The sequence below is a fragment of the Kaistella flava (ex Peng et al. 2021) genome (genome assembly GCF_015191005.1).
Taxonomy (GTDB): Bacteria; Bacteroidota; Bacteroidia; order Flavobacteriales; family Weeksellaceae; genus Kaistella; species Kaistella flava.
The window spans coordinates 2,709,524-3,632,269 of the sequence record NZ_CP040442.1 but is presented as its reverse complement, the minus strand read 5'-3'; the positions used below and the strand labels follow the sequence as shown (position 1 = coordinate 3,632,269).

The window sequence follows — 922,746 nt, the reverse complement described above, 5'->3', positions numbered from 1 at the left end:
TAATGAGAATCCTCATAAAACAAGACGAAAACGAAATTGCCTATTGGACTGCCGATTATTTAATTAAAAAAATAAATGATTTTAGCCCAACAACAGAAAAGCCTTTCGTGCTTGGATTACCCACAGGTTCTTCACCAATTGCTACTTATAATGAATTGATTAAAAGGTATAAGAAAGGAGATATCTCTTTTAAGAATGTGATTACTTTTAATATGGATGAATACATTGGTCTTCCTGAAGATCATCCTGAGAGCTATCATTTTTTTATGAATGAGAAACTCTTTAAATACATTGATATTCCTGCAGAAAACATCCATATTTTAAATAGTAATTCTGATAATCTGGAAAATGAATGTATTGAATATGAGCAGAAGATATTGAAATATGGAGGAATTGACCTACTTCTGGGAGGAATCGGAATGGACGGACATATCGCATTTAATGAACCGGGATCGTCATTAACTTCCAGAACAAGAATAAAATCACTTTGCTATGACACCATTCAAGCAAATTCTAGATTTTTTGAAAATGATGCATCTCAAGTTCCTACTAAAGTTCTAACCGTTGGCGTCGGGACTATTATGGATGCCAGAGAAGTATTGATTATTGTTAGTGGTTATCATAAAGCCAGAGCCTTGCGAGAGGTGGTCGAAGGTTCTGTGAATCACATGTGGCCGGCTTCTATTCTTCAAATGCATCAAAAATGCATCTTAGTTTGCGATGAACCAGCTACCGCGGAATTGCAAGTTAAAACCGTAAAATATTTCAAAGATATCGAACGAATTTCTACAGATGGAAATCATCAGTAAAACAAAATAAAAAGAAACGTTATGCTACCTGAAGAAAACCAACAGATTGAAGCAGCCAAGAAAGCAGCCATTGAAGTTCTATTGCACAATTCTCATGGAACCGTCGAAAATTTACCGAGGACTGCAGGCTGGGGATATCCCGAACCGTATACCAGAGATCTTTTAATATCGGTGTTTGGAATTGCGACAAGTGGAAATACGGAATTGATTCAAAGTGTAAAAAACGTGCTCTTAAAACTTGCAGAAAACCAATCTGAAAAAGGACAAATCCCTTCTCTTGTTAGTGATAAAAATAATCTTGGTTCCAGCGATACTACACCTCTCTTTTTAATGGCTGTCGGAATTTTTAGAAAAATACTTAATGATTCTAATTTTCTGGAAAATGCTGTGAACAAAGCAATTATTTGGATGGAATATCAGTGTCCAACTGAGGATTATTTAGTAGCACAACAACCAACCAGCGATTGGCGCGATGAACAATGGGTTTTGGGATACGGACTTTTTGTAAATGCTGCAACATACAGCGGTCTTCAACTTTTAGGTAAACATCAACAAGCTGAAAATCTAGGGAATTCTATCAATCAATTAACCTATAGTTCAGATACATTGAAGAGCAGCCCGCACGAAGGACTTTCCATTAAAGAAAAACCTTATTATGCCTTATGGTCTTATAAAGTTTATAGCAGCGAAAGATTTGATTTATTGGGAAACAGTCTCGCCATTTTATCAGGATTAGCGACCCCTGAAAAAGCTACAGAGATGGTGAAGTGGATAGAAAACGAATGTGCGCAAATGCATAAAACCAGGGATTTAGAACTTGATTTAACGCCTAACTTTTTCCCTTTTATTCGACCCGAAGATGCAGATTGGTTACCAAGATATTCAGATTTTAATAATCCCGGAGATTATCACAATGGCGGGATTTGGCCTTTTATAAGTGGTTTTTATATTGCAGCTCTGGTTGCTGCGAAAGAATTTGATTTAGCAGAGAAAAAACTTCTAGCCTTAACCAACCTTATCAAAAAAGGAGCGAATGAGAACTTAGAATTCTGCTTTAATGAATGGTATAAAGCTCAAACCGGAAACCCAATGGGTCAGGATTGGCAAACCTGGAGTGCGTCTAATTATTTATACGCAGCAAATTGTGTTCAAAAAAGATGTACTCCATTTTTTGATGACATTCGGTTGAAAAATCATTGATAAACTCATGACTACGGGCTTGAGATACATTTTCCTCAGACATAAATGGTAAGTACTATTTTAAACATAATAATCTATGAATTATGTAACTCTAATCTACTTATATTCAATCATTTTCATTTAACACTTCATAACTTGCAGTCTGATAGGGTGTATTATAAAAGTCATTAATTATTCATCTTTTTAAATTTCAAAATGAAAATCGCTTTTATCGCTACATATCCGCCACGAGAATGCGGAATAGGCACTTTTACACAAAGTTTGGCTCGTGCTATGAAGGATAATAATGAAATCATCATTATCGCAATGCATGATGGCCAAGAAGATTATGCATTTCCGCCCGAGGTTCAGTTAATAATTCGGCAAGAACATCAAACTGATTATCTAAAAGCCGCTGATTTCATCAACAAAAGCGGTGCAGACATTTGCATTCTCCAGCATGAATTTGGAATTTATGGAGGCCAAAGTGGGGTATTTATTTTGCCACTTTTGCATCGGTTACAAATGCCTTTGATTTCTACTTTACATACCATTCTAAAAACACCGTCTTATACTGAAAAAGCGATTTTAAAAAAGATATGTTCCATGTCTGAAAAATTGGTGGTGATGAGTCAGAAAGCCATTCAATTTCTGGAAGAAATCTACGATGTTCCGTCTGAAAAGATCGCCCGAATAGAACATGGAGTCCCAGATTTCCATTTTGATAAAGAGAAGGCAAGAGCTGAACTGAAATTTACCGATAAAAAACTTCTTTTTACCTTTGGCTTTGTTGGACGCAATAAAGGAATTGAAACGGTTATTAAAGCTTTACCTCAAATAATTGAAAAGCATCCAGATATCGTATATGTCGTTTTAGGAAAAACCCATCCCAATGTACTGAGATCTGAAGGCGAACAATACCGAAACGACCTCAAAGTTCTTATAAACACTCTTAATCTGAATGACCACGTCATGTTGCTTAATGAGTTTGCAGAAGAGAAAGAACTTTTTAAATATCTGGCTGCATCTGACATTTATATTACTCCCTATATTAATGAAGCTCAAATTACGAGCGGGACGCTGACCTATGCTATGGGTTCTGGTTGCGTTGTTGTTTCTACTCCCTATTGGCATGCGGCTGAACTATTGACTGGAAATAAAGGATGTCTCTTCGATTTTAAGGATGACAATGGTTTAGCAAAAGTATTGAATGAATTGTTTGACAAACCAGAATTAATGCAAACCATTCAGCAAAAAGCCTTAAAATACGGTCAGGGAATTATTTGGCCAAAAATTGGTGAGAAATATCTGGAGCTTGCTGAACGGTTAATTTATGAACCAATAAAAGCAGAACCGCAAACTGAAACCGAGATCGATCCTTCGATTCTTCCCCCATTTTCATTAACTCATATTAAAAGACTGACTGATGATACTGGAATCATTCAACATGCAAAATTTGGAATTCCTAATCTGAAAGAAGGTTATTGTCTTGATGACAATGCCCGTGCTTTGCTCATGGTTTCCATGGCTTATAAACAAAAAAAAAATCAAGAAGCTCTGGATTTAATGGCTATTTACCTTAGCTACATTCATTATATGCAAAATGAGGATGGAACTTTTAGAAATTTCCTCAGTTTCAATCGTAACTTTCTTGATGAGGTCGGTTCTGAAGATTCATTTGGAAGAACGATTTGGAGCCTCGGTTATCTAATGCAAAATGCACCGAATGACGCATTTTACCAAACCGCAAGATTAATCTTTTTTGAGGCTGTGCCCAATTTTGAAAAAATAAAATCAATCAGAGGTATTGCCAATACAACGATTGGTATTTGCTATTATTTGAAATCGAATCCCGGTGATTTGGATATAAAAATGCGTTTAGTAAGAATGACTAATGTTCTTATTGTGCATTTTGAACAAAACAGATCGAAAGATTGGGATTGGTTCGAATCACTTTTGGCTTATGATAACGGCATACTGCCACTGGCTTTACTTCATGCCTCACAAATTTTAGAAAATAAAAAAGCAAAAGAAATTGCCATAGAATCTATGAATTTTCTGACGACTCATACGCTCAAGGACGGTTATCTTTCAGTCATCGGGAACAGGCAATGGTTTGTAAAAAACGCGGAACGTTCTATTTATGCTCAGCAACCGATTGATGCGATGGCGATGGTCTTAATGTATTACCAAGCCTTTGTTTTAACAGGAAAAGGGATGTATTTGAAAAAACTATTTACTTCTTACAGATGGTTTTTGGGTGAAAATGATCTCCGCTTAAGTCTCTACGATTTTGAAACAAAAGGATGTTGTGATGGTTTTGAAGAGCATGGCGTCAATCGTAATCAGGGAGCCGAAAGTTCATTGGCTTATCTTATTTCGCATCTTACAGTATTGCAGGCTTATGAAGAGTCAGATCAATTTCGGGAATTTGATAATTTAAACGATTTGCGCAATTCAACTAATCATACGTCAAAACCCAGCGAAACTAAGATTTTGAAATAATTTAAAAATGAAAAGTCTTATTTAGAAAAAACAGCAATATTAAATAGTGCTAACTTGAGTAGTAAGATAGATCAATGCAGAAATTGAATCTTATTACAAACTCAAGTTAGTTAAGAATTTTAGGAGGTTAGAAAAAGTTATTTAAAAATGGAAACCGGAATTGTTTAACAGTTCCGGTTCATTTATTATTTAACATTCAATTATTCTTTAAACCTTCAAATAAGGCATCTAATTCTACCACTGCATACGTAGTAGAATAATCGGAAACCGCGTAAGGCAGAATGAGATGGTTATTATGAATAATCGAACCGCAAGAATAAACGACGTTAGGAACATATCCTTCCCGTTCGTTTGCGAGAGGCATAAGAAGCGGTTCTTCTAAGCGTCCAATTTCTTTGGTCGGATCATCAAGGTCTAATAATGCTGCACCAATGCAATATCGTCGCATTGGTCCTACACCGTGGGTAATAATTAACCATCCTTTTTCGGTCCAGATAGGAGATCCGCAATTTCCTATTTTAGAAAATTCCCAAGGATATTTTGGCTTTTGCAAAAGAATAGGATCATCCCAAAGGGTATTTCTATCAGAGAACATGATGTAATTATTAACACCATCTATTCTTGAGAGCATCGCATATTGACCTTTTATTTTTCGTGGGAAAAATGCCAAATTTTTTCCCATTGCTCCTTTTCCCCGCAAAGGCATAATTCTGAATCGGCAAAAATCGTCCGTAGAAATAAAAGTTGGTAAGATGGTATGGCCATTATAAGCGGTATAAGTTGCATAAAACTTAACACTGCCATCATCGTCGGTAAATTGAACAAAACGGGCATCTTCAATCCCATTGCTTTCCGATTCTGAAATTGGATAAATGACACGCTCACTAATGTCTGAGTCGTGCTGAAAATCAATATCATAATAGGATTCCAACAGCCAGGCAATTTCCTCTAGAGCAAGCCTTCTATCAGTACTTAAACTTGAATCCTTTAATTTATCATCTACCGCACTTTTTAAAGCCGAAAATTCAAAATGATCTGGTAGATATTCAACGATATCACTATAATACTTATCAGGAATTTTCATCTCCTGCATTTTTTTTATAAATCTTCCTTTATGATAAGATGTTTTTTGCATGACTTCAGCGACATCCATTGATTTACCGATACTCATCAAATACAAATCATTGTTTCGATCAAGTATCGCCCGTCGGAATACGATGGAAGAGATATGTCCTTCACCTGTCGCTCTAAATGAAATAATTACGCGCATTTCACCTTCCTCCAAATAAGTTTGGTCAACATCCGGAACAATAGACGGATTAAAAAAAGCGGTCGATTCAAGAGAATATTCCATGGTAAGATAGGAACCAATAAGCAGTTTACGTTCTTCAGATAACCCATCAATATTGACCTGCATTTGCTCAATGATTCCAATTACATTATGATAATGCTTCATAAAGAGATAAGTTATATGACGATGCCGATATGCAAATTCTCTTAATGTTTGGTTTAAAGCGACGTGAACTTCACTCTCACTCATGGCAAAAATTAAAGCTAAAGTATCTTTCGTCGCAGATTCACCATTCATGAAATAGCGCGCTACTACCCTACTGGAGTCAGGTAGAAAATGCAATTGTTTTCGTGTAACTGGAACTCTCATTGTATTGATTTTGAAGAACTAAGGTACAACGAAGAATAAAAAAACAATAAATTGCAACGCTAAAATTATGTTAAAGTTTCGAAGATGGAAGAAGAAACCGTATGTAAATCTATTGGGGAAATATAAGTAAAACTATATAAAAGAGATAAATTGGGATATTCAAGACAACTTGATTAATCAAATTTAATCCTGTGAGTTTTTATCTTTAACCTCCAGAAACATCAAAAGTCTTCCTAAAAAGAAGACTTTTGAACACCAAATCACAAAATATTAATATGAAAAAAAAATTACCTCCGAAGAGGTAATTTTGTGACCCGGCTGGGATTCGAACCCAGGGCCCATACATTAAAAGTGTATTGCTCTACCAGCTGAGCTACCGAGTCTAGAATAGCAGATTAGATCTACTTTCTAAAGTTTTTTGCTTTGTGCCTGCGACTGGACTCGAACCAGCACATCCTTAGGAAACCACCCCCTCAAGATGGCGTGTCTACCAATTTCACCACGCAGGCAAAAAAAATCCGTAAAACACGTACGAAGGTTTTTCGCTTGTGACCCGGCTGGGATTCGAACCCAGGACCCATACATTAAAAGTGTATTGCTCTACCAGCTGAGCTACCGAGTCGGTCACCTCTAAAACTGTTGAATATGTTTCTCGTTTTAGAGTGGTGCAAAGATACTTATTTTTTTAAATTCTCAAAATTTTTTTCGAACTTTGTGCAAAATAAAAATATGATCATTTCACTAATCGGCTATATGGGAAGCGGCAAATCTCACATTTCCAAAGTTTTGAGCCAAAAAACGAACCTAAAATTAATTGATCTTGACAAGGAAATTTTTTTTAAAAATAACATGACGATTCCCGAAATATTCGAAAAAAAGGGAGAAATCTACTTTAGAAAACAAGAAAGACTTATTTTAGAAGAGCTTTTTGATACCGAAAAAGACTGTATTTTAAGTTTAGGCGGTGGTACTCCGGCATATTATAACAATATTGAACTCATTACCCAAAAAAGTGAAAGTGTTTATTTACGAAGTTCAGTAAAAACTCTTACCGAACGATTATTGAAACAAAAACAAAAGCGCCCCCTAATTGCAAAAATCCCTGATGGAGATTTACCTGAATTTATTGCCAAACATCTTTTTGAAAGACAGGTCTTCTACGGACAAGCAAAATATACCGTCGTCACTGATTCTAAAACTCCAGATGAAATTACAGATGAAATTATTGCTTTAATTTAATCTATCTTAGAATCATCGACGTCACTGAAAAATAAATCCCAATCACTATTTGCCATATCTGAGTTAGTATCGCCTTCTACAAAACCATCGATATCGCGTCGGTCTTTTTTGGTCGGTCTGCCTTCTCCTTTATTTCGATAATGTTCCTGATTGAGATTACGTAATTTCAAAATTTCGTATTGTTCTTTTTCCGTGCGATCTTGGATATGCAGCGGAACTAATTTTGGACCTACTCTACTTTTGGGAATCTGTACTATTTTAATTTGGTAGTCGATTTGGTTTTTTCTAATCTTAATTAAATCTCCCTCTTTTATCTCTCTGGACGATTTCACAGTCTGACCTGCGAGCGAAACTCTGTTCTTTTTAATTTCATCCGCAGCAATGCTTCTGGTTTTATAAAAACGAACACACCATAAAAACTTATCTATTCTCATATTTTATTTATACTTTTGCTGGATTATAAAATTTTAGCAATTTAATGATAATATTAAATATGAAAAAAACATTTTTGTTCCTTGCTTTGGCTTCAATTGCAATTACTTCTTGTAGAAAAGATGACGACCAAATAGTGCCAGAAGTAAGTATAGAAACTCAAAACAATTATGATAATGAGTCTGCACAAAAGTTCTTACAGACTCATGCTTTTGATGCAAAAGGAAACTTAAAAGACTATGTCGCAACTGATACTACTCAAGTTAAACTTGCAAGTTTAAGTCCTATCACCCTTCCATCTGGTGTTATTTATGTGGTGAGACCAAATGCTCAACCTACACCTGGGAAAGATATTGGCAGTACAGACATTTTACGTTTGATGACCACTACGGTGACTTATGTTGCAACAAATACTGATAATGTCGTTGCTTATACCTCCCCTTACGTTTTTAGAAATACGATTGCCGGTTCAGGTATTCCAGAAGTTGATCCTGCATATTACAATGTAAAACAATCTGTTTTGGATAATGCTACCTTAGATTTGGCGAAACAAAGAAGTTTCTACGAAATCGAAGGATTCAAAGAAGCATTACAGAAATTTAAAGCATATGATATTCCTGACGAAAGCAATTATAATTTGCAAGGGGTAATCATCGTTCCTTCCCGTGCAGCTTTTGCCCGTGACGCTCATTTCAACTATAGCGGTATTTCTTTTAAAGACAGAAGTTTTGTATTTAACTTTCAAGTTTACAAAACAACTCCACGTTAAAAATTACGGTTTATAAAAAAAGACAAAGTTCCTTATTGCAAGGAACTTTTTTTAGGTCTAAAAACTTTTAGCTTATTCAAAAATCTGGCGAACGACAGCTAATGAATTCGGTGTATAAAAACCATTAATGTGAATGCGGCAGTAAATCATCAGCGAGTCCAAAAAAGAGCTTCTATCATCCCGCTTAAGACGTATTTCATAACCGTTGGTAGTATTTGAAAATCTTTTCCACAAAGCAGAAATAGATTCATCAAAAAATGGATGAGAAATAGCATCTTCAAAAACACCACTTTCCGGATTTAAAAACTTTTGATCACCATAAAGTGGTGCAACTCCTGAAATGGAAAGAAACTTAAAAATAAAAACCAAATAAGCATCGTAATTCTGAATACTAATTTCCTTTCTTACCGTTTCTATTTGGTTAAAGAGTACTAGATTTTTTCCTTCCTCCCGTAAAACCTGATGTAGAAAATCAGCTGTAAAAAACAAAATCGAATTCATGGTAACCTCATCAAAATCATAATGATCCGGAGCTAGTTCAATTTTAGAAATACGGGGTATTCTATTTTCTGCAACGACTTTCGAAACAGTTATATTCAATAAATTTAGTGGAAAGAGATAAGGTTTCATTTTATTCCTGGCAGAATAAATTCCTTTTGCAAAGAAACTTTGAAAACCATTTTCCAGGGAGAAACAATGCAAGACTGCATCGTTGTCACCATATTTTAAATAAGAAAGAAGAAAGCAGTTTTGAGTTTGCATTAATTAACCACAGCAATTTTAGCAGTAGCGGTATCTGTTCCATCTTCATTGGTCATTAAGACAAAATAAATCCCAGAGGCGACACGTACACCACGATGATTAGCAAGATTCCACTCATACGATCCACCCCGTGCTACGGCTTGATGAACTAAATTCCCAGCTGCATCAGTAATTCTAATATTTGTTTTAGCAGCTAAACCACGAATACGGACATTGCCTTTATACTGAGCGTAAACGACAGGATTTGGATATACCAAAACATCGCCGAAGTTTTCAGTGACTTCCAAAACATCACCTTGGTAAACGACTACTCCATCCAAAGTAACAAAATATACTTTTCCAGTTTTACTGTCCACTTTAATGTCGGTCACACTATTAGTTGGAAGAGGTGAATTAGCTTTGGTAAACTGCTGTAAGGTTTGTTCACCATTTGAACTCAAATAAAAGACTCCACCATCATCAACAGAAACCCATTTCTGATTACCAGAATCTACTTCAATCTGTAATATAGGACTATCTCTAAAAAGCTCTTCACCAACTCCATTTTCCTCAATAATAATAGGTTCAGTCTGTGGATTACTTTCATCGATTGTCGCTGAAGGATTTTGAATAATCCGAAGACCATTTTGTGTTCCAATCCATAGATTTTCGTTTTTATCTAAATCTGTAGAAAGAACTTGATCTGCAGGTAAATTATTACTCTTTTTTAATATCTTAAAACGGTCATCACTTAACGAAGAGGGCGTGTTTTTATAATCATACATCAATAATCCGCCACCAGTGTAAGGTGATGGAATATACAGTATACCTGAATTCGCGAAAGGTTTTTGAACAGAGCTTCCTCCTACTACTTCTACTTTGGTAAATGAATCCGATATTGGTTTATAATAGTAGAATCCAATTGTTCCGTTAAAAGAAGCAGAGACAAACAACTGATTATTATCATCAAAGGTTAATCCTACTATACGATTACGATATGGATCAGATGTTTCATATTTTTTTGCAAACTCATTATTCTCCATTCTATAAATACCTTTCTGCCCATCTACAAAAGTAAAGTTTACAAAAAATATTTCATTTGGTTTAGAAGGATTAATGATAGCATCTAACACATTTAAAGGACCAGGGAAACTTTCAAAAAAAGCAGGATAATTCCATCGTGCCCCATCAAAATGATAATAACCTAAATAATTATAAGCAGGATCATTGTAAGCAACCCTTCCACCTGAGGAAATTACAATTTGCTCTCCTTCAATATTTATTTTATAAGATGTATTGCTATACGGACCATTTGGCTTAAGCCGCTCGCCGCTCTCATTAACAATGCCTGACAATTTAGAACCTCCATAAATTTTAGAATTGTAGAAAAAACCTGTATTTAAAGCATCACTTGCATTATAAGATTTTATACTGTTTCCTGCTAAATCAAAAACAAAAACTTGTGCAACATCCGTTACAACAATATTTTGAGTCGTCACCACAACATCCTGAACATTCGAAAAACTCCGTGGCAATGTTGAATATGTATTTCCATCACCATATTTTACGGTATTGGAATTAGCATAAGCTAAAACACTTCCGCTTGCTATTTGAGTAAAACTTCCGGCAGAAACCATATTCCATGTGTTGTAAATCGGAAAAGTAACATTCATTTGATGAGATTTTAAACCGCCTGGAGTCAATGCGTAAACTAAATTATCTTTAATTACCGCTTCTTTTACACCTTCATAAACACCATTACTAATAAAGAATGCCGAGTCTCCAAATTCTTTTTTATCTAATCTAAAAACAGAAACACCATAACCCACCGAGATTACCGCTAAATTGCCTGTAATAGAAATATGATTGATTTTTTTATCACCACTATATCCTGTTGCAATCGGAATATCGACCACGTAAGTAATTCCATCTGGCGTAATCACATCCAAAGAACCATTTTTATAACCAACCAAACCAATTTTGGTTTCAGGATTATAATCGAAAGCTGAAATCTTTACTTCATGCAATCCATTGGCTTTTGATAATTTGGTTATTTCTCCAGATGCCGGCGTGTAGAAAAAGATTCCATTTTCAGTTGCAGCAATGAGTTTTCCATTGTCTTCGCGAATGGCTAAAACATTATTGTAAGAAAAAAGATCTGACCATTTAGGTGAAGAAATCTTTTGCGAAAATAAATTCAGCGAGAGAACACAGAATAAAAGTAGTAGTATTTTTTTCATAAGATTACACTAAAATGCTAGCATCTATAACTTGATTGTTCCATGAAATATTCTTCACGTTCTTATTTTTATCGAAATAAAAGTTGATTTTTCCTAAAAGCAATCCTGCCCAACCCACTTGGTTGACCAAAACATTTTTACCAGACCGGTTCATGAACGATTGTGGTTCCGGCAAAAAAGTATGCGTATGTCCACCTAAAATCAAATCAATTCCATCGGTTTTTGCAGCTAAAATTTTATCTGAAAGTTTCTTCGGATCATCTTTATAATCATATCCGATATGAGAAAGACAAATCACCAAATCACATTTTTTTTCTTTTCTTAAAAAGTCTGCGTAATGCTGCGAAATTTCGATAGGATTCTGGTAAACGGTTTCGCCGTACTCTTTCTTACCGACCAATCCTTCCAGCTGAATTCCAACTCCAAATATTCCTACTTTAATTCCATTTTTATTAAAAATTTTATAAGGAATAGTTTGTCCGTCCAAAATGGTATTTGAAAAATCATAGTTTGAGCAAATGAAAGGGAATTTCGCATTCGGCTGTGCTTTTTTAAAACCTGCCAATCCATTATCAAAATCATGATTCCCCATTGTAGAAGCATCATAACCCATCATCGACATTAATTTAAATTCAAGTTCGCCACCAAAGAAATTAAAATATGGAGTTCCTTGAAAAGTATCACCGGAATCAAGCAAAAGAACATTTTTTTCTTGGCCACGAATTTTTTGAATTAAAGCGGCACGACGAGCAAAACCACCTTGATTCGGATTTTTTGTATAACTGGAATCAAAAGGCTCAATTCTACTGTGTTGATCGTTAGTATGTAAAATAGTCAGCTGATATTCTGAAGCAGCATTTAAAGCCGTAAAACCTTCTGCCATTAAAAGATTAGGCGCCAAAGTCATCGCCAATGTTCCACCACCAATAGTTCTTAAAAACTGTTTCCTATTCATCAGTTTTGTTTTTTTTGTTTTTAAAATTCAGGCGAATATCTGTTGGGGATTTAACTTCAGGATTAGCAATAAATTTCTCCAAAAACAAATCCCGTAATTTTATTCCCGTTGGAATCAGTTCTCCTTTTTCAAAAAAGGACATATTATCACCACCCATTGCTAAATAATCCGACGTTGCAATATAATATATTTTGGTTGGCTCTATTTCTTTTCCGTTCACCAATTCCTTGACATTCATTCCATTTTCAGTTTCAATATAAAAATGAGAAACGGGATTATTGACCTGAGTTTTCAGATAATAATCAAAAAGTCCCTGCAAATCAGTTCCTTTCATTTTAACGATTATTAGTTCATTTTCAAACGGCATTACTTCATAAACATGCTTCGTTAAAATATCGCCGGCTCCGATATTCGTTCTAATTCCACCGATATTAATTACTGCAGCATCAACTCCATTGGGAAGTCCATTTTTTTTCCCCCAAGCATCGGCGCCTTCAAAAGTATAATCTGCCAAGAGATTTCCCAAATTACTATTATCGCCTTGTTTTGTTAAATCTACAGAAGTATGTGAAATTAGTTTATTCATTTTCCCTTCCAGTTCTACTTTATAAGGTTCTATAACCTTTGTGAAAATTGCATCTTCAGGCAATTCTTTAGAAATAGAAATATTTTTCTGCGTCTGCACATTCGCAACACTCAGCGGTGTTTTACACGAAATAATCGCTAAAAGTGCTAAACAAGAAATCAAATATTTTGTCTTCATTATCATTAAAATGTATTATTGCAAATATAAAGATATGAATATAAACTTATCCTTTTTTTTAATAAATTCTAGTATTAATTTTCGTAATTTTGAAACATTAATTTTATAAAAATGAGCAATTTAAAAGGTCTTGGTGTAGCTTTAGTTACGCCTTTTAATGAAGATTTATCCGTAGATTTTGATTCTTTAACCAAATTGGTTGAGTTCAACATCAACAACGGAACAAATTACTTGGTTGTTTTAGGAACGACCGCAGAAGCAGCAACGCTTTCTAATGAAGAGAAAAAAGCAGTTACTCAACATATTATAAAGGTTAATAATAAACGTCTTCCTTTGGTTTTAGGAATCGGTGGAAATGACACGATGGAAGTAAAAAGACAAATCGAAGAAACTGATTTATCAGATTTCGATGCGGTACTTTCTGTATCTCCTTATTACAACAGACCTAATCAGGAAGGGCTTTATCAGCATTATAAAATGTTGGCAGGAACTGGAAAACAAATTATTATCTATAATGTTCCATCAAGAACAGGACAAAATCTAGAAGCTTCCACTACTTTAAGATTAGCAAAAGATTTCCCGAATTTATTTTTAATTAAAGAAGCTGGCCCAAATATTAATCAGTATTTCGATATTTTACGTCAAAAACCCGAGCATTTTAATTTGGTTTCCGGTGACGATGAATATACACTTCCAGTAACTTTAGCGGGTGGAAATGGTGTGATTTCAGTAATCGGACAAGCTTATCCAAAAGAATTTTCTACAATGGTTCAGTTGGCATTTGATGGAAAAATAAAAGAAGCTTATGAAATTCACAATAAATTGGTAGAAATCACCAGAATGATTTTCGCAGAAGGAAATCCTGCCGGAATTAAAACGATTTTAGCTGAAATGGGAATCGTTAAAAACTTTGTAAGATTGCCTTTAGTTATTGCAAGTGAAGGATTACAGAATAAGATTAAAGCTGAAATGGCAACAATATAATTGCCGTATTTCAAATATAAGTAAGGACTCTTTTTCTGAAGAGTCCTTTTTTTTTGAATTAGAATTAAGTTCAATTAATTACTCAGCAACCACTTTTACCAAAGATTTAATATTAATTAATTGTTCTAAAAGTTCTTCACGAGAATCTGCCAGAACATTAATGTGTCCCATTTTTCGCCCAGGTTTCGTTTCCGTTTTTCCGTATAAATGAACGTAAGCATTTGGTAATTTCAACACATTTTCTAAACCTTCGTATTTTACTTTACCGCTAAAATTTTCTTCACCAACTAAATTTAGCATTCCTGAAAATCCAAAAGCAGAAGTATCTGCCAAAGGAAGGTTTTTCAAAACACGATAGAATTGTTCAAACTGAGAGTTGGCATTTCCTTCCTGTGATTGATGTCCCGAATTATGTAATCTCGGCGCAGTTTCATTGACCCAAACTTTTCCATTTTTATCCAGGAATAATTCGATGGCAAACAAACCTTCCGAATCGGCAGCTTTCATGAACTTTTCAGCAATGACATCAATTTGATTTTGAACATCATCAGAAATCTGAGTTGGACAAATATTAAAATCTAATAAATTTAATTTAGGATCAGCAACCATCTCAGTTACAGGAAAACTCTTGATTTCGCCACGCTCATTTTTAGCAATAATTAAAGAAAGTTCTTTATCAATATCTACTAAATTTTCTAAAACGGAAGGTTCATCCCATAAATTATTAAAATCATTTTCATCTTTAATAATCTGAACTCCTTTCCCATCATAACCTCCAGTATTTAGTTTTTGAACAAAAGGAAATCCGATAACAATCTCCTCCTCTTTTGATAAAATAATCTGAAATTCTGGACTTGGAATTTGGTACTCGTCGTAAAACTGTTTCTGCAAAATTTTCTGCTGAATAATTTTAATGATATTGGAATTCGGAATTACTTTCACTCCTTGCTTTTCTAACTCTTCTAAAGCTTCGACATTCACATGTTCAATTTCAATAGAAACTACATCTTTGTCTTTTCCAAAATCGAGAACATCTTGTTTTTTATTAAAATCTCCTTTGGTGAAAACAGAAATATGGGCACAAGAACAATCCTCATTTGGATCGAGCATATGAAATTGATCATCGTATTTCAATGCTTCCTGAATTAACATTCTACCCAATTGTCCGCCTCCTAAAATTCCTATTTTCATTTTTTATTTACTTTAATTTACTAATTGCCAAATAGCCGATAAATGTATAATTCTCCTGATTTTCAACCTCCGTTTTTTCTAAAACTATAGAATATTTTTCTTTCATTTTTAAAGATAAAATATCATTTACTTTAAAGATATCATCAATGTCAACGCCGTGTTTGTCATCAATATGACTTTCTGCATTTTTGAAGCCCATATTTTTATAAAAATCGGTTTTCTTCACTCTTCTAATAATCTCAGCCATCGATTTGCCAACCATCAAATATTGTTGATGAAGCTCCTCAAACTTTCCATGCTGATAACCACCAAGATTAATAAAGAACAGTTGTTTCTCGGAAATTTGTGAATCTTTCTCGACGATTTTCACTTCGAAACCGTCAATATATTTCACTTCCTGATAACAATCGATATGAATTTTACCTTGTGCTTCCATCCAGAATTTTTTCATCTCAGGAATCAATTCCTTCAATGTTTCCGCAATACCGAAAAACACATCATGTTGCTCCGTATTTCTGCCTTTTGGTGTAGCGCCGAGAATGATATAGAATAATTTCATGTTCAAGAAAAAACAAAAATACGGTTTAAATAAATTGTATAAAATATTATTAAGCTATTTTTAATATGAAAATATTTTCTAAAAAGTTAAAAATACCTAAATTTGCTGCATGTCGGAAATATTAATTCTGTTCTTCGGAGCTGTGGCCGCTGGATTATTAGGATCCTTAACTGGATTAGGCGGCGGCGTTGTCATCATTCCTTTACTTACTCTTGGCTTCGGTGTCCCAATGCATTACGCAATTGGTGCTTCACTGATTTCAGTCATCGGTACTTCTTCCGGTTCTGCGGTTGCTTTTGTAAAAGAGGGCTTTACCAATGTCAGGATCGGAATGTTCTTAGAAATCGCCACGACAACCGGCGCAATTATCGGTGCTTTAATTTCGGGAATTTTAAATCCTAATACCATTGGGATTATTTTTGCAAGCATCTTAATTATGACCGTGGTTCTGAATTTACGGAAAAAGCCAGATCATCAGGAACCAATAGTAGGAGGTAGCCTAGAGCATAAACTACAATTATTTGGAACTTTTCCAGACAAAGGTGTTGTTAAAGAATACTCTGCCAGAAATACCGTTTCAGGTTTTTTCATGATGGTATTTGCAGGAATTATGTCAGGACTTTTAGGAATAGGATCAGGCGCATTGAAGGTTTTAGCCATGGATAACATGATGAAACTTCCTTTTAAAGTTTCTACAACAACCAGTAATTTTATGATTGGTGTAACTGCTGTAGCGAGTTCACTGATCTATTTTCAACGTGGTGAAATCATTCCTGTAATTGTGGCTCCGGTATTAATCGGTGTCGTTTTAGGAAGTTTTATTGGATCAAAAACTTTGATTGTTTCTCAAACTAAAAAATTGAAAGTCGTGTTCGCAGTTGTAGTTAGTATCCTTTCGATTTATATGATGTACAACGGAATTAACCATAATTTTAAGTAAATGAAGAAGCATTTTACAGATATCGACCTTAACCGTTCCGTGGGAAATCTTCTTCGGATTGGTGTACTATTATCGGTTATTACTTCGTTTTTGGGATTTATTAAGCTTTCGCTGGAAGGTTTTGAAATGCCTAAAGATTACGCTTCATTAGAAATAGCGGAAGATAATATCTGGCGAAGTTTCTGGACTTCACTGATGAATTTTGAAGGAATGGCAATTATTCAATTGGGGATTTTGTTGCTGATTCTAACGCCTTTAGTTCGAATTATTTTCGCACTCGCTGGATATATTAAAGAGAAAGATTACACTTATGTAGTCGTATCTTTAATCGTTTTGGGAATTATGGTGGTGAGTTTTTTGATGGGATTTACACATTAAATTTTCGTGAAATTCAATTGGTAAATCAGCGAAGTAATTCGAACAGATAATTGAGATACTGAGAGTTTACAATATGCGTACTTTTTAATTAAAAGAAAGATTCTTCAAAATAGCTCCAGCTTTTAATTCGGTTTCTTGCCACTCTTTATCGGGAGAACTGTCTGCAGTAATTCCACCACCGACGTATAACAGGGCAGCATTTTTAAAAAACTCAGCACATCTTAAATTGACAAAATACTGAATCGTTTCGTCAGTTTCTACTTTGATATAACCTGCATAAAAACTGCGCGAATAATTTTCAAATTCTGAAATTGCGTTTCGGCAAAATTCCTTTGGAAATCCACAAACTGCAGGAGTTGGATGTAATTCTGAAATTACTTTTTCTAAATCTTCCCGGTCAATTTTCGCTTTAAAATCCGTTCGTAAATGTTTGATGTTTCCTGATGGATGGTCGTATGTTTCAGACTGATTAATCTCAACAGAATAATCTTTTAAAATATTTGCAATGTAATCGGTAACTGGTTGCTGCTCTTCAATTTCCTTATTAGTCCAATCTTCATTTACAGGAATTGTTCCCGCTAAACTCATCGTTTCAAACTCCGAAGTTTTCTTATTGAATTTTCCGAGAACTTCCGAAAAAGCACCTATCCAACATTTCCCATTTTTAACAAATAAATAAACGAATGCATTTGGATAAGACTGACTGAGATTTAAAAAGGTTTGAGATAAATTGATTTTATCATTGCTGAAATCAACTAACTTTCTACGAGAAATCACCAACTTAGAAAGATCATTCTCTTTAGCAAAGTTAATGACCTGAGTAATTTTTTCCAGATAATCGATCTCGTTTTCTTCTTTAAAATTATTTAAAACAGAAGGAACTGTATCAGAAAAAATTTGATTTCCTGAAAATTCATCTAAAGAAACTTCATTTATATTTCCATTAAAATCAAGTATTTCATTGGTATCAAAAGATACAAAACGAACTGATTTTGTAACTAAAGTTTCATCAGTTGTAAAAATTTGGTCAGAAAAAGGATATCTGAAATACAACATTACTACTTACTATTTACGAGGAATAATATTGTTGGTCATCGTAGTATGATTGATGAGCGTTCCTTTTTCATCACGGATTTCAATTTCAGAAACATGCATCGTATTTCCTTTGCGGATAAATCTTGCAGTTCCAGTAACGATTCCGTCTTTTTTACTGCGCAAATGATTGGAATTAATATTGGTTCCAACCGGTGCAAATTTTTCAGTATCTACATGTAAAACTGATAGCGAAGAACCCAATGTTTCCGCTAAAACACAGCTTGCGCCACCATGTAAAATTCCGTACGGCTGATGTACTTTCGGACTGACAGGCATTGTTGCCGTCAACGTGTCATCAGTAACATCAGTAAAAATAATATCTAAAGTTTTACCTAAGGTTTCGCCACCCCAAGTATTTAATTTTTCTAAAATCTGTTCTTTGTTTTCCATAAAAGTTTGGGTTAGTAAATTTTCGGATTCCACTTTTCCGGAAATTTGGGCGTTCTTTTTTTATAATACTCTTCCAATTCCGACATGATATCTTCGTAAGTTCGGGTTTGCAAATCTTCGACAGAAATTTTTTTACCCAAATAAATCGTTTTATCTTTAAAATCTCCAGATGCGATTACGATTGGCACTTTTGCAGCTAAAGCCATATGATAGAAACCTTTTCTCCATTTCGGAACCCAACTTCTGGTTCCTTCCGGCGTAATTACCAAGCTTAAATCTTCTTTTTCAAATAAATCTGCAACAAATTTAACCAAGTGATTTTTCTGCGAACGATCAATTCCTACACCGCCCATCGCTTTGACTAAAAAGCCGTACCACGCTTTGGTATGCTGATCTTTAATAATGACTTTCAACGGTTTTCCTAATGACCAGTAAGCCAGGTTTCCCAACATATATTCTGAATTTGCAGTATGTGGCGCAACGACCAAAATACAACGGTCCAGGTTATTTACATCGCCTTCCAGAACTACTTTCCAACCGATAATTTTGAGTATTAATTTACTTAGAAATTTCTTCATAATATTGAAAATTTGGTATAATAACCAGTATTTTTAAAAAGAGTTTTAAACAAAAAAGTATAACCAAACTCAATTGGTTATACTTTACAAAGATATTGAATTAATATTCTTAGAATAATAAATTACTAACGAAATCTACTATCTTAATTGCTATTTCTAAAACGAACTGTACCATAATATTGTGTTTATTGGCTGTTAATTATTTAGTGCTAAAATTAACTCTACGAAATTAGGAATTAATATCTATAAAAAGAATTCTGTGAGTGTTAATTTTTATTAAAGTTTATGAATTTGAAAAACAGAATCTCTGTTTTCAAACTTTATCCTATCAATTATTTAGTTTTAATAGAGATTTCTTTCTTTCCGTTTCTGATCGAAATATCTACATTTTCAATATCATCGGAATCAATTTTCATTTTTTTAATGATCAGCTGAGCCTCTTTCTTTCCGACTTTTTTACCATTAACAATAATAGAGTCAGCATTATTAGAAGGAACGATAATCGAATTATTTCCAGAGCTGACTGATACTGAATCGCTATTATTATCGTCATGATGTTCATCCTTTTCGTCATCATTTACGGAGAAACCACGCTCATCATGCAACGAAATCACTTTCATATGTTTCGGAATAATCAGTTCGTAATCTACTCGGTAATCCCGGAAACGATCATTATAAGGATAAGAGAAGTAATTCGGAAGCGTAATTTTATTATCAATGATTTCCAACGGAACTGTTACTCTTAAAGGTAAATTATAACCGTCCGCTCTTTTTTTAATTTCAAGATACGGCGCTTTCACATCTTTTCTGGTTACATCAATTCTCGGATAATCCTGTTTGTAAATAACTTTTCCATCAGAATACACATCGTCCCAATATGATTTAAAATTTTGTGGAATAACTACTTTTTTCACATCAATTAAAATGGAATCGGAAGTGGTATTGATGGCAATGTTTTCGATATCATCGTTGATTCCACTGTATTGGCTCTTAACTTTAATGGCGGTAAAGCCAGTTGCAGCAACCAATCCGATCCAGAGTAAAACTAATGCGCCAATGACATATCCCGTATTATTAAATCGCGTTTTAGGCGAAAATAATTTTATGGCCAGATAAGTGAAAATTAATCCTGGAATAAAAGTGGTTAGAAATGATAACGCAATTACCACAAATCCAAGATTACTGTCTTGTAAATAAAATCCTAAATTAGTGAAAAAATTGATATTGCTGGCTCCAGTTAAACCATACCCTAAAATACCAAACGATCCGACTAAAAGACTAAGGCCAATCATTGCCAATATTACTCCTAGAAAATATCTTATCACTGCCCAAAGTCCATTCCCCGCCTTGTTGATGTAAGGTTTATTTTCGTTGTAAAGCTCTCCTACTTTCTGGGTAGATTCATTAGCGAACTGGACAATCTTAGTCGATTCTTCCTTAAGGTTATCGAAGTTCATCGGTTTCCCTTTCATTTTTAAAAAATCAGCTGCTGTTTCAGCTCTGGGTAATACAATCCAAAGAATGATGTAAATTAAAACAACAATAATTGTAGAGATTGCAGTAAACATTCCGATAATTGCTATCCCTAACCAAATTGCGCGCATTGCGGTGATATCCATTCCGACATAATGTGCTAAACCTGCACATACTCCGGCAATTTTCGCATGTTCAGGATCACGGAACAATTGTTTTTGTCCGTTAAAATTCGCGGAAGATCTTTGTTCCTTTTTACCGTTAGAAGTTTTTTCCGAGAAATAAGCTTCTTCCTGTTCTTCAATTTTTTCTGGAGAACCAATTTGAGCAATTACTCTTTCTACGTCAAGGTCATTAATAACTTCACGCTTTCCGAGTGCATCCTTAAATATTTCGACCATTCTAATTTCGATATCATGCATCACTTCATCTGCTTCGGTAACATCCAAAGAACTTCTAAGCGCGGCAAGATAGTCGCTGAGTTTGATGTAGGCATGTTCCTCTATGGTGAAAGAGAAACCGGCAAGTCCTATTGAGAGTGTCTTATTCATCGTTTTAGTTATTTGGTTCGAACGAGTTTTCAGGAGCGTTCGTTGGGTTATTGTTTTTAGTTATTTGGTTAACGGAATCTGTTAGTTCATTCCAGGTATTAAGCAGTTCGGCGAGGAATAATTTTCCTTTCTCGGTCAACTGATAATATTTTCGGGGCGGTCCTCCGGTAGACTCTTCCCATCGGTAGGAAAGAAATTCTCCGTTTTTCAATCGGGTAAGGAGCGGATAGAGTGTTCCTTCCACCACATCTAGTTTTCCTTTTTTCAATTCATCAATGAGATCGGAAACATACATTTCCTTTTCATTAATTAAACTTAAAATACAGAATTCCAGAATTCCTTTTCGCATTTGCGCTTTGGTGTTTTCTGTGTTCATTATTTATGGGCTATTAATTAGTTCAATTGTTAACAAGCAAGATTTCATTAAATCAAAAATAAATTATCCTTAACCAATCTTACTATGCAAAGATATATAATTAATTTAGTATTATGCAATACAAAGTAGTAAAAATTTAAAAATATTTTTAATTAATTTTAATCGCTAACTACAAAACCTCGAACAAACCACTTTAAACTCTGAAAGAAAACATAAAAAACCGCCTCTAATTGAGGCGGTTCCTATTTAAATAATAACTAAATATTATTTTTTGATTGTTTTGAACGATTTAACTGTTCCGTCTTCCATGTTAAGGGTAACGATATACATTCCAGTTTTTAAGTCTGAAAGGTTAAGTTCTGCAGCAGGTTTCATGTTTTTAACCTGTCTTCCTGAAACATCACTTACAGAGATTGATTTAACTCCTTTTACATCAGAGATTTTCAATACATCTTGGAATGGGTTAGGATAAACGGAAGTAGCAGATTTAGTTACAGACGAAGTTGCTGCAGTAGGTTCTAGTACTTTAATTGTATAATCCTGTGTTCTTCCTTGAGCAGCAATATTACCACAAGCTACAACCGCAGTTGCACTTGCTTGTCTTGCTAATCTGATTCTCATACGAGTATTTCCATATTTCGCATCTGAAGGAATTGTAATATTTCCAGTTGTTGAAGTAGTAGATACGTAAGTTAATAAGGTCATCTCGTTATCATCGAAGATCCCATTTTGGTTATAATCGATCCAAACTTTCACTTTGTCATTAACGTTACCACTTGCAACCGTAATAGCCACAGGATAAGTCCCATCTTTTTCAACACTTCCTACAACAGCAGTAAAGTCTTCATAACCACCTGGAATGGTTGTAACTGTACTCGAGTTATCAATATCTGCCATTACTACTTTCGCAATTCTATCTGCACCAACAGTAGTATGTGTTGCTGCGCAATAAGTCCAGTCTGCAGGAGTAGTAAATGAAATTTCAGTACATCCTGTAGCATCTCCTAAACTATTCGATGAAACAACTTTCGCAAAGTACGTCGTGTTTTTACTAAGGCCATTTACAGCAAAACTAGTTGTAGTAACAGAAGTGCCATTAGCAATATCTGTACCACCAGAAGTAGTTCCTACATAAACTTTATATTCTGTCGCCATCGTATCTGCAGCCCAAGTAAGGGTTGTAGTTGGCGCTTGAAGCGGTGTTGCTGTAACGGTTACACAACTTGGTAAAGCAAGATCAACAATATTAACTGTATAATCTTCAACCTGACCATATTCTGTAGTTCCACAAGGAGCAGGAAAGACAGAGAAATTGGTTCTAATTCTCATTCTAGTATTACCCAAAAGTGCGGTAGTTGGAATTGTAATATTCCCTGTAGCAGCAGCAGCAGCAGAAAGATCAACTCTTTCATCTGTCGTAAAATCACCATCTTGGTTATAATCAATCCACACACTAGTTTTATCGTTATCAAAACCAGAGATCGTAGCGATCATTTGATAAGTTTTAGTTTTTACGACATTTGCTACAATCGCTGTAAAATCTTCATATGCTACTACAGCAGTCGAAGGATTATTGATATTAGCAAATTTAACGTTAGAAATTCTTTCATAACTAGGATTAAGAGTGTTTACATCTACTGCGCAATAAGAAACAGTATTATCTGTATTGAAAGTGATTTCTGTACAACCTGTAGCATTTCCATTAGCATTAGTAGGAACTACTTTAGCATAATAAGTTGCGTTTTTACTTACAGGAACAAACTGATTGGTAACACCACCTGTTATAGTACCATTAAATACATCTGAACCTCCAGCAGTTGTACCAACAGTCAATTTGTAACCAGTCGCTGTAGGTGCTGCATTCCACATAATATTGAGCGCCCCCGATCCAATAGTAGAACCATTTACAGGCGCAGTAATTGTAGTACAAGCCGGTGCAGTAGTTACAACATCCTGCAGAATTACATAGTCGGCAGTTGTAAGGGTAGAATTACCCGCAGTTCTTGCAAAGAAATACCCATAAGCATAATCTCTTGAGCCGTCAGTTTTCAGAACACCTGAAGGAATTGTCGCTGTAAGTGTTTGACAAGTCGTTATAGTAGCTGCAGGTATAGCAACTGAAGCAAGCTCTGTAATATTCCAGGTAGTACCACCTGGCTCAGTATCAAACAATGTCAGAATCAGTGTACCTGTACCAGTACCTGCTTTTTTGTAGGAAACAGAAACTGTTGCAGCCTGTCCATTATTGGTTTGACCAATCATACCCAAGTTAATACCAATACCTACTTGTGTATTCGTAGCAGACGCTGCTTGAGAAGCACCGTTACCAATACAAGCCGCTGTAACAGGAGTAGCAACCACCGCAAAAGGAATGGCAGCTGCATTTGTACCCGGATCTGCCGTGTAATTGAATTGTGCACTCGCACCAATTCCTAGTGCCATAAAGCACGCTAGTAAAAGTTTTTTCATGTAAATTATTTTTTTTATATGTCCCACAAATTAAATGAATTTAATTCAAATAAAAAAACAATTTTATAAAACATTCTTAAAGTTTCTTAAAATCCCTTAAGATATTCGGAAAAGCCAATTGTAATCACAATGATGCCACCATTTATAACTTTGCGATAAAGGGAGAATTAAAAAAAATAAATTACATTTTCTTAACAAACCTTTTCAACATGAAATTTCTATTAATCAAAAAAACCGTCTCATTTCGAGGCGGTTTATTTAATAATAACTAAATACTTTAGATAAAGAGATTTGAATATTAGATCAACTTTGAAATCCTTTCATTTTCACGCCTCATTTTTTCAATCTGGCTCAATAGATGATTGATAACTTCCAATCCCGCCAGATTCACTTCTAAATCATAATACCAATTGGTAAATTTCTCAAAAGCAGATAAATCATCATATTGCAAATATTTGATGTCGTCTTCTGTTTCGGTGGTGAGCAGACCTGCCTCTTCTAAAGAGTCGAAGAACGTAATCTCAACATTGTAGATTCTCACTAATTCTTCTCGTGATATTCTTTCGCTCATTTTGCTAAATTTTTAAGTTGAAGAAATAACTCTTTTTCCTGATCAGTTAAGCTCGTTGGCATTTTTACAATGTAAGTGACATACAAATCCCCAAACTCACCTTCTCTTTTATAGACCGGAAAACCTTTGCCTTTTAATTTAACCTTAGTTCCGTTTTGCGTTTCTGGTTTTACTTTTAAATTAACCGTTCCATCAAGTGTTTTCACTAAAGTTTCACCACCAAGAATAGCAGTATATAAATCAATTTCAAGATCTGAACTCAAATCATTGCCCATTCTTTTAAACTGATGATCTTCTTCAATATTAAAAGTAATGAACAAATCTCCGTTCGGTCCTCCATTATGACCGGGATTTCCGTGACCTTTGAGTTTAATCTTTTGTCCATTAGAAACTCCAGCTGGAATTGTAATTCTTACTTTTTTACCATTGATATCAAAAGTCTGCTGGTGGGTTTTCGCAGCATCACGTAATTCCAAACTCAAAGTCGCTTCTACATCCTGACCTTTAAATTTCCCAGACGCACTTCCTCTGGAACCACTTGAAAAACCGCCACCTCCACCACCAAACATACTTTGGAAAAAATCAGAAAAATCGGCTCCTTCACCAAAATCGGCTTCAGAAAATCCACCATATCCTCTACCCTGGCGGCTTTGTTGAGAACGTTGATGTTGTTGAGCCTGTTCATATTGTTCACCATGTTTCCAGTTTTCACCGTATTGGTCGTACTTGGTTCTATTGGCAGGGTTACTCAATACTTCATTCGCTTCATTAAGTTCTTTGAATTTTCGCTCTGACTCTTTATCGCCAGGATTCACATCAGGATGATACTTCCGGGCTAATTTCCGGTAGGCTTTTTTTATTTCGTCGGCAGTCGCTTTTTTATCAATGCCTAAAACTTTGTAATAATCGATATATGCCATAGAAAAATGATTTACTCAAATTTAAAAAAACTAAAGCGAATGACGTTCTAAAGTTCTGTTAAATCTTCTATTTATATTTACTTAAATTTAATGAAAACTAATTTACCCACAACTATCAGTAACAGAAAACAGAAGTTATCTCTAATTTGATAATGAATATTATGAAAAACTACATTTACATTTTAGCACTTTTATCATTGATTTATTGCACCAAAGAAAGCAAGATTTCTTCTGTAATTTCCAGTCAGGATTCCGCGGTGATAAATCCTGGTGATTCCTTATCGAAAACCAATCAAAATTTAGAAACTAAAAATTTAAGTAAAGACGAAACTTTAAGAACTTTGAATAATGAAATCTTGTCAACCTTAAAGTCAAAAGATTTTATGAAGTTTTCAAATTACATTCATCCCGAAAAAGGAATTACGTTTTCGATGTATGCTCACTTAGATTTGAAGGAAGACAAACATTTCACCAAAGAAGAATTCATCAAATTCATACCTACTAATGTTAAATTCACGTGGGGCGAAAAGGATGGAACCGCTGACAAACTCGTTCTTCCTATTAGAGATTATTTACAGGAATGGGTTTTTAGAAAAGATTTTATGCAAGGTGAATATCATTTGAATTCATTTAAAGGAAGCGGCAATTCATTAAATAACTTGAGAGAAATTTACCCAACTTTAGATTTTACAGAAAACTATCTTCCAGGTTCGGAAGAATATGGTGAAATGGACTGGAATTCTTTACGTTTTGTTTTTGATAAATATGAAGGACAATATTACATCGTTGCTGTGATAAACGACTCCTGGACGATTTAAAAGTTCGATGATTTTCAATGCAATTTTAGAATGTAATTTTTTAAATTTACCTATATCTTTGACAAAACAATAACATATGAAGGACATTATGAAAAACTATTCCGGTATTATTTTACTCTTAGGTGGAATTATGGTCGGAAGTCTTATTGGAATATTTTTTCCCAATTTTGTCAGTTATCTGAAACCGCTTGGAGACATTTTTCTGAATTTACTTTTCGTAAGCGTAGTTCCTCTTATTTATTTTGCCGTTGCAAATTCTATTGCAAGCGTCGAAAAAGGCGGAAAATTCGGAAAGATTATTTCCTCTATGATTTTCACCTTTTTACTCTTTATCATCATTGCGGCACTTTTTACCATCGCTGTGGTTTACTTTTTTCCGACCGAAGCTTTGCCTTCAACTTCCAAAGAGATGATCGAAAATTCCGGAAACGATACTTGGGGCGACCGAATCGTAAGCTTTTTTACCGTGGGTGAATTTGCTGAATTATTTTCCAGAAAAAATATGCTGGCTTTGTTGATCTTTGCATTTTTAACAGGTACAGCAGCCAGAAAAGCGGGAGAAGCGGGAGAAGTTTTCCGAACTTTTTTAGCTTCGGGTTACGAAGTTATGAAAGAACTTCTACTTCTTGTGATGAAAGTGGCGCCCATTGGTTTAGGTGCGTATTTTGCTTTTCAAGTCGCCACAATCGGGCCTCAACTTTTTGGATTTTATGCAAAGCCGCTCGGCTTATATTATACGTCAGGTATTGTTTATTTCTTCGTTTTCTTTACGATTTATGCATTTGCAGCAAAAGGTAAAACAGGAGTTCGACAATTCTGGACGAACAATATTTATCCGAGTTTAACAGCAATTTCAACGTGCAGCAGTTTTGCTACAATGCCGGCAAATTTACAGGCAGCCGCAAAAATCGGAATACCCGATTCTATTGCCAACATCGTGATTCCAATCGGAAGTACGCTGCACAAAAACGGCTCCTCCATGTCTTCTATCATTAAAATTTACGTTGCATTTCTAATTATTGGAAAAGATTTTTTCGATCCAATGAATTTACTTTTAGCCTTAGGAATCACAATTTTTGTGAGTATCGTCGCAGGAGGAATTCCTAATGGTGGCTATATCGGAGAAATGTTGATGATCTCGGTTTATCAATTACCTGTGGAAGCGATTCCCGCGGTAATGATCATCGGAACTTTAGTTGATCCTTTAGCAACAGTTCTTAACTCAACCGGAGATACGGTTGCTGCAATGTTTGTCACGAAAATATCCGGAGAAAAATTTGAGGAACCGAAAGAGTTTGCGCCTTAATTCAAATACAAAAAAGGACTTCCGAAAATGGAAGTCCTTTTGGTTTATCAATTATTTTTAAAGTTTATTTGTACGCTTCAATTGCTTTATTAATCAAATCAATTTGTTGATTAATCGTTGGACTTGAAGGATTGGCTTTTAAAACGATCATCTTTTTGGCAAGACCATCTTTAAGAATTTGTACAATCATCATTTTCGCTTGTGGATTACTTCCAATTTGACCTTTAACCTGGGTTAAAACTTTGGTTAAATTTTCGGTAGCTTTCAAGTTATCAGAACTCATGATCCAATTAAATCCTTCTTCTGCTGAAGCACCCAATTCAGGATTCTGGAACTTTAGAAATGGATAAAACGCTGCTGTTGCGGCAATCGCCGGCATTTGTTTTTCGATTTTATTTTTGACGATAATCGGAAGAAGTTCGCCAATCAAATCATCACTCGCTCCCTCTAAATCAATTTTTTCAGCTAAAGAAGCTGCTCTTGTAGGATCAACTGCTGCAATGCCAGTCAGGGAATTTGCTTTTACTGAATTAGAAACAGCATTCAGTCCTTTTTCAAAAAGAGGAAGATATTTTTTGTCTTTTGTTTTTGCTAAAGCAGAAATCGCCGCGCCTTGAACTAAAGTTTTTGGATCATTAGAAGCCATTTTTTCAACTTCAGCAATCGCTGCTTTTGCCTGGTCAGGTTTAGATAAATCCAAACCACTTACTGCTTTCATTCTGATTCTGAAGTTCGAATCTTTTAAGCCCGCAACCAATACCTTTAAAAAAGCAGGATTCTTCGCAACGTTTTCTGCTGCATTTTCGACTGCAATATATCTGCTCAAGAATTCTTTTGAATTTTGATATTGGGTAAAATATTGATCAGCAGTTTTATTATCAGTAAACTCGGCAAGCAAAACTCCATCAGCGTTAATATTAACCAATTCAGGATTTTTTGAAACCGTAAAAGTGAAATTATTTTTCTCTTTCGCATCTACCCAAACATTTTTACGCGTCGGTTTTCCGTTTTCATATAAATCGATAGCCAAAGGAAACTGAAAATTCTGACTTCCCTGAGCTTGATTAATCGTTACGGTAACTTGTTTTTTAACGGGTTCGAAATTCGTGGTGTATGAAATTTTTGGATTTCCACTGCCGAAATACCATTGATTGAAAAACCAGTTTAAATCTTTTCCTGAAACTTTTTCTAAAGACAATCGAAGTTGATGCGCTTCGCCAGTGCCGTATTCATAGGTTTTTAAATAATCATTTAAGCCAGCAAAAAATGCATCGTCTCCTAAATAGTTTCTTAACATGTGAAGAATCGCGCCACCTTTATTATAAGAAACACCATCGAACATATCTTCACGAGAATGATAATTAAACCTCACCAAATCTTTTGAAATATTCGAAGGATCCATCATATATCCTTTAATTTCTTTCATCAAACCGTAATCAGCCACATCTTTTCCGTACTTATGTTCGTTCCACAGATATTGCGAATAATTGGCGAAAGATTCATTGACGGTCAAATTACTCCAACTTTCAGCGGTAACTAAATCGCCAAACCAGTGGTGAAATAATTCGTGCGCAATGGTTTCTTCCCAACGGTTTTCGTCAATTAAATCTCCCGGTTTCTGTTGAGCAGATTCCTGATGAAGAACCGCCGTTGTATTTTCCATCGCGCCGGAAACATAATCGCTGCCAGTAATCTGTGCGAATTTAGACCACGGATAATCGTAGTTTAATCTTTTAGAAAAGAACTCCATCATTTCCGGTGTGTTCCCGAAAATCTGTTTTGCATAAGGTTCATATTCTTTCTCCACATAATAATCGACGTCGAGATTTCTCCATTTATCTTTTACAATCGCATAATCTCCTACGCCCATGAAAAACAAATATGGCGCATGTTTTTTGTCCATAACCCAATGATCGGTTCTTAAACCATTTGTTTCTTTGGTCGAAGATTTCATAATTCCGTTTGATAAAGTCACGTATTTATCGGGAACGGTCATGTAAATTTCCTCGGTCGTTTTTTGGTTGGTTTTATCGATTGTTGGAAACCAAACCGAACTTGATTCCGTTTCTCCCTGAGTCCAAATCTGAGTTGGTTTATCTGGATCTTTTCCTTGAGCATTAATAAAATAAAGACCTTTTGCATCTGTAATTGCAGCACTTCCTTTTTGCGTCACTTCGTTCGGACGAGCGGTGTACTTGATATAAACCGTATAATCTTGATCCTTATTATAGGTTTTATCCAAATTAATTTTGAGCATATCCTCTTTATACTCATATTTCAAAGGAGTTTTACTTCCGTTTTTATCTAAAGCAACTTCATGAATCAACATTGCTTTCGCATTCAAAACCAAAGAATCGGTCGGGTAGAAATATGGCGCGGCAGTTAACCATTCTTCACCACCCATTTGTTCTTTTTGGTAATCGAAATTGACTTTCAGTTTCGTGTGTTTCAGTTCGGTCATTTTCGTGTGCGACGCTCTGTAAACTTCGGCTCTGCCGGAAGTTTCGGTTTGCGCAAAAACATTTCCCGAAAAGAGAATTCCGAGTAAACTAATGGAGATGAATAGCTTTTTCATTTATTTAAATAGTTTTTTATTTTAAAGAATAACCTTTACTAAATTTAAGATTTCTTGTTTACAAAAGTTTCGAATAAATCATTGACGAACGATTCATAGTCGCCACTCTTTAGCTGTTCCTTGCTTTTGTTAACAGCCTTTTTCAAATCACTTTCATCATTATCATGATTGATAAGTTCAACAGACTTAATGCCTTTAATTTGAATTAAAAGCTCGGTTAATTTGCCAAGATCAGCATTTTCTTCGAGGTTGATTTTTAAAGATTTCATTGAGTGATTGGTATATAATTTAAAAGGAAAGTTACAAAAAAAGTGAAGGATTAACTTCACTTTGGTTTTTCATTTTTTCAAATCTTTGCATTTAAACTTTGTCAAAGATTTGGAACTTTGACAAAGTGAGCTATATCGCAACCGGCGCTTTAATTCCCGGATCTGGTGAATAATTTTCTAAAGTAAAATCCTCAAAATCAAAATCGAAAATATCTTTAATCTCTGGATTGAGTTTCATCGTTGGTAAAGGTTTCGGCGTACGAGAAAGTTGTTTGTTAACTTGCTCGAAATGATTGTTATATATATGAACATCACCGAAAGTGTGTACATAATCGCCCACTTCTAAATCACAAACTTGAGCAACCATCATTAATAACAAAGCATAACTCGCAATATTAAAAGGAACTCCCAGAAAAACATCTGCGCTTCTTTGATACAATTGAAGCGATAATTTTCCATCGGCTACATAAAACTGAAACAAAGCGTGACAAGGCGCCAAAGCCATGTTCTGGATTTCCGAAGCATTCCAGGCAGAAACAATTAATCGTCGCGAATCTGGATTCTTTTTGATTTGATCAATGACTTCCGTAATCTGATCCACTACTTTTCCGTTGGCACCAGTCCAACTTCTCCATTGTGCGCCGTAAACAGGACCGAGATCACCGTTTTCATCTGCCCATTCATTCCAGATTGAAACGCCGTTATCATTCAAATATTTAATATTCGTATCGCCTTTTAAAAACCAAAGCAATTCATAAATTATCGATTTCAAATGGACTTTTTTAGTCGTCACCATCGGGAAACCTTTTGAAAGATCGTAACGCAGTTGGTAACCAAAAACGCTTCTGGTTCCGGTTCCGGTTCGATCGGTTTTATCGGTTCCGTTGTCTAAAATATGTTGAAGGAGGTCAAGGTAGTTCTGCATGTTTTAAAAGGAGTAATTGATAATTAGCAATAAGTAATATTGAAAATTTATTTAATGATTTACAAAAATAGGGATTTTTACCAAAGATTCTGAATCGTTTGTTTGGTATTATTTAAAGAAATTTCATCGTCCTTCTTTTTACCGAATAACGATTTACCTAAAGGACTTTCCGTAGAAATAACGAAAATTTTCTTATCCTTAAAAGTAATTTCACCCAATGAAACGGCAATGTAAAACAATCCTTTATCAGTTTGAACTAAACTTCCCAACCCAATTTTTTGATGAAGATTCGTATTGATTATTTTTAAAGAATTTCGAGCCTGAAGATTTTCATTCAACTGAACCTGCAGATTGTTGATTTGTTGCTGAACCATTTCCCGTGAAGTTTCATATTTGTCGCCCATCGAACTTTTGGTTTCGTTGTTTGATGCTCGAGTTTCAGATATCATTCTTTCCAAAGTTGCGATCTTTTCTGAAAGTTTATCTTGAATGATTTGAAGGATTTCGGATTTGTTCATTTTGGTTTATTTCGAAACCCTTTCAGCCTTCAGAAGGCTGAAAGGGTTGATTTTATCTAATAATTTTGATGACATAAAGTAAAGTTTTCTCTATCATCAAAATAGTCCAATACTTTATCTCTTTGAATTTTAGTTGGTAATTCTGAAAGGATCGTAGGATAAGAGCTCCATTTATACTCTTTGATATTCTCAACAACACCATAATGCTTTGGATTATTATGAATATACAAAATTAATTGCTTCAAATAATTTTCGTCCTCGATCATTTTTCGCTCAAATGGTTTTTCAAACAAACTGCCTGATCTACTATATCTTTTATTTATCGCCAACGTATAAGCATTGAAAAAATGAGAAAACTGTCTCGATGGATCAAAACTTTTAGGCTCTTCAACTGTTTAAAATTGAAAATCAGATGACACCAAATCCTCAACATCCTTAATTCTAATCAATAAATGAAAATGATTTCTTAAAAGACAATAGCAGTAAATCTCTGCAGTAGGAATAATATATTTTGCCAGAAGTTTTAAAAAATAACTATAATTCTCTTCTTCAAAGAAAATATCCTGGCTGTTATTTCCTCTGTTAAAGATGTGATAAAATCTCCCAAATTCAATTTTTTCAATTTGCATCACTTTTAATTTTAATTGTTTCCCAAAACCCTTTCAGCCTTTAAAAGGCTGAAAGGGTTATCAACTTATTTTTCCATCACAGCATATCCGCCAATCGGCAAGAAAAAACTTTTATCTTGTGCAAAATCTTTCACTGGACCGCTGAAAACATTTTTAAAAGTTCCAGAAACATTTTCATCATCAATCGTGAATGATACATTTTCCTTTGAAAAATTTAAAACCGTCAACACCTCATCTTTTCCATTCTTACGAACATATGCCATGACTTTATCATCTGCAGAAGTTTTTAATAAATGAGTTGAAGCAGCTGGATCTCCACCTCGTAGCGCTGGATTATTGGTTTTTAAATTCAATAAAGTTTTATAAAAAGGTGCCATTTCATAATTACCGTTCCATTCAATAACATCTTTTTCAAAAAACTCTAAGCGTTTCATATTCGGTAATTCCTGACCGGAATACACTAATGGAATTCCATCCCATGTCACAGAAAATACGGCTAAAGGTTTCGCAATAACTCCGTATTTCTCATATTCAGTTCCGTTCCAGGTATTTTCGTCGTGATTACTTGTAAACCAAGCTCTCATTGATTGATCTCCAATTGCAGAGTATTTTTGAAGCAAATCTTTCAGGTCAGAAAGCGGTAAATTGTTTTTGTAGTAGTCTTCAGTTTTGTGCATCCAAGTCCAGCTATAACTTGCATCGAAAACTTTTCCGTATTCCGGATTTTCGAGTTCATCAAATTCGCCGATGAAAAAAAGTGGTTTTATTTTTTCAACTTCCGGTCTTGCCTGTTCCCAAAAATCCACTTCGACCCAACTTGCAAGGTCACACCGGAATCCATCAATATTGGCTTCTTTCACCCAAAAACTCATGGCATCAATCATCGCCTGTCTCATCTGAGGATTTGAATAATCCAGTTCGATAATGTCATCCATCCCAGAAGCGATATGGAATTTTCCGTCGGCATCGTGCAGGTAATATTCAGGATGAGTTTTAGTCCAAACATGATCCCAACCAGTATGATTAGCCACCCAATCGATGATTACTTTGAAACCCATTTTATGAGCTTCATCAACCATATGTTTAAAATCTTCCATCGTACCGAACTCCGGATTAATCGAAACATAATCGTGCGCTGCATACTGACTTCCCATACTTCCCTTTTTCACTTCCTGAGAAATTGGAGTAATCGGCATAAACCATAACGTTTTAATACCCATTTCTTTCAGTCTCGGCATTTCTTTTTCGAAAGCGCGAAAGGTTCCTTCCTGGGTATATTGTCTGACGTTAACTTCGTATATATTAGTGGTATGTTTCCATTCGCTGGGTAAATCCATTTTTTTTGTATTTTTTTGAGTGCTGCAGGAAATCACTCCCAAGCTTAATATTGCTAAAAGAATCAGTCTTTTCATAGATAAAGATTTAGGACAAATATATTGTTTATTATTCAAATCCCCGATGAAGAACAAGGGCCAAATTGGCAATTGGTGATATATAACAGTCTTTAATTTTTCATTTCTAAAACTGATTTTTCTGCACAAAAAAACCCCGATTAATTTCGGGGTCATTTATATTGATTGACTAATCTTCGTCGTCATCGAAATCATCATTGTCATCGAAGTCGTCGTCATCATCAAAATCATCTTCATCCTCATCTTCAAAACTCGTTGCTTTAAGTTCATCCTCAAAACTTGGGAAGTCATCATCCAACAATGGCATTACTCCATTCTTTTTGCTTTTTGCTCCAGTTTTACTTGGTGCTTTCAGCGGTAATTTTCCAAATCTGAAAACAGTAATCGGATAATTTACAACACACTTCTCATCAATAATCTCTACCAATTCGCAGAAAAATTCCCACAAATCCATAAATCCATATTGGAAATGAATTTTGTCACCAGGCTTTGTAAATACTTCGTTGATGTAAACATCAGACATGATCTCGCCATCACCATCATCGCTCATATCCTCAAGCGGCACGGTTTTCACCACAATACCATCTTTATCTAAGATATTAAAAATAGACAAATCATCTCCCATCAATGAAAATGCACTTTTAATTCCTAAATGCAAGTTCCAAAGATTCTGCTTGTCTTTGATTTCAATATCCCTGAAAATATCTTCTTTGGTGTCTAAAATAATTCGGAGTTTGTAAACCATTATTACCTTAAATTTTTACGATTAGTTATTAGTTTTCTTCTTTAGAGTGCAAATATAAAACAATTGAAATCTGGTAAAAAAAATTATTACATCCTTTTTTTAAAAAAGTTTTGCTTAAATTTCTCGCCTAAATTGCTTTTTGCAAAGAAAAACTGAATCGCGTTCCTTCTAAATAAGTGCTTTCTACAGAAATATTTTCCTGGTGCGCTTCCAGAATATGTTTTACAATTGCTAACCCGAGTCCCGAACCGCCATCATTTCTATTTCTACTCGATTCTATTCTATAGAATCTTTCAAAAATCCGATGCAGCATTTCTGGTTTGATGCCCATGCCGTTATCTTCTACTTCAACCAATATTTTTTGATTCTGAACTTTAGTTTTCACGGTAACAGTAGCACTTTCGCGATTAGAATAATAGATTGCGTTCGAAATTAAATTGATTAAAACCTGAGAAATTTTCTGTTTATCCGCAATGACAAATATTTGATTAGAGCTCGTTTGCAAAACAATTCTAGTGTTTTTTTTCTGTGCTTCTAAATCCAAAATATCGATGAGTTCGCGAATAAGATGATTAAGGTCAAAGCGACTTTTAGTTAAAATTATCTCGCCACTTTCAAACTGATTAATCATATCTAAATCCTTGACAATATTCAATAACCGTTCAACGGATTTATCAATTCTTTCTAAGTATTTATCCCGAATCGCCAAGTTTTCTACGCCACCTTCCAGCAAAGTATCGACATAACCCTGAATGGTAAAAAGCGGCGTTTTCATCTCGTGCGAAATATTCCCCATATATTCTTTACGATAGGTTTCCATTTCTTTCATCGTATCGATTTCGGTCGTGTTTTTCAAATTGAGGTCAGAAACTCTTTGACCCAATTCTTTAAAATTCAAATCATTGTCCTCGTCCGTCAATTCTTCTGGTAAAATAGTTGAGATTTTTCTGATCTGTCTTTTTCCATAAAAATTAAAGAGAAAATCGACGACCACATAATTGATAATTAGCAGTGCAATACTACTAATAAGCATGGTACCGAAAAACTGCCAATCGCTATTGGAAAAATAGTGTTTCGCCTCATCAAAAACATAGATGAGCAAAAGCATCACCCCAGTAAGGAATAAAGAGGCAAGGAAAGTAAGCCGGTAGAATTTCATTTATATAGAATGGTTATTGACCAAAGTTACACAACTAATTTATAACCGATTCCTTTTAAAGTTTGAATAGTATTAATTCCCAATTTTTCACGTAATCTTCTGATATGAACATCGATGGTTCTTTCGCCCACAACGACATCATTTCCCCAAACTTTTTCTAAAATCTCTTCTCTTTTAAACACTTTTTCAGTATTTGAAGCAAGAAGATACAATAGATCAAATTCTTTTTTAGGGAGTAAAAAATGCTGTCCACTTTTGGTGACTTTTACATTATCTTTATCGATAACCAAATCGCCAATTTTAAGGACTTTTGCGTCATTACTAACTTTTGAAGTTAATTGTAAAAGCGCATTTATTTTTGAAGTAAGGACTTTCGGTTTAATGATTTTCACTACGTAATCGTTTGCTCCAGCTTGAAAACCTGCTAATTGAGAAAACTCTTCGCTTCGGGCAGAAAGAAATACGATGAGTGTATTTTGTAATTCTTTAATCTGGCGAAGTTCCTGACACGTTTCGATTCCATCTTTTTCCGGCATCATTACATCGAGGAGAATCAAATCAGGAATCATTTCTTTTGCTTTCTGGATTCCTTCATTTCCGTTGGTTGCGGTGGTAACTAAATATCCTTCCTTCTCCAGATTATAAGAGAGGATTTCTAAAATATCAACCTCATCGTCGATCAAAAGAATCTTTTTCTTGTGCATTGTTTACTTTTTATTCTTTCAAAATTACTCAAATTAAAGGTTCCAAAACCCATCAATTTAATAATTCATAATTAATTAATATGACCCCATTTTTGTTAAAGGAATGGTAAACAAAAGTTAAAACTGACGCAACATCAAATTAAGCCTTTATTTCTTCCTTTGCCTCGAAAGAAATCTAATAAAAAGAAGAAATGAAAGTAGCTAAATTAAGTATTGGTGTTCTGTTTTTAATAAGTGCATCTACAGTTCTTAATGCGCAAATAGGCTCTAATAAAGAGAGATCACTTGAAGAAGTTGTAATTAATGACAGCCTTAAAAAAGGAACGAAAAGCAATATAATCAGCGCTCCCAAAGATTCTAATTCGCAAAAAGGCTCTGATAAAGAGAAAACACTTGAAGGTATCGTATTTAAAGGGAACCTTAATAAAGGAACAGAAAGCAATATTATCAGTTTACAGAAAAAATCGGTTGAAGTGATAGAACGGGTAGGTTCCGCACAACTTGAAAAACAAGGAATTGGCGATGCCGCAACCGCAGTAACTAAAGCTTCGGGCACTCAAAAACAGGAAGGAAGCGGACAAATTGTGATTCGTGGTTTGGGTGACCGATATAATTCTACCACTCTTAACGGACTTCCTATCCCATCTGACAATCCGGAATTTAAGAATATTAATCTGGAAATCTTTAAGACTTCTATTATTGAATATATTTCTCTGGACAAAGTTTACAATCCTCGATTTTCAGGTGATTTCGGTGGAGCAAATATTAATATTGTTTCTAAAGAACATTCGGGAAAACCTTATTTTAAAGTAGGAATCGGAAGCAGTATTAATTTACAAACTTTTGATAAAGGGAACTTTAAACTTCAGGATGGCGACCCAGGATTTTTCGGATATAAACAAACCACCTTTAGAAAAGGTGATCCGAAAGTGCGATATCCATTTACGACCAGTTGGAATTTTAAAAATGCGGACAATCCTTTCAATTCAAATATGGACATTGAAGGCGGCGCAACCATCGGAAAGTTTTCTATTTTCGGATATGCCGGTTTTGAAAATAATTATGTGTACAGCGCTGGTAAAGAAGGATTTTACGATTCGACCGGAGATGCCATTAAAGCGTTAGATGTTGAGCGATACACTTACGGCACTAATTCTACTGCTTTGGTTAACGTGGCTTACAAGATTAATTCTTCAAATAAAATCAGTTTCACTTCCAACTTTATTCATTCTTCTGAACAGGATGCAAGATTTTTCAAAGGTTATATTCGTGAAATCGGAACCGATGTTATCATTAATAGAGGCGACAATAAAATTACTTCTACGATCATCAATCAATTATACGGAAATCATAAAGTGACCGATACCTGGACGGCAGATTGGGCGGTGAGCTACAATATGATGAACAGCAAAAGACCGGATCGATTGCAGAATACTTTCGATGCAAATACTTTAAATCTTATTGCTGCGAGCACCATCAATAATCACCGTTATTTCGATGAATTGAAAGATAACACGCTGAACGGATTTTTAAGTATTACCAAACAATTAGAAAATCTGAAGATAAACTTTGGTTATAACGGTTCGTATAAAGACCGACATTTTGACAACACTACGATTGGACTCAATTTCGCGATACAAACCGCAGTGGATCCTAATAATGTGGATGCTTTCATTAATCCTTCCAACAATGGAATTATTCAATACAACACATTCCGTAACGACAGCGAACGATATATTCCGTTTTATTATGGTTTTAAACAAAACATTCAGGCAGGATTTTTAAATCTGGATTATCAATTCGGCGACCGGTTTGTGGTGCAATTAGGTGGAAGGTTTGATTATATAGACCTACAAAGCAATTGGGATGACTCCATTTTTGGCAAAGATAAAAGCAACAAAACTTACAATAAATTCTTACCTGCTTTAAACGCGAAATACACCATTAATGACAAGCAGAATATAAGATTTTCAGCCTCAAAAACTTATACACTTCCACAGGCAAAAGAATTAGTACCAACGGGTTATTACGATGTTACCACCAATGTTTATGGAAACCCACATCTTTTTCCTTCAGACAATTATAATGTGGATTTGAAATGGGAACTTTTCAGTAAACCCGGCGAAATATTTTCTATTACGGCGTTCGGGAAATATATTCAGAATCCGATTGCCAGAACTACTTATTCTACGGCAGCGTCAAGTGATATGACTTACTTCAACATTGCCAATAATGGATATGTTGTTGGAGCAGAAATGGAATTCAGAAAAGATATTTATAAATGGGGAAATTCAAAACTATATACTTTCCTGAACGGAACTTATATGCACTCGGAACAGCAGCTGAAATCCGAAGCAGAATTCGCCAAAGAAAACGCAGGGAAGATTGTTCAGTTCAATGGACAAACTAAAGATGCCATCCAAGGTGTTGCTGATTTCCTTGCCAATGTGAATTTGGGTTACAATCAAAAATTCAGCAGCAACAGTACCGTTGATTTCGTGATTTCTTACTCTTATGTAGGCAAAAGTCTATTTGCTTTAGGAACCAATAAAGTCGGGAATTTCTATGAAAACCCAATCCATCTTTTAGACGCTAATCTGAAATTTAATTTCAAACAAATCGGAATAGGAATTAATGCCAAAAATTTGGTGAACTCCGAAAACAAAATAGAACAGGTAATCAACAATGTCGGTTACACGAACAGAAGCTATACCAAAGGAAGACAAATAGGCCTGAACTTATCTTACAAATTTTAAAAATCTAATAAAAGTAAACTTATGAAAAAGAATTTTTTACAAGCAGCATTGTGCTTTACGTTAATGGCGACTGCCGCTACAACAATCGTATCTTGTAGTAGAAGTGATGATGATCAAGAAGTGGCAATCCCTTCAATTGATCCATCAAATTTTAAAGGAACAATTGCTGCCGGAACGACTGTCACTCTAGACCCTTCGAAAACGTATAACCTCAACGGAAAATTGTTGGTGGAAAACGGAGCAACATTAATTATTCCTGCCGGAACAAAAGTAGTAGGAGCACAAGGCGCAAACTATCTGATTGTTGACAGAGGTGGAAAATTATTCGTAAACGGTACCGAATCTCAACCAGTGGTTTTTGAAGGTGCTCAACATACACAGGGATATTGGGGAGGAATTGTCATTTTAGGAAATGCGCCGACCAACAGAAGTGCTTCTGGAACATCTTCTTCAGAACTTGGAGATTTAATTTATGGTGGCACTAATAAAGCCGACAATTCTGGATCGATTAAATATCTCGTTATTAAAGACAGTGGATTTAAATACAATCCAGAGAAAGAGTTTAACGGTCTTTCATTATTCGGCGTAGGAAGTGGAACTACAATTTCTTACGTTTCTATTTTAAATGGTGGAGATGATGGGGTAGAATTCTTCGGTGGAAACGTCAACGCTGATCACTTAGTCGTAATTGGTGTTGGCGATGATTCTGTAGACTGGACGGAAGGATACCAAGGAACTATAGATTATGTTTACGCTGCAAGAGACAAAGCATTTTTAAACGCTGCAGAACCTGGCAACAGAGGTGTAGAAGCAGATACGCAAGATACTGATCCTAACACAACCAACGGAAACGGTGCATCGAATCCAACGATCAAAAACATGACCTTAATTGGTAACTCCAAAGGTTCGGAATCTCAAGGAATGAAGATCAGAGCAGGATCTAATGGAAAATTCGACAATGTGGTAATTGCTAATTTTACTACTGGTCTTGATTTTGAAACCGACAGAACTTACAACTGGTTCCTAGGTGGAAATTACATCACCAACGTTCGTTTTGTAAACACAGGAACCAACTGGAAAGCAAAAGCGACTACTGCGATGCCAACTCCAAATCTTGCCGGAGTATTCACAGAAAACAATACAGCAACAGGTGCAGGAAACGGAACTGCTTTACCAACATGGGCAAAAACATGGTCTGGCTATACTGCTTATGATATTGCAGAAGCCGGAAATTAATATCTAATTTAATATCAAATTAATTTTTTCATAAAAAGAAACCATCTTCACAGATGGTTTCTTTTTTTATTCTTCGTCCTCGTCTTCGTATTGTTCGAGGTAATAGGAAAATGAAAAGTCTTCTACTTCTTCATCTGCTTCCTCTAAAGTTGTGAGTAAATCTTCGAAATCATCCAATTGCTCAACACTCATATTCACGAATTCAAGATGCAATGGAAGTTCTACAAATCCGGTAATCGAATCGTAAAGTGCATCGAGATTATCGCCGAAAGTTTCAGGCAGTTTTAGTTTTTCTTTTAATTGCTCGAAGAAATCTTCCATATCTCCGATTTCTATAAAGTCAATATATACAGTATTCATATTTTTAGGTTGTGGGTTTAGGTTGTGGTTTTAAAGTCTATTCTTCAAAATTCAAAAATACTTTTAAACGCAAAGGCGCAAAGTTTTTTTTATATTCTTTCTAATTAATTACGGTCGCAAAGGCGCTTCGCTTAGCAATGGCTTTGAGTTGATTTTTTGTTCTTAATCTTTTTTGCTCTTATTATTTTTTGTCAAATGTTTTATAATGATTCTTCGTCAGCCAAACGTCGCCGTTTTTGGTGAAGATAATTCGGTCAGCATTTCGGTTTGAACAATTGTAATTCACGTCGGCTTCGAAATATTTATTTCCAGCTGGAAGTGTTTTTTCTCTGTTGCTAAAGTGATCTCCGCCAATTGCTTTTCCGGGAAGAACATCGCAAAGGTTTCCTTTTGAGGCAATCCAACCTTGTTTACGCGCTTCACTTTTTGTCAAATAATAATCTGGAAGTTCGTGATTGGTTTTCACATAATTAATAACCGTATTTTCTTCTGTTAAATCATTGATGTTTCCAGAGAAATTTGCGGATTCTGAATTTTTATTTTCGCTAAAGTTTTCATTATTATTTTCTTTAATGGAAACTTCTGATTGATTGACCTCTTCATTCTTCTTTTCATTTTTATAAGTGTTGAAAAAATGCATCGCCAGAAATGCGGTCAGTAATCCGATGATAAAGAAGAGGACGAGTTTTATTTTGTCTTTGTTCATAATGTTTTTAATTCTAAAAATTCTTTTTTGGCAAAGTATATTATGAGGAATGAATATATTAAAAATACGTAAAAACCATATTTCACATCCGAAAAGTTTTCTATAAATCCAGACTTAATAAATAAAATGGTCGAAATAATTAATAAAATAACATTCACAATCGCTAAATTTTTAACCAAATGAAATTTACTCAAAAATGATAAAATAACCATTAAAATTGAATTCAGAAGAATAAGTGAATAACACAATGATTCCCAAAAATCTATTTCCGCAAAAATTTTCGCGTCAAGTTCTCCTTCAAGAAGTAATTTAAAAAAAACTCCACCTAATTGATAAGTATTCAGATTCACATCTTCTGTTGCAACAGTATTTACATGGTTAACTTCTTCCGCTGGCAATGAAATTACTTGACTAACATCTTCCGTATTTGTTTCAATGGTTTCTACTTTCCCATCGCACATTCGTAAAAAAGGCATGAAGAAAATGAGAAAACAAATTGGAGTAAGATATTTTAATTTTAATGATTTCATTTTCTTTTTTTTTAATTTCGCCACTCTTCTGGAATATTACAAACCGGAATTGGTTGAATTTTATGTTGAGCAGCACGATTCATTCTCTGGAAAATTTTGAAAACTTCTAAATCTCTTCCTGAATAATCCGCTTCTGTTTTTGTTCCCCAATCTTTCTGAATCTTTTCTAATTCCGGATAAGTGGCACCAATTTGCTGTTCATCAGTTCTTGATTCATCCCACAATCCATCTGCCGGAATTGCAATTTGAATGGATTCCACAAGATCTAAAGATTTTGCCAAAGCATAAACTTCAGTTTTATACAAATCTGCAATCGGCGAAACATCTACTCCACCGTCGCCATATTTGGTGAAAAATCCAACACCGAAATCTTCCACTTTATTTCCGGTTCCGCAAACAAGAATACTATTGATTTGTCCGTAATAATATAAAGTAAGCATTCTTAAACGACTTCTTGTATTGGCAAAAGCCAGTTTCTCTGCAGGAAATTCTTCATCATTAACATCGAAGGTTTTATATAACTCTTCGAAAGCGGGAGTCAAATTCACCGAAATCGCTTCAACATTTGAGAATCGTTTTTTTAAATCTTCCATGTGTTCCCAGGCGCGATCTACTTCAGCAGAATTTTGACGAATCGGCATTTCTATTAACAAAGTTTTTAATCCTGTCATGGCACAAAGTGTAGAAACGACCGCAGAATCAATTCCGCCGGAAACTCCGATAACGTAACCTTTTACATTTGCTTTTGCAGCGTAATCTTTCAGCCAGGAAACTATTTTATCTGTTATTTTATCTGTTTGCATTTAATCTTTATTAAATTTCACTTTTTCTAATTCGTACCAATAACACGTTGCATTATCTAAATCATCAATAAAAGTTCCTTGTTCTTTGAAACCTAATTTATCTTTTAGAATTTTATTTGAATCTACATTTTGAATATCGACGCAAGCGTAAATTCCACCTAAATTCATTTTATTAAAACCATAATCTAAAACTGCCTTTCCTGATTCTGTTGCATATCCTTTTCCCCAATATTCCGGTAAAAAGCGATAACCTAATTCGTACACATTTTGGAAACCATTGAGAGATTCAGTTAATAATTTCAAACCGCTCCAACCGATTAAGAGGTTTGATTCTTTTTCAATAACTGCCCATCTTGCGATTCCGTTTTCTTGATATTGTTTTCTGATTTTCTTGATGGTTTCTTCAGATTCCTCCAATTTTGTCACTGGTTTAACGCCAATATATTTCATGACATCAGGATTGCTGTCCAATAAAAATACTCTTTCAACATCTTCAGAAATAATTTCTCTTAAAATGAGTCTTGGTGTTTCAATGAATATTTTTGCCATTAATTTTCCTTATTTTTGCAATTCTAAATTTGATGTAAAAATAATGAAGTTTTTTAGATATCTCTTATTTTCTGCCGTATTAGTAACGGGAATGAATTCATGTAAAAAAGATTCCGAAAATCTTTGGAAAGTGGAAGTTAAAAGTCCAGTTGAAAAAGTACAATTGATTGACATTTCTAAAGAGTTATATGATCCAAATGTTTCACTGGAAAGTTTCACTCAGAAATATCCTTTCTTTCAGGGAACGGTTCCTAATGAAGATTTTGCCGAAAGAAGAAAAGATCCCGAGGAAATTAAAGTCTACAAAGAAGCAATTTCAAAAATCGATGTCACTAAACTTAATAAAGAGTTAGCCGATCTATTTTCGCACATCAAAAACTATTTCCCCGATTTTAAAGAACCTCAAGTTTTTCTTTATTCGTCTGCTTTGCAAGGAATTATGGAACCCATTTTCTATGAATCACAAAAAGATATGCTGTTTATAGATATCACTGCATTTATGGGTGAAAACAATCCGAATTATAAAGGTTTGGAACAGTACTTTCAGAAAAGCATGAATCCTAAAAACATCATTCCTAAAGTTTCCGAAATCTTTGCCGAACATTTTGTAGAGCGCAATTTCGAACATCAAAAATTCATTGACCAAATCGTGTATTATGGAAAACTGATGACTTTGCAAGATGCCTTTTTACCAAATGAACCAGATGCTTTAAAAATGAATTATACGCCCGAACAATATGAATGGGCGAAAGCAAATGAAGCAAATATTTGGAATTATTTCGTAGAGAACAATCTGGTATTCAGCGATGACCAAAGATTAGCAGAGCGATTCATCAATCCTGCGCCGTTTTCTAAATTCTATACCGAAATCGATAATGAATCTTCACCGCAAATTGGAATTTTTAGCGGTTGGCAGATTTGTAGAAAATTCTATCAGGAAAAACCAGAAACTAAATTAACAGATTTCCTAAAAATGAACGCTCAGGAAATTTTTAATCAAAGTAATTATAAACCCAAAAATTAAATTTAAATAAAACATTTCTTTAAAAAATATCATCTTTAAAAATGATGAAATCGCCACTAAAGACCTTTAGAAACGAACACTAATTAAGATCAGCGATTACATATTACCTTTAAAAATTAAAAAATCATATATGAAAAAGACTCAAATCACAATAGATATCGAATTAGACGAAAACCACGTTCCTGAAAGAATGACCTGGAATGCTGAAGACGGCGGAGTTGAAAAAGAGGAAACTAAAGCCACGATGATTTCTGTATGGGACGATAAAAAAAAGGAAGCCTTAAGAATTGACCTTTGGACGAAAGACATGCCGGTCGATCAAATGAAAATGTTTATTCACCAAATCTTACTTTCAATGGGTAATACTTATGAAAGAGCGACTGGCGAAGAAGATGTTGCGTTTTGGCTGGAACAAATGGCGGAAGAATTTGCGCAGAAAGCGGCAATTAAAATGTAGTCTGTTCTTCGAAATATTTAAAAAGAAAAGCGTCGTTTCCAGTTGGGAACGACGCTTTATTTATAACAGAACTAAAATTAATTCTTGATAAACTTATGGCTGCTCATTTCACTTCCATTTTGAAGCACCAAGATGTAATTTCCTTTTCCTAACTGAGAGAAATTTACTTTGCCATCATTTACAGCTCCAGACTTAATCATTCTTCCAGAAAAATCCAACACTTTGTAAGTCATGTTCGTTTCTTTTGAATTAATGGTCATAAAGTCTGTAACGATTGTTGGATAAACCTGAACTTTAGAACGTACCGAACTGTTTGATGTTGCTAAAGCCTGTTCAAAATCAAGCGTTGGATAGCCATCATTTTTAGAAGCATCAAAATACCAAACTGCCGTTGATCTTCCTGCATTCAAAGAAGTCGCAAGATTTTGACTTTTCATCTGTTCTGATGTCCACCCATTAATACCGGTCACCGGAGGTCCCATCAACATTCCGACAGCATCCAAGGGTGCCACCGTATAATCATAATACACATTTTGAGCTACCGTTTGCATAACAAAACCTGCAAAGCCTCCGCTGGCAAAAACCTCATTTACGGTTCCTGTGGAATAAACGTTGGTTGTAATCGCATTACTTTCAGGTCCTCCATAAAACCCGCCTACTCTTTCTGAAGAAGCGTTAACATTGGATCGCGTATAAGAATCTGAAATTTCGTTATTTCTGTTGGGTTGAAACGCCATAGTGCTGTAACCGGCAAAACCACCGATAATATACTGTCCGGAAACAGTTCCTTTTGCGTATGTTTTGGTAATAGAAGTTTTATCCCAAACGGTTCCAACGATACCACCAACTTGGTTTACGCCGCTCACGTCGCCTTCTGCCGACGAATTACTTATGCTGGAATTCGTTAAAAGTCCACCAACTAAACCACCAACATTAAAATCGGTTCCGGAAATATTTACATTTTTCGCATGGCAATTATCCATTGTACTGTTGGTTGATAAATTCCCCACAATACTTCCAACGGTGTCGTGTCCGGAAACTGTTACATTTTCTGCCGTAAGATTGTCGATTTTTCCATTAAACATTTGACCTACAAATCCAACGAAATCTCCGGCCGGAAGGTTGATCTGCACATTCAGAATTTTCTTGTTGTTTCCTTTAATAATTCCGGAGAAAGGAAACTGATAGCCTTTTCCAATTGGCATCCAAAGGTGCGCACCAAAATCCATATCATTTCCGAAAATCACGGTTTTTTCTGCGAATGAGTTTCCTGCATTTACAATTTTCGCAAGTCCTGCAACCTGCGCCGGTGTAGTAAGGGTAAATTGTGTAGCTGAGACATTGTACCAACTTTCATCTGCATTATCCTGCCACAAAGTAGTAGGAGCTTTTAGAAAAAATGCTGCGTTAGAAGGAGCGACAGATTTTAAGAAGGTTACTTTTTCACCCTCGTTCGGAGCTTTAATTAACTGGGCAGAAACGCCATGACTGGAAGCGGCAAAAAGCGCTAAAAAGATAATTCTTTTTTTCATAATACATTTTTAAATTAGATGCATAAATACAAACTTTTCTTACTTTCTACAAAGAAAAAAACATTTAAACGTTTGTAAAATTCGTGAATTTCGCAAAGACAAATATTGAAAAGCGCCTATATAAAGCACTTTCAGATTTTCAGAAAGAATTACCTTTGTATCTTTGTAAATTATTAAACTACTTAAATTTTTAGGAGCATGAACTTCAACACCAAAGTAATACACGGTGGTCAACACCACGAATCAGCTACAGGCGCTGTAAATGTTCCTGTATTTTTAACTTCTACTTTTGCACAGAAATCACCGGGAATTCATTCCGGTTATGAGTACTCCCGTGCAGCAAATCCAACCCGACAAGCATTGGAAGACAGCTTGGCTTCTATCGAAAACGGAGCAAGAGGACTGGCTTTCGGTTCTGGTCTGGCAGCAATTGACTGTGTTTTAAAATTATTAAATCCGGGCGATGAAGTCGTAGCAGTTGACGATTTATACGGCGGAACTTACAGAATGTTCACCAGATTATTTGAAAAATATCAGTTGAAGTTTACCTTCGTAAGTTTTGATGATGTTTCAAAAATTTCAGATGTTATTACCGATAAAACCAAATTAATCTGGCTGGAAACACCTACAAACCCTTTGATGAAATTAGTTGATATCAAAGCGGTTACTGATTTGGTAAAAGGAAAAGATATTTTAGTTGCAGTAGATAATACTTTTGCAACTCCTTACATTCAGCGACCAATTGATTTGGGCGCAGATATCGTGATGCATTCTGCAACCAAATATTTAGGCGGTCACTCCGATGCAATCGCTGGTGCTTTAATTGCAAACACTCCTGAACTTGGTGAAAAATTACATTTCATTCAATTCGCAAGTGGTGGAATTTTAGGACCACACGATTCTTATTTGGTTTTAAGAGGAATTAAAACATTGGCTTTAAGAATGCAAAGACATTCTGAAAACGGTATTGCAGTAGCGAAATACTTAGAAAGTCATCCTGCTGTTGATCAAGTTTTTTATCCAGGATTAGAATCTCATCCACAACATGAGCTGGCAAACAAACAAATGAGAGAACCGGGAGGAATGGTTTCTTTCACTTTCAAGTCAGGAAAAAAAGAAGATTCTATTAAATTTTTGGAACACTTGAAAGTTTTCACATTAGCTGAATCTTTGGGTGGTGTTGAATCTTTGGCGAATCATCCTGCTTTAATGACACACGCTTCTATTCCAGCTGAAAAACGCGCTGAATTAGGTATTACCGACGATTTGGTCCGATTAAGTGTTGGGATTGAAGATAAAGAAGATCTTATCGCAGATTTGGAAAAAGCATTTAGTTAAATAAACTTTAAAAATTAAAACCTTCAAGCTATTGAAAGCTTGGAGGTTTTTTCAATTAATGATGACAGAATTTCAAAAATACATTCAAAGATATCTTGATTTAATTCCGACAGAAAACTGGCTGGAAGAAATGAGAAGTTCCGGAAATCAAACCATTGAACTTTATCAGCAACTTTCTAACAAACAAGCTGATTTCGCTTATGCAGAGGGAAAATGGAGTTTGAAAATTTTGTTGCAACATCTTATCGATGCGGAACGAATTTTTGTTTACCGTGCTTTACGATTTTCGAGAAATGATAAAACTGAATTAGCGGGTTGGGACGAAGAGGAATATGCGAACAACTATTTTCTTGAAGAAAGAAATGTAAAAAGTTTAATCGAAGAGTTTGACTATTTGCGAAAATCAACAATCTTGTTCTTTGAAAATTTGAATCCAACTGTTCTTTCAAAAACCGGTATTGCCAATAATAATGAAATCTCGGTAGAAACGATTGGTAAATTAGTGGTGGGTCATAATATTCATCACCTCAATATTATTAAAGAAAGGTATTTGCCAAATCTTATTTAAAATTTAATTAAAAAAAATGAACTGTCCTTGCTGCTCCGGAAAATCGTACGAAGAATGCTGTAAACTTTTTCACACTGGTGAAAAATATGCTCCAACTGCTGAAGCTTTGATGCGTTCCAGATTTTCTGCCTTTGCTATTCCGAATGGGGAATATTTAATGGAAACTACTTTGCCTGGAAAAAGGAAACTTCATAACAAAGAAGATTTGCAGGAATGGGGAGAAATTAACCAATGGACAAAACTGGAAATCGTACAAACTCCAGATTTGAACCATGTAGAATTCAAAGCATATTATACCGATGAAGATGGAAAACCGCAGCTGCATCATGAACTTTCTTTATTTGAGAAGTTGAATGAACGTTGGTATTATGTTTCCGGTGAATTTCTAGATTAGATATTATTTAAACAGAAGTTTTTGAAAACTTCCAATCTTAGATTTAACCATTAAGATTTTGTATTAAGAATTTAAGTTCATTAAGATTTCCGTCGGAAATTGCAGAACGCATAGACTTTTGCGCACTTTTGATTAACTTCAAAATCATTAAACTTTTGTCTCTTTTGCGGTTAAAAAAAACTGTTTTTTTAGAAGGAAACTAATCTTGCGATCTTTCCTGTTTCTTTTTCTGTCTTAAAACATACAGATACAAACTCTCCACTTTCGTTCTTGCCCAATCTGTTTTTCGTAAAAACTTCAAAGAAGATTTGATGCTCGGATTATCGGTAAAACATTTAATATTGATCTGCTTTCCTAATTCTTCAAATCCATTGTAATAATCGACCAGTTCTTCTAAAATGGTATCAAGGCGCTTTCCGTGTAAGGGATCAGTTGCTTTTTCGTACATAATTGTAAATGTAAGAAATTTGATCTTAAACTAAAAAAAAATATTCCACCGTAAAACTTTTCGGTGGAATAATTATTACCTCACGGTTGGCGCTACTTTGTCACCAAATAATTCAATAGATTTTATCATGATGTCATTTTCCGGAGCGCCAACATCCATGTGACCAATAAATCTGGTGATGCCGAAAATCTCTTTCATGTAAGCGATTTTATCAGCAACTTCGCTGGCATTTCCGATAAACAAGGCGCCTTCTTTTGCTTTTCCACCATCGTACTGCATTTTGGTGTAAGGTGCCCAACCTCTTGTTGCTCCAATTCGATCCATTTGAGACTTATAATTTTGGAAATATCCGTCAATCACTTTCTGATCGTCACTAACAAACGTGTGGGAATGAATTGCGAGTTGCATTTCAGACTCTTTATGACCCGCCGCAATATATTCCTGTTTGTAAAAATCGATGAGATTTTTAAACTGAATTGGCATACCACCGATAATGGCTACGATTAAAGGCATTCCTAATTTGGCGGCACTTAAGACCGATTGTGGAGTTCCACCAACAGCTCTCCAGATTGGAATTTTCCCGTTATTTTTAGCTCTGGGATAAACGGTTTGATTTTCCATTGGCGCACGAAGTTTTCCGGTCCAGGAAACATTTTCTTCAGCGTTTATTTTCAATAATAAATCTAACTTTTCGTCGAAAAGCTGTTCATAATCATTCAGAGAATATCCATATAATGGAAAAGATTCGATGAAACTTCCGCGACCGACATAGATTTCGGCTCTTCCATCTGAAATTAAATCCAAGGTGGCAAAATCTTCATATACTTTTACAGGTTCTGAGGAACTCAAAACTGTTACTCCACTTGCTAATTTTATATTCTTGGTGAGACTTGCAGCTGCGGCTAAAACCATCTCCGGAGACGAAACAGCATAGTCAGGGCGGTGATGTTCACCCATTGCAAAAACATCGATTCCGACCTCATCCATTAATTTTACCTGTCTTAAAATTTCGCGGATCTTAATTCCCGCATCTTTATATTTTCTGGTGTGTGGGTCGACAGCTAAATCACCAAACATTCCAATTCCTAATTCCATAATTTTACGATTTTTGATAGTACAAAATTACCGTAATTGAAAATAAAAAGAATTGATGAATGATAAGAACCGAGTGTAAAAATAAACTTCTATATTTTAATTACTTTTGCAATTGTCAAAATGGTCTTTAAAAATATTTAAATTAATTCATGGAAAAAATCATAGAAACTTTAAAAGCCGGCGGAACGCTACTTTACCCAACAGATACCATTTGGGGAATCGGTTGTGACGCAACCAATATTGAGGCAATCAACAAAATTTTCGAAATCAAAAAACGTGAGAAAAACAAGTCGATGATTATCTTAGTAGAATCGGCAAAACGTTTGGAAGATTTGGTAGACGTGCCGGAAATGGCCTGGGAAATTATGGATTTATCTGAAAAACCGGTAACTCTAATTTATGATAATCCTAAAGGTTTACCGAAAGAAATTTTGGCGGAAGATGGCAGCATCGGAATTCGGTTGGTCAATGATTTGTTTTTAAAGAAAATCATTACTAAATTAAATAAACCGTTGGTTTCTACCTCAGCAAATTTTAGTGGACAAAAATCACCAATGAAATTCGCGGATATTTCGCAGGAAATAATCGATGCTGTAGATTTCGTAGCAGAAGAAAACCATGATAAAGTTTCTGAATTCTCAGGTTCATCCGTAATAAGAATTTGGAATGACGGACGGATTAAAGTGATTCGGGAATAATTTAATTCTTAATTCTTTTTAACGCAAAGTCGCATTGATTTCTTTTACAAATGAATATTTCTCTTTCTTCTTTTAGGGCACAAAGTTAACTTCGTCGACTATGTTATTTTACTTAACGAAGCTCGCAAGATTCTATCCTGCTTTTTTTATATAAACTTGTGTAGTAATCAAAAGAAGAAGCCGTCTCATAACTATATGAAACGGCTTTTTCTATGGTTTTCTCACGGACTCCTGTCCGAGCATATGATTCAAATATCAGAATCTCAGAGCGTCAGTTCGAGTATTGAGACACTTTCTTCTTTTGATTTAAATTTTATCCTACTTTTCTAAATAGCCGAAATCTGCAGCCCGGCTTGAGTGGAGCTCTTTTTAATTGGTGGTTGAGCTTGTCGTGGTGGTTGAGCCTGCCGAAACTAAGCCAGCAATTAAAAAAGCGGGAACGGAAGACGGAAATGTCTGCCATAAAAAAATGATAAATAGACATTCGACATAGTCAAATGTCTGCCCAAATAAAATTATTTCTTCAAATATTCATCGAAATAATTGGTAACCTTCTGCATCAAATGAACTCTGTCTTTTCCTAAAACATTGTGCTCATGTCCCGGATAAACGAAATAATCCATCTGCACACCGTGATCGACAGCGGACTTCAAAAAGTTAATCGAATGTTGCCAAACTACTACATTATCTTGCGTTCCATGAATCATTAATAAATGACCTTTTAGGTTTTGAACTTTATCTAAAAGATTGGCTTGTTTGTAACCTTCAGGATTGCTTTGCGGGGTATCCATATATCTTTCGGTGTACATAATTTCATACATATTCCAGTCGATAACAGGTCCACCTGCAACTCCAACTTTGAAAACATCGGGATGTTTCAACATGAAACTCGTGGTCATAAATCCACCATAACTCCAACCGTGAATCCCCAATCGATCGGCATCTACGTAAGGTAGAGATTTCAAATAAGCAACTCCCTGCAGTTGATCTTTCATTTCGGTTTCGCCGGCATGTCTGAAAATTGCCTGCTCAAATTTCAATCCGCGATTAGAAGATCCTCGTCCGTCCATGGTGAACACGATGTAGCCTTTTTGCGCCATAAATTCATACCACAAATTCCCGGAGGCCGGGAAAGTATCTACCACCAATTGGGCGTGTGGACCGTTATATAAATAAACAATCACCGGATATTTCTTGTTGGCATCAAAATCGGTTGGCAAAATAATTTCACCGTATAATGGAGTTCCGTCATCTGCTTTTAAAGTAACATTTTTGATTTCCGGTCGCTGGTAATTTTTTAAAGTATTTTCTGAAGAAAGTATATTTTTACTTTTTAAAGTATTAGTATTGATCAAATTAATACTTCTCGGTGTAGTCGCGTTCGTATAAGTATCATACAAATGATTTCCGTCTTTGCTCAAAATACCTGAGTGCGTTCCGGCACCTTGATCTAGTCTTTGGGTTTTAAAATTCGTCCAGTCCAATTTATAAAGGTGTCTTTCCAACGGAGATTCCTGCGTAGAAACATAGAAAATTTCTTTCTTTTTTTCATTGAAACCTAAAACATCAGTCACCAACCAATCGCCTTTGGTTAACTGAGCAACCAAACCTTTATCAATATTATAATGGAATAAATGGTTAAAGCCTGTTCGCTGACTTTGCCAGATAAAATCCGTACTTGAATTCGGGAAAAACAATAATTGCTGTTGTGGTTCTACATATTTATCAGATTTTTCTTCGAACATCTTTTTCATGAAAGTTCCGGTAGAAGCGCTGTATTGATTCATGTTTAAATCATTTTGATCACGATTTAATACGCCGACAAAAACCGATTTCGAATCTGGATTCCAGGTAAATACCGTTAAATATTGTTCAGGATCACCTTCGATATTTAGGAAAGTGGTCTTGTTCGTTTTGATGTCGTAAATCCCTAAAGTCACATGATGAGAAGGAGTTCCGGCCATCGGATATTTGATATTTTTATTTACTGCAGGAACGACGCTCCAGTCGATAATTGGATAATCTCCAACCATGGATTGATCCATTCTATAAAAGGCAATTTTGGAATTATCAGGTGAAATAAAAATTCCTCTGTCGATACCAAATTCTCGTTGGTGAACCGCTTGTCCGTTTAAGATATCTTCACTTTTATCGTTAGTAATAGCGATAACTTTTCCGTTTTTATTAAGGTATAAATTGTTTTTGATGGTGTAAGCAAAACCTTGATTATTATCAAACATTTGCACATTTTCCGCATCTTTATCCAAAGTAATTCCCTCTTTAATTTTCCATTCTTTACCAGAACGCTCGATCCAGAAATTTTGAGAACCTTGAGTAAAATATCCTTTATCTTTAGTTACGAAAGTAATTCTCGGAAAGGATTTTAATTTTTGATCTAAAGAAACATTTTTGTTCAATTGATATAATGAAACCAACGTATCTTGTTTCTGCGTAGCAACATCAGTTACCAAATAACCATTTTGCGTTGATTGATAATAAGATTTACCATCATCAGCCCAAGAGAACTGAGAAATATTCTTCACGGCAAGATTACTTCTTAAACCGTTTACCGCTTCAGCGATGGTGAATTTTTGAGTTTGCGCAAATAGAAAACTTCCTGAAAAAAGGAAAAGAAATGAGAGTTTAGATATTTTCATCTGATATAAATAAATATTTTAAAATAGAAAAGCAATCCTTTAAATCAAAGGATTTACCCAATGTTAAAAGATTGCTAAAATTAATAAATAAAATTGAGTTTTATTTAAGGAATTATTTTTCTGGGAAAGTGTACAAAATAGCTAGCGGATCTTGCTCAGATTTCGGTCGGTTCCATTTGTATTGATGCGTCCAATAAGCGGCTTTCATTGATAGAATTCCCAGACCAGCACCGAAAAGCACATCGGAAATATAATGTTTGTTATTCGCCATTCGCATTACACCAACTGCTGTTGCAGTGCCATAAGCAACGTAAGGAACCCATTTGTAATCTTCGCCATATTCTATCGAAAGCATCGTCGCTCCGGCAAAAACATTGGCAGTATGACCGGACGGGAATGAGTAAGCAGTTCCATCAGGACGGGTTTCATGCAAAGATTTTTTTAAAATATAAACCAAACCTAGATTTACGATTTGTCCTTTAATTAAAATAGCGGTGCGATTTTTCCAATCTGTTCTGGGTTTCATGCCAGCGATTTCAAAACCATAGATTGCTGCAAAAGGAAAAAACTGTGCGTAATCATCTAAGTGATTTTTAAAACCAAAAAGATGCTCGTTGCGCCCTTCTACGATTTCGTTTTTCAGAGATTCTTTACCATTACTATCAGTTATAATTCCTGAAAGCATTAATGCAGCGGGAACATATAATTTTTTATATCGAAAATCGAAACGTTCATTCTCAACTTTTAAAGTGTCACTCACTTGCGCAAAATTCATGCTTACAAAAAGCATTGATAATAGAAATGCATAATTTTTTTTCATGGCAAGGATGTTTAAACAAATATAAAAATTTATACGTTCTTAACCTACATCAATGTTTATTCATTTAAACCGTCCTATTTTTGCATTATCAAAATCAAACAAATCAATTATATATTATTATGGCTACAAAATGGAATTTAGACCCAACGCACAGTGAAATTACTTTTAGAGTAAGACACATGATGATTTCTAACGTTAAAGGTTCTTTCACCAACTTCACAGCAGATTTAGAAGCTGAAGACGACACTTTCAAGAATGTTACTGTAAAAACAACAATCCACACGGACTCAGTTAGTACAAACAACACAGATCGTGATAACCACTTAAAAAGCGAAGAATTTTTTAATGTTGCTACTCACCCGACAATTACCTTCGAATCTAATTCTTTAAACAGTGAAGTTACTGGTAATTTAACAATCAATGGTGTTACAAAACCAGTTAAATTAGATGTAGAATTTGGTGGAATCAATGTGGATCCATGGGGACAAACCAAAGCTGGTTTCTCTTTCGAAGGTAAAGTGAAGAGAAGTGATTTCGGATTAAACTGGAATGCAGCCCTGGAAGCAGGTGGTGTTATGGTTTCTGACGATGTAAGAATTTACGGAGAATTACAGTTTGTAAAAGCGTAAAAATTCTCTTTTCAACAAAAAAGTCCACTTTTTAAGGTGGACTTTTTTTGTTACTATTTCTATTGTCTTAATATTTTCTAGAAAAAATACCAGAAATTATTATTGTAAGATTTTGATATTTTCTTCGTACATTCTCTATCAACGATGTCCAGCTCTACTGTATCAATTACATTTTCATTTGAAAAATTGAACTTTCCTAATTTTTCACCGGACACTTTTTTATCACCGCTTCTATACGTTACGGTCCATTTGTAGGAATAATCTTTCTCCGTGTCACTTGGTTCAAAAACGACTGTTTTATCTGACTCTCTAACTTCTTTAAAAGAATCGGTCGTAATATTACATTTTGGCGCATTAACATCTAACACCTTTGAAGTGGGCGCTATTACTTGAATTGATTTCTGACATTTCGAAATTCCTTCATTAGTTTTTATTTCTAAAGATAAGAGTGCTTTTCCCGGAAGTGACCCTTTTAAAGTCAGCGTATTGCTGTGAGTGTCATCTTCCAAAATCACCTTCTGATCCAAATAGGTCCATGCATAACAATCTGTACATTGCACATTACTATCTGAAACGGAATACGTTTGTCTTTCACCAACCTGAACTTGATCAGCGCCAGTAATCGTACATTGAGAAAACACAAAACTGAAATTCAGAATTGCGAGGAACAATAGTAATTTTTTCATAATAAGTGTTTTTAGAGTTTTTATGTTAAACCTGAATCACGCCTAAATTAAATTTCTCTGTAATCGGAGCATGATTCGCCGCTTCAATTCCCATTGAAATCCATTTTCTGGTATCCACAGGATTGATGATAGCATCCGTCCATAATCTTGCCGCAGCGTAAGTAGGTTCGGTTTGTTTCTGATATCTTTCTGAAATAGTTTTCAAAATTTCCTGCTCTTCTTCTGCCGAAATTTCTTTTCCTTGTTTCTTTAAAGTTGAAGTTTGAATTTGCGCCAAAACTTTAGCAGCCTGACTTCCACCCATTACCGCAAGTTCTGCCCATGGCCACGCAACAATTAATCTTGGATCATATGCTTTTCCACACATTGCATAATTTCCAGCACCATAAGAATTCCCTGTAATAACAGTAAATTTAGGAACGACAGAATTCGAAACGGCGTTGACCATTTTCGCTCCGTCTTTGATGATTCCACCTTGTTCAGATTTTGAACCTACCATAAATCCAGTAACGTCCTGTAAGAATAATAATGGAATTTTTCTTTGATTACAATTGGCAATAAATCGAGTTGACTTGTCTGCAGAGTCAGAATAAATAACGCCACCAAACTGCATCTCTCCTTTTCCGTTTTTCACTAATTTTCTTTGATTAGCTACAATTCCTACGCTCCAACCATCAATTCTGGCCGTACCACAAATAATCGTTTTACCATAATCTCCTTTATATTCTTCGAATTCTGAATTATCGACCAAAGATTTAATAATATCAAAAGTATCATATTGCTCCGATCTTGAAACTGGCATGTGTCCGAAAATATCTTCTATTTTTTGTTTTGGTGGAAAACTTTCAGTTCTGTCGAAACCGGCTTTTTCATAATCGCCGATTGATTTCATAATATTTTTAATTCTGTCTAGCGCATCTTTATCATCTTTCGCTTTATAATCAGTCACGCCAGAAACTTCGCAATGCATCGTTGCACCTCCCAAACTTTCATTATCAATGGTTTCGCCAATAGCGGCTTTTACCAAATAACTTCCGGCTAAAAAGATAGAACCTGTTTTATCGACAATCATCGCTTCATCACTCATAATTGGCAAGTAAGCACCACCAGCAACGCAACTTCCCATGACCGCAGAAATCTGAATAATTCCCATGGAACTCATTTTTGCATTGTTACGGAAAATACGCCCGAAGTGTTCTTTATCCGGAAAAATCTCATCTTGCATCGGCAAATAAACTCCAGCGGAATCAACTAAATAAATAATTGGTAATTTATTTTCCATTGAAATCTCTTGAGCACGAAGATTCTTTTTAGCCGTAATCGGAAACCAAGCTCCAGCTTTTACAGTAGCATCATTAGCAACAATCAAACATTGCTTTCCAGAAACGTAACCCATCTTCACTACAACTCCTGCACTCGGGCAACCACCTTCGGCTTCGTACATTTCATATCCGGCAAAAGCGCCAATTTCAATAGAATCTGCATTTTTATCAAGAAGATAATCGATTCGTTCGCGTGCGGTTAACTTGCCTTCATCTCTTTGTTTTTGCAACCGCTTTTCGCCACCTCCTTTTTTAATTTCAGAAAGCAGACTGTTAATCGCGCCAAGTTTTAATTTATTTTGATCTTCTCTTTTGTTAAATTCTAAATCCATACGTGAAAAAAATTTTCTTAAAGGTAAGATTTTTTAAGATAATACTTTAACAAACACGCACCACAACTAATGATTTGAAACACAGAAAATTATTTAGCAGAATTATTGAAAACAAGCAAAATAAAAAAACTAAAATCCCGTTATAAATAACAGGAATTACTCCTAATTTATTCCTAGTTTTATTTTTTTTAGTAGTTTATTATTTGAATACCCTGAAAGTTGCTGAAATTTTCAGGGTTTTTTTTCAATAAATGAAGAAGTAAATTGTTCTTATAATCTAAATTGGATTTGTAGATTTGCAAAAGTTAAAATATTAAAATAGTGGTAAAAAAATCTGCACTTTTTCGACTTCACATTATTGTTTTTCTTTGGGGATTTACCGCAATTTTAGGAAAACTCATTACGGCCAACGCACAAATATTGACCTTTTATCGTATGCTTTTTGCGGCGCTGTTTTTATTTATTTTCATCCGCTTCTTCAAAAAAGAAAGCATTAAAATTTCTAAAAAACTTTTCATTCAACTTTCTCTTATTGGCGGATTTATGGCCTTTCACTGGTTATGTTTCTTTTATGCCATCAAAGTTTCTAACGTTTCGATTGCCTTAAGTTGTTTGTCGCTTTCTACTTTATTTGCGTCGATTCTAGAACCGATTATTTTTAAAAGGAAAATTGATATCTCCGAAGTCGTCATGGGAGTGGTCATCGTGATTTGTATGGGCTTAATTTTTAAAACTGAATTTCAATATAAAGAAGGAATATTTTACGGTATTCTTACCGCTCTTTTCGGAACTGTATTTTCTGTTTTTAATGGAAAGATATTTGGTAAAACGAGTTCTGGAAATATTATTTTCTATGAAATATTTTCGGGTTTCCTAATCCTGACGGCATTTTTCCTATTGACCGGGCAAATTTTTCAGTTGAATGAAATAAGCACGCATGATTTGACGTTAGTTATCATATTAGCAAGTGTATTTACGGCTTTCCCAATGTTGGAATCGGTTAATTTGATGAAGTATATTTCACCATTTACCTTAATTCTAACTGTGAATTTAGAGCCAGTTTATGGGATTATCCTGGCTTTCTTTATTTTTGGAGAATCTGAACAAATGAGCCCGATTTTTTATGGTGCTTCTTTAATTATGATTTCAGCAATTATTGTTAATGGAGTATTGAAATCACGAAAAAACACAGCTGCAAAAAAACTACAGGATTGATGAGAAAATTATTCTTCGCCGCTTTAATAACTTCAGGAGTTTTTTCTGAAGCTCAAATCGTGCGGAAATATTCCAACGAATTTCTGAACATCGGAGCTGGTGCGAGAGGTCTTGCAATGGGCGGCGCAGTGATTTCTAATCAAGGTGACGTGTATTCGCCAATGTGGAATCCGGCAGGATTAAACGGGATTGATCGTGATTGGCAAGGCGCGGCAATGCATGCTGAATATTTTGAATCAATTGCGAAATACGACTATATCGCGTACGCAAAACCTTTGGATAATGATGGAGGTGTTTTTGCAATTTCCATCGTTCGTCTTGGAGTTGATAATATTTTAAATACTACGCAATTAATTGATCCTGAAGGAAATATTGATTACGACAAAATCACCAGTTTTTCACAATCCGATTATGCAGCGTTACTTTCTTATGCGTTTCATCCAGGCGGGAATCAAAAATTAGATGTTGGTGTTAATGCAAAATTAGTTTACAGAAATGTTGGGAAATTTGCAAGTGGTTACGGTTTCGGTTTTGACTTAGGAGCAATTTATCATTCGGATAATGGCTGGAATTACGGTGCAGTAATGAAAGATATTACAACTACGGTAAACTTCTGGACCGTTAATCAGAAAGAACTTTCTGCCGTGGTGAATGGCGAGGAATTTAATCCCGCACCAAAAGATAAAATGGAAATCACAATGCCGAAATTGAATTTTGGAATGAGTCGTAATTTTGAAATTAACCGTGATTTAGAATTAATGCCTGAAGCCGGAATCAACATTGATTTTGCGAAAACAGCTGCGGTTATTTCTACGGACTTTGCGAGTATTACGCCTTACGCAGGAGCTGAACTCAAATTTCAGGATATGATTTTTGTAAGAGTGGGTCTTAATAGATTTCAAACGATTACCGATATCGAGAATTTAAAACGTAAAGTTTCTTTCCAACCAAGTGCCGGAATCGGTGTTAAATACCAAGGCTTGACTTTGGATTACGCGATTACCAATTCAGGAATTGGTGGCTCTAATTTCTACTCTAATTTCTTTTCTTTGAAATTGGATATGGGAGATTTCAGAAATTAACATTTCTCTAAAAATTCTATTTAAACCACAAAGTCACAAAGCTTATTTTCTGCTTGACGAATATGTTTTTTTTTACACATAAGTCACATTAGTTGAAGTTAAAATCTTTACGCTAAAGAGATCCCATTAGTAGTTGTGCAACGCAATTTCCGAGGGAAATCTTAGTAAACTTAACCTCTTCATAAATCTTAAAGCTGAAAATTTCCAAAGTTTATTTGAATTAATCTCTCGAAGATTTAGTTGCGCAGATTTTTTTAAAACCACAAAGTCAATATTTTCTGCCTGATAAATATGTTTTTTCACATAAAAGTCACATAAGTTGAAGTTAAAATCTTTGTGCTAAAGAGATCACATTAGCTTTAGCGCCAAGCAATTTTCCGAAGGACATCTTAATGAGCTTAATTGCTTCACAAATCTTAATGGTGAAATTTTCACGTTTTATTTTTGAATTTCTATTTCGCAGATTTAACAGATTGCGCAGATTTATTTTAACAAAAAAGCCACGAAAATTTCGTGGCTTTTTATTTATTTCTATTTAAAAGTTCTATGCTCCGTATGGAATCCAGATGTTTTTAATTTCTGTTGCATGTCTTAAGAATTCCTGACCTTCACCATGTTTTGGATTCAACCAGTTTCTATATTTACCGAAATTCACCCAAGAACGTTTCATAGAATCGGTGGATAATAATTCGATATTTCTACTTCCTTCTGCAGTTCCGAAATACCAAATTCCTTCAACATTATAATGTTTGGCGAGTTCGTTGGCTAATTCTTCTTTTGGACCAGTAATGATATTTACGGTTCCAGCAGGAACATCTGATGTTTCTAAAATCTGATAGAAATCCGTTGCTGAGAAAGGATGTTTTTCAGATGGAATGACCACTACTCTATTTCCCATCGCAATCGCTGGAATTACGGTAGAAATAAATCCTAACAACGGATTTTCATCCGGGCAAATAATCGCCATTACTCCAATTGCTTCCGGCATTGCTAAAGTTACCATTCTTTGAACGGTAGAATGCGCTGCTCCATCGTACTTGTCAGCGTAAGCCGCATAGGTATAAATTCTTTCAATTGATTTCTCAACCTCATCTTGTGCAGATTCTAAAGATTGATTCGTCATTTCAACAATTCTTTCTGCAAATTCTTCTGAACGAATTGCTAAATTTTCTGCGATATAATATAGAACTTGCGCTCGTGCATGACCAGTCATTCCGCCCCATGATTTTTCTGCGTGTGCTGCTTCAACTGCATTTCTAATATCTTTTCTGTTTCCTTCTGAAACTTCACCAATATATTCACCAAACGCGTTTTTGATTTCCGTACTGTAACCTCCATCCGGACGAGCTTGTTTTCCACCAACGTACATCTTTGTAGTACGGTCGATTTCTGCTAAAGTGTTTTTTACTTTTTTAGCATCTTTCGGTTTTTCAGTTTTCGGCAAAATTGGTTTTGAAGTAAATTCTGCTTCCACTCTTGGTTTCATGTATTCATGCAAACCTTCTTTTCCTCCTTCTCTACCGAAACCTGATTCTCTGTAACCACCAAACCCTGCCGCAGCATCAAACTGATTCGTACAATTGATCCAAACGCTTCCGGCTTTAATTTTCGGTGCGGTATCTAAAGCCAAATTGATATTTTCTGTCCAGACGCTTGAAGCCAAACCGTATCTTGTATTATTCGCCAAAGCAACGGCTTCAGAATGCGAACGGAAAGTCATGGCGACTAAAACCGGTCCGAAAATTTCTTCCTGCGCAATTACTGCGCTTGTTGGAACATCGGTAAATAAAGTGGGTGGATAAAACCATCCATTTTCTGGAAGTCCATTTTTCGGTTGATAAATCGTACAACCTTCATCGATTCCAATTTGAACCATATCTTTAATGGTTTTCAATTGAATTGGATCTACAATAGAACCCATATCAACTACTTTGTCCATTGGATCGCCGATACGTAAGGTTTCCATTCTTGCGCGAAGTTTTTTGTAGAAAACTTGTGAAACTGATTCCTGAATTAAAAGTCGAGAACCTGCGCAACAAACCTGTCCCTGATTGAACCAGATCGCATCAACAATTCCTTCAACTGCAGAATCTAAATCGGCATCTTCAAAAACGATGAAAGGAGATTTCCCTCCTAATTCTAATGATATTTTTTTGCCTGTTCCGGCAATATTTGTTCTTAAGATTTTACCAACTTTAGTAGAACCTGTGAAAGCAACTTTCTGAATATCTTTATGATTAACCAAAGCATTTCCGGCAACGGTTCCGCGACCGGTTACAATATTGATAACTCCTTTTGGCAATCCGATTTTCTCACAGATTTCTGCAAAAAGCAAAGCCGTTAAAGACGTATATTCTGCGGGTTTTAAAACGACGGTATTTCCCATGGCCAAAGCTGGAGCGACTTTCCAAGAAAGCATCATTAAGGGAAAATTCCACGGAATGATTTGTCCGACAACGCCGACTTCCTGATAATCTCTGAATTCGGTATCCATCAATTTTGCCCAACCTGCATGATGATAGAAATGTCTGGCAACAATTGGAATATCGATATCACGGGTTTCGCGAATTGGTTTTCCGTTGTCTAAAGTTTCAAGAACTGCAAACAATCTTGAGTGTTTCTGAATTTGTCTTGCAATCGCATATAAATATTTTGCACGTTCGAATCCACCGATTGCAACCCATTCCGGTAATGCTTTGTTGGCAGCTTTCACTGCTTTGTCAACATCGGTTTCGTCGGCTTCGGCAATTTTTGCTAAAAACTCTTTATTAGAAGGATTGTTGGAATCCATGTATTTCTTAGCGTTTGGTTTTACCCATTCTCCTCCAATAAATAAGTCGAAACTTCGGTTATGATTTTCTAAAAATTCCACAGCAGCAGCTGCACTTTCTGGAGCGGGACCGTAAACCATGGTGTCGTATATTTCTTTGATTTCCATTATGTTGATTTGATAATGTGATAATTTGGTAATGTGATGATGTGGTAATTTTAACCACAAAAGTCACAAAAGTTTTTATTTTTTTTAAGTTTTTCAAAAGAGCAAAAAAGGATTGTGTATTTGCTCTTTTGAAAATCTAATTTTTTGTATTTCTAAGCTTCTTTCAATTCTTTGTTCCCATTGCGCCCCGGCTTGAACGGAGCTCTTTTTGTGTAACGAAGTGAAACAAAAAAGCGGGAGTGGAAGACGGAAATGTGCGCCCTACTTCGACAAGCTCAGTAACCGTACTTCGACAATCTCAGTATGACGATTACGCCATCGGATGTCTGAATCCTGCGCTGTATCTTCCGGTTACGTAATGTTCTAATTGTCGCTCGATGTCGCCTAATAGAGAACTTGCACCGAATCTGAACAAGTTTGGAGTTAACCAGTCGTTGCCTAATTCTTCTTTTAATAAGATCAAATAATCGAGCGCTTGTTTTGCTTTTTGAATTCCGCCAGCTGGTTTGTAACCTATTTTTACTCCGGTTAATTCGTAATAATCGCGAATGCAACGGATCATCACCAAACTCACCGCTAAAGTTGCGTTCACCGATTCTTTCCCAGTAGAGGTTTTGATAAAATCTGAACCGGCCATCATTGCAACCCAAGACGCTTTTGCTACTTTGGTGTAGGTTGGAATTTCGCCTGTTGCGAGAATGGTTTTCATATGAGCATCGCCACAAGCTTGTCGACACAATTTTATTTCGTCGTATAGTTCCTGCCATTTTGATTCTAAAACCAAATCACGGGAAATTACAATATCGATTTCAGTTGCTCCGGCTGCGACGGATTTTTTGATCTCTGTAATCTTATCTTCAAGGGAAATTTTACCTGCAGGAAATCCTGTAGAAACTGCAGCGATAGGAATTGAAGTTCCTTTTAAAGCTTCTTTGGCAAAGGGAATTAAGTTGTGATAAACACAAACTGCTCCTGTCGTCAAATTGGCATTTTCCATTCCTAAGATTTGTAAAACATCTGCACGAACGGGATTTTTCGCCTTTTCACATAAACGCATCACGTTTCCGCGGGTGTCGTCTCCGGCCAAAGTGGTCAGGTCAATCATTGAAATTGCTTTGAGCAACCAAGCTGCCTGAAATTCTTTTTTTACGCTTCTACGTCCGCCTAAAGTGGCGACGCGTTTTTCAACTGCACTGCGATTAATATTGATTGCATCAAAATATTTGGTATTAAAAGGCAATCCTTCATTGCGCACTTCACTGTGATTTTGCATAGGAATTGTATGATTTTTTTCTAATGTCTTTTGCATGAATTATGAGGTTTGATTAGAAAATATATTTGCATTAATTATAGAATGTAAATTTAACCAATTATCACCGAACGAATGTTATGCTTTCTGAAAAAGTGAAAGCAAAAAAAGTATCCTTCTGCTGAAGCATACTTTTTATGGAGGACAAAATTACCGATAAATTAAATTTATACTTTAAGTTGTCTGCTAATACTTTGTTCTAAAGAGATGAAAGTTTCTGTTCTTGTAACTCCTTTTAATTTTTGAATCTTGTTAAGAATTTCCATTAAGTGATCATTATCTCGGCATAAAACCTTTAGAAATATGGTGTAATTTCCTGTGGTATAATGCGCTTCTACAACTTCGTTAATTTCATTGAGCGCTTTAATTGCATCGTGATAATGACTAGGCTGTTCCAAAAACACCCCAATAAATGATACTACTTTGAAACCTATTTTTCGGGGATTAAGAAAAGAGATTGAATTCTCTATAACGCCCGCCTGCTCTAACTTCTTGATTCTTTGGTGTACCGCTGTAGTAGAAATTCCTACGTTTTTGGAAATGTGAGCCAAAGAGGTTTTCGCATTATCCATCAACATATAGATAATCTCTTTATCTATCTTATCTAAATGATATTCGGCATTAATTGCATTTTTCATTTTTGAAGAGTTTTTCTGTTTAATTAAAAAAAATTTAGGCCTTACTGGTTTTTTAATAATACCGTCAATATAGGAAAGTGATCGCTATAACCTCCTAAATATCGGGAACCAGCGTATGTTCTGAAAGGACGTCCAGCAAAATTCTTATCCCAATTGCTTAGTTTTTCATGATTGAAAACTTTTGCCTCTTTAAATAGAAGTGGATAATTGGAATTAAAAAAGTTATTAGACAAAATCATTTGGTCAAAAAGTAAGCCACTTTTGTAATGAAATGTAGAAAATTTTTCATTTTTAAATAATTCGGCGGAAGGATTAACTAAAATTTTATTAAAATCATTATCATAAATGAAATTAGCTATCATTTCCTCATCAGGATTTTCATTGAAATCACCGCACATGATTACCGCTTCTCCCGTGCTGGAAATTAATTCTGAAACTTTTTTATGCAAGTCTTTGAGAATATATTCGCGCTTAGGTTTATTGACATCTTTTTCTCTTTTCGATGGCAGATGTAAAACGAAGACATTCATAATTACGTTCAGATATTTTACTTTAGAAAACAAAACATCTCGTGTCGTGTCATAGTATTCTGAATGTTCATTTTCGACAGCGAAGAGATAGGAAATCGGTTCGGAAGAAATAATTTCGATTTTACTTTTATCGTACAAAAGTGCTACATCTACTCCTCTCTCATCCATCGACTCGTAATGCACGATTCCGTAATTGGAATTGAATGGATCTAATTTCACCAATTCTTCCAATGGCTTTTTACCCTGAACTTCGGAAATGCCAATTAACATCGGCAATGATTCTTCGCTTTCCAATATCAATTGAAAAACCTGCGCGATTTTAAAAAGTTTATTTTGGTATTTTCTTTCGTCCCAATTATTCAAGCCAGACGCTGTAGGATCTAGTTTATGAATGCTTGGAGCATCCGGACTAAATAAGTTTTCTACATTATAGAAAGCAATTAATTCTTTTTCATCTTTATTTCCCATTCTAAAAACTATCTGCTTTTTTATGATTATTTACTTATTAAATAAGTGATTACGTTTTATTTAATCTAAAATATCTGGTCTTTTTTCTAGAGTTATTCTCATTGCTTCATCGTGTAGCCATTCTTCAATTTTCTTTGAATTGCCACTTAACAAAATTTCGGGAACTACTAAACCTTTATATTCAGAAGGTCTTGTATAGATCGGCGGCGACAGAAGATTATCCTGAAAACTATCGGTCAAGGCTGATTGTTCATCATTTAGAACGCCAGGCAATAGTCGAATGATCGAATCTGCTAAAACACATGCGGCTAATTCACCACCTGTAAGTACATAATCGCCGATCGAAATCTCTTTTGTGATATGCAAGTCCCGAACTCGCTGATCAATTCCTTTATAATGACCACAAAGGAAAATAAGATTTTTCTTAATCGAAAGCGTGTTGGCAATCTTTTGAGTTAATGTTTCTCCATCGGGCGTGAGGTAAATAATTTCGTCGTAGTCGCGCTGACTTTTCAATTCAGAAATACATTTATCAATCGGCTCAATCATCATCACCATTCCTGCGCCACCTCCATAAGGCTCATCATCAATCTGCTTGTGTTTTCCGATGCTCCAGTCTCGTAATTGATGAAAGTGCACTTCTGCCAAACCTTTCTGCACTGCTCTTTTCAGAATTGAAGTTTGGAAAGGACTTTCCATTAATTCTGGTAAAACACTTATAATATCTATTCTCATTGTTCCGTATTGTTCTTTTTATTAGGAATAATTATTAACCTTAATGAAGAATCTCTGTTAATATAACTCCACATCCAGTTGAAGAAAACTGCCAGTTTATTTCGCACACTTAAAATAAGCATCAAGTGCAAAAACATCCAAAAATACCAGGCCAGTACACCTTGGAATTTGAAATTGGGCAAATCAACTACAGCTCGATGTTTTCCTATCGTTGCTAAACTTCCCTGATCTTTATATTCATATTCTTTCCATTCTTTGCCAGAATTTAAAAGAATATTTTTTGCTAAATTTTTTCCCTGATTAATAGCGACATTCGCAACCTGAGGATGACCAGCAGGATATAATGGCGTTTCCATATAGGAAATATCGCCAATCGCGAAAATATTTTCATAACCAAGAATCCGATTATAGCGATCTGTTTTGAATCTATTTCTGATGATTATTTCAGGATTTAAACCATCGATAATATTACCGGTAACTCCGGCTGCCCAAATCACATTATTAGATGGAATTGTATTTCCACTTTTCATGAAAACCTTATCACCATCGTAATCGGTCACCATTTCTCCTTTCATAAAAATGACACCCAACTCTTTTAAATACTCTTCAGATTTTTGTTGAGCTTCTTCACTCATAACGCCCAACGGCATTTCTGTAGAACTTATTAAAATAATTTTTAAATCACTAAAATTCATGTGTGGATAATCACGTGGCAAAATATCTTTCTTCATCTCCGCGAAAGCACCTGCCAACTCTACTCCAGTGGGTCCGCTTCCTACGATAACGATATTCCAGTTTCCATCATCGCTTCGTTTTTTTTCGATAATTAATCGCTCAAAAGTCAACAGAACGTGATTCCTAATAGCAATCGCTTCCTGCGTATTTTTCATTCCAAAAGTCAAATGCTCCATTTTAGCATTACCAAAGAAATTGGTTTTACAACCTGTGGCAATTACCAATTTATCATAAGTGAATTCTGCTTCTGCCGTGACGATTTTATTTTCCTCAGGAATAATTTGTTGTACTTCGGTTAAGCGAAATTGAATATTACGCGAGCGCTGGAAAATTTTCCTGAAAGGAAATGAGATATTACTTGGCTCAATTCGCCCACAAGCAACTTGATAGAAAAGTGGCTGAAACATATGATGGTTCACTTTGTCGATGACAATCACTTTTTTCCTTTTATTATTAAGGGATTTCGCAAACTGTAAGCCGGCAAAACCACCACCAATAATTACTATTTTTTCGCGTGCTTCCATAGGTACAAAATTACGGAATTATTTATTTATATTAATTCTAAATAACAATAATAAGTTCAAAAAAAATCCTTGAATAAATTCCAAGGATAATAATTTTATTGTTTTACGATCTGGGTGACTTTCTGAGTGTTGTCACTTAAGACATATCTCATCAGGTATTTTCCAGGTCGTAGTTTATCTAATCGAATTTCTTCCGAATTTTTATTGATCTGATACTCTGCCACTTGCATTCCTAAAATGGAATAAAAAGTAACTGATTTTATTTTTAAAGAAGCATCTTTAGATTTAACCATTATAAAATCACGGGCAGGGTTAGGATATGCAACCATAACCGCATCATCTGATTTCTGATTGCTTATCATCGAAACTCGGTCTACAGACTGCGCGGAAACTTTTTCCGAAAAAACTGTTAAACTGCCGATGAATATTACAAAAAACAATAAATTTTTCACCTATAATAATTTTATTTTAACGTATATCCTTACAAAAGTAAGAAATTGAATTTGAAATTCAATAGTTTTTTCGCAAAACTATATTTAAATTTGCAGTCGTTAAATCAAATACTATTCCAAAAGATGATCATCTATTCAAGAAACCGAAGATTACGAACAACTGCCGCTATTAGAGCACTTGTTCAGGAAACTACCCTGACTACTAATGATTTTGTAATGCCTATTTTCGTAATGGAAGGCGTTAACAAACAAGAACCTATCTCGTCGATGCCAGGAATCTTCAGGCGAACGTTAGATCTTACGGTGAAGGAATGTCAGGAATTATATTCTCTTGGTGTGAAAGCGGTCAATTTGTACATGAAAGTTTCTGAGGATTTGAAAGACAATACAGGAAAAGAATCATGGAACCCAAATGGTTTGATGCAAAACACGATTAAAGCCATTAAAGATGCAGTCCCAGGAATGGTGATTATGCCTGATGTTGCTTTGGATCCCTACTCGATATTCGGTCACGACGGAATCATCACCAATGGAAAAATCGATAACGATGCCACCAACGACTCATTAGTGAAAATGTCAGTTTCATTGGCAGAAGCGGGAGCAGATATTGTCGCACCAAGCGACATGATGGACGGACGTGTTGCTGCAATCAGAACTGGTTTGGAAGAAAGCGGTTTTACTGATGTCGGAATTTTAAGCTACGCTGCGAAATATGCGAGCTCATTTTACGGACCTTTTAGAAACGCCTTAGATTCTGCACCGAAAGAAAATGTAGAAATTCCAAAGGACAAGAAAACCTATCAAATGGATTTTCATAATTCCAGAGAAGCCATTGACGAAGTTCTAAAAGATGTTGCTGAAGGAGCAGATATCATCATGATTAAACCGGGAATGCCTTACTTAGATATTGTAGCCAAAGTTCGTGAGGTAATTGATTTACCAATCGCTGTATACAACGTAAGTGGAGAATATGCGATGTTAAAAGCTGCAGCTCAAAATGGCTGGTTGGATAATGACAAAGCAATTATCGAAAGTTTAACTTGTATCAAACGTGCGGGAGCAGATATGATCTTCACGTATGCGGCGAAAGAAGCGGCAATTTTATTGAATCAATAAAAGAATTTAAATATAAAAAAAGAACTTCTAAAATATTAGAAGTTCTTTTTGCTTTTAAAACCAGGCTTTTTTATTCTGAACATAAGTTCTGTCGAACTGCTCATCACTCATGGTTATATAAATAATTCCTTCGATAAAAGGAATCACACTTGCAATTCCACAGGTACAAATATTTAAAACAATCTGTATAATTCCTTCTTTCATGTAACCCAAGTAAAATTTATTCGCTGCAAAAGGACTAAGCAACAGACCCAAAAGTCCGGCTGCAAGTTTCTTTTCTGAGCGATAATTATTGGGAGTTTGCGATGATTGAGGATCGTTATAACCGTAAGTTTCCATATCTGCAATTTTTAGTTTAATTATTTAAACATAAGTATGCAATTACGCTTCGACGTTACAATTAACTCAAACTTTTCCTAAATAAAACAAACCAATGCATTTCTGATTTTCTTCTAAACCTAGAAAGTTATTCAGATGATTAATCATTCCCGGCGTACTCCAATAACAACCAACTTCATTGGCTGTTGCAGTGAGATACATATTTTGAACAGACATCGCGGTTGCTGCTATTTCTTCCCATTCTGGAACTAAACCACTGAAATTCACACAAATCGTAACGATTGCATTCGACATTGATACTTTGTCAGAAATGTCAAGATATTTCTTTTCCAGAAAGGTTTCAGAATTTGCCGTTTGTTTGTAGATTTCTGCCAGTTTCGCTCCCAATTGATTTTTCTCTTCACCACGAAAAACTTTTAACCTCCAGGGTTTTGTTCGTTTATGACTCGGTGCAAAGGTCGCAGAATTCAAAATTTCAGCCAGAACTTCTTCATCAATTTCCTCCGTCGAATACGATTTTGGGAAAATACTTCTTCTTGTTTCTATGATATTTTTTAATACTTCTGCTTTCTCCATTGATGAGTTAAATTATTTTTAATTAAAGATTACCAGACTTGCTCGATAACCTGACTGATATTATTAAGGGTAAAGGAATCGCCAACCCGTTTTCCAAACATTATTTTCGCCATTGGACTTTCTTCCGAAATCGCATAAAACCGATCGCCTTCAAAGAAAAACTCTCCCAAAGAAACTGAAATAAAAAACCTCGCTTTATTAGTGAAAACAATCGAACCCAATTGAATTCTCTCTGAAGTTTTTTCTGAAATCTTAGCTAAATTTCTTTTCAAATCCTTTAATGAAGCCATTTGCTTTTGCATCTGATAAATCTCTTCCTGCATTTCTTCACGAATGGAATCATATTTAGAAGTCTTTTTTACCTCACGACTTGCTTCCAAGGTGAACTCTAAAAAATTATCCAGTTTTTGAATCTTTTGTGCAATAATTTCTTTGACGTAAGTGCGAACTTCACTTTTCACGATGATATTCTTCTGCATATCACTTCCATTTTTTAATAAAGATAAAAATTCTTTTCAAATAGAATCGATCAAAAAATCAATTGTAAATTGAAAAGAAGATTACATTTTCAATCGCTGACGCGTCGCTTCAAAAAGAATCGCACCACAAGCAACGGAAACATTTAAAGATTGCGTTTTACCTTCCATCGGAAGTTTTATTTTCTCATCTGAATGATGTAAAACTTCTTTAGAAATTCCAGTTTCTTCATTTCCCATTACGATTGCACACGGTTGTGTAAAATCTACATCGTAATATAATTTCTGTGCTTTTTCAGTTGCAGAAAAAACCTGAACGCCTGACTGCTGAAGAAAATCAACGGTATGTGCTAGATTTTTTTCTTTACAGATTATAATATTATACATCGCTCCAGCGGAAGTTTTAATCGCATCAGAATTCATCGGCGCTCCACCTTTTTCCGGAATAATAACAGCATCAACTCCGGCGCATTCTGCAGTTCTGCAAATTGCTCCAAAATTTCTAACGTCAGTCAATCGGTCCAAAATTAAAAGAAACGGCGTTTTACCAGCTTCGAAAAGTTCAGGTAAAATATTTTCAATAGAATGAAAAGGTACATCAGAAATAAAAGCAACAACTCCCTGGTGATTTTTTCTCGTAAAGCGATTCAATTTCTCAATAGGAACAAAATTCGGTCTGATCTTGTATTTCGCCAGTAGTTCTTTTAATTCATAATAAATATCTCCCTGTAAACCATTTTGCAAAAATACTTTATCTACGGTTTTCCCGGCTTCAATTGCTTCAATTACTGGGCGTAACCCAAATATAAAATCGTCTTTCATAAGTTCTTTAAAATTAAATACTCAAGGTTCTATTTACGTTCCTCACCTTGAAATCGGAACGGTTTTATTTTTTAAAATTGCTCTCCCAGGATTGCTCTTTTTTGAGCCATTGCATATCCCAGATGCAAGCTTTCGTGCATGTTGTTAAAGATAATAGCGTCTTGAATATTCTTCAAATCCAATCCAAAACTGGTGGTATAAGAAGTATAATCCGGAAAGAAATCATCGTCATAATCTTTCATTAAAACCTTTGAAGTTTCTGTCAACAGAAAAGCCAGGTCATCCACTTCTGATTGCTGAACATCCAAATTAGGAAGCGTACCTTTTTTATAAGTTTCAATCCAATATTTGTCAATACGGAACGGATTTCCACTGAGGTAATAATGCAATAATTGCTGTGTCGCCACGGTGTGCGCAATGTTCCAGTAAATGTTATTATTGAATCCATCCGGAATCAACAATAAATCTTTAGTGGAAGTATTTTGCAGGATTTCTAAAAGGTTTCGTCGAACTTGACGGTGCGCCTGAAAATGATAATTCATTTCGCTATTATTTTAAGGGTCAAAAATAGGTTAATTAACTGAAAATGACAAGAATTTCGCTGAGTTTCATTAATATACGTTCACGATTTAACGTAAGAAATCAAAGAATTAAAAGTCATTTTAAGCCCTATCTATTTATCATTTATTCATCTATCCAAAATCGCCGCTTCTTGACCTAGAACCTAGAAGCGATAAGGTTTAACAAACTTTAACTTAGTATTGGCATTAATTGTGTTGACTGGTCTGCGTATTTAATGGAAATTTACACTTTAAAATTCTACAAACACTATGTCAGAACTCAATCAAGCTGAAGATATTAGACAGTTAACCGAAAAAGTAAGAGAACAAAATTACTTTTTTTCACTTTTAAAACAGGAAATCAACAAAGCAATTATCGGACAGGAATACATGGTAGATCGTTTATTAATCGGTCTTCTTGGTAATGGTCACGTGTTGTTGGAAGGTGTTCCAGGACTGGCTAAAACGTTAGCAATCAAAACTTTAGCAGACGCCGTACACGGTGCTTTTTCCCGTATTCAGTTCACACCAGATTTACTGCCTGCTGATGTTGTTGGAACGCAGATTTACAGTATTAAAGACAATGATTTCTCCATAAAAAAAGGACCAATCTTCGCCAATTTCGTTTTGGCTGATGAAATTAACCGTGCGCCTTCAAAAGTGCAGTCGGCATTATTAGAAGCGATGCAGGAAAAGCAAGTAACCATCGGTGATGAAACAATGCCACTTCCAAAACCGTTTTTAGTTCTGGCTACTCAAAACCCAATTGACCAGGAAGGAACTTATCTTTTGCCAGAAGCACAAAGCGACCGTTTCATGCTGAAATGTACGATTACTTATCCTGATTTCGAAGACGAAAGAAAGATTATGAAAATGATTGCATCGGGACATTCTCCTGAGATAAAACCAGTAATTACTTTAGATAATGTTACAGAAGCAAAGAAATTAATCAACCAGATTTATTTGGATGAAAAAATTGAGAAGTACATTCTGGATATGGTTTTCGCAACCCGTTTCCCAGATCAATATGGACTTTCAGATTTGAAAAGTTATATCAGTTTTGGAGCCTCACCAAGAGCTTCCATCAATTTATCGATTGCAGCACGAGCGATGGCTTTCTTGAAAAACCGTGCTTTCGTTATTCCAGAAGATGTGAAAGAAATTGCAAAAGATGTTTTGCGTCACCGTATCGGTTTAAGTTTTGAAGCGGAAGCTGAAGAAATTACTGCTGATCAAATTATCGAAAAAATATTGGGTAAAATTCAAGCACCTTAAATATAAACGATAAATAATGATTGATAATCTATTTTTTAATTCAATCATTAATCATCAATTATTTGAAAAAAATGCAGATTAAAGACGTCATCAAAAAAGTAAAACAAATTGAAATCCGAACTCGAAAGAAAACGGAAGCTACCTTGATGGGTCAATATCACAGCGCTTTCAAAGGTCAGGGAATGACTTTTTCCGAAGTTCGCCCGTATCAGTTTGGCGATGAAATCCGTAGAATAGACTGGAATAAAACTGCCCGTTTCCGCGAACCATTTGTAAAAGTAATGGAAGAAGAACGGGAATTGACCATGATGCTGTTGGTCGACATTTCCGCCTCAATGAATTACGGAACACAAACTCAGTTAAAAAGAGAATTCGTTGCTGAGATTGCAGCAAGTTTAGGTTTTTCCGCAGCCGGGAACAATGATAAAGTCGGTTTGATTTTATTCGCCGACAAAGTATATAAAGTAATTCCACCTCAAAAAGGAAGAAAACATATTTTAGCAATCATCAGCAACATTCTTTCCGCAGAATATGTTCCTGCAGAAGCAAAAATTGATAAAGCGTTAGAATATATGATGAGTGTTTTCAAAAAGAAATCATTGATCTTTATGTTCTCCGATTTCGAAGATTCGTATGATTTAAAAATGCTGAGAGTTGCCTCGCGTAAACATCAATTATTAGGTTTAAGAGTTTTTGATCAAAAGGATAACGAAATCCCAGATATTGGTTATGCTCTTTTTACCGATGCAGAAACCGGAAAACAAATTTGGGCAAATACCTCCAACGCAAGATGGCGCTATAATTTCGCCGAACAGCAAAAACAAAAAGTAAAAAACGTAACCGAAGATTTCGAAAGTTCATCGGCAGGTTTTATTAATATTAATACTGGCGAAGATTACTCCAAATTTTTGTATCAATATTTTAGAAAAAGATAAGTTTTGAAAAGAATACAAATCATCCTATTTTTACTGATTAGTGCCTTTGCATTTTCGCAAACCCTAAGCTCCAAGCTTGATAAGCAGACTTTAGCTTTGGGCGAACCCGGCAATTTGCACATTCACATTTCAAATTTACAGGCAAAAGATGTTTTGTCTGCACCGAAAAACGAACTCCTTCCTTTTCATTTTGAAGAAATAAAAGACAGCATCAATAAGCAAGCTGACACGTACGATCGCATCATCGAATTTGCGGTTTACGAAGAAGGAAAATTCACCATTCCGGCACTTGACTTTAGAATTAACGGCCAGTTGCTGAAAACAATTCCTTACGATATTGAAGTCATTAACACTGCGCAAAAAGACGACAAGATTAATGATATCATGAAGAACAAAGAGGTTCACCTCGACGTTCAGGATTATTGGCAAATGTACAAATGGTATATTCTAGGAGTACTGATTCTTTTAGCCGTAATTTTCATCATTTATCAACTCATCAAATATGGACGAAGAAAAAAATCCGATCCAATCGTGATGACCAACCAAACTTTAAAGGAGTTAGAAAAGCTGAAAAAGAAAAATTATATCGAAGACGGAAACTACCGATTATTCTATGTAGAATTATTGGATATCACAAGAAAATTCATCACCAAACAATATAAGATTCCGGCAGATGTATTACTGACAGACGATTTAATTGATGTCATTAAATTAAACAATACCATTTCCGCAGAAAACGAAAAAACAATAGAAGACATATTTTTAAGAGGAGATCTTGTAAAATTTGCAAAGGTTTTTCCAGATCAACAAAACATGCAGGATGATTTCGAGCAAATGAAATCTTTCGTAAAACGCTCTTCCAAAGATTTGGAGGTTGAACAATTAAGAACTGGAGTATAAAAAATGATGACATTGGATTTTTTAAATTTCGAATTATACAGCCCGTGGTTCTTATTGCTATTTGCGGTTTTCATTCCTTTGATTATTCGCGATATAGCCAAGAAAAAACGCTCCGGAATCACCGTTCCTTCCACTCAAAAAATGGAAGAAAACAAATCGATTCTCTTCGTTTTATTTCTGCTGAAAATTTCAAAATACATTATTCTTTCTTGCCTAATTATTGCGATGGCAAGACCACGAACATTTACGATTTCGCAAGATCAAGATGACAGCAAAGGAATCGACATCATGCTATCAGTCGACGTTTCATTGAGTATGCTGGCCAAAGATCTAGAACCCGACCGCTTAACAGCACTACAAAATATTGCAAAAAAATTCGTCAATAGCCGACCTGGCGACAGAATCGGATTGGTGACTTACGCCGGCGAAGCATTTACCAAAGTTCCCGTAACATCCGATCACGCCGTGGTTATCGATGAACTTGATCACCTTAGCACATCAGAATTAACACAAGGAACAGCGATTGGTGAAGGACTTTCCGTAGCGGTCGCTCATTTAAAAAATAGCAAAGCGAAATCTAAAATCATCATTTTAATGACCGACGGAGTCAGCAATGTTGAAAACGCAATGCCTCCGCAAGTCGCTGCAGAGTTGGCGCGCGCCAGTGGAATCAAAGTATATTCCATCGGGATTGGCACCAACGGTTACGCCTTGATGCCGACGCAGCAGGATCTTTTTGGCGACTTGGTTTTTACCGAAGAGAAAGTTCAAATCGACGAACCGGTTCTGCGCGAAATTGCGCAAACAACGGGTGGCAAGTACTTCCGTGCTTCATCCAACCAAAGTTTAGAAGAAGTATATGACGAAATTAACAAGCTCGAAAAGTCCGAATTAAAAACGACCAAACTCTATAATTACCAGGAATATTTTAGAAATTTCCTGTGGATTGCCTTAGCCATTTTGATGTTGGACGCTTTGTTGCGCTGGGTTTTCTATAAATTTTTAAGTTAAAATAGAGATGAATATTTTTAGGAGCACCAAGGTTTTAGCTTTTTACAAGAGCAGTCCCGCTGTCCACTATATCCCAATCCGCAGCAATGCCATCGCTTTTGGGGATGCCGTTTCCATCGGGGCTAGAACTTCAGGCATTTTTTCTTTCGAAGGAAACTTAAAAGAGAAAAGAGATTTCAATAACTTATAAAACAGAGATAAAGTCAAATACTTTTTTGCACTTTTGACAAACTAAAAAATAGAACTTTTGTGACTTTGTATATTAAGCAAATCAAATCGTTACAATATTCAAAAAATAAAATGAACTGGACTTTAGGAAATAACTTATATTTAATTCTGTTGCTGCTTTTGCCGCTGCTCGGAATCATCATGATTTCTTATCTCAAATGGAAAAATCAGCGAAAGAAAATTTTCGCCGAAGCAAAATTTCAAGACGAATTATTCGAGAAAAAAACTGGATTTACAAAAGTTCTACCGATTCTTTATTTGCTTGCGACTTTATTTTTAGTCTTATCAATCGTTGATTTACTGAGTGGTTCCGAAGAAGTAAAATCAAAACAGAAAATGAACAACGTCATTTTTCTACTCGATGTTTCTAATTCGATGAATGCACAAGATGTTGCACCCAACCGTTTAGACGAAGCCAAAAACATCATCATCAACACGATGGAAAAAATGAAAAACGACAAAGTCGGAATCGTTGTTTTCGCTGGTGATGCCAACTCAATCATGCCTTTAACAACCGATTTCACTGCGGCCGAAACTTACCTTGGTGGCGTAGAAACCAATATCGTAAAAATACAGGGAACTGACTTTTTAAAAGCAATGAAAACCGTTGTAGACAAATTTAAAAACATTCCCAAAGGTGCCCGACAAGTCGTTCTATTGAGCGATGGTGAAGATAATGAAAGCAATGAAAAACCTGCTGCAAAACTTGCCGCCAAAGAAGGTATCTCGGTCATCACGGTCGGAATTGGTTCTGAAGAAGGTGCACCGATTCCAGAATATGTTTTCGGTCAATTGATGGGATATAAAACCGACATCCAAGGAGAAACCGTAATTTCCAAAAGAGAAACTCAAGCTTTACAAAATATCGCCAACAAAACAAATGGAACTTACGTAGATGGAAATAATCTCGAAAATGCGACGACTCAAATTATTGACGGATTACGTAAAAGCGCAACTTCGTCGGAAACGATGGTTAAATCAAATAATGCAATTCACTACTATCAATATTTCTTAGGCGTTTCAATCTTGCTCTTTCTTGTTATATTTCTTCTGAATCCCAACCGAGACTTCAATATTTGATTCAAAACCAAGACATTCAGCCGAATTTAACCGAAATTTAACTATTCCATCCATAGACTTTAACAAATAAAGGAATAATTTTGCAGTGATGAATCTGAATTTACTTTTTTCCACGTTTCTTATAGCGTTTGGCTGTTCCCTGTTTTCTGCTCAAGAAAATTATAAGACATTAGTCTTCAAAGGAAATCAGCAATTCGACAAAGAAAATTACGAATCCTCTTCTTCGAAATATATGGAAGCTGTACAACTCAACGACAAAGAGTTTATGGCTCACTACAACCTGGGCAATTCTCTTTACAAAAGAAAAATGTACGAAGAAGCAAAAGCCGAATTCGAAAAAGCCGAAAAACTTTCTACTACTATTCCCGACAAAAGTGCTGCGCTCTATAATTTAGCGAATACTTATATGCAAACTGAAGATTCCAAAAAAGCTGCGGAACTTTACAAACAAGCATTAAAGCAAGATCCTTATAATGAAAGCATTCGTAAGAATTATGAAATTGCAATGTTGAAAGAAAAACAAAAAGAAGAACAGAAAAAACAAAAAGACAATTCTGGTGGCGGCGGAAACGACCAGAATAAAGACAAAAACAAAGGTCAGGATAAAGGAGATCAACCTCAGAAAGAAGCCGGAAACGGACAACAAAATAAAGGAAATGGCGAAGGGAAAGATCCCAATGAAAATAAAAACAGCAATGCCGATCAAATGCCCAAAGATTTAGAAGATGCGCTTTTAAACCGTGTTGGGAATAAAGAACGGGAAACCGCTAAGAAAATTCTAAACAAAAACTCTTATTCGATGCCAGAAAGCAACGAAAAGGATTGGTGATGAAACAACAACTGTCCTACATATTATTTATATTCTCTGCGGTATTCACTTATGGTCAGGTTACTTTGGCAATTTCTGATGTTAAAGATCAAAGAGTAAATCAACGTTTCACCTTAACAATACTTCTTGAAATTAGTGGTGAAAATATGGAGCAGCAAACTCCGCTGCAAATGCCAGATCTTTCAAAATTCGACATTATTGGAACTGCATCTGACAGAAATACAATAGTTTTAGATGCCAAAAAAGGAGATGTAATTAATCAATTGGTCTATCAATGTGTCCTTTCACCAAAGCAAGTTGGAAAAGTCAAAATTGGCTCTGCTTTGGTTACCGTCAACGGAAAAATTTATAAAACTGAACCGTTTGATATTAATGTTCGAGACAGTGATAGAAGTAATTCCGTAGCTGATAATTCTGATCGAAATAACATGTATTTGAATTTAGAAGTTCAGGATAAAGTAGTTTATAAAAATGAACCAACAATTGCGATTCTCCGCGCTTACAGTCGCAACTACGACAATTTCAGAAAATTAGGAAAACTGCATTTTCCTTATCAACAAAATGCAAATATAAAACCGGTAAGCTTTGCGAAATCTGACATTGAATCCAACGCTGGAATGGCTTCACAAGTGATCGGAGTTTTCATCATATTTCCTTCGGAGACAGGAAATGTTGAAATTAATCCTATTTCAGCTTCTTTTGCTAACTCCTCAAAAGACAACAGAATTTCTTCGAATAAGGTTCAACTGAATGTAAAGAAACTTCCAGTTGGAATGCCAGGACATTTCAAGAATGCAGTTGGTCAGTTTACCGTTGATTTATTTAATCCAATCACCGATATCATTCCAGAAATCGAAAAACCTTTGCATATTATTTTAAAAGTGGCAGGTTCGGGAAATCTGGGAAGTTTGCATTTACCAAAAATTCTAAATTCTTCTGATTATGTTTTCTTCCCGCCGAAAATAACCTCGCAAACCATCGCTAAAAAGAATGGACTTTCTGGCTTTGTAAGCGCGGAATATATTATTGTTCCAAAAAAATCAGGACCGATTTCTATTAAGTTTGAAGATTTCTCTTACTTCGATCCTGAAACCAAAAAATATTCTGATTTGGGCTCTAAAGAATTATTGATTAATGTAAAAACTCCAGCACAAATTGCTGAAGAAAAATCAACTTTAGAAAAAGTAAATGACTATACGAATACTGTTTTAGAAACTGTAAACACGCCAGTTTTACAAACCCAAAACTTTAAAGTAAAAGATAAAAATAAAATCGACTGGAAAATTGTTATCGGTAATTTAGCACTGTTGATGACTTTCATTTCTTTATTTTTAATTGTTCTGAAAAGAAGAGAAAAGAGAAAATTAAAACCTCAGCTTATTTCGAGTCCAATCACCACAATTGCTGACACGGAAGAAGTTATTAGAAAAAACCTCAATAACCACTTCGAGGAAAGTATTGAATATTTAAAAATTCTAAAAGATAATAAAGATTTCACCAATTTCTTTTCGGCTTACACTGAATTGAATAGAGAGACGAAAGAATCCTATTATGCAAATACCGATTCAGATTTCAGAACTATTTTAGAACAAACTAAAGGTCAACAAATTTCGGAGCAATACAGAACACTTTCGGAGCGAATTCAGATCGAAAAATTCGCGCCACTTCATTCTGAAGAGCAGATGAATGACCTGTACAACTCGATTCATATCTTATATTCAGAAATTAGCAAATAATGATTTATTTTTCATATTTTTGCGAAATTAATAATTTCAACCAATGTTAGAACATTTCTCCATCAAAGAAACCCTTACTGCATCGATGATTCTCTTTGCTGTTATCGACATTATCGGTTCAGTACCAATCATCGTTGGTCTAAAAAAGAAGTTTGGTAAGATTGAAGCCGAACGCGCTTCTATCGTTGCAGGAGTTTTAATGATTGCATTTCTTTTTATCGGAAATAAAATTCTAAAACTCATCGGCGTAGATGTGAATTCATTTGCGATTGCTGGAGCTATTGTAATTTTCGTCATCGCCTTGGAAATGATTCTCGGTATTGAAATTCAAAAGAATACAGAATCGAAGTCTGCATCGATTGTTCCCATTGCATTTCCATTGATTGCAGGAGCTGGGACATTGACGACTACTCTATCTTTACGTGCTGAATATCATGATATCAATATCATTGTAGGAATTGTAATCAATACAATTTTCGTATATTTGGTGCTGAAATCAGCGAATTGGTTAGAGCAAAAATTAGGGGACGGAACGCTTCAAGTTTTACAAAAAGTTTTCGGAATCATTCTTCTTGCAATTTCAATCAAGTTGTTTACAGCAAACTTCGCACAACTTTTCTCAACGTATGTTAAATTTTAATATTTATAAAAATGCAACTGTTCTATAAAATATTCTTAGCGCTTTTCATCGTATTTATCTGTGTAAACCTTTACGTTATCGAATGGAATCTAGGATTTCTTGCAGAAGAAAACTCTACTTTCATCCTATCAATGTCTGCAGCAATCGTTGGTATCATCGTGGTTTTTATCATGCATACCTTGAGCAGACTTGCGGTTAAAAAGTAAGTTCCATCTTAAGAATTTAAATCTTTACTCTTTTAAACAGCAAAAGAGGCAAAAGACATCTGTAAAAATGATGTAAACTAAAGTTTAGCAAACCTTCTTTCTAATAAACTTTTACAAACTTTTGCGTGCTTAGTTTGGAAGAACGACTTCTTGTAAATTATCCGTTTTTAAATTATTTATTTCCGGCGAAACACGGTGAATCTTGGATTTGCAGTAAAAAGCAATTTTGGAGCAATTGATTAATTCCATTGTATAGTTCTGTTATATCCCCAACTTCCGACACGAATTATTTTTCCGTAGAATAGTGCGATAAACAGTAAAATAATAATTACCACTAAGACTATATACCAATACTTTTTCTTCATTTTAGAACCGCATCACATCTTTTACAACTCCATTATTTTGGGTATGCTGCACTAATTCTTTAATAATAAATTCTTGAATTTTTTCTTCATCTCTATTACTTGGGAAAAGCAAATGTACGTTCGCACCTGCATCTAGAGTAAAGAATAAAGGAAGGTTCGTTTCTTTTCGGAATCCCCATATTTTATTAATGACGGCTAAAGTTCCCGTTTGCATCAAAATGAATGCGGGCTCGCTCATCATCATCATCGCGTGCAAGGTCAGCGCTTCATGTTCAACCATTTTAATAAATACTGTCATATCCCCGTTTTTCAAAATCGTTTTCAGACTAGCGAAATTCTCATGGGCTTCCTGAAATCTTCTTTCTGCATACGGATTCGTATTCATCAAACCATGACCAACTGTAGAACTCACCGATTTCTCACCTTCGTGAATGAGTAAAACCCAATCGTTGAAACTTCTGAAAACTTCATGAATTTCTTCATTCGGATAGCGAACTGCAAATAAATCAGAACTTCCGGAAACCTCTTTGGTTTCTCCCCAAACAACCAATCCGGCATACAAGCTTCTGCAAGCACTTCCGCTTCCTAAACGAGCCAGAAAGCTTGCTTTTCTCAACGACGAATCTTCATCAGTTTGTCCCGAAAAAGCTTTATCTAAATTCATTAAGCATTTTGCAATCGCTCCAAAACCGGAAGCAGAACTTGCAATCCCAGAACTGTGTGGAAAAGTATTTTCTGTTTGGATGATATATTTGCCTTTTAAAATCCAGGGCAAATACCGTTCAATATTTTTAAAATATTTCTCGATTTTCTCAGCAAATTTCAATTCTTCTTTTCCAGCTAAAAAAGTCTGAACAGAAAACGGTTCATCAGCGATAAACTGCATTTCTGTATTTGTTTTACACAGATTTAAAGTATAACTAATACTTGGATTTGCTGGAATCTGGTTTTCATATTTCCCCCAATATTTGATCAAGGCAATATTAGAAGGACAAGATTCGTTGACTTTCTGATTAGAGATTTCGAAGTTTAAATTTCCTGAAAATTCGTTCATATTCTATTTCTAATTTACTTTAATAAAGACTATTTTTTTTAAATGCACAATTAAGAATTATACATCTTATCTACCAAAGCCGCGTATTTTTGCAAAACTACATTTCGTTTGACTTTCAAAGTCGGCGTAATTTCGCCACTTCCTATTTCGAATTCTGCGGGCATTAAAGTAAATTTCTTCACCTTTTCAAAACCGGAAAGTCCTTTCTGAATATCGTCCATTTTCTCCCGATAAAACTCTCGAATACTTTCCAAATTAACAATGTCTGCCCAATTCGTAAAAGGAATATTCATTTTTGCAATCACTTCCTGCAACGCCTCAAAATTTGGAATTATCAGCGCTGTAACATAAGGTTTTCCTTCTGCCACAATCATCGCTTGATTGATATAATTATTATCTGAAAGTAGATTTTCTAAAGGTTGCGGCGCAATATATTTCCCATTCGAAGTTTTCATTAAATCCTTAATCCGATCCGTAATTATTAAATTTCCAGCTGCGTCAAATTTTCCTGCATCACCCGTTTTAAACCAACCATCTTCGGTAAAAACCTCCGCAGTTTCAGTTGGCTTTTTATAATAACCTTTCATAATCCCGCTTCCTTTGGCTAAAATCTCATCGTTTTCACCAATCTTAATTTGAGTATCGCCAAAGGGAATTCCCGCAGATCCATGTTCAAAATTATGAAAAGGAAAGCAAGTTAAAGTTGCCGTAGTTTCTGTCAAACCATAACCAACCGTAATATGAATACCCAATGCCTCAAAAAACCGCGTAACTTCAGACGAGACAGAAGCTCCACCACAAGGCATAAACCAGAGTTTTCCGCCCATTTTTTTCTTGACCTTATTAAAGACCATGATGCCTGCAATTTTATTTTTAATGTTTAAGGAAAATGGAATTTCTTTATTTAATCGTCTCAATTCTGCAACTTCAGTTCCCGTTGCAATTGCCCAGTTGAAAATTTTCTTTTTAGACTCAGAACTGTTGTTTGCCATTTCATTAACTCCCGCATAAATTTTCTGATAAAACCTTGGCACAGCACACATTATAGTCGGTTTAATTTCTACTAATGCACTTGCAATGAGTTTGGTATTCTCCAGGAAATAAACTTTTGCTCCACCATACAAAGCGAGTAAAGTCCAAGATCTTTCGAAAATATGCGTTAATGGTAAAAATGCTAAAGAAGTTTCATTCTCGAAGTTTTTAAACTTAAAAAATTCAAAATGTGCTTCTACCGATTTGTGGAAATTTCCGTGAGTCAGCATCACTCCTTTTGGAACACCCGTGGTTCCTGAAGTATAAATAATGGTGGCTAAATCTTCATCTTCTTTAGGAACAATATCAAAAGTTTCTTCTGCTTTTTTAATAAAATCCTCGAAATATTGACTGTTTTCTTTTTTGATCCAGATTGCTTTTTTCGCAACCAAAACCTGCTTCAAAATATGATTTCTATTTAAAATATTAAAAGCTGCATCATATTGTTCCTGATTTCCGACTAAGATGATTTTACATTCAGATTCGTTCAGAATATATTCTGCCTGCTCCTCATTATTAGTGGAATAAATCGGAACGGTTACCGCTCCCAAAGACAAAATCGCCAAATCAGTTACAATCCATTCTGCTGAATTATCAGAATAAATGGCCACTTTATCGTGCTCAGAAATACCTGCTTCGCAAAGTGCATTTGCAGTTTTAAAAACCAATCGTCGGAAATCTGACCAAGTGATTTCTGTCCACTTTTCTTTTTTCTTAAAACCGATTGCCGGTTTCATCGGAAACTTGGCAGTATTAATATTTAAAAATTCAGCAACATTCATAGTTATTTTTTATCTGAGATATAATTTTTTAAATGGAAATCAATACTTTCAAAAACTGGAATAAATTGATAATCAAGTTCTTTTCTAATCTTTTTATTTGAAACGACATGATTTGAAGTTACAGTTTCAAGATTGACTTTACTCATCATTCTAAGCTTAGGAAAAAGCCATCCGAATAAAACATTGAAGACGTAACCTAAGTTTAAAATTCCTTTTGACAGCACTTTCGCTTTTGATTTCCCTAATTTTTCACGAACAAAATTTGCAACTTCAATAATCTTCTTAGTTTCAGAAATAATGATAAACCGTTCTCCAAAAATATTATTTTCCATTAATGAAATGGCGATTTCAGAAACATCTCTAACATCAACATAAGTCGTACTTCCGCTCATCGCGTAAGGATATTTCTCAAAAGCATCAAAAATTTCACCGCTACTCGACTGCCAGTTTCCACTACCGATGATTACGCCTGGATTGATAATTACGGTATTTAATCCTTCCGCCGAGGCGCGCCACACCTCCATTTCAGAAAAATGTTTGGACTTAGCATATGGCGAATGAATCAGTTTTGAATTATAATTGGAATCTTCAGTCGTTTCGCCTTTTTCATTAACGCCATCTAGAACAGCAGTTGAACTTACAAAACAGAATTTCTTAACCGAAGAATCTTCACAGGCAAAAAGAAGTTGTCTTGTTCCTTCGATATTAGTTTGATACATCGTACGCCTTTCATCGGGATGAAAACTCACGTGAGCAGCGCAATGATAGACTTCGGTGACTTGATCAAGTGCGTTCTGTAATGATTCTAAATCTTGAAAATCGACATCAATCCATTCAATTTTATTAAAAAAATCGTCGGCTTTATCGGTATAAAATCGGTAAGATTCACGAACTTCTTCAATGTTACTGGAAGCTCTTTTGGTTGCCCGGACGGATTTACCGCGTTTCAGTAATTCTAAAACGATAACTCTGCCGAGAATTCCAGTAGCACCTGTGACTAATACCATAATTTAGAGGGGAGATTTGGAGACATGAGATTGGAGACTTTGAGTTTTTTAAATAATTCGAAATTAAACTCGATGTTCCGAAAGGAAATCTTTAACCACTTCGTTGAAGTCAGTAGGATTTTCGGCCTGCACCCAATGTCCCGCATTTTTTATCGTAACGACTGATGCATTTGGGAATTGCTGTTTAATCTGGAATTCATCTTGAGGTAAAATATAGTTGGATTTTGCTCCCGAAATAAATAAAGTTTCTCCTGAAAACACACCGTATTTGATTGCATTAGAAACAAATTCTGTGTATTTTTCGGAAAGTGTTTTTAAATTAAAACGCCAGTTTAGTTTTTTATCATCAGTCCAATAAAGGTTTTTTGCCAAAAATTGAATGACTGATTTCTCAGGAATATATTGATGTAGAATTTCTTCAACTTCTTGTCTGGAAGTCACTTTTACGAAATCAACCGTTTCTAACGCTTTTATAATTCCCTGATGATGTGGCGGATATGCTTTTGGTGAAATATCAACTACGATTAATTTTTCCAGTTTGATCGGATATTTAATAGCAAATTGCATCACTGCTTTTCCTCCCAAAGAATGACCCAACAAATTAACTTTCTGCAAATTGTGGGATTCCATATAATGCAAAATATCGTGCGCTAAATCGTCATGCGACATTTCTGGTGAGTGAAAACTTTTTCCATGATTTCTTAAATCAATTAAATGAACCGGAAAAAACTCGCCCATTTCTTTACCGAAACTTCCCCAGTTATCGAGCATTCCGAATAATCCGTGAAATACCAAAAGCGGCGTTCCTGGTTTGTCTTCTCCGTAAATCTTTGAGTGCAGAATTTCCATCAATAATAATTAAAGTTCAAAATTAACATAAATTTCGGCTAAAGCCTATAAATATTGAATACAGAAAAACGGGTTAAAGCCCGCTTCCATTATTTTACCATTTTGCTAAACGCTTCAGATACGCCTGAACGGTATTTTCAAGTCCCATATATAACGCCTCAGAAATCAAAGCATGACCAATGGAAACCTCTAATAAATTAGGAATATTATCTGCAAAATATTTTAAATTTTCTAAACTTAAATCGTGACCAGCATTAACACCTAATCCATATTTCTCTGCTTCTAAAGCAGTTTCGATATAAGGTTTAATTGCCTCTTCTTTATTTTTAGAATAATTGGTTGCGTAAGCTTCAGTGTATAATTCAATTCTATCAGCACCAGTTTGTTTAGCAAATTTTACCATTTCCGGATTTGGATCCAGGAAAATAGAAGTTCTAATTCCGGCTTCTTTAAATTCTGAAATTACCAATTTTAAAAATTCCAAATTATACTCACAATCCCAACCTGCATTCGACGTAATCGCATCTTCACCATCTGGAACAAGTGTAACCTGCTCAGGTTTTACTTCTAAAACCATATCAATAAAAGCACGATGCGGATTTCCTTCTATATTAAATTCGGTATGAATTAAAGGCTTTAAATCATAAACATCCTTTCTCGTAATATGTCTTTGATCTGGTCTTGGATGAATGGTAATTCCCTGCGCGCCAAATTCCTGCAACTTAATTGCAGCTTCAGTTACACTTGGTAATTCACCACCTCTTGCGTTTCTGATGGTCGCAATTTTATTAATATTTACACTCAATTTTGTCATTGTATTACATTTTATTAAACTGCATAATTTCTAAATCAAATTCTTTGGAAGCTACCAAAAGATGATCAAAAATATCTGCCATAATTACTTCATAATTGGCCCAGGCAGAATCGTTGGTGAAACAGTAAATCTCTAAAGGCATTCCGTGTGGCGTATTTTCAAGTTGTCTCACGAGCAACGTTCCTCCCTGATCAATGTGCTTACTGCTTTTAAGATAATGAAGAGCATATTCCCGAAAGACTCCAATATTGGTTAACTGTCTGCCATTAATGATCAGATCTGAATTTTCTAAATCCGATCTTTCTTTGACAATCTCGGTTTTCATATTATCAAGATATCCTTTAATCAAATTAATTTTCGAAAAGTGCTCGACTTCTTCTAAATTTAAAAATTTAAAAGAATTAATATTAAAGATGATAGAACGCTTGATCCTTCGCGTATTGCTTTCAGACATTACTTGAAGATTCTTAATTTCTGTCGTTAAAAAATCATAGGTTGGAATCGTCGAAATTGTTTTATCAAAATTCTCAATTTTCGTAGTTAAAAGATTTAAATCGATGATCGTTCCTTCTAAGCCATATTTTGGGATTCCGATCCAGTCACCGACTTTTAAATTTTTAGAAGTAGCTACGTGAATTCCAGTTACAAAACCTAAAATCGTATCTCTGAAAACCAATACTAAAACTGCCGTAATCGCTCCTAAACTTCCTACAATTGCAGAACCACTAATGCCAAACAATACGCTAATTGCAATGACAGAACACACAAAAATTCCGAAAATATTAATCGTTTGAGAAACAGCATTCAAAGCGATGATCTTGTAATAATCTTTTTTAATTACAAAATAGTTTCTGAAAGCAGTTACACCACGCAGCAGCAATTGTGCAATAACTAAGACAATAAATAAACCGATTAATCTTTCAAGAAAAGTAAAGCTTTTTGGATGTCTGTAAAAAATCGAAAATAACGCATAACTACCGAACAATAAGGCATTAATGTGCGAAATCGAATTGGTGATTTTTGCGTCGTAGATTGATTTTAAGATCGGATATTTCTCTTTATTAAAAAAAACTTTGAAAATACTGTTGATTAATAATTTAAATAGAAAATCAACCAGGTAAATAATGACAATAAAAAAAATAAATTTCGCCAATATTTGCAGCAGTAAAACCCAACCATCTGGAAAATAATCTCGGACAAAAACGTGAATATAATCGCTTATATCCTGCAGGAAATCTTTAGTATTAGTCAGATCTTTATTCATTATGGCAAAAATAAGAATTCTGTTTGTCTTTCGTAGATTAATAAGTACATTTAACAAAATTTAGTTACGATGGACACTACTTTAATTGATATTGCGTGCATTATATTATTAGTTCTCGGTATTTTAGGAACTTTCCTTCCTGTTTTACCTGGTTTACTATTAAGTTTAGCGGGTTTGCTCATCTATAAATTTGGAACGGACGCGCCACTATCAATGTTTTATATTTGGATTTTTGTTTTCCTGACGATTTTATCAACCGTTTTAAATTATGTCATTCCAGCTAGAACCAATCGGAAATATGGCGGAACACGTTGGGGAAGCGTCGGCTCATTTGTTGGAACTTTAGTCGGATTGTTCTTTATTCCCATTCCTTTTGGTTTCTTAATCGGAATGTTTTTAGGCGTTTTCATTGGCGAATTATTGCATGATGCTTCCGACAAAAAGAAAGCCTGGAATTCTACCAAAGGTGCTTTTATAGGATTTCTCTACGGAACAGGTTTCAATTTCATCGTGGGATTGGCAATGTTTTTGGTAGTTTTAATCGATATGTTTTAAAAATTAAATTTATGATTTACAGAATATTACTAAGTTCATTAGCTGTTTTTACTTTGGCAACGTGTCAAAATCAAAATGCAGCAAAGACGGAAAAAGCAACTATTATTGAGAATACGAAAGTGGTAACAACTTCTGATTCGACCACTCCAAAAAAAGACGAGCCGAAAATGTCTACTGGATTACCGCCTGATGCAGAAGCCGTAAAAATTGCAGAACACGAACAGGCTAACTCAAATCAAAAAAATGTGATTTATTTAAAGGAAGGAGAAAATAAATTCTTTAAAGAATACGGAATGAATGTTACTTTCAATAAAATAGTTGAAGACAGCCGTTGCCCAAAAGATGTACAATGTGTTTGGGCCGGAAATGCAATGGCAGAAGTTACGTTGATGGGAACTTATACGAGACCTGTAACACTGCAATTAAGCACTTTAAATGATGCAAGTAAAGGATACCAAAACACACAAAATTTCAACGGATACGCAATCTCATTAATTGATGTAAGTCCGGAAACTACTTCAGCAAAAGGATTTAAAGCATTGAAAGGAACTTATAAAATTGCACTTCAGTTTGAAAAAGAAACAGATCAAAATCCATCAACCGAACGCGGTGGAACTACCACGAAATAGTTTCTATATTTTTTGATTTTAAATAATCATTGATCTGAGAAAAAGGTTTACTTCCGTAGAAACCACGATAAACCGAAAAAGGCGATGGATGCGCAGATTTTACAATAAAATGTTTAGAGGAATCAATGAGTTCCTCTTTTTTTTGTGCAAAAGCGCCCCATAAAACAAAGACTATATTTTCCTTTTTATCTGAAACTTCTTTGATGGCGTAATTGGTGAATTTCTCCCAACCTAGATCTTTATGAGAATTCGGCGAGTGTGCTTTTACCGTTAAAGTCGCATTCAAAAGTAAAACTCCTTGTTCTGCCCAATCATCAAGTTCTTTCTTAGATCTTTCAATTCCTAAATCTTCTTTCAATTCTTTGAAAATATTTTTGAGTGAAGGCGGCGCTTTTACTTTTTCAGAAACAGAAAAACACAATCCATTTGCCTGATCATCGTTGTGATAAGGATCCTGACCAATAATAACCACTTTTACATTTTCAAAAGACGTTAAATCTAATGCTCTAAAAATCTGCTCTTTTGGTGGAAAACATTTTTCGGTTGAATATTCCTCTTCTACTTTTTGCCAAAGCTTTTCGAAGTATTCTGTATTTTTAATCGGAGAAAGAATTTCGGTCCAAGTCATTGTATGAGGTGATGATTAATTGATGTGATAATGCGATGATTATTTAAATAGCGTTTAATTCAAAAATAAGATTTTCGGGAAACTTTTCGTCTCGGCGATTTTCATTTAGAATAAACTTTGATTTTTGAAGTAAATTAATAGAATTTGAATTGTTTTTATTGGTACAAGCTTCTATCTTTTCTAAATTTAAATTTTTAAATCCATAATTTAAAATACAATTTACAGCTTCCGACATGACTCCTTTTCCGTGATAGTCGGGTAATAATTCGAAGCCTAATTCAGCAACTGTTCGATCTTCGGAGAATTTCCAAAGGCAAATTGTTCCTACTAATTTTGAATGATTTTGAAAAGTAATTCCAAAAAGGACAATTTCATTATTCGCTGATTTCCTTTTGATATTTAAAATAAATTCTAAAGCTTCAAAAGAATTTTTAGGAGGATTTCGATGAAGGAATTGATTAATTTCAACGTTACTTCTGATGTTCAGAATCTCGCTGGCATCGTATTCTGTGATTGTTCTTAAAATTAATCGCTCTGTAGAAAACTTCATCTTTCAAAGATAGAATTTTTGAGATTTAAAAAACTTTTTGTTTTTCACGCAAAGCCGCAAAGATTTACGCAAAGACGCAGAGAGAATAATTTAAAATAGGAGCTATCGTTTGAACTAAAAAAATACAAAAATTTTACTCCAACTGCCGCATTCTCAAATTAACTCATTCTCAAATTATCCCATTCTCAAATTAACTTACTAAATTTGCGCGTGCATATACAAACAGACGATTTAAACGAACTTGAATTCCCCGAACTTTTAGCGGAGATTTCCCCTTTTGCCTTTTCGAAAAAAACTGCAGATAGAATTGCAGCAATTCGCCCATTCGATATTGATGCAGCTGAACTTTCCTTAAAAAAAGTAGCTGAATATGTATCGAGTTTTGAAAGCGATAACGCAATTCCTTTCAGCGAATTTGAAGATATTGACGAGGAGTTAAAACTAATGCTGATTGAAAATTTCAGATTAGACAATGCTGCTTTCCTTAAAATAAAAAGTCTGACGGAGCAAATCGCTCGACTTCAAAAGTTTTATCCAATTCATTCAGATATATTTCTTCATCTGAATAACGATGTTAAAGATTTAGAATACCGAAAAGAAATCGTTGATAAAATTGACAAAGTGTTTAACCGTTTTGGCGAAGTAAAAAGTGATTCTTCACCCATTCTGAAAGCATTAAGACACGATATTTCTCACGCTAGAAAAGCCATTCAAGAAAACTTTAACCGTGCACTTACTGGTCTTACCAATACTGATTATTTAGATGACATCCGAGAAAGTATTGTCGATGACCAAAGAGTTTTAGCCGTAAAATCTGCTTACAAAAAGCGTGTTCCTGGAAGAGTTTTAGGACTTTCGAAAACAGGTTCGATTACTTATATTCAACCGGAATCTGTCGTCAAACATCAGTTTAAATTAAGAGAAGATATTGAGGAGGAAAAGAAAGAAGTCGATAAAATTCTTCGAAAACTAACCTTCGAAATTTCAGAATTTCAACCTCAACTTTATTCTTACCAAAAGTATATTTTTGATTTAGATGTAACGAGAGCCAAAGCAAAATTCGCTGAAAAAATTGGTGGAATTTTACCTAAAATCAACCGTCACAGAACGATGCGATTGGTGAATGCTTTTCATCCTTTGCTGCTGATTAGAAATCAAGTTGAAAAGAAAAAGATATTTCCACAGACTTTAACCTTAACCGAACAGAATCGTATTCTTTGTATTTCCGGCCCTAATGCTGGCGGAAAATCGATTACTTTAAAAACTGTTGGATTACTGCAATTGATGATTCAGAGTGGAATTTTAGTTCCTGTTCATCCAAAATCTGAAATGTTTTTCTTTGAGAAACTAATGACGGATATAGGTGATAATCAATCCATTGAAAATCATCTTTCGACCTACTCTTCCCGTTTGAAGAAAATGGCGAAGATTATTAAAGAAGCAGATTCGAAAACATTATTACTCATCGATGAATTCGGAACAGGTTCTGATCCGGAATTAGGTGGCGCTTTAGCTGAAAGTTTCCTGGAGTTTTTCTACGACAAGAAAAGTTTTTCAATTATTACCACGCATTATACCAACATTAAATTGGTGATTGAACAACTTCCAAACGCAACGAATGCTGCGATGCTTTTTGATGAAAATTCACTGGAACCGCTTTATAAATTAGAAGTCGGACAAGCTGGAAGTTCATTTACATTTGAAGTTGCAGCGAAAAATAAAATTCCAAAATTCATTATTGAATCTGCCAAGAAGAAAGTAGAACACGATATTATTAACCTCGATAAAACGATTGTAAAATTACAGCAGGAAAAATTTGAGGTTGAAAAATTAAAAACTGATTTAACAGAAAAAAGAGATTCCACTCAAAATAAAAAGGAAAATCTTGAAAAACTGAATGATCAACTGGAGCAAAAACTCTTTAATTTTCAAAAACTCTACGAAGACGAACATCGGAAATTACAGTTTGGAAATAAGGTTGAAGCCTTCATCGATTCTTATGTGAAAGGAAAATCCAGGAAATTGGTTGTGGCAGATTTCGTGAAAATTCTGGAACAGGAAAAATTCCGAAAATTAGGTTCTGATAAAGATGAAACTAAACGGTTGCTAGTTGTTAAACGCAAGATCACGCAACAATTAAAGAAAGTTGATGTTCAGGAAAAAATCGTAGAAACCAATGAAAAACTGGAAGATAAACGTCAAAAAGAACGCGCCGTTTGGATGAAAGTCGGACAACGAGTAAGAATTCCTGGATCTACAAGTGTTGGAACCATTGAAAAGATTGACAAGAATGGTAAAGTTTCTGTGAATTACGGAACTTTTAAAACGCAGATTAGCGGTGATGAACTGGAGCGGATTTAAAAATTGAGAGTTCTACAAGCATATTTGTATTTTTATCAAAAAATCTTTTTGATCAGTTTTTTGGTTAGTGTTTCAATATCTTTTATAGCGGGATTTAATTTTAAAAACCTCGCAATTTCGTATCTTTTTTTTGCACCATTTTTTCATTTTATGATTTATGAAATTAGGAATAAAAACGAATATTATTTTTACGCTAATTTTGGTTTAAGCAGAAGATTTCTTTGGATGATGACCCTTTTAATAAGTCTAATTTTAGAAATTTTAATATGGAAATTTTAAAATTACACGTTGATAGCATTGATAAATCATTTGATGATAAAAAGATATTGAAAGATATTTTCTTGTCTTGCGAAACAGGTCAGATTGTTGGAATACTTGGCAGAAATGGAAGTGGAAAATCTACTTTATTAGAAATTATTTTTGGCACAATTTCGGCGGAAAATAAGTTCGTAAGGGTAGGTACGAAAGTCATTAATAATGTTTCCGACAATAAAAATCTTATTCATTATTTATTCCAGGGTCATTTCTTACCCAATCACCTCAAGGTAAAATCCATCATTGACTTATTTTGCAATAGTGAAAATGCAGTCATTTTAAAATCCAATGAATTGATGATACCGTTTATCAATCAAAAAACACGTAACCTTTCAGGCGGTGAAAAACGCTTGATTGAAATTTTAGTACTACTTTTTTCTGATTGTAAATTTTTAATACTCGATGAACCTTTTCATTCTCCAAAGATTATTGAAGAAATAAAAAAGTTGATAAAGAAGCAATCTAAAAACAAAGGCATTATCATTACAGATCATCAATATAAAAACATCATTGAAATTTCTGATAAAATCATTTTATTAAAAAATGGTTCTACTAAAATTGTAAATGGAATTGATGATTTAAAAAAATTCGGATATTTACAGTCTTATTAATTGGCAAATCACCTTTCGATTACTCGACCAGTTTCCCTTCATCCAAAGCTTTTTTCAGCAAAATATCAAACGCTTCACCCATTTCTTCGGAAGCTCTTTTTACGGCTTTACCGACTATGTTTTCAACTTGATTTACTTTTACATCAGCTTCTGTCCAACTTTTAGCGGAACCATAAACATTCAGAACAAAAGGCATAATCCTATCAACTGCACAAGCAAAAATAGCATCGGGAGTTTCTTCAGCCTCAAATTCTATCCAGAGATTTAGAAACTCTGAACTTAAAGGTTCGTCCAAAATACCGAAAGTCTTTTTTGCTGCTGCCAATTCTCGCTCATATTTACCAGTCATTGCGCTTTCATCAAAAATGAAAGTATCTCCTGCTTCTATTTCTACCACATCGTGAATAGAAAGCATCCTAATCACTCTTAAAAGATCGATTTGGTCTTTCTCTTTTGCATAGGGTAAAAGAACCTGCGCAAACACTACAATTTGCCAACTGTGTTCCGCCGTATTTTCTCTACGTGAATCATCGAGATTAAAGTTTCTGCGGTTTACACTTTTCAAGGCGTCTAAAGCGAGAATGAACTGTATTTCTTTTTCTAAGATCATGTGGCTAATTTCGGAAAAATAAGATGGATTAATAAGACTTTTATATTTTACTTATTCACACAATAAATTATACTCCTCCATGACACCCCAAAGGGTATAAATTATTCATTTTAGAATGAAATTATACCCGATAAGGAATTTTTTAATTGTTAAAAATGCACGATAACGATTTTATGAGCGAATTGGGATCAAAAAATAAAACAGGTGTATATTTATAATAGGATTTATTAAGTAATCTGTATGGTTATTTAAGACGGATCAAGTTGAATTATGGTTCATGGATGCTTCATAGATACTTCATGGATAAAGCATGGATAGTTCATGAGGAGTTCATGAAAACGAAATAATCAAAAACCCATATTTTCATAAAAAAAGAACTCCCAAAATTCCTAACAAAGTACAAATGAGACTTTGACTTTTATAATTTCATTAATTCTTTCATCAAGCCTTAATGCTGAAAAACATATTCATTTTTTAGAATCAGAACAAAACTTGGTCGAATTCTTCGGAACAGATATATTAAAGTGTTCAACAATAAATTTCGGCAGCAATGACTTAAGCAATTCAAAGCTATTGATCATTTTACAAAAATGACAAATTCACCATTCTTCCCCAAAATTTGAGACCGATCTATGATCCTGTAAGATTCATGTGAAAAAAGCACAAAAAAAGCGCTTAGTTTTGAAACTAAGCGCTTGACCTTTTAAAAGTGGTCTCTCCAGGAATCGAACCAGGGACACATGGATTTTCAATCCATTGCTCTACCAACTGAGCTAAGAGACCTTTGTTTAATTCAGTGGTGCAAAAGTAACAAGTTTTCCCATACGATGCAAATCTTTTGCAAAATAATTTTAACAAAAACTTTAACATTACTGATTATCAGCAACATTATTTTCTTCTCTTCTGATTTGCTCACTCATTTCTTCCAGTACTGGCTTGATTGTGCTCTCCGGTAATTCGCTAATTCGAATATACATCAACCCATCAATTGCATCATTAAAGCTTGGATCTACGTTGAAAGATACCACTTTTGCATTCTGCTTGATATATTTTTTAATAAGAACTGGCATCCGCATTTCTGGCTCCAAATCGTCGATAATCTTATCCAGCTTGTTCAAATCAGATTCTACCTCATCGAAAAATAGATTCTTGTCACGTTCCTTTAACTTAACTTTAAAATCATGTTTAGGATGAATATACTGCGCCACGGCAGAATCGTAGTAATGTGACCTCATAAACTCAATCATCAGCGATTTTGAGAACTCTGAGAATTTATCGGAAATACTTACGCCGCCCATCAGGAATTTATGTTCGGGATTTCTTAAACAAACATGTACAATTCCTCGCCACAAAAGGAAAAGAGGCAGTGGTTTCTGTTGATATTCCGCAGAAATATAGGCTCTTCCCATTTCAATCACTTTACGGAAGAATGGTCGAAGTTCTGGATCAAATTCAAAAAGTGAACTGGTATAAAAACCATCGATCCCGTATTTTTTCATTACTTCACATCCCAAAGCCATTCTATAAGCGCCCGCTAATTTCTGAGCTTGGCTGTCCCAAAGGAAAAGATGGTGGTAATATTCGTCGTATTCATCGAGGTCAAAAGGCAAATTGCTTCCTTCACCAATTTTTCTAAAGGTGAGCTCTCGCTGTCGGCCGATCTCACGCATGATGGATGGAATCTCACCATAAGGTGCAAAAAAGACTTCGTAATTTCCGTTTCGGAAAAGCATCTTATCATTTTGAGAAAGCGCTTCTATTTCTTTAATGATATCTTCCGTTGGTGTTTCATCAATAATATTCTGAACTACATTTTCTTCTTTTTTCAAAGAGAAATTAAGTTTAAGATTTGGAATATTTAAACGGTCCGTGATTGATTTTCTTTTCTCGTAATAAGACTTCAACAGCAGAATTTTCTTTTGCAGAAACTCACCCATTTCTTCTATGGTATCATTCTCTTCCAGAACTTTTACAGAAACGGGTTTTCCAATTCTAATGCGGATTGGCTTCTCCCTTTTATTCATCATTTCGGATGGTAATAAAATCGTTTGCAAATCTGGATGAATCTTGGCTAATTGATAGAACAGCCGGCTATTCTTGGCATGAATATACATTGGAACAACGGGAACTTTAGCCATTTTAATAAGCTTCAAAGCTGGTCTTTCCCATTTCTTATCTAGTATTTCACCGAACTCATTATTTCGGTTAGAAACTTCCCCTGCCGGAAAAATCCCGACACAGCCGCCATCTTCTAAATGCTTTAAAGTTCCTCGCATTCCAGACGAACTGCTTTTCAGCTCTTTTCTATTTTCAAAAGGGTTTACCGAGATCACGTAAGGTTTCATCGGTTCGATTTTCTCCAATAAAAAATTACCCATGATTTTAAAATCAGGACGAATTTCAGTTAAAATTTTAGTCATCAAAATTCCATCAATCGCACCAAGTGGATGATTGGAAACCAAAATAAAAGGACCTGTTTTTGGAATTCTTGCCAAGTCTTCTTCGAAAACTATATATCTTAAATCACGTTCGCGCACGAAAGAATCGAAAAAGTCTTTTCCGACTTTATTTTTCAATACATCGTATAACTTATTAACCTCATCGATTTTTGTTAAACGCATAATCGCCGACGCCGCAGGATTTTTTAGTAATCCTAATTTGCTTAAACCTGAGGCTTTAATCAAATCACTTTTGGAAATTAAACTCATTGACAATTAATTCGTTATAACCTGTATCGTTTTTTGGGAAATCTGTTCTAACAATATGTTTTTATCTTGATAAAATTTATTCAACTGCTCTAAATTAGCGTTTCTTATGGTATAAAGAGAAACATTTTTTATAATCTCTGCATTGAATTCTTTTTGAAGTTCTTCATTCAGCTCCTCCACCGTTCCATACATATCTTCTAAACAAAGATCGAGTGAAATGGCAGAATTCTGCATCAAAGAAATTTTGATTTTATATTTGGCTAAAAGAGAAAATATTTGACTCAAATGCTCTTCTGCAATAAAAGAGAAATCGCGGGTTGCAATGCGCATCAATTGTTGGTTTTCTTTTAAAATAAAAGACTCCAGTTGACTTCTTTCTTCGCTCGTTCCAATTTTCGTTCCCGAATTTTTTGGCTCTAAAAAGGACTTCACATAAAAAGGAATATTCTTTTGTTTAAGTGGCTGTAAAGTTTTTGGGTGAATTACAGACGCACCGTAATACGCCATTTCAATAGCATCTTCGTAAGAAATATGACTCAAAAGAGAAACGTTTTCAAACTTTCTGGGATCACCCGTCATCACTCCTGGAACATCTTTCCAAATCGTCATGGCTTCTGCATTTAAACAATAAGCGAAAATTGCAGCAGAATAATCGGAACCTTCCCGTCCTAAAGTCACTGTAAAATTATTCTCATCAGAACCGATGAAACCTTGCGTTACATAACAATTATTCAGGTTCAACGAAGCCATTTTCTTTTCTGTTTCTTCCCAGTTGACATTTCCTTCGCGATAGTTGCTATCGGTTTTAATATAATCGCGGGAATCACACCAGTTATTTTTAAATTGAATATCATTTAAATATTCACTCAAAATTTTAGAAGATATCAATTCACCACAACTCACTACTTGATCATAAACGAAATTATAATTTGGAGATTTATTTCGTCTTAAAAAAGATTCAATATCACCAAAAAAGACAGATATTTCGGCAAAAACAGGATGGTTTTCAGCAAACAAATCTTGGGAAATTTGCAAGTGCTTTTGCTTCACTTTTTCAATTTCAGATTGATAATCGGTTTTGGAAAAATAGTTCTCAACTACTTTCTCCAGAGCATTTGTTGTTTTTCCCATCGCAGAAACTACGAGGAGACAACTCTCAAAACCCTGCGTTTCTAAAACCAGGGCTACATTCTTTACACTTTCTGCATCTTTCACCGATGCGCCACCAAATTTAAAAACCTTCATTTAAATACCTCGATATCAATAATTTATTTCGTCAAGAGAGAATCTCTGAGAATAATATCAGGGGTCAAAATTATTAATTATCAACGAATAAAAAAAACTTGGATTCATATTAAAATTGATAATTAAAAAATAGCGTTTGCAAATAACTTTTGCAGAAGTTAAGATGTGGAAAATCAAAGAGTGATTTCTATCATTTAATGAAAACAAATGCTGTTAAATTGAAAGAATTTTACGAAATTTGTAAAAACCCAAAAAGTAAAATAATGTCAGATCAGTCGTTCCAAACTCTTGGTGAATTCATCATCGATAAACAAGAAGATTTCTTGTATACCACAGGTGAACTTTCCCGTCTACTCAGCGCAATTCGTTTAGCCTCAAAAGTAGTTAACCGCCAGGTTAACAAAGCCGGAATCGCCGATATCATTGGTAAAGCGGGCAATGAAAATATTCAAGGTGAAGAACAACAGAAACTGGATGTTCTGGCCAATGAAATTTTCATCGAAGCATTATCACAAAGAGAAGTGGTGTGCGGAATTGCTTCCGAAGAAAATGACGACTTTATCCAAATCCAGGCAAGCTCCAATGCGCATTTGAGCAAGTATGTAGTTTTAATCGATCCTCTAGATGGTTCTTCGAATATCGACGTGAATGTTTCTGTAGGAACAATTTTCTCTATTTACAGAAGAGTTTCTGAACCGGGAACGCCAGTTGTACTGGAAGATTTCTTACAAAAAGGAGTGAATCAAATCGCGGCAGGATATGTGGTTTATGGATCATCAACGATGATTGTTTATACCACAGGAAATGGTGTGAATGGTTTTACACTCGATCCAAGTTTAGGAACTTATTATCTTTCTCACCCGAATATGCAGTTTTCTCGCACCGGGAAAATCTACTCTATTAATGAAGGAAATTATATTAAATTCCCTCAAGGAGTAAAAAATTATATTAAATATTGTCAAAGAGAAGAAGAGGATCGTCCTTACACTTCTCGATATATCGGAAGTTTGGTTTCTGATTTTCACCGAAATATGATTAAAGGTGGAATCTATATTTATCCATCAACTTCTCAATCACCAAACGGAAAGCTAAGACTTTTATACGAATGCAATCCTATGGCATTCTTAGCTGAACAAGCTGGTGGAAAATGTACGGACGGTTTCCAAAGAATTATGGAAATTGAACCTACCGAACTACATCAAAGAGTTCCGTTTTTCTGCGGAAGCTATGATATGGTAGAAAAGGCTGAGGAATTCATGAGAGAAGCCGCAGCCAATTAAAAAAAACAAAAACAATCTAATTCGGTCAGAGCATGCTCTGACTTTTTTTATGAAGAAAGCAACTTTTAAACAATACCTTTTAGAATTTAAACAAGCCAGCGGAACTTCCCGTGGTATTCTAACAACCAAGGAAACTTTTTTTCTTGAAATAACCGAAGGCGACAAAAAAGGAATTGGAGAATGTGGAATTTTCCGCGGACTTAGTTTCGAAGATGTTCCCGAGTACGAAGAAATGTTGCAATGGCTTTGCGACAATATTAATGAGAACAAAAAAGTTCTTAGAAAAGAATTGCTTCATTTTCCATCGATCTGGTTTGGTTACGAACAGGCGATGTTGAATTTGAAAAATGGTGAAGACCTTTATTTTCCAAGTGATTTTTCAGAAGGATATTCTTCTATAAAAACCAATGGTTTAATCTGGATGGGCGACGCCGATTTCATGAAGCAACAAATCGAAGAGAAATTAAGCCAGGGATTCCAATGTATCAAACTAAAAATCGGTGCTGACTGGAAATCTGAAAAAGAAATTTTAAAACAACTCCGCGCAAAATTCTCGAAAGAAGAATTAGAATTAAGAGTTGACGCCAATGGTGGATTTACTTTTGAAGAAGCAAAAGTTGTTTTACAGGAACTTGCTGATTTGGACATTCATTCTATTGAACAACCAATCAAGGCAGGAAATATTGAGCAAATGGCTGAGCTTTGCAAGAATACTCCAACACCAATTGCTTTGGATGAAGAGTTGATTGGCGTTCTCAATTTCGAAGACAAAAAAGAACTTTTAGAAAAGATCAATCCACAGTTTATTATTTTGAAACCGTCGTTAGTTGGTGGATTCTCTGGAACTGATGAATGGATTTCTTTCGCGGAAGCTAAAAAAATCGGTTGGTGGATTACGTCTGCTTTAGAAAGTAATATCGGTTTGAATGCGATTGCACAATATACTTTTACCAAAAACCCTAAAATCCCGCAAGGTTTAGGAACCGGCGGTTTGTTTACCAATAATTTAGAAACCCGATTGGTTTTACATGGTGATGAATTGATGATGAGATAAATTTAATTCGGCTCAGATTTAATTCTTTTTCAACGTTTTAAAGCTGAGCCGAAATACCTTCTATGTAAAGGTGTTATTTAAAATCGATAACCCAATGAAAGGCCGGATCTAACTCCTGCCCACGGTCCATCAACATAAATATTGGCTCCGTTGGCATCGGTAGTAGCGGTATATTTTACGAAAGGTATATCCAGACCTTCAATTTCTTTTTTCAATTCTTGCTGTTCCGACGGCGTTAGTATTCTTGACGAATCTCCACGGAACTCTCCTTTTCCTTTTCCATAATGACCACCGACGATCCATAAATCTAAAACCCAGTTATCAGCTTTGCCCAAAAACCATTGCGCACCAATCATTAATCCACCACTATTCCCATTTGCTTTACCGGAAATTTTCAAAGGTACCGTTCCCATTCCATAATCTGAAGTTAACAAAACGTTATCGGCTTTGAAAGAAGAATACCTGTAATACGGCGCCAGATAAAAACCATGTCCATATCCTTTTCCTAAATAAATTCGCGGTTCAATTGTGAAATTTGACAAAGAAACTTCTACGTTGGAAAGCTCCGTATCTTTAATATAACTTTTACTAAAAGGAACACTTCCCTTTCCCATGCTTCCAAATCCTACGGCAACAGAGAATTTTTTATTAATAATACGTTCGTAAGTGAGATTAACATTCCGGAAGGCGTAAGCCGTGACATTTGTTTTTACAATATTCATTTTCTCCGGCGAAGAATTTTGCGAAAAAAGAGTGGTTGAAATAAGCAGGGTGAAAAATAAAGTTCTCATAAGATTTTAGTTTTTTGGTTGTTACGGGCTTTTAATCTAAAGAATAAACTAAGATATCAAAATAATTTCACACTGATTTCAAAGTACATTTACACTATCGCTTGACTAATTATTTACAAATGAGATAGAATTAAAGGTAAACTTTAACCGTTTTTTTAACCGCAAAAGATGCAAAAGTTTAATTTTTAAGAAGCTGTTCAAAAGTTTGCAAAAGTTATAACTAGTAGGGAAATCGCTTTTTTATTGTTTTGCTTTGCTATTTTCAGATTGTCTTTTGTCTCTTTTGAGGTTTCTAAAAAATCATTAAAACCCTTGACAACGTTTTTAAATCCTGGTCGAAATATCTTTCATAATAATTTCCGCATGAATTCGCGAGTTTTCTATGAACCAGAGATGGGTGTCTTTTCCGCCACAAACGACGCCGGCTAAATATAAACCTGAAACATTGGTTTCCATCGTATCTTCATTATAATAAGGATTGAGACACTCTCCCTGAAGTTTTATACCGCAAGCTTTCAGGAATTCAAAGTTTGGAAGATAACCTGTCATCGCTAAAACGAAATCATTTTGAATTTCATGAACGGTTTGATTTTCATCTTTAAAGATAATTGTGTTCGGAGTTATTTCTAAAACCTCAGCGTTGAAATAAGCTGAAATACTACCTTCTTTAATGCGGTTTTCAATATCAGGTTTCACCCAATATTTTACACTTTTTGAAATTTCGGAATGACGGATAATCATGGTCACTTCTGCTCCTTTTCTATACGTTTCTAAAGCGGCATCTACGGCAGAATTACTGGAGCCAATGACCGCGATTTTTTGATTTGCATAAGGATAAGGTTCCGAATAATAATGTTTCACTTTTGGCAGATCTTCGCCCTTTACGTTCATGACATTAGGAATGTCATAAAATCCCGTGGAGATAATAACCTTTTTTGCGTGGTATTTATCTTTAGTGGTTTCTACCAAGAAATTTTCTTGTTTGGTTACTTTCAAAACCTCTTCGTATAAATTGATATTAATATTACGCTGACGCGAAATTCCCTGATAATATTCCAGAGCATCTCTTCTACCTGGTTTTGGTGCAGTAGAAATAAATGGAATATCCGCAATTTCCAATTTGTCCGCTGTCGAGAAAAAAGTCATGTATAAAGGATAATTATAAAGCGAATTTACAATCGTTCCCTTTTCTATTACAAGATACGAAAGTCCGGCTTTTTCTGCTTCCAAAGCGCAGTTTAAACCAATCGGACCGCCACCAATTATTATAACATCATATAAAATCATTTTGCAAAGATATTGAAGTGAAAGTTCATATTTAAAAATTCACGAAGGTCTTTTAAAAAAGATGAAATTGTTTGACTTCAATTCTAAATCAATGGTTGATCTAGTGTCTGTTTTTCAATAAAACCCAGCCTGTAAAAACGCTGCCATCAGACAAAGTTAAAACATACCAGTAAGAATCGGAAGGAACGACGCGGCCTAAAGTTTTACCATTCCATTCTAAACGTGTTGCACTTTCCTGTTCAAAAATCTTTTCCTTGAATCTATTGAATACTTTTAAGTTGGTTTTTTGACCGTCGAAAACATTCAGATCGTCAATAATCCATGTATCATTAATACCATCGTCATTTGGACTGAAAGCATTTTTAATATTTAGAACCAAACCTTTTTTTATTTGCGGATTACAATCTGAATCTTCAAATTTCACATAAAATGTGATTACGCCATAAGGTAGATTATAGAAAACATTCGTTTCTTGATAGTTAAGGCCGTCGATGGAGTAAAGAATCTTTTTGCTTCCGGTTGCGATAACGGTATAGGAATTTCCATTGGCGACTAAATTAACAATTACTGGAGTTTCTTTGATGCTAACCTTAAAGTTTATCAAAGTAGAACAACCGTTCGAAGCAGTCAAATTGAGTTGGTAAGTACCTTCTTTTTTGATACCCAATAATTCTTGATTGGTAGAAAGTTCCTTTCCATCAGGATCAAACCATTTAAAACCAATAATATCTAAATTAGAAAAATCGGGCTTAATATCAACATGACCTTCCGCACAAAAAAAATAGTCTGGTAATGAAAACACAGGTCCTTTTTTAAGTGTTAAATTTATTTGCACAAGATTAGGACAAAATCCAGAAGTACTTACTTTGGCGTATATTTTTTTAGGCCCTATCTTTTCATCGAACACATATTCTTGCGGCGTGCTTATTCTGTTGGTATCATTATTAAGGTCTAAAACAGTAGGATAATAGACGTAATTCGCTTGACTATTATATATCAAATTCTCAAATTGGGTGAGATTTACTTTTTCTCTACCGTCATTTCCTACATCACAAACATTTTTTACCGTAAAAGGACCGTCATTATTAAATGTCATTTTTTTACCAAAATCAAAATCTACAAATGCCGTATCAAAACATCCAGCGATATTTTCCACTCGGACCCAGATTCTGGTAAGTGAAGGTTTTATTTTGAATTGATCAGGATGAGCAATCTGATTGGTAAAGGTTTCAGCTTCAGCTTTAGTAAAGAAAAATGTAAAATTATTATCATCACTTTTGGTATAAACCATATTGTCGATATAACTCGTTAAATTAACATCATAGAAACCATCTAAATTATCATCACATAAATCTGCTATAACGGAATTCCTTCCTTTTGGCGGGAAATACGTTTGAAGTTCAATAGGTGAAACAGAATAACACGAGGTAGATTTAGAAGTAAATCTGGCCCAAAAAGTTATTTTAGATTTAACAGTAATTACAGTAGCATTAATTTGAGCTGCAGAATTGCCAGCGTTGGCATCATCTTCTGTTTTATAATAAGTAACAAGCAGATCTCCGCGTGGGATTGTGTTTTCACTTTGTATAAATAATTGTGGTAATGCATCGTTTAAATTAAAAGTTTCATTTAAATCAAATTTATAATCACATTTTTGCAGAATTGCAGGCTTTAAAACAATCGTCGGTAAAAAACTTAACTTAATATTTATGGTACTCACGGAATAACATCCACTCGTAAAGGAAACTTTTGCATAAACGACATTGGATTCCGTGGCGATAAATGATGACGGTGTTGCAATAAGATCACTTAAAGAATTGTCGGTGGGATTATACCTTTTATAATATTGAAATGTAACAGGATCGATTCCATTATAAATTTGAGACTGCACCGTCCTAAGATCAAAAGGTTCCTGCCCATCATTATTATTATCACAAACCGCATTTCGTACCGTGTCAAAATTAAGTTTTACAACGGGAGTCTTCACTAAATTTATATTTATTTCAAACACTTCTGAACAATCGTACGATTGTAGTCTTACAAAAAGTCTTGCGGAATTTTGAACATTATAAATACTTTTCGGATTGCTGTTACTCTGTGCATCTGAAAAACTTGTAAAGTACGAAACAGTTGCATTTTGTGCTCCAGTAATTTTTTTATTTAGTGTAGATAAAATCACATCCTCTTTACCATCATTATGAAAATCACAGATATCAAAGTTGGATTGATTAATTATAAGATGAATTAAACTAACCTTTAGTGCTTTTACGGCATAACAGCCCGTAGAATCTTTAAATTTAACGAAGAAACTCTTGGTTACCAGATTACCATTCCCTGTAATAGTTTGAAGATTTGTAATCGGATTTCTATCATTTTCTGCATCTGCCTCAGATAAAAAATAAGAAGTGCTAATTCCGATTGGAGAATCTAATAACATAGCCGGAGCATAATGATCTATATTAATAGTAATATCCTCGGTACCATCAAAACAGATATAAACCTCACTATTTTTAGACTCTACTTTTGTAAAAGTAATATCTAAATTAATAACTGCAATACTAAAGCATCCACCAGGGATTTCTACCCTGGAATAAATGGCATATTTACCTTCCTTAATGGTAGTTAAAGTTGAGCCGACTCCACTATAAGCCTTTTGATTAGTGTCATAGAAACGTATTATTACTTCAGAATCATTCGTTATCAATGGTCCAATAATTTCTAAGAAATTAAAAGGCTCCACAAAATCACGTTTAAAATCACAGGTGGTAAATTGGAAATCAATTGGTGAATTAACAACTGGTGAAGGTGTTAAATTTAAAGTAATAGGCCCAAATATTTGGCTGCAGGTAGGCGTTTTATATTTTAAGTATAACTTAAGATTATCAATAACATTTATTACTTTAATCTCATTCCTGTTATTATCTGCATCTGCTTGTGATAAAAAATAGTGGATGCTTCCATTAATCGGCGAAGACAATAGTTGCGAGTTCAAAGTAGAAAGCTGATAATTCTTTTCTATACCGTCATTATTAATATCACAAATACTAACTAAATCTGTTAGTAAGCTTGAGGAAATGAGTTGCAAATTTAAAACTGAAGTACGAAAGCAAGTCGGATCAGAAGCATTTTGAACACGTACATAAAAAGTTTTATTTTCAGTCAGTACAAAATTTTCAGGCTGTGGATTAATATTGTTTTGTGCATCAGAAATCGAGTTATGAAAACTGAGGAGTAAAATGGAAGGATTCTGTGGAGTAAGTTTGGAAACGTAGTTTCTAAGATTAACGTTAAAAGAATTTCCATTACAGAAAATTTCTGTGTGATTATTCGCTACCGGAAAATCTGCGGCAAAAGTTACAGAAGAGCTACCTTCTAAAATTAAATCTAAATTCCCGCAGATTTTATATTTAATTTTCACCTTATAAATCTCATTCTTATCAGGACATACCGTTACCGTATCTCCTTCTCCGATATTTTCGTTATTAGAGTTATACCAAGAAATTTCCGGAATAATCGTTGAACCGGAAGGTGTAAATTTCCACGCTTCATTGTTTGACTCCCAAACACCTGTATTTCTTTCTGGTGGAGAATATCCTTTAGTACCATCTGCATTTATTACCCCTAACAACGCATTTTTAAATTTTGAATCTGAACATGAAAGTGGTTTATTTTCTACAAAAGCTTCAACTTCATTAGAACTTTCAGACAGAACAATTTGCGAGGTAACCGTTTGATTGCAGCCAAGAAGTCTTCCTTTATAAAAATTTATAATGAATTTTCTATAGGGAGCCGTTCCTGTAACACGATAATAAATTTCGGAATCGTTATTTTTCGAAAAGACTAAATCACTGAAAACCCCAAAAATCATATTTTTAGGTAGAGCGCTGCTTGGATTTAAATAATCCACATTTGGATAATTTACTTTTCCTAACTGGCCCGTATCAAAAGTAATTACGCCATTACTGCCAATGACAAATTCACGGTAATTATTACCAAAATAGCAAAAATTAAAAGGAAGTTTTATTCTATTAATAAATAAATCATCAGCATCAGCACCCACGGATGTTCCTTCATTGAAAGCACCATAAGGTGTAAAATTTTCTTTAGAAACCGCGTAAATGGTTGTTTCATGAAATTCCGGGAAGGTTGTTTTCAATTTTAAACACTTGCCATCAAAAGGATAACTACAATTTAAAACGGGATTTTCATTGCCCAAGCTGTCAATAATTTTTACAGCATTATTTGACTGCTGACCTATTAAAGGTAAGTAGCATATCAAAAAGGTCAATGTTAAAAAAATTACTCTTCTATGCATAGCATTTATTAAGTTTTTTCTATTGTTTACCTTTCAAAATTTGTGTTTTTTCGGAAAGAAATTTCCTGTATTTTGAGTCTGCAATCTACGACATTATATCCAAAAACCAAATATTATGTTAAATTAGAAGGAATGACTATAAAATGGCGGAGCGGATAATACTAATAAAAACTATACTATAATACACTTACTTCCAATACCATACATCAGAGTAAAAATAGCACTACAATAACAATTACAATATCAGAATTTTTATAACGAAAGCAGCTATAGTGAGAACTTACTGTCATAAGCAACATTACAACCTGATTGAGAATATGAAAATAACAACTATTATTTTACATAATTATTAATAAATAATTTACAGTTAAAAACCTTTATAAAGTTAAAAAAATATTTAAAATACAAACACAGTGAGTAAATTAATCATAATTAAATTGGCTTGTACAAGGCTGTCGATTTAACTTTAAAATAAAAAGATAAATATTAAAAGAAAATACAAATGCTAATTAATTCATACCATTCAAAATCAACAAAGACTATTGATCATCAATACCTTTTCTTTTAGTAATTAATTTTTGATCTGTATCATTTAAAACAAAAATCACATCTGATTTTAAAGAAGAACTCGATAAATAATTCCAGTGATTTCCTACCTGAAATCTAAAATTAGTGATCAAGTCATTTTTCACTTCGGTACAATTTATAACCGAAATCACATCTTTAATTTTTGAAAATTCGCTCGGCCCCATTTTCCGCAATCTTGGTGACAGAATATTTTTCGAAAATTGAGAAATACCAGATAAGTGTCTTTACGATTAACGTAGATGCTTAATCTATATCAGCATTCATGTATTACTATTCAAACTCTATACAGAATCCACTTATAACTTTAAATAATCCTCCATTTTACAGCGCTAAAAAGTCTGCTATAGTTGCAACACAAACTGCAAATGCAAACCAACTTCAGACGGAACAATTCTGAATTCACCATTCATAGAATTCATCCGACTGTCCATATTTGCAAAGCCATTTCCGCACGGACTCTCAGGTTTTAATCCTACTCCATCATCTATAATATCAATTATAAACTGATGTTCGACTTGTTCAAAACTGATAATCACGTTCTCTGCTAAACTGTGTTTATAAATATTATTCAAAGCTTCTTTTACACACAAATAAAGATTTCTCCGAGTTACTGCACCAATGATTTTATTTTGATATCCAGCATTTTGAATATGAGGTTTTATCTTTGTCTTTTTGAAAAAATTAACCGCATAAATAGTCACATAATTAACAAGGCTTTCTAAACTATCATTAGTAGAATTCAAACCCCACAACATTTCCCGCATCGAATGATTCAAGTCATCGCAACTTTTTAATAAATCGTTGATGTGTTCATCGAGAAATCCCTCATGCTTTGAAAGTTTCAAAAATTCAACCTGAAGTTTTAAAGCAGAAATGCCTGATCCAAAGTCATCATGCATATCACGGGAGATTCGCAGCCTTTCCCGTTCCGCTTCTTTCTGTACTTCTATCTCTTTTTGAAGTAATATATTTTTAAACTCCGCATCTTTAAGTTCATTTTCCTTTTGAGAAATTACCTGCTTCCGATTAGAAAGCACGACAATAAAAATGAGAAAACCCACAAATACCACCAATAAAACAACTGCGAGAAAATAGGTGAGTTTAATTTCAAAAGGAAGAGATGATTTCATTGGATTTTGATTTAATATTTACGGGTAATAGCAACTACAAAAAATAAATAGATCATCAACGTGCCGATTCTAAAAATATGATTGATGAATTCTAAAAAGGGCAAATCATTTTCTTCAAACCAATACATGGGCACTATTTGGAAAAGAAAAAATATACTCCATAAAATAAGGGCCATGCTTACCCAAAATGCTTCTTTCTGAATAATAAACACCGAACTTTTACTCTTCAACTGATAGAAAAAATAAAGAAGCGAAAGAGAAATATAAAATACTGAAAGGATAATAGCCAAAGAAATTGAATACTCTTTTTCTGAATTAAAAATAACAATCAAACTGCTAAAAAAAGAAAGCAATCCAATAATGTATACTTTAATCTTTTGTCTTAAAAGTTGTTTGGAGAAATAATACGTAAAAAATAAAATATAGAGCAACGAGCCGAAAGAATAAAGGCGATAATAATGAATAGAAAAAAAATACGGAACTGTTTCTAAAGAACAAACAATAATAAAATAGACATACAATATAGAGCTCTTTCTTTTTCGGCAAAAAAAAGAAAGTACAAGACATCCATAAATGAACGCCAAATAAAGGATTTCTTGCCAAATAAGCATTTAAAACAAATTAACAAACTAGTTAAACTTAACTAGACTCAGCGAGTAAGTAACTGAATCCCATTCTACTCCACATTTAAAGTTACCATTTTTTTCACTACTTATCACTCTCTGAGGAGCACATTTTAAAACAGTGAATTGTAATTCATCATATTCATAGAAATATTGACTGTTAATTTTAACAAAAACGCTGATTGATTCTACTTTTTCTTTTCCTCACTTTTCGCTAAATTTGCCAAATGAACAATCCTATGGAAGAAGATAAAAAATCCCTCAATTTTATTGAACAAATTATAGAAGAAGATTTAGCGAATGGTTTTCCGAAAGAGAAATTACGTTTTCGCTTTCCGCCAGAACCAAATGGTTACTTGCATGTAGGTCATACCAAAGCGATTTGTATTAATTTCGGTTTGGGCGAAAAATATGGCGCTCCCGTAAATCTTCGTTTCGATGATACCAATCCAGAAAAAGAAGAACAGGAATTTGTAGATTCCATTAAAGCGGATATTGATTGGTTGGGTTTTAAATACGATCAAGAATTATACGCGTCGGATTATTTCGACCAATTATATGATTGGGCTGTTCAGATGATTAAAGATCAAAAAGCATATATCGATGAGCAACCATCAGAAAAAATCACGGAACAAAGAAAAACACCTTTCGAAGATGGAGTTGAATCTCCATATAGAAACCGTCCGATTGAGGAAAGTTTAGAACTTTTTGAAAAAATGAAAAATGGAGAATTTGAAGAAGGCACCATGTCGCTTCGTGCAAAAATCGATATGACTTCTCCGAATATGAATATGCGCGATCCTGTGATGTATCGTATTCTAAAAAGACCGCATCACCGAACTGGTGACAAATGGAAAATTTATCCGATGTACGATTGGGCACATGGTGAGTCTGATTATATCGAACAGATTTCTCACTCGTTATGTTCATTGGAATTCGAAAATCACCGACCGTTATACGATTGGTATTTGGATCAGGTTTACGACAAAGAAAAAACAAGAAACAAACAACGTGAATTTGCACGAATGAATGTTTCTTACATGATTACTTCTAAAAGAAAATTACAAAGACTTGTCGCAGAAAATGCAGTAACAGGTTGGGACGACCCAAGAATGCCGACCATTTCTGGAATGCGACGATTAGGTTTTACAGCGACTTCTATTAAAAGATTCATCGACAGAGTTGGTGTTGCGAAGAGAGAAAATCTAATCGACATTCAATTGCTGGAGTTTTTCGTAAGAGAAGATTTAAATAAAATTGCAACTCGCGTTATGGCAGTTGTAGATCCAGTGAAATTGGTGATTACTAATTATCCGGAAAACGAGGAAGAATTTTTAGAAACGGAAAACAATCCAGAGCAAGAAGACGCAGGAATAAGAGAAGTTCCTTTCTCGAAAGAATTATATATCGAGCGTGAAGACTTTAAAGAAGAAGGAAATAAGAAGTTTTTCCGTTTGAAATTAGGTGGAGAAGTTCGTTTGAAATCGGCTTATATCATTAAAGCCGAAAGCGTAGATAAAGATGAAAATGGTGAAATCACAACCATTTATGCAACCTACGACGAGAAAAGCAAATCAGGAAGTGGAACTGAAGAAAGTTTAAGAAAAGTAAAAGGCACTTTACATTGGGTTTCGGCAAAGCATGCGATTCCAGTGGAAGTGAGAATTTACGACCGTTTATTTACCACGCCACAACCAGACGCTGAAAAGGAAACTGACTTCATGCAATTCATTAATCCTGAAAGTTTAAAACTTGTTCAGGGATTTGCAGAACCAAGTTTAGAACACGCTGAAATTGGTCATCCATACCAGTTCCAAAGAATCGGGTATTTTACTAAAGACAGAGATTCTTCTGCTGAGAAATTAGTATTCAACAGAACGGTAACTTTAAAAGATGGTTTCAAACCAGAATAATTTTTAAAGAAAATATTAAAACTTCGGAATTTCCGGAGTTTTTTTTTCGACTGGATTTCAAGTTTATTTTAATATTCTATGAATTTTAAAAATGCTGAATTTCAATGTTATAAATAAAGTAATGCATCTCAATTTTCATAAATTTCTACTTTTACAATACGTCCATTATTTATTTATAATTATCTTCGCATCGAATTTTATTAAAATGAAAAAAACGCTCACCCTACTTTTCTTATTTATTTTCTTGATCTCATTCTCTCAAGAATCGATTAATTTCGAAAATACCACTTTTAAAGAAGTTTTAGCAAAAGCGAAACGCGAAAAGAAATTAATATTCATGGATGCTTACGCTTCCTGGTGCGGACCATGTAAATTAATGGAGAAAAATGTTTTTCCACTTGCAGCTGTAAAAGAATATTACAACGCTAATTTTATCAACGCCAGATTCGATATGGAAATCGGAGAAGGCCGAGAAATCGCGCAGAAATACCAAATTCGTTCTTATCCCTCTTTTTTATTCCTAAATGGTGATGGAGATGTCGTGATGAAAAATTTCGGATATATGGGTGGCGAAGATTTTATTGCGATTGCTAAGGAAGCTAATAATCCATTATTAGTCAACAGTAATCCCAAAGCGCTTTTCGAAAAAGGCGAAAGTGATCCCGCATTTTTATTAAATATGATGCGTCAGAATGCTCAAACTGATTACGAACTGGCAAAGAAAGTTTCGGAGCGTTATTTCAAAGTTAAAAAAGATCAGGAATTAACGAGAGACGATATTGGAATGCTATTGTATTTCCTAAAATCTCCGAGCGATCCAAACTACCAAGTATTTAAAGATCGAAAAGCGAATATCGTGAAAGAAATGTCTGAGGATATCTACAATCAATTCGATGTCAACATTAAGATTTCTAAAGTAATGGAAAGTTCTTTAGATCAAAACACAGGAGTTATTAATGACGATTATTTTTACAAAAACGCAATTCCATTAGTAGGAAAAGCAGAAGCAGAAACTGCTTTGAATCGTATGAAAGTAATTTACTACCCGAATGTTGGAAACTTTAAAGAATATGAAAAAGCTGCCCTCATTTATTATAAAAACGCAGATGATTTTGACCCTGAAGAATTATTGAAAGCTGCCTGGATTTTCAGTGAACATGTTGATGATAAAATCAGCTTAAAAAAAGCTGAAGTGTGGGCAGAAAAATCAGTAATGAAATCTGAAAATGCAGAAAACACTTATATTCTTGCAAAAATTTATGCAAAGACAGGAAAGAAAGACAATGCGAAAATCTATGCAGAAATGTCTAAAAATATCGCGCAACAGCAGGGGAAAGATTCTTCTGCCGCAACACAACTTTTACAAAGCTTAAAATAATCTATCGATTTTGAAAAAAACAATTCTACTATTTGCCCTCTTCATTGGTCTTTTGAGCAATGCTCAAACTCAAAAATCGGAGAATTCTAAAAATATTTATCTTAAAGGGAATGCCCTTTTTCTTCCAGTGGGTATAGTAAATGCAGGTATTGAATACCAACTCAATGAAAAGGTAACTCTGCAAGCAGATGTTTTCATTTCACCCTGGAAATCATTTATGGGAAAATATTCCCAAGTTTACATGGTGGGTTTCGACGCAAGATATTATTTTGACGAAGCTTTTAAACATTTTTATGTAGGTGCTAATGTTTCTGGAGCTCGTTTTATTATTCAAAAATATAATTATTGGGGAAATGGAAATTATCAATATACTCCAGAATCTCCAATTTATAAAACCTCGGATATTTACCAAGATGGTTTTGCTTTAATGCTTGGTGCCACAGTAGGTTATGAATTCCAGATTAGCGATCGATGGAATTTGGATTTATATTTAGGAGCTGGAACCATTCAAAGTTTTTATAAAGGATATCATAAAGAACTGGGAGTTCGTTATGATGATGACGGACGCCTATGGAACAAAAGCGGTGAATTCTTACCTTATCGTGGCGGAATAATGATCGGCTATAAATTATAATCATGAATATAAAAAGTACAAAATTTGCGGTAATTGCCGTGTTAACCTTCATCATCTTATTCCTTTTTAATTACATCGGAAATACCGAACCGGATAAAATAGAACGTGCCCTAATGACTGCCGTTGCGGGAGTAATTGGATTAACGATCGGAATGTGGTTCGTTCATAGAAACTCCAAAGACGACACCTATCACGACTTTGACTAAAGTGAAAAATATATAAACAGACTTCAACAGAGGTCTATTTTTATATCAGTATCAAATCTTCGGAAAAAAAATTACAAACTGATAATTTCTAAAAAATCGAATAATTAGATTCTCAATAAGAAGCAACAAAATTTTTGCTTCTTACAAAACCCGTCCCGCTATCCGCTATATCCTCCCGTTCCGAAAATTCGGAAACGGGAGGGATGCCGCTCCTATCGGCGCTATAACTTCAAGCAGTTTTTCTTGCCACAGGAAAATCACTCGACCTATTTTTTTTATAATAATCCTCCTCTCTTTTTTCTTCTATAATTAATACCTTTGCACCATGATAAAAATCGGAAATATAGAACTGCCAGAATTCCCACTTTTGCTTGCGCCAATGGAAGACGTTTCGGATCCTCCATTTCGTAAGCTGTGTAAAATGCACGGCGCAGATCTGATGTATTCAGAATTTATCTCCTCGGAAGGACTGATTCGTGACGCGATGAAAAGCATGAAGAAACTTGACATTTTCGATTATGAAAGACCGGTTGGTATTCAAATTTTTGGTGGTGATGAAGAAGCGATGGCGCTTTCTGCTAAAATTGTAGAAGCTGTAAATCCTGATTTGGTAGATATTAATTTCGGCTGTCCGGTGAAGAAAGTAGTTTGTAAAGGTGCTGGAGCCGGCGTTTTGAAAGATATCGATTTGATGATTCGATTGACCAAAGCGGTTGTTAACTCCACACATCTTCCTGTTACTGTAAAAACACGTTTGGGTTGGGATACAGAAAGTATCAATATCATGGAGGTTGCGGAACGATTACAAGAAGTTGGTGTAAAAGCTTTAACCATTCACGCCAGAACACGAGCTCAAATGTACAAAGGTGAAGCTGACTGGAATTATATTCATGCTGTAAAAAACAATCCAAATATTGAAATTCCAATTTTCGGAAACGGTGATATTGATTCGGCTCAAAAAGCGTGGGAATATAAAAATAAATTCGATTGCGACGGAATTATGATTGGCCGTGGCGCGATTGGTTATCCCTGGATTTTCAATGAAGTAAAACATTTCTTTAAAACGGGAGAAGTATTACCGGAGCCAACAATCACTGAAAGGTTAGAAGCCGTAAGACAACATGCTGAATGGAGTAAAGACTGGAAAGGTGAAAGATTAGGACTGATTGAAATGCGACAACATTACGGCAATTATTTCCGTGGTATTCCTCATTTTAAAGATTTCAGAAGAAAATTCCTGGAGGTTTTTACTTTAGAAGAAATGGATGCTGTAATTGCTGAAGCGGATGCTTTTTACAAGGATTTTGATTTTGTGAATTAGTTACGAGCCTAGTTTAAATTCACTTTTAAATTGATCTTGACTCACTCAAAACATTTTATCTCAACAATTACTTATTAAATCCCTCTTTCATAGCCCTGATTGAACGGCATGTTTGAGCTCTTTTTACAGATTTTTAGGATGGCATTTAGCGGTTGGAAAAATCTGTGAAAAAGCGAGTAGTGAAAGCAGGTTCCCGGCTCCTTAAAAGTTTTAAGAAATTCCGTAACTTTTGTCCTATTTAAAGGACTAATCATTTAAAATTATTTCGATGCTGAAAGCAGAAAATGTAACTAAAACCTATAATGCCGGTAAAAAACTGGCGTTAGAGGATTTCTCTATAGATGTTCCAGAAGCTAGTATTTATGGACTTTTGGGTCCGAATGGCGCTGGTAAAACCACTTTTATCCGAATCATTAATCAGATTACGCAAGCCGATTCTGGCAACGTGTACATCAACAACCAAAAACTGAATCCTGATCATATCCGACAAATCGGTTATATGCCGGAAGAACGTGGTTTGTATAAAAATATGACCGTTGGCGACCAACTTTTATACTTTGGTGAACTGAAAGGAATGACCAAAAATGATGCTTTGAAAGAAGCGAAATATTGGTTTGAACAATTGGAAATTGATCAGTGGTGGAAGAAAAAACTGAGTGAGCTTTCGAAAGGAATGGCGCAGAAAATTCAGTTTGTGGTAACAGTTTTGCACCGTCCGAAATTGCTGATTTTGGATGAACCATTTTCGGGTTTCGATCCTGTGAATGCTAATTTAATTAAGGATCAAATTCTGAAATTAAAAGATAACGGAACTACGATTATCCTGTCGACTCACCGTATGGAAAGTGTGGAGGAAATGTGTGATTATGTAGCATTGGTCAACCAAGCGAGAAAAGTTTTAGACGGAAAAGTATTTGATGTTAGAGAACAATTCAAGAAAAATATTTTCAATGTGACTTTGGCTGAAGTTAATAATGCGAGATTTGAGCAATTTAATAATCAGTTTGAAATTCAGAATTATTCAACAGAAAATGAATTGGTTTCATTTGATTTAAAAAACAATAATGATCAAAACCTGCTTCTGAATGAACTGATGAAAGTTGGAAAAATCCGTTCTTTTGACGAGAAGATTCCGAGCATGAATGAAGTGTTCATCAATGCAGTTAGTGGAAATGAAAAACCAGAGATGACATTATAACTTTGAACTCCAATTTTAATTAAAATAATTCATGAAAAATATATTTCTAATCACCAAAAGAGAATACCTGACGCAGGTCAAGAAAAAATCTTTTGTTATTCTGACGCTTTTAGCACCCATTCTGATGATTGGTTTTGCTGCTTTAATTGCTTTTATGTTTAAGGCAAATGAAAGTACAAGTACTTTTAACGTCGTTGATAAAAGCGGACTATTTGTAGGAAATCTTAAAAGCACGAATCAAATTAAATATGTCTTTGTTCCAGCTGCCAATGAGAAATCATTAGTTGCAACCTTGAAAGACATGGACGGAATTGAAGGTTTACTCATTATTCCCGAACTGAAAGATCACAATTACGATGAGTTACAGAAAGATTCTAAATTATTGATTAACAAAAAAATAGGATTTGACACCAAAACAAAAGTCACCTCTGACTTAGCTAAAATCATCAGGAAAGAAAAGATAAAAACGCTGGTTATTTCAGAAGATCAGATGAAAAATCTGGATGAAAACTTTGAACTGAATACGCAGAATATCGTCGATAATAAAAGCTCTGACAATGATTTATCTTTCGGTGTAAAATCTGGACTGGCAATGGTTCTGATGTACGCCGTTTTTATGTTCATCATCATTTATGGTGTTCGAGTAATGCGAAGCGTTTTGGAAGAGAAAAACAACCGTGTGGTCGAGATTATTATCTCCTCGGTAAAGCCATTTGAATTGATGATGGGGAAAATATTGGGTGTAACGCTGGTCGCTCTAACGCAATTCTGTATTTGGATTACGATGTCTGTCATTGGTGCTTTATTCTTAAATACTGGATTTGCAGCGATGAAAAATCAAATCCCTGGCGGTGAACAATCGGCAGATATGATTCAAAAATTCGACTTTCAACAAATTGCAGGACAAGTTTCACATATTCTTTTAGACATGAATGTTGCGTTGATTATCGGCGTATTTATCGTGTTCTTTTTACTCGGTTATATTTTCTACAGTTCAATGTATGCCGCGATCGGTTCGGCTGTAGATAACGAAACGGAAACCCAACAGTTTACCATGTTTGCGATTATTCCATTGATGGTTGGAATGTATGGAAGTTTTACAATTATGAATAATCCTGAAGGTCCGCTTGGATTTTGGTTATCGATGATTCCATTTACTTCGCCAGTTGCGATGATTGCAAGAATTCCTTTTGGAGTTCCTGCATGGCAAATTATACTTTCAGCTTCATTGCTTTTAGTTTCAACGTTACTAATGATTTTTATCGCTGCAAAAGTGTACCGTGTAGGAATTTTGATGTACGGAAATAAAGCGACTGCGAAGGAACTTTGGAAATGGATTACGAGTTAGTAATAAGCAATAGCTAATGATTAAGACGTAATAGAAGTTGGGAAATCATTTAAAATACTTTGGTTTTTTATATTGGAAATAAAGAATTTAGTCATTCATAATAATAGAAAACGTCGCAAAATTTGCGACGTTTTCTATTTCTAAAATTGAGGTTATTTATTAAATCTTTTTAAATCAACTTCTTTCATTAAATCCTGACCATTTTCGATATGTTCATAAAGTTCTTTTGAGAAGTAGCAGCCATTAAGTATTCCTCTTGCTCCTAAGCCGTTGAAGATATAATAATTTTGATGTTCGGGCAGATTACCAAGAATTGGTCGTCGATCTTTTACTGTTGGTCGGAAACCGTAATTCACTTCTAAGACTTCAAAATCATGCGGATAGAATGCTGAAAGTCCTTCTTTTAATTCTTCTGTTTTAAAATCATCGATTTCATTTTCCCTTTCATTGGGATCATAAGTTCCACCGTAATAATAAACATCATCTTTTAAAGGAAATAGAAAATGCTTTTTCTTCAAGGTATATTGATGATTCATTTTCTCTGACAGCTTTACTTTTAAATGATGTCCTTTATTGGCAATCACCTGAATATCTGCAAAAAAAGGATTTGCTCTCACGCCCATTCCTTCGCAGAAGACAATGTTTTTAAAATTAAAATCTTCATACATTGAACCTTTAATTTTTGAATAATCAAACTTTTCTCTGATCAACATCTCATGCACTTCCATATAAGCCGAAATACCACTGAAAAATCCATTCACATCTACTCGAGCTGAATGATTTACTTTACCAGTTCCGAAAGGATTTATAATGGTTTCTAAGGTTTCAAAATCAGGATTTAGAAAGGGTTTTAATTCTTCGGTTTCGGTTTTCATCGACCATAAATTCTTTTCACTTTCATCATGAAAAATACGGTGAATTCTTTCTTGAATTAAATAATTCTCGCCCGTATAAGTTTCAATCTCTGCAACCGTTTTATTCAAAAATTCTATCTGCTCAGCTGCCAACCAAAAGGTGGTGAATTTCTTTAATACCAAAGGGTTCACAATTCCCGCAGAAACCTGCGAAGCTCCTTTTTTACTGGCAGAAAATAAAACAAAAGATTTTTGATGAAGAATTAATTGATGGGCGAAAAAGAAAGCGGCATAACCGTCGCCAACTATTATATAATCTACATTTTTCATTGATAATTTAATTGATGAAAGGAATTTTTGACCTCAGAATAAGTTCAAAAAAAACCTGAGCAAAGGTACTCAGGTTTTTTTTTATATTGAAAGGAATTGATTAATAATTCCACATATCGCTCTCCATTTGCATGATTTGCGCTTTGATTCTTTCGCTTTCCTCTAACTGTTCGTCAGCATCATTTGGAATATAATCCTTGATAACACCATTTCCTAAACCGTTATCTGACTTATAAATAATACTGGAAAATCTTCTTGCATTTAACAAATCATCAAAGGTAATGTCAGAAGCAAGGTTTTTACTGTTGAATACTACTGCATTAGCTAGAACCTCTCTCGTATCAGGATAATATACCCAGAACAAATCGATCAACTCATCTTTACCAGCCAACGGCTGCCCGTCCGGACCAAACTGACCCATCAAAGAAGGATCTTGACCCATGGCTGCAATTCCCAGCAATCTATATTTCATCTGGCTATCTCTACGGTCGATATACCACATTCCCTTAATCTTTAAAACCTTTACATTTTCAGTTTTGGTTTCATAGACATTGGTAAACTCCTTCATTTCTTCCGCAGACAATTTCCCAACTTCATTAATCCTGTCAATTCCAGCGTTGCTCATCACCTCGTTTTTAATACGAGCTTGAATTGCTTCGGGATTTAGTCGAGTCATGAAAAGTTCGTCATCATATACTTCTTTTATTCTACCATCATTGATAGCATCAAATAAAAGTTGGTAAAGCGATTTGTTTTTCGAAACCAATCCATCTTCATTATGATAATACGGTTGATTAATTTTATCATTCATATCGATGATTTCCCAAACGACCATACTCTTCAATATGTCTTTGTCGTTGATAAAACCATATGATAAAGGAATGATTTTATTAGAAACCATCGAATCACCTTGCTTAATCAAGTTCAAATCTCTATATTTTCTAAACGATTCCGGAGATTTCGCATTTAAAATAGACATTGAAGTAATTGGCGTATCATCTACTACAGGTTGATATTCCACAGGAGCTTCAATTATAGGCGCAGCTTCCACAATTGGCTTTGCAGCAGCTGTCGTCTTAGCCTTAGCTTTCTTTTTCGGCTTTTTCTTAGTTTGTGCTCCAACTGCACTGAAACTCAAAGCAAGCACTATCAATATGACCTTTTTCATTCTAAAATTTTTATACTAATGATTGATATACAATCTAATCAATAACGTAATTATTGTACGTTTATTACTACTGGTGGAATCTGTTTTAATGCTTGATCACCTAATCCGGTTGCTGTTGCTTTAATATTAAATACATAAGCAATATCACCAGCACGCAGACCTTTTGATAAATTCCCTACTGAGCTCAATGAGTTACCATTCACCAACATTGCTGCTTTTCCTGGTACTCTAAACATGAAACTGTTTACAGTAAAACTTACTGGGAAATCGAAATCTGGCATCACCACAGAAACTTTCTGATTTGGGATTGAACTTGCAGGCATCGATACCACATAGTCTCCTTGAATTTGTCCAACCGGTGGCGGAACGCTTTTAATTCTGAAAGGGAACGCTTGTGAAATCACAGCACCTTTAGGATCACGTCCTGAAATAGTCAAGGTCACTGTACTTCCACCTCCTGGCGTTACAGTCCACTTACCTCCGCTTCCACTCACATTTGCTCCTGGTGCGGATAAAGAAATTCCTGACATATCTGCTCCCAAGATTGATCCTGAAATTGGATTCGGTAATCCACGGTAAAGAACATTCATTTTATCAGCAGTTAAGATTGCTCCTTTCTGTGCTTTCAATTCCTGTGCTCCTGCAATAACTTTATAGGTATGGTTATATTTTAATGGTATAACTTTCCCATTAACGTCAGTGAATGAAATTTCACCACTAAAGCTTTTTTCACCCAAAGAACCAGTATCTAAGTTTCTCACTCCCTGGCCATTTTCTATGGTCAAACCTGGCATTGACAATCCCGGAACATTACTAGAATAGTTACCAATAGCAACTTTTCCTTGTGCAGCTTCTCCTTGAATTACAGTGGCTGGTGCAGAAACAATTGCCGAATAAGCATCAAACTTGATATCTGCATCAATTTTTTCCTGAAGCATTACAGATAATGCGTCACCCTGAATTCCTCTTGCAGAAGATTGAATCACTTCTAAATTTGATAATGCAGCAATTAAAGGCTGGTTATAAAATTTATATTGAATGAAATTTTTACCATTTCTAGGTTTATCAAACTCTGAAATCATTTGCTTATTAGTTCTGTTCACCATTTCTTTCATCAAAGGGTTTGAGCCAAAAGTTTGGTTTACATAAGTTCTAAATGCATCGATCTTTGTTTTTAAATCAATTGCTGTTTTTGACGGTTTTGTTTCATCACCATCATTAAAGAACATCGTTGTAGATGGCTCAGTATTATTTAGTGAAGCAAAACTTTCCTGAATTTCTTTATTCGTATCGTATTCTGCGTCTTTACTTAATTTTCTTTTCAATTCCTCAATAGATTCTACTAAAACATCAGCCTTATTTTCCAATCCTTTATAGTTATTTAAAGGGACTGTGAAAGTTTCTGGAGTCTTTTCAGCTTTAACTTCTAAAGTTTTCTTGAATATTGCATTATTATTTTGAGTCAACACTCTCGTCTCTTCCAAAGAACCGGTCGTATCTTTATAGGATCTGATGATTTCTTGATCGATCTGCATTGCAAGCATCGCAATGAACACCAAATACATCAAGTTGATCATCTTCTGACGAGGCGTCTGTTTTCCTTGTGCCATTTTTAGTAAATTTTGTTAATAGTTTAAATTTTAAATATAAATGGTAAGAAAATTATGATTTCATTGCGCTAAGCATACCGCCGTAAACTCTATTAAGACTATTAAGGTTAGAAGTTAATCCAGTTAATTCTTCGTTAAATTTCTCTGAATGAGCAGCAGCTTTTTGCATATCATCTACGTATTTTTTGCTGTATTCAGTTTGTGTTTTTCCATGTTCTAATTGAAGCGCATACAATGCATTCATGCTCTCAAGATGACTTGCAGCCAACATCAATTGATCATTATATTTTGCTGTAGAACCACCAACATCTACTGTTTGATTAATTTGATCTACAGAGTGTGAAAACTTTTCGATTCCTGTTCTTAAACTATCAAATAAACTCACATCTAATTTAGCATCGGCAAGCATTTTATCTAATTTATCAGACAAAGAAAGCTCCAATTCTTTAACTTCTGCCGTTTGCATAACATTTGTCGAATGTTTTGGATTCGGGTTAGCATGGCTATCTAAAAGTTCTGGATACACATTTTCCCAAGCATAAGACTCTTCAGTCTTAGGAGCATCGAATGCAAAAATAATAAAGATAATTGCCTCAGTGATAAGACCTGCGGCAAGAGTCACGTTTCCAGAAATCGGCCCAATACTCCAGTGAGTCATTTTGAAAAGTGCTCCTAAAATTACGATTGCAGCTCCAAATGAATAGATGAAATTGTAAGTTGCTTCTTTAGTTTTAAACATGTGTTATAATTTTTTTTTAGTTTTTGTTGTTTTATTCTTAGTTCGTTCTCTTTTTGTATTTGGCTGTTCCTTCTGGGATGTCTTGTACAGTTCTGAAACCTATATAACTTCTGGCAGAATCTTTTCTTTCATAGTCTCGTGATCCAGTCATCAACAAATAACCGATATCTTTCCAAGATCCACCACGAACAGTTTTTCTAGGTTCTCTGTATGCTTGATTAGATAGATAAGGATTTAAAGTAGAAGCGAACTGATACGTTGAATTATTGTACGGAGATTCCGTCCACTCTGCTACGTTTCCTGCCATATCATATAGTCCAAATCCATTCTTAGGGAATTTTTTTACTGGTGCAGTATAGGTATAAGTACCTTTCTTTTCATCTTCTATATAATTACCTCTTTTCGGTTTAAAGTTTGCTAAGTAACAACCTCTATCATCCTGCAAATATGGTCCACCCCACGGATAAGTTGCATTTTCTTTACCACCTTTAGCCGCGTATTCCCATTCTGCTTCAGTTGGAAGTCGGAAAGCCATTGCTTTTTGTTTTTTCTTTTTCAAAGACTCATTATAATCAGATTTTAGCTTTGATCTAAAATTACAAAATGCTCTCGCCTGATCCCACGTTACTCCAACTACAGGATAATTTTTATATGCACTATGCCAAAAATAACCGTCATATAAAGGTTCGTTATAAGCATAATTAAAATCTTTTAACCAAACCGTTGTATCAGGATAAACTGCAATACTTTCTTTTTTCAAATATTTTGCACCTCTCGATTTATCTTTAACGGCAGACTCGATGTCTTCCCAATTGTAAGCATACTTCAATTTTCTGGTATCGATAATTCTTTCATTATTGATTCTTTCTGCGGATGGAATATATACTGTTTCTAAAATTTCGGCATATTGAGCATCTGGATATTCAGAAGTTTTCCAACGAATAGGGACTTTCCAATCTAATTTTTTAGATTCGTCGTATCCATCTCTACCGCCTTGAGAATCCATAAATTCCTGGTAAGCATTTTTATCACCGCCTGCTTTTTTTGAAGCATACGCATAGTCACCAATAGAATTCCCGTTACCGTCAGAACCGCTATCACCAGCTGCTTCAGCTAATAAAGAACGCACGACACTGTCACGAACATAATTGATAAAGACTCGGTACTCTGCATTTGTAATTTCTGTTTCATCCATAAAAAAGGAAGAAACAGTTACCGTTTTAAGGGTTGCCTTTTCTGGAGTATTTGTAAAATCCTGGTCAGCTAAACCCATCACATATGATCCAGCAGGAATTGCAACCATACCATATGGCCTTTCGGAAACAAAGGATTTGGACTTGCCTCTTGGCACCAACTCTCCTTTTAACCCTCCCTTGCCCGCAGAACTACCTCCGCTTTTCGAACATGAGCTTACAGCTGCTGCTGCTAATAATATAAGGAATACTCTTTTCATTCTAATATTTGAAATTAATCCGTAAATATATAATTTTTTGGGAAACATTTATGTTTTTTTTTACAAAACGTAAAAACATTTGTATTATTTTATAATCGGTTACTTTTTATTCTACTGTAACAGATTTTGCAAGGTTTCTTGGTTGGTCAACATTGGCTCCACGGTACACTGCAATATAATATGCCAGTAACTGTAAAGGCACTGAAGCAATAATTGGTGAGAAACATTCTGATGTCTCCGGGAATTCGATTACATAATCTGCCACAGAAGCAACTTGTGTATCCCCTTTATTAACCACTGCAATCACTTTTCCTTTTCTAGCTTTGATTTCCTGTACGTTACTTACAATCTTGTCATAATGTCCCTGTCTAGGTGCAATAATAACAATTGGCATATTTTCATCAATCAATGCAATCGGTCCGTGTTTCATTTCAGCAGCAGGATATCCTTCTGCGTGAATGTAAGAAATCTCTTTCAACTTCAATGCACCTTCTAACGCTGCAGGGAAATTATATCCTCTTCCTAGGTAAAGGAAATTCTGCGCATCAACAAAGCTCTTCGCAATTTCCTTGGTAATTTCGTGAGTACTTTCTAATACTTCCTGAACTTTTTGCGGAATTGTCTCCAATTCAGTACAAAGGCGCATGAACTCTTGATTACTCAAGTGACCATTATGCTTTCCTAATTTTAAAGCAATTAAAGAAAGAACCGTCAATTGTGCAGTAAATGCTTTTGTTGAAGCAACACCGATTTCTGGACCAGCATGTGTGTAAGAACCCGCATCAGTAACTCTTGAAATAGATGAATCAACGACATTACAAATTCCATAAACGAAAGCTCCTTTCTCTTTAGCCATTTTAATAGCGGCCATCGTATCAGCAGTTTCACCTGATTGAGAAATCGCAATAACGATGTCTTTCTCTGAAATGATTGGATTTCTATATCTAAATTCTGAAGCATATTCTACTTCAACAGGAATTCTCGCAAATTCTTCAATTAAATATTCTCCGATAAGACCGGCGTGCCAAGAAGTTCCACAAGCAATAATAGTGATTTTCTGAGCTTGGTTTAATCTTTCCAAGTTATCCCAGATTCCGGCCATTTTGATGATTCCTTCCTCTACCAATAATCTACCTCTTAAAGTATCGTGAATCGATTTCGGCTGCTCGAAAATTTCTTTTAACATGAAATGTTCGTAACCTCCTTTTTCAATCTGCTCCAAACTCAATTTCAATTGTTGAACTTCAGGAGTGATCTTAACATTATCCTTAATATTTCTGATGTCTACACCATTTTCTAATGAAATGGTTGCCATGTGACCTTCTTCTAAATAAACTGCTTCTTTGGTAAACTCAACAAAAGGAGAAGCGTCTGAAGCGATGAAATATTCATTATTTCCTAAACCAATCGCCAAAGGAGAACCTAATCTCGCAACGACCAATAAGCCAGGAAAATCTTCATGCATCACTGTAATTGCGTACGCACCAAAAACTTCATTTAATGCATAACGAACTGCGGTTGGGAAATCCATTTCCGCATTAACATCCATTATATATTGAATAAGATTCACCAATACTTCTGTATCTGTTTCTGAATGAAATACAAATCCTTTCTCGGTCAACATAATTTTCAGCGTATCGTAATTTTCGATAATCCCATTATGAACCAATGCTATTTTTCCGTCATTTGAAAGGTGAGGATGCGAATTATTATCACTTGGAACTCCGTGAGTTGCCCAACGGGTATGTCCCATTCCTATATGTGCTGTACCTGCTAAATCTTTTGATATTGCAACCAAATCATCTACTTTCCCTTTAGTTTTTGCAACAGTAAATACTGAATTTTCATTTTCGAGTACAATTCCCGCACTATCATATCCTCTATACTCTAATCTTCGAAGCCCGTTGATTACAACTTCATAAGCATCTTGAAAACCAGTATAACCTACAATTCCACACATATATTATCCTATTTTTTTTTGTTATTGTCTTTCTAATTATTGTTTCTGTCCGTAAGTCAAAATTAATCTTGCGCTTTTATCATTTGCAAGATTAGTAAGATCTGTTCCTACAAATACAGCTCTATTTGCCGTATAACTTCTGGTATTAAAATTTTGAGCGCCTAAAGTTGGATATAAAGACCCTAGAAGATTCCCCCCTGTATCTGTGGTATAAGAACCTACGTTTAATATTAAGTCGTAGTTTGGTGATTCTTTTTCAATGATATTTTTGAAAGTCTGTGTAATTCCAATATCGTAATAAGCTGGATTCTTTTGTAAATCGTATGCTTTTACCAAGTTATAAACTCCGGTACCATATAAAGCACTCATGTCAACAAGATAATCATTAAGATACTGAGACTTCCCTGGTTCAGGAGTTAAGTTTCTTTGTCTCACAACAAAATAATTAGGTTTCGCATAGTTATTTGACCAACTAGTCACATCAGTATAAATACGGATTTTCGCTGAAACAATTCCTATCTTATTATTGTTATACAAAGTTTTAATATTTGCAACATCCACAGCTGGAACTCTAAGCCCAAATCCTGGACCACCCATTCCCTGAGCGAAAAGCTTGGCATCACCAGTTATTTCGTTTGTTGTCGCTAACGCAGTTGCAGAAGGCGTTCCTGTACGGTTAAAAGCGATTTGATTAAAAAATGCATTAGACGCTCCCATGTTCATCATATAAACAGATTGCTCTCTGGTGATTATTCCATTGGTATCTTTATCATTTTTGTAATAAAGATTAAGCTCTACTGTAGTTGGATCAAAATTGAAAATATATCCATCATTTCCATCAACAGAAACTCTAATTCCTTTAAAATATCTAATAAATGAAGCTGCATCAGAAAGTTCTGGAGAGCCTACTTTATTAATAATTTTATTTGCGAAAAATGTACTATCCAATGGAATCCTAAGAGCTGGTGTTCTTTCGAATAGAACAGTGTCGTCACCATCTTTGGTAACTCTTACAAGGTGAACATTTCCGTCAAAAGTTTTTGATCCGATCTGTGCTCCAGTATTGACTATTTTATTAGAATAAACAACATCAGTATTAGAACCTAAAAAGTCTGTCACTTCTTGAACTTTAAAGTTTAAAAGTGTTTTACCTGCTATTTTGGTATTACCATATTTGATTACTGGATAAGTACTAACAACCCTCTTTGCAGGCACAGCACCAACTGGATAAATATAATCTTCATTCGTTACCGTGGTAACAGAATCTGCTGCATACTGTGGCTTAATTACAAGAACAGCTGAATCTAGTTTTGCATTTAATCCAAAATCGGGACTTGCTCCAGATAATCTAACCTGCGAAACGTACGAAGATTTCTGCGATCCAAATTGAGATTCAGTAAACGCACCTAAAGTTGCACTTTGCAGTCGTGCAGCATCTGTTCTTATCGAATCGTTGTTGTTGGAATTATAAGCGATAATCGGATAAGATACTTCTGTACCTTTTGCTCCGTCTTGAAAGAATTGTGAACCCAACTGATCTGGATCCGGCTCACAATTCACTAAAATTAAACTCCCAATTACTAATGTTGCAGTAATTTTGAATAATTCTTGAATAGTTCTTATCATTAAATATAAATTGATTAGTATAACGTGTTGATTAATTCAGCGTCTATATATTCGGATTTCGTAGTTTTAGTTTCAGCAAAAGCACTGTTAAGATCCTCTTCCAGGAACTCGTCGCCTTTGATTACTAAATCAACCAAATCAATACTTTCGATTACGAAACTCTGAAAACTTGGTTTCTTAAACGCTTTTAGCCCGGTAATATTGTCGAACTTCATTTTTTCTTCTACAGACTCAGACAATGCCATATTCTCCTCATTATAAAGAGAAAGGACTATTTTGGAATCATTAAAATAAGAATCGTTTTTATAGAAGGTCTTTAAATAAACAGGGATAAATGAGGCCATCCAACCGTTAAGGTGAATTACATCTGGAACCCAGTTCAGTTTTTTGATGGTTTCAATTACTCCTCTAGCGAAGAAAATTGCGCGCTCATCATTATCTGCATATGGTTTCCCTTCTTCATCGATATAGAATTGTTTTCTTTTGAAATACTCCTCATTGTCGATGAAATAAACTTGTAATCTTTCTCCAGGCAATGATGCTACTTTAATAATCAGGGGTTGATCCAAATCATTAATAATAATATTCATTCCGGATAGACGAATTACCTCATGCAATTGAAATTTTCTTTCGCTGATTTGGCCAAATTTTGGCATAAACACTCTCACATCATTCCCGTCTTGGTGCATTTTGAGAGCCATCTTACTCACCATTGTCGCCATATTGTTATCTTCCTGATAAGGAGACATCTCCGTGGTAACATACAAAATCTTTTGGTTCGGCATAAATTCTAACTTTCTTCTAAATTTTTGGGCAGAATATTCTACAAGGCAAATTTACGAAATTTTAATGTAATAATTTTTAATTAACATTATTTAAGATTAATCCTTTAGAAATCTGATATTATTCTAAAAAAATATTTAAAATATTTATCCTCATTTACAAGAATTTCCTACTTTTACAAGGATAATCAAATTAGATATGGAAATTTTCAGAGACAAAAAAACGCTTACGGATTATGTCGAAAGACAAAAAGAAATGGGTAAAAGAATTGGGTTTGCTCCCACCATGGGCGCACTACACCAAGGTCATCTCTCTTTGTACGAGATCGCCAATATAGAAAACGATTTGGTTATTTCCTCAATTTTTGTGAATCCAACCCAATTTAATAATCCTGATGATTTAACAAAATATCCGCGCAATACAGAGCGTGATATTAAATTGCTTGAAAACACCGGAATTGTAGATGCCGTCTATCTTCCTGAAGTCAAGGATTTATATCCCGAGGGATTAAAAAGTAAATCCTTCAATTTTGATGGTTTAGAAAATGAGATGGAAGGAAAATCCCGCCCCGGACATTTTGATGGCGTAGGAACTGTAGTTGAAGAATTGTTGCGACAAGTAAAGCCTGACAACGCCTACTTCGGTGAAAAGGATTACCAGCAATTAGCAATCATTGAAAAATTAGTAGAGCAATTAAAACTTCCCGTAAAAATTCATGGTGTTGCAATTTACCGTGAAGAGAACGGACTTGCTATGAGTTCACGAAATGAACGATTGAGCCATTTTCAAAGAGATGCTGCCAAAGTAATTCATGAAACATTGGTTAAAGTAAATGATTGGTTTCGGATCATGACCATTCCAGAAATTAATAAACGTGTAAAAGATATTTTCGATGACGAACGCGGAATGACTTTGGAATATTTTGAAATCGCAGATGAAACTACGTTAAAGAAAACCGATTTCTTTTATAAAGATAAAAAACACCGCGCCTTCATTGTCGTCAATGTTGGTACAGTTCGATTAATTGATAATTTACATTTAGATTAATACCTTTTAAAAAAACAGAATATTGCTCGACTGTAATATTCTATTTTTATTTCTATTCTAAAATTTATTTGTTGGAAATATCCCTTCTGAATTAGTCCTCAAGGGATATTTGTTGTATGTTTATCTTTTACTAAAATCAATTATTATTTAAAAGAAAACATGAAAGCACTACTCTATTTTTCACTCTTAATTCCAATCAATTTCTTAGCTCAAGAACAAACAACATCCGAAAAATTCTGGACACAATTAGAAGCACATTGTGGAAAATCATACCAAGGCGAAATAATTTCTGGAGGAGCTGAAGGTGACGGATTTACCGGAAAGAAATTAGTAATGCACGTTCGGTCTTGTAAAAAAAATGATATTAGAATTCCATTTTTCGTAGGGGACGATAAATCCAGAACTTGGGTTTTACATAAAAATACCAACAAAATTCTAAGCTTAAAGCACGATCATCGAAATCCAGATGGCACAGAAGAGAAAGTAACTCAATATGGCGGTACAAACTCAAATGTAGGTTTGAAGAATCTTCAGATGTTTCCGGCTGACGAACACAGTACGAAGATGTTGCCAAAAGCTGCTACTAATCTTTGGTGGTTTACCATTGATGCAGAAAGTTTCACTTATAACCTTCGCCGAATCGGGAACGAGCGTTTATTTACTGTTCGTTTTGATTTAACTAAAAAGATTGAAACTCCAGGCGCACCTTGGGGAACAAAAGAATAATAATAATCGAAAATATTGCAGATTACAACCATAAAAAAATCCATTTTGAAACAAACAAAATGGATTTCTTCATGAGCAGAATATTCAATTATTCAACTCTGAAAGAAACTTTACAGACACATCCGTAAGTTGAAATCTCACCATCTTTCACGTGGCATTTCATGTCTTTTACGTAAACGCTATCAATGTTTTTAACCGTTTTCGAAACTTCCTTCACGGCATTTTTTATAGCGTCATCAAAACTAATTTCTGAAGTAGCAATTACTTCAAGCACTTTTACTATCATAATATTTGTTTTTAATTTACTTTAAAATTAATATAAAAATTAGGAGCCTACTAGATGTTTAACAAACTTTAAGATAATGAGTTAAGAAATATAATTTCATTTTTTATTTCAAATAAGAGAAAAACGCTCTTACTCTAAAGGTACAAAAAGACACATTTCTTACTCATAACTCACCAACCAATTATGGGTTTTTCAACCCTAAATTCATATTTATTACCACACTACCTTTGAGTGAATAACCACAAAACTTAATACCATGAAAAATCTAATCGCACCATTAATTTTTTATTTTCTTCTGCCGACAATTAGTTGTAAAAACTCACCAGAAGTGGCAGAAAACAAAAACGACTTGGAAAATACAGCGTGGTACGGAGTTGCAAATATTCCAACTGCAGAAAATGTTACTTTTAAATTTACTGACAATGAGTTTAAAGTATATGTGAAGGATAAAGTTGTAGAGGAAATGAAATATAAAGTAAATAATGATTCTCTAATTATCACCAAAATCATCGGTGGTTCACCATGTCCCGTAAACAGTAAAGGAATTTACCAATATTCGATTGAAAACCAAAAATTAAGTTTAAAATTCATTTCAGAAGAATGTGATTCCAGACAATACAATCTTAATATTTCTAATTTTGTTGAAGTGAAATAATGTCCGAATTTAATTGACCAAAAGATTGATTTAATTAAACAGTATTTTCATTCAAATCGACCTAAAAAATATTAACATTAAAAATTTTATGACATTTTGTTGGAGATTAAAAAAAATTATATAGATTTGCACCTCTAAAGACGTTCTTTAAAAAATCGCAACTTATTCAGAAAAGTGGAGGGAATTGACCCTTTGAAACTTTGGCAACCTGTTTAGAAATAAATAAGGTGCAAAATTCAACTCGTTAGCGCGGGAAAGATAAGTCAGATATTAAAATTTAGAAAAAAGAAATTCTATATATTAAGCTCTTTTGATTTGTCGAAAGAGCTTTTTTTATGCTCTTTCGACAAGTATTTCAAAGGATAAGTTGCCCAAAATTTAAAACAAATAAATTAAAATATGAGCAATTTAAAATTTGAAACTTTGCAAGTTCACGCCGGTCAAACCGTAGATTCAACCACCAATTCTAGAGCAGTTCCGCTCTATCAAACCGCCTGTTATACCTTTAATGATGCAGAACATGCTGCTAATCTTTTTGGTTTAAAAGAATTCGGAAATATCTACACGCGCTTGATGAATCCAACAACAGATGTTTTCGAAAAAAGACTGGCAGCTTTGCATGGCGGCGTTGCAGCCTTAGCAACAAGTTCTGGTCATGCTGCACAATTTTTAGCCTTGACTAATATCCTTCAAAACGGCGATAATTTCGTGAGTTCACCTTATTTGTACGGCGGAAGTTATAACCAGTTCAAAGTATCTTTTAAAAAATTAGGAATACAAACTCGCTTTGCAGAAGATAACGAACCTGAAAGTTTTGAAACACTTATTGATGAAAATACAAAAGCCATTTATCTTGAAACGATTGGAAATCCCAGTTTAAATATTCCCGATTTTGAAGCGGTTGCAGAAGTTGCCAAAAAACATGGTATTCCCTTAATTGTTGACAACACTTTCGGAGCTGGCGGATATCTTTTTCAACCATTAAAACATGGTGCTAATATTGTCGTAGAATCAGCTACCAAATGGATTGGTGGACACGGAACTTCAATTGGTGGAATCATTATCGATGGTGGAAATTTTGATTGGAGCAACGGAAAATTCCCACAATTATCAGAACCTTGTGAGAGTTATCACGGTCTGGTTTTCACTGATGTTTTCGGCGTGAATTCTCAATTTGGAAATATCGCTTTTATCATCAAAGCCAGAGTGGAAGGTATGCGAGATTTTGGTCCCACAATTTCTCCTTTCAACTCTTTTCTACTATTACAAGGTCTGGAAACATTGTCACTTCGTTTAGAAAGAACGGTAAGTAATGCACAAACAATTGCTGATTTTTTGGAAAATCATCCGAAAGTTGAAAAAGTTTTATATCCAGGTTTATCCAATTTCCCAGATCATGAAAATGCAAAGAAATATTTAAAAAGAGGATTCGGTGGCGTGTTAAGTTTTGATATTAAAGGAGGAAAAGAATCCGCCGTAAAATTCATTAATCATTTATCATTAATTAGCCACGTTGCGAATGTTGGAGATTCGAAAACTTTAATTATCAATCCGTCTTCAACAACGCATGAGCAATTATCTGATGCCGAAAGAGAAAAAGCCGGAATTCGTCCGGGACAAATAAGACTGAGCGTTGGAATCGAACACATCGATGATATTATCGCTGATTTAGAATCAGGTTTTTCGATTATTTAGACCGCAAAAGAGCTAAAAGAAATAATAAAGTTTCGTGGAAAAAGAATGCAAAAGTTCAAAGCATTATCCACCACATGAGTCTTTCTTGCCACGAATACACGAATTTCATTCGTGTATTCGTGGCATTTTTTATAAAATATAATTTTCACCTTATTATCTTATAATTTTTTGAAAACCGCTGTTGTTTAATCAATCTTCGGTTCATAATCGAGCGGAAGAAAATTTCCCATTTTATTATTACTCAAACTTCCCTGTAAAATCATTTGTTCAGGATCCGAAGAATTTCCATCTGGGTAAATATCAAATGAATTCCCATCCACATAAATATAAGAAGTCTGCTGGACCATCGAAGTTTCTTTAACAATTTTAGACTTAACAATTGCAAAATAATGCTTCGGATAATTCACCTGAAGAATATCTTTAAATGCTAATGTTTTTTTATCACCAACCTTTTCAATAAAAGAAGAAGTGGGAATTTTCGTCTCAATAACAGCCAAAGCTTTTTCTTTAGCCACTATTTTATCTTTATCAAGTTTAACAATATGATTTACCCAAAATCCCTGCTCTGCAATTTGATCTTGATAAGCACTTCTCAGAAAATGCATGATACTTCCGTGGTAAGCATTCAGGCGATTAACTTCATTTATTTTCTTCGGATTAACATCTTTAAAAAAAGAAGTTCCGGAATAAGCGACCGTATTATTTCTAAAATCCGCTTCAAAATTCAAAAGATTAAATTGAATCTGATACGCCAATCGTTTATTCTCAATAATTAAAGTCTGCGGGGCTTTCACTTTCAAAATTTGATTCTTTTTGTCGAAAGCAAACTTCAGCGTTTTCTGATTTTTTATTTTCACATTTTCCTGATCAATCCCTACAAATTGTCCCAGAAAATAACTGATAAATTTATTGTAAGCTTCGTCGGTATATGGAATCAGCACAACTTCTTCAATATCCTGAACTTTAAGTAACACGATTTTTACCTTCTTTCCAACAGCCTCAGAAATCTGCACCGAAAAAGTTTCATACCCATTTTTCTGAAAAACAAGCGCAGCATTTTTTTGATTTTGCACATCGAGCGAAAAATTCCCATTGCCGTCAGAAACCGTATAGATTTTGGAACCGTCAACATAAATATTAACCTCCGAAAGTGGTCTGTCATTTTCTGTAAAAGTAATCCCGGAAATAACCTGTGCCTGAAAACCTGCAGTCAGAAAAAGAACGATAAAAACTAAAAATTTATTCATCTCGCAATATTACTAAAAAGTAAACAATAGTTTCAAAATTTTAAATAAAAGGAGCATAAAGATTTTCTCTGTTCTCGAAGAGCAGTCCCGCTGTCCGCTATATCTTTATTGTCTCGTTTCTAAAAACGAGACAATAAAGGATGCCGCTTCCATCGTGGCTATAACTTTAGTCAGTGCTTCTTTTAAAAAAATAAAAATATTTATAACAGAAACGTAGAATCATACAAAAGAAAATCCTTAAAAAATTGTAATATAAAAGAGAGCAATATTATTTACTTATCATTCCCTGAAGTTTCAGATCATGTAAATTCTTTTAGAAAATAACCAGATAATATATTGTTAACTTCTGAGTGTAGCAGAAATTCGTTTAGGATTATCGATTAAATCAAGCGCATCAAGAATATTAGTACAAGCAATATTCGAAACCATAAGTGCCTCAACTGACGCACCTTCTTTTTGAATAAGTATAATACCAATTACTGAGCGCTGTACCATCTCTCTATCCTTACTACCATTACCAATACTGATCACGGACTCTTTCCCCAACATCTCAACATACTTTCCTTTTTCAATATTTTGATTATGCGCGGAAAGCAATTTTAATGTACAGGAGATTCCTTCAAGTTCTTTTTCTGCAGTTCCGAAACTATTACCTGTAACAATATGAACTTGTAATTTTTCAGAAATCAGATTAAGTTTCTCTTTCACTCCAGCAATTAATTTTCCATCAATTGCAAGCGTACCATTGAAATCAACCATCAAATGTTGCAAGTGCAACTCGTCCTCTCTAAAACCGGGAATAAGAATACTAAGCATAATATTATGTTATATTTTAATAAAATAAAAGATCCTGACAAAAACACAAGATAAGTTAGTCTATAAAAAATAAATTTTAGATAATAAATATTTTCAGCAATAGATCTGGATTAAGGAGTTAAGAATATTAAGATTTTCGATAAAAATGGTAATGCCAAATCCGTCTATTATCTTTTGGTCTTCTCTTTGTCCTTGTCTTTTCTTTGGTTTTTGGGCACAAAAAAAACCTCAATCATTTCTGATTGAGGTTTAAAAAAACTGGCGGCGACCTACTCTCCCGCGTTAGCAGTACCATCGGCGCTAGAGGGCTTAACTTCTGTGTTCGGAATGGGAACAGGTGAGCCCCTCTGCTAAAACCACCCTAAAGGTTGTTTTGTACAAAAGGATGTACAGTATATTGTAATTAGGCTGTAGATTTTAGGTGGTAGGTAGTAGACCATGGGTCTATTATCTATCAGTCTATTATCTTTTAGTCTAATAGTTATCGATAAAAATTATCACAAAGAGCAAACCTTGTTGCACTGTCGAGTACCTTAATTAGGCAATAAATCTACGGGTAATTAGTACTACTCGGCTATGACATTACTGCCTTTACACCTATAGCCTATCAACGTTGTCATCTCCAACGACCCTTAAAAGATGTCTCATCTTGAGGCAGGTTTCGCACTTATATGCTTTCAGTGCTTATCCTTTCCAAACGTAGCTACTCAGCGGTGCTCCTGGCGGAACAACTGATACACCAGAGGTTTGTTCAAATCGGTCCTCTCGTACTAGATTCAAGCCCTCTCAAACATCTAACGCCCGCAATAGATAGAGACCGAACTGTCTCACGACGTTCTGAACCCAGCTCGCGTGCCACTTTAATGGGCGAACAGCCCAACCCTTGGGACCTTCTCCAGCCCCAGGATGTGACGAGCCGACATCGAGGTGCCGAACCTCCCCGTCGATATGAGCTCTTGGGGGAGACTAGCCTGTTATCCCCGGAGTACCTTTTATCCTATGAGCGATGGCCCTTCCATACGGAACCACCGGATCACTATGTCCTGCTTTCGCACCTGATCGACTTGTAGGTCTCACAGTCAAGCACCCTTATGCCATTACACTCTACGCACGGTTACCAAGCGTGCTGAGGGTACCTTTGAAAGCCTCCGTTACTCTTTTGGAGGCGACCACCCCAGTCAAACTACCCACCACGCACTGTCCTTCCGTTAGGAAGTTAGGCTCCAAATAAACAAAGGGTGGTATTTCAACGTTGACTCCACTGACACTAGCGTGCCCGCTTCAAAGTCTCCCACCTATCCTACACATTGTTTATTCAAAGTCAATACGAAGTTATAGTAAAGGTTCACAGGGTCTTTTCGTCCCATTGCGGGTACTCGGCATCTTCACCGAGACTACAATTTCACAGAGCTCATGGTTGAGACAGTGCCCAGATCGTTACACCATTCGTGCAGGTCGGAACTTACCCGACAAGGAATTTCGCTACCTTAGGACCGTTATAGTTACGGCCGCCGTTTACTGGGGCTTCAGTTAATTGCTTCGGTTACCCTAACAACCTTCCTTAACCTTCCAGCACCGGGCAGGTGTCAGACCCTATACAGCATCTTTCGATTTAGCAGAGTCCTGTGTTTTTGATAAACAGTCGCCTGGGCCTCTTTACTGAGGCCAGCATTGCTGCTGGCGTCCCTTCTTCCGAAGTTACGAGACTATTTTGCCTAGTTCCTTAACCATGATTCACTCTAGCACCTTAGGATTCTCTCCTCGACTACCTGTGTCGGTTTTGGTACGAGTTGCTTCACTTCGGCTTTTCTTGGAAGCACTTTCCCCTACAACAACTTCGCCCGAAGGCTAGGTCTTGACTATTCCGTCAGTCTCCAGTAAGTACGGCACTCCGTCCCCTTTTTAGTGTGAGCAAGTATGGGAATATTAACCCATTATCCATCCACTTCCCCTTTCGGGTTCGCGTTAGGTCCCGACTAACCCTCAGCTGATTAGCATGGCTGAGGAAACCTTAGTCTTTCGGTGAGGGGGTTTCTCGCCCCCCTTTATCGTTACTTATGCCTACATTTTCTTTTCTGTACGCTCCACAAGGCCTCACGACCCTGCTTCTGTGCAAACAGAATGCTCCCCTACCAGATATAATTCAAAAATTATAAATCCATAGCTTCGGTACTATACTTATGCCCGATTATTATCCATGCCGAACCGCTCGACTAGTGAGCTGTTACGCACTCTTTAAATGAATGGCTGCTTCCAAGCCAACATCCTAGCTGTCAATGCAGTTCAACCGCGTTATTTCAACTTAGTATAGATTTGGGGACCTTAGCTGTTGGTCCGGGTTCTTTCCCTCTCGGACATGGACCTTAGCACCCATGCCCTCACTGCTGCGAAACATTTATTAGCATTCGAGTTTGTCAGGAATTGGTAGGATTTGACTCCCCCGCATCCAATCAGTAGCTCTACCTCTAATAAACTTGTCGCAACGCTGCACCTAAATGCATTTCGGGGAGTACGAGCTATCTCCCAGTTTGATTGGCCTTTCACCCCTACCCACAAGTCATCCGAAGACTTTTCAACGTCAACCGGTTCGGTCCTCCACTTTGTGTTACCAAAGCTTCAACCTGCCCATGGGTAGATCACAAGGTTTCGCGTCTAATACTACTAACTAAGCGCCCTATTCAGACTCGCTTTCGCTCCGCCTCCGTACCTGAAGTACTTAAGCTCGCTAGTAAAATTAACTCGTAGGCTCATTATGCAAAAGGCACGCCGTCACCCAACTTGTGGGCTCCGACCGCTTGTAGGCGTACGGTTTCAGGTTCTCTTTCACCCTTCTATTCGAAGTGCTTTTCACCTTTCCTTCACAGTACTTGTTCACTATCGGTCTTTCAGGAGTATTTAGCCTTGGAGGATGGTCCCCCCATATTCAGACAGGATTTCACGTGTCCCGCCCTACTCATTTATCATCTATGTATGCTTTTCAAATACCGGGCTATCACCGTCTGCGGCTGTTCTTTCCAGAACATTCTTCTAAACATATAAAGACTTTTGGGCTAATCCGCGTTCGCTCGCCACTACTTACGGAATCTCTTCGATTTCTTTTCCTCCGGGTACTTAGATGTTTCAGTTCTCCGGGTTTGCTCTCCATATAAATACAGAGTGACTGGTCTTCAACCAGCCGGGTTGCCCCATTCGGACATCTGCGGATCAATTCGTGTGTGCCGATCCCCGCAGCTTTTCGCAGCTTACCACGTCCTTCTTCGCCTCTGAAAGCCTAGGCATCCGCCATACGCCCTTAACGATTTCTTTCCTAATAATATATTAGTTCAGTTTGTTTGTCTAACACCGAAGTGTTAAACTAGTTTTATTTAAACTCGGCACTCGAAAGTGCTCGGTTTTCTCTTTGTGATGTTTTTATCGTTAATGTCAATGATCTTAAATCTTCTTGTCGAACTGATGAACAGAAATTGTTTTTGGCTCTTTCCGTAACTTTTAAATCAGTCTCTCAAAACTGTGAATATATAGGTCTCGATCCTATTAAACTTCCTGGTTATCCAGTCCGTTCTGCCTCCTCTGGCATAATTCTTAAATCTCTAAATGTAAATATCTTCTGTGCTTGCTTCCTGTTAGAAGCTTGTCGCTACATTGCTGTAACTTGTTCCCGTTATATCACTATAACTCTGTGGAGAATAAGGGAGTCGAACCCTTGACCTCCTGCGTGCAAGGCAGGCGCTCTAGCCAACTGAGCTAATTCCCCGCTAGTGTGAGACTTAGAGATTCTCAGATGGGAGATTTGAGACTTTTTAATCGTCTATCATCTCTTATCTATTGATCTCCCGTCTTATTATTAGTAGTCTCGGGCAGGCTCGAACTGCCGACCTCTACATTATCAGTGTAGCGCTCTAACCAGCTGAGCTACGAGACTCTCAATGAGTAATGGGTAATTAGTAACTAGTAAATTACTGAATTCCTCCCTCATACTCTATCTCCTTCCCTGATTACTAATCCTAGTGGGTATGTTTTTATAAATATCAACCAAATAAAGAAAAACAAAGCTAACTTTGAGCAAGTGCTCTGATACTTGCGTATCGTGTTGTTTGTTTATACTCTCCTAACGAAGAGTCTCAAAATGAGATGTTCCAGCCGCACCTTCCGGTACGGCTACCTTGTTACGACTTAGCCCTAGTTACTTGTTTTACCCTAGGCAGCTCCTTTACGGTCACCGACTTCAGGTACCCCAAACTTCCATGGCTTGACGGGCGGTGTGTACAAGGCCCGGGAACGTATTCACCGCGCCATGGCTGATGCGCGATTACTAGCGATTCCAGCTTCATAGAGTCGAGTTGCAGACTCCAATCCGAACTGAGACCGGCTTTCGAGATTTGCATCACATCGCTGTGTAGCTGCCCTCTGTACCGGCCATTGTATTACGTGTGTGGCCCAAGACGTAAGGGCCGTGATGATTTGACGTCATCCCCACCTTCCTCTCTACTTGCGTAGGCAGTCTCACTAGAGTCCTCAACTGAATGTTAGCAACTAGTGACAGGGGTTGCGCTCGTTGCAGGACTTAACCTAACACCTCACGGCACGAGCTGACGACAACCATGCAGCACCTTGAAAAATGTCTTGCGAAAGGTCTATTTCTAAACCGGTCATTTCCCATTTAAGTCTTGGTAAGGTTCCTCGCGTATCATCGAATTAAACCACATAATCCACCGCTTGTGCGGGCCCCCCGTCAATTCCTTTGAGTTTCATTCTTGCGAACGTACTCCCCAGGTGGCTAACTTATCACTTTCGCTTGGTCTCTGAGACTTGCGCCCCAAAAAACGAGTTAGCATCGTTTACGGCGTGGACTACCAGGGTATCTAATCCTGTTCGCTCCCCACGCTTTCGTCCCTCAGCGTCAGTTAAATTATGGTAACCTGCCTTCGCAATTGGTGTTCTAAGTAATATCTATGCATTTCACCGCTACACTACTTATTCCAGCTACCTCTAATTTACTCAAGACCGACAGTATCAACGGCAGTTTCATAGTTAAGCTATGAGATTTCACCACTGACTTATCGGTCCGCCTGCGGACCCTTTAAACCCAATAAATCCGGATAACGCTTGCACCCTCCGTATTACCGCGGCTGCTGGCACGGAGTTAGCCGGTGCTTATTCGTATAGTACCTTCAGCTAGATACACGTATCTAGGTTTATCCCTATACAAAAGAAGTTTACAATCCATAGGACCGTCATCCTTCACGCGGGATGGCTGGATCAGGCTTTCACCCATTGTCCAATATTCCTCACTGCTGCCTCCCGTAGGAGTCTGGTCCGTGTCTCAGTACCAGTGTGGGGGATCTCCCTCTCAGGACCCCTAAAGATCATGGACTTGGTGAGCCGTTACCTCACCAACTATCTAATCTTGCGCGTGCCCATCTCTATCCACCGGAGTTTTCAATATAACCAGATGCCTGGTCATATATTATGGAGTATTAATCTTCCTTTCGAAAGGCTATTCCCCTGATAAAGGTAGGTTGCACACGTGTTACGCACCCGTACGCCGCTCTCTCCTGAATAAATCCAGAATACCGCTCGGCTTGCATGTGTTAGGCCTCCCGCTAGCGTTCATCCTGAGCCAGGATCAAACTCTCCATTGTATGTTTGTCTGACTCACTCAAAGTTATAATCGCTTTTAGTTTTTCCTTACTTTTTTGGTTGTTATTTGTATGTCAATGATCTATTGTTCTTTTCGCGTATATCCAGGAACTCTTTCTGTCGTTGGTCCCGAATTGCGAGTGCAAAAGTATAAAGTTTTTTCTAATTGACCAAATGTTTTTCTTGGAATTTTAAAAGTATTTTAAGTTACCATTAAATCTGCTTTTCTTATCATTCAATCTCCTCCTACTTCGCTCCCCAGCTCTCTCGATTTGGGATTGCAAAGATAAGAATTTTTTCTTAATTTGCAAGCTTTTATTTTAATAAGTACAAAAGAAAGTTAATCCCTCTATTCTTACTTATATATTAACTCTACTGTTCTACTTCGCTACTCTGTTTTTTAGAGTGGTGCAAATGTAATCCCACTCAGTCAATCTCGCAACTTATTACCAATCTATTTTTAAAATGTGTATAAGTAATATTTTAACTTATTGACTAATAATTGAATATGTCTATTTCAGAGTTATCCACTTTATCTGATTATACTTTATTCAGGTGCATTAAACTAACAATGCGGTTGTAACTGAAGTAAAAAGATAGCTGTAAAATTAAGGTTTAGTGCTGAGTAGTTCTTGGCTCGTTATAAAGAAGACATGGAATTGAAACGGAAGTGCTCAACTTTAGCGCCGGGAAAATGATGTAGAAAGTTCCTAAGTATGGAAAGGAATCGCCTAAGGAAAATGGAAGAGTACTTAATATAGTTGTACGCCGTAATTTTTTAAAGATAAAGTAGCAGATTAAAACTACAATAATTACTATAACTAAATCAAAACCTACTCAGAAAAAAAACAGTACATTTCTTCCTGGAGAATTTCGGTGAACAGAATGTGGATAATCTCAATTGCTTTGTTTGATTTCTAAAAATGACCAGGGACCTTTGCTCTAGAAATATTTTGCTGAGAGGAATTTATTTTATCCTTAAAATAAAATCTGCTGACCAGCTCTGATTGTACAATTTAAAAATTACAAAGCATTTGATCATTAAAAAAGGAATCAAGCATTTGAACATTGTAATTTAAATTAGCAACTCAATAATTTGATTATACTATTTATAATATGTTACTAAAAATAATCTTAAAGTTTTTAAATAAATGCTCTATTGTAGTTTAATTACAAAAATTGATACTGCAATATAAATATATAAAATTACAATCCTTAAGTTTTCTTTTATACTATCTTAAAATAATTTCAGATTATAAAGAAGTCTCAATTAAATTAATTATTTAAGCTAAAAAATAAGATACTCTCTATTCTTTTGATATTAAAGATACCAAGCAATTAAAATCAATTAACTTTTATCTTCATCATGGTCATGTGGGTATCATAATATAATCCTAAAGGTTTGTTCGTTTTTGCAAGTGAAAGAATTATAAAAAAATAATATCATCATTTAAGGTCCGGATCGCAATTATAGATCAATTCAAAACTTAGAGTAAAAGAGAAAATATCTTAGTCTACAAAAACCATAATCTGAAAAATTTTTAATATTAAGATTTTGATTAATGAGTTAAGAAGATTAAGATTTCCTTCGGAAATCATCTCCAAATATCTATATGAGTTAATTCTCATTTTTGTCTCTCATCTCCCGTCTATTATCTGTTCATCTCATGTTTTTTAGTCTATTGCATTATTCGTTTGTGTTTGTTTCTCTGGCTTTTGGGCACAAAAAAACCTCATACAAATAAATGTATGAGGCTTGTTCTCCGCCGAGGCGGATAAAAAAAAGACTGGCGGCGACCTACTCTCCCGCGTTAGCAGTACCATCGGCGCTAGAGGGCTTAACTTCTGTGTTCGGAATGGGAACAGGTGAGCCCTCTGCTAAAACCACCCTAAAGGTTGTTTTGTACAAAAGGATGTACAGTATATGTATTTTAAATAGATTAGAGATTTATAGATTGGAGACACGAGACACATCGTCTCTTATCTCTTGTCTTTAAATCTTCTGTCTGATTTAAAAATCGATAAAATTATCACAAAGAGCAAACCTTGTTGCACTGTCGAGTACCTTAATTAGGCAATAAATCTACGGGTAATTAGTACTACTCGGCTATGACATTACTGCCTTTACACCTATAGCCTATCAACGTTGTCATCTCCAACGACCCTTAAAAGATGTCTCATCTTGAGGCAGGTTTCGCACTTATATGCTTTCAGTGCTTATCCTTTCCAAACGTAGCTACTCAGCGGTGCTCCTGGCGGAACAACTGATACACCAGAGGTTTGTTCAAATCGGTCCTCTCGTACTAGATTCAAGCCCTCTCAAACATCTAACGCCCGCAATAGATAGAGACCGAACTGTCTCACGACGTTCTGAACCCAGCTCGCGTGCCACTTTAATGGGCGAACAGCCCAACCCTTGGGACCTTCTCCAGCCCCAGGATGTGACGAGCCGACATCGAGGTGCCGAACCTCCCCGTCGATATGAGCTCTTGGGGGAGACTAGCCTGTTATCCCCGGAGTACCTTTTATCCTATGAGCGATGGCCCTTCCATACGGAACCACCGGATCACTATGTCCTGCTTTCGCACCTGATCGACTTGTAGGTCTCACAGTCAAGCACCCTTATGCCATTACACTCTACGCACGGTTACCAAGCGTGCTGAGGGTACCTTTGAAAGCCTCCGTTACTCTTTTGGAGGCGACCACCCCAGTCAAACTACCCACCACGCACTGTCCTTCCGTTAGGAAGTTAGGCTCCAAATAAACAAAGGGTGGTATTTCAACGTTGACTCCACTGACACTAGCGTGCCCGCTTCAAAGTCTCCCACCTATCCTACACATTGTTTATTCAAAGTCAATACGAAGTTATAGTAAAGGTTCACAGGGTCTTTTCGTCCCATTGCGGGTACTCGGCATCTTCACCGAGACTACAATTTCACAGAGCTCATGGTTGAGACAGTGCCCAGATCGTTACACCATTCGTGCAGGTCGGAACTTACCCGACAAGGAATTTCGCTACCTTAGGACCGTTATAGTTACGGCCGCCGTTTACTGGGGCTTCAGTTAATTGCTTCGGTTACCCTAACAACCTTCCTTAACCTTCCAGCACCGGGCAGGTGTCAGACCCTATACAGCATCTTTCGATTTAGCAGAGTCCTGTGTTTTTGATAAACAGTCGCCTGGGCCTCTTTACTGAGGCCAGCATTGCTGCTGGCGTCCCTTCTTCCGAAGTTACGAGACTATTTTGCCTAGTTCCTTAACCATGATTCACTCTAGCACCTTAGGATTCTCTCCTCGACTACCTGTGTCGGTTTTGGTACGAGTTGCTTCACTTCGGCTTTTCTTGGAAGCACTTTCCCTACAACAACTTCGCCCGAAGGCTAGGTCTTGACTATTCCGTCAGTCTCCAGTAAGTACGGCACTCCGTCCCCTTTTTAGTGTGAGCAAGTATGGGAATATTAACCCATTATCCATCCACTTCCCTTTCGGGTTCGCGTTAGGTCCCGACTAACCCTCAGCTGATTAGCATGGCTGAGGAAACCTTAGTCTTTCGGTGAGGGGTTTCTCGCCCCTTTATCGTTACTTATGCCTACATTTTCTTTTCTGTACGCTCCACAAGGCCTCACGACCTGCTTCTGTGCAAACAGAATGCTCCCCTACCAGATATAATTCAAAAATTATAAATCCATAGCTTCGGTACTATACTTATGCCCGATTATTATCCATGCCGAACCGCTCGACTAGTGAGCTGTTACGCACTCTTTAAATGAATGGCTGCTTCCAAGCCAACATCCTAGCTGTCAATGCAGTTCAACCGCGTTATTTCAACTTAGTATAGATTTGGGGACCTTAGCTGTTGGTCCGGGTTCTTTCCCTCTCGGACATGGACCTTAGCACCCATGCCCTCACTGCTGCGAAACATTTATTAGCATTCGGAGTTTGTCAGGAATTGGTAGGATTTGACTCCCCCGCATCCAATCAGTAGCTCTACCTCTAATAAACTTGTCGCAACGCTGCACCTAAATGCATTTCGGGGAGTACGAGCTATCTCCCAGTTTGATTGGCCTTTCACCCCTACCCACAAGTCATCCGAAGACTTTTCAACGTCAACCGGTTCGGTCCTCCACTTTGTGTTACCAAAGCTTCAACCTGCCCATGGGTAGATCACAAGGTTTCGCGTCTAATACTACTAACTAAGCGCCCTATTCAGACTCGCTTTCGCTCCGCCTCCGTACCTGAAGTACTTAAGCTCGCTAGTAAAATTAACTCGTAGGCTCATTATGCAAAGGCACGCCGTCACCCAACTTGTGGGCTCCGACCGCTTGTAGGCGTACGGTTTCAGGTTCTCTTTCACCCTTCTATTCGAAGTGCTTTTCACCTTTCCTTCACAGTACTTGTTCACTATCGGTCTTTCAGGAGTATTTAGCCTTGGAGGATGGTCCCCCCATATTCAGACAGGATTTCACGTGTCCCGCCCTACTCATTTATCATCTATGTATGCTTTTCAAATACCGGGCTATCACTGTCTGCGGCTGTTCTTTCCAGAACATTCTTCTAAACATATAAAGACTTTTGGGCTAATCCGCGTTCGCTCGCCACTACTTACGGAATCTCTTCGATTTCTTTTCCTCCGGGTACTTAGATGTTTCAGTTCTCCGGGTTTGCTCTCCATATAAATACAGAGTGACTGGTCTTCAACCAGCCGGGTTGCCCCATTCGGACATCTGCGGATCAATTCGTGTGTGCCGATCCCGCAGCTTTTCGCAGCTTACCACGTCCTTCGTCGCCTCTGAAAGCCTAGGCATCCGCCATACGCCCTTAACGATTTCTTTCCTAATAATATATTAGTTCAGTTTGTTTGTCTAACACCGAAGTGTTAAACTAGTTTTATTTAAACTCGGCACTCGAAAGTGCTCGGTTTTCTCTTTGTGATGTTTTTATCGTTAATGTCAATGATCTTATCTTCTTGTCGAACTGATGAACAGAAATTGTTTTTGGCTCTTTCCGTAACTTTTAAATCAGTCTCTCAAAACTGTGAATATATAGGTCTCGATCCTATTAAACTTCCTGGTTATCCAGTCCGTTCTGCCTCCTCTGGCATAATTCTTAAATCTCTAAATGTAAATATCTTCTGTGCTTGCTTCCTGTTAGAAGCTTGTCGCTACATCTCTGCAACTATTCTCGTTATATCACTATAACTCTGTGGAGAATAAGGGAGTCGAACCCTTGACCTCCTGCGTGCAAGGCAGGCGCTCTAGCCAACTGAGCTAATTCCCCGCTAGTGTGAGACTTAGAGATTCTCAGATGGGAGATTTGAGACTTTTTAATCGTCTATCATCTCTTATCTATTGATCTCCCGTCTTATTATTAGTAGTCTCGGGCAGGCTCGAACTGCCGACCTCTACATTATCAGTGTAGCGCTCTAACCAGCTGAGCTACGAGACTCTCAATGAGTAATGGGTAATGAGTAACTAGTAATATTATTACTGAATTCCTCCCTCATACTCTATCTCCTTCCCTGATTACTAATCCTAGTGGGTATGTTTTTTATAAATATCAACCAAATAAAGAAAAACTAAAAGCTAACTTTGAGCAAGTGCTCTGATACTTGCGTATCGTGTTGTTTGTTTATACTCTCCTAACGAAGAGTCTCAAAAATGAGATGTTCCAGCCGCACCTTCCGGTACGGCTACCTTGTTACGACTTAGCCCTAGTTACTTGTTTTACCCTAGGCAGCTCCTGTTACGGTCACCGACTTCAGGTACCCCAAACTTCCATGGCTTGACGGGCGGTGTGTACAAGGCCCGGGAACGTATTCACCGCGCCATGGCTGATGCGCGATTACTAGCGATTCCAGCTTCATAGAGTCGAGTTGCAGACTCCAATCCGAACTGAGACCGGCTTTCGAGATTTGCATCACATCGCTGTGTAGCTGCCCTCTGTACCGGCCATTGTATTACGTGTGTGGCCCAAGACGTAAGGGCCGTGATGATTTGACGTCATCCCCACCTTCCTCTCTACTTGCGTAGGCAGTCTCACTAGAGTCCTCAACTGAATGTTAGCAACTAGTGACAGGGGTTGCGCTCGTTGCAGGACTTAACCTAACACCTCACGGCACGAGCTGACGACAACCATGCAGCACCTTGAAAAATGTCTTGCGAAAGGTCTATTTCTAAACCGGTCATTTCCCATTTAAGTCTTGGTAAGGTTCCTCGCGTATCATCGAATTAAACCACATAATCCACCGCTTGTGCGGGCCCCGTCAATTCCTTTGAGTTTCATTCTTGCGAACGTACTCCCAGGTGGCTAACTTATCACTTTCGCTTGGTCTCTGAGACTTGCGCCCCAAAAACGAGTTAGCATCGTTTACGGCGTGGACTACCAGGGTATCTAATCCTGTTCGCTCCCCACGCTTTCGTCCCTCAGCGTCAGTTAAATTATGGTAACCTGCCTTCGCAATTGGTGTTCTAAGTAATATCTATGCATTTCACCGCTACACTACTTATTCCAGCTACCTCTAATTTACTCAAGACCGACAGTATCAACGGCAGTTTCATAGTTAAGCTATGAGATTTCACCACTGACTTATCGGTCCGCCTGCGGACCCTTTAAACCCAATAAATCCGGATAACGCTTGCACCCTCCGTATTACCGCGGCTGCTGGCACGGAGTTAGCCGGTGCTTATTCGTATAGTACCTTCAGCTAGATACACGTATCTAGGTTTATCCCTATACAAAAGAAGTTTACAATCCATAGGACCGTCATCCTTCACGCGGGATGGCTGGATCAGGCTTTCACCCATTGTCCAATATTCCTCACTGCTGCCTCCCGTAGGAGTCTGGTCCGTGTCTCAGTACCAGTGTGGGGGATCTCCCTCTCAGGACCCCTAAAGATCATGGACTTGGTGAGCCGTTACCTCACCAACTATCTAATCTTGCGCGTGCCCATCTCTATCCACCGGAGTTTTCAATACAGTCAGATGCCTGATCGTATATTATGGAGTATTAATCTTCCTTTCGAAAGGCTATTCCCCTGATAAAGGTAGGTTGCACACGTGTTACGCACCCGTACGCCGCTCTCTCTATTCCGAAGAATAAATACCGCTCGGCTTGCATGTGTTAGGCCTCCCGCTAGCGTTCATCCTGAGCCAGGATCAAACTCTCCATTGTATGTTTGTCTGACTCACTCAAAGTTATAATCGCTTTTAGTTTTTCCTTACTTTTTTGGTTGTTATTTGTATGTCAATGATCTATTGTTCTTTTCGCGTATATTCAGGAACTCTTTCTGTCGTTGGTCCCGAATTGCGAGTGCAAAAGTATAAAGTTTTTTCTAATTGACCAAATGTTTTTGAAGAATTTTAAAAGTATTTTAAGTTACCATTAATCTCCTTCTCTTATCATTTAATCTTATCCTACTTCGCTCCCCATCTCTCTCGATTTGGGATTGCAAAGATAAGAAGTTTTTCTTAATTTGCAAGCTTTTATTTTAATAAGTATAAAAGAATTTTATTCCCTCTATTCTTACTTATATATTAACTCAACTGTTCTACTTCGCTACTCTGTTTTTTAGAGTGGTGCAAATGTAGACTGACTCAACTGATCTCGCAACTTATTACCAATCTATTTTTAAAATGTGCATAAGTAATACTTTAACTTATTGATTAATAATTAAATGTGCCTATTTCAGAGTTATCCACTTTATCTGATTATACTTTATTTAGGTGCATTAAACTAACAACGCGGTTGTAACTGAAGTAAAAGATAGCTGTAAAATTAAGGTTTAGTGCTGAGTAGTTCTTGGCTCGTTATAAAGAAGACATGGAATTGAAACGGAAGTGCTCAACTTTAGCGCCGGGAAAATGATGTAGAAAGTTCCTAAGTATGGAAAGGAAACGCCTAAGGAAAATAGAAGAATACTTAATATAATGGTACGCCGTAATTTTTAAAGATAAACTAACCGATGAAGGACGCTGATAATGTCTATAACTAAATCAAAATCTTCTACGAAACAACAGTACATTTCTTCCTGGAGAATTTCGGTGAGCAGATAAGATAAGCTCTAGTGGTTCATTCGTTTTTGGAAGTAAGAATAATTGTAAAGGTAATATCTTGATCTGTATTTATGGAAGGTTCAGATATCAATTACAAATTAGTTTACAAACCTTACGTAAAAAGAAAATATCTTAAATCGATAAAAATGCTTCAAACTGAAATATTTTCAACATTAAGATCTGGATTAAGAAGTGAAGAAAATTAAGATATCACTCGGAAATGGAAACTTTAAAACGCTATTAGGTGATTGTGATTGTGATTTAAAAAAAATAACGGGATTACTGTTTTTAAAAGATAGTCGTTACCAACTTTTAATATGCTAAAGTTTTTACAGCTTTTATAATTGAAAGAAACTAGAGTTGAAATAGGAATTTAAGATTAACAAATGTAGCCTATATTTCCAGCTTATCTTAATCAAGGAATTTCTACACGATCATTTCATTAATTGCTACCTTAAACTCTATGATATTTTCCTCAAGTTTGGAATATGATAATTCATTGATAAACGTTTGATTGATTTTTATCAATAGATTAACTTAAAATATTGCCTAGTCACCAAGTTTTTACGCTTGATTCCGAAGTTTTGTTTTGATCATTTCTTTGTCTCGCGTCTATTAGTCTATCATCTATCCGTCTATTATCGTTCGTCTTTTTAGATTTTGCACACAAAAACCTCATACAAATAAATGTATGAGGCTTGTTCTCCGCCGAGGCGGTTTAAAAACTGGCGGCGACCTACTCTCCGCGTTAGCAGTACCATCGGCGCTAGAGGGCTTAACTTCTGTGTTCGGAATGGGAACAGGTGACTCTGCTAAAACCACTAAAGGTTGTTTTGTACAAAGGATGTACAGTATATGTATATTAAATAGATTAGAGATTTATAGATTGGAGACACAGACACATCGTCTCTTATCTCTTGTCTTTAAATCTTCTGTCTGATTTAAAAATCGATAAAATACTCTCCCGCGTTAGCAGTACCATCGGCGCTAGAGGGCTTAACTTCTGTGTTCGGAATGGGAACAGGTGAGCCCTCTGCTAAAACCACCTAAAGGTTGTTTTGTACAAAAGGATGTACAGTATATGTATTTTAAATAGATTAGAGATTTATAGATTGGAGACACGAGACACATCGTCTCTTATCTCTTGTCTTTAAATCTTCTGTCTGATTTAAAAATCGATAAAATTATCACAAAGAGCAAACCTTGTTGCACTGTCGAGTACCTTAATTAGGCAATAAATCTACGGGTAATTAGTACTACTCGGCTATGACATTACTGCCTTTACACCTATAGCCTATCAACGTTGTCATCTCCAACGACCCTTAAAAGATGTCTCATCTTGAGGCAGGTTTCGCACTTATATGCTTTCAGTGCTTATCCTTTCCAAACGTAGCTACTCAGCGGTGCTCCTGGCGGAACAACTGATACACCAGAGGTTTGTTCAAATCGGTCCTCTCGTACTAGATTCAAGCCCTCTCAAACATCTAACGCCCGCAATAGATAGAGACCGAACTGTCTCACGACGTTCTGAACCCAGCTCGCGTGCCACTTTAATGGGCGAACAGCCCAACCCTTGGGACCTTCTCCAGCCCCAGGATGTGACGAGCCGACATCGAGGTGCCGAACCTCCCCGTCGATATGAGCTCTTGGGGGAGACTAGCCTGTTATCCCCGGAGTACCTTTTATCCTATGAGCGATGGCCCTTCCATACGGAACCACCGGATCACTATGTCCTGCTTTCGCACCTGATCGACTTGTAGGTCTCACAGTCAAGCACCCTTATGCCATTACACTCTACGCACGGTTACCAAGCGTGCTGAGGGTACCTTTGAAAGCCTCCGTTACTCTTTTGGAGGCGACCACCCCAGTCAAACTACCCACCACGCACTGTCCTTCCGTTAGGAAGTTAGGCTCCAAATAAACAAAGGGTGGTATTTCAACGTTGACTCCACTGACACTAGCGTGCCCGCTTCAAAGTCTCCCACCTATCCTACACATTGTTTATTCAAAGTCAATACGAAGTTATAGTAAAGGTTCACAGGGTCTTTTCGTCCCATTGCGGGTACTCGGCATCTTCACCGAGACTACAATTTCACAGAGCTCATGGTTGAGACAGTGCCCAGATCGTTACACCATTCGTGCAGGTCGGAACTTACCCGACAAGGAATTTCGCTACCTTAGGACCGTTATAGTTACGGCCGCCGTTTACTGGGGCTTCAGTTAATTGCTTCGGTTACCCTAACAACCTTCCTTAACCTTCCAGCACCGGGCAGGTGTCAGACCCTATACAGCATCTTTCGATTTAGCAGAGTCCTGTGTTTTTGATAAACAGTCGCCTGGGCCTCTTTACTGAGGCCAGCATTGCTGCTGGCGTCCCTTCTTCCGAAGTTACGAGACTATTTTGCCTAGTTCCTTAACCATGATTCACTCTAGCACCTTAGGATTCTCTCCTCGACTACCTGTGTCGGTTTTGGTACGAGTTGCTTCACTTCGGCTTTTCTTGGAAGCACTTTCCCTACAACAACTTCGCCCGAAGGCTAGGTCTTGACTATTCCGTCAGTCTCCAGTAAGTACGGCACTCCGTCCCCTTTTTAGTGTGAGCAAGTATGGGAATATTAACCCATTATCCATCCACTTCCCCTTTCGGGTTCGCGTTAGGTCCCGACTAACCCTCAGCTGATTAGCATGGCTGAGGAAACCTTAGTCTTTCGGTGAGGGGGTTTCTCGCCCCCTTTATCGTTACTTATGCCTACATTTTCTTTTCTGTACGCTCCACAAGGCCTCACGACCCTGCTTCTGTGCAAACAGAATGCTCCCCTACCAGATATAATTCAAAAATTATAAATCCATAGCTTCGGTACTATACTTATGCCCGATTATTATCCATGCCGAACCGCTCGACTAGTGAGCTGTTACGCACTCTTTAAATGAATGGCTGCTTCCAAGCCAACATCCTAGCTGTCAATGCAGTTCAACCGCGTTATTTCAACTTAGTATAGATTTGGGGACCTTAGCTGTTGGTCCGGGTTCTTTCCCTCTCGGACATGGACCTTAGCACCCATGCCCTCACTGCTGCGAAACATTTATTAGCATTCGGAGTTTGTCAGGAATTGGTAGGATTTGACTCCCCCGCATCCAATCAGTAGCTCTACCTCTAATAAACTTGTCGCAACGCTGCACCTAAATGCATTTCGGGGAGTACGAGCTATCTCCCAGTTTGATTGGCCTTTCACCCCTACCCACAAGTCATCCGAAGACTTTTCAACGTCAACCGGTTCGGTCCTCCACTTTGTGTTACCAAAGCTTCAACCTGCCCATGGGTAGATCACAAGGTTTCGCGTCTAATACTACTAACTAAGCGCCCTATTCAGACTCGCTTTCGCTCCGCCTCCGTACCTGAAGTACTTAAGCTCGCTAGTAAAATTAACTCGTAGGCTCATTATGCAAAAGGCACGCCGTCACCCAACTTGTGGGCTCCGACCGCTTGTAGGCGTACGGTTTCAGGTTCTCTTTCACCCTTCTATTCGAAGTGCTTTTCACCTTTCCTTCACAGTACTTGTTCACTATCGGTCTTTCAGGAGTATTTAGCCTTGGAGGATGGTCCCCCCATATTCAGACAGGATTTCACGTGTCCCGCCCTACTCATTTATCATCTATGTATGCTTTTCAAATACCGGGCTATCACCGTCTACGGCTGTTCTTTCCAGAACATTCTTCTAAACATATAAAGACTTTTGGGCTAATCCGCGTTCGCTCGCCACTACTTACGGAATCTCTTCGATTTCTTTTCCTCCGGGTACTTAGATGTTTCAGTTCTCCGGGTTTGCTCTCCATATAAATACAGAGTGACTGGTCTTCAACCAGCCGGGTTGCCCCATTCGGACATCTGCGGATCAATTCGTGTGTGCCGATCCCGCAGCTTTTCGCAGCTTACCACGTCCTTCTTCGCCTCTGAAAGCCTAGGCATCCGCCATACGCCCTTAACGATTTCTTTCCTAATAATATATTAGTTCAGTTTGTTTGTCTAACACCGAAGTGTTAAACTAGTTTTATTTAAACTCGGCACTCGAAAGTGCTCGGTTTCTCTTTGTGATGTTTTTATCGTTAATGTCAATGATCTTAAATCTTCTTGTCGAACTGATGAACAGAAATTGTTTTTGGCTCTTTCCGTAACTTTTAAATCAGTCTCTCAAAACTGTGAATATATAGGTCTCGATCCTATTAAACTTCCTGGTTATCCAGTCCGTTCTGCCTCCTCTGGCATCATTCTTAAATCTCTAAATGTAAATATCTTCTGTGCTTGCTTCTTTTAAGAAGCTTGTCGCTACATTGCTGTAACTTGTTCTCGTTATATCACTATAACTCTGTGGAGAATAAGGGAGTCGAACCCTTGACCTCCTGCGTGCAAGGCAGGCGCTCTAGCCAACTGAGCTAATTCCCCGCTAGTGTGAGACTTAGAGATTTTCAGATGGGAGATTTGAGACTTTTTACTCGTCTATCATCTCTTATCTATTGATCTCCCGTCTTATTATTAGTAGTCTCGGGCAGGCTCGAACTGCCGACCTCTACATTATCAGTGTAGCGCTCTAACCAGCTGAGCTACGAGACTCTCAATGAGTAATGGGTAATGAGTAATTAGCAATATTATTACTGAATTCCTCCCTCATACTCTATCTCCTTCCCTGATTACTAATCCTAGTGGGTATGTTTTTTATAAATATCAACCAAATAAAGAAAAACTAAAAGCTAACTCTGAGCAAGTGCTCTGATACTTGCGTATCGTGTTGTTTGTTTATACTCTCCTAACGAAGAGTCTCAAAAATGAGATGTTCCAGCCGCACCTTCCGGTACGGCTACCTTGTTACGACTTAGCCCTAGTTACTTGTTTTACCCTAGGCAGCTCCTGTTACGGTCACCGACTTCAGGTACCCCAAACTTCCATGGCTTGACGGGCGGTGTGTACAAGGCCCGGGAACGTATTCACCGCGCCATGGCTGATGCGCGATTACTAGCGATTCCAGCTTCATAGAGTCGAGTTGCAGACTCAATCCGAACTGAGACCGGCTTTCGAGATTTGCATCACATCGCTGTGTAGCTGCCCTCTGTACCGGCCATTGTATTACGTGTGTGGCCCAAGACGTAAGGGCCGTGATGATTTGACGTCATCCCCACCTTCCTCTCTACTTGCGTAGGCAGTCTCACTAGAGTCCTCAACTGAATGTTAGCAACTAGTGACAGGGGTTGCGCTCGTTGCAGGACTTAACCTAACACCTCACGGCACGAGCTGACGACAACCATGCAGCACCTTGAAAAATGTCTTGCGAAAGGTCTATTTCTAAACCGGTCATTTCCCATTTAAGTCTTGGTAAGGTTCCTCGCGTATCATCGAATTAAACCACATAATCCACCGCTTGTGCGGGCCCCCGTCAATTCCTTTGAGTTTCATTCTTGCGAACGTACTCCCCAGGTGGCTAACTTATCACTTTCGCTTGGTCTCTGAGACTTGCGCCCCAAAAACGAGTTAGCATCGTTTACGGCGTGGACTACCAGGGTATCTAATCCTGTTCGCTCCCCACGCTTTCGTCCCTCAGCGTCAGTTAAATTATGGTAACCTGCCTTCGCAATTGGTGTTCTAAGTAATATCTATGCATTTCACCGCTACACTACTTATTCCAGCTACCTCTAATTTACTCAAGACCGACAGTATCAACGGCAGTTTCATAGTTAAGCTATGAGATTTCACCACTGACTTATCGGTCCGCCTGCGGACCCTTTAAACCCAATAAATCCGGATAACGCTTGCACCCTCCGTATTACCGCGGCTGCTGGCACGGAGTTAGCCGGTGCTTATTCGTATAGTACCTTCAGCTAGATACACGTATCTAGGTTTATCCCTATACAAAAGAAGTTTACAATCCATAGGACCGTCATCCTTCACGCGGGATGGCTGGATCAGGCTTTCACCCATTGTCCAATATTCCTCACTGCTGCCTCCCGTAGGAGTCTGGTCCGTGTCTCAGTACCAGTGTGGGGGATCTCCCTCTCAGGACCCCTAAAGATCATGGACTTGGTGAGCCGTTACCTCACCAACTATCTAATCTTGCGCGTGCCCATCTCTATCCACCGGAGTTTTCAATACAGTCAGATGCCTGATCGTATATTATGGAGTATTAATCTTCCTTTCGAAAGGCTATTCCCCTGATAAAGGTAGGTTGCACACGTGTTACGCACCCGTACGCCGCTCTCTCCTGAATAAATCCAGAATACCGCTCGGCTTGCATGTGTTAGGCCTCCCGCTAGCGTTCATCCTGAGCCAGGATCAAACTCTCCATTGTATGTTTGTCTGACTCACTCAAAGTTATAATCGCTTTTAGTTTTTCCTTACTTTTTTGGTTGTTATTTGTATGTCAATGATCTATTGTTCTTTTCGCGTATATCCAGGAACTCTTTCTGTCGTTGGTCCCGAATTGCGAGTGCAAAAGTATAAAGTTTTTTCTAATTGACCAAATGTTTTTCTTGGAATTTTAAAAGTATTTTAAGTTACCATTAAATCTCCTTTTCTTATCATTCAATCTCCTCCTACTTCGCTCCCCAGCTCTCTCGATTTGGGATTGCAAAGATAAGAAGTTTTTCTTAATTTGCAAGCTTTTATTTTAATAATCATAAAAGAAATTTAATCCCTCTATTCTTACTTATATATTAACTCAACTGTTCTACTTCGCTACTCTGTTTTTTAGAGTGGTGCAAATGTAGACTGACTCAGTTGATCTCGCAACTCTTTTGTGAAGTTTTATTAATATTGAACAAAATCTCATTCCAATAACATGACTTATAGAACAATACACCCTTATAAAGTTATCCACTTTATATTTAAAGATCCCTTTTGCGATAGGGATAGTAGTGGAAATCCCACAGCAAGCGCAGGATTTAGCCAAGGCGCGAGGAATTGTAACGGATAGCCCGGTCCCCAAGCGAGGGAAAATCATGCAGCACTTTTGTAAGCCAGGCGGGAAATCGCCCAAGAAAATAAAAAAACGCACTATATAATAGTACGCTGTAATTTTTTGAAGATAAAGTAGCCGATGAGGACGCCGATAATGTCTGCAACTAAATCCAGGAACTCTAAGGAACGCCCCCAATGCATTTCTTCCTGCAGGATTTCGGTGAGTAAACCGTAGCAGATCATGATTTGAATGAAATAGTAAAACTTGATTTTTGGGAAAGCTGCAATAAAGGAGAATCCCAAAAAAGTGAAGATGCATAAATGCAAAACCTTGTCTATTCCCTCGAACATAAACGCATATTCGAAATTTTCTACGCCGGGCTTGAGCAGCATAAAAGTAAGAAATGCCCAATAAATGGGCAAAATCTTACGAAATATTTTTGTGATTTTATCCAAGAGATGCTTGGTATTCTTCTGCTGAAAGGAGTTCTGAATGATCTGCACCTTCTGCGATTTCTAATTTAATAATCCATCCGTTTCCGTAAGGATCGGTATTTAGAAGTTCCGGTTGATCTTCCAGCTCTGAGTTAAATGCTGAAACGATTCCACTTAAAGGCAAGAATAAGTCTGAAACTGTTTTCACTGCTTCTACACTTCCGAAAACATCTCCTGCAGAAAGTTCGTCGTCTACAGAGTCAACATCTACAAAAACGATATCACCTAATTCGCCTTGAGCGAAATCTGTAATTCCGATGGTTGCGGTGTTTCCTTCAATCTTAACCCACTCGTGGTCTTTGGTGTACTTTAATTCGCCTGGTAAATTCATTTTTATAATTTTATTCTTCAAAAATAATTAAAATTCTGTGATATTCAAAAGTTATTGAGGTTTTTAATAAAGACATTTATCAGATTTGCGGTTCATATTGGTGTAAGGGAACTATTTTACTATTTCAAATGACGATTATTGTCCGCATCAATCCTTTAATTTGTCTTGTTTTCTTAAATTTGTTGTTTCTAATTAATCTATTGACTTGTTGTTGCACTGGTGCGTTCTATATTAATAGATCTATACAACGTCAAAAATTCAAATAAAATGAATATCGAAAATAAATTAAAAATCTCTCAAAAAGCTTTTAATACTTGGAAATCTGTTCCTTTTAAAGAGAAACAACAACTCTTGAAAAACCTAGCAAAACTTTTAGATGAGAATGCTGAGAAATTCGGAAAGATCATTACTCAGGAAATGAACAAACCGATTACGCAATCTATTGCTGAAGTCAACAAGTGCGCTTTAATGGTTCGTTATTATGCCAACGCTAAAAATATTTTGAAACCGGAACAGATAAAAACTGAATTCAGAGTTTCGGAAATCCATTATGTACCGAAAGGAGTTATTTTGGGAGTTATGCCCTGGAACTTTCCTTTTTGGCAAGTGATTCGTTTTGCGGTTCCAGCAATTTTGGCGGGAAATACAGTTGTGGTGAAACATGCTTCGATCTGTTTCGGAAGTGGAAATGCAATTGAGAAGGTTTTCCTGGAAGCAGGATTCCCGAAAGGAATTTTCCAAAATTTAGAAATTGGTCACGATGAAGTGAAAAACGTTTTAGAAAATCCTATTGTTAGAGGAGTAAGTTTAACCGGTAGCGAAAAAGCTGGTGGCGAAGTTGCTTCGATTGCCGGAAAAAACATTAAAAAATCTTTACTCGAATTAGGTGGAAGTGATGCTTTCATCGTTTTGGAAGATGCCGATTTTGAAGCAGCAGCCGTAGCAGGTGCAAAATCAAGATTATTGAATTGTGGCCAAGCTTGTAACGCAGCGAAGAGATTCATCATTCAGAAAAATGTAGAAAAAGAATTCCTTCCGATTTTCGTTAAAGAATATCAGAAATTCGTGGCTGGTGATCCTTTGAAAAAGAAAACGAATATGGCGGGAATGGCTCGTCCGGATTTAGCAGATGAATTGGAAAACCAATATAACAAGGCGCTTAAATATGGAGCAGAAATTATTTTGCCGTTGGTAAGACTTTCTCCGAATGAATTTGTGCCCGGTTTAATTAAAGTAAAAGCTGGAAATCCGATTTTGCAGGAAGAACTTTTCGGACCACTTGGAATGGTGATGATTGCAAAAGATGACAAGCAAGCTGTGAAATTAGCCAATGATATTCCGTTTGGATTATCTGATACTGTTTGGACAAAAGATAAAAAAAGACAACAATTCTACATTGACAATTTGGAATCCGGAACAGTGAGCATTAATAAAGCGACAAGTTCTGATCCAAGATTACCGTTTGGTGGAGCAAAATCTTCAGGTTATGGAACTGAACTTTCAACCTTTGCGTTGAAAGAGTTTGTCAATATTAGATCAGTGGTTGCGAAGTAAAATTAATTTCAAACTTATATATAAGAGTCCGTTCAATTTTTTGAGCGGATTTTTTATGATTAAAAAACATTAGATTTAACTTTCTATAATCTTACTACTCTACTTAGAAACCGGACTATGAACATTTTAAAATTTATTCCAGCATTTGCAGCACTCTTTCTATTTTCCTGTTCTACCAAAACAAGATATAATACCAGTCAAGATAACCTTACATCCAGTTTAGACCAAACAGATCAGAAAATTAATGTTAAGACTAATTATAGCAAAGGTTTAAATAAAATGAAACCTTCCAAACAATCTGAAACCAATAAGTATGATTTTCTAACGTATGCGAATGAAGAAAATTTTAAATTATTACTAGAAGAAAATAAAGCTTCGTTTGTGGTATTTGGAATGGTATCCAACGATTATTCAGACTTCGAAAAGAAATACGGCGTTAAAGTGAAAACCGAAAATTGTGTTATTTCACCAGGAATTTCGAAAACAGCAACTTTAAATAATCAGATTGTCTCTAATTACTTAAATGAGAAATTTAATAATGACTGGAAAAATGATTTGGAAATTCTACCTTTCGGACTTCAAAAATAATTTACCACAAAAGTCACATAGTTTTAGGAAAAAACAATACTGAAAGTTCAAATAAGTTAAGAAAATAGAGGGTTTTTCAACTTTATATTCTCGATGTTTTCAAAATAAAAACTAAATTTATGTAAGTAATGTGTTAATATTATTTTTAAACACGCTCCTAATTAAATTTTTAAATATCTGTCGTAGATTTAGTCAATTCTACTTTCAACTGTGATTTGTACAACGTAGAATAATAGCCGCCTCTCTCAAGAAGTTCATCATGTTTTCCTTCTTCAACAATTTTCCCGTGCTCCATCACAATGATCTTATCAGCATTAACAATCGTAGAAAGTCGGTGTGCGATAATAATTGAAGTTCGGTTTTTCGTAATTTTTTCGGTAGCTCTTTGAATTAACTTTTCACTTTCGTGGTCAATAGAAGAAGTCGCTTCATCAAGAATTAAAATTTTAGGATCAGAAAGATAAGCACGTAAGAATGATAATAATTGCCTTTGTCCTAAAGAAATAGACGAACCTCTTTCCCTAACAACGTAATCATAACCACCAGGAAGACTTTCTATAAATTCATCCACTTCAATATCTTTGGCAATACTTTTTATCTTTTCTAAAGTAATAGACTCATCACCGAAAGCAAGATTTTCAAAAATACTACCGTGGAATAAAAACACATCCTGTAAAACAACGCCAATATGACTTCTCAGATTATACAGTTCATAATCTTTTAAATCAACATCATCCAATAATATTTTACCGGAATTAATATCATACAATCTTGTAATCAAACTGATAATGGTCGATTTTCCAGCACCAGTTGCACCAACAATGGCAACGGTTTCGCCAGGATTTACTTTAAAACTTATTCCTTTTAAAACTTCCTGTTTTTCATCATAAGAAAAATGAACATTTTTAAATTCAATTTTTCCTTCGAAATGAGATTTGGCAATTGTACCGTGATTCGGCATGGCAAAATCTTCATCCATCACGTCAAGAACTCTTTCTGCACCAACAATTCCTCTTTGAATATTATTAAAACGATCCGCAATTTGTCGCAACGGACGAATCAGCATCGAAATATATTGAATGAAAGCGATAACGGCTCCAGCTTTAATGGTGATAAATCCTCCATAGAAAAGAATAAATCCTATAAATAAAGACGAAATTAATTCAACCACCGGAAAGAATAAAGAGAAGATGAAAACCGTCTTCAGCAAGGCTTCTTTTAAGGTAATATTGATATCATCAAACTTTTTAAATTCCGCTTTTTGTCTGTTAAACACTTGTACGATTGACATTCCCGAAAGTCGTTCCTGAACAAATGAATTCTGATTCGAAGTCCAGGTTCTTTCGTCACCAAAAGCTTTCTTCAAACGTTTCTGGAAAAAACGCGTAATCACAACCATCAAAGGAAGAATCACCAAAGAAATATAACTCAAGTGAACATCAACCTGAAACATCATAATCAAGACGAAAACGATGCGCAGAATATCGCCGAAAACCATTAAGAAACCATCGGTATACACCGTGGCAATTGTTTCTACATCGCCAACTGCACGAGTAACCAATTGTCCAATCGCAGTTTTATCAAAGAAAGAAGTTCGGAAATAAATAAGTTTATGATATAATCTTTCGCGAATATCACGAATCACATTTTGCGAAATAAAGTTGGAGAAATAAACAAGGAAAAAATTCAAAATCGTTTCACCGAAAACCAACGCGACCAAAACATAAATATGCTTCATCATCAACCCTTTATCCCGAAGCTGAATAATGTCTGTATCTACAATCTGCATCGTCAAATACGGTCGATAAGTAGAAATGATCGACAAAACGATGGAAATAATTAGCGTAACAATAAACCATGACCGAAATTTCATTCCGATTACAAATAGCCGTTTAATGATGTCCCAGGTTGATTGTTTCTTCATACTGTATTTAAAAATCCTCTGCAAAAATACGGAATTTTGCAGTGATGAAAGGAATGTAGAGATTGAGTTTTGATATTGTACCGATTGACGGTTAAAAATTATAACCGACATCTACTAAAAATAAACCTTGTGCAGGAGCCGAAGTTCCGGCGGAATTTCGGTTTTTGTCTTCGATAATTTTTCGCAAATCTTGAGGTTTTATTTTTCCATTTCCTATTTCAACCATTGTCCCGACAATCGCCCGAACCATATTTCGCAAAAAGCGATCTGCAGAAATGGTGAATTTTATTTCATAACCGTTCTGTTCCCAAAACGCTTTATAAATCTTGCAGTTATTGGTTTTATTATCGGTATGTAATTTAGAAAAACTGGTAAAATCTTCGTATTCAAAAAGGATTTCACACGCCTCATTCATCCGGTTAATATCCAAATCCCGTTTCCAGATTTGCCAGGACGAATCTTGCGTAAACGGATTTTTTTCCAAAGTAATATAATACTCGTAAGTCCGAAAAGTCGCATCAAACCGAGCATGAAAATCATCTTTAACCGGGAAAATTCTTTTAATGGAAATATCTGCCGGCAAAAAACTATTCAATTGATAGGTTAGATTATCACCGATGTTTTTTTCCGTATCGAAATGCGCAAATATTTTCTTCGCATGTACGCCCGTATCGGTTCTCCCCGCTCCTGTCGTTTTAATTTTTTCGCGTAGAATCGTAGACAAAGCATTTTCCAAAACTTCCTGTACAGAAATCTGGTCAGGCTGAACCTGATAGCCAAAATAATTTTTCCCCAAATACGAAAACTCTATACAATACCTCATCGGCTACAAATTTACGGATTTTTTAGGAGCAACAAATATTCGATTCTTAACAAATTCAGTCCCGCTTTCACTACTCGCTTCCCGATCAAATGCATCGGGAGAGCTCAAACAGGCCGTTCAATCGGGGCTAAAAGAAAGAGCTGTTTTTCTTTCACTATTTTCATTACCCTTTTTAATAACCGAAGAACCTAATTTGAAAATTGATATTCTCGCAGATTTTGCAGATTAAGCAGATCAATACTTTAAGTTTAGTGGACAAAAAAATCTGCATCATCTGCAAAATCTGCGAGAGATTAAACATAACTCATATATAACTTCAACATAAAAAAATTACCATTAAGATTTAATGAAGGAATTAAGAGAATTAAGATTTCCTACAAATTACAAAGAGCTGAAACTAATGTGAGCTTTTTTGCAGAAAGAATTAACTAAAACTTATGTGACTCATGTGTAAAAAAACATCATATAAATTACGTCGAACAAAATCTTGTCACTTTATCTCTTTTATTTATCCTTTTTAAAAAAATCAGTGAATCTTCAATTTGTGGTTAAAAATAAAAGTAAGAAATTTACATCATGAAAATACTCCTCCTTTCCGATTCCCATTCTTATATCGACGACCGAATTTTAGACTACGCAAAAAACGCAGATGAAATTTGGCATTGCGGAGATTTCGGGAATTTAGAAGTCATCGAGAAATTAGAAAAAATAAAACCTTTGCGCGGCGTTTACGGAAACATCGACGGAACAGAAATCAGAAAAATATTTCCTGAGGTTTTACGATTTAAATGTGAAGATGTAGAAGTTCTCATGATTCATATCGGCGGATACCCCGGAAAATATACGCCATTAGCAAAAAAAGAAATCGAAGAAAAAGCTCCGAAGCTTTTCATTTCCGGACATTCGCATATTCTGAAAGCAATGTACGATCAAAAAAATAAATTACTACATCTGAATCCTGGTGCCATGGGAAAAGTGGGTTGGCATCAAATGCGGACGATGATGCGTTTTGAAATTAATGGAGATCAAATTGAAAACCTGGAAGTGATTGAATTGGGAAAGAAATAGGATCATTAATTTTCTATTTTCGTCTATATCAGCTGCTTCGACAAGCTCAGCATGACATTTCCAACATTACGTCTTTTCACCATTGTCAGATTAAGCATTTCGAAACCTTCAATTTTTTAAATTATAATTACGTCATTTTTGATTTGTGCAAAATAAAAAAACTATGGATAAATACCGCAATACACCCATCTTCAAAAAGTCTCAGGAAATCTTTGACACTTTACGAACAATTACCGATCTAATTCCTGAGGAAAACGAACATTTGGAATTTACAAAACAGCATATTTTAGAAAACATCTACACGATCCAAGCTAAACTTGCTGGTGCTTATTCCGTAAGAATCTGGGATTTGAAAATGGAAAATGCTGCGATTATTAGAAAATGTGCAAGAGAATTAATGGTTCTTCAACATTCACTGAAAATGTTTGGTTTTGAAGAAGCAGATTATTATCAAATTGTTAGAAGGCAGCTTGAAGAGTTTCGTTTACTATTCAGAGATTGGGTCGCAACATTCAATCCGAAACATTTTATTGTTGATGAATGGGGACTTTTTAATCCACCCGGAATTCCACAAGATTATAAACAGAGAGATGATGAGTTAAATTTTCTGGATGAAGATGAAGATGATGAATTCTAAAATCTACTAAGTTATTTCTTTTGCAAACCTTCATAAATACTATGAATCAATCCATCAGCAACAGAAATTTTTGGAACGTAGATTTTATCAATATCACTCCAGGACATTACATTATTGAAAATTTGTAAAGCTGGTACCAAAACATCGGCGCGGTCTTCTCGAAGATTGAATTTGCTCATTCGTTCGGTAACCGTCAATCCACACATTTCTTTATAATATTTTTTAAGATAAGCGCTGGACATCGGTTTGCCATCTTTTGTTTTACTCATCGAAAAAATCTTATTGATATTTCCGCCAGATCCAATGGCAACAATAGGTTTTTTACTGTTGATGTTTTTACGGATTTCTTCTTTCATTTCCTTCCATAAATCATCAACTACCAAACCATTTAACAAACGGATGGTACCGATATTAATAGATTTCTCGTACGCCATCTTTCCGTTTTCATAAAACATAAGCTCGGTCGAACCACCGCCAACATCTATATAAAGATAGGCTGAGTTTTTATCAAGTGCATCGGCCACATGATTTTCGAAAACCAAAGCAGCTTCCTGATCACCCGTAATAATTTCGATATCAATTCCAGAAGATTTCTTGACTTGCTTGATGATTTCCTTTCCGTTTTTCGCATCTCGCATGGCACTGGTTGCACAAGCTCTGAAATGCTGAACTTTGTAGATCTTCATCAAATTACCGAAAACACTCATCGAGTCGATGACCATTTGCTCTCTTTCTGGTCCAATCTCACCGTTCGTAAAAACATCCATTCCCAATCGCAGCGGAATTCTGAGCAGGTTGAGTTTAGTGAACTGCGGTTTTCCCTTTTTGGGCTCCGTCACTTCATTAATTAACAGTCGTGCTGCATTACTTCCTATATCTATAGCTGCTATTCTCATTGGATGATAAAAATTAATTTTAGAAAATTGTTCTTTACGTCAACAGAAAATCATGCCATCAATATTGATATTGATTTCAGTTATTAAAATGGCTTCTCATGAGAATTAAAGATAAGAAGCGTCGAAAGAAAACGGCAGTAATTCGCGGATTGATTTCGTTTTGTAAATTTCACCACCTAAAGAAGCAAAATAAATTTCTATTCCTTCCTTCTGCTTCGACTCATATTCTAAAATAGATTGTCTGCAAGCGCCACAAGGCGGAATTGGAACTGAAGTAGTTGCTTTTCTTGGTGCACCAATTACAAACAGTTTTTTAATTTTTACATCCGGGAAATTAGCTCCGGTATAAAAAATCGTTGTTCTTTCTGCGCATAATCCTGAGGGATATGCTGCATTTTCCTGATTGCTACCGGTTACGATTTCACCGTTCTCCAGTAAAATCGCACAACCTACTGTAAAATCAGAATAAGGTGCGTACGCTATTTCACGAATTTGCATTGCTTTATCAAAAAGCGTTTTCTCCATCGCATCGAGGTGGTCGTAACTTTCGATGGCTTCGAAATGAATTGTATGTTCTTTTTCCATTTTTAAAAATCGGAGAGTAAAGGTAATGTTTTTTTTTTGACCGCTCGCATTTATGCACAAACACTCATTATTTCTTTTTCAAAAAAAAATCCGAAAATAGATATTTGAAGTTTAAATCAAAGCAGTTTTAATTTTGTAGAAATCTCTTGTTTTTCAGTAGAAATAAATTTGGTTTAAAAATTGTTTTAAAAAAAACCTCCTTCAATAATAACATTTTCAACTTGTTATCCATATTGAATTAAATCCTCCAAAGTTTAAGATGAATATTAAACTTTGTTTCAGAAGATCTTAACCGTATTATTTAATCATTAAAAATCTAACAATGGACACCAAAAAAAGCAAATCATCAGAAAAGAAAACTGTTGCTAAAAATCTAAAAGAGTTTTTTATCGACGGATTAAAGGACATTTATTGGGCAGAAAATGCTCTGGTAAAAACGTTGCCCAAAATGTTTGATCACGCAACAGACCAAAAACTGAAAACTGCCATCAAAGACCATCTGGCTCAAACCAAAGAACATGTCGTACGACTAGAAAATGTTTTCAAATCGATGGGCTTAAAAGCAGAAGGCAAAAAATGTCTTGCTATGGACGGAATCATTAAAGAAGGTGATGAAATTATTGAAGAAACAGCAGAAGGTCCAGTTCGTGATGCAGGAATTATCGCCAGCGCACAGAAAGTAGAACATTACGAAATCGCCACTTATGGAACTTTGGCTGCATTTGCAAAAACTTTAAATGAAAGAGAAGCACTTGATTTACTTTTGAAAACTTTGGGCGAAGAAAAAAAATCTGATTGTTTACTGAGTACCATCGCCGACACTAATTTAAATTCTCAAGCAGTTGACGGCAAACTTCAGTCGAAAGATTTAAATGCCGTTTAGAAAACTAATAACCAAAGAAAAAATATTATGAAAATAAATGAAATCGAACCGTTTGAAAACGGGGCAAATCCAAAACAAGAACAACTTGGGAAATTTACGACCGACAATCAAGGTGAATTCCTGACTACCGACCAAGGCTTAAAAATTAATGACGATCAAAATTCTTTAAAAGCCGGTGAGCGTGGCGCGACTTTGCTTGAAGATTTTATCCTTAGAGAAAAAATTACCCATTTCGATCATGAGCGAATCCCGGAAAGAATCGTTCATGCAAGAGGTTCTGGAGCGCATGGACAATTTGAATTGTATAAATCCATGGCAAAATATACCAAAGCAAAATTTCTAAATGACACTTCTATCAAAACTCCGGTTTTCGTTCGTTTTTCTACCGTAGCAGGATTCAGAGGTTCTACTGACGTTCCTAGAGATGTCAGAGGATTTGCCGTGAAATTTTATACGCAGGAAGGAAATTATGATCTTGTTGGAAATAATATGCCCGTATTTTTCATTCAGGATGCGACCAAGTTTCCAGATTTGGTTCACGCTGTTAAACCAGAACCGCACAATGAAATTCCACAGGCTGCTTCGGCACACGATACCTTTTGGGATTTTGTTTCTTTGATGCCGGAAACGATGCACAATGTGATGTGGTTGATGAGTGACCGTGCAATACCAAGAAGTTTAAGAATGATGGAAGGTTTCGGAATTCATACGTTCCGTTTTATTAATGAAGAAGGTAAATCTCATTTTGTTAAATTCCACTGGAAACCAAAACAGGGAGTTTTAGGTTTAGCCTGGGACGAAGCCCAAAGAATTGCTGGAAAAGATACCGACTTCCACCGTCGAGATCTGTGGGAAGCCATTGATGAAGGTCATTTTCCTGAATGGGAATTAGGAGTGCAGATTGTAGCTCAAGAAGATGAACATAAATATCCATTTGATTTACTCGATCCGACGAAATTGATACCGGAGGAAATGGTTCCTGTAGAAATTATCGGAAAGATGACTTTAAATAGAAATCCAGATAACTTCTTTGCAGAAACAGAACAGGTTGCTTTCCACCCGGGACATTTAGTTCCAGGAATTGACTTTACAAATGATCCTTTATTACAGGGAAGATTATTTTCATATACTGACACTCAGATTTCCAGATTGGGCGGACCTAATTTTCATGAAATCCCCATTAATAAATCAATTCCTGAAGTAACCAACAATCAGCGTGACGGAATGCATCGAATGCAGATTAATAAAGGCAAAGTAGCTTATAATCCAAATTCAATGGGCGGCGGCTGTCCTTTCCAGGCCATGATTTCGGAAGGTGGATTTACTTCTTTTGAAGAAAGAATCGATTCTAAAAAAATCAGAATGAGAAGCAAAAGCTTCTTTGATCATTTCAGTCAGCCAGATTTATTTTATCAAAGCATGTCGGAAGACGAGCAAAGACATATCCAAAATGCGTTTGCTTTTGAATTAGGAAAAGTGAAAATCGTTCCTATCCGTCAGCGAATGGTAAATATGCTTTTGGAAATTAACGAAGGTTTGGCAAAAATCGTAGCTGATAAATTAGGTTTGATTCCCGCAAGATTACCGCAGCCGATTACAGGAAGTATTCCAGCAGATGGAGATCTGGAACATTACCATTCCTTTAAAAACAAGTTACCTATCAAAGATGCACCGTCTTTAAGTATGGCAAATAAATTACCGACGGATATTAAAGCCAGAAGAATTGCCATCTTAACAGCGGATGGTGTCAACGATGAAGCCTTTACAAAAATTAAAAAAGAATTGTGCGATATGGGTGCGATGGTTGCAGTGATTGCGCCAAAACACGGATTTGTAACTACAAAATCTGGAGATCAATATCCAATCGATGAGAGTTTGCTTACCGCAGCTTCTGTCGTTTTTGATGCAGTATATGTTGCAGGCGGCGCGAGTGTTAAAACACTTTCTGAAAACCCTGAGGCTTTACATTTTGTCGCAGAATCATTTAAACATTGCAAACCTGTTGGAGCTGATTCAGACGCAGTAGATTTCTTGAAGAAAGCCATTCCTGAAATTAAGCTTCCAGCAAAAGGAGTTTCAGCAAAAGGCAATTTACAGGATTTCGTAAAAGATATCGAGCAGCATCGATTCTGGCAACGAGAAGTAAATCCCGTTGTGCCGGCTTAGTTTACAACTGAATAATAGAGGCTCCTTAATTGGGGCCTTTATTTTTACTATTATTAAAAATACATTCAAATTTTATAACGAGCTGTTATTATAAAAATTTTCGACGAACTACAATTTGACCTTAATAACTCAACTAAAATAGAAAATTCTATAATTAAAAGGAATTATTTTTAATGAATGCCATTTAGGAATATACCGTGAAATCACTCGTTCTATTATGAATCTTATATTGTAGTTTTACTACGATAATTTATTATTATTTATGCCGTTTTAGTAAAAAAAGTAGAACTCATGAAAAATGAAGATAAACCGATTCATTCTTTATCAAAAGATGACCTGGCACATTCCCGAGCTGTGCTGGAGGATTTCTTCATTGACTCTTTGAAAGAAATGTATTATGCCGAAAAAGAAATAGCCAACGAATTTGATCTTATAAAGGATCACATTATCTCCTCAAAATTAAAAGAAATCCTTAAAACGCATTTTGCCATTCATTTAAAACATAAAGAGCGCCTTGAAAAAATATTTAAGTTGCGCAATGAAGTAATCGAAAGTAAGGAATGTCCAACTTTTAATGCTTTAATTTGCGAAGCAAAGAATCACTTGGCCGTTTTCTCAACTGATATCGACAATTGGAAATAGCACTTATTCTTGTTTCTCAGAAACTGACTCATTATAAAATAGCTTCTTATGGCGGCCTGGCTCATTTAGCCATTAAGTTAGACTATTATAAAGCCGCAACATTATTAGCAATCAGTGTTCAGGAGGAAGAAGAATTTATTGCCAACAATTTAGCTGGCATTATCGACGCTTTTCTATCTTCACATGTAGAAGGCTACAAAAATTAAATCATTCATTTTTTTATTTAAACTTTATTAAAGAGATTTTCGTTTTGAAAATCTCATTTCTTTTTATTGATAGAATAAATAACTCGTTCGAAATTCTCAACTTCTCTTTTCGTAAATTTGAAAACTTAATTAAAAAAATATTTATGATTTTATATTCTCCACTAAAACTTAGAAATCTCGAATTGAAGAACCGCTGGGTGATGTCGCCGATGTGTATGTATTCTTGTGAAAATGGTGTTGCTACAGATTTTCATTTTGTTCATTACGGAAGTCGCGCTCAAGGTGGAACTGGTTTACTCATTGTTGAAGCGACCGGAGTTGTACCTGAAGGTAGAATTACCCATAAATGCATGGGACTTTGGAATGATGAACAAGCACAAAGTCTAAAAAGAATCGTCGATTTTGTTCACCAAAATTCTGAAAGTAAGATTGGAATTCAATTAGGTCACGCCGGAAGAAAAGCTTCGACCTGGAATGGCAAACAGCTGTCTTTGGAAGAAGGTTGGGAAACTGTTGCGCCATCAAAGATTCCTTATCATGAAGACGAAAGAATTCCACATGAATTAACGATTCCTGAAATAAAAAAATTGGTGCAAGATTTTAAAGATGCTACTCAAAGATCACTTAATGCAGGTTTTGATTTGATAGAAATTCACGCTGCTCATGGATATTTAATTAACCAATTTATGTCACCTTTATCAAATGTAAGAACTGACGAATATGGTGGAAGCTTTGAAAATAGAATTCGGTTTTTAATTGAAATTGTAGATGGAGTTAATGAACTACTCGACGAGAATCACCCGCTTTTTGTGAGAATCTCCGGAACAGAATATACCGAAGACGGTTGGGGTATTGAAGAAAGCGTACAACTTGCAAAAATATTGAAAGATAAAAATGTAGATTTAATGGACGTTTCAAGTGGTGGAAATATTCACGGTGCAACAATAACTTTGTTCGATGGTTATCAAGTTCCGCTAGCTGCACAGGTGAAAAAAGAATCGGGAATGAAAACCGGTGCTGTTGGATTAATTAAATCTGCAGAACAAGCCGAAGAAATTTTAGAAAAAGGAGATGCCGATTTAATTATAGTCGCTCGGGAAATTTTGCGAAATCCTTATTTAGCAATCCAAGGTTCTTTCGAAGGAAAAGGAGAATGTGATTTCCCGCATCAATATGATAGAGCGAGAATTTAATTCTCTCAATATTTTTCACGCAAAGACGCAAAGAAAAACGCAAAGACCGCAATATTTAATCATTGCGGTCTTTTTATTTAAATTTATCTGCTAATTTCTTTAGCTAAACAGCAGCAGTAAAATCTTTGCGAGCTTTGCGTGAAATTTCTTTGCGTCTTTGCGTGAGTTACTTTGCGCCTTTGCGTGAAACCTCTAAGAATATTCAAAGTTTCTAATCACTTCCACAGTTTTATCGATTTCTTTTTCTTTAATCGCATCAGAAATAAACCAGGTTTCGTAACCACTCGGTGGTAAATAAATTCCTTTCGCCAATAACTGATGGAAGAAATTATTAAACAAAGCATGATTTGCATCGGCTGCTTCGTCAAAGTTAGAAACTGCATTAACATGGAAAAAGACGCTCATCATCGAACCTTTTCGGTTGATTCGGTGTTCGATACTTTTCGAATTTAATATTTTTCCGATTTCAAAATCTAATGTTTCTGCTGTTTTATTAATATTTTGATAAAAGTTTTCATCGTTTTTAATGAGTTGTAAAGTCGTTAAACCAGCTCTCATCGCCAAAGGATTTCCACTCAAAGTTCCGGCTTGATAAACGGCACCTTTTGGAGCAAGACAATCCATGATTTCATTTCGTCCGGCAAAAGCACCAACCGGAAGTCCACCACCGATTACTTTTCCGAAAGTGACTAAATCTGCTTTCACTCCATACAATTCCTGCGCTCCACCAAACGCCAAACGGAATCCGGTCATCACTTCATCAAAAATTAAAAGCGCTCCGTTTTCGTCACAAAGCGTTCTTAGTTTTTGCAGGAAATTATTTTCAGGCAAAACGCAACCCATATTTCCGGCAACTGGTTCGATGATGATTGCGGCAATTTCGCCTTGATTCAAACGAAATAAATCTTCCACTTGTTCAATATTATTATATCTTGCAGTCAAAGTATCTTGCGCAGTTCCGGGAGTTACACCTGGAGAACTTGGATTTCCGAACGTTGCCATTCCGCTTCCTGCTTTAATTAAAAAGGAATCAGAATGTCCGTGGTAACAACCTTCGAACTTGATGAATTTATTTCTGTTGGTAAAACCTCTCGCCAAACGAATAGCACTCATGCACGCTTCCGTACCTGAAGAAACCATTCTGATCTGATCAATATTCGGAACATTTTCTACAATGTATTTTGCAATTTCAGTTTCCAGTTCTGTGGGAGTTCCGTAAGAAAAACCTTTTTCTGCTTGTTTTTTAATCGCCTCTAAAACTTCTGGATGCGTATGTCCAAGAATGGCCGGTCCCCAGGAATTAATATAATCGATATATTGATTATCGTCGGCATCGGTCATGTAAGCGCCTTTCGCTGCTTTCATAAATAGAGGAACGCCGCCTACAGATTTAAAGGCACGAACGGGAGAATTTACGCCGCCCGGAATATATTTGTACGCTTCATCGAATAAAGCAGAACTTCTTTGGTATAACATAATATGTTGTTGGATGATGGATGTTGGATGATGGATGTGTCGAAAAGTATCTACAAAACATCAGTTCAAAATCTCAGATTATTTTTTAGGTTTTTTGCTTTGAAGGTAGATTAATTGTCCGGTTGTTGGTTGTTGACCGTAATCCATTCTATTTTTAGAATAGAGTTTCTTCAGTTTGATTCCGAATTTCTGAGCGATATCGTGCATCGACTCTCCTACCTGGGTTTTATAAGTCGGTACATTTCCGGTGGAAGATTTATTTTCCAGGAAAAGAATATCGTTTCTTTTTAACTGAGTTCCGTCGAGTTCATTCCATTTCATCAAAGTGGTTTCTGTGATTTGGAATTTCTTAGAAATTGCCGCTAAATCTACATCGTCTGGAACAATCACGAATTTCTTACCCCCATTTGGATGGCTTTTAATTAAAATAGAATTCAGTGTTTCTGCTTTAGTAACAATTTTTTCTACATTCTTCTGCTGTTTTGCATAAGAGTTTTGTTCGTAAGGAACTTTCACTGTTACCGGTTTTGAACTTGACTGACTCTGATCTAACTGCGCCATAAAAATACGGTCGTGCTTTAAATCAGGATACATTTTCAAAACGGCATAAAGCACTTCTTTAGAATTGGTTTTGTCGAATTCGTAGAGTCTATTCTTTTCAATTTTATCTATTAAGATATAAGCGTATTTTGGATTAGTCGCATAACCAGCTTTTTTCAGACCGTGAGCCCACGCTTTATAATCGGTCATATCTAGTTTGAAAAGATTCACGTAATATTTTCTAAAAGCCAGGAATTTGGAATGATCTTCATAAGATTCTCTCGGATCATCATAAACCCGGAAACATTCGTTCGGCGCATCATCAGTGTGCGTCATGGTTCTACCAGTCCAGTCTTCTTTACATTTAATTCCGAAATGATTATTTCCCTGTTGAGCCAAGCGACTTTGTCCGCCACCGGTTTCCAGAAGTCCCTGTGCTAAGGTAATTGAAGCTGGAATTTTATATTTCTCCATTTCTTCGACGGCGTACATTGCAAACTTCTGAATGTATTGCTCGTCTGTTTTCCAACCTTGGGCGTTGAATTTTGCAAATAATATTAATGCAAGAGCAAAAAATACTTTCTTCATATATTATATTTAATGACTTTTAAAACCAGTAGTTTTTTCGATCATATTTTTTTTGATAAACAGTGATATTTTATTTTTTAATCTCATCTAACGGACGAAACAAAAATATTCCAACATACTGCTTTTTTAAGGCACAGAGGATTTTATCTTAAGATAAAATTCTTCTGTCTCTCGCAGATTTAATGCATTTATTGATCTGCTTAATCTGTAAAATCTGCGAGAGAATAATCTTTCAATTTCCACAATCATCACCTTTATACTTTGTGACTTTACTTCATTTATTCTTTTTTAAGGAATCCGTGAATCTTCGATTTGTGGTTTATAACTAATTTTGTCTAGCAATGATTCCATAGATTCATCAACCTGCAACATCTTGCCAATCCACAAAAGAATTTCTTGATGATCTTTAAGCTTCCACATTTGTCAACTTAAGCTTTGTGACTTTGTGGTTTAAAACCTTATCAATTCTCTATTCTGTTTTTTCAATAGTTCGTTAGCTCCGAATATTCCCTGCAATCCACCCGTATGAAAAGCCAGAATTTTACTTCCTTTCGGAAAATAATCTTCTTCAATCATTTCGAATATCTTCTTCATCATCTTTCCGGTATAAATCGGGTCGAGTTGAATTCCGAAGTTTTTCTTAAAGTCATTGATAAAACGAATATTTTCATCGGTTATTTTACCGTACTTTCCATCGTGTGCTTCGATTAGTTCAAAGTTGTTTTTGGTTGAAAGTTCAAACACCTTATTATATAAGGAGTGATCATCAACCACCTTAAAACCTAAAACCTTTTGATTCTCCTCTGCAAACTTGGAAATCCCAGCGATTGTGCCGCCTGTTCCAACTGCGGTGCAAAGATAATCAAATCTTTTTGTTTCAGAATTGAGCATAAACTGAATCCCTTCCACGGCGTGTTCGTTGGTTCCGCCTTCTGGAATGAATAGAGCATCGGGAACTTCTTTTTGTAGGATTTGGGTTATAGCATCTTTGTCTCTGTACTCTTCCCGTGTCACAAATAGAAAGTCCATTCCGTTTTGGTACGCGAGCTTTAAGGTTGGATTTTCCTGCCATTTATCTTGAAGTTCCTCACCACGAATAATTCCTAAAGTTTTCAATTGATATTCTTTTCCCAAAGCAGCCACGGCGGCAATATGATTAGAGAAGGCTCCACCGAAAGTAATGATGAAAGGGTTTTGGGAATTTTGATCTAAATAGGAATTGATATTATAAAAGAGTTTCCAGTATTTGTTCCCTGAAATTTGAGCATGAATGAGATCTTCTCTTTTCAGAAAAAGTTGTATGTTTTTCTGAAGAGGGATTTGGGTGATGGGAATTGGAATGGTGGGGGTTTTCATTGAAACAAAGTTGCATAATTTTCACGCAAAGTTCGCAAAGTTTTTCTTTATAAATATGATGTTTTGCGCACGTTTTTAAGTTCGCAAAGGCTTTTGACTTCGTCGAATCTTTGATTTAACTTAGCAAAGTAAGAAAACACTAAAAAAGCATTGGAGAAAATTAGAAAATTTAAGTTGCTCTGCTCTATTTCTATTATGGATGATGCAGTCGTTGAAAAAGCGCTTCATTCTGATTTGATGCGATGCAATATTTCAGTGCCCTTGCTTCACATTGTGATTTGATTGTTACGAGAAATGAAAAAGATTTTAAAAACGCGATGATTCCTGTGATGAATGGGGAAAGTTATTTGCAGACGCTGAAGAAACTATAAAATGAATCCGTTCCATAAAGTTTCCAGACTTTGAGGTAATTAATATTATACAATTTTGAAAAATACTCTATTTTAAAAAACAATTTTCGTTCTTGCCAAATCTGCGCCCCGACCTGAGTGGAGCTCTTTTTGTGCAGCGAAGCGGAACAAAAAAGCGGGAACGGAGGGCGGAAATAGGCGCCCCAGAAAATAATAAACACCTATTCGACGCAGTCAAATGTGCGCCCAAATAAAAATTAATCCAAAATATATTTCCAGAAACTCCAAAATTTTCGGGAGTCGGGGTAGTTTAAATCATTTTCCATGGCGTAGGCTTCCCGCTCGAAAGAGATGGATTTGTAGGCGAGAAAAGGGTCTTTTAATTTGAAGTACCAATAATAATATTCGATCACATACCAGAGATAAAAGAAAATCAACAACAGTTCTACTTGCTGTCGTAGGTGGATTTTCTCGTGATTGATCAGGGTTTCATTATGCAAGTCTTCCGGCCTTTTCAAAAGAATGAAAGGGAAAAGGGTAATCCCTGAAATTTTTGTATTTTTGAGAAGTCTTTGGCAAACCAGTATCATGAAACAAAGATATTAATTTCAGGAAATCTGATTTAACTTATGTACCAGAAAATCATCAAAGAACACGAAGACTTTTACTATAACGAACAGGGCTATAAAGTTTTCACAGAAGCCTACCACCTGAAACGCGGCTATTGCTGCAAAAGTGGTTGCAAACATTGTCCGTACGGTTATGATAAGAAGACGGATACTTTTGTGAAGGTTCCCAGACCGGAGACAAAAAAAGACTAAAAGATAATAGACGGATAGATGAGAGACTGATTATTAATGAGCAATAAGTAATTGGTAATGAACACTTTCCAATTCAAAATTTTTTAAATAAAATAAAAAAACATAAAGGTCATGAGCAAAAAATATTTCTTACTTTTATTGGCTTCTGCTACGTTGGGCTTGACTTCCTGTAGCCCTTTTCAGGTGAAATCTGATTATGCAGATACCGCGAATTTCAATATGTACAAAACGTATAAATTGCGTATTGACGATTTGAAATTGAATGATATTGATAAAGACCGCGTGCTGAACGAAGTCTCTAAACAATTGCAAATGAAAGGCATGAGCGTTTCTGACAATCCAGATTTGATTGTGAACGTGAAAGCGAATCATAAACAAATTCAGGATATTCAGTCTTCACGACCTTATGGAATGTACGGTTGGGGTGGTCCTTTTGGTTATGGGTTTGGAATGAACAGAACCTGGACTCAGAATTACACTCAAGGAGCGCTGATCGTAGATATGATTGATGCGAGAACGCAGAAGTTGGTGTGGCAAGGTGTCGGCAGTGGAATTTCTGTAGATTCTCCGAAGTCGAAACAGAAACAGATTCCGGAAATAGTGAGTGAGATTATGGCGAATTATCCGCCAAATAGAAATAAATAATTTTCTTTAAGATATTGAAAAGACTGATTGAGAAATCGGTCTTTTTTTGTTTTAAGTTTTAACCCCAAAGTCACAAAGGTTTCTTGCATTGTCTTTTTGACTCATGAGTTTTTTAGTGGAATGAGAAAGAGCACAAAAGGATTATCCCGCAGATTTCCCAGATGCAGCAGATTTATGAATCAGTGCAATCGGTGCTCAATGTAACAAACAAAGTATAAAAGGGATATTGGAATGATTGAAAAACATAAAAAGTTTTCTCTTTTTTAACACATGAGTCACATAAGTATTTTAGAAAAATGCAAGATCACATAAATTGTGCATGCTGTAATTTGCGGAGAGAATCTTAATTTTCTTAATGAAAAAAATCTACTGATTTTTCTTAATGAAAATAAAGACAAATAAAATCTTAATTTCTTAATGGTAAAAAATTAACAAAGTTTTTCACCATTAAGTAACAAAAAATTTTTGTAATGCTTTTTTAACACATGAGCCACATGAGTTTTTAAGGAAATGCAAGATTACATTAGTTTGGAGTCCTATAATTTCCGGCGGAAATTTTAATTTTCTTAAGTTCTTAATTCAATTCTTAATGGTGAAAATTCATGGTGATATTTAATTTATGAAATTTGTAAAACCATTTGTAACAGTAGTGTTAAAACAAAAAACCGCTCGAAAGCGGTTTTTAATTATTCAGAATTTCTAAGTATATACTTAAACCTTATTTTCCAATCACTTCTGTAATCGGATTTCCGATATTTCCACTTGGAAATTGGATGTGCAATAATGCAGAAATTGTTGGTGCGATGTCGGTCATGTTGTAATCTTTATTACTTTCGCCCGGCTTGATTCCCCAACCCATAAAAATTAAGGGAATATGAGAATCGTAGGAATTCCAAGAACCATGAGTGGTTCCTAGTTTAGAATAAGTTGGCAACCAGTTATCATGGTAGATTACTTGGATATCACCACTTCTCTGCCAGTTGTATCCGTTTACAATTCGGGTTCTGATCGGTTCTGGAATTGAAGCAGAACCTGCTTTCTTCATATCAACCGCAAACAATACCGATTTATCTTTGTTCAAGATATCGATCAAATATTGTTTTACTTGCTCGGCATCTAACTTATTATCAGCCATTAATTTGTCATCTAAATACACCTGATTATTGATTATTTTAGAAATTAATTTATCGACTTTAAATTGATTTTTCAACATTAGGTTAAATTCTTTATTGTCTTCACCATAAAAACCTGTAGGCATTTTATGCTCGTCCATAAATCCTTTTGCATGCGCACCACCGTGATCCGCAGAAAGGAAAACCGTGTATTGATCTTTCCCAACAGTTTGATCTAAATAATTGAAAAACTCTGCCAAGTCGCGATCTAATCTTAAGTATACATCCTGAACTTCAATTGAATTCGGTCCGAATTTATGTCCGGCATAATCGGTAGACGCCAAGTTAACAGCTAAGAAATCGGTGATAGCATCAGCTCCCAATTGCTCACCTTTGATTGCTGCCTCAGCAATTTTCAATGTTAAAGTATTTCCAAAAGGGGTTGATCGAATGTCTCCTTTTTTTGTCTGATATTCAGCTGCTAAATTACTATAAGGAAAAGTTGGTGTTTTTGAATTTCCCTGAAGTCCTTCCCAAGGAGAATTGTCTGGTGAACTTTCGGTATATTCAGCAATCGGAAGTAAAGTGTTCCAGCCATTTTTCACCAACTGCTCACCCATTTTTTGCTTGTTGAAATCATTAACCCATTTTGGTAATTCGTTCATATAATAAGAACTCGTTACAAAATTTCCAGTAGTATCATCAAACCAATAAGCTCCGGTTGGATTATGACCAGCAGGAAGAATCGACGCACGGTCTTTCAAAGAAACTCCGACTACTTTTGCCTTAAAATTAGTTGCCAATAAAAGTTCGTCAGAGATTGTTGTTGACCATAAATTTCTCGGTGAATGATTCCCCACTTTCGTACTGGTCGTCCCCACTGGTTTTACGCTATCATCTCCAGTACAGTATACATTTTGCCCGGTCGTTTTATCAAACCAGTCATTTCCAGAAATACCGTGAATCGCAGGAACAGAACCTGTATAAATTGTTGTGTGACCAATTGCAGTATAAGTTGGGATATAATTAATGTGAACATTATTGAGAGAATAACCTTGATTCAACAACCTTTTGAATCCATCATTTCCATATTTTTCATAGTAACGATAGAGATAATCCCAACGCATTTGATCTACAACTAATCCAACCACCAACTTTGGTCTATCAACTTGATTGGTTTTACTTTTCTGAGCATTGAATCCTAAACACATTACTGCCAAAAGAACAATACTTAACTTTTTCAACATATTTCGAAATTTACTTGTTATTATTTTTTAAAAAGTGAAACACAAATTTAAGGCAATTTTATTGGAGGCGAAAAGTATTCGCATACACTTTTGTTAACAACAAACATTCGAGAAAGAAATGGTGAATAATCGGCTTCTTTTTTAACAGAACTTCCTGAAGATTCATTTCATTTTTTTCCTGAACATTTAAAACACTCTTCAATTACACATTATGTAAAATGATTTATTGTTCAGTGAATAATTACTTAATAAAACACCATTTTGATACAGATATCACACATGTTTGACAAAACTCAATAAATATTGATTGAAAATCTCTAACTTAGATTACTGATTTTTTATAAAGCTTTTCAGTAAGTACTTTAAAATCAAAATACTTGGGAATATCGAATTTTAAAAATAATATCATTATGAATAGTATTGAATTAATCCCCGCCATTTTCCGACCAATCCAATTTGGTTCTTCTAAGAAAATTTTCATTCAAAAAAAATCCATATTCAGGCATACCTTGAGACAAAATCAATCAAAGTAAGATTGCACTAATCTCTTTTTCACAAAAAAAAACTAAAAACACCATGAACTACTCTATTACTTTAAAAAAAATTTATTCCTGTATTGCATTGGTCGGCATTATCGCTTCGGTGAATTTACAAGCTCAAACCATAAAGCCCAATGAAAAATTAAATCAGTTATTTGATAATTATTATACCGAAGGTTTAAAAGTAGATCCAATAAGCGCGACCTTTAATGGTGAAAATCAATACAACGATTTACTTCCGGCAACTGATGCAAAATATTTATCGGAAGTCCATCAATACAATGCGAAATATCTGGATCTTTTAAAGAAATTTGATATCAATTCTTTAAATGAACAGGATAAAATTTCTTATCAAATTTTAAAAAACAGACTTGAATCAACAATAAGTTCCGAGCGTTTTCATTGGGAATATATGCCGGTTGACCAATTTAATGGCTATCATCTGGCTTTTGCAATTTTGGGTTCAGGCAGTTCGGCGCAACCTTTTAAAACAACAAAAGATTATGATAACTGGTTGAAAAGATGTGAAGCTTTGCCAAACTATATCAATGTCTCGATTGAAAATATGCGGAAAGGTGTAAAAACAGGAACAGTTATTCCCAGATCAACGGCTCTAAAAGTAATTCCACAGTTGGAACAACTGAGCATCAAAGACAGCACTTCGGTATTTTATGGTCCGATAAGGAATTTCCCACCCAGTTTTTCACAAAAGGAAAAAGCTAAATATACGGTCGCTTACAAAAAAGTGATTGGCGAAGAGGTTCTTCCTGCTTATCAAAAACTACTCACCTATTTTGAAACTGAATATTTGCCGAAAACCAGAACAACTTCCGGAATAAACGCTTTACCAAACGGTACTGAAATGTATCTTGAACAGATTTATGAAAACACTTCTTCCCGCAAATCAGCAGAAGCAATTCATCAAATAGGTCTTTCAGAAGTAGCCAGAATTACGGGAGAAATGACTAAAATAAAAGACTCCATCGGTTTTAAAGGAAGCTTACCGGAATTGTTTACTTATATGAAAACAAACAAAAGGTTTATGCCTTTTAAAACGAAAGCCGAAGTATTGGCTTATTATCAAAATGTTTATAATACTATTAAACCAAAATTACCACAGTATTTTGGGGTCGCTCCCAAAACACCTTTTGAGATCAGGGAAACAGAATCTTTCCGGGCGGCGGCTGCAGCGCCACAATATTACCCCGGCGATTTAGCGACCAATCGTCCAGGTGTTTTTTATGTGCCCATTCTTGATCCTACGAAAGTCAATGAGACGGGTTGGGAAATGCAAAGTTTGTTTCTTCATGAAGCAATTCCGGGTCATCATTTTCAAATGAGTTTACAGGATGAAAATGAAACGCTTCCGAAATTTCGCCAAAAAGGTGGTGAAAATGCGTTCGTTGAAGGTTGGGCTTTATACTGCGAATCTTTAGGAAAAAAATTAGGAGTGCTGAAAGATCCTTATCATCAAATTGGTGCTTTGGGCTCTGAAATGCATCGCGCAATTCGTCTGGTCGTTGATACCGGAATTCACACCGGAGAAATGACAAGAGAACAGGCCATCAAATATATGATGGATCATGAAGCAATCTCCGAAGCCATGGCAACGCAAGAAATAGAACGCTATATGGTTTTTCCCGGACAAGCTTTAGGCTACAAAATGGGAGAATTAAAAATTATAGAATTACGAGATAAATACCAAAAACAATTGGGTGATAAATTCAGTCTCAGGGATTTTCATGATGCCATTTTAAACGGTGGTTCAATGCCTTTAGATGTTTTTGAAATGTATATGGATGATTGGGCAAAAACTGTAAAATAAAAAACAACACTATTTTTCAAAAATAAGAGAGTTAAACCGTTTGTTGATTTATTTCTTTCAAAGGGCTTCACCCTTTGCTATTGATAGCTCCACTTCGTGGCTTAGTTGAATTCTTTAATTATAATTTCAGATATTTTTACAAAAGGATTTCTAGCGCAATATTAATTCGTGCATTCGTGGCTTTTGTAATTTAGATGATGAGATAAAAAACCGCCAAAAATTTTTGCTATTGATTGCGCCACTTCGTGGCTTAGTTGAATTCTTTAATTAGAATTTCAAATATTTTTACCAAAAGATTTATCTAGCGCAAATTAATTCGTGCATTCGTAGCTTTTGTAATTTAGATGATGAGATAAAAAACCGTCAGAAATTTTAGCCGCGATGGAAGCGGCATCCCCCGAATCACGAAAGTGATGAGGGGATATAGCGGACAGCGGGACGGGTCTTCAAAGAAAAACCAATCTTGCTTGCTCCAAAAAAAAACGCACCTTCGAAAAGATGCGTTTCTATATTTAAAGGAAATTGAATTAGAATTTCAAATCTCCATTTTCAAAGGGCTTCACCCTTTGCTATTGATTTCTTTCAAAGGGCTTCACCCTTTGCTATTGATTGCGCCACTTCGTGGCTTGGTGGTAATCCTAGAATTTTAAATCTCCATTCACTTCTCTAACTGCTTGTGCAGCGGTAGCGAATTTTTCTTTTTCTGCGTCAGTTAAACTGATTTCAACGATTTTCTCAACTCCATTAGCTCCGATAATTGCAGGAACTCCCAGACAGATATCGCTTTGACCATATTCTCCGTCTAACATTAATGAACAAGGAATCATTTTTTTGTGGTCGCAAAGAATCGCCTGAACCATAACAGAAACTGCTGCACCTGGCGCGTACCAAGCTGAAGTTCCTAATAATTTAGTTAGGGTTGCTCCACCAACTTTGGTTTCTTCGGCAACGTAATTTTGCTTTTCTTCGTTTAAGAATTCAGTTACTGGAACTCCATTTCTGGTTGCTTTACTCATCAAAGGAAGCATTCCTGTATCACTGTGAGCAGCGATTACCATTCCGTCAACGTCAGAAATTGGACATTCTAAAGCTTCTGCCAATCTGTATTTGAAACGTGCAGAATCTAAAGCTCCACCCATTCCGATGATTTGATTTTTTGGTAAACCTGAAGTTTTGTGAACCAAGTAAGCCATGGTATCCATTGGGTTAGAAACCACGATGATGATTACGTCTGGTGAATGTTTTACCAAGTTTGCAGTAACGTCTTTTACGATTCCAGCGTTGATTCCGATCAATTCTTCACGGGTCATTCCTGGTTTTCTTGGGATTCCAGAAGTAATTACGGCCACTTTAGATCCTGCAGTTTTGCTGTAATCTCCAGTTGTTCCTGTAATTTTGGTATCGAATCCATTCAAAGAAGCAGTTTGCATTAAGTCCATTGCTTTACCTTCGGCAAAACCTTCTTTAATGTCAACTAAAACAACTTCTGCGGCGAAATCTTTCATCGCGATGTATTCTGCGCAACTTGCACCAACGGCTCCTGCTCCTACTACGGTAACTTTCATATCTTTTTATTTATTGATTTTTAAAGGTGATATGGAAACTTTCGTTTTCATATCAATTAGATTTAAATAGTCATTTATATAATGAAGCTCAAATTTACGAAATGTTAAAGTTTTGGGCAATTTTTGACCTTGGTAAAGTTTTACTAATTTTTTAAGATGCAGAAATTGATTCACTTTATAGATACAATTGTTATTTATTAACTTAGATCAAGTGTTTGGAAATCAATTAAGTCCTAAATTTGTTTTAAATTTAATAAAAAAATGGGGTTTGCTTCACATTTACACAAAGGCTATTCTAACCGAAAATATGACATTGATAAAAAGAAAATCGAAGATTTTATCGACCGCTTTTTCAGGTTTATATTTTTTCTGGAATATCAGCGTTGCTCAGAATTGAGCGATATTCAACTGCGGTTGGATCATTTTAAAAATGAGTTTAATGAAATCCTCTTTTCCGTCACTGATGAAAAGGAAAGTCCAGAGACAGAAGTTTTCTTCGAGAGCTTTTCAAAAATCTATGATTTATTAGAAAAAGATGCGCAGGCTATTTTCGAAAATGATCCTGCGGCAAAGAGTATTGAAGAAGTGATGTTTTCTTATCCGGGATTTTTCGCCATTTCAGTTTACCGATTTGCACATGAATTATATAAAAGCAATATTCCTTTAATCCCAAGAATCTGGACGGAATTTGCACACAGCAAAACGGGAATCGACATTAATCCTGGTGCGAAAATTGGTGCTAATTTCGTCATCGATCACGGAACAGGAATCGTTATTGGTGAAACGACGATTATTGGAAATAACGTAAAAATTTATCAGGGAGTTACTTTAGGAGCTCATTCAGTTACTAAAAATTTGCAGAATACCAAGCGACATCCAACGATTGAAAATCATGTGGTCATTTATGCGAATGCTACAATTTTGGGCGGAGATACGGTTATCGGAGAAAATGCATTGATTGGAGGGAACGTTTGGATTACCGAAAGTATTGCACCCAATTCAGTGGTGTTCCATAAAGGGCAAGTTACGGTAAAAAATAAATTCCCGGGAAACGAACCGATTATTTTTAGCATTTAATCAAAATTTATTTTAGATCATTCAACTATTTATAAACACAAATATTAACATTAAAACAACACTTATGAAACTGAATAATATATTAGAAGCAATCGGGAATACGCCGATCGTGAAAATTAATAAACTATTCCCAAACAACGTAGAGGTTTGGATGAAGTTAGAAAGACAAAATCCCGGCGGAAGTTTAAAAGATCGTATTGCTTTGGCAATGATTGAAAAAGCTGAACAGGAAGGAAAAATTAATAAGGACACTTTAATTATAGAACCCACTTCTGGAAATACAGGTGTTGGATTAGCGATGGTTTGTGCCGTAAAAGGTTACAAACTTGTTTTGGTAATGCCGGAAAGCATGAGCGTGGAAAGAAGAAAACTGATGAGTTCGTACGGAGCACAATTTGTTTTAACGCCAAAAGAAAAAGGAACTTCTGGTGCAATTGCGAAAGCTGTAGAAATGGCCAACGAGATTGAAAACTCTTGGATTCCTCAACAGTTTGAAAATCCTGCGAATCCAGAAATTCATGCAAAAACGACAGCGCAGGAAATCTTAAATGATTTCCCGGAAGGTTTTGATTACCTCATCACAGGCGTTGGAACGGGAGGTCACATCACAGGAGTTACTGAGGTTTTGAAACAGAAATTTCCAAATCTAAAAAGCTTTGCGGTGGAACCGAAAGATTCCCCGGTCATTTCTGGTGGCGCTCCGGGACCACATCCTTTACAGGGAATCGGTGCTGGGTTTGTACCGAAAGTTTTGAATACCGAAATTTTGGATGGTGTAATTGAAGTAGAAAAAGACGAAGCTTTTAATTTTACAAAAAGATTGGCGAGTGAAGAAGGAATATTAGCAGGAATTTCAACCGGAGCATCGTTGGCGGCAGTCAATAAAAAACTGGCAGAAATCCCAGCAGGTTCTAAAATCCTGACCTTTAATTATGATACCGGCGAAAGGTATTGGTCTGTGGAAGGTCTTTTTGAAGAGAATCTTTATAAGGGTTAAACTTTAAGCATTCTCACTGATAAAATATGGAAGCCGTCTCAAAATACAATTTGAGACGGTTTTTTTATTTTCATTTGTAAGGTGTTAAATTTTGATTATTTGTGATTTTTGCACATTAGGGCAAAAAGATGCTTTTGTTAAGCACTTTTCTTTCTTAGATTGTGTGCTAAAGCGTGTAATCCGAACTCTAATTCCACTTTTTCTATTCCGGTGTGCGTAAAACGCTTGAAGTTCCGGTTGGATTTGATATGTGCAAAGACAGGTTCGACATCGGCAGTCCGTTGTCTGCGTTTTATTTCACCTACTTCACTTAAGAGATTTTCCCGAACTCTGTCCTTATGCCGTTCTAAATTTTGGTTCCGTTCTATTATTCTGTTTCCCTGCGCTTTGTGGCAAGTCCCTCGCAGCGGACAACCATTGCAGTTTTGAGCCTGGTACAGTGAACTTGTCTGAGCATAACCGCTTTTGGTTTTTCGGTTTTTAGAATATATTTTGTTCATCGGTTGCCCCATCGGACAGATATACTGATCTTTCTCTTCGTTGTAATAAAGTTTATCGCGGTGAAAGTCTTCGTTGATTTTTTTTCTTTTCGATTTTAAAATACCCTGTTCCTTATCGAAGGTGTTGTATTTTACGAAGGTTTCTATATTTTTCTCTTCCAGAAAATCATAATTCTCTTCACTGCCATAGCCTGCGTCAGCAGTAAGTTCTTTCGGCAAAAACTGATAAAGTTCTTCAAAAGTATTGAGGTGTGGTTTAAGCGTATTTAAATCATTGGTGCTTTGGTGTAAAGTATAATGAATGACGAACTGCGATTCGGAACTTATCTGAACATTGTAAGCGGGTTTAAGTTGCCCATTCTGCATATGATCATCTTTCATGCGCATAAATGTGGCATCGGGATCGGTCTTACTGTAACTGCCACGTCCTGCCAAAACTTTTTCCTGCTGCTCGTACTTATCCAGGTTCTGAGAAAAATTCTTTTGAATGTATCTTAATTTTGCCTTTGCTTTAGTGGAAGCATTCGGATTTTTGCTGATGATCTCTTCTATTTCTTGGTGGTCTTCTCTATTTTATCTTTATCTATTGTTTTAAACTCCGGTGGTGTAGGATCGCTGTCTTCTTCATCAGCAATGCTTTGGGCATAGTTCCACATTTGCTCAAGTTGTTCTGCCATCTTTTCTTTTCTGGTTTTAATGGCATTACCCCAAACAAAGGTGTACCTCCCCGCAATAGACTCTATCTTGGTTCCATCGGTAAAAACTTCTTTCAAGCTAACGAGTCCTTCCTCTGATAATAACAGGACGACCTGTTTAAAAATATCTTTGAAAATAGTCTTGAGTTTCTTGCTCCGAAAACGTGCAATAGTGTTATGGTCTGCGACCTGTTGAGCGGACAACCACATAAAATTAATATTCTCCCGCATCGCTTTTTCGATCTTCCTGCTAGAATAAATATTATCCATATAAGCGTAAACCATTACCTTGAGCATCATCTTGGGATGAAAGCTTGGTTTGCCATCTTTACTATACTCTTCAATGAGCAATCTCAGATCAAGTTGCTCAATAATCCCATTAACGATCCGAACTGGATGACTTTCTGGAATCAACTCCTCGATTGATGGTGGAAATAACCAGTTTTGCTGTTGGTTATAATCTTTAAACTTAATATTCATATCATTGATTATCAATACTTAAAGATACAAAACAACCATAAAATAAACAATAATTTTCAAAACAAATCACAAAAAAACCGCCTCAGTTTTGAGACGGCTTCTTTTTATTTGAAATGAATTTTGATAGTTTGGGCAAGACCTCTATTTTAAGATCATCTAGTTCTTTAATAAAAAAAAAGATTTTGTCTTTTTGCAGATTTTAGTTTCAAAGTTTTTAAGCTTTTTAATGATTATTATATAGTCAAATTTCAGCAATAAAAATGAATTGTTTATAGGAATGATTTTATTAAACGATCAGAAAATAATGGCGCATAAGGTTTCGTCAAGTAAATTATCGCTAATACTTTCATTTAAAATAGAGCAGTATCAAATTTTCGTTTTAAAAATATCCAGTATTGAAATCAATTGATAGGTTTTTCGTCATCCGTTGGGGCAAAAAATGAAATACTTAAAATCTCCATCACTATTTTCGGCATTATTCAGTAAAAAAAATTACAAAAAAAGACTGCCTTGTTAGACAGTCTTCCTTTTATTGATTTATTATTTATTTTTTAATGAGCAGTTTAAAGGTTTTTTCACTAGTTGAAGTTTTAACTTTAACCACATATGAGCCACCTACAAGATTATAGTTTTTCACATTTAAATTGGCTTTATTACCACTTCTTATCACTTTATTGCTATAATCTCCAATCAATTTACCTGACATATCAAATAATTGTACCAAAACTAATGTTCCTTGTTCAGCATCAAACTTAATATTAAATTCTCCATCTGAAGGATTTGGATAAAGTACCATTTTTGAAACAACAGGTAAGATATCATTTGTACCTGTAGCAAGTCCTGGTTCTGGACATGGACAAGTTAACACATGATTATTTATCATACCTCCATCGTAATTGTTATTTATTTCATCTACGATAGAATTCATTTTTGAAGCTGAATAAACTGAAATACCACCAAGAACCTTGTTGGATTCGGCAAGAACTTGATAAACTGACATTCCTGCAAAGGTACCAGAAGCTACTACCATATCACCTAACTTCGTTGATGATGGTGAAAAGTTAGCATCATATTCATCAAATCTCACATTTAAAGTTAATGCAACAACTTGACCTGCTAAAACATTAGCATAGCTTGCACCAGGATTTGTTAATGTACCTGGATCTAATGCTCTTGGAGTTGACCCGCTTGGTAAGAAGTCCTCGACTGCTTTTGCAGTAGTTAGTTTCAAGAATCTTGAACCTGCACCAACTGTTAAACCAGCTGGGAATGCTCCTGCAAAATATTGGTTTCTATATGCGCCCCAATTATTTCCTGCAGCTTTTGCGCCCCAACCTCCTTGCGTAACAGTTGTAAATCTACCACAATCTATTGGTTTAATTTCACCTCCTATGGTTGCTTTGCATCCTTTATAGTCTGTCACAGTTACACTGAATAATCCAGCTCCTAAATTCGCTGAAGAACCAGTTTCACCATTTGACCAAAGATATTTATATACCGGAGTTCCTCCACTTACCGTTACTTTAACGGTAGTTAATCCATTAGGATTAGCAGGTGGAATTGTAAGTACTAAATTCAATGCCTCTGGTTGAGTAATCATGATCTCTTTAACACCTGAACAGCCTTTAGCATCTTTAACGGTGTAAGTATGAGTTCCGGCTTTCGCTGTAAATGTTCCAACTCCTGTGTAAGGGGCAGTTCCACCTGTGGCAGTTACCTTCACTGTAGATTCACCTCCATTACATGAGATTGAACAGGCTTCAATATGAACAACCAATTTAGAAGGTTCTGTAATCGTGATTTCTTTCGAAACTGAACATCCTTTCGCATCTTTAACGGTGTAAGTATGAGTTCCCGCTTTCACTGTAAATGTTCCAACTCCTGTATAAGGGGCAGTTCCACCTGTGGCAGTTACCTTCACTGTAGATTCACCTCCATTACATGAGATTGAACAGGCTTCAATATGAACAACCAATTTAGAAGGTTCTGTAATCGTGATTTCTTTCGAAACTGAACATCCTTTCGCATCTTTAACGGTGTAAGTATGAGTTCCGGCTTTCACTGTAAATGTTCCAACTCCTGTATAAGGGGCAGTTCCACCTGTGGCAGTTACCTTCACTGTAGATTCACCTCCATTACATGAGATTGAACCGGCTTCAACATGAACTTCCACTTTGGTAACGGTTACTGTCTTGCTGCCGGTGCTGGTGCATCCGGCCGCATTGGTGGTTGTAACTGTATAAGTACCCGCAGTGCTTACTGTAATGCAACTAGTGGTTGCCCCGGTGCTCCACAAATATTTAGTAAAGCCCGCTGGTGCGCATAGCTGGGTGGATTGGCCCTGGCAAATGACACTGTCACCGGTGATAGTACAAACCGGCAATGAACTAACGGTTACTGTCTTGCTGCAGGTGCTGGTGCATCCGGCCGCATTGGTTGTTGTAACTGTATAAGTACCCGCAGTGCTTACTGTAATGCAACTAGTGGTTGCCCCGGTGCTCCACAAATATTTAGTAAAGCCCGCTGGTGCGCATAGCTGGGTGGATTGGCCCTGGCAAATGACACTGTTACCGGTGATAGTACAAACCGGCAATGCACTAACGGTTACTGTCTTGCTGCCGGTGCTGGTGCATCCGGCCGCATTGGTTGTTGTAACTGTATAAGTACCCGCAGTGCTTACTGTAATGCAACTAGTGGTTGCCCCGGTGCTCCACAAATATTTAGTAAAGCCCGCTGGTGCGCATAGCTGGGTGGATTGGCCCTGGCAAATGACACTGTTACCGGTGATAGTACAAACCGGCAATGAACTAACGGTTACTGTCTTGCTGCAGGTGCTGGTGCATCCGGCCGCATTGGTGGTTGTAACTGTATAAGTACCCGCAGTGCTTACTGTAATGCAACTAGTGGTTGCCCCGGTGCTCCACAAATATTTAGTAAAGCCCGCTGGTGCGCATAGCTGGGTGGATTGGCCCTGGCAAATGACACTGTCACCGGTGATAGTACAAACCGGCAATGCACTAACGGTTACTGTCTTGCTGCAGGTGCTGGTGCATCCGGCCGCATTGGTGGTTGTAACTGTATAAGTACCCGCAGTGCTTACTGTAATGCAACTAGTGGTTGCCCCGGTGCTCCACAAATATTTAGTAAAGCCCGCTGGTGCGCATAGCTGGGTGGATTGGCCCTGGCAAATGACACTGTTACCGGTGATAGTACAAACCGGCAATGCACTAACGGTTACTGTCTTGCTGCCGGTGCTGGTGCATCCGGCCGCATTGGTGGTTGTAACTGTATAAGTATCCGCAGTGCTTACTGTAATGCAACTAGTGGTTGCCCCGGTGCTCCACAAATATTTAGTAAAGCCCGCTGGTGCGCATAGCTGGGTGGATTGGCCCTGGCAAATGACACTGTCACCGGTGATAGTACAAACCGGCAATGAACTAACGGTTACTGTCTTGCTGCAGGTGCTGGTGCATCCGGCCGCATTGGTGGTTGTAACTGTATAAGTACCCGCAGTGCTTACTGTAATGCAACTAGTGGTTGCCCCGGTGCTCCACAAATATTTAGTAAAGCCCGCTGGTGCGCATAGCTGGGTGGATTGGCCCTGGCAAATGACACTGTTACCGGTGATAGTACAAACCGGCAATGCACTAACGGTTACTGTCTTGCTGCCGGTGCTGGTGCATCCGGCCGCATTGGTGGTTGTAACTGTATAAGTACCCGCAGTGCTTACTGTAATGCAACTAGTGGTTGCCCCGGTGCTCCACAAATATTTAGTAAAGCCCGCTGGTGCGCATAGCTGGGTGGATTGGCCCTGGCAAATGACACTGTTACCGGTGATAGTACAAACCGGAAGCGGGCTGACTGTTACTATGATATGATTTGAATTTACACTGCCACAGGCATTTGTATTGGTTACAAAATAGTCTCCACTTGTGGTTACGGTTATGGTTGCAGTTGTTGCCCCGGTGCTCCATGTTCCACCGCTATTTCCTGAAAGTGTAACACTGCCACCTGCACAAAATGTTGTCGCTCCGCCTGCTGTAATTACTGATGCAACAGCCGCTGGGCTTACTGTTACTATAATATGATTTGAATTTACACTGCCGCAGGCATTTGTATTGGTTACAAAATAGTCGCCACTTGTTGTTACGGTTATGGTTGGAGTTGTTGCCCCGGTACTCCATGTCCCACCGCTATTTCCTGAAAGTATAACACTGCCACCTGCACAAAATGTTGTGGCTCCGCCTGCTGTAATTACTGATACAACAGGCGCTGGGCTAACTGTTACTATAATATGATTTGAATTTACACTGCCACAGGCATTTGTATTGGTTACAAAATAGTCGCCACTTGTTGTTGCGGTTATGGTTGCAGTTGTTGCCCCGGTGCTCCATGTCCCACCGCTATTTCCTGAAAGTATAACACTGCCACCTGCACAAAATGTTGTGGCTCCGCCTGCTGTAATTACTGATGCAACAGCCGCTGGGCTAACTGTTACTGTAATATGATTTGAATTTACACTGCCACAGGCATTTGTATTGGTTACAAAATAGTCGCCACTTGTGGTTACGATTATGGTTGCAGTTGTTGCCCCCGTGCTCCATGTCCCACCGCTATTTCCTGAAAGTGTAACACTGCCACCTGCACAAAATGTTGTGGCTCCGCCTGCTGTAATTACTGATGCAACAGGCGCTGGGCTAACTGTCACTGTTACGGAATTTGTATTTTGACAACCTGTTGCAGTAATTGTTTCTACTAATGTATAGGTAGTAGTTGTTGTTGGGCTGGCGACAGGGTTTGCTATGGTTGCTGAACTCAATCCTGTTGACGGTGTCCATAAGTAAGTATGCCCTGATACCGGAGTAGTACCAAGAGTTACGCTATTACCACTACATATGGCCGTATCTCTACCAGCAGTTGCAGCAGGCAGCGGGTTGACTGTTACTATAATATGGTTCGAATTTACACTGCCGCAGGCATTTGTATTGGTTACAAAATAGTCGCCACTTGTGTTTACGGTTATGGTTGCAGTTGTTGCCCCGGTGCTCCATGTCCCACCGCTATTTCCTGAAAGTGTAACACTGCCACCTGCACAAAACGTAGTGGCTCCGCCTGCTGTAATTACTGATGCAACAGGCGCTGGGCTGACTGTTACTATGATATGATTTGAATTTACACTGCCGCAGGCATTTGTATTGGTTACAAAATAGTCGCCACTTGTGGTTACGGTTATTGATGGAGTTGTTGCCCCGGTACTCCAGGTTCCGCCGCTATTTCCTGAAAGTGTAACACTGCCACCTGTACAAAATGCTGTAGCTCCCCCTGCTGTAATTACTGATGCAACAGGCGCTGGGCTAACTGTTACTGTTACGGAATTTGTATTTTGACAACCCGTTGCAGTAATTGTTTCTACTAATGTATAGGTAGTAGTAGTTGTTGGGCTGGCAACAGGGTTTGCTATGGTTGTAGAACTCAATCCTGTTGAAGGTGTCCATGAGTAAGTATGTCCTGATACCGGAGAAGTACCGAGCGTTACACTATTACCACTACAGATGGATGTATCTCTACCAGCAGTTGCTGCAGGCAGCGGGTTGACTGTTACTATAATATGGTTCGAATTTACACTGCCGCAGGCATTTGTATTGGTTACAAAATAGTCGCCACTTGTGTTTACGGTTATTGATGAAGTTGTTGCTCCGGTACTCCAGGTTCCGCCGCTATTTCCTGAAAGTGTAACACTGCCACCTGCACAAAATGTTGTCGCTCCGCCTGCTGTAATTACTGATGCTGTTGGCTGTAAGCTTAGTGTGACTGTATTGGTAGATAAGCTAATAGCTCCGGCAGTGGAAAGCCCACGTCCATTTAGTGTTGCACCTTGCAATAGATTTATTGCCCCATCAGCTAAAATCGTGCCCTGGAAAAGAGAATTGTCTCCTAAATCCACTTCGCCATTTACCTGCCAATAAACATTGCATAATGAAGCGCCATTAGTCAACAGAACTCGTGAATTAACAGTAGTAGCTAAAGCGCCATCTATTTTAAAAATAAATATAGAATTGGGATCTCCTCCTCCATCCAGGATAAGATCGCCATTAATTGTTGAAGCTGCCCCAAGGCAATAAACGTTCGGTAGAAGTGTTTGCCCACTTCCCATCGTTGTTGAAATTACGCTGCCGCATGTTACCGTACTGACGCTACCATAGGCAAAAGCTACATCTATAGCAGCTTGTGACGAAACAAGGTCTGCATGATGCTTTTGCCCAATTAGTGTTCCGGGAGGAAATGCATTGAATGCACCTACGTTAGTGCCAACATCGCCGGTTACGATTGTTCCCGCCCCCGTGTTATTAAATGCTCCAGCTGCTGTAAATAGCGCAAAACTGGAAGCTGATCCCAGGTTAGGAGCCTGTCCGAAATTAACACTTGGCATTAAAAACAAAACAGCTGCCACTAAGGTGCTGAGTAATTTAGAAAGTAGAAAAAATTTTTTCATCTTCTTTGTTTTTTTAAATTTGATTTAAATAATAATAATAGACGAGACATCGTCACCAGACGTCATTATTTGAAAAATGCAAAAGCATAATGTAAAATAAGTATGCAACTTATTGATCGAATTCAAAACACGATAGAATATTTTTCAATTTAAAAATTGAAATCAGAAAAATGTAAAAATGGAGGTTCTAAATTCTAGAGTAGAATAGCACTTATTAATTTCAAAAATGTAACAAATCGCTAAAAATAAGGTATGACAAGGCATCCTTTAATAGAAATAAAATAGATTTTTTCTTTTCATTTGTGTTGGTGTGTTTTTAAGATTTTTAATACCACAAAGGTACTGGCATTTCCTTAATTACCAGGCGTTTATTTAACCCATATCATTCTAATTGAAAAGTATATTTACACAATACTTACTAGCATTAAACACTTACTGAATACTAATGATTATTAATTTTCAACATATTAAAAATGAGTAAGTACGCCTGAAAATAGAAAGAGATTATAGGATGTTTTTAAACAAATATTAATGCTTCAAAACCCGGTTAAGTTTATTCTGTAACTGCTTTTGAATAAAATTCTGAGCAATGATTTTGGAAATCTTAGCGCAGAATAAAGGCAAACCTTTTCTTGCATTTTTTCAATTTCCTGCTGAGAATTTTTCACTTTTACAGTTTGAAATTTTTTGAAATTTGATTTTACACGAAAAGCTTTTGACACTTTTCGCAAACGTAGGTTTTTACTTTCCCCACTTCTGCTATAACAAGTGGAAATTTGTCTTTCGGGCAGTTTTTCTTTTCAAAAATTAAAGCGTTCTTTTCTACACTGTCGGTTTTTAATAAAGTCAAAAACTCTTCTGCGTAATCCACTACCATTTTCAATAGGAATATTAATTTTTTCTCAGGAATAGCTTTAATCAAACTATCTGGATGAATTTTCGCATGGTATAAAGTTTCAGTTCTAATGATAGGGCCGACGCCTGCAAGAATATTTTGGTTCAATAAAGCTGCACCAATTTTCTCATCATGATGATTACTTTGCAATTCATTTAAAATAAAATCAGCATCGAATTCTGGTTTTGAGATATCTGTTTTAAAATTAAAATGATCAGTCGGTTTTCCCTGGAAAACTTTAACATCAGAATTATAAAAATTGATTTCATTTTCCTCAAAATGGAATGAAAAACCAGCGGCGATTTTCTTGCGTTTGTTGACCAAAACATTTCCCACTAGATTGACTTCAATCGCAGCGAAAAATTCTTTAAAAATGAAAAGGAAATTTTTACCGAAAGTTTGAATATCGATCAGCGTTGCATTTTCAAATAAAGATTCATCAATCGTCGAATCGCCCGAAACTTTAGAAACAGTTTTTCCTTTGTAGCGTTGCAGTTTGTTTTTTAGAAAAATGATGGATGGTCCTTCTGACATTTTATTTAATTTTTAATAAATAGTTCAAGCAGCAAAAGTAAAGAAATTAATACTTGACTTTACAATCAATATTGAGTTGGTTTAATTTAAGGGAGCTCATTTTCTGAACGTATAAATCATCAGGAATAACCACGAATAACCTAAACAGAATCCACCCAAAACATCACTTGGATAATGCACCCGCAAATAAACTCGACTGAAACCAATCGTAAGCGAAAGCAAAATCAGAAATACCATGGCCATATATTTCCATACTTTCGGTAAATCTGTTAACCAGATAAAATAGGCTAAAGTTCCATAAAGAATAAAACTTAAAGTCGCATGACCGCTGGGAAAACTAAAACTCTCTTCTTTATACAAAAGCGGATAAGGTGGTCGTGGTCGAGCAAAAAACATTTTCATTCCATAGATCAGAAGCAAGCCGCCTACGGCTGTAACAAAAGTGAATAATGCCTTTCGATAAAATTTGAAAGCCAGTAAAATAACTATTAGAAACGGATATGCGATTTTTATAAATGGCGCCGAAGAAAACTGGGTGATTACATACATGTACTGCGTTAAACCCGCTCTTACGAAATGAGTTTTGAAAAATTGAAAAACCAGAAAATCTATTTCTTCTTCTTTTTCAACAACGATTTCATTAGTAATCACTCCCAATACTAATAATGCTGCCAAAAAAAACAGAAGCGAAATCAATAATTTCGGCGAACTATTTCGGTAAAAATCTTTAATAAATTTAATCATAAAAGCGATATCATTTAAGAACCATTTCGAAGTAATCCTTTTTTGAAAGCCTTTTTCTAACCTTAATCGTAACTATTTAATGGATGTTTATGAATTCTGTCTTTAAATAATTTATTGTTCTTTCTCAAAATAAAGACGGTAATATTTTCCATTTTCATCTTGTCCCTGCTCAATCATTTTACGGTCGCCGTGAACATAAATACTAAAGTTTTTATCGAGTTTGATAATACTTTTGAAACCACGACTCTGTTTCTTCACCGCCGATTCATTGATGGCAAAATCTTCTGAAATTGAAACCTGCATTTCCTGCTCGTAATCGGATTTGAAATTTCCAAAACTCTCGATTACATTCTCATCCTGCAAAACTTCTTTGGTAAATTCATCGTAATCAAACTGCTCTTTATCTTTGAAGAACTCAATTGATTTATTCAAAAACTCCGCTTGATCAGCTTTGGTAGTTTCAAATTCCTGTGGCAATTGTTTGGTGATGAATTCTTTGTAAACGGACAAAGTTTCCTGAGTGTGGAAATATTCATCGTCACGCTGTTTTACTTTCAAGAAATCCTCGAACCAATAATACATGTCGCCATTTTTATTATTATCGACGACTGAAACGGCGTAACCAGATTCTTTAAAGTTATTGTAAATAATACAACCTTTATCTAATTTTGTTAAACTGATACCGTAATCTTTCTCAATATCAAAAGTGTCACCTTCCGGAAAAACTTTCAAGAAAGGCGTTTTATTTTCCGTTTTAAAAATACCGATGGAATCAATTTTAACACCTGCAGTTTCTTCACCTTCAAAATAACAGATGAAAACTTCACCCGGTTGTACACGTGGATTTTCGGTGATGTCATAAAGATGTTCGGCGATGTTTTCAGACTCATCTTTGAATTTGGTTATATCTTCAAAAATTTCCGATACCGAATTATAGACCGGATTATGAACCAAATAAGTATCGCTGTAAAACTGAAACTGTTCTTCAGATTTAAAAGCTTTTAAGAAAAAATCTTCGAGCATTTCTAACATTCCTTCCTCTGGCCGATATTCATCTTGCGATAGAACAAGCGATTCCTGATTTATTTTGTTTCCGACTTTATGGATGATTATTTTGGAGATCATTAATGTAAAATTTATGTGGGTGCAAAGATATTTTTAAAAGATTGAAGCAAAAAACTTTTAAAGAAAAATATCTCTGCTGAGACCAGAAGTGTTTTGTTTCCTAATAAATAACTCTTATCCAATACGTAAAAAACTAATGTGTAAAAAAGTGTCAAAAAAATAGAACAAATAATCTCTATGTATGTAACAACTAGAAAGTTATAAATAATTACAAATTTTCAATAATCTACTTATTTTCATAACTAACTATACTTCAAATTGTTGCAGTTTTTGTCAGGGAAGTTTTTTGTCCTTTCTAATTTTCATCTCTACTCTCATATTGCCGTCAAATATATACCCTTATGGAAAAGTTTAGAGAAATTATAAAATATTTATTTTGGCTGGCTGTACAAATATATCTAATAAATATTTTTCATTTGCAGTGTTTGGAAACAACATTTTTAATGATAAGTATGTTTAAACATGTCAGTAATTTTAATATTTCATTTTTATGAAAATTTAAGACAAAAGGTATCAATTAAATAATTTAAGTAAAAGTTAAGTTTGTATTAAAAATATTAAACTTTCAAAAAATCAGAAATCGTGGAATTATTATTGTTGTGAAAAAGCGCAATTAAAATTTTAATCAAAAAAATTGAATATGAAAAAGGAAAGAGTGATTAACACCCAAAGAGCTTTGGTAGCAGCATTATTTTTAGGAGCGGTAACTTTCGGTTATGCACAGGAAGCTGCTGCAGCGCAAGAAACCGTTGCCAATGCAACTGCACAAGTTCAAACTTCTCAACAAAATCCAGCAATCGACGCTTTGAAGAAAAAGATTGAAGCCAACCCAAATGACACCGAATCGTTGGTGAATCTAGCAACGGCCTATCAGGATGCGAAAGACTGGAAAAATGCCTTGGGAACTTGGAATAAAATTTCAACTTTACTACCAGATTGGGCTCCATCTTATTATAGCGAAGGCTATGTTTATCAAAACATGAAAGACGACGCGAACGCAAAAACAGCTTACGAGAAATACATCGCTGCGGTAAAACCAGAGGAATTGGAAGCAAGTAAAAAGAATCTCGCTTATGCCCATTTGTTCGTGGCATACCAACTTAAGGAAAGCAACAAAGAGCAAGCAAAACAGCATATTGCAAAATCATTGGAATATGATCCTTCGAATCAAGATGCTTTGAATCTGAGTAAGTTTTTGAATCAGTAAAACAACACATTATATTTAATGAAAAATTCCCTGAGTTTGACTTGGGGAATTTTTGTTATTAGAACTTATCTCTTTTTCAGATTGATTTATAGTCAGATTGCTATTTCAATTTTACTTAACACATTTTTGGAACGTTAATTATCATTTTTTTTACTCTATTTTTAAGTATCCTTTTCATGAACTCCTCATGAACTATCCATGCTTTATCCATGAAGTATCTATGGAGCATCTATGACGATGATTTTTGGGTGACCCGTCCTGAAAAAACTATACAGATTACTCAATAAATCCTGATATAGCTTTACAGCTATGAAAACAAGAAAACTCTATCTAACTATTAAGCTCGCTTTATAATAACGCCAAACGAATCCTTTCGTTTGGCAGCGAGGGCATTGAGCTATGTGAAACTGCCGTTTTTAAAAAATCGTAATATTAACAATTATTGTATATTTACGATATAACTTTATAATATGCTGAAAAATTACTTATTTGTATTCCTTTTTCTTCAAGTCATCCTTCTTTCTGCCCAACAAAACATTAACGGAACGATACACGATCTCAATCACTTTCCAGGCTCTTATCCTAAAGGTTTGAAATTAATTGGTGATGACCTTATTTTTTCGGTTAAAACCACTTCTTCTTATAACGAACCTTTTAAATACAATCTCGTAACTAAAAAAATTACTTTGATAAAGGATGAACTACAAACGACACCATGTGATATTAAGAGCAGCGAGTTTTATGAACTTAACCAAAAGATCTTTTTTTTAAATAATAATAATTCCTCTTACTTAGAATTGTTTGAACTTAATCTAGCGACAAATTCTGTAACAAAAATTAAAAATGTTGCTTCCTATTACAGCTCCGATAAGCTAAAAGTAAAAGTTTATAATAACAAATTGTTTATCGTGTTGAAAGATAAATTGTATGTAAGTGACGGAACTGCAGCTGGCACCTTTCAAATAACGAAGTTGCAATATGCCAGTGAGAACTTTGCGGAAAAAGATGGGAATATTTATTTTTTTGGAAGTGACGCAACTAGCGGCAAAGAACTTTGGAAATCGGATGGAACAGTTGAAGGAACATCTTTAGTTAAGGATTTAACTCAATATGGGTCTTCCGCAATTAATGGCAATGAATATGTTTATAATATTAATGGTAAAATCGTTTTCCCCGCAACATCTGAATATAATTATGGCTTATGGTCTACAGATGGAACAAACGCAGGCACCATAAAATTTTTTGATCTTGCAGGATCAGGTTTTAGTTTTGCCCCTTTTGAGAATTCAGGTAATGACAAATTAATCTTTAAAAACAATGGTCAGTTTTGGATTTCCGATGGTACAGAAAGTGGAACGAAAGCTACCGAAACTGCTGCCGGATATACAATGATTAAAAAGCTAGTCTCTTTTAAAAACAAAACATTTATCAGTACAGACAATAAGATTTATTTTAAAGATGAAGGCGATTTCATTCAGGAAGTGCCAACTTATTTGAATAAATCATTAGATATGGTTACCGTTTCTTCCGAAGGTAATTTGTTGATTTTCAAGGATCAGGACATATATTATCCACATTTATATTTCTATAACGGACAAAGCTTTCAAGACATTGGAGTAAATTATGGTGAAGATGTGTTTTATCCTGAAAAGGATGATAAAATTTATTTTGCCGGATTTACAGAAACAACAAATAATGGCTATGAAACGGAAAAAAACATTGAACTTTTCAGTTATAATAAAAGCACGAATTCTGCAGCTATAGAAAAAGATATTTTCAGTGGTCTATCCAGTAAACCGAGATATTTCATAGAAAACAATAATGTGGTTTATTTTATCGCGAACGATGGTTATTACGATCAGGTTTTTAAGATTGATTCTGATAAAAACATTACAAAACTTTCAAATTTAAGTACGCGGTTGCCTGATAATTTTTTAAAGTACAATCCCATGATGAAGTCGGGCAATGAAGTCTATTTTCGAGCGGAAGGAATAATTAGAACTTCAGGAACTAAAGAAAGTACATCAATGATTTCTTTGCCTGTGGGTGAAAGATTGATGGAAATGTATCCTTTAAATGATCATCAGGTTATTCTGAAATCTTATCATTCTTTGAATGGGTTTATGCGTATCTGGAGACTTGATAATAATTCTAATATACCGGTTTTGTTATTAGAACAACCCGCAGACAGTGTATATTCTACGGTTTATGATCAGGACTTTCTGACCACTCCAAGCGGTGTCTATTTTAAAATGATGCAAAACAATATTAATCAAATCTGGAAAACCGACGGAACAATTGGAGGTACTTTGAAAATTAGCAATCTGATAGGAATATATGCTCACAAGAATTTTTTATCGGTACTTAATGATAAAGTTTTCTTTACAGATGGTAGTTTCGGATCCTCTCAACTCAATTATATTGATGATTCTTCTAAGCTTGTTAATTACGTGACCGATGTTCATTACATAGATCCTACAAATTCATTTATTATAAACAATAGGTTAAATTTCTTTTCTTCTGATGTTGATGGAATTACCAAATATTATTTATCAAGTACTGATGGAACTGCGGCAGGAACTATTCAAACGAAAAACATTGGTCAAAGTATCTCCTCTGGAGAAATGGTAAAATGTGATAACTCGTACTACTTTCTGCCCATGAACAATTCCACAGCACTATGGAGAAGCGACGGAACCGCAACTGGCACTTATAAAATTTACGATACTAATAATCAAAGTAATTATTGGCCAACATGTTTGAATAAAGAATTATATACCGTGAGAGATCATGCAATCCTTACTAAAACAAATGGACAACCTGGAAACATTATAGATATTTCAATGAAAGTTGATGATGAAATCATTACCCCCAATACCCAAATGATGTTCCTGTATTCTGATGGTAAAAGACTTTATTCCTCCACAACTTACAAAAACCTGGGTGCTGAACTATTTGTTTCGGATGTTATAGAAAGTTTGGCAACTTCGGATCAAGATTTCATCAAGTCTAAGAGTAAAATTACTCTTTACCCGAATCCGGCGAAAGATGTGGTAAATATAAAAATTGATACGAACGAGACCATCATTAATGTTACAATTACTGATTATTCTGGAAGATCATTGCTGTCTGATGCAGGTAATTCTATTGATGTTAGTTCATTAAATGCTGGAGTTTATTTCATCACCATAAAAACATCTGGAAAAATTTATTCTAGTAAATTAATTAAGAAATAAAATCAATCACTATATGCTTTCCCGCCTAATGTGGGATTTTTTTAAATTTTTAAATTTTTAAATTTTTTAGATGTTAAAAATCAAAGTTATTCTATTCCTTTTCCTTTCGGTTCAGTTTATTTACAGCCAAACTTTTGCACCCTACGTAACAATTCCTTCACAAAAGGAGCCAACTGGAACCTTGATCGCAGACATGAACAATGATGGTCTTAATGATCTTATTGTGAAGTTTGGAAGTGACAGTGGTATGATTGGAATTTTTTATCAACAAGAAGACGGCAGTTTAGGTCCAGTACAAAATATTTCTTTAAATAGTTATTATGCAAATTCTTTTGATGTAGGGGATTTAAATCAAGATGGGTTAAATGATTTAGTGATAAGTCATGGTACAAAGTATAGTATTATTTTTCAGAATCCTGCGGGAGGATTTATGCCGAGACAGGAAGTGGAAATGTCTACATCTTGCGGGGTAATAAGGATCGGCGATATCAACAATGATCAAAAGAACGATATTGTACTGGTGACCTATAATCAAGTTAATTACTTGAGTCAAACGCAAGCAGGCATTTTTGTCTTGACTTCACATGATTATCCGCAAAATGGTTTTACGGAATTCAAAATAGTAGACATCAATAATGACCAATTAAATGATTTAATATTTTCTAATCCTGGGAGGGCAACTCTTTATACATTTTTGCAGAAATCGACGGGTGGTTTTGATGCTCCGGTCGCTACTTATTCTAATAACTGGATGAATGATTTTGCAGTCGGCGATCTGAATCAAGATGGTTTAACTGATCTTGTTTCCAATGTTAACATCAGTGGTAACTCAAAAATCAATGTTTATTACCCCTCATTTAACCAATATATTTTCTACAGCTATATCTCTTATCCAGTGTACGGTAATTCTGGAACAATTGAAATTGCAGATTTAAACAATGATGGCAAAAATGAAATAATTATAGGACATCCTGGATACAATAGTTATAGTATATTTTCCTCGAATTATAACAATTATAAATTGATCAGCAATAGCTATATGCCTTATAATAATTCTGTTGATACTCAAAGTTTATCCATCGGTGATTTAAATAATGATGGTTTGAAAGATTTAGTATTTTCTTATACAAGCGGCATAAATATCATTTATAATACTACTCCGATTTTAGCTATAAATGAATCAGATATAATCAGAGAAAAAATCTACCCAAATCCTGTTTTAGATTTCATAAGCCTGCAGAATAATCACATTAATGCCGAATATATGATCTCTGATTATTCCGGGAAAACAGTACGAAAAGGTAAAGTGCAATCTAACAATAAAATTGATGTTTCTACTCTTGTTGCATCACCTTACGTATTAAAACTAAAAGGGACCAAAAGTGAGATCTCCCTTAAATTTATCAAGAAATAAAATATGAAAAATATCTATTTATTATTAAGTCTCTTTTTTTTACAAGCCACTTATGGTCAAGATACATTTAATGCAAAATTTAATGTTCAGAACTTTTCTGCAAGTAGCAGTCCTAGATTTTTAATTGAAAATAATGGAGATCTCCTATTTTCGGCTTCTCGGTCGAAAGAATTTGGCGGTAATGAGCTTTACTCTCTAAATACCACAACAGATAAATCAAAAGTTATAAAAAGTTTCGTAGCTCAAAACTTTACAAGTATAAAAAGTAACCTTGTGAAATTTAATGGAAAGATCTACTTTATAGCCACCAATTATAACGAACTCAATAATCAATTATGGGAATCCGATGGCACCGCAGAAGGTACTAAACTAGTGAAACACCTTTATAACTCCAGTTCATCTTATTCAACAATTGAAATAAAGGTAAGTGCCGAAAAGATGTTTTTAATAATAGATTACAAATTATGGAGTTCCGATGGTACCGATGTAGGAACGCTGGCAATTGGCGATACTTTTTACGGTAGCGAATATTATATTTTGGATGGTAAACTTTTTTACTGGCAAAACAATTACGACGCAGATACATTAATGGTTTCAGATGGGACCGTAATGGGAACAAAACCCTTTAAAATCTTTCAGAAAACAAGCACCGAAAATTACAGCAATTTTAAAATGGTGAAAGTCGGCAGCAATCTTTATTTCGTTGCAAGAAGTAACAATGCTGTAGGTTTATGGAAAACCGATGGTACTATTGACGGAACGGTATTTCTCAACACCGTAAATGCACTGACTTTAAATGGAGTTCTTTTTAATGATGAGCTCTTCTTTTACACTAAGGATAATAAGTTATGGAAAAGCGGGGGAACTGCACAAAACACGATTTTAGTTAAAGATATTCCACAAACGATAGAAACAATTTTTGTCTTTAAAAACGCAATATATCTTGATACTACAACAAACTTTATAAAAAGTGACGGTACCGCTGAAAACACCCAACCCCATCAATTAGGTGACAATGATGCATCTTTAAGTTATCTAACAAAAAGCGACAAAGAAAATTTTCTTTTTTTAAAATCTTCAATTCAATATACAAATGAAATTTACATCACCACTGGAAACGAAATAGCCAATAGATTAAATACAGGAACGGTTTATGGCAACTCAGAATATTTAGAGATCGGAAATTATATTTACTACCGAGGAAATACAAGAAAAAATGGAGACGAAATATTCAAATATAATATTACTGATAAAACTGAAAAAATTACCGCGGATGTAAATTTTGGATTTAGTAGCAATCCTTTTGGTTATGAAACAATTGGGGATAATTTATTCTTCACTGCAGTTACAGATAACAATTCCAACAGACAGATTTTTACGCGAAAAATATCGACCGGTGAAGAAAAACAAGTAACCAATTTAACAAACACATGGGGTGAACAAGAAAGAACATTAGTCGTTGGAGATTATTATTACAGTTTTAGCAATAGTTACATTTATAAATCAGATGGTACTGAACCTAATTCCCACTTTTTCTCAGTTAATAAGACCATTTTAGATGTTTTTAAATTTAACGATTCTACGCTTCTTTATTTAGCCCGAAGCGAAGGCAAACTAGGTCTTTATAAATTAGAAAACAGTAAAATTACGCCTGAACTAATATTGGAAAACATCAACGCTCCTTACATTAGTCATAATAATGGTGCTATTTTAAACAACAAATTATATTTTGTCTTTTACGATGAAAATCAACACTTAGCCATTTACTCAACAGATGGGACTACCGCAAATACCGTCAAAAAGATCGAATTTCCTTATGACAATTTGCAATCTCTCAAAATTTTGGGTGTCGTAAATGAGAAATTGATTTTCTCTAAATCTGCGAATATTAATGCCAAATTATTTGATGTTTATTCATATGATGAAACATTGCCAACACCAACATTAATCAAAAGCTTCACTGATTATGTGGTAACATTCTACGCCGAAAATTATAAAGATAAACTCTATTTTTTAGCAGATAACTCAGCGTTGTACCACTTGTACAATACAGATGGCACTGCGAGTGGTACCAAATTTATTCGTTCCCTAACTTTAAGTACGTACGGTAATATTGGAATTCAAAAAGGTCCAAAACAAATGTTCACAAAATGTGGTAACAGTTTATTTATACTTGGCCAAACCCTTTGGAGGACGGATGGGGAAACAGCGGGTACCTATGAAATATCAAAAAATATATATCGAAATGATATTACATGTCACCAAGGTTTTTTATATGGAGTTTATTATTCAGATTCGGGCTATACGCCAGGTTTATTTCGGACTAATGGAGTTCGTAATCAAAATAAACATGTAACATTTAATATTACTGCTTCAAATACTGACGTGCTGGAAAATTACAATTTACTGAATGCAGTATATTCAAATGTTGGGTCAGATGGAACTTCACTATATTTTACCGGATATAATAATAAATCAGAATACCACCAATATATTGTCAATGAAAACTTGCCTGTTTTTTTAAATGTAGAAAATAATTCAGAAAGTCATATTAATAATATCATTATCGCACCAAATCCAGTTTCTAATTACTTTAGTGCTCAAACAAAGAATTTGGAAAAATTAACAAAGGTTCAAATAGTAGATTTATCTGGCAAAATTGTTCGCGAACAATCTAAAAACTTTTCTACCATTTCTGTAGTAGGACTTCCTTCATCTATTTATTATGTAAAGATATTTACGACCACTTCATTATATGTAGAGAAAATAATAAAAAATTAAGAAAAATATAGCAAGATCTCATACATTTTTTTTAAAACCTAGATTTGGAAAGGTAACTCAGTTCTGGTATTATTAAAATACAAAAATTTTTAATTTTCAGAGATTATTTTGAGAGTGGGTTTACTTAGATATGTTATAGAAGATGTTCGTTTAACAAAGTTAACTATATGTCATCATCAAGCATTTCGATTAATAGTTTCCAATCCAAAAAAAACGATTAGTAATCGATAAACACAAAAAAACCGCAGTAACACTAAGTTTACTGCGGTTTTGCAATTATTTGTAATCGTTGATTATTACTATTTACTTAACTTCTTCAAAAATAACGGGTACTGAAAATCAAATGTTTATGATTTTATGGTACAAATAAGGTATTGAATACTACATGGATTTTTAACTAAAAACATCTAATCTACTACTAATCATCGCTTTATAATTTTCTTGATTTTCTGAAGTTAAAAATGATTTTTCGATTAAAGTCAACATCTTTTTTTCTCCTTTTTTCAATCTTTTGAATGAATTGCTAATTTGTTTTTCAGTAAGATTAAATTTCAACCCTAACTGAATAAAATCCTTTTTAGTTAATCTGCTTTTTTTACCTGCAAGAGTTAAGGCAGTTTCCTCGTTATCTTCTGGTAAATGCAAATGTACATTCAACAAATCATAAGCGGGTGAAAATTCCCAATTTTCATTATTTTTAATTAAAGAGAAGTTTTTGAGATGCATATCATTATTTCCGGTGATGTATGAAAATAGTACTACCTCATAAAATCGCAGTATATCTAACAAAGTATTAGAGGAATATTCGGTAATTGCTTTTCCAATTTTTTCTAAAGAACTGCGATATTTATCGAATGCTTCTGTAATTTGAAACATATCTTGCATGTGAATTTTTTCACCATTTTCTTTGCGATCAATTCTTTTGGTGATGTAAGAAAGTTCGCCCGATTTCAAACGAATCAAAGAAGAAGGAACGGTAGAAATCGCAAAAATTTCTGCCATCTTCATAGTCAAATGTTCGTTTTCCGGCATTTCTGGAAATGTTTTATTTTGAGGTTTGAGAATATAATTTCCTCCTAACGCACCTACAACTGTTAATCTACCTTTACTGCCATTTTGCAAAACGTCTTTAATAAAGCCCAAAGATAATTTCGGCTGAACACCTGGAACTGCAATAGAGCTTTCCACGATATCTTGGGCTAATTCTTCCATCTCGTCAATGGTGTAATTTAATTTAGGCGCTACGTTTGTTCCAAAAAATTTTAAACTGCAAGCAGAATGAAAATCTTCTTCAGAGTCTAGTTCTTCATAACAAAATAAACATTTTTTAAGCATTTTGGTCTTCATTTATTGGTTGAACACTTACCGCACCGATGCAGTTTTGACAACATGCTAAAAGCAATCCCATTCTGTCGTTCTTATTAATCTTCCAACTTTCTGCAGCAATTTCTAACAGCCAACCTTCCGGAATAAGTCCTTCAAAGAATGGAAAAAGCCGTTTATCTTTATAAACTTTTTCTGAAACTGGCATCGAAAAAGTAATCTCTTGATTGGGGAATTTTTGACTGTAGTTTTTATCGTACACAAAAGTGTATTCGCCGTCCGGTGTTTCTGTGATTATTCCCGCTAAATCGTTTTGATAGAAAACTTTTCCTTGTCTCATTTCTCAATTTCCTTTAAGATTAATGGTGCTAATTTATTACCAAACATCAAAAGTACTTGGTTCACCTTTGCTAAACTTAAATTCTCCTTTCCCTGCTCTATTTTCCTAACTACGGTCAAAGCAACACCAGCTCTTTCAGCAAATTCCTGCTGTGTAAGATTGGCTTCTTTGCGTTTATCTTTGGTAAATTGCGCTAAATTTTTATACATTTTTATATGCTTTTGCAAGTATTTAGCACAAATGTATGAAATTATATGTAAATGCGTATATTAATAATTAAAGAGTATATTTTATATGTTATGTGATATAAAAGACTTGAAATTGTTAGAGTAAGTTTTAAGAGAATATTCTATGTGAAAAAGCGAACCCCTGTTCGGTTTTCAAATTTTTACAACTTTTTAAATGTTAATACGTTACATCACTATTTTCTAATTATTTTGTCGCAAATATTGGATATATTTGCGACAAAACGTTTTCTTATTTGTATATCCAGTCCAATAGCAGTAAATTTGATAATCAAATTTACTGCTATTGGACACTTTAAATTTGTTTGCTTATTCCGATTCAACACACTTATCACCAATCGTTTATCAGTTTCCATTTTATCGGGTTTACTCGAAGCGATGAACATAAAATCTTCAGCATATTAAAAATAGATGATTCCATTTTGTTCAGCCAAATGTCCAACAGATTGTATATCTGAACCAAAATTTAATCCAACTTTTATTTCTGTAATCATTTTTTGCTGCCTCTTTTTTTAGTGATATTATCCTCTGATTTTAGAACATCATCAATTGATTTAAAATTGGGCTTAATTGGTTTTAAAACGTTAATTATTTCCTCCAAACCTCCTACTACAGAAAGTATTTTTAAAAATGAATCTAAAGAAATTAGACCTTTCTGCTCAAATTTCCTCAATGTAGATAAAGGAACGCCTGATCTTTCTGACAATCCTTCTTGTGTAAGCTCCATCAATAATCGCCGTTCACGAATATTTTGAACCAATTTTTTTTGCGTTTTTGCTAAAGAAATAAATACCATTATAGTAGTAATTAAATAGTTATATTGTTAATAATTAACATTATAGTATTACAAATGCACATAGAATTTCGAACTTGTAAGAAATCATTACAAGTTGCATTTTCGTTAAGTTCCTCTTCTTTAAAAATACTTTTTCCTTTAATAGCAAAGTGTTGAGTGGTTTGTGCAAAATTTGCACAAACCACATTTTCATCTAATTCATTTTCAATAAAAACATTTTATATATGCCTTCCAATAACTATTCTGTCTTTCACAAACAGTTCAGCAATTTGTGATTTCGTAAGCCAAACCGTTCCCTACTCAAATTGTACATTTATTTAAGTACAGCCATCATTAGTATGATGAATTTTTATTTGTTTTTAAATGTCCGCAATTTAAAAAATGCAATGTAAATATCGGTTTTCTTCAATTTATATAAAGTTTAGTAGAAAATACTATTACAATTTTTTGAACTTGTGTTGTTTTTGCACAAGTTGAACCAATCGTTATTTTCCTTTTGTAGCAAAAATATTATGTGGCGAGTCGGAAATCCCGACATACCACTTCTTCTACAAGTTCTCCTTCAGTAAACACATTATTTATATGTTCAGTAATTGTAGTTCTATCTCTTTCAAACAGTTCTGCCATTTGTGCCTGTATAAGCAAAACCGTTTCCTTCTCAAACTGCACATTTATTCGAGTGGAACCATCATTGGCTTGATATATTTCTATTGGACTTTGTATATCCATCGGTTATGATTTCGCTCTAAATATCAGTATAATTTTCCGCACTTTAATAGTTTTGAATCAGTTAAATTTGTAATACGGCTACAAAATTTTGTAAGAAACTTTTCTAGTCTCATAAATCAATATCTTTAATTGATGCAGGAACTAATTTGCTGCCAAACATATAAAGAACTTTGGTTCGCTTTTGCCAAACTTAAATTTAACTTTCCTTGTTCTATTTTCCGAACCACTGTTAAAGCAACACCTACTTTTTCAGCAAATTCTTGTTGGGTAAGATTGGCTTCTTTACGTTTATCTTTTCTTGAGAATTACTTACTTGTTTTCCTTTATCTAATTCTTTAACACTAATATGTTGATTCTAAACTTCATAAGCTCTTCTCATAAACGTTTAAAATTATCTTAATTAAAATTTGAATGTACTTATTTTCAATTTTACTAAGCTCATCAACCAATGTAATATAATGTTCTTTAAACAAACGTAATTTACCGACAGAAAGGGCGTGTAGAAACTCCAACAATGCCTCTCCTTGATATTCGTCACGATGTTTGGCAAAAGTTTTTAGAAGCATTAACATATCTTCAGAATTTTTACGACTAAATGAATAGTTTAGTTCATCATTTTTTGCTGCTCGAAGAATTGCAGCTTGAATAACACCATCATTGAAACGATTAAAAATAAATGGATCAAGTAAATTTTTCACAAAATTAGTTTGATAAAGACCGTCAACTCTATTATTTCTCATATTGTTTAAAACACAAGAAATAGTAAAATAGACATCCGACTGAGATACATTTCCAAAATAATCATTACTATTAAAGAAAGCTGAATTTTTTCGGATTTTCAACTCATTTCCTGAAATGTCAGGATAAAAGATTTTTTCTGAGCCCCCTTTGAATTCCTTATTTGAAAAGTTAGTTATTGTTGTTATTCTGTCTTTTATAAAACTAGATGGTTCATTCAAACCTTCTTGAATTTCTCTCAAATGGTCTAACTCGATTTCCCAAGGTGTTTGGAAATTAGAATTATCACAATTAATAGTTTCTATTTCGACAAATGAACTATTTTCGGCTCCATACAACCCATATTTAATATTACTTTTAAGCTCTTTATGCTTGTCAGAATCACTAATTCTATTGATTCCAACAAAGTAGATAAGCCGGATATTATTGTAGTTTCTGAAAAACCTACTTAAATAAAGTAAGTTTTTTCCATTTGTGATACAAGAGGCCACAATCAAAATGGAGCCAGATTCGTCTTCAAGAATCTTTTTATCAGCTAGTTCCGAGTGATTTATAACTTCAATAGAATTCTTAGAAAAGCATTTTGTCTTTTCTAAGATATACTTTGCTAATAACTCTGAACCCTTATCGTTTAAATGAATAATATATTTTAATGATGCTGGTACATATTGATTAACAAATGCATCTATCTTATTTTTGTGATTTTCATATTGCTTCTTTTCAATATTTTTAATAATATTCTCGTAATCAATATACAAGTTGTATTTTTTTCTGTTAATAGTATCTTCACTAAAAGAAACTTTTAAAGAAGTACCTGTTTCCTCATTATATTTGAATACCTCCACAAAATCTTTCAAGGACTTTGATATATATTTACTTGCAACAATATTCCTACTATTTATAATAGGTTCGTCCAAACTGAAGGAATCACCAACTATCTTGATTGCAGTCGATTGATTCTCACAAAATGAACATTTTTCGCCTGCTTTGAATTGCTTATAAATTTCTAATCCGTAACTAAATTTTTCATTCCGTTCTAAATTACAAAGCACTCTTTCTAGAGAAAGATTTGAAGCTTTTTCTATGGGTAGATAGTAAAGGATACAAACATTTTTCGAGTCTATTTCTGGATGATTTTCTTTCAAATAATGAACTAAACCTCCCGAAGTGGATGCAGATATTAAAAAAATAGAATCTTTATAGAATCTTGTATTTTTACTAAATATACCATCGTAAGATTTAAAAGATTCTATATTAAAATCGTCTCTGTTCTCATATCTTTTCAGGTATTGCCCCATAGAATACCCAATTACATTTATCGATAATGTGTCACAATAAATATTTTTAATTTCGGCGTATTTAAATAAATGCAAAAGATTTAATCCAATAAAATCAATTTCATTTTTTTGCACTAATACATTTGCTGTTCTTAAAAATTTGGTTGAATGTTTTCCTGATGGAAAAACATAATGATGAGAAACACCATTACTTTCTACTAGGCCTCCATTTGATATAAAAATATTTGCTAATCCTTGATTAACTATTTCCTTAAAATTTTCTCTCAGAAAGCTATCTTTCTTTGAAAAGATAAAATCTAATTTATTGTAGCCAACATAAAAAATACTCTCTACAAGTGAATTTTCTTCTGCTTTCGGAATACTTCTAAATATCTTATCAAGATTATCTTTCAAGTGGGAATCTATTGAAGAAACAGTAGAACAATGAAGAAAAACAAGAGCATTCGTTTGATGGAAATCTCGAAAATGTTCCGTTAATTCATTTTTTAAAGCGCCAAAATCAAATTCGATATTTGGATTAAATATTATTGTAGCACTCTTATATTTTTTATCTTCAATATTTGAGTTGAAAATGTAGAATTTCCCCATTATCTATTGCTTTTAAATGGATATAGAATACTGATATAAGAACCTCTCGATTTAGTGATATTATCTGTTTTGAAATTATCATTATTCCAATCTTCAAGCTTCAAATCCTTTAGTTTTTCTACGTCAATAGGTTTGTAATTATCTTTTATTAAATCCCTATAAACACAATACTTATCAGTTGAAATTCTCACAAAACCTTTTTTATTTAATATGTTTAAAATACGGTCTAATCCTATACCTTTCTTCGATTTAAGGTTAGAGGTGGAAGAAGTTTGATTTTTTACAAGACATTTTTTAATAACCTCTAAATCAGTTAAATCTTCTTTTTGAATAAATTTATCGATAAATCCTACTCCAGAATCAAATACAAGAATTTCTAAATAATAAATTTGATTTTGATCATTTATACAGTTTTCTAAAATAAATGGGTGTTGAAAAAAAGATTGAATAGGTGTTTCCTCAAACTCTTCCAATATTTTTTTACTATTATTTATATGAAATCTAAAATAAACTCCACGTATACTCGCTGGGATCTCAATTAAATTTTGGTCTGTTTTGCCCCATTCGTAAGTGTTTTTTGTTAACTCATAAACTATTGCACCAATATCTTCGATAAGGTTCTCAATCTCGACTTTATTGCTTTTATTAAAGGTCAAAACATACTCATTAAAAATTTTCTTCACACTATATTTAATTTGATCCTCATCATCATTGAAGCCATCAGGATTTTCAAGTAATCTGATTAAACCCTTGTTTTTTGAAAGATGATCCGTATTAGTCAAAATATACTTATTGCCCTTTATCCTAGCTAACGAATTCATTTTTATGAAAAATTCATTTTGCTTTTCTCTTAAGCTATCTTTAATATTTACATTATTTTTATCAGTGAAATTTGATGTATTCCACAATAATGAAATTATAGGATAAGCATACTCTTGATCATAAAAACTGATTAGATTTTCATTATCTACATCTAGCATTAATGTCTGGATTTTTGATTTACTATTTAACGTTATAATAAACTTCAACAAATCTCCCAATAATCCAAAGGTATATTTGTTTAATGAACCTGGAATTTTAAGATGTATATTGCTCACACCCTGGTTATTTATATATTTTTTATATAAATCCTCCACTTTATTTGGAGTGATATTTTTATGTATTGTTATTTCAGTCATTGATTTCTTATTAAATGATACTTAATTTACAGATTAAAAGGAGGATTTGTTATTATAAAATTAACGAGCCTGTCTACTGTAGTCTCATACCAATTTATTGCAGGGGCAAAAAGTCCAGAAGAATGTCTTCTTGTAACCCGTGCCAAAGGAATTTCAAACACATTTACATCTGTAGGATTTATCTTTATTGTGGTAAAGAAATAACCTCTTTCCCAATCAATATCTCTTACACTACTTATAATAATATCAATTATTTTATCACTACTATGCTTAATGATAAAATCTCTTAAATTATTTATAGCTGCTGCATCATCGCTTGGTGAGCTTACTATAACATATTGACTTTGTCCTTTTACAATTCTACGCAATAGAATTAAAAAATCTGTTCCTCCTACTGGAGGAAATATACCATCAGCAATTGTAAATGAAAATGGTGTAGATAGTAACAAGTTTGTTAATCTTGTGACTGTTGAAGTTTTACCTGAATCAGGCTGACCCCCAAATAATAGAAAATTCATAGTGGTTATTAGTTTTTTATTAATAGTTAAATTAGCTTGAAATTACTCGTAAGTCAATTCCTCCTTCTTTCTTTAGATGATTTGCTGTAACTCCCAATAAATTTAAAATTGACGGTGTTGCAGTTACTTTAGAAAATCCTGGCTGAACAATATAAATTTGAAATTTCAATTCTTTCTTCCATTTGGCTTCAAAAAGTAATTTTTCTAATAATTCTATATCTCCCTTTCTAATTCGGGTTTGTCCAATTTTTTGTTTTTTATCTTCTCTTTTTATTAAATGATTGAAGAGTTCTACATTCTCTTTATATTTCCAAATCAAAGATTTTTGTGTTTGACCGCAAACTTCATAGAAGTTCTTAATCTCACCTGACACTAATCCGTTCGTAGCAAATTTCAAATGAAATAAATCAATAATAATTTCATTTTCATTATTTTTAATTGCAACAATATCTGCTATTTCTCCTTTATTGTCATCATTAAAAATTAAATCATAATAATTTTCCTGAATTAATTTTTCAATGGAATGAAACTGAATTGAATTGGTATTTAAATTCGAAAATCCCTCAGATTCACTATTTAAATTAACTCCATTCCAATCCCAAGTTTCAATTTCATCTGTGGGAAAATCAAGTATTTGCTCATTAAATTTGACGTAATCATTTCCTTGCAAAAATGCTCCATCGTGAAACCAAAATTTGGGTGGCAATTCATTAAAAAATTCAATTACTGAAAAATTTCTTGATCCCATTTTTACATTTGCATCAATAGTAGAAGTCTTTACTATACTAAAACTATATAATTTACTACCATTTACAGTAGTTTCATTTAAATTTAATTGAAAAGCAATACTCTCATTTTCAGTGTCTAAAGAGAAGCACAACGGATTATCATTATCAGGATTAAAAGTATTGAGCTCCAAAGTTGATAAATCACACTCGATTCCGTTAATTGTAAAAACAACTTTATCTTCGATTGTTTTATAGATTTCGTGATGCCAATCTACTGAAATTGGATAAGCATTTGGTCTCACGGAAATCCTAACTGGTTTTATCGAGTTTTTAAATAAAATATTGTTAGGATCAATTTCATGGTTTGCCAATTTAACTGCTATTCCGTCACACCAATCCAAGAACTGATTTATTGTTCCTCTAGAATATGACCAGATTCTTCCTTTTCTTGAACATCCTATTGAAGTCATATTTCCATCCTCAAACCCAACGCCAAAAACATTGTTGTTAATACCTGACTTTTCTTCAGCCAGAGAAAGTCCTTCTTGTACACCTTTTCCATAATAAGACTGGAAAGTGATATCTTTTCCAAGACCTTTTCTTAGCCCTAAGTTAAAAAGTCGAACCCGGTCAATATTATAAAATGTTTTGAAGACCTCTTCATCTTTTATTAGTAGAGAGCTTTCACCAATAACAGCATTTGCTAATTCTTTATAAAGACTTCCTTTATCTGAGGAATGTATAAATAGTAAATTTTTTGATTGCTCCCAGTAAATTATATAAATATCCCATTCGATATTATAAACGTCTTTAAAACTACCCCAGTCAACAGGTTTTTTATTTCCTAGAAAAACAATCAATGCCTTTTTCTCTCTATTCAAATCGAAAAATTTGTAATCATAATTTTCATATCCTTTTATGCCTTTCTTAAAGTTCATTGGATGCCAACCCTCTGTTTGATTTTGATAAACCACCGAACTAAAGGCTGGACGGACTTCTTGAAATGGAATTAGTGATTCATCCAAGTGACTAAATCCTGCTAAAAATTCTTGTAGGTCTATTTGTTCCTGAGTAGCTTGTAAGCTTAAAGTTGGTAATATGGAATTCCAATTCGATTCTTTTGCGTAAAGTAAACTTAGTTCATCACTTAAAGTTGGCTGATGAAGATTTGCAATAAAACTCGCTTTACCTAAATTATTATCTTTATTCGTACGTGTAAACCTACCTGCAAATTGCAAAGTTATTGGCAAGCTCTTTCTTACATCGTGGAATGCTGCAATTTTCAATTCAGGCAAGTCAAATCCCTCTCCAAGCATATCAACACAAACAATGATCCTATGTTGTTTATCTACTATATTTTGTTTAATATTTGATTGACCCTTTAGATTAGAATATATTTTAACAGGATTTAAGTCTGCATATTGTGAGTAGATTTCAAAAACGTCATCTGCACGATATTTATCCTCACATCTCGCCATCAAGATATGTTCATAACCATTTGCTAGATCTTCTCTTAATTTATTTACAGCTGTTTCTGCAATTTTGACATCTGCGATTTTTTGATCATATTCTCTTATAGGAATAAAATCAATTTCTTTAAAATAACCTTGCTCTTGTGCCTCCCGAAGAGTAAAATTATATATAATTTTTCCATCGAGAAGCTGCCCATCATTTCTATATGGTGTTGCTGTAAAAAGCACCACTTTATTTTTATCAAAAGATTTGATGAATTTATTCCAGCTTTTGGCTTTTGAGTGATGCGCTTCATCAACAAATAAATGTGAACACTTTTCAGTTAATGTGCTTTTCTGTTGAATTGACATTGATGTCAATAAATCCATTGTAGAAACTATTACATTGCATTTGTCAATAAATTGATTTAGCTCTCCTTCATTGCTAAAACCTGTATTTAGTATTCCTACTTTTGGATATTTAGCAGAAGTATTTACAATTGAATTTCCTTCACCATCAAGTTTTTTCAACCAACCTAAATCACAAAATTTTCCGGCTAATTGACTTCTTAGAGCATCAGATGGTACGGTAACTAAAAGCTTACTACATCTATTAGCTATTAATACGGATAGCATTGTTTCCGTTTTACCAGTTCCCGTTGGTAGTACAACTGTTGCAATTTCAGTAGCATTTGTCAAATGTCCTAAAATAGAATGAATTGCACCAATCTGTGGTTTACGCAATCCTATTGTATTACTTTCAATATCTTCCTCTTTAAAATTGAATGTGTTTTTCCAGGAATTCACTACAGCACCTGATAAATTATCAATATTATCAGGATGTTTCAACCATTTAAGAAATTTAATATTTCCGCTTTCAGCATCTGTTTTAAGGAAACTTTTAGATAACAGTACAAAACCTTTATCTTTGGGGATATCATTTTTATCAGTTGTAACATAGTACTCGACATTATTATTATCCTTTAAAATAACTTTTCCTCTTTGAAATGACACCAAGCAAAAATCTTTTTCTATAGTTTCAGAGATTAAATGAATTATAAGGTTTTTTTTCGCTGTACTTCCTAATCTTTCTTCCCTTTGTAATTTGGGTAATTTAAATTTCATTGATGTTTTTAGTTTTTCTTAAATATACTATAATTCAATCATTTTGACAATTTATCAAAATGATTATACTATTTTTTTAACATTTATAAAATTAGCTTTTCAAAGCTTAACTATTGTTAAAGTTTTCAATATATTCGTATTTATAAAAAAATCCCTCAAAAGAGGCAGTAAATTTGTAGTATAATTTTAAAAGTTGACCATTATCTACGAAAAGATTTTAATACTGTCAGGTGAAAACATTTGACGATTATTCACAACCAAAAGATAATCATTGTTGGACTCTTCGTCTTTTTTTTTAAACATCCAAAATTTTCTTCCTCCAGCATCAACTGCATTTTGTGCAAATTCGAAAATAGCTTGTCCATCTTTAGCCATATCTAAAAACTATTTCAGCTTCTTTTAATACCATTTTGTGGAGTACTAATTCCATCTGTATCTCCAAAATATATATCAATCCATCCTTTAACTATTCTCAAATTTGGAACAAAAAAAAATCACTATAAAGTTTTCATTTTTATCGGACTTTCTTCCGATTTCATTTTTGTATATACTTCTATACTGTTGGATATTTTTAATTTCTATTGGAATTAGCTTTATTGTAACAGAGGGGAAAATGAATTATCACAACCTTTGAATTTATATCATTGGAACACATTAAATTAAAAGATTTCATTTAGAAAAATATTTTTTTTTTTGTTGCTGATCTATTGGTTTTACAAATTACATTTTTGCTTTTAAAAAAAATTTAGGTAATTCATAAAAGATTAGTTTTAGTTAAATGATAATTTAGAGCGTATGGCGAAAACGCTTTACGACTATTGGTTTGCACAGTTTGATTTCCCAAATGAAAATGCAAATCCCTATAAATCAAGTGGTGGAGAAATGGTTTATAATGAAGTTTTGAAGAGAATGATTCCGATTGGTTGGGACGTGAAAAGCTTACATCAAATTGCTACTACCGGATCTGGAGGTACCCCAAAATCTACGATAAAAGAATATTATGAAAATGGAATTATACCTTGGGTAAATAGCGGTGAGTTAAACAATCCTTTTATTATTTCAACTGAAAATTTCATTACTGATTTCGGAATGAAAAACTCTAGTGCTAAACTTTTTCCATCAAATACTATTTTAATGGCAATGTATGGCGCTACTGCAGGTAAAACAAGTGTTATTTCGTTTGAAGCTTCAACAAATCAAGCTATATGTGCAATTATGCCTAAATCTAATAATTTGTTTCATTACACCAAATTCGTTCTTGATGATATGTATCAATACTTAATAAATTTGAGCACTGGTTCCGCAAGAGATAATCTTTCACAAGACAAAATAAAAAACTTAGATATAGTAATTCCAAAAGAGGAAATTCTTATATCTTTTTCTTCTCAAATTTTATTTTATTATAGAAAAATAGAAAATAACCTCAAAGAAAATCAACAACTTAGCAATTTACGTGACTGGCTTTTACCAATGCTGATGAACGGACAAGTAAAAGTAGAGTGATTTTGTAAGATAAATTATCATTTAGCGCACAAGTTTAGCTATTTTTGTTTTGCATTTCTTTGCGGCTTGAAAATTTTAAAAAAAATTAGCCCCAATGAAGGAATTAGTGAAACAAGAAATTATGAATGCAATGAATACCGTTTTGAATTTTCAACAGATCATGATGCTGGAAAAGGTGATTCATCAAAGTTTTCACAATGTAGAAATTACTATACCAAATAAAGAAAATCAAAACTTTACAGACAATAACAAATCTATTCTCAGTCTATTTATTTCTTCTAAAAAAGTAGAAGGATGCTCCGAAAAATCATTAAAATATTATTTATCAACAATTGATACTTTACTTCAAAAACTCAAAAAAAACATTACCGAAATTTCCACCAATGATTTAAGATTTTACCTTTCCGATTATCAGGAAATAAAAAAATCAAGTAAAGTAACGATAGATAACATCAGAAGAATATTTTCTAGCTTTTTTTCTTGGCTTGAAGATGAAGATTACATCCTGAAAAGTCCTGTGAGAAGAATTCACAAAATAAAAACGCCTAGAATTATTAAAGAAGTTCTAAGTGATGAGGAAATAGAAGTTTTGCGAGACAATTGCAAAGAAATCAGAGATTTAACTTTAATTGAAATACTCATTTCAACAGGAATAAGAGTTGGGGAATTGGTGAAAATTAATCGAAATGATATTAATTTTCACGAACGCTCTTGTATTGTGACCGGAAAAGGAGATAAGGAACGGGAAGTTTATTTTGATGCAAGAAGTAAAATTCATTTAAAACAATACCTAAAAGCACGGACTGATAACAACGAAGCTCTTTTTGTCTCGCTGTCAAAACCACATCAACGCCTTTCTATTGGTGGCGTAGAAAATGTATTGCGGAAATTGGGGCTTAAAACCAATATTAATAAAGTACATCCTCATAAATTCAGAAGAACTTTAGCCACAATGGCAATTGACAAAGGGATGCCCATTGAGCAGGTTCAAAAATTATTGGGACACGTAAAAATTGATACCACAATGCATTACGCAATGGTGAATCAAGCAAATGTAAAAATTGCGCATCGAAAATTTATAAGTTAATGACGAAAGAATACATACTAAAAGATCTACTTAAAATAAAAAACGGTAAAGACCATAAAACTATCCCAAATGGAAATATTCCGATTTTTGGGAGTGGTGGAATTATGCGATTCGGAAACCAATTTATTTATGACAAACCAAGTATTCTACTGCCAAGAAAAGGAACTTTACCTAATATACAATTTTCAAAAATTCCTTTTTGGACAGTTGACACCATTTATTATACTCAAATAAATGCATTGATTGCAGAACCTTATTTTCTGTATAACTACCTGAAAATATTAAATTTAGAAAACTTAAACACTGGAACAGCAGTTCCAAGTATGACTTTTGAAAGTTATTACAATTTAAAAATCCAATTGCCTAATCTTGATGTTCAAAAGAAAATTGCCAATATCTTGGGAGACATTGACAATAAAATTGATTTGAACAACCAGCTAAATGATAATTTAGAGCGTATGGCGAAAACGCTTTACGACTATTGGTTTGTACAGTTTGATTTCCCAGATGAAAATGGAAAACCTTATAAATCAAGCGGTGGTGAAATGGTTTTTAATGATGTTTTGAAAAGGAAGGTTCCGATTGGTTGGGAAGTAAAAAGGTTATATCAAATTGCGAATATAACAATGGGGCAATCTCCGTCTGGAACATCTTACAATGTAGACGAAAAGGGTATGATCTTTTTTCAAGGTTCTACAGATTTTGGGTGGAGATTCCCGACAAACAGAATTTATACAACAGAACCAACTAGATTTTCATTTAAAGATGATATTTTGCTAAGTGTAAGAGCGCCGATTGGCACGATGAATATTTCTTCGTGTGATTGTTGTATTGGCCGAGGTTTAGCAGCATTAAATAGTAAAGAAGGTTACAATTCCTATTTAATATATCAAATGAATTATTTCAAAAAGAAATTCGATTATCTAAATTCCGTAGGAACAACTTTTGGATCATTAACTAAAGATGATTTGTATAATTTGCAATTAATTTACCCATCAAATAATATCTTATTAAAATTTGATAAAATCGTATCAAATTTTGATAAAAAAATTAAAATAAATTCAACACAAAACCAGCAACTTAATAACTTACGAGATTGGCTTCTACCAATGCTGATGAACGGACAAGTAAAAGTAGAGTGATTTTGTAAGATAAATTATCATTTAGCTTATTATTGAGCTCAATTTTATCATCTAAACTTGACAGAACAGAAGCTATTTTTTGTTGGGTTACAAAATCTGGAAAAACTATTTCTAGTCGCTTAAAGTTAGTCGTCGCTTGAGCTAACGCAGGGACTCCAACATGACTTTTGAATGACAATAGTTTTTTCTGACCATATTCTGAATGAAATAAATAGACAATAAAAGCAGTGTGAATCTTTTTATCGTTAAATCTAACTCGAAATTGGCTTTGTGAAATAACATATCTTTCATATTTAGAGTTTTCTGGAATAAAAGAAATTTGCCCAAGTGTACCTCGATGTGTTATCACAATATCACCTCTTTTTGCAATTGCTTTTCTAAATGTATTTGCTTTTTCCTCACTTACATATTTGAAAGAATTTTCTGATAGTCTATATCCCGTTAAATTTGATCCATTTAAAACAGGCACTCCAATATCAATGAAATTATCAATTTTAATATCCGACCCAAATGGTCCCATCGAAATTTCATCGATCAATGTAGAAAGTTGTATCTCATTATCCATCCTTCAATCTTTTTTTACGTTCTTCAACCATTTTATCAAAATCTGATTGATAGATTTTATCTTGTATGGTTTTAAATTTTTCATATTCGCTTTCTGCCACTTTCTTTGCTACAATCGCAGTTATTTTTCCGGCATCTTTTAATATATCATATTCATTAAAAGATAGGAAGGCATCTAAACGACTGATCCAACTGGTCATTTTCATTTCTTTTTGTCGGCGCGCCATATTTTCTGCGAAATCAAGATACATTGTTACTACTCGATTCAACTCGATAAGTTCTGCTTCATTTAGGTAATTTTTGGCAACCGAAACATCAGTTTTTAAAATCTTTCCGCCCTTTTTCTCATTTTTCCAAGAAGTTAATCCCATATTCGTATTTTGAGAATTGGCTCTTAGCTTTATAAGTTCCGCTGCTGTATGATGGTGAATTGCCCAATGTAATTTATTTTGAACCGTGGCGTAAAACTCTTGTGTAATGGGTGATTGTGCATCATAATCTATAGATGTAGCATAAATATCTGTGATTTTTTGATAGAACAATCTTTCGCTGGATCTAATATCACGAATGCGTTCCAATAGCTCCTCAAAATAATCTTTACCAAAAAGTTTGTTACCTTGTTTTAATCGGTCATCATCTAAGACAAAACCTTTTATGAGATATTCTTTTAAAATTGATGTTGCCCACTTTCTAAATTGTGTAGCCTGCAAAGAATTTACACGGTAACCAACAGCAATTATGAAATCGAGATTATAAAATTCAATTTCACGGTTTACTTCACGATTACCTTCCGTTTGAACTGTTCGGATTTTCCGAACAGTTGACGCTCGCTCCAATTCATTGGTATCAAATATATTAGTTGTATGTTCACTAATTGTTGATTTAGTAACACTAAATATTTCACCAATCGCTTTTTGCGAAGCCCAAATAGTTTCGGTATCATTGTCAACAACGACTTGTACTTGCACAGTTCCATCTTGCGACTGATAGAAAATAAAATTAGATTGATTTTCAGGATTGTTTATCATTACTAATTGAATTTCAAATTTTTCAAATTCTCCTGTATTTTCTTTTCCAAATCAGCACCTTCTGCAAAAAGAGATTGTAAATTATTTTCAAATTCATTCATCTTTTCTGAAAATTCTTCAGCAGTAATGTCCACATATTCAATCTTTACTTCGAAATATTGTCCAGCCGAGAAAGAATAATTTTTTGCTGAAATTTCTTCTTTGCTTACTACAACAGATAAATCTTCAACTGCAATTTTCTGATTGAATGTATCAATAATTTTAGCTTCTTCTTCGGGCTTTAAAACGGTTCGCTGATTCTTACCTTCTTTTACGGTTTCTCCCAATTTAGAAGCATCCATCAATACGATGTGTTGATTGTCTGCTTTTTTATCCAACAATAAAACGGAAACGTTTGTACCTGTACTTGCAAAAATATTACTAGGCATACTTACGACGCCACGAAGCCAACCATTTTCTATCAAACGTTCTCTAATTTTCTTTTCAATTCCAGATTGAGCCGTAATAAAACCTGTTGGAACTACAATTGCTGCCTTTCCGTTATCGCTCAAACTGTACATAATATGCTGAATGAATAAGAGATAAATTGACATTGATTCTTTTTTGCTTTTCGGAATATTGGGAATTCCTGCAAAGAATCTTTTCTTGAAAATATCTTTATCTAAATCGGCGTGGAAATCTGAAAAATCTAATTTAAAAGGCGGATTAGAAACAATATATTCAAATTTTGTATCCAAATACGAAGGTAATGCAATCGTATTGGTCTTGATAATATTCGGAATAGAGTGCGTCAGGTTATTCAAAACTAAATTTAAACGCAACATATTACTCGACTTTTGCGATATATCTTCGGAATAAATGGTGCAATTTTCTTCGCCAATTTCGTGGGCTAAACTCATCAGCAAGGTTCCAGATCCTGCACTTGGATCGTAGCATTTCACCCCTTTTACTGGTTCTGGAACTAAAATTTGAGCCATAATACGAGCAACTGAATGTGGCGTGTAATATTCGGCATATTTACCACCAGAATCGGTATTGTAATCCTTTATTAAATATTCAAAAATAGTAGCAAAGAAATCGTATTTCTGTTCAAACATTTCTTCGAATGAAAATTCAAATAATTTATTGATCAACGCTTTTGCATAAGCATCACGTTGGGAAGAATCTGAAATAAACTGCGTAAGCTCATCAAACAAAGTATCTTTTGCACCTGTAAAAGATTTTACAGAAAAAACATCAGCATTTTCAATCGAAACCTGGCGTAAAGTATCATCAAATAACTTCGCAAAATCGCTATCATTTTGTTTTACAAACAAATGCGAAATCAAATGTTCGGGTTGCAATCTTGGAATGTTTGGATCTAGTGCATCTATTAAATCTGAATAATTATCTTCAGAAAGTGCTTTTAAGGCAATAGAAAAATTCTCGGCTTCTGCCAATTTCGGCATTTCCTTTTTTACGGCATAACGAAATTTATCGTTTAAAAATTTATAAAGAAATACCTGCGTTATGATTTTAAATTCGTTTCCATCATTTCCTAAACCATAGTTGGCACAAACACTTTTCAGGTTGTCAATCAACGATTTGGTTTTGGTCATAAAATTAATATCCTGCGTCATTTTATTTTTTATTTTATAAATCCAGCTTCTACGATAGCTGAAATCCTGTCTTGATTACTTGTTGTGAAAACTTTTAAGTCCTTATTTATTTTTACAATATTATCTTTAGATTTTTTATAATTCATTTTCCCATCCGAATTAAAAAAAAGCCATTGATCAATTGGTATTACAGCAAAAGTTAGGAAGTTGTGGGTGGCTCTCTTTTTTGGCCTTATTATTTTTTCTTTTAATTTAGGATCTTCTAAAAATAAATGTCTTAAATCATTATATATCAATTCAATATTATTTTTTTTTAGTTCTTTTTGAAATTTCTTGTAAGAAGGTCCTTTTTCCTCTCTTAATTTATTCAGATCAACTTTAAGCTTTAAGTCTAATCGATCAAACTGAAGATATACGTTCGTTTTTTGGGAATCGAATACGTAGTCATTTGAATAATAAGTTCTGTTGCCAATACTATCATTATAATTCCAATTTGTAAAAACTTCGTCCTGTTCTAATCTTGTATAAAAGGCTTCAATAATATCGTTTCTAAAACCATTTTGATTTTCTTTTGAAATGTACTTTTCAAATTCTAACTTTACTTGTAGTCTTTCAAAATTTAATTGATAAAAGTCCTGGAAATATGGATGAATAATTTGCTTTTGATAAATGTGGAGAATTTTGTGTAAATCTTCTAATGAAAAATATTTCCATTTACCATTAACATTGGATTTAGAAAAAACATTTTTAGCTTCGTTTCCAGTTTTAAAATATATACAAATTGGATCATTAAAATTATTACTGTTACAATATTCTGTTGCAATATCATAATACTTTTCTAGCTGACCCTTGCCTGCAGCACTATTCGTTTTATCTTCTATAATTATTAATATATTTGAATTAATTTCAATCCAAATATCAATTTTGTGTACTTGTTTTTTTACTTCGATTTCTCTTATATCAATTTTACCATCTCCTATGAATTGGTATAATATATCTAACGATAGCAAGTGTAATTGTTTAAATTCAGAATTATCGTATTTCTTTGCTGCGAATGAAAATAACCAACATAAAAAAGCATCTTGGGATAATTCTTTAGTTGCATACTTAAAAATATTTGGTGCAGTTATTTGCGTCATTTTCATCTGTATTGAAATTGTTGCAAATATTCGTTTGCTATTAAATTACTAATATTGTTTTTCATTGCTTGATCCATTTCGATTTGCTCTTTTTTCTTAAATTCTTGCACCACCAATTGTAAAAGATAACGTTTAAAAAATGCTTCATTTTTAATCAAATCTTCTTGTCCTTCCAGTTTGTCATCAACCTGTTGCTTTACTTGCATCAATGCCTTGTGTAATTGCATTTCTTTGGCATTAAGATCTCCTTTTTCGCTCAGTCGTTTATGGATTCTGGAGTATTTTTCATCGTTTTCGTATTTGGCTTTTAGTAAAGCATTCTTACGATTAAGTTCTTTGGCTTGATCGTATAATTTTTGCAGAAGATGCATATTTTCAATCATATCAGATTGATTGATTTCGCTCAGGTTTTTCTTCTTGAAAATTCTTTCTAATTCTTGTCTTAAAGTTACAAACTGAGGATCGAATTGATCAAAATTATTTTGTAATGATTCTCGTGCTTTGCGTAAGATATTTTTAAACTCATCTGCCAATACCAATTCGCTCTCATCAACTTTAATGAATTGAAAAATAATATCTTCTAGGGCAGTATTCAATAAATTTTTTGAAGCTTCTTCATTACCAATACTTTCTACAAAATTAAGATTATCCAATCTGCCTTGAGCTTCAATTAATAATCGATTCCAAATTTCAAAATCCGCAATTCCATCCAAAGCTTCATAACCATTTACGGCAATAATATTCTTTAATTCTTTGGCAGTTCTTAACGCTTTTATTAATTGTGTAAGCTTACTCTTATCGTTAATTTGTGCAATCTGTTGGGAGAAAAGTTCTCTATTTTGGGTGTCGTAATGAAATAGCGTTTCTTTTATTTCTTTAATCTCTTGCTGGATTTCTTCTTCTGTTTTGAATAAGTAAGAATACATTTCCATTTCATCGCCAAGCTGATCTTGCAATTCATCAAAATACAATTTATTGGTACGATCGAATGCCTTGGAAATATCCGCAAAATCAACAACGTAGCCGTACTGATATTTTTTGTAAGGGCGATTAACTCTTGTCAATGTTTGCAATAAATTGTGATCTTGAATTACTCGCGCCAAATACAATTTTTTCAAACGCTTCGCATCAAAACCTGTCAGCAACATATTATAAACAAACAGAATATCAACTTTAGCTTTTTTGTAAGCATTGATTAATTCTTTACGAATAGATTTGTCATTTTCATCGTGAAGAATTAAAGCTGAAGTCAGTTTAACTTCTTCATCTCGTCCATATCTTGCTCTTGGCTCAGCAACCATCAATAAACTTGCATCCGTTTCTTGCTCACCATATTTTTCTTGGAACAATCGAAACAATTCTTTCGCTTGATCTGCAGAATCACAAACCACTAAACCACCTAAAGTAGTATCTTCTAAATCTTTTCTGAATTTGATTAAATCTTTGGTAATATAATCCAACAAAGGTTCTGCAAATTTAGGATGTGCATAAATATTTCGGGTCGTAATATCGCCTTGTAAAACTTTAATTTGATCCATCACCTCTTTCATTTCTATCTTGAAGTTTCCTTCAATTTGTTCCCGAATCAAACGCAGAGTATAACCATCTGCGATGGACATATTGTAGTAATATTTGTGAAAATAATTACCGAAAAGCATTTTAGAATCATATTCTTTAGCCACTTCTTTCAGCAGCGGAGTTCCTGTTAAAGCAATAATTACCGCATTTCTATCTGAATTAATCAGATTTGCTAAATAATTTCCTTTAGGATTATAACTTCTGTGCGCTTCATCTAAAAAATAAACCCGTTGAACATTAATATCATACTCTATATTTTTAAAAACTGTCGCATCTTCCGAAAATTTCTGAATATTAACCACGGTAATTTCTGGCACTCCACTGTCATTATGCAACGCACCAATAACCTGTAAATCTTTGATAAAATCTTGTTTAGAATTAACAGAATTGACCTTTAATCCGCGATTATTAAATTCACTCGAAGCTTGAATAAGCAAATCAATACGATCTACAATAAAATAAAACTTAGGAATTATTCCTTTTTTGGAATAGAAATCTGTAAGATGTTTTACATTAAAAAATGCCAAAGCCGTTTTCCCCGAACCTTGTGTATGCCAAATGATCCCTTTGTTTTGTCCTGCTTCCAATTTTGCGGCAATGGCTTGCGTTGCAAAAATTTGCGGATAACGCATAATGTGTTTTTGGTAAGAAATTTTGCCTGTATTTTCTTCCTCTACATAAGCGATCGAATAACGCAGAATAAACTGCAACCTTTCTTTACTAAATAACGAACTTAAAATTCGGTTGGTTGGCGTATTTTCTTGTTTATTGGTAATATATTCAGGGCTATTTTTTATGACAACTAAATTATTGTCTTTTAGTAAATCATTCTCCGTTTTTTCGTCAATAATTCCCAAAGTTTGCTTTACAGGATAATCTAAATCTTCTCTGAAATAATTAAAATTGACTTGTTCATAAGACGGCGTTGCATAAAATGCGCCAAAAATTGGCTCCACAATTCCGTCTTCATATTCCATATTATTAGAGAAAACCAACAATTGAGAAATATTTACAAAACGACGAAATTGTTTGTTTTTAAAACGAGTATTGATTCGGTTACGTTCATTAATTACCCCTTCTTTATTATGTGGTTTTTTAACTTCAATAAATGCGAAAGGCAAACCATTAATTAAAACTGTAATATCTGGTCGAAATTCTTCATCGCCTGCTTTACAACTTAATTCTGTCGTAATATGAAAACTATTATTATTAAAATCCTCAAAATCAATTAATTTAACTCCTGAAGTGGCAACCAATCGTTCATAAAACTTTTTCCCTAAATCTTCATAATCCAATTCAAGATTAATGTCGTCTAAAACACGTTTTGCTTCTTCTTCCGTTATTCCATTTATTTTTGAAATTTGTGCAATGAAAATTTCAGAAAAAATATTATTATCCTCAATTCTATTTTGTTGATTTAGTGGAATATATTGATAACCTAATCGCAGCAAATGCAGCAAAGCGGGTATTTTAACTCGTGAATCTTCGTTGAATTTCATTAGGTATTAAAGTTTTTTGAGATGTTAAATATAACCAAAAGAAATCAAAAAATATTAAGCGTTCAATCACTATTAATCAACTTCTTTATACTTTAGGAATATTGTACTTATTTTCCAGTTTTACTCGCATCATACCCATCTTTAAACCTTAAAAAATCTTCTGCTTTTTTAGGATTATTCTTAATCCATAATTGCATCAATTTAGTATTTTCACTCAAAGTGTTAACCTCACTTTCATCATATATTTTTTTCCCTTCACCAGCAATTTTATTTAAAATATCTGCACGAAGCTCACTTTTTGATCGAATACTTTCTTTATACCAGTTCGTAGCAAAGTTGATAGAAATAACTAAAATCATAATTCCTAAAACCATCGTCCCTAATCCGAACCATGTTAAGGTTTTCATTTCTTTTATTTTTGAATCTATCTTTTCAAAATATCCTACTGTTTCTGGTGAAAGAGCCGCTTCGATTGTGGTTGGAATATTTTGTAAAAATTCAGTTCTTTTTACAGATTCTAATTCATGAAATTTCATTGCCTCTTTGTAGATTTCGCCAACCGCTTCAAAATCCAATTGTGTCTGACCCATCATATTAAAATGATCCTCGAACGCAAATGCTAATTTTGAATAATTTTCAATTCTATCATTATTTGATTTTATATTCTCCTCATTTGATTTAATTACATTCTCTAAAAGTTCGAAACCATCAGATTTAGATTCTTCAAATTGATCATTGTTTTCCATTGTTATTAATTTTGATTTATCGTTTAATTTTTTCTTCTTTTTCCACCATTCATCTTCCGCTTGTGAAACATAATTTGGCTTTAGAACGTCTTCGACTGCGTCCAAAGCAATCTCTAATACATTTTCATTCTTGTTACTGGCAGAAAAAACTGATGATTGTGCGACAATATTTACTAAATTTTCAATGTTTTGATAATCGACACCAATTGCAGAAAGAGAAAAACCATCGTATTTATTATAAAAAAAGCCATCTTTATCTTTGCTTCCAGTTGTAACTTCCCGTCTTTTGATCCAGACATCCTGAACTTCATTCTTTTGATTTGGTCTGAATTCGGTTTTATACTGAACTTTTATTGCCCATCCTTCTCGGTACAAACTTTCCCGCAGTTCTTTCAAACTACAAAATGCTTTTAATTGCTGATCCACGATATTTTTTAAATCAAAAAAAATTTTGATCTCAGCAATTTTGAGTGTTGAAGAAATCTCCGAAAGTTTATATCCTGGTTTGTATTTTCGCTGGGTTTGATGATTGATATCGCTCTTCAAAATAATTCGCATTCCCGAAATTCCAATCTTTTCATTTTTAGAAAGTTCAGTTACAAAGCCTCTTTTCTTCATTTCTGAAATTAGTTCATCAAAACTATTGGAGCATTTCAAACTGTCAGTAAGATTTTTCATCATAAATGCTTTCTTATCAATTCCAATCTCAACGTCAGTTTTTAGATTTCTCTCCTTGCAAATTTGCCGAATCGCATCACCGAATCGCTTTCCAACATCGTGCGCTTTTACGGTACACTTTCCATTGATGTCAATCCGATTCGCAATGAAATGAATGTGTTTCTGCTTCGTGCTGTTGTGGATATCCAAGCGGTATTGGTTTTTGTCGGTTACTCCAATTTTATACAACGCTTCAATTGCAATTTCAGTTAATTCTTCATCTGACAAAGGTTTTGTAATTTCATTCGGTGGAGAAATATAGCCAGTCAAAGCCCACTTTTTTACATTTGAATTTCTATCTGCAACGGTTTTCATTTCCTGGTATTGATGTTCTGGATTGCTACTCAAAAGAAAATTAGAAGCTGCACCAATCGCCATTCCTTTGTCATTCCCATTATATTCTAAAGCGATTTTTGAAATAGCTCTAGTTGTTGCGGAATTATTCATTTGTATGCATTTTTGAATATAAATATTGATACATTAAATCATTTGTAGTTTCAATTTTATCTAAAATTTCTTTCTTATTTTTGAACACACTCCACTCTCGATGACGCAAAAGATTGGTAATCTTTTTAGAGTTATTTGCATATTGAAGTAGTATATCATCAGTCTGATATTCCTTGATTTTAAGTTCCTTTTCAAGGTGAACCATTCTTGAATAAGTTGATAATTTTAGGTTGTATTTTTGCGCTTTTTTTAAGCTTTCTTCATATTCAAAATCAGGTAATCTGAATGAAATTATTTTTCCCAATTGAGAATTATTTTTCTTTTTCAAACCACCTTTTCTGCCTAAATCTTGGAAGTATTTTTTTCTTTTTTCAGCAGCAACTTTTTGCATTTTTTGCTCCGTTGATTTTGTGATTATATTCTTTAAAAAATCATTATTTCTATTTTCCATTTTATGCTTCTATTATTTTATTTCAATTGTATTTCTGACGATAGGAAGAAATCAAAAAATCCCATTTTTACAAAATAGCGTCCAACGCTTTTTGTAAACATTGGGTACTTTTTGCACTACCATCCTACCATATTTAACCGGAATTTGTTTTACGCAGGTTATTGTAGGTTGCACCTGAGTAAAAAGAACACAGGTTTAAACCTCATACAATTTTTAAAAATTATTTTTATCTGCTATTATTTCAATCACCTTCTCCTGCATTTCAATTGCCTTTCATTCGACGGCTTTTTATGAATTAACCAATCATTCAAATCTTTAAAACTTGAATATAAAATCCGACAATCTTTTGCCTTTTCATTTTTACTTTTTATCATTTCAACGGCATGATTTCCTGCTCCATCATTATCAAAATAAAGTTCAATATTTTGATAATTACCTAGATTATTTTTTATTTTATTTACCATTGAAACTGAATTCAAAATGATATAATCTGAAGGTTCTTTTTCTAAAAATTTTTCTACATTTTTAAAGGAAAGAAAGTCAAAGAAGCCTTCGAATATTCGGATTGAATTGGAGCCATTATTTATGGTTGAAATGTCTTTTTTACCCAAACAGATTTTAGAATAAGCGTTCCGGATTTCGTATCCATCAGAATCATTTTTAAAACCTATTCCAAAATAATTTTTATCGTTCATTCGGTAATGAATTTCATTTAAAAATTCAGTTTGATTTTCTACTCTCCTTTCTCTCAAATATTCAAAAAGTGCAGGATGTTGAATATTTTTTACTTCAGTTATATCATAAGTTTTATCAAGATTTTCTAATTTTCGGTTTGGAATTCTGTGATTTTGAAAAGAAGAAAAATTTTGATTTTCTGTCCAATCTAAAATCTCGCTTATCGAAGTATTTAAATATCTCTTCATAAAATCGATGTTGTTTCCGCCGATTCCGTCTGAAAATAAATACCAAATATTGAGACTTTTATTAAGTTTAAAAGAGGCATGGTTTTCTTTGGAAAATGGATTGAGATACCACGCTTCTTTTTCCGATTGTTTTGTGGGAAGGTGTCCGAGAGAAAGCAGGACTTCTTCCAACAATATTGTATTAAATTGTTTGCAATTCATAGTTGTGAAATTTCTGGGTTTGATTAATCTGATTTTTTGTTAATTTGTTGAGAAAACATTTTAACTTGTTGATATAAAACAATATACTCTCTCAACAAAAGCTCAACAATTCAACAAACTTGACTTTTATCGCTCAACAAACGTTCAACAAAAAGTTGGGTTGAAAAGTTTGTTGAGGATTTTGTTGAGACTTAACTACTTGATTTTATTTTCATTATCAATTAATTCAACATTTCAACATATTTTTGAAGAACAAAATCTTTTTTTATGGTGAAAAATCGTCCAACTGAATTATTTTGATAAAATATTCCCGCAAAATCAATGTCGTATCTGATGTAGGTTAAGCCATTATTTTGTGGATTTAATTTCCAGGTTTCTTTTAAGACATTTCGGATGTCATTTCTCGTCCAGTATGTTGGCCTGAACATTCTGTTCATCATATTCAGTAGATCTTGCGGAACGACATTAATTTCTTCGTCGTCGTTGCTTTCAAAAAACTCATACAGCAATTCAATAATCTTCGATTCTAACTTATTGTTATTCTTGAAAACTAATTTTTGAAGTGCTTTTGTTCTGATCTCCTCAGCAGAAAACCACATCCTAGTTTTTTTCTGAGTTGAAAATGGTCTTTCAATTAAAAACTGAAGGAAATGAGGGATTTCTGAAATAAGATTATTTAGAAATTCGGTATTTTCAGTTTTTATAGGATTAATTTTTAGAATCCAGAACCTGATTTCATTTTCATCAATTTGAATAAAATTTTCTTCGTTATTGGAACACAAAATAAACTTGGCGAAAAAATCAATCTCTTCTCTGTCTTTTCCTTTTGCTTCCAATTTGTCCTTGTTGGTTGTCGATAGGTATTTTAATCTTTCCGTAATTTCTTTTTTATCAAAGAACACTTCGTCGATTGCCACAACTAACATTGCTGCCCAATCACTATTAAATTGACTTCCGAACGAATCTCCTTTAATGTAAGTCATATTCAACCCGAAAATTTCTCTTAGCCATTTTATGAAAGTTGATTTACCAGTAGATCTTTCTTTACTAACCAGACAGAGAATCGGGAGGATTTGAGTAGGATATTGCAATAGTATTTTCAAATAATCCAAACCCAATTGAAATTGTTCACCGAAAATATGCTGCACAAAATTCAAAGAAAAAGGGATTGAGTTTTTCAAGTTTCCATTGTCAGATGAAGGAGAAAATGGAATTTCATTGTAAATATTATAGAAACCATGTACTATCTGTTGATAATCTAAATGTTCAGGAATACAGCAAAAGCCATCATATTTTGGGATGGATGAAAGAAAAGATTTTCCGTGATCAGCAACGATCGTTTCTCTATTCCAACGAACCAAAACAGAGGTCTTATCTCCAGAAATCAGTGGCCTTTCTATTATTTTATAGTAAGTGGTTCCAACTCTTATATAGGGGATTTTTTTACTCATTTTTGTAGATTTTGATTAAACTCCCCTACTACCTTTTTACAATTTTTTTTAAAATTAACTTCGGCTTCAGACTGAATCTCCTGAAGTGTTTTCTTCTTCCCTTTAGTAATCCATTCCAATAACTCGTCTTCAAAAAAATAGATTTTCTTACCATTTTTATAGCAGGGAATCAATCTTTTCCGCACAAGCGTGTAAACTGTAGGTTTCGCTTTACCGATAATTCGGCAAGCTTCTACAATGTCTATTGGAATTCTTTTTTGAGGAATTGGAGGGATTTCTTTTCTTTCTACAAGAAATTTAATTTCCGCTATTTCGCTAACCAGATGCGCAACTGCTCTTGGCAGGTTTTCAAATGAAATGTCATTTACTTCCATAACTATCGTTTTTAATTGTTATGGTGCAAATAAAAAAAGTGTTTTCCCTGTGTCGCATGGTACACGGAGAAAACACTTTAAAAACACAGCGTTTAGTAATTTTTTCTAATCAGAAAGAGATTCCTTGATGGTAATTATTCCTTTCATTTCATCGTCTTTTAAATGTCGTTTTATACTTTCAGGTTCTACTTCTTTCAAAGATTCTGAAAATATTTTTTTTAGAAACACAGCAGTTTCGAATTGGTTTCGCACATTAAAATGTTTCCATATATTCCACCCGAAATGATACAAATCTAGGTTGGATAATTTCTCGATTTTGATTGGTTTAATGTTGTCCAATTTATTTTTCTCGGAATAGAGCACAACGTAATTACAAAGTGATTTTAAATCATCTTCTGAAGTGTAAAGCGCAAACTGATTTTGGGTGTATTTTATCGCAATATTTTTTTTGCCTTGGGCATTTTGATCAATTATGTTTTGTTGCTCTTGTCTTATATTCTCAAGATTTTCAGTTGGAATAACATCTTTAGTAGAATTTTTAGAACTGTTTTTTTGAGGTAGTATTTTTCTATTTTTAATAATTCCGTCTAGAAATAAAACGATTAATGCATAAAGGATTACACCTAAAGCAGTCACGCACCAGAAGATAATATTTGCAGTGTAATCATCGACACCTTTATCAAGAAAAGCCAATCTTGCCAAAGCGCCTAATAATAAGCACGCAGAAACGACCGTCAAATGTTTTACTATATGTTCAAAATATTTAAAATTCATTTTATAAATTTTTTAAATGAATAGCGGACGAAGCTTTATTTTTCTTTTCATCAACAACCTTTGCGTAAACCTGTGTAGTTTTTACGTTGGTATGACCAAGCATTTTACTGACGGTGTAAATATCAGTTCCACTGGAAAGTTGTAATGTAGCGAAAGTATGACGGAAGTTATGAAAAGTTATTTTCTTGGTTATACCTGCGCTTTCAATCCATTTTTTAAGTGGTCGAGAAATCCAAGCTGGGTTCGTTAAATCTTTAAAAACTAAATCATTTGGTAAACCTGCTTCACCACAAAGTTGTAATGCTTGTTTAGACATTGGCATATATTCCACACCTTTTGTCTTTTTTTGAGTAAAGTTTATTCTTGCTTGATCTTTTTCACGACTTATTTCATTCCAAGTTAATTTTTGAATATCGGAATGCCGCAGACCTGTTAACGCCGAAAAAAGTGCTGCACGTTTTAAAACATCAAGTTCACAAGGTGTTTCCACTAAAGTATTGAGTTCTTCCAACGTTAAATATTCTCGTCTCGATTCCTCGTGCGGAATTGCTTTTATTTTTGCAGAAATATCAGTTGTAAAATATCCATCGATAAAAGCTTGTTTTAATGCGGCTTTGAAAACAGAAAAATAAGTTGAAGCCGTATTTTGAGAAATAATCTCTTCCTTATTGCTACCACTTTTTGCGGTCAACAAGTATGATTTAAAATTTTGTGAAAATTTTAAATCAATCTGTGAAAACATAATCGTTTCACCACCGAAATCTTTTAGAAATTCTATGGAGCGATACCAGTTTACCTTAATAGATTCGGAGTTATTTTTATGTCGTTTGTTAGTAAGCAGGTCAAAATACCTCACAAAATTCTCCTGAGATTTCTCTTTCTGTTCTACTTGAATTTTGTCGAGTTCACTATAAAGTTCAATATTATCATATTCTCTCTGACGTAATTTACGCATGGAATCTGCATAAAACATTGTTTCACGGTCGTTTTCACTTTTGCAAACTATAATTCCATTATCATCTCTTTTGGGTTTAAATGAAACTGAATTTTGTGTTGTTCGTGCAGGTCTTTTCTTGTCAAAATCTACGGTTGTGACGCTCCGGTTCAAATATTCCCGAATTCTTTGAACGTCATTTTTACCAGGAATCATCACGGGATAACTTTCCAAATAAATAAACCATTCTTTTCGGAATTCGGCTTTACGTAGTCTCACGGTAACTTTGGTTTTTAATAACTCTTTCATTTTCCGTCAAAAATTTTATCAATTAAATTTTTAGGTACATAAACGAAACTTCCAACTTTCATTGTCGGAATTTTGTTTCTTCTAATTACGCTGTTAACAGTTGCCGGATCGGCATGGTATTTTTCACTTATCTCAGAAATCGTGTAACAAGTACCTATTTTAAAAGTGGGTTTTTCAGGTGCTTCTTTAGATTTATCTGGAACTTCAACAGCTGAAAATAAAGCTTCAAAATCTGATCGCTTTACTCGCGTCAATCTTGAACCTAGATTAACTCCAGTAATAATTCCTCTTTTTATATATCTGTGCACCGTATCTTTAGAAATCCCAAACATAACGGTCGCTTCAGACACTGAAATAAATTCCCGAGATTGAACTTCTGCGATTTTAATTGCATAATTTTTCAAAAGTGTTAATTTTTCAATCCTTTCTTTTTCGAATTTTTTAATTTCTTTTGCTGCTTTATTATTGCAGGAAATAGAACAAAAACGGGTCATAACTGTTTTTGCTTCAAATGGTTTTGAACAATGCTCACAAACCCTCGGTATTTTTAATTTACTAAATCCCATTCTGTAATAACATCCTGCACAATCTCTCTTTTTTCGAGTTTAAATATCAATTAAGGCGCATAAGGCGCACCTACTATCAAAATATAGCTCGGTACAAGTAAGATACAAAAATACGATAAAAATCGATTAAAATCACCTATTATTGAAAAATGTTAAAAACAAAAAAATCGCTGTAAACATTAAGTTTACAGCGATTTACTACTTTATTTCAATCGATATTAATCGATGATAATTGCTATTTATTTGACTTCTTCGAAGTCAGCATCCTGAACATCTTCTCCGCCTTGGTTTCCTTCAGGGCTTCCTTGTGCTTGGTCAGCACCTGGTTGTCCTTGGTTTCCTGCTGCGTACATTTCTTCAGAAGCTGCCATCCAAGCTGCGTCTAAAGCTTCAGTTTTGGTTTTTACAGTGTCTGTATCTTTTGCTTCGAAAGCAGTTTTTAATTCTGCTGCTGCAGTTTCTACTGCTGCTTTTTTGTCAGCTGATAATTTGTCACCAAATTCTTTCAATTGTTTTTCTGTTTGGAAAATCAATCCGTCTGCTTTATTGAAGATTTCAACTTCTTCTTTTCTTTTAGCATCAGATGAAGCGTTTTCTTCAGCTTCACGTTTCATTCTTTGGATCTCATCATCTGAAAGTCCTGAACTCGCTTGGATTTTAATAGTTTGTTCTTTACCTGTTCCTTTATCTTTAGCAGAAACGCTCAAGATCCCGTTGGCATCAATATCGAAAGTTACTTCGATTTGAGGAACTCCTCTCTGTGCTGGTGGAATATCAGATAAGTCAAATCTTCCGATTTCTTTATTGTCATTAAACATTGGTCTTTCACCTTGTCCAACTCTAATAGAAACTGCAGGTTGGTTATCACTTGCGGTAGAGAAAACTTCTGATTTTTTAGTTGGAATAGTTGTATTAGACTCAATTAATTTAGTGAACACAGAACCCATTGTTTCAATACCTAATGAAAGTGGCGTAACGTCTAATAAAAGAACGTCTTTCACATCACCAGTTAAAACTCCACCTTGAATAGCAGCTCCTAAAGCTACAACCTCATCTGGATTAACTCCTTTTGAAGGGGTTTTTCCGAAGAATTTTTCTACTTGCTCCTGAATGATTGGGATTCTTGTAGATCCACCAACTAAAATAACCTCATCAATATCTGAAACAGAAAGACCTGCATCTGAAAGCGCTTTTTTACAAGGCTCCATAGAACGTCTTACCAAGTCAGCTGCTAATTGTTCGAATTTCGCTTTAGTCAAAGTTTTAACTAAGTGTTTCGGACCTGTTGCAGTTGCAGTAATATATGGAAGGTTGATTTCAGTTTGTGCAGAAGAAGACAATTCAATTTTTGCTTTCTCAGCTGCTTCTTTTAATCTTTGAAGAGCGATTGGATCAGTTTTCAATTCAACACCTTCTTCAGATTTAAAATCACTTGCCAACCAGTTGATAATTACATCATCAAAATCATCACCACCTAAGTGAGTATCACCATTTGTAGATAATACTTCGAAAACTCCATCTCCTAAATCAAGAATAGAAACGTCAAAAGTACCACCACCTAAATCATAAACTGCGATTTTTTGGTCTTTGTGATTTTTATCTAAACCATAAGCCAATGCTGCTGCAGTAGGCTCATTGATAATTCTTTCTACTGTTAAACCAGCGATTTCACCAGCTTCTTTAGTTGCCTGTCTTTGTGCATCATTAAAGTAAGCAGGAACTGTAATTACCGCTCTTGTTACTTCTTGACCTAAATAATCTTCTGCAGTTTTCTTCATTTTTTGAAGAATCATGGCAGAGATCTCTTGAGGAGTATATTCTCTGTCGTCGATTTTTACTTTTGCAGTATCGTTAGGTCCAGCTACTACTTTATAAGGCACTCTGGAAACTTCGGATGCATCATCTTTAAAGTGTGTTCCGATAAATCTTTTAATCGAGTAAACTGTTTTAGTAGGATTGGTTACTGCTTGTCTTTTTGCAGGATCTCCAACTTTTCTTTCACCATCTTCTGTAAATGCTACGATAGAAGGAGTTGTTCTTTTACCTTCTGCATTTGGGATTACCACAGGATCTTTCCCTTCCATTACGGCAACACATGAATTGGTCGTACCTAAGTCAATTCCAATTATTTTGCTCATTTTAGTTATATTTTTAGTTATTATTTAAATTAATTTTTACAGTCAGAACTTCTCCAATTTTATACCACAGGAAAATTTATGACAAATTGACAGATTTGATTTTCATTTTAAATAAAAAAAAGACATCTTACATAAATAAGATGTCTTTTAATCGGTATAATAATTTACTATTTTTTAAGAGTCATAATATACTCTACCATTTTTTTAGCATTTTCTTTACTCATTCCGGCGTGTGGCGTCATTGGAATTTCTCCCCAATTTCCTTTCCCTCCTTCAATAATTTTATTGGCAAGCATGTCAAGATCTCCTGCTGAATATTTATCAGCTACTTCCTGATAAGATGGTCCAACTACTCTAACATCCATTTTATGACAAGTCAAACAATCTGCACCTTCTATAAGCGCTAAACCTTCTGGTTTGTTTGCAGCTGCAGAATCTACAGTTTTTACAACGGGCTCCTCCAACATTACATTGCTATCCATATTAGGATTGCTTTCTTTTTTATTACATGCTACTACTGCTAAAACTCCGCAGATTACGAGATACTTTTTCATTCGTTTCTTATTTAAATGTCTGTTATATTTTTGTATCACAAATTTGACGATAATTATCATACGGTGTTTATGATTACAATCATAACGACAATCAAGCAAACCTTAGTACTTTTGAGCATACAAAAAAAATCAATAAAATGAAATTAGTAAAAACTATTGCACTCGCAACCCTTACCTTCGCTCTATTCTCTTGCGGAGGAGACAAAAAAACCGATTCAGTTCCTACAGCATCATCTGACGCTGCTACAACGGCAAATGAAACTAGCGCCGAGATGGAAGCTAGCGCTGCTAAGTATGATCCAAACAGAGGTCTTGGTAAACACGAAAACATTGACATCAGCAAGTTTGATCCAGCAATGGCAGCTGAAGGTAAAAAAATAGCTGAAGTTAAATGTACTTCTTGCCACAAACCAACAGACGAAAAATTAGTTGGACCAGGTTGGAAAGGTGTTACTACAAGACAAACTCCTGAATGGATTATGAACTTTATTTCTAATCCTGATCCAATGATCGATGTAGATCCTGAATTACAAAAACAACTGGAACTTTGTTTGGTTAGAATGCCAAATCAAGCTCTAACAGATAAAGACGCTAGAGAAGTTCTCGAATATATGAGAGAGATCGACGGCGCAAAATAAATCCCTTCTTGATGAATGGTAAATGAAATTCTACTTTACCATTCATCTTTTCCTACTTTCCTTCCGAAAGAATAATTAAATATCATATGAAAACTTACAAGAAAATTGGACTCGCAGCTTTTGCTGCGGTGAGTATCGTCGCATGTAAACCCAAGGGCACGCAAACTGCCGTAACGGGTGATGCAGCCGAGAGAGTGTATGTTGCCCCAGGAAAACATGATGAAGTTTACAACTTCGTTAGTGGTGGTTTCAATGGACAAATTAGTGTTGTTGGACTGCCAAGTGGTAGAACATTAAAGATCGTTCCTGTATTCTCTGTACATCCAGAAAATGGGTACGGATTCAGCGAAGAGACCAAACCAATGCTTGAAACTTCTCATGGTTTCGTACCATGGGATGACCAACATCACCTTGCATTATCACAAACAAATGGAGAAACAGATGGCAGATATTTATTTGCTAATGCCAATAACACTCCACGTGTTGCAAAGATTGACCTTAAAACGTTCACAACTACCGAAATTATCGAGATTCCTAACTCTGCAGGAAATCACTCTTCTCCATTCCTTACGGAAAACACAGAATATGTAGTAGCAGGAACTCGTTTCGCTGTACCAGTTGACGGACAAGGTGACGTACCAATTGAATCTTTCAAAGAAAACTTTAAAGGTTACTTATCTTTCATCGGAATTGGAAAAGAAGATGGAAAAATGGACATTACGTTCCAGATTGAAGCTCCAGGATTTAACTTTGACTTGTCACACGCTGGTAAAGGTAAATCTCACGGATGGTTTTTCTTCTCTTGCTATAACTCTGAACAGGCAAACACGCTTCTTGAAGTAAATGCTTCTCAAAATGAGAAAGACTTTATCATGGCGGTGAACTGGAAAAAAGCTGAAGAGTATTTAAAAGCAGGGAAAGCTAAAAAAATGGCCGTAGAATATGCTCATAATACTTATGACGAATCTACTCACATGGCTAAATCTGAAATCTTAAAAGAAGTATCTGTACTTTCTGCTAAAGAATTAAAAGATATCTGTTATTTGATTCCTTGTCCAAAATCTCCACACGGTTGTGATATTGATCCAACAGGAGAATATATTATCGGTTCAGGAAAATTAGCAGCTTTAATTCCTGTATTCAGTTTTGACAAATTAATGAAAGCAATTGCTGACAAAAATTTCTCAGGTGAATTTGATGGAATTCCAATCGTTAAGTATGACGCAGTTTTACACGGTGAAGTTCAAAAGCCAGGTTTAGGACCACTCCATACTGAATTTGACGGAAAAGGAAATGCCTATACCTCCATGTTCGTTTCTTCAGAAATCGTTAAATGGGATATCGCAACTTGTAAAGTTTTAGACAGACAACCTACTTTCTATTCTACAGGTCACCTTATGGTTGTTGGTGGAGACACTAAAAAACCTTACGGAAAATATCTAGTAGCGTATAACAAAATTACGAAAGACAGATTCTTACCAACAGGTCCAGAATTAGCACAGTCTGCTCAACTCTTCGACATTAGTGGAGACAAAATGAAACTGCTCTTAGACTTCCCTACTATTGGTGAGCCGCATTATGCACAAGCAGGACCAGCAGAACTGTTTACCAAAAACCAAGTAAAATTCTATAAATTAGAAGACAACAAACACCCTTATGTAACCAGAGGGGAAGGTGAAAGTAAAGTAGTAAGAGAAGGAAATAAAGTACATGTTTATATGACTTCGATCCGATCTCACTTTGCTCCAGATAATATCGAAGGTATAAAAGTAGGTGACGAAGTTTACTTCCACGTTACTAACCTAGAACAAGATTGGGATGTTCCTCACGGATTCGCAATCAAAGGTGCACAAAACGCCGAACTCCTTATTATGCCGGGTGAAACCAGCACACTGAAATGGATTCCATTGAAAGCAGGAATGTTCCCAATGTACTGTACAGACTTCTGTTCTGCGTTACACCAGGAAATGCAAGGATATGTAAGAGTATCACCTGCAGGTAGCAATACTCCTCTTATTTATTCATTGAATAATAAAAAGGATAACGCTCAGAGCCCTGTAAAACAAGGTGAAACCAAGTAAAAATTATTAATAAAAGGGCAGTTTTTACTGCCCTTTTTACTTTTAATGATTGATGTCATTTTGTAACAAAGATTACAGAAGAAAGATATTAAAGTACCTAACTTTACTAGAGCGGTCATTAAAAAAAATAAGCACCTTAAAAAAAACAAAATGAAAACAAACTCAATCCAAAAATGGAGTAAAATACTTCTCATCCTTTTGGGCATCGGATTAATCGTTGCGATTTTTGTACCCATTTGGTCAATCTATCTTAGCGCTCCACAGTATCCCGAAGGTTTAGCAATGTTCATTCACTCCAACAAAGTAACTGGGGAATACTCAATCATTAATGGTCTGAACCACTATATCGGAATGAAAGAAATACATGCTGATGAATTTTGGGAATTTAAAATATTACCCTTTGCCTTAGGATTTTTCGCCATTATGTGCTTCTTAGCTGCTTTCTTAAACAGCAGAAAAATTCTTAATATACTGACAGGTATTTTCTTACTTTTCGGTGTCGGATTCGTCTTCGATTTCTGGAGATGGTTATACGATTACGGACACAACCTTAATCCTCACGCAGCGATTATTGTTCCCGGCATGTCTTACCAACCTCCATTGATTGGTTACAAACAACTTCTTAATTTTGAAGTGTGGTCTTATCCTAATGTTGGTGGTGGTATTATGATTGCAGCTGGCGTTATTTTGATTATCTTAGCATTTATGGAAAATAGAATTGCTAAAAAAGCGGTGTAAAATTTATTCTATTATCCAACTTCTTTAATATTTAAAAATAAAAATTATGAAATTATTTGGCAGATTACTTTTAGCAAGCAGTATGATTGTTTTAGCAGCGTGTTCGAAAACCGGACCACAAGAAATTGCGGTTGGTAAAGACCAGTGCGACAATTGCAAGATGACGATTACGGAGCCAAAATATGCCACTGAATTAATTACCAAAAAAGGCAGACTTTATAAATTTGATGACATTGCCTGCATGAAAGATTACGAAAATTCTAATGCAGAAACGACTGGTAATGCAACAACTTATGTCGCCGATTTCCCAACGGGACAATTTATAGAAAGCAGTACTGCTACTTTAATTAAAGGAGGTGAGATTAAAAGTCCAATGGGCGGAAATACCCAAGCATTCAAAAACAAAAGCGATGCTGACAAAGCTGCATCTGACCTAGGAGCAACCATATCCCAATAAAAATCTGCAAACTAACAATCGTTGATTGTAGTTGGTATGAAATATGAAAAATAAAATATCCTATTTACTGTTTTTACTTTTACCCATTTTTGCGTTTTCCGCAGTTTTAAAAGTCGGTAAAAGCGAGCAGTATAAAAGCATAAAACAAGCTATCGCCGCAGCAAAAAGCGGCGATACTATTTTAGTTCAAAAAGGCATTTACCAGGAAGGCACGATTGACATCGAAAAACCTTTAACACTCATCGGAATCGACAGACCTATAATTGACGGTAATCTCCAGGGCGAAATCGTCACGTTCAGAGCAGACCGAATTACATTAAAAGGTTTTAAATTAATCAATAGTGGACGGGACGAAATCCGCAGTATTGCGGCTGTACACATTTACACAAGTGCTGATTCTGTCGTAGATAACAACATCTTCGAAAACAATCATTTTGGAATTTATGTTCAAAGAGGATTGCGCTGTTTAATCAGTAATAATAAAATCACTACCAATCGTGGTACTTCCGAGGAAAACATTGGCGATGGAATTCACCTTTTAGGAAGCCGAGAGATCTGGGTAAAAAACAATTACATCAGCGGACACAAAGATGGAATCTACCTGGAGAAAAACGCAAAATGTTTTATCTTCCACAATCTTTCCCGTCATAATCTTCGGTACGGATTACACTTTATGTTCTCTAACGACAGCGTTTATACCGGAAATGTTTTTGATAATAATGAAGCAGGTGTTGCCGTAATGTACGCCATGAATGTGAGCATGTATCACAATAAATTCATCAACAATTGGGGCGACAGTGTTTTCGGACTTTTACTAAAAGAAATTTCCTACAGTAAAATCAAAGGAAATACGTTCGAAAATAACACCACTGCCATATTTGCTGACGGCGCCACCAAAATAGATTTCTACAACAACCAGTTCGAAAACAACGGCTGGGCGATTAAGATCAATTCTAATTGCATGGAAAATAAAGTGATTAGAAATAATTTTGTCAATAACACTTTCGATGTCAGCACGAATGGTTCTACGGTGATGAATGATTTCCGTTTTAATTACTGGGATAAATATGAAGGTTATGATTTGAACAAAGATAAAATCGGCGATATTCCCTTTCATCCTTTGAGTTTATATTCTGTTTTGGTTGAGCAGAATCCATCGGTAATGTTACTCTTCAGAAGTTTCTTAGTCGATATGTTAGACCGTACTGAAAAAATCCTCCCAAGCCTTACGCCGGAAAGTTTCGTTGACGATCAACCTTTAATGAAACCTGTGAAAATATATTAAAGCAAAGTTTAAATTCATTTTTAAAATTTGTTCTGTAAAAATTTAATGAAAGTTGATGTTGACAATTAACATCTCAATGATATGATTGAAATAAAAAATCTCACCAAAAAATTCAACAAGTTCACTGCGCTGAACGACGTCAATTTATCCTTTGAAAATGGTCATTCTATTGCTTTAATCGGACCAAACGGTTGTGGGAAAACAACCATGATTAAATGTATTTTAGGATTAAACGTCGTTGAAGATGGCGATATATTGGTCGATGAAAAAAGCGTAAAAGAAGATTACAAATACCGTGAGAATATTGGCTATATGCCACAAATCGGTAGGTATCCGGAGAATATGACCATCAAGGAAACCATCAAGATGATCAAAGACACCCGTAAAAACAGTGGCGACAACCTGGACACTGAACTTCTGGAAGCATTTGAGCTTGAAAACATTTACGATAAAAAAATGCGCACTCTTTCCGGCGGAACTACGCAGAAAGTAAGTGCGGTACTCGCTTTTCTTTTTAATCCTAAAGTTATTATCCTGGATGAACCGACTGCTGGACTTGATCCGTTGGCTACAGAAATTCTGAAAAACAAAATAATCAAGGAGAAAAACAAAGGAAAACTCATCATCATCACTTCTCACCTGCTAAGCGAACTCGACGATATTATAACTGAAATTGTTTTCATGAACGAAGGTAAAGTTGTCGTGCATCAATCCGTAGAAGATTTGAAGAAAGAAACCAATACTGAAAAAATTTCTGACGGAATTATTTCAATTTTAAAAGCAATGAAAAAATGAACAAAATAGCTCGCTTTATCTTATTTGATATTTTAAAAAATAAAATCGTGATTCTTTATACGATTCTACTTTTCATTATCTCATGGTCGGTTTTAGGATTAGATAATAATTACACCAAAGCCACGCTTAGTTTGTTGAATGTGGTTTTATTAGTCGTTCCTTTAGTAAGTGTCATTTTCTCGACCATCTATGTTTACAACAGCAGCCAGTTTATAGAATTACTATTGAGTCAACCGGTTCCGCGCGGAAAGGTTTGGTTTAATTTATTCCTGGGACTTTCTACAGCGCTTATTCTGGCATTCTTAGTTGGATGTGGCATTCCGATATTATTGTATTCCTCGATTGAAACAGGATTTTCATTGCTTATTACCGGAGTCTTCCTATCAGTGATTTTTACTTCTTTAGCAATGCTAGCGGCGATTTTCAGCAGAGACCGAGCTAAAGGAATTGGTATTTCTATTTTCATCTGGATGTTTTTTGCCATTATCTATGACGGAATTTTATTGGTCTTAATGTTCCAGTTCGCAGATTATCCTATTGAAGGAATTATGGCGACTTTAGCAGCAGTTAATCCGATTGGACTTTCCAGGATTTTTGTACTGCTTCAGCTAGATGTGGCGGCTATGCTTGGACAGGCTGGCGCGATTTTCAGACAAGTATTTGGATCTGGTGGCGGTATGGTGATTTCCATTATTATCTTAGCCATCTGGACGCTCGTTCCATTCTTATGGTCTTTAATCCTGTTCAATAAAAAAGATTTATAATTATTAAATTTCGCAGGCATTATTAACTGATAAAACTCAGCTAATTAATTGTTTAATATGTGATTACGGTCATAGCAAATTTTCAAATTTTGACCTAATTTTATATCAGCATAAAAAGAAAATTTATTCTAATACAATCTTAGAAATTAACAATAAAAAAATAGAAGCTATGAAAAAATCAATTATGATCCTTGCGGTGCTTGCACTTGCATTCTCTTCTTGCTCGAAGAATGAGACGACAGCAGCAACAACTGAAACGACAGGTACAGAAGCCGTTGGAGGCGGTCAAGAATCTGTAGTAGATAATGACAGCGCACCGGACATCGTAAAATTGGCAGTTAGTACTCCAGATTTATCTACTTTGGTAAAAGCGGTACAAGCTGCAGGATTAGCGACTTCTTTAAGTAATGCTGGACCTTTCACCGTTTTCGCTCCGACTAATGAAGCTTTTGCTAAACTTCCAGCAGGAACTCTGGATAATTTAATGAAACCTGAAAATGTTGAAAAATTAAATGATATTTTAAGCCACCACACTTATGTAGGAGTGATCAAAACTGATCAACTTACAGACGGACAAAGTTTAGGAATGGTTGATGGAACGCCAATTAGCATCAAAATGGTTGATGGAAAACCTGTAATTAACGGCACCGTAAATATCCTTGCTACAGTCCCAGCATCAAACGGAATCGTATACGTTGTTGACAGCGTAATCCTTCCAAACTAATGATATCTTAATAGTTTAAATTGTTTTGTAAGCTTCCTGAAATTTATTTTCAGGAAGCTTTTTTAGGACCTTATAAAGGATTTGATGATGATTTCAATTGCGCATATTATTGTGTTTGATGCCACTAATATTTGCGGTGGAAAGAAGAAATACGTGAAGTTTTAGCCACGATGGAAGCGGTATCCCTCCCGTTTCCGATTTCTCGGAACGGGAGGATATAGTCTCGTCTTAGAACGAGACGGGACTAGATTTGTAAGAAGCAAAAGTTTTGTTGCTTCTTATTAAGAAACATAATTACAACTTTTCAACAAAGAAAAAGAGTTCGATATCTACCGAACTCTTTACTTTATCATTTAGTTATTTAATCCAAAAAGAATTCCTTTACAGATCCTTCTTCTTTAAATTGAAGAAGATAATGAGTAGTGAAAACATCATTAATAAAGAAACTGCCAAAAGTATTTCCGGTGTATAAGGAATCGAAATATATTTAATCGAGAAAATACCCATCAATCCCAGAACGGCTTCATTTAAGAAAATCCCAAGCAGTAATAACTTGAGACCAGTAATCACCGGTTTTGTCATTTTGAAAACGTTGGTTGCCAGAATCTGATTGATTAAAAATACGGAAACACACATCAACAAAATTAAATGTAAATAGGCAATGACTACGTTTCTAAATCCAAAGGCAAACTGACTTAAAGCTGGTATCGTAGATCCTAATTGCAAGACCGTTTTCGCGAAGAACGCAAATCCGACATACATCAATACGAACCGTTGCAGTGCTGAATAATTCAATACAAGTTTTGTCCAATTCTTTTTAACTACTAAATAGAGTTTTACGGCGCCAATTGTTTGTGCGATTGTTGCTAAAATAATGGCGATAAAAATCAACATTGGCATTTTCATCCATAAAACAGAAAGCCCAAATCCAATTAAACAGCCAATAAACATCAGCCAAAAAATCATTTTGTTGTCCTTCTCAGAAACCTCAGCACCGATTTGTTTTAAGGAATGAATCAATAAACCGATACAGCTAAAAATGAAAAACCCGTTATATTGAAAATGGAGGTAATAGTAAGTAGAAGCGAGATATAAGTTTTGCGTCATATTTCCGGACGACATCATATAGCTGAGTCCAAAAACACCAACTGACGAAATCACCGCAAAAAACAATCCGCCTAAAAACCAAGGTTTTGCTAAATTCTGTTTGCCTTTTAAATCTCTCAATAAGAAAAAGAAAAAGACGAAACTGGTTAACAACGCGGCAGTTGACGCTACAATTGATAACCAAAAATAACCGTTATAAATAAAACTCGGTACCATCACATATGCAGAAACAGCGTTAACAATGAGTAAAGTATGGTATTTTTTAAGTTGATTTTCAGGGATAATTCCGTGTAAATACCGAATGATTAAAACATAAATAATCTGGGTGATCCAGCCATAAAAAGCGAAATGAGAATGCGCTTCCTGTACATGCTTTTGATCGACGATCGGTAATGAATAGGCAATTTTGTAACGCATTAAAACACCTAAAACTGCTACGAGGAAAAAATTAAGAACAGAGAACCGTAGCCAAAAATTAATATTCTTCATAGTACAAAATTAAACTGAAAAAATGAATTAGGAATATGACTCTCGTCATGAGTTAGATGAAAATTTTACCGTTAACGATCTCTAATTTCCCTTCTTTTTCCATCTTCTTGATCGCGCGAATAACGGTCTCAATTCTCAAACCTGTCATATGAGAAAGATCTTTTCTGGTAAAATTAATCATCGTTCTTTCCTCTACACAGCAATTCTCTTTTTTGAAATCATGCAGATGTTGGAGAATACGATCTTCTGGATTAAACAAAACGATTTGCTTTAATAAAAGACTTTTCTTAACCGTCTTCTTGGCAATTGAAATTGTAAATTCGAAAAGTTTTTCGGGATGCGCTATTAGATACTCAATTAAATTCTCTCTTAAAATCTTTACGATTTCTACTTTTTCGGAACATACCTCTACGTTACCAGGAACTGGCTCATCGAGAAGAATTGCTGGATCTGCAAAAAAACGACCTTTCTTTACCTTGTGCTGCAAAAGTTCTTTTCCTTTCTCTGTAAAATTAAAAACTGAAAGCTCTCCTTCCTTTAGATATAAAAAGTGCTGAGAACGATCTCCTTCATTCAAGATAACGTCACCTTTATAATATCTTTTGAATTCTGCTTTTGTCGCTTTTATTAAATCTGGTTCCAGTACAAACCCCATATCGCTTTAGTTCTAGTTTTCCCAAATATAATAAAGTTTTTACAAACTATTTGAACAAAACCAGAATAATATTGTCACTATTTAATCTAAATAACACGCAAAAACGGTCAAAAAGCTCTATTTTTGAGATTATAATATTACAGATGTCGAATCAATTTAATCCCAGAGATATCACATGGCTTGCATTCAACGAAAGAGTTTTGCAAGAAGCAATGGATCAAAATGTTCCGTTGCATTTACGCATTCGCTTTTTAGGCATTTTTTCTAATAACCTCGATGAGTTTTTCAGAGTTCGAGTTGCCGGTTTAAAGCGCGCAATGGATTTTAAAGATAAATTTATCACCGAATCATTCTACCAGCCTCCAACAAAAATTTTACAAAAAATAAACGAAGTTGTCATCAAGCAACAACAAAACTTCGATAAAACTTGGAAAAAAATTCAGGTTGAAATGGCAGATCAACAAGTTTTCATTAAAACCGCTAAGAATTTAACGGCGGCGCAAAAGAAATTTGTGACGGCTTATTTTGATGAAATTGTTGAAAGTAATGTGATTCCGATTTTGTTGCATGACAATTCGCCGATGCCTTATCTAAGAGACAAGTCGCTTTATTTGGGAGTGGCAATGCGCAAAAAAGAAATTCAATATGAGAGTAAATTTGCAATTATCGAAATTCCGTCCAGAACCTTAGGAAGATTTGTTTTGTTGCCTTCTACTGATAAGAATGAAAAAAACGTGATGTTGTTAGAAGATGTCATTACTTTTAATTTACCGCACATCTTCTCTTACTTTGGTTATGAAGAATATGAAGCTCATTGTTTTAAAGTAACGAAAGATGCAGAATTCGATTTGGATAATGACATCAAAACAACTTTAGCTCAAAAAATTGAAAAAGGAATTAAATCTCGACGTAAAGGGAAACCGACGCGATTTGTTTTTGATAAAGTCATGGACAAAGCGCTTTTGGAATTTCTAATTAAAAAACTTCATTTAACGAAAAAAGACAGCATAATTCCAGGTGGGAAAATTCATAATTTCAGGCATTTTATGGAATTTCCTGAAGTTTTTGAAACGTATAAAAAACCGGTCGAAAGAACCTCTTTTGATCATCATGAATTTAAAGGAAAAAGAGTTACCGATGTTATTCAGAAAACCGATGTTCTCTTAACTTTCCCTTACCATAATTATACGCCTGTCATCGATTTACTGAGAGAATCTGCGATGGATCCTGATGTGAAGTCAATTCAAATTACAGGTTACCGACTGGCGAGTAATTCTAAAATCATCAATGCTTTAATTAATGCCGTGAGAAATGGTAAAGAAGTTACCGTGATGCTGGAACTTCGGGCGAGATTTGATGAAGAAAACAATCTGAAATGGAAAGAAATTCTGGAACAGGAAGGAGTGAAAGTTTTAACTGGAATCCCAAATAAAAAAGTCCATGCAAAACTCTGCGTCATTAAAAAAAGAGTTCACAATAAAACACTTCAATACGGATTTGTAAGCACTGGAAACTTTAATGAGAAAACAGCGAAAATCTACGGCGACCATTTATTGATGACTTCTGACCGTGGAATTATGGCAGATATTAATAAAATTTTCAAAGTGTTGCAAAAACCAAAAGACGATATTATGAATACGTTGAAGTCCTGTAAAAACTTAGTGGTTTGTCCAGAATTCATGCGGGAGAAAATAATTCATCACATTGATAAAGAAATTGAAGAAGCCAAAGCCGGGCGGAAAACGTTGATCATCATTAAAGTGAATTCACTTAGTGACAGAGAGCTCATAACTAAACTTTACGAAGCTGCAAAGGACGGTGTTGTCATCAAACTGATTGTTCGTGGAATTTACTGCGCGATTAATCAAAAAGATTTCAAACAAAAAATAACAGCTATCAGTATTGTTGATGAATATTTAGAACATTCTCGGATCATGTATTTTTACAACAAAGGTCAGGAAGATATTTACATTTCTTCAGCTGACTGGATGACGAGAAACCTGGATTACAGAATTGAAGCAGCAGCGAAAATCACGCAGAAAAACCTTAAAAAAGAAATCAAAGACCAACTTGAAATTCAATTAAATGATAATGTAAAAGCCAGAATTTTAGATAAAAAATTACGTAATGAATATGTTCAGGGGGATAAAAACCCGATTCGGTCACAAATTGAAACTTATCATTATTTAAAGAACAAATCAGTTTTAGATTAAATGAAATCACTACATTTGCACTGCTTTTAGAAAAGGGAATTGTGTGCGAATCACAAACTGTCCCCGCAACTGTAAATCACCATTAGTGAAACTGCAATACAACCACTGAGCAATCGGGAAGGTGCAGTTTTGTGAAAGTCAGGAGACCTTACTACAAAGCATTAACATAAATAAAGCTTTCGGAGGAAAGGCCTGAATAATGACTATAAAACACCACTTTTCTACTGCGTTACTATTTTGTTTTCTGTTGAGTTTTGCTCAAGAGAAAGCGATTGACACCATTTATATCTTCGACAATCAGTTGAAGAATTCTAAGAAATTTCACAAAATTGAAACTTTAAATCAAGAAGATTTGTTGAAAAACACCACGAATCTTTCGGAAGTTCTGCGTTTTCAATCTCCAGTTTACATTAAAGAAAATGGCCGTGGAATGGTTTCCTCACCATCTTTCCGTGGAACAACCGCACAACAAACTGCTTTTGTCTGGAATGGAATTAATATCAATTCTGTTTTTTTAGGACAAGGCGATGTCAATAATTTAAACCTTTTAGGTTACGACCAACTTGAAGTAAAATCGGGCGGCGGAAGCATAATTTATGGAAGTGGAGCCATCGGTGGAACGATTCATTTAAACAATGAACTTTCCTTTAATAAAGGTTTTCACTCGACTTTATTTCTGGAAGGTGGTTCATATAATACTTTCAATTCTTTTCTAAAGACTTCTTATAGCGACGATAAATTATCAGTAAAAGTTTCGGGGAATGTTGTTAAAAGCGATAATGATTATGAAGTTCCGGAAAAAAATTACGCAAACTTAAATGGTGAATATGACAACCGAACTTTCAATTTAGGAGCGGCTTATAAAATTGATTCTCAAAACAGATTGTATTGGCAAACGCAGATTTACGATGGTGAACAACATTATCCTACTTCCGAATTTGGGACGAAAACTAAATATCTAAGTAATACTTTTAGAAGTTTGCTTGCCTGGGATTTCAATTCAAAAAAAATAAATAATAGTTTTAAAGTTGCTTACCTTCAGGATGATTTTCAATATTTTGATAATATCAGTCAACCGAAAAGCAGTGGCGGATCTGGCGAAACTTATTTGGCTAAAAATGATTTCAATTATTTCTTGAATAATCATTGGGCATTCAATTTAATTTCAGAATACCATTTCGATAAAGGCGAAGGTTATCAGTCTGGAATTACTGATGTCAGCAGAAATGCAGGTTCAGTTGCGGGATTATTAAGATGGAATCCGACTCAGAAATTCAATTTTGAAGCAGGTGTTAAAAAAGATTTTGTTGAAGAGATCGTAACTCCAATTCTCTATTCTTTTTCCGGAAAAATGAATGTTACCGACTGGTATTCTTTTGCTTTAAATGTTTCTAAAAATTTCAGATATCCTTCTTTCAATGATCTTTACTGGCAACCTGGCGGGAATTTGGATTTAAAACCAGAAGTTTCTCATCAGGCAGAATTAGGAAATAATTTCAAATACGGAAATTTCAAATTAAACCTTACTCCGTATTACATGAAAATTAAAGATATGATTAGATGGCTGCCAACTTCTAACGGATATTGGTCGCCTGTTAATACCAACAATGTCGAATCTTACGGTTTAGAATCACAACTGGATTTTGAAAAAGAGTTTGGAACTCAAAAAACGAAATTATCATTAGGCTACGTATACACTCATTCTACAGACACCGATACAGACCGATTTCTGATGTATGTACCTCAACATAAAATTTTTGGAAACGCGACTTATAAATATCGTTTTGCAGAAATCTTTGTTCAGGGACTGTATAATGGACTGACTTATACTACAAGTGACGAAACACTTCGTGATGCAATTAATCCGTATTTTGTTATGAATGCCGGATTGAATTTAACCTTTTTCAAAAACTATCAAATCGGATTTAAAGTTAATAATATCTTTGATGAAATATACGAAACAACTGCTTATTACCCTTTACCAAAAAGAAATTACAGCGCCAATCTTTTAATTAACTTTTAAATAAATATAAAAATGAAAATTTCTAAATTACTTTCTGCAGCATTTGCCGCCACATTGCTTTTTACAATTTCGTGTAGAACAGATGATCCTATCGTTGAGCCACAACCAAAAGGTGCTTATGAAAATGGAATCTTCATGTCTAACGAAGGTAATTTCGGAACGCCAACTGCAACGGTTTCGTTTATTTCTAACGATCTGGCAACCGTAGAAAATAATGTTTTCAGCGCTAATAATGGAAATGTTGCTTTGGGAGATGTTCTTCAAAATATCGGATTTGAGGGAGATAACGCTTATTTAATCCTTAATAATTCTAATAAAATTGAAATCGTAAACCGTTATACTTTTAAAAAAGTAGCAACAGTAACTGACCAGGTTTCTCAACCAAGATATATCGCATTTGCAAATAATAATTATTACGTAACCAACAGTTCTGGATCTTCAAAATTTGTAAACGTATATAGTACTTCTACAAATGCTTTTGTTAAAAAAATTGATTTAACGAACACTGGAGAAAGAATTGTAGAAGCAAGCGGAAAAATCTTCGTGCAAAATGCCTCATATGGTTCAGGTAAAAAAATTACCATCATCAATCCTACTTCTAACACGATAGAAAAAGAAGTAATCATTCCTAATGGGAATATTCAAAAAACTATTTCTACTGGTGGAAGTGTATATACCATCGCTTCTACGACAACTGATTCATACATTTACAAATTAAGTCCTACTGGAGCAATTTCTTCTACAACTACCCTAACTGGAATTGCAAATGCTACTAATTTAGAAATCGATGGATCTAAATTCTACTTCACTTCTGGGTATAAAGTTTATTCGATGGACATCACCAGTACGGCAGTCCCTACTACTCCAGTCCTCACCTTAACTGATAATTCTTGGTCAGCATTGTATGGCTTCAGTGTTATTGATGGTAAAATTTTTATTTCTAATGCGAACGGATTTACAGCAGATAGTACCGTAGAAATTTATTCTACTGCAGGTACTTTGCTTAAAACAATTACAGCAGGAAAAGGGACCAGTGGCTTCTACAAAAATTAAAACATACCGTTATATACTTTAACAAAAATCCCTTTTAAACATGATGTCTAAAAGGGATTTTATTTTATCTGAAAAAATTTTTACGCTAGAATCAATCCAAGAGTTTGACCTTCTTTAATCACAAAATTTCTGGCTTCATCTTTATCATTTCCTATTTCTCCTTCCAGAATTGCTTCTTTTACTTTCTCTTTTAAAATTCCGATTTCTCGGCCGGGTTTTAAATTAAAGAGTTCCATAATTTCTTCTCCTGAAATCGGTGGTTGAAAATTTCGAACTTGATCTTTCTCTTCGACTTCTTTAATTTTCAAAGCAACATATTCAAAATTCTTTTTGAACTTCGCTTGTTTTGAAGAATTCTTGGTGGTAATATCGGCTTTGTTCAAAATAAATAAATCTTCCAGATCTTCGCCTGCATCAAAAAGTAATCTTCGTAATGCTGCATCAGAAGTTCCGTCATCAATAAGCGCAATCGGCCTTGAAGATAATTTGACCAATTTCTGAACGTATTTCATATCGGTTCCAAGCGGAAGTTTTAAACGATAGAAAAGGTTTTTTACCATTTTAGAACCTAGGAATTCATGTCCGTGGAAAGTCCAGCCATTTCCTTCCATGAATTTTTTGGTTGGTGCTTTCCCAATATCGTGTAATAAGGCTGCCCAACGAAGCCAAAGATTATCAGTGTTCTCGCAAATATTATCAACGACTTCTAAAGTATGCCAAAAATTATCTTTGTGAGTTTGTCCCTCTACTTCTTCAATGCCTTTTAGTGCAGTTAATTCTGGAATAATTAAATGTAAAATTCCGGTTTGCTCCATTAATTTTAATCCAACAGAAGGTTTTTCGGAAAGCATGATTTTATTAAATTCAACCATTATTCTTTCCATAGAAACGATTCTAATTCTTTCTACTTCACTTTTAATAGATGCTAAAGAACGTTCTTCAATCTTAAAATTTAAAGTCGATGCAAAACGAATCGCTCTCATCATTCGCAAAGGATCATCGGAATAAGTCTGGCTGGGTTCTAAAGGAGTGCGGAGAATTCTTTTCTTGATATCAAGAATACCATCAAATGGATCAATCAATTCACCGAAATTTTCTTTATTTAAAGAAATCGCCAAAGCATTAATGGTAAAATCCCGACGTTTTTGATCATCTTCCAACGTCCCGATTTCTACAGAAGGCTTTCGGGAATCTTCAGCGTAACTTTCTTTTCGCGCGCCTACAAATTCTAAATCAAGTCCTTCATGCTTAAACATCGCCGTTCCGTAATTTTTGAAAACAGAAACCTTTAGTTTGGAATTAATTTCGTGTGCAACGGCTTTGGCTAAATCGATTCCGTTCCCTTCGGTTACAAAATCAATATCTGTTGGTGCTTTTCTGTGCATCAATAAATCCCGTACGTAACCGCCAACAATAAAAACCGTTTGATTATTTTTCTCGGCAACTTCTGAAATAAGTTTAAAGAGTTTTAGATTTTTATTTTGGGTGAGATTGATGTTCATAACTATTCTTCGACAATTTCTGCAAAGATAAAGCTTCTGATTCAATCAGTCATTATTCAAGGGTCCCGGTAGATTCGAAAGTGAAAATAATTAAAAAACCACACTCGATATGAATTCATCCACTTTTAAAATTTATAGTACTGGATTATCTAAAAGCCAATCATCAATCTCTTCTTCTAAATATTCAGTTTGCAATTTGATAGCTTCCATAAAATCATCTGGGATATTGGTTGTATCTGTATTTTCCAAATCCCATAATTGGTCAGACATCAGTTCGTATTCAGTATACACTCTTTTGAAACGGGGACTGTTTTTTTCTAATTCCTCAATTTTTTTTTGTTGAGGCATGAATTTTCGGTAAGGTCTTTGTGTGGTCATGTTTTTTTTGTGATTAAATTTTGACTGGTTTTGAAAACTTATAATTGGTCTACTAACATAGTAACTAATTAATAATGATTAAGTTACCACATCACCTATCCCTTTCACAAAATAAAAGTAAACAATATATTAACGCGAAAAAATATTTTAACAAGTTTTTCTGATTGTTTAACATATAGTTTTAAATTTGCAACAATTAATATGAAAGAACTTTTACTCAAACAAAAACAAGTATTACTTTTCGTGATTGCGGGAGGACTGAGTGCTGTAATCGAAATCGGTTCATTTAAAATATTCAGTGTTTATTTACCATTAATTTTTTCCGAAGAAAATAACTTTCATGGGATTCACTTTCCGCTAAGTAATGTTTTTTCAACCAGTTGCGGTATTATTACCAATTATTTTTTAAGTATCTGGTTTGTATTTGAGCGTGGCAAACATTCCAAACGGAAAGAGTTTGCGTACTTTATGTTTGTTTCTTTTTTCTCAACCATACTCAGTTTAACTTTCTTCCAGCTCTTCTTTAGATTTGCATTTAAAGATAATCTCGATTTAGGATTCTTCGTTATTAGCCAAGCGATTTTAAGTAAAATAGCGGCGATTTTGTTGGTTTCTATATTGAATTACTCGGTGAAGAAAAAAGTTATTTTTAATGGCTAATCATTAAAGTAACAAATAGCCGTTTAATAATTTACATAAAAAAGTAATTTTAAAAAAGTACATGACAAAAGTTTTAAATTATATCTGGCGCGGTTGGATGGTGATTTTAGGAGCAGTTTTAACGCCCATTCTCGGCATTCCTGTTTTATTATTTTCCATTAAAAAAGAACATTATCCGTATGCTTACTTTTTTATTCGTTTGTGGTGTTTCGGGATGTTTTATGGAATGGGATTCCGCTATGAATTAATTAAACTTACTGCCAAAAAAATTGATAAAAATAAACAGTATGTTTTTATCTCCAACCACACTTCTATTATGGATGTGATGTTACCATGTATTTTAATGCCTCATCATCCGCTGTGTTATGTTGGTAAAAAAGAATTGGTGAAAATTCCGATTTTCGGGACTATTTATAAAAGAATTTGCGTGATGGTTGATCGTTCTTCCCCTCGAAGCCGTGCAGATGTCTACCGCCGTTGCGCAGAAAGAATGGAAGAAGGAGAAAGTATTGTGATTTTTCCGGAAGGTGGTGTTCCTGATAATACTTCTGTAATTTTGGATTCCTTTAAAGATGGTGCTTTTACACTTTCCTCAAAACATCAATCACCGATTGCCGTATTTACATTTGTAGGTTTAAAGGAAATGTTTCCTTTCCAATATGACAAAGGTTATCCGGGAAAAGTAAAGGTCTATTTTAATGACATCCTAGAACCTACTGAATCTGTGGAATTACTAAAAGCAGAGGCCCATCAAAAAATCAAAAACATTTTAAAAAGCTCAATTTGAGAACATAAAATAGTTATATTTGTTAACATTAATTAATAAATATGTCGACAAATTCTAATTATTCTAAACAAACCAATTGGGGTCAATTTGTACCTTTGGTAACTGTATTTTTCTTTTGGGGATTCGTTGCTGCAAGCAATGATATTTTAATCCCAGTATTTAAAAAAGCTTTTAATCTGACCCAAGGTCAAAGCCAACTGGTTTCAGTGGCATTTTATGTCGCATATACAATTGGATCATTGATTTACATGTTTATTTCTAAAGCAATAAAACAAGATGTAGTTAATAAAATCGGCTATAAAAATGGTTTAATTGTCGGCCTACTTATTTCAGCATCGGGAACTTTACTGTTTTATCCGGCAGCGAATATGGGATCTTTTCCTTTAATGATTACAGGATTATTTATTTTAGGATTGGGATTTTCACTGCAGCAAATTGTAGCAAACCCACTTGCTATTGAAGTTGGACCAACTGAAACAGGATCACAACGTCTTACCATGGCAGGAGGAATTAATAATCTGGGAACAACGATTGGACCGTTGATCGTTGCGTTTGCTATTTTCGGTTCCGCAACGGCTTCTAACACTGAGGCAAGTATTGAGTCAGTGAAAATCCCTTATATGGTTTTGGGAGGCGCTTTTATACTTGTTGCTATTTTATTGAAATTCTCATCACTTCCACAAATTACACCAACGATTACAGAGGATACAGACGATGTTGTTGCTGGTGAACACAGAGATTCTGCTTTGAAATACCCACAACTGGTATTAGGAATGATTGCCATTTTTGTTTACGTTGGAGTCGAAGTTTCTACCGCAAGTAACCTTCCCGCTTATATGGAAAACTCACTTGGTTTCTCCACAAAAGATATTGCTCCTTACGTTTCTCTATATTGGGCATCTTTAATGATTGGTAGATGGACAGGTGCTGTTGAAGCATTTGATATTACGGCGGGTTCAAAAAAGATTTTAAGATTTATCGCACCTTATTTAGCATTTGGCGTTTTTCTTTTGGTTAATGCAATTGCCCGTCACGATTTATCCCATTTCTATATTTATGGAGTGATCATTTTAGTAATGATTGTGTGTGATATTTTAAGCAAAGGAAATCCAGCAAGAATGCTACTGATATTTTCATCAATGGGAATCCTTTCCTTAATCATCGGAATGATGACCACGGGAATGACCTCAGTTTACGCTTTCACAAGTGTAGGTTTATTCTGTTCTACACTTTGGCCTTGTATCTTTGCTTTAGCAATTAATGGATTAGGAAAACACACCAATCAAGGTTCCGGTTTCTTAATTATGATGATTATGGGTGGTGGTATCGTTTCTTGGCTTCAGGGGATGCTTGCTGATTACACCAATATTCATTTTAGTTATATCGTGGGTGTTATTTGTTTCGCATATCTTGTATTTTACGCATTAAGAGTGACTAAGATATTGAAAAACCAAGGTATTAGCTTAGATCAAATTCAAAAAGAAAATGCTCATTAAAAAGAGTTGCACATATAGTAAGAAAAGATTTTGGGCAGGTTTATTACTTGCCCAATTTCTTTTGTTTTTAATTCTTTCAAAGGTTAATTATGCCATTAAAGTCTTTGAGAGTTTCTTTGAGATTCAAAAAAGAATTCATCAACAAATTTTTTTTAAAATACCGTTTTCTGTCGGTGATGTTTTCTATATTTTATTAATAATCATCTTTCTATTTTTTATTTATAAAATTATAAAAAAGAGCAGTCGAAAAAGCTATTCTTTAAAATTATTAATTCTTCTGAACATCCTTTATTTCACCTATCAACTATTTTGGGGCATGCTTTACTTTCAAAAGCCGATCCTTGAAAAGTTACCAGAAAAAGAGATTAATGTAGAGGAAGTAAAAGCCCTTGCCTTAGACTATCTTGAGCTTTGTAAACAAACGAGAACTTTAGTAAGAGAAGATCACAATGGAGTATTTATTATCTCAAACACAACGCTTATTAAAGCTGAAATACTGAGGAACCAGATGAAACTACCATTCCATTTAAATAATAAGAAAGGGACAGGAATTCTGGCCTTCAAATCGAGCTTATTTAAGCCAATTATGAGTTACACTGGGATTTTAGGTTACTACAATCCTTTTACGGCAGAAGCGCAGTATAATTCAACTCTACCGTCAACTTATATCCCATTTACGCTTTCACATGAGAGCGCGCATCAGTTAGGCTACGCAAAAGAGCAAGAAGCTAATTTCATCGGTTTTTTAATTGGCAAAGATTCGAAAAATACTGATTTGAAATACAGTACTGAATATTTTGTTTTGAAGTCTTTAGTTAATTATCTGGTTGACAAAGATGAAGAGTTTGTTAAGAATATTTTAGAACACTATTCTCCAGAAATGAAACGAGATCGACTTGCTGAAAAAGTTTTCATTAAAAAGCATGAAGGACTTTTGGATGTGTTCTTCGGCTTCACCAATGATTTATTTCTAAAAAGCAATCAACAGGATGGCAGCATCACTTACTCCTACTTCATCGACTTACTTATCCGTTATCAATGAAGAACATAAGGCACAAAAAAAAGAATCGCACCTTACGGTGCGATTCTAAAAACACAAATGATGAAAAAAAATTTATGCTTTAATCATGACAAATGCCATTCCTAAAGCGTTGTAAATATATGACTAAATTCTCTAACAACAAAGTTATTTATTATAAAATAAGTTAAGGTTTTTACAAAACCAATGATAGGAGATGAAAGCGCAGACTATTAAATAAAACTAGAAAATAGTCTCATCATTTTTTTTAAAATGAAATATCTCAAAGTAAAATTCCGGAGATCGAGTAAAATAGAATGCTATATAAAAGAAAAAGTCCAGTATAAATACTGGACTTTTTTGTAGCGAAGACGGGAATTGAACCCGTGACCTCAGGGTTATGAATCCTGCGCTCTAACCAACTGAGCTACCTCGCCTTTTTTAAGGTGGTGCAAATATAAAAATATTTTACGAGGTAGCAAAGATTAATTTAACTTTAAATAAGAAATTACGTCTGCAGCATGATCTGGCTTGGCAATAATCTTATTATTACTATCCAAAATATAGTAAGTTGGTGTCGCTTTTACATTGTAAGTATCTGCAAATGAGCTATTCCAACCTTTCAATTCAGAGTCATTAATCCAAGGCAACATTTTAACTTTATTTCCATAGGGAACAGCATCATTATCTAAAGAAAAGGCAATAACCTCTCCTTTTATGGCTTTAACCGCATTATATTTTTCAATAAGCTTTGGTAATTCACTTTCACAGTGTGAACATGTAGACGCCCAAAAGACAATAACCTTCTTATCTGCCTTCACATCGTAAAGAGATTTAGCTTTAGTATTCGTCACTCTATTGAAAACATAATTAGGAAATGTTGCTCCAATTTCTGTGTTAACGTTTGTTGCAATAGTATTTGTTAACCTTTCATTAATCGTGCATTTCAAACTCTTAGCTTCGGTAAGATACTTGTCTTTCATATCCTGCATCCCATAAGTATCAAAGATCTCAATAAGCTCAGAAAGGACTGTTTGTCCACGAGGAGTTTCTACATTAACAGCCTTAAGCAACTTATCCACATCTGCACCTAAAGTAGCACTGGATCCTGCATTTAAATACGCTACAAGAACTGGTCTCAAAAGAGAAGAGCTCTCAAGCATCTCATTTGATTTGGTCAAAAAGCTGATGATTTCGTCATGAGTTACAACACTATTTTTTGCACTCTTTTCCAAGAACTTGTTATAGTTGGTACTATAGTAAGTAACAAAAGGAAATTTACTAAGATCTGGAGTAGCCTTTGAAAGACGAAGGACTTCATTATTTAGTGCTGTTGCAAAATCACTTTTAGTCTTATAGTACTCCTGTATCTGATATAAAGCAGGCAAGATAAATTCTTTCTTTTTCTGAACATCCTGCATTTCATTCATTACATGATTTGCCTCGTCCAAATAATCAATATTGACAATCTTATCTTTCTCAGTTTCAAACTTCATTTTGACGTCTTTATTCTCTGAGATAAAATTGATGGACGCATTATTCTCCGGGAAATATAACTTCATCATCCCAGTATAAGGTTTATCGACGCTGATTTGCCACGAATTCCCTTTCTTTAGTTCTTTGCCATTAAGGACATCTTTGGAACCATTTAGCGTATAGAGATAAACTTCTTTCGGCGTAAATGAAGATGGCGCTTCTACATTGATTTTAAACTGTGCCTCGTAAGAGTTAGCAGCCAATACACTCAAAATAAATATTATTTTTTTCATAATGTAAATATAAAAAAAAACTCATTGCAAATTGAATGAGTTCTTTGTATTGTTAAAAGGTTAGTTTAGACCGTTTGTTTATTTTGCACCTTTTTAGCATAAAGAACAATGAATAAAATCGCTGCTATTGCTAAAATATAGATGTACATATCTATTGGGGAGGCTAATCCACCAGGACCAGAAGTACCACCACCATTGTTACCTCCGCCTGGAGGAGGAGAAGGTGGGCCAACTGGACCACTGTCAGCATACATAAGACTTCCTAATATTAAAAATAAAATTAAAAAGGATCTATAAAGGAATTTCATAATTTTGTGTTTTTTTTATTATCTAACTATTTTAGAACTGATTTTTTCTCCTTTCTCAGACACAGCCGTTACGATATACGCAGCGTTTGATTTAGGTAGAACAATATCAAAGTCTTTGCCTGCAGAAACACCTTTCTGTGAGATGATTTGTTTACCGCTCATGTCGTAAACATTGATATCTGCTTTTTTCCAATCGGGATCAAATCTTACCAAGAAATTGTCTGTTGATTGGCTGTAAACCACTTGAGTCCTGCTTGGCTTACTTGAAGAACCTGTTCCTAAAGTAATTGAATTTCCATAATATAAACTGTATTCATCCCCAGTTACAGGAATGATCTGGTTTTGTGCGATTTCGGCAACAACACCATTATTCCCTTTATAATAAAAACCTGTACCAGATGATAATGCATGTACATTATTATCTATTAATTCAGTATTTTCTCGAATTTCGAATTTTAAAGATTTAATGGAACCGCTATACAATGCTAAAGGAATTGCTTTTCCATAAAAATCAGTTTCATTTGCTTCATTGATATAAAGCCAGTAGGTATTAATTAAATTCATATCATACCCACCATTAATCGCATCTTCTTCATAGGTACCAATGATGCTACCACTACCTAAAGTAGTTTGGACAGTATGGTTAGATGTTTTGCCAGAAATAGCAGTTGGATATACAACATAATAGGTTCGAGCAAGCTCTTCACCATTTGCGTCTAAAGCTATAATTCCTAATTGTTTTACAGTTCCAGAAGAAACTTGTGTAGTTCCCTTTGCAGCGGTAACAGAATAATCAGTCCCACCTTGTCTCGCCGTCATTTTGAATCTACGTAATCCATCGAAATTTAATTGTCTTTCTGTTGCATCTTCATCATTGGTAGCTAATTTAATAACAAAAACCTGCATAGGTTTAATCACCACACCAACATCACCGATTGGCATATTTCCAGGATCTGTAAAATTAACAAACTGTGCATTGGTATCGTAAGTAGCACCATTTGCATCTGAAACAACATTTCCAGAATCAAACCGAATACCTCTTATTTGAACCAATTCATTTCCATCATTTGTAGTTCCCGCTTCTGTTATTCCAATAAATTTTAAATCTAGATTGGTCAGATAAGGATTCCCAAACTGATAAATATTCCGTCCGAAAGTAGGCACAGACCAAGGAGCTGAAGTATTAGTTAAATAATCCCAGTTATCTTGTAAATACGAATTATATTTTTCGTTGTAAGCATTAATTCCGTTCCCATTAGTTCCGAAAGGCGTATTCAAACCTGCATCAGTTAGCGTTTCTATCACACCGTTTGCATAAGGAACTCCTTTAATAGTATAAACAGAACCAGAAGTTGGGGCGCCAGAATCAAAATTTTTCGATCCCAACATAAAGTAGGAAGTATTCTTAGGTGTTGTTGAAGAAATATTTAAATTATCAGCAACTACATCTCTATTATTATAAACCAAAACTTCGTTTTGAGATCTACGTGTATTATTGAAAGTTTTCCCAAATTCAGTTGAAAGGGAAGAAATTAACTTATTCGAAAATGGCATTGCAATCTGCTGGTAAGTACCATGTTTCTTTGCCAAAAATTCTTTATTAACAATTGCTGTAATATTACCTTGGGTCAAACCTTGAATATAAAGTTGGCCATAAGTAGATTCAGCAATATCGGCTGGATTATTAAATCTCAAAATAAAATTTCCTCCATCCGTTTTATTACCTCCTGAAGTAGTATAAGTTCTAAGACCAGAGCCTCCTGTTCCCCCTACGACCATCACATTACCTTTAATATCGTAGATACCATTACCTTTGGTCTGAACACCACCGCCGTTATAAACTAACGCGTTCTCTCCGACATAGAATATTCCGTCGCTGTCAACGTGGCACACTACTTGTGCACTTAGTGACAAAGTCAACGTTAAAAATCCTATCGTTAATAGATTTTTTTTCATTATTATTTGTGTTTGTGTTTTTATAAAAAGAAAAAGATTGCGCTACAAAGATAGTTATTTTTTATACTTAGCAAGAAAAATCTACTAAATAACTTAAAAATGGGTGTTTTTACGGTTTATTACAACTTTCTTCTGTGCAGCAATATTGAACATGTAATCTTCAAGGACTTTTTCAGTTGTTCCGCGAAGTCCTCTTGCGCCAAGTCCCTTATCCATAGTCTCTTCTACAATACTTTCTAAGCCATCATCTGTAAACTTCAGTTCTACTCCATCCATTTTAAACAATTCTACAAACTGATTAACGATTGAGTTTTTCGGCTCTTTCATAATCCGAATCATCGTTTCTTTAGTTAACTTGTCAAGATATGTAATGATTGGAAATCTACCTAAAAGTTCTGGGATCAAACCAAATTTCCTCAAATCAATTGCATTAAGCTGACTTAAGATATATTCTTCTTCCTCAACTTTATTTAATTTTTCCGCACTGAAACCGATCGCTTGTTTATTCAATCGACGTTCAATAATTTCTTTTATACCATCAAAAGCTCCACCTGCGATAAACAGAATATTTTGCGTATTTACTTGAATGTATTTTTGATCAGGATGCTTTCTTCCACCTTGTGGCGGAACATTGACAATACTTCCTTCTAATAATTTCAATAAACCTTGCTGAACTCCTTCACCAGAAACGTCTCTGGTAATACTTGGATTATCAGATTTACGTGCAATTTTATCGATTTCATCAATAAATACAATTCCCTTTTCTGCTTTCTCTACGTCATAATCTGCTACCATTAAAAGTCGGGACAATATGCTTTCCACATCTTCACCAACGTAACCGGCTTCTGTAAGAATCGTTGCATCTACAATACAGAAAGGAACATTCAATTCTCTCGCAATCGATTTTGCCAAAAGTGTCTTTCCTGTACCAGTTTCACCAATCATGATGACATTTGATTTTTCAATCTCTACTTCACGGTTCTCATCTTTTGCATGCAATAATCTTTTATAGTGATTATATACCGCAACTGACAATTGCTTTTTTGCCTGATCCTGTCCAATGACATATTGATCCAAGAATTCCTTTATTTCTTTCGGTTTCTTTAAATCCTCAATCGTTTCTGCAGGAGAAGAACTGTGCGACGCACTTGTTTCCTTTACGATACCATGTGCCTGTTCGATGCATTCTTCGCAAATAAAACCGTTATTTCCAGAAATTAGCATTTGAACTTCATTTCGTTTTTTTCCACAAAAAGAACATTGGTTTGAATTCATATAAAATTTATAATTAAGAATAAGTTTAAAAAAATTTTGTCAAAGTACAATACTCTGACAAAAGTTGGTGTTTAAGAATTAATAATATGCTGTTGAGTTTCCCGATACTCTTCATCAGAAAATTTCAATCTTACATTTTTGAAGTTCATATCTTCCATTTTATTAATTGGAATCAAATGAATGTGCGCATGCGGAACTTCTAATCCAACAACTGCAACAGCAATCCTGCGTTCTGGAAATGCCTTCTCCATTTTTTTTGCGACAGTTTGGGCAAAACTCCAGAGGTTTTTAAAATCTTCATTCTCTAAATCGAAAATAAGATCTACTTCCTCTTTCGGAATTACCAAACAATGGCCATTAACCAAAGGCATCGCATCTAAGAAAGCCAGATGCTTATCGTCTTCTGCAATCGTGTAAGACGGAATTTCGCCTTGTACAATTTTTGTAAAAATAGAAGCCATGATAATTGTATTTAAATTAAAAACCCACGCATATGCGAGGGTACAAAATTACAAAATGTTAATAAAGGAAGCTGTTAAAAATTTGGTAATTTTTTAAGACACCTTATAACATAAGATTTTAAAAGTCTCTTTTGAATAATTATCCCAAATAGATTTCTAATATTTCAAATGAAAGTTGATTTCCGTTTGGTAAAAGAATTTCAGCACTATCGCCTACTACCTTTCCAAGTAAACCTTTTGCAATAGGAGTATTCACCGAAATTTTCCCAGCTTTTAAATCGCTTTCGTTATCTGGAACTAAAGTGAATTTCTGCTCTCCTTTCGTTGCATTATTTTTAAGACGTACGGTTGTCAGAATTGAAACTTTCGAAGTATCTAATTGTGTCTCGTCGATTACCTTTCCGTTTACAATAAGGTTTTTAAGTTTAGAAATTTTCATTTCCAACATTCCCTGTGCTTCCTTCGCCGCATCGTATTCTGCATTTTCAGAAAGATCACCCTTGTCTCTTGCCTCAGCAATCTGTACGGTAATTTTCGGTCTTTCGATGGTTTCCAGTTGCTCCAGTTCAGCTTTCATTTTATCTAATCCTACTTTGGTGACGTAACTTGACATAATATCTAATATTTAAAGTTAGTATAAAAAAATAATCCGACATTTGCCGGACAATGGTTTTTGTGTTGATTTGTTTCACAAAGATATAAATATATTTTAAATGAAAAGAAATATTTCCCACGTCTTTTTCTTAATAATTCTTCTATTTAGCATTTTAAATTTCAGCTCTTGCAGCAATCGTGAAGAGACTGTAAGCTGCTTCCCAAGCACGCCGATCAATGTAGTTTTAAACCTTAATCTTCCCACTTATTTTACACTACAAAACGTGGGTGGATGGATTTACATCAACGAACAACAATCCGGCACGCGAGGTTTAATTATAGTGAGAACAACCACCGGATTTAAAGTTTATGATCGAAACGCTCCTCATATTTGCCCCGATTCCAATACGACTTTAAGTGTTGAGAATGATATCAAAATCGTTTGTCCGAAAGATGGCGCAGAATGGATTACGATCACAGGCGAACCGACGAAAATTTCTCAAGTTCCGCCAAAAACATATCCTTACAGTTACGATACCTACACCAAAATTTTATCTGTTTACTATTAATCAAATGTTCACTTCTATCCTTTAAAAATGAAAGCAGTTATCCAAAGAGTTTCTGAAGCACATGTAAAAGTTGATGGCGAAATCGTCGGCGAAATTGCGAATGGTTTACTTTTATTAATCGGAGTTGATGAAGAAGATGAACAAACCGATGCCGATTGGTTGATTCAAAAAATATTAAACTTGAGGATTTTCGGAGACGAAGAAGGAAAACTCAATTTATCTGTTTTGAATATTTCCGGCGAAATTCTTTGTATTAGCCAGTTTACTTTAATCGCTGATTATAAAAAAGGAAACAGACCTTCTTTTATTAAAGCAGCTAAGCCAGAAAAGGCAATACCTTTATTTGAGTATTTTAAAGCGGAGATTGCAAAATCCAATTTAAAAATGGAAAGCGGAATCTTCGGCGCAGACATGAAAGTTTCTTTACTCAATGATGGACCAGTAACCATCGTCATGGATTCTAAAACGAAACTTTAAACTAAATTTTCTTCTACTTTAAAAACAACTCTTATTTTTAATTAAATTTGAGCATCCCATTATTATTAAAAATGAAGAAAATCATCCTTATTATTTCTGCCATCCTACTTTTATCCTGTTCTAAAAAAGAGACAGAAAACATCAACGTGATTTCTGCTGAAGCAAAAAAAATAGAATCAATCAATGTTGAACGTCAAAAACTGAACGACAGTATTGCCATTAGAAATCAACAGAACATTTTCAAGGATCTTAGCGGAAAGCATCAACTAAAATTTGCCTCAGATGAGACATCATCATTTTCAGGAACCGCAATCTTCGAAAAAATCGGCAGAGATTTATATACCTTATCCGGAAATGCCAAATCAGGAAATAATTCTTTAGAAATACAAGGAACGGTAAAAAAAGTTTCAGAAAAACATCTTAATTTTGAAGGAATAATAAGTCAAAAAATAAACGGAACCGTTTATAAAAGAACTAAAAAAACCACTTTTTTCGATGAAGGAAAAGGGAAATTCTGGAGGTTACAAAACAAAATAAATGGTTCGGGATTTGTTGATTACATCGATATCTATTTTTAAAAAATATCAATCATGTTAAATTACGAAATATCCGGCAGCGGAAAAGAAACTCTTGTTTTACTCCATGGTTTTATGGAAAACCTGACCATTTGGGATGATATGGATTTTCATCTTTCTGAGAAATTCACTCTAATTAAAATCGATTTGCCTGGACATGGCTTATCTAAAGTTTATGATGAAGTACATACCATGGAATTGATGGCAAGCGAAGTGAAAAAAGTAACAGATTCTTTAAACATCGGAAAGTTTCATTTGCTTGGTCATTCGATGGGCGGCTACGCAACTTTGGCATTTGCTGATCAGTTTCCAGAGGTTTTGAAAAGTATTACTCTATTTTTCTCCTCTTACTTCGCTGATGATGCAGAGAAAAAAGAGCAAAGACAGAAAAGTTTAAGAATCATCAAAGAAGCTTTTCCTGCTTACGTGAATGCCGGAGTTCCTAATTTATTTAATCCAAATGAAAAAGATTTTCTGGAAGGTAAAATAGACCACGCCAAAAAAATCGCACTTTCTACAAACAATAATGGCGTTCTCGCTGCCGTAAAAGGAATGATTGAACGAACCAATAAAACTTCTGTACTAGAAAGTTTCGACGGTAAAGTTTTAGTTATTGCCGGAAAACATGACAGCGCTGTCAAAACAAATTTAATTCTCAATCATCTTCCAGATAAAACAAATATTAAATCTTACCTCTTGGATTGCGGACATAACGGACATTGGGAAAAGCCAATTATTTGTGCAGAAATCATCAATACAGAATTATTGCATAATCTTCCGAAGCATCTCCTTTTCTAATTTTAAAAATTCAAAACTTCCATGGAAATTATTGCAAAGATATTAGTCGCTATAATTGCTCTCGAGCATCTTTACATTCTATATATGGAAATGTTTGCATGGGAAACGCTGGGTAAAAAAACGTTCAAAGGAGCTTTGAAAGACGAACTCTTTACGCCCACCAAAACTTTAGCCGCAAATCAAGGATTGTATAATGGATTTTTATCGGCCGGATTGATTTGGTCTTTATTTATTTCTAACGAAGAATGGTCAAAATATGTAGCACTATTTTTTCTAGGCTGCGTGATTATTGCTGGAATTTATGGTGCTTTAACTGCTTCGAAGAAAATATTTTTCGTTCAAGCTTTACCTGCGATTGTAGCTTTACTATTTGTTTTATTGAAATAGCTCAAACTTCTTTAGTACGTTAATTTAAAATTCTTCCTGCTCAATTTTCTCTTTAAAATCTACGATGGTTTCCTCAATAGATTTCATATACTTTCCACCGGCAGCGTTGATGTGTCCACCTCCGTTAAAATATTTTCTAGAAAACTGATTAACATCAACATCTTCTTTAGAACGGAAAGAAATTTTGATAAAATCATCATATAAATCTTCCATGAAAAATGCGGCAACTTGAGTTCCCATAATACTCAGCCCGTAATTCACGAAACCTTCAGTATCTCCTTTTTGGAAACCGAATTCTTTTAACTCATCACGTTTTAACCATAGAATTGCAACTTTTCCGTCTTTCACCACTTCTATTCTTCCTAAAATTAAAGCTAAAAGATGCAATCTCGAAACGGTATTGGTGTCCCAAGTATTTGAAGTTATCATTGCAGGATCTGCACCTTTTTCTATTAAATTAGCGGTAATCCTATGCGTGGTCGCACTGGTAGAACGGAAACGGAAACCTCCAGTATCCGTCATAATCCCAGTATAAAGACATTCTGCAATATCTTTATTGACCAAATTCTCTTCATTCAATTCCTGGATAAAATGATAAATCATTTGCGATGTTGCCGGAATGGTAACGTCTGAATAGATATAATCAAAGTTATCAGGTTGCTGATGATGGTCAATTAATATTTTCTTTGCTCTGGCTTTTTCCAGCCAAGGTCCAACCAAATTTCCACTTCGGTGTGAAGCGTTAAAATCTAACACAAAAATAACATCTGCATTATAAATCGCTTCTCCGGCTTGCTTTCTTTTATAGTCAGCAATAATAATTTGTTTGGATTCCGGCATCCATTTCAAAAACTTCGGAAAATCGTTAGGAACAATTACGTCAGCTTCTAAACCCTTTTGTTTCAGAAAATGTTTTAATCCCAAACTAGACCCGATTGCATCACCATCAGGATTATAATGCGTAATGATCACTATTTTATGATCAGGTGTTAAAAGCTTTTGAATCTCTGAAATTTCGGATGGACTAAACATTTATTGGGATATTTTTTACAACAGCAAAGATAGGTTTTGTTTTTATTTTAGGAAACTCACCGTTATAAAAAAGGGGATTAATAAAATTATATTATTGCTATAAAATGTTCTTAATCTAGTACAAATAGGTTATTTTTGCAACCTCAATTATAATAGAGACGATTTACCTTTAAAGAACAATCACATTTTCTTTAGAAAATTTTAAAAGATTGTTTGCAGTAAATAAAAAGTTTCCTATATTTGCAATCTGAAAAATAAGATAAAGTTTTTACTTAAAAATATAAGCAATGAGCAAGAGAACATTCCAACCATCTGAAAGAAAGAAAAGAAACAAACACGGTTTCCGTTTAAGAATGGCAACACCTAACGGCCGAAGAATATTGGCTGCAAGAAGAGCAAAAGGCAGAAAGAGTTTAACTGTAAGTGCTCAGCGCGCTAAGAGATAATCTCAGGAATTATCATAACAGATTATGCTTGAAAAGTTATTTTTCAAGCATTTTTCGTTGTTAAAATTTGCTAAAGTGTGCGCTCAAAAGAAAGATTTTTTTTACTTTTGAGCAGCTAATGCAGCGCACTCATTTCATCAATTACAATTAAACACGATATGCCACATACTTATCAGGAAGGTCAAGATGTAATTCATCTGAAAAATGCAAAAATTGCACAGAAGAATTTCACCGTACTCAATGAAGTTAACCTCAATATTAAAAAAGGAAGATTCTGTTATCTTATCGGGAAAACAGGTTCGGGAAAAAGTTCATTGTTGAAAACACTTTACGGACATATTCCACTAAGTTCCGGACAAGGACATATTGCAGGATTTGATTTGGCTAAATTGAGACAGTCAGACATTCCTAATTTAAGAAGAAAGCTGGGAATCGTTTTTCAAGACTTTCAATTATTACCAGACAGAACGGTTGAAAAGAATTTAAAATTCGTTCTTGAAGCAACTGGCTGGAATGATAAAACCAAAATGGATGACCGCATCAACGAGGTTTTGGCAAGTGTAGGAATGAAATCCAAGAAACACAAAATGCCGCATGAACTTTCTGGAGGTGAGCAACAACGTATCGCAATCGCCAGAGCACTTTTAAATCATCCAGAATTGATTTTAGCAGATGAGCCAACTGGAAATCTAGATCCGGAAACTTCTAACGAAATTATGACCTTATTAAAGCAAGTTGCTTTTGAAAATAATTCAGCAGTCGTAATGGCAACTCACGATTATCACATGATTCAAAACTTCCCCGGAGAAGCAATCCGATGTGAAGACGGAAAAGTAACGGTTTTAAATACCGCCGAACTTTTCGAATAATTGACCAATCATTTCAAAACATAAAAAATCCTGTAATTACTTACAGGATTTTCTTTTTATTATCTGGATGTGTAATTCTTAACCTTTGAATTGGCCCATCGCAATAAATTTATCTTGTCTTTGGGTTTCTAATTCTTTACCGGTGAATTTAGAAAACGCTTTGATGTTTTGAAGAATAGAAGCCTTCAAATGATCATAAGCAACTTGTGGCTCATAATGAGCTCCACCAAGTGGTTCTTCAACAATACCATCAATAAATTTCTCTCTCAAAGCATCAGCAGGAGTTAATTTCAATGCATTGGCTGCATCTTCTTTATGATCCCAGTTTCTCCAAAGAATTGAAGAACAGCTTTCTGGTGCAATTACCGTGTACCAAGTATTCTCAAGCATGTATACTTTATTTCCTACACCAATTCCTAACGCTCCACCACTCGCTCCTTCGCCAATGATATACACGAAAATCGGAGTTTTAAGCATCGTCATTTCAAAAATATTTCTAGCGATTGCTTCACCTTGTCCGCGCTCTTCAGCTTCTAAACCTGGATAAGCACCGGGTGTATCAATGAATGAAATTACAGGAATATGAAATTTCTCTGCCAGTTTCATCAATCGCAACGCTTTTCGGTAACCTTCAGGATTACTCATTCCAAATCTTCGGAATTGTCTTTCCTTCGTAGTTCTCCCTTTTTGAGTTCCGATAATCATCACTCTCTGTCCGTCGATGGTCGCTAAACCACCAATCATTGCCGGATCATCAGCGAAATTTCTATCTCCGTGAAGTTCAAGGAAACTGTCTTTATCAGTTACTCCTTTAATAAAATCTAAAGTATAAGGGCGATCTGGATGACGAGAAAGTTGTACTCTCTGCCACGGCGTAAGATTATGATAAATCTCTTTTTTCTTTTCTATAATTTTATCTTCGATTTGCGAGCAGGCGAGTTTTACATCTACACCACTTTCTTCGCCCACCAGTGAACAGGTTTGATACTGATCCATCAGGTCTTTTATCGGAAGTTCAAAGCTTAAGTATTCCATTTCTGTTATTAAAATTATCCTTCAAATTTACTAAAAATTAAAGAAAGTTATTGGATATTATTTACTGCATTTTTAATTCTGGCGATAGTCTCTTCTTTTCCAAGGATTTGCATAATATCCGGAACGTCTGGACCTTTCAATTCACCAACTAAAGCCAGACGAAGAGGCATCATTACTTTGCCCATTCCCAATCCTTTGCTTTCTGCAAAATCATGAATATCTTGTTTTAAAGCTTCTGGTTCGAAAACTGAATCCTGTAACTTTAAAGAAAATTCGTTCATTACTTCTGCTGCGGCTTCATTCCAAGCTTTCTTCACAGCTTTCTCATCATATTGAGTTGGTGCTTCGAAAAAGAATTTCCCGTCATTATAAATGTCTTTTGCAAAAGTTGCTCTTTCTTTCATTAATGAAATGATTTGCAATAATTGAGCATCACTTGAATTCGCAAGATTGATTCCATCAACATTCTTTAAAAATCCTAAAACTTCTTCGTCAGATTTTGAAATTAAATATTCGTGGTTAAACCATTCTGCTTTTTCTTTATTGAATCTTGCTCCAGCTTTATGAACTTTATTTAAATCAAATTCAGCAACCATTTCTTCTAAAGTCAAAATCTCTCTATCGTTTGCAGGACTCCAACCCAAAAGCGCTACCATATTGATAAACGCATCTGGAAGATAACCTTCTTCACGATATCCTTTTGAAACATTTCCAGTTTCAGGATCTTTAAAATTTAATGGAAATACCGGGAATCCGAATTTATCACCATCTCTTTTACTTAATTTTCCTTTTCCTTCTGGTTTTAGAATTAATGATAAATGGGCAAATTCTGGTTTCTCCCAACCCATTGCTTCGTACAATAAATAATGTAAACCTAAAGAAGGAAGCCATTCTTCGCCACGAATAACGTGCGAAATTTCCATTTCGTGATCATCAACGATATTGGCAAAATGGTAAGTCGGCATTCCGTCGTTCTTTATCAAAACTTTATCATCTAAAGTATTGGTATTCACTGAAGATTTTCCGCGGATAATATCTTCCAGATTTAAAACCCGATCCACCGGCATTTTGAAACGCACAACGTACGGAACTTTTTCATCTACTAATTTTTGAACTTCTTCTTTTGAAAGGGTCAAAGAGTTTTTTAATCGGTTTCTGGTAATATAATTATAGGCGAAAACGTCACCGTTTTGTTCAAATTCTTTACGAACCTCATCGAGTTCTTCAGTAGTATCGAAAGCAATATAGGCGTAATCAGTTTTTAGTAGTTCAACTAAATGTTTATCATAAATATCCCGTCTTTCCGATTGTCGGTATGGCGCAAATTTTCCACCATGCTTTGGACTTTCATCAGGAATGATTCCACACCATTCCAGCGCCTCCATAATATACTCTTCCGCACCTTCTACATATCTCGCAGTATCAGTATCTTCTATTCTTAAGATGAATTCACCACCCAGATTCTTCGCAAAAAGATAATCATACAAAGCAGTTCTTACTCCTCCTAAATGTAAAGGTCCTGTTGGACTTGGTGCAAAACGCACTCTTACTTTGCTCATTTCCTTGAAATTTTAAGTTGCAAATTTAAAGAAAAAATCGCGGTTTCATCTGTTTATTTTTATTGCTTTGAATGATCAGATGGAACACTTAGTCAATTATTTCTCCTGTATATCGTAATCTGACAGGCGTGTTTCATAAAATTACTTATTTTTGCACTATAAATTATGATGTATATGTTAGAAATCGGTGACAGACCTTGGGGGAAATATTATGTTTTGGCAGATGAACCTCATTATAAATTAAAGAGAATCGAAGTAAACCCAGGTCAAAGATTGTCTTATCAGTTTCATCATCACCGACAAGAATTCTGGACGATTGTAGAAGGAGAAGCAGTTGTAACATTAGACGGAGAAGAAATCACCGTAAAATATGGTGAAAGCATTCATATTCCTTTAGGCGCAAAACACCGTATTGAAAACAGAACCTCTGAACTAGTTGTTTTTGTAGAAGTACAAACCGGAACTTATTTCGGCGAAGATGATATTGTGAGGTTGCAGGATGATTATGATCGTGGTGAGTAAAATAGCGAGACCATAAAAGAAAATTTCTAGTTTTCTTTATTAATGTAAAGCTTTTTGAAAAAGCCAAAATTTAAGATTTACCTCTAAATGGTTTTAATAACTTAGAAAATAAACTTTCGGAACTTGAATTCTCGACCATCCAATTGCTTTGAAAAATAACGCCTAGATAATTTTTCTTTAATTTATTGATGTCATGAAGGTTTTTAACTAAATCATACTGTTCTTTATAATGGTAAACTTTAAAAAAACCTTCTACAGGAAGAATATCAATCAATCTTGTCTTTAGCAAATACTCACCATAAATTACACATTCTGAAGGTGGAGTTATTTTATCGATTTCATTAAAAAATCCTTCAAAAGAAATTTTACTTTCTTTTAGAAAATCATTATTGAAATGCTCCCAGACTTTAGCACTCCATAAATAAGGAGATGGTCCGTAATCCCATTCTTTGCCGTGGTTACCAAACATCGGTCGGGTCGCACGCAAGGCTTCTTTAAAGAAAATATTCTCTGAATCTTTTTTGATATTTTCCATGCTTTCTAGAAATCCTTTAGACTCATGCATAATGGTGTAAGGCGTATCATCATCAAACATAAAATCGGTATAAAAAAAATCTCGGATAAATTCTGAATCTGAATCGATACACAAATAATTTTTACAAATATCCAACCGATAAACATTCGCTTTAATAATTTGCTGGTACCTCCATGGATCGGTGATTGTAGTTGAAATAATATCTGAATCCTTTATGACTTTAAAAGAACTTTTAAATTTGTCATTGAAAAAATCGAAATCGTCATCATTCACCGAAATAACTACAGGTATATTTTCTACATTGTGTAATTTTATTGATGCCATCAACTTATTAACTCTATTGAAATCAGGCTTGTAAGTCTTAACAAATAAGATTAGTTTTTCCATCGTATTTTTAAAGTCTCTTATTTCAGTAATTCGAAAATTTCTTCTTTCTGAGCATCAATGGAAAAAGGATAAATAGCAAGTTCTGAGTTTTCATGCAATGTATTCCAAGTATTTGAGTTCGTACAAATCTGGATTATATTATTAGCAAATTGCTGATAATCTTCTTCTGCTGCAATTAGAGCTGTTACTCCGTTTTCCAGAAACATTCCTTCTGCCCCTATGTTAGTTGTTAAAACAGGCAGCGCATATTCTAAAGCTTGTCCTATTTTCCCTTTCACACCAGCACCAAATCTTAAAGGAGAAACAGAGGCAAAACATTTTTCATAGTAAGGAATAATATTTTCTACATAACCTGTAATCTCAAATAAATCTGAATTCATTTCTAAAATATGAGCTGGAGCTTCTGATCCAATAATACTTATCTTCAAGCTTGGTAATTCCTTCCAAACCAAAGGCATAATTTTATGATATAAAACCTCGACTGCATCAACATTCGGATCATGTAAAAAAGTTCCGATAAAGAAAATATCTTTTCGTTTTTCAAATGTTGGCATTTCTTCTGGTCGTACCTTCAGATTATGAACGTTACTTACTACAAATAATTTTGACTCCTCTACAAAATCAGTCATAAATTCTTTTTCCGTATTACTGATGACTGCAATTTTATCCGCTTTTTTACTTAACTCTGTTTCTATAAATTTATAATATTCTACTTCCTTTACTCTTTTTGCATCGTGTTTCAGCTCCAACCCTCTTTCCATTCTTAAGTAATGGATATCTACCATATCATAAATGATTTTTGCTTGAGGCGCTTTTTCTCTAAAAAACTTCAGATAAAACTCAAAAAGTTCTGGTCGGTGACACCATACAAAATCAAGTTTAGGTAAAAGATTTTCGATAAAATGTTTTTTACCTTTAAACATACCATTCTCATCAATAAACGGAGTGTAAACAATGACGTTATGGTCATTTAGGTTTTTAATGTATTTTTTTGATTCTATTTTCGGGATTGCTTTTCGCCAATCCATTAAATAAACATTATAGTATTTCGCTAAAAATTTCGCAATTTCTGTAATACGGTTAGAAGCAGAATCTTTATCAAATGTTGGAATTTGGCTATCTACAATAAGAATATTCTTTTTGTTTTCATCAGGAACAATTGTTTTCTCTGATAAAGGATAATGCTTTTTTAGGTAGATATAATTTTTTATGTTTCTCTTAATACCCATATTAAACTTTAAAAATGTGAGAAGTAAAATTATGCACAGAATAATTTTCTAAAATTTCTGCAGATATTTCTACGTAAGGAAGTGATAAGAAATTCTTAATTTCTTCGATGTTGATATTTAAGCTATCAATTACCATCATATTATTTGGATGAAAAAAATCAAACTCTGTAACTTTTCGATTAGTTGTCAGTAACTTTTTCCGATAACCTAAACTCTCAAAAGTACGAAAAGATAATCCATTTTGATCGGCTCTTTGAATATCGATCATTACATTAGATTGTGCAATTAATGCTTTTGTCTCTTCCAACGAAATATAATTTGTAATAGAAGTCAGATGAGCATAATTTAATTTTTCATACCAAAATAACAAGAAATAGATTCGTAAGCCACCATCTGCTAATGTTTTTGATATCTTATCAATTTCTTCTATCCGATTATCAAATGACGAAATATTAAAAATATCATATTTTATTTCAGCTTTTTCTATGCTCGTATCGTAGATGAAATTATTCGTTCGAATAAAATTAAATTGAGCAATATCTTTATCTTCATAAGAGTAGATCTCATCAAAATATTTTATAATTTCAATTTGCCTTGGATATTTTTCACAACTGTCATAATAATAAGCGACAAGTTTTTTAGAAGACTTCTTTAATTGCTGCAAACAAAAATCTGAAAGTAAATCTGGACGAATAATAAAAATGAGATCCTGCTCTTCTTTTACTTGATCTAAAACCTGTTTATTAAAATAAACATCCTTAATGTTTCTGCCAAAAAGTTTAGTAACCGCATTCTTTATTTTTGATCCCAAATGAGGATACTTATATTTTATATTTTCCGTCGCGACTACTGAGATTTCAGTATTTGGTCTCGCTTTTAAATCATTGACTATAAAATCGATATAACCATACGCAAATGGATAAATTAAAGTAATCTTTGTAGGTTTCATCAGACAAAAATTTCTTTTAACTTATTTTCAAATTGTTCTTTCTCAGTTTTCACCACATCTTTATAAATCTGAAAATTTTTAATATGAGCAGAATAATCGTCTAAAACCTCTTTAATTTTAGCTAAAATATGTGGAATCTCTTTCTGGCTAAACTGAAATTTATACTCCTCCGGAATCATTAAATCTTCATAATATAATGACGATCCATTTTTGCCAGAAATGATACAGCAATCTTGTGAAACACTTTCTCGCAACATTTTATCTCTGCCAGGATTTTCTCCAAAATCTACATAAACCAAAGATTCTGACATTATTTTTTTGATCTGTTCAGCATTCATATTTTGAATAGGAATCCAATCTAATTCTGGAGAACTTTCTATTAAAGCCGCTATTTCTTTTTGGCCTTTTCTCGGATTGTAAATGATTTTTTTATTTGCAGGATTTTTGCTAATTATTTCACCTTCTTCTAAAAAAATAGGATTAATATAATCACAAACAAAATCTATCTTTTCAGCCGGAACATGATGATCCAGTAAATATTTTTTAGAACGGAAAGATTGTGCCCATTGGTAAACATTCGGCAGATCTTCGAAAAAGTATTCTTTCTCTTTTTGTTTATATAGTATTTTACTGAAAACATTCTGTTTACGGATTCTTTTATCCATCAATATCTTATAAAAATCTACGCTCAACCACCAAATTACCTTTTGACTTTTAGGATATTTCTTAACTAAATCAGTCATCGATTCTGGTATAATTAAAACAGTATCTTCTTTATCTTCGATGATATCTATTTCCGAAGATTTATAAATATTGTAATTCGTAGGTTTAGGATTCTTCTTTGCAGGAATATAATGCAAAAAAACATTCTTAAGTCCGAACTTATGCAATTGATCTGATAACTGATGAAGAGCTTCCGGACCGCCCGTAACCATCTGTGGTGGACAAATAATAATGATTTGAGAATCCTTCGAGAATGTTTTCATTTCAACTTTTATCTAAAATAATTACTTCAACTTAAAAACTGTTTCTACCCAATTCTCCATCCTATATTTTTCGTGAACTTCCGTTGGAAGTTCCTTATAAGTTCCTTCAAAAAAAGATTTGTCCAAATTCGATAAATCGTCCTTTAAAACCAGAATATTTTCGGGTCTGTAGAAATCGTAGTCTGTAATAGTGGGATTATTGGTGATTACTTTCTTCTTCAAAGCCATGGCTTCGAAAAATCGAAAACTTAAGCCGGTTTGGTTGTCGCGCATTAAATCCAGTAAAACTTTTCCTTCACTATAATAACTAGGAATATCTCTATGCTTAATTCTTTTTCGCGTAAAAGTAATTTCGCTCGTACTTTGCACCAGTTTTTTTGTCCATGTTTTTTTTCCTACGACAACACAATTATAACTTAAATTTAACTCTTCAATCTTGGTGGTTATTTTTGATAGAGTTCCGATCCGTTTATCAAAAGAGCCCAAATAAATTAAATCGTATTTGGCAGGTTTAAATTCATTTACTTCTGGAAGATAATTATAATTGGTAATTAATTTAAAATTATTTTTTTCTGCATCTTTTTTATCGAAACTAAAAACTTCGTCAAACATATCAACCAAATGTCCAGCCGGACAGCGCGCCAAACTATCATACAAATAAGCGATATATCTTTTGGTAAATTTCTTAATTTGAAAGTGGAATTCGCGATCAATTAATTCAGGATTAATAACCAAAATCTGATCTTGAGGGCCTAATTTATTTAACTTTTTCAAAATCATTTCCTGTCGCAATTCATTTTTCAAATTACGTTTTAGAAGGATTTTTGAAATGGTATTTTTAACTCTTGCCGGAAAACTTTCATGTTGATATGCACCAATATTAATATGATGTGCATCCATACCTTTCCTGCGAAGCTCTTCAACGATATGAGCATCGTAATTCCAGAAATCAAAACTGATCACACAAATTTTCATTAAACCAATTTACTTTTTACTTGTTCTTTTTTCAATGATTCATAGGTTTCGAAGACACTCAAAGTTTGTAATACTGACAATTGACAGCCTTCTTTTCCATCTAAAAAACCCAAACGTAAAACATAGGTTTTAAAAAATTTAAAAGCAGATTTTAAATATTGCGTTAAAATATTAAATTGCTTTCCTTTAGCAAAAAGTTCTTGCCCTTTTAATTCACCGTAATGAATCATTTTCCTTCTATAACTTTCATAATCAGAAACGGAAAAATGTTGAAGTTTATTATTAAAAACCCCAATGGATCCGTTTACTCCTAATGTTTCATGAACTTTTTTCTCAGCGATATATCTGCATTTACTTCGTCGGAAAAGTCGAAAATTTTTATCTGTTTGTGTACCTGAAAAATTAACAGGTTTTCCAGCAAAATAAAATTTACGATAGAAATAGTAAGCGTCATTTTTATCGGACTTATTCAACTCCGAAATTATTTCTTGCTGAAGTTCTGGTGTGATTCTCTCATCACCATCTAAGAAAAGAACCCAATCATTGGCCGCAGCGTCTAAAGCGACATTTCGTTGTTTAGTGAAATCTTCGAAAACGTGCTGAATGATTTTAACTTTGGGATTTTGTTTGGCAATAGAGACCGTTTGGTCAGAACTGAAAGAATCAACCACGATTATTTCATCACAGATCGAAAAATCATCAAGAATTTCCCGAATATTCTTCTCTTCATTAAACGTGATAATCAGACCGCTGATTTTTTCTTTCAGTTCCAAATTTTAATCTTTCTTATATTCCAAAATGGTTTTTTCGATAATCGAAGCACATTCTAAAAGTTGCTCTTCGGTAATAACCAAAGGTGGTGCCAATCTGATGATATTGCCATGTGTTGGTTTTGCAAGTAAACCGTTTTCTTTTAATGCTAAACAAAGATTCCAAGCTGTAGAACTTTCCGGCGTATCATTAATAAGAATGGCATTCAATAAACCTTTCCCACGAACTTTAGTAATCAAGTCTGATTTTGCAATGATCTTTTCCATTTCAGCACGGAAAAGATTTCCGAGTTCCTCAGCTCTTTCAGAAAGGTTCTCGTCTTTTACAACATCTAACGCAGCCATCGCAACAGCACAAGCAATTGGGTTTCCACCAAAGGTTGATCCATGTTGTCCTGGTTTAATAACATTCATTATTTCGTTGTTTGCTAAAACAGCAGATACTGGATACATTCCACCAGAAATTGCTTTTCCTAAAACTAAAATATCAGGTTGAACATCTTCGTGATAACAAGCAATTAATTTTCCAGTTCTTGCGATTCCGGTTTGAACTTCATCTGCAATGAAAAGCACATTATATTTTTTACAAAGTTCAGACGCCGCTTTTAAATATCCTGCATCCGGAACGTAAACTCCAGCTTCACCTTGAATTGGTTCTACTAAAAATGCCGCAATATTCTGTGCATCATTTTTCAGCGTTTCTTCTAAAGCATTGATATCGTTGTATGGAATTTTAATAAATCCAGGTGTAAAAGGACCGTAATTTTTACTGGCATCAGGATCATTAGAAAAAGAAACGATCGTTGTAGTTCTTCCGTGAAAGTTATTTTCACAAACTATAATTTTCGCAGCATTTTCAGAAATACCTTTAACTTCATAACTCCATTTTCTGGCTAGTTTAACTGCAGTTTCAACAGCTTCCGCTCCTGAATTCATCGGTAACACTTTATCAAATTTAAAAAGAGAAGTAATCATTTTCTCGTACTCTCCCAATTTTGAATTATGGAAAGCTCGAGAAGTTAATGCTAATTGCTTGGCTTGCTCAACCATAGCTGCAACAATTTTCGGATGAGAATGCCCTTGATTTACTGCTGAATAGGCAGATAGAAAATCGTAATATCTTTTTCCTTCGACGTCCCAAACGTAAACACCTTCACCTTTATCTAAAACCACAGGAAGCGGATGGTAGTTGTGCGCTCCGTGCTCGTTTTCTAAATCAATATAGTACTGAGAATTCTTTTGTTGAGTAGCTTCTGACATGTTTTTCTTTTTTACAAATTTAATGATAATAATTGAAAAGCATTGAAACTAAAATCCCTTAAAAAGAGCCATCCTGTTTTGTAAAATAAATAATACCAGCTTTAAAATACAACATCCCTAATATTAAATTTTAGAATTTAATACAGGATTAGGATTAATAAAAGCAAAGTTTAATAACATTCGGAATTTTAGAATTAATACAATCTGGAAAAATGATTTGCAACTCGATTATTTCACTAAAAATCTAATGACGATTCATTTTCAGAATAGAAAAATCTTCGTATTGCTTAATAGGAGAAAATTAAATTTGTTTTCTGAATTTCATATCTTCTTACATTTAGTCACGCATCCTTCTTAATGAAAAAAATTATCACTTATTTAAAAATTAAAAACACCAGAAACATTTAATAGAGCTTGAATTCAGACCAAAAAAAACACCGATACTGAACGCATCGGTGTTTTATAATTTATTGTTTTGATCTTAATTATCAAAATTCTTATCCATCACAAAATCTTCCATGAATTTCGTTGTATAATTTCCGGCAAGATAATCTTCATTTTCCATCAGTTGTCTGTGGAAAGGAATGGTTGTTTTCACGCCTTCAATATAAAACTCTTCCAAAGCACGTTTCATTTTTGCAATTGCTTCTTCACGCGTTTGAGCGGTTGTAATCAATTTCGCAATCATCGAATCATAATTGGAAGGAATGGAATAACCTGAGTAAACATGGGTATCTACGCGAATCCCGTGTCCTCCTGGAATATTAAGTCCAGTGATTTTTCCCGGTGAAGGTCGGAAATCATTAAAAGGATCTTCCGCATTAATTCTACATTCTATTGAGTGTAGTTTTGGGAAGTAATTCTGTCCTGAAATCGCAGTTCCTGAAGCCAAAAGAATTTGCTCACGCACTAAATCAAAATCGACAACTTGCTCCGTAATTGGATGCTCTACCTGAATTCTGGTATTCATCTCCATGAAATAGAAATCACGATTTTTATCAACCAAAAATTCGATTGTTCCTACTCCTTCATATCCGATATATTCTGCAGCTTTTACCGCAGCGTCCCCCATTTTCTGACGAAGTTCTTCGGTCATAAATGGCGACGGCGTTTCTTCAGTTAATTTCTGATTTCTTCTTTGTACCGAGCAATCTCTTTCTGACAAGTGACATGCTTTTCCGTATTGATCACCTGCAATTTGAATCTCAATATGACGTGGCTCTTCAATCAATTTTTCCAGATACATCGCACCGTTTCCGAAGGCTGCAACAGCTTCCTGAACCGCTGCTTCCCACTGATCCTTCATGTCTTCTTCTTTCCAAACCGCACGCATTCCTTTTCCACCACCACCGGCAGTTGCTTTGATCATCACCGGATAACCGACTTCTTTAGCAATTTCTAGGGCATGTTCTACGGAATCAATTAAACCTTCCGAACCAGGAACACATGGCACTCCTGCTTCTTTCATGGTCGCTTTTGCGTTTGCTTTGTCGCCCATTCTGTCGATTTGCTCCGGAGATGCACCAATAAATTTGATACCGTTTTTCTGGCAAATTCTAGAGAAGTTAGCGTTTTCTGATAGAAATCCGTAACCTGGGTGAATAGCATCAGCATTGGTAATTTCCGCTGCTGAAATGATATTGGGAATTTTAAGATATGAATCTTTGCTCATCGGTGGTCCGATGCATACTGCTTCATCAGCAAACCTCACATGAAGGCTGTCTTTGTCTGCAGTAGAATACACGGCAACGGTTTTGATTCCCATTTCTTTGCACGTACGAAGAATTCGCATTGCAATTTCGCCGCGATTGGCGATTAATATTTTTTTGAACATCTATTTAAGAATTTTAAATTTTGAATTTTGAATTTTAAATTATTTCAAATGAGTTCACATCTAAAATATATAATTTATCGTTTAAAATTACTTAAGATGGATCAACTAAAAATAAAGGTTGGTCGTACTCAACCGGAGTTGCATCATCAACTAAAACTTTCACGATTTTTCCTGAAACTTCAGATTCGATCTGGTTGAATAATTTCATTGCTTCGATTACACAAACCACTTTTCCTTCTGTAACTTCATCACCTACATTTACAAATAGATCTTTGTCTGGTGAAGGTTTTCTGTAGAACGTACCAATCATTGGTGACTTGATGGTAATAAATTTACTATCATCTTCAACAGGTGTAGTCGGTGCTGCAACTGATGGTGCAGCAGGTGCTGGAGCAGCCGCTTGTTGTGGTGCAGTATGATAAACTGCTGGTTGCGCCATATAATTCATTTCGCTTCCTGCAAGCGGAGTTTTAATGGTGATTTCGAAATCTTTTGTTTTGTATTTTACTTCTGAAACCTCAGCTTTAGAGACAAATTTAATAAGATTTTGTATGTCTTTAATGTCCATATATTTGGTATTTTTTTGTTATGTCAAAGATACTAAAAAACAATAAAAAACCACTCAAAATTGAAAAAATTGAGTGGTTTATGTATAAAAACGAAGTATTCCTTAGGTTTTAGGCCTAATTCTCTTCTGCAGTTTCTACTTCTTTTTCTATTACTACTTTACCTCTGTAGTATAATTTACCTTCATGCCAGTGTGCTCTGTGGTACAAGTGCATTTCACCAGATGTTGCATCTTTTGCTAATTGAGGAACTACTGCTTTGTAGTGAGTTCTTCTTTTATCTCTTCTTGTTGACGATTGTCTTCTCTTTGGATGTGCCATTTTCTAATAATTTTTTAATTTGATGAGCGATGAGTATTTGATTTCTCAATTCTCATCATTTTAAACTATTTAATATTAATCTTTTAATTTCTTTAATGCTTCCCAACGTGGGTCAATTACTGGTTCTTCTTCAACGATATCTTGCGGACTGAACTTTTCCAGAATCTCAAAATCTTCATCAGAAATATTTGGAGAAACTTTTTTCATTGGGATTGATAACATCACATCTTCATAAATCAATTGTGAAGCATTGAAAGCGTGATTTGTCTTTGGGATCGTAATCACATCAACATTGCTGTCATCATATTCTTCCCCAAAATTTACCAAAACATCAATTTCATGTTCTATCGGATGGTCAAAATTTTCATTCGTGATATCACAAACTAAATTAACTGTGCCCGAGGTCTTAATCCAAAGTTCTAAAAAAGTCGTGTGTTTATCCATAAGGATATCAGCAACTATTTTAGGTTCTGTAAATTCTTGTTCAGTATCGAAAAGTTGAAAGAACTTCTTATCTATCTCAAACCTGAACTCGTGTTTTCCGTTTTTTAATCCTGAAAACTCAATGTCGTAGTTTCTAAACTTGTCCATAAAATGAGTGTGCAAAAATATGCATTTTTTTTAATATTACAAATTAATCTTAAACAAATCTACAGTAAATATTTTTTAACCTTATTTACTATGCCCGATCAATCGGCAAATCCTCTTCAGCGTTGTTGTTAGAAGAACCTCTGCGAGGCTGCATGCGATTGGTCATTAAGTCATTATATTCTTTTCTATTGTTGAAAATTTTGATTGCCATGAAAATCGCTTCCGTAAAACTTTGTTCATCAGCAATATTTTTCCCTGCAATATCATAAGCAACGCCGTGATCTGGTGAAGTTCTGATAAAAGGTAAACCGGCAGTATAATTCACCCCTTCTTCGTAAGCCAACGTTTTGAACGGAGCTAAACCTTGATCGTGATACATTGCTAAAACAGCATCGAAGTTTTTATATTTACTCGGCTGGAAAAAACTATCTGCAGGATAAGGTCCGAATGCCAGGATTCCATTATCAAACAATTCCTTAATTGCCGGCTCTATAATTTCAATCTCTTCTCTGCCAATTGCTCCTCCGTCTCCGGCGTGTGGATTCAAACCTAATACTGCAATCTTCGGTCTTTCAATACAAAAGTCCTCAATTAAACATTGGTTTAACATTTTGATTTGTTTTTTAATCTTCTCTTTAGAAATATTTTCGGCAACGCTTGAAATCGGAATATGATGCGTAGATACCGCAACTTTTAAATCGTCGGTTACTAAAAACATCAATCCTTTCTTTCCAAACTTCTCTTCCAAATAACCAGTGTGACCTGCATGCTGAAAACCATGTTTCATCATTTCTTCTTTGTTAATGGGAGCAGTAACCAAAACATCAATTTCACCATTCATCAAAGCGTTGGTAGCGGCTTCTAAAGAATCAATTGCCATACGGGTAGATTCTTCTGTCGGCGTTCCTAAATCAACATTCACATTATCTTTCCAAAGATTCACCATATTAATTTTATCTTCCTGAGCTTGAGCAACCTCGGTGATATAATTAAAATTATGCTGCAGTTTGAAAATATTCTTCTGATAGGTAAAGAGTTTCCCCGAACCAAAAATAATGGGCGTAAAAAAATCGGTAATAGATTTATCTTTCAGAGATTTCATGATGATTTCTGGACCGATTCCATTGTAATCACCGATAGAAATTCCCACTTTTATTTTATGTTGTTTCGGACTCATTTTTATTATCTTTGAAAATTAATTGAATTTTACAAATTTAACAAATTAGGATTAACTACTATTACTTTATCGAATTAATCGATTTTTAGTTCATCTTTTCTTTAAAAATATCAAAAATATGTTCACAGGAATTGTAGAAGCGACCGGAATTGTAGAAGCAATAAATCATAACGAAAGTAATATCGATTTTATTTTAAATTGTCCTTTTACCCAAGAATTAAAAATTGATCAAAGTTTAGCACACAACGGCTGCTGCTTAACGGTGGTGGAGATTACCGATACCAATTATCGGGTTACTGCGATTGATGAAACTTTAGAAAAAACAAATCTTGGCAAGTGGAAAATCGGCACCGAAGTTAATTTGGAACGTTGTTTGAAGTTCGATGGACGACTAGATGGTCACCTGGTTCAAGGTCACGTTGATAAAACGGGTATCGTAGAAAATATTCAAGACAAAGACGGAAGTTTTTTTATCACTATTTCTTATGAAAACTCTGATGAATACACAACTGTTCCGCAAGGCTCAATTACTTTAAATGGAATTAGTTTAACCGTTGCAGAAAGTGGTTTAAATGATTTTTCAGTTGCGATCATTCCTTACACCTGGGAATTTACCAATATGAAAACGCTGAAAGTTGGAGATACCGTTAACCTGGAATTTGATATCATTGGAAAATATGTTAATAAATTGATGAAAAAAAATGCCGCTCTCTAAATACAAAGGTTTTAGTTTAAGAAATAGAGTTTTCTGGGGATTCTTACTCATCTGTTTTCTCAGTATCACAGGTTCTTCTACGCTATCCTACTTTATTTTAAAAAATAATGCTACTGAACAAAGCAGAACGGATTTACAAAAAAGAGCAGAATCTCTCATGTCCGCTCTTGACTATGCGGTAAGTCACACCCAAGTACAAACCGGCGATTTACCAAAAATTTTATCAAATGCGATTTTCGAAATTGCCGACATCAATAACCAAGATATAATTATTTATGATTTGAACGGTGATTTTGTTATTTCTAATAAAGACATCAATCTCATTCCCACCAAAAAACTTCCCTTAGAAATTATTAATCGGGTGTTGAAAAGCGACAAAAGAGTAGATTTTCAAAACTATGATCAGAGAACAGATTCTAATGTAACTTCTTCGTACATGATTTTGAAAAACAATATGCTGGAGCCGATTGCTATTGTACTTTTTCCTTATCATCACAATGACGCTTCTTATGTAAGTGTCTTCAATAAATATCTCAATTACATTTTCATTGTTAATCTTTTTGTAATTGCATTTGGAGTTTGGTTGAGTTGGGTAATCTCTAATCACTTAACAAAAGCAGTAACTAAATTTTCAGATTTAATTAATAGAATTACCCTTTTGGAAAATGATCCGCAACCGATTCGATATTATCAAAATGATGAATTGAATCAATTGGTAAAGGCTTATAACAAGATGATTCTTCAGATTAAAGAACAAAAAGAAAGGCTGAGTTTCAAAGACAAAGAAGAAGCCTGGCGTGAAATGGCAAAACAGGTTGCTCATGAAGTGAAGAACCCTTTAACACCGATGAAACTGACCATTCAGAATTTTGAAAGAAAATTTGATCCGAATGATCCAGACATCTACAAGAAAGTAAAACACCTAAGCAAAACCATGGTAGATCAAATTGATTTGGTTGCCACCGTTGCTAATGCTTTCTCTCAGTTTGCCCAACTACCGGAAAAGAATAATGAGATCTTTAATTTAAATAAAGAAATACGCAATATCATCAATATTTTTAGCGACGAAAAGATTTATTTTCATTCTAATAAGAATAAAATAATGATTGAAATGGACAAAATATACCTTTCCAGAATCATCACTAATTTGGTTTCTAATGCAAGACAAGCAACCGATGATGAGCGCGAAAACATTATTAATGTTGATGTAGAACAAATACAAAAAAGAATCATCATTACCGTAGAAGACAATGGCGTTGGTATTTCCGAAGATCATTACGGTCGGATTTTCGAACCTAACTTCACGTCTAAATCAAGCGGAATGGGACTTGGATTAACAATGGTTCGTAAAATGGTAGAAGATTATAAAGGTGAAATATCCGTGAAATCTGAACTCGGAAAAGGAACAACTTTTACGATTTCTCTTCCTAACAATTTGAAATAAATTCAGTGAAGCCTTTTCAGTTTAAACAATTCAGCATTCAGCAATCAAAAACGGTATTTCGTGTCGGAACAGACGGTGTTGTACTCGGTGCCGCTTCAAGTGTAAATCATGCAAAAAACATTCTGGAGGTGGGAACAGGAACTGGTTTAATCTCAATGATGTTGGCGCAAAGAAATCCAGAAGCTGAAATTCAAGCGATTGACATTATTGAAAATGCGGTAGAGTTGGCTTTAGAGAACTTTGAAAATTCACCATTTAAAAACAGATTAAAGGTTTTTCTACAGAATTATAAAAACTTTAATTCAAAAGAAAAATATGATCTAATTGTTTCTAATCCTCCTTATTTTGAAGAGAATGACTCGAGCAAAGATATTATTGCAAGACAGCAAAGTGAACTTTCTTTCGAGCAATTAATTGAAAAATCATCGGATCTATTATCGGAAAACGGTTTGCTTTCTGTAATTATCCCATCTGAATCAGGATTTTTTTTCGAAGATTATTGCAATAGAAAAAATTTGTATTTACATCGAAAAATACAAATTTATGGAATCAAAGATTCTAAACCTAAAAGGCTTTTATTAGAATTTAGTTTACAGCTAAAAGAAGCAATTGAGCTGGAATTAGTCATTGAGAAATCTCCAAGGAAATTTACAGAAGAGTATTTAAAACTCACTGAAGAATTTCATCAATTTCTTAAATAAATCTTTTACTTCGGAGCATTCAACGTAATCACCATGTCTTTACCTACATTTTTCGTTGAAGAATATTTTGCATCGCAAACCATGGTCGTAACTATATAACTGCCTTTTTCTACCATAATAAAGTTTTCATTATTTGCCGGCACATTAAGGTTGTAGAATTTTTTACCGCTAAGTTTGACAATCAAATTACATTTCGATTTATTTTTAATTTGCACATAGGCAGCTTTACTCGTTGGATCGCTATTAAAAAGATGATTCAATAAATCTTCAGTTCTTTTACTATGTGTATTTGATCCGTTTTTAGCAACATCCCTTTTTACTTCATTTTCAAGTTTTGCAGGACTTATTGCTCTCACGGTTGGTTTCGCCACACTCGCCTGTTGTTGCGGTGTTTTATCATTATTCATAACTGCAAAAAGCTTTCTTTTAAACTCAGGCGTTCGCGGATGATTAGGATTAAATTTAATAAAATTGGCAATAACCTGCATATCAGTACTTTTCTCAACTTGAGCTACTGTATATTTCGATTGAGCGAAGGAAAAAGCTGAAATAAATAAAAACAGGACGTAGATAAATTTTCTCATCAATAGGTTAATTTCTTAGAATTCTATATTTTATTAGGAACGAAAAATTGCGCTTTTTAGTTTGTGCGAAATTTATTATCTTTGCAACGCTTAAAAACATAGCGAACTTAATCAATTTTTAACAAAAAAAACAAAAATATGTATACACCAGTTGCTGCAGATGTAGCTAAATTAAGAAACATTACAGGCGCAGGAATGATGGACTGCAAAAAAGCGTTGGTAGAAGCTGATGGAGACTTCGATAAAGCAATTGAAAACCTTAGAAAAAAAGGACAGAAAGTTGCAGCTAACAGAGCAGACAGAGATTCTCACGAAGGTGCTGTAATTGCAAAAGTAAACGAAGATAACACTATGGGTGCAATCATCGCTTTGAATTGTGAAACAGATTTCGTTGCAAAAAATGACAATTTCGTAGAATTAGCACACGAACTTGCTGAGCAAGCTATTTTTTATGCAAACAAAGAAGAATATTTAGCTTCTGATTTCCACGGAATGACTGTTGCTGAAAAATTGATCGAGCAAACAGGTTTGATCGGAGAAAAAATTGAAATCGGTTCTTTCGAAAGAATTGAAGGTCCTTTCTTAGGAGCTTACATTCACGCAGGAAATAAAATTGCTGCAATCACTTCACTTTCTGCTAATGTTGATGGAGCTGCTGAAGTTGCAAAATCTGTATCTATGCAGGTTGCTGCAATGAAGCCAATCGCATTAGATGAAACTATGGTTTCTCAAGAAACGATTGATAAAGAATTAGAAATCGAAAGAGAATTATTGATTAAAGAAGGGAAACCTGCAAACATCATCGATAACATCTTGAAAGGTAAAATGCAGAAATTCTACAAAGACAACACTTTGGTTCACCAAGCTTTTATTAAAGATGGTAATATGTCTGTTGCTGATTATGTAAAATCTGTAAACGGAGATTTAAAAGTAATAGGTTTCGTAAGAGTAAGTCTTACTTAATTCTAAATCTTAATATGATTAAAATCTCTTCCTATTTTTAGGAAGAGATTTTTTTTTCGGCTTAAATAGAAGTAATTTTGTTAACCTAATTTTTATATCATTGAAAAATTTACTTTCTTTAGTTTTTGCCTTATTTTTTACATTTGCATCAGCACAGATGGATACTGAACATTGGTTTGCTCCGATGGCTGGAAGTCCTGGTTCCAACGGATCATTTCAACCAGAAAGTTATTTATATCTTTCCACGAGTGAAACTATTCCTTTTCAGGTTGAAATCTATAATAACAACATTCTTTACACTACCGTCCAAATAGCGAAGGGAAGTCCTCAAACAATTGACATTCCTTTTAACTTCATGATGACGATCTTGAGTAATGAAATGTTCACACCGGTTCCGATGGGGATTCATGTCAAAGGTTCTAAAAAGTTTTTTGCTAACTATCGATTTGCTGTTCCCAATCACGCAGAAATCATTACTTCTAAAGGTTTAGCTGGAGTTGGTAAAAACTTTTTCGCAGTGATGGCACCTCTTACCGCAGCACAAGACTATATCAATGCAACGATAGGAATCATTGCTACTGAAGACAATACTACGGTAAAATTATCTGGCTATAATCCCGCGGTAGTTTTTGCGGATGGCACAAGCAGCCCAACTAAAACATTTACTCTAAATAAAGGACAGTCCTATATTATTGATGCGATTAGTAATAGAGACCAAGCAAATAGAGCCGGCTTAGTCGGTGCTAAAATCGAAGCAACCCAACCTATTGCAGTGACTAACGGAAACTTTAATGCGATTTACACTAATGAGAACTCCAGTAATAATGACATATTAATGGATCAGTCTGTTCCGGTAGAAAGACTGGGTAATGAATTCATTATGGTAAAAGGAAATGGTCCTTCTAACAACAATATGGAATCTGCTCTTATTGTGGCATCTGAAGATAATACCCATATTATGATTAATGGCGTAGACACAGGAGTTGTTTTAAATGCGGGAAAATATCATGTATTTGGCGTGAGCAATTATGTAGATCAAGGAAAAGATCATTATAACATGAGTATTTCCACTACACAAAATGTATATGTATATCAACTTCTAGCTGGAATCCCTACGGGCAATGTTTATGCAACAGGAGGCTTTAATTTCATTCCTGCACTGAGTTGTTTTTTACCAAATAAGATTGATGAGATTTCTTCTATTAATCAAATTGGCTATGAAAATTTTAACACTAAACTTAATATCATTTCCGAAAAAGGAGCTACAGTTAGAGTAAATGGAAATGTACTTTCCGGCTTCCAAGGTCCTTTTCCGGTGCAAGGCAATTCAAATTGGGAAACTTACACCGTATTAAATGTGAGTGGGAATATTACCGTTAATTCAACAAAATCCGTCACTGCTGGAATTGCTGCTGGAAATGGCGCAGTCGGCTACGGTGGTTATTTTGCAGGTTTTAGTTCAGTACCAGTTATTTCTAAAACTGGAGATTGCTATTCGGGCGTTTTATTACAGGTTGATGATTCTTATGATCAATATCAATGGTATTTAAACGGAGTAACTATTCCAGGTGCAACTACTTATTTCGTTAATCCTGATATCTTTGGTCCTGGAGATTATACATGTATCATTACCAAAACGAATTGCGATACAAAACTAACTACACCGTATCAATTCACTTCTTGTCCACCGATTTCCACGACTGCATTTACGATTGGATCTTGTAACACGACTAAGATTACTCCAAACTTCACAACTTCTACACAAGTAATTGTACCGGGTAAAACCAGAGTTAGCATAAAACCATCCTCTGGAACTGCAACCGTAGATGCTACAACAGGAATTATTACTTATACTCCGAATTCTACTTTAACCGCAGATACTTCAGATATTTTTGTTTATTATATTGAAGGAAACGGAACTCCCGAAGACACCGAATATTTTAAAGTAATCATAAATATAAAAGTCCTTCAAGTTAAAGATGATACGATTAGAGTTTGTCCAAATCCAGATGGAACAGGAACTTTCAATTTGAGTTTTGCGAATATTTCAACCGATATAACGAACACAATCCTCTACTTTACTGATCAGGGATTAACTAATCCGATTACCAATTTCACCAATTACAATACTAATGGCGGAATTGTTTACGCTAAAATCACGTCTTCATTTAGATGCATTAAAGTTGCACAAATTACTTTAGAGATTACAAGTCCCCCAATTTTAAATCTTGCTGCATTTAACTCTAATTTCTGCGATGATCTTTTTACAGGAAGTATCCCAATTAAATTTTCAACTATTTCTCCGCAGATTATTTCGAATTACAATAGCTCATTTATCGTAAAATACTATTTAGATCCTGCCGATCAACAAAGTGGCAACACCAAATTTCTTCCCGATAATTGGTCTTTCTCTAACAACACAACAGTCTATATCAGAATAGAAAACACTGCGGGTTGTCCGGTTGTTTTAGGACAAATGGATTTTACGATCGGGATTAAAACCCCATTAATAACTATAGATCTTACTGATCCCATTTGTGATGATAAACGTAATGACTCAGTAACTGTTGATTTAAATAAATATGTATCACAATTCACTTTAGATTCATTAACACCTCTATTTTTCGCTTCTATCGCTGATGCAAGAAATAATGTGAACCCGATTTCAGCCTCACAAACCTTAAGTACCGCTTCAAAAACTTTTGGTATAAGACTACAAAACTCCTCCGATTGTCCAAATGTTGGTGAGATTACGATTATTAAAAAAACTCCAGATGAATCCTTGGTTTTACAGGATCAGATTATTTGCGGAACTTCAACAACATCTTTAGACGCAGGGTCAGGATTCAATTATTATAAATGGAGCACAGGTGAAGAAGGCATTTTAACATCAACTATTTCAAATGTAGGAATTGGTACTTATTACGTAGATTTAACTTCCAACGGATGTACTTATCGACAAACCGTAAAAGTCACCGCCTCAGAACTTCCACAAATCACCAATATCGATATTTCAGGAAGTACAGCAACTGTTTTCGCAAACGGAGGAACACCTCCTTATCAATACTCATTGGATAATATCACTTTTCAAGACTCCAATATTTTCAGTAATGTTCCACGAGGTCTTCGTAAAGTTTATTTAAAAGATGCTCAGAATTGCGAAACCATTAATAAAGAATTTTTAATTCTCAACTTAATTAATGTCATTACGCCAAACGCAGATGGCAAAAATGATGTTTTAGATTATTCGGATTTAAGCATTAAAAAAGACGTGAAAATAGAAATCTACGATCGCTACGGAAATCAAGTTTTTATTTCTCAAAAAACACCTTATATCTGGGACGGTAAAATAAACGGGAGAGTTCTTCCGACCGGAACTTACTGGTATATTTTAAACTGGATCGAACCTGCAACCAATTTACCCGTTATGTACAAAGGTTGGGTATTATTAAAAAATAGAAATTAACACCATTTTTGATATTGGATTAGTTACAAAAAAATGCCAGAGTTTAGAACTTGGGCATTTTTTATTTATAGAAAACTCAGTAAAACAATTGTACTGATTAACTATTGAAAGCGATTAATTATGGCAAATTAAAAACAGAAATTAAATTATGCCATCGAAATATGGTCGAAATGTTGAAATCCATTTAAGAAATCTTTGACTGACATTCTTTTCTTTCCTTCAAGCTGAACTTCTTCTGGCACATAAAAACCGTCTTTCGTAAATATTTTAAATTGATGTTTATCGATTTCTAAACTTCCTGGCGTTTTATCATGAGTTTCATTTTCAAATTTTCCTTTATAAATTTTTAAGAATTTCTCGTCTTCTCCAATTTTAATGGTTGTAAAAGAAGCAGGATATGGCGACATTCCACGGATGAAATTATGAACAGTTTCCGAATTTTGATTCCAGGTAATTCTAGTATCTTCTTTAAAAATTTTAAAGGCATTTTTTGGATGCTCAACTTCTGGCTGCGGTTTCTCCTGAATTGAATTTTCCGACAAACCATCTAAAGTTTCAACCACGAGTTTCGCGCCCATTTCCATTAAACGGTCGTGTAATTCACCGGCATTTTCTTCTGGTGAAATTTCAATTTCATTTTGTAAAAGAATATTTCCTTCATCAATTTTTTCATTAATAAAAAAAGTAGTTGCACCTGTTTTTTTCTCACCATTAATTACGGCATAATTAATTGGAGCCGCACCACGATAATCAGGCAACAAAGATGCATGAAGATTGAATGTTCCCATTTCTGGCATTTCAAACAAAATCTTCGGCATCATTCGGAATGCTACCACAACAAAAACATCAGCGTTTAAATTTTTGATATTTTCTAAAAATTCAGGATCTCTTAATTTCTCTGGTTGAAAAACTGGTAAATAATTTTCAACGGCAAATTCCTTTACTGCAGATTGATGAATCTTTTGTCCACGTCCACTCGCTTTATCGGCAACCGTTACTACTCCAACAACTTCATGATGCGATTGATGAATAGCTTCTAGTGAAGTTTTTGCAAATTCTGGAGTTCCGAAAAATATAACTTTTAATGATTTCATTGAATATAATAATTGAGGATGTTTAAATAAATATCAGATTAATTTTTAATCATGATTATAACAGTACGTTCTAAAATTGAGCATTTTTACCTTACCCGAATCGAGCAAATGAATCAGATTTTCTAAAATATTTTCTTTGCCAAAATAATTAAGTTTAATGGAAATCTCTTCCACGTTTGCTGGAGACCTTTTTAATATTTCTAAAATTTCAGCGGAAACATCACGTCCGAACACCGTTTCTTTTTGTTGTTCACAAACCGAACAATGACCACAGTTTTTCGCATTCTTCTCGCCGAAATAAGACAAGATCAATTTCATTTTACAAAAGTCATCATTCTGAACAAAGAATTTCATTTCTTCCCATTTCTGAATTTTGTTCTTTTGAATCTGAGAAAAAAGATTCCAGTACTTTCCTTCTATAGCTCGCTGATCTCGATGCTTCAAAAATTTAACACTCGATAAAGCGCCATCGATATAATCTAAATAGCCTTTATTCTGTAATTCCCGCAACCGCTCTTTTACCAAATGTGGATCTGACTCGATTTTATTACTAAAGGTTTTTTCACTGAACATCACTTTGTGCGTGGTAAGTCCTGAAAGTGTTCTTAATAAAAGTTCGATAAAATAAGCGTCTTTTTTTGGTAATAAATCAATTTCATCAGAACCAATTTTGAGTTCCAATGACGAAAGAGAATTTTGATAGTTATAGAAAATAATTTCCTGATGATGCAAAAACTGAAGAACGTTTCTAATCTTTGCTAAAGACACTTTTGTAAATTTCTGAATTCTTTGAATATGAAGCTGGAAAACATTTCCAGGCAGATCATTTTCCGCAATTTGAAAAGTGGAATATAAATAAGAAACAATATTCTGAAACTCTGATTTCGATGGGATTTGATTAATCAAAATTTGATCAAAATTCTTTAATTCCTGTTCGTTCCAAAGTAGAAAAGCATGAGAATCTACGCCATCCCGACCAGCTCTACCAATTTCCTGATAATAATTTTCAATAGAAGCAGCGGGAGAAAAATGGATAATGAACCGCACATTATCTTTGTCGATTCCCATTCCGAAAGCATTGGTGGAAATTAAGACTTGGTCTTGACTTTGAAGCCAATGGTTTTGTTTCGCATTTTTCTCTTTCACCGGAATTCCTGCATGAAAAAAATCAACGTTGGTGATTTGATTTCGGTGAAGAAAACTCGATAATTCTTCGGCTTCTTTTCGAGTTCTGACATATATAATTCCTGAAGAATTATTATATTTTAAAAGATTTCGAACTCTTTCGTATTTGTCAGCAATTTTATCGGATATAATTTTAAGATTATTTCGTCTAAAACTTTTCTGAAAGATGACCGGGTTTTTAAGGTTCAGTTTTAACTGAATTTCCTGCAAAACTTTTGGAGTTGCAGTTGCGGTTAATGCAACACAAGGAATGTTTTTTAATTGATCTCTGAAGGCTTTGATATGCTGGTAACTCGGACGAAAATCCTGTCCCCATTCTGAAATACAATGCGCTTCATCTACCGCAATAAATGAGATCTGAATTTCTTCTAAATTCTGAAGAAATAACCGATTCGTTAAACGTTCTGGAGAAATGTATAGTAATTTAGTCAAGCCATCTTTGCAACGGTTAAAAATCACTTCGGCATCATATTCGTCCAGTTCTGAAGAAAGATATTCAGCTTCTATTCCAAGTCTCTTCATCTGAGAAACTTGATCTTTCATCAAAGCCAAAAGAGGTGAAACAACCAAACATGTTCCTTCTAAAATCAAAGCCGGGAGTTGATAACAAATTGATTTTCCACCTCCTGTCGGAAGTAACGCCAAAGTATCTTTCCCTGAAATAATAGAATTAATAATTTCTTCCTGCGAGTCTCGAAACGTGTCGTAGCCCCAAAAATGCTTTAAGGTTTGTTGCTTTAATTTTTCAAAATCATGGGTGGAAATCATGGAGTAAAATTACTGAAATAGATGGCATAAAACAAGAAAAGCCACGATTAACGTGGCTTTCTTTAGTATCTAAAAGTATTTAGAAAGTTACTTTGCTTCGAAGTAAACTCTTCTATTCGCTCTGTTTTTCCATTCTGGACATTTAGTTGCAGGCTCACATTCTGGATATTTAAGGTTTGTTTCACCTCTTCCAATCGCATCTAATTTACCTGTATTAACGCCGTTCTTGATTAAATAATTCTTAACATTATTCGCTCTTCTTTCAGACAATTTCTGGTTGTAAGCGTCAGTACCTCTTGTATCAGTACCTCCAATTACATAATAAGAACCCTCAGATGAATTAATATAGTTAATTGCATTGTTTAGAATTGGAGTATTTGATGGAAGAATTCTGTCTGAATTCAAATCAAATTCAATTCCTTCTAATGTTCTTGTCTCATCCGAAACAGTTGATTGTGAATCTAATGGACAACCGTTATTTTCAACTGGTCCCGGAACAGTCACACACTTGTCATACAAGTCAATTACACCGTCTAAGTCTGTATCTAAAGCTACACCTGCACCGTCAACTCTCGCACCTAGAGGTGTATCAAGTTGTCTGTCCCAATCATCACAAACTCCATCATTATCAGCATCTCCTTTTTTACAAACTTCAACATCCTGGTTTCTATCAGCCAAAACATCTAACTTATAATAAATCTCCTGGAGTGGATCATGCCAGAAAAGGTGAGCTTCATGTTTACCTAAATTTAATGTTGCTCCTAAAGTAACATTAATTAAGTTATCTGAAGGGTTATCATTAATTTTTCCATTATATGATGTACCACCAGCTCCATCAAAGTTATCATCACCGCTTAACACATACATCCCTCTTGCTTCAAGATCCAAAGATTTTGTAGCACGGAATTTTAGTCCTGCACCAGCTTGTCCGAATAAACTACCTAATTTAAATGGTTTGATTTCCGTTACTAAATTTTGATTATAAACAGGACCTGCATCTTGTCTATAAGCTCTATATGCTAAAGTACCAACACCGGCATAACCGTGAAGTGCCCATCTAAACGGAGATTTATTATCTACTCTTCTCAAAAGGTTTGAAAAATTAATATCTCCTAATAACGAAATCGCATCATATTGTGTTCTTGATCCATCACCACTTGAAGCAACGTGATCTTTTGTATCTACAAATCCTTGTCTTGATTCTCCTTTATCATACTGAAGTTTAAGTCCAAAAGCATGAGTAAGTGCTTTATCAACACTTAAATAAGCAGACCAACCAAAAAGGTTTTTTCCTGCTCCGTAGCCTTTCAGCGAAGTAAGATCTGAAGACTGCATCAATGGAACCCCAACACCAGCAGAGATAGCCCAATCATTAAATCTTTTTGACTCTTGTGTAAAAGGAGATACGTTTGCCGAACCTGAAGTATAAGGATTAGGATAATTAGCAGTAGAACTGATAATCGAATCCTGCGCAAAAACCGCCGTAGGCAATACGAGCGCTAATGCAATACTTGTTAAATTTAGTTTCATATTATTTGTTATTTTTTTAATTAATGAAAGCTACTTAGTTGTTTTTAAATACAACATTTCACTTCTTTTTATTTTGGATTCACATTAATTGGACAACCATTATTTTCAACTGGTCCTGGAACCGTAACGCATTTATCATACAAATCGATGACACCATCTAAATCCATATCCAATGCTACACCTGCACCATCAACTCGCGCTCCTGCAGGAGTATCAAGCTGTCTGTCCCAATCATCACAAACTCCATCATTATCTAAATCTCCTTTTTCACATACTACAAAATCATTATTTGCATTATCTAAAACATTTATTCTAGAATTAATGTTTTGCAATGGATCAAACCAGGCAAGATGCGTATCGTGTTTCCCAAGTTTAAATGATAAACCTAAGTTAACTGTTAGCATATTATCTGAATTTCCATCTTTAATTGCATTATATCTAGGAACTCCATTTTTCCCAAAGCCACCTCCATCAAAAGAGTCATCACCAGAAATAATATACATTGCTCTGGCTTCAATATCAATCAATTTAGAAGCATTGAATTTCACACCGGTTCCGATTTGGTAAAAGAAACTGTCTAAGGCTAATTTTTGCTCAATTTGAACAGGAATTCTTCTTGGGGTCGTACTCCATCTAGACATATCATTATCAAGTAACAAAGTTCTATAACCTTGCAAACCAACTCCCCCATAACCATGCAAAGCCCATCTATATGGCGAATGATTATCGGTACGACGAACTAAATTAGAAAAATTAATATCACCTAAGATAGAAACTTGATGATATTTTGTATAAGCAGTTGCTACGCCTGCTGCTATTCCTGCTGCTCCTGGTAACAGAGCTTTTTGATTGGTCTTACCCATTTGATATTGCAAATTCATCCCAAATGTATGTGTAATTTGCTTATCTAAACTAGCGTAAGCGTTCCATCCAAAATTAACCTTTCCGTCGTAAAAGGAAGTAACGTCTGCATTTTGCATAAATGCACCACCACCGCCTACAGAAATAGACCAATCGCGAAACATCCTTGATGAATTATCAAAGTGTTTAACTTTTGCGGATCCAGATGAGTAAGAATTGGGATAGTCACCAGTAGTATTGACAGCAGAATTATTCTGCGCATAAAAAGCAATGGGTATTGCTAATGTTAATAATAAATTTAATTTCATATTTGGTGTTTTTAATGTTTCGAAAGTTCATCTAACAATTTCCTAGAAAAATCACGTTGATATAAATGCTTGTGATGTGGAATTTTTAATTCTTTGCACCAGAAACGCAGATTACCAACACATACTACATCTATATCGATGATCCTGTCTTGGTACTCTCCTGAAATCAATGTATCATTCTCCCTACCCATCTCTCTTTCAATTGATTTTATTCTATCTAAGAGTTTTACGGGAGAAAATTGTGTTTTTATTACTAATGCAATATTACAAAAAATATTATTACTAACAAATTCTACAGGGTCAGTAACTAACGTTTCACTTTTCCTTATAATCTCTCCAATCTCCTGCTCTATCTTAAGGAGAGCTAACTCAATATTACTTTTGGTATCTCCCAGATTGCTTCCGAGTAACAAAGTGACTTCATGTTGCGACATATCGTTCAAATATATAAATTATGAAGAGTTTTTTTAAAAATGTTATGGCAAATATAGTTGCTATTATTATTATAGCTGCAGTGTTTTCACTGTTTTTAATAATGATAATCGCAGCAAGCGCCTTCAGCGGTGATCAAAAACCTAACATTAAAAACAACACTATACTTACACTTGATTTTAAAACAAATATCATCGATAGCCCTACAGAAGACCAAGACGAGCTATTTGCCTTCGGTGATAAGCAGAAAAATATATTAATATTTGATATGCTCGAAGCCATTAAAAAAGCAAAATCAGATGATAAAATTAAAGGAATAAGTATTGAAACAGATGGACTTCGTGCCGGATTTACACAGTTAGATGATATTCGTAATGCTTTAGAAGACTTTAAGAAAAGCGGAAAATTCGTCTACGCTTATGGTAATGTTGTATCACAACCGGCTTATTATTTAGGTTCTGTCGCTGATCAGTATATTCTAAACCCAGCTGGTGGAATTGACTTAAAAGGTTTATCAATGGAAGTCCTATATATGAAGAGCTTTGCAGATAAATACGGAATTGGAATTCAAATCATCAGACACGGTAAATACAAATCTGCTGTAGAACCATTTATGCGAGATGATATGTCTCCAGAAAATAAAGAACAACTCTCAACTTTATTAAATGATATCTGGTCTGTTAACTCACAGAAAATCGCGACTTCAAGAAAAATTGATTCCGCACAGTTTCGTACCGTTGTTGATAGTCTTTATGGAGCGATTCCTACTTTAAGTTTAACTAATAAATTAGTAGATAAATTAATGCAGAAAAGTGAGTACGATCAAATGATCAAAACAAAACTTAATCTTACTGCAACAGATAAACTTACGAAAGTCTCTTTTAAAAAATACATCAATTCTTACAGCGATGATTCTTCTAAAAAAGATGACCAGGTTGCGGTACTTTATGCATCGGGATCTATCTATAATGGTGAAGGTTACAAAGACATTTATGCCGATAATTTCGTGAAAGAAATTAAAAAGCTATCTGAAAATGATAAAGTAAAAGCAGTAGTTCTTAGAATAAACTCTCCTGGTGGAAGCGCAAATGCTTCTGATGAAATCCTATTTGAACTACAACAGCTGAAAAAGAAAAAACCAATCATTGTTTCTTTTGGTGACTATGCTGCTTCTGGGGGATATTATATTGCAATGGCTGCAGATAAAATCTATTCTGAACCTAACACATTAACTGGTTCAATTGGAGTTTTTGGGATGATCCCTTACTTTAAAGAACTTGCAAATAAAAATGGACTAAGTTCTCACGCGGTAACGACCAATGCAAATTCCAATATGTATTCAGCGGTAAATGGAGTTACACCAGGTGGAGTTGCAATCCTAACAAAAAGTGTAGAACAGACTTATAAAAGATTTGTACATTTTGTAACAGAAAACCGTAAGAAATCATTTGAACAAATTGATGAAATAGGAGGCGGTAGAGTTTGGAGCGGAACGCGTGCTAAGGAAATCGGCTTAGTTGATGAATTGGGAACTTTACAAGATGCAATTAATTTCGCAGCACAAAAAGCGAAGTTGAAAGATTATGGTGTTATGAGTTATCCAAAAAAAATGAGTCCGTTTGATCAAATTTTCAAAAACTTAGATGAAGATGAAATTTCTGCAAGATTGATTAAAAATAAAATCGGCGCAGAAAACTACAAGATGTTTGAACAAATGACCAATCCAAAATTACAGGAAGGTGTAATGATGAAAGTGCCTTTTGAAATTAAAATAAATTAAACGCTGTAACAAGTCCATTTAAAATTAAAAATCCCGCCCTGAAATTCAGAGCGGGATTTCTTATTATCCTAATTTATTAATTACGTCTAGTGGCCATACCATATATCCAGAGGATAATTAATGCACCGGCAACAGCTAAGAACATACTTCCGATATTAAAACCGGTTACATCTCCTAAACCTAATAGTTGACCTACAAATGCACCAACATATGCACCTACGATTCCTAAAATAATAGTCATCAACCAACCCATTCCCTGATTTCCTGGCATAATCATTTTAGCGATTGCACCTGCGATAAGACCAAAAATGATCCAAGTTAAAATACCCATAGTTTTTAATTTTAATGTTAATATTAAGTACTTATTATTGTTGATTAATAATCAAACATAAGACCAAAATGATAAATATCATAAAAGCTGGTCCAGAAAATACTTATTTACTATTTAAAATCAACTATTTCTATAAGCTGAATATTCCTGAAGTCTATCGTTTTTTAAAGAAAGAATCTACGAACTCCGCACCATTAAACAACTGCAAATCAGTCATCTTCTCACCTACACCAATATATTTTACAGGGATTTGAAATTGATCAGAAATCCCGATAACCACTCCACCTTTCGCAGTTCCATCTAATTTTGTTACTGCTAATGCATTCACTTCAGTCGCAGCTGTAAATTGCTTTGCTTGTTCAAAAGCATTTTGACCAGTCGAACCATCCAATACCAAAAGAATCTCGTGAGGCGCATCAGGAATTACTTTCTGCATCACTCTTTTGATTTTAGTCAATTCGTTCATCAAGTTCACTTTATTGTGCAATCTTCCCGCAGTGTCTATAATCACGACATCAGCTTTATTAGCAACAGCACTTTGCACCGTATCGAACGCTACAGAAGCAGGATCGCTTCCCATATTTTGCTTCACAATAGGAACGCCTACTCTTTCACTCCAAATCACCAATTGATCAACAGCCGCAGCACGGAAAGTATCCGCCGCTCCAAGCACCACATTTTTCCCTTCTGATTTAAATTGATGAGCAAGTTTTCCAATCGTCGTTGTTTTACCAACTCCGTTTACACCAACAACCATAATAACATATGGCTTTTTAGTCTCATCTATATTTCCAGATCCGGCGTGTGGATTATCTAAAAGTAAACCTGTAATTTCTTCCCGAAGAATTTGATCCAACTCATCAGTTCCCACAAATTTATCTCGTGCAACACGTTGCTCAATTCTTTCAATAATTTTAATGGTGGTAGATGCACCAACATCAGAAGCGATTAGTATTTCTTCCAAATTATCTAAAACATCTTCATCTACGGTGGATTTTCCAACAACAGCTTTCGAAATTTTTTCAAAAAAACCTTGACTCGATTTTTCTAAACCTTTATCTAAAGATTCTTTCTCCTCCTTCTTAAATATTTTTTTATACCAACTCATTATAAAAATTACAAATTTGAAATTATAAAAATTGCCAATGGCAAACAAAGATAAAATAAAAAAACTACCCCAATAGGATAGTTTTATATATTCTCGTGTGAGTGAAAATTATTTTTTCAAATAAGAATCAACTTCATCAGCGTTCATTACTTTTTCATCAAAAACGTAAGCTCCACTTTTAGCAGATTTTACCATTTTTATAACTTTGGTCATTTTCTTTGAACCTGCACCACCTTGAAGGGTTGCTACTACTTTTTTTGCCATTTTTTATTCTTTAAAAAATTACTTAATTTCTTTGTGAACAGTATATTTCTTAAGAACAGGGTTGAATTTTTTCAACTCTAATCTTTCGGTAGTGTTCTTTTTATTTTTAGTAGTGATGTATCTTGACATTCCTGCTACTCCAGTTTCTTTGTGCTCAGTGCACTCCAAAATCACTTGTACTCTATTCCCTTTTTTTGCCATGATTATGATTTTTTAATGAAACCACTTCTGATTCCTCTTAGTATTGCTTCGTCAATCCCTATTCTATTGATAATTCTCAATCCATGAGCTGAAACTTTTAAAGTTACAGATTTCTCTTGCTCTGGAAGGTAAAATTTCTTTTCCAATAAGTTAATTTCAAAACGACGTTTCGTTCTGTTTTTTGCGTGAGAAACATTGTTTCCTACCATGGCACGCTTTCCTGTTATTTGGCAAATTCTTGACATATCTCGATGTTCTTATTTCTGAATGAATATTTGAGAGTGCAAAATAACGAAGAATATTTTAGTTAGACAAATAATATTGTAAATTATTTTAAAGAAAATTCAATCTTCTGCACTACTGTTATTTTAAAAGGCAATTTCCCTTTTATATTAAATTATATTAACCTCCCTTTCCAGCTCTATTCCAAACTTTTCTTTCACTGATTCAATAATCATGGTGGAAAAATCAAAAACCTCTTTTCCCGAAGCCAGACCTGTTTTATTTACAATCACTAAACTTTGAAGTTCATGTGACGCCACATTTCCAATCTGTTTCCCTTTCCAACCACATTGTTCAATGAGCCAACCAGCAGGAACTTTCACTAGGTTTCCATTCGGATAATGAGGCATTTCAGGATATCTTTTCTGCACCTCTAAAAACTGCTCCATCGGAATGGAAGGATTCTTAAAGAAACTGCCTGCATTTCCAATAACTTTTGGATCAGGCAACTTACTTTGCCTAATATTAATAACAGCTTTAGAAACCTCCTGAATGGTCGGGTTTTCAACACCTAAATTCTTCAATTCAGATTGAATCGCACCGTATTCTGTTTTGATTAAATGATCTTTTCGAGTCAATTTAAAAGTGACTTCCAGAATAACATATTTTCCTTTTCCTTCTCTTTTAAAAATAGATTCCCGATAACCGAAATCGCATTTTTCATGATTGAATTCTTCCACCACTAAAGTTTCCAAATTCAACACTTTACAACTAACAAACGTATCTTTAATTTCCGTTCCGTAAGCACCAATATTTTGCATTGGCGACGTTCCTACATTCCCTGGAATCAGTGATAAATTTTCTAATCCACCATAGTTTTGACCGAGACAAAACTGAACAAATTCATGCCAGTTCTCACCCGCTTTTGAAGTCACTAAAACTTCATCTTCATTCAATATTTTTTCAGAAATACCTTTCAAATTTAATTGAAGAACGACTCCCTCAAAATCTTGGGTAAATAAAACATTACTTCCGCCACCTAAGAAAAGCAACTTAAATTTTTGAACAGAAGTGTTTCTGAGAATCTGAGTAAGTTCGTCCAAAGAAGTAACTTCTGCGAAATACTTTGCAGAAACATCAACACCAAAAGTATTTTGCTTTTTAAGAGAATAATTTTCCTGGATATTCATTTTTTATTGAGAATTAGTTGACTGCATATTGTGAATTCTTTTTTCGGCTTCTTCTTTGGTAATTCCGTGATAAAAGTCAACCACAAACGGATGGCTAAAATCCAGTTGAGGATACACTTCCGGCCGTTCATTCCCCGGTTTTGTTTTAACATCCATGGCGATACTTTTTTCAAACTGATAATCCGGCAGCGCATTGCTCAACCAACCGAAATAAACCGTTTCGTGATTTTCATTATTGAAATTAGCTGCGTAATCCTCGTAACTTGCTTCACTTAAAGAAACCCAAAGTCCGTATTCCAAATACAGAGCGGATTTTGCAATCTTCTGCTTTAAAACCACACGAATAAATCGGTCTATTCGATCCGGATATTCAATCGTACAAAAATCACTATCAATATGAATTTTGTAGATGTTTTTTTGTTCTTCTGTCAGCCAATAATACGAATTGGGATATGCAAAAGTGAGCGCGGGATAAGTGTGATGAATTTCACCACAAATGCCACATTTATTTTCTAAACTCATTTTTAAAATTTATGAAAATTCTATTATTTAAAAATATTGAAGTAATTATAACTACAAATTCTTTACAAACCTCGTTAAGTAAAATTAAAGATTCGACACAGTCAAAAGCCTTCGTGATCGTAATTTTCAATACAACATTGCATTAAAAACTTTGCGACTTTGCGTTAAAATAAAAAATTAAAAAGCGGGCTAAAAAACCCGCTCATAATTTAAAGACCAAATTCGATCTTATATTTTTGCAGTGCGTCATTCAATAACTCCACACTCCTTCTTAAATCATCTTCTTTCAAAACATAAGCAATTCTCACCTGTTTTTTACCCAATTCCGGATTGCTGTAAAAACCGCTCATTGGCGCCACCATAATGGTTTCGTTGTTATGAGAATAACTTTCAAGCAACCATTGCGCAAACTTATCAGTATCATCAACCGGAAGTTCAACCGCACAATAGAATGCACCTTTAGGTTTCGGACAAATCACGCCCGGAATTCCATTCAATAAATCCACCAAAACATTTCTACGGTGCGTATATTCTGCACGAACTTTCAAAATATATTCTGTATCATTCTGATGAGCTGCCGCCGCTGCAATTTGCCCCAAAAGAACCGGACTCAATCTTGCCTGCGCAAAAAGCATCGCAGCATCATGAATTTTTTTAGATCTCGTAACCAAACAACCGATTCTTACGCCACACATTGAGTACCGTTTTGACTCTGAATCAATTATAATACAGTTTTCAGCGATTTCAGGGAAATCAAACATTGATACTGCCTGCTTTCCATCATACACATATTCTCTGTAAACCTCATCAGAAATAATCACGATATCGTGTCTCAAAGCCATATCGGCCAATTTCTGAAGCTCTTCTCTTGTATAAAGATAACCGGTTGGATTCCCAGGATTACAAATTAAAATCGCTCTTGTTTTTGGTGTGATTTTTTTCTCAAAATCCTCAATCGGAGGCAATGCAAATCCAGTATCAATCGTGGAAGAAACCGCTACAACATTCACATTGAAAGTATTTGCAAAACCATTATAATTCGCATAATAAGGCTCCGGAATAATAATCTCATCACCATCATCACACAAAGTTGAAATAGCAAAATTCAACGCTTCCGATCCTCCATTAGTCACCATGAAATTATCGGTCGTAAGATCCGTAAAACCAAGCGTGTGATAATAATCTTTCAGCGCCGTTCTGTAATCTAAATTCCCTTCAGAAAGTGCGTATTCAAAGATTTTCAAATCATTGTTTTTCACCGCATCCAAAGCTGTTTGTGGCGTTTCAATATCAGGTTGACCAATATTCAAATGATAAACTTTAATTCCTTTTTGTTTCGCTTGCAGGGCGAAAGGAACCAATTTTCTTACCGGCGATGCGGGCATATTTTGCGCTCTATGAGATATTTTTGGCATGATGATATATTTTTTGCAAAATTAAGAATTTTTTTCGGAGCAAAACGATTTTCGCTCCTTTGAAAAACACGTCCGGCTCTCCGTTGCAATCTGTCATCCTATGTTTGCATAAGTATAATATAGGATTAAATCTCTAAATGTTAATAACTTTATGTAGTAATAAAAAGGAAAGGGTAAAGAGAAAGGTTATTACTTGTCATTTGTCTTAAAGACCGTTCGCAATGAAAATCACTTTACCCCTACTACATAAACTTGGACAGATCATGAGGCATTAAAGCCTGTATTAAGGATAGATAAGTTACAGTAGTATTTTCCTTTTAAAAAATTATTGTTATGTGTAAATTTATAGGAATTGACATTAGTAAGCAAGTTTTTGATGTAAGTTTTTTAGAAAACGCAGATTGGAAACATGTGGTTTTAGAGAATGGTAAAGTTGGTTTTAAAAAACTTTTAAAGCTAATTGGTAAAGAAGATTTGGTTGTGATGGAGGCTTCGGGAAGTTATTATCTTCCACTGGCAGATTTTCTTTTCAGTATGGATGTAAAAGTTGTGGTAGAAAACCCTTTGGTAATAAAACGCTACTCACAATCAAAATTAAAACGAGCAAAGACAGACAAAGCAGATTCAAGAATCATATCGGAATATGCACAAAAGAATGCAGAAGATCTAAAATTATGGGTTCCAGATAGCGAAGTTGTATCAAAAATGCGGCAATATTTACGCGTGTTCAACTGCTTCAAAAACAGATAAACCAAAGTAATAATCAATTAGAAGCTTTTACAAGCAGTGGTTTATTGGATAAAACCTTGGAAAATGAGATGATAAATTCTGTAAAAAATCTTAAGAAAAGCATTGAAAAATTGGAATTATTGATCGAAAAATTGGCAAAAGCAAACTATGCAAAAAGCGTAGAATGTTTAACTTCAATTCCAGGAATAGGTATGAAAACTGCTGCAATGCTCATTGCTACAACCAACAATTTTGAGAAATTTGAAAACTATAAACAACTCATTGCATTTGTTGGTTTTAGTCCCAGAATTTATCAAAGTGGAAGTAGCGTGCGAGGAAAAGGTTCAATTTGCAAAATGGGTAAATCTCAAATAAGGAAACTTTTATACATGTGTAGCTGGTCTGCAAAAAGGTGGAATAAATCGTGCAAAGACATGTATGAAAGATTAATTGCAAAAGGAAAACCAGAGCGTGTTGTGAAAATCGCTATCGCAAATAAGTTATTAAAACTCGCATTTGAAATCGGAAAGAAACAAGAAAAATATGAAGTAAATTATTGTTAAAATACTTGCATATTAACACAGATCATTGCGAGTGAAGCGAAGCAATCCGTTGAAATATTTGTTTTTTTTCGCAATAACAGGATTTCCTCTTCGATCCGGGCTAGAAGTTCAGGTGGTTTGTATTTCCGAGAAATGATTCAGTCTTTCTGTGTAGAAATTGCCCAATAATTTCCAGCCAAATCACAAAAAGCGCCCCGAATATCATCATCATCCTCACGTTGATTGGGTTCCTCAATTTTCTCAGCACCATTCGCTAAAGCTTTTTCAAAAGTCTCAAACACATTCGGAACATAACAATGAAGCATCACTTTCTGCGCCGGATAACCCGGAACACTGTTGCTCATCATCAAAACCGTATCATCAATTTTGAGTTCAAGATGTTGCACTCTTCCTTCGTGTTCAATTCTGCGCAACTGCTCAGCATTAAAAATACTTTTGAGCTGTGTTGCAAGTTCGTCTGCATCATCTACAATCAGATAAGCCGAAAGCGAATTATAATTTTTGGGTTTATAATCTTTCATCTTCTATATTTTTAAAAAGTTGACAAGAATAAAATTACGCAAATTAATAATAATAAAATCTTGATAATCCAAATCCTAAACTATTTTAGCATACCTAATTTCCGTAGAAAACTTAATCCTCTTAACTTTTTACCCAAAATCTTAATGGTAAAATTCAACATTGCTTTTACGTGAACTTCCCAAACAAAAAAACCGCAGAAATTTCTGCGGTTTTTTAATACCTATTATCTAAATCCTACGACCTATTTAATAAATCCTTTATCTTTCAACAAAGGTTTTAAATCGGGATTTCTTCCGGTAAAGTTTTTAAATGCTTCATTTAAATCCATTGAATTCCCTACCGACAAAATGTATTTACGGAAACGGTCTCCATTTTCACGGGTCATTCCACCATGCGTTGTGATCCAGTCCCAAGCATCAGAATTCAACATATCACTCCACATATATGCGTAATATCCTGCTGAATATCCACCGCCCCAAATGTGAGCAAAGTATGGAGAATGATATCTTGGCGGAACTTCTTTTAAGTTAAAACCATATTTCGCCAACACCTCTTTTTCAAATTCTAAAGTTGGTTTAAACTGTGAAGCATCAGTTACAGAATGCCATCCCATATCGATGGTTGCAGCAGAAACTAATTCCGTCGTAGAATATCCCTGATTAAAAGTTCCGGCTTTTTTAATTTTATCAACTAATGCTTGAGGCATCGGTTTTTTGGTTTGATAATGTATTGCATAATTTTTCAATACAGAAGGTTCCAACGCGAAGAACTCATTAATTTGAGAAGGGAATTCTACAAAATCACGCGGCACATTTGTTCCTGAAATCGAAATATATTTCTGATCTGCAAACAATCCGTGTAAAGTATGTCCGAACTCGTGGAACATTGTGGTAACGTCATCATAAGAAATCAAAGAAGGTTTTCCTTCCGCCGGTTTCTGGAAATTGAAAACATTTACAATTACAGGTTTCTGACCTAATAAATGAGATTGCTCTACAAAATTACTCATCCACGCTCCACCGTTTTTATTATTTCTGGTGTAGAAATCCAAATAATAAATGGCTAATGATTTACCATCTCTATCGAAAACCTCATACGCTTTCACATCAGGATGATAGACCGGAATATCATTTCTTTCTTTAAACGTAATACCGTAAAACTTTTCCGCAGCATAGAACACTCCTTTCTCCAAAACAGTTCTTACTTCGAAATAAGGCTTGATTTGATTTTCATCTAAATCGTATTTTGCTTTTCTAACCTGTTCAGCATAGAAATTCCAATCCCACGGCTCAACCGTAAATCCTCCTTTTTGCTGATCGATTAATTTTTGAATTTCGTTACTTTCTCTTTTTGCCGTTTCTACAGCAGGAGTTGCTAATCTTGCTAAAAGGTTCATTGCATTTTCCGGAGTTTTCGCCATTTGATCCTGGAGCTTCCATTCAGCAAAAGATTTTTTGCCCATCAAATGTCCTTTTTCCATTCTCAGTTTCGCTTCTCTTTCAAGAATACTTCTCGTATCATCGGCATCGCCTTTTTCAGCTCTGTACCAAGATGCTTTGAATAGCTTTTCTCTGGTTGCTCTATTTTTCAAATTCTGAAGCATCGGCTGTTGCGTCGTATTTTGCAAAGCAAGAAGATAACCTACTTTTCCGGCTTCTTTTGCATCCGCAGCTGCAGCAGCAATTTCATCCGCAGAAAGTCCGTCCAATTCTTTTACATCAGTAATTAAAAGTGCTCCATCTTTTCTCGCATTCAATAATTTACTTGTATACTGCGTAGAAAGCGTCGCTAACTCTTCATTGATTTTTTTAACCTTCGCTTTATTTTCAGGAGAAAGATTCGCTCCGGCAATTTCGAAATTGGTGGTATATAATTCCAGCATTCTTTTTTCTTCAGAACCTAATCCTTCAGTTTTTATGGCTTTAATTCTGGCATACAATTTCTCATTCAAAAGAATTTTATCGCTGAGGGCAGAAAAAATCGGTGCGTACTCTTCTTCCAATTTCTGCAACGTCGGGTTCGTATTCGATCCTGTCAGATTATAAAATACAAATTGCGCTCTTTTCAAAACTTCACCACTATTTTCTAAAGCGACGATGGTATTTTCAAAAGTTGGAGCTGCAGAATTATTGGCAATTTGGTCAACTTCTGCCATTTGAACTTTCATACCATAATCAAAAGCAGGTTTGAAATGTTCATCCTTAATTTTATCAAATTCCGGTGCTTGGTATTGCAGCGAACTTTTTTTCATAAACGGATTATTCGCCATATTAGCGTCCGGAGTGGGAATTTCAGTGGGAGAACTTTCAGTTGTTTTCATAGTAGTACAGGCAGTTGTCATTGCCAGAGATGAAATTAAAAAAACAGATGTAATATTTTTCATTCGTAAATTGTTATTAAAGGATAAAGATATTAATTTTTAGATATATCTTTAACATAATAAAAATCTAATACATCAAACTATGAAAACACTTTACATTTCAGCTTTTGCAGCTGCACTATTTTTAACCTCCTGTAATGCTACAACGGATAATGGTTTCTCTTTTAACATTATGCCAAAAGAAGGAAACGGCGCTTTAACAGACCGGGAATACAAAATGAATTTCGATGAAATTAGAGTTGCACAATCGATTAATGCAGAAGTGGTAAAAGCCAATGAAGAAAAAGTGGTGATTACTGCACCATCAGATATTATCGATGATGTTTTGGTAGAAAATTCGGGAGGTAAACTGTACATCCATTTTAAATCAGGATTGAATATTTCATCAAGAAATGTTTCTGCAAAAATTTTCGCTAAAGATTTCTCAGCAATTAAAGCCAGTTCATCCGCAACAATTACCATTAAAGATAAATTCACGCAGGACAAAACCGACATTGAAGTGTCAAGTTCAGGAACCATTAAAGGCAATCTGGAAGCTAATGATTTATCAATCGATGTATCAAGTTCGGGCACTTATTTAGGAACAGTTTGGGCCATTAATTTAGAATCAAAAGTGAGTTCTTCCGGAGATATTATCATTTCAGGAAAAACGAAAAATGCGAATCTCCGTGCTTCTTCTTCCGGAACTTTGAATGCCCAAAAAGTGATTGCAGAAAACGCAACTGTGGAAGCTTCCAGTTCTGGAGATGTAAGCTTATCGGTTTCCAATCAATTAAACGCATCTGCAAGTTCATCAGCAGGAATTGCAATTACCAAAACTGGAAATCTGAATATCGTTAGTAAGAAAGAAAGTAGTGGTGGAAGTATTTCTATTCAATAAAAAAAACAATCTCATTTATTAAAAATTAAAATCAGCATTCTACGGCTGATTTTTTTGTTAAACATTGAGAAGACAAATTATATTCGTTTGTCTCATTATTACTGAAAATAAGCTTTGGCTAAAGCCAACAAAACTTAGCCGTAATAAAAAAACGGGCTAAAGCCCGTTCCTATTGATTCGTAAAATATTTAATTATAAGAATATATTTTAAATTAAGATAAATTCTCATTTTAGCTCTTTTCACTTTTACCTTGGCTCTTACAACGTTACCAGCCTCCAGAAGCGCCACCACCGCCGAAACTTCCGCCACCGCCGAAGCCACCGAATCCACCGCCGCCTGAACCGCCACCAAATCCGCCGCCGCCGAAACTGCCTGGGAATGGGAAAAATCCGCCGGGATAAATACTTCGTCCTCTTCGGGAAAGAATCACGTCATCGTCATCATTATTGCCGCCGCCACGACCGCCGCCGCCATTTTTAAATAAGAAACTAATGATTAAGAATACAAAAAATGCAATCATAACCATTTGTCCCGGACTCAATCCTTTTTCACTGGAAGTATCTTTAGCAATCGGTTTAAATTTTCCCTGAACCGCATCCATCAAAGCAACTACACCACCGTTAATTCCGTCGTACCATAATCCTTGTTTGAATTTTGGCGTCACGATATAATCCATGATCTGTCCGGCAACCGAAGCAGTTAAATATTGCTCCACCGCACGTCCTTGTTGGATTGACATGGTATGATCTTCAGTCGCAATCAGGAATACAATTCCGTTATCGATTCCTTTCTGACCAATTTTCCATTGCTCACCATACATTGTGGCAAGATAATTCACATCTTCCCCGCCCGTTGTTGGAATAATAATCACTTCAATTTCCGTAGAAGTTGAATCTGAAAACTTGATTAATTTTTGATTGAGTTCGTCTTTCTGAGCTTGAGTCAAAAGTCCGACCTGATCATAAACTGGATAAAGTATTGCCGGCTTTTCTGGAACTTTTTGGGCAAAAACAATAATATTTAAGCCTAATAAAAGAAAAGCTAAAAAGTAGTTACGAGAACGTAATCTCATTGGGAAGTTCATTTGGATTTTCGCCCACAATTGGGAAGTGTTTTTTCAGTTCGATACCTGTTTCTAAAATGGCTTTTTTCAGACCATCGAAATATTTGCCTTTAGAAAATGCAGTGGTAATTTCATCATGCATTTTATTCCAGAAATCTTGGTGAACTTTTTTATGAATGCCTTCATCACCGATAATGGTAAGATATTGCTGTTCAAAATTCACATGAAAAAGCACAGCATTTTTCTCAGCAGTCTGATCTTTGCAAAGTCTTTTGAACACTTCAAAAGCGATCTCTGCATTATTTCCTTCGGTCGTAGAATCAATATGAATTCTAATTTCCCCGCTGGACTGATTTTCTGCTGTTTGAATGGCTTCTACAAGAGAAGCCATTTGATAATCTGTTAGAAAACTATTCATTAGTTGGTAAAAACTTCTGGCGCTTTTTGAGCACCTGCTTCCGCTTTGAAGTATGGTTTTTCTTTGAAATTAGTAAAGTTGGCCAAAATATTATTTGGGAACGTTTTGATTGACGTATTATAATCCTGAGCAGCTTCGTTATAATAAACGGTTTCGCTTCGGATACTGTTTTCAATCGCCGTATATTCTCTCTGGAAATTGATGTATTGTTGGTCTGCTTTCAAATTAGGATAACTTTCTACTACCGCCATCAATCTGCTTAACGCTCCACTTAATTCTCCCTGCGCTGCCTGAAATTTTGCTAAATCCTGCTCGGTCATATTGGTTGGATCTACAGTGATTGAAGTTGCTTTTGAACGCGCTTCGATTACTTTGGTTAAAGTTTCCTGTTCGAATTGCGAATACGCTTTTACGGTACGTTCCAAATTAGGAATCAAGTTCGCACGTTTTTGATAAACGGTTTCAACATTCGACCATTTTGTATTAACCGTCTGTTCTTTAGCAACAAAATTATTGTAGCCATTTTTTCCCCAGAAAAAAACAAGTACGGCAATGACAAGAAGAGCAATACCTATAGTTCCGGCGCTCATACATCCTTTATTTCTCATAGTTTATTATTTTTTTAATTTAATGTGATACCCAAATATACAAATTATGTGCTAAATTTGTAAAAATTTAAATTAAATGATAACAATTGTTGTGGCAATGGGGTTAGACAATGAAATTGGTGCAGACAATCAGTTACTTTGGCATCTTCCAAAAGATTTGAAACATTTTAAAGAACTCACTTCTGAACATCCAATTATCATGGGTCGCAAAACTTATGAAAGCATTGGCAAACCACTTCCCAACCGTACGAATATTGTAGTCAGTAGAAAACAAGACTGGTTCGCAGAAGGAATTTTAATTGTTGGAAGTGTAAAAGAAGCCGTAAAATTTGCCAAGAAAATTGACGAACAAGTTTTCATTATCGGTGGCGGAAATATCTACGAACAAACACTGGATTTGACTGATAAATTAGAAGTAACTTTAGTACAGGCAAAATTAGAAGCGGATACTTTCTTCCCCAAAATCAGTCCAAAAATCTGGAACAAAATAGAAGAGGTTTGTCACGAAAAAGATGAGAATAATGAGTTCGATTTCTGTTTCCAAACCTACGAGAGAAAAGTCAAATTAGTCTAGAATTTAAGAATTCTACAGTTGACTTCTATTTTCCACACAAATTATTATCTTTGCACCACTAAAATTGAACAATGAATAAATACATAAAATTCGTCATCACTGCAATAATGATTGCTTTCGGAGTTTACCTGATGATGAACAGAAATATTGGCTGGGGAATCGTGGTGGTTATTTTATCCGCTATTCCTGTTTTACTTTTTTTCAAAAACGAATATATCTTACTGGCATTTTGGTTTTTGAGAAAACAAAATATGGTAAAAGCTGCGAGTTGGCTGACTAAAATCACCAATTACAAATCACAATTGCACAAGACTCAATATGGTTATTTCCATTATTTACAAGGACTTACTTTAGCTCAGGACAATCCTTCGAAAGTAGAGCCATTCATGAGAAAAGCCTTGGAATATGGTTTAAATATGAAACATGACCGCGCAATGGCCACTTTGAATATTGCAGCTGGAGCAATGCAAAAAGGAAGACGCCAAGAAGCGAAAAACTTACTGGAAGAAGCTAAGAAATTAGATGCCGCCGGAATGATGACTGACCAGATTAAAATGCTGAAAGATCAGTTGAAAATGCCATCAATGCAGAAACACATGCATAATCCAAATATGCGAAACAGAGGGAAATTCTCTTAATAGAAGAGCAATTATTTAAGGTAGTTAATGAAAGGAAGTCCGAATTAGTTCGGGCTTTTTTTGTGGAAAGAAGTGAGCGCCGAAAATAATGACACTATTTATAAGTATTAATTAGTCTTATTTTGGAAAAAACAATGCCACGAATGCACGAATATTAAAAATTAAATATTCGTGCATTCGTGGCATAAAATAAATAAACAATTCAATCAAAATTTAAAATCTTTGACACGGTTGTTTTAAATCATTTTATAAATACAATTAGTACTATTTCTTAATTTGAGACTGGTTGTAAATGCGATTCTCTTTATGTTAGAATCACGAAATGGTTTTGGGGAATTTTGAAAAAACAAATTGAATGACATTTTAGCCCCGATCGGAACGACATCCCCGCCTCGGCGGGATATAGTGGAGAGCGGGACCGAAACTTCTAAGAAGCACAAATCTATTTGCTCCTGAAAAAACATAATCTTTTACATTTCCGTATTGTTATCGATACCGTAAAACTTCGGAATCTGCCATTGGTATTTGACGGCGAGCGTTCTAATAACAACGATTAGAAGGATTGTGAAAATCTGCACCAGTGCATAAGAAAGCGTCGTATAATTTACTAAAGCGATAAAGATTCCGCCGCCAACAATACAGGCGGTTGCATAAATTTCTTTTCGGAAAATTAAGGGAATTCTGTTCAATAAAATATCACGGCTGATTCCTCCAAAACAACCGGTGATCGTTCCTAAAGTGATACAAATTATAGGATGCAAATCGGCACTCATTCCTTTTTGAATTCCGACAATGGTAAATAATCCCAACCCAAAACTGTCAAACAGGAATAGGGTGACTTTAAATTTTTTCTCTAGCGATTTGAAGATCATCGACACGATACAGGTGATGAAAATTACGCTACAAATGACCATGTCGTGCATCCAGAAAACCGGAACATTTAATAATAAATCACGAATTGTCCCGCCTCCAACGGAAGTTACAAAGGCGATAATGAGTACACCAAAAGGATCCAATCGTTTTTGCATCGCAGCAAAACTGCCCGACATTGCAAAAGCAACCGTACCCAAAATCTCGATGGCTAGTGTAAAGTTTTCCTGTACTTGCAATTATTTATTTTTTAAGTTGAACGCGAACTGCTTCTGGAACTAGGATTTCATAATTACCATTGAAGGTAATAATCTCGCGAACAATACTGCTGCTGATAAATGACTTCCCGGAAGATGTTAGTAAAAATATCGTTTCAATCTGATTGTCTTTTGTCAATTCTCTATTAGTTTGTGCAATCGCTTTTTCAAATTCAAAATCGGCAGGATTTCGGAGACCACGCAAGATGAAATTTACATTTTTGCTGTGACAGTAATCTACGGTTAATCCTTCAAAATGATCCACTTCGATATTAGGGAATTTTTCAAATGACTTGCGGATAAATTCCATTCTTTGCTCTAAAGAAAACATATATTTCTTCTGTGAGTTCTGTCCGATCGCAATAATAATTTTATCGAATAAAGGATAAGCCCTTTCGACAATATCATAATGACCAAGCGTGATAGGATCGAATGAACCCGGGAAAACTGCAACTCTCATAAATGATTTTAGATTTTGAATTATAAATTTTAGATGAAAATAATTTTTAAATCTAAAATAGAAAAGTTTTTATTTATTTTTTCGCTAAGGCTTTTTCGACTTCATTTCCGCACAAATCTTTAATGGAAATTCCATAAATTTTTGCCTGTTGCGGAAGAATTGAAGCTGGTGAAAATCCAGGATTGGTATTCATTTCAAGCATGTAAGGAATTCCGTTCATAATGATGAATTCACTTCTTGAGAAGCCGCTCATTCCTAAGGCTTCGTAAGCCCGTTTCGAAATCTCTTCAACTCTTTTACGAGTTTCGTCATCTATTCTGGCTGGTGTAATTTCTTCCGAAGCTCCTTCGTATTTGGCTTCATAATCGAAAAATTCTTTGAAAGGTACAATTTCAGTAATTCCCAAAACAATTGTTTCATTGTTAAAATCAACAACGCCGACAGAAACTTCCATTCCATCAAGGAAACTTTCAATTAAAATTTCTTCATCTTCTGCAAAAGCAAATTCCAAAGCTTTCTTTAATTCTGATTGTTGTTTTACTTTTGAAATCCCTAAAGAGGAGCCAGACTGATTCGGTTTTACAAAAAGAGGCAAGCCTAATTCTTTGATAATTTGATCTTCATTAATTTCTTCACCATGTCTTAAATAAATACTTTTCGCTGATGGAATTCCGTATTTTGAAAGTACGGCTAAAGTATCTTTTTTATTAAAAGTTAAGGCACTTTGATAGAAATCGCAACCGGTATATTTTTGTCCGATGGTATTCCAATACGCTTGAAGTTCGCCATTTTCGCCAGGTCGTCCGTGAATAATATTAAAGCAGGCATCAAACTTTACTTTAAATCCACTGCTTAAACTTACAGAAAAATCAGCTTTATTAATGGATGATTTTTCACCACGATCATCGAGGAAATACCATTCCTCTTTAAGAATGACCACTTTATACACATTATAAAGATCACGATCCAGCGAATCGAAAATTAATTGACCACTTTTTAGGGAAACTTTATATTCGTCAGAATATCCGCCCATCACCACGGCGACATTTTTTTTGCTCATGAGGTAAAACTATGGAAGCAAAATTAAGCAAATTGTTTAAAAACCACGGTTATAATTAGAAAATTTATATCATTCATTAAAAATAAGAAAGTGATAAAAATGAGGTTTTTACTATTTCCTTTACTCGTAAAAAAACGTAATTTTGTCAGCTATGAAAAGATGGTACCTCTACCCTTTTTCCCTAGGTTATCATTTGGCAACTGCCATTAGAAATGTAATGTATGACTGGGGAATCTATAAATCGACCACATTTAAAACTCCGATAATTAATGTCGGAAATCTCTCCGTGGGTGGCAGCGGAAAATCGCCTATGGTGATGTATATCGCAGATTTACTATCCAAGCATTACCGAACAGGAGTATTATCCCGTGGTTATGGACGAGTAACTAAAGGTTACGGAATCACGAATTACGACAGCAATTACAAAACCGTTGGTGATGAAGCGATGCAACTTTTTGAACGCTACAAAAACCGTTTTGTTATTGGCGTTTCTGAAGAAAGGGTTCCTGGTGCAAAAAAGATGATTGGCGATATGGATTTGAACGTCTTATTATTAGACGACGCTTATCAACACCGAGCCATAAAACCTGGGTTTAATATTCTGATGACGGATTATAATGATCCATATTTCAAAGATTTTCTTTTACCTGCTGGAGATTTACGTGAAAGCAGAAGTGGAGCAAGACGCGCTCAGATTATTATGGTTTCTAAATGCCCGGAAGATTTAACCGACGAGAAAAAGCAATATTACATTTCGAGAATCAAACCTCAACATTACCAAAAAGTTTTCTTTTCGAGTATTGGTTATGATGAAAATGTTTATTCAAGAAACAAAATGCTTCCTGATAATAATCTGGACTACTACGATATTTTGTTAATTACCGGAATTGCAAACCCGAAACCTTTGTTGAAACATCTGGCTCGTTTTTCTCAAAAAGTAAAACATTTAAAGTTCCGCGATCATCACAATTTTACGGATCAGGATATTAAAAATATCATTGCAGAATATAAGAAACTCGGCGAATATAAACTCATTCTTACTACTGAAAAAGACTATGTAAGACTGAAAACTTTTGATTACCTTAGAGATCTTGTATACTATTGGCCTATCAATGTGAACATCGACAGAAAGGAAGATTTTAATCAAATCATATTAGATTATGTTAGAAAAAATTAAAGAGACTGCAAGTTTTATCAAAAACATTATTCTGGACACTCCTGATTTTGCAATCGTTTTAGGTTCAGGTTTAGGAAAACTAAAAGATGAAGTAGAACCGATTCACATTTTAGAATATCCCGAAATTCCCAATTTCCCTCAAACAACCGTTGCGGGACATGGCGGACAATTAATCTACGGAATACTTGAAGGTAAAAAAGTATTGATGATGAGTGGCCGATTTCATTATTATGAAGGTCACGATATCCAAACCGTTGTTTTCCCTTTCAGAGTTTTTCATTTATTAGGAATTAAAAATTTAATTTTATCAAATGCTGCCGGTGGTGTACATCCGGACTTTAATGTTGCTGATGTAATGATTATAAATGATCACATCAACATGATGCCGGAACATCCATTGCGTGGTAAAAATATAGATGAAATGGGCCCACGATTTGTGGATATGAGCGAGCCTTACAATAAAAAAATGATTGAAGTCGCTGCAAACGTTGCCAAAGATTTAGGCATCAAAGCGCATCAAGGTTGTTATGTCGCTTTACAAGGTCCAACTTTCGAAACTCCGGCTGAATATGGAATGATTCGCGCCATCGGTGGAGACGCTGTTGGAATGAGCACCGTTCCTGAAGTGATTATCGCTAAACATCAGGGAATGGATTGTTTCGGAATTTCCATTATTACCGATGTTGGCGGACCGGAAATCGCTTTCACCGTTTCTCACGAAGAAGTTTTGCAAGCTGCTGATAAAGCAATGCCGAACGTTATTAAAATTGTGAAAGGCTTAGTGAAAAATTACAACGCCTAATTTTTTTAAAAATATAAATAGAGAAACGCATCTTTTTGGGATGCGTTTCTTTTGTTTTAAAATATTGATAACTATCTTAAAAACTTAAGTTTAAAAATGAATGAAAATAAACCATTAAGCTTTCAATTAAGAAGTGAAGAGCATTAAGATTCCCGTCGGAAATTATAAAACTTTCAATATCTGTATTTACTCCCGCGGATCTAGGTGATTTAGCAGATCATTAATTACAATTTATCATTTGAATTAATCTGCTAAATCTGCGAGAACTATAAATCGAATTATTTTCAAAAAACGTGAAATAAAAATCTTCGAAAGATTACATTTCATCTCATTATTTTACTTTCACATAAATATGTCTGATATTGTTCACGCCGGTTTCACGTTCATCAATTTCAATCTTACCGATACTTTTAATTAAAGGTAATAGTTTTGGGAAACCGAAATTTCGCGGATCAAAGTCAGGTTTCTTTTTAATAATAAAACTGCCTAAGTTTCCTAGAAAAGTCCAACCATCTTCGTCGCCTAAATCGTTGATACTTTCTGTGATCAATTTAATGGTTCTGCCATCAACTTTACTAAGTGGCTCTTTTTTGCGTTTTTGTTTCTCCGTTTTCTTACTTACTGTATTTTCGGACCCCTTTTCAGAATCTTTATCAGAATCTTCTGTATCATTTAATATTTCCAGATAAATAAATTTATCGCAGGCAGAGATAAAAGGTTTCGGTGTTTTCTTTTCGCCAAATCCCATCACCATCATTCCCGCTTCTCGAAGTCTTGTCGCCAATCTAGTGAAATCACTGTCACTGGAAACGATACAAAACCCCGTTACTTTTTCAGAATATAAAATATCCATCGCATCAATAATCAAGGCACTGTCACTGGAGTTTTTTCCCGTCGTGTAACTATATTGTTGGATTGGTGTAATTGCGTTTTCTAAAAGAACATTCTTCCAGCCTGAAACTGTTGGTTTCGTCCAATCGGCATAAATTCTTTTAATTGTCGGAGTTCCATTTTTGGAAATTTCCTCCAACATTTCTTTCACATTTTTATAGGGAACATTGTCCGCGTCGATGAGGACAGCTAATTTATCGTCGGTCATATTATTTATCTATTTACAATTTTATTTTAGTGGAATAGTGTTGTCGTCTCTTCTTCCATCCCAAAGAGATAACACTTTAATTTGTTTTATATCAAATTCATAGAAAAGAAGATAATCTCGAACAATTTTCACTCGCACATTTCCAAAGTCTGTTTTTCGACCAATTTTTGGATTGTCAGAAATTTGTTTTAAAGTATTTATGAATAGTTTATTCAATTTAATACTATAGGATTTAGATTTATTTCTATTAATCCAATACACAAGAATCTCCTTCCTTTCAAAGTTGGCTTCTTTTGTCCAATTTATTTTTCTTGTAGCCACTTTTCAATTTCGGTATTTGCTTCTTCTTCTGAAAGAACAGTATCATTTTTGGCTTTAATTAGTCTCTCTTTTTGCAAAGAAGAAACTTCAAAAACACCTTCATCTAATTCAAAATCTAAAAGTTTTTGAATCTCTTCAATAATCCAAATTTCTTTTAAGTTGGTAATTTTATTGATTAAATCTAATTTAATTTCAGCCGTGCTCATTGTGTTGCAATTTATTTCAAATTTACAAATTCTAAGTTATATGAAACTCCTATGCAACAATCTTTAAAGTTCAATATCATTCCTTAATTTTACGCAATGCAATCTGACCGAAAAATAATTCATGTTGATATGGATGCGTTCTACGCTTCTGTGGAGCAACACGATAATCCCGAACTCCGCGGAAAACCTTTGGCCGTAGGTGGTGGAATGCATGGCGTGGTTGCAGCTGCAAGTTATGAAGCCAGAAAATTCGGAATCCGTTCTGCGATGCCTGGAAAAATTGCTTTAGAAAAATGCCCGCATTTAATTGTTGTTAAACCTCGTTTTGCTCGATACAAAGAAATTTCACAACAGATTAGAAAAATCTTTTATGAGTTCACCGATTTGGTCGAACCGCTTTCTTTAGATGAAGCCTATCTTGATGTTACTGAAAACAAAAAAGGAATTGAATCTGCACAGGAAATTGCACGACAAATAAGAAGCAGAATTTTCGAAGAAACTGGCCTTACTGCTTCTGCTGGAATTTCGGTGAATAAATTTCTGGCAAAAGTCGCGTCTGATTATCGCAAACCTAATGGACAGAAATCTATTCATCCGACTCAGATTTTGGAATTCATGGAAAAACTTCCAATTGAAAAATTCTACGGGATCGGAAAAGTGACGGCCAACAAAATGCATGAACTTCACATTTACACCGGAAAAGAATTAAAGGAAAAATCACTGGAAGAATTAACCCGCCTTTTCGGAAAATCAGGAAATTATTATTACAATGTCGTGAGAGGAATTCATCACAGCGAAGTAAAACCTCATCGCATCCAAAAAAGTGTAGCGGTTGAAGAAACCTTCTGGGAAAATCTTTTGGATGAAGAGTCTGTTTTTAAGCAATTACAAATTATCAGCGAAGAATTAGAAGGACGCCTTTCTAAAAAAGAAATTAAAGGAAAATCTTTAACACTGAAAATTAAATATAAAGATTTCACGGTTTACACCAGAAGTAAAACGCAGGAAGTTTATTTTGATAATGCTCAGGATTTCTACGAAACTGCACAGAAACTTTGGGAACTTCGCCCTTTTGACAAACCCGTTCGATTGCTGGGTTTGTCACTTTCTAATTTAAATACTCAGGAAAAAAAACAGATTTCGGTACAGCTGAAAATTCCCTTTGAGGAATTTGATCTGGATTAGATCCCGAAATAAAGAATATTATAAAAATTAAATAATTGCCATACTGATGTAAAACCGCCACATCAACTTTAAAAAAAATTAAAGGTCAAAATTCATTAATAGTAAAGATTAATATTTCATAACGTATTCTGTATACGATAACGATTTGCTATCCTCCAACTTAAACTTTACGAAATTATCTGACACTTCTTATCATAAGTCAATATTTGCCTCGGTTATCTGCTTTATTTTTGCACCTAGATAACAATTAATATTATACAATGAAAAAATTATCAATTCTGGCGCTTTCTGCTGCTCTTGCTGTAGTATCATGTAAGGAATCAAAAACGGACATGGCTACCTCTACAACGGAACAAACCGTTGCTCAACATACCGCGGAAACATTTAACGTGAATACAGACAGCAGCATGGTAAATTGGACTGCTTACCACAAAGGAGGTTTAAACCCAAGATTCGGAACAACTAAAACGACCGGTTTATTTTCTGTAGACAACGGAAATCTTATCTCAGGCAGCCTGGTTTCTGACATCAACTCTTTAACTACTGATCCAACCGCGGTAGATCCAGCCATCACTGACGGTAAAACAGCTGCTGATCTTGATATGCATTTGAAAAGCGCAGACTTCTTTGATGTGGAAAAATATCCAAGTGTGAAATTCGATATTACTAAAGTTGAAGATCTTCCTGCAGGTACAGAGAGTAAAGTGGAAGGAGCTAACAAACAGGTTAGCGGAAACCTTACCATCAAAGACAAAACAGTAAATGTTACTTTCCCGGCGAAAGTTGAAGTGACTAACGATAAAGTAAGTTTAGTGTCCAAATTCACCATCAACAGACAGGATTGGGGCTTAGCGTACGGTGCTGAAGGCGATCCGAAAGACTGGATGATTTCTCAGGAAGTTAATCTTGGACTGAATATTGTTGCAAACAAATAGTTTTTTTTAATAGTTTTATTATTTTTTAAGCCGCTTTTGTGCGGCTTTTTTATTATAATAATCGACAAGATGTCATTAGCTCGCCCCCTTCTGAATTAGCGTTTATTTTATTTTATGGCGGTATTTCTTAAAAAAGATATTCAAAATTTAAAAAACAGTGTCTTTAAAACGAACTTTCATTCTTAACAAAAAAGAATACCTATTTCTTTATGATTTCGGGACGGTTTTTGCTCCTCCATTTCAAAATCTATAAAAATGAACCCAACCATGATTCAATTTTTCCATTGGTATTCCGATGGAAATTCCCAATTGTATGATCAGATTAAAAATTCAACGTCTTATTTAAAGGAATTAGGAATTTCAGCCGTTTGGTTTCCACCTGCTTACAAAGGTGCTGGCGGCGGTTATTCCGTAGGTTACGATCCTTACGATTTATTCGACTTAGGAGAATTTGACCAAAAAGGAACGATTCCCACAAAATACGGAACAAAAGAACAATATCTTACCGCTTGTAAAACTTTACAGGAAAATGGCATTTCTATTATCGCCGATATTGTCCTCAATCATAAAGCTGGTGGCGACGAAAAAGAAAAATTTCATGCGGTAAAAGTAAATCCTGAAAACCGTCAGGAAAACATATCTGAACCTTTTGAAATAGAATCTTATACCAAATTTACCTTTCCGGGAAGAGGAGAAAAATACTCCAATTTTAAATGGAACTTTCATTGCTTTTCAGGAGTTGATTTTGCTGAAGGTCAGGAAGAAGGAATCTACCAAATCATCAATGATCACGGCGAAGGTTGGGAAGAAATGATTTCTGATGAAAAGGGAAATTACGATTATCTAATGTATAATGACATCGACCAAAGAAATCCTTTCGTGCGCGAAGAACTCAATAATTGGGGAAAATGGTATCATGACCAAATCCATTTTGACGGTGTTCGTTTGGATGCTGTGAAACATCAATCTCCCGAATTTTACAAGGAATGGCTTTATAATCTGCGAGCGAATACTGGAAAAAATATTTTTGCAGTTGGTGAATATTGGGCTCCAGGAGAATTGCCACTTTTAGAAAAATATATTGAGGCGACAGAAGGTTCAATGAGTTTATTTGACTCTTCGTTACAGCATAATTTTCATGTTGCTTCTTTGGCAGGCGCAGAATATGATTTAAGAAAAATCTTTGACGAAACTTTAACTTTAGCCAATCCACTTTTATCGGTTTCTTTGGTTGATAATCATGATACGCAGCCCTTACAAGAATTGGAAGCGCCTGTTGAAAAATGGTTTAAACCTTTAGCGTATGCTTTAATTTTATTACGAAAAGATGGTTATCCCTGTATTTTCTATCCTGATTTATTTGGTGCCCATTATACCGATAAGGATAAAGAAGGAAATGATCAGGAAATATTTTTAGATAAAGTGGAAAAGATTGAAGAATTATTGAAAGCCCGAAAATATTTTGCTTACGGAAATCAGCGGGATTATTTTGAAGATGCGAATTGTCTTGGCTGGATTCGTGAAGGTGATGGCGAACACAAAGGCTGTGCAGTTGTTCTCAGCAATAAAGATGCTTACGACAAACCAATGGAAATAGGAACGCAATATGCGGGACAAACTTTTTATGATTTTCTTGGTTGGTTTCAGGATAAAATTATCATTGACGAAAACGGCTGGGGAAATTTCCCAGTTCCGGCTGGAAATGTTTCAGTTTGGGTTCCTGAGAATTAAAAAATATTAAACACAAATTATACTAATAATTTCACAGATCACTATTTCAATTATCTCTACATAGAACGCTCGAAAAGTTTCGAGATATAAATTTCACTATTCAAACTATTAGATTTTAAATTTCTGCTATTTGTTTAAAAAAATCAGTGTCATTTGTGTTAAAAAAAGTAATTGAAATAAAGACTAAAAACCTGTTTTTAAAGTAAAATTTAAGACTTCTCAATCTTTATTTAGGATTTCATTAACATACTATCTTTACTTAACCCACTATCTTTGTTTAACTAAAAATTAAAAAAATGAGCGATAATCTTCATATAAAAGCATTTGGCACAGCATCGAAAGATGATGATTTAAAAGCAATGACCATCGAACGACGCGAGGTAAAACCAAAGGATATCGAAATTGAAATTTTATATTGTGGCGTTTGTCACAGTGATTTGCATACGGCAAGAAATGATTGGGGTGGCACAAAATACCCAGCTGTTCCGGGACACGAAATCGTAGGTAGAATTACGAAAATTGGTGATGATGTTACCAAATTCAAAGTTGGTGATTTAGCTGGCGTAGGTTGTTTAGTAGATTCTTGCAAAGAATGTGAAAGTTGCAAACAGGATTTAGAACAGTATTGTTTGAATGGTTCAACCGGAACTTATAATGGAAAAGATAAATATTTGAACCAACAGACTTTTGGCGGTTACTCAGAAAAGATTATCGTTACTGAAGATTTCGTTTTAAAAATTCCTGAAAATTTAGACTTAAAAGCAATTGCTCCATTACTCTGTGCAGGAATTACAACTTGGTCTCCATTGAAACACTGGAACGTAAAAGAAGGAAGTAAAGTAGCAGTTGTCGGATTAGGAGGATTGGGACATATGGCCATAAAACTGGCAAAAGGTTTGGGTGCAGAAGTGACTTTAATTTCAAGAAGTCCGGATAAAATTCAAGATGGATTAGACTTGGGAGCAGACGCTGTGGTGATTTCAACCTACGAAAATGAGATGAAAGCAGCAGCTGGAAAATTCGATTTAATTATCGATACCGTTCCTTATGACCACGACATTAATCCTTATATTTCTACCTTAAATATCAGCGGAACTTTAGTTTTAGTAGGATTTATTGGTAAGATGGAAGAAGCTCTTTTATCTGTACCAATGGTTTTAGGAAGAAGATCGGTAGCTGGTTCACTGATTGGTGGAATTAAAGAAACTCAGGAAATGCTTGATTTCTGTGGCGAACATAATATCTTACCAGAAATCGAAATGATTAATATGCAAGACATTAATGAAGCATACGAAAGAATGCTGAAAAGCGATGTCAGATATCGTTTTGTAATTGATATGCAATCTTTGAAAAACTAGAAATTTATTTTTTTTTAAAACCACAAAGTTTTTATCTTTTTTAAAGTGAAAATCATACTTTTAAAAAGTTCATAAAGTACATCTCGTATTAAACTGACTTTTTAATAACAAAAAAAATCCGGTTGAATTAATTCAGCCGGATTTTTTGATTATTTTCTGAGAACTTCTTTCGCAACTTTTTGAGTTCCATCAATTGGTTCGGTCATTTTCAAATTTAAAATATCGGTAACAATTGGATAGACATTTACATTTTGAAACTCTCCTATTTTTTTATCTTGTTTAAACGCTGGACCAAAAGCAATAAAAGTAGCTTTCATTTCAGGAACTTCGTACGGACTATAACCGTGTTTTCCCGCGGAAGTCTTTTTGCCCTTTTCTAAAAATATTTTTGGCGCTTTCGGAATCAATATAATTTGCCCAATTCGATTATATCGATCGTCTTTCGGTGAAAAGTTTAATTTTTTCGGAAATTTCTTGTCGAGGAAAACATCGTAATCAGTAGTTTTATTTTTCTTTAGCTCTTTATAAACAGACTTTACTTCCTCCGGATTTTTCACCACAACTCTTAGTAAAGTTTGCGAATTATAAAAATCGAAACGGTTTTTATCAAAAAGAATCTCCGGAATCGCAATTGGCTTTTCAAGATCTACTTTGATCATTCCATGATCGGCTACGAAAATATAATTCACATTTTTCAATCCCAACTGATTTACTTTCTCTACTAAATTCCCCACCGCGCTATCAATTAAATGAACCGCTTTTTCTGTTTCCGCAGTGTCTGGGCCGAAATGATGTCCTGCCCCATCAACTTCCGGAAAATACAACGTAATAAAGTGCGGTCTTTTATCTTCTGGTAATTTTAACCAATCAATCACTTTATCTACTTTTTCATCAGGTGAAAACTTTTCGTGGTAATGGTAATAGTAAGTTGGTCTTTCTCCACCAGCATCACTTGCAGAACCCACCCACATCATCGATGCAGAAAGCATTCCTTGTTTTTCGGCTAAAGTCCAAAGAGGTATTCCGCCGTACCACGTTCCGTCTTCCGCATTTTCTTTACTGCTCATTTTGTAGAATTCTTTCTTTTGATAATCGTAGAAGAAATTATCAATCAAACCATGATGTGCAGGATATAAACCGGTAACTAAACTCCAATGATTTGGGAAAGTAATTGACGGATAACTGGGTAACATAGCAGTTGCTGAAACTCCTGTTTTTGCTAATTTTAAAAGATTCTCCGCCTTATATTTATCAGCATAGTCATACCGAAAGCCATCGGCCGAAATTAAAATAACATAAGGTTTGGAAATCGCTTCAACAGAATTCACCCTATTAGGAGTGACAACTTGCGCTGTATCAGTTTGTGAGAAAACTACAAAATAACTTAAAATTAAAAGAAGGGAAATAAATTTTTTCATAAAATTAGAATAACAACAAAGTTATTGAAAATTATAAGATTAAAATTTTAGAAACGCTACAAACATTATTAAATTAAATCAAAAAAACCTGAATTCAAACGAATTCAGGTTTTATATTTTGGTGGAAACTCTAATTATAAAGACTCAATCTCAGCCAGTACTTTTTTAGTTTCGGCTTTAAGTTCTTCCAAACCTTCATTATTAAAAATAACAAAATCAGCCAATTTCACTTTATCTTTTTCCGGCATTTGTCGCAACATAATTGTTTCAACTTCTCGGTAGGTTTTGTTGTCGCGATCCATTACTCTTTTCAGTCGGCAGTTATCATCCGCAGTAACTAGAACAGATTTGTAGCAAGTTTTATTTAATTTTAATTCAAATAAAAGCGCAGTTTCTTTAAATACAAAATCAGTTGTTTGCTGAGCAACCCAGTTTTCAAAATCAATTCTCACCGCAGGATGAATCAATGAATTCAATTTCAATAATAATTCTTCATTATTAAATACAATTTCGGCAACATATTTCCGGTCGTATAAATCATCTTCATCATAGGCATTTTCGCCTAGAAGTTCTTTGATGAGTTGCTGAAGATGCTGGTTATCATTGACAATGTTTTTCGCACGAATATCGGAGTAGTAAACAGGATAGCCTGCTTCTTCGATATATTTCGATACGGTTGACTTTCCGGAGCCAATTCCTCCGGTTATTCCAATAATCTTTGTTCTGACCCTGGGTTCGGGTTCAGGTTCGTCTTCTATCATAACTTTATTTTAATTTTTCTATTTTTTATAATTAATGGTTGATTGATAATAATTGAAAAAAATATTATTCATCAATCATCATTTATCAATAATAGTTAATATCCAAAAACTTCATTCATGCTGAAAGTTTGGTCTAACCGAATACCTTTTTCGGTCATTTTTAAACTTGCCAATTCGTTGTGCGCATCATGTTCAAAAAACAACAGATAATCATTATCAACACATTGTTTCAAAAACTTCGCTTTTTCTTCCATTGTCAAAAGTGGACGAGTATCATAACCCATCACATAAACCTGTGGAATATGCCCAACAGTCGGAATTAAATCTGCGGCGAAAACTATCGTTTTTTCCTGATACTGAATCACGGGAAGCATTTGTTTTTCCGTATGTCCATCAACAAAAATAACATCCATTTTCAAATCTGGAGCGAAACCATAATTACCACTTTTCGGAGTTGGTAAAAAATTCAACTGTCCGCTTTCCTGCATTGGCAGAATATTTTCCTTCAAAAAACTTGCCTTTTCTCTTGGATTCGGTTCAGTTGCCCATTTCCAATGTTCTTCGTTCGTCCAGAAATGGGCGTTCTTAAAAGCTGATTGGTAACCGGTTCGGTCGTCATTCCACTCGATTGCGCCACCACAATGGTCAAAATGAAGATGCGTCAAAAAAACATCAGTAATATCTTCTTTTACAAAACCATATTTTTTCAGGTTTTTATCCAAAGTATCATCGCCAAAAAGTGAGTAATGACCAAAGAATTTATCATCCTGTTTATTTCCCAAACCACAATCGATGAGAATCAGTTTTTTACCGTCTTCCACCAAAAGCGAACGCGTTCCCAATTCAATCAAATTATTTTCATCAGCCGGATTAGTCCGTTGCCAAAGAGTTTTCGGCACAACACCAAACATGGCACCACCATCTAACTTAAATTTTCCGCACTGTATAGGATAGAGTTTCATAGGTAAAAATGAATAATTAATATTTAATAAATAATATTGGTTTTTAACCAATTGTTTAATCTAATAGAAAATTTACTGATTTTCTTTTGAAGATTTTAAAATTACAGTCATAATTTTTATAATTTCTTCAACATCAAAAAGGAGAGATTCAAATTCCGATTGTTTTATATATTCTGTTTTAAAAAGAAGTTTTAGCCAATATCTACTTTCGAAAGCTTCCTTGTAAGAAATTTGAAGTTTAAATATAAAATCTTTTTTGCTAAAAGCAGCAATTCCTTCTTCAATATTTGCTCCAACCGAAGTTCCAGATCTTATTAACTGCTTAGAAATAACCTTTTCATTTCTCTCATAATAAAGAATTTTATACAAATTGACGATTCTAACAGAAAAATCAAATGATTTACTCCTAATAATATTATCCTTTTCTTGAAAATTATTTTCCATTTCAGATATTCATTATTATTTTTTAACTATTAATTAAAAAAGTTCATCCGGCTTTCTAGGAATCGCAATATTCAAATGTTTATACGCTTTCTCCGTCACTTCCCTTCCTCTCGGAGTTCGAATAATAAAACCTTCCTGAATCAAAAACGGTTCATAAACTTCTTCCAAAGTTTCCGGATTCTCTCCAATCGAAGTTGCCAGCGCAGAGATCCCCACCGGTTTCCCACGGAAATTTTCAATCATTACTCGCATAATTCTATTGTCCATATCATCCAATCCGAATTCATCAACATTTAATGAGTTCAAAGCAAATTTCGTAATATTAATTTCAATTTCACCATTTCCTTTAATCTCAGCAAAATCACGAACTCTTCTCAAAAGTGCATTTGCAATTCTCGGCGTTCCACGACTTCTTCTGGCAATTTCCAACGCAGCATCTTCGTAGATTTTGACATCTAAAACTCGCGCACTTCTTTCAATAATCATTGATAAAAGTTCAATTGTGTAATATTCTAATCGTGATTGAATTCCGAATCTCGCCAACATCGGTTTGGTCAACATTCCGCTTCTTGTTGTTGCACCAACTAACGTAAAAGGATTCAAACCAATCTGAACACTTCTCGCATTCGGACCACTTTCCAGCATGATATCGATTTTATAATCTTCCATCGCCGAATATAAATACTCTTCTACAATCGGAGAAAGTCTATGAATTTCATCGATAAATAAAACATCATTCTCTTCTAAATTCGTGAGCAATCCCGCCAAACTTCCGGGTTTATCCAAAACAGGACCCGACGTTATTTTGCAGCCAACTCCCAATTCATTTGCGATAATATTTGCTAAAGTCGTTTTCCCCAATCCGGGTGGACCGTGTAAAAGAACGTGATCCAATGCGCCGCCACGGTTTTTCGCCGCAGCTACAAACACTTCTAAATTATCCAAAGTTTTGCGCTGACCGGCAAAATCCTGAAAACTCTGCGGACGGATTTTCTCTTCTAAAATTAATTCATCCTCGGAAAAATTTTCTTGATCGGGATGCAAAAAATCGGTCATTTAAATAAATTTGTTCAAAGATAGAAAATTTTAGAACGGAAATATTCTATCTATTTTTTAAAAATAAATAATTTAGTGATTTAGTGTTTCTTTTTCAGTCTTAAATTTTTATATCCAAAACAACCGAAATTTAAAAGTCTAAAGTCGTAATTTTGCACGATATGTTTTCAACACCTCAAAAGCAAAGAATTGCACTATCGGCCTTTTTCTTTTTATCTGGACTTTGTTTTTCTAGCTGGGCTTCCAGAATTCCCACCATCAAAGCAATTTTTAATCTTACGGAAGGGGATTTAGGAAATTTATTAATGATCATGCCTGCAAGTGCCATCGTCGGAATTCCTCTTTCGGGCTGGCTTGTCGCAAAATACGACAGCAGAATTCCGCTGCAGTTAGCCAGCGTATTATTTCTATTATCTCTATTTTCTATAGGTTGGGGATTTTCACTGGTTGGACTTGTAATCTCGTTGGTTATATTCTCGATAGCGCTCCGAATTATTAATGTTGCAATTAATACGCAATCACTTTCTATTCAGGAAAAATTTGAAAAGAGAATCGTGGGGAAATTTCACGGAGTTTGGAGCATTGGAGGTATTTTAGGCGTACTCTTTTCTACGATCATGATCAAATATGATATTTCGATTTTCTGGCATTTTCTGATGATCATGCTGTTTGGGTTCTTAATAATTATCTGCATGTTTCCTTTTCTTCTTAAAAATGACAAAGCCAAAACAAGTAGTCCTTTCAAATTCCAAAAACCCAGCAAATATATTTCCTTATTAGGATTCATCGTCTTTTTCGCCGCAGTTTGTGAGGGTGGAATGTACGACTGGAATGGAGTCTATTTAAAAGAAATTGTTAACCAGGAAGTTTTCACGTATGGCTATCTATTGTTCATGGTTTGCATGACGATTTCCAGATTAACGATCGATAATTTGATGGGACGATTTGGTATGCAAAAACTGTACATTACAAGTTCTATTCTTATCATTTCGGGAGTTCTTCTCGCAACGCTTTTCCCTTTTCTTACCCCAGTTCTTATTGGTTTTTGCATGGTAGGATTTGGTGTTTCCGGACTTTATCCAATGACTTTTATTCTGGCTGGGAAAGCCAAAAAATATTCGGTTCCGATTGTGATTTCTATTATTAGTACCTATTCAACCGTTGGAATGTTTTTAGGACCACCGATTATTGGTTATCTTGCAAGTGCATTTGGATTGCAAAAAGCATTTATCACTTTTATTTTCGCTGGGTTGATGTTTATTCCACTTTCCAAATTCGTTTTTGATCATTTAAAGAAGACCAATTAGATATTAATTAAATGTATTTAATTCGGTTTTAAAGTCTTTTATCTTATACATGACAAAAAATCAACCACAAAAGTCACAAAAGCGTTAGCATTTTAAAGATTAATAAATTTTGTGTTCAATATAAAAAAAGGTTGATTCAAAAACGTTCTGCTTATTTGAACTTTAATACGACTATTTTTATGCTCTTCGCTTTTGTTACTTTTGTGGTTGAAAAAATTCAAATATAATTTTTCGTCCTGGCCTAAAGTCTTTTATTTTAATTTTGAACATATTTTAAAAACTATCCTCATGAAATTAATTGGTCCTTTCAAACAAATTGTTACGCTTGCCAATCTTCCATTGCGCGGAAAACTTTCAGATCATCAACTTGAAATCATCAATGATGGTGGACTTTTAATTAAAGATGGTAAAGTAGAAAATACAGGTTCTTTTCAAGAATTAAAAGAACAATTTCCAAATATCGAAATCGAAAACATTGAAGGTGAACAAATTTGTTTACCGGCTTTTGTAGATTCGCACACGCATATTTGTTTTGGTGGAAATCGCGCCAATGATTTTGCCATGCGAAACGCTGGGAAAACGTATTTAGAAATCGCAGAAAGTGGCGGCGGAATTTGGAGTTCTGTTCAGCATACCAGAATTGCGAGCGAAGAGGAATTACTAAAAACGACTTTAGAAAGAATTAATTATCTGATTTCATTAGGAATTACGACGATTGAAATAAAATCCGGTTACGGTTTAGATGTTGAAAACGAATTGAAAATGTTGCGTGTCATTAAAAAAGCACAAACTTTTACCAAAGCGACTTTAGTTCCAACTTGTCTTTCTGCGCATTTAAAACCAAGAGATTTTGAAGGAAGTTCAGAAGAATATCTAAATTATATTATTGATGAAATTTTACCAAAAGTAAAAGAAGAAAATCTTGCAAAACGCGTCGATATTTTCATCGAAAAATCCGCTTTTCTACCCGAAGAAAGCAAAGAATTTTTATTAAAAGCAAAAGAATTAGGTTTTGAAATCACCGTTCATGCCGATCAATTCACCTCAGGAAGTTCAAGAATTGCGGTGGAAGTTGGTGCAAAATCAGCCGATCATTTGGAAGCAACGATTGATGAAGATATCGAGTTTATAGCACAATCTGAAACTGTTGCAACTGCGCTTCCGGGAGCAAGTTTAGGTTTAGGAGAAAAGTTTACGCCTGCCAGAAAAATTTTAGATGCTGGTGGAATTTTAGCCATCGCCTCCGATTGGAATCCTGGTTCTGCTCCGATGGGAAATTTAATTACTCAAGCGAGTATTTTAGCGACTTTTGAAAAATTATCAACGGCTGAAGTTTTGGCAGGAATTACTTTCCGTTCGGCTTTTGCGTTGAGTTCAAATGACCGCGGAACTTTAGAAAAAGGAAAGAAAGCAGATTTCGTTACTTTTAAAACAGATAATTTCCAGAACATTCTTTATCAACAGGGAAGTTTGAAAGCCGAAACCATTTATATTGACGGAGAAAAACAATCATCATGACTGAATTAATAAAACTAAACAAATCCACTTATCAGGAGTTTTGGAAGTGGTTTGAAACCAAGGAAAAAGATTTTTTCAACGTAGTAAAAGAGCGTCAAAATATTGATGGAAATTTTTTAGATATTATTCTACCGCAGTTGAAAGAACTGAATGAAAACTTCTTCATCCTCGTGGGAATGTCTGATGATTCAAAAGCAGAACTCATTATCACCGTTGATGGAAATCTTAAAGAAATCGTTTACGCCGAAGAACTTATTGCTGAATCTCCAAAGCTTGAAAATTGGAAATTCACTGCACTAAAACCAGAATTGGAAATTGACAAAATCAGCCTCAAAATGGGCGATTATATTTTTAACAAAGAAAATATTTATTTCTATTCAAATGATGACGAAGATTATCCTGATGAAATTGATTTGGTTTTTGTTCATGAAGATTTTAATGATCAAAATGAAAGTGACGTAATTAATGGAACTTATCTGTTTATTGATAGTTATTTAGGTGAACTCAATTTCCTTGCTCAAATTGATAATTTTAGAATCGCAGGAAAAAGTGAGGCTGAAAAAGAACTGATTCCCATCGAAAAACTGAAAGATTTTTTGAGTTGGCGTGAAAGAGAATTTACCGAAAAATACGAAGACGCAAAAATTGAAACGTCTGAAGATTCCTATTCTTTACTAGAAGGAACTTTGGAAAGTGGATTTCCGTTGCTCGCTACCGTAAATGTCGATTTATTGCAGTGGGATCAAAAAGCGTCGCATCCCTGGATTTCGGTTTTAAGAATTGAATATCAAGGTGATGAAGACAATGGTTTTCCGGATGATAAAGATTATGACCTGTTTAATTTGATTGAAGATGAAATGATGCTTGAATTAAAAAACGACGAAGGAAATTTAAATTTGGGTCGGGAAACTGCCGAAAACATTAGGGAAATTTACTTTGTCAGCAGAGACTTCCGAAAAATCTCAAAAGTTCTGGCAGAAACGGTTCAAAAATATCCTGACTATAGAATGACTTTTGAAATCTATAAGGATAAGTATTGGCAATCATTCGAACGATACGGAATTCATTAAAAATCTTTATCTTTAAACCTTAAAATTTACAACAATGAGCAACTTAGATATGTGGGAAGTTTTCATCCAGACAAAACCGGGACTTTCCCATAAACACGCAGGAACAGTGCAAGCTGCGACGGCGGAAATGGCACTTCAAGGAGCAAGAGATGTGTACACCAGAAGAATGGAAGGAACCTCAATTTGGGTTGTTCCAAGTAAATATTTGGTGACTTCAGAAGGCGTTGATAAAGAAGCATTTTTCGATCCGGCAGACGATAAACTCTATCGCCATCCGACTTTTTACGAAATCCCAAATGATGTGAAAAACATGTAAAATAGACCAGAGACTGGGAGAAGTGAGACACGAGAAATTGGATGGTAGAAAATACCAGGTCAATTTCTTCTATTACAAAAAATCTCATGTCTAAAATCTCTACATCTCATGTCTAAAAATTTAAATAAATGAATCCACTTTTTAATTATACTTTAAAATTAGCCGATGACACTTTGATTTTTGGTCAAAGGTTGGGCGAACTTTGCGGACAGGGACCTTATCTGGAAGAAGATATCGCCTTGACGAATATCGCTTTAGATTATCTCGGACAGTCCAATAATTTTTATAAATACGCAGCACAAATTCAGGATCTTGGAAAATCAGAAGATGATTTGGCTTTCTTGCGTTTGGAAAAAGAATATCTGAATTGTCAGTTGACGGAACTTCCAAATGGTGATTATGCACAGACGATTTTGAAGGTTTACTTCTTTTCGGTTTATCAGAAAATTCTTTATACAGAATTAATGAAAAGCACCGATGAACAAATTTCTGCGATTGCCGAAAAATCTTTGAAAGAAGTAAAATACCATTACACGCATACTTCAACCTGGATCAAAATGTTTGCAGGTGGAACTGAAGAAAGTAAAACCCGTTTGAAAAATGCAGTTGAACATCTTTGGGAATATACCGGCGGAATGTTTGCAGAAACTCCAGGCGAAGAAGATTTAGCAAAATTAGAAATCGTTCCCAACGGAAAACAAATTAAGGAACTTTGGAAAAAAACAGTTGCTGAAGATTTCCAAAATTTCGGAATAGCAATTCCGGAAAGTGACTTTATGCAAAAAGGTTCCAGAACTGGTTATCACACCGAATATTTCGGATTTATTTTATGTGAATTGCAGTTTATGCAAAGAACTTATCCGAATTGCGCTTGGTAAATTTCAGTTGATAGTTGATAGTTGATAGTTGATAGTTGATAGTTGCAAAATTATTGGTTTTGCTCTTTTTTGAACTTTTCAACATCATAAATTTCACTTCAACCTTTTGTGCCTTTTGTGGTTAAAAAAAATATAAATCCCGTGATTAATCAAGCAAACTTACTAGAAATTCTTTCCCAAATTCCCGATCCCGAAATTCCCGTTATCAATATCGTGGAACTCGGAATCGTTCGGGAAGCAAAAATGATTTCTGACAACGAAGTAGAAATCGTGATTACACCGACTTATTCGGCGTGTCCGGCGATGTTTAATATTGAAGAAGACATTATTAAACTCTTTAAAGAAAAAGGAATTCAGGCCAAAGTAATCACAAAAATAGCTCCCGTTTGGACAACTGATTGGATTACCGACGAAGCTCGGGAAAAACTTCGCGTTTACGGAATTACGCCGCCAGAAAAAGGAAATCACGAAGATCATTTAAATGTTCCGAAAAAATGTCCAAGATGTGGTTCTACTAATACGAAGCAAATCAGCCGTTTTGGCTCTACTCTTTGCAAAGCCAGTTATCAGTGTAACGATTGTCTGGAACCTTTCGATTATTTTAAATGTCATTAATCCAATTTGAAAATCTGGTAATTTGAAAATTTGATGATTTAAATACTCTTTATTCTCAGCATTGCTTTAATTATTTTAAATATAATTAAAGTTTTATCTTTGTTAGAATCCTTTTATTAAACGGAAAAATTCAATCACATTTTCAAATTCTCAAATTAATAATATGTACACACAACTCGAAATAGAATCTCACCTTGATGGGAAATTGCAAATCGCTTATCTGAACGACGAGAAAACTTATAACAGTTTAAATAAAACCTTACTTTCTGAACTCAAAAATTTCATTCATGACGGAAGTCGTGATGAAAATGTTCGTTGTCTGGCTATTTCAGGTCGTGGAAAAGCTTTTTGCTCCGGACAAAATTTGAAAGACGCCATGTCTTTCAGCGATCCAGACGAAGATCGAGTAATTCAGAGAATGGTTATTGATTTTTATAATCCTTTGGTGAAAGAAATTGCCAACGCCAGAAAACCAGTTATTTCTTTGGTGAATGGTCCTGCAGTTGGCGCTGGTGCAATGTTAGCTTTAATTTGCGACATCGCTTTGGCGACGGAATCTTCTTATTTTTCTCAAGCGTTTGTCAACATCGGATTAATTCCTGACACCGGCGGAACATATTGGTTACCAAAACTTTTAGGAAGACAGCAAGCCAATTATTTGGCGTTTACAGGAAAAAAACTGTCAGCGAAAGAAGCAAAAGATTTAGGATTAATTGCTGACGTTTTCGAAGATGAAAACTTCATGGAAAATGCGATGGGAGTTTTAACTCAAATTTCAAATTTACCGACGAAAGCAATTGCTTTGACAAAAAAAGCCTTCAACGAATCTTACGACAACAGTTTAAGTAAACAACTGGATATCGAAGGGATTCTCCAACAGGAAGCTGCAGAATCAGAAGATTTCATGGAAGGAGTTTCTGCATTTTTAGAAAAAAGAATACCTGAATATAAAGGAAAGTAATTAATTTGATGATGTGATAATATATTAATTTGACAATTTTCCCATCAGCGCATCAATAAATAATTATAAACGTAGGGATTAGCAAACTTTCAAATTACATGAGAAAATTAATTATACCATTATTTATTTTAATAATAAATTTCACTTTTGCGCAAACAAAACAGTTTATTTACGATTATATTTCTGTACCTGATTCTACGCAAAAAGCAGCTAATTTCTCCGCAATAATGGTATTAAATATTGATAAAGAAAAGTCTGAATATTTCAATTACGAAAAGTATGTTTCAGATTCTACAATACATTCAGAAATTAAAGATGGTTCCTACTTTCTTAAACCACCAGCTCCGCCGCAAAAAAGAAATAAAATAATTTCAAGAAGTCGGGTAATTAAAAAAAATAATTCTAATACCATTGAATATATTACACAGATTTCTGAAACTGATTATTCGGTTCATCAAACTATTGACTTAAAATGGAAACTTTTACCAGAATACATCTCGGTTTTAGACTATAATGCTCAAAAAGCTACCACAGAATTTGGTGGCAGAAAATGGATTGCTTGGTTCACAAAAGATATTCCTTTTCAAGATGGTCCTTACAAATTCAAAGGTTTGCCAGGCTTAATTGTAAAAATAGAAGACGAATCTAAAAGTCATCAATTTGAATTAAAGGGGATAAAAAATTTGAATGATAGTTTTGTTTACCCGGACAATTCTGATGACATTCAAATCATGATACCTCATGCAAAATTTGCAAAAGCATTTAAAGAAAATCGAAAATATCCTGCTATCGCTCTGAAGAAGCGATTTCCTAATATTGAAGCTGCAGAAATGATTAAAAATATTGAAAAAGATATGCTGGAAGACCTTAAGAAAGACAATAACATCATCGAAATTGATTTAATTAAATAATGAATAAAATAGGAATTATAGGTTCTGGAACCATGGGAATTGGGATTGCGCAAGTTGCAGCAACTTCCGGATGTGAGGTTTTTTTATATGATGCTAATTCAGCACAAACAGCAAAATCTATAGCAAGTCTAAAAAAGGTTCTGGATAGATTGGTTGAAAAACAAAAAATATCTTCAGGAAAAAGTGAAGATATTTTTAATAAAATAAAACCTTGTTCGGAACTTCAGGATTTTAAAGATTGCGATTTGGTGATCGAAGCCATTATTGAAAACAAAGAAATCAAAACCAAAGTTTTTCAAAGTTTAGAAGAAATTGTTTCTGACGATTGTATTATTTCGAGTAATACTTCTTCTATTTCGATTACTTCCCTTTCTTCAGAATTAAAGAATCCCAAACGTTTTATTGGAATTCATTTTTTCAATCCAGCTCCTTTGATGCCTTTGGTGGAAGTTATTCCGGGACTTTTAACGGAGAAAACTCTGGCATTCGAAATTACGGCCTTAATGGAAAGTTGGGGGAAAATCCCGGTGATTGCGAAAGATGTTCCCGGATTTATTGTGAACAGAATTGCGCGTCCGTTTTATGGTGAAGCGCTAAGAATTGCGGAAGAAAATATCGCCACACCAGAACAGATCGATGATGCGATGCGCACTTTAGGTAATTTCAAAATGGGTCCTTTTGAACTCATGGATCTTATTGGAATTGATGTTAATTTCTCTGTAACAAAAACCGTTTACGCTGATTATTTTTTCGACCCGAAATACAAACCGAGTTTGCTTCAACAAAGAATGAGCGAGGCAAAATTACATGGTAGAAAAACCGGAAAAGGATTTTACGATTATTCCGAAAATGCTCAAAAACCCGCTCCCGAAAAAGATGAAGAATTGTATCAAGAAATCTTTATGCGAATTTTATCAATGTTAATTAATGAAGCCGTAGAAGCAAAACGACTCGGAATCGCCAACGATGAAGCGATTGAATTAGCGATGCAAAAGGGCGTGAATTATCCGAAAGGTTTATTGCAATGGGGATTTGATATTGGGTTAGACAAAGTTTCTGAAACGTTGCAAAAATTATACGATGAATATCAGGAGGAAAGATACAGACAAAGTCCTTTACTGCGTAAAATGTAATAATTAAATAAATCGATGGATAAAAAGAATGAACTTTCTGACTGGTCAGATAAAAAATTAATTAAACAAAGAGATTTCTTAAAAGGCGTTTTAATCGGAATGTATGTCGTTTGTTTTATGTTGATTGTATTATTACTGTATATCTTTTTCTTTAAAGAAGTTGCCAAAATATCAATTGGCAGTTTTATTCCTGTTTTTCTGTTGCCGGTCATTACTTTGCCTTTACTTTTTCAGGTGAATTCCTTAAATAAAGAAATTAAATCCCGCAACTTATAATAAATTTCGCCCATTCTATTTTCATTTTCAAATTTATAAATTATCTCATTCTCAAATTAAAAATATGACTCCATACGAACTCGCTCAATACATGCTTAATCAAGATCACTTCTCACAATGGATGGGAATAAAACTCATCGAAGTTCGGGAGAAATATTGTCTGATTGAAATGCCTGTAAAACAAGAAATGATCAACGGACTGCGAACGGTTCACGGCGGCATTACTTTTTCCCTCGCAGATTCGGCTTTGGCTTTTTCGAGTAATAATACGAATGAAGCCTCGGTTGCGCTACATTGTTCCATGAACTTTACGAAAGCAATTCGATTGGGAGATATTTTAACCGCGGAAAGTGTTTTGATTTCCGATACCAGAAAAACCGGAGTTTACGATATTTCGATTACGAATCAGCATAAAGTTTTGGTTGCGACATTTAGAGGAACGGTTTATAAAATTGAGAAGAAGGTGACGGATTTGTAGATATTAAATTTCTCTTAATTTTGAAATAAAAAACCTCAATCATGAAAGATTTAGATATCAAGAAATCTATTCTCGAAGCTCAACTATTTATTGGTGAGAATAGCGGTTTGGTAAAACAATTCAATAGAAAAGAAAATTTGAAACAAATTCACAACAGATATCTAAAGAAATAAAATCCGATCTGCAGCCCGACTTGAACGGAGCTCTTTTTAATTGGTGGTTGAGCATGCCGAAACTAAGCCACCAATTAAAAAAGCGGGAGTGGAAGGCGGAAATGTCTGCCCAAATAAATATTGACAAGAAAATTTGTCTAAAAAAGGAAACTTCAAAAACTATTTTGAAGTTTTTTTTATTTTGATGTAATATAATTCGGAAATTAGTTGTCTTACTTATAGAAACAAAACTATGACCCACGAAATCTTTAAAAACACGGTATTCTGTCTCAAGGATGAGATGTATCGTTTTGCGAAAAGATTCGTGATCAGCAGTGACGAAGCGGAAGATGTTGTGCAGGATTTGATGATGAAATTCTGGCAGAAAAAAGAAGAGCTGGCGAGTTTCGGAAACTTGAAATCGTATGCAATGAAGTCGGTGAAAAATGAATGTCTGAACCGATTAAAGCACGAAGACGTGAAAATGGGTTTTGCTGATTTTCAAAAACACAGAAGTGAAATTCATGAAGTGGAGTCTAATAATATGAAGGAACAGATTATTGGTTTTATTAATGAACTTCCGGAGAAGCAGAAAGCGGTGATTCATTTGAAAGATGTAGAAGATTTTGATGTGGCGGAGATTTCTGAAATTCTGGAAATGGAACAAAATGCCGTAAGAGTAAATCTGATGCGCGCAAGACAAAAAGTGAAAGAGCAGATCCAAAAATTAATGGATTTCGAAAACAGAATGATTGAAAGTTTATAACAATTATCACGATGAAAAAAGATCAAACTCAAGATAAATATAAGGAAATTACGCAGGAGCTCAAAGAAGAGAAAATGAATTGGGATTTTGAAGATTTCCTGGAGAAAACAAAGCAGGAAGAAAAAGTTATTCCTTTAGTTTCGAAAACGAAAAGTGGTTCTTTCCCGAAAACATTTTGGATGGCCGCAAGTGTAATTTTGCTAGTATCAATCGGTATTTTCTTTAATTATGAAAGCAGAAATACCATTGATCAACAAAATCAACTGGTTCAAAATGAAATCCTAAAACAGAAAGATAGTTTTCACCAGGAATCACAATTGGCCGTGAATGCGATTAATGATTCTTTAAAAATAAAATCCGACAGTATTATTTCTGATTCCACGCGAACTGTAGAACAAATTAATACTGCAGATATCATGGAGCAGATTATTCCAAAAAGAGGAAGAATTAACAGAACATCGCGAGAACGGTATGCAGAAGTTTCTGTTCCAAGAGATAAAGAAAAGACGACTGTAAAAACTCCAAAATACGAATCCAGTTACGTGATTATCAACGGACAAAAAATAGAAAATGAACAGGAAGCGATTGACTTGACGAAGTATTCCTTCCGAATTCTGTCTGAAAATGTATCGAAAACGATGGCTCAAACCGAAGTCATCAAATCCTTTAACAATGATTACTAAAATCTAATATCATGAAAAAATTACTCTTAATATTCGCCCTTTTCTTTTCGCATTTCTTTCAGATCAATGCACAGAAAGATAAACTTGATCAGCTTTTTGAAAAGTACCAGGAAACTGATGGTGTGACTTCCATCAAGATTGCAAAACCAATGTTCAACATGCTGAACAAGTTGAATATCGCTGATGATGAACTGGCTCAAATTAAACCTTTGCTCAGTAAAATTAATGGTTTGAAAATTTTAATTGTTGAAAAACCTGATGGCCAGAAACCACAAAATCAATTTCAGAAATTACAAGCTGACATTTCAAGTTCCATCAAAAGCATGAAATATGAAGAACTGATGACGGTGAACAGCAAAGACAATAAAATAAAATTTTTGTCTTCTGATGCGACCAACGGAATTTTAGATAATCTGTTGTTGAGTATTAATGCTGATGGAAATACGGTTTTAATGATGCTTGATGGGAAAATTTCGATGGATGACGTGAACAACCTCATCAATGAAGCCGAAAAATCAGCAACTAAAAGTTCGGTAACTACAGAAAATATAACTTCAAACGGCATAACTCAAGTTCGAAACGTAGGCAAGTTTACCGGAGTTTCAGTTTCGAGTGGAATTAAAGTCAATTTCACTCAGGGAAATAATCAATCAGTCGTAGTAGACACCGATCCAAATATGCAGCAATATATTTCTACGGAAGTTGAAAACGGGATTCTGGTGATTAAAGTAAAAGATAAAAACAACAAGAATTTAAATTTTAAAAAACTGTTGGTAACTATAGAAGCACCAAGACTTTCTTCGGTAAAAGTTTCTTCAGGATCTTTGCTTACGACTTTAAATACCATTAATGAAGATAATTTCAAAACCGATATTTCTTCGGGAGCAAATCTAAATGCAGATTTGAATATTAAAAATACAGTGAGCGTTGATATCAGTTCAGGTTCCAGTGCGAGAATCGATATGAATACCAGTAATTTTGAATTTGAAGGAACGAGTGGTTCAATGGCAACGATCGTCGGAACTGCGCAAAACATCAAAGTAAATATGACGAGTGCAGCAACTTGTAATGCTCAGGATTTGATTTCTAAAAATGGAAGTGCCAATGTTTCTTCTGGTGCGAATCTGAAAATTCAGGTTACAGATAATTTAACTGCAACGGCAACTTCCGGAGCTTCGATCAGATATAAAGGAACTCCGAAAAGCTTCAACGGCTCGGCGAAATCAGTAAGCGGTGGAAGCATTAAACCTTTAAACTAAAATCATGAAAAAATCATATTACTTCTTTGGATTGGCCTTGCTTATATTCTCGTTGCAATCCTGCATCGTATCGGAGAAACCAAACATGGGATTTTTTGACAATCCTCATTACGACTATAGAGGCGCACAATTCACCAGTATAAATGTCCCAATGTTTCTGGCTAAACCTTTTGTGAAAAAGGCGCTGCGTGATGATGGCGAAAGCGAAGAACTCATTAACCTCATCAAAAAAGTTTCTGATATAAAAGTGATGACGATCGAAAACGGAAACTCAGAAATGATCGCTGATTTTGCTAAATATTTGAAGAAAGATAATTTCGAAGAATGGATCACGGTGAAGAAAGAAAAAGAAACCATCCATTTTCGGGCAAAACAAAAAGGTGAAGAAATAAAAAGACTAATGATTACGATTGCATCGGGAAGTGAATTGGTTTTGGTAGATGTTTCGGGTAAATTTACGGCAGATGATATTTCGAGACTTATTAATTATTCGGAGAAAAATGATTTGAATAAAATGGTAAAGAAGTAATTTAACATTATTAAATAAATTATTGCTATTTTTTTTAATTAAATTTAGCCAATGAAATTTTCAAAAATCCTTTTAATTGTTCTTCTATTTTTCGGTTTAAATGCAAAAGCGCAATTAGACTTAGAACATTGGTTTCCGCCTTTGTACCGAACAGCATCTGGATTTCAGATTTCAGAAATATACTTCTACCTCTCCACAGACAAAGTTGATCCTTTTACGGTGAAAGTTTATAACAATAATGTTCTGTTAAAAACTTTGACCATCAGCAAGTCATCTCCCGCGGCGTTTCAGTTAAATGACAGCAGCATGATTTACGTTATGACAAATTTTCGGGTTATGAAAGTGATCTCAAGTGGAATCCATATCACCGGCGAGAAAAGTTTTTATGCAAGTCTAAGGGTAGCCACCGGTCCGATGCTGTCTTCTCCTCCGATTACCGATGTCTTTGCTTCTAAAGGAAAATCTGCCTTAGGTAAAGAGTTTTATACCGTAATGGATCAGAACATTCTGTATGGCAATAATCCGAATGACAAAAATTACGTTGCGTCGGTGATGGCTACAAAAGACAATACCCACGTACGCGTTTCCGAATTCGATAACAGAATTATTTTTTCTGATGGAAGTACCGACGATGAACTGAATTTTACTTTAAATAAAGGCGAATCTTTTATTGTTGCAGCAGATAAAAAAAACAACAATCCGAGCGGAATTTTAGATGATAATGATCCTAATTTAATTGGTGCAAAAATAACTTCTGACCAACCCGTGGTTGTTTCTAACGGTAATTTTATAAGTCAGGATGTTGGTGAAGAGTCCGGGAATATGAATTTTGACCAAACGGTTCCGACGTCAAAAATCGGCAAAGAATATTTCATTGTCAATGGAATGACAAAATCTGAATCCGGTGTGGAAAAACCTTTATTCCTGGCAACTAAGGACAATACCAAAATCTATTTCAATGATGACACTACACCCTTTATAACTTTGAACAAAGGACAGCATTTCATTGGGCCTTACCCAAATCGGGATAATAAATGGATTGATGGAAATCAACCAAATTTTGTGAATACGGAGCCCATCACCGTACCGACCAGGGGAATGTACATTCGGTCTTCTGAACCAATTTATTTCTATCAGCTCATTGGAGGTTTCAATATGTTGGTCAGAGGTCCCGTGGCAGATCGCACCTGGTTTTCCAGCGGAATGCTATTTTCTTACCCTCTCGATAAAAATTATCTGCCAGATCCGCGACAGAAATTAACCAACACCATTCAAATCCCGAGCGTTGAAAAAATCGGCGTGGTACGTATGGATAATAAAATAACTGTTAAGACAGAAGACAACGCGACCATCCTTTACAATGGAGCTGCGGTCACCAATCTTTCGCCAATCGTAGGGAAGCCTGGCTGGTCCTATTTTACAAGACCTTATAATGTAGGAGACATCAATATCACCTCTAACAAAAGTCTGATTGTAGATGTGGTCGGTGGCTATCCGTATGCAGGTTTCGGAAGCAGTTATACCGGCTTTTCAAATGACCCGTTCATCATCAAAAACGGGAACTGTATTGAAGAAGGTGTTTACCTTTATTTGAATAATACCGATTTCATTAGTTTTCAATGGCAAAGAAACGGCGTGGATATTCTAGGCGCAACGAGTTCAAATTACACGCCTACTCTTCCTGGGAATTATACCTGCGTTTGTTTTTACACTGGATTTAGCTTCACCACAGATCCCATATTTGTAGATGTTTGCCCTTATACTTTGACTGATAAATATCTTGGTAGCTTCTGTCATTCTTTTGTAGTCAGTCCTTCTTTCAGTCCACCAAGAATTAAAGAAGTCGTGAAGTCAATTCAAATTCTAACCCAACCACTATCTGGAACTGCAATTGTTGATGGTGAGGATATTTTAGTAAAAATTAATGAGGATTTTTCTGGAGAAAACAGAATGGTTTATCGGGTAAATGCAGAAAGTGGTTTCTATGAAATATTTAAAGCTTCATTTACGATTTATGCTTCGCCTACTGCTGAATTAAAAAACGCCATCTTTCCAAAAAGCTTTAATAACAGAAGTTATGTTTATGATTTGACGGAATCGACTATTGCCAATCCAGACAGTGATATCATAAAATACTATCGATTAAACAGCGATGCAGAGAGTGGTAGTAATGAAATTACAGGAAATCAAATTACCTCTTTTGTTACAAATAACACAGAAGTTTTTGCCAGAGTGATTACCAGAAATAATTGTTACGTAGTTAGAAAAATAGATTTAATTCAAACTGATATTCCGGACCAACCGGGAAATCCAAATACCCTTCTCCCTAATGTTTTTTCGCCAAATGATGATGGCATTAATGATGTTTGGGATTACTCGGCCTTGGGGAACATGAGCAATCTACAATTGGCAATCTTTGACAGATACGGTACGAAAGTGTATGAACATGGCGAAAAAAACAAATCGTTTTGGGACGGAAAATCAAAAACTGGCATGAGTTATCCGACAGGAACATACTGGACGTATTATATATTGACTGATGAAGCTGGAACTAGAATTCAAAAAGCACAATGGATTCTTTTGAAAAATGCATATTAAAGTTTTGTTAATAAAAAAGCACATATTTTTATCTTTAATAAAAATAACTTAATTTTGCACAGAAAGTAAAGATGTCTATCCACAACAAAATCGTAGAAACGGCCATCACTTTCGATGACGTACTTCTAATCCCTTCTTACTCAGAAGTTTTACCTAACCAGGTTTCCCTAAAATCACGACTTTCCGATAAAATTACACTTAATGCTCCTATCGTTTCCGCAGCAATGGATACGGTAACCGAAGCTGAAATGGCGATTGCATTAGCAAGAGTTGGTGGTATTGGATTTATCCATAAAAATATGCCCATTGAAGAACAAGCTGCCCAAGTGTACAAGGTGAAGCGTTCTGAAAATGGAATGATTTCTGATCCGGTGACGCTTACTAAAGATCATAGTTTAAAATACGCCAAAGATTTAATGGCTGATTATAAAATTTCTGGTTTACCTGTAGTTGATGCTGAAAACACTTTAATTGGAATTATTACCAATAGAGATGTAAAGTATCAAGAAAACCTTGATGCGAAAGTAGAAGAATTGATGACCAAAGATAAATTGATCACTTCTGACAAATCGACTACGCTGGAACAAGCCAAACAAATTCTATTAAAAAACCGCATTGAGAAACTTCCTATCGTTGATAAAGAATTTAAATTAGTAGGTTTAATTACCATTAAAGATATCGACAATCAACTGGAATATCCCAATGCAAATAAAGACAGCAATGGAAAACTAATCGTGGGTGCCGGAGTTGGAATTGGCGAAGATACTATTGAAAGAGTTACCGCTTTGGTAAAAGCTGGCGTTGATATTATCGCCGTAGATTCTGCACATGGACATTCAAAAGGAGTTTTAGATAAAGTTGCAGAAATTCGCAAAAACTTCCCAGAACTTGATATTGTAGGTGGAAACATTGTTACCGCAGAAGCTGCTAAAGATTTAATAGAAGCAGGTGCAAATATTTTAAAAGTTGGTATTGGTCCAGGTTCTATCTGTACAACCAGAGTTGTAGCCGGAGTTGGTGTTCCTCAACTTTCTGCTATTTATAATGTTTTCGAATATGCGAAGACCAAAAACGTTGCAGTAATTGCTGATGGTGGAATTAAACTTTCTGGAGACATTGTAAAAGCCTTAGCTTCCGGAGCAAGTGCAGTAATGCTCGGTTCATTATTAGCGGGAACTGACGAAGCACCAGGTGAAGATATTATTTTCCAAGGTAGAAGGTTTAAAGCGTACCAAGGAATGGGTTCTCTTTCAGCAATGAGACGTGGCGGAAAAGAAAGATATTTTCAAAGTGAAGCTAAGAAATTCGTACCAGAAGGAATTGAAGGAAGAGTTCCACACAAAGGAAAATTAGAAGATGTAGTCTTTCAATTAACTGGTGGAATCAGAGCTGGAATGGGATATTGCGGAACGAAAGATATCGACACTTTACAGAAAGACGGAAAAATGGTTATGATTACCGGAAGTGGTTTGAAAGAATCTCATCCGCACGACGTGATTATCACGCAGGAAGCACCGAATTATTCGCTCTAAAAAATTAATCAATCATATAGCCGGCTATTTAATATAGTCGGCTTTTTTTATGCGATAAATATTTTTATCAATGTAAGTTGAAATAAGATATATTTGTTTCACAAAATATTAAAATGAATTTAAGCTATACCAAATTGTTATTTTTTTCCTTATTTATTTTATTTTCATGCAATCATGATGAAGATATAACAACAATTACCGCATCAGATTTTGCAGTAACGATGGATGAAAATCCTTCATCACAACAAGTAATTGGTAAAATTAACGCAACGACCAATCAAGGAAATTTAAAATACGAAATCATTTCGCAAAATTTACCAGGTGCAATGGGTTTAAATTCCAGCACAGGCGAATTATTTGTAGCAGACCCAAATCTTTTTGACTATGAAACCCATCCCACTATTTCTGGCGTTGCAAAAATTTCAAACGGAACTGTTTTTAAAGATATTCAGATTACAATTTCATTAAAAGATGTTTTAGAAACTACGGTTTCAATACATGATTTTACATTCAGTATTAATGAAAACCCTACCAATCAAATGTTAATTGGAAAAATAACAGGAACTACTAATGTTGGCAATCTGACCTATTCGATAGAATCACAGTCAAATACTAATGCTTTAAAAATAGATGCGGCAACAGGTAATTTATATGTTTTAACAAGAAGTTATTTTGATTTTGAAACCAATCCTGTTATAACAGCGATTGTAAAAGCTTCAAATAACACTGTTTCTGCATTATCAAATATTAAAATTATTCTTAAAGATTTGAATTCCTGCGATGAAGAAAATGCGAATATGGAGAATGATTTCGCAGACTATGTCAATTCAGGAAATTATTCCATTCATACGACAATGGATTTAGCAACTCATGAATATACTTTTCAAGTTACTGAAGCAATAAATTTGTGCAGCGTTGGATATCAATCATACACGGGAAAACCGTGTGTCATCGAAATTGTTGATGAAAATAATACCGTGCTTTATTCGAATATTTTTACGTTTTCTACAACGCATCAAGATTATAAGAGTTTGCCTTTGATTAATCTTCAACCCAATAAAAACTACACCATTAGAAGAAGATTTGAAAATTATAATAACACCTCAGATATTATAGGAAAATTATTTCACACTAATGATTATTCTTCTTCTGTTGTACCTTTTGTTACTGGAAAAATTATAATTACCCAATCAAGATATTATGATTTATATAATTCTACTATCAATAAGAGTTCAATTCCATATATCACTTTAGGATATTCACTGCCATAAATATAATTCTGCTTTTCGTGTTTTTTTTCGTTTGCATTGCTTTCTGGTGAACAAAAAATAAGGGCTACAAAATTAGTAGCCCTTAAATATTAATGATAAGAAATTAAAAATTACTTCTTAATAACTTTTTTAGTTTCTGTTGTTCCATCTGCATATCTCACGCTTACAAGGTAAGTACCTTTTGCAAGATTTTCAACATTCACTGAAGTTTCTAAACTTGTTTTTACTACTTTTCCTGAAACATCAAAGATCGAAATCTGAGAAATCTTATTATCAGACTTCACATTAATCACATCCGTCGCTGGGTTAGGATATACTGAAACTTTTGCTTTAGCACTGTTCACATCTGAAACTGCTAAGAAAGGATCTGTACTGGTTGCAGATACTATAATATTATCAATTCCAACGTTAGAAATACTTTGAAGTAAGAAATCCAGTTCTTGAGGAACTAATCCAGGAGTTGAGAAAAATTCAGTAATTTCTCCTGTATTATTTACTTGTACTTTAACTTCGCCATCAGTTGTATTTAATGCTGCTTTGATATGATACCAAGTATTAGGAGTTGCATTTTCAACTAAAATAACACCATTACCCTGATCGGCTATATATACATATTTTTCTGTTGGATCCCAGCCAATTTCAAATGGCATTTCATAACCTGCATCAGTATCATAAATTTGAACAATACCATATCCGATACTTGCTGCGCCAGTATAATAATCAAACTCTAATACAAAAATATCATTTCCACTAGTTTTAGTAGACCATTTTGTATCATGGTAATGCCATTCTCCTTCGCTGTTTGCTCCCGTACTGGCTAATTGAAAAGATTTCCCATGAGCTGCATCAATATTGGCAACTTTAGTCCAATTCGCACTACCAGAAGCTCCATTACCATCTCTATCCCAACCACCTTGGGTACCTAAATTACCAATTGGGTATGATTCGAAATTATCAGTCCATAATGTTTGTGCAAAAACACTAGTTACTAAACCTGTTAATAACACAATAGATAGAATTTTTTTCATAATTGAAATTTTTAAATTAATATTAGAGACCAAGGTAATTATTTATTTTCTTTTTAAAAATTGTCAAATTGATAAAAAAAGCTTGAGTTTACCTTATTAAAATAATCTTTATTAAAAACAATATCAAATTTTGACAAATTACAAGCATCGAAATTATCATCTTTCCAAGCAAAAATGAAAAAATAAAATTTTAAAATATTTCATTTTCTTCTCAATTTAAAAATTCAAGTCTAGAAATTCACATAAATGCTCAGATTAATTCTTTGGTTTTTTATTTTTAAGGTTTCCATTAATTGTTATATTTACTTCTTTAAATTAATATGAAAGGATTCTATCTGCTTTTTTCGTTTTTGGTATTGATGAGTTGCGATATTCTGTCTCCTAAAAACACCATAAATAAACCTGCTTATTCATCCAATATTAATAATGAAAGAAGAGAGTTCGCTACTTTAATTTCAAATGATCAAATTAATAAGAAAAAGATCAATGCTGAAGTTGTAAACTACTTACTTAATGATGCTGATCCTAAAGAAAAAAATACGGCGGCAGTTATCGAAAACACTTCAAGATGTGATATGATTCTAAGATTGGTAGGGGTTTCTAATAATAAAATCTACAATCTGCCTATTTCCAGAAACAGCAAAAATCAATTCATCATCGAAAAAGGAAACTATACTTTGAAATCAAATATTTTCGAGGCGAAGTATTATTCTCAGAAAAATATTACCGAGCCTCTTATTCTAAAACTATCAAATAACTGATTTTAATTTTCCAAAAATTGTATTATATTACAGCGATGAAAAAGGTAATGATCAAAGAAGTACCCCAATTTATAGATGAGATTATAATTGTCAATCTGATAAAACTCATACCTCTAAATTTTCAAATACAATTCAATTAGGATAAATTTGTCCTATTAAAAAACAGTAAAAAATTTTAAACAATGAAAAGAATCGTAACCTGTTTTACATTAGCCCTTTTAACATTACAGGCTTGTAAACAAAATGCAACAGAAAACTCATCAGGGAAAACCGAAAACGCGATGGACATTAAAGTCAGTGGCGAAACTGAAAATCAAGCTAAGGTAAATCCACCAATGGTTCCTGCTCCAATCGGTGATCGCGCTGCTAAAAAAGTTATTGTCCGTTTAGAAGCAACCGAAGAAGTTGGTGAATTAGCAGACGGTGTTACTTACAAATTCTGGACTTTTAACAGTACTGTTCCAGGAACTTTTATCAGAATTAGAGTTGGTGATGAGGTTGAACTTCATGTAACAAACAGAAGCGACAGTGTTATGCCGCACAATATCGATCTTCACGCGGTGAATGGTCCAGGTGGTGGTGCAGAAGCAACCAATGTTGCTCCAGGTAAAGAAGCAATTTTTAATTTCAAAGCGCTTAACCCAGGATTATTTGTTTACCATTGTGCAGCAGCTCCGGTTCCAATGCATATTGCGAACGGAATGTATGGTTTAATTTTAGTTGAGCCAGCAGGTGGATTACCAAAGGTTGACCGTGAATATTACATCATGCAAGGTGAATTCTATACCAAAGGAAAAACTGATGAAAAAGGACTTCAGGAATTTGACCAAGATAAAGGTGTTGACGAAAAACCAACTTATGTAGTTTTCAACGGTAAGAAAAATGCTTTAATGGGACCAAACGCTTTAGAAGCTAAAGTTGGTGAAACAGTAAGATTATTCGTAGGAAATGGTGGACCAAACTTGGTTTCTTCTTTCCACGTGATTGGTGAAATCTTCGACAAAGTTTATGTAGAAGGTGGCAGCATTATTAATCATAATGTTCAAACTACGGTTATTCCAGCAGGTGGAGCAGCTATTGTAGAATTTAAAGTAGAAGAGCCCGGAAATTATATTATCGTAGACCACTCTATTTTCAGAGCATTTAACAAAGGTGCTATCGGAATGTTAAAAGTGACTGGAGAGAAAAATCCGAAAGTTTACAATAAAGTACAATAATCATATTCCCATTAATTATAATTAAAGAAACTGCCATGTCCAAAATTTTTAAAATAGTTCTGATTCTTGGCGGTTTCTTTTTGCTAATGGTTTCTTGCGAAAAAGCAAATACGCTTTCCACAAAAAAAGTATCATCAGATTCGACCGAAAAAGAAGTTGACATAACGCCTGACGTAAAAATGGTTTTAATTAAAGGTGGCGAATACCAACCTTTTTATGGCACAGACAGCACGTTGGTAAAAGTGGAGAATTTTCTTTTAGATGAAAGACCTGTAACGAATGCAGAGTTTCTGGATTTCGTAAAGAAAAATCCAAAATGGAAACGCAGTAATATCAAAGCGATTTTTGCAGATGACACCTATTTGAAAGATTGGCAAGATGACGAAACACTTCCTAAAAATGCTGATCCGAATGCCGCCGTTACTTATGTTTCCTGGTTTGCTGCAAAAGCATATGCGAAAAGTGCTGGTAAAAGATTGCCGACTTTAGATGAATGGGAATATGTTGCAATGGCCGATGAAGAAAGCCCGAACGCCAGAAATAAACCAACGTATTCTTCTCATTTGATTAATCTTTATAATGAAAAGGACCGACAGAAAAATAAAGTGAAGATTTCTGCACCCAATTATTATGGAATTTACAATATGTTCGATTTGGTTTGGGAATGGACGGATGATTTTAATTCGATTATGACAACCAGCGATTCTCGTACTGCAGAATTTGATGACAAAGGTTTATTCTGCGCCTCTGCGGCGACAAGTACGACAGATGTTTTGAATTATGCATCATTCATGAGATACGCTTTTCGATCCAGTTTAAAAGCAAATTACACGGTTGGAAATCTTGGTTTCCGATGTGCAAAAGATCCTTCAAATACAACAAAATGAAAAATTTCTTCCTTATATTAATTTCTGCGCTATTTCTTTTTTCCTGTAAAGAAAATACAGAAAAGCAGCCAGAACCTAAAAAGTCTGAAAATGGTTCTATCTTTGTGCTGGATTCAAAATGGCAAAACCAAGATGGTAAAGAAATTCAATTAAAAGAGTTGAAAGGAAAGAATTTGGTGGTCGTGATGATTTTCACAAGTTGTACAACGGCTTGTCCGCTTTTGGTTGCTGATATGCAAAAAGTCGAATCCAAGATTGATCCGAAAAAACTGAAAGAAACTACCATGTTATTAGTTTCTATCGATCCGGAAAATGATACACCAGAAGTTTTGAAAGCCTACGCAAAACAAAGAAATATGGACGGAGAGCCTTGGCTTTTCCTTAGAAGCGATAAAGAATCTGTACGTGAATTAGCAAACGTTTTAGCCGTGAAATACAAAAAGATTTCGCCGATTGTTTTCTCCCACTCGAATATTATTTCTGTTTTTAATAAAGACGGTGTAATGGTGAATCAAGTAGAAGGTACCGTGAATGCTGAAGAAGTTGCAAAAACAATAAATGGCCTGAATTAAAATAACACTAAATCAGCCATCCAAGCCTGCGAAAGAAATTTTGCAGGTTTTTTTATTGAAGACAAAGGCACAAAGAATACCCGTTATAAGTATTAATTAGTCTGATTTTGGAAAAATTATGCCACGAATGCACGGATATTTATTTTTGAATATTCGTGCATTCGTGGCATAAAATATAATTGGCAGTAATAGTCATCGTACAAGCATTTACCTTTTGTGACTTTTTATTTCAATACCCTCATATTCAATTCATTAACCTCTTATTTGCAGATTAAATATTGCTATTCTAAATGATCTTTAAACTTTTCAATGCGATGTTCCGTTAAAGCATTTCCTTTTTCGATTTTTTCTTTGGAATACAGTTTAAAATCATTTTCGGTTTTTTCTAAAAGATGATCATAAGGTCCAACCGACGAAATCAATTTGACCAAAACCGGTGCGATCTCTAAAGTGATAAAAAGTCCCATAATGAAAGCGGCGGCAACTCCAATAATTGCGGAATTTTTTCCGAGTTCATCTAAAGCCTGTAAACGAGCAGCAAATCCATTAAACTGATCTTCAAAAGTTTCGGTTTTATTTCTTTCCTTTTCAATATTGGTATAAACTTTCGAAACTTCTTTATCTAAATATTCCTGTCTTGGCGCAATTTGTTTTTGGTAATTTTCCAAATCCAAACGACGCTGTTCTTTTAATTCAGCTTTCCTTTTTGCATTAGATCCAAATCCTACTTTACCACTCGTTAAGCCACTTTGTTTGCCGAGAATTTCTTTTTCCAATTCTACAGAAGCAGAATCGTACGATTTTTGGTAATCCGCGATTTTAGTTTGAATTTGCTTTTTCTCAGTTTCAAATGGTCCGGATTGTTGCAGAATCCTTCCGTTCATTTCTGCCTGAAGTTGCGTTTTATTTCTTTGAATAATTGTGTTCAATTGTTTGTTGACTTCTTTTTCGAAAATTTTTAATTCTAACGGTTTAGAAATGATAATTCCCAAAAAAGCGGCTAAGATTAATCTCGGAATTGCCATTAACAATTGATTCCACCACGTTCCTGTTTTTTTAATGGAAGAAACTATATATCGGTCAAGATTAAAAATCATTAAACCCCATAAAACGGCAAAGCCAACAGAAATCCAAATATCATCAAAAACGGTAAACATCGCATAACCTGCCGAGAGCGTTGCAAAAACTGCAGTGAATAAGACAATTCCTCCGATACCGGAAAATTTATTCCACTCACTTGGTGTCTTTCTTAAAATATGAATGTTTCCACCGGAACAAATCATCAGAAATTTTTGAAACCAATTCATTGAATGATTGACTTGATTTAAGGGATTTATATTTTGAGTTTCCATTATTGAAAATTATACTTTATACAATTGGTAGCAAAAAACAGAACAATGTTACAGATAGTATTAGGTTTAACACAATAACAAATAAAAATTTTGGCAATCATTATGAATCAGTATTAAACATTCTTAAATTTTGACATGACGTGCTCAAAAGCAGTAACTTAGTAGTCAAACTAAATATCTAATAACCAAAATCCTTAACCATGAAAAAGATTATTATCGTTGTAGCAATGATTTTTTCAATCGGAATTTTTGCTCAAACATGCGGATTTGATGAGGTTCAGAAAAACCTGGAACTCAAATATCCTGAAATTAAAAAGAACAGAGAACAGGCAGAAGCTAAACTTCTATCAACCGATGTGAAATCCTACCTTAACAAAATTGGAGCAACATCAAGAAACGGACTTTACACCGGAACTATTTATGAAATCCCCATTGTCGTCCATGTTATTACATCTTCCTCAGCTACTAATTCAAACCTTACCTTAACCGACAATCAAATTATTACCTGGGTAAACAATTGCAATAAAATGTTTGCAACCACTTACGGAAATGGATTTTTTCCGGAAGGTCCGGGAAGTCTTGATGGTAATGTAATTCCTATTAAATTGGTTTTAGCCAAAAGAACTCCGCAATGTACAGCCAGCACAGGAATCGTGCGCTACAATGGCAGCACAATTCCTGGATACGACCAATTTGGGGTGCAAAGAACCACCGCAAATGGTGTAACCACCGAGCAAATAAAAGCTTTAGCGCCACACTGGTCAGAAAATTCATACTTTAACATCTACGTTGTGATCGGTTTTGACGGAGATAAAACTACTTTTGGATTATTGGGCTGGGCTGGCTATCCAACAAACTCAGATGCCTTCTACGACAGCTTTATGAAGGTTACCGTTGTAACAAATAATAATGATGATACGTTGGCCCATGAATTTGGTCACGCCCTCGGACTCTTACATACTTTTGAAGGCGCGCCTTCATCACCAATCAGTAATCCTCCAACAGTTGCGGACTGTCCTATCAACAACAACTGTATCATCGATAATGATAAAGTCTGCGACACTTCTCCGTGCGCTAGTTTATTGAAGGTAAATCCTACACCAACCAATGCAGTTATTAATCCGTGCACCGGAACATTTTACGATGGCGTGCAGTATAACCTAATGAACTATACTTATTCACCAAGAAAATTTACTGCTGGCCAGAGAGATCGAGCACTTTCGATTTTTATGCAATACAGAGAAAATTTAATCAACTCTTTGGGCGGAACAGATCTCGGCACAAATCCAGGCGCGGGACCTTTAACTGCGGCAACTTGTATCCCAGTAGGAATCACAACTCCGGGTAATTTTGGGATGGGCCCAATCAATGTTTTACTTAGAAGTATTAATAATAGTTCTGATCCTTATAATCCGATGACTAATAAGTACTATGTAGATTACAGCACTCAAAACTGTTCGAGCAGTGCAGTCTATACAAATATCCCTACCTCAACACCAAGTGAGTTAAGTGTCAGTTTCGGAACCAATCCTCAGTTTATTAAAGCCTGGATCGATTATAACAATAATGGAATTTTCGAAACTTCAGAATTAATCGGTGCTTCGCCTAACAGAGTTCAACCCGAAGATTCTCCATATATCATTTTCTTTACTCCACCGGCAAATGCTGTTAAAGATATCTATTTAAGAATGAGGGTCATCGCAGATAATACCAACAATACCCCTTGCCAGAATTTAACTTACGGACAAGCAGAAGATTACTCAGTGAGAATAACAAACGGTTTGGCCACAGTGGAAAGTTCAAAAGATTCTGATTTAATTCATTATTCAAAATCTGAAAATAAGCTGTCACTAATCAACAAGATTAACAGCAAAGGTTTTGGAACCTATGAAATCTACGATATGTATGGCAACATCATACAGAAAGGAAATGCGAAAAGTGATATCATGATTGAGCAGGATCTTCCGAAAGGAACCTATATTGTTCATTATCAAAACACCTCCAAAAAATTTATTAATAATTAAATAACCTACGAAAGAGCCATTTTAAAAACATGGCTCTTTCTTTAGATAAAACGTCATGAAAAAAACTATTCTACTTTTTATTCTTGTTTCGTTCTTCTATCAATGCAGTTCTCAAAAGAAAGAACCAAATCCTCAACCAATGTTAGAAACAAGCAGTAGCGAACTACCGAATCAAAAATATTTTGTCGGCAAATGGTACAATACAGAAACCTATTATATCATCGGAAATAAGAAAAAACTTCAACCGCAGTCGAGTTGTCAATCGAATTCCTACTGGGATTTTACTATAGAAAATGAAGTTTTGAAACAATCAATATTCAGAGCAAAAGGCAAAAACTGTTCAGAGTTTATCTCGACGAATTATTGCACCGTCATTTTTACAGATAATGTGATGCAGTATTTTGTAGATGATGTGATGTATTCGGTTCATATAAAAGTGATCTCTGATCATAAATTTATCCTGATAACCAAAGATTTTATCGGCGACAAAAATGTGGATATCCAAAAAACGTACGAGAAAAAGTAAAAATTAACTATTTCAGCCGATCGGGATTTTGTTTTAGAAAACTGTCCCAACCCGTATATGATTTTTCCGAAGCCACGTTTCCGGAATTAAAATGGTGACAAACTGCAACTGCCAAACCATCGGACGCATCCAAATATTTCGTCGGGAATTCTTTTAAGTTTAAAAGATTCTTGAGCATTCCGGCAACCTGTTCTTTACTGGCATTTCCGTTTCCGGTGATGGCCATTTTTATTTTCTTTGGAGAATATTCGGTAATGGGAACATCACGGTGTAAAGAAGCTGCCATAGCAACGCCTTGAGCACGACCCAGCTTCAACATTGATTGAACATTCTTTCCGAAGAACGGTGCTTCAAGCGCAACCTCATCAGGATGATATTCATCAATTAAAGCCAAGGTTTTTTCAAAAATATATTTCAGTTTCGTTTCGTGATTGGGATATTTCTTTAGAATGAGTTCATGCATTGAAACCAATTCCATTTTATTTCCTTTCACCGAAATTATTCCGAAACCCATGATTGCTGTTCCCGGATCAATACCTAAAATTATTTTTTCTACTTGCACGCTACAAAAGTAAAATCTTTCCTTCAAACCAAAGAATAATAACTCTGTTTTTATAAAAATGTTCTAAATTTGACGCTAATCATTTTAAACAGCTGACAATGAAGATGTCTTTCTATTTTCAAATATTTATAGTTTCGATACTTTTACTCAATTGTGATTCGCAGACCTCCGTCGTAAAAGAAAACACTTCTATCCCAACAATAAAAAAAAGTGAAAACAATATCGTTTATCTTTTCTTTGAAATTGAAAAAACAGCGAGCGGAACGGAACAGGTTAAACATACCGATACGAAAACTACGGAAGGAATTTTGAAAATAGGTTCTGTCGAAAACAAAGAAAATCTTCCTGGAAATATCGCTGTTACTTTTTTAGCAAAAGACGGTAAAATTATTTCTGAACAAATTATCGAAGATCCATTAAACCCAATAATGGAAACCTATTCTGAGGAAGGTCTCAACCGTGAAAAATTAAAATTCCCAAAAGCAGAATTTAGTATAAGATTTAATCAGACTGGAGAAATCTCTTCAGTTCAACTCGAGAAAATTACTGCAAATTCCAAAAATCATTTAATTACGATAAAACTTTAATTCATGAAAAAAATTCTACTATTTTTAATCATCAGCCAATTGTGCTTCTCACAAGTCTTTGAAACAACCGCTATTTTTGAAAGTGGCTCCAGAGATAAAAGAATCAATATGGTTGTGTTAGGGGATGGATTTACAGCTGAACAACAAGCCGACTTCATTGCCAATGCAACAAGTTTAGTTAATTACGTTTTCTCGAAACAGCCTTATGCACAGTATAAAAATTATTTTAATGTTTATGCAATTAAAGTAATTTCCGCAGAATCAGGTGTTAAACACCCGGGAACGGCGACAGATGTTACCGAACCAATCATCACAGTTACGAACCCAAATAATTTTTTAGGAAGTTCTTTTGATGTCGGTGGAACGCACCGTTGTCTTTATTCTAACAGCACCAATAAAGTCACCAATGTTTTAGCAAGCAATGTTCCTGACTTTGATATCGCATTTATTTTAGGAAATTCAACTGAATATGGTGGTTGTGGCGGAACGTATGCTTTTCTTTCAAAACACTCACAAGCCAATGAAATTGTAGTGCATGAATTAGGACATTCATTTGGTAAATTAGCCGATGAATATTGGTTTTCTGGCTCAGGAGAATCTCCAAATAAAACTCAGAATAGCAATATTGCTTCCAACAAATGGAAAAACTGGAGTGGAACAAATGGCGTTGGAATCTATGCTTATGAGGAAAATCCAAACTGGTTCAGACCTCATCAAAATTGTGAAATGCGGTATTTAAACCGTGAATTCTGCTCAGTTTGCAAACAACAGTTGATTGAAAGAGTTCATTTTTTGCAAAATCCAATTGACTCATTTACGCCAAGTAATACTTCTGCGATTAACCTAACAGGTGAGCTTACTTTCTCTGTTAATGAAATCCTTCCTGTTCCAAATACTTTAGAAAATACTTGGTCTGTGAATGGATCTGCAATCAGCAACACTTCCAGTTCAGCTACTATTTCTCCTGAGACCTTTACCAATGGAGTGAATACTGTTCTTTTCTCTGTTGTGGACAAAAACAGTTTATTAAAGATTGATAATCATGAAGTTTTCCACGTTTCTACAATCAGTTGGACGGTCAACAAAACCCTTTCTGCAATTGATGTAAAAGCCAATCAACGAAATTTTCAAGTTTATCCCAATCCTGCAAAATCTCAGATTTTCATTAAGGACGAAACTAAAAATTTAAAAAACATCACGGTAGAAATTTACGATGCTACTGGTAGAAATTTAAAAAATCCACGCGTTCAAAATTTATCATCAACTGAGGTTTCCGTAAACGTTGACGGATTATTGCCACAAACTTATATCATTAAAGTATATGAGAATAAAGCCTTAATCCTGACTCAAAAAATTATTAAGGAATAAGTAATTTCTTTTTATTTAAAATCAATCCGGTGTCAAAAGCATCGGATTTTTTTATTACTCTAACATTAAACAAGGAATTTAATTACGTTAAACCACCCATTTTTAGGTTTCATCTGAAATAATACTATTCATAACATTATAAAACTAAAACATCTGCATAAATTTGATAGTAACTAAAACCAAACCGATGAAAGACTTAGCAATCCGCTTTTATTTAATTTTGGTCATTTTACTTTCCAATTTTATTTTAGCACAAAAATCCGAAGTACCAAAATTCTTGGGGAACACGGAAGGAATAAAAGAATATTCCTTAAAGAATGGCATGAAACTATTGCTAATAACAGATGGATCACAAAGTAATATGGTCGTTAATATCGTTTACAGTGTAGGTTCTAAAGATGAAGGATATGGCGAAAAAGGAATGGCACATTTGCTGGAACATATGCTTTTTAAAAGCACTAAAAACTTAGGTGATATTAAAAAACAATTATCTGATAAAGGAGGTGTTGCAAACGGTACAACCTACTTCGATCGAACAAATTATTTTGAAATCTTCCCATCTAATGATGAAAACCTAAAATGGGCAATTAATATGGAAGCAGACCGAATGATCAATGCGACCATTTTGCAAAGTGACTTAGATAAAGAGTTTTCAGTAGTAAGAAATGAATTTGAAATCGGTGAAAACAATCCATCGAGAGTAATGATGGATAAAGTGTATTCTACCGCTTATATATGGCACAACTACGGCAATTCTACGATTGGTAGCAAAGAAGATATCGAACGTGTGAAAGCTCCAACACTAAGAAAATTCTACGAAAAATATTATCAGCCAGACAATGCAACTTTAATTATTGCTGGAAAATTCGATGAAGCAAATGCCTTAAAATATGTTGCTGAAAATTTCTCAATCTTACCAAAACCGTCCAGAGATCTAGGCTCAACTTATACTGTAGAACCACCGCAAGATGGAGAAAAAACTGTAGAATTAAAACGTGCCGGTGAAAGTAAACTCATCGCTGCTGGTTATCACACCGTTGCTTTTGCAGATAAAGATTTTGCAGCTTTGGCAGCTTTAAATGAAATTTTGACCGCAAATCCATCTGGATATTTATATAAAAACTTAGTCGAGAAACAGAAAGTTTCTGCCATTTGGGGATATTCACCAGAAGTTAGAGATCCCGGTTTACTCTATTTTAATTTTGATGTACCAAAAGATAAAGATATTGACGTCACCAAAAATTTAGTAAAAACTGAACTGGATAAAATCTCGACGATCAACTATACTCAACAGGATTTAGCCAGAGCAAAATATAAACTTTTAAAACAAATTGACGATACCAAAAACAACACCATTAATTATGCAACGTATCTTACAGAAATAATTGGTGCAGGAAGTTATAAGCTTGCATTTTTATATCGCGATAATGTAGAAAACCTTTCTGTGGATGATCTTAAAAGAGTCGCAGAAAAATATTTCCGCAGTAATAATAGAACGATTGGCGTATTCATTCCTTCTCCCAATGAAACCAGAGTAAAACCTGCAGAGTTTCTCCCAAATCAAATTGCAAGTTTAACCGACAATTACAAAGGGAAAACTTTAGAAAAAGAACCTGCTCCTTTTGAAGCATCAATCGCTAATTTGAAGAAAAATCTAACGGAAGGTGTCCTTTCTAATGGAATGAAATACGGCTTAATCAATAAGGAAATTAAAGGTGACAAAGTAATGGCCACTTTTAAATTTAGAATGGGAAATGAAAAAGATCTGGCTGGCAAAAACGAAATTGGACAAATCACGGCCACACTTCTGAACACCGGAACAAAATCTAAAACAAAAGAAGAACTTCAGGATCGGCTGGACCAATTGAAATCTACAATCAATTTTAATATGTCTCCACAAACCTTAACTATTTCAGTGGAAAGCTATAAAACCAATTACCCCGAAGTGATGGACATTTTAAAAGACGTGCTCACTAATTCAACTTTTCCACAAAATGAAGTAAACAATAAAATAACAGAAATAAACACTGATTTAGAATCTAAATTAAAAGATCCAGTGAAATTGACTATTATTGAATTAGCCCGTACATCTACCTCCTATCCTAAAAAAAGTATTTTCTATACCGGAACTTTACAGGAAACAATCGACAATAATAAAAAGGTGACCAGAAATCAAATCTTCAATTATTACCAAAATATTTTGGGCGCAGATAAAGCGGTCGGAACAGTTATCGGAAATGTAGATCCTAAAATTGCTGTAGCCTCTTTAGAAAATACTTTCGGAAAGTTGACTTCTAAATCAAAATATGAAGAATTAAAACCGACCTATTTTGAGACACAAAAATCGATGAAAAACATACTGACTCCGGATAAGGAAAATGCTGCGGCCTCAGGTGTTTATAATTTCAGAATGAACCAGAAAAGTGAAGATTATCCAGCCTTTGTCTTGGCCAATGAAATTTTGGGAAGCGGCGGTTTTCTCACGGCAAGAATTCCGGCTCGATTGAGGGAAAAAGAGGGAATCAGTTACGGTGCGGGATCCTATTTGACGATCCCGATTTCTAATGATGTTGCGACTTGGGGATTTTATTCCCTTTATAATCCAACGAAAAGAGATGCGGTAGAAAATGCCATTAATGAGGAAATTAATAAAGCAGTTAAAGATGGCGTTACGGAGAAAGAACTGGCGGATAATAAAAAGATCTACGCCAATCTTCAAAAAACGATGCTGGGAATGGATGAGTCACTCGTTGATCTAGTTAATAACAAATTGCAGTTCGATCTTCCACTGGATGATTATGATAGCTTGAATGATAAGATTCAAGGTTTGCAAGTAGATGACATCAACAATGTTCTCAAAAAATATTTTGGTTCAGATAATATCATCTCTGTTTATGCGGGAGATTTTAATAAAAAATAATATTCGAAAGTATTTATTTAAAATCCGATGCATTTTTGTATCGGATTTTTCTTTATTAAAGTAAATGTGATTATTCTGAAACACTTGAATTAATCATCTCTTTATGCAAATCAATTACCGTATTTTGAACGGCGTCTGTAATTTTTTTGATCTCTTTATGTGGATTGAAAACCGCGTTTTTACCATTCATTTCATTTGCAATATTTGATAATATGATAACCGAAGTCTGACTTTCAGGATAATAAATTAAAAGCGACGGCGAGCCTTGAACATATCCGGTATGGAAGTAAGAAAGTGGTTTTCCCACATTCATCATGATCCCAAAACCGTAACCCATTTTTCCAAGGATCTGATGATTCCGATCTGCAGATTTTTCGGTCAATTTTTTTAAAGATTCCGGTTTTAAAATCTTTCCTTCATATAAAGCTGTATTCCAGCGGTGCAAATCATTGATAGTTGATAAAATACCGCCTGCAGGAACGCTGATAGAATTACCGGCAAGTCGTTTCGGCATATTTTCTACTTCATGAAAGTTTTTAGAATTTCCTGTAAAAGCACTGGCAAAATTTTTTCCGTGAAAGGAACTGGCAGTATAAGAGTTTTTCATTCCCGCTTTTTCAAAAAGTTGTTTTACATTTTCATCATAAGATTTCCCTGAAACATTCTCGATAATTTGTCCCAGCAAGCGAAAGCCTTTATTTGAATAATGAAAATCTTTTCCTGGTTCAGATAATAAACCATTACCGAAATCACTGATTCCTGAAGTGTGATTTAACAATTCCTTAATGGTAATATTTTTGAATTGATTGGCTTGAAAATCTGTTAAGTATTTTGAAACTTTATCTTCCGTATTTAATTTTCCTAAATCTTCCTGTAATAAAATTAAAACTGCGGTAAACTGTTTACTCACTGAAGCAATCGCAAAAACAGAACTGCTGTCGAGTTTTTTCTTTTTTCTAAAATCTTCAAACCCATTTTCTTTCTGATATAAAACCTCATCATTTTTAATGATCGCCACGGAACCATTAAATTGATATTTTGAAAAAACAGAATCGATTTGTTGAGTCAGTAATTTCTTTTGAAACCGATTGATTGTACTATCGATTATGATATTTCGATCGTTAGTTTTTTCAACGATTATATCCGCCTCTGACTTGCAAGAAAAGTTTAAAGTAAGAATCAGTAAAAATAAAAGAGATTTAATATTCATAGAAAATGGTCTAAGTATTCAAATATAAAGAATGAAAAACAAATTGAAGACTTGCTTACCGTTGAAATAGAAATAAAAAAAATCCCCCAAAAACATTTGAGAGATTTTAGATTTTTATCTTGAAGTCAATTACAAAGCAGCTGCGCCGGCTTCGGCTACGGCATGGTCATTTTCTACCGCACTTCCACTTACACCGATTGCACCAATAATTTCACCTTCAGCATTTTTCACTAAAACTCCACCTGGAAAAGTAATTAAACCTCCGTTTGAATGCTCAATATTATAAAGTGACCCTCCAGGTTGAGAAAGTTTTCCAATCTCTCCGGAATTCATATCGAAGAATCTAGCAGTTTTAGCTTTCTTAATGGAGATATCCAAAGAGCCCAACCAAGCGCCATCCATTCTAGCAAAAGCTACTAAATTGGCTCCGGCATCTACCACAGCGATATTCATTTTACAATTGATCGACAATGCTTTTTCTTGTGCTGCTGAAATTAATTTCTCAGCTTGTGATAAGGTAATATTCATTTTTTTAAATTTTTTATTTGTTTCAATATAAGCCTTTTATAAAGTATAAAAAAAACCATCAAAGCTTTAGAAATTTTGATGGTCATCATTATTGATTAGTATTCTTCCTTCGATTCACTTACTTCTCACAAGTGCAACCTTTGCAAGTGCAGTTGGGACAAGTACATTTTTTACAGTCACCTGATTTGCAAGCTTCGCAAGGACAGGTACAATTCGTATTTTCCATAATGTGCTGTTTAATTAAGATTAAAGATAAAAAATATTTTTAAGAGAACAGATGTAATATCTTGATTTAACGCAATTTAACACCGTTAAAAAATCTATAAAAAAAACCGTGTCAAGGTTTAAAACCTTGACACGGTTGATAAATAGTTAAAATTTAAAGCTTTAAATAACTCGTTTACATATTTCGTCGATACATTCCACCTACTTCAAACAAAGAGTTGGTGATTTGTCCAAGTGAACAATACTTCACTGCTTCCATCATTTTTTCAAATAAATTTTCCTGGTTGATGGCTGCGATTTGTAAATCATTTAAAATCTGCTCGCTTTTATCAGCATGTGATTTCTGGAAGTTTTCCAGATTCTGAATCTGCAATTGTTTTTCTTCTTCAGTCGAACGGATAACTTCTCTTGGTAAAACCGTTGGCGAACCATCTTTTCCTAAGAACGTATTCACACCGATAATCGGAAATTCGCCGGTATGTTTCAGCATTTCGTAATGCATACTTTCCTCTTGAATTTTTGAACGTTGATACATGGTTTCCATTGCACCAAGAACACCACCCCTTTCGGTGATACGGTCGAATTCGGTGTAAACTGCTTCTTCTACTAAATCTGTTAATTCTTCAATAATAAACGAACCTTGCAATGGATTTTCGTTTTTCGCTAAACCTAATTCTTTATTAATGATCAACTGAATCGCCATTGCTCTTCTCACTGAATCTTCAGTCGGAGTGGTAATTGCTTCATCATAAGCATTGGTATGCAAAGAGTTACAGTTGTCGTAAATCGCATACAATGCCTGCAATGTTGTTCTGATATCATTGAAGTCAATTTCCTGTGCATGTAAAGATCTTCCAGAAGTTTGAATATGGTATTTCAACATTTGAGATCTTTCGTTGGCATGGTATTTCAGCTTCATTGCTTTTGCCCAAATTCTACGTGCTACTCTACCGATTACGGCATATTCCGGATCTAATCCGTTGGAGAAGAAGAAAGATAAATTCGGAGCGAAATCATTGATATTCATTCCGCGGCTCAAATAATATTCTACATAAGTGAATCCATTTGCCAAAGTAAATGCCAACTGAGAAATCGGATTTGCGCCCGCTTCTGCAATATGGTAACCGGAAATAGAAACGGAATAAAAGTTTCTTACTTTTTGGTCTATGAAATATTGCTGAACATCTCCCATTAATCTCAAAGCAAATTCCGTAGAGAAAATACAAGTATTTTGTGCTTGGTCTTCTTTTAAAATATCTGCCTGAACCGTTCCACGAACAGTTGCAATCGTTTCAGCTTTAATTTTATTATACGTTTCAGCATCGATCACTTCGTCGCCCGTAATTCCTAATAATTTTAAACCTAAACCATTATTTCCATTTGGAAGGTCGCCTTCATAACCAGGTCTTTTCAAACCTTTGTCATCGAATTTTGCTTTTAATTTTGCTTCAACTGCTTCCCAAAGATTATTCTCTGTTAAATATTTCTCAACATTTTGATCGATGGCAGCATTCATGAAAAACGCTAAAATCATTGGTGCAGGTCCATTAATGGTCATTGAAACCGAAGTCATCGCATTCACCAAATCAAAACCTGAATACAATTTTTTGGCATCATCTAATGTTGCAATTGAAACTCCAGCATTTCCGATTTTACCATAAATATCTGGTGGGAAAGCCGGATCTTGACCGTATAAAGTTACCGAGTCAAAAGCGGTAGATAATCTTTTCGCATCCATATCTGCGGAAACATAATGGAATCTTCTGTTCGTTCTTTCCGGTCCACCTTCACCGGCAAACATACGAGTTGGATCTTCACCAGTTCTTTTAAAAGGGAATAATCCTGCGGTATAAGGAAACTGTCCAGGAACATTTTCCTGACCTTTCCAACGCAACAAATCTCCCCAATCCTGAAACTTCGGTAAAGAAAGTTTTGGAATTTTTAAATGGGATAAAGATTCATATTTGGTTTCTACTTTAATTTCTTTTCCGCGAACGAAATAGGAATAAGCGTCTCCCGACATTTCTTCTTTGAAATGTTTCCATCCTTTTAGAAAAGCGATATTTTCTTCAGAAAGTTCTTTTTTCGTCTTAAGGAAAACTTTTTCTAATTTATCAGAGGTATGCTGATCATCAGTGATTAAAACTCTTGCTCCTTCTAATAAATACATTCTCTTTGCAATCAATGCCTGATTTTCAACCTCTTTATCGTACTCATGATTTGACTCAACAATTTCAGAAAGGTAACGAACACGCTTAGAAGGAATTACAGTAATATCATCAGAAACATTTTGCTCTACAAACTCTTTAAATTTCGGAGCATTTTCGCCCTGAGTTTTTTCTAAAGTTTCGTTTACTTTATTAATTAAAGCATTGTATAATTCAGTGGTTCCATAATCATTAAACTGACTTGCTTTCGTAGAAAACACTGGCATTTCTTCCAACGTTTTATCAAAAGCGGTATGATTTCTTTGGTATGTTTTTCGAACGGCTTGAAGTGCATCTAATGCTCCACGTTTATCCGATTTATTTAAAGCAATCAAATCCGCATAATCCAACATATCGATTTTTTCCAGTTGTGTAGAAGCTCCATATTCTGGCGTCATTACGTACATCGAAACATCGGCGATATCTGTAATTTCAGAACCTGATTGTCCGATTCCTGAAGTCTCCAAAATGATGACATCAGGTTTTGCTAATTTTAAAATATTTAAAGCGGAATGAATATAAGGCGAAACGGAAACATTATTTTCACGAGTCGCCATCGAACGCATATAAACACGCGGATCATTAATGGAGTTCATTCGGATTCTATCTCCTAATAAAGCTCCACCCGTTTTCTTTTTAGAAGGATCTACGGAAACAATTGCAATCTTTTGATCTGGATTTGAACGTAAAAAACGACGAACTAATTCATCCGTTAATGACGACTTCCCTGCTCCACCAGTTCCGGTGATTCCGATAATTGGAATTTTAGAATCTTTTGCTTGTTCGTCGATTGCTTTTACCAATTCCGGTTTTTCATCGGAGAAATTTTCTACGGCTGAAATAACTTCGGCTATGGATTTAGAATCTTCAAATTTAATTTTATCTAAATCTGAAACTTCAATATGTTCTCCGGTTGCGAAGTCGGATCTTTGCACCAAATCATTGATCATTCCCTGCAATCCCATTTCACGGCCATCATCTGGAGAATAAATTCGGTCAATTCCGTATTCCATTAATGCTCTGATTTCTTCGGGAAGAATTACGCCGCCACCACCACCAAAAATCTTGATTTGAGGTGCGCCTTTTTGACGAAGAAGATCGTAGATATATTTAAAATATTCGTTGTGACCACCTTGATAAGAAGTTAAAGCGATTGCATTTGCATCTTCCTGAATAGCACAATCCACCACTTCTTCCGCAGATTTATCGTGACCGAGATGAATAACTTCAGCACCTGTCGCCTGAATCATTCTTCTCATAATATTAATAGCAGCGTCGTGTCCATCAAATAAAGAAGCAGCAGTAACCACTCTCACTTTATTTTTTGGGGTATATTTTTCTTGATTCATAATATAATTTCGATTGTTCCAAAGATAAGGTTTTTTGGAATTTTAGAAAAAGAAAACCCTTTCCGTTTATTGAAAGGGTTTGAATTAAAAAGTTATTGCTTTTTTAAAGTCCATGTTCCGGAGTTTCCTTCGTCTATTTTCCACGTGCCGGAATAGGTGTTTTCTGGATTACTTTTTACATTGCCTAAAACGGTAAAGCCAGAAATGCGAGATATTACTTTATTGAAAGATGAACCAATCATTCCGCCTTCAAATGTTTCATTGAAAGAATTCGTCGTAGAAAATCTTTTGACTTCAACAAAATCTTTTGTAGAAATTTCTACTCGAAGCGTTCCTTGATCTGAACCAATGTAAGTTCCAACATAAATTCCTTTATAAGGAGAAACATAATTTTCTTCTGCCTTTCTTTCCCAATAATTGTCCATTATTTGCTGGCAAGAAGAGAGTGTGAACAAAAAAAGCAACAAAATAAATCTATAAATCTTCATCTGTGTTTTTAACAAATATAAATCTACTTGAGAAATCTGACAATAGAAAAAAAACTACATTTTTAAACTTGGTGAAAAAGTTTATGAAATGAATAAAAATCTATATAACTAAAGACTGTATTTTAAAAATTGGCTACACTTTAAAAATAGCTATTTTTGCACAAAATTTATTACAAAATGCAAAAAGCAATCCTCTATTTATTCGCCGGAACCGCCATCAGTTTTTTATTAAATTACTTTCTCTTGGGAAGTCAAGGCTGGGAACTGGATTTATATTACGGATTTGCTTTTGGTTTGGCTTGGGGAACGGCGTACTTTTTAGATGATGAAAAATTCGCACTTCCACAGAAATTAGCCTATTCTTTTATATCAATGGGAGCTTTAATTATCATTGGTCTACTTCTCTTTAATTTAGAGTTAGCCGTTCCATCAATCATTAAATTCTCAATGGTGTTTGTTGCTTACTATGTACTTGCGAGTTTTAGAAAAACGAAATCTTTAAGGAAGCAATAATTACTTATCATATAGAATCTCAACTTTCAAGATTTTAAAAATTTCCGTCCGGATCGGTTTTTATTATCATAATTTTTTCACCAGAATTATTTCCACAAACCAGTGTTAGGCGAAAACCTTGATCATTTTCAATTACTGCATCCATAACCGAAGTGTAATCAAGAGATGCGTTATAGTATTTCTTCCAAATGGTATTTCCGTTAGAGTCGGTTAGAAAATAAAAAGAAGTACTACTTTCTTTTCCAACAAATAAAATATTGCCAGCTGAAGTTTCAGAAACAGAGAAAAAGATATTATAAGGAGCGAAATAGCTGTTATAAATTGTCTTTGCCCATAACTCTTGGCCTGATTTATCAATTTCTATTATCTTTTTACCACTGCTTAGTAGATAATTACCATTTTTTCTTTTGATTAGTTGATGTGATAGGTTTATCTCATTATTGTAAAATGTCTTTTCAGAAATAGGACGACCTTCTGTATCTGCTTTCAACAAATAAAAAACATGCCTTACCATATTGGAACTAACATCGCGACCGGAAATGTCGATATCGCCAAAAATTACAAGTTGATTATCTTGTATATCAGCATCGACAAACCTAAGATATTCTGAGTTTTCACCAGTTTCCGTAATACCGGACAAATATTGTTTCTCCCAAATCTTCACACCATCTTTTGTTAGTTTAGTGACAATTCCTTTTTCACTGACTTCATTAGTGCGGTCAGCTAATGTGCCCACTGCATAAATATTATCCTCGGAATCTATTACGAAAGCATTGATTGTAGAATCACCATAACCATTGTCATAAGTACTTATTCTGTTTTTCCATTTTAAATTACCATTCAAGTCAAGTTTCGCAACAGTATAACAAGCAGTAAGAATAATTTCTCCTTTACTTTCTTTCATCTTAAAAGTCTCCGGAGAACTTTCTCCCTGGATATCATAATTTTTTTTCCATATTTCGTTACCTTCATAATCAACTTTCATTAAAAAAACAGAAAAGCCTTCATGTAAATATACGTGTCCACCGACCAGATAACTACCGTCTGAAAGTTTAAGAATTTTTTGCTCAAAGCAAAAAGTGCGTTCAATGCCAGGTAAAATGTAATCCTTAACAAAGGTTAGATAATACTTTTTAGTTTGGAAAGAAAATGTGGTAACCGTAATGTTTTTATGACTATCAGTTACAATAATCTTCCCACTATAGCTTTTTAGTTCTTCTAAATTCTTCAAATGACAATTTATATCCGTTGAATTTTCAACGATTATTTTCCCGTCTAGTTCAATCGTATATTTCACTTCATCACCTTCGGGATCTGATGCTTTTTCCCAAGATATAAATGCAGAATCATGAGAAATGTTCTCAATTTTAAATTTTACTTGAGACGGAGGTTGATTATTTCCTTTACTAGGAATTTCTTCTCTATCAGAACACGAAATAATAGCGCATAACATTATAAACAAATAGAATATTTTCATATTTTTTTTTAGAAATTCAAAACTATGAATATATTTGTTAAAGATTCTTAAAAAAGCATAAAAAGCTTTACTACATCAAAACAAGTAGCTTTTTACGGTCTATTAATCAATAATATCAAAACATTTAGTATAAAAACGACTGTAGAAATTCTTAATAAAATAATGAATTTCAAATGCTTGGCAAAAATTTCAAGAAAATATTTCCATATAGAAAAAAAATCGCTACCTTTGCACACCCGTTTTGGGGAAAATTATGTTTAATCGTAAACGAAAAAAGTGTGAATACATTAAGTTACAAAACCGTTTCAGCTAACAAAGCTACTGCAAATAAAGAATGGGTTGTGGTAGACGCTGAAGGACAACCTTTAGGAAGATTAGCTTCTAAGGTTGCAAAGATTTTGAGAGGTAAGCACAAAACGAATTTTACACCTCACGCAGATTGCGGAGATAATGTAATCGTTTTGAATGCAGGGAAAGTGACCCTTTCCGGAAACAAGTGGGCTGACAAAACTTACATTTGGCATACTGGTTATCCAGGTGGTCAAAAGTCAATGACTGCGCTCGAACTTCAAAAGAAAGACTCTTTGAAAGTATTGGAAAAATCTGTAAAAGGTATGCTTCCAAAAACTAGATTAGGATCTCAATTGTTTAAGAACCTTTATTTATATGAAGGAACTGACCACAAACATGAAGCTCAGACGCCAAAAGTAATTAATATTAACGAATTCAAATAATTAATATGTCAATAGTTCATAAAATTGGAAGAAGAAAAACTTCTGTTGCAAGAGTTTATGTGAGACCAGGTTCTGGTGTTATCACAATAAACAAAAAGGATTCTAAGGAATACTTCGGAACTGACGTTTTAGTTTACAAAGTGAATCAACCATTTTTGTTAACAGAAACAGTAGCGCAATATGACGTAACTGTAAATGTTTTCGGTGGTGGAATTACAGGTCAGGCTGAAGCTATCAGACTAGCTATTTCTAGAGCATTGTGCGAAATTAATGAAGAACACAGATTGCTTCTAAAACCACACGGATTGCTTACTAGAGATGCAAGAATGGTGGAAAGAAAAAAACCAGGTCAGAAAAAAGCAAGAAAGAAATTCCAATTCTCGAAACGTTAATCTGGAAACAGAAAACGACTGGAGATCAAGTTGGAGATTTTTTATCTCGTATTTATTATCTAATCAAAAATGCCCCGTTAGTTTAGCACCCAAACATTTCTCCCATCAAAGAAATTGTTGATTGCACAAATGCGGAACGTAAACTAAAAACAAAAAAGAGACATGGCAAAAGCAAATGTTAAAGACCTTTTAGAGGCAGGAGTACACTTTGGTCACATGACCAGAAAGTGGAATCCAAATATGGCTCCATACATTTTTATGGAGAAAAACGGTATTCACATCGTAGACTTACATAAAACAGCTGTGAAATTGGACGAAGCTTGTTTAGCTTTAGAAAAAATCACTTCTGCAGGTAAAAAAGTTCTTTTCGTTGCTACTAAAAAGCAAGCGAAAGAAGTTGTAGCAAAATATGCAGCTGAACTTAACATGCCTTATATTACTGAAAGATGGCCTGGAGGAATGTTAACAAACTTTGTTACCATCCGTAAAGCGGTTAAGAAAATGAACCACATTGATAAAATGAAGAAAGATGGTACTTTCGAAACTTTATCTAAAAAAGAAAGACTACAAGTTGATCGTCAAAGAGCTAACTTGGAGAAAAATTTAGGTTCAATTTCTGACATGGTTCGTCTTCCATCAGCACTTTTTGTTGTTGATATTATGAAAGAACACATTGCTATTACTGAGGCTAAAAAATTGGGAATTCCAATTTTCGCAATCGTAGATACTAACTCTGATCCAAGAAAAGTGGAATACGTGATTCCTGGAAATGATGATGCATCTAAATCTATTGATATGATCTTGAGCATTGTTTCATCTTCTATCAAAGACGGTTTGTCTCAAAGAAAAGCAGATAAAGAAAAATCTAAAGAAGAAGGAGAAAAAGCTTCAGCTGATGCTGATGTAGATTTCGATTCTGCTGCAGAATAAGATCTTATCTTACCATAAAAAAAGGTTCAGAATTAATTTTCTGAACCTTTTTTTATGTCTTGGTAAAATTTATTTCAATCCTCTTAGGATCAATCGTAAGGCTTTGGAATTATTTAATAAAAACCTACGATTCATTACAGTATGAATCTATTTATATTATAGCTTTAGACTGATTAAAGTGATTTCTGTATTACTGAAAATATAGATTTTTCTGTGGTAAGAAGAAACAACTGAAGTTATAGCCCCGATGGGAGCGGCATCCCCGCCTTGGCCTAATCTTTATACACAAATCCTAATCATCAGAAAACATTAAAAAACCTTCATATTGTTGGTGATATCTATCTAACCCATTTTTTATTGTTATATAACCTGGAGGACCTTGCGATTTGTATCCTGTCCAACCACCGATACGAGCAATTATCCACGTGATCCAAGCTAGCGTTTGTTCGTTGTATGGATTTTTTTGTTTTTGAGTTTGCCCTTCTATTTTTCTATTCACTTTCTCTAAAAACTTGATTTCATTGCTATTAAATAGATTGTCTTGTTTTTGATTCACTTCATTTAATGATAGCTTTAGACGCATAACTTGCAGAGCAACTTCTAATGTCATGGCAAGTAATTTTTTGAGTTTAAAACCATCTCCAAGCTGACTTGATTCGATTTCAAATCCTTTCGTTTTAATAACTCTAAAAAGTTCCTCGATTAACCAACGTTTCTTATACCAATTAATGCATTCGATGGCTTTTTCTAAATTCTCAATTTTATGTGTCGTTAGTAACTTCCAAGAAATCCCAACTTCATTGGTCGGAATCGTTGATGGATTTTCAGTTGCTTCAATTACATAAATTTCAATATTTTTTTGAGAAACGTTTAATCTGGTTGGTGCACAAATTTTAGCTTTTGTAAATTTCACATCTATTAAAGCTGTTCGTTTTTTTCGATTCTTTTGTCCGGTAATCTCAACTTCCACACTTCCTGCAACAATAGTGTTATCAAGTAAATTGTAGAGCTTTTTATGTTCTCCAACTATGTTTCTATCACATCTAGAGCGAATTAGCAGATTGGTTCTTTCATCGGGAACCCGATCAAAGTCTTCATAAATATCATTCTCGCGATCTCCAATAATAGTAACTTTAACATTCTCAGGGAGTAATTCTTTTGTTTCAATAGAGGACTTAATCCATCGATAGGATTCCTTTTCTTCAATATCTATCTGGTTGTACTTTCGTTCTTTTTTATCTGGTTGTCCCCAAGTACGATTATAAATCTGAACTGATGAAAAACCAATTAGCGAGTTTAAAATCGGGTTTACAATAAGCATTGGGTGACAAAAAAAGCCAGCAATCTTAGATGAACCTGTTGGTCCAATGTCAGGATCATCAGGTCCTAATTTAGACTTCAATCCCCCATAATTAAACTCTGTAGTATCCTGAATAGCCAAAACATGGTCGGTATCCATATTGGACAAGCAAAGTTTAAATGACCCTTCTAAAAGGTCGTCATGTGAAAATCGTGTATTTGAAAGCATTCTATAAAATCCGATTTTTTCTGTGTGTAAACTCGACAATCGATTCACAATCGAACTGCCTAAAGTTAACATTTTATTCATGGAGAATTCAATTCTTTTTTGGATTCGAACATCGGGTACTTTTACAGTGTAAATGGCTGAACAACAGGTGTTTTGCATCCTTAAAGATACGAAACAACAAGGTGAAAAACAAGCTTAATCACTTGATTTACAGAGATTTAAATCCTCAGTTACCGGCAAAAAGATGTGTATAAAGATTAGCGCCTTGGCGGGATACAGCGGACAGCGGGACGGGTTTTGGAAGAAGCGAAAATTTTAGTGCTTCTTATTAAGAGTCTAATTATTAGAATTTTTCTCAACTATCGTCTTATCATTTTCTTCCGCAAGATTTGAGACAGCTCCTCCACTTACAGCTTAATTAGAAACTCCATCTGTATTAGAACCCATCTTTTCGCCATAAGATGTGTTAGATGTCTTATTTAGCGTGACAAGCATATTCTTGCCAATGCTCTTGGTTGAATTATATGTTGCTTCACACATATTACCAGATAATTGGTAATCTCCTTTTTTTACTGTTAAAAAATTCTCACCATGCGCAGGAACTGCAAGATTATAAAATTCTTTTCCTTGAATCCTTACAATCATATTACAGTCACCCGTATTTTTAATTAAAAGAATGGCCTGCTCATTAGAAATATCATTATCAAAAAGTTGATTTAATAATTTCACGGTCTTCTCCTTGTGCGTTGCGGATGTCTCGGAAATCAGCTTTCGAAATTCCTGTTCTTCGCTGCCAGTTCTATTAACAGAACCTGATGGTTTATTCCCTGATAACTTTACTGTTTTTGCATAATAACTCGTAGGATTTACCGGAACAGCTTTAATTGCTGTATTTGTAGATCTGCTGTTATTTATTGATTTATCGCCCTTAAGAATAACTATTTTTCGTTTCAATATCACTATTCTGGAATCATTGGGATTCGCCTCTTTTACGAAACTTTCTATTTCGTTGATATTGGTACTATTTAGGATATTACTATATTTTTTCTGGGCAGAAATTGAAATACTTGTTAATAATATCGAAACTACAAAAACCGTTTTCTTCATAAATTTCACAGGAGATTAAGTGATTCTAAATTTAATGTAAGTGATCGTTTTTCCTTTTGCCTCAAATAAACCTTCATAATAAGTTTTGATTTCTCTTAATAAAGGGGTCTCCGGATCAAACTCTGGAGCACCATAAATATCATGATTCGCGAACATAATTTCATGACCTAAACCTTGAAGAAGGCCTAAAGTATATCCATGCAAAAACTCTGAGTCAGTTTTAAGATGCATGATACCGTCTTTCTTTAAAATTTTCTTGTAGCGTTCTAAAAAATCCGGATGGGTCATTCTATGCTTGGTACGTCTGTATTTAATTTGTGGATCTGGGAAGGTAATCCAGATTTCATCAACCTCATCTTCATCAAAAAAATGGTTAATTAACTCAATCTGTGTTCTTAGAAACGCAACATTATTTAAATTATTGTTGATGGCATCTTTCGCACCGAACCAAAATCTAGCACCTTTAATATCGATACCAATAAAATTTTTATCTGGAAAAGCTTTTGCTAAACCTACAGAATACTCTCCTTTACCACAACCCAATTCTAAAACGATTGGATTATTATTTTTAAATACTTCGCTTCGCCACTTGCCTTTCAAGTTAAAACCTTCCAGCGCTTGTGCTCTTGTTGGTTGAAAAACGTTTGGAAGAATTTTATTTTCGTCAAATCTTGCTTGCTTATTTTTGCCCATAGGAAATTTGAAAAAGCTAATAATTAAATTAATTATTATGCTTTTCTATTTTAAATTAAATAAATAAATTCGAATTATTTGCTGGTGTTATCCAAAGAAACCATCGTGGCTTGCTGTACTGTTTTTTGTGCTGCATATTGTGCCCCACAAATTTTACTTGTAAATAGATAATCGCCTTTTTGTACTACGATAGAATTTTCACCATGAGATGGAACCGCAAGTCGGTATTTAAAATTATCAGGTCCATCTATTCTAACAATCATATTGCAATCGGACTTATTCTCGATTAATACAATACTTTCTTTACTGGTAGGATCATTATCGAATAGTGAATTCAGAATTTGTACCGTTTTACTTTTATGCTCAGCAGGAGAGATCGACATCAATGTCGTAAATTCACCTTGCTCCACTGCATCTAAGGTCGCTATAGTGGAACTTCCTGCAAACGACCCACCATCTGCCGACTGTTGTCCGGAACCGCCTTGTACGGATCCAAAACCACTGCTGTTATTAAGTTCCTCCTTATACTTAGCAATCTGTTTCTGTCTTATAATTTCTGACATTTCGTCATAACTAATTCTGGTTGAAGGCTTTGTTCTTAAAAGTGCAATTTTTTGCTGAAATTCAGCAACTCTGGAATCTGCAGGATGAGCGGTTCTAATGTACTCTTTAAGCATCTCAATCAATCGAGGCTTGAGTACTGATCTTCTAGGATCATCAGGATGTGCTACTTTTAAATACGCATCAATTTCATAGATACTCGTACTCTGCATGATTTTGCTAAAATCTTTGCTTTTTTGCTGGGCATAGATTTGAGTACTGCATAGTGAAATACAAAGAATGAAAAGGACGTTTTTTAGTTGAAACATAAAGGGATTCAAAATTAGGCATTAACAGAAAATCAGCTTCTTCTAAGCTATCTCTCTAAATTATACATTCCTATATAATATGCAGAAAGAATTATTTGTCAAATATAAAAAATAAATAACAAACATTTGCAAGGTAGTTTAATGCTATCTAATTTCGTTCATTAAGTTCGAGTTTTTTAATCTTCGCTGATAGATGGGCAAATATTTATCGATGTAAATGGCAATCACTTCATAATTATTAGCCTTTACAAAAGGATAAAGATCATCTGAAGAATATACAAATTGCAGGAAATTGTCAATTAGATTTGCAGGTATTTTCAAATTAGCAAAGTAAGCTTCACCGTAATAGTTTTTAATATTGGTAACCGCAACATCCATTCTTTCATATTGTTGTGCACGCTCCTGCTTTTTACGCTCTCCAGAAAAGATGTCATAAATACTTTCTAAGTTAAAAGTAAGTCCACCACCGCTGAATCCAGCAACTGGCAATATCGGTGAAGTTCCATCTCCAACTGGCGAAGGAAGTCCAATCATTTTTTGTAAAGCATAAGCTTTTTCTCCCGTTTTTAGAGAACTTACATCTTTTCTAAGATTTCCGGTAGGTTTGAATTTATTAATCACTACTTCCTGAATATCGTAATAGGCGATTTTTAATTCGACAAAATTTTTGCTGGACTGCAGTTGTTCGGCCGTCACCTTTACATCGGTACGATCGGTAACAATAGAGGTAAAACGAATTATATCTCCTGGTTTTGCAGCGATTTTGAACGTGCCAAAGTAGTCGGTATGAACCGTATTATGAGCAGTAATATTGGTGACATATACTTGATTAAGATAATACACCGATTTATCTCTAATTAAAATTTCACCGGAAAAAAACTGGGACTGAACTTTAATTAAAATAAAAAAAGTGAGCAGTAAAAAAAGCTTCCTCATACAGTGCGCAAAATAAATGAATTTTTAACTAATAACTCCAATTTGGATTCTAAATCTTGGTTAAAGTTTGGTTAAATGCTCCAAATAAATGTTAATTGATATTAATTTTAAGCTTTACTTGATACAAACAAAAAATCCCCGGGAAATTCCCAGGGATTATAGTAAAAAAAATGAAGTATTATTTTTTGATAAATTTCACTTTGGTTAACTCACCATCGTTATCTACTGCAATAATATATACCCCTTTCTGCAATTGAGAAACCTGTACTTTACCATTGACAATTTTACCTTTATTTACAGCTTGACCTGCCATATTATAAATAATGAAACCTGCTTTGTCGTTTACTTTAGAAATATTTAGAACATCGGTAGCCGGATTCGGATACACTTGAACATTCACTTTATTTCCACTTTCGCCAACTGCAAGACCATTAATTTCTATAGTATAATCTTCAACCTGACCGTATTGAGAATTTCCACAAGGGCCATTATTAGGATTATAAGAGCTATCTTGTAATCTTACTCTCATACGAGTTGGACCACTTTTCGCATCTTCAGGAATAGTAATTGATCCTGTCCATGGAGATTTATGTAAATCACTTTGCAACACGAATTCTCCTTCATCATCAAAATCTTTATCTCCGTTAAAATCAATCCAAACTCTTATTTCATCAGTCGCATACGACGAATTAGAAGTTGCTGTAAAAGTATAAGTAGTTCCTTTGGTTACATTTCCAGATACTGCGGTGAAATCTTCATATCCTGCAGTTCCAGTTGAACTATTATTAATGTTCGCAAATGTTATATTATTGATTTTTTCAAAACTAGTAGAAGTTGCACCTGCTGCACAATATGATGGAACAGTCGTAGTGAAGTTAACAGATGCAGAGTATAAACCTGGATTACCTGAACAGACACCAGCAACCTGAGCTTCATAAGCAGTACCCTCAGTTAATCCGATGATTGCATAAGTCGTTGTTGTTGAAGCAGCTTCGGACCAAGTAGCATCTGCTACTTTTTTGTATCTTACTTTATAAGTTGCGCCTGCAATAGGATCCCAGTTTAAATTTGCCGTAGCATTTGTAACTGTAGAAACAGCAAGACCTGCAGGAGCAGTCCCATCACATGGAACAATCGCAGATACTGTAACTGGAGCAACTGCATAGAATACATTTCCGATTGCAGAAATTCTTACTTTTAATGCAGTATTTGTAGCAAATGATGCAAAACTGAAATCTTCAGATCCATCATTTGGTGTAGATTCCGATAAAACAGTCCATGTTAAACCATTGTCAGTTGTATAATCAACTTTTACATCTGAAACATTAAATGGAGCAGCGTTAGTTCCTACCACATCCCAAGTCAAAGGACCAGCTGCATTATTATAAACTTTACTACTTGTAATTTTAAATGGACCGTTTGCATTAACAGTTACTTTCTGAAGTGCCTGTTGAGTTTGCTGCTGAGCAACATCTGGATTATTATCTCTAACGGTAACTCTAAAATTAGAAACCCTAGCTACAGATGATACCGCTTCCCAACCATTAGGGTTGCTTAAAGTTCCTGCCATTACAGTTTCTAACTTAGGAAAGAATCTTGTAGGACTTGCGGTTCCCATAATTGATCTAAAACTTGCACCATTAGTTGTAGTTCCTAAATTAGTTTTAGTAATAGCTGCTGTTGCATTATCAACCTCTTCCCAAGTATAGTTCAAAGGATTATTTTCTGCATCAGTTGCCTGCGCTGTCAATACAAACGCAGTTCCTTTAGGAATAGTAACGTCTGGCATTGGAGTAATCACTGGTGGATTATTATCGATTGGAGTTTCGATATCACATGTTTTAGAAATCAAGTTATTTTGAACCTGAATAATAGAATTAATATGGAAATAAGCATCAGAATGCGGCTGAACATCTGTAGCTCCCGTAATCCCTGCGTAACCCATAATAGTAGATCCAGATCCTGGCTCTACATTCTGACCAGTACCTTCAGTACTCATAGAGAAGGTATGATTTGCACCTAATTGGTGACCCATTTCGTGAGCAACATAATCGACGTCAAAATTATCTCCAAATGGTTTTCCATCAGCAGGAGAAGTAAATCCTGACCCTTTTGCTTTTGTTGATGCACTTGCAGGATTCACACAAACGCAACCAATACACCCTGCGTTTCCTCCTCCTCCGGTAGCTCCGAATAAGTGACCAATATCATAGGCATCATTTCCAATAACGTTAGTTAATGTTTTTTGAAGTTCCAAATTCCATGCTCCACCTGAACCAGAAGCAGCTGGTGAATATGGATCTGTCGCCGGATCGGTATAAATTAACTCAGGAAAATCTTGAAGAATTAAGTGAAGACCGAAATCTTTTTCAAAAACAAAGTTCGAACGGGTCATTGTAGCATTAATAGCTGTAATTGCGCCTTCAACACCACCAAAGTAATTGGTATACTCCCCAGTAACAGACATTGCAAGACGCATAGTTCTGTATTTCTTGTCAGAAGATTTTTTAAAATCATAAGCATTATTTGAAAAACCGCTACCATCTTTGTAGAGTTGATCCATTTGCTTTTTTGTTAAAGGCTCCTCGTTGGTTGAACAAAAGAATGCTTTATTATCGTCGGATTTATTGGTTTTCGGGTGAACACCATAAACTGATTTAGAAGTATTTTGTGGCTCAATGAATTCATAAACCCCTTTTCTGAGCATCATTGACTGGAAATCGTTTGGCGAAACACTGAATCTTACATAAGCAGTAGGATCATCAATCCCAACTCCAACATAAGAACCCAATTGATAACGGTCTTCCAATGACTTCGCAACAACAGGCGAGCTGTACACTGCAAATCTTTCAACTTTACCATCAAGTGTAGGTAATTTAATCTCTACTGGTTTTGCACTCTTACCTGTCTCATGCGCAGTAGCAAGTTTTGATCTCATCATCGTAAGATCTAGCGAATAGTAGCTCTTAACATTAGATGTTGTACGGATTCTCTCTCCCTGCATTGAAGTAGGACTCCATTGTGCAATGGCAGTCGTACCAATCAATCCAAGAACCAAAGAAGTAAAAATTTTCTTCATAAGACTAATTTATTAATTAAATAACATTAGCCAAAAGTAATTTTTTTTTGTGGGGTGTCAAAATAATATTAATACAATTACATCACATTCATCAAAGATTCTTTATTTATCACAAGTTGAAATTAATAAATCATTATGGATTTAGACGTTTTTGTGATGAAAACCAAATACAGTAAAAACAATAAAGAAAATAATTAGGTGAAAAATATTGATAAAAAATTACCAACAAGTACTTTCTCTTTAGAACGAATAAGCAATATTCCAGGAAAAACCTATATTGAATTTGGCTGAGCTTTTTCCAAATCCCGGGACAATCATCGGCTTAATTTCATCTTGTGTTGTGGAAAATACTAAATATTTCGGTTGAGCAGTTGCCTCAATATAAAATGGAGATTCAAATAGCTGTACTCTTCCTCCAATATTAATTTCCATCCAATAAGAACTTTGATTAGATTGTGGGAATGCTTGCGAAATATCACTTCCACCAAATCCCCGAATTGGAACTGCTTTATATTCTTGATTATAAAAAGAGCCAGCAACTTTACCTCCGACAAAAAAACCATTCATCGGATTTTCTTGATCGTGCGCCATCATATAAAGTGCTCCTAACTTTAGAAATGGTCCACTGACAGAAGCATCATATCCATTTTTTTGATAAATATTATTTTCAAAACCAGCATCTACAATGGCAAACCAATTATCTTTAACCTTAGAAGAGACAAAACCCTGGAACAGTTTTCGATCTGAAAAAGCACCAATTCCTGCATTCAAAACATCGAACCCTACTAAAAAATTAGGTTCATATTTCCATTTTACTTTTAGAGAATCTTGCTTTTTCTGAGCAAAAGCAATTACCAAAAGAAAACTAAAAAAGAAGGTAAAGATGCGTTTTGTCTTCATCAATGATTTGTGTTTGATTTTGTTCAACTCCTAAAACCGCATTGGGAACTTCGAGCACGGAGTTTACATTTTGATATAATTTCTTAATTCCACACGCTGGCGAAACATATTCCGAGGTCGTCGTATAATTTATTTTAATTTCTGAATTGACCGTCTTCCTGGAAGTTCCCACATACATTTTTGTAAAAGGAGTTTCATCAACACGCAACGGAATCAAAACAGAATCGGTTTTTACAACACTACCAAAAACAGCGACTGGGCCCGCTCCATAATCTACCGCAATGAAAAGAGAATCCATTGTTTTCATTTTTCCGCTAGATTTAGTCTTGAATTTAATCTTCATTCGTGGGGTTGCTTCACCACCAATACAGATATCATCATCTGAGCCACATGAGCTCAGAAACAGAAAAATGAATAACAATAAGAGTACTTTAATTTTCATTATTTTGGATCTAAAGCCTTATCAATTCTATAAACTAAATCGTTATAATGGTATTTATTAATTAAATCAGAATCATTTTTTGCCAAAAGTTCTTCTTTAACCGTTTTCAAAGTTCCTCGCACAATCGCAGAAACGTCGGAATTTTCAGAAACCATTACACCACCTGACCCTCTGGAAAAAGACGCTGGTCTCGTATTTAAAAGACTAATTAATGATCCCACATAATTGCGCTGCAAATTTCTGCGGTAAAGATCTACATTAGAATTCGTGAAAATATAACCTTTTAAATCATTCATATAGTCAACAAGTTGATAAGCATCTTTATCCATCACCTGATTCTGATACATCATCTGTAAAACGTTGCTGGCCAAAATTCTATTTAAAACGGTGTTTTGTAAATTCTCCACAACTGCTACCTGAGCTTTCCCTGTATTCTGAAAAACTTCTTTTTTAAGCAACCATTCAGGCGTAAAAAAAATGTTTTCATTTAAAAATGCTAAGGCACGCTTTTGCTCTGCTTTAGAAACAACTTCGTACACAGAACCACTTTGTTCAGCAGTTTTAGGAGTTTCCATTTGACCACCAATATATTTTGAAACATGTCCTAAATATCTTGCAAATTGTCCCGTTACTTGATCATACATTGTAGAAAGGTTAGAAAAATCTTCATTTGGTTTTTTAGTCCAGTCCTGTAAATTATCTACAACGCGCTTTAAGTTTTTAATACCGTAATTGGAAGCAATCATTGCATCGTCTCCAACTTGCTCACTTTGAGAACGTGGATCGTACGGATTACTTTCTGTTCCAAACCAAAGACGATTATCTTTTAGTTTAGTCATCACCCATTTGTTAAGATGCTGTTTTTCTTTGTCAGGCGAATTGTACTGATAAAATCTTCTATAACCCCAATCGATAGCCCAATTATCATAATCTCCGATTCTTGGCATTATTCCGCTTTCTCCAATTTTATCTTCTGGTTGAGCTACATAATTAAATCTTGCGTAATCCATGATCGATGGAGTATGTCCATTTTTTTCAACCCACTTTTTATCACGAAGATTTTCAACAGGCACAGTCGAACTTGAACCGAAATTATGTCTTAATCCTAAAGTATGTCCTACTTCATGAGACGAAACGAAACGGATAAGCTGACCCATTAATGCATCATCAAAATCCATTTTACGGGCACGCGCATCATTGGGTGAAGCCTGTACAAAATACCAGTTTCTAAGCAGAAGCATCACATTATGATACCAGTTAATATGACTTTCTAAAATTTCTCCAGTTCTTGGATCTGAAATTGAAGGTCCGGAAGCATTAGGAACATCTGAAGGTTTGTATACAATCGCTGAATATCTCGCATCTTCCAAACTCCAGCCTGGTTCATCTTTAGCATTTGGAACTTTGGCATAAATAGCATTTTTAAATCCTGCTTTTTCAAAAGCTTTTGCCCAATCATTAACACCTGCCATTAAAAATGGAACCCATTTCTTTGGAGTTGCTGGATCGATATAAAACACAATAGGTTTTGCCGGCTCTACCAATTCGCCTCTTTTATATTTTTCAAGATCTTCCGGTTTCGGTTCTAACCTCCATCTTTTAATAAGCGAAACTCTTTTTACTCCCTGGGGATCTAAGTCAAAGTCAGTATATCCAACAGCGAAATAACCTACTCGCGGATCAAAATATCTTGCCTGCATTTTATCTCTTGGCAATAAAACAAGAGATGAATTAATTTCCACCGTATAGTTTCCGCTCACTACAGGTTTATCCTGTCCTGGCGCGGTCGTCACATCTCCTAAAGTTCTTGCGAAAGTTTTAGTCGTATTTATTTCAATATTATTCGGAAAAGATTTAACAAAATTGACATATGAATTATCTTTTTGGAAATTGCCAACTTTATATCCTTTCTTAGCTGTTGCAGCAAATGAAACAAGTTCGTTATCAGCATTCAACATTTCTGTAACATCGATAACGGATGATTTTTTATCTTTCCCAAAAGCTTTAATATCAAAAGACATTACAATAGATTGCATATTATTCCGCATCACAGAATTATACATTTCTGAGGTAGAATCTTTTGCGTAATCTACAAAGGAAATCGATTTAATGAAAATTTTATCCTGCGGCCCTTTTTCAAAAGTAATGACATTCTGTGCAATCTGATCTCCTGCATATCCACTTGTACCAGATCGCATTCCAGCTGCAGCTTTCGTCAATCGGCTGACCAACAAAAATTCTTTTCCATAAACATTATCCGGTATTTCGAAATAAAATTTATCTTCAACTTTATGTACGGAAAGCACTCCCGAATCTGTTATAGCCTTATCAGTAATCACCTCTTTATAAGGTTTTATTTTTTCTGGTTTTTTGGCTGCAGGTTTACCTTTAACAATTCCAGCAGAATCTGATTTGGTAACCAACGTATCTTTTACCTGTGCTGTCGCAGAATTAACAAATCCGACAACTAGAACTAATGCAAAAAAATTCTTTAATCCTTTCATAATTATTTATTAAAAATAAAAATAGTCTTTATATTTTAATTAGTAAAGCAATATTTTCAACATGATGTGTTTGCGGGAACATATCAACTGGTAATATTTTTACCAATTTATAATGATCTTTCATCAACGCTAAATCTCTGGCTTGGGTTGCAGAATTACAACTTACGTAAACGATTTTTTCGGGAGCGATTTTCAAAATTTGCTCTACCACTTTTTGATGCATTCCATCTCTTGGTGGATCTGTAATCAATACATCTGCTTTCGGATGTTGTGCGATAAATTCATCATTAAAGATTTCTTTCATATCACCGCAATAGAAAGTACAGTTGGTTAAACCATTTAATTCTGCGTGTTCTTTTGCAGCATCAATTGATTCCTGAACGGATTCAATCCCAATCACCTGTTTTGCTTTTCTGGCAACATATTGCGCAATCGTTCCGGTTCCGGTATATAAATCGTAAACAACCTCATCTCCTTTTAAATCTGCAAACTCTAAAGTTTTTGCATATAAATTCAAAGCTTGTTTATAATTCGTCTGGAAAAATGATTTCGGTCCTATTTTAAATTTCAAACCTTCCATTTCTTCCATTAAAAAGCCATCGCCAGAATAGATCTTAACTACTTGATCATATAATGAATCGTTCTGTTTGGAATTATGACAGAAAAGTAAAGTTTTAATCTGCGGGAATTGACTTAACATGAAGTCGAACAATTTCTGCTGATTCTCTTTCTCCTCACGGAATAACTGGAACAAAACCATCCATTCGCCTTTTGAATTCTGGCGGAACATTACGGTTCTTAAAAATCCTTGTTGCCCTTTAACATCGAAAAATTCTAAACCATTTTCTACCGCATGTTTTTTAATCGCCAATCTCATCGCATTTGATGGATCTTCTTGTAGGAAACATTCTTTCAAGTCGAGAATCTTACTCCACATTCCAGGAATATGAAATCCTAACGCATCACGATTTCCGAAATTTTCTTCAGAACTAATTTCATATTGGGTTAACCAACGTGCATTAGAAAAAGAAAATTCCATTTTATTACGATAGAAATATTGTTCGTCGCTTCCAAGAATTGGCATCGTTTCGAAATCTTCAATCCCTGCAATTCTTTTAATATGATTATAAACTTCGTCTTGTTTAAATTCGAGTTGTTTGTCATACGAAAGATTCTGCCATTTGCAGCCACCGCAAACACCGAAGTGCATACATTTTGGCTCCACACGGAAAGGTGATCTTTCAACAATCTCTATCATTTCTGCTTCGTAATAATTCGATTTCGATTTTTTCACTCGGGCGTTTACAATATCACCAGGAACTGCACCAGAAACCAGAACGGTTTTTCCTTCGTCAGTTCTTCCAACAGCAACACCTTTTGAACCAGCTGAAACCAGTTTTATATTTTCTAATATTATATTTTGTTTTCTCTTTCTCATTATAAATAATCTGAACGCAAAAGTAAGGTTTTAAAATAAAAAAAACGGGAATTAACCCGTTGTGTGTTCTCTAAATCATTAAATAATAACTCGTTTCTACAAATTACCCGATTTTAAATAATAATCACGGCTCCTTAAATAGAAAAAACCGATAAAACCACCAGAGAATAAAAAGGCTAAAGTCCAAAGATATCTGCCATTAATATGATTGGTAAAAACATCGACAATCAATACCATAGAAGCAATAAAACTAGAAAATAAACCTATATAAATAAGAACTTTTCCTGCTGCAAGTGAAATATCTAAACTTGGAATCTTGAAAAAAATTATAACGAAATTAAATACAAGATTTATTAAAATAAGAGTGTACAAAACAGTTTTAGGAAGAAGTAATTCTTTTTTCATTATTAAATTTTATTGTGAAAGATAAAAAAATCCCACACAAAAAGTGCAGGATTAATTATTTTAAAGAGCTCAGCTATTATTTTGTCGCTGGAGCTGCTTCCATTGGTGGCTGAACCAAATCATTTTGCAGTGTTGCTTCTGGAGCAGCTGGTGCTTTTAGTCCGGTCATTTTATCTAGTACATTTACCAATTCTGGATCACCTAAATTATAGAAGAATTTACTGGCTACTTTTCCTTCTTTGTCAATAACGATGAATGATGGAAGTTTGAAACCGTAGATTCCTAAATCTTTAGCGATTTGAGAATTCATTCCGCCTTCACCGTAAACGTTAGTTCCTGGAAATCCAAGTAACATTGCTTTACTGCTTTTAGCAAACTGATCTTTGGTGTCATCTAAATTCACATAGATGAAATTCATTTTAGCTTTGTAAAAGTTGGTAATTTCTTTTAAAACAGGAAGTGTTGCCTCACTAATATAAGGATTCCAAGAAGCGTAAAACATTACCATTGCTGGTTTATCTTTGTTATCTGTCAATTTAAAAGCGCTACCGTCTTCCTTTACTAATTTTGCAGAAGTAATCACTTCGCCCACTTTAGGACCAGAAAGTACAAACTGGATGTGCTCTAAATCTTTTTTGATTACTGGATCTTTAATTTTATCTTGAATCAGTTTAGTGATTTTCGCAGAGTTTTCTGGAGTTGTTGAAGGATTGATATCACTGTTCGACATTACAAATGCTAACAAATAATCCTTTTCTAACTGAGACATCTCTTTCTTCGTATCTAAAAAATTAGAGAACAAAACGGAAGAAGTTTCTTGTCCAGTTTTATTATTTGCTTCTGCATAAGCCTGGAATTCTTTACTTAATTTCCCCAATAAATAATTTCTATAAATCGGTTGATTTTTCAACATTCTGTCTTTGTCTTTATCTAATTTCGCTTCAGCATCGGTAAAGTTTTTAGAAACTTTGAAATCTGGTTTTCCAGTTGCTTGTGCGTGATTCATTTCGTACTGACTCATCAATCCAAGAACACTTGCATTCAATTCATCTTTTTTCCACTGAACTGCATCGCTGTCCGGAGACGTTTTTTTAGCAGCAGCATCGATACGACCTTCTAAATCAGTTCTGATTTTTTCAACTTCTTTTAAAAATGTAGCTTCATCTTTAGAAACCAATTCACCAACATTTATTTTTCCCGCATACTCTTGAATCTGAGCTAATGCTTCTTGAATGAAATCATTGTTTTTCTTGGCATCTCCAGTCACCGTAAATTTACCTGGGAAAGCATCTGCCTGTCCTGAAATATTTAATTTCTGACCTGCTTTTAAATAAACCATTGCTTGTTTCCCCGCATAAGTCATGATGTACATTCCGTCTTTTGGCGCATCGAAAGTTCCAGTAAAGCTTCCTTTGCTGTCTACTCCAATATTAACCAACGGAAGTGTTGCTACACCCGAAGCCTCTATAAATTCAATTCTTTCTAAAGGTGATCCACCAGCAAAATTACCAGAAACCTCAACTTTCTTAGAACATGACATTGCAACGAATGCAATTAATAGCATTAAAAAATACTTACTCATCTTTATTGTTTTTCTTTTATTTAATTAAAATAGGTAAACCCTCAGTTATCGGAGTTTTTAATTTGCGGCAAAAATAAGGTTTTCACCGAGTTATTAAAAATTTAATGTCAAGATTTGTGAAAGTTTAACAAAGAAAAACTGCTTTCATTTCTGAAAGCAGTTTTTTATGATTGTTAAAATAATATTAACCTTGATCTACACCAGCTGTAAAGTATTCTCTGTTCATTCTTGCGATTACTTCTAAAGAAATTCCTTTCGGACATTCAACTTCACAAGCACCTGTATTTGAACAGTTACCAAATCCTTCTTCATCCATGGCTTTCACCATATTCAGAACTCTTCGTTTTGCTTCTACTCTACCTTGTGGAAGTAAAGCAAACTGAGAAACTTTAGCTCCAACAAATAATGATGCTGCTCCGTTTTTACAAGTTGCAACACACGCTCCACAACCGATACAAGCCGCTGCGTCCATTGCGCTGTCTGCATCTTCTTTCGGAACTAAAATTGCGTTGGCATCCAATGTATTCCCAGAAGTATTTACTGAAATAAATCCTCCTGCTGCCATTACTCTATCGAAAGCGCTTCTGTCAACCACTAAATCTTTAATAATTGGGAAAGCAGCACTTCTCCAAGGTTCGATATGAATAGTCTCACCATCTTTAAACATTCTCATGTGCAACTGGCAAGTGGTGATTCCTGTGTCAGGTCCGTGTGGACGCCCATTGATATACAATGAACACATCCCACAAATTCCTTCGCGACAGTCGTGATCAAAAGCAATTGCCTCTTGACCTTCGTTGACAAGGTTCTCATTGAGCATATCCAACATTTCCAGGAATGATGAATCCGTAGAAACGTCAGAGATTTTGTAAGTCTCAAACTGTCCTTTTGTTTTATTATTTTTCTGTCTCCAAATTTTCAGAGTCAGGTTTAATCCTTTTTGTGCACTCATATTATTAACTTTATTGGAGATTATTTATAACTTCTTGTTTTAACTTCGATATTTTCATAAATCAGATCTTCCTTATGCATGGTTTCCTGATTAATATCGTCTCCCTGATATTCCCAAGCTGCAACATATTTGAAATGCTCATCATCTCTCTCTGCTTCACCTTCCGGTGTTGCGTGATCCCAACGGAAATGTCCACCACAAGATTCTTCTCTGGCCAAAGCATCTTTAGCCATTAACTGACCTAACTCCAAGAAATCTGCAACTCTGAAAGCTTTTTCAAGTTCCATGTTCATTCCGTTTGCGTCTCCAGGAACTCTTACGTCTGCCCAGAATTCTTTTCTTACCTCTTCAATTTCTTTAATCGCTTCTTGTAAACCTTCAGGAGTTCTTCCCATTCCAACTTTGTTCCACATGATGTGACCCAGTTTTTTATGGAAATAATCAACACTGTGTTTACCGTTATTCGTCATGAAGAAGTTCACTTTATCCTGAATCCCTTTCTCAGCAGTATCAAAAGCTGGAGTATTTGTAGGAATCTCTCCTGTTCTAATATCAGCAGCCAGATAATCTGCGATCGTGTATGGAAGAACGAAATATCCGTCTGCCAAACCTTGCATCAATGCAGAAGCACCCAGTCTGTTTGCACCGTGATCAGAGAAATTTGCTTCACCAATTACGAAACAACCCGGGATTGTTGACTGTAAGTTATAATCAACCCAAACTCCACCCATTGTGTAGTGAACCGCTGGATAAATCTTCATTGGAGTAACATAAGGATTGTCTGCCGTAATTTTTTCGTACATCACGAAAAGGTTACCATATTTTTCTTCAATCCAAGCTTTTCCTAAGTCATAAATCTGCTGTTCAGTAGGATTATGAATATTTTTTTCAATAGCTGCTTCTTTACCTTTCTTCTGAATTTCAGTAGAGAAATCTAAATAAACACCTTCTTGAGTATCATTATTTTCAATTCCGTAACCTGCGTCACATCTTTCTTTTGCAGCTCTCGATGCAACATCTCTTGGAACCAAGTTACCAAATGCAGGATATCTTCTTTCTAAATAATAATCCCGATTTTCAGGTGCAATATTTTCAGGTTTCAATTTCCCTGCACGAATTGCTACTGCATCTTCAATGTTTTTAGGGACCCAGATTCTTCCTGAGTTTCTCAATGATTCTGACATCAAAGTCAGTTTCGATTGTGCTACTCCATGTACCGGAATACATGTTGGGTGAATCTGTACATAACAAGGATTTGCGAAATACGCTCCTTTTTTATGAATTTTCCAAGCTGCAGAAACGTTAGATCCCATCGCATTGGTAGAAAGGAAATACACATTTCCGTAACCACCAGAAGCGATTACTACGGCGTGAGCAGAATGTCTTTCGATTTCTCCCGTTACTAAGTTTCTTGCAATAATTCCTCTTGCTTTACCATCAACGATTACTAAATCCAGCATTTCGTGACGGTTATACATTTTGATTCTACCTTTACCGATTTGTCGGCTCACAGCAGAATATGCTCCTAATAATAACTGTTGTCCTGTTTGTCCTTTTGCGTAGAACGTTCTTTTAACCTGAACTCCACCAAAAGAACGGTTGTCTAACTGACCCCCATATTCTCTTCCAAAAGGTACACCTTGTGCAACACATTGGTCGATGATGCTTGCAGAAACTTCCGCAAGTCTGTATACGTTTGCTTCTCTTGAACGGTAATCACCTCCTTTAATAGTATCGTAAAACAATCTGTAAGTCGAGTCACCGTCACCTTGATAATTCTTCGCAGCGTTGATACCACCTTGTGCAGCAATCGAGTGCGCTCTTCTTGGTGAATCCTGGTAACAAAATGCTTTTACGTTATATCCTTGTTCTGCTAATGTCGCTGCGGCTGAACCACCTGCCAAACCTGTTCCTACAACAATGATATCGATTTTATCACGGTTGTTTGGCGAAACCAAGTTCATATGATCTTTATGATTTTTCCATTTGTCCGCTAAAGGACCAGCCGGAATTCTTGAATCTAATTTGCTCATTTTTAGAAATTTTAAATTTTAGATTTTAAATTTTAATGTCGATATAAAACTTAAAATTTATTGAGTTACGTAATGAAAAACGGCCACTAAAATAAAGCCAGCTGGAATAAGGATTGAATACCAAGTTCCTAAAGCTTTAATCATCGGTGTATATTTCGGATGTCTTGCACCGATCGACTGGAAAGACGACTGGAATCCGTGTGCTAAATGCAGTCCCAGTAAAAAAAATGCAACTACATAGAAAATTACTCTTCCGATGTTACCGAACTGTGCATGAAGTTCCGGCCAATATCTTGCTTCATCTCTAACACTTCCTACAACATATTTGTAGTCCATTTCATGCCACCAAAAGTCATACATGTGTAATCCTAAAAATGCTAAAACAACTACTCCTGAAAGAAGCATATTTCGAGACATCCAAGTAGAGTTTGCCGCGCGATCATTCATTCCGTACTTAATTGGTCTTGCATTATTATTCTTAATTTCAAGAATAAAGCCCATTACAAAGTGAAAAATTACTGCGAAACCAAGAATTGGCTGCATCAAAAATTGAATAAAAGGGTTGTAACCCATAAACTCCGAGGCGGAGTTGAATGCATCTTGACTAAAAACTGATAGTAAATTGACCGAGAGGTGCATAATTAGGAAAATGAGCAAAAACATTGCAGATAATGCCATTGCGTACTTTCTTCCAATAGAAGAACTTGTTAATCCTGCCATAATTAATGTTTAAATTTGAATTCCAACAAAGTTAGAAAAATGCTGAGTGTTATCCACGTGAGAAATGTCAGAATATTTTAGTTTGTAATCTTTCTAAATAAGATGTGTAATACACAACAAAAAATTCACTTTTATCGCATAATTATTTTTGTTTTTGAGGCTCAACCGAAGAGATATCTTTTGGCCTTACCTCAACTGCATATTTTTTCGTTCTTCTCGAAGTAAGATAAGGTTCAATAATATATTGCTTAATTTTTTCTTGATTTGAATTTTCTGAACTATAGAATATAACAGAACTTCCCTTTTTTACTGACGTGATTTTTTCCTTAAAAAACGGATGAACCAAAACCTCATCTAATTGATCAGCTCGATAATTCAGCATTAATCGAAGGGAAACAAAAATCAAGGAAAAGTAAATAATCTTTGATACATTTTTAATACTGAACTTTTGAATGGCAAATCGTAGAAAATAAAACAAAAGATAAAGAAGCAACACTTCTAATAAAGTTAACGGAATCATCCTTTGCATTAAAGAATCTGCGTCGGCGAAAAAGTGAATCACCTTTAAAGTAAATGTAATGAGTTCATCATAAATATAATTCAGCCAATTGAAACTAATGGACAATGAAATCAAAATCACCATTAATAATGAAAAGACAATCACAATTTCAGCAAACGGAATAATGACCAAATTCGCAATAATTGAAACCGCCGAATACTGATGGAAATAATAAATCACCAAAGGAATTGTTCCAAGTTGCGCAGACAAGCTGATGGACAAAACATTCAACATGAAATTCTGAAACTTATTTTTTGCCTTCGGGAGATATTTTAAAATAGGTTGATTAAACCAATAGATCCCAAAAACGGCCGCAAAACTCAGTTGAAACCCAACTTCAAAAAGCTGATTGGAGTTTATAAATAAAATTACAAAGCCCGCAAGCGCCATTGAATGAAGCAGATCTGTTTTTCTTTGTAATAATATAAAGGTGTAATAAGCAGAAATCATCACACAACTTCTGACGACAGAATTACCGAAATCAATAAAAACAGCAAACGACCAAATTAAGATGAGCGCAAGGACAATTTTATATCTTCGATATTTAGGCGGAAAAATAAAATTCAACACTAACAGAATCACGCCGAAAATAATTGCCATGTGAGTTCCCGAGATAGCGAGAATATGCATCATTCCAGAATCGCGAAAATCACGAACGGTTTCCTGATCCATTTCTGTGCGGTCGGCGAGAATAATTCCTTTGGCAAATTCACGGCTGCGTTTCTTCAGATCAGTGTGATCAATTTTTGCTAAAGTTTCTAAACGTCGCTGTTTAATATTTTCAGCGAAAGAAAGATCTTCCCGTTTTGCAACCTTTAAAGAATTCGGTAAATAGCTTTGAAAGTAAATCCCTTTTCTGGAAAGGTATTTCCCATAATCAAACTGAAAATCACTGTAAGGTTTTTCGATTTGATTAATGTAAACTTCTCCTTTATAATAATGTTGATAATTCAACTCATTTTCAGTTTTCGGAAATGAGAGCACACTTTTAAAATGACTATTATCTTTCCAAGCATCGATTTCATACCGACGGTTTTTCTCGTTAGAGTTGAGTTTTTTAGTAATTTTAAAAGTAATGGTTTCCTTCCCTTTTAATAATGGAAGTTCCGGTTTTTGGGAATGTAAAGAATGAATAAAAACCCCTACAGTGAACGCAAGGAATCCGTATAATACAGGACGGAATTTATAGAAATAGAAATTTTTAACAACAACGATAAAAAACAAGGTTAAAAAGCTAAAAATCAATAAAACGTAAATTATCTTTTTAGACAAAAAAAGATAATCCTGCAAGAAAACCCCAAGTACAAAACAAACGAAGAGAATAAGTAAAGGTTCTTTATGCAATTTCTTTTTTCGTAAAATTATCAACTTACGTTGACAAAATCACAAGTCAAATCACCCTTTAACAATTAAAGATGCAGCTTCATCGCTCGCCCCTTTTCCGCCTAATTTTTCCCGAAGTTGTTTGAAACTGTGTAACATTTTATCCCTTTGTTCTCCTTCCAAGATAGCTGATAATTCATCCACTAAACTTTTCGTGTTCAAATCACTTTGAATAAGTTCAGTTACGATTTCCTTATCCATTATTAAATTAACCAAGGAAATATATTTAATGTTTTTTACAACACGCTTCCCGATCTCGTAAGAAATCATGCTGCTTTTATAACAAACCACTTCCGGAATATTGAGCAAAGCCGTTTCTAAAGTTGCAGTTCCTGAAGTTACCAACGCCGCTTTTGAACTCCTTAACAAATCATAAGTTTTATTGGAAACAAAATGAACATTTTCATCCACGTATTTTTGATAAAATGATTTCGGTAAACTTGGCGCGCCGGCAATTACAAACTGATAATTTTTAAAATGAGGACGAACAGAAAGCATCAACTCCAGCATTTTCGTCACTTCCTGTTCACGAGAACCTGGCAAAAGTGCGATAATTTCTTTTTCGTTTAAATTATTATCTTTTTTAAATTGATCTATATTGATTTCTTGCAAATCGGAAATCGCATCTAATAAAGGATGTCCCACGAAATGTGCCTCAACATTATGTTTTTTATAGAAATCTTTTTCGAAAGGTAGAATCACCAACATTTCATCGACGAACTTTTTAATTTTCTCTACACGACCTTCTTTCCAGGCCCAAAGTTGCGGTGAAATATAATAGACGACTTTAATTCCTAAACTTTTAGCAAACTCTGCAATCCTCAAATTGAAGCCAGGATAATCGACCAAAACCAAAACATCAGGGTGGTATTGCTGAATATCTAGTTTACAAATTTTAATATTCTTTAGAATCGTTACCAAATTTTTAGCAACTTCCAAAAACCCCATAAAAGCTAAATCTTTGTAATGTTTCACCGGTTCAAATCCAGCCACAGCCATCATTAAATCTCCACCCCAAAAACGAAATTCCGCTTGAGGATCTTTCTTTAGAATCGATTTCATTAAATTGGAAGCGTGCAAATCTCCAGATGCTTCGCCAGCGATGATATAATATTTCAAAATAGATTCGGGATTTATAATTTGAATTTTGAGATTTCGGCTCAAATCAAATCATTAATTATACTTAAATTTGTGTTCAAAGATAAAATAAAAAAATGTCTGATTTAGAAATAAAAAATAAAATAGCCGAAAGCGGATTGGTCAATTTCGATCTCGCTCAGTTGCTACCAAAAGGAAAACGGATCGGTATCGATTTGAAGGATTTCCTTTTCCAGGAATTGATTTTAAAAGAAAAGGATTTCCGTGAAAAAATCGCAGCTATAAATCTTGATGAATACAAAGATTGCTACATTTATATTTACAATTCTGCTGATGCGATTGTGCCACTTTGGGCCTACTTTCTAATCACTGCGAAACTAACCGAAACTGCAAAAAAAATCGTTTTCGGAAACAGAGAAGATTTAGAAGTTTTATTGATGCACAATGCTGTTCAGACTTATGACTTCTCAGAATTGATTGATAAAAGAGTTTTGGTAAAAGGCTGCAGCGATCAATCGATTCCCGAGAATGCCTATATCGAATTGGTTGAACAATTAAAACCGCTTGTAAAATCATTAATGTTTGGTGAAGCATGTTCGAATGTTCCTATTTTCAAAAACTAGAGTTTAACAATTTTTAAGTTTTTAGAAAAAGCATTAGGTTCAATTTTTGATAACTTTGATTGTGAAAAAATTATTATTTTTTTATAAAAACATACAAATATGAGTTTAATTGACCTTATCACAGGAAACACAGGAAACCAAGTTGCGACAGATGCCGAAAGCAAATTCGGAATCAGCAAAACACAAGTTATCGCTTTATTGGCCGTAGCTGCACCATTAGTTATTTCTTATCTAAGAAAAAAAACTGACGATCCACAAGAAGCAGATGCTCTGAATAATGCCCTTGACAAAGATCACGACGGAAGTATTTTAAACGATCCTTCTCAGGCAGCAGCAAGACAACAGGAAGGTGGCTCGATTCTCGACCACGTTTTCGGCGGTCAAAAAACAGATGTTGAAAATCAACTTTCTCAAAAAACAGGAATTTCAGTGGATAAGATCGGACCGATTTTAGCAATGTTAGCTCCAGTAATTATGGGATTTATCGGTAGAGAAAAACAGGCAAATGGCGTTACGTCAGGTGGTGGTTTAGGAGATTTACTTGGCGGAATTTTAGGAAACGCAAGCAGCCAAGTTCAGCAACAACAAGCGCAAGGAGGCTCAAATCCTATTACTGATATTTTAGGAAGTGTTTTGGGAGGTGCAACGCAAAGTTCAGGTGGCGGCGGACTCGGAGGAATTCTGGAAAGCGTTCTAGGCGGTAATCAGCAGCAAGGTCAAGGTGGATTAGGCGGGCTTTTAGGAAGTCTTTTTGACAGGAAATAATTACACTTATAAAACAATAAAAAAACCGAAGATCATTCTCCGGTTTTTTTTATATCTACTATTGAGATTTCGCTATTTAGCGTCCTCTTTTTTATCGGTTTTCGGTTTTGCTTCAGCTTTCGGCTTCTTATCTACTTCCGCATTTTCTGTTTTCTCTGTCGGAGAACCGACTTCTTTTTTCACTTTCTCTTTAGAAGCTTTTTTATCATTTTCATCTAATACTTTAACAGGGATATTTAATGCAGAACTCGCTTTTCGTGGTCTTTTAATACCATAACTTCCTGCAATAATTTTTCCTTTTCTCGATTTTTTATCTCCTTTTCCCATAATTAAATAATTTTTAAGATATTGATTTTACCAAAGTTAGCAAAATAATCCGTCAGAGACTTCTTAAAAAATCATAAAGTTTTTGGGCGTGTCCCTTTCCAACGCTTACAAAAACATGTTTATTATTTCCAGCGGCTTGGGTCGGGCTTTCCGCTGTATCTTTTTTTGCCCTTCCATTTCCGACGCTAAAAAAAAGGATACCGACGCAAATGTGAAACATTCATCGATTCATCATTAAAATAACAAGTAGAGATAATCCCTCACGCGAGGGAAAGCTGAAAAATCACTTCCGCTACTCATCCAAAAAACTTATCTTTGCACCTGAAATTTTAGACCATTTCTAATATCTAAAGTCTAACATCTAATATCTTAAAAATATGTTTCGTACGCACACCAACGGAGAATTAAACATCCAAAATCTTGATCAAAACGTAACCCTTTCCGGCTGGGTTCAAACCATTCGTGACAAAGGATTTATGATGTGGATCGATTTACGCGACCGTTACGGAATTACGCAATTGGTATTTGATGCAGACCGTTCTTCCGCTGAATTATTAGAAAACGCTCACAAACTCGGACGCGAATTCGTGATTCAAGTAGAAGGAAAAGTGATTGAAAGAGTGAGTAAAAATCCCAAAATCCCAACGGGAGAAATAGAAATCCTTGTTGAGAAATTGATGATTTTAAACCAATCAGAAGTTCCACCATTTACCATTGAAGATCAAACGGATGGTGGTGAAGAACTTCGTATGAAATACAGATATTTAGACATCCGAAGAAATCCGGTAAAAGACAAATTGATTTTCCGTCACAAAATGGCGCAGAAAGTAAGAAACTATTTATCCGAACAAGATTTTATCGAAGTAGAAACTCCGGTATTGATTAAATCGACTCCCGAAGGTGCGAGAGATTTCGTGGTTCCAAGCCGTATGAATCCGGGACAGTTTTATGCATTGCCACAATCGCCACAAACTTTCAAACAATTATTGATGATTGGCGGAATAGATCGTTATTTCCAAATCGTAAAATGTTTCCGTGATGAAGATTTAAGAGCAGATCGTCAACCGGAATTCACGCAGATCGATTGTGAAATGGCATTTGTAGAACAGGAAGATGTTCTGGAAATCTTCGAAGGAATGACTGCGACTTTATTGAAAGATATTGCTGGAAAAGAATATGGAAAGTTCCCAAGAATGACTTTCGCCGATGCGATGAAAAAATATGGAAACGACAAACCGGACATTAGATTCGGGATGGAATTCGTGGAAGTAAATGAATTGGTAAAAGGAAAAGATTTCAAAATATTCGACGACGCCGAATTAGTGGTCGGAATCAATGTTGAAGGTTGTGCAGAATATACCAGAAAACAAATCGACGAATTGATCGATTGGGTAAAACGCCCACAAGTTGGCGCAAACGGAATGATTTGGATCAAATTCCAAAACGATGGCACCGTTACTTCTTCCGTAAATAAATTTTACAACGAAGAAGATTTAAAGAAAATCACAGAAAAATTCGGCGCAAAAGCAGGAGATTTAATTTTCCTAATGTCCGGAAACGAAAATAAAGTAAGAACCCAACTTTCCGCCTTAAGAATGGAATTGGGGAACAGATTAGGATTAAGAAATCCAAAAGAATTCGCACCACTTTGGGTCGTAGATTTCCCATTGTTAGAATGGGATGAAGAAACGAATCGCTACCATGCGATGCATCATCCGTTTACTTCACCGAAACCGGAAGACGTTCATTTATTAGAAACCAATCCAGGAAAAGCTAGAGCAAACGCTTACGATTTAATTCTGAACGGAAATGAAATTGGTGGTGGTTCGGTAAGAATTTTCGATAAAGATTTACAGGCAAAAATGTTTAATCTATTAGGATTTACGAAAGAAGATGCGGAAGCACAATTCGGATTCTTAATGAATGCCTTCCAATATGGAGCGCCGCCACATGCTGGTTTGGCATTAGGCTTTGACCGTTTGGTCGCAATTCTTGATGGTAATGAAGTGATCAGAGATTATATCGCTTTCCCGAAAAATAATTCTGGACGAGATGTGATGATTGATGCGCCGAGTTCTATTGCGGATGAGCAGTTGAATGAATTGGAGTTGAAATTGAATTTAAAAGGATAACGAACTCAATATAAATCTCACAATCAACATAAAAAGTCTCATTGTTTATAAAAACGATGAGGCTTTTTTTAATTAATCCAGATATAATGTTACTCTTTAATTTACTAATTTTACCATAACACAAATTTTGAGCAATGGAAAAATCTACAGAAATTCTTCAACAATATTTTGGTTACGATAGTTTCAGATTGAACCAAGCGAGTGCAGTTGAAAATGTAATTGCAAAAAAAGATACGTTTGTACTGATGCCAACTGGCGGTGGAAAATCTTTATGCTACCAAGTTCCAGCATTAGTTTTGGAGGGAACGGCAATTGTTATTTCCCCCTTAATTGCATTAATGAAAGACCAAGTTGATGCTTTACGTGTTAATGGAATTTCTGCGGCTTTCCTCAATTCTTCGATGAATCCTTTGGAGCAGAATGATACTTTTCATCAATTAAAAAATGGTAAACTGAAACTTTTATATGTTGCACCAGAAAAGTTGAGTGCAGACAATGGTTCGTTTTTAAACTTTCTAAAAGAAATTAATATTTCCCTTTTTGCAGTCGATGAAGCGCATTGTGTTTCGCATTGGGGACACGATTTTCGTCCGGATTATTTGTTTTTAAATGGATTAAAAAAACAATTTCCACAAACTCCAATTATTGCTTTAACTGCAAGTGCTGATGAAATTACGAAACAAGACATCATTAAGCAACTCAATCTTCAAAAGCCGACTGTTTTAATTTCATCTTTTGACAGAGCCAATATTAAATATTTTGTGCAGCCGAAACAATCTGTTCTCAATCACATTGTTCAATATCTCAATGAGCATCCAAATGATTCGGGAATTATCTACTGTTTGTCAAGAAAAGGAACGGAAGATTTGGCGAATAATTTAAAAGAAAACGGTGTAAACGCAGCATTTTATCACGCAGGAATTTCTTCCGCAGAAAGAGCGCAGGTTCAAGACGATTTCATTAAAGACAAAATTAGAGTAATGGTTGCTACCATTGCATTTGGAATGGGAATCGATAAGAGCAATGTCCGTTTTGTGATGCACGCCGATCTTCCGAAAAACATAGAAAGTTATTATCAAGAAACAGGAAGAGCCGGAAGAGATGGGTTGCCGAGTGAAGCGATTTTATTTTACTCCAATGCCGATGTGATGAAGTTGAAAAAATTTGCAATGGTCGAAGGAAACGAGGAGCAATCGAGTTTGATGCTTCGAAAATTGCAACAAATGACCGACTTTGCCGAAATGCAAAAATGCAGACGACAATATTTGATGGAATATTTTGGAGAATCACATCCTGGAAATTGTAATTCTTGCGATTATTGTCTGAGTGATTTTGAAAATTGGGACGCTACGATAGATGCTCAAAAATTATTAAGCGCCGTTTATCGATTGAAAGAACGCTATGGAAAAAATTTAATTATCGATTTTCTTCGAGGTTCAAAAGGCGTGAAAATCACAGATTATATGCGCAATTTGCCTACTTATGGAATTGGTACAAACGGCGACAAAACGTTTTGGCAAAATTTAATAAAGCAATTAATAATTAATGATTTTCTGCGTGAATCGAATGAAGAGTTTTCTGTATTAAAACTAACTGAAGCAAGTAACGAAGTATTATTTAACAAGAGAACAGTACATCTTCAAAAAGTAAAAGAACTAGCCAAAGCAGTAACTGTCGAAGAACTGGAAACTTCATATCCAATTAATGAAATTGATACAAACCTTGAATTATTTGATGAATTAAGAATTTTAAGACGACAACAAGCCGAACAAGAAAATGTACCGCCTTACGTTATTTTTTCTGATGCAAGTTTAATGGAATTAGCAACATACCTTCCTAACACAAAAGAAGAACTCGAACAGATAAGCGGTTTTGGAGCTTTTAAAATAGAAAAATACGGTGAAATATTTTTAAATATAATATCAGATTATTGCAACAAAAATAATTTGAGTAGTAAGATTGCCGAAAAAACCCCGAAAATAAAACGGGCACCAAAGAAAACAAATAAATACGAAGCGGGAACTTATACTACAACTTTCCAAATGTACAAAGATGGAAACAGTGTAGAAGATATCGCAAAAATAAGAAATTTGTCTTTGAATACTATTCAAAATCACCTTGCCAATTTCGTAGAAGTGGGAACAATTAAAGCCAGTGAATTAATGGATATCAACAAAATAGATCCTATTATTTCTCTTGCAAAAACTCAAACTATTCCGTCTTTAAAGGCTATAAAAGAGGAACTGGGCGAAGATTATTCTTACTTTGAAATTCATATCGCAGTTGCTTTTTATAAATGGCAAGAAAGAGAAAAAATTTAGAATCATATAGAATCTTCAAAAAACACTAACATCGGATATATATATAAAATACAATAAACGATATTAAAAATATAGTTGTACATTTGTGTTATGAAATGGCAAGATTATCCATATTACTTTGAAGGTTTAGAAAAACAACTGGAAAGAATTCATGAGAAAAAACATGAACTGGATAAAAAACGTCCTATTCCAACCTATGTTTTGAAAAGCATAAAAGACAGTTTGAGCATAGAATGGACTTATAATTCTAACAGCATAGAAGGAAATACCTTTACTTTGCAAGAAACAAAAATGGTGATCGAAGATGGATTTACGATTAAAGGAAAATCGCTTCGGGAGCATTTTGAAGTGGTGAATCATCAGGAAGCCATCGAATTTGTAGAGTCACTTGCTTCAAATGAATACCTTCTTAATAAACTAGATGTTTTAAGTGTCCATCATCTTGTGCTACAAAAAATAGAAAAGGACTTTTCTGGAAAATTGAGAACTTCAGGTGTTAGAATTTCTGGAGCAAATTTTGTTCCACCGAATGCACTGAAAGTTGAGGAATTCGTAGAAGAGTTGATGTACTTTGCAAACAGTTCCGATATTGATATTCTGATTAAATCTGCTATTTTCCACCACCGTTTTGTTTGGATTCATCCATTCTTTGATGGAAATGGCAGAACGGCGAGATTGCTTCTCAACTTAATTTTAATGAAAAGTGGTTTTCCACCAGCAATTATCTTAAAAAATGATCGCAAAAAATATTATGATGCTTTGAACCAAGCGAATAATCAGGATTATTCAAAATTATTCCTTTTAATTTTACAAGCGGTTGAAAGAACTTTGGATATTTATCTGGGAAATCTTAATAATACTTACGATCAATATCAAAATATTTCAGATATCGTGAGTGAGCCCGATGTTCCTTATGGACAGGAATACGTGAGTTTATTGGCAAGACAGGGGAAAATTGATGCCTTCAAAGAAGGTCGAAATTGGCTCACAACAAAAGATGCGGTTCTGGATTATATCGAAAATCGTGATCGAAAAAGGATTTTAAAATCAGGAAAGTGTCTCAATACTCCAACTCACCTTCTGAGATTCTAATATTTGACACCCATGCTCTGACAGGAGTCCGTGAGAAAAACATAAAAAAAGCCGTTTCATATAGTTATGAGACGGCTTCTTCTTATGGTAATTTTGAAACTAAACTTTCCGGTAATATTTTAAGAATATAATAAATGATTTTCCATTTAAAATTGGGAACGATTGAAAAAGAATTTCCAGCATTTACAATATGTTTCGCTACATAATCTGGCTCCATTATTAAAGATTTATTGAGTTCTAAACCTTCATTAATTTTAGTATTAATGTAACCACTTACTAAAACATTTACGATAATATTCCTTGAAGATAATTCTTGTCGAAGTCCGGCTAAATATTGTGTGAAAGCCGATTTCGTACTTCCATAAATAAAATTACTCTTTCTGCCTCGAACTCCAGAAAGTGAAGAAAGACCAATGATTCTTTTTAAATTTTTATTGGATTCGTCCATCGAAATAATATTTAGAATAGAAACCGCACCCATATAATTGACTTCCATCATTTGTTTTGCTCCAGTAAAATCGTAAAGTGCTTTTTGATTTTCAACTAAAAATCCTGCGGCGTAAATTACAATGTTGGGATTTATTGGAAGTTCATCATAAAATTTTTGATGAGAATTAAAATCGGCTGCATCAAAATAATTAAGAGTGATTTTTGAAGAATCAATTTCATTTTCTCTCACGAAACTTTCTAAAGAATCTAGATTTCGAGAAGAAGCAATAATTGAAAATCCCTTTTCCAGATATTGCAAAATACATTGTTTTGCAACATCGGAATTGGCGCCTAAAATTAGAACGGTTTTGTTGCAATTATTATTCATCGACTATTTGGCGCGAAGTCGTTCTTTAATCATTTCAATATTTTTTTTGGCTGAATCTTCCAAAATTAAAGAAGCGCTCATCAAAATTCTTTCCGGCATTAACTTTTCGAAATGTTCTGTTCCTTCCCAAGAAACTTTTTTAATTAAGGATAAAGCATCAGAACTTCTGGTCGATAATTTCTCTAAAAACTGAGTGATTTCAACATCCATATTTTCAATAGTTTCGGAAACTGAATGATAGACATCGTGTTTTTCACACCAATCTGCACTTCTGAAATCTGCGTCGATTGACATTGCAGAGTAGGCAGATTTGCCCATTTTTCTTTCGACATAAGGTCCGATTACGAAAGGTCCGATTCCTAAATTCAATTCTGTTAGAGCCAGCGCAGAATCTTTCGTGGCAAAACAGTAATCTGCAGCACAAGCAATTCCGACTCCACCGCCAGTTGTTTTCCCCTGAACTCTAACGATGACTAATTTTCCGCAAGATCGCATTGCATTTAAAACTTTAGCAAAACCTCCAAAGAATGTTTTAGAATTATCTAATTCATCGATTGACAATAATTCGTCGAAACTTGCTCCAGCGCAAAATGCTTTCTCTCCTCCAGATTTTAAAAGAATTGCTTTTACTTCTTCTTTGGCTCCTTCATTTAAAATTGTTTGAGCGAGTAATTCTAAAATTTCTCCTGGTAAAGAATTGCTTTTTGGATGTCCAAAAGTGATTTCTGAAATATTATTTTTAAGTTCTTGATTTACAAATCCGTTGTTCATTATGCTTTGTTTAATGCTATTAAATATTTATCGATGTATAATTGTTTTTCTTTGCTTTTGTATTGCTGGATATATCTCGGATGTTCCAACACCGTCATTTTATCAAAGAAATGTTCCTGACTGTTAATTTTGTCAATGAAAGTGGCGTTCTTTTTTCCTAAAATAAAAACTTCTGAAGTATCTAAACCCAAACTGATATGATCTTTTAAACTTTGGATCATAAAGGGTTTTACGGCTTCGAAGAGATTTTTATCGTCGTAATAATTGGCGTTTAAATTACCTTTAATCGTATTTCTGACAATGGCTAAAGGAAAAGGGGAATTGATATAAAATTCCTTATAAAAATTTTCTGGTCCGCCGAATTGTTCGATCACATCGTAGAGATAAACAGAGGAGATTTCATGCGTGTGAGCGGATTTCATTTCAATTCCACAAACCGTTTCCAACCTTTTTGTATCGGTGAAAGGAACTCCGGTAACTCCGGCTCCATGGCGACTTGGATTGATTCCGATGATAAATTTTCTTTGGTTGTGATCATTATAGAATTTTTTATAAAAATCGGTCATCACCGTTAAAGTTTCGGGATTATCGAAGAAAGGATTGAGCACATCGAAGCCTTCAGGAAGTTCTCCAGAATAATGAAGTTTCTTGTTGAATGCTACAACTTGTTCTCCGATGGTTTTTTTCAAAATACTACCTTTAGTTTAATGCTCATAAGATAGCGCTCCTCCGGAACGCAAATTCATTATTTCAATTTAATGCTACAGAGATAATGTTCCTCTGGAACATCTACATAATTTAAAAATATGTTCTAAATTATCATCTTCAGTACAGCAACTGCTTCCTCTCCTTTTTATTCCATCCCCCTTGACTTTGATATTTCACAAAGAAAATTTTCAAATCTGCCTGGCTTTCGTAATCTACAAAATAGATTTTTTTGTCGGCTTGGCTGGAATACTTTACAAAAAACCACTTCCCTTCGTTTCCTTCGGCTTGACTTTGATAATCAACGCGATAAACTTTCAAATCTGCCTGACTTTCGTATCTCACAACAAAGACTTTTACATCTGCTTGACTTTGATAATCGACAGAAAAAACTTTTTGCGCAGAAAACTGCAAAGTAAAAAAGAGTGAAAAAACCAAGGCTAGATATTTTTTCATTTCAATTAACTGGTAAAAAGTCCAAATTGCTCAAAGTGATGAGTCACATGTTTTTGATGAAATAATTCCATCATCTCTTTATTTAATTTTCCAAAGACGAAATGTAAATGCTCTGCATCTGGATTCTCACGATAATAAATCTGATAATTTTTTACAGATTCAATGAAGTGAGTTTTGGCTTCATCCAAATTTTTATATTTCAACTCTGGTAGTTTTCCTTCTTCTAAAAAAGGTGCAGGGAAATCTTTTGGCATTTTCCTAAAATTATAAAGCGAATCCTGATATTTCTCCAAATATTCTTCCGGAGTTTTACATTCTGAAGTTTCCAGTTCACCAGTGCTGTATTTCATGGTAGTTTCTAAATGTTCTAACATTTGTTGAGCATTCATTTGTCCCCAATGTGGCACCGATTTCTCAGTTAAATTATTCAACCGTTTTGCAAAATCTTTATAATCGATTTTAATAAAAGGTGATTTCTTGGCAACCAAAGTTAAGATTGTGGCAACACAAACGGTCTCTTCTCTTTGATTAACAACTTCAACCAACCACTTCACAACGCCACTCGGAACATTTCTTCCTTTAACGCCTTTGTTGATTCTTTCTTTAGCCGTTAAATAAACAGTGATCGTATCTCCCGCATAAACTGGTTTAAAGAAACTCGCATTTTCTAAACCGTAGTTTGCAATCACTGGACCTTTTTTACCCGAAACAAATAATCCTGCAGCAGCGGAAAGAATGAAGTATCCATGTGCTACAGTTTGATCGAAAATGGTTCCATTCAAAGATGTTGAATCGGTGTGTGCGTAAAAATGATCCCACGAGACATTTCCGAAGTTGACGATGTCTGCTTCTGTTACAGTTCTTCCTGCAGTTTCTAAGGAATCACCGATTTCTACTTCCTCGAAACATTTTCTAAATGGATGTTTATCTGAATAAGTTGGAGTTGCTCCTTGCTGGTAAATTTTTGTAATCGCAGTTAAAATATCTGGAGAACCTTGAATCGCTGTTTTTTGTAAGAAAAAGTGAAGTCCATTCAACCCACCCATTTCTTCACCACCTCCTGCTCTTCCAGGACCGCCGTGCATTAATGTTGGCAAAGGTGAACCGTGACCCGTGGATTCTTTTGCATTATCTCTATTTAAAACAAAAATTCTTCCGTGTGAAGAGGCCATTTTCCAAGAGGTTTCTGCGACGAATTTTTCATCATGAGAAATAATGGATCCAACTAAACTACCTTTTCCACGTTTTGCTAAAGCGGCTGCTTCTTCTGCATCTTTGTATGGCATTAAGGTTGAAACTGGTCCGAATGCTTCTACTTCATGTGAAATATTTTTCTCAAATGGTTTATCGTTGTAAAAGACTTTTGGTGTCATAAAGGCACCGCTTTCATAATCAGCATCTACCAATTCTTGTTTTCCATCGTAAATAAGTTCTGTTTCGGCTTTAAGTAAATCAATTTTCTCCTGAAGAACTGCCATTTCTTTTTTACCAACGATAGAACCCATTCTTGTTTCTCGGCTTAATGGATTTCCGATTTTAGTTTGATCTAATGCTTTGCTTAAAGCATTCTGAACGTCACCAACTAAATCTTCAGGAACAATAATTCTTCGGATTGCGGTACATTTCTGTCCGGCTTTGGTCGTCATTTCTGTTCGAACTTCCTTAATGAAAAGATCAAATTCTGGTGTTCCTGGTTTTGCATCGAGACCGAGAATTGAACAGTTTAAAGAATCTGCTTCCATATTGAAACGGACAGCATTTTTAGAAACTGAAGGTAAAGATTTTAGTTTTTTTCCGGTAGAAGCTGAACCTGTAAAAAGGACAGAATCACCATCTTGAACATAATCCAGAACATTTCCGGGTTCTCCACAAACTAATTGGATTGCGCCTTCCGGAAGGATTCCACTTTCTATCATGTCCTGGAACACGGCATTCGTCAAATAAGAACCTGGAGTTGCCGGTTTTACAATACTAGGAACTCCGGCTAAAAGTGAAGTTGATAATTTTTCTAACATTCCCCAAACAGGGAAATTGTAGGCGTTGATCTGAACTGAAACTCCTTCGCTAGGCGTTAGAATATGAGTTCCTAAGAAAGTTCCGTTGGCAGAAATTTTCTGAGTATCGCCATCAACCCAAAATGGAGTGTTGGGTAACATTCTTTTTGCAAGTCCTGAATAAGTGAAGAACGTTCCGAAACCTCCTTCGATATCGACCCAAGAATCTGAATGTGTTGCACCGGTTTTGTAAGATAAATCGTAATATTTTTTCTTTCTTTCTAATAAATATAAAGCTACTTTTTTCAACATTTCACCACGATCGTAGAAAGTCATCGAGGAAAGATTCTTGTAACCAACGGTTCTTCCATAATCTAAGGCTTCTTCGAAGTTGATTCCGCCCGTATCTGAAATCGCGACCAATTCGCCATTAACTGCGTTATAAAGTGGAACTTCATTTCCTGATCCTTCGATCCATTGTCCGTTGATGTAATTTTTTAGTTTCATTATTTAGTAGATGTAGAATTTTTTAAACTTTTGAATACCATTTTAATTAAGATATAGAACGCGAAAAAAATTAGCGCAATATCAATGGTGAAAACCAATGACGACAAAACATCACTTAAGATTTGTTTTTGCTCCAATGAATGAAGTGCTTCTTTATTTTCTGTATTTTTAATGGCTTTCGCGATACCGATTCCATGTTTTAGGATATAAAACGCAAAGATATTAAGTGCAACTAGAAATATTCCTGCTATTATAAGCCTTTTTTTGTTTTTTGAGTTATTAAACATTTACCCTTATTTTATGCTGTTAAATTACTAATTTTATTGTGAGCAGAAGAAATTGCAGTTATAAATAATAAAAGCAAAAAAGCATTATAGAATCGATAATCGGTAGTTGGGAAAAACATGAATTTTAGATAAATATTGATAAAGAGAACTACCGCAAAAATTCTAATCCAAAAGTCTTTACTGCAGTAAAATATAGTACCTAAAAAGAGAAATGCCAAAACTGACACTTTTTTAAAATTAACAATATTTGCTAAAATTATTTTTTGATACTCTTGAAAAGTAAACTGTGCATTTCCTGTAACAAATTTTCTTCTTTGAATAAAGGTGTCATAAAATACATCTTTCCATCCCGGGTAATAATTTACCTTTAAAATCAAAAAATAAATAGAAAACATGATCGTAGCTAATAGAACTGCTAATAAATTAACTTTTTTAATTTTAACAAAATCATAAATAACATAAATCCCTAAATAACTTAACCCGAAAATAATATAGTCGGGTCGGGTCATCATGACGAGTAGTAGAATCATAAATTGTATGTACAACTTATGTTTATTGAGCACACTATAAAAAAACCAAATCATTAATAAAATCACTAGCATATCTGGAGTTGGCGAGGTTGCAAGATATCTTAATGGAGGAATAAAAAGTAAAAATACAGTCAAAATAAATGATAAAAACATCTTATTAATTAGTAGTTTTTTTAAAATAGAAAAGAGCAGAAATCCTAAAATGAAAAACGAAATAATATTTGGTAGAAAAATAGAAATAGGTGTTGAAAAGCCAATTTTATGAAAAACAAAAATCAAACAAACATAAAAAACTTTGATTGAATAATAGGGTATTTGTAATTGAAAAGCATTCGGATTTTTTGAAATAAAATTTCGCCAATTCCCATTTTGATGATATCCTACTAATTTATCATATTGGTTATCAGTTGCTTCATTTTTAATTGAAGAATATACTTTCTCAAGAATTAATTTATTCTGAGTAGGATTTTCCATTTGATAATAAGTTGCTAAATAACCAGGCATATCCCAATCATATTCTCTTTGTTGAAAATTCAAATACGCTAACAAAAAACTTATAAACAACAATAAAAAGAAGTATGTTTTATTTGTAAAAAAAATAGATATCATTGAACTATAAATGTTTTTATAAATTTAATTTATTAAATTTTTCCGAGTGTTAAGATACTGAAATTTTCAATTTTGCTAAAATTTTGTTTTGGGGACGAATCTGCGCCCCGGCTTGAGTGGAGCTCTTTTTATTTTTTGCGCTGGGAAAAGCCAAGGGGGAAAATAAAAAAGCGGGAACGGAAGACGGAAATGTGCGCCCAAATAAAGCATAAAAAATCCCTCTCAAAAAAATTGAAAGGGAAATTATGAATATCATTTAAGATTATCTTGCGCTCATGTCAACGTAATCACGTTTTGGTGAACCTTGATAAACTTGTCTTGGACGACCGATTGGATCGTTGTGTAATCTCATTTCTTTCCATTGAGAAATCCAGCCTGGTAATCTTCCTAAGGCGAACATTACGGTGAACATTTCTGTTGGAATTCCTAACGCTCTGTAAATAATTCCTGAATAGAAATCTACGTTTGGATATAGTTTTCTGCTTACGAAATACTCATCTTCCAACGCTACTCTTTCTAATTGACGTGCAATATCTAAAGCTTTGTCTTCGATTCCTAATGAATTAAGAATATCATCTGCAGCCTTTTTAATAATGGTTGCTCTTGGATCGAAGTTTTTGTAAACTCTGTGTCCGAAGCCCATCAAACGGAAGTTGTCGTCTTTGTTCTTCGCTTTTTCAACATATTTTGCAACGTCACCACCATCTTTTTCAATCATCTCTAACATTTCGATAACTGCTTGGTTTGCTCCACCATGAAGTGGTCCCCAAAGTGCAGAAATCCCTGCTGAAACTGAAGCGAATAAGCCAGTATGCGCTGAACCAACCATTCTTACTGTTGATGTAGAACAGTTTTGCTCGTGATCTGCGTGAAGAATTAATAATTTATCTAATGCTCCTACAACTACAGGATCTAATTCGAATTCTTGATTTGGACGACGGAAACACATTTTGTAGAAATTTTCTACATAGTTTAAACTGTCATCACCATGATTGATGGAAAGTCCCATTTTTTTACGGTAAGTCCAAGCACAAAGGTGAGAGAACTTGGCAATCAACATTTCTGCTGCGTGATCCATATCTTCTTTTGAAGTTACGTCAACCGCTTTTGGATTAAAGGCAGTAAGTGCAGAAGTCAGTGAAGATAAAACTCCCATTGGATGCGCTGAACGTGGGAAAACATCGATTAATCTTTTCATTTCGTCAGCAACGAAATTGTATTTTTTGATTCCTCTTTCGAATCCTGCGAACTGATCTGTTGTTGGTAAACTACCATTTAACAAAAGATACATTACTTCTGTAAAGTTAGATTTTTCGGCAATTTGTTCGATTGGATATCCTCTGTAGTACAATTCACCATTGTCACCATCAAGATATGTGATGTCGCTTAAAGTAGCTCCTGTATTTTTGTATCCTAAATCTAAAGTAATCAAACCGGTTTGGTCTCTTAACTTTGAAATATCGATTCCTCTGTCACCGATAGTGCTTTCTATGATTGGGTATTCAAATGCTTTACCATCATAATTTAATATAACTTTGTTATCTGACATTATTATTTAATTTTTTACTAATTTATAAATATTGGAAGGGAACCACAAGTGTTTTTGCCGGTCATCCCATGAATTTTTTCTATTATCGTTTTATTTTGAATGCATCAAGTCCCGGGAAATAAGCAGTTTCTCCTAAAGCCTCTTCAATACGAAGCAATTGGTTGTATTTCGCCATTCTGTCTGAACGTGAAGCTGAACCAGTTTTGATCTGTCCACAGTTCATTGCAACTGCTAAATCTGCGATGGTGTTATCTTCTGTTTCACCGGATCTGTGAGACATTACGGTTGTATATCTGTTGTGTTGTGCCATTTGAACCGCATCCATTGTTTCTGATAAAGTACCAATTTGGTTTACTTTTACCAAGATTGAATTTGCAATTCCTTCGTTGATTCCTCTTGAAAGTCTTTCAACATTAGTTACGAATAAATCGTCACCAACCAATTGAACTCTATCACCGATTTTTTCAGTTAACATTTTCCAACCTTCCCAGTCATCTTCATGCATTCCGTCTTCGATAGAAATAATAGGATATTTTGCAGCTAAATCTGCTAAGTAATTTACCTGTTCACTTCTGTTGAAATACGCAGATTCTGGAGTTTCGAATTTTCTATAGTCGTACATTCCATCTTTGTAGAATTCTGAAGCGGCACAATCTAAAGCAAACATGATATCATCTCCTACTTTATAACCTGCTTTTTCTACCGCTTGTGTAAGTGTATCTAAAGCATCTTCAGTTCCTTTGAATTTTGGTGCAAAACCACCTTCATCTCCAACAGCAGTAGAAAGTCCTCTACCGTGTAAAATTGATTTCAAGCTGTGGAAAATTTCAGTTCCTTTTCTTAATGAATCAGAGAAAGATTCCGCTTTTACCGGCATAATCATGAATTCCTGGAATGCGATAGGCGCATCTGAATGCGAACCACCATTAATAACGTTCATCATCGGAACGGGAAGAGTGTTCGCGTTTACTCCACCAACATATTTGTACAACGGCATTTTCAATTCAGTAGCAGCAGCTTTTGCAGCGGCCAAAGAAACGCCTAAAATTGCATTTGCACCAAGGTTTGATTTATTTTTAGTACCATCTAATTCGATCATAATCTGATCGATAAAGTTTTGATCCCAAACTGGCAATCCAACTAATTCTGGAGATATTACTTCTCTTACATTTTCGATTGCCTTTAGTACTCCTTTGCCTAAGAACTTTGGACCGCCATCACGCAATTCCATTGCTTCATGTTCACCAGTAGATGCGCCAGAAGGCACAGCAGCGCGGCCCATCGCACCACTTTCTGTAAACACATCAACTTCGATGGTAGGATTTCCTCGGGAATCTAAAATCTGTCTTGCTTCAATGTAAGAAATGTAACTCATTGTATAATTTTTTTGGTATTATTTTTTATGAATTACAAATTTAGTTAAAATTCAATGATTGCCACGGTTTTATGCGATGATTTTAAATGCTTTTGAGTTAAAATTTAGTTAATTCTATAGGTATATTCATAATTAAAAAACTTATCATTAAATTTGATTATCACTAAAACTTTAACAATGAAAAAAACATTTATTATCGCAGCGAGTTCAATGCTACTGCTTACGCTAAGCTGCAAAAAAAATACGGACGGAAATAAAAGTGTAATCAAACAGGAGAACGGCTATTCTGCGGATTTACCTAAAGACAGTACAAATATAGCTGCTAATCAATCTGACGAAGCAGATTACAATGCTAAGGATTACACAGACCGGTATGTAGCAGACGATGGATCATCTGCTTTAGTTACCTTTAACAATACTGCAAAAGTAAAGACCATCAGCATTAGAAGTAATAACAAAACAATTACTACTCCGCAAACAGAAGCGTTCGCAAAAGGTGGAATTTATAAAGACTTCGATATTACTATCGTCGCTAAAAATGATAGCATTACCATTACTCAAGAAAAGAATGTTATCCATTTAGTTAAAGCAAGAGGACAGTAGATGTAAAAAGTAAAAAGAACCAAGTAAGAGATGTTCGGTTGAGTTTAGATTTGATTACAAAAGAAAATTGCAGCAATCGAAATTCTAGGTTCAAGTTTCGAGGTTCGAGGTTCGAGGTTCGAGGTTCGAGGTTCGAGGTTCGAGGTTATTTAACTAAGCTAAGGCTCAATTAATAAAATAAAAAAATCCGTTCAAAATAAATTGAACGGATTTTAATATATCAGCTTGGGAATAATTATTCTCCAGCTTTTTCTTCTGTAGCATCTGCAGCTTCTGCAGTTGGCTCTTCAGTTTTAACTTCTTTAGCAGGAGTTTCTTTTACTTCAGCAACAGCTTCTGCTGCTTTAGGAGTCGCTCTTCTACTTCTTCTAGTTACTTTTTTCTCTTCAGCGTTCGGGTTGTAAAGTTCATTGAAATCTACAAGTTCGATCATTGCCATATCGGCAGCATCTCCCTGTCTGAATCCAGTTTTGATGATTCTTGTGTAACCACCATTTCTTTCTGCGATCTTAGGAGCAACTGTTCTGAATAATTCAGTAACTGCTTCTTTGCTTTGCAGGTAAGAGAAAACTGTTCTTCTGTTGTGTGTTGTATCTTCTTTCGCTTTTGTAAGGATCGGTTCAACATACACTCTTAAAGCTTTCGCCTTAGCAACAGTTGTGTTGATTCTTTTATGCTCAATAAGAGAACAAGCCATATTAGAAAGCAAAGCACTTCTGTGAGAAGCTGTTCTAGATAAGTGATTGAATTTTTTACCGTGTCTCATTGTTTGTTATTTATCAGCGTCTAATTTATATTTAGCAACGTCGAAACCGAAGTTAAGACCTTTTGCATGCACTAATTCTTCTAATTCTGTTAAAGATTTTTTACCGAAATTTCTGAATTTCATCAAATCAGACTTCGTATAAGAAACCAGTTCTCCTAAAGTTTCCACTTCAGCAGCTTTTAAGCAGTTTAATGCTCTTACAGACAGATCCATATCTACTAATTTAGATTTAAGTAGTTGTCTTGTATGTAAAGTTTCTTCATCGTACTGGATGGATGCTTTTACTGCTTCAGTTTCTAAAGTAATTCTCTCATCGGAGAACAACATGAAATGATAAATTAATATCTTAGAAGCTTCTGTTAAAGCATTTTGAGGGCTGATAGAACCATCAGTTTCAATATCCAAAACGAGTTTTTCGTAGTCTGTTTTTTGCTCGACACGATAGTTTTCAACACTGTACTGTACTTTTTTGATCGGAGTATAGATTGAATCAATAGCAATAGTTCCGATAGGAGCATTGTTTGATTTGTTTTGTTCTGAAGGAACATAACCTCTACCTTTCTCAATATTGAACGTGATTTCAAATTTCACGTCTTTATTTGTTGTACAGATAACTAAATCAGGATTCAATACTTCGAAATCTTGCATTGATTTTCCTAGGTCGCCAGCTGTAACAGTATTTTGACCAGATACTTTTGCAGTTACTTCTTCTGCCGTAGCAGTTTCAGATTTTGCTCTAAGTCTTAATTGTTTTAGGTTCAGAATAATTTCTGTAACGTCTTCAATTACACCTGGAATAGTTGAAAATTCGTGCTCTACGCCTTCTATTTTGATAGATGAAATAGCATATCCTTCAAGAGAAGAAAGTAAAACTCTTCTCAAAGCATTACCGATCGTAAGTCCGAACCCTTGCTCTAATGGTCTGAATTCAAATTGGCCTTTGAATTCATCAGAGTTAAGGAGGATTACTTTATCGGGTTTAATAAATGTTAAAATTGCCATATAATTTGGGTTGAGCAAAAATTTGAAAAAATTATTATTTAGAGTAAAGTTCGACGATCAATTGTTCTTTCAGATCTTCCGGGATTTGAATTCTCTCCGGAGCAGATACGAAAGTACCAGATTTGGTTTCGTCGTTAAATTGTAACCACTCATAAGTTGATCTGTAAGCCAATGAATCAGCAATTACTTCAAGAGATTTTGATTTCTCTCTAACAGCAACTACGTCACCTGCTTTCATAGAATATGAAGCGATGTTTACCAATTCTCCGTTTACAGTGATGTGTCTGTGAGAAACCAATTGTCTTGCTCCAGCTCTGGTTTTTGCAAACCCTAATCTGTACACTACATTGTCTAATCTTGATTCACATAATTGTAAAAGAACTTCACCTGTAACGCCTTTTGCTCTGTTAGCTTTTTCGTATAGGTTAGCGAATTGCTTCTCTAAAATACCATAAGTATATTTCGCTTTTTGCTTTTCCATTAACTGAACAGCATATTCCGATTTCTTCTGGTTTCTTCTTTTGTTCACGCCGTGTTGTCCCGGCGGTTGGTTTTTTCTTTTCTCGAAGTTTTTATCATCTCCGTAGATTGCAACTCCAAACTTTCTTGCAATCTTTGTTTTTGGTCCAATATATCTTGCCATATTTTTTAAGATTTTAGATTCTAGATTTTAGATTTTAGATTAATAATGTATGATCATTATTATTTAAAACTAAAACATAAAATAATAGATTATACTCTTCTTCTTTTTGGTGGTCTACAACCATTATGTGGCATTGGGGTCACATCAACGATTTCACTAACTTCAATTCCTGAATTGTGGATAGTTCTGATAGCAGATTCTCTACCTGCACCAGGACCTTTCACGTAAACCTTTACTCTGCGTAGTCCAGCATCGTGTGCTACTGTTGAGCAATTTTCAGCAGCCATTTGCGCTGCAAAAGGAGTATTCTTCTTTGAACCTCTGAATCCCATTTTTCCGGCAGATGCCCATGAGATTACTTCTCCACTTTTATTTGTTAAAGAAATGATAATATTGTTGAAAGTAGCTTGGATATGTGCTTCACCAATCGCTTCAACTTTTACTTTTCTTTTCTTAACTGCTTTTGTCTGTTTTGCCATAATTCTTACCGATTATTTACTTGCTTTTTTCTTGTTAGCAACAGTTTTTCGTTTTCCTTTTCGGGTTCTAGAATTATTTTTAGTTCTTTGTCCTCTTAAAGGTAATCCCAGTCTGTGACGTATTCCTCGTTGGCAACCAATATCCATCAATCGCTTGATGTTTAGTTGTGTTTCAGAACGCAATTCACCTTCAACTTTAATGTTTTCAGTGATGTAGTTTCTGATTAGTGCCAATTCATCGTCATTCCATTCGTTGACTTTCTTGTCTTCGCTAATACCAGCTGCTTTCAAGATCTCAGAAGAAGTACTTCTTCCAACACCATAGATGTAAGTTAAGCCGATAACGCCTCTTTTGTTTTTTGGTAAATCAATACCGGAAATTCTCGCCATAATTTAATTTTAGCCTTGTCTTTGTTTAAATTTTGGGTTCTTCTTGTTGATTACAAACAGAACGCCTTTCCGGCGAACGATCTTGCAATCAGCACTTCTTTTTTTGATAGATGCTCTAACTTTCATTCGTTACTTGCTTTGTTAATTTTACAACGGTTAAATGAGATCTTACGGAATCATTCCCATTTTGTTTAAATTTAGAACTTCAATAAAATTCTTCAATTCTACTGAAGTTCTCTTTATATACTTAAATTCAGTTTTAGCTGAAATTAATATCTGAAGGTTATTCTCCCTTTTGATAAATCATAAGGAGATAATTCTAACTTCACCTTGTCGCCAGGGAGAAGTTTAATATAATGCATTCGCATTTTACCAGAAATGTGCGCGATTAATACGTGACCATTTTCTAGCTCAACACGAAATTGGGCGTTCGAAAGTGCTTCCGTAATAACGCCGTCTTGTTCAATATGTTTTTGTTTTGCCATTTATCTAATTACAAATTATTGTTCGTTCTAGATAATTTAGACTGCATTAAGCCATCATAATGATGATTCAACAAATACGTATTGATTTGTTGTACAGTATCTAAGATTACTCCGACCATAATTAACAGTGATGTTCCCCCGAAAAACAGGGCAAAACGGTCGGTCTGAACAAACGCTCCATGCACAAGTGCTGGAAGGATTGCAAAGATAGCTAAAAAGATGGAACCTGGCAAAGTTATTTTTGACAAAATATCATCCAGATAATCAGCGGTTTCTTTCCCAGGTCTTACCTTAGGAATTAACCCTCCATTTCTTTTTAAATCATCAGCCATTTGATTAACTGGAATTGTAATCGCAGTATAGAAAAATGAGAAGATGATAATTAACAAAGCAAACAATACATTGTACTGCCAACTAAATACATTTTTGAATCCAGCTAAGAAAGTATTCGATTCATCAACTTTCGTTAATAATCCCGGAACAAACATTAAAGCTTGGGCGAAGATGATTGGCATAACTCCAGAAGCATTCACTTTTAGAGGAATCCATTGTCTTGCACCTTCCATTAAATTTCTGTTTACTCCGCCTCTTGCCTGGGCTCTACTTACATACTGAATAGGAATTTTTCGCACGGCGACAGAAAGAACGATTGCTAATAGAACAACCAACATCCAGAACAGCACTTCAATAAGGATCATAATGGTACCAAAACCACCTTTACCTGTTTGAGTTGCAATTTCCTGAATGAAAGCTCCTGGGAAATCAGCAAGAATACCAACCATAATAAGGATAGATATTCCGTTTCCGATTCCTTTATCAGTAATCTTTTCTCCTAACCACATTGCGAATACAGAACCAGCAACCAAAATTACGATACTTGGCAACCAAAACATAATGGACTGCGGATTCACATAGTAGGCAGAAGCAAACTGTGCGTGTGGCAAGAACATTTGTGTGATTGAAGTAAGGTAAGAAGGTGCCTGTACCAAACAAACTGCAATAGTTAACCATCTTGTAATTTGGTTCAAGGTATTTCTACCACTTTCACCATCTTTCTGCAATTTCTGAAGGTATGGAATTGCCATACCCATTAACTGCACAATAATGGAAGCAGAAATATAAGGCATAATTCCGAGTGCCATAATTGACGCCCGGCTAAATGCCCCTCCTGTAAACGAAGAAAGCAAGCCAAGAAGTCCTGCTCCTTGCTTGTTGCCTCCTTGGTTCTTATAAATATCCAAAAGATTCCCTACCTCTGCCATGTTAATGGCTGGTAAGGAAATATAAGATGCGAATCTATACACTAGAACAATCCCAAGAGTGAACATGATTTTCTCTCTAAGTTCCTTAAGACTCCAAATGTTTTTTAGTGTTTGTATAAATTCTTTCATTGTAAATATTAAAGAGTAATTGCTTTACCTCCAGCTTTAGCAATTGCTTCTTCTGCAGATTTAGTGAATTTGTGTGCAGAAACTGAAATACCAGCTTTCAATTCTCCTCTACCCATAATTTTCACGATTTCGCTTTTCTTAGCTAAACCATTTGCTACTAAAACCTCTTGAGTAATTTCAGTGATATTTTGGCTATCAGCTAAAAGTTGAAGCGTATCAACATTAATTCCTCTATACTCTTTTCTATTGATGTTGTTGAAACCGAATTTCGGTAATCTTCTTTGCAAAGGCATCTGTCCACCTTCGAAACCAATTTTCTGAGAATAACCAGCTCTTGCTTGCTGTCCATTGTGACCTTTCCCAGCTGTTCCCCCTTTACCACTACCTTGTCCTCTACCGATTCTTTTAGTACTGTGAGTAGAACCTGCTGCAGGTCTAATATTATTTAAATTCATTATTTTTAGATTTGAGATTTAAAGATTAGAGATAAGAGACTATCATAATCAAGTCTCTTTGTCTCTTTGTCAATTTTCTATTTTTTTACTTCTAATAAGTGACCAACTGCCGCTACCATTCCTAAAATTGCAGGAGTATCGTCATGTTCTACCACTTGGTGAAGTTTTTTCAATCCTAATGCTTCAAGCGTTCTCTTTTGAGTTTTGGTTCTACCAATAGCGCTTCTTACTTGTTTGATTTGAATTTTTGCCATTGCTTAAATATTAACCGTTAAACACTTTATCTAATGAAATACCTCTAAGTCTTGCGATTTCTTCTGGTTTTCTAATATCCAATAATGCTTTGAAAGTAGCTTTCACAACGTTATGTGGGTTAGATGATCCTTTAGATTTAGACAGAATGTCTTTAATACCACAAGATTCTAATACCATACGAACTGTACCACCAGCTATTACACCAGTACCATGAGTTGCAGGTCTTAAGAAGATATCAGCACCGCCGTATCTTGCAGATGTTTGGTGAGGGATAGTATGTTCTTTCATAGGAATTTTCACTAAATTTTTCTTAGCATCTTCTACTGCTTTTGCAATAGCTGAAGCTACTTCTTTAGATTTTCCTAAACCAAATCCTACTGTTCCAGCTTCGTCTCCTACAACCACGATTGCAGAAAATCCGAAAGCTCTACCTCCTTTAGTTACTTTCGTAACTCTGTTTACTGAAACGAGACGATCTTTAAGTTCTAATCCTCCCGGTTTTATTTTTTCTATATTATCTAGTCCTAACATATTTCCGAAATTTAATGATTAGAATTTTAGTCCGCCTTCTCTCGCACCGTCAGCTAAAGCTTTCACTCTACCATGGTATACGAATCCGTTTCTGTCGAACACTATTTTTTCAATTCCTACAGCTTTAGCTTTTTCAGCGATTGCTTTACCAACTTCTGCAGAGATTTCTACTTTGTTTCCTTTTGCATTCAGCGCTCTTGATGAAGCTGAAGCTAAAGTTTTACCATCTTTATCGTCGATCAATTGAGCGTAAATTTCTTTATTGCTTTTATAAACAGATAATCTTGGTAATTCAGCAGAGCCAGAGATTTTTCCTCTTACTCTTCTTTTAATTCTATTTCTTTTTTGTACTTTGCTTAGTGCCATGTTCTTAAGTTTTAAAATTAAGCAGATTTACCAGCTTTACGTCTTACAATTTCTCCAACGAATCTAACTCCTTTTCCTTTATATGGTTCTGGTTTTCTGAAAGATCTAATCTTTGCAGCTACCATTCCTAATAATTGTTTGTCGAAAGATGTTAAAGTAATGATTGGGTTTTTACCTTTTTCAGATAATGTTTCTAACACGATTTCTTTAGGAAGATCCATTACAATACCGTGAGAGAATCCTAAAGCTAAGTCTAATCTGTTTCCTTGATTAGATGCTCTGTATCCTACCCCTACTAATTCTAGTTTTTTTGTCCAACCTTCGGAAGTACCTAGAACCATGTTATTGATTAACGCTCTGTAAAGACCGTGTAATGCTTTGTGTGATTTTGATTCCGACGGACGGTCTAAAGTTAGAATCCCGTCTTCTTGCTTTAGAGTGATTCCTTCTTCTAATTGCTGTGTAAGTTCTCCTTTCGGTCCTTTCACAGTTACCAATCCGTCTTTCTCGGTTACGGTAACATTAGCGGGAATTTCTATAATTGATTTACCAATTCTTGACATTTTCCTTTGATTATTTATTAATAAACATAGCAGATTACTTCTCCACCAACTTTTTCCTGACGTGCTTTTTTATCTGTCATCACTCCTCTTGAAGTTGAGATAATTGCAATACCCAAACCGTTCAATACTCTTGGTAGTTCACCTGATCCTTTGTATTGTCTCAAACCTGGTCTTGAAGCTCTCTGGATGCTTTTGATGATTGGTTTGTTGGTTGTTTTGTCGTACTTTAAAGCGATTTTGATGTTTCCTTGAACAGCGTTATCTTCGAACTTGTAGTTCAAAATATAACCTTGATCAAACAAAATTTTTGTAATCTCCTTTTTAATTTTCGATGCAGGAATATCCACCACTTTGTGGCCTGCGCTTTGTGCGTTCCTTACTCTGGTTAGGAAATCTGAAATTGGATCTGTTACCATTTTTCTATTTTAAATTATTGGTTTGTGATGAGCAGTTTTGAGAGAATAGATGATAGACTTTTAGATGATAGATAATAGATCGTTAAATCTATTATCTATTTATCTATTATCTTAAATCTAAAAAACCAACTTGATCATCTCGATTGTTCTAAATTTATTACCAACTAGCTTTTTTCACTCCCGGGATAAGACCTTTATTGGCCATTTCTCTGAAAGTTACTCTAGAAAGACCGAATGTTCTCATGTAACCTCTTGGTCTTCCTGTTAATTTACATCTGTTGTGTAGTCTTACTGGTGAAGCATCTTTCGGAAGTAATTGCAAACCTGCATAGTCTCCAGCTTCTTTCAAAGCTTTTCTTTTCTCTGCGTATTTTGCTACCGTAGCTTCTCTTTTGCGCTCACGCGCTTTCATTGATTCTTTAGCCATCTTAGTTCTTTTTGAAAGGCATACCGAAATGCGTTAATAGTGATTTAGCTTCTTTGTCAGTTTTTGCCGAAGTTACGAAAGTAATGTCCATCCCTTGGATTTTTTTCACTTTGTCAATTGCAATCTCTGGGAAGATGATTTGCTCAGTAATCCCTAAGTTGTAATTTCCTCTTCCGTCAAAACCGTCTGCTTTAATACCGTTAAAATCACGGATACGTGGCAAAGCTGAAGAAGTTAATCGGTCTAAGAACTCATACATTTGATTTGCTCTTAAAGTAACTCTAGCTCCTACAGGCATTCCTTTTCTTAATTTAAAAGCTGCTTCATCTTTCTTAGAAAGAGTTCCAACTGCTTTTTGACCGGTGATTGCTGTAAGTTCTTCAATTCCGTAATCAACAATTTTCTTGTCAGCTGTTGCTGCACCCAAACCTTGTGACACAACGATTTTAAGTAATTTAGGAACCTGCATAACAGATTTGTACCCAAATTCTTCCATCATTGTAGGAACAATTTTCTCTTTATATATTTGTTTTGGTCTTGCTATATATTCCATCGTCGTTTAATTATAAAGTTTCACCGGTTGATTTAGCAACTCTCACTTTTTTATCACCCTCTACCTTACTTCCTGTTTTAGTAGCTTTACCGTTTTTGTCGATAAGCATAACGTTTGAAATATGGATTGATGCTTCTTTTTCTACAATTCCGCCTTGTGGATTTCCTGCAGATGGTTTAGTATGTTTTTTAACAATATTTAAACCTGCAATAATTACTCTAGCGTCTTTGCCTTCTTTTCTGATCACTTCAATAACCTCACCTTTTTTACCTTTAATTTCTTTCTTTCCGGTAGTGATGATTACGTTATCTCCTCTTTTGATTTTTAACTTTGTCATTTTTTGTAAATTTTAAAATTAAAGTACTTCTGGAGCTAATGAAATGACTTTCATATATTCTTTGTCTCTTAGTTCACGAGCCACTGGACCGAAAACTCTGGTTCCTCTCATTTCACCAGTAGCATTCAAAAGAACACAAGCGTTGTCGTCAAATTTGATGTATGATCCATCTTTTCTTCTTACTGCTTTTTTAGTTCTTACAACTACTGCTTTAGAAATAGTTCCTTTTTTTGCAGTTCCTTGTGGTGAAGAATCTTTGATAGTAACTACTACTTTATCACCAACTGAAGCATATCTTCTTCTAGTTCCTCCTAGAACTCTAATAACTAGTACTTCTTTGGCACCTGTGTTATCAGCAACTTTTAATCTTGATTCGGTTTGTAACATTACTTAGCTTTTTCAATGATTCTTACTAATCTCCATCTCTTACTTTTACTTAAAGGTCTTGTTTCAGTAATTAATACTGTATCGCCTTCAGTACACTCGTTGTTCTCATCATGAGCGGTATATTTTTTCGTTTTCAAAACGAATTTACCATACATCGGGTGCTTTACTCTCGTCGTTTCACTTACAACAATGGTTTTTTCCATTTTATTGCTAGAAACGATTCCGATTCTTTCTTTTCTTAAATTTCTATCCATGATAAAAGGAAAATTATGATTGTTGTTTTAGTGTTAATTCAGTTTCCAGACGAGCGATCAATCTTCTCATGTCTTTAATTTGAATTGGATTTTCAATCGGGCTGATGCTGTGAGACAATTTCATTTTATTGAAATCTGCTTTTACTTCAGCCAATTTGTTTTGAATATCTCCTGCGCTTAGATTTTTGATGTCAGCTTTTTTCATTTTAAATAAATTAATTAGGTTGAACAAAATCGTTAGCAACTACAAATCTTGTAGTAACAGGAAGTTTTTGTGCTGCTAAACGAAGAGCTTCTTTCGCTACTTCGTAAGATACACCACCTACTTCAAACATAATTTTACCAGGTTTCACTACAGATACCCAATATTCCACAGCACCTTTACCTTTCCCCATCCTTACTTCGGCTGGTTTTTTAGTAATAGGCTTGTCTGGAAATACTTTGATCCATAACTGACCTTCTCTTTTCATATATCTTGTTGCAGCAATACGCGCCGCTTCAATTTGTCTTGCAGTGATCCAAGCTCCTTCGTTAGCTTTGATCCCGAAAGTTCCGTATGCAAGTTGACTACCTCTTTGGGCAATCCCCTTCATTTTCATCTTGTGAACTTTACGGAATTTGGTTCTTCTTGGTTGTAACATAATTTCTAGGAATTTTAGATTTTAGATTTTAGATTTTAAAAAAGTAACGGTCATTTAAAAAGTATCCTCCAAAATTTCATTAATTATTTTCTATCTCTTGGTCTTCTATCGCCTCTGTCCCCTCTATCATTTCTATCTCCTCTTCCTGCAGGTGCTTTTTTCTGTTGTCCTACTAGTGGGCTAAGGTCACGTTTACCGTATACTTCACCTTTCATAATCCAAACTTTCACTCCTAGTTTACCGTACTGAGTAAGTGCTTCACCGATATGGTAATCGATATCTGCTCTAAAAGTTGACAATGGAATTCTTCCTTCTTTGAAGTTTTCGCTTCTTGCCATCTCAGCTCCGTTTAATCTACCAGAAATCTGAACTTTGATTCCTTCAGCTCCCATTCTCATGGTACTTTGAATTGCCATTTTCACAGCTCTTCTGTAAGAAATTCTATTTTCGATTTGTTTTGCAATACTGTCAGCAACTAAAACTGCGTCAAGTTCAGGTCTTTTGATTTCGAAGATATTGATCTGGATATCTTTATCCGTCAATTTTTTTAATTCTTCTTTTAATTTATCAACTTCCTGTCCTCCTTTACCGATAATTAATCCCGGTCTAGCAGTAGTAATTGTAATGGTTACTAATTTCAATGTTCTCTCGATGTAGATTTTTGAAATTCCACCTTTAGATAATCTTGCCTCAAGGTATCTTCTGATCTTGTAGTCTTCTGCGATTCTGTCTCCATAATCTTTACCACCATACCAGTTTGAATCCCATCCTCTGATGATACCTAATCTGTTACCAATTGGATTTGTCTTCTGTCCCATACCTTGATTATTTATTATCTTTAGTTCCTAAAATTAAAGTGATGTGGTTTGATCTTTTTCTGATTCTATGACCTCTACCTTGTGGTGCTGGTCTTAGTCTCTTCAATTGTCTTGCACTGTCAACCATAATTTCTTTTACGATTAAGTTTGCTTCTTCGATATCAGCACCTTCGTTCTTTGATTGCCAGTTAGCCATCGCAGAAAGAAGTACTTTCTCTAATTTGTTAGAAGCATCTTTCTTGGAATATTTAAGGATACTCAACGCTTTATCTACTTCTACTCCTCTAATGATATCAACTACTAATCTCATTTTTCTTGGCGAAGAAGGGCAGTCATTATGTAACGCTTTTGCTACATCTTGGTTTGCTATTTTACGTGCTAATGCACTTTCTCTTTTTCTTGATCCCATGATTATCTACCTCCTTTATTTTTGTTACCGCCGTGACCTCTAAAAGATCTTGTCGGAGAAAATTCGCCTAACTTATGACCTACCATGTTTTCAGTTACATAAACTGGGATAAAAGATTTCCCGTTGTGTACTGCGATGGTTTGTCCAACGAAGTCCGGAGAGATCATTGATGCTCTAGACCAAGTTTTGATTACTGTTTTCTTACCAGCCTCTATATTTGTCTGAACCTTCTTATCTAAAGTGTGATGAATGAAAGGTCCTTTTTTAAGTGATCTTGACATAATTATTTTCTTTTAGATATGATGTGACGGTTAGATGCTTTGTTTTTCTTTCTGGTTTTGTAACCTTTAGAAGGCATACCATTTCTTGATCTTGGGTGACCTCCAGAAGACTTACCTTCTCCACCTCCCATTGGGTGATCGACAGGGTTCATTACTACTGGTCTTGTTCTAGGTCTTCTACCCAACCATCTGCTTCTACCTGCTTTACCAGAAACGGTAAGCATGTGATCGTGGTTAGATACTGCACCAATCATTGCCATACATTCACCAAGAACCATTCTAGATTCTCCTGAAGGTAATTTAATGATAACGTATTTCTTATCTCTTGAAGTTAACTGTGCCGATGATCCTGCACTTCTTGCCATAATTCCACCTTGACCAGGCTTCAATTCGATACAAGAAATAACAGTTCCTAAAGGAATATTTTTCAACTTCATTGCATTACCAACATTTGGTTCTGCGGTTTCTGAGGAGATAACTTTCTGATCTACTTTGATACCAGTTGGAGCGATGATATATCTCTTCTCTCCGTCTGCATATTCTAATAGAGCGATGAAAGCAGTTCTGTTTGGATCATACTCAACAGTTTTTACCGTAGCTTCAACATCAAACTTGTTTCTTTTGAAGTCGATAATTCTGTATTTTTGTTTGTGTCCACCTCCGGTGTAACGCATGGTCATTTTACCAGTATTGTTACGACCACCTGACTTACTAATACCAACTGTTAGAGATTTCTCTGGTTTGTTGGTAGTAATTTCATCAAAGTTGTTAACAACTCTGAATCTCTGTCCCGGGGTGATAGGTTTTAATTTTCTAACAGACATTACAATTATTTATAATTAATAAAATTTTATTGTTGTCATAAGGTTGTCCCTTATGCTAATTTAGTTGGTTGCAAAAATGTCAATTACTTCTCCTTCTACAAGAGCAACAACTGCTTTTTTCAATTTGCTGGTTTTCCCAACTTGTAATCCTTTTTTGGTGTGTTTCGAAGAAACTTTAGGAGCATAAATCATTGTACTAATGTCTGCTACTTTTACACCGTAAGCAAGTTCTATCGCTTTTTTGATCTGGATTTTATTCGATTTAGGGTTAACTAAAAAAGAATATTGTCCTCTCAAATCTGTAAGATAGTTTGCTTTTTCTGAGATGATTGGTTTAATAATAATAGACATGATTTATTTTCTTAAATTTTCTTGGAATTTTTCTACTGCACCTTCTAAGAATATGATCTCTCCTGCGTGTACCAAATCGTAAGAACTGATTTCGTTATAAGTCAAAACTTTAACTTTCGCTAAGTTTCTTGAAGACAAATAAACATTTTTGTTCGCTTCTGGTAAGATGTAAAGAGATTTTTTACCTTCAAATCCTAACGCATTGTTCAATGTGATAAATTCTTTAGTTTTAGGAGCATCAAAATTGAAAGCTTCTAATACTTTAATTGAATTATCTCTCATTTTTTGTGAAAGAACAGATTTTTTAGCTAATCTTTTCAAAGCCTTATTCAACTTGAATCTGTAGTCTCTTGGTTTTGGACCGAAAATTCTACCTCCTCCTTTGAAGATTGGGGATTTGATACTACCGTATCTTGCAGAACCTGAACCTTTTTGTTTCTTAAGTTTCTTAGTTGATCCTGAGATTTCGTTTCTTTCTTTTGATTTGTGCGTACCTTGTCTTTGTGCTGCAAGATATTGCTTAACCTCTAAGTAAACCGCGTGTTGGTTTGGCTCAATTCCGAAGATAGTTTCGTCAAGAGTTACACTTCTTCCGGTTTCTTTTCCTGATGTATTAAATACTACTAGTTCCATTTTCTGATAATTACATAAGAATTTTTCGCTCCCGGAACAGCACCTTTTACTACTAAAAGATTTTGTTCTTCATCTACTCTTAACACTTCTAGGTTTGATACGGTAACTTGCTTACCACCCATTCTCCCCGCCATACGCATTCCTTTGAATACTCTTGATGGATCTGAACCTGCACCGATTGAACCCGGGGCTCTTAATCTGTTGTGCTGTCCGTGAGTTGCTTGCATTACCCCCGCAAAGTTATGTCTTTTCACAACCCCTTGGAAACCTTTACCTTTTGAAGTTCCTGTTACGTCAACATATTCACCTTGAGCAAATAAGTTCACTTTTACTTCGTCTCCTACGCTTAAGGTGTCTACGAATTCATGATAGAATTCCACCAATTTAGCTTTTGGAGCTGAACCTGCCTTTTTGAAGTGGCCGGCTAACGCTTTACCAACGTTCTTTTCACTCTTGTCATCGAAACCAAGTTGAGCAGCTTTGTACCCATCCTTTTCAACGGTTCTGACCTGTAAAACCGAGCATGGACCTGCTTGAATAACGGTACAAGGAATATTCTTCCCAGCTTCGTCAAACAGCGATGTCATCCCGATCTTTTTACCAATAATACCTGACATTGTTTATATATATCTAATTAAATTCTTGTTTGTCAATCAAGGTTTGGGTGATTTCTACTTTTGAAATAGGCGCACTTCTTCCTTAAATTGAGAGTGCAAATGTATGAAGAATATTTGAATTGACAAATAATGATTAAAAATATTTTTAACTTTTTTGCTTGAATGTAAGAGACTTGCAATAAAAAAAGATCCTCAAACATTGAGAATCTTTTTTCAAAAACTATTACTAGAAATTTAATCTAAATAATTATTCTTCTTTTTTCTATTTTCAGATAGTTTATCTTTTATTTCTTTACTTAAAGGTGTATTTGAAATTTTTTGAAATTCAGCTACTGGATTTTCATCTACTTGTTTTCGCTTCTTAATAAAGTCAGCATAATTCGTTTTAATGACCCGATCTATTGGCTTTATCTTTTCTGTCAAGTTTTGAATAGATAGCAATGTAATAAAGAAATATTTTTCAGAATCATAGACTTCAAGAATCAAACCCGGCAAACCTTTAAATGTATAGGGTCCTTCTGCAATAGGAATTTCGCTTGTGAACCAAGCGGTATAATTACGACCATTATAAATCCCCTTCGCTTCTGTGCATTCATAGTCTCCAATTCGCTTTTTCGCTCTCCCAACTTTCCAGTCAATTTTATTATAAGCTGCATAAACAAACTGATCCTTTAAAATCTTATCAAAAACCTGTACCTCTTGATGATCTTTGTATACCTCGTGAACTAAATTGACACTGGGTATTTTAGAGAAATCAACCACCAAGCTACCACTTGTCTTTGCTGTTTCAAAACTATTTTGAAGCGATAAATTCCTTAATGAATCTGTTGCCCTTTTTTGCTGACTTTTATAAAGCGAAACCTGATCTCCTATTTGCAAAACCATAACCTCACTCGTTTTGCTTTCAAGATTCAAAGTGTCCTTTAAAAATTCAACATTATATTTACAAACAACATTGGTAATATTAATCTGTTTTGATTGCTGACCAAAACAGATTAAATTTAGTAAAATAAATAACCCCGATATTTTTTCTTTCATAATAATTAACAAAGTTCAGTGTTCCACAAGTCCCAAATTACAGATAAATCACATTCAATAGCATCAAAATCTGAACAATGTGTATCTTGAATACTTTTGCCGCACGACAATAAATATGTTACTGGATAACAAGCAGCCAAAACCTCTAACTGTTCGGAATTTTTAAAACTTCCCACGTTTAAAACATCCAAATTTTGAATATTATTTGATTCAATCATTGAAATTTTAGGAAATACTTCCAAAGCATTCGCACTCATCATTCCAGCAACTCCTAAAGCTAGTAATAAAACTAATTTTTTCATAATACATTCTTTTTATTGGTTAATGTATTGCGAATCTAAAACTAAAACTAAAACTAAAACTACGCAACTTATTATTTAAAAAAAATGGAGTTATTTTATTATGTTAACTAAGTTTTCTTAAAAACGACACTCAATCATTAAACAGATATTTATAAATTTAAACAATGAAAAAATTCTTCTTCCTCTTTTCGATTTTAATGATGACTTCTTGCAAACAAGAGAGCAGTAAGCCTTATACATTTTATTACTGGCGAACTCACCTTTCTTTAAAACCTGCAGAAAAAACTGCTTTGCAAAAAGCAACAAGTCCTTATATATACACTCGGTTTTTTGATATTGAAAAAGTAGACGGAAAATTTCAGCCCGTTGCGGTGATTACGAAAGACGACACTTTTGAAACCGATAAACAAATCGTTCCGGTAGTTTACATTAAAAATGATATTTTCTACGATATTACTTTAGACGAAATTAACTTCCTGGCAGAAAATGTTTCCTCTTTAATTCGAAAAAAACAAAAAGAGTTTGGTTTTAAAACATCAAAGGAAATTCAAATCGATTGTGACTGGACGGCGGGAACCAATAAGCAGTATTTCGCCTTTCTTAATCAATTAAAAGAACTTTCAAAAAAGGAGATTACCTGTACACTTCGACTTCATCAAGTGAAGAATAGCAAACTCTCTGGAATTCCGCCTGTGGACAAAGTTTATTTGATGTGCTACTCTACTTCCTCGCCTTTGGAAAACACAGACCGTAATTCTATTTTGGATATTCCGACTTTAAAAAACTATCTGAAAAATGTTGACCTTTATCCTTTAGATATGGATATTGCCTTACCAATTTATTCCTGGGGAATCGTAACCAATCATGTTGGGAAACACAAGTTAATCAACGCCATATCTGCCGAGGATTTAAAAAATGTTAACTTTAAAAAATTATCCGAAACTGAAGTTGAAATTCTCAAAGACGGTTTCTATTTCGGAAATTTTCTGAATAAAGGATTTACCATTAGGGTTGAAGAAATTTCGGAACAACAGTTAGATGAAGTCAAAAAATATTTGAACAAAAAAATTCCGAATTATTCGGTAGTCTATTATCAATTGGACAGCAGGTTTATCGATCAACACAAATTTTAGTTATGAAAAAAATTATTCTTTCCACCGCGTTATTTTTTCTGATGTATTCAAAAACCGAAGCCTGCGCTTGGTATGATCCCGACAATGGCTATTTCAACTTATTTACCCAAACTATCATTAAAGATAAAACCTACCTGCCTTTTCTACATACTTTGTCGAATCGGTTTTACGGTCATGAGCATTATGAGATTCCAAGTGAGAATATAGAAAGTTGGCAAAAGTACTTCGGCAATTCACTTTCCTATCTGGAAACTCAAATTTTGGTAGAGAAAATGCCAATGAAGGAATTGAATGATTTCAAAAAAGGGTTGGCCGGAAATTCAATTCTAAAGAAATTAGGTTCTTATCAAAAATACCAGGAAGCGATTGATTATTTAATTGAAGCGAAATATCTGGAACCGTACATGCGTATTAATTATGTAGAAAGTCCGGATTCCTTTTATTTCTATGGTGACAAAAATGCAGAGAACGCCACGCAACTCGATTATGAGAAAACGATTTCCGCTTTAACTTCACTTTATAATGCCGCGAAAATTCCTGAAATAAAATTGCGGTACGCCTATCAGTTGGTTCGTTTTAATCATTACACCCGCCATTATGAAGAATCGACTGAAGCTTTTAAAAAATACGTTGAACCACTACAATTAAAATCTGCTCCTTACTTCATGGCGCTGGATCAATTGGCCGGAGCACAACGAGGTTTAAATAAGTCTCAAGAAGCGAACTGGAATTTCTTTCAGGTTTTTATGAAAAGTAAAAATCGAAAAGAAAGTGCTTTTGTGTCGATGCAATTATCAGATTCTGCTTCTTTCGATAATATCTTGAAAAGAGCCCAAAGTAAGGAAGAGAAAAACATGGCTTACTTTCTTTTGGCGTACCAAGATTTCAGCAACCCGATTCCGATGATGGAAAAAATGTATGACATTGATCCAAATTCTGAAATCCTGAAAGTTCTGGCAGCGCGAAGTATCAATGAACTTGAAAGAAGTTATTTGCCTATTTACTTTAATAATGATGATAAAGATAATTCAACGGTAAATTCAATTGGTAAAAGCTCAACAGTTCCAAAAGCTAAAACTGAAACTTCAGGCGAAGTCAGTTTTTGGCAGAAAATTAAAAATTTCTTTATCCATTTATTTAGTTCTGAAGAAGGTACGACACCAGAAAAAGCGACTGACGAAAGTGATAAAAATTTACTGAATAATCCGAACCGGCTTCCGTTCTATACCAAAAATGAAAATTATGGTCCACCGGAAAATTCACCAAAAAACTTCATCGATGATTTCGAAAAGTTAACTTCAAAAATAAAAGAAAAATCTGATGATGAGTTTTGGCAAATTGCAGATGCTTATCTTTCTTTTCTTAAAAAAGACTACGATAAAAGCAAGCAAACGTTAACTCAAATAAAAACCACCAATCCGGAATACATTACTGAAATCAACCGCATGAAAATGCTGAACGATACTGTTTCGCAACCAAAGATTACGGCGGAGTATGAAGACTATTTAGTAAAGACCTATCCGGAAATTTTCGCGAATCTTCCGCTGACCAGTGGACATTTGTATAATGGCGAAAGTCAACCCTCAACCCAGCAATTTATTCAGGACATTTTGGCGAACCGCTATTTCATACAAGGTGAAGAAGGAAAATCTTTTTTAATGAGCAACAGGCTGTCGGATTTACAGTATAATCCCAATTCGAAATTAATTAAAAGCGTGGATGACTTTTACCGTAAACCGAACAAGACGACTTTGGAACAAAATATCATTTCCAAAAACATTGATGATGTCGGAAATATTGATGCGTTCTTTAATGTACTTTATGGCGACCGCGAAATGCGTCTGGCGAATTTTGAAAAGGCAAAAGGCTTTTACGAAAAGGCCACTGATTTTGGTGGAATTCCGAGAGAGGAATATTCCTGGAATGAATCGGACACGCCGACGGTTACAAAAACCAAGTACGGAAATAATTATAATGGATTTAAAAATATCTCTTCTTTAATTTTCGGCCACAATGTTTGGGAAAGTTTCAACAGTCCTGAAAATGAAAGTATGAAATCTGAAAATTTCACCGGTTTTCCTTTCATTAAAAATGGCATGAACAAAGTTGAACTTGCAGAGGCATTAATTCAGTTAAAGAAAATCGGACTCGGAACTGATGAAAAATCCGCAGAAGCCAACCAGCTCATTGGGAATTTATTATACAACACGTCAAGTCTGGGTTATTTCCGGGAAGTTTTTGTCATGGACATTAATAATGATAATGGTCCAAAGTATCATTTTTATAATAATGACCAACCCGTTTTTAAATACTATTATAAAAACTTTGCCGATGACAGCTTTGTGGAACCTGACAATTTCGATCTGGCAATTAATTATTATCAAAAAGCATTGAATCAAAGTAAAGATGAGGAACAAAAAGCCAGAATTCTTTTCCAGATGGCGAGTTCGGAACAGGGAAGATATTATCAGTATGAAACGAAAGCTCCGTTCGATCTAAATTATGGCGATCCTGATTATGACAAAAAACAAGCGGACTATATGAAACAAATGGATCTGGCTAAAAACCAAAAGTACCGCACTTATTTTACAGAATTGAAAAAGAATTACAACCATACGCAAACTTCAAAATCGCTGCAGGGAAGTTGTTCTTATTATGATTATTTCATGAAACGAAATTAATACGTGAATTAAATTTTCACGCAAAGATGCGCAAAGTCTCCTTTAAATAATAAACTGTTTTTAAGATCGCAAAGCCGTTTCATTGAGCAAGATGAAAAACAAATAATTTTATTGATGATAATTTTGTAGATAGGGAAATCAAAAAAGGAATTCATGCGATTCCTTTTTTAAATATTACAGTATTCTAAAAATTAAATTTTATCAATCGCAAAATTTCAAGATTGAACTTTGACTAACCTTGTCAAGGTTCGGAACCTTGACAAGGTTTAATGAAAATCGCAAATCTATTTTTTCGTATAGTGAATGGCTTTATCCAGTTCGATTGGATTATTGTCCTTGCGCATTCTTTCTTGAGTCATCGTGGTTAATTCTTTGAACTGGTCTAGACTTTTAATCTTTACGCCCATGACGGAAAATGTTCCTTCACCATTACTGTTTTTAAACATCTCTTTGAAATCTTGCAATGGATCATTAAATAATTCCAGCTGTTTTTTTCGTAAAATTTTCTCGCTGATCGGAATGGCTTTTTTGCCAGCGAACGATTCTAAAAATTCAGAAGTGTTATATGTTGATTTTAGTTGATAACTTTTGACTAAGCTAAAACTGAAGTTATTTCTATCATCAGCAATTTCAAAAATCAAACCTGGTAAACCACGGAATTTATAAGGTCCTTCATTCAAATTGATGTCGGTGTTAAACCAAGCGGTCCAATTTCTTCCGCCGAAAGTTGTTGTTGCTTTTTGTAGATTATAATTTGCAACCTTTTTTATTTCGGTAGATAATTTCCAATTCACTGGATCTTCAGTTTGAATACTAAAAAGATCATTTAATAAAACATAAGAAATGTTTTTATTAGTATTCAGACTTCTTGTTAAAACTGGAAGCGCATCGTCCCAACTTGAATTGTTATTATTTTTGAGTTTATTGATGGAATCGTTTTCGGCAAAAAAGTAAGGATAGAATTTTACGTCTTCGGGATTGATGTCGAGAATCATATTTTCTTTTATCAACTCTTTGGCAAGCGAATCGCTTTTGAATTGATATTCATAAATGAAACGATGGGTTTGGGCAGAAAGTAGAAATGGAAAAAGAAAGAGTATTAAATATTTCATTGGTGATAATTATAAATCAAATATAAAATTAAAATTTGAATCAATATCACCACCAACATTTTGATTATAAAACTCTTCTTCGCTGTTTTATGATTAAAGATGATCATTCCTAAAACTGAGCCGATTGTTCCGCCGAATAGCGTGAGTAAGAGCAAAGAATTTTCAGGGACTCTTTTTTGGTGTTTTTTCGCTTTGATTTTATCTACAGCGAAATAGATGAAACTTCCAATGGAAAGGGTTAGCAAATATGCCTGTTGAAATGGATTCATTTTGTGAAAATACTGAATTAGATTTGTTATGTCAATGTTATTTTTGTTAATGAACCTCGTCAAGGTTTGGAACCTTGTCAAGGTTGAAGTAGATTTCTGTCTGTCGAGGGATGAACCCTTTCAGCCTTTTGAAGGCTGAAAGGGTTGGTGGATGCTGCGCAGTTAATTTATTTGAAAAGGGATTGATTACATATCAATTTAAAACATACCTTATTATTCCAGTTCTATTAAATTATAAGGTAATTTTTTTGAGTTTTTCGGCAATTCTTTACCATCTGCACCAAAGGCATTTCCGTGAAAAAAACCTGGATTTTCATAATAACTGATCTGTACGCTCCTGAATTTTTCTTTAGAAACTACAAATATTTTTTTGTCATTGCGTACATAAATCGGCAGCGGGGTTTGATCCACCGCGATTGCTTCAAAATGAAAATCAAGTGTAGAATCGTAAATTTCTAATATCAAACCAGGTAAACCTTCAAATTTATAAGGTCCATTATTGATCGGAATTCCCTTCGCGTACCAAGCAGTATAATTCCTTCCACCAAACTCCATGGTTGCTTTATTACAACTGTAGTTTAATATTATTTTTGAACCTTCTTCCACTTTCCATTTAAATTTAGGTTTTGTCTCCTCATATTGGTAGAGATCTCTAAATTTATCCTGTACATTAAGTTTCTCCTCAAATTTTATAATTTCAGTAGACCATGCTACTCTCCTATTTAATATTTCTTCAACTTCCCGTGCATTTAGAATCTCTTTCTTATCATATTTTTGAATGATGGAATCTTGTCTTAATTGATTATACTCAAAAAATTTTGAAATATTTTCACCAATTTGAAGTAAGCATATCGCTTCTCTTTTAGTTGGTGATTTTTTATCAGTACTAAATTTAACTTTATAATAAAAATTATGCGTACTTTTTCCTAATTCTTTTAATTGAAGAGGCTTATTCGGAATAGTGAAGTTTGTCTTAAATTTAATTTGACCGTTTAATTGGGCAAATGAAAAAACCAAAATGAGTAAAATATTCTTCATGGTGAATTTTTAAAGATCTTTTAAAATAAAAATGACGTTTATATAAATCCTTTTGGTGAAAGTACGGAAATTAGATTAATCTTTTCAATAAGCAAGTGTGGAAATTAACCGTGTCAAGGTTTGGAACCTTGACACGGTTGAACGGGATTTTCGCCTGTTGAATAGTGAACCCTTTCAGCCTTCGGAAGGCTGAAAGGGTTGGTGGAGATTCTGTAATCAATCAAAAGAAAATATTGCGGATTGCTTTCGGAAGAAGGACTGTCTGAACTTCTAGCCCCGATTGCAATGGAAATCCTTTTTTTGCGGCTGGTTTGGTGCGGCGGAAAAAAGATTGTAATGGAAAGCGGGACTGGTTTTGAAGATAGGAAATAGTGTTGACGCTTCTAATTGAGATCTTTTCGTTATTCATAATTTGAGATTGCTTCGTCGTCGTTTCTACTAATCGCAATGACCGCACATAAAAAAATCCCTAATCTTTCGAAAAGGGATTTATTATCATAGCAAAGTGCAAATTATCACACTTTAATTTCTACGTCAACTCCTGAAGGTAACTCTAATTTCATTAGGGCATCTACAGTTTTAGAAGAAGAAGAATAGATGTCCATCAATCTTTTGTGTGCAGATAGTTGGAAATGTTCTCTTGCTTTTTTGTTTACGTGAGGAGATCTCAACACGGTGAAGATTCTCTTATTCGTTGGCAAAGGAATCGGACCGTTTACTACAGCGCCCGTGGCTTTTACCGTTCTAACGATTTTCTCAGCAGATTTGTCTACCAAATTGTAATCGTAAGATTTTAATTTAATTCTAAAGGATTGCTATTTGACTTTTTAAATCTATCTGTGTTTTCCTTTTGCCTTACAGGATTTTCGACCTTTCTAATTCCTGATGGACGACCAACATAAGGATTTGAAATAAAATCATTTTTTGCCTTCATAAAAACATTTCTGTCTGTAACATTCTTAAACTTTTCTCTAATTGTAATGGGAGTGTGATCTATTTTTTCAATCTTTACCATGCTAAAAACGTAATCTTCTTGCTCATCATAAACTTTCAAAACTAAACCGGGCAAGTTGGTGAATTTATAAGGACCAATGGTCAAAGAAATATCGTTATCATAAAGAGCTGTCCACTTTCTTCCCAGGTATTCCGAGGTTGCAACATGGCAATTAAACTTCTCATATTTTACTAATTGCTTCTTCAAAATCCATTTCGGTTTTTCTACGATTGAATAGCCGAGCGTAGTTAACCCTAGCGTTTCAATATGGGTATCCACTCCCTTAATACTATATATAACATACTCGTTTCTAGGTTTAGGAAAATTCTCCATTGCAAAACCGCCAAATAAGTTGTTGTTCTTTGCAAATGCGTTTAACAACGAATCCTTTTTCATTTTTTTTTCAGCCACAAACCTTGAATCCGTTCCTGTAATATAAAGATAGAATAGATCCTCATTATATATATTGAGTTTAGTTGAGTCGGGTTTGTATTTTAATAGATACGTAATTCGATAAGAATCGTTGTCAAGCTTATTCTGTGCAGTATGGAAATTAATTATAAACAAAAAAAGAGATAGCCAAATTATTTTTTTCATATAAATTAATAATATAGGGTTCCTAAACAAATACACACCCTAATTTTAAACAATGTTAATTGCCACCACATTCTAAGTAATCATCAAACATAATAAATGCCAAAATAATTTCCATCGAAATCCCAGAATCAACACAATAATTCTCTGTTGTTCCACAGGAATAAGTTACCGGGAAACAATTTTCCACTACAACTGCTGACTTGGTATCATTCATATCTTTGTTAACTTCCCAATTGATAATACTGCTTTCTGCAACAGCATTACTAGCACTCATCATTCCCGCAACTCCAAAAGCTGCAATAATAACATTTTTTTCATAATACATTGTTATTGAATGTTTATGTATCACGAATCTAAAACTAAAACTAAAACTATGCAAGCACTTTTCGGTAAAACCTTACTAATATCGTAATTTATAATTATTCTAAATACGACATTGTATGAAAGGTTATCTCGACTGAAGCGCCATTACTAGATTTTGAAATAAACTGACTGGTGAAAATCTTTTTAGTAGTACTGAATAAATTTCAAGCCGTCATCGAAACGGCATCCCCGCCGCCGCTGCGGGATATAGTGAAGAGCGCGACCGGATTTCTAAAGAAGCTAAAATCTTGTTGTTCCTAGAAAAGAAACCTTCAAGGTTTGAACGAACAAAAAATCCCTAATCTTTCGAAAAGGGATTTATTATCATAGCAAAGTGCAAATTATCACACTTTAATTTCTACGTCAACTCCTGAAGGTAACTCTAATTTCATTAGGGCATCTACAGTTTTAGAAGAAGAAGAATAGATGTCCATCAATCTTTTGTGTGCAGATAGTTGGAACTGTTCTCTTGCTTTTTTGTTTACGTGAGGAGATCTCAACACGGTGAAGATTCTCTTATTCGTTGGCAAAGGAATCGGACCGTTTACAACAGCACCGGTAGCTTTTACCGTTTTTACGATTTTCTCAGCAGATTTGTCTACCAAATTGTAATCGTAAGATTTTAATTTTATTCTGATTCTTTGTGACATTTTGATCTAATTTAAATATTAACCTCTAGCTTTTTCGATTACTTTTTCAGCTACACTTTGTGGCGCTGCTTCGTATTTTTCGAATTCCATAGAAGATGTTGCTCTACCTGAAGATAGGGTTCTCAATGAAGTTACATATCCGAACATTTCAGAAAGTGGTACAAAGCCTTTAATCACTTTTGCATTGTTTCTGTCGTCCATACCGTTTACGGTTCCTCTTCTTCTGTTAAGGTCACCTACGATATCTCCCATGTATTCTTCCGGAGTTACTACTTCCAATTTCATGATAGGTTCCATGATAACTGGTTTCGCTTTTTTACCTGCTTCTCTGAAGCCCATTTTTGCTGCAAGTTCGAAAGATAATGCATCTGAATCCACTGCGTGGAAAGATCCGTCTTTCAAAGTTACTTTAATTCCTTCTACTTCAAATCCTGCTAAAGGACCGTTTTTCATAGATTCTTTGAAACCTTTTTCTACAGATGGGATAAATTCTCTTGGAACGTTACCACCTTTGATTTCATTTACGAATACCAGACCTGCTTTACCGTCATCGGTTGGTCCTAATTCGAACTGAATATCAGCAAATTTACCTCTACCACCTGATTGTTTTTTGTAAACTTCTCTATGGCTAGCGGTCATTGTAAGGTTTTCTTTGTATTCTACTTGAGGTTCACCTTGGTTAACTTCAACTTTGAATTCTCTTCTCATACGATCGATCAAGATGTCAAGGTGAAGTTCACCCATTCCTGAAATAATCGTTTGACCAGAAGCTTCGTCAGTTTTCACTTGGAAAGTAGGATCTTCTTCGGACAATTTTGCCAAAGCGTTACCCATTTTATCCTGATCTGCTTTTGTTTTAGGTTCTACTGCGATACCGATTACTGGATCTGGGAATACCATCGATTCTAGAACGATTGGCGCTTTCTCATCACACAAAGTATCTCCAGTTTTAATATCTTTAAATCCTACAGCTGCACCAATATCTCCTGCTTCAATATATTCTACAGGATTTTGCTTGTTAGCGTGCATTTGATAGATTCTAGAAATTCTTTCTTTGTTACCAGATCTTGTGTTTAATACATAAGAACCAGCATCTAATCTACCTGAATATGCTCTAAAGAATGCCAATCTTCCTACGAAAGGATCGGTAGCAATCTTAAATGCTAAAGCTGAAAAAGGTTCTGTAACAGATGGTTGTCTTGAGATTTCCTCATCTGTTTTTGGATTTGTACCATAAATAGCTTCTTTATCCATTGGTGAAGGCAAGTATTTACATACTGCATCCAACATAAACTGTACTCCTTTATTCTTAAATGAAGAACCACAAGTCATTGGGATAATCGACATATCGATGGTTGCTTTTCTCAAAGCAGCGTTGATTTCGTCTTCTGAAATTGAATCCGGATCTTCGAAGAATTTCTCCATCAAAGTGTCATCATAATCAGCAACTGCTTCAACTAATTTTTCTCTGTATGAGTGAACTTCATCCAACATATCTTCCGGAATTGGAACTACGTCGAAAGTAGCACCTTGAGTTTCATCATGCCACATAATAGCACGGTTCTTAATCAAGTCAACTACACCAGTGAAGGTTTCTTCAGCACCGATTGGTAAAACGATTGGCACTGCATTCGATCCTAACATTTCCTTAACTTGGTTTACAACCATAAGGAAGTCAGCACCTTGTCTGTCCATTTTGTTTACAAATCCCATTCTCGCAACGTTGTAATTGTCAGCCAATCTCCAGTTGGTTTCTGATTGAGGCTCAACACCATCAACCGCCGAGAATAAAAATACTAAACCATCTAATACTCTTAATGAACGATTTACCTCAACCGTAAAATCTACGTGTCCTGGTGTATCGATAATATTAAAGTGGTATTCGTGTGCATCCGGAGTAGGTTCTCCGTTAAATCTTGGGAATACCCATTTACAAGTAGTTGCTGCAGAAGTAATTGTAATACCTCTTTCAGCTTCCTGCTCCATCCAGTCCATTTGTGATGAACCTTGGTGAGTTTCTCCTAACTTGTGTGTTTTACCTGTGTAAAATAAAATTCTTTCTGTAGTGGTGGTCTTCCCTGCATCAATGTGCGCAGCGATACCAATATTTCTTGTATACTTAAGATCTCTTGCCATTTCAGATTAGAATTTAAAGTGTGAAAATGCTTTGTTTGCTTCAGCCATTCTATGAGTGTCTGTTTTCTTTTTGTACGCAGCACCTTCTTCTTTAGCAGCAGCAATAACTTCAGTAGCTAATTTCTGAGCCATTGATTTATCGTTTCTTGCTTTAGAATATTTAATTAACCATTTCATTGCCATAGAAATCTTTCTATCAGCACGAATTGGCATTGGGATCTGGAAGTTAGCACCACCGATTCTTCTTGAACGTACTTCTACGTGAGGCATAACGTTGGTTAAAGCATCTTTCCAAATTTCCAAAGAAGTTTTTTCGTTTTCTCCTTTTTTGCTTTCTACGATATCTAATGCATCATAGAAAATTTTGAATGCGATTGACTTTTTACCGTCATACATCAAATTGTTTACAAATCTTGTTACCAGTTGATCATCAAATTTAGGATCCGGTAACAACGCTCTTTTTTTCGCTTTTGTCTTTCTCATTGTTTCGTTTCTTACTAATTAATGATTACTTTTTCTTACCTTTTGCAGGTGCTGCCGCAGCTTGACCTGGTTTTGGTCTTTTTGCTCCGTACTTAGATCTTCTCTGGGTTCTCCCAGCTACTCCTGCGGTATCCAAAGCTCCACGAACAATGTGATAACGTACTCCCGGTAGGTCTTTCACCCTTCCGCCTCTAACCAATACTATCGAGTGCTCTTGTAAATTATGTCCTTCGCCCGGGATATAGGCGTTAACTTCTTTACCGTTTGAAAGTCTTACCCTTGCAACTTTTCTAAGTGCAGAGTTAGGTTTCTTAGGTGTGGTAGTATATACTCTTGTACATACACCTCGTCTTTGTGGACAAGATTCAAGGGCGGCCGATTTGCTCTTCTTGGCAAGCGAGACTCTTCCTTTTCTTACTAATTGTTGAATAGTAGGCATTTATTGCTTTTTATTTTAGGGTGCAAAATTAAGAAATTATTTTTAATTAGCAACCCTTGATTTACAATAATTTACAAATTGTTTTATTGTAAATGCTTTTATTGAGGATATAGAAGCTTTCGCGCCGATTTTCAATTAAATGCAACCTTAACGAATTTTCTAGAGAATTTTTTTTTAAGCCTCTTTCTAAAGTTTTTAATTAGAAAAAAAATGTTTTAAAAAATTTAGTCACCTATCTTTTAAATTCCTTTTTAAACGACCCCCTATTTTTCTTTAACAACATTCAATTTTCTTTACGATCGCTTTAATTTAAAATTAAAAAAAAGAAAAAGGATGCTAAATAATCAGCATCCTTTTCATTATAAAGTAGCTACTACTTATTTCTTAATCATTAATTTCTCAGATACTTTTTCACCATTCTTTAATTGAATAGTTAAAACGTAATTTCCATTAGCGATTTTTTCCAGGCTAACTTTTCCATCAGCGGAAACATTACCTGAATTCACCAATCTTCCTGAACCGTCATAAATCATATATTTTGAACCTTCAGAGTTATTCATTTTAATATTCACTTCATTCTTCGCAGGATTTGGATAAATTGAAGCATTTTTCAACTTGACATCAGCAGTTGCTAAGGTCTTCTTTACTTTAAACAAAGAAGAATTCACTGCAAAATAGATATTATCAACCGCTTTCACCATAAGCCTTGCATTTCCAATAGTTTCATTTGGAAGAGTTACGACTGCTGAACCATTATTAGGAACGCTTTCCGCAAGAACGACATCAAAAGAAACTCCACCATTTTTAGACATTAAAATACTTACATTATAAGTACTAACTGGCGCAATACTAGTTCCTGCAACATCCCAAGTCACTGTCATCGGACCATCACCATCATAGTCAGTATTTGCTGTTTGAGAAGTTACCTTAAACGGACCCGCATCTACAACAGTTACAAGCATTTGATCTCTTGCTGCTTGGTTACCTATAGGGTTATTATCATTCACTAAAAGTGAGAAGTTTAACTTTCTGGCAACGCTTGGCATAACTTCCCACTTAGGAGTTAAGTTATTCGCCAAGATAGAAGTCATCATCGGGAAATACCTTGATGGTGATTCAGTAGGAGTATAAGAACGGAAAACCGGCCCACCTGTCGCAGTAGAAACTGGAGGCTGTGTATTAGACTGGCTGTCTAACTGTTCCCACAAATAAGTAATAGGATCATTATCTGGATCTGTTCCAATACCTGTCAATACGAAAGCTGTTCCTTTTGGAATCGTATAATCCAAACCAGCATCTGCAGTAGGAACCATATTAACATTTTCTGTTTTTACAGAACAATCACTCGTTTTTGTGATCACTTTGTAGATTTCATTCACGGTAGCTGAGTGAAAATAAGGATCACTATTATTTTGAACATTATTAGTTGCTGTACAAATTCCTGCATAAGCCATAATGGTAGTTCCTCCACCCGGTTCAAAAGCAGTTGAATTATTACCATTACCTTGACACGATCCCGTATTTGCTCTAAAGGTATGGTTTCCTCCAAACTGATGTCCCATTTCATGAGCTACATAATCAATATAGAAGACATCGTTAGTTGGAGCAGGTAAACCCGTAACACCTCCAGCTTTATTCGCCGTACAAACGCTCGCTAAATACGCAACACCTCCACCACCAGTAGAGAACACGTGTCCTATATCATAATTAGCACTTCCGATAACCGCATTGACATTGTTTTTATTTTCAGTCAGCATTTTACCACCATCGTTGTTGGTATAAGGATCCGTAACAGGATCGGTATAAATTAATTCATCAGTATTATCAATCATTACCATTGTTACTGAAGCTGTTTTTTCATACACCCCATTTACTCTGGTCATAGCAACTACCATTGAAGCAAGAGCCTTTGGCACAGTACCTCCGTGGAACGTCGTATATTCTCCGGTCGCAGCCAAAGCAAGACGATATGTTCTAAATTTTCCGTCTGCTACTAAAGGCGCTTTATTTCCAAGATCTCCTTCATCTTCGATTACTCCTTCAACTTTACATTCAAAAAGATGGTCGTTAATCGGCATATCTTTTCTTTTGTAAATCATATAGTTGGAGTTATCTTTGGTATAACTATCCAAATAACTCACTTCCCAACCGTCAAAATACATCGCGCTGATTCCTTGATCTGGCGTTACACTGAAACGAATAGAATTTTGCGAATTCCCTTTCTCATAACCTACATAAGATCTAAGCTCGGGATATTTAGCTTGTAAGCCTGGCGCCATTACAGAAGCCTCCTGTACAATATAAGATCGGAACTTGCCATCAGCATCTGGAAAAGTTACTACACGACCATCTTTACTTGCAAATCTCTTTGGAGCAGTTGCCAGATCGTTTTTTATTTTTTCAATATTAAGTTGATATACAGAGAATTCTTTTGGCTTAGCGTCTCTGGCGGTAAGATTTCCTTTTGGCAAAACATTGACTTTCGACCAATAGTTTTGTCCGAAGCCAAATGCTGCAAACATTAAGCAAGAGAGGGTAAAGGTTTTTGTTTTCATAAAAATTATTTGCTATTATTTTGATAATTAATGATTATTTTTTTCGGAGTAATTTTCTTTAATACTTTTACGAGCACGTTGGGTGTAACTCTACTCGATTTTTCGATTTGCGGATTATTAAAATCTTCAACGTTAATATAAAGAATATTGTTTTTAAGAGCTATTTCTTTTATTTCTACATCATTGCCGTTTTTCAAAACCGGTCTGAAAATAAGATAAGTTTCACCTGCATCTAATGTAGGAATTGGCGCCAATCGATTGCCTTGGGTTTTTGAATGAATGATTTTATAAACAGCATCTATTTTATCCTGAGTATCTAAAATCAAATAATTTCCGGAAGTGAGATTATAAGAAAAATGGGAGACTTCTTCGAAATCAATTGTATCTGAGGGGATATTTCCCGCTTGAGAACTGCAACCTACCATTAAAAACAGAAAAATAGAAAAAATGTAATTCATTAGTGAAAGTATAATTTATAACTGCATTGCAATATTAATATAATTATGTTAATAACTCATAATTTTTAACAAAGATTTGAATAAATTTTTAAAATAAACTCACACTTACACCGAATTCACTGAACTAATACCGACGAATACGGAAATTTAAATCATTAATAAACTATTCATTCTAGTGAACTGTTTTCATTATTTACGTCAAAATACTAGTGAATTAAAAATCCACATACTATTTCTTGTTACCTTCTATAGCAGTTAATTCGAAGCGGTTATCGTAACTAGCCCTAATTGCAACGACATCCTTTTTTTGACGGGGAACGAGGAGAAAAAGATACAGTCCTTCGACAGGCTCAGGATAAACTCCAAGCGGATTAAACTCCTGAAAAGAAATAAAAAAAAAACCGCTTCAAATTAATGAAACGGTTTCTCTTTTATATTGTGAAAATCTTAGTGACCTAAAACTTCTTTTACTTTATTAGCAGCTTCTTCCAAAGTAATTACAGAATGAACCGGTAAACCAGAATCATCGATTAATTGTTTTGCTTCAACTGCATTAGTTCCTTGTAATCTCACGATCAATGGAACTGGAAGGCTTCCCATCGCTTTGTAAGCATCTACGATACCTTGAGCAACTCTATCGCAACGTACGATTCCACCGAAGATGTTAATCAAAATTGCTTTTACGTTTTCGTCTTTCAAGATAATTCCGAAAGCTTTCTGAACTCTTTCTGCATCAGCAGTACCACCAACGTCCAAGAAATTCGCTGGGTTACCACCAGATAATTTAATGATATCCATAGTTGCCATCGCAAGACCAGCTCCGTTTACCATACAAGCAACGTCACCATCCAACTTCACGAAGTTCAAACCAGCTTCACCAGCTTCAACATCCGTAGCATCTTCTTCTCTTGTATCTCTTAATGCAGCTAAATCTTTGTGACGGAATAAAGCGTTGTCATCTAAAGAAACTTTAGCATCAACAGCGATAATTTTATTGTCAGAAGTTTTTAAAACTGGGTTAATTTCGAAAAGAGAAGCATCAATTCCAACATAAGCGTTGTAAAGAGAAGCGATGAATTTTACGAAATCTTTATGAGCAGCACCTTCTAAACCTAAGTTGAAAGCGATTTTTCTTGCCTGGAAACCTTGCAATCCAACTGAAGGATCAACAACTTCGTTATGAATTAAATGAGGAGTTACTTCTGCAACGTGCTCAATATCCATTCCACCTTCTGTAGAATAAACGATCATATTTTTTCCTTGCGCTCTGTCTAAAAGGATAGAAACATAAAACTCTTTAGTTTCGGTTTCTCCTGGGTAATAAACATCTTCAGCTACCAAAATGAAATTTACTTTTTTCCCTTCCGCAGAAGTTTGTGGAGTAACCAACTGCATTCCGATGATGTTTCCAGCATTTTCTTTCAGTTTTTCCATGTTCGGAGAAAACTTAACGCCGCCGCCTTTACCACGTCCACCTGCGTGAACTTGTGCTTTAACGACCCAGCCTTCGTTTCCGTTCATTTCAGTCAGTTTTTTCGCTGCTGCTTCTGCTTCTTCCACAGTGTTTGCGATAAAACCTCGTTGGATGTTAACTCCGTATTTTGCCAAAATCTCTTTGGATTGGTACTCGTGAAGATTCATAATATTTTAATTAGATAATTATTTTTTTTAAAGATTGACAAATTTAAGAAAATTTGATAAGATAGGAAGCATATCCATTTAAATTTTTGGGCGCACAATTGACTACGTCGAAAGACCTTTTTATTTATTTTTTCTTGGGCGCACAATTCCGGCTTTCACTACTCGCTTTTTTTTGCAAGTAATTGTTGCACTGATTAAAAAGTGGACCAGCAAAAAAAGAGCTCAAACAAACCGTTCAATCCGGGGCGCGATTTGTTTCTCATTAGGAGACTCGTCTATTTTACTTCATTTGCCAGCCAATGTAATCTGATTAATTAATCTATACACGAGAATATTTTGTTTACAGAAAATAGCTTTAAATTTGAACAAAATTGATCTTCAAGTAATTTAATACAATGAAATTTAAAAGACCAAATAAAAAATGGACGATCGTCTGGTTTATTTCAGCCCTTATTTTCGTGCTCGCTGTTTTTCCGGTTCCGGCCCAAAAACCGATCAAATATGTTGACAGAGAAACCGGACAGATTCAAATTGAAAATGTTTACGGCGAAAAATGGCTGGATTGGCTTTATCATAATCCCGTTGGCGAAGCGACTTTATGGACCATCGCAAAACGAAAACTCATCACTTCTCTGTACGGCGATGCAATGGAAAAACCTGCCTCTGCCGATAAAATAATGCCGTTTGTAAAAGAATACGGCGTTGATCTCAGTATTGCACAAAAACAAAACTTTACCAGTTTTAATGACTTTTTTATTCGCAAACTTAAACCTGAAGCCAGACCAATCGCTGCAGACTCTCTCGCAGTAGCCTCGCCAGCGGATGGGAAAATTTTAGCCTATGAAAATATTAATAACGCTGATTTTTACATCAAAGGTTTTCGGTTTAATGTGAACTCCTTTTTAAACAATCCAGAATTAGCAAAAAAATACGAAGACGGAGCCATGATCGTTTTCCGCCTTGCACCGCCGGACTATCACCGATATCATTTCCCTGTAAGCGGGATCACAGGAAGTTCAAATATAAAAATAAATGGCGATTACTATTCCGTAAATCCTCTGGCACTTCGTAAAAAAGCCGAAATTTTCTGGCTCAACAAAAGAGAATACGGTGTGATAAAAAGTCCGTTATTCGGCGATGTCGTTATGGTAGAAGTTGGTGCAACAATGGTCGGAAGCATGATTCAAACTTACAGTGGCACAACAGTTAAAAAAGGCGAAGAAAAAGGATATTTTAAATTTGGTGGTTCTACCGTAGTTTTATTATTTGAAAAAGATAAAATTATAATTGATGAAGACTTATTAAATAATACTTCAAAAGGTTTAGAAACGACAATAAAAATGGGTGAACGGATTGCTGTAAAAAAATAAAATCCGTCCCACTTTTAAATGAGACGGATCTAATAGATAAGGAATACTGTTTTCACTTTAATACATGAAAGTCAAGCCCGCGCCAAAACCATATTCACTATCATAGTTCGTTGAAAGAGAAACCCATTTCTGCAGAATATATTTCAAACCAAAGTCAAATTCTTTATCAGAGTTCACCGCAAAACTTCCGCGGATTCTGGGTGAAATTTTAATTCCTTCCCGGCCTAATTCTAAACGCACTTTCCCATTTTGATCAATGTTTGCATCGGCAACAACTAAAAACGGAAGAATATATCGAATCCCTGCGATGGCCACATTTTGATTTTTGGGTATTACATTTTGTCCAAACCACGATTTTGCCATATCATGCATTTTATTACTTCTAAAACCTATATAAGGCATTGCCCACTGGTATTTTCCAAGAAATCGCCCGACTTTCACACTTCCTTCATAATGGCTAAAATCATAATTGGAATGGAGTTGATTAACATTCATCCATCTTGCTCCAAGCATGGTCATATTTTCAAAATGTAATTTATTAGAAGCCACATCCAACATCGCGGTGGTACTAATCATTTGATTGGTGCGCAAAAATTTCCGATAAGACGCTTCTTTATCTGTGATTTGTGGATTAGGTGCCGAGTTTTCGTAAGTGAAAACCTTTCCCATTCCCGCCATCATGTGATAGAGAATATGACAGTGAAAAAACCAGTCACCATCTTGATTCGCTGCAAACTCAATCGTATTGGTTTCCATCGGCGCCATATCGACCACATTTTTCAGCGGCGAATATTCGCCTTTCGAATTAATTAACCTGAAATCGTGGCCGTGAAGATGCATCGGGTGGCGCATCATTGAATTATTATACATTGTAATTCGAACGACTTCCCCTTTTTTAATTAATATCTTATCGCTTTCAGCCACCGTTTTATTATCTAAAGTCCAAAGGTAATTCCGCATATTTCCTTCTAACGTAAACTTCAATTCCTTTCCATTGTCTTCTGGCAGTATTGTTTTAAATGGAGACTTCAGCATATTATAACTCAATCGTTTAATGCTTTTTTGTTTTGACGAAGTCATATCATGCATGCTGTGATCCATCTTCATGTCCTTATCACTATGGTCCATTCCCTTTTCAGAATCCAACTTCATTGTGCTGTGATCCATTCCTGTGCGTCCGGCAGGCAGGTTCATCTCCGAAGATTTCTCTTTCATGCTCATCATTTCATTCATATGTTTCATGGTATGCATTCTTTGGCTTTCAGGAATTTCTGGATACATTACTTCATTCATATCCATCATCTGATTGCCCATCGTCATATTCATCGGTTTCATATCACCACTCATCTTCATCATGCCATTCATCATTTTCATTCCTTCAAACAACATCAACTTAGGCAGGTTTGGCGCTTCTACTCTCTCGCCGGTTCCTAACCATAAAGAAGCATGACCTTGTCTGTCTTCTGACGTAGAACGGAATTCAAAACTTTTATTTTCCGGTATCGTAACTTCAATATCATAGGTTTCAGAAACTCCGACAATTAAGCGATCAACTTCCACTGGCTCCACTTCATTACCATCATTACCAATGACGGTGATTTTTCCGCCACCATAATTTAACCAGAAATAAGAGGAAGATCCTCCGTTGGCAACACGAAGATGGACTTTGTCACCTGCTTTTAGATTCTTATAATCAGAAGAAACGGCGCCATTGATTAGAAAATTATTATAGTAAACATCACTTACATCCATAGCTTCCATACGTTTCCATTCATTTAAAAGCTTTGTCCCGAAATGTCCTTTTGCAATGGCTTCGGAATAACTCTGAACTGTTCCTTTCTTTATTGCCCACCAATCTCCCTGATCCATGTGCAATCTCCGCATGATCTGCTTTGGGTTTTCGTTTGTCCATTCTCCTAGTAGTACAGGAATATCGGCATCGAATTTCTTATTGGGCTGACTTTCTCTTTTCTTGAAAACCAATATTCCGTTCATTCCTATCTGTTCCTGAGTTCCCTCATGAGAATGATACCAATATGTTCCGTTCTGCGAGATTCTGAATTTATATAAATGGGTTTCGCCGGGCTTTACTTCTTTAGTAGTCAAATATGGAACACCATCCATTTCGTTCGGTAAAATCACACCATGCCAATGCAAACCAGCATTTTCATTCAATTGATTATGCAGGTAAATTTCGGCGGTGTCACCTTCTGTAAAATACAAAGTAGGCGCCTGCAATTTTCCGTTAGTGGCAATTGCTCTGGCTGGTTTTCCGGTAAAATTAACAACGGTATCTTTTACAAATAGATCATAACGAACTGTTTTTCCGCCAAAGGATAATTTTCCCGTAGCATCGTCTTTTGCATCTTTCGTTTTAGAATCGTGTATTTTATGGTCCTGAGAAAATCCCTGAACCGCAACTACAAGAAACAGTAACGTACAAAATTTCAAAAAGTTGGGCACTTTACTTTTCATTGTGAAATCTGTTTTATTTAATTTCAGATTTCACGCTTCCACAAGTAAGCATTGACTTTCCGTAGTAAGGATTTTTGATTTCCTTTTCTGCACTTAACCAACTTGCTTCTGCCATTGGACAATATTGCACAAATACCGGCTTATCAGAAAGTTTAAATTTTTGCGTCAGTGAAATCATATTTCTAGAAAGACCATTAAAGGATGCTCTCTGCGTTTCAATACTTCTGCTCTCCGCAATTTTACTTGCATCTTTTCGTAGAAGATCTAGATTCCCTTCAGAGAAAACTTTGAAATCTACCATTGAGGCAGATTTGACAAAAGCATCAGCGGCTTTTGAGGCCTCATCAGAATTGTCTGTGGCCAAAGCAGTTTTAATTGACAAATAATTTTGATACAATTTCGTAATTGAGGCATCACTTTTTTGCGCTGATAAAGTTAAAACTGTAAATACTGAAAACAGAGTTGTGAAAATTAATTTTTTCATTGTAATAAATTTAGATTGTTTTAAATAGGGAAAGTCCAAAAAATATTTGGACACCGTTAATCATCATTCTTCAATTGAAAAATGATATACTATTCTAAATTCTAAAATTACAGTATGAAATAAATAAAGGAAGTTCCGCTTTGTCTGGCGGTGCTTTGATTTGAATTGAAAAATTATTACGCTCTAGAACGGGCGTTATAAAATTCGCGAAAAATTCTCTCGGAAGAACTGCAACTATTGGAGCATCTGCAACAAATGAAACATCTGCTTTTGCAGCAACATCAGTTTTTAAAATCTTGAGTTCACTTTTACAACAATCTTTCTCTTTGTCGGTGCTGCAAAGATCACAGGTTTTACTGGCAGAAGAAACAAAAATTTGATCCAAACAATAATGCACATTGTAAACCATTCCGGAAGAAAATCCGAAATAGAAAACGGTAAACATTATGGCTAAGAATTTTTTCAATTGATTGATATTAAGGACAAAATTACGAAATAAAAAACAAAAGGATCAGTAACAATACCAACCCTTTTGTTTGAATTAACAAGAAATCATAACTCGAAAATTATTTCACATTAAATTTCCCTTTCATCACGGAATAATGTCCTGGGAAAGAACACATGAAATCATAAGTTCCTTTTTCGGGAGCCTGGAAAGTTATCGTGTCAGATTCTCCACCACCAAGTAATTTGGTATGTGCGATAATTTCGCTTGTATCAGTTGGAATATACCCATCTTTCTGGGCTTTCGCTGCCTCTGCTTCGAATTTCTCGAGATCAGTACCTTTTTTCAAAAGCACAAAGTTATGTCCCATAGATGCAGCTGGCATTGTTCCAGTGTGGTTTAAAGTCAGAACAACAGTTTGACCTGTATAAACATCGATTTCTGAAAGATCGTACTGCATCTTATCATTACCATTTAATGTGATCTTGATCGTGTCTTGCTTCGCAGCATCATTGGCAACATTATCAGTGGCAACAGTCTCTACAGGAGCTTCAGTTACCGCTTCACTTTTTTCAGTTTTGTTACAAGAAATTAAAAGCGCACTGCTAATTGCTAATAACGCTAGAACAGATTTGATTTTTGAATATTTCATATTGTAATATTTTTAACAAAAATAGATATTTAATATGAATAAGGCAAGTAGCAATTTAAATATTATTAAATAGGGTCGAGCAAGTCGCATTGATAATACATTTTCAACTTGTGATTTTTCAGAATTAAATTAGAGTAGATCACTAAATCCAAACATGTATTTTTTCAATTACTCGGAATTAACATGCTGTTATAACGGTCATTTATAGCAATCCAATTACAATATTTTTAAACATTTTAAACCGAACGACTATAATTTCAATTCATTAAAAGCTGAAATTAATCATTCTCTACTGGAAACACTTATTTACTTTCAATATAAATTATAAATTCTTTATTGAATTTTTATCATAAAAGGTAGTTGCAATTCCTGCTAATATAATCACACTGCCAACCATCTGTACCACTGTTATTTTTTCATTCAAAAAAATCGCAGCCAAAATTGTCGCAAATATCGCTTGACTCAAAAGACTTAACGAAACTCGAGTCGCACGCATATTTTGAGTTGAATAACTAATCAGCAACCATGCGATTAACTGACAAACAATTCCTTGAGTCAAAAGTGAAAGCCAGGCCTTGTTTGAAAAGCCGAAAAAATGTTCACCGAAATACATATTAATAAGGAACAGAAAAATCGTACTGAAAACCATACTATACGTAATAAAAGTAATGACTTCTAATTTGGCTAAAAGTTTCTTGCTCGTCAAAATATAAAGTGCGTACAATACTCCGGAAAGAATTCCGAGGAAGAAAGCCGTGTCTAATTTTAACTCTAAAATAGTATCGATTCCGACAAAAGTCATCATTCCTATTAAGGCAACTAAAGTTCCCAGCCAGAAACTTTTCCGTGGCCGATAACTCAAAAAGATAAAGGAAAAAACGCCGACCCAAATGGGCGACAAATTAGTCAATAAAGTCGCTTGCGTTGCTGATGAATGCTGAATTGAAATATTCCAGACTGCAATATCTGAGGCAAATAAAATTCCACAAACAGCGATTGGCAAAAGTGTTTTATAATTTTCTAAATACAACTTTTTCTTATAAATGGCAAAAGGCAAAATAATCGCCGTCGCAATTGCCATTCTGTAAAACGCAGAAATTAATCCCGATGTAAGATTCATCCGAACGATTACGGGGAAAATGGAGATACACAAAATCCCAAGGAATAATGCAATTCTAGGCTTTGTCATTTTTTAATACTTTCTACCGACTTCTTTGCAGATTTCTAAATATTCAGCGGGCATTTTAGAAAACATTCCCTGTTCAAAATACTCATCTGAATGTGGAATGTAAATGCTGTACTTTTTACCCAGCGGAATTAATGGAATGAAAAAGAGTTCAAAATAATTTTTATAAACCGTAATAATCGCATTGACCTCAAAACCATTTTTCATGATTTTGCGCTGTTCTTTACCGACTGGTTTTTTATTGAGTCCGAAGATGAAGAAGAACATTTTTTAGTTGGATGTTTGATGATGGATGTTGGGTGATAAACCCTACTTCTAAAACTTCGCTTTGACAAAATAGAAAATTAGCATCGCCCAGGAAATAATCATTAACAATCCTCCAAGCGGCGTAATTGGCCCAATCGCTTTTGAAGGAATCGAAGCCACTTCACTAAAAGCCAATAAATAAATACTGACAGAAAATAGAAAAGTTCCGGCAATCATTAAAATTGAAATCCATTTTTCTGAAGGCGTTTCAAATTTTAAAATATAGCCCACGATCAATAAAAAAAGTGCGGAATACATTTGATATTTCACACCAGTTTCAAAACTTGCAAGTTTATCAATTGATAAAACCTTCTTTAAAGCATGTGCGCCGAACGCTCCTAAAATAACAGAAACCAATCCGTAAATGGCTCCGATTATTAATGTCGTATTTTTCATAAGTATCTATTTATATTTTAAATATCATCTGTAATCGCCAATCTTCAACTGTGTTTTTTTTGCGAAGGATGTTACTGGCGATTTCATTTTATAATTTTCCTGTTTGATAATTGATCACTAATTTCCCGATGATCGACAATATTCCAATGGCAATAAACATCCAAGAGAATTTCTTTGATTTCTCGAATCCTGGATCTTTGGTGACTTTAAGAAAAATCCCAAATATTAAAATTAAAAGTCCTAAAAAGAGTTGAAACATATTTTTTATTTTATCCTTTCGGTTCCCACAATTCTATTTTATTTCCTTCGACATCAAGAATATGAATAAACTTTCCGTAATCGAATTCTTCAATTTTATCTAAAATAGTAACACCTTCTTTTTCAAGCTCAACAACCAGCGCTTCTATATCTGCAACCCGATAATTAATCATAAAGTCTTTTGTTGAAGGTTCAAAATATTTGGTGTCTTCAGCAAAAGCACTCCACTGAGTTGAACCCGATTTCGAAGAGTCTTCTTCTTTCCAAGAAAAGGTGGCTCCGTAATCATTCGTATCAAAACCGAGATGAGTTTTATACCACTCATTAAGTTTTTGCGGATCTTTTGCTTTAAAGAAAACACCGCCGATTCCTGTTACTTTTTTCATGGCAAATTATTCTATTAATTAGATTGCGCTCTCATTTTATGAAACTCAGTAATCACCTCGTGGTGCGTTACCGTTTTGTCTTTAAAGTAAGCCACAAAATGATTTTTCTCTTCTTCAGTTGCGCCTAATTGATTGAGGATATTGAACAAGTGCATTTTCATATGACCTTTCTGAATTCCAGTTGTTACCAAAGAACGGAGCGCACCAAAGTTTTGCGCCAATCCAGAAACGGCTAAAATACTCATCAGTTCCTGAGCGGAAGGCTTTCCTAATAATGCGAGAGAAAATTTAACGAGTGGATGAAGATTGGTTAAACCTCCAACAACGCCCACTGAAATTGGCAAATCAATCCAGAATCTAAAAATCCCGTTATCAATTGTACAATGAGTCAAACTTGAATACGTTCCATCTTTTGCTGCATAAGCATGAGCACAAGCTGCCGTTGCACGGAAATCGTTTCCAGTCGCAATTACGACAGCATCGATGCCGTTCATAATTCCTTTATTATGCGTGGTCGCACGGAAAGGTTCGATTTCGGCAATCGTAACAGCACGTTTAAACTTGGTTGCGAATTCTTCATTAGAAATTCCGCTGTCGTCTTTTAAGTCTTCAATTTTACAAGAAACTTCGGCTCTCACAATACAATCTGGCGTAAAATTCGAAAGAATATTCATCACAATTTGCAATGAGTCTTTTTCTTCCTGAGTAAAACTCTCTTCTTTTTCAACTTCTTCTTTCAACGTTTTTCCAAACTGTTCCAAACAAGAATTAATGAAGTTCGCGCCCATAGAATCTACGGTATCGAAACTCGCTTTCAACTGAAAGTAATTTTCTAAATCAGCAGTTTTGTCGATCAATCTAATATTTAAAATTCCTCCACCACGATTCCGCATATTATTCGTTATCGCTTCAGTTGCTTCAAATAATTTTTTCTTTAATTTAAAATTAAAGAAATGCTGCAATTTATGAGGCTCAACATCCATCACAAAATGGGTATGGCCTAATTTCTTGGTGTTAATAATCGTTGTCTTGAAACCTCCTTTATCAATCCAGAACTTCGCTGCTTTAGAAGCTGCTGCAACAACTGAACTTTCTTCTACCGCCATTGGTAACGCCAATAATTTCCCGTCAATGAGGAAATTAGGAGCAATTCCATAAGGCATATAAAAGTTGGAAATTGTATTTTCAGAAAATTCTTCGTGGAGTTTTTGCAACGTGTGATCGCCATTCCAATATTGTTGAAGAACCTGTTCGTAACTGCGGTCTTCACTCAGATATTCTTTGATGAGCCAATCTATTTTTCTTTGCTTTGAGAGTTTAGAAAATCCTTCAACCGGTTGGTGATTCATAGAGGTAAAATTTTGAAACTCAAAGATAGGAAATTCGGTTGGATGTTTAGCGATGGATGTTCTGCTTCTAATTCGAAATGTGTAGCGGATTTAATTATATTTAAAAGATGAAAAAAGCATTACTTTTCGCAATCTTATTCATTATTTTCAGCTGTGAAAAAACCACAAATTCTAAACCTACTATTTTAGGTGAAGAAGTTTCAGCTAATATTGAACAAAAATCTTCATTAAATATTAACGAAGACAAAAACACGATTAAAGAAAGATTCCCAGCTCCGGAAGATTATTCGTGGATTGAAGAAAAGCCAGATTCTTTCGGACACTATCTGGAACATTTTAATCTTAAAAAATACGGCGCTCCGATTTTGAAATATGACGGGACCGCAATTGCAACCCAACATCTTCACCAAGCTATTTTCGATATCGATACGGGAACAAAAGATTTGCAGCAATGTGCAGATGCTCTTATTCGACTTCGGGCAGAATATCTATTTAAAACTAAAAAGTTCGGTGAAATTAAATTTCATTTTACAAGTGGAGATTTAATGATGTGGGATAAATATAAAAATGGAACGCGTGCTTTTGTTAATGGAAACTCAGTTCAATTTAAAAAGACTGAAAACTTTGACGATTCTTATGAAAACTTTAGAAAATATTTAGATTTAATTTTCACTTATGCTGGAACCATTTCTTTAAACAAAGAAACGAAACCGGTTTTAAAAACGAACGATTTAAAAACAGGAGACATATTAATTACCGCAGGAAGTCCAGGACATATTGTTTTTATCACTGGAGTTTCGGAAAATAAAAAAGGAGACAAATTATTTCTGCTTGCGGAAGGTTTTACACCAGCGCAATCAATTCATTTATTGAAAAATCCTTTTAACCCAAATATTTCGCCTTGGTATGAATTAGATGTGGATTCACCGGAGACGAAAACAGCGAGATATATCTTTACGCCGAGTAATTTTAGGAGTTTTTAATTGCACATATTATTCTACATTTACAAATTCAATTCTTCATTTTTTGCATTACGCAATTATAAACTTTCCACCAACGAATTTCTAGCAATAAAAAAAACCGTGTCAAGGTTCAGAACCTTGACACGGTTTAATACGTGAAATATTTTACAACTTATTGTTTAGTTAAGCATCCAACTGCGTTCCCAAAAATTCCCATTCCTGCAAAGCCAAATCTAAATCGGCTTTCTTCGTATTATACAATTCCAAAGTTTCTTCAGATGGATTTCCAGTGGTGAAAGCCTTTTCCATTTCTTCGATCGTTAATTCGAGTTCAGAAATTTTCTCTTCAACTTTCTTAATTTTATTTTGAATATTTTTTTGATCTTTACTAACGATAACCGGTTTCTTTTCAACTGGTTTTTCAACCACTTTCACTGGAACGGGTTCATTTCGCAATTCTTGTAATTTCGATTTTTCAGCAGAAATCTCTCGGATACTTTCTTTCTGACGGAACTCTAGATAATCATTAACATCACCCAAGAATTCTTTCATTCTTCCATCTCGGAATTCAAAAATCTTATCGCTCAAACCTTGTAAAAATTCACGGTCGTGAGAAATAACTATCAGTGTTCCTTCAAATCTCTGTAAAGCCAACTTAATAATCTCTTTCGATTGAATGTCCAAGTGATTCGTCGGTTCATCCATAATCAACGTATTGAACGGACGAAGTAATAATTTACACAAAGCCAAACGGTTACGTTCACCTCCGGAAAGTATTTTCGTTTTTTTCTGAACATCATCACCTTGAAAAAGGAAACTTCCCAACAAGTCACGAACTCTTGGACGAGTTTCTTCAGTAGCTGCATCTTCAGCTTCCTGTAAAACTGTTTTGTTCGGCGTTAAAACTTCTTCCTGGTTCTGAGCAAAATATCCAATGTTTACGTTATGTCCCAGATTCCATTCACCAGAATAATCGGTAATTTCTCCTGAAAGAATTTTTGCTATGGTCGTTTTACCTTGACCGTTTTGTCCTAATAAAGCGATACGCTGTCCACGTTCGATAAAGAAATCAACCTCATCAAAAACTTGTTTATTACCATATGCTTTTCCTAGATTTTTCGCTTCAAAAACTACTTTTCCGGGAGTTACAGCGGGCTGAAAACGAATATTAAATTTGGAAACATCATCAGTATCAACTTCAATTCTCTCCAGTTTATCTAATTTTTTAATCAAAGATTGCGCGAAAGAAGACTTCGTTGCAGAAGCACGGAAACGGTTGATGTTATCTTCCATTTGCTTAATTTCGACATCCTGATTTTTCTTGGCCTGAATTTGCTTTTCTTTTCTTTCTTTACTCAGCTCCAGATATTTGGTATAATTGGCTTTGTAATCGTCAACTTTTCTATTATTAATATCAAAAGTTCTGTTACAAACTGAGGTCATAAATTGCTTATCGTGACTCACCAAAACGATTGCGCCTGGATAATCTTTCAAAAAAGCTTCGAGCCAAATAATGGACTCCATATCCAAGTGATTCGTCGGCTCATCGAGTAACATTAAATCATTTTTCTGCAAAAGTAATTTTGCCAATTCGATTCTCATTCTCCAACCTCCAGAAAACTCATCGGTAATTTTATGAAAATCATCAGCTTTAAAACCAAGTCCTAATAATACTTTCTCAACATCACCTTCTAAATTATAAGCATCGTGATGCATCAAAAGATCATTCAATTCAGTCATTCTTTGAATTAAATTTTCATAGTAATCACTTTCATAATCGGTTCTGGTAACCATCTGATGATTCACGTCTTCGAGCTCGTTTTTCATCGCATTGATGGCTTCGAACGCTTGCAAAGTTTCATTCCATACAGTACGACCTTTTACAAAATCTAAATCCTGCTTCAAGAAACCGATGGTAACGACTCCTTCCTGAATAATACTGCCTTCGTAAAAATTAATTTCGCCCGTAAGCATTTTTAACAAAGTAGATTTACCTGCTCCGTTTTTACCGACCAAACCGACTTTATCATCTTTTTTGATGGTGAAATTTACATTTTGAAAAAGGTAATTTCCAGAATGATGAAGACCTAAACTTTGAACAGAAATCATATTATTGCGTACTAATTGATGAGTGAATTTTCGAGGTGCAAAAGTAGTGAAACTAATTGAATTACTGAACGTTTTTAATTACGATAAACATTTTCATTTTTAGATTATGAAATTCAGATGTAGTTCAAACTCAATTTATTATAATGCAACAATAGTTACGTATAACTTGTTTTAAAAATGATAAATACAATCGTATATCAGAATACTGAACAATTAATGATCGAAAAAAGAATCTGATTTACACTTCTAATCATTTTCCAATATTGGTGGAAGTTACTTTTTGATGTAAAAACAAAAGAATCCATCATGATTGATGGATTCTAAAAACACAAATGATGAAAAAAAATTTATTCTTTACTTTTACAAGCATTGAACACTGTAAAGATTGGTATTATTCTTTACATGGCAAAATTTATCCGATACTTTTTTGCAAATTTAATACATTGCTTTTGTCAATAACATTTATAAAAAAAGAATCCATCATGACTGATGGATTCTAAAAACACAAATGATGAAAAAAAATTTATTCTTTGCCTTTACAAGCATTGAACACTGCAAAGATTGCGCTTATTTTTTAAATAACAAAATTTTTTGAGGAGTATTTTTCATATATCTCTAAATGATTATCATAGTCAAAAAAAAATGGATTCATTGACTGTTCAATGAATCCAAAAACACAAATGATGAAAATAAATTTTCAATCTTAAATTAGCAAATATCTTGCCACCAATAAGTTATACAAATAAAAAGTGAAGTTTTTCTGTCTCTCAGAGAGCTTAACTACTTTATTCAAAAATAAGATTATCAACATCAAGCAAAAGATTTAAAGATTTTAATAACGTTTTTCAACTCCCTAAAACAACAAATCTAAAAACTTTAATATTAATAATTTCCTGAAAAATTTAGAAAAATGCTATTTGTGATATGTAATATTTCATATCTACGAAAATATTAAATTTTTTTTTCGTTATTTCAGAAAAAGAAACTATTTTTGACGACATTTTAAATAAAAATTTATGAAGAAAGTTTTATCTTATGCATCAGTTGCTATTATTGCAATTTCAATGACATCTTGCGCAACCATTTTTACTGGAACAAAAGATTCTATAACCTTTAACTCAACTCCAGAAGGAGCAAAAGTTGTACATAAAGGAATCGAAAAATGCGTTACTCCTTGTACCGTTGATATCACAAGATCTTTATCAAAACAAATGATAGAAATTAAAAAAGAAGGATACGAAACGAAAGAAGTGAAATTAGATAAAGATTTCAATCCGGTAACTTTAGTTAATCTTCTTTTTGGTGGAATTATTGGATTTGGTATTGATTTAGGAAGTGGTTCTTTTGTAAAATATGCAGATAAATCACATAAAATAGAATTAGCTCCTAAACAGTAATTCGACATTTGCATTAACCAAAACCGTCCATTTGAAATCTTCAAATGGACGGTTTTGGTTTTAAAATAATTTCAGATGAAGTTTCTCACTTTTCGGTCGGTCAGAAAATCAAACCACTTTCATCAAAAAAATCAAATATAATTCAATCACCACTATTCACACATCAACATTTCAATCGATAATTAATTATATTTATCACTATAAAAACCACCAAATTTTCAAATCGAACGTTTACTAATATAAAATCACACTTTATGAAAAAGCACTTATTCATCTTAATCTCTTTTGTTATTCTTATCAACTGCGCCCATGACAGAGTCCAAGAATCATCTACCGTAACTCCTCTGGACTACAATAACGGAAAACTATCAACCGGCACTGTTTCAACAACCGGATTAATTGCGCCTCAAGGTTACGAATTCAGTGAAATCAGACCCTCATCTACTCCTGGAATATCCTGTTTTTATCTCAACTTTCAGGAAAAAGCCAGATACTCTGTTTCAGACGATTTTGTAATCCCTCAAAATGAAATTTGGAATGTAAAAAATATTTCATTTTATGTTATAAATCCTGACCCAGTTTCTGCTAATTTCTCAGTTAAAAATATAGTTATGGAGATTTACGATGGAAATCCAGACTTAGCCACTTCAAAAAAAGTATACGGAAACTTGGATACCAACTTGTTTAAATCATCTGCACCAACCAATATTTATAGAATCACTAATGAAACAACTAAGATTACAGATGACCCAAGTGCAAGCTTAGTATATAAAGTAGAGACAACAATTGGCAATGATTTAAATTTAAAAGCAGGGCATTACTGGTACCAAATGACGATGAAATTTGATTATGGCGAAGATTGGTCTTGTTATATCCCCCGATTACCACAGAAGGGAAACAATGAAAATTCCTTTAATGCCTACTACAAAAACTTTGACAATGGACTCGTTTTCAAAACTGATAACGGAGTTTACAATGGTACAATTCCTGTAAATTACGAAACACCATTTCAAATAACTGGAGTGAAAACGACATTTTAGAATCTAATAAGAAAATTAGCTTTTTACTATTCAAGAATTATTATCTTATAATAAAATCCACCGGAATATTTATTTTCGGTGGATTTCTTTTGAATCTATATTTTACAATACTAATTATTCGGTCGGTCTAAATACTAATCCACTTTCATCGAAGTAATCCAAAGTGATTCTGTCACCATCATTCACATGTCCTGCCAGAATTTCTCTGGACAATTTATTGAGAACTTCCTGTTGAAGAACTCTTTTTAAAGGTCTTGCTCCAAATGCAGGATCGTAACCTTTGTTCATTACGTACTCAACGGCATCGTCGGTCGCAGTGATAATTATTCCTCTTTTTTCAAGCATTTTATTAAACTCTTGTAATTGATAATGTACGATTTTTCCAATTTCCTTTCTATTCAAAGGTTGGAATAAAACAATCTCGTCAATTCTGTTAATGAATTCGGGTCTCAGTGTTTGTTTCAGCAATTCAAAGACCTCTTCTTTTGTTTTAGCCACGATTTCTTCAACATTATTGTCGGTAATATTTTCGAAATTTTCCATGATTAAAGGCGAACCTAAATTAGAAGTCATGATGATAATTGAATTTTTAAAATTCACAACTCTTCCTTTATTATCCGTTAATCTTCCATCATCCAAAACCTGTAGCAATGTATTGAAAACATCAGGATGCGCTTTTTCAATTTCATCTAAAAGCACGACTGAATAAGGTCTTCTTCGAACCGCTTCTGTTAACTGCCCACCTTCATCGTAACCAACATATCCCGGAGGAGCACCAACTAATCGAGACACAGAATGCCTTTCCTGATATTCACTCATATCGATTCGGGTCATATTATTTTCGTCATCGAACAGATATTCTGCGAGCGCTTTTGCCAACTCAGTTTTTCCGACTCCAGTTGTTCCAAGGAATAGAAAACTTCCGATCGGTTTTTTTTCGTCATTTAATCCTGCACGGTTTCTTCTGATCGCGTTCGCAACTGATTCTATCGCTTCTTCCTGGCCGACAACTCTTTTATGAAGTTCATCTTCGAGATGCAATAATTTCTCCCGCTCAGATTGAATCAATTTAGTCACCGGAATTCCTGTCCATTTTGAAATAACCTCTGAAATCATTTCAGCGGTCACCTCTTCTTTGATCAATTCGTTCTGGTTGTTTTGCATCTCGAGTTCGAGTTTCTGCAAATCAGCTTCTTTTTCTTTAATTTTACCATATTGAATTTCAGCAACTTTCGCATAATCTCCCGCTCTGGAAGCACGTTCAGCTTCTAACTTCAACGCTTCTATATCTTTTTTAATAGAAGTTAAATCTTCAGATTTTTGTTTTTCTTTGAGCCATTTTGCATTGATTTCATTTCTTTCCTCTGAAACTTTAGAAATATCTTCTTTCAAATGACCAACTCTAATATCATTTCCTTCTCTGGAAATCGCAGCGAGTTCAATTTCCATCTGCATTAATTTTCTATCGAGAACATCGAGCTGCTCTGGTTTTGAATTAATTTCCATTCTTAATTTAGCAGAAGCTTCATCAATTAAATCGATGGCTTTATCCGGTAAAAAACGGTCAGAAATATATCGCTGAGACTGCTCCACCGCTGCGATAATCGCTTCGTCTTTTATTCGAACTTTATGGTGGGCTTCATATTTATCTTTAATTCCACGTAAAATGGAAATCGCCGATTCCGTATCCGGTTCTTCAACCATCACTTTTTGGAAACGTCTCTCTAAAGCTTTATCTTTTTCAAAATATTTTTGATATTCATTTAAAGTTGTTGCACCAATTGCTCTCAATTCACCTCTCGCCAAAGCCGGTTTCAGAATATTTGCAGCATCCATCGCTCCTTCGCCACCACCAGCGCCAACTAAAGTGTGAATTTCATCGATGAAGAGAATAATTTGACCGTCTGATTTAATGACTTCATTAATCACAGATTTCAGTCTTTCTTCAAATTCACCTTTATATTTTGCACCAGCGATCAAAGCGCCCATATCAAGAGAAAACAAAGTTTTGTCCTGTAAGTTTTCTGGAATATCACCGGAAATAATCCGGTGTGCAATTCCTTCTGCAATCGCAGTTTTACCAACACCAGGTTCACCGATTAAGATTGGATTATTTTTAGTTCTCCTGGAAAGAATTTGCAAAACTCGACGAATTTCTTCATCTCTACCAATTACGGGATCGAGTTTTCCTTCCACAGCGAGTTCATTAAAATTCTTGGCGTATTTATTTAAACTTTGATAGGTTTCTTCGGAACTTGCAGAAGTCGCTTTCGAACCTTTTCGCAATTCTTTGATGGCGGTTTCTAAACCACTTTTGGTAACCCCCATATCTTTGAGCATTTTTGAAACTTCAGAATTGGTCTCAAATAATGAAAGCCACAGATGTTCGATGGTTACATATTCATCCCCCATTTTTTTGGCGATGTTCGGTGCATCAAGCAAAACTTTATTCGCAGCTTGTGAGAGATAAATATTCCCTCCTTCCACCTTCGGTAGTTTTTCAATATTCTCGCGATTTCTTTCTCTAACTAAAGTTAATTCTGCTTCAGATTTCTTCATCAGAAAGTCCGAAATATTTTCATCGACCTGAAAAACCCCTTCAAGCAAATGTTGTGGTTCAATACTTTGATTGCCAAACTCCATCGCAATTTGTTGCGATTTCTGAATGGCCTCTTGTGATTTTACGGTATATTGATCTAAGTTCATAATGGTAAGTTTTTAATTTTCAGAAACAGAAAGAATCCATACAATTACGAATTCTCACTATTCCTGATCAATCATTTTTTAATTCTTATTTCTATTCCTCAAAAACTATTCTTTTGATTATTATCAAATAAAAGCAGTCAAAATTTCCGAATTCAATAAATATTTAATAAAATAAACAGTCAAAACTTCCGATTTAGACATTTGACCTACTTCTTAATGTCAATCAATGCTAAATAAACTGCATTTATAAAAAACAGTGAATGAAATAAACACGCCGCTTTTACACGTTTCAAAAAATAAGTATATTTGTTGAACTCACTTTTATGGAGATTTTAAAATATTATGCATCATTTTCATCAATTAAAAGCAACAAAAGTATCAAAGGAAACCAATGATTGCGTACATATCGCATTCGAAATTCCGGAAAACTTAAAACACGAATTTTCTTTTAAACAAGGACAATATCTAAATGTAAGATTTGTTTTTGGGGAAGAAGATTTGCGTAGAAGCTATTCTATTATCAATGCGCCAAGCGAAGAAAGTTCAGAATTAAAAATTTTAGTCAAACATCTTGATCAAGGAAAAGTTTCCACATATCTTAATCAAGATCTAAAAGTTGGTGATATCGTTGAAGTAATGGCTCCGTCAGGACATTTTTTCACGCATTACCATATTTCAAATAAAAAAAACTATATCGGTCTAGCTGCAGGAAGTGGTATCTCGCCAGTATTGTCAAATATTAAAGAAGCGCTTTACCAAGAACCTCAGAGCTCGGCTTATCTCTTCTTTAGTAATAAAAGTTTCACCGACATTATCTTTAAAAAAGAAATTGATGAATTGGTTGAAAAATTTGACGGAAGATTAAAAGTGATTTTCCTGTTATCAAGAGAGAAACATTTTGAAGACGAACTTTTCGAAGGCAGAATTTCTGCTGAGAAACTGGATTTACTTTTCCAGAGATTCACTGATATTCCGATTCAGGATTCTACTTATTTTATTTGTGGACCTTCGGAAATGATTAAAGGAGTTTCTGATTATTTGAAAAAAGAACAGAAAGTTCCCTCGCTACAAATCATGTATGAATATTACGCAGCTCCAGATGAAGAAGGAAATGCAGAAATGAGCGATGAATTTAAAGCGATTCCGAATTTAGAAAGCATGGTTACTTTAATTATTGATGATGATGAATATTCATTTCACCTTAATTCAAAGAAAAACAGTATTTTAGACCAAGCGTTAAAGGATAAACTTCCGGTGCCATTTGCTTGTAAAGGTGGAGTTTGCTGCACTTGCAAAGCACAAGTTATGGAAGGAGAAGTATTTATGGAAAAAAACTTTGCACTCACCGACGACGAGGTTGCGCGAGGCTTTGTATTAACTTGTCAATGCCACCCAACAACCAATGTGGTGATGCTGAATTACGATGTATAATCGGTTTAATCTTAAAAACTAACAATCATGATCAACTGGAAATTTGCGTCCTTAATCGAAGAAGAAAAAGAATATAAAGTTGAAGGAATCAACATTTGGAATCATTACTGGCATTGCGCTGATCGAAAGATCGAAGTGATTGGCCCATTAAGTGGAAACCCATACCTTTTTAATCAATATGAAATTAAAAGTCCAGAGAAAACCGTCACTTTTGTTGTTGGCGAATTCTCTGAAGGAAGAATCGGACTTTACCTGCCCGAGGAAGATGCAATTAATATGTAGTAAACGGCAATTTTATTAAAAAAGAACTCTCATGAATCAAGATAAATTTTTAGAATATGTACAGGCGGAAAATAAAGTAGAGCCGAAAGACGTAATGCCCGATGATTACAGAAAATTATTGGTAAGACAGATTTCGCAGCATGCCCATTCAGAAATCGTGGGAATGCTCCCTGAAGCGAACTGGATCTCTCGTGCTCCTACTTTGAGAAGAAAAATGGCGCTTTTGGCAAAAATTCAAGATGAAGCAGGTCACGGTTTATATTTATACGCTGCGACAGAAACTTTGAATAACGGTGAAATCGCTGCAGACAGAGATTCTACTTATAACGATATGCTTTCCGGAAAAGCAAAATACTCAAGCATCTTTAATTATCCTGCACTTTCCTGGGCAGATATTGGAGCAATTGGTTGGCTCGTTGATGGCGCTGCGATTATGAATCAGGTAATGTTGATGGGGAATTCTTACGGTCCTTATTCCAGAGCGATGGTGAGAATTTGTAAAGAAGAATCTTTTCACCAGAGACAGGGTTATGAAATCTTAATGACGCTTTGCCGTGGAACGAAAGAACAGAAAGATCTAGCACAGGAAGCGTTGAATCGTTTCTGGTGGCCAGCTTTAATGATGTTCGGGCCAAATGATGCCGATTCTCCTAACTCTCAAAAATCGATGAATTACAGAGTGAAGCGTGAAAGCAATGATGACTTACGTCAAAGATTTGTTGATGTTACGGTTTCTCAGGCAGAATTTTTAGGTTTAAAAGTTCCGGATGAAAATCTAAAATGGAATGAGGAAACTCAACATTACGATTTCGGTGAATTGCCTTGGGATGAATTTATGGAAGTTTTGAAAGGAAATGGTCCTTGTAATAAAAAACGTTTGGAGACAAAACGAAAAGCACAAAGAGAACATTCTTGGGTGAAAGATGCGGCGATGGCGTTTGCAGAGAATTTGAAAGAGGAAACGATAAATAATTAAGCAGCTCTTAAAGTTTTTTTTTAACCGCAAAAGACACAAAAGTCTTCTTTTAATAAGCTATTCAAAAGTTTGCAAAAGGATTATCGAATTAAGATTTCTTTTTTGTGTGCTTTTGAATAGCTTCTTTTTTTTAAATTATCTTTTCCCCCTTTTACGGTTTAAAGTTAATTTCTAATCATTTAATAAAATTTTCAACTATGATTTGGCAAGGACGTTTCGATGGTGAAGAACCTTTATATCACAGAATTTTTCAGAGGGTTTCTTTGGAAGATAATTATGAACTCATTAAAGAAAATGATTTTGTACTTCACGGTTTTGCCGTGGATGAAGGCGTAAAAAGAAATAAAGGAAGAGTCGGTGCGAAAAATGCTCCGGATAATATTCGTAAAAACATTTCTAATTTCCCTGTTGTGAATCCAGAATTCAATTTAAAAGATTTTGGAAACATTACTTGTGAAGATGAAAATTTAGAAAAAACCCAAAATGAACTTGCCGAAAAAGTTCAGTTCGTTTTACAAAAAGGAGGAAAATCTATTGTTTTCGGTGGCGGGCATGAAGTTACTTTTGCTCATTATTCAGGAATCAAAAAAGCATTTCCATATAAAAAAATTGGCATTATTAATATTGATGCGCATTTCGATAATCGGGAAATTGATCCCAAAATTGGTGCAAGTTCTGGAACTGGTTTTTGGCAAATCGCTCAGGAAGGGAACATTCATTCTTTACATATTGGAATTCAAAGAAACTCAAATACGCTAAAACTTTTTGACACTGCTCATCAATATGGAATGAAATATATCTTGGCAGAAGAACTTTTTTTTGAAAACCTTCCCAATCTTTATCCTAAACTTAATGACTTTATAGAAACGTCGGATGTTATTTATCTAACAATTTGCATGGATGTTTTCAATGTTTCTGTTGCGCCAGGCGTTTCAGCTTTAGCTTATAATGGAATTTTCGCGGATGCTGCGTTTATGCATCTATTCAAACATCTTCTAAAGTCTGATAAACTGATTGCAATGGATGTTGCGGAAGTAAATCCAACTTATGATATCAATGAAATCACGGCGAGATTGGCTGCCTCATTAATCAATGAATGGTTGATGCTACAAGATTAATAGCAACAACTCCCACGATTCCTCCTCTTCTTAAAATCTACTTTCCAATTCTGGGAAGTATTTTTTTTCTCATCTCAAGAATCATAAATACCAAATTTAATTACAATGACAAAAGCTCATTTTACAACTTTTAGAATTATCCTAAAACCACTAACAGAACCAATATTTAGAATTATATGTAAATAAAATCAATATTTATTAAGCATTCTTTATTAAAACACCCTTTATTATAAATATTTTATCTAACTTCGGAATTCAAAATAATTGTTTCACTAAATTAAATTTTATTATGAAGACAAAATTACCTTTTTTGCTGATGGCGCTATTGCCGTTTGCATCGTTTGCGCAAAACGCGCAATCAAAAGTTTCAGTTCGTCCAGGTACACAAAAAGCCGCTGTTGCAAAAAGTGCGGCGCCAAGTATGTCTTATGCTCCAGCTGCTTACTGCATACCTATGCTGGATTGCTCTGACGGAGACAGCATTACAAATGTCAATTTTGCTGGCATTAACAATACTACAAGCTGTAGTCCTAATGGCTACGGAAACTACACATCCATTGTAACTACTTCAGAATTGCTTGCCGGATCTACGTATCCCATTAAGGTAACGGTTGGCGACGGTTGGGCGTACGAAAACGTATCTGTATGGATTGACTACAACAAAAATGACATTTTTGAACCGTCGGAATTCACTTATATTGGGAACGTAAATAATATTCCTTCTGGCTATGTAGTACCTGGTAATATTACTATTCCTACAGGTACTGCAAATGGAGACTACCGCATGCGCGTAAGAGTTCACGCAAATTCAGCTTCTGAGACTGACAATACTTTGGCTTGCGATGAAGAAGAGTTCTATGGGGAAACTGAAGATTACACCTTAAAAATTGGTGCAACCGCTCCAACCGGATGCCTAACTTCACCAAATGGGGCATATCCAACTGCCGCATACACTCCTGTCTGTAACGGCACAGCAACTGCAATTAGTACGTTATGCTATGCAGGAGAATATTCTACTGTGAATGTCACTACTGGAACACAATACACTTTCTCACTTTCTAAACCTACCTATTTTATTACGATTGCGAATAGCACTGGTACTACAGTTTTAGGTTCAGGAACCGGAAGCTTAACTTGGACTTCCACCGTCACTGGCCCAGTTAGATTCTACTCGCACACGAACGACAGTTGTGGTAGTGGCTCAAGTGAGACAATGCATTCAAGGTTGATTAAATGTGGATCAGTTCCTGTAGAGCCAATTTATGGTTGTGATCAAAACTACACAGGTGTTCCAGATTTAGCAAGTAACATCACTAAAACCTTGACAGGCAGCACTTCATCTTATGCAGTAGCAAACGACTTCTTCGTTCCAAAGGCAAGTGCTCAGTATAAGATACAAACAATCACCGCGAACATGGTTCCACTATCTGGAGGAGCTGATATTGCATCATTTGACGTGAAAATAATGAGTGATAACGGAAGCAAAGCTCCTGGAGCTGTCGTTAAAAGCTGGACCGGCGTTGTACCTGTAAGCATAACTACTTTGCCGGATCTTTTTGCAGGTTACGCAACTTATCAAGTAAAATTAGACTTGGCTAATTATGAACTCCCTGTAAACACAGCTGCAGATACCAGATACTGGATATCTCTGCAAGCAAATTCAGCAACTTCAACTAGCATCTATTGGATTGGCTACAGATATACAGAAGGTTGGGTAACTGCACCAAATTACCAATCGACCAATGGCGGAACCTCATATGTTATGGCAACTGATACCAATTCTCCAGGAGTACATTTTGAAAGCATTTGGTCAATAGATGCAGAATGCTCCGTTGCAGCTGTTAGTGAAGCCGGAAATAAAAATCTTTCTTTCTTCCCTAACCCAGTGAAAGATTTCTTGACCATCAATTCGAAAAAAGCAATTGAGACTCTACACATCTATAATGTAGCAGGTCAGAAAATGCCAGTAGCTTCAAAATTAGTAAACGGTAAAGTAGACATGAGCAGATTAGCTCCAGGTGTTTATATTATCAGCACTATTCTTGAGGGTGGTATTAATGAATCATTCAAAGTGATTAAAAAATAATTAAAAAACATTATTGAAGATAGCCCGATATTTGTCGGGCTATCTTTTTTTTAAACCATAACATTAAAATTAATGGCCTTTTCAATAAAGACAGCAAATTCTTTAACGACACTTTCAGGAAATATTCTTAAATTTGCACCGGAGTTATGGCAAACACGTTTACCATGTATTAACAAATTTAATCAAAGCTTAACACTTTAATTATAATTAAAAAAACTTCAAATCATAAAGAATTTTATATATTTGCACAAATTAACAATTAATTAAAAATAACTTACTATGTCAGACATTGCATCAAGAGTAAAAGCTATCATCGCTGATAAACTCGACGTTGAAGAAACAGAAGTAACTCCAGAAGCTAGCTTCACTAACGATTTAGGAGCTGATTCTTTGGATACTGTAGAATTAATCATGGAATTCGAAAAAGAATTTAACATTCAGATTCCTGATGATCAAGCAGAAAAAATTACTACGGTAGGACACGCTATTGCTTACATTGAAGAAGTAGTGAACAAATAATATTCTATCAACAAAGAAAAAAAATTTATGGAATTAAAAAGAGTAGTTGTAACCGGCTTTGGCGCGATTACGCCTGTTGGAAAAAACGCTAAAGAATACTGGGAAAGCCTTGTAAAAGGTAAGAGCGGAGCCGCTCCTATTACTCTTTTTGATGCCTCTAAATTCAAAACCAAATTCGCGTGTGAAGTCAAAAACTTTGATCCATTAGAACATTTTGATAAGAAAGAAGCTAAAAAGATGGACCGTAACACGCAATTAGGTCTTGTTGCTGCAAGAGAAGCCGTAGAACATTCGGGTATCATCTCTGACAGCTTAGACAAAAATCGTGTAGGCGTAATTTGGGGTTCTGGTATCGGTGGATTAGAAACTTTTGAAAAAGAAGTATTAGGTTGGGCGAATGCAGACATTCCAAGATTTAATCCTTTCTTTATTCCAAAGATGATCGTCGATATTACACCAGGACATATTTCTATAGAATATGGTTTTCATGGTCCAAACTATGCTACTGTATCTGCATGTGCATCTTCTGCAAACGCAATGATCGATTCTAAAATGCTGATTCAATTAGGAAAAGCTGATGTAATCGTATGTGGTGGTTCTGAAGCTGCAGTGACAGCAAGTGGCGTTGGTGGATTTAATGCAATGATGGCACTTTCAACAAGAAACGACGATCCTAAAACTGCCTCAAGACCATTTGACAAAGACAGAGATGGATTTGTTCTTGGTGAAGGAGCAGGTTGTATTATTTTGGAAGAATATGAGCACGCTGTAAAACGTGGTGCAACTATTTACGCTGAATTAAAAGGCGGTGGAATGAGTGCAGATGCCTATCACATGACAGCACCACACCCTGAAGGTTTGGGCGCTTATCTTGTAATGAAAAATTGTTTAGAAGACGCTGGCATTACTGCCGATGAAGTAGATCACATCAATATGCATGGGACCTCTACTCCATTGGGAGATATCGCTGAATCTAATGCGATTTCAAAATTATTGGGAGAACACGCTTTCGACATTCAAATTAATTCTACCAAATCGATGACTGGTCATTTACTTGGCGCAGCGGGAGTTATTGAAGCGATTGCAGCAATACATACTATTATTCACAACATCGTACCACCTACTATCAATCATTTTACTGATGATGAAAGAATTGACAGCCGATTGAATTTTACATTTAATCACGCCGTTGAGAAAGAAGTGAAAGTTGCGATGAGTAATACTTTCGGTTTCGGCGGACATAATGCTTGTGTACTCTTTACCAAAATTTAAGACCCTAAAAACTCCATGGAGTTAAAGAAATACATTTCTAAATTCCTAGCAAAGAGAAAGAAAAATCTATCGGAGAAAGACTATTATTTAAGCAACGAAATGGCCAAAATTACTGGTCATGCCGTTCAAGATATTAATCTTTACCGGGAAGCATTTTCTTTAAAAACCTCATCTAAAAATAAGCAAAGTAAAAACTACGAACGTCTTGAGTTCTTAGGAGATTCTGTGTTGGGAACTATTATTTCCTGCCATCTTTTTGCGACCTATCCTGATGCCAATGAAGGATATCTCACCCAGATGAAGTCGAAAATTGTTAACAGAAAAAACCTTAATAAATTAGGGAACGAACTTTCTCTGACAAAGTTTTTGCAGAATGAATCTAATACGTCTCTCAGTGAAAATATCGCTGGGAATCTTTTTGAAGCCTTAGTTGGAGCAATTTATCTCGATTTGGATTACGATACTTGCAGAAAAATAATTCTCGATCGTTTATTGACACCAAAGGCAATTAATCAGCTTGAAAACAAAATAATAAGCTATAAAGGTTTATTATTAGAATGGAGTCAAAAGAAAAAAGTCGTCATTAAGTATGAGACTTTAGAAGAGGTTCAACCCAATAAAAATCTCGTTTTTAGAACTCATGTTTGGTTAGATAATGAGAAAATTTCAAATGCTACTGAAACTTCCAAGAAAAAAGCAGAAGAAAAAGCAGCACAACGAGCTTTCTATATTTTAAATAAAAAACAAAGTATTCTTGAAAACCCAAAAGTTCACTCTTGAGATTGATGAAGACGATGAAATTACCTTAGGTTTAGTTCGTCTCGTAAAAGAAGTTCCAGATTACGAACTTTTTTATCATCTTAATATACTTAACCCTTTCAAGTTTACCCGAATTGCAGATTTAATTTACCGCGGAAAACATTACGATTACTATTTTCCAAGGTTTCAGTCATTTCACCTTGATACTCAAATCTGCATTCACTTTATTGCAAATCAGTCAAGTCAAAGCATTCAAAAGAGCCTTCCGGTAGAACTGTTTAATACAGAGGGAGATACAAAATATTTACTCGATCACTTTCCAGATGTTAACTACCTGATTACGACTTCGGAACCATTTGACGATTTTTCACTAATTTTGCTGCCTGAAAACCTTCTGTTTCAAATACAGCATTTTCAACTAAGCCCTAACGAGGAGCTTTATCAATTAATTCAATACTATGAATAAATATATAAAAAAAACAAAAATCATCGCGACCTTAGGTCCTGCATCTTCTGATAAAGAAACAATGATGCAGTTGGTTCAGGCCGGTGTCGATATTTTTAGAATAAATTTTTCTCACGCTGACTATGATATCGTACAAAAAAATGTAGACACCATCCGTGAAATTAATAAAGAGCTAGGACAATCTGTAGGAATCTTAGGAGATTTACAAGGTCCTAAACTTCGTGTTGGTGTAGTAAAAGAAGGATCTTATTTGAATCCTGGCGATATCTTAACTTTCACCAATGAAAGAATAGAAGGAGATTCCACGAGAGTTTATATGACTTATCAGAAGTTTCCGCAAGATGTAAAAGTTGGGGAAAGAATTTTGATTGATGACGGAAAATTGGTTTTAGAAGTAACCGAAACCAATAATGTTGATACTGTAAAAGCAAAGACCATTCAAGGTGGACCGCTTAGTTCTAAGAAAGGGGTAAACCTTCCTAATACGAATGTTTCACTTCCCGCTTTAACCGAAAAAGATATTGAAGATGCCAACTTTATACTTGATTTAGAATTAGACTGGATTGCTTTATCATTTGTTCGTCACGCACAAGATATTATTGATTTAAAAGAAATCATTAAAAATCACCCTACTAACAAACAGAAAACTCCAATCATTGCAAAAATCGAAAAACCTGAAGGTGTAAAAAACATCGAACAGATTTTGTTAGAATGTGATGGGATTATGGTTGCGCGTGGTGATTTGGGCGTAGAAGTTCCCATGGAAGAAGTTCCTGCGATTCAAAAAAACTTAGTTGAGAAAGCGCGCAAGCATTCAAAACCAGTGATTATTGCAACGCAGATGATGGAAACCATGATTAACAGTTTAACACCGACCAGAGCGGAGGTAAACGACGTTGCGAACTCTGTATTAGATGGCGCTGATGCAGTAATGCTTTCAGGTGAAACTTCTGTTGGAAGATATCCTGTAGACGTCGTAAAAAACATGTCGAAAATTGTAAAAAATATCGAGCAAACTCATTTTTACAGAACCAAAAACTCACCAATTGAACATGAGTTTGATTGTATTGATGAACGTTTTATTACCAAAAGAATTTGTTTGGCTGCGGTAAGAATTGCAAAAACCACTAATGTTGAAGCGATTGTTACTTTAACCTATTCCGGTTATACTGCCTTTCAGATTTCTGCGCACCGACCCAATTCAAATATCATCGTATTCAGTTCAAACAAACGTGTTATCACGATGTTAAATCTATTGTGGGGCGTTCGTGCTTTCTATTATGATATGCAGAAATCAACGGATGAAACCATCATCCAGGTGAATATGTTAGCGCATACTTACGGTTATGTAGAGCAAGGCGATTTTGTTTTGAATCTTAATGCAACGCCAGCATATGAAGATGGAAAAACAAATACTTTAAGATTAACAACGATTTAATTCGTTTCAAATATTTAAAAAAATTGCGTTCTTTTTGAACGCAATTTTTTTTATTTCTATTTTTAGAGAGCTTCTTAAATCCTTATTATTTTCAATACAATTTTGAAAATAAAAAAAGACGAAAAAAAAGTTGGTGTACTTTTTATCCGCCTTTCCTAAAAGTTTACTTTTATCATTTGTGTTTAGATTACAAAAATAAGATTTAAAGCTATTTTTTCTCAGTACAAGTTTGTACATTAGACTCAGCTAAATCTGTCTCAACAATTTGAAAAGTAAATGGATACCGAAAAAAGAGTCTTAAATGAATTAAGGATCGCAGTATCCAAAAGGTTGGGAAAAGAAATTTCTTCTTCAATACATTGTGATGAGCTCTCCTCAGAAATCAGTAAAATAGGATTCATTATTAACCCGCAAACCTTTCGCAGGTTTTTTAATCTCATCAAAAATAGCGGCAAATTTCACATCTATACTTTAGATACATTATCGAAATATTGTGAATTCAACGATTACGCCGATTTTAAGAAAAGCCTTATTGAAAGTGAATTAGATTTATTCTTAGGAGACTTAGGAACAGAAAGTAAAGATTTAAATTATTGGGCATTAAGTAAAGATTTGTGTCAAAAAATTTCAGACTCACCTTCACTACTTGCCAATGTTCATCACAAATTATTAAAATATCCTTTAGCGCGAACTTTCTTTATGGAACATCATCCGATGCGGGATTTAGCCGGAACTGTTTATGCTCAGTATTTTCAGGATTATCTGAAATATGAAGATAGTAATGAAGCAAAACTATTTGCGTTTGGTTTTCTTTATATGGGTGCATTCTTGACCGAAAATGAAGAATTTATGAGTGTTTATTCTCGAAGAATAAGAGAAACAGAACTTAGTCCAGAAGTTTATGTTTTACCAGCCGCCAGAAAATTTGGAGTTCTACTCATTCAGTCATGGATGAAGAAAGACGAGGACGGATTCTCTGAGATTTATAAAGAAATGCTAAAGGCGAGGGAAGATTACAAAGACGTTTCAAAGAAATCAGTTTGCAGTTTTGAGTATGCCGTTTTAGAACATTTAATTTTTACAGATAAAACGGAGGAGATGCGGTTTTTAATTGAGCACAACACTTTTCAAGTTTATAACGATCGAGAATTTGTACCGCAGGACCGAAAAGAAAATCACGATGTCTGCTGGAATATTATGTGTGCTATGGCTTATTTAAAAATGAAAGAATACACAGAATGTGAAAGATATCTAAATCAAGTAAATCTGGAAAATCTTTCTCTTGGTTGGAAAAAACACTACTCCATTCTTTATTATTTTGTAAAATATGAATTTGCAGATTCTGAGGATAAGTTTACAATCGAAAATAAACTTGCCCAACTCATTGAAGAAACTCACTTTACTTACTACGCTGAAAAGCTGTGCCTTTTGAGAACCAAACCAACTAAAAAGGAAAATTCCATCAAAGCATCTTAGCAAAACAAAAAAAATAATCCGCTCAAAAAATTGAACGGATTATTTTTTTTTATTATGATAACCTTAAAGGTTTATGATTACATCATTCCCGGCATGCCACCCATTGGCATTGCTGGTTCTGCGCTTTTCACTTCTGTGATTACACACTCTGTCGTCAACAACATTCCAGAAACGGAAGCTGCATTTTCTAAAGCAACACGAACTACTTTCGTAGGGTCGATAATTCCTGCTTCGTACATATTCACGTACTCATCAGTTTTTGCATTGAATCCAAAATCAGCTTCACCTTCAGCTACTTTTGCAACAATTACAGAACCTTCTCCACCTGCATTTTCAACAATTTGTCTCAATGGCTCTTCAATCGCTCTTTTAACAATTTTGATACCTGTTGATTCGTCCATGTTTTCACCTTCGAAATTTAATGCTGAAATCGCTCTTACTAAAGCTACTCCACCACCAGCTACGATACCTTCTTCAACTGCAGCTCTTGTAGCGTGAAGCGCATCATCAACTCTGTCTTTTTTCTCTTTCATTTCAACTTCAGAAGCTGCTCCAACATAAAGAACTGCAACTCCACCAGCTAATTTCGCCAATCTTTCTTGCAATTTTTCTCTGTCATAGTCAGAAGTAGTAGTTTCCATCTGCGCTTTGATTTGGTTTACTCTACCTTTAATTTGCGCTTCATCTCCACCACCATTTACTAAAGTTGTATTGTCTTTATCAATCGTTACTTTTTCAGCAGTTCCTAACATTTCCAAAGTAGCGTTTTCCATGGTAAAACCTCTTTCTTCAGAAATAACCTGACCACCAGTTAAGATTGCGATATCTTCTAACATTGCTTTTCTTCTGTCTCCAAATCCTGGAGCTTTCACTGCAGCGATTTTTAAAGATCCTCTTAATTTATTTACCACTAAAGTTGCCAAAGCTTCACCTTCAACTTCTTCAGAGATAATCAATAAAGCTCTTCCTGATTGAGCTACTGGCTCTAAAATCGGAAGTAAATCTTTCATTGAAGAGATTTTTTTCTCTACTAAAAGAATATAAGGATTTTCTAATTCAGTAACCATTTTCTCTGGGTTAGTTACGAAATAAGGTGACTGATATCCTCTGTCAAACTGCATTCCTTCTACAACGTCAACCGTTGTATCAGTTCCTTTAGCTTCTTCAACGGTAATAACTCCTTCTTTACCAACTTTCCCGAACGCTTCTGCGATCAAAGCTCCAATGGTATCGTCGTTATTTGCAGATATTGCAGCAACTTGTTTAATTTTTTCTGAAGAATCACCAACTTCTTTAGACTGAGATTTTAAATTGGCTACAACAGCTAAAACTGCCTTGTCAATTCCTCTCTTCAAATCCATTGGGTTTGCTCCTGCAGCAACGTTTTTCAAACCTTCGCGAACGATTGCCTGAGCTAAAACGGTAGCGGTAGTTGTACCGTCTCCAGCGATGTCATTGGTTTTAGAAGCAACTTCTTTCACCATTTGAGCACCCATATTTTCAACTCTGTCTTCAAGTTCAATTTCTTTTGCAACAGTAACACCGTCTTTGGTTACGTGTGGTGCACCGAAAGATTTTTCGATTACTACGTTTCTACCTTTTGGACCTAAAGTTACCTTTACTGCGTTCGCCAATGCATCAACACCTCTTTTCAAAGCGTCTCTTGATTCAATATCGAATTTTATTTCTTTTGCCATTTTCTTATTTGTATTAAATGTACTTTGCTATATATAGCGAGTACTGTTTTTACGTTACTAATTAATTTTTATGCTGGATTCAATGTACGTTGTACAAGAATATACTATCCAAGAATTCCTAATAAATCACCTTCTTTTACGATAAGGTAATCTTTACCATCTAACTTCAATTCAGACCCTGAATATTTTCCGTAAAGAACTTTGTCTCCTACTTTTACTGTAGTTGGCTCATCAATTTTTCCAGGTCCTACAGCAACTACAGTTCCTTCCTGTGGTTTTTCTTTTGCAGTGTCTGGGATAATAATTCCTGATGCGGTCGTAGTTTCAGCAGCGGTTGGCTCTACCAAAACTCTATCTGCTAATGGTTTGAAATTTACTGACATATTTTTGTTTTTAAATTATTAATTATACTGAAGTGTTTTTCTCTAAAAGAATGCCAACCAAAATTTACTGCACATCTGTCAGATGAAAAATAGGAGTATGAAATAATGGCAGAAATAAACCATTCAAATATTTGAATGGTTATGAATATTTAACTGTTTTTTCTTTTCCTTTTCTTGTTTTTTATTTTATTAGATTTTAATAAATCTTTCGCTAAATCTATTGATAGACAACATATGTTACCAAAACTAGAATTCTTCAAATGTTTTTGATAAGAATTAATGAAATTAAAATACGCACGCTTTGCTTTCAAATGCTTTTTAGCATCTAACAAAATCGAAAAAAAAGAAGTTCTGTATTACTGAGCGAAAATATCATCAACGTAATCTCTGAGTAAATCATCGGAAACATAGATTTCGAAATCAAGTTCTTGCATTTCCTTTTTTCTACGTTCATTTTCCTCAGGATTTCTTCTATCAAATATATTTTGAACAATTCCTTCCTTCATCGCATCATAATCGACTTTAGATCTATGCGGAAAAGCCACCAAACTGTTTCCTTTTTCATCCGCAGGATAAAACCACAAACTTTTACTAAGTTTTTTCTTTCCAGTCGCGGGAATTTAAAATCACTCATAATGCTCATTATGTCATTACTATTTCTTTCCAGCAGCTTGCATTGGATTAACTCTTCCGTTAGCAGCACCTCTTGCAGAGCCTTCATGTTTTTGCTTAAAGACTTGAAACTTCGAAGTCGGTTCTGCGATCTCTCCCCAGAAATTATTTGAAGTATCTATATCTGCAGTTTCACGCATTGGATCGAGTTGAACAGATTTTAACTTTTTATCAAAGTAATAGGTTTTAGAAATCTTCTGTTCATTCTTTCTCCAGATTTGAGCCGATGATTTATCATTTAATTTAGATCCATCTTCAAAAGTAAATTCTAAAATAATAGGCATTACCAAGCCACCTTTATTAACGAAATCAATTTGATAAGCATAGATGTTTTCTAATTTAGATTTGTCTTTTTGAGGAACTTTCTCATAATTATCAAACTTCATTTTGTATTCTTTCGTCTGATCAACTTTTTCTTGACCACGATTATATCTCCAATAAAAATCCTGAACATCTTTATCTGTATCAGTGTAAAAAACAATATTTTTATCTTCTTTATTGATGATTTTCGACTTGTCAACAAAAGCGTTTTGCATTGGAGCATCTACGTTATACGTGATCTCTCTGTTTTGCGGAGTCGCCTCTAAATGCGGTTTAATTGCAGTCACTTTATCAATTGCAATATCTACAGGATCGATTCCATAGAACCAACCTCTCCAAAACCAATCAAGATTTTCAGCACTGGCATCGTTCATTGTTCTGAAAAAATCTGCCGGTTCTGGATGTTTGAAAGCCCATCTTTTAGAATAAGTTTTAAAAGCTTTGTCAAACAATTCTCTTCCAACAATAGTTTCACGTAGAATATTCAATCCGGTTGCTGGTTTTGAATAAGCGTTTGGTCCAAATTGAATAATGTTTTCAGAATTGGTCATAATCGGCTCCAATTGATCTTTCGGCAATTTCATGTAATCGACAATGGTATGTGCAGGACCACGACGGGAAGGGAATTTATTATCCCACCTTTCTTCGGTCAAATATTCTACAAAAGTATTCAAACCTTCATCCATCCAAGACCACTGTCTTTCATCTGAATTAATGATCATTGGGAAAAAGTTATGTCCAACTTCGTGGATGATTACACCAATCATTCCGTTTTTAGTTCCCTCAGAATAAGTTCCGTCTTTTTCAGTTCTTCCGTAGTTGAAACAAATCATTGGATATTCCATTCCGTTGGCAGCTTCGATTGACTGCGCAACTGGATAAGGATAAGGAATTGTGTATTCTGAATAAGTTAAAATCGTATGCGCAATAACTTTGGTTGAAAATTTACGGTAGAGATTATAAGCTTCTTTCGGATATAAACTCATCGCCATCACTTCATTCTTATTTTCCGGAATAATCACTTTCATACCATCCCAAACAAATTTACGGGAAGAAGTCCAGGCAAAATCACGAACGTTTTCAGCTTCAAATTTCCAAATTTTTCTTTCTTTTGATTTAGATTTTTCAGCTTTTTTGGCTTCTTCTAAAGTTACAATTTCAACAGGTTCTTTGGCCGTCTGTGCTTGTTTCCATCTTGCCAATTGTGCCGGCGTTAGTACTTGATCATAGTTTTTTCCTGCTCCGGTTGAGGCAACGATGTGATCAGCCGGAACATTCATGGATACTTTGAAATCACCGAAAGCCAAGGCAAATTCTGCTCTGCCGGTAAACTGATTATTTTGCCAACCTTTGAAATCGCTATAAACACACATTCTCGGATACCATTGGGTAATGGTGTATAAATCATTTCCATCTTCAGGGAAATATTCATAGCCGCCACGTCCGCCCATTTTCATGCGGTCAGAGATATTATAATTCCATTCGATTTTAAAAGTAAACTTCTCTCCTTTCTTTAAAACTTTAGGAAGATCAATTCTCATCATGGTTTTGTTAACCACATAAGACAAAGGTTTTCCTGAAGCATCGGTCACTTTTTCTAAGTTAACACCGTAACCATTGTTCTTTTTAGGTAAATCAGTTGTTTTTAAATCAGCTGAACTTACTTGTTTTGGAAGAAACGACTCACTGTCATAACCTGCATTTTTAACCGAAGAATGTTCGTTCTCATCCAATTGCAACCACAAATAATCTAAATCGTCAGGCGAATTATTATAATAGGTAATGGTTTCTGAACCTTTTAAATTTCTTTTGTCCTCATCTAAATAGGCGGTAATATCATAGTCTGCACGATTTTGCCAATAACCTTGTCCCGGTGCACCAGAACCTGTACGGTAATAATTGGGAGTTGGAAGAATGGTTCCGAGTTGTTCAAACTTATTGCCGTGATTACTCGTAGGATTGTTTTTAATATCCTGTCCTAAAACAAAGGCCGAACAGAAAATAAGGATTAGTAATTTGATTTTCATAGAGGTAGAAGTTTCTAATAGTTAAGTTTCAAATTTAATTAATTTTTGGTAGCTGGAAAGACTTTTCTTTTAATAAATGAATTCGATTTCAAGATCTTCCCTGCGCCCCGACCTGAACTAATCTTTATACACATCTTTTTGCCGGTAACTGAGGATTTAAATCTCTGTAAATCAAGTGATTAAGCTTGTTTTTCACCTTGTTGTTTCGTATCTTTAAGGATGCAAAACACCTGTTGTTCAGCCATTTACACTGTAAAAGTACCCGATGTTCGAATCCAAAAAAGAATTGAATTCTCCATGAATAAAATGTTAACTTTAGGCAGTTCGATTGTGAATCGATTGTCGAGTTTACACACAGAAAAAATCGGATTTTATAGAATGCTTTCAAATACACGATTTTCACATGACGACCTTTTAGAAGGGTCATTTAAACTTTGCTTGTCCAATATGGATACCGACCATGTTTTGGCTATTCAGGATACTACAGAGTTTAATTATGGGGGATTGAAGTCTAAATTAGGACCTGATGATCCTGACATTGGACCAACAGGTTCATCTAAGATTGCTGGCTTTTTGTCACCCAATGCTTATTGTAAACCCGATTTTAAACTCGCTAATTGGTTTTTCATCAGTTCAGATTTATAATCGTACTTGGGGACAACCAGATAAAAAAGAACGAAAGTACAACCAGATAGATATTGAAGAAAAGGAATCCTATCGATGGATTAAGTCCTCTATTGAAACAAAAGAATTACTCCCTGAGAATGTTAAAGTTACTATTATTGGAGATCGCGAGAATGATATTTATGAAGACTTTGATCGGGTTCCCGATGAAAGAACCAATCTGCTAATTCGCTCTAGATGTGATAGAAACATAGTTGGAGAACATAAAAAGCTCTACAATTTACTTGATAACACTATTGTTGCAGGAAGTGTGGAAGTTGAGATTACCGGACAAAAGAATCGAAAAAAACGAACAGCTTTAATAGATGTGAAATTTACAAAAGCTAAAATTTGTGCACCAACCAGATTAAACGTTTCTCAAAAAAATATTGAAATTTATGTAATTGAAGCAACTGAAAATCCATCAACGATTCCGACCAATGAAGTTGGGATTTCTTGGAAGTTACTAACGACACATAAAATTGAGAATTTAGAAAAAGCCATCGAATGCATTAATTGGTATAAGAAACGTTGGTTAATCGAGGAACTTTTTAGAGTTATTAAAACGAAAGGATTTGAAATCGAATCAAGTCAGCTTGGAGATGGTTTTAAACTCAAAAAATTACTTGCCATGACATTAGAAGTTGCTCTGCAAGTTATGCGTCTAAAGCTATCATTAAATGAAGTGAATCAAAAACAAGACAATCTATTTAATAGCAATGAAATCAAGTTTTTAGAGAAAGTGAATAGAAAAATAGAAGGGCAAACTCAAAAACAAAAAAATCCATACAACGAACAAACGCTAGCTTGGATCACGTGGATAATTGCTCGTATCGGTGGTTGGACAGGATACAAATCGCAAGGTCCTCCAGGTTATATAACAATAAAAAATGGGTTAGATAGATATCACCAACAATATGAAGGTTTTTTAATGTTTTCTGATGATTAGGATTTGTGTATAAAGATTAGGACCTGAATGGAACTCTTTTTATAGAATTTTCAGCGTTGGATTTAGCGTTGGCAAATTCTATAAAAAAGTGGGAACCCTTCGACAAGCTCAAGATAAATTCGGGTAGAAAAAGGCGCCCAAATAAAAATTTAAATGCGCTCGAAAACCATTTGTCCGGAAAGTAGAATTGCGATGACCGAAATCCCGATAATCCAGTATTTTTGCTGGAATTTCAAATATTTTGAAAGCAGATACAACAAACCCATTACAATCAACACTACTGTAATTTGCCCTAATTCTAAACCGATGTTAAAGCCTAAAAGTGGTGCTGCAATATTTTGTTCAGAAGCCATCGTCATTCGAGCTGTATTTGCAAATCCCATCCCATGAATAAGTCCAAAAAATAAGGCTAGAAAGTAATTAATCCGCATGAGTTTTTTTTGATTTTCACGGAATAAAATATTATCGAGCGCAGTAAGAATAATGGTAATCGGAATTAAAGTTTCCACCAAATTAGAAGGAAGCCGGATCACATCAAGCACGCTCAGAGCCAAGGTAACGGAATGTCCGATGGTAAAGGCCGTGATTAAAATGAGGATTTTGCGCCAGTCTTTGTAGAAATAAACGGCCACTAAAACCAAAATAAACAATTGATGATCAAGGGCATCCCAAGAAATAATATGGTCCCAACCGAGTTTTAGGTAGAATAAGAAATCCGTCATTCTGAAATTTTTTACGAAAATAATGATTAATTTCGTCTTCTGATTTTAAAAATGATGCTTAAAAAAATTCTGTTTCTTTTCTCAATTTGTTTATTCCTTTGGTCTCCTGCAAAAGAAGTTCACCCTTATCACGTCGGTTCGGTAGAATTTAATTATAATTCAAAATCAAAAACGTTTGAAATTACGGGGAAGTTTTTTCTGGATGATTTGGAAAATGCGCTGAAAGAAAAATATGGAACTGTAGTTCATTTTAATGACCCGAAATATCAGGCGCAAATCAACGACCTTTTAAAGCAATATTGCAATGAATATTTGAAATTGAAAGCTGACAATAAGTTTTTAAAAATCAGTTATGTCGGTTTTGAAGAAGACAGTGAAGCTGTCAATATCTTCCTTGAATCAGAAGTTGTCAATCCACCAAAAAAAGTAGAAACTGCGGTAAGCTTACTTTATAATTTATATGATGATCAAATGAATATTATCCACATCATCGTTAATGGAAAACGTCAAAGCGAAAAGCTAAATTATCCAAATCGATATTTATACAAGACTTTTTAAAAACCAGCATTTATTTTTTTTGCATGTGCTAAAAGTTCTGGAAAGAAAACATCGAAATGCTTTTTTAGTTCCGGTTTATTATTCAGAAATATTTCAAAAACCGGTAAATCCTTATCTAAGTATTTCGCTTTATTTAGTACATTTTGCATTGAATATTTAATTCCAAAATCTTCTTTATAATTGTAAAGCCAGTTATCTTTCTCCATTCCATCGACCATTCTTAAAAGTCTTTCTGGAAGAAGTTCTTCATACTTTCTTAAAGCTCGATATACTTTTTCAGCATGATTTTTCAACTCTTCATCGGACAAAGAATTCGCCAGAAAGTAATCCATAGAAACATCTACAAAAGCACCGGCATATAATCTCACCAAAGGACTGAAAATTTTCTTAGCCTTGCTCAATTCCGGATGCGAATCGGTAAAAGTATCAACTTCGCGATGCAGCGTAATTCCCTCCTGCATTTTTTCGGGATAAGAAAAGCGATCTCTGTTCGGAATGACATCTTCCAAAAACTGACCAACGATTTGTTCGTCGGAGAATGCGAGATAAGAATGGGCGAGGTAGTTCATACGATTTTTGGTGTTGGATGTTGGATCCGAATTATCAAAACAAGCACTCATGAAAATCCTCAATCTTACTCACTTCCACAATTACAATTCCGCTTTTTTTCTTAGGAATTTTATTTAAGTTCGACACAAATATCTTTTCGTAACCTAATTTCTCCGCTTCAGAAATTCTTTGTTCAATCTGAGGAATCGGCCGAATTTCTCCGCTCAATCCTATTTCTCCAGCAAAACAGAAATGTTCAGAAATCGCAATATCTTCATTGGAAGAAAGAATTGACGCCACAACCGCTAAATCCAAAGCCGGATCTCCCGTTTTTATTCCGCCTGTAATATTCAGGAAAACATCTTTTGCGCCTAATTGAAAACCAGCTCTTTTTTCTAAAACTGCCAAAAGCATATTTAATCTTTTTGAATCAAAACCGGTGCAACTTCTTTGCGGAGTTCCATAAACTGCGGAACTTACCAAAGCCTGAATTTCAATCAACATCGGCCGGTTTCCCTCCAAAGTTACAGCGACAGAATTCCCAGAAAGTTCCTCGAATTTCTTGGTGATTAATATTTCTGAAGGATTTTTTATCTCTTTCAAACCTTGCGAAACCATTTCGTAAATTCCGATTTCTGCGGTGGAACCAAAACGGTTTTTACTCGCTCGTAACAATCTGAACAAATGATTTCGGTCGCCATCAAAATTCAAAACGACATCGACCATGTGTTCCAAAACTTTCGGACCAGCGATTTGTCCGTCTTTTGTAATGTGACCAACCAGGAAAGTCGGCGTATTCGTTTCTTTTGAAAATTTAATAATTTCATTTGAACATTCTCTAATCTGAGAAACTGTTCCGGGTGAACTTTCGATGGTTTGACTTTGAAGCGTTTGAATCGAATCAATAATCATAAAATCCGGCGCCAGCTTTTTAGCTTCGTGTAAAATCTTTTCCACGGAAGTTTCAGTAAAAAGAAAACAGTTCGGATTTTGAAGTTCCGTCAATCGGTCAGCACGCATTTTAATTTGCGAAGCACTTTCCTCACCTGAAACATAAAGAATTTTCTTCTTCATTTTCAAAGCGAGCTGCAACAACAAAGTCGATTTCCCAATTCCCGGTTCTCCACCAATTAAAGTCACAGAACCTAAAACAATTCCACCACCGAGAACGCGATTGAGTTCTTCAGAAGGTGTTGAAAATCTTTGTTCTTCATTGGTTTCAACTTCGATAATATTAATAATATGCTGCTTCGATCTTTCGGAAAAACTTTTCGTGGTCGATTTCGTTACAATCTCCTCCACCAAAGTATTCCACTCGCCACAATTCTTGCACTGTCCCAACCATTGCGGATAATTTGTTCCGCAATTCTGACAGATATATGCTGTTTTCACTTTTGCCATGATGCGAATTTCCTGAAATTTTTCGAAACTTCAAGGTTTTTAATGATTACGAAATAGATAATTTCAATTTTTAGGAGCAACAAAATTTTCGCTTCTTACAAAACCCGTCCCGCTGTCCGTTATATCTTTTTCTTTTTTTATTCAAAAAAAAGAAAAAGGATGCCACTTCCATCGCGGCTAGAATCAAAGCAGTTTTGTCTTTTGAAAAGTTCTTTCAAATTAATTAATCTTGACAAGGTTAATCTAAAAATAAGGTTTGGCTAAAAGCCAATTCAGATCGAAACTAAAAGAAAGTGTCTCAATACTCGAACTGACCCTCTAAGATTCTGATATTTGAATCATATGCTCGGACACGAGTCCGTGAGAATACCATAGAAAAAGCCGTTCCATATAGTTATGAGACGGCTTCTTTTAGTTTTCTATTTCATTTACTCCTTAATACAACGTACACTATTTGCTGTGGCACGGTGACTGCTGATAACGTAACCCGTACTTTTAAAATATAAAAAACGGGAATAAATACCACCACTTTCGTTAGAGAGTGTACTTGCCCAATAATTACCGTTAATCCCTACTCCGGAAAATTCACCATCGGCAAACGATCTCATTCCACCTACCGTTAATTTTAGAGGAGAGCCAAAAGCTCCTGCAGCATTATTAGTAGTCCAAGTAGCTCTTTCCTGTTCCCACTCAGATTCTGTTGGCAATCGAAAACCACTCGGACAAGGATTATTTACATTCGCCGCACCATTCCATAAATTACTGTTCTGTGGAACTCTCCAGTCAAAAGGAGTTGCAGGATTTGCGATAAAATTTCCATTATCAGGACTGTCGGAACTGCTGACAGAAGTAGTTACTACTGAGAGTCTGCTTTCATGACCATCGGTTCCTCTTCCCCATTGGTACAAATCACCAAAGGCAGCAGCGTCTGTACTTGAAGTCGCAACTTGTGAAGCTCCTAAATTCCGATCCATCCATACTTTACCAGTAATAGGATTCACAACGGTACTAATTCCGCCTGTTGATTCACCAACCCATTTAGGCATGTTATTTTTAAATGTCAAAACATCACCTTCATTTCCCGCCGGTACAACCGACCATTTGGCACCATTCCAATATTGCATATCTCCAGTTTTTGTCCCATTTGGTACAGAAGATGCGGTTTTCGCGTGCAAAGCATAGGGCACACTAAGCAGCTGACTAGTTCCTGTAATTGTGTAGTTTGCTCCTCCTGCCGGATCGGTTTCTGTTTTAATAAAATAAGTACCATTGGACCAGTTAATTCCATTAAAGTTAGATCCATCGCCAATTTCAAGACTTACTAATCCATTGCCATTAGTGGTAGCTGTTTTTGTTTCAGTGTAAACCACGGCTCCCGTTGCAGATCCAGCCAAAATGCTGATTTTCATTCCAACCTGAGCGTTGGCTACTAAGGAATTATCGCTGTTTCTAACCACAGCTTGATAACTCATTTTTTCAGGAGTTTGTGAGCATAAATTAGAATTGAAGAGAATGGTTAAAGAAAATATTAAGGCTAATTTTATTTGGTAAAGTTTTGTATTCATTATTTTTAAATTTTATAAGTAGATGATTTATTTTTTGATGATTTTAAAAGTTTTTAGATGCTTCGAACCCTGATTAATTTTTACGAAATAAGTAGCCACAGGCAGACTGTTCATCGAAATTTGAGTTCTGTTGGTTTTAATGATTTGCTTACGAATCATTTTACCCTGCATATCAAAAAGTTGAAAGCTTAAATCTGAAAGATCAAAATCCTTGATTAATAAGGTTAACTGGTCAGCGGTAGGATTAGGATAAGCAACTATTGTAATATCCAACATTGCAGAATCTCCAACGCCCAGTACCGAAATTTCGAAAGGCTGCTGCACTCCTTGTGCAATAGAACCAGAATCTCCTGAGCTTGACGTATAAAACATTTGACCCACGGAATAACTTAGCGACCCTCCGCTGCCGGCAGCATTTCCGCCTGTCGCATTAACACTTTGCTGTGCTTTTAGCCCCGAAATTCCAAGTCCAAAAATCAGTATTGCACATCTTTTTAACTGGGTGTACTTCATGAGCGATTTTTTTTGTGATTAATATTCATTTTTAAAATTTATAGTTTATTTTAACATATTTCCCAATAAAGTCCCAAAAATAAGTAAAATTCTTGGCGTAAATTCCATTTTTCCTACGAATTAAATAATAATAATTCTTAAATACGTAAATTATTACTATTCAGCACCTTTAAAAAATTATAACTTCTTTCTACTTATTGAAAAGCTTATTAAAACTCTAAATGCATTCAAATATTGTAATGAAAATAAAGCGTTCAACTACCTATTAATATTTTCAATACGGTTTTATTTGTACCGTCTTGCAAAATCCATTAACTTTGCACAAACCTAATCTAATGAGTAAAAAGAACACGAAATACATCTTCGTAACCGGCGGTGTAACTTCATCTTTAGGCAAAGGAATTGTCTCGGCGTCACTTGGCTTACTGCTAAAATCGAGAGGATTCAATGTCACCATCCAAAAACTTGACCCTTATATTAATATCGACCCGGGAACGCTAAATCCTTATGAGCACGGCGAATGCTATGTGACTGAAGATGGCGCGGAAACCGATTTGGATCTTGGACATTACGAAAGATTCCTGAATTCTAATACTTCCCAAAACAATAATGTAACGACTGGTAAAATCTACCAAACCGTTATTGAGAAAGAAAGAAAAGGAGATTTCTTAGGGAAAACTGTACAGGTTATTCCGCACATTACAAACGAAATTAAGCGTCGCATAAAAATGCTGGCCAAACAAAACTACGATATCATCATCACCGAAATTGGTGGAACCGTTGGCGACATCGAATCGCTTCCTTATATAGAGAGTGTTCGTCAGTTGAAATGGGAATTGGGTGAACATAATTCGATGGTGATTCATTTGACTTTGTTGCCGTATTTGGCGTCTAGCGGTGAATTGAAAACGAAACCTTCTCAACATTCTGTTCGTCAATTGATGGAATCCGGAATTCAAGCTGATGTTTTGGTTTGTAGAACGGAACATATTATTCCGAAAGAACAAAGAACAAAGTTGGCGCAGTTCTGTAACGTTGCTTTAGAAAACGTAATCGAATGTAAAGATTTGGAAACGATTTATGAAGTTCCTCTTTATTTGCAGAAACAGGATTTTGACGATGTTGTTTTAAAAACGCTGAATCTAAAATCTGACAAACAAGCTGATTTAAAAGACTGGAAAAGCTTCCTTAAAAAATATAAAAACCCGAAGAGAAAAGTAGAAATTGCTTTAGTTGGGAAATATGTTTCTCTACAAGATTCTTACAAATCAATTGCCGAAGCGTTTATTCATGCTGGTGCTGATTTGGAAACTGAAGTGAAAGTAAGATGGGTTTACAGTGGTGATATCGACACTGGAAATGTTGCAGAAACATTTGCCGGAATCGATGGAATGCTGATTGCTCCAGGATTTGGAGATCGCGGAATTGAAGGGAAAATCGAAGCTGCAAAATATGCCAGAGAAAATAATATTCCACTTTTAGGAATTTGTTTGGGAATGCAGATTATGACGATTGAGTTCGCTAGAAATGTTTTAGGTTACAAAAAAGCCAACTCAATGGAATTCGATACTTCGACGCCGGAACCTGTAATTTCTTTAATGGAAGACCAGAAAAATGTTGTTGAAAAAGGGGGAACAATGAGATTGGGTGCCTGGAAATGCACTTTGAAAACCGGTTCTAAACTGAATGAGATTTATGGAACTAAAAATATTTCAGAAAGACACCGTCACCGTTATGAATTCAATTCGGAATACAGAGATGAATTTGAGAAAAGCGGTTTGGTTCCAACTGGTTTTAATCCTGAAACCGATTTGGTAGAAACACTGGAATTGAAAGATCATCCTTTCTATATCGGAGTTCAGTATCACCCGGAATATAAAAGTACGGTTGCTTCACCACATCCTTTATTTAAGGCATTGATTAAAGCTTCTACTAAAAAATAAATAGAAAGAGATAAAAGACAAAATGTTTTTTATCTTTTTTTTATCTCTCGCAGATTGTCCGGATTTAGCAGATTTTATTTGAAAATTAAAATGAATATCTGTGTGAGCTTGAAAATCCTTTAGAACAAATCAAAAAAAATAAATTAGACTTCATTAATTCTCTTTCTCCAATTAAAACTGATTGAGTGTATCTTATAAAATTAAAAGTATAAGGATCTGCTAAATGAGTACTCAAAAAATTCTTCATTGCCAAAAATTTCAGTATTTTTGTCACCCGAAATTAAAAGGTAAAAAATTAGAGAATTACAAACCTTCGAATTTTAAATTTCAAATAAATTAAAATGCAGCAAAATAACGGTTTAGATAAAAATCAGTTGATCATTTTCGCACTATTTTCAATGATTATTATAGGCGCCATGTTTTACTTTCAAAACAAGCAAGCCTCTGAACAAAAATTAAAAGAAGCCACCAACAAAACTGAGGTTGCGCAAACAGCACCGACCAATGTTACAAAACCGGCAATTGCAACCAACTTAAACGACAGTGTAAAAACAACGTCAATACAGCAAGTTGAACTAAAGAACAAGGAATTAACTTTAGAAATCTCAACTTTGGGTGGTCAACTTTCTACGGTTGAATTAAACCAGTATAAAGCGTACAATAAAAAAACCGACGCTAACGATAAGAAGCTTTTGCTTTTTGATAAAAATAATTCATCGTACGGTTTTCAGTTTAAAGATAAATCTGGGAAAACCTTTAATACTAAAGATTTAGTTTTCGCGCCGACTCAAAACGGAAATTCGGTAACGATGCAAGCGAATGTTAATGGTGCGGTGATTCAGTTTATTTATACCTTATTGGATAAATACACTGTTGATTTTAATGTAAAAACTCAAAATTTAGCACAATTAGTTTCTGACAACAAAGCAGAATTTGTTTGGGATTTAAGCGCCAGACAAATGGAAAAAGGTCGTTCGCAAGAACAGACTCATACCGAATTCAATTATACTTTTAATGATTATAAAAGTTTTGATTACGACGGAAGAACCACAATGGAAGAGCCAAAAGAAACACTGAATTGGTTAGCAATCAAACAGCAGTTTTTCTCAATGGTAATTGAGCCACAACACGGTTTCAAAAACTCTCACGGTTCGCAGGACACGATTAATGAAGGCGAATTTGTAAAAAAATTCAATTTTAATGGTCAGGTTGATTTGGCTGGCGGAGAGATGAATGAGGATTTCAAATGGTATTTCATGCCATTGGATTTACCTTTATTAAAATCTTATAATAAAAATTTCGATGAATTACTTCCGTTAGGTTGGTCATTTATCGGAACATTGAACAGATGGTTCTTTATCCCAATGTATAACTTAATTTCAAGTTGGGGACTTGCAGCAGGATGGGTTATTTTCTTAATGACGATTATCGTGAAGATCATTTTATCACCAGTAATGTTTAAACAACATAAACTGAGTGCGATGATGAAGGTAATTCGTCCCGAAATTGATGCAGTAAACGAAAAATACAAAGGCGCCGATGCGATGAAAAAACAGCAGGAAACAATGGCTGTTTATAAAAAAGCAGGGGTGAATCAGATGGCAGGCTGCCTGCCGGGATTAATTCAGGTTCCTATTTTCTATGCATTATTCCGATTCTTCCCGAATATGATCGATTTACGGGGTAAGAGTTTTTGGTTCGCTAAAGATTTAACAGCTTATGATGATGTTATTAAATTACCTTTTAGTGTTCCATTATTAGGAGACCATTTAAGTATTTTCGCTATTGCGTGTACGGTTGTGATTTTAATTTACACCGTAATGACTGCAGGAAATATTCAGCAACCAACTCAGGAAGGAATGCCGAATATGAAAGTGATTATGTACATCTTCCCGATTACCTTCTTGTTCTTCTTGAATACTTCTGCCTCAGGTTTATCTTGGTATTATTTTGTATCGAATGCGATTAATATTTTAATTATTTTGGTGATTAAATATTGGATTTTGGATGAGAAAAAGATCCATGCTCAGATTCAAATGAACAAACAGAAAGACCCTAAAAAAGAAGGGAAATTCCAGAAAAGAATGCGTGAAATGATGGAGAAAGCGCAAGAGCAACAAAAAGCACAACAGCAACAAGGAGGAAAGAAAAAATAGACCCTTTGTACAAATAATAAAAAAACCGGAAGAAAATTTTCTTCCGGTTTTTTTATTGCTTATTAATCATAATTAAGTCGAAACGATTGTCGATGATGAATCGTAGGACCATATTTATTTAATGCTTCACGGTGCTGTTTTGTGGCATATCCCATGTTTTTATTCCAGCCGTATTCAGGGAATTCTTCATGCAATTCGATCATTAATTTGTCACGATAGTTCTTTGCTAAAATAGATGCACAGGCAATCGAAAGAATCTTTGAATCACCCTTAATGATACATTGATGTGGAATAGATTGATACGGATGAAATTTATTTCCATCAATTAAAAGAAGTTCTGGGCGAATTTTTAGTTGATCTAAAGCCAAATGCATAGCATGAATACTTGCATTTAAGATGTTAAATTCATCAATATATGAAGGAGGAAGCTGTGCAATGGCAAAATCCTTCACATTTTCTTTGATATAATCATCGAGCGCCATGCGGGTTTTAAATGTTAATTTTTTAGAATCATTAACCAAATTTTGGTTAAAATTTTCATCGAGTATAACCGCTGCAGCAACGACAGGTCCGCACAAACAACCGCGACCGACCTCGTCGCATCCCGCTTCTAAAAATGTACCAGAGAAAGCTTTCAGTAATTCCATTTAATATATTACAAACGCAAAATTATAAATTATTTAAGAATTAATTAACAAATTGTTTGGTCATATTACAAAACTTTTGCATTTTTGTTGTAATGAAAAAATTTAATTTGATATGAAGAAACTAACAACAAGCGTTTTAGCTGTAGTTTTGACTGCGTCATTTGCTTTGGTAAATGCACAGAAAAAAGACACTATTAAAACGCAAGATATCGAAGGCGTTGTAGTAACGGCTTTGGGTATCAAAAGAGAGAAAAAATCGCTAGGTTATGCATCTCAAGAAGTTAAAGCTGATGTTTTAACAGAGGGAACCACTAACACTGGAAACATTGCATCGCAACTTTCTGGTAAAGTAGCAGGTCTAAGTGTTATTACTAACAGTAACTTTGCCGGATCGGCAGCGATGGTGATTAGAGGTATTAAAGGTGTTACTGGTAGTAGCCCATTGGTTGTAATCGATGGTACTCCTGTTAACAATGACTCTACTTATGGTTATGGAAAAGATTTTGGTAATGCATTATCTGACATTAACCAAGAAGACATCGCTTCTATCAACGTATTGAAAGGTGCAGCAGCATCTGCACTTTATGGGGAGAGAGGTTTGAATGGGGTAATTCTAATTACGACCAAAAACGGTAAAGGAGCAGACGACGGATCTTGGGGAGTAAGCTGGACATCTGGTGTTACCGCAGGATTTATTGACAAAAGCACTTTCCTAAAATACCAGGACAAATATGGTGCTGGTTACGATCAGGACTTCTACACAGAAGATCCAAACCCAGATGGTCATTACTATGCCAACTTTGCAGAAGATGCATCTTGGGGTCCTAAATTTGATCCAAGCTTATTAGTTTATCAGTGGGATTCACTAGACCCAACTTCTCCAAATTACGGAAAAGCAACCCCTTGGGTAGCTGCGAAAAATGGTCCAATCAAATTCTTTGAAACACCATTTACTTATACCAATACGGTAACTTTAGAGAAAGGAGCAAAAGGTCAGAATATCATGTTCTCTTACGACAATATGACTTCATCTGGATTGATGCCTAACTCTAAAATGTCTAAGAACACTTTCACTTTGAAAGCGAATTATGACTTTACTCCGAAATTACACGGTTCATTCTATACTACTTTAAATCTACAAGAAACTACAGGTAGAGGTACAACTGGATATAGTGATAATATCGTAACCAATTTCAGACAGTGGTGGCAAACTAACGTAGATGTTCTTGAATTAAGAGATTCTTACTTTAGAAATGCTGCGAACCCAACTGCTGCAAATAACTACGGCAACTTTACTTGGAATCCTTATGATTCTAGTAACACTCGTCCAATTTTCTGGAACAACCCTTATTTCCAAGCGTATGAGAGTTATTCTACCGACCAAAGAAACAGATCTTTCAGTATCGCGAATTTAACGTATGACCTTACTAAAAACATCAACATTTTAGGTAAAGTAAGTTACGACAGAACAACCTTAAGTATTCAAAATAGATTAGCTGTAGGTTCACTGGCTCAAACTTTTGGTGCAGCTGGGAATGATAATTCTTCTGGTTTTGCAAGACAGGATATATCAAAAACAGAAACCAACTACGACGTAATTGCTAATTACAAATTCGATCTTACTGATAACATTAATTTAAGTGGGATTGTTGGAGGAACTGTAAGAAGAAATACTTACAATTCACTTGCTGCAACTACTGAAGGAGGTTTAGTATTAAGAAACGTTTACAGTCTAGCGAACGGTGCTGCGCCAGCATTAGCTCCATCGGAAACTCAATATACGACTCAAACTAATTCTGGGTACGCATCAGCTTCATTTGATTTCTACAAATTGTTCTATTTAGATGGAACTTATAGAGTTGATCAAAGTTCAACTTTGCCTGCAGGAGATAATGTATACAAATACGGTTCTGTTACAGGTGCTTTAATTTTATCTGAATTGGTTAAAACTGATTGGTTAAAATTCTGGAAAGTAAGAGCGAATTATGCAGAAGTTGGAGGAACAGCTGATCCATATCAATTACAATATTACTACGGTGCTGGAGGTTTCTTTGGTAATACAGGTTTATCTACAAGTCAAACCCGTCAACCAAACGACAAATTGAAACCACAGAAAGCAAAAGAATATGAATTTGGTACTGAAGGTAGCTTATTTAATAACAGAGTAACTTTCGACGTAGCTTACTACAAAACGAAAACAACTAACCAGATCATTAGTCAATTACCGATTTCTAGTGCTTCAGGTTTAAGCTCAGCGTCAATTAATGCAGGTCAAATTGACAACTGGGGATATGAAGTTCAATTAGGAGTAATGCCAGTTAAAAACGCTAATTTCACATGGAATATTGATGCGAACTGGTCTCAAAACAGAAACAAAGTTGTTACATTACTTCACAATGATGTAGCTGATGTTTCCAATTTATTAATCGATTCTTACCAAGGAGGTGTCTCTCTTAATGCAAGAGAAGGAGAAGCTTGGGGAGCATTAGTCGGTTCTGACTACGTTTATTTAAACGGAGAAAGAGTAATTAATGCGAGTACAGGATATTATTTACGTCAAAATAATCAAATAATTGGTAATGTAACGCCAGATTGGTTAGCAGGTATTAGAAACAGCATGAACTATAAAGGTGTTTCATTTAGTTTCTTAATTGATGTTAGACATGGTGGTGATGTATTCTCTACTGATATGTACTACGGACTTGCTACAGGTTTACCAGTAGAATCAGCAGCTGGAGACGTAAGAGAAGTAGGTGTTGTGTGGCCAGGGGTTAATCCTAATGGTCAAGTAAATACTACTAACACTGCTAATCCAACCGCATTCGGTTCATTAGACGGATATTCAAGAATGCCTAACAGTAGATTCGTTTACGATGGTTCTTATGTTAAATTAAGAGAGGCTGCTATTGGATATACGCTACCTCAATCACTATTAGCAGGAACTTTCGTTAGAGATGCGAAAATCTCATTAGTAGGAAGAAACTTGTGGATTATCAGCAAAAACTTACCGTACGCAGATCCTGAAAACATGGTAGGCGGTGGAAATAGATCATATGGATGGTCTATTGGTTCTCTACCTACAACGAGAGACATCGGATTAAATGTAACATTAAAATTCTAAGATTACAACAATGAAAAAAATACTTAATAAACTTATCATCGGTGCTTTGGCTGCTGTCAGCCTTACCTCTTGTCAAAGAGACTTGCTTTCTTTGAACGAAGATCCAAAGCACCCATCAGTGTTGCCTTCTTCTACGCTTTTAGCGATGGGGCAACAGCAGTACTTTTATTATACTTCTACAGGAAGTGTAAATTTCAATAATTACAGATTTTTTGTTCAACAATGGGCAGAAACAACATACACAGACGAGACAAATTATGACTTGGTTACCCGTAACCAACCTCGTAATAACTGGAACAGAATGTATGTATATTCATTAAATAATTATCAAACTGCTAAAAAGAACCTTCCAATGGAAGCTGTAGACACAGAAGCAGAGAGAACAAACAGAATGGCTACCCTAGAAATCTCTCAAATCGCAGTTTGGGAAAATTTAGTAGACACTTATGGTAATATTCCCTATTTTGGCGCTTTACAAGCAGAAACAGGTAACTACGCTCCAAAATATGATGATGCAAAAGCAATCTATACCGATCTTTTAGCTAGAATCAATGCGGTTAACGCAACGATTACTGAAGGAACAGTAGGCTATAGTTCAGGTGACTTAGTATATGGAGGAAACATGACGAAATGGAAACATTTTGCTAACTCTATTAAACTAAGACTTGCTTTGAATTTAGCCGATACTGATGCTGCTACCTCAAAATCAGCTGCTGAAGCTGCTGTTGCTGCGGGTGTAATCGCTTCTAATGATGAAGCTTACTCACTAAAATTCCCTGGAGGAACTTATAGCAATCCACTTTATGACGACTTGGTAGCTTCTGGAAGAAATGATTTTGTTCCAACAGAATTGGTAATCAACAAAATGTCAGCCAACGCTGATCCAAGAATGGCTACATGGTTTACTAAAGTTGATGGACAATATGTAGGTGGTGTTTTTGGATCTTTAAATCCTTTTAACGGAAAATCTCACATGAGTAGCTTTTTCTTAGCACCAACTGCTCCAGTTAACCTATTAAGCTACGAAGAAGTTTTATTTATGAAAGCTGAAGCTGCTGCAAGAGGTTATTCTGTAGGTGGAACTGCTGCTACATTCTACGCTGCTGCAATTAACGCTTCAATGGCATTAAACAACGTAAGTACTGCAGATGCTGCTACTTATTTAGCTGCTCATCCTTATGACGCTGTTAACTGGAAAAAATCAATTGGTGAAGAAGCATACATCGCTATGTTTAACAAACCTTTTGCTGCTTGGTTATTCGCAAGAAGACTAGACAACCCAGTATTTGTGAACCCACCAAACTCTAAACTTGATGGTGTACCTGTAAGAATGCCTTACTCTGATCAGGAGTATGTTCTTAACAAAATTAATGTAACCGCAGCTGCAACTGCAATCGGCGGAGACAAAGCAACTACTAAACTATTCTGGGATAAATTCTAATATTTATTTAAAGAATTAATATGAACCACTCCTCGGAGTGGTTTTTTTATTTCCGTATATTTGTCATTCAAAATAAAACCATGAATATTAAAGAGATCATCCAAAATAAACTTGCCGAAATTATAGAGACCGTTTTTCAAATTGATGATGTCAATCAAAGAAACAATCTCACCTTAGATGTTCAGCAAAACAAAACTGAATTCGAGGGAGACTTTACCATTGTCACCTTTCCGCTTGTTAAAATATTGAAGAGAAGTCCTGATGCAATTGCAGTCGAACTAGGCGATGCGTTTGCTACGCAATCTGATTTTGTTGAAAGTTATAATGTGGTAAAAGGGTTTCTTAATTTAAAAATTAAAAATAATTTTTTCTTAGATAATTTCAATTCAGTCCAGCAAAATTTCGATAAGAAAGAAGCAAAAAACCAAACGGTAATGGTAGAGTATTCTTCACCAAATACCAATAAACCATTGCACCTTGGACATATCCGAAACAACCTTTTAGGATATTCCGTTGCGCAGATTTTAAAAGAAGATGGCTACAATGTTATCAAAACCCAAATTATCAACGACCGTGGAATCCATATTTGCAAATCGATGCTTGCGTGGCAAAAATCCGGAAACCACGAAACACCGGAATCTACAAATCTTAAAGGTGATAAACTCGTCGGAAACTATTATGTAGCTTTTGACAAAGAGTATAAAAAAGAAATTGCAGATTTAGTAGAAAAAGGATACGAAGAAGAAGTCGCCAAAAAACAAGCTCCTATGATCTTAGAAGCTCAAAAAATGCTTCTTGATTGGGAGAAAGGCGATAAAACTGTAAAAAATCTCTGGGCAGAAATGAACTCTTGGGTTTATGCAGGATTTGCTCAAACCTACAAAAGACTGGGCGTTGATTTCGATCAGGTTCAGTATGAAAGCGATACTTATCTTTTAGGAAAAGACTTGATTCAGGAAGGTTTAACTAAAGGAGTATTGTACCAAAAAGAAGATGGTTCCGTTTGGTGCGATCTTTCTGAGGAAGGTTTGGATCACAAATTACTATTGCGTGGCGATGGAACTTCGGTGTACATGACCCAAGATTTAGGAACGGCCGTTCAGCGTTTCAAAGAGACTTCAATTCAGAAATTAATTTATACCGTAGGAAATGAGCAGGATTACCACTTCGATGTATTGTTCAAAATTCTTAAAAAATTAGGTTATGATTGGGCCGAAAACTTATTCCATCTTTCTTATGGAATGGTTGAACTTCCTGCCGGTAAAATGAAATCCCGGGAAGGAACCGTTGTTGATGCCGATGATTTGATGCAGGAAATGTATGAAACTGCAAAAGAGAAAGCGCAGGAATTGGGTAAACTGGAAACCTTATCTGAAGAAGACAAGGAGAAATCTTACGAAACAGTTGGTTTGGGGGCCTTGAAATATTTCATGCTGAAAGTTGATCCAAAGAAAAAAATGCTCTTCAATCCTGCCGAAAGTATTGACTTCGCTGGAAATACTGGACCGTTTATTCAATACACTTACGCAAGAATCCAGTCCTTATTGGCGAAAGCTGATTACAAAAAAACAGCCGTTTCAGATTATGAGCTTAATGCTTCAGAAAAGGAATTGGTTATGAATCTTTCCAATTTCAAGGAAGTGGTTTCCAGAGCTGCAGAAACATTGTCTCCAGCACTCGTAGCAAACTATGTTTACGAAGTGGTTAAATCTTATAATTCTTTCTATCAGAACAATCCGATTCTTAATCAGGAAAATGAAAACGCGAAAAACTTCCGTTTAGAATTATCAGAACTTACGGGGAAAACCATTAAGAAAGGCTTAGAGCTTTTAGGAATTGGAACTGTAAATAGAATGTAATATTTGGGCGTGCCCCTTTTTGGCCAAAACCTAAGCGCTGTTAGAGCTTGAAGCCCTAACAGCGCTTTCCCAATCAAACAAAGGGTCGGTCTTCGGCTCCCAATCTTTTTTTCGACTAGTTCGACATTAGCTATAGCATAAAATAAAAAGGATTTCCACCTACGCCCTCACGCGGGGACTCGCTATCTTTAAAAATTATATTTCAAAATGAAAATTGATTTTTCTATCGACCAACTACCAACTCCAACTACTGACTTTGAACAAAGGGTCATTTCTTTTATCAAAGAATGGTTCGATGATTTAAAAACAGTAAAAGTTCAAACTTCCGGTTCTACTGGAACGCCGAAAATTTTTGACATAGAAAAGGAAAGAATGCGGTATTCTGCAAATAGGACATGCGATGTACTGGGATTAAAAGAAGGCGATTCTGCCCTACTCTGCCTTCCTGTAGATTATATTTCTGGAAAAATGATGGTCGTTCGATCCATCGAAAGGAAATTAAATCTGCTCGTAAAAACACCATCCATAAACCCACTAACCGATTTAAACGAAGAAATTGATTTCTGTGCAATGTCTCCACTACAAGTTGAGAATTCATTAAACAAAATTCATTTGATTAAAAATATTATTGTTGGCGGAGCCGCAGTTTCAGAAACTTTAAAAAGTAAAATTACAAAAAGACTTAACAAAGAGAAGCCGACCATCGAAAATCATATATTCGAAACCTACGGAATGTCGGAGACGCTTTCTCACATTGCTTTAAAACAGATTTATCCTATCGCTGAAGATTATTTTCAAGTTTTAAGTGGTGTTGAAATTTCTTTAGATGAAAGAGATTGTTTACAAATATTTGCGCCAAACTTACATCCAGAAACTCTTTTAACGAACGATTTAGTTGAAATTAATAATGGCAAAGAATTTAAATTTTTAGGTAGAATTGACAATGTGATTAATTCCGCAGGATTAAAAATCTACCCTGAACAATTAGAAAATTTGGTTAAAAAAGAAATTCCCAATGAAATTCTTTTCTTCGGAATTGAAGATGAATTACTTGGTCAAAAATTAGTCTTGATTGTTGAAGGAGAAGATGATGCAGAGATTATTAAACAATTAGAAAAAATCAATTATCCAATAAAAAACCACCAACCAAAAGAAATCATATTCATCGAAAAATTTCCAAGGATTCCCAATGGAAAGATTGATCGTCGAGAATTGACCAAAATAGTTTTTAATAGGTTGAAGAAATAGGTTAAAGTTACATTCCTCCTACTCTTTCGTTTGGTTATTGACTCCATTATCTTTATTCTTTTATCTTTGTTCTTTCCTCTTATATCATGAAAGACTTCAGCAAAGAACTCATTTACAAAACTTCTCGCAGCAGTGGTGCTGGCGGACAAAACGTCAATAAGGTCGAAACTTCCGTGACGGTCATGTGGAACGTTGCCGAAAGTGAATGTTTTTCTATTGAAGGAAAAGAGATGATCTTCGAAAAACTTAAAAACCGCATTAATGCTGACCGGATTTTACAGTTTACGGTTTCCGAAAGCCGAACGCAACTTCAAAATAAAAAAATTGCAACAGAAAAGATTTTAGATATTGTCGAAAAATCTTTATTCATTCCCAAATCTCGAAAAGCCACGAAACCTTCCCGCTCAAAAATCGAAAAAAGAATTAAAGCCAAAAAGCAACTTTCTGAAAAAAAAGAAAATAGAAGACATAAATTCTAATATATTTACGAAAAAATTATATGAAGAATAAATTTCTACTATTTGCTCTGGCAGCTTTGCCTTTAAGCGTTTTCTCACAAAAAAAAATCTCTATTATTCCTAGTATTGGATACGGTTTTAGAACTGCAAGTTTACCGTCTAACCTCAGCGGACAGGAAGAATCCTATCTCAAAGGTTTGAAATCAGGTATTAACTTCGACGTAGGCGCCTATTATCAACTCAATACTGTGATTGGTTTGGGAGTAAAATACAATATATATTCCGCGTCTTCTTCCGGCAATTTTATTGGTTATACACCTGATGGCAATCCTGTCTCCATTTCTCTTTCTACAGATGATACCATTACTTTTGTAGGACCTGCTTTTCTTTACTCTAATTTTAATGAGAATACAAAACACAAATTGTATTATGACATGGCGATCGGTGTCATCAGCTATAAATCCAAGACTGACAACATTTTATTTTCGGGTTCAAATCTAGGCTTAGCTACAACCATTGGATATATGTATGAAATATCTCCAAGTATTTTAATTGGCCCACAGGTTGGTTACACTGGTGGAACTTTGGTAAAAGCAAAAATGAACGGTCAGCAGTTTGATTTACCGGATGATCAGAAAGAAGCGCTACACAGATTGACCGTTAGTGCAGGTGTCACTATTCGTTTATAAATTTATTACCTTTGCTAAAATCAAAAAATTATGAGTAAACCGATTACGGAATTTATCGAAAAATATTATCTGCATTTTAATTCTGCAGCTTTGGTAGATGCTTCGAAAGGATATGTTGCCCATTTGAAAGATGGCGGAAAAATGATGATCACCCTTGCCGGAGCAATGTCTACGGCAGAGATTGGTAAAATTTTAGCTGAAATGATTCGCGAAGATAAAGTGCATATTATTTCTTGTACTGGTGCGAATTTGGAGGAGGATTTAATGAATTTAGTTGCGCATTCTCATTACAAACGCGTGCCAAATTACCGTGATTTAACTCCTCAGGAAGAGTGGGATTTAATGGAAAAAGGCTTGAATCGTGTTACTGACACGTGTATTCCAGAGGAGGAAGCCTTCCGTAGATTGCAGGAGCATATCGTAAAAATCTGGAAAGATGCCGAAGCGAAAGGGGAACGATTTTTCCCGCATGAATATATGTACAAAATGATTCTTTCAGGAGTTTTGGAGCAGTATTATGAAATCCCGAGAGAGAATTCTTGGATGATTGCGGCGGCAGAGAAAAACTTGCCGATTGTTGTTCCAGGTTGGGAAGATTCTACCATGGGAAATATCTTCTCGAGCTACTGTATCAAAGGAGAATTAAAACCTTCTACCGTAAAATCTGGAATTGAATATATGATGTATTTAGCAGATTGGTACCCGAAAAATTCAGGTGGAAAAGGCGTTGGTTTCTTCCAGGTTGGAGGTGGAATCGCTGGTGATTTCCCAATTTGTGTGGTTCCAATGTTGTACCAAGATATGGAAATGACGGACACGCCGTTCTGGTCGTATTTCTGTCAGATCTCTGATTCAACTACTTCTTACGGTTCTTATTCCGGAGCTGTTCCGAATGAGAAAATCACTTGGGGAAAACTGGACATCACTACACCGAAATTTATCGTTGAAAGTGATGCAACCATTTGTGCACCGTTGATGTTCTCTTATATCTTGGAGAATTCTTAAGAAAGAAAACAGCTTTGTTAGAGCTTCAATCTTAACAACTCTTATAAATAAAATCGCCTCAGAAATTGGGCGATTTTTTTTGTCTCCCGCAGATTGAGCAGATGAGGCAGATTTTTAGTAGGATATTAAATCTGCCAGAATTATAAAGATAATGGAACGTTGTTTCTTCTCAACAATTGAACACATGAAAAAGATCTTTATAACTATTTTAAATCTGCTCAATCTGCATCATCTGCGAGAGATTTGAAATTTGATAAAAACAACTTAGCACAAATCTTACAGATAATTCTGTATAAATTCATTGCGATAAAATACCTAACTTTAATTTATGAATGAACTATTCAAAAAACAGGTTTTTGAAATCATTATGATGATTCCCAAAGGAAGAGTCACTAGTTACGGCGCCATTGCAAAAGCAGTTGGTTATCCTAATCACGCTCGACATGTTGGAAATGCTTTGCGCAATTATGATGAAGATTTTCCAGCTCATCGTGTTTGCAATGCTTCTGGAAAAATCACTGCAACATGTGTTAGGGATTTCGTAGGGAAATTAAAATCGGAAGGCGTGGAAGTTAAGGACGGAAAAATTCAGAATTTTAAAAAGGTGTTTTGGAATCCGCTGGAGGAATTATAATATTTTCTGCACATAAAAAAACCTTGTTAAGATAACTCTCAACAAGGTTTTTATTATAAATCAAAGAATCCAAACCTAAAGTCTACCCTCTTTGTTCTTTTATCTTTATTCTATTTACTCAATTGCTGATAACTTCTGTTAATAAATTCAGTCAAGTCTTTACCTTTCAACAAGTTCTGAGAAAGTTTAGCTAAATCTAAAGCGTATTTAATTTTAGAATTTTTCTCTTCTGCATTTTCATTTTTCAAAATTTCTGCAGCCAATTCACTGTTAGAATTTACGACCAAATTATACATCTCAGGGAAACCACTCATTCCAAACATTCCGCCACCGCCGCCGGTTGCCTGCATGTCTTTCATTCTGCGAATAAATTCCGGTTGCGTAATCATAAATGGCGCTTCTGAACTTTCCAAGTCTTCAACTTGAACAGAGAACTTCTTGTCATTTACTGCTTCTTCAATATTTTTCTTCAAAGATTCTTTTTCTTCCTCGTTCAATTTTGAAATCGCCGTATCTTCTTTTTTAATCAAGTTATTCACGTGATCTGCGTCAACTCTTGCGAAAGAAATTTTGTCTTTAGAAGTTTCTAATTTCTGAATTAAATGCGGAACAATCGGTGAATCTAAAAGAAGAACTTCATATCCTTTATCTTTCGCAGATTGAATATAACTGTGCTGTTCATCAGCATTTGTTGCGTACAAAATTACAAAGTTTCCGTCTTTGTCAGTTTGCATTGGTTTTACTTTCTCTTCCAATTCAGACCATAAATAATATTTACCATCAGTTGTTGGATACAACGCAAACTTGTCAGATTTATCAAAGAATTTGTCTTCGGAGATCATCCCGTATTCGATAACGATTTTGATGTCGTTCCATTTTTTCTCGTAGTCTTCACGGTTTTCATTAAATAAAGAAACCATTTTATCGGCTACTTTTTTAGTGATGTAAGAAGAAATTTTCTTCACCGCACCGTCAGCTTGCAAATAAGAACGGGAAACGTTCAGCGGAATATCCGGAGAATCAATCACACCGCGTAATAACATTAAGAAATCCGGCACAATTCCTTTCACCTCATCGGTTACATAAACCTGATTTTGGTACAACTGAATTTTATCTTTCTCAATATTTAAACCATTTGTCAACTTAGGGAAATAGAGAATCCCAGTCAAGTTAAACGGATAATCAACGTTCAAATGAATATTAAATAAAGGCTCCTCAAACTGCATTGGATACAATTCATGATAGAATTCTTTATAATCTGCCTCACTCAGTTCACTAGGAGCTTTAGTCCACGCCGGAGTTGGATTATTAATAATATTATCAACTTCTACCGTTTCTGCTTTTGCACCTGCCTGTTCGGCAGACAGGTCTTTTGCAGCATCTTCCGCCAAAGGAAGTGTTTCAGTTTTCGTTCCAAATTTAATCGGAACCGGCATGAATTTATTATACTTTAATAACAATTCACGAATTTTAGATTCCTCCAAAAACTCGGTAGAATCTTCTGCAATATGTAAAACGATTTCCGTTCCTCTACCGGTTTTGTCAGTAGTTTCTTCTAAAGTATATTCTGGACTTCCATCACAAATCCAACGAACTGCTGGTTCATCTTTGTAAGATTTAGTAACGATTTCTACTTTTTCAGCCACCATAAATGCCGAGTAAAATCCAAGACCAAAATGACCAATAATTCCGGAATCTTTAGCAGAATCTTTATATTTCTCCAAAAATTCTTCTGCACCAGAAAAGGCAACTTGGTTGATATATTTTTCAACTTCCTCGCCAGTCATCCCAATTCCCTGATCAATGATGGTTAAAGTTTTCGCTTCCTTATCAATTTTAACTTCAATTTTCGGCTGTCCATAATCGGTTTTAATTTCACCAATGCTCGTCAAATGTTTCAACTTCAAAGTCGCATCTGTCGCATTAGAAATCAGTTCACGCAAGAATATTTCGTGATCGCTGTACAAAAACTTCTTTATTAAGGGAAAAATATTTTCCACCGATACATTAATATTTCCTTTTGTCATGTTAATTGATTTTTAAATTATGCAGTTGAGTTCTCAAATAAAACACCAATCTCCACAAAGTGACAGATTGTCAATTTTTTTAGGGCAATCCCCTCGCCAACGCTTTTCCCACCGCGCGGGTCGGGCTATCCACTGCAACTCCTCAAGCCATTCCTTTCCCAACGCTTTTTCCGGGGTTTCCGTTTCTATCCCTATTGCGAGTAAGTTTTTACAACGAGAGCGGTTTTTTGATAAAAAGCCATATAATTTCAAAAGAAATTGGGTTCCAAAAAAAACGCAGATTTTATCTAAAAGAGCAGAATAAGTTTCGGCTAAAACCAATAAATACCAACGGGAAATGCGGACTAAAGACCGTCCTTATTCATAATTCATAAAACCAGTTTACAAATGAAACCTCTATTTTTCAAAACCAACTATTCACAAAAAAAGACAGCAAAAAATGCTGTCTTTAATTTTAAAAAAATTAATTATAAATATCTAACTTTTAGTTGGACATCTATGACCTTATCGTCTGTTATCTTCCAGACTAATTATCTTTTTTATTTTTGATCTCTTCTCTTATTTTAGCTTCCAGTTCGTCAGCAAGCTCAGGATTATCTTTCAACATATCTCTAACCGCATCGCGGCCTTGACCCAATTTCGTATCTCCGTAGCTGAACCAAGAACCGCTTTTCTTCACAATTCCCATATCAACAGACGCATCTAAGATTTCACCGGTTTTAGAAACTCCTTCACCATACATGATATCAAATTCTGCAATTTTAAATGGAGGTGCTACTTTATTTTTCACTATCTTCACTTTCACACGGCTTCCTACTGCTTCATCGCCTGTTTTAATCGGCGCACTCGCTTTTCTGATATCAATCCTTACCGAAGCATAAAACTTCAACGCATTTCCTCCTGTAGTTGTTTCAGGATTTCCGAACATCACTCCAATTTTCTCTCTCAACTGGTTAATGAAAATTACGGTACATTTCGTTTTAGAAATCGTTCCTGTTAATTTTCTCAACGCTTGAGACATCAATCTTGCATGAAGTCCCATTTTAGAATCCCCCATTTCACCTTCAATCTCCGCTTTCGGAGTCAAGGCTGCAACAGAGTCAATCACGACGATATCCACCGCTCCGGAACGGATTAAATTATCTGCAATCTCTAAAGCTTGTTCCCCGTTATCCGGTTGTGAAATAATTAAATCTTCTAAATTAATTCCCAATTTTTTAGCGTAACCTCTATCAAACGCATGCTCAGCATCAATAAAAGCTGCAATTCCGCCCGCTTTTTGTGCTTCTGCAATCGCATGTAAAGTCAAAGTTGTTTTACCTGAAGATTCCGGACCATAAATCTCAATGACTCTTCCTCTTGGGTAACCGCCAACTCCTAACGCTAAATCTAATCCTAATGATCCAGACGGAATCACTTCAATAGACGTATCTGCAGATGCATCTCCTAAAGTCATTACGGTTCCTTTCCCGTAGGTTTTATCTAGTTTCTCAAGCACCAAAGCCAGTGCTTTTTTCTTATCTTCGATACTACTCATTTGTAAAATTATTTTTTCAAAAATACGGAATTAATATTTGAAAAAAATCACTTAGCGTTTGTTTAAATATTATTAAAATTAAAAAACTCACAAAGAATTAATTTTCACTTTAAAAATATTCAGAATACAATGTTGAATATTTTTGATTTTAAGAACTGAGATTAACTTTTTATAAAAAATTCTAAAAAAATCAACATTTCTAATTCAATGAAAGAGAGTCTCTTAAAATTACAATTGTATTTTTTTAAAAAAATTTTTATGAAATAGTTGGTTGGTAATAAAAAAACTTATACATTTGCACCACCAAAATAAAGAAAGACCCATGGTGTAATTGGTAACACACCGGTTTTTGGTACCGACATTCGGGGTTCGAGTCCCTGTGGGTCTACATTTTATTCAATAACGCTTTGATTTTCAAGGCGTTATTTTTTTTGCGTACCGATATTGTACCGAAAAGTGGATCAATCTCAAAACTTGGGGAGAAAGAATAAATTTGATAATTTTGTTAGATGCTAAACGAAACAGAAGTTCTCAAATTTTTACTACCTGAATTTTTAATTGATCATTTTGAAATTGTGAAATTTGAAGAAATAAATAAAGTTGTGCATCTTTATTTTGAAGAAAAAAATACGATTCCCAAAGAATTTACGTCCCTTACTTTGCAATCAAAGGGTTTTCTGCCCGAAATAACGGTAGATGATTTTCCGCTGCGTGGAAAGTCTGTAAAACTCCATATCAAACGCCGAAGATGGACAGATGTGAAATCGGGAGACATTATTCAAAGAGATTGGAATCTCATCGCTAAAGGAACTCGCATGACACAGGATTTTGCAGAGTTCTTAAAAAAAATCAGCCGATACTAAAGCACTTCCTTGTAAAACCATCGCAGAAATGTATGGCGTGAATGGAAGAAAATTTCAACGACAATATAAAAAAAGCATTAGCGACTTTAAAGATTGGGATCAGAAAGAACATGCTGCAGACTGGATCTTATATTCTGAAAACCTCTCTGACCAGCTTTCTTTAGACGAAGTCGCTCTTTCTGACGGGGAATTGTACACTGTTCTTACCTCCAAAAAAGCAAAGGGCAGAAAAGGAAGTATCGTAGCCATTATTAAAGGAACTCAGAGTGATAAAGTCATTGAACAAATTCTGAAAATCAGTAGAAAACTCCGACAGAAAGTTAAAGAGATCACACTCGATATGGCAGGTTCAATGAAACTCATTGCTAAAAGATGTTTCCCCAATGCCGTGCAGGTTATTGACCGCTTTCATGTTCAAAAGCTCGCCACAGAAGCATTGCAGAACCTCAGAATACAACATCGATGGGAAGCCATTGATTTGGAAAACACTTTACTAACCGAGGCAAAAGAGAAAGAAGAAGCCGGAAATTGAAGTTTTTGAAAATGGTGATACCAGAAAGCAACTCTTGGCAAGGAGCCGATATTTACTCTACAAAACCAAAGAAAAGTGGACACCAAGCCAAAACCAAAGAGCGGACATATTATTCTCGCACTATCCCGACTTAGAAAAAGCCTATCATTTATCTGATGGGCTGAGAAAAATTTACAATCAAAATATTCAAAAGTCCGTCGCAATGCTCAAATTAGCACATTGGTTCAAAAAGGTAGAAGAATCGGGCTTTAAATCATTTTCAGTACTCATGAAAACCATTATGAATCATTACAATGATATTCTCAATTATTTTGATCAGAGAAGCACAAATGCTTCTGCAGAATCTTTTAATGCGAAAATAAAAAACTTCAGATTACAACTTCGAGGTGTAAAAGACAAAACATTTTTCTTGTTCAGATTATCTAAACTTTTTGCTTAGTCCCCAACTTTTGATACTGATCCCGAAAAGTTCAGATTTAACATTTCAATATCTCTATAAAAAGAGATTTACACATAAACGATTAAGTTCAAGATGAAGAATAATTTTAAAAATTTATATTCATTTCAAATAATTTGTAAAGGCGTTCTAGTCACCTCAATCAGTTCAAAGGTATTCACCAAGTAGACAATAACATGATATTACCATGCATTGAATGATTAGTTTTATATTTCTTTGATAGTTAGTGAATAGTAATTGCATTTAAACCTAATACAATTAGCCATAATTGTACAATAGTGTTAATGTATTTAGTTATTCAATTGAAAATAATCTCAGTTACCTTCTCAGATGTTAGATATATGCGTATGTGTTAAATTAAAAAACTAATATTCTCATACTATTTCAATACCACCCCCATCACGCATTTCATCGGAAATTCTCGAAAACGTTTCAAGTTTTTAGGTTGCAGTATGTCATATTTCTACTTCAATTTGATACTATACTTTCCCTTGATGTTACGGTGGTAAAATTTCCCTTTACTATTTGCATTCTTAAAACGTTCCCATACTTCTATTGGTACATTACTAAAATGATATTCCTTTCTTTTCATTCCTAAAGTTAGAAAACCTTTTTCACCATCTTCACTTTGAAAGTGTGCGGAAGTAATAAAACTACTGTTTCCTGTGTCGGTGGTTTCATCGACTTTAAAACTATTGGTCGAAAGATAGTTTTCAACTTGATTATAGTTTGTGAATCTCTTTAGTGAAATCTCTTTCTTACACGAAAATAAAACAAACAGAATAATATAATAAAATTTCGAAAAGTGCATTTATTTTTACTACTAGTTACTGTTTAACTCATTAGAATTACGATTGTACCACTGATAATCAACCTTGTTCAAACGATGTATAACACCAGTATCTTTAATAAGTAGAAACCCATCGCTAATTTCATATCTATCTTTTTCCTTATTAGTATAATAAACATAAAGAAAACCTAATGAAATTAAAATAACCATTACTTTAAAAACCTTGTCGAATATATTTTTCATAATACTTTAATTTGTTTTGTTGGAATAAATGCTTAAAAATGGTCTTTGAATAGTTTTAAAATTGCGGGAATAACTAACAGTCCTATCGCAAAAACATCTGCAATTACGAATATCCAAATAAAAATCTTTACATAGATAGGCGTTTTTACTTCTTGTTGCATGCCTCTTGGTATTGACATTCTATATGTTTTTTAAATTTTTATATAAGACAAAATTTTTAACGAACCGAAATAATATAATCACAAGTAATTATAAATTTATCTCCCCATCACAAACAAATCGTGCTATTGAATCTATATTAGTTTCTGGCGGAACAGTTTCCCAATCAGGATAAGAATACTCCTTGCTTCCCAATGGTTCATTCTTACCGTCATACTCTATAATTGTAAATGTCTTATGCATCCTCTCTGAAATTGGAGTGCATTTAAATTCGGACTTACTCATGAGATAACCCCCTTTTACTGAAATAATTTTCCCACTTTTTGATTTAACCCTTTTATCGTCATCAACATATTTAACCCATGCTCTCTTTTCTGATATTCTTTTCACTAAAACATTTTTTGATACGATGTGAAATATTTCATCGCCGTTTGACGGCATAGGAAAATAATTTGTTTGTGAATAACTTTTAGAGAATAGCATAAAAAGTACTAAAAATATAATTTTTTTCATAATTTTTCATTTATACTAATATAAGATTTTTTTTAAAAACAAAGAATAATGTTTTAGAAATCCCACACTATTTGCAATTGATATTGATTATAGTTCCTTTGCTCAAACTTCACTCTATTGTTTCGGGTATTGTGATAGGGGTTTGTTTTTGTATTCCTAATATTATGCGCGATATAATAAATCTGTTTTTCGATGGGGCGCGTTTTCATTTTATCACTTAAATATTTTACATATAATTTCCTGAATATATCGGGGTCATTTTTTTTATAGAATTTTAAACCAGTAGAGCATAAATACAAACTACCTTTTTTTTGCATTGAAATATTCAAACCAGTTACTTTGCAGTAGGTGTTATTTTCGGGGGCATTTACACCCTCATTTATTACCGCTAAGTCGTTACTATTATTTGGACATTTTACCCCTATATATGAATGGGGAATTTGTCTAAACTTAGTAGTTTGATGAGGTGCTAAAATGTCGGGGAAAATGTCTAAACTTTTGGCGGTTAATTCCTCCATCTTGTCGCCTATTAATTCCGACACTTTACCCTTTATGTTTTGGGAATATTTTAGCGTTAAATCTGCAAACCGTTTTTTATGATAATATTTATCTTTTCGGTCTAAACTCTTCCAGTAGTTAGGATTTCGATAATCTTTAAACTTAATTTGTTCGGGCGTTCTCATCTTTAAATTATCGGTCGTATAATCGTAAAAATAAACCTCATCAAATTCCATCATTAACATTTCTTTAAAATGCTGGAAAAATTCAGGTTTGCATAAATCTGCGAGGGTAATAATTCCCATTTGATTTAATACTTCCATTTTTAAAAACTTAATTTCAAAACGTAGCGTATTTGGTTTCAACTCATCTTTGATTAATTGCGCTAAAGAATGTTTCTGCGCGCGTTCCGTTGGTGTTATCTTACTACCTTTCAATTCAGATTCTAAACGCCTTAAAACGCGGTTATTTTGCGCGCTCTTATTATAGATTTTAATAATATAATTTTCTTTTTTTGATTGCATATAATACGCGCCCGCAATTGGTTTATTAAACTCCTTTGTTCTATGAAATAAAAGATTTTCTAATAAAAGATTTGGATTAAATTCAGTTTGAATATTTACTCCTATTTCCACGTTTTCAAGTTTACACAAATCAGGAACTAAATGAATTTCGTTTTTCAGATTAATTACAGACGTTTGAAAATTTAATGCGGTAAAATCATTACCGTTAAAATCATTCCTATTAAAATATTTGTGAATACTACCAGTTATAATAGTTCGACCAGACGCCCAACGTTCAATATTAAAATCAAAATAATTTCCCTTTACGGTCTCATCAAGTTCTCCCGTATTATGATTAAAACCACTTTTAAAATCTATTGATGAGATTGGCAACACATAACCAGTATCAGTGTATTTTATCTTTATAAAATCAATCATTATTTACTATCTTTGTTTCTTACAATAGCGAAAGTCATTTGTAAAGGTTTGAACGCCTAAAGGGAATGCATTTATTTGCATTCCCTTTTTTTTGGGTTCTAAAAGTTTTTAATTAGTTCTTTTACTAGGTTTTCACGTTCTATTTTAGATTGAATATAAAACTGCGGTGCAATTCTAATAAGTATCTTATCCGTTTCAGAATCGTAATAAACCACGCATAAAGATTTCACGCCCTTAATTGGTAAATCCGAATAATAATAGTTCGCTGTATCGGTCGGTCGTAATCCTGTCAAAGTACATTTCTTCCAACTGGTGGCATTTCTGATTAGTAAAAGATAGTACGCTCCTGTAATTGCATTAAAACCATTGTTTATTACAATTCTTATCAACTCTGGCAAAAGTTCCTTTTCGGCAGTTTGCAATTTATACTGTGCGAACGTCTTTTTAACCTCATCCAGTGTGTAGGTTAATTTATAGGTATCGGGTTTGAACATAGCAATAAATATTAATCGTTAATAATCATTGCCTTTTCAATATCGTCCATTCGATAATAGACGCGCGAACCCAGTTTATAGGTTTTCAATATCCCGCGTTTTCTCCATTCATGAATGGTAGGTTTTGAGATACCAAAACGCTCGCAGATATCCTGTGCGGAATAATAGCGGTTTGGTTGGTTATCGTTAAAAGTTTTGGTTAAATCTGCGAGTAATTCAGATTTTATTTTTCCGACGATTTCGGAAATTAGCGCAGTCGGTTCTATTCCGACGAAATTAATTTGTTCCATTTGTATTATTGTTTTTAATTCAACAATACAAAGGGATTAATGGGAATTTGATGGGAATGCGTTATTTTCCCATTTCTTACTTTATAGAATAATTTTAGTTAAATCAATATTAAATTGATATAATTTATTATTTGCCAATTGGAGATTTTTAGGATTTTTGTAAGGGCTATTTTTATCATTATCATTTTTCTTTGCGCCTAACATAACCCCTAAATTTTTTGCAATCGTTGCTGAGTTAATCCCACTAAGTGCAGATAATATTTCTGCAGTGTGTTTTTCATTATTAACGTCATTTTGGATTGACTGAATGTATTTTATAATTCCCAATTTTTCTAATAAAATCATTCGTTCAAGTTGTCGAGTATCTGAATAATCGTTTTCCGTTATTATTTCATCCTGTACGTCAGACTTTATACTAGTATCAAAAATCTTTCTATCTAATTCATTTAAAATATTAGTTACCGCGAATCCGTAATTTTGAAACTTATGTTCATCCGCCTTAATTTTCCCATTATCAAAATACAAAAACTTGAAATACTTATAATGAAATGTTTCCTGTAGTAAATAAATTTCGCGAAGTGATTTACTGTTAATAGAAATATCATGACTTGCAACGTTTTCTGAGATAATAAATAAACGTTTAATTGGGTCATCCTTAATATCAAAACCTTCATAATCTTTAACGAAAACATCTTCATCATCAACAAACGGTGAATAAGGGTTGTATGAAAATGGGTCACCTATGAGAGGCATATAATAATTTAAATAATCTTCAACGATTAATGCAAACATCGAAATTGATATTTCATCGTCCTCATATGTAATTCCAAAAGATTCATCAAACGAACGTGTTTTTATCCAAATTAAATCATTAAAAACTCTTTTGGTATTATCGAATTTTATCTCAAAACTGTACATCCTTTTTAACTGATGTAAAAAATCTATTTCAGTTGCATTCGGGAACTCTTCGATAAAAGAATTTAAATGAGAAGTATAATTTTCCTGAAAAGATTTTAGAGATTTAAAAGGGATATCCATTTTATAAAGTTTGAACGTTTTAACAAAAATAGAACGTTTTTTTTAAATAATGTAAGTTATACACCATTTTTACTTTCCATGCTAGATATTGGATTTGTCAGTTTAATTAATCACTGACTACCAGTTGTTTAAATTACTTTTACAGATTGATTAGATAATTTAGACAGTACTATTTTTCATGTCGTTTAAACTGTCCATCTTATCAGATTCTATCTTATCCCAATAATCAAACATTTGCGCGGTCAGTTCGTCGCTATCTTTACCGATATATTTTAAAAATTCCGTTTCTGTTTTGTGTTTTGTAACACTCATAATTATAGGGGTGGGAATAATTCCGTAATGCATAGACGCGAACGTACGACGGCATAAATGCGACGAAACTAATTTATGAAGTGGATACGTTCCGAAAACATATTTTTTATTAACCTCATCGAAAATACGTCCAGTTTCGGGGCGGTCTAATCCCGCGCGTTTAGATATTGCCTTTAGATTTAAATTAAATATCGTTTTGTTACTTTCTAAACTTTCAGAATACAAAGGGGGAAAATTACCTTTATATTTATCCAGTATCTTTTTTACTTCTTTATGAACAGGAATTTTAACGCGTGCCTTTACTTTTTCCTGTGTAAGGTTTATAAATTCCCTACCCTTTGCGTCTTTCGTTATCATTCCCTTATTCATTCCGAACAAGTCGCCCGCGCGTTGCCCTGTATATATTCCGACAATTAACCAGTCCCGCGTAATTTCCCACCGTTCATTTAAAAAATTAAGGTCTATTATAGATTGCAGTTCATTAGGGGTAAAAATTACGGTTGGGGTTTCGACGGTAAAACCTTTAATTTCTTCGAGGTCGTCACTAACTTTTAATCTTAGTTTTCGGGCGTCTTTAATGATGGTTTTAGAGTACTTCAAATATTTCCCTACCGTATTTTCGTTGAGGTTTTCCACATCCCGCAAATAGGTTACAAATTCATTTCCCATTGTTTCCCCATAATCTGAAACGCGAACCTTTTTATTTAAGGTTTGCAGAAAAGTTTTGAGTTTAGAAATAATGGTAATTTGTTTTTGTTTGGTTCGGTATCCTATGGGCGAACCTTTATATTTCCTAAATGGCAAAATATTGGTTTCGTAGTAATCTAAATAGTTTGTAAGATAATCGAGTTTTTCAATTCGTCGCCCACCTGAATAAAACGCAGTAATAATTTCATCTAACCAGTCAGAATTTATTATTTCGGTTTCGTCACGTTTTCGGTATTGCTCCAAAATGTAAATTTCCAAACCATCTAAAGTTTCATTTAGTTCTGTCAAAGATTCTTTGTCTTTTGGATTTAATGCAGTAAGATTTTTTGGACGTCCTTTTTTATCATTCCAGTAAATGGAATTAATAGACTCGCGGGTTTGTTTTCTAAAATCAATTTCTTTGCCCTCATAAAATCGGACTGTAATTTTAGAATTTGCGGTTTTGGTGCGTAATAAGAATTTAACGTTTGCCATTGTATAAGGTTTGAACTATACAAATATAGTAAAATAGGGTAAAATTAACCCATATTGTACCGACAATATTTATATTATTCTCGCAAAGACCCTATTAATGGTAATTGACAAACTTTAAAATGTACCGACATTGTACCGAAAAGTTTAATTTATAACCTTAATTACCCTTTATTACCTTAACTACTTAAACAGAATGCACTATCTTTAAAACACCATAAAACACCATTGACAAAGGGTTTAATGTTGTTTGCACTCATTCAATATAATAGGTTTGATTTCAGGTAATAAAGGCGTTATATTCCCTGTGGGTCTACTACTTAAGGTTAAACGCTCTGATTTTTCAGAGCGTTTTTTGTTGTTATTTAATTGATAATTAAAGCCTTCAGATTTACGATCGCAAAATAGAAATTTACAAGACCTGATAGCATGAAAAAAAAACGTCCCACGAATTGCTTCGTGGGACGGTCATCAATTATTTAAAAATTCTAACTTGTTTATTCTTTAGTGAAACTGAAACTTTGTCCGGACTGATTCAATTTGAAACTTTTATTGTCTTTGGCAAACTCCAATTCAAGGCCGGCCGTCGCGAAACTGAACTTATCAGCACCTTCATATTCCAGCGGAAACGCGGATTGACCTTCACCCTGAGCCATTAGTCTGTTATTTTCTTCTTTAATTACTAATTTCATAGGCAACTGTTTACTGGAATAAGTTCCAGTGTAATTACTCAAAATAATTTTTTCAGTAGAACTAGTTTCCATTTTAAAAATATTGTCAGCTGGATTGGCATCAGGTACACTTCCCGATGAATCTATTTGCACCGAAACTATCTCCTTTGTAGTCGGAACTTCAAAGGACCATTCTGAATTTCTTTTCCAAATTTCTACCGGTAATTTTACATTTTTAATCGTCCCATCTTTAAATTTAATATCCAAATTAACCGGCATTGGTAATTGTCCGATATTTTCGATTTTAATGATAACCCCTTTTGTAAAATCGCCATTAACATATTTTGCGCTTTTTACAGCTTGGTCGATTTTCCATTTATTTAAGAACCAACCTCTCCAGAACCAATTCAACTCTTCACCAGAAACATTTTCCATTGTTCTGAAAAAATCATCAGGAGTTGGATGCTTAAACGCCCATCTATTAATATATTCCCGAAATGCTTTATCGAAACGAGCTTCACCTAAAATATTTTCACGCAACATTTGCAGTCCTGCACTTGGTTTATAATATCCTAAGAATCCTAAATTCCTTTCTTTTAAGTTATCTGGCGCCGTCATTACCGGCTCCATACTGTCTCCGTAAAAAGCCCGCGACATGGATTGAAGTGGTTTCGCCTGGTAATATTCTCCATTATTAAAGTCTTTTTCGGACACCGAATTAATAAAAGTATTAAAACCTTCATCCATCCAAGCGTATAATCTTTCGTTCGATCCTACGATCATCGGAAACCAGTTATGACCAAACTCGTGATCAGTAACACCCCAAAGATCTGCTCCTTTTGAATTCATATGACAGAAAACGATGCCTGGATATTCCATTCCGCCTTCATTACCTGCAACATTTACTGCAGTTGGATAGGTATATTCATACCATCTTTTGGAGTAATGTTCGATCGATGATTTGGTATATTCAGTCGATCTTCCCCAAGCTTCATTACCGTCACTTTCTACCGGATAAGCAGAAATTGCCAACGATTTCTTTCCACTTGGTAAATTAATTTTTGCTGCATCTAAAATAAATGCGGACGAAGAAGCCCAGGCAAAATCTCTTGTATTTTCAATTTTAAACTTCCAGGTTTTAGTCGAAGTTGAAGTTTTTGCAGCTGCATTAACTTCCTCAGCAGAACGAATAATTACCGTCTTATCGCTATTTCTCGCCTGATCCCATTTCTTATTTTGGTCGTTAGTGTAAACTTCTTTTGGATTCAATAATTCACCGGAAGCAACAACAAACTGATTTGCAGGAACCGTCAGATTTGCGGTAATATTTCCGTACTCTAAATAGAATTCTCCGGCACCGAGATAAGGTAAAGTATTCCATCCCATTTGGTCATCATAAACACACATTCTTGGGAACCATTGAGCAATCGTGAAGATCTTACCATTCTTGGTGTCTTCAACGCCCATTCTGTCTGAACCGTAATTTGGCGAAACAAAAGAATAATTAATAACGAATTTTATAACGCCACCTTTTGCTTTTAAATCTTGTGGAAGATCAATCTGAATTCGGGTATCGGAAATTGTATACGTCGGATTTACTTTTACTTTTTTCCCATTTGCGGAAAGGATCTCGATAGATTTAATCGTATAACCGCCATCGAATTCTTGTCCGTGCGCACCATTTCGACTTCCAGCCATCGGAACTACCGCATTTCCGCGCGAATCTTTTTTAAATAAATTCTGATCCAGTTGCAACCACAGAAAACTCAAATTATCAAAACTGTTATTCGTGTAAACAATTTCTGCAGAACCTGAAATCTCGTTTTTAGCATCATTCAAAGTGGCGTTCAAAACATAATCAGCACTGTTTTGCCAATATTGATGACCAGGTTGTCCGCTTGCTGAGCGGGTTTCAGTCGCATTATTCAGATAGAAATACGGTTTGAAAGCTTCGGTATAACTATACTTTGGTGCATCATTCTGAGCAAATGAATTCACAGAAACTGCAATTGCCAATGCGACCATTGGCTTTAAAAATTTAAAATTCATGAGGGATTTTATATATAAGTATAAAAAAACCTCAATATTGTTACAAATATTGAGGTTTTATATTTAAAATTAAAATTAGTTTGACTTTTTAGCTTTAATCATCTGTTCTAACATATCCCACATTTCTTGTGGAATTTCTTCCAGCATGTTAAATTCTCCAGCTCCCTGGAGCCATTCTCCACCGTCGATGGTTACCACTTCACCGTTCATGTAAGCAGAATAATCTGAAACCAGATAAGCAGCAAGATTCGCTAATTCTTGATGTTCTCCAACTCTTCTCAACGGAACTTTCTTACGCATGTCGAATTTCTCGGCTAAATCTCCGGGCAATAATCTTTCCCAGGCTCCTTTTGTTGGGAATGGTCCTGGTGCGATAGCGTTGAAACGAATTCCGTATTTTGCCCATTCTACAGCTAAACTTCGGGTCATGGCTAAAACTCCAGCTTTCGCACATGCCGAGGGAACGACGTATGCAGAACCTGTCCAGGCATAAGTGGTGACAATATTTAAAACTGTTCCGGGAACTTTATTATCGATCCAATATTTCCCGATGGAAAGCGTACAGTTTTTGGTGCCTTTTAAAACGATATCTAAAATAGAATCAAATGCAGAATGCGTTAATCTTTCTGTGGGTGAAATAAAATTTCCAGCCGCGTTATTTAACAGAATATCAATTTGTCCGAATTCTTTGATTGCTGCTTCTTTCATGGCTTCAACCTCATCCCAATTTCTAACATCGCAAGAAACACATAAAACTTTTCCGCCTGTTTCTTCTTCGAGTTCTTTTGCAGTGGCTTGAAGTTTTTCTAAATTTCGGGAAGTGATGACAACTTTTGCACCTAATTGAAGAAAATATTTGGTCATGGCTTTTCCAAGTCCGCTTCCACCACCGGTTACAATGGCTACTTTATCTTTCAATGCATCTTCTTTCAGCATTGGCTGCGTATATAAATTCATATCGTATTGTTTTTGTAAATTTAAGAGAAATAGCTTTAGGAAAGTTACGAAAAGTTATGCTGAGGATAGAAGCAAACAATTTGATGATATGATGATGTGATGATTAAGCGATGTTAAAGCTTGAATGTCTAACAGCGCTCTTGGAAAATAGCGGAACTGCGCCCCGACTTGAACGGAGCTCTTTTTCTGACGAGGAACGAGGATGAAAAAGAGCGGGAACCCTTCGACAAGCTCAGGATAAATTCAGGCGGAAATGTGCGCCCAAATAAATAAAAAAAACTGCCCCAAATCTGGAGCAGCTTCATTATACTATTGAAATTGAAAGTTTTAGTAACCGAAAAGTTCTTCTAAAGAAATTTTCTTCACTTCTCCCAGTTTCTCCAAATCTTTCATCGGAACTCTTTTTTCTGACGCTACGATTGCGTAAGTGTAAGGTTTTCCAGAGAAATTGGTTTCGTGGAAATTTTTCAAATCCTGCATTTTGATATTGTCTACAGAACTGTAAATCGTTTTTCGCGGATCTTCAGTCAAACCTAAATCTTTCGCAGCTAAATAGTTGAAGATGATATTATCCTGCGTAATTCTTTCCGTTTGAATGTCTTTTTTAACCTGCGTTTTTGCTAGGTTTAAATTCTCAGATAAATCTGGCATTTTGGTCAAAAGTTCAGTCATTGCGGTAGTTGCATCATTGAACTTATCAGCCTGACTGCCGACATAACTCATCATATAATATTCCTGATCTTTCTTTTGCGGCTGCACATAAACACCGTAAGTTGAATAAGCCAAAGCTTTACTTTCTCTGATGGTCTGGAACACGATTGAACCCATTCCGCCACCGAAATAATTATTGAAAACTTTTACAACTGTGTTTTTGTTTGGATCGTAATTTTCGGTATTTCTTATCCAACGTGTTTCTGCCTGAACCATGTCATAATCAGTAAACAACACTTTGTTTTTAGTTTGTGCAGTTTGCTTGAATATTTTTGCCGGAGTTGCTACTGCAAATATCGCCGGAACTTGGCGCATCGTTTTCAACTTACTTTCCAGATCTTTCAATGAAGCCGGACCGTAATAAATCACCGTTTGCTCATAATCATTGAGGTTTTTAATTCGATCAACCAATTCTGCAGAAGTTGTTGCTTCTAACTCTGAATTGCTCATGACATTGTTGAATTTATTTTTCTCACCGTACAAAGCATAACTTGTCAAGCCTTGAAGAATTGCGCCTTTATTAGCTTTCACATCTTTTCTGCCTTTTGCCATTCTTTCTTTTAATCCTTTTAGAGCAGCGTCATCTCCTTTTACATTTTGGATTAAATCTTCGTATAATTTAACAGCTTTGTCGAAATTCTCCTGCAACCCTTCGATGGAAACAGTGGTATATTCTTCGCCGGTCGCAACGGTGAAGTTACACGCGATTTTATAAAATGCTTTTGAAATTTCTTCTGCAGACATTTTATCTGTTCCTAAAAACTGTAGATACTGAGCGGCAAGCGGCTGTTTCAAATCATTTAAAGAACCAATTTTGTAACGGTATTTTAAACGGAAAATCTGATTGTCAGTATTTGGAACGTAAAGCACTTCCGCTTTTCCTAACATTGATTTCTGAATATCTTTTTTGTAATCCAAGAACACTGGAGTTGAAGGATTATTTGGCATTTCTCCAACTGTTTTTACAAAAGAAGATTGTTTGTCAGCGTTTGTTTCAACTGGAGTGATCTGTGGTTTTTCAATTTTAACCGTTGCTGGAGATTCTCCTTTTCTTTTTAAAATTGCGACATAATTTTCACCTAAATATTTGTTGGCAAAGTTTACGATATCGGCTTTAGAAATTTTAGATAAATCATTTACATAAGCAACCTGATCTCTCCAGTTCAATTCTGAAGTGAAAGCATCCATCAAAGATGCTGCTCTATCACCATACGTTTCAGATTCGTAGATTTTATCTTTCTTGATATTATTGATGATTGAAGTAATTAAATCTTGATCGAAGTTTCCTTTTTTCAAATTATCAATTTCACCGAGAACCAAAGTTTTTACGTCCTCTAAACTTTGACCGTTAGTGGGAGCTGCACTAATAAATAAAACTCCGTAATCGATCAACGTGAATGTAGAAGCCGAAGCACGTAATAATTTTTGTTTTTTCACCAAGTTCAAATCCATTAAACCCGCTTTTCCATTCGTCAAAACCTGACCAACCAGATCTGCAATCAAAACGTCTTTGTCTTTATTTCCAGGCAATCTGAAACCGATGGTTAAATTTTCTGCATCCGGACCTGTAATTTCTTTAATGATTGGTTTTGAAATCGCAACTTCCGGAGTGAAAGTATATTTTGCAACAGGCTTGTTTTTCATGTACGAAAACGCTTTGTCAACCTGTGCAATCACAACATCAGGATCAAAATCTCCCGATAAAATTACGCCCATATTATTAGGAACATAATAATTATTGAAATATTTACGGATTTCTACCAAAGAAGGATTTTTCAAATGTTCAACTGTTCCGATCGTCGTTTGCTGCCCGTAATTGTGGTTTTTAAACAACTGTGAGAAAAGTTCTTCAAATACTTTACTTCCGTCACTATCTAAACTTCTGTTTTTTTCTTCGTAAACGGCTTCCAACTCCGTGTGGAAAATTCGTAAAGTAGGATTACGAAATCGTTCTCCCTGAACTGCTAAATACTTATTCAAAGAACTGCTCGGAACATCATCGGTATAAACCGTCTGTTCGAAACTTGTGAAGGCATTCGTTCCTTGCGCTCCCATCGAAGTCATCATTTTGTCATACTCATTTGCAATCGCAAACTTACTTGCAACACCGGAAACTGAATCAATCTTTTTGTAGATTGCTTTTCTTTTCGCTTCATCTTTTGTTTTATTGTACGTTTCGTAAAGCGCATCAATCTTTGCCAATTCTGGCTTTTCTTTTGCCCAATCCAAAGTACCATATTTATCTGTTCCTTTGAAAAGTAGGTGTTCCAGATAATGCGCCAAACCGGTGTTTGTTCGCGGATCGGTTTTACTTCCTGCTTTCACAGCAACATAAGCTTGAATACGAGGATCTTTTTTGGTCGGACTTAAAATGACCGTTAAGCCATTTTTCAAAGTGTAAAATCTTGCACTCATCGGATCATTGGTCACATACTTATAAGTGTAACCGTTGGAGGTCGCTTCTTTCCACTGAAATTGATCCTGCGCAAAAGCGTGCATCGAGATCAACAACGTGACAATTGTTAAGGAGAGTTTTTTAAACATAGATTATATTTTATATAGTATTAGACGAAACTTTTCGCGAATTGTTTCAAACATCGCATTAATTTATCAATTTCTATCAAACAATAGTCTTTCACCGTGCTTTTCTTCTGAAACTTTTCCGCCTGAAAAAGCCAAGAAACCATTAACAAAAGTGTGGGTGATTTTAGAATGAAACTCAGTTCCTTCGAATGGACTCCAACCACATTTTGCCAAAATATTTTCTTTTGAAACTGTATATTTCTCATTGAGATCAACCAAAACTAGATCTGCTTTATAACCTTCTTTTATAAAACCGCGTTTTTCAATTTCAAAAAGAATGGCCGGATTATGACACATTTTTTCTACAATCTTTTCTAAAGAAATTTTACCATTTTTAAAATTTTCCAACATCACATTTAAAGCATGCTGTACCAAAGGTCCGCCAGAAGGCGCTTGTAAATATTTCTGAGATTTCTCCTCCAAAGTATGTGGCGCATGATCGGTTGCAATAACATCAATTCGATCATCTAAAAGCGCTTCCCACAATCCATCTTTGTCTTTTTGAGTTTTTACGGCAGGATTCCATTTGATGAAATTTCCTTTCGTTTTATAATCTTCATTGGTAAAAGTAAGATGATGAACGCAAACTTCAGCAGTGATTTTTTTATCTTTTAAAGGAATATCATTTCTGAAAAGTTCCATTTCTTTTGCGGTAGATAAGTGAAAAACGTGTAATCTGGCTCCTGTTTTTTTCGCCAGCTCAATCGCTTTTGAAGACGAAATATAACATGCTTCTTCACTGCGAATTAAATGATGTGTAGTCACGGGAATATCTTCACCATATTTTTCTTTAAAAATTTCCGTATTTTTTCTGATCGTTGCTTCATCTTCACAATGCACCGCAATCAACATTTTGGTACTGCTAAAAATCTTTTCTAAAGTTTCCGGATTATCAACCAACATATTTCCGGTTGAAGAACCGAGGAATAATTTAATTCCCGCCACATTTCGCGGATTGGTTTTCAAAACTTCTTCCAGATTATCATTGGTTCCGCCCATCATAAAAGAATAATTGGCAAATGATTTCTCGGCTGCAATTTTATATTTATCTTCTAATAATTCTTGAGTAACTGCGTTCGGAACCGTATTCGGCTGTTCCATAAAACTTGTAATTCCACCGGCAATCGCAGCTCTTGATTCACTTTCGATATCGCCTTTCCAAGTTAAACCTGGTTCGCGGAAATGAACTTGATCATCAATAATTCCTGGTAAAAGATATTTTCCGGAAGCATCGATTATTTGATCGACATTTTCTTCGGAACTATTTTTTTCAATTTTAGAAATCAAATCATTTTCAATAAGAATATCACTTTCGATAATTTGATTTTCGTTGACGATCTGGGCATTTTTAATAAGGATTTTCATTTTGGGAGAACTAAGATTTAGTGGATTGAAAAATTAAGATTCGCTTTTGGAAATCAGCTTTCACAAATTTAATATTTAAAAACGATTTAAAAATGCTTCCCACTTTATTTCAAATAAATTAAAATTAATGGAAAATGCGCTGCCACAAATGCACGAATTGCTAAATTTTATTGAGAACCTGTTTAAATTTAACAAAAATAATTTAACCACAAAAGTCACAAAAGCTTTAAGTAAAAACTCCTTCTAAAAATTCAAATAAGTTTCGAAAATAAAAGTTTTCAATTTTGGACCCTAAATAGAAACTAAATGTTCTGTGAATACCGTCCTCTATTAAATTTTTAAACAAGCTCTTAAAACAGAGAAAAAATATATTTAAAAGAAATTCGTGAATTCGTGGCAAAAAAATATTGCATTTATTCTAACCTCAAACTTGAAATCTTTTCAGCTCAAATCTATTTAATTATATTTGCAGAAATTCAGAAATTTTGTATAAAAAATTATTGGGGCAAACCGCGATTTATGGATTAAGCACCGTCGTAATTCGGTTGTTTCCGTTCATCATCAGTCCCTTTGTCACGAACGCGTTCGGCCCACAATCGCTGGCTCCTTTTATCGATTTTTATTCGGTTGCCGGAATCATCATCGTTTTACTTTCTCACGGAATGGAAACGACGTTTTTCCGCTTTGCAGAAAAAGAAGGCGATACGAAAAAACTAATTTCGACTGCAACTTTGAGCGTCATTGGAGCTTCTCTTCTTTTTATGCTGTTCGCTTATGTTTTCCGACAGGATTTAGCAATTGCGTTCAAAACACCAGATCAAATCAATCTTCTAACGATGATGCTTTTTGTTCTCGGTTTAGATGGACTTTCGACAATGCCTTTTGTTATTTTAAGAAAAACAGGAAGACCGAAAAAATTTGCTTTAATTAAAATTATTAATGGAGTTATTAACTTTCTATTAGTTCTTTTATTTATTGTGATCTTGCCACGATTGGGAGACAAAGGTCTTTTTGGTTACACCTATAATAAGGAGTTTGGGATTGGATACGTGTTTGTCGCCAACTTGGTAGCGAGCGCTGTGACATTTATTCTTCTTGCTCAAGAAATAAAATCAGTACGAGTCTCAGCATTTGACTGGAATCTCTGGAAAAAGATGATGGCGTATTCCTGGCCAATTACCATCGCCGGTTTGGCTGGTGTAATTAATGAAACCATGGATCGACAGTTCTTAAAATACCTTTTGCCTGATGGAACGAATACCGAACAGATGGCGATTTATGGAGCAGTTTGTAAAATCGTGACTTTCTTAACTTTGTTTCGACAAGCCTATCTTTTGGGAATTGAACCTTTCTTTTTCTCTCATGCTAAAAACGAAAATTCGGGTCAATCTTATGCAAAATTAATGGATATGTTTGTGATTGTCAATTGTATTATCTTACTAGCTTTATGCGTTAATTTAAATTGGTTGGCTGAACTTTACCTTTCGAATCCAGCTTATAACGAAGGAATTCCGATCGTGCCGATTGTTTTAATCGCAGCCGTTTTTTTAGGAATTTATTTGAATATGTCTGTTTGGTACAAACTTTCTGACAAAACTATCTTTGGCGCTTACATTTCAATTTTAGGAGCAGCAGTTACGATCGCTGTCAACGTATATTTCATTCCATCTTATGGGTATTGGGCTTCAACTTGGGGAACTTTTTTAAGTTACTTTTCAATGATGACCGTCTCTTATTTTCTCGGTCAATATTTTTATCCAGTTCCTTATCATATGAAGAAAATTATAGGATATTTGAGTCTAAGTATTTTCTTCTCACTCCTTTCTTATTATTTACTTGACGGAAATTTACTCATCGGAAACTCATTATTATTAGTATTTTTAGCCATTGTTTTTTACGTAGAAAAAGACACTTTAAAAAGATTTAGAAAAGCTTAATATGGAAATTAAAATCATCAATAAATCGCAAAATCCTTTACCTAAATACCAAACCGCACTTTCTGCTGGAATGGACTTATACGCTAACCTGGAAGACAGCATCACTTTGAAATCTTTGGAAAGAAAATTAATTCCAACAGGATTGTTTTTAGAACTTCCAGAAGGTTACGAAGCTCAAGTCAGACCAAGAAGTGGATTAGCCATTAAAAATGGAATATCAGTATTAAATGCACCCGGAACAATCGACGCAGATTACCGTGGCGAAATTGGGGTTATTTTAGTAAATTTGTCGACCGACGATTTTAACATCAATAATGGTGACCGAATTGCACAAATGGTGATTGCAAAATACGAAACTGCAGAGTGGCACGAAGTTTCTGAAATCAATGAAACCGAGCGAGGAGCCGGAGGATTCGGAAGCACTCAATTATAAATAAAAATAAATCTCATTATTAAAATTGATTTTAATCAAAATAATTAATGAGCAAATTAAAAATAAATTATGAAGATAATAGTTCCAATGGCCGGACGTGGCTCCAGATTAAGACCGCATACTTTAACAGTTCCAAAACCTTTAATCCCAATCGCAGGTAAACCGATCGTACAACGTTTGGTTGAAGACATTACTAAAGTAGCTGGTGAAAAAATCGACGAGATTGCTTTTATTATCGGAGATTTCGGAGCAGAAGTTGAGGCATCTTTAATTCAGATCGCAGAAAGCTTAGGCGCAAAAGGAACCGTTTATACGCAGGACGAACCACTTGGAACAGCGCATGCGATTAAATGTGCAGAGCAATCCATGCAAGGAAATGTAGTCGTTGCTTTCGCTGATACTTTATTTAAAGCTGATTTTATTTTAGATAAAAATTCAGACGGTGTAATTTGGGTAAAAAAAGTAGAAGATCCTTCCGCTTTTGGAGTTGTAAAATTAGACGATTATGGATTTATCACGGATTTCGTAGAAAAACCAACCACCTTCGTTTCTGACTTGGCGATTATTGGAATTTACTATTTCAATTCTGCCGAAAAATTAATGAGCGAAATCAACTATATCATGGATAATGATATTAAACAAGGCGGCGAATTTCAGTTGACAACTGCCTTAGAAAACCTTCGTCAAAAAGGAGCGAAATTCTCTTTAGGTAAAGTGGATGACTGGATGGATTGCGGAAATAAAAACGCTACTGTTGATACGAATGGTAAAGTGTTAGAATACGAAAGGGAAAACGTAGCACACTTTCCAGCTTCTGCAAAAATCACGAATTGCTTAATTATTCCACCATGTTTTATTGGTGAAAATGTAGAGCTTTTGAATTCTAAAATTGGACCAAGAGTTTCTATCGGAAATAATACCAGAATTATCAATTCAAATATTGACAATTCATTAATTCAAGAAAACACGACTATTGATCACGGAAACCTAAGCAACTCAATGATTGGGAATTCAGCTGAATATTACGGAGTTGCCAGAGAAATTTCTTTGGGAGACTTCTCTGTTTTAGATTTTCTTTCGAAAGGTGAAAGTCATTAAAACAATATCAAAATAATGCGCCATAAACCACACAAAACAATTTGTGTGGTTTGGCGTTAATATTGTAAACTTTCTTGAAAAGTTTAAATAAAAAGTCAAATGAAAAAATATATTCTTGCATCCGCATTAATGATAGCGCTGATTTCTTGTAAAACAAAAACAGCTGTTGAAAATCCAATCAGTACGAATACACCCATTGCTTCCAACGCGAATTTCTTCAACAAGATTAATGAAAAAGCAGATTTTCAGCAACTTAAAATCAATTCCAGAATTACTGCAGAAACGGGCAAGTTTATTCCTCCTTTAGATGCGACCATTTATATTGAAAAAGACAAAAAAGTTTGGATTAATATGGTTGCTATTTTCCTAAATGTTGGAAGAGGAATCGCTACTCCTGAAGGAATTAAAGGGTACGAAAAATTAAATAAGACTTATATTGAATCTGATTTTTCTTATTTAAATTCACTCTTGAATGTCGATTTTATAGATTATGGAGCTTTTCAAAATCTATTATTAGGCAGGACATTTATTCCTGTTAATGACAAGGATTTTAAATTGACTAAAAATGCACAAGGTTATGTTTTAACTTCCATTAAAAATTTAAGTTTCCAAACTAATGGAGCGGTTTCTGAATATTCAGCTTCATTGTCTTATAATGATGCAATGGATTTAGAAAATGTTTCTTTGCAAAAACTAGATGCGCCGGATCAACTGGAAGTTTCTTATTCTAACTGGGAGAATTTTGAAAATACTAAACTTCCGAAAAATGTTAAAATAATAATAAAAGGATCAAAAAACGGCCAGATTTTACTGGAAAATACGAAATTTGACAGTTCAAAAATGGATGCACCTTATTCCGTTCCCAATAATTATACGAAAACTGAGATCAAATGATTAAAAGACTAAGCTTTTTAATAGGAATTTTTCTGTTCGCTTTTTTTTCTGGGCAGAAAAAAGAACAACTTCAAAAGCAGAATGCGGAACTGAAAAAACAAATTTCGAACATCAATGTTAACTTGGCTAAAACCCAACAACAATCTAAACTTTCTGTTGCTTATTTGAACGAAGTAGAAAAGAAAATTGGACTTCGCGAAAAAGTTTACACCAATACACAAAAGGAAAAAAGATTAATAGAAGACGAAATTTATTTACGTCAATTAGAAATTAATCGCCAAAATCGGGAACTTGCTGTACTCAGAAAAAATTACTCAGAAGTTTTAGTAAAAGCATATAAAAATAAAGGAGCACAGAATAAAGTGACTTTTATTTTATCCTCTAAAAATTTAGGAGAAGCACTTAGAAGAGTTCAGTATTTAAAAGATTACTCAGATTATCAAGATAAAAAAGCAGCGGAAATTTCAACGGCAGCGAAAGTACTTCAAGAGAACATTACCTTAAAACAGAAGTCTGTAAAGGATAAAGAAATGATTCTTTCGAATCAGCAAAAAGATTTGTTAACTATTGAAGCTGAGAAAAAAACAAAACAATCTCTTTTAGAAGAATTTAAGAAAAACGAAGTTCAGCTTACGGGAGAATTGAAGCAAAAACAAGCCGAATCTAAACAGTTAGAAGGTCAAATTCGTTCGATTATCGCGGAAGAAATTAGAATTGCTAAAGTAAAAGAAGAAGAAAACAAGAAGATCGAAGCTGAAAAAATTCGTCTCGCAAAAATCGCAGCGGAAAAAGAAAAAGCAAGAATCGAAGCTGAGAATAAAGCACGAATGGAAGCTTTAGCTTTAGAAAAAAAGAAAGCGGATGACGAAGCGAAAAGATTAAAAGATATTTCTGACCGAAAAGCAGCCGACGAAGCCGAGAAATCAAAAATTGCCGCAGCAGCTGATGCGAAAAAGTCAGAAGATTCTAAAAAAGCAGCGGATGCAGAGAGAGCTGAATCCCGTCGTCTTGCAGCAGCAAAAGATGCGGCAGAAGCAGCAGCAAATGCAAAAGCCGCAGCTGACAGAGCGGCTTCAGCCAGAGTAGCAGAAGCGACAATGACGAAGAAAAATGATGATGAAAAGAAAGCGGCAGAAACAAAAGCCATGACCAATTATGGAGTTTCAGCATCTGTAGGAAATAATTTCGCTGCAAACCGCGGTAAAATGGGAATGCCAGCTTATGGAACAATCACTCACCGCTTTGGAAGACAACCTCACCCAGTTTTTAAAAATATTGTAGAAGAAAATAATGGTATTAAGATTGCCGTTACAAAAGGGACTGTTGCAAAATGTGTGGCACCAGGAACTGTTTCCCGTATCGTTGCTTCTGCAGATGGATCTAAAACAGTGATTGTAAAACATGGTGATTACTTTACCATCTACGCAAACCTTTCGAGCACCATGGTTTCAGCAAACCAACAGGTTTCAGCGGGAACATCAATAGGTTTAATTGGAGAGGATTTTGATGGAAGTTACACCTTGGATTTCCAGATCTGGAATGGAAGTACCCCAGTCGATCCATTAGGTTGGGTAAATTAAAAAAATAATATAACTTTGTATAAAATTTAGAAGATGAATACACTAACAATACTAGCACTTTCTTGGCAACATTTATTAATCGTTGGAATCATAATTTTGGTTTTCTTCGGTGGTAGAAAAATCCCTGAAATGATGAGAGGTTTAGGATCTGGTATCAAAGAATTTAAAGATGCCGTAAAAGAAGATGAGCCTAAAAAACCGGAAGAGCCAAATGGTAATTCTAGCTCTACGACACCTTAAAAAAAGACTTTAATGAATTTTACAGAAACTGCTTGGAAGGTTTTCAACCAATCAATTAATGATTATCATATTACTGATAATGTAGAAGTCCAAGTAAAAAATCCATATCCAAAAGATAGTTTGGAACATCTTTTGTATGCTAAGAATTGGATTGATACCGTTCAATGGCATTTGGAAGACATTATTCGTGATGAAAACATTGATCCAACTGAAGCTTTAAAGCTAAAAAGAACAATAGACTCTTCAAATCAGAAAAGAACTGATTTGGTAGAGTTTATCGACAGTTGGTTTCTACAGAAATACAGGGAAATTTCTCCAAATACTGACGCTAAAATTAATTCTGAAACTCCTGCTTGGGCAGTTGATCGTTTATCAATTTTAGCATTAAAAGTCTATCATATGAATCTTGAAGCTCACCGTGAGTCTGCAAGTGACGAGCACAGAAGAAATTGTTCTTTAAAATTAAACGTTTTAATGGAACAACAGAAAGATCTTTCTGAAGCAATTGATCAGTTGCTTTTTGATATAGAGAATGGTAATATTAAGATGAAGGTGTATAAACAGATGAAAATGTACAATGATGAAAGTCTTAATCCGATCCTTTATCAAAATGTGAAAAATGCGTAAACTGAACTTTGGTTACATTCTAATATTGCTTCTTCTTTTATCCTGTTCGGCGGAAAAAATAAACCTTTCCCCGATTGGTGCAATGAGTGGGCAAAATGATATGTACTCCTATAGTGACAGAAAAAACTTAATCGCTTATTCCTCAGAAATTACAAATCTGATCGCCTCATTTCCGAAATTTAGGAATGATGCAGTGAACGCTGAAGTAGCCAAACTTAAATATCATCTTAAAGATTATATTGGAGCTATCGAAAACTACAATATCAACGGAAGAAATAGCGCTCAGCGAAATTTTGAAAAGTCATACAAAAAACTTCAGACTCTGAGGAAATATTTAAATAATGATGATGATCAAGTCCTGAACAGATACTTGGTTAGAATTAAAACGAATATGACTTTTCTTGAAAGTAATATCTCAAAAGATTCGGCAGCAACGCCCATAAAATAGCAAACAACTTCATGTTAAAAATTCAAGCTGAATCAAACGTTCCTACAGAGTACGGGGAATTCCGTATGATTGCATTCTCAGAATTAGAAAGCGACTGGATGCCACATATGGCCATTATTGCCAAAAACACTGATTTTACAAAACCTATTAATGTACGTTTTCACTCCGAGTGTATTACCGGGGAAGTGTTTCATTCTAAGAAATGTGAGTGTGGTCAGCAGCTTGACGCAGCAATGAATTTCATGCACAAAAATGGCGGAATCATTGTGTATTTAAGACAGGAAGGAAGAAATATCGGCATCATCAATAAACTAAAAGCCTACGCTTTACAGGAACAAGGTTTTGATACTGTAGAAGCTAATTTAAAACTGGGTCTTCCTGCTGATGACAGAAACTTCGATGTTGCTATTGAAATCCTTAATATTCTGAATGTTAAAGAAGTTAATCTTTTAACTAATAATCCGCAAAAATTAAAATTTGTAACGGACAGTAATATTCGTCTAAATAAAAGAATTCCTTTGCAGATGAATTCTACAAAGGAAAGTGAAGCTTATTTAAAAACTAAAAAAGATTATTTCGGTCATCTTCTTGATGATGAAAATACTTCCAATTAATTCTTTATATTTTAATGGCTGTTTCTAAAGCCAACTCAATCATCGGTGTCAATGCTGTTTCCCGCTGATCAGCAGAAATCTGATCTCCTGTAGGAATCACATCTGAAACCGTTAGAATCGTTGCAGCATTTTTACCCAAATGTTGTGCATTAGCAAAAAGTGCAAACGCCTCCATTTCTACTGCCGAACAATTATACTTACTTGCAATTGCAGGAAGAGCAGGATTTTTTCTATAGAAAATATCGCTGGTATGAATATTTGTTGGTTTTAAATTTAAAGATAATTCTTTCGCAGACTCATTGAGTAATCCAAAAGCTTTCCCTTGATGAGATAATAATTCTTCTTCAATTTCCCACGCAAACTTTGCATACGTAGACTCACTAGCTGCATGTTCGACATTCAATAAGTCATACACTTTCAAATCTGTAGAGTATGATCCACAAGTTCCGATTCGGATAATGGTATCTACATCGAATTCTGTAAACAACTCGTAAGAATAAATCCCAATACTTGGAATTCCCATCCCACTAGCTCCGACAGAAACTTCTTTCCCTTTATATAGTCCGGTGAAATAAAAGATATTTCTTGTTTTACTTACCAATTTCACATCCGTTAAGAAATTATCTGCAATGTATTTTGCTCTTAAAGGATCACCTGGCTGTAAAACCGTTTTAGCAATTTCTCCTTTTTTGGCTGCAATGTGAACACTCATTATTATAAATTTTTGATTAATTATTTAATGTATAAAGTTACTAAAATCTCATCGACTATAAAATTAAAACCTTCTCTTTTAACCTGACTTTTAACACAAAAACCACCGCAATTGCAGTGGTTCTTTATTTTTTTTAGAATTTTGAAAATCTATAAACTCTTTACTTTAGAATCGTCAATTTTGAAATATCTAATAACACTATTATAGTCAGAATAATCTACGTTTGCGTTTTTACCACCCGGCGATGCAGGTACTAAAACGACCCTAAATGTTTGATTATTCAAATACTGAGGAGTTGTAGAAACATCATAATTTCCGCTTGCATAAATCATCACATCATTTTTAGTAAAATCAAAATCATAATCTAACTCATTTCCATTTGCCAAATAAAGAGTTCTAGGAATTGATTGCCAAACCGGAGAACCATCAGTAGCAGAACCTGTTTTTCTATACATTAAAACGACATCAGTATTAAACAAAGGTTTTGTAAATGTTCTGCTAATGAAATATCCATCTTGCGCATTGTAAGAAAAATTCACGTTATTAATATCCAATACTACAGAGTAAGTATCATTATCCTGCGTAATAACATCATTGTTTCTGTTATCACAACTAAGTGCTGCGACACTAAAAATTGCCATCAGCATTAAGGTGAAATATTTTTTCATTTTTAAAAGGTTTTAAGGATTAATAGTTTTTGTAAGTCAATATGTATGCCATTAGAAAATACATTTTAAAAATTAAAAATTGTATTTTTGTTTACTAATATTTTTTAGAGAATGAAAAACATTAAGATAAAAGTATCTTTTTTTATTATAGCGCTATTTTGCTTTAACCTCAATATAAATGCACAATATCAACCGAAGAACATTTCACCCGCAGAAATTCAGAAAGCGAATCAGTGGGTAAACCAAACCTACAACTCCCTTTCTCAGGATGAAAAACTAGGACAGCTTTTCATTGTGGCTTTGTATACCAACAAAGATGAAGCTCATATTAATGCGGTAAGAAATATCGTCGTTAATGATAAAATCGGTGGATTAATCTTGATGCAAGATGATGCTGCAAGAGAAATTAACCTCGTTAATGAATTCCAGCAAAAATCAAAAATCCCATTAATGATTGGTATGGATGCCGAATGGGGAGTTTACCAAAGAATTGCCGCAGCACATAAATTTCCATGGGCGATGACGCTTGGTGCGATTCAGGATAAAAGTTTAATTACAGAAATGGCCGCGAAAATTGCTGCAGACTGTAAAAGAATGGGCATTAACTGGGATTTTGCGCCAGTGGTTGATGTTAATACGAATCCCAACAATCCGATTATTGGAAATCGAAGTTTCGGCTCAGAAGTTCCAAATGTAGTCAGTTCTGCGTTGGCTTATTCCAATGGATTACAGGATAACAATATTTTGGCAGCGATAAAACATTTCCCGGGACACGGCGATACCGATAAAGATTCTCACTTAGACCTTCCCGTTGTTTCACATTCTTTAAAACGACTAAATGAAATCGAAATCGCTCCTTTCAAAGCCTTAATGGATAAAGGAATTGGCGGTGTAATGGTCGCTCACTTGTACGTTCCAGCTTTAGAAAAAAAGAAAGGAATTCCCGCTTCTATTTCTAAAAAAATTATCACTGGATTATTAAAAGACAAACTGGGTTACAAAGGATTAATAATTACTGACGCCTTAAACATGGGTGCTGTTGCCAACAAATTTAAAGCCGGCGAATTAGATGCAATGGCTTTCGAAGCTGGAAATGATATTATGTTATTTTCTCAAGATGTTGCGACCGGAAAAAGGTTGATTCAGCAAGCTATTGACCAAGGAGAAATCCCGCAACAAAGAGTTGAAGAAAGTGTAAAGAAGATTTTATTGACCAAATATTATTTAGGTTTAAACCAATATGAACCAAGAAATCCAGCAAACATTAATGAAGATTTAAACAATTCCTCTCATTCAGAAATTGTTCAGGAAATGTATGCTAATGCATTGACTTTAATTAAAGATGATAAAAAAATGCTTCCTCTTAATTGCAAGGAAACCTATTATTACGTCCCGTTAGAAGAAGCTCCTTATCAAACTTTCCTGGATCAGTTAAATCTAAACAACACAATTATCGTAAAAAAAGCTTCAGAAATCGCCACGATTCCATCCAACTCTAAAGTAATTGTCGGCTTTCATAAAGATAATTCTACAGCGTATAAACCTTATAAAATCTCTGAAGAAAGTAAAAAAATTCTGGCTGATTTAAGTAAAAATCAAAATATAATCTTAAACGTTTTCGGTTCTGCTTATGCTTTAAAAGATGTGGATATTTCTAAAATCTCTACTGTTTTAGTTTCTTACGAAAATAATGATGATTCGATGATTGCAACTGCGAAAGCTTTTTCTGGTGAAACTAAAATCTGGGGAAAACTTCCTGTTTTGGTGAATGACAACTTAAAAGCTGGGCAGGGTTTAGAACTCAATCCTTCTTCACGAATAGACCTTCCTACAAAAACAAATACAAAACAGTAATTGAGTAATTTCAATTTAAAAAAAATAAATCACATGAAAATCGGAATTCTCTGTTATCCAACTTACGGTGGAAGTGGCATCGTTGCTACAGAACTTGGTATGGCGCTCGCTGATAAAGGTTATGAAGTGCACTTTATAAGTTCGGCTTTGCCTGCAAGATTAGACATTACCAATCCCAATATATTTTTTCATAAAGTCAACGTTCAGACCTACCCACTTTTTCAATATCAACCTTATGATATTGCGCTTTCGTCGATGATTTACCGAGTTGTGAATTTATACAAACTGGATTTACTTCATGCTCATTACGCAATTCCTTACGCTTATGCGGCTTTTACGGCAAAGCAAATGTTGAAAGAAGAAGGCAAAGATATTCCTTTGGTGACAACCCTTCACGGAACTGATATTACTTTGGTAGGACAACATCCAAGTTACAAACATGCAGTGGAATTCTCTATCAATCAATCAAATACGATTACTTCTGTTTCTGAAAGTTTGAAAAAAGACACCTTACAATTATTTAAAATCACCAAAGAAATTCAGGTAATTACCAATTTTATTGACAATGGTGAATTTACAGTTAACACCGATTGCCAAAGACGTCAATTTGCTACTGACGATGAAAAAATACTCATTCACGTTTCCAATCTTCGTCCAGTGAAGCGAGTTGGAGATGTTTTACAGATTTTTAAAAATGTCAATGCAAGAGTAAAATCAATGCTCATCATTATTGGTGAAGGTCCAGATATGGAAGTCATCAATCAGTTTTTAGAAGAGCATCCTGATCTCATCAGTAAAGTTCGTCTGCTTGGGAAAGTAAACGATTTGTACCGAATTTTACAATTGTCAGATGTTTTCTTACTTCCGTCAGAACAGGAAAGTTTTGGACTGGCCGCTCTCGAAGCGATGGCTGCAGAAACTCCCGTGATAAGCTCCAATGCTGGAGGAATTCCCGAAGTGAATATTCAGGGAGAAACTGGTTATCTTACAGAGATTGGGAATGTAGAAGCGATGAGTAATTACACCATAAAATTATTAAGCGACGATGCTCTATTGGCACAAATGAAGAAGAACGCAAAAGAACAAGCTCTTAAATTCGACTTAAAAAACATCTTACCCGTTTACGAAAAAATGTACGCCGATACGTTACATAACTTTCAAAAATAGTCTTTTCACCTTTTTTATTCAGAATTTGCTTTGTTACTTTGTAATTAAAGAGTTCTGACCATGAATGAAAAACTACTTCAATATTTGTGGAATTTCAAAATTTTCAAAAGTTTTGATTTCATTGATGTGGAAGGAAATGAACTCGAGATTTTAGATTTCGGAAGATGGAATTTTGATTCTGGGCCAGATTTTCTTTTTGGTAAAATAAAGACGAATGATTTAGTTATCGCAGGAAATATCGAACTTCATGTAAAATCATCGGATTGGATTTTTCACAAACATTCGGGGAATCCTGAGTTCAAAAATATCATTGCACACGTTGTTTTTATTCATGATGTTGAAATTGAAGAATTTAAAAATAAGAACATTCCAACGCTCGAATTGAAAGATTATATTGATGAGAATATGCTTTCTAAATATGAATCTTTGCTTCAGGAAACACAATTTATTCCGTGTGAAAAGATTTTTAATCAAGACCATTTTCCTTTTAACTTTCACGAAGAAACTTTACTGAAAAAGCTAGATGAGAAATCCATCGAAATTGAAGAATCACTTAAGCGCAATCAAAATAATTACGAAGCCATTTTATTTCAGCAATTAGCTTATGCTTTTGGATTAAAAGTAAATGCACTTATTTTCAAACAATTAGCAGAAAGTATTGATTATAAAGTTTTCAATAAAATCCGTCAAAATCAAACACAGTTAGAAGCACTCTTTTTCGGAATCTGCGGTTGGCTGGAAAAACCGACTGATGAACAAACCAAAATCTGGAAAAGGGAATTTGAATTTTTAAAAGTTAAATATCAATTACCCGATTTCTATATTCATCCAAAATTTTCAAAACTTAGACCACCGAACTTTCCAACAATTCGGCTTTCGCAACTGGCTTCTTTGTATCATCTAAACCAGAATCTTTTTTCGAAACTCATTAATGCAAAAAACATTGACGAGATTCACCAACTATTTAATAAGGTAAAAGCCAGCGAATATTGGGATCATCGATTTAATTTTGGGAAAATATCTTCCGTTCATGGAGAGAAAACTTTGACGAAAGATTTCGTTGAGTTAGTTTTGATCAACGCTGTTTTACCTTTAAAATACACTTATCATAAAAACACCGATGAAAACATTCCGGATGAAATCTTGACTTTATACCAAAGTATTTCTGCTGAGAAAAACACCATCATCGACCAATGGAAAACATTGAATGTAAAACCAAAAAATGCGCTTGAAACTCAATCTCTACTTTATCATTTCAGGAATTTTTGTGAGAAGAAAGAATGCTTACGCTGCAGCATCGGAATTCGATTAATGAATATTTAATCAATCCTCTTTTTTACTTCTAAATACTGATACATTTCATTTCAGAAGATTGCCTATTGCAGATTATTAACAGTAATTTTGTTGATAAACTAAAAATAGAGAAGATGTTTGATTGGTTAAAATTACTCTTACTGCCAGGCGAAATCCCAACGGTAACGCAATCTATTGTTGCCATAATGCTCGCCATCGGAACTGGTGTTTTTTTTGGAAGATTAAAATTAGGTAAAGTAACTTTCGGTGTTTCGGCGGTGATGTTTACGGGTTTAATTTTGGGACATTTCGGTTATCGAATTCAACCCGGGATTTTAGATTTCATACGTGATTTTGGTTTAATCCTTTTCGTTTACGGCATTGGTTTACAAGTCGGACCTTCCTTTTTCTCTTCCTTCCGTAATGAAGGTTTAAAATTTAATATTCTGGCCGTTTCAACGGTTCTTTTAGGTGGGATTATTACGGTCGCACTCTTTTATATGACTGGTCTAAAAATTGAAGATTTAGTCGGAATTATGAGTGGTTCGGTCACCAACACGCCTGGTTTGGGAGCTGCTAAAAACACCATCGAAGAAATCACCAATTCATTCCCTGATAAAAAATTTAATGATCCAACTATTGGTTATGCGATTACCTATCCGCTTGGAGTTTTCGGGATTATTGGAACCATTATCCTATCAAAGTTTCTTTTAAAAATTAATCCGGATGAAGAAATGAAGAAATTCCGGAAGTCGAAAATCAACCGTGAATTACCTTTGGTTCATAAAAAAATTAGGGTCACCAATCCTGAATACTTCGGCAAGACTTTACATCAGACCATAAAAGAGTTCGGACGAGAAATTATCATTTCCCGATTGAAACATAGTGGAAGTATTGCCGTAAAATCTCCTACAATGGATACCGAACTTCAAGATCGGGACGTATTGATGTTAGTGGGTTTAGAAAAAGATTTAGATGATTTCATTGCCACAGTTGGTCGTCCTTCCGCAGATCTTTTCATTGAGTCTGACAATCAAATTCGCAAGAAAAATATTTACGTCACGAATTCTAACGTCATTCATAAAAAACTTTCCGAATTAGATTTGTACAATACCTTTGATTTAAAGGTAACTCGTGTTTTCCGAGCCGGACGAGAAATTTTACCAAGACCTTCACTGGAACTATTTTACGGCGATAAATTAGTCGTGATCGGTTCTCAAGAAGGAATTGAAGAGGTAGAAAAAATCATTGGAAACTCCGAAAAGAAATTATTAGAACCTGATTTCCTTTCCTTATTTGGCGGATTACTATTAGGAGTTATTTTGGGTTCAATTCCGATTGTCATTCCAAGTTTACCGGTACCTATTAAATTAGGATTTGCGGCTGGACCATTGATTGTCGCACTTTTGATTTCACGTTATGGTGGAATTTCCTTCATCCATTCTTATATCAATACTGGCGCGACTTATTTTATGAAAGACTTTGGGATCTGTTTATTCTTCGCTGCGGTAGGAATTCATGCCGGAGATGGTTTCTATGATAATTTCATTCAGTATAATGGTTGGCTTTGGTTATTGTATGGCTGCGCAATTACATTTATTCCGTTAATTTTAATGGTGATTGTAGGACGATTTATTATGAAAATCAATTATCTACAATTGGTCGGAATTATGAGTGGAAGTTATACTGATCCAGCTGCACTTTCATTTAGTACGAATTATTTAGACTCCGATATTCCTATTCAGACTTATGCGCAGGTTTATCCTTTGGTGACGATATTTAGGATATTTGTGGCGAGTTTACTGATTCTGTTTTTCAGTTAGGTAACGCTACTTATTTTAACGCAAAGGCGCTATTACATTCTAAAACTGTAAGGCGCAAGGTTGGCTTTCGCCAATTGGCAGAGCTTACTTTGCGCCTTTACGTTAATTCATTTTATACCAGTGTCATATTAATCAGTCTAATTTTGGAAGAATTATGCCACGAATGCACGAATATTAAAAATTAAATATTCGTGCATTCGTGGCATGAAACAAGTAAATTATTCAATTAATTTGTTGTGAGATTTAAGCCAAAAAAAAAGCAACCTCAATGAGATTGCTTTATCAATAGTTCTTTCGAAAATATTATTTCGTTTCCGGAGCGTTGTCAGGAAAACGATTCTGCGTAAATTCTCTTGAAATCGCCGCTTTTTCAAACTTTAATTTTCCAGAAAGCGTTTCTAAGATTATTCCATCTTCCATAATCTGACTAATTCTACCGTGCATTCCAGAAGTGGTAACTACTCTACTTCCAACTTTCAATTCAGATTGAAAGTTTTTTTCCTGCTTTGATTTTTTCATTTGTGGACGAATCATCAGGAAATAAAACCCGACGAACATTAGTCCCATCATGATCATTGTAGGCATCATAGAACCTTCCGGTGCAGCTGCCTGTAAAAATATTGTTATCATTATCTATAATTTTTTATGGTTGAATATCTGCAGAAAAACCAATCACAATCGGTGCTCTTTCTACATTCGCATATACTTCTGCTTGTTTGTTCACTAATCCATCGAAATTAGAAGAATCAAATTTTAAAGTGATTTTTCCTTTTTGACCTGGAAGAATCGGCTCTTTTGTATAATCAGGAACAGTACATCCACAACCTGGTTTAACTTGAGAGATAATCAAAGGATTTTCTCCAGTATTGGTTACTTCGTAAGTATGTTCTTTTTGATCTCCTTTTTTAATTTTACCGAAATCAAACTGTGCTTCAGAAAGAACAAGGTTTGTTAAAGGTTTAGACTGTGCTTCTTTTACCATATCCTCGTGAGAATCGATAACTGGCGCCGCCGTCTGAGCAGTTCCTTCTTCGATAACGAGTTGATCCGCAGTCTGATCTTTTTTACAACTTACTAAAGCTAAAGCAACTACAAGTGGTGCTATTTTAATAAAATTTTTCATATGTGATATTTATTTTTTTAAAGGTCATATGGTATCGCCAATCTGTATTACTGCTTTTTCACCTAACTTGTAAATGGCGATTTCATATTAACTTCTATTTAAATCTTTGGTGTATTTATCTAAAATCCCATTGATGAAAATGTTAGAACGATCCGTTGAAAATACTTTAGAAATCTCGATATATTCATTGATAATAACTCTTCCCGGAGTTAATGGGAAATAATCAAGTTCTGTAATCGCAGCAATTAAAATGATTTTATCAAGTAATGCAACGCGGTCCAGATCCCAGTTATCTAATCTCCCTTCCAGTTTTTTCTCGTTTTCGTCCCAATGGTTAAGGGATTCTTTTAAGAGTTTACGGGCGAATTCACGATCTTGTTCATCTTTAATCATTTTAATTAAAGTATGACTTGGTTCATTTTCTTTAAAGAAACCAATCGTTTTTTGAATCATCGAATTGGAGATATGGAAATCATCTGCCCAACTCAATTCTTTTCCTTCAAGATGATCATGAAAATCTTCATTTTCAGCGATATATCTTAAAAATAATTTCCCGATAAATTTCTGGTCAGCTTCGAAAGAATGTCCTTCTTCTTTCATAAAATCTTGATATCTCTTACCAGCCGACATTCTCTGAAACGTTTTCACTAACAAATCATCATACAGATCCCATTTTAAATCCTGATTCTTAGAAGTAAATGAAAGGCGCTCCTCATTTTCTTCTAATTTGATTAAAACTTGATTGTTGATGAATTTTTGGTTGGGATTGGTTTCTTTATCAGTTTGAATGTATTTATTCTTACCGATTTCGATTTGACGTTCTGCTAGATCTTTCAGAGCCACCAAAAAATTAAGTTGGTAAATGTAAAGATGATAGATTTTATCGATTTCTGAGAACATATTCTTCTCTAACACATCGAATTTAATGGGATTTTGGTAATATGAATACAACGATTCTATTACCTTTTCACGGATTTGTCTTCTTCCTAACATTTCAAAGAGCTTTTATGCGTGCAAAGATAATAAAATTGTAGCAAGTTGAGACTTATAAGATATAATTTATATGAAAGAGTTATCTATTTCTATCATACAAAAGCATCAGATATTTATAAATTCTAAAAAAAATCAAATTTCTATTTCTTATTTTTGCACAGGTTTAGAAGCAATCAATCCGCTAAAAACCTTAAGATTTATGAACGCACTAAAAACACTTAATCCCTATTTCTGGAAACATAGAAACCTATTGTTTTATGGCTTCCTCTTCATTATTGCCAGTAATTTCTTTAACATTTTTAAAGTTCAGTTTGTTGGAAAATCGGTGGATGAAATTTCAAATACTAATAGTTTAGGCTTTAACAAACAGGTTTTAATTTATGTTGCCATCATTGTAGGATCGTCATTATTAACGGGATTCTTTACTTTTATGATGCGTCAAACCATCATTGTTGCCTCCAGAGGAATCGAATACGAACTGAAGAATAAAATTTACAATCACTATCAGGAGTTGTCTTTAACGGACTTTAAAAAAACGACTATCGGTGACTTAATGAATCGTCTAAGTGAAGACGTAGTTGCGGTTAGAATGTATCTCGGTCCGGGGGTGATGTACGTCGCCAATTTATTAATCCTATTGATCATTACGAGTATTTACATGCTCAACACCAATGTAGAAATGACTTTGTGGTCACTTCTTCCCTTACCTATTCTTTCTTTCCTTATTTATAAAGTAAGTTCTATCATTAATAAAAAATCGAAAATCATGCAGAAAAGTCAGTCTGCGATTTCGACTTTTGTTCAGGACAGTTTTTCGGGAATTCGCGTGGTTAAATTTTTTGCTAAAGAAAGTTATATTGAAAAAAGTTACGGAACGAAAGTAAAAGATTATCAGGATAAATCTTTGGATCTCGCAAAAACAGAAGCCTACTTTTTTACTATTATCCTATTTGTAATTGGTTTATTAAATGTGGTAATTTTATTAGTCGGAGGTCAGAAATATATGGCAAATGAACTTTCTGTCGGGAAGATTGCAGATTTCTTTTTATACATCAATATCTTAATATTTCCATTTTCAATGGTTGGCTGGGTAACTTCTGTAAATCAGAGAGCAGAAGCGTCAATGGCGAGAATCAATGAATTCCTTGATATGAAAAGTGATATCATTAATACAAGTAATGAAGTCTATCCAATTAAAGGAGATATTGAATTTAGAAATGTATCGTACGTTTACCCAAATACAGGAATTAAAGCTCTTGACAATTTAAGTTTCAAAATTGAAGCTGGAAAATCATTAGCAATCATGGGAAAAACCGGAAGTGGAAAATCCACCATCGCTCTTTTACTTTGTAGATTAATCGATCCAACAGAAGGAGAAATTCTGATTGACGGAAAAAATTTGAAAGATCACAACTTAGAAAACTATCGCAAATTTATTGGTTATATTCCTCAGGAAAGTTTTCTTTTCTCTGACACCATTGAAAATAATATTGGATTTGCCATCGACAAACCTTCGCATAAACTGGTCGAAGAATTTTCTAAGAAAGCAGATGTTCATAAAAACATCATCGACTTCAAAGATCAATACAAAACGATGGTTGGTGAACGTGGAGTCATGCTTTCCGGTGGACAGAAACAGAGAATTTGTATTGCCAGAGCTTTAATTAAGGAACCTTCTGTTTTAATTTTTGATGATTCATTATCGGCTTTGGACACTGAAACCGAAGAAAACATCCTGCAAAACATTGAAAATGAAATCAAAAACTGTACTTCAATCATTATCACTCACCGTGAAAGCAGCGCTAAACGTGCCGATAAAATATTGAATCTCACCCCTATAGAAAACGACAACGTTAACTAATTGCTGATTTCCTTATTGATAAAGCGCTTTTTTTCGTAAATAATTAGAAATAAATTCCCCAATTAAAAGAAATCTTTTATATTTGTTACACAAGATTTGAAAAATAGCTACAAATGAGTGATTACAAGGAACGCCACGAAAACGAAATTTTCACAAAGGTATTAAAGGCAGGAAGAAGAACCTATTTCTTTGATGTGCGCGAAACCAAAGCGGGAGATTATTATTTAACGATTACCGAAAGTAAAAAGAACTTTGGTGAAAATGGAGAAGCATCTTTTGAAAAACATAAAATTTATCTGTATAAAGAAGATTTTAAAAGTTTCGAAGAAATGTTTAAAGACTCAACAGATTTCATCATCGGTCAAAAAGGGGAAGACGTTATTTCTGAAAAACATGACAAAGATTTCAAATCGAAATCATTTACAATTGAATCTGACGAGGAAATCTAATTACTCGCCGATAAAAAATAAAAAAGCATTCAATATTTTTGGATGCTTTTTTTTGCTTTAAACGGTAGATTTCGATTTTCAGAAATGGTGGAAATCGAAAAAACGCATTGATAATCAATGCGTTTTGACTTTGGGTGAATGAGGGGTCTCGAACCCCCGACCTCCGGAACCACAATCCGGCGCTCTAACCAACTGAGCTACAATCACCGTTTGAGGTTGCAAATATAATACTTTTCGATATACTACAAAATTATTCCGTCAAAATTTTTGAATGCAATCAACTTTTCTGTCGTAAATCCTTCTGCAAAGGCAACTCCAGACAGGCGACCTAAGTCCTGCGCTCTATAAGTTAGGCTTTCTAAGAAGTCTTTTGTGGCAATTGGCGTCATCGGCTCGTCCGAATTTGGATCATAAAACTGCGTTTTGTACGCAAGACACGCTTCAATCTTCTTTGACATAAAATCTGAAATGTCTACCACGAAAGCCGGCGTAATATGTTTCCACTGAATATAATTGAATATATGCTTTGGTCTCCACGGCTTTTGGCTTTCATTTTCCAGCGTAGTTTCTATTTTGACAAGTCCGGCAAGGAAACAGGCATCAGAAACCAATTTTGAAGCTTTTGCGTGATCAGGATGACGGTCGTCTATTGAATTAGAAAATACAATTTCCGGTTGATACTTACGGATCATCTTTACGATCTGCATTTGATACTCTTCGGTATTCAAAAGAAAACCATCTTTCATCTTTAGATTTACCCGATCTGAAAATCCTAAAATTTCCGAAGCATTAGCAGCTTCTTCTGCTCTGGTTATATTTGTTCCGCGAGTTCCAAGCTCACCTTGCGTCAAATCCACGACCGCAACCGTTTTTCCTTCTGAAATAAGTTTTGCTAAAGTTCCGCCACATCCTAATTCTACATCATCAGGATGAGCTCCTATTGCTAATATATCTACTTTCATACTACTGAAATTTCTTTATTTAAAATATTGATAGATCGTTGTTAGAAATTGTCCGTAAGATTGCTCCAATCTTATGATGTCACCAGATTTCAAATTAATTCCCGGATTGCCATATTCATTTGAGTTTACTGAAGCACCCGACAATTGAAAATATTGAACCGGTTGATTTACCTGTGCAGCAATTTTAATGCTTGAACCTAAAAGTTTACGAGTGGAAATCGTGTAGATTTCTCCAGCCTTCAATTTCAACTCAGTATATGTTCTTGGTTCAAAAACCTTCTTATCATTATTAATGGAGATGGTTTGTTTTTTATAAGGCGATGAAATAAAATAAACCATGTTCTCTTCTTTAGGGAAATCCGAAGTTGAAACGTAATACAAACTTAGTTTATAATGAATCGGATCGAATTTAGATAAAGTTCCATCAACAGCTTCAAACGGTTCGTACGAAAAAGCGTTGGCTCCGATTTCTTTCGCTTTCTGATAAATCATGCCAAATACTTTAGCATCATTGTCTGAGAAACCTTGAACTTCAACTTCGCCCAAATATTCGGAAGGAGTCGATTTTGGATTTATTTTATAAAAAACCTTATCATCATTAGGATGAGATTTCACCACTTTATTCAACACGACATTCTGTGCGAAAAAGAACGGTGATAAAGCTATTAAATATAAAAAGAGGAATTTTTTCATTCGTAGGTTGTTGCTAAAGTTTCGATACAATCTTGCAGAGAATGTTCCCAATGAATTGGTTCAATCTTATAAACCTGTTCTATTTTATCCAAAGCCATCGTACTTCTTTTGGGGCGTTTTGCCGGCGTTGGAAATTCTTCAGTCGTAATCGCTTTCAATTTAATTTTTGAGTTAGAGAACTCTGCAATTTTAGAAGCAAATTCAAACCAGTTTGTTTCCGGGTAATTTGAAAAATGAAAGACTCCAAAAGTTTTCGGATCTGATTCAATAATTTTCATCACCGCTTCTGCCAAGTCATTAGCATTCGTTGGTTGACCAAACTGATCTGCAACAATTCCCAATTCCTCTTTGGTTGAAAAAAGATTCAACATGGTCTTAACAAAGTTTTTATTAAACTCTGAATACAACCAAGAAGTTCTGATTACAATTGTTCTTGGGTTATTTTCCATCGCCAATTCTTCACCTTTCAATTTAGAAGCTCCGTAAACGCCTTGTGGATTGGTGAAATTATCTTCTGAATAAGAAATATTACTTTCGCCATCAAAGACATAGTCCGTTGAAATATGAATTAAAACTGTTTTCGTTTTTTTACAAGCTTCTGCTACATTTGCGACACCTTCTGCATTAACTGCAAATGCTTTTTCAGCTTCTTTCTCGGCTAAATCTACTGCGGTGTAGGCAGCGGCATTGATACAAAAATCAGGTTTGTAGTCCTTAACAAAATCTTCAACTGCACCACGATTGGTAATGTCTAAATCTTGAGAGCCAGCGAAATTGAATTCAAATTGATTTTCAAAATGAGTTGCCAATTTTTTAAAACAACTTCCTAACTGTCCATTACTGCCAATTACAAGTATTTTCTTCATTATAGATTTGCCTTTTTATTTTTTTTTCTAAAATATGATACCCGACTTTGAAAATCCTTTTCTTCTAAATCAACCAGGAATTTTTCAAAAAGTTGTTTGGTGTCTGCTGGATGTACGTCTGATTTACGGGTTTTCATATTGAAATAGATCACGGTCATCCACAAAATACTGTGAATGGTTTTACCGTCTTCACTTTTCATTAAAATCTCAACTTTAGAAATACGGTCGCCGACTTCAATAGTTTTACTTGAAATTTGAACTTTCGCATTATAACGAACTTCTTTTAAATAAGCGATTTCATTTTGAATGGTAATCCAGGTACAACCTGTTTTTCTGGTGTATTCTTCATAGGTAAATCCATAGCCGGATTCTACATGATCTTCTCTGGCGTTGAGCATGTATTCCAAATACTTCACATTATTAAGATGCCCGATTGGATCGCAGTCGCTAAATCGAATTCTCGACAGATTTGAAATTTCTTTTTGCATGGTACAAAATTAAAAAAACCATCCCGAATAATCGGGATGGTTTAGGATATTAAAATAATCTCTTAAAGTCCTAATTCTTTTTTTACTAATGGAGTCGCGTCTGGACCTCCCTTGTAAACTAATGCTCCTGCATCGATGATAAAATCGAATCCGCTTGCTTTTGCTACTTTCTCAACTGCTTTATTCAATTTTTCGATAATTGGTTTTACCGCTGTATCTCTTTTTTGAGCTAAATCATTTTGAGCAGTTTGCTGAATTGCTTGCAAATTTTGTTGTTTTTTCTGAAGTTCAGCTTCTTTAGCATCTCTTTGAGCTCCTGTTAATTTAGCTCCTTCAGCTTGATAAGCTTGAACTTCTTTTTGAAACGCTTCTGCTTGTTTATTTAATTCGTCACCTTTAGTTTTACTAAAAGTTTCTAAATCAGTACTCATTTTTTTTGTTTCTGGCATTGCAGCTAACACAGCTTCATAATCCATAGACGCGATTTTCTGCGCCTTTGCAACTCCTACGGTTGCAAACATCATTACTGCTGCAAATAATACACTTAATTTTTTCATAATTGGGGTTAAATTAATTTATTGGTTGGTTTGTTAATTATTTTGTTTGTGGCTCCATTGCTTTCGCACTGGATCTGGTTTTCATTGTTTTCATCTTCTCATTTCTTTCCTCCACTGGACTCCTTTTTACTGGTTTTGAATCAGTTTCGGTTTTTTTAGCCGGGGAATTTTTCAGCAGCAAATCTAACACTTTATCTGTATAGTCGTATCTTTTATCAAGAAAAATAACGCTAATGTTGTTGCTTTTATCAAGAACTATGCCCAAAGTATTCTTCTCTGAAACGGTCTTGATTGCTCCCCAAATTAGATCCTGAAAAGGTTTGGTCAAATTAGATCTCGCATTATTGATTTCTCCCATTGACCCAAAACGATTATTAATCATTCCTTTAATTCTCTTATCTAAATCATCAACTTCTTTTTGACGTTGTTTTAGCTGATCACCGATTAGAAGAACTTTTTCATTTTCAAGAGTCATTTTTTTCTTTTCAAATTCCGTCTGCAAAGTTTGAATTTCATTTTGCCAGTTGGTAATTTGCTCATTCAATCGGGCTTCTGCTTCTTTATACTGAGGCAATTTACCGAGGATATAATCCGTATCAACAACTCCAATTTTCTGAGCATTTGCAGTAATCGCAAAACCTAAAAGGAATATAAATAATAATTGAAATTTTTTCATTCTTCTTAAAATTATAATGATTGGTTCATCAGGAAGTGGGTTTTCCAACCTGCAGGTTCAGTTCCCATAAGGGTTTTATCAAATCCGTAAGCGAAGTCAAACCCAATTAATCCGAACGCTCCCATATAAACTCTAATCCCTAATCCGGCAGAACGTTTCAACTGGAATGGATTATAAGTACCAAATGAGTTATAAGCATTTCCTCCTTCTACAAAAGAAAGTGCATAAATTTTAGCCGTCTGATTCATTGATATTGGATATCTTAATTCTAAAGCAAATCTGTTATAGATTGTTGCTCCACCATAAGGCGTAATATCATCAATTGTTCCTCCTGTAGAAGAAGCGTTTTCATATCCACGAAGTGGCACCAATTCTCTACCATCATATTGACCTCCAAAAAGTCCTGTTCCACCCACATAAAATCTCTCAAATGGTGGCGCACCCAATTCTTTGTTATATCCGTTGATGAATCCCATTTCAGCGGTACTTCTTAAAACTAATTTTCCTGCAACGGTATTATAAATATCAGCTTTCATTTTTACTTTGTAAAACTCAAGCCATTTATATTTATCAATCGCCGTCATGGTCGAATAATTTTTATCACTGAAAAGTGAATAAGGCGGCGTAAATTTCACAGACGCTTCAATATTCGAACCTTGAGTCGGGAAGATCGGATCTAAACCAGCAGAGTTTCTGCTTAACCCAACATTGAAACTAAAGTTCTTTGCAGATCCATAGTATTCAGTGGTATTCCCAAACTGGAAAGGATAGTTCTGGAAATCATAACTCTGAAACTGAATTCCAGTGTACAAAGAGAAATAATCATCCGGCCATCTTAAAAGTCTATTTAAACCAGCACTTGCTGAGAAAATATTTAATTTTTGTGTTGCTCCAAATTGGTCTGTATAACGAACTAGTGATTGGTTAACTCCAACAGACAATGCAGTAGGTTTTGTTCCGAACAACCATGGCTCTGTAAATGAAATACCATAATTCTGGAAGAACTGACCTGCTTGAGCCTGAATAGATAATGTTTGTCCATCACCTTGTGGAACTGGTTTAAAGTCTTTAAACTTCAAGAAGTTTCTCAATGAGAAGTTGTTGAAAGTAAGTCCTAATGTTCCGATAAATGAACCTCCACCGTAACCAGCTTGCAACTGAACCTGAGAAGAGCCTTTCTCTACCAAAGTCCAATGTACATCTACCGTATTATCTTGAGGGTTTGGCGTAATCTGCTGACCAACTTGTTGTGGATCAAAAAACTGCATTCCCGCTAAATCAAAATAAGTTCTTTTGATATCGCTTTTCGCAAACAAACTTCCCGGTTTCGTTCTTAATGAACGAAGAATTACGTGGTCATGCGTTGTTGTATTTCCACTCCAAGTTACACGATTCCAGGTTGCTTTTTCACCTTCATTAATTCTAATTTCCAGGTTAATAGAATCTCCTTTTACTGATTTTTCAATCGGCGTTACATTAGAGAACAAATATCCATTGTTCATGTAGATCGACTTGATATCAGAATCATCTTCTTTACCACCGTCTTCGCCAACTTTTTTGTTAAATCCTACCGCATCGTAAATATCACCCGTTTTGTATCCTAATATTTTTTGTAAATAATCGGTAGAGAATGCTGTGTTTCCTAAGAAATTAATATCACCGATATAGTATTTTTTACCTTCGTTCAGTTTTACATTAATCTCAAATTGATCTTTTGGATTTCTCCAAACAGAATCAGAAACGATTTGCGCATCACGGAAACCTAACGATCTGTAATAGTTAATCAAGTTGCCTTTATCATCCTCATATTTCTCTTCAATAAATTTCGAAGGTTTAAGAATTCCTTTGATACTCAAACTTTTTTGTTTGGTATCTTTAAATCCATTCTTACGAAGTTTATTATCAGAAACACTTTCGTTTCCTTCAAATTCGATATGGCTGATTTTAATCTTTCTGCCTTTATCTACAGTGATTGTCCAGTCCACCAAATTAGGATCACCTGCGTTTACCTGATCTTGAATAGTTACTTTAGCATCAGCAAAACCTTTTTTAATATACTCTTTCGGGATATTGGTTTTCAGCGTTGACACTAAATTCTGAGTAATTTTAGTTCCAGGCTTAAGGTTATTGTCTTTCGCCAATTTTTCGCTTTTCGACTTTCCAATTCCTTTGCCTTTAAATTTAACCTCGCCCAGATCTTTCAAATCCTGTAAGTTAAAACGCAAAACAACCTGGTCACCTTCGATGCTTTCGATATAAACCTCAACTTCAGAAAAAGATTGAGTTTCCCAAAGTTTCTTAATCGCATTACTGATTTTTTGTCCTGGAATTTCTACGCTTTCATTTTTATTAAGACCTGTAAATCTTAAAATTTGAGCGTTCGTATATTTTTTTACACCATCTACGACAATGTCTTTCAGGATATAAGTTCCGGCTTCATTTTGAGCTTGAACAGCATTGTTTTCCTGGGGATTTTGCTGTGGGGTAACCTGACCATAAAAATGGGCTGATGCCACAAACATGATGATGGGTAAGAATTTAAACTTCATTTTTTATCTTGCTAACTATTTCTTATTTCTATATTTGTTCGTCAAGCTGCTCGCTTGTTTTCCCGAATCTTCTTTCTTTGTTTTGGTAATCGTAAATGCATTTAAAGAAATCTTCTTTACCGAAATCCGGCCAAAGTATATCTAAAAACTGCAATTCTGCGTAGGCAATTTGCCAAAGCAGAAAATTACTGATTCTCACTTCACCACTCGTTCTGATTAACAAATCAACTGGCGGCAAATCTTTGGTATATAAATGACTTTCAAAAACTTCTTCAGTAATATCTTCCTCATTCAGTTCACCGCTTTTCACCTGGGCGCTTATTTCTTTTACAGCGTTCAAAATCTCTTTTTGAGAGCCATAACTCAAAGCCAGAATAAGGTTTCCTCTTTTATTATCCTTGGTAATTTCTACCAACTGCATTAATTGCTCCTGAACTAATTCGGGTAGCTTTTTAATATCACCAATGATGTGCATTCGCAAACCTTTGCTAAATATATCTTCTGCCTCTAAAAGTAACGTTTCTGAGATCAAACCCATCAATGTACTTACCTCATCTTCGGGTCTATTCCAGTTCTCTGATGAAAAGGTATAAAGCGTTAGATAAGGAATGTTAATTTCATTACAAGCATTCACAGCGTTTCGCACTGCCTGGATCGCGTGCTTGTGCCCGAAGGTTCTTTCCTTCCCGCGAGACTTTGCCCATCTCCCATTCCCATCCATAATGATGGCAACATGTTTTGGGAGATTATCCAGATTTAATTTTTCTTTTATCGACTGCATTTTTTAATCACAATAACATGGTGGTCTACCGAATGAATAACTTAAACCTATTGAAATAGAGTTTACCCAGTCTTTAGAATTAATGTTTCCTATTTGTCTGTTCTTAAGAAGATCAGCTACTTTCGCCTCAGCCATTTCTTTAAAAGGAGATTCTTGCAAAAGAGATTTGGTTTTAGTTCCAGCAATATCTTTATTATAAGTTACTTTTACACTTGACTCATCAATCACACTGTAATCAATAGAGTCTGAAAAGGTAGGTCTAAACATGAATTCACCAAATAAAGCCCAGTTATAATTAAATTTATATTTCAACCCAATCCCAAAAGGAATCGCCATGGTTAATTTCTTTCCTGAACTATACGTAGCATTTGTTTCGAAACTGTTTGGATCTCCTGTAACCGGCGCAATTGCTTTTCCGCCTGCACCTCTTTTAAAATCATTCTCCACAATTAGTTGCGGTGTATTTGCAAGCAACGCTCCTAATCCCCCGAAAATGTAGGGACTTAATAAACTTCTCTGTTCGTCATTAACAGGGAAAAAATTATATTCGAAAACCAAGTCTGCTTCAACGATTGAATTCGTTCCCCACAGCTTTCTGTCTCGTCGGTATTGCTCTTTTGCCAAAGTATCAATAAATTGAATATGGCTATATCCCAAATTTAACCTTACCGTTTGATAAGGGTTAAAATTCATTCGGTAAAGTATGTTTCCATAGAACGGAATCCCGTAATCAGCAATATTACTAAATACAGGTTTCTGCAAAACATAATTGGTTCTTCCGATGTCCCCAACCAAATTACTCATCCCTAACTGTACTCCTATTTCATGACGTTGCCCTTTGTAGCCAACTGAAATAAAAAACAATGCGATGAGCGTGTAGATAACTTTTTTCTGCATGAATGATTGTACATCAATTTTCATAAATAATTTTGCAAATATAAAACATTTTTATCGTAAGGAAATTCTTAATTTTTAGTTAAATAACCTCAAAAAAGCATAATTTCTTGATTTGAAAACGACGAATAATGCTTTTTATGATTTTAACCAAATAAAAGCCCTCAATATGAACGGCTTTTATTCTTTAATTTTTCCCAATAATTTCTCTAATTTTATTTCTAATCTTAATGAGGGTCGGCTCTTTGTAATTAGCATCTTCTTCGAAGTAGCCGTAGCCATAACCGTAGCCGTAACCATATCCATAGCCGTAACCTTGTTTAACCTGATAATCGTTGTAAACCAATCCTAAGTTCTTCACTTCATGATTATGGTATTTTTCGGTAATCATTTTCAGCATATGCTTTTCTGTATATTCATGCCTAACAATATAGATACTGGCATCTGCATAAGTCATTAATTCAAAAGAATCCGCAACCAAACCGACTGGTGGTGAATCAATCACAATAAAATCATAATGACTTCTTAAATCTTTTATAAAATTAATATTTCGTTCACTCATTAATAACTCTGATGGATTTGGCGGAATTGGACCCGAGGTTGCAACATCCAAATCTGGAATAGAAGTTTTGTTAATGATCTTATCCATATCGACTTCTCCTGTTAAATAATTAGAGATTCCGTATTGGTTATTAATTTTAAAATCACCAAAAATCTTTGGTTTTCTAAGATCCATTCCCAGAAGAATTGTTTTCTTTCCACTTAAAGCCATTACCGAAGCAATGTTAATCGACACATACGTTTTTCCTTCACCACCAATTGAGGAAGTTACCAGAATCACTTTTGATTGATTATCTTCTTTGTGTAAGAATCTAAGGTTCGCTCTAATTCCCCGGAACGCTTCGGAAATTGAAGATCGAGGCTGTTCTAAAACACTAAGATTATTATCATGGCTGCTTTTACCAATAACACCTAATAATGGAATTTTTGTCGCTTGTAATAATTCTTTAATATTCCTAATTCTACTATCTAGCAATTGACCAAGACCCAAAACAAGTAAAGGCAAAAGCATCAATCCTCCGATGATGGTATATTTGGTTTTGGCAATATCTGGCGCAATCGGTCCTTGTCCCAGATTTTTGGCTGGATCAATTACATTGATATCGGATTTATTAGTAGCGACTCTAATCTGTGTTTCGTTCTGTTTGGTAAGTAATGTATTATAAGTCGCTTCGATCATATTATACCCTCTTTCGGCGTCCATGTATTTGCGCTCCTTTTCGGGATATGAAACCAAATCAACATTTGCTCTTGCAATCTCCTGATCGATTTTAGAAATTTCATTAAGGTACGTATTGTAGTAATTTCGAAGTGAACCATTGGAGTTAGTTTTCGCTTCATTAATTAAACGATTAATTTCTCGCATCGGCTCCGAGTTTGGCGTATAGATTAAAGCCAATTCTCTTCGCTTAGCGTACAATGCTTTGAGTTCGGAAACCGTTGCATTGAAAACCCCATCTTCAACTCCTGCCGCATTGGTGCTAATCATTTGATCTAAATTCTGCGACGCCAAAGAGTTTTTAATACTATTTAAAGAGTTGATACGGGTAAGAAAATCTGCTTTCTTAGCATCCAGACTTTTTATATTTTCCAATGATTTTTCGTCACGATCTTTGATGTTATATAATCCCTCCGAAACTTTCATATGGTTTAAAACCGTTGCACTGGAGTCTAATTTTTGTCGAATATTACTCAGATTATCTAACAAATATTTTTCGGTATTTTTATCTACTACATTTCGATCAATTAATCTTTTTTTCTGAAGTTCATCAACCGATGTATTCAGGAAATTAACCGTTCCATTTAGGTTAAAACCACTTTTTCCAATAATCATGATGGTATTAATTTCTTTATCGAAATCAACGGTCATCGTGCTTACCAAATTATTAACAGCACTATTCACGGTGGACAGCGTTACAATAATATTCTCAAATTTTATCTCACTTGGATGAGGGTTTTTCAATAATCTGAATTTTAGATTCGGAGAAGTATACCATTGATTCAGAGCAATCGTTTTATTTGCAGGTCTTTCAAATTTTGGTATGGTACTGAAACCCTCTGTTTCGAAAGAATATACTGAGCTAGACTCCCCTTCCTTAGGCAATACAATTTCAAATCGGTCTCCTCCTTTAGGGATGATTGTTATGGCATAACCTATTTGTTGTGGATATGATTTATCAATCTCAAAGAAAATGGGTGAATCATATTTATCAAGGTAGGTCTGTTTAATTAATCCTGTGGTCATGTAATTAACATACAAGCCCAGTTGTTTTACTAAATACTCATTGTGTGATCTGGAAAGCAACATCTTTTTTAGATAAACTCCATCTTGATTACCTGTTTGTCCCCAAATGAAATTAATCGATTGATTTGGAGTAAAATAACTTGCTGAATTATTCGATATACTTAAAGATAAATTTGAAGCATAGATACGCTGCGCATAATACTTACTATAAACCCAAGAAATGCCATATCCCAGAACGGCCATTAGTAAAAACCAATACCAATTTTTTAATAGTCTCCTGATAAAATGTTCAACATCAAAAATCGCAAACGACCCTATTTTATCCTGTGTTGAAGATGTACTCGAATTTTCTTTTCCCGGAATCATCTTAAAGTTTTGTAAAGATTAAGTAAATCGTCAAAGCTGTGGTAACCAGTGACACTCCAGTAGTCAATGTTTGAATTGGGTCTTTTCCAAATCCGTTCAAGTTTTTAGAACGGGTATTCAGAAATATTTCGTCACCATTTTGAACCCAATAATAGGGAGAATTCATAACATCTTCTCGCGTTAAATCGATTTTGGCTATTTTAATTCCTTCTGGCAGTTTTCTATGAATCACGACATTAGTTCGATCAATAGTTCGATTCAAACCTCCATTAATAGCCAATGCTTCAGTAATTGTCAAAGTGTTTTTATGAGCTGTTTTTTCGCCACCGATTCCTACTGTTTCAACATCTCCTAAAATAGAATAAGTAATACCATCAATATTAAGCCTTGTTTCAGATTTTCCTTCTACAAAATTCATGTTTACTTTTTCCTGAATTTCTTTGGTCATATCTTCAACCGTTCGTCCTTCCGCTTTGATGTAGCCAATTCCAAAAACATTTACATCTCCATTAGAATCAACTTTCAACCCATTAAAATAGATCGTTGTATTACCACCTTGCCCAGAACCTTGATTAGAAACAGTCATACTCCCACCTCCTGAGCCACCCTGACCACCAGTTGATGCCGATGCATTAAGTGCTGAGTAGAATTGTGCCGCATCACCTTGTGGAGTTGTAACTATATTTAATGTTAAAATATCATTTTTGGTAATCCTGTAAATAGGAATATTGTAAGGAACAAGACCTTCTTCATTAATCACCAAACTTTCGTTAGGTTGCATATAACGTACATCTTTACTCGTAATGCACGAAAAAAGGAAAAAAGGCAGAAGAAGCAATAAAGCTGTTTTAAATATTTTCATCAGTAGTTATGTCGTTTTGCAAATTAACAAATAATTTATTAGTTTTTTCTTTAGTATATAAAATGACACGCGGTATATATGCGCCTATAAACCCTAAGATTAACACCACAAAAAGTAAAGCATTGACATTGATATGTCTAAAATAATACGCAACCGAAACCACGAACAAATAATAGACTATTATGTAAAAAGAAGATCTGCGATGTGTTAATCCTAACTTTAAGAGTGAATGGTGAATATGGTTTTTATCAGCACCAAAAATGGACTGTTTTTTAAATATGCGAATGATGATTACATTCAAAGTATCCACGATAGGAAGAATTAATATCGCAACGGTAACTGCAGGTGCACTTTGTAAGAAATATCTAGGAACAGTAGGCAACTGTTTATCAATAAAAATATCAATAAAACAAATTGCTGTAAACGCCAGTAGAAATCCTAAAATCATAGATCCTGTATCGCCCATGAAAATTTTATTATTCCTGTAATGAGAAAGATTATAGTACAAAAACCCAATCACAGAACCAATAATCACTGCAGACAAAACAACCAGTGGATAATTAAACTCTCCTAAACGAAAATAACTTATCCCAAATAAAGCACTACAAATAATTGAATACCCTCCCGATAAACCATCAATCCCATCAATTAAATTAAACGCATTAATTAAAACAATGAAGGTTAACATGCTGAAAAAGACACTGAAGGTATAGTTCAATTCATAAATTCCCAGCACCCCGAAAAAACTTCTTATCCTTACATCAGAACCAAGAACCATCAACGCAGTCACAATGATTTGCGCTAACAATTTCTTATAAGCTCGCATCACCACAATATCATCCATCACCCCTACATAAAGCAAGATGACCAAAGAAGCAAACAAGAATTTATAGAGTTCAAAAAGCTCAAATGCAAATATCGAAGCACATACAGCTAAAGAATAAAAAATAGCGATTCCACCAAGATTAGGTATTTTTCGCAGGTGAGAACTTCTAGTACCAGGTTCGTCCATCAAGTTTTTACGGCGAGAAATTTTCACGATAGTTGGAATAGATGCAAAAGTAATCACAAAAGAAAATAACATCCCCAGTATTAATTTTACATAAAAAATAGAAATTCCCAAATATTCTAACCCATCTTTAATTATATCATTCATAATGTTTACTAAAGGGAGTTAGTATATCTATTTTTTAAGAATTCTCGCTGAACTGCATGCTGTTCCTTAGGTGAAATTTCATCAATTAACGAGAGCCATAAGTTATAAAATAGAAGTTCAAATTTGCTCATTGATTTATAGAGGTCTTAACTCTGTTAATTTATGTTAAGTAACAAAGATATAATTATTTTTACTTTTTGTAATCTTTTCTGAAAATCCCCTCCTATGTTTTTTGATCTTACATCAACTCGCACAAAAAGCAATCAATATTATTGATTTACTGACGATTTACTTTAAATTAAACTTTGATATTACCATAAATAATTTTGATAAGTATCTGGAGTAAAACGTCCAGCTTTTGCTTGATAATGTGAAAAAACGAAATAATAAAAAATCATGAAACACACCAATACAAAATGAAGATATCTTTTTAAAGAAACCTTTTCAATCGATGCTACGATATTAGGTAAAGCCATATATATAAAAAACAGATATATACCGCTAAGTCTTGTTGAGAAAATCGGGCTACCTCTTAATATAAAATAGAGACAAATACCAATAACTCCAAGGTTTCGCATATATTCATAATATGGAATTTTTGCACAGGTTACCTTATTAAAAAACACCAAATAAAACACATAAAGCATAATAATCAAATCCAATAATCCAATTCCTCTACCTTCAGCATTTTCTATACTTACATATCCTGAATAACCTGCATAAACTTCTTGAGGCGCAATACTATCTAAAAAACCCAAACTGTTATAAATCTGAAAAGGTGCTAAAATTGCAGAAATCGCAACGAAAGTTAAAATTCTACTGGAGCTCATCGGTATTAAAACCAACCAATAAGCTGGTAAAAAAATTATTGTTGATTTATGAAAGCCCAAAGCAATATAAATCATCAATAAGAACATCGGTAAATTTCTTTCCTTAATAAATTTAAAGGCGAAAATACAAACCGCCATTCCTAAACCTTGTCTAATTTGTCCAGCATCCGCAACGAAATAAGTTGGAATCAAATAAAGCAATACCGAAAATGCCGGATATGCAACATTTTTTTCGATTGTATAAAATTTTGGAACGATTGCAAATATTGCAACAAATAATGTAAAAACATAAAAAGGGAAACCTAAACTAAAAAAGAGATTATTAAAAAAAAGATAAAGCCACTCGATTTCTAAGTTACTTTTCCGGAAAAGAGCCTTGTCAAATATCTCCGAAAAAGTGGCATCTAATCCATAATAGGAATACATTTGGAAATAAACTTGATAATCCGCTCCTACCCAGTTTCTTAATCCTGATAAAATAATCATTACAATAATGATAATCCAAACCGCCTTAAAATTCCTTATCTCTTTGCCGTAGACCTCCAAAAAACTAAAGCCTATTAGCCCAAGAAAGACAATCGTAAAAAGGGGATGCAGTACCTCCATAAAGTAATTTGTGTATTTTATGAATTACTCCATACACGATAGCAATTCAATTTTTTCATCATGTCCAAAGATAATAGATAATTTTGTCAAATCTGAAATATCATTTTCCGATTTTTATCGATTTATAAAATCATTTTCTATGCAACAGAAATCGCAAAACCTTTTCTTGTTGATATAAATAGAGATAATAGAAAACTCTTTTCTTCAGTGATAAACTATTCAAATAGTTACGTCCAAATCGTTCATAACCGATAATTTCTTTTCTCGTTATGTTCTTTTTTTGCATGAACGATTTTAACTCTAAAGACATTTCCCGATAAACATCACCTTCTTTTACAAAAGCCAAATAAGCTAGGTAGGAATAAACACCTTCCAGAATATTAAAATTCTTAAGCTCTATCTTTTTATCTGAATACTGGGATTTCTCAAAAGCAACATTCACATCTTCTACAGCCTTCAAAATATCCAACCCTTTTCTGGTATGCGTTTTTGTAATTGAATCGGTTCGTTCTAAATATTGATAATGGTAATTTTGAGTTTGCGCAATCGTTTTACAATCTAATAATAATTGTGGAATCAGCTGAATATCCTCAAAATGAATCCCTCTTTTAAATCTTCTGTTTTTAAAAAGTTCGCTTTTAAAAATTTTATTACAGGCAAAATAAGAGAGATCAGAAAAAACTGAAAAATTATCTTTTAAATCTATTTTCTCAGGCATATTCGGAATCTGCGTTAATTTCTGGGTAATAGTTCCATTTTGATCAACTTTCTGCAGATTGCAAATTACCATTTCTGCGTCATGCTTTTTTGCTAAAGAATACATTTCTTCAAACATGGTTTTAGAAACCTCATCATCACTGTCTACGAAACCAATAAATTCCCCAGTCGATTTATCTAAACCAAAATTTCGGGCGTCACTTAAACCTCCATTTTCTTTGAGGAATGATTTAATTTTTAAAGGATATTGTTCTTGAAACTCATCAATAATCAATTGTGAATCATCTGGACTTCCATCATTAATCACCAAAATTTCAATTTCCTCCAAAGTCTGATTAACCAAAGAATCTAAACATTTTCTAAGGTATTTTTCAACTTGATAAACGGGAACAATAATGGAAACTTTCGGCATAAGATTATGGGTTTTCTGTACGTTTTTTATAAAGAAAATAATCTTTACCAATTGGTCTTAACTGATAAATCAATTTTAAAACTATGGGAGCATTATCATGAATTTTTGCAATCGGATAAACTTTCACCAATTCATAATCGTGATCAAACTGCGCAATGCTTTCTGGCTTTATTTTATAAAAACTATCGTTATCTCCAGGCTTTTTCGCAATGGTTAAAATATAATCAGGATGAAATTTATTCACAGAATTAATCCACCAATAATTTTCATCATTCAGCATTTCATCATTGATCCGAGCATTCACCAAACCAACCTCATCATAAGTATAAAGTTGGGTATAAAAAGGAATAATTCCCGCCGGCTCCAACAAAATCGATTTTTCAATACCGACCTCATCTTTATTAATATCTGCAGCAATGGTCATTCTTTGTCGTTCTTCCATATAACCAATCGTGTAAGATTGCACCATTTGAAAAAAATATAATCCGATAAATGAAATTGAAATTACAGCAAGAATACTTTTCTTTTTCCACGTATTTATATTCAAAAAGTAATACAAAATCACCACAAAAAGAAAAACTCTCGGAAGCCAATAATACCAGTCGAAGTAGGCTTTAAAAAAGGAGAAAAGAGTAATTTTAATAAGCGCAAAAACAAGAATCGTCACCAAAACAACTTTTGAAGTTAAGCTTCCTACTTTATTATTTTTAATAATTTTAAAAATCGCATATCCTAAAAAAGTAAGAAATGCAACAAAAAGTAAAAATGTAAAAATTCCGTATTTCTTAATCAATCCACCATAATAGGCCCACTGATAAAGAAGAAATTCAAGACTGTTATTTTGCAGTAAATTTTTATAAGCAATCTTTTTCGCAGTAATGGTATGGTTTACGATTTCTCCAAAATACAGATAATTAAATCCAACCACCGTCACAACGCCTATAATTCCGCCTAAAATATAAATGAAGTTGATTTTCCTTTTTAGATATAAATCTCCCAAAAAGAAGATTCCTAGAAAGATCACAGTATCAATTCTCGTCCAAAGCAGAAGTATTGGCAAGAGAAAATACGCCCATTTTTTATTTTTAAAAAGTCCGAAATATATTAATCCATTATACAGGAAAAACAAAATTCCGTATTCCATTCCGAGGAAAGAAGCGGTTAAGGCAGGAGGGGTTATATTGAGCAGCAGCACAAAAAAGCCACGTTTCATTACATCATTAGGAAAAAGGATTTTCGCTAACCACCAAGAGCCGATTGCAAAAAGAATTCCGCTAAAAATAAGAACTGGATAAATAAATCCTTCGCCAAAAATCAATTGGAAAAACGCAGTGATAAAAACATATAAATGCGTGGTAGAAGCAGAAATTCTTTCATCACCATTAAAACCGATTACGCCATACTTAACAAAATTTTTCGCAACCCGCCAAGTAATAAAAGAATCCTCCTGAATATTCTTCGTAAAAAACAAAGGAATCTTCACCAAAACGGCAAGAAGAATGAGCAAGAAAGGAGTGTTAAAAATCTTTGACAGAGCGGTTTTCATCATTGTGTTTAAGCGTCAAAAGTAAGAATTTTTATCTATCCACGAAACCGCCTGAGAATCGTTTTAATTTCTAAGAAGACGAGGATTCATAATTCCTCTTTTTGCTGCTTCATAATCTGATAGCGAACACGGAATTAAACTCTCTTCTTTCTCATCATCGCCAAAATACCAAAGATCACTAAAGGTCTCGCGCTGGAATGCATATTTCTCGTCATCAATCATCAACCAATAGGTTTCGTAAGATCTTTCAACGGGATGCGATTTCTGAATATTAATTCCTTCGATCAAATGCCAAATCATTTGTGCTAAAAGCTGATGATTCAGAAAGTGTCGTGAATTGACATTATAATTAAAAACTCCAACCGATTTTAATTTCTGACTTAGTCCGATTTCTTTCATATAAGCACAGATTTCTCTTTTATTCAAACCATTAACTTGTGGATTTACAGAAAAACCATCGCCCATACTTTCAACAGCGTCACAATTTAAAGTCACCAAATCTGCCCGACGGAAAAACGGCTCTGTTGTTTGTGTACTGTTCATTAATTCAGCCAAACGAACGACATCGAATTCAACTTCTTTCATCAATTTCACAGAATCCATTTCATTCAAATGTTTCTGATAACCGAGATGATGATAATTTTTTATGCTAAAGGTTTTTGAACTTAAAATTTTAGACAGGAAATTTTTCTCTGTTAATTCCTCGCCATCATTTACCAATGAAATAAGGTTAGAAATCTGAGTATAGTTAATATTCTTTTGATGAAAATTTAAGGCTGAAAAAAGCGAAAGAGCCAGATCATTACTTCCACCAATAACTACAGGAATCGCATTCTTATTATGACACATCGATAAAACCTCCTGCAAAACATAATGCGTATCCTGATGAGATTTCCCGGAAATTAAATCTCCTAAATCACAAACTGGAACTTCAAAATCTAATTTCGACAACCGATAAAGTTCATTTCTCACTTTTTTGAAATCGAGAATTTCTGCGCTGCCATCTTCTATTCCACGATAATCAGAACAAAAAATCAATACGATTGAATTTTCCTTTATTTCATTAAAAATAGTATTTCCGAGTTGCCATTTTTCGGTTTCAATTGCTCTTGGTGGAATTAGAATATCTTCGAGGTTCATAATGAGGTTTATAGATTTTGAACAAAAATAACAAAAAAAGCACCACCAAACGGTGATGCTTTGACTTTAAAAAAAATAACAACTATTGTTTAATTACTTTTTTGGTTACGAAAGTCAGATCCTTCATTATAATTTTTACAATGTACATTCCATTTGATAAATTTCCGGCCCTTACATTACCATTTTCTATTCTTGTTTTCAATAGTAATCTACCGCTTAAATCATATAATTCTACGAATTGCGCATCTTTACTTTTAATATTGAATTCGTCTTTAAATGGATTAGGATATAAATCTACTTGCTTGTCTTTTGCCGGAACTACTACAACCTCATCTGGACTTAATGTTCCTGTATTAATTTGATTTGCAGGTACTCCTAATAATCTTTTTTCATCTTTTGCACATCTAACAGACATTGCTGCTTGTGGATAAACGCCCGTTCCTGTTTGCATTTTACTTCCTTGAAATTGCATCGCAAGTGCATAGCCAGTATTATAATCAGCCATAGAAGCTGTCCAAACACCAGATCGTTCAAAGGTTATTTTATTTTCGCCAAGTTCGCCACGGATTCCATCTTTCGGGAAATTTCCGATTGGAAAAACAGAGTTTTCGAATTTCCAACCACTATTTCCAACAACTCCTGAATAGAAATTTGCAATATCATGCCATTGATCTTGAATAACTCCTGCTTTTCCGTAAGCATCGTTTTGGTAACCGTTGTACCATGGAGAATTACCTTTGGATCCCATATAAAGATTCGTTAAAGTAACATCAGGCACCCTCCATCCTTCCGGACAAGGATCGAAAGGTGATTTTTTATCGCCATGCCCCCATCTGTTATCAGCAGAAGCTCTTTCATCTGAAACCCAGTCTTTTACTTTACTCAAATCATTTCCATAATGATTTCCACCATCATATAATTTTCCTGTACCGGAATGGTATAAAAATCTTAAAGGGTTTTGTACTGAATAGAGAATATTTCCTATTTCTTTTTTATGTTTTCTGGAATTTTTAGATCCATAATTTTCATAAGATGCGGTATGTAAATTTAAATAATCTTCGCCCGAAGTGTCAGAAGAAGTATAAATTACTTTTGAACTTCCTTCCTGAAATATAGGTAACGGATCTTTCCTACCCCATTGATAATGAAGACCGTTTGCTTTTCCTGACTCCAAAGAATTACTTTCTGCTCCTAAATTCCTGTCCATAAAAACAGTAATCATTGGAGGTAATTTAGTTGCTGTTGGATTCACAAAATTATAAGAAGTTGGCGTTGCAGCTTCTGTAAGATAAGTAATCGCTTTTGCGGTGGGATCATCGTTTGTAGCCCAAATATGCCAACTCCAAAGTGCGGGACCATTTATATCGCCATTATGAAGAGAAACAACTGCGTTTCCTGTTTCGCCAGCCATTGTACTAACAGCAATCACTGATTTTCTAATATCGGCGGAAATAGTCTGAAGTGTAACTCCAGTAATTAAATTTTTATTAGAAGTCCAAAGTACCTTCGCTTTTAAATTATTAGCAGCTAACATTTCGTGATCAGAAAGATATTGATTATACACCGAAAATGCTTTACTTACTGGTATATCTACATTTCTTTCATTAACAAGAACGTACGAGTTTGGATTATCTAATCCGACTCTATAATCTTCCTTTTGAGATACAAAATATTGGGTTGCAAAATTTCCAATCTGTGAAACATTAGGGTCGCGCATACATTTTACAGCGTTTCCTGCTTTAGTCGGATTAGTTTCATTATTAAAGATAGCGTGTAATCCAACATTCGTATCCGTTCTGGCAGGATCAGAAATCATTGAAAAAACACGGGCTCCGTCGAAAGCAAAAGTAGCGCTCCAAATACCGCCATTCGCGGCATTATCCTGAAACATAACTCCAACTGGAGCATTAGGTGATACCGCATTGGGGTAATAAACATAACCGCCTGAAATCGTCATAAGGTCTATGTTTCTTGCTCCGCCCTGTGCATTGGTAAAATCCATACCTAAACCAGGATAAACTTTGATTCCGTCCAAACGTGGATTAATAGCATTGGGGAAAATTTGACGAGAATTTACATCAACGTCATCATTTACACCACTATTTTTTCTTCCAAAAATGGATAAATTATTATTCATCGTCTCCCTGCCATAATAGGATGGGATTCGCCAACCATTAGGACAAGGATCCAATTCTGATTTCAATTCGTAAGAACTGCTTTCCTTTTTCAAATTATTATCAGAGCTGCTGGCATTACTATTTCCACCTTTTGCATTATCTGACCATAAATCCCAGGTAACGTAATTTGGACTTACGCCTGCAACTTTATATCTGCTGTTTGAAAACCAACTGCCTTCATTATCAGTATTCACAATATATGTAATTGGATTATTTACTGAATATTGAATGTTTTTTTCAATTTCGTTAAATGGTCTTACTTTAACAGGAATAGTATTGACAGGATCAATTTGTTTGTGTTTAAGTACACCTACCTCACCAGAAATCTCATAAAAATTAGAATCTTTGTAAACCAATGGTGGAAAAGGATCTTTTCTCCCCCACTCATACATCAACCCTCCAGATTTTTGCCATTGATTATCTAAAAAGCTGCTACTTGTAGCTCCAAGATTTCGATCCATATACTGAACAGTAATCAAATTCCCATTGATATCAGTTTCAAAACCTTGCGTATAAGCCACACCATTTTCAGGATTATCAGTAACCCAAATATGCCAGCTCCAATAAATTTTTCCGTTTACTTTAAAAGCAACTACAGCATTTCCTTTACCTCTTCCTTTATTTATTTCTACTTTAATTTTCGAACCGGAAGGAGTTGACCCGCTAACAATTTTCACATCTTCGACCAAGCCGGTAACATCTTCCCAATAAAGAGAAGCTGTTTGTACTCCAGCAGGAATAGGAGTTGGAGATCCGTTCGTTTTTAGATACTCATAATTAGCCCACATTTCATAGGCTTTCAATACCGGAATTTCTATTCCGCCATAATTACTGGTATTTGCAAGTTCTAAATCGTAAATGTAACTATTGGGAGCCTTTGCCCCGATAGAAGTTTGAGAATAGAGAAAATTAGCAAAAAAACAATAAGCTAAAAGTTGATACTTAATCATCCTTAAAAAAATTATATAATTATTATAATTTTTTTAACATCCTTTGTGTGTTTTGTGTTTGTTTTTTTCGTATTTGTGTAAGGCCAAATTTAAAAAGATATTCGACATTATAGGCCTAATCTTCAAAAAGAATAGCTGTTTAAATTTTAATATATATTAACACTTATTTTAATCACATTGTTATTATAATTACAATAGACTTTCTACCCGAATTACATCAAAAAAATGAATGCAAGGAATAGTATTAAAAAAAATCATGTTTAAATTAAATACCATGAAAATTGCAGCTTTTAAGACGAATTCATCTACTAAAATCCCTTTTAAAATCCCCAAAAAACACGCTAACTTCATCCAAATCAGTTCATAATAAAAGAATCTTCAAATGACAAAGCATTTGAAGATTCTAATTTTTAAAAACAATTACTGTATTTTATTTCTTTTTCGGAGCTGCTTTTTTTGCAGGAGCTTTTTTAGCTGCAGGTTTCTTAGCCGCCGCTTTTTTAGGTTTCTCTTTAAAAGCATTTTTATCTTGCGCGGTAATCCAGTTCTTTACTTCTTCTAAAGAAACCTCTGCCAATTCCTCGACCGTATATTTTTCGTCTTTTTTCGTTTTTGGGATTTTAAAAATATTTTTTCCATGTTTTACGATTGGTCCCCATCTCGCATTTTCAATAGAAATTTTTTCTGCTTCCCATTGTTGAATATAACGGTTCGCTTCTTTTTCTAACTTCGCTTCGATCAATTCATTAATATCACTTTGGGAAAGGTTTTCAAAATCATAACGCTTCGGAACGTTAATGAAAATTGATTGATATTTAATAAAAGGTCCAAATCTTCCGGTTCCTTTTGTTACAGGTTCTCCTTTGAAAGTAGCAATAGGTGCATCGGCAATTTTCTTTTCGTTAATGATTTCTTCAGCTCTTTCCTGAGTAATCGAAAGTGGATCTTCACCTCGCGGAATGCTGATAAAAGCTTCACCCCATTTCACATAAGGTCCAAATCTCCCAACTCCAATCGTTACCGTTTGACCTTCAAAATCATTTAAATCAAATGGAATTTTAAATAACTCCAAGGCTTCTTCTAAAGTAATGGTTGCAATATTCTGACTCGCCATTAAACTTGCAAACACTGGTTTTTCCTCGTCATCTTGTTCTCCAATTTGCACCATTGGTCCAAATCTTCCAATTCTGGTCAAAACATTTTTTCCAGATTTTGGATCTACTCCTAAAATCCTTTCTCCATTCGCACGATCGGCATTTTCTTCAACATCAGCAATTCTCGGATGAAAATCTTTATAAAAACCTTGTAAAACATCTTTCCATTGTTCTTCGCCGTTTGCAATATGGTCAAAATCCTGCTCTACTTTTGCCGTAAATCCATAATCAAGGATTTCTGCAAAATTCTGAGTTAAGAATTCATTCACTACTTCTCCAATGTCAGTTGGGACGAATTTATTTTTATCTCCACCAAACTTTTCGGTCAACACTTCTTTTTTAAGATCGGTTTTCCCCAAAGTCATCTTCATGATTTCTCTTTCATGTGGAACGATTTCTCGTTTATCCACATACTCACGATTCTGAATCGTCTGAATAGTCGGCGCATAAGTTGAAGGTCTTCCGATCCCAAGTTCTTCAAGCTTTTTCACCAAACCTGCCTCCGTATATCTTGCAGAAGGACGTGAGAATTTCTCGGTCGCTTCAATTTTTTTATAATCTAATTCTTCACCAACAGCAACTTTCGGCAACAATTTTTCGTTGTTTTCTTCATCGTCATCTTCTGCTTTTACAATACCATAAGCTCTAAGGAAACCATCAAAAATGATTACTTCACCTTGCGCTTCAAAATGTTGTGGAAGTTTTGCATTTCCAATTTCAATAACTGTTTTTTCGATTTTAGCATTCGCCATTTGCGACGCCAAAGTTCTTTTATAAATTAACTGATACAATTTATTCAACTGCACATCACCAATAGTTTTCACAGAAAAATCAGTTGGACGAATCGCCTCGTGAGCTTCCTGCGCAGTCGCTGATTTAGTGGTGTAATTTCTTGGGTTAGAATAGGCTTCACCGTACTCTGACAGAATTTGTGCTTTTGCGCCGTTAATAGCTTCCTGAGAAAGATTCACGGAGTCGGTTCTCATATAAGTAATATATCCTTCCTCGTACAATCTTTGTGCAACTCTCATCGTAGCAGTTACGCCGTAACCTAACCTATTACTCGCTTCCTGCTGTAAAGTAGAAGTTGTAAAAGGTGCAGATGCGGTACGAGTTCCGGGTTTTGTTTCAACATTTAAAACTTTGAAGTCCGTATTTTTACATTGAGTTAAAAACTCTTCTGCTTGTTTTTCCTCTACAAAATCTTTCTTAAGTTTCGCAGTAATTTCCTGTTTTGCATTATTAAGAAAAACACCTTCTAATTTGAAAGTAGATTTTGGTTGAAAACCTCTGATTTCAAGTTCGCGTTCAACAACCAAACGGACCGCAACCGATTGAACTCGACCTGCTGAAAGTCCTGTTTTTACTTTTTTCCAAAGAACTGGCGACATTTCAAAACCTACAATTCTATCAAGAATTCTTCTTGCTTGTTGAGCGTTTACTAAATTCTGGTCAATCGTTCTTGGATTATCAATCGCTTTTAAAATCGCATTTTTAGTAATCTCATGAAATACAATTCTTCTTGTATTCTCCTCTTTTAGCTTTAGCTCTTGAGCCAAATGCCAGGCAATCGCCTCACCTTCCCGGTCCTCATCCGAAGCCAGCCAAACAATGTCTGCTTTCTTCACCGCTGCCTTCAACTCGGTTACCAGTTTCTTTTTATCTGCAGAAACTTCATAATCGGGCGTGAAAGTTTCCAGGTCGATTCCCATTCCTTTTTTAGGTAAATCCCGGATATGTCCGAAACTCGATTTCACGTCGAAATCTTTCCCTAAATATTTTTGAATCGTTTTGGCTTTTGCTGGTGATTCTACAATCACTAAGTTTTTTGACATCCTCGAAATTTTTGCAAAAGTAGAAGTTTTTTTTCAATACTGCGGTTTTGTCTTTTATTTCAGTGCCGTTTTACAGAAATTATAAAAGATAGAAAACACTTATATTTGTGGAAAGTTCTAAATCCCAGTGAAGAATTTCATTCAAAATACCATCCAAAGTCAAAAAATTTTCTACCGATATTTCCGCAGAAAAGGACTGAGAAGATTTTTGAAAGAAAACTTACTTGAAAGTGCTGGCAGCAATGAAAACAAAGCAAAATCGATTGCTCTGGGATTCTTTATTGGGCTCTCGCCATTCTGGGGATTTCATTCTTTTCTGGCGATTACGCTGGCGGTTTATTTTAAACTGAATAAACTGTTAACCTTTATGTCATCGCAGGTTACTTTCCCACCTTTAATTCCATTAATCATATTTTTATCAATGATTGTAGGCGCTCCTTTTGTGAGCAATACCACCAGTTTGGAAAACCAAAGTTTCGATTTTGAATTTATCAAAAATAATTTAACACAATATATTATAGGAAGTTTTATCTTAGCAATAAGTTGTTCGGTAATTTTCGGGTTTCTTTCTTATTTCATTCTTCAAAAGTTTCAACCTCAAAATAAAAAAATGAAATAAATCTATTTAAAAATGATACTTTTAATCATTAGAAATAATTTATAAAAGTTCTACAATTAATTCCTCCAAAAATGTTCGAAGCAATTAACAACATTATCGAGCGAGACACTTACGGCAGCATTCTTTATGCTGTTCTTGGCGGATTACTAATGTTATCAACTTATCACATGGTTTTGTTTTTTCAGAACCGTGACAAATCTTATTTACTTTATAGTTTTTATACTTTTTTTTCTTTCCTAGCCTATATTTCAGTTGCCGAAAGTGGTTTCCTATATGATCTTTCGAATTATCTCGATCTTGATTTTCGGTCGAAGCAACTTTTCACCATCATTTTCAATTGTCTGTATTTTTTATTCTTCGCACAGTTTCTGAAAGTAAAAAAGAAAAACAAAACCTGGCATAAAATAATAATATATCCTGCATTTGGTTTAATGGCAATTGCGACTTTTACTTTTCTAATACTTAAAGCCGGCTTTACAGATTTCTATTTTGAATACTTTGAAAATACATTTCCGTATCTCATTACTGCTCAAACAATAGTATCATTTTACATCCTTACTAAAGTTAAAAACAAACTTAAATATTACATTATTTTGGGTGGCATAATTCTATTCATTTGCTCCATTTTAGGAAATCATTCAGTTCGTCAATTACCTTTTTTAAATTTGACTTTAAGAATGGGTGACTTTATTTATTTCATGGGATTGCTGGTAGAAAATATTGCGTTTTCATTTGCACTGGGACGTCGTCAACGAATTAATTATCGCGAAAAAGTTGCTTATAATAGAAACCTCATTGCAGAAATGCAGAAAAATGATGAATTAAAGGATAAAATAAATATTGAAAATCAAAGACGTCTCGAGGTTGAAAACAAACAGATTAAATACCTGCAAGAAATTTCTGATTTAAAACTTTCTATTCTGCAAACTCAGATGAATCCTCATTTTATCTTTAATGCGCTTAATTCAATTAAATATTATATTTTAGAACATGACACCGAAAATGCGGTAAATTACCTAACTAAATTTTCTAAAATCATTCGAACAATATTGGTGTCCTCTACTGTGAAAGACTTTACTTTAGAACAAGAGTTACAAACAATAAAAGTATATGTAGATATTGAAAATTTACGTTTCAATAAAAAAATTGATTTCAATATTTTCATCGATGATCAAATTAATCCAGAAGATATTAAACTTCCGCCCATGGTTTTACAACCGTTCATAGAAAATGCTATTTTACACGGCGTCGCATTACTTGAAACTAAGAAAATCGACATACAGGTTTTATCCAAAAACGACCATATCGAAATACGAATCATCGATAATGGAGTGGGCAGAAAAGAAGCGGCAAAAAACAAAATTCGTCATCAAAACTCAAGCAAATCTTTAGGCACAAAAATCGCAGATGGAATGCTGAACAACTATTTTGGCTCCAACTATTACACAATCACTTACCTTGATTTGTATGAAAATGAGCAACCGGCTGGCACCACCGTTGTTTTAGAAATTCCGGCTCAGTGATTTTTAGCAAATTCTGTACGTCATAATTCCCCGAAAATCATTATATTCGCAACCTTAATTAATTAGGATAATTCTTATTGAACTGTTTGAAAATGAAGAAGTTTACCGAATATAAAAATCTCGATTTAACAGCCGTTGCCGAGAATATTACCCAGTTTTGGGAAAAAAATCAGACTTTTAAAAAATCCGTTGATATCCGCGAAGGTCAACCGGAATATGTATTCTATGAAGGCCCGCCTTCTGCCAACGGAATGCCCGGAATTCACCACGTGATGGCGAGAGCGCTGAAAGATATTTTCTGTCGCTACCAAACGCAAAACGGGAAACAGGTTTTTCGTAAAGCAGGTTGGGATACGCATGGTTTGCCAATTGAATTAGGCGTAGAAAAGGAATTGGGAATTACCAAAGAGGATATTGGAAAGACGATTTCTGTAGAAGATTATAACCAAGCTTGTCGCAACGCCGTAATGCGCTACACCGACGTTTGGAATGATCTGACCGAAAAAATTGGATATTGGGTAGATTTAGAAGATCCGTATATTACTTACGAACCAAAATACATGGAAACCGTTTGGTGGCTTTTGAAGCAACTTTACAACAAGGATTTAATGTACAAAGGTTACACGATTCAACCATATTCTCCGGCAGCAGGAACTGGTCTTTCTTCTCACGAATTGAATCAGCCCGGAACTTATCGGGATGTTTCTGACACGACTGTAGTTGCGCAATTTAAATTGAAACGCGCTCCTGAAAACGCAAGCGAAACCTGGAAAAAATTATCCGCGATTGCTTATCCGGAATCAAACATTGACACTTCTGAAATCGCTGGAGCCTCTTGTGGAGGCGCATTGCATTGGGAAGAATTCGAGGCTGAGAAACCAAAAGCAAATGTTTATTTTCTTGCCTGGACAACAACTCCATGGACTTTACCCTCAAACACCGCTTTAGCAGTTGGACGTGATATTGAATATGTTTTGGTGAAAACCTTTAACCAATATACTTTTGAACCGATCCACATTATTTTAGCGAGCGTACTTGTACAGAAGAATTTCGGTAAAAAATATTTTGAAGGAACAGACGAAGATTTCAAAAATTACAGTTCAGAAAATAAAACAATTCCTTATCAAGTTTTAATGGAATTTACCGGCGAAAAATTAGCCGGAACAGAATACAAACAATTAATTCCATGGTTTTTACCTGCTGAAAATGCAGACAAAGCATTCCGTGTGATTATCGGTGATTTTGTAACTACAGAAGATGGAACAGGAATCGTACATATCGCGCCAACTTTTGGTGCGGACGATTCGCGCGTTGCCAAAGAAAATGATATTCCGCCAATGTTGATCAAAGATGAGAACGACAATCTCGTTCCGTTGGTTGACTTGCAAGGCCGTTTTCTAAAAGGTGGAAATACACCGGAATTATTTGCGGAGAAATTCATTAAAAACGAATATTACGATAACGGAACCGCGCCTGAGAAATCTTGGGATGTAGAATTGGCAATTCTTTTAAAGACTGAAAACAAAGCCTTTAAAGTAGAAAAATACGTTCACAGTTATCCGCATTGTTGGAGAACTGACAAACCTGTTTTATATTATCCTTTGGATTCTTGGTTTGTTAAAATGACTGCGGTTAAAGATCGTTTGGTTGAATTAAATGAAACCATCAACTGGAAACCAAAATCAACCGGTGAAGGACGTTTTGCAAACTGGCTCGTTAACGTAAATGACTGGAATCTTTCCCGTTCAAGATATTGGGGAATTCCTTTACCAATCTGGCGTACGGAAGATTTGAAAGAAGAAATCATCATCGGATCTGTAGAAGAATTGATGACTGAAATCCAGAAATCAATGGAGGCTGGATTTATGTCTGAAAATCCTTTTGCGGCGTTTGAGGTTGGAAATATGTCGAAAGAAAATTATGCGAACATTGATTTGCATAAAAATATTGTTGATGAAATTATCTTAGTTTCAGCTTCAGGAAAACCGATGAATCGCGAATCTGATTTGATTGATGTTTGGTTTGATTCAGGCTCAATGCCTTATGCACAATTACATTATCCTTTTGAAAATAAGGAAATGATTGATTCAAATAAAGCATTCCCGGCAGATTTTATTGCAGAAGGAGTTGATCAAACACGTGGATGGTTTTATACTTTGCACGCAATTGCAACCTCGGTTTTCGATTCTGTGGCGTATAAAAATGTAATGTCGAATGGTTTGGTTTTGGACAAAAATGGCCAGAAAATGTCAAAACGTTTAGGAAACGCAGTTGATCCATTTACGACTTTAGAAAAATACGGTCCCGATGCAACGCGTTGGTACATGATTTCGAATGCGAATCCTTGGGAAAATTTAAAATTCGATTTGGAAGGAATTGATGAAGTTAGAAGAAAATTTTTCGGAACATTGTACAACACGTATTCATTCTTTGCTTTATATGCGAATGTTGACGGATTTACTTACGCTGAAAAAGACGTAGAAAACCGTCCGGAAATTGACCGTTGGATTTTATCAGAGCTCAATTTATTAGTAAAAGAGGTGACTTCTTTCTACGAAGATTACGAACCAACAAAAGTCGCCAGAGCCATTAATAATTTTGTTAATGATAATTTAAGCAACTGGTATGTAAGACTTTGCCGTAGAAGATTCTGGAAAGGAGATTATTCTGAAGATAAGATTTCTGCTTACCAAACTTTATATACGTGTTTAGAAACGGTAGCGAAAATTGCAGCGCCAATTGCGCCGTTCTTTATGGATCAATTGTATCAGGATTTGAATAAAATCACTGGAAAAAATGAGGCAGAATCAATTCACTTAACCGATTTCCCGAAAGCAAACGAAAGTTTGATCGATCAGGATTTGGTGGAGAAAACTCATTTAGCTCAGCAAATTACTTCGATGGTATTTTCATTAAGAAAGAAAGAAAACATCAAAGTAAGACAGCCACTTCAAAAAGTAATGATTCCTGTTTTAGATAAAAAAACGGAAGCGCAAATTTTAGCAGTTTCCGAATTGGTAAAACAAGAAGTAAACGTAAAAGAATTACAATTAATTAATGCTGATGAAGCTGCTCATTTAATTGTGAAACAGATTAAACCAAACTTTAAAACTTTGGGTGCACGACTTGGAAAAGACATGAAAACGGTTGCGGGAGAAATCACCAATTTTAAGGCTGACCAAATTTCAACGTTAGAAAAAGAAGGAAAAATGGAAATTCAAGGTTATGAAATTTCATTAGATGATGTTGAAATTTTCACGAAAGACATTCCAGGCTGGACGGTTACAAGTGAAGGTAAATTAACTGTGGCATTGGATTTGACTTTGACCGACGAATTAAAAGCGGAAGGAATTTCTAGAGAGTTCATCAACAGGGTTCAGAATTTAAGAAAGGAAAAAGAATTGGACTTAACTGACAGAATAACAATACGTTTAGAAAAGAACAGTCCTTTCGAAAAAGAAATCATCAACAATAAAGCATATATTTCAGCAGAAGTATTGTCAGATAGAATAGAAATTGTAAATTCACTTTCAAATTTTGATGAAATCGAGATCGATGAACTCAAGTTTAAAGTGGAAGTTCAAAAATTATAATGATTTAAAAAAAAATGTATTTTTCTTCTTTGGGAGCGATTTACATTAATTAAAAAAACACTAAAGCTATGGCAGAAGACAGACAAAAGTACGGCGACGCCGACTTACAAGAATTTAAAGAAGTTATTCAGGCAAAAATAGATAAAGCAGAAAAAGATTTAATGCTGATCAGAGAGAGTTTCATTAATGACCAAAATAATGGTACTGATGATACTTCGCCAACTTTCAAAGCTTTTGAAGAGGGTGCTGAAACGCTAAGTAAAGAGCAAAATTCTATTTTGGCAGGAAGACAGGAGAAATTTGTGCGTGATTTAAAAAACGCTTTAATCCGTATTCAAAACAAAACCTACGGCGTTTGTAGAGTGACTGGTAAATTGATTCCAAAAGATCGATTACTGGCAGTTCCACATGCGACGTTGAGCATAGAAGCGAAAAATATGCAACGATAAATTTATCCTGTAACATGAAATAATGTGCAAAGTATTAGGTATATTTTTATACAGAATACTTTGTGCATTTCTATTTTAAATTCATGAACACTATTCTCATACTACTTGCAGTTGCTGTTATTTTCATTTACTTTTTCCGAAAAGATATTACAGAAAAATTCAGTCCAACGAAAGAGAAAAACTACACTATTGACGATCAATACAACTCTGAAAGAAAAGATCGCGAAGATGAAGTGGATAAAATTTTAAGCAAAATGGGACCAAACGGATTGAAAGATCTATCACCGGAAGATAAAAAAAGACTAGACGAACTTTCAAAAAAAATAAAATAAAAATGGAATCACTCATTGTTCACCCAAAAAATCAAATGGAACTTAACGCGCTAAAAAGCGTAATGAAAGACATGGGTATTAAGTATGAAAAATTTCACACCAGAAATCATAATGCTGCTCCGAAATCTGAAGCAAGAACTCCTGAAAAAAAAGACAAACCAGCACGTAATTTTAAGGACAAACCAAAGAACGATTAGAAATGAAGAAAATAGCATTAATCACTTTCATCATTCTTTTAATCGATCAGATTTCTAAATTTTATATTAAAACGCATTTCAATTTAGGAGAAAGCGTTCCTGTATTTCCAGGTTTTAAATTGACTTTTGTAGAAAATCCAGGTATGGCTTACGGTTTCCATTTCGGTGGGTTAATCGGGAAATATTTTCTGGTAATTATCCGAGTATTTTTAATTGGCGGAATGGTTTACCTTTTCAGTAAATGGCTGAAAGAAGGTGCCAGCAATTATTTATTAATTCCAATGGCGATGATTTTCGCCGGAGCGATCGGTAACTTAATCGACGGAATGTTTTACGGAATGCTCTTCGACAGCGGAACTGTTTACGATGAAAGTATCGGGCGATGGATTGAATACGGCGGAATTTCTAAAGTTGTTCCTTTTGGTGAAGGCTACTCTACATTTATGAAAGGCTGCGTGGTTGACATGCTGCATTTCCCTTTAGTCGACTGGCATGTGCCACCAAGCTTTCCTTTAATTGGCGGCAAACATATCGAATTCTTTAAATACATTTTTAATGTAGCAGATTCTGCAATTACAGTTGGAGCTGTGTTATTATTGATTTTCAGAAAAAAAGCATTGCCAAATGGTTTAGATTTTTAAAAATGATAAAATGAGATTGATTAAAAATATGATTAAAATATTCCTGACGCTTATCGTGTTGGGAATTTTCTTTACTCTTTGGGCAAACCAAAAAATCGAAAATGCTACTGAAGATTATGTGACCTCGACTATTAATAAACTTCCAAAGGAGAAAGTGGGATTGGTTTTAGGAACTTCGAAAACCTTAAAAAATGGAAATAAGAATCTGTACTTTTCCTATAGAATCGATGCGGCGGTAGAATTATACAAAAGTGGAAAAATAAGCTACATCATTGTAAGTGGCGATAATTCTACAAAAAATTATAACGAGCCGGAAGATATGCAGAATGAACTAATTGCCAGAGGAATTCCGAAGACGAAAATATTTTTAGATTTTGCAGGACTTCGAACACTAGATTCCGTTGTTCGGGCAAAAGAAATTTTCGGACAAGACTCTTATATTATTATCTCACAGCGATTTCACAATGAAAGAGCCGTTTTTATCGCACAGAAAAAAGGAATTAAGGCATATGGCTACAATGCAAAAGATGTAAATAAACAGGCAGGCTTTAAGACTAATCTGCGTGAGTATTTTGCACGGACAAAGGTATTCTGGGATTTATTCTTTGGTGTTGATCCAAAATTCGGTGGTTCAAAAGTGGTAATTCCTCATTAATTAAAAATAAAAAAACCGTCGCAATGTTGCGACGATTCTCTTTAGTAAGTATGTGAATTTTAAAAATTCCTTATTTTTTAATCAACTTAACGCTTTCTGTTTGGTTACCCGTTTTCACTTTAACAACATAAGCGCCTTTCGTCAATTTAGAAACATCTAAACCTTCTTTCGAGATTGCCGTTGTAGAAAGTACTTTTTGTCCAACCATATTATAAACTTCAATGCTAGAAACTTTATTTGCGTTGTTGAAGTATAAAACATCTTGAGCCGGATTTGGATAAACGGTCATTTTTGTATTCTGTACGTTAGCAGTTGCAAGTCCACCTGCTGGAAGTTTAATTACAAATCCTCTGATATCATCATCAGTTCTACCAGCTCCAGTGATGTATTGTCCATTAGGTGAAATTGCCATTGGTAGCGCAAAAGTTATCCCAAGATCATCAAATCCTAAACTTGCAACATATTCGTTAAGGTTCATTCTTCCACCTTCTTTGGTATAGATGAAACCTTCGCCCATTACAGCCTGCCCATTCCAAGGTCTGAAATAACCAACTACCGTTTTACCATCATCAGTAATTGAAGATGCTGCACCGGAAAAATCTGGATCTGGATGAGTAATCATTGTATAACCTTCGGTCTCATTCCAAATAAATGGATTATCAAACGTAAAACCTACGATTGTTTTACCGTCTGGAGTTACAGAAACTGCTTCACCGGTATTCATCCCGTTGTCATCTTTAAGATAAGTTTGCACTCCATTTTTCCAATAAACTCCTTCTCGGTCTCCGTAATCATTATCTTGCCATCCAACTACTATGGTACCATCATCAGTAATTGAATTACCACGTGAACTTCTATTAGGCACTGTACTTCCTAAATCTACAACTCCACCAGCTTGAGTCCATTTTACAGCATGAGCATCTGATGGCGCTGGATAAGCCAGACCAACGATTGCACTACCATCACCCGTCATTCCCCAGGCAGAACTTACAGTCATATCAGACATTGCCCCAAGACCACCAAGGAAAGCCCAAGTACCGGTTGCAATTTCATATTTTGCCATTTCATCATAATTAGTTCCCGGATTCGTCATTGTTCCAGAGATAAATTTACCATCTGATGTAACATTGGTATATCCGGAGATATAATCACCACTTGTTAATTCACCTATTTCCAAAGTTCCAGCGTCTTCTGTCCAATAAAGATGAGCAGCATTCATAACATTTCCAGCGGCAACGCCGTTATTAGAAACATCGGTCATAAATACAAAACTCCCAGTATCATAAACCTGAGATTGCGCAAGATTGAATCCTGCTAAAAAAAGAGCTGCTACGTAAAGATTTTTCATAATAATATTTTGATTTTAAATTCAATCAAATCTAAAATATTATGAGCATCCAGAGTCGAACTTGTCTTGCATATTTCACGAAATTTAAAAATACAGACATCATAAAAACCTGCTAATCAATCAATAATAACACTTAGACTTAATAGATATTGTTTCTTAAAACACTACTTTAAATTAAATTTAGCGCAAAAAAAAGGCTCAATTTCTTATTTAAAATCCCGAAATTAAGTATGATAAAAAATTTATTTAATCTTAAAAAATAGAGTATTTTTGCTCAATGCGTATTTTTATAAAACCCTTTTTAATAATCCTTCTGAGCCTCAATTTTCTTTCCGCTCAGAGTCGTTCGGATTTTGAATTGCGTGTGGAAAACAGTTTTATAAAACTTTATGAAAATCCAGATGTTGCAATTCATGCTGCAAAAGAAGTTAGAAATGACGGAGGTGGCTGGTTTACCAAAGATATATTAACACGTGCCTATTTATTGAAAGGCGACTATTTATCATCCGTTCGGGATGCATTCGAAAAATCAACTCTGGAAAATGAAAATCAGGAATTACTGAGCGGGTTAATTATTGCCAGAGAGTTCTATTTTTTAAACCTTTATGAGCAAACTTCGAAAATAATTGAACCTCTACTTCAAGATACAAAGAGTACAGATAAAAAAGTTTCTAATGCCGTATATGCCAAATTATTTCAACTAAACACCAGAAATTTAATCGCTCTTAAAAAACTAGATGAAGCAGAAAAGAGTCTACTTAAAAGTTCTAATTTTGCTAAAAACAATAAAAATTCATTCGTTTTAATTTTAAAAGAAAATGAGTTTTTAAAAGCGACTATCGCCTTAGAAAAAGGAAACCGACCAGAAGCCCGAAAAATTGCAGATCGCCTTTTAAAAGATTTAAGCTCACTTCCACGTGCTACCTATTTATTTTCAGTAATTCAACAGTTTCGCGGTCAGTTATTTTTCGAAGAACAGCACTATGATCAAGCAATCGAATGTTTAAATAGTTCTTTAAATGCAATTGACAAAATTAATTACATCCCTTTAAAAAGTAGTATTTACGAAGATTTGGCCAAGAATTATTTGGTCATCAAAAACAATGAAGAGTTTGAACTGTACAAAAACAAATACAGAGAAACTTCAAAATTACTGGAGGAAGACAAAAAAGAAGCGCGGCTTGAACTCATTAAGCTCAGCACAGAATTATCTACTGAAAATAATAAAGTGATTCTTCATCAAAAGAAAATGCAACTTCGTTATATTATTGGAATTTCATTGTTGCTGGTTTTATTGATGGTTTACATTTTCATTCGGGAAGTTCAAAAAAGCAAAACTTTAATTAAACAAATTAAGTTTTTCAGAACAATCAATTTTAAACAAACCGAAGTTTCAAAAGAAGAAGTAAAAGCGAAAGAGCCTCTTAAGAAACAACTCATTATCCCAAAAGAAACGGAGAAAGAGATCCTAAATGGTTTACAGCAATTTGAACAGTCCAAAAAATATCTGGACAATAATATGTCGTTGCCAACTTTAGCTGGTGAGTTAAATACCAACACCAAATATCTTTCTGAAATTATTAATAAGTACAAAGACAAAAACTTCAATTCTTACATTAATGAATTGAGAATCAAATACATTATTCATTTATTATCGACCGACCGAAGTTACCTGCAATACAAGATTAGTTATATCGCAGAAATTGGAGGATTTACTTCTCACAGTGCTTTTACCAATATTTTCAAAGCAGTTACCGGCATGTCGCCACACGAATATATGCAAACTTTACGAAAAGATTAAACATGTCGCGAACTAAATTATTTCAACTTTTAATTTTACTGGCAACTACGGTGTTGATGGCACAAGGTAGCACAGAATCCTTGCGAACTAAAGTTTATGATCAACCTGATGAAACCATTTCTATTGCGCTAAAACTTCTTAAAAAGGAAAAAAAGGTAGATGAAGTTGCTCATCTTTATATGTTGATCTCTAACGCTTATATTGTCAAAAGGAACACTGACAGTTCTTTGTTTTACATTTTAAAAGCGGCTAACCTCATCAATACGGACGCGCTACCAACGACGAAAATTAAGATTCTGAATTCTATCGCAGTACAATATCAACAAATGGAATTGTATGATAAAGCGCTCGAAAGTCTGGACCAGGCACAAGTAATGACCGACAAGTTGCCAGCTGGCAATGAATACCAACTTTTTAACAGTGGCTTTATCAATGCGGTACGTGGTATGATCTATCGCAATCAGTCGAATCCAGATTTGGCTTTAGAAAAATTTAAACTAGCAGCCCAAAATTTTCACAAACTAAAATTCGATAAAAAATCTTCTGCCAACTTAAGCATAATCTATTATAATATTGGAAATTGCTTCATTGATTTATCACAATTTCAAAAAGCAATTTCATATTTTAAAGACGCTGAAAAATACGCCTTACTATTTAAAGCCAATAGTTTAGAAGCTTATGCACTGAAAGGTCAAGGCGAAAGTTTATTTCTGATGCATCAATATGATGAGTCACTTCGAGCACTATACAAAGCAGAGCAACTTGGCGAACCAAGTGGTGATTTGGTTTTGAATGAAGGAATCTTTAAACTTTTAGCAAATAACAATTTGGCTATTAATGACTTTAAAAAATTTCAAGATTATAACAGTAAATATTTAGATGTCCAAAAAAAATTGGAACAAAATGAATTAAAATCACTGAACAGATATTTGAACACTCAGAATTTGGAGCAGCACGAAATTAATTCTAAAGTTCGAAAAGAATATGGTGGTTACCAATGGATTGCGGTAATCTCTGCGTTTGTTTTACTTGCATTTTTATTCATCATCATTTATAAGTTAAGGAAAAAGAATCGACGACAAAAAAAAATTATCGAAAAACTGACTAAATCTAAAGTAGCTCTTTAATACCAAAAATTTTGACTTGTCGAAAGTTGGCTTAGAAAACATAAAGAAAAAAGGGCTTGCACACTAACTGTACAAGCCCTTTTTATTGATATGAATATTTTCAGTGAACTCCAAATGTGCCGGATAATTCACTTTTACATAGATTAATTATTCCTTAATAAACTTGATTGTTTCAGTTTTTCCAGCGTTATTAATCTTAAGAATGTAAGCACCTTTTGATAATCCTGAAAGATCTAATTGATTATTTTTCAAAACTTCAGAAGACTTAACTTTTTGTCCTGCAGCATTATAAACTTCTACATTAGTCAATTTATCAGCATTAGTAATAGTTACAATATTTTTAACCGGATTTGGATAAATCCCAACTTTCGATTTATTTTGAGCAACTGCTGTAGCAAGATTAGTTGGTAGTTTAATAACAAATCCACTTAGACCATTACCACTCGTCCCTAAACCAGCGATATATTGACCGTTAGGAGAAATCCCCAATGGAAGTGCGAAGGTCATCCCTAAATCATCATAACCTAAGCTTGCAACGTAATCGTTAAGATTTATCCTACCCGTTTCTTTTGTCCAGATAAAACCTTCACCAGAAGTTGCAGGTGCTCCCCAAGGTCTAAAATAGCCGATTACCGTTTTACCATCATCACTCACTCCAGATGCGCCACCAATATACATTGGGTCTGGGTGCTTAATACTTATATAGCCATCTGCAGCGTTCCAAACGAAAGCGCCCTCTTCTTCCTCTGACGTTCCGACAATGGTATTACCATCTGGAGTCACCGCCTGGCCCTCACCAGTAAAGCTGCTATTCTCTTTTTGTATAAATGATTGTACATTATCTTTCCAATAAACAGCGAATCGATCTCCATAGTCATCATCTTGCCATCCTACAATTACCGTCCCGTCATCACTAATTGCATTTGCACGGGAACTTCTCGTAGGCGTTGTACTTCCCAAATCAACTATACCAGTTGCCTGCGTCCATTTCATAGCATGAGCTTCCCATCCGGAAACGAAACCAAGACCTACAATAGCAGATCCATCACTGGTCATTCCCCAAGCCGAAGTACCATCGCCATCAGGATTGATGGTTCCTAAATAAGTCCATGTACCTGTCGTCGTGTTATATCTCGCCATTTCACTTTTTCCTGTATCAGGATTTACCATTGTCCCAGATACATACTTTGCATCTTTTGATATACTGGTAGTCCCAGAAATTTGCTCATCACCAGTAACCTCTCCAATAGTAACCAATCCGGTTCCTTCATTCCACATTACATGCAGTACATTCATCACATTCCCTACCGCGACACCCGTGTCTGACACATCATCCATTGTCGCGTAATCACCAGTATTAAAAACTTGAGAACTGGCGAATCCTAAACCGCAGAGCACAAGCATTGTTGAGTAAATTTTTTTCATAATAGTTTAATATTTTATTTTGTTATACAAACATATCTCAATTGATACGTACTTACTAACGAATGGCTTTTGCATTTCATGAAAACACAAAGTTGAAAATCGCAAACAACTGATAATCAACATTTATAAAAAAGCTATTTCCACCGTTTACCCTAGCTACAGCATTTGAAATCCTTACCAATTGGACAACAAACCATTAAATAAATCATCTTTTTTAAATAAAAAATAACGAAATCACATATAAATAACAAAATAATAGTATATCATAAAAAATAAATTATTTTTGTTAAATGAAGTGGGAGCAACTATTTATATTTCTTTTTTTAATAAGCACTGTTTTTTTATCTGGTCAAAAGAAAAGTGACTTCGAAATAATGGTTGGAAGAAGTATTGAAAAACTTCATCAAGATCCCGACGCTGCTATTAGATCTTGCAAGAATATTAATATTAAAGATGATCAACATTATGACAAACTAATCATCAAAAGTATTCTTGCAGAAGCCTATTCCTTTAAAGGAAATTATGTTGATGCGGTACAAATTGCGTTAGAAAATGTAAACGCTCCCGAACTTTTACAACAAAAAGATCAATTGCTCATTAACCTCGGAGTTATACAGTGTTTTCAGGATGTTAATCTACATGAGCAATCAGAAACTCTTGTAACTCCTATTTTAAAAGATTATAGCCAAGCAAAAAATAACAAGAGTTACAAGTCTGCTAAAGTTTACCAGCTGCATGCTTCTAATTTATTTGCTCTTAAAAATTACGATAAAGCCTTAGAAAATATCGCGCTGAGTAACAATTATATTAGATTTACTTCCCCCAATTCTTACAGTACTTTTTGCGAAAACAAAATTCTTACTGGGAAAATATACTCTCAATTAAAAGATTACAAAACAGCTGAAAGGTATTTCGGAGAAGTAGCAAGTATTTTAAAAGCCCATCCAAACAACAGTTATCTTTTAGCGACTACTTATTTGAATCAATCAGATCTTTTATTTGAGAAAAAAGAATACTTCGCCGCCGCAGAACTACTGGAAAAAGCGCTGGAAAAGGTTTCAAATGCTGATTTTTTAATCCTCAAAAATAAAATTTACAGCGGTCTCGCCAAAAACTATCTCGCGCTGAAAGAAAACGACAAGCACAAAGATTATCAAAAAAAACATGATGATTCACAAACTATAATAGAAGAGAACAGAAAAGAAGCTATTCGAAATATTATGAAATTAAGTCAAGGCTTTCAAACACAAAACTACAATACTTATATTTCTAAAAAACAAGAGCTGACCTACATTTACCTCGGAATTGCACTGTTAATTATTTCGACGATCTTCTTTTTCAACTATCAGGAAAAACAAAAGAAAAAAATGCTTGAGAAACAGGTTTTGTTTTTTGAAAACCAGAAGTCAATCTTAAAAAGAAAGGAAGATAAGATTGCAGAACCAGAAAAGATCAATACTAAAAAAGCATTAGTCATCCCGAAAGAAAAAGAAGACCATCTTTTGCAAAAACTCAACGAATTTGAAGAGTCTGAACAATTTTTAGCCAAGAATATGTCTTTAGCTCTTCTTGCCGCACAATTAGAAACGAACACCAAATACCTTTCTGAGGTCATTAATAAATTTAAAGGAAAAAACTTCACTACTTATATTAATGAACTGAAAATTAACCACATTGCTCACCTTATTTCTTCTGACCTCGCGTATCGACAATATAAAATAAGTTATTTAGCAGAATTCGCGGGATTTACTTCTCACAGTACATTTACAGTAGTTTTCAAATCCGTAACCGGCATGTCTCCCAATGAATATATTCAACAAGTAAACAAACGACAAATTAGATGAGACCACTTTTCAACCTACTCTGCTGCTTTTTACTTTGCTTGTCTATTCCCCTTTCTTCACAAGTAAAAAATGACAAATCGGAAATAAAAAGAGCAAATGACATTCTTTATGAAAACCCAAATGAGTCGATCAAAATCGCATCTGCTTTATTAAAGAACGAAAAAAACACCGATAAAGTAGCGAATCTTTACATGATGATTTCCACGGCGTATATTGCAAAACGTGATATCGACAGCTCGCTGTATTTCATTATGAAGACCACCAACCTCATTAATTCTGATGCCTTACTAAAAACAAAAATCCGAATTTTAAATACCGTTTCTGTGCAATATCAACAGATGCAGCTTTATGATAAATCATTAGAAACTTTAGATAAAGCCAAAGAGTTTTATCTGAAATTACCGCCAAATGATAAAAGCAGGAATTATAATTTTGAATTCAATAATATGATTCGTGGGATGATTTACAGAAGTCAATCAAATCCAGAAATGGCTTTAGAAAAATTCTCTCAAGCCGTTGAATATTTTAAAAAACTGCCGCAAACCAAAGCAAACTCATCGAATATCAGCGTCATTTTATACAATATGGGTTATTGTTACATGGAATTAAATCAAAATTCTAAAGGGAAATTTTATTTTACAGAAGCGATAAAATATGGCCATTTGGCAGACGCAAAAAGCATTGAAGCCTACGCTCTAAAAGGTTTATCAGAGAATCTATATGTTAATCATGAATATACAGAATCCTTAGGTTTATTGGATAAGGCAGATCATTTAGCAAAGTCTATTGGAGATCTCGTCCTTAATGAAGGCATTTATAAATTAATGGCTAATAACTATTTAGCTATAAATAATTGGGGGAAATATCAGTTTTATAGTGATGAGGTTTTAAAATTAAAACAAGAAAAAGAAAAAAAAGATCAGAAATCGCTTAATCGGTACATCAAGATACAATCTTCTGAAAATCAGGAAAAAACAAACAATGCGATCACAAAATTCAACATTTATCAATTGCTGATTCTTGGTTTTTCTTTGCTTGCAATTTTATTTTTGGTGAGAAGTTTTCTTTCAAATAAAAAAGGAAATAAACTTCTAAAAAACAATATCGAACAACTGATTAATTCTGATCAGTAAACTTCTAATAAACTCCGATTGGTAGTATTAGCTTTGTTTCGTATTTTTGCTCTTAAATTACATCAAAACACATGTCCAGAATACTTACAGGAATACAAGCAACGGGAACACCGCACTTAGGAAATTTACTTGGAGCGATTATTCCCGCTATCGAATTGTCTAAAAAACCAGAAAACGAATCTTTTTTGTTTATTGCAAACCTGCACTCTTTAACACAGATTAAAAACGCGGAAGAATTAAAACAAAACACTTATGAAATCGCGGCAGCTTGGCTTGCATGTGGTTTAGATACCAACAAAACGTTTTTCTACAGACAAAGTGATATTGCTGAAACTTGTGAGTTAACCTGGTATTTATCGTGTTTTTTTCCATATCAAAGGTTGACGTTGGCTCATTCTTTTAAAGATAAAGCCGATCGTTTAGATGATGTTAATGCAGGATTGTTTACCTATCCTGTTTTAATGGCTGCGGATATTTTATTGTACGATGCAGAAATAGTTCCTGTTGGAAAAGATCAGCTGCAGCATTTGGAAATGGCGCGCGATATGGGCGCGAGATTCAATCATCAAATGGGCGAAGTTTTCGTTCTGCCACAAGCTGAATTACAGGAAGACACGAAATATGTTCCAGGAACTGACGGACAAAAAATGTCGAAATCAAGAGGAAACATTATCAATATTTTCTTACCAGAAAAGGAATTGAAAAAACAAGTAATGGGAATTGATACCGATTCGAAATCTCTTGAAGAGCCTAAAGATCCAGCAACCGACAAAGTTTTTGCTTTATACGAATTGATTGCAACCCCTGAACAAACTGAAATTTTAAGACAAAAATATCTAGCCGGAAATTTCGGTTACGGACATGCAAAAACAGAATTACTCAATTTGATTCTGACCAGATTTGAAAAGGAAAGAGAACTCTTTACATACTATATGAACAACCTGCCAGAACTGGAAGAAAAACTACAGGAAGGTGCTGCGAAAACCAAAGTAATCGCTTTGGAAACTTTAGCACGAGTTCGAAAAAGTGTCGGAGTTTAATTCAAAATATCAAACTAAAAACCTTTCCAAATCGGAAAGGTTTTCTTTTATAAAAGTTCTTTTAACTCAATTAGTTTTTTAATGATTTGTACATCTTCCGCTTCAAATTTATCATCGAAGACATCAAAATAAATAACCTTTAAACCAAAGGATTTCCCACCTTCTACGTCGGCAATCCAGTCGTCACCAATCATCATCGATTCTTCAACCGTGGCGTTGGCTTTTTTCAATGCATAATCGTAAATTTCAGGTTGCGGTTTTCTGATGTTGATTTCATCAGCACTGGTAATGGTTTGAAAGTAATTTTGGATTCCAGAAAGCTCACATTTTTTATGCGTAACTTCTTTAAATCCATTTGAAAGAATATGCAGTTTATAACCCTTGTCGTAAAGATATTCCAGAACTTCAAATGCTCCTTCTACCAAATCATTATAGTTCAGAATTTCGTCCAGGAAATTATGTTCGAAAGTTTGAGACAATTCGAAATCATCAACTCCGAAGAAGAGAAAAGAATCGTAGAATCGGTGTTTCCTCAAATATTCTTTATCGATTTCTCCATCACGAATTTGTTCCCAAAGTCTTTCATTAATGGTAAAATATTCCCGATGAAAGTCTTCAAAATCTAAATTATATTTGTCGTGAACCTTTTGTCTTTTAAAAATTTCTTTTAAAGTTAAATAAGCGTTTCCGCGGTGATCCCAAAGTGTATTATCGAGGTCAAAAAAAATGTGCTGAATTTTCATACAGCACAAATTTAAGTAAATTAAGATTAGTTCTTAGAAACAATATGGATTTTTGATTTCAATTTTACTACTGCAATACTCTGGGAATAACTGAGTAAAAATTCAATGGTTTGTTTCTTTGGTGTCAATCGTTTTTCTTTTAAAGTGTCAAATTTTTTCATACGCGAAAAGTTTAACTAAAAACGAAAACATTCCCATTTTATTATCTGGTCAAAACAATTTGATGTTCATCCATAATTTTTCTCAAGTTGATCAACGCATAACGTACTCTTCCCAATGTTGTATTGATGCTGGAATCAGTTTGATCTGCAATCTCTTTAAAAGACAATCCATCAAAGAATCGCAGTCTAATTACTTCCTGTTGATTTTCTGGCAAATAATCAAGCATTTTCATCAAATCTTCCTGAATTTGCCTGCTGATTAATTGTTCTTCAATATTTTCTTCTTGACCAGAAATTAAGTCGAAAATTGAGAACTCTTCATTATCATAAGATGTTTCTGAGACTTTATTATGTTTTGCTTTTAACCTGAAATGATCGATTACCAGATTATGAGCGATGCGTTTTGCCCAAAGCACAAATTTTCCTTCTTCATTATAACGACCTTCTTTTAGGGTAACAATAATTTTCATGAAAGTATCCTGGAAAATATCATTCGCCAAGGTTTCATCCATTAATTTATAAAAAATGAAGGTGAAAATTTCTTTCTGATGCCTTTCAATGAGTACGGCGAGCGCTTTTTCGTCACCATTTTTGAAATTCGAGATCAGCCAACTATCTGTATTATTAATCATAACTCTCTTCTATATTTGCATCCAAGATTTTGTGGCCCATTAAATTTAGGCTTGAAAACTTGAAATATTAAAAAACTAATAGAGATATATAATCTATAAAATTGGCTTTATTGTGAGTGGCTAAAATAGTAAAAAAGTTAATACTTTGTTAACTAATTAACAAAAAAATACAAAATTATTTCTTCAATAAATCGTGAAGCATGACTAATGGTAGATTTATCGTAAAATTAAAATTGAGTCCTTTCAGTTCTTTTCCATTAATTCCGGACTTATCTATCGGGAAAGCGTAACCTCCTGTCAAGTCAATTATCCCAAATAAAGTGACTCCGGCTTTTGGTGCGATATATTTAGTGGTTGCTTCCGCTCCTGCTAAAAAATAATAAGAATGGTATAAATCAACATTCCGTTCCGTATTAAATAAAATATCTCCCTGAACTTTAGGTATAATTGCAAATTTCCCATTAACACTTCCCATCATTCCAGCAACTCCTAATCTGTAAATAAAATCGTCATTGTTCAGAAAAAGCAATCTCCCTCCTACCTCAGCAAAACTTTGATTCTGATAAACATAACCTACGTGAACCATTTTATGAACCGTAAGTTGCGCTTTCGAAAATCCGAAAAATAATAGAAGTAATGCGATTGAAAAAACGAATCTCTTGTTCATCATTGTTTATTTTATTGGGGATAAAGGTAAAAAAAACTGCTTTAACATTTCTGAAAAAGCAGTTCTATATATTTTCTAAAGATTAAATTCTTTCTTTATTTCCTCAACCTTATCGAGTTTCTCCCAAGTAAAGAATTCTAAATCCTTAACGGTAAACTCTTCTCCATTTGCTCTTCTAAAGGTTTTATCAGCAACATAAGGTTCTCTTCCCATATGTCCATAAGAAGCAGTTTCCTGATAAATTGGATTTCTCAATTTCAAGTTTTGCTCAATCGCATAAGGTCTTAAATCGAAAATCTTCTGTACTCTTTCCGCGATTTCTCCGTCGTGTAAACCTAGTTTTGAAGTTCCATAAGTGTTAACATATAAACCACAAGGTTCTGCAACACCGATTGCGTAAGAAACCTGTACCAAAATCTCATCTGCAACTCCTGCAGCAACTAAATTTTTCGCCATGTGACGAACAGCATAAGCTGCACTTCTATCTACTTTTGATGGATCTTTTCCAGAGAAAGCACCACCACCGTGAGCTCCTTTTCCACCGTAAGTATCTACGATGATTTTTCTACCAGTTAAACCTGTATCTCCGTGTGGACCACCGATTACAAATTTACCTGTTGGATTGATATGGTATTTAATTTTATCGTTAAAAAGATCTTGAATTTCTTTCGATTGTTTTGCTCTCACTTTCGGAATCAAAATCTCAATCATGTCTTTTTCTATTTTTGCTGACATCGCTTCGTCACTTCCAAAATCATCATGCTGCGTAGAAACTACGATAGAATCAATTCTAACCGGTTTGTGATCATCAGAATATTCGATTGTTACCTGCGATTTAGCATCTGGACGAAGATATTTCACAGCGTCACTTTCTCTTCTTAAAACCGCTAATTCTTTCAGGATTGTGTGAGCAAGATCTAATGCCAATGGCATGTAGTTCGCAGTTTCATTGGTTGCGTAACCAAACATCATTCCCTGATCTCCCGCTCCTTGTAAGTTGGCTTTCGTTTCGAAATCGTCATTTTCATGAGCGCGATCTACTCCTTGATTAATATTAGAAGACTGTTCGTGAATCGCAGAAATAACTCCACAAGAATCACCAGCAAACATGTATTCTCCTTTAGTATAGCCAATTCCATTAATTACTCTTCGGGCAATATCCTGAACATCAAGGTAAGCGCTCGACTTTACTTCACCTGCCAAAACTACTTGTCCGGTTGTTACCAATGTTTCACACGCTACTTTTGACGTGGGATCATTCGCCAGGAAATTATCAATTAAGGCATCAGATATTTGATCAGCCACTTTATCTGGGTGTCCTTCGGATACCGACTCAGAGGTAAATAAATAAGACATATTTCTATTGTTTTTTTAATTAAAAAAATAGAAGAAAAATGGGTGATTGCAATAGGAACTAAAAGAGAAATTCGGTTTTAGCATTTTTTAATGAGGTTGCAATCAGTACAAATTTTTCCTCTCGTAAATTATTGATGCAAATTTAGATACTATTTATTAAAGCACAAAATTTATTTTGAAGTTAAAAACTATTGTGGTTTTACTCCAACAAATTCTTCCGGGCTTTTATTAAAATTAAGTTTATTCTTCAACGACGATGAAATAAATTCAATCAACTCATCTAAGATCTTCTGCTTGTAAGTCGGTTTATAATAAATCACAGAAATCTCACGATAAGGGAAAGGTGCTCTAAATCTTTTTACTTTTTGTTTTTGCTGATCGGTTAACTGCTCTACCGCAAGTTCCGGCAAAATACTAATTCCACCTAATTTATCTACAAGCTGAACTAACGTATTAATATTAGAAGCCACAAACTCCAGATTTTTAGGCTTTACCGTGTTTTCTTTTAATTCACAAATATTTTCAAATTGTGTTCTCAAACAGTTTCCTTCTTCTAAAAGCCATACTTTTTGCACATCAATATCTTCCGGAACTACGAAACTATCTTTCTTTTCAACATTACTGTCTTCTGAGGAATAAATCATCAGTTCTTCATTAAATAGAAAGTCATGATAAAATTCATTTGCTGCAGAATAAGGTGTCGAAATAATTCCCGCGTCGAGCTCGCCCGTTTTTAAAGCCTTAATAATATTGTCGGTCGTCATCTCCTTTAGATTCAGTTCGATCTTAGGATGATTTTTAAGAAAGTCAAAAATTTCGGTGGGTAAAATATAACCTGAAATTGTAGGAAGTATCCCTAAATTAAGTTTACCGGCCAACACATTATTAAGCAAATTCGCTTTACTTCTTAATTCATTGATAGCGTCAACTACTTTTTTAGCTTCTAATATAATTTGAATTCCAACATCGGTTGTTCTAATTGGGTGAGTAGTTCGGTCAAAAATTTTCACATCCAATTCATCTTCAAATTTTTGAATCATGGCACTCAAGGTCGGTTGCGTAATGAAACAAGCTTGAGCGGCATTGCCAAAGTGTTTATATTTGTCTACTGCGATAAGATATTCTAGTTGCTGAATGTTCATTTGGTTATTTTAGTCTTTGTCAAATATACTTAGATTTTGCCGAATTGTGATTATTTTTAAATAAATTTGAGGTTTATTAAAATCAGCAAAAATGAGCGACAACAAACTAACCAACTCCGCCGGAATCCCTTATTATGACCACGAGGATTCGCAAACCGCAGGACCAAGAGGACCGGTTTTATTACAGGATTTCTTCTTACAGGAAAATTTGGCTCATTTCGTCCGCGAAAGAATTCCGGAAAGAGTGGTACACGCCAAAGGAACTGGTGCTTATGGAACATTTACCGTAACACATGATATCTCGCAATTTACGAAAGCCAACCTCTTTTCTAAAGTAGGAAACTCTTGTAAAATATTTACAAGATTCTCAACCGTTGGTGGCGAAAGAGGAAGTGCAGATACAGAAAGAGACCCTAGAGGTTTCGCGGTGAAATTTTATACCGAAGATGGAAACTGGGATCTGGTCGGAAATAATACACCGGTATTTTTCATTAAAGACGCTAAGAAATTTCCTGACTTTATTCACACCCAAAAACGCCTGCCAAAAACAAATCTGAAAAGTGCGACCATGATGTGGGATTACTGGAGTTTGAACCCAGAATCTCTTCATCAAGTTTTAATATTAATGTCAGATCGCGGAACTCCGTTTGGTTATCGACATATGCATGGTTTTGGCTCTCATACTTTTTCAATGATTAATGCTCAAAACGAAAGAGTTTGGGTGAAATTTCATTTTAAATCTAAACAAGGAATTAAAAACTTTACGCACGATGAGGCTGTAAAAATGAAAGGAAACAATCCTGATTTCGCACAAGAAGATTTAATGAACGCCATAGAAGCGGGAGAATTTCCAAAATGGACTCTTTATATACAAGTGATGACCGCTGAACATGCAAAAGAATTTCGCTGGAATCCTTTTGATGTTACCAAAGTTTGGCTTCAAGACGAGTTCCCTTTAATTGAAGTTGGTGAAATGGAACTTAATGAAATTCCGGTTAATTATTTCGCTCATGTAGAACAATCAACTTTTTCACCGAGCAATTTAGTTAATGGAATTAGTTTTTCACCGGATAAAATGTTGCAAGGTAGACTCTTCTCTTATGCTGATGCTCATCGATACAGAGTTGGTGCCAACTCGCATTTGTTGGAAGTCAACCGTTGTCCTTTTATGGTAAACAATTACCAAAGAGATGGCGCAATGGCAGATTCAAGTCAATATCAAGATTTACCGAATTATTATCCAAACAGTTTCGATCAAATTAAACCTTCACCAGATTACAAAAATTTCGAAGAAGATTTAGACAGCAATCATGTTGCGAACTTTAACCGAAACGAAAATGATGACGATCATTACACCCAACCTGGATTACTTTATACGAAAGCAATGAACGAAACAGACCGTAAGAACCTGGTATACAATATCATTTCTTCGATGAACGGAATTACAGGACCGAAAAAAGATGAAATTATTAATCGTCAATTATGTCATTTCTTTCGGGCAAACATAGAATTAGGAATGAAAATCGCGATGGGTTTACAAGTTAATATTGATTCAAACATGATGAGTCACTCAACTAAATAAGAAATTCCTTGACAATCAGATACTTTTCATAAAAATAGTATTGCATTCATTCTATTAAAATGAGAAAAATTGATTAAGTTGCAGATTATAAATATATTTAACTGAAATAAGATGTCTTACGAAAATATAGTTTTAGAAACAGATCAAAGAACGGCGATAATTACTATTAATCGTCCACAAAGTTTAAATGCACTCAATGCGAAAACCATTTTGGAATTGAGTCAGGTTTTAGACGAAGTTGCTGCTGATTCAAAATATAGGGCAGTTATTCTTACAGGTAGCGGTGAAAAATCATTTGTCGCTGGTGCTGACATCAAAGAGTTTTCAGATTTCGGAACTGCTGCTGCTGAAGAGTTAGCCAGAAACGGACAACATATCCTTTTTAACAAAATTGAAAACCTTAACAAACCCGTAATTGCAGCTGTAAATGGTTTTGCATTAGGCGGAGGTTTAGAATTAGCGATGGCGTGTCACATTAGATACGCCTCAGAAAACGCAAGATTAGGATTGCCAGAAGTAACTTTAGGATTAATCCCTGGTTACGGAGGGACGCAGCGTTTACCTAAATTAGTTGGAAAAGGTCTAGCGAACGAATTGATTTTTTCAGCTAAAATGATTCCGGCGCAACGTGCAAAAGAAATCGGTTTAGTAAACGAAGTTTTTAGTTTAGAAGAACTTTTACCTAAAACAAAAGAGTTGGCAAATATTATTGCTCATAATTCTCCGATGGGAATTTCGAAAGCAATTGCAGCAGTTAATCAATCTGATACTGATCAGGGTTTTGAAACTGAAATAAAAGCTTTTGGTGAACTCTTTGAAATGGAAGACAAAAAAGAAGGCGTTGCTGCTTTTTTAGAAAAAAGAAAACCCTCTTTTTAAATAAATAATTAGTCCTATTTTAATTAAAAAATAATTTTTTGAAAATAACAAAATTTGATATTGCTTATCTAAAAATGGCAAATGAATGGGCAAAACTTTCCTACTGCAAACGCAAGCAAGTAGGAGCGCTCATCGTAAAAGACCGTATGATTATTTCAGATGGTTATAACGGTACGCCATCGGGATTTGAAAACTGCTGCGAAGATAACGACGGGATAACACACTGGTTCGTTCTTCACGCAGAAGCAAATGCAATATTGAAATTGGCAGGCTCAACACAATCAGCGAAAGACGCTACGCTATATCTTACCTTATCTCCTTGCAAAGAATGCAGTAAACTTATTCTACAAGCAGGGATAAAAAAACTCGTATATGTTGATGATTACAAAGATAATGACGGAATAGCATTTCTAAAAAATCACGGAATTGAAATTTTGCAAATCCCTGATGATGATTTAAAATAAAAAAAAAAAACACAAACACACAATGATGACTTGGAATGAAAAAATTAAAGACTTTGAAACTTTTTTAAAATTTGAACGAAACTTCTCCGAAAACACAATAGACGCTTATTTAAGAGACATCAAAAAACTCAAAGATTTTGCGGAATTCAACCTTGAAAACACAGGTCCATTAACAATTACTTACGAGAATATTCAAGAATATCTTTTCCAACTTTCTAAACAAAAATTTAGTGAGAGAACTCAGGCAAGATGGATATCTTCCATAAAAGCATTTTTTAGATACTTGGTTGAAGATGAAGTTAGGGAAGACAATCCTGCGACTTTGCTGGAAGGTCCAAAATTAGGACTCTACCTTCCTGATACGTTAAGTTTTGAAGACGTAGAAAGAATTACTCGAGCAATCAATATTACTACTGATTTAGGCAAAAGGAATCACTGCATGATCGAAGTTCTCTACGGCTGTGGATTACGTGTTTCTGAATTGATCGATCTAAAAATTTCCAATATTAATTTTAAAGAATCTTACTTAAAAGTTGAAGGAAAGGGAGACAAATCCAGGTTTGTTCCTTTAGCAAAGTTCACCTCAACTTTAATTAAAGAATACATCAATACCGTTCGTTCTAAAAATAAAATCAACAAAAAGCATGAAGACATTGTTTTCTTAAACAGTCGAGGTTCTTCAATGTCCAGAGTAATTGTTTTTATCATTATTAAAGAACTGACTGAAAAAGCGGGCATCAGCAAAAAGATTTCACCACATACTTTCCGACATTCTTTTGCCACTCATCTTTTACAAAATGGCGCCGATTTAAGATATATTCAGGAAATGCTAGGACATTCAAGTATCACCACAACTGAAATCTACACCCATTTGAAAAATGAAGAATTGCGCGACGTCATTCTTAATTATCACCCGAGAAATAAAGCAGTATGAGCGATTTAAAATTTTGCCCGAAATGTGGAAATTCTTCTCTACAATGGGATGATGAAAAAAAATGGAGTTGTTCAAATTGCGATTATGTACTGTTTCACAATGTCGCTGGAGCAGTTGCGGTCATTATTAAACACGGCGAAGAAATTTTATTTACCCGAAGAAATCAAGAACCTAAAAAAGGGAAACTGGATTTAGCTGGCGGATTTGTAGATCCAAAAGAATCTGCTGAAGAAACTTGTGTTCGAGAACTTTTTGAGGAACTAAATATCAAAGTTGATATTTCTCAATTAAAATATCTCGCTAGTTTACCGAATACTTACGAGTATAAAAATATCCTTTACAATACCATCGATTTGTTTTATGAATACGAAGTTTCTGAAAAACTGGAATTGCATTTAGAGTTATCAGAAATTTCTGAAACTATTTGGGTTAAAAAAGATCAGATTAATTTAGAAGATATCGCTTTTGATTCACAGAAAATATTTTTTAAGAACTATATTAATTCGTAACAAATCATCTGACCTTCCTCGAGGTTTCGAGGTTTTTTATCTTAAATTTGCAGTTCGTAAATTTCAATCATGCAAGAACAAATCGTTTTCGAAGACAATCATCTTTTAGTTATTAATAAAAAAGTCGGACAACTCGTTCAGGGCGACAAAACCGGCGATTTATCTTTGCTTTATTTGATTAAAGATTTCATTAAAAAAAGAGATCAAAAACCTGGAAATGTTTTTCTTGGTTTGGTTCATAGAATCGACCGACCAACTTCTGGCTTGGTGATTTATGCGAAAACATCGAAAGCACTTTCCCGTTTGACACAGATGGTAAAAAATCGTGAAATCAAAAAAACCTATTGGGCTGTTGTTCCTAAAACTGAAATTCCGAAAAGTCAGCGATTGGTTAATTATCTTCAGAAAAACGAAAAAACCAATAAATCCACCGTTTTCATAAAACCTACAGAAGGTGCGAAAGAAGCGATCCTTAAATACGAAATCATCAAAACTTTAGATAACTTTCAGCTACTAGAAGTTGATTTAGAAACGGGTCGTCATCATCAAATCCGCGCGCAATTATCAAAAATTGGAGTTCCGATTAAAGGAGATTTAAAATATGGTTCACCACGTTCTAATCCAGACGGTGGAATTCATCTTCATGCGAGAAGGTTAGAATTCATTCATCCTGTGACATTAGAAAAACTAACCATTACGGCACCAGTTCCTCAGAATGATCCTGTTTGGAAAGCGTGTGAAGATTAAATTTTCTGCTCCCAGAAATTTTATTTCCTTTAAAAAATTCAAATTATACTGTCTCCGATAATATAAGATTCACAGCAATGCCTTAATCATACTTCTCATTTTCAACTTATTAACGACCCATAGTAGAGGTCTGATCTATTTTATAATAACTTTCCAGTTTGCATTTTGGTTTAAAAAAAACTGATTTTTAATAATTTTTGGGATGAGATAAATTATTTTTTTAAATACTATTTTTAGCATAGCTTTGCAGCCAAATTTTTATTGAACTTTTTATGAAGAATTTTTTATTATTGCTGTGCATGCTTACAGTAGCGTTCGCAAAATCGCAATATGTAGGTATTAACACAACAAATCCTAAAGCTACATTTGATATAGTTGGAACTCCTAACGATGTAACAAAAGCTGACGGTCTCATTCCTCCCCGAATAACATTGGCGCAACTTAATGCGAAAACAAGTTACTCAGCTACTCAAAAAGGAGCACTGATCTATGTCACTGATCTTACAGGAGGCTCTACCGTTTCACCTACAGCACAGGTAACCGCAACTGGTTATTATTATTTTAATGGTATGCTATGGGAAAGCGTTGTTCCAAAATCTGTAATATTTACAGCATCTTTAGGTGAGAATGCATCGATTACACAAGGTGCCTTTAATACAGTTCCCTTAAAAAAAATGGGGGAAAACCTAGGGGGAGGAGTTTGGGATAGCACCAATTACACCTACTCCGTTCCTGTCAGTGGAACGTATATTATAAAATCCACCATCAGACTTGCTGATGGCTTTGGCTCCAGAAATATTTTTCAGGCAGTTAACACATCAAATTCAGATAATCCAGATGGTATTTGGCAAACAAATCCAGGTACCCAAAGATGGACCATGCTCTATACCAGAATTGCCTATTTTAATAAAGGAGATTTACTCAGATTATATATTTATTCTGACGGAGGAACTGCTGATTTAATTAACGCATCTTTGAATATTGCTTTACTTAATCAAAATTAACGAATCACGATTATTTTAAATATTACAATGCCCCGCAAAACTTGCAGGGCATTTTTTATTTTCAATAAGTTATGGCACAGGTTGAACAACACCACCATTATTATCAGTTTGATTCGTTTGCTTTAAAATATTAGCGTCCTCTTTTGCCAATTTATTTTTAGTCGGAATTTTATAATTGACAGAGAAACCAAAATTTCTCGTATCAGTTTTATTATAAAGGAAAACACTATTTCCTTCCAATGGCTTCGAATGAAGTTGGGTGACTTGGGTATTAAATAAATCTTTACCAAAAACTGAAACCGTTAATTGATCATTAAGAAATTTCTTTGTAAAAGTTAAATCTACCTGTTGATTAAAGGGACGTTCAGATTCAAAATAATAGAAGCCTGCTTTCTTTGACAATACATTATAGTTTGCAGTCATTCTAATTTGGGAAGGCAACATTACCTGCGCCATTAAATTTAGAATAAACATTCCTTTCGGGTCGATTTCTTTAATTTCATGTTTTACATAACCTGCATAAACGTAAAGAAAATTAATTTTATCTGGATTAAAATTCATCTTCATTATTTCACTGAAAGGTTTTGTAAAAATCATAAATGGAATCGGCATTCCAATATTGAAATTATGAATTCTCATGTTCGGAATATTCACCTGCTTATTTTCAATAACGTCACCATCTCTCGAAAGTATTTGCGCAACTTGATTATCGATAGACGAAACGTTATAACCGATAAAAGCATAATCAAAGGCCGAAAGTTTAATTTCAAAATTATCAAAAATCGTCGGCTGTAAATACGGATTTCCCGTCATCGAGGAATTGGGTCCAGTAAAAGTATTGTTATTTGGATTCAGGGAAGAGATACTCGGCAAGGTGATTTTCTTGTTATAATTTAAAGCCAGATAAACCTGATTCATCAAATTATATTGAATACTTGCATTGGGGAATAATTTGAATTTATTAAAAGGAATCAATGCTTCTTCCTGCAAAATCCCATTTGAATCTGTTAATCTGGTCGTTCCGGAAATGTCATAATTTTCGGCTCTCGTTCCTAAAGTAAAATCAAATTTTTTCAATTTTGCCTGAAATTCTAAATAAGTAGATGCGGTATTTCTTTGATACTCGAGGTTCGTAATACCTTTACTTTCGGTATCGAAAATCTGATTTTCATACAATCCGCCGAAACTTACTTTTCCTTCATCTAAAATTTTCAATGGCTGAGAGAAATCAACTTTAAAGTTAGAAACCTGCATCACAGAATTATTATCGAGCAGTCTGCCATAACTTTGGTTTCCAAAAGAGGTTGAATTATTGTAAATATTATCTTGGTAGAACTCATTATCCGACCGTGTATATCCCGCCTGGAAATCCAATTTTTTATTCTTATCATCAAATCTTTTTTGATAAGTAACAACTGCTTCCTGACGAAGTGAATTTGTTTTTGCCGCATCTAATGCAGTATATTTGTTTAGAACCTTACTCGACAACAAATAGGATCCATCGCTTAAAGTAGCGTTATCATTATTGTTGTTATAAACGTCGTAATTCAATAATAATTTATCATTTCCCAAATCAAAAGTAACTCCGGCTTTTGCAAAAGTTCCGAGGGCAATTCTATCAGTGCTGGAGAAAACCAGATTATCCTGATTGCTGTTCATTTCACTTTCACGATAACTTTGACCAACTCTCAACTGCCATCCAAAGTATTTATTTCTGGCATTTAAGCTTAATGAATTATTCGTTCTACTGCGGAATTGATCTTCATTAGTAAAGGCATAATTCCCGGCGTAGGTTGCTGTTAAATATTTATTTGCATTTTTATTGGTGATGATATTCATAATTGCACCACCTGAAGAAGCAGGAAATTCTGCACCGGGCTGCGTAATGACCTCAATTCTCTCAATAGAGTTTGCTGGCATTCCTTCTAAGAACGATGTTAGATCATTACTGGAAATATTTAAAGGACGACCATTCAGATAAACCGCAAGCATTTTTCCCTGATACATCATTCCAGCGATATCGGTAGCGACTAAACCTGGAAGTTTTTTAATGCCTTCCATCGCAGATCCTGTGTTTAGGCTTTCTTGCTCCGAAAAATCAAAGATTGTTCGATCTGCTTTTTGTTCAACGGCTTTTTTAGTTTTGGTGATTACCACACCTTCAATTTCTTTTTCCTTGGTTGGAGAATTTGGGTTTTCCTGTGAAAAGTAAAGTTGAGTAAATAGTAAGGCAATAACTGCAGAGGATAGTTTTTTGGTCATAAATGAATTTCTATGCTATTAGACAACATTATCTCAGAAAAGTTACAATAAGATACTTTTTAAAATAACAAATAAAAAAACCGCCCAATTGCTTGAGCGGTTTCTATATCGTAATCTGAACTGATTATGCATTTCTCGCTGCTTCAGCTGCGATCAAGTTCAAAGCAGATCCTGCTTTGTACCAATCGATTTGTTGAGCATTGTAAGTATGGTTTGTTAAGATAACATCTTTAGTTCCATCGGCGTGAACCAATTCTAAAGTCAACGGTTTCCCTGGAGTAAACTGAGCTAAATCTAAGAAGTTAATGGTATCATCTTCCTGGAATTTATCATAGTCAGCTTTATCAGCAAACGTTAAACCTAGCATTCCTTGTTTTTTCAAGTTCGTTTCGTGGATACGAGCGAAAGATTTTACCAAGACTGCATAAACACCAAGATGTCTTGGCTCCATAGCTGCGTGTTCTCTGGAAGAACCTTCACCATAGTTTTCGTCGCCAACTACAATTGTTGGAACGCCAGCCGCTTTATAAGCTCTTGCTACGGCAGGAACTTCACCGTATTCTCCTGTAAGAATATTTTTCACGGTGTTGGTTTCCATATTGTAAGCGTTGATCGCGCCAATCAACATATTATTAGAAATATTATCTAAATGTCCACGGTATTTCAACCACGGTCCTGCCATAGAAATATGGTCGGTGGTACATTTTCCGAAAGCTTTAATTAAAACTTTAGCACCGGTAATATTTTGTCCATCCCAAGGTTGGAAAGGAGTTAACAATTGAAGTCTGTCAGAAGTTGGACTTACCGCAATCTGAACAGCAGAACCATCTTGAGACGGCGCTTGATAACCATTGTCATCAACTGCAAAACCTTTTTCTGGTAATTCAAAACCTTTTGGTTCGTCTAATTTAATTTGTTCACCTGCTTCGTTCGTTAAAGTATCTGTGATTGGATTAAAATCTAATCTCCCAGAAATTGCAATTGCAGCAACCATTTCTGGTGAAGCTACGAAAGCGTGTGTATTTGGATTTCCATCAGCTCTTTTCGCAAAGTTTCTGTTGAAAGAATGGATGATTGAGTTTTTCTCTCCTTTATCAGAACCTTCTCTATCCCATTGACCGATACAAGGTCCACATGCGTTAGTAAAGATTCTTGCGTTTTCAAATTTTCTAAATGAATCCAGGAAACCATCTCTCTCAGCAGTGAATTTCACTTGCTCAGAACCTGGGTTGATTCCTAAAATTGCTTTTGGTTTTACCCCTTTCGCAAAAGCATCTTCAACAATAGAAGCCGCTCTCGATAAATCCTCATAAGAAGAGTTCGTACAAGAACCGATCAATGCCCATTCTACTTCGATTGGCCAACCGTTCGCTACTGCTTTTTCATGGAATTCAGCAACAGGTGTCGCTAAATCTGGTGTAAAAGGTCCGTTTAAATGTGGAGTTAATTCATCCAAGTTAATCTCGATAACTTGATCAAAATATAATTCTGGATTTGCATATACTTCAGCATCACCCGTTAAGTGATCAGCGATTACATCAGCAGCATCTACGACATCTTGTCTTCCGGTTGCAGCTAAATATCTTCTCATCGAATCATCATATCCGAAAGTAGAAGTAGTTGCTCCAATTTCAGCACCCATGTTACAGATCGTTCCTTTTCCAGTTGCAGAAAGTGATTTTGCTCCTTCACCGAAATATTCTACGATACATCCAGTTCCTCCTTTAACAGTAAGAATCCCGGCAACTTTTAAAATAATATCTTTTGCAGAAGCCCATCCGCTTAATTTTCCAACTAACTTAATACCGATTAACTTTGGCATCTTAAGCTCCCAAGCCATTCCCGCCATTACGTCAACAGCATCTGCTCCACCAACACCAATTGCAACCATTCCTAATCCACCTGCATTTACAGTGTGAGAATCGGTTCCAATCATCATTCCACCTGGGAATGCATAATTTTCTAAAACAACCTGGTGAATAATTCCAGCACCTGGTTTCCAAAAACCAATACCATATTTATCACATACAGAACTCAAGAAATTAAATACTTCCGAGTTTTTATTAATACCTTCCTGTAAATCTGACGCAGCACCAACTCTCGCCTGAATAAGGTGATCAGCGTGTGCGGTAGAAGGAACAGCAACTTTTGATTTTCCGGCTTGCATAAATTGCAATAAAGCCATCTGTGCGGTTGCATCCTGCATTGCTACTCTATCTGGTGCGAAATCCACATAAGAATTTCCACGTTCGTGAGCCGTCGTTGCGCTACCTTCCCAAAGATGGGTATAAAGAATTTTCTCTGCAAGAGTAAGCGGTTTCCCCACAGCTTTACGAGCCGCTTCGATCCTTTCTGGATAACGCGCATACACCTTCTTAATCATATCAATGTCAAAAGTCATATCTATTGGTTTTTTATTATCTTTTTTAGAAAGTCAAAAATACGAATTATTTTAAGTTTAAGCGTCTTTAAGTCATTTAGAATAAATATAAATATGATTTTTTATTTCTATTTTCTTATTTTTAAAGATTAAAATTTACACGCCCAGAAAAGAACGAGCTTTATCCGTTCATCATTGAATTTAGAAATATTTGTGGTCAAAAAAAACATTCATTACAGCATCTACCTTATCCTTCTAATACTGGGAGGATTGCTTTACTATTTTTACAACCCTACTCTTTATCAACTCTTCCCGAAATGTATATTTAAAAGTGCGACCGGATTAAGTTGTCCCGGTTGTGGTGCACAAAGAGCCACTCACGAATTGTTACATCTTAATTTCAAAAGTGCCTTTGCTTACAATCCTTTGCTCGTGCTTTCTCTGCCGTATGCTGTAACTGGATTATTGCTGTACAAAACCAAACTAAAAGAGCGTTTACCAAAAACAAGACAGTTTTTATTTGGAACAACTTCTGTCATTATTGTTTTTATAGTGGTAATCGCTTTCTTTATATTCCGGAATTTATAAAACCCTATTTTTACAAGCTATTTAAAAGATATGATTAAAAATATTTTGACTTTATTTTTGTTAAGTTTCTCAATGGTTGTTTTCGCGCAGAAAAAACCGATTAATAAAAAAGTCACTGTTAAAAAAATTGTTGTTAAAAAAACAATTGCTCCTTCAATTAATTCAGATTTAATTAAAATAAACGATTCTATTCCCGCTCTTATTCCCTACAAAAAAAATGGAAAATCTGGATTTATAAATCAAAAAGGAAAAGTCATTATTCAACCTATTTATAGCAATGTTGGATTTTTCACCGAAGATTGTAATCTGTTGCATTCTCCCAATATTAAAGTTCAAAAATTTGGTTCCAAAGATTATTCTTCCGTTCGGCTTGATGGTGAGGATTACAGAATTGACATGACTGGAAAAAGAGTATATCAATTTAAAGATGAAGATTTAGGAATTTGTCCGCCGCAATTTAAAGCACAATTATTCCATGCCTATATTTTGAATAAAGCTTACGGAATTATTGAAGATTCAAAATTTGAAAATCCCGGAGATTACCGACAATTCACGATTTACCCACAGTTCGAATACCTTCATATTTTGGAAGGAGACGATTTAAAAAACCCAATGATTATAGCGGTCAGAAATGATAAATTTGGGATTATCGATGTAAATAGTAACATAATTATTCCTTTTGAATATGAAGATATCAAAAGAAACTATAGTTGGAAATTGGGTAGATTGTTTGAAGTGACGAAAGATGGTAAAAACTATTATTATATCGACATTGACAACAAGGAATATTGAAAAAAAATTCATAGTTTTGCATCCAGAAATTAAAGGGGTGCTGTGAAAAGCTGAGATTAAACCCAATGAACCTGGAACAGGTAATGCTGTTTAGGGAAATTAAAATAAGGAATGAACAATGAATAATCAGAAATGATTATTACTTATTGCCAATTACTTATTACTAATCAAATTCGCCCCTTTTATTCAATTAATCTTAAAAATTAAAAGAATGAAAGGATTTATTTTTTTAGGACTTGTCGCAGGTCCATTCTACTTTGCACAAAACACCGTGCAAGACACCATCAAAACAAAGGAAATTGAAAGCATCAGTTTCCTAAAACGACTTCCGGTCACCAAAGAAATCATCAACGTTGAAAAAGATTTAGGTTCAAAAAATCTCGGGCAGGACTTGCCAATTTTATTGAAGAACCAAATGTCGGTCATCTCCACTTCCGATGCTGGAAATGGCGTTGGCTACACCGGATTTAGAATTCGTGGCGTTGGTGGCACGGCAATTAATGTAATGATGAACGGCGTTCCGTACAATGATTCAGAAAGTCAGGGAACTTTCTTTGTTGACGTTCCTGATTTGGCGAGTTCGGCTTCACAAATTATTATTCAGCGTGGTGTTGGAACTTCATCTAATGGAGTTTCGGCGTTTGGAGCGAGTGTGAATGTTATTTCGAAAGATCCGGAAAAAGAGTTTTATGTAAAATCAGACAACGCTTACGGATCTTTTAATACCTATAAATATTCCGCAGAAATTGGAAGCGGAAAATTCTGGAAAGACAGATTGTCGGTATTGGGAAGATATACGAAAATTCATTCTGATGGCTATATTGACCGTGCTTTTTCAGATTTAGATTCTTATAATTTTTCAGCACTCTTCGAAGAAAACAAAACCAAAATTAGATTATTAGCTTTTGGAGGAAAAGAACAAACCTATCAAGCCTGGAATGCGATTGACAGAAATACCTGGGAAACCAATCCCAGATTCAATAATTCGGGCGCAATCTATGATACGAATTGGGAAAACATAATTGGCTTTTATGACAACGAAACCGACAATTACAGACAAAATCATTACCAATTACTTTGGGAACAAAACTTTAATGATCACTGGAATTTAGAAACTACTTTTCATTATACCAAAGGAAAAGGTTATTATGAAAATTATAAACAAGATGCTAAGTTTTCAAAATACAATTTACCGAACTTAACCGTTGATAATCAAACCATTAAAAAGACAAATTTCATCCGCAAAAAATGGCTGGATAATGATTTCTATGGCGGAGTTTCTACGCTTTATGGAAAGTTTGAAAATCTCGATTTAAATTTTGGAATCGTTGGAAATCAATATGAAGGAAAACATTATGGAAATGTTTCCGGCGTTTATTTTCCTGAGATTTTCGAACATGAATATTACAGAAATAATTCAGTAAAAAATGAGTTTGCAGGTTTTGCAAAAGCAATTGTTACACTGAATAAATTTGAATTGTATGGCGATTTACAATTAAGACACATTAATTACGATACAAAAATCATTCAGCAAGGTGATAATGAAGGTGTAAATCTTGAGAAAAACTGGTTATTCTTTAATCCTAAATTTGGCGTTAACTATAAAATCAATTCAGGGAAATTATTCTTTTCCTATGCTCACGCACATCGTGAACCAAATCGGGATGATATTTTTGCAAACACAGAAATTAAACCAGAGAAACTTCACGATTTTGAAGCAGGTTTAGAAAAATCTTTCGGCGCAATTTCTTTCACTACCAATTTATATTATATGAATTATGTGAATCAATTGGTTTTGAATGGACAGATTAATGATATCGGCGAATTCATCAGAGTTAATTCTGGAAAGAGTTATCGAATGGGAATCGAAGTTGGAGCGTTGGCAAAACTTTCTGATCACTGGAATCTTTCTGGAAATTTCACTTTAAGTAAAAATGAAAATAGAGATTTTAAAAATGAAACTGCGACTGGATTCGAAAACTTAGGAAACACACCGATTTCATTTTCACCGAATGTTATTGGAAATATTTTAGTCAATTATTCCCCAACATCAAATTTCAGTTTAGGACTTCAAAATCAATATGTTGGACGTCAATACTTAGACAACACGAATCAGGAGAATTTAAAATTAAGTAATTATTTCCTAACCGATTTCAATGCGAAATATACTTTAAACCTGAAAAGAACTGAAGTTGATTTCAAACTATTAGTTAATAATATTTTTAACCAGAAATATGTGAATAACGGTTTTGTTTATGATGGAGATCCATTCTATTTTTCACAGGCTGGAACCAATTTCATGTTCGGCATGAGTTTGAAATTTAAATAAATACGAGAAACACATTCATTATATAATTGATATTTTTTTTCAGAAAAACTGCTCCATAATTGATTTTGTGGAGCAGTTTTGTTTTAGATAAAAAAAACAATTACGGAAATGAAAGTCAAATTAAAACACGAAAATAAAAATCTCCATTCCAGAAAACCTCACCTATTTTACAAACTTTATTATTTTTGATAAAACCAATCAAAAATCATAAATTTGCCACAGTATGAATTTTCATTTATTTCTTCTCGAATTTCTAAAAAAACCAGGAAGCGTTTCCCTTCCTGGTTTTGGTACCTTTTATTTGCACACCATTAATGCTGTGCTCGATAAAGAGGGGAAAAACATTTTACCTCCCGGCGCAGAAGTAGCCTTCAAAACAGATGTTTCGGGAAACGGAAATGATTTTGCTAATTTTCTTTCCACGCAAAAAAATATTCCGCTCATCGATGCAGAAATCGAAATCAAAAAGCAAATTAATTATTGGAATGCAACTCTTCATAAAGAGAAAAAAGTCTCGGTAGAAAATTTGGGAACATTTTTCCTAGAAGACAGCAAGATGATTTTTTCTGGAAACAGAGCTGAAAATCTGTCTGCTGATTTTTATGGATTAGAAGAAATCAATATTTCAGAAATTAAAAACAGTCCAAATAAAAGTGGTAATTCTTATCAATTAAGTAAATCATTCTACTGGATTACTCCTATGATTATCGGAATTTTGGGACTTACCTACTTCGGAGTTACTCAACCGGAAATGATTTTCGGCCAGAAATCCTTTAAAAACGAAACACCAAAAAAAGAAGTAACGCCAATTAAAATAGACTCTGTAAAAATAGATTCACTTAACGCAATTCAACTTGCTATGGATTCTATCAAAAATGATTCTTTACAAAAAGCAATTGCACCTATAAAAGCTCCAGTTAAAAAATGGAGTTCAAAAAAATATTCAAAAACACAATGGAAAAAACCAAGAACGCATTAGCATCGCTAACCATAATGACCAATATCGTTTTACCGAACGAAACGAATTCTTTGAGAAATCTTTTTGGTGGTGAACTTTTAGCAAAGATGGATCGATGCGCCTCAATATCAGCCGCAAGACATTGCGAAAGACGTGTGGTAACCGCTTCTGTAAATCACGTATCTTTTGATCATCCAATTCCAGAAGGAGGAATTGTGGTTTTGGAATCTAAAGTTTCAAGAGCGTTCTCAACTTCGATGGAAGTTTATGTAGATGTTTGGTTAGATGATCCGATCAATCAGAAAAAAATTCATACTAATTCTGGAATTTACACTTTCGTAGCGGTGGATGAATTCAACCGACCAATTCCAATTCCGAAAATGACACCTGAGTCCGAAGAAGAAATACAAAGATTTGATGCTGCCTTGCGTAGAAAAGAACTTTCATTAATTCTTTCCGGCAGAATGAAAGCAGCAGATTCTGTGGAATTAAAGAAATTGTTTAGTAATTAAAAAAACAAATACTTTAAACACGAATTGCACGAATTCTTTAACACTAATGGGCACTAATATTTAAAAATATGAAAATCCTACTTCTCGATAAAAATCATCCGTTAATTACTGAACAACTTTCTGCGAAAGGATTTTTGTTTGAAGAAGATTTCACATCAACTTATGAAGATGTTTTAAAAAAAATCGAGAATTACGATGGAATTATTATTCGCAGTAGAATTCCCATTGACCAAAACTTTCTGGAACACGCAAAAAATTTAAAGTTCATTGCAAGAGTCGGCGCGGGAATGGAAAACATTGATGTTGAATTTGCAAAAAAATCCGGAATCGCGTTGATTAGTTCACCCGAAGGAAATCGTGATTCTGTAGCAGAACATGTTTTAGGAATGCTTCTCATTTTAATGAACCGATTATTCATTTCTTCCCAAGAAGTAAAAAATGGAATTTGGAAACGTGAGGAAAATCGTGGCGATGAAATACTGGGCAAAACTGTTGGATTGATAGGTTATGGAAACATGGGAAAAGCCGTTGCCAAAAGATTTTCGGGGTTTGGTTGTAAAGTAATTTTCCATGATATCTTAGCTGATATTGGCGATGAATTCGCAACTCAGGTTTCTTTAGATACTTTAAAAAAAGAAACAGATATTTTAAGTATTCACCTTCCAATTACCAAAGAAACTCATTATATCATTGATGAGAAATTCATTTCTGGAATGGCGAAAGATTTTTATTTCGTCAATACCGCACGAGGAAAAAATGTAAAAACTAATGATTTAGTCAACGCTATTAAATCCGGAAAAGTGAAAGGTGCTGCGCTAGATGTTTTAGAATTTGAAAAAGCCTCCTTCGAAAATTTGGATACCGAAAACGAAGATTTAGAATTCCTACTCAATTCTGAAAAAGTAATTGTGACACCACATATTGGAGGTTGGACAATTCAGAGTAAAGAAAAATTGGCTCAGGTTATTGTGGATAAAATCCTTGTTCAGTTTCCACAATCTTAACAAATCTTTATGACTTAGGTCTTACTTCTTGTTGTAGAATTCCCCTATATTGCGGAGATTTTTACGACAAAACCTTTTTAATGAAATTTTCAAAATCCTTCTTTTTACTCGTTTTATTTACGATTCTTTTATTTTCTTGCAAAAAAGAAAACACGGTTGAAGAAATCGCAAAAACCTCTTTACCCAATTACGGAAATGTTAATTTAGACGATGTTTTTAATAGCAAAGACAGCAAGTTACAAAACAAAGATTCTATTGTCTCTGTGCTTAATCGATATTATAAAAATGTTTGGGAGAAAGGTGATTTGTGGGGTGGATTTATCGTTGCGAAAGGTGACGAAATTCTTTATGAAAACTACCGCGGCTTTGCTCAGGCCAACAAGCAAGAACCCATTAATGATACCGTAGCTTTGCATGTAGCATCAGTTTCCAAAACGCTGACTGCAATGGCAACATTGAAATTAGTGGAAGCTGGCAAAATTAAACTGGATGATCCACTGACTAAATATTTCCCGAAATTTCCTTATCCGCAAGTAACAGTTTTCACGCTTTTAAGTCAAAGAAGCGGTTTGCCGAAATACGAACACTTCAGTGAAAAAATAAAACCTGCACCGCCGGAGATGTCAAAGAAATATTTGACGAATCAAGATGTTTTAAATTTATTGATTGAATACAAACCAGAACTTGCGCGTAATACTGACACAGGTTTTATGTATTGCAATACCAATTATGCATTGCTGGCTTTAATCATCGAAAAAGTGACGGGGAAATCTTTTCCTGACGCGATGAATCAAATGATTTTTAGTCCTTTAAAAATGAAACACTCCTATATCTTTCAGGAAAAAGATACTTTAACGGCAGCAAAATCTTTTTACCAACGTGGTCCGAAAGTTTATCCTTACGATCGACTTGATTTAATTTACGGTGATAAAAATGTTTATACGACACCAAGAAATTTATTAAATTTCTCAAAAGCACTTTATTCAAAGGATTTTCTCCCAGCCCATTTAAAGGACATGATTTTTGAACCTTACAGCAATGAAAGACCTGGCGTTAATAATTATGGATTAGGATTTAGAATGAAAATTTTTAACGATCATGAAAAACTCACTTACCATAATGGTTGGTGGCACGGAACGAATTCGGTATTCGCTCATTTGTTAAAATCTAAAGTAACGATTATCGCCATTGGGAATAAATATTCGAATCGTGTTTACTCAGCTTTGGCGTTATCGGGAATATTTGAAAACCTACCAGCTGAGAGAGAAAAAATTCAAAAAATGCTGAACGAAACCGACACACTGAAACAGAATCAAGCGAATGACAGTTACAGTGAATAAATTTCTTAATTTTGCACAAATGCTTTTCATGAAAAGATTCTTCTTTCTGGTTTTCATCAGTTTTCTATTAGCTTCTTGTGCACGAGTCGGTTCGCCGGTTGGAGGTTCAAAAGACACCATTCCACCACGAGTAACTGGAAGCAATATCGATAGCCCCAGAGTTAATGTTCCGCGGGATATTCGGGAACTTCGAATTGATTTTGATGAATATATTACACTGAAAGACATCAACAAGCAATTGATTATTTCGCCGCCTTTAAAACAAATCACCAAGATTCTTCCATCTGGAATGGGAAATAAATTTTTGTTGATTAAATGGGCTGATACTTTAAAGGAAAATACCACTTATAACTTTAATTTCGGAAATGCCATTGTAGATAATAATGAAGGAAACCCTCTTGGGTATTATAATTTCGCTTTTTCTACGGGACCAAAAATCGACAGTCTTTATATCAGCGGAGAGTTGAAAAGCATCTTTAATGAAAAAGATAAAAAAACAGAAGAAGGAAGTTTGGTCGTTGGACTTTATCAGGTAAAGGATTCGATGGATTACCGCCAGAAGCCTTACTATATTACAAAAGCAGATCCTGATGGATACTTTGAACTTAATTACTTAGCGCCAGGAAAATACCGAGTTTTAGCTTTTGAAGACAGCAATTCAAATTCAGTTTACGATATTGGAAAAGAAAAAGTGGGTTTCTTAAAAGACCCAATTACTTTAGATAAAAGTATTTCTGGCTTAAACATTAATCTTTACCCTTCAAGAAAAGCAGTGAAATATCTGGAAATGAAAGAAGTTCCAGGAGGAGTTTTAATGACTTTTGAAGGAAATCCTGAGAACGTGAAAATTATTCCGTTAAATGAAAAACTGAAAGATTACAAAGTGACTCATTCACGAAAATCAGATTCTGCGATGATCTGGTTTGATGCGACTGCGCAAAATATAGGAATTACCAGCAATGAAAATCTGAAATTCAGTTATGATAATGGCGTTAAAAAAGACAGCGTTTCGCTTTTCTACCGTTTAAATGCGAAGAATGAAATGTCGATTGCCAATAACCGAGGGAATTTATTATCGCCACAACAGGACTTTGTAATTAAGTCTAATTATTTCGTTGATAAAATTCAGCCTGAAAAATGGTCGTTGGTTTCTGATAGTATTAAACAGGAATTCACCGCAGAAATTTCTGAAAAAAATCCTTTTGAAATTCATATTAAATCGAACTTTAAAGAAGGTAAAAAATACGCATTAACAATTCCAAAGGAAACCGTTTCTTCTTTTTATGAAACTATTAAAAAATCGTATCGCTTCGAGTTCGAAGCTGATAAAATTGAAAACTATGGAGATTTATTGGTGACTTTGGAAAATGCACCAACGCAGAAATTCTGGATTGAATTAATCAACGAAAGCGGAACAGTTGCCTATTCAAAATATGGAATTGAAAAGCAGATTAATTTCAAATCTATAAAACCAGGAAAATATGATCTGCGAATTTTAGTTGATGAAAACGAAAATGGCATTTGGGATTCCGCAGATTTTGCAGATAACATTTTTGCCGAACCTGTTTATATTTTCAATAAAAAAATAGAAGTAAGACCACTTTGGGAAATTCGTGAAACTTGGGATCTTTTAAATAAACAAACAGAAAATGTTGAAAATTCAAAAGATATTGAAAAGCCAAAAAGCACTAAAACCAAAGAACATTTAAATACAGCCAACCCTAAATGAAAACTTTTTTAAATATTCTTTACTGGTTTCTGATTGTTATTTCAGTAATCCAGTTTATTCCAATTGATAGAACCAACAAACCTGTAGATCCGAAAGTAGATTTCGTCAAGGTTTATAAAACTCCAAAAAACGTGGAGAAACTCTTAAGAAACGCTTGTTATGACTGCCATTCTAACGAAACGATTTATCCGAAATACGCTTACGTCGCACCGTTTTCCTGGTCTGTTAAACATCACGTCAACAAAGGGAAAAAGTATCTTAATCTTTCTGAATGGGGAACTTTCAACCGCGATTTAAAAAAGAATATGCTCAATATGACCGTCAATTCTTTAAAAATATATACGATGCCAATGCCAGGTTATGTGGCTCAACATCCGGATGCCAATCTTTCGAAAGAAGACAGAACATTGCTTACTAATTATTTTGAAAACATTATTAAAACAGGGAATTACTAAATTTCCTCAACTATAGAAAAAGGACTAACGCAATTGCATTAGTCCTTTTTTTATTGAATTATACGAAGATGAATTATTGTTCTCTCGGTACTCTTGGTCTGCTGAAAATCGACATTAAAACTCCGGCAAAAAGACCGACTGTTTTCATCGCAGAGAATTGCGAATCAACTGGAATAAAAGCTCCAATGATACAAAGTCCTGCTGCGGCATACATTGGATACAAGAAGTTTTTATTGGTCAAAGTTGGTGCCTGTACAAAGAAACTGGCGCCGATTAAAATGTAAAATAATTTCTGATACAGAAAGTCATTGATTTCTGGTGAAAGGAGATTAAAAAATCCGACCAGGATGCAGACTAATGCTCCGATCGATAAAATTCCTTGAATAGTTGCCGTGTTTGTTTTCATTAATAACTTTCGTTTTCATTAGGGAAATCCCCGGTTTTTACATCTTTCACAAAACTGGAAACTGCTCCAGTAATTTCGGTGTATAAATCTAAATATCTTCTTAAAAATTTTGGTGAGAAACCTTGGTTCATTCCAACCATATCGTGATAAACAAGAACTTGTCCGTCGCAACCTGCACCTGCTCCAATTCCAATTGTTGGAATAGAAATACTTTCAGAAACTCTTTTTGCAAGCTCAGCTGGAATCTTTTCTAAAACCAAAGCAAAGCATCCTAATTCTTCAAGTAACTTCGCATCGCTCATTAATTTCTCAGCTTCTGAATCTTCTTTCGCTCTCACTTTATAAGTTCCGAACTGGTAAATCGATTGTGGCGTTAAACCCAAATGTCCCATTACAGGAATTCCGGCATTGATAATTTTGGTAATCGATTTTTCTATTTCTTTTCCACCTTCAATTTTCACTGAATGTGCACCGCCTTCTTTCATCATTCTTACTGCAGATTCCAAAGCTTTTTCAGAATTACTTTGATAAGAACCAAAAGGTAAATCGGCAACGATCAACGCACGATCTACACCGCGAACCACACATTGCGTATGATAAATCATTTGATCTAAAGTAATTGGAAGCGTAGTTTCGTGTCCCGCCATAACGTTGGCAGCAGAATCTCCGATTAGGATTGCGTCAATTCCTCCTGCATCCACCATTTTTGCAGTCGTGAAATCGTATGCAGTAAGCATGGTGATTTTCTCTTTGTCGAATTTCATTTTTCGCAAAGTCTCGGTGGTGATTTTTTTTATTTCTGAATGTACAGACATAATAAAGGGGTGTTGGTTGTATAAGAACGTTATATAGAAATAAAATCAGCGCTAAAATAAGTAAAACTTCTTCTACTAAATAATAACGTGACCTAGTCTAATTAGTTTCTCGTGGTTTAGGATTTTAATATTTCTACCTTCAACTTCAATCAATTTATCTTGTTTGAACTCAGAAATCAAACGGATTGCACTTTCTGTAGCGGTTCCGATGATGTTGGCAATTTCTTCTCTGGTTAAAGAAATCTTGATAAATCCTTCAGGATCTGTTCCTAATTTTTGTTCCAATAAAAGCAGGATTTCTGCTAATCTTTCACGAACTGTTTTTTGTGCTAAAAATGTTACGGTATTAGAAGACTCGCCTAATTCAAAGGCGATTTTCTGTAACATTACAAATGAAAATTTCGGTGCTACTTCTAACATTTGAAGAAAAAGACCAGAAGGTAAAAACGTAGCTTCGACTTCAGTCATTGCTTCCGCTTTCGCCTGAAAATCCTCACCACAAAGTAAAGAACGATAACCTATTAAATCTCCTTCTTTAATAAATCTAAGAATTTGATCTTTTCCGTAAACTCCTTGTTTAGATAATTTGGCAGTACCTTTGTTCAAGAAATAAACACCGTTGGGCACTTCTCCATCTTCGAAAATAATTCCGCCTTTATTAAATTTTAAAATTTGTTTGGCAGAAATATATTTTTCATAATCTTCTGCAGAAAGCATTTCTTTGAAAGATTCATCGTTAAATAATTTCTGTAAATTCTCTTCGATCAGGGCTTGTTTCTCTAAAGACATAATTGCATGACATTTATCAGCAAAAATAGCGTATTTAAAACCCTAACACAAATATATTTATCATAATTTTGTGCCTCCAACTTTAAATAAATTGTCAGAAAACTGTTTTCACTGTGGGCAAACCATAGATAAAGAGCGTATTAACTTCGATGAAAAATCCTTTTGCTGTAACGGATGTAAATCGGTGTACGAAATCCTAAATATGAATGATTTGGGAAATTTCTATGAACTGAATAAGAGTTCTGGAATTCGACCAAACGACGATAACACTTCGCAATTCGATTATTTAGATACACCCGAAGTTTTTACGAAAGTAACCGATTTCTCAGAAGGCAACACTTCTTTAGTTACTTTCAAAATTCCGGTCATTCACTGTTCATCATGTATTTGGCTGTTAGAAAGTTTACAAACTTTAAATAAGAACATTAATTACTCTCAGGTAAATTTTACCAGAAAGAATGTTCAGATTTCCTTTAATCATAATGAACTAAAACTTAGTGAGCTCGCTAAGTTCCTGACGAATCTTGGATATAAGCCAGTCATCAATCTGGAAACTGCCGATAAAAAAGAAGAAACTTTCGATAAAACTTTAGTTATAAAATTAGCAATCGCTGGATTTGCTTTCGGTAATGGAATGTTTTTCTCTTATCCGGAATACGCGGAACAAGTAATGGGAACTACCGATTATTGGATGGACACTTACAAAAACATGTTCCGATTCATCATGTTTCTTTTAGCGACACCTGTTGTTTTTTATTCTGCTTCAGATTATTTTAAATCTGCATGGTTTGGTCTAAAAAATAAAATCGTGAACATCGATGTTCCGATTGTTTTGGGAGTTTTGATGCTTTATGGAAGAAGTATTTATGAAGTCGTAACTGATTATGGTCCAGGATATTTTGACACTTTATGCGGACTTTTGTTTTTCATGTTAATGGGAAAACTCTTTCAGAAAAGAACTTACAACGCTTTATCTTACGACCGAGATTATAAATCCTTCTATCCTATTGCCGTTACGAAAGTTGATTTCGAGGGGAAACAGCAAAATATTTTATTGAATGAGCTGAAAATTGGTGACCGAATTATGGTTCGTAATCAGGAGATTATTCCAGTTGATGCTATTTTAATTCAAGGGGAAGGAAACATTGACAATAGTTTCATTACTGGAGAAAGCGCTTCGATCCCGAAAAAAGCGGGCGATAAAATCTTTGCGGGCGGAAAACAAATTGGTTCTATTCTGGAATTAGAAGTCATTAAAAATGTTGATCAAAGTTACCTGACTCAACTTTGGAATAAAGAAGCCTTTAAGAAATTCGAAACAGGACTCGATACGATGACCAACGACCTCAGTAAATATTTTACTTTTATCATTCTGGGGATTACGCTGATTGCCGGAATTTATTGGGGACAACATGATTTTGAAAAAATGTTCCAAGTGGTTGCTGCGATTTTGATTGTGGCTTGTCCGTGTGCTTTGGCACTTTCTGCACCATTTACTTTAGGACATATTATGAGGATTATGGGTCGAAACAAGTTCTATGTAAAAGACACTTTAACGATTGAGAAATTAGCGAAAATCGACACGCTTGTTTTCGATAAAACGGGAACGATTACACATAATAAAAAAGCAAATATCATTTTTGAAGGAGAAGAAATTCCTGAATTTGATTTAAAGAATCTGAAGAGTTTATTAAAGAATTCCAATCATCCTTTATCGAAAAGCTTGTATCATTTCTTAGAAATTGAAGAAGAATATTTCCCAATCGAACATTTCGTAGAAACTCCAGGAAAAGGATATATTGGTGAAGTGAGAGGGAAAACCTATAAAATCGGCTCGGCAACTTTTATCGGACAAACTTCAAAAAACCTCGAAACGGCTGTTTATATTTCAAGAGACGATCAGTTTTTAGGTAAATATATTTTCACCAATGAATATCGTAATAACATGTCTGACATGTTTTCGGAATTAAATGGTTATCATATTAATATCTTAAGTGGTGATAATTCTTCGGAAGAAAGCTCGCTGAAAAGCCTGGTTCCGAATGTGGAGAAAATGAAGTTTAATCAAAGTCCAGAAGACAAATTAAATTTTATCAAAATCCTTCAGGATGACGGTAAGAAAAAAGTAGCAATGCTTGGTGATGGATTAAATGATGCAGGAGCTTTAAAACAAAGTAACGTCGGAATTGCAGTGGCAGATGACACGCATTCGTTCACTCCGTCATCAGATGTAATTATGGCGGGAGATCGAATAAATGAGCTTAAAAAATATTTTGATTTATCGAAAGATGCGGTGAAAATTGTGAAATTCACTTTTGCAATCAGTTTATTTTACAATGTAATTGGGGTCTCGGTGGCTGTTACGGGACATTTATCTCCACTGGTAGCGGCTATATTAATGCCAATCAGTTCGATAAGCGTGGTGATCTTTACTTCTGTCGCGACTTGGGTTCGGTCGGCTAAATATTTCAAAATCAATCAGTAAACCTATTGCGGTCAGTTATTTAGAAATATTTTAAATTAACGATATTTAACATTTAATGATGAATATCATAATTTTTAAGTAAATTTGAACCGGTTAAAAACTAAATTTGCAAATGATATGGATATATTATATTTAATGATTCTTTGCAGTGTCTCTTTAGCTGTAATTTTCTTGATCATTTTTATAATAAGTGCAAGAAATGGCCAGTTTGAGGATGATGAATCACCAGCAGTTCGAATATTGCTGGATTCAGAAATTATAAAAGAAGATTCACCAGTTTCTAAAGAAGCAGAATCAAAAGAGAAGTTAGATAAACGAACAGAAGAAAAAAGTGATTAGTATATATGGAAACACAGAAGTTTAGTTATGACAATAACATTGTGCGCGCCTTCCTTTATGCAACAATAGTATTTGGTATTGTTGGATTTTTATTAGGACTTACGGCAGCATTAATGTTATTCTACCCAGAGCTTCCAGAATATTTTTTTGGGACGGATGATGCAACTATTGTTAGTTTGCAAAGTGGAAATCTACAAGGACTTATCAATAGCCACGGTGCTCTTGGTTTTGGCCGTATCAGAATGCTGCATACCAGTGCGGTAATTTTTGCATTCGTTTGTAATGGTTTCTTTGCAGGAGCATATTACTCTATGCAAAGACTACTTAAAACAAGAATGTATAGCGATACGCTTTCTTGGATTCACTTCTGGGGATGGCAATTTATGATTGTAGCGGTAGTTATTACTTTCTTAATGGGGATCAATACCTCAAAAGAATATGCAGAACACGAATGGCCAATTGACATTATCATTTTAGTGATTTGGCTTGTTTTCGGGGTTAATATGTTCGCTACGATTATCAAAAGAAGAGTTCGTCACCTATATGTTGCCATTTGGTTTTACCTAGGAACATGGGTTGCGATTGCAATGCTTCATATTTTCAATAACTTAGAAGTTCCTTTATCATTTACAGGATGGAAATCTTATTCCGCTTATGCAGGAGTTAAAGATGCCTTGGTACAATGGTGGTATGGTCACAATGCAGTAGCATTTGTACTAACAACGCCGGTATTAGGATTAATGTATTACTTCTTACCTAAAGCAGCAGACAGACCTATTTTCTCTTATAAACTATCGATTATTCACTTCTGGTCATTGATCTTCGTTTATATCTGGGCTGGTCCTCACCACTTGCAGTATACTGCAATCCCAGGTTGGGCACAAGCTTTAGCAACAGGATTCTCAATTATGTTGATTGCACCATCTTGGGGAGGAATGCTGAATGGTTTATTAACCCTTCGTGGAGCATGGGATAAAGTGAGGGAAAACCCGATTCTTAAATTCTTTGTTGTTGCAATTACTTGTTATGGTATGGCAACTTTCGAAGGTCCAATTTTAGCTACAAAAACTTTAAATAAAATTGGTCACTATACCGATTGGGTTATTGGTCACGTTCATATTGGAGCACTAGGATGGAATGGTTTCATGACTTTCGGAATGATTTATTATCTAATCCCAATCATGTGGAGAACCAAAATCTGGTCTGTAAAATTAGCAAACTGGCACTTCTGGCTAGGAACTTTAGGAATTATTTTCTACGCGGTTCCTTTATACATTGCTGGATTTACGCAAGGATTAATGTGGAAACAATTTAATCCAGACGGAACATTATTATACAAAAACTGGTTAGATACGGTAACAGCAATTATTCCTTATTACGAAATGAGATTCGTAGGTGGATTATTCTATATCTCCGGAGCTATCTTAATGTGTGTAAACGTTATTGCAACAGTTAGAAGCGGATCATTCCAAAAGAATGTACCTGCAGAAGCTCCTGCATTAGCAAAAATCTCCAACCAAAGAAAAGAAGGAGAAGGACTTCACCTTTGGATCGAGCGTATGCCGACACTTCTTACCGTATTATCTTTTGTTGCAGTAGCAATTGGAGGTTTTGTAGAGATTGTACCGACTTTATTAATTAAAGAAAATGTACCAACTATTGCAGCGGTGAAACCATATTCACCATTAGAATTAGAAGGTAGAGATTTATATATCAGAGAAGGTTGTAACGCTTGTCACACGCAGATGATCAGACCTTTCCGTGATGAAGTTGTACGATTCAACGGTAAAAACGGTCAATATTCAAAAGCTGGTGAATTTATCTACGACAGACCGTTCCTTTGGGGCTCGAAAAGAACCGGACCGGATTTACATAGAGAAGGTGGTAAAAACCCAAGTTCTTGGCACTACAAACATATGTTGAACCCAAGAGTAACTTCAGCCGGATCAATTATGCCACGTTACCCATGGTTAATCGCAAGAGATCTTGACAGAAGCCAAATGGTTGCAAAAATTGAGTTGATGAAGAATACATTTGATGTACCTTACACTAAAGCTCAAGTTGATTCTGCAGATTCATGGGCTGATAACCAGGCAGCAGCTATTGTAAAAGATATCTTCTCAGAAGCAGCTGACGTGAAAGAAGCATATGCGGCTAAGAAAAAAGCAGACGGTGCGAACTTTGTTCCATTAGAGAAGAAAGAGATTATCGCCCTGATTGCTTATTTGCAAAGACTTGGAACCGATATCAAAACAACTGAAATTCAAACCGCCAGTACAAAATAATTCATTTAAAAAGGAGCTCAAATGATACCTCAAAGCGTAAAAGACATTTTATCAAACGGCGAGAATGTTGGTTTCTACCAGACATTATCAATGATATTATTTTTAATTTTCTTTGTGGGTATTATCTTTTATGTTTTTTCAAGGCCGAAAAAGCATTACGATAAAGAAGCAAATGCACCTTTAGATGATGATATTGAAGATAAAGATCTTTAATTTAAAAAATTAAACTATTATGAGACAAAGAACCCCCGTCTATGTAAACATCGCTGTAATACTTGTGATTTTACTGGTTGTATATTTCATGTTTATACAAGAAACAACATTCCTATCTTCTCCCTATTTTTGGGGTACGGTAGTGATCAGTATCATTCTTGCTATGATTCATCATGCAATTGGAGACTTGATTGAAAACGATCAATTCAAAAAATTGACTGACGTAGAAAGAAGTGAATATATAGAATCTAAGAAAGTACCATACTTCAAAGCGCTATATTTAAGTGCGTTTAAAAAACAAAGTTCAACCGAAGAGAAAGATATTCTTATCGACCACGGTTTCGATGGAATTATGGAATTAGATAATCAATTACCAAAATGGTGGTTGGGTCTATTCTATTTCGGAGTTGCATACTGTGTCGTTTATATGATTTCATATTTCACTACAGATTTTGCACATCAATATGTAGAGTATGATGCAGAATATAAAGCGCAGACAGCAAGTATCGCGGAGTATGTTAAAAACACTCCACCTCCAACAATAGATAATGCAGTTTATTCTCCGGATAATATTGCAGCAGGTGAAGAAGTATTCAAAACAAACTGTGTATCTTGTCACAATGCAGGAGGTAGAGGTGGAATTGGTCCAAACTTAACTGATAACACTTGGATTAACCAACCGGAAAAAACATTATTTAAAAATGTATTCCACATTGTAGAAAACGGAGTTGCCGGAACTGCAATGCAAGCTTGGGGAAAGAATGGTGTATTAACTGGTTTCGACATTCAGAATGTTGCAGCTTATGTTTACCATATCAACCAAGAACAACCACCAATTACAGTGGCAGAAGGTGGGGCAGCTCCGCAAGGAACACCTGCTAACTGGGAAAAATAAGAACTAAAAAAAAATTACTATGAAAACATAATTCGTTATCTTTAATCAAATAAAGGTAACGGATTATGTTTTTTTTAATTTAAAAAAGAAATGTCAGAAGATCAAAATTATAGAGGCGGACAAGGTCAGGTAGTCGAAGCAGAAACTTTTAGAGATTCCGTGGGAACCATGGAACAGTCTGGTAAGCGGAGGTGGGTTTTTCCTAAGAAGCCTTCTGGTAAATTCACCAATTACAGAACGATAGTAAGTGTTTTCCTACTTGCTTTATTCTTTGCTATTCCGTTTATTAAGATTAATGGAAATCCATTTCTACTCATCAATATTCTTGACCGACAGTTTTTCATTCTGGGTCAGCCGTTCTTCCCACAAGATTTCTTTATTCTTGCTTTAGGCGCAATTACTTCGATAATATTCATCATTCTCTTTACGGTCGTTTTCGGTAGAATATTTTGTGGCTGGATTTGCCCGCAAACTATTTTCCTTGAAATGATATTTAGAAAAGTGGATTACTTAATCGAAGGTGACCGTAATAAGCAGATGAAATTAGAAAGACAAGAATGGGACGCAGAAAAAATCTGGAAGCGTGCTTTAAAATATTTCGTCTTCCTGATAATTTCATTAATTATTACCCACTGGATGTATATGTACATCGTTGGATATAAAGAAGTATTTCATATCATGGAGCAAGGTCCTTTCATGAACTTCTCAAGTTTCATGGTCATGATTATTTTTACGGCAGCGTTCTATTTTACCTTTGCTTGGTTTAGAGAACAGGTTTGTACATTGGTTTGTCCCTACGGAAGATTGCAGGGAGTTTTAATTGACAAACAAACGATCAATGTTTATTACGATTTTAAAAGAGGGGAAAACCGATCAAAATGGAGAAAAGGTGAAGATCGAACTGCAGAAGGAAAAGGGGATTGTATCGATTGTAACCAATGTGTAGTTGTTTGCCCAACTGGAATTGACATTAGAGATGGTCAACAATTAGAATGTGTGAACTGTACGGCTTGTATCGACGCTTGTGACGAAGTGATGGTAAAGGTTGGACTTCCAAAAGGTCTTATCCGATATGCGACTGAAGATGAGATTGAAAAAGAAATTCCTTTTAAATTTACAAACAGAATGAAAGCATATTCTGCTGTTTTGCTGTTAATGGTAGGATTCTTAGGATTCTTACTAAGCAACAGAGGTGTAGTAGAAGCGAAATTCATCAAACCGGCAGGATCTACTTATTTTGTAAGAGACGGTAATATCACCAATATTTACAACTATACTTTCCTAAATAAATCTACCAAAGATCAGCTGGTAACCATTAAAGTAATCGAGCCGCAACACGGTAAAATTAAATTAAGTGGTGAAGAAAAAATTATTCTTAAAAAAGATCAAATAACAAAAGGTACCGTCAACTTAAGTTTCCCGGAAAATGAAATAAAACTGTCGAAACAAAAAGTGAAAATCGGCGTTTATGATCCATCAGGTAAAATGCTCGACTCTTTCGAGACCAGTTTCGAAGGACCATTTAAAATTCAATTCTAATAAAAATTATGTTTAAAAAATTAACGTGGGCACACGGCGTAGTTATCGCATTAGGCTCATTTATCGCATTTATATTGTTTATGGTTTTTGGCTTTACTTATGGCCAGCAAACTTCAGAACTTGTTTCAAATGATTATTATGGTGACGAATTGGTTTACCAACAAGTCATCGATGCTAAGAGAAATGCAGAACAGCTAACTGAAATCCCAAAATATCAGGAACTTGCAGAAGGAATGAAAATTACTTTCCCAGCGGCAATCGCACCCGAAAATAAAAATGTAAAATTTGAACTTTTCCGTACCGATGATGCAAATCTTGACGTAAAAAAAGAAATCAATTTAGACGCAAACAATGAAATTCTTGTCCCAAAACAAGTAATCTCAAAAGGTCCTTACACACTTAAAATAAAATGGTCTCATGATAAAAAACCATATCAGGTAGATTATGATGTGTTATGGAAATAGCTTTAGTAATTTCTGCACTCGGATTAGGGTTTGCCTCTGGCTTTCACTGTATCGGGATGTGTGGTCCAATTGCATTATCATTAGGTTTAACTAAAAAGCAAGCGACCAATTATTACCTCCAAAATTTGACTTATCAATTTGGAAGGATTATAACCTACTCTATTTTAGGTGCTATTTTAGGAATCATTGGACAAGGTTTTCAGATGGTTGGATTTCAACAATACCTAACCATCGGCGTTGGAATTCTTTTAATAGTAATGGCTGTTTTTTCTTTCGGTGGCAAAGACTTCGCGTCGAAAATTCCTTTTTTAACTTCATCATTATTAAAGGTAAAATTAAACTTATCTAAACTGCTTCAAAAAGCAGATTACAGATCGAGATTTGCCACAGGATTGCTCAATGGTCTTCTACCCTGCGGAATGGTTTATATGGCATTAACCGCAAGTTTAGCTTCAGGTGGAATTTGGCAAAGTGCATTATTCATGGGAGTTTTTGGTTTAGGAACACTTCCATTTATGTTTATGGTAGTACTCGTAGGAAATTTAATGACCACTGCATTCCGTATTAAGATTCTGAAATTCGTGCCTGTCATGATGATCATTTTAGGCGGACTATTTATTCTCCGCGGACTGGAAGTTGGAATCCCTTATGTTTCTCCGAAAAAGGAAGCAATGCAAGTCATTCACAACGATTCTCCCGCTCATTTAAAAGGAAACCACGAAACTTGTCATTAAAACCAATTTTACTTTCCTTTTTTAAAACTTAATTAAAAGAATTAGATAACAAAATATCTTCAGTAAATTTTTCACTATTAAAAAAACCACCGAAATATCGGTGGTTTTCTATATTACAAAGCAATTACTTTTCTTAACTAATTAAATCAAATTTCGCATATTCTGCAACTTTCGCTGGAAGTTTAATTCCGTGCTCATTTTGATTGTTTTCTAAAAGCGCTGCCATAATTCTTGGTAAAGCCATTGCAGAACCATTTAAAGTATGAACCAATTGCGTCTTACCATCTTTCTTATATCTGCATTTCAAACGAGTTGCCTGGAAAGTTTCAAAATTAGAAACTGAAGAAACCTCTAACCACATTTCTTGTGCAGCACTCCACACTTCGAAATCATAAGTCATTGCTGCCGCAAAACCAGTGTCACCTCCACACAATCTTAGAATTCTAAAAGGCAATTCCAGATCTTCTAAAATAGATTTCACATGTTCTACCATTCCTTCTAAAGCTGCGTAAGAATTTTCTGGCTTCTCGATACGAACAATCTCTACTTTTTCGAATTGATGTAATCTATTCAAACCTCTTACATGAGCACCGTAACTTCCTGCTTCTCTTCTGTAGCATTGTGAAAAAGCAGTATTCATCACTGGCAATTCTTTTTCATCTAAAATAACATCACGATAAATATTCGTCACCGGAATTTCAGCGGTAGGAATCAGGTATAAATTATCTTCATTGATATAATACATCTGCCCTTCTTTATCCGGCAATTGCCCAGTTCCATAACCAGAAGCTTCATTCACCACGTGTGGAGGATTCACTTCCATATAACCAGCATCAACATTTTTATCTAAAAAATACTGAACTAAGGCACGTTGCAATCTTGCTCCTTTACCCAAATAAACAGGGAAACCAGCACCAGCAATTTTAACTCCTAATTCAAAGTCAATCAAATTATATTTTTTAGCCAATTCCCAATGCGGAATCGCTCCTTCGCCTAAACCTTCTACATCATGAGATTGATAAATAATTTCATTATCATCTGCTCCAATTCCAGCTACCACTTTCTCGTAAGGAATATTAGGAATTGAATATAATATTTCTAAAAGTCTGGCCTCTGCAACTTTTAATTTTTGTTGAAGATCTTGAGAATTTACTTTGAATTCTGCCGTTTTAGATTTTGCAGCTTCAGCTTCTTCCTTCTTCCCTTCCTTCATTAAAATTCCGATTTCTTTGGAAATTTTATTCATTCCCGCCAAATTCTCATCGAGGTCGAACTGCAATTTTTTTCTTTCATCATCAACAGAAACCGCCTCATCGACTAATTCTGTTTGTTTGAAATTTCTTTTATTTAAACCTTCTAAAACGCGTTCTTTATTTTCGCGCAAAAACTGAACTTGTAACATATTCTAATTAATGTGTATTTCTGTAAATTTCTTCGTAAAAGCTGAAGAATGAAGTGCAAATTTAGTGATTATTTCACGATTTTCACCGTATTCGGTTGACCTTCAACTTTAGTAAATTGAAGTACGCCATTATACCAAATTTTGGAAACCTGAAAAATTTCTGGTGTCGATAAATATTGAATCGTCATCGTATCATTAGTAATTCGGTTCGAATCATTCACTTTCTTTGTTAGCTTTAATGCAATTTTTGATTCGTAGGTTTTAGAACTACCTGAAGAATCAATTCCAATTCTTTTTGCACCAGCAAGATATTCAATATAGCTAATGGTGTCTGCATCTTTTTTAATTGAAACTGTTATTGGAGCATTATCTGTCAATCCGTAAACATCATTCATTGAGGAAGAAATATAAGATCCCGGCAATTTCACATTCAACATATCCTGACCCAAAGAATCGATATACAAATTGATAACCTGATCTATTTTCTGCACCGATTCTTCATCACCTCTACAAGCGAGGAAAGTAAGAAACGCCACCATTGTTAAAAAAAACAAATTTTTCATTGTTACAAAGATAAATTATTTTAAATCTTTCCAATAAAGATAGAACGAAAACAGCAGTAAAAATCCACTAATCGTTAAACTTAATGATAAGCTAATCGCCATTCCTTCAATCCCAAACTTCTTTACGAAGATGAACGCAAATGACACTAACATTATCAAATTCAACAAGGAAATAGCCGTATTCATTTTCATCATTCCTACGGCAGAAAGCAAATTCCCGTAAAGATTTCTTAAAAGCATATTAAAAGAAAATGTTGCTAAAAAAATCATGAAAATAGATTCATTTCCAGCATACTTTGAGCTAAAAAAGAATGACAAAATTTCAGTTTTAAATAAATAACCAATTACTACAATGACGCATGAGATCGGAATAAACAATTTATAATAATTAGCAATATAATTTTTCAAAAAAAGTTTACTCTTACTATTCTTGGCTAAAACCGTATAATCGCTTTGCATAAATGTAGAAGCCAAAAAAGTAATATTAATAGGTATTAAAAGACCAACCTTATAATTTGCAACCGCAGTTTCATTCATTAAAAAGCTTAACAGTAATACGTCTGCTGAGAAAAGGGCGTCAGAAAGAAGTGCAGTTCCTGCTGCATGGAGACCGAAACTCCATATTTCTTTTTTGGTAAAATTAATGGAATCAACGATTGCTACGAAATGGTATTTCTTATACCACAACAAGCACAAAAAGGGAGTTAAAGCGATAGCGAGAAGATAACCAATCAATCCAAAAAAATAAGATAAAAGTAATAACAATAGAACACCGCCTATATTAACAACATTACCAACTTTTGCAAAAGCTCTATTATTACCAAAAACCCTAAATTCTGCTTGAATATGATTTAAAAAATAATAGCCTACTAAGCGAACAGTAAAAAGAACGAAAATAAAAAAAACATCCTGATACTTGTTGATATAGAAAACACTAATAAGAAGAAAAGCCGCACTGATAAGCAGTTGATGTACAAATCCCTGTCTGAACAAATACTTAGAAAGAACCTTTTTTTCGCAATCATCTTGAATAATTGAACCGTAGCGCAATAAACTTTGATGACTACCGAAACCATTAAAAGACATGAAAATAAAAAATACAGAAGCAACAATACTTATCGTTCCAAATTCACTTTCAGGTAGAATTCTTATAATGAAAAGTGATCCCAGAAAACCACATATCTTAGCAATAAGCAATGAAAGAAAAACATGATGCCCTTTATTCTTAAAAAAATCGCTCACAAAAATATATAAACTTTTCACCTATTTTAAATAAATTATCTCTGATTTGCAGTTTTTATTTTAATCATATCTACTTTGACACAAAGAATTTCTGGTCGATTTTAAAAAATTGAAATTACGGAATTTTTTAAGAAATCTTCTTTTCTTAAGATAAAATCTGCTGATAAATTATATCAAATTTTTTCGAAATTATTTCAATCGAAAAATTTTCGTCTACAAATTGATGCAAATCATTAGAATCGGCAAACTCCACTTTTTTCTGTACAACTGCTTTTATGGCTAGATACAATTCCTCCTCAGAATTAGAGATAAGCACTCCATTTTTATCATTAATAATTTCTGGAATCCCTCCAACTTTAGTCGCTATTGCTGGCGTGCCGGTAGAAAGTGATTCTAATAATACACATGGAAAATTTTCATAATTACTAAACAAAATAAAGCAATCACTGCCACTCATTTTTTCAGCAACTTCATTTAAAGTCAACATTGAAAAGGTTTTAATGAAATTTTCTGCCTTATTCTCTTTGACTATTTTATTTAATTTTTCAACATCGCCATCACCGCCAATATGCAATTCGAAATTATCAAATTCGGTGCGCAACTTCAAAGCAGCAACAATAATCTTTTCTGGATTTTTGAGTTGAATTAAATTAGAGATATGTAAAAAAGTAAAAGATTTATTTTCCGATGTTGATTTTAATTTAAACAATTGGGTATCTACGACATTTCCAACAACATCAAACTTAGTTTTCCAATCTAATTCCATTAAATCATTTAAAAGATATTGACTGACGGGTAAAACAAATTCAGCATTATTCGCAATTATTTTAGCAACGAACATCTGAGATTTAGAAAGTTGATTATGATTCATTTTCAGAAAGCCAGACCAATGCTCGGTAATTACAAATGGAATTTTGAATTTTCTCTTTAGATAAACCGCAAATAACATCGAATTATGAAGAACGTTAGCATGAACTAAATCCGGCTTCTGCAATCTCGAAAAACCCATTTGATAAGCTTTTATTCGGCGAATAAAATTAAGAACTGGATTCTTGGAATTTTTATAATAAACAATTAATGTTCTGATTCCATTAATGATTTTATCATCGAAGAGATAAGTTTCTATTTGAGTAGCATCTCCAATGGAATGTAAAACTTCTACATCATGAAGACGAGAAACTGCTTCTGCATGTCGCTGTACGAAATTACCATTGGTCGGCTCCAATTTATTTGGAAACCAGGAGGAGATAAAAAGAATTTTGTAGCGCATCTATTAACTTAATAAACAAAAATACGGTTTTAATTAAGAGCAACAAAAAACCCTTTAAGTATAGACTCAAAGGGTTTCGAATATTTTAAAAAAACATTTTCAATCTACATAAATCCCAGCCCAACTTCTTCTTAAAGGCAAAAGGAAATCGCTTAGAAAAGCAACGTAGGTATTTTTAGAAAAGTCATAAACTTCAATTTCTTTTGAGATTTCACCCGATTTTAAACCGCTTCTGAAATCTTGCAATTTCATGGTTTTAACTTCACCATTTTCAACAAAAGTTGCTTTCATTCGATCGAATAAACCTAATTGGAATTCCTGATCGATTTCTCTCATTACACCTCCTAACGCATCGATTGAACAACCAGATGCTGCTTCTACATCTTCATCAACACATACGATGATAAATTGATTTTTTTCAATTTTAAAAGAAGATGAAAGAGGTTTTCCATGAGCAGCCCAAGTTGCCAAAAAATCATATAATTTCTCCGTAATTACTTTACTTTCTTTCGGTGTGAAAGTTCTTGAGGCTGGATAAATAATTACCCTATAATCGTTGGTTTCAACTATTGTTGATTCTTCAATTTTCATTTTTCTGCTTCTTTGTTAATTTCAAAATTCCGTAAACTACCATTAAGAGACTTGCTCCTGCACTAAAAAAATTTATTTTAGAACGATCAAAATCTGCTGACCAAAGGTTTAAGATTAATAACAGGAAACCTGCGATAATTAAAAAATACTCTAACTTTTTATTCATTATAAATCTTCGGCTTCAGCTAAAAGTTCTGCGATATCTTTTACAGAAACTTCAGTGTTATTGAAATGTTTAACGCCATCGGTCATCATAGTATTACAGAACGGACAACCTGTTGCGATAATATTTGGACTTTCGCTTAAAGCTTCTTCAGTTCGTTCAACGTTAATGTCTTTATTGCCTTTTTCAGGTTCTTTAAACATTTGTGCACCACCTGCTCCACAACATAAACCGTTGGATTTGCAACGTTTCATTTCAACCAATTCGGCGTCTAATTTTTGTAGAAGTTGTCTTGGCGCTTCATATTCTCCGTTTCCTCTACCTAAATAACATGGATCGTGGAAGATGATTTTCTTTCCTTTGAAAGTTCCGCCTTCAATTTTCAGACGACCTTCTTCCATTAATTTTCTAAGGAATTGAGTGTGGTGAAGAACTTCATAATTCCCACCTAATCCCGGATATTCATTTTTGATAATATTAAAACAATGTGGACAAGCGGTTACGATTTTCTTCACGCCATATCCATTCATAATTTCGATATTGGTATGCGCCATCATCTGGAAAATGAACTCGTTACCGGCACGCTTCGCAGGATCACCATTACAAGATTCTTCCTGACCTAATACCGCAAACTCTACCCCAACTTTATGTAAAATTTTACATAACGATTTGGTAACTTTTTTTGCACGATCATCAAAACTTCCCATACATCCTACAAAAAATAGAACCTCTGGCATTTTTCCTTCGGCAGCATATTCTGCCATTGTTTTTATAGTGAAATCCATTATTTAATTTATCGATATATCAATGTAACAGTTAACCAATTTTAGAATATTGTTACATTGTTAAATTTGTACTTTGTTAAATTATTCTTTTGCCCAATTCAAGCGATCGGCTTGATTATACTGCCAAGGCGCGGCATTATTTTCAATATTGGTCATCATCTGATTGAGTTCTTGTGGCGCTGCAGACTGCTCCATTACTAGGAATCTACGCATTTCAACAATAATAGAAAGCGGATCAATCAGAATAGGACAAGCTTCTACACAAGCATTACAAGTGGTACAAGCCCAAAGTTCTTCTCTTTGAATATGATCATCTAATAACTTTTTACCGTCATCTACGAATTTTCCATTTTTATTAATGTTCTTACCAACTTCTTCAATTCGGTCACGCGTATCCATCATGATTTTACGCGGAGACAATTTCTTACCAGTAATATTTGCCGGACAAACTGCGGTACAACGTCCACATTCCGTACAAGAATAAGCATTAAGTAATTGAACTTGCTTTAAATCAAAAATATCACTTGCTCCAAATTTTTCAGGAACGGCGTTTGGATCTGCGTCCGGCGCTGCTGCATAAGGATCAGCATTTGGATCCATCATTAACTTAATTTCTGCAGTAACAGAATCTAAATTATTGAATTTTCCTTTCGGTTCTAAATTAGCAAACCACGTATTTGGAAAAGCTAATATAATATGAAGATGTTTTGAATAATAAAGATAATTCATGAAGAATAGAATCCCCATAAAGTGAAACCACCACGCTCCTCTCTCAGTATAAATTAACGTCCCATCACCGAAGTTCTGAAATATTGGACCTAATAAATTGGAGGAAATTGGGAAACTGCCGTGAGCAGCCAGAACTTCTCTTTGTTGTAAAACCCAGTCTGAAGCATTCATGGTTAAGAACGCAACCATTAAAGCAAACTCAATAATTAAAATCCAGTTCGCATCATGTTTTGGCCAACCAAAAAGCTCTTTCATCGTTAAACGCTTAACTCCGTAGAAATTTCTTCTGATGAAGAAAACGACAACGGCAATAACAACAAGAATCGCTAAAACTTCTAAAGTTGCGGTGAAAGCTCCGTATAATGAATTTCCGAAAATGCTTGCTAAAAATCGGTGGGTTCCGAAAATCCCATCAACAATAATTTCGAGCAACTCGATATTGATAATAACAAATCCAACATAAACGATGACATGAAAAAATCCAGCAATAGGTCTCTTTCCCATTTTACTTTGACCAAGAGCGACTTTCGACATGGTTTCCCAGCGTTTTGCTTTTTGATCCGAGCGATTGCTTTCTTTACCGAGCTTTATGTTTCGGTGGATTTCCTTCAAGCTTTTAAAAAAAAGTCCGAACCCTACAACAAGGGCGATGAAGAAAATAATATTGTCAATATACTGCATATTGAATGGTTTTAGTCTTTGTTATTCTTTCCGAAAACTGAGAAATTTAAATATCTCTTAGGATTTGCTTTTAAATCTTCTACTAATTTATTCATATTTTCGGCAGTCTGATTTAGATTATCGTAAAGTTGCTCATCTTTTGTGAGTTTACCAAGACTTCCTTCACCGTTTTGTATGCCTGTAATAATACCGTTCAATTTATCTGCAGTAAGACTTAGCTTATCGATGGTATTATTCAATTTCTGTACATCAACTTCATCTGCAACTCTACCATATTTATCAATTGTAGATTTTGCACTTAAAGTCGCAAGATTAGCATTGTCTAACACTTTCTGAATACGCGGGTCATTATTGGCCAAAAGAGCATTCGTTTGTTTTGAAGTTCCTTCAAAAGCCGCAACCGTTTTATTTAAATTATTCAATAAAGCACGAATTTCTGCACGGTTTTGATCATCGAAAATTTTATTAGCATTATTCGTTAAAGAATCTACTCTTTTTAACACGGTCTGCAATTGATCTTTTACGGGACCCACTTGAGATGAAATGTTATTCATCATCGAAAGTTGGAAGCTACCGGAAAGTGTATCGCCATCTTTTGCCATTGGATTACCGTATTGTAGATTGAGTCGCATTTCTTTTCCAGACATCAATCCCGGTTCAAAAATCTCTAAAGTTGATTTTTTAGAAAACTGAAAATCATCATCAATAATTACCTTTACTACAAAATGTATTTGCCCATTTTTCTCAGTAACGGGAATGATTTTATCAACCTGTCCAACTTTTAAACCGTTTATGGATACGGGATTAGAAGCCGCCAACCCTTCAACATTATCAAACTTCGCATAAAAAATATTATCTGTAGTGAAGAGACTCTTTCCCTTCATAAACTGGAATAAAAATACGAATCCAATAATCGCTAAAATGGCTATAAGTCCTGCTTTTATTTCTTTTGTGAATTTCACTTTTCTTTAATTTTAGGGGACAAATATAATACATTTTAAATAAACCTCCGATAAAAGCACGGAAACCAGAAACAAAAAAAGCGACCCGTAAAAGGTCGCTTTTATCAATTATTTTATTTTAAAAATTATTGCTGTGAAGCTTTATTATAAAGTTCGATTCTATAATCTTTAATTTTTGCGTTGTCTTGTAAGCTTTTTAATAATGCTTGACCAAACTGTTGTGCGTTCTGTCCTGCAATCGCTTCAGTCATTTGCTTAAGGTCGCCAGGTTGTTTATTTGTTGTTTCAGATTTTTTCAAAACTACATAAACTCCAGTCATTCCTTCAACAGGATTTGATAATTTATTTTTAGCAACTCCAAATGCTGCTCCAGCAACTCTTGGCTCCATTGCGCCATTAACTTGTGGGTTCAACATATTTACTTGCGCAGATTGTTTCGTTACTCCAAATAGTTTAGCAATTTGATCTAAGTTCGTCGCTTTAGCTGCAGTGATTTTATCAGAAATCTGCTTAGCCATCAATTTGTTTTTCACCATCGGTTCGATTTGTTCTCTTACTGCTTCTGGATCTGCAGTTCCTGCATCTTGGATTCCATTAACGTAAGCAACAATTTTATCACCTGTTCCGTCTACTGTGAAAATATCAGTATCCCCTTTCTTTCTTTTCTTGTCAAAACTCCAAGCGATGATATCGTCATCTTTGTCAGTTCCTAAACCAGGAAGCTGTCCTTGGAATCTTCCAACCTCTGTTGGATTAGAGAAAATGTAATTATCTTTCTTCGCAATGTTTGCAAAGTCGTTGAAACTTTTTCCTTGAACTTGCTGAATAAACTTGGTCGCTTTCGTGTAGATTTCGTTTTCTGTTTTATCAGAAGCTTTAATCGCTTTCACTAAGTTCGCCACTTTATAAGTCATCGCTCCTGATTTCTTATCTTCAATATTAATGATATGATAACCGTACTGAGTTTCTACAACTGCTGTTGCTCCTTTTCCGTTAGTTGCCAAGAACTTTAAGTATTCTGGAACGAATGGTGTAGCAGGAGTAGTCCAACCCACACTTCCACCTTGTGCTGCAGAACCTGGATCAGATGAATACTTTAAGAATTCTGTGAATTTAGATGGATCTGCTTTTACAACAGCACCTATTGAATCTGCCAATTTTTTAGCTTGTTCTTTCGTTCTTGTTGCATCACCACCAGCTTGATTTCCTTTGTAAGAAACTAAAATGTGACGTGACAAAGTAGAATCAGACGCTTTTTTATCTAACACCTTAGAAACCACATAGAAGTTTTGTTCTTTATAAGGTCCGAAAGTTTCACCAATACTTGCGGTAGCCACCTTGTCTCTAATTGACATTGGCAACTGATCTTTTGAAAAATAGCTTGGGTTAAATGGTAAATCAGAATTCAATGCAATAAACATAGAATCGTTTTTTGTATTTTGAAAACTTTCATTTCCGCTTAAATCACTTCCTCCTTTAAATAATTTATTGATTTCTGCTTCAGAAGCTGTATCATCTTGCGCACTTGGAGCGGCAGGAAAATAAACAAGTCCTAAATTTCTACTTGCATCTCTTTTGAACAAGATTGCATGTTTATTAATATAATCAGATAAATCTGTAGTAGTTACTTTAACTGGATTTTTTTGAGCATACTGAGTATAGTCAACTTTTACAAAATCAATATCTGCAAGTTGATCTCTTTCTTTCATGATTTCCTCAGCTTCTTTTTTGCTTGCGGTAATCCCGGTAGTCACGTTGGCAAAAAGTTGTCTTGCCATCATTCTGTACTCGATCGATTTTCTTGTTTTCAACCAATTGTTATATGCTTCAACATTGGTTCCTTTCATTTGTTCTACTTGACTTTTAAGTTCCTGAACTTTGAAATTACCTTTCTCGTCAAACAACTCTTTATTCTGCGCAAACATAGGATCAAACTGCAATTGATTCCAGAACATGTCTTCTGTTAAAGTCAAACCCATTTTCTCAAACTGCTGTTTGATGAGTTTAGACTGCACTAACATTTGCCAAGTCTGCTCTTCCAATCCTTTTGTAGGTTGGCCTTGCTGTTGGGCTTGCTGCTGAAGCATGAAAAGTTGATCATCGAAATCTTCTTTAGAAATCTCTTCTCCGTTTACTTTACCGTAAACACCTGGCTCTGCGCCAAATAGCTTTTCAAGACTATCGGGATTCACCACGAAAGCCAACATTGCAACTGCAATAATCCCCATCAAAAGCCAAGGTCTGTTTCTTATTTGTCCTAAAATTGCCATTTTTTTGTATAATTTTATCAGTTTGCGAAAATACACATTTTTAACAGATTAGAAAAAAAATTGCACACTTATTTAAAACACGAGGCAGTTTGATGGTAATTTTGTCTAAATTTTCGCTTGGCATAGTGATTGTGAAATTACACTAACCTTATTAATATCCGTACTTAAACGACTAAATACGGCTAATCACCTTTAACAATCTATAAAAAATGACAATTTGTCATTCCACAATATTATGACAGAATTTGACGACCTAAACTTTGACGAAATGTTAGACGACGCTTTCGGTATTGTATCTGAAGAAATTAACATTTCTGATATATTGGATCACGATGAAAATAATGAACAAACTGTATTTCCAATCCTTCCGGTTAGGAATATGGTGATGTTTCCTAAAGTAATTATCCCAATTACCGCTGGTAGAGAGATGTCGATCAAACTTTTAGAGGAGGCACAACGGAATAATGAATACATCGGAATCATTACTCAAAACAATTCCAGCATTGAAAATCCAACGACTGGTGATTTATTTCAAGTTGGAACATTGGCGAAAATCCTCAAAATCATTAAACTTCCTGAAGGTAATATTACCGCAATCACAAGAGGTTTCCAAAGATTTAAAGTAAAAGAATTCACTGGGACAAAACCTTATTTCAAAGCAGAAATCACTAAACTTAAAGATACTTCTACCAAGAAAAAAGAAGAATACGAAGCGTTATTGGAAAACGTAAAAGATTTGGCGTTGAAGATCATTGACATTGATCCAAACATTCCGAATGCTGCAAACTTTGCCATTAAAAACATTTCTGACAATGAGGATTTATTAAACTTTGTTTGTTCAAACGCTAATTTTTCACCAAACGAAAAACAGAAATTACTGGAAGAAAAAAACCTAATGATTCGTGCTGAAAAATGCTACACTTTGATGCATGATGAATTTCGAAAATTAGAATTGAGAAGTCAGATTCACAATAAAACTTCGAAAGATCTCGATAAACAACAGCGCGAATATTTCCTTAATCAGCAGATCAGAACCATTCAAGATGAATTAGGCGGCGGTCCAGAATCTGATGTTGAGGAACTTTTAGAAAAAGCTAAAAAAGTAAAATGGAATGATGAAGTTGAGGAACATTTCAAAAAAGAAATCAACCGTCTCCAAAGACAAAATCCAAATTCCCCAGACTATAATGTTCAGCGAAACTACTTAGATTTCTTTACAGAATTACCTTGGGAGAAATATTCGAAAGACGTTTTTGATATTATTAAAGCCGAAAAAGTTTTGGATAAAGCCCATTACGGTTTAGAAGATATCAAGACAAGAATTTTAGAACACATGGCGGTTCTAAAGTTGAAAAACAATATGAAATCGCCGATTTTATGTTTAGTCGGTCCTCCGGGAGTTGGTAAAACTTCATTAGGAAAATCGATTGCAGATTCTTTGGGCAGAAAATACATCCGTGTTTCTTTAGGTGGACTTCACGATGAATCAGAAATCCGTGGTCACCGTAAAACCTATATTGGTGCGATGGCAGGACGAATTCTACAATCCATTAAAAAAGCAGGAACCTCAAATCCAGTAATTGTTTTAGATGAAATTGATAAAATTGCTACTGGCATTCACGGCGATCCAAGTTCTGCTTTATTAGAAGTTTTGGATCCTGAACAAAATAATTCTTTCTATGATAACTTTTTAGAAATGGGTTATGACTTATCGAAAGTGATGTTTATTGCAACTGCAAATTCACTTTCTACAGTTCAGAGACCACTTCTTGACCGAATGGAAATTATCGAAATTTCCGGTTATACTTTAGAAGAAAAGGTAGAAATCGCAAAACGTCATCTCATTAAAAAACAGCAGGAAGAAAATGGTTTAGATGCAAAATCGTTTAAACTCGGCAATGCTGAATTGAAACATATCATCGATGCGCATACTTCTGAAAGTGGAGTTCGTGGCTTGGAAAAACAAATCGCTTCCATTGCAAGATGGGTTGCGTTGCAAACTGCGATGGAAAAAGCATACGATCCAAAAATAACGGTGGACAAAGTCGATGAAATCTTGGGAGTTCCGCGCCCTAAAAGCTTATCTGAAATCACTGGAGTTCCGGGAGTTGTAACTGGTTTAGCCTGGACTCAAGTCGGAGGTGACATTCTCTTTATTGAGAGTATTTTGAGTGAAGGAAAAGGAAACTTAACCATGACTGGAAATCTCGGAAATGTGATGAAAGAATCCGCAACTATTGCTTTGGAATACATCAAAGCAAAACATGATGAGTTAGGAATTTCATCTGAGGACATTCAGAAAAATAACATTCACGTTCATGTTCCGGAAGGTGCAACACCGAAAGATGGACCTTCTGCAGGAATCGCGATGTTAACATCTATTGTTTCGAGCTTTAAAAATAAGAAAGTGAAATCTCACTTAGCGATGACCGGAGAAATTACCTTGCGTGGTAAAGTTCTTCCTGTCGGTGGAATTAAAGAGAAACTTCTCGCCGCAGCGAGAGCAGGAATCAAGGAAATCATTCTTTGTGAAGCCAACAGAAAAGATGTAGAAGAAATCAAAAAGGATTACCTTAAGAATTTGAAAATCAATTACGTGCAGCGAATGAGCGAAGTTATTGATTTGGCAATTGAAAAATAGAAAACTTAGAAACGCTTCAATTTATTTTGAAGCGTTTTTTATTTCAATAAAAGAAAAATTGTCGTTATTTTGTGTTATGAAAGATATTAAACTCCCTTTTGTTGCGAGATTAGCTTTGGTACTCATCAGTATTTTGGCTTTAGGATATTTGGCTAAAATCGGTAAAGGGGTTTTGGCTCCCTTATTTTTTTCTATTTTAATGGCACTTTTATTTCTCCCTTTTGCTAATTTCCTGGAGAGAAAACTGCGATTCTCACGAACACTTTCTACCTTCTCCTCTCTTTTTGTGATGCTGCTTTTTTTAACCGGATTAGTTTATTTCTTCTCGGTGCAGCTCAGTGATTTCGCAGATGATTTTCCCGTTTTAAAAGCACAAGTTTCAAGATCTTTTAATGAGTTACAAATTTGGGTTTCTCATACCTTCCATCTTAATTTTGCCAAACAAATGAGTTATTTTAATCAGCTATTAGAAAAACTACTTTCTTCTACCGGACTCATTTTAGGCTTTACCGTTTCGATGTTTTCATCAACGATGGCGTTCTTTATCTTCAGTGCTTTGTTTTTCATTTTCATATTAAATTATCGTCGGGTTTTATATCAATTCATTATTTCAATATTCCAAAATCAGCATTTTGCAAAAGTAAATGAAGCAATTGTAGAAATTCAAAAAATCATCAAGAGTTATATTACAGGATTATTTATTCAAATAATTATTGTCAGTAGTTTAACGAGTATTTTACTGTCAGTTTTAGGAGTGAAATATGCAATTCTCTTGGGCGTTTTGACTGGCTTAATGAATGTAATTCCTTATGTTGGAATTATATTTTCAAGTTTAATAGCTTGTTTAATTTCTTTTGCAACTGGCGGTAATCACACTCTTTTTGTCTTGCTTGGTTATTTGGCAATTCATGCAATTGATGGAAATATCACCCTTCCTTTGGTCGTAGGTTCAAAAGTAAAAATCAATGCCCTCTTCACTTTCATCGGACTTTTAATCGGTGAAGAATTATGGGGAATCTCCGGGATGTTTTTGAGTATTCCCTTTTTAGCAATTCTAAAAATTATATTTGAAAGAGTTGAAGGTTTAGAACCTTGGGGAAGAGTTTTAGGTGAAGAAACGAAACTGAAAAAACCCCGTAAAAAATACAAAATCACTAAAAACATCACTTTAGAAGAAAAGGAATAAATGATTAAAAAACTGTTTATCAATTAGTTATATTGCAAAATTGATTTTACAAGAAGTATAGAATTCATTTACAAACTTTACAAATGATTCAGGCGGAAATTTGATTCAATTAATCAATTAAAAATTCCGTTATGAAATCACCAACTTCCAACATCGTTCTTGGTTCCTTACTACTAACCATTATTTTTTCTTGTAATAAGACAGAAACTGGTGGTGCAAATCATCAAGCAACTGCTGAATATACTGCGACTTCAGAAATATCAGACAGCATTTCCTCAGCCGCCACTTTACAGGTTAAAGACAAACAATTTATCAAATCTGCTGATGTAAATATGGAGGTAAAAGATGTTTACGACGCGACCATTTCCATAGAAAAACAATTAAAAGATTTACGTGGATTTGTAACTTCAAGTCGATTGAACTCACAGATTATTTCCGAAGAAACCTTCAATACTTCTGATGAAAGCGCCACATTAGTTCGAAAATTTCAAACAGAAAATTCAATCCAAGTTCGAGTTCCCACCGAAAAGCTGGGAGAATTCCTAACTTTTATTAATGCTAAAAAATTATTTCTGAACACAAGAAATATTACTGCAGAAGATGTCACTGCCAATATTAAATTAGCAAATCTGGAAACGAAAAGAAATGCTAAAACTGAAGCGAATATTTCTCAACTAAAAACTCACAAGGACAAAGTCAATATGGCTGATGAAAATCAATCTGAAGCCAATTATCAGAAAGTAGCTGATTTTGAAATGACAGACCAGTTAAAATACAGCACTGTAGACATTTACCTAAAAGAACCGAAACTTCGCATTGCTGAAATCGCTATTACCAATACCAGAAACATTGATAATAAATACAAATTCAACTTTTTTTATGATGTGAAAAATGCTTTTGTTGAGGGCTTTTATATCATTCAAAAATTAATAATTGGGTTGGTAACAATCTGGCCAATTCTATTAATTGGCGCCGTTATTTTTTACATTATTAAAAAACGAAAACCTCTTTTTGAAAATTCAGAGTCTGAAAACATTTCAAAGTAAATTGAAACAAAACGCTCAACATTTTATTAGTTTTGCGAAAAAAAATTAATGAAAAGCATTTTTACAAGTTTGACTTTAAGCTCAATGATTCTATTAAGCTCATGCACAACAACTTTGGTTTCAAATAAGAAAAAAGAAATAGATTCTGCACTGCAAACAGGGAAGACTTATACTTTTGTTAAAAACAATGGGACACAAGAGAAATTCAGAATTTTAAAAATCGAGGAAGATAAAATCACTGGTAAAAATGACGACGAGAAAAACTTCGTTATAGAAAAAGCGGACATTTCAAAAATTAAGAAAAGCAACACGATAGGAACTGTTCTTATCGTTGTAGGAGCTTTAGCCGCTGCCGTGCTTATTCCCGCTTACGTAAGCAATAAACCTGTCGGTCAATAATCAACATTTATATATGCCAAACTTCAGCCTTCGGAATTTTTCGGAGGTTTTATTTTTCCGTAAATTTGTGACGATTTTAAAAATAAGAAAATTTAAAATCTGTAATTTAAAATTTCTAGAATGTTACCGAAAATAAATCCTACACAGACCACCGCGTGGAAAAATCTACATGAACATTTTGCTCAAAACGATTTCGACCTTCGAACGCTTTTTCAAAATAATCTTGAAAGATTTCAACAATTTTCGATTAAAAGAGAAGATTATCTTTTCGACTTTTCTAAAAATCTAATTGATCAAAAAACCTTTGATCTTTTACAAAATTTAGTAGAAGAATGTGATTTAAAATCCGCAATCAGTGCTATGTTTTCGGGCGACAAAATCAATGAGACAGAAGGAAGAGCTGTTTTGCATACCGCCTTAAGAGATTTTTCAGATAAAGAAATTTTGGTTGATGGTGAAAATATTAAACCTGCAATTAAAAGAGTTTTAGACCAAATGAAAACCTTCTCCGAGAAAATTATTTCCGGTGAACACAAAGGTTTCTCAGGGAAAGAAATTACCGATGTTGTGAATATTGGAATTGGCGGATCTGATTTAGGACCAGTAATGGTTTGTTCGGCTTTGAAACATTTTAAAACAAGGTTGAATGTGCATTTCGTTTCTAATGTTGATGGAAATCACATCGCGGAAGTTACCAAAGACTTAAATCCAGAAACGACACTTTTCATTATCGCTTCTAAAACTTTTACCACCCAGGAAACAATTACCAATGCAGAATCTGCAAAGGATTGGTTTTTGAAAGCCGGAAAACAAGAAGAGGTAGCCAAACATTTCGTGGCACTTTCTACAAATATAGAAGCCGTGAAAAATTTCGGAATTGCAGAAGAAAACATATTCGAATTCTGGGATTGGGTAGGTGGAAGATATTCACTTTGGAGCGCAATCGGTTTAAGCATCGTACTTTCTGTAGGTTATGAAAACTTTGAACAATTATTAAAAGGAGCCAATGAAACTGACACTCATTTTCAAACTGCTGCCTTTACAGAAAACGTTCCTGTAATCATGGCTCTTACTGGAATCTGGTATCGTAATTTCTTTGATGCTGGAACGTATGCAATTTTACCTTACTCGCAATATTTAGATCGCTTCGCAGCTTACCTTCAACAAGGTGATATGGAAAGCAATGGAAAATGTGTAGACAGAAATGGTGAATTCGTAGAATATGAAACGGGACCGATTATCTGGGGAGAACCTGGAACCAATGGTCAACACGCTTTCTATCAATTGATTCATCAGGGAACAGAATTAATTCCCGCAGATTTTATCGCATATGCAAAATCTTGCAACGTGGTTTCTGACCATCAGGAAATATTAATGGCGAACTTTTTTGCTCAAACAGAAGCATTAGCATTTGGAAAAACGGAGGAAGAAGTAAGAGCTGAATTAGCAAAATCCGGACTTTCAGAAGAGGAAATTGAAAGATTAGTTAACTATAAAGTCTTCCACGGAAACACACCAACTAACTCAATTATATTCAATGAATTAACTCCTTTTTCATTAGGACAACTGATTGCATTATATGAACATAAAATCTTTGTTCAAGGTATCATTTGGAACATATTCAGTTTCGATCAATTTGGAGTAGAATTAGGAAAAGTTTTAGCTGGGAAAATTTTGTCTGAATTAAAGAATACAGAACCTGTTATCTCTCATGACTCTTCTACGAATGGTTTGATTCAGTATTTTAAAGAGAAAAAGTAAATCTAAAATAAAAACGAAATGGCACAAATTCTCGATGGACTGAAAGTCTCCAAGGAAATTAAAAATGAAATCCGCATTGACGTTGACAAGATTGTTGAAAACCATAGACGACCACCACATTTGGTAGCGATTTTGGTTGGAAAAAACGGCGCGAGCATGACTTATGTGAATAATAAAATCAAAGACTGTAAAGAAGTTGGTTTTAAATCTTCATTGGTAGATTTTCCAAGTACGGTTTCTGAAGCAGAACTTTTGGAGAAAATCGACGAATTGAATAAATCGAAAGATGTTGATGGATTCATCGTTCAGTTGCCTTTACCAAAACAAATCGACCAGGAGAAAATTATCATGGCAATTGATCCAAGAAAAGATGTTGATGGTTTCCACCCTGAAAACTTTGGAAAAATGGCCTTGGAAATGGACACCTTTTTACCGGCAACTCCATTTGGAATTTTGACTTTATTAGAAAGATACGAGATTGATACTAAAGGAAAACACTGCGTTGTTATTGGAAGAAGTAGAATTGTAGGAAAACCAATGAGTATTTTAATGGGGAGAAAAGATTTCCCAGGAAATTCAACGGTAACTCTTACCCACTCTTATACTCCTCATATCGAAGAATTCACTAGAAATGCAGACATCATCATTACTGCTTTAGGCGATCCTAATTTCTTAAAAGCAGATATGATTAAACAAGGTGCAATAATCATTGACGTGGGAATTACCCGAGTTGAAGATGAATCTGAAAAAGGATACAAATTGGTCGGCGATGTCGATTTTGAAAGTTGTAAAGAAAAAGCAAGTTGGATTACTCCCGTTCCAGGTGGAGTTGGTCCTATGACAAGAGCCATGTTGATGAAAAACACGATTTTGGCCTATAAAACTTCAGTATATAATGATTAAAGAAGAAGAAAATATTTTATTAAAAGAAGGTAAAATGCTCCCAGTGATGGAGCATTTTTACACCATACAAGGTGAAGGTGCCCACACGGGGAAAGCCGCATATTTTATCAGACTAGGAGGCTGCGACGTCGGTTGCCATTGGTGTGATGTGAAAGAAAGTTGGGATCCGAATTTACATCCTTTGATGAATACAGAAGAAATTGCCGTAACTGCAGCAAGTTTTTGTAAAACCATCGTTTTAACTGGTGGTGAACCTTTGATGTGGAATCTGGAAATCTTAACGAATAAGTTAAAACAACTCGGTTGTGAAATTCATATTGAAACTTCGGGAGCGTATGAAATGTCTGGAACTTTAGATTGGATTACCCTTTCACCTAAAAAAACCGGTTTACCAAAACCCGCAATTTATGCGAAAGCGAATGAGTTGAAAATGATTATTTTTAATAATAACGATTTCAAATTTGCGGAAGAACAAGCAGCGAAAGTTTCAGGAAACTGTAAACTTTATCTTCAAAGTGAATGGAGCAAAAGAGAGGAGATGTATCCGAAAATCACTGACTTTATATTGGCAAATCCAAGATGGCAAGCTTCGGTGCAAACTCATAAATATTTGAATATTCCATAAATTATATTAGATTTACCTTCTAATTAAAATGCTATATGCAAAGAATTCGATATTCTCGATATTTCAAGACTGCTTTTATTCTCATCGATGTTGTTGTGATAGCAGCAGTTTTTGTATATTTTTTTCTTAGGAATAATGATCATCTTTTTTCGGAAGAAACATCAGAACAAAATATTCTTTCGATTACCTTACTTATATTTTACTGGATTTTACTCAGCAGTAGAACCAAGTTGTATTCCGTAGCCCGGAATATTACGTACACCATTTATTTGGAGCGATTGGTTACTCATATTTTAATTTTCATTTTTGGGGTTATTTTATTAGCGAAAGTAAGTAATAACGATTTTTTAAAACAAGACCGATTTCTGCTGGGATTAAGTCTATTCTTTCTACTATTCATCATTAAATCAACGCTTTTTTTTACTTTAAAATATATTAGAACTAAAGGACTCAACTATCGAAATGTGATGTTTCTATCATCCGACTCTTCATCAGAAATACTAAAAAATATTTTAAAAGAACGGAAAGATTATGGCTTCAAAATTTACGATTACCCAAATGAAAAACTTTTTAATTTTGAAAATCTAGTCAAGTACTGGAAAGGTAATGGAATACACACCATGTATATTTCTACTGAACCACAAAATTACAATAAGGAGCAGGAATCAGAAATCCATCGGTTGGCAGAGGTGCACAAAGTTCGTATCTCGTTAATTCCCAGTGTAATAATAAATAATTTCTTTGAGTATGAATTGGGATACATTGAAACTCAACCCATTTTAGTTCGGTCTAAATTCCCATTGGATTACTTAACAAACATTGTATTAAAGCGAACATTCGATCTGGTATTTTCTGTTTTTATATTGGTTTTTATCTGTACTTGGCTGTTTCCGATTATTGCCCTTTTAATTAAATTGGATGGTAAAGGACCCATCTTCTTTATTCAAAAAAGATATGGCTATCATGATGAAGTTTTTAATTGCATGAAATTCCGCACCATGCGTGTTAATGGCCACTCTGCAACCAAAACAACGGAAGAAAATGACCATCGGATAACAAAAATTGGTAAATTTCTTCGAAAGACAAGTTTAGATGAAATGCCACAATTTATGAATGTTTTAAAAGGTGACATGTCAGTTGTGGGACCAAGACCTCACATGCTTTTAGTTGATGATTTTTACAAACTAAAAATTGGCCGTTACTCGATAAGAAGTTTAGTGAGACCTGGTGTTACGGGCATGGCTCAGGTAAATGGATTGCGCGGTGACTCAGGGGATGTCGATCTCAAAATGCAAAAAAGAATTCTTGCCGATGCGTTTTATGTGAAAAACTGGACGTTAATGTTAGACTTAGTGATTATTGCCAAAACGATCTTTTTAGTAATCGGCGGTGATAAGAACGCTAATTAAAACTCCATTAAAAAATAAAAAACACTAATTTTGCAACATGTTAAAAAATCTGTTGAGCCAAGTTGGCGCATATTTCCTTCTCCTATCAAAAACCTTAAAAAAGCCTCAGAAGGCCTCCATATTCGGTAAATTGTTCATGCGTGAAATTTATGATTTGGGAGTTAATTCTTTCGGATTGGTTCTCTTTACGTCCACCTTCGTAGGAGCAGTTGTAGCGATTCAAATGTTTAATAACTTCAGCGCATCATCTTTTCCGATTCCAAACTCGTTTATTGGATATGCGACTAAAGTGGTTCTGATCTTAGAATTTGCACCTACCATTATATCAGTTGTTTTAGCTGGTAAAGTTGGATCCTATATTGCTTCGAGTATAGGAACGATGCGAGTTACCGAACAAATTGATGCTTTAGATATTATGGGAGTTAACTCTCCGAATTTTCTAATTTTACCAAAGATTTTAGCCAGCATAATTTTTAATCCTTTACTCATTGCAATTAGTATTGTGTTTGGAATCTGGGGAGGATATTTAGCTGGAACCTTGACCGGAAGTTGGAGTAAAGCAGATTATATCACCGGAATTCAAATGTATATGCCACAGCACTTTATCTGGTATGCCTTTTTCAAAACAGCGGTATTTGCTTTTTTAATTGCAACAATCCCTGCTTATTTTGGTTATAATGTAAAAGGTGGTTCACTGGAAGTTGGCCGCGCAAGTACACAAGCAGTAGTTTGGACGATTGTCGCCATTATTATTATGAACTTAATATTAACTCAAATGTTCCTAAGCTAATGATAGAAGTAAAAGATTTAAAGAAAAAATTTGATGAAGTCGAAGTCTTAAAAGGAATCTCAACCACTTTTGAAACCGGAAAAGTAAACCTAATCATTGGTCAAAGTGGATCAGGAAAAACCGTTTTTTTGAAAAGCTTGCTTAATGTTTATCAGCCAACTTCAGGGGAAATTCTTTTTGATGGCAAGGATATTAATAAAATGTCACGTGATCAAAAACAAAGTTTACGAGCTGAAATCGGAACGGTATTTCAAGGAAGTGCTCTTTTCGACTCGATGACGGTGGAAGAGAATATCACTTTCCCTTTAGACATGTTTACCAATCTAACTTTCAGAGAAAAGAAGAGACGTGCTTTTGAGGTTATTGGACGTGTTCATTTAGAAAAAGCCAACCGAAAATATCCTTCAGAAATTTCTGGTGGAATGCAGAAAAGAGTTGCGATTGCAAGAGCAATTGTAAACAATCCAAAATATCTTTTTTGTGATGAGCCGAATTCCGGACTGGATCCTTACACTTCTAATATTATTGATGATTTGCTTTTAGAAATTACGAAGGAATATAATACGACGACCATCATTAATTCACACGATATGAATTCTGTTATGACGATTGGCGAGAAAATTGTATATCTCCGACTTGGGATCAAGGAATGGGAAGGCGATAAAGACATCCTGATTAATGCAGGCAATAAAAACCTTATCGATTTCGTTTATTCCTCAGAATTGTTTAAAGAATTACGCGAGTACTTTATGAAAACAAATAAGACCTCCATCGACAATATTATAACAAAACCCCATAAAAATGAATAAAGTACTTAGCGTCATGCTAATTGGCGCAAGCGTCTTAGGATCTGCACAGATAAAATTTGCAGCAAAAGCAAACTTACTTTTCCCAACAGATAAACCATCTTGGGAAAGCATCAAAGGTTCAGCTGTAACCGCATATAACGAATCAGGAAAGAACAATACTGGTTTTAATGTTGGTCTTTCTGCGAAAGTAAATTTACCAGCTTCGTTATTTCTAATGCCCGAAATTTATTATACTACTTTCAAAACTGAATTTAATGTTCCAGAAACCAATACTACTTTAGAAGCGAAAAGCAACAGAGTTGATGTTCCAATTCTTTTAGGATATAAAATACTGGGAGATAACTTAGGGATTTTTGCAGGCCCTGTAGCTTCTTATAATCTTTCTACTGATAATCAATTTGCAGATTTTAAAGAAAATGCAACTAAGGATTTTACAGTAGGTTATCAATTTGGAGCGCAAGTTCAATTTCAAAAATTAATTGTAAATGCTAAATATGAAGGAGCATTTACAAAAGATCAAAGAGACTTCATTAACAATAACAACGGCACTAGCGAAACCATTCGTTATGACAGCAGACCAAGTTTATTTATGGTAGGTTTAGGTTATGAGTTTTAAGAAAAATCAATTTTAATTGACCATAAAAAATCCTCTGAATTAGTAATTCGGAGGATTTTTAGTTTCGTCTGTTCTTGTATAATTGACAGTTTGTTGTCTTGCCAATTCGGCGGCCTGCTTTTCGAGATCTTCTTTTTCTTTCCGAAGTTGAATTAATTCTCGTTTCTTCTCTTCTTGTTTTAGAGCAGTTCCTTTGCTGACGTATCCTACAATCCCGCCGATAATTAAACCGATTCCTATTCCGGCAAGAATACCCATTAAGTTGATTGGCTCAAAAAGTTTAACAAAAGAAAATTGCGGCAACATATAGTAAAGCAAAAATGCCAGACCAAGCAATAAAAGACCAATAAAAGATAAATTTTTCATAGTTATAGAATTAAAAAACCTTTCCAAATTTAAGAAAAATAAGGAAAGGTTACGTTATAAATTATTAGAAGTATTATACTTTACCGCCAGCAGCTCTGTAATATTCCAAAGCTTTTGACATGTGTTTTTCTAAATCTGCTCTTCTGGTATCAGGATTCGGGTGAGTTGAAAGAAATTCTGGAGGTCGGTTTCCTGTTGAGGCAACTTCCATTCTTTGCCAGAAAGGTTGTGCTTCTCTCGGATCATAACCCGCCATACTCATTAAATAAAGTCCCATTTCATCAGCTTCTAGCTCTTGACTTCTTCCGTATTTCAATAGTGCAACCTGAGCACCAATCGGATAAGCTTGTTGAAAAATTGCAGCTAATTGACCGTTTGAGATTGTACTTCCTAAAATAGCACCTCCATATTCGGCAATCATACCTTGCGAAATTCTCTCATTACCATGACCAGCAAGTGCGTGAGAAATCTCGTGGCCCAAAACCACTGCTAAACCTGCATCAGTTTTAGTGATTGGCAAAATACCGCTATAAACTGCAACTTTACCACCTGGCATACACCAAGCATTAATTTGTTTATCATCAAGTAAATTAAATTCCCACTGATAATTAACAAGATCTGCTTCTCTACCAATACCTCTGTAATAATTATTAGCAGCATTCTTAATTCTTAAACCAACATTCTGAACACTTTTTGCAGCAGTTGTCCCTTTGATAACCTTTGCCTCCGATAACGCTTGCTTATATTGCTGAAGAGCCATTGCCGTAATCTCTTGATTATTGGCCAATTGCAAAGATGACCGTCCAGTAATTGGATTAGTAGTACATGCAACCATCACAACTGAAAGTGCCGTGATTCCTAGAAATTTATTTAATTTATTCATTGTAGTTTATTTTAATATAATCTTCCTTTAAACAATTTTTATTCCAAATAAAAATTTGATGTACAATATTGCATAATTTTTGCATGATTACAAGAAAAATTATATGAAAAATTTATTCAAAATATGCGTTGCCGTTTTCGTACTCGCTTTAGCATTTTCTTGCAGTACCCAAAACAATGTTGCTCCAGCAAATATTACTTCTTTATTGCAGTCTAACGAATTTACTTTCATCGCTGAACGTGCAAATCCAAACAACATCGATGTCATCAATGTGATTAACTCTTTGCCTAATGGAAGTTCATCTAGAATGTTGGATTTAGATCCTGGTTACACGATTGAAATTAGAAAAGATAAATTAGACGTTACATTACCATATTTTGGAAGAATGTACACTCCTAATATTGACCCTAGTAAAAACTCTTACCGATTTACTTCTAAAGATTTTACCGTTAATAAAAAAGATGGTAAAAAAGGAAGTTCTATTTACACTATCATTGCAAACGATCAGCAAAACATTCGTACAATTACAATGCAAGTTTTCACAAATGGAAAAGCGTATGTATCCATTGATTCTAATGACAGACAACCTATTTCTTATGATGGGTATATCACTGATAATACAGCATTGAAGAATTAAATTATTTCTTCAATAATTTCTCAACAAAAATTTTTGCTTCTGTACTTGGATTTGATTTCAGGTCAGAAGCATTTTTTTATATTCTTAGTAAAACGTTTCAGTGGATTTGTCTGATTTTTTTATTTCAGACTAAAGATGTAGTTTAGTAAAACCCTACTATTAATAAAAAAAGCACCTACTATGAGAAATTTATCTTCAATAATCGCATATTTAGTATTTTTATCAATGACGACCTCCTGTAACGTTCAAAATAATGCAATTTCGAAAAAAGCAGTTTACCCATTACAAACAGAAAGTTTTACTTTTATTGCAACAGAGAGAGAACAAGATGGTTTCAATTACAACATAGAAGAAATAAAACAAAATGGAAACTCATGGAACAATCCTCCAAACTTTCGTGAACGCAAAGTCTTTGTTAGTCCTAAATCTGCACCCTTAGATTCTGGTTATAAGATTACTGTTACAAAAGATGAGTTGATGGTAACTCTTCCTGCATTTTATGGCTTAAAAGACACAAAGACAAGTCCATCAGGAACGATTCAAGATATGACTTGGGATTACAGATTGATTCACTTAACTTCTTCTGATTTTACGGTGGATAAAACAATCAATAAAAAAGGCAACACTGCTTTAACAATCATTGCGAAAGACAGCAATAATCCGATAACAATTAAAATGGAAGTTTTCAAAGACGGAAAGACTAACGTTGTATTTGAACCTGGTGATCAAAAATCAACTTCGTATGCTGGTTATGTAAGGAACAAAAATGTTATTGCAAAAAAATAAATTATTTCGTTAATAATTTCTCAACAAAAATTTTTGCTTCTGTACGTGGATTTGATTTCAGTTCAGAAGCATTTTTTTTATGCTCTTCGTAAAAGGTTTCTGTTGATTTATCTGATTTTGTTTTTTGTAAAATATATTCCTGAACCCAATAATCAAAGCGTTTCTCTGCCTGTTTTTTCCGGGTTTCTTCAAAAGAATGATTTGAAATTTTTAAAGTAATAAATTCTTCAATTTTGTCATAAACTTCCACTAAACCAGTATTATTTAAAGCAGAACCAAGCATAACCGGAACTTTCCAGTTTTTCTCTTTTGATGGCAAAAAGTGAAGCGCACGCATCAATTCAACTTTCGTATTCTTTGCTTTCAAGCGATTTTCTTCTTCGACTTTATTAATGAAAATAAGATCTACCATTTCCATAATGCCGCGTTTAATCCCTTGAAGTTCGTCACCACCACCAATAATCTTTAAGAATAAAAAAACATCGGTAATATCGGAAACCAAAACTTCACTTTGACCAACACCCACGGTTTCTATTAAAATAAAATCGTAACCTGCCGCTTCACAAATCAACATCGACTCAAATGTCGCGTTAGCAATTCCACCCAAAAATCCAGAAGTCGGACTTGGACGAATAAAGGCATTTTTTTCCTTCGACAATTCTTCCATTCTTGTTTTATCGCCCAGAATAGAACCTTTGTTTAAAGAGGAACTGGGGTCGATTGCTAAAACCGCCACTTTTTTCCCGTGCTGAATGGCCAACTTTCCAAAACTTTCGATGAAGGTTGATTTTCCTGCGCCCGGAACTCCGGTAATTCCAACTCTGATTGACTTTCCGGTAAAAGGTAAGATTTCTTTTAAAAGTTCTTCGGCTTGTTCGCGATGTTCGGCTTTTTTACTTTCCACCAATGTGATTGCTTTTCCGAGCAATCGTTTGTCGCCAGATTGAATTCCTTTTATCAGTTCTTGGTTAGAAGGGGTTTTCATTAATTCAAAAATACAATTCTTTTACGAAATGAAGTTATTAAGATTTCGGCGAAAGTTTTTTTTGAATGATGACGATGTGAATTCAAATAAATCTAAAAAGAAAATTGCTTATTTTTGAATCAATAATAAAAAATAAAGTCATGAAATTGAAACATCAAAAACAATCAACTCCCAGTTATACTTTTTTAATCGCTGCTTTAGGGGCGGTTGGATTTATGTTTTCTTGTACTCCAAGAACTGCAGTAGCAGGAACTAAAACTATTACAGCAGAACATCTTGCTAAAGGTCAAGTAGTTTTTGAGAATTCTTGTGGAAAATGTCATGACTTGCCAAATCCAACAGATCATAACGCACAGGATTGGGTAGGAATCATGAATTCGATGGCACCAAAAGCGAAGTTAAACGACGCTCAACATCAAATGGTTTATGATTATATTGTTTCAGCTAAAAATTAATAAATGATAAAGCCCGAGATCAGTTGGGATGTTTTCGAAAAACTCGATATCAGAAGCGGAACAATTATTTCGGCTTCTGATTTTCCACAAGCACGAAATCCTTCCTATCAATTAGAGATCGATTTCGGTGATTTAGGAATTAAAAAATCTTCTGCTCAGATTACTGAACTTTATTCAAAAGAAAATCTCATTGGAAAACAAATCATCGCTATCGTTAATTTTCCTAAAAAACAGATTGCCAACTTCTTAAGTGAATGTTTGATTTTGGGAGTTTACGGCGAAAATAAAGAGGTAACGATTCTTACGACAACTTTCCCCGTGAAAAACGGATTACCGATAGGGTAAAAACTTTCGATAAAAATTAAAATTATGATTCAAAATGTTCCTTTAGAAAAAGTATTATTTCTGGATATTGAAACAGTTCCACAATCTGGAAATTGGGAAGATTTAGCTGAAACAGATCAGTATCTCTGGGATAAAAAAACCAGATTTCAACGTAAAGAAGATTTTTCTGCTGAAGAATATTACCACGATCGAGGTGGGATTATGGCTGAATTCGGTAAAATAATTTGTATTTCTGTCGGAATATTGGAAAAAAACGGAAAGCTGATGATTAAAAGTTTTTCCGGTGACGATGAAAAAAAACTTTTGGAAGAATTTGGAGAAATCTTTAACAGACCGAAACTACGTGACGTCATCCTTTGCGCGCACAATGGAAAAGAGTTTGACTTTCCCTGGATTGCCCGACGATTTTTAATTAATGGCATGCAACCACCGCTTCCTTTCCAAATGTTCGGAAAGAAACCGTGGGAAATCGCACATCTCGACACCATGGAACTTTGGAAATTCGGTGATTACAAATCTTTTATCTCCTTAGAATTACTCGCTCATCTCTTCGGAATCCCAACTCCAAAAGATGATATCGATGGTTCAATGGTCGCATCAATCTATTATATAGAGAAAGACTTATTTAGAATCGTTCAATATTGTGAAAAAGATGTCTTAACTTTGGCAAATGTTTTTCGGCGCATGCGTCAGGAAGATTTATTAGAAAAAAGTGAAATTTAAAACGTTCCAAAGTAGAATGAAATATACAGACGAAAAAATTGCCGAAATCGGTGAAAATATCATTACAGCCCTAAAAACCGTTTATGATCCAGAGATTCCGGTTGATATTTATGAATTAGGATTAATCTATGATGTACAAATTTCGGACGAAGGTAAGGTGAAAGTGATTATGACTTTAACAACACCCAATTGCCCAGTTGCAGAAAGCTTACCCGCAGAAGTTCGGGAGCGCGTAACCGAAGTTGAAGATGTAAAAGAAGTCGATTTGGAACTCACCTTTGAACCTTCCTGGAACAAAGATATGATGAGTGAAGAAGCCCGTTTTGAATTGGGTATGTTCTAAAAATAAAATGCCGGAGATTTCCGGCATTCATTATTATACGAAGAATTTTTTTAATGCTTTTTTAACCACAAAAGACGCAAAAGTTTTATTTCAATTAAGCTATTCAAAAGTTAGCAAAAGAAGAACAGTTTATACATTTTCTTTTTTTCACAATCTTTTGAACAGCTTTTTCTCCTATTTATCTTCTCTCTTTTGCCGTTAAAAATAGAAAGCGATTAATCTTATCCTTCGAATTCGAACATCACTGTTTTCTGAACGCTCGGATGTATTGATAACGCAACAGGACAATGAAGTGCTGTTTCTTCTATAAATTTCTTTTGCTCATTTGTAAACTTTCCGGGAATTCTCACGATACAAAAAATTGTTCCAATTCTTTTCGGTTCTGGATAGGTTGATTTTTTTAATTCGCAGGTAGCACCTTTAATAAAAATCCCTCTTGGCTCGCCTAAAACGGCTACTGCCATTAACATTGATTGTCCGTATGAAATCCCAAACAAATCGGAAGGTGAAAATAATTCGGAAGTCCCGCCTTCTCTTAACGGTGCGCAAGTTGTAATAGTTGCTCCCGATTTTTCGTGTTGTGAAACGATTTTGAAGTCGCCTAAATAGGTAATTGTTGAAGTCATAGTTTTATGTTTATTTTACTATAAAGATAACGAATTCGTTTAACTTTTAAAACAAAACATCTGTCATGCTTCTAATATTATTAAAAATGGAAAATATCCTTCGCTTTATTATAAGCACTTTCGAAATTGAGTAAATTTAAAGAGTGTTCTATTTTTTCTACAGCCATAAAATTAATGACTTGCTCAGTCGGCATATTACCCACCAAATCATCTTTTGCCATTGGGCAACCGCCAATTCCTTTAATTGCAGAATCGAATCTTCGACAACCATTATCGTACGCAGCTTTTAATTTTTTGTAAGAATCTTCGTAACGGTTATGAAAATGTGCGCCGAAATCAATTTCAGGATATTTCGAAGGGATGGTTTTAAAGAGCAGTTCGATTTGTTCTAAAGTTCCGGTTCCTGTGGTATCTGAAAGTAAAACATTTTTAACACCAATATCATTAAATCGCTGCGCCCAGTAATCAACATCTGCTGCTTTCCACATTTCACCATAAGGATTTCCGAAAGCCATTGAAAAGTAAACGTTCAAAACACGACCATCCAATTCTAAAAGTTCGGTGATTTTTTTAATATCGTTAAAAGCTTCTTCTTGATTTTTATTGGTATTTCTAAATTGAAAAGTTTCAGAAATAGAAAAAGGAAATCCTACAATATCAACCGCTTGATGCTCCAACGCTTTTTGTGCTCCACGATAATTAGCAACGATCACAGAAAGTTTAGTATTAGAAACCCCTTTATCAATCTCATCGATTACGATTCCAGAATCGGCCATTTGAGGAATTGCTTTATGGGAAACAAAACTCCCGCAATCCAGCACATCAAAACCTACTTCCATTAACGAATTAATGTAGTCAATCTTCTTTTGCGTGGGAATAAATTCACCCCAACCTTGCATTGCATCTCGTGGACATTCGGTTAGAAACATTTCTATTTTTTGATTTTCTCAAATATACCAAAACTTTAAAAAACGTCTGAACAAATTTAAAACTATTTTAAAGCATTGATTAGTAAATATTTAAATAAAACTTAATTATAAATACAAGTGAAATAATTTCGACACATTTGCCATATCATCAACGTAAAATTTTAACTTTGTTAAAAATATGCAATTATGACGACCATAGATTTTAACCTTGACTGGAAACTGAAGCTACAGAACCGTTTCATTAATTATGTAAAAATATATTCGACCAGTGATCCTGAAAGTGAAGCGACGCCTTCTACTCCACAACAATGGGATATTGCAAAATATATTTTCGAAGAATTACAAACGCTTGGACTAAGTGATGTTTCAATGGACGAACACGGCTATATTTACGCTTATGTTCCTTCAAATTTAGAAAACGACGATGAACCAGTTGTAGGTTTTATATCGCATTATGATACTTCACCTGACTTTAATGGTGAAAATGTAAACCCGCAGATTTGGGATGATTACGACGGAGGCGATTTGCTTTTGAATAAAGAAACAGGATTTATCCTTTCTTCAACAAAATTTGAAACTTTAAAAGATTACGTCGGAAAAACTTTAATTACAACTGACGGAACTTCTTTACTTGGTGCTGATGACAAAGCAGGTGTGGCAGAAATCGTTACTGCTGCAGAATTTTTACTGGCACATCCAGAAATTAAACATGGTAGAATTGCTATTGGATTTACGCCTGATGAAGAAATCGGAAGAGGCGCGCATAAATTTGATGTAAAGAAATTCGGAGCAGAATGGGCTTACACAATGGACGGAAGTGAAGTTGGTGAGCTGGAATATGAAAATTTTAACGCGGCCGGAGCGGTTGTGAAAATTCACGGCTTGAGCGTGCATCCTGGTTATGCGATCGGTAAAATGGTGAACGCTTCTTTATTGGCAGCAGAGTTTATCAAAATGCTCCCTGAAAACGAAACACCTTCTACTACAAGAGGATTCGAAGGTTTCTATCATTTAACTGATTTAAAATCTGAAGTTTCTGAAGCGAAAATTCAATACATCATTCGTGATCACGATAATGATAAGTTTGAAGCAAGAAAAAAATTCATGACCGATGTTGTCGCAGAATTCAACAAAAAATTTGGTGCGGGAACTGCCGAAATTGAAATCAAAGAACAGTACCGCAACATGAAGCAACAGTTTGAAGGAAAAATGCATATTGTAGATATTGCAGAACAAGCGATGAAAGACGCGAACATTGAACCTAAAATAAAAGCCATACGAGGCGGCACAGACGGCGCACAGCTTTCTTATATGGGTTTACCTTGTCCAAATATTTTTGCGGGCGGAATTAACTTCCACGGACCTTATGAATATGTTTGCTTGGAATCTATGGAGAAAGCGGTGAAAGTAATTGTGAATATTGCGAAAGCGATGAAGAAGAAATAAACTGGAATTTTATTTTATTGAAACCATCATTTTAATTAATGGTGGTTTTTTGCATTTAAAAGGAATTCGATTAGATATTGCACCAATATTAAGTTATTTCACAGCTTTCTGTTTTTAATGTTTCCTTTAAAGATATTGTTTCTAAAAAACCTCCATTAATCATTTTCAAGCCAATTTATTCCTCTAAAAGGAAATAAAGTTAAACAAGCGATTGACTTTAAACAACTTATAATCCTTAAAAGCCTCTTCATCTTTAAAATTAAACGCAAAAAAAACATCATCCTTTAGTTCCTGAATGATGGTTTGACTTTTTTTCTAACGCCTCAATTTAAAGGGAAGAACTTCCGATCAATCACAAAGCTTACGAACGATAACGAACTGCGCTAAAACGCAACTAAATGACGCTTCTTGTTCTGGTAGCTCCTCAATAAGCTTTGATGTTTTTTGTTTCTCTCCAAATTTTTCAATTCTCACAGCATCAGCCTATATTCCATTAATTACAAAATAGGTCTTTAAAATCCCAAGTCTAAGTTTTTGAAGTGAAAGTAGTTTTGCCTGATTCACGGTATTTAGCACTGTATTGATGAACATTAGAATCATATTCAAAGCAGCAAATCAAGGGATCCTGCGGAAAAGAAAACTCAAATAAAATAACTTTTCATCTTATAAAATGCTGTTATTTTATTAATTCCCATTGTAAAAGAACAACATAGAAAAACATACAACAAATTTAAACACAAAAAAACCACCATCCCGAAGTTTCGGGATGATGGTTTTGCTCCTCTTCTTGGGCTCGAACCAAGGACCCTCTGATTAATTCCGAAGCTTCGGGACTCTAACCAACTGAGCTAATACACCAGAAAAAACAGTTTCTTCTTCAAGAAGCCTCTCAATAAACTTTGATGACTTTTGTTTCTTTATAAATTTTTCAATTCCTATCGCATTAGCCTCAGTGCCATTAACATCAAAATAGCCTTTTAGAACCCAAGGTCTATGTTTTGAGGTGAACGTATTTTTATCTGATTCATTATGCTCAGCAACACGTTTCTTAATATTAGAAGTATATCCAACGTAATAAATATGTAATTCGACGAATATAATATGTAAATAAAATATTTTTTCATTGTGAATAATCTTCTAAATTACTGACTTTCAAAAGTAAACAATTTAATATTCACAAGTATAAACACAAAAAAACCACCACATTTCTGTGATGGTTTTGCTCCTCTTCTTGGGCTCGAACCAAGGACCCTCTGATTAACAGTCAGATGCTCTAACCAACTGAGCTAAAGAGGAGTGTTGCTCTTTGCTTTAAGCGCCTGCAAATATAGAATTTTTTTTTTAATTACCCATGAATTTAAACAAAAAAGAACAACATTTCTATGATGGTTTTGCTCCTCTTCTTGGGCTCGAACCAAGAACCCTCTGATTAATCCCGAAGCTTCGGGACTCTAACCAACTGGGCTAATACATCAGAAAAAACAGTTTCTTCTTCAAGAAGCCTCTCAATAAACTTTGATGACTTTTGTTTCTTTATAAATTTTTCAATTCCTATCGCATTAGCCTCAGTGCCATTAACACCAAAATAGCCTTTTAGAACCCAAGGTCTATGTTTTGAGGTGAACGTATTTTTATCTGATTCATTATGCTCATCAACACGTTTCTTAACATTAGAATGTATATCCAACGTAATAAATATGTGAATTCGACGAATATAATATGTAAATAAAATATTTTTTCATTGTGAATAATGGATCAATCTCAAAACTTGGGGAGAAAGAATAAATTTGATAATTTTGTTAGATGCTAAACGAAACAGAAGTTCTCAAATTTTTACTACCTGAATTTTTAATTGATCATTTTGAAATTGTGAAATTTGAAGAAATAAATAAAGTTGTGCATCTTTATTTTGAAGAAAAAAATACGATTCCCAAAGAATTTACGTCCCTTACTTTGCAATCAAAGGGTTTTCTGCCCGAAATAACGGTAGATGATTTTCAGCTGCGTGGAAAGTCTGTAAAACTCCATATCAAACGCCGAAGATGGACAGATGTGAAATCGGGAGACATTATTCAAAGAGATTGGAATCTCATCGCTAAAGGAACTCGCATGACACAGGATTTTGCAGAGTTCTTAAAAAAAATCAGCCGATACTAAAGCACTTCCTTGTAAAACCATCGCAGAAATGTATGGCGTGAATGGAAGAAAATTTCAACGACAATATAAAAAAAGCATTAGCGACTTTAAAGATTAGGATCAGAAAGAACATGCTGCAGACTGGATCTTATATTCTGAAAACCTCTCTGACCAGCTTTCTTTAGATGAAGTCGCTCTTTCTGACGGGGAATTGTACACTGTTCTTACCTCCAAAAAAGCAAAGGGCAGAAAAGGAAGTATCGTAGCCATTATTAAAGGAACTCAGAGTGATAAAGTCATTGAACAAATTCTGAAAATCAGCAGAAAACTCCGACAGAAAGTTAAAGAGATCACACTCGATATGGCAGGTTCAATGAAACTCATTGCTAAAAGATGTTTCCCCAATGCCGTGCAGGTTATTGACCGCTTTCATGTTCAAAAGCTCGCCACAGAAGCATTGCAGAACCTCAGAATACAACATCGATGGGAAGCCATTGATTTGGAAAACACTTTACTAACCGAGGCAAAAGAGAGAAAGAAGAAGCCGGAAATTGAAGTTTTTGAAAATGGTGATACCAGAAAGCAACTCTTGGCAAGGAGCCGATATTTACTCTACAAAACCAAAGAAAAGTGGACACCAAGCCAAAACCAAAGAGCGGACATATTATTCTCGCACTATCCCGACTTAGAAAAATCCTATCATTTATCTGATGGGCTGAGAAAAATTTACAATCAAAATATTCAAAAGTCCGTCGCAATGCTCAAATTAGCACATTGGTTCAAAAAGGTAGAAGAATCGGGCTTTAAATCATTTTCAGTACTCATGAAAACCATTATGAATCATTACAATGATATTCTCAATTATTTTGATCAGAGAAGCACAAATGCTTCTGCAGAATCTTTTAATGCGAAAATAAAAAACTTCAGATTACAACTTCGAGGTGTAAAAGACAAAACATTTTTCTTGTTTAGATTATCTAAACTTTTTGCTTAGTCCCCAACTTTTGATACTGATCCTGAATAATCTTCTAAATTACTGACTTTCAAAAGTAAACAATTTAATATTCACAAGTATAAACACAAAAAAACCATCACATTTCTGTGATGGTTTTGCTCCTCTTCTTGGGCTCGAACCAAGGACCCTCTGATTAACAGTCAGATGCTCTAACCAACTGAGCTAAAGAGGAGTATCGCTCTTTGCTTTAAGCGTGTGCAAATATAGAAACTTTTTTTTACCTACCAAAAAAATTTAGAGAATATTTTAAAATTTTCCGGTAATCCATTTTAATATATCGTTTCCGAAGATGATAACCATCAATCCCATTAGGAAAATCACCCCAATCATTTGTGCGTTTTCTAAAACTTTCTGAGGAACCGGTTTTCCAGTAATCATTTCCCAAAGCGTGAAAACTACGTGACCACCATCTAATCCCGGAATAGGAATTAAATTAAGGAATGCCAACCAAATCGAGAACATCGCCGTAAAGCTCCAGAAAAACTCCCAGTTCACCTCTTTTGGCATTTGTTTGATAATTCCAATTGGTCCTGAAACTTTTTTATAACCTTGCGTTTTGGTGTTGAAAACAATTTTAAACTGTTTGATCTGCATGGTCAAAACATCAATCGTTCTTGTTAGACCTCTTGGAATTGCTCCCAAAACCGAATATTGTTTGGTAACCTGTGTTTTTTCAAATTCTTTCTGAGCAATTGATGAATCGATTGCAAAACCAAGCTTTCCGTCTTTATCAACTTTAACATTAATCTTTTCCGGAGTATTGTTTCTTTCAATGTCTAAAACGATATCTTGGTTTTTATGCTGAGAAAGCTCTGGTGCTAATTGATCGAAGAAATTAACCGATTTTCCATCAACTCCAACGATTCTATCGCCTTTTAATAACCCTCCAGCTTTAGCAGCACCATTTGGGAAAAGACTATCAAGTACAACAGGAGCACGTGGCCCGAAATACATTTTAGCTTCATTCTCTGCCAATACCTCAGCTACACCATCTTCATTTACTGGGAAAGTAACTTCTTTGCCGTCTCTTAAAACAGTTACATGATTAGCAAAAAGCATATTAATAGTAGAAGTTTCCATTCTTTCAGCAGGCTTACCATCGATTTTTAGAATTTTATCTCCATTCTTTAAACCCATTTTTTGACCAGCAGTCGAAACGGAAATTCCATTTTCAAACTTAGCATTATCGTGATACGTTTCCCCTTTAAAATAACTTAAAGAAGAATAGATGAACCAAGCTAGGAAAAAGTTAACGGTAACTCCACCCATCATAATGATTAGACGTTGCCAAGCTGGTTTACTACGAAATTCCCAAGGTTGAGCAGGTTGTTTTAACTGTTCAGTATCCATGCTTTCGTCAACCATTCCGGCGATTTTTACATAACCACCAAAAGGTAACCAACCGATTCCGTATTCGGTATCACCAATTTTTTTCTTGGCAATAGAAAACCACGGGTCAAAAAAAAGATAGAATTTTTCAACTCTAGCTTTAAAAAGTTTAGCGGGAATAAAATGTCCCAATTCATGAAGACCAACTAGAATTGAGATGCTCAATATAAATTGAAATAACTGTATTAATGTCATTGAATGTTTTTAAAAATTATTTTAAAGATTTGCGAAGATACAAATTCTCAAAAGTATGCCAAACAAAAAAGGTCCTCAAAATGAGAACCTTTTGTCTTATATGTCTGAATTTCTTACAAGTTGAAAGAAACACCAATTGCTCCGTTATTACCTGCTTCAAGGAAAACACCAACATTATTATTGAAGAAATATCTAACTCCTAAATGCGCTCCGAAGTACGTTCCGCTTTTACCTAAAAGTCCTAAATCAACACCTGGATAAATATCCCAGTTTGAAGGAAGTCCTAATGGTTCTTGTAAGTGAAAGTTTAATCTACCAAAAACTCCAAAATCGTCATTTCTATATTTATCGTTACTATGATCAAAAAAGAAATTTGCTCCAGCTCCAACAGAGATTAATTTAGATAAACCATAATCGTAAGTTGCAGTAATCCCAGTTCCATACCCCCAACCATTTAATCCTACTTGGATTTTTTGATCTCCTCTACCTTGCCAAGCTTGTGCAAATGCCATTTGTCCGATGAACAACATTGAGAATACTAAAAGATACTTTTTCATAATTTTAAAGTTTTAATGTTAATTTATAATAATACTTTTCTCCATTCAAAAATGAGACCACTTTATGATTTTCTTAACTTTTTTTAAGATAAAAATTGTACATTTCAGTTCCATTTATAAAACAACAATCATGAACGATTTAAGAGTTAGCGGTTTAAATTTAAATATCACCTGGAAAAACAAAAGTGAAAATTTCAACCAAATCGAATTCGCTTTCACAGAAATAGCAGCAGATTTATTTATTCTTCCAGAAATGTTCTCAACTGGCTTTTATATGAAGCCAGAAGAAATTGCCGATCGAAATGAAGAAACTTTAGAATGGATGAAAAAATTCGCAAAAGAAAAGAACACTGTCGTTTGCGGAAGCGCTTCTGTTTGTGAAGGTGAACATTTTCTCAATCGATTTTATTTTGTAGAACCTAATGGAGATTATTCTTTCTACGATAAAAGACATCTTTTTTCTTATTCTGGTGAAGATAAGAAATACAGCCCGGGGAAAGAAAGAGTGATTGTCAACTATAAAGGTTGGCGAATCTTACTGCAAGTTTGCTATGATTTACGTTTTCCAATTTTCTCCAGAAACAATGGAGATTATGATGCGATTTTATATGTTGCCAACTGGCCTAAAAGTAGAATTGACGCTTGGCAAACTTTATTAAAAGCCAGAGCCATTGAAAATCAAGCCTACGTTTTTGGTTTAAATAGAATCGGAATTGATGGTAATGATTTGGAATATCCTGAAAGCTCTTACTGTTATTTCGCTGATGGAACCGAAACCTCATCGACAAATAACAATATTGTTTCTGCTGTTTTTGAAGCCGAAAAGCTGGAGAAATTTAGAACGAAATTTCCTTTTCTTTCAGATCGTGATGAATTTGAATTAAAATAAATTTTAAAAACACAAATAACACAAATGAATTTCACCAATTGCACAAATAATTGGTCTCATAGTGAAAAAGTTTAGTGACATTCGTGTTAAAAAAAAACTTTGTGTTTTTTAAATAATTACGAAGCAAAACCTTTCAAAAGATTAGTCAATGTATTCACATCATGAACACCACTTTCCTTATAAAGCATTTCTCCTTTTTTGAAAACGGCTAAAGTGGGAACTCCACGAACGCCGTATTCTGATGCTATCGAAGGGAATTGATCAATATCAATTTTTACGATTCTGGCCATATCGCCGACATTCTCTTTCACAGTATTCAAAACAGAAGATTGCACTTTGCATGGTCCACACCAAGTTGCAAAAAAATCAATAAGTACTGGACGTTCTGAATCTATAAGTTCTTTAAATTTTTGTGACATTACTTTAAATTAAATAGTTCTTAATATTACTCAACTAAAACTTTAGTTTGAATGTTCTTCTTTCTTTTTTAAGGGAATTTGACAAGCACCACCAGCACAGCCAAATTTAAATATTGCCATCGCAATGAAATATAATCCAAACGGAATCATAAACCAAACGCGATCATTTGTTGCGATGAGTACAAAAAATATTCCAGCAGCCAAATAAAGAAATCTGTTTAACGTCCAGGTTTTAAATAAATTTTTCATTTGTTTAGTTTGCTTTGAAGCGAACTCCAACCGCCTCCATTATACACTTCGAACCCATTTTGCTGAAGAATCGATTTCGCAGAAGCACTTCTCATTCCACTGGCACAGCAGGTAATAATCGGTTTTTTCAAATCGAGTTTTTTCATCTCACTTTGAAGTTGCTGCAAAGGAATATTTTTGGATTGTTTGATATGACCGTTGCTAAATTCAGCGGGAGTTCTCACATCAATGATTTGCGCACCAGCGATGAACAATTCTTTAAAGTCAACTGATTTCGATCCGAATAATTTTTTAATAAAATCAAACATTTTCTGTTTTTGTTTTAGATTTTTGGAACATAGAAAACATCAAATACCCCATGACCATTCCATAAGCGGTTGAATTTAATGGTTTGGAGGTGATTGCACAAGTTCCGGTTGTACAGCCGATAAAGTGGTAATAAGCGGAACCTAAAAGTCCGCCGACTATAATTCCAACTATTTTTAATTGATGTTTCTTTAAAAATTCTAACATATTCAAGTTACTTTTTTTTTGCAGGTATTAATTCCTAAGAACGTATAAAGCGGACAAAATCCAATAAAACTTGTCAGCGCGAAAACTACAGCCAATACCACCAAAACAATTCCCAAGGTTCCGGAAATATAATGAACATAGTAAAGATATCCGATGATTGCAGCGATTAAGACTCTGATGATCCTATCAAAACTGCCCATGTTTGTTTTCATTTTGAATTTTTTTAAGGTTAATAAAAATTTCACTTCCTTTTCTTGGCTGAATACTGTTATAGCATTCTTCCATTTTTTCTATTTCAAAATATTTTTCAAAAATCAACTGATATTCAGCAATACTTCCACCAAAAGGCGGTCCAACTTTCTCGAAGGTTCTGTTGAACATTACACCGATAATTCTACCATTTTCATTTAATAATTCTGAAGCTTTTTCTGCATATTTATTTCTAAGTGATGGAGCAATCGCACAAAAGAAAGTCTGCTCAATCATGAGGTCATATTTCCCCTGATGTTCAAAGAAATTTCCACAAATTACGGAGACACCTTTCTTGTCTTTAAATTTCTCTTTTAAAATCTCAACCGCCGAAGGTGCAATATCTAAAACGGTTATATTTCTAAATCCGAGATTCCATAAAAATTCTGCTTCATAAGCATTTCCACAACCGGGAATCAAAATTTTCGATTCTTTGTTTTGGTGCTGCAAAATATATTTTTCAATTGCGGGCGAGACAAAACCAATGTCCCAACCAGTTTCCTTTTTATCCCATCTACTTTCCCAAAATTCTTTATCGGGATTGTTTTGGTCAGGAACTTTGTTGCAAGAGAAATCGTTTTCCATTATAATTATTGAGTGAGTGAAAAAAGAGGTTCTTTCGCAAGAACTACTTTATTTTTCATTTTTCTCTTTGTTAATTGCCGTTACATTTTGAAGTGTTTTGGCATCATAAACATTTTTAATTCCGTTCTTTTTTAGAATTTCAACTGCCTGAGCGGCCTGTTTTCCACTATTACAGAAAATCACGATTTGCTTTTGCTTTCTGAAGAAATCAAGATTATCTTCTATTTTAGCTAAAGGAATATTAACTGCACCTGGAGCTGTTTTTTCAGAAAACTGTTCTGGAATCCGAACATCAACCAAAGTGGTTTCCGGACTGATTACCATTTCTTTCACTTCTGCGCGAGATACTGCTGAAACTGGACTTGCCGTTTTACAAGACCATAATCCTATTGAAATCGCACCTATAATAAAAATACTTTTTAATCTCATTAGTTTAAAGTTTTACTTTGACACACAAAATTACTTTTGGGAACATTGGTTTGTTTAATTGCGTTAAAACCACCTTCGATTTCAGAGAAGTTTCTAATTCCTCTTGAATTTAAAATACTTGCGGCAATCATACTTCTGTAACCACCTGCACAATGCAAGAAGAAATGCTCGTCTTTATCCAAAGTCGCTGCCCATTCATTAATATCAACTAAAGGCCTGCTGTAGGCTTCATCTACGTGTTCTGCGGCATATTCAGTTTCATTTCTTACATCAATGATTTTCGCATCTTTTTTAAATTCATCTGAAAAAGTTTGAGCAGAAATTCTGTTAACATGATCGATTTCTTTTCCTGAGTTTTTCCAAGATTCGAAACCACCATCTAAATAACCGATTACATTATCGAAACCGACTCTTGCCAAACGAGTAATTGCCTCTTCTTCAAGTCCTAAATCAGTTACCAATAAAAGCGGTTGTTTAACATCATAAATCATGGCTCCAACCCAAGGTGCAAAATCTCCCTGCAAGCCAATATTAATGGAATTAGGAACGAATCCTTTCTGGAAATCTGCAGCATTTCTGGTATCTAAAATCAATGCTCCGCTATCTTCTGCAACTGCTTCAAAATCCTGAGCAGAAACAGGATGCGATCCTTTTTTAAGAATGACATCGAAATCTTCGTAACCACCTTTATTCAAAGCGACATTCATTCCGAAATACTTTGGAGGTGCAGACAAACCATCCAGAACTTCTTTTACGAAAGATTCTTTGTTGGGTTGATTTAACGCGTAATTGGTTTTCTTTTGATTTCCTAAAGTATCAACGGTTTCTTTCTGCATGTTTTTACCACAGGCAGAACCAGCGCCGTGTGCCGGATAAACAGTAATATCATCAGCCAAAGGCATGATTTTATTCTGCAAACTGTCGTATAAAATCCCAGCCAATTCTTCCTGAGTCATGCTGGCTGCTTTTTGCGCCAAGTCTGGTCTTCCAACATCGCCTAAGAATAAAGTGTCTCCACTGAAAATCGCAGTTTCTTTTCCGTTTTCATCAATCAAAAGATAGGTTGAACTTTCCATCGTGTGACCTGGAGTATGCAACACTTTAATCTTTATTTTTCCGATTTCAAAAACTTGTCCGTCTTCTGCAATGATTGCTTCAAAATCAGGATTTGCCGTTGGTCCGTAAACAATTGGTGCTCCCGTTTTCTTCGATAAATCTACATGTCCAGAAACAAAATCTGCATGGAAATGAGTTTCAAAAATATATTTTAATTTAACCTCATCTTTTTCTAACCGATCGGTATAAGGTTTAGTTTCTCTTAGTGGATCGATAATCGCTGCCTCATTTTCTGAAACGATATAGTACGCTCCTTGCGCGAGACATCCTGTATAAATTTGTTCTACTGTCATTGTATTTCAATTTTTTACACTTTAAAAACTCATTAAAAAAATAAGATTTAAAGTAATTTCATCTTAATAATTAAGAAATAAACTTTACTTACTTTTTTCGATTTCCCGATACTGGGTTACGTTACCTTGCCCATCAGTAATTTTCCCGCCTGCTCCAAGAGCACCTTCCCACATCATTTTTTCATTAGCAAAAACAGGTTCACCTTTGGTATTTATTTTTTTAGCAATTAGAATTTCTTCTGGTTTACCTTCTTGCTCTAATTTCACCGCAATATTATCACCTTGCGCAAAATAAGTTACTGCCATCACTTCTCCCTTTTCATTTTCCAACTTGGTGGTTTCCTGAACTAAACTAACCGCGTTCGGATCCTTAGAAACCTCGGTAGAGTTAGTCGTGTTTTCTTGTTCTTTTTTACATGCTGTCAATAAAAACAGGCCTAAGGTAAAAATCAATAACTTCTTCATATTGCTAATTGTTGTTTAATAAATATTTCTTTAATAATGATAAATAATCCCATTAACAGGACGACCCATCCGAATGCGGGCTTTAATTTTCGACCATCTATTTTCTTCGCTAATACTATTCCTATAAAAATTCCAATTACGGATAATGAGGAAAAGATGATAAGAAAAGTCCAGTCGTGTGCAACCATTTGCATGGTGCTGAGGAAACCAAGAATCGAATTCATGGCAATAATAAAAAGTGAAGTTGCAACTGCTCTTTTCATCGGCAATCCAATCAACATCACTAAGGCAGGAACGATTAAAAATCCACCGCCCGCACCGATTAAACCTGTAATAATTCCAACTAAAAGTCCTTGCGATATTAAAATGGTGTAATTGTTTTCGTTTTGTTTTCTTCCTGACGGTCTTTCGGTTTTTCTAATCATTTTTACCGAAGCAATCAACATTAAAATAGAAAATAACAAAAGCAGAAACATGTCTTTGGTTAAAGTAATTCCCCAACGATTAATGATATATTCTGGCAAATAAGGCAAGACCAGTCTTCTTGAAAACAGCACGCCCAAAACCGACGGAATCCCGAAGATTAAAGCGGTTCGAAAATCAATCATTTTTTCTTTCACAAATCCCGCCGATCCTACCAAACTCGTAACACCTACCACAAATAGCGAAAGTGTTGTCGCAGTTACGGGATCAAAACCGAAAATATAAACGAAAATAGGAACGCTTAAAATACTTCCGCCACCACCGATTAATCCCATCACCAGACCAATAACGATTGCAGAAAAATATCCTAATAACTCCATCTAAATAATTTTAGCAAAAATACTCTTTAATTTTTGCATAAACAGTGACCAAAGTTACAGAAGCCGAATATGTCATTTAACTAAAATCAATAATTTGAAGCGCTTTTGAACCAACCTCAGCAGTATCACCTTTATTTTTCCCTTTAATATTTTGGAAAACCGGCGCATGGTCAGAAAAGGCAATCACTTCTTTATTCTCAAATTTGAAAGGAGGAACAGAAATGCCGACGAATAAAAAATTCTGATCGGTTTCTATAAGGGTTCCCTTTTCAATTTTATCGTGTTTTAATTTAAGTTCGCTTTCTAAAAAGGCCAAACTTCTTTCCGCCTCTTTCAGTGTTTTTTCAAAGCGAAGTTGCATGTCTTTCGCTTGGGTTTGGTTCGAAAAATCTTCGGGATCATGAGTACTTTCTTCATCTACATCTGACGCCATTTTATAATGATCTACAGATTGCTTCAAACTTTCGATAACTACTTTTTGTTCTTCAATAATGATGGTGATGATATCTGCTCTTTTCATGTTTTTTCGATTTTGTTGTCTAACAAATTTACAGAAAATTTCTGTGAAGATTTTTTTAAAGCAACCAACATTTAGCAGGTTTAAATCTTATTTTCTAAAAACTAAAATTCAGATTAATAAAGAAATTACGACCTGGTTGCGGGATTTTATTCCAATCAGAATAAGTGGTAAAGTTTCGGTCAAAAATATTTTCTACGCCAATTTTCGTATACAATTTAGTTTGTCCGAGCGGAAATAAATATCCGAAATTCGCATTAACAATTGCATAAGCCGGAGTTTCAGATTCACCATATTGTGGTGCGAAATCCTGGTATTTTGTATTTCCAAAAACGGCTGCTTCGGCAGAGAATTTATTCTTGTCATATCGCAAAGAAGTTTGGTAACTGAACGGACTCATGAAAGGCAAGTTCCCGTTCTGATTATCTTTTCCACGGGTGTAAACGAATTGGGTGGACCATTTCAATGGATCAGCAATTTGCAATTCTGTGGATAAACTAATATTAAATAAAGTCGCATAATCTAAGGCCGTATAACCTTTAACACCATTAGCACCAATTGTCATCGGAATAAGATGATCTAAAATTTTTCCAACGATATAATCCGAAATATGAAAATAAGAAGACGAAACTTTTGCGCTGTATTTTTCTTTTTTCAAACCTACAAAAGCATTTGCTTCTAATGACGATTCATTTTTAAGATTGGGATTGCCGATATAATCATATTTCTCAAAACTGTTAAATAAATAAAACCCGTAACCTTCAGAAACAGAAGGCGCACGATCACCATATCCTAAACCAAAACCTGCTTGAAATCCATTTTTATCAAACTGATAATTGGCAGCGAAACTTTTTAAAACTCTGGTTTTCTCCGCATTCATTTCAGGATAAAAAATCTGCAAACTGTTTAAACCAAATTCACTTTCCACTTTATTTTGATGCATCGTTACCGAAGCAGATAATCTTAAACTTGAATTTTGATTAAAATTAATTTGATCTTCCAAGTAAAGTGCCTGAGCAAGCGTTCTCACATCCGGCCAAGTCAACATGAACATTAATTTTTCACTTTTATCTGCTGGATACATCGTCATTTCTGCGCGCGACTTATTGTAAAACCCATTGATATTTAATAATAAATGATGATTATTAAAAACCGATTTCAAATGAGAATAATATCCATAGGTTTTACTCCAACCCGGCATATCCATGTGGATCGGAACGTTTGGTCTTTTGGTGTCATCCATTCTGTGCATGATGGTGTTGAAATAAATTTTGGTTTCCCAACTTTTCAAGAAATCACTTTCTGGCAACATTTGAAATTTCAAAGAAGTAATCAAAGCTTCTGCAACTGAAACATCCATTGGCAATGCAGGATAACCAACATCATTGGCTTTGTCGTAAATAACAGAGGCTTCTAATAATTTGTTTTCACCCAACTTCACTCCTGAAATTCCAGAAACATTTATTTTTTGAAACTGAGAATAAGGAACTTCGATATTACCACCAGCCTTGTAATTCTCGGCATCACGCGTCATAAAATTAATATCGGTATAGAATTTCTCTGTTTTAAAGTTCGTACCTGCGCCGAAAATCTTTTGCTGATTGACCGATTCATAACCGCTGTTGATATTAAAGTTCCATTTCTTTTGACCAAACATCATTTTGTTTCTTTTCAAATCGATAGAACCGCCGATGGTATTTCCGTGGCAAGAACCTTCCTGACCGGAACTGATGCTGGCTTCCATTAAATTAGAAACTTCGATATAAGAAGTAATCGGATCCATTTTATCGGTACACGCACCAAAAATTCGCATTCCGTCGATAGTAACCAAAGTTCTTTCGGTCGGTAAACCATTGATGAGCGGTTCCCAGGCATAAGCACCCCGTTTTACCATATCTACTTTCGCAGATTTTTGAAGGTATTCATCAATTGAACCTAAGGGCTTATTTTCTTTGCTGGAAATCTTGGTCGTTCCAATGACAATAACTTCCTGAATATGGTGTGATTTGGTAGAATCTGAGGAATATTGTTGCGCAAAACTATTGGTAAATAGAAGAACGAAAATATTCACAAGTAGGATTCGTTTCATGATAAAGCGTTTTAATTAATACGATACCTTTAAACCTTTATTACAAAGATTTAGCATCTAAAAAAATAGAGAAAAGTCAAGACTAATTCTTACTATTTCAAACAATTAGTCTTGATGATTTTTGTAATGAATGATTAGAATTCGATTTCGAAAAAGAGCGTGCTCGCAGGATTGGCGTCTGTGATTTCTTGTCCGGCCAACACCGTCCCATCTCCTTTTGCCAATTGTAAATTGATTTTCCAGTAACCGGTCATTGTTAAAGAAAGTTTTCCGTTATACAATTTTCCGGCAGCAGTTTGTGTTGCGTGAACATTATTCGGTGAACTGTGATTTCCCATTCCCGGCATTCTTGGATCAACTTTCACAGTATAACCATCTACCACAGGGAAAGTCATCATATCCTGCATTTTCCAAACCCCAAGGACCATATCATTAATAGCAACTTTTGGAGATTTCGGTTCGATATACGCCACGACATATTTCACATTATCAGACCCCAGAAAAGAACTAACCGTTTGTTTAGTCGCAACAGGAACATCAACTACTGTTGTTGCCGTGTAATTATTGGTACCAATTGTATAATCAATTTTCAAATCCCAATACTCTGTAGCATTTCCAGGCATTTGGAAAACGATATAACCTGAATATAAAGAACCGTCAGAGGTTACTTTTTGTACCGCAGAGTTCGGGCAAGAATGCGACATCATGGTCATGTGCATTAATGGAGTCCATTTAACAGTTGCGCTTTTTTCGTATTGATTGGTCGATTTATTTTTAATACGAAGCTTAATATCGTTATACCCTAAAGTGGTTGCTCCAGATTTCGAATACAATTCGATAACATGAGTGTCGTTGGTAATTTCTTTAATTTTTAATAAGCCTTCGATTTCGGTGTTTGGATTTACTGGATCGATTGGATCGTTATCAGAAGTACGACAAGAGATTACAAGGAATGCCATTGCTAATACGGCAAATATAGTTTTGAATGAAAATTTCATTTTTTTGAATTTTAGTGATAATTTGATTGAATGTTTTTTCCCTTTAAAAGAGACGGTCAAACCGCTTCAGTTTCAGTTGAAAAAGAAGAAGTTAATAGAATGCATCAAATTATACTTGCGGAGGATGCGGTAGAATACTGAGCGAGATTTCTGAAAGGAACAATTCTCTGTAAATAAAATCTGCAGATTCAGTCTGAGCGAAATTTGGTTTTTTAACAAAGTAATCAACTGGCGCAGTCGGTAAAATATTAAACTCAAACGAGTATTTTACCAGATTAAAAGGATTCGTGCTTTTCTCACTTTCCTTTTGCATTTGACATTTACCGTGACAAGCCAGGCTCGGCTTATCTTTATTGATACAATGAATTTCGTAGAAATCCTGATTAATCTTATAATCAATCATAAACAGCGAATTCTGGAAACTTGCCCCAAAAATGATGAATGATAATATGATTGTAATTATGGATTTCATGACGGGTCAAAATTAAGACTTTTTTATCTTAATTGAAAATGATATTCATCAGCTAAATTATGGAATATTTAGGCGAACATATTTCTTAATCTCTATTATTTTTTATCTTTATCCTTTCAAACAAACATAAGATGGCAGACAAAGCAAAATTCATCCAGGAACTTACTTCAAGATACGCCCCGAAAGGCGAATTCATCACTTTAGGAAAAGCAATGCTCGACGGTGAAGTTGTAACCGAAGTCGATGTAACTATTCCGTTGAAAACAATTAATCGCCACGGATTAATCGCCGGCGCAACCGGAACCGGGAAAACTAAAACAGTTCAAGTTTTCGCTGAACAACTTTCCCATGCTGGAATTCCCTCTTTGGTTTTAGATATCAAAGGAGACTTTTCTGGTATTGCAGAACCTGGAACAGAAAACGCCATCATTACCGAACGATACGCAAAAACAAAACTGCCTTATCAAGCGCAATCTTTTCCGGTGGAACTTATGTCGATTTCTGGCGAAAAAGGCGTAAAACTTCGTGCGACCGTCACGGAATTTGGACCTTTGCTTTTAAGTAAAATTTTAAATTTGAATGATACGCAAAGCAGTATCATATCTATTGTTTTTAAATATTCGGATGATAAAGGTTTGCCTTTAATTGACCTCGCAGATTTGAAAAAACTACTACAATACCTAACGGATAACGATCAGGGAAAAGCGGATTTAAAAGGCAGTTACGGTTCTATTTCACCGGCTTCTTTAGGTGCAATTTTACGTTCAATCGTTGCTTTGGAGCAGCAAGGTGCAACCGAGTTTTTTGGCGAACCAAGTTTTGACGTAAATGATTTATTACAAACCCGCGACGGAAAAGGAGTTGTAAATATTTTACGAGTTCAAAATATCCAAAGTCAACCCCAACTTTTTTCCACATTTATGTTGTCGCTTTTTGCAGAGATCTATATGACCTTCCCGGAAGAAGGCGATACGGGAAAACCAAAATTTGTCCTGTTTATCGATGAAGCCCATCTTATTTTTAATGAAGCAAGCAAAACTTTATTGGCACAAATTGAAACGATGGTAAAACTCATCCGTTCAAAAGGAGTTGGAATTTATTTTATTACCCAAATCCCAGGTGACGTACCGGAAAATGTATTGTCGCAGTTAGGGTTAAAAATTCAACATGCATTACGTGGTTTCACAGCGAAAGACCGAAAAGAAATTTCGAAAGCGGTAGAAAACTATCCGCTTACCGAATATTATGATGCCGGACAACTCATTCAAAATCTGGGAATTGGTGAAGCATTCATCACTGCTTTAGACGAAAAAGGAATTCCAACGCCTTTGGTTCATACTTTTTTAATTTCCCCTGAAAGTAGAATGGATGTACTGAGCGATTCGGAAGTTGCTACTTTAACTGGCAAATCTGCATTAGTACAAAAATATGAGCAAACCGTCAATAAAGATTCTGCCTACGAAATGTTAACCACCAGACTGGAACAAGCCTCACAGGATGCTGCACCTATTATAAAAAAATCTGTAACAAAAGAGCAACCAAATGTTTTTCAAGAAGTGATTGGCAGTAGAGCAGGAAAAACTTTTATCAATACCTTTGCCCGAGAACTTGGTAAGTTTGCTTTAGGAATGATCACAGGAAAAAGACGATAATTTAATCACAAGAATTTGTATTCAGTAATTGATATAGAAAGTAACGGTGCACCTTTCCGTAAAGAAAGCATCATCGAAATCGCCGTATATAAATATGACGGACACCGGATTATAGACCAATTTATTTCTTTGGTCAACCCGGAAAGTGACATCACACCATTTGTACAGAAATTAACCAATATCTCGCCGAAAATGGTGAAAACAGCGCCAAAATTTCATGAAATCGCAAAAAGAGTTGTAGAAATTACCGAAAACACCACTTTGGTCGGACACAATATCGAATTCGATTACAGAATGCTTCGGCAGGAATTCAAAAGATTAGGTTATGACTTCAAAATCAATACGATAGACACGATTCCTTTAGCCAAGAAACTAACTCCACAAGCAGAAAGTTATAGTTTAGGCAAGTTGGTAAAATCACTGGGAATTCCTTTGGTTGACCAGCATCGTGCTTCTGGAGATGCTAAAGCAACTTTAGAATTATTCAAATTATTAATGATTAAAGACAAAGATTCCGAAATCATTCAGCAACATCATGATGAGGTTAATGCCAAATCTTATTTGAATAAAATCCGTGATCTAACGCAAGATTTACCTGCAGAAAAAGGAATTCTTTATTTTCAAAATAAGGATGGAACAATTATTTTCTCCGATTTTGTTGATGATCTCAATAAGTTTTCTAAAAATATTTTTAACTCTAAATCAAAAAGGTGGATTACCGTCCAGGAAGAAGTTGAACAAATTCAATACGAATTAACCGGCAACGATATTCTGGCAAAATTGATGATGAGAACCAAAGGTTTGAAAAAATCTGAATCATTGCCCTTTGGTCTTTACCATCAAAACGAAAAGTATTTCGTTGACAAAATCAATAATCAGAAAGCAGAAAAACCTTTACTGAAATTCAAATCATTTACCCAAGGAATAAAAGCGGTGAGCTTTATTAATAAAAGAGAAGAGTTAAAAGAATTAAAAAACCTTAAACAATTAATTACAAGGAGTAAAACCGATGAATTATGGTTGTCGACGGGAAGAGTTTTAGGCGAGAAATCATTCTTAGTATTTGAAAAAGGCAAATTAAGTGCGTATGGTTTTTATGAATTATATACTCAAATCGAATCATTGCAAAAATTATCAAGTTTAAAAATTGACATTGATTTCCCAACTGCAGATTTAGAAAATGATTTAAAAATGGGACTTTTACGTGGCGATTTTGAAAAAGTTGCAACTCCTTTAAAATAAATAGCGCAGAATTAAATTAAAAATTTTAATTTTGACCGGAATTTAACGAAACAAAATAATGACTGTTCAAAAATCTATAAAAAAGGGTACTTCTAAGGGGAAAAAGTTTTTCTCTAAAGAAAACTCCGTGGATTAAGGGCAGATATTTTAATAATATTAGAAAGCAGGCTCTTTGGGTCTGCTTTTTTTAATTTAACAAACCAACATTTTATGACTGATCAAGATTTAATGAAAATCGCCCAGGAATTCGGAACACCAACCTATGTTTATGACGCAGAAAGCATCAAGAATCATTACGAAAAACTGACTTCCTCTTTTCACAAAAGCACTCGCTTTTTCTATGCTGCAAAGGCTTTGACCAATATTAATATTTTAAAATATATAAAAAATTTAGGAGCAGGTTTAGATTGCGTTTCAATTAATGAGGTGAAATTAGGTTTGAAAGCAGGATTCACAAACAATAAAATTCTTTTTACTCCAAACTGTGTAGATTTATTGGAAATCGAGGAAGCGATGAAATTAAAGGTTCATATCAACATCGATAATATCTCGATTCTGGAACAGTTTGGGACCAAATTCGGAAATTCATATCCGATTTTTGTGAGAATCAATCCACATATTTACGCTGGTGGAAATCACAAAATTTCTACAGGTCACATCGATTCGAAATTCGGGATTTCTATTCATCAACTTCGTCATATTACCAGAGTCATGAAATCTACGAATCTTTTAATAGAAGGTCTTCACATGCACACTGGAAGTGAGATTAAAGATCCGGAAGTTTTTCTGCAAGGACTTGAAATTATGTTTGAATTAGCAGAACATTTCCCGGATTTAAAATACATCGATATGGGAAGCGGCTTCAAAGTTCCTTATCAAGAAGGCGACATGGAAACCGACGTGAAAACTTTAGGGAAAAAAGTAGAAAAAGCCTTAACGGAATATCATAAAGAAAGTGGTAGAAAATTCGAATTATGGTTTGAACCAGGAAAATACCTGGTGAGCACAAGTGGCCATTTCTTAGTCAAATCAAACGTCATCAAACAAACCACTGCAACCGTTTTCGTAGGAATTAATTCTGGGTTCAATCATTTAATTCGCCCAATGTTCTACGATTCTCACCACATCATCGATAATTTGTCGAATCCAAAAGGTGCCGAAAGAATTTACACCGTTGTCGGAAATATCTGTGAAACAGACACTTTCGCTTGGGACAGAAAATTAAATGAAGTTCGCGAAAATGATATTTTAGTTTTCAGAAATGCCGGCGCTTATGGTTTTGAAATGAGTTCTAATTTTAATTCCCGTTTAAAACCTGCCGAAGTTTTATTTTTAGATGGCAAATCACATTTAATTAGAAGACGAGAAGAATTCGAAGATTTACTGAAAAATCAGATTGAGGTATTATAAATGTCATGTTCTAATTCTTTTTTATCACAGGGTTTTTCGTAAATTTACTTATTAAATTAAAGTTTATGAAACGACTATTATTCCTTTTTATTTTTGCTTCCACTTTTTCTTTCGCTCAAGAGATCGAAGATTTACAGGAAGGTTATTTTTTCTCTGAAACCAGTAAAAACTTCTTCAGAGTTGATATTAAAAAACCTTATGATTATTATAAAGTAACGTCTTGTTCTGATAACTCCCAATTTATAAGAGCGCAATTTGAAGGTGGTGATGCGGCTTTTAACAGAGAATTGTTCAGGTATATTTCAGCCTATGTAGACAAAGAAATTTATGTAGTGAATGGAACTTTCTTTCTTCATATGGATATCGACAAAGATGGAAAAGTAACCAATCTCGACGTCACTCCGAAAGTTGAAAACAGTGAAGGCTTTTTGCGCGACTTAAAATTTGCCGTTAAAAAAATCAAAAAGAACTGGACGCCATCGAAATGCGATAATGTACCGGTGGATTCAAGAATTCGAATTAAATTAAATTTCGTCACCGAAAGTGTTGATATTTAAGGAGAAATTAAACCTATTTTTAAAAACTTTGTGAGTATTCGCAAAGTTTTTCTATTTTTATTGAAAATTCAAATAATGAAGAAATTTCTATTTATTATATTTTCTTTCACTACTATTCTATACTATTCTCAACAAAATCCAACAGAACAATCTCCGAAGGATTTGGATAAAAATGCTTCTTATAAACTTGGCAAAGCAAAGTTGGACAAAGACTTTAAACGAGCCTTAACTTATGCGGTTTCTGAAAATTATGTAATAAATGGAATTGTTACATTTTCACTTTATATTAATGACGCTGGTTTGGCAAAAATAGTTGATATGAAACCTAAAGTCAAAAATTATCAATTACTGCTCGATGATTTAAATTATGTTCTAAGAAAAACTCACAAGAATTGGGAAGCTGCCGAGAAAAACAATAAGAAAGTAAGTTCTATTTACCATTATGAAATCAGCTTCAATACTGAGGTTTATGACCATGATTAATCTTTATTAAATTTATGCGAATATTTACTTTTTTATTTTTAATAGCATCTGCATTTTTAAATGCTCAAATTTTAGAGCATTATCCCCGAAATCAAGTTCCCTACATTGGCGGCTACGAATCTTACTACAAAGATTTTCATGATATTATCATTGATCGAAATCTACAGCCTTGTGGCGACAAAGGTGAGTTTTATCAATTAAACTTACTCGTTAATCCAGACCGGACCATTAGTTTCATAAAAGATTATAATGAGAAAAATATTGCTAAAAATAAATGCGCTTACGATCTTGCCAGAGAAATCGCAAAATATCAAACCAATTGGAATTCAGCGACAGTAGATGGAATTTCAAAATCAGCAGTAGCAACTTTTTATATTTTTCCTGATGATTTATTTGATCATTTTCAAAAAGGATATTATCCCGCAATTAATTTCCCAGCGTACGGGAATTACGAAAACAACGGTATTGAAGAATTTAGAAAAGGAATCATCAACAGAATTGACGTTCGCGGTTTTGACTGGAATGACCGATTCAATGTCATTGTGGAATTCATCATTACCAAAGAAGCAAAAATTGAAAATATTGTAATGATTAAATCTTCATCTAATACCGAGTTTGACAAACGTATTGCCAATGGGATCCTCAGCACGAAAAAGAAATGGAAACCTGCAAGCATCAACGGTAAGCCAGTTGATTACAGATATCGATTGACTTTAAATGCAGTTACTGATCCTTCGTAAAGACCAACGTTTTCATAATGAAACCGATAAAACTTACAAACTTCTGATTTTTAAATCAACTAAATCGGGAACAATTACTATAATTACTTAACAAAACAGAATCTCTAATTTCTGTTTACTACAAAATACTAATCTCTAATTTAGCTCAATACTCTGCCATTCTGTCATAGAAATTTGTATCTTTGCATCCTCATTTTGAATTTAAAATCTAAAACTCGAAATGTGAAACATTCACGAAATCATTTATAAAATGATATTCTTGAGTAAATCTAAAACTTTATCAAGGTGCAAGAAAAATATATAGACGAAACCAAACAAGGCGAAGCTTTTGCCATCGCAGAAAAACCACAAAATTCTAAGAAATTATTTCTGGAAAGTTACGGATGTCAGATGAATTTCTCTGATTCGGAAATCGTTGCTTCGATTTTGAACGAGCAAGGTTACAACACTACTCTATTTCCCGAAGAAGCAGATTTAATTTTATTAAATACGTGTTCAATCCGTGAAAAAGCAGAACAAACTGTTAGAATGCGACTTTCTCAATTCAAAAATTTGAAGAAAGAAAAACCAAACTTAACAGTTGGAGTTTTGGGTTGTATGGCTGAACGTTTGAAAACCAAGTTTTTGGAAGAAGAACATTTGGTCGATTTAGTTGTTGGACCTGATGCATACAGAGACTTACCAAATCTATTAAAAGAAACAGAAGGCGGCCGAGATGCCATCAATGTTATTTTATCAAAAGAAGAAACTTATGCTGATATAAGTCCAGTTCGTTTAGGCGGAAACGGCGTGACGGCTGTCGTGACAATCACTCGTGGTTGCGATAACATGTGTACTTTTTGCGTTGTTCCTTTTACGCGAGGTCGTGAGCGCAGCCGTGATCCACATTCAATTATCGAAGAATGCAAAGAGTTGTGGAACAACGGATATAAAGAAATCACCCTTCTCGGACAAAACGTAGATTCTTACCTCTGGTTCGGTGGTGGCGCCAAAAAAGATTTTAAAAAAGCCAGTGAAATTCAGCAATTGACCGCGATTAATTTTGCTCAGTTAATGGAGATGGTAGCGATTGCAGTGCCGAAAATGAGACTCAGATTCTCGACTTCTAATCCGCACGATATGAGTACAGAGGTTTTCAAAGTGATGGCGAAGTACGATAATATCTGCAAATATGTTCACCTTCCCGTTCAAAGTGGAAGCGACAGAATGTTGGAAAAAATGAACCGTCAACATACTCGTGCAGAATATTTAGCTTTAATCAATACAGCCAAAGAGTTGCTGCCTGGCGTTTCATTTTCACAAGATATGATTATCGGATTCTGTGGGGAAACCGAAGAAGACCACCAAATGACTTTAAGTCTAATGCGCGAAGTAGAATATGATTACGGCTATATGTTCTCTTATTCTGAACGTCCTGGAACTCCTGCAGAAAAGAAGATGGAAGATGATATTCCAGCCGATGTTAAACAAAGAAGATTAGCAGAAGTAATCGCATTACAAGGCGAACTTTCTAGAAAAAGAATGCAAGGTTACGTCGGTAGAAACCACGAAATTTTAATTGAAGGAACTTCCAGAAAAAACGAAAATCAATGGAAAGGAAGAAATTCCCAAAATGCAGTTTGCGTTTTCGATAAATTAGAAGGTCAGAAACTAGGCGACATTGTGACTGTTTTCGTTCATGGAAACACACAGGGAACACTTTTGGGGAGAACGGTTTAAAATTTATTTGGGCAGACATTTCCGCCTTCCACTCCCGCTTTTTCACACTCCGCTTTGCTTCATGTAAAAAGAGCTCCGTTCAAGTCGGGCTGCAATGGGAGCAAAAAAAGAGGTTTTAAACCAGGAAGACTGTAAGATTTGCGCTTTTAATTCAATAGATTATTGTTCAAAAAGAATGAAGGATTTACAAAACACACTACTCATCAATAACATTTCCGAACTGCTAGAAAATGCTCGGAAGGAAGTTGTTGTAGCTGTAAATCAAACCATTGTTCTCACTTATTTCGAAATCGGCAGAATGATTTTCGAAGACAAGCAAAATGGAGAAAACCGCGCAGAATACGGAAAAAATTTATTGAATGATTTATCCATTCATTTAACCGAAAAGTTTGGGAGAGGATTTTCTGCTTCAAATCTTCAACAAATGAAGCAATTTTATTTGACCTATTCAAATTCACAGACACTGTCTATGAATTTGCAAAAACGAATTTCACAGACAGTGTCTACGAAATCACAAAACACAGATAATCAATCACCTACATCAACTAAAACCCCAAAATCTTTCACTCTAAGTTGGTCGCACTATCTCAAATTAATGAGAATCAAAGACCTCAATGAAAGAAAATTTCATGAAATCGAAAGCTCTAAAAACAACTGGAGTTTAAGAGAACTTCAGCGACAATATGATTCGGGACTTTACACCCGATTGTCATTAAGTAAAAGTCCACATGAAATTTTAAAACTGGCGGAACAAGGTCAAGTTATAGAAAACCCAAAAGATGCTATCAAAGACCCTTATATTTTAGAATTCTTAGGGCTTCAAGAAAACTCAAATTATTCTGAAAGCGATTTAGAGCAAATTTTAATTGATAAATTAGAACACTTCCTCTTAGAATTAGGAACGGGATTTACCTTTGTTTCTAGACAACAAAGGATTAGTTTTGATGAAAAACATTTTAGAATTGATCTCGTTTTTTATAATCGAATTCTTAAAAGTTTTGTTTTAATTGATTTAAAAATAGGCGAATTAAAACATCAGGATATCGGACAAATGCAGATGTACGTAAACTATTACGACCGAGAAATAAAATTAGATAACGAAAACAAAACTGTAGGAATTATTCTTTGTCAAGACAAAAGTGAATCCTTGGTAAAATACACTCTGCCTGAAAACAATGAGCAGATATTTGCGAGTAAATACTTAACCGTTTTACCAAGCAAAGAAGATTTTATAAAAATCTTAGAAAATAATTAAATAACACATTGTAATTTTTACAATGTACATTATTCAAAGAAAAAAATGACAGACTTACAATCTATAAAAACCCGTTTTGGTATCATCGGAAATTATCCGGCGTTAAACCGTGCTTTGCAAAAAGCAATTCAGGTTGCGCCGACTGACATTTCTGTTTTGGTAATGGGAGAAAGCGGTGTAGGAAAAGAATTTATTCCTAAAATCATCCACGGAGAATCACGCCGAAAACACCAACCTTATATCGTTGTAAACTGTGGTGCAATACCAGAAGGAACAATTGATTCCGAATTATTTGGACACGAAAAAGGAGCCTTCACCGGAGCAACTTCTACCCGAAAAGGATATTTCGAAGTGGCAGATGGTGGAACTATTTTCCTGGATGAAGTTGGTGAATTACCGGTTCAGACCCAGGTTCGTTTACTTCGAGTTTTAGAAAGTGGTGAGTTTATGAAAGTGGGTTCTTCTCAAGTTCAAAAAACCAATGTGAGAATTGTAGCGGCAACGAACGTTAATATGCTGAACGCTATTCATAATGGAAGATTCCGTGAGGATTTATATTACCGGTTAAACACCGTTCAGATCGACATGCCGCCATTAAGAGAACGAAAAGGAGATGTTCATTTGCTCTTTAGAAAATTCGCGATTGATTTCGCCGAAAAATATAGAATGCCGGAACTGGTTTTAACCGATGATGCGGTAAATTATTTAGAAAACTACGCCTTTCCCGGAAATATTCGCCAGCTGAGAAATCTGGTCGAACAAATGACTGTAGTGGAACAGGAAAGATCAGTAAATTCTGTGAAGTTAGCAGAATATATTCCGATGCAGACGCAGCTTCCAGCAGTTATTCAAAAAGGAAGTGGTATATCTTCTAATGAATTTAATTCAGAAAGAGAGATCATGTACAAGATCCTTTTTGACATGAGAAATGACCTTAATGATTTAAAATCCTTAACTTCGGAATTGATAAAAAACCGCGAAAACGGAGATTTTAGCCATCAGGAAAAAAATCTGATCAACCGGGTTTTCACACCGGAAACTCAAGTGCAGAATCCAAATTCGATGCTGTATTTTGAAAACCAAAATCAATATCAGAATCCAGTACTTTCCAAAGCAGATGAAAATTATGAAGATGTAGAAGATATTGAAATCGAAGAAACAAAAGCAGATTCTTTATCACTTCAAAACAATGAAAGAGAGCTTATTGTCAAAGCACTAGAAAAGCACAAAGGCCGCAGAAATAAAGCCGCAGACGAATTGGGAATTTCTCAAAGAACGCTTTATAGAAAAATCAAACAATATAATTTAGAAGACTAATGAAAAGATTTCAAATTGCAGAATTTAGATTACAGACCAAACAAACCCGCTTTTTTTGGCTGTTTTTCCTTGGCTCTTTTTCCCTAGCTCTTTTAACTTCTTGTTACAGTTTCACCGGATCATCATTGAGTCCCGAAACGAAGACGATTGAAATACGTGACTTTCCTAATAACGCTCCACTAATGAACGCCAGTTTATCGCAAGAATTTTCAACCGCGATACAGAATAGATTTTTACAGCGTACGACTTTAAAAGGAACTAAAGAAAAACCAGATATTTTAATTGAAGGAGAAATCACAGATTACTCAATTACGCCAACTACAATTTCAAGCTCGGTGAATGCACCAGGCGGAAATATTCAGGCAGCTCAAAATAAACTAACGATTACGGTAAAAGTGCATTATGAAAACCACGTTCCTAATGAGGAAAGTAAAAGTTTCGACAGAGTTTACTCTGATGAAGCAGTTTTCAGCAGTGATTTAGATATTAATACCATCGAAACGTCCCAAGTTAAAGTGGTGAACGAGAGAATCATCAATAAAATTTTTAATGATATTGTAGCCAACTGGTAAGATGAACGGAAGAATTTTAGAATTAGCAAAAAACCCAGAATTATTTCAGATCAAAGATTTGGAATTGCTGAATAGTGAGATTAATAAACATCCTTATATTCAAAGTCTACGAGCGTTACACCTTTTAGGAACGCATCGTTTGAAGCCCGAAAATTACACAAACGAACTTTCAATAACTGCAGCTTATACAACTGATAAAAAGATTCTTTATCAATTAATTAATTCTGTTGAAGAACCAAAACCGTCAGTTGAAGTCGCTACAAAAACAATTGTTGAAAAGCCGATAACAACAGAAGAAACTAAAAATAAATTCACTGAAATTAAATCAAAAGTTACTGAAACTCCGAAAGCAGTTTTTGTCAATGGAGAATTAAACAGGATTTTATTTGAAGGTGAAGAAGATTTGTTAGAAAGAGAAACCGAAAAAATCGATTTTGAATCTACAATAGAAGCTGGCCAGATTATAACTCATAAAGTTGAGTTTCCAATTCCTCCAACCGAAAAGGTAGAATTCGCTGAAGCTAAAGATGCCGAGACTTTTAGCAAGGAAACTATTATTAAAGAGGAAATTATTTCCGAAGAGAAGGAATTAATTGAGAATCCTTCCGAATTGAGTTTTCATGAAACAGCAGAATTTTTACCAGAAGTGAAAGTCGATGCTCCAATAGAAAATTCGAAATCAAAAGAAGTTCAAGAATTTGCTGAAACCGAAGATGCTGAAAACTTTAGCACAGAAACCATTGTTAATGAAGATATTATTATTGAAGAAAAAGCATTATTTGAGAATCCTTCCGAACTTAGTTTTCATGAAACAGCAGAATTTTCACCTGAGGTAAAAGTTGATGCTCCAATAGAAAATTCAGAAACACAAGAAGTTCAGGAATTTACCGAAACTCAAGATGCTGAAACCTTTAGCAAAGAAACTGTTTTTAAAGAAAATATTATTGCTGAAGAAGAACCAATTATTGAAGATTCAAGTGAATTAAGTTTTCATGCTACTGCTGAATTTTTACCCGACGTAAAAATCGGTTCAGTTCCAGCGAAAGTAGAAGTTCAAGAAATTGTAAAACCTACTTTGAATAAACATGAAGAGGAAATGAAGCGTTTGATCGCAGAAGTTGAGGCAAAGATGAAAGCGTCGAAAAAGCCGAAAGCAATAAAAGCAGAAGAAACTTCTAAAAGTGCGGAAGTCAATTTCTCTGAAACTCAAAGTTTTGACCTTTCAAAATCAGACGAGAAAGAATCCGAAATTGCAGAAAAAGAAGCGATTACCGAAAAAGAAACTGTTGTAAATGAAGAACCTTTCGTTGAAGAAAAAGCAGAAGTTCAACCTACTGAAATCATACAACAACCAATTGAAATAAAAGTGGACACTGTTCAAGAAAAGAAACCGGAATGGAAACCAATGTCTTTCTCTACCAATACCCCAGATGCTTTAATTTCTAAAAAGGCCGAAGAAACGCCAGTTAAAACTGAAGAAATTAAAGAAGAGAAAATTTCTATTGAAAAAGAAGAAAAGATGGATTCAGTAAAAGAGGAAACTCCATCTGCTGAAAGACCGGTTTTCAATGTATCTTTCTTTACCCAAAATGTTTCGGCACTCGAAAAGGAAAATAAAAAAGAGGAAATTATCCCTGTAACTGAAGAGGAAAAATCCGCTGAAATTGTAGAAGACAGCAATGTTCCCAGCTTCATCAACACTTGGCAAAGTTGGTTAAAAATCGATAGAACCAAGCAAGATGCACAAGGAAAAATAGAAATTTCAATTACTGAAATTAAAAATAAAGTCATTGAAAACTTCATTGAAAAAGAGCCGAGAATTTCGAAATTAAAAGAAGAATCTGATTTCGTGATTAAGGAAAGGAATGATGATATTTCACATTTGATGACGGAAACTTTGGCCAACCTTTACACTGAACAAAAACTCTATGCGAAAGCAATTAAAGCCTTTGGCATTCTCTCAGAAAAGCACCCTGAAAAGAAACCTCATTTCGATGATAAAATAAAGCAAATCAAAGAATTACGCCAAAACAAATAAACAAATAACCCACTAAATTTAGTGGGTTATTTTCATTCTATATTTTTTCGATTGACCGCTTCAACGTTGATGACCTTAGAAGTTCGGTCTGTTTTAAAGTTTCGAAATTTCTTCAAAAGTTTTCTACCTAAAACCAACACCACTACGATTAAAATAACTGTAGCGATAAAAGCAATTATCGGTGCTGCCATCGCTAAAATTGACATCACTCCCGCTCCAGCAGTTTCAGTAGTTGCGACCACAGAATTCCCCAAACCACCTGTAGTTGCCGTCGACGCTGCACGAGTTCCTGCAAATCCTGAACTTATTGCAGCAGCAGTTCCACCGCCAGCAATTAATGCTAAAGCCCATTGTGGAAAAGTTCCCATATCAGCGAATTGACTCGCAAACATCACAGAACCCGCAATCGTTGCCAATGGAATTGACATGGTATCTAAAAGGTGATCTACAAAAGGAATATAATACGCAAGAATCTCAACAACAGTAGCAATTCCGGTGGTGATTAAAACGGGTAAACCAGCGAGCCAATGGAAACTTTCATTCATCGGAATCCAGCCCATGTAAGAAGCAAGACTTACGGCAAACATTGGTAAGAAAACTCTGAAGCCAGTTGCCGCAGCTAAACCAATGCCCATGAAAGCACTTAGAACATACGGTAAATAAGGAATGTTATCAAGCATCTTGTGAAGTTTTTAGTTTATTCTCAAATTTACAAAAAACGTGCTATGCTTTAGAATTTACTTTATTGATTCACAAAGTTTTAAAAAATTTTCTTCTACAGTTTTAAAATGCTTCGGCTCTTCTTTAGAAATCCAAAAAACCATTGATAACGAATTCGTTCCAAATTTCTCAATAAAAAGATCTTTGTTTAAACGGTAACATTCTCGCAATAATCTTTTAATTCTATTTCGATCGTGTGCTCTTTTAAAATATTTTTTAGAAACAGAAACTCCAACTTTTTGATTATTAAAAGAAAAATCTTCCTGTGGTTTTTTATCGAGATTCAGCGTGATGATTCTCAAATTATCGCACGTTTTCCACTTCCCTTTTTCGAAAAGTAAACCGATTTCTTTTTTATGCTTCAATTTTTCCTCTTTCGGAAGTTTGAAATCACTCATCTTTTTTTATTAAATAATTAATGACTTCCGCCGCAGCGTAAAGTCCAAAAATAGCAGGAATATAACTGATCGTTCCGTAGAAAGATCTTTTATAATTGGTTCCATCGGTCATCTTTAAACTTTCTTCATCCTGAATTTCAGTAGAGAAAACACATCTAATTCCTTTATCAATATTTTCTTTTTTCAAACGTTTTCGAACCTGTTTCGCAAGATGACAACTTTGGGTTTTATGAATGTCGCGAACCAAAACTTTTGACGGATCTATTTTTCCACCTGCGCCCATACAACTTACGATTTTCACTTTTCGACGTCGGGCATTTAAAATTAAAGTAACCTTTGGTGAAACGCTATCAATACAATCTAAAACATAATCATACTGCTGATTATCAAAGATGGTATCCATATCTTCCGGATTTAAAAACTGGTTTAATTGTGTCAATTCTAAATCCGGATTAATGTCTAAAAGTCGCTCGCCCACGACTTCAACTTTTGGTTTCCCAATGGTAGAAGTTAAGGCTGGGAGTTGCCGGTTAATATTCGTTAAATCAACAGTATCCCCATCAACAATCGTCATTTTCCCAACGCCGGCTCTCGCCAAAAACTCTGCCGCAAACGAACCAACTCCACCTAAACCAATCACTAATAGATTCGCTTTTCGCAGTTTTTCTAAACCGTTTTCTTTAATTAGCAATTCTGTTCTTTCGAGCCAGTCTTTTTTCATTTTAAATGGGGGATATTAAATGTTTTCAGATTTTCTTCGATTTGTAATAGGAGATTTTCTATTTTCAAATTTTTCAAATCGGCGACTTTTTGATAAAGTAATTCGAGATCAAAATCTTCAGCATCAGTTTCCAGAAAAATTTTTTCAATCGGGAAATCTTTTACAAATTCCTGCAAATTTACATTTTGCAACACAGATTTTCCAAAACTTAAATAAAAATCGTGTTTTTGTAAATCTTTACCAATCGTTTTTCTTTTATTAAAACCGTGAATAATCATCGGAACCTTAGCATTTTTCTGAAAATGGATTAGTTTTGAAAACCTTCTGACACAATGAATAATTAAAGGTTTCTTACGTCGATTCGCTAATTCAATCTGGCGTTCAAATAGTTCTTCCTGAATATGATCATCAATGTTAATCAATCCATCTAAACCACATTCGCCAATTGCAACACAATTCTTATATTTTGAAACTTCCTCTAACCAAACAAACTGCTCTTCAGTAACTTCCAAACTTAAATTAGGATGAATTCCGGCAGAGAAAAAACCATTTGGCGGAGATTCTTCAACGCTCAGATTATAAATTCCAAAGCGTTTTTGTAAATGATGGTGATGGAAATCAAAAAAAGTCATTTTCAAAAATAACTAAAAAGTGACCATCTGCGATTAAACATTTGTTTTAAATTATGTTATATTTTATTTAACTTTACTAAAAACTACAACACCGATGAAAAAAAAATTTACCGAAAAACAAATCCATATTTTAAATGTCGCCGAAAAACTCATTGCCAAGAAAGGCTTTGAGGGAACTTCTGTACGTGATATTTCTACCAATGCCAATATTAATGTAGCGATGATTTCCTACTATTTTGGTTCAAAAGAAAAAATGATGTCTTATCTCTACCGTTATCGCGTACAGAAAACAAGAGAGAGTTTTGCAGAATTTGCAGAAATCATCAGAGAAGGCAAACCGGAAATGCAGATGAAAGAATTGATTAAATATGTGGTTAGTCAATTATTTAAGTTCAATTATTTTCATGGTTTTGTTACCCAAGAACTTCGTCATACCGAACATTTAAAAGAAGATTTATTAGAATTCTATACTACTTTCACTTCCAAAATTGATGATGTTATTAAAAAAGGAGTTGCATCTGGAGTCTTTACCAATGCACCAAAACCGGAAGATATCTTGACGCTGATTGTTGGTTCCTCGCTATTCGTTATTCGAAATAAAAACTTTTATGAATTGTATGTTTCCGGAAAAGAAGAAAATTACTTCGAAGAAGCGGAGAAAAAAGTGATGGCGAACCTTTTAGTGACTGTTTTTTCACTTTTAGGCTATCATCCGGATTAAATTATTAGTTAAAATATCATAAAAAAAAATCTATTGATAAAAAAGTTATATTTTTGCACCCTAAACCGCGGAAATTATAATTAAAATAAAGTTCTGCTATATTATATTTATGAAAAAGTATTTGATTATTACACTTGCATTCTTTGCATTATCTGCCTGCAACAGGCAACAGGATTTAGCATTGAAAAGTGCAGATAAAGATTATATCTTAAAGGTAGCCAACGAAAAATTCGAAAAGAAAAATTGGAGAGACGCTTTAGCGTTATATGAAAGACTTTCGAACCTGGTAGCAGGAACCGATGACGCACCAAACGTAGTTTATAATTCAGCATATGCGAACTATTACGATAAAAACTACAAGTTAGCAGGACACCAATTCAAGAATTTCTCGGTAACATTCCCGCAAGACAAACGTGCAGAAGATGCGGCGTATATGTCGGCACTTTGTTATTACGAAGGAAGTATGGACTATAACTTAGATCAAACGAGTACGGATTTAGCAATTAATGAAATGCAGAATTTCCTTAATAACTATCCTAATTCTGAAAAATCTAAAAACATCGATCAATTGATTGATGAATTGACTTATAAATTAGAGTTTAAAGCATACGAAAACGCTAAGCAATATTACAAGATGGCTGATTATAAAGCCGCGAGTACAGCTTTTGAAAATGTATTAGATGATTTCCCGAGTACGAAATTACGTTCTAAAATCTACGACTACATGTTGAAGTCAAAATATGAATTGGCTACTAATTCAATTTACAGTTTAAAGAAAGACCGTATTGAAAGTGCTTTGGCCTTCACAAAACAAATTGAAAGAGAAGTTCCGGGAACTGATAATGCAAAAACAGCTGCTGATCTTCAGAGCAAATTATTAAAAGAAAAAGAAGTTTTTGCTGAACTTGAGAAAAAAGTAGAAGCAAGAAATAAAGAACTTAAAGACAAACAACAAGGAGACGAAGCAAAGCTTAACTTGGAGAAAGATCTGCGTAATGCTCAAAAGCAAGCTGACCAAACGCGAAGAGACAGCGCTGTCTTGGCAACTCCTGCACCAGCAGCAACTTTCAAAATCAAAAAGTAATCCGTACATTTGCAAACTCCAATTATAACAACCAACTGAAAATGAGCGTAAAAGATTCTAAAGCCGAATTAAGTACAATAACTTACGATAGAGATAAAATCGAAGAAAACGTAGGTTCTATCTACGAAGCAATCGTAGTGATGGGTAAAAGAGCAGAGCAGATCAATGCAGAAATTCGCTCTGAATTACACAATAAATTAGATGAATTCGCAGTGCACAATTCAACTCTTGAAGAAGTTTTTGAAAATAAAGAACAAATCGAGATTTCTAAGCATTACGAAAAACTTCCAAAACCAACTTCAATTGCAATTCAAGAATGGTTAGACGACGAAATCTATTACAGAAAAACTGAAGAAAGAAACTAATTATTTCTTTAATTATTTTAAAAGTCACAGAACATCTTGTTTTTGTGACTTTTATATTTAATATCGTTTGTGATATTGAAATCTGTTTGTAAAAATTTAAGTAAATTCGTTTAACTTTTAAATTCTAATTAATGAAACTTCAAGGTAAGAAAATCCTCATCTGTATTTCCGGCGGAATCGCTGCATACAAAATCAATTACCTCATCAGAGATTTCATAAAAAAGGGTGCGGAAGTTCAAGTTTTAATGACACCTTCTGCAGAACATTTTGTTTCGAAACTCACGCTTTCTACGCTTTCTAAAAATCCAGTTTACAGTGATTTCTATTCTGAAAATGGCACTTGGAATAACCATGTAGAATTGGCACTTTGGGCCGATGTTATTTTAATGGCTCCCTGCACCGCGAATACTTTATCAAAGATGGTTCACGGAATGTGCGATAACCTAGTTTTGGCAACTTATATGTCGGCGAAATGTCCGGTATTTATTGCGCCAGCGATGGATTTGGATATGTATCAACATCCTTCAACAAAACAGAATTTAGAATTGGCTGAAGATTTCGGACATCATATTATTCCTGCTGAAGATGGTGAATTAGCCAGCGGATTAATTGGACAGGGAAGAATGGCAGAACCGGAAAGCATTTCTCAAATCATTGAAGACTTTTTTAATTCAAATAAAAATTTAGAAGGAAAAACCGTTCTTATTACGGCAGGACCAACTTATGAAGCAATTGATCCCGTTCGATTTATTGGAAATCACTCTTCCGGAAAAATGGGTTTTTCAATTGCAGAAGAAGCCGCCAACCGAGGCGCGAAAGTAATTCTTATTTCTGGACCGAGTTCTGAAAAATCCAATCATCAAAACATAGAACTTCACCGAGTTACTTCGGCTAAGGAAATGTTTGCTAAAGTTTTTGAATATTACGAAAATACAGATATTGCAATTGCAAGCGCTGCCGTGGCAGATTACGCTCCGAAAGAAATTGCCCAAGAAAAAATCAAAAAAAATGATGATTCTTTAACGATTGAATTAGTGAAAAATCCAGATATTTTGAAAACCATGGGCGAACGAAAAACCAAACAATTTTTAGTTGGTTTTGCTTTGGAAACTCAAAATGAAGAAGAAAATGCGAAAGGAAAACTTCAGAAAAAAAATCTCGATATGATTGTTCTTAATTCTCTTCGTGATGAAGGAGCTGGTTTTAAAGGAGCCACCAATAAAATTAAAATAATTACTGAATCTTCTCTTACCGAATTCGCATTAAAATCTAAAGAAGACGTTGCCAAAGATCTTTTAAATTTTATCGAAGAGCAGATTTCGAAATAATATCCTTAAATTTCCGTTTTCAAACTTTAATTTAATAATGAAGCAACTTTTTACGATATTCATCATTCTATTTTCCTTTAACTTGAGTTTTTCTCAAGAACTTTTGGCAAATGTACAGGTCAACACCCAGCAAGTAAGTGGCAGTAATATGCAGGCTTATAAAACTTTAGAAAAAAACCTACGGGATTTCATCAATAACACGAGTTGGACTGGAAAGAAATTACAAAACTTTGAAAAGATCAAATGTAATTTCGCAATTGTTATCAATGAAAAATCTGGGAGTAGCAATTACAAAGCAAGCATTGTTGTACAGGCGGTTCGTCCGGTTTTTAACACCACTTATGAAACGCCACTTTTGAATATTAATGACACCAATTTTAGTTTCGATTATACCGAAAATGAAAACCTTGTTTTCAACGAAAGACAATTTTCGGGAAAGAACTTAATTGATGTTATCAGTTTTTATGTTTATACGATTTTAGGTTACGATGGCGACAGCTACAAAGTTAGAGGCGGACAACAATGGTTTGAGAAAGCACAGAAAATTTCTAATAATGCGCAGAATCAAAAATTCGCTGGCTGGTCTTTAATGGAAGGAACGAGAACGCGCGCGGCTTTAATTGACAATATGCTGAAACCCGACCAAAACACGCTTAGGAACGTTTACTATACTTATCACCGTGCTGGTTTAGATAATCTCGGAAAACAGGATCAGTCTTCTGGTAAAAAAATTATCGCAGATGCTTTGATGCAATTGAAAGTCTATGAAAATAATTTCCAGATGAATTATCCCGTGAACATTTTCATCGATACGAAAAAGCAGGAAATCTTCGATATCTTTTATAATGGAAATAACGCTAATGTGAATATGGCAGATTTAAAAGCACTTTTCAGCATTTTCTCTCCGAAAGACATTGACAGCAAATGGAATAAGTGGAAATAATTTCTAACAATATTTTCATCATTATTCAAAAATAATTTTCAAAATTTACTTTGTTAAAAAACCATTAAAATCAGTGTTTTAGGTTCAACTGATTAGCTATTGTATTTCATAATCTCTTTTAAAGTCTTAAATTTACAGCCCGAAGTTTGTTTTAAAACTTCGTAATTGATTTTTCAAAATATGCTTTCAAGAATATTCATTCAAAACTTCGCCCTTATAGATTCGCTCGAAATCACTTTAAACAAAGGTTTACAGGTAATTACGGGAGAAACTGGTGCGGGTAAATCAATTATTTTAGGAGCATTACGTTTAATTTTGGGCGAAAGAGCTGATGTAAAATCAATCCAAAGTTCTGAAACTAAAAGTATCGTTGAAGCCGAATTCATTGTTAATGAAAACTTCAAAACCTTCTTTGACGAAAATGATTTAGACTTTGAAATCCATACCGTTATTCGGAGAGAGATTTTGCCAACTGGAAAATCACGAGCATTTGTCAATGATGTTCCTGTTACTTTAGAAATTCTAAAAAAACTTTCCGAAAAACTAATTGATATTCATTCGCAATTTGAAACTTCAAATTTGTTTGATGAAGAATATCAGTTCCGAATGATTGACGGGCTTTCGAAAAACAAAACGTTGATTGTCAATTACCAACAAGACTTTTCCGAATATAAAAAATTGGTCAAAGAGCTTGAGAATTATAAAACTCAACTTTCTGAAGGCAATAAAGAAAGCGATTACAAAGTGTTTTTATTAGAAGAATTGCTGGAAGTTAATTTGGATCTTTTTGATTTAGAAGAAGCTCAAAATCAGTTAAGCAAACAGGAAAACGCAGAAACGATTATCGAAAATCTTTCTTTGATTTTTAATAAAATGGATGCAGAGGAAGTCGGTGTTCTTGATTCTTTGCTTGATGTTAAAACGAAATTAGCAAAAGTCGCTTCTTTGTCTCACGAATATTCCCTATTGAGTCAAAGGTTTGAAGAACAATTTGTGGAGTTTAAAGATTTCCTTTTCGATCTTCAAAACGAAGCTGACAAAATGGAAACCAGTCCAGAAGATCTTGCTAATTTGTCTGAGCAACTTAATAAAATCAATTCTTTATTTCTAAAACATAAAGTCAACACTGTTGAAGGTCTGAAAGAAATTCGTGATCAGATTCAAAACGAACAAACTGGTTTTGCAGAATTAGAATTTTTAATTGAGCAAACTGAGAAGAAAATAGAACTCGCTGCTGAAGGTTTAGAAAAAACCTCAACTGAATTATCACAGAATCGTAAAAAATCGATTCCAAATTTCATTAAAAAAACGGAGAAATTACTGAATCAATTAGGTTTAGAAAAATCGAAGATTGAAGTTCAATTATCAGATCTAAAAAATTTCACTTCATTCGGAAAAGAAAATATTCAATTGTTATTCCAGGCGAACGCAGGTTTTCCTTTAAAACCAATTCAAACTGCAATTTCCGGCGGTGAACGTTCACGAGTAATGCTTTCTATTAAAAAATTGATGGCAGAAAACTCAGAACTTCCAACTTTAATTCTGGACGAAATCGATACAGGAGTTTCTGGAAAAGTCGCTGAAGAGATTGGAAATGTGATGAAAGAAATGTCGGAGAATATGCAGTTGATCGTCATCAGTCACCTTGCACAAGTCGCTGCGAAAGGAAATGACAATTACAAGGTTGTCAAAAGAGAAGTTTCCGGGAAAACACAATCCACCATTATCTCTTTGAACCACGACGAAAAACTTCAGGAAATCGCTCAACTTCTTTCAGGTAGCAAAATTACCGATGCGGCAATTTTGCAGGCGAAAGAGTTGATGAAATAAAAACATAAAATTTATAGTAATGAAAAATATTTTGGTTATCATCGTCATGTTAATCTGCAATTTTGTGTCTGCACAAGCTGGCTACAAGATTGTTGTCGAAACCGAAAACATCGATAATGACATGCTTTATTTGAAGATTTACAATGGAACTTACAGCAGTAGTTCTATTATAGATTCTCAACAATAGATTCTAAAAATAAAATTGCAATTTTTAATCAACCGAAAAAAACTATTGGTGCTATTTTTAGATTAGAGTTAAAATCTGATCCAAAGACGAAAATGGATCTCCTGGTTGAAAACGGCAGTCAAACCACTTTTAGATTGCCTGGAAATAATTTATCAGCATTGTCCACAGAAAGCCAGCCAAACAAAGGCTTTCTTTCTTACCAAAGACTGCAGGGAAATCCAGAAGCGAAATTAGAGGCTTTGAAATCTCTTCAAAAAGAATTCCCGACCCCTACTCTGAATTTATTTACCGCTTTGGAAGAAAAGAGATTACTGAAAATTCCAGAAGATCTTTCAGCTAAAACCGCAGCAAGAAATCAATTTTTTAGTGGTATAAATCTGAACGAAAAAGGGATTAAGTTGATGCCCAATATGTATCAGGTTCTTTATAAATACACGACTATTCTACCTATCAACAATGAAAATTATAAAGCCAATGCAGATGTTTTATTAAAAGGTCAAAATTGTGATTCTGAAAATTTCATTTTTTATATTAACTGGATTTTTAAAAACCTGGAGTATTACAGTCAAAATAATCTGAACGCGAGTTTTAAGTATGTTTTTAATAAATATTTGAATGATGAAAAATGTATAAAAGCGAATAAAACATTCTATGATCAAAGTGTAATTAAATTAAATTCTTTAGAAGCCGTCCCAATCGGCACTGTAATGCCGGAATTGGAAATGCAGGATTTCAATAATAAAACTTTTACACTTTCCGAGATTTATGCAAAATCAAAATATACATTTCTAATGTTTTTTAATCCAGACTGCATTCACTGTCAACAACAAGCTCCGAAAGTAGCTGAGTATTTTAACACTTTGAAAAAGAACGGAGTAAATATACAGACCATTACTTTCTTAAATACTGATAATCAAACTGATTGGAGAAAATTTACAGATCAGTATTTCAAAAATGGTTGGCTTAATTTAAAAAGTAAAGACAACAATTTAGACTATCTAGATCAATTGCAGAGTTATAGTAATCCTAATTTTTTCCTTCTGGATCAAAAAGGAAAGGTATTGTTGAAAAGTTTTAGCGAACAACAAATCAATAAGTTGATTTTGGAAAATTCTGTGAAATAAAAAATTGTAGAAGCTTCAATGTCGCGATAAAAAGAGTTGATGAAGTAAAACTTTATAATTATGGATTTTCTTTATGCTGGAATATTAGTTCTCTTTGCCGCATTTATACTTATTGCACTACTTAACACTAGAACAATAGTTAGAAAAGCTTCAAAATATCATGTTCCAGATCCATCAGATTTGGGAAGATTATTTCAATACTATTTAATTCTAACGATTACTATCAGTTTTACCATCTATTTCATCTTTCGCTAAATTATCTGTAACATTTTTCTTATTTTTAGACTTATCTTTAAAAGTAAGGCGATGTACAGCAGACTCATTCAATTCGAATTCAAAAATTTTATACGGAATCCGCAATTCGGCGCCAACCTGGGAATGAAAATTCTGATGTTCTTCGGAATGGCTTATTTCAGTTTTGCATTTGCAGCAATGCCTTTCCTGCTCTACTTTTTCGCTACAGACCAATTACATACAGATCCCATTCTGCTTTTCAGTAAATATTTTATTTACTACTGGGCTTTCGATTTGCTGATTCGTTATTTTATGCAGCAAATGCCGACTCAGAATATCAAACCATTTCTGACTTTAGGAATTACGAAGAAAAAACTGGTCAATTATACCATATTGAAAATCCTTTTTAACTTCTTCAATTGGGGAAACTTGTTGTTCCTTCTTCCCTTTGCCGGCCTGCTTATTTTCGATGGTGGCTACTCCATCATTCACGTACTTATGTTTACGATCGGAATTTTTGCCGTCTTCTATTTTAATAATTTCCTGAATATTTTATTGAATGGAAAAGATATCATTGTGATTTCAGTTTTTGGATTAATGGCCATTTTCGGAGGATTAGAATATTTTAAGATCATTGAACTTTCAAAATACTCACAGATTATCTTCTATAGTTTTTACGAATATATCGGCGCCTTTTTAATCCCGGTTATTCTGGCAATCGCCGTGGCTTATCTTGCTTACCAGGAAATTTATAAAAACTTCTATTTAGATAAAGGACTTGAATTAAAAGTTGCGGAAGGGAAAACTGAAAATATCGCATTTTTAAATAAATACGGTGTCATGGGAACTTTCATCAATAATGATATTCGTTTGTTGAAAAGAAGTAAAGCGGCAAAATCTGCTTTAACGATGAGCATCTTCTTTCTATTTTACGGTTTATTGACTTTCACAAAAGGGTACGAAAACAGTTTTATGCAACTCTTCACCGGGATTTTTATCACGGGCGGATTTATGTTGATGTTCGGGCAAAGAGTTCCAAGTTGGGACAGTTCGTATTATCCGTTGATGATGACTTCCAATGTTCCGTATAAAGAATATTTGAAAGGAAAATGGTCACTGATTGTGATCGGAATTTTCATTTCTATCATTTTATCTTCCGCTTATCTTTTAGTGAGTTGGGAATTTTACCTCACCGTTCTTGCGGCAGGATTATATAATTTGGGCGTCAACTCTTATATCACGCTTTTGGCTGGAGCTTTTAATAAAAAACCAATTGATCTGAATTCGAAAAGCAAATCTTTCGGTGGCGGCGGAAATAATTTCAATATGAAAATTATGCTGTTAATGCTTCCTCAAATGATTTTACCAATGGGCGTTTTTGCCGTTGCTAAATATTTTTTCGGAATTTATCCGGCGGTTGGGAGTTTAGCCATTTTGGGAATTATCGGCTTTTTGATTAGAGATAAAATCTTCGACATCATTGTTAAAGTCTATAAAACCCAGAAATATTCCACACTTGAATCCTTTAAAAAAGCCTAAGTAAAATATAAATCAACATTATTTAACCGCAAAAGAGACAAAAGAAAAATGAAATAAAAAAGACTTTCAAAAGAATGCAAAATGATGAAACCACTTTATATAGTGCTTTTGCAAACTTTTAATAAGCTTTCATTAAAATAAAATTTTTGCATCTTTTGCGGTAAAAATAATTACTCTAATTAATTTCCTAAAACCCAATCAAATGATTTCAATTCAAAATATATCTAAAATTTACGGAACCAAAAAAGTTCTTCATATCGAAAACCTTGTCATTCCAAAAGGCGAAAGTTTCGGTTTGGTCGGAAATAACGGCGCCGGGAAAACAACGCTTTTCAGTCTTTTATTAGATTTGATAGAACCTACAACGGGCTTTATCGAAATCGATGGCAATAAAGTCAACGAAAATGAAAACTGGAAAAAGAAAGTTTCGGCTTTTATTGACGATACTTTTTTAATTGGATATTTAACACCGGAAGAATATTTCTATTTCTTGGGTGAACTTCGCGGACAAAACGAAGCCAACGTTGATGAATTTCTAAAACAATTCGCTGATTTTTTTAATGGTGAAATTTTAAATGCTAAAAAATACGTTCGCGATTTATCGAAAGGAAATCAGAAAAAAGTCGGAATTGTCGGCGCTTTAATTGGAACTCCGGAAATCATTGTTTTAGATGAACCGTTTGCCAACCTCGATCCTTCGACTCAAATTAAATTGAAGAAATTAATTAAAGACTGGACGAAAAATGAACAGGTGACTTTCCTAATATCAAGTCACGATCTTGCGCATACGACCGAAGTCAGCAACAGAATCGTTTTGCTGGACAAAGGTGAAATGGTAAAAGATATTATCACTACACCAGAAACCTTACAGGAACTGGAAGATTTCTTCACCACTTCGGTTGAAGTTTTAATATAAATTTCATTTTCAAAATCCATTTTCACCAACAAGAAAATGGATTTTTTTTAATTCATTATCAAGTACTTACAGTTTTAATATTTAAAATATATTATTATCTGTAACCTTTTTAAAATTTTGTTGTCTTTAAAGTAGAAATAGAATAAGTATGAAAATTTTGTTCAATAATAAAAAAGATGATTTGCTAAGTCGCCTGAAAAAACAGGAACCGGCTGCGCAGAAAATCTTCTATGAACAAAATGTAAAGCGATTCTTAAGTGTGAGCAAAAGTTATGTCAGCGATATTTATCAGGCTGAAGATTGCGTGATCAAAGCGTTTTGTAAGATTTTTAAAAGTATCGAAACTTTTCGCAGCGAAGGAAATCTTGAAGGTTGGGCCAGAAGAATCGTGGTTAACGAATGTCTGAATTTTATTAAAAGCCACAAAACGGTTTTTTATATTGATGATATTAATCCGGCTTTCCTGGAAGAGTTTCATGACGAAATTACAGACTTTGATTTTAATGCACAGGAACTTTTAGACCAACTTCCGGATGCTTACCGAATGGTTTTCAACCTTTATGTCATCGAAGGTTGCTCACATCAGGAAATTTCTGAAACGCTTGACATTTCTTTATCCGTAAGTAAAACACAACTGTTTCGGGCCAAAGAGAAATTAAGAAAAATCTATTTTCAGCAACAAAAAAATTTGAAAAATGAATACTCAGAAATATAATATCGAACAGCAGATTAAAAAAGAAATCGACGAGCGGGAAATTACTCCGACGAGAGATTTGTGGGCTGAGATTGAAAGTCAAACTCCAACTCCGACTTCTTCAAAGTCAAAACTCAACTGGTTTTTAGTGGCGGCATGTTTGGCTTTGCTTTTTAGTTTAGGGATTATTTTAATCAATAATAATGATGAAGTTCCTCAACAACAAATAGTAGAAACAAAAGTTCACCAGGAGATTTCTGATGCAGGAAATAATATTGAAAAAGAAGCGACACCGTTTTTAGTTGAAAAAAATGAACCTACTTTAATAAAAAATAGTCCAATTATTAAATCTCAAGAAGCAAAGATTTCTGATCATGAAGTAGTTGTTGTAAAGAACGAAATTCCTTCAATTAAACCAAAGCAGATTATTCCTGAAATATCGCAAAATCAACTTTCAACCAGTATTGCAACGATAGATTCTGCAAAAGTTCCGGTCAAGAGGAAAAGATTCGTCGATCCTTCAACCTTACTTTTTTCAGTCGAACACAAAGATGTTATTGAGAAATCCAAAGACGGAAGTAATGTTGCGACAATCGACCTCAACTCGAAATAATTCAATTCTAAACTTTTAAAAATTAATAATATGATCAATAAAATTATCATGATGGGCTTGGTATGTCTTTTCACCTCCTCTTCAATTTACGCACAAAAAACATTAACAATTAATCTACCTTCTAAAAAAGAAACCGAGATAAGTCCGGTGGTCAAAGAGAAAGTAGAAGAGTATGCGACAAAAATCAATACGATTATTCAGGAAGAAAAAACATTAATGGAAGCCGAGCTCAAAATTCTTCAAACTAAAAACTTAGACAAAGCTGACTTTGATCAACAAAAAACAGAAATATCTAATCGGTATGCAGAAAAAATCGATCAGAAAATTGAAGATTTAGGATTTGATCTTGATGCCGTTATTCAAAAACAGGTAAGATATTCTTTACTAAATACGGATGTTACGTCGGAGGCGGATTTAAGAGCGAGTTTGCTGAAGAAATTTCGCGCTACCAGCAACTTCTCAGGATATTTCACTTACGGTATTATGATGCTTAACAATAATTTAGCTGACAATGATTTGGATAAAAACATTGGTTACAACAGCAATCTGGAAGTTGGTTTAAAATTTAATCATCAGTTTAGCAGAACGAGTCCGTGGGGTTTAATTTCGGGTGTAGGATTTTCCTGGAGAACCGTTCGTCTGGACAATAATATGATTTTCGCGAAAGACGGTAATGGAAACGTTTCTATAGAAAACTATGGCGGTAATACTGCTAAAAGTAAATTGAGAACGGGTTATCTAATGGTTCCGTTAGGTTTACAATACAATTTTTCTAAACTGAAAAATGTCGGAATGGATATCCAATACAGAAGTTATTCTGACGGATTTAGAATTGCTGCCAATATGTACGGCGGTGTTCAAATGTCGACCAATAATATTGTACGGGGAAACGGTGATGATTTCAGAAACAGATCAAATTATCAGGTTAATCCTTTTATTTACGGAGGTCAAGTTACTTTCTCTTATAATAGTCTTAGTCTTTTCGTTAAGAAAGATCTTAGCAATTATTTTAAAGATGGTCATTTCCCGAATGATAAAGCTTTGGTAATTGGTTTGGGTCTTGGGTTATAATATTTTCATTCATATTCATATCAACAAGAAATTCCGGGTGATTACTCGGAATTTCTATTTTAAAAAATTGGTTATTCTTTGTAAATAAGTTGGAATAAATTTCAATTATATAAAAAGGTTGCTCCATTAATGCACCGGAATAAATTCCTATACTCAAACATGGGCCGTTCATTGAGAAATCTCTTCACGAATTTATTAAAAAATAAAAAACTCTGGAAAATTTTCCAGAGTTTTTTGCATTTAAAAGCCTATCATCTATAAGTCTATTATCTAAAAGTCTAGTCTAAACCATATCCTCCGGTTTCACCCATTCATCAAATTGTTCCGCAGTTAGCAATCCTAAATTCACAGCTTCTTCTTTCAAAGTCGTTCCATTCTTGTGAGCAGTTTTTGCAATTTTTGCCGCATTTTCATAACCGATATGCGTATTCAAAGCCGTTACTAGCATTAATGATTTTTCAACGAGTTCTTTAATTCTTGGTTCGTTCGGTTCAATTCCGATCGCACAATGATCATTAAATGAAATACAAGCGTCACCTAATAATTGAGCAGATTGTAAAAAATTATAAGCCATCACAGGTTTGAAAACATTGAGTTCAAAATTCCCTTGAGTTCCAGCAAATGAAATAGTGGTATCATTTCCTAGAACTTGTGCACAAACCATGGTCATTGCTTCATTCTGAGTTGGATTCACTTTCCCTGGCATAATGGAAGAACCTGGCTCGTTTTCCGGAATATGAATTTCGCCAATTCCACTTCTCGGTCCCGAAGCCAGGAATCGAATATCCTGAGCTATTTTATAAAGAGAAACCGCGAGTTGTTTTAACGCACCGTGACTTTCAACAATTGCGTCGTGAGCAGCTAAAGCTTCAAATTTATTCGGAGCTGTCTCAAATGGAAGTCCCGTAAATTCTGAAATATATTTTGCCACCAAAACATCGTAACCTTTTGGCGTATTCAATCCTGTTCCGACTGCAGTTCCGCCCAAAGCGATTTCCTGCAAATGTTCGAAAGTATTTGTAATAGCTTTCATCGCATAATCCAATTGTGCTACATAACCGGAAAATTCCTGACCTAAAGTTAAAGGCGTTGCATCCATCAAATGTGTTCGTCCGATTTTCACGACCGTTTTAAAACTTTCTGCTTTTTCGTGCAAAGTATCGCGTAACCTTTCTACGGCCGGTAAAGTATGTTCAACCACTTTTTTATAGGCCGCAATATGCATTGCAGTGGGGAAAGTATCATTTGAACTTTGCGATTTATTCACATCATCATTAGGGTGAACTTCTGACTTTTCGCCTAAAGTTCCACCATTATTGACGTGTGCTTTATTCGAAACAACCTCGTTCATATTCATGTTCGATTGTGTCCCGGAACCTGTTTGCCAAATCACGAGCGGAAACTGATCATTCAATTTTCCTTCTAAAATTTCATCGCAGACCTTCGCAATCATGTCTCTTTTCTCGTTGGAAAGCACACCCAATTCGGCATTTGTAAATGCGGCGGCTTTTTTCAAATAAGCAAAAGCTTCTATAATTTCGTGTGGCATCGAAGCTTCCGGTCCAATCTTAAAATTATTTCTGGAACGTTCCGTTTGCGCACCCCAATATTTGTCTGCAGGAACCTGCACATCGCCCATGGTGTCTTTTTCTATTCTGTAATTCATTATTTTAAATTTATCTTTTAAAATTAGGGAAATTAATAAGGACAGACAAAGAATATCCATGATAAATATCCATTATTAATAATGGTAAAGTTGATGATAAAACATTTAAAATAACTACTTTTATGCTATAAATACAATGTAATGTCCGAAAAGTCAAAACGATTAATGATGATTTACAGTCGTCTGAAATCTAGCCCCGTAACAATCGAAATGCTGTCTAGTTGGGCCAAGAAAAATGACGTCCAGATTTCGTCGCGTACCTTCTACAGAGATTTATATGATTTGGAAAACTCTGTTATTCTACCCAATGAAAAACTGGTAGTCGCGGTGGGTGAAAAAAATAGAAAAACCTGGAAGATTGAATATATCAACCAGGAAGAACCACTTACAGAATTTGATATTAATTCTTATATCCTTTTTCAAAAGTTTCTACCTTTATCAATTGTTTCGTCTAGAAAAGACTCTCACGAAAAATTCGCCAGCCTCTTTTATAAGAAATACAGTAAAAGCCAGTTTGAAAACTTTGTAGATGTTGCAAAATCACAGATAAAAGCAACTCATTTCTTCGAAGGATCAGTTTTTACAGATTATCATAAAATACTGGATGACTGTATTTGGAGCATTCAGAATAAAAGAGGAATGGAATTGCTTTTGGTCAATTACGATTATACTTCTATTTCTTCTCATCTAAAATTTCCACAAGTTTTTTTACCGATACAAATTCTTTATCACCGTGGCGTCGTTCATGTATCTGGCTTTTTAAAAGCAAATAACCAACTTCTGATATTAGGCTTGGAACAAATTGAAAAATATAAACTCACTAATGACCCATTTGACAACAGCGCCTATTTGCAGCATTTAGAGACGGAACTTTCAAGACGATTTGGAATTACTCAAAACATCAATGACGAAATTTATGATATTGAAATAGAATTCACTCACCGTACCGGAACTTTTGTACACAAACAATTTTGGACTGAAACACAAAATTTTGAACAACTGGAAAACGGAAATTTCATCATGAACATGAATTGCGGAATTAATCGCGAACTTATCGGTTGGATTTTTCAATGGATGTCTAATGTAAAAGTGATAAAACCAAATATTCTTAAAAAGTTGGTTACCGAGAAATACAAAGAAATGGTTCAGATTTACGAAGACGATACTGTACTGGTTTCCAACAATTCTTATCGGCCCTTGTAGGTGGTTGACATAAATTGACAATGCTATTGATTAAATTTGTAAACACAAATGATGAAAGAGAAGAGAAACATTTCCTTCCTTTCAAAAATTAAGGTGAAGCTCAGTCTTCATCTTTTTCTATTCAATAAATATTAGTTTAATAGTACACGCATAATTTATAATTTGCTTATTTTTGTGAATTCAAAAATTTACTATTACTATGGACTTCCATTATCAGGAACCTTTTCCCATTCTAAAAGACGAAACCCAATACAAAAAACTGACTTCTGAATATGTAAAAACAGAACAGTTGGGCGATCGCGAAATCTTAACCGTTGATCCAAAAGGCTTAGAACTTCTTGCAGAGAATGCTTTAGCAGATGTTTCATTTATGCTTCGTTCTTCGCATTTGGCAAAACTTAAAAAAATCATCGACGATCCTGAAGCAACAGATAACGATCGTTTTGTAGCCTACAACCTTTTACAAAATGCGGCCGTTGCGATTGAAGGAGCTTTACCTTCTTGTCAAGATACCGGAACTGCAATATGCGTCGCCAAAAAAGGGGAAAATGTTTACACAGGAGTTGAAGATGCTGCCTGGATTTCCAAAGGAATCTACAATACGTATCAGGAAAGAAACTTAAGATATTCCCAAATTGTTCCTTTAACAATGTTTGAAGAAAAGAATTCCGGTTCTAACCTTCCAGCCCAAATCGATATTTATGCCGAAACAGGAAACGAATATAAATTCTTATTCATTGCAAAAGGTGGAGGTTCAGCCAACAAAACTTTCCTTTATCAAAAAACGAAGTCTTTATTAAACGATAGTTCTTTAGAGGCGTTCGTGAAAGAAAGAATTATGGATCTGGGAACTGCGGCTTGTCCGCCTTACCACTTGGCAATTGTTATCGGTGGAACTTCTGCTGAATCCAATTTAGCCGCGGTGAAAAAAGCGAGCGCTGGTTATTATGACCATCTTCCAACAGAAGGAAATATGGGCGGTCAAGCTTTCCGTGATTTGGAATGGGAACAGCGAGTTCAGAAAATTTGCCAGGAAAGTTCTATCGGAGCTCAGTTTGGTGGAAAATATCTAACCCACGATGTTCGCGTTATTCGTCTTCCACGTCATGCCGCTTCTTGTCCAGTTGGAATGGGAGTTTCCTGTTCTGCAGATAGAAATATTAAAGGAAAAATCACCAAAGACGGAATCTTTTTAGAGCAACTTGAAGTTAATCCAAAACAGTTCTTGCCTTTAACACCTCCACATTTAGAAGAAGCCGTTTCAATTGACTTGAATCAACCAATGTCTGAAATTTTGGCAGAACTTTCAAAACATCCGATTAAAACAAGATTGAAACTTAATGGAACTTTAATCGTTGCCCGAGATATCGCTCACGCAAAAATCAAAGAACTATTAGACAGCGGGAAACCAATGCCTGACTATTTCAAGAATCACCCAATCTATTACGCAGGTCCCGCAAAAACTCCAGTTGGAATGGCTTCCGGAAGTTTCGGCCCAACCACCGCAGGAAGAATGGATGTTTATGTCGATGAATTCCAGGCCAACGGCGGAAGTATGATTATGCTTGCAAAAGGAAACCGAAGCAAAGACGTTACGAATGCGTGCAACAAATACGGCGGATTTTACCTCGGATCAATTGGTGGTCCAGCGGCGATTCTTGCCAAAGAAAACATCACTTCCGTAGAAGTTGTTGATTTTGAAGAACTAGGCATGGAAGCCGTTCGTAAAATTGAGATCAAAGATTTCCCAGCTTTCATCATAACCGATGACAAAGGAAACGACTTCTTTGAATCAATTTCCCATTAAAAATATTGCAAAGAGCAAAATCTTATAACCGGAAAAGACACAAAAGGTTTAGTAATAAGTAAGTCAAGAGCTTTTAAAATAATGATTCATAGCGATTTTACATTTTGAACTCTCTTGAAAATCTTAAAGTTTTATAATTATCTTTTGCCCCTTTTGCGGTTTAAAAAAAATTAGAAATACTACAAGTAAATTTATAATCAATTAAAATAACAAAAATCAGGAGCAAATCTTTTGTCCTCATCAAAATTTATCCTATTTTTGCCTAAAATCTATTACAATGATGATGTTATCAGCATTTTTTCCTTTCTACCAGTTCCTTTGGACCGTTTATTTCGTATGCATGTTCCTCGTAGGATTCTGGTGTATTTTCATGTTCTTCGGATATGTAATCCCAATTTGGCTTACGGCTGGATTAGCTGAATATTTCGGAAAGACAAAACCTTTCGATCCAGAAGAAGTAAGAAGAAAAATAATGACCGAGCAAGAAGGCGTAGAACTTCTTTACAGCAACCCAAAAGGGCGTGGTCCATTTCTTCACACCGACGGTCATCACTAGTTGATGTCATTGCTTTCCCACTTTAATTCCGGGAAAAGCAATCGCAAAGCAAAACCATATATAATAATCAGTTTCTATTTTTAGGAACTGATTTTTTTGTTGAGGAGCGTCACTATTTTCGTTTCTTTTCAATCTCTCACCCGCTTTCCACTATATCTTTTTTTCGTCCTTCCTCCTCAAAAAAGGATGCCGTTGCAATCGGGGCTGGAATAATATTTCGGTCTTCTTTCCTTAGCCAAATTGATTCTTTTAACTTGGCTCATTTTTCTTTATCTTTGCAAACTACAAAAAATCAGAAATGTCAAAGTCACTTATACCGAAACTCGAAGCCATTAAACAACGCTACAACGAAGTTGCAGATCTTATTATTCAACCGGATATTATTTCTGATCAAAAGAAATATTCTACCCTGAATAAAGAATACAGCGACTTAGGGAAAATTGTGGCTGTATTCGATCAGTATATGCAAGCTCTAAATACCATTGAAGAATCCGACGAAATTATCGCCGATGGTTCTGACAAAGAGTTTGTCGAAATGGCAAAACTGGAAAAATATGAAATGCTTGACAAAATTCCAGGCTTAGAAGAACAACTAAAAGTTCTTTTAATTCCGAAAGATCCAACAGACGATAAAAACGTAATCGTTGAACTTCGTGCCGGAACAGGTGGAGATGAAGCTGCAATTTTTGTGGAAGATGTGTACAGAGCTTACGCAATGTACTTCAAATCAAAAGGTTGGAAACACGAAATCACCGATTCCAGTGAAGCTTCAAAAGGATACAAAGAATTGATTTTAAGAGTGGAAGGAAATGATGGTGTTTACGGAATCATGAAATTCGAATCCGGCGTTCACCGCGTACAACGTGTGCCTGAAACAGAATCTCAAGGTAGAGTCCATACGTCAGCAATTACCGTAGCAGTTTTACCCGAAGCCGAAGAAGTAGATTTTGAATTAAATCCTGCCGACATCGAAATGCAAACTTCAAGATCCGGAGGTGCAGGTGGACAAAACGTAAATAAAGTAGAAACGAAAGTTCAGTTAACACACAAACCTTCAGGAATGGTGGTTGTTTGTCAACAAGCACGTTCACAGTTGGCCAACCGTGAATTAGCAATGGAAATGCTACGTACCAAATTATACGATATTGAATTGCAAAAAGCAGTTGGTGATGTCGCCGCTCAAAGAAAATCAATGGTTTCCACTGGTGACCGTTCGGCAAAAATTAAAACCTACAATTATTCTCAAGGAAGAGTTACCGATCACAGAATCAACAAATCAATGTACAACCTTGATGCGTATATGAACGGTGATATCCAGGAAATGATCGACGCTGTAATTATGGCGGAGAATGCTGAGAAAATGAAAGGTGAAGAAGATAATTATTAAACCTTGAAGGTTTATTTTATTTCCTTTAACTTATTACGAAATTTTACTAATCAACCCTTTCAGCCTTTAAAAGGCTGAAAGGGTTTTTTAATTGATAAAACTTTTCAAAAATTCGTAACTTTACTTTTTCTAAAGCCAACAAAAAATGCGTCAAAAAATCCAAAATACAAATCCTGATTTTTCCTTAAAATCGGAAGCAACTCTTCCCTACTTTTTTGAAAAAGACGGTTTGGAAATGAAATCCTCTTACACCGAAAACGATTCAAAAACACTCACAGAAAAACAATATTCTGCAGGAGTTGCACCGTATTTACGTGGACCTTATTCAACAATGTATGTTCAAAAACCTTGGACGATTCGTCAGTACGCTGGATTTTCTACGGCGGAAGAATCTAATGCTTTTTACAGACGAAATTTAGCAGCTGGACAAAAAGGTTTGTCAGTTGCATTTGATTTGGCAACGCACCGAGGTTACGATTCCGATCATCCACGAGTTGAAGGAGACGTTGGAAAAGCTGGAGTTGCAATTGATTCTGTGGAAGACATGAAGATTTTATTTAATGAAATTCCCTTGGATGAAATATCGGTTTCAATGACAATGAACGGTGCCGTTTTGCCAGTTTTGGCCTTTTATATTGTAGCGGCAGAAGAGCAAGGAGTTTCGCAGGATAAACTTTCGGGCACGATTCAAAATGATATTTTGAAAGAATTTATGGTACGGAATACTTATATTTATCCACCGACTCCTTCCATGAAAATTATTGCGGATATTTTTGAATATGCTTCTAAAAATATTCCGAAATTTAATTCGATTTCGATTTCTGGATACCACATGCAGGAAGCTGGAGCGACACCAGTTTTAGAGATGGCTTACACTTTGGCAGATGGTTTAGAATATGTAAGAACAGGAATGAAGGCAGGAATGAAAATCGATGATTTTGCACCACGCTTATCTTTTTTCTGGGCCATCGGAATGAATCATTTTATGGAAATTGCGAAAATGCGTGCAGCAAGATATATTTGGGCAAATCTTTTAACACAATTTAATCCTCAAAATCAAAAATCATTAGCTTTAAGAACGCATTCTCAAACTTCTGGTTGGAGTTTAACAGAACAGGAACCATTTAATAATATTACGAGAACTACGATTGAAGCATTATCTTCAGCTTTGGGTGGAACGCAATCTTTACATACCAATGCTTTAGATGAAGCGATTGCTTTACCAACAGATTATTCCGCAAAAATTGCCAGAAATACGCAGATTATTTTACAGCAGGAAAGTGGAATCTGCGATGTCGTAGATCCAATGGGAGGAAGTCATTTGGTAGAAAGTCTGACGCAACAAATGATTGATGAAGCCATGAAATTCATTGATGAAGTTGAATTGGAAGGCGGAATGACCAAAGCAATCGAAGCCGGAATTCCAAAAATGAGAATTGAAGAAGCTGCGGCAAAAAAGCAAGCGAAAATAGATAGTGGCGAAGAATTCATCATTGGCGTTAATTCTTTCAAATCGACTCAAAAACAAATGGAGTTGGATATCTTAGATATCGATAATTCTGAAGTTCGTCGTAAACAAATCGAAAGATTGCATCAAATTAAAACCGATCGAAATGCCGAAGCGGTTACAGAGATCTTAGAAACATTGAAAGAATCCGCAAAATCCGGAGAAGGAAATCTTTTAGAAATTTGCATCGAAGCTGCTCGAAGAAGAGTGACACTCGGAGAAATGAGCGATGCGATGGAAGAAAGTTTCGGACGATATAAAGCCAATATCAGAACCATACAAGGAGTTTACGCCATGAATGCAAGCAAGAATGAATATTTCCCGAAAGCACTCGCCTTAACTGAAAAGTTTGAAGAGCACGAAGGAAGAAGACCTAGAATCATGGTCGTTAAAATGGGACAGGACGGACACGATCGTGGCGCCAAAGTAGTAGCAACCGCCTTCGCAGATATGGGATTTGATGTTGACGTTGCTCCATTATTTCAAACACCGGAAGAAGTAGCGAAACAAGCCGTAGAAAATGACATTCATATTTTGGGCGTTTCTTCTTTAGCAGCTGGACATAAATTTCTTGTTCCGCAAGTTGTGGCAGAATTAAAAAAACTCGGCGCAGATGATATTACAATCGTTGTTGGAGGCGTAATTCCAAAACAGGATTATGAATTTCTTTATAAAAATGGCGCTGATTATATTTTCGGACCTGGAACAAATCTACCGAAATCTGCATGTGAGATTTTGGAAGGATTTCTGAGCTAATTGTTTTAGGTTAAAATGTGGTAAAAAATCTTTTAATTTTAATTTTAGCATTTCTACTTTTTTCCTGTAAGAAGGAGGATGAGAATTTTCATTTAAAATATGAAGTTTTAAATCAACTCATTGCCGCAGATATTTCCGAAAATAAAGCGTCAGGATACACTGAAGAATATTTGTATAAAATTTCAAAGCCAATCGATTTAAAATTTAGAGAAAAATTATCCGAAAAAAAGAACGAAATAATAGAACCAACTCCACCAAGTTCACACGGAATTATTTACTTACCTGAAAACGGCACTTTTACAAAAGATGACTTGGCGTATATCAAAATTCAAATAAAAACGAATTCGAATTTTGTTTTAGATACAGCTAAAATCACCTCCAAAGTTGAATTCATTGATACAGAAAAATTTAAGAAATTTCAGAAGTCACAAGAAAAATATTTATCTGTAAAAGACTATTGGAAAAAGTTCAGAGAAGAATTTGGAGATAAATGTTTGAGAAATTATTCGATTCCTTATTTCAATAAAGAGAAGAATATCTGCATTGTAATTAATTCGATTTCTTGCGGACCACTTTGGGGCGGAGGTGAAACTTCTGTCTATAAAAAAATAAATGGAAAATGGAAAGTCATTAAAACTTTCAATCATTGGGTAAGTTAAAGAGCACTAATTAATTTCTCAACTTCAATTTTCTGATCTAAATATTTTTTCTGCAAATCAGAATTCTCTCCCATTCTTTTATAATATTCCAAAGCTTTTTCTGCGAAGAATTTTTTATGAAAATCTGAAACATCTGGAACGAGTGGAAATTCTTTATGGAAAAGCATTTCGTAATAAGCCTGAAACTCTCTTTCGTTTTTGTCTTCCAATAATGTTTCCGGGGCTTTTTGTCGAACATGTAACATTTCGTGCGCAACCATGTTTGCAACTAAATTCAAATCAAAGTCGAAAAGGTTTCGGGGAATCATGACCATTTGTTTTTCACCGAGAACGCCTTCTGTGGTCAATAACATTTTGTTTGGCTCTAATTCTAGGCGAAAACCTAAGCCAGCAAAATTTTCGCTTTCCAAACCAAAAGATTCAATAAGAAAATGGGCTGCTTCAAAGATTTGATCGTGTTCTTTGTAGGCGTTGAGATGATCTTTGATATGTTCTAGATTCATATTTTAAAGTTTTTTTTTCACGCAATGGCGCAAAGGAGAACGCAAAGAAATAAAAAATCACAATGATAAAAAATTCAAAATTTTAGTGAAATAGTTTTAGCTCAAGCCTTTCTTTGCTTCAAATAAAAAAACGGGCTAAAGCCCGTTTCTATTGATTGTTTTGTTTTTAGAAACAAATTTCATTTTTCATTCCCAGTTGCGACCCGACTTGAGTGGAGCTCTTTTTTATTGTTGGCTGAGCGAAGACGAAGCTAAGAATAAAAAAAGCGGGAATCCTTCGACAAGCTCAGGATAAACTCAGGCGGAAATTTGTCGCCCTAAAAAATATCTTCAAACTCCATATCTACTTCTAATTTCTCTGCCAAAAGTTTGGAGATTTTCACTCGAAGTGGTTCGATATCGATGTTTTCCATGGCGTCATTTGCGAAGGCGAACAATAACATTGCCTGCGCTTCTTTCTTGGAAATTCCACGGGCACGAAGGTAAAACAAAGCATCTTCATTCAATTGACCGACCGTACACCCATGTGAACATTTCACATCATCTGCGAAAATTTCGAGTTGTGGCTTACTGTCAATCGATGCTCCTTCGTCGAGCAAAATATTGTTATTTTGTTGATAAGCATTGGTTTTCTGAGCGATTTTATCTACATAAACTTTACCGTTGAAAACCCCGTGAGATTTGCCTTTGTAAATTCCTTTGTAGTTTTGGTAACTCTCGCAATTTGGCGTTTTGTGGTGAACTGCGGTATGATGATCGACCAACTGTTCGTCGTCGATAATCGTTATTCCGTTCATGAACGAGTTGATATTCTCGCCGTTATGAATAAAATCTAAGTTGTTACGCACCAATTTTCCACCGAACGAAAACGTGTTGACCGTCGTTAAACTGTCACGTTCCTGTTTTGCAAAAGTGTGATCCATCATATAAGATGTGTTACTGTCATTCTGCAATTTATGCCAATCTGCTTTTGCATTTTGGTAAGTGAAAATTTCAGTAACAGAATTGGTGAACACGTAAGTTTCATCAAAATTATGGTGACTTTCAATCACTTCAATTTTAGCACCTTCTTCTGCAATCAGTAGATTACGAGTATTATAGAATGTGTTTTCGTCTTGATTTTGAGAGATGTAGAAAACGTGAATTGGTTTTTCAATCACGACATTCTTTGGAACTTTCAAGAAAAACCCTTGCTTGCAATAAGCGGTATTCAAATTCGTGAACGCTAAATTTTGATCAGCAATCGTATTGAAATAATGATCAAAAACATCTTTATGTTTCGGATCATTTAGAGCATAATTAAAAGAAAGAAGTTCTACATTTTCAATTGAAATTTTTGATAATTCTTTGTGCAGTTTACCATTAATAAATACGATCCAGTCGAAGTTTTCTTCGCCTAAATGCAGTTCAGCAATCTGTTCTTTCGAAATGGTATGCGCTTCTTTCGGGAAGAAATTATAATTCTTCTCGGTGATTTCTCTTAAGTTCGTGTATTTATATTCCTCGTCTTTTTTAGTTGGAAAGCCTAAATGAAAGAATTTTTTCAAGGCAGCATTTCGAGTCTCATCCAGAAAACGGTGTTGAAGCGTGTCTAAAAAAGCAGCGTGGTTGTTTTGTATATTTTCTAATAGAGCCATTGTATTGATTTGAAATTCGACATTTTAAAAGGAAATTTGTGTTTTACAAATCCCAAATTAATTCAAAAGCCAATCGTATCCTTTTTCTTCTAATTCTAAAGCAAGCGATTTATCACCGGTCTTGATGATTTTTCCGTCGGCTAAAACGTGTACAAAATCTGGCTCGATATAATCTAAAAGTCTTTGATAGTGAGTAATTAACAAAACAGCGTTTCCTTCTTTTCTGAAAGAATTAACTCCGTCTGCAACAATTCTCAAAGCGTCAATATCTAATCCTGAATCGGTTTCATCGAGAATCGCCAATTTCGGATCCAACATCATCATTTGGAAAATTTCATTTCTCTTTTTCTCACCTCCTGAAAATCCTTGGTTCAATGAACGCATCAAGAAATCTCTCTTGATATTTAATTTCTCAGAATTTGCTTTTACCAAAGCCAACATTTCTTTTGCCGGCATATTTTCTAAACCTTTTGCTTTTCGGTTTTCGTTAATGGCAGCTTTGATAAAGTTGGTTACGGTAACTCCCGGAATTTCTACCGGATATTGGAAAGAAAGGAAAATTCCTTCATGTGCTCTTTCTTCCGGAGCGTCTTCGATGATATTTTTTCCTTCGAAAAGAATCTCACCGTCTGTTACTTCGTATTCTTCTTTTCCTGCAATAACAGAAGCTAAAGTAGATTTTCCAGCTCCGTTTGGTCCCATGATGGCGTGAACTTCACCTGGATTTATTTGTAGATTGATTCCTTTTAAGATTTCTGCTCCGTCTTGGATTTTTGCGTGTAAGTTGTTAATTTTTAACATAATATGAAATGAGGTAATTAGATAATTTAAAAGTTAATTACTTCCTGTTTTTTTACTGTTATGATATATAAATTCTTTAAAAAAATAAGTTTTGAAATGATCGTTCAAATGGAACAATTAATTTTTATCCAACACTTCCTTCTAAAGATATTTCTAATAATTTCTGTGCTTCGATGGCGAATTCCATTGGTAATTTATTCAATACTTCTTTTCCGAAACCGTTAACAATTAAAGCAATTGCTTTTTCGGTACTGATTCCTCTTTGGTTGCAATAGAAGATTTGATCTTCACCAATTTTAGAAGTAGTTGCTTCGTGCTCCAATTGTGCCGTCGGATTTTTAACTTCGATATACGGGAAAGTGTGTGCACCACATTCATTACCCATTAATAAAGAATCACATTGTGAAAAGTTACGCGCTCCTTTTGCGGAAGGCATCATTTTCACTAATCCTCTATAAGAGTTGTTTGATTTTCCAGCGGAGATTCCTTTAGAAATAATCGTTGATTTTGTATTTTTCCCGATGTGAATCATCTTGGTTCCTGTATCAGCATATTGATGATGATTGGTAACTGCAATGGAATAAAATTCTCCAACTGAGTTATCACCTTTCAAAATACAACTTGGATATTTCCAGGTTACAGCTGAACCTGTTTCAACTTGTGTCCAAGAAATTTTTGCATTTTTCTCACAAATTCCTCGTTTTGTTACGAAATTGAAAACTCCACCCTTACCTTCTGAATCTCCAGGATACCAGTTTTGTACAGTTGAGTATTTAATTTCAGCATCATCCATAGCAAATAATTCTACCACAGCGGCGTGCAATTGATTTTCATCTCTCGCAGGTGCAGTACAACCTTCTAAGTATGACACGTAACTTCCTTCATCTGCAATTAACAAAGTTCTTTCGAACTGTCCACTCCCTGATTTGTTTATTCTAAAGTAAGTTGAAAGTTCCATCGGGCATTTAACGCCTTTTGGAATATAGCAGAAACTTCCGTCTGAAAATACGGCAGAGTTTAATGCGGCGTAGTAGTTATCTCCTCTAGGAACAACCTTTCCAATATATTTACGGACCAATTCCGGATAATCTCGGATTGCTTCAGAAATTGCACAGAAAATAATTCCTTTATCTTTTAAAGTTTTCTGAAAAGTGGTTTTTACAGAAACTGAATCAATCACAATATCCATCGCAACCCCTGAAAGTCTTTTTTGCTCCTCGATATTGATACCCAATTTAGCAAAGGTCTTCAATAATTCCGGATCAACTTCATCTAAACTTGCTAGTTCCGGTTTTACGGTTGGTGCTGAATAATACCGAATTGATTGAAAGTCTGGCTTTTCATAAGTCACATTTGCCCAATCAGGCTCCTCCATTTTCAACCACATTCTGTACGATTCCAATCGCCATTCGGTCATCCATTCCGGTTCTTCTTTTTTCGCCGAAATCATTCTCACAATTTCTTCTGATAAACCAGTCGGAAAGTCGTCATATTCGATATCCGTGGTAAAACCGTATTCATATTTCTGATTTTCAAGATCGACCCTAAGATCGTCTTCTGTATATTTTGTTGCCATTTTTTTTGTAAAAATTAAATGTTTTACAGTGAGAAACTCTCACCGCAACCGCAAGTCCTATTTGCATTCGGATTATTGAATACAAAACCTTTCCCATTCAACCCTGCTGAAAACTCTAGTATTGTTCCTGCTAAATAAAGTACTGATTTTTTATCGACAATAATTTTGATACCATTATCTTCAAAAACCTGATCTGAATCTGTTTTTACATTATCAAATTTCAGAACATATTCTAAACCGGAACAACCGCCGCTTTTTACACCGACTCTTATATAATCTTCAAAAGGCTTAAAGCCATCTTCAGTCATTAACTGAATGGCTTTTTCTCTTGCTAGATCGCTAACTTTTATCATTGTTTTTATTTAGACTTATTTTAGATTGCAAAATTACTAATAATATAATGAATATCAAATTTGCTTCGGTATATTTGTCTATCAATCTCATAGACGTATATATTTAACTTTTACAATCATTTATTATCAAAAAAACAAATTATTAAAGAATGAAAAAAATTGCTATTCTAGTTTTGGGCATCTGTTCCCAAATTGTTTTTTCACAAGCGAATCGTTTTGTGTATCAGGTAACTATGAAACCAGATTCTACGGACAGGAATGTTATCAAAACAGAAACTGCTAATCTTGATATTTCAGGAGCGAATTCTATTTTCTACGCTGAAAACAGAATGAAGAGAGATTCTATACTATCGAGAGCCAGACAGACTGGAAGTTTTAATTTCGATAGAAGTCAGATGCAAGGTTTAAGATCAAACCTGGATTTCATAATTGAAAAAGATTACAAAACCGGAAAAAAAATATATAAAGCAGGAATTCTACGTGATCAATATGCTTACGAAGAAGATCGACCAATGGATTGGAAAATTCTGCCAGAAACGGCGACAATTGGTGAATACAAAACTCAAAAAGCAGAAACGAAATTTGCAGGAAGAACTTGGTACGCTTGGTTTACGACTGAAGTTCCTTTTCAAGATGGTCCTTATAAATTTTCAGGACTTCCTGGTTTAATTGTAAAAGTTGAAGATGCTAAAGGCGATTATAGTTTCGATTTAAAAGAAGCTAAAAAAATTGATGCGATTGCCAGTTTCGATCAAAGAGGTTCAATAATTACTGTTAAAAGAGCCGCCTTTGAAAAGCAGCAGGAGCAATTTAGAAAAGATCCAATGGCAGCGATGGCATCAATGTCTAGCGGAGGTGGTCGAGGTGGATTTAGAATTCAGATGGATCCTAATCAGCGAAAACGAATGGAAGATCGCCAAAAAGAGGAATTCAAGAAAAACAATAATCCTATTGAATTAAAATAAATCAAATAAAAATCCCGGTTAGCAATTGTTAACCGGGATTTTTATTTGATAGTGGACTAGATATTTTCTTCTGACTTCAACCATTTCGAACTGGAGAGATATTGATTGTCGGGATAATAAATAAAAAGACAATTCTTTCCTTTAATGGTATTGATAATCGGTTCAGCCAATGCTCTGGGAACGGCCGGGCAACCCCAACTTCTACCAAGACGTTTTTGACTTTTAATGAAACCTTCGCTCACATAATCGGCGCCGTGCATCACGATTGCTCTTTTGAACGCAGCATCGTTGTAGCCAGAATCCATTCCCATGAGTTTCAACGAATAACCGTTAGAGCCATTGTAAGTTGTTTCTGTAATATAAAAACCAAGACTGCTTTGCAAAGAACTTTCCGTGTTAGAAAATTTCTGAGCGAATTCTTCACCCGTATTCTTTCCGTGTGCGACTAAAGAATTATACAATACTTTCTTTTCATTCAAATCAATAACCCAAAGCCTCTTCTCCGCAGATGACAGCGAAAAGTCACAAATTGTCAATAGATGAGCATCTTCATCAAGCTTTCCTTCTTTTTTAAGATTGGTAAATCCTAAAAAGGCTTTGAAAAAAACGTCGGATTTGAGTTGGTTGATATTGTCGAAACCGATGGAGTTATAAATTTCTTCCGCGTAGGTTGCAGTTGACTTCGGTTCGGCTTTTAGAATTAAATTTTCTGGTTGTATCTTTAAAGGAGTTTCTGTTGGATTTTTCTTTACGTCTTCTAAGGTATAGAAAGAGGTGGCGAAAAATAAAACAGTTATTAAGGGTAAAAGGACCTTCTTCATTTTATATTATGTTAAATGATTTTCAGCTGGCAAAATTACAATTAATTAGCTATCAAGCAATTGAATGATGATTTTTTAACTTTATTTAAGAAGATTTAACGATAATCAGGTTAGGTCAATTATATTTATTAATTTTGCAAAAGCATGTCAAGAACTTTGAAAATATTTTTTATTGTTTTGGGATTGAGTATTTTTATTCTTCCCAAGCAGATGATTTATGCTCAAACGACTTTAGAATGTTGCGATCAGAAATCGATTAAAGACGATTGCTGCAAGACAGAAAAGACAAAATCTTGTCATACTGATCAATCAAAAAACAAATCCGAAAAAACGAATTGTGGAGATGACTGTAATAACTGTCATTCTTGCACGGTTCATTTTGTAATGAATTATCTTACTCCGGAATTTAATTCAACTTTACAAAGACATTTCTTTATTCAGGAGATCAACTTTGAGTACGGAAACTCTTATTTTTCTTCTAATATTCAAAACATTTGGCAACCGCCTAAAATAGGTTAATACATTAGATTATAGCCAAAAGAACGTTCTTTTGGCAACCTTATTCTATTAATTAACTTATTTTAAAAATGAAAACTTTGTTAAAAAGTCTTTGCCTATTTTCCCTATTATTCACTTCTCTTTTATACGCTCAAACTATAACTAAATCAACTTTTTTAGTTAAAGGAGATTGCGCAATGTGCAAAGAAAGAATCGAAACTACCGCAAAAAAAACAGGTGCAAAAACCGCCAACTGGAATGCCGATTCCCAAAAACTTGAAATTGAATTTGATTCAACCAAAACTTCCGCTGATACCATTTTAAAGAAAATTGCAGAGGTTGGACATGACAATGAAAAATACAGAGCATCAGATGATGTGTACGAAAAATTGGCTTCTTGTTGTCATTATGAAAGAGAACCTTCTTTTCTACAAAAAGAAATTTCTGCACAACCTTCAAAAGGAGATAATCAATTTTTTGTCCGTGGAAACTGTGGTTCATGTAAAGCGAGAATCGAAAAAGCTGCTACAAGTGCTGGCGCAGATTCAGCGACTTGGGATGCAGAAACTCAAATTGTAACATTAAATTTTAATCCTTCTAAAACTTCATCAGATTTAATTTTACAAAAAATCGCAGAGGTTGGTCATGACAATGAAAAGTACACGGCAAGAGCTGATATTTACGACAAACTTCCCGGATGTTGTTTGTATGACCGAGAATTACCTTTAGGAGTGAAAAGTGATTTAGTTCATCATGATGAAGCACCTGCTCCGGCACCGAAAAAAGATTTTTCTCAACATGCTGATCATTTCGATAAATCAATCGAAGAAGTTCGATTAATTAAATTGGCTGATGCTACCGCCTTAAGTAAGAAAGAAGCGAGCCTAACCTTTAATATCGGAACCAAAGAATTATTGAAAGCCGCATGTTGTAATTTGTCTGAAAGTTTTGAAACTAATGCAACGGTAGACGTTTCATTTACCAATGCGGTAACCGGAACGAAACAATTGAAAATGCTAGGCCTTGATCAAAAATACACGGCATTAACAAAAGAAAACTTGCCTTCTATTCGCGGTTTGGCAGCACCTTATGGTTTAAATTTAATTCCAGGAAGATGGATTGGCGGAATTCAATTGACTAAAGGAGGAAGCACGGTAGTCAACGGTTACGAAAGTATTACCGGACAAATTAACACCGAACTTTTGAAAGCCGCTGAAAACCCGGAAACAGGTGTAAATATTTTTGCAGATGCTTATGGTAGAGTTGAAACGAATATTACCTCTACCTCAAATCTCAACGAACATTGGAACCAATCGGTTTTACTTCATGGAAATGCCACGTTAGGAAAAACAGATTCTAATCATGATGGATTTTTAGACCAACCAACTGGAAATCAAATCAATGCTACCTATCTTTTAAATTATAATGATTTAGAACATTCTGGTTTAGGAACACATTTCGGGATTAGCTTTGTGAAAGACCAGCGATTTGGTGGACAAACCGCTTTTGATAAAATGATCGACCGTTCACAACAAAGTGCTTACGGAGTTGGAATTGATCTTTCAAGATTTGAAATCTGGAATAAAACCGGTTATATGTTCAAAGACAAACCTTATCAAAGTATCGGTTGGATGAATCAGTTTACGACACATCAACAAAATAGTTTTTTTGGTCAGAGAAATTATTGGGGAAATCAAAATACGTTTTACTCCAATTTGGTTTTTGAAAGTATTATCGGAAATACGAATAATAAATTCAAAACTGGAGCGAGTTTTTTATACGATCAATATGACGAAGATTATCTGACGCACAATTATAAAAGAACAGAAACCGTTCCGGGAGTATTTTTCGAATATACTTTGACAGGATTGAAATATACTTTGGTTGCAGGAGCCAGAACGGATTTTCATAATCTAGCAGGAACGCAATTTACCCCAAGAGTGAACTTTAAATACGACGTCACTGATAAGACCATTCTTCGACTTTCAGCTGGAAGAGGTTTTAGAACGGCCAATATCTTTGCGGAAAGTCAGCAATATTTCGGATCAAACAGACAAATCGAAATTTTAGGAAATGGTGGAAAAATCTATGATTTACAGCCAGAAATCGCCTGGAATTACGGAGCAAGTGTTCAGCAGGAATTTAAATTATTCAACAGAAAAGCAAGTTTAGTTGCAGACTTCTTCAGAACAGATTTCCAAAATCAAGTGTTGACCGATTTAGATCTTTCACCACAGAAAATCGTATTCTACAATCTTGAAGGAAAATCTTTTGCCAACAGTTTTCAAACTCAATTGGATTTTACACCAGCGAAAAATTTAGAAATGAGACTGGCGTATAAATATTATGATGTGCAGGCAGACTTCCTGGGAGGACAAAGAGAAATTCCATTTATGGCAAAAAACAGAGGATTCTTTAACGCGTCTTACTCCACGGATAAAACGGATGAAGGTGCTTTCTGGAACCTCGATGCAACATTTCAGTTAATCGGACAACAGAAACTTCCAAACTTAAATTCGAATCCTTTGGAATACAGATTGCCTGAATATTCAAAAAGTTATTCAACGCTTAATGCACAGATTTCAAGAAACTTTAATAAAAGCATTCGTGCTTATGTTGGTGGCGAAAACTTACTAGGTTATACGCAGAGTAATCCTATTATAGATGCTCAGAATCCTTTCGGAAATTACTTTGATGCGGGAATGGTTTACGCGCCGATTATGGGAGCAAATGTGTATTTCGGCTTAGACTTTAAGTTCTAATTAAATTTCCTATTTTTGAAAAAAAAAGAAAACATGAGAATATTACCATTATTAATAGCAAGTGCTGCAATTTTTTATTCATGTGATAAAAAAGAAGAGGTTCAATCAGATACTGAAAATGTAACTAACGCAAAAAAAGATTCCGTTAACAAAGTTGGGTCTATTACATACACCTCTGATATAGAAGAAGTTGCTGCCGCAGTTGCTGCAAATAATCAAAGTGAGAAGCCTACATTGAATCCCGAACATGGTCAACCTTATCACCGTTGCGAAATTCCTGTTGGAGCACCGATTGATAGCGCGCCACCTCAAAATGCAGCACCTCAGGTAATGCAACAGCAAAATCTTTCAAGTAATAATTTTAATACGAATCCGATTTCACCATCGGCTGCTCCATCTCCAGAGCAAGCACAGGCGACTGGTCCGAAACCGGCAAATAATCCGGCGCACGGTGAACCTCATCATCGATGTGATCTGGAAGTTGGCGCACCATTAACTTAAAAATTAGGAAGAAGAAATTAGTAAACGTAAATCCGTTTCTCTTTTTGAAATTTGACAATCAACTAAAACCTCGGCTATGTCGGGGTTTTTACTTTAGATAAACCAATTCACCTTTGAAGTCGTCATCCAGGCTTTTCAGAACTTTCGCAGTTTTGGTTTTATCAAGCAATCCTTTAACGAAGAAACTCGTTTCAAAAAACTGGCGATGAACTCCAGGAAGTAGCTCCATAAAATAATTCATTCCAACTTGGTTATTATGTAAATCCATTTTGGTTTCCAAGGGTTTATTAGGGAAAAGTTCTTCATGTAAATCGGTCATTTTCTTGCAATATTCCAAGGCCTTTTGGGGCGAAGAAATTTTGCAACAGTACATCATGATCAGGCAAGTCCAAAGCGAATGGCGAAATGCATTTCCTTCTCCGTTATTGGAATGTGTTTTTGGGAAATGTTTTTGTGCTAAAGTGAAACTTCTTAAAGTCGCATAAAATCCCATTATAGAAAATAGCGGATGCGGAAGTGTCAATCGCAAAAGTTTTATAATCTTGGTGAAACTTAAGGATCTTAAAGCATTAAATATGATTTGGATGTTCTTCATAAAAAGAAATCCCACCTCAAGTGAGGTGAGATTTTATCAATTAGTTAAACTATTTTAAGCGTGGCTTAAAAGCTTCACTGTTTTGGAAACTTTATCTTTGATTTCAGTTCTTTTAACAATGAAATCTACGAAACCTTTTTCTTGCAAGAATTCCGAGGTCTGGAACCCTTCTGGTAAATCTTTACCAATGGTTTCACGAATCACACGTGGCCCAGCAAAACCGATTAAAGCTCCTGGCTCAGCCATGATAATATCAGCAGTCATTGCGAAAGAAGCAGTAATTCCACCAAAAGTAGGATCACATAAATACGCGATGTACAATAAACCAGCTTCTGAGAGCTGCGCTAACTTCGCCTGAACTTTTGCCAACTGCATCAATGAATACGTTGCTTCCTGCATTCTCGCTCCACCAGATTGACAGATGATCATGTACGGAAGTTTGTGTTCGATGCAATAATCAACTGCTCTACGGATTTTCTCGCCCATCACAGATCCTAAAGATCCACCGATAAAACTAAAGTCCATACAAGAAATTACCATTTTTTCTCCATTCACAGTTCCAACTGCATTTCTGATAGAATCTGTTAATTTCGTTTTGGCTTTTACTTCTTTCAACCGGTCTGTGTAAGACTTGGTGTCTTTGAAACCCAACATATCTACACTTTCAACGTTTGCGTCGAGTTCAGTAAATTTGTTTTCATCAAAAAGAATCGAAAAGAATTCTCTACTACCAATTCTCACGTGGAAACCATCTTCTGGAGACACGTAATTATTTTTTTTCAATTCTTCGTGTTCGATAATTTTTCCTGTCAGAGTTTGGTGCCAAAGCCCTTTAGGAACGTCTTTTTTATCTTCCGTAGAAGTTGTAATATTTTGTGCTTTTCTTTTAAACCAGTCGAATGCCATTGAGTTTAATTTTATATTATAAATTTCAGAGTGCAAATAAAAACAAAATGCTTTTAAAAACAATATCTAAAATAATTTAATTACAAAGTATTAATATTGTTCAGGTCTTCAAATGCCTGCTCTAATCTTTTGCTAAAGGTGTCTTCCCCTTTTCTAACCCAACCTCTTGGATCATAATATTTTTTGTTCGGCAAGTCAGCTCCATCTGGATTCCCAACTTGTGTTCTTAGATATTCAATTTTATCAACCATGAAATCTCTGATTCCTTCGGTATACGCGAATTGTAAATCAGTATCGATATTCATTTTGATTACTCCATAATCAATCGCTTCTCTGATTTCTTCTAAAGAAGAACCTGATCCACCATGGAAAACGAAATTAATTGGTTTTGCTCCTAAACCGTATTTCTCTTCCACAAATTTCTGAGAATTATCAAGAATTTTCGGAGTTAATTTTACGTTACCCGGTTTATAAACACCGTGAACGTTTCCAAAAGCAGCAGCAATCGTGAAGTTTGGAGAAATTGCATTTAGTCTTTCATAAGCGTAAGCAACTTCATCTGGCTGCGTATATAATTTTGAAGAATCTACGCCAGAATTATCGACACCATCTTCTTCACCACCTGTAATTCCAAGTTCGATTTCTAAAGTCATTCCCATTTTTGCCATTCTCTCGAAATATTTACAAGAGATGTCCAGGTTTTCTTCGATTGATTCTTCAGATAAATCAAGCATGTGAGAAGAATAAAGAGATTTTCCGGTTTGTGCAAAAAACTCTTCGTTCGCATCCATCAATCCATCAATCCAAGGCAATAATTTTTTAGCACAGTGGTCGGTATGTAAAATAACCGTTGCTCCGTAAGCTTCTGCTAAAGTATGAATATGCTTTGCTCCAGCGATTCCACCTAAGATTGCAGCTTTTTGCCCTTCATTACTTAATCCTTTTCCTGCGTTAAAAGCAGCACCACCATTAGAAAACTGAATAATTACGGGTGAATTAAGTTTTGCGGCAGTTTCAATCGTTGCATTTACGTTACTTGACCCAATCACATTCACTGCAGGAAGTGCAAATTTGTTTTCCTTTGCGAATTGAAAAATGTCTGTAACCATTTGTCCAGTGGCAACTCCTGCCGGAAATTTCTTGCTCATAATTGATATTTTTATAGATTTATTATTTGCTGTTTTTGGAACAGTAAAGTTAAGGATTTAAAGTCAAATATTTAGTTTCTTTTATCATTACCCCAAAGCAGTTTCTGACGGATTGTTTCGTAGAAACTTAGGTTGGTAGGATGAATCAACAGTATTTTGAAATGTGCTTTTCGCAAGATGATTTCGACATCGGTTTCCATGTGGAATAATCGAGAATCGAGTGATAGTGAATATTGTGGAACGCGGCTTTTTACCTTTAAACGAATTTCGACATTATCATTAACAATTAATGGACGAACATTCAAATTATGAGGCGCAATTGGCGTGATAACAAAGGTATCGTTGTTCGGAGTAATAATCGGTCCACCACAACTTAATGAATAGGCGGTAGAACCTGTTGGCGTAGAAATAATAATTCCATCGCCCCAAAAAGTATTAAGGAATTCTCCATTAATATAAGATTCCACTGTAATCATTGCAGTAGTTTCTTTTCGGGAAATCGTTAAATCGTTTAAGGCGAAAGGAAAAAACATCGAATTATTCGGCGAGATGATTTCAATCACGGAACGCTCGCTGATTTTCATGTCTCCTTTAATGATTCCATCAAGTTCCAAAAAAACTTCTTCTTTTGTAAAACTTGCCAGGAAACCAAGTCTTCCCGTATTCACTCCGACCACAGGAATTTCTAAATCCTGAACAAAAAGAAGTGAGTTAACAATCGTTCCATCTCCACCGAAAGTAAAAAACAAATCGACTTTTTTCTGCTTCAAATCTTCTTTTCCAGCAAAAGTTTCAAAGATTTTAGAAAATTGCATTGCATTTGCCATTTCCTCATAAAGTATTGCCTGAACGCCTCTTTTATCGAGTTCAGATACAAATTTGCTCAAATACAAAAACGTATCAAGATCATTTTTCTGAGAATAAATAGCTGCTTTCATCTGCTTAATCTTCTTTTTTCATCGGTCAGATGCAACACCAACAGATTGTTATTTCTTTTGAATAAACGGTTATCGTGTTTCATCTGTTTTAAAATTCCATATATTTTTGAAAAAATCCGAAACGGTCTTTCAACAGCTCTTCCTTTTCGTCATCGTAATATTTATGAACTACATTGTATCCATACCGTTCAAAAGTTTCGTCTATCGAACTTAAATTTTCGCTGCTGATCTTTACGGTAATCTGTACATCGTCGTCCTCGTAGGCACTGATGTAACAGCCATAAATTCTACCATTATTCGATTCTACAATTTTACAGACATCAGTCATTGAATAACTTCTTTTGTTAATTTGTACAACGAGCAAGGCTCCGTTCTCAGAGAATAAAGGATATTTCGCAAACTCACAGAACACATCGTCACAAGAAAGATATCCTTGATATTTCTCTAATTTATTAATAATCGGAACGACGTTGCTGTTGAAAGTATGAAAAAGTTTAATTGAATCTAAGACATTCCCATCATCAAGCAAAGCGAATTTTTCATAATGCTGTTCTAATGTGGCCAATGTTCCTTCGGCACTTTCCTCCAAAAATTGCTGACTGAGCGCTCCTTGGTAAAAACCTTTCTTCTTGATAAAGACGTGGGAATAGCCAAATTCTTTAGCGACTTCATTTGCCTCTTCAATCGAATCACTGGTATTGAACGCAGGATAATCTTTAGAAATGTAATCTTTGATAAACATTAGCCAAATTTAGCAAAATATTAAAAAAGAAAGGGCCTTTTTGAAATAATTTAAAATTTACAAAAAAAGATTTGGACCCTATAATATTAATTATATATCTTTGTCGCCTTTCATTTTTACTTTTTATTAGATTTATTTAAAACCGCAGCGCTTTCGAGTCTTGCGGTTTTTCTTTTTTAGCAACTTTCGCTCTTAAGAAAATCAGTCCCGCAAGAATAATAAAGGCTCCTACAAACTGCATCGGTGTTAGTTTCTCACCGTCCAGCATTCCCCATATTACCGCAACTACTGGCATTAACAATGTCACTGTCGACGCAAATAAAGGCGTTGAAATACTAAGTAAACGATAATTCAACATCATCGCTAATCCAGTTCCGAAGATGGATAATAAACTTACAAAGCCCAATCCAACGAACAAATCTTTGTTAGGATGAAGATCATTAAAGAATCCGGCAAACACCAATGCAATAAGCGACGGAACAATTAACACGAAAGAAAAGACGAACGCCGATAGAATTTTCGCTGGAATTTCGTGCAGTTTAGATTTCACGGTCGTCATTGAAATCGCATATCCTAAAGTCGCAACCAAAAGCAAAACAATGGGAATTAATTTCAGTTCTCCGCCTTCACCACCAGAAAGTGCTAAAATACACGCACCGGAAAAACTAATCGCTACTCCAACCAATTGTCTTTTCGTGGTAGAAAATTTCCAAAATAGAAATCCGACAATAATGACAAAAATCGGCATCATTGAATTTACAATTCCCGCAATACTACTGCTGACAGCAGTTTCGGCAATCGGAAATAAAAACATGGGAATAAAATTTCCAGTTAAAGCGGCAAGGATGAGCCACTTTAAATGTTTTCTGGGGAATTTTTTAATATTGCTAATTGCGAGTGGAAGTAAAAGAATTCCAGCAATTAAAACGCGTAAAGCACCGACTTCATACGGATTGAAGTGCTCCAGTGATTTTTTAATAAGTATAAATGAAGAACCCCAAATAATGGAGAGTACTATCAGCAAAACCCATTTTTCTTTGTCAGGATTCATCGTTATTATTTTTTAGAATGTTTAAATAGTCCTTTTTTGAAATCATGGTTGCACCCAAACTTTCCAGATGTTCAGAATGAATTTGACAATCAATTAACTCTAAGTTATCTTTTTGACTTTGGATAAAATGAATAAATCCCGCTTTTGAAGCGTTGCTCACTTTTGCAAACATACTTTCGCCACAGAAAACTTTTCCGATTTGAACGCCATAGAATCCACCGACTAATTGCTCGTCTTGCCAGACTTCGATACTTTTTGCAATTCCATTTTTCTGAAGGATGACAAATGAATTGATGAGTTCGTCGGAAATCCAGGTTCCATCCTGGTCTTTTCTAAAAGTATTTTTACATTCTTCCATGACTTCACGAAAACATTTATTTTCGGTAAAAGTAAAAACCGCATCGCGGAGTATCTTTCTCATCGATTTAGAAACTTTCAAATCTTTCGGAAAAAGCACAAATCTTGGATCGGGACACCACCAAAGAATTTCTTCACCTGGATTATACCACGGAAATAATCCAAGTTGATAGGCGAAATATAATCTTTCAGGAGACAAATCTCCACCCATTGCCATGACACCAGATTCTGATTCCAACAATGCGGGATCAGGAAAGGAGATTTCAGTGGGGTCCAGGAGAATCATGTGAAAATCAAATCCCGCCGTAAAAGCAGGATTTATTTTTTAAATTTCAATATTAGAAAGGTAAATCGTCTTCGTCTTCTTCAAAAACGCCTTTTCCTTCTGCTGGTTTAGTTGCAGATGGAGTCGCTTGAGTTGGTTCAAAACCGCCAGCAGATTCTACATTTTCAACTTTCCAACCAGTGATTGAGTTGAAATATTTCACTTCTCCTTGTGGTGAAGTCCATTCTCTACCTCTAATATTGATAGAAACTTTCACTTTATCACCTTCTTTTAGTTGATTAAGCAAATCTCCTTTCTCTTGCAGAAATTCGATATTAATTGGTTGTGGATACTGTTCTTCGGTTGTTAAAACCATTTCTCTTTTCTGAAATCCGCTCGCAAATGTCTGAACTTCAGTTATTTTCTTTACTGTTCCTTGTAATTCCATTGTATAATTCGTTAAAGGTGTAAAAGTAATAAAAAGGAAGTTAAAAAGAAAGTTCTGAGTCTATTTTCGAAAAAATTAAAATATTTAAAAAAAAGTTTGGATTGTTCAAAAAAAATCTTTTATATTTGCACTCACAAAAAAAAGAACAGTGTTCATTTAGCGGATGTGATGTAATTGGTAGCCATGCCAGACTTAGGATCTGGTGCTGTGAGGCGTGGGGGTTCGAGTCCCTTCATCCGCACGAAAATTTCTGAGGATTTTTTCAAGAAATTGCGAAAATAGCTCAGCTGGTAGAGCACGACCTTGCCAAGGTCGGGGTCGCGGGTTCGAATCCCGTTTTTCGCTCATCCACATGCCTTGGTGGTGGAATTGGTAGACACGCAGGACTTAAAATCCTGTGTCCGTAAGGATGTACGGGTTCAAGTCCCGTCCGAGGTACTCTAGACGCTGTTAATCATTGATTAGCAGCGTTTTTTTTGTTTAAAACTCCCGACTTCTATTTATTTCATATTCAATATCAATTAAGCATCAAGTGTAAAACTTGGTGACTTAGCAAAAATCTGGGTTAATCTGAAAAGGAAAAATTTTTGATCTGTTACCTCTTTGAAGGTATGAATTGATTAAAGTGATTTTTGCATCCGTGAACGTATATTGATTTTCCTGTGATAAGAAGAAACGCCTGAAGTTATAGCCCAGATGGCAGCGGCATCCCTCCCGTTTCCGATTGCTCGGAACGGGAGGATATAGCGGACAGCGGGACTGGATTTGTAAGAAGCGAAAATTTTGTTGCTCCTTATTAAGCATTCACTTATTCGATTTCTTCTAAAATTATCGGTTTATAATTTTTTTCAAGATTTGGGACTGATCAAATTACTACCCCTCTATTTTGGTTTTATTTGAAATCAATTCATGGTACTTTTTTTGTAACTTTAGTTTACCAAATACTATATCATGGCAAATCACAATTTAAAAACACTTTCTGAAGTTCTTAATACGCTAATTAAACGCGGAATTACGAAGGAAATCTCGATGAACGAAAAACATCAAATGGTTTTAGGTAAAGATGAAAAAATCTATCAACCTGAGGATTTATGCATTGTAAAGTCCTATCGCTTCGAAGGAGACAGCAGCGCGGATGACAATGCCGTTCTTTACTTAATACAAGATACGCAAGGAGAACTTTGTACCTTACTGGATTCCTATGGCAGCGAGAGTAATTACAGCGGAGAGGAGTTTGCAAATTTCCTGCGCAAGCTTCCCGTGAAAGAAACAGATGAACATAATATCGATTAAAATAAAATCCGGCCCGCAATTAAAGCGAGTCGGATTTTTTCTTAAACAGGTTTTTAAGCGTTTTCTTTTCCTTTGTCCGTTCTTTCTTTTCCTGAACCTTCTCTTTTACGCTTTCAATTTTTCCTTTTACTTCAGCTTTTGTTTGTTGCAGTTCAATCTTATTTTGCTCAAGAGCAGTTTTGGTATTATCGACTGTATTTTTAATTGACTTTTCTGTTTTGGGCGCATTCTTACCGATTAAGGTTTTCTTTAAACCTTGCTCAATTCCGCGCCAGAATAAATTAAAAAAGGATTTTGTTTTATCTCGCTCCACTTCTTCTACCTCTACAGATTCAGGATAATTCCCAGAATCAGTTTTCACAAACATATTGGCAACTGCCGAAAGAACTTTATCTTTCTCTCCCGTTTGTTTGAGAATAGCAATCTTTAAATTTTGATGCACCATTTTCAAAGTTCCATTGATTCCATGCTGAGTTCCTTTAAAGTTAAAAATCAAATCTGAAATTAATCCCGTTGCCTGAATTTTCAAATAGGGTTCGATAAAAGGATTAATTCTGGAAGCTGGTAAATCGGCAATATTCCCCGAAATCGAAAAAGCATCATTCATATTTGCGGTATCGAAACTCCACCTCAAGTTCATCGGTGAAGCATTCATAAACCTGCAATTAACTGAAATCGGAACAAGAGTTGGCCTGCCTTTCATCTTACCGGAATTCAGGTTTTTCACGTTCATATTAAAATCATTGAAGGTCAGCTTTCCAGGACCATCACTTTTCTTGGTATCTTCTTCATAAACTAAAAGTGAATTTTTCAAGTCTAAATTCTGTACAAAAACCGGAAACTTAATCGACCTTAATAATTGAGAATACATGGGCTTAACCGTTTCATCATCTTTCGGAATTTTACTTCTGAACACATTAGCATCCATATTATTTACAGTAATGTTTTCAATATCCAGAAACTTGCTTTCAGATACCAAGTCCCATTTCCCATTAGCCGTTACTTGATTTATTTTCAAATCATACAGATCCTTTTCAGCCGGAATCATTCTGACATATTGTGCTCTTGAAACCGTCGGCTTCATCGCAAAGTTAGAAATCTGAATCATACTTTTATTAAGTTTTAAAAGCGACGCCGAGAGATTGTAGAATTTGGTTTTATAATTAAAGTTCTTTGTATTTAAACTGTAATTGCCTGTCTTAAAAGGAATCGCATCTTTAATCGTTTCAGCATTCATTTCCACATTCTGAATATTGGCATTCAAATCTTTAAAAACCAAAGGCTGATTCTTACTGTCAATTTCTAAGTTCGAATTCTTCAAAACCACATTTTTCACCGTTAAAGGAAACTGAATTCCCGCAAAAGTTGGTTTCTTTTTCTGAGGATTATTGGCGGTTTTTATGGTTCCATTTAATTGATTGACCAAAATATTCTGAACATCCAGTTTCAGTCTATTATTAATAAACTCCCAATTATTTAGTTTTAGTTGAAGACTTTGTGTTGTTAAATCTAAACTCGTTTTATTAGGGTTAATGGCTGTTGGCTTCACGGAGACATTGCGTAAATCTGCAGATTTCGGTTGTATGTTTAGAGTAGCAACTTTTACATTTTCATTATCCGAAACATAATTGATGTTCTTTCCTTTAATATCAAAACTCGCATATTCAAAAGGAAGAGTTCCTTTCGCAGTTTCGTCATTCATTACAAGCTGACTAATCTGCATTGTTAAATTTTCTGCCACAAACAAAGGAGTTCCTGTAGGTTTTAAAATATCAATCTTCGCATTATTCAGCAATACATTTTCCAGATTAACATCGTACGTGAAACTCTTTTTTTTCTGATCGGATTTCACGTTGGTCGTAAACATCTTTACCTGTGGACCTTCAAATTTCACATCACTTAATGACAATCGATTATTTTTAATAATGAAATCTTTGAAACTCATTTCAGTTGCCTTTAAATCAAAGAGATTTCGTTTTTGAGGATAATATTTGAGGAAATTCTGATACGATAAAAGAGGAATCATGGCGAAATCTTTCACCTTCATTTGTCCATCTGTTGTTGAAATAGATCTAGCCGTAAAAGCGTAAACATTATCCGGACGGAAAAAGAAGTTTTTCCCTTTAAGATGATATTTTTCAAAAGCAATAGGCAATTCATTTTCAACAGACTTTTCTGTCATTTGAAGATTTTGGACCATTAAATCCAGTTCGCGTACGGAAAGAAATTTTTGTCTTGTATGTCGAAACACCTGAATATTTCCATTACTAATATTAATGTTTTTAAAATCGACAGGATTTCTTTCCTTCCCTTTTTTATCAATGATCGGTTTAGCGAGAATAATATTGAGGTTTGGGTTTTTTAATGTTAAATCATTGGTCGAAATGCTTTTATGAAAAAGCAAGTCGTAAATCCCCATCCTTGAAACAGAGAGCGTATCTACCGTTCCCTGCAAACCTACTTTATCCGTACGATCTGGATTTTGATTATTGATGGTAATTCCTGTGGCAAAAATATTTCCGCTTCCTACTTCAACATTCAGTGTTTTGTAAGTAATAATATAGTCAGAATTTTTCTTGATATAACCGGGTAAGTTATGTTTGAGCCAAAAGTTCAGCCCAAAATTGATGATGAGAAGAAGCAATAGCAAAATCCCCAAAATTATTGAAAATAAGCGGATATATTTTTTCTTCATCTATTGTAATTGAATAATTATTTAATCGGTTTCGGTGGAGGCAATGGCTCTTCTACTCGATCATGTACAACCTTTGGCAGTTGACTATTTTCGATTACTGATTTTTTACTTAGACCTGATTTTAAAACCTTTCCTTTAGCATCAATCTGAAAATAAGAACTTCCTTTTCTTGCATAAATCCTTGGCTCCTTTTCAGAGTATCCATAAAAATCACTAGCGTTCGGATAAATTTCATCGTAAGTAAAATCACATAGTATTTTTCTCTGTTCAGTAATGATTCCCGCTTTGCCATTTTTCTTAGCGAATATTAAGCCATTCAAATATTTGAACTGATCATAAATCGGTGGAATCGTTACCTTAAAAGATTCATGGTCAATCAATCCAGTTTTCCCATTCTTAACAATAAACTTAGAATGTTTCGGGCCATATTCTGTCCAGTTTGAAATTTCATCGTATTCTAAGGGAAGAATAATCTTATTTTTTAAATCTACAATTCCGAATTTTTTATTTTTTTGAACAACGAATTTTAATGGTTCGTTAAAGATTGATTGAATAGATTCATACCCCGAAAGTATAATCTTGTTTTGTAAATTGATTACAAAATCTCCATTTTTATTTTAAACCACAAACAAAGGAATATTTTCATCTGCATCTATTTGAGAAATCTCATTGTAATTAAAAGGAATAAGTTCTTGATTATTGATGTCTATAATTCCAAATCGATTATTCTTCTTCGCAATTGAAAAATCATTTCTATCGAAATATAAATCTGCATCATAGACAAATGGAATTTTCTCATTTCCTTCTTCATCAATTAAACCATACTTCCCATTAAAATTTTCAAACGAAATATAATTGCCTTGAAGTGAGAATGAACTGGAATAATCGTCTTTTTTAGATTCTGCTATTTTCTTTAAATTCTTATTAAACAATCCTTGGATATTTCCTTTTTCGAAACGATAAAATCGCGGATTAGGATTTCCATTAGAATTGAAATTTTCGACCAAATCATATTGAAGCGGAACCGCAATTTTACCATTATCTTTTACAATTACAAATTTCCCTTTGTTCATTACAATAGCGTTTCTGTTGGAATCAAAAGAGGTTGCAGAATCAAAAAGCATATTTGAAAAAGCAGGTTTTAAGTTTTTGTTGATGAAGGAATATTTCCCATTTTGTTTTACGGAAGCGGGACCATTTTCGAAAAAAGTAGTTCGATCATTTTTCCAGGCTCGTTGAACATCTGTGTATAGAAAGTCTGATAATTGTTTTCCTTCATTATTAAAAAATGCCCATTTATAATTTTTACGAACGATGACGAGATTATCCAGTTGCTCGCTTTTTACCATTTCATAAATAACAGGGATAACCTCTTGACCTTGCCTATTAATGAAACCATATTTTTTATTGAGAGAAACCTCGGCTAAACCATTTTTAGTAAAATATTCTCCCGAATCGTATTTCAATGGAATCACCAAACTTCCCGCTTTATCCACATAGCCAAATTTTCCATTTTCTCTAACAGCCATTAAGCCAAAGCTATAAATTCTTCTATTACTATTATCGAATTGATACTGAAATGGTACAACTATCTCGTTATTTGAATTTATAAATCCATACTTACCATTTTTCAGCGCATAAGAAACATTTGATTCTGTAAACGGAAAAAGATCATCATATTCAACTGGAATTTTTATTAAATTTTCATTATCGATAAATCCCCATTTTTGAGTTTTCTTTGATTGAATTAAATTCCAACTCGTAACAGAATCATACCTTTTATAGATAATATCATGTTCATTAAATTTTTGCGAATTTCCTGAACATGAAACGATAATTAATAAAATCAGCAGTTTATACATATTTACTTGTTCACTTCCATCTCAATCACATAACCTTCATGTCCTCTCATATTAATAAAATCGCCGCCTTCGAAAGAAAGATACTGCCCTTTAATTCCTTTTAAAACTCCCTCGAATTCCGGTTTTTTATCTAAAGTGAAAGAAGAGATTTTTTCTGGAGCTTCATAAGGATAATCTAATCTGGTAACTTCAGCATCTCCCCAATAAAAGTTTTTGAAATCTTCCGGAAAGTGATGTTTTACCTGCTCGCGGAAATCAGCTAAATCCAAATCGTCTTCATAATCATCTTCCAACATTTTGCGCCAATTGGTTTTATCGTTAAGATGCTCTTTCATGGCAACCTCAATCATTCCCGCTTCATAGCGGTTTTCTGTTTTGGCAATCTGAAGGGCGAAAGTTGCTCCCTGATCAATCCATCTTGTTGGGATTTGAGACTCTCTTGTCACTCCCACTTTTACATCGCCGGTATAAGCCAGATAAACAATATGTGGTTTTAACTGAATTGATTCCTCTACGGCTAAATCCCGCTCACCAATTCCTAAATGGGCAGTGGACAATTCTGGACGAATAATCGAGTCGCTTGCAAATGGACTTTCGAAAAAACATTTTTTACAGAAACCCATTCGATAAATTTTCTCATCGTTGCTGCAACTTACACATTCGTAACCAATATGTTTCAATTTAATATTCTTACCAATCAACTGATTCATATTAATTAAATCATTGGATAGATTAAGAAAATATTGAATTGGCTGGCCGTTTTGCGTTGCCATTTTAAGAATTTGTCCGGAGAATTTCATGCGTAAATATTTGTAGCCAAATATAAAAAAAACATCCTGGATTAGGATGTTTTACGTTTATAAAAGAGAAAAACTACTTTTCGTGTTGTTCGTCTTTTTTTAATTTTTCTGCATCTGCTTTCTCATCGTTGATTGCATTTTGCTCTTCGTCCTTTACATCAACCGCTGTTTTCACAGTGGCAGAATCATAACCCAAATTGGTAGAATCACTGTGCACCAATGAATCTGAAATTGGCATTACCACTTCGGGATTGGCAACCTCGGTAGTTGCGGTTTCTTTTTTATTACATGACGTAACAATTAGAAATGCAGCTACAATCGCTAGCGAATACTTAATAATCATTTGTTTCATAATATTGGTTTAATCCTAACAAAATTACAAAAAACTCCAGCAATAAACTATGCGTTAAATCATAGAAAATGAACTCTTTACTTCATTTTTACTCGAGATGAAAAACTTGAATTTAAAACTTCAAAAAAATCATTGAAGACTCTGTTATTAAAGGTTTAGATTTTTTATTTAATCCATATCTTAGCGTTTTAAAAACACATCATGAATTATATCGTTACAGGCGGCTCCGGTTTTATAGGTTCTCATTTAGTAGAACACTTATTAAAAAATGGACATTCTGTCATTAATATTGACAACTTTGATGATTTTTATGATTATAAGATTAAAATCAAAAACACGCTGGAATCTGTTGGCGAAACACTGGAGTTTTCTTTTCACGAAAAAGAATTAGATATTAAAAAGTTAATTTTTGAAACCTCTTCAAAAAATTATCAACTTTATTATCAGGACATTAGAGATAAGAAAGGTTTGAAAAATATTTTTCAAAAACATCAAATTGATATGGTCATTCATCTCGCTGCTTTAGCGGGAGTTCGTCCTTCAATTGAAAAGCCTTTGGAATATGAAGAAGTGAATATCAAAGGAACAATGAACCTTTGGGAATTGTGTAAAGAATTTCAAATTAAAAAATTCATCAACGCTTCAAGTTCGAGTGTTTACGGCAATAATGAAAAAACGCCTTTTTCAGAAGAGGACGCCGTTGAGAATCCGATCTCACCGTATGCTGCCACGAAGAAGTGTGGTGAAATTCTCGGACATGTTTATCATCATTTGTACGGCATTGATATGATTCATTTACGCTTTTTCACAGTTTACGGACCACGACAAAGACCTGATCTTGCGATTCATAAATTCACAAAATTAATTTCAGAAGGTCAAGAAATCCCTTTCTATGGTGATGGTTCTACGGCTAGAGATTATACTTTCATCGATGATGTCATAGAAGGAATTCACAAATCAATGATGCATATTGAAACCCATGACAAGGTTTATGAAATCATTAATCTGGGTGAAAGTGAAGTCATTAATTTAAATGAAATGGTTGAAACCATTGAAAATGAATTAGAGAAAAAATCGCTGAAAAAAAATCTGCCACTGCAACCGGGCGACGTAGAAAAAACGAATGCGAATATACAGAAAGCCAAAACTTTAATTGGTTATCAGCCAAGAACTCATTTCCAAAATGGCATAAAAAAGTTTGTGGAATGGTTTTTGAGAAATGGTTCTTGAAAAAAAAATAAATATTAATCAAAGTTTGTTGAAAATCAGAGGCAAAAACATTTTTTATGTCGTTGATTTTTATATTTTTGCAAAAATTATATTATATGTATTGGACATTAGAATTAGCTTCTTATTTAAGCGACGCACCTTGGCCTATGACTAAGGCAGAACTTATTGATTATGCAATTAGAACAGGTGCACCAATGGAGGTGGTAGAAAACCTTCAAGCGATCGAGGATGAAGGAGAGATTTACGAGTCTATCGAAGAGGTTTGGAGCGATTATCCAACCGACGACGATTTCCTCTGGAATGAAGATGAATATTAAAAAACACAGTCGATGGTCGTCTTCGGCAATCGACTTTTATATTTTAGAAAAATTCTAAAAATTAAAATTTTTAAAATGGCCGCGTGTTCCCACGCATTGAGCCGAAAGCAAATACTATGGGATTTATAGACAATGTTCTTAAAGGTTTTCTTGGTGACAAAAATGTTACTGACCTCAAGGAAGTAAAAAAAGTTTTAAATAAAATAAAAGCAGTAGAACCAAAAATTGGAGAATTATCCGATGATGGATTACGTGCAAAAACTGCTGAGTTTAAAGAGAAATTAAAAACTGCCACTGCTGGTATTACGACGCAGATTGAGGAGACCAAAGAACAAATCAAGAATTCTACTAACGTTGATGAGAAAGAAGCACTCTTTTCTAAGATCGAAACTTTGAAAAAAGACTCTTATCAAATCGAGGAAAAAGTTCTTAACGAAATTCTTCCTGAAGCTTTCGCTCTTGTAAAAGAAACTGCTCGCAGATTGGCGCAGAACGGAGAAATTCGTGTTACTGCAACTGATTTAGACAGAGAGTTTGCTGCTACAAAAGATTTTATTGAACTAGACGGCGATACCGCAGTTTGGAAAAACAAGTGGGACGCAGCTGGTACACCAATCGTTTGGGACATGGTTCATTACGATGTACAGTTCATCGGTGGAGTTGTATTGCACAGCGGTAAAATTGCGGAGATGGCAACTGGTGAAGGTAAAACTTTAGTAGGAACATTACCAATTTACCTTAATGCTCTTCCAGGAAGAGGTGTTCACGTGGTAACGGTAAATGATTACCTAGCAAAACGTGACTCCCTTTGGATGGGACCGATTTATCAATTCCATGGGATGACCATCGATTGTATTGATAACCACCAACCCAACTCTGACGCAAGAAGAAAAGCATACCAATCAAGCATTACTTACGGAACCAATAACGAATTCGGTTTTGACTATTTGAGAGATAACATGGTAACTTCGCCTTCTGAATTAGTTCAGGGTGAATTAAACTTTGCAATCGTTGATGAGGTAGATTCAGTTTTAGTTGATGATGCCAGAACACCGTTGATTATTTCTGGTCCAGTTCCACAAGGAGACAGACAGGAATTTGATACTTTGAAACCATCTGCTGACCGAATCGTAGAAATTCAGAAAAAGACCGTAAGCGCCATCTTCCATGAAGCGAAAAAACTAATCGCTAACGGAAATACAAAAGAAGGAGGATTTAAACTTCTTCAAGCATATAGAGGTTTGCCTAAAAACAGACAGTTGATTAAATATCTTTCTGAAAGTGGTCACAAGTCACTTCTTCAAAAAGTGGAAGGACAATATATGCAGGATAATAACAAAGATATGCCTATCGTTGATAAGGATTTGTACTTTGTTATTGATGAAAAAAACAATCAGATTGATCTTACCGATAAAGGGGTAGAATATATGTCTGCCGGAAATGAGGATAAAGACTTCTTCGTTTTAAATGATATCGGAACAGAAATCGCAGAAATTGAAGCGAAGAACTTAACAAAAGAGGAAGAGTTTGAAGCGAAAGAAAAAGTATTCGGTGAGTTTGCGGTAAAATCTGAAAGAGTTCATACTTTAAGTCAATTGCTAAAAGCATATACTTTATTTGAAAAAGATGATGAGTATGTAGTAATCGATGGTGAGGTGAAAATCGTAGATGAGCAAACTGGTCGTATTATGGAAGGAAGACGTTATTCTGACGGACTTCACCAAGCGATCGAAGCGAAAGAAAATGTAAAAATTGAAGCCGCTACACAAACCTTCGCAACAGTTACTCTTCAGAACTATTTCCGTATGTACAATAAACTGGCAGGAATGACAGGTACAGCAGAAACTGAAGCAGGTGAACTTTGGGAAATTTATAAGTTGGATGTAGTAGTAATTCCTACCAACAGACCAATTCAAAGAGATGACAGACAAGATTTAGTTTACAAAACGAATCGCGAAAAATATAACGCAGTTATTGAGGAAGTTGAAAGATTAACCTCTGCAGGAAGACCAGTTTTGGTTGGAACAACTTCAGTTGAGATTTCTCAATTATTATCGAAAGCGTTACAGTTGAGAAAAATTCAGCATAATGTTTTGAATGCGAAACTTCACGCTAGAGAAGCAGAAATCGTTGCAATGGCTGGAGGTCCGGGAGTTGTAACAATTGCAACGAACATGGCAGGTCGTGGTACGGATATTAAATTGCAAGGCGAGGTTAAGAAAAACGGTGGTTTGGCAATTGTCGGCACTGAAAGACATGACTCGAGACGTGTTGACAGACAGTTAAGAGGTCGTGCTGGAAGACAGGGTGATCCAGGAAGCTCTCAGTTCTATGTTTCTTTGGAAGATAATTTAATGCGTCTTTTCGGATCTGAAAGAATTGCGAAAATGATGGACAGAATGGGTCATAAAGAAGGTGAAGTAATTCAGCACGGAATGATTTCTAAATCTATCGAAAGAGCACAGAAAAAAGTAGAAGAAAATAACTTCGGGATTAGAAAAAAACTTTTGGAATATGACGACGTTATGAACAAACAACGTGACGTTATTTACAAGAGAAGAAAGAACGCATTGTTCGGTGATCACTTGAAATATGATATTTCGAATATGATCTATGATGTATCACAATCGATTGTTACCAAAGGAAAACTAGAAGGCGATTATAAAGAATTCGAATACGAAATCATTAAGTATTTCACGATGGAAGCTCCGGTTACCGAAAGTGAATTCAAAACGAAACAAGTTCCAGAATTAACTGAGATTCTGTTCAAAGCTGCGAGTGAAGACTATAAAATGAAATTGAACTTGCTGAAAGAAAAATCATTCCCAATTATCGAGAATGTATTCCAGAATCAAGGTTCAATGTTCAAAATGATTCAGGTTCCTTTTACGGATGGAATTAAAACAATGACCATTGTTACTGATCTTAAAGAAGCTCACGACACTCAATGTGATTCATTAATCAATGATTTCGAGAAAAATATTTCACTTGCAATTATCGATGAAAACTGGAAATTACACTTAAGAGAAATGGATGATTTAAGACGTTCTTCTCAAGGTGCTGTTTACGAACAGAAAGATCCGTTGGTTATTTACAAACAAGAATCTTTTTATCTTTTCACCGAAATGGTAGAAAGAGTAAACAAAGAAATCGTTTCATTCTTATACAAAGGAGAAATCCCTGCGTAAGTAGATTTTCAAATAATAGAAGAGCCTCCAAAATTTTTGGAGGCTTTTTTTGTTGAACGATATTCGGACCTAAAATTCAGAATTTTTCAGGTTCAAACGAAAAAACAAATCCTATATGATTTAGAAAGTTGTACGAAAACGGCGATATTTCAACAATTAAGATTTATAACATAAAAGGTTTTCTGCTGAAAACGATCAAGGGAATTCAAAATCTTGACACTTCTGAATTAAAATCTGGTTATTATATTATCGTATTTTTATTATTAAACGACAAAATCAAAATACAATTCATTAAAATGTAGATATTTTAATGAATTGTTGAAAACGAAAGCTTCTTCAAACTTATTGGAGAAGCTTTTTTAAAACCAATCGTATTTTTTTGTAATTTTATTGCATAAATCTAACCATTAATGGCATTAATAGACCTATCCAAGCAAGTAGCACTCGGCGTTGATATTGGTGGAACCAATACTAAATACGGACTCGTCAATCACCGTGGAGAAATTTTAGAAAAAGGAAGCCTCAAAACTGATGACTTCCCAATTGTTGAAGATTTTATAAATGCCTTATATGATAAGGTCGCTCCGTTAATATTGAAACATTGTGGCCAGAGACAATTCGACGGAATCGGAGTTGGCGCTCCCAATGCCAATTATTATACAGGAACCATCGAACAAGCACCCAATCTTCATTGGAAAGGAATTGTACCTTTTGCAAAGTTAATGACGGAGAAATTTGAAGTTCCTTGTAAAATGACCAATGATGCCAATGCAGCGGCGCTCGGCGAAATGATGTTTGGTGCAGCCAGAGGAATGAAGGATTTCATCATGATGACTTTAGGTACCGGCGTAGGAAGTGGAATTATTACGAATGGACAACTCATTTACGGACACGATGGTTTTGCCGGAGAATTGGGGCATACGATTGTAAAACCTGGCGGCAGAAAACACTGGAGCACAGGATCAGAAGGTTCTTTGGAAGCTTACGCATCTGCAACTGGAATCACCATTACGGCTAAGAAAATGCGTGCAGAGTTTCCAAGTTCTATGCTTAATGATTTTCCTGAAGAGCAAGTAAATTCGAAAATTGTTTACGAATGTGCAGTCAAAGAAGATCCAATTGCAATTGAAGTCTTTCGTTATACTGGACAGAAATTAGGAGAAGCTTTGGCCAATTTTGTGATGTTCTCTTCACCAGAAGCAATTTTACTTTTTGGTGGCGTCATCAAAGCAGGCGACTTTATTATGAAACCTACCAAACTTCACATGGAAAGAAACCTTTTACCTATTTTTAGAAATAAAGTGAAATTAGTTTTCAGTGAACTCGATGAAGCTGATGCAGCAATTCTAGGTGCAAGTGCTTTGGTTTGGGAAAAATAAATGAAACTCTTTTCTAAAATACATCGACTTCGATTATCATTTTAAATAATATTTACTTTAATTAAATTTTATCATCAGTGCTTTTTAATTTCTTACACTTTAAAAAGTTTTAACAAATAACATAAAAATGGAAAAACAGAATTTAGAATATATGACTTTTGGCGGCGGATGTTTTTGGTGCGTTGACAGCGTACTTGATTTACTAAAAGGCGTAGAATCCACCACTTCAGGATACGCAGGTGGACATAAAGCAAATCCCACTTACGAGGAAGTTTGCACAGGAGAAACAGGCCATGCAGAAGTAGTACAACTTACTTATGACCCAGGGATTATTTCTTATGATCAGTTGATGGATGTTTTCTTTTTCCTACATGATCCTACTCAATTAAATAGACAGGGCGAAGATATCGGAACTCAATACCGTTCTGCCATTTTCTACAAAGACGAGGCTGAAAAACAAAAAGCGGAAGAAGCAATGAAACTTTCTGAAGCTTCTGGAAAATACTGTGGAAAATATGTTACTGAAATTACAAAACTTGAAAAATTCTGGCCGGCTGAAGAATACCATCAAGGATATTACGAGGCGAATCCTACGCAACCTTTCTGCAGCGCAGTCGTTGGACCGAAGATTGCAAAATTCAAAAAACATTTTGGCGAATTGGGAATGCTAAGACCCGAAGTTAACTAATATAAAAAGCGAAGAAATTATTCTTCGCTTTTGTTTTTCCTAAAAATATAATAACCCGCTTCCGACGGATGATCCTGAACATAGTCTTCACGATTTTCTTTTCTGATGAGTAAATAAATCATTAAATCGCCTGCTGCAGCTGCTGAGAAAAAAATTCCAAAAATTAAGAAAAACCCATTTCCGCCTATTAAGCCAAAGACTGAAGGAATGACACCTAAAATTAGTAAAGGAGCAAGTAAGGCAATGATGTAATGTTTAATTTTCAAAGGTTCTTTGCAATGACAATATGGAGTTAACGTCTTCCAAAGAATGCCGAACGTAATTGATTTAATGCCTTTAGAAGCGTACAGAGCGAAGAATATTCCATGGATAAGTTCGTGTGCTACAATTCCGAGAAGTAGTATGATTAATGGAGTTAAAGCCTTTAATATTAAATACTCTGAATTTAATTTTGGTAATTCGAAACCCCAAATAAAATAAAACGGAACAGCAAAAACCACCACAAACAAAACGAGATATTTTAATGCTTCACCGTTTGCTTTTTGTAAATCTATTATTTTTTTCTCTTTAACCAAATTATTAAAATCCATAGTTATACTTTAAAAATTATTATTAAAAATAAGTCATTCTAAAAAGGATAAATTCCCGTTAATAACGACAAAAAAAAGACCGCTGAAAACTTCAGCGGCCTTTAAAAATTCTAAATTGAATTATTTTACCAAAGTCAACTCACTGATTAAGTGACCTGCTTGTCCGTATTTTTCAATAGTCCAAAGAACCATTCTGATATCAACGTTAATGGTTTTTTGCCATTTTTTGTCAAAGATAATATCACCACTTAACGCTTCACTGTTTCCGTCAAACGCTAAACCTAGTAAATTACCTTCACCATCAAGAACTGGAGATCCAGAGTTTCCTCCTGTGATGTCATTGTCTGTCAAGAAATTTACCGGCATGAAGCCTTTCTTGTCTTTATATTGACCGAAATCTTTTTTCTTAACTAAATCCAAGAATCTTTGAGGTAAATCAAATTCCTCATCTCCTTTTTTATATTTAGCCACCATTCCTCTGATATCAGTATAATAGTTATCTTTTGGTTTGATTCCTTCATAGTTTCTATCAGCTCTTTCAGGAAGAGTTGTCACCTTACCTGTTGTCAATCTCATGGTAGAGTTAGCATCTGGATAGAACATTGTTTCTGGTTGAGATTTTCTAAGACCATCTAAAAAGATTCGGCTATTTTTAGCGAAAGCATCATCTACTTTAGCAAATTTTTCACCGTTTAATTTTTGATCAGTAATAAAACCGTTAGACAATTTCAACAAAGGATCAGCATCGATTCTCAAACGATCTGGATTATTTACAAAATCCATAGCAGATTCTTTCGTTGCAAAAATTGAAGAGAAAGCTATCGTCGAAAGGTTTTTCGCATCAGCTGCAAATAACGTTGGTGAACCAACTTCTTTATTGACTCTTTGTTGGTAAAGATTAACCATAGAGTTCAACATTTCACCTTCCAGTTTAATGTTTACGCCATCATATAATCTATCTATTGCATCAGTCACTTTGGTTTTCATTGCAGCTTTTCCTGCAGCATCTTGATCAGCATACGTTCTCAAAAGTGAACCTAACTGATAAGAAATCGTGATATACTTTGCATTTCTTTGTAATTGAGAAGAGAAGTTTCTTTCTACATTACGATTAGACATTTGAGCATAGTTTGATTTAATATCTTGTAAAACACTACCATACATTTCGATGTTTTCTGGCATCAAAGCCCAAGTCTGGAATTTTTGTTCTAAAGCTTGTTTCTCTGCAATCGTACCATTTTTGATCACCGCGTCGATTGTTCCTTGTCTGTTTTTCCAGTAATTGGCTACAGAAGCATATTGGGAAGCGTAATCAAGTTTGGTCGCCTGATCTTTGTCCATGTAAATTTTCATTACATCCATTGCAACTTTAGAAGCTTCTACCCAAGCCGGATAATCTTTACTAACCATTTGCTCAATACCGAAAGAAGTTAAAAATCTATTTGTTCTTCCTGGATATCCCAAAATCATAGCAAAATCTCCTGGCTTATACCCTCTCATTGAAATAGGAAGAGCATGTTTTGGTTTCATTGGAACGTTGCTTGGAGAATACTCAGCAGGATTTCCGTTAGCATCTGCATAAACTCTGAACACAGAGAAATCTACAGTATGTCTTGGCCATTCCCAGTTATCAGTATCACCACCGAATTTCCCTAAGGCATTTGGAGGAGTTCCTACCAATCTAACATCTTTAAAATCCTGATAAACAAAATAATAGAATTCATTTCCGTTATAGAAATCTTTTACTACAACCGTATATTTTCCGTTTTCTGAATTTTCAGCTTGAATTAATTTATACTCTGCATTGATGATATTATTTCTTTCTTCAGCAGACATATTATTATTAAGTTTGGCGTTGATTCTTTTAGAAACATCATCCATTCTCACCATAAATCTTACAGAAAGACCTTTTGAAGGAAGTTCTTCGCTTTTTTTCATTGCCCAGAAACCATTGGTTAAATGGTCATTTTCAGGAGTTGAAAGTGCTGCAATATTTCCGTAACCACAGTGGTGATTGGTAAATAGCAAACCTTCTTTAGAAACCATCTCTGCAGTACAACCTCCACCGAACTGTACGATAGCGTCTTTTAAACTAGAATTGTTTACGGAGTAGATTTCATCGGGAGTTAATTTTAAACCGTCTTTTTTAAGATCGACTCCATTCAGTCTTTTGATCATGCTCAAAAGCCACATTCCCTCATCTGCTTTCAATTGCAGGAAACTCAACATAAATGTGAGTAATAAAAAAATTCTTTTCATTTAATAATTTATTTAAGGTGCTAATTTAAGAAATTCATTTTACTTGATAGGTAACAAAAAAAATGGATGAGAAAATTCTCATCCATTTAATAAAAATAATATGAAGATTATTTTTTCATTAATTTAGTCGTTTCAACTGAACCTCCACCGTAATATACTTGTAGAAGGTAAGTTCCTTTTGCTAAAGAAGATACATTAATTTGTTCTGCTCCTTTAAAAGATTTTACTTTTTTACCAGAAAGATCAAAAATATTAATTGTTTCAATTGATTTTTTAGCAGACACAGTAACTACATCTGTTGCAGGATTTGGATACACTTGTAATGCTGATTTAACTGCATTATCTGCAACAGCTAAACTAAGATTACCATTAAGCTTCAAGATCCCTTTGGTACCAGCAGGACCATCACTGAACTGACCAGCCCAACCTGTTGTACTATTCAACATTGCTAAAGTTCCTCTTTGTTCTCCACTGTCAATAGCAGTCCAGTTTAAACCACCATCGGTAGAATACGAAGATCCCATAAAATCTTCACTACTAGAATTAACACCAGTTGAAATATAAGTATTTGCTGTTCCAGGAACGTAAGAAATATCACCAAAATACCAAGGACCATTAGGAGTTACAGGATCCCACCCTGCTCCACCATTAGATGTGGAATATAAAAATGCAGAATCATTTCCATCTATCGCAAGCAGAAGTCCTTTGTTTGCATCTTTAAATGCAAAACTACCTGAAGATCCACTAGTAATTACACCTCCGAAATCTAAAACTGGAGATGAGCTTACTGCCCAAGTAGCACCACGGTCAGCAGATCGCATAATTCTTCCTGTACTTGTACCAACCCACATATTATCACCAACCACCTTTCTTAAACCTACATAAGTAAATTCATCAGCACTTTCCGGTGCAAGAGCTCCCGCAACAGAAGTCCAAGTTGTTCCACCATTATTGGTTTTAAACATTTCGAATTTTCCATTTAATGGATCCCCACTTGACCAACCGTTATTAGCATCCCAGAAATAAATATGGTTTGCAAATGAGCCTGATGTATAACCTGATGGCTGTAAAGTCCAGTTAGCTCCACCATTAACTGTTTTCCAAATTTTATTAGCATTTGCTCCTGTACCAGATGGCGCTGTCACAATCCATGCTGTATTACCATCGATCGCAGTAATATCAGAAATTAACGCGTTCCCACCGAGTCCTGTAATAGGTGTCGCAGTCCATGAAGCACCTCCATTAGTTGTTTTAGTTGTGGTTTTTGGGTAAGTTCCGCCACCTGCACCGTCATAAGCCGTTGCCCAAACTGTATTGGCATTTACAATTACAATCTCCTTGATACCGTTATTTACAGGTAATTTGGTCGCTTGAGGCACCCATGAAATTTGAGCCTGAGCCATTAAGGCAACTAGTGCAAAACCAGTCAGTAAAATTTTCTTCATAATATTAAAAGTTAATTGATTTTTTGTAAATGTATATGTTTTACAAATGAAAAACAAAATTATTTGACACTTTTTTAACATTACGACAAAAACATTGAGAATGTAGCATTTTCAATGTTTGAGTATTTATTAGAAAAAATAATAATTAAATAATGGACTACGATTAGGTTTTCAGCATTTCAGAATGCGGAATATCATCTTCTAAATAATTTTTACCAGTAGAAAAAAAACCAAGCTCTTTATAAAAAGTAAGAAGGTAATCTTGTGCTGAAATTCGAATAGAACTTTTCGGATATCTTGCTTCAATAGTATTTATTGCAAACCTCATCAGCGTTCTTCCCAAATTCATCTTTCGATATTTTTGATTCGTTAAAACTCGACCTATAGAAGTTTCGGGATGTTTTATTCCTGGCTCAAAAATTCTGCAATAGGCAACAACTTCACCCTTGCTTTCTGCCCAAAGATGAATCGCTTGTGGATCATAACCGTCAACATCAGGATACGGACAATTTTGTTCAACAACAAAAACATCGATTCTTGCTTTCAATATAGAATATAATTCTTTCGTTGAAAGTTCATCGAAGGCTTTAATGGTCCAAGTAAAATTTTCCATCTATATAATAGGAGAAATCCGTCAGTTAGAATTTAACATGATTATGCATTAGGAATTCGTTTGTTTTTGTAATAAAATCAAGTATTCCTTCACCGCCGGTTTTTTTCTCAGCCGAGGTGACGTAGATTTCGGGAAGATCTTCCCAAGTTTTTAAAAGTTCTGATTTATAATGCTCAACATTTTTAGCAATTACGGTAGGCTTCAACTTATCTGCCTTGGTGAAGACAATTGAAAAAGGAATTCCGTTTTCGCCACACCATTCAATAAATTCAATATCGATTGCTTGAGGAGTATGTCGGGAATCAATTAAAATAAAAAGATTGACTAAATTTTTTCGATTCAGAATATAATTGGTAATCAGTTTCTCAAAATCTTTACGCATACTTTTTGAAACTCTGGCATAACCATAACCTGGCAAATCGGTAAGAGACCAACTTTCATTAATAACAAAATTATTTATAAGCTGAGTTTTTCCTGGAGTACCAGAAGTTTTTGCCAAATACTTATGGTTCATCAGCGCATTGATCAACGATGATTTCCCAACATTCGATCTTCCTATAAATGCGTATTCAGGCATGGTCGGCTCAGGACAATCCTGCCATCTATCACTACTTTTTACAAATTCTGCTGTCTTGATAACCATAACGTGTGTTCTTTTAAAAATATAATTAAATGAAAAATGGAAGAATAAACTTCCATTCAACTATTTTTTGTGTTTCTGTAACCAGGAATATAATAGGTTATTAAATTCATTTGGCTTTTCCATCATTGCGGCATGTCCACATTTTTCAATCCAAAATAACTCGGAGTTGGGTAATGATTTATGCATTTCTATTGCAACTTCTGGTGGTGTCACATGATCTTGCTTACCCCAAATTAAACACACAGGTATTTTAATTTTCGGCAGATCATTCAACATATTATGTTTGATGGCACTTCTAGCCAACATCACTGTTTTTATTCCTTTCATTCTGTCGTTTACAACAGAGAAAACTTCTTCTACCAATTCATCGGTAGCAACCTTTGGATCAAAAAACACTTCTTCAGTTTTCTTTCTGATATAATCTTTATCACTTTTTCTAGGAAAACTATCTCCGAAAGATTTTTCATATAAGCCAGAGCTACCAGTAAGAACTAGATTTTCAACCAAATCAGGTCTTGCCAACGTAAGTATTAAACCTACATGACCACCCATTGAATTTCCCACTATCGTTGCAGCTCCTCCAACTTTTTCTTCAATAAACTTTGCAACATATTTTGCAATCGTGGTAAGATTAGTATTAAGAACTGGCAGATCATATATAGGAAGGACAGGAACAAAAACCTTATATCCTTTCTCTGCAAAATAATTTACGGTATCATCGAAATTACTTAAACCACCCATTAGACCATGTAATAAGATTACAGGGTCACCTTCTCCAGCTTCTATAAAAGCGAACTTCTTGTCCTTTTTAGTTTTAAATATCATAAATGTTACGCTATAAGCGTTTGCAAAAATACAAATTAAACGCCAAAATCAATTTATTTAGCATTATTTATATATTAAATTTAAGTTTTTTTCACCGAACTACCAAGTTCTACGAAAAATAATTAAAGTGACTTATTAACTTCTTTTTAATCAACACTTTAATTAAAAAGTCAAAACTTATTAACATTAAGTCGAAAAGTGGGAAAAAGTGGGAGCTTTTGGAAATTTTTATATAAATTTGTCCCAAATGAAGAATTTCATCGGAACATATGAATGCAGAATAGACGATAAAGGTCGTCTGAAACTCCCTTCATCGCTGGTAAAACAGATGGGGGATTTTGGCGATGATTCCTTTGTCATCAAACGTGCTGTATTTCAACCATGTTTGGAGGTTTACCCAATGCAAGGTTGGGAACAACTGATGAGTAAACTCAATAAACTCAACCGTTTCATTAAGAAAAATGCAGATTTTATCCGAATGTTTACGGCCGGAGTAAAAATTGTGGAACCCGATAATGCGGGTCGTTTACAAATTTCGAAAGACCTTACGCACTTTGCGAACCTTCGAAAGGAAATTGTAATTACCAGTGCAGGTGAACTTTTTGAAATTTGGGATAAAGAGGCGTATGAAAAAGTAATTACTACTTCAGAAGAAGATTTTGCAAAATTAGCTGAAGACGTAATGGGAACGATCAGTTTCGACGAAGAAGAACAATAAGACGTTCGAAGAAATTTAAATTAAAAACACTTAGAAGAAAAAAAATGTATCACAATCCTGTTTTGCTGAAGAAAAGTGTCGATGATTTGGTAACAAATCCTGACGGTATTTACGTGGACTGTACTTTTGGCGGCGGCGGTCACTCGCGCGAAATTCTGAGCAGACTTTCTGAAAAAGGAAAACTGTACGGTTTCGACCAAGATTTAGATGCACTCAAAAATACGATCGACGATCCAAGATTTACATTGATCAATCAAAATTTCAGGTTTTTAGAAAATGCGTTGATGATGTACGGTGTTTCTAAAGTGGATGGAATCTTAGCAGATTTCGGTGTTTCTTCTCATCAGTTCGATGAAGCAGAAAGAGGATTCTCCACAAGAAGTAATGCGCCACTGGACATGAGAATGAATGTAATGCAACTTCTGGATGCCAAGAAAGTGATTAATGAATATGAAGAAGAGCATCTCGCAGATATCTTCTATCAATACGGAGAGATTCGGGAATCAAGAAAGTTAGCAAGAGAAATTGTTAACCACAGAAAACTGAAACCAATTGAAACGACAGAGGATTTAAAAAAACTCTTCAGTTATATTCCACAGTTTAAGCAAAATAAAGTTTACGCACAGATATTCCAGGCAATCAGAATTGAAGTTAATCAAGAATTGGAAGTCATAAAAGAACTTTTGGGTCAGGCACATCGAATGCTGAAACCTGGCGGAAGATTAGTGGCGATTTCTTATCATTCGTTAGAAGATCGTTTAGTTAAAAGATTTTTAAAAAACGGAATGTTCGAAGGTGAACCCGCCAGAGATATTTACGGAAATTTTTCTAAAACATTTGATCTTTTACAAACAAAAGCAGTCGTTCCGGATGATGAAGAAATTAAAGAAAACTCGCGAGCGAGAAGTGCAAAATTAAGAACAGGTATAAAGTTATAAGTAATTGGTAATTAGCAATCAGTAATATAACTGCCCATTGCTAATTACTTATTACTCCTTAAAAATATATGGCAAAAAAACCGACAAATCGCCCACAAAAAAGACTCACTTTTATTGATATTATAAAAGGGAATTTTTTGAACCGTGATGAAGTGACCATTCATTACCGGTATTTCGTGTTGGTGTTTTTTTTATTAATGATTATGATTTACAGCAATCATTTGGTTAGTAAAAAGATTGAACATGTTAATGTTTTGAAAGAACAGACCGAAGAGTTTAAATCGAGAAATGCGTTTGCACAAAGCAGACTCATTAAAGTTAAATTAGAATCAGAATTAGGAAAAGAAATGGTGCAGGACTCCTTGTTATCATTAGAAAATCATCCTCATAAAATATTGATAAAATTAGATAGTCTAGATGGCAGTGCAAAATGAATTTGAAAAAAAACGCTCAAAAACATTGAGATGGGGCTACCTTTTTACAGGGTTTGCCTTCGTTTTGTTTGTGGTGTTTCTTGGGAGAATTCTGTTTTTACAAAATACCAATGTTCAGGAAATCAAAGATGATTACATCAATAAAAATTATCGCGAAGCAACTTTAAAAGCAGCCCGCGGAAACCTTTACGCTTCAGATGGTTCTATCCTTGCGACCACTGTAATGCGTTATGATGTTTATGTTGATTTTAAAATTATTAAAGACACCGTTTATTCTAACAACATTGGTGCTTTAACGGATTCATTATCAAAAATGTTTGGGAAACCAAGAAGCTATTTCAGAGACCGATTTGATCAACAGAAAAAAGCGAAGAATCAATACTACTCTTTAATTAAAGGACTTGATTTTGATGATTACGACCGTATTCGTCAGTTTCCGATTTTTAAGAAAGGTAAAAACAGAGGTGGATTTATCGTTGACAGAAATTACAAAAGAGAATTGGCAACTACTCAAATCGGAGCAGGAACTATCGGGATGGATAATGCAATTGGAAAATCCGGATTAGAAGGAGCTTTTTCTAAATTCCTGACAGGAACAGATGGAACCCGTCTTGAACAAAGAGTTAATTCCAGCCAGTGGAAACCTATAGATTATTGGAAAGTTAATGAACCAATCGATGGTCAGGATGTTTACACCACAATTGATATTCGAATTCAAGATATTGTTCATTCTGCTTTAGAAAAACAATTGGTGAAATTTGATGGTGAACACGGTACCGTTTTAGTAATGGAAGTTGCCACCGGAAAAATTAAAGCCATGGTGAATCTTCGCAGAACAGAACCGGGAATTTACGTTGACGCCTACAATTATGCGATAAAAGATAATATCGAACCGGGATCTACCTTCAAAACAATTTCATTGTTAGCAGCGATGGATGATGGTTTCATTGATGAAAAAACAACAGTAAACGTTGGAAACGGTGTTTGGACTTATGCTAAACAGAGAATTTCTGATGATCACGGCGGAGGCGCTTATGAGATTTCTGATGTCTTGGCAAAATCAAGCAACGTAGGAACGGCGAAGTTGATTACCCAATTTTATGCGGATAAACCTCAAGTATTCTTAGATCATCTTCGAAGATGGAAACTGTTTGATAAAATGGATATTGAACTTCCTGGGATTACAAGACCAAGAATTTTAACACCCAAAAGTAAAACTTGGAATGCAGCAACTTTAGCTTCAATATCTTATGGATATGCAACCAATATTAACCTTTTACAATTGACCACTTTTTATAATGGTATCGCAAATAAAGGCAAAATGCTGGAACCTCTTTTTATTGAAAGAATCTCGAAAGACGGTAGAACACTTTATGACGCAAAGCCGAAAGTAATGGTTAATAAAATGGCCTCAGAAAAAGCCATTACCATGATGACTAATGCTTTAACCCAAGCAGTAGAAAAAGGAACAGCAAAAAGTATTTTTACACCTAATTTAAAAATGGCCGGGAAAACTGGAACTGCAAGATTTGAATACTGGAAACCAGGACCAAGGAAATACAGAGCATCATTTGCAGGGTTTTACCCAGCAGATAATCCAAAATACACTTGCTATGTAATGATTAGCGAGCCTGATAATTCTAAGAGTTTTTATGGATCAACAGTTGCTGCACCTGTATTTAAAGAGATTGCAGGAAAAACATTCTTGAAAACGCCTCAAAATATTGAGAAAGAAATGTTGGTAGATAATAAAGTGGATCTCAGTAAAATGATTCCACAAAATGTAAAAGTGGCAGTTACCAATAGAATGATGCCTAAAGTAACTGGTTTAATAGGAAAAAATATTATTCCGCAATTAGAAAACCAAGGTTATAGAGTTGACTATAAAGGTGTCGGAAAAATAAAAGAACAGTTCCCATTAGAAGGAACCATCATCAACAAAGACCAAAGAATTTACCTGCAATTGCAGAATTAAAATAAACACAAAGTTCCAAAGGGACGATTTAACAAAGGATAGGAAAAACTCCTATCGAATTTATAAGATGAAATTAGAAGAAGTATTACACAGAATCCCAGTCCTGGAAATCATCGGAAATAAAGACCGAGATATTTCAGAATTAATTTTCGACAGCCGAAAAGCAGTTGAGAATGCCATGTATATGGCAATTAAAGGAACTGTTTCTGATGGTCATGATTTCATCGATTCTTCTATTGAAAAGGGAGCAACCGTAATTGTTTGCGAGAATCTTCCAACTGAAATTAAAGAGGAAATTACTTATGTTAAAGTAAAAGATGCCGCCATAACTTTGGGACATCTTGCTTCTAATTTTTATGGAAACCCTTCTTCGAAACTGAACCTCATCGGAATTACCGGAACAAACGGTAAGACTTCTACCACTACTCTTCTGTTTGACATTTTTAAAATATTAGGTTTTAAATCTGCTTTAATTTCCACCGTAGAATATAGAATTGGTGAGGAGATTATTCCTTCAACACATACGACTCCGGATATTATTCGTTTGAATCAAATTTTAGCTAAAGCCGTAGAAGAAGGTTGCGAATATGCGTTCATGGAAGTTTCATCTCACGGAATTCATCAGCACAGAACAGAAGGTTTGCAATTTAAAATCGCAGGATTTACCAATATTACGCACGATCATTTAGATTATCATAAAACCTTTGAAGAATATCTTAAAACCAAAAAGAAATTCTTTGATGAGTTAAGTTCAGATGCAATTGCCATTACCAATGTTGATGACAAAAACGGAAACGTAATGTTGCAAAATACCAAAGCGAAAAAGAAAACTTACGCTTTGAAAACGATGGCTGATTTCCATGGTAAAATCACAGAAATTGATTTTAATGGAATGCTTTTAAACTTTAATGGAAAAGAATTCTGGACGACTTTGACCGGAAAATTCAACGCTTACAATTTGCTTCTTGCTTATGCAGTGGCGATTGAATGTGGTTTTCATGAAGATGATATTTTACCAGCCATTTCACAATTAAAAAGAGTGACAGGAAGATTTGAAACTTTAAAATCTGACGGCGGAATTTTCTTCGTTGTCGATTATGCGCATACTCCAGATGCATTAGAAAATGTATTGGATTCTATAAATGAAATCCGTACTAAAAACGAAAGATTGATCACAGTATTTGGTTGTGGCGGAGACAGAGATCATACGAAACGTCCTGAAATGGGAAAGATCGCGACTCGAAAATCTACGTTAGCCATTATCACTTCTGATAATCCAAGAACGGAAGATCCGGCAGAAATCATTAAAGAAATTGAAGCCGGTGTAGAGCCTCAAAACTTCAGCAAATACACTTCAATTCCTGACCGAAGAGAAGCGATTAAAATGGCAATTAAATTTGCAGAACCGAAGGATATTGTCGTAGTAGCCGGCAAAGGACACGAAACTTATCAGGAAATCAATGGCGTTAAAAACCATTTTGATGATAAGGAAACCATTATTGAGTTAGCGAGACTTATGTCGAAATAATTATAAACTGAAAGATTAAATAAAACGCTATGTTATATTACCTTTTCGAATATTTGAACAGCCACGGAATTCACGTTCCTGGTATGGGTATGTTTAAATTCATCTCTTTCCGTGCAGGAATGGCCGTATTGCTCTCCCTTCTAATTGCTTTGGTTTTTGGTAAAAAGATCATCAACTATCTGCGAAATAAACAGATGGGCGAATTGGTGCGCGATTTAGGTTTAGAAGGTCAAAAGCAAAAAGAAGGAACGCCTACAATGGGTGGTTTAATTATCATTATGGCCACTTTAATTCCGGTTTTACTTTTCACCAGAGTTCTGAACGTGTATATTGTTTTACTAATTGTATCTGTAGTTTGGATGGGTGCGATAGGATTCATCGACGATTATTTAAAGAAAATCAAAAAAAACAAAGACGGTCTTAGCGGGAAATTCAAAGTAATTGGACAAGTTGGTTTAGGATTAATTGTTGGAGTTACCATGTATTTTCATCCAGACATTACGGTAAAAAGAAAGTATGCCGACGCCAAAGAAATTAACCGAAATAACGTAGAAGCGAACTTTATGAAAACGGAGAAATCTACAGTTTCCACCGTTCCATTTGTAAAAAATAACGAATTTGATTACAGCGGTATTCTATTTTGGATGACTCCAGAAAAAGCGCATGAATGGGCTTGGATTGTTTTTATTCCAATTGTAATTTTCATCGTTACTGCAGTTTCCAATGGAGCCAATATTGCCGATGGAATCGATGGTCTTGCCGCGGGAACGAGTGTCGTCATTCTGTTAACGTTATCACTCTTTGCCTACCTTTCGGGGAATATAATTTTCGCCGATTATCTCAATATTATGTTCCTGCCAAATATGGGAGAAACCACCATTTTCGCCCTCGCTTTAGTTGGTGCGGTAATCGGGTTCTTCTGGTACAATACTTATCCTGCTCAAGTATTCATGGGCGATACAGGAAGTTTAATGTTAGGTGGAGTAATCGCAGTTCTAGCAATTATCCTTAGAAAAGAATTATTAATTCCTGTACTCTGTGGAATTTTCCTAATAGAAAATCTTTCCGTAGTACTACAAGTAGGAGTTTTTAAATATAGAAAAAGAAAATACGGATTGGAGTATGCTCAGAACAACAGACTGTTCAAAATGTCTCCTCTTCATCACCATTATCAGAAAGAAGGATATCACGAAAGCAAAATCGTCAACCGAATGATCATTATCGGGGTTTTGTTTGCCATTATTTGTTTAATTACTTTAAAAGTCAGATAAAAAGAGAGTTCCAAAAGGAACGAACGAGCTTTACAATAGGATTCATTCCTATTAAATTAAAAAACAGAATATGAAAATAGTTGTTTTAGGTGGCGGAGAAAGTGGCGTTGGTGCTGCATATTTGGCGAAGAAGAAAGGCATGAATGTTTTTCTTTCGGATAAAGGCGCGATAAAAGACGAGTATAAAAAACAGTTGATTGATGCTGAAATTGAGTTCGAAGAAGGTCAACATGACGAAGCTAGAATTCTTGAAGCTGACTGGGTGATAAAATCTCCTGGCATTCCAAAGAAAGCGGATATCATTTATAAGATTAATAAAAAGGGAATTCGTCTTTCTTCAGAAATTGAATTTGCGGCGGAATTTACCCAAGCGAAAATTATAGCAATTACCGGAAGTAACGGAAAAACCACTACGACTTCTTTGATCTATCATATTTTAAAGAATGATCATCTGAAAGTTGGTTTAGCGGGTAACATCGGAAAAAGTTTTGCGAGACAAGTAGCCGACGAAGATTTCGATTATTATGTTTTGGAAGTAAGTTCTTTCCAATTAGATGATATTCAAAATTTCCGACCGTTTATTTCCTTGTTATTGAACTTGAGTCAGGATCATCTTGACCAGTACAATTACAATTACGAAGATTATGCTTTGGCAAAATTCAGAATTGCAGAAAATCAGGAGAACGATAATTTCTTCATCTATAATAAAGATGATGAAATGAGTATGAATCTGTTGGAAAAATTAGCCATCAGAGCGAAAAAAATTCCTTTTTCTACCAAAGAGAAATTAGGAGAAGGTGGTTTTATTAACAATGATAAAATCACAGTAAAAATCGAAGATGAGTTTTCAATGAAAATTGCAGAGCTCTCTCTAGTTGGAAATCATAATATCGCCAACAGTTTAGCCGCTTCAATTGCCAGTAAAATATTAAAGATTAGCAATGAAAGTATTCGTAATTCATTGATGACATTTCAGGCAGTTGAACACCGTCTAGAGCAAGTTGCACAAATTCATGGAGTCACTTTTATTAATGACAGCAAAGCGACAAATGTAAATGCAACTTACTTCGCTTTAGAAAGTATGAACCAACCAACCATTTGGATTGTAGGTGGTGTTGACAAAGGAAATGACTATACCGAAATAGAAAATTTAGTTAAAAGAAAAGTAAAAGCGATTGTTTGTTTAGGACTTGATAATCAAAAAATTATCGACTTCTTTAAAGATAAAAAAGATGCGATCTACAGCACATCAAGTATGATAGAAGCCGTAAGAGTTTCGAAATCTTTGGCAGAGGAAGGCAATACGGTTTTGCTTTCGCCATGTTGTGCAAGTTTCGATTTATTCGATAATTATGAAGACCGCGGACATCAATTTAAAAATCAAGTATTAAAAAAAGCAATCGACTAATCGTAGATTAAAATGCAGGAAAGAGACACCAAATTTGAATTATTAAAAGGCGACAAAGTGCTGTGGAGCGTAATCTTATTGATTTCGTTCTTCTCGGTATTCCCTGTTTATTCTGCCAGTTCTAATTTGGAATATATTGTGAATAGTGGAACTACAACTTCTCACCTTATCAAGCACACCTTTTTCGTAGTACTTGGTTTAGGAGTTATGCGTCTTGTTGGTTGGGTTAAATATGAATACCTCGGAAAACTGAGCAGTATTTTTTTAGGATTAACGGTAGTATTACTATGTTTAACAATGGTTACCGGACAAACAATTGATGGAGCTTCTGCTTCACGTTGGTTGAAAATCCCGGGAACGCCGATTTCTTTTCAGCCCTCTTCTTTTGCTTATTTAATGTTGACCATTTATCTCTGCAGATATTTAACAAAGACAATTAAAAGAGAACGGCTTCCGATTGAAAACATGTTTTACATTTTCGGCCCTGTTTTACTGGTCTTTGGTTTAGTTGCAAAAGACAATGGTTCAACGGCTTTAATGATATTAATGGTTTCCTTAATCGTGATGTTTATTGGTCAATTAGACAAAAAATACATCTTTGGATTCGTGGGACTTTCATCAGTTCTGATTGGGATTTTCATGTTTGTAGCTTTAAAGACCAACCTCATCGAAAACAACCGGGTTCACACTTGGATGAGCCGTGTAGAAACCTTTACCAAAAAAGACAGTCAGGTTGAAGACGAAGCAGATAAAGCAAAAAACTATCAGGTGATGCAAGCCAAAGCTGCCATCGTTCACGGTGGAATTGCTGGAATGGGGCCTGGTAAAAGTGCTTTAAAACAAATGCTTCCACAATCGGCATCGGATTTTATTTTCGCCATCATTGTTGAAGAATATGGATTTATTGGAGCCACCGTTTTAATTGCGCTCTATTTAATAATGATAATACGGATTGTAATGATTGCCAGTAAGATGCCCGCCTTCTTTGGGAGTTTACTGGTGCTGAGTCTCGGGACCATGATTTTTGTGCAACTCGCCGTGAATATTGCGGTCGCCATTAATCTGATTCCTGTTACCGGACAACCATTACCATTAATAAGTTATGGAGGAACATCGATGTTAGTGACCTATATTCAGTTAGGAATTATCTTAAATGTAAGTTCCAGAATTCAGGTTTATGATGAAGAAGGAATGGGTAAAAAACAGAGTATCGAAGAAATAAATGATATCGCATAAAATGTAGAGACGTAATAAATCACGTCTAATATAAATATGGAAAAGAAAATAAAAATTCTAATGAGCGGCGGCGGAACCGGAGGACATATCTTCCCGGCGATTGCGATTGCGCAGGAAATTCAAAAGAGATTTCCTGAAGCAGAATTTTTATTCATCGGTGCGAATGGAAAAATGGAAATGGAAAAAGTTCCGCAATCAGGATTCAAAATTATCGGTTTAAATATCGCAGGATTCGATCGTGGAAATTTATTGAAAAATTTCCGTTTGCCATTTAAATTGCTTTCGAGTATCACAAAAGCGAGAAAAACCATTAAAGAATTTCAACCGGATTTCGCTATCGGAACTGGAGGATTTGCAAGTGGGCCTGCACTTTATATGGCGGCTAATTTAGATGTTCCTATTTTCGTTCAGGAACAAAATTCTCTACCAGGAAAAACAAATACATTCCTGTCTAGAAAAGCGAAAGCCGTTTTTACAGCATATCCGAATATGGGTCATTTCTTTCCGAAGACGAAAACGTTGTTTTTAGGAAATCCAATCCGAAAAAATATCATTACGGATTTGGTTGAAAATGATTCGGCAAAAGAACAATTAGGTTTAGATAAAAATAAATTGACCATTCTTTCTGTTGGTGGATCTTTAGGTTCACGAACCTTAAATAATGGTTGGAAAGAAAATATAGAAAAGTTAATAGAAAAGGATTTCCAATTAATCTGGCAAACCGGAAAACTGGATTATAAAAGTTTGAATGAAGATTCTAAAATATCAAATCAATCTCAAATTCAGTTAAAGGAATTTATCGCCGATATGGCTTTGGCTTATTCCGCGGCAGATGTTATTGTTTCCCGAGCTGGCGCAATTGCGATCTCGGAATTGGCAATGGCGCAGAAACCCGTGCTTTTGGTTCCATTTCCTTTTGCAGCAGAAGATCATCAAACTAAAAACGCGATGACTTTAGTTGATAAAAACGCAGCCAGAATGGTAAAAGACACCGAAATGTCAGAAAAATTCTGGACGACTTTAATGGAAATTTGTGAAAATGAGAATCTAAGAAAAGAGATGAGCGAAAATTTAAAATTCTTCGCAAAACCTTCAGCGACTGAACAAATTGTAGATGAAATTTTAAAAACAGTAAACATCAGATCTTAAAAAAAATAATTCAGCCAAGAAGTGGTGAAATCATCAACAAAGGGTGAAGCCTTTTGACAAAAGAAAAACAATAATAGAAAGCCCTGAAAGGGCGCAATCAATAAAACGAAAATGAAACCTTTAGCAACATATCAGAACTTCTACTTTGTAGGAATCGGCGGCATCGGAATGAGTGCCCTGGCGCGCTATTTCAATGCGTCTGGGAAAACCGTTTTGGGGTATGATAAAATGCACACCAAGCTCACAAAAGCATTGGTTGAAGAAGGAATTGATATCGAATTTGAAGATATCATTAATGATAAAATTAAAAATTTAACACCGGAAAACACTTTGGTGATTTTTACGCCGGCAATTAAAAAACTGGATATTCTTAATTATTTTAATGACAATAAATTCGATGTTTTAAAAAGAGCGAAAGTTCTCGGAATGATTACCGAAAACACAGATTGTATAGCGATTGCAGGAACTCATGGAAAAACGACGACCTCCTCTTTGGTGGCTCATTTGTGTGAAGAAGCGAATCTTCCTTTCTCTTGTTTTTTAGGTGGAATTGCCGAAAACTTTAAATCGAATTTCCATTTTAATGGAAGTGATATTTCCGTAGTTGAAGCTGATGAATATGACAGAAGTTTCTTAACCCTTTCTCCGGATTGGGCGGTGATTACTTCAACAGATGCTGATCATTTGGATATTTACGGAGACAATGCCACCATTCAAAAAGGATTTCAGGATTTTGCGGATTTGGTGCCAGAAGGTCAACAACTTTTTGTACGAAAAGGAATCCAGATCGGACGGGAAACGAAAACTTATGCAGTTAATGAAGAAGCCGATTATTACTCAGATAATATCAGAGAAATTGGCGACAAAATACATTTTGATTTTCACACTCCGACAGAAGAGTTTGATGATTTCGTTTGGGAAATTCCGGGAATTCATAATGTTGAAAATGCTACAGCAGCTATTGCATTATTAAATAATTTCGGTGTCGATTTTGAAACTTTGAAAAAAGGAATTGCCAGCTTTAAAGGAATTAAAAGACGTTACACGAAACATAATTTCGAAAGCGGAAAAATTTATATCGATGATTACGCACATCATCCAACGGAATTAAATGCAGTGATTGGTTCGATTAAAACTTTCTATCCGCACAAAAAATTGTTGGTAGTTTTTCAACCGCATCTTTTCAGCAGAACAAAAGATTTCGCTGATGGATTTGCAGAAAGTTTAGATAAAGCTGACGAATTAATCTTGCTTGATATTTATCCCGCTCGAGAATTACAAGAAAACTTTGAAGGAATAACTTCAGAGTGGTTATTAGAAAAAGTAAAATTAGAAAAAAAGGAAGTTTCCACTTTGGATGACGCCTTTAATAAAATAAAAGAAAAAGACTTCGATGTACTGTTAACAGTTGGTGCAGGAAACATCGATACTTTATACGACGGAATTGTAGAATGGCTTTCAAATAAGAAATGAAAAACAAATTCAGAATATTAAAAATTTTAGTTACAGTAATTCTATTTGGATTTCTGCTGAGTTTTTCATTGAAAAGATTCAACGGGAAACCCATGGAAAAAGTAACCGTGAAATTAACTCAGAGCAAAGACCCAGTTTATTTCATCGATGAAAAAGACGTAAAGGAATTGGTGAAAAAATCGAATCCGACTAAAAAAATTGGAGACATTAATATTCCAGAATTAGAGAAAAAATTAAATCAACTTCCGGCGGTTGATAGCGCCAATGTTTATTTAAACTTAAACGGGAATTTGAATTTAGATATTAAGCAAAGAGTTCCGGCTTTTCGTTTAACCAAAGATGATAAAAGTTTTTATGTCGATGAAAAAGGAGTTGAATTTCCGATTTCCAGCAACTACTCTTACCCTTGCATGTTGGTGACCGGTAATGTAAAACAATCGGAATATGTAAAGTTGGCAGAACTTATCGCAAAAATTAACCGTGATGAATTCAGCAAGAAGTATTTCATTGGTATTTCTAAAAAGAAAGATAATTACGAATTACTAACCAGTGAAGGATATTTTAAAGTTGAACTCGGTGATTTAGAAAAGATAGATTTAAAAGTAAAAGGATTTAAAGCTTTCGTTGAAAAATATCTGATTCATCAGGATCCGGAAAAATACACCAAGGTTTCAGTAAAATATGACAACCAGATTGTAACAACGTTGAATCCTTACTTTAAAGAAAACGACAGCATCATTGCGGTTGGTAAAAAGGAATTGGCAAAGTTGCCGATTATTAATCAGAAAAAAGCTGAAGCCGAAAATAAAACAAAGACAAATTAAGAGATAGAAAAGTGACAAAGTGACAACTTAGCGAAGGACATAATTCTTCGAGATCTAATGAAGTAAAGGAGGTAATCTTTGATGATTACAAAAATAAAAACATAGGATATAATCCTTTGAAAATGATAAAAAATCAAATCGACATATAATGGAAAATCACGAGTATTCAGTAGGCCTCGACATCGGTACCACCAAGATTGTGGCCATTGTCGGACGGCGAAACACCCACGGAAAAATTGAAGTTCTCGGCGTTGGAACAGCGAAGAGTTTAGGAGTTCACAAAGGCATTGTGAACAACATTTCCCAAACGATTCAATCAATCAAAGCAGCCGTAGCACAAGCACAGTCAAGTGCCGGTGTACCAATTCAAAAAGTAACCGTCGGAATTGCTGGGAAACATATTCGTTCGCTGCAACATTCAGATTATATTATGCGGGAAAATCCGGATCAATATATTACTGATGATGACATCGAAAAATTAAAAGATCAGGTAAAACAGTTGGTGATGTTGCCTGGTGAAGAAATCATTCACGTTCTTCCACAAGAATACAAAGTAGATTCTCAGGGAGAAATCCAGGAACCAGTTGGAATGCACGGAACCCGTTTAGAAGCGAACTTCCACGTGGTCGTTGGTCAAATGGGAAGCATTAGAAATATTGCAAGATGTGTTCGTGAAGCTGGTTTAGAAATGGAAGCCTTAACACTGGAACCTTTGGCGTCTTCTGAAGCTGTTTTAACTAAAGAAGAAAAAGAAGCTGGAGTTGCAATCGTTGACATCGGAGGTGGAACTACGGATATTGCCATTTTTAAAGATAATATTATTCGTCACACTTGCGTAATTCCTTACGGTGGCGGGATTATTACTGATGATATTAAAGAAGGTTGTTCTATTATTGAAAAACATGCAGAAAAACTAAAAGTAAATTTCGGATCTGCAGTTCCTGAACTGGAAAAAGATACTACTTTCGTTACCATTCCAGGGTTACATGGAAGACCGGATAAAGAAATTTCATTAAAAACTTTAGCGCAAATCGTGAGTGCAAGAGTTGAAGAAATTTTAGAAATGGTGAATACAGAATTGAAAGCTTATGGCGCTTTTGAACAAAAGAAAAAATTAATTGCGGGAATCGTTTTAACTGGTGGTGGTTCGAACCTTCGTCATCTAAGACAACTGGCAAATTATACAACTGGTTTCGACAGCAGAATCGGTTTTGCTAATGAATATGTGACTAATGATAAAAGCCAGCATTTAAAAGGCCCGGAATATGCAACTGCCATTGGTTTGTTAATGGAAAGTTTAAAAATCCGTGACAAGAAAAATGCTCCTGAACATGTAGAAGAAGAAAAAGCTGAAGTTGCAACGAAACCGAACGCTGTAATGACGGTAGAAGAAATCTTAGTGCAAGACGAAACTATTATTAAAGAAGCTTTAGTAGAACAAGCTGCAGAAAAAAGACGGAACAAACTCACCATCGGACAAAAAATAATGGAAAGCGTAAAAAAATTCTTTGAAGAAGTTGAATAACTAAAAAAAACAAGACTATGGAAAATATAAACACCCCTGGATTTTCATTTGATTTACCAAAAGGAAATTCGTCAATAATTAAAGTAATCGGAGTAGGTGGCGGTGGAAACAACGCATTGAAACACATGTACGAACGTGGAATCTATGGTGTAGATTTCGTGATTTGTAATACTGATTCACAAACGTTAGATAATAATCCTGTAGCGAACAAAGTTCAATTGGGATTAACAATCACTGAAGGACTTGGCGCCGGAGCTGATCCTGAAGTTGGAGAAAAAGCAGCGATCGAAAGTATCGAAGATATTAAAGCGGCGATGGGACAAAATACCAAAATGGTTTTCATCACGGCTGGAATGGGCGGTGGTACAGGAACTGGTGCTGCTCCTGTGATTGCAAAAGTGGCTAAAGATATGGGAATCCTTACGGTAGGAATCGTTACCGTACCTTTTAGTTTTGAAGGAAAAAGAAGATTGGATCAAGCTGAATTAGGTTTGGACAAATTAAGAAATAATGTTGACTCACTAATTGTCATTAATAATGATAAATTACGTCAGCAATACGGGAATCTTGGTTTTAAATCAGGTTTCTCAAAAGCGGATGAAGTGTTGACCAACGCTGCCAAAGGAATGGCAGAAGTTATTACCGGATATTTCGACGTGAATATTGACTTCCGTGATGCGAAATCTGTCTTGGCAAATTCTGGAACGGCATTGATGTCTAACGGAGTTGCATCAGGTGAAAATAAAGCCGAAGAAGCTGTGAAAAAAGCATTGGATTCTCCATTGTTAAATGACAACAAAATCACCGGAGCGAAAAATGTACTATTGCTTATCAGAAGTGGTAATGAAGAAGTTACCATGGACGAGATCGGAGTGATCATGGATCATATCCAGCAAGAAGCAGGAAATACTGCAGATATTATTTTCGGGGTTGGAACTGACGAAGAATTAGGAGATGCAGTAAGCGTATTGGTTATTGCAACTGGTTTCTCTAAAGATTATCAAAAATCTTCAGGCGTAACAGAAAAGGTAAAGTTCACTTTGGCTGATTCTATGGAACCAGCTAAGAAAAGAGAAGTAGCTTTTAAATCTAATACTGAAACTCAGCAAGCACCATCAGGATATCCAACTCCTAAAAATCTATTTATTTTAGATGACGAAGATGATTTCCCGAGCAATGAATTTCAGGTAAAAACCGTAGAACAAAGTAGAGTTATTGAAAGAGAAATTCCAACTGAGGTTAATCGTTTTGTTGAGGAAAATAATTTCCCGCAAAGTTTCCACCAGGAAGAAGAGACACCGGAATTTGATCTTTTCACTTACGATGACGACATCAGCGACGAGCCACTTTCACAATCTTTCAGTTTTGAAACAGAAGATAAAAAGCCGGAAAAACCATTTGAAAGAACAAATCCTTTTACGGAAGAAAAACCAATGGACTTTAGTTTTTTCGTAAACGAACCGATTGAGGAGCCGAAAGTTGAAACACCGCAACCAAAAGCAATCATCAAGGAAGAACCGGTTCAAAGATCAGAACCTAAGGTGGTAGAAAAAGTTGAAGAAAAAGTAATCGAGAAAGTAGCAGAGAAAACGATTTTCGAAGTTGAAGAGGATTTTACTTTTATTACTAAAACGACGAACAGCGATAAAGTTTTAGAAAGAAGAAATAAGTTGAAAGAATTTAATTCAAGATACCAAAACTTCGAGCCAGAAAATGAGTTTGAAACTATTCCTGCTTTCCGTAGAAAAAACATTTCTATCGGACATGAAAATGCTTCCGAGCAAAAAATCAATAATTTCCTGACCGAAAGCGATGGGAGAATGCAGGTTAGAGAAAACCGTTTTTTAAATAAAGACGTAGATTAATAATTTAATGGAACGATGCTCTAGTTTACCAATATGGAAAATAGTCCTACAAATTGGTAAATTGATACATTGTTTTATTGTTACACTAAAAAAATATGAGTTTAGAAATCATCATCAGCGACGCGATTAAAGACGCGATGCGAGCAAAAGATAAAGTTGCCTTAGACGCTTTGCGTGCAGTAAAATCTCAAATCCTACTGTTGAAAACAGAAGCAAAAGGAGCAGAGGTTTCTGCTGAGCAGGAAATTGCAATTTTACAAAGAATGATTAAACAGCGAAAAGATTCTTATGACCAGTTTGTGGCTCAAAACAGAGGCGATCTTGCCGAAGTTGAAGAAGCACAGAGCAAAGTCATTGAAAAGTATTTACCGCAGCAAATGACCAGTGAAGAACTGGAAGCAGCGATGAAAGACATCATCGCAGAAACGGGCGCAACCAGCGCTAAAGATTTAGGAAAAGTAATGGGAATGGCAGGTAAAGCACTTGCCGGAAAGAGCGACGGAAAAAGTATTTCCGACATGGCGAAAAAATTACTTTCTTAAGATGAGTTAGGATATACAACCTTTGCATATCGATTTGATTGAAACCCGGAGCATTTATGTTTCGGGTTTTTTGTGGACAAAAAGTCGTACTTTAGAAGATGGAATGGTTTTGATGAAAATACAATTGAAGTAGTCTGATTAATAATACTTAAATTTGCAAATCAGAATCGTTCTAAATAAAAGTTCAATTTTTAAAAACATACAATATGTATCCAGATGACTTAGTAATGCCAATGAAGCATGAACTAACCGATAAAGGGTTTCAAGACTTAACCTCTGCTGAAGCAGTAAACCAAGCGCTTAAAAAAGAAGGTACCACATTATTAATGATCAACTCAGTTTGTGGTTGTGCAGCAGGTGCAGCAAGACCAGGTGCAGTTTTCTCTCTTACAGGAGATAAAAAACCAGCGAATCTTGTAACTGTTTTTGCAGGTTATGATAAAGAAGCGGTTGACGAAGCGCGTAAATTTTTGGCACCATTCCCACCAAGTTCTCCATGTATCGCTCTTTTCAAAGATGGTGAATTGGTTCACATGCTAGAAAGACACCATATCGAAGGAAATCCTGCCGGAGCAATTGCTGCTAACTTGCAAGGTGCTTACGAAGAATATTGCTAAAACTAAACCTTTAGTTAAAATAGAAATTCCGCTTTTTAAAAAGCGGAATTTTTTTTGTGGGAAGAATCCCTCTATATAAATTTGTGTGTTTCTAAGATTTTGAAATAGCTTTTTGCTCTTATGTGTTAGGAAATAATTAAAAGCTGTTCTCTGTTTACCGTTTGCAAATGTGGTCATTTTAATAATACCAATAAAGTACAAGTTTGTACAAATTTAAATTTATGCTGAATAATTGATATTGATTTTTATAATACACTCTATTTCAAGAAATAGCAGACCATTTAACGAAAAAAATACTCATTAATAAAGTGTTACACCAAAACTATTTAATTATAAGTTATTCAATAAATAATAACCTAGCTCCCTTTTAGCAGAAAAATATTATATTTGTCTATATGGCAACGAAAGCACTTTTCAATACGGTGGTTAATTGGTTTATTCGACAACGGATTGACCAGATTCAGAATTTTATGGACCGTCCGATTGAAACCCAAAACGGGGTGCTCTTTTCTCAACTCTACTACGCCGAAAATACCGATTACGGAAAAATTTACGGATTCAGCTCGATTTCGAGTTATGAAGATTTTACCAAGAATGTTCCCATTGTTACTTATGAAGATTTCGAACCTTTTATTGAAAAAGCAAGACAAGGTCAGCGAGATGTTTTCTGGCCAGGTTTAGTGAAAAACTTTGCTAAATCATCTGGAACAACAAATGCTAAAAGCAAGTTCATTCCAATCACCGATGAAAGTTTAGAATTATGCCACATGAAGGCAGGTAAAGATTTGGTATCTATTTACGCCAACAATCATCCTGACAATCAGCTTTTCATCAATAAGAATTTAAGATTAGGCGGAAGCGCTGATTTCTATGAAAACTTCAATACCAAATTTGGAGATCTTTCTGCCATCTTAATTGATAATCTCCCTTTCTGGGTAGAGATTACAACCACTCCAAGCAAAAAAGTTTCGTTGATGTCAGAATGGGAAACAAAATTAAATGCAATTGTTTCTGAAGTCACCAATGAAGAAGTTGGCAGTTTAACCGGCGTACCAAGTTGGATGATGGTTTTACTCCAAAGAATTTTAATAGAAAAAGGCCATGAAAACATTTCAGAATTATGGCCAAATCTGGAAGTCTTTTTCCACGGTGGAATTAGTTTTAAACCTTATCGCGAGCAATACAAAAAACTGATCGGAAAAGATATTAATTACTACGAAATTTATAATGCTTCTGAAGGCTTCTTTGCAATTCAGGATCAGTACGGAAGTGACGAAATGTTGCTGATGTTAGATTACGGGATTTTCTATGAGTTTATCCCAATGGATCAATTTGACCTAGATAATTTAGTGGCAATTCCTTTGCAAGAAGTTGAAATCGGTAAAAATTACGCGATGGTAATTACTACGAATAGCGGACTTTGGAGATATTTAATTGGCGATACTGTTCGATTTACCTCGTTGCAACCTTTCAGAATTAAAGTGTCTGGAAGAACGAAACATTATATCAATGCTTTCGGCGAAGAACTCATGATCGATAATGTAGAAACGGCACTTTCAAAAGCATGCGAAGCAACAGATTCCTCGATTTTGGATTTCACTGGCGCACCGGTTTTTATGCAGCAAGGCGAAAGTGGAGCGCATGAATGGATTTTCGAATTCACTCAACATCCGGCTGATTTAGAGAGATTTGCCGACGTTTTCGACAATCATTTAAAATCTGTAAATTCAGATTACGAAGCGAAAAGATACAATGATATTACCTTAAAAAAACCGATTATTCATGTTGCAAAACCTCATCTCTTCTATAATTGGATGTCTGAAAGAGGTAAACTTGGTGGTCAAAATAAAGTACCTAGATTAAGCAATGATCGTGAATATATCGAACCATTATTAAAGATGAATCAATAAAAAAATCTGCTGAATTACAGCAGATTTTGAACTATTTTTTCTTTAAATCTTCTTTTATTTTCTCCGCTCCTTTTTCCACTTTTTCAGCTCCTTTGGCAGCAGCAGCTTTTACATCTTCGCCAGCTCGTTTTAATGTATGGCCAGCATCATCAACGGCCGTATCTATTTTATTTCCAGCTTCGTCCAGTTTTACTTTTGCCTGATCAACGGTGGCATTAATCTTTGCAGAATCTACGGTGGTAGTATGTTCTTTTTCAGTTGTTGTAGTCGTTACCGTTCCATTTGGATTCTCTGTCGTTTCAACTCTTACTTCTGATTTTTTACAGCTCATTAATCCCAAAGAAATAACTGCTGCTAATAAAAAATGTTTTTTCATAATAAATTGTATTTAAGCTTATTTCAAATTTAAATAAAATTATTGATTTATTGGCAGGTCCGTTTTAGGACTTGCAGACGAAGCTTTCGCTTTATCAAGATCTGTCTTAACTTTATTTTCCGCAGCCAATTTCTCTTCTTTGGCTTTTTTGAGTAACTGTTCTTCTTCGTTTTTAAGTTTCACTTGTTTTAAAGAATCCTGATATTTCAAAGACGACATTTTAATCTTTCTGGCGATATCAACAGAAATAGCACCTTGAGAAAATGAATCAATAGCGATGGTGTCATAAGGCGCAACAGAATTGTTTTCCTCCGCAGTAAAAGCTTGTTTGTCTGCGTTCTTCCCACAAGAAATAAGGAATAAAAGAATTAATATAACAGATGTACTTTTCATTTTAATCAATTTTAAATTCAGCAATCACCGGAAAGTGATCTGAAAGTTTTACCGAACGGTCGACGCGATAACTAATGGGTTTAATTTCTTTTGAAGTAAAGATATAATCAATTCTAATCGGAAATTTGTAATCATGAAAACTGGTTGAACTCCCTCGTCCAACTTCTACAAAAGCATCAGTCAAACCTTTCCCCAAATGATAATACTCGTAAGAATTAGGAACAGAATTAAAGTCGCCCGCCAAAATTACAGGATACGGAGAATTGTCAATCGCTTTTCGAATATCTACAATTTCTTTCTGATGAATTTTAAAAGTTGGAACTAACTTTCTTATAATATCTTTTACTTTGGTTTTGTTTTCCTGTAAATCTTCAACAGGCTTTACCATCTGTTTATCGAAAGAAAATGGATTCAGATAAAGATTGACGACTCTGATGATTTTTCCATTAAATTTAATGTCGGCATAGAAAGCATTACCATTACTAAAGGTCGCGAGCTTTTCTTGTTTGATGATTTCTGTCTTCGAATTTAGAGCGACAATTTCTAAATTATTTACTCTATAGTCGTAGCCCGGAACATCAAAACCTTGCCTGCACTCTTGTGTCAAAATAATATCTGCATTAGTTTTCTTCAGGTATTCATCTATTTCATCCTTTCCAAAAGTACTGAATTTCACATTCATCGTCACCATCTTCAGATTCGGCTTTTCAGAAACTTTAGAGGTCCAATTCACCCACCTTCGAATAGGCATTATCATCATTAATGTAATTGCAATGAAAAAAAACGCTCGCTTCTTCCATAATACAATCCATAAAAGACAAAAGATGATATTCAAAATCATTAAGGGCGCAAATGCCAAAGAAAGCAGATTTAAGTAGGGAAATACTACAGGAGCAACGTAATCATTTAGTACCGTTCCGCCTAGCAAAACAATGATGCACAAATGAATGAGAACTAAACCAAATCTGAAAATTTTCACAAAGATGTTTCTTAATTAATTCGATATTGATCGTTCTTCCATTTTCTCGCTAATAAATATCCTACCAACGCGCCACCAATATGGGCAAAATGGGCGATATCTCCCATCGATCCACTGAAACCTAAATACAATGAAATCACGATAATTGCCGGTAATAAATACTTGGCTTTAATCCCAAATGGAATAAACATAAAGTACAGTTTTGAATCTGGGAACATGGTAGAAAACGCTGCTACAACACCGAAAATAGCACCTGAAGCACCCAGCATCGGCGTTGAATAAATTTGCATCACATTAGCACCTTGCAAAATCTCAACATAATTCCAACCGCAGTTTAGAAAATAAGCACCAATTCCGCTGGCAAAATATAAAATGATATATTTTCGATCGCCTACAACCTGTTCTAAAACTGGCCCAAAACTCATCAGTGTCAACATATTAAAAAGAATGTGAGTTAATCCAATTCCTTGTCCTAAGGGCGCGTGCATGAACATATGTGTGATGATTTGCCAAACCTTAAAGTTAGGGGAAGCAATGTAATACACTGAAAACATTTCATACAGTTTTGGAAACATAATGAAATTGGACGCCAAATAAAAGATGACATTCAGAATGATGATATTTTTCGTAATCGGTGTTAGTCTTGGAAACATAATTTTAAAATTTATTTTTTAAGTCATCTAAAGGAATGTCGATAAAACATCTTTTCCCCGATGGTAAGAATTCTGGAAAACCTAATAAAGTGAAATCTTTAATCACCTGCTCAGCATCCATTTTATATAAGAAATCAAAACGCGATTTGCTTTGAATTTTATTCCATTGACCATTATAAAAGTCGAGAAATTCATCTTCAGTGCGATACTCTAATATTTCAAAAAGATTTTCGAGGAACTTCATGACCTGAGTTTCTTTTAAACCTTGTGGCACCGCATCGATTCTCAAAACATTATCATTCGCAATAATCATTTCAAAACCTAATTCTGGCAAATATTTTTTAATGGATCGGAACTTGTTTTTCTCGATTTCATTCATGTGATATTCCAGCGAAAAAAGAAGCGTATGCTTTTCATTAGTTCGTTTTTTCTTGGCATTTCTTTCACTAACAATCAAGCGATGCATTCTGCCTAAGTCGAGCATTAATGTTTTTCCGTTTTTATTAAAAAGCCAATATCCATTGGGAAGACGCATTAAATCCTCATCGAAATCTTCATCTTCAAACAAGTTAATTTTCGAAGGTTCTGCCTGAATATTTTGTTGATACATTTCTGCCATCGCAATCTTTTCACCAGGCGAGACGGTTTCTTCACGGAAAGGATTATAATCACGATCGACTACAATTTCAGGAACTTTAAAACTACCGCTCGTGCTTTTTGTCTGATTTAAAAAAGCATCCATTCCAGAATCACGTTCAAAATCTAAACTCGGGGAAACATTGTAAATGCCCAAAGATCTTTTAATCGTCGAACGAACCAACGCAAAAATTAAATTATCATCTTCAAATTTAACTTCCGTTTTTTGTGGATGAATATTCACATCGACTTTCGCCGGATCCAATTCTAAAAATAAGAAAAAGGTCGGAATATATCCTGGCAAAAGCAAGCCATCAAAAGCTTCCTGAACTGCTTTATTAAAATAAGGACTTCTGAAATATCTACCGTTAACAAAGAAAAACTGTTCGCCTCTGGTCTTTTTTGCGCCTTCTGGTTTTGCAACAAATCCATTGAGTTGAATCCAACCTAAATCTTCTTTAATAGGAATAAGAAGTGGCTGCAACTTTCGTCCGAAAACATCTACGATTCTTTGTAGCAAACTGCCTTTCCGTAATCTGAAAACAATATCATCATTATGGAAAAGTTCAAAATCAAGATTTTCGTGCGCCAAAGCAACGCGTTGAAATTCATCAATAATATGACGAAATTCTATATTATTATTCTTTAAAAATTTTCTTCTCGCTGGAACATTATAAAACAAATTCTTCACGGAAAAGTTTGAACCTTCCGTTGTTTGAATCGGTTCTTGAAATTGAAATCCACCGCCTTCAATATAAATATTGGTCCCAATTTTAGCATCTGCCGTTTTGGTTTTCAATTCTACTTCTGCCACTGCCGCGATGGAAGCCAAAGCTTCACCACGAAATCCTTTGGTAGAAATTCTGAAAATATCATCCGTCGTACTAATTTTGGAAGTTGCGTGTCTTTCGAACGCTAATCTTGCGTCGGTTTCACTCATGCCACTTCCATTATCCACGACCTGAATCAAGTTTCTTCCGGCGTCGCGAATAATCAGTTCAATTTTTGTAGCACCAGCATCGATGGAGTTTTCCACTAATTCTTTTACGATAGAAGCAGGTCGCTGCACCACTTCACCAGCGGCGATTTGGTTGGCAACATGATCTGGCAAAAGTTTTATAATATCCGACATTTAATAAAAGGGTCTAATCTGTTTTTTAGCAATTCTTCATTTTAATTGCGTCAATTTCATCTAATGAATATCTGAGAAAGCCCGATGTTAAAAGGAATACATTCTCATTTTTTCAACTGGTAAAAATAGTGATTTATTTCTTGCTACAAATGAAAATAACCTCCAGAAATTCCAGAGGTTTTATTGTGAATATCGTATAATTACGGTTTATTGGTTAAGAAATAATCAGCTTCTCCTTTTCCCCAATTTGGATCTAATGAAGTTTTCGGTTGATAAACTTTAAACTGATCTTCTGATTTTTGAAATAATTCTAATCCTTTTGTTTTACTACCGCCAAATTGTTCCGGCGTATAATAAGTGTCTTCCGCTTTGAGTAAAGTAATTCTTGGATTTTCAGGATCTAATTTTTCCGCTTTTGAAAGGGCGTCCGCGCCCAACATTCCTTCACTCATAAATCTGGATTGAGGGTCAACCATCATTTTCAAATTATGAATCATTTTCTGTAAAATCAAGATTTCGGCAGTGTCTTTAATTAAGGCAGAAGCTTTATCTAAGGAAGTTTGCGCTTCATTTGCAATAGCATCCAGTTGATCAAGTTTTCCCGTACGCATTAAATTTCTGCCTTTTTCAATCGACGCCTGAGCTGCGTAATAGTAAGGAAGCCATTGTGTTTTTTCTTTATCTCCGATTCTTACAAAATCATTCGACAACGCGGTAAAATCTTCCGACGTTTTTGACTGTTCCAGTTTTGCGATTTTTTCAGTCATTACTTTTTCAAAAGTAGTTTGGGCGAAAATGCTTGCTGAAATCAGTAGAAGCATTGTTAAAAATAATTTTTTCATGGTGTCAATTTTTAATTTTATTCTGTTTTGATAGGTCAAAGGTAATTCAGGAAAATACTCTTTGAAATTTTTTGTTACTGAAAGGTCAATTCTATTTTCTGAACCGTATTAAAGATTATTATTAATAGCATCCTGCGTTCTGTCAATACCAAAATTGATGAAGCAACCAATAAAAACAAAAGTACTCGCAGAAGGTAAAACAGGTCGGCTTCGTAAACCATCATTAGAAAATTGATAACCATAAATATTCTTTTGTCCTAAAATATTATTGACCGATAAAACGAGTATGGTAAATGCTTTAGCCTCTTTTTTACCCAGATTTGGAAGATAATTTAAACTAAAATTAAGCGCATTAAAATCTTTCAATTTCCCTTGATTATTCAAATGATAATCACCGTTGTTATCCGTTTGAAAATTATAAAACGGTCTCCCGGAAGCGTAAGTATAAGAAAGATTAAATCCGGTTTTCCAATCGGTTACAAATTTTTTAGCAACGACAGAAAGCGTGTGTTTTGCAGCAAAACTTGGGAATAAACTTTGGTCATAATTCTGAAAATCACGTTTGGAATCTAAATAAGAATAGGAAACCCAATAATCAATATTTTTGATCGACTTTTTATCTCGCCAGAAAACTTCAAAGCCTTTTGCAAAACCATCTCCGTTATTATTAATGGCAACCGGACGATAATCTAAAACTTTAGTTTTAATTAAATCGGAATAATTTTTATAAAAAGCTTCGAGACGAAAACTTCTTCCTTCTTCTGATTTTTGAACTTGCAAAATGTAATGTTCAGCTTTTTGATAATTCAAGGGATTGCTGCCGAAATACTTCTGTTCCGGGTTTTGATAGAAAATTCCGTACGCCAAAGATGTGGTCCAGTTTTTTGAAATCCGATAAGCCATTGCTAATCTTGGTGCGAGATTCCATCGATTAATTTTAGAAGAATATTCAGATCTTAATCCAACTTTGGCGGATAGATTATTGCTGAATCCTAGATCAGTTTCCGCGAAAAGTGAGGTAATCTGATCATTTGAAACGAAAGGAGACGGTGAAAGCGCAACATCGGTTTTTTCTTTAGCTTGATTAAATTCAATTCCAGCTCTGATTGCCGAAATTCTATTAATTTTTCTTTCTAAGGTTCCTTTAGCATTGAAATAATTCCCTTTAATCTCAATCGAATTTGGATTAATATCTGAGTTTTGAAAAGTATTAGAAAGGTCGATAAAATTAGAATTAAACGTATACGAACTTCCTAAATTCAAAAGATATTCGCCAAATTTCTGCCTAAACGATAAGTTATGAAAGGTGTTTTTTCCTTTTAAAGAAGTATTGTCAAAATCGATATTCGGTTCTAAACTTTCTGATTGTAGTGCAATTTTATTGGTATCAAAACTGCCGTAATATTTCAGGATTCCGCCTTTGTTATTTTTAATTCTGAAGTTAAAGTTTGTTCCGAAACTTTCCGGAGCTTTGGTAAAATCATTATTAAATTTAATTAATTTCGTCATCAAACCTAGATTCGAATAAGATCCAAAAATTCCGAATGATCTGGTTTTCTCTTCATTGACATTTTGAAAACCTCCGGTAATAAATAATGGTGACATTCCTAAATCTACAGAATTCCTTTCGGGAAAATCGATGCTTTCTAAAACCAAAACCGAAGATAAAGCTTGTCCATAAGCTGCAGAATATCCGCCACTTGAAAATACATTTCCTTTAAATAAAGAAGTATTTAACCGATCCATCGACTTTATTCCCGGAATAGAATTTCCGAAAAAATTGTTGACTAAATTTCCATCCATGAAGAATTTAGTCTCTTCTCCAGTTCCACCGCGAACAAATAAACCTTCAGTTTCGCCGATTTTCTGAACTCCGGGAAGCGTTTCCAAAGCAGAGGAAATCTGTCCATTTGCTCCGGCAGTTGTATAAATATCAATCGGCGTTAAAAGCGTAGTTGCTCTTTTTTTATCACTCGCTTCAATGGAACCGGCAGAAATAACCACCGCATCGATTTCGGAGATCTGTTCTTTCAAATCAGAATTTACAGTAAGATTGTCATTTCCTATCATAATCGTTTTCTCAACTTCCACAAATTTCGAATTTGAAAACACCAAAATCTGCTTGCCTTTTTCAGAGGTTTCAAAAGAATAATTTCCATTTACATCGGTTGTTGCTCCGTCGTAAGTGTCTTTTAAAGTAACCGAAATATCTTTTACTCCTTTATTTTTAAAACTCACTTTTCCCGAAACAGTGATCTGAGCACTGGAAAAAATTCCCATCAGAAAAAATACAAGAAGTAATACTTTAGTAATGATGAATGTTTGCATGGTTATAAGTTTATACTACAAATGTATTACGGAACGGGATTTGCTGAAAATTTAATCGACTGAATGGTTAAATTTGTAAACCGAATGGTAACTTATCGCCTACTTTCTTTATTCAAAACCATTGAAAATTACATTAATCTAAAAATAATATTATGAAAATCGCTACACTTTCGATGTTGGTATGCAGCGCACTTTTTGCCGTATCATGCACAACAACAAAATCTTATGTCATCAATTCCAAAAGCGGAACCGAAACCCAGGGAACCGCAAAATTCTCCCAAAAAGGTGGGGAAGTTGAAATGGATTTAAATGTTTACAAACTGACGCCTGGAATTCATGCAATTCATATCCACGAAAAAGGAGATTGTTCGGCGGCTGACGGAAGTTCTGCCGGTGGACACTGGAATCCGACTGCAGAGAAACACGGAAAATGGGAACATGGCGAATTTCACATGGGTGATATCGGAAATTTAGTTGCTGACAAAGACGGAACAGCGAAATTGGTTTTCAAAACTGATAACTGGTGTTTGGGATGTAAAGATGACACCAAAAACATCATCGGAAAATCAATTATCATTCACGCTGCTGAAGATGATTTTCACACTCAACCAACTGGGAATGCTGGTGGTAGAGTTGGTTGTATTGAAATTAAGTAAGCTTAATCTTCTTTAAATAAAACAAAAATCCGTCTCGTCAAATAATGACGAGACGGATTTTTTATAAGTCTTTTCGAAAGCTTATTTTATACTTGCTTTCTTTTTAACAGGTTCTCCTTCTAAACCGTCTTTGGCTTCATTTAGTTTTAACACTACCGTTCCACCTTCGGTCAATACTTTGTTTACTAACATTTCTGCCAATAAATCTTCAATGTATTTTTGGATCGCACGTTTCAGAGGTCTCGCTCCGAAATCTTTGTCCCAACCTTTTTCAGCGATGAATTCTTTCGCATCGTCAGTTAGTTCAACTTTGTAGTTTAATTTTTCCAGACGGCTGTATAATTTCGCTAATTCCAAATCGATGATTTTAGAAATATCTTCTTTTTCTAAATTATTAAAGATTACTATATCATCAATTCTGTTCAGGAATTCCGGTGCAAAAGCTTTCTTCAAAGCATTTTCAATCGTACTTCTTGCTCTCGCATCCGTATTCGATTTCTTCGCATTAGTGCCGAATCCTACTCCATCACCGAAATCTTTTAAATCTCTCGTTCCAATATTGGAAGTTAAAATAATGATCGTATTTCTAAAATCGATTTTACGACCTAAAGAATCAGTTACAAAACCTTCATCTAAAATTTGTAATAAAATATTAAACACATCTGGATGCGCTTTTTCAATTTCATCTAAAAGCACTACTGCATAAGGTTTTCTACGAACCGCTTCGGTCAATTGACCACCTTCTTCATAACCCACATATCCCGGAGGCGCCCCTACTAATCGGGAAACTGCGAATTTTTCCATGTACTCACTCATGTCGATTCTGATCAAAGCTTCGTCTGAGTCAAAAAGTTCACGAGCCATTACTTTTGCCAATTCTGTTTTACCAACACCTGTTGTTCCTAAGAAAATAAATGTTCCAATTGGACGGTTCGGATCTTTCAATCCTGCTCTGTTTCTTTGGATGGCTTTCACCACTTTTTTAACGGCATCTGCCTGTCCAATTACTTTTCCGTTAAGCAAGGTTTCCATTTGAGCCAGTTTGTCGAGCTCATTTTTACCTACTTTGGTAACTGGAATTCCGCTCATCATCGAAACTACTTCGGCTACACTTTCTTCGCTTACGATTTCTTTTTTCTCTTTAACATCTTTGTCCCATTGCTCCTGCGCTGCATTTAATTCCATTTGCAAGCGCTCTTCCTCATCTTTTAATTTACGGGCTTCAAGATAATCTTGCTTTTTAACTGCGGCCTGTTTCAGTTCCTTAATTTCTTCGATGCTTTTTTCATGCTCGATGATCTCCGTCGGAACTTTCATATTTTTAATATACACTCTTGAACCCGCTTCATCCATCGCATCAATAGCTTTGTCTGGTAAGAATCGGTCGGTGATATATCTTGCTGTTAAATTTACACAAGCCAAAATCGCCTCATCCGTATAAGTCACATTGTGGTGATCTTCGTACTTGTCTTTAATTTGATTTAAAATCTGCACGGTTTCTTCAACAGTTGTTGGCTCTACCATTACCTTTTGGAAACGTCTTTCTAACGCTCCATCTTTCTCGATATACTGTCTGTATTCGTCAAGGGTCGTTGCACCAATACATTGAATTTCACCTCTAGCTAAAGCTGGTTTAAACATATTTGAGGCGTCCAAACTACCAGTCGAACTTCCTGCTCCAACAATGGTATGCAATTCATCAATGAACAAAATCACATCTCGGTTTTTCTCCAGTTCTGTCATGATGGCTTTCATTCGCTCTTCGAACTGACCACGGTATTTTGTGCCAGCAACTAAACTCGCAAGATCCAAAGTAATCACTCGTTTTCCGTAAAGAACACGAGATACTTTTTTCTGTTGAATTCTTAAAGCCAAACCTTCTGCAATCGCTGATTTACCAACACCTGGCTCACCAATCAAAAGAGGATTGTTCTTTTTTCTTCTCGATAAAATTTGCGAAACTCTTTCGATTTCTTTTTCACGACCGATAACTGGATCCAGTTTTCCTTCACGAGCAAGTGTCGTTAAATCACGTCCAAAATTATCTAAAGTCGGCGTTTTGCTTTTACCAGTACCAATATTTCCAGTTGGCTTTCTCATTTGTCCAAAATCCTCACGCTCTTCATCATCGTCATAGGCACTCATTTTTGGATTTTGTCCTGAGTTTTTTAACATCGTTTGATATTCCTTGGTCACTCTTTCATAATCGATATCGTACGAACTCAAAATACTGGTTGTAGGATCTTCTGATTTATAGAGAATACCTAGCAATAAATGAACGGTATTAACTTCTGAACTTTGATATTGTCTGCATTCTAATTCAGATCTTTTGATAGCTTGGTCAGCCATTTTAGTAAAAGATATCTTTTCACTTTCTACAGAAAATGGATTTAAACTAGCTACTGACATCGTCTCGATTTTTCTTTTGATTTGGGTTAAATCGGCTCCCAAATTATGCATGATCTCCTTGGCAGAGTTGTCTGTTTTAATCATTCCCAAAAGGAAATGTTCTGTATTTAGAAACTCGCTGTGCAAGCGTCTTGCTTCGTCTTTACTGTGTTTGAAAACTAAGTCCAAACCGTTTGAAAATTGACTATCCATATTGTTGTTTCTCGTCTGTTTATTAAAGATAGATAAAAATCTCTAAATTCTTTATGAAAGTTACAAATTCTTTACCAAAATCAATTCAGGACTATATGGCAGTAAATATTTTCTTATCTCATTGAAAATGATTACATTTATTTTCTAAAAATCACATCATGGATCCTGTAATCACCAACTATATTGGTTATGCTGCATCTTTCTTTATCGTTTTAAGTTTTGCATTAAAAGACATAAGGAAAATTAGGATTATCAACTTCATCGGTTGTGCTTTATTTGTAATCTATGGGATTTTCAGTAACTATCTTTGGCCAATTATTATTCCTAATGGTATTCTCTGTTTTATTCAGGTTTATCATCTCATCAAAAAAACGTAATTTTCTGCGGTGAAAGTAATCGTAAGTGTTTTCAATAATTTATATACAGACCAACGCGTAGAAAAGGTCTGCAAATCTTTAGCTGGAGACGGTTTTAAAATAGACCTTATTGGAAATAACTGGGGAGGTTTACCCAAAATGGAGAGAACCTATCCATTCTCCAGAATTATTTTAAAATCGAAAATCCTGCGGTATGGTTATATTGAATTTCAATGGAAATTATATAAAGAACTTATAAAGAAAGCCGACAAAAATTCTATTCTACTCTCCAATGATTTAGATTCTCTATTACCCAATTATCTGGTTTCAAAAAAACTTGGCATTCCATTGGTTTTTGACAGCCACGAAATTTTTACTGAAATGCCTGCTCTTCAAGGACGATTTACACAAAAAATTTGGCGAAGGTTGGAAAAAAGTGTTGTTCCAAAAATTAAATACATGATGACTGCAAGCGAAAGCTACGCAGATTGGTTTGCAAAAACATATGCAATCGAAAGACCTGTTACCGTTCAGAATTTTCCAGTTAAAATTGAAAATCTTCAGAACTATTTTGAAAGCAATCTTCCAAAAATCATATTGTACCAAGGCGTAATTAATCCTTCTCGTGGTTTAGATAAAATTATTCCAGCCATGTTAGCGATTGAAAATGCTGAACTTTGGATTGCAGGTGACGGACCGAAAAAATTAGAATACGAAGACTTAACGAAGACTTTAGGTTTAGAAAATAAAGTGAAATTTCTAGGGAAATTATTACCAAAAGACTTACGCGAAATCACCAAAAAAGCAGATTGCGGATTAAGTATCGAAGAAAATAATGGTCTCAGTTATTATTACTCAATGCCGAATAAAGTTTCCGATTACATCCAAGCCAGAATTCCTGTTATTGTTTCAGATTTTCCAGAAATGAGAAAGGTTATTGACCGATTTCAAACTGGAGAGAAAATTAGTAATCATTCTCAACTGGCCGAAAAAATAAATATTGTCCTTAAAAATGGAAAACTATTTTACGAAGACTATTTAAATAAAGCAGCCACAGAACTCTGCTGGGAGAAGGAAGAGCCAAAATTACTTCAGTTGTTTAAAAAGGTAAAGGCGGAAAATTTCTAAGACCTAATTTCTTATCTTTGCACAAATTGAATTGAGCAATGACCATCAAAGAAAAACAACAGGAAACCGTAGAAGCATTTGCCTTTATGGAAGATTGGGAACAGAAATATGAATACATTATCGACCTTGGAAAAGAACTGAAGGGAATATCTGATGACAAAAAAACCGATGATAATCTTATCAAAGGTTGCCAGTCAAAAGTATGGATTGACGCTGAATATAAAGATGGTAAACTTTACTTTAATGCTGATTCTGATGGCATCTTACCAAAAGGAATCATCTCGCTTTTAGTTTCCATTTACAGCGGTCATTCTACACAAGAAATTCTGGATTCAGATTTTAAATTCATTGAAGAAATTGGCTTACAAGAATTCCTTTCTCCGTCCAGAGCCAACGGCTTAATGGCGATGACCAAACAAATTAAATTTTACGCCGTAGCATTTCAATTAAAAGCGTGATCAAAATATTAGCATATCGTTTTTCAGCTTTTGGAGACGTCGCAATGACTGTTCCTGTTATTACCGAGTTTCTTCAGCAAAACCCTGATGTAGAAGTTGTAATGGTTTCTCGTGATAATTTCAAAGATTTATTTGAAGGAATACCAAATCTTACTTTTAGAGGAATTGATTTTGACGATTATAAAGGGATTTTCGGTCTAAGGAAATTAGGCAAATCTTTGTTAAAAGAATTTAAACCTAACTATATTGCTGATTTACATGATGTTATCCGAACCAAAACCCTCGATTTATTCTTTATTAAAAACGGTTTTAAAGTCTACAAAATCAAAAAAGGGAAAGAGGAAAAAGAACAGCTTACCGATGTTTGGAATTTAGATAAGAAAAAATTAAAGCCAAATACAGAGCGTTATGCCGATGTATTTCGTGCGATGAATTTCAAACTCGAACTTTCTCATCAATATCCACAAAACATTTCATTAAAAAAAGGAATTGGAATCGCACCTTTTGCCCAACATAAAGGAAAAATGCTTCCTTTAGAAAAAACCTTTGAAGTTGCAAAAATATTAGCTCAAAACCATAAAATCTATTTTTTTGGTGGAGGAAAAAATGAAGTTACCTTACTTAATGATTGGCAACAGCAAATTCCAAATACCGAAAACTTAGCAGGCAAACTCAATCTAAAACAAGAATTACAAAAGATTTCAGAACTTGAAGTGATGATTTCTATGGATTCTGCCAACATGCATTTGGCTAGTTTGATGGGAACTCGCTGTATTTCCATTTGGGGATCTACGCATCCTTATGCTGGTTTTTTAGGTTATGGACAAAGTGAAAATGATATCGTTCAAGTCAAAGATTTAACCTGCAGACCTTGTTCTGTTTTTGGTGATAAAGAATGTTATCGTGGAGACTGGGCATGCTTAGAAGAGCTTGATATACAGAAGATAATCGATTTAATTTAATTTTAAAAATAAAAAAATCCTTTCAAATTAATGAAAGGATTTCCTATTTTATTTAATTCTGTTTTTACAGAAATTTTTCTCCTTTTTTCAAAGTTTTCAAATCCTGTACATAATCTTTTATGAGTTGATCGTTTGCTCTTGGACAAATTAAAAGCGCTTTCTCAGTATCAACTATGATATAATTTTCTAAACCATCGATTACCACTGCTTTATTTTCGTTTTTCAATTTAATTAAATTACCTTTTGAATTATAAGTAACAATATGTTTCGTATTCACCGAGTTTTGATTTTCCCCCTTTTCGGCATTTTCATAAATGGAAGTCCACGTTCCTAGATCGCTCCAACCCAAATCTGCCGGAATAACGTAAACATTTTTCGCTTTTTCTAAAATCCCGTTATCAATCGAAATCTTATTTACTTTAGGATAAATTAAGTCAATACAGCGCTCTTCGGAACTTGAATTGTATTCACAGCTTTCAAAATTCTGTGACATTTCTGGTAAATAACCTTCAAAAGCAGAAAGAATAGATTTTACACTCCAAACAAAAATTCCGGCATTCCACAAGAAATCTCCGCTATCCAAGAATGTTTGAGCAATTTCTAAATCCGGTTTTTCGGTAAAAGTTTTCACTTTAAAGTATTCAGAATCATCTTTCTCCACAAACTGAATATAGCCGTAACCAGTATCCGGACGAGTTGGCGTAATTCCCAAAGTAATCAGATAATCATTTTTCTCAGCCAAATTAAAAGCAAGTTCTGCTTTCTTCAGAAAGGTTTCTTCTTTTAAAATTAAATGATCTGCCGGAAGCACAATGATGTTGGCATTAGCATTTTTATCAGCGATTTTTTTCGCCATATAAATATTACACGCCGCCGTGTTTTTCATCATCGGTTCACCAACAATATTCTCGGGGTTTATTTCCGGAAGTTGCTCTTCAGTAAGGGAAATATACTCCTTATTGGTAATAACATAGATGTTTTCTGCCGGTATTATTTTCCGAATTCTATCGTAGGTCTGCTGAATCATCGTTCGGCCAGTTCCTAAAATATCTTGAAATTGTTTTGGGTATTTTTGAGTGCTCATTGGCCAGAATCGACTTCCGATTCCTCCCGCCATGATAACACAGTAATTATTTGATAGTGACATATTTAACTTAATTTTTCTACTCGAGCTAGCGGTTTAAAAATATATTTTTTATCGGTATCGAGTTGTGTACAAAGATAGTTTTTTTTACGTTTTTCGTCAATGATATAAATCTGCTTTCTGTAAATGAATTGATCCTTAATTTCTAAATCTTCAATGTAGGAACTTTCATCTTCACAATCCTCAATGTGGAAGTATCTTACCAAATCTGGACTCGACATAAAATTAGCTTTCGGAGATTTTGAAAATTTTAAAATGATTGGTTTTAAATCATCATCATACACAGAAAAGCTTTCTAAAAGCATTATTCTGAAAGTGTTTTTCCATTCTATACCATGTGGCGAAATCCGATGTCCGTATTTTTCGAATGCAATTAAATGCGCTAATTCATGGGTAAGAACGAAAAAGAAAAGTGGTGGTTGTAAGGTAGAATTAATGGTAATCTGATGTGATTTGTCCGGCATTTTCCGATAATCACCGAGTTTGGAATTCCTTCCTCTCGTGATTTTTATATGAATAGGATAATCGCCAAACCATGTCTTTAGATAAGGCAAACAGTGGTTCGGTAAATATTTTTCTAACAGGGAAATCGACATTTTTTAATCTAACATTTAAGACTAAGAAATTCTCTTGACCACCATTTTTAAAGATGGCGAATTTCTTCCAAAATTTTTATAAAGATAAGGGAATTCCCGCATAGAAATTCAATAATTTCAAACTGAAAACATAATTGTATTTCGCTTGTGCCACACTTCCTTGAGCGTTGGCGTAATTATTTCTGGCGGTGTTTAAATCGTAAATAGTCGTTTTCCCGGCATTATAACTTTTCTCCGCAAAATCCAGCGCTAGTTTCGAACTTTTCTCGGCTTGTGAAGCTGCGTTATAAGATTCGTAATTGCTTTCTGCATCAAACTGAGCCTTTTGTACGTTTTGTAAAACTGTTTGTTTTTGCAACAGCAAAGTAGTTTTCGCGATATTTTCATTAATCTTCGACTGCTCAACGTTTAATCTTGTAATTCCTTTGTTGAAAATAGGAATGCTGGCTGACAAACCAACTTGTTGCCCAAAATTATTTTTATATTGGTCGAAGAAACTACTTTCTTTTATCGCAGTCTGAGTAACAGGATCGAAACCGACAATATTAGTACTTAGTAAATTATTATAAAAACTACCAACCCCAACATTTGCAGAAATTGTAGGCCAGAAAGCTGTTTTAGTAATTTCAGTTTGAGCTTCTGCAGATTTAATTCTTGTTTCTGCAGCTTTTATTTGTGGTTGATTTTCAAATGCCTTGTCAATAACTTGATCGGCCGAGAATAATGGGGCAGCAATTTGATCTTGAATATCTACATTTTGAACATCAAAGCTTTTATATTCAGGAAGTTGCAATAACATCGCCAATGCAAATAGACTTCTTTCGGTATTGATTTGCGCAGTTTTTACATTTTGTTTCTCTCTTGCCAAAGCAGCTTCTGCTTCAGCTAAAACAGTTTGTGCTGTAGTTCCAACTTCAGTAGTAATTTTGGCTCTTTTGTACAGTTTGTCTGCATTATCCAAAGCACTTTCCGAAATTTTAGTGATTTCTCGGTTTAATAAAATCGAAAGATATTGTTGTGCAATTTGCAGCGAAATATCGTTTTTTATTTGTTCTACATCAAACTCACTTGCTGCTACATCAAACTCGGTTTTTCGTATACTTTTTTCTAATCTGCCATTATTATAAACCAAAACATTTGCACCAACATTTGAGCTGTTACTGAAATTATCATTTCTAACACTGGTATTTACATATTGTGTTTGTCCAAAACTGGCTGTATTATTAATATTCCCTGAAACTGAAGGAAGATATTGTCTCTTTGCAATCGAGAGTGTATAATCCTGCAGCTTTTTATTATATGAATTCTGAATAACTTGTAGATTGTTTTCTACAGCGTAATTCACACATTCTTCGAGCGTCCATACTTTCTGTGAAAACATAAAAGTCGAAAGCAAACTCAGAAAAAAAACAGCAGATTTCTTCATTGATAATTTTAAAGAATAAGACGGACTTTTTGATGATTTGTTACAATTATTGAGTAAAATAGTTGAGATTTTCAATATTCAGATATAAAATGAACCGACAATTAGTTCTAAAGAGAAGTTTCTTTGATTATTTTTGCAACCTTAAACTTGAAATTATTCAAAAACTTAATCAATTATTTTAAACTTTCTCATCAAATAAATCGCATTCATACTTTTGGTGACGCCATTTTGAAGTTTATAATCCGTCTCCAGTTCGCCATCAATGTTTTGAAGTTCAAAACAATAATTTTTAATTTTTAAAGGAAATTTTTCTTCAATTTTTGTTAGATCTAAATCATGTGTTGCAATGAGACAAGAGAATCGCACTTTACTTTTCATTAATTTCTCTAAGAATAATTCAGAACCTGTGAGTTTATCCTGAGAATTAGTTCCTTTTAAAATTTCATCTAAAATAATAAATTGAGGTTCGCCTTTTTCTAAATTTTCAACTAATTTTCGAAGGCGAAGAATTTCAGCATTAAAATAAGAAGTTCCGTCGCTGAGAGAATCACTCGTGCTCATGGAGGTAAAAAGTTTCATCGGAATAAAACTGAATTCTTTTGCCGCAACCGGACAGCCCGTCATTGCCAAAACCAAATTGATTCCTACCGTTCGGAGAAAGGTACTTTTCCCGGTCATATTTGCGCCGGTAATAATTGAAATTTCGGTCTGCTGATCAATGGTGAAATTGTTAGAAACGACTTCCGTTTGAAACAATAAAGGATGAACGAGTTCTTCTGTTTTAATTTTAACACCATCTTCATTAATCTTGGGCAAAATATAATCTGGATTTTTAAATTTAAAAATCCCTAATGAAATTAATGCTTCAAATTCTGCAAAAGCCTCAAACCATTGCGGTAAATCCTCATCAATAGAGTTAAATTGCTTTTCAATTTTAAGCGTAAAATTAAGATTCCACAAGAAAAAGTTATTCAGGATTACGCCAATATTACTTTGTCCGCTTTCATAATTACGAAGCAAACGAGCCAACTTTTCTATTTCTTTGCGAGAAGATTTGCTTTTTCCTGATTTTAGTTTATTTTGAAGAGACTGATTTAATTTTTCCGTAAAATTTTCTTTTTCGATATGAGAAAAAACATTCAAGAACTGCTCATATTGATTCGAATCAAAGGAAATCAATTCTCCTAATTCCTGCATTTCCCGCCGATAAACATACAAGACAATTCTGGAAACGATTAATATTCCAACGAATAGTAAGCCAATTAATGCTCCCGATATCGGTGCAAATATGGCCAATAACAAAGTGGCTAAAGTCAAGACAGAAACCACAACTGTGGCCATTTTCGCCAGAACAGCATTTTTAAAAACTGAATTTGATTTGTTTGGATGTGAAATTTCTCCTTTGATTTCCATCGACTTTGCCAAAGTCAGAAAATGAATATTCCACGCCGTTTTTTCAGACAATTCTGAGATCGATTTTTGACGCAGAAGTATTTCCTCTTTTTTTACACTTAAATCTAAAAGAAAATCCCGGAGTTTATTTTTACCTAAACTGGTTTCACCGTAATTTAAATAACTGAAAAGCGAGTTTTTGCCCAGAATATCCAGATCTTTTGCAAAAGGATGTTGATCAATATTTTCCTCAAAATCTAAACCCGTTTCGAATTCTGTTTTGTTGATAATTTCCTCACCGATATGGAGATAATTTTTATAAAACTGTAATTCCTGTTTTACATTTAAAAGAAAATATCCTAAAAGGAAAAAGACAACAGTGGAAAAAATCGCTAAATACAAGTGACTTTTCAAACCATTTTCAAAGATGAAATATTGTAAAAAAAAGTAAGTAATAGCAAGGAATACAATAACTCGAACCCAACCTAAAATGGTTAGCTTTTTTTGTGATTTTTGAAGAGTTTCCTTTTTTTCAGAGAGTAGTAAACGTAATTCTTTCATTCAATTTTTAATCTTATTTTCCATTCAATTACAATTCGTCTATTTACTTTTAAATGAATTCGGCTGTTCAACCAAATCAGTTTTAAAGAAATTAGAAAAAGTATTGTAAGTGGATTCCAGAACAGAATTTTTCCAATAGTTATCGCTATAACTGCTTTTATTTCTATTCAATTTAATTTTATCGTTCTTCTTTTTATCCTTTAAATAATATACTTTTTCAGGATAAAAATTAGAATAACCTTTAAACGCATTATAGTTTTCTTCTGTTTTATGTTTTAAATTGATTTGATAAGTATGATTGAAATAATCTAAATTTCTAATCAAATCATAATTTTTAGTTTTTGAAAATGAAAACATTGAAACCGAAGAACCTTCTGTAAATAAGTATCCGAAAAGTTTTACAACTTTGTCTTGAAGCCTTAAAGAGGTATATTGTACATTGGTTTTATCGTTTTCTACATCAATATAAGTTTTAAAAACGACGTCTTTTTTGTCCTTTAATTTATCCAATTGAGTGATTTTTTCTAACTCCGGAATTCGAACCATCGTGTCAAATGAAAATGTAGAAACTTCCTTTCCTTCGTTGCTTTTTTCTTTTAAAACAAAAGTCCTGTATTCTATGATATTGCTGTTAATATATTCTTTAGTTTTGTAGTCAAAAGTGTATTCTACAATCCCATCAACGTAGCAATTTAATTTATTATTCAGGGTAATATAATTATTAAAATAACCACGAATTACCACATAATTTGGATTAGAAATCGTACTGATAATAACTTCTGGTATTTGAACAACACGGTTATTGAGAACAATCGTATCGTTTGTAAATTCTTTAGAATTAATGGCATCTTCATTAGCGTTTTCCTGCTTGAAAATATATGAACTCTGTAATGGCTCAATGCTTTTTTTATCAAAATTCCCTTCAATATCAGTCTTACTCAAAAGATTTCCATCTTTATCAAAAACCAGAACATTTGCTAATGGTTTGCTATTAGTATCAACAACTGTGATGTTCTGTGCATTGATAAAAAGCGCAAACAAAATGGTCAAAACACAATAAGTCTTGAGTAATTTTTTTTCCATCAGATAAAGTTTTTACATCTGCTTTAATTCATTAATCCGACTCACAATCGGCATTGAAAAAATACCGCTTGTTTGTAAATAATGCTCGTAGAACACTTTGGCTTTTGCGGCAAAATCAGGATTAGGGTTTTCTTTATTTTTAAAGTAGAACAAATTCCCCAACAATTCAAAGTACGGAATATGATGACTTTTTTCTTTGTCATTGATCAATTGAACTATTTCCTCGGTTGGCATTGCAGACAAGGTCTCAAAATTCATTTTAAACGTATCATTCATATTGGTATCGAAAACCCGTTGAAGTTCTATTTCGTCGCCACCGCTTTCTCCGCCTAAAATCATTTTAGACAGAAATTCTGAAAACTGTTTTACTATTCTGATAATGTAATCTTTGTCGTGAATCATATTTATTTATTTTGGTGCAAGTTTCAGGTTGCATGGTTTCAGGTTAAATGCGCCAATTATTTTTGACGTATTCTATATAATTATGGAGTTTCCCTCCTAAAAGTTTATATTTTTCAAGTATCTCATTAAACTCTGTAATATCAGGATATAGACGAGTAATCTTTAATATATGATTGGTGGTTTCATCACAACTGCTTGCATCATGAATCATGCACCCGTTTAAGCAAAGAAAATATACGCCAAAATCACCGAAGTAATCACTCCAACCAAATCTGCCAAAAGCATTGCTGTCACAGTATATCTTGTATTTTTAATTCCAACTGCTCCGAAATATATGGCAATGACGTAGAAAGTAGTATCAGAACTTCCCTGTAAAACCGCGGCTAATCTTCCCTGGAAACTGTCTGCTCCAAAAGTCTGCATGGTGTCAACCATCATTCCTCGTGCGCCAGAACCAGAAAGTGGTTTGATTAAAGCCGTTGGCAAACCATCAACAAATCTGGTATCAAATCCAACAACTTGTGCGACCCATTTCATCCCGTCAATCAAAACATCGAAAACCCCGGAAGTTCTTAATAGAGAAATGGCGATCAACATTCCGACTAAATAAGGAATAATTTTCACACAGGTCCAGAACCCTTCTTTTGCTCCATCGATAAAAGCATCGAACACATTGATTTTTTTATAAAGCGCCCCTAAAACAATGGCGAAGAAAATCAATAGAATAATTCCGTTGCTCAATAACATGCTGAAATTATCCAGACCTTCTTTGCTTAAACTCACTAAATAAACAACGAGTAAACCGATAATGGCAGAAATTCCACCAACGTAAGCGATTACGACAGGTTGCAATAAATTAATTTTTTGATAAAGAGAAACCACAATCATCGCGGCAAGAGTTGCGGCGAAAGTAGCAATCATACACGGCAGAAAAATATCGGTCGGCGTATGAGAACCCATCGATGCGCGAATTGCAATAATCGAAACCGGAATTAAAGTCAGTCCGCCAGCATGCAGACACAGAAACATAATTTGTGAATTACTCGCATTCTCTTTATCAGGATTTAAGGTTTGCAAACTTTCCATCGCCTTTAAACCAAATGGCGTTGCGGCATTATCCAGTCCCAAAAGATTGGCGGAAAAGTTCAATAACATATGTCCAAAAGACGGATGATTTTTGGGGATCTCCGGGAATAATTTCGAGAAAAAAGGTTGAATCATTCTGGACAACAAATTAATTCCACCAGCCTTTTCGGCGATACTCATAAAGCCCATAAAGAGCGTCATAATTCCTATTAAGCCCAAACAAATTTTCACAGCAGTTTCGGAAGTTCCAATAACGCCGTCAGTTGCCTGAACTCTGTAAACGGTAACTTGAGATTTTGCAGAATCGGTTTTATAATGAATACGGTGCTGTTCGAAATCCGGTTTTAATAATAAAGCGCTTTTAATTTCGGGATTTAGTTCATTGATATTTTGAGTTGCAATCTGAACGGTATCGCCACTTTTACCAACGACCATGTCATTATAAATCGCTTTGTAGGAATCCGAAAACATATATTTGATGCTTCCGACAATAATGGCGACAATAATAAAGGCGCTCCAAATCCTGCTTAAAACCATGAATTAAAAATTTGAGTAAAAGTAACTAAAAACTTTATTTTTAAAGAAATTAGGACGGCAAATTATCAGGTTCAGTAGTTTTTTCTACCAAAGTGAAAAGAAATATTTTGAAAAGCACTTCAAAATTGCGCATAAAAAAGTTCTGCTTTCATTGAAAACAGAACTTTTTATGCTTAAAATAAATTTTAACGAACAGCTAAAAACTCAACTCCTTCATTGGTGTCGTCTTTATGTTTCCTTTCAAAATGTCGATGGAAATCAGCATAATAATCATCATATGCTTTTCTCTTCTTTACTAAAAATTTTCTGACACCAAATAAAGTGAGGCCGATAATTACGCCTACACTTCCTGCTAATATAATTCCTGTTTCTTTTCTCATATCTTAAATTTATAATTCTAAAATTAAGCAAATTGTATTCCTTACAAGCAATCAATTGTTTTAAAGTTTGTTAAAATTCACAGCAGATCCATTAACAATTATTAACATTCACTATAAATTTAATAATTTTTTGATTGGTAAAAAATAGCTCTCAGAACTTCTTCCTCTCCTATTTCTTCTTTTTTTCTTCCACTAAAAAATCTTACTTTTGAGGGAAATCCTCAATTTATGAATGTTAAAACATTTGCTCTTGGTGCAGCCGGATTAATGCTTGCATCTTGCGCTCCGCAAAAAATGACCAAAAATTTGAATTATCCCGAAACCAAAAAAGTGGAACATACCGACGAGTATTTTGGGACCAAAGTACAGGACCCTTACCGCTGGTTAGAAGATGACCGTGCCGAAGACACCAAAGATTGGGTTCAAAGAGAAGTTGCTTTTACCAATGATTATTTGGCGAAAATTCCTTTCCGTGAAGAGATTCGTGCTGAGTTAAAAGATATTTGGAATTACGAGAAAATCGGTGCGCCATTTAAAGAAGGAGATTTTACTTATTTCTATAAAAATGACGGACTTCAGGCGCAATCTGTTTTATACAGAACCGATAAAAACGGGAAGACCGAAGTTTTTCTTGATCCCAATAAATTCTCAGAAAAAGGAACGACTTCTTTAGCAGGAGTTTCATTTAATAAAAAAGGAAACTTAGTTGCTTACTCAATTTCCGAAGGTGGAAGTGACTGGAATAAAATAATCATTATCAACGCTTTAACTAAAGAAAAGATTGATGAAACAATTGTTGATGTTAAGTTTTCCGGAGCCTCTTGGTTAGGTGATGAAGGTTTCTTTTATTCAAGTTATGACAAACCAAAAGGAAGTGAACTTTCTGCAAAAACAGATACTCACAAAGTCTATTTCCACAAATTAGGAACCAAGCAAAGTGCTGACAAACTCATTATTGGTGGCGATCAATTCAAAAGACGTTATATGAGCGTTGGCGTTTCTGATGATGAACGATATGAAATTTTAAGTGCTTCTGAAGCAACCAACGGCAACGAACTTTATATTAAAGATTTAAAAAACAAAACCGATTTCATTCCGATTCAAAAAGGATATGATGTGAACACCAATGTTGTTGATTCCAAAGGCGATTTCATTTATGCAATAACCGATAAAGATGCACCGAATATGCGTTTGGTGAAATTCAACATTAACCAGCCAGATGTTTGGACCGATGTGATTCCTCAGACAGAAAATGTATTAAGTGTTTCAACGGGCGGCGGCTATTTATTCGCAAAATATATGAAAGATGCGGTAACTTCGGTGAAGCAGTTTGATTATAACGGAAAATTAATCCGCACCATAGATTTACCTGGAATTGGTACTGCAGGCGGTTTTGGCGGAAAAGAAAAAGAGAAAGAATTGTATTTTTCTTTCACCAATTACATCACTCCTCCGACTATTTATAAATACAACGCAGATACCGGAAAATCTGAAGTTTATCAAAAACCAAACGTGAAATTTAATCCTGCAGATTACGTTTCAGAACAGGTTTTCTATACTTCGAAAGATGGAACGAAAATCCCGATGATGATCAACTATAAAAAAGGATTGAAACTGGACGGAAAAAACCCAACGATTCTTTATTCCTACGGTGGATTCAACATCAGTTTGCAGCCTGCTTTCTCAGTAGTCAATGCGATCTGGATGGAAAATGGTGGAATTTACGCCGTACCAAATATTCGTGGTGGTGGTGAATACGGAAAGAAATGGCATGATGCCGGAACCAAAATGCAGAAGAAAAATGTGTTTGAAGATTTCATCGCAGCTGGAGAATATTTACAGAATAAAGGATATACTTCCAAAGAATACATGGCGCTTTCCGGCCGTTCAAACGGTGGACTTTTAGTTGGAGCAACCATGACCATGAGACCTGATTTGGCGAAAGTTGCTTTCCCGGGAGTTGGTGTTTTGGATATGTTGCGTTATAACAAATTCACTGCTGGTGCAGGTTGGAGTTACGATTACGGAACTGCAGAAGACAACAAAGAAATGTTCGATTATCTAAAATCTTATTCACCGGTCCATAACGTGAAAAAAGGAGTTTGCTATCCTTCGACCATGATTATTACCAGTGATCACGACGACAGAGTTGTTCCGGCGCACTCGTTTAAATTCGGTGCGGAATTGCAGGAAAAGCAATCATGTGCAAACCCGGTTTTGGTAAGAATTGAAACCAATGCAGGTCACGGCGCAGGTAGAAGTACGGAACAGGTGATTGGCGAAAACGCTGATATCTTAAGTTTTGGACTTTATGAAATGGGCATTAAAACTTTGAAGAAATAATTGAATAACGAAATATATTTTAATTTGGGCAACTTAATCCGTCCTCCACTCCCAATCTTTTTTGCCAACGCCAAAGGCCACCGCTAAAAAAAGGATTTCCGTTCAGGCCGGGTTGCAGACCAGAATAAGTTGAACCATTTCGTTTCGAATTTTAAGTATCAAAAAAAGTCCAGTGAATGATTTCACTGGACTTTTTACTTTGCTGTTTTAGGCTTAACTGGTAATTGAAAATATCGGAGATTAAAAAAGTTTTTTCAACATTAAGTTGATATGAAGTGATTAAGAATATTAAGATTGTCGTCAACTATTGCACATTCTCTTCATGCTCTTTTATAAAGCCAGAAAATTATTAAGCTTTGTGACTTTGTGGTTAATAAAACTAAAGTCCAAACACAACGCCGACACTTGGTACAAATCCACTACCGAAAACCGATTTATCTTGTTTATACAAAACATTATACATTCCGCCGATCTGCATATAAGCACGCTCGCCAATTCTCTGCATATAACCGCCACCAAAGTAAAGTGCAGCTTCATCACCCGAGTATTTTAAGTTATTGATTTTATCTTTTTGATTAAAGAAATATTCCTGAAACATTCCGCTTAGATAAAAGTTTCTGGCGATATAATAATTAACAAAAGGCCCGACTCCAATCGTATTGCTGGAATAATATTTTGCGTTCGTCCACGTCAGATCGGAAACGATTCCGGCTTCGAAATTCTCGGTCAGTTTGTAGCCAATTCTGGGAGAAACGTAAATCGATGTTCCACCATTATTGTTGCCAAAACTTCCACCTAATCCGGCAGAACCACCGAAAGTCCAGTTGGAATCAGCACTGCCTAAATTTTTAGAGGTTCCGATTTGGGCGCTTACCGAAAAGCCAATAGAAATTATGAAAAGGAGAAGTCGTTTTTTCATCGCTGCTGCTTTTAAAGATTGAAATGTAAAATTAAGTCTTTTTTTGAAATCGAAAATTTCCTTAATCAATCTAAACTAAATTTTTTTTACCGCAAAAGAATAAACAAAAGTTTCATTCCATAAGAATTCAAAAGATTGCAAAATGTTTGTGAAAGAATTTGTTTCAACTGTTTGCAGTCCTTTGAAAAACTTCTTTTCAATATTGATCTTTTGCCTCTTTTGCGGTTAAAACTAAAAATAATAATCACGGATGAATTCACGAATTTCACAATTTAATTGCGGTCCTTTTTTGAAATCGAAAATTTCTATCATTTCAAATCTGCTATATTTTAGACGTGAAATATATTTGAAAAGAAGAAAGAATCTTCCCTCTAGCCCCGATGGCAGCGGTATCCTTTCTCTTTTCCTCAGAAAAGAGAAAGATTTAGCGGACAGCGGGACGGGTCGCCAAACAAAGCAACAATTTTGAAGCTCCTAAAAATCATTAATTAAGTCGTAAATTTGCAGCCTCAATAAAGAGTCTCCTTGAAAGACTTTATAAAATGAACATATGAAAATTGTAGTAGGACTTTCTGGAGGTGTAGATTCCAGTGTTGCAGCGTATTTGCTGCAGAAACAAGGTCATGAAGTGGTGGCGCTTTTTATGCGAAACTGGAATGATGCGTCGGTAACTTTGGAGGATGAATGTCCCTGGATTGAGGACAGTAATGATGCTTTGATGGTGGCGCAAAAACTCGGAATCCCTTATCAGGTCATCGATATGAGCGAACTGTACAAGGAGAAAATCGTGGATTATATGTTCGAGGAATATAAAAAAGGCCGAACGCCGAATCCGGATGTTTTGTGTAACCGTGAAGTGAAGTTTGACGTGTTCATGAAAACAGCCTTATCGCTTGGTGCTGAGAAAGTTGCAACGGGACATTACGCACAGGTGAACTCTACTTTTGATGAAAATGGAAAAGAGATTTTCCACCTTTTAGCGGGAGCAGATAACAATAAAGATCAGTCGTATTTTTTGTGTCAGTTGAATCAGGATCAGTTGTCGAAATCTTTGTTTCCGATTGGAGCATTGACGAAACCTGAAGTTCGGGAAATCGCCCGGGAAATGGGTTTGGTGACGGCAGATAAAAAAGATTCGCAAGGTTTATGTTTCATCGGGAAAGTGAGTTTACCAACTTTTCTGCAACAACAGTTGGAACCAAAAGAAGGTGAAATTGTAGAGATTTTTAAAGATTTCCCCGGTTTTCATCAAGAAACACCTCAGTTTTCTTCAAAATTAGAAGAATTGGAATTTCTGTCTCAGAAAATAAAATACGAAAAATCGGACGGAAAAGTAATTGGCAAACATCAGGGTGCGCATTATTTTACGGTTGGTCAAAGTAAAGGTTTGGGAATTGGCGGACATAAAGAATCCTGCTTTTTGATTTCCAGAGATATTGAAAAAAATATCGTTTTTGTCGGAGAAGGAAGAAATTTCCCGGGACTTTTCCGACGCGCTTTAAAAACAGAAAACTCAGAAGTTCATTGGGTTCGTGAAGATTTGCGTTTGCAAAATGGTGAATCGATGAAAGTAAAAGCCAGAATCCGGTACCGACAAACTTTGGAAGAAGCGACGCTTTACCAATTTGAAGAAGGTTTCTATATCGAGTTTGAAAACCCACAATCTGCGATTGCAGAAGGACAGTTTGCTGCCTGGTATCTGGAGGATGAGTTGGTGGGAAGTGGCGTGATTTCTTAAAATACTGATTTTTAATTAATAATATAATTCCTTTTGATTTTTCAAGAGGAATTTTTGGTATTTTAGCATAGAGATAATGTAGCATTATTATGGTACTTAAACGGCGAAATTTGATCTATTTTGTATGACTTTTCATACGGATAATGTATTTATCGGTCAGGCTAAAAGAAGACATCACACAAATAAAATGAGAACAGAACAATTAAAAATATTTGAAGAAAATTTATCAGAACTTAATGACTGTTATTCTCATTACATTTTTGTTTGGGAACAATTTATAATAGACCAAAAAGAGAATTTAAAAAATCATTCTCAAAAGTCAACAACTGAAATCTTTAGTAAAAACTTAAGCAGTAAACAATTTAATGTCTCGCTTGATTATCTTGACAAATCGCACAACGGAACTCAAAATTTAATTTTAAAAAGTATTTATCAACTTGCTTATGGATATTTTGAAAACTATTTAATTAGACTTCATCAATTCGGTCAAAAATTAAATCCTGAAATTTTAGATCTGCAACAAAAAATGGAATCTGAAGATATAGAAGACAAAAAAATATTTGATAAATTTTTAAACCGATTAGACATTAATGTAGAAAACTTATTTGAGCCTCTGGAGATTACAACTTTAGATTACATACGTTTAAGGCGAAATAGAATTACTCACCGATCAATCTCAGTTCAAGGTTTGCTTCTTGATATTATAAACAATCACGGAACTAAGCTTAATGATTTTTGGGACGAGAGTTTAAAAAATAAAAGGTACAAAGTTGACTTTAAAAGAAAAAATGTGGACGACTTTGATAAACTTGAACTGTTTGACTTTCTAAACATTTATAGAAAAATTGCCCTTAAAATTGATAATGAATTTATTAATAAAATAGGGTTAAATACTTTTATAAAATATTTTTTGGATAAATTTATGGAAGCAAATGAAAAAAGTATAAAGGGTTTTAAAGAAGAAAGAAAAAAAGCGAAATTCAAAATGTATTGTAAAGTTGACTTTGGTTTAGATATTTCTGATTACGAACTAAGGAATATAGCATTTTAGGTCGTATAGCTCAACAGGTAGAGCAAACCCTTGGAAAGAGATGAATTACACTGTCTTTTTCCAAGGTTTGATGAAGGTTCGAGTCCTTCTGCGACCACAATAACAAGAAGAAGCCCTAACCACTAACATCGGTTTGGCAATATGGTGGGTTTTGCGCTAAATGGAAGGTTTTTGCTTTCTATGAAGTTAAGTGATAGTAGAAAGTTTCGGATTCCTTATCCGCTACATCGCTAAGCCGAGAAACGTTAACAAACTTCGCATAAAACGATTTCATATGAAAATAAAAGATTTGCTAAATAAGGGCTATTTTTCTGAAGAACTTCCGCCTCCTTTTGTTTCCAGTAACTTTGGAAAAGAGTTCAATAAAGTAAATAAAATTATTAGTAAACTAACAAAGGCGGAAAAAAATCAAATTCCTAATTCCGATTTTGTAAAATATTCAATTCCGAAAGTTGGACTACATAGAAGACACAATGGTATTCCAAATCCTTACCACCAATTTATTCTTTCGAATGCGATATGCAAGAACTGGAATGAAATTCAACAAAAATATAACTCAAGCAAATTATCTGCAAGTACCCCAGAATTAGATTTAAACGGTAATAGAGCTATAAAACAATTTTCAAAATATAATGAATTCAAAGAAAAATCACTTAAAGCATCTTTCGATACATTTTTTGAGCTAAAATCTGATATTTCAAAATATTATCCATCATTATATACTCACTCAATTCCTTGGTCTGTTCATACAAAAGCTTTTGCTAAAAAAAATCAAGGCAACTCACATTTCGGAAACTTAATAGATGAATCAATAAGAAATACTCAAAATGGGCAAACAAATGGAATTGTTATTGGAACTGATACATCTCGAATCATTGCTGAACTTATAGGATGTCATATTGATGAAGAGTTTTTGAAAGTCCTTGATAAAGATAAAATATTTATTAAAGGTTATAGATTTGTTGATGACTGCCACTTCTTTTTTTATAATAAATCAGATGCTGAAAAAGCTTTAAAACATTTACAGCGAATTTTAGGAGATTTAAATTTAAACATAAATGAAGAAAAAACGCAAATTAATCAAGCGCCATTTCAATTTGAAAATACTTGGCAATTACAATTAACAAATTTAAGTATTCGCGAATATCCAAAAGTCCAAAGGAAAGATTTGACAAACTTTTATAATTTACTCATCGATTTGTCTAGAAAATTTCCAAAAGATTCTGTAATTAAATACGGTATTAAAATATTTAAACGTATAAAAATTAAAGAGGTCAACTGGGATATTTTTGAATCACTAACTTATTCACTAGCATTATCGGAAGGTGCAATTCTTCCAGATATATTACAAATACTTTTACAAAATAAAACCAAGGTAGATTTACAAAAACTAGAATCAACTTTAAAATCTTTATTAAATCAACATATTTATAAAGGACATCATTTTGAAGTTGTATGGAGTTTGTGGATAGCTCGCAGCTTCAGAATTAAAATTAGTAATCAAATAGCACAGCAAATTATTGATTCCTCTGACGTAATTTCCACATTAGTTATTCTCGATTTAAACAAAGAAAAATTAATCAGTGGGCGAATTAGAACTACTACTTTAAAATTGGATTTCGATAATAATGGTTTATTAAGTAACAAGTGGATACTTGTCTACGAGGCTACACACAAAAAGTGGATAAGATCAAACTGCTTAGAAACAATCAAATTCTTCGATGAAATTTCAAAGTTAGATATTAGTTTCTACGATTCAACACGACAAATTGAAATAGCTGAATCTAACATCGAAAAACAAAAAACATTTCTAATACAGAAACCAGAAGATAAAGAGCCAAAAACTGAAAAACAGAAATTAGCATTATACGCCCAAAAAAGTTACTTAGGCTAAAAAGGTTTCTACAATATTGCATAACGTTCTCAGCAAAGATTTTAGAAAGCAATTAAGTTTTTAGCGTGGAGAAAGTTTATTTCTAAATATTTTATTGTCAAAAATACCAAATGCTCAACAAAACAATAATCGAAGCCGGCGGAACCAAAAATCTTGAAAATTTATCTCCTCAATGAAAAAAGCAGTATTCAACTGGAGTGGCGGAAAAGATTCTGCTTTAGCACTTCAGAAAGTTCTGGAAGAAAAGGAATTTGAAGTCATTGCTTTACTGACCACGATGAACGAAGAAACCGCAAAATCTTCCATGCATTCTATTCCTTTGGAAATATTAGAAAGACAGGCAGAAAGTATTGGCATCCCTTTATACGCGGTCACATCTTCTACAATGTTGAAAAATTACGAGGAGAAAATGAGTGAAGCGGTTCAGCATTTTAAAGAACAAGGCGTGAAGCATTTTATTTTTGGTGACATCTTTTTGTCCGACGTAAAGGCATATCGGGAAAGCAAACTGAATCCTTTGGGAATTGAAGTTGTAGAACCGCTCTGGGAAAAAACCTCTCAGGAAGTTATCTATGATTTTTTAAGATCAGGAATTAAATCAAAAATCATTGTTACGCAAGCCGATCTATTAGATGAAACTTATATTGGAAAAGATTTAGACCAAAATTTAATCAACTCATTTCCTGAGAATATCGATGTTTGCGGAGAAAATGGTGAGTATCATACTTTATCTTACGCCGGCGGTTTATTTAAGAAAGAAGTTGAGTTTTCAATTTCGGAAACCATTAAAACTTCCTTTGATTTTACTTTAGATACGGGAGAACAAAAGACTTTTGAATATTGGCAGGCTGAAATTTCTCTGTAAAACGACTTTACGATTTTGGTTTACTTTTAAATTTTGTTTTTTAGAAAGAAAATATTTTCTAATTCTGTTGGCTATCCTAACGCAACAGGTAGATTTACCCGATTGAAAATCCTTAAACTATTATCAAAAACTGACCTGTTTTTTCATTAATTCAATATTGATTTACGTGTTTTTCATCTGAAAATTAGGAATTCCACAAAAAATTCCTTATATTCCAGTTCTTGCTTACATTAAAAATTCCCCCGGAAATTAATAAGTCAATTCTTTTTGTCATTAATTTCTCTTTAGAGTATTGAACTCTACCTCTGCTTTCTGCAGAAATTTTTACAAGCTATTATTAATGTAGAATGCTTTCTTATAAAGTGTTCCAATTTCAATTTTAAAAAAACAAATATTATGAGTAATAAAAATATTTTAAAAAATAAACGTGTTGGTATTATCGGTGCCGGACCAAGTGGTCTAGCGCAAATTCGTGCTTTTGAAGCCTTGAAATCTCAAGGTTTTGCGATGCCTGAAATCGTCTGTTTTGAAAAGCAGGATAACTGGGGCGGAATGTGGAATTATTCCTGGCGAACTGGTGTGGGAAAATATGGTGAACCATTGCACGGAAGTATGTATAAATACTTGTGGTCCAACGGTCCGAAAGAATGTTTAGAATTTGCTGACTATTCATTTGACGAACATTTTAAAAAGCCGATTTCTTCTTATCCGCCGCGTCCGGTTTTATTCGATTATATTCAGGGAAGGATTAAAAAAAGTAATGCCCGGGAGTACATCCGTTTCAATACCACGGCTCGATGGGTAAGTTTCGATGAGGAAACGAAAAAATTCACTGTCATTCTGGATGATTTAAAAATTGATAAAACTTATTCCGAAGAATTCGATTTCTTAGTGGTTGCTTCAGGACATTTTTCGACACCGAATATGCCTTACTTTAAAGGGATTGAAAATTTCCCGGGAACGGTAATGCACGCGCATGACTTTAGAGGAGCGGACCAATTTATCGACCGAAATGTTTTGCTTATCGGCAGCAGTTATTCTGCAGAAGATATTGGAGTTCAATGTTATAAACACGGTGCAAAATCGGTGACCTTAAGTTACAGAAGCAATCAAATCGGAATTGAATGGCCGGAGGGAATGAAGGAAGTTCCTTTGGTAACGCGATTTGAAGATGATACCGCTTTCTTTAAAGATGGAACAACCGAGAAGTTCGACGCCGTAATTATGTGTACCGGTTACCAACATAAATTCCCGTTCTTGCCGGATGAGATGCGTTTGAAAACCAAAAATAATTTATATCCGGATCACCTTTATAAGGGAGTTTTCTTTAATGACTTGCCTCAGTTAATTTATTTAGGAATGCAGGATCAGTATTATACCTTTAACATGTTTGATACGCAGGCTTGGGTTGCAAGAGATTATATGATGGGCAGATTAGAACTTCCAACGCCGGCCGAAAGACGACTTGATATCGATCAATGGTTAGAGAAAAATGAGCAGGCAGAAACGGGCGAAGAACATGTTGATTTTCAAACGGCTTATATTAAAGATTTGCTTTCACTTTCCGACTACCCGCATTTTAATGTAGATCAGGTAGCAGTGATGTTTAAAGAATGGCTGAAAGATAAAGAGGAATGTATCCTGACTTATCGCGACAAAACGTACCAAAGTGTTGTTACCGGAACCAAGGCAGCAGTGCATCATACGGAATGGATGGATGAACTGAATGATACCAAGGAACGCTATCTTTATGAAGTGACAGACGAAGAAGAATTGGTTGCAGAACGAATTTAAAATATTATTCCCTATCAATTTAAAAATACCTTTCAGGAATTCTGAAAGGTATTTTTTGTTTTAGAAAGAAAAAACTTCTACAACATCGGTGACATCAGTCGTGCTATTTTTTCGATGAGTTGGATATGTTTTGGACGATTGAGCCACGATTCAATATCAATCTGCTCAGAATCAAGAAGATCTTTTTCGAAATTATCTGTAAGTTCGCCCGCCAGTTCTTCATCATAAACGACGGCATTTACTTCAAAATTCAAATCAAAACTCCGGTAATCTAAATTGGCAGTCCCAACCATGGCCAGACATCGATCAGCAACCAAAGTTTTGGCATGAACGAATCCTTTTTGGTACAGATATATTTGAACGCCCGCTCTTAAAAGGATCGTATAATAGGATTTTGCGGCGGCATTAACCATAAACGAATCTGAAATTCCGGGAACTAATAGTTTAACATTTACACCGGAAAGTGACGCCATTTTCATCGCATCAATAATCGTTTCTCCCGGAATAAAATAAGGTGTCGTAAGGAAAATTTCTTTTTTTGCCGACTGTATCGCTTTTACGATCGCGTAATAAATCGAAGGTCGGTCAGAATCGGGACCGCTGGAAACGATCTGAACATTTTTGGTATGCTCCAAATTCTGCTCAGGTTTCGGAAAATACAATTCGTCAATGGTTAGTTTTTCATCGGAACAATAATTCCAGTCGCCAATAAAAATATGCTGTAGAATTGCATTTGCATCGCCTTCTAACTTCAAATGGGTGTCGCGCCAATACAATTTATTTCCTTTTGAAGCATTGCTGTATTTGTCGCTAATGTTGATTCCACCGATGAACGAAATGCGTCCGTCGATCACGATGATTTTTCGGTGATTTCTGTAATTTAGGCGGCTCGCCAACTTGATGAGTTTAATTCTGTAAAACGGAAACGCTTTCACGCCATTTTCCCGCAATCTTTTTGCCAATGTTTTCCGGATGGAAGCACTTCCGAAGTCATCATAAATAAAACGAACTTCTACTCCACTCCTGGCTTTTTCAATCAGAATCTGTTCAATAGCCCGTCCGATTTCATCATCTTCATAAATATAATATTCAATGTGAATATGATGTTTTGCATTTCTCAAAGCCTCTAAAACTGCGGGAAATTTTTCTTCGCCATTAATTAAAAGTTCTGCAGAATTATTCGTTGTTAAGGGACTTCGGTCTGTTTGATAAATCATCTTCATTAATCCCGCAAAATGATTATCTTCCTTAACCCCTTCCAGGTTTTTGAGATTATAGGATTCCAGTTTTGCCAGCACCTGATCCTCCTGTTGTTGATCTTGAACAATCTTTTTATTGTACAATTTGTTCTTCCGGTAATTGATGCCAAAAGAGAAATAAATAAAAATACCGATCAGTGGTACAAAAATGACCAAAAGCAAATAGGCAAGGGTTTTCGTGACCGTTTGGGTATCATAAATAATCCGAAGTAAAACCGCGATTATGATCATTACATAAACAATCTCAGCCAGTAAAATCCAGTTCATAAAAATAGTTTAGTTAGATAACCAGTCTTTGAAATCTTTCACACGATCGCGACTCACCGTAATTTCTTCTTCCGGTTGAAACTCCATTCCGACTTTGTAATAAGGTGAAGTATGAATGTTTTTAATAAAATTAGAATTAATGATAAACTGCCGGTTCACCCGGAAAAACTTTTTATCATCGAGAACTTCCTGCAGTTCGTCTAAAGTAAAATCGGTGGGATAATTTCTTTCTTTTGTTTGAAGATAAACGATTTTATTTTCGCTGTAAAAACATGAAACCTCATCGGTTTGAACAATCTTTAAATTGTACCCAATTTTAACTAAAATACGAGATAATTTTTGTTTCTCTTCTTTAATTAAAGATTTAATTTCCAAGGTGTTATAAGATGATTCAGAAGGTAAGAAACTTTTAAATTTATTGATTGCTTTTTGCAGATCTTCTTCCATAATTGGTTTCAAAAGATAGTCGATAGAATTCAGCTTAAAGGCCTTCAAAGTATACTGATCAAAAGCTGTGGTATAAATCATAAAACTCTTGGTCGGCACTTTTTCGAAAATGTCAAATGATAAGCCGTCGCCTAAGACTATATCAGAAAAAATTAAATCCGGATGTGGATTATTCTGAAACCAATCAATCCCTTCTTCTACGGAATGAATGACTGCAACTAATTCTAAATCACTGAATAAACTCAGTAATCGTTCGAGTTTACGGGCGGCCGGTTTTTCATCTTCAATGATGAGTGTTTTTATCATCTTCTAAAATTAATAAATAAATGGAATAAGTCTTTTGGTTTTCTTCATATAATCAGAATAATCTTGTCCAAACTGTTCTGTTAGAACCTGTTCTTCAATTTTAATTCGGTACAGAAACATTAGAAATACAGGAACAAAAACAATGACAGCCGAAATGTAATTGTTTAAAACAATCGCTAAACCAAGAAAAGTAAGCAACGAAAAAGCATAGGAAGGATGCCGCACATATTTATAAAAGCCGTCGGTTTTTAACTGATGATCCTTTTTAATGGTTACATCTACTGTGAAATATTTCCCCAGATTATTGATAACGATCAACCGTAAAATTACACCTAAGAACAAAAACACCAAACCGATCAATTGTATTAACTGACTTTGGTAAAAAGGAAAATAGGTAGACTTGGCAATAAAAATTCCGAAAAAAATACTGAAGCCGATCACCAGCCAAAGCCTGGAAAGCGACTTCTTATCTTTTCCTTTCGCATCAGCACTTCCGGATCTCATTTTTAAGAGAAGATAGATTTCTGAAAATCCCCAGAGAACCATGATTAAATTGGTGGCGGTATTCATGCTACTTATTTTTATCCATTAATTCCCGGATTTTTCGCTCTTCCCAATCTTTTCCCATAATCATATTCGGTAAAAAAACGCTGATACCATGACCCAAAAGTCCGACACCCCAAAAGATGGCAGTCCAGTAATTATCCATATTCGATAGTGAAGCACCAGACTTTACATTTTGTGCGACGATAAATAAGTTGACCAAAACGTAAACGACGGCGTGAATATAAAATCCTTTAAGTCTTTTTACCCGTTTTGCGGCTTCTAAATATTTGATATTATTTTGATTAAAATTTTCCATGACTTTATTTATTGAGTTCTTTATCCATCATTTTTCTTTCCCAGGTGGAATTAAGGAAGAATAGTTTCATTGCTTTTACAGCTAAAATTATTCCCCAAATCCAAAATATTCCGGAGAAATTATTGAAACTAAAAAATGTAATTTCACCTCTTAAATAATAATTTCTAAAGCTATAAATTGCTAACACGATGACAAAAACAGCCAAACTTGCATAGAATTTTCTTACTTGATTTACCCTTTCTTTTGCGAGAGAATAGTCAATCTCTGACTTAGTTAAATTTTCCATTTTTACGAATTTTTTGAGTGATCCCGGTCTAAAATTTTCTGAATCTGTTTCTCTTCCCAGTTTTTACCGATTCCATAAACTTTGAGAGCGTGCATCGATAAACCGAATCCCCAGCCTAACATCGGCCACACAAACCACAAATATTGAGGTGAAGTGTAGAGGTTTATAAAAGCTAAAAAAGGGATTACAAGGCAGTAAGAAATAAGATTACTATAGAAGCCTTTCAACTCTTCTACTCTTTTCGCGGCTCTTTGATAAGCCATTGATTCTTGTGATGGTTGTGTTGTCATTGCTGTTGTTTTTTGAGTTAACATTGGTATTTTCACTCTGAAAAATGTTGCTGATTTTTCGATAAAAACATTTTGTTTTGTTAATAAGGAATAGCGCTGAACGATATTTGCCAGGCCAATTCCGGCGCTCTCTTTGACCTGTTCTCTTTGCTGTAAATTATTCTCAATGAAGAGAACTCCATTTTCAGAATAGATTTTAACGTGCAACGGTTTTGATGACGTTGCGAAATTATGTTTGATGCAGTTTTCTAAAAGCAATTGTAAGGATAATGGAACAACATAACATTTCAAGTCTCTTTCATTAACATTAAAGTCAAAAGTTACGCTGTCTTCAAACCTTGTTTTCAATAAATCGCAGTAGGTTTTAGCGAAATTAATTTCTTCTTCTACGGTCACTAATTCTTTGTCTTTCTGCTCCAGAACATAACGGTAAATCTTCGACATTGAAGAAGTAAAACGTTGTGCCTGATTAGGATTCTCATCAATTAAAGAACTTAAAACATTTAAAGAGTTAAAAAGGAAATGTGGGTCGAGTTGGTTCTTTAAACTTTCAAACTGAGCATTTGCAGATTTAGCGATTAATTTCTGTTGAACAATTTCTTGTTTAGTTGAGCTTTTCCAGGCTTCTACAAAGCCTTTTGCATGTAGAATTGCGGAAATCAGCAACGCTACATTAATCGTGAGCCAATTGGATGTTCCCATCGCTCCGGAGAAGAAATCAGCACTATCTCGATGTTGAAAAATGATGAAATTCACATAATTACAAAAGAAGACTAAAACGACGTTCACTAACAACGTTCCTATAATTCCAAAAACTGTTCTTTTTCTGGTATTTTCTACCCAAGAATATTTCTTGTTTAGATAATCATTTACCACTCCGTTTCCAATCGCGATTGTAAAGCTGTAGAGGCCCGCAATAAAGATACTGATCAGATAGCTTTGAAATGTTTTTTCAGGCGTAAAGAACACAAAAATTGCCGTTCCGATAAAAAACGTAATCCAGGATATCGTGATAAAACTCTTTCTGTTCATGATCTAATTATTGGTACAAATGTATTCCTGATTAAAGGTAAATAAAATAATTTTTTACTGAACGGTTAATTTTACTCACTGAACGGCAAAAAAAACAACCATCGAATAACTCGATGGTTGCATTATGATTTATTGTGTCAATTATTTCATTTCTGAAATGACACTTATTGCTTCCTGAAGGTATAGATCTCTTTGAAGATTCTTAGTCCAGTTCTCCGTTTTTTTGGTGAAAGCTTCATCTGTTTTTTCACGTACCGCTTCATCTGGATTTAAGGTAAATTTCAAACCATTGTTGAATTTATCTAAACCTTTAAACTTCTTAATTTGAGCTTTTCTGGTTTTCATCACCTCATTAAATTTAGTCTGATTCAGAGAAATTGTTTCCTCTTTATCCAGATTTTCTTTCCATTGTGAAGATTCCTGAATCAATTGGTAAGTTCTATTATTTTTCAATCTTTCATCCACTAATTTCTGTAAAGGTGGAAGATCAAAATATTTTACTTTTTGATAATTTGCAGCTGGAATTTTGTCCCAAGCTAAAGCATAATCATCGTATCTCTCACCGATTTCTGCATAAGTGAAAAAGTCTTTCATTTGAATATCAGACACAATTCCTTTTCTTTGGTTAGATTCCCCTGAAATTCTATAGAATTTCTGAATGGTCAATTTTAATGAGCCGAAATCATCAGTGGTATTCAAAAATCTGTTCAGATCAACAAAAGTTTGTACCGTACCTTTTCCAAAAGATTGAGGTGATCCGATGATTAATCCACGACCGTAATCCTGCATTGCGCCAGCCAAAATCTCTGACGCTGAAGCTGAAAGTTCATTCTGCATAATCACTAGTGGACCCGTCCAAACCGGGGCATTCGTTTTATTGGTAAGCGTCTGAATTTTTCCGTTGCCATCTTTAACCTGCACATAAGCACCAGCGTTCATAAATAACCCCATTATATCGCCAACTTCAGTTAAACTTCCTCCACCATTATTTCTAAGGTCAAGAACAATTCCCTGCACATTCTGAGCTTTTAATTTAATCAGTTCATTTTTAATGTCATCAGAAGCATTTCTTCCTTTCGGATCTTCAAAATCTGCATTGAAACTTGGCAAATTGATAAAGCCGTATTTTTTACCATCTGGAGAATTTACTACAATACTTCTCGCAAAAGTATCTTCGATCGCTACTTCTTCACGAGTCATCGTTACCTCTTTGATCGATTTATCTTTCTTCTCAACAGTCAAGACAACTTTGGTTCCTTCTTTACCGCGAATCAATCTTACGGCTTCATCTACCAGCATTCCTACTACGCTTACGGCATCTTGATCAGGACTAGATCTTACTTTTAAGATTTTATCACCCGATGTAAGTTGTTTTGATTTCCAGGCAGGAGCTCCAATTGTTAACTCACCTAAATATAAATTCCCTTTTCTCTCCTGAATAACTGCACCAATTCCAATGATTTTTCCTTTGAATTGGGTATCAAAATCTTCTTTGTTTTTTGGCGAATAATAGTTGGTATGCGGATCGAAAACTTCAGTATAAGCATTCATATAAACCGTAAACCAATCCATTTTATTTCTTTTCTTGAATCTTCTGAAAGTATCTGTTACCAAATCTTTAACCTCTTCGGTCGCTTTAACTCTCTTCGCTTCCGGCGTTAGAATTTCAAGTTTAATGGTATCTTTCAAATTAAATTTCTGTACAGAATCTTTCTTCTCTTTCTGCATTTCTTCTTTCGCCGTTAGAGATTCCATTTCCTGCAGAATATTATACTTAATATATTTCTTCCACTCTAAAGCAAGTTCAGCTTGATTGGCAGGATTGTTCTTTTTCTTCGGCTCTAAAACAAGCGTTTCCTCTTCATCTAAATTGATTGGTTTGCTTAAAATATCCTGGGTTATTTTATCGATTTCATCAACTCTTTGATACAAACGATCAATGGTTAATTTGTAGAATCTTAAATCTCCCTGATTTAGATAATCATCAAGTTTATTGTAATGCTGCGCAAATTCTGCCATATCCGATTGCAGAAAATATCTTTTTGAATTATCCACCATTTCGAAATACTGCTTATAAACATCTCGCGAATAAGCATCATTAATAGGTTTGGGCGAATAGTGCAAATAACTGAGCGTGTTTTTTACGCTGACCATAATGGTCGACATTTTCTCGTCATCATTTTTTGGTGTGTTAAAACAGAACACCAAACTCGTTAGAGGAATGAAAAGCAGTAGTCTATTGAGGTTAAATTTTTTGAACATATAGTTGGTAAATAATGTAATATATAATTTGTTGAAACTAATCCTGAATTGTTACAAGATTTTTCAATGTATCAAAATTAATACCTTATTTAGAATTAAGTAAGATTTTTGAAACATTTTATTGTGTTCCTTCAAAGTTATAGCAAAAAAATTAGAAGATTACTCTAGAAATAATATTGAAAACCAAACTTAATTCCGAACTTTTTAGCCCCAGGATTCTCCAGATAATTTCCTCGCCAGTTGAAATCGACTCTTAAAATTCTTACGTTTCCAAAACCGATATTTTCAATCCCAAACCCATATTCATAATACGGTTTCTTTTCTGGCGCTGAAAGATTTTGATTTCCAACATTCATCGCTACAGAACGTTCCATCAAACTACCTAAAGCAGTTCTATAAAAACCGACTTCTCTTAATTTCAACTTTTTGATCAAAGGAATATAAGATAAAATCTTTCCGTTAAAATGATGTTCTGCCTGGAAAGTGACGTATTCATCCGCTACAAACTCATAGTAATTCAATAACGCAAAAGTATTCGGCATTAAATTATAAGACTGATTTCCCGGAATTATATTCTGCAAAGCCAGCGGCAGTTTATTAAAGTTTTTTCCAGCTTCTACATTCAGTAATAATCTTCCAAAGCTTTTTAAAAGGATCGGTTGAAAATAATACAGTTGCAGTTTGCTATAATTAAAATCTGATCCCAAAACGCCTTCTAATCCTTGCGTATATTTCAACATGATCGTTGGCGCTAAAGTACTGTGTTCATAACGGTCGACACCATATTGTGAGAAAACAGCTCCCGGTCTGGCAGTTACACTCATCACCAATTTCGAATCATTCAGTTCAGAAAAAATCTGACCGTTTTTATAAAAATCTAAAGAAAACTTATCTGGTAATGCTGACTTTGTAGTTTGATGAGTTGCATCTAATCTTACCGTGAAATTTTTAAATGGATCGATTGCCGCAAAACCACTCACCTGATTCACGGAACTTAAATAAAAATTATCACCTGAACTCAAAACACCCGAGGAGGCAAAAGAGCGCGTCATAATTCCTTCGTCTCCGGTAAGTTGTGCTCCCAATTGTAAAATATCCCTGCGCGTTCCAACTCCCAAAGTAAATCGATTGTCGCGGTTAAACATTTTTCTATACTCCAATCCGTATTTTAGCTGATGATCTTTAAATCCATAAGCAGTATAAAAAGCCGCACGCCAACTGTCATTCGCAGAAAAGTAAGTTCTTGCTCCAACTCTCAAACGAAAACCTTCTACATCATTAAAGCCTACAATTGAATAAATATCACCAAAATCGATGGCTTTAAAAGCATTGTAATATCCTGAGGAAACCACTTCGTATATCTTGACCGCTTTTTTAAACTGAGGAACATCATGCAGTTCATCCATCATCGTATAAACATTTGCTTCTGTTTTGGACAATTCTTCTTTCCTATTCTCTTTCCAATAAGCGTCATCTTTGATAAATTCTGAATCAGTTAAAGACGTGACTTTTTTATCAAAAACTTCATCGCTTAAATTTTGATCAAAAAGATAATCTGAAAAAATCACCGTTTTCTTCGCCACAATACTTTTCGATTTTTCCTTCTTACCAAAAATCGACATTTGAATTTCCTGATAATTTTTCTTTGGTAAAAAGATAGAATCACTCGGATTGTCAAACTCTAAATCGTAGTAAAAACCGTTTACAAAATTAACATTGATGCTTTTAGTCGATTTTAAAGTCGCGCGTACGACTGCGTAATTGTCCTTTGAAATATAAAGCACGCCGTACATCGACAGAACGTCTTTTCTTTTTGGTGCGTATTTAATTCGATAACAATCATTCCCATCAATGCTTTCTTCTCCTAAAAGTTCGTAATCATAGGCTGAGAAACCATCAGTAGCAATCGGGCTCGTAAATCCAATATTGAAAAAATTAAGGACGTTATCGTAGATATCGATTTCTTTATAAAGGTTCTTCGCCGTATTGGCCATCGCATCACTGCTCGTAAGACCCGAAGATTTATTCGCGATAATCTCGCGCTTTTCTTTTTTGGCAGGTCTGTTTCTGCCGAAGTTTTTATAAAGGGTTTCATTAAAATAAACAGGCAAAGACAGTTGATTGGGTTGATCCAGAGTATCTGCGTATTTAAAAATAAAGTCAACTTTGTTGAAGATCTTTTTCTTGGTAAAAGTAGAATCCAGATTAGAAAGATCTAGCTCTATCTTTTCGTATTCCTCAAACTGATAATCTTCAAATTGAGAAAGTCCATTGCTTTTTTTACGCTTCCAAACCTCCTGCAAAATCTTATAAGCAGGGTTATCTTTCTTTTTTAATTTCTTAGAGGCGCTAATTTGCACTTCATCGATATCGGTTTCTCTAACTTGAGAAAATGAAAAAGCAGAAGTTAATATAAGGGATAGAAAAAAAATTCTAAAATATTTCATAAATAATGGCAGTCAAAAATCGTTTAAAATTGACGTCTTAAACAACTCGCAAAAATAGTGCAAATTTCAGGTAGTTGTGGAATCTATTCCTTATTAATAATAAAAATACTATTCGACCCTTAACTTCCCTTTTATTTTTATCAATGCTAAAAAATTATTAAACTTTAACAAGAATACTCCGAATGTCTTTTTAAAGAATTATTTTTGTCTAAAATCATATCAACTCAATGAAAAAACCATTAATATTAGTCACCAATGACGACGGAATTACAGCGCCGGGAATTAGAAATTTGATCAACTTTATGAATGAAATTGGCGAAGTAATCGTTGTTGCTCCCAATTCTCCACAATCTGGAAAAGGTCATGCAATTACGATTGATTCTACTTTAACATTTGAAGAAATTAATTTAGAAGGTCCACAAAAAGATTATTCATTAAGTGGAACGCCAGTAGATTGTGTGAAATTTGCTTTGGATAAAATCTTGACCAGAAGACCTGATATCGTGGTTTCAGGAATTAACCATGGCGCTAATTCTTCCATTAATGTGATTTATTCCGGAACGATGAGTGCTGCTGTAGAAGCGGGTGTAGAAGGTTTACAAGCAATTGGCTTCTCTTTACTCGACTTTTCTTGGGACGCCGATTTTTCGCAAGCTAAAGAACACATTCAGAATATCGTAAAGAAAGTTTTAGAAAATCCTTTGCCTAAAGGAATTGTTCTGAATGTCAATATTCCGAAATTGAAGAAAGACGAAATTAAAGGCATAAAGGTTTGCCGACAAGCCAATGCCAAATGGGAAGAAAATTTCGACGAGAGAATTAATCCACACGGTAAAAAATATTATTGGTTAACTGGCTTTTTTAATAATATGGATGATGGTCACGATGCCGATGAAACCGCACTTACTGATGGTTATATTTCGATTGTTCCTGTGAAATTTGATTTGACGGCTCATGAACATTTGCAAACCCTTCGAAATATTTTGGAGTAATATTCTTACTCATTCTTCCACTCTTTTCCTTTGTTTAATTTTTAAATTTAAAAAATGCGCATAGAAACCGAACTTAAATTAGGATTTAAAGACGTTATGATTCGTCCGAAACGTTCTACCTTAAAATCCCGTTCTCAGGTTAGTTTAGAAAGAACTTTTACGTTCAGAAATTCTCAGAAAAAATGGACCGGAGTTCCGATTATTGCCGCCAATATGGATACGGTGGGAACTTTTGAAATGGCGGAAGCACTTTCGAAAGACAAAATAATCACTGCAATTCATAAACATTATACAATTGAAGAATGGTCAGATTTTCTTAAAAATCAGCCAGATTCAATTTATGATTATATCGCATTAAGCACTGGAATTGGAAATGGTGATGAGAAAAAAGTTCAGCAGATTGTAGATGCACATCCTAAAATTAATTTTCTATGTATTGATGTTGCCAACGGTTATTCCGAACATTTTGTAGGATTCGTAAGAAAGATGCGCAAGAATTTTCCAGACAAAACCATTATTGCGGGAAATGTGGTTACAGGAGAAATGGTTGAAGAGCTCATTTTATCAGGTGCAGATATGGTAAAAGTTGGAATTGGTCCAGGTTCGGTTTGTACGACTAGAATAAAAACTGGCGTTGGTTATCCGCAACTTTCTGCGATTATCGAATGTGCAGATGCTGCTCACGGATTGGGCGGACATATTATTTCCGACGGTGGTTGTAAAATTCCGGGAGATGTTGCGAAAGCTTTTGGCGGCGGTGCAGATTTCGTAATGTTAGGCGGAATGTTCGCTGGACATGATGAAAGCGGTGGCGAAATCGTAGAAGAAAACGGAAAAAAATATCGCCTTTTTTACGGAATGAGTTCCCAAACTGCTATGGACAAACATGCTGGTGGCGTGGCAGAATATCGCGCTTCTGAAGGAAAAACGGTGAAAGTATCTTATAAAGGAGCTGTTTCAGAAACGGTGAAAGATATCTTAGGTGGCGTTCGTTCTACTTGTACTTATGTTGGTGCTTCTCAACTAAAGGAACTTTCAAAGCGAACCACTTTTATCAGAGTTTTAGAACAGGAAAATCAAGTATTTGGGAATTAGTATTTTAAATTCTTGTAAACAATTTATAATAAAATGCTCTGAATATTCAGGGCATTTTTATTTTCATAATAAGTCTGACTAATTTTTTTTAACCGCAAAAGGAACCAAAGTTTTAACCTATTAAGCTATTCAAAAGTTTGCAAAAGTGCATAAAATAAAGACTTTACTTTTTGGTTTATTTTAAAAAATCTTCGATTTGTAATTCCGCCATATCTACACAATGTTTTTCATTTTTAAAAGCAAACATCGAGAGTTCAGTGCAGGCAATTAGGACTGTATTTTTCTCACCATATTTCTTGATTAATTTTTGAAATTGATCAATCTGAAATGTTGTCGCTTTTCCATTATAAACTTGTTTTCTGAAATAGTCAATTGCTTGTTGGTCTTCTTCTTCAGGCAAAACTATTTCGATGTTTTTGGCCGATATTTTCCTTTTCAAATAATCAGAATTCATGGTGTGTAAAGTTCCGAAGAGTGTGATTTTGGAAATACCACTTTCCAACAAATATTTGGTTGCTAAATCTACGGCGTGACAAATTTCTAAAGGACTTTCAATTTGATCTAAAGTTTCGTGCAAGGTGATATTGGGAATCAGTAACTTAGAAATTCCTAGTTGTGATATTTGATTTAAATAATTTTTTAAAGTCGGTTTTAAGATTGAAAATTGAGCAGGTAAATAAGGGTTTATTTCTTGAAAATCAATTTGATATAGAATCAATGGACAAGTTGAGAACTCCTGATTTCGTTCCTTATATTTTTGATGAATTCTCTGCAAATAATATTGGGTAGAATTTGAACCTAATCCTAAAATTCCGCGAGAAGGTAATTGTGATTTCATTTTTTTTCTAAAATATAATCTGCAAAATACTCTTTGGAATCTAAAAATTTATCTTTGATTTCCAGTTGAGAACCTTCAAGTAAATTATTTAAAATTTCATCATTATACTTTCTAGAAATCTCTGTATGAATCAATTCATTTTCGTCAAATTCAAATGATCTCGCTAATTCTTTGATGTAAACCGCTTGCTTTTTGGTGCTTTTTAAATAGCTTTTTGCAATTCCTTCTGTTTCGGTATATTCAGGAGCATGTTCAAAATGTTCAACCTTAAAATCTGCACCCAATTCCCGATTGATTCTGTGCAATAAATTAAAATTAAAATCTCTTGTAATACCGGCAGAATCATGATACGCCGGAAGTACAATTTCCTCCGATTTGATGAGATCTACACCTAAAAGTAATTTTTCATTTTGCTTTAAATGCTTCGAAATCTTATTTAAAAAACCTTTTGCAATTTCATCCTGCATATTTCCCAAACTAGAACCGATAAATAAAATGACTTTGGGTTTTGTAGAAATAAAAAGTTCATCTAAAACCTGAAAGTAATCGCCTTGTCGGGAATCAATCTGCAGATCTGGAAATAAATTTTCCATCTTGTCCGTAATCACAGAAAGGGTATTTTGAGAAATATCTACCGGAATATATTTAAACCTGAACTTTCGATCGAGCAAAGCTTTGAGCAAATATTTTGTTTTCTTTCCGTCGCCTGCTCCCAATTCAATGAGTTCAAATTCTTCATTTGGATTAATATCAAATGATTGAATTAAAGCTTCACTTTGTTTTTTGAAAATTTCCAGTTCAGAATTGGTCAAATAATATTCGGGCATCTCCATAATCTTTTGGAAAAGCTCGTCTCCTGCTTTATCATAAAAATAATGAGAAGAAAGATATTTAGGATGATGACTCAAACCTTCATTAACATCCTTTAAAAAAGTAGAATTTTCTATCATTTTGCTAATCTTATTCCGGTTAATTGCCATCTGTATTTGGGTTGAAAAAAGTTTCTGTAAGTCTTTCTTTCATGTCCTTTTGGTGTTGCTGTTGAAGCACCTCGCAAAACCATTTGGCTGACCATGAATTTACCATTGTATTCGCCAACTGCGCCTTCTGCAATTTTAAATTTTGGATAAGGAAGATAAGCGGAATAGGTCCACTCCCATCTTTTTCCCCATTTTAATTGGTCAGCTGCAGCTTCCCATTCAAATTCTGTAGGCAATCGCAAACCTTTCCAGGTTGCAAAAGCTTGTGCTTCGTAAAAGGAAATATGTGTTAAAATATGATCTGGCTCAATAAGTTTTAAACCTTCTAATGTATAAGAACACCATTTTCCCTCAATCTCCTCCCAATAAAGAGGAGAATTGATTTGGTTTTCATTCACCCAATTCCAGCCTTCATCGAGCCAATATTTAAAATTTTCGTAACCACCAGCTTCCATAAATTCCAGGAAATCTGCATTGGTCACTAAACTTTTGGATATTTCAAATTCATGTAAAAATACTTTGTGTCGACCTTCTTCATTATCGAAATGAAAACCTTCGCCTTCAAATCCTATTTCATAAATTCCCTCTGGAATTTTTAACCAACCTTCTACTTCATTTTTCTGGGCAGTGAGATTAAAACCTTCCTTATAAACAGGATGAATCGGGTTGTAAGAAAGAGTATGTTTTAAATCGGTAATTAATAATTCCTGGTGCTGCTGTTCATGATTTATTCCCAGAATGATCAATTCTTGTAATTCAGGAGCGTTATTTTCCTGCAAAAGTTTTTCGATGTGAGCATCTACGTATTGACGGTATTTATAAACTTCCGCAACGGTAGGTCTTGTCATGGTACCACGTTCTGTACGGATCGCGCGTTCCCCGACGGTTTGATAATAACTATTGAATAAAAATGAAAAGTGAGGATGAAAAATTTTATAATTTTTAAAGAATTTCTTTAAAATCATTTCCTCAAAAAACCAGGTAGAATGGCTTAAATGCCATTTAGGCGGACTTGCAAAATCCACAGGCTGTGGAATATAGTCTTCAATCTCCAGTGGTTCACAGAGCGCTACGGAATGCGAACGTGTGTTTTTATATAATTGCAATAATTCACTCATAATCATTAAAAAAAATTACAAGATTATAGGAATACAAAAAATATTCCGAATTAGCAATTAACCCACTAACTAATAAAAATTAGTAAGAAAACTTACTAACAATTCAACTGCTCAAATTGTTAGTAAGAAGAAATACTTTTCATTTTAGCCCCGATCGCAGCGGCATCCTTTTTCTTTTTCTCGAAAAAAGAAAAAGATAGAGCGGAGAGCGGGACGGGTTGTTGTAAGAAGCACAAATCTTGTTGCTCCTCATTCTATTTTTTGAACAATTAGGTTAGCATGCCACCATCAACATTCAGGACCTGACCGGTGATATAATTGGACATATCGCTCGCCAGGAAAACGCATGCATTGGCGACATCTTCCGGCTGACCACCACGTTTTAAAGGAATAGATTCTCTCCAACCCTGAACGGTTTTTTCGTCTAAAGCAGCCGTCATTTCAGTTTCAATAAATCCTGGCGCAATCGCGTTGCAACGGATATTTCTAGAACCTAATTCAAGTGCAATTGATTTTGAGAAACCAATGACACCCGCTTTTGAAGCTGCATAATTCGCCTGACCAGCATTTCCTTTCACACCAACAACCGAAGTCATATTGATGATTGATCCTGATCTTGCTTTCATCATCGGCTTAATCACCGCTTTGGTCAAGTTGAAAACTGAATCTAAATTCACTTTGATAATGGTATCCCAATCGTCTTTGGACATTCTAAGCATTAAATTATCTCTGGTAATTCCGGCATTATTAATCAGAATATCAATTTTACCGAAGTCAGCGATTACGTCGGCAGCCAATTGTTGCGCCGCATCATAATCGGACGCATCTGACTGGTAAGATTTCACTTTGGTTATTTTTCCTAATTCTTCTTCCAAAGCTTTTGCTTTATCGACAGAACCGGCGTACGTGAAAGCAACGTGTGCGCCTTGTTTAGCGAAAACTTCTGCTATTCCTTTTCCGATTCCTCTCGTTGCGCCGGTAATCAGGGCAACTTTTCCTTCTAATAATCCCATATTATTTTCGTTTAATTTTCTAAATTTTTGTACTTGTTTTTAGACAAAGGTTTCTCTTCGTCATCTTCTTTACTCACGACATTATTGATGACTAATACGATCTCACCTTTTAAAGTTTTGCTTTTAGAGAAGTCAATTAACTCATTGATTGTTCCCCGTTTAGTTTCTTCAAATTTTTTGGAGATCTCACGGCTTAAACTCACTTTTGTTTCTTCGCCAAAGAATTCTTTAATCTGTTCTAAAGTCGTATTTATCTTGTGTGGACTTTCGTAGAGAATGATGGTTTTCTTTTCTTCAGCTAATTGTTTCAACTTGGTTTGACGACCTTTTTTCTGAGGTAAAAATCCCGCAAATAAAAATTCGTTATTCGGCAATCCCGAAACAACCAAAGCGGGAACAAAAGCTGTCGCTCCCGGTAAGCACTGCATTTCTAAATCATTATCTGAAACTGCTTTGGATAAAAGATAACCGGGATCTGAAATTCCCGGAGTTCCTGCATCAGTAATGATTGCGATGTTTTGTCCGTTTTTCAAGTCATCAACTACTTTCTGAGTGGTTTGATGTTCATTATGTAAGTGATACGATTTCAGCGGCTTCGATATTTCATAATGCTTCAAAAGAAAACCCGAAGTTCGGGTATCTTCACATAAAATATAATCGACTTCTTTCAGAATTTTTACCGCTCTGAAAGTCATGTCTTCTAAGTTCCCAACGGGTGTGGGAACAAAATATAGGGTTCCGCTCATTTTTTATTTATGGAATCCTTCAAGGTTTTTGAAATCTTGAAGGATTAATTTTAATTTTACAAATTTTCAAATAATTCCTTACAGAAATTTTCCAAACTTGGATCTCTCGCGCCCATTAAAAGCAAAACAGTTCCTTCTTTTAGTTCGGGTTTTAAGGCTTCTAACAAATCATTTCTGTCTTCTACGAAATGGGCGTTTTTCCCTTTTGATTTAATGCCTTCAATTAAATCATTGGCTGAAATATCTTTGACTGCAGTTCCGCCGGCGTAGAAGATTTCGCTCATCCAGATTTCATCTTGTGGTCTTAAAGAATCGGCGATTTCTTGAATAAAATCATCTTTTAAAAATCGTGTTGGTTTATAGCCATGTGGTTGAAACCAGGCAATTACTTTTTCGGCTAAAGGTTGACACGCTTTTATTGAAGCGGCACATTTAGCTGGATTGTGAGCGTAATCATCAATCACCCAGACATCATTTTTCTGTCCGAGGATTTGATGGCGGCGATAAATTCCTTCGTAGGTTGCTAAGCTTTCTGCGCAGGTTTTCAAATCAATTCCGATTTGATTTGCGACGGCTATTGCAGCAGTTGCGTTCTCAACTGAATGTTGTCCCAGAGAATTCATTTGAAATTTCTGATTTAAAACTTCAAAGGTTAGTGACAATCCATCCTGTTTAAAATTCTCTGCAGAATAGCCTGCATTTTCATCTTCAAATCCGAAATCATTTCTCGAATTCGCCGACAAAGATTTAGCAAGTGTATTTGACTGATTGACAACAAATAAGCTATTTGTATTGTTTTTAAAAATCGTAAATAATTCGATCAATTCATCGATTTCCTGATGGTCTTTATCAATGTTTAAAAGCAATCCAATTTCAGGTTGATACTGAACAACAGAACCGTCACTTTCATCAGCCTCAATAATGAGCCACTCTCCTTTTCCGATGGCGGCATTTCCAATTTTACCTTGTTTGATAATGCTTGTTAAACCAGCTCCGGAAATAATACTCGGTTCTAATTGAGCATCTAATAAAATTTGATACAACATCGCTGAAGTAGTCGATTTACCGGAAGTTCCAGCCACAGCAATTGTCTTTTTACTTTTTGCGATAATTGATAAAAGCTCGCTTCTTTTAATAATTTGAATTCCTAATTCTTTGGCTTTTTGAACTTCGTAAACGGTATCTTCAATTGCGGTAGAAACTACGATTAAATCTGTTTTATCAGTAATTCCACTTCCGTCTTGAAGAAAGCAATTGATTCCTTCGGCTTCTAATTGTTCCTTGGTTTTGTTGTATTCTCCGGGATGAAAATATCGATCACTTCCGGAGACTTCTTTTCCAATTCCTTTTAAATATTGAGCAATGGCGCTCATTCCGACTCCCGCAACTCCAATGAAAAAGACGTTTTGGAAATCTGTTATATTTTTTATCATATTCAAAGTTTCAGTGCTTACATGAATTTATTTTCGACCAAATTCCAAAGTCTTTGTGCATATTCGTCAACTTTACTCCAGTCTTTTTTGTAATAAATTTCGCTGAGATATTGTTTAGCTTCTTCCAAAGTACTGAAACTGTTTAGTTTTTCGATTGTTGCTTTTAATTCTTCTTCATTGCCCGCAAATAAACTTTTAGCAAACGCTACTTTATCATTAAGGTCCAATCTGAATTCAGGCTTCTTTCTTTCGGCCTGCATAAAATCAGTTTTCACATTAGTATTCAACAAACTACCTTGATCAGTTTGAGGCTCCTTAATTGGTTCGTCCTCTTCTAATGTATCAAGATCAAATAATTGTTGAACTACTTTTATCCCTTTGATATTGGCTAACTTGAATTTTTTCTCAGCTTGTTGTTGCGGAGTTTCAGTTTTATTTTCTGTACTATCTTTCTCATCTTCGACTACAGTTTCGTGCTTTGTAAACTCAACAATTGTACGACGGCGTTCTTCCATTTCCTCAAAATCTCTTTCTTTCTGTGCAACTCTTTCGGCATAATTCGGTTCTTCCTGTTCCACAATTAAAGGAATTTCGTAGTCTTCCGATAAATCTGCTTCAGAAATAGAATCTATTTCAATTTCTTCATTGGGATCTTCTATACTTTCATCATGTAATGGATGACTAAAAGTTTTATCTTCAATCTCAATTTCATCCTCAAAATCATTAAGCTCATTGGTGAACATTACTTCTTCTTCCATAAAATCATCGGAAAAATCAGTTTCATTAAATTCTACATGTTCAGTTGCTTCATCAATGATTTTATTATCATTATTAAACTGATTATCAGCACTTTTACCATCCAGAATTTCATTAAAACTATCCTCATTTTTTTCGAGAATTCTTAAAAAAGCAATTCTATCGGTTAGTTCTGTAAACAAATCTTGTTTCGCCAGAAGTTCATCTTTTGAATGAATTTTACAGAGTGTTTCGAGAATACTTTTGGTTTCAAAAAAAATTTTATCGTGAATATCTTGGAGACTTTGCATATCAGAATCTTATTAAATTTCCGTAATTTTGGGCTTTTAAATCTTACGGCTAAATTAACAAATGTTTTTAGAAAATACAATAAATCACGCAAAACAAAGCGGGTGGATGGAAGTAATCTGCGGCTCGATGTTTTCGGGAAAAACTGAAGAGTTAATCCGGCGGTTACGGCGTGCAGAAATGGCAGGACAAAACGTGGAAATCTTTAAACCAAAACTGGATACAAGATACGCGGATGAAGAAGTCGTTTCTCACAATCAAAATAAAATTCGAAGTACGCCTGTAGAAAGTCCAAGCGAAATTTTACTGTTAGGTTCCAACTGCGATGTGGTCGGAATTGATGAAGCTCAATTTTTTGACGAAAGTATTGTAGAAGTTGCTAACAAATTAGCTAACAGTGGAATACGAGTTGTTATCGCTGGTTTGGATATGGATTTTATGGGCCGACCATTTGGGCCAATTCCGAATTTAATGGCAACCGCAGAATACGTTACGAAAGTTCACGCCATCTGTAAAAGAACCGGAAATCTTGCTAATCATTCGATGAGAACTTCGACCAGCACTGATTTGGTTCAGTTAGGTGAAACCGAAAATTATGAAGCCGTGAGCAGAAAAGTTTTCAATGAAGAGTTTCTGAACAACGAAAATCGATGAACTACACCACCCGACAGATTGCAGAAATTACCGGATCCCAATTAATTGGTGACGAAAATCTGCACATTAAAAATATTGCCTACGACAGTAGAACATTATTTTCAGTAAACGATACGGCATTTCTGGCGATTAATACTTCAAAAAATTCAGGGGAAAAGTATATTCAGTCGGCAATTGAAAAAGGAATTGATATCATCATTTCTGAACATCATTTTCCGCAATATGAAAATATCACTTGGATTATTGTTGAAAACTCAATTAAATTTCTTCAGAAAATCGCTAAATACCATCTCGAACAATTTGATTTAAAAACGATAGGAATTACGGGAAGTAATGGTAAAACGATTGTGAAAGAATGGTTGTATCAATCTTTGTTTCATGATTACGCAACGGTAAAAAGTCCGAAAAGTTTTAATTCACAATTAGGACTTCCACTCTCTTTACTTGAAATCAATAAAAAACATCAGTTAGGAATTTTTGAAGTTGGGATTTCAAAACCCAATGAGATGATTATTCTTGAAGATTTATTCTCACCACAACTTGGAATTCTTACCCATATCGGTACCGCCCATTCTTCCAACTTTGATTCTATTGAAGATATTACTAATGAAAAAATTAAGTTATTTAAAAATTCAGAAACTATTATTTTTAATGGTGATAATGAATTGGTTTATAATAAAATAACTCAGATCTATTCAAGTAAAAAATTAATATCATTTGGCTTTAAAAATCACAATAATGTTTTTATTAAAAATAATTGGAAAGACAGATCACAAGATGTCGTCATTCAATATTTTAATGAAGAGTTTTCTGTTCCGATTAATCAAAGAGATGAGGCTACGATCAGCAATGTTTTGTGTGTAATTTCAGTTTTAAAAGAATTTGGTTTTGATAATTCAAAGATTGTCGAAAAATTGAATTCCTTGAAATCAGTAGAAATGCGATTAGAGAGTGTGAATGGAATTCGCAATAATTTAATTATTAATGATTCCTTTAATCTTGATTTAGATTCGTTGAAAATCGCCTTTCAGAACATCAATGAATATAATAAGCCGAATAAAACTTTAATCCTCACCGATTTTGTTGAAGGGAAAAATGCTGATCAGTTATATCAGGAAGTTGCTTCTCTAACGAACGAACAAAATTTCAATTCAGTCTTTCTGATTGGTGATGAAATAACGAAACTGGAAAGATTATTTAATGCTACAACTTTTACTTTCAGTAACACAACTGAACTCATTGAAAGCGTTCAACTTAACCAAATAGAAGATCAACTTATTCTTCTAAAAGGAGCCAGAAAATTTGAAATCGACAAAGTAAAATCTTACCTCGAATTACAGAAACACGATACTGTTTTAGAAGTAAATTTAAATTCTATTCTCCACAATATTAATGTTCACAAAGCTTTATTAAAACCTGAAACCAAAATGATGGCAATGGTAAAAGCATATTCTTACGGTTTGGGAGGTTATGAAATTGCTGAATTTTTGCAGCATCATCATATCGATTACTTAGGAGTCGCTTATGCTGATGAAGGAGTTGATTTACGAAAAAACGGAATTACAACGCCAATTATGGTGATGAATCCAGAACAACACAGTTACAATATCATCATCGATTATAATTTGGAGCCGGAAATTTATAGTTTCCGCGTGCTTGAATTATTTAATGAAAAACTGATTCAGAAAGGAATTCAACATCGATACCCGATTCATATCAAGTTGGAAACCGGAATGCATCGTCTTGGTTTTAAGAAAGATGAATTAGATGAACTCATTGACAGGTTGAAGACGATGAATGTAAAGGTGAAATCGATATTCAGTCATTTATCATCTTCTGATGATGATGAGGAAAACGAATATACTTTAGAACAAATTCATATCTTTAATGAAAATTCGCTAACACTTATTAAGGGTTTAGATGATCAACCAATCAGACATATTCTTAATACTTCAGGAATTGTAAATTTTGCTGATTATCAGTTTGATATGGTCAGAATCGGGATTGGAATGGTCGGGATTTCTGCCAATCCAGAAATTAAAAAACAGCTCAAAAGTGCTGTAACTTTTAAAACGGTTATTTCTCAAATATCACAGGTAAAAGAAGGAGAATCAGTTGGTTATAATAGAAAATTCAAAGCATCTAAGAATACTAATATTGCTACAATTCCCGTTGGTTATGCAGATGGAATCCCACGATTAGTTGGTAATAATGCAGGTTTTGTTGGCATTAGAAAGACCCTTTTTCCGATTGTTGGGAATGTTTGTATGGACATGATGATGATCGATTTAGGCGATTTTATAGCGAAGGAAGGAGAAGAAGTTATTATCTTTAACTCAAATCCATCCCTAGAAGATTTCGCAGGCTATTGTAAAACAATATCTTATGAAGTTCTAACTTCAATATCAAGACGCGTTAAGCGTATTTATATCAAAGATTAAATGAAAAAATTTCTCATCTACTTATTATTTCTTTTTCTGAACATTTCTTTAAATGCGCAGGTTAAGGAAGGTTTTACCATTCCAAAAAATCCCAAAATTGGTTTATCACTTTCAGGAGGTGGCGCAAAAGGTTTTGCTCATATAGGTGTTTTAAAAGTACTTGATTCCTTAGGAGTAAAAATTGATTATATCTCCGGAACGAGCATGGGAGCTATTGTTGGCGGATTATACGCTTCTGGTTACACTGGAAAAGAAATCGAAAAAATAGTGATGGATACGGATTTCTACTCGATTATTGCCAATGAAAAAAACCGTCAGGAAACTTCATTTTTCAATAAATCAGTTGATAATTATATCTTAACAGTTCCGATAAAAAATGGTAAAATAAACGTGTTACCAAGAGCAATTTCTACAGGTCAGAAAAACATCTATTTACTGAAAGAACTCTTTAAAAATGTTTCTACCATCACCGATTTCTCCAAGTTACCGATTCCATTTATGTGTGTTGCAACCAACCTGGAAAGTGGCGGAATGAAACTATTTGAAAGTGGCGATTTAGTAAGTTCGATTATGGCGAGTTCAGCATTTCCATCTTTAATGGATCCGGTGAAAATTGGAGATTCTCTTTATATCGATGGAGCGATGACGATTAATTATCCATCTCAACCATTAAAAGACAAAGGAATTGATATTGTAATTGGAGTAGATTTGAGCCAAGGTTTATCCAGTAGAAAAGATTTAACATCTGCAATTTCAATTTTAAATCAGGTTATTGATTTTGGCATTCAAAAGGAAACAAAAATCCAGTACAAATATACCGACATCAATATTCACCCTAACTTAGATGGAACCAGTGCCACAAGCTACGATGCTAAACAGGCCATTCTTGATTCTGGATATGTTGAAGCTCAAAAATACGCGCAAACGCTCTCCTTACTTCCAAAAAGAGAAGACAAATTGTTGCGGGCTCCTATGAGTACCGTCTATTCTAATGTTTACAAAATTGATAGTCTCGCTCTCGAAAATGACCATATTTTCAGAAAAAATTACGTCTTAGGAAAAATGAATTTAAAGATTCCTTCACTACAGACTTACGGCGGTATCAATAAAATGGTCGATAAGTTATATGCCACCAATAACTACCGCTTAATAAATTATGACATCATTCAGCACGATGATAAGAACTTCCTAAAATTAGATGTTACAGAAGACGACACGCGCTTCTTCTTACGTTTTGGATTACACTATGATGAAATTTTCAAAACTGGATTACTTTTAAATGCTACTTCTAAAAGACTGTTGTTTCGAAATTCAACATCTTCTCTCGATATTGTAGTTGGTGATCAGCCACGGTTTTATTTCAACTATTTTATCGACAACGGCTATATTCCAGGATTAGGATTCTACGCCTCAGGGATGTCATTGAATCTTACAGACGATGGTGGTAACGTTTACGACAAGTGGAACTGGTTTCGCAACGAAGTCTTTATCCAGTCAGTTTGGCGAGACAGATATGCAGTTGGAGGAGGTTTGAGCAGCGATTATTTCGAATCAAAACCTTTCGGAAACACAAGTTTCAGCAATCCAGAAAATTATGTAAATGCTTACCTATTCATTAAAAGCGATACTCAGGACGATCGAAGTTTTCCTACCAAAGGATTTTTATTGAATGCAGAAGGTAAGGTTTTGGATATCCTCGATAAATATGATGACGGAAAAACTTTGCAGGCAAAAATTACAACTCAGTTAAATTTCCCACTTACCTCTTGGCTGACTTATCGCCTCGGTTTATTCGGAGGGTTTACCATTGGTGATGTTTTAAGTCCTTATTATCAATATCGCTTAGGTGGTATTTTTGAACAGAATTTAGGGAATTTCGTCAAGTTTCAAGGTTACGAATTTGGTCAGGTCTTTGCGAGAAATATATTGAGTTCGTCAAATGTATTTCAATTTAAAGTAGCAAAAAATTATTTTATCGACACCAATTTTTCATTTGCAAATCTATTTGATGATCTAAATGTTGATGATATTTTACATATAACAGATTCCTCCGCAGGACTAACTGCAGGTTACAAATCACCTTTTGGTCAGATAAAAATTAACTATAGCCATTCATTAAGAATTAATAAAGGGATGTTCAGCGTAATTCTGGGACATTGGTTTTAAATTATGATACAATTTTTCTTTGAAGATATCGACCCGATCGAAATCAATACCAACACCACTGATTGGTTAAAAAAATTAATAATCCATGAAGGCAAGAAGGTAGGCAAGATTAGCTACATCTTTCTATCGGATGATGGATTACTAAAAGTAAATCGTGACTTCCTACAACACGACTATTATACCGATGTCATCACCTTCGACTATGTGAAAGGCAAAACCATTTCGGCAGATATTTTTGTATCTTTGCCCCGCATTTCTGAGAACGCAATCTCGCATTCAAAAGATTTCACTTCAGAACTACACAGAGTTTTAGCCCACGGACTTCTTCATCTGTGCGGATACAAAGATAAAACTGACGAAGAAAAAACCGAAATGCGTAGTAAAGAAGATTTCTATCTAAATATTTTTTAGAAGCTTAATCCCGCTGTCCGCTATATCTATTGTTCCGCTACCGCTGCACAATAGGATGACGCTTCCATCGGGGCTAAAGTGTAGAAATTTAATCCAATTTTATTAATGTTTCACGTGAAACATTTAACATATCAAAATGATAAACGAAATATACGACGTTATTGTAGTAGGCGCTGGACACGCAGGTTCAGAAGCTGCAGCAGCCGCAGCCAACCTGGGTTCCAAAACCTTACTCATTACAATGAACATGCAAACCATTGGACAAATGTCTTGTAATCCTGCCATGGGCGGAATTGCAAAAGGACAGATTGTTCGGGAAATAGACGCAATGGGTGGTTACTCCGGAATTATTGCAGATAAGTCTGCCATCCAATTCAAGATGCTTAATCTATCCAAAGGTCCTGCAATGTGGTCTCCAAGAACCCAAAACGACAGAATGTTATTTGCAGAGGAATGGCGAATTGCTCTAGAAAATACTCCAAACTTAGACTTTTTCCAGGATATGGTGAAGAGTTTAATCATAGAAAATAACAGAGTTGCCGGAGTTATCACTTCCTTAGGATTAGAAATTAAAGGTAAATCTGTGGTATTAACCAACGGAACATTCCTTAATGGATTAATTCACGTTGGAGATAAACAACTCGGCGGTGGTAGAATGGGCGAACCTCGCGCATTTGGAATCACTGAACAACTGGTTACTTTAGGTTTCGAATCAGGACGAATGAAAACCGGAACTCCTCCACGAGTAGATGGCAGATCATTGGATTATTCCAAAATGGAAGAACAAAAAGGGGATGAAAATCCGAAGAAATTCTCCTATTTAGACAGCCCGAAATTAACTAAACAAATGAGCTGTCATATCGTTTATACCAACGAAACAGTTCATGAAATATTAAGAGAAGGTTTCGATAGAAGTCCAATGTTTAATGGTACGATTCAAAGTATTGGACCCAGATATTGTCCAAGTATTGAAGATAAAATTAATCGTTTTGCAGAACGCGAACGTCATCAATTATTTGTAGAACCAGAAGGATGGAGAACCGTTGAAATCTACGTGAATGGTTTCAGTTCTTCCCTTCCAGAAGATATCCAATTGAAAGCAATGCGTCACATTCCAGGTTTTGCAAATGCTAAAGTATTCCGTCCTGGTTATGCGATTGAATATGACTACTTCCCTCCTACTCAATTACACCATACTTTAGAAACGAAGTTAATTGAAAACCTATATTTCGCAGGTCAAATTAATGGAACAACAGGTTACGAAGAAGCAGCTGGACAAGGTTTAATTGCCGGAATTAATGCCCATAATAAAGTTCACGAAAAAGAAGCGTTCACTTTAAATAGAGACGAAGCCTATATTGGAGTTCTTATCGATGATTTAATTACCAAAGGAACAGATGAACCTTACCGTATGTTTACTTCCAGAGCTGAATACAGATTGTTATTACGTCAAGATAATGCTGATATCCGACTAACAGAAAAGTCGTATAATTTAGGCTTAGCGAATGAAGAAAGATTAATCAAAGTACAGGATAAAATAGCTAAAAGTAATCAGTTGGAAAGCTTTCTAAAAGACACTTCTCTAAAACCTGGAGTCATTAATCCAGTATTAGAAAGTATCTCTTCAGCTAAAGTTGATCAAGCATATCGATCAGCGCAGATTCTAACGAGACCAAATATGACTTTGGAGAAATTAGAAGAAATTGATTTCATTAAAGAAGTTACTCAACAGTACTCTACTGAAGTAAAAGAACAGGCAGAAATCAATATCAAATACAAAGGTTATATTGAGAAAGAAAGAGATAATGTTGCAAAACTAACTCGTTTGGAAACGATAAAAATTCCGGATGATTTTGATTATAATAATCTAAAATCTCTTTCTGCAGAAGCGAAACAAAAATTCAATAAAGTAAAACCAAAAACGATTGCACAAGCAGCAAGAATTAGTGGTGTTTCTCCTGCGGATATCAACATTCTATTAATCTATTTAAAATAATGTTTCACGTGAAACATTAAATTTTATACTTGCTCTACTCGATATATGAAAGTTAAAGATCATTTTCTTACTCAAGAAGAATTCGAAATAAAAGAAACTTCAGTTCCTGGAGTTTTTAAAACAGATCCTATTCCTGAAAATATTTCAGCGTATTATGATAGCAAAGATTACATTTCACATCATCAAGATTCAGGATCACTGAAAGAGAAACTTTATAAATTTCTTCAGAATTTCAATTTAAATTATAAAAGAAATATACTATTTGACTTTGTAGGAAAAAATAAAAAAGTTTTAGATTACGGATGCGGTGCTGGGGAATTTGTAAAATATATTGAAAATGATTTTGAAACATTCGGTTTTGAACCGAGTGAATCAGCAAGTAACTATGCCATCAAAAAAGTTCGCAAAACTAAAATTATCAACAGTCTTGATTTTATAAAAGAAGAATCATTAGATGCAATTACGCTTTGGCATGTTTTCGAACATATCGAAAATCAGGATGAAATGTTACAGGAATTTTACAGCAAGCTAAAAGAAAACGGACTTTTAATTATTGCAGTTCCAAATCCAACTTCTTATGACGCTTTAAAATATAAAGAGTTTTGGGCGGCTTATGATGTGCCCAGACATGTCTTTCATTTCTCAAAATCGGGCATGGAAAAATTAATGAACAACGATTCCTGGAAAATTAAAAAAATCAAACCACTTCTACTCGATTCGTTTTATATTTCAATGTTAAGCGAAAAATATAAAAAATCACCACTTTTTTGGCTAAAAGGCATGATCTACGGACTCGTTTCTAACATAAAAGCATCAAAATCGGGCGAATATTCAAGTTTGATATATATTATCGAAAAGAAATAGATAATCGATTTTTAATACCTTTCTGAATGCGAATTTTAAGCTATTTTGGCACAAAATCTTAAATTCTACAGTTTTCATCTAAATATTCTGTTCTACGATTTTTGAAGTAAGATTATTTAAAAATAAAAAAATAGTACCAAGTCAAAATATCTTCACTTATTCCAGAAGATATCAAAACAAAATTTTTTACTGAAAATTGATTATTTCAAAAATTATCATAAAACAAAAAAAGTTTCCTTTTTACAGGAAACTTTTTATTTTATGTATAAATTAAATTTTAGTACAAAATTAACTATTGATTGCTTTTACACCTGGAAGTTCCATTCCTTCCAAACTTTCCAACATTGCTCCTCCACCGGTAGAAACATAACTTACTTTGTCATCATATCCGAACTGCTTTACAAAAGCAACACTGTCTCCGCCACCTACAAGTGAGAATGCACCTAACTTGGTAGATTTGGCAATACTATCTCCTAAAGCAACAGTTCCTGCCGCAAAATGAGACATTTCGAAAACACCAATAGGACCATTCCATAAAATAGTTCTGGAATTCATAATAACGTCATGAAATAATGTTCTAGATCTAACTCCAGCATCAAGACCCATCCAACCATCTGGAATCTCATAGATATCAACTTCTTTTCTTTCGGCATCATTATTAAAGTCATCAGCGATAATTACATCTACCGGTAAATAAACAGCTACATTCTGTGCTTTAGCTTTTTCTAAAATTTCTAAAGCCAATGTTTGTTTATCAACTTCTACAAGCGAATTACCAATATCTCCACCCAAAGCTCTAATAAAAGTAAAAGCCATTCCACCACCAATAATTAAATTATCAATTGCCGGCAAAATATTTTCAATAATCGTAATCTTGCTGGAAACTTTTGAACCTCCTAAAATTGCAGTAATTGGTTTTTCACCACTTTTCAGTACTTTATCTATCGCTTCTAATTCTTTAGCCATCAGTAAACCGAAAAACTTAGTTGAAGGAAAATATTGTGCAATAACTGCCGTAGAAGCATGTGCTCTGTGAGCAGTTCCAAAAGCATCATTAACGTAAGCATCTCCTAAGTCAGCTAATTGTTTTGCAAACGCGACATCACCACTTTCTTCTTCACTGTGAAACCGTAGATTTTCTAATAAAAGAATTTCGCCAGGTTGTAATTCAGCGCTCATTCTTTTTGCGTCTTCACCGATACAGTCAGAACAGAATTTAACTGATTTTTGTAAAACTTTTTCAATCTCAGGAAGTATATTTTTTAAAGAAAACTCTTCTGAAACTTTACCTTTTGGACGACCTAAGTGAGTCATTAAGATTACCGATCCTCCATCATTTAAAATCTTTTCGATGGTAGGCTTTACAGCCTGAATTCTCGTATTATCGGTTACTTTCAAAGTCGCATCTTGCGGAACATTGAAATCTACTCTTACCAAAGCCTTTTTGTCTTTGAAGTTAAAATCGTTAATTGTTTTCATAAAATATTCTCCGTTTTAAGTTTCACAAATTTACTATTAATTCCCCCGATTCAAAATTAATTTCGATTTAAAAATCCACAATTCACAAATACTCATCTTATCTACAATACCTTTTTTTTATATAAAAAGAATATGAATGATGTTGTTGTAGTTTGGGAGTATGTGGAGAAAAATAAAACATTTAGTTGACCCCATTTTCTTGGGGAGTTAATCATACTTTATCCATATTTTAAACACTTGATTATCATATATGTATAAACGTTGTTAACAAATGTTAATAACTGTAAATAAAAGTTAATATTTATAACCGAAATCTTAACAACTTAAGAATTGAACCCCCACAATTTTATGAAAGATTATTTGGTTTGATTGGAAATTAAAGTCCATTATGAATTTAAATTTGATTCTGAAAGACAATGTTCAACTTACTTATCAACACTCATTTTATACGTTATCCCCAAGTTATTTATAATGATTCCTTTTTTAATGAAGACCAATAAGATTAAAGTATATTTCACTATCCATATATAAGGAATACAAAGATTTAATCTTTTATAGAATGCTTTTTATTTTAATAATCTTAAATTTGTCTGAATTGAAAATTGAGTTTTAAAGAATAGTCATGAAAAAAATAGCAATAGCATGCGATCATGCAGGTTTCGAATACAAAGAAATCATAAAAAAACATTTGGAAGGCAAATTTGAAGTAGAAGATTTCGGCACCTTTTCCCCAAACTCTGTGGATTACCCCGATTTTGTACATCCTGCTGCAGATTCCATTGAACAAGGAAGAAATGAATTAGGAATCCTTATTTGTGGAAGTGGAAATGGCGTTCAAATGACTGCTAATAAACATCAGAAAATAAGATGTGCCTTATGTTGGATGCCGGAGCTTGCTGGTCTTGCGCGTCAACATAATGATGCGAATATGATTGCGCTTCCTGCCCGCTATATCGCCAGTCAATTAGCGATAGATATTGTTGACACATTCCTTAATACTCCTTTCGAAGGTGGAAGACATCAAAACAGAGTTGAAAAGATTTCGACTTGTTAAACCCTTCTTCTATATAAATACAAACCATACTTTATGGCAAAAGGAAAATATTTCTCAGATAAAAATAATCACAAATTACAGGAAATCGGACGATTAATCTTGCGGTTTATGAACGAAAAAACTGGGAAAGTTTATAACTATAAACAGATTTCAGACGGCATCGATTATAGAAATCCAAGACAACGTGAATTGGTGATTCAATCACTTCACAAACTATTGTCTGATCAACGTATTAAAGAAGTTGAAAAAGGAAAATATATCATTAATCTTAAGATTGAAGGTACTTTAACCGGTACCATCGATTTTAACCAAACCGGAAATGCTTATGTAAAAGTTGCTGGTTTAGATGAAGATATTTTTGTGCATTCTAAAAACGTAAAAGACTCACTACAAGGCGATACTGTACTAATTGTTACTTACAAATTTAAAGGTAAAAAAATAGAAGGTTCTGTCTTGGAAGTCATAGAAAGAAAACGCGATCAGTTCGTGGGAACTTTCCAGTTTATTAAACATAAAGATTTCGGTTTCGTAGTCGGTGATAAAAAACACATCAATACTGATATTTTCGTTCCTCAAGGTAAAATTGGTGGTGCACAAGATGGCGATAAAGTAATTGTGAAAATGATTGCCTGGAAAGCGGGAGAAAAAAATCCTGAAGGTGAAATTATCAAAGTTTTAGGAGCTCCAGGTGAACACGAAACAGAAATTCATTCCATTTTAGCAGAATACGGATTGCCTTATGAATTCCCGGAAGATGTTGAAAGAGAAGCTCAGGAAATCGACCGTAGAATTCATGACCACGAAGTTGCAAAACGCCGTGATATGCGCGGAGTTTGTACTTTCACCATTGACCCAAAAGATGCAAAAGATTTTGATGATGCCCTTTCTATTCAAAAATTAGAAAACGGAAACTGGGAAATTGGCGTTCATATCGCCGATGTTTCTCACTATGTTACTCCAGGAACAATCATCGATGCAGAAGCTTATAAACGTGCGACATCGGTTTATTTAGTAGATCGTGTAGTTCCGATGTTACCTGAAGTATTAAGTAATGACGTTTGTTCACTTCGACCAAACGAAGAAAAATATACTTTTTCTGCCGTCTTTGAATTAAATGATAAAGCCGAAATCCAAAGCGAATGGTTTGGTAGAACCATCATTTATTCTGATCGCAAATTCGCTTATGAAGAAGCACAGGAAAGAATTGAAACCCAGGAAGGAGATTTAGTTGAAGAAATATTAACGTTGGATCGATTGGCGAAAATCATGAGAAAAGCCCGTATCGAAAACGGTGCGATTACTTTTGATAGAAGCGAAGTTCGATTTAATTTAGATGAAAACAGTCAACCTATTGGTGTGTACTTTAAAGTGAGTAAAGATTCTAATCATTTGATTGAAGAATTTATGTTGCTCGCTAACCGAAAAGTTTCTGAATTTATTTCTTTAAATAAGAAAGGAGTTCCTACGAATAATACTTTTATTTATAGAATTCATGATGATCCAGATCCTGCAAAATTAGAAGCTTTGCGCGATTTTGTTGGAACTTTTGGTTACACCATGAATTTGGCAAATACCAAAAAAGTAGCAGAATCATTGAACAAGCTATTAGCTGATGTTCACGGAAAACCCGAAGAAAATATGATTGAAACCTTGGCAATGCGTTCGATGAGTAAAGCGATTTATTCCACCGATCCTATTGGGCATTACGGTTTAGGCTTCGATTATTATTCCCACTTCACCTCTCCTATCCGTCGTTATCCCGATTTAATTGCGCACCGTTTGTTGCAGCATTATTTAGATGGCGGAAAATCAACTCAAAAGCAAGAATTAGAAGATAAGTGCAAACATAGCAGTGCGATGGAAAAATTGGCGTCTGATGCCGAAAGAGATTCCATTAAATTCATGCAGGTGAAGTTTATGGAAAAACATTTGGGTGAAGATTTCACGGGTGTTATTTCCGGCGTTGCTGATTTTGGATTCTGGGTTCAGATTCCTGAAAACGGTGCAGAAGGTCTTATTAAATTGAGAGATTTAATGGACGATTCTTATTCTTACGATGCCAAAAACCACGCAGTTTACGGCAGCAGAACAGGAAATAAATATCAATTAGGTGATGAAGTTACGATTAGAGTAATGAAGGCGAATTTAATCCAGAAACAATTGGATTTTAAAATCATTGAATCGTAAAACGTATTTTTGCACATCACTGCAAAATGAATTGTATTAAAACTAATTCATTTTCTAAAATTTATTAATGATAGAACTTATACTTTCAGCCGTCGGGTTAGGAATTATGTTGAGTATTGTCTTCATCGGGCCGATTTTTTTTCTGCTGATAGAAACAAGTTTCTCGCGTGGTCCTAAACATGCATTCACCTTAGATTGCGGTGTTGTATTGGCTGATATTTTATGTATTGTCGCTGCATATTTTGCAAGTGGCGATTTGGTAGAAATTATCGATAAGCATCCGGGTTTTTATAGAATTACGGCCCTTATTGTTTTTATTTATGCTCTTTATATGGTCGTTTCTAAAACGAAAATGCACTTACCGGGAGAAGATAAACTGATCAATCAGAATTATCTTAAAACTTTTTTAAATGGTTTCTTCTTTAATATTTTAAATATCGGTGTAGTTCTTTTTTGGTTAGTAACGGTAATTTCGGTTAGAAATGCTTATCCTAAAACTGAAGATTTTCTATTATACATGGGACTTGTCGTCGGAACGTACCTGATGATTGATTTCTTTAAAATTTATTTGGCTAAAGTATTTCATGATAAATTGACTCAAAACGTAGCGAATAAAATTAGAAAAGCAGTGGGTTATATTTTGGTCGCTTTCAGTATTTTTATCTTTTTGCAGAGCTTCAAAAAGTTCAATCAATTTGATAAAAAGTTAGAACAGGCAGAAAAGATTGAACAAAAACATATTCAATAATGAAAGACATCCTATTTCCAAAATCCTTGAAAAAAGGAGCTCAAATTGCCATTATTTCTCCTGCTGGTTCAGTGGAAGAAAAGCAATTGGAAAAGGGTTTAGAAATGATAAAGGGAAAAGGTTTTGAACCGGTTTTAGGCAAACATCTGTTCAGTAAATTCTCCAACGGATACAATTACGCCGGAACTGAAAAAGAGCGAATTTCTGACCTTAACTGGGCTTTTAATGATGATGATATTTCTGCGGTTTGGGCTTCCAGAGGCGGTTATGGTTGTCAGCATTTGTTAGGACATTTAGAACTTTCAAGGTTTAAGAAAAATCCAAAATGGTATATCGGATATTCGGATAATACCGTGATTCAAAGTTTTTTGTTAAAGAATAATTTTGCTTCGATTAACGGACAAACCATTAAAACCTCAAGTTTTGGAGTTACCGATGAAAGTTATGACTTGATTTTCGATATTTTAGAAGGCGAGAAACCCGATTATAGTATTGTAAGCAATCCATTAAATAAAAATGGAAACGTTGAAGGTCAATTAATCGGCGGGAATTTAGCTTTGATTTACGCACTTTTAGGAACACCCTATTCTTTTAATTTTGAAGATAAAATCCTTTTTATAGAAGATATTGGTGAGAATTATTATGCGTTAGATCGCATGTTAATGAGTTTGGAATTAGCCGGAGTTTTTACAAAAATCAGTGGTTTAATTGTAGGTGGAATGACCAATATGGGCGACGAAAAAGACAACATAAACTACGAAGATAGTTTTGACGATTTCGCGTATCAACTGATTTCACAGCGGTTAGAAAAGTACGACTTCCCTACTCTTTTTGGTTTTCCAAATGGACATATTTTTCACAATAACCCTTTGATTATTGGAGCCGAAATTACTTTAAATGTTGGTAAAAAGAATTCAGTAGCATTTTAAAATCATGTTAGAAATTTCAAAATATATATTAGCATTCTTGCTTATTATTGCCGGAATTCTACATTTTATAAAGCCGAAATTTTATTTAAAAATAATGCCGGACTATTTGCCTGCGCATTTCTTACTGGTTATTTTAAGTGGCGTTGCTGAAGTAATTTGTGGTTTATTATTTCTATTTTCTGCGACTCAAAATATAGGGGCTTATTTAACAATGGCTTTATTTGTAGCAGTGTTCCCAGCCAATATTGAAATGTCGCGAAAGTATTTTGTGAAGAAAAAGAAAGGTTTTTGGTGGACTATTTTAAGATTGCCTTTGCAGATTTTATTAATTTGGTGGGCTTATCAATTGATTAAATAATGGCAGAACATAATGAATTTGGAAATCTTGCAGAAGAATTAGCCACTTCTTTTTTAGCTGAAAAAGGATATAAAATTTTGGTCAAAAATTTCAGATATCAAAAAGGTGAAATCGATATCATTGCCGAGTTTCAAAATCAAATTATCATTGTGGAAGTGAAAGCCAGAGGAAGCGATATCTTCATGGAACCGCAAGAAGCAGTCACCAAAAAGAAAATAAAATCATTGGTAATGGTTGCCGATTTTTTTATGAAAGACAGAAATCTTAATCAGGAAGTTCGGTTTGATATCATCGCCGTTTTACCCGATGAAAAAGGAAGATTACAAATTACGCATCTCGAAGATGCCTTTCAAAGTTTCGATGCCAATTAACAGACCGTAAATATTTTAATAATGAAAACAGCACTTATTACTGGAGCTACTTCCGGAATTGGAAAAGCTACCGCAGAACGTTTAGCAAAACAAGGTTTCAGATTAATTCTTTGTGGACGAAGAACTGAAGTTTTAGACCACCTAAAAACCGAACTTTCAGAGCATACCGAAATCTTTAGTTTAAACTTTGATCAAAGGTATTATCATGAAGTAGAAACTGCCTTTGAAGCACTTCCTGAAGATTGGAGAAATATTGATATTTTGATTAATAATGCAGGAAATGCGCACGGTTTAGAATCTTTAATTGATGGAAATATAGATGATTGGGATATGATGATTGACGGAAATGTGAAAGGATTATTATATGTTTCTAAAATGATTATGCCGGGAATGAAAGAAAGAAATTCTGGACATATCGTAAATATTTCTTCTGTTGCTGCCAGACAAACTTATGCAAATGGTGTTGTGTACTGCGCTTCCAAAAAAGCAGTAGATATTATTTCCGATGGAATGCGTTTAGAACTAACCGAATTTGGAATTAAAGTGACCAATATTCAACCTGGTGCTGTAGAAACCGATTTTTCAAAAGTGAGATTTAAAGGGGATGAAGACCGGGCAAAAACGGTTTATCAGGGTTACGAAGCATTGAAAGCTGAAGATATTGCAGATGCCATTGCTTACTGTATTAATGCACCGCAACACGTTATGATTTCTGATTTAACGATTTATCCGAGTGCTCAAAGTGAACCTCGCACGATTCATAGAAAATAATTTTATTGTTAAACTGCTACATTATTAAATTGTTAGATTAAAAAAATGAAAATTCTCCATATTGAAACTTCCTCCAAAAACTGTTCTGTTGCCATTTCTGATGGTGAAGAATTGCTTTGTTTATGTGAAGAAGTTTCCGAAAATTATAAACAATCCGAAAGTTTACACACCTATATTGAGTGGGCTTTAGAAGGTGCAAAACTAACTTTAAAAGACATCGAAGCTGTTTCTTTGGGCAAAGGTCCAGGCTCTTACACAGGACTTCGAATTGGCGCTTCTTCTGCAAAAGGATTTTGTTATGGATTAAATATTCCTTTGATTGCCATCAATTCTTTGGAAACGATGATAGAGCCTTTTTTAAACGGTGATTACGATTTCATCATTCCAGTAATCGACGCCAGAAGAATGGAGGTTTATTCAGCTGTTTTTGACGGTAATTCAGGCGAGATGTTAAGTGAGACCGAAGCGAAAGTTTTAGATGAAACTTCTTATCAGGAATATCAGGATAAAAAGATTCTGTTTGTAGGTGATGGCGCTAAAAAAATGAAAGAGATTCTACAATTGCCCAATGCTGATTTTAATGAAACTGTTTATCCATCGGCGAAATACTTAATTAAAAAAGCCATCGGAAAATACAACCGAAAGGAATTTGAAGATGTGGCCTATTTTGAACCCTTTTATTTAAAGGATTTTCAGGGAGTTAAAAAGAAAAAAAGCGAAGATTAATCTTCGCTTTTTTGTTTACTTTACTCTTAGTTGTTCGACCGCTGTTGCTTGTACAGCTTGCATCCCATTTTTGTTGGGAGATGTTGGTTCTGAATTTCTGCTTTTAGGAACTGCTGGTACGCTTGGTGGATCATCGCTATTCATTACAGGACTACCCTTTTCGCTTTGTACAGGAGCTTCTGATTGAGCATCAGAAGCTGGTGGATTAGAATTAACTATATTTCCAGAATCGTCTGTTGCTTCCACTTGTAAATCGCTTTTCAAATACTTTAGCATTTCTCTCGCTTTTTCACCTTCTGGAGTTTTAGCGTAGTTCAAAGCAATTTGCTCTAGTTGCAAAATCATGATTTCCTTGCCAGCCGTTTTTCCGATATTAAAAGCATTTAGCAAAGAAAATTTCGGAACCAAAGCATCTTTTGGATATTTCGCCAAAGCACCATCAATTAAGGTTCTACTCTCTTCATACTTTTCTTTATCATACAAATCGAAGGCTTGAGCATATAACTTTTCTACTTCTTCAGCCGATTGTGAGAACGAATTATTTTTAGGATTTCTAACAAATTCCGCATAAGAAGTATAAGGATATTCAGCTAAAATCATCTGTTTTGCTCTTTCCGCAGCACTTGGGTTTTTCTCATAATTAAAGGCGAAAATCTGATATAACGCTTGAAGTTTAATATCTTCTTCGGGTTGTGTATCGGCTAGATCATAAAGGGTTTTTGTGGCAAGTGGCGTATCAGAAAAATAAGTTTCATACATTCTTCCAATTCCTAAACTCGCGGTATCTCTCGCTTTTTTCAAGGCTAAAATCTCTGCAGTTTTCGTCGGAATTTTCTCGATATAAAAACTCGGTTCTAATCTTCTCGGATCAGGTGCATTGGTAATTCCCATCGCTTCGTTTTTCATATCCTCGATAGAATTAGTTCTTGCAGAAGTTCGCCAGTTATCATTTAAAGAACGGTTTCCCCAAATTTGTTTAAAAGAAGATTCTCCTTTCGCAACCGTACCTAAATTTGCGAAATAAAATCCTCCTTTGCTTCCACCATAATCTTCAAATCCACTGGCATTTCCTGCAAAAGGTGAATTGGCAGAATAATCTCCCGTATCAAAACCTTTGCTTCTTTCGTCTTTCTTTCGTTGTAACTCTTCGCGAGCTTCTTTGGTTTTTATGCCTTCTATTAATTTATTAAAATAAGCAACTCTTTCTTCTTCCGGCATTTTAGTTAAAGCCAAAATACTGTCGTTTCTTTTAATTAAATAATAATTTGCAGATACTTTTTTAATGTTTGCAGATCGCTCTTCTAAAAGAATTTTTGAAGGTTGATAAGTCATTACCGCAAGTGAAGAATCGTAGAAAGCACCAGCAGAAAGATAATCGCTGTCGTCGAAATAAGCCTTTCCGATTTCATAATAAGTTAAACCTCGAACTTGTGGATCAGAAATTTTTTCCTTCAGTGATTGTGCGAAAAATGCTTTAGCTTCGTCTTTTTTTCCAGCGTTATTGGCCATTAAACCTAAAGCATAGTAGAACTCATTCTTGCGGGAAGCATACGTTCCTTTCTTACTTATTTTTTCTAAATAAGATTTTGCACCTTGGTAATCATCATCTTTTCCGTTGAAGGTTTTTGCAATCTCAATTTGAGATTTTACTTCAAATTCGAAATTATTAGCATTTTTATAAGCCAATGCAAAACTTTCTCTGGCTTCCTCATTTCTACCAAGTTCTGATAAAATTTGTCCTCTTAAGAAAGCGATTCTACTTCTTAATTTTCTGTTTTTATTAACGACATATGCATCATCCAGTTCGTTGACAGCATCTTGTTTTTTACCGGATTGCAGCAACATTTCAGAATAATAAACTTCTAAAAGTTTACGGTATTCTTTTTTGATTTTACTTTTTTTCAAATCAGCAAAAACTTCTTCAGCTCTATGGTAATCTTCCATTTTAGAATACGCCTGAGCTTGATAAATTCTTGCTAAAGGAATTCTTTTATCTTTAGCCATATTGGCGAAAACAACATTCAATCCGTCTAAAGCTTCCAATGGTTTATTGCGGTATAATCTCGATTGTGCCAACAAAATATAAGCATCAAACATCTTTTTATTTTTCTCTACACCACCTTTCATTACCGAATAGTTGGCGATGGCTTTTAATGCTTTAGCTTCCGAAATTTCTAAAATAGAAGCTCCTTTTCTCATTCCAGAATTTTGTCCACCATTATTACCGTAAGATCCCGGTGCACCCATAGCTGATGAAGAACCTGGAGGAGAAGGCGGACCTATAGTATTTCTATTTCTAGTGGGTGATGCTTGTTCTGAACTTGCGCCAGATCCAACTGGATCATTTCCAAACATTCCACCTGCATTTGACTGAAAATTAGTTCCCACAGGTTGCTCATCATGAGTAAGCAATTGAATATAAGGAGCGTAGAAATTATCTTTATGGGCTTTATCTCTATTTTTTAATTCAGTTTCCAGCGCATCTTTACTGTTAAAGAGCGTATTATAGTAAGAGAAAAATCCTTTCATAAATGTAGAATCATTCGTCTTTTTTCGGGTCGAACACGAATTAAAAACCGTGATTGCTAATAGGAAAAGTATCGTTTTTTTCATTATTGGATAATAACTTTCAAATCTGTATTTTATTATTAAAATACTTGTTAATTTTGTAAAAATAATGATTTTTTGTTTTAATAAGAGGCTTGTTCGAAATCTTTTAGTAGAGAATATACTAAATGGGTTGGTAATCCCATAATCGTGTAGAAACTTCCCTGGATATTTTTGATTTTTGCCATGCCTAACCATTCTTGAATTCCATAGCTTCCAGCTTTGTCAAATGGCTTGTATTTTTTAATATAAAAGTCCAACTCTTCGTCATTAATGTCGTCAAATTCAACATTGGCAACATCAGTTTTAGTAATGGTTTTTGTTAAAGTTCGTAAGGTAATTCCAGTATAAACTTGATGCGTTTTCCCGGATAATTTTTGCAGCATTTCTTTGGCATGAACTTCGTCGTTTGGCTTTCCTAAAATCTCTTGATCAAGTGCAACAATCGTATCTGCAGTGATTAATAACTCGCCTTCATTTAAAGGACGAAATGCATTTGACTTTAATTCTGACAGGTAAGCAGCGATTTGATCGACTTCTAAATGATCTGGATAAACTTCATCGCAATCTACAGAAACGACTTCAAAATCGAAACCTAATTCTTTTAATAATTCTTTTCTACGCGGAGAATTTGATGCTAATAATATTTTCATATAAAACTTGAAATCAATTAATTAAGTGCTTCTTGTATCGTCTTCTAACCATTTTCCCTGAACTTTCATCACCTGCTCGATAACATCTCGAACGGCTCCTTTCCCACCCTGAATTGGTGAAATATAATCAGATATTAATTTTATTTCGGCAACCGAATTTTCCGGACAAGCTGAAATTCCAGAAATTTTCATCATTGGCATATCTGGTAAGTCATCTCCCATCGTCAGAATTTCTTCATTTTGCAAATTGTACTTTGCTTTAAATTCTTCAAACTTCTCCATTTTATTACCAATCTTGGCATAATAGTCAGTAATTCCCAAATAGCTAATTCTGTTTCGCACCATTGGATCATCGCCACCGGTAATTACGCAAATTGGATAATTATACTTTCTGGCTTTAACCACCGCATAACCATCGAGGACATTCATGGTGCGACACATGCTTCCGTCGGGCATTAGGTAAACACTTCCGTCTGTAAAAACGCCGTCTACATCAAATACAAAGGCTTTTATATTTTTTAAATTCGATTTATAACTCATACATTTTCTTTATCGATTCATTCATTATTTTATAAATTTTCAATTGTTCTTCGTCGGAAATTAATTCCTCATGAAGTTTCAAAACTCTTTCATCATTTCTTACGGCCGGACCAGTTTGTGCTAATTTGGGTTCTAATATTTCAATTTTCTGCGTAGTTTCTTTAATTAAAGGTAAAAAATAGTCAAACGGAATTTCTTGCGAATCTGAAATTTCCTTTGCTCTTGCAAAAAGATGATTCACAAAATTACAGGCAAAAACGGCCGTCAGATGAATGTATTTTCTCTTTTCATAAGTTGAAACCATTACTTTTTCTGAAACTTTTAAAGCAAGATTCTTTAGTAATTCTAAATCTTGTTCATCTTCTGATTCTACAAAAAATGGAATTTCAGCATAGTTGATTTCTTTTGATTTAGAGAAGGTTTGCAACGGATAAAAACTGGCTTTTCGGTAATTTCCTTCTAATATTTCTTTTGGTAAAGAACCTGAAGTATGTGCCACCAAACAGTTTTCTTTAGTAATCATTTTAGAAACTTCACCGATTGAACCGTCGCTTACACAGATCAGATACAAATCGGCATCTTCTAAATGATTAGTGGAAAAAGGAATTTGCAGTTGGTCGGAAATGAATTTTAAATCGTTTTCGTTTCGTCCAAAAAGCTGGGAAACCGGGATTTTATTTTCTTGAAAAGCCTTTGCTAAATGGTAGGCAACATTTCCCGAACCGATGATGACAATCTTCATAAAAAGGAATATGAACAAAGATACTTATTTTGGTTTGGACTAAAAATTGAAGTGTTATTTAACTTTTAAATATATTTACCATCCAAACAACGAAAGCATCTCAATGAAGATCCAGGAAGCCGAAATTATCGAGTTGATGTCAAGCGAAAAATCCCGTGAAAAGGGAGTTCGCCTGATGATGGATGCTTATCAGAGCAGGTTATATTGGCATATACGGCGTTTTGTTGTTGATCACGATTTAGCACAGGATATTTTACAGGATACTTTTATCAAAGCCTATCAAAATTTTCATCAGTTCAAACGGGAGAGTCAGTTATACACTTGGCTCTATCGAATTGCAACGAATGAATCTTTGCAGCAATTGAATAAGTTGAAGAAAATGCAGAAATCCGATGAGGATTCTACCAATCATCTTCATAATTTGGTAGCAGATAATGTGCAGCCCGATGCAGATGAAATACAGGTTTTATTGCAGAAGGCGATTAACACGTTGCCGGAGAAACAGAAATTGGTTTTCAATATGAGGTATTATGAAGATTTGCCTTACGAAGATATGGCGCAGATTTTAGAAATGTCGGTCGGAACTTGTAAAACCAATTACCATTATGCCAAACAGAAAGTGGAAGAGTATATTAAACAGAATTACACAGAATAAGAGCCTTTAGAAATGAAAGATTTTGATATAGAAAAATTAGAACGAGAGAATGTTTTCAAAATGCCGGATGGTTTTTTTGAGGACATGCAAAACAAAGTGCTGCTAGAAACTGTTCCTGTAAAGCAAGGGAAAATTATAAAATTAAATTGGGCATATGGAGCTGCGGCTGCAGTAGCACTTATAGTTGGAGTAACGGTATTTGTTAATTCAGATTCTACAGCAGAAACTCAATTGTTCGGACAAAATGCTTCTAGTGCGAATAACTCTGCAACTTATACATTACCAAATGATAAGCCTCAAAAAGAAGCAACAATTGCACTGCAAACTTTAGAAAAAGATTTAACTTCTGTAGAGCAAACTCATCAAAAAGAAAGTACAGAACCAGCTACTATTCAAACGAAAGGAAATGTGAGTTTTGCTGATCAAAAGAAACTGAAAGTATCACCAAATCCTGAAGTTCAGGTTGATCAAATATTAGCAAGTTTTACTTCTGCAGAATTGGCAGATGTAGGAAGAAATACAGAACAAGACATTTATTTGGATTTGTATAATTAAGAAAAAAATGATGAAAAAGATAGCAGCAGCATTAGCCCTGATTTTAGCAGTCCAGTTTAGTTTCGCACAACAACTGACTTATGACTGGAAAAGCATGAAGCCAGAGCAAAGAAAAGAAGTGATTCAGAAAATGAATCCAAATGAAAGGATGTCGCTTTTGAAGGAGTTTCGCGAGAAAATGATTATTGCAGAATTAGCTGTTCCCCAAAACAGTCAACCCGAATTTAAAAGTCTTTATACAGAATATCAGGATAAGCAAAATGATATTAAATCGAAGTTTACGGCTAATGAAGATTACGATAATATGAGTGATGAGGAAGCGACTAAGCAACTCAATCAAAGTTTCGAAGTTGGTCAACAACTTCTGGACAATAGAAAAAATTACGCGCAGAAATTCATGAAAGTGATTTCTCCACAACAGGTTTTGAAAATGTATCAAACCGAAGGGAAAATGCGCAACAAGATATTAGACAAAAAACAAGACGGACCCCGAAATCCGAGTCCGCAGCGCAGGCGATAATAGTTTATTTTTTTAATGTTTGAACGACCTCTATAATTTTATTGTAGAGGTCGTTCTTTATTCAAGCTAAACGTGTATTTTCGTAACAAACAATTTCAAATGAAAAAAGGACTTTTATTAGTTATGTTACCGTTTTTACTTTTTGCTCAAAATAAGCAATCTGTAAAACTGAACTATCCTGTGAAAGATTATACAGGAACTACGAGGAGTTTTGAAGTTATTGATGCACGGAAAGATCAAACAATTAAAGATATTGTATTCAGAGGAAAATATTATTCTTTCAAGTTCCCGACCGATAATTTAAGTCAAGATCTTGAAAATTGGTTCGAAAAGGCCAATAAAAAAAGAGACAAGGGGACCAATGACATTGTAATGCTTGTAGAAGGTTTGAATATTTCAAATGACATTCGCAACAAAGAAATTTTCTGTGTGTTAGAAATGAAATTCAGTACTTTCCTTAAGAAAGATAATAGCTATTATTTCTTAAAAAGATACGATAATGTCATTAGTTTAAATACAAAAGAAGTGGGTGGAATTCCCGATGTTTTTTCAGAAAATACACAAAAGGTTCTCCAAAAATTAATGTTCGATACTTATCGCGCAGCTCCTTTAGGTATTGCAATTCCCAGCAATGAATTGATTGGTTATAACGAAACCTTAAAATCAAATTATCCTGCTTTTTCCGAAACTGGTTTGAAAGATGGGGTTTATCTGGATTATAACAGTTTCTTTAATCAAACACCAATTGACAATTACCAACTTATCAAAAATAAAGATGAAGTAGTGAGAGCGGTCAATTCCAAAGATGAGCGAATTCCGGCTAGAAAAATTTACAGTTATGTAGAAAATGGAAAAGCCTATAAAAATACGCAAGCTGGATTTCTTGATTTACAAAAAGATCAGAGAGGCTATTTTGTGATGGGTAATAAATATATGTTGTTTCCGGAGGAAATTAATGTGTCTTCTGCTTATTTTCTATTCGGCGTAGTGGGTGGAATTGCCGCAGGAATAGAGTTTAATGTAAAATATAATAAAGCTTTAAAGGATGAAAGATATCCTATTTATATCGATTTTTTAAATGGAGAATACAGCTTTGAAAAGTAAATTTTGACTTTAGATAAAAAATGATTATTTTCTATTCACTTTCATTATCTTTGCAGATTACGATAATTATAGATGAAGAACATACGGAATTTTTGCATTATTGCACATATTGACCACGGTAAATCCACTTTGGCAGACAGACTTTTGGAATATACCAATACGGTGACCCAAAGAGAACTCCAGTCTCAGACGTTGGATGACATGGATATTGAAAAAGAACGCGGGATTACTATTAAGTCTCACGCCATTCAAATGGATTATGAATTAAATGGTGAGAAATATGTTCTTAACCTAATTGATACTCCGGGACACGTTGATTTTTCTTACGAAGTTTCACGTTCTATCGCTGCTTGTGAAGGAGCGCTTCTTATCGTTGATGCTGCACAAAGTATTCAGGCTCAAACAATAAGCAACTTATATCTCGCTTTGGAAAATGATTTAACCATCATTCCAATTTTGAATAAAATCGATTTACCTTCTGCAAATCCAGAAGAAGTTACCGATGAAATCATGGGCTTAATTGGTTGTGAATATGAAGATGTTTTACGCGTTTCCGGAAAAACTGGTGAAGGTGTTCATGAATTATTGGAACATATTGTTAATAGAATTCCCGCTCCGGTTGGAAATGAAGACGGACCGTTACAGGCATTAATTTTTGATTCTGTTTATAATCCTTTCCGTGGAATTGAAGCGTACTTCAAAGTCGTTAACGGAAGTATTAAAAAAGGTCAGCGAATTAAATTCATGGCGACCAACAAAATGTATGAAGCCGATGAAGTTGGTACTTTAAAATTAAAACAAACCCCGAAGAAAGAAATTAAAACGGGCGATGTAGGTTATATTATTTCCGGAATTAAAGATGCCCGCGAAGTAAAAGTAGGAGATACCATCACCACTTTTGAACACGGCGCTACAGAAGCAATCGACGGTTTCGAAGAAGTGAAACCAATGGTTTTCGCCGGGATTTATCCAATCGAATCTGAGGATTTTGAAGAGCTGCGTTTCTCTTTAGAAAAACTTCGTTTGAATGATGCCTCTTTAGTTTTCGAACCAGAAAGTTCCGCAGCACTTGGATTTGGTTTCCGTTGTGGATTCCTTGGAATGCTTCACATGGAAATCGTTCAGGAAAGATTAGACCGAGAATTCAACATGGACGTTATTACGACCGTGCCCAACGTTTCTTACCACGGTTATACCAAAAAAGATCCAGATACCATGATCTTAATTAACAACCCTTCCGAAATGACGGATCCGATGATAATGGATCGCGTTGAAGAGCCGTTTATCAAAGCTTCCATCATTACCAAGTCAGATTATGTTGGTCCGGTAATGACTTTGTGTATCGAAAAAAGAGGGGAAATTGTTGGTCAAAGTTATCTGACTTCAGATCGGGTAGAGCTTGTTTTCAACATGCCTTTAGCAGAAGTTGTTTTTGACTTTTATGACCGTTTAAAATCTGTTTCCAAAGGATATGCGTCCTTCGATTATCATCCGATTGGTTTCCGTGCTTCCAAATTAGTGAAGATGGATATTCTGATCAATGGCGATATGGTAGATGCCCTTTCTTCATTAATTCACGATAGCAACGCATTTTATATTGGAAAAAGAATGTGTGAGAAATTACGCGAACTGATTCCGAGACAACAGTTTGATATTGCGGTTCAGGCAGCTTTAGGAGCCAAAGTTATTGCCAGAGAAAGCATCAAAGCTTTAAGAAAAGACGTTACTGCAAAATGTTACGGTGGAGATATTTCCCGTAAACGTAAACTGTTGGAAAAACAGAAAGAAGGTAAAAAGAAAATGAAACAAATTGGTAGAGTAGAAGTTCCTCAATCTGCATTTATGGCGGTGTTGAAGCTGAACGATTAATCTATTTATTTGGGCAGACATTTCCGTCTTCCGTTCCCGCTTTTTTATCCGCCGCGGCGGATAAAAAGAGCTCCACTCAAGCCGGGCTGCAGATTTTCGCTTCTTCAAAGACTATATAATATTAAAAATTCCTGAATTCGTTCAGGAATTTTTTTATTGTAGTTCAAAAATTCTACTCTGCTTTTCAAATAATTTCGGATTAATATTTCCTTCGAATTCTTTAGATAAAAAACTATCCGATAACCCAACTTTAAATTTCGTTTTCATTTCACCTTTAAAATAGTTAACCGAAAAGACGATAATTTCATTAGGATTCAAAATCCAGTATCTTCGGTTTAACATATCATCTCCACAAACAAAAGCATTATCATTCCAGATTAATTGCCACTTATTCTTTTTGTTAAGTACAAAAATTCCTAATGATTGATATTCACGAAGTGTAATCTTTCTACCGGAAATATTTTTCACAAATACAGGGAATGATTGATATGCTTTAATATTTCTCGAAGAATCAAGTATAAAATGAGGAATTGTATCGTTTGGTTTCACGACAATTTCTAATAGATCGTGAGTAAGAGAATCAAACTTGACCGGTTTATTTGAAAATTGCATTCTACCAAACTCACTATGAAAATATTTGTCACGCATTCTATTGAAGACAATAGAATCATTAATATCTTTTTCTGTTTTCACATAACCAAGAGGACGAGGAGGCGGTGGCGGTGCAAACATCGAGACATAATACTTAATCGGAATAAAATCTTTTATTTTCCCTATGTAAATTATTGACGAGCCGTATTCGCCAATTCCTTCATTAAACTCCTGGAATTTCATGTCAATTTTATTATTGTTCGTTAAAACAATATTGTCCGCAAAAGATTTCTTTTTGCAGCCAATTAAAATAATTGAGAATAGAAAGAGTTTCAGGTAATTCATAAGTTAATAAAGATACTATTTTTTGTAATTTCGTGTAAATTAAAATCAATGAAATTTCTAACCGCAGTTTTCCTTTTAAGTTCAACCTTAATTTTCTCACAAATGAAATATCAAACACCCTACGAAAAAGGCAACGGAAACCAAACTACGACCTACGCAGAAATGGTAAAATATTACGATGATTTGGCGAAAGAGTTTAAAACTATCTCAACAGAATCTTTTGGAACTGACGATAATGGAGAACCTATAAAAGTGGTCATTTTTAATAATTCAAAAGATAAAAACGTTCCGACAATCCTTATCAATAATGGGATTCATCCTGGAGAACCCGACGGAATAGATGCCACCATGATGATGATGCGGGATTTCGCAACTGGAAAACTTTCGGTTAAAAATCTGAAAATCGTCGCCGTTGAAGCTTATAATATTTCCGGAATGTTAAGAAGAGGATCACACAGCCGAGCTAACCAAAACGGTCCTGAAGAATATGGTTTCCGTGGCAATGCGAGAAACTATGATCTGAACCGTGATTTCATTAAAAACGATACCGAAAACGCAAAAGCTTTTCAACAGATTTTTCAGCATTTTAAACCAATTTATTTCATCGATAATCATGTAAGCAACGGTGCAGATTACCAATACTTATTCACCTATATTTCTACAAACAAGGAAAGATTGGGCGGAAAAATCGGGAATTATTTCAACCAAAAAATGCAACCTGAAATTCTACAAACTTTAGAAAAACAAGGAATTCTGACCACGCCTTATGTCAATATTCACGGTGATTCTCCGGATGAAGGTTTTCCTGCATTTATGGATTCTCCGAGATATGCGACCGGTTATACAACGTTATTTAATACAATGGGAACAGTTGCCGAGACACACATGCTGAAACCTTATAAAGACCGTGTTCGTGCAACTTATGAATACATGCTGAGTTCCATTAATTATACCGCCAAAAACGCCAGGGAAATTCAAAAACTAATGGCTGAAAGTTTGGCAGATTACCAACCTAAAAAGAAATATCCAATTCAATGGAAAGTAGACAGTACAAAATTTCAAATGATTGATTTCAAAGGTTTTGAAGCTGGCAAAAAACCAAGTGAAGTTTCTGGAAAACCAAGATTGTTCTATGATAGAAATAAACCTTTTAACAGAAAAGTAAAGTTTTATAACCAATATATTCCTACTAAAGAAATTTCAATTCCAACCTTTTATGTGATTCCGAAATCAGAACAAAAAGTTTTGGACTATTTAAAACGGAATAATATTGTGATTAAGGAAATTAAACAGGATTCCACCATTTTTTCACAACAATATCGGATTGCTGATTATAAAACGGTAAAGAGTCCTTACGAAGGACATTATCTTCATTACGATACCCAAGTAAAATCGGAAACGAAAAACTTTAAATTCAGAAAAGGAGATTTTTTAGTTTCAACTAAACAATACGGTGTAAAATATTTATTGGAAACTTTAGAGCCGGAAGCAACTGATTCTTTCTTCAACTGGAATTTCTTTGATGGGATACTCGGTCAAAAAGAATACTTCTCTGATTATGTTTTCGAAGATACTGCTGCAGATTTATTAAAAAACAATCAGGTTTTAAGAACCGCTTTCGAATTCGAAAAAATCGCCAATCCTGATTTTGCAAAAGATGGAAATGCTCAGCTGGAATGGGTTTACAAACATTCTGATTATTACGAAGGAAGCGTTGGTTTATATCCGATTTATAGAATTTTATAAATTTAAAATATTCATCTAAATAAACACAAATAGCGAACGATGATTAAAAATTTAATAAGAATAGCATTGGGCGTCTTTATGCTTTTGGCAGGAATTGGCCACCTTACTTATGCTCGTGAAACATTTCAGGCGCAAGTTCCGGACTGGATCCCACTTTCCAAAGATTTCGTGGTTTTAGCTTCTGGAGTGGTGGAAATTATTTTTGGATTAGCCATGATTTTCTTTACGAAACAAAAGCAATACGTAGGTTTAGCGTTGGCTGTTTTCTTTGTGTTGGTTTTTCCAGGAAACATTGCTCAGTATATAGACCATCGCGACGGATTCGGATTAGATACGGATTCCAAAAGATTGATGAGGTTATTTTTTCAACCCCTTCTTATCTTTTTTGCTCTTTATTCTACAGATGTTTTAAAGAAATTTAAAAAATCCTGAAATAAAAAACGCTTTTAGAATAATCTCTAAAAGCATTTTTTGCTATTTCGGTAAACCTTTTCTCAAAGCGTGATTTGCTCGTTCGATGGCTTTTTTCTCTTTCCAGTCCATGTATTTTTTCTTGAATTTCTTTTTCATAAAATTGTCGAAGTTTCGCTGAATAGTTAGATTCCAAAGGGAATGTGCTTTTACCGCCCAGGATTTGTCCCAAGCTCTTTGAGAAATTGAAAAACTGCCATCCAGATATTTCATATAATGCCACCAGCCTGTCGGCATAAACAAAGTATCACCGTGTTCCAGAAAACATTCAATTCCTTCAATACCATTTAAAGCAGGGAATTGTTCAAAATCAGGATTGGCAATATCATAATCTTCCAGCGAATAAGTTGCGTACGGAATTTGATAAAGTCGTTCTTTCCATTTATTGTCAAAAAGCAAAATATGCTTTCTGCCATTAAAATGCGTGTGGAAAATATGAGCCATATCAATATCAAAATGCAGGAAAGTTTCTGAGCCCTTTCCACCGAAAAACATATTCGGATATTGGTCTAGAAAACCACCCATTAAGTCTTTTGGAGAAATATAATCATCTAAAAGTTTCGGTGCCTGTTTAATGGGATCAAAAAGGAAAATCCGTAAATCGGTCGGTTTCTCTTTAATTAAATCGATATAATCGGTAAATTTCATTTTTGCTGCCGAGGAATTAATCGGTGCGGAAGGATCTGCTTTCGACGAATCATAAAGCGGAACTTCAACATCTCCAACCATTTCTTTCATATAATCCATGGTCCACTTTTCGTAAGCGGGCCAATTTTTCGACATGTTTTTAATTACCACAGGCTTTCTTGGCAGCAGGTACTTTTCGCGAAATTCTTCTTTGGTAATCGACTCTACGATATCGATAGGTTGTAAATGAAGTCCCATAGGAGCAAGTGTTAGATCAACAAAATTACTAAAAAAATGATTTCCATATTACTTTATGGTAGATTGAAAATGAGATTATTCTTTAACCTTCTGCTGAATCACGCATCATATCAGTTCGCTGTAACATTTGTGGCGATTCTAGTACTAATTAATAAATGTTTTCATGAGAAAAATTTCGACTCTTTTTGTTTTGTTCTTTGCCGTTTATTCCTGGGCACAATCTACTATTAGTGGGAAAGTTATAGATACTGATGGTCAACCAATTCCGAGCGCAAGTGTTACGGTAGAGGAAGTGGGCAAAGATGCAATCATCGCTTATTCAATCACCAATTCTAAAGGAGAATACAAAGTAACGTTTACCACGCCAGAGCAAAATGTTGATGTGAAGATCAAAGCCTTTAATCAAAAACCGTTGCAAAAAGTAGTGAAAAATGAAAATCAAACACAGACTTTCACTTTGCAACCGGACGCTACTGAAATTAAAGAAGTAAAGTTGAAAGCCAAAATGATTACCAAAAGAGGCGATACAATTTCTTATGATATTAAAGCTTTTGAAAGTAAATCGGACCGAACACTTTCTGATGTACTAAAGAAAATTCCTGGGATTGATGTCAATAAAGATGGAACTGTTCTTTACCAAGGTGAACCCATCAATAAATTTTATGTCAACGGAAAAGATTTAATGGAAGGTGGTTACGGAACCATCAATAATTCTTTGCCAACAGGAGCCGTTTCAAAAGTGGAGGTATTGGAAAATCACCAACCAGTAAAAATTCTTCAGGATAAAGTTCCTTCAGAAAATGCTGCTATTAATATTAAATTAAAGAAAGCTGTAACGATGACCGGTCGTGGAGAAATAGGTGTTGGACTGGATCCTTTGCTCTGGAATGTAAAATTGACACCAATGTTTTTCGGACAGAAAAATCAGTGGGTGGTGAATTATAAAGCCAATAATAACGGCGAAAGCGTAGAAAGAGAAGGAAATATGTTGGCTTTCGGAAATCGTTACGAAGGTAGAAGAGGACAATCTGCCGGAAATTATTGGTTGAGTGTTGATAAAGCAAGCACGCCAAATATTCCTGAAAAAAGATATTTGATGAACAATGTACATTTTTTCTCTGCCAATGTTTTGACCAATCCATTTAAAAGTAAAGAATGGGAATTAAAAGCTAGTACGAGTTATACCAATAACTCAATTAACAGAGATTCTAAAAGTGAAACCATTTATGAGCAAGATACCGGTTTCTTTAAAGCCGGAAAAATAACGAATGAAGAATCTAATAATTTTTATAGCAATGCTGCAAAAGGAGAAATCATTATTACCAAAAATGCCAAGAAAGGATTCTTTAAAAACACCACAACCTGGAATGGTTTCTGGAATGAGGATCGTGGATTCGCTGGAACGAGATACGATATGGCCGTTCCAGATCCTAAACTAAAAAATATTTCTCTGGATGAAGCACTGAGCGCACCAACGGGCGTTTTCAAGAACTCATTAAGTACAATTATTCCCTGGAAAGAAAAACTGGTGAATTTCATGAGCTATATTTCTTATCAAACAGACCGTCAAAATTTGTCTGCTACCAACGAAAACTTCTTTGACCTTGACAAACAGTTTGGTCGGGATTCTAATAGTGTTCATTATGGCAGATTAGATCAAAGTATTGCTCTAAAAACCTTTACAGCAAACCATTCAGCTTCGGTTGGTTTTTCTCACAAGAAATGGACTTTTACTCCAGAAGTTGGTTTAAATTTATCTTTTAATGATATGAATTCTCAATTGTATGGTGACCGAGATTTATTAGATGACCGTTTCCAAAACCGGATGAAATGGAATGAATTAAATCCATATACTCAGGTTGGCGTTAACTATAAAGGAACTGCCTTCAACTTAAGCATGAATTTGCCTTTGAACATGTACAACATGGATTACAAAGATGAACTTAGAGCTAAAGATTCTGAAATCAGCAAAACTGTTTTTGAACCTACTTTTTACGGAAGTTATGATTTTGCTTCTTTCTATAAAGTTTCTGCCTATGGTGGTTTGAATTATAGTTACGGAAATTTCGGGTCAGTTTATGACGGTTCGATTTTAACAAGTCCAAAATCTTTAAATGTTAGAGATAGCAATCTTTTACCAGAAAACAGAAATATCAATTCTTCAGCCCGATTAGAATATAGAAATCCACTGAATAATTTATTCTTTAATGTTCGGTATAGTTATAATGATGCTCAGAAAAATATTATCACCAAGTCAACTCCTTTCCTTTCTGGAGCATCTGCGGTGACTTTAGCGTACAATGATAACAGTTCTTATTCTCAAAGTGAAAGCGCTGAAGTTGGTAAGTATTTCCCGAAATTTAAAACCAACGCATCCGTAAATTTCAGCAACAGAGATTCTAATTCTTACAGTATTTTGGTGGATGAGAATAATCTTGATAATTATATTGAAAGTAAAAACAACGGACAAAGTTTAGCACTAAAATTCAATAATACCTATTTTTCTTGGATGAGTTTAGATTATAATGTCTCATTCAACTGGAATAAAAATAGCGATGATTATAGAAATAATGTGAACAGAAATTCTGGTTGGAATCACAATATGAACTTGTTCCTTTACCCAATAGAAAACCACACCATCGGTTTTGTTTGGGATGATGTTACTACTTCGCAAGGAGCAACTAATCTTCGAAATTCTTTCTACGATCTTTCTTACCAATACACTTGGGCAAAGAAAAAAATCGATTTCGAAATCAAATGGTTGAATATCGCCAACAGAAAATTATACGAAACCATCAGTTATAATACGACCTATTTCTCAACAACTAGAAACAGTATTGAAATTAGACCAACTCAAGTGATGTTTACAGTGAAATTTAATTTTAAATAAACACAGCAATTTCTATTTAATCAAAGTTTCGATAAAATTATTATTTTAAAAAAAAGATCTCATGAAAAAAACAACTTTACTGCTGTTATTTTTTGGTTTAATTGTTTCTGCACAAAATAATCGGATGATTTATGAATATAAATTTCGTCCAGATTCTACCAAAATAGACAGTTTGAAAACCGAATGGATATATTTGGATATCAATAAAAATGGTTCAAAATATTACAGTAAAAAAGCATTTGAAAACGATTCTATTGTGAATGAAAGCATCAAAAAGCAAATGGCTTCAGGAATGAGAAGTATTTCAGTTTCAAGGCAGCAGTCGGGTAGTGACATCAGTTATGAAGTAGAAAAAACGTATCCCGAATATAAAACCTTTTTGGTGTCCAACATCGGCAATGATTCTTATAAAGTTTTAGAAGACCGAAAACCCAACTGGAAGATTTTGTCAGATAAAAAGCAGATAGGCGAATTTAAAGTTCAAAAAGCAACCGCCAATTTTGCTGGCAGAAATTGGGAAGCTTGGTTTACCACCGATGTTCCGATTCAAGATGGGCCGTATAAATTTTCTGGACTTCCAGGATTGATTGTCGAGATTGCCGATCAAACAGGAAGCCACAAAATTGAACTGAAAGGAATAAAAAAGATAGTGGAAGTCCAAAAGGAAGAACTCAATACCGAAGGAAAAAACATTCCGTATACCAAGAAAAAACCACTGGAAGTGAATCGTCAACAATATGTAAAGCAGCTCAAACAATACGAAAATGATCCGGTGCAGGGAATGCGAGAAATTCTTTCCCGACCAAATTCTAAAGTCATGATTAATGTGAATGGAAAAGAAATTTCGGATCCGAAAGACATTTTGCGTGAACTCGAAAAAAACGCCAAAGAAGAAATGGTAAAAAACAATAATAAAATTGAATTGATTCCGTAAAAAAACAATCCCACTTTATTTCTAAGGTGGGATTATTATTTCCTAAAACTAAAAGCTTTGTTCATCTGCACTTGGACCATAACTTCCCGGCACCGGAATGTCGTTTAATCTATAATAAACGCCTAGCTGGGCTCTGTGATGGGTAATTTGATTCAGCGCATGTCGCATTGCACTGTATTTGGTGTATTCTGCAATAACTTTTTCTCCCATATTCATAGACCATCTTCCACTTAAATCTTGTTCGCTTGTATGTTCGAGTGTATCCTTGGTTTTTTGGTAATCTTCTTCAAATTTTTGCTGCAATTCTGCTTTAGAGTTTAGAATGGTGGGTTTATAATCACCGGCTGCAAAATCTAATTTGTCGGTTTTCATAATCGTTTCTGGCCAGCCGAAAATTTCTGCAACATGGGTTGCGAGAGGCATCATCTTCATGCTCTTTTCGTGAGGTCGATAATCGTTTTTTCCTTCTGGATAAAGATCAAAGAATTTTTTGGTAGTTTCATATTCCTCATCAAATTCTTTTCTAAGGTTGGGTAAGCTTTCCATATTTTTTGTTTTAGTAAAGGTAGTCGGATGAAGCTCATTTTTATCTTAAACAAATATTAAAATATTCATAAAATCTGTAACAAATTTGAGAATAGGATAACTAATGGTATAAATAGATTATTATGAAAAAAATTTTTACAGTCTTGGCATTCACTGCTTTTTTTGCTTTAAATGCACAGGAAACAGCCAACCGATTTTTTTATGAATTGACTTTTAAGCCAAAGAAAGATTCAACAAAATTAGATAAAGTAATGACCGTTTTGGATGTTGTAAAAGACAAATCCATTTATAGAGATTATACATTATTGGCGCAGGATTCTATTCTTAAAATTCAAGTTGAAGCGATGCAGAAAGCGGGAGCATTCAAAGATATTTCTAAAAGCGTAACGATGCCGAAGTTTTCGGAGAAAATTTATAAGTTTTATCCAGGCATGAAAGTTCAGTATACCGATCGTGTTGCTAATGGTTTTACACCAATGAATATTGGTTATAATGAAGACGTAAAATTTGATTGGAAAATCCAAAGTGGAAAAGAAAAAATTGGTGCTTACAATACCCAAAAAGCAACTACAGAATACGGAGGTAGAAAATGGACCGCTTGGTTTACTACCGATATTCCTTTGCAAGATGGACCGTATAAATTCTATGGTTTACCTGGTTTAATTGTTAAAGTTACTGATGATGCAAATAACTATTCCTGGGAATTAAAAGGAAATAAAAAAGTAGAAAACTTTAAAGAAAGCACTTACTTAGAATCTGTTTCTCCAGGTGGAGATGGTGGAAAAGTAGTAGAAGTTTCCCGTGATAAGTTTGAAAAAACTTTTGGTGACTTTAAGAAAGACCCGATGGCAACAGCAAGACCTTATTTAACTTCTGAAGTGATGTCGCAAAAAATTCCAGGAAGTGATTTAACGATTGGCCAAATGGTGAAACAACAAGAAAAAATGCTGAATGACTTCTTTAATGCGAACGATAATCCTATTGAAGTTCCCGCTTCAAAGACAAAAAAATAACATTCATTAACACTAAGTTATATTTTCGAGCCTCGAAACAGATTTTGTTTCGGGGTTTTTTATGATTCAAGTCATTTTGAGATGATTCCTTATTTAGATTAAATTTAAATAGAGTATATTTGCACTTCAAAATTTTAGTGTTGAAAGGAGATAAATCAAATAAATTATGCTGTTTTCCCAGAAATAAATCGGGGAAAATTTTGGGTTATGAAAATGACGACCTCAGAATGCCCAATAAAATTATTGAAATGGGTCTGCTCCCAGAAACCGTTTTTAAAATCCTGTACCAGGCGCCATTCAAAGGGCCAATGTATATAGAGTTTGGTGACGAAAAAAGCAGAATTGCCCTTCGCGAAGAAGAAGCGCAGTTTATCATCGTGGAAAGTTTATCTTAAACAATCACGATCAATCTCAAATTAGATCGAGCGAAGAATGAACACTTCAAACAAGAAAAAACAAATCCTATTGGTAGGAAATCCCAACGTAGGGAAATCTACCGTCTTTAATTTACTTTGTAACAAAAAGCAAAAAACCGGGAATTACGCCGGAGTTACCGTAGCAAGCCATTCTGGCGATTACGATTACCAGGGCGAAAACGTAGAAGTTGTCGATTTGCCTGGTTCTTACAGCATTTACCCGAGTTCCGAAGATGAAGCGATTTTATCAAAATTTTTGGTAGAGGAGCAAAATCACTATTCGGGCGTTGTCTATATTTTAGAAGCATTAAGCATCAAAAGAGGTTTGCTTCTTTTCCAGCAAATTCAGGATTTAGGAATTCCTATTTTATTAGTTGTTAATCAAATTGACCAAGCCGAAAGACGCGGAATCAATATTGATATTGAGCAACTTTCAAAAGAATTAAACGTTACTGTTTTACAGGCAAACGCCAAAGAAAATCAAGGAATTGAAGAATTGCGTGCCCAAATTAATAAGGGAAATTTTACCAGATCTGAAACCGTTTCTTTCGATATTCCGACTGAGCACAAAGGTTTGGTTTTTAAAATTTTAGCAGAAACAAAAGAAGAAAATCAATATAAAGTCTGGACTTTACTTTCTTCAGATACCTATTTAGGAAAACTGGAATCTGTTAAAGAGCAGTTGAATAATGATGAGGTTAAATGTTTGGTTCCTAAAAGATTACAGACTCAAGAAACGATTAGAAGATATCAGGAAATTGACAAAATAATTTCTAAGGTTCTTTCTAAAAAACCGCAGTTCAAAGAATTGCTAACTGAAAAGTTAGACAAAGTTTTAGTTCATAAATTCTGGGGATATGTGATCTTCGGATTGATTTTACTAATTATTTTCCAAAGTGTTTTCTTTTTAGCAGAATATCCGATGAACTGGATTTCAGATTTCTTCTTGTGGCTGTCTATTTCTGCGAATGAATATCTTCCGGCTGGACCGATTAATTCACTTATCGCCAATGGGATTATTCCGGGACTTGGTGGGATTATGGTTTTCGCGCCACAAATTGGAATTTTACTTTATTTCCTTTATCTGCTCGAAGATTCTGGTTATATGGCGAGAGTTATATTTTTAATGGACCGATTTCTTCGTCCGTTTGGTTTGAACGGAAAAAGTATTGTGCCACTGGTCTCAGGAACGGCTTGTGCGATTCCGGCGATTATGTCCACAAGAAATATCGAGAATGTAAAAGAAAGGTTGATTACCATTTTGGTAACGCCGTTTATGACGTGTTCTGCGAGACTTCCGGTTTACAGTATTATCATTGGCCTAATTATTCCTGATAAATATTTTATTGGAATCAGTTATAAGGCTATTGCATTAATGGCGATGTATTTCCTTGGTTTTTTCACTTCATTAATGGCTTCATTAATTCTTAAAAAAATCATTAAAAGCAATGCTAAATCCTTTTTGGTAATGGATTTGCCTTCTTATAAAATGCCTCTTTTCGGATATGATTTTAAAATCGTACTCGGTAAAGTTTGGGAATTTATCACCGGAGCGGGTAAAATTATTTTCTTCTTTAGTATCGTGATTTGGTTTTTCAGTTATATCGGACCAACTCAAAACAAGGAAGAATTCGTTGCTACCGATGTTAAATTAGATCACTCTTATCTCGCAAAAATGGGAAAATCCATTGAGCCAGTAATTGCACCTTTAGGTTACGACTGGAAAATGGGCGTTGGGATTTTAACAAGTTTTGTAGCGAGAGAAGTGTTTGTAGGAACAATGTCAACGTTGTATAGTTTAGATGACGAAGCACCAGAAGGTAAAATCATCGATAAAATGCGAAATGATAAAAAACCAAATGGTGAGCCAATTTACAGTTTCGCAACTGGAGTTTCCATCTTATTCTTTTATGCATTTGCGATGCAATGTGTTTCTACTTTGGCCGTTGTATATAGAGAAACCAAATCCTGGAAATGGACCATGGCGCAACTCTTCGGCATGTCGGGCTTGGCTTATATTGCTTCTTTAATTGTCTATCAAATATTAAAATAATGGATGATTCACTTATTATTCAATACGTTATTGTCGCTGTAATCGTTTTGGTTGCAGGTTTTTCTTTATTTAAAATCATTGCTAAAAATTTTAGTTCTAAGAAATTTAAAAAGAGATATAAACCTGGTTGCGATAGAGATTGCTGTTAATCGTTATTTAACGTAAACTACTTATAATCAATAATCTAATTTGCAATTAGATTTTAAGTATACTTTTTTTCTATAAGTACTTCTCCCATTTTATTCGTATTTTTGCAGATTGAAAAATCAGAAGTTTCGAGAACTTATTTGTTCTTGAAAATCATATAATAAATTGCAGTTTATGGCTTTAATAAAATCTATATCAGGAATCCGCGGAACCATCGGTGGTAAAGTTGATGAAAACTTAACGCCGCTTGATGTGGTAAAATTTACTTCCGCTTTTGGAACCTGGCTTCAGAATAATAAAAATAAAAAAGATTTGACCTTAGTCGTTGGTCGTGATGCAAGAATCTCCGGTTCAATGGTGAATTCATTAGTAACTGCAACTTTGCAGGGATTAGGAATTCATGTGGTTGATTTAGGACTTTCTACAACTCCAACTGTTGAGGTGATGGTTCCTGAATTGAATGCAGATGGTGGAATTATTCTTACTGCTTCTCACAATCCAAAACAATGGAACGCGTTAAAATTATTAAATGAAAAAGGTGAATTCATTACTGGCGAAAACGGTACTGAAGTTTTAGCTTTAGCAGAAAGTCAAGACTTCGATTACGCTGAAGTTGATGATTTAGGAAAATACGAAACCAGAGATGATGGTTTTGATATTCATATTCAAAAGATTCTGGATTTACCAATGGTCGATGCTGAAGCCATTAAAGCAAAGAAATTTAAAGTCGTTGTTGATGCCGTAAATTCAACAGGCGGAATCGCTATTCCACAATTATTGGAAGAATTAGGCTGTGAAGTCGTGAAATTATATTGCGAACCCAACGGTCATTTTCCACACAATCCAGAACCTTTAAAAGAGCATTTAGGTGATATCTGCGAATTGATGAAAACCGAGAAAGCTGATGTAGGAATCGTCGTTGATCCCGATGTGGACCGTTTGGCTTTGGTCGATGAAAAGGGCGAACTTTTCGGTGAAGAATATACTTTGGTTGCCGTGGCTGATTATCTTTTGAGACATCAAAAAGGTGCTGCGATTTCTAACCTTTCTTCAAGTCGTGCTTTAAGAGATGTTGCCCGTAATTTAGATTCTGAATATTTTGCCAGCGCTGTTGGAGAAGTGAATGTAGTGACTTTAATGAAAGAAAAAAACGCCGTAATTGGTGGTGAAGGAAATGGTGGAATTATCTATCCGGAACTGCATTATGGTCGTGATTCTTTGGTAGGCGTTGCATTGTTCTTAACGCATTTAGCGAAAGAAAACAAAACAGTTTCCGAATTGAGAGCGACTTATCCAAGTTATTTCATGGGTAAAAAGAAAATTGAATTAACTCCTGATATCGATGTTGATTCGCTTTTAACTAAAATGGAAAAAGAGTATCAAACAGAAGATATTTCCACAATTGATGGTGTAAAAATAGATTTTGAAAATAATTGGGTACATTTAAGAAAATCAAATACGGAACCGATTATCAGAATTTACACCGAAGCATTTTCTCAGGAAGAAGCCGATAATTTGGGAGATCAAATGATAGAGAAAATAAGAAGTTTGATTTAATCAAAATTCATTAACTTTATTTCAAATTTGAGTCATGACAATAACTATAAACCCCAAAAACAAGAAAGAATCTGAAAAAATAAAAGCGATTCTCAAAGCAATTGAGGTCGATTTTGTCGAAGATACTGTAGAAAAGGATTGGTGGAATGAACTTTCAGATGCTGAAAAAAATTCTATCGAAATGGGATTGAAAGATATCGAAGAAGGAAGAGTAATTTCACATGAAGAAGTTATGAAATCTTTTGGAAGATGAAAAAAGTAAGTTGGTCCGTAAAAGCCAGTAAAGAATTAAATGAGGTTTATGATTATTGGGCTCTTAACAATAATTCTAATGTATACTCAGAAAAAATTCTTGATGAAATTTTTAGAATGATCAATTTAGTAAGGTCACAAAGTTACATTGGTGAGGAAAGTAAAATTAAAAAAATCAGAAGAGTTTTAATTTTAGAGAATTTTTCTCTTTTCTATAAATTAATGGATGATGAAATTAAAGTATTATCATTCTTTGATAACAGACGAGATCCAGGCAACTTAAAAATTAATTAAAAAACTCTTTCATATCTAATTATAAATAGGTAGAGAAAAAAACAACAATATATTGGAAGAATTTTTTGAAAACGAACTGGTAGAAAAGTTCGAAGCAATGGTTGAGAATAATGATGAATTCTACTTCGAAACCGAAGAGTATGAAGAGATTATTATCTATTATCTCGAAATGGGGGATATCTCCTTTGCCGATATGGCAACAAAATATGGGTTGAAAATTCACCCTAATTCCCTTGATTTAAAAATTAAGCAATTCGAAGTTCTTTTGGAATTAGAAAAATATTCCGAAGCTAAAGAATTGATGACTGAACTGAAGGAATCTTGTATGGATCATACAGATTTCCTGGTTTGCTGTGCAAAATATTATTCGAATCTTGGAAACCCAAGACGTTCAATTGAGTATTGTGAAAAAGGATTAGAATTAGAAGAAGAAGAAAACTTTCTACATAATTTCATCGCTGATGAATTTGTGAATTTAGAAGATCCATTCAATGCCTTAAAGCACTATAAATTGGCTTTGAATTTTGATCCGCAAGATGAATATTCCTTAGAGAATGTCATGTTCTGTTATAACCAATTGAAGAGAAGTGATGAAGCCATCGAGTTCTTGAATGGTTATTTGGACAAGTTTGCTTTCTCAGAAACAGCTTGGTACGAATACGGACAGTTTTACTTTAATAAAAAGAAATACGAAGAAGCGATTAAAGGCTTTGATTATTTGTTGGCGATTAATCCGCAATCGGTCGGAGTTTATGCCAATAAAGCGGCGTGTTATGAAGCGATGGGCGAGTGGTTAAAAGCTGTTGAAGTCTATGAAGAAATGCTGGCTTTAGAATATACCAAATCATTTACTTTTTATAAAATTGGTTTGTGTTACAAAGAAAATAAGCAACCAGTTTTAGCCTTAAATTCATTTCAAAAATCGTTGCGGGATGATCCTCAGTTTTATTTGTCAATGATGGAGCAATCCTACGTTTATGAAGAAATGGGCGGAATGAAAGAAGCTTTGCATTTTGCAAAAGAAGCAGTTTCTCTGAATGAAGGTAATCTGGATTATCAGAAAAGACTTGCCTTTTTATATATTGAAGGTGGGAAATTTGAAGAGAGTTTGGCGTGCTTAAAAAGGTTAGTCGATTTTGAACCAACGCGTTTCTACAATTGGTATGCGTATTCAGAAGTCCTGATGTTGATTGGTGAATTTGAAGAGGCTGTAACAGTCCTAATTGCCGCTACAAAAATGCATAACAGAGCCGAATTATTTTATCAGTTAAGCAACTGTTATTTCCAGCTGAATAATACTAGAAAGGGAAGATCGGTACTGGCAAAAGCCCTGGAGCTTGATCCACAATTGCTGGAAGATATGCAGCAAAAATATCCTTTCCTAAAAGATGAAGTGGATAAAGTAAAAACCAAAAAAAAGTAAGTCTCTTATAAATCGAAAACGCACTGTGAAGTGCGTTTTTTTTTGTTTTAAATTGATAAGTTAGTTGCAAAAAATAAAGATATCTTGAGATGAAATAAAGTAATTTTTTTCACCATTAAGTTCATGATTAAGGAGTTAAGAAGATTAAGATTTCCTTCGGAATTGCCTCTTTCTAGAACTGATTTGATCTTTTCATTTAACTAAAAACTTATGTGACTAATGTGTTTAATGAAGATTTAGATTTCTAAAAATGTTTATCGATAATACATTTCCAGGAAGTTGAAAAACTCAACCATTCTGAAAACATTGTTAATTGCCAAATAAAAGAACAATACAGAAACCGTAACATAAAGAAAAGAAAGTGTTTTCGGTGAATCTTTATAGCCGTAAAAAAGCCAGCCAAGAAGCAACGGGACGACAAATATAAAATGTCCGCCGTAAATGTAAGAAGTGTGAAGTCCAAATTTTAAAACGCAGTGAATCACAATATCTACTAAAAAAGAAATCATTAAAATCTGCACGAATTTGTTTTTAAAGTTTTTTACGAAACTCCATAATACAAGTAGTAAAACCGTTGCTACAAATACATACGGAATCCAGGAAGTATAAACATCCATGAAAAGTGCTTTGTATTGAAATCCTTTTTTATTGTGATAATCTTTAATGACGAATCCACTGAAAAGCATATTTCCGCCGAAAAACCACGACGCAATCATGTCCCAAATCGGTGTCACTTTTGGATTAGAAAACTTCTCGTACTGTTCACTAGATTTATTTAAAAAGTTTAAAAACTTAAAATCCAGTCGATATAGAAATAGTAAAACAAAAACTGAAACGGAAATCAAAACGCGTAAAACGAGATTTCCAAATTTTCGCCAGTTTCTAAAAACGTTCTTTTCAAACAGAAGCGGAATATAAACTTTAACAATATTAGTAATGGTTAAGCCTCCGATTGAAAGTGCTGCTAAAGCCAAAGCAGTTGCAGGAATTTTTTCTTCTTTTCTGATTTTTAAAGCTGCATAATAATTAAACAAAACCAAAAATAATAAGGTGTAAGTATACGTTTCCGGCGTGAAAGAAAGTAAAATTGGTGTGCTGAAAAAGGAGAAAAAGAATAGTATTAATACCGAAATCTTTTTTGGTAATGTAATGATATTCTTTAAATATTTATAAATCTGAACTAAACTTAAACTCACTGCCAAGTTGCTGCACCAAGCCAAAACAAGTCTAAAGGTTTCATCTTTCTTCCCATTTGAAAACAGATAAGCAAATTCGCGAATCCAATTGAAAAAATAGTTTGCCAAAGGATGTCTTTCAAAGCCGCCACCAGTCATTACAATCGCTCGGTTATCAAAACTGAAATAAGCGTCCCACGGAATTCGGTTATCAAAAATAATTCGATAATTCAACGCAATCGCAGTTCCCAAAATACCATAAGCAGTAAGGAACAGCAGAAATAAAAACAATTCGAATTTTGTTTCCGGGAAAACAGTTTTCAGAAAATCTGTAAATTTTTGTTTCAAATTCAAGGTAATTAATTTCGGCAAAAGTAAGGAATTTTAAGAACTACAGGAAAGGGTAGAGCAGCCGGTTTGGCCATCATATTCATTCGGTCTCTTTACAGAAAATTCGGGGTAGATTTCTTCGTAAGGATTTTCTAAAGCGGTTAAAAGTTTGTTTAGTAAATCTTTCTTTCCTTCATTCAATTCATTGATGCATTCGAAAAGTAAATAGTTTCTCAAGATAAATTTCGGATTGGTGGTATTCATTAACGTTAAAGAATCTGTTTTTGAAATGCTGTTTTTCGTTAATCGATTTTGATAAAGAGTAAGGAAATCTTTTAATTTTTCAAATTGCTCTTCTGTCGTTCTTGAATAAAATACTTCTTTAAAATGAACTTTAAAATCAATGTTTTCAGAATAGGTTTCTAACTGTTTAAAAAACAACGTATAATCGATTTTTAAATCCTGCATGAGCTGTTGCGCATTCGTAAACAGTTCATCATCACCTTCCTGAACTTGATCAAATCCGAATTTCTTCGCCATCATTTCATCATGTTTGATCCAAAAAGTGGTGTTGAAATCATTAAGGATCTTTTCCAGTTTGGATTCGTCTTTAATTAAAGAAAATAAAGCGTTGGCCAATTGCCAAAGATTCCATTGTGCGATTTTTGCCTGATTTCCAAAAGCATATCTGCGACCTGGTAAATCGGTTGTATTTGGTGTGAAATTCAAATCATACTCATCTAAGAAAGAAAACGGTCCATAATCAATCGTTAAGCCTAGAATCGACATGTTATCAGTATTCATAACGCCATGAACAAATCCTACGCGAAACCAATCCACAATCATGTCAGCAGTTTTGTTTGCTATTGTTTTGAAAAATTCAGCATATTTATCTGGACTACTAATATCGATTTCTGGAAAATAATTTTCAATAGCAAAGTCGGCAAGTTCTTTTAAAGTCTCAGTTTCACCTTGAGCAGAAAGCAATTCGAAATGTCCAAATCTTAAAAAGCTTGGAGCGGTTCTGGTCATCACTGCACCTTTTTCATAAGCAGCATTTCCGTCGTACAAAATATCTCGTACAACTTGTTCTCCGCTAAACGAAAGTGATAAAGCACGAGTCGTTGGAATCCCCAAATGATACATCGCTTCACTCATAAGATATTCCCGAACGGAAGAACGAAGAACTGCCCGTCCATCAGCATGTCGAGAATATGGAGTTGCGCCGGCACCTTTCCATTGGATTTCGGATTTTGAACCTTGAGTGTTTTTAATCTCACCAGCGAAAATTGCGCGACCATCACCAAGTTGACCTGCCCAATTTCCAAACTGATGTCCAGCGTAAGCAGTTGAATAAGTTTTCATATTGGTCGGAAGAAATTTTGCATTTAGAAAGTCTTTGTCTTCTTGCTTTTCAATTGTTCCTAAGCCAATTTCCTCGGATAGTTTTTCATTAAATATAATCAGGTCAGGATTTTCAAAATGAGCAATTTCCGTAGTTGAAGATAAAACTTTAGGAGTTTGCCTTTGCATTGGGTTTCCAGAAAGATCACCAGGAAAAAGCGTTAAATATTGTTGAGTGATTTGGTCTAAATTCATGATTCAAAGTTCGCTAAAAAAAACATCCTTCCAAAAGATTGAAAGGATGTTTTCCATTTATTATATAGATTGATGTTATTTGTTAAAATCGATATCGTCGCCGGTATTGATATTTTCATTAACATTATCTTCTTTTTTTGCAGGAGATTTTTTGTTTGGATTCAAGGGTTCTGCAACTGTCGGATTTTTGATTTCATCAATGGTTTGTAAACCTCCGTCATCGCCATATCCTCCAAGTCCTTGTAGATCGCCGCAACCACCTGTCCAGCCAGAAGGTTTAACAAATTTGTCTTCAGGAGAAATTCCTAATTCTTTATCTGCCCAAACTTTCTTCATATAGATTGCCCAAATTGGTAAGGCCATTTTCGCACCTTGTCCTTCACCTGTTCCATAGAAGTGAGTTGCTCGATCTTCCCAGCCAACCCAAACACCTGTGGCGAGATTCGGTGTAATTCCCATAAACCAACCGTCGGAGTTATTTTGTGTCGTTCCTGTTTTACCTGCGATTTCAATTCCTTTGGCAACGCCTCTTCTTCCTAGTTCACCTGAAGCTGTCCCGAATTCTGCAACGCCTTTCATCAGATCGATCATGGTGTAAGCGTATAATTCGTTCATCACTTCTTTGGTGACTGGTTTTACCTCTTTAATAACCCGTCCATTGGCATCTTCAATTCTCCAGATCATTTCAGGTTTAATATAATTCCCATAATTGGCAAAAGTACTATAAGCACCCAGCATTTCGAATATCGTAATATCTGATGAACCTAAGGCCACTGCATATTCATTCGGAATTTCTTCGGTTACTCCTAAATCTCTAGCCGTTTGTATTACGCTTTTAACACCTGTCATTTCAATTAATCGTACTGCGACCGCGTTTTGAGATTGTGCTAAAGCATTTCGCAATGTCAGCATTCCACCACTACCTCTCACGCTCCATGATCCTTTAGTATAAGTAGCATTGGATACAGTCGAACATGGTGTCATTCCTAATTTCATAATTGCCGTAGCATAAACAAAAGGTTTGAAAGTTGAACCAACCTGTCTTTTCCCTTGCTTGATATGATCGTATTGAAAATGCTGCCAGTTAATTCCACCAACCCAAGCTTTAATTTCTCCAGTTCCGGGAACCATCGACATTAATCCTGCTTGCGCAATTTGCTTGTGATAACGGATAGAATCCCAAGGAGACATTTCAACTTCTTCCTCACCTTTCCAAGTAAATCTGGAAGTTTTTATAGGTTTTTTAAAGTCAAGCATAATCGAGTCCTCTGGAACACCTGCATTTTTTAATTGCTTGTATCTTCCAGTTCTCTTCATCGCACTAAGCATGATAGAGCTGATCTGAGCATCATTAATTTTATAGAAAGGTCTTTGCTTTCTTCCTCTTTGCTCAGCATCAAATCTACTTTGCAGATCCGTTAAATGCTCTTTAATTGCCTCTTCAGCATAAGTTTGCATTTTGGAATCCAGCGTAGTATAAATTTTCAAACCATCTTTAAATAAATTTAAAGTCTTACCGGTTTTCTTTTCATAGTCTTTAATGTAGCTCTCGATTTCTTTTCTTAAATAATACTTGTAATAGGCTGAGTAACCTTCATCAATTGATTTAACAGGATGATAGTCAACAGCAATAGGAGTTGCTAATGCTTTTTCATATGTTGCCTGATCCAGATAACCCGTTTTCAGCATTTGCTCCAATACAACATCTCTTCTGCGTTTTGCCCTTTCAGGATTTCGCATCGGATTGTTTGCAACTGGCGCTTCAAGCATTGCTACAAACATTGCTGCTTCGGGTAAAGTCAATTGGGAAGCCTTTTTATTAAAATAAATTCGCGACGCCATTTCGATTCCGTTGGCGTTATTTACAAAATCAAATTTGTTGAAATAAAGAGTAATGATTTCCTCTTTGGTATAACGCTTTTCTAAACTTACAGCAACTACCCATTCTTTTAATTTTTGAAAAGATCTTTGCACGCTATTTTGCGACGCAGTACCTGTAAATAATAGTTTCGCTAATTGCTGAGTAATGGTAGAACCACCACCTCTTTTACCACCAAAAGCAACAGCACGAGCAACCGATTGTAAATCAATTCCTGAATGTTCCTTAAATCGCTCATCTTCTTTTGCCTGTAAAGCATAGATTAAATAAGGAGGTAATTCTTTGTAGGTAACAGGTTGAGTTTTTTCTTTTTCAAATTTGCCCAGTATTTTTCCATCCGAAGAATAAATTTCGGAAGCTACATAAATATCTGGATTTTCAAGTTCTTTCACATCGGGCATATCGCCAAGAAATCCTTGGGACACTGCAAAGAATACAGCTGCTATTCCTACAATTAAGAGAATTAGTGCAGCCCATACGAATTTCACCCATTTTTTCCAGCCAGTATTTTTGACTTTTTTTGGAGGAAGTGGAAACTTTTGTTGTGGTTTACTTCCTTTGTTCTGTGTGTTTTCCATAAATAAGTTTACGGTTTTGCCGTTTCTATTTTTACGCCAATATCTTCAATTCCGGGGAGGTTATCATTTCTCATCGCTTGAATAATTCCGATGGAATAATCACCGTTTGCTGGAAATTTATAATCTAATTTATATTGAAAAAGAATTTCTTTGGTATCGCCGAAACCTTTTCCAATCCAGGCGCCGTTCGGTTCTGCCAAAATATAATTAAGCGTATCTGTACTTTTCTTTTTCGTTTGCCCATCCAAAAAATTAACAATCAGCCTGATATTACTATATGGATAATCATTGTTATTTCTTACAACAAATATAATATTTTTTGGATTTTGAGCATCCGTTACTTTAAAGTCAAATTTCTGTTCGGTTTTTTTATTCCATTTTCCGTTGAGGTTATTCATCAACACTTCTTCCGAATCATTGTTACAACTGGCAAGAAAAAACAAAACGAAAAAAGCACCCATTATCTTATGCATTGTCATCACGTTTTGGCTGAGGTTTCTTTTTAAAGTTTTTTGGCTTTTGTTGAGGCGACTTCGCATTGGGCTGTGCAGGTTTATCAACTGGTTTGTCAGTTGGCTTTTCGGAAATTCTTTTTCTTTTTTCGCCTTGATTTACTGCAGGTTTGTTCTCTTGCTTTTGTTGGTTATTCGGTTTTCTCTTATTTTGATTTTTGCCGGGACCTTTACCTCTTCTTTCAAAGCGGTCCATATTATTTTCCTGAATTAAATCTACTGATTTTACAGGAGCATCAAGAACTTTTACATCTTCTAAAGGTTGTGCTTTCTCGCCTTTTTTATTTTTGGCAATCATTTTTTTGACATCCTGAACATCCAAATCATACCAAGCCATAGAATGATCTGCATAAGCGAACCACATTCTCTTTTTGAAAACGTCAATTTTAATACAGAAAGCTTTTCCTTTCTCCGTATCAAGCGTAGTTGATGAAGATGGGAAATCACTTAATGCATCTAAATAGCTATCGAGTTCGTAGTTCAGACAGCATTTCAGTTTTCCACATTGTCCAGCTAATTTCTGAGGATTAATACTCAGCTGCTGATAACGTGCTGCATTGGTATTTACAGATCGGAAATCGGTTAACCAGGTTGAACAACACAATTCTCTTCCACAAGAACCGATACCTCCAACTTTTGCAGCTTCCTGGCGGAAACCGATTTGTTTCATATCGATTTTGGTTCTGAATAAAGAAGCAAATTCTTTAATCAACTGTCGGAAATCTACACGCGTTTCTGCGGTATAAAAGAACGTAACCTTCGTGCCATCACCCTGATATTCAACATCGGTGATTTTCATTTCAAGATTAAGCGCGTAGGCAATCTTTCTGGCTTGAATTTTTACACTTTCTTCTTTTCCTCTGGCATCTTGCCAAACCTCAATATCTTTTTGGTTGGCTAATCGGTAAATTTTTAGAGGGTTATCTTCAGAGATGTTTTTCTTTTTCATCTGAATTTTCACCAATTCTCCTGTGAGGCTTACTACACCTATATCGTGACCCGGACTAGATTCTACTGTGATGACGCTTCCCATATGAAGCGGTAATTTATTGACGTTTTTATAAAAAAATTTGCGATCGTTCTTGAATCTTACTTCCACAAAATCTGTTTGAGATTGAGATGGATTATTAATATTCGAGAGCCAATCGAAAACGCTTAATTTATAGCTATTCCCGCAAGTATCTACACTTCCACAGCCATTCGCGGATTTTGTTCCGCATGAATGGGACGAATCGCCGGATGTTTTACATCCACAACTCATATTTATATTTTTGTTATATGTTGCAAATTTACTATAATTTTTTTTGTATATTTCAATGTACGCTAATTTAACAGTAGGGATTTTTTAATTATATAAAAACAGCGATTTAATTTATGAATTATTCAATGTTTTAACTGTTATTATGCAAATCATATAATTTAAAAATTAAAATTCATTTCCATTTTATTGATTTCATTTAATTTAAACGGCATTACTATTTTTAGTTTTATTTTCTGATAAACACTTAATAATAAAAGATTTAGTAATGGTTATGAGTGTTAATAAAATTAAACATTAGGCGTAAAATAGCATTTGTTTAAAATATATTATGAATAATTAACATTTGTTTAAAAAATAATTTTATATTTGGGACATAAATAATGATTTTATGAAAAAAATAGTTGTAACAACAGCATTGTTGGCCGGCGTTCTTGCTTATGCGGGAGGCTTTAGGGTTTCTTTACAAGGCGTAAAGCAATTGGCAATGGCTCATACAAGTGCTCATGTTGAAGATGCGAGTGTGACATTCTTCAATCCAGCTGGGATGTCTTTTATTCCAAATAGATTAAGTGTCGCTGCGGGTGGATTCGGAATCAACGCAGAGGTTGAGTATCAGAATCTTTCAACTTTGCAATCTTACAAGACAGATAATCCTTTGGGAACCCCGATTTATGCGGCGGTTGCCTATAAGATTGTAGATAATGTTTCGGTAGGTTTCAATTTCTCTACACCATTCGGAAGTACAATCGATTGGGGTAAAAATTGGGCTGGAAGCGAAATGGTACAGAAAATTGAATTGAAAGCTTTCTATTTTCAACCAATGGTTTCTTTTAAATTAGCGCCATGGGCTTCGGTAGGTGGTAGTTTTATTTATGCTAAAGGATCTGTAGATTGGGATAAATCGGTTACGCAATTAGGAGGAAGTATAAATATTAATGATAGCAAAGCTTCAGGAACTGGATTCGGTTTAGGATTTTATTTAAGACCAACTGAGAATTTAGACGTGAGTATTGCTTACCGTTCACCTGTTGACATGAAGGCGGATGAAGGAATTGCTACTTTTAATGTTTCTTCGAGTTTATTTTCAACGATTGGTTTAGATGCTAATGGTCAAGATAAATTTAAAGCTGTTTTACCTTTGGTAGATGAATATACAATTGGACTAACTTACAAGATTACACCGAAGTGGTTAGTGTCTGGAGATTTTAATTATGCAGGTTGGCAGCGATACAACAAGTTAACTTTGGATTTTGAAAACGCTAAAGTGGGCCCACCAAGTGATCCTACTGTTTTGGTTTCTCCTAAAGATTTCCACAGTACACAAACTTGGAGAATTGGAACACAATATATGATTACCGATAAATTGGCAGGAAGAATTGGTTATTATCATGATGAATCACCTTATACTGATGAGCATTTTATTCCTGATACTCCTTCTTTCAATGCGAATGTAATTACAGGAGGTATTGGTTACAAGTGGAATAACTTTGGGATTGATTTAGCAGGAGCTTATAACTTCCAGATGCCAAGAGACGTGAAAAACGCTTATTATAATTTCTACGGGCAAGCTAAAGCTAAAGCATATTACTTTGGTTTAGGTTTATCATATAACGCATTTTAAGAATTAATAGATTATGAAAAAAATACTAATTTCAACTATTGCTGTTGCGGCACTTTTGTCCACAGTAAGTTGTAAAACCGACTTTGATACTGACGTAAGTAGTGTAGTTGTGACTAATGGTGAGGCTAACTTTACAAAATTTGTGTCTATAGGAAACTCTTTGACCTCAGGTTTTAGAGATGGTGCTTTATATAGCGACGGACAGTTGCAATCTTTCCCTTCGATTATGGCTCAGCAAATGAAGCTTGCCGGTGGTGGAGATTTTGTACAGCCAATGATGCCAAATAATGTTGGTGGATTTACAAGTTTATTTGCTGCTTCAGGAGGAAAAGATTTCTACGGAAAACTGACTCTAAAAGTAGTTAATGGTTCTTTGTCACCTACGCCCAGTGCTCCAGGAGGGGATTTGGATATGATCGGTGGTGCTGGTAAGATGTTCAATAATATGGGTGTTACAGGTGCGAAGTCATTCCACTTAGGGATTAATGGATACGGTAATCCAGCAGGATTAGCAACAGGAGCGGCAAACCCTTACTTTGTAAGATTTGCGACTGGTCCAAATGCTTCTGTGATTGGTGATGCTGTTGCGCAAGCGCCAACATTCTTCTCACTTTGGATTGGAAATAACGATGTTCTTTCTTATGCAACAAGTGGAGGTTCAGGTGTTGATCAAACAGGTAACTTAAATCCAGCAACTTATGGTGGAAACGATATTACAGATCCAGGTGTAGTTGCTTCGGTAATTAATGGATATGTATCTGCTTTAACAGCAAATGGTGCAAAAGGAGTTATTGCAAATATTCCTAATGTAACTTCAATTCCATATTTTACAACTGTACCTTATAACCCATTAACGCCAGCATTGTTAGGAGCTAATATTACAGCGTTGAACGCGAGTCTATATGGTCCGTTAAAACAAGCGCTTACAGCTTTTGGAGCTGGGTCTAGAATTAATTTACTTTCTGCTACATCAGCAAATCCAATTTTAATTTTGGATACTGATTTAACAGATCTTTCTGCACAACTTACCGCGGCATTAACTCCTTCTTTAGGAGCTCCAACAGCTGCAGCTTTTGGTCAGATTTACGGTCGTGCTAGACAGGCAACTTCAAAAGATCTTGTTCTTTTAACAGCCAGTTCTGCAATCGGAACTACCGTTGCAGGAGCGCCAGCAAGCATTAATGTGAATGGGATTTCTTATCCAATGGCTAATCAATATGTATTAACGGAAAAAGAAACTGCAAAAGTCTTAACAGCAACTGCAGCTTATAATGCTTCTATTAAATCTATTGCAACTGCAAAAGGATTGGCCTATGTAGACGCAAATGCTAAATTGGTTGAGCTTTCGAAAGTATCTGGAATTCAATTTGACGGAGTAAAATACACCGCAAGTTTTGTAACTGGAGGAACATTCTCACTAGATGGTGTTCACCTTACAGGAAGAGGATATGCTTTAATCGCTAATGAATTTTTAAGAGTGATTAATCTAAAGTATAAATCAAATTTACCAATGGTAAACGTGAATAGCTATCAGGGAATAACTTTCCCATAATGATTATTAAAAAAAATGATTAAACTTAAAACCACTTGAATTCTTCGAGTGGTTTTATTTTTTTAAATTTGCACATCTAAAAAAAAGTAAAAATGGCTGATCAGGCAAGTTATTTATTCTCTACCAGAACCAGTAAAGTTTTGGCGGAAGAGATTGCTCAATTCTATGGGCAAGAAATGGGGAAAATTAATTTCCAGGAATTTAGTGATGGGGAGTTCGAGCCCGTATTAGATGAATCTGTTCGTGGTGGACGGGTTTTTTTGATTGGATCCACTTTTCCACCAGCAGACAATCTTCTTGAGTTACTACTCATGATTGATGCTTCTAAAAGAGCATCTGCAAAAAGCATCACGGTAGTTTTACCTTACTACGGTTTGGCAAGACAAGATCGTAAAGACCAGCCCAGAGCACCTATCGGAGCTAAGTTAGTCGCAAACCTTCTTACCGCTGCAGGAGCAACCAGAATCATGACCATGGATTTGCATGCAGATCAAATTCAGGGATTCTTCGAAATTCCGGTAGATCATTTGTATGCTTCCACAATCTTTATCGATTACATCAAACGGTTAAATTTAGAAGATCTTACCATCGCATCACCGGATATGGGTGGAGCGAAAAGAGCTAAAAATTATGCAAGTCACCTCGGTGCAGAAGTGGTAATCGCTTACAAAGAAAGAAAAAAAGCAAACGTTGTTGAAGAAATGTTTTTGATTGGTCATGTTGAAGGAAGAAATGTAATCCTTATTGATGACATGATTGACACGGCAGGAACTCTTTGCAAAGCAGCTGACATTCTGATGGCTAACGGAGCGAAAAGTGTTCGTGCAATGGCAACACACGGAGTACTTTCAGGAAAAGCGTATGAAAACATTCAGAATTCAAAACTTTCAGAAGTTATTGTAACTGATACTATTCCAATCAAAACCGAATTGTCATCAAAAATTAAAGTGTTGTCTTGTGCACAACTCTTTGCAGATGTGATGAAAATGGTTCACGAGAACAAATCAATAAGCGATAAATTCATTATTTAAAATAATAATTTATATCTTTGCATCCTTAAAATTTTTTAATATATTATAATGAAATCAATTACAATTCAAGGTACAAAAAGAGAAAGCGTGGGCAAGAAGTCTACTAAAGCTTTACGTGATGCTGAATTAGTTCCTTGTGTTGTTTACGGAGGTGCCGAAACTTTAAATTTTTCTGCTACAGAAAAATCTTTCAAAGGTTTGGTATATACTCCTGAAGCACACACGGTATCTATTGAAGTTGACGGAAAAACTATTCCTGCCGTACTTCAAGACATCCAATTCCACCCATTAACAGACAAAATCTTACACGCTGATTTCTATCAGTTGTCAGATGACAAACCTGTAGTGATGGAAGTTCCAGTAAGACTTACAGGACGTTCAAAAGGTGTTGTTGCCGGTGGTGCAATGAGACAATCTTTCAGAAAATTGAAAGTAAAAGCGATCCCAGGAAACTTGCCAGACGAAATCGTAGTAGATGTTACTCCACTTAAAATTGGTGGTAAACTTTACGTTGGTGATATCAAAACAGAAGGATTTACTTTCGTACATCCAGCGAATGCAGTAGTAGTTGCTGTTAAAATGTCAAGAACTGCAGCCAAAGGTGGTGTGGCAATTGATGACGAAGATGAAGAAGAAACTCCAGAAGAAGATGTTCCAGCTACAGAAGAAACAAGTGCAGAGTAAATCTAAACTTATTTATATCAAAGTCCCGTTCAGCAATGAGCGGGACTTTTTGTATATCCTAATCAGCTTTTTTTATTTGGGCAGCTTAATCCGTCTTCCGTTCCCGCTATTTTTTTTGCCGACCTTTTCCCACTAAAAAAAATGAGCTCCACTCAAGCCGGGCTGCAGATGGGAATTTTATTAAAGGGTCAGTCTTAGTTGAAACGCCGTTTCTAAATTTAGTTTCAATCTTCTCGGTTTTTTTAATTATTTTTACTTTCCAAAACACAATATTGTGCTCAAAAAACTAGTCAGTTTATCTTTTCTGTTCATCCTCACTTTTTCTTTTGCTCAGCAAAACGAAGAATTTAAAGTGGTGAAAAACTATTTTGATAATCAACGTTTCATGTTGAACAAAGAATTCAAAAACCGATTTGATAACGAAGTTGATTATACCGCTAAAATCAACGTTAAAAAAGATTTCCAGGAGTTTATGGAGAAGCTAGACAGCATTCAAAATAACGCTTTGGTGAATGCCTTAGTAAGAGTTAAAATCAGAGAAGACTTGAGCCGGCTTCACCTTCCAAAGCAATCATCAAATACCAGCGAAAATCCCACAAAGACAGATTTGAGCAGCAATGCCAATTATCCGGGTGGATTTAATTTAATGAGACAGCAAATTACAGAGTTGTTTTACACAGATTCCATTTTATCTGATCAGAAAATGATGAGAACAGAATTGCTCTTTGTCGTTGAAAAAGACGGCTCTATAAGTTCAGTGCAAGCAGAAGGAGATAATTTCACCTTTAACCGACAAGCTGAAATAGCGCTTTATCTTCTTCCAGAAAAATTTTCTCCCGCTTTCATTAATGGAACAGCAATTCGCTATCGTTTTAAAATTCCCTTATCAATCAATTTTGAATAGATTTTAAAGATTAGCTTTTCATTACTCATCATCCATCATCCATCATCCAACATCCAACACCTAACATCTCCAAATATGTTTACCGACGAATATTATATGAAAATGGCGCTGCAAGAAGCCCAAATTGCTTTTGAAAAAGATGAGGTTCCAATTGGTTGTATCATTGTTTCTAATGATAGAATTCTAGCCAAGTCACACAACTTGACAGAAACTTTAAACGATGTTACCGCTCATGCCGAAATGCAGGCGATCACTTCGGCGGCAGATTATCTTGGTGGAAAATATTTGCAAAACTGTACGATGTATGTTACGGTTGAACCTTGTGTGATGTGTTCAGGAGCGTTAAGCTGGTCGCAGATTTCAAAAGTAGTAATCGGAGCTCGAGATGAGCAACGTGGTTTTATCAACAAGAATTTACAGTTGCATCCCAAAACAGAAATTGTAACTGGGGTTTTAGAACATGAATGTTCGGTAATTGTGAAGGAGTTTTTTAAAAATAAAAGATAGAACTATTAATTACACTGGAATTGGAACAAGCTTTTCTTGAAAAATTTTATGGGTTCTGTACTCTTTTTAAAGTTCAACTTTTTATAAAAATACAAGGTCTTAAATTCTGCTGGAACCATTTCGTCTAACGCACTTTTTAGGACGTAAATTCCCGTTTTGGAATCTATTATATAATGTGAAAGTCGAAGTTGGTTTTCCTCAAAATTGATAATTCCTTCAGGAGATATAGTTCCGAACCGATTTTCTTTAGTGCTTAGGAAAGAAGTTTGCGAGTAATAGTTTTTCTGCTGTTCAACGAATTTTTTAATTTCGCTTTCATCTGTTTTAGAAATGCTGCGTTTTGGAGAAGAAGAAGATCCTTGATTGAGCGTTAATTGACTATTTACAATCTCACCTTTAAATTCAGGTAACATCATTTGTGAATTATAATAAATGATGACGAAATCATTATTATCAGCTATTTCATAATCGAAACCCAATCTGTTTTGTTTTAGATTTTGCGTTAAACAATTTGATAGCATCAGCTTTTCCAGCGAGTGATCAAATTCTTTTTTCACAGGATATGGCAAGCAATTCGCGTCTTCATTTAAAATATTCTGCATCTCTTTTGTAGAAGTAGCGATGAATGTTTTTTCATTAATATCTAAATCTTTAAACAGAATTTTAGAACCGTTAATATCAGGATTGTATCGCCCGAAAACTTGAAGTGACTGATCTGGAATGTAGGGTTTGAAAATTATTTTATGATTTTCGTTTTGGGTCCATTTACCAGAAATTATTTGGCCAAAAGTAACCATCGCAAATTCATTATTATCAAATAGAAACCAATTGTATCCACCATCATCAGGATTCCCTGAAGAGATATGATAACTTCCGACAAGATTTTGCTGAGCGCCAATATTTTGGAACCATGAGAAAAATAAAAGCGAAAAAATCAGCAATTTTTTCATTTGATTTCTTTATAAATCTTTACCCAAATAATACAGTCCTTTCAAAGTATGTAACCGATCGGCGATCTGAATTTTATCCGTCAAAGGTTTGTAAACATGCGAAACTCCGCCGGTTGCGATGACGAAACAATCATCTTCAACTTCATCATTAATACGGTCTACGAATCCTTCTACCATTCCTAAATATCCATAAACCATTCCGCTTTGCATACAGGAAACAGTATCTAAACCTAATACATGTTTAGGTTTTACCAATTCGATTTCTGGTAATTGTGCAGTGTCATGAATTAAAGAATTCAGTGCGGTAATAATTCCCGGAGCGATAATTACGCCGAGTGTTTCACCACTTTCATTAATGCAACTTGCGGTTAAGGCTGTACCGAAATCAAATATGATTTTCTTTTTATCAGCTGGATAAAGATGATGCGCCGCAACCAAGTTGGCGTAAATATCAGTTCCCATTTGTTTCGATTTTGGCTGCACTCCTGATGGAGTAGTGCGATCGACGACGATGGGTTTTTGATTATGGATTTTTTGAATCGCTCGCGAAACATCATAAGTCAACTGAGGAACGACGGAGCCAATAATTATTTTTTCAATATTGGCTGCATCGATCTTATGAGTTTGATACATCATCATAAACTGCATTTGCAATTCGTCGCTGGTTCTGTAAGGTTTCGTGTTTAGAATCCAGGAAATTTCACAATTGTCATTATTGAACAAGCCAAATCTGATATTGGTATTTCCGATATTAATTACGATGGAATGCATCTGTTTTATTTTTTCCACCAGTTGAACTGGTGGTAATTATTATTTAGAATCTCTCCTTTTTATTTACTTCTGATTTATTCACTTCAACCAAATTATCTTCCAGATTAATATCTGCTAATCTTTGAGAAAAATCAATTCCCAATACAGAAATCTGTGATTTATTATAAGGAATGGTGAACGTATATTCTTTCTGAGTCCAAGGCCAATATGCTTCAGTTTTGAAATCACCATAGATATCTTTCGTTTTCCAGGTGTGAGTCATATTTAAAGGAATCTGGAAATTAACTACTTTTTTGTTAGTTGTTAAAATCGAGAAATCAATAGGCATCGGGATTGTTCCTCTGTTTTCTAACGTAATAGTCGTAGAGTTTTCGTCGTATTTCACGTCTTTAATTCCGTAGTCAATGGTTTTGGTAGTATTGATCCAATAATTCAGGAACCATTTTAAATCCATTCCGGAAACTTTCTGTGCAATATGCATGAAGTCTCTGTCTGTTGGATGTTTCAAATGCCATTCATTATAAAACTCTTTCATGACCACAGCCAAATTTTGCTCACCCATGATGTATCCTAACTGAACTAAAAACAGTTCACCTTTTACATAAGTTGCAAAAGAATAAGCAGTTCCATTATCGTGGTGATCTCCTAACCAAACTGCTGGCTCTTCAATTCCTTTTTTTACAAAACTTCTGTATCGGTCTAAGCTTCCTACGAATGGATTAGCTTCTGGAGTTTTTGGCGGGAACAATTGGTACATTATAGAATCATCATAATAACTCGTAAAGCCTTCATCCATCCAAGGTCGAACGCTTTCGTTGTACGCCATCATTTGTTGGTTCCAGGAATGTCCACCTTCGTGAACCATTAAACCAACTAAACCGTCTAAACTTTTTGCTTCTCCTAAAATCATGGTACACATTCCGTATTCCATTCCGCCGTCACCACCTTGAATAAACGAGTACGAAGGATAAACATACCTTCCGTAAGTTGCATTCATGATTTGGAAAAATTTAGTCACATATGGTTTTGCTTCCGACCAATATTTGGTTTTTTCAGATTTTTGATAAACGAAATTTACTTTCGGTCCGTCTAAAACCACGAATGATTCTACTGTATAGTCGCGGTCAGCAGCCCAAGCGAAATCGAGCATGTTTTTAGCAGTCCATTTCCAGGTTGCTTTGTTATTGTTATCAGCTTTGATAACGGCTTTTTTATCATAACCTTTTACGTCTAAAGGATTTTCTAAAGTTCCTCCAGCGCCGATTACATAATCTTTATCGATTTTAATGTTGACTTCAAAATCAGCAAACGGGGCGTGAAATTCTCTTCCGATATAATCAAAAGTTGCCCAGCCATCGTAATCATATTCTGAAATTTTTGGATACCATTGGGTAACCGTCATATCGATTCCTTCTAGGTTATTTCTTCCTGCACGACGAATCTGCATCGGAATTACGGCATCCCATTCCATCGTGAAAGTCGTTGAAGAATTAGGTTTTATCGGAGTGTCCAAATAAACTTTCATCACCGTTTCCTGGATTTCAAATTTTAGGTCTTTTCCGTTTTGTTTAATCCAGTGAATATTTTGCGCGCCTTCTTCCTCTTTTGGAATTGAAGCTAAACGTGAAATACCATTAGTCTGTAATCTTGAATCACCATTTTTTCCTTGACCTGCAATTCTTTGATCCATCATCGAACCAGCTTTAAAGGCGTTCCAATAAAGATGATAATAAACCACATTTAATTCATCAGGGGAATTATTGGTGTAAGTTAAAGTTTGATTTCCGTTGTAAGTGAAGTTTTTCGCATCGACATCAATATCCATTTTGTATTTGGCGTATTGTTGATAATAGGCGTTTTTCTGCGCTGATAATAATCCGAAAAATAAAGTAAGAATAATGAGAAACCCTTTGTTCATAATGATTTATATTTTAAAACGGAAAGATAAGAATTTTTGATTTTATGGAAAGGTTTAAGCAAATAAAAAACCCTTTCAGCATTTGAATTGCTAAAAGGGTTTGTATTTCTTTATTAAAAGATTATTTTTTGGAAGTCATTCCACTTTTCAAAATCTTCTCTAATATTCTTAAAGTAATTAAGTAAGTTGGCTTCACTCCTGTTAATCCTAAGCCACCAGAAGATAGTGTAGAACCTGTTTCTAACGGATTATCTGAAGCATAATAAGCATACATTACAAAAAGATCTTCTGAAATATGGTGACGGATTTTCGAAGCAACCTGAATTGCTTTTTGATAATGCGCACCTTCCATTTCCAGTCCGATTGCTTTCCATGAAGTATCCATGAAATATCTTAGAATATCTTTATTCTGAAGTGAAGTTCCCAATACGGAAACCATTCCGCCTTCGAAAGCCTTTAATTCATCATCTTCAAAATCTGATAATTTCAAAGCGTTTTCAAATGGATAGTTGTCTGCAGTTCCTTCAAATACGTGAGAAGTAGGAATCATGATATCTCCTTTTCCACCCTGTAAAATTCCGGCTTTCCCCATAATAGAAATGGATTTTACCTTCATCGTATAGATTTCACCGTTGTAATCATAAGGTCGTAAAAGTTCGTCCATTACTTCAAATGCCTGTTCACCAAATGCATAATCGAAAACCATGATCACATCATCTCCCGAATAGTTCAAATCAGCGAAAGGCGTGTTTTTTAAATCGGTTTTTGAAAGATCGATAATTTGAACGTCGATATTACTTCCGCTTTGGTCATGAATATAAATCAAACCCGCTTCTTGTGAATGTGCGAGTACTTTTTCTTGCAAGGCTTTCTTGTTAGAAATCTCCTCATACATTTTGTAATCTACATTCTTCGTTACTTTTTTTCCGATAGAATCATTTGCGAAAAGCATGTTTTTCACAGAATGCATGTTGGCCGAAATAATATGCAAAGGTCTCATCTGCAAATTATTATCTGCTAAAACCTGTTTTACTTTGTTTGCCCATTTTTCACCAAAGAAATGGTGACCAACTCTTTCTCTAAGAATAGCCGAGAAGTGAACTTCTCTTTCTCTGATTTGTTTGTAGTCGTTAAAACTTTCGTTTCCTAAATGATAGATGATTTTGAATAGACGATCTGGGTTTTGATCATCACCGAAACTATTATAAGCATTTAATGTTTCATCAAATGTTCTTCCTAATAATGAAGAAAGGTGAATCAAAGCAACTTCTTTTTCTTTTCTGCTTAATTTTTCGTCGCCTATTGCAACTTGTTCGATAATTTTCCAGGCTCTGCTTGGTTTATCGCTTCGTTCAGAAAGAAACGCAAGTTTGCGGATTTTATCTGCTTCAATATAAAGGAAAGTAAGGTGAGTTAGAATGTCATAGATTTCAGAACGACCCAGAAGAACTTCAATGTTCATTTGGTGCTCGTCGATACGATAACAATTTCTTCTTCTTTTCTTAGGAACAATAACTTCGAAACTTCCTTTGTCGAAACCTTCGTCAGAAGTAAGATGAATGAACGAGCATTCCTCAATTCCTTCTGGAAGTCTGTCTAAAACATAAAGAAGTCCGTCTAGCTCTATTTTATTAGGAACGCCCATGGTTCCATAAATTTCCGGATTGATTGTCGTAAGTAGTGACCGAAGGCTTTCTCCGGAAATACCGGCAGGTTTGAAAAAACCGCGATAGAATAAGTGTCGCATAGAAACGTAAAGTCTTTCGATTGCCTCAGTGGTTTCTCTTGCTCTTGAATTTACCATAGTGTAAAATTTCACACAAATATAAGAAATTACTTCTTATTTATAGGATGCCGAGAGGATTTCTAGTCATTATTAATGATTTGTTAATGATGAGATTAATGATGAATTATAATCTATTAATATTTTATGGCATAGATCCTGGCTTTTTATCAAGCTTTTTCCTTTTAATACTTTAATAATGGTCTTCCTATTCATTATAGTTAAAGAGAATGAGTTTAATTAAAAGCATTTAATTTGTTAATGACCCCATAAATTTAAAGGTGTTTTAATTTTGTTTCTATATTTTTTGTAATTTTACCTCACAAAAATCACCATACAATGTCAAGTTTAAGATTTAAAGCATTAGAATTAATTTCTCAAAAAGATTTTAGAAGAGAAAACGCAGTAGAAGTTCCTGCAAAATTATCCTCACTTTTTTGTGAAAACGTGTTCTCAGAGGAAACGATGAGAGAGTATTTGACGAAAGAAGCTTTTACTTCAATCCAGAATGCAATTAAAAGTGGTGTGAAAATTCAACGTGACGTTGCTGATCAAATTGCAGTCGCGATGAAAGATTGGTCTTTAAGTAAAGGAGTGACTCATTATACACATTGGTTTCAGCCATTAACTGGCTCAACTGCAGAAAAACATGATTCCTTTTTTACTCCGTTTGAAAGCGATCGTGCAATTGAAAGATTTGCTGGTGGAATGTTGATTCAACAGGAGCCAGATGCTTCTTCCTTCCCGAATGGTGGAATTAGAAATACTTTTGAAGCGCGTGGTTACACCGCTTGGGATCCAACTTCTCCCGCGTTCATCATGGGAACGACTCTTTGTATTCCTTCGATTTTCATCTCTTATACAGGTGAGACTTTAGATTATAAGGCTCCTTTGCTTAGAGCATTAAGTGCGGTAGATGATGCGGCAACAGATATTTGCAGATCTTATTTCGATAAAAATGTAACCAAAGTAACTCCTACTTTAGGATGGGAACAAGAATATTTCCTGGTTGATTCTGCTTTATATCAATCAAGACCGGATTTGGTAATTACCGGAAAAACGCTCTTGGGACATTCTCCTGCAAAAGGGCAACAGTTAGATGATCATTATTTTGGATCGATTCCTACGAGAGTAATGAATTTCATGAAAGAATTAGAAATCAAATCTATTCAGTTAGGAATTCCAGTTACAACCCGTCATAATGAAGTTGCTCCGAATCAATTTGAATTAGCTCCGATGTTTGAAGAGGTCAATGTTGCGGTTGATCATAATTCATTATTAATGGATTTAATGGCAAGAGTTGCACACAAACACCATTTCCATATTTTATTCCATGAAAAACCATTTGCTGGAGTGAATGGAAGTGGGAAACATAACAACTGGAGTTTAGCCACAGATACTGGCGAAAACCTTTTAAGCCCGGGAAAAAATCCAAAAAAGAATTTACAGTTTTTAACCTTCTTCGTAAATACGTTGAAAGCAGTTCATGATTACGATGACTTATTAAGAGTAAGTATTGCGTCTGCGGGAAATGATCACCGTTTGGGTGCCAATGAAGCGCCGCCAGCAATTATCTCTACTTTTATCGGTTCGCAATTGTTCAGTGTTTTAGAAGAACTTGAAAAAGTAAAAGACGGAAAACTTTCTCCAGAAGAAAAAACAGATCTTAAATTAAATGTGGTTGGTAAAATTCCAAATATCTTATTAGACAATACGGATAGAAACAGGACTTCACCATTTGCCTTTACGGGAAATAAATTTGAAATCAGAGCAGTTGGTTCATCTGCAAATTGTGCAGAAGTAATGACCGTAATGAATGCAATCGCTGCGAAACAGTTTAAAACTTTCAAAATAGAAGTTGACGCTTTGGTAGAAAGTGGCTTGAAAAAAGATGAAGCGATCTTTAATGTATTGAGAGAATACATTAAAGTGTCTAAAAATATTATGTTCGAAGGCGACGGCTATTCTGAAGAATGGGCGATTGAAGCAGCGGAAAGAGGATTAAGTAATTTAAAAACAACGCCACAAGCTTTGAGCAGGGAGTTAGATCCTAAATATATCGCGTTGTTTGAAGAGCTTGGCATTTACACGCACCGTGAAATGGAAGCCAGAAATGAGATTAAATTGGAGAAATACTCTACTGTAATTTCCATTGAAGCTAGAGTGTTAGCTGATATCGCAAGAAACCATATTATTCCTTCTGCTTTGAAATACCAGAATCGTTTGATCGAAAACGTAAAAGGATTAAAAGAAATCTTCGGTGAAGTTGAATTTAAAACCTTAGCCAAAGAGCAAATGAGTTTGATCAGAGATATTTCTGGTCATGTAAGCATTATTAAAGTAGAAGTAGAAAACCTTCTTTTAGCAATTGAAAATGCGAAATCTAAAAGCAATTCTCGTGAAATGGCTGACTCTTTTTGCGACGAAGTGATTCCGTTTTTTGCTAAAATTAGAAACTCTTCTGATGAACTTGAAATGATGGTTGACGACGAATTATGGCCTTTGACGAAATACAGAGAGCTTTTATTTACTAAGTAAAATAAGACCTATATTAACTGTGAAGCCCTATTTATAGGGCTTTTTGTTGTTTAATAGATGTGCTTCATGCTCTGATAGAGGAATGCGATAAAGTGAATAGATTAAACACATAAATGTTAATGAATCATAATATAAATAAAATCGCAACCCCTATAATAAAGGGATTGCGATGAATATTACTTTAACATTAGGAAAAATAATGTTAAAATGTGTTAAAACAGCAACGCGTGTAGGGTGTTTTCACCCTCGTTTTTGCTTGAATACCTACTTTTGTAATGCTTTAAAAAACAAAAAATAAGTTTTAACACAGGTAATCAAATATATATGAAGAAAAGAGTTTTGTTTTATTGTGCTGCTGTGTTCACTACATTATCAATGCAATCTTGTGTAACCAATTATGTAGTATCAACACCAACTAGTTACGCTAATCAATACAAATCAAATGCCAAACTAGCATCTATAGATAATAAGAAACTGGCACTTGCCAAAGGACAATTATTAAGCAGTTTCAAAGACGAACAAGCCGCAGCTGCCAAGAGTTTAGAAACTATTGCGAAGAATGAAGAAATTGCAAAAGCAGTTCGTTTCTCACAAAAGATAGATGATGTTCTGGCGGAAGCAGAAACCTATTTAGGAACTCCTTACAGATATGGTGGAATGACCAGAAAAGGAATTGATTGTTCAGCATTCGTTTTATCAGTTTTCGGTGCAACAGCTGGGATGAGCTTACCAAGAGTAGCAGCTTCCCAAGCACAGGAAGGAGAAAAAGTAGATAAAAGTAACCTTCAAAAAGGAGACTTGGTATTCTTCTCACATGGTAAAGGTAGAATCTCACACGTAGGAATCGTAGAAGATGTAACAGAAAACGGTACAGTGAAGTTCATTCACGCTGCAACTTCGAAAGGAGTTATGATTTCGTCTCTTGATGATTCTTATTGGGGACCAAAATTTAGATTTGCGAAAAGAGTATTATCGCAAGACGGCCTTACCGATAACATGGCAAATAATTAAAAATAGATAATTGATATTCTCAGAAAACCACCTTCTAAAGGTGGTTTTTTATTTAGCTATAATTTGAAATGGTACACAAGATTGGTGATGTTTTCATTCCAGAAGGAAACTTAATGATAATGTAATGGTTGAAAGGATTTTATTGACTTAAACGGTTTCCTTTCGCTCTTCCAAGTTTGTAAACATTCTTCGTATTAGGAGCAATCAAGCAATCGTTTATTACAAAATATCAACCCGCTGTCCGCTATATCCACTCATCGCTGTCGCGACTTCGCGGGATGCCACTGCCATCGAGGCTAGAATAACCACCGTGATTCTTGTCAAATAAATTTTTGGAGTTGCTGTGAAGAGTAGAGCTTAGTTTGTAGTTTTGCCTTTTGCCTATTTAATTAAACCAAACTATTCCTATCAGTATAATTCAGTTTAAAAAAGATAAACGTCATCATCGAAAAGGCGAGCAAAGAACTTCCCCCATAACTAAAGAACGGAAGTGGAATCCCAACCGTCGGGAAAAGACCCATTACCATTCCTAGATTAATCGAAAAATGCATCAGCAATATCGAAGCGAAACAATAACCAAACACTCGGTTAAAAGTAGATTTCTGTTTTTCAGATAAGTAGTAGATTCTTCCAATGAAAAGAGAATAAACAATCACAAGCATTGCGCTTCCAAAAAAACCCCATTCTTCACCAACGGTACAGAAGATATAATCCGTACTTTGTTCGGGAACGAATTTCCCTTGCGTAACAGAACCTTGACGATATCCTTTTCCGAAAAATCCGCCAGAACCAATTGCCGTTTTTGAGTACAATAAATTGTAACCAGAAGTATCTCGAAAAGCCCGTTCTCCTTTATATAAAACCTCGATTCTTTCTCTTTGGTGCTTAGGTAGTTTTTCTAAAATAGTAGGAGCGCCATAAGCTAATCCACAAAGTATTCCGATAATGCCAACGATGGCAGCTACCGATACCACGTTCCAATGGATTTTGTTAGAATTTAAAAATAGAACGATGGCTGAAATTACAATAACTGCAATTACAACATACATAGGATCAATTGCTAGTGCAACCAGAAAAACACTGGTGAAAATCATTCCTACCCCGAAAACCCATCCTGATAGTCCTTCTCTAAATAACGCGATAAAAAAGGCTATAAAAACGAGTAGGGAACCAACATCAGGGATTAATAATACAAGTATACCTGGAATTCCAATAATTATTAAAGAAGTCCAAAGTGATTTCTTTTGTTTTATATTAAAATCAGGCCCAGAGACATAATTGGCCAACATTAAAGCGGTACCTATTTTCGCAAATTCTACTGGTTGTAAACTTACTGAACCGAATTTATACCAGTTCTTCTGCCCAAGAATTTCTGTCCCGAACGGGAATAAACCCACGAGTAAAAGTACACTGCCGATGTAAATAATTCCGGATGTATTTTCGAAGAATTTTGCTCTCGTCATAAATATAATGAGACCAACGAAAACAGAAACTCCAAGCCAAACTGCCTGTCTTGTTCCGCTCGATGGTTCCACGCTATAAATGTTTGCTACAGCAAAAGCACACAGCAGGAAATAGAGAGAAAGTCCTAATTTGTCAATACCCTGTGCCCACTTCATTTTTTTGCGCTGTTTTTTATTTTCTGTACAATAGAATCTCTTTTATAAATAAGTTGCTTTTTTTGATCAGCATCTTTTATATTTTTCAATCGGGCATCAATAGCTTTTAGACTAACAGAATCTTTATTAGGCTCTTTATAAAGACCTTTTCTTTTTAATTCAACCGTCCATTGTCTTTGATACTCCGGCATAAAGCTGGCATTGATCATCTTGTTGTAAAGATTCTCCCGCTTTAAATCTCCTGTCAAATATTTTTCTGCAATGACTACTGCAGCCGGTCCTGCCCAAGTAGATCCAAATCCTGCATGTTCCATTACTGCGGCAACAACAATTTTAGGATGATCTGCAGGTGCTGCTAATACAAAGATTGAATTGTCTTTTCCCTGAGGAACTTGTGCGGTTCCTGTTTTCGCTAACATGGTAAAATCGTTAGACTTTAAACCTCTTGCCGTTCCATTTAGAACTACAGCCTCCATTCCTTTAATAATCGGTTCGAAATATTTCGGATCTACCAAGGTTTTGTGTTTCACTTTAAATCTTGGATCAGGATTCGGTTTTCCATCAATTGATTTTACAATATGTGGCGTAAAATACCAACCTCTATTGACAATTGACACCACTGAATTTGCTATTTGTAAAGGAGTCAGCAATACATCGCCTTGTCCCATTCCATTAAAAATTGAACCATTCATGGTGTAGGATGAACTCCAGTCTTTTTTTCCACCGCTTCTTTTTTGATAAAATTCACCGGTTGGGATTCTTCCTCTTGAACCGACTGCTAAATCATTGTTTAAGAATTCTCCAACACCGAAACTGCTCATGATCTTTTTCCATTCATTTACCCCGCGACCTGGATCTCCCGGATATTTATTCATAATGGCAATAAAAGCATAAGAGAAGTGGCAGTTACTGGAAATCTGAATCGCTGGTATTAATGGATCTGCACCACCATGACCTTTAATTCTTAGTCCTCTATAATTAAATCCTCCACCACAAGGAAATCTCGTGTTTTCATCCATCACTCCCATTTGCATGGCTGCTGCCGCAGTCAGTAATTTAAATGTAGAACCTGGTGGATAGGCCGCCTGAAGAGATCGGTCAAAAGTTGGACGATTATTATAAACCGTATCCATTTGTAAACGGTACAGATTTTTTGTTTTTTGAGGGCCCGAAAAAAGATTGGGATCGATATCTGGTCCAGTTGCCAGCGCTAAAATTTCTCCGTTGCTTGGGTCAATTGCAACAATTGCACCTTGTTTGTTGACGAGCATTTCCTCTGCCATCCGTTGCAAATCGTAATCAATCGTCAGTTTAATGTCTTTCCCTGTGACGACGTCTTTGTCTAAAGCTCCATCTTTATAAGATCCAATATTTCGTAAGCGGATATCTTTTTGAATATATTGAACCCCTTTTACACCGCGAAGTTCGTTCTCATAAGACTTTTCAATTCCAGTTTTTCCAATGAAATCTCCTGGCAAATAATAAACAGAGTCTTTTTTTAATTCTCTTTCATTCACTTCATTCGTGTATCCTAAAAGATTTCCGGATGTCGAAACCTCATATTGTCTTTGAGGTCGGGATACAATACTAAACGCTGGATATTTAAAAATGATTTCCTGGATTCTGGCAATATCCTCCCGACTTAAATTTTTCATAAAAGGCATCGGAGTTAATTTCGAAAAGTATTTTTCCTTTTTAATGGAATTAATATTTTTAATAAAATCCGCTTTACTGATTCTAAGCAAATTACAGAAATCCACCGTGTCGAAATCCGCTTTTAATAATGCTGCGGTAAAAGATATTTCATAAGCTGGCTGATTTTCCACCATAATTTTTCCGTTACGGTCAAAAATAACACCACGTTGTGGAATAATATATTCGGTTTTTATTGATGTATTCGCAGCATTCAATGCATATCGGTCAGTAAATAACTGCAAATAAGCAAGCCTTGCTATAAAAATTATAGCAATTACAGATAAGAGAGCGGTGATTTTTAAAAATTGTGGTTTCAAACTTTTTGTTTGATTTTAAATGCTAAAGCATAGATCATGATAAAGATAAATGAAATCGCACTCGTTGCCAAAACATTCAGGAAGATATCGAAAAACCTACTGAATTTAAAGATTTCAATATATTGAACAAGCGTCTGATGAATAAAAATACTCATAAAGATAAAGAGGAAAAACTGTGACCACTGCAATGTTTGGAAAGAGAAAAAATCCGTAGAAGTATCGGTGGAAGTTCTAAAAATTAGGGTTCTGAAATAAGCTATAATAACCGTGGCAAGAGCATTAATTCCCCAAGTGTAGAGAAAAGCATCAATCCCTAATCCCAATATAAAACTTAAAAGTAAGAATTGGTATTTATTTCTAAAGAATGGATAGAACATTACAAACACCGGATATATGACCGGCGTATATTTTCCAAAAAGCGTAATTCGATTCAGCACAAAAATTTGCAATGCGATGAGCAAAACAATAATCAGGATATCTGTAAAAAGTGTTCTACTTATCATTTCTCTCTTTTTATAGTCGCTTGCAAAGTATCTTCAATTTTACGAACCTCCGCTTTTTTCAGGTTTTTAACCACATATATTTTACTGATGTTTCCCATCTTTTCAGTCAGTTCAACCGAAATGTCCCAGAAACCAGTTTTGCTATCAACTTCATAACCGGCGATTTTACCAATCATAATTCCTTGTGGAAAAATAGCGGATTTACCGTCAGTTACGATAGTGTCTCCAACTTGAAGGGGTACATATTTCGGGATATCCGATAAATGCATAATTCTGGAATCATCGCCTCGCCAGGTTAATGTTCCGAAATAACCGGATTTTTTGAGCGACGCATTAATTTTAATTTTATTTTGACTTAAAATTGATTGTACCAAAGAATAGGAGTCAGTTGTATTGATGACGATTCCGGCAATTCCCTGAGGAGCCATCACCCCCATTTTCGGCATAACGCCATCTCTTTTTCCACGGTTGATGGTAAAGTAATTGTCTTTTCTATTGATACTGTTGTATACGATTTCACCATCTACGAACGTGTAGATTTGTCCACCTCCGACGGTATCATGTACTTTACGAAATTCAGGATTTACAGAAGCTTCTCTTCCATAAAGCTGTACCATCAAACTTTTGTTTTGGTTAACCAACTGATCATTGGTTTGCTTCAATTTCAGGTAGGAAGCACCTTCGTCAATATACCCCGAAACCCAGGAATTAAAGGCAGCAGATTGGCCCGCAATCCATGACTGTTGCATTGAGTTTCTACTGAAAATCAATGCAATAGCTATGAGTTGCAGAAATATAAAGAAGACGAATAATCCATTCTTCGAAAATAATCTCAGCAAAAATCCCATCTGTTAGTTTCGTAAAAAAGTGATTACTTATTTAATTAAGAAGTTGAATTTATCCATGTTTTTCAAAGCGATTCCAGTTCCACGAACCACCGCTCTTAATGGATCTTCTGCTACGAAAACAGGAAGTCCAGTTTTCTTGTGAAGTCTGTCTGCAAGTCCTCTTAACAAAGCACCACCTCCTGCAAGGTAAATTCCTGTTTTGTAGATATCAGCAGCCAATTCTGGTGGAGTTAATGAAAGTGTTTCCATTACTGCATCTTCTATTCTAACAATTGATTTATCCAAAGCACGAGCGATTTCTTTATAGTTCACCATAATTTCTTTTGGTTTACCCGTAATTAAATCACGTCCTTGAACTGGAATGTCTTCAATGTCAACATCAAGATCTTCCACCGCAGAACCTACTTCGATTTTTATTCTTTCAGCAGTTCTTTCACCAATATATAAATTGTGATGCGTTCTTAAATAGTATGCGATATCATTGGTAAATACATCACCAGCGATTTTTACAGATTTGTCACAAACAATACCTCCAAGAGCAACCACAGCGATTTCAGTTGTACCACCACCTATGTCGATGATCATATTTCCTTCTGGTTTTTGCACATCGATTCCTACACCGATTGCTGCTGCCATTGGTTCATAAATCAAACGAACTTCTTTTGCATTTACTTTCTGTGCAGAATCTCTTACCGCACGTTTTTCAACTTCGGTAATCCCTGACGGAATACAAATAACAATTTTTAAAGTTGGTTGAAAAAGCTTTCCCTTAATACCAGGAATTTGCTTAATGAACTCTTTTATCATGTGCTCAGATGCGTGAAAATCAGCGATTACGCCATCTTTCAAAGGTCTGATTGTTTTTATATCTTCATGCGTTTTCCCCTGCATGTGTTTTGCTTTCTCCCCAACTGCAATTGGCTTTCCTGTCGAACGTTCGATTGCAACAATCGATGGTTGATCCACTACAATTTTATTATTGTGTATAATTAGTGTGTTCGCAGTTCCTAAATCAATCGCAATATCTTGCGTAAACATATCAAATAACCCCATTTTTGTGCTCAATTTTTAAAGTGTACAAAGATATAAATTTAGAACCGTTCTAAAAATTACATTGCTCCTAATTTTGGTTAAAATTTCCTTAAAATTTCCCTCTTATTATATTGATAACTTTTTAATTACCAAAATATTTGATTTAAAAATGGAATATCTTTTTTTTTGGTTGACGGTTATAGATTTTGGTGATAATCTTCATATTTTATATCCTTTACCAATTCAATTTAAAACCTTAAATTTGCGATTGCTCTATGACTAAGGATAATAACATTCATCAAACCGCTAATTTCGCCGTTCTCAGCGTCAGTTTTGAAAAAGCTGATGCAGAAATACGGGGTAAATTTGCGTTTTTTGACGAAAATGTAAAGTATTTTGTGAACCAAATTCATGATTTGAATTTGGGAGATGCTTTTGTGGTTTCCACTTGCAACAGAACCGAAATTTATACCACAACTCAAAATTACCTCTTGATTGCAGAATTATACTGCAAAATTGTTGGCGTAAGTCTTACCGATTTTATGCAATATGTAAATATTGTCAAACATGAGGAAGCTCTTAATCACCTTTTCAGAGTAGCTGCCGGTTTAGAAAGTCAGATTATTGGTGATTTCGAAATCATCGGACAAATCAAGAATGCTTATCATCGTTTTAGAAAAGAGAAGAAATATTCTAATCCTTTTCTGGAAAGAGCCATTAACTCAGCAATTCAGATTTCTAAAAGAATTAAAAACGAAACAGGTATTTCCAACGGAGCTGCCTCGGTTTCTTACGCTGCGGTTCATTACATCTTAAAAAATCATATTCAAATCTCTGATAAAAATATTTTACTTCTTGGAGTAGGAGAAATTGGTCAGAATACCGTTGAGAATTTGGTGAAGCATGTTTATAAACCAAGAGTAAAAATTGCCAACCGATCTGCCGACAAAGCAGAGAAGATTGCAGAGAAATATCAAATTCCTTATATTGAGTTTGATACTTTTCAAGATGAGTTAGGCAAAACAGATATTTTAATTGTTGCAACCGGAGCTCAGCATCCGATCATTAATAAATCGCATTTCCCTAATGGGAAAGAAACCTTGGTGATTGATCTTTCGATTCCAAATAATGTAGCGAAAGATGTTACTGAGAATGAAAATGTAAGTTTGGTTGATGTTGATCAGTTATCTCTTCACATCAATGAGACGATGGTGCAACGACAAAAAGAAATTCCAAAAGCAGAGGAAATCATTAAAGAAATGACCAAAGACTTTCTGGAATGGGAAAAGAAAAGAAAATTAGCTCCCAATATTCATCATTTCAAAGCATCGCTAAAGAACATAGAGCGCAATGAAATGCATAAAATTCACAAGAAACATAACTATATAGAAGTGGATGATATGAAGCTTTCCGACAAGATGATTCAGAAAATCACGAATCGTTTCGCAAAATTCATCATCGATAATCCTTGGAAAGCCGAAGAAATTAGTAAATTAATGCACGAAATTTTAGTAGAGCAACCAAATAAAGAGTTCAATGAGAAGCATTAAAATAGGTACACGAAACTCGCCACTTGCATTGTGGCAGGCAAGAGAAGTTGCCAGAAACTTGCAAAACAATAATTACAAGACTGATATCACTCCGATTGTTTCAACTGGAGATAAAAACCTTACCGAACCTCTTTATGCGATGGGGATTACCGGGGTTTTTACTAAAGATTTAGATATTGCTTTATTGAATAAAGAAGTTGATATCGCCGTTCATTCTTTAAAAGATATTCCAACTCAACTTCCGCATAATGTGGAGATTATCGCTGTTTTACAACGGGATTATCCACAAGATGTTTTAGTAAGAAAATCGACTTCTAAAGACAAAGAATTGCATGAGTTGAAAATTGCGACCAGCAGTTTAAGACGCCGTGCATTCTGGGCAAAACATTTTCCGGACACGGAATTTTGTGATATCCGTGGAAATGTGCAAACACGTCTTCAGAAATTAGAAGATCAGGATTTCGATGCTACTTTATTTTCATTGGCAGCAATTGAAAGAATGAAATTATCTATTGATTATGAATTTCTTCCGATGATGATTTCTGCTCCCGCACAAGGAGTTGTTGCCGTTACCGCAAGAGCTGATGATCATGATATTAAAGAATTCTTCAAAGATGTAAACCATCGTGAAACTCAGATTTGTATCGATATTGAAAGAAATTTCTTAAAAACTTTAGAAGGAGGTTGTACTGCGCCAATCGGTGCTTTTGCAGAGATTAATGACAAAAACGAAGTGCGGTTTATCGGCAGACTGTGTTCTATAGATGGTAAAACTTCTATGGAAATCGACGAAATTTTCACTTGGAATGACCACGAGAATTTTGGAGAAAAATTAGCTCAGAAAATTTTAAAAGACGGCGGAAGAGAATTGATGCAGGAAATTAAACTGCATCTTTAGTAATATTCGCAACCGTTCTATATAATAGGAATTATTGATAATTTATTTTTAATGAATATTCTGTTTACAAAAAAGCTTGATGAAAAGGAAGTTTCTGATATACTGGGAACAGAATTTTCAAGCCATTTTTTAGAGGTTATTAAAATCAATCTTCTTGAACTTTCGCCATTTCCTTTAGGAAACAAATCTTTAATTTTTACAAGTGTAAATGGGGTTGAGTCATTTTTTAAAAATGGTTTTAAACCGCATGAAAACTTTGCCGATAAAAATTTCAACAAAATTTACTGCGTTGGAAAGAAAACCAAAGCTCACTTGCGAAAATATGGTTTTGGAGTTTTTAAGACCAAAAAGAACGCAAAAGAACTTTCAGAATTTATTGTCGATAACTGCGGAAAAGAAAAGTTTCTTCACTTTTGTGGGAACTTAGCTTTAGACATTCTTCAGGAAAAACTACCATTGCAAAATATCGGTTATAAGAAAGTAGTCGTTTATGAAACTGAATTGTTGTATCCGAAAGTAGAGAAGAATTACGATTCAATTGCGTTTTTCTCACCAAGTGGTGTGCGCAGTTTCATTGAGAATAACAATTTAGACTTTCAGCAAATCTATGCGATTGGCGAAACGACTGGAGCAGAAGTTAAAAAACATACCACCCAACAAATATTTATAGGCAAAGACAATGACCTAAGTGCTTTGCTTAAATTGATTAAAAAAGAAGGAGCAGCGATAAACTGCCATTAAGAAACTTTTGTTTCTGATTTTATTTAAAGATTATGATTAAAAACGATTTATATTTAAAGGCATTAAGAGGCGAAACAGTAGAACGTCCGCCGGTTTGGATGATGAGACAGGCAGGAAGATTTTTGCCTGAATTTCGTGCGATGCGTGATGAATATGATTTCTTCACCAGATGTCGTACGCCAGAATTGGCGTCGGAAATTACCATGATGCCGATTCGCAGATATCCTTTGGATGCAGCGATTTTGTTCTCAGATATCCTAGTTGTTCCCCAAGCAATGGGAATGGATTTCGAGATGAGAGAAGGAATTGGTCCTTGGTTAGAAAAGCCAATTCGTACTTTAGAAGATGTTCAAAATATCGAAGTTCCTGATGTTAATGAAACCTTAGGATATGTTTTTGACGCCATCGAACTTACTTTAATTAAGCTGGACAATGATATTCCATTAATCGGTTTTGCAGGTTCACCATGGACAATCCTTTGTTATTGCATCGAAGGTAAAGGTTCTAAAGCTTGGGATGTTGCTAAAAGTTTCTGTTTCAGAAATCCAGAAGCAGCCCATTTATTATTACAGAAAATCACCGATACGACGATTGCTTATCTGAAAAGAAAAGTAGAGAAAGGAGTTTCGGCTGTTCAGGTATTTGATTCTTGGGGTGGTTCATTGTCGCCAGAAGATTACCAAATTTTCTCTTGGCCTTATATCAACCAAATTGTAGAAGCCTTAAGTCCATTAACGCACGTTGTGGTTTTTGGTAAAGGATGTTGGTTCGCTTTGGAAGAAATGACTTTATCTAAAGTTTCTGCTTTGGGTGTTGACTGGACAATTACTCCAGAATTAGCAAGAACACTAACCAATCATACGATGACTTTACAGGGGAATTTTGATCCTAACAGATTGAACTCTTCACCAGAAACCATCACGAAAATGGTAACTGAAATGATTAACCGTTTCGGGAAAGACCGTTACATCGCCAATTTAGGACACGGGATTTTACCAAATATTCCGTTAGAAAATGCAGAAGCATTTATTAGAGCGGTAGTTGACTGGAAACCGAACTAAAATTTTTTCATATATATAATAAGGACACCTTCAAAAAAGGTGTCCTTTATTTTTAAAGAATTTCGTTGTTATTTTCAATTTCGTAATACAACAATTCCTCGTCATCATTTGGTAAACTAACGGTTTTGATATATTGAAGTCTCAGTTTTTCAATCAGTTTTTGAGAAGCGATATTTTGTTTAGAAGTAATTGCAGAAATCTTTTTTAAACCAAATTCAGAAAAGACGGTTTCCATTAATTTCTTGGAAGCTTCAAAACCAAAACCTTTTCCTTCAAATTCAGGTAAGAATGAAAAACCAATATCATTTACTTCCAATCCTTCTCTTTCAAAAATACCGACGCCGCCAATTTTTGTACCTTCAGATTTTAATTTAATCAGAAAGTTTCCATATCCTAATCTTTCAAACTGTGGTAAAAATTTATTGGTAATATAATTTTCTGCATCTTCAATTGATTTAATATTCCGATCACCAATAAACTTAATGAAGTTCGGTGAATTGTAAAGTTCAAAGATGAATGGCGCATCATCAATGCTCATTGGTTATAAAAGAAGTCTTTCAGTTTCCAGATTTTTTATTTGTTTCATTAAATTCCTTTTTTTCCGTGAAGGATCATTTCGATCATTTTTAGTTTTCTTTTTTCGCGGGTTTCCGGCTTTTTCGCTTCTACAATCCAGCGGATATATTCTTTGCGATGCGTATAATTCATGGCGTCAAATAGTTCTTTTGCCTTTAAATTTTCATTAAAAACAATTGCGACATCATCCGGAATAATCACTATTCTTTCCTCTTTGTCTTCCCAAAGTTTTACAGAAACTTCATCACCAAACGATTTCCCAAGCTGTTTCCGAATTTCCTGTGTTAAGCCCAGAGTATGACAATCGCTTTTCATTTTAATTAAACTGCCGCGGTATTCGATCTTATCATCAAACATGGCTTTTATTTTCACCAATCCTTTTTTACCAAAAAATTCTTCAGTAGAAAAAGGAAATTCAACATAAGCAGCATTAATATCACCACTTTGTAAAATAACCGCTTTGAAAGAAATAGAATCTTTTGTCATTTTTTAAAAATTAAATTCAAATTTATAAAAATTGATGGCACAGAAATAGTAATGTAAAAGGAAATTTTTAAAAATGAAAAAAATAGTAGCTGGCTTCATCGCCATTTTCGGTCTTTTGTTATTGGCAAATTGCACGACTCAAACCAACGTTTCTCAAAATGTAAAAAGAGATTGGATGTTGGTTGAATTTCAGGGTTTTACAAAAGATTCAATGATGAGTAATAAAGCACATCTTAATTTATCTGATCAAAAAGAACCAGGGAAATTTTCGGCAAATATGGGCTGTAACAATATGTTTGGTTCCGCAGTTTTTAACGCAAACGGAACGGTGAAATTTTCACAAATTGGAAGCACCATGATGTTTTGTGATAAAGCAATGGATTTAGAATCCACTTTTGCGAAAGCACTTCCAACAATGACCAGTTATAAAATCGATGGTCATTACTTAACTTTAAGTAACGCAAGCGGAAAGAAAATGAAATTTGTCGCTGCTGATTGGGATTAAGAATTAATAAATATTAGTGAAAATCTCAGGTAATTTATCTGAGATTTTTTAATTGTGAAATTCAAAGTATTATCTTTGTACAAATGCCGAAAGGAAATTTATGCTAGACAAAAAAGAACATCTATACGAAAAAGCCGTGTTAGTCGGCTTAGTGACGCAAAATCAAAGTGAGGAAAAGCTGGTCGAATATATGGACGAGCTCGAATTTTTGGCTTTAACAGCAGGAGCAACGATTGACAAAAGATTCATTCAGAAATTGACGCAACAGGATCCCAAAACTTTTATTGGGAGTGGAAAAGCACAGGAAATAAGGGATTATGTAAAATCAAATGGAATCGGAACCGTGATTTTCGATGACGAACTTTCTCCTTCGCAACTGAAGAATCTTGGAAAAGAAATGGAGGAGGTTAAAATCCTGGATAGAACCAATTTGATTCTTGATATTTTTGCTCAAAGAGCGCAAACGTCTTACGCAAGAACTCAGGTAGAACTTGCTCAATATCAATACTTACTTCCAAGATTGAGTAAAATGTGGTCTCACCTTGATAAGCAAAAAGGGGGAATCGGAATGCGTGGTCCTGGGGAAACAGAAATTGAAACCGATAGAAGGATTATTCGAGATAGAATAACTTTATTAAAGGACAAGCTGAAAACCATCGATAAACAGATGGCGACTCAAAGACAGAACCGTGGTAAAATGGTGCGTGTTGCTTTGGTAGGTTATACCAATGTTGGGAAATCTACTTTGATGAACGCCATTTCTAAGTCTGATGTTTTTGCTGAAGATAAATTATTTGCAACTTTAGATACGACTGTCAGAAAAGTGGTGATTGGGAATTTGCCATTCTTATTAACGGATACGGTTGGGTTTATTAGAAAACTACCGACGCAATTGGTAGAGAGTTTTAAATCAACTTTGGATGAAGTTCGGGAAGCAGATTTATTGATTCATGTTGTAGATATTTCGCACGAAAGTTTCGAAGATCACATCAATTCGGTAAATCAAACTTTAATGGAAATTAATGCGCATCAAAAACCGATGATCATGGTTTTCAATAAAATTGATGCCTTCGCTTACGAGAAAAAAGACGAGGACGATTTAACACCGGAAACAAGAAAAAATATTTCTCTTGATGAATGGATGAAAACCTGGATGTCGAAATCACAATATCCAACGGTATTTATTTCTGCTTTACACAAAGAGAATTTCCCGGAAATGAAGAAAATGATTTACGACGAGGTTCTGAAAATTCACACTGCGAGATTCCCTTACAATGATTTCTTATTTGAATATCATGATGAAGAAGCGGACGAATCAAAATCAGAAGAATCGGAAGATTAAAATATAATGCGATAAGCGCACTTTAAAAAAATGCTTGATTAATTTTAAGCATTTTTTTTAAAGCTAAAATGTAAATACTCACATTTTTAAATGAAATTAGATTATCAAAATATTATTTCAAAGATCTACGCCGATATTATTGCCAAAGAAAATCTGGGTAAAGTTCCGAACTACATTCCTGAACTTGCCTGTATCGATGAAAATAAATTTGGCGTCAACTTCACCGATTTAAAACATAACAGTTTTGGATGTGGAGATTTTGAGGAGAAATTCTCAATTCAAAGTATTTCCAAAGTTTTCGCCTTGTCATTTGTGTATGAAAAACTGGAAGAAAAACTTTGGGAAAGAGTAGATGTAGAACCTTCCGGAAGTGCATTTAATTCTTTAATTCAGTTAGAAGCCGATCATGGAATTCCACGAAATCCTTTTATCAATGCAGGAGCTTTGGTTATTTGCGATATTCTATTAGAAATTTGTGAAAATCCAAAAGAAGAGTTGCTGTCTTTTATTCGAGAGCTAACCGAAGATGATCATATTTTCTTTAATAAAAAAGTGGCGGCGAGTGAAATGCAAAACAGTTTCAGAAATGCAGCGATGTGTAATTTCATGAAATCTTTTGGAAATATAAAAAATAAACCGGACTCGGTGATTGAACTTTATTGCCATCTGTGTTCCATCGAAATGACTTGCAAGCAGCTGAGCAAAAGCTTTTTGTACTTGGCGAACGGTGGTAGAAAACCTTCCGACAACAAACAGTTTTTACCTTACAGTAAAGCCAAAAGAATCAACGCGATTTTGCTCACTTGCGGATTTTATGATGAATCAGGAGAGTTTTCTTTCCTCGTAGGATTGCCAGGAAAAAGTGGCGTTGGAGGTGGAATTATTGCAATCTATCCACAACATTATTGCCTCGCTGTCTGGAGTCCGAAACTCAATGAAAAGGGAAATTCCTACCGTGGTATGAAATTTCTGGAAGAATTTACCACCCAAACGGGCGAAAGTATTTTTTAGAATGGTTAAAGAAATTAAATCTGCGCTCCAAGATCTTTCAAATTCTGAAAAGAAAGAATATATGCCCAGGTTTTTCAAAGCTGGGAAAGGAGAATACGCAGAAGGTGATCAGTTTATCGGCGTAACCGTTCCTGATCAAAGAAAAGTAGCGAAAGAATTCGGAGACCAAATATCTTTATCTCAATTAGAAGAACTTCTATCTTCGCCCATTCACGAACATCGTCATTGTGCTTTATTCATCTTGGTTTCCAAATTTGAAAAGTCCAAAATTCCTAAAGAGAAAAAAGAAATCGTTGCGTTTTATTTAAAAAATAAGAAATACGTCAACAATTGGGATTTGGTAGATACTTCGTGTTATAAAATTTTAGGACGCTATTGTTTTGAAAATAAAGATGATTCAATTCTACTGGATTTATCTTAAGAAGAAAATTTGTGGTCCAAAAGAATCGCTATAGTTTCAACAATGTTTCACGTGAAAAATAACGATTTTGACTTGCTTAAGAAGTTGGCAGTCATAAACTTAAATCATGAAAACGACTTAATGCACAAAGCTAATGGGTGGCTTTTGCGCGAAATGGGTAAGAAAAACGAACAGGAACTTTTAGATTTTCTCAATCTTCATTATAATGTTGGCGACCATGTTGGTCGATTTAGATCACGTTTTCGCCAATCCACTTTTTGATCCAAATAGAAATAGTATCGGTTATCATCCGCTGCATTCTTATTGGGCAATTGGAGCTTATTTTCTGGACGCTATTTTTTTGAAAGGAAATTACAGAATCATCGCTGTCGGTTTGCTTTTCCATATGTTCACCGATTTTCAAGATTTCTGGCTTTGGAAATCAATGTTACGATTAAGTTAAATCTCTTTTCAATTTTTTCATTTGTAGTTTAATTTTTTTATCTTATCACAAATTGAAATATGAAATTAAAAAAACTTATTCACTGGACAGTAGTTGTCCCAATTATATCTGCCGCTTTCTACCTTTTTGGCTTTTTAAATAATACTCCTTTTACCAATATTATTGGTGCCTTATTATTATTTTCAAGTGTTATGGCTGCAGTACATCACGCCGAAGTTGTAGCGCATAAAGTTGGCGAACCATACGGAACTGTAATTCTTGCGATTTGTATTACGATTTTAGAAGTAGGATTAATTATCTCCTTCATGCTTTCGGGTAGTGAAGGCGCGCTCACTTACGCCAGAGATACGGTTTTCGCGGCGGTAATGATTATTCTAAATGGTATTCTCGGAATCTGTATTTGGATCGGAAGTCGAAAATATAAAGAGCAATTTTTTATTGCCAATTCAGCAACAACTTATTTGGTAAGTTTGGTGGCTATTTTAGTTCTCACGCTTATTTTACCCAATTATACTTCAACAGAGCACGGCCCTTTTTACAGTGAAGCGCAATTGGTTTTTGTTGCGCTCGCCTGTCTCACGATTTATGGAACTTTCCTGATGTTCCAAAACGTTCGACACCGAAATTATTTCGTTACCGAAAGTCAAGATCAAACCGCTCATGAAGCAGATCCACCGTCGCTTCTTAAAACTTTAGCGAGTTTATTTTTACTGATTATCTGTTTGGCAGTAGTTATTTTTATGGCCAAAGGACTTTCTCCGGTAATCGAAGGATTTGTAGAAAGTATCGGCGCACCTCATGAATTGGTCGGAGTAATTATTGCGTTCGTAGTATTGCTTCCCGAAGGTTTAGCTGCAATCCGGGCAGCAAAAAATAATCAGATTCAGTCGTCCATTAATTTGGGCTTAGGATCAGCTTTAGCGAGTGTTGGGTTAACCATTCCCGCCATTTCGGTCGTCTGTCTGATTTACGATATTCCTTTCGTTTTAGGACTCGATATGAAATCGATTATTTTACTCGCCTTGTCTGTATTCATCGTAATGATGTCGCTGAGTCGGGGGAAAACCAATCACTTATACGGTACCGTACTTTTAGTGAATTTAGCAGCGTATATTTTTACGGTAATCGTTCCTTAAAACTAACGAATCTTACGTGCAACTTCCATTTTATGACCCATTAGTTTAGCAATATTCGAGGCTTTGTAAATTGCCAGATCAGCCATTTCACCCGTGAAATTTTCTTCAACTGTCGCTGTCCATAATTTAACCCAATGTTCAAAGTGAGATTTCTCCATCGGAACTTGAGCATTGATGGGGAAGTGGATTGCCATCGGATTTCCTTTGTAAGAAATCTGTCCGAACAAAAGCGTCTCCCAAAAAGAATACATCTTTGGTAAATGATGCGACCAATCTACTTTTGCCACGTCATTAAAGAAGAATCCAATCGTCTCATCATTTTGCACTTTGTCATAGAAACGATTTACCAAATCCTCAATATCTTGTCGGGTCTCCAATTTTTTCATAGGTCAAAATTAGTCAATATTTTCAGGATGCGTTTATGACTGCAATCATTGTTTTTATTTGGGCGGACAATTCGTGCTATCCGCTCATACTCCTCAGTCAGAGTCTCCACTGCGTTCCGTCGCTTCCTTGCGGGGTAACCGCTTCTATCACGGCCGCAGATTTTGCTTAAAATAAACGGTAGTTTCCTCATTTAGAAGTAATTTTGCAGTATGGCAAATCTAAAAAGTAGACTTTCCCATTTACAATCCCGAGATGACAGTGGCTTCAGTTCCAATGCCAGCGGAAGGTTTATAAATAAAAATGGAACGCCAAATGTTAGAAGAGCCGGTTTATCAAATCCATTACAGAAATACAGTTGGTATCATACCATGCTGGATTTGCCTTCCTGGCAGTTTATTCTGCTTTTAATTTGTGGCTATATTTTGGCGAATATAATTTTTGCACTGATTTATTATAGTATCGGAATCGAACATCTAACAGGGATTGATGAAAGTTCGCCTTTCAATCAATTCACCGATGTATTCTTTTTCAGTTCGCAGACTTTTACCACCGTAGGATATGGCCGAATCGCACCAGTCGGATTTTTTGCAAGTTTAGTCGCCACGTTCGAAGCTTTTTTAGGATTGCTGGGGTTTGCAATTGCCACCGGTTTATTCTATGGAAGATTTTCCCGTCCGAGAGCATTTTTAAAATTTAGCAAAATTGCCTTAATCGTTCCGTTTCAAGAAGGTACAGCGATGATGTTTAGGATGGCGCCTTATAAAAATAATCTTTTAACAGATGCTCAGGTAGTTCTTACGTGCGCTATAGAAGATGCAGATGAGAATGGAGAATTAAAAAGCAAGTTCTTTACTTTAAAAACATTAATCAGTCAAATAAATACCCTTTCCCTCAACTGGACTGTTGTTCATAAAATTGATAAAAACTCACCTTTCTTTGAATTAACCAAAGATAACTTTGAAACGATGGATGTTGAAATCTTCGTACATGTTCGGGCATTTGATGAAGTGTTTTCGAATACCGTGGTACAGCGGACTTCTTATTCATCTCATCACAAAGAAATTATCTTCGCGAAAAAATTCAACATGATGTACGCGCCATCGAAACGTCAAAAAACAACCGTCTTGAATTTGGACCGAATAGATTCTTATACTCCTTATTCCAATTACTAAATTATGAACTTAGATTTCTATAAAACTCAGGCACTTCAAAAACAGAAAGAACACAAAAAATTTCTGGATGGGCTGAAGAAAAAACCACCTAAAAATCTCGATTATATTGTTCAGGAAACTCATGATGAGGTTTTCGAAAAAATCGACTGTCTGCAATGTGCCAACTGTTGCAAAACCACCGGCCCACTTTTCACTCCGAAAGATGTTGAGCGAATTGCAAAGCATTTGAAAATGAAAGTTGCAGATTTCGAAGATAAATTCCTACGCACAGATGAAGACCAGGATCAGGTTTTACAAAATCTGCCGTGTTTGTTTTTAAATGACGACAATACTTGTTCGATCTACGATATTCGTCCAAAAGCCTGTCGCGAATTCCCGCATACCGACCGGAAAAAGATTTATCAGATTAATAATTTGACGATTCAAAATACGGTGATTTGTCCGGCAGCTTTTGAATTTGTAGAGCGGATTCAGAAGAATTTAGAGAAGAAATAAAAATGTTTCAAAAATCTCACTTCAGTTCCTAAAAAAAGCAGCCTTCTAAAAAACTGCTCTGATATCTTACATTCTAAAATTGACAACTCCATAAGGTGACCAACTGGGGAGGAAAAGCCACCGGAGGTAGAGTTTATCCTGAGCAAGGCCGAAGGATTCAACAGACTTTACCTCATTATTTTTTTTGCTTTTTTTTTGTTTGGGTGATTGTTAATTCATTTCTTGTCTTTCAGACAAGACGAAAGCTTAGTTATTAGCAGAATTTTTTATTCAATTACTTGATTAAATTCAATTAGATTATAATTTGAATCATTTTTTAAAAAGTCGTAAAGCATTGAAGAGTGTCCTGCTCCAACAATAATTACTATTGTCTTGTCTTCTTTAGAAACTTGATTTTGAATATTAGAATACATAATTAAATTTCTTTTATACCAACTTGCAACAAAATCGGAACCGAAAAAAAGTTCATCATTATTTAAGCGATTTATCGTTGAAATATAAAACCCTTTGTTTAATTCTCTTTGCTCTTTAGAATTTATACATTTTAAAATATTTTTTAAATCCTTTTCCTTAACACAGTTATTTAAAAAGGAAGAAAGAGATTTCATTTTACTTTGATAAAGTGTAGAGTCAATATAAGCGCTCTTTTCTATCTGTTTATTTAGTAAATCATATCGCTGTTCTAAATTATAATCTATTGAATAAATAAAATCGTTTTTAGACTTTTTTGCTAATCTAAAACCAAATTGAAAGATTTCATTTTCTTGATAGAATCTTTTATAAAAATTATCTTTTATGGTGTCTAAATTATAGAAGGGTTTATTTTCTTTATATAAAAAATATTGTTGGTCAAGTACTTTTTTATCCTTGTAAAGCGATTCTACAAATACTTTATCTGGATGAAACTTTTCTGTAATTTCATTAGTAATTTCTTCTAAATCTTTTTGTCTTGTTTTATCTAAAATATTTATTTCTGCAACTTTCCCTCTATCAAACCCTGGATTATTAAAATGAGATACTCCAATTAAAATCACGTCGGTTTTTGTTTGGGTTTGACTAAAACTGAAAATATAAAAAAGTGCTAATAAAAATGTAAAAATTGCTTTCATTTAATTTTGGTGATTTTGATTTTGTGCTGTTATTTTAAAATTTCTGCTAACCATTTGCGTATTTCTGTTGGCGGGGACTTTTTATAACAAGTCTTTGTAAATATAACGAATTGATTAATTAGCGAAAATCTTGATAATAGGAACTTCCGCCCCGCTAATAGAAATACTTTGTACCTGCAGTATATTTCTATTCTAATTTAACATTCAGTTCAGATCTAATTTATTCATAATTCTGAAATATTCTTAGTTTATATTTTCATGTCTCATAACATTTATATGTATGTGTAATAACCGTATCCTTTTTAACTATTTGTAAAAATAATTCACCTTTCTTTTTAATAAAATAATCTCCTTCATTCATTTCATTTTTATATTGTTGCCACCATCTGTTACCGTGTTCACATTCGCAAGGTTCACAGGTTTTAGAATCTTCACCTATAATTTTAAAAGAACTTAGATGCTCGACTCTTTTAATTCTTATTTCACAGTTTTCTTCACGGATGTTATTTGTCGAATCTTCGCAATTAGGTTTCAAAATTTTGGGAACCAAAACATAGAGTATACAAATTGAGAAAATAGTTATTAAAAAATTCCTAGTTATGCGATTCATTGTAATACTGTGGGTAACGTTTGGGTATTTCTGTTGGCGGAGACTTTTTATAAGTCTTTGTAAATATAACAAATTGAACAATTAGCGAAAATCTTTATCATAGGAACTTCCGGCCGTTAATAGAAGTACCGTGTAGTACAACGTTTTTATATCGGTGTTTTAGCCAAAACTTCTAATAATTGATATGTGTAATTACTCGGTGAGTCTAGCGGTGGATTGGCTAAATAAGTTTTTTTTAAGTTTAAGTTGATATTCAAAGTTTTCCTCAAAAATAAATCCATCTATTCCTACAATTGTAACCCATTCTCCGGAATTTGATTCTTTAATTTTTATTGCTTTAATCATATTAAAGTCAGGTGGAATTGCGTAGTCTGCATATTTGTGATAAACACTTGCTGTAACGGTTGAAGTTTGGTCGGTATTTTCATCTCTATTACAACTTATTGTTAATAATGCAACTAAAGCAAACATCGAAAGGAAATAAATAATTTTTTTCATTTTTTAATATTATTTTAAATTTTGTACAAAGTTTTGCGGCTTTGCGATGGTACGGCTTAATATGACAAATCTTTCTATTATAAACGAATCTTCAAAAGATCTAAAATCGTTAAACTTGCGAAAATCCCGCACTATTGCAAAACCGCTGTTATCTGACGTTTTATTTCAAGTTTTCCACAATCAATTCTCTTACATGATCTAGATCTCCAAATGTTCTCGCTAAGATTTTGCCGTTAGTATCTATAACAAATTGCAATGGATAGCCAGTTGCGTTAACCCTTTTACTGAACTCCTTATTTACATCAAAATAATTTGTCCATTCTGCGTTGTTTTTTTTGAGTATTTTTTCCGCGAGTGCTTTTCTATCAATTTTATTTTCATCTGTAATAGTGATAATATTCACTCCTTTGTCTTTAAAATCATTATAAAGTTTTACAAGTTCGGGCATTCCTTTTACGCAAGGTGCACAAGTTGTAGACCAATAATCTATAATAGTTAATTTGTGTTTTTTAAAATCTTCCTCTTTTAGAGAATGTGTTTTGTCAAAGTAAATATCAGGGATTTTTTTTCCAATCATTGTCTCACTTTCAATTTTCAACTTGGAATAAAGTTTTTTGTAAAACGAACTTTGTTTGATTTCATTAGAGAAAAACTCCATATTTTCTAAATAAGTTGGATTATAATTGTAAAGTGTATAATCATTAACAATTTCCCATAAAGCAACGTATGAGTTGGGATGTTCTTTGATATAACTAGAAATCAACTCTTGCTTTTTATCAAAACTCGTCAAACTATCTCTTCTATTGGGATCATCAAATTTAAAATAAACTGTTGCCAGATAATTTTTCAATTTTTGATATTCAATATTACTCGGTGTTTGCAAATTAACGACTAAGCCATTTGTGATTGTCGGTAATTCATAGGTGTATTTTCCTTTTTCTATAAAGAATATATCTGTTTCAGAAGGAGGATTGCTCATATGCATTAATGCAACAGGTTGCGGATAATCAATTTTTCCCTTTAATATATTTTTATTTTGGATTGTTAAGTTATAAAATGAAAAATCAAAATTCATTTTTTTTGATAAATCTCCCAATTTATCATTTTCAACTAGTTTGAATTGATATAAATCTTCAAAACCAGTTCTGACCATTGGAGCACCAAACCATAAACTATCATTTACATAAGTTTTTGCTGATAAGTCTAGTTCAAAATTGCTTTGAGCAAATAATATAGTAGAAGCAAAAAATAAAATAAAAAGGTAGTGTTTCACTAACTGTGTAAGTTGAAAAGTTATTCTGAAAAATTTTGAGCCCTCAAAAGCTCAAAACTTTTTCGGAAATAACTTTTTTATTATTTTTAAACTTTATACAGTTATGATCGACAAAGAAGAATTATTAAACAACAAGGAATTTTACAAATCCTTCAAGAGCGGCGAAGATTTAACCTCGTTCTTCAAAACAATGCACAAACGAGCCGTAGAACACATGCTCGAAGCCGAACTGGATGACCATCTGGATACCGAGAAACATCAAAAAACCAAAAACGGAAACTATCGAAACGGCCATCAAACCAAGAAAATAAAAACCTCTTTCGGCGAAGATGAAATTAAAGTTCCGCGAGATAGAGAAAGTACTTTTGAGCCGGCTTTAGTTCCCAAAAGGCATAATATTATTGATGGTTTAGAAAATATTATCATCTCATTTTATGCCAAAGGAATGAGCGTGAGTGATATTGAAGACCAGATCAAGGAAATGTACGATTTTGATGTTTCAACATCCACAATATCCAGGATTACCAATGCGGTTTCCAGTGAGATTGTCGCTTGGCAAAACCGGCCACTAGAGGATTTATACCTCATTGTTTGGATGGATGGAATTGTTTTTAAAGTCCGTGAAAATTCAAAAGTCATTAACAAAACCATTTATCTTGCCGTTGGTTTAAGACGGGACGGAAAAAGAAGTTCTGGGAATGTGGCTTGGAAAAAACGAAAGTTCCAGTTTTTGGATGAGCGTACTAACCGACATAAAAGCACGGGGTGTAGAAGATATATTGATCACTGCAACGGATAATCTCAATGGATTCACCCAAACTATTCGCAGTGTTTTCCCACAATCTCAAACTCAGATCTGCGTGGTTCATCAGATAAGAAATGCCTGCAAATACGTAGTTTGGAAAGACAGAAAAGCCTTTACTTCCGACATGAAACACATTTACAACGCTCCCACGAAGCAAGCCGCGGAAGCTGCTTTAAATGATTTTGCAGAAAAATGGGAATGTAAATATTCCTACGCCATCAAATCCTGGAGAGATAATTGGGATGAATTAACGGTATTCTTCGAATTCCCGGTGGAAATCCGCAAAATCATTTACACCACCAATTTAATAGAAAATCTGAATGGAAAAATAAGAAAATACACCAAAAACAAAATGTCTTTTCCAACTGATGATGCAGTTTTAAAGTCGGTTTTTCTTGCGTTAAGAGAAGCAACAAAAAAATGGACAATGCCAATCAGAGATTGGGGAATTGTACTCAATCAATTTATGCTTATATTTGAAGAAAGGCTCAAGTTATAAAAAACTCAAGCCTCAAACTTTTCAACTTACACACTTTGCGGGATAGTGTCAATAAAAATTTTTACATGTTTCATTTTTTGTGATGTTTTTTTATATGGCAGATAACGGTTGGGTATTTCTATTGAACAATTAGCAAAAGTCTTTATGATAGGGGCTTCCGGCCCCCTAATAGAAATACCTTATTACCTGCAGTTTTTTTTAGTAGTTTTCTTTTAGTTTCTTGATTAGCAAATTAACATCATTAAAGTCCATCCTACTTGCGATAGATTCGGATATTTTTTCAATCTTTTCTTCATTAAATATGTATAAATCATTATAAATCGCAGAGCATAAAGATTGTAAAAAAATTGTAGGGCTTTTCTTAATTCTATTGTAAAATTTATATAAATCTCTTATCGTAGGTTTCTTGTCTTTAAATTCTGGGATTCTATTTTTTAAGTCTTTACTTTCTAAATAGTTTTCAGAATGCTTTATTGCGTTATTAATTTCTCTTAATTGATTGACTTCTAAATAATTTTTAATTTCTTTTATATCAATATTTTTTGCAAATAGATATTGTTTTATAGATTCCCACTTATAGTTTTTATCAAAATTTTCATCTTCATATGCTGCTTTAATTAATTTCTTTAGGTTGATTTCAAAATGTTTGAATGCATAAATTATTTTAACTTCCAATAAAGCAGTAATTTCATCTTCTATATATGCATTGTCTATATAATAATCAAAAAGTTGTTTTTTCAAACTGTGACCTGTTTGTTGTGCGATTTCATTTAGATCATTATATTTTTCAAGATTCTCCTGTTCCATCTTCATCCATTCATCGTGTTCCTTCCAATTATTCTTTAATTTTTTCCCTAAATCAGAAATTATTTTATCAATCGGATTATCTAAAACATTTTGTTTGTCAAGAACATAAGAATCTAAACTCATTTTATTTAATTCTCTTTTTTCGTACATTAAATCTAATTTTGTTCTTTCCATTGTGGTGTGATAAAATTGCAGGTAACTCGTTTATATATATTATAAATTCATACAAATACACCTAAATTGTATGTCATTATATCATAATCCATTATTCCATTGCTAAAATAGTAAAAATCACTTACAACTCATCAGAAGTATTTACGGTGCACTTTTGTATTCTTTCGAAAAAAAAACTCCCCGAACTTTTAGCCCCGATCGCAGTGGAAATCCCGGAATGAGGTGCTAGCCGCCGAGGCGGAGAGTGCCGAAATGAGGAATTGTAATGTAGAGCGGGACTGGTCTTGTAAGAAGCGAAATCTTATTGCTCCTAATTTTTCGACTGCGATAAATGTTTAGATTTAATTTTTAAGGAATTGACCACAATAATAAAAAGCATTGAAAAATCAATGCTTTTTACTCTTTCACTTTACTTTTTTCCCATTTCCCCGGGACAGGTTTTTATAAAAAAAGCCGGAGCAAAACTCCGACTTTTATTTTTTATACGACACCTTGTGCCAGCATTGCTTCGGCCACTTTCACGAAGCCCGCTATGTTTGCGCCTTTCACGTAGTTCACATAGCCGTCATGTTCTGTACCGTAGTCTTGACATGCTTTGTGAATTCCGATCATGATTTCTTTTAATCTTGCATCAACTTCTTCAGAGGACCAGTTCAAACGAATTGAATTCTGCGTCATTTCTAAACCTGATGTTGCTACACCACCAGCATTGGATGCTTTTCCTGGTGAGAACAAAACTTTGTTGTCTAAGAAATAATTAATCGCATCTAAAGTGGAAGGCATATTCGCGGCTTCGGTAATGCAGATTACACCGTTGGCGACCAAGGTTTGAGCGTCATCTAAGAACAATTCATTCTGGGTTGCGGCAGGAATTGCAACGTCACATTTTACACTCCAGGGACGTTTTCCTGCATAGAATTTTGCACTTGGGAATTTCGTCACATAATCTTCTGCTCTGTTGTTTCCAGAAGCACGAAGTTGTAATAAGTAATCTACTTTTTCTCCGGAAATTCCTTCTTCATCATATACATAACCATCAGGACCCGAAATCGTTACTACTTTTCCGCCTAACTCGTTTACTTTTTTGACAACTCCCCAGGCGACATTTCCAAAACCAGAAACAGCAACAGTTTTACCTTTAACTTCTTGTCCGATTGTTTTCAACATTTGCTCGCAGAAGTAAACAACTCCATATCCTGTAGCTTCCGGACGAATTAATGATCCACCGTAAGCCAATCCTTTTCCGGTTAATACGCCGGTAAATTCATTTCTAATTTTTTTATACTGACCAAATAAATAGCCAATTTCTCTGGCACCAACGCCAATGTCTCCTGCTGGAACATCAGTTTCCGGACCGATATATTTACACATTTCTGTCATGAATGACTGACAAAAACGCATTACTTCCATATTTGATTTTCCTTGTGGATCGAAATCTGAACCTCCTTTACCACCACCCATTGGAAGGGTTGTTAGTGAGTTTTTAAAAGTTTGCTCAAAAGCTAAAAATTTAAGAACAGATAAATTAACAGTTGGATGAAAACGGATTCCTCCTTTATAAGGACCGATTGCAGAATTCATTTGAATTCTAAATCCTCTATTGACCTGGATTTCACCAGCATCATCAACCCAAGGTATTCGGAAAATGATGGTCCTTTCGGGCTCTGCCATTCGTTCCAGGAGTTTCATGCCATCGTATTCTTTGCGGGTTGCAATGAAAGGAATTACGGTGCTGGCAACTTCTTTTACGGCTTGTAAGAATTCTGGCTCGTTTGGATTTTTCGCTTCAATGTATGCGATAAATTCCTGAATCTTTTGCTCTACGTTATATTGTTCCATAAGAAGTGAGGATTATTACTAACAAATTTAATTTTTTTTTCACAACATTCAATAAAAAACTTTAATATTAGTAAAATATCAATAATATTAAAGATTATTTTTATTAAATTCATAAAAATAGCATTTATTGTATTAATAATTTAATGTTATGAGAAGTTTGCTATTTTTTCAAAAATATTAAAAAGCTAAAGTGCGAGATATTGTCTTCCTGAAAGCGCTTTTATATATCCCAGAATTTCTAATTGCAATAAATCAGGTAAAATTTTATAAGTCGGGATTTCTAATCGCTGTGAAATTTCATCTAAAGAGAATGGAATCTTTTTATCTAATGTATTAAGAAGGTTTTGCTGATGATCAGGAAGTAAAACTTTGATTTCAGAACTTGGGAAAAGTTCGCCAATCTTTTCGGTGTCATGCAGAAAGCCAAGATTTTCGATGAGCGATGAAATGGTTGAAATGATGGCAGCTTTGTTTTGATGAATAAGTTGATTGCAACCTTGGCTGTATTTTTCATCGATTCTGCCAGGCAAAGCATAAACTTCTCTGTTGTAATTGTTAGCGAAAGTTGCCGTGCTGATCGAACCGCCTCCGAAAGCCGTTTCTACCACAATCGTTGCTGGTGATAATCCGGCAATAACACGGTTTCGTTGAATGAAATTTTCGCGATCTGGTTTTTGAGAAGAATTGAATTCGGTAAATAATACGCCATTTTCTTCTGCTATTTTATGTGAAAGCTTTCTATTTCTGGAAGGGTAGAGCGTATGAAAGCCATGTGCTAAAACAGCAACAGTCGGTATTTTGTTTTGAATAGAAAGTTCGTGAACTTCAGCATCAACGCCTAAAGCCAAACCACTAATAGTGATGATGTTTTCGTTTTTAACGGCCTTTAAAAAATCTTCGATAAATTGTCTTCCGTAGTTTGAAATATTTCTGGTCCCTACAATACTTACTGGTTTTTTAGAAGAATCAAAATTTCCCTTTTGATAGAGAATAGCTGGAGCGTCTTCACATTCATTTAATAATGATGGTAAATCTCCAAGATGACGCAGATTGATTTTGATATTGTTTTTCTCACAAAAAGCAATTTCTTTTTCTGCAAATTTTAAATGTTCGGGATTTCCTATTTCGACTGCGATTTTTCTGCCGATTCCGAAAATGTTTTGTAAACCTGATTTTGAAAGTTCCCAGACTTCTTTAGGAGAACCAACTTCACCCACTAGTTTTCGGAAGATTACATCTCCGATTAAAGGACAGTGTCGCAGCGCAATAGAATAAAGATTTTCTTCGGAACGCATATAGAAGTTTTATCAAAAGTATCAAAATTTATTGATTTTTTCGAATTTCATCAAGATGTTCCCAAGGGTTTTCTTTCTTTTTATAGGGAAGTTCTAAGAAATCTTCAGGATGGTTTTCTTTGTATTCCTGCCAAAGTTTATCATCTTTTTCACTGTAATAGTTGGGAAATTCCCAGATGTATTTTACTTTTCTTTCACCTGATTTTCGGAAAATAAAAGCCATTAATATTCCAATTGTTGCACCGGATAAATGCGACTGCCACGATACTCTGCTCGGTTCTGGAAGTTGGGAAAATAATTCTTCAGGCAAAACGCCCCAAATTAAACTCCCGTAATATAAGGCAACGACCATCGATACGGTTAAGAACTTCATGTTCCATCGAAATACACCACTGAAGAATATGAAAAATGCTAATACATAAACAATTCCACTTGCGCCGATGATGCAAACATGATTAAGTTCTCCAGTATAAATATCGATGGGAGGTAAAAGCCAGACTAGAAATCCGGTTAAAATCCAACCCAGAAATAATATTTGTCTTGCGATAAAAGGGTAAAATTGATATAACAGAAATATTAAAACAAAAACAGGAACTGAATTACCAAAGATGTGTTCCAGGCTGCCATGTAAAAAAGGAGATAGAAAAATTCCTTTTAATCCATAAGGACTTAGTGGAATGATTGCGCCTGAACAACCACTAAACCAACCGAGCTGCTGTAGTAAATATCCCAACCACATCGCTGCAACCATTATGGCTGCGTAAAGCACTGCTTTGAGATTAATGTGGTTTTTCAGCATGGTTAATTTTTTGACAAAACGTTGACCAAAATGATTAATGGGTAATTATGGCTAAATCTTTTTATAAATGTAATTAAAATCAGACAAAAAGTACGAAAATAGTAATAGAATGAATTTTTAGATTTATTTGTTTGTCTTAAATTTGCCGACTATGAGAAAGTTGTTTACCGTTATTATATCATTGGTGTCATTGGCTGTTTTTTCCCAGAAAGAAAAAAATGTTCTGGGTGAAATCGATTCTATTTCACAAAAGAGATGGAATGCTACGGCGCTGAATTTAGACAGTCTGGCTAATCCGAAGCTGGAAAAATTTGCAGTTCTTTTTAAAGATACAATCGTTATTCGTGACCGAGTAAAAATCACAGAAAGCGGCGATGATATTCCTGTTACGCCCTATAATATATTGCAGTTAAAAGATCCGATTAAGTGGTTTTATTACGGCCAGAATAATCTTGTTTTTAATCAGTCTGCCTTTTCTAACTGGAACTCTGGAGGGAATAATAATATCGGTGTTATCGGGAAAATCAATTATACTTTAAGTTATAAAAACAAAAGACATTTCTTAGACAATAATATCCAATTGGGTTACGGTTTTGTTTCTTCGCAAGGAGAAGCTTCTCGAAAGACAGAAGATTATATTAATTTGATGACCAACTACGGTTACGATATCGGGAGGAATTTTTACCTGTCAACTGGTTTTCAATTTTTGTCGCAGTTTTCAACGGGATATAATTATTCATTAACACCAAATCCATCATTTGAAGATCGAATTTCTCGATTCATGTCACCGGGTTATGTTTATGCTGGGGTCGGGATTTTATATAATCCGAATGAAAACTTTCAGGTGATTTTCAGACCGGTGAATGGTAAGTTTACATTTGTTATGGATCCTTTGCTACAGCAAGCGGGCAGATATGGTTTAGAAAAAGATGGTCAGTCTGTTCGATCTGAAATTGGAGCTTTGGTTAATGTGGTTTACCGTTTGAAAATTTACAAAGATATTAATTTAGTCAATCAACTTAACCTCTTTAGTAATTATGCCTTTCACCCTGAGAGAGTTGATATTGCTTATAATGGCACTCTTAATTTTAAATTCAATAAATTTATCAACACGGTCATCAGTTTAGATTTGCTTTACGATCATGATCAAATGAAGAAACTTCAATTGAAACAGACATTGGGTGTTGGTTTTTCTTATAATTTTGGTTATGAAGTTAAAGAGAAGAATAAAAAAATGATTAAACCTTTCGTTAATTAGAGATTCATTCTTAGCTAATTAAGTTGTATTTTTATCTATTAAAAACCATAATAGATGAAAAAATTAACGTTAGCCGGAATTTTAATTTCAGGATTTTTAACAGCTCAAGGCAATGCTGAAGATGTACCGCAGGACACCTTGAAGAATTGGTCTATTCAAGGACAAAACACATTGATGCTTAATCAAGCTGCATTTTCTAATTGGATTGGTGGTGGTGCTAATAATGTCGGTTGGATTGCCGGTGTTAATTACAATATGACTTATGAAAAGGGGAAAGATTTGTGGGAAAATATTGTGGTGTTGGGTTACGGAGAAAATAAGACGCAAGGCTTAGGGAATAGAAAAACTCAGGATATTATCAATCTATCCACGAATTTTGGAAGAAAAATTTATGACCATTGGTATGTTTCCGGTGGAGCGAGTTTGCTTACTCAGTTCGCTGCCGGTTATACAGATGGAAATAATCCAGATGCAAAGAAGCTTTCTAATTTCATGGCTCCTGGTTATGTGAATGTTGGTGCCGGTTTTACCTATAGACCAAACGATAATTTCACCATGACTTTGCGTCCTGCGAATGCAAGATGGACTTTCGTTTTAGATAAAGATTTGCAGTATGCTGGAAATTATGGTTTGAAACACGACGGTGCTTCGTCATTATTCCAATTCGGTTTTTTAGGAACTGCGATTTACAAGGTTAAATTAATGGAGAACATTACGTTGGTGAATTCAGCCTCTGTATTCTCTAATTACCTCAGTCATCCAGAACGATTGGTTCTTTCTTATGGAGGCGTTTTTAATATGAAAATCAACAAATATATTTCTTCAGTCGTAACTTTAGATTTACTGTATGATCATAATCAAATTTGGAAAACTCAAATGAAGCAAACTTTAGGAGTTGGTTTGGCGTATAATATTGACAATGGTATAAAACGCTCGGATGATAAATCCAATCAAACTTGGAAATAGTTTTTAATTAAAATATAATCTACCGCTTCATTTGGAGCGGTATTTTTTTTAACGATAATCGAGAAATTTCTAAAATCAAAACGCTTCGTTTTAACTATATTAAAAATTGATGAAAATATTCAGATTTTCACTTTTTTGAACTTTACAATTTTGAAGTAATTATTTGTGACTGTTGTGGTTCAAAAAAAATACAATCCATTTTTAAATAATGTTTTTACACATTCCAAAACTCACGGTCTAAACTTCGATATTGAATCGCTTCTGAAATATGAGCAGCATTTAAGGTTTCTGCTTGTTCCAAATCGGCGATAGTTCTGGACACCTTTAAAATTCGATCATAAGCTCGTGCAGATAAATTCAGTTTTTCCATCGCTGTTTTAATGAGGGTTTGCGAAGCTTCATCGAGTTCACAAAACTTCTCAATATCACGCGGGCCCATTTGCGCATTGTAATGAATATCGGAATCTTTATACCGATTGCTTTGAAGTTCCCTTGCAATTAAAACCCGTCTTCTGATTTCATCACTTTGTTCGCCTTTCCTTTTATCTGCCAGTTGTTCGAATTCTACTTTTTGTACTTCAATGTGAATATCGATTCGGTCGAGTAGTGGCCCAGAAAGTTTATTCATATACCGCTGCATCTCGAATTGTGAAGAAGTATTATTGGGATCGTCAGGAAAAAAACCACTAGGACTGGGATTCATGCTCGCAACCAACATGAAACTCGCGGGATAATTCACTGTAAATTTCGCGCGGGAAATGGTGACTTCACGATCTTCCAAAGGTTGACGCATTACTTCTAAAACAGTTCTCTTAAATTCCGGCATTTCATCGAGAAATAAAACGCCGTTATGTGCTAATGAAATTTCTCCAGGCTGAGGGTAACTACCGCCACCGACTAAAGCGACGTCAGAAATAGTATGATGCGGACTTCTAAATGGTCGCACCGTCATCAATGAGGTTTCCGTCCCAATCTTCCCGGCGACAGAATGTATTTTAGTTGTTTCTAAGGCTTCTATTAAAGTTAAAGGAGGTAGTATGGTCGGAACTCTTTTCGCAAGCATTGTTTTGCCACTTCCTGGCGGCCCGATTAAAATAATGTTATGTCCACCTGCTGCTGCAACTTCCATTGCGCGTTTAGCGGTTTCCTGACCTTTTACTTCTGAAAAGTCATTTGGGAAATGATGTACTTTTTCTTGGAATTCTTTTCGGATATCAATCGTCGTTCGTTCTAAAGGAATTCCTTCATTAAAGAAATCCACCACTTCTTTAATGTTGTCGATTCCATAAACTTCTAAATCGCTCACAATTGCAGCTTCTCGAATATTTAGTTTGGGTAAAATAATTCCCTTAAATCCTTCTTCTTTTGCTTTAATGGCAATGGGTAAAACCCCTTTAATCGGCAATAATCCTCCGTCTAAGGATAATTCACCCATAATGATGTATTTACTTATTTCTTCGGCTTTAATCTGCTCTGAGGCAGCTAGGATTCCTAAGGCGATACTTAAGTCGTAAGCAGAACCTTCTTTACGTAGATCTGCCGGCGCCATATTGATGGTAATTTTCTTTCCCGGAATTTTGAAACCAATATTTTTCAACGCTGCAGATATTCGATAACTGCTTTCTTTAATGGCGTTATCCGGAAGACCAACCAAATGGTAACCGACGCCTCCAGTATCTACATTGACTTCAATGGTGATTGTTTGTGCAGAAACTCCGAAAATAGCACTCCCGTAAATTTTCACTAACATAGTTTGTGTTTTGAGATTAAAATTAACAAATTAATCTCAATGTTTTGAAAAAGAATTACTTCGAGTATTTTGTTCTTGATCCTAAAAAAATGTATATATCTTTTTTCAACATTAAAGCTTAATCAAAAGTCAAAGATTCATTTATGTGTTGTAGTGGATTTTTGGTTTTTAATTAAATAAAATATTGGTTTTTGACGATTTCGTTTTCATGAACTCCTCATGAACTATCCATGCTTTATCTGGGAAGTATCTATGGGATATCTATAGGGCTTTATTTTGGGAGAATTATTTTAACCCGTCCTAAAATAGCGATACAGATTAGTTGATAAATCCTGATATAACTAGACACTTATGAAAAAAACTCCTCAATTTCTTGAGGAGTTTTGGTGGGCGGTACTGGGTTCGAACCAGTGACCTTTGCGATGTCGACGCAACGCTCTAAACCAACTGAGCTAACTGCCCCCCTAAATAAAAAAACCTCAGTATAAACTGAGGTTTTCTGGGTGGGCCCTGAGGGATTCGAACCCCCGACCCTCTCGGTGTAAACGAGATGCTCTGAACCAACTGAGCTAAGAGCCCTATACCATTTTTGATGTGTCAAATTTTGGTTTTGCAAATATACAATTTTTTTCGAATTACGTGACTTTTTTTTTAATTTTCAATGCAACTCTCTAGATTAACTTTCCTAAATAAAAAAAACCTCAGTATAAACTGAGGTTTTTTGGGTGGGCCCTGAGGGATTCGAACCCCCGACCCTCTCGGTGTAAACGAGATGCTCTGAACCAACTGAGCTAAGAGCCCGATACCATATTTGATGTGTCAAATTTTGGTTCGGCAAATGTACAAAAAAATTCTAATCTTCCAAATTTTTTTCTAAAAATTCTCCGACTACAAAGTTGCTTCCGCCGATAAAAATCATTTCCTCTTTTTTAAGTTGTTGTTTAGCAAAAAGATATGCGTCCTGAATGGTATCAAAAATTTTATAATTTATTTTTGATTTTTTTAATAAATCTTCATAATCGTTTGGGTGTCGACCTCGATTGTTGGCAGGTTTTGCAAAATAGAAGGTTGAATTTTCTGGAAGAATTTTTAAAACTTCATTAATATTCTTTTCCGCAACGAATCCTAAGATGATATGTTTGAATTTTGGAATAGAGTTGAGCTGCTCAAAAACCTGTTCTAAGCCAGCTTGATTGTGTGCAGTATCACAAATAATAAGTGGATCTTTGGAAAATTCAAACCAACGACCGATGAAATTGGTGTTTTGATGTACGTTTAAAAGTCCATCTTGAATGTTTTTATCTGAAATGTTTATTCCTAAATTTTGTAATTCATTAATTAAAGCCAAGACGACCTTAATATTCTTTTGCTGATAGTTTCCTTTCAGATCTGATTTGAAATCAGTTTTGATGGTTGTTGCATCGATGAATGTTGTCTTCTGTTCGGCTGCTTTTGCTTTAATGATATTTTTAACAATTAAATCTTCTGCGCCAGAAATAACGGGTACATTAGGTTTTATAATTCCGGCTTTTTCGTTGGCGATTTCTTCAATCGTATTTCCTAATAAATCTTGATGATCTAAAGCAACGTTCGTAATCGCTGAAAGTAGTGGCGTGATAATATTGGTAGAATCTAATCTACCGCCTAGACCAACTTCGATAATTGCATAATCTACTTTCTTTTGATAAAAAAATTCGAACGCCATAATCGTCGTGAATTCAAAAAAAGAAGGCGTAATATCTTCGGGTAACTTTCTCAATTTTTGAATGAAATCATAAACGAATTTTTTGTCACAGTTTTCGCCATTGATTTTAATTCTTTCGGTAAAATCGATGAGGTGAGGAGAGTTGTAAAGTCCAATATTAAAACCAGCTTCCTGTAAGACTGAAGCAAGCATATTGCTGGTAGAACCTTTTCCGTTCGTTCCGCCGATGTGAATCATCTTTAGTTTCTCTTGCGGATTACCAAAAGAGTCACAGAGTTTCGTAATGTTTTCCAAACCGGGTTTATAGGCTTTTTTGCCATCGGTTTGATAACTCGGTATTTGTACGAAAAGCCAGTCGAGCGCTTCTTGGTATTGCTGATTTGTCATGATGCAAAATTCCTAAAAGTATTTGGTATTTAAAAGCTTTTAGATCCTGTTTAAATTTTATTAAAACACATCAGAATTAGTTCTCACTTTGAAAATATTTAGAACACAAAGTTGAAAATCTTTAATTTTCGAAACTTATGTGAACTTTTAGAAGTGCTTTTTTTTCTCTCTAAACTAATGTGCTTAAGATTAAAAAGACTCTTAGTTTTTGATTCTCCACTTTATTTGGTGCCGGAATCGCGACCCGACTTGATGATGTTATTTTTATAGTTTTATTTGAATCATCGAACCACTTCGTTAGGTTTGAGCTATTTTATAAAAAAGCGGGAACGGAAGGCGGAATTGGTCGCCCAAATAATTTTAAAAAGTAATACTATAAACTCCTGTAGATGAGCTGTTTGATTTTTCAGCTTTCACAAATTGCTTTACCCAACTCACGGAAGCTGTAACCACACACGGATCAGAAACTCCGCCCGAACGCCTTGCAGAAACTACATTTCCGGCTTTGTCGACCGTGTAAGCGATATTGATACTGCCACTCGCCGAACAGTTGTGGGCAGGTTGCGCGCCACCACGTCCCATGGTTCCAGGAATAAAGCCAACTAATTTTCGGTCGACGCCAATTTTACTGTCGCCATTTCCTTCGCCACCCAGAGGGTCGCCAGAATTTCCTGGAGTTGTGGAATTTCCTTGGGTGCCCGTTTTAGTCCCACGACCTTTCAAAAGGTTTCCGACCGCAGCAGTTCCTTTGCCATCGCCAGTTCCGGTGTTTGAGTTAGGAGTAGTTGCTTTTGCTGGATTGGTCTTTATAGGAGTCGCTTTTGCTGGATTGGTTTTGGTGGGCGTTTTTGCTTCCACTTTTACCACTTTCTCTACTTTGGGAGTTGAGATTTTCGTATTGTTTCCGGTAATGATTTTTTCTTTAACAACAGGTTCTACCACTTCTTTTACCGGTTCTGGTTTAGCTTCAGGAGTAACTTCTGTATTGGCTGCCAAACTTCCTTCCTGGTTGGCGGGTTCCTCTACTTCTGCACCTTCTCTGTTATCTCCGAAATTAATGAGCATTGTTGTGACTTGCTCTGGTTTTTCGGTGATTTTGGTAAATTTATAAAAGAAAATCCCTAAGAAAAGCAATAGCGAAATGAGAACCGTAATAATTGCGCTTCTTCGTCTGTCTTTCTCTTCGTTTTTTTTATGTTGAATGATATAATCCATTTTTATGGAATTCTTTTTTAGAGAATTAGAGTTGGTCTAAATTTTTTTTAACCGCAAAAGTCACAAAAGTTTTATACTAATAAGCAATTCAAAAGTTTGCAAAAAGAATATAAGAATAACGGTTTCTAATTTTCGTGCCTTTTTATATTGGTCTTTTTTGCTTTTACGGGCTGAAGATTCATATTTTCAGCAAATTACAAAATTGCTTATTTTTCTTGAGTCGTCGCGATCGCTAAATTAAACTGATGATTTTCTGCAATGGCCATCACAAAAACAACATCTTTATGTTTGGTGTTTTCATCTGCTCTGATAGTGAAAGAAGGTTTTTCTTCCCCTTTCAAAGTATTGACCAAATAGTCTTCGAGTTGTTCTTTTGGGATTTCTTTATCGTTTACAAAATACTTGCCGTCTTCTTTAATCGTAACCACGGATGGATCCTGAGTACTTGGATTACTGGTGTCGGCAGTTGGTAATTTAACTTCAATGGCGCTTTGGGTAATCGCAGAACTGGTAATCATAAAGAAAATCAACAACAGGAAAATAATATCCGTCATCGACGCCATACTGAACTCGGCATTGACTCTGTTTCTTCTTTTCAATTCCATATTACAGCGGGGTATTTAAAGTATCCAAAAAGTCATTGACGTGGGTTTGAATTTTTAAAACCAAACGGTCTACATTGGTTACCAAAATATTATAGAAAAAGTAAGCAGGAATTCCGATGAATAAACCGACTGCCGTTGTTGCCATCGCGGTGTAAATTCCGGATGCTAATAATTTTGGACTTACCGCACCGGTTACATTTGAGATTTCGAAAAACGCCATGATCATTCCGACAACGGTTCCTAAGAACCCTAACATTGGTGCTGCTCCAGAAGCAGATGCTAAAATGTTGAGGTTTTTTTCCAACTTCGAAACTTCCAGTTGTCCTTGATTTTGCATCGCATTTGAAATGTCAGAAATAGGTCTTCCAATTCTGGCCAACCCTTTTTCAATCATTCTTGCTTCAGGAGAATCAATGGTTTTGCAGTAATCTATCGCTGTTACGATTTTGCCTTCTTGTACAAAGTCTTTAATGTTTTCTAAGAAGTTAGGAGTTTGTTTGGAGGCTCTTTTGATGAAAAAATAGCGTTCTAAGAATATATAAAGAGCTAAAATTCCCAAAAGGAAAATAGAAATCATAATAATATTACCGACAATTCCTCCTCCGAAAAGAATTTCCCAAAGTGAAAAAACATGCGTTTCTGTTGTGGTATTGATGATTTGCGTAGGTGTTTGTAAAAACATAAGTTCTTTTTGATTTTAAAATTGAACGTCAAAATTACCTTAATATTACAGGCTTTAAGGTATTTATTTAATGATTGGGTAAAATAAATAGAATTAATCTTCTTCTACAACAATTTCGTCCTGCTTGAAATTACATTTCAATTTAAACGGAATAGGCTGGTCAGAACCTGTGTAAAAATCGGTGATGTTCCCTTCCCAGAAAAGTTCTAATTCTCCAGAAGAATCATTTTTGAAAACGAGTTTGCTATCGGTAAGGAAAACATCTTTGTCGTCAAAAAGATCTGCCCCCGTATAATTATCTGCGTCTTCATCTTTAATCTCGAACGTTTTTCCAACCAATTCTGCGTCTTCGATAGGAAAATCGAACACATTGATCGAAATCTGTGGGAAATTATACTGCAAAGAATCATCATCTACATGATCCAAAGAATCATCGGTAATAATTTCTACTTCTAAAAAATGTTGAGTATTGCTGTAAACTGCTTTGCAGTAAGTGCTCTGGATGTGGTATTTAAGGGTTTCATCCGGATGATAGATTTTTAAAATCCCTTTCATTTCTATAGGAAAAATTGAGTTAAATAATTGATAACGATACTGGTCGAACAAAGATAAAAAATAGATTGATTGCGCAAAATTATTTGTTGTAAATTTCATTTCTATTGAAATCAAGTGTTTAATTCACAATAGCACAACTTTAAACAAAAAAAATTAATTTAGCATCTTCAAAAATAAGAGAATGAAAAACTTAATATGCACTGCTTTTTTAGGAGTATTTTTCTTGACCGGATTTACAAGTTGTAAAAAATCGGATTCACCGTTAACTAAAGTAACACCAGTTGAAGTGGATTCTATTGCAGCTAATTATTACGAGCAATATTTAAAACTTTATCCTTTAGAAGCCACTTCTCAAGGTGATTTACGTTATAACGATCAGTTGCCGATTAACATTGATAAAGATTTTATCTCTGGTGAAATTTCTTTTTATAATTCTGTTCAAAATGAATTAAAGAAACTGGATTATAAATCACTTAATGACGATGATAAAACGGTTTACGATGTTCTTGATTATACTTTGAAGGATAAAATTGAGCGATATGCTTATCATCCAGAATATATTCCTTTTACTCAATTTGGCGGGTTGCCACTGGATTTTCCTTTACTTGGAAGCGGAGAGGGAAGCCAACCTTTTAAAACTGAAAAGGATTATGAAGATTGGTTAAAGAGAATGGAAAAATTTCCAGAATGGATGGATACTGCGGAAGGGAATTTCCGAGAAGGAATTAAGAACAGTTTCGTTTTGCCGAAGAAACTCGTGATAAAAATGATTCCTCAAATGAATGCTGAAGAATTAACAAGTTCAGATTTCGATAAAAACATTTTCTACGGTCCTGTTAAAAATTTCCCGAAAAACTTTAGCAGCGCACAAAAACAAAAATTGACCGCAGCATACAAAGATGTTGTTTCTAAAAAAATAGTTCCTGCTTATACCAAAATGGGAACTTTCCTGGAAACAGAATATTTGCCTAAAGCAAGAAATACAGATGGAATTAATGCCTTGCCAAAAGGAAATGAGATTTACGCTTATTATGTTAAAAGTTGGACGACTACTACTAAAAGTCCTGAAGAGATCAATAAAATAGGTTTGGAACAAGTGGCGATGCTTCGAGCAGAAATGGACAAAGTAAAACAAGAACTGGGTTTTACCGGAACACTGGAAGAATTTATTACCCACGTAAAAGAAGATCCGAAAGCAATGCCTTATAAAACGGAAAAGGAAGTTATCGGTGCGTTCAATGGAATCTTAACTAAGATTACTCCGAAATTAAAAACGATGTTTGGCGTAACTCCGATTACTCCATTTGAAATTCGTCAAACTGAAAAGTTTAGAGAAGCCACCGCAAGTGCAGAATATATTCAGGGAACTCCAGATGGGAAAAGACCGGGGATTTTCTATATTCCAATTCCTGATCCGACGAAATTCAATGTGACTTCAGGAATGGAGTCTTTGTTTCTACATGAAGCCATTCCAGGTCATCATTATCAAATTTCTTTACAACAGGAAAATACAAAACTTCCTAAATTCATGCGTTTTGGCTGGTTCGGTGCGTATGGTGAAGGTTGGGCGCATTACTGTGAAACCTTAGGTCCAGAGTTTGGTTTGTACACCGATCCTTATCAGAAAATGGGTTATTTGAGCGATCAAATGCTGCGTGCTGTAAGATTGGTGATCGATACCGGAATACACACCGGAACGATGACTCGTGAAGAAGCGATTAAATATTTTCTTAGTAATGTTTCTTATGACGAAGGAAGTGCAATCGCAGAAGTAGAGCGTTATATGGCAATGCCAGGACAAGCTTTAGGTTATAAAATTGGCTCATTGAAATTCCGTGAATTGCGAGATAAATATACAAAAGAGTTCGGAACCAAATTCAGTTTGCCAAATTTCCATGATGAGGTTTTGAATCAAGGGTGTTTGCCTTTGGACGTTCTAGACCGTAAAATGGAGAATTGGGCGAAGAAGCAATAATTAATTTGTAATATTAGAAATAGAAGCCGTCTCATAACTATATGAAACGGCTTTTTCTATGGTTTTCTCACGGACTCCTGTCCGAGCATATGATTCAAATATCAGAATCTCAGAGCGTCAGTTCGAGTATTGAGACACTTTCTTGTTTTTACCGTAAAATTCTGTGCTCCTGTTTTTTTTAGCTTTAAAATAATTTCAATAAAATCTAAAAATTTCGATGCTTTATTATATTAATATTGACAATATTTAAATAAGTAGTATTTTTACCCTTCAAAAAATAAAATTTGTGATGAACCCACAATTCCCTCAGCCACTGTCTGCTATGAAAGAAGGTGTTTTGGAAAGTATTATCGAGAAAGTCCCTTTTGGATTTTCACTTATTAATGCAGATTATGTCCTGGAATCTGCAAATGATGCTTGGCTGAAAATTATCCAGAAAAGCGAAAATGAAGTAATCGGTAAAAACGTATTTGATGTTTTTCCTGAAATGAAAGACTTATTAAAGCCGATTTTAGAAAATGTAAAAGAAACCAAACAACCATTTTATTCTCCAGAATATAGCTGGAAATTGATGAGACAAGGCATTTTGGAAAATGTGTTTTTCAATTTTGTTTATCATCCTATTTATACTGATTCTGGCCGTTTTCAACACTTTGCATGTGTTGTGATAGAAGTGACTGATTTGGTGGAAACTAAAAACAAAATTAAAAATGAGGAAGAAAGACTTCGACTGGCAACCGAAAGTTCACATACTGCGACTTGGGATTTAAACTTGAAAAATTCCGAAATTATTCATTCTTCTTACTTATCAAAAATTTTCGGTTACGAAGATGGTGATGCGATCAGTCATCAACAAATGAGAGGTCATTTGGTAGAGTATGACCGCATCAATATTGTAGAGAAAGCCTATGAACGTGCTTTAAAAACTGGGAAATATAAGTACGAAGCAAGAATCATCGATAAAAAGGGAAATCTAAAATGGATTTTCACCAATGGTAAGATATTCCGGGACGAAGAGAATCAGCCTATCCGAATGTTGGGAGTAATGCAAGATATTACTGAACGGAAAACGAACGAAATACTTCTGCAGGAAAGCCATCACCAGTTAAATACTGCCTTAGATGCTACTAAATTAGGTAGGTTTGACATGGATTATGAAACGCAGCATAAATATAATTTCTCTCCTCGGTTCTTATCAATTCTAGGATATGATGCTGATACTGAAAATCTGGACTGTAAGGTTTTCGAAAAGCATATTCATCCCAAATATTTAAAAGTCCGTAATGAAGCTTTAAAAAAAGCAAAAAGCACCGGCGACCTTTATTATCAGACCAAAATTATTTTGCGCGATGGAAAGGTGAAGTGGGTCGAAATATATGGCCGACTCCTGGAAAGTTTTGAAGGCAGTAAACCTTATGTTTCTGGAACAATGCGCGATATTACGGACTTGAAAGAGTTCGAGCGGAAAATTAGGGAAAGTGAACAGAAGTATCGTTTTCTAGCCGATGCAATCCCACAAATTGTTTGGATTGGTGAAAGTGATGGCCGACTGACCTATTTCAATCAAGCCACCATGGATTATTCTGGGAAAGATTATAATACTTTCTTGGAAGGAAATGGTTGGTTAGATATTGTACATCCCAACGAACGAGATGAAAATATACGTCTTTGGACTGACAGTGTAACGCACAAAATACCGTTCTCTTTTGAACACCGTTTTCGTAATAAAAACAATGAGTATCGTTGGTTTCTAAGCCGTGCTGCTCCGCAATTAGATGAGTTTGGCAATGTCACAAAATGGGTCGGAACAAGTACCGATATTGATGACATGAAGAAACAGGATGAACATAAAAATAATTTCATCAAGATTGCCAATCACGAACTGAAAACTCCGGTTACCACCATAAAAGGTTATGTGCAGTTACTCAAGAAAATGCGCGGTAATTCCGATGATAAATTTTTAGTGAATTCTTTAAATACGATTGAAAATCAGATCAATAAACTCAACCATTTAATGGGTGAGCTTCTCGATATTTCCCGTATTGAATCCGGAAAGCTTCCTTTGCATAAAGGTGATTTTTCTTTACTAAAGCTGGTTACAGAAACCATTGAAGATATTAAGGCAGCAGAACAAAGTCATCACATTAACTTTGAACTGAGCGGCGCGAAAGACATCGAAGTTTTTGCAGATAAAGATCGGATCACGCAGGTTTTAAATAATCTTTTAACCAATGCCATTAAATATTCACCTAATAGTAAGGAGGTTAATGTGCAGCTTTTCGTTGAGGGAAATTGTGCCGTAGTTTCTGTGGAAGACTTTGGAATTGGTATGGATGAACCAGAATTAAATAAAATCTTCGAACGTTTTTATCGTGTTTCCGGTGAAGATGAGGTTACTTTTCCAGGTTTTGGAATCGGTCTGTTTATCGTTAAAGATATCGTTGAAAGACACGAAGGAAAAATTTGGGTCGAAAGTGAAAAACAAAAAGGCAGTAAATTTTACTTCTCGCTGCCACTTTTAGAAAAATAAAATTATGAAAATATTGGTTGTTGATGACAACAAAGACATTTGTGCACTTATCGAAAGTATTTTGCTTTCTGATGGTTATGATGTTGCATCATGTTGTAATCCTGCAGAATATAAAGAGAAACTCAGCAATGCGAAACCTAAATTAATCATCACCGACATGCTGATGTCAGGTTTTGATGGCCGGACTTTAACCAAAGAAGTAAAGCGCAATTCTGAAACTTCTGATATCAAAGTAATGTTGATGTCTGCTCATCCTGATGCAGAAAAAATCTGCAAAGAAATTGGTGCGGATGATTTCCTGGCTAAACCTTTTGAAATTGATGATTTGGTCAATAAAGTTGAAAGTCTTTTAAATTAAAACCACTCGTTAAATCTTAGAAATTATCTCTCGTAAAATTTACTCAAATAACATTTTTGTTATAAAATCATTTTCCTTATTTCCTCTCGCTGGCGAATATTCTCTGCCGTAGAAAATGATTTGCAAGTGTAATTTATTCCAGATTTCTCTAGGGAACAATTTCTTCGCATCTTTCTCTGTTTCCACTACATTTTTACCCGAAGTTAATTTCCACTGAATCATCAAGCGGTGAATATGCGTATCGACTGGAAATGCCGGAACACCAAAAGCCTGACTCATCACCACGGAAGCAGTTTTATGACCAACGCCGGGAAGATCTTCCAATTCTTCGAAAGTCTGTGGCACAATTCCATTATGTCTTTCTACCAAAAGTTCAGACATTCTTTTGAGATTCTTCGCTTTTGTATTTGCTAAACCGATTTCTTTAATTAAATATTTAATTTCGTCAACTTCTAATTCTTTCATTTTAAAAGGAGTGCCAGCAACTTCGAAAAGTTTGGGCGAAATCTGATTCACTTTTTTATCCGTAGTTTGAGCGGAAAGAGCAACGGCAACTAGTAAAGTAAAAGGATCATTATGGTCTAAAGGAATCGGAACTGTAGGATATAATTTTTCCAGTTCGGTCATTACGATTTCTGCTCTTTGCTTTTTTAACATTTTAAATCTAAATTTGAACAAAAATAAACAATATGTTGAACGTAGGCGATAAATTACCAGAATTTGAAAGTGTTAACCAAGACGGTGAAACGGTAAAGTCATCCGATTTTTTAGGAAAGAAATTGGTGATCTTCTTTTTTCCGAAGGCAAATACTCCTGGTTGTACAGCTGAAGCTTGTGACATTAATGATAACATTTCACTTCTTCAAAAAGAAGGTTATCAGATAGTAGGAATGTCTGCTGATCCGGTTTCGGTACAAAAGAAATTCCATGTAAAGTTCGGATTTCAATATCCTTTAATTGGTGATGAATCCAAAGAAATTCTAGAAAAATTTGGAGTTTGGCAAATGAAAAACTTCATGGGAAGAGAATATATGGGAGTAATGCGAACCACTTTCATTTTTGATGAAAAAGGGATTTGTACCCGCGTTATTGATAAGGTAAAAACCAAAGACGCAGCAAAACAGATTTTAAAAAATTCGTAAAGACGAAAAAATATGACCACTAATGCACGAATAATTTTATTCGTGCATTAGTGGCATTTTCTATAAATGCAGCTTTTGTAGTTGATAAAAGTTTAAACCACAAAGTCACGAAAGTTTTAAGTTAAAACTGATACGCTATTAAGTTCAAAAAAGTTTCAACGATTAACTTTGCGGCTTTGCGTAAAAACCATTGCGTCTTTGCGTGAAACTGAAACCTAGCTCAACATTCGTTGCGCTTTTTTGACACCCTCTGTCAAAATATCAATTTCTTCAAAAGTATTGTAAACCGCAAAACTTGCCCGAACAGTTCCGGCAATATTAAAGAAGTTCATGATCGGTTGCGTACAGTGATGTCCCGTTCTTACCGCGATTCCCAGCTTGTCCAAAATCATTCCCACATCAGAAGCAATTCCGATTCCTTCAAGGTTGAAAGATACAACACCAGTTCTATTAGCCTTTTCTCCGTAAATTCTTAAACCATCAATTTCTAATAATTTTTTCTGAGCGTAATCCAGCAATGCGTTTTCGTGAGATTGAATGTTTTCCTGACCGATTTTTTCCATGAAATCAATCGCCGCTCCCAATGCAATATTTCCACCCACATTCGGTGTTCCGGCTTCGAATTTAAAAGGTAAATCTGCGTAAGTCGTTTCTTCAAAAGAACAGGTTGCAATCATTTCGCCACCACCGTGAAAAGGTTGAAGTTTTCTTAATATTTCTTCTTTGCCATAAAGGATTCCAGTTCCCATCGGAGCATACATTTTGTGTCCGGAGAAAACAAAGAAATCACAGTCCATTTTCTGAACATCAATTTTAAAATGCGGAACCGATTGAGCTCCATCAATCACAATCATGGCGTTTGAATTCGCTCTCGTTTTTGCGATAATTTCTTCGATTGGATTAATAACACCCAAAGCGTTTGAAACCTGATTCAAAGAAACAATTTTCGTTCTCTCACTTAAATTTTGATCTAAAAAATCGAGTTGAAGAATTCCATTTTCGTCCATCGGAATTACTTTCAATTTTGCGCCTGTTCTTTCGCAGAGCATTTGCCACGGAACAATATTCGAGTGATGTTCGAGATAAGAAATGATAATCTCGTCATCTTTTTTGATCAAATTCGTTACTGCATAAGCGATGAGGTTGATTCCTTCCGTCGTTCCTTTGGTGAAAATAACTTCGAAATCATTTTTAGCATTAAGAAATTTCTGCACTTTTCTTCGCGATACTTCCATTTCTTCCGTCGCTAACTGACTCAAAGTATGAATCCCACGATGAACATTAGCGTTGATGGTAGAATAATATTTTTCCCAACTTTCAATAACTGAAATTGGTTTCTGCGAAGTAGCGCCGTTATCAAGATAAACCAAAGGTTTACCGTTAACGGTTTGAGTAAGAATAGGAAACTGACTGCGAATATTTTGGATGTCGAACATGATGCTTATTTAGAATGCTTCAAATTTACGGAATTTTAAATTGAATAATCTTTATTAGATTATAGATTTAAAGACAAAAGATTAGAGACGGAATATTCAAAAACAATTTTAGCTCATTTTTTATTTAACCACAAAAGGCACAAAAGAATGATGATTTTAAAGTTATTCTAAAGATCAAAAAAGTAATTCTGAAATCCCTCCTAGTCAAGCGAAGCGCCTTTGCGCCGTAATTAATTTAAGAGTGAGTCAGGTTAAAACCTTTGCGCCTTTGCGTTAAAGAATTTTAATGTTTAATCAAAATTTTTCACTACTTCATCCACATAGAAGGCAACTTGTTTCGGTCTGTCTTTTTCATCAAACGTTTCCCTTTTATCCATTCCTGTTCGGACAATTACCATATTTTTCTCAGGAATAATGATGATGTACTGACCATACAATCCTCTGAAATAATAATGTTTAATCGCTGCATCATTATTAATCCAAAGTCCTACACCATAAGCTTCTTTAGATAATTTTGTAGGCGTCCGCATCTTTTCAATAAAGCTTGAATTAAGGATTTGCTTTCCATCAAATTCGCCATTATTTAAAAATAGCTGTCCGAGTTTTGCAAAATCTCTTGCATTAGAATTAACGCAGCAGAACGTTTTTTCCATACCGAAGTCATCGGTATTCCATTCTGCGTTTTGTTCCATTCCAAGCGGCTGCCATAAGTTTTCGGAGGCATATTCTGCAATCGTTTTATTGATCGATTTTCTCAATGCAAAACCTAATAGTTGCGTTGAGCCAGATTGATATTCGAATTTTGTTCCGGGTTGATTTTTAAAGCCACGTAAAAAAACAGCTTCTTCTAAAGATTTTCCGTAATAGGCTTTTGCGTTGGGCAGAAAAGGATTGTTGTAATCTTCATCCCAATTTAATCCTGCTTCCATTTCAGCCAAATTAGCCAAAGTCAGATATTTCCCTAATGGTACATTATTATAATTCTGAAAGAAACTCGCAAACTTCTCATCAATGCTTTTAATCTTTTTCTGTTCAATAGCTTTTCCGACAAGCATTACAGTAATCGCTTTCGCCATCGAGAAAGAATTGGTTTTTGAGGTTTGGTTATAACCGTCCCAATATTCTTCGTGCAGTAATTTTCCGTTTTTAATGACTAAAAAAGAAGCCGTTTTTGAGAGCTTTAAATCTTCAACTAAAGTTTTAGGTAGAGAGATTTTATTGTATAGAGAATCTTTCACCCATGGAACTGAAATTCCTTTAGCAATCGTATGAGACTTGAAATAAGTTCCGTCATCAATGTTTGAACCAGTTTCTCCACGCAGATAAGTTTCACGAATTCCTTTGAATAAATAATCATATCCAAAAGTGTAGGCAAGCGCAATTAAGGCTGCAGTTCCAACTAATATTCCTTTTAAAGTTTTTTCTAACATGCAAAAAATGTTTAAAACAAATTTAGGATTATAAATGGAAATCTGTTAAAATAAAAAAGTTCCAGATTTCTCCGGAACTTTTCTTTAATAATATTTTTTAAAACCTTAAATCTTAGAAAGTAAATTTCTGAAATTTGTTTTTTCGTCGATAATTCTTCTTAAATCCGCAACAGCAACTCTTTCCTGTTTCATTGTGTCTCTGTCTCTTAAAGTTACGGTATTGTCGGTTAAAGAATCGTGGTCAATCGTTATACAGAAAGGCGTTCCGATGGCGTCCTGACGTCTGTAACGTTTTCCGATGCTGTCTTTGTCTTCATAAATCATGTTGAAATCATATTTCAAATCATTGAAGATCTTCTCTCCATATTCTCCTAAACCATCTTTCTTCATCAACGGTAAAATCGCCGCTTTTACAGGAGCCAAAGCAGGTGGAAGAGAAAGAACTGTTCTTTCTGAACCGTCTTCTAAGACTTCATCTTTCAAACAGTTAGAGAAAATTGCCAGGAACAAACGGTCTAAACCAACCGAGGTTTCTACCACATAAGGAACATAATTTTCGTTTCTTTCAGCATCGAAATACTGTAATTTTCGACCGGAATGCTTTTCGTGTGCACTTAAATCGAAATCAGTTCTGGAGTGAATTCCTTCCAGTTCTTTAAATCCAAACGGGAATTTAAACTCAATATCAGCCGCAGCATTTGCGTAATGTGCCAATTTTTCGTGATCGTGAAATTTGTAATTCTCAGCACCTAAACCTAAAGCCAAATGCCAGTTTAGACGTTTTTCTTTCCAAGTTTCATAAAAACCTAATTCAGTTCCCGGAGGTACAAAATATTGCATTTCCATTTGTTCGAATTCACGCATTCTAAAAATAAATTGTCTCGCAACAATCTCATTTCTAAAGGCTTTACCGATTTGAGCAATTCCAAAAGGTAATTTATGACGGGACGTTTTCTGAACATTTAAGAAGTTCACAAAAATTCCCTGCGCCGTTTCCGGTCTCAAATATAAATCGGTTGCTGTGTCTGCAGACGCGCCTAATTTCGTTCCGAACATTAAGTTGAACTGACGTACATCCGTCCAATTTTTAGAACCGGTATCTGGATCTGCGATTTCCAACTCTTCAATTAGTGCTTTCACATCGGCAAGATCTTCTTTTTCAAGAGATTGTGCCATTCTCGAAAGAATTGTTTTCTGTTTTTCTCTATATTCTAAAACACGTGGATTTGTACTTTCAAATTCATTTTTATCAAAAGCTTCACCAAATCTTTTGGCAGCTTTATCGATTTCTTTTTGTGCTTTATCTTCAATTTTAGCACAGTAATCTTCAATTAAAACATCGGCTCTGAAACGTTTTTTCGAATCTTTATTATCAATCAACGGATCATTAAAAGCATCAACGTGACCAGAAGCTTTCCAAATTTGTGGATGCATAAAAATCGCAGTATCAATTCCCACAATGTTGTCATTCAGCTGCACCATTGCTTTCCACCAATACTGTTTGATGTTGTTTTTCAGTTCCACCCCATTTTGTCCGTAATCGTAAATCGCCGAAAGACCGTCATAAATTTCACTTGAAGGAAAAATAAACCCGTACTCTTTCGCATGCGAAATCAATTTTTTGAAAACATCTTCTTGTTTTGCCATCGTTTTAGAATTTGTGCAAAAATAGGGAATTTTATTCTAATTTTTAGGAGCCGGGAACCTGCTCTACACTATATCTTATTTATTTTCTGCCCCGCTTTTCCAGCACCGAAAAATAAATAAGGATGCCGTTTCGATCAGGGCTAGTTTCGATTCGGTTTCAAATGAAAAGTTTCGTTATAAATCCGTTAACTTCTGAGATCATCTGGAAAACAAAAAGACGAAAATCACTTTCCGTCTTTTTAATATTTAAATCAAATATTATTTAAAAATGATAACTCAAAGCCAAACCATTTCCAGCACTTTCTAATTTAAAGTATGGTTCGAAAGCAGTTGATTCTCCATTTTCGGTTTCAATCGCTTTATTGAAGTTTTTCTTCGCACCCACATAAAATGGAATTGATACCAAGGCAATACCTGCACTCAAGCCAAAAACTGTCCATCTCGCACTATTGTCTGTTTCCACCGTTGCAGATCCAAATGGAGTGCTGACCGATTGCTCTTTTGGAGTACTTAAAATCAGACCTAAACTCAGACC

Annotated in this window: 834 protein-coding genes, 22 tRNA genes, 9 rRNA genes, 8 pseudogenes, 3 riboswitches and 1 other annotated feature (1 of these 877 running past the window's edge); of the genes and pseudogenes, 385 read left to right on the top strand and 488 right to left on the bottom strand. The window is 34.8% G+C overall.

Translation table 11 applies throughout. The features are described from left to right. Positions 1–2 precede the first annotated feature (2 nt). From nagB to Q73A0000_RS16410, 3 genes are all read left to right on the top strand, one after another. On the top strand, positions 3–809 hold the full coding sequence (gene nagB / locus Q73A0000_RS16420; RefSeq protein ID WP_193811977.1) for a glucosamine-6-phosphate deaminase: 807 nt from the start codon (positions 3–5) through the stop codon (positions 807–809). Positions 810–830: 21 nt separating this feature from the next. Further along, positions 831–2,009, top strand: a complete 1,179-nt coding sequence (locus Q73A0000_RS16415) for a glycoside hydrolase 100 family protein (protein WP_193811976.1) — start codon at positions 831–833, stop codon at positions 2,007–2,009. A 195-nt stretch (positions 2,010–2,204) separates the two neighbouring features. After that, positions 2,205–4,493: a glycosyltransferase family 4 protein gene (locus Q73A0000_RS16410; RefSeq protein ID WP_193811975.1), complete on the top strand. Its 2,289-nt coding sequence runs from the start codon at positions 2,205–2,207 to the stop codon at positions 4,491–4,493. Positions 4,494–4,689: 196 nt separating this feature from the next. Here Q73A0000_RS16410 and Q73A0000_RS16405 read toward each other — a convergent pair whose 3' ends face one another. The 4 genes from Q73A0000_RS16405 to Q73A0000_RS16390 all read right to left on the bottom strand — a co-directional run bounded on the left by Q73A0000_RS16405 (position 4,690) and on the right by Q73A0000_RS16390 (position 6,775). Continuing rightward, positions 4,690–6,153, bottom strand: coding sequence for a glycoside hydrolase family 130 protein (locus Q73A0000_RS16405; protein WP_193811974.1), 1,464 nt, complete (start codon positions 6,151–6,153; stop codon positions 4,690–4,692). Between the two features lie 310 nt (positions 6,154–6,463). Continuing rightward, a tRNA-Lys gene (locus Q73A0000_RS16400) sits at positions 6,464–6,536 on the bottom strand. 43 nt (positions 6,537–6,579) lie between these two features. Then, a tRNA-Leu gene (locus Q73A0000_RS16395) sits at positions 6,580–6,662 on the bottom strand. A 40-nt stretch (positions 6,663–6,702) separates the two neighbouring features. Then, positions 6,703–6,775: transfer RNA gene (locus Q73A0000_RS16390), tRNA-Lys, on the bottom strand. 107 nt (positions 6,776–6,882) lie between these two features. Between Q73A0000_RS16390 and Q73A0000_RS16385 the strand changes: the two genes are divergently transcribed. Beyond that, positions 6,883–7,392, top strand: coding sequence for a shikimate kinase (locus tag Q73A0000_RS16385; RefSeq protein WP_193811973.1), 510 nt, complete (start codon positions 6,883–6,885; stop codon positions 7,390–7,392). On the opposite strand, the gene Q73A0000_RS16380 is transcribed toward Q73A0000_RS16385, so the two are convergent. Beyond that, positions 7,389–7,826 (bottom strand): RNA-binding S4 domain-containing protein, encoded by a 438-nt coding sequence (locus tag Q73A0000_RS16380; RefSeq protein ID WP_193811972.1) that lies wholly within the window; start codon positions 7,824–7,826, stop codon positions 7,389–7,391. The two genes, Q73A0000_RS16385 and Q73A0000_RS16380, sit on opposite strands and share 4 nt — an antisense overlap. Positions 7,827–7,885: 59 nt before the next feature. Between Q73A0000_RS16380 and Q73A0000_RS16375 the strand changes: the two genes are divergently transcribed. Next, positions 7,886–8,593 (top strand): hypothetical protein, encoded by a 708-nt coding sequence (locus tag Q73A0000_RS16375; RefSeq protein ID WP_193811971.1) that lies wholly within the window; start codon positions 7,886–7,888, stop codon positions 8,591–8,593. Between the two features lie 72 nt (positions 8,594–8,665). Here Q73A0000_RS16375 and recO read toward each other — a convergent pair whose 3' ends face one another. Genes recO through Q73A0000_RS16355 form a run of 4 tightly spaced genes read right to left on the bottom strand, consistent with a single transcriptional unit; the run spans position 8,666 to position 13,292 of the window. After that, positions 8,666–9,355 carry a DNA repair protein RecO gene (recO, locus tag Q73A0000_RS16370; protein ID WP_193811970.1) on the bottom strand — a complete coding sequence of 230 codons (690 nt, stop codon included), beginning with the start codon at positions 9,353–9,355 and terminating at the stop codon, positions 8,666–8,668. Further along, the gene (locus Q73A0000_RS16365; protein WP_193811969.1) at positions 9,355–11,574 is read right to left on the bottom strand and encodes a T9SS type A sorting domain-containing protein; all 2,220 of its coding nucleotides are present in this window, start codon (positions 11,572–11,574) and stop codon (positions 9,355–9,357) included. Before Q73A0000_RS16365 ends, recO begins: the two co-directional genes overlap by 1 nt. Before the next feature lie 4 nt (positions 11,575–11,578). Beyond that, positions 11,579–12,529, bottom strand: a complete 951-nt coding sequence (locus Q73A0000_RS16360) for a bifunctional metallophosphatase/5'-nucleotidase (protein WP_193811968.1) — start codon at positions 12,527–12,529, stop codon at positions 11,579–11,581. Then, on the bottom strand, positions 12,522–13,292 hold the full coding sequence (locus Q73A0000_RS16355; protein WP_193811967.1) for a 5'-nucleotidase C-terminal domain-containing protein: 771 nt from the start codon (positions 13,290–13,292) through the stop codon (positions 12,522–12,524). Before Q73A0000_RS16355 ends, Q73A0000_RS16360 begins: the two co-directional genes overlap by 8 nt. 111 nt (positions 13,293–13,403) lie before the next feature. Here Q73A0000_RS16355 and dapA point away from each other — a divergent pair, with 111 nt between their 5' ends. Further along, positions 13,404–14,276: a 4-hydroxy-tetrahydrodipicolinate synthase gene (dapA, locus tag Q73A0000_RS16350; RefSeq protein ID WP_193811966.1), complete on the top strand. Its 873-nt coding sequence runs from the start codon at positions 13,404–13,406 to the stop codon at positions 14,274–14,276. Between the two features lie 78 nt (positions 14,277–14,354). On the opposite strand, the gene Q73A0000_RS16345 is transcribed toward dapA, so the two are convergent. Together Q73A0000_RS16345 and Q73A0000_RS16340 are read right to left on the bottom strand one after the other, a co-directional pair. Then, positions 14,355–15,467, bottom strand: coding sequence for a 5-(carboxyamino)imidazole ribonucleotide synthase (locus Q73A0000_RS16345; protein ID WP_193811965.1), 1,113 nt, complete (start codon positions 15,465–15,467; stop codon positions 14,355–14,357). Between the two features lie 7 nt (positions 15,468–15,474). Next, the gene (locus Q73A0000_RS16340; RefSeq protein ID WP_193811964.1) at positions 15,475–16,026 is read right to left on the bottom strand and encodes a DUF1543 domain-containing protein; all 552 of its coding nucleotides are present in this window, start codon (positions 16,024–16,026) and stop codon (positions 15,475–15,477) included. 109 nt (positions 16,027–16,135) lie between these two features. On the opposite strand from Q73A0000_RS16340, the gene Q73A0000_RS16335 reads away from it, so the two are divergent. Further along, positions 16,136–16,966 carry a sulfite exporter TauE/SafE family protein gene (locus Q73A0000_RS16335; protein WP_193811963.1) on the top strand — a complete coding sequence of 277 codons (831 nt, stop codon included), beginning with the start codon at positions 16,136–16,138 and terminating at the stop codon, positions 16,964–16,966. Beyond that, a complete protein-coding gene (locus Q73A0000_RS16330) occupies positions 16,967–17,344 on the top strand; it encodes a DUF1634 domain-containing protein (RefSeq protein WP_193811962.1) in 378 nt (125 codons plus the stop codon). 84 nt (positions 17,345–17,428) lie between these two features. Here the strand turns inward: Q73A0000_RS16330 and Q73A0000_RS16325 are convergent, their stop codons facing one another. The 8 genes from Q73A0000_RS16325 to Q73A0000_RS16290 all read right to left on the bottom strand — a co-directional run bounded on the left by Q73A0000_RS16325 (position 17,429) and on the right by Q73A0000_RS16290 (position 25,767). Further along, positions 17,429–18,400: a chorismate-binding protein gene (locus tag Q73A0000_RS16325; protein WP_193811961.1), complete on the bottom strand. Its 972-nt coding sequence runs from the start codon at positions 18,398–18,400 to the stop codon at positions 17,429–17,431. A gap of 9 nt (positions 18,401–18,409) precedes the next feature. Continuing rightward, a complete protein-coding gene (locus Q73A0000_RS16320) occupies positions 18,410–18,829 on the bottom strand; it encodes a PaaI family thioesterase (protein WP_193811960.1) in 420 nt (139 codons plus the stop codon). Positions 18,830–18,840: 11 nt separating this feature from the next. Next, positions 18,841–19,407, bottom strand: a complete 567-nt coding sequence (locus Q73A0000_RS16315) for a 1-acyl-sn-glycerol-3-phosphate acyltransferase (RefSeq protein WP_193811959.1) — start codon at positions 19,405–19,407, stop codon at positions 18,841–18,843. A gap of 332 nt (positions 19,408–19,739) precedes the next feature. After that, the gene (locus Q73A0000_RS16310; protein ID WP_193811958.1) at positions 19,740–21,431 is read right to left on the bottom strand and encodes a PspC domain-containing protein; all 1,692 of its coding nucleotides are present in this window, start codon (positions 21,429–21,431) and stop codon (positions 19,740–19,742) included. A 4-nt stretch (positions 21,432–21,435) separates the two neighbouring features. Further along, positions 21,436–21,807: a PadR family transcriptional regulator gene (locus tag Q73A0000_RS16305; protein WP_193811957.1), complete on the bottom strand. Its 372-nt coding sequence runs from the start codon at positions 21,805–21,807 to the stop codon at positions 21,436–21,438. Positions 21,808–22,071: 264 nt separating this feature from the next. Beyond that, on the bottom strand, positions 22,072–24,276 hold the full coding sequence (locus Q73A0000_RS16300) for a GEVED domain-containing protein (RefSeq protein WP_193811956.1): 2,205 nt from the start codon (positions 24,274–24,276) through the stop codon (positions 22,072–22,074). A 298-nt stretch (positions 24,277–24,574) separates the two neighbouring features. Further along, positions 24,575–24,847, bottom strand: coding sequence for a chaperone modulator CbpM (locus Q73A0000_RS16295; protein WP_193811955.1), 273 nt, complete (start codon positions 24,845–24,847; stop codon positions 24,575–24,577). Beyond that, positions 24,844–25,767, bottom strand: a complete 924-nt coding sequence (locus Q73A0000_RS16290) for a DnaJ C-terminal domain-containing protein (RefSeq protein WP_193811954.1) — start codon at positions 25,765–25,767, stop codon at positions 24,844–24,846. Before Q73A0000_RS16290 ends, Q73A0000_RS16295 begins: the two co-directional genes overlap by 4 nt. A gap of 161 nt (positions 25,768–25,928) precedes the next feature. On the opposite strand from Q73A0000_RS16290, the gene Q73A0000_RS16285 reads away from it, so the two are divergent. Both Q73A0000_RS16285 and Q73A0000_RS16280 read left to right on the top strand, forming a co-directional pair. After that, positions 25,929–26,585 carry a hypothetical protein gene (locus Q73A0000_RS16285; protein ID WP_193811953.1) on the top strand — a complete coding sequence of 219 codons (657 nt, stop codon included), beginning with the start codon at positions 25,929–25,931 and terminating at the stop codon, positions 26,583–26,585. Positions 26,586–26,661: 76 nt separating this feature from the next. After that, entirely contained in the window at positions 26,662–27,891 is a 1,230-nt protein-coding gene (locus tag Q73A0000_RS16280) for a dicarboxylate/amino acid:cation symporter (protein ID WP_193811952.1), read from the top strand. Between the two features lie 64 nt (positions 27,892–27,955). Here the strand turns inward: Q73A0000_RS16280 and Q73A0000_RS16275 are convergent, their stop codons facing one another. The 10 genes from Q73A0000_RS16275 to Q73A0000_RS16235 all read right to left on the bottom strand — a co-directional run bounded on the left by Q73A0000_RS16275 (position 27,956) and on the right by Q73A0000_RS16235 (position 36,827). Further along, the gene (locus Q73A0000_RS16275; protein ID WP_193811951.1) at positions 27,956–30,466 is read right to left on the bottom strand and encodes a M1 family metallopeptidase; all 2,511 of its coding nucleotides are present in this window, start codon (positions 30,464–30,466) and stop codon (positions 27,956–27,958) included. A 44-nt stretch (positions 30,467–30,510) separates the two neighbouring features. Further along, on the bottom strand, positions 30,511–30,735 hold the full coding sequence (locus Q73A0000_RS16270; protein ID WP_193811950.1) for a hypothetical protein: 225 nt from the start codon (positions 30,733–30,735) through the stop codon (positions 30,511–30,513). 130 nt (positions 30,736–30,865) lie between these two features. Continuing rightward, entirely contained in the window at positions 30,866–31,660 is a 795-nt protein-coding gene (locus tag Q73A0000_RS16265; RefSeq protein WP_193811949.1) for a thymidylate synthase, read from the bottom strand. A gap of 77 nt (positions 31,661–31,737) precedes the next feature. Continuing rightward, a complete protein-coding gene (locus Q73A0000_RS16260) occupies positions 31,738–32,178 on the bottom strand; it encodes a GreA/GreB family elongation factor (RefSeq protein WP_193811948.1) in 441 nt (146 codons plus the stop codon). Positions 32,179–32,234: 56 nt separating this feature from the next. Further along, the gene (locus Q73A0000_RS17055) at positions 32,235–32,444 is read right to left on the bottom strand and encodes a hypothetical protein (protein WP_244140764.1); all 210 of its coding nucleotides are present in this window, start codon (positions 32,442–32,444) and stop codon (positions 32,235–32,237) included. 129 nt (positions 32,445–32,573) lie between these two features. Further along, complete coding sequence (locus Q73A0000_RS17050) at positions 32,574–32,807, bottom strand: hypothetical protein (protein ID WP_244140763.1); 234 nt, start codon at positions 32,805–32,807, stop codon at positions 32,574–32,576. A 65-nt stretch (positions 32,808–32,872) separates the two neighbouring features. Next, positions 32,873–34,219 (bottom strand): alpha-amylase family glycosyl hydrolase, encoded by a 1,347-nt coding sequence (locus Q73A0000_RS16250; RefSeq protein WP_193811947.1) that lies wholly within the window; start codon positions 34,217–34,219, stop codon positions 32,873–32,875. 169 nt (positions 34,220–34,388) lie between these two features. Continuing rightward, positions 34,389–34,964 (bottom strand): IS1096 element passenger TnpR family protein, encoded by a 576-nt coding sequence (locus Q73A0000_RS16245; protein WP_193811946.1) that lies wholly within the window; start codon positions 34,962–34,964, stop codon positions 34,389–34,391. 127 nt (positions 34,965–35,091) lie between these two features. Further along, complete coding sequence (locus Q73A0000_RS16240; RefSeq protein ID WP_193811945.1) at positions 35,092–36,123, bottom strand: sensor histidine kinase; 1,032 nt, start codon at positions 36,121–36,123, stop codon at positions 35,092–35,094. Positions 36,124–36,149: 26 nt separating this feature from the next. Next, positions 36,150–36,827 carry a response regulator transcription factor gene (locus tag Q73A0000_RS16235; RefSeq protein ID WP_193811944.1) on the bottom strand — a complete coding sequence of 226 codons (678 nt, stop codon included), beginning with the start codon at positions 36,825–36,827 and terminating at the stop codon, positions 36,150–36,152. Positions 36,828–37,018: 191 nt separating this feature from the next. On the opposite strand from Q73A0000_RS16235, the gene Q73A0000_RS16230 reads away from it, so the two are divergent. Together Q73A0000_RS16230 and Q73A0000_RS16225 are read left to right on the top strand one after the other, a co-directional pair. Further along, on the top strand, positions 37,019–39,583 hold the full coding sequence (locus tag Q73A0000_RS16230) for a TonB-dependent receptor domain-containing protein (RefSeq protein ID WP_193811943.1): 2,565 nt from the start codon (positions 37,019–37,021) through the stop codon (positions 39,581–39,583). Between the two features lie 21 nt (positions 39,584–39,604). After that, positions 39,605–40,819 carry a G8 domain-containing protein gene (locus tag Q73A0000_RS16225; protein ID WP_193811942.1) on the top strand — a complete coding sequence of 405 codons (1,215 nt, stop codon included), beginning with the start codon at positions 39,605–39,607 and terminating at the stop codon, positions 40,817–40,819. A gap of 66 nt (positions 40,820–40,885) precedes the next feature. Here the strand turns inward: Q73A0000_RS16225 and Q73A0000_RS16220 are convergent, their stop codons facing one another. The 5 genes from Q73A0000_RS16220 to Q73A0000_RS16200 form a co-directional block, all read right to left on the bottom strand. Beyond that, positions 40,886–41,179: a barstar family protein gene (locus Q73A0000_RS16220; protein ID WP_193811941.1), complete on the bottom strand. Its 294-nt coding sequence runs from the start codon at positions 41,177–41,179 to the stop codon at positions 40,886–40,888. A 181-nt stretch (positions 41,180–41,360) separates the two neighbouring features. Then, entirely contained in the window at positions 41,361–41,885 is a 525-nt protein-coding gene (locus Q73A0000_RS16215; protein WP_193811940.1) for a ribonuclease domain-containing protein, read from the bottom strand. Further along, on the bottom strand, positions 41,882–42,415 hold the full coding sequence (locus Q73A0000_RS16210; RefSeq protein WP_193811939.1) for a hypothetical protein: 534 nt from the start codon (positions 42,413–42,415) through the stop codon (positions 41,882–41,884). The genes Q73A0000_RS16215 and Q73A0000_RS16210 overlap by 4 nt, the downstream gene beginning before the upstream one ends. Positions 42,416–42,426: 11 nt before the next feature. Then, positions 42,427–43,218: an NAD(+) synthase gene (nadE, locus tag Q73A0000_RS16205; RefSeq protein WP_193811938.1), complete on the bottom strand. Its 792-nt coding sequence runs from the start codon at positions 43,216–43,218 to the stop codon at positions 42,427–42,429. Next, the gene (locus tag Q73A0000_RS16200) at positions 43,219–43,767 is read right to left on the bottom strand and encodes a GNAT family N-acetyltransferase (RefSeq protein ID WP_193811937.1); all 549 of its coding nucleotides are present in this window, start codon (positions 43,765–43,767) and stop codon (positions 43,219–43,221) included. It lies immediately after the preceding gene. 43 nt (positions 43,768–43,810) lie between these two features. Between Q73A0000_RS16200 and Q73A0000_RS16195 the strand changes: the two genes are divergently transcribed. Together Q73A0000_RS16195 and gldC are read left to right on the top strand one after the other, a co-directional pair. Next, complete coding sequence (locus tag Q73A0000_RS16195; RefSeq protein WP_193811936.1) at positions 43,811–44,791, top strand: gliding motility protein GldB; 981 nt, start codon at positions 43,811–43,813, stop codon at positions 44,789–44,791. A 130-nt stretch (positions 44,792–44,921) separates the two neighbouring features. After that, entirely contained in the window at positions 44,922–45,248 is a 327-nt protein-coding gene (gene gldC / locus Q73A0000_RS16190; protein ID WP_193811935.1) for a gliding motility protein GldC, read from the top strand. A 77-nt stretch (positions 45,249–45,325) separates the two neighbouring features. On the opposite strand, the gene Q73A0000_RS16185 is transcribed toward gldC, so the two are convergent. Beyond that, positions 45,326–46,780, bottom strand: a complete 1,455-nt coding sequence (locus tag Q73A0000_RS16185; RefSeq protein WP_193811934.1) for a GLUG motif-containing protein — start codon at positions 46,778–46,780, stop codon at positions 45,326–45,328. Positions 46,781–46,978: 198 nt separating this feature from the next. On the opposite strand from Q73A0000_RS16185, the gene Q73A0000_RS16180 reads away from it, so the two are divergent. Genes Q73A0000_RS16180 through Q73A0000_RS16170 form a run of 3 tightly spaced genes read left to right on the top strand, consistent with a single transcriptional unit; the run spans position 46,979 to position 49,080 of the window. After that, the gene (locus Q73A0000_RS16180; RefSeq protein ID WP_193811933.1) at positions 46,979–48,118 is read left to right on the top strand and encodes a cystathionine gamma-synthase; all 1,140 of its coding nucleotides are present in this window, start codon (positions 46,979–46,981) and stop codon (positions 48,116–48,118) included. Positions 48,119–48,176: 58 nt separating this feature from the next. After that, positions 48,177–48,686, top strand: coding sequence for a DinB family protein (locus tag Q73A0000_RS16175; RefSeq protein ID WP_244140762.1), 510 nt, complete (start codon positions 48,177–48,179; stop codon positions 48,684–48,686). A 16-nt stretch (positions 48,687–48,702) separates the two neighbouring features. After that, positions 48,703–49,080, top strand: a complete 378-nt coding sequence (locus Q73A0000_RS16170) for a YchJ family protein (RefSeq protein WP_193811932.1) — start codon at positions 48,703–48,705, stop codon at positions 49,078–49,080. Between the two features lie 199 nt (positions 49,081–49,279). Here Q73A0000_RS16170 and Q73A0000_RS16165 read toward each other — a convergent pair whose 3' ends face one another. After that, positions 49,280–49,528 carry a VF530 family DNA-binding protein gene (locus Q73A0000_RS16165; RefSeq protein ID WP_193811931.1) on the bottom strand — a complete coding sequence of 83 codons (249 nt, stop codon included), beginning with the start codon at positions 49,526–49,528 and terminating at the stop codon, positions 49,280–49,282. A 75-nt stretch (positions 49,529–49,603) separates the two neighbouring features. Beyond that, complete coding sequence (locus Q73A0000_RS16160; RefSeq protein WP_193811930.1) at positions 49,604–50,623, bottom strand: LLM class flavin-dependent oxidoreductase; 1,020 nt, start codon at positions 50,621–50,623, stop codon at positions 49,604–49,606. Positions 50,624–50,772: 149 nt separating this feature from the next. Between Q73A0000_RS16160 and Q73A0000_RS16155 the strand changes: the two genes are divergently transcribed. Beyond that, positions 50,773–51,321 (top strand): L-threonylcarbamoyladenylate synthase, encoded by a 549-nt coding sequence (locus tag Q73A0000_RS16155; protein ID WP_193811929.1) that lies wholly within the window; start codon positions 50,773–50,775, stop codon positions 51,319–51,321. A gap of 515 nt (positions 51,322–51,836) precedes the next feature. Here Q73A0000_RS16155 and Q73A0000_RS16150 read toward each other — a convergent pair. Further along, positions 51,837–53,978: a S9 family peptidase gene (locus Q73A0000_RS16150; RefSeq protein ID WP_193811928.1), complete on the bottom strand. Its 2,142-nt coding sequence runs from the start codon at positions 53,976–53,978 to the stop codon at positions 51,837–51,839. 112 nt (positions 53,979–54,090) lie between these two features. Continuing rightward, on the bottom strand, positions 54,091–54,798 hold the full coding sequence (locus tag Q73A0000_RS16145) for a phosphatase PAP2 family protein (RefSeq protein ID WP_193811927.1): 708 nt from the start codon (positions 54,796–54,798) through the stop codon (positions 54,091–54,093). Positions 54,799–54,917: 119 nt separating this feature from the next. On the opposite strand from Q73A0000_RS16145, the gene Q73A0000_RS16140 reads away from it, so the two are divergent. Next, positions 54,918–55,427 carry a YceI family protein gene (locus tag Q73A0000_RS16140; RefSeq protein WP_193811926.1) on the top strand — a complete coding sequence of 170 codons (510 nt, stop codon included), beginning with the start codon at positions 54,918–54,920 and terminating at the stop codon, positions 55,425–55,427. 77 nt (positions 55,428–55,504) lie between these two features. Here the strand turns inward: Q73A0000_RS16140 and Q73A0000_RS16135 are convergent, their stop codons facing one another. Both Q73A0000_RS16135 and Q73A0000_RS16130 read right to left on the bottom strand, forming a co-directional pair. Next, positions 55,505–56,113: a hypothetical protein gene (locus Q73A0000_RS16135; RefSeq protein WP_193811925.1), complete on the bottom strand. Its 609-nt coding sequence runs from the start codon at positions 56,111–56,113 to the stop codon at positions 55,505–55,507. Positions 56,114–56,138: 25 nt separating this feature from the next. Continuing rightward, a complete protein-coding gene (locus tag Q73A0000_RS16130) occupies positions 56,139–57,767 on the bottom strand; it encodes an acyl-CoA carboxylase subunit beta (protein ID WP_193811924.1) in 1,629 nt (542 codons plus the stop codon). Positions 57,768–58,088: 321 nt separating this feature from the next. On the opposite strand from Q73A0000_RS16130, the gene Q73A0000_RS16125 reads away from it, so the two are divergent. Next, positions 58,089–58,982, top strand: a complete 894-nt coding sequence (locus tag Q73A0000_RS16125; protein WP_193811923.1) for a DMT family transporter — start codon at positions 58,089–58,091, stop codon at positions 58,980–58,982. Continuing rightward, complete coding sequence (locus Q73A0000_RS16120) at positions 58,982–60,064, top strand: PorV/PorQ family protein (protein WP_193811922.1); 1,083 nt, start codon at positions 58,982–58,984, stop codon at positions 60,062–60,064. The genes Q73A0000_RS16125 and Q73A0000_RS16120 overlap by 1 nt, the downstream gene beginning before the upstream one ends. 544 nt (positions 60,065–60,608) lie before the next feature. Here the strand turns inward: Q73A0000_RS16120 and Q73A0000_RS16115 are convergent. The 7 genes from Q73A0000_RS16115 to Q73A0000_RS16085 all read right to left on the bottom strand — a co-directional run bounded on the left by Q73A0000_RS16115 (position 60,609) and on the right by Q73A0000_RS16085 (position 68,393). Beyond that, on the bottom strand, positions 60,609–63,002 hold the full coding sequence (locus Q73A0000_RS16115) for an aldehyde dehydrogenase family protein (protein WP_193811921.1): 2,394 nt from the start codon (positions 63,000–63,002) through the stop codon (positions 60,609–60,611). 310 nt (positions 63,003–63,312) lie between these two features. Then, on the bottom strand, positions 63,313–64,311 hold the full coding sequence (gene deoC / locus Q73A0000_RS16110) for a deoxyribose-phosphate aldolase (protein WP_193811920.1): 999 nt from the start codon (positions 64,309–64,311) through the stop codon (positions 63,313–63,315). Positions 64,312–64,478: 167 nt separating this feature from the next. Continuing rightward, positions 64,479–64,949: an Lrp/AsnC ligand binding domain-containing protein gene (locus tag Q73A0000_RS16105; RefSeq protein ID WP_193811919.1), complete on the bottom strand. Its 471-nt coding sequence runs from the start codon at positions 64,947–64,949 to the stop codon at positions 64,479–64,481. Positions 64,950–64,990: 41 nt separating this feature from the next. Beyond that, entirely contained in the window at positions 64,991–65,947 is a 957-nt protein-coding gene (locus Q73A0000_RS16100) for an endonuclease (RefSeq protein WP_193811918.1), read from the bottom strand. 60 nt (positions 65,948–66,007) lie between these two features. Then, positions 66,008–66,682, bottom strand: coding sequence for a tRNA (guanosine(37)-N1)-methyltransferase TrmD (gene trmD / locus Q73A0000_RS16095; RefSeq protein ID WP_193811917.1), 675 nt, complete (start codon positions 66,680–66,682; stop codon positions 66,008–66,010). Beyond that, the gene (locus Q73A0000_RS16090; RefSeq protein WP_193811916.1) at positions 66,679–67,941 is read right to left on the bottom strand and encodes an NAD(P)/FAD-dependent oxidoreductase; all 1,263 of its coding nucleotides are present in this window, start codon (positions 67,939–67,941) and stop codon (positions 66,679–66,681) included. The genes trmD and Q73A0000_RS16090 overlap by 4 nt, the downstream gene beginning before the upstream one ends. A gap of 95 nt (positions 67,942–68,036) precedes the next feature. Then, on the bottom strand, positions 68,037–68,393 hold the full coding sequence (locus Q73A0000_RS16085; RefSeq protein WP_244140761.1) for a T9SS type A sorting domain-containing protein: 357 nt from the start codon (positions 68,391–68,393) through the stop codon (positions 68,037–68,039). A gap of 123 nt (positions 68,394–68,516) precedes the next feature. Between Q73A0000_RS16085 and hemB the strand changes: the two genes are divergently transcribed. Next, entirely contained in the window at positions 68,517–69,509 is a 993-nt protein-coding gene (gene hemB / locus Q73A0000_RS16080; RefSeq protein ID WP_193811915.1) for a porphobilinogen synthase, read from the top strand. Positions 69,510–69,563: 54 nt separating this feature from the next. Here the strand turns inward: hemB and Q73A0000_RS16075 are convergent, their stop codons facing one another. From Q73A0000_RS16075 to Q73A0000_RS16055, 5 genes are all read right to left on the bottom strand, one after another. Continuing rightward, entirely contained in the window at positions 69,564–69,848 is a 285-nt protein-coding gene (locus Q73A0000_RS16075; RefSeq protein WP_193811914.1) for a TM2 domain-containing protein, read from the bottom strand. Between the two features lie 66 nt (positions 69,849–69,914). Then, the gene (locus Q73A0000_RS16070) at positions 69,915–70,424 is read right to left on the bottom strand and encodes a nitroreductase (protein ID WP_193811913.1); all 510 of its coding nucleotides are present in this window, start codon (positions 70,422–70,424) and stop codon (positions 69,915–69,917) included. 29 nt (positions 70,425–70,453) lie between these two features. Continuing rightward, positions 70,454–70,903, bottom strand: coding sequence for a hypothetical protein (locus tag Q73A0000_RS16065; protein WP_193811912.1), 450 nt, complete (start codon positions 70,901–70,903; stop codon positions 70,454–70,456). An 81-nt stretch (positions 70,904–70,984) separates the two neighbouring features. Further along, positions 70,985–71,722, bottom strand: coding sequence for a 23S rRNA (guanosine(2251)-2'-O)-methyltransferase RlmB (gene rlmB, locus Q73A0000_RS16060; protein ID WP_193811911.1), 738 nt, complete (start codon positions 71,720–71,722; stop codon positions 70,985–70,987). A gap of 71 nt (positions 71,723–71,793) precedes the next feature. Further along, complete coding sequence (locus tag Q73A0000_RS16055) at positions 71,794–72,264, bottom strand: DinB family protein (protein WP_193811910.1); 471 nt, start codon at positions 72,262–72,264, stop codon at positions 71,794–71,796. 288 nt (positions 72,265–72,552) lie between these two features. On the opposite strand from Q73A0000_RS16055, the gene Q73A0000_RS16050 reads away from it, so the two are divergent. The 9 genes from Q73A0000_RS16050 (at position 72,553) to Q73A0000_RS16010 (ending at position 81,122) form a co-directional block, all read left to right on the top strand. Next, positions 72,553–73,557, top strand: a complete 1,005-nt coding sequence (locus tag Q73A0000_RS16050; RefSeq protein ID WP_193811909.1) for an AAA family ATPase — start codon at positions 72,553–72,555, stop codon at positions 73,555–73,557. A 71-nt stretch (positions 73,558–73,628) separates the two neighbouring features. Then, positions 73,629–74,492, top strand: coding sequence for a DUF58 domain-containing protein (locus Q73A0000_RS16045; RefSeq protein WP_193811908.1), 864 nt, complete (start codon positions 73,629–73,631; stop codon positions 74,490–74,492). Positions 74,493–74,495: 3 nt separating this feature from the next. Then, positions 74,496–75,392 carry a BatD family protein gene (locus Q73A0000_RS16040; RefSeq protein WP_193811907.1) on the top strand — a complete coding sequence of 299 codons (897 nt, stop codon included), beginning with the start codon at positions 74,496–74,498 and terminating at the stop codon, positions 75,390–75,392. 3 nt (positions 75,393–75,395) lie between these two features. Continuing rightward, positions 75,396–76,403: a vWA domain-containing protein gene (locus tag Q73A0000_RS16035; RefSeq protein ID WP_410504118.1), complete on the top strand. Its 1,008-nt coding sequence runs from the start codon at positions 75,396–75,398 to the stop codon at positions 76,401–76,403. A gap of 300 nt (positions 76,404–76,703) precedes the next feature. Further along, complete coding sequence (locus Q73A0000_RS16030) at positions 76,704–77,711, top strand: vWA domain-containing protein (protein ID WP_193811906.1); 1,008 nt, start codon at positions 76,704–76,706, stop codon at positions 77,709–77,711. A gap of 88 nt (positions 77,712–77,799) precedes the next feature. Further along, positions 77,800–78,540: a tetratricopeptide repeat protein gene (locus tag Q73A0000_RS16025; RefSeq protein ID WP_193811905.1), complete on the top strand. Its 741-nt coding sequence runs from the start codon at positions 77,800–77,802 to the stop codon at positions 78,538–78,540. Beyond that, entirely contained in the window at positions 78,540–80,276 is a 1,737-nt protein-coding gene (locus tag Q73A0000_RS16020; RefSeq protein ID WP_193811904.1) for a BatD family protein, read from the top strand. Before Q73A0000_RS16025 ends, Q73A0000_RS16020 begins: the two co-directional genes overlap by 1 nt. A 43-nt stretch (positions 80,277–80,319) precedes the next feature. Further along, positions 80,320–80,916, top strand: coding sequence for a MarC family protein (locus Q73A0000_RS16015; RefSeq protein ID WP_193811903.1), 597 nt, complete (start codon positions 80,320–80,322; stop codon positions 80,914–80,916). Positions 80,917–80,927: 11 nt separating this feature from the next. Continuing rightward, entirely contained in the window at positions 80,928–81,122 is a 195-nt protein-coding gene (locus Q73A0000_RS16010; RefSeq protein ID WP_193811902.1) for a hypothetical protein, read from the top strand. 239 nt (positions 81,123–81,361) lie between these two features. On the opposite strand, the gene Q73A0000_RS17120 is transcribed toward Q73A0000_RS16010, so the two are convergent. The 7 genes from Q73A0000_RS17120 to Q73A0000_RS15980 all read right to left on the bottom strand — a co-directional run bounded on the left by Q73A0000_RS17120 (position 81,362) and on the right by Q73A0000_RS15980 (position 88,289). Continuing rightward, entirely contained in the window at positions 81,362–81,487 is a 126-nt protein-coding gene (locus Q73A0000_RS17120) for a hypothetical protein (protein WP_262892923.1), read from the bottom strand. Position 81,488: 1 nt separating this feature from the next. Beyond that, positions 81,489–82,541 carry a diphosphomevalonate/mevalonate 3,5-bisphosphate decarboxylase family protein gene (locus tag Q73A0000_RS16005; RefSeq protein ID WP_193811901.1) on the bottom strand — a complete coding sequence of 351 codons (1,053 nt, stop codon included), beginning with the start codon at positions 82,539–82,541 and terminating at the stop codon, positions 81,489–81,491. Positions 82,542–82,591: 50 nt separating this feature from the next. Then, entirely contained in the window at positions 82,592–84,355 is a 1,764-nt protein-coding gene (locus tag Q73A0000_RS16000) for an AMP-dependent synthetase/ligase (protein WP_193811900.1), read from the bottom strand. A gap of 2 nt (positions 84,356–84,357) precedes the next feature. Then, the gene (locus Q73A0000_RS15995) at positions 84,358–85,362 is read right to left on the bottom strand and encodes an NAD-dependent epimerase/dehydratase family protein (RefSeq protein WP_193811899.1); all 1,005 of its coding nucleotides are present in this window, start codon (positions 85,360–85,362) and stop codon (positions 84,358–84,360) included. Between the two features lie 63 nt (positions 85,363–85,425). Then, positions 85,426–86,211, bottom strand: coding sequence for an alpha/beta fold hydrolase (locus tag Q73A0000_RS15990; protein WP_193811898.1), 786 nt, complete (start codon positions 86,209–86,211; stop codon positions 85,426–85,428). A gap of 94 nt (positions 86,212–86,305) precedes the next feature. Then, the gene (locus tag Q73A0000_RS15985) at positions 86,306–87,025 is read right to left on the bottom strand and encodes a pyridoxine 5'-phosphate synthase (protein ID WP_193811897.1); all 720 of its coding nucleotides are present in this window, start codon (positions 87,023–87,025) and stop codon (positions 86,306–86,308) included. Between the two features lie 4 nt (positions 87,026–87,029). Continuing rightward, positions 87,030–88,289, bottom strand: a complete 1,260-nt coding sequence (locus Q73A0000_RS15980) for a mechanosensitive ion channel family protein (protein WP_193811896.1) — start codon at positions 88,287–88,289, stop codon at positions 87,030–87,032. Between the two features lie 69 nt (positions 88,290–88,358). Here Q73A0000_RS15980 and Q73A0000_RS15975 point away from each other — a divergent pair, with 69 nt between their 5' ends. Further along, complete coding sequence (locus Q73A0000_RS15975) at positions 88,359–88,844, top strand: DUF456 domain-containing protein (RefSeq protein ID WP_193811895.1); 486 nt, start codon at positions 88,359–88,361, stop codon at positions 88,842–88,844. Positions 88,845–88,855: 11 nt separating this feature from the next. Next, positions 88,856–89,473, top strand: a complete 618-nt coding sequence (locus Q73A0000_RS15970) for a hypothetical protein (protein ID WP_193811894.1) — start codon at positions 88,856–88,858, stop codon at positions 89,471–89,473. On the opposite strand, the gene Q73A0000_RS15965 is transcribed toward Q73A0000_RS15970, so the two are convergent. Further along, complete coding sequence (locus Q73A0000_RS15965) at positions 89,460–90,101, bottom strand: uracil-DNA glycosylase (RefSeq protein ID WP_193811893.1); 642 nt, start codon at positions 90,099–90,101, stop codon at positions 89,460–89,462. The two genes, Q73A0000_RS15970 and Q73A0000_RS15965, sit on opposite strands and share 14 nt — an antisense overlap. A gap of 43 nt (positions 90,102–90,144) precedes the next feature. Next, positions 90,145–90,651, bottom strand: coding sequence for a GNAT family N-acetyltransferase (locus tag Q73A0000_RS15960; protein ID WP_193811892.1), 507 nt, complete (start codon positions 90,649–90,651; stop codon positions 90,145–90,147). Between the two features lie 210 nt (positions 90,652–90,861). Here Q73A0000_RS15960 and Q73A0000_RS15955 point away from each other — a divergent pair, with 210 nt between their 5' ends. Both Q73A0000_RS15955 and Q73A0000_RS15950 read left to right on the top strand, forming a co-directional pair. Beyond that, on the top strand, positions 90,862–93,012 hold the full coding sequence (locus Q73A0000_RS15955; protein ID WP_193811891.1) for an endonuclease MutS2: 2,151 nt from the start codon (positions 90,862–90,864) through the stop codon (positions 93,010–93,012). Between the two features lie 266 nt (positions 93,013–93,278). Continuing rightward, positions 93,279–93,938 (top strand): ATP-binding cassette domain-containing protein, encoded by a 660-nt coding sequence (locus tag Q73A0000_RS15950; RefSeq protein WP_208458788.1) that lies wholly within the window; start codon positions 93,279–93,281, stop codon positions 93,936–93,938. Positions 93,939–93,957: 19 nt separating this feature from the next. Here Q73A0000_RS15950 and Q73A0000_RS15945 read toward each other — a convergent pair whose 3' ends face one another. The 4 genes from Q73A0000_RS15945 to Q73A0000_RS15930 form a co-directional block, all read right to left on the bottom strand. Continuing rightward, positions 93,958–94,548, bottom strand: coding sequence for an HD domain-containing protein (locus tag Q73A0000_RS15945; protein WP_193811890.1), 591 nt, complete (start codon positions 94,546–94,548; stop codon positions 93,958–93,960). A gap of 710 nt (positions 94,549–95,258) precedes the next feature. Continuing rightward, a tRNA-Phe gene (locus Q73A0000_RS15940) sits at positions 95,259–95,331 on the bottom strand. Positions 95,332–95,417: 86 nt separating this feature from the next. Next, the gene (locus tag Q73A0000_RS15935) at positions 95,418–97,256 is read right to left on the bottom strand and encodes a lysophospholipid acyltransferase family protein (RefSeq protein WP_193811889.1); all 1,839 of its coding nucleotides are present in this window, start codon (positions 97,254–97,256) and stop codon (positions 95,418–95,420) included. A 6-nt stretch (positions 97,257–97,262) separates the two neighbouring features. Further along, positions 97,263–98,501: an aspartate kinase gene (locus Q73A0000_RS15930; protein WP_193811888.1), complete on the bottom strand. Its 1,239-nt coding sequence runs from the start codon at positions 98,499–98,501 to the stop codon at positions 97,263–97,265. Between the two features lie 263 nt (positions 98,502–98,764). Between Q73A0000_RS15930 and fbp the strand changes: the two genes are divergently transcribed. Continuing rightward, entirely contained in the window at positions 98,765–99,781 is a 1,017-nt protein-coding gene (gene fbp / locus Q73A0000_RS15925; protein ID WP_193811887.1) for a class 1 fructose-bisphosphatase, read from the top strand. Positions 99,782–99,830: 49 nt separating this feature from the next. Beyond that, positions 99,831–100,835, top strand: coding sequence for an o-succinylbenzoate synthase (locus Q73A0000_RS15920; RefSeq protein WP_193811886.1), 1,005 nt, complete (start codon positions 99,831–99,833; stop codon positions 100,833–100,835). A gap of 77 nt (positions 100,836–100,912) precedes the next feature. On the opposite strand, the gene Q73A0000_RS15915 is transcribed toward Q73A0000_RS15920, so the two are convergent. The 5 genes from Q73A0000_RS15915 to Q73A0000_RS15895 all read right to left on the bottom strand — a co-directional run bounded on the left by Q73A0000_RS15915 (position 100,913) and on the right by Q73A0000_RS15895 (position 108,946). Beyond that, positions 100,913–101,626 carry a DUF3575 domain-containing protein gene (locus tag Q73A0000_RS15915; protein WP_193811885.1) on the bottom strand — a complete coding sequence of 238 codons (714 nt, stop codon included), beginning with the start codon at positions 101,624–101,626 and terminating at the stop codon, positions 100,913–100,915. Between the two features lie 324 nt (positions 101,627–101,950). Then, complete coding sequence (locus Q73A0000_RS15910) at positions 101,951–102,913, bottom strand: YpdA family putative bacillithiol disulfide reductase (protein WP_193811884.1); 963 nt, start codon at positions 102,911–102,913, stop codon at positions 101,951–101,953. 100 nt (positions 102,914–103,013) lie between these two features. Next, positions 103,014–107,069 carry a T9SS type B sorting domain-containing protein gene (locus Q73A0000_RS15905; RefSeq protein WP_193811883.1) on the bottom strand — a complete coding sequence of 1,352 codons (4,056 nt, stop codon included), beginning with the start codon at positions 107,067–107,069 and terminating at the stop codon, positions 103,014–103,016. Positions 107,070–107,767: 698 nt separating this feature from the next. Further along, the gene (locus tag Q73A0000_RS15900) at positions 107,768–107,980 is read right to left on the bottom strand and encodes a hypothetical protein (protein WP_193811882.1); all 213 of its coding nucleotides are present in this window, start codon (positions 107,978–107,980) and stop codon (positions 107,768–107,770) included. A gap of 177 nt (positions 107,981–108,157) precedes the next feature. Next, positions 108,158–108,946: a sensor histidine kinase gene (locus Q73A0000_RS15895; protein WP_193811881.1), complete on the bottom strand. Its 789-nt coding sequence runs from the start codon at positions 108,944–108,946 to the stop codon at positions 108,158–108,160. Between the two features lie 862 nt (positions 108,947–109,808). On the opposite strand from Q73A0000_RS15895, the gene Q73A0000_RS15890 reads away from it, so the two are divergent. From Q73A0000_RS15890 to Q73A0000_RS15860, 7 genes are all read left to right on the top strand, one after another. After that, a complete protein-coding gene (locus tag Q73A0000_RS15890; RefSeq protein ID WP_193813751.1) occupies positions 109,809–111,482 on the top strand; it encodes a glutamine--tRNA ligase/YqeY domain fusion protein in 1,674 nt (557 codons plus the stop codon). A gap of 205 nt (positions 111,483–111,687) precedes the next feature. Next, on the top strand, positions 111,688–112,860 hold the full coding sequence (locus Q73A0000_RS15885; RefSeq protein ID WP_193811880.1) for a thioredoxin fold domain-containing protein: 1,173 nt from the start codon (positions 111,688–111,690) through the stop codon (positions 112,858–112,860). Positions 112,861–112,870: 10 nt separating this feature from the next. After that, positions 112,871–113,494 (top strand): DUF3575 domain-containing protein, encoded by a 624-nt coding sequence (locus tag Q73A0000_RS15880; RefSeq protein WP_193811879.1) that lies wholly within the window; start codon positions 112,871–112,873, stop codon positions 113,492–113,494. Positions 113,495–113,496: 2 nt separating this feature from the next. Further along, the gene (locus Q73A0000_RS15875) at positions 113,497–113,700 is read left to right on the top strand and encodes a hypothetical protein (RefSeq protein WP_193811878.1); all 204 of its coding nucleotides are present in this window, start codon (positions 113,497–113,499) and stop codon (positions 113,698–113,700) included. A 325-nt stretch (positions 113,701–114,025) separates the two neighbouring features. Continuing rightward, entirely contained in the window at positions 114,026–115,021 is a 996-nt protein-coding gene (dusB, locus tag Q73A0000_RS15870; RefSeq protein ID WP_193811877.1) for a tRNA dihydrouridine synthase DusB, read from the top strand. Positions 115,022–115,289: 268 nt separating this feature from the next. Next, a complete protein-coding gene (locus Q73A0000_RS15865) occupies positions 115,290–116,219 on the top strand; it encodes an ABC transporter ATP-binding protein (RefSeq protein ID WP_193811876.1) in 930 nt (309 codons plus the stop codon). Between the two features lie 31 nt (positions 116,220–116,250). Next, on the top strand, positions 116,251–117,567 hold the full coding sequence (locus Q73A0000_RS15860) for an ABC transporter permease (protein ID WP_193811875.1): 1,317 nt from the start codon (positions 116,251–116,253) through the stop codon (positions 117,565–117,567). 152 nt (positions 117,568–117,719) lie between these two features. Here the strand turns inward: Q73A0000_RS15860 and Q73A0000_RS15855 are convergent, their stop codons facing one another. From Q73A0000_RS15855 to Q73A0000_RS15820, 8 genes are all read right to left on the bottom strand, one after another. After that, positions 117,720–118,751 carry an NAD(P)/FAD-dependent oxidoreductase gene (locus tag Q73A0000_RS15855; RefSeq protein WP_193811874.1) on the bottom strand — a complete coding sequence of 344 codons (1,032 nt, stop codon included), beginning with the start codon at positions 118,749–118,751 and terminating at the stop codon, positions 117,720–117,722. 100 nt (positions 118,752–118,851) lie between these two features. After that, positions 118,852–119,730: a gliding motility protein GldN gene (gene gldN, locus Q73A0000_RS15850; RefSeq protein ID WP_317174292.1), complete on the bottom strand. Its 879-nt coding sequence runs from the start codon at positions 119,728–119,730 to the stop codon at positions 118,852–118,854. A gap of 239 nt (positions 119,731–119,969) precedes the next feature. Then, the gene (locus Q73A0000_RS15845) at positions 119,970–121,529 is read right to left on the bottom strand and encodes a GldM family protein (RefSeq protein WP_193811872.1); all 1,560 of its coding nucleotides are present in this window, start codon (positions 121,527–121,529) and stop codon (positions 119,970–119,972) included. A gap of 52 nt (positions 121,530–121,581) precedes the next feature. Next, the gene (gldL, locus tag Q73A0000_RS15840; protein WP_193811871.1) at positions 121,582–122,268 is read right to left on the bottom strand and encodes a gliding motility protein GldL; all 687 of its coding nucleotides are present in this window, start codon (positions 122,266–122,268) and stop codon (positions 121,582–121,584) included. 37 nt (positions 122,269–122,305) lie between these two features. Continuing rightward, complete coding sequence (gldK, locus tag Q73A0000_RS15835) at positions 122,306–123,721, bottom strand: gliding motility lipoprotein GldK (RefSeq protein WP_193813750.1); 1,416 nt, start codon at positions 123,719–123,721, stop codon at positions 122,306–122,308. A 106-nt stretch (positions 123,722–123,827) separates the two neighbouring features. Next, positions 123,828–125,681 (bottom strand): glutamine--fructose-6-phosphate transaminase (isomerizing), encoded by a 1,854-nt coding sequence (gene glmS / locus Q73A0000_RS15830; protein ID WP_193811870.1) that lies wholly within the window; start codon positions 125,679–125,681, stop codon positions 123,828–123,830. Positions 125,682–125,717: 36 nt separating this feature from the next. After that, positions 125,718–127,307, bottom strand: coding sequence for a DUF4270 family protein (locus tag Q73A0000_RS15825; RefSeq protein ID WP_193811869.1), 1,590 nt, complete (start codon positions 127,305–127,307; stop codon positions 125,718–125,720). Positions 127,308–127,321: 14 nt separating this feature from the next. After that, positions 127,322–128,092, bottom strand: coding sequence for a glycogen/starch synthase (locus Q73A0000_RS15820; protein ID WP_193811868.1), 771 nt, complete (start codon positions 128,090–128,092; stop codon positions 127,322–127,324). A 196-nt stretch (positions 128,093–128,288) separates the two neighbouring features. Here Q73A0000_RS15820 and panC point away from each other — a divergent pair, with 196 nt between their 5' ends. After that, on the top strand, positions 128,289–129,137 hold the full coding sequence (panC, locus tag Q73A0000_RS15815; RefSeq protein WP_193811867.1) for a pantoate--beta-alanine ligase: 849 nt from the start codon (positions 128,289–128,291) through the stop codon (positions 129,135–129,137). A 159-nt stretch (positions 129,138–129,296) separates the two neighbouring features. Beyond that, the gene (locus Q73A0000_RS15810; RefSeq protein WP_193811866.1) at positions 129,297–129,863 is read left to right on the top strand and encodes a hypothetical protein; all 567 of its coding nucleotides are present in this window, start codon (positions 129,297–129,299) and stop codon (positions 129,861–129,863) included. Positions 129,864–129,951: 88 nt separating this feature from the next. Here the strand turns inward: Q73A0000_RS15810 and Q73A0000_RS15805 are convergent, their stop codons facing one another. After that, entirely contained in the window at positions 129,952–130,149 is a 198-nt protein-coding gene (locus Q73A0000_RS15805) for a dodecin family protein (RefSeq protein ID WP_317174262.1), read from the bottom strand. A 256-nt stretch (positions 130,150–130,405) separates the two neighbouring features. On the opposite strand from Q73A0000_RS15805, the gene Q73A0000_RS15800 reads away from it, so the two are divergent. Both Q73A0000_RS15800 and Q73A0000_RS15795 read left to right on the top strand, forming a co-directional pair. Continuing rightward, positions 130,406–130,804, top strand: coding sequence for a hypothetical protein (locus Q73A0000_RS15800; protein WP_193811865.1), 399 nt, complete (start codon positions 130,406–130,408; stop codon positions 130,802–130,804). Positions 130,805–130,963: 159 nt separating this feature from the next. Next, positions 130,964–131,069: riboswitch (SAM riboswitch) on the top strand. A 134-nt stretch (positions 131,070–131,203) separates the two neighbouring features. Further along, positions 131,204–132,499 (top strand): O-acetylhomoserine aminocarboxypropyltransferase/cysteine synthase family protein, encoded by a 1,296-nt coding sequence (locus Q73A0000_RS15795; RefSeq protein ID WP_193811864.1) that lies wholly within the window; start codon positions 131,204–131,206, stop codon positions 132,497–132,499. 185 nt (positions 132,500–132,684) lie between these two features. Here the strand turns inward: Q73A0000_RS15795 and Q73A0000_RS15790 are convergent, their stop codons facing one another. The 19 genes from Q73A0000_RS15790 to gcvH form a co-directional block, all read right to left on the bottom strand. Beyond that, complete coding sequence (locus tag Q73A0000_RS15790) at positions 132,685–133,746, bottom strand: carboxypeptidase-like regulatory domain-containing protein (RefSeq protein WP_193811863.1); 1,062 nt, start codon at positions 133,744–133,746, stop codon at positions 132,685–132,687. 339 nt (positions 133,747–134,085) lie between these two features. Further along, on the bottom strand, positions 134,086–134,562 hold the full coding sequence (locus Q73A0000_RS15785; RefSeq protein WP_193811862.1) for an HAD family hydrolase: 477 nt from the start codon (positions 134,560–134,562) through the stop codon (positions 134,086–134,088). Positions 134,563–134,818: 256 nt separating this feature from the next. Continuing rightward, positions 134,819–134,926, bottom strand: a 5S ribosomal RNA gene (gene rrf / locus Q73A0000_RS15780). A 176-nt stretch (positions 134,927–135,102) separates the two neighbouring features. After that, positions 135,103–137,868: ribosomal RNA gene (locus Q73A0000_RS15775) — 23S ribosomal RNA — on the bottom strand. Positions 137,869–138,242: 374 nt separating this feature from the next. Further along, positions 138,243–138,316: transfer RNA gene (locus tag Q73A0000_RS15770), tRNA-Ala, on the bottom strand. A 94-nt stretch (positions 138,317–138,410) separates the two neighbouring features. Continuing rightward, a tRNA-Ile gene (locus Q73A0000_RS15765) sits at positions 138,411–138,484 on the bottom strand. Between the two features lie 202 nt (positions 138,485–138,686). Continuing rightward, positions 138,687–140,204: ribosomal RNA gene (locus Q73A0000_RS15760) — 16S ribosomal RNA — on the bottom strand. A gap of 1,783 nt (positions 140,205–141,987) precedes the next feature. After that, a 5S ribosomal RNA gene (gene rrf / locus Q73A0000_RS15755) occupies positions 141,988–142,094 on the bottom strand. A 181-nt stretch (positions 142,095–142,275) separates the two neighbouring features. Further along, positions 142,276–145,034 (bottom strand): 23S ribosomal RNA (locus tag Q73A0000_RS15750). Between the two features lie 371 nt (positions 145,035–145,405). Beyond that, positions 145,406–145,479: transfer RNA gene (locus Q73A0000_RS15745), tRNA-Ala, on the bottom strand. Between the two features lie 94 nt (positions 145,480–145,573). Beyond that, positions 145,574–145,647: transfer RNA gene (locus Q73A0000_RS15740), tRNA-Ile, on the bottom strand. A 210-nt stretch (positions 145,648–145,857) separates the two neighbouring features. Continuing rightward, positions 145,858–147,372: ribosomal RNA gene (locus Q73A0000_RS15735) — 16S ribosomal RNA — on the bottom strand. Positions 147,373–148,976: 1,604 nt separating this feature from the next. After that, positions 148,977–149,079 (bottom strand): 5S ribosomal RNA (gene rrf, locus Q73A0000_RS15730). 141 nt (positions 149,080–149,220) lie between these two features. Further along, positions 149,221–149,303 (bottom strand) — a sequence feature (5S ribosomal RNA rRNA prediction is too short). Between the two features lie 180 nt (positions 149,304–149,483). After that, positions 149,484–152,247, bottom strand: a 23S ribosomal RNA gene (locus tag Q73A0000_RS15725). A 373-nt stretch (positions 152,248–152,620) separates the two neighbouring features. Continuing rightward, positions 152,621–152,694: transfer RNA gene (locus tag Q73A0000_RS15720), tRNA-Ala, on the bottom strand. Positions 152,695–152,788: 94 nt separating this feature from the next. After that, positions 152,789–152,862 (bottom strand) — tRNA-Ile (locus Q73A0000_RS15715). Positions 152,863–153,072: 210 nt separating this feature from the next. Continuing rightward, positions 153,073–154,588: ribosomal RNA gene (locus tag Q73A0000_RS15710) — 16S ribosomal RNA — on the bottom strand. Together the 16S, 23S and 5S rRNA genes with 6 tRNA genes alongside form the textbook arrangement of a ribosomal RNA operon. A gap of 704 nt (positions 154,589–155,292) precedes the next feature. Further along, a complete protein-coding gene (locus Q73A0000_RS15705) occupies positions 155,293–155,547 on the bottom strand; it encodes a VanZ family protein (protein WP_410504117.1) in 255 nt (84 codons plus the stop codon). A gap of 97 nt (positions 155,548–155,644) precedes the next feature. Further along, positions 155,645–156,022: a glycine cleavage system protein GcvH gene (gcvH, locus tag Q73A0000_RS15700; protein WP_193811860.1), complete on the bottom strand. Its 378-nt coding sequence runs from the start codon at positions 156,020–156,022 to the stop codon at positions 155,645–155,647. A gap of 267 nt (positions 156,023–156,289) precedes the next feature. Between gcvH and Q73A0000_RS15695 the strand changes: the two genes are divergently transcribed. Both Q73A0000_RS15695 and Q73A0000_RS15690 read left to right on the top strand, forming a co-directional pair. Next, positions 156,290–157,576, top strand: coding sequence for an aldehyde dehydrogenase family protein (locus tag Q73A0000_RS15695; protein WP_193811859.1), 1,287 nt, complete (start codon positions 156,290–156,292; stop codon positions 157,574–157,576). A 117-nt stretch (positions 157,577–157,693) separates the two neighbouring features. Then, complete coding sequence (locus tag Q73A0000_RS15690) at positions 157,694–158,164, top strand: hypothetical protein (RefSeq protein WP_193811858.1); 471 nt, start codon at positions 157,694–157,696, stop codon at positions 158,162–158,164. 169 nt (positions 158,165–158,333) lie between these two features. Here the strand turns inward: Q73A0000_RS15690 and Q73A0000_RS15685 are convergent, their stop codons facing one another. Further along, entirely contained in the window at positions 158,334–160,088 is a 1,755-nt protein-coding gene (locus Q73A0000_RS15685; RefSeq protein ID WP_193811857.1) for an ABC transporter ATP-binding protein, read from the bottom strand. A gap of 91 nt (positions 160,089–160,179) precedes the next feature. Next, positions 160,180–160,911 carry a tRNA pseudouridine(38-40) synthase TruA gene (gene truA / locus Q73A0000_RS15680; RefSeq protein WP_193811856.1) on the bottom strand — a complete coding sequence of 244 codons (732 nt, stop codon included), beginning with the start codon at positions 160,909–160,911 and terminating at the stop codon, positions 160,180–160,182. A gap of 573 nt (positions 160,912–161,484) precedes the next feature. Between truA and Q73A0000_RS15675 the strand changes: the two genes are divergently transcribed. Further along, the gene (locus Q73A0000_RS15675; RefSeq protein WP_193813748.1) at positions 161,485–161,979 is read left to right on the top strand and encodes a metallophosphoesterase family protein; all 495 of its coding nucleotides are present in this window, start codon (positions 161,485–161,487) and stop codon (positions 161,977–161,979) included. A 163-nt stretch (positions 161,980–162,142) separates the two neighbouring features. Further along, the gene (locus tag Q73A0000_RS15670) at positions 162,143–162,616 is read left to right on the top strand and encodes a hypothetical protein (RefSeq protein WP_193811855.1); all 474 of its coding nucleotides are present in this window, start codon (positions 162,143–162,145) and stop codon (positions 162,614–162,616) included. An 11-nt stretch (positions 162,617–162,627) separates the two neighbouring features. Here the strand turns inward: Q73A0000_RS15670 and Q73A0000_RS15665 are convergent, their stop codons facing one another. Both Q73A0000_RS15665 and Q73A0000_RS15660 read right to left on the bottom strand, forming a co-directional pair. Then, entirely contained in the window at positions 162,628–163,512 is an 885-nt protein-coding gene (locus tag Q73A0000_RS15665; RefSeq protein WP_193811854.1) for an exopolyphosphatase, read from the bottom strand. Between the two features lie 105 nt (positions 163,513–163,617). Beyond that, positions 163,618–164,097, bottom strand: coding sequence for a cytidine deaminase (locus Q73A0000_RS15660; protein WP_193811853.1), 480 nt, complete (start codon positions 164,095–164,097; stop codon positions 163,618–163,620). A gap of 322 nt (positions 164,098–164,419) precedes the next feature. On the opposite strand from Q73A0000_RS15660, the gene Q73A0000_RS15655 reads away from it, so the two are divergent. The 5 genes from Q73A0000_RS15655 to namA all read left to right on the top strand — a co-directional run bounded on the left by Q73A0000_RS15655 (position 164,420) and on the right by namA (position 169,187). After that, entirely contained in the window at positions 164,420–164,980 is a 561-nt protein-coding gene (locus Q73A0000_RS15655) for a ferritin-like domain-containing protein (RefSeq protein ID WP_193811852.1), read from the top strand. Positions 164,981–165,007: 27 nt separating this feature from the next. Then, on the top strand, positions 165,008–167,146 hold the full coding sequence (locus Q73A0000_RS15650) for a catalase (protein ID WP_193811851.1): 2,139 nt from the start codon (positions 165,008–165,010) through the stop codon (positions 167,144–167,146). A 291-nt stretch (positions 167,147–167,437) separates the two neighbouring features. Beyond that, positions 167,438–167,788, top strand: coding sequence for a DUF892 family protein (locus Q73A0000_RS17115; RefSeq protein ID WP_193811850.1), 351 nt, complete (start codon positions 167,438–167,440; stop codon positions 167,786–167,788). After that, entirely contained in the window at positions 167,779–167,994 is a 216-nt protein-coding gene (locus Q73A0000_RS17110; protein ID WP_193811849.1) for a DUF892 family protein, read from the top strand. Before Q73A0000_RS17115 ends, Q73A0000_RS17110 begins: the two co-directional genes overlap by 10 nt. A gap of 146 nt (positions 167,995–168,140) precedes the next feature. Beyond that, positions 168,141–169,187: an NADPH dehydrogenase NamA gene (gene namA / locus Q73A0000_RS15635; protein ID WP_193813747.1), complete on the top strand. Its 1,047-nt coding sequence runs from the start codon at positions 168,141–168,143 to the stop codon at positions 169,185–169,187. A gap of 192 nt (positions 169,188–169,379) precedes the next feature. Here namA and hemL read toward each other — a convergent pair whose 3' ends face one another. From hemL to Q73A0000_RS15615, 4 genes are all read right to left on the bottom strand, one after another. Next, a complete protein-coding gene (gene hemL / locus Q73A0000_RS15630; protein ID WP_193811848.1) occupies positions 169,380–170,663 on the bottom strand; it encodes a glutamate-1-semialdehyde 2,1-aminomutase in 1,284 nt (427 codons plus the stop codon). Positions 170,664–170,741: 78 nt separating this feature from the next. Next, the gene (locus Q73A0000_RS15625) at positions 170,742–171,791 is read right to left on the bottom strand and encodes a glucosaminidase domain-containing protein (RefSeq protein WP_193811847.1); all 1,050 of its coding nucleotides are present in this window, start codon (positions 171,789–171,791) and stop codon (positions 170,742–170,744) included. Between the two features lie 450 nt (positions 171,792–172,241). Next, positions 172,242–173,147 (bottom strand): 1-aminocyclopropane-1-carboxylate deaminase/D-cysteine desulfhydrase, encoded by a 906-nt coding sequence (locus Q73A0000_RS15620; RefSeq protein WP_193811846.1) that lies wholly within the window; start codon positions 173,145–173,147, stop codon positions 172,242–172,244. 607 nt (positions 173,148–173,754) lie between these two features. Beyond that, entirely contained in the window at positions 173,755–174,087 is a 333-nt protein-coding gene (locus Q73A0000_RS15615; RefSeq protein ID WP_193811845.1) for a hypothetical protein, read from the bottom strand. Between the two features lie 39 nt (positions 174,088–174,126). Between Q73A0000_RS15615 and Q73A0000_RS15610 the strand changes: the two genes are divergently transcribed. Together Q73A0000_RS15610 and Q73A0000_RS15605 are read left to right on the top strand one after the other, a co-directional pair. Continuing rightward, positions 174,127–174,318 (top strand): DUF5522 domain-containing protein, encoded by a 192-nt coding sequence (locus tag Q73A0000_RS15610; protein ID WP_193811844.1) that lies wholly within the window; start codon positions 174,127–174,129, stop codon positions 174,316–174,318. A 111-nt stretch (positions 174,319–174,429) separates the two neighbouring features. Further along, positions 174,430–174,963: a DUF4136 domain-containing protein gene (locus tag Q73A0000_RS15605; RefSeq protein ID WP_193811843.1), complete on the top strand. Its 534-nt coding sequence runs from the start codon at positions 174,430–174,432 to the stop codon at positions 174,961–174,963. Positions 174,964–175,681: 718 nt separating this feature from the next. Here the strand turns inward: Q73A0000_RS15605 and pafA are convergent. Continuing rightward, positions 175,682–177,322, bottom strand: a complete 1,641-nt coding sequence (gene pafA, locus Q73A0000_RS15600) for an alkaline phosphatase PafA (protein WP_193811842.1) — start codon at positions 177,320–177,322, stop codon at positions 175,682–175,684. A 576-nt stretch (positions 177,323–177,898) separates the two neighbouring features. Between pafA and Q73A0000_RS15595 the strand changes: the two genes are divergently transcribed. Then, the gene (locus tag Q73A0000_RS15595) at positions 177,899–179,686 is read left to right on the top strand and encodes a DUF885 domain-containing protein (protein WP_193811841.1); all 1,788 of its coding nucleotides are present in this window, start codon (positions 177,899–177,901) and stop codon (positions 179,684–179,686) included. Between the two features lie 638 nt (positions 179,687–180,324). On the opposite strand, the gene Q73A0000_RS15590 is transcribed toward Q73A0000_RS15595, so the two are convergent. Then, positions 180,325–181,251, bottom strand: coding sequence for a malate dehydrogenase (locus Q73A0000_RS15590; protein WP_193811840.1), 927 nt, complete (start codon positions 181,249–181,251; stop codon positions 180,325–180,327). A gap of 261 nt (positions 181,252–181,512) precedes the next feature. Here Q73A0000_RS15590 and epsC point away from each other — a divergent pair, with 261 nt between their 5' ends. Beyond that, complete coding sequence (epsC, locus tag Q73A0000_RS15585; RefSeq protein WP_193811839.1) at positions 181,513–182,328, top strand: serine O-acetyltransferase EpsC; 816 nt, start codon at positions 181,513–181,515, stop codon at positions 182,326–182,328. A 64-nt stretch (positions 182,329–182,392) separates the two neighbouring features. Continuing rightward, positions 182,393–183,325 (top strand): cysteine synthase A, encoded by a 933-nt coding sequence (cysK, locus tag Q73A0000_RS15580; RefSeq protein ID WP_193811838.1) that lies wholly within the window; start codon positions 182,393–182,395, stop codon positions 183,323–183,325. Between the two features lie 137 nt (positions 183,326–183,462). Here cysK and Q73A0000_RS15575 read toward each other — a convergent pair. The 5 genes and pseudogenes from Q73A0000_RS15575 to Q73A0000_RS15555 all read right to left on the bottom strand — a co-directional run bounded on the left by Q73A0000_RS15575 (position 183,463) and on the right by Q73A0000_RS15555 (position 194,791). Then, positions 183,463–185,009, bottom strand: a pseudogene (locus tag Q73A0000_RS15575) (IS1182 family transposase). Positions 185,010–185,544: 535 nt separating this feature from the next. After that, positions 185,545–191,493 (bottom strand): ice-binding family protein, encoded by a 5,949-nt coding sequence (locus Q73A0000_RS15570; protein ID WP_193811837.1) that lies wholly within the window; start codon positions 191,491–191,493, stop codon positions 185,545–185,547. A gap of 700 nt (positions 191,494–192,193) precedes the next feature. Beyond that, on the bottom strand, positions 192,194–192,922 hold the full coding sequence (locus Q73A0000_RS15565) for a hypothetical protein (RefSeq protein ID WP_193811836.1): 729 nt from the start codon (positions 192,920–192,922) through the stop codon (positions 192,194–192,196). Positions 192,923–193,018: 96 nt separating this feature from the next. Continuing rightward, entirely contained in the window at positions 193,019–193,666 is a 648-nt protein-coding gene (locus Q73A0000_RS15560) for a phosphatase PAP2 family protein (protein WP_193811835.1), read from the bottom strand. A 111-nt stretch (positions 193,667–193,777) separates the two neighbouring features. Beyond that, positions 193,778–194,791 carry a nucleoid-associated protein gene (locus Q73A0000_RS15555; protein ID WP_193811834.1) on the bottom strand — a complete coding sequence of 338 codons (1,014 nt, stop codon included), beginning with the start codon at positions 194,789–194,791 and terminating at the stop codon, positions 193,778–193,780. Between the two features lie 640 nt (positions 194,792–195,431). On the opposite strand from Q73A0000_RS15555, the gene Q73A0000_RS15550 reads away from it, so the two are divergent. The 4 genes from Q73A0000_RS15550 to Q73A0000_RS15535 all read left to right on the top strand — a co-directional run bounded on the left by Q73A0000_RS15550 (position 195,432) and on the right by Q73A0000_RS15535 (position 203,429). After that, on the top strand, positions 195,432–195,998 hold the full coding sequence (locus Q73A0000_RS15550) for a hypothetical protein (RefSeq protein WP_193811833.1): 567 nt from the start codon (positions 195,432–195,434) through the stop codon (positions 195,996–195,998). 470 nt (positions 195,999–196,468) lie between these two features. Beyond that, positions 196,469–199,234, top strand: coding sequence for a T9SS type A sorting domain-containing protein (locus tag Q73A0000_RS15545; RefSeq protein WP_193811832.1), 2,766 nt, complete (start codon positions 196,469–196,471; stop codon positions 199,232–199,234). 70 nt (positions 199,235–199,304) lie between these two features. After that, positions 199,305–200,648: a T9SS type A sorting domain-containing protein gene (locus Q73A0000_RS15540; RefSeq protein WP_193811831.1), complete on the top strand. Its 1,344-nt coding sequence runs from the start codon at positions 199,305–199,307 to the stop codon at positions 200,646–200,648. 3 nt (positions 200,649–200,651) lie between these two features. Beyond that, positions 200,652–203,429, top strand: a complete 2,778-nt coding sequence (locus Q73A0000_RS15535) for a T9SS type A sorting domain-containing protein (RefSeq protein ID WP_193811830.1) — start codon at positions 200,652–200,654, stop codon at positions 203,427–203,429. 393 nt (positions 203,430–203,822) lie between these two features. On the opposite strand, the gene Q73A0000_RS15530 is transcribed toward Q73A0000_RS15535, so the two are convergent. The 11 genes and pseudogenes from Q73A0000_RS15530 to Q73A0000_RS15480 form a co-directional block, all read right to left on the bottom strand. Further along, on the bottom strand, positions 203,823–204,764 hold the full coding sequence (locus Q73A0000_RS15530) for a HipA domain-containing protein (RefSeq protein ID WP_193811829.1): 942 nt from the start codon (positions 204,762–204,764) through the stop codon (positions 203,823–203,825). After that, a complete protein-coding gene (locus tag Q73A0000_RS15525) occupies positions 204,757–205,092 on the bottom strand; it encodes a HipA N-terminal domain-containing protein (RefSeq protein WP_193811828.1) in 336 nt (111 codons plus the stop codon). The genes Q73A0000_RS15530 and Q73A0000_RS15525 overlap by 8 nt, the downstream gene beginning before the upstream one ends. Further along, positions 205,089–205,301 (bottom strand): helix-turn-helix domain-containing protein, encoded by a 213-nt coding sequence (locus Q73A0000_RS15520; protein WP_193811827.1) that lies wholly within the window; start codon positions 205,299–205,301, stop codon positions 205,089–205,091. Before Q73A0000_RS15520 ends, Q73A0000_RS15525 begins: the two co-directional genes overlap by 4 nt. Positions 205,302–205,827: 526 nt before the next feature. Further along, positions 205,828–206,097, bottom strand: coding sequence for a helix-turn-helix domain-containing protein (locus tag Q73A0000_RS15515; protein WP_244140760.1), 270 nt, complete (start codon positions 206,095–206,097; stop codon positions 205,828–205,830). A 546-nt stretch (positions 206,098–206,643) separates the two neighbouring features. Next, complete coding sequence (locus Q73A0000_RS15510) at positions 206,644–206,862, bottom strand: hypothetical protein (RefSeq protein WP_193811825.1); 219 nt, start codon at positions 206,860–206,862, stop codon at positions 206,644–206,646. 109 nt (positions 206,863–206,971) lie between these two features. Beyond that, a pseudogene (locus Q73A0000_RS15505) lies at positions 206,972–207,158 on the bottom strand (helix-turn-helix domain-containing protein); the annotation flags it as partial. A gap of 66 nt (positions 207,159–207,224) precedes the next feature. Next, positions 207,225–209,486: a hypothetical protein gene (locus Q73A0000_RS15500; protein ID WP_193811824.1), complete on the bottom strand. Its 2,262-nt coding sequence runs from the start codon at positions 209,484–209,486 to the stop codon at positions 207,225–207,227. Continuing rightward, positions 209,486–210,664, bottom strand: coding sequence for a hypothetical protein (locus Q73A0000_RS15495; RefSeq protein WP_193811823.1), 1,179 nt, complete (start codon positions 210,662–210,664; stop codon positions 209,486–209,488). Before Q73A0000_RS15495 ends, Q73A0000_RS15500 begins: the two co-directional genes overlap by 1 nt. Before the next feature lie 26 nt (positions 210,665–210,690). Further along, positions 210,691–211,182 (bottom strand): hypothetical protein, encoded by a 492-nt coding sequence (locus Q73A0000_RS15490; RefSeq protein ID WP_193811822.1) that lies wholly within the window; start codon positions 211,180–211,182, stop codon positions 210,691–210,693. A gap of 31 nt (positions 211,183–211,213) precedes the next feature. Next, a complete protein-coding gene (locus Q73A0000_RS15485; protein WP_193811821.1) occupies positions 211,214–214,486 on the bottom strand; it encodes a DEAD/DEAH box helicase in 3,273 nt (1,090 codons plus the stop codon). Positions 214,487–214,690: 204 nt separating this feature from the next. Then, a complete protein-coding gene (locus Q73A0000_RS15480) occupies positions 214,691–214,861 on the bottom strand; it encodes a hypothetical protein (protein WP_193811820.1) in 171 nt (56 codons plus the stop codon). Positions 214,862–215,281: 420 nt separating this feature from the next. On the opposite strand from Q73A0000_RS15480, the gene Q73A0000_RS15475 reads away from it, so the two are divergent. The 3 genes from Q73A0000_RS15475 (at position 215,282) to Q73A0000_RS15465 (ending at position 218,218) form a co-directional block, all read left to right on the top strand. Continuing rightward, the gene (locus Q73A0000_RS15475) at positions 215,282–215,989 is read left to right on the top strand and encodes a restriction endonuclease subunit S (protein WP_193811819.1); all 708 of its coding nucleotides are present in this window, start codon (positions 215,282–215,284) and stop codon (positions 215,987–215,989) included. A gap of 94 nt (positions 215,990–216,083) precedes the next feature. Continuing rightward, on the top strand, positions 216,084–217,076 hold the full coding sequence (gene xerA / locus Q73A0000_RS15470) for a site-specific tyrosine recombinase/integron integrase (RefSeq protein WP_193811818.1): 993 nt from the start codon (positions 216,084–216,086) through the stop codon (positions 217,074–217,076). Continuing rightward, positions 217,076–218,218, top strand: coding sequence for a restriction endonuclease subunit S (locus Q73A0000_RS15465; RefSeq protein WP_193811817.1), 1,143 nt, complete (start codon positions 217,076–217,078; stop codon positions 218,216–218,218). Before xerA ends, Q73A0000_RS15465 begins: the two co-directional genes overlap by 1 nt. On the opposite strand, the gene Q73A0000_RS15460 is transcribed toward Q73A0000_RS15465, so the two are convergent. The 15 genes from Q73A0000_RS15460 to Q73A0000_RS15390 all read right to left on the bottom strand — a co-directional run bounded on the left by Q73A0000_RS15460 (position 218,157) and on the right by Q73A0000_RS15390 (position 236,209). Beyond that, complete coding sequence (locus Q73A0000_RS15460; protein ID WP_193811816.1) at positions 218,157–218,783, bottom strand: restriction endonuclease subunit S; 627 nt, start codon at positions 218,781–218,783, stop codon at positions 218,157–218,159. The two genes, Q73A0000_RS15465 and Q73A0000_RS15460, sit on opposite strands and share 62 nt — an antisense overlap. Continuing rightward, a complete protein-coding gene (locus tag Q73A0000_RS15455) occupies positions 218,776–219,810 on the bottom strand; it encodes a virulence RhuM family protein (RefSeq protein ID WP_193811815.1) in 1,035 nt (344 codons plus the stop codon). The genes Q73A0000_RS15460 and Q73A0000_RS15455 overlap by 8 nt, the downstream gene beginning before the upstream one ends. A 2-nt stretch (positions 219,811–219,812) precedes the next feature. Next, entirely contained in the window at positions 219,813–221,429 is a 1,617-nt protein-coding gene (locus Q73A0000_RS15450; RefSeq protein ID WP_193811814.1) for a class I SAM-dependent DNA methyltransferase, read from the bottom strand. A gap of 8 nt (positions 221,430–221,437) precedes the next feature. Then, positions 221,438–222,547 (bottom strand): PD-(D/E)XK nuclease family protein, encoded by a 1,110-nt coding sequence (locus Q73A0000_RS15445; RefSeq protein ID WP_208458787.1) that lies wholly within the window; start codon positions 222,545–222,547, stop codon positions 221,438–221,440. A gap of 2 nt (positions 222,548–222,549) precedes the next feature. Next, positions 222,550–225,624, bottom strand: a complete 3,075-nt coding sequence (locus Q73A0000_RS15440; protein WP_193811812.1) for a type I restriction endonuclease — start codon at positions 225,622–225,624, stop codon at positions 222,550–222,552. A 107-nt stretch (positions 225,625–225,731) separates the two neighbouring features. Further along, entirely contained in the window at positions 225,732–227,534 is a 1,803-nt protein-coding gene (locus Q73A0000_RS15435) for a relaxase/mobilization nuclease domain-containing protein (RefSeq protein WP_193811811.1), read from the bottom strand. Beyond that, entirely contained in the window at positions 227,527–227,985 is a 459-nt protein-coding gene (locus tag Q73A0000_RS15430) for a special sigma factor (protein ID WP_193811810.1), read from the bottom strand. The genes Q73A0000_RS15435 and Q73A0000_RS15430 overlap by 8 nt, the downstream gene beginning before the upstream one ends. A 245-nt stretch (positions 227,986–228,230) precedes the next feature. Next, positions 228,231–229,109, bottom strand: coding sequence for a toprim domain-containing protein (locus Q73A0000_RS15425; protein ID WP_193811809.1), 879 nt, complete (start codon positions 229,107–229,109; stop codon positions 228,231–228,233). 221 nt (positions 229,110–229,330) lie between these two features. Further along, positions 229,331–230,560 carry a primase-helicase family protein gene (locus Q73A0000_RS15420; RefSeq protein WP_193811808.1) on the bottom strand — a complete coding sequence of 410 codons (1,230 nt, stop codon included), beginning with the start codon at positions 230,558–230,560 and terminating at the stop codon, positions 229,331–229,333. Next, a complete protein-coding gene (locus Q73A0000_RS15415) occupies positions 230,557–230,934 on the bottom strand; it encodes a helix-turn-helix domain-containing protein (protein ID WP_193811807.1) in 378 nt (125 codons plus the stop codon). The genes Q73A0000_RS15420 and Q73A0000_RS15415 overlap by 4 nt, the downstream gene beginning before the upstream one ends. A gap of 105 nt (positions 230,935–231,039) precedes the next feature. Then, the gene (locus tag Q73A0000_RS15410; RefSeq protein WP_193811806.1) at positions 231,040–231,708 is read right to left on the bottom strand and encodes a mobilization protein; all 669 of its coding nucleotides are present in this window, start codon (positions 231,706–231,708) and stop codon (positions 231,040–231,042) included. Between the two features lies 1 nt (position 231,709). Then, on the bottom strand, positions 231,710–232,951 hold the full coding sequence (locus Q73A0000_RS15405) for a site-specific integrase (RefSeq protein ID WP_193811805.1): 1,242 nt from the start codon (positions 232,949–232,951) through the stop codon (positions 231,710–231,712). Further along, on the bottom strand, positions 232,948–233,445 hold the full coding sequence (locus Q73A0000_RS15400; RefSeq protein WP_244140759.1) for a helix-turn-helix domain-containing protein: 498 nt from the start codon (positions 233,443–233,445) through the stop codon (positions 232,948–232,950). The genes Q73A0000_RS15405 and Q73A0000_RS15400 overlap by 4 nt, the downstream gene beginning before the upstream one ends. A 311-nt stretch (positions 233,446–233,756) precedes the next feature. Then, positions 233,757–235,655, bottom strand: coding sequence for a molecular chaperone DnaK (dnaK, locus tag Q73A0000_RS15395; RefSeq protein WP_193811803.1), 1,899 nt, complete (start codon positions 235,653–235,655; stop codon positions 233,757–233,759). Positions 235,656–235,822: 167 nt separating this feature from the next. After that, positions 235,823–236,209, bottom strand: a complete 387-nt coding sequence (locus tag Q73A0000_RS15390) for a c-type cytochrome (RefSeq protein ID WP_193811802.1) — start codon at positions 236,207–236,209, stop codon at positions 235,823–235,825. Positions 236,210–236,346: 137 nt separating this feature from the next. Between Q73A0000_RS15390 and Q73A0000_RS15385 the strand changes: the two genes are divergently transcribed. The 8 genes from Q73A0000_RS15385 to Q73A0000_RS15350 all read left to right on the top strand — a co-directional run bounded on the left by Q73A0000_RS15385 (position 236,347) and on the right by Q73A0000_RS15350 (position 243,691). Beyond that, positions 236,347–236,847: a c-type cytochrome gene (locus tag Q73A0000_RS15385; protein ID WP_193811801.1), complete on the top strand. Its 501-nt coding sequence runs from the start codon at positions 236,347–236,349 to the stop codon at positions 236,845–236,847. An 86-nt stretch (positions 236,848–236,933) separates the two neighbouring features. Then, complete coding sequence (gene nosZ / locus Q73A0000_RS15380) at positions 236,934–238,928, top strand: Sec-dependent nitrous-oxide reductase (protein ID WP_193811800.1); 1,995 nt, start codon at positions 236,934–236,936, stop codon at positions 238,926–238,928. Between the two features lie 150 nt (positions 238,929–239,078). Continuing rightward, a complete protein-coding gene (locus Q73A0000_RS15375; RefSeq protein ID WP_193811799.1) occupies positions 239,079–239,666 on the top strand; it encodes a hypothetical protein in 588 nt (195 codons plus the stop codon). A gap of 46 nt (positions 239,667–239,712) precedes the next feature. Next, positions 239,713–240,123: a nitrous oxide reductase accessory protein NosL gene (locus tag Q73A0000_RS15370; protein ID WP_193811798.1), complete on the top strand. Its 411-nt coding sequence runs from the start codon at positions 239,713–239,715 to the stop codon at positions 240,121–240,123. A gap of 43 nt (positions 240,124–240,166) precedes the next feature. Continuing rightward, positions 240,167–241,408, top strand: a complete 1,242-nt coding sequence (locus Q73A0000_RS15365) for a nitrous oxide reductase family maturation protein NosD (RefSeq protein WP_193811797.1) — start codon at positions 240,167–240,169, stop codon at positions 241,406–241,408. An 81-nt stretch (positions 241,409–241,489) separates the two neighbouring features. Further along, positions 241,490–242,203: an ABC transporter ATP-binding protein gene (locus Q73A0000_RS15360; RefSeq protein WP_193811796.1), complete on the top strand. Its 714-nt coding sequence runs from the start codon at positions 241,490–241,492 to the stop codon at positions 242,201–242,203. Further along, the gene (locus Q73A0000_RS15355; RefSeq protein WP_193811795.1) at positions 242,200–242,967 is read left to right on the top strand and encodes an ABC transporter permease subunit; all 768 of its coding nucleotides are present in this window, start codon (positions 242,200–242,202) and stop codon (positions 242,965–242,967) included. The genes Q73A0000_RS15360 and Q73A0000_RS15355 overlap by 4 nt, the downstream gene beginning before the upstream one ends. Positions 242,968–243,136: 169 nt before the next feature. Beyond that, positions 243,137–243,691: a fasciclin domain-containing protein gene (locus Q73A0000_RS15350; RefSeq protein ID WP_193811794.1), complete on the top strand. Its 555-nt coding sequence runs from the start codon at positions 243,137–243,139 to the stop codon at positions 243,689–243,691. Between the two features lie 381 nt (positions 243,692–244,072). On the opposite strand, the gene Q73A0000_RS15345 is transcribed toward Q73A0000_RS15350, so the two are convergent. Further along, entirely contained in the window at positions 244,073–245,287 is a 1,215-nt protein-coding gene (locus tag Q73A0000_RS15345; protein WP_193811793.1) for a hypothetical protein, read from the bottom strand. A gap of 52 nt (positions 245,288–245,339) precedes the next feature. Beyond that, complete coding sequence (locus Q73A0000_RS15340; protein WP_193811792.1) at positions 245,340–245,942, bottom strand: Crp/Fnr family transcriptional regulator; 603 nt, start codon at positions 245,940–245,942, stop codon at positions 245,340–245,342. 143 nt (positions 245,943–246,085) lie between these two features. Here Q73A0000_RS15340 and ppk1 point away from each other — a divergent pair, with 143 nt between their 5' ends. The 3 genes from ppk1 to Q73A0000_RS15325 all read left to right on the top strand — a co-directional run bounded on the left by ppk1 (position 246,086) and on the right by Q73A0000_RS15325 (position 251,231). Beyond that, positions 246,086–248,155 carry a polyphosphate kinase 1 gene (gene ppk1, locus Q73A0000_RS15335; protein WP_193811791.1) on the top strand — a complete coding sequence of 690 codons (2,070 nt, stop codon included), beginning with the start codon at positions 246,086–246,088 and terminating at the stop codon, positions 248,153–248,155. Continuing rightward, positions 248,143–248,325: riboswitch (cobalamin riboswitch) on the top strand. Its footprint overlaps the gene before it by 13 nt. A gap of 29 nt (positions 248,326–248,354) precedes the next feature. After that, positions 248,355–250,178 carry a TonB-dependent receptor plug domain-containing protein gene (locus tag Q73A0000_RS15330; RefSeq protein ID WP_193811790.1) on the top strand — a complete coding sequence of 608 codons (1,824 nt, stop codon included), beginning with the start codon at positions 248,355–248,357 and terminating at the stop codon, positions 250,176–250,178. 12 nt (positions 250,179–250,190) lie between these two features. Continuing rightward, entirely contained in the window at positions 250,191–251,231 is a 1,041-nt protein-coding gene (locus Q73A0000_RS15325) for a YncE family protein (RefSeq protein WP_244140758.1), read from the top strand. A gap of 80 nt (positions 251,232–251,311) precedes the next feature. Here the strand turns inward: Q73A0000_RS15325 and Q73A0000_RS15320 are convergent, their stop codons facing one another. Together Q73A0000_RS15320 and Q73A0000_RS15315 are read right to left on the bottom strand one after the other, a co-directional pair. After that, positions 251,312–252,733 carry a CCA tRNA nucleotidyltransferase gene (locus Q73A0000_RS15320; protein ID WP_193811789.1) on the bottom strand — a complete coding sequence of 474 codons (1,422 nt, stop codon included), beginning with the start codon at positions 252,731–252,733 and terminating at the stop codon, positions 251,312–251,314. A 132-nt stretch (positions 252,734–252,865) separates the two neighbouring features. After that, entirely contained in the window at positions 252,866–253,111 is a 246-nt protein-coding gene (locus Q73A0000_RS15315; RefSeq protein ID WP_193811788.1) for a hypothetical protein, read from the bottom strand. Positions 253,112–253,312: 201 nt separating this feature from the next. On the opposite strand from Q73A0000_RS15315, the gene Q73A0000_RS15310 reads away from it, so the two are divergent. From Q73A0000_RS15310 to Q73A0000_RS15295, 4 genes are all read left to right on the top strand, one after another. Continuing rightward, positions 253,313–253,771 (top strand): GtrA family protein, encoded by a 459-nt coding sequence (locus Q73A0000_RS15310; protein WP_193811787.1) that lies wholly within the window; start codon positions 253,313–253,315, stop codon positions 253,769–253,771. A gap of 61 nt (positions 253,772–253,832) precedes the next feature. Then, on the top strand, positions 253,833–254,558 hold the full coding sequence (locus Q73A0000_RS15305; protein WP_193811786.1) for a lysophospholipid acyltransferase family protein: 726 nt from the start codon (positions 253,833–253,835) through the stop codon (positions 254,556–254,558). Between the two features lie 41 nt (positions 254,559–254,599). Next, positions 254,600–256,054, top strand: a complete 1,455-nt coding sequence (locus Q73A0000_RS15300; RefSeq protein WP_193811785.1) for an MFS transporter — start codon at positions 254,600–254,602, stop codon at positions 256,052–256,054. Then, complete coding sequence (locus tag Q73A0000_RS15295; protein ID WP_193811784.1) at positions 256,044–257,096, top strand: DUF3810 domain-containing protein; 1,053 nt, start codon at positions 256,044–256,046, stop codon at positions 257,094–257,096. Before Q73A0000_RS15300 ends, Q73A0000_RS15295 begins: the two co-directional genes overlap by 11 nt. A 339-nt stretch (positions 257,097–257,435) precedes the next feature. On the opposite strand, the gene Q73A0000_RS15290 is transcribed toward Q73A0000_RS15295, so the two are convergent. The 7 genes from Q73A0000_RS15290 to greA all read right to left on the bottom strand — a co-directional run bounded on the left by Q73A0000_RS15290 (position 257,436) and on the right by greA (position 263,454). Further along, positions 257,436–257,509 (bottom strand) — tRNA-Met (locus tag Q73A0000_RS15290). Between the two features lie 48 nt (positions 257,510–257,557). Then, positions 257,558–258,841 carry a TlpA family protein disulfide reductase gene (locus Q73A0000_RS15285; protein WP_193811783.1) on the bottom strand — a complete coding sequence of 428 codons (1,284 nt, stop codon included), beginning with the start codon at positions 258,839–258,841 and terminating at the stop codon, positions 257,558–257,560. A gap of 65 nt (positions 258,842–258,906) precedes the next feature. After that, positions 258,907–259,149 (bottom strand): signal peptidase, encoded by a 243-nt coding sequence (locus Q73A0000_RS15280; protein WP_244140757.1) that lies wholly within the window; start codon positions 259,147–259,149, stop codon positions 258,907–258,909. Between the two features lie 18 nt (positions 259,150–259,167). After that, positions 259,168–261,105 (bottom strand): T9SS C-terminal target domain-containing protein, encoded by a 1,938-nt coding sequence (locus Q73A0000_RS15275; protein WP_244140756.1) that lies wholly within the window; start codon positions 261,103–261,105, stop codon positions 259,168–259,170. A 93-nt stretch (positions 261,106–261,198) separates the two neighbouring features. Further along, positions 261,199–262,380 carry an ATP-dependent Clp protease ATP-binding subunit ClpX gene (clpX, locus tag Q73A0000_RS15270; protein WP_193811782.1) on the bottom strand — a complete coding sequence of 394 codons (1,182 nt, stop codon included), beginning with the start codon at positions 262,378–262,380 and terminating at the stop codon, positions 261,199–261,201. Positions 262,381–262,451: 71 nt separating this feature from the next. Then, positions 262,452–262,841 (bottom strand): HIT family protein, encoded by a 390-nt coding sequence (locus Q73A0000_RS15265; protein ID WP_193811781.1) that lies wholly within the window; start codon positions 262,839–262,841, stop codon positions 262,452–262,454. A 139-nt stretch (positions 262,842–262,980) separates the two neighbouring features. Next, positions 262,981–263,454, bottom strand: coding sequence for a transcription elongation factor GreA (greA, locus tag Q73A0000_RS15260; RefSeq protein WP_193811780.1), 474 nt, complete (start codon positions 263,452–263,454; stop codon positions 262,981–262,983). A gap of 100 nt (positions 263,455–263,554) precedes the next feature. Between greA and Q73A0000_RS15255 the strand changes: the two genes are divergently transcribed. From Q73A0000_RS15255 to Q73A0000_RS15235, 5 genes are all read left to right on the top strand, one after another. After that, positions 263,555–264,004, top strand: a complete 450-nt coding sequence (locus tag Q73A0000_RS15255) for a hypothetical protein (protein ID WP_193811779.1) — start codon at positions 263,555–263,557, stop codon at positions 264,002–264,004. 27 nt (positions 264,005–264,031) lie between these two features. Then, on the top strand, positions 264,032–264,481 hold the full coding sequence (gene dtd / locus Q73A0000_RS15250; protein ID WP_193811778.1) for a D-aminoacyl-tRNA deacylase: 450 nt from the start codon (positions 264,032–264,034) through the stop codon (positions 264,479–264,481). 71 nt (positions 264,482–264,552) lie between these two features. Continuing rightward, positions 264,553–265,059, top strand: coding sequence for a hypothetical protein (locus Q73A0000_RS15245; RefSeq protein WP_193811777.1), 507 nt, complete (start codon positions 264,553–264,555; stop codon positions 265,057–265,059). A gap of 12 nt (positions 265,060–265,071) precedes the next feature. Next, positions 265,072–265,854, top strand: a complete 783-nt coding sequence (locus tag Q73A0000_RS15240; protein WP_193811776.1) for an alpha/beta fold hydrolase — start codon at positions 265,072–265,074, stop codon at positions 265,852–265,854. 21 nt (positions 265,855–265,875) lie between these two features. After that, positions 265,876–266,241, top strand: a complete 366-nt coding sequence (locus Q73A0000_RS15235) for a DUF1304 domain-containing protein (RefSeq protein WP_193811775.1) — start codon at positions 265,876–265,878, stop codon at positions 266,239–266,241. A 24-nt stretch (positions 266,242–266,265) separates the two neighbouring features. Here Q73A0000_RS15235 and Q73A0000_RS15230 read toward each other — a convergent pair whose 3' ends face one another. After that, positions 266,266–267,273: a DHH family phosphoesterase gene (locus tag Q73A0000_RS15230; RefSeq protein WP_193811774.1), complete on the bottom strand. Its 1,008-nt coding sequence runs from the start codon at positions 267,271–267,273 to the stop codon at positions 266,266–266,268. A gap of 287 nt (positions 267,274–267,560) precedes the next feature. Between Q73A0000_RS15230 and rpmH the strand changes: the two genes are divergently transcribed. Further along, positions 267,561–267,719, top strand: coding sequence for a 50S ribosomal protein L34 (gene rpmH, locus Q73A0000_RS15225; RefSeq protein ID WP_193811773.1), 159 nt, complete (start codon positions 267,561–267,563; stop codon positions 267,717–267,719). Positions 267,720–267,877: 158 nt separating this feature from the next. Beyond that, positions 267,878–268,588 (top strand): cell division ATP-binding protein FtsE, encoded by a 711-nt coding sequence (locus Q73A0000_RS15220; RefSeq protein ID WP_193811772.1) that lies wholly within the window; start codon positions 267,878–267,880, stop codon positions 268,586–268,588. A 78-nt stretch (positions 268,589–268,666) separates the two neighbouring features. Here Q73A0000_RS15220 and Q73A0000_RS15215 read toward each other — a convergent pair whose 3' ends face one another. Next, on the bottom strand, positions 268,667–269,623 hold the full coding sequence (locus tag Q73A0000_RS15215) for an acetyl-CoA carboxylase carboxyltransferase subunit alpha (RefSeq protein ID WP_193811771.1): 957 nt from the start codon (positions 269,621–269,623) through the stop codon (positions 268,667–268,669). A 47-nt stretch (positions 269,624–269,670) separates the two neighbouring features. Next, entirely contained in the window at positions 269,671–271,182 is a 1,512-nt protein-coding gene (gene gltX, locus Q73A0000_RS15210; RefSeq protein WP_193811770.1) for a glutamate--tRNA ligase, read from the bottom strand. Positions 271,183–271,356: 174 nt separating this feature from the next. Here gltX and Q73A0000_RS15205 point away from each other — a divergent pair, with 174 nt between their 5' ends. Continuing rightward, positions 271,357–271,704 carry a phosphomannose isomerase type II C-terminal cupin domain gene (locus tag Q73A0000_RS15205; RefSeq protein WP_193813743.1) on the top strand — a complete coding sequence of 116 codons (348 nt, stop codon included), beginning with the start codon at positions 271,357–271,359 and terminating at the stop codon, positions 271,702–271,704. Positions 271,705–271,774: 70 nt separating this feature from the next. Here the strand turns inward: Q73A0000_RS15205 and Q73A0000_RS15200 are convergent, their stop codons facing one another. The 12 genes from Q73A0000_RS15200 to pdxA form a co-directional block, all read right to left on the bottom strand. Continuing rightward, on the bottom strand, positions 271,775–272,626 hold the full coding sequence (locus tag Q73A0000_RS15200) for a DUF6492 family protein (protein WP_193811769.1): 852 nt from the start codon (positions 272,624–272,626) through the stop codon (positions 271,775–271,777). Positions 272,627–272,643: 17 nt separating this feature from the next. Beyond that, a complete protein-coding gene (locus Q73A0000_RS15195; RefSeq protein WP_193811768.1) occupies positions 272,644–273,855 on the bottom strand; it encodes a glycosyltransferase in 1,212 nt (403 codons plus the stop codon). A 1-nt stretch (position 273,856) separates the two neighbouring features. Beyond that, positions 273,857–274,804: a hypothetical protein gene (locus tag Q73A0000_RS15190; RefSeq protein WP_193811767.1), complete on the bottom strand. Its 948-nt coding sequence runs from the start codon at positions 274,802–274,804 to the stop codon at positions 273,857–273,859. Continuing rightward, positions 274,804–275,790, bottom strand: a complete 987-nt coding sequence (locus Q73A0000_RS15185) for a hypothetical protein (protein WP_193811766.1) — start codon at positions 275,788–275,790, stop codon at positions 274,804–274,806. The genes Q73A0000_RS15190 and Q73A0000_RS15185 overlap by 1 nt, the downstream gene beginning before the upstream one ends. Positions 275,791–275,811: 21 nt before the next feature. Further along, positions 275,812–276,765 (bottom strand): hypothetical protein, encoded by a 954-nt coding sequence (locus Q73A0000_RS15180; protein WP_244140755.1) that lies wholly within the window; start codon positions 276,763–276,765, stop codon positions 275,812–275,814. Next, positions 276,765–277,538 (bottom strand): glycosyltransferase family 2 protein, encoded by a 774-nt coding sequence (locus Q73A0000_RS15175; protein WP_193811765.1) that lies wholly within the window; start codon positions 277,536–277,538, stop codon positions 276,765–276,767. The genes Q73A0000_RS15180 and Q73A0000_RS15175 overlap by 1 nt, the downstream gene beginning before the upstream one ends. Before the next feature lie 3 nt (positions 277,539–277,541). After that, positions 277,542–278,795 (bottom strand): ornithine--oxo-acid transaminase, encoded by a 1,254-nt coding sequence (gene rocD, locus Q73A0000_RS15170; protein WP_193811764.1) that lies wholly within the window; start codon positions 278,793–278,795, stop codon positions 277,542–277,544. 481 nt (positions 278,796–279,276) lie between these two features. Further along, on the bottom strand, positions 279,277–280,629 hold the full coding sequence (gene accC / locus Q73A0000_RS15165; protein ID WP_193811763.1) for an acetyl-CoA carboxylase biotin carboxylase subunit: 1,353 nt from the start codon (positions 280,627–280,629) through the stop codon (positions 279,277–279,279). Between the two features lie 91 nt (positions 280,630–280,720). Beyond that, positions 280,721–281,197, bottom strand: coding sequence for an acetyl-CoA carboxylase biotin carboxyl carrier protein (gene accB / locus Q73A0000_RS15160; RefSeq protein WP_193811762.1), 477 nt, complete (start codon positions 281,195–281,197; stop codon positions 280,721–280,723). Positions 281,198–281,312: 115 nt separating this feature from the next. Continuing rightward, positions 281,313–281,516: a 50S ribosomal protein L32 gene (gene rpmF, locus Q73A0000_RS15155; protein ID WP_133439628.1), complete on the bottom strand. Its 204-nt coding sequence runs from the start codon at positions 281,514–281,516 to the stop codon at positions 281,313–281,315. A gap of 75 nt (positions 281,517–281,591) precedes the next feature. Continuing rightward, a complete protein-coding gene (locus Q73A0000_RS15150; protein WP_193811761.1) occupies positions 281,592–282,107 on the bottom strand; it encodes a YceD family protein in 516 nt (171 codons plus the stop codon). 88 nt (positions 282,108–282,195) lie between these two features. Continuing rightward, positions 282,196–283,284, bottom strand: a complete 1,089-nt coding sequence (gene pdxA / locus Q73A0000_RS15145) for a 4-hydroxythreonine-4-phosphate dehydrogenase PdxA (protein ID WP_193811760.1) — start codon at positions 283,282–283,284, stop codon at positions 282,196–282,198. A gap of 118 nt (positions 283,285–283,402) precedes the next feature. On the opposite strand from pdxA, the gene Q73A0000_RS15140 reads away from it, so the two are divergent. The 3 genes from Q73A0000_RS15140 to Q73A0000_RS15130 are packed head-to-tail and all read left to right on the top strand — an operon-like array spanning position 283,403 to position 286,144. Further along, positions 283,403–283,999 carry a riboflavin synthase gene (locus tag Q73A0000_RS15140; protein WP_193811759.1) on the top strand — a complete coding sequence of 199 codons (597 nt, stop codon included), beginning with the start codon at positions 283,403–283,405 and terminating at the stop codon, positions 283,997–283,999. After that, entirely contained in the window at positions 283,986–285,443 is a 1,458-nt protein-coding gene (locus Q73A0000_RS15135; protein WP_193811758.1) for an ATP-binding protein, read from the top strand. The genes Q73A0000_RS15140 and Q73A0000_RS15135 overlap by 14 nt, the downstream gene beginning before the upstream one ends. A gap of 5 nt (positions 285,444–285,448) precedes the next feature. Then, positions 285,449–286,144: a tRNA1(Val) (adenine(37)-N6)-methyltransferase gene (locus tag Q73A0000_RS15130; protein WP_193811757.1), complete on the top strand. Its 696-nt coding sequence runs from the start codon at positions 285,449–285,451 to the stop codon at positions 286,142–286,144. 5 nt (positions 286,145–286,149) lie between these two features. Here the strand turns inward: Q73A0000_RS15130 and Q73A0000_RS15125 are convergent, their stop codons facing one another. Then, the gene (locus Q73A0000_RS15125; RefSeq protein WP_193811756.1) at positions 286,150–286,728 is read right to left on the bottom strand and encodes a DUF6759 domain-containing protein; all 579 of its coding nucleotides are present in this window, start codon (positions 286,726–286,728) and stop codon (positions 286,150–286,152) included. Between the two features lie 138 nt (positions 286,729–286,866). Here Q73A0000_RS15125 and tsf point away from each other — a divergent pair, with 138 nt between their 5' ends. Together tsf and Q73A0000_RS15115 are read left to right on the top strand one after the other, a co-directional pair. Continuing rightward, positions 286,867–287,691, top strand: coding sequence for a translation elongation factor Ts (tsf, locus tag Q73A0000_RS15120; RefSeq protein WP_193811755.1), 825 nt, complete (start codon positions 286,867–286,869; stop codon positions 287,689–287,691). Positions 287,692–287,791: 100 nt separating this feature from the next. Continuing rightward, positions 287,792–291,157 carry a T9SS type B sorting domain-containing protein gene (locus Q73A0000_RS15115; RefSeq protein ID WP_193811754.1) on the top strand — a complete coding sequence of 1,122 codons (3,366 nt, stop codon included), beginning with the start codon at positions 287,792–287,794 and terminating at the stop codon, positions 291,155–291,157. Between the two features lie 146 nt (positions 291,158–291,303). Here the strand turns inward: Q73A0000_RS15115 and fmt are convergent, their stop codons facing one another. The 5 genes from fmt to folK all read right to left on the bottom strand — a co-directional run bounded on the left by fmt (position 291,304) and on the right by folK (position 297,337). Next, on the bottom strand, positions 291,304–292,251 hold the full coding sequence (gene fmt / locus Q73A0000_RS15110) for a methionyl-tRNA formyltransferase (protein WP_193811753.1): 948 nt from the start codon (positions 292,249–292,251) through the stop codon (positions 291,304–291,306). A gap of 45 nt (positions 292,252–292,296) precedes the next feature. Continuing rightward, positions 292,297–294,204, bottom strand: a complete 1,908-nt coding sequence (locus Q73A0000_RS15105; RefSeq protein ID WP_193811752.1) for an ATP-dependent DNA helicase RecQ — start codon at positions 294,202–294,204, stop codon at positions 292,297–292,299. An 87-nt stretch (positions 294,205–294,291) separates the two neighbouring features. Beyond that, positions 294,292–295,734, bottom strand: coding sequence for an OmpA family protein (locus Q73A0000_RS15100; protein WP_193811751.1), 1,443 nt, complete (start codon positions 295,732–295,734; stop codon positions 294,292–294,294). A gap of 68 nt (positions 295,735–295,802) precedes the next feature. After that, positions 295,803–296,903 carry an OmpA family protein gene (locus tag Q73A0000_RS15095; protein WP_193811750.1) on the bottom strand — a complete coding sequence of 367 codons (1,101 nt, stop codon included), beginning with the start codon at positions 296,901–296,903 and terminating at the stop codon, positions 295,803–295,805. An 11-nt stretch (positions 296,904–296,914) separates the two neighbouring features. Then, positions 296,915–297,337 carry a 2-amino-4-hydroxy-6-hydroxymethyldihydropteridine diphosphokinase gene (gene folK / locus Q73A0000_RS15090; protein ID WP_193811749.1) on the bottom strand — a complete coding sequence of 141 codons (423 nt, stop codon included), beginning with the start codon at positions 297,335–297,337 and terminating at the stop codon, positions 296,915–296,917. A gap of 20 nt (positions 297,338–297,357) precedes the next feature. Between folK and sppA the strand changes: the two genes are divergently transcribed. Then, positions 297,358–299,115 carry a signal peptide peptidase SppA gene (gene sppA / locus Q73A0000_RS15085; protein ID WP_193811748.1) on the top strand — a complete coding sequence of 586 codons (1,758 nt, stop codon included), beginning with the start codon at positions 297,358–297,360 and terminating at the stop codon, positions 299,113–299,115. Between the two features lie 76 nt (positions 299,116–299,191). Here the strand turns inward: sppA and Q73A0000_RS15080 are convergent, their stop codons facing one another. From Q73A0000_RS15080 to Q73A0000_RS15045, 8 genes are all read right to left on the bottom strand, one after another. Continuing rightward, a complete protein-coding gene (locus Q73A0000_RS15080; protein WP_193811747.1) occupies positions 299,192–299,446 on the bottom strand; it encodes a GlsB/YeaQ/YmgE family stress response membrane protein in 255 nt (84 codons plus the stop codon). 154 nt (positions 299,447–299,600) lie between these two features. Beyond that, a complete protein-coding gene (gene ftsY, locus Q73A0000_RS15075; RefSeq protein ID WP_193811746.1) occupies positions 299,601–300,554 on the bottom strand; it encodes a signal recognition particle-docking protein FtsY in 954 nt (317 codons plus the stop codon). Positions 300,555–300,662: 108 nt separating this feature from the next. After that, positions 300,663–300,818, bottom strand: a complete 156-nt coding sequence (locus Q73A0000_RS15070) for a DUF4295 family protein (protein ID WP_193811745.1) — start codon at positions 300,816–300,818, stop codon at positions 300,663–300,665. Between the two features lie 18 nt (positions 300,819–300,836). Further along, a complete protein-coding gene (gene rpmG / locus Q73A0000_RS15065; RefSeq protein ID WP_193811744.1) occupies positions 300,837–301,019 on the bottom strand; it encodes a 50S ribosomal protein L33 in 183 nt (60 codons plus the stop codon). 2 nt (positions 301,020–301,021) lie between these two features. Next, positions 301,022–301,264 (bottom strand): 50S ribosomal protein L28, encoded by a 243-nt coding sequence (gene rpmB, locus Q73A0000_RS15060; RefSeq protein ID WP_193811743.1) that lies wholly within the window; start codon positions 301,262–301,264, stop codon positions 301,022–301,024. A gap of 147 nt (positions 301,265–301,411) precedes the next feature. Further along, positions 301,412–302,431: a UDP-N-acetylmuramate dehydrogenase gene (gene murB, locus Q73A0000_RS15055; RefSeq protein ID WP_193811742.1), complete on the bottom strand. Its 1,020-nt coding sequence runs from the start codon at positions 302,429–302,431 to the stop codon at positions 301,412–301,414. Between the two features lie 3 nt (positions 302,432–302,434). Continuing rightward, positions 302,435–302,953 carry a DUF2199 domain-containing protein gene (locus tag Q73A0000_RS15050; protein ID WP_193811741.1) on the bottom strand — a complete coding sequence of 173 codons (519 nt, stop codon included), beginning with the start codon at positions 302,951–302,953 and terminating at the stop codon, positions 302,435–302,437. A 209-nt stretch (positions 302,954–303,162) separates the two neighbouring features. Further along, a complete protein-coding gene (locus Q73A0000_RS15045) occupies positions 303,163–304,368 on the bottom strand; it encodes a pyridoxal phosphate-dependent aminotransferase (RefSeq protein WP_193811740.1) in 1,206 nt (401 codons plus the stop codon). A gap of 333 nt (positions 304,369–304,701) precedes the next feature. On the opposite strand from Q73A0000_RS15045, the gene Q73A0000_RS15040 reads away from it, so the two are divergent. Continuing rightward, the gene (locus Q73A0000_RS15040) at positions 304,702–305,118 is read left to right on the top strand and encodes an IS110 family transposase (RefSeq protein WP_193811739.1); all 417 of its coding nucleotides are present in this window, start codon (positions 304,702–304,704) and stop codon (positions 305,116–305,118) included. A 68-nt stretch (positions 305,119–305,186) separates the two neighbouring features. Beyond that, complete coding sequence (locus Q73A0000_RS15035) at positions 305,187–305,660, top strand: transposase (RefSeq protein ID WP_193811738.1); 474 nt, start codon at positions 305,187–305,189, stop codon at positions 305,658–305,660. 137 nt (positions 305,661–305,797) lie between these two features. Here the strand turns inward: Q73A0000_RS15035 and Q73A0000_RS15030 are convergent, their stop codons facing one another. Together Q73A0000_RS15030 and Q73A0000_RS15025 are read right to left on the bottom strand one after the other, a co-directional pair. After that, positions 305,798–306,181 (bottom strand): VOC family protein, encoded by a 384-nt coding sequence (locus Q73A0000_RS15030; RefSeq protein WP_193811737.1) that lies wholly within the window; start codon positions 306,179–306,181, stop codon positions 305,798–305,800. Positions 306,182–306,423: 242 nt separating this feature from the next. Further along, entirely contained in the window at positions 306,424–308,565 is a 2,142-nt protein-coding gene (locus Q73A0000_RS15025; protein WP_193811736.1) for a M3 family metallopeptidase, read from the bottom strand. Positions 308,566–308,644: 79 nt separating this feature from the next. Between Q73A0000_RS15025 and Q73A0000_RS15020 the strand changes: the two genes are divergently transcribed. Next, positions 308,645–309,442 carry a head GIN domain-containing protein gene (locus Q73A0000_RS15020; protein ID WP_193811735.1) on the top strand — a complete coding sequence of 266 codons (798 nt, stop codon included), beginning with the start codon at positions 308,645–308,647 and terminating at the stop codon, positions 309,440–309,442. A gap of 266 nt (positions 309,443–309,708) precedes the next feature. Here Q73A0000_RS15020 and Q73A0000_RS15015 read toward each other — a convergent pair whose 3' ends face one another. From Q73A0000_RS15015 to Q73A0000_RS15005, 3 genes are read right to left on the bottom strand one after another with little or no spacing between them, the layout of a single operon-like run. Next, positions 309,709–310,515 carry a TPM domain-containing protein gene (locus tag Q73A0000_RS15015; RefSeq protein ID WP_193811734.1) on the bottom strand — a complete coding sequence of 269 codons (807 nt, stop codon included), beginning with the start codon at positions 310,513–310,515 and terminating at the stop codon, positions 309,709–309,711. Further along, a complete protein-coding gene (locus Q73A0000_RS15010) occupies positions 310,496–310,924 on the bottom strand; it encodes a TPM domain-containing protein (RefSeq protein ID WP_193811733.1) in 429 nt (142 codons plus the stop codon). Before Q73A0000_RS15010 ends, Q73A0000_RS15015 begins: the two co-directional genes overlap by 20 nt. After that, complete coding sequence (locus Q73A0000_RS15005) at positions 310,924–311,532, bottom strand: LemA family protein (RefSeq protein WP_193811732.1); 609 nt, start codon at positions 311,530–311,532, stop codon at positions 310,924–310,926. The genes Q73A0000_RS15010 and Q73A0000_RS15005 overlap by 1 nt, the downstream gene beginning before the upstream one ends. Positions 311,533–311,608: 76 nt before the next feature. On the opposite strand from Q73A0000_RS15005, the gene Q73A0000_RS15000 reads away from it, so the two are divergent. Together Q73A0000_RS15000 and Q73A0000_RS14995 are read left to right on the top strand one after the other, a co-directional pair. Beyond that, positions 311,609–312,106 carry a dihydrofolate reductase gene (locus tag Q73A0000_RS15000; RefSeq protein ID WP_193811731.1) on the top strand — a complete coding sequence of 166 codons (498 nt, stop codon included), beginning with the start codon at positions 311,609–311,611 and terminating at the stop codon, positions 312,104–312,106. 71 nt (positions 312,107–312,177) lie between these two features. Next, positions 312,178–312,744: a DUF2892 domain-containing protein gene (locus tag Q73A0000_RS14995; RefSeq protein ID WP_193811730.1), complete on the top strand. Its 567-nt coding sequence runs from the start codon at positions 312,178–312,180 to the stop codon at positions 312,742–312,744. A gap of 470 nt (positions 312,745–313,214) precedes the next feature. Here Q73A0000_RS14995 and Q73A0000_RS14990 read toward each other — a convergent pair whose 3' ends face one another. The 3 genes from Q73A0000_RS14990 to Q73A0000_RS14980 all read right to left on the bottom strand — a co-directional run bounded on the left by Q73A0000_RS14990 (position 313,215) and on the right by Q73A0000_RS14980 (position 315,391). Further along, positions 313,215–313,793, bottom strand: a complete 579-nt coding sequence (locus Q73A0000_RS14990; protein WP_193813741.1) for a trimeric intracellular cation channel family protein — start codon at positions 313,791–313,793, stop codon at positions 313,215–313,217. 64 nt (positions 313,794–313,857) lie between these two features. After that, entirely contained in the window at positions 313,858–314,331 is a 474-nt protein-coding gene (gene coaD / locus Q73A0000_RS14985) for a pantetheine-phosphate adenylyltransferase (protein ID WP_193811729.1), read from the bottom strand. A 73-nt stretch (positions 314,332–314,404) separates the two neighbouring features. Next, positions 314,405–315,391, bottom strand: a complete 987-nt coding sequence (locus tag Q73A0000_RS14980) for a D-alanine--D-alanine ligase (protein ID WP_193811728.1) — start codon at positions 315,389–315,391, stop codon at positions 314,405–314,407. Between the two features lie 151 nt (positions 315,392–315,542). Between Q73A0000_RS14980 and lpxK the strand changes: the two genes are divergently transcribed. Beyond that, positions 315,543–316,568: a tetraacyldisaccharide 4'-kinase gene (gene lpxK / locus Q73A0000_RS14975; RefSeq protein ID WP_193811727.1), complete on the top strand. Its 1,026-nt coding sequence runs from the start codon at positions 315,543–315,545 to the stop codon at positions 316,566–316,568. Further along, entirely contained in the window at positions 316,552–317,370 is an 819-nt protein-coding gene (locus Q73A0000_RS14970) for a purine-nucleoside phosphorylase (protein ID WP_193811726.1), read from the top strand. Before lpxK ends, Q73A0000_RS14970 begins: the two co-directional genes overlap by 17 nt. 331 nt (positions 317,371–317,701) lie before the next feature. Here Q73A0000_RS14970 and Q73A0000_RS14965 read toward each other — a convergent pair whose 3' ends face one another. Genes Q73A0000_RS14965 through Q73A0000_RS14955 form a run of 3 tightly spaced genes read right to left on the bottom strand, consistent with a single transcriptional unit; the run spans position 317,702 to position 318,996 of the window. Next, on the bottom strand, positions 317,702–318,469 hold the full coding sequence (locus tag Q73A0000_RS14965) for an NYN domain-containing protein (RefSeq protein ID WP_193811725.1): 768 nt from the start codon (positions 318,467–318,469) through the stop codon (positions 317,702–317,704). 21 nt (positions 318,470–318,490) lie between these two features. After that, entirely contained in the window at positions 318,491–318,790 is a 300-nt protein-coding gene (locus tag Q73A0000_RS14960) for a type II toxin-antitoxin system RelE/ParE family toxin (protein WP_193811724.1), read from the bottom strand. Continuing rightward, positions 318,772–318,996 carry a hypothetical protein gene (locus tag Q73A0000_RS14955; protein WP_193811723.1) on the bottom strand — a complete coding sequence of 75 codons (225 nt, stop codon included), beginning with the start codon at positions 318,994–318,996 and terminating at the stop codon, positions 318,772–318,774. The genes Q73A0000_RS14960 and Q73A0000_RS14955 overlap by 19 nt, the downstream gene beginning before the upstream one ends. Before the next feature lie 96 nt (positions 318,997–319,092). Here Q73A0000_RS14955 and dinB point away from each other — a divergent pair, with 96 nt between their 5' ends. The 4 genes from dinB to Q73A0000_RS14935 all read left to right on the top strand — a co-directional run bounded on the left by dinB (position 319,093) and on the right by Q73A0000_RS14935 (position 324,205). After that, entirely contained in the window at positions 319,093–320,181 is a 1,089-nt protein-coding gene (dinB, locus tag Q73A0000_RS14950; RefSeq protein ID WP_193811722.1) for a DNA polymerase IV, read from the top strand. Positions 320,182–320,441: 260 nt separating this feature from the next. Beyond that, positions 320,442–321,116, top strand: coding sequence for a YceI family protein (locus tag Q73A0000_RS14945; protein WP_193811721.1), 675 nt, complete (start codon positions 320,442–320,444; stop codon positions 321,114–321,116). A gap of 267 nt (positions 321,117–321,383) precedes the next feature. Next, positions 321,384–322,847 (top strand): alpha-amylase, encoded by a 1,464-nt coding sequence (locus Q73A0000_RS14940; protein WP_244140754.1) that lies wholly within the window; start codon positions 321,384–321,386, stop codon positions 322,845–322,847. A 296-nt stretch (positions 322,848–323,143) separates the two neighbouring features. Beyond that, a complete protein-coding gene (locus tag Q73A0000_RS14935; protein WP_193811719.1) occupies positions 323,144–324,205 on the top strand; it encodes an NAD(P)-dependent alcohol dehydrogenase in 1,062 nt (353 codons plus the stop codon). A 149-nt stretch (positions 324,206–324,354) separates the two neighbouring features. Here Q73A0000_RS14935 and Q73A0000_RS14930 read toward each other — a convergent pair whose 3' ends face one another. From Q73A0000_RS14930 to ruvB, 5 genes are all read right to left on the bottom strand, one after another. Next, a complete protein-coding gene (locus tag Q73A0000_RS14930) occupies positions 324,355–325,623 on the bottom strand; it encodes an ectonucleotide pyrophosphatase/phosphodiesterase (protein ID WP_193811718.1) in 1,269 nt (422 codons plus the stop codon). 134 nt (positions 325,624–325,757) lie between these two features. Further along, positions 325,758–326,384, bottom strand: coding sequence for a dephospho-CoA kinase (gene coaE / locus Q73A0000_RS14925; protein WP_193811717.1), 627 nt, complete (start codon positions 326,382–326,384; stop codon positions 325,758–325,760). Positions 326,385–326,479: 95 nt separating this feature from the next. Further along, positions 326,480–327,346, bottom strand: a complete 867-nt coding sequence (locus tag Q73A0000_RS14920) for an MBL fold metallo-hydrolase (protein WP_193811716.1) — start codon at positions 327,344–327,346, stop codon at positions 326,480–326,482. 72 nt (positions 327,347–327,418) lie between these two features. Beyond that, positions 327,419–327,790 carry a four helix bundle protein gene (locus Q73A0000_RS14915; RefSeq protein ID WP_193811715.1) on the bottom strand — a complete coding sequence of 124 codons (372 nt, stop codon included), beginning with the start codon at positions 327,788–327,790 and terminating at the stop codon, positions 327,419–327,421. Between the two features lie 33 nt (positions 327,791–327,823). After that, complete coding sequence (ruvB, locus tag Q73A0000_RS14910) at positions 327,824–328,846, bottom strand: Holliday junction branch migration DNA helicase RuvB (RefSeq protein WP_193811714.1); 1,023 nt, start codon at positions 328,844–328,846, stop codon at positions 327,824–327,826. 161 nt (positions 328,847–329,007) lie between these two features. On the opposite strand from ruvB, the gene Q73A0000_RS14905 reads away from it, so the two are divergent. From Q73A0000_RS14905 to Q73A0000_RS14820, 19 genes are all read left to right on the top strand, one after another. Next, entirely contained in the window at positions 329,008–330,153 is a 1,146-nt protein-coding gene (locus Q73A0000_RS14905) for an MFS transporter (RefSeq protein WP_193811713.1), read from the top strand. 288 nt (positions 330,154–330,441) lie between these two features. Then, positions 330,442–331,671 (top strand): imidazolonepropionase, encoded by a 1,230-nt coding sequence (gene hutI / locus Q73A0000_RS14900; RefSeq protein WP_193811712.1) that lies wholly within the window; start codon positions 330,442–330,444, stop codon positions 331,669–331,671. Beyond that, the gene (locus Q73A0000_RS14895; RefSeq protein WP_193811711.1) at positions 331,668–332,741 is read left to right on the top strand and encodes a DUF695 domain-containing protein; all 1,074 of its coding nucleotides are present in this window, start codon (positions 331,668–331,670) and stop codon (positions 332,739–332,741) included. Before hutI ends, Q73A0000_RS14895 begins: the two co-directional genes overlap by 4 nt. 34 nt (positions 332,742–332,775) lie before the next feature. Next, complete coding sequence (gene paaB, locus Q73A0000_RS14890) at positions 332,776–333,057, top strand: 1,2-phenylacetyl-CoA epoxidase subunit PaaB (protein ID WP_193811710.1); 282 nt, start codon at positions 332,776–332,778, stop codon at positions 333,055–333,057. A gap of 128 nt (positions 333,058–333,185) precedes the next feature. Further along, on the top strand, positions 333,186–333,935 hold the full coding sequence (gene paaC, locus Q73A0000_RS14885; protein WP_193811709.1) for a 1,2-phenylacetyl-CoA epoxidase subunit PaaC: 750 nt from the start codon (positions 333,186–333,188) through the stop codon (positions 333,933–333,935). Positions 333,936–334,076: 141 nt separating this feature from the next. Continuing rightward, the gene (paaD, locus tag Q73A0000_RS14880; protein WP_410504116.1) at positions 334,077–334,550 is read left to right on the top strand and encodes a 1,2-phenylacetyl-CoA epoxidase subunit PaaD; all 474 of its coding nucleotides are present in this window, start codon (positions 334,077–334,079) and stop codon (positions 334,548–334,550) included. A 163-nt stretch (positions 334,551–334,713) separates the two neighbouring features. Further along, positions 334,714–335,511, top strand: a complete 798-nt coding sequence (locus Q73A0000_RS14875) for an enoyl-CoA hydratase-related protein (protein ID WP_193811708.1) — start codon at positions 334,714–334,716, stop codon at positions 335,509–335,511. A gap of 98 nt (positions 335,512–335,609) precedes the next feature. Continuing rightward, a complete protein-coding gene (locus Q73A0000_RS14870; protein WP_193811707.1) occupies positions 335,610–336,422 on the top strand; it encodes a GLPGLI family protein in 813 nt (270 codons plus the stop codon). Next, a complete protein-coding gene (locus tag Q73A0000_RS14865) occupies positions 336,422–337,555 on the top strand; it encodes a 3-hydroxyacyl-CoA dehydrogenase NAD-binding domain-containing protein (protein WP_193811706.1) in 1,134 nt (377 codons plus the stop codon). The genes Q73A0000_RS14870 and Q73A0000_RS14865 overlap by 1 nt, the downstream gene beginning before the upstream one ends. Positions 337,556–337,570: 15 nt before the next feature. After that, positions 337,571–337,831 carry a hypothetical protein gene (locus tag Q73A0000_RS14860; protein ID WP_193811705.1) on the top strand — a complete coding sequence of 87 codons (261 nt, stop codon included), beginning with the start codon at positions 337,571–337,573 and terminating at the stop codon, positions 337,829–337,831. Between the two features lie 64 nt (positions 337,832–337,895). Next, positions 337,896–338,309: a PaaI family thioesterase gene (locus Q73A0000_RS14855; protein ID WP_193811704.1), complete on the top strand. Its 414-nt coding sequence runs from the start codon at positions 337,896–337,898 to the stop codon at positions 338,307–338,309. A 41-nt stretch (positions 338,310–338,350) separates the two neighbouring features. Then, the gene (locus tag Q73A0000_RS17105) at positions 338,351–338,482 is read left to right on the top strand and encodes a hypothetical protein (protein ID WP_262892922.1); all 132 of its coding nucleotides are present in this window, start codon (positions 338,351–338,353) and stop codon (positions 338,480–338,482) included. A 232-nt stretch (positions 338,483–338,714) separates the two neighbouring features. Continuing rightward, positions 338,715–339,227 (top strand): RNA polymerase sigma factor, encoded by a 513-nt coding sequence (locus Q73A0000_RS14850; protein ID WP_193811703.1) that lies wholly within the window; start codon positions 338,715–338,717, stop codon positions 339,225–339,227. 11 nt (positions 339,228–339,238) lie between these two features. Further along, the gene (locus Q73A0000_RS14845) at positions 339,239–339,910 is read left to right on the top strand and encodes a hypothetical protein (protein ID WP_193811702.1); all 672 of its coding nucleotides are present in this window, start codon (positions 339,239–339,241) and stop codon (positions 339,908–339,910) included. A gap of 11 nt (positions 339,911–339,921) precedes the next feature. Further along, a complete protein-coding gene (locus tag Q73A0000_RS14840) occupies positions 339,922–341,169 on the top strand; it encodes a DUF4252 domain-containing protein (protein ID WP_193811701.1) in 1,248 nt (415 codons plus the stop codon). A gap of 4 nt (positions 341,170–341,173) precedes the next feature. After that, positions 341,174–341,698, top strand: a complete 525-nt coding sequence (locus Q73A0000_RS14835) for a DUF4252 domain-containing protein (protein ID WP_193811700.1) — start codon at positions 341,174–341,176, stop codon at positions 341,696–341,698. Positions 341,699–341,749: 51 nt separating this feature from the next. Continuing rightward, entirely contained in the window at positions 341,750–344,296 is a 2,547-nt protein-coding gene (locus Q73A0000_RS14830; protein ID WP_193811699.1) for a gliding motility-associated C-terminal domain-containing protein, read from the top strand. A gap of 71 nt (positions 344,297–344,367) precedes the next feature. Then, complete coding sequence (gene guaB, locus Q73A0000_RS14825) at positions 344,368–345,828, top strand: IMP dehydrogenase (RefSeq protein WP_193811698.1); 1,461 nt, start codon at positions 344,368–344,370, stop codon at positions 345,826–345,828. A 113-nt stretch (positions 345,829–345,941) separates the two neighbouring features. Beyond that, entirely contained in the window at positions 345,942–347,099 is a 1,158-nt protein-coding gene (locus Q73A0000_RS14820; protein ID WP_193811697.1) for a cadherin repeat domain-containing protein, read from the top strand. A 110-nt stretch (positions 347,100–347,209) separates the two neighbouring features. On the opposite strand, the gene Q73A0000_RS14815 is transcribed toward Q73A0000_RS14820, so the two are convergent. Beyond that, a complete protein-coding gene (locus Q73A0000_RS14815; protein ID WP_193811696.1) occupies positions 347,210–348,127 on the bottom strand; it encodes a T9SS type A sorting domain-containing protein in 918 nt (305 codons plus the stop codon). Positions 348,128–348,447: 320 nt separating this feature from the next. Between Q73A0000_RS14815 and Q73A0000_RS14810 the strand changes: the two genes are divergently transcribed. The 4 genes and pseudogenes from Q73A0000_RS14810 to Q73A0000_RS14795 all read left to right on the top strand — a co-directional run bounded on the left by Q73A0000_RS14810 (position 348,448) and on the right by Q73A0000_RS14795 (position 351,564). Beyond that, complete coding sequence (locus tag Q73A0000_RS14810; RefSeq protein WP_193811695.1) at positions 348,448–348,888, top strand: DUF6759 domain-containing protein; 441 nt, start codon at positions 348,448–348,450, stop codon at positions 348,886–348,888. Between the two features lie 182 nt (positions 348,889–349,070). After that, a pseudogene (gene nirK, locus Q73A0000_RS14805) lies at positions 349,071–350,090 on the top strand (copper-containing nitrite reductase); the annotation flags it as partial. 50 nt (positions 350,091–350,140) lie between these two features. Continuing rightward, positions 350,141–350,992, top strand: coding sequence for a formylglycine-generating enzyme family protein (locus Q73A0000_RS14800; protein ID WP_193811693.1), 852 nt, complete (start codon positions 350,141–350,143; stop codon positions 350,990–350,992). Continuing rightward, positions 350,989–351,564, top strand: a complete 576-nt coding sequence (locus tag Q73A0000_RS14795; RefSeq protein WP_193811692.1) for an SCO family protein — start codon at positions 350,989–350,991, stop codon at positions 351,562–351,564. Before Q73A0000_RS14800 ends, Q73A0000_RS14795 begins: the two co-directional genes overlap by 4 nt. A gap of 281 nt (positions 351,565–351,845) precedes the next feature. Here the strand turns inward: Q73A0000_RS14795 and Q73A0000_RS14790 are convergent, their stop codons facing one another. Then, on the bottom strand, positions 351,846–352,916 hold the full coding sequence (locus Q73A0000_RS14790) for a DUF4407 domain-containing protein (protein ID WP_193811691.1): 1,071 nt from the start codon (positions 352,914–352,916) through the stop codon (positions 351,846–351,848). Positions 352,917–353,116: 200 nt separating this feature from the next. Here Q73A0000_RS14790 and Q73A0000_RS14785 point away from each other — a divergent pair, with 200 nt between their 5' ends. Both Q73A0000_RS14785 and Q73A0000_RS14780 read left to right on the top strand, forming a co-directional pair. Next, complete coding sequence (locus tag Q73A0000_RS14785) at positions 353,117–354,940, top strand: GEVED domain-containing protein (RefSeq protein WP_193811690.1); 1,824 nt, start codon at positions 353,117–353,119, stop codon at positions 354,938–354,940. A gap of 55 nt (positions 354,941–354,995) precedes the next feature. Then, entirely contained in the window at positions 354,996–355,466 is a 471-nt protein-coding gene (locus tag Q73A0000_RS14780) for a hypothetical protein (RefSeq protein ID WP_193811689.1), read from the top strand. A gap of 7 nt (positions 355,467–355,473) precedes the next feature. On the opposite strand, the gene ruvC is transcribed toward Q73A0000_RS14780, so the two are convergent. After that, positions 355,474–356,028: a crossover junction endodeoxyribonuclease RuvC gene (gene ruvC / locus Q73A0000_RS14775; protein ID WP_193811688.1), complete on the bottom strand. Its 555-nt coding sequence runs from the start codon at positions 356,026–356,028 to the stop codon at positions 355,474–355,476. A gap of 98 nt (positions 356,029–356,126) precedes the next feature. On the opposite strand from ruvC, the gene Q73A0000_RS14770 reads away from it, so the two are divergent. The 3 genes from Q73A0000_RS14770 to Q73A0000_RS14760 all read left to right on the top strand — a co-directional run bounded on the left by Q73A0000_RS14770 (position 356,127) and on the right by Q73A0000_RS14760 (position 360,903). Further along, complete coding sequence (locus Q73A0000_RS14770; protein WP_193811687.1) at positions 356,127–356,615, top strand: hypothetical protein; 489 nt, start codon at positions 356,127–356,129, stop codon at positions 356,613–356,615. A 3-nt stretch (positions 356,616–356,618) separates the two neighbouring features. Continuing rightward, positions 356,619–357,983, top strand: a complete 1,365-nt coding sequence (locus tag Q73A0000_RS14765; protein WP_193811686.1) for a M64 family metallopeptidase — start codon at positions 356,619–356,621, stop codon at positions 357,981–357,983. Between the two features lie 187 nt (positions 357,984–358,170). Next, positions 358,171–360,903, top strand: a complete 2,733-nt coding sequence (locus Q73A0000_RS14760) for a M16 family metallopeptidase (protein WP_193811685.1) — start codon at positions 358,171–358,173, stop codon at positions 360,901–360,903. Positions 360,904–360,973: 70 nt separating this feature from the next. Here the strand turns inward: Q73A0000_RS14760 and Q73A0000_RS14755 are convergent, their stop codons facing one another. From Q73A0000_RS14755 to Q73A0000_RS14740, 4 genes are all read right to left on the bottom strand, one after another. Further along, on the bottom strand, positions 360,974–362,113 hold the full coding sequence (locus tag Q73A0000_RS14755) for a serine hydrolase domain-containing protein (protein WP_193811684.1): 1,140 nt from the start codon (positions 362,111–362,113) through the stop codon (positions 360,974–360,976). 129 nt (positions 362,114–362,242) lie between these two features. Continuing rightward, positions 362,243–362,641, bottom strand: coding sequence for a GlcG/HbpS family heme-binding protein (locus Q73A0000_RS14750; protein WP_193811683.1), 399 nt, complete (start codon positions 362,639–362,641; stop codon positions 362,243–362,245). A gap of 400 nt (positions 362,642–363,041) precedes the next feature. After that, positions 363,042–366,422 (bottom strand): methylmalonyl-CoA mutase family protein, encoded by a 3,381-nt coding sequence (locus Q73A0000_RS14745; protein ID WP_193811682.1) that lies wholly within the window; start codon positions 366,420–366,422, stop codon positions 363,042–363,044. Between the two features lie 92 nt (positions 366,423–366,514). Beyond that, entirely contained in the window at positions 366,515–366,847 is a 333-nt protein-coding gene (locus tag Q73A0000_RS14740; protein ID WP_193811681.1) for a hypothetical protein, read from the bottom strand. A 240-nt stretch (positions 366,848–367,087) separates the two neighbouring features. Here Q73A0000_RS14740 and Q73A0000_RS14735 point away from each other — a divergent pair, with 240 nt between their 5' ends. Continuing rightward, positions 367,088–367,423: a hypothetical protein gene (locus Q73A0000_RS14735; protein WP_193811680.1), complete on the top strand. Its 336-nt coding sequence runs from the start codon at positions 367,088–367,090 to the stop codon at positions 367,421–367,423. A 34-nt stretch (positions 367,424–367,457) separates the two neighbouring features. On the opposite strand, the gene Q73A0000_RS14730 is transcribed toward Q73A0000_RS14735, so the two are convergent. Then, the gene (locus Q73A0000_RS14730; RefSeq protein ID WP_193811679.1) at positions 367,458–368,900 is read right to left on the bottom strand and encodes a fibronectin type III domain-containing protein; all 1,443 of its coding nucleotides are present in this window, start codon (positions 368,898–368,900) and stop codon (positions 367,458–367,460) included. 278 nt (positions 368,901–369,178) lie between these two features. Here Q73A0000_RS14730 and rplM point away from each other — a divergent pair, with 278 nt between their 5' ends. The 3 genes from rplM (at position 369,179) to rpsB (ending at position 370,956) form a co-directional block, all read left to right on the top strand. Beyond that, positions 369,179–369,634 (top strand): 50S ribosomal protein L13, encoded by a 456-nt coding sequence (gene rplM, locus Q73A0000_RS14725; RefSeq protein ID WP_193811678.1) that lies wholly within the window; start codon positions 369,179–369,181, stop codon positions 369,632–369,634. A 5-nt stretch (positions 369,635–369,639) separates the two neighbouring features. Beyond that, the gene (gene rpsI / locus Q73A0000_RS14720) at positions 369,640–370,026 is read left to right on the top strand and encodes a 30S ribosomal protein S9 (RefSeq protein WP_193811677.1); all 387 of its coding nucleotides are present in this window, start codon (positions 369,640–369,642) and stop codon (positions 370,024–370,026) included. Between the two features lie 162 nt (positions 370,027–370,188). Beyond that, on the top strand, positions 370,189–370,956 hold the full coding sequence (gene rpsB, locus Q73A0000_RS14715) for a 30S ribosomal protein S2 (RefSeq protein ID WP_193811676.1): 768 nt from the start codon (positions 370,189–370,191) through the stop codon (positions 370,954–370,956). A gap of 292 nt (positions 370,957–371,248) precedes the next feature. On the opposite strand, the gene Q73A0000_RS14710 is transcribed toward rpsB, so the two are convergent. From Q73A0000_RS14710 to lpxB, 17 genes are all read right to left on the bottom strand, one after another. After that, positions 371,249–372,643 (bottom strand): IS4 family transposase, encoded by a 1,395-nt coding sequence (locus Q73A0000_RS14710; RefSeq protein ID WP_193811675.1) that lies wholly within the window; start codon positions 372,641–372,643, stop codon positions 371,249–371,251. 255 nt (positions 372,644–372,898) lie between these two features. Beyond that, on the bottom strand, positions 372,899–373,591 hold the full coding sequence (locus Q73A0000_RS14705; protein WP_193811674.1) for a DUF6759 domain-containing protein: 693 nt from the start codon (positions 373,589–373,591) through the stop codon (positions 372,899–372,901). Positions 373,592–373,606: 15 nt separating this feature from the next. Beyond that, positions 373,607–374,284, bottom strand: coding sequence for a tRNA (guanosine(46)-N7)-methyltransferase TrmB (trmB, locus tag Q73A0000_RS14700; RefSeq protein ID WP_193811673.1), 678 nt, complete (start codon positions 374,282–374,284; stop codon positions 373,607–373,609). Between the two features lie 74 nt (positions 374,285–374,358). Then, positions 374,359–375,153 carry a DUF6759 domain-containing protein gene (locus Q73A0000_RS14695; RefSeq protein ID WP_244140753.1) on the bottom strand — a complete coding sequence of 265 codons (795 nt, stop codon included), beginning with the start codon at positions 375,151–375,153 and terminating at the stop codon, positions 374,359–374,361. Between the two features lie 144 nt (positions 375,154–375,297). After that, on the bottom strand, positions 375,298–375,996 hold the full coding sequence (locus Q73A0000_RS14690) for a hypothetical protein (RefSeq protein ID WP_244140752.1): 699 nt from the start codon (positions 375,994–375,996) through the stop codon (positions 375,298–375,300). A gap of 271 nt (positions 375,997–376,267) precedes the next feature. Beyond that, positions 376,268–379,168 carry a reprolysin-like metallopeptidase gene (locus tag Q73A0000_RS14685; RefSeq protein ID WP_193811671.1) on the bottom strand — a complete coding sequence of 967 codons (2,901 nt, stop codon included), beginning with the start codon at positions 379,166–379,168 and terminating at the stop codon, positions 376,268–376,270. Between the two features lie 240 nt (positions 379,169–379,408). Further along, a complete protein-coding gene (locus tag Q73A0000_RS14680) occupies positions 379,409–380,068 on the bottom strand; it encodes a DUF6048 family protein (protein ID WP_193811670.1) in 660 nt (219 codons plus the stop codon). Beyond that, complete coding sequence (locus Q73A0000_RS14675) at positions 380,034–380,510, bottom strand: DUF6452 family protein (protein WP_193811669.1); 477 nt, start codon at positions 380,508–380,510, stop codon at positions 380,034–380,036. The genes Q73A0000_RS14680 and Q73A0000_RS14675 overlap by 35 nt, the downstream gene beginning before the upstream one ends. After that, positions 380,510–383,014 carry a zinc-dependent metalloprotease gene (locus Q73A0000_RS14670; RefSeq protein WP_193811668.1) on the bottom strand — a complete coding sequence of 835 codons (2,505 nt, stop codon included), beginning with the start codon at positions 383,012–383,014 and terminating at the stop codon, positions 380,510–380,512. Before Q73A0000_RS14670 ends, Q73A0000_RS14675 begins: the two co-directional genes overlap by 1 nt. A gap of 28 nt (positions 383,015–383,042) precedes the next feature. Next, the gene (rlmD, locus tag Q73A0000_RS14665) at positions 383,043–384,452 is read right to left on the bottom strand and encodes a 23S rRNA (uracil(1939)-C(5))-methyltransferase RlmD (protein ID WP_193811667.1); all 1,410 of its coding nucleotides are present in this window, start codon (positions 384,450–384,452) and stop codon (positions 383,043–383,045) included. Between the two features lie 96 nt (positions 384,453–384,548). Then, positions 384,549–384,857, bottom strand: coding sequence for a hypothetical protein (locus Q73A0000_RS14660; protein WP_193811666.1), 309 nt, complete (start codon positions 384,855–384,857; stop codon positions 384,549–384,551). A gap of 76 nt (positions 384,858–384,933) precedes the next feature. Further along, positions 384,934–386,439 (bottom strand): TlpA family protein disulfide reductase, encoded by a 1,506-nt coding sequence (locus tag Q73A0000_RS14655; protein WP_193811665.1) that lies wholly within the window; start codon positions 386,437–386,439, stop codon positions 384,934–384,936. A 184-nt stretch (positions 386,440–386,623) separates the two neighbouring features. After that, a complete protein-coding gene (locus Q73A0000_RS14650) occupies positions 386,624–387,391 on the bottom strand; it encodes a succinate dehydrogenase/fumarate reductase iron-sulfur subunit (RefSeq protein WP_193811664.1) in 768 nt (255 codons plus the stop codon). Between the two features lie 20 nt (positions 387,392–387,411). Continuing rightward, on the bottom strand, positions 387,412–389,424 hold the full coding sequence (locus tag Q73A0000_RS14645; RefSeq protein ID WP_193811663.1) for a fumarate reductase/succinate dehydrogenase flavoprotein subunit: 2,013 nt from the start codon (positions 389,422–389,424) through the stop codon (positions 387,412–387,414). Positions 389,425–389,481: 57 nt separating this feature from the next. Next, positions 389,482–390,144, bottom strand: a complete 663-nt coding sequence (locus Q73A0000_RS14640; protein ID WP_193811662.1) for a succinate dehydrogenase cytochrome b subunit — start codon at positions 390,142–390,144, stop codon at positions 389,482–389,484. 142 nt (positions 390,145–390,286) lie between these two features. Further along, a complete protein-coding gene (locus Q73A0000_RS14635; protein ID WP_193811661.1) occupies positions 390,287–391,927 on the bottom strand; it encodes a ComEC/Rec2 family competence protein in 1,641 nt (546 codons plus the stop codon). A 171-nt stretch (positions 391,928–392,098) separates the two neighbouring features. After that, entirely contained in the window at positions 392,099–393,205 is a 1,107-nt protein-coding gene (gene lpxB, locus Q73A0000_RS14630) for a lipid-A-disaccharide synthase (protein ID WP_193811660.1), read from the bottom strand. Between the two features lie 95 nt (positions 393,206–393,300). Here lpxB and Q73A0000_RS14625 point away from each other — a divergent pair, with 95 nt between their 5' ends. Beyond that, positions 393,301–393,807 (top strand): DUF2480 family protein, encoded by a 507-nt coding sequence (locus Q73A0000_RS14625; RefSeq protein ID WP_193811659.1) that lies wholly within the window; start codon positions 393,301–393,303, stop codon positions 393,805–393,807. Positions 393,808–393,906: 99 nt separating this feature from the next. Further along, positions 393,907–394,572, top strand: coding sequence for a DUF937 domain-containing protein (locus Q73A0000_RS14620; protein WP_193811658.1), 666 nt, complete (start codon positions 393,907–393,909; stop codon positions 394,570–394,572). 252 nt (positions 394,573–394,824) lie between these two features. Here Q73A0000_RS14620 and Q73A0000_RS17040 read toward each other — a convergent pair. Continuing rightward, a pseudogene (locus Q73A0000_RS17040) lies at positions 394,825–394,899 on the bottom strand (30S ribosomal protein THX); the annotation flags it as partial. A gap of 377 nt (positions 394,900–395,276) precedes the next feature. Between Q73A0000_RS17040 and aspS the strand changes: the two are divergent. From aspS to Q73A0000_RS14600, 3 genes are all read left to right on the top strand, one after another. Continuing rightward, positions 395,277–397,031 (top strand): aspartate--tRNA ligase, encoded by a 1,755-nt coding sequence (aspS, locus tag Q73A0000_RS14610; RefSeq protein WP_193811657.1) that lies wholly within the window; start codon positions 395,277–395,279, stop codon positions 397,029–397,031. A gap of 134 nt (positions 397,032–397,165) precedes the next feature. Further along, positions 397,166–399,352 (top strand): DNA helicase RecQ, encoded by a 2,187-nt coding sequence (gene recQ / locus Q73A0000_RS14605; RefSeq protein ID WP_193811656.1) that lies wholly within the window; start codon positions 397,166–397,168, stop codon positions 399,350–399,352. Between the two features lie 90 nt (positions 399,353–399,442). Beyond that, positions 399,443–400,444, top strand: coding sequence for a Fic family protein (locus Q73A0000_RS14600; RefSeq protein WP_193811655.1), 1,002 nt, complete (start codon positions 399,443–399,445; stop codon positions 400,442–400,444). 82 nt (positions 400,445–400,526) lie between these two features. On the opposite strand, the gene Q73A0000_RS14595 is transcribed toward Q73A0000_RS14600, so the two are convergent. The 9 genes from Q73A0000_RS14595 to eno all read right to left on the bottom strand — a co-directional run bounded on the left by Q73A0000_RS14595 (position 400,527) and on the right by eno (position 410,044). After that, entirely contained in the window at positions 400,527–401,261 is a 735-nt protein-coding gene (locus Q73A0000_RS14595; RefSeq protein ID WP_193811654.1) for an SDR family NAD(P)-dependent oxidoreductase, read from the bottom strand. A 3-nt stretch (positions 401,262–401,264) separates the two neighbouring features. Continuing rightward, positions 401,265–402,032 carry an enoyl-CoA hydratase/isomerase family protein gene (locus tag Q73A0000_RS14590; RefSeq protein ID WP_193811653.1) on the bottom strand — a complete coding sequence of 256 codons (768 nt, stop codon included), beginning with the start codon at positions 402,030–402,032 and terminating at the stop codon, positions 401,265–401,267. Further along, complete coding sequence (locus Q73A0000_RS14585; protein ID WP_193811652.1) at positions 402,032–402,721, bottom strand: SMUG2 DNA glycosylase family protein; 690 nt, start codon at positions 402,719–402,721, stop codon at positions 402,032–402,034. Before Q73A0000_RS14585 ends, Q73A0000_RS14590 begins: the two co-directional genes overlap by 1 nt. 136 nt (positions 402,722–402,857) lie before the next feature. Continuing rightward, the gene (locus Q73A0000_RS14580; RefSeq protein WP_193811651.1) at positions 402,858–403,193 is read right to left on the bottom strand and encodes a DUF6150 family protein; all 336 of its coding nucleotides are present in this window, start codon (positions 403,191–403,193) and stop codon (positions 402,858–402,860) included. Between the two features lie 5 nt (positions 403,194–403,198). Further along, the gene (gene paaZ / locus Q73A0000_RS14575; protein ID WP_193813738.1) at positions 403,199–405,697 is read right to left on the bottom strand and encodes a phenylacetic acid degradation bifunctional protein PaaZ; all 2,499 of its coding nucleotides are present in this window, start codon (positions 405,695–405,697) and stop codon (positions 403,199–403,201) included. After that, on the bottom strand, positions 405,694–405,981 hold the full coding sequence (locus tag Q73A0000_RS14570; protein WP_193811650.1) for a hypothetical protein: 288 nt from the start codon (positions 405,979–405,981) through the stop codon (positions 405,694–405,696). Before Q73A0000_RS14570 ends, paaZ begins: the two co-directional genes overlap by 4 nt. 11 nt (positions 405,982–405,992) lie before the next feature. Beyond that, on the bottom strand, positions 405,993–407,120 hold the full coding sequence (locus Q73A0000_RS14565; protein WP_208458785.1) for a hypothetical protein: 1,128 nt from the start codon (positions 407,118–407,120) through the stop codon (positions 405,993–405,995). Between the two features lie 262 nt (positions 407,121–407,382). Beyond that, positions 407,383–408,669: a citrate synthase gene (locus Q73A0000_RS14560; protein ID WP_193811648.1), complete on the bottom strand. Its 1,287-nt coding sequence runs from the start codon at positions 408,667–408,669 to the stop codon at positions 407,383–407,385. Positions 408,670–408,751: 82 nt separating this feature from the next. Then, positions 408,752–410,044, bottom strand: a complete 1,293-nt coding sequence (gene eno / locus Q73A0000_RS14555; protein WP_193811647.1) for a phosphopyruvate hydratase — start codon at positions 410,042–410,044, stop codon at positions 408,752–408,754. A gap of 177 nt (positions 410,045–410,221) precedes the next feature. On the opposite strand from eno, the gene Q73A0000_RS14550 reads away from it, so the two are divergent. Continuing rightward, positions 410,222–410,647 (top strand): hypothetical protein, encoded by a 426-nt coding sequence (locus Q73A0000_RS14550; RefSeq protein ID WP_193811646.1) that lies wholly within the window; start codon positions 410,222–410,224, stop codon positions 410,645–410,647. A gap of 235 nt (positions 410,648–410,882) precedes the next feature. On the opposite strand, the gene rplQ is transcribed toward Q73A0000_RS14550, so the two are convergent. From rplQ to Q73A0000_RS14400, 30 genes are all read right to left on the bottom strand, one after another. Then, complete coding sequence (gene rplQ, locus Q73A0000_RS14545) at positions 410,883–411,413, bottom strand: 50S ribosomal protein L17 (RefSeq protein ID WP_193811645.1); 531 nt, start codon at positions 411,411–411,413, stop codon at positions 410,883–410,885. 6 nt (positions 411,414–411,419) lie between these two features. Beyond that, positions 411,420–412,415 carry a DNA-directed RNA polymerase subunit alpha gene (locus Q73A0000_RS14540; protein WP_193811644.1) on the bottom strand — a complete coding sequence of 332 codons (996 nt, stop codon included), beginning with the start codon at positions 412,413–412,415 and terminating at the stop codon, positions 411,420–411,422. A gap of 34 nt (positions 412,416–412,449) precedes the next feature. Beyond that, on the bottom strand, positions 412,450–413,058 hold the full coding sequence (gene rpsD, locus Q73A0000_RS14535) for a 30S ribosomal protein S4 (RefSeq protein WP_193811643.1): 609 nt from the start codon (positions 413,056–413,058) through the stop codon (positions 412,450–412,452). Between the two features lie 89 nt (positions 413,059–413,147). Further along, complete coding sequence (gene rpsK / locus Q73A0000_RS14530) at positions 413,148–413,537, bottom strand: 30S ribosomal protein S11 (RefSeq protein WP_027376638.1); 390 nt, start codon at positions 413,535–413,537, stop codon at positions 413,148–413,150. Positions 413,538–413,549: 12 nt separating this feature from the next. Further along, the gene (rpsM, locus tag Q73A0000_RS14525) at positions 413,550–413,927 is read right to left on the bottom strand and encodes a 30S ribosomal protein S13 (protein ID WP_133439512.1); all 378 of its coding nucleotides are present in this window, start codon (positions 413,925–413,927) and stop codon (positions 413,550–413,552) included. Positions 413,928–413,936: 9 nt separating this feature from the next. Next, positions 413,937–414,053: a 50S ribosomal protein L36 gene (rpmJ, locus tag Q73A0000_RS14520; RefSeq protein WP_007839480.1), complete on the bottom strand. Its 117-nt coding sequence runs from the start codon at positions 414,051–414,053 to the stop codon at positions 413,937–413,939. Positions 414,054–414,196: 143 nt separating this feature from the next. Beyond that, a complete protein-coding gene (gene infA / locus Q73A0000_RS14515) occupies positions 414,197–414,412 on the bottom strand; it encodes a translation initiation factor IF-1 (protein ID WP_031503426.1) in 216 nt (71 codons plus the stop codon). An 8-nt stretch (positions 414,413–414,420) separates the two neighbouring features. Beyond that, a complete protein-coding gene (gene secY, locus Q73A0000_RS14510) occupies positions 414,421–415,803 on the bottom strand; it encodes a preprotein translocase subunit SecY (RefSeq protein WP_193811642.1) in 1,383 nt (460 codons plus the stop codon). Positions 415,804–415,811: 8 nt separating this feature from the next. Further along, positions 415,812–416,258, bottom strand: coding sequence for a 50S ribosomal protein L15 (rplO, locus tag Q73A0000_RS14505; RefSeq protein ID WP_193811641.1), 447 nt, complete (start codon positions 416,256–416,258; stop codon positions 415,812–415,814). Positions 416,259–416,335: 77 nt separating this feature from the next. Beyond that, entirely contained in the window at positions 416,336–416,512 is a 177-nt protein-coding gene (rpmD, locus tag Q73A0000_RS14500; protein ID WP_193811640.1) for a 50S ribosomal protein L30, read from the bottom strand. Between the two features lie 10 nt (positions 416,513–416,522). Continuing rightward, positions 416,523–417,044, bottom strand: a complete 522-nt coding sequence (gene rpsE / locus Q73A0000_RS14495; RefSeq protein WP_193811639.1) for a 30S ribosomal protein S5 — start codon at positions 417,042–417,044, stop codon at positions 416,523–416,525. A gap of 18 nt (positions 417,045–417,062) precedes the next feature. Beyond that, entirely contained in the window at positions 417,063–417,410 is a 348-nt protein-coding gene (gene rplR / locus Q73A0000_RS14490; protein ID WP_193811638.1) for a 50S ribosomal protein L18, read from the bottom strand. Positions 417,411–417,427: 17 nt separating this feature from the next. Next, entirely contained in the window at positions 417,428–417,973 is a 546-nt protein-coding gene (gene rplF / locus Q73A0000_RS14485; protein WP_193811637.1) for a 50S ribosomal protein L6, read from the bottom strand. A gap of 17 nt (positions 417,974–417,990) precedes the next feature. Continuing rightward, entirely contained in the window at positions 417,991–418,389 is a 399-nt protein-coding gene (gene rpsH, locus Q73A0000_RS14480) for a 30S ribosomal protein S8 (RefSeq protein WP_133439503.1), read from the bottom strand. Positions 418,390–418,546: 157 nt separating this feature from the next. Next, positions 418,547–418,816, bottom strand: coding sequence for a 30S ribosomal protein S14 (rpsN, locus tag Q73A0000_RS14475; protein ID WP_039341538.1), 270 nt, complete (start codon positions 418,814–418,816; stop codon positions 418,547–418,549). A 1-nt stretch (position 418,817) separates the two neighbouring features. Next, positions 418,818–419,369 carry a 50S ribosomal protein L5 gene (gene rplE / locus Q73A0000_RS14470; protein WP_193811636.1) on the bottom strand — a complete coding sequence of 184 codons (552 nt, stop codon included), beginning with the start codon at positions 419,367–419,369 and terminating at the stop codon, positions 418,818–418,820. Between the two features lie 10 nt (positions 419,370–419,379). After that, positions 419,380–419,706 (bottom strand): 50S ribosomal protein L24, encoded by a 327-nt coding sequence (rplX, locus tag Q73A0000_RS14465; protein ID WP_193811635.1) that lies wholly within the window; start codon positions 419,704–419,706, stop codon positions 419,380–419,382. An 18-nt stretch (positions 419,707–419,724) separates the two neighbouring features. Then, entirely contained in the window at positions 419,725–420,093 is a 369-nt protein-coding gene (gene rplN / locus Q73A0000_RS14460; RefSeq protein ID WP_193811634.1) for a 50S ribosomal protein L14, read from the bottom strand. Continuing rightward, a complete protein-coding gene (rpsQ, locus tag Q73A0000_RS14455) occupies positions 420,093–420,350 on the bottom strand; it encodes a 30S ribosomal protein S17 (protein WP_088263399.1) in 258 nt (85 codons plus the stop codon). The genes rplN and rpsQ overlap by 1 nt, the downstream gene beginning before the upstream one ends. Before the next feature lie 10 nt (positions 420,351–420,360). Beyond that, positions 420,361–420,552 carry a 50S ribosomal protein L29 gene (gene rpmC / locus Q73A0000_RS14450; RefSeq protein WP_193811633.1) on the bottom strand — a complete coding sequence of 64 codons (192 nt, stop codon included), beginning with the start codon at positions 420,550–420,552 and terminating at the stop codon, positions 420,361–420,363. Between the two features lie 10 nt (positions 420,553–420,562). Beyond that, positions 420,563–420,988 (bottom strand): 50S ribosomal protein L16, encoded by a 426-nt coding sequence (rplP, locus tag Q73A0000_RS14445; protein ID WP_193811632.1) that lies wholly within the window; start codon positions 420,986–420,988, stop codon positions 420,563–420,565. An 83-nt stretch (positions 420,989–421,071) separates the two neighbouring features. Next, positions 421,072–421,806: a 30S ribosomal protein S3 gene (rpsC, locus tag Q73A0000_RS14440; RefSeq protein WP_193811631.1), complete on the bottom strand. Its 735-nt coding sequence runs from the start codon at positions 421,804–421,806 to the stop codon at positions 421,072–421,074. A 7-nt stretch (positions 421,807–421,813) separates the two neighbouring features. Beyond that, positions 421,814–422,215, bottom strand: coding sequence for a 50S ribosomal protein L22 (rplV, locus tag Q73A0000_RS14435; protein ID WP_193811630.1), 402 nt, complete (start codon positions 422,213–422,215; stop codon positions 421,814–421,816). A 2-nt stretch (positions 422,216–422,217) separates the two neighbouring features. Continuing rightward, complete coding sequence (rpsS, locus tag Q73A0000_RS14430) at positions 422,218–422,496, bottom strand: 30S ribosomal protein S19 (protein ID WP_034718690.1); 279 nt, start codon at positions 422,494–422,496, stop codon at positions 422,218–422,220. 2 nt (positions 422,497–422,498) lie between these two features. Then, a complete protein-coding gene (gene rplB, locus Q73A0000_RS14425) occupies positions 422,499–423,320 on the bottom strand; it encodes a 50S ribosomal protein L2 (protein WP_193811629.1) in 822 nt (273 codons plus the stop codon). A 60-nt stretch (positions 423,321–423,380) separates the two neighbouring features. Then, a complete protein-coding gene (rplW, locus tag Q73A0000_RS14420; protein ID WP_193811628.1) occupies positions 423,381–423,671 on the bottom strand; it encodes a 50S ribosomal protein L23 in 291 nt (96 codons plus the stop codon). Positions 423,672–423,674: 3 nt separating this feature from the next. Further along, positions 423,675–424,304, bottom strand: coding sequence for a 50S ribosomal protein L4 (gene rplD / locus Q73A0000_RS14415; protein ID WP_193811627.1), 630 nt, complete (start codon positions 424,302–424,304; stop codon positions 423,675–423,677). Beyond that, complete coding sequence (gene rplC, locus Q73A0000_RS14410; protein WP_193811626.1) at positions 424,295–424,921, bottom strand: 50S ribosomal protein L3; 627 nt, start codon at positions 424,919–424,921, stop codon at positions 424,295–424,297. Before rplC ends, rplD begins: the two co-directional genes overlap by 10 nt. Before the next feature lie 234 nt (positions 424,922–425,155). Next, positions 425,156–425,959 (bottom strand): GLPGLI family protein, encoded by an 804-nt coding sequence (locus Q73A0000_RS14405; protein WP_193811625.1) that lies wholly within the window; start codon positions 425,957–425,959, stop codon positions 425,156–425,158. Between the two features lie 5 nt (positions 425,960–425,964). After that, a complete protein-coding gene (locus tag Q73A0000_RS14400; RefSeq protein WP_193811624.1) occupies positions 425,965–426,261 on the bottom strand; it encodes a hypothetical protein in 297 nt (98 codons plus the stop codon). A 164-nt stretch (positions 426,262–426,425) separates the two neighbouring features. On the opposite strand from Q73A0000_RS14400, the gene Q73A0000_RS14395 reads away from it, so the two are divergent. Both Q73A0000_RS14395 and Q73A0000_RS14390 read left to right on the top strand, forming a co-directional pair. Continuing rightward, positions 426,426–427,394: a hypothetical protein gene (locus Q73A0000_RS14395; RefSeq protein WP_193811623.1), complete on the top strand. Its 969-nt coding sequence runs from the start codon at positions 426,426–426,428 to the stop codon at positions 427,392–427,394. 2 nt (positions 427,395–427,396) lie between these two features. After that, positions 427,397–430,075: a hypothetical protein gene (locus tag Q73A0000_RS14390; RefSeq protein ID WP_193811622.1), complete on the top strand. Its 2,679-nt coding sequence runs from the start codon at positions 427,397–427,399 to the stop codon at positions 430,073–430,075. A gap of 284 nt (positions 430,076–430,359) precedes the next feature. Here Q73A0000_RS14390 and Q73A0000_RS14385 read toward each other — a convergent pair whose 3' ends face one another. The 13 genes from Q73A0000_RS14385 to sucC all read right to left on the bottom strand — a co-directional run bounded on the left by Q73A0000_RS14385 (position 430,360) and on the right by sucC (position 442,810). Continuing rightward, on the bottom strand, positions 430,360–431,187 hold the full coding sequence (locus tag Q73A0000_RS14385) for a GLPGLI family protein (RefSeq protein WP_193811621.1): 828 nt from the start codon (positions 431,185–431,187) through the stop codon (positions 430,360–430,362). Continuing rightward, on the bottom strand, positions 431,184–431,456 hold the full coding sequence (locus tag Q73A0000_RS14380; protein ID WP_193811620.1) for a DUF1294 domain-containing protein: 273 nt from the start codon (positions 431,454–431,456) through the stop codon (positions 431,184–431,186). The genes Q73A0000_RS14385 and Q73A0000_RS14380 overlap by 4 nt, the downstream gene beginning before the upstream one ends. 213 nt (positions 431,457–431,669) lie before the next feature. Then, on the bottom strand, positions 431,670–432,494 hold the full coding sequence (locus tag Q73A0000_RS14375) for a GLPGLI family protein (RefSeq protein ID WP_193811619.1): 825 nt from the start codon (positions 432,492–432,494) through the stop codon (positions 431,670–431,672). A gap of 515 nt (positions 432,495–433,009) precedes the next feature. Continuing rightward, positions 433,010–433,297, bottom strand: a complete 288-nt coding sequence (rpsJ, locus tag Q73A0000_RS14370) for a 30S ribosomal protein S10 (RefSeq protein ID WP_193813737.1) — start codon at positions 433,295–433,297, stop codon at positions 433,010–433,012. Beyond that, positions 433,288–434,085, bottom strand: coding sequence for a GLPGLI family protein (locus Q73A0000_RS14365; protein ID WP_193811618.1), 798 nt, complete (start codon positions 434,083–434,085; stop codon positions 433,288–433,290). The genes rpsJ (Q73A0000_RS14370) and Q73A0000_RS14365 overlap by 10 nt, the downstream gene beginning before the upstream one ends. Positions 434,086–434,140: 55 nt before the next feature. Then, complete coding sequence (locus Q73A0000_RS14360) at positions 434,141–434,410, bottom strand: hypothetical protein (protein WP_193811617.1); 270 nt, start codon at positions 434,408–434,410, stop codon at positions 434,141–434,143. A 382-nt stretch (positions 434,411–434,792) separates the two neighbouring features. Continuing rightward, positions 434,793–435,098 carry a 30S ribosomal protein S10 gene (rpsJ, locus tag Q73A0000_RS14355; RefSeq protein ID WP_002661363.1) on the bottom strand — a complete coding sequence of 102 codons (306 nt, stop codon included), beginning with the start codon at positions 435,096–435,098 and terminating at the stop codon, positions 434,793–434,795. An 18-nt stretch (positions 435,099–435,116) separates the two neighbouring features. Beyond that, positions 435,117–437,234, bottom strand: coding sequence for an elongation factor G (gene fusA / locus Q73A0000_RS14350; RefSeq protein WP_193811616.1), 2,118 nt, complete (start codon positions 437,232–437,234; stop codon positions 435,117–435,119). Positions 437,235–437,240: 6 nt separating this feature from the next. After that, complete coding sequence (gene rpsG, locus Q73A0000_RS14345; protein WP_193811615.1) at positions 437,241–437,717, bottom strand: 30S ribosomal protein S7; 477 nt, start codon at positions 437,715–437,717, stop codon at positions 437,241–437,243. 25 nt (positions 437,718–437,742) lie between these two features. After that, the gene (gene rpsL / locus Q73A0000_RS14340; protein ID WP_034718671.1) at positions 437,743–438,156 is read right to left on the bottom strand and encodes a 30S ribosomal protein S12; all 414 of its coding nucleotides are present in this window, start codon (positions 438,154–438,156) and stop codon (positions 437,743–437,745) included. Between the two features lie 377 nt (positions 438,157–438,533). Next, the gene (locus Q73A0000_RS14335) at positions 438,534–440,711 is read right to left on the bottom strand and encodes a reprolysin-like metallopeptidase (RefSeq protein WP_193811614.1); all 2,178 of its coding nucleotides are present in this window, start codon (positions 440,709–440,711) and stop codon (positions 438,534–438,536) included. 5 nt (positions 440,712–440,716) lie between these two features. Continuing rightward, complete coding sequence (locus Q73A0000_RS14330; protein WP_193811613.1) at positions 440,717–441,169, bottom strand: hypothetical protein; 453 nt, start codon at positions 441,167–441,169, stop codon at positions 440,717–440,719. Between the two features lie 447 nt (positions 441,170–441,616). Next, a complete protein-coding gene (sucC, locus tag Q73A0000_RS14325; protein WP_193811612.1) occupies positions 441,617–442,810 on the bottom strand; it encodes an ADP-forming succinate--CoA ligase subunit beta in 1,194 nt (397 codons plus the stop codon). A 395-nt stretch (positions 442,811–443,205) separates the two neighbouring features. On the opposite strand from sucC, the gene Q73A0000_RS14320 reads away from it, so the two are divergent. Then, positions 443,206–444,180 (top strand): phosphatidylserine decarboxylase, encoded by a 975-nt coding sequence (locus Q73A0000_RS14320; RefSeq protein ID WP_193811611.1) that lies wholly within the window; start codon positions 443,206–443,208, stop codon positions 444,178–444,180. Between the two features lie 57 nt (positions 444,181–444,237). Here Q73A0000_RS14320 and Q73A0000_RS14315 read toward each other — a convergent pair whose 3' ends face one another. From Q73A0000_RS14315 to Q73A0000_RS14270, 10 genes are all read right to left on the bottom strand, one after another. Next, positions 444,238–446,655, bottom strand: a complete 2,418-nt coding sequence (locus Q73A0000_RS14315) for a multicopper oxidase domain-containing protein (protein WP_193811610.1) — start codon at positions 446,653–446,655, stop codon at positions 444,238–444,240. 13 nt (positions 446,656–446,668) lie between these two features. Next, positions 446,669–447,139: a DUF3347 domain-containing protein gene (locus Q73A0000_RS14310; RefSeq protein WP_193811609.1), complete on the bottom strand. Its 471-nt coding sequence runs from the start codon at positions 447,137–447,139 to the stop codon at positions 446,669–446,671. A gap of 94 nt (positions 447,140–447,233) precedes the next feature. Further along, a complete protein-coding gene (locus tag Q73A0000_RS14305; protein ID WP_193811608.1) occupies positions 447,234–447,605 on the bottom strand; it encodes an HYC_CC_PP family protein in 372 nt (123 codons plus the stop codon). A 100-nt stretch (positions 447,606–447,705) separates the two neighbouring features. After that, positions 447,706–448,236 (bottom strand): azurin, encoded by a 531-nt coding sequence (gene azu / locus Q73A0000_RS14300; RefSeq protein ID WP_193811607.1) that lies wholly within the window; start codon positions 448,234–448,236, stop codon positions 447,706–447,708. A gap of 322 nt (positions 448,237–448,558) precedes the next feature. Then, positions 448,559–449,425, bottom strand: a complete 867-nt coding sequence (locus Q73A0000_RS14295; protein WP_193811606.1) for a DMT family transporter — start codon at positions 449,423–449,425, stop codon at positions 448,559–448,561. Positions 449,426–449,428: 3 nt separating this feature from the next. Then, positions 449,429–449,689, bottom strand: a complete 261-nt coding sequence (locus Q73A0000_RS14290) for a hypothetical protein (protein ID WP_193811605.1) — start codon at positions 449,687–449,689, stop codon at positions 449,429–449,431. Between the two features lie 48 nt (positions 449,690–449,737). Further along, positions 449,738–450,124, bottom strand: coding sequence for a DUF423 domain-containing protein (locus Q73A0000_RS14285; RefSeq protein WP_193811604.1), 387 nt, complete (start codon positions 450,122–450,124; stop codon positions 449,738–449,740). Between the two features lie 88 nt (positions 450,125–450,212). Then, positions 450,213–450,383, bottom strand: a complete 171-nt coding sequence (locus Q73A0000_RS14280) for a hypothetical protein (RefSeq protein ID WP_193811603.1) — start codon at positions 450,381–450,383, stop codon at positions 450,213–450,215. A gap of 10 nt (positions 450,384–450,393) precedes the next feature. Then, entirely contained in the window at positions 450,394–450,768 is a 375-nt protein-coding gene (locus Q73A0000_RS14275; protein WP_193811602.1) for a VOC family protein, read from the bottom strand. Between the two features lie 14 nt (positions 450,769–450,782). Beyond that, positions 450,783–452,117 carry a hydroxymethylglutaryl-CoA reductase, degradative gene (locus Q73A0000_RS14270; RefSeq protein WP_193811601.1) on the bottom strand — a complete coding sequence of 445 codons (1,335 nt, stop codon included), beginning with the start codon at positions 452,115–452,117 and terminating at the stop codon, positions 450,783–450,785. A 107-nt stretch (positions 452,118–452,224) separates the two neighbouring features. Here Q73A0000_RS14270 and Q73A0000_RS14265 point away from each other — a divergent pair, with 107 nt between their 5' ends. Next, complete coding sequence (locus Q73A0000_RS14265; RefSeq protein ID WP_193811600.1) at positions 452,225–453,100, top strand: DUF4846 domain-containing protein; 876 nt, start codon at positions 452,225–452,227, stop codon at positions 453,098–453,100. A 162-nt stretch (positions 453,101–453,262) separates the two neighbouring features. Here the strand turns inward: Q73A0000_RS14265 and Q73A0000_RS14260 are convergent, their stop codons facing one another. Further along, positions 453,263–455,188 carry an ABC-F family ATP-binding cassette domain-containing protein gene (locus Q73A0000_RS14260; RefSeq protein ID WP_193811599.1) on the bottom strand — a complete coding sequence of 642 codons (1,926 nt, stop codon included), beginning with the start codon at positions 455,186–455,188 and terminating at the stop codon, positions 453,263–453,265. Between the two features lie 1,016 nt (positions 455,189–456,204). Here Q73A0000_RS14260 and Q73A0000_RS14255 point away from each other — a divergent pair. Next, positions 456,205–456,585 (top strand): PEGA domain-containing protein, encoded by a 381-nt coding sequence (locus tag Q73A0000_RS14255; RefSeq protein WP_193811598.1) that lies wholly within the window; start codon positions 456,205–456,207, stop codon positions 456,583–456,585. Between the two features lie 254 nt (positions 456,586–456,839). Then, on the top strand, positions 456,840–457,625 hold the full coding sequence (locus Q73A0000_RS14250) for a hypothetical protein (RefSeq protein ID WP_193811597.1): 786 nt from the start codon (positions 456,840–456,842) through the stop codon (positions 457,623–457,625). A gap of 114 nt (positions 457,626–457,739) precedes the next feature. On the opposite strand, the gene clpB is transcribed toward Q73A0000_RS14250, so the two are convergent. Continuing rightward, positions 457,740–460,331 carry an ATP-dependent chaperone ClpB gene (gene clpB / locus Q73A0000_RS14245; protein ID WP_193811596.1) on the bottom strand — a complete coding sequence of 864 codons (2,592 nt, stop codon included), beginning with the start codon at positions 460,329–460,331 and terminating at the stop codon, positions 457,740–457,742. A gap of 342 nt (positions 460,332–460,673) precedes the next feature. Here clpB and Q73A0000_RS14240 point away from each other — a divergent pair, with 342 nt between their 5' ends. From Q73A0000_RS14240 to Q73A0000_RS14190, 11 genes are all read left to right on the top strand, one after another. Then, a complete protein-coding gene (locus Q73A0000_RS14240) occupies positions 460,674–461,762 on the top strand; it encodes an FAD-binding oxidoreductase (RefSeq protein WP_193811595.1) in 1,089 nt (362 codons plus the stop codon). Between the two features lie 27 nt (positions 461,763–461,789). Next, entirely contained in the window at positions 461,790–462,044 is a 255-nt protein-coding gene (locus Q73A0000_RS14235; protein ID WP_193811594.1) for a hypothetical protein, read from the top strand. Between the two features lie 31 nt (positions 462,045–462,075). Continuing rightward, positions 462,076–463,020, top strand: coding sequence for a 1,2-phenylacetyl-CoA epoxidase subunit PaaA (gene paaA / locus Q73A0000_RS14230; protein ID WP_193811593.1), 945 nt, complete (start codon positions 462,076–462,078; stop codon positions 463,018–463,020). Between the two features lie 197 nt (positions 463,021–463,217). Then, positions 463,218–464,138 carry a formimidoylglutamase gene (hutG, locus tag Q73A0000_RS14225; RefSeq protein ID WP_193811592.1) on the top strand — a complete coding sequence of 307 codons (921 nt, stop codon included), beginning with the start codon at positions 463,218–463,220 and terminating at the stop codon, positions 464,136–464,138. 316 nt (positions 464,139–464,454) lie between these two features. Further along, positions 464,455–466,224 (top strand): GEVED domain-containing protein, encoded by a 1,770-nt coding sequence (locus tag Q73A0000_RS14220; protein ID WP_193811591.1) that lies wholly within the window; start codon positions 464,455–464,457, stop codon positions 466,222–466,224. Between the two features lie 279 nt (positions 466,225–466,503). Beyond that, positions 466,504–466,743 carry an acyl carrier protein gene (locus Q73A0000_RS14215; protein WP_002976354.1) on the top strand — a complete coding sequence of 80 codons (240 nt, stop codon included), beginning with the start codon at positions 466,504–466,506 and terminating at the stop codon, positions 466,741–466,743. A 27-nt stretch (positions 466,744–466,770) separates the two neighbouring features. Next, complete coding sequence (gene fabF, locus Q73A0000_RS14210) at positions 466,771–468,015, top strand: beta-ketoacyl-ACP synthase II (protein ID WP_193811590.1); 1,245 nt, start codon at positions 466,771–466,773, stop codon at positions 468,013–468,015. 15 nt (positions 468,016–468,030) lie between these two features. Beyond that, entirely contained in the window at positions 468,031–468,795 is a 765-nt protein-coding gene (gene rnc / locus Q73A0000_RS14205; RefSeq protein ID WP_193811589.1) for a ribonuclease III, read from the top strand. Further along, a complete protein-coding gene (locus Q73A0000_RS14200; protein WP_193811588.1) occupies positions 468,770–469,240 on the top strand; it encodes an IPExxxVDY family protein in 471 nt (156 codons plus the stop codon). Before rnc ends, Q73A0000_RS14200 begins: the two co-directional genes overlap by 26 nt. Further along, the gene (gene pyk, locus Q73A0000_RS14195) at positions 469,233–470,678 is read left to right on the top strand and encodes a pyruvate kinase (RefSeq protein ID WP_193811587.1); all 1,446 of its coding nucleotides are present in this window, start codon (positions 469,233–469,235) and stop codon (positions 470,676–470,678) included. Before Q73A0000_RS14200 ends, pyk begins: the two co-directional genes overlap by 8 nt. Before the next feature lie 276 nt (positions 470,679–470,954). Continuing rightward, entirely contained in the window at positions 470,955–472,154 is a 1,200-nt protein-coding gene (locus tag Q73A0000_RS14190; protein ID WP_193811586.1) for a hypothetical protein, read from the top strand. 77 nt (positions 472,155–472,231) lie between these two features. Here the strand turns inward: Q73A0000_RS14190 and groL are convergent, their stop codons facing one another. From groL to Q73A0000_RS14170, 4 genes are all read right to left on the bottom strand, one after another. Beyond that, positions 472,232–473,851 (bottom strand): chaperonin GroEL, encoded by a 1,620-nt coding sequence (gene groL / locus Q73A0000_RS14185; protein ID WP_193811585.1) that lies wholly within the window; start codon positions 473,849–473,851, stop codon positions 472,232–472,234. A gap of 104 nt (positions 473,852–473,955) precedes the next feature. Further along, the gene (groES, locus tag Q73A0000_RS14180) at positions 473,956–474,234 is read right to left on the bottom strand and encodes a co-chaperone GroES (protein ID WP_193811584.1); all 279 of its coding nucleotides are present in this window, start codon (positions 474,232–474,234) and stop codon (positions 473,956–473,958) included. Positions 474,235–474,590: 356 nt separating this feature from the next. Beyond that, positions 474,591–474,818: a hypothetical protein gene (locus Q73A0000_RS14175; RefSeq protein ID WP_193811583.1), complete on the bottom strand. Its 228-nt coding sequence runs from the start codon at positions 474,816–474,818 to the stop codon at positions 474,591–474,593. Positions 474,819–474,887: 69 nt separating this feature from the next. Then, positions 474,888–477,254: a M1 family metallopeptidase gene (locus Q73A0000_RS14170; protein WP_193811582.1), complete on the bottom strand. Its 2,367-nt coding sequence runs from the start codon at positions 477,252–477,254 to the stop codon at positions 474,888–474,890. Positions 477,255–477,473: 219 nt separating this feature from the next. Between Q73A0000_RS14170 and Q73A0000_RS14165 the strand changes: the two genes are divergently transcribed. Both Q73A0000_RS14165 and Q73A0000_RS14160 read left to right on the top strand, forming a co-directional pair. Next, on the top strand, positions 477,474–477,899 hold the full coding sequence (locus Q73A0000_RS14165) for a hypothetical protein (RefSeq protein ID WP_193810755.1): 426 nt from the start codon (positions 477,474–477,476) through the stop codon (positions 477,897–477,899). Then, a complete protein-coding gene (locus Q73A0000_RS14160) occupies positions 477,838–478,866 on the top strand; it encodes an IS4 family transposase (protein ID WP_193810754.1) in 1,029 nt (342 codons plus the stop codon). The genes Q73A0000_RS14165 and Q73A0000_RS14160 overlap by 62 nt, the downstream gene beginning before the upstream one ends. A 149-nt stretch (positions 478,867–479,015) precedes the next feature. Here Q73A0000_RS14160 and Q73A0000_RS14155 read toward each other — a convergent pair whose 3' ends face one another. After that, entirely contained in the window at positions 479,016–479,588 is a 573-nt protein-coding gene (locus tag Q73A0000_RS14155; RefSeq protein ID WP_193811581.1) for a HupE/UreJ family protein, read from the bottom strand. A gap of 51 nt (positions 479,589–479,639) precedes the next feature. On the opposite strand from Q73A0000_RS14155, the gene Q73A0000_RS14150 reads away from it, so the two are divergent. After that, the gene (locus Q73A0000_RS14150) at positions 479,640–480,146 is read left to right on the top strand and encodes a DUF6702 family protein (RefSeq protein WP_244140751.1); all 507 of its coding nucleotides are present in this window, start codon (positions 479,640–479,642) and stop codon (positions 480,144–480,146) included. On the opposite strand, the gene Q73A0000_RS14145 is transcribed toward Q73A0000_RS14150, so the two are convergent. The 4 genes from Q73A0000_RS14145 to Q73A0000_RS14130 all read right to left on the bottom strand — a co-directional run bounded on the left by Q73A0000_RS14145 (position 480,143) and on the right by Q73A0000_RS14130 (position 484,174). Further along, positions 480,143–480,715 carry an ACP phosphodiesterase gene (locus Q73A0000_RS14145; protein ID WP_193811580.1) on the bottom strand — a complete coding sequence of 191 codons (573 nt, stop codon included), beginning with the start codon at positions 480,713–480,715 and terminating at the stop codon, positions 480,143–480,145. The two genes, Q73A0000_RS14150 and Q73A0000_RS14145, sit on opposite strands and share 4 nt — an antisense overlap. Before the next feature lie 34 nt (positions 480,716–480,749). Next, positions 480,750–482,096 carry a DNA repair protein RadA gene (gene radA / locus Q73A0000_RS14140; protein WP_193811579.1) on the bottom strand — a complete coding sequence of 449 codons (1,347 nt, stop codon included), beginning with the start codon at positions 482,094–482,096 and terminating at the stop codon, positions 480,750–480,752. Between the two features lie 428 nt (positions 482,097–482,524). Further along, a complete protein-coding gene (locus tag Q73A0000_RS14135) occupies positions 482,525–483,661 on the bottom strand; it encodes an FISUMP domain-containing protein (RefSeq protein WP_193811578.1) in 1,137 nt (378 codons plus the stop codon). 27 nt (positions 483,662–483,688) lie between these two features. Then, positions 483,689–484,174, bottom strand: coding sequence for a T9SS type A sorting domain-containing protein (locus Q73A0000_RS14130; protein WP_193811577.1), 486 nt, complete (start codon positions 484,172–484,174; stop codon positions 483,689–483,691). Positions 484,175–484,509: 335 nt separating this feature from the next. Between Q73A0000_RS14130 and Q73A0000_RS14125 the strand changes: the two genes are divergently transcribed. Together Q73A0000_RS14125 and yidC are read left to right on the top strand one after the other, a co-directional pair. Further along, complete coding sequence (locus Q73A0000_RS14125; protein WP_193811576.1) at positions 484,510–486,117, top strand: CTP synthase; 1,608 nt, start codon at positions 484,510–484,512, stop codon at positions 486,115–486,117. Between the two features lie 341 nt (positions 486,118–486,458). Continuing rightward, on the top strand, positions 486,459–488,273 hold the full coding sequence (gene yidC / locus Q73A0000_RS14120) for a membrane protein insertase YidC (protein ID WP_193811575.1): 1,815 nt from the start codon (positions 486,459–486,461) through the stop codon (positions 488,271–488,273). A 62-nt stretch (positions 488,274–488,335) separates the two neighbouring features. Here yidC and Q73A0000_RS14115 read toward each other — a convergent pair whose 3' ends face one another. Continuing rightward, positions 488,336–488,920 (bottom strand): ribonuclease HII, encoded by a 585-nt coding sequence (locus tag Q73A0000_RS14115; protein WP_193811574.1) that lies wholly within the window; start codon positions 488,918–488,920, stop codon positions 488,336–488,338. Between the two features lie 112 nt (positions 488,921–489,032). Between Q73A0000_RS14115 and Q73A0000_RS14110 the strand changes: the two genes are divergently transcribed. The 8 genes from Q73A0000_RS14110 (at position 489,033) to Q73A0000_RS14075 (ending at position 499,375) form a co-directional block, all read left to right on the top strand. Further along, entirely contained in the window at positions 489,033–492,041 is a 3,009-nt protein-coding gene (locus tag Q73A0000_RS14110; RefSeq protein ID WP_193811573.1) for a SusC/RagA family TonB-linked outer membrane protein, read from the top strand. Positions 492,042–492,051: 10 nt separating this feature from the next. Then, the gene (locus Q73A0000_RS14105) at positions 492,052–493,482 is read left to right on the top strand and encodes a SusD/RagB family nutrient-binding outer membrane lipoprotein (RefSeq protein ID WP_193811572.1); all 1,431 of its coding nucleotides are present in this window, start codon (positions 492,052–492,054) and stop codon (positions 493,480–493,482) included. A gap of 80 nt (positions 493,483–493,562) precedes the next feature. Beyond that, positions 493,563–495,341, top strand: coding sequence for an arginine--tRNA ligase (gene argS, locus Q73A0000_RS14100; RefSeq protein WP_193811571.1), 1,779 nt, complete (start codon positions 493,563–493,565; stop codon positions 495,339–495,341). 207 nt (positions 495,342–495,548) lie between these two features. Beyond that, on the top strand, positions 495,549–496,589 hold the full coding sequence (locus tag Q73A0000_RS14095; protein WP_193811570.1) for a long-chain fatty acid--CoA ligase: 1,041 nt from the start codon (positions 495,549–495,551) through the stop codon (positions 496,587–496,589). Between the two features lie 86 nt (positions 496,590–496,675). Continuing rightward, positions 496,676–497,068, top strand: a complete 393-nt coding sequence (gene arfB, locus Q73A0000_RS14090) for an alternative ribosome rescue aminoacyl-tRNA hydrolase ArfB (protein WP_193811569.1) — start codon at positions 496,676–496,678, stop codon at positions 497,066–497,068. Between the two features lie 20 nt (positions 497,069–497,088). After that, positions 497,089–497,736, top strand: a complete 648-nt coding sequence (locus Q73A0000_RS14085) for a hypothetical protein (protein WP_193811568.1) — start codon at positions 497,089–497,091, stop codon at positions 497,734–497,736. 30 nt (positions 497,737–497,766) lie between these two features. Next, the gene (locus tag Q73A0000_RS14080; RefSeq protein ID WP_193811567.1) at positions 497,767–498,741 is read left to right on the top strand and encodes a deoxyhypusine synthase family protein; all 975 of its coding nucleotides are present in this window, start codon (positions 497,767–497,769) and stop codon (positions 498,739–498,741) included. A gap of 328 nt (positions 498,742–499,069) precedes the next feature. After that, positions 499,070–499,375, top strand: coding sequence for an MGMT family protein (locus tag Q73A0000_RS14075; RefSeq protein ID WP_193811566.1), 306 nt, complete (start codon positions 499,070–499,072; stop codon positions 499,373–499,375). Positions 499,376–499,485: 110 nt separating this feature from the next. Here the strand turns inward: Q73A0000_RS14075 and htpG are convergent, their stop codons facing one another. Together htpG and recA are read right to left on the bottom strand one after the other, a co-directional pair. After that, positions 499,486–501,402, bottom strand: a complete 1,917-nt coding sequence (gene htpG, locus Q73A0000_RS14070) for a molecular chaperone HtpG (protein ID WP_193811565.1) — start codon at positions 501,400–501,402, stop codon at positions 499,486–499,488. 526 nt (positions 501,403–501,928) lie between these two features. Further along, positions 501,929–502,939 (bottom strand): recombinase RecA, encoded by a 1,011-nt coding sequence (recA, locus tag Q73A0000_RS14065; RefSeq protein ID WP_193811564.1) that lies wholly within the window; start codon positions 502,937–502,939, stop codon positions 501,929–501,931. Between the two features lie 316 nt (positions 502,940–503,255). Here recA and Q73A0000_RS14060 point away from each other — a divergent pair. The 3 genes and pseudogenes from Q73A0000_RS14060 (at position 503,256) to Q73A0000_RS17100 (ending at position 504,773) form a co-directional block, all read left to right on the top strand. Then, positions 503,256–503,327 (top strand) — tRNA-Gln (locus Q73A0000_RS14060). A 121-nt stretch (positions 503,328–503,448) separates the two neighbouring features. Continuing rightward, positions 503,449–503,802 (top strand): transposase, encoded by a 354-nt coding sequence (locus tag Q73A0000_RS14055; protein WP_193811563.1) that lies wholly within the window; start codon positions 503,449–503,451, stop codon positions 503,800–503,802. Positions 503,803–503,830: 28 nt separating this feature from the next. Beyond that, positions 503,831–504,773: pseudogene (locus tag Q73A0000_RS17100) on the top strand (ISL3 family transposase). 481 nt (positions 504,774–505,254) lie between these two features. On the opposite strand, the gene Q73A0000_RS14045 reads toward Q73A0000_RS17100, so the two are convergent. The 11 genes from Q73A0000_RS14045 to Q73A0000_RS13985 all read right to left on the bottom strand — a co-directional run bounded on the left by Q73A0000_RS14045 (position 505,255) and on the right by Q73A0000_RS13985 (position 519,584). Then, on the bottom strand, positions 505,255–505,602 hold the full coding sequence (locus Q73A0000_RS14045) for a KTSC domain-containing protein (protein WP_193811562.1): 348 nt from the start codon (positions 505,600–505,602) through the stop codon (positions 505,255–505,257). Between the two features lie 471 nt (positions 505,603–506,073). Then, a complete protein-coding gene (locus Q73A0000_RS14030; RefSeq protein ID WP_193811559.1) occupies positions 506,074–506,496 on the bottom strand; it encodes a hypothetical protein in 423 nt (140 codons plus the stop codon). A 53-nt stretch (positions 506,497–506,549) separates the two neighbouring features. Continuing rightward, on the bottom strand, positions 506,550–507,935 hold the full coding sequence (locus Q73A0000_RS14025; RefSeq protein WP_193811558.1) for a hypothetical protein: 1,386 nt from the start codon (positions 507,933–507,935) through the stop codon (positions 506,550–506,552). A 98-nt stretch (positions 507,936–508,033) separates the two neighbouring features. Continuing rightward, positions 508,034–508,429, bottom strand: coding sequence for a hypothetical protein (locus tag Q73A0000_RS14020; protein ID WP_193811557.1), 396 nt, complete (start codon positions 508,427–508,429; stop codon positions 508,034–508,036). A gap of 11 nt (positions 508,430–508,440) precedes the next feature. Continuing rightward, entirely contained in the window at positions 508,441–508,719 is a 279-nt protein-coding gene (locus Q73A0000_RS14015) for a helix-turn-helix domain-containing protein (RefSeq protein WP_193811556.1), read from the bottom strand. An 81-nt stretch (positions 508,720–508,800) separates the two neighbouring features. Beyond that, a complete protein-coding gene (locus Q73A0000_RS14010) occupies positions 508,801–509,757 on the bottom strand; it encodes a hypothetical protein (protein ID WP_193811555.1) in 957 nt (318 codons plus the stop codon). Between the two features lie 159 nt (positions 509,758–509,916). Beyond that, the gene (locus Q73A0000_RS14005) at positions 509,917–511,251 is read right to left on the bottom strand and encodes a phage integrase SAM-like domain-containing protein (RefSeq protein WP_193811554.1); all 1,335 of its coding nucleotides are present in this window, start codon (positions 511,249–511,251) and stop codon (positions 509,917–509,919) included. Between the two features lie 494 nt (positions 511,252–511,745). Next, positions 511,746–513,968 (bottom strand): M1 family metallopeptidase, encoded by a 2,223-nt coding sequence (locus Q73A0000_RS14000; protein WP_193811553.1) that lies wholly within the window; start codon positions 513,966–513,968, stop codon positions 511,746–511,748. A gap of 75 nt (positions 513,969–514,043) precedes the next feature. Next, positions 514,044–514,925, bottom strand: coding sequence for an SDR family oxidoreductase (locus tag Q73A0000_RS13995; RefSeq protein WP_193811552.1), 882 nt, complete (start codon positions 514,923–514,925; stop codon positions 514,044–514,046). A 327-nt stretch (positions 514,926–515,252) separates the two neighbouring features. Beyond that, on the bottom strand, positions 515,253–518,180 hold the full coding sequence (locus Q73A0000_RS13990; RefSeq protein WP_193811551.1) for a M16 family metallopeptidase: 2,928 nt from the start codon (positions 518,178–518,180) through the stop codon (positions 515,253–515,255). A gap of 66 nt (positions 518,181–518,246) precedes the next feature. Next, positions 518,247–519,584, bottom strand: coding sequence for a dihydroorotase (locus Q73A0000_RS13985; protein WP_193811550.1), 1,338 nt, complete (start codon positions 519,582–519,584; stop codon positions 518,247–518,249). A 485-nt stretch (positions 519,585–520,069) separates the two neighbouring features. Between Q73A0000_RS13985 and Q73A0000_RS13980 the strand changes: the two genes are divergently transcribed. The 9 genes from Q73A0000_RS13980 (at position 520,070) to ribA (ending at position 527,455) form a co-directional block, all read left to right on the top strand. Next, positions 520,070–521,521, top strand: a complete 1,452-nt coding sequence (locus Q73A0000_RS13980; protein WP_193811549.1) for a lipopolysaccharide biosynthesis protein — start codon at positions 520,070–520,072, stop codon at positions 521,519–521,521. Position 521,522: 1 nt separating this feature from the next. Next, complete coding sequence (gene dut / locus Q73A0000_RS13975) at positions 521,523–521,954, top strand: dUTP diphosphatase (protein WP_193811548.1); 432 nt, start codon at positions 521,523–521,525, stop codon at positions 521,952–521,954. A 69-nt stretch (positions 521,955–522,023) separates the two neighbouring features. Then, on the top strand, positions 522,024–523,052 hold the full coding sequence (locus Q73A0000_RS13970; protein ID WP_193811547.1) for a sugar phosphate nucleotidyltransferase: 1,029 nt from the start codon (positions 522,024–522,026) through the stop codon (positions 523,050–523,052). 99 nt (positions 523,053–523,151) lie between these two features. Then, the gene (locus Q73A0000_RS13965) at positions 523,152–523,946 is read left to right on the top strand and encodes a DUF4292 domain-containing protein (RefSeq protein WP_193811546.1); all 795 of its coding nucleotides are present in this window, start codon (positions 523,152–523,154) and stop codon (positions 523,944–523,946) included. Then, positions 523,943–525,526, top strand: coding sequence for a murein hydrolase activator EnvC family protein (locus Q73A0000_RS13960; RefSeq protein WP_193811545.1), 1,584 nt, complete (start codon positions 523,943–523,945; stop codon positions 525,524–525,526). Before Q73A0000_RS13965 ends, Q73A0000_RS13960 begins: the two co-directional genes overlap by 4 nt. A 33-nt stretch (positions 525,527–525,559) precedes the next feature. Further along, entirely contained in the window at positions 525,560–525,766 is a 207-nt protein-coding gene (locus tag Q73A0000_RS13955) for a twin-arginine translocase TatA/TatE family subunit (RefSeq protein WP_193811544.1), read from the top strand. A gap of 12 nt (positions 525,767–525,778) precedes the next feature. Beyond that, a complete protein-coding gene (locus Q73A0000_RS13950) occupies positions 525,779–526,393 on the top strand; it encodes a DUF4254 domain-containing protein (RefSeq protein ID WP_193811543.1) in 615 nt (204 codons plus the stop codon). Then, positions 526,386–526,841: a hypothetical protein gene (locus tag Q73A0000_RS13945; protein ID WP_193811542.1), complete on the top strand. Its 456-nt coding sequence runs from the start codon at positions 526,386–526,388 to the stop codon at positions 526,839–526,841. The genes Q73A0000_RS13950 and Q73A0000_RS13945 overlap by 8 nt, the downstream gene beginning before the upstream one ends. Before the next feature lie 11 nt (positions 526,842–526,852). Next, positions 526,853–527,455 (top strand): GTP cyclohydrolase II, encoded by a 603-nt coding sequence (gene ribA / locus Q73A0000_RS13940; RefSeq protein ID WP_193811541.1) that lies wholly within the window; start codon positions 526,853–526,855, stop codon positions 527,453–527,455. A gap of 4 nt (positions 527,456–527,459) precedes the next feature. Here ribA and deoD read toward each other — a convergent pair whose 3' ends face one another. Continuing rightward, a complete protein-coding gene (deoD, locus tag Q73A0000_RS13935; RefSeq protein ID WP_193811540.1) occupies positions 527,460–528,167 on the bottom strand; it encodes a purine-nucleoside phosphorylase in 708 nt (235 codons plus the stop codon). Between the two features lie 149 nt (positions 528,168–528,316). Beyond that, positions 528,317–528,835: a hypothetical protein gene (locus Q73A0000_RS13930; RefSeq protein ID WP_193811539.1), complete on the bottom strand. Its 519-nt coding sequence runs from the start codon at positions 528,833–528,835 to the stop codon at positions 528,317–528,319. 111 nt (positions 528,836–528,946) lie between these two features. On the opposite strand from Q73A0000_RS13930, the gene Q73A0000_RS13925 reads away from it, so the two are divergent. From Q73A0000_RS13925 to Q73A0000_RS13910, 4 genes are all read left to right on the top strand, one after another. After that, positions 528,947–530,689, top strand: a complete 1,743-nt coding sequence (locus tag Q73A0000_RS13925; RefSeq protein ID WP_193811538.1) for a glycoside hydrolase family 3 protein — start codon at positions 528,947–528,949, stop codon at positions 530,687–530,689. A 33-nt stretch (positions 530,690–530,722) separates the two neighbouring features. After that, on the top strand, positions 530,723–531,856 hold the full coding sequence (gene bshA / locus Q73A0000_RS13920; protein ID WP_193811537.1) for an N-acetyl-alpha-D-glucosaminyl L-malate synthase BshA: 1,134 nt from the start codon (positions 530,723–530,725) through the stop codon (positions 531,854–531,856). Positions 531,857–531,916: 60 nt separating this feature from the next. Next, on the top strand, positions 531,917–533,179 hold the full coding sequence (locus Q73A0000_RS13915; RefSeq protein WP_193811536.1) for a DUF2851 family protein: 1,263 nt from the start codon (positions 531,917–531,919) through the stop codon (positions 533,177–533,179). A gap of 104 nt (positions 533,180–533,283) precedes the next feature. After that, positions 533,284–534,972 carry a putative transporter gene (locus tag Q73A0000_RS13910; RefSeq protein ID WP_193811535.1) on the top strand — a complete coding sequence of 563 codons (1,689 nt, stop codon included), beginning with the start codon at positions 533,284–533,286 and terminating at the stop codon, positions 534,970–534,972. A 303-nt stretch (positions 534,973–535,275) separates the two neighbouring features. Here the strand turns inward: Q73A0000_RS13910 and yajC are convergent, their stop codons facing one another. The 3 genes from yajC to nusB all read right to left on the bottom strand — a co-directional run bounded on the left by yajC (position 535,276) and on the right by nusB (position 537,088). Then, on the bottom strand, positions 535,276–535,602 hold the full coding sequence (yajC, locus tag Q73A0000_RS13905) for a preprotein translocase subunit YajC (RefSeq protein ID WP_193811534.1): 327 nt from the start codon (positions 535,600–535,602) through the stop codon (positions 535,276–535,278). A gap of 13 nt (positions 535,603–535,615) precedes the next feature. Continuing rightward, positions 535,616–536,095, bottom strand: coding sequence for a DUF1573 domain-containing protein (locus Q73A0000_RS13900; RefSeq protein ID WP_193811533.1), 480 nt, complete (start codon positions 536,093–536,095; stop codon positions 535,616–535,618). 87 nt (positions 536,096–536,182) lie between these two features. After that, positions 536,183–537,088 carry a transcription antitermination factor NusB gene (gene nusB / locus Q73A0000_RS13895; RefSeq protein ID WP_193811532.1) on the bottom strand — a complete coding sequence of 302 codons (906 nt, stop codon included), beginning with the start codon at positions 537,086–537,088 and terminating at the stop codon, positions 536,183–536,185. A 199-nt stretch (positions 537,089–537,287) separates the two neighbouring features. Between nusB and Q73A0000_RS13890 the strand changes: the two genes are divergently transcribed. Beyond that, positions 537,288–538,949, top strand: coding sequence for an ABC transporter ATP-binding protein (locus Q73A0000_RS13890; RefSeq protein WP_193811531.1), 1,662 nt, complete (start codon positions 537,288–537,290; stop codon positions 538,947–538,949). A gap of 113 nt (positions 538,950–539,062) precedes the next feature. Then, complete coding sequence (locus Q73A0000_RS13885) at positions 539,063–539,398, top strand: DUF3276 family protein (protein ID WP_193811530.1); 336 nt, start codon at positions 539,063–539,065, stop codon at positions 539,396–539,398. Between the two features lie 132 nt (positions 539,399–539,530). Here the strand turns inward: Q73A0000_RS13885 and Q73A0000_RS13880 are convergent. The 19 genes from Q73A0000_RS13880 to topA form a co-directional block, all read right to left on the bottom strand. Further along, positions 539,531–539,606 (bottom strand) — tRNA-His (locus Q73A0000_RS13880). A 34-nt stretch (positions 539,607–539,640) separates the two neighbouring features. Next, positions 539,641–540,360: a bacillithiol biosynthesis deacetylase BshB1 gene (gene bshB1 / locus Q73A0000_RS13875; RefSeq protein ID WP_193811529.1), complete on the bottom strand. Its 720-nt coding sequence runs from the start codon at positions 540,358–540,360 to the stop codon at positions 539,641–539,643. A 15-nt stretch (positions 540,361–540,375) separates the two neighbouring features. Further along, positions 540,376–541,053, bottom strand: coding sequence for a hypothetical protein (locus Q73A0000_RS13870; RefSeq protein ID WP_193811528.1), 678 nt, complete (start codon positions 541,051–541,053; stop codon positions 540,376–540,378). Next, on the bottom strand, positions 541,050–541,919 hold the full coding sequence (gene rfbD, locus Q73A0000_RS13865; protein ID WP_193811527.1) for a dTDP-4-dehydrorhamnose reductase: 870 nt from the start codon (positions 541,917–541,919) through the stop codon (positions 541,050–541,052). Before rfbD ends, Q73A0000_RS13870 begins: the two co-directional genes overlap by 4 nt. Next, positions 541,919–542,407 (bottom strand): acyl-CoA thioesterase, encoded by a 489-nt coding sequence (locus Q73A0000_RS13860; RefSeq protein ID WP_193811526.1) that lies wholly within the window; start codon positions 542,405–542,407, stop codon positions 541,919–541,921. Before Q73A0000_RS13860 ends, rfbD begins: the two co-directional genes overlap by 1 nt. 62 nt (positions 542,408–542,469) lie before the next feature. After that, entirely contained in the window at positions 542,470–542,964 is a 495-nt protein-coding gene (locus Q73A0000_RS13855; protein WP_193811525.1) for an OmpH family outer membrane protein, read from the bottom strand. 37 nt (positions 542,965–543,001) lie between these two features. Further along, positions 543,002–543,640, bottom strand: coding sequence for an OmpH family outer membrane protein (locus Q73A0000_RS13850; RefSeq protein WP_193811524.1), 639 nt, complete (start codon positions 543,638–543,640; stop codon positions 543,002–543,004). Between the two features lie 11 nt (positions 543,641–543,651). Next, on the bottom strand, positions 543,652–546,189 hold the full coding sequence (locus tag Q73A0000_RS13845; protein WP_193811523.1) for an outer membrane protein assembly factor: 2,538 nt from the start codon (positions 546,187–546,189) through the stop codon (positions 543,652–543,654). A gap of 28 nt (positions 546,190–546,217) precedes the next feature. Then, on the bottom strand, positions 546,218–546,970 hold the full coding sequence (locus Q73A0000_RS13840) for an isoprenyl transferase (protein ID WP_193811522.1): 753 nt from the start codon (positions 546,968–546,970) through the stop codon (positions 546,218–546,220). 3 nt (positions 546,971–546,973) lie between these two features. After that, positions 546,974–547,891, bottom strand: a complete 918-nt coding sequence (locus tag Q73A0000_RS13835) for a DUF6089 family protein (RefSeq protein ID WP_244140748.1) — start codon at positions 547,889–547,891, stop codon at positions 546,974–546,976. A 160-nt stretch (positions 547,892–548,051) separates the two neighbouring features. Beyond that, on the bottom strand, positions 548,052–550,535 hold the full coding sequence (locus Q73A0000_RS13830) for an exopolysaccharide transport family protein (RefSeq protein WP_193811521.1): 2,484 nt from the start codon (positions 550,533–550,535) through the stop codon (positions 548,052–548,054). 1 nt (position 550,536) lies between these two features. Beyond that, positions 550,537–551,397, bottom strand: coding sequence for a polysaccharide biosynthesis/export family protein (locus Q73A0000_RS13825; RefSeq protein WP_193811520.1), 861 nt, complete (start codon positions 551,395–551,397; stop codon positions 550,537–550,539). Continuing rightward, on the bottom strand, positions 551,384–552,553 hold the full coding sequence (locus Q73A0000_RS13820; protein WP_193811519.1) for a glycosyltransferase family 4 protein: 1,170 nt from the start codon (positions 552,551–552,553) through the stop codon (positions 551,384–551,386). Before Q73A0000_RS13820 ends, Q73A0000_RS13825 begins: the two co-directional genes overlap by 14 nt. 311 nt (positions 552,554–552,864) lie before the next feature. Next, entirely contained in the window at positions 552,865–553,869 is a 1,005-nt protein-coding gene (locus tag Q73A0000_RS13815) for an EpsG family protein (protein ID WP_244140747.1), read from the bottom strand. Between the two features lie 250 nt (positions 553,870–554,119). Beyond that, a complete protein-coding gene (locus tag Q73A0000_RS13810; RefSeq protein WP_193811517.1) occupies positions 554,120–555,118 on the bottom strand; it encodes a glycosyltransferase family 2 protein in 999 nt (332 codons plus the stop codon). A gap of 4 nt (positions 555,119–555,122) precedes the next feature. After that, entirely contained in the window at positions 555,123–556,667 is a 1,545-nt protein-coding gene (locus tag Q73A0000_RS13805) for a hypothetical protein (protein ID WP_193811516.1), read from the bottom strand. A gap of 60 nt (positions 556,668–556,727) precedes the next feature. Next, positions 556,728–557,804 carry a formimidoylglutamase gene (locus tag Q73A0000_RS13800; protein ID WP_193811515.1) on the bottom strand — a complete coding sequence of 359 codons (1,077 nt, stop codon included), beginning with the start codon at positions 557,802–557,804 and terminating at the stop codon, positions 556,728–556,730. Positions 557,805–557,886: 82 nt separating this feature from the next. After that, positions 557,887–560,931 carry a T9SS type A sorting domain-containing protein gene (locus Q73A0000_RS13795; protein WP_193811514.1) on the bottom strand — a complete coding sequence of 1,015 codons (3,045 nt, stop codon included), beginning with the start codon at positions 560,929–560,931 and terminating at the stop codon, positions 557,887–557,889. 430 nt (positions 560,932–561,361) lie between these two features. Beyond that, complete coding sequence (gene topA / locus Q73A0000_RS13790; RefSeq protein WP_193811513.1) at positions 561,362–563,920, bottom strand: type I DNA topoisomerase; 2,559 nt, start codon at positions 563,918–563,920, stop codon at positions 561,362–561,364. A gap of 127 nt (positions 563,921–564,047) precedes the next feature. Here topA and Q73A0000_RS13785 point away from each other — a divergent pair, with 127 nt between their 5' ends. The 8 genes from Q73A0000_RS13785 to Q73A0000_RS13750 all read left to right on the top strand — a co-directional run bounded on the left by Q73A0000_RS13785 (position 564,048) and on the right by Q73A0000_RS13750 (position 571,929). Continuing rightward, entirely contained in the window at positions 564,048–564,539 is a 492-nt protein-coding gene (locus tag Q73A0000_RS13785) for a DUF2062 domain-containing protein (RefSeq protein ID WP_193811512.1), read from the top strand. A gap of 71 nt (positions 564,540–564,610) precedes the next feature. Next, a complete protein-coding gene (locus Q73A0000_RS13780; RefSeq protein WP_193811511.1) occupies positions 564,611–566,062 on the top strand; it encodes a sensor histidine kinase in 1,452 nt (483 codons plus the stop codon). A gap of 92 nt (positions 566,063–566,154) precedes the next feature. Then, positions 566,155–569,655, top strand: coding sequence for an isoleucine--tRNA ligase (gene ileS, locus Q73A0000_RS13775; RefSeq protein ID WP_193811510.1), 3,501 nt, complete (start codon positions 566,155–566,157; stop codon positions 569,653–569,655). A gap of 68 nt (positions 569,656–569,723) precedes the next feature. After that, on the top strand, positions 569,724–570,104 hold the full coding sequence (locus tag Q73A0000_RS13770; RefSeq protein ID WP_193811509.1) for a TraR/DksA family transcriptional regulator: 381 nt from the start codon (positions 569,724–569,726) through the stop codon (positions 570,102–570,104). An 83-nt stretch (positions 570,105–570,187) separates the two neighbouring features. Beyond that, complete coding sequence (locus tag Q73A0000_RS13765) at positions 570,188–570,436, top strand: DUF6576 domain-containing protein (protein ID WP_193811508.1); 249 nt, start codon at positions 570,188–570,190, stop codon at positions 570,434–570,436. A gap of 2 nt (positions 570,437–570,438) precedes the next feature. Further along, complete coding sequence (locus Q73A0000_RS13760; RefSeq protein WP_193811507.1) at positions 570,439–570,633, top strand: DUF2683 family protein; 195 nt, start codon at positions 570,439–570,441, stop codon at positions 570,631–570,633. A gap of 2 nt (positions 570,634–570,635) precedes the next feature. Then, complete coding sequence (locus Q73A0000_RS13755; protein ID WP_193811506.1) at positions 570,636–571,274, top strand: lipoprotein signal peptidase; 639 nt, start codon at positions 570,636–570,638, stop codon at positions 571,272–571,274. Between the two features lie 28 nt (positions 571,275–571,302). After that, a complete protein-coding gene (locus Q73A0000_RS13750) occupies positions 571,303–571,929 on the top strand; it encodes a vancomycin high temperature exclusion protein (protein WP_244140746.1) in 627 nt (208 codons plus the stop codon). A gap of 70 nt (positions 571,930–571,999) precedes the next feature. Here Q73A0000_RS13750 and Q73A0000_RS13745 read toward each other — a convergent pair whose 3' ends face one another. Next, a complete protein-coding gene (locus tag Q73A0000_RS13745; RefSeq protein ID WP_193811504.1) occupies positions 572,000–573,277 on the bottom strand; it encodes a T9SS type A sorting domain-containing protein in 1,278 nt (425 codons plus the stop codon). A 364-nt stretch (positions 573,278–573,641) separates the two neighbouring features. Here Q73A0000_RS13745 and Q73A0000_RS13740 point away from each other — a divergent pair, with 364 nt between their 5' ends. Continuing rightward, positions 573,642–575,078, top strand: a complete 1,437-nt coding sequence (locus Q73A0000_RS13740) for a helix-turn-helix domain-containing protein (protein WP_193811503.1) — start codon at positions 573,642–573,644, stop codon at positions 575,076–575,078. 2 nt (positions 575,079–575,080) lie between these two features. Continuing rightward, complete coding sequence (locus Q73A0000_RS13735) at positions 575,081–576,205, top strand: tetratricopeptide repeat protein (RefSeq protein WP_193811502.1); 1,125 nt, start codon at positions 575,081–575,083, stop codon at positions 576,203–576,205. A gap of 147 nt (positions 576,206–576,352) precedes the next feature. On the opposite strand, the gene Q73A0000_RS13730 is transcribed toward Q73A0000_RS13735, so the two are convergent. After that, entirely contained in the window at positions 576,353–577,630 is a 1,278-nt protein-coding gene (locus Q73A0000_RS13730; RefSeq protein ID WP_193811501.1) for a T9SS type A sorting domain-containing protein, read from the bottom strand. Between the two features lie 374 nt (positions 577,631–578,004). Between Q73A0000_RS13730 and Q73A0000_RS13725 the strand changes: the two genes are divergently transcribed. The 3 genes from Q73A0000_RS13725 (at position 578,005) to trpS (ending at position 581,647) form a co-directional block, all read left to right on the top strand. Beyond that, positions 578,005–579,474, top strand: coding sequence for a helix-turn-helix domain-containing protein (locus Q73A0000_RS13725; protein ID WP_208458784.1), 1,470 nt, complete (start codon positions 578,005–578,007; stop codon positions 579,472–579,474). Next, on the top strand, positions 579,471–580,607 hold the full coding sequence (locus Q73A0000_RS13720) for a hypothetical protein (RefSeq protein WP_193811499.1): 1,137 nt from the start codon (positions 579,471–579,473) through the stop codon (positions 580,605–580,607). Before Q73A0000_RS13725 ends, Q73A0000_RS13720 begins: the two co-directional genes overlap by 4 nt. Positions 580,608–580,678: 71 nt before the next feature. After that, positions 580,679–581,647, top strand: coding sequence for a tryptophan--tRNA ligase (gene trpS, locus Q73A0000_RS13715; RefSeq protein WP_193811498.1), 969 nt, complete (start codon positions 580,679–580,681; stop codon positions 581,645–581,647). Positions 581,648–581,694: 47 nt separating this feature from the next. On the opposite strand, the gene Q73A0000_RS13710 is transcribed toward trpS, so the two are convergent. From Q73A0000_RS13710 to Q73A0000_RS13690, 6 genes are all read right to left on the bottom strand, one after another. Further along, a complete protein-coding gene (locus tag Q73A0000_RS13710; RefSeq protein WP_193811497.1) occupies positions 581,695–582,390 on the bottom strand; it encodes a YjjG family noncanonical pyrimidine nucleotidase in 696 nt (231 codons plus the stop codon). Positions 582,391–582,416: 26 nt separating this feature from the next. Further along, entirely contained in the window at positions 582,417–582,551 is a 135-nt protein-coding gene (locus tag Q73A0000_RS17095; protein WP_262892921.1) for a hypothetical protein, read from the bottom strand. 41 nt (positions 582,552–582,592) lie between these two features. Beyond that, on the bottom strand, positions 582,593–583,183 hold the full coding sequence (locus tag Q73A0000_RS13705) for an RNA polymerase sigma factor (protein ID WP_193811496.1): 591 nt from the start codon (positions 583,181–583,183) through the stop codon (positions 582,593–582,595). Positions 583,184–583,358: 175 nt separating this feature from the next. Next, positions 583,359–583,853 (bottom strand): hypothetical protein, encoded by a 495-nt coding sequence (locus Q73A0000_RS13700; RefSeq protein WP_193811495.1) that lies wholly within the window; start codon positions 583,851–583,853, stop codon positions 583,359–583,361. Between the two features lie 72 nt (positions 583,854–583,925). After that, complete coding sequence (metK, locus tag Q73A0000_RS13695) at positions 583,926–585,206, bottom strand: methionine adenosyltransferase (protein ID WP_193811494.1); 1,281 nt, start codon at positions 585,204–585,206, stop codon at positions 583,926–583,928. A 188-nt stretch (positions 585,207–585,394) separates the two neighbouring features. Further along, positions 585,395–586,348 (bottom strand): hydrogen peroxide-inducible genes activator, encoded by a 954-nt coding sequence (locus Q73A0000_RS13690; RefSeq protein ID WP_193811493.1) that lies wholly within the window; start codon positions 586,346–586,348, stop codon positions 585,395–585,397. Positions 586,349–586,439: 91 nt separating this feature from the next. Here Q73A0000_RS13690 and Q73A0000_RS13685 point away from each other — a divergent pair, with 91 nt between their 5' ends. The 7 genes from Q73A0000_RS13685 (at position 586,440) to Q73A0000_RS13655 (ending at position 592,467) form a co-directional block, all read left to right on the top strand. After that, a complete protein-coding gene (locus tag Q73A0000_RS13685) occupies positions 586,440–587,930 on the top strand; it encodes a catalase (RefSeq protein ID WP_193811492.1) in 1,491 nt (496 codons plus the stop codon). Between the two features lie 111 nt (positions 587,931–588,041). Then, entirely contained in the window at positions 588,042–588,809 is a 768-nt protein-coding gene (locus Q73A0000_RS13680; RefSeq protein ID WP_193811491.1) for an enoyl-CoA hydratase/isomerase family protein, read from the top strand. A gap of 74 nt (positions 588,810–588,883) precedes the next feature. Then, positions 588,884–589,273, top strand: a complete 390-nt coding sequence (locus Q73A0000_RS13675) for a deoxycytidylate deaminase (RefSeq protein ID WP_244140858.1) — start codon at positions 588,884–588,886, stop codon at positions 589,271–589,273. Positions 589,274–589,298: 25 nt separating this feature from the next. Next, positions 589,299–590,207 (top strand): site-specific tyrosine recombinase XerD, encoded by a 909-nt coding sequence (gene xerD / locus Q73A0000_RS13670; RefSeq protein WP_193813733.1) that lies wholly within the window; start codon positions 589,299–589,301, stop codon positions 590,205–590,207. Then, the gene (locus Q73A0000_RS13665) at positions 590,204–590,716 is read left to right on the top strand and encodes an NUDIX domain-containing protein (RefSeq protein ID WP_193811490.1); all 513 of its coding nucleotides are present in this window, start codon (positions 590,204–590,206) and stop codon (positions 590,714–590,716) included. Before xerD ends, Q73A0000_RS13665 begins: the two co-directional genes overlap by 4 nt. 66 nt (positions 590,717–590,782) lie before the next feature. Further along, positions 590,783–591,463, top strand: a complete 681-nt coding sequence (locus Q73A0000_RS13660; RefSeq protein WP_193813732.1) for an RluA family pseudouridine synthase — start codon at positions 590,783–590,785, stop codon at positions 591,461–591,463. Positions 591,464–591,762: 299 nt separating this feature from the next. After that, entirely contained in the window at positions 591,763–592,467 is a 705-nt protein-coding gene (locus Q73A0000_RS13655) for a hypothetical protein (protein WP_193811489.1), read from the top strand. A gap of 69 nt (positions 592,468–592,536) precedes the next feature. Here the strand turns inward: Q73A0000_RS13655 and Q73A0000_RS13650 are convergent, their stop codons facing one another. Both Q73A0000_RS13650 and Q73A0000_RS13645 read right to left on the bottom strand, forming a co-directional pair. Continuing rightward, a complete protein-coding gene (locus tag Q73A0000_RS13650) occupies positions 592,537–594,729 on the bottom strand; it encodes an outer membrane beta-barrel protein (RefSeq protein ID WP_193811488.1) in 2,193 nt (730 codons plus the stop codon). 124 nt (positions 594,730–594,853) lie between these two features. After that, on the bottom strand, positions 594,854–597,130 hold the full coding sequence (locus Q73A0000_RS13645) for an aconitate hydratase (RefSeq protein WP_193811487.1): 2,277 nt from the start codon (positions 597,128–597,130) through the stop codon (positions 594,854–594,856). A 174-nt stretch (positions 597,131–597,304) separates the two neighbouring features. On the opposite strand from Q73A0000_RS13645, the gene Q73A0000_RS13640 reads away from it, so the two are divergent. From Q73A0000_RS13640 to Q73A0000_RS13600, 9 genes are all read left to right on the top strand, one after another. After that, positions 597,305–597,697, top strand: a complete 393-nt coding sequence (locus tag Q73A0000_RS13640) for a DUF2752 domain-containing protein (protein WP_208458783.1) — start codon at positions 597,305–597,307, stop codon at positions 597,695–597,697. 30 nt (positions 597,698–597,727) lie between these two features. Then, on the top strand, positions 597,728–598,489 hold the full coding sequence (locus Q73A0000_RS13635) for a WG repeat-containing protein (protein WP_193811486.1): 762 nt from the start codon (positions 597,728–597,730) through the stop codon (positions 598,487–598,489). Positions 598,490–598,512: 23 nt separating this feature from the next. Then, positions 598,513–598,605: riboswitch (TPP riboswitch) on the top strand. A gap of 95 nt (positions 598,606–598,700) precedes the next feature. Next, entirely contained in the window at positions 598,701–600,818 is a 2,118-nt protein-coding gene (locus tag Q73A0000_RS13630) for a TonB-dependent receptor (protein ID WP_193811485.1), read from the top strand. Between the two features lie 223 nt (positions 600,819–601,041). Continuing rightward, a complete protein-coding gene (locus Q73A0000_RS13625; RefSeq protein ID WP_193811484.1) occupies positions 601,042–601,797 on the top strand; it encodes a hypothetical protein in 756 nt (251 codons plus the stop codon). Continuing rightward, positions 601,773–602,288: an acyl-CoA thioesterase gene (locus Q73A0000_RS13620; protein ID WP_193811483.1), complete on the top strand. Its 516-nt coding sequence runs from the start codon at positions 601,773–601,775 to the stop codon at positions 602,286–602,288. The genes Q73A0000_RS13625 and Q73A0000_RS13620 overlap by 25 nt, the downstream gene beginning before the upstream one ends. A gap of 68 nt (positions 602,289–602,356) precedes the next feature. Continuing rightward, positions 602,357–603,292, top strand: a complete 936-nt coding sequence (locus tag Q73A0000_RS13615) for a 2-hydroxyacid dehydrogenase (protein WP_193811482.1) — start codon at positions 602,357–602,359, stop codon at positions 603,290–603,292. A gap of 80 nt (positions 603,293–603,372) precedes the next feature. Then, complete coding sequence (locus Q73A0000_RS13610) at positions 603,373–604,632, top strand: serine hydrolase domain-containing protein (protein WP_193811481.1); 1,260 nt, start codon at positions 603,373–603,375, stop codon at positions 604,630–604,632. A gap of 28 nt (positions 604,633–604,660) precedes the next feature. Next, positions 604,661–606,361 carry an Ig-like domain-containing domain gene (locus Q73A0000_RS13605; protein ID WP_193811480.1) on the top strand — a complete coding sequence of 567 codons (1,701 nt, stop codon included), beginning with the start codon at positions 604,661–604,663 and terminating at the stop codon, positions 606,359–606,361. Then, entirely contained in the window at positions 606,358–606,816 is a 459-nt protein-coding gene (locus Q73A0000_RS13600) for a heme-binding domain-containing protein (RefSeq protein WP_193811479.1), read from the top strand. Before Q73A0000_RS13605 ends, Q73A0000_RS13600 begins: the two co-directional genes overlap by 4 nt. 73 nt (positions 606,817–606,889) lie before the next feature. Here Q73A0000_RS13600 and Q73A0000_RS13595 read toward each other — a convergent pair whose 3' ends face one another. The 3 genes from Q73A0000_RS13595 to Q73A0000_RS13585 all read right to left on the bottom strand — a co-directional run bounded on the left by Q73A0000_RS13595 (position 606,890) and on the right by Q73A0000_RS13585 (position 608,826). Further along, on the bottom strand, positions 606,890–607,222 hold the full coding sequence (locus tag Q73A0000_RS13595; RefSeq protein WP_193811478.1) for a hypothetical protein: 333 nt from the start codon (positions 607,220–607,222) through the stop codon (positions 606,890–606,892). Then, positions 607,222–608,037, bottom strand: a complete 816-nt coding sequence (gene panB, locus Q73A0000_RS13590) for a 3-methyl-2-oxobutanoate hydroxymethyltransferase (protein WP_193811477.1) — start codon at positions 608,035–608,037, stop codon at positions 607,222–607,224. Before panB ends, Q73A0000_RS13595 begins: the two co-directional genes overlap by 1 nt. Positions 608,038–608,112: 75 nt before the next feature. After that, entirely contained in the window at positions 608,113–608,826 is a 714-nt protein-coding gene (locus Q73A0000_RS13585) for a Crp/Fnr family transcriptional regulator (protein WP_193811476.1), read from the bottom strand. 91 nt (positions 608,827–608,917) lie between these two features. Here Q73A0000_RS13585 and Q73A0000_RS13580 point away from each other — a divergent pair, with 91 nt between their 5' ends. From Q73A0000_RS13580 to Q73A0000_RS13545, 8 genes are all read left to right on the top strand, one after another. After that, positions 608,918–611,311: a heavy metal translocating P-type ATPase gene (locus Q73A0000_RS13580; protein ID WP_193811475.1), complete on the top strand. Its 2,394-nt coding sequence runs from the start codon at positions 608,918–608,920 to the stop codon at positions 611,309–611,311. A 117-nt stretch (positions 611,312–611,428) separates the two neighbouring features. Then, positions 611,429–611,650, top strand: a complete 222-nt coding sequence (ccoS, locus tag Q73A0000_RS13575; RefSeq protein ID WP_193811474.1) for a cbb3-type cytochrome oxidase assembly protein CcoS — start codon at positions 611,429–611,431, stop codon at positions 611,648–611,650. Positions 611,651–611,655: 5 nt separating this feature from the next. After that, the gene (ccoN, locus tag Q73A0000_RS13570) at positions 611,656–613,935 is read left to right on the top strand and encodes a cytochrome-c oxidase, cbb3-type subunit I (RefSeq protein WP_193811473.1); all 2,280 of its coding nucleotides are present in this window, start codon (positions 611,656–611,658) and stop codon (positions 613,933–613,935) included. Positions 613,936–613,956: 21 nt separating this feature from the next. Beyond that, a complete protein-coding gene (locus tag Q73A0000_RS13565) occupies positions 613,957–614,148 on the top strand; it encodes a cbb3-type cytochrome oxidase subunit 3 (RefSeq protein WP_193811472.1) in 192 nt (63 codons plus the stop codon). Between the two features lie 19 nt (positions 614,149–614,167). After that, entirely contained in the window at positions 614,168–615,043 is an 876-nt protein-coding gene (locus Q73A0000_RS13560; protein WP_193811471.1) for a c-type cytochrome, read from the top strand. Between the two features lie 90 nt (positions 615,044–615,133). After that, a complete protein-coding gene (gene ccoG, locus Q73A0000_RS13555) occupies positions 615,134–616,582 on the top strand; it encodes a cytochrome c oxidase accessory protein CcoG (protein ID WP_193811470.1) in 1,449 nt (482 codons plus the stop codon). An 8-nt stretch (positions 616,583–616,590) separates the two neighbouring features. Beyond that, positions 616,591–617,046 (top strand): FixH family protein, encoded by a 456-nt coding sequence (locus tag Q73A0000_RS13550; protein ID WP_193811469.1) that lies wholly within the window; start codon positions 616,591–616,593, stop codon positions 617,044–617,046. Then, positions 617,037–617,780: a sulfite exporter TauE/SafE family protein gene (locus Q73A0000_RS13545; protein ID WP_193811468.1), complete on the top strand. Its 744-nt coding sequence runs from the start codon at positions 617,037–617,039 to the stop codon at positions 617,778–617,780. The genes Q73A0000_RS13550 and Q73A0000_RS13545 overlap by 10 nt, the downstream gene beginning before the upstream one ends. A gap of 133 nt (positions 617,781–617,913) precedes the next feature. Here the strand turns inward: Q73A0000_RS13545 and serS are convergent, their stop codons facing one another. The 9 genes from serS to Q73A0000_RS13500 all read right to left on the bottom strand — a co-directional run bounded on the left by serS (position 617,914) and on the right by Q73A0000_RS13500 (position 628,438). Then, positions 617,914–619,182 carry a serine--tRNA ligase gene (serS, locus tag Q73A0000_RS13540; protein ID WP_193811467.1) on the bottom strand — a complete coding sequence of 423 codons (1,269 nt, stop codon included), beginning with the start codon at positions 619,180–619,182 and terminating at the stop codon, positions 617,914–617,916. A 68-nt stretch (positions 619,183–619,250) separates the two neighbouring features. Beyond that, a complete protein-coding gene (locus Q73A0000_RS13535) occupies positions 619,251–619,745 on the bottom strand; it encodes a hypothetical protein (protein WP_193811466.1) in 495 nt (164 codons plus the stop codon). A 15-nt stretch (positions 619,746–619,760) separates the two neighbouring features. Beyond that, positions 619,761–620,987 carry an oligosaccharide flippase family protein gene (locus Q73A0000_RS13530; RefSeq protein ID WP_193811465.1) on the bottom strand — a complete coding sequence of 409 codons (1,227 nt, stop codon included), beginning with the start codon at positions 620,985–620,987 and terminating at the stop codon, positions 619,761–619,763. A 145-nt stretch (positions 620,988–621,132) separates the two neighbouring features. Beyond that, positions 621,133–622,257 carry a glycosyltransferase gene (locus tag Q73A0000_RS13525; RefSeq protein WP_193811464.1) on the bottom strand — a complete coding sequence of 375 codons (1,125 nt, stop codon included), beginning with the start codon at positions 622,255–622,257 and terminating at the stop codon, positions 621,133–621,135. 99 nt (positions 622,258–622,356) lie between these two features. Beyond that, complete coding sequence (locus tag Q73A0000_RS13520) at positions 622,357–622,848, bottom strand: hypothetical protein (protein ID WP_193811463.1); 492 nt, start codon at positions 622,846–622,848, stop codon at positions 622,357–622,359. Positions 622,849–623,013: 165 nt separating this feature from the next. After that, on the bottom strand, positions 623,014–623,796 hold the full coding sequence (locus Q73A0000_RS13515) for a (Fe-S)-binding protein (RefSeq protein ID WP_193811462.1): 783 nt from the start codon (positions 623,794–623,796) through the stop codon (positions 623,014–623,016). Positions 623,797–623,877: 81 nt separating this feature from the next. Next, positions 623,878–625,206, bottom strand: a complete 1,329-nt coding sequence (locus tag Q73A0000_RS13510; protein ID WP_193811461.1) for a (Fe-S)-binding protein — start codon at positions 625,204–625,206, stop codon at positions 623,878–623,880. A gap of 11 nt (positions 625,207–625,217) precedes the next feature. Next, positions 625,218–626,168 carry an MlaD family protein gene (locus tag Q73A0000_RS13505; protein WP_193811460.1) on the bottom strand — a complete coding sequence of 317 codons (951 nt, stop codon included), beginning with the start codon at positions 626,166–626,168 and terminating at the stop codon, positions 625,218–625,220. A gap of 125 nt (positions 626,169–626,293) precedes the next feature. Continuing rightward, positions 626,294–628,438: a peptidylprolyl isomerase gene (locus tag Q73A0000_RS13500; protein WP_193811459.1), complete on the bottom strand. Its 2,145-nt coding sequence runs from the start codon at positions 628,436–628,438 to the stop codon at positions 626,294–626,296. Positions 628,439–628,673: 235 nt separating this feature from the next. Here Q73A0000_RS13500 and lon point away from each other — a divergent pair, with 235 nt between their 5' ends. From lon to Q73A0000_RS13445, 11 genes are all read left to right on the top strand, one after another. Beyond that, positions 628,674–631,079, top strand: coding sequence for an endopeptidase La (gene lon / locus Q73A0000_RS13495; protein WP_193811458.1), 2,406 nt, complete (start codon positions 628,674–628,676; stop codon positions 631,077–631,079). A gap of 76 nt (positions 631,080–631,155) precedes the next feature. Further along, positions 631,156–632,265: an AI-2E family transporter gene (locus Q73A0000_RS13490; RefSeq protein WP_193811457.1), complete on the top strand. Its 1,110-nt coding sequence runs from the start codon at positions 631,156–631,158 to the stop codon at positions 632,263–632,265. A gap of 131 nt (positions 632,266–632,396) precedes the next feature. Continuing rightward, positions 632,397–633,311, top strand: a complete 915-nt coding sequence (locus Q73A0000_RS13485; RefSeq protein ID WP_193811456.1) for a DUF4349 domain-containing protein — start codon at positions 632,397–632,399, stop codon at positions 633,309–633,311. A gap of 48 nt (positions 633,312–633,359) precedes the next feature. Continuing rightward, the gene (locus Q73A0000_RS13480) at positions 633,360–633,710 is read left to right on the top strand and encodes a hypothetical protein (RefSeq protein WP_193811455.1); all 351 of its coding nucleotides are present in this window, start codon (positions 633,360–633,362) and stop codon (positions 633,708–633,710) included. A gap of 120 nt (positions 633,711–633,830) precedes the next feature. Beyond that, a complete protein-coding gene (pgi, locus tag Q73A0000_RS13475) occupies positions 633,831–635,471 on the top strand; it encodes a glucose-6-phosphate isomerase (RefSeq protein ID WP_193811454.1) in 1,641 nt (546 codons plus the stop codon). 18 nt (positions 635,472–635,489) lie between these two features. Beyond that, a complete protein-coding gene (locus Q73A0000_RS13470) occupies positions 635,490–636,374 on the top strand; it encodes a bifunctional 5,10-methylenetetrahydrofolate dehydrogenase/5,10-methenyltetrahydrofolate cyclohydrolase (RefSeq protein ID WP_193811453.1) in 885 nt (294 codons plus the stop codon). Beyond that, positions 636,367–636,999, top strand: coding sequence for a 7-carboxy-7-deazaguanine synthase QueE (locus tag Q73A0000_RS13465; RefSeq protein ID WP_193811452.1), 633 nt, complete (start codon positions 636,367–636,369; stop codon positions 636,997–636,999). The genes Q73A0000_RS13470 and Q73A0000_RS13465 overlap by 8 nt, the downstream gene beginning before the upstream one ends. A 35-nt stretch (positions 637,000–637,034) precedes the next feature. Beyond that, positions 637,035–638,408: an exopolysaccharide biosynthesis polyprenyl glycosylphosphotransferase gene (locus Q73A0000_RS13460; RefSeq protein ID WP_193811451.1), complete on the top strand. Its 1,374-nt coding sequence runs from the start codon at positions 637,035–637,037 to the stop codon at positions 638,406–638,408. A gap of 37 nt (positions 638,409–638,445) precedes the next feature. Further along, entirely contained in the window at positions 638,446–639,198 is a 753-nt protein-coding gene (locus Q73A0000_RS13455) for an MlaE family ABC transporter permease (protein WP_193811450.1), read from the top strand. After that, positions 639,198–640,007, top strand: a complete 810-nt coding sequence (locus Q73A0000_RS13450; RefSeq protein ID WP_193811449.1) for an ABC transporter ATP-binding protein — start codon at positions 639,198–639,200, stop codon at positions 640,005–640,007. Before Q73A0000_RS13455 ends, Q73A0000_RS13450 begins: the two co-directional genes overlap by 1 nt. Further along, positions 640,000–640,623: an outer membrane beta-barrel protein gene (locus tag Q73A0000_RS13445; RefSeq protein WP_193811448.1), complete on the top strand. Its 624-nt coding sequence runs from the start codon at positions 640,000–640,002 to the stop codon at positions 640,621–640,623. Before Q73A0000_RS13450 ends, Q73A0000_RS13445 begins: the two co-directional genes overlap by 8 nt. 39 nt (positions 640,624–640,662) lie before the next feature. Here Q73A0000_RS13445 and Q73A0000_RS13440 read toward each other — a convergent pair whose 3' ends face one another. Continuing rightward, positions 640,663–640,989 (bottom strand): hypothetical protein, encoded by a 327-nt coding sequence (locus tag Q73A0000_RS13440; RefSeq protein ID WP_193811447.1) that lies wholly within the window; start codon positions 640,987–640,989, stop codon positions 640,663–640,665. 73 nt (positions 640,990–641,062) lie between these two features. Continuing rightward, complete coding sequence (locus Q73A0000_RS13435; RefSeq protein WP_193811446.1) at positions 641,063–641,872, bottom strand: M48 family metallopeptidase; 810 nt, start codon at positions 641,870–641,872, stop codon at positions 641,063–641,065. A gap of 103 nt (positions 641,873–641,975) precedes the next feature. On the opposite strand from Q73A0000_RS13435, the gene Q73A0000_RS13430 reads away from it, so the two are divergent. Further along, positions 641,976–642,509, top strand: coding sequence for a DUF4251 domain-containing protein (locus tag Q73A0000_RS13430; protein ID WP_193811445.1), 534 nt, complete (start codon positions 641,976–641,978; stop codon positions 642,507–642,509). A gap of 180 nt (positions 642,510–642,689) precedes the next feature. Beyond that, positions 642,690–643,295, top strand: a complete 606-nt coding sequence (locus tag Q73A0000_RS13425; protein WP_193811444.1) for a DUF4251 domain-containing protein — start codon at positions 642,690–642,692, stop codon at positions 643,293–643,295. A 1-nt stretch (position 643,296) separates the two neighbouring features. Here Q73A0000_RS13425 and meaB read toward each other — a convergent pair whose 3' ends face one another. Further along, positions 643,297–644,280 (bottom strand): methylmalonyl Co-A mutase-associated GTPase MeaB, encoded by a 984-nt coding sequence (gene meaB / locus Q73A0000_RS13420; RefSeq protein WP_193811443.1) that lies wholly within the window; start codon positions 644,278–644,280, stop codon positions 643,297–643,299. A 140-nt stretch (positions 644,281–644,420) separates the two neighbouring features. Between meaB and Q73A0000_RS13415 the strand changes: the two genes are divergently transcribed. From Q73A0000_RS13415 to Q73A0000_RS13400, 4 genes are read left to right on the top strand one after another with little or no spacing between them, the layout of a single operon-like run. Continuing rightward, the gene (locus Q73A0000_RS13415; protein WP_244140745.1) at positions 644,421–644,735 is read left to right on the top strand and encodes a cytochrome C; all 315 of its coding nucleotides are present in this window, start codon (positions 644,421–644,423) and stop codon (positions 644,733–644,735) included. Between the two features lie 3 nt (positions 644,736–644,738). Then, positions 644,739–645,080, top strand: a complete 342-nt coding sequence (locus Q73A0000_RS13410; protein WP_193811442.1) for a tRNA-binding protein — start codon at positions 644,739–644,741, stop codon at positions 645,078–645,080. A 24-nt stretch (positions 645,081–645,104) separates the two neighbouring features. Further along, the gene (locus Q73A0000_RS13405) at positions 645,105–645,803 is read left to right on the top strand and encodes a 3'-5' exonuclease (protein WP_193811441.1); all 699 of its coding nucleotides are present in this window, start codon (positions 645,105–645,107) and stop codon (positions 645,801–645,803) included. 16 nt (positions 645,804–645,819) lie between these two features. Further along, a complete protein-coding gene (locus Q73A0000_RS13400) occupies positions 645,820–646,146 on the top strand; it encodes an SUF system Fe-S cluster assembly protein (RefSeq protein ID WP_193811440.1) in 327 nt (108 codons plus the stop codon). Between the two features lie 221 nt (positions 646,147–646,367). Here Q73A0000_RS13400 and Q73A0000_RS13395 read toward each other — a convergent pair whose 3' ends face one another. Continuing rightward, entirely contained in the window at positions 646,368–646,772 is a 405-nt protein-coding gene (locus Q73A0000_RS13395; protein WP_193811439.1) for an OsmC family protein, read from the bottom strand. Between the two features lie 80 nt (positions 646,773–646,852). Further along, complete coding sequence (locus Q73A0000_RS13390) at positions 646,853–647,701, bottom strand: hydroxymethylglutaryl-CoA lyase (RefSeq protein WP_193811438.1); 849 nt, start codon at positions 647,699–647,701, stop codon at positions 646,853–646,855. A gap of 186 nt (positions 647,702–647,887) precedes the next feature. On the opposite strand from Q73A0000_RS13390, the gene pepT reads away from it, so the two are divergent. Then, positions 647,888–649,147, top strand: a complete 1,260-nt coding sequence (gene pepT, locus Q73A0000_RS13385; RefSeq protein ID WP_193811437.1) for a peptidase T — start codon at positions 647,888–647,890, stop codon at positions 649,145–649,147. Positions 649,148–649,960: 813 nt separating this feature from the next. Here the strand turns inward: pepT and Q73A0000_RS17195 are convergent. The 3 genes from Q73A0000_RS17195 to Q73A0000_RS13370 form a co-directional block, all read right to left on the bottom strand. Continuing rightward, a complete protein-coding gene (locus Q73A0000_RS17195; protein WP_410504132.1) occupies positions 649,961–650,200 on the bottom strand; it encodes a GIY-YIG nuclease family protein in 240 nt (79 codons plus the stop codon). 169 nt (positions 650,201–650,369) lie between these two features. Next, positions 650,370–650,443, bottom strand: a tRNA-Asn gene (locus tag Q73A0000_RS13375). A 133-nt stretch (positions 650,444–650,576) separates the two neighbouring features. Further along, the gene (locus Q73A0000_RS13370; protein WP_193811436.1) at positions 650,577–650,834 is read right to left on the bottom strand and encodes a GIY-YIG nuclease family protein; all 258 of its coding nucleotides are present in this window, start codon (positions 650,832–650,834) and stop codon (positions 650,577–650,579) included. Positions 650,835–650,950: 116 nt separating this feature from the next. Between Q73A0000_RS13370 and Q73A0000_RS13365 the strand changes: the two genes are divergently transcribed. Further along, entirely contained in the window at positions 650,951–651,304 is a 354-nt protein-coding gene (locus Q73A0000_RS13365; protein WP_193811435.1) for a transposase, read from the top strand. A gap of 28 nt (positions 651,305–651,332) precedes the next feature. After that, positions 651,333–652,277 (top strand): annotated as a pseudogene (locus Q73A0000_RS13360) (ISL3 family transposase). A gap of 119 nt (positions 652,278–652,396) precedes the next feature. On the opposite strand, the gene Q73A0000_RS13355 reads toward Q73A0000_RS13360, so the two are convergent. From Q73A0000_RS13355 to Q73A0000_RS13345, 3 genes are all read right to left on the bottom strand, one after another. Next, positions 652,397–652,470, bottom strand: a tRNA-Asn gene (locus Q73A0000_RS13355). 74 nt (positions 652,471–652,544) lie between these two features. Further along, positions 652,545–653,882: an RIP metalloprotease RseP gene (gene rseP, locus Q73A0000_RS13350; RefSeq protein WP_193811434.1), complete on the bottom strand. Its 1,338-nt coding sequence runs from the start codon at positions 653,880–653,882 to the stop codon at positions 652,545–652,547. Positions 653,883–653,995: 113 nt separating this feature from the next. Continuing rightward, positions 653,996–654,439, bottom strand: coding sequence for a DUF6646 family protein (locus Q73A0000_RS13345; RefSeq protein ID WP_193811433.1), 444 nt, complete (start codon positions 654,437–654,439; stop codon positions 653,996–653,998). A 130-nt stretch (positions 654,440–654,569) separates the two neighbouring features. Between Q73A0000_RS13345 and Q73A0000_RS13340 the strand changes: the two genes are divergently transcribed. After that, the gene (locus tag Q73A0000_RS13340; RefSeq protein ID WP_193811432.1) at positions 654,570–655,328 is read left to right on the top strand and encodes an amidohydrolase; all 759 of its coding nucleotides are present in this window, start codon (positions 654,570–654,572) and stop codon (positions 655,326–655,328) included. A gap of 116 nt (positions 655,329–655,444) precedes the next feature. Here Q73A0000_RS13340 and Q73A0000_RS13335 read toward each other — a convergent pair whose 3' ends face one another. The 14 genes from Q73A0000_RS13335 to Q73A0000_RS13270 all read right to left on the bottom strand — a co-directional run bounded on the left by Q73A0000_RS13335 (position 655,445) and on the right by Q73A0000_RS13270 (position 664,525). After that, positions 655,445–655,747, bottom strand: a complete 303-nt coding sequence (locus Q73A0000_RS13335) for a thioredoxin family protein (RefSeq protein WP_193811431.1) — start codon at positions 655,745–655,747, stop codon at positions 655,445–655,447. A 42-nt stretch (positions 655,748–655,789) separates the two neighbouring features. Next, the gene (locus tag Q73A0000_RS13330; RefSeq protein ID WP_193811430.1) at positions 655,790–655,996 is read right to left on the bottom strand and encodes a hypothetical protein; all 207 of its coding nucleotides are present in this window, start codon (positions 655,994–655,996) and stop codon (positions 655,790–655,792) included. Further along, the gene (locus tag Q73A0000_RS13325) at positions 655,993–656,304 is read right to left on the bottom strand and encodes a rhodanese-like domain-containing protein (RefSeq protein ID WP_193811429.1); all 312 of its coding nucleotides are present in this window, start codon (positions 656,302–656,304) and stop codon (positions 655,993–655,995) included. Before Q73A0000_RS13325 ends, Q73A0000_RS13330 begins: the two co-directional genes overlap by 4 nt. After that, on the bottom strand, positions 656,297–656,509 hold the full coding sequence (locus Q73A0000_RS13320; RefSeq protein ID WP_193811428.1) for a DUF6132 family protein: 213 nt from the start codon (positions 656,507–656,509) through the stop codon (positions 656,297–656,299). The genes Q73A0000_RS13325 and Q73A0000_RS13320 overlap by 8 nt, the downstream gene beginning before the upstream one ends. Before the next feature lie 2 nt (positions 656,510–656,511). After that, a complete protein-coding gene (locus Q73A0000_RS13315) occupies positions 656,512–656,721 on the bottom strand; it encodes a DUF2892 domain-containing protein (RefSeq protein ID WP_193811427.1) in 210 nt (69 codons plus the stop codon). Further along, positions 656,696–657,343, bottom strand: a complete 648-nt coding sequence (locus Q73A0000_RS13310; RefSeq protein WP_193811426.1) for a methyltransferase domain-containing protein — start codon at positions 657,341–657,343, stop codon at positions 656,696–656,698. The genes Q73A0000_RS13315 and Q73A0000_RS13310 overlap by 26 nt, the downstream gene beginning before the upstream one ends. 48 nt (positions 657,344–657,391) lie before the next feature. Then, a complete protein-coding gene (locus Q73A0000_RS13305; RefSeq protein ID WP_193811425.1) occupies positions 657,392–657,772 on the bottom strand; it encodes a rhodanese-like domain-containing protein in 381 nt (126 codons plus the stop codon). Further along, positions 657,772–659,181 carry an MBL fold metallo-hydrolase gene (locus Q73A0000_RS13300; protein ID WP_193811424.1) on the bottom strand — a complete coding sequence of 470 codons (1,410 nt, stop codon included), beginning with the start codon at positions 659,179–659,181 and terminating at the stop codon, positions 657,772–657,774. Before Q73A0000_RS13300 ends, Q73A0000_RS13305 begins: the two co-directional genes overlap by 1 nt. An 84-nt stretch (positions 659,182–659,265) precedes the next feature. Then, positions 659,266–659,646: a hypothetical protein gene (locus Q73A0000_RS13295; protein ID WP_193811422.1), complete on the bottom strand. Its 381-nt coding sequence runs from the start codon at positions 659,644–659,646 to the stop codon at positions 659,266–659,268. Further along, entirely contained in the window at positions 659,643–660,449 is an 807-nt protein-coding gene (locus Q73A0000_RS13290) for a sulfite exporter TauE/SafE family protein (RefSeq protein ID WP_193811420.1), read from the bottom strand. Before Q73A0000_RS13290 ends, Q73A0000_RS13295 begins: the two co-directional genes overlap by 4 nt. A gap of 76 nt (positions 660,450–660,525) precedes the next feature. Then, positions 660,526–660,969, bottom strand: coding sequence for a hypothetical protein (locus tag Q73A0000_RS13285; protein WP_193811419.1), 444 nt, complete (start codon positions 660,967–660,969; stop codon positions 660,526–660,528). Positions 660,970–661,063: 94 nt separating this feature from the next. Next, on the bottom strand, positions 661,064–663,055 hold the full coding sequence (locus Q73A0000_RS13280) for a TonB-dependent receptor plug domain-containing protein (RefSeq protein WP_193811417.1): 1,992 nt from the start codon (positions 663,053–663,055) through the stop codon (positions 661,064–661,066). A gap of 134 nt (positions 663,056–663,189) precedes the next feature. Next, a complete protein-coding gene (locus tag Q73A0000_RS13275) occupies positions 663,190–664,053 on the bottom strand; it encodes a hypothetical protein (protein WP_193811416.1) in 864 nt (287 codons plus the stop codon). 109 nt (positions 664,054–664,162) lie between these two features. Next, on the bottom strand, positions 664,163–664,525 hold the full coding sequence (locus Q73A0000_RS13270; protein ID WP_193811414.1) for a hypothetical protein: 363 nt from the start codon (positions 664,523–664,525) through the stop codon (positions 664,163–664,165). A gap of 131 nt (positions 664,526–664,656) precedes the next feature. On the opposite strand from Q73A0000_RS13270, the gene Q73A0000_RS13265 reads away from it, so the two are divergent. From Q73A0000_RS13265 to Q73A0000_RS13215, 11 genes are all read left to right on the top strand, one after another. Next, positions 664,657–666,177 (top strand): helicase HerA-like domain-containing protein, encoded by a 1,521-nt coding sequence (locus Q73A0000_RS13265; protein ID WP_193811413.1) that lies wholly within the window; start codon positions 664,657–664,659, stop codon positions 666,175–666,177. Between the two features lie 15 nt (positions 666,178–666,192). Further along, positions 666,193–667,419 (top strand): PolC-type DNA polymerase III, encoded by a 1,227-nt coding sequence (locus Q73A0000_RS13260; protein ID WP_193811411.1) that lies wholly within the window; start codon positions 666,193–666,195, stop codon positions 667,417–667,419. Between the two features lie 210 nt (positions 667,420–667,629). After that, positions 667,630–668,829, top strand: coding sequence for a diaminopimelate decarboxylase (gene lysA, locus Q73A0000_RS13255; RefSeq protein ID WP_193811409.1), 1,200 nt, complete (start codon positions 667,630–667,632; stop codon positions 668,827–668,829). Between the two features lie 65 nt (positions 668,830–668,894). After that, a complete protein-coding gene (locus tag Q73A0000_RS13250) occupies positions 668,895–669,386 on the top strand; it encodes a hypothetical protein (protein WP_193811407.1) in 492 nt (163 codons plus the stop codon). Between the two features lie 75 nt (positions 669,387–669,461). Continuing rightward, positions 669,462–669,869, top strand: a complete 408-nt coding sequence (locus tag Q73A0000_RS13245) for a hypothetical protein (protein ID WP_193811406.1) — start codon at positions 669,462–669,464, stop codon at positions 669,867–669,869. Positions 669,870–669,883: 14 nt separating this feature from the next. Further along, a complete protein-coding gene (locus tag Q73A0000_RS13240; protein ID WP_193811404.1) occupies positions 669,884–670,609 on the top strand; it encodes an energy transducer TonB in 726 nt (241 codons plus the stop codon). 285 nt (positions 670,610–670,894) lie between these two features. After that, positions 670,895–672,328, top strand: a complete 1,434-nt coding sequence (gene miaB, locus Q73A0000_RS13235) for a tRNA (N6-isopentenyl adenosine(37)-C2)-methylthiotransferase MiaB (RefSeq protein ID WP_193811402.1) — start codon at positions 670,895–670,897, stop codon at positions 672,326–672,328. 175 nt (positions 672,329–672,503) lie between these two features. Then, complete coding sequence (locus Q73A0000_RS13230; protein ID WP_193811401.1) at positions 672,504–673,583, top strand: YhcG family protein; 1,080 nt, start codon at positions 672,504–672,506, stop codon at positions 673,581–673,583. A 45-nt stretch (positions 673,584–673,628) separates the two neighbouring features. Next, a complete protein-coding gene (locus Q73A0000_RS13225) occupies positions 673,629–674,900 on the top strand; it encodes a sigma-54 interaction domain-containing protein (protein WP_193811400.1) in 1,272 nt (423 codons plus the stop codon). Beyond that, entirely contained in the window at positions 674,900–675,472 is a 573-nt protein-coding gene (locus Q73A0000_RS13220; RefSeq protein ID WP_193811399.1) for an LptE family protein, read from the top strand. Before Q73A0000_RS13225 ends, Q73A0000_RS13220 begins: the two co-directional genes overlap by 1 nt. Before the next feature lies 1 nt (position 675,473). Beyond that, positions 675,474–677,510, top strand: a complete 2,037-nt coding sequence (locus tag Q73A0000_RS13215) for a hypothetical protein (protein WP_193811398.1) — start codon at positions 675,474–675,476, stop codon at positions 677,508–677,510. 32 nt (positions 677,511–677,542) lie between these two features. Here Q73A0000_RS13215 and Q73A0000_RS13210 read toward each other — a convergent pair whose 3' ends face one another. The 4 genes from Q73A0000_RS13210 to Q73A0000_RS13195 are packed head-to-tail and all read right to left on the bottom strand — an operon-like array spanning position 677,543 to position 679,981. Then, entirely contained in the window at positions 677,543–678,190 is a 648-nt protein-coding gene (locus tag Q73A0000_RS13210; RefSeq protein WP_193811397.1) for a DUF4126 domain-containing protein, read from the bottom strand. A 57-nt stretch (positions 678,191–678,247) separates the two neighbouring features. Next, positions 678,248–678,628: a ribonuclease P protein component gene (gene rnpA / locus Q73A0000_RS13205; RefSeq protein WP_193811396.1), complete on the bottom strand. Its 381-nt coding sequence runs from the start codon at positions 678,626–678,628 to the stop codon at positions 678,248–678,250. After that, positions 678,621–679,349, bottom strand: coding sequence for a ThiF family adenylyltransferase (locus Q73A0000_RS13200; protein WP_193811395.1), 729 nt, complete (start codon positions 679,347–679,349; stop codon positions 678,621–678,623). Before Q73A0000_RS13200 ends, rnpA begins: the two co-directional genes overlap by 8 nt. Next, positions 679,346–679,981 carry a TatD family hydrolase gene (locus Q73A0000_RS13195; RefSeq protein WP_193811393.1) on the bottom strand — a complete coding sequence of 212 codons (636 nt, stop codon included), beginning with the start codon at positions 679,979–679,981 and terminating at the stop codon, positions 679,346–679,348. The genes Q73A0000_RS13200 and Q73A0000_RS13195 overlap by 4 nt, the downstream gene beginning before the upstream one ends. 94 nt (positions 679,982–680,075) lie before the next feature. Between Q73A0000_RS13195 and Q73A0000_RS13190 the strand changes: the two genes are divergently transcribed. The 13 genes from Q73A0000_RS13190 to Q73A0000_RS13130 all read left to right on the top strand — a co-directional run bounded on the left by Q73A0000_RS13190 (position 680,076) and on the right by Q73A0000_RS13130 (position 692,630). After that, positions 680,076–680,702, top strand: a complete 627-nt coding sequence (locus Q73A0000_RS13190; protein WP_193811392.1) for a TetR/AcrR family transcriptional regulator — start codon at positions 680,076–680,078, stop codon at positions 680,700–680,702. 109 nt (positions 680,703–680,811) lie between these two features. Beyond that, a complete protein-coding gene (locus Q73A0000_RS13185; RefSeq protein WP_193811391.1) occupies positions 680,812–681,786 on the top strand; it encodes an outer membrane protein assembly factor BamD in 975 nt (324 codons plus the stop codon). Positions 681,787–681,827: 41 nt separating this feature from the next. After that, positions 681,828–682,151 (top strand): DNA-directed RNA polymerase subunit omega, encoded by a 324-nt coding sequence (locus tag Q73A0000_RS13180; RefSeq protein WP_193811389.1) that lies wholly within the window; start codon positions 681,828–681,830, stop codon positions 682,149–682,151. A 131-nt stretch (positions 682,152–682,282) separates the two neighbouring features. Then, a complete protein-coding gene (coaBC, locus tag Q73A0000_RS13175; protein ID WP_193811388.1) occupies positions 682,283–683,479 on the top strand; it encodes a bifunctional phosphopantothenoylcysteine decarboxylase/phosphopantothenate--cysteine ligase CoaBC in 1,197 nt (398 codons plus the stop codon). Positions 683,480–683,516: 37 nt separating this feature from the next. Next, on the top strand, positions 683,517–684,422 hold the full coding sequence (locus Q73A0000_RS13170; protein WP_193811387.1) for a DUF4835 family protein: 906 nt from the start codon (positions 683,517–683,519) through the stop codon (positions 684,420–684,422). 180 nt (positions 684,423–684,602) lie between these two features. Beyond that, the gene (locus tag Q73A0000_RS13165) at positions 684,603–686,252 is read left to right on the top strand and encodes a DNA repair protein RecN (RefSeq protein WP_193811386.1); all 1,650 of its coding nucleotides are present in this window, start codon (positions 684,603–684,605) and stop codon (positions 686,250–686,252) included. Positions 686,253–686,271: 19 nt separating this feature from the next. Beyond that, positions 686,272–686,439 (top strand): hypothetical protein, encoded by a 168-nt coding sequence (locus Q73A0000_RS13160; RefSeq protein WP_193811385.1) that lies wholly within the window; start codon positions 686,272–686,274, stop codon positions 686,437–686,439. A 92-nt stretch (positions 686,440–686,531) separates the two neighbouring features. Next, a complete protein-coding gene (locus Q73A0000_RS13155) occupies positions 686,532–687,563 on the top strand; it encodes a TlpA family protein disulfide reductase (protein WP_193811383.1) in 1,032 nt (343 codons plus the stop codon). Between the two features lie 306 nt (positions 687,564–687,869). Further along, complete coding sequence (locus Q73A0000_RS13150; protein WP_193811382.1) at positions 687,870–689,336, top strand: DUF5687 family protein; 1,467 nt, start codon at positions 687,870–687,872, stop codon at positions 689,334–689,336. A 202-nt stretch (positions 689,337–689,538) separates the two neighbouring features. Continuing rightward, positions 689,539–690,252, top strand: coding sequence for an ABC transporter ATP-binding protein (locus tag Q73A0000_RS13145; protein WP_193811381.1), 714 nt, complete (start codon positions 689,539–689,541; stop codon positions 690,250–690,252). Between the two features lie 148 nt (positions 690,253–690,400). Then, positions 690,401–690,967, top strand: coding sequence for an RNA polymerase sigma factor (locus Q73A0000_RS13140; RefSeq protein ID WP_193811380.1), 567 nt, complete (start codon positions 690,401–690,403; stop codon positions 690,965–690,967). Continuing rightward, the gene (locus Q73A0000_RS13135; RefSeq protein WP_193811379.1) at positions 690,948–691,559 is read left to right on the top strand and encodes a hypothetical protein; all 612 of its coding nucleotides are present in this window, start codon (positions 690,948–690,950) and stop codon (positions 691,557–691,559) included. The genes Q73A0000_RS13140 and Q73A0000_RS13135 overlap by 20 nt, the downstream gene beginning before the upstream one ends. Before the next feature lie 30 nt (positions 691,560–691,589). Further along, the gene (locus tag Q73A0000_RS13130) at positions 691,590–692,630 is read left to right on the top strand and encodes an outer membrane beta-barrel protein (RefSeq protein WP_193811378.1); all 1,041 of its coding nucleotides are present in this window, start codon (positions 691,590–691,592) and stop codon (positions 692,628–692,630) included. Between the two features lie 283 nt (positions 692,631–692,913). Here Q73A0000_RS13130 and fumC read toward each other — a convergent pair whose 3' ends face one another. Further along, entirely contained in the window at positions 692,914–694,296 is a 1,383-nt protein-coding gene (gene fumC / locus Q73A0000_RS13125; RefSeq protein ID WP_193811376.1) for a class II fumarate hydratase, read from the bottom strand. A 141-nt stretch (positions 694,297–694,437) separates the two neighbouring features. On the opposite strand from fumC, the gene Q73A0000_RS13120 reads away from it, so the two are divergent. The 6 genes from Q73A0000_RS13120 to Q73A0000_RS13095 all read left to right on the top strand — a co-directional run bounded on the left by Q73A0000_RS13120 (position 694,438) and on the right by Q73A0000_RS13095 (position 702,171). Further along, positions 694,438–695,499 carry a WYL domain-containing protein gene (locus tag Q73A0000_RS13120; protein WP_193811375.1) on the top strand — a complete coding sequence of 354 codons (1,062 nt, stop codon included), beginning with the start codon at positions 694,438–694,440 and terminating at the stop codon, positions 695,497–695,499. 199 nt (positions 695,500–695,698) lie between these two features. Continuing rightward, positions 695,699–697,306, top strand: coding sequence for a fumarate hydratase (locus Q73A0000_RS13115; RefSeq protein WP_193811374.1), 1,608 nt, complete (start codon positions 695,699–695,701; stop codon positions 697,304–697,306). Between the two features lie 280 nt (positions 697,307–697,586). After that, entirely contained in the window at positions 697,587–697,862 is a 276-nt protein-coding gene (locus Q73A0000_RS13110; protein ID WP_193813728.1) for a hypothetical protein, read from the top strand. 298 nt (positions 697,863–698,160) lie between these two features. Next, complete coding sequence (gene prfA, locus Q73A0000_RS13105) at positions 698,161–699,249, top strand: peptide chain release factor 1 (protein WP_193811373.1); 1,089 nt, start codon at positions 698,161–698,163, stop codon at positions 699,247–699,249. 145 nt (positions 699,250–699,394) lie between these two features. Then, positions 699,395–701,512 carry a methylmalonyl-CoA mutase gene (gene scpA, locus Q73A0000_RS13100; RefSeq protein WP_193811372.1) on the top strand — a complete coding sequence of 706 codons (2,118 nt, stop codon included), beginning with the start codon at positions 699,395–699,397 and terminating at the stop codon, positions 701,510–701,512. Between the two features lie 17 nt (positions 701,513–701,529). Then, positions 701,530–702,171 carry a hypothetical protein gene (locus Q73A0000_RS13095; protein ID WP_193811371.1) on the top strand — a complete coding sequence of 214 codons (642 nt, stop codon included), beginning with the start codon at positions 701,530–701,532 and terminating at the stop codon, positions 702,169–702,171. Here Q73A0000_RS13095 and Q73A0000_RS13090 read toward each other — a convergent pair. The 5 genes from Q73A0000_RS13090 to Q73A0000_RS13070 form a co-directional block, all read right to left on the bottom strand. Further along, positions 702,168–702,674: a hypothetical protein gene (locus Q73A0000_RS13090; RefSeq protein ID WP_193811370.1), complete on the bottom strand. Its 507-nt coding sequence runs from the start codon at positions 702,672–702,674 to the stop codon at positions 702,168–702,170. The two genes, Q73A0000_RS13095 and Q73A0000_RS13090, sit on opposite strands and share 4 nt — an antisense overlap. A 317-nt stretch (positions 702,675–702,991) precedes the next feature. Further along, a complete protein-coding gene (gene sufD / locus Q73A0000_RS13085; RefSeq protein WP_193811369.1) occupies positions 702,992–704,311 on the bottom strand; it encodes a Fe-S cluster assembly protein SufD in 1,320 nt (439 codons plus the stop codon). A 57-nt stretch (positions 704,312–704,368) separates the two neighbouring features. After that, positions 704,369–705,112: a Fe-S cluster assembly ATPase SufC gene (sufC, locus tag Q73A0000_RS13080; RefSeq protein ID WP_193811368.1), complete on the bottom strand. Its 744-nt coding sequence runs from the start codon at positions 705,110–705,112 to the stop codon at positions 704,369–704,371. Positions 705,113–705,236: 124 nt separating this feature from the next. Continuing rightward, positions 705,237–706,688 (bottom strand): Fe-S cluster assembly protein SufB, encoded by a 1,452-nt coding sequence (gene sufB / locus Q73A0000_RS13075; RefSeq protein WP_193811367.1) that lies wholly within the window; start codon positions 706,686–706,688, stop codon positions 705,237–705,239. A 23-nt stretch (positions 706,689–706,711) separates the two neighbouring features. After that, entirely contained in the window at positions 706,712–707,041 is a 330-nt protein-coding gene (locus tag Q73A0000_RS13070) for a HesB/IscA family protein (protein ID WP_193811366.1), read from the bottom strand. Between the two features lie 149 nt (positions 707,042–707,190). Between Q73A0000_RS13070 and Q73A0000_RS13065 the strand changes: the two genes are divergently transcribed. Next, positions 707,191–708,006, top strand: coding sequence for a GLPGLI family protein (locus Q73A0000_RS13065; RefSeq protein WP_193811365.1), 816 nt, complete (start codon positions 707,191–707,193; stop codon positions 708,004–708,006). A gap of 56 nt (positions 708,007–708,062) precedes the next feature. Here the strand turns inward: Q73A0000_RS13065 and Q73A0000_RS13060 are convergent, their stop codons facing one another. Next, positions 708,063–708,827, bottom strand: coding sequence for a murein L,D-transpeptidase catalytic domain family protein (locus Q73A0000_RS13060; RefSeq protein WP_193811364.1), 765 nt, complete (start codon positions 708,825–708,827; stop codon positions 708,063–708,065). Between the two features lie 144 nt (positions 708,828–708,971). Between Q73A0000_RS13060 and Q73A0000_RS13055 the strand changes: the two genes are divergently transcribed. From Q73A0000_RS13055 to Q73A0000_RS13045, 3 genes are all read left to right on the top strand, one after another. After that, on the top strand, positions 708,972–709,346 hold the full coding sequence (locus tag Q73A0000_RS13055; RefSeq protein ID WP_193811363.1) for a hypothetical protein: 375 nt from the start codon (positions 708,972–708,974) through the stop codon (positions 709,344–709,346). 68 nt (positions 709,347–709,414) lie between these two features. Next, on the top strand, positions 709,415–712,087 hold the full coding sequence (locus Q73A0000_RS13050; RefSeq protein WP_193811362.1) for a TonB-dependent receptor domain-containing protein: 2,673 nt from the start codon (positions 709,415–709,417) through the stop codon (positions 712,085–712,087). A gap of 15 nt (positions 712,088–712,102) precedes the next feature. Then, the gene (locus tag Q73A0000_RS13045; RefSeq protein WP_208458782.1) at positions 712,103–712,588 is read left to right on the top strand and encodes a hypothetical protein; all 486 of its coding nucleotides are present in this window, start codon (positions 712,103–712,105) and stop codon (positions 712,586–712,588) included. Between the two features lie 88 nt (positions 712,589–712,676). On the opposite strand, the gene Q73A0000_RS13040 is transcribed toward Q73A0000_RS13045, so the two are convergent. The 8 genes from Q73A0000_RS13040 to Q73A0000_RS13005 all read right to left on the bottom strand — a co-directional run bounded on the left by Q73A0000_RS13040 (position 712,677) and on the right by Q73A0000_RS13005 (position 719,038). Further along, a complete protein-coding gene (locus Q73A0000_RS13040) occupies positions 712,677–713,183 on the bottom strand; it encodes a DUF6973 domain-containing protein (protein ID WP_193811360.1) in 507 nt (168 codons plus the stop codon). A gap of 54 nt (positions 713,184–713,237) precedes the next feature. Beyond that, a complete protein-coding gene (gene accD / locus Q73A0000_RS13035; protein WP_193811359.1) occupies positions 713,238–714,089 on the bottom strand; it encodes an acetyl-CoA carboxylase, carboxyltransferase subunit beta in 852 nt (283 codons plus the stop codon). Between the two features lie 80 nt (positions 714,090–714,169). Further along, positions 714,170–715,237 carry a class II fructose-bisphosphate aldolase gene (fbaA, locus tag Q73A0000_RS13030; RefSeq protein WP_193811358.1) on the bottom strand — a complete coding sequence of 356 codons (1,068 nt, stop codon included), beginning with the start codon at positions 715,235–715,237 and terminating at the stop codon, positions 714,170–714,172. Between the two features lie 71 nt (positions 715,238–715,308). After that, positions 715,309–716,175: an NAD kinase gene (locus tag Q73A0000_RS13025; protein WP_193811357.1), complete on the bottom strand. Its 867-nt coding sequence runs from the start codon at positions 716,173–716,175 to the stop codon at positions 715,309–715,311. Between the two features lie 88 nt (positions 716,176–716,263). Next, positions 716,264–716,917: a CBS domain-containing protein gene (locus Q73A0000_RS13020; RefSeq protein WP_193811356.1), complete on the bottom strand. Its 654-nt coding sequence runs from the start codon at positions 716,915–716,917 to the stop codon at positions 716,264–716,266. A 136-nt stretch (positions 716,918–717,053) separates the two neighbouring features. Continuing rightward, positions 717,054–717,968, bottom strand: a complete 915-nt coding sequence (locus Q73A0000_RS13015) for a DMT family transporter (RefSeq protein ID WP_193811355.1) — start codon at positions 717,966–717,968, stop codon at positions 717,054–717,056. Beyond that, on the bottom strand, positions 717,958–718,611 hold the full coding sequence (aat, locus tag Q73A0000_RS13010; RefSeq protein ID WP_193811354.1) for a leucyl/phenylalanyl-tRNA--protein transferase: 654 nt from the start codon (positions 718,609–718,611) through the stop codon (positions 717,958–717,960). Before aat ends, Q73A0000_RS13015 begins: the two co-directional genes overlap by 11 nt. Positions 718,612–718,663: 52 nt before the next feature. After that, positions 718,664–719,038 carry a DUF3127 domain-containing protein gene (locus Q73A0000_RS13005; RefSeq protein ID WP_193811353.1) on the bottom strand — a complete coding sequence of 125 codons (375 nt, stop codon included), beginning with the start codon at positions 719,036–719,038 and terminating at the stop codon, positions 718,664–718,666. A gap of 159 nt (positions 719,039–719,197) precedes the next feature. On the opposite strand from Q73A0000_RS13005, the gene Q73A0000_RS13000 reads away from it, so the two are divergent. The 4 genes from Q73A0000_RS13000 (at position 719,198) to Q73A0000_RS12985 (ending at position 720,331) form a co-directional block, all read left to right on the top strand. After that, positions 719,198–719,279, top strand: a tRNA-Leu gene (locus tag Q73A0000_RS13000). 31 nt (positions 719,280–719,310) lie between these two features. After that, positions 719,311–719,383, top strand: a tRNA-Gly gene (locus tag Q73A0000_RS12995). A 9-nt stretch (positions 719,384–719,392) separates the two neighbouring features. Beyond that, a tRNA-Leu gene (locus tag Q73A0000_RS12990) sits at positions 719,393–719,476 on the top strand. Between the two features lie 513 nt (positions 719,477–719,989). Then, positions 719,990–720,331 carry a hypothetical protein gene (locus tag Q73A0000_RS12985; RefSeq protein ID WP_193811352.1) on the top strand — a complete coding sequence of 114 codons (342 nt, stop codon included), beginning with the start codon at positions 719,990–719,992 and terminating at the stop codon, positions 720,329–720,331. A 19-nt stretch (positions 720,332–720,350) separates the two neighbouring features. Here Q73A0000_RS12985 and Q73A0000_RS12980 read toward each other — a convergent pair whose 3' ends face one another. The 5 genes from Q73A0000_RS12980 to Q73A0000_RS12955 form a co-directional block, all read right to left on the bottom strand. Next, entirely contained in the window at positions 720,351–723,026 is a 2,676-nt protein-coding gene (locus Q73A0000_RS12980) for a hypothetical protein (protein ID WP_193811351.1), read from the bottom strand. A 17-nt stretch (positions 723,027–723,043) separates the two neighbouring features. Next, positions 723,044–723,406, bottom strand: a complete 363-nt coding sequence (locus Q73A0000_RS12975; RefSeq protein WP_193811350.1) for a WG repeat-containing protein — start codon at positions 723,404–723,406, stop codon at positions 723,044–723,046. A gap of 237 nt (positions 723,407–723,643) precedes the next feature. Continuing rightward, positions 723,644–724,888, bottom strand: a complete 1,245-nt coding sequence (locus Q73A0000_RS12965) for a WG repeat-containing protein (protein ID WP_193811349.1) — start codon at positions 724,886–724,888, stop codon at positions 723,644–723,646. Between the two features lie 2 nt (positions 724,889–724,890). Further along, positions 724,891–725,688 (bottom strand): DUF2797 domain-containing protein, encoded by a 798-nt coding sequence (locus Q73A0000_RS12960; protein WP_193811348.1) that lies wholly within the window; start codon positions 725,686–725,688, stop codon positions 724,891–724,893. 73 nt (positions 725,689–725,761) lie between these two features. After that, positions 725,762–726,040 carry a hypothetical protein gene (locus Q73A0000_RS12955; RefSeq protein ID WP_193811347.1) on the bottom strand — a complete coding sequence of 93 codons (279 nt, stop codon included), beginning with the start codon at positions 726,038–726,040 and terminating at the stop codon, positions 725,762–725,764. Positions 726,041–726,241: 201 nt separating this feature from the next. Here Q73A0000_RS12955 and Q73A0000_RS12950 point away from each other — a divergent pair, with 201 nt between their 5' ends. The 6 genes from Q73A0000_RS12950 (at position 726,242) to msrA (ending at position 732,842) form a co-directional block, all read left to right on the top strand. Then, on the top strand, positions 726,242–727,270 hold the full coding sequence (locus Q73A0000_RS12950) for a GDP-mannose 4,6-dehydratase (RefSeq protein WP_193811346.1): 1,029 nt from the start codon (positions 726,242–726,244) through the stop codon (positions 727,268–727,270). Between the two features lie 95 nt (positions 727,271–727,365). Then, complete coding sequence (locus Q73A0000_RS12945) at positions 727,366–727,587, top strand: DUF2795 domain-containing protein (protein ID WP_015807225.1); 222 nt, start codon at positions 727,366–727,368, stop codon at positions 727,585–727,587. Positions 727,588–727,703: 116 nt separating this feature from the next. After that, complete coding sequence (gene secA, locus Q73A0000_RS12940; RefSeq protein ID WP_193811345.1) at positions 727,704–730,775, top strand: preprotein translocase subunit SecA; 3,072 nt, start codon at positions 727,704–727,706, stop codon at positions 730,773–730,775. Positions 730,776–730,903: 128 nt separating this feature from the next. Next, positions 730,904–731,077, top strand: a complete 174-nt coding sequence (locus Q73A0000_RS17190; protein ID WP_193811344.1) for a hypothetical protein — start codon at positions 730,904–730,906, stop codon at positions 731,075–731,077. Between the two features lie 108 nt (positions 731,078–731,185). Beyond that, entirely contained in the window at positions 731,186–732,154 is a 969-nt protein-coding gene (locus Q73A0000_RS12930) for an ROK family protein (RefSeq protein WP_193811343.1), read from the top strand. Positions 732,155–732,281: 127 nt separating this feature from the next. After that, complete coding sequence (gene msrA, locus Q73A0000_RS12925; protein WP_193811342.1) at positions 732,282–732,842, top strand: peptide-methionine (S)-S-oxide reductase MsrA; 561 nt, start codon at positions 732,282–732,284, stop codon at positions 732,840–732,842. 17 nt (positions 732,843–732,859) lie between these two features. On the opposite strand, the gene Q73A0000_RS12920 is transcribed toward msrA, so the two are convergent. The 6 genes from Q73A0000_RS12920 to Q73A0000_RS12895 all read right to left on the bottom strand — a co-directional run bounded on the left by Q73A0000_RS12920 (position 732,860) and on the right by Q73A0000_RS12895 (position 739,217). Continuing rightward, complete coding sequence (locus tag Q73A0000_RS12920; protein WP_193811341.1) at positions 732,860–733,432, bottom strand: DUF3267 domain-containing protein; 573 nt, start codon at positions 733,430–733,432, stop codon at positions 732,860–732,862. Between the two features lie 120 nt (positions 733,433–733,552). Continuing rightward, the gene (locus tag Q73A0000_RS12915) at positions 733,553–735,691 is read right to left on the bottom strand and encodes a S46 family peptidase (protein WP_193811340.1); all 2,139 of its coding nucleotides are present in this window, start codon (positions 735,689–735,691) and stop codon (positions 733,553–733,555) included. Positions 735,692–735,798: 107 nt separating this feature from the next. Next, entirely contained in the window at positions 735,799–737,136 is a 1,338-nt protein-coding gene (locus Q73A0000_RS12910) for a T9SS type A sorting domain-containing protein (protein ID WP_193811339.1), read from the bottom strand. Between the two features lie 163 nt (positions 737,137–737,299). Beyond that, positions 737,300–737,749, bottom strand: coding sequence for a GNAT family N-acetyltransferase (locus Q73A0000_RS12905; protein WP_193811338.1), 450 nt, complete (start codon positions 737,747–737,749; stop codon positions 737,300–737,302). 25 nt (positions 737,750–737,774) lie between these two features. Then, positions 737,775–738,392, bottom strand: coding sequence for a ribosome biogenesis GTP-binding protein YihA/YsxC (gene yihA, locus Q73A0000_RS12900; protein ID WP_193811337.1), 618 nt, complete (start codon positions 738,390–738,392; stop codon positions 737,775–737,777). Between the two features lie 60 nt (positions 738,393–738,452). Further along, positions 738,453–739,217 (bottom strand): alpha/beta fold hydrolase, encoded by a 765-nt coding sequence (locus Q73A0000_RS12895; protein WP_193811336.1) that lies wholly within the window; start codon positions 739,215–739,217, stop codon positions 738,453–738,455. A gap of 247 nt (positions 739,218–739,464) precedes the next feature. Here Q73A0000_RS12895 and mraZ point away from each other — a divergent pair, with 247 nt between their 5' ends. From mraZ to Q73A0000_RS12815, 16 genes are all read left to right on the top strand, one after another. Beyond that, positions 739,465–739,935: a division/cell wall cluster transcriptional repressor MraZ gene (mraZ, locus tag Q73A0000_RS12890; protein WP_193811335.1), complete on the top strand. Its 471-nt coding sequence runs from the start codon at positions 739,465–739,467 to the stop codon at positions 739,933–739,935. 44 nt (positions 739,936–739,979) lie between these two features. Next, positions 739,980–740,873 carry a 16S rRNA (cytosine(1402)-N(4))-methyltransferase RsmH gene (gene rsmH, locus Q73A0000_RS12885; protein WP_193811334.1) on the top strand — a complete coding sequence of 298 codons (894 nt, stop codon included), beginning with the start codon at positions 739,980–739,982 and terminating at the stop codon, positions 740,871–740,873. 68 nt (positions 740,874–740,941) lie between these two features. Beyond that, complete coding sequence (locus tag Q73A0000_RS12880) at positions 740,942–741,307, top strand: FtsL-like putative cell division protein (RefSeq protein WP_193811333.1); 366 nt, start codon at positions 740,942–740,944, stop codon at positions 741,305–741,307. Then, on the top strand, positions 741,291–743,282 hold the full coding sequence (locus tag Q73A0000_RS12875) for a penicillin-binding transpeptidase domain-containing protein (RefSeq protein WP_193811332.1): 1,992 nt from the start codon (positions 741,291–741,293) through the stop codon (positions 743,280–743,282). The genes Q73A0000_RS12880 and Q73A0000_RS12875 overlap by 17 nt, the downstream gene beginning before the upstream one ends. 67 nt (positions 743,283–743,349) lie before the next feature. Beyond that, positions 743,350–744,810 carry a UDP-N-acetylmuramoyl-L-alanyl-D-glutamate--2,6-diaminopimelate ligase gene (locus Q73A0000_RS12870; RefSeq protein ID WP_193811331.1) on the top strand — a complete coding sequence of 487 codons (1,461 nt, stop codon included), beginning with the start codon at positions 743,350–743,352 and terminating at the stop codon, positions 744,808–744,810. Between the two features lie 29 nt (positions 744,811–744,839). Beyond that, positions 744,840–746,081: a phospho-N-acetylmuramoyl-pentapeptide-transferase gene (mraY, locus tag Q73A0000_RS12865; protein WP_193811330.1), complete on the top strand. Its 1,242-nt coding sequence runs from the start codon at positions 744,840–744,842 to the stop codon at positions 746,079–746,081. 70 nt (positions 746,082–746,151) lie between these two features. Then, positions 746,152–747,489 (top strand): UDP-N-acetylmuramoyl-L-alanine--D-glutamate ligase, encoded by a 1,338-nt coding sequence (gene murD / locus Q73A0000_RS12860; RefSeq protein WP_193811329.1) that lies wholly within the window; start codon positions 746,152–746,154, stop codon positions 747,487–747,489. Between the two features lie 12 nt (positions 747,490–747,501). Next, the gene (locus Q73A0000_RS12855; protein ID WP_193811328.1) at positions 747,502–748,725 is read left to right on the top strand and encodes an FtsW/RodA/SpoVE family cell cycle protein; all 1,224 of its coding nucleotides are present in this window, start codon (positions 747,502–747,504) and stop codon (positions 748,723–748,725) included. A 36-nt stretch (positions 748,726–748,761) separates the two neighbouring features. Beyond that, positions 748,762–749,874: an undecaprenyldiphospho-muramoylpentapeptide beta-N-acetylglucosaminyltransferase gene (murG, locus tag Q73A0000_RS12850; RefSeq protein ID WP_193811327.1), complete on the top strand. Its 1,113-nt coding sequence runs from the start codon at positions 748,762–748,764 to the stop codon at positions 749,872–749,874. A gap of 111 nt (positions 749,875–749,985) precedes the next feature. Then, positions 749,986–751,347 (top strand): UDP-N-acetylmuramate--L-alanine ligase, encoded by a 1,362-nt coding sequence (murC, locus tag Q73A0000_RS12845; protein WP_193811326.1) that lies wholly within the window; start codon positions 749,986–749,988, stop codon positions 751,345–751,347. Further along, a complete protein-coding gene (locus Q73A0000_RS12840) occupies positions 751,344–752,171 on the top strand; it encodes a cell division protein FtsQ/DivIB (protein ID WP_244140744.1) in 828 nt (275 codons plus the stop codon). Before murC ends, Q73A0000_RS12840 begins: the two co-directional genes overlap by 4 nt. 148 nt (positions 752,172–752,319) lie before the next feature. Continuing rightward, a complete protein-coding gene (gene ftsA / locus Q73A0000_RS12835; RefSeq protein ID WP_193811325.1) occupies positions 752,320–753,696 on the top strand; it encodes a cell division protein FtsA in 1,377 nt (458 codons plus the stop codon). Between the two features lie 17 nt (positions 753,697–753,713). Continuing rightward, complete coding sequence (gene ftsZ / locus Q73A0000_RS12830) at positions 753,714–755,561, top strand: cell division protein FtsZ (protein WP_193811324.1); 1,848 nt, start codon at positions 753,714–753,716, stop codon at positions 755,559–755,561. Positions 755,562–755,656: 95 nt separating this feature from the next. Further along, positions 755,657–756,103, top strand: coding sequence for a GatB/YqeY domain-containing protein (locus tag Q73A0000_RS12825; RefSeq protein ID WP_193811323.1), 447 nt, complete (start codon positions 755,657–755,659; stop codon positions 756,101–756,103). Between the two features lie 206 nt (positions 756,104–756,309). Beyond that, the gene (locus tag Q73A0000_RS12820; protein WP_193811322.1) at positions 756,310–756,720 is read left to right on the top strand and encodes a BrxA/BrxB family bacilliredoxin; all 411 of its coding nucleotides are present in this window, start codon (positions 756,310–756,312) and stop codon (positions 756,718–756,720) included. Between the two features lie 395 nt (positions 756,721–757,115). Then, complete coding sequence (locus tag Q73A0000_RS12815) at positions 757,116–758,630, top strand: GH3 auxin-responsive promoter family protein (RefSeq protein ID WP_193811321.1); 1,515 nt, start codon at positions 757,116–757,118, stop codon at positions 758,628–758,630. 31 nt (positions 758,631–758,661) lie between these two features. Here Q73A0000_RS12815 and Q73A0000_RS12810 read toward each other — a convergent pair whose 3' ends face one another. The 7 genes from Q73A0000_RS12810 to Q73A0000_RS12780 all read right to left on the bottom strand — a co-directional run bounded on the left by Q73A0000_RS12810 (position 758,662) and on the right by Q73A0000_RS12780 (position 765,969). Next, positions 758,662–759,006 carry a hypothetical protein gene (locus tag Q73A0000_RS12810; RefSeq protein ID WP_193811320.1) on the bottom strand — a complete coding sequence of 115 codons (345 nt, stop codon included), beginning with the start codon at positions 759,004–759,006 and terminating at the stop codon, positions 758,662–758,664. A 39-nt stretch (positions 759,007–759,045) separates the two neighbouring features. Further along, complete coding sequence (locus tag Q73A0000_RS12805; RefSeq protein ID WP_193811319.1) at positions 759,046–759,399, bottom strand: hypothetical protein; 354 nt, start codon at positions 759,397–759,399, stop codon at positions 759,046–759,048. A gap of 1 nt (position 759,400) precedes the next feature. Further along, complete coding sequence (locus tag Q73A0000_RS12800) at positions 759,401–760,378, bottom strand: endonuclease/exonuclease/phosphatase family protein (protein ID WP_193811318.1); 978 nt, start codon at positions 760,376–760,378, stop codon at positions 759,401–759,403. Positions 760,379–760,389: 11 nt separating this feature from the next. Beyond that, on the bottom strand, positions 760,390–761,031 hold the full coding sequence (locus tag Q73A0000_RS12795; RefSeq protein WP_193811317.1) for a rhomboid family intramembrane serine protease: 642 nt from the start codon (positions 761,029–761,031) through the stop codon (positions 760,390–760,392). A gap of 4 nt (positions 761,032–761,035) precedes the next feature. Then, positions 761,036–762,799, bottom strand: a complete 1,764-nt coding sequence (mutL, locus tag Q73A0000_RS12790) for a DNA mismatch repair endonuclease MutL (protein WP_193811316.1) — start codon at positions 762,797–762,799, stop codon at positions 761,036–761,038. Positions 762,800–762,999: 200 nt separating this feature from the next. Continuing rightward, positions 763,000–763,641 (bottom strand): hypothetical protein, encoded by a 642-nt coding sequence (locus Q73A0000_RS12785; protein ID WP_193811315.1) that lies wholly within the window; start codon positions 763,639–763,641, stop codon positions 763,000–763,002. Positions 763,642–763,749: 108 nt separating this feature from the next. Then, a complete protein-coding gene (locus tag Q73A0000_RS12780) occupies positions 763,750–765,969 on the bottom strand; it encodes a TonB-dependent receptor (RefSeq protein WP_193811314.1) in 2,220 nt (739 codons plus the stop codon). A gap of 152 nt (positions 765,970–766,121) precedes the next feature. Here Q73A0000_RS12780 and Q73A0000_RS12775 point away from each other — a divergent pair, with 152 nt between their 5' ends. Next, complete coding sequence (locus tag Q73A0000_RS12775; RefSeq protein ID WP_193811313.1) at positions 766,122–766,625, top strand: superoxide dismutase family protein; 504 nt, start codon at positions 766,122–766,124, stop codon at positions 766,623–766,625. 81 nt (positions 766,626–766,706) lie between these two features. On the opposite strand, the gene Q73A0000_RS12770 is transcribed toward Q73A0000_RS12775, so the two are convergent. Further along, positions 766,707–769,226, bottom strand: coding sequence for an ATP-dependent Clp protease ATP-binding subunit (locus tag Q73A0000_RS12770; RefSeq protein WP_193811312.1), 2,520 nt, complete (start codon positions 769,224–769,226; stop codon positions 766,707–766,709). A gap of 158 nt (positions 769,227–769,384) precedes the next feature. Here Q73A0000_RS12770 and Q73A0000_RS12765 point away from each other — a divergent pair, with 158 nt between their 5' ends. From Q73A0000_RS12765 to Q73A0000_RS12750, 4 genes are read left to right on the top strand one after another with little or no spacing between them, the layout of a single operon-like run. Beyond that, complete coding sequence (locus Q73A0000_RS12765) at positions 769,385–769,603, top strand: uroporphyrinogen decarboxylase (RefSeq protein WP_193811311.1); 219 nt, start codon at positions 769,385–769,387, stop codon at positions 769,601–769,603. A 9-nt stretch (positions 769,604–769,612) separates the two neighbouring features. Further along, positions 769,613–770,710, top strand: coding sequence for a glycosyltransferase (locus Q73A0000_RS12760; RefSeq protein WP_193811310.1), 1,098 nt, complete (start codon positions 769,613–769,615; stop codon positions 770,708–770,710). A gap of 38 nt (positions 770,711–770,748) precedes the next feature. Next, positions 770,749–771,168, top strand: a complete 420-nt coding sequence (locus tag Q73A0000_RS12755) for a SufE family protein (RefSeq protein WP_193811309.1) — start codon at positions 770,749–770,751, stop codon at positions 771,166–771,168. Continuing rightward, the gene (locus Q73A0000_RS12750) at positions 771,168–772,130 is read left to right on the top strand and encodes a glycosyltransferase family 9 protein (protein WP_193813727.1); all 963 of its coding nucleotides are present in this window, start codon (positions 771,168–771,170) and stop codon (positions 772,128–772,130) included. Before Q73A0000_RS12755 ends, Q73A0000_RS12750 begins: the two co-directional genes overlap by 1 nt. Positions 772,131–772,194: 64 nt before the next feature. On the opposite strand, the gene Q73A0000_RS12745 is transcribed toward Q73A0000_RS12750, so the two are convergent. From Q73A0000_RS12745 to Q73A0000_RS12710, 8 genes are all read right to left on the bottom strand, one after another. Next, the gene (locus Q73A0000_RS12745) at positions 772,195–773,277 is read right to left on the bottom strand and encodes a mannose-1-phosphate guanylyltransferase (protein ID WP_244140743.1); all 1,083 of its coding nucleotides are present in this window, start codon (positions 773,275–773,277) and stop codon (positions 772,195–772,197) included. A 2-nt stretch (positions 773,278–773,279) separates the two neighbouring features. Beyond that, positions 773,280–773,870 (bottom strand): transcription elongation protein SprT, encoded by a 591-nt coding sequence (locus tag Q73A0000_RS12740; protein ID WP_193811308.1) that lies wholly within the window; start codon positions 773,868–773,870, stop codon positions 773,280–773,282. Between the two features lie 76 nt (positions 773,871–773,946). Next, positions 773,947–775,296, bottom strand: coding sequence for a TolC family protein (locus tag Q73A0000_RS12735; RefSeq protein WP_193811307.1), 1,350 nt, complete (start codon positions 775,294–775,296; stop codon positions 773,947–773,949). Between the two features lie 165 nt (positions 775,297–775,461). Continuing rightward, the gene (locus Q73A0000_RS12730) at positions 775,462–777,249 is read right to left on the bottom strand and encodes a MutS-related protein (protein WP_193811306.1); all 1,788 of its coding nucleotides are present in this window, start codon (positions 777,247–777,249) and stop codon (positions 775,462–775,464) included. A 39-nt stretch (positions 777,250–777,288) separates the two neighbouring features. Beyond that, a complete protein-coding gene (locus tag Q73A0000_RS12725; protein ID WP_193811305.1) occupies positions 777,289–778,332 on the bottom strand; it encodes a hypothetical protein in 1,044 nt (347 codons plus the stop codon). A 12-nt stretch (positions 778,333–778,344) separates the two neighbouring features. Then, complete coding sequence (locus tag Q73A0000_RS12720) at positions 778,345–778,734, bottom strand: hypothetical protein (protein WP_193811304.1); 390 nt, start codon at positions 778,732–778,734, stop codon at positions 778,345–778,347. Positions 778,735–778,953: 219 nt separating this feature from the next. Next, a complete protein-coding gene (locus Q73A0000_RS12715; protein ID WP_193811303.1) occupies positions 778,954–780,357 on the bottom strand; it encodes a nucleoside recognition domain-containing protein in 1,404 nt (467 codons plus the stop codon). Positions 780,358–780,542: 185 nt separating this feature from the next. Continuing rightward, positions 780,543–780,737: a hypothetical protein gene (locus Q73A0000_RS12710; protein WP_193811302.1), complete on the bottom strand. Its 195-nt coding sequence runs from the start codon at positions 780,735–780,737 to the stop codon at positions 780,543–780,545. Positions 780,738–780,965: 228 nt separating this feature from the next. Between Q73A0000_RS12710 and Q73A0000_RS12705 the strand changes: the two genes are divergently transcribed. Continuing rightward, positions 780,966–783,080 (top strand): prolyl oligopeptidase family serine peptidase, encoded by a 2,115-nt coding sequence (locus Q73A0000_RS12705; RefSeq protein WP_193811301.1) that lies wholly within the window; start codon positions 780,966–780,968, stop codon positions 783,078–783,080. 379 nt (positions 783,081–783,459) lie between these two features. Here the strand turns inward: Q73A0000_RS12705 and Q73A0000_RS12700 are convergent, their stop codons facing one another. After that, a complete protein-coding gene (locus Q73A0000_RS12700) occupies positions 783,460–783,999 on the bottom strand; it encodes a hypothetical protein (RefSeq protein ID WP_193811300.1) in 540 nt (179 codons plus the stop codon). Positions 784,000–784,549: 550 nt separating this feature from the next. Between Q73A0000_RS12700 and mnmA the strand changes: the two genes are divergently transcribed. The 6 genes from mnmA to Q73A0000_RS12670 all read left to right on the top strand — a co-directional run bounded on the left by mnmA (position 784,550) and on the right by Q73A0000_RS12670 (position 791,341). Continuing rightward, complete coding sequence (gene mnmA / locus Q73A0000_RS12695) at positions 784,550–785,737, top strand: tRNA 2-thiouridine(34) synthase MnmA (RefSeq protein WP_193811299.1); 1,188 nt, start codon at positions 784,550–784,552, stop codon at positions 785,735–785,737. 124 nt (positions 785,738–785,861) lie between these two features. Further along, the gene (locus Q73A0000_RS12690) at positions 785,862–786,788 is read left to right on the top strand and encodes a hypothetical protein (RefSeq protein ID WP_208458781.1); all 927 of its coding nucleotides are present in this window, start codon (positions 785,862–785,864) and stop codon (positions 786,786–786,788) included. Beyond that, positions 786,788–786,885, top strand: a tRNA-OTHER gene (locus tag Q73A0000_RS12685). Before Q73A0000_RS12690 ends, Q73A0000_RS12685 begins: the two co-directional genes overlap by 1 nt. A 177-nt stretch (positions 786,886–787,062) precedes the next feature. Continuing rightward, positions 787,063–788,682, top strand: a complete 1,620-nt coding sequence (locus Q73A0000_RS12680; protein WP_193811297.1) for an RNA-directed DNA polymerase — start codon at positions 787,063–787,065, stop codon at positions 788,680–788,682. 172 nt (positions 788,683–788,854) lie between these two features. Next, on the top strand, positions 788,855–789,547 hold the full coding sequence (locus Q73A0000_RS12675) for a diphthine--ammonia ligase (protein ID WP_193811296.1): 693 nt from the start codon (positions 788,855–788,857) through the stop codon (positions 789,545–789,547). Between the two features lie 396 nt (positions 789,548–789,943). After that, positions 789,944–791,341: a flavin-containing monooxygenase gene (locus Q73A0000_RS12670; RefSeq protein WP_193811295.1), complete on the top strand. Its 1,398-nt coding sequence runs from the start codon at positions 789,944–789,946 to the stop codon at positions 791,339–791,341. Between the two features lie 77 nt (positions 791,342–791,418). Here the strand turns inward: Q73A0000_RS12670 and cls are convergent, their stop codons facing one another. The 8 genes from cls to Q73A0000_RS12630 form a co-directional block, all read right to left on the bottom strand. Next, entirely contained in the window at positions 791,419–792,867 is a 1,449-nt protein-coding gene (gene cls, locus Q73A0000_RS12665; protein WP_193811294.1) for a cardiolipin synthase, read from the bottom strand. Between the two features lie 9 nt (positions 792,868–792,876). Further along, positions 792,877–793,620 carry a LytR/AlgR family response regulator transcription factor gene (locus tag Q73A0000_RS12660; protein WP_193811293.1) on the bottom strand — a complete coding sequence of 248 codons (744 nt, stop codon included), beginning with the start codon at positions 793,618–793,620 and terminating at the stop codon, positions 792,877–792,879. A 9-nt stretch (positions 793,621–793,629) separates the two neighbouring features. Then, positions 793,630–794,190, bottom strand: a complete 561-nt coding sequence (locus tag Q73A0000_RS12655) for a methyltransferase family protein (protein WP_244140742.1) — start codon at positions 794,188–794,190, stop codon at positions 793,630–793,632. Between the two features lies 1 nt (position 794,191). Next, on the bottom strand, positions 794,192–794,482 hold the full coding sequence (locus tag Q73A0000_RS12650; protein WP_193811292.1) for a 2TM domain-containing protein: 291 nt from the start codon (positions 794,480–794,482) through the stop codon (positions 794,192–794,194). A gap of 4 nt (positions 794,483–794,486) precedes the next feature. Continuing rightward, a complete protein-coding gene (locus tag Q73A0000_RS12645; RefSeq protein ID WP_193811291.1) occupies positions 794,487–794,768 on the bottom strand; it encodes a 2TM domain-containing protein in 282 nt (93 codons plus the stop codon). Between the two features lie 2 nt (positions 794,769–794,770). Then, on the bottom strand, positions 794,771–796,090 hold the full coding sequence (locus Q73A0000_RS12640) for a 2TM domain-containing protein (protein ID WP_193811290.1): 1,320 nt from the start codon (positions 796,088–796,090) through the stop codon (positions 794,771–794,773). A gap of 141 nt (positions 796,091–796,231) precedes the next feature. Further along, positions 796,232–798,352: a carboxy terminal-processing peptidase gene (locus Q73A0000_RS12635; protein ID WP_193811289.1), complete on the bottom strand. Its 2,121-nt coding sequence runs from the start codon at positions 798,350–798,352 to the stop codon at positions 796,232–796,234. A 164-nt stretch (positions 798,353–798,516) separates the two neighbouring features. Further along, a complete protein-coding gene (locus Q73A0000_RS12630) occupies positions 798,517–800,799 on the bottom strand; it encodes a DUF5686 family protein (protein ID WP_193811288.1) in 2,283 nt (760 codons plus the stop codon). Positions 800,800–801,026: 227 nt separating this feature from the next. On the opposite strand from Q73A0000_RS12630, the gene surE reads away from it, so the two are divergent. Both surE and Q73A0000_RS12620 read left to right on the top strand, forming a co-directional pair. Next, positions 801,027–801,791 (top strand): 5'/3'-nucleotidase SurE, encoded by a 765-nt coding sequence (gene surE, locus Q73A0000_RS12625; RefSeq protein WP_193811287.1) that lies wholly within the window; start codon positions 801,027–801,029, stop codon positions 801,789–801,791. Positions 801,792–801,845: 54 nt separating this feature from the next. Then, the gene (locus Q73A0000_RS12620; RefSeq protein ID WP_193811286.1) at positions 801,846–802,886 is read left to right on the top strand and encodes a GMP reductase; all 1,041 of its coding nucleotides are present in this window, start codon (positions 801,846–801,848) and stop codon (positions 802,884–802,886) included. 175 nt (positions 802,887–803,061) lie between these two features. Here the strand turns inward: Q73A0000_RS12620 and Q73A0000_RS12615 are convergent, their stop codons facing one another. The 7 genes from Q73A0000_RS12615 to Q73A0000_RS12585 all read right to left on the bottom strand — a co-directional run bounded on the left by Q73A0000_RS12615 (position 803,062) and on the right by Q73A0000_RS12585 (position 810,060). Continuing rightward, on the bottom strand, positions 803,062–803,724 hold the full coding sequence (locus Q73A0000_RS12615) for an aspartate/glutamate racemase family protein (RefSeq protein ID WP_193811285.1): 663 nt from the start codon (positions 803,722–803,724) through the stop codon (positions 803,062–803,064). Continuing rightward, on the bottom strand, positions 803,721–804,674 hold the full coding sequence (locus Q73A0000_RS12610; RefSeq protein ID WP_193811284.1) for an L-histidine N(alpha)-methyltransferase: 954 nt from the start codon (positions 804,672–804,674) through the stop codon (positions 803,721–803,723). Before Q73A0000_RS12610 ends, Q73A0000_RS12615 begins: the two co-directional genes overlap by 4 nt. Beyond that, the gene (gene egtB / locus Q73A0000_RS12605) at positions 804,671–805,822 is read right to left on the bottom strand and encodes an ergothioneine biosynthesis protein EgtB (RefSeq protein ID WP_208458780.1); all 1,152 of its coding nucleotides are present in this window, start codon (positions 805,820–805,822) and stop codon (positions 804,671–804,673) included. The genes Q73A0000_RS12610 and egtB overlap by 4 nt, the downstream gene beginning before the upstream one ends. Before the next feature lie 269 nt (positions 805,823–806,091). Further along, positions 806,092–806,835 carry a 3-oxoacyl-[acyl-carrier-protein] reductase gene (fabG, locus tag Q73A0000_RS12600; protein ID WP_193811282.1) on the bottom strand — a complete coding sequence of 248 codons (744 nt, stop codon included), beginning with the start codon at positions 806,833–806,835 and terminating at the stop codon, positions 806,092–806,094. Between the two features lie 11 nt (positions 806,836–806,846). Beyond that, entirely contained in the window at positions 806,847–807,581 is a 735-nt protein-coding gene (gene rsmI, locus Q73A0000_RS12595; RefSeq protein WP_193811281.1) for a 16S rRNA (cytidine(1402)-2'-O)-methyltransferase, read from the bottom strand. A gap of 56 nt (positions 807,582–807,637) precedes the next feature. Beyond that, positions 807,638–809,014: a UDP-N-acetylmuramate--L-alanine ligase gene (locus tag Q73A0000_RS12590; protein WP_193811280.1), complete on the bottom strand. Its 1,377-nt coding sequence runs from the start codon at positions 809,012–809,014 to the stop codon at positions 807,638–807,640. A 17-nt stretch (positions 809,015–809,031) separates the two neighbouring features. Beyond that, positions 809,032–810,060 (bottom strand): hypothetical protein, encoded by a 1,029-nt coding sequence (locus Q73A0000_RS12585; RefSeq protein WP_193811279.1) that lies wholly within the window; start codon positions 810,058–810,060, stop codon positions 809,032–809,034. 61 nt (positions 810,061–810,121) lie between these two features. Between Q73A0000_RS12585 and Q73A0000_RS12580 the strand changes: the two genes are divergently transcribed. The 6 genes from Q73A0000_RS12580 (at position 810,122) to Q73A0000_RS12555 (ending at position 818,590) form a co-directional block, all read left to right on the top strand. Then, a complete protein-coding gene (locus tag Q73A0000_RS12580) occupies positions 810,122–810,712 on the top strand; it encodes a thymidine kinase (protein WP_193811278.1) in 591 nt (196 codons plus the stop codon). Next, positions 810,709–813,153 (top strand): bifunctional UDP-N-acetylmuramoyl-tripeptide:D-alanyl-D-alanine ligase/alanine racemase, encoded by a 2,445-nt coding sequence (locus tag Q73A0000_RS12575; protein WP_193811277.1) that lies wholly within the window; start codon positions 810,709–810,711, stop codon positions 813,151–813,153. Before Q73A0000_RS12580 ends, Q73A0000_RS12575 begins: the two co-directional genes overlap by 4 nt. Further along, positions 813,154–815,319: a patatin-like phospholipase family protein gene (locus tag Q73A0000_RS12570; protein WP_193811276.1), complete on the top strand. Its 2,166-nt coding sequence runs from the start codon at positions 813,154–813,156 to the stop codon at positions 815,317–815,319. Positions 815,320–815,322: 3 nt separating this feature from the next. Continuing rightward, positions 815,323–815,730 carry an rRNA maturation RNase YbeY gene (gene ybeY, locus Q73A0000_RS12565; protein WP_193811275.1) on the top strand — a complete coding sequence of 136 codons (408 nt, stop codon included), beginning with the start codon at positions 815,323–815,325 and terminating at the stop codon, positions 815,728–815,730. A 136-nt stretch (positions 815,731–815,866) separates the two neighbouring features. After that, a complete protein-coding gene (gene mnmG / locus Q73A0000_RS12560) occupies positions 815,867–817,726 on the top strand; it encodes a tRNA uridine-5-carboxymethylaminomethyl(34) synthesis enzyme MnmG (RefSeq protein WP_193811274.1) in 1,860 nt (619 codons plus the stop codon). Positions 817,727–817,771: 45 nt separating this feature from the next. Beyond that, positions 817,772–818,590, top strand: a complete 819-nt coding sequence (locus tag Q73A0000_RS12555; protein WP_193811273.1) for a class I SAM-dependent methyltransferase — start codon at positions 817,772–817,774, stop codon at positions 818,588–818,590. A gap of 288 nt (positions 818,591–818,878) precedes the next feature. On the opposite strand, the gene Q73A0000_RS12550 is transcribed toward Q73A0000_RS12555, so the two are convergent. Then, positions 818,879–820,069 carry a phosphoglycerate kinase gene (locus Q73A0000_RS12550; protein ID WP_193811272.1) on the bottom strand — a complete coding sequence of 397 codons (1,191 nt, stop codon included), beginning with the start codon at positions 820,067–820,069 and terminating at the stop codon, positions 818,879–818,881. A gap of 622 nt (positions 820,070–820,691) precedes the next feature. On the opposite strand from Q73A0000_RS12550, the gene rpiB reads away from it, so the two are divergent. From rpiB to tsaB, 8 genes are all read left to right on the top strand, one after another. Beyond that, entirely contained in the window at positions 820,692–821,123 is a 432-nt protein-coding gene (rpiB, locus tag Q73A0000_RS12545) for a ribose 5-phosphate isomerase B (RefSeq protein ID WP_193811271.1), read from the top strand. A 33-nt stretch (positions 821,124–821,156) separates the two neighbouring features. Then, on the top strand, positions 821,157–823,310 hold the full coding sequence (gene rnr / locus Q73A0000_RS12540; protein WP_193811270.1) for a ribonuclease R: 2,154 nt from the start codon (positions 821,157–821,159) through the stop codon (positions 823,308–823,310). Positions 823,311–823,377: 67 nt separating this feature from the next. Next, positions 823,378–824,058, top strand: coding sequence for a LysE family translocator (locus tag Q73A0000_RS12535; protein WP_193811269.1), 681 nt, complete (start codon positions 823,378–823,380; stop codon positions 824,056–824,058). Further along, positions 824,058–824,987, top strand: coding sequence for an LD-carboxypeptidase (locus Q73A0000_RS12530; protein WP_193811268.1), 930 nt, complete (start codon positions 824,058–824,060; stop codon positions 824,985–824,987). Before Q73A0000_RS12535 ends, Q73A0000_RS12530 begins: the two co-directional genes overlap by 1 nt. A gap of 4 nt (positions 824,988–824,991) precedes the next feature. Next, complete coding sequence (locus Q73A0000_RS12525; protein WP_193811267.1) at positions 824,992–825,345, top strand: MauE/DoxX family redox-associated membrane protein; 354 nt, start codon at positions 824,992–824,994, stop codon at positions 825,343–825,345. Then, positions 825,345–825,716, top strand: a complete 372-nt coding sequence (locus Q73A0000_RS12520; protein WP_193811266.1) for a YraN family protein — start codon at positions 825,345–825,347, stop codon at positions 825,714–825,716. The genes Q73A0000_RS12525 and Q73A0000_RS12520 overlap by 1 nt, the downstream gene beginning before the upstream one ends. A gap of 21 nt (positions 825,717–825,737) precedes the next feature. Next, positions 825,738–826,487 carry an SDR family NAD(P)-dependent oxidoreductase gene (locus Q73A0000_RS12515; RefSeq protein ID WP_208458778.1) on the top strand — a complete coding sequence of 250 codons (750 nt, stop codon included), beginning with the start codon at positions 825,738–825,740 and terminating at the stop codon, positions 826,485–826,487. 45 nt (positions 826,488–826,532) lie between these two features. Further along, the gene (gene tsaB, locus Q73A0000_RS12510) at positions 826,533–827,213 is read left to right on the top strand and encodes a tRNA (adenosine(37)-N6)-threonylcarbamoyltransferase complex dimerization subunit type 1 TsaB (RefSeq protein ID WP_193811265.1); all 681 of its coding nucleotides are present in this window, start codon (positions 826,533–826,535) and stop codon (positions 827,211–827,213) included. 15 nt (positions 827,214–827,228) lie between these two features. On the opposite strand, the gene Q73A0000_RS12505 is transcribed toward tsaB, so the two are convergent. The 4 genes from Q73A0000_RS12505 to Q73A0000_RS12490 all read right to left on the bottom strand — a co-directional run bounded on the left by Q73A0000_RS12505 (position 827,229) and on the right by Q73A0000_RS12490 (position 831,755). Further along, positions 827,229–829,826, bottom strand: a complete 2,598-nt coding sequence (locus Q73A0000_RS12505) for a tetratricopeptide repeat protein (protein WP_193811264.1) — start codon at positions 829,824–829,826, stop codon at positions 827,229–827,231. A 77-nt stretch (positions 829,827–829,903) separates the two neighbouring features. Then, complete coding sequence (locus Q73A0000_RS12500; RefSeq protein ID WP_193811263.1) at positions 829,904–830,473, bottom strand: Maf family protein; 570 nt, start codon at positions 830,471–830,473, stop codon at positions 829,904–829,906. Between the two features lie 21 nt (positions 830,474–830,494). Then, positions 830,495–831,013: a KdsC family phosphatase gene (locus tag Q73A0000_RS12495; RefSeq protein ID WP_193811262.1), complete on the bottom strand. Its 519-nt coding sequence runs from the start codon at positions 831,011–831,013 to the stop codon at positions 830,495–830,497. Then, on the bottom strand, positions 831,003–831,755 hold the full coding sequence (locus Q73A0000_RS12490; RefSeq protein WP_193813723.1) for a Rossmann-like and DUF2520 domain-containing protein: 753 nt from the start codon (positions 831,753–831,755) through the stop codon (positions 831,003–831,005). The genes Q73A0000_RS12495 and Q73A0000_RS12490 overlap by 11 nt, the downstream gene beginning before the upstream one ends. Positions 831,756–831,858: 103 nt before the next feature. On the opposite strand from Q73A0000_RS12490, the gene Q73A0000_RS12485 reads away from it, so the two are divergent. The 5 genes from Q73A0000_RS12485 (at position 831,859) to lepA (ending at position 836,458) form a co-directional block, all read left to right on the top strand. Beyond that, positions 831,859–832,410 (top strand): RNA polymerase sigma factor, encoded by a 552-nt coding sequence (locus Q73A0000_RS12485; RefSeq protein WP_193811261.1) that lies wholly within the window; start codon positions 831,859–831,861, stop codon positions 832,408–832,410. A gap of 12 nt (positions 832,411–832,422) precedes the next feature. Continuing rightward, positions 832,423–832,965, top strand: coding sequence for a hypothetical protein (locus tag Q73A0000_RS12480; protein WP_193811260.1), 543 nt, complete (start codon positions 832,423–832,425; stop codon positions 832,963–832,965). A 7-nt stretch (positions 832,966–832,972) separates the two neighbouring features. Continuing rightward, entirely contained in the window at positions 832,973–833,485 is a 513-nt protein-coding gene (locus Q73A0000_RS12475) for a hypothetical protein (protein WP_244140741.1), read from the top strand. A gap of 99 nt (positions 833,486–833,584) precedes the next feature. Beyond that, positions 833,585–834,589 carry a hypothetical protein gene (locus Q73A0000_RS12470; RefSeq protein ID WP_193811259.1) on the top strand — a complete coding sequence of 335 codons (1,005 nt, stop codon included), beginning with the start codon at positions 833,585–833,587 and terminating at the stop codon, positions 834,587–834,589. A 72-nt stretch (positions 834,590–834,661) separates the two neighbouring features. Then, positions 834,662–836,458: a translation elongation factor 4 gene (gene lepA, locus Q73A0000_RS12465; protein ID WP_193811258.1), complete on the top strand. Its 1,797-nt coding sequence runs from the start codon at positions 834,662–834,664 to the stop codon at positions 836,456–836,458. 153 nt (positions 836,459–836,611) lie between these two features. On the opposite strand, the gene Q73A0000_RS12460 is transcribed toward lepA, so the two are convergent. Beyond that, on the bottom strand, positions 836,612–837,394 hold the full coding sequence (locus Q73A0000_RS12460; RefSeq protein WP_193811257.1) for a hypothetical protein: 783 nt from the start codon (positions 837,392–837,394) through the stop codon (positions 836,612–836,614). A gap of 48 nt (positions 837,395–837,442) precedes the next feature. Here Q73A0000_RS12460 and Q73A0000_RS12455 point away from each other — a divergent pair, with 48 nt between their 5' ends. Further along, positions 837,443–839,140, top strand: coding sequence for a M14 family zinc carboxypeptidase (locus tag Q73A0000_RS12455; RefSeq protein WP_193811256.1), 1,698 nt, complete (start codon positions 837,443–837,445; stop codon positions 839,138–839,140). 39 nt (positions 839,141–839,179) lie between these two features. Beyond that, positions 839,180–839,572 (top strand): MauE/DoxX family redox-associated membrane protein, encoded by a 393-nt coding sequence (locus Q73A0000_RS12450; RefSeq protein WP_193811255.1) that lies wholly within the window; start codon positions 839,180–839,182, stop codon positions 839,570–839,572. 42 nt (positions 839,573–839,614) lie between these two features. Here Q73A0000_RS12450 and Q73A0000_RS12445 read toward each other — a convergent pair whose 3' ends face one another. Further along, positions 839,615–840,496 (bottom strand): cupin-like domain-containing protein, encoded by an 882-nt coding sequence (locus tag Q73A0000_RS12445; protein ID WP_193811254.1) that lies wholly within the window; start codon positions 840,494–840,496, stop codon positions 839,615–839,617. A gap of 163 nt (positions 840,497–840,659) precedes the next feature. Here Q73A0000_RS12445 and Q73A0000_RS12440 point away from each other — a divergent pair, with 163 nt between their 5' ends. Further along, positions 840,660–843,386 carry a TonB-dependent receptor gene (locus tag Q73A0000_RS12440; protein WP_193811253.1) on the top strand — a complete coding sequence of 909 codons (2,727 nt, stop codon included), beginning with the start codon at positions 840,660–840,662 and terminating at the stop codon, positions 843,384–843,386. A gap of 61 nt (positions 843,387–843,447) precedes the next feature. Continuing rightward, a complete protein-coding gene (locus tag Q73A0000_RS12435; protein WP_193811252.1) occupies positions 843,448–844,320 on the top strand; it encodes a GLPGLI family protein in 873 nt (290 codons plus the stop codon). Positions 844,321–844,368: 48 nt separating this feature from the next. On the opposite strand, the gene Q73A0000_RS12430 is transcribed toward Q73A0000_RS12435, so the two are convergent. Continuing rightward, positions 844,369–844,866: a DinB family protein gene (locus tag Q73A0000_RS12430; protein WP_193811251.1), complete on the bottom strand. Its 498-nt coding sequence runs from the start codon at positions 844,864–844,866 to the stop codon at positions 844,369–844,371. 122 nt (positions 844,867–844,988) lie between these two features. On the opposite strand from Q73A0000_RS12430, the gene Q73A0000_RS12425 reads away from it, so the two are divergent. The 8 genes from Q73A0000_RS12425 to Q73A0000_RS12390 all read left to right on the top strand — a co-directional run bounded on the left by Q73A0000_RS12425 (position 844,989) and on the right by Q73A0000_RS12390 (position 852,021). Continuing rightward, a complete protein-coding gene (locus Q73A0000_RS12425) occupies positions 844,989–845,879 on the top strand; it encodes a GLPGLI family protein (protein ID WP_193811250.1) in 891 nt (296 codons plus the stop codon). 140 nt (positions 845,880–846,019) lie between these two features. Continuing rightward, the gene (locus Q73A0000_RS12420) at positions 846,020–846,274 is read left to right on the top strand and encodes a ferrous iron transport protein A (RefSeq protein WP_193813721.1); all 255 of its coding nucleotides are present in this window, start codon (positions 846,020–846,022) and stop codon (positions 846,272–846,274) included. Between the two features lie 37 nt (positions 846,275–846,311). Beyond that, positions 846,312–848,348, top strand: a complete 2,037-nt coding sequence (feoB, locus tag Q73A0000_RS12415; protein WP_193811249.1) for a ferrous iron transport protein B — start codon at positions 846,312–846,314, stop codon at positions 848,346–848,348. Continuing rightward, positions 848,348–848,497, top strand: coding sequence for a hypothetical protein (locus tag Q73A0000_RS12410; RefSeq protein WP_193811248.1), 150 nt, complete (start codon positions 848,348–848,350; stop codon positions 848,495–848,497). The genes feoB and Q73A0000_RS12410 overlap by 1 nt, the downstream gene beginning before the upstream one ends. 172 nt (positions 848,498–848,669) lie before the next feature. Continuing rightward, complete coding sequence (gene glmM / locus Q73A0000_RS12405; RefSeq protein WP_193811247.1) at positions 848,670–850,052, top strand: phosphoglucosamine mutase; 1,383 nt, start codon at positions 848,670–848,672, stop codon at positions 850,050–850,052. 34 nt (positions 850,053–850,086) lie between these two features. Continuing rightward, positions 850,087–850,305, top strand: a complete 219-nt coding sequence (locus Q73A0000_RS12400; RefSeq protein ID WP_193811246.1) for a hypothetical protein — start codon at positions 850,087–850,089, stop codon at positions 850,303–850,305. Further along, positions 850,302–850,598: a type II toxin-antitoxin system RelE/ParE family toxin gene (locus Q73A0000_RS12395; protein ID WP_193811245.1), complete on the top strand. Its 297-nt coding sequence runs from the start codon at positions 850,302–850,304 to the stop codon at positions 850,596–850,598. Before Q73A0000_RS12400 ends, Q73A0000_RS12395 begins: the two co-directional genes overlap by 4 nt. Before the next feature lie 52 nt (positions 850,599–850,650). Further along, positions 850,651–852,021, top strand: coding sequence for a tetratricopeptide repeat protein (locus Q73A0000_RS12390; protein ID WP_193811244.1), 1,371 nt, complete (start codon positions 850,651–850,653; stop codon positions 852,019–852,021). 254 nt (positions 852,022–852,275) lie between these two features. On the opposite strand, the gene Q73A0000_RS12385 is transcribed toward Q73A0000_RS12390, so the two are convergent. The 5 genes from Q73A0000_RS12385 to Q73A0000_RS12365 form a co-directional block, all read right to left on the bottom strand. Further along, positions 852,276–853,568 (bottom strand): DUF6080 domain-containing protein, encoded by a 1,293-nt coding sequence (locus Q73A0000_RS12385; RefSeq protein ID WP_244140740.1) that lies wholly within the window; start codon positions 853,566–853,568, stop codon positions 852,276–852,278. A gap of 12 nt (positions 853,569–853,580) precedes the next feature. Then, positions 853,581–855,125: a protein adenylyltransferase SelO gene (locus Q73A0000_RS12380; protein WP_193811243.1), complete on the bottom strand. Its 1,545-nt coding sequence runs from the start codon at positions 855,123–855,125 to the stop codon at positions 853,581–853,583. A 75-nt stretch (positions 855,126–855,200) separates the two neighbouring features. Beyond that, positions 855,201–857,582, bottom strand: a complete 2,382-nt coding sequence (locus Q73A0000_RS12375) for a penicillin-binding protein 1A (RefSeq protein ID WP_193811242.1) — start codon at positions 857,580–857,582, stop codon at positions 855,201–855,203. A gap of 8 nt (positions 857,583–857,590) precedes the next feature. Next, the gene (locus Q73A0000_RS12370) at positions 857,591–858,055 is read right to left on the bottom strand and encodes a gliding motility lipoprotein GldH (RefSeq protein ID WP_410504115.1); all 465 of its coding nucleotides are present in this window, start codon (positions 858,053–858,055) and stop codon (positions 857,591–857,593) included. Beyond that, positions 858,048–859,355, bottom strand: a complete 1,308-nt coding sequence (locus Q73A0000_RS12365; protein ID WP_193811240.1) for a stage 0 sporulation family protein — start codon at positions 859,353–859,355, stop codon at positions 858,048–858,050. Before Q73A0000_RS12365 ends, Q73A0000_RS12370 begins: the two co-directional genes overlap by 8 nt. Positions 859,356–859,743: 388 nt before the next feature. On the opposite strand from Q73A0000_RS12365, the gene Q73A0000_RS12360 reads away from it, so the two are divergent. The 6 genes from Q73A0000_RS12360 (at position 859,744) to Q73A0000_RS12335 (ending at position 865,654) form a co-directional block, all read left to right on the top strand. Next, on the top strand, positions 859,744–860,976 hold the full coding sequence (locus Q73A0000_RS12360) for an OmpP1/FadL family transporter (protein WP_193811239.1): 1,233 nt from the start codon (positions 859,744–859,746) through the stop codon (positions 860,974–860,976). Positions 860,977–860,989: 13 nt separating this feature from the next. Then, positions 860,990–862,528 (top strand): G-D-S-L family lipolytic protein, encoded by a 1,539-nt coding sequence (locus Q73A0000_RS12355; protein WP_193811238.1) that lies wholly within the window; start codon positions 860,990–860,992, stop codon positions 862,526–862,528. 92 nt (positions 862,529–862,620) lie between these two features. Continuing rightward, positions 862,621–863,559 (top strand): ribose-phosphate pyrophosphokinase, encoded by a 939-nt coding sequence (locus Q73A0000_RS12350; RefSeq protein WP_193811237.1) that lies wholly within the window; start codon positions 862,621–862,623, stop codon positions 863,557–863,559. Between the two features lie 48 nt (positions 863,560–863,607). Further along, complete coding sequence (locus tag Q73A0000_RS12345; protein ID WP_193811236.1) at positions 863,608–864,243, top strand: 50S ribosomal protein L25/general stress protein Ctc; 636 nt, start codon at positions 863,608–863,610, stop codon at positions 864,241–864,243. A 274-nt stretch (positions 864,244–864,517) separates the two neighbouring features. Continuing rightward, entirely contained in the window at positions 864,518–865,147 is a 630-nt protein-coding gene (locus Q73A0000_RS12340) for a hypothetical protein (protein ID WP_244140739.1), read from the top strand. A 75-nt stretch (positions 865,148–865,222) separates the two neighbouring features. Next, positions 865,223–865,654: a nucleoside deaminase gene (locus Q73A0000_RS12335; RefSeq protein WP_193811235.1), complete on the top strand. Its 432-nt coding sequence runs from the start codon at positions 865,223–865,225 to the stop codon at positions 865,652–865,654. Positions 865,655–865,659: 5 nt separating this feature from the next. Here Q73A0000_RS12335 and Q73A0000_RS12330 read toward each other — a convergent pair whose 3' ends face one another. The 4 genes from Q73A0000_RS12330 to Q73A0000_RS12315 all read right to left on the bottom strand — a co-directional run bounded on the left by Q73A0000_RS12330 (position 865,660) and on the right by Q73A0000_RS12315 (position 871,097). After that, positions 865,660–866,604, bottom strand: a complete 945-nt coding sequence (locus Q73A0000_RS12330) for a hypothetical protein (RefSeq protein WP_193811234.1) — start codon at positions 866,602–866,604, stop codon at positions 865,660–865,662. 9 nt (positions 866,605–866,613) lie between these two features. Further along, entirely contained in the window at positions 866,614–867,375 is a 762-nt protein-coding gene (locus Q73A0000_RS12325; RefSeq protein WP_193811233.1) for a type III pantothenate kinase, read from the bottom strand. Between the two features lie 43 nt (positions 867,376–867,418). Further along, on the bottom strand, positions 867,419–869,293 hold the full coding sequence (locus Q73A0000_RS12320) for a M1 family metallopeptidase (RefSeq protein ID WP_193811232.1): 1,875 nt from the start codon (positions 869,291–869,293) through the stop codon (positions 867,419–867,421). 121 nt (positions 869,294–869,414) lie between these two features. Then, a complete protein-coding gene (locus Q73A0000_RS12315; RefSeq protein WP_193811231.1) occupies positions 869,415–871,097 on the bottom strand; it encodes a DUF6909 family protein in 1,683 nt (560 codons plus the stop codon). Between the two features lie 318 nt (positions 871,098–871,415). On the opposite strand from Q73A0000_RS12315, the gene Q73A0000_RS12310 reads away from it, so the two are divergent. Beyond that, positions 871,416–873,614: a glutamine synthetase III gene (locus tag Q73A0000_RS12310; RefSeq protein WP_193811230.1), complete on the top strand. Its 2,199-nt coding sequence runs from the start codon at positions 871,416–871,418 to the stop codon at positions 873,612–873,614. A gap of 324 nt (positions 873,615–873,938) precedes the next feature. After that, positions 873,939–874,625, top strand: coding sequence for a C40 family peptidase (locus tag Q73A0000_RS12305; protein ID WP_193811229.1), 687 nt, complete (start codon positions 873,939–873,941; stop codon positions 874,623–874,625). Between the two features lie 389 nt (positions 874,626–875,014). On the opposite strand, the gene rodA is transcribed toward Q73A0000_RS12305, so the two are convergent. The 5 genes from rodA to Q73A0000_RS12280 are packed head-to-tail and all read right to left on the bottom strand — an operon-like array spanning position 875,015 to position 880,660. Continuing rightward, positions 875,015–876,244, bottom strand: a complete 1,230-nt coding sequence (gene rodA / locus Q73A0000_RS12300) for a rod shape-determining protein RodA (protein ID WP_193811228.1) — start codon at positions 876,242–876,244, stop codon at positions 875,015–875,017. Further along, positions 876,241–878,256, bottom strand: a complete 2,016-nt coding sequence (locus tag Q73A0000_RS12295; protein WP_193811227.1) for a penicillin-binding transpeptidase domain-containing protein — start codon at positions 878,254–878,256, stop codon at positions 876,241–876,243. Before Q73A0000_RS12295 ends, rodA begins: the two co-directional genes overlap by 4 nt. Next, positions 878,253–878,759, bottom strand: a complete 507-nt coding sequence (locus Q73A0000_RS12290) for a rod shape-determining protein MreD (protein WP_193811226.1) — start codon at positions 878,757–878,759, stop codon at positions 878,253–878,255. Before Q73A0000_RS12290 ends, Q73A0000_RS12295 begins: the two co-directional genes overlap by 4 nt. Next, complete coding sequence (mreC, locus tag Q73A0000_RS12285) at positions 878,756–879,607, bottom strand: rod shape-determining protein MreC (RefSeq protein WP_193811225.1); 852 nt, start codon at positions 879,605–879,607, stop codon at positions 878,756–878,758. The genes Q73A0000_RS12290 and mreC overlap by 4 nt, the downstream gene beginning before the upstream one ends. Before the next feature lie 27 nt (positions 879,608–879,634). Then, entirely contained in the window at positions 879,635–880,660 is a 1,026-nt protein-coding gene (locus tag Q73A0000_RS12280; RefSeq protein WP_133439166.1) for a rod shape-determining protein, read from the bottom strand. A gap of 254 nt (positions 880,661–880,914) precedes the next feature. On the opposite strand from Q73A0000_RS12280, the gene hemA reads away from it, so the two are divergent. Genes hemA through hemE form a run of 4 tightly spaced genes read left to right on the top strand, consistent with a single transcriptional unit; the run spans position 880,915 to position 884,889 of the window. Continuing rightward, on the top strand, positions 880,915–882,189 hold the full coding sequence (gene hemA / locus Q73A0000_RS12275) for a glutamyl-tRNA reductase (RefSeq protein WP_193811224.1): 1,275 nt from the start codon (positions 880,915–880,917) through the stop codon (positions 882,187–882,189). After that, the gene (gene hemC, locus Q73A0000_RS12270) at positions 882,176–883,087 is read left to right on the top strand and encodes a hydroxymethylbilane synthase (protein WP_193811223.1); all 912 of its coding nucleotides are present in this window, start codon (positions 882,176–882,178) and stop codon (positions 883,085–883,087) included. The genes hemA and hemC overlap by 14 nt, the downstream gene beginning before the upstream one ends. Before the next feature lie 51 nt (positions 883,088–883,138). Beyond that, a complete protein-coding gene (locus Q73A0000_RS12265; RefSeq protein WP_193811222.1) occupies positions 883,139–883,828 on the top strand; it encodes a uroporphyrinogen-III synthase in 690 nt (229 codons plus the stop codon). A gap of 32 nt (positions 883,829–883,860) precedes the next feature. Further along, positions 883,861–884,889 carry a uroporphyrinogen decarboxylase gene (gene hemE, locus Q73A0000_RS12260; protein ID WP_193811221.1) on the top strand — a complete coding sequence of 343 codons (1,029 nt, stop codon included), beginning with the start codon at positions 883,861–883,863 and terminating at the stop codon, positions 884,887–884,889. Positions 884,890–884,941: 52 nt separating this feature from the next. On the opposite strand, the gene Q73A0000_RS12255 is transcribed toward hemE, so the two are convergent. Further along, a complete protein-coding gene (locus tag Q73A0000_RS12255; RefSeq protein WP_244140738.1) occupies positions 884,942–885,427 on the bottom strand; it encodes a GNAT family N-acetyltransferase in 486 nt (161 codons plus the stop codon). Between the two features lie 47 nt (positions 885,428–885,474). Beyond that, positions 885,475–885,951: a YdeI/OmpD-associated family protein gene (locus Q73A0000_RS12250; protein ID WP_193811220.1), complete on the bottom strand. Its 477-nt coding sequence runs from the start codon at positions 885,949–885,951 to the stop codon at positions 885,475–885,477. Between the two features lie 73 nt (positions 885,952–886,024). Here Q73A0000_RS12250 and Q73A0000_RS12245 point away from each other — a divergent pair, with 73 nt between their 5' ends. The 6 genes and pseudogenes from Q73A0000_RS12245 to Q73A0000_RS12220 all read left to right on the top strand — a co-directional run bounded on the left by Q73A0000_RS12245 (position 886,025) and on the right by Q73A0000_RS12220 (position 890,808). Next, positions 886,025–886,456: an META domain-containing protein gene (locus tag Q73A0000_RS12245; RefSeq protein WP_193811219.1), complete on the top strand. Its 432-nt coding sequence runs from the start codon at positions 886,025–886,027 to the stop codon at positions 886,454–886,456. A 100-nt stretch (positions 886,457–886,556) separates the two neighbouring features. Further along, positions 886,557–887,798, top strand: coding sequence for a GTPase HflX (hflX, locus tag Q73A0000_RS12240; protein ID WP_193811218.1), 1,242 nt, complete (start codon positions 886,557–886,559; stop codon positions 887,796–887,798). Between the two features lie 90 nt (positions 887,799–887,888). Then, positions 887,889–888,809: a glutaminase gene (locus Q73A0000_RS12235; RefSeq protein WP_193811217.1), complete on the top strand. Its 921-nt coding sequence runs from the start codon at positions 887,889–887,891 to the stop codon at positions 888,807–888,809. Position 888,810: 1 nt separating this feature from the next. Continuing rightward, positions 888,811–889,491: pseudogene (locus Q73A0000_RS12230) on the top strand (DNA alkylation repair protein). Continuing rightward, positions 889,436–889,672, top strand: coding sequence for a DUF6122 family protein (locus Q73A0000_RS12225; RefSeq protein ID WP_193811216.1), 237 nt, complete (start codon positions 889,436–889,438; stop codon positions 889,670–889,672). Before Q73A0000_RS12230 ends, Q73A0000_RS12225 begins: the two are co-directional and overlap by 56 nt. A gap of 59 nt (positions 889,673–889,731) precedes the next feature. Further along, entirely contained in the window at positions 889,732–890,808 is a 1,077-nt protein-coding gene (locus Q73A0000_RS12220) for a calcium:proton antiporter (protein ID WP_193811215.1), read from the top strand. 2 nt (positions 890,809–890,810) lie between these two features. On the opposite strand, the gene Q73A0000_RS12215 is transcribed toward Q73A0000_RS12220, so the two are convergent. Next, positions 890,811–891,194: a group III truncated hemoglobin gene (locus Q73A0000_RS12215; RefSeq protein ID WP_193811214.1), complete on the bottom strand. Its 384-nt coding sequence runs from the start codon at positions 891,192–891,194 to the stop codon at positions 890,811–890,813. Between the two features lie 210 nt (positions 891,195–891,404). On the opposite strand from Q73A0000_RS12215, the gene Q73A0000_RS12210 reads away from it, so the two are divergent. After that, complete coding sequence (locus tag Q73A0000_RS12210) at positions 891,405–892,367, top strand: ion channel (RefSeq protein ID WP_193811213.1); 963 nt, start codon at positions 891,405–891,407, stop codon at positions 892,365–892,367. A 3-nt stretch (positions 892,368–892,370) separates the two neighbouring features. Further along, entirely contained in the window at positions 892,371–892,862 is a 492-nt protein-coding gene (locus Q73A0000_RS12205; protein ID WP_193811212.1) for a YkgJ family cysteine cluster protein, read from the top strand. A 266-nt stretch (positions 892,863–893,128) separates the two neighbouring features. Here Q73A0000_RS12205 and Q73A0000_RS12200 read toward each other — a convergent pair whose 3' ends face one another. The 3 genes from Q73A0000_RS12200 to Q73A0000_RS12190 all read right to left on the bottom strand — a co-directional run bounded on the left by Q73A0000_RS12200 (position 893,129) and on the right by Q73A0000_RS12190 (position 896,352). Next, positions 893,129–893,971: a DUF5694 domain-containing protein gene (locus Q73A0000_RS12200; protein WP_193811211.1), complete on the bottom strand. Its 843-nt coding sequence runs from the start codon at positions 893,969–893,971 to the stop codon at positions 893,129–893,131. A gap of 802 nt (positions 893,972–894,773) precedes the next feature. Then, the gene (locus tag Q73A0000_RS12195) at positions 894,774–895,079 is read right to left on the bottom strand and encodes a DUF4377 domain-containing protein (protein ID WP_244140737.1); all 306 of its coding nucleotides are present in this window, start codon (positions 895,077–895,079) and stop codon (positions 894,774–894,776) included. Positions 895,080–895,239: 160 nt separating this feature from the next. Beyond that, complete coding sequence (locus tag Q73A0000_RS12190) at positions 895,240–896,352, bottom strand: TlpA family protein disulfide reductase (protein ID WP_193811210.1); 1,113 nt, start codon at positions 896,350–896,352, stop codon at positions 895,240–895,242. A gap of 103 nt (positions 896,353–896,455) precedes the next feature. Between Q73A0000_RS12190 and Q73A0000_RS12185 the strand changes: the two are divergent. Next, positions 896,456–897,656, top strand: a pseudogene (locus Q73A0000_RS12185) (IS256 family transposase). Positions 897,657–897,854: 198 nt separating this feature from the next. Here Q73A0000_RS12185 and Q73A0000_RS12180 read toward each other — a convergent pair. The 4 genes from Q73A0000_RS12180 to Q73A0000_RS12165 form a co-directional block, all read right to left on the bottom strand. Then, positions 897,855–898,637 (bottom strand): hypothetical protein, encoded by a 783-nt coding sequence (locus Q73A0000_RS12180; RefSeq protein ID WP_193811209.1) that lies wholly within the window; start codon positions 898,635–898,637, stop codon positions 897,855–897,857. Between the two features lie 480 nt (positions 898,638–899,117). After that, on the bottom strand, positions 899,118–900,476 hold the full coding sequence (gdhA, locus tag Q73A0000_RS12175; protein ID WP_193811208.1) for an NADP-specific glutamate dehydrogenase: 1,359 nt from the start codon (positions 900,474–900,476) through the stop codon (positions 899,118–899,120). 185 nt (positions 900,477–900,661) lie between these two features. Then, positions 900,662–901,771, bottom strand: a complete 1,110-nt coding sequence (dprA, locus tag Q73A0000_RS12170) for a DNA-processing protein DprA (RefSeq protein WP_193811207.1) — start codon at positions 901,769–901,771, stop codon at positions 900,662–900,664. Positions 901,772–901,799: 28 nt separating this feature from the next. After that, positions 901,800–902,570 (bottom strand): rhomboid family intramembrane serine protease, encoded by a 771-nt coding sequence (locus Q73A0000_RS12165; protein WP_193811206.1) that lies wholly within the window; start codon positions 902,568–902,570, stop codon positions 901,800–901,802. Between the two features lie 151 nt (positions 902,571–902,721). Between Q73A0000_RS12165 and Q73A0000_RS12160 the strand changes: the two genes are divergently transcribed. Beyond that, complete coding sequence (locus tag Q73A0000_RS12160; protein WP_193811205.1) at positions 902,722–903,828, top strand: DUF3078 domain-containing protein; 1,107 nt, start codon at positions 902,722–902,724, stop codon at positions 903,826–903,828. Between the two features lie 54 nt (positions 903,829–903,882). Further along, the gene (locus Q73A0000_RS12155; RefSeq protein WP_193811204.1) at positions 903,883–904,794 is read left to right on the top strand and encodes a DUF3078 domain-containing protein; all 912 of its coding nucleotides are present in this window, start codon (positions 903,883–903,885) and stop codon (positions 904,792–904,794) included. A 214-nt stretch (positions 904,795–905,008) separates the two neighbouring features. Here Q73A0000_RS12155 and Q73A0000_RS12150 read toward each other — a convergent pair whose 3' ends face one another. The 9 genes from Q73A0000_RS12150 to Q73A0000_RS12110 form a co-directional block, all read right to left on the bottom strand. Beyond that, complete coding sequence (locus Q73A0000_RS12150; protein ID WP_193811203.1) at positions 905,009–906,544, bottom strand: YifB family Mg chelatase-like AAA ATPase; 1,536 nt, start codon at positions 906,542–906,544, stop codon at positions 905,009–905,011. Positions 906,545–906,928: 384 nt separating this feature from the next. Then, positions 906,929–907,006 (bottom strand) — tRNA-Val (locus Q73A0000_RS12145). 42 nt (positions 907,007–907,048) lie between these two features. Further along, a tRNA-Val gene (locus Q73A0000_RS12140) sits at positions 907,049–907,123 on the bottom strand. A gap of 147 nt (positions 907,124–907,270) precedes the next feature. After that, positions 907,271–907,345 (bottom strand) — tRNA-Val (locus Q73A0000_RS12135). 52 nt (positions 907,346–907,397) lie between these two features. Next, positions 907,398–908,636 carry a bifunctional folylpolyglutamate synthase/dihydrofolate synthase gene (locus tag Q73A0000_RS12130; protein WP_193811202.1) on the bottom strand — a complete coding sequence of 413 codons (1,239 nt, stop codon included), beginning with the start codon at positions 908,634–908,636 and terminating at the stop codon, positions 907,398–907,400. Positions 908,637–908,996: 360 nt separating this feature from the next. Beyond that, complete coding sequence (locus tag Q73A0000_RS12125) at positions 908,997–909,851, bottom strand: ferric siderophore ABC transporter substrate-binding protein (protein WP_193811201.1); 855 nt, start codon at positions 909,849–909,851, stop codon at positions 908,997–908,999. A gap of 206 nt (positions 909,852–910,057) precedes the next feature. Next, positions 910,058–910,456, bottom strand: a complete 399-nt coding sequence (locus Q73A0000_RS12120; RefSeq protein WP_193811200.1) for an ExbD/TolR family protein — start codon at positions 910,454–910,456, stop codon at positions 910,058–910,060. A 1-nt stretch (position 910,457) separates the two neighbouring features. Continuing rightward, positions 910,458–911,138 carry a MotA/TolQ/ExbB proton channel family protein gene (locus Q73A0000_RS12115; RefSeq protein ID WP_193811199.1) on the bottom strand — a complete coding sequence of 227 codons (681 nt, stop codon included), beginning with the start codon at positions 911,136–911,138 and terminating at the stop codon, positions 910,458–910,460. A 93-nt stretch (positions 911,139–911,231) separates the two neighbouring features. Then, positions 911,232–911,792, bottom strand: coding sequence for a hypothetical protein (locus Q73A0000_RS12110; RefSeq protein WP_244140736.1), 561 nt, complete (start codon positions 911,790–911,792; stop codon positions 911,232–911,234). A gap of 82 nt (positions 911,793–911,874) precedes the next feature. Between Q73A0000_RS12110 and Q73A0000_RS12105 the strand changes: the two genes are divergently transcribed. The 3 genes from Q73A0000_RS12105 (at position 911,875) to Q73A0000_RS12095 (ending at position 916,556) form a co-directional block, all read left to right on the top strand. Beyond that, the gene (locus tag Q73A0000_RS12105; protein WP_193811198.1) at positions 911,875–913,668 is read left to right on the top strand and encodes a DUF885 domain-containing protein; all 1,794 of its coding nucleotides are present in this window, start codon (positions 911,875–911,877) and stop codon (positions 913,666–913,668) included. A gap of 289 nt (positions 913,669–913,957) precedes the next feature. Beyond that, complete coding sequence (locus Q73A0000_RS12100; protein WP_244140855.1) at positions 913,958–916,198, top strand: PAS domain S-box protein; 2,241 nt, start codon at positions 913,958–913,960, stop codon at positions 916,196–916,198. Positions 916,199–916,202: 4 nt separating this feature from the next. Then, positions 916,203–916,556, top strand: a complete 354-nt coding sequence (locus Q73A0000_RS12095; RefSeq protein ID WP_193811196.1) for a response regulator — start codon at positions 916,203–916,205, stop codon at positions 916,554–916,556. Positions 916,557–916,595: 39 nt separating this feature from the next. On the opposite strand, the gene nth is transcribed toward Q73A0000_RS12095, so the two are convergent. Continuing rightward, positions 916,596–917,213 carry an endonuclease III gene (nth, locus tag Q73A0000_RS12090; protein WP_193811195.1) on the bottom strand — a complete coding sequence of 206 codons (618 nt, stop codon included), beginning with the start codon at positions 917,211–917,213 and terminating at the stop codon, positions 916,596–916,598. A gap of 32 nt (positions 917,214–917,245) precedes the next feature. Here nth and bcp point away from each other — a divergent pair, with 32 nt between their 5' ends. Next, positions 917,246–917,698 carry a thioredoxin-dependent thiol peroxidase gene (bcp, locus tag Q73A0000_RS12085; RefSeq protein ID WP_193811194.1) on the top strand — a complete coding sequence of 151 codons (453 nt, stop codon included), beginning with the start codon at positions 917,246–917,248 and terminating at the stop codon, positions 917,696–917,698. Between the two features lie 215 nt (positions 917,699–917,913). On the opposite strand, the gene Q73A0000_RS12080 is transcribed toward bcp, so the two are convergent. From Q73A0000_RS12080 to Q73A0000_RS12065, 4 genes are all read right to left on the bottom strand, one after another. Continuing rightward, positions 917,914–919,134, bottom strand: coding sequence for an aminotransferase class V-fold PLP-dependent enzyme (locus tag Q73A0000_RS12080; RefSeq protein WP_193811193.1), 1,221 nt, complete (start codon positions 919,132–919,134; stop codon positions 917,914–917,916). Positions 919,135–919,424: 290 nt separating this feature from the next. After that, a complete protein-coding gene (locus tag Q73A0000_RS12075; RefSeq protein WP_193811192.1) occupies positions 919,425–920,564 on the bottom strand; it encodes a serine hydrolase domain-containing protein in 1,140 nt (379 codons plus the stop codon). Between the two features lie 105 nt (positions 920,565–920,669). Then, the gene (locus Q73A0000_RS12070) at positions 920,670–922,211 is read right to left on the bottom strand and encodes a glycine--tRNA ligase (RefSeq protein ID WP_193811191.1); all 1,542 of its coding nucleotides are present in this window, start codon (positions 922,209–922,211) and stop codon (positions 920,670–920,672) included. 262 nt (positions 922,212–922,473) lie between these two features. After that, positions 922,474–922,746: the 3' portion of a hypothetical protein gene (locus tag Q73A0000_RS12065; protein WP_193811190.1), read on the bottom strand. The gene runs 219 nt beyond the window's last position; the window shows 273 of its 492 coding nt (coding positions 220–492); its start codon lies beyond the right edge, outside the window; it ends in the stop codon at positions 922,474–922,476.

What these genes read in the sequence shown, in the direction of transcription:
- nagB (WP_193811977.1), top strand. Translation starts at nt 3, where the DNA reads ATGAGAATCCTCATAAAACAAGACGAAAACGAAATTGCCTATTGGACT.
- Q73A0000_RS16415 (WP_193811976.1), top strand. Translation starts at nt 831, where the DNA reads ATGCTACCTGAAGAAAACCAACAGATTGAAGCAGCCAAGAAAGCAGCC.
- Q73A0000_RS16410 (WP_193811975.1), top strand. Translation starts at nt 2,205, where the DNA reads ATGAAAATCGCTTTTATCGCTACATATCCGCCACGAGAATGCGGAATA.
- Q73A0000_RS16405 (WP_193811974.1), bottom strand. Translation starts at nt 6,153, where the DNA reads ATGAGAGTTCCAGTTACACGAAAACAATTGCATTTTCTACCTGACTCC.
- Q73A0000_RS16385 (WP_193811973.1), top strand. Translation starts at nt 6,883, where the DNA reads ATGATCATTTCACTAATCGGCTATATGGGAAGCGGCAAATCTCACATT.
- Q73A0000_RS16380 (WP_193811972.1), bottom strand. Translation starts at nt 7,826, where the DNA reads ATGAGAATAGATAAGTTTTTATGGTGTGTTCGTTTTTATAAAACCAGA.
- Q73A0000_RS16375 (WP_193811971.1), top strand. Translation starts at nt 7,886, where the DNA reads ATGAAAAAAACATTTTTGTTCCTTGCTTTGGCTTCAATTGCAATTACT.
- recO (WP_193811970.1), bottom strand. Translation starts at nt 9,355, where the DNA reads ATGCAAACTCAAAACTGCTTTCTTCTTTCTTATTTAAAATATGGTGAC.
- Q73A0000_RS16365 (WP_193811969.1), bottom strand. Translation starts at nt 11,574, where the DNA reads ATGAAAAAAATACTACTACTTTTATTCTGTGTTCTCTCGCTGAATTTA.
- Q73A0000_RS16360 (WP_193811968.1), bottom strand. Translation starts at nt 12,529, where the DNA reads ATGAATAGGAAACAGTTTTTAAGAACTATTGGTGGTGGAACATTGGCG.
- Q73A0000_RS16355 (WP_193811967.1), bottom strand. Translation starts at nt 13,292, where the DNA reads ATGAAGACAAAATATTTGATTTCTTGTTTAGCACTTTTAGCGATTATT.
- dapA (WP_193811966.1), top strand. Translation starts at nt 13,404, where the DNA reads ATGAGCAATTTAAAAGGTCTTGGTGTAGCTTTAGTTACGCCTTTTAAT.
- Q73A0000_RS16345 (WP_193811965.1), bottom strand. Translation starts at nt 15,467, where the DNA reads ATGAAAATAGGAATTTTAGGAGGCGGACAATTGGGTAGAATGTTAATT.
- Q73A0000_RS16340 (WP_193811964.1), bottom strand. Translation starts at nt 16,026, where the DNA reads ATGAAATTATTCTATATCATTCTCGGCGCTACACCAAAAGGCAGAAAT.
- Q73A0000_RS16335 (WP_193811963.1), top strand. Translation starts at nt 16,136, where the DNA reads ATGTCGGAAATATTAATTCTGTTCTTCGGAGCTGTGGCCGCTGGATTA.
- Q73A0000_RS16330 (WP_193811962.1), top strand. Translation starts at nt 16,967, where the DNA reads ATGAAGAAGCATTTTACAGATATCGACCTTAACCGTTCCGTGGGAAAT.
- Q73A0000_RS16325 (WP_193811961.1), bottom strand. Translation starts at nt 18,400, where the DNA reads ATGTTGTATTTCAGATATCCTTTTTCTGACCAAATTTTTACAACTGAT.
- Q73A0000_RS16320 (WP_193811960.1), bottom strand. Translation starts at nt 18,829, where the DNA reads ATGGAAAACAAAGAACAGATTTTAGAAAAATTAAATACTTGGGGTGGC.
- Q73A0000_RS16315 (WP_193811959.1), bottom strand. Translation starts at nt 19,407, where the DNA reads ATGAAGAAATTTCTAAGTAAATTAATACTCAAAATTATCGGTTGGAAA.
- Q73A0000_RS16310 (WP_193811958.1), bottom strand. Translation starts at nt 21,431, where the DNA reads ATGAATAAGACACTCTCAATAGGACTTGCCGGTTTCTCTTTCACCATA.
- Q73A0000_RS16305 (WP_193811957.1), bottom strand. Translation starts at nt 21,807, where the DNA reads ATGAACACAGAAAACACCAAAGCGCAAATGCGAAAAGGAATTCTGGAA.
- Q73A0000_RS16300 (WP_193811956.1), bottom strand. Translation starts at nt 24,276, where the DNA reads ATGAAAAAACTTTTACTAGCGTGCTTTATGGCACTAGGAATTGGTGCG.
- Q73A0000_RS16295 (WP_193811955.1), bottom strand. Translation starts at nt 24,847, where the DNA reads ATGAGCGAAAGAATATCACGAGAAGAATTAGTGAGAATCTACAATGTT.
- Q73A0000_RS16290 (WP_193811954.1), bottom strand. Translation starts at nt 25,767, where the DNA reads ATGGCATATATCGATTATTACAAAGTTTTAGGCATTGATAAAAAAGCG.
- Q73A0000_RS16285 (WP_193811953.1), top strand. Translation starts at nt 25,929, where the DNA reads ATGAAAAACTACATTTACATTTTAGCACTTTTATCATTGATTTATTGC.
- Q73A0000_RS16280 (WP_193811952.1), top strand. Translation starts at nt 26,662, where the DNA reads ATGAAGGACATTATGAAAAACTATTCCGGTATTATTTTACTCTTAGGT.
- Q73A0000_RS16275 (WP_193811951.1), bottom strand. Translation starts at nt 30,466, where the DNA reads ATGAAAAAGCTATTCATCTCCATTAGTTTACTCGGAATTCTCTTTTCG.
- Q73A0000_RS16270 (WP_193811950.1), bottom strand. Translation starts at nt 30,735, where the DNA reads ATGAAATCTTTAAAAATCAACCTCGAAGAAAATGCTGATCTTGGCAAA.
- Q73A0000_RS16265 (WP_193811949.1), bottom strand. Translation starts at nt 31,660, where the DNA reads ATGCAGAACTACCTTGACCTCCTTCAACATATTTTAGACAACGGAACC.
- Q73A0000_RS16260 (WP_193811948.1), bottom strand. Translation starts at nt 32,178, where the DNA reads ATGAACAAATCCGAAATCCTTCAAATCATTCAAGATAAACTTTCAGAA.
- Q73A0000_RS17055 (WP_244140764.1), bottom strand. Translation starts at nt 32,444, where the DNA reads ATGATCGAGGACGAAAATTATTTGAAGCAATTAATTTTGTATATTCAT.
- Q73A0000_RS17050 (WP_244140763.1), bottom strand. Translation starts at nt 32,807, where the DNA reads ATGCAAATTGAAAAAATTGAATTTGGGAGATTTTATCACATCTTTAAC.
- Q73A0000_RS16250 (WP_193811947.1), bottom strand. Translation starts at nt 34,219, where the DNA reads ATGAAAAGACTGATTCTTTTAGCAATATTAAGCTTGGGAGTGATTTCC.
- Q73A0000_RS16245 (WP_193811946.1), bottom strand. Translation starts at nt 34,964, where the DNA reads ATGGTTTACAAACTCCGAATTATTTTAGACACCAAAGAAGATATTTTC.
- Q73A0000_RS16240 (WP_193811945.1), bottom strand. Translation starts at nt 36,123, where the DNA reads ATGAAATTCTACCGGCTTACTTTCCTTGCCTCTTTATTCCTTACTGGG.
- Q73A0000_RS16235 (WP_193811944.1), bottom strand. Translation starts at nt 36,827, where the DNA reads ATGCACAAGAAAAAGATTCTTTTGATCGACGATGAGGTTGATATTTTA.
- Q73A0000_RS16230 (WP_193811943.1), top strand. Translation starts at nt 37,019, where the DNA reads ATGAAAGTAGCTAAATTAAGTATTGGTGTTCTGTTTTTAATAAGTGCA.
- Q73A0000_RS16225 (WP_193811942.1), top strand. Translation starts at nt 39,605, where the DNA reads ATGAAAAAGAATTTTTTACAAGCAGCATTGTGCTTTACGTTAATGGCG.
- Q73A0000_RS16220 (WP_193811941.1), bottom strand. Translation starts at nt 41,179, where the DNA reads ATGAATACTGTATATATTGACTTTATAGAAATCGGAGATATGGAAGAT.
- Q73A0000_RS16215 (WP_193811940.1), bottom strand. Translation starts at nt 41,885, where the DNA reads ATGAACAAAGACAAAATAAAACTCGTCCTCTTCTTTATCATCGGATTA.
- Q73A0000_RS16210 (WP_193811939.1), bottom strand. Translation starts at nt 42,415, where the DNA reads ATGAAATCATTAAAATTAAAATATCTTACTCCAATTTGTTTTCTCATT.
- nadE (WP_193811938.1), bottom strand. Translation starts at nt 43,218, where the DNA reads ATGCAAACAGATAAAATAACAGATAAAATAGTTTCCTGGCTGAAAGAT.
- Q73A0000_RS16200 (WP_193811937.1), bottom strand. Translation starts at nt 43,767, where the DNA reads ATGGCAAAAATATTCATTGAAACACCAAGACTCATTTTAAGAGAAATT.
- Q73A0000_RS16195 (WP_193811936.1), top strand. Translation starts at nt 43,811, where the DNA reads ATGAAGTTTTTTAGATATCTCTTATTTTCTGCCGTATTAGTAACGGGA.
- gldC (WP_193811935.1), top strand. Translation starts at nt 44,922, where the DNA reads ATGAAAAAGACTCAAATCACAATAGATATCGAATTAGACGAAAACCAC.
- Q73A0000_RS16185 (WP_193811934.1), bottom strand. Translation starts at nt 46,780, where the DNA reads ATGAAAAAAAGAATTATCTTTTTAGCGCTTTTTGCCGCTTCCAGTCAT.
- Q73A0000_RS16180 (WP_193811933.1), top strand. Translation starts at nt 46,979, where the DNA reads ATGAACTTCAACACCAAAGTAATACACGGTGGTCAACACCACGAATCA.
- Q73A0000_RS16175 (WP_244140762.1), top strand. Translation starts at nt 48,177, where the DNA reads ATGATGACAGAATTTCAAAAATACATTCAAAGATATCTTGATTTAATT.
- Q73A0000_RS16170 (WP_193811932.1), top strand. Translation starts at nt 48,703, where the DNA reads ATGAACTGTCCTTGCTGCTCCGGAAAATCGTACGAAGAATGCTGTAAA.
- Q73A0000_RS16165 (WP_193811931.1), bottom strand. Translation starts at nt 49,528, where the DNA reads ATGTACGAAAAAGCAACTGATCCCTTACACGGAAAGCGCCTTGATACC.
- Q73A0000_RS16160 (WP_193811930.1), bottom strand. Translation starts at nt 50,623, where the DNA reads ATGGAATTAGGAATTGGAATGTTTGGTGATTTAGCTGTCGACCCACAC.
- Q73A0000_RS16155 (WP_193811929.1), top strand. Translation starts at nt 50,773, where the DNA reads ATGGAAAAAATCATAGAAACTTTAAAAGCCGGCGGAACGCTACTTTAC.
- Q73A0000_RS16150 (WP_193811928.1), bottom strand. Translation starts at nt 53,978, where the DNA reads ATGAAAATATCTAAACTCTCATTTCTTTTCCTTTTTTCAGGAAGTTTT.
- Q73A0000_RS16145 (WP_193811927.1), bottom strand. Translation starts at nt 54,798, where the DNA reads ATGAAAAAAAATTATGCATTTCTATTATCAATGCTTTTTGTAAGCATG.
- Q73A0000_RS16140 (WP_193811926.1), top strand. Translation starts at nt 54,918, where the DNA reads ATGGCTACAAAATGGAATTTAGACCCAACGCACAGTGAAATTACTTTT.
- Q73A0000_RS16135 (WP_193811925.1), bottom strand. Translation starts at nt 56,113, where the DNA reads ATGAAAAAATTACTATTGTTCCTCGCAATTCTGAATTTCAGTTTTGTG.
- Q73A0000_RS16130 (WP_193811924.1), bottom strand. Translation starts at nt 57,767, where the DNA reads ATGGATTTAGAATTTAACAAAAGAGAAGATCAAAATAAATTAAAACTT.
- Q73A0000_RS16120 (WP_193811922.1), top strand. Translation starts at nt 58,982, where the DNA reads ATGAGAAAATTATTCTTCGCCGCTTTAATAACTTCAGGAGTTTTTTCT.
- Q73A0000_RS16115 (WP_193811921.1), bottom strand. Translation starts at nt 63,002, where the DNA reads ATGGAAATCAAAGAAATATACGACACCATGGTTTACGGTCCCGCTCCA.
- deoC (WP_193811920.1), bottom strand. Translation starts at nt 64,311, where the DNA reads ATGCAAAAGACATTAGAAAAAAATCATACAATTCCTATGCAAAATCAC.
- Q73A0000_RS16105 (WP_193811919.1), bottom strand. Translation starts at nt 64,949, where the DNA reads ATGAAAAATGCAATTAATGCCGAATATCATTTAGATAAGATAGATAAA.
- Q73A0000_RS16100 (WP_193811918.1), bottom strand. Translation starts at nt 65,947, where the DNA reads ATGGGAAATAAAGATGAAAAAGAATTAATTGCTTTCTATAATGTAGAA.
- trmD (WP_193811917.1), bottom strand. Translation starts at nt 66,682, where the DNA reads ATGAGAATAGATATTATAAGTGTTTTACCAGAATTAATGGAAAGTCCT.
- Q73A0000_RS16090 (WP_193811916.1), bottom strand. Translation starts at nt 67,941, where the DNA reads ATGGAAGCACGCGAAAAAATAGTAATTATTGGTGGTGGTTTTGCCGGC.
- hemB (WP_193811915.1), top strand. Translation starts at nt 68,517, where the DNA reads ATGATCATCTATTCAAGAAACCGAAGATTACGAACAACTGCCGCTATT.
- Q73A0000_RS16075 (WP_193811914.1), bottom strand. Translation starts at nt 69,848, where the DNA reads ATGGAAACTTACGGTTATAACGATCCTCAATCATCGCAAACTCCCAAT.
- Q73A0000_RS16070 (WP_193811913.1), bottom strand. Translation starts at nt 70,424, where the DNA reads ATGGAGAAAGCAGAAGTATTAAAAAATATCATAGAAACAAGAAGAAGT.
- Q73A0000_RS16065 (WP_193811912.1), bottom strand. Translation starts at nt 70,903, where the DNA reads ATGCAGAAGAATATCATCGTGAAAAGTGAAGTTCGCACTTACGTCAAA.
- rlmB (WP_193811911.1), bottom strand. Translation starts at nt 71,722, where the DNA reads ATGAAAGACGATTTTATATTTGGGTTACGCCCAGTAATTGAAGCAATT.
- Q73A0000_RS16055 (WP_193811910.1), bottom strand. Translation starts at nt 72,264, where the DNA reads ATGAATTATCATTTTCAGGCGCACCGTCAAGTTCGACGAAACCTTTTA.
- Q73A0000_RS16050 (WP_193811909.1), top strand. Translation starts at nt 72,553, where the DNA reads ATGTCAGAACTCAATCAAGCTGAAGATATTAGACAGTTAACCGAAAAA.
- Q73A0000_RS16045 (WP_193811908.1), top strand. Translation starts at nt 73,629, where the DNA reads ATGCAGATTAAAGACGTCATCAAAAAAGTAAAACAAATTGAAATCCGA.
- Q73A0000_RS16035 (WP_410504118.1), top strand. Translation starts at nt 75,396, where the DNA reads ATGATGACATTGGATTTTTTAAATTTCGAATTATACAGCCCGTGGTTC.
- Q73A0000_RS16030 (WP_193811906.1), top strand. Translation starts at nt 76,704, where the DNA reads ATGAACTGGACTTTAGGAAATAACTTATATTTAATTCTGTTGCTGCTT.
- Q73A0000_RS16025 (WP_193811905.1), top strand. Translation starts at nt 77,800, where the DNA reads ATGAATCTGAATTTACTTTTTTCCACGTTTCTTATAGCGTTTGGCTGT.
- Q73A0000_RS16020 (WP_193811904.1), top strand. Translation starts at nt 78,540, where the DNA reads ATGAAACAACAACTGTCCTACATATTATTTATATTCTCTGCGGTATTC.
- Q73A0000_RS16015 (WP_193811903.1), top strand. Translation starts at nt 80,320, where the DNA reads ATGTTAGAACATTTCTCCATCAAAGAAACCCTTACTGCATCGATGATT.
- Q73A0000_RS16010 (WP_193811902.1), top strand. Translation starts at nt 80,928, where the DNA reads ATGCAACTGTTCTATAAAATATTCTTAGCGCTTTTCATCGTATTTATC.
- Q73A0000_RS17120 (WP_262892923.1), bottom strand. Translation starts at nt 81,487, where the DNA reads ATGAAGAAAAAGTATTGGTATATAGTCTTAGTGGTAATTATTATTTTA.
- Q73A0000_RS16005 (WP_193811901.1), bottom strand. Translation starts at nt 82,541, where the DNA reads ATGAACGAATTTTCAGGAAATTTAAACTTCGAAATCTCTAATCAGAAA.
- Q73A0000_RS16000 (WP_193811900.1), bottom strand. Translation starts at nt 84,355, where the DNA reads ATGAATGTTGCTGAATTTTTAAATATTAATACTGCCAAGTTTCCGATG.
- Q73A0000_RS15995 (WP_193811899.1), bottom strand. Translation starts at nt 85,362, where the DNA reads ATGGTATTAGTCACAGGTGCTACTGGAATTCTCGGCAGAGTTATCGTT.
- Q73A0000_RS15990 (WP_193811898.1), bottom strand. Translation starts at nt 86,211, where the DNA reads ATGGAAATTCTGCACTCAAAGATTTACGGAGAAGACAAACCAGGAACG.
- Q73A0000_RS15985 (WP_193811897.1), bottom strand. Translation starts at nt 87,025, where the DNA reads ATGACAAAATTGAGTGTAAATATTAATAAAATTGCGACCATCAGAAAC.
- Q73A0000_RS15980 (WP_193811896.1), bottom strand. Translation starts at nt 88,289, where the DNA reads ATGAATAAAGATCTGACTAATACTAAAGATTTCCTGCAGGATATAAGC.
- Q73A0000_RS15975 (WP_193811895.1), top strand. Translation starts at nt 88,359, where the DNA reads ATGGACACTACTTTAATTGATATTGCGTGCATTATATTATTAGTTCTC.
- Q73A0000_RS15970 (WP_193811894.1), top strand. Translation starts at nt 88,856, where the DNA reads ATGATTTACAGAATATTACTAAGTTCATTAGCTGTTTTTACTTTGGCA.
- Q73A0000_RS15965 (WP_193811893.1), bottom strand. Translation starts at nt 90,101, where the DNA reads ATGACTTGGACCGAAATTCTTTCTCCGATTAAAAATACAGAATACTTC.
- Q73A0000_RS15960 (WP_193811892.1), bottom strand. Translation starts at nt 90,651, where the DNA reads ATGAAGTTTTCTACAGAGCGATTAATTTTAAGAACAATCACAGAATAC.
- Q73A0000_RS15950 (WP_208458788.1), top strand. Translation starts at nt 93,279, where the DNA reads ATGGAAATTTTAAAATTACACGTTGATAGCATTGATAAATCATTTGAT.
- Q73A0000_RS15945 (WP_193811890.1), bottom strand. Translation starts at nt 94,548, where the DNA reads ATGATCTTAGAAAAAGAAATACAGTTCATTCTCGCTTTAGACGCCTTG.
- Q73A0000_RS15935 (WP_193811889.1), bottom strand. Translation starts at nt 97,256, where the DNA reads ATGAGTTTAATTTCCAAAAGTGATTTGATTAAAGCCTCAGGTTTAAGC.
- Q73A0000_RS15930 (WP_193811888.1), bottom strand. Translation starts at nt 98,501, where the DNA reads ATGAAGGTTTTTAAATTTGGTGGCGCATCGGTGAAAGATGCAGAAAGT.
- fbp (WP_193811887.1), top strand. Translation starts at nt 98,765, where the DNA reads ATGTCAGATCAGTCGTTCCAAACTCTTGGTGAATTCATCATCGATAAA.
- Q73A0000_RS15920 (WP_193811886.1), top strand. Translation starts at nt 99,831, where the DNA reads ATGAAGAAAGCAACTTTTAAACAATACCTTTTAGAATTTAAACAAGCC.
- Q73A0000_RS15915 (WP_193811885.1), bottom strand. Translation starts at nt 101,626, where the DNA reads ATGAGAACTTTATTTTTCACCCTGCTTATTTCAACCACTCTTTTTTCG.
- Q73A0000_RS15910 (WP_193811884.1), bottom strand. Translation starts at nt 102,913, where the DNA reads ATGATTTTATATGATGTTATAATAATTGGTGGCGGTCCGATTGGTTTA.
- Q73A0000_RS15900 (WP_193811882.1), bottom strand. Translation starts at nt 107,980, where the DNA reads ATGGGGCCGAGCGAATTTTCAAAAATTAAAGATGTGATTTCGGTTATA.
- Q73A0000_RS15895 (WP_193811881.1), bottom strand. Translation starts at nt 108,946, where the DNA reads ATGAAATCATCTCTTCCTTTTGAAATTAAACTCACCTATTTTCTCGCA.
- Q73A0000_RS15890 (WP_193813751.1), top strand. Translation starts at nt 109,809, where the DNA reads ATGGAAGAAGATAAAAAATCCCTCAATTTTATTGAACAAATTATAGAA.
- Q73A0000_RS15885 (WP_193811880.1), top strand. Translation starts at nt 111,688, where the DNA reads ATGAAAAAAACGCTCACCCTACTTTTCTTATTTATTTTCTTGATCTCA.
- Q73A0000_RS15875 (WP_193811878.1), top strand. Translation starts at nt 113,497, where the DNA reads ATGAATATAAAAAGTACAAAATTTGCGGTAATTGCCGTGTTAACCTTC.
- dusB (WP_193811877.1), top strand. Translation starts at nt 114,026, where the DNA reads ATGATAAAAATCGGAAATATAGAACTGCCAGAATTCCCACTTTTGCTT.
- Q73A0000_RS15865 (WP_193811876.1), top strand. Translation starts at nt 115,290, where the DNA reads ATGCTGAAAGCAGAAAATGTAACTAAAACCTATAATGCCGGTAAAAAA.
- Q73A0000_RS15860 (WP_193811875.1), top strand. Translation starts at nt 116,251, where the DNA reads ATGAAAAATATATTTCTAATCACCAAAAGAGAATACCTGACGCAGGTC.
- Q73A0000_RS15855 (WP_193811874.1), bottom strand. Translation starts at nt 118,751, where the DNA reads ATGAAAAATGTAGATTATATAATAGTTGGCGACGGTTATGCCGCTTTC.
- gldN (WP_317174292.1), bottom strand. Translation starts at nt 119,730, where the DNA reads ATGTCTATTTTAAATGCGAAATCTCCGGAATCGTTTAGAAAATATAGA.
- Q73A0000_RS15845 (WP_193811872.1), bottom strand. Translation starts at nt 121,529, where the DNA reads ATGGCACAAGGAAAACAGACGCCTCGTCAGAAGATGATCAACTTGATG.
- gldL (WP_193811871.1), bottom strand. Translation starts at nt 122,268, where the DNA reads ATGTTTAAAACTAAAGAAGCAACTTACAATTTCATCTATTCATTTGGA.
- gldK (WP_193813750.1), bottom strand. Translation starts at nt 123,721, where the DNA reads ATGAAAAGAGTATTCCTTATATTATTAGCAGCAGCAGCTGTAAGCTCA.
- glmS (WP_193811870.1), bottom strand. Translation starts at nt 125,681, where the DNA reads ATGTGTGGAATTGTAGGTTATACTGGTTTTCAAGATGCTTATGAAGTT.
- Q73A0000_RS15825 (WP_193811869.1), bottom strand. Translation starts at nt 127,307, where the DNA reads ATGATAAGAACTATTCAAGAATTATTCAAAATTACTGCAACATTAGTA.
- Q73A0000_RS15820 (WP_193811868.1), bottom strand. Translation starts at nt 128,092, where the DNA reads ATGCCGAACCAAAAGATTTTGTATGTTACCACGGAGATGTCTCCTTAT.
- panC (WP_193811867.1), top strand. Translation starts at nt 128,289, where the DNA reads ATGGAAATTTTCAGAGACAAAAAAACGCTTACGGATTATGTCGAAAGA.
- Q73A0000_RS15810 (WP_193811866.1), top strand. Translation starts at nt 129,297, where the DNA reads ATGAAAGCACTACTCTATTTTTCACTCTTAATTCCAATCAATTTCTTA.
- Q73A0000_RS15805 (WP_317174262.1), bottom strand. Translation starts at nt 130,149, where the DNA reads ATGATAGTAAAAGTGCTTGAAGTAATTGCTACTTCAGAAATTAGTTTT.
- Q73A0000_RS15800 (WP_193811865.1), top strand. Translation starts at nt 130,406, where the DNA reads ATGAAAAATCTAATCGCACCATTAATTTTTTATTTTCTTCTGCCGACA.
- Q73A0000_RS15795 (WP_193811864.1), top strand. Translation starts at nt 131,204, where the DNA reads ATGAGCAATTTAAAATTTGAAACTTTGCAAGTTCACGCCGGTCAAACC.
- Q73A0000_RS15790 (WP_193811863.1), bottom strand. Translation starts at nt 133,746, where the DNA reads ATGAATAAATTTTTAGTTTTTATCGTTCTTTTTCTGACTGCAGGTTTT.
- Q73A0000_RS15785 (WP_193811862.1), bottom strand. Translation starts at nt 134,562, where the DNA reads ATGCTTAGTATTCTTATTCCCGGTTTTAGAGAGGACGAGTTGCACTTG.
- Q73A0000_RS15705 (WP_410504117.1), bottom strand. Translation starts at nt 155,547, where the DNA reads ATGTTCGAGGGAATAGACAAGGTTTTGCATTTATGCATCTTCACTTTT.
- gcvH (WP_193811860.1), bottom strand. Translation starts at nt 156,022, where the DNA reads ATGAATTTACCAGGCGAATTAAAGTACACCAAAGACCACGAGTGGGTT.
- Q73A0000_RS15695 (WP_193811859.1), top strand. Translation starts at nt 156,290, where the DNA reads ATGAATATCGAAAATAAATTAAAAATCTCTCAAAAAGCTTTTAATACT.
- Q73A0000_RS15690 (WP_193811858.1), top strand. Translation starts at nt 157,694, where the DNA reads ATGAACATTTTAAAATTTATTCCAGCATTTGCAGCACTCTTTCTATTT.
- Q73A0000_RS15685 (WP_193811857.1), bottom strand. Translation starts at nt 160,088, where the DNA reads ATGAAGAAACAATCAACCTGGGACATCATTAAACGGCTATTTGTAATC.
- truA (WP_193811856.1), bottom strand. Translation starts at nt 160,911, where the DNA reads ATGAGGTATTGTATAGAGTTTTCGTATTTGGGGAAAAATTATTTTGGC.
- Q73A0000_RS15670 (WP_193811855.1), top strand. Translation starts at nt 162,143, where the DNA reads ATGGATAAATACCGCAATACACCCATCTTCAAAAAGTCTCAGGAAATC.
- Q73A0000_RS15665 (WP_193811854.1), bottom strand. Translation starts at nt 163,512, where the DNA reads ATGAGAATAGCAGCTATAGATATAGGAAGTAATGCAGCACGACTGTTA.
- Q73A0000_RS15660 (WP_193811853.1), bottom strand. Translation starts at nt 164,097, where the DNA reads ATGGAAAAAGAACATACAATTCATTTCGAAGCCATCGAAAGTTACGAC.
- Q73A0000_RS15655 (WP_193811852.1), top strand. Translation starts at nt 164,420, where the DNA reads ATGGACACCAAAAAAAGCAAATCATCAGAAAAGAAAACTGTTGCTAAA.
- Q73A0000_RS15650 (WP_193811851.1), top strand. Translation starts at nt 165,008, where the DNA reads ATGAAAATAAATGAAATCGAACCGTTTGAAAACGGGGCAAATCCAAAA.
- Q73A0000_RS17115 (WP_193811850.1), top strand. Translation starts at nt 167,438, where the DNA reads ATGAAAAATGAAGATAAACCGATTCATTCTTTATCAAAAGATGACCTG.
- hemL (WP_193811848.1), bottom strand. Translation starts at nt 170,663, where the DNA reads ATGTTATACCAAAGAAGTTCTGCTTTATTCGATGAAGCGTACAAATAT.
- Q73A0000_RS15625 (WP_193811847.1), bottom strand. Translation starts at nt 171,791, where the DNA reads ATGAAGAAAGTATTTTTTGCTCTTGCATTAATATTATTTGCAAAATTC.
- Q73A0000_RS15620 (WP_193811846.1), bottom strand. Translation starts at nt 173,147, where the DNA reads ATGAAAACCCCCACCATTCCAATTCCCATCACCCAAATCCCTCTTCAG.
- Q73A0000_RS15615 (WP_193811845.1), bottom strand. Translation starts at nt 174,087, where the DNA reads ATGATACTGGTTTGCCAAAGACTTCTCAAAAATACAAAAATTTCAGGG.
- Q73A0000_RS15610 (WP_193811844.1), top strand. Translation starts at nt 174,127, where the DNA reads ATGTACCAGAAAATCATCAAAGAACACGAAGACTTTTACTATAACGAA.
- Q73A0000_RS15605 (WP_193811843.1), top strand. Translation starts at nt 174,430, where the DNA reads ATGAGCAAAAAATATTTCTTACTTTTATTGGCTTCTGCTACGTTGGGC.
- pafA (WP_193811842.1), bottom strand. Translation starts at nt 177,322, where the DNA reads ATGTTGAAAAAGTTAAGTATTGTTCTTTTGGCAGTAATGTGTTTAGGA.
- Q73A0000_RS15595 (WP_193811841.1), top strand. Translation starts at nt 177,899, where the DNA reads ATGAACTACTCTATTACTTTAAAAAAAATTTATTCCTGTATTGCATTG.
- Q73A0000_RS15590 (WP_193811840.1), bottom strand. Translation starts at nt 181,251, where the DNA reads ATGAAAGTTACCGTAGTAGGAGCAGGAGCCGTTGGTGCAAGTTGCGCA.
- epsC (WP_193811839.1), top strand. Translation starts at nt 181,513, where the DNA reads ATGGGGTTTGCTTCACATTTACACAAAGGCTATTCTAACCGAAAATAT.
- cysK (WP_193811838.1), top strand. Translation starts at nt 182,393, where the DNA reads ATGAAACTGAATAATATATTAGAAGCAATCGGGAATACGCCGATCGTG.
- Q73A0000_RS15570 (WP_193811837.1), bottom strand. Translation starts at nt 191,493, where the DNA reads ATGAAAAAATTTTTTCTACTTTCTAAATTACTCAGCACCTTAGTGGCA.
- Q73A0000_RS15565 (WP_193811836.1), bottom strand. Translation starts at nt 192,922, where the DNA reads ATGTCAGAAGGACCATCCATCATTTTTCTAAAAAACAAACTGCAACGC.
- Q73A0000_RS15560 (WP_193811835.1), bottom strand. Translation starts at nt 193,666, where the DNA reads ATGATTAAATTTATTAAAGATTTTTACCGAAATAGTTCGCCGAAATTA.
- Q73A0000_RS15555 (WP_193811834.1), bottom strand. Translation starts at nt 194,791, where the DNA reads ATGATCTCCAAAATAATCATCCATAAAGTCGGAAACAAAATAAATCAG.
- Q73A0000_RS15550 (WP_193811833.1), top strand. Translation starts at nt 195,432, where the DNA reads ATGAAAAAGGAAAGAGTGATTAACACCCAAAGAGCTTTGGTAGCAGCA.
- Q73A0000_RS15545 (WP_193811832.1), top strand. Translation starts at nt 196,469, where the DNA reads ATGCTGAAAAATTACTTATTTGTATTCCTTTTTCTTCAAGTCATCCTT.
- Q73A0000_RS15540 (WP_193811831.1), top strand. Translation starts at nt 199,305, where the DNA reads ATGTTAAAAATCAAAGTTATTCTATTCCTTTTCCTTTCGGTTCAGTTT.
- Q73A0000_RS15535 (WP_193811830.1), top strand. Translation starts at nt 200,652, where the DNA reads ATGAAAAATATCTATTTATTATTAAGTCTCTTTTTTTTACAAGCCACT.
- Q73A0000_RS15530 (WP_193811829.1), bottom strand. Translation starts at nt 204,764, where the DNA reads ATGCTTAAAAAATGTTTATTTTGTTATGAAGAACTAGACTCTGAAGAA.
- Q73A0000_RS15525 (WP_193811828.1), bottom strand. Translation starts at nt 205,092, where the DNA reads ATGAGACAAGGAAAAGTTTTCTATCAAAACGATTTAGCGGGAATAATC.
- Q73A0000_RS15520 (WP_193811827.1), bottom strand. Translation starts at nt 205,301, where the DNA reads ATGTATAAAAATTTAGCGCAATTTACCAAAGATAAACGCAAAGAAGCC.
- Q73A0000_RS15510 (WP_193811825.1), bottom strand. Translation starts at nt 206,862, where the DNA reads ATGGATATACAAAGTCCAATAGAAATATATCAAGCCAATGATGGTTCC.
- Q73A0000_RS15500 (WP_193811824.1), bottom strand. Translation starts at nt 209,486, where the DNA reads ATGGGGAAATTCTACATTTTCAACTCAAATATTGAAGATAAAAAATAT.
- Q73A0000_RS15495 (WP_193811823.1), bottom strand. Translation starts at nt 210,664, where the DNA reads ATGACTGAAATAACAATACATAAAAATATCACTCCAAATAAAGTGGAG.
- Q73A0000_RS15490 (WP_193811822.1), bottom strand. Translation starts at nt 211,182, where the DNA reads ATGAATTTTCTATTATTTGGGGGTCAGCCTGATTCAGGTAAAACTTCA.
- Q73A0000_RS15485 (WP_193811821.1), bottom strand. Translation starts at nt 214,486, where the DNA reads ATGAAATTTAAATTACCCAAATTACAAAGGGAAGAAAGATTAGGAAGT.
- Q73A0000_RS15480 (WP_193811820.1), bottom strand. Translation starts at nt 214,861, where the DNA reads ATGGCTAAAGATGGACAAGCTATTTTCGAATTTGCACAAAATGCAGTT.
- Q73A0000_RS15475 (WP_193811819.1), top strand. Translation starts at nt 215,282, where the DNA reads ATGGCGAAAACGCTTTACGACTATTGGTTTGCACAGTTTGATTTCCCA.
- xerA (WP_193811818.1), top strand. Translation starts at nt 216,084, where the DNA reads ATGAAGGAATTAGTGAAACAAGAAATTATGAATGCAATGAATACCGTT.
- Q73A0000_RS15465 (WP_193811817.1), top strand. Translation starts at nt 217,076, where the DNA reads ATGACGAAAGAATACATACTAAAAGATCTACTTAAAATAAAAAACGGT.
- Q73A0000_RS15460 (WP_193811816.1), bottom strand. Translation starts at nt 218,783, where the DNA reads ATGGATAATGAGATACAACTTTCTACATTGATCGATGAAATTTCGATG.
- Q73A0000_RS15455 (WP_193811815.1), bottom strand. Translation starts at nt 219,810, where the DNA reads ATGATAAACAATCCTGAAAATCAATCTAATTTTATTTTCTATCAGTCG.
- Q73A0000_RS15450 (WP_193811814.1), bottom strand. Translation starts at nt 221,429, where the DNA reads ATGACGCAGGATATTAATTTTATGACCAAAACCAAATCGTTGATTGAC.
- Q73A0000_RS15445 (WP_208458787.1), bottom strand. Translation starts at nt 222,547, where the DNA reads ATGACGCAAATAACTGCACCAAATATTTTTAAGTATGCAACTAAAGAA.
- Q73A0000_RS15440 (WP_193811812.1), bottom strand. Translation starts at nt 225,624, where the DNA reads ATGAAATTCAACGAAGATTCACGAGTTAAAATACCCGCTTTGCTGCAT.
- Q73A0000_RS15435 (WP_193811811.1), bottom strand. Translation starts at nt 227,534, where the DNA reads ATGAATAATTCCGCAACAACTAGAGCTATTTCAAAAATCGCTTTAGAA.
- Q73A0000_RS15430 (WP_193811810.1), bottom strand. Translation starts at nt 227,985, where the DNA reads ATGGAAAATAGAAATAATGATTTTTTAAAGAATATAATCACAAAATCA.
- Q73A0000_RS15425 (WP_193811809.1), bottom strand. Translation starts at nt 229,109, where the DNA reads ATGAATTGCAAACAATTTAATACAATATTGTTGGAAGAAGTCCTGCTT.
- Q73A0000_RS15420 (WP_193811808.1), bottom strand. Translation starts at nt 230,560, where the DNA reads ATGAGTAAAAAAATCCCCTATATAAGAGTTGGAACCACTTACTATAAA.
- Q73A0000_RS15415 (WP_193811807.1), bottom strand. Translation starts at nt 230,934, where the DNA reads ATGGAAGTAAATGACATTTCATTTGAAAACCTGCCAAGAGCAGTTGCG.
- Q73A0000_RS15410 (WP_193811806.1), bottom strand. Translation starts at nt 231,708, where the DNA reads ATGAATTTTAAATATTTTGAACATATAGTAAAACATTTGACGGTCGTT.
- Q73A0000_RS15405 (WP_193811805.1), bottom strand. Translation starts at nt 232,951, where the DNA reads ATGAAAGAGTTATTAAAAACCAAAGTTACCGTGAGACTACGTAAAGCC.
- Q73A0000_RS15400 (WP_244140759.1), bottom strand. Translation starts at nt 233,445, where the DNA reads ATGACCCGTTTTTGTTCTATTTCCTGCAATAATAAAGCAGCAAAAGAA.
- dnaK (WP_193811803.1), bottom strand. Translation starts at nt 235,655, where the DNA reads ATGAGCAAAATAATTGGAATTGACTTAGGTACGACCAATTCATGTGTT.
- Q73A0000_RS15390 (WP_193811802.1), bottom strand. Translation starts at nt 236,209, where the DNA reads ATGAAAAAGTATCTCGTAATCTGCGGAGTTTTAGCAGTAGTAGCATGT.
- Q73A0000_RS15385 (WP_193811801.1), top strand. Translation starts at nt 236,347, where the DNA reads ATGAAATTAGTAAAAACTATTGCACTCGCAACCCTTACCTTCGCTCTA.
- nosZ (WP_193811800.1), top strand. Translation starts at nt 236,934, where the DNA reads ATGAAAACTTACAAGAAAATTGGACTCGCAGCTTTTGCTGCGGTGAGT.
- Q73A0000_RS15375 (WP_193811799.1), top strand. Translation starts at nt 239,079, where the DNA reads ATGAAAACAAACTCAATCCAAAAATGGAGTAAAATACTTCTCATCCTT.
- Q73A0000_RS15370 (WP_193811798.1), top strand. Translation starts at nt 239,713, where the DNA reads ATGAAATTATTTGGCAGATTACTTTTAGCAAGCAGTATGATTGTTTTA.
- Q73A0000_RS15365 (WP_193811797.1), top strand. Translation starts at nt 240,167, where the DNA reads ATGAAAAATAAAATATCCTATTTACTGTTTTTACTTTTACCCATTTTT.
- Q73A0000_RS15360 (WP_193811796.1), top strand. Translation starts at nt 241,490, where the DNA reads ATGATTGAAATAAAAAATCTCACCAAAAAATTCAACAAGTTCACTGCG.
- Q73A0000_RS15355 (WP_193811795.1), top strand. Translation starts at nt 242,200, where the DNA reads ATGAACAAAATAGCTCGCTTTATCTTATTTGATATTTTAAAAAATAAA.
- Q73A0000_RS15350 (WP_193811794.1), top strand. Translation starts at nt 243,137, where the DNA reads ATGAAAAAATCAATTATGATCCTTGCGGTGCTTGCACTTGCATTCTCT.
- Q73A0000_RS15345 (WP_193811793.1), bottom strand. Translation starts at nt 245,287, where the DNA reads ATGAAGAATATTAATTTTTGGCTACGGTTCTCTGTTCTTAATTTTTTC.
- Q73A0000_RS15340 (WP_193811792.1), bottom strand. Translation starts at nt 245,942, where the DNA reads ATGGGGTTTGTACTGGAACCAGATTTAATAAAAGCGACAAAAGCAGAA.
- ppk1 (WP_193811791.1), top strand. Translation starts at nt 246,086, where the DNA reads ATGTCGAATCAATTTAATCCCAGAGATATCACATGGCTTGCATTCAAC.
- Q73A0000_RS15330 (WP_193811790.1), top strand. Translation starts at nt 248,355, where the DNA reads ATGACTATAAAACACCACTTTTCTACTGCGTTACTATTTTGTTTTCTG.
- Q73A0000_RS15325 (WP_244140758.1), top strand. Translation starts at nt 250,191, where the DNA reads ATGAAAATTTCTAAATTACTTTCTGCAGCATTTGCCGCCACATTGCTT.
- Q73A0000_RS15320 (WP_193811789.1), bottom strand. Translation starts at nt 252,733, where the DNA reads ATGAACATCAATCTCACCCAAAATAAAAATCTAAAACTCTTTAAACTT.
- Q73A0000_RS15315 (WP_193811788.1), bottom strand. Translation starts at nt 253,111, where the DNA reads ATGACCACACAAAGACCTTACCGAAAATTCATGCCTCAACAAAAAAAA.
- Q73A0000_RS15310 (WP_193811787.1), top strand. Translation starts at nt 253,313, where the DNA reads ATGAAAGAACTTTTACTCAAACAAAAACAAGTATTACTTTTCGTGATT.
- Q73A0000_RS15305 (WP_193811786.1), top strand. Translation starts at nt 253,833, where the DNA reads ATGACAAAAGTTTTAAATTATATCTGGCGCGGTTGGATGGTGATTTTA.
- Q73A0000_RS15300 (WP_193811785.1), top strand. Translation starts at nt 254,600, where the DNA reads ATGTCGACAAATTCTAATTATTCTAAACAAACCAATTGGGGTCAATTT.
- Q73A0000_RS15295 (WP_193811784.1), top strand. Translation starts at nt 256,044, where the DNA reads ATGCTCATTAAAAAGAGTTGCACATATAGTAAGAAAAGATTTTGGGCA.
- Q73A0000_RS15285 (WP_193811783.1), bottom strand. Translation starts at nt 258,841, where the DNA reads ATGAAAAAAATAATATTTATTTTGAGTGTATTGGCTGCTAACTCTTAC.
- Q73A0000_RS15280 (WP_244140757.1), bottom strand. Translation starts at nt 259,149, where the DNA reads ATGAAATTCCTTTATAGATCCTTTTTAATTTTATTTTTAATATTAGGA.
- Q73A0000_RS15275 (WP_244140756.1), bottom strand. Translation starts at nt 261,105, where the DNA reads ATGAAAAAAAATCTATTAACGATAGGATTTTTAACGTTGACTTTGTCA.
- clpX (WP_193811782.1), bottom strand. Translation starts at nt 262,380, where the DNA reads ATGAATTCAAACCAATGTTCTTTTTGTGGAAAAAAACGAAATGAAGTT.
- Q73A0000_RS15265 (WP_193811781.1), bottom strand. Translation starts at nt 262,841, where the DNA reads ATGGCTTCTATTTTTACAAAAATTGTACAAGGCGAAATTCCGTCTTAC.
- greA (WP_193811780.1), bottom strand. Translation starts at nt 263,454, where the DNA reads ATGTCAAGTTACGTCACCAAAGTAGGATTAGATAAAATGAAAGCTGAA.
- Q73A0000_RS15255 (WP_193811779.1), top strand. Translation starts at nt 263,555, where the DNA reads ATGAAAAGAAATATTTCCCACGTCTTTTTCTTAATAATTCTTCTATTT.
- dtd (WP_193811778.1), top strand. Translation starts at nt 264,032, where the DNA reads ATGAAAGCAGTTATCCAAAGAGTTTCTGAAGCACATGTAAAAGTTGAT.
- Q73A0000_RS15245 (WP_193811777.1), top strand. Translation starts at nt 264,553, where the DNA reads ATGAAGAAAATCATCCTTATTATTTCTGCCATCCTACTTTTATCCTGT.
- Q73A0000_RS15240 (WP_193811776.1), top strand. Translation starts at nt 265,072, where the DNA reads ATGTTAAATTACGAAATATCCGGCAGCGGAAAAGAAACTCTTGTTTTA.
- Q73A0000_RS15235 (WP_193811775.1), top strand. Translation starts at nt 265,876, where the DNA reads ATGGAAATTATTGCAAAGATATTAGTCGCTATAATTGCTCTCGAGCAT.
- Q73A0000_RS15230 (WP_193811774.1), bottom strand. Translation starts at nt 267,273, where the DNA reads ATGTTTAGTCCATCCGAAATTTCAGAGATTCAAAAGCTTTTAACACCT.
- rpmH (WP_193811773.1), top strand. Translation starts at nt 267,561, where the DNA reads ATGAGCAAGAGAACATTCCAACCATCTGAAAGAAAGAAAAGAAACAAA.
- Q73A0000_RS15220 (WP_193811772.1), top strand. Translation starts at nt 267,878, where the DNA reads ATGCCACATACTTATCAGGAAGGTCAAGATGTAATTCATCTGAAAAAT.
- Q73A0000_RS15215 (WP_193811771.1), bottom strand. Translation starts at nt 269,623, where the DNA reads ATGGAATACTTAAGCTTTGAACTTCCGATAAAAGACCTGATGGATCAG.
- gltX (WP_193811770.1), bottom strand. Translation starts at nt 271,182, where the DNA reads ATGAGCAAAGTAAGAGTGCGTTTTGCACCAAGTCCAACAGGACCTTTA.
- Q73A0000_RS15205 (WP_193813743.1), top strand. Translation starts at nt 271,357, where the DNA reads ATGTTAGAAATCGGTGACAGACCTTGGGGGAAATATTATGTTTTGGCA.
- Q73A0000_RS15200 (WP_193811769.1), bottom strand. Translation starts at nt 272,626, where the DNA reads ATGGAAAAACTAATCTTATTTGTTAAGACTTACAAGCCTGATTTCAAT.
- Q73A0000_RS15195 (WP_193811768.1), bottom strand. Translation starts at nt 273,855, where the DNA reads ATGGGTATTAAGAGAAACATAAAAAATTATATCTACCTAAAAAAGCAT.
- Q73A0000_RS15190 (WP_193811767.1), bottom strand. Translation starts at nt 274,804, where the DNA reads ATGAAACCTACAAAGATTACTTTAATTTATCCATTTGCGTATGGTTAT.
- Q73A0000_RS15185 (WP_193811766.1), bottom strand. Translation starts at nt 275,790, where the DNA reads ATGAAAACATTCTCGAAGGATTCTCAAATCATTATTATTTGTCCACCA.
- Q73A0000_RS15180 (WP_244140755.1), bottom strand. Translation starts at nt 276,765, where the DNA reads ATGAAAATTTGTGTGATCAGTTTTGATTTCTGGAATTACGATGCTCAT.
- rocD (WP_193811764.1), bottom strand. Translation starts at nt 278,795, where the DNA reads ATGTCAGAAGCTACTCAACAAAAGAATTCTCAGTACTATATTGATTTA.
- accC (WP_193811763.1), bottom strand. Translation starts at nt 280,629, where the DNA reads ATGTTCAAAAAAATATTAATCGCCAATCGCGGCGAAATTGCAATGCGA.
- accB (WP_193811762.1), bottom strand. Translation starts at nt 281,197, where the DNA reads ATGGACATTAAAGACATACAAAATCTTATTAAATTTGTCTCTAAAGCT.
- rpmF (WP_133439628.1), bottom strand. Translation starts at nt 281,516, where the DNA reads ATGGCACATCCAAAGAGAAGACAATCGTCAACAAGAAGAGATAAAAGA.
- Q73A0000_RS15150 (WP_193811761.1), bottom strand. Translation starts at nt 282,107, where the DNA reads ATGGACAAGTTTAGAAACTACGACATTGAGTTTTCAGGATTAAAAAAC.
- pdxA (WP_193811760.1), bottom strand. Translation starts at nt 283,284, where the DNA reads ATGAGTCCGAAACAACATAAAATAAAAGTGGGAATTTCTATCGGTGAT.
- Q73A0000_RS15140 (WP_193811759.1), top strand. Translation starts at nt 283,403, where the DNA reads ATGTTCACAGGAATTGTAGAAGCGACCGGAATTGTAGAAGCAATAAAT.
- Q73A0000_RS15135 (WP_193811758.1), top strand. Translation starts at nt 283,986, where the DNA reads ATGCCGCTCTCTAAATACAAAGGTTTTAGTTTAAGAAATAGAGTTTTC.
- Q73A0000_RS15125 (WP_193811756.1), bottom strand. Translation starts at nt 286,728, where the DNA reads ATGAGAAAATTTATCTACGTCCTGTTTTTATTTATTTCAGCTTTTTCC.
- tsf (WP_193811755.1), top strand. Translation starts at nt 286,867, where the DNA reads ATGTATACACCAGTTGCTGCAGATGTAGCTAAATTAAGAAACATTACA.
- fmt (WP_193811753.1), bottom strand. Translation starts at nt 292,251, where the DNA reads ATGAAATCATTAAAAGTTATATTTTTCGGAACTCCAGAATTTGCAAAA.
- Q73A0000_RS15105 (WP_193811752.1), bottom strand. Translation starts at nt 294,204, where the DNA reads ATGATTTCCACCCATGATTTTGAAAAATTAAAGCAACAAACCTTAAAG.
- Q73A0000_RS15100 (WP_193811751.1), bottom strand. Translation starts at nt 295,734, where the DNA reads ATGAAACTAAATTTAACAAGTATTGCATTAGCGCTCGTATTGCCTACG.
- Q73A0000_RS15095 (WP_193811750.1), bottom strand. Translation starts at nt 296,903, where the DNA reads ATGAAATTAAATTTATTATTAACATTAGCAATACCCATTGCTTTTTAT.
- folK (WP_193811749.1), bottom strand. Translation starts at nt 297,337, where the DNA reads ATGTCGCAACATGAAGTCACTTTGTTACTCGGAAGCAATCTGGGAGAT.
- sppA (WP_193811748.1), top strand. Translation starts at nt 297,358, where the DNA reads ATGAAGAGTTTTTTTAAAAATGTTATGGCAAATATAGTTGCTATTATT.
- Q73A0000_RS15080 (WP_193811747.1), bottom strand. Translation starts at nt 299,446, where the DNA reads ATGGGTATTTTAACTTGGATCATTTTTGGTCTTATCGCAGGTGCAATC.
- ftsY (WP_193811746.1), bottom strand. Translation starts at nt 300,554, where the DNA reads ATGAGTTGGTATAAAAAAATATTTAAGAAGGAGGAGAAAGAATCTTTA.
- Q73A0000_RS15070 (WP_193811745.1), bottom strand. Translation starts at nt 300,818, where the DNA reads ATGGCAAAAAAAGTAGTAGCAACCCTTCAAGGTGGTGCAGGTTCAAAG.
- rpmG (WP_193811744.1), bottom strand. Translation starts at nt 301,019, where the DNA reads ATGGCAAAAAAAGGGAATAGAGTACAAGTGATTTTGGAGTGCACTGAG.
- rpmB (WP_193811743.1), bottom strand. Translation starts at nt 301,264, where the DNA reads ATGTCAAGAATTTGCCAAATAACAGGAAAGCGTGCCATGGTAGGAAAC.
- murB (WP_193811742.1), bottom strand. Translation starts at nt 302,431, where the DNA reads ATGAATATCCAGGAAAATTATTCTCTTAAAAAGCAAAATACTTTTGGT.
- Q73A0000_RS15050 (WP_193811741.1), bottom strand. Translation starts at nt 302,953, where the DNA reads ATGAGTTTAGAAAATAAATGTGGCATTTGTGGTGAAATTCATCACACT.
- Q73A0000_RS15045 (WP_193811740.1), bottom strand. Translation starts at nt 304,368, where the DNA reads ATGCCAAAAATATCTCATAGAGCGCAAAATATGCCCGCATCGCCGGTA.
- Q73A0000_RS15040 (WP_193811739.1), top strand. Translation starts at nt 304,702, where the DNA reads ATGTGTAAATTTATAGGAATTGACATTAGTAAGCAAGTTTTTGATGTA.
- Q73A0000_RS15035 (WP_193811738.1), top strand. Translation starts at nt 305,187, where the DNA reads ATGATAAATTCTGTAAAAAATCTTAAGAAAAGCATTGAAAAATTGGAA.
- Q73A0000_RS15030 (WP_193811737.1), bottom strand. Translation starts at nt 306,181, where the DNA reads ATGAAAGATTATAAACCCAAAAATTATAATTCGCTTTCGGCTTATCTG.
- Q73A0000_RS15025 (WP_193811736.1), bottom strand. Translation starts at nt 308,565, where the DNA reads ATGAAAAATATTACATCTGTTTTTTTAATTTCATCTCTGGCAATGACA.
- Q73A0000_RS15020 (WP_193811735.1), top strand. Translation starts at nt 308,645, where the DNA reads ATGAAAACACTTTACATTTCAGCTTTTGCAGCTGCACTATTTTTAACC.
- Q73A0000_RS15015 (WP_193811734.1), bottom strand. Translation starts at nt 310,515, where the DNA reads ATGAGATTACGTTCTCGTAACTACTTTTTAGCTTTTCTTTTATTAGGC.
- Q73A0000_RS15010 (WP_193811733.1), bottom strand. Translation starts at nt 310,924, where the DNA reads ATGAATAGTTTTCTAACAGATTATCAAATGGCTTCTCTTGTAGAAGCC.
- Q73A0000_RS15005 (WP_193811732.1), bottom strand. Translation starts at nt 311,532, where the DNA reads ATGAGAAATAAAGGATGTATGAGCGCCGGAACTATAGGTATTGCTCTT.
- Q73A0000_RS15000 (WP_193811731.1), top strand. Translation starts at nt 311,609, where the DNA reads ATGATAACAATTGTTGTGGCAATGGGGTTAGACAATGAAATTGGTGCA.
- Q73A0000_RS14995 (WP_193811730.1), top strand. Translation starts at nt 312,178, where the DNA reads ATGAATAAATACATAAAATTCGTCATCACTGCAATAATGATTGCTTTC.
- Q73A0000_RS14990 (WP_193813741.1), bottom strand. Translation starts at nt 313,793, where the DNA reads ATGTCGGGCAGTTTTGCTGCGATGCAAAAACGATTGGATCCTTTTGGT.
- coaD (WP_193811729.1), bottom strand. Translation starts at nt 314,331, where the DNA reads ATGAGAGTTGCAGTTTTCCCGGGTTCATTCGATCCTATCACGCTTGGT.
- Q73A0000_RS14980 (WP_193811728.1), bottom strand. Translation starts at nt 315,391, where the DNA reads ATGAGCAAAAAAAATGTCGCCGTGGTGATGGGCGGATATTCTGACGAA.
- lpxK (WP_193811727.1), top strand. Translation starts at nt 315,543, where the DNA reads ATGAAAAGATGGTACCTCTACCCTTTTTCCCTAGGTTATCATTTGGCA.
- Q73A0000_RS14970 (WP_193811726.1), top strand. Translation starts at nt 316,552, where the DNA reads ATGTTAGAAAAAATTAAAGAGACTGCAAGTTTTATCAAAAACATTATT.
- Q73A0000_RS14965 (WP_193811725.1), bottom strand. Translation starts at nt 318,469, where the DNA reads ATGACCGACGATAAATTAGCTGTCCTCATCGACGCGGACAATGTTCCC.
- Q73A0000_RS14955 (WP_193811723.1), bottom strand. Translation starts at nt 318,996, where the DNA reads ATGAGCACGGCTGAAATTAAATTAGATTTAATCAATAAAATTACCAAC.
- dinB (WP_193811722.1), top strand. Translation starts at nt 319,093, where the DNA reads ATGCAATCTGACCGAAAAATAATTCATGTTGATATGGATGCGTTCTAC.
- Q73A0000_RS14945 (WP_193811721.1), top strand. Translation starts at nt 320,442, where the DNA reads ATGAAAAAATTATCAATTCTGGCGCTTTCTGCTGCTCTTGCTGTAGTA.
- Q73A0000_RS14940 (WP_244140754.1), top strand. Translation starts at nt 321,384, where the DNA reads ATGATTCAATTTTTCCATTGGTATTCCGATGGAAATTCCCAATTGTAT.
- Q73A0000_RS14935 (WP_193811719.1), top strand. Translation starts at nt 323,144, where the DNA reads ATGAGCGATAATCTTCATATAAAAGCATTTGGCACAGCATCGAAAGAT.
- Q73A0000_RS14930 (WP_193811718.1), bottom strand. Translation starts at nt 325,623, where the DNA reads ATGAAAAAATTTATTTCCCTTCTTTTAATTTTAAGTTATTTTGTAGTT.
- coaE (WP_193811717.1), bottom strand. Translation starts at nt 326,384, where the DNA reads ATGATAGAAGACGAACCTGAACCCGAACCCAGGGTCAGAACAAAGATT.
- Q73A0000_RS14920 (WP_193811716.1), bottom strand. Translation starts at nt 327,346, where the DNA reads ATGAAACTCTATCCTATACAGTGCGGAAAATTTAAGTTAGATGGTGGT.
- Q73A0000_RS14915 (WP_193811715.1), bottom strand. Translation starts at nt 327,790, where the DNA reads ATGGAAAATAATTTTCAAGAAAAGGATAATATTATTAGGAGTAAATCA.
- ruvB (WP_193811714.1), bottom strand. Translation starts at nt 328,846, where the DNA reads ATGACCGATTTTTTGCATCCCGATCAAGAAAATTTTTCCGAGGATGAA.
- Q73A0000_RS14905 (WP_193811713.1), top strand. Translation starts at nt 329,008, where the DNA reads ATGTTTTCAACACCTCAAAAGCAAAGAATTGCACTATCGGCCTTTTTC.
- hutI (WP_193811712.1), top strand. Translation starts at nt 330,442, where the DNA reads ATGAAATTAATTGGTCCTTTCAAACAAATTGTTACGCTTGCCAATCTT.
- Q73A0000_RS14895 (WP_193811711.1), top strand. Translation starts at nt 331,668, where the DNA reads ATGACTGAATTAATAAAACTAAACAAATCCACTTATCAGGAGTTTTGG.
- paaB (WP_193811710.1), top strand. Translation starts at nt 332,776, where the DNA reads ATGAGCAACTTAGATATGTGGGAAGTTTTCATCCAGACAAAACCGGGA.
- paaC (WP_193811709.1), top strand. Translation starts at nt 333,186, where the DNA reads ATGAATCCACTTTTTAATTATACTTTAAAATTAGCCGATGACACTTTG.
- Q73A0000_RS14875 (WP_193811708.1), top strand. Translation starts at nt 334,714, where the DNA reads ATGTACACACAACTCGAAATAGAATCTCACCTTGATGGGAAATTGCAA.
- Q73A0000_RS14870 (WP_193811707.1), top strand. Translation starts at nt 335,610, where the DNA reads ATGAGAAAATTAATTATACCATTATTTATTTTAATAATAAATTTCACT.
- Q73A0000_RS14865 (WP_193811706.1), top strand. Translation starts at nt 336,422, where the DNA reads ATGAATAAAATAGGAATTATAGGTTCTGGAACCATGGGAATTGGGATT.
- Q73A0000_RS14860 (WP_193811705.1), top strand. Translation starts at nt 337,571, where the DNA reads ATGGATAAAAAGAATGAACTTTCTGACTGGTCAGATAAAAAATTAATT.
- Q73A0000_RS14855 (WP_193811704.1), top strand. Translation starts at nt 337,896, where the DNA reads ATGACTCCATACGAACTCGCTCAATACATGCTTAATCAAGATCACTTC.
- Q73A0000_RS17105 (WP_262892922.1), top strand. Translation starts at nt 338,351, where the DNA reads ATGAAAGATTTAGATATCAAGAAATCTATTCTCGAAGCTCAACTATTT.
- Q73A0000_RS14850 (WP_193811703.1), top strand. Translation starts at nt 338,715, where the DNA reads ATGACCCACGAAATCTTTAAAAACACGGTATTCTGTCTCAAGGATGAG.
- Q73A0000_RS14845 (WP_193811702.1), top strand. Translation starts at nt 339,239, where the DNA reads ATGAAAAAAGATCAAACTCAAGATAAATATAAGGAAATTACGCAGGAG.
- Q73A0000_RS14840 (WP_193811701.1), top strand. Translation starts at nt 339,922, where the DNA reads ATGAAAAAATTACTCTTAATATTCGCCCTTTTCTTTTCGCATTTCTTT.
- Q73A0000_RS14835 (WP_193811700.1), top strand. Translation starts at nt 341,174, where the DNA reads ATGAAAAAATCATATTACTTCTTTGGATTGGCCTTGCTTATATTCTCG.
- Q73A0000_RS14830 (WP_193811699.1), top strand. Translation starts at nt 341,750, where the DNA reads ATGAAATTTTCAAAAATCCTTTTAATTGTTCTTCTATTTTTCGGTTTA.
- guaB (WP_193811698.1), top strand. Translation starts at nt 344,368, where the DNA reads ATGTCTATCCACAACAAAATCGTAGAAACGGCCATCACTTTCGATGAC.
- Q73A0000_RS14820 (WP_193811697.1), top strand. Translation starts at nt 345,942, where the DNA reads ATGAATTTAAGCTATACCAAATTGTTATTTTTTTCCTTATTTATTTTA.
- Q73A0000_RS14815 (WP_193811696.1), bottom strand. Translation starts at nt 348,127, where the DNA reads ATGAAAAAAATTCTATCTATTGTGTTATTAACAGGTTTAGTAACTAGT.
- Q73A0000_RS14810 (WP_193811695.1), top strand. Translation starts at nt 348,448, where the DNA reads ATGAAAGGATTCTATCTGCTTTTTTCGTTTTTGGTATTGATGAGTTGC.
- Q73A0000_RS14800 (WP_193811693.1), top strand. Translation starts at nt 350,141, where the DNA reads ATGTCCAAAATTTTTAAAATAGTTCTGATTCTTGGCGGTTTCTTTTTG.
- Q73A0000_RS14795 (WP_193811692.1), top strand. Translation starts at nt 350,989, where the DNA reads ATGAAAAATTTCTTCCTTATATTAATTTCTGCGCTATTTCTTTTTTCC.
- Q73A0000_RS14790 (WP_193811691.1), bottom strand. Translation starts at nt 352,916, where the DNA reads ATGGAAACTCAAAATATAAATCCCTTAAATCAAGTCAATCATTCAATG.
- Q73A0000_RS14785 (WP_193811690.1), top strand. Translation starts at nt 353,117, where the DNA reads ATGAAAAAGATTATTATCGTTGTAGCAATGATTTTTTCAATCGGAATT.
- Q73A0000_RS14780 (WP_193811689.1), top strand. Translation starts at nt 354,996, where the DNA reads ATGAAAAAAACTATTCTACTTTTTATTCTTGTTTCGTTCTTCTATCAA.
- Q73A0000_RS14770 (WP_193811687.1), top strand. Translation starts at nt 356,127, where the DNA reads ATGAAGATGTCTTTCTATTTTCAAATATTTATAGTTTCGATACTTTTA.
- Q73A0000_RS14765 (WP_193811686.1), top strand. Translation starts at nt 356,619, where the DNA reads ATGAAAAAAATTCTACTATTTTTAATCATCAGCCAATTGTGCTTCTCA.
- Q73A0000_RS14760 (WP_193811685.1), top strand. Translation starts at nt 358,171, where the DNA reads ATGAAAGACTTAGCAATCCGCTTTTATTTAATTTTGGTCATTTTACTT.
- Q73A0000_RS14755 (WP_193811684.1), bottom strand. Translation starts at nt 362,113, where the DNA reads ATGAATATTAAATCTCTTTTATTTTTACTGATTCTTACTTTAAACTTT.
- Q73A0000_RS14750 (WP_193811683.1), bottom strand. Translation starts at nt 362,641, where the DNA reads ATGAATATTACCTTATCACAAGCTGAGAAATTAATTTCAGCAGCACAA.
- Q73A0000_RS14745 (WP_193811682.1), bottom strand. Translation starts at nt 366,422, where the DNA reads ATGAATCAAGAAAAATATACCCCAAAAAATAAAGTGAGAGTGGTTACT.
- Q73A0000_RS14740 (WP_193811681.1), bottom strand. Translation starts at nt 366,847, where the DNA reads ATGGACAATTATTGGGAAAGAAAGGCAGAAGAAAATTATGTTTCTCCT.
- Q73A0000_RS14735 (WP_193811680.1), top strand. Translation starts at nt 367,088, where the DNA reads ATGCAAAAAGCAATCCTCTATTTATTCGCCGGAACCGCCATCAGTTTT.
- Q73A0000_RS14730 (WP_193811679.1), bottom strand. Translation starts at nt 368,900, where the DNA reads ATGAAAATATTCTATTTGTTTATAATGTTATGCGCTATTATTTCGTGT.
- rpsI (WP_193811677.1), top strand. Translation starts at nt 369,640, where the DNA reads ATGTCAATAGTTCATAAAATTGGAAGAAGAAAAACTTCTGTTGCAAGA.
- rpsB (WP_193811676.1), top strand. Translation starts at nt 370,189, where the DNA reads ATGGCAAAAGCAAATGTTAAAGACCTTTTAGAGGCAGGAGTACACTTT.
- Q73A0000_RS14710 (WP_193811675.1), bottom strand. Translation starts at nt 372,643, where the DNA reads ATGCAAAACACCTGTTGTTCAGCCATTTACACTGTAAAAGTACCCGAT.
- Q73A0000_RS14705 (WP_193811674.1), bottom strand. Translation starts at nt 373,591, where the DNA reads ATGAAGAAAACGGTTTTTGTAGTTTCGATATTATTAACAAGTATTTCA.
- trmB (WP_193811673.1), bottom strand. Translation starts at nt 374,284, where the DNA reads ATGGGCAAAAATAAGCAAGCAAGATTTGACGAAAATAAAATTCTTCCA.
- Q73A0000_RS14695 (WP_244140753.1), bottom strand. Translation starts at nt 375,153, where the DNA reads ATGTTTCAACTAAAAAACGTCCTTTTCATTCTTTGTATTTCACTATGC.
- Q73A0000_RS14685 (WP_193811671.1), bottom strand. Translation starts at nt 379,168, where the DNA reads ATGAAGAAAATTTTTACTTCTTTGGTTCTTGGATTGATTGGTACGACT.
- Q73A0000_RS14680 (WP_193811670.1), bottom strand. Translation starts at nt 380,068, where the DNA reads ATGAAGACAAAACGCATCTTTACCTTCTTTTTTAGTTTTCTTTTGGTA.
- Q73A0000_RS14675 (WP_193811669.1), bottom strand. Translation starts at nt 380,510, where the DNA reads ATGAAAATTAAAGTACTCTTATTGTTATTCATTTTTCTGTTTCTGAGC.
- Q73A0000_RS14670 (WP_193811668.1), bottom strand. Translation starts at nt 383,014, where the DNA reads ATGAAAGGATTAAAGAATTTTTTTGCATTAGTTCTAGTTGTCGGATTT.
- rlmD (WP_193811667.1), bottom strand. Translation starts at nt 384,452, where the DNA reads ATGAGAAAGAGAAAACAAAATATAATATTAGAAAATATAAAACTGGTT.
- Q73A0000_RS14660 (WP_193811666.1), bottom strand. Translation starts at nt 384,857, where the DNA reads ATGAAAAAAGAATTACTTCTTCCTAAAACTGTTTTGTACACTCTTATT.
- Q73A0000_RS14655 (WP_193811665.1), bottom strand. Translation starts at nt 386,439, where the DNA reads ATGAGTAAGTATTTTTTAATGCTATTAATTGCATTCGTTGCAATGTCA.
- Q73A0000_RS14650 (WP_193811664.1), bottom strand. Translation starts at nt 387,391, where the DNA reads ATGAGTGCACAAAAAGGATTAAACCTGACTCTGAAAATTTGGAGACAG.
- Q73A0000_RS14645 (WP_193811663.1), bottom strand. Translation starts at nt 389,424, where the DNA reads ATGAGCAAATTAGATTCAAGAATTCCGGCTGGTCCTTTAGCGGACAAA.
- Q73A0000_RS14640 (WP_193811662.1), bottom strand. Translation starts at nt 390,144, where the DNA reads ATGGCAGGATTAACAAGTTCTTCTATTGGAAGAAAGTACGCAATGGCA.
- Q73A0000_RS14625 (WP_193811659.1), top strand. Translation starts at nt 393,301, where the DNA reads ATGTCTGATTTAGAAATAAAAAATAAAATAGCCGAAAGCGGATTGGTC.
- Q73A0000_RS14620 (WP_193811658.1), top strand. Translation starts at nt 393,907, where the DNA reads ATGAGTTTAATTGACCTTATCACAGGAAACACAGGAAACCAAGTTGCG.
- aspS (WP_193811657.1), top strand. Translation starts at nt 395,277, where the DNA reads ATGTTTCGTACGCACACCAACGGAGAATTAAACATCCAAAATCTTGAT.
- recQ (WP_193811656.1), top strand. Translation starts at nt 397,166, where the DNA reads ATGGAAAAATCTACAGAAATTCTTCAACAATATTTTGGTTACGATAGT.
- Q73A0000_RS14600 (WP_193811655.1), top strand. Translation starts at nt 399,443, where the DNA reads ATGAAATGGCAAGATTATCCATATTACTTTGAAGGTTTAGAAAAACAA.
- Q73A0000_RS14595 (WP_193811654.1), bottom strand. Translation starts at nt 401,261, where the DNA reads ATGAATAATAATTGCAACAAAACCGTTCTAATTTTAGGCGCCAATTCC.
- Q73A0000_RS14590 (WP_193811653.1), bottom strand. Translation starts at nt 402,032, where the DNA reads ATGAACAACGGATTTGTAAATCAAGAACTTAAAAATAATATTTCAGAA.
- Q73A0000_RS14580 (WP_193811651.1), bottom strand. Translation starts at nt 403,193, where the DNA reads ATGAAAAAATATCTAGCCTTGGTTTTTTCACTCTTTTTTACTTTGCAG.
- Q73A0000_RS14570 (WP_193811650.1), bottom strand. Translation starts at nt 405,981, where the DNA reads ATGTTTAATAACTCAAAAAACAAAAAAAGGCTTATAATAGCAGGAATA.
- Q73A0000_RS14565 (WP_208458785.1), bottom strand. Translation starts at nt 407,120, where the DNA reads ATGATATCTATTTTTTTTACAAATAAAACATACTTCTTTTTATTGTTG.
- Q73A0000_RS14560 (WP_193811648.1), bottom strand. Translation starts at nt 408,669, where the DNA reads ATGTCAGATAACAAAGTTATATTAAATTATGATGGTAAAGCATTTGAA.
- eno (WP_193811647.1), bottom strand. Translation starts at nt 410,044, where the DNA reads ATGAGTTACATTTCTTACATTGAAGCAAGACAGATTTTAGATTCCCGA.
- Q73A0000_RS14550 (WP_193811646.1), top strand. Translation starts at nt 410,222, where the DNA reads ATGAAAAAAACATTTATTATCGCAGCGAGTTCAATGCTACTGCTTACG.
- rplQ (WP_193811645.1), bottom strand. Translation starts at nt 411,413, where the DNA reads ATGAGACACGGTAAAAAATTCAATCACTTATCTAGAACAGCTTCTCAC.
- Q73A0000_RS14540 (WP_193811644.1), bottom strand. Translation starts at nt 412,415, where the DNA reads ATGGCAATTTTAACATTTATTAAACCCGATAAAGTAATCCTCCTTAAC.
- rpsD (WP_193811643.1), bottom strand. Translation starts at nt 413,058, where the DNA reads ATGGCAAGATATATTGGACCAAAAACAAAGATTGCAAGAAAGTTTGGA.
- rpsK (WP_027376638.1), bottom strand. Translation starts at nt 413,537, where the DNA reads ATGGCAAAACAGACAAAAGCAGTTAAGAAAAGAAAAGTAAAAGTTGAA.
- rpsM (WP_133439512.1), bottom strand. Translation starts at nt 413,927, where the DNA reads ATGGCGAGAATTTCCGGTATTGATTTACCAAAAAACAAAAGAGGCGTT.
- rpmJ (WP_007839480.1), bottom strand. Translation starts at nt 414,053, where the DNA reads ATGAAAGTTAGAGCATCTATCAAAAAAAGAAGTGCTGATTGCAAGATC.
- infA (WP_031503426.1), bottom strand. Translation starts at nt 414,412, where the DNA reads ATGGCAAAACAAAAACATATTGAACAAGACGGCGTTATTACGGAAGCA.
- secY (WP_193811642.1), bottom strand. Translation starts at nt 415,803, where the DNA reads ATGAAAGAATTTATACAAACACTAAAAAACATTTGGAGTCTTAAGGAA.
- rplO (WP_193811641.1), bottom strand. Translation starts at nt 416,258, where the DNA reads ATGAATTTAAATAATATTAGACCTGCAGCAGGTTCTACTCACAGTACT.
- rpmD (WP_193811640.1), bottom strand. Translation starts at nt 416,512, where the DNA reads ATGGCAAAAATTCAAATCAAACAAGTAAGAAGCGCTATTGGTAGAACC.
- rpsE (WP_193811639.1), bottom strand. Translation starts at nt 417,044, where the DNA reads ATGTTAGGACTAGATAATATAGAAAAAATAAAACCGGGAGGATTAGAA.
- rplR (WP_193811638.1), bottom strand. Translation starts at nt 417,410, where the DNA reads ATGGCACTAAGCAAAGTACAAAAAAGAAATAGAATTAAAAGAAGAGTA.
- rplF (WP_193811637.1), bottom strand. Translation starts at nt 417,973, where the DNA reads ATGTCAAGAATTGGTAAATCAATTATAGAAATTCCCGCTAATGTTACC.
- rpsH (WP_133439503.1), bottom strand. Translation starts at nt 418,389, where the DNA reads ATGGTAACAGATCCAATTTCAGATTTCCTAACCAGAGTAAGGAACGCA.
- rpsN (WP_039341538.1), bottom strand. Translation starts at nt 418,816, where the DNA reads ATGGCTAAAGAATCAATGAAAGCGCGTGAGCGCAAAAGAGAAGCTACG.
- rplE (WP_193811636.1), bottom strand. Translation starts at nt 419,369, where the DNA reads ATGGAATATATAGCAAGACCAAAACAAATATATAAAGAGAAAATTGTT.
- rplX (WP_193811635.1), bottom strand. Translation starts at nt 419,706, where the DNA reads ATGACAAAGTTAAAAATCAAAAGAGGAGATAACGTAATCATCACTACC.
- rplN (WP_193811634.1), bottom strand. Translation starts at nt 420,093, where the DNA reads ATGTTACAAACCGAATCAAGATTAAAAGTTGCTGATAACACAGGTGCC.
- rpmC (WP_193811633.1), bottom strand. Translation starts at nt 420,552, where the DNA reads ATGAAAAAAGCTGACATCAAAAATCTAAGCGCAGGAGATATTCAAAAC.
- rplP (WP_193811632.1), bottom strand. Translation starts at nt 420,988, where the DNA reads ATGTTACAACCAAGAAGAACCAAATTCCGTAAAGTTCACAAGATGAAA.
- rpsC (WP_193811631.1), bottom strand. Translation starts at nt 421,806, where the DNA reads ATGGGACAGAAGACAAATCCAATTGGTAACAGATTAGGTATCATCAGA.
- rplV (WP_193811630.1), bottom strand. Translation starts at nt 422,215, where the DNA reads ATGGGATCAAGAAAAAGAGAAAGTGCATTAGCACGTAAAATAGCAAAC.
- rpsS (WP_034718690.1), bottom strand. Translation starts at nt 422,496, where the DNA reads ATGTCAAGATCACTTAAAAAAGGACCTTTCATTCATCACACTTTAGAT.
- rplB (WP_193811629.1), bottom strand. Translation starts at nt 423,320, where the DNA reads ATGTCTGTTAGAAAATTAAAACCTATCACCCCGGGACAGAGATTCAGA.
- rplW (WP_193811628.1), bottom strand. Translation starts at nt 423,671, where the DNA reads ATGTCTATTATTATTAAACCAATCATCTCAGAAAAAGCAAACTATCTT.
- rplD (WP_193811627.1), bottom strand. Translation starts at nt 424,304, where the DNA reads ATGGAACTAGTAGTATTTAATACATCAGGAAAAGAAACCGGAAGAAGT.
- rplC (WP_193811626.1), bottom strand. Translation starts at nt 424,921, where the DNA reads ATGTCAGGTATTATTGGTAAAAAGATCGGGATGACATCGCTGTTTGAC.
- Q73A0000_RS14405 (WP_193811625.1), bottom strand. Translation starts at nt 425,959, where the DNA reads ATGAAAGAAAAAATATCGGGGTTATTTATTTTACTAAATTTAATCTGT.
- Q73A0000_RS14400 (WP_193811624.1), bottom strand. Translation starts at nt 426,261, where the DNA reads ATGAAAAAATTAGTTTTATTACTAGCTTTAGGAGTTGCTGGAATGATG.
- Q73A0000_RS14395 (WP_193811623.1), top strand. Translation starts at nt 426,426, where the DNA reads ATGAAAAAATTCTTCTTCCTCTTTTCGATTTTAATGATGACTTCTTGC.
- Q73A0000_RS14390 (WP_193811622.1), top strand. Translation starts at nt 427,397, where the DNA reads ATGAAAAAAATTATTCTTTCCACCGCGTTATTTTTTCTGATGTATTCA.
- Q73A0000_RS14385 (WP_193811621.1), bottom strand. Translation starts at nt 431,187, where the DNA reads ATGAAATATTTAATACTCTTTCTTTTTCCATTTCTACTTTCTGCCCAA.
- Q73A0000_RS14380 (WP_193811620.1), bottom strand. Translation starts at nt 431,456, where the DNA reads ATGAATCCATTTCAACAGGCATATTTGCTAACCCTTTCCATTGGAAGT.
- Q73A0000_RS14375 (WP_193811619.1), bottom strand. Translation starts at nt 432,494, where the DNA reads ATGAAGAATATTTTACTCATTTTGGTTTTTTCATTTGCCCAATTAAAC.
- Q73A0000_RS14365 (WP_193811618.1), bottom strand. Translation starts at nt 434,085, where the DNA reads ATGAAAAAAATAATTTGGCTATCTCTTTTTTTGTTTATAATTAATTTC.
- Q73A0000_RS14360 (WP_193811617.1), bottom strand. Translation starts at nt 434,410, where the DNA reads ATGTATTATGAAAAAAATGTTATTATTGCAGCTTTTGGAGTTGCGGGA.
- rpsJ (WP_002661363.1), bottom strand. Translation starts at nt 435,098, where the DNA reads ATGTCACAAAGAATCAGAATAAAATTAAAATCTTACGATTACAATTTG.
- fusA (WP_193811616.1), bottom strand. Translation starts at nt 437,234, where the DNA reads ATGGCAAGAGATCTTAAGTATACAAGAAATATTGGTATCGCTGCGCAC.
- rpsG (WP_193811615.1), bottom strand. Translation starts at nt 437,717, where the DNA reads ATGAGAAAGACAAAAGCGAAAAAAAGAGCGTTGTTACCGGATCCTAAA.
- rpsL (WP_034718671.1), bottom strand. Translation starts at nt 438,156, where the DNA reads ATGCCTACTATTCAACAATTAGTAAGAAAAGGAAGAGTCTCGCTTGCC.
- Q73A0000_RS14335 (WP_193811614.1), bottom strand. Translation starts at nt 440,711, where the DNA reads ATGAAAACAAAAACCTTTACCCTCTCTTGCTTAATGTTTGCAGCATTT.
- Q73A0000_RS14330 (WP_193811613.1), bottom strand. Translation starts at nt 441,169, where the DNA reads ATGAATTACATTTTTTCTATTTTTCTGTTTTTAATGGTAGGTTGCAGT.
- sucC (WP_193811612.1), bottom strand. Translation starts at nt 442,810, where the DNA reads ATGAATCTTCACGAGTACCAATCCAAAGAGATTTTGGCAAAATACGGA.
- Q73A0000_RS14320 (WP_193811611.1), top strand. Translation starts at nt 443,206, where the DNA reads ATGAAATTTAAAAGACCAAATAAAAAATGGACGATCGTCTGGTTTATT.
- Q73A0000_RS14315 (WP_193811610.1), bottom strand. Translation starts at nt 446,655, where the DNA reads ATGAAAAGTAAAGTGCCCAACTTTTTGAAATTTTGTACGTTACTGTTT.
- Q73A0000_RS14310 (WP_193811609.1), bottom strand. Translation starts at nt 447,139, where the DNA reads ATGAAAAAATTAATTTTCACAACTCTGTTTTCAGTATTTACAGTTTTA.
- azu (WP_193811607.1), bottom strand. Translation starts at nt 448,236, where the DNA reads ATGAAATATTCAAAAATCAAATCTGTTCTAGCGTTATTAGCAATTAGC.
- Q73A0000_RS14295 (WP_193811606.1), bottom strand. Translation starts at nt 449,425, where the DNA reads ATGACAAAGCCTAGAATTGCATTATTCCTTGGGATTTTGTGTATCTCC.
- Q73A0000_RS14290 (WP_193811605.1), bottom strand. Translation starts at nt 449,689, where the DNA reads ATGTTCTTCTTCATCTTCGGACTCAATAAAAAACCAGTCGGTAAAGAA.
- Q73A0000_RS14285 (WP_193811604.1), bottom strand. Translation starts at nt 450,124, where the DNA reads ATGAAAAATACGACATTAATAATCGGAGCCATTTACGGATTGGTTTCT.
- Q73A0000_RS14280 (WP_193811603.1), bottom strand. Translation starts at nt 450,383, where the DNA reads ATGTTTCAACTCTTTTTAGGACTTTTAATTTTAATATTTGGGATTTTT.
- Q73A0000_RS14275 (WP_193811602.1), bottom strand. Translation starts at nt 450,768, where the DNA reads ATGAAAAAAGTAACAGGAATCGGCGGTGTTTTCTTTAAAGCAAAAGAT.
- Q73A0000_RS14270 (WP_193811601.1), bottom strand. Translation starts at nt 452,117, where the DNA reads ATGAATCACCAACCGGTTGAAGGATTTTCTAAACTCTCAAAGCAAAGA.
- Q73A0000_RS14265 (WP_193811600.1), top strand. Translation starts at nt 452,225, where the DNA reads ATGAAAAAAGCATTACTTTTCGCAATCTTATTCATTATTTTCAGCTGT.
- Q73A0000_RS14260 (WP_193811599.1), bottom strand. Translation starts at nt 455,188, where the DNA reads ATGATTTCTGTTCAAAGTTTAGGTCTTCATCATTCTGGAAATTACCTT.
- Q73A0000_RS14255 (WP_193811598.1), top strand. Translation starts at nt 456,205, where the DNA reads ATGAAGAAAGTTTTATCTTATGCATCAGTTGCTATTATTGCAATTTCA.
- Q73A0000_RS14250 (WP_193811597.1), top strand. Translation starts at nt 456,840, where the DNA reads ATGAAAAAGCACTTATTCATCTTAATCTCTTTTGTTATTCTTATCAAC.
- clpB (WP_193811596.1), bottom strand. Translation starts at nt 460,331, where the DNA reads ATGAACTTAGATCAATATACCGTAAAATCACAAGAGGCCATTCAGAAA.
- Q73A0000_RS14240 (WP_193811595.1), top strand. Translation starts at nt 460,674, where the DNA reads ATGCATCATTTTCATCAATTAAAAGCAACAAAAGTATCAAAGGAAACC.
- Q73A0000_RS14235 (WP_193811594.1), top strand. Translation starts at nt 461,790, where the DNA reads ATGATCAACTGGAAATTTGCGTCCTTAATCGAAGAAGAAAAAGAATAT.
- paaA (WP_193811593.1), top strand. Translation starts at nt 462,076, where the DNA reads ATGAATCAAGATAAATTTTTAGAATATGTACAGGCGGAAAATAAAGTA.
- hutG (WP_193811592.1), top strand. Translation starts at nt 463,218, where the DNA reads ATGATTTGGCAAGGACGTTTCGATGGTGAAGAACCTTTATATCACAGA.
- Q73A0000_RS14220 (WP_193811591.1), top strand. Translation starts at nt 464,455, where the DNA reads ATGGCGCTATTGCCGTTTGCATCGTTTGCGCAAAACGCGCAATCAAAA.
- Q73A0000_RS14215 (WP_002976354.1), top strand. Translation starts at nt 466,504, where the DNA reads ATGTCAGACATTGCATCAAGAGTAAAAGCTATCATCGCTGATAAACTC.
- fabF (WP_193811590.1), top strand. Translation starts at nt 466,771, where the DNA reads ATGGAATTAAAAAGAGTAGTTGTAACCGGCTTTGGCGCGATTACGCCT.
- rnc (WP_193811589.1), top strand. Translation starts at nt 468,031, where the DNA reads ATGGAGTTAAAGAAATACATTTCTAAATTCCTAGCAAAGAGAAAGAAA.
- pyk (WP_193811587.1), top strand. Translation starts at nt 469,233, where the DNA reads ATGAATAAATATATAAAAAAAACAAAAATCATCGCGACCTTAGGTCCT.
- Q73A0000_RS14190 (WP_193811586.1), top strand. Translation starts at nt 470,955, where the DNA reads ATGGATACCGAAAAAAGAGTCTTAAATGAATTAAGGATCGCAGTATCC.
- groL (WP_193811585.1), bottom strand. Translation starts at nt 473,851, where the DNA reads ATGGCAAAAGAAATAAAATTCGATATTGAATCAAGAGACGCTTTGAAA.
- groES (WP_193811584.1), bottom strand. Translation starts at nt 474,234, where the DNA reads ATGTCAGTAAATTTCAAACCATTAGCAGATAGAGTTTTGGTAGAGCCA.
- Q73A0000_RS14170 (WP_193811582.1), bottom strand. Translation starts at nt 477,254, where the DNA reads ATGAAAATCAAATTACTAATCCTTATTTTCTGTTCGGCCTTTGTTTTA.
- Q73A0000_RS14165 (WP_193810755.1), top strand. Translation starts at nt 477,474, where the DNA reads ATGCAAAACACCTGTTGTTCAGCCATTTACACTGTAAAAGTACCCGAT.
- Q73A0000_RS14160 (WP_193810754.1), top strand. Translation starts at nt 477,838, where the DNA reads ATGCTTATTGTAAACCCGATTTTAAACTCGCTAATTGGTTTTTCATCA.
- Q73A0000_RS14155 (WP_193811581.1), bottom strand. Translation starts at nt 479,588, where the DNA reads ATGACGGATTTCTTATTCTACCTAAAACTCGGTTGGGACCATATTATT.
- Q73A0000_RS14150 (WP_244140751.1), top strand. Translation starts at nt 479,640, where the DNA reads ATGATGCTTAAAAAAATTCTGTTTCTTTTCTCAATTTGTTTATTCCTT.
- Q73A0000_RS14145 (WP_193811580.1), bottom strand. Translation starts at nt 480,715, where the DNA reads ATGAACTACCTCGCCCATTCTTATCTCGCATTCTCCGACGAACAAATC.
- radA (WP_193811579.1), bottom strand. Translation starts at nt 482,096, where the DNA reads ATGGCAAAAGTGAAAACAGCATATATCTGTCAGAATTGCGGAACAAAT.
- Q73A0000_RS14135 (WP_193811578.1), bottom strand. Translation starts at nt 483,661, where the DNA reads ATGAATACAAAACTTTACCAAATAAAATTAGCCTTAATATTTTCTTTA.
- Q73A0000_RS14130 (WP_193811577.1), bottom strand. Translation starts at nt 484,174, where the DNA reads ATGAAGTACACCCAGTTAAAAAGATGTGCAATACTGATTTTTGGACTT.
- Q73A0000_RS14125 (WP_193811576.1), top strand. Translation starts at nt 484,510, where the DNA reads ATGAGTAAAAAGAACACGAAATACATCTTCGTAACCGGCGGTGTAACT.
- yidC (WP_193811575.1), top strand. Translation starts at nt 486,459, where the DNA reads ATGCAGCAAAATAACGGTTTAGATAAAAATCAGTTGATCATTTTCGCA.
- Q73A0000_RS14115 (WP_193811574.1), bottom strand. Translation starts at nt 488,920, where the DNA reads ATGGAATTACTGAAAGCTTTCTCTGGTACATTTTTAGAAGCGGGATGC.
- Q73A0000_RS14110 (WP_193811573.1), top strand. Translation starts at nt 489,033, where the DNA reads ATGAAGAAACTAACAACAAGCGTTTTAGCTGTAGTTTTGACTGCGTCA.
- Q73A0000_RS14105 (WP_193811572.1), top strand. Translation starts at nt 492,052, where the DNA reads ATGAAAAAAATACTTAATAAACTTATCATCGGTGCTTTGGCTGCTGTC.
- argS (WP_193811571.1), top strand. Translation starts at nt 493,563, where the DNA reads ATGAATATTAAAGAGATCATCCAAAATAAACTTGCCGAAATTATAGAG.
- Q73A0000_RS14095 (WP_193811570.1), top strand. Translation starts at nt 495,549, where the DNA reads ATGAAAATTGATTTTTCTATCGACCAACTACCAACTCCAACTACTGAC.
- arfB (WP_193811569.1), top strand. Translation starts at nt 496,676, where the DNA reads ATGAAAGACTTCAGCAAAGAACTCATTTACAAAACTTCTCGCAGCAGT.
- Q73A0000_RS14085 (WP_193811568.1), top strand. Translation starts at nt 497,089, where the DNA reads ATGAAGAATAAATTTCTACTATTTGCTCTGGCAGCTTTGCCTTTAAGC.
- Q73A0000_RS14080 (WP_193811567.1), top strand. Translation starts at nt 497,767, where the DNA reads ATGAGTAAACCGATTACGGAATTTATCGAAAAATATTATCTGCATTTT.
- Q73A0000_RS14075 (WP_193811566.1), top strand. Translation starts at nt 499,070, where the DNA reads ATGAATGAACTATTCAAAAAACAGGTTTTTGAAATCATTATGATGATT.
- htpG (WP_193811565.1), bottom strand. Translation starts at nt 501,402, where the DNA reads ATGACAAAAGGAAATATTAATGTATCGGTGGAAAATATTTTTCCCTTA.
- recA (WP_193811564.1), bottom strand. Translation starts at nt 502,939, where the DNA reads ATGAGTAGTATCGAAGATAAGAAAAAAGCACTGGCTTTGGTGCTTGAG.
- Q73A0000_RS14055 (WP_193811563.1), top strand. Translation starts at nt 503,449, where the DNA reads ATGCTAAACGAAACAGAAGTTCTCAAATTTTTACTACCTGAATTTTTA.
- Q73A0000_RS14045 (WP_193811562.1), bottom strand. Translation starts at nt 505,602, where the DNA reads ATGCACTTTTCGAAATTTTATTATATTATTCTGTTTGTTTTATTTTCG.
- Q73A0000_RS14030 (WP_193811559.1), bottom strand. Translation starts at nt 506,496, where the DNA reads ATGAAAAAAATTATATTTTTAGTACTTTTTATGCTATTCTCTAAAAGT.
- Q73A0000_RS14025 (WP_193811558.1), bottom strand. Translation starts at nt 507,935, where the DNA reads ATGATTGATTTTATAAAGATAAAATACACTGATACTGGTTATGTGTTG.
- Q73A0000_RS14020 (WP_193811557.1), bottom strand. Translation starts at nt 508,429, where the DNA reads ATGTTCAAACCCGATACCTATAAATTAACCTACACACTGGATGAGGTT.
- Q73A0000_RS14015 (WP_193811556.1), bottom strand. Translation starts at nt 508,719, where the DNA reads ATGGAACAAATTAATTTCGTCGGAATAGAACCGACTGCGCTAATTTCC.
- Q73A0000_RS14010 (WP_193811555.1), bottom strand. Translation starts at nt 509,757, where the DNA reads ATGGATATCCCTTTTAAATCTCTAAAATCTTTTCAGGAAAATTATACT.
- Q73A0000_RS14005 (WP_193811554.1), bottom strand. Translation starts at nt 511,251, where the DNA reads ATGGCAAACGTTAAATTCTTATTACGCACCAAAACCGCAAATTCTAAA.
- Q73A0000_RS14000 (WP_193811553.1), bottom strand. Translation starts at nt 513,968, where the DNA reads ATGAATTTTAAATTTTTAAAGCCAATGGTCGCATTGGCAATTGCAGTT.
- Q73A0000_RS13995 (WP_193811552.1), bottom strand. Translation starts at nt 514,925, where the DNA reads ATGAATTTATATACGCAGCCAATGCTGAAAGAAGATGCATTGAAAGAT.
- Q73A0000_RS13990 (WP_193811551.1), bottom strand. Translation starts at nt 518,180, where the DNA reads ATGTTTAAAAAACTCTCCTTAACAATTGTCACGTTGTTGATCTCGATG.
- Q73A0000_RS13985 (WP_193811550.1), bottom strand. Translation starts at nt 519,584, where the DNA reads ATGAAAATCCTTATTAAAAATGCCCAGATCGTCAACGAAAATCAAATT.
- dut (WP_193811548.1), top strand. Translation starts at nt 521,523, where the DNA reads ATGGAAATTAAAATCATCAATAAATCGCAAAATCCTTTACCTAAATAC.
- Q73A0000_RS13970 (WP_193811547.1), top strand. Translation starts at nt 522,024, where the DNA reads ATGAAGATAATAGTTCCAATGGCCGGACGTGGCTCCAGATTAAGACCG.
- Q73A0000_RS13965 (WP_193811546.1), top strand. Translation starts at nt 523,152, where the DNA reads ATGAAAAAATATATTCTTGCATCCGCATTAATGATAGCGCTGATTTCT.
- Q73A0000_RS13960 (WP_193811545.1), top strand. Translation starts at nt 523,943, where the DNA reads ATGATTAAAAGACTAAGCTTTTTAATAGGAATTTTTCTGTTCGCTTTT.
- Q73A0000_RS13955 (WP_193811544.1), top strand. Translation starts at nt 525,560, where the DNA reads ATGAATACACTAACAATACTAGCACTTTCTTGGCAACATTTATTAATC.
- Q73A0000_RS13950 (WP_193811543.1), top strand. Translation starts at nt 525,779, where the DNA reads ATGAATTTTACAGAAACTGCTTGGAAGGTTTTCAACCAATCAATTAAT.
- Q73A0000_RS13945 (WP_193811542.1), top strand. Translation starts at nt 526,386, where the DNA reads ATGCGTAAACTGAACTTTGGTTACATTCTAATATTGCTTCTTCTTTTA.
- ribA (WP_193811541.1), top strand. Translation starts at nt 526,853, where the DNA reads ATGTTAAAAATTCAAGCTGAATCAAACGTTCCTACAGAGTACGGGGAA.
- deoD (WP_193811540.1), bottom strand. Translation starts at nt 528,167, where the DNA reads ATGAGTGTTCACATTGCAGCCAAAAAAGGAGAAATTGCTAAAACGGTT.
- Q73A0000_RS13930 (WP_193811539.1), bottom strand. Translation starts at nt 528,835, where the DNA reads ATGAAAAAATATTTCACCTTAATGCTGATGGCAATTTTTAGTGTCGCA.
- Q73A0000_RS13925 (WP_193811538.1), top strand. Translation starts at nt 528,947, where the DNA reads ATGAAAAACATTAAGATAAAAGTATCTTTTTTTATTATAGCGCTATTT.
- bshA (WP_193811537.1), top strand. Translation starts at nt 530,723, where the DNA reads ATGAAAATCGGAATTCTCTGTTATCCAACTTACGGTGGAAGTGGCATC.
- Q73A0000_RS13915 (WP_193811536.1), top strand. Translation starts at nt 531,917, where the DNA reads ATGAATGAAAAACTACTTCAATATTTGTGGAATTTCAAAATTTTCAAA.
- Q73A0000_RS13910 (WP_193811535.1), top strand. Translation starts at nt 533,284, where the DNA reads ATGTTTGATTGGTTAAAATTACTCTTACTGCCAGGCGAAATCCCAACG.
- yajC (WP_193811534.1), bottom strand. Translation starts at nt 535,602, where the DNA reads ATGATAACAATATTTTTACAGGCAGCTGCACCGGAAGGTTCTATGATG.
- Q73A0000_RS13900 (WP_193811533.1), bottom strand. Translation starts at nt 536,095, where the DNA reads ATGAAAAATTTTATTAAAATAGCACCACTTGTAGTTGCTTTAGCTTTA.
- nusB (WP_193811532.1), bottom strand. Translation starts at nt 537,088, where the DNA reads ATGTTAGGAAGAAGACAAATCCGTGAAAAGGTAATAGAATCGTTGTAT.
- Q73A0000_RS13890 (WP_193811531.1), top strand. Translation starts at nt 537,288, where the DNA reads ATGAACGCACTAAAAACACTTAATCCCTATTTCTGGAAACATAGAAAC.
- Q73A0000_RS13885 (WP_193811530.1), top strand. Translation starts at nt 539,063, where the DNA reads ATGAGTGATTACAAGGAACGCCACGAAAACGAAATTTTCACAAAGGTA.
- bshB1 (WP_193811529.1), bottom strand. Translation starts at nt 540,360, where the DNA reads ATGAAAGTAGATATATTAGCAATAGGAGCTCATCCTGATGATGTAGAA.
- Q73A0000_RS13870 (WP_193811528.1), bottom strand. Translation starts at nt 541,053, where the DNA reads ATGAAAAAATTCCTCTTTTTATATTTAATAGCTTTATCACCGTTCTTT.
- rfbD (WP_193811527.1), bottom strand. Translation starts at nt 541,919, where the DNA reads ATGAAGAAAATACTTGTAATTGGCAGTAATGGACAGTTAGGAAGTTGT.
- Q73A0000_RS13860 (WP_193811526.1), bottom strand. Translation starts at nt 542,407, where the DNA reads ATGCAAAAAGAAATTTCAAATCTGTCGAGAATTCGATTTAGCGACTGC.
- Q73A0000_RS13855 (WP_193811525.1), bottom strand. Translation starts at nt 542,964, where the DNA reads ATGAAAAAATTAAGTGTATTATTTGCAGCAGTAATGATGTTTGCAACC.
- Q73A0000_RS13850 (WP_193811524.1), bottom strand. Translation starts at nt 543,640, where the DNA reads ATGAAAAAATTTCAATTATTATTTATATTCCTTTTAGGTTTTGCGATT.
- Q73A0000_RS13845 (WP_193811523.1), bottom strand. Translation starts at nt 546,189, where the DNA reads ATGAAGTTTAAATTCTTACCCATCATCATGTTTGTGGCATCAGCCCAT.
- Q73A0000_RS13840 (WP_193811522.1), bottom strand. Translation starts at nt 546,970, where the DNA reads ATGCAGTCGATAAAAGAAAAATTAAATCTGGATAATCTCCCAAAACAT.
- Q73A0000_RS13835 (WP_244140748.1), bottom strand. Translation starts at nt 547,891, where the DNA reads ATGAAAATTGATGTACAATCATTCATGCAGAAAAAAGTTATCTACACG.
- Q73A0000_RS13830 (WP_193811521.1), bottom strand. Translation starts at nt 550,535, where the DNA reads ATGATTCCGGGAAAAGAAAATTCGAGTACATCTTCAACACAGGATAAA.
- Q73A0000_RS13825 (WP_193811520.1), bottom strand. Translation starts at nt 551,397, where the DNA reads ATGAAAATATTTAAAACAGCTTTATTGCTTCTTCTGCCTTTTTTCCTT.
- Q73A0000_RS13820 (WP_193811519.1), bottom strand. Translation starts at nt 552,553, where the DNA reads ATGAATGATATAATTAAAGATGGGTTAGAATATTTGGGAATTTCTATT.
- Q73A0000_RS13815 (WP_244140747.1), bottom strand. Translation starts at nt 553,869, where the DNA reads ATGATTATTTTATCAGGATTAAGAAACTGGGTAGGAGCGGATTATCAA.
- Q73A0000_RS13810 (WP_193811517.1), bottom strand. Translation starts at nt 555,118, where the DNA reads ATGCCGAAAGTTTCCATTATTGTTCCCGTTTATCAAGTTGAAAAATAC.
- Q73A0000_RS13805 (WP_193811516.1), bottom strand. Translation starts at nt 556,667, where the DNA reads ATGATGAAAACCGCTCTGTCAAAGATTTTTAACACTCCTTTCTTGCTC.
- Q73A0000_RS13800 (WP_193811515.1), bottom strand. Translation starts at nt 557,804, where the DNA reads ATGAACCTCGAAGATATTCTAATTCCACCAAGAGCAATTGAAACCGAA.
- Q73A0000_RS13795 (WP_193811514.1), bottom strand. Translation starts at nt 560,931, where the DNA reads ATGATTAAGTATCAACTTTTAGCTTATTGTTTTTTTGCTAATTTTCTC.
- topA (WP_193811513.1), bottom strand. Translation starts at nt 563,920, where the DNA reads ATGTCAAAAAACTTAGTGATTGTAGAATCACCAGCAAAAGCCAAAACG.
- Q73A0000_RS13780 (WP_193811511.1), top strand. Translation starts at nt 564,611, where the DNA reads ATGTTCGAAGCAATTAACAACATTATCGAGCGAGACACTTACGGCAGC.
- ileS (WP_193811510.1), top strand. Translation starts at nt 566,155, where the DNA reads ATGAAGAAGTTTACCGAATATAAAAATCTCGATTTAACAGCCGTTGCC.
- Q73A0000_RS13770 (WP_193811509.1), top strand. Translation starts at nt 569,724, where the DNA reads ATGGCAGAAGACAGACAAAAGTACGGCGACGCCGACTTACAAGAATTT.
- Q73A0000_RS13765 (WP_193811508.1), top strand. Translation starts at nt 570,188, where the DNA reads ATGAACACTATTCTCATACTACTTGCAGTTGCTGTTATTTTCATTTAC.
- Q73A0000_RS13760 (WP_193811507.1), top strand. Translation starts at nt 570,439, where the DNA reads ATGGAATCACTCATTGTTCACCCAAAAAATCAAATGGAACTTAACGCG.
- Q73A0000_RS13755 (WP_193811506.1), top strand. Translation starts at nt 570,636, where the DNA reads ATGAAGAAAATAGCATTAATCACTTTCATCATTCTTTTAATCGATCAG.
- Q73A0000_RS13750 (WP_244140746.1), top strand. Translation starts at nt 571,303, where the DNA reads ATGATTAAAATATTCCTGACGCTTATCGTGTTGGGAATTTTCTTTACT.
- Q73A0000_RS13745 (WP_193811504.1), bottom strand. Translation starts at nt 573,277, where the DNA reads ATGAAAAATCTTTACGTAGCAGCTCTTTTTTTAGCAGGATTCAATCTT.
- Q73A0000_RS13735 (WP_193811502.1), top strand. Translation starts at nt 575,081, where the DNA reads ATGTCGCGAACTAAATTATTTCAACTTTTAATTTTACTGGCAACTACG.
- Q73A0000_RS13730 (WP_193811501.1), bottom strand. Translation starts at nt 577,630, where the DNA reads ATGAAAAAAATTTACTCAACAATGCTTGTGCTCTGCGGTTTAGGATTC.
- Q73A0000_RS13725 (WP_208458784.1), top strand. Translation starts at nt 578,005, where the DNA reads ATGGTTGGAAGAAGTATTGAAAAACTTCATCAAGATCCCGACGCTGCT.
- Q73A0000_RS13720 (WP_193811499.1), top strand. Translation starts at nt 579,471, where the DNA reads ATGAGACCACTTTTCAACCTACTCTGCTGCTTTTTACTTTGCTTGTCT.
- trpS (WP_193811498.1), top strand. Translation starts at nt 580,679, where the DNA reads ATGTCCAGAATACTTACAGGAATACAAGCAACGGGAACACCGCACTTA.
- Q73A0000_RS13710 (WP_193811497.1), bottom strand. Translation starts at nt 582,390, where the DNA reads ATGAAAATTCAGCACATTTTTTTTGACCTCGATAATACACTTTGGGAT.
- Q73A0000_RS17095 (WP_262892921.1), bottom strand. Translation starts at nt 582,551, where the DNA reads ATGAAAAAATTTGACACTTTAAAAGAAAAACGATTGACACCAAAGAAA.
- Q73A0000_RS13705 (WP_193811496.1), bottom strand. Translation starts at nt 583,183, where the DNA reads ATGATTAATAATACAGATAGTTGGCTGATCTCGAATTTCAAAAATGGT.
- Q73A0000_RS13700 (WP_193811495.1), bottom strand. Translation starts at nt 583,853, where the DNA reads ATGATGAACAAGAGATTCGTTTTTTCAATCGCATTACTTCTATTATTT.
- metK (WP_193811494.1), bottom strand. Translation starts at nt 585,206, where the DNA reads ATGTCTTATTTATTTACCTCTGAGTCGGTATCCGAAGGACACCCAGAT.
- Q73A0000_RS13690 (WP_193811493.1), bottom strand. Translation starts at nt 586,348, where the DNA reads ATGAACATTCAGCAACTAGAATATCTTATCGCAGTAGACAAATATAAA.
- Q73A0000_RS13685 (WP_193811492.1), top strand. Translation starts at nt 586,440, where the DNA reads ATGAGCGACAACAAACTAACCAACTCCGCCGGAATCCCTTATTATGAC.
- Q73A0000_RS13680 (WP_193811491.1), top strand. Translation starts at nt 588,042, where the DNA reads ATGTCTTACGAAAATATAGTTTTAGAAACAGATCAAAGAACGGCGATA.
- Q73A0000_RS13675 (WP_244140858.1), top strand. Translation starts at nt 588,884, where the DNA reads ATGGCAAATGAATGGGCAAAACTTTCCTACTGCAAACGCAAGCAAGTA.
- xerD (WP_193813733.1), top strand. Translation starts at nt 589,299, where the DNA reads ATGACTTGGAATGAAAAAATTAAAGACTTTGAAACTTTTTTAAAATTT.
- Q73A0000_RS13665 (WP_193811490.1), top strand. Translation starts at nt 590,204, where the DNA reads ATGAGCGATTTAAAATTTTGCCCGAAATGTGGAAATTCTTCTCTACAA.
- Q73A0000_RS13655 (WP_193811489.1), top strand. Translation starts at nt 591,763, where the DNA reads ATGCTTACAGTAGCGTTCGCAAAATCGCAATATGTAGGTATTAACACA.
- Q73A0000_RS13650 (WP_193811488.1), bottom strand. Translation starts at nt 594,729, where the DNA reads ATGACCAAAAAACTATCCTCTGCAGTTATTGCCTTACTATTTACTCAA.
- Q73A0000_RS13645 (WP_193811487.1), bottom strand. Translation starts at nt 597,130, where the DNA reads ATGACTTTTGACATTGATATGATTAAGAAGGTGTATGCGCGTTATCCA.
- Q73A0000_RS13635 (WP_193811486.1), top strand. Translation starts at nt 597,728, where the DNA reads ATGATTAAAAATATTTTGACTTTATTTTTGTTAAGTTTCTCAATGGTT.
- Q73A0000_RS13630 (WP_193811485.1), top strand. Translation starts at nt 598,701, where the DNA reads ATGAAAGGATTTATTTTTTTAGGACTTGTCGCAGGTCCATTCTACTTT.
- Q73A0000_RS13625 (WP_193811484.1), top strand. Translation starts at nt 601,042, where the DNA reads ATGAATTTTCATTTATTTCTTCTCGAATTTCTAAAAAAACCAGGAAGC.
- Q73A0000_RS13620 (WP_193811483.1), top strand. Translation starts at nt 601,773, where the DNA reads ATGGAAAAAACCAAGAACGCATTAGCATCGCTAACCATAATGACCAAT.
- Q73A0000_RS13615 (WP_193811482.1), top strand. Translation starts at nt 602,357, where the DNA reads ATGAAAATCCTACTTCTCGATAAAAATCATCCGTTAATTACTGAACAA.
- Q73A0000_RS13610 (WP_193811481.1), top strand. Translation starts at nt 603,373, where the DNA reads ATGAAATTTTCAAAATCCTTCTTTTTACTCGTTTTATTTACGATTCTT.
- Q73A0000_RS13605 (WP_193811480.1), top strand. Translation starts at nt 604,661, where the DNA reads ATGAAAAGATTCTTCTTTCTGGTTTTCATCAGTTTTCTATTAGCTTCT.
- Q73A0000_RS13600 (WP_193811479.1), top strand. Translation starts at nt 606,358, where the DNA reads ATGAAAACTTTTTTAAATATTCTTTACTGGTTTCTGATTGTTATTTCA.
- Q73A0000_RS13595 (WP_193811478.1), bottom strand. Translation starts at nt 607,222, where the DNA reads ATGAAAACAAACACGGCAACTATTCAAGGAATTTTATCGATCGGAGCA.
- panB (WP_193811477.1), bottom strand. Translation starts at nt 608,037, where the DNA reads ATGTCTGTACATTCAGAAATAAAAAAAATCACCACCGAGACTTTGCGA.
- Q73A0000_RS13585 (WP_193811476.1), bottom strand. Translation starts at nt 608,826, where the DNA reads ATGTCTTTAGAGAAACAAGCCCTGATCGAAGAGAATTTACAGAAATTA.
- ccoS (WP_193811474.1), top strand. Translation starts at nt 611,429, where the DNA reads ATGGATATATTATATTTAATGATTCTTTGCAGTGTCTCTTTAGCTGTA.
- ccoN (WP_193811473.1), top strand. Translation starts at nt 611,656, where the DNA reads ATGGAAACACAGAAGTTTAGTTATGACAATAACATTGTGCGCGCCTTC.
- Q73A0000_RS13565 (WP_193811472.1), top strand. Translation starts at nt 613,957, where the DNA reads ATGATACCTCAAAGCGTAAAAGACATTTTATCAAACGGCGAGAATGTT.
- Q73A0000_RS13560 (WP_193811471.1), top strand. Translation starts at nt 614,168, where the DNA reads ATGAGACAAAGAACCCCCGTCTATGTAAACATCGCTGTAATACTTGTG.
- ccoG (WP_193811470.1), top strand. Translation starts at nt 615,134, where the DNA reads ATGTCAGAAGATCAAAATTATAGAGGCGGACAAGGTCAGGTAGTCGAA.
- Q73A0000_RS13550 (WP_193811469.1), top strand. Translation starts at nt 616,591, where the DNA reads ATGTTTAAAAAATTAACGTGGGCACACGGCGTAGTTATCGCATTAGGC.
- Q73A0000_RS13545 (WP_193811468.1), top strand. Translation starts at nt 617,037, where the DNA reads ATGGAAATAGCTTTAGTAATTTCTGCACTCGGATTAGGGTTTGCCTCT.
- serS (WP_193811467.1), bottom strand. Translation starts at nt 619,182, where the DNA reads ATGTTACAAGTTCAGTTTTTGCGCGAAAATAAAGAACGCGTTTTAGAA.
- Q73A0000_RS13535 (WP_193811466.1), bottom strand. Translation starts at nt 619,745, where the DNA reads ATGAAAAATTTGTTTTTTTTAACAATGGTGGCGTTTCTTACTTTCCTC.
- Q73A0000_RS13525 (WP_193811464.1), bottom strand. Translation starts at nt 622,257, where the DNA reads ATGCGCTACAAAATTCTTTTTATCTCCTCCTGGTTTCCAAATAAATTG.
- Q73A0000_RS13520 (WP_193811463.1), bottom strand. Translation starts at nt 622,848, where the DNA reads ATGAAAATTGAAGAATCAACAATAGTTGAAACCAACGATTATAGGGTA.
- Q73A0000_RS13515 (WP_193811462.1), bottom strand. Translation starts at nt 623,796, where the DNA reads ATGGATTTCACTATAAAAACAATGGCAGAATATGCTGCCGAAGGAAAA.
- Q73A0000_RS13510 (WP_193811461.1), bottom strand. Translation starts at nt 625,206, where the DNA reads ATGCAGTATATTGACAATATTATTTTCTTCATCGCCCTTGTTGTAGGG.
- Q73A0000_RS13500 (WP_193811459.1), bottom strand. Translation starts at nt 628,438, where the DNA reads ATGGCAATTTTAGGACAAATAAGAAACAGACCTTGGCTTTTGATGGGG.
- lon (WP_193811458.1), top strand. Translation starts at nt 628,674, where the DNA reads ATGACAGAATTTGACGACCTAAACTTTGACGAAATGTTAGACGACGCT.
- Q73A0000_RS13490 (WP_193811457.1), top strand. Translation starts at nt 631,156, where the DNA reads ATGAAAGATATTAAACTCCCTTTTGTTGCGAGATTAGCTTTGGTACTC.
- Q73A0000_RS13485 (WP_193811456.1), top strand. Translation starts at nt 632,397, where the DNA reads ATGAAATCACCAACTTCCAACATCGTTCTTGGTTCCTTACTACTAACC.
- Q73A0000_RS13480 (WP_193811455.1), top strand. Translation starts at nt 633,360, where the DNA reads ATGAAAAGCATTTTTACAAGTTTGACTTTAAGCTCAATGATTCTATTA.
- pgi (WP_193811454.1), top strand. Translation starts at nt 633,831, where the DNA reads ATGTTACCGAAAATAAATCCTACACAGACCACCGCGTGGAAAAATCTA.
- Q73A0000_RS13470 (WP_193811453.1), top strand. Translation starts at nt 635,490, where the DNA reads ATGGCACAAATTCTCGATGGACTGAAAGTCTCCAAGGAAATTAAAAAT.
- Q73A0000_RS13465 (WP_193811452.1), top strand. Translation starts at nt 636,367, where the DNA reads ATGATTAAAGAAGAAGAAAATATTTTATTAAAAGAAGGTAAAATGCTC.
- Q73A0000_RS13460 (WP_193811451.1), top strand. Translation starts at nt 637,035, where the DNA reads ATGCAAAGAATTCGATATTCTCGATATTTCAAGACTGCTTTTATTCTC.
- Q73A0000_RS13455 (WP_193811450.1), top strand. Translation starts at nt 638,446, where the DNA reads ATGTTAAAAAATCTGTTGAGCCAAGTTGGCGCATATTTCCTTCTCCTA.
- Q73A0000_RS13450 (WP_193811449.1), top strand. Translation starts at nt 639,198, where the DNA reads ATGATAGAAGTAAAAGATTTAAAGAAAAAATTTGATGAAGTCGAAGTC.
- Q73A0000_RS13445 (WP_193811448.1), top strand. Translation starts at nt 640,000, where the DNA reads ATGAATAAAGTACTTAGCGTCATGCTAATTGGCGCAAGCGTCTTAGGA.
- Q73A0000_RS13440 (WP_193811447.1), bottom strand. Translation starts at nt 640,989, where the DNA reads ATGAAAAATTTATCTTTTATTGGTCTTTTATTGCTTGGTCTGGCATTT.
- Q73A0000_RS13435 (WP_193811446.1), bottom strand. Translation starts at nt 641,872, where the DNA reads ATGAATAAATTAAATAAATTTCTAGGAATCACGGCACTTTCAGTTGTG.
- Q73A0000_RS13430 (WP_193811445.1), top strand. Translation starts at nt 641,976, where the DNA reads ATGAAAAATTTATTCAAAATATGCGTTGCCGTTTTCGTACTCGCTTTA.
- Q73A0000_RS13425 (WP_193811444.1), top strand. Translation starts at nt 642,690, where the DNA reads ATGAGAAATTTATCTTCAATAATCGCATATTTAGTATTTTTATCAATG.
- meaB (WP_193811443.1), bottom strand. Translation starts at nt 644,280, where the DNA reads ATGAAAACCCCTTCTAACCAAGAACTGATAAAAGGAATTCAATCTGGC.
- Q73A0000_RS13415 (WP_244140745.1), top strand. Translation starts at nt 644,421, where the DNA reads ATGAAATTGAAACATCAAAAACAATCAACTCCCAGTTATACTTTTTTA.
- Q73A0000_RS13410 (WP_193811442.1), top strand. Translation starts at nt 644,739, where the DNA reads ATGATAAAGCCCGAGATCAGTTGGGATGTTTTCGAAAAACTCGATATC.
- Q73A0000_RS13405 (WP_193811441.1), top strand. Translation starts at nt 645,105, where the DNA reads ATGATTCAAAATGTTCCTTTAGAAAAAGTATTATTTCTGGATATTGAA.
- Q73A0000_RS13400 (WP_193811440.1), top strand. Translation starts at nt 645,820, where the DNA reads ATGAAATATACAGACGAAAAAATTGCCGAAATCGGTGAAAATATCATT.
- Q73A0000_RS13395 (WP_193811439.1), bottom strand. Translation starts at nt 646,772, where the DNA reads ATGACTTCAACAATTACCTATTTAGGCGACTTCAAAATCGTTTCACAA.
- Q73A0000_RS13390 (WP_193811438.1), bottom strand. Translation starts at nt 647,701, where the DNA reads ATGTTTCTAACCGAATGTCCACGAGATGCAATGCAAGGTTGGGGTGAA.
- pepT (WP_193811437.1), top strand. Translation starts at nt 647,888, where the DNA reads ATGACGACCATAGATTTTAACCTTGACTGGAAACTGAAGCTACAGAAC.
- Q73A0000_RS13365 (WP_193811435.1), top strand. Translation starts at nt 650,951, where the DNA reads ATGCTAAACGAAACAGAAGTTCTCAAATTTTTACTACCTGAATTTTTA.
- rseP (WP_193811434.1), bottom strand. Translation starts at nt 653,882, where the DNA reads ATGACATTAATACAGTTATTTCAATTTATATTGAGCATCTCAATTCTA.
- Q73A0000_RS13345 (WP_193811433.1), bottom strand. Translation starts at nt 654,439, where the DNA reads ATGAAAAAGTATCTTTTAGTATTCTCAATGTTGTTCATCGGACAAATG.
- Q73A0000_RS13340 (WP_193811432.1), top strand. Translation starts at nt 654,570, where the DNA reads ATGAACGATTTAAGAGTTAGCGGTTTAAATTTAAATATCACCTGGAAA.
- Q73A0000_RS13335 (WP_193811431.1), bottom strand. Translation starts at nt 655,747, where the DNA reads ATGTCACAAAAATTTAAAGAACTTATAGATTCAGAACGTCCAGTACTT.
- Q73A0000_RS13330 (WP_193811430.1), bottom strand. Translation starts at nt 655,996, where the DNA reads ATGAAAAATTTATTTAAAACCTGGACGTTAAACAGATTTCTTTATTTG.
- Q73A0000_RS13325 (WP_193811429.1), bottom strand. Translation starts at nt 656,304, where the DNA reads ATGTTTGATTTTATTAAAAAATTATTCGGATCGAAATCAGTTGACTTT.
- Q73A0000_RS13320 (WP_193811428.1), bottom strand. Translation starts at nt 656,509, where the DNA reads ATGTTAGAATTTTTAAAGAAACATCAATTAAAAATAGTTGGAATTATA.
- Q73A0000_RS13315 (WP_193811427.1), bottom strand. Translation starts at nt 656,721, where the DNA reads ATGAAAACAAACATGGGCAGTTTTGATAGGATCATCAGAGTCTTAATC.
- Q73A0000_RS13310 (WP_193811426.1), bottom strand. Translation starts at nt 657,343, where the DNA reads ATGGAAAACGATTTCTCTTGCAACAAAGTTCCTGACCAAAACAATCCC.
- Q73A0000_RS13305 (WP_193811425.1), bottom strand. Translation starts at nt 657,772, where the DNA reads ATGAGATTAAAAAGTATTTTTATTATAGGTGCGATTTCAATAGGATTA.
- Q73A0000_RS13300 (WP_193811424.1), bottom strand. Translation starts at nt 659,181, where the DNA reads ATGACAGTAGAACAAATTTATACAGGATGTCTCGCGCAAGGAGCGTAC.
- Q73A0000_RS13295 (WP_193811422.1), bottom strand. Translation starts at nt 659,646, where the DNA reads ATGAAGAAGTTATTGATTTTTACCTTAGGCCTGTTTTTATTGACAGCA.
- Q73A0000_RS13290 (WP_193811420.1), bottom strand. Translation starts at nt 660,449, where the DNA reads ATGGAGTTATTAGGATATTTTTCTGCAATCGTTATTGGTCTGGTGATG.
- Q73A0000_RS13285 (WP_193811419.1), bottom strand. Translation starts at nt 660,969, where the DNA reads ATGAAAAGAGCAGATATCATCACCATCATTATTGAAGAACAAAAAGTA.
- Q73A0000_RS13280 (WP_193811417.1), bottom strand. Translation starts at nt 663,055, where the DNA reads ATGAAACGAATCCTACTTGTGAATATTTTCGTTCTTCTATTTACCAAT.
- Q73A0000_RS13275 (WP_193811416.1), bottom strand. Translation starts at nt 664,053, where the DNA reads ATGAAATTTTCATTCAAAACTATATTTGCCGTATTAGCAATGGCATTC.
- Q73A0000_RS13270 (WP_193811414.1), bottom strand. Translation starts at nt 664,525, where the DNA reads ATGAAATCCATAATTACAATCATATTATCATTCATCATTTTTGGGGCA.
- Q73A0000_RS13265 (WP_193811413.1), top strand. Translation starts at nt 664,657, where the DNA reads ATGGCAGACAAAGCAAAATTCATCCAGGAACTTACTTCAAGATACGCC.
- lysA (WP_193811409.1), top strand. Translation starts at nt 667,630, where the DNA reads ATGACTGATCAAGATTTAATGAAAATCGCCCAGGAATTCGGAACACCA.
- Q73A0000_RS13250 (WP_193811407.1), top strand. Translation starts at nt 668,895, where the DNA reads ATGAAACGACTATTATTCCTTTTTATTTTTGCTTCCACTTTTTCTTTC.
- Q73A0000_RS13245 (WP_193811406.1), top strand. Translation starts at nt 669,462, where the DNA reads ATGAAGAAATTTCTATTTATTATATTTTCTTTCACTACTATTCTATAC.
- Q73A0000_RS13240 (WP_193811404.1), top strand. Translation starts at nt 669,884, where the DNA reads ATGCGAATATTTACTTTTTTATTTTTAATAGCATCTGCATTTTTAAAT.
- Q73A0000_RS13230 (WP_193811401.1), top strand. Translation starts at nt 672,504, where the DNA reads ATGAAGGATTTACAAAACACACTACTCATCAATAACATTTCCGAACTG.
- Q73A0000_RS13225 (WP_193811400.1), top strand. Translation starts at nt 673,629, where the DNA reads ATGACAGACTTACAATCTATAAAAACCCGTTTTGGTATCATCGGAAAT.
- Q73A0000_RS13220 (WP_193811399.1), top strand. Translation starts at nt 674,900, where the DNA reads ATGAAAAGATTTCAAATTGCAGAATTTAGATTACAGACCAAACAAACC.
- Q73A0000_RS13215 (WP_193811398.1), top strand. Translation starts at nt 675,474, where the DNA reads ATGAACGGAAGAATTTTAGAATTAGCAAAAAACCCAGAATTATTTCAG.
- Q73A0000_RS13210 (WP_193811397.1), bottom strand. Translation starts at nt 678,190, where the DNA reads ATGCTTGATAACATTCCTTATTTACCGTATGTTCTAAGTGCTTTCATG.
- rnpA (WP_193811396.1), bottom strand. Translation starts at nt 678,628, where the DNA reads ATGAGTGATTTCAAACTTCCGAAAGAGGAAAAATTGAAGCATAAAAAA.
- Q73A0000_RS13200 (WP_193811395.1), bottom strand. Translation starts at nt 679,349, where the DNA reads ATGAAAAAAGACTGGCTCGAAAGAACAGAATTGCTAATTAAAGAAAAC.
- Q73A0000_RS13195 (WP_193811393.1), bottom strand. Translation starts at nt 679,981, where the DNA reads ATGACTTTTTTTGATTTCCATCACCATCATTTACAAAAACGCTTTGGA.
- Q73A0000_RS13190 (WP_193811392.1), top strand. Translation starts at nt 680,076, where the DNA reads ATGAAAAAAAAATTTACCGAAAAACAAATCCATATTTTAAATGTCGCC.
- Q73A0000_RS13185 (WP_193811391.1), top strand. Translation starts at nt 680,812, where the DNA reads ATGAAAAAGTATTTGATTATTACACTTGCATTCTTTGCATTATCTGCC.
- Q73A0000_RS13180 (WP_193811389.1), top strand. Translation starts at nt 681,828, where the DNA reads ATGAGCGTAAAAGATTCTAAAGCCGAATTAAGTACAATAACTTACGAT.
- coaBC (WP_193811388.1), top strand. Translation starts at nt 682,283, where the DNA reads ATGAAACTTCAAGGTAAGAAAATCCTCATCTGTATTTCCGGCGGAATC.
- Q73A0000_RS13170 (WP_193811387.1), top strand. Translation starts at nt 683,517, where the DNA reads ATGAAGCAACTTTTTACGATATTCATCATTCTATTTTCCTTTAACTTG.
- Q73A0000_RS13165 (WP_193811386.1), top strand. Translation starts at nt 684,603, where the DNA reads ATGCTTTCAAGAATATTCATTCAAAACTTCGCCCTTATAGATTCGCTC.
- Q73A0000_RS13160 (WP_193811385.1), top strand. Translation starts at nt 686,272, where the DNA reads ATGAAAAATATTTTGGTTATCATCGTCATGTTAATCTGCAATTTTGTG.
- Q73A0000_RS13155 (WP_193811383.1), top strand. Translation starts at nt 686,532, where the DNA reads ATGGATCTCCTGGTTGAAAACGGCAGTCAAACCACTTTTAGATTGCCT.
- Q73A0000_RS13150 (WP_193811382.1), top strand. Translation starts at nt 687,870, where the DNA reads ATGTACAGCAGACTCATTCAATTCGAATTCAAAAATTTTATACGGAAT.
- Q73A0000_RS13145 (WP_193811381.1), top strand. Translation starts at nt 689,539, where the DNA reads ATGATTTCAATTCAAAATATATCTAAAATTTACGGAACCAAAAAAGTT.
- Q73A0000_RS13140 (WP_193811380.1), top strand. Translation starts at nt 690,401, where the DNA reads ATGAAAATTTTGTTCAATAATAAAAAAGATGATTTGCTAAGTCGCCTG.
- Q73A0000_RS13135 (WP_193811379.1), top strand. Translation starts at nt 690,948, where the DNA reads ATGAATACTCAGAAATATAATATCGAACAGCAGATTAAAAAAGAAATC.
- Q73A0000_RS13130 (WP_193811378.1), top strand. Translation starts at nt 691,590, where the DNA reads ATGATCAATAAAATTATCATGATGGGCTTGGTATGTCTTTTCACCTCC.
- fumC (WP_193811376.1), bottom strand. Translation starts at nt 694,296, where the DNA reads ATGAATTACAGAATAGAAAAAGACACCATGGGCGATGTGCAGGTTCCT.
- Q73A0000_RS13120 (WP_193811375.1), top strand. Translation starts at nt 694,438, where the DNA reads ATGTCCGAAAAGTCAAAACGATTAATGATGATTTACAGTCGTCTGAAA.
- Q73A0000_RS13115 (WP_193811374.1), top strand. Translation starts at nt 695,699, where the DNA reads ATGGACTTCCATTATCAGGAACCTTTTCCCATTCTAAAAGACGAAACC.
- Q73A0000_RS13110 (WP_193813728.1), top strand. Translation starts at nt 697,587, where the DNA reads ATGATGTTATCAGCATTTTTTCCTTTCTACCAGTTCCTTTGGACCGTT.
- prfA (WP_193811373.1), top strand. Translation starts at nt 698,161, where the DNA reads ATGTCAAAGTCACTTATACCGAAACTCGAAGCCATTAAACAACGCTAC.
- scpA (WP_193811372.1), top strand. Translation starts at nt 699,395, where the DNA reads ATGCGTCAAAAAATCCAAAATACAAATCCTGATTTTTCCTTAAAATCG.
- Q73A0000_RS13090 (WP_193811370.1), bottom strand. Translation starts at nt 702,674, where the DNA reads ATGAATCTAGAACATATCAAAGATCATCTCAACGCCTACAAAGAACAC.
- sufD (WP_193811369.1), bottom strand. Translation starts at nt 704,311, where the DNA reads ATGGCTCTATTAGAAAATATACAAAACAACCACGCTGCTTTTTTAGAC.
- sufC (WP_193811368.1), bottom strand. Translation starts at nt 705,112, where the DNA reads ATGTTAAAAATTAACAACTTACACGCAAAAATCCAAGACGGAGCAGAA.
- sufB (WP_193811367.1), bottom strand. Translation starts at nt 706,688, where the DNA reads ATGGCAACAAAATATACAGAAGACGATCTTAGGGTCGATCTTGAAAAT.
- Q73A0000_RS13070 (WP_193811366.1), bottom strand. Translation starts at nt 707,041, where the DNA reads ATGATAAAAGTTAGCGATCTAGCAAGAGAAAAAGCCATTCAGTTAATG.
- Q73A0000_RS13065 (WP_193811365.1), top strand. Translation starts at nt 707,191, where the DNA reads ATGAAAAAAATTGCTATTCTAGTTTTGGGCATCTGTTCCCAAATTGTT.
- Q73A0000_RS13060 (WP_193811364.1), bottom strand. Translation starts at nt 708,827, where the DNA reads ATGAAGAAGGTCCTTTTACCCTTAATAACTGTTTTATTTTTCGCCACC.
- Q73A0000_RS13055 (WP_193811363.1), top strand. Translation starts at nt 708,972, where the DNA reads ATGTCAAGAACTTTGAAAATATTTTTTATTGTTTTGGGATTGAGTATT.
- Q73A0000_RS13050 (WP_193811362.1), top strand. Translation starts at nt 709,415, where the DNA reads ATGAAAACTTTGTTAAAAAGTCTTTGCCTATTTTCCCTATTATTCACT.
- Q73A0000_RS13040 (WP_193811360.1), bottom strand. Translation starts at nt 713,183, where the DNA reads ATGAAGAACATCCAAATCATATTTAATGCTTTAAGATCCTTAAGTTTC.
- accD (WP_193811359.1), bottom strand. Translation starts at nt 714,089, where the DNA reads ATGGCATTCGACTGGTTTAAAAGAAAAGCACAAAATATTACAACTTCT.
- fbaA (WP_193811358.1), bottom strand. Translation starts at nt 715,237, where the DNA reads ATGAGCAAGAAATTTCCGGCAGGAGTTGCCACTGGACAAATGGTTACA.
- Q73A0000_RS13025 (WP_193811357.1), bottom strand. Translation starts at nt 716,175, where the DNA reads ATGAAAGCAGCTATTTATTCTCAGAAAAATGATCTTGATACGTTTTTG.
- Q73A0000_RS13020 (WP_193811356.1), bottom strand. Translation starts at nt 716,917, where the DNA reads ATGTTTATCAAAGATTACATTTCTAAAGATTATCCTGCGTTCAATACC.
- Q73A0000_RS13015 (WP_193811355.1), bottom strand. Translation starts at nt 717,968, where the DNA reads ATGAATCCTGACAAAGAAAAATGGGTTTTGCTGATAGTACTCTCCATT.
- aat (WP_193811354.1), bottom strand. Translation starts at nt 718,611, where the DNA reads ATGATTCTCCTGGACCCCACTGAAATCTCCTTTCCTGATCCCGCATTG.
- Q73A0000_RS13005 (WP_193811353.1), bottom strand. Translation starts at nt 719,038, where the DNA reads ATGGAATTACAAGGAACAGTAAAGAAAATAACTGAAGTTCAGACATTT.
- Q73A0000_RS12985 (WP_193811352.1), top strand. Translation starts at nt 719,990, where the DNA reads ATGGCAAATCACAATTTAAAAACACTTTCTGAAGTTCTTAATACGCTA.
- Q73A0000_RS12980 (WP_193811351.1), bottom strand. Translation starts at nt 723,026, where the DNA reads ATGAAGAAAAAATATATCCGCTTATTTTCAATAATTTTGGGGATTTTG.
- Q73A0000_RS12965 (WP_193811349.1), bottom strand. Translation starts at nt 724,888, where the DNA reads ATGTATAAACTGCTGATTTTATTAATTATCGTTTCATGTTCAGGAAAT.
- Q73A0000_RS12960 (WP_193811348.1), bottom strand. Translation starts at nt 725,688, where the DNA reads ATGAAATTCTCCGGACAAATTCTTAAAATGGCAACGCAAAACGGCCAG.
- Q73A0000_RS12955 (WP_193811347.1), bottom strand. Translation starts at nt 726,040, where the DNA reads ATGAAACAAATGATTATTAAGTATTCGCTAGCGATTGTAGCTGCATTT.
- Q73A0000_RS12950 (WP_193811346.1), top strand. Translation starts at nt 726,242, where the DNA reads ATGAATTATATCGTTACAGGCGGCTCCGGTTTTATAGGTTCTCATTTA.
- Q73A0000_RS12945 (WP_015807225.1), top strand. Translation starts at nt 727,366, where the DNA reads ATGTATTGGACATTAGAATTAGCTTCTTATTTAAGCGACGCACCTTGG.
- secA (WP_193811345.1), top strand. Translation starts at nt 727,704, where the DNA reads ATGGGATTTATAGACAATGTTCTTAAAGGTTTTCTTGGTGACAAAAAT.
- Q73A0000_RS12930 (WP_193811343.1), top strand. Translation starts at nt 731,186, where the DNA reads ATGGCATTAATAGACCTATCCAAGCAAGTAGCACTCGGCGTTGATATT.
- msrA (WP_193811342.1), top strand. Translation starts at nt 732,282, where the DNA reads ATGGAAAAACAGAATTTAGAATATATGACTTTTGGCGGCGGATGTTTT.
- Q73A0000_RS12920 (WP_193811341.1), bottom strand. Translation starts at nt 733,432, where the DNA reads ATGGATTTTAATAATTTGGTTAAAGAGAAAAAAATAATAGATTTACAA.
- Q73A0000_RS12915 (WP_193811340.1), bottom strand. Translation starts at nt 735,691, where the DNA reads ATGAAAAGAATTTTTTTATTACTCACATTTATGTTGAGTTTCCTGCAA.
- Q73A0000_RS12910 (WP_193811339.1), bottom strand. Translation starts at nt 737,136, where the DNA reads ATGAAGAAAATTTTACTGACTGGTTTTGCACTAGTTGCCTTAATGGCT.
- Q73A0000_RS12905 (WP_193811338.1), bottom strand. Translation starts at nt 737,749, where the DNA reads ATGGAAAATTTTACTTGGACCATTAAAGCCTTCGATGAACTTTCAACG.
- yihA (WP_193811337.1), bottom strand. Translation starts at nt 738,392, where the DNA reads ATGGTTATCAAGACAGCAGAATTTGTAAAAAGTAGTGATAGATGGCAG.
- Q73A0000_RS12895 (WP_193811336.1), bottom strand. Translation starts at nt 739,217, where the DNA reads ATGATATTTAAAACTAAAAAGGACAAGAAGTTCGCTTTTATAGAAGCT.
- mraZ (WP_193811335.1), top strand. Translation starts at nt 739,465, where the DNA reads ATGAAGAATTTCATCGGAACATATGAATGCAGAATAGACGATAAAGGT.
- rsmH (WP_193811334.1), top strand. Translation starts at nt 739,980, where the DNA reads ATGTATCACAATCCTGTTTTGCTGAAGAAAAGTGTCGATGATTTGGTA.
- Q73A0000_RS12880 (WP_193811333.1), top strand. Translation starts at nt 740,942, where the DNA reads ATGGCAAAAAAACCGACAAATCGCCCACAAAAAAGACTCACTTTTATT.
- Q73A0000_RS12875 (WP_193811332.1), top strand. Translation starts at nt 741,291, where the DNA reads ATGGCAGTGCAAAATGAATTTGAAAAAAAACGCTCAAAAACATTGAGA.
- Q73A0000_RS12870 (WP_193811331.1), top strand. Translation starts at nt 743,350, where the DNA reads ATGAAATTAGAAGAAGTATTACACAGAATCCCAGTCCTGGAAATCATC.
- mraY (WP_193811330.1), top strand. Translation starts at nt 744,840, where the DNA reads ATGTTATATTACCTTTTCGAATATTTGAACAGCCACGGAATTCACGTT.
- murD (WP_193811329.1), top strand. Translation starts at nt 746,152, where the DNA reads ATGAAAATAGTTGTTTTAGGTGGCGGAGAAAGTGGCGTTGGTGCTGCA.
- Q73A0000_RS12855 (WP_193811328.1), top strand. Translation starts at nt 747,502, where the DNA reads ATGCAGGAAAGAGACACCAAATTTGAATTATTAAAAGGCGACAAAGTG.
- murG (WP_193811327.1), top strand. Translation starts at nt 748,762, where the DNA reads ATGGAAAAGAAAATAAAAATTCTAATGAGCGGCGGCGGAACCGGAGGA.
- murC (WP_193811326.1), top strand. Translation starts at nt 749,986, where the DNA reads ATGAAACCTTTAGCAACATATCAGAACTTCTACTTTGTAGGAATCGGC.
- Q73A0000_RS12840 (WP_244140744.1), top strand. Translation starts at nt 751,344, where the DNA reads ATGAAAAACAAATTCAGAATATTAAAAATTTTAGTTACAGTAATTCTA.
- ftsA (WP_193811325.1), top strand. Translation starts at nt 752,320, where the DNA reads ATGGAAAATCACGAGTATTCAGTAGGCCTCGACATCGGTACCACCAAG.
- ftsZ (WP_193811324.1), top strand. Translation starts at nt 753,714, where the DNA reads ATGGAAAATATAAACACCCCTGGATTTTCATTTGATTTACCAAAAGGA.
- Q73A0000_RS12825 (WP_193811323.1), top strand. Translation starts at nt 755,657, where the DNA reads ATGAGTTTAGAAATCATCATCAGCGACGCGATTAAAGACGCGATGCGA.
- Q73A0000_RS12820 (WP_193811322.1), top strand. Translation starts at nt 756,310, where the DNA reads ATGTATCCAGATGACTTAGTAATGCCAATGAAGCATGAACTAACCGAT.
- Q73A0000_RS12815 (WP_193811321.1), top strand. Translation starts at nt 757,116, where the DNA reads ATGGCAACGAAAGCACTTTTCAATACGGTGGTTAATTGGTTTATTCGA.
- Q73A0000_RS12810 (WP_193811320.1), bottom strand. Translation starts at nt 759,006, where the DNA reads ATGAAAAAACATTTTTTATTAGCAGCAGTTATTTCTTTGGGATTAATG.
- Q73A0000_RS12805 (WP_193811319.1), bottom strand. Translation starts at nt 759,399, where the DNA reads ATGAAAAGTACATCTGTTATATTAATTCTTTTATTCCTTATTTCTTGT.
- Q73A0000_RS12795 (WP_193811317.1), bottom strand. Translation starts at nt 761,031, where the DNA reads ATGTTTCCAAGACTAACACCGATTACGAAAAATATCATCATTCTGAAT.
- mutL (WP_193811316.1), bottom strand. Translation starts at nt 762,799, where the DNA reads ATGTCGGATATTATAAAACTTTTGCCAGATCATGTTGCCAACCAAATC.
- Q73A0000_RS12785 (WP_193811315.1), bottom strand. Translation starts at nt 763,641, where the DNA reads ATGAAAAAATTATTTTTAACAATGCTTCTACTGATTTCAGCAAGCATT.
- Q73A0000_RS12780 (WP_193811314.1), bottom strand. Translation starts at nt 765,969, where the DNA reads ATGCAAACATTCATCATTACTAAAGTATTACTTCTTGTATTTTTTCTG.
- Q73A0000_RS12775 (WP_193811313.1), top strand. Translation starts at nt 766,122, where the DNA reads ATGAAAATCGCTACACTTTCGATGTTGGTATGCAGCGCACTTTTTGCC.
- Q73A0000_RS12770 (WP_193811312.1), bottom strand. Translation starts at nt 769,226, where the DNA reads ATGGATAGTCAATTTTCAAACGGTTTGGACTTAGTTTTCAAACACAGT.
- Q73A0000_RS12765 (WP_193811311.1), top strand. Translation starts at nt 769,385, where the DNA reads ATGGATCCTGTAATCACCAACTATATTGGTTATGCTGCATCTTTCTTT.
- Q73A0000_RS12755 (WP_193811309.1), top strand. Translation starts at nt 770,749, where the DNA reads ATGACCATCAAAGAAAAACAACAGGAAACCGTAGAAGCATTTGCCTTT.
- Q73A0000_RS12745 (WP_244140743.1), bottom strand. Translation starts at nt 773,277, where the DNA reads ATGTCACTATCAAATAATTACTGTGTTATCATGGCGGGAGGAATCGGA.
- Q73A0000_RS12740 (WP_193811308.1), bottom strand. Translation starts at nt 773,870, where the DNA reads ATGTCGATTTCCCTGTTAGAAAAATATTTACCGAACCACTGTTTGCCT.
- Q73A0000_RS12735 (WP_193811307.1), bottom strand. Translation starts at nt 775,296, where the DNA reads ATGAAGAAATCTGCTGTTTTTTTTCTGAGTTTGCTTTCGACTTTTATG.
- Q73A0000_RS12730 (WP_193811306.1), bottom strand. Translation starts at nt 777,249, where the DNA reads ATGAAAGAATTACGTTTACTACTCTCTGAAAAAAAGGAAACTCTTCAA.
- Q73A0000_RS12725 (WP_193811305.1), bottom strand. Translation starts at nt 778,332, where the DNA reads ATGGAAAAAAAATTACTCAAGACTTATTGTGTTTTGACCATTTTGTTT.
- Q73A0000_RS12720 (WP_193811304.1), bottom strand. Translation starts at nt 778,734, where the DNA reads ATGATTCACGACAAAGATTACATTATCAGAATAGTAAAACAGTTTTCA.
- Q73A0000_RS12715 (WP_193811303.1), bottom strand. Translation starts at nt 780,357, where the DNA reads ATGGTTTTAAGCAGGATTTGGAGCGCCTTTATTATTGTCGCCATTATT.
- Q73A0000_RS12710 (WP_193811302.1), bottom strand. Translation starts at nt 780,737, where the DNA reads ATGAGAAAAGAAACAGGAATTATATTAGCAGGAAGTGTAGGCGTAATT.
- Q73A0000_RS12705 (WP_193811301.1), top strand. Translation starts at nt 780,966, where the DNA reads ATGAATGTTAAAACATTTGCTCTTGGTGCAGCCGGATTAATGCTTGCA.
- Q73A0000_RS12700 (WP_193811300.1), bottom strand. Translation starts at nt 783,999, where the DNA reads ATGAAAAAACGACTTCTCCTTTTCATAATTTCTATTGGCTTTTCGGTA.
- mnmA (WP_193811299.1), top strand. Translation starts at nt 784,550, where the DNA reads ATGAAAATTGTAGTAGGACTTTCTGGAGGTGTAGATTCCAGTGTTGCA.
- Q73A0000_RS12690 (WP_208458781.1), top strand. Translation starts at nt 785,862, where the DNA reads ATGACTTTTCATACGGATAATGTATTTATCGGTCAGGCTAAAAGAAGA.
- Q73A0000_RS12680 (WP_193811297.1), top strand. Translation starts at nt 787,063, where the DNA reads ATGAAAATAAAAGATTTGCTAAATAAGGGCTATTTTTCTGAAGAACTT.
- Q73A0000_RS12675 (WP_193811296.1), top strand. Translation starts at nt 788,855, where the DNA reads ATGAAAAAAGCAGTATTCAACTGGAGTGGCGGAAAAGATTCTGCTTTA.
- Q73A0000_RS12670 (WP_193811295.1), top strand. Translation starts at nt 789,944, where the DNA reads ATGAGTAATAAAAATATTTTAAAAAATAAACGTGTTGGTATTATCGGT.
- cls (WP_193811294.1), bottom strand. Translation starts at nt 792,867, where the DNA reads ATGAACTGGATTTTACTGGCTGAGATTGTTTATGTAATGATCATAATC.
- Q73A0000_RS12660 (WP_193811293.1), bottom strand. Translation starts at nt 793,620, where the DNA reads ATGATAAAAACACTCATCATTGAAGATGAAAAACCGGCCGCCCGTAAA.
- Q73A0000_RS12655 (WP_244140742.1), bottom strand. Translation starts at nt 794,190, where the DNA reads ATGAATACCGCCACCAATTTAATCATGGTTCTCTGGGGATTTTCAGAA.
- Q73A0000_RS12650 (WP_193811292.1), bottom strand. Translation starts at nt 794,482, where the DNA reads ATGGAAAATTTTAATCAAAATAATATCAAATATTTAGAAGCCGCAAAA.
- Q73A0000_RS12645 (WP_193811291.1), bottom strand. Translation starts at nt 794,768, where the DNA reads ATGGAAAATTTAACTAAGTCAGAGATTGACTATTCTCTCGCAAAAGAA.
- Q73A0000_RS12640 (WP_193811290.1), bottom strand. Translation starts at nt 796,090, where the DNA reads ATGAACAGAAAGAGTTTTATCACGATATCCTGGATTACGTTTTTTATC.
- Q73A0000_RS12635 (WP_193811289.1), bottom strand. Translation starts at nt 798,352, where the DNA reads ATGTTCAAAAAATTTAACCTCAATAGACTACTGCTTTTCATTCCTCTA.
- Q73A0000_RS12630 (WP_193811288.1), bottom strand. Translation starts at nt 800,799, where the DNA reads ATGAAATATTTTAGAATTTTTTTTCTATCCCTTATATTAACTTCTGCT.
- surE (WP_193811287.1), top strand. Translation starts at nt 801,027, where the DNA reads ATGAAAAAACCATTAATATTAGTCACCAATGACGACGGAATTACAGCG.
- Q73A0000_RS12620 (WP_193811286.1), top strand. Translation starts at nt 801,846, where the DNA reads ATGCGCATAGAAACCGAACTTAAATTAGGATTTAAAGACGTTATGATT.
- Q73A0000_RS12615 (WP_193811285.1), bottom strand. Translation starts at nt 803,724, where the DNA reads ATGAAATCACAATTACCTTCTCGCGGAATTTTAGGATTAGGTTCAAAT.
- Q73A0000_RS12610 (WP_193811284.1), bottom strand. Translation starts at nt 804,674, where the DNA reads ATGATAGAAAATTCTACTTTTTTAAAGGATGTTAATGAAGGTTTGAGT.
- egtB (WP_208458780.1), bottom strand. Translation starts at nt 805,822, where the DNA reads ATGAGTGAATTATTGCAATTATATAAAAACACACGTTCGCATTCCGTA.
- fabG (WP_193811282.1), bottom strand. Translation starts at nt 806,835, where the DNA reads ATGGGATTATTAGAAGGAAAAGTTGCCCTGATTACCGGCGCAACGAGA.
- rsmI (WP_193811281.1), bottom strand. Translation starts at nt 807,581, where the DNA reads ATGAGCGGAACCCTATATTTTGTTCCCACACCCGTTGGGAACTTAGAA.
- Q73A0000_RS12590 (WP_193811280.1), bottom strand. Translation starts at nt 809,014, where the DNA reads ATGATAAAAAATATAACAGATTTCCAAAACGTCTTTTTCATTGGAGTT.
- Q73A0000_RS12585 (WP_193811279.1), bottom strand. Translation starts at nt 810,060, where the DNA reads ATGCAAAGTCTCCAAGATATTCACGATAAAATTTTTTTTGAAACCAAA.
- Q73A0000_RS12580 (WP_193811278.1), top strand. Translation starts at nt 810,122, where the DNA reads ATGTTTTTAGAAAATACAATAAATCACGCAAAACAAAGCGGGTGGATG.
- Q73A0000_RS12575 (WP_193811277.1), top strand. Translation starts at nt 810,709, where the DNA reads ATGAACTACACCACCCGACAGATTGCAGAAATTACCGGATCCCAATTA.
- Q73A0000_RS12570 (WP_193811276.1), top strand. Translation starts at nt 813,154, where the DNA reads ATGAAAAAATTTCTCATCTACTTATTATTTCTTTTTCTGAACATTTCT.
- ybeY (WP_193811275.1), top strand. Translation starts at nt 815,323, where the DNA reads ATGATACAATTTTTCTTTGAAGATATCGACCCGATCGAAATCAATACC.
- mnmG (WP_193811274.1), top strand. Translation starts at nt 815,867, where the DNA reads ATGATAAACGAAATATACGACGTTATTGTAGTAGGCGCTGGACACGCA.
- Q73A0000_RS12555 (WP_193811273.1), top strand. Translation starts at nt 817,772, where the DNA reads ATGAAAGTTAAAGATCATTTTCTTACTCAAGAAGAATTCGAAATAAAA.
- Q73A0000_RS12550 (WP_193811272.1), bottom strand. Translation starts at nt 820,069, where the DNA reads ATGAAAACAATTAACGATTTTAACTTCAAAGACAAAAAGGCTTTGGTA.
- rpiB (WP_193811271.1), top strand. Translation starts at nt 820,692, where the DNA reads ATGAAAAAAATAGCAATAGCATGCGATCATGCAGGTTTCGAATACAAA.
- rnr (WP_193811270.1), top strand. Translation starts at nt 821,157, where the DNA reads ATGGCAAAAGGAAAATATTTCTCAGATAAAAATAATCACAAATTACAG.
- Q73A0000_RS12535 (WP_193811269.1), top strand. Translation starts at nt 823,378, where the DNA reads ATGATAGAACTTATACTTTCAGCCGTCGGGTTAGGAATTATGTTGAGT.
- Q73A0000_RS12530 (WP_193811268.1), top strand. Translation starts at nt 824,058, where the DNA reads ATGAAAGACATCCTATTTCCAAAATCCTTGAAAAAAGGAGCTCAAATT.
- Q73A0000_RS12525 (WP_193811267.1), top strand. Translation starts at nt 824,992, where the DNA reads ATGTTAGAAATTTCAAAATATATATTAGCATTCTTGCTTATTATTGCC.
- Q73A0000_RS12520 (WP_193811266.1), top strand. Translation starts at nt 825,345, where the DNA reads ATGGCAGAACATAATGAATTTGGAAATCTTGCAGAAGAATTAGCCACT.
- Q73A0000_RS12515 (WP_208458778.1), top strand. Translation starts at nt 825,738, where the DNA reads ATGAAAACAGCACTTATTACTGGAGCTACTTCCGGAATTGGAAAAGCT.
- tsaB (WP_193811265.1), top strand. Translation starts at nt 826,533, where the DNA reads ATGAAAATTCTCCATATTGAAACTTCCTCCAAAAACTGTTCTGTTGCC.
- Q73A0000_RS12505 (WP_193811264.1), bottom strand. Translation starts at nt 829,826, where the DNA reads ATGAAAAAAACGATACTTTTCCTATTAGCAATCACGGTTTTTAATTCG.
- Q73A0000_RS12500 (WP_193811263.1), bottom strand. Translation starts at nt 830,473, where the DNA reads ATGAAAATATTATTAGCATCAAATTCTCCGCGTAGAAAAGAATTATTA.
- Q73A0000_RS12495 (WP_193811262.1), bottom strand. Translation starts at nt 831,013, where the DNA reads ATGAGTTATAAATCGAATTTAAAAAATATAAAAGCCTTTGTATTTGAT.
- Q73A0000_RS12490 (WP_193813723.1), bottom strand. Translation starts at nt 831,755, where the DNA reads ATGAAGATTGTCATCATCGGTTCGGGAAATGTTGCCTACCATTTAGCA.
- Q73A0000_RS12485 (WP_193811261.1), top strand. Translation starts at nt 831,859, where the DNA reads ATGAAGATCCAGGAAGCCGAAATTATCGAGTTGATGTCAAGCGAAAAA.
- Q73A0000_RS12480 (WP_193811260.1), top strand. Translation starts at nt 832,423, where the DNA reads ATGAAAGATTTTGATATAGAAAAATTAGAACGAGAGAATGTTTTCAAA.
- Q73A0000_RS12475 (WP_244140741.1), top strand. Translation starts at nt 832,973, where the DNA reads ATGATGAAAAAGATAGCAGCAGCATTAGCCCTGATTTTAGCAGTCCAG.
- Q73A0000_RS12470 (WP_193811259.1), top strand. Translation starts at nt 833,585, where the DNA reads ATGAAAAAAGGACTTTTATTAGTTATGTTACCGTTTTTACTTTTTGCT.
- lepA (WP_193811258.1), top strand. Translation starts at nt 834,662, where the DNA reads ATGAAGAACATACGGAATTTTTGCATTATTGCACATATTGACCACGGT.
- Q73A0000_RS12460 (WP_193811257.1), bottom strand. Translation starts at nt 837,394, where the DNA reads ATGAATTACCTGAAACTCTTTCTATTCTCAATTATTTTAATTGGCTGC.
- Q73A0000_RS12455 (WP_193811256.1), top strand. Translation starts at nt 837,443, where the DNA reads ATGAAATTTCTAACCGCAGTTTTCCTTTTAAGTTCAACCTTAATTTTC.
- Q73A0000_RS12450 (WP_193811255.1), top strand. Translation starts at nt 839,180, where the DNA reads ATGATTAAAAATTTAATAAGAATAGCATTGGGCGTCTTTATGCTTTTG.
- Q73A0000_RS12445 (WP_193811254.1), bottom strand. Translation starts at nt 840,496, where the DNA reads ATGGGACTTCATTTACAACCTATCGATATCGTAGAGTCGATTACCAAA.
- Q73A0000_RS12440 (WP_193811253.1), top strand. Translation starts at nt 840,660, where the DNA reads ATGAGAAAAATTTCGACTCTTTTTGTTTTGTTCTTTGCCGTTTATTCC.
- Q73A0000_RS12435 (WP_193811252.1), top strand. Translation starts at nt 843,448, where the DNA reads ATGAAAAAAACAACTTTACTGCTGTTATTTTTTGGTTTAATTGTTTCT.
- Q73A0000_RS12430 (WP_193811251.1), bottom strand. Translation starts at nt 844,866, where the DNA reads ATGGAAAGCTTACCCAACCTTAGAAAAGAATTTGATGAGGAATATGAA.
- Q73A0000_RS12425 (WP_193811250.1), top strand. Translation starts at nt 844,989, where the DNA reads ATGAAAAAAATTTTTACAGTCTTGGCATTCACTGCTTTTTTTGCTTTA.
- feoB (WP_193811249.1), top strand. Translation starts at nt 846,312, where the DNA reads ATGAACACTTCAAACAAGAAAAAACAAATCCTATTGGTAGGAAATCCC.
- Q73A0000_RS12410 (WP_193811248.1), top strand. Translation starts at nt 848,348, where the DNA reads ATGGATGATTCACTTATTATTCAATACGTTATTGTCGCTGTAATCGTT.
- glmM (WP_193811247.1), top strand. Translation starts at nt 848,670, where the DNA reads ATGGCTTTAATAAAATCTATATCAGGAATCCGCGGAACCATCGGTGGT.
- Q73A0000_RS12400 (WP_193811246.1), top strand. Translation starts at nt 850,087, where the DNA reads ATGACAATAACTATAAACCCCAAAAACAAGAAAGAATCTGAAAAAATA.
- Q73A0000_RS12395 (WP_193811245.1), top strand. Translation starts at nt 850,302, where the DNA reads ATGAAAAAAGTAAGTTGGTCCGTAAAAGCCAGTAAAGAATTAAATGAG.
- Q73A0000_RS12380 (WP_193811243.1), bottom strand. Translation starts at nt 855,125, where the DNA reads ATGAATTTAGACCAAATCACTCAACAATATTTAACGCTTTTTCCTGGT.
- Q73A0000_RS12375 (WP_193811242.1), bottom strand. Translation starts at nt 857,582, where the DNA reads ATGGAAAACACACAGAACAAAGGAAGTAAACCACAACAAAAGTTTCCA.
- Q73A0000_RS12370 (WP_410504115.1), bottom strand. Translation starts at nt 858,055, where the DNA reads ATGCATAAGATAATGGGTGCTTTTTTCGTTTTGTTTTTTCTTGCCAGT.
- Q73A0000_RS12365 (WP_193811240.1), bottom strand. Translation starts at nt 859,355, where the DNA reads ATGAGTTGTGGATGTAAAACATCCGGCGATTCGTCCCATTCATGCGGA.
- Q73A0000_RS12360 (WP_193811239.1), top strand. Translation starts at nt 859,744, where the DNA reads ATGAAAAAAATAGTTGTAACAACAGCATTGTTGGCCGGCGTTCTTGCT.
- Q73A0000_RS12355 (WP_193811238.1), top strand. Translation starts at nt 860,990, where the DNA reads ATGAAAAAAATACTAATTTCAACTATTGCTGTTGCGGCACTTTTGTCC.
- Q73A0000_RS12350 (WP_193811237.1), top strand. Translation starts at nt 862,621, where the DNA reads ATGGCTGATCAGGCAAGTTATTTATTCTCTACCAGAACCAGTAAAGTT.
- Q73A0000_RS12345 (WP_193811236.1), top strand. Translation starts at nt 863,608, where the DNA reads ATGAAATCAATTACAATTCAAGGTACAAAAAGAGAAAGCGTGGGCAAG.
- Q73A0000_RS12335 (WP_193811235.1), top strand. Translation starts at nt 865,223, where the DNA reads ATGTTTACCGACGAATATTATATGAAAATGGCGCTGCAAGAAGCCCAA.
- Q73A0000_RS12330 (WP_193811234.1), bottom strand. Translation starts at nt 866,604, where the DNA reads ATGAAAAAATTGCTGATTTTTTCGCTTTTATTTTTCTCATGGTTCCAA.
- Q73A0000_RS12325 (WP_193811233.1), bottom strand. Translation starts at nt 867,375, where the DNA reads ATGCATTCCATCGTAATTAATATCGGAAATACCAATATCAGATTTGGC.
- Q73A0000_RS12320 (WP_193811232.1), bottom strand. Translation starts at nt 869,293, where the DNA reads ATGAACAAAGGGTTTCTCATTATTCTTACTTTATTTTTCGGATTATTA.
- Q73A0000_RS12315 (WP_193811231.1), bottom strand. Translation starts at nt 871,097, where the DNA reads ATGGTAAATTCAAGAGCAAGAGAAACCACTGAGGCAATCGAAAGACTT.
- Q73A0000_RS12310 (WP_193811230.1), top strand. Translation starts at nt 871,416, where the DNA reads ATGTCAAGTTTAAGATTTAAAGCATTAGAATTAATTTCTCAAAAAGAT.
- Q73A0000_RS12305 (WP_193811229.1), top strand. Translation starts at nt 873,939, where the DNA reads ATGAAGAAAAGAGTTTTGTTTTATTGTGCTGCTGTGTTCACTACATTA.
- rodA (WP_193811228.1), bottom strand. Translation starts at nt 876,244, where the DNA reads ATGAAGTGGGCACAGGGTATTGACAAATTAGGACTTTCTCTCTATTTC.
- Q73A0000_RS12290 (WP_193811226.1), bottom strand. Translation starts at nt 878,759, where the DNA reads ATGATAAGTAGAACACTTTTTACAGATATCCTGATTATTGTTTTGCTC.
- mreC (WP_193811225.1), bottom strand. Translation starts at nt 879,607, where the DNA reads ATGGGATTTTTGCTGAGATTATTTTCGAAGAATGGATTATTCGTCTTC.
- Q73A0000_RS12280 (WP_133439166.1), bottom strand. Translation starts at nt 880,660, where the DNA reads ATGGGGTTATTTGATATGTTTACGCAAGATATTGCGATTGATTTAGGA.
- hemA (WP_193811224.1), top strand. Translation starts at nt 880,915, where the DNA reads ATGACTAAGGATAATAACATTCATCAAACCGCTAATTTCGCCGTTCTC.
- hemC (WP_193811223.1), top strand. Translation starts at nt 882,176, where the DNA reads ATGAGAAGCATTAAAATAGGTACACGAAACTCGCCACTTGCATTGTGG.
- Q73A0000_RS12265 (WP_193811222.1), top strand. Translation starts at nt 883,139, where the DNA reads ATGAATATTCTGTTTACAAAAAAGCTTGATGAAAAGGAAGTTTCTGAT.
- hemE (WP_193811221.1), top strand. Translation starts at nt 883,861, where the DNA reads ATGATTAAAAACGATTTATATTTAAAGGCATTAAGAGGCGAAACAGTA.
- Q73A0000_RS12255 (WP_244140738.1), bottom strand. Translation starts at nt 885,427, where the DNA reads ATGAGCATTGATGATGCGCCATTCATCTTTGAACTTTACAATTCACCG.
- Q73A0000_RS12250 (WP_193811220.1), bottom strand. Translation starts at nt 885,951, where the DNA reads ATGACAAAAGATTCTATTTCTTTCAAAGCGGTTATTTTACAAAGTGGT.
- Q73A0000_RS12245 (WP_193811219.1), top strand. Translation starts at nt 886,025, where the DNA reads ATGAAAAAAATAGTAGCTGGCTTCATCGCCATTTTCGGTCTTTTGTTA.
- hflX (WP_193811218.1), top strand. Translation starts at nt 886,557, where the DNA reads ATGCTAGACAAAAAAGAACATCTATACGAAAAAGCCGTGTTAGTCGGC.
- Q73A0000_RS12235 (WP_193811217.1), top strand. Translation starts at nt 887,889, where the DNA reads ATGAAATTAGATTATCAAAATATTATTTCAAAGATCTACGCCGATATT.
- Q73A0000_RS12225 (WP_193811216.1), top strand. Translation starts at nt 889,436, where the DNA reads ATGTTGGCGACCATGTTGGTCGATTTAGATCACGTTTTCGCCAATCCA.
- Q73A0000_RS12220 (WP_193811215.1), top strand. Translation starts at nt 889,732, where the DNA reads ATGAAATTAAAAAAACTTATTCACTGGACAGTAGTTGTCCCAATTATA.
- Q73A0000_RS12215 (WP_193811214.1), bottom strand. Translation starts at nt 891,194, where the DNA reads ATGAAAAAATTGGAGACCCGACAAGATATTGAGGATTTGGTAAATCGT.
- Q73A0000_RS12210 (WP_193811213.1), top strand. Translation starts at nt 891,405, where the DNA reads ATGGCAAATCTAAAAAGTAGACTTTCCCATTTACAATCCCGAGATGAC.
- Q73A0000_RS12205 (WP_193811212.1), top strand. Translation starts at nt 892,371, where the DNA reads ATGAACTTAGATTTCTATAAAACTCAGGCACTTCAAAAACAGAAAGAA.
- Q73A0000_RS12200 (WP_193811211.1), bottom strand. Translation starts at nt 893,971, where the DNA reads ATGAAAGCAATTTTTACATTTTTATTAGCACTTTTTTATATTTTCAGT.
- Q73A0000_RS12195 (WP_244140737.1), bottom strand. Translation starts at nt 895,079, where the DNA reads ATGAAAAAAATTATTTATTTCCTTTCGATGTTTGCTTTAGTTGCATTA.
- Q73A0000_RS12180 (WP_193811209.1), bottom strand. Translation starts at nt 898,637, where the DNA reads ATGGAAAGAACAAAATTAGATTTAATGTACGAAAAAAGAGAATTAAAT.
- gdhA (WP_193811208.1), bottom strand. Translation starts at nt 900,476, where the DNA reads ATGGAACAATATAACGTAGAGCAAAAGATTCAGGAATTTATCGCATAC.
- dprA (WP_193811207.1), bottom strand. Translation starts at nt 901,771, where the DNA reads ATGCGTTCCGAAGAAAATCTTTATTCTATTGCGCTGCGACACTGTCCT.
- Q73A0000_RS12165 (WP_193811206.1), bottom strand. Translation starts at nt 902,570, where the DNA reads ATGCTGAAAAACCACATTAATCTCAAAGCAGTGCTTTACGCAGCCATA.
- Q73A0000_RS12160 (WP_193811205.1), top strand. Translation starts at nt 902,722, where the DNA reads ATGAGAAAGTTGTTTACCGTTATTATATCATTGGTGTCATTGGCTGTT.
- Q73A0000_RS12155 (WP_193811204.1), top strand. Translation starts at nt 903,883, where the DNA reads ATGAAAAAATTAACGTTAGCCGGAATTTTAATTTCAGGATTTTTAACA.
- Q73A0000_RS12150 (WP_193811203.1), bottom strand. Translation starts at nt 906,544, where the DNA reads ATGTTAGTGAAAATTTACGGGAGTGCTATTTTCGGAGTTTCTGCACAA.
- Q73A0000_RS12130 (WP_193811202.1), bottom strand. Translation starts at nt 908,636, where the DNA reads ATGACAAATCAGCAATACCAAGAAGCGCTCGACTGGCTTTTCGTACAA.
- Q73A0000_RS12125 (WP_193811201.1), bottom strand. Translation starts at nt 909,851, where the DNA reads ATGGATTATATCATTCAACATAAAAAAAACGAAGAGAAAGACAGACGA.
- Q73A0000_RS12120 (WP_193811200.1), bottom strand. Translation starts at nt 910,456, where the DNA reads ATGGAATTGAAAAGAAGAAACAGAGTCAATGCCGAGTTCAGTATGGCG.
- Q73A0000_RS12115 (WP_193811199.1), bottom strand. Translation starts at nt 911,138, where the DNA reads ATGTTTTTACAAACACCTACGCAAATCATCAATACCACAACAGAAACG.
- Q73A0000_RS12110 (WP_244140736.1), bottom strand. Translation starts at nt 911,792, where the DNA reads ATGAAATTTACAACAAATAATTTTGCGCAATCAATCTATTTTTTATCT.
- Q73A0000_RS12105 (WP_193811198.1), top strand. Translation starts at nt 911,875, where the DNA reads ATGAAAAACTTAATATGCACTGCTTTTTTAGGAGTATTTTTCTTGACC.
- Q73A0000_RS12100 (WP_244140855.1), top strand. Translation starts at nt 913,958, where the DNA reads ATGAACCCACAATTCCCTCAGCCACTGTCTGCTATGAAAGAAGGTGTT.
- Q73A0000_RS12095 (WP_193811196.1), top strand. Translation starts at nt 916,203, where the DNA reads ATGAAAATATTGGTTGTTGATGACAACAAAGACATTTGTGCACTTATC.
- nth (WP_193811195.1), bottom strand. Translation starts at nt 917,213, where the DNA reads ATGTTAAAAAAGCAAAGAGCAGAAATCGTAATGACCGAACTGGAAAAA.
- bcp (WP_193811194.1), top strand. Translation starts at nt 917,246, where the DNA reads ATGTTGAACGTAGGCGATAAATTACCAGAATTTGAAAGTGTTAACCAA.
- Q73A0000_RS12080 (WP_193811193.1), bottom strand. Translation starts at nt 919,134, where the DNA reads ATGTTCGACATCCAAAATATTCGCAGTCAGTTTCCTATTCTTACTCAA.
- Q73A0000_RS12075 (WP_193811192.1), bottom strand. Translation starts at nt 920,564, where the DNA reads ATGTTAGAAAAAACTTTAAAAGGAATATTAGTTGGAACTGCAGCCTTA.
- Q73A0000_RS12070 (WP_193811191.1), bottom strand. Translation starts at nt 922,211, where the DNA reads ATGGCAAAACAAGAAGATGTTTTCAAAAAATTGATTTCGCATGCGAAA.